The 922746-nt window shown below is 38.9% G+C and carries 811 protein-coding genes, 16 tRNA genes, 3 rRNA genes, 44 pseudogenes, 3 riboswitches and 1 other annotated feature (2 of these 878 running past the window's edge); of the genes and pseudogenes, 486 read left to right on the top strand and 388 right to left on the bottom strand.

Going from position 1 to position 922746, the window contains the following annotated elements:
* The 8 genes and pseudogenes from hisIE to CDG55_RS13280 form a co-directional block, all read right to left on the bottom strand.
* Window positions 1–767, bottom strand: the 5' portion of a protein-coding gene (hisIE, locus tag CDG55_RS13315) for a bifunctional phosphoribosyl-AMP cyclohydrolase/phosphoribosyl-ATP diphosphatase HisIE (RefSeq protein ID WP_087536905.1). 1 nt of this gene lie to the left of the window's left edge; 767 of the gene's 768 nt are visible here — the first part of the coding sequence; it begins with the start codon at window positions 765–767; the stop codon is cut by the window's left edge — 2 of its three bases fall inside, at window positions 1–2.
* 223 nt (window positions 768–990) lie between these two features.
* Window positions 991–1770 (bottom strand): annotated as a pseudogene (locus CDG55_RS13310) (FAD-dependent oxidoreductase).
* Complete coding sequence (locus tag CDG55_RS13305) at window positions 1770–2870, bottom strand: hypothetical protein (protein WP_087536907.1); 1101 nt, start codon at window positions 2868–2870, stop codon at window positions 1770–1772. The pseudogene CDG55_RS13310 and the gene CDG55_RS13305 overlap by 1 nt, the downstream one beginning before the upstream one ends.
* Window positions 2871–2940: 70 nt before the next feature.
* Window positions 2941–4641, bottom strand: a complete 1701-nt coding sequence (locus CDG55_RS13300; protein WP_087536908.1) for a carboxypeptidase-like regulatory domain-containing protein — start codon at window positions 4639–4641, stop codon at window positions 2941–2943.
* Window positions 4642–5030: 389 nt separating this feature from the next.
* Window positions 5031–6650, bottom strand: coding sequence for an ABC1 kinase family protein (locus CDG55_RS13295; RefSeq protein WP_004659245.1), 1620 nt, complete (start codon window positions 6648–6650; stop codon window positions 5031–5033).
* A gap of 12 nt (window positions 6651–6662) precedes the next feature.
* Window positions 6663–7343 (bottom strand): ubiquinone biosynthesis accessory factor UbiJ, encoded by a 681-nt coding sequence (locus CDG55_RS13290; RefSeq protein WP_087536909.1) that lies wholly within the window; start codon window positions 7341–7343, stop codon window positions 6663–6665.
* A gap of 10 nt (window positions 7344–7353) precedes the next feature.
* A complete protein-coding gene (ubiE, locus tag CDG55_RS13285) occupies window positions 7354–8295 on the bottom strand; it encodes a bifunctional demethylmenaquinone methyltransferase/2-methoxy-6-polyprenyl-1,4-benzoquinol methylase UbiE (protein WP_004659241.1) in 942 nt (313 codons plus the stop codon).
* Window positions 8296–8490: 195 nt separating this feature from the next.
* On the bottom strand, window positions 8491–9198 hold the full coding sequence (locus CDG55_RS13280) for an FFLEELY motif protein (protein ID WP_213066143.1): 708 nt from the start codon (window positions 9196–9198) through the stop codon (window positions 8491–8493).
* Window positions 9199–9402: 204 nt separating this feature from the next.
* Between CDG55_RS13280 and CDG55_RS13275 the strand changes: the two genes are divergently transcribed.
* The gene (locus CDG55_RS13275; RefSeq protein ID WP_087536911.1) at window positions 9403–10821 is read left to right on the top strand and encodes a phosphate--AMP phosphotransferase; all 1419 of its coding nucleotides are present in this window, start codon (window positions 9403–9405) and stop codon (window positions 10819–10821) included.
* A 28-nt stretch (window positions 10822–10849) separates the two neighbouring features.
* Here the strand turns inward: CDG55_RS13275 and CDG55_RS13270 are convergent, their stop codons facing one another.
* Window positions 10850–11356: a hypothetical protein gene (locus CDG55_RS13270; RefSeq protein WP_005162854.1), complete on the bottom strand. Its 507-nt coding sequence runs from the start codon at window positions 11354–11356 to the stop codon at window positions 10850–10852.
* A gap of 182 nt (window positions 11357–11538) precedes the next feature.
* Here CDG55_RS13270 and CDG55_RS13265 point away from each other — a divergent pair, with 182 nt between their 5' ends.
* The 3 genes from CDG55_RS13265 to recD all read left to right on the top strand — a co-directional run bounded on the left by CDG55_RS13265 (window position 11539) and on the right by recD (window position 20757).
* On the top strand, window positions 11539–15177 hold the full coding sequence (locus CDG55_RS13265) for an exodeoxyribonuclease V subunit gamma (protein WP_087536912.1): 3639 nt from the start codon (window positions 11539–11541) through the stop codon (window positions 15175–15177).
* Between the two features lie 3 nt (window positions 15178–15180).
* On the top strand, window positions 15181–18906 hold the full coding sequence (locus CDG55_RS13260; RefSeq protein ID WP_087536913.1) for a UvrD-helicase domain-containing protein: 3726 nt from the start codon (window positions 15181–15183) through the stop codon (window positions 18904–18906).
* Between the two features lie 99 nt (window positions 18907–19005).
* Entirely contained in the window at window positions 19006–20757 is a 1752-nt protein-coding gene (recD, locus tag CDG55_RS13255; protein ID WP_213066142.1) for an exodeoxyribonuclease V subunit alpha, read from the top strand.
* Window positions 20758–21454: 697 nt separating this feature from the next.
* Here recD and CDG55_RS13250 read toward each other — a convergent pair.
* Complete coding sequence (locus CDG55_RS13250; protein WP_005162848.1) at window positions 21455–22753, bottom strand: serine hydrolase domain-containing protein; 1299 nt, start codon at window positions 22751–22753, stop codon at window positions 21455–21457.
* 239 nt (window positions 22754–22992) lie between these two features.
* Between CDG55_RS13250 and rpsO the strand changes: the two genes are divergently transcribed.
* The 4 genes from rpsO (at window position 22993) to CDG55_RS13230 (ending at window position 28553) form a co-directional block, all read left to right on the top strand.
* Window positions 22993–23262 carry a 30S ribosomal protein S15 gene (rpsO, locus tag CDG55_RS13245; protein ID WP_004637724.1) on the top strand — a complete coding sequence of 90 codons (270 nt, stop codon included), beginning with the start codon at window positions 22993–22995 and terminating at the stop codon, window positions 23260–23262.
* Window positions 23263–23531: 269 nt separating this feature from the next.
* Complete coding sequence (pnp, locus tag CDG55_RS13240) at window positions 23532–25622, top strand: polyribonucleotide nucleotidyltransferase (RefSeq protein WP_171287561.1); 2091 nt, start codon at window positions 23532–23534, stop codon at window positions 25620–25622.
* A 244-nt stretch (window positions 25623–25866) separates the two neighbouring features.
* Window positions 25867–27189, top strand: a complete 1323-nt coding sequence (locus CDG55_RS13235) for a dicarboxylate/amino acid:cation symporter (protein WP_004659222.1) — start codon at window positions 25867–25869, stop codon at window positions 27187–27189.
* Window positions 27190–27329: 140 nt separating this feature from the next.
* Window positions 27330–28553 carry a magnesium transporter CorA family protein gene (locus CDG55_RS13230; protein WP_087536916.1) on the top strand — a complete coding sequence of 408 codons (1224 nt, stop codon included), beginning with the start codon at window positions 27330–27332 and terminating at the stop codon, window positions 28551–28553.
* 29 nt (window positions 28554–28582) lie between these two features.
* Here the strand turns inward: CDG55_RS13230 and CDG55_RS13225 are convergent, their stop codons facing one another.
* The 6 genes from CDG55_RS13225 to CDG55_RS13200 all read right to left on the bottom strand — a co-directional run bounded on the left by CDG55_RS13225 (window position 28583) and on the right by CDG55_RS13200 (window position 37752).
* Window positions 28583–28909: a chaperone modulator CbpM gene (locus CDG55_RS13225; RefSeq protein WP_004680669.1), complete on the bottom strand. Its 327-nt coding sequence runs from the start codon at window positions 28907–28909 to the stop codon at window positions 28583–28585.
* Window positions 28910–28920: 11 nt separating this feature from the next.
* Window positions 28921–29886 carry a DnaJ C-terminal domain-containing protein gene (locus CDG55_RS13220; protein ID WP_087536917.1) on the bottom strand — a complete coding sequence of 322 codons (966 nt, stop codon included), beginning with the start codon at window positions 29884–29886 and terminating at the stop codon, window positions 28921–28923.
* A gap of 254 nt (window positions 29887–30140) precedes the next feature.
* Entirely contained in the window at window positions 30141–31016 is an 876-nt protein-coding gene (locus CDG55_RS13215; protein WP_087536918.1) for an Hsp33 family molecular chaperone HslO, read from the bottom strand.
* A gap of 119 nt (window positions 31017–31135) precedes the next feature.
* On the bottom strand, window positions 31136–32953 hold the full coding sequence (locus CDG55_RS13210) for a cation:proton antiporter (RefSeq protein WP_087536919.1): 1818 nt from the start codon (window positions 32951–32953) through the stop codon (window positions 31136–31138).
* A 308-nt stretch (window positions 32954–33261) separates the two neighbouring features.
* Window positions 33262–35376, bottom strand: a complete 2115-nt coding sequence (locus CDG55_RS13205) for a TonB-dependent siderophore receptor (protein ID WP_087536920.1) — start codon at window positions 35374–35376, stop codon at window positions 33262–33264.
* A gap of 135 nt (window positions 35377–35511) precedes the next feature.
* A complete protein-coding gene (locus CDG55_RS13200; protein WP_087536933.1) occupies window positions 35512–37752 on the bottom strand; it encodes a primosomal protein N' in 2241 nt (746 codons plus the stop codon).
* 146 nt (window positions 37753–37898) lie between these two features.
* On the opposite strand from CDG55_RS13200, the gene gspF reads away from it, so the two are divergent.
* From gspF to CDG55_RS13185, 3 genes are all read left to right on the top strand, one after another.
* Window positions 37899–39104 (top strand): type II secretion system inner membrane protein GspF, encoded by a 1206-nt coding sequence (gene gspF / locus CDG55_RS13195; RefSeq protein ID WP_087536921.1) that lies wholly within the window; start codon window positions 37899–37901, stop codon window positions 39102–39104.
* A 23-nt stretch (window positions 39105–39127) separates the two neighbouring features.
* Window positions 39128–39697 carry a type II secretion system major pseudopilin GspG gene (gene gspG, locus CDG55_RS13190; protein ID WP_087536922.1) on the top strand — a complete coding sequence of 190 codons (570 nt, stop codon included), beginning with the start codon at window positions 39128–39130 and terminating at the stop codon, window positions 39695–39697.
* 262 nt (window positions 39698–39959) lie between these two features.
* On the top strand, window positions 39960–40304 hold the full coding sequence (locus CDG55_RS13185; protein ID WP_087536923.1) for a hypothetical protein: 345 nt from the start codon (window positions 39960–39962) through the stop codon (window positions 40302–40304).
* Between the two features lie 56 nt (window positions 40305–40360).
* On the opposite strand, the gene lnt is transcribed toward CDG55_RS13185, so the two are convergent.
* Both lnt and CDG55_RS13175 read right to left on the bottom strand, forming a co-directional pair.
* On the bottom strand, window positions 40361–41920 hold the full coding sequence (gene lnt / locus CDG55_RS13180; RefSeq protein WP_087536924.1) for an apolipoprotein N-acyltransferase: 1560 nt from the start codon (window positions 41918–41920) through the stop codon (window positions 40361–40363).
* Entirely contained in the window at window positions 41917–42756 is an 840-nt protein-coding gene (locus CDG55_RS13175; RefSeq protein WP_087536925.1) for an HlyC/CorC family transporter, read from the bottom strand. Before CDG55_RS13175 ends, lnt begins: the two co-directional genes overlap by 4 nt.
* A gap of 175 nt (window positions 42757–42931) precedes the next feature.
* Here CDG55_RS13175 and tusA point away from each other — a divergent pair, with 175 nt between their 5' ends.
* Together tusA and CDG55_RS13165 are read left to right on the top strand one after the other, a co-directional pair.
* On the top strand, window positions 42932–43189 hold the full coding sequence (tusA, locus tag CDG55_RS13170; RefSeq protein WP_087536926.1) for a sulfurtransferase TusA: 258 nt from the start codon (window positions 42932–42934) through the stop codon (window positions 43187–43189).
* Between the two features lie 3 nt (window positions 43190–43192).
* The gene (locus CDG55_RS13165) at window positions 43193–43789 is read left to right on the top strand and encodes a LysE/ArgO family amino acid transporter (protein ID WP_087536927.1); all 597 of its coding nucleotides are present in this window, start codon (window positions 43193–43195) and stop codon (window positions 43787–43789) included.
* 13 nt (window positions 43790–43802) lie between these two features.
* Here CDG55_RS13165 and CDG55_RS13160 read toward each other — a convergent pair whose 3' ends face one another.
* A complete protein-coding gene (locus CDG55_RS13160) occupies window positions 43803–44417 on the bottom strand; it encodes a DoxX family protein (protein ID WP_087536928.1) in 615 nt (204 codons plus the stop codon).
* Window positions 44418–44578: 161 nt separating this feature from the next.
* On the opposite strand from CDG55_RS13160, the gene CDG55_RS13155 reads away from it, so the two are divergent.
* The 5 genes from CDG55_RS13155 (at window position 44579) to CDG55_RS13135 (ending at window position 47363) form a co-directional block, all read left to right on the top strand.
* Window positions 44579–44884 carry a hypothetical protein gene (locus CDG55_RS13155; protein WP_087536929.1) on the top strand — a complete coding sequence of 102 codons (306 nt, stop codon included), beginning with the start codon at window positions 44579–44581 and terminating at the stop codon, window positions 44882–44884.
* A gap of 65 nt (window positions 44885–44949) precedes the next feature.
* Window positions 44950–45816, top strand: coding sequence for a DUF692 domain-containing protein (locus CDG55_RS13150; protein WP_087536930.1), 867 nt, complete (start codon window positions 44950–44952; stop codon window positions 45814–45816).
* Window positions 45813–46544: a DNA-binding domain-containing protein gene (locus tag CDG55_RS13145; protein ID WP_087536931.1), complete on the top strand. Its 732-nt coding sequence runs from the start codon at window positions 45813–45815 to the stop codon at window positions 46542–46544. Before CDG55_RS13150 ends, CDG55_RS13145 begins: the two co-directional genes overlap by 4 nt.
* Before the next feature lie 16 nt (window positions 46545–46560).
* On the top strand, window positions 46561–47178 hold the full coding sequence (locus CDG55_RS13140) for an RNA polymerase factor sigma-70 (RefSeq protein WP_004957588.1): 618 nt from the start codon (window positions 46561–46563) through the stop codon (window positions 47176–47178).
* Window positions 47172–47363, top strand: a complete 192-nt coding sequence (locus CDG55_RS13135) for a zf-HC2 domain-containing protein (RefSeq protein WP_087536932.1) — start codon at window positions 47172–47174, stop codon at window positions 47361–47363. The genes CDG55_RS13140 and CDG55_RS13135 overlap by 7 nt, the downstream gene beginning before the upstream one ends.
* 72 nt (window positions 47364–47435) lie before the next feature.
* Here the strand turns inward: CDG55_RS13135 and CDG55_RS13130 are convergent, their stop codons facing one another.
* Entirely contained in the window at window positions 47436–48137 is a 702-nt protein-coding gene (locus CDG55_RS13130; RefSeq protein WP_005005861.1) for an IS1 family transposase, read from the bottom strand.
* A gap of 99 nt (window positions 48138–48236) precedes the next feature.
* A complete protein-coding gene (locus CDG55_RS13125; protein ID WP_087536294.1) occupies window positions 48237–49949 on the bottom strand; it encodes an electron transfer flavoprotein-ubiquinone oxidoreductase in 1713 nt (570 codons plus the stop codon).
* A 187-nt stretch (window positions 49950–50136) separates the two neighbouring features.
* On the opposite strand from CDG55_RS13125, the gene CDG55_RS13120 reads away from it, so the two are divergent.
* The 5 genes from CDG55_RS13120 (at window position 50137) to CDG55_RS13100 (ending at window position 54575) form a co-directional block, all read left to right on the top strand.
* A complete protein-coding gene (locus tag CDG55_RS13120) occupies window positions 50137–50760 on the top strand; it encodes a DUF1285 domain-containing protein (protein WP_087536295.1) in 624 nt (207 codons plus the stop codon).
* 43 nt (window positions 50761–50803) lie between these two features.
* Window positions 50804–51682 carry a glutamate racemase gene (gene murI / locus CDG55_RS13115; RefSeq protein WP_087536296.1) on the top strand — a complete coding sequence of 293 codons (879 nt, stop codon included), beginning with the start codon at window positions 50804–50806 and terminating at the stop codon, window positions 51680–51682.
* Between the two features lie 104 nt (window positions 51683–51786).
* On the top strand, window positions 51787–52815 hold the full coding sequence (locus CDG55_RS13110; RefSeq protein WP_004957594.1) for a DUF4062 domain-containing protein: 1029 nt from the start codon (window positions 51787–51789) through the stop codon (window positions 52813–52815).
* 69 nt (window positions 52816–52884) lie between these two features.
* Window positions 52885–53901 (top strand): ferrochelatase, encoded by a 1017-nt coding sequence (gene hemH / locus CDG55_RS13105; protein WP_004916701.1) that lies wholly within the window; start codon window positions 52885–52887, stop codon window positions 53899–53901.
* A gap of 29 nt (window positions 53902–53930) precedes the next feature.
* Window positions 53931–54575, top strand: coding sequence for an MBL fold metallo-hydrolase (locus CDG55_RS13100; protein WP_004916699.1), 645 nt, complete (start codon window positions 53931–53933; stop codon window positions 54573–54575).
* On the opposite strand, the gene CDG55_RS13095 is transcribed toward CDG55_RS13100, so the two are convergent.
* Window positions 54572–54763: a DNA gyrase inhibitor YacG gene (locus CDG55_RS13095; RefSeq protein WP_004916696.1), complete on the bottom strand. Its 192-nt coding sequence runs from the start codon at window positions 54761–54763 to the stop codon at window positions 54572–54574. The genes CDG55_RS13100 and CDG55_RS13095 overlap by 4 nt on opposite strands.
* 90 nt (window positions 54764–54853) lie before the next feature.
* Between CDG55_RS13095 and CDG55_RS13090 the strand changes: the two genes are divergently transcribed.
* From CDG55_RS13090 to CDG55_RS13075, 4 genes and pseudogenes are all read left to right on the top strand, one after another.
* On the top strand, window positions 54854–55498 hold the full coding sequence (locus CDG55_RS13090; RefSeq protein ID WP_087536297.1) for an SAM-dependent methyltransferase: 645 nt from the start codon (window positions 54854–54856) through the stop codon (window positions 55496–55498).
* The gene (locus CDG55_RS13085; RefSeq protein ID WP_087536298.1) at window positions 55491–56681 is read left to right on the top strand and encodes a TIGR03862 family flavoprotein; all 1191 of its coding nucleotides are present in this window, start codon (window positions 55491–55493) and stop codon (window positions 56679–56681) included. Before CDG55_RS13090 ends, CDG55_RS13085 begins: the two co-directional genes overlap by 8 nt.
* Before the next feature lie 78 nt (window positions 56682–56759).
* Window positions 56760–56888, top strand: a pseudogene (locus tag CDG55_RS13080) (GFA family protein); the annotation flags it as partial.
* Window positions 56889–56944: 56 nt separating this feature from the next.
* Complete coding sequence (locus tag CDG55_RS13075; RefSeq protein ID WP_087536299.1) at window positions 56945–57583, top strand: flavin reductase family protein; 639 nt, start codon at window positions 56945–56947, stop codon at window positions 57581–57583.
* A 14-nt stretch (window positions 57584–57597) separates the two neighbouring features.
* Here CDG55_RS13075 and CDG55_RS13070 read toward each other — a convergent pair whose 3' ends face one another.
* Window positions 57598–57930: a HopJ type III effector protein gene (locus tag CDG55_RS13070; protein WP_005162753.1), complete on the bottom strand. Its 333-nt coding sequence runs from the start codon at window positions 57928–57930 to the stop codon at window positions 57598–57600.
* Window positions 57931–58057: 127 nt separating this feature from the next.
* Here CDG55_RS13070 and CDG55_RS13065 point away from each other — a divergent pair, with 127 nt between their 5' ends.
* From CDG55_RS13065 to CDG55_RS13050, 3 genes and pseudogenes are all read left to right on the top strand, one after another.
* Window positions 58058–58909, top strand: coding sequence for a DUF2071 domain-containing protein (locus tag CDG55_RS13065; protein WP_087536300.1), 852 nt, complete (start codon window positions 58058–58060; stop codon window positions 58907–58909).
* Window positions 58910–58968: 59 nt separating this feature from the next.
* A riboswitch (Fluoride riboswitch) is annotated at window positions 58969–59035 on the top strand.
* A 132-nt stretch (window positions 59036–59167) separates the two neighbouring features.
* Entirely contained in the window at window positions 59168–59548 is a 381-nt protein-coding gene (crcB, locus tag CDG55_RS13055; protein ID WP_087536302.1) for a fluoride efflux transporter CrcB, read from the top strand.
* 15 nt (window positions 59549–59563) lie between these two features.
* Window positions 59564–59890 (top strand): annotated as a pseudogene (locus CDG55_RS13050) (DUF190 domain-containing protein).
* Between the two features lie 101 nt (window positions 59891–59991).
* On the opposite strand, the gene CDG55_RS13045 reads toward CDG55_RS13050, so the two are convergent.
* The 4 genes from CDG55_RS13045 to CDG55_RS13030 form a co-directional block, all read right to left on the bottom strand.
* Window positions 59992–60246, bottom strand: coding sequence for a type B 50S ribosomal protein L31 (locus tag CDG55_RS13045; protein ID WP_087536303.1), 255 nt, complete (start codon window positions 60244–60246; stop codon window positions 59992–59994).
* 145 nt (window positions 60247–60391) lie between these two features.
* Window positions 60392–61684 carry an ABC1 kinase family protein gene (locus CDG55_RS13040; protein WP_087536304.1) on the bottom strand — a complete coding sequence of 431 codons (1293 nt, stop codon included), beginning with the start codon at window positions 61682–61684 and terminating at the stop codon, window positions 60392–60394.
* 286 nt (window positions 61685–61970) lie between these two features.
* Window positions 61971–63332, bottom strand: a complete 1362-nt coding sequence (locus tag CDG55_RS13035) for an MATE family efflux transporter (RefSeq protein WP_087536305.1) — start codon at window positions 63330–63332, stop codon at window positions 61971–61973.
* Window positions 63333–63361: 29 nt separating this feature from the next.
* On the bottom strand, window positions 63362–63823 hold the full coding sequence (locus CDG55_RS13030) for a DMT family transporter (RefSeq protein WP_087536306.1): 462 nt from the start codon (window positions 63821–63823) through the stop codon (window positions 63362–63364).
* A 116-nt stretch (window positions 63824–63939) separates the two neighbouring features.
* Here CDG55_RS13030 and hemW point away from each other — a divergent pair, with 116 nt between their 5' ends.
* Complete coding sequence (gene hemW, locus CDG55_RS13025; protein WP_087536307.1) at window positions 63940–65094, top strand: radical SAM family heme chaperone HemW; 1155 nt, start codon at window positions 63940–63942, stop codon at window positions 65092–65094.
* A gap of 124 nt (window positions 65095–65218) precedes the next feature.
* On the opposite strand, the gene CDG55_RS13020 is transcribed toward hemW, so the two are convergent.
* From CDG55_RS13020 to CDG55_RS13005, 4 genes are all read right to left on the bottom strand, one after another.
* Window positions 65219–65294 (bottom strand) — tRNA-Lys (locus CDG55_RS13020).
* Between the two features lie 21 nt (window positions 65295–65315).
* A tRNA-Lys gene (locus tag CDG55_RS13015) sits at window positions 65316–65391 on the bottom strand.
* A 120-nt stretch (window positions 65392–65511) separates the two neighbouring features.
* Window positions 65512–67353, bottom strand: coding sequence for a long-chain-acyl-CoA synthetase (locus tag CDG55_RS13010; protein ID WP_087536308.1), 1842 nt, complete (start codon window positions 67351–67353; stop codon window positions 65512–65514).
* A gap of 189 nt (window positions 67354–67542) precedes the next feature.
* On the bottom strand, window positions 67543–70911 hold the full coding sequence (locus CDG55_RS13005; RefSeq protein WP_162620842.1) for an Rne/Rng family ribonuclease: 3369 nt from the start codon (window positions 70909–70911) through the stop codon (window positions 67543–67545).
* A gap of 378 nt (window positions 70912–71289) precedes the next feature.
* Between CDG55_RS13005 and CDG55_RS13000 the strand changes: the two genes are divergently transcribed.
* The 5 genes and pseudogenes from CDG55_RS13000 to CDG55_RS15540 all read left to right on the top strand — a co-directional run.
* Window positions 71290–71637, top strand: coding sequence for a hypothetical protein (locus tag CDG55_RS13000; protein ID WP_087536310.1), 348 nt, complete (start codon window positions 71290–71292; stop codon window positions 71635–71637).
* Between the two features lie 62 nt (window positions 71638–71699).
* Entirely contained in the window at window positions 71700–72632 is a 933-nt protein-coding gene (locus tag CDG55_RS12995; protein ID WP_087536311.1) for an RluA family pseudouridine synthase, read from the top strand.
* Entirely contained in the window at window positions 72629–73303 is a 675-nt protein-coding gene (locus tag CDG55_RS12990) for an HAD-IA family hydrolase (protein WP_087536312.1), read from the top strand. Before CDG55_RS12995 ends, CDG55_RS12990 begins: the two co-directional genes overlap by 4 nt.
* 77 nt (window positions 73304–73380) lie before the next feature.
* A pseudogene (locus tag CDG55_RS12985) lies at window positions 73381–74035 on the top strand (helix-turn-helix transcriptional regulator).
* 94 nt (window positions 74036–74129) lie between these two features.
* Window positions 74130–74255: pseudogene (locus CDG55_RS15540) on the top strand (glutathione S-transferase family protein); the annotation flags it as partial.
* A 115-nt stretch (window positions 74256–74370) separates the two neighbouring features.
* On the opposite strand, the gene CDG55_RS12975 reads toward CDG55_RS15540, so the two are convergent.
* Window positions 74371–75279: a LysR substrate-binding domain-containing protein gene (locus CDG55_RS12975; protein ID WP_087536313.1), complete on the bottom strand. Its 909-nt coding sequence runs from the start codon at window positions 75277–75279 to the stop codon at window positions 74371–74373.
* 383 nt (window positions 75280–75662) lie between these two features.
* Here CDG55_RS12975 and CDG55_RS12970 point away from each other — a divergent pair, with 383 nt between their 5' ends.
* Window positions 75663–76715: an MBL fold metallo-hydrolase gene (locus CDG55_RS12970; RefSeq protein ID WP_087536314.1), complete on the top strand. Its 1053-nt coding sequence runs from the start codon at window positions 75663–75665 to the stop codon at window positions 76713–76715.
* Here CDG55_RS12970 and CDG55_RS12965 read toward each other — a convergent pair.
* The 5 genes from CDG55_RS12965 to CDG55_RS12945 form a co-directional block, all read right to left on the bottom strand.
* On the bottom strand, window positions 76702–77109 hold the full coding sequence (locus tag CDG55_RS12965; protein ID WP_087536315.1) for a DoxX-like family protein: 408 nt from the start codon (window positions 77107–77109) through the stop codon (window positions 76702–76704). The two genes, CDG55_RS12970 and CDG55_RS12965, sit on opposite strands and share 14 nt — an antisense overlap.
* The gene (locus CDG55_RS12960) at window positions 77106–77549 is read right to left on the bottom strand and encodes a thiol-disulfide oxidoreductase DCC family protein (protein WP_087536316.1); all 444 of its coding nucleotides are present in this window, start codon (window positions 77547–77549) and stop codon (window positions 77106–77108) included. Before CDG55_RS12960 ends, CDG55_RS12965 begins: the two co-directional genes overlap by 4 nt.
* Window positions 77550–77641: 92 nt before the next feature.
* Entirely contained in the window at window positions 77642–79162 is a 1521-nt protein-coding gene (locus CDG55_RS12955) for a catalase (RefSeq protein ID WP_087536317.1), read from the bottom strand.
* A 454-nt stretch (window positions 79163–79616) separates the two neighbouring features.
* The gene (ptsP, locus tag CDG55_RS12950) at window positions 79617–81911 is read right to left on the bottom strand and encodes a phosphoenolpyruvate--protein phosphotransferase (protein WP_087536318.1); all 2295 of its coding nucleotides are present in this window, start codon (window positions 81909–81911) and stop codon (window positions 79617–79619) included.
* A gap of 98 nt (window positions 81912–82009) precedes the next feature.
* A complete protein-coding gene (locus CDG55_RS12945; RefSeq protein ID WP_005162709.1) occupies window positions 82010–82480 on the bottom strand; it encodes an RNA pyrophosphohydrolase in 471 nt (156 codons plus the stop codon).
* 183 nt (window positions 82481–82663) lie between these two features.
* Here CDG55_RS12945 and CDG55_RS12940 point away from each other — a divergent pair, with 183 nt between their 5' ends.
* The 5 genes from CDG55_RS12940 (at window position 82664) to CDG55_RS12920 (ending at window position 86809) form a co-directional block, all read left to right on the top strand.
* Window positions 82664–83314, top strand: a complete 651-nt coding sequence (locus CDG55_RS12940; RefSeq protein ID WP_087536319.1) for an HAD family hydrolase — start codon at window positions 82664–82666, stop codon at window positions 83312–83314.
* Between the two features lie 77 nt (window positions 83315–83391).
* Complete coding sequence (locus CDG55_RS12935) at window positions 83392–83670, top strand: hypothetical protein (protein WP_228252558.1); 279 nt, start codon at window positions 83392–83394, stop codon at window positions 83668–83670.
* Between the two features lie 64 nt (window positions 83671–83734).
* Entirely contained in the window at window positions 83735–85168 is a 1434-nt protein-coding gene (locus CDG55_RS12930) for a DUF2252 domain-containing protein (protein ID WP_087536321.1), read from the top strand.
* 51 nt (window positions 85169–85219) lie between these two features.
* Window positions 85220–85966, top strand: a complete 747-nt coding sequence (locus CDG55_RS12925; protein WP_087536322.1) for a sporulation protein — start codon at window positions 85220–85222, stop codon at window positions 85964–85966.
* Window positions 85967–86047: 81 nt separating this feature from the next.
* The gene (locus CDG55_RS12920; RefSeq protein ID WP_087536323.1) at window positions 86048–86809 is read left to right on the top strand and encodes a hypothetical protein; all 762 of its coding nucleotides are present in this window, start codon (window positions 86048–86050) and stop codon (window positions 86807–86809) included.
* A gap of 16 nt (window positions 86810–86825) precedes the next feature.
* Here CDG55_RS12920 and CDG55_RS12915 read toward each other — a convergent pair whose 3' ends face one another.
* Window positions 86826–87689: a LysR family transcriptional regulator gene (locus CDG55_RS12915; protein ID WP_087536324.1), complete on the bottom strand. Its 864-nt coding sequence runs from the start codon at window positions 87687–87689 to the stop codon at window positions 86826–86828.
* 53 nt (window positions 87690–87742) lie between these two features.
* Window positions 87743–87949, bottom strand: a complete 207-nt coding sequence (locus CDG55_RS12910) for a DUF2061 domain-containing protein (protein ID WP_087536325.1) — start codon at window positions 87947–87949, stop codon at window positions 87743–87745.
* A 270-nt stretch (window positions 87950–88219) separates the two neighbouring features.
* Here CDG55_RS12910 and leuC point away from each other — a divergent pair, with 270 nt between their 5' ends.
* The 4 genes from leuC to leuB all read left to right on the top strand — a co-directional run bounded on the left by leuC (window position 88220) and on the right by leuB (window position 92147).
* Window positions 88220–89638 (top strand): 3-isopropylmalate dehydratase large subunit, encoded by a 1419-nt coding sequence (gene leuC, locus CDG55_RS12905; protein ID WP_004659116.1) that lies wholly within the window; start codon window positions 88220–88222, stop codon window positions 89636–89638.
* Between the two features lie 12 nt (window positions 89639–89650).
* Window positions 89651–90301, top strand: a complete 651-nt coding sequence (gene leuD / locus CDG55_RS12900) for a 3-isopropylmalate dehydratase small subunit (protein ID WP_087536326.1) — start codon at window positions 89651–89653, stop codon at window positions 90299–90301.
* Between the two features lie 147 nt (window positions 90302–90448).
* Window positions 90449–91024, top strand: a complete 576-nt coding sequence (locus tag CDG55_RS12895) for a hypothetical protein (RefSeq protein WP_087536327.1) — start codon at window positions 90449–90451, stop codon at window positions 91022–91024.
* 43 nt (window positions 91025–91067) lie between these two features.
* Entirely contained in the window at window positions 91068–92147 is a 1080-nt protein-coding gene (leuB, locus tag CDG55_RS12890) for a 3-isopropylmalate dehydrogenase (RefSeq protein WP_087536328.1), read from the top strand.
* Window positions 92148–92214: 67 nt separating this feature from the next.
* On the opposite strand, the pseudogene CDG55_RS15535 reads toward leuB, so the two are convergent.
* Window positions 92215–92594: pseudogene (locus CDG55_RS15535) on the bottom strand (hypothetical protein).
* Between the two features lie 189 nt (window positions 92595–92783).
* On the opposite strand from CDG55_RS15535, the gene CDG55_RS12880 reads away from it, so the two are divergent.
* Window positions 92784–93155, top strand: coding sequence for a lysozyme inhibitor LprI family protein (locus CDG55_RS12880; RefSeq protein ID WP_004659107.1), 372 nt, complete (start codon window positions 92784–92786; stop codon window positions 93153–93155).
* Window positions 93156–93216: 61 nt separating this feature from the next.
* Here CDG55_RS12880 and infA read toward each other — a convergent pair whose 3' ends face one another.
* Window positions 93217–93438 carry a translation initiation factor IF-1 gene (infA, locus tag CDG55_RS12875; protein ID WP_001284370.1) on the bottom strand — a complete coding sequence of 74 codons (222 nt, stop codon included), beginning with the start codon at window positions 93436–93438 and terminating at the stop codon, window positions 93217–93219.
* Between the two features lie 229 nt (window positions 93439–93667).
* Here infA and CDG55_RS12870 point away from each other — a divergent pair, with 229 nt between their 5' ends.
* Complete coding sequence (locus CDG55_RS12870; RefSeq protein WP_005162677.1) at window positions 93668–94675, top strand: AraC family transcriptional regulator; 1008 nt, start codon at window positions 93668–93670, stop codon at window positions 94673–94675.
* A 41-nt stretch (window positions 94676–94716) separates the two neighbouring features.
* On the opposite strand, the gene truA is transcribed toward CDG55_RS12870, so the two are convergent.
* From truA to asd, 5 genes are all read right to left on the bottom strand, one after another.
* Entirely contained in the window at window positions 94717–95514 is a 798-nt protein-coding gene (gene truA, locus CDG55_RS12865) for a tRNA pseudouridine(38-40) synthase TruA (RefSeq protein WP_087536329.1), read from the bottom strand.
* A gap of 16 nt (window positions 95515–95530) precedes the next feature.
* Complete coding sequence (locus tag CDG55_RS12860) at window positions 95531–96499, bottom strand: asparaginase domain-containing protein (protein WP_171287525.1); 969 nt, start codon at window positions 96497–96499, stop codon at window positions 95531–95533.
* Window positions 96500–96543: 44 nt separating this feature from the next.
* Window positions 96544–97713, bottom strand: coding sequence for a FimV domain-containing protein (locus tag CDG55_RS12855; protein ID WP_087536330.1), 1170 nt, complete (start codon window positions 97711–97713; stop codon window positions 96544–96546).
* A gap of 61 nt (window positions 97714–97774) precedes the next feature.
* Window positions 97775–99277: a FimV family protein gene (locus CDG55_RS12850; RefSeq protein ID WP_087536331.1), complete on the bottom strand. Its 1503-nt coding sequence runs from the start codon at window positions 99275–99277 to the stop codon at window positions 97775–97777.
* Between the two features lie 141 nt (window positions 99278–99418).
* The gene (gene asd / locus CDG55_RS12845; RefSeq protein ID WP_087536332.1) at window positions 99419–100537 is read right to left on the bottom strand and encodes an aspartate-semialdehyde dehydrogenase; all 1119 of its coding nucleotides are present in this window, start codon (window positions 100535–100537) and stop codon (window positions 99419–99421) included.
* A 189-nt stretch (window positions 100538–100726) separates the two neighbouring features.
* Here asd and CDG55_RS12840 point away from each other — a divergent pair, with 189 nt between their 5' ends.
* Window positions 100727–101836: an endonuclease/exonuclease/phosphatase family protein gene (locus CDG55_RS12840; protein WP_087536366.1), complete on the top strand. Its 1110-nt coding sequence runs from the start codon at window positions 100727–100729 to the stop codon at window positions 101834–101836.
* Window positions 101837–102129: 293 nt separating this feature from the next.
* Here the strand turns inward: CDG55_RS12840 and CDG55_RS12835 are convergent, their stop codons facing one another.
* Complete coding sequence (locus CDG55_RS12835; RefSeq protein ID WP_087536333.1) at window positions 102130–103065, bottom strand: lauroyl acyltransferase; 936 nt, start codon at window positions 103063–103065, stop codon at window positions 102130–102132.
* A 129-nt stretch (window positions 103066–103194) separates the two neighbouring features.
* Here CDG55_RS12835 and CDG55_RS12830 point away from each other — a divergent pair, with 129 nt between their 5' ends.
* The gene (locus CDG55_RS12830) at window positions 103195–103725 is read left to right on the top strand and encodes an O-acetyl-ADP-ribose deacetylase (protein WP_087536334.1); all 531 of its coding nucleotides are present in this window, start codon (window positions 103195–103197) and stop codon (window positions 103723–103725) included.
* Window positions 103726–103784: 59 nt separating this feature from the next.
* Here CDG55_RS12830 and CDG55_RS12825 read toward each other — a convergent pair whose 3' ends face one another.
* On the bottom strand, window positions 103785–105692 hold the full coding sequence (locus CDG55_RS12825; protein WP_087536335.1) for an ATP-binding cassette domain-containing protein: 1908 nt from the start codon (window positions 105690–105692) through the stop codon (window positions 103785–103787).
* A gap of 32 nt (window positions 105693–105724) precedes the next feature.
* On the opposite strand from CDG55_RS12825, the gene CDG55_RS12820 reads away from it, so the two are divergent.
* The 13 genes and pseudogenes from CDG55_RS12820 to CDG55_RS12755 all read left to right on the top strand — a co-directional run bounded on the left by CDG55_RS12820 (window position 105725) and on the right by CDG55_RS12755 (window position 117448).
* Complete coding sequence (locus CDG55_RS12820; RefSeq protein WP_087536336.1) at window positions 105725–105970, top strand: SlyX family protein; 246 nt, start codon at window positions 105725–105727, stop codon at window positions 105968–105970.
* A 15-nt stretch (window positions 105971–105985) separates the two neighbouring features.
* Window positions 105986–106918, top strand: a complete 933-nt coding sequence (locus CDG55_RS12815) for a PIN domain-containing protein (protein WP_087536367.1) — start codon at window positions 105986–105988, stop codon at window positions 106916–106918.
* Window positions 106919–107022: 104 nt separating this feature from the next.
* Window positions 107023–107472, top strand: coding sequence for a hypothetical protein (locus tag CDG55_RS12810; protein ID WP_087536337.1), 450 nt, complete (start codon window positions 107023–107025; stop codon window positions 107470–107472).
* Between the two features lie 33 nt (window positions 107473–107505).
* Complete coding sequence (gene topA / locus CDG55_RS12805; RefSeq protein WP_087536338.1) at window positions 107506–110145, top strand: type I DNA topoisomerase; 2640 nt, start codon at window positions 107506–107508, stop codon at window positions 110143–110145.
* 88 nt (window positions 110146–110233) lie between these two features.
* A complete protein-coding gene (locus CDG55_RS12800; protein ID WP_087536339.1) occupies window positions 110234–110992 on the top strand; it encodes a hypothetical protein in 759 nt (252 codons plus the stop codon).
* A 177-nt stretch (window positions 110993–111169) separates the two neighbouring features.
* Window positions 111170–111742, top strand: a complete 573-nt coding sequence (locus CDG55_RS12790; RefSeq protein ID WP_087536340.1) for an HdeD family acid-resistance protein — start codon at window positions 111170–111172, stop codon at window positions 111740–111742.
* 118 nt (window positions 111743–111860) lie between these two features.
* Window positions 111861–113840, top strand: a complete 1980-nt coding sequence (locus CDG55_RS12785; RefSeq protein ID WP_087536341.1) for an ATP-dependent helicase — start codon at window positions 111861–111863, stop codon at window positions 113838–113840.
* A gap of 64 nt (window positions 113841–113904) precedes the next feature.
* Window positions 113905–114150, top strand: a complete 246-nt coding sequence (locus tag CDG55_RS12780; protein WP_087536368.1) for an RNA recognition motif domain-containing protein — start codon at window positions 113905–113907, stop codon at window positions 114148–114150.
* Between the two features lie 6 nt (window positions 114151–114156).
* A pseudogene (locus CDG55_RS12775) lies at window positions 114157–114437 on the top strand (ASCH domain-containing protein).
* Window positions 114438–114509: 72 nt separating this feature from the next.
* Window positions 114510–115013, top strand: a complete 504-nt coding sequence (locus CDG55_RS12770) for a DUF6586 family protein (protein ID WP_087536369.1) — start codon at window positions 114510–114512, stop codon at window positions 115011–115013.
* Window positions 115014–115124: 111 nt separating this feature from the next.
* Window positions 115125–115403, top strand: a complete 279-nt coding sequence (locus CDG55_RS12765; RefSeq protein ID WP_087536343.1) for a hypothetical protein — start codon at window positions 115125–115127, stop codon at window positions 115401–115403.
* A gap of 365 nt (window positions 115404–115768) precedes the next feature.
* Entirely contained in the window at window positions 115769–116503 is a 735-nt protein-coding gene (locus CDG55_RS12760) for a Bax inhibitor-1/YccA family membrane protein (RefSeq protein ID WP_087536344.1), read from the top strand.
* Between the two features lie 141 nt (window positions 116504–116644).
* Window positions 116645–117448, top strand: a complete 804-nt coding sequence (locus tag CDG55_RS12755) for an enoyl-ACP reductase FabI (RefSeq protein WP_087536345.1) — start codon at window positions 116645–116647, stop codon at window positions 117446–117448.
* Window positions 117449–117575: 127 nt separating this feature from the next.
* On the opposite strand, the gene CDG55_RS12750 is transcribed toward CDG55_RS12755, so the two are convergent.
* From CDG55_RS12750 to CDG55_RS12730, 5 genes are all read right to left on the bottom strand, one after another.
* Window positions 117576–118103 (bottom strand): hypothetical protein, encoded by a 528-nt coding sequence (locus tag CDG55_RS12750; protein ID WP_087536346.1) that lies wholly within the window; start codon window positions 118101–118103, stop codon window positions 117576–117578.
* A gap of 231 nt (window positions 118104–118334) precedes the next feature.
* Window positions 118335–119735 carry an efflux transporter outer membrane subunit gene (locus CDG55_RS12745; protein WP_087536347.1) on the bottom strand — a complete coding sequence of 467 codons (1401 nt, stop codon included), beginning with the start codon at window positions 119733–119735 and terminating at the stop codon, window positions 118335–118337.
* An 11-nt stretch (window positions 119736–119746) separates the two neighbouring features.
* Window positions 119747–121738: a MacB family efflux pump subunit gene (locus tag CDG55_RS12740; protein WP_087536348.1), complete on the bottom strand. Its 1992-nt coding sequence runs from the start codon at window positions 121736–121738 to the stop codon at window positions 119747–119749.
* A 1-nt stretch (window position 121739) separates the two neighbouring features.
* Complete coding sequence (locus CDG55_RS12735) at window positions 121740–123074, bottom strand: MacA family efflux pump subunit (protein WP_087536349.1); 1335 nt, start codon at window positions 123072–123074, stop codon at window positions 121740–121742.
* A gap of 107 nt (window positions 123075–123181) precedes the next feature.
* Entirely contained in the window at window positions 123182–124009 is an 828-nt protein-coding gene (locus tag CDG55_RS12730) for an SIR2 family NAD-dependent protein deacylase (protein WP_416333000.1), read from the bottom strand.
* Window positions 124010–124510: 501 nt separating this feature from the next.
* Here CDG55_RS12730 and CDG55_RS12725 point away from each other — a divergent pair.
* Entirely contained in the window at window positions 124511–124960 is a 450-nt protein-coding gene (locus CDG55_RS12725; protein WP_087536351.1) for a bacteriohemerythrin, read from the top strand.
* A 2-nt stretch (window positions 124961–124962) separates the two neighbouring features.
* Here the strand turns inward: CDG55_RS12725 and holA are convergent, their stop codons facing one another.
* The 4 genes from holA to CDG55_RS12705 form a co-directional block, all read right to left on the bottom strand.
* The gene (gene holA, locus CDG55_RS12720; RefSeq protein ID WP_087536352.1) at window positions 124963–125952 is read right to left on the bottom strand and encodes a DNA polymerase III subunit delta; all 990 of its coding nucleotides are present in this window, start codon (window positions 125950–125952) and stop codon (window positions 124963–124965) included.
* A gap of 9 nt (window positions 125953–125961) precedes the next feature.
* A complete protein-coding gene (lptE, locus tag CDG55_RS12715) occupies window positions 125962–126471 on the bottom strand; it encodes an LPS assembly lipoprotein LptE (protein WP_005218406.1) in 510 nt (169 codons plus the stop codon).
* Between the two features lie 88 nt (window positions 126472–126559).
* The gene (gene leuS, locus CDG55_RS12710) at window positions 126560–129184 is read right to left on the bottom strand and encodes a leucine--tRNA ligase (RefSeq protein ID WP_087536353.1); all 2625 of its coding nucleotides are present in this window, start codon (window positions 129182–129184) and stop codon (window positions 126560–126562) included.
* A 325-nt stretch (window positions 129185–129509) separates the two neighbouring features.
* Window positions 129510–129884, bottom strand: a complete 375-nt coding sequence (locus CDG55_RS12705; protein WP_087536354.1) for a DUF4124 domain-containing protein — start codon at window positions 129882–129884, stop codon at window positions 129510–129512.
* A 506-nt stretch (window positions 129885–130390) separates the two neighbouring features.
* On the opposite strand from CDG55_RS12705, the gene CDG55_RS12700 reads away from it, so the two are divergent.
* The 4 genes from CDG55_RS12700 to CDG55_RS12685 all read left to right on the top strand — a co-directional run bounded on the left by CDG55_RS12700 (window position 130391) and on the right by CDG55_RS12685 (window position 136373).
* Window positions 130391–132118 carry an acetolactate synthase 3 large subunit gene (locus CDG55_RS12700; protein ID WP_087536355.1) on the top strand — a complete coding sequence of 576 codons (1728 nt, stop codon included), beginning with the start codon at window positions 130391–130393 and terminating at the stop codon, window positions 132116–132118.
* Window positions 132115–132606, top strand: a complete 492-nt coding sequence (ilvN, locus tag CDG55_RS12695; RefSeq protein WP_005162601.1) for an acetolactate synthase small subunit — start codon at window positions 132115–132117, stop codon at window positions 132604–132606. The genes CDG55_RS12700 and ilvN overlap by 4 nt, the downstream gene beginning before the upstream one ends.
* Window positions 132607–132710: 104 nt before the next feature.
* Window positions 132711–133727: a ketol-acid reductoisomerase gene (gene ilvC / locus CDG55_RS12690; protein WP_087536356.1), complete on the top strand. Its 1017-nt coding sequence runs from the start codon at window positions 132711–132713 to the stop codon at window positions 133725–133727.
* 582 nt (window positions 133728–134309) lie between these two features.
* Window positions 134310–136373 (top strand): putative bifunctional diguanylate cyclase/phosphodiesterase, encoded by a 2064-nt coding sequence (locus CDG55_RS12685; protein WP_087536357.1) that lies wholly within the window; start codon window positions 134310–134312, stop codon window positions 136371–136373.
* Between the two features lie 74 nt (window positions 136374–136447).
* On the opposite strand, the gene CDG55_RS12680 is transcribed toward CDG55_RS12685, so the two are convergent.
* A complete protein-coding gene (locus CDG55_RS12680; protein ID WP_087536358.1) occupies window positions 136448–137596 on the bottom strand; it encodes an alpha/beta fold hydrolase in 1149 nt (382 codons plus the stop codon).
* A 259-nt stretch (window positions 137597–137855) separates the two neighbouring features.
* Here CDG55_RS12680 and arsC point away from each other — a divergent pair, with 259 nt between their 5' ends.
* The 5 genes from arsC to arsH are packed head-to-tail and all read left to right on the top strand — an operon-like array spanning window position 137856 to window position 140877.
* Window positions 137856–138290, top strand: coding sequence for an arsenate reductase (glutaredoxin) (arsC, locus tag CDG55_RS12675; protein WP_162620841.1), 435 nt, complete (start codon window positions 137856–137858; stop codon window positions 138288–138290).
* A gap of 27 nt (window positions 138291–138317) precedes the next feature.
* Window positions 138318–138638 carry a metalloregulator ArsR/SmtB family transcription factor gene (locus CDG55_RS12670; RefSeq protein WP_004955595.1) on the top strand — a complete coding sequence of 107 codons (321 nt, stop codon included), beginning with the start codon at window positions 138318–138320 and terminating at the stop codon, window positions 138636–138638.
* Window positions 138639–138645: 7 nt separating this feature from the next.
* Window positions 138646–139119 carry an arsenate reductase ArsC gene (locus CDG55_RS12665; protein ID WP_087536360.1) on the top strand — a complete coding sequence of 158 codons (474 nt, stop codon included), beginning with the start codon at window positions 138646–138648 and terminating at the stop codon, window positions 139117–139119.
* A 7-nt stretch (window positions 139120–139126) separates the two neighbouring features.
* Window positions 139127–140167 carry an ACR3 family arsenite efflux transporter gene (gene arsB / locus CDG55_RS12660; protein WP_087536361.1) on the top strand — a complete coding sequence of 347 codons (1041 nt, stop codon included), beginning with the start codon at window positions 139127–139129 and terminating at the stop codon, window positions 140165–140167.
* A gap of 5 nt (window positions 140168–140172) precedes the next feature.
* Window positions 140173–140877, top strand: coding sequence for an arsenical resistance protein ArsH (gene arsH / locus CDG55_RS12655; protein ID WP_087536362.1), 705 nt, complete (start codon window positions 140173–140175; stop codon window positions 140875–140877).
* 94 nt (window positions 140878–140971) lie between these two features.
* Here the strand turns inward: arsH and CDG55_RS12650 are convergent, their stop codons facing one another.
* Together CDG55_RS12650 and CDG55_RS12645 are read right to left on the bottom strand one after the other, a co-directional pair.
* Window positions 140972–143311: a TonB-dependent receptor gene (locus tag CDG55_RS12650; protein WP_087536363.1), complete on the bottom strand. Its 2340-nt coding sequence runs from the start codon at window positions 143309–143311 to the stop codon at window positions 140972–140974.
* Window positions 143312–143454: 143 nt separating this feature from the next.
* A pseudogene (locus tag CDG55_RS12645) lies at window positions 143455–143796 on the bottom strand (transposase); the annotation flags it as partial.
* 195 nt (window positions 143797–143991) lie between these two features.
* On the opposite strand from CDG55_RS12645, the pseudogene CDG55_RS15665 reads away from it, so the two are divergent.
* Together CDG55_RS15665 and CDG55_RS12640 are read left to right on the top strand one after the other, a co-directional pair.
* Window positions 143992–144063: pseudogene (locus tag CDG55_RS15665) on the top strand (hypothetical protein); the annotation flags it as partial.
* A 219-nt stretch (window positions 144064–144282) separates the two neighbouring features.
* Window positions 144283–145482: a tyrosine-type recombinase/integrase gene (locus CDG55_RS12640; RefSeq protein ID WP_004782009.1), complete on the top strand. Its 1200-nt coding sequence runs from the start codon at window positions 144283–144285 to the stop codon at window positions 145480–145482.
* On the opposite strand, the gene CDG55_RS12635 is transcribed toward CDG55_RS12640, so the two are convergent.
* A complete protein-coding gene (locus CDG55_RS12635) occupies window positions 145475–145696 on the bottom strand; it encodes a hypothetical protein (protein WP_002045477.1) in 222 nt (73 codons plus the stop codon). The genes CDG55_RS12640 and CDG55_RS12635 overlap by 8 nt on opposite strands.
* A gap of 221 nt (window positions 145697–145917) precedes the next feature.
* Here CDG55_RS12635 and CDG55_RS12630 point away from each other — a divergent pair, with 221 nt between their 5' ends.
* Window positions 145918–146814 carry a hypothetical protein gene (locus CDG55_RS12630; protein ID WP_017395853.1) on the top strand — a complete coding sequence of 299 codons (897 nt, stop codon included), beginning with the start codon at window positions 145918–145920 and terminating at the stop codon, window positions 146812–146814.
* A 2-nt stretch (window positions 146815–146816) separates the two neighbouring features.
* Here CDG55_RS12630 and CDG55_RS12625 read toward each other — a convergent pair whose 3' ends face one another.
* The gene (locus tag CDG55_RS12625) at window positions 146817–147743 is read right to left on the bottom strand and encodes a hypothetical protein (RefSeq protein WP_017395852.1); all 927 of its coding nucleotides are present in this window, start codon (window positions 147741–147743) and stop codon (window positions 146817–146819) included.
* Between the two features lie 165 nt (window positions 147744–147908).
* Here CDG55_RS12625 and CDG55_RS12620 point away from each other — a divergent pair, with 165 nt between their 5' ends.
* Window positions 147909–149540, top strand: coding sequence for a hypothetical protein (locus CDG55_RS12620; RefSeq protein WP_031995666.1), 1632 nt, complete (start codon window positions 147909–147911; stop codon window positions 149538–149540).
* A gap of 393 nt (window positions 149541–149933) precedes the next feature.
* On the top strand, window positions 149934–150878 hold the full coding sequence (locus CDG55_RS12615; protein ID WP_031995668.1) for a YagK/YfjJ domain-containing protein: 945 nt from the start codon (window positions 149934–149936) through the stop codon (window positions 150876–150878).
* A 153-nt stretch (window positions 150879–151031) separates the two neighbouring features.
* Here the strand turns inward: CDG55_RS12615 and CDG55_RS12610 are convergent, their stop codons facing one another.
* From CDG55_RS12610 to CDG55_RS12600, 3 genes and pseudogenes are all read right to left on the bottom strand, one after another.
* On the bottom strand, window positions 151032–151955 hold the full coding sequence (locus CDG55_RS12610; protein ID WP_005146791.1) for a hypothetical protein: 924 nt from the start codon (window positions 151953–151955) through the stop codon (window positions 151032–151034).
* A gap of 9 nt (window positions 151956–151964) precedes the next feature.
* Window positions 151965–152684: a hypothetical protein gene (locus CDG55_RS12605; RefSeq protein WP_017394884.1), complete on the bottom strand. Its 720-nt coding sequence runs from the start codon at window positions 152682–152684 to the stop codon at window positions 151965–151967.
* A 102-nt stretch (window positions 152685–152786) separates the two neighbouring features.
* A pseudogene (locus tag CDG55_RS12600) lies at window positions 152787–153194 on the bottom strand (integrase core domain-containing protein); the annotation flags it as partial.
* Here CDG55_RS12600 and CDG55_RS15530 point away from each other — a divergent pair.
* Window positions 153191–153435 (top strand): annotated as a pseudogene (locus tag CDG55_RS15530) (hypothetical protein); the annotation flags it as partial. The pseudogenes CDG55_RS12600 and CDG55_RS15530 sit on opposite strands and share 4 nt — an antisense overlap.
* 67 nt (window positions 153436–153502) lie before the next feature.
* Here the strand turns inward: CDG55_RS15530 and CDG55_RS12590 are convergent.
* From CDG55_RS12590 to CDG55_RS12580, 4 genes are read right to left on the bottom strand one after another with little or no spacing between them, the layout of a single operon-like run.
* The gene (locus tag CDG55_RS12590; RefSeq protein ID WP_017394885.1) at window positions 153503–154159 is read right to left on the bottom strand and encodes a hypothetical protein; all 657 of its coding nucleotides are present in this window, start codon (window positions 154157–154159) and stop codon (window positions 153503–153505) included.
* Between the two features lie 12 nt (window positions 154160–154171).
* Window positions 154172–154399: a hypothetical protein gene (locus tag CDG55_RS12585; RefSeq protein WP_017394886.1), complete on the bottom strand. Its 228-nt coding sequence runs from the start codon at window positions 154397–154399 to the stop codon at window positions 154172–154174.
* Window positions 154400–154528 carry a hypothetical protein gene (locus CDG55_RS15595; RefSeq protein ID WP_002045493.1) on the bottom strand — a complete coding sequence of 43 codons (129 nt, stop codon included), beginning with the start codon at window positions 154526–154528 and terminating at the stop codon, window positions 154400–154402.
* A 2-nt stretch (window positions 154529–154530) separates the two neighbouring features.
* On the bottom strand, window positions 154531–154785 hold the full coding sequence (locus CDG55_RS12580; RefSeq protein WP_031995669.1) for a hypothetical protein: 255 nt from the start codon (window positions 154783–154785) through the stop codon (window positions 154531–154533).
* 630 nt (window positions 154786–155415) lie between these two features.
* On the opposite strand from CDG55_RS12580, the gene CDG55_RS12570 reads away from it, so the two are divergent.
* The 19 genes from CDG55_RS12570 (at window position 155416) to CDG55_RS12480 (ending at window position 179350) form a co-directional block, all read left to right on the top strand.
* Window positions 155416–157440 (top strand): DUF262 domain-containing protein, encoded by a 2025-nt coding sequence (locus CDG55_RS12570; RefSeq protein ID WP_087536364.1) that lies wholly within the window; start codon window positions 155416–155418, stop codon window positions 157438–157440.
* A 46-nt stretch (window positions 157441–157486) separates the two neighbouring features.
* Window positions 157487–158577, top strand: a protein-coding gene (locus CDG55_RS12565) for an IS4-like element ISAba33 family transposase (protein ID WP_100222603.1) whose coding sequence is annotated in 2 segments (ribosomal slippage) — window positions 157487–158027 and window positions 158027–158577 — 1092 coding nt in all. Because the reading frame shifts where the segments join, the coding sequence is not laid out codon by codon here.
* A gap of 221 nt (window positions 158578–158798) precedes the next feature.
* Window positions 158799–159215, top strand: coding sequence for a hypothetical protein (locus CDG55_RS12560; RefSeq protein WP_005002354.1), 417 nt, complete (start codon window positions 158799–158801; stop codon window positions 159213–159215).
* A 202-nt stretch (window positions 159216–159417) separates the two neighbouring features.
* A complete protein-coding gene (locus CDG55_RS12555) occupies window positions 159418–159717 on the top strand; it encodes a hypothetical protein (protein ID WP_026070451.1) in 300 nt (99 codons plus the stop codon).
* 58 nt (window positions 159718–159775) lie between these two features.
* Window positions 159776–160819 (top strand): DUF932 domain-containing protein, encoded by a 1044-nt coding sequence (locus CDG55_RS12550; RefSeq protein WP_087537304.1) that lies wholly within the window; start codon window positions 159776–159778, stop codon window positions 160817–160819.
* A gap of 168 nt (window positions 160820–160987) precedes the next feature.
* Window positions 160988–162028, top strand: a complete 1041-nt coding sequence (locus CDG55_RS12545; protein ID WP_032056210.1) for a YqaJ viral recombinase family protein — start codon at window positions 160988–160990, stop codon at window positions 162026–162028.
* A 184-nt stretch (window positions 162029–162212) separates the two neighbouring features.
* Window positions 162213–163142, top strand: coding sequence for a hypothetical protein (locus CDG55_RS12540; protein WP_032056208.1), 930 nt, complete (start codon window positions 162213–162215; stop codon window positions 163140–163142).
* A 64-nt stretch (window positions 163143–163206) separates the two neighbouring features.
* Window positions 163207–163383 (top strand): AlpA family phage regulatory protein, encoded by a 177-nt coding sequence (locus CDG55_RS12535; RefSeq protein WP_081404026.1) that lies wholly within the window; start codon window positions 163207–163209, stop codon window positions 163381–163383.
* A gap of 135 nt (window positions 163384–163518) precedes the next feature.
* Window positions 163519–164745 (top strand): ABC-three component system protein, encoded by a 1227-nt coding sequence (locus tag CDG55_RS12530; protein ID WP_032056206.1) that lies wholly within the window; start codon window positions 163519–163521, stop codon window positions 164743–164745.
* Entirely contained in the window at window positions 164738–165418 is a 681-nt protein-coding gene (locus CDG55_RS12525) for an ABC-three component system middle component 1 (RefSeq protein WP_032056204.1), read from the top strand. Before CDG55_RS12530 ends, CDG55_RS12525 begins: the two co-directional genes overlap by 8 nt.
* Complete coding sequence (locus tag CDG55_RS12520) at window positions 165375–167714, top strand: AAA family ATPase (protein WP_032056202.1); 2340 nt, start codon at window positions 165375–165377, stop codon at window positions 167712–167714. Before CDG55_RS12525 ends, CDG55_RS12520 begins: the two co-directional genes overlap by 44 nt.
* Before the next feature lie 136 nt (window positions 167715–167850).
* Complete coding sequence (locus tag CDG55_RS12515) at window positions 167851–169602, top strand: site-specific DNA-methyltransferase (protein WP_087537303.1); 1752 nt, start codon at window positions 167851–167853, stop codon at window positions 169600–169602.
* A 3-nt stretch (window positions 169603–169605) separates the two neighbouring features.
* Window positions 169606–172293: a DEAD/DEAH box helicase family protein gene (locus tag CDG55_RS12510; protein WP_087537302.1), complete on the top strand. Its 2688-nt coding sequence runs from the start codon at window positions 169606–169608 to the stop codon at window positions 172291–172293.
* 24 nt (window positions 172294–172317) lie between these two features.
* A complete protein-coding gene (locus tag CDG55_RS12505; protein WP_087537301.1) occupies window positions 172318–173829 on the top strand; it encodes a DUF6035 family protein in 1512 nt (503 codons plus the stop codon).
* Entirely contained in the window at window positions 173826–174830 is a 1005-nt protein-coding gene (locus CDG55_RS12500) for a Fic family protein (RefSeq protein WP_032056195.1), read from the top strand. The genes CDG55_RS12505 and CDG55_RS12500 overlap by 4 nt, the downstream gene beginning before the upstream one ends.
* 181 nt (window positions 174831–175011) lie before the next feature.
* The gene (locus CDG55_RS12495; protein ID WP_087537300.1) at window positions 175012–176601 is read left to right on the top strand and encodes a peptide chain release factor 3; all 1590 of its coding nucleotides are present in this window, start codon (window positions 175012–175014) and stop codon (window positions 176599–176601) included.
* Between the two features lie 68 nt (window positions 176602–176669).
* Window positions 176670–177497, top strand: coding sequence for a hypothetical protein (locus CDG55_RS12490; RefSeq protein WP_087537299.1), 828 nt, complete (start codon window positions 176670–176672; stop codon window positions 177495–177497).
* A 108-nt stretch (window positions 177498–177605) separates the two neighbouring features.
* Window positions 177606–178520: an RsiV family protein gene (locus tag CDG55_RS12485; RefSeq protein WP_087537298.1), complete on the top strand. Its 915-nt coding sequence runs from the start codon at window positions 177606–177608 to the stop codon at window positions 178518–178520.
* A complete protein-coding gene (locus CDG55_RS12480) occupies window positions 178520–179350 on the top strand; it encodes a TatD family hydrolase (RefSeq protein WP_087537297.1) in 831 nt (276 codons plus the stop codon). The genes CDG55_RS12485 and CDG55_RS12480 overlap by 1 nt, the downstream gene beginning before the upstream one ends.
* Here CDG55_RS12480 and CDG55_RS12475 read toward each other — a convergent pair.
* Both CDG55_RS12475 and CDG55_RS15285 read right to left on the bottom strand, forming a co-directional pair.
* On the bottom strand, window positions 179331–179636 hold the full coding sequence (locus CDG55_RS12475; protein ID WP_087537296.1) for a hypothetical protein: 306 nt from the start codon (window positions 179634–179636) through the stop codon (window positions 179331–179333). The two genes, CDG55_RS12480 and CDG55_RS12475, sit on opposite strands and share 20 nt — an antisense overlap.
* Before the next feature lie 22 nt (window positions 179637–179658).
* Window positions 179659–179814 carry a hypothetical protein gene (locus CDG55_RS15285; RefSeq protein ID WP_162620840.1) on the bottom strand — a complete coding sequence of 52 codons (156 nt, stop codon included), beginning with the start codon at window positions 179812–179814 and terminating at the stop codon, window positions 179659–179661.
* A 147-nt stretch (window positions 179815–179961) separates the two neighbouring features.
* Between CDG55_RS15285 and CDG55_RS12470 the strand changes: the two genes are divergently transcribed.
* On the top strand, window positions 179962–180735 hold the full coding sequence (locus CDG55_RS12470; protein ID WP_087537295.1) for a ThiF family adenylyltransferase: 774 nt from the start codon (window positions 179962–179964) through the stop codon (window positions 180733–180735).
* A gap of 30 nt (window positions 180736–180765) precedes the next feature.
* Here CDG55_RS12470 and CDG55_RS12465 read toward each other — a convergent pair whose 3' ends face one another.
* On the bottom strand, window positions 180766–181248 hold the full coding sequence (locus tag CDG55_RS12465; protein ID WP_004658972.1) for a hypothetical protein: 483 nt from the start codon (window positions 181246–181248) through the stop codon (window positions 180766–180768).
* A 335-nt stretch (window positions 181249–181583) separates the two neighbouring features.
* Here CDG55_RS12465 and CDG55_RS12460 point away from each other — a divergent pair, with 335 nt between their 5' ends.
* Window positions 181584–182015 carry a GNAT family N-acetyltransferase gene (locus tag CDG55_RS12460; protein WP_087537294.1) on the top strand — a complete coding sequence of 144 codons (432 nt, stop codon included), beginning with the start codon at window positions 181584–181586 and terminating at the stop codon, window positions 182013–182015.
* 9 nt (window positions 182016–182024) lie between these two features.
* Here CDG55_RS12460 and dusA read toward each other — a convergent pair whose 3' ends face one another.
* Window positions 182025–183029 carry a tRNA dihydrouridine(20/20a) synthase DusA gene (gene dusA, locus CDG55_RS12455; protein WP_087537293.1) on the bottom strand — a complete coding sequence of 335 codons (1005 nt, stop codon included), beginning with the start codon at window positions 183027–183029 and terminating at the stop codon, window positions 182025–182027.
* 470 nt (window positions 183030–183499) lie between these two features.
* Between dusA and CDG55_RS12450 the strand changes: the two are divergent.
* A pseudogene (locus tag CDG55_RS12450) lies at window positions 183500–183598 on the top strand (RNA polymerase subunit sigma); the annotation flags it as partial.
* The gene (locus tag CDG55_RS12445) at window positions 183592–183759 is read left to right on the top strand and encodes a hypothetical protein (RefSeq protein ID WP_087537292.1); all 168 of its coding nucleotides are present in this window, start codon (window positions 183592–183594) and stop codon (window positions 183757–183759) included. The pseudogene CDG55_RS12450 and the gene CDG55_RS12445, both read left to right, overlap by 7 nt.
* Window positions 183760–183885: 126 nt before the next feature.
* On the opposite strand, the gene CDG55_RS12440 is transcribed toward CDG55_RS12445, so the two are convergent.
* From CDG55_RS12440 to CDG55_RS12425, 4 genes are all read right to left on the bottom strand, one after another.
* Window positions 183886–185601: a cation:proton antiporter gene (locus tag CDG55_RS12440; RefSeq protein ID WP_087537291.1), complete on the bottom strand. Its 1716-nt coding sequence runs from the start codon at window positions 185599–185601 to the stop codon at window positions 183886–183888.
* Window positions 185602–185823: 222 nt separating this feature from the next.
* Window positions 185824–185979, bottom strand: a complete 156-nt coding sequence (gene rpmG / locus CDG55_RS12435; protein ID WP_003654787.1) for a 50S ribosomal protein L33 — start codon at window positions 185977–185979, stop codon at window positions 185824–185826.
* Between the two features lie 12 nt (window positions 185980–185991).
* Complete coding sequence (gene rpmB / locus CDG55_RS12430; RefSeq protein WP_004649871.1) at window positions 185992–186228, bottom strand: 50S ribosomal protein L28; 237 nt, start codon at window positions 186226–186228, stop codon at window positions 185992–185994.
* Between the two features lie 168 nt (window positions 186229–186396).
* Entirely contained in the window at window positions 186397–187851 is a 1455-nt protein-coding gene (locus CDG55_RS12425) for a coniferyl aldehyde dehydrogenase (RefSeq protein ID WP_087537290.1), read from the bottom strand.
* A gap of 121 nt (window positions 187852–187972) precedes the next feature.
* Here CDG55_RS12425 and CDG55_RS12420 point away from each other — a divergent pair, with 121 nt between their 5' ends.
* The 5 genes from CDG55_RS12420 (at window position 187973) to CDG55_RS12400 (ending at window position 191700) form a co-directional block, all read left to right on the top strand.
* Window positions 187973–188674: a TetR/AcrR family transcriptional regulator gene (locus CDG55_RS12420; protein WP_005162445.1), complete on the top strand. Its 702-nt coding sequence runs from the start codon at window positions 187973–187975 to the stop codon at window positions 188672–188674.
* A gap of 83 nt (window positions 188675–188757) precedes the next feature.
* Window positions 188758–189621, top strand: a complete 864-nt coding sequence (gene purU, locus CDG55_RS12415) for a formyltetrahydrofolate deformylase (RefSeq protein ID WP_005162442.1) — start codon at window positions 188758–188760, stop codon at window positions 189619–189621.
* A gap of 245 nt (window positions 189622–189866) precedes the next feature.
* A complete protein-coding gene (locus CDG55_RS12410; RefSeq protein ID WP_087537289.1) occupies window positions 189867–190631 on the top strand; it encodes an energy transducer TonB in 765 nt (254 codons plus the stop codon).
* A 42-nt stretch (window positions 190632–190673) separates the two neighbouring features.
* Window positions 190674–191294 carry a MotA/TolQ/ExbB proton channel family protein gene (locus tag CDG55_RS12405; protein WP_005162437.1) on the top strand — a complete coding sequence of 207 codons (621 nt, stop codon included), beginning with the start codon at window positions 190674–190676 and terminating at the stop codon, window positions 191292–191294.
* Window position 191295: 1 nt separating this feature from the next.
* The gene (locus tag CDG55_RS12400) at window positions 191296–191700 is read left to right on the top strand and encodes an ExbD/TolR family protein (RefSeq protein WP_005162434.1); all 405 of its coding nucleotides are present in this window, start codon (window positions 191296–191298) and stop codon (window positions 191698–191700) included.
* A 47-nt stretch (window positions 191701–191747) separates the two neighbouring features.
* Here the strand turns inward: CDG55_RS12400 and msrA are convergent, their stop codons facing one another.
* The 4 genes from msrA to thyA form a co-directional block, all read right to left on the bottom strand.
* Complete coding sequence (msrA, locus tag CDG55_RS12395) at window positions 191748–192272, bottom strand: peptide-methionine (S)-S-oxide reductase MsrA (RefSeq protein ID WP_087537288.1); 525 nt, start codon at window positions 192270–192272, stop codon at window positions 191748–191750.
* 335 nt (window positions 192273–192607) lie between these two features.
* Window positions 192608–193663 (bottom strand): DUF4105 domain-containing protein, encoded by a 1056-nt coding sequence (locus CDG55_RS12390; protein WP_087537287.1) that lies wholly within the window; start codon window positions 193661–193663, stop codon window positions 192608–192610.
* A 20-nt stretch (window positions 193664–193683) separates the two neighbouring features.
* The gene (locus CDG55_RS12385; protein ID WP_087537286.1) at window positions 193684–194193 is read right to left on the bottom strand and encodes a dihydrofolate reductase; all 510 of its coding nucleotides are present in this window, start codon (window positions 194191–194193) and stop codon (window positions 193684–193686) included.
* Between the two features lie 22 nt (window positions 194194–194215).
* Window positions 194216–195058 (bottom strand): thymidylate synthase, encoded by an 843-nt coding sequence (thyA, locus tag CDG55_RS12380; protein ID WP_087537285.1) that lies wholly within the window; start codon window positions 195056–195058, stop codon window positions 194216–194218.
* Window positions 195059–195229: 171 nt separating this feature from the next.
* On the opposite strand from thyA, the gene CDG55_RS12375 reads away from it, so the two are divergent.
* Window positions 195230–196012: a YwqG family protein gene (locus CDG55_RS12375; protein WP_087537284.1), complete on the top strand. Its 783-nt coding sequence runs from the start codon at window positions 195230–195232 to the stop codon at window positions 196010–196012.
* Window positions 196013–196060: 48 nt separating this feature from the next.
* Here CDG55_RS12375 and CDG55_RS12370 read toward each other — a convergent pair whose 3' ends face one another.
* From CDG55_RS12370 to CDG55_RS12360, 3 genes are all read right to left on the bottom strand, one after another.
* Window positions 196061–196636: a xanthine phosphoribosyltransferase gene (locus CDG55_RS12370; RefSeq protein ID WP_087537283.1), complete on the bottom strand. Its 576-nt coding sequence runs from the start codon at window positions 196634–196636 to the stop codon at window positions 196061–196063.
* Window positions 196637–196724: 88 nt separating this feature from the next.
* Window positions 196725–197429, bottom strand: coding sequence for a DUF3108 domain-containing protein (locus CDG55_RS12365; RefSeq protein ID WP_087537282.1), 705 nt, complete (start codon window positions 197427–197429; stop codon window positions 196725–196727).
* Between the two features lie 195 nt (window positions 197430–197624).
* On the bottom strand, window positions 197625–198305 hold the full coding sequence (locus tag CDG55_RS12360; protein ID WP_087537281.1) for a hypothetical protein: 681 nt from the start codon (window positions 198303–198305) through the stop codon (window positions 197625–197627).
* Between the two features lie 243 nt (window positions 198306–198548).
* On the opposite strand from CDG55_RS12360, the gene CDG55_RS12355 reads away from it, so the two are divergent.
* On the top strand, window positions 198549–199436 hold the full coding sequence (locus CDG55_RS12355) for an energy transducer TonB (RefSeq protein ID WP_087537280.1): 888 nt from the start codon (window positions 198549–198551) through the stop codon (window positions 199434–199436).
* Between the two features lie 135 nt (window positions 199437–199571).
* Here CDG55_RS12355 and CDG55_RS12350 read toward each other — a convergent pair whose 3' ends face one another.
* From CDG55_RS12350 to miaB, 4 genes are all read right to left on the bottom strand, one after another.
* Entirely contained in the window at window positions 199572–199871 is a 300-nt protein-coding gene (locus CDG55_RS12350) for an antibiotic biosynthesis monooxygenase family protein (protein ID WP_087537279.1), read from the bottom strand.
* 11 nt (window positions 199872–199882) lie between these two features.
* Complete coding sequence (gene ybeY / locus CDG55_RS12345; RefSeq protein WP_087537278.1) at window positions 199883–200368, bottom strand: rRNA maturation RNase YbeY; 486 nt, start codon at window positions 200366–200368, stop codon at window positions 199883–199885.
* Window positions 200369–200440: 72 nt separating this feature from the next.
* Entirely contained in the window at window positions 200441–201517 is a 1077-nt protein-coding gene (locus CDG55_RS12340; RefSeq protein ID WP_005162400.1) for a PhoH family protein, read from the bottom strand.
* Between the two features lie 39 nt (window positions 201518–201556).
* Window positions 201557–203008, bottom strand: coding sequence for a tRNA (N6-isopentenyl adenosine(37)-C2)-methylthiotransferase MiaB (gene miaB, locus CDG55_RS12335; protein ID WP_005162399.1), 1452 nt, complete (start codon window positions 203006–203008; stop codon window positions 201557–201559).
* A gap of 299 nt (window positions 203009–203307) precedes the next feature.
* Here miaB and CDG55_RS12330 point away from each other — a divergent pair, with 299 nt between their 5' ends.
* The 4 genes from CDG55_RS12330 to CDG55_RS12315 all read left to right on the top strand — a co-directional run bounded on the left by CDG55_RS12330 (window position 203308) and on the right by CDG55_RS12315 (window position 207484).
* On the top strand, window positions 203308–205215 hold the full coding sequence (locus CDG55_RS12330) for a transglycosylase SLT domain-containing protein (protein WP_416333009.1): 1908 nt from the start codon (window positions 203308–203310) through the stop codon (window positions 205213–205215).
* 27 nt (window positions 205216–205242) lie between these two features.
* The gene (locus CDG55_RS12325) at window positions 205243–205929 is read left to right on the top strand and encodes a ribonuclease I (RefSeq protein ID WP_416332999.1); all 687 of its coding nucleotides are present in this window, start codon (window positions 205243–205245) and stop codon (window positions 205927–205929) included.
* A 167-nt stretch (window positions 205930–206096) separates the two neighbouring features.
* The gene (locus CDG55_RS12320; protein ID WP_005162390.1) at window positions 206097–207083 is read left to right on the top strand and encodes a malate dehydrogenase; all 987 of its coding nucleotides are present in this window, start codon (window positions 206097–206099) and stop codon (window positions 207081–207083) included.
* Between the two features lie 158 nt (window positions 207084–207241).
* On the top strand, window positions 207242–207484 hold the full coding sequence (locus CDG55_RS12315; RefSeq protein WP_087537277.1) for a DUF2789 family protein: 243 nt from the start codon (window positions 207242–207244) through the stop codon (window positions 207482–207484).
* A 25-nt stretch (window positions 207485–207509) separates the two neighbouring features.
* On the opposite strand, the gene CDG55_RS12310 is transcribed toward CDG55_RS12315, so the two are convergent.
* A complete protein-coding gene (locus CDG55_RS12310) occupies window positions 207510–208037 on the bottom strand; it encodes a hypothetical protein (RefSeq protein ID WP_005162378.1) in 528 nt (175 codons plus the stop codon).
* A gap of 64 nt (window positions 208038–208101) precedes the next feature.
* Window positions 208102–208713, bottom strand: a complete 612-nt coding sequence (locus tag CDG55_RS12305; protein WP_005162377.1) for a 2OG-Fe(II) oxygenase — start codon at window positions 208711–208713, stop codon at window positions 208102–208104.
* Window positions 208714–208832: 119 nt separating this feature from the next.
* Between CDG55_RS12305 and CDG55_RS12300 the strand changes: the two genes are divergently transcribed.
* The 12 genes and pseudogenes from CDG55_RS12300 (at window position 208833) to CDG55_RS12245 (ending at window position 221341) form a co-directional block, all read left to right on the top strand.
* Window positions 208833–209690 carry a 23S rRNA (adenine(2030)-N(6))-methyltransferase RlmJ gene (locus CDG55_RS12300; protein WP_087537276.1) on the top strand — a complete coding sequence of 286 codons (858 nt, stop codon included), beginning with the start codon at window positions 208833–208835 and terminating at the stop codon, window positions 209688–209690.
* Between the two features lie 49 nt (window positions 209691–209739).
* Window positions 209740–210573: a CDP-diacylglycerol--serine O-phosphatidyltransferase gene (pssA, locus tag CDG55_RS12295; RefSeq protein WP_087537275.1), complete on the top strand. Its 834-nt coding sequence runs from the start codon at window positions 209740–209742 to the stop codon at window positions 210571–210573.
* Between the two features lie 17 nt (window positions 210574–210590).
* Window positions 210591–211652 (top strand): DUF6670 family protein, encoded by a 1062-nt coding sequence (locus CDG55_RS12290; RefSeq protein WP_087537274.1) that lies wholly within the window; start codon window positions 210591–210593, stop codon window positions 211650–211652.
* Between the two features lie 413 nt (window positions 211653–212065).
* Window positions 212066–213602, top strand: a 16S ribosomal RNA gene (locus CDG55_RS12285).
* Between the two features lie 59 nt (window positions 213603–213661).
* A tRNA-Ile gene (locus CDG55_RS12280) sits at window positions 213662–213738 on the top strand.
* A 70-nt stretch (window positions 213739–213808) separates the two neighbouring features.
* Window positions 213809–213884: transfer RNA gene (locus tag CDG55_RS12275), tRNA-Ala, on the top strand.
* Between the two features lie 380 nt (window positions 213885–214264).
* Window positions 214265–217155, top strand: a 23S ribosomal RNA gene (locus CDG55_RS12270).
* A 174-nt stretch (window positions 217156–217329) separates the two neighbouring features.
* Window positions 217330–217444 (top strand): 5S ribosomal RNA (gene rrf / locus CDG55_RS12265).
* Together the 16S, 23S and 5S rRNA genes with 2 tRNA genes alongside form the textbook arrangement of a ribosomal RNA operon.
* 114 nt (window positions 217445–217558) lie before the next feature.
* Window positions 217559–217945, top strand: a complete 387-nt coding sequence (locus CDG55_RS12260; RefSeq protein ID WP_087535613.1) for a hypothetical protein — start codon at window positions 217559–217561, stop codon at window positions 217943–217945.
* A gap of 242 nt (window positions 217946–218187) precedes the next feature.
* Window positions 218188–218744, top strand: a pseudogene (locus CDG55_RS12255) (DUF4256 domain-containing protein).
* Between the two features lie 168 nt (window positions 218745–218912).
* A complete protein-coding gene (locus CDG55_RS12250) occupies window positions 218913–220076 on the top strand; it encodes an acyl-CoA dehydrogenase family protein (RefSeq protein WP_087535614.1) in 1164 nt (387 codons plus the stop codon).
* 92 nt (window positions 220077–220168) lie between these two features.
* The gene (locus tag CDG55_RS12245) at window positions 220169–221341 is read left to right on the top strand and encodes an acyl-CoA dehydrogenase family protein (protein WP_087535615.1); all 1173 of its coding nucleotides are present in this window, start codon (window positions 220169–220171) and stop codon (window positions 221339–221341) included.
* A 55-nt stretch (window positions 221342–221396) separates the two neighbouring features.
* Here the strand turns inward: CDG55_RS12245 and CDG55_RS12240 are convergent, their stop codons facing one another.
* The 5 genes from CDG55_RS12240 to CDG55_RS12220 all read right to left on the bottom strand — a co-directional run bounded on the left by CDG55_RS12240 (window position 221397) and on the right by CDG55_RS12220 (window position 224941).
* The gene (locus tag CDG55_RS12240; RefSeq protein WP_087535616.1) at window positions 221397–222134 is read right to left on the bottom strand and encodes a hypothetical protein; all 738 of its coding nucleotides are present in this window, start codon (window positions 222132–222134) and stop codon (window positions 221397–221399) included.
* A 2-nt stretch (window positions 222135–222136) separates the two neighbouring features.
* Window positions 222137–222865 carry a hypothetical protein gene (locus CDG55_RS12235; RefSeq protein ID WP_087535617.1) on the bottom strand — a complete coding sequence of 243 codons (729 nt, stop codon included), beginning with the start codon at window positions 222863–222865 and terminating at the stop codon, window positions 222137–222139.
* Between the two features lies 1 nt (window position 222866).
* The gene (locus CDG55_RS12230; protein WP_087535618.1) at window positions 222867–223604 is read right to left on the bottom strand and encodes a hypothetical protein; all 738 of its coding nucleotides are present in this window, start codon (window positions 223602–223604) and stop codon (window positions 222867–222869) included.
* 13 nt (window positions 223605–223617) lie between these two features.
* Window positions 223618–224235: a DUF6915 family protein gene (locus CDG55_RS12225; protein WP_087535619.1), complete on the bottom strand. Its 618-nt coding sequence runs from the start codon at window positions 224233–224235 to the stop codon at window positions 223618–223620.
* Between the two features lie 106 nt (window positions 224236–224341).
* Window positions 224342–224941, bottom strand: a complete 600-nt coding sequence (locus CDG55_RS12220) for a TetR/AcrR family transcriptional regulator (RefSeq protein WP_087535620.1) — start codon at window positions 224939–224941, stop codon at window positions 224342–224344.
* Between the two features lie 194 nt (window positions 224942–225135).
* On the opposite strand from CDG55_RS12220, the gene CDG55_RS12215 reads away from it, so the two are divergent.
* The 7 genes from CDG55_RS12215 (at window position 225136) to CDG55_RS12185 (ending at window position 236986) form a co-directional block, all read left to right on the top strand.
* Complete coding sequence (locus tag CDG55_RS12215) at window positions 225136–226941, top strand: acyclic terpene utilization AtuA family protein (protein WP_087535621.1); 1806 nt, start codon at window positions 225136–225138, stop codon at window positions 226939–226941.
* 17 nt (window positions 226942–226958) lie between these two features.
* On the top strand, window positions 226959–227879 hold the full coding sequence (locus CDG55_RS12210; RefSeq protein ID WP_087535622.1) for an SDR family oxidoreductase: 921 nt from the start codon (window positions 226959–226961) through the stop codon (window positions 227877–227879).
* Window positions 227880–227882: 3 nt separating this feature from the next.
* Complete coding sequence (locus CDG55_RS12205) at window positions 227883–229496, top strand: acyl-CoA carboxylase subunit beta (protein WP_087535623.1); 1614 nt, start codon at window positions 227883–227885, stop codon at window positions 229494–229496.
* Between the two features lie 69 nt (window positions 229497–229565).
* Window positions 229566–230726, top strand: coding sequence for an acyl-CoA dehydrogenase family protein (locus tag CDG55_RS12200; protein WP_005162362.1), 1161 nt, complete (start codon window positions 229566–229568; stop codon window positions 230724–230726).
* Window positions 230727–231128: 402 nt separating this feature from the next.
* The gene (locus tag CDG55_RS12195; protein ID WP_087535624.1) at window positions 231129–233981 is read left to right on the top strand and encodes an HD domain-containing phosphohydrolase; all 2853 of its coding nucleotides are present in this window, start codon (window positions 231129–231131) and stop codon (window positions 233979–233981) included.
* 234 nt (window positions 233982–234215) lie between these two features.
* On the top strand, window positions 234216–235040 hold the full coding sequence (locus CDG55_RS12190) for an enoyl-CoA hydratase/isomerase family protein (protein WP_087535625.1): 825 nt from the start codon (window positions 234216–234218) through the stop codon (window positions 235038–235040).
* Complete coding sequence (locus CDG55_RS12185; RefSeq protein ID WP_087535626.1) at window positions 235040–236986, top strand: acetyl/propionyl/methylcrotonyl-CoA carboxylase subunit alpha; 1947 nt, start codon at window positions 235040–235042, stop codon at window positions 236984–236986. Before CDG55_RS12190 ends, CDG55_RS12185 begins: the two co-directional genes overlap by 1 nt.
* Window positions 236987–237094: 108 nt before the next feature.
* Here CDG55_RS12185 and CDG55_RS12180 read toward each other — a convergent pair whose 3' ends face one another.
* The 9 genes from CDG55_RS12180 to rplM form a co-directional block, all read right to left on the bottom strand.
* Window positions 237095–237514 carry a roadblock/LC7 domain-containing protein gene (locus CDG55_RS12180; protein WP_087535627.1) on the bottom strand — a complete coding sequence of 140 codons (420 nt, stop codon included), beginning with the start codon at window positions 237512–237514 and terminating at the stop codon, window positions 237095–237097.
* Between the two features lie 22 nt (window positions 237515–237536).
* Entirely contained in the window at window positions 237537–238079 is a 543-nt protein-coding gene (locus CDG55_RS12175; protein ID WP_087535628.1) for a GTP-binding protein, read from the bottom strand.
* Between the two features lie 8 nt (window positions 238080–238087).
* On the bottom strand, window positions 238088–239047 hold the full coding sequence (locus tag CDG55_RS12170; protein WP_087535629.1) for a hypothetical protein: 960 nt from the start codon (window positions 239045–239047) through the stop codon (window positions 238088–238090).
* A gap of 146 nt (window positions 239048–239193) precedes the next feature.
* Entirely contained in the window at window positions 239194–239553 is a 360-nt protein-coding gene (locus CDG55_RS12165) for a hypothetical protein (protein WP_087535630.1), read from the bottom strand.
* A gap of 382 nt (window positions 239554–239935) precedes the next feature.
* A complete protein-coding gene (locus CDG55_RS12160; protein WP_087535631.1) occupies window positions 239936–240583 on the bottom strand; it encodes a hypothetical protein in 648 nt (215 codons plus the stop codon).
* Between the two features lie 17 nt (window positions 240584–240600).
* On the bottom strand, window positions 240601–241026 hold the full coding sequence (locus CDG55_RS12155; RefSeq protein WP_087535632.1) for a ClpXP protease specificity-enhancing factor: 426 nt from the start codon (window positions 241024–241026) through the stop codon (window positions 240601–240603).
* Window positions 241027–241037: 11 nt separating this feature from the next.
* Window positions 241038–241697, bottom strand: coding sequence for a glutathione S-transferase N-terminal domain-containing protein (locus CDG55_RS12150; protein ID WP_087535633.1), 660 nt, complete (start codon window positions 241695–241697; stop codon window positions 241038–241040).
* Between the two features lie 132 nt (window positions 241698–241829).
* Complete coding sequence (gene rpsI / locus CDG55_RS12145; protein WP_004675485.1) at window positions 241830–242216, bottom strand: 30S ribosomal protein S9; 387 nt, start codon at window positions 242214–242216, stop codon at window positions 241830–241832.
* 12 nt (window positions 242217–242228) lie between these two features.
* Window positions 242229–242657: a 50S ribosomal protein L13 gene (gene rplM, locus CDG55_RS12140; protein ID WP_004664909.1), complete on the bottom strand. Its 429-nt coding sequence runs from the start codon at window positions 242655–242657 to the stop codon at window positions 242229–242231.
* 262 nt (window positions 242658–242919) lie between these two features.
* On the opposite strand from rplM, the gene CDG55_RS12135 reads away from it, so the two are divergent.
* The 17 genes from CDG55_RS12135 (at window position 242920) to CDG55_RS12055 (ending at window position 259134) form a co-directional block, all read left to right on the top strand.
* The gene (locus CDG55_RS12135) at window positions 242920–243549 is read left to right on the top strand and encodes a hypothetical protein (protein ID WP_087535634.1); all 630 of its coding nucleotides are present in this window, start codon (window positions 242920–242922) and stop codon (window positions 243547–243549) included.
* 364 nt (window positions 243550–243913) lie between these two features.
* Window positions 243914–244882, top strand: coding sequence for a 4-hydroxythreonine-4-phosphate dehydrogenase PdxA (pdxA, locus tag CDG55_RS12130; protein WP_087535635.1), 969 nt, complete (start codon window positions 243914–243916; stop codon window positions 244880–244882).
* A 32-nt stretch (window positions 244883–244914) separates the two neighbouring features.
* Window positions 244915–245727, top strand: coding sequence for a 16S rRNA (adenine(1518)-N(6)/adenine(1519)-N(6))-dimethyltransferase RsmA (gene rsmA / locus CDG55_RS12125; RefSeq protein WP_087535636.1), 813 nt, complete (start codon window positions 244915–244917; stop codon window positions 245725–245727).
* Entirely contained in the window at window positions 245727–246566 is an 840-nt protein-coding gene (locus CDG55_RS12120; RefSeq protein WP_087535637.1) for a symmetrical bis(5'-nucleosyl)-tetraphosphatase, read from the top strand. The genes rsmA and CDG55_RS12120 overlap by 1 nt, the downstream gene beginning before the upstream one ends.
* 156 nt (window positions 246567–246722) lie before the next feature.
* Complete coding sequence (locus tag CDG55_RS12115; RefSeq protein ID WP_087535638.1) at window positions 246723–248009, top strand: glycosyltransferase family 4 protein; 1287 nt, start codon at window positions 246723–246725, stop codon at window positions 248007–248009.
* A gap of 24 nt (window positions 248010–248033) precedes the next feature.
* The gene (locus tag CDG55_RS12110; RefSeq protein WP_087535639.1) at window positions 248034–248585 is read left to right on the top strand and encodes a phosphatase PAP2 family protein; all 552 of its coding nucleotides are present in this window, start codon (window positions 248034–248036) and stop codon (window positions 248583–248585) included.
* Between the two features lie 94 nt (window positions 248586–248679).
* Window positions 248680–248880 (top strand): Fe-S cluster assembly protein IscX, encoded by a 201-nt coding sequence (gene iscX, locus CDG55_RS12105; RefSeq protein WP_004664895.1) that lies wholly within the window; start codon window positions 248680–248682, stop codon window positions 248878–248880.
* A gap of 108 nt (window positions 248881–248988) precedes the next feature.
* Complete coding sequence (gene ndk, locus CDG55_RS12100; RefSeq protein ID WP_003654870.1) at window positions 248989–249420, top strand: nucleoside-diphosphate kinase; 432 nt, start codon at window positions 248989–248991, stop codon at window positions 249418–249420.
* A gap of 121 nt (window positions 249421–249541) precedes the next feature.
* The gene (gene rlmN, locus CDG55_RS12095) at window positions 249542–250777 is read left to right on the top strand and encodes a 23S rRNA (adenine(2503)-C(2))-methyltransferase RlmN (RefSeq protein WP_087535640.1); all 1236 of its coding nucleotides are present in this window, start codon (window positions 249542–249544) and stop codon (window positions 250775–250777) included.
* A gap of 17 nt (window positions 250778–250794) precedes the next feature.
* Entirely contained in the window at window positions 250795–251598 is an 804-nt protein-coding gene (pilW, locus tag CDG55_RS12090; RefSeq protein ID WP_087535641.1) for a type IV pilus biogenesis/stability protein PilW, read from the top strand.
* The gene (locus CDG55_RS12085) at window positions 251589–252389 is read left to right on the top strand and encodes a helix-turn-helix domain-containing protein (protein ID WP_087535642.1); all 801 of its coding nucleotides are present in this window, start codon (window positions 251589–251591) and stop codon (window positions 252387–252389) included. The genes pilW and CDG55_RS12085 overlap by 10 nt, the downstream gene beginning before the upstream one ends.
* Window positions 252390–252411: 22 nt before the next feature.
* The gene (gene ispG / locus CDG55_RS12080) at window positions 252412–253527 is read left to right on the top strand and encodes a flavodoxin-dependent (E)-4-hydroxy-3-methylbut-2-enyl-diphosphate synthase (protein WP_087535643.1); all 1116 of its coding nucleotides are present in this window, start codon (window positions 252412–252414) and stop codon (window positions 253525–253527) included.
* Window positions 253528–253534: 7 nt separating this feature from the next.
* Complete coding sequence (gene hisS, locus CDG55_RS12075) at window positions 253535–254827, top strand: histidine--tRNA ligase (RefSeq protein ID WP_087535644.1); 1293 nt, start codon at window positions 253535–253537, stop codon at window positions 254825–254827.
* A 31-nt stretch (window positions 254828–254858) separates the two neighbouring features.
* Window positions 254859–255557: a YfgM family protein gene (locus tag CDG55_RS12070; protein ID WP_087535645.1), complete on the top strand. Its 699-nt coding sequence runs from the start codon at window positions 254859–254861 to the stop codon at window positions 255555–255557.
* Window positions 255557–256699, top strand: a complete 1143-nt coding sequence (gene bamB, locus CDG55_RS12065; protein ID WP_087535646.1) for an outer membrane protein assembly factor BamB — start codon at window positions 255557–255559, stop codon at window positions 256697–256699. The genes CDG55_RS12070 and bamB overlap by 1 nt, the downstream gene beginning before the upstream one ends.
* A 176-nt stretch (window positions 256700–256875) precedes the next feature.
* Window positions 256876–258285, top strand: coding sequence for a ribosome biogenesis GTPase Der (gene der, locus CDG55_RS12060; RefSeq protein WP_005162290.1), 1410 nt, complete (start codon window positions 256876–256878; stop codon window positions 258283–258285).
* A 195-nt stretch (window positions 258286–258480) separates the two neighbouring features.
* Entirely contained in the window at window positions 258481–259134 is a 654-nt protein-coding gene (locus tag CDG55_RS12055) for a 4'-phosphopantetheinyl transferase family protein (RefSeq protein WP_087535647.1), read from the top strand.
* A 94-nt stretch (window positions 259135–259228) separates the two neighbouring features.
* On the opposite strand, the gene secF is transcribed toward CDG55_RS12055, so the two are convergent.
* From secF to queA, 7 genes are all read right to left on the bottom strand, one after another.
* Window positions 259229–260197, bottom strand: a complete 969-nt coding sequence (gene secF, locus CDG55_RS12050) for a protein translocase subunit SecF (RefSeq protein WP_004664877.1) — start codon at window positions 260195–260197, stop codon at window positions 259229–259231.
* A gap of 10 nt (window positions 260198–260207) precedes the next feature.
* On the bottom strand, window positions 260208–262109 hold the full coding sequence (gene secD, locus CDG55_RS12045) for a protein translocase subunit SecD (protein WP_005162285.1): 1902 nt from the start codon (window positions 262107–262109) through the stop codon (window positions 260208–260210).
* Window positions 262110–262160: 51 nt separating this feature from the next.
* Window positions 262161–262490, bottom strand: a complete 330-nt coding sequence (gene yajC / locus CDG55_RS12040) for a preprotein translocase subunit YajC (protein WP_004664873.1) — start codon at window positions 262488–262490, stop codon at window positions 262161–262163.
* A 109-nt stretch (window positions 262491–262599) separates the two neighbouring features.
* Complete coding sequence (gene tgt, locus CDG55_RS12035; protein ID WP_005162280.1) at window positions 262600–263730, bottom strand: tRNA guanosine(34) transglycosylase Tgt; 1131 nt, start codon at window positions 263728–263730, stop codon at window positions 262600–262602.
* A gap of 160 nt (window positions 263731–263890) precedes the next feature.
* On the bottom strand, window positions 263891–264460 hold the full coding sequence (locus tag CDG55_RS12030) for a LemA family protein (protein WP_087535648.1): 570 nt from the start codon (window positions 264458–264460) through the stop codon (window positions 263891–263893).
* Window positions 264461–264491: 31 nt separating this feature from the next.
* Window positions 264492–265520, bottom strand: coding sequence for a hypothetical protein (locus CDG55_RS12025; RefSeq protein ID WP_087535649.1), 1029 nt, complete (start codon window positions 265518–265520; stop codon window positions 264492–264494).
* 13 nt (window positions 265521–265533) lie between these two features.
* Entirely contained in the window at window positions 265534–266571 is a 1038-nt protein-coding gene (gene queA, locus CDG55_RS12020) for a tRNA preQ1(34) S-adenosylmethionine ribosyltransferase-isomerase QueA (RefSeq protein WP_087535650.1), read from the bottom strand.
* Window positions 266572–266752: 181 nt separating this feature from the next.
* Between queA and CDG55_RS12015 the strand changes: the two genes are divergently transcribed.
* From CDG55_RS12015 to CDG55_RS11915, 21 genes are all read left to right on the top strand, one after another.
* Window positions 266753–266839, top strand: a tRNA-Leu gene (locus CDG55_RS12015).
* A 188-nt stretch (window positions 266840–267027) separates the two neighbouring features.
* Window positions 267028–268398 (top strand): tyrosine-type recombinase/integrase, encoded by a 1371-nt coding sequence (locus tag CDG55_RS12010; protein WP_087535651.1) that lies wholly within the window; start codon window positions 267028–267030, stop codon window positions 268396–268398.
* A gap of 593 nt (window positions 268399–268991) precedes the next feature.
* Window positions 268992–269855 carry a hypothetical protein gene (locus CDG55_RS12005; RefSeq protein WP_087535652.1) on the top strand — a complete coding sequence of 288 codons (864 nt, stop codon included), beginning with the start codon at window positions 268992–268994 and terminating at the stop codon, window positions 269853–269855.
* 131 nt (window positions 269856–269986) lie between these two features.
* Window positions 269987–270223 (top strand): transcriptional regulator, encoded by a 237-nt coding sequence (locus tag CDG55_RS12000; RefSeq protein WP_087535653.1) that lies wholly within the window; start codon window positions 269987–269989, stop codon window positions 270221–270223.
* A 14-nt stretch (window positions 270224–270237) separates the two neighbouring features.
* Entirely contained in the window at window positions 270238–270555 is a 318-nt protein-coding gene (locus tag CDG55_RS11995; RefSeq protein ID WP_087535654.1) for a helix-turn-helix transcriptional regulator, read from the top strand.
* Entirely contained in the window at window positions 270552–271112 is a 561-nt protein-coding gene (locus CDG55_RS11990) for a hypothetical protein (RefSeq protein ID WP_087535655.1), read from the top strand. Before CDG55_RS11995 ends, CDG55_RS11990 begins: the two co-directional genes overlap by 4 nt.
* A complete protein-coding gene (locus tag CDG55_RS11985) occupies window positions 271102–271410 on the top strand; it encodes a hypothetical protein (protein WP_087535770.1) in 309 nt (102 codons plus the stop codon). The genes CDG55_RS11990 and CDG55_RS11985 overlap by 11 nt, the downstream gene beginning before the upstream one ends.
* Window positions 271403–271945 carry a hypothetical protein gene (locus CDG55_RS11980; RefSeq protein WP_087535656.1) on the top strand — a complete coding sequence of 181 codons (543 nt, stop codon included), beginning with the start codon at window positions 271403–271405 and terminating at the stop codon, window positions 271943–271945. The genes CDG55_RS11985 and CDG55_RS11980 overlap by 8 nt, the downstream gene beginning before the upstream one ends.
* Before the next feature lie 4 nt (window positions 271946–271949).
* Window positions 271950–272285 (top strand): CHC2 zinc finger domain-containing protein, encoded by a 336-nt coding sequence (locus CDG55_RS11975; RefSeq protein ID WP_087535657.1) that lies wholly within the window; start codon window positions 271950–271952, stop codon window positions 272283–272285.
* Window positions 272282–274819 (top strand): DUF927 domain-containing protein, encoded by a 2538-nt coding sequence (locus CDG55_RS11970; protein ID WP_087535658.1) that lies wholly within the window; start codon window positions 272282–272284, stop codon window positions 274817–274819. Before CDG55_RS11975 ends, CDG55_RS11970 begins: the two co-directional genes overlap by 4 nt.
* 59 nt (window positions 274820–274878) lie before the next feature.
* Window positions 274879–275526 (top strand): hypothetical protein, encoded by a 648-nt coding sequence (locus CDG55_RS11965; protein WP_087535659.1) that lies wholly within the window; start codon window positions 274879–274881, stop codon window positions 275524–275526.
* 868 nt (window positions 275527–276394) lie between these two features.
* Window positions 276395–276961 carry a hypothetical protein gene (locus tag CDG55_RS11960; RefSeq protein WP_228252557.1) on the top strand — a complete coding sequence of 189 codons (567 nt, stop codon included), beginning with the start codon at window positions 276395–276397 and terminating at the stop codon, window positions 276959–276961.
* 177 nt (window positions 276962–277138) lie between these two features.
* A complete protein-coding gene (locus CDG55_RS11955) occupies window positions 277139–277726 on the top strand; it encodes a recombinase family protein (RefSeq protein ID WP_087535660.1) in 588 nt (195 codons plus the stop codon).
* Between the two features lie 610 nt (window positions 277727–278336).
* Entirely contained in the window at window positions 278337–279608 is a 1272-nt protein-coding gene (locus CDG55_RS11950) for a sensor histidine kinase (RefSeq protein ID WP_087535661.1), read from the top strand.
* Between the two features lie 73 nt (window positions 279609–279681).
* Window positions 279682–282429 carry a bifunctional [glutamate--ammonia ligase]-adenylyl-L-tyrosine phosphorylase/[glutamate--ammonia-ligase] adenylyltransferase gene (gene glnE, locus CDG55_RS11945; protein WP_087535662.1) on the top strand — a complete coding sequence of 916 codons (2748 nt, stop codon included), beginning with the start codon at window positions 279682–279684 and terminating at the stop codon, window positions 282427–282429.
* A gap of 26 nt (window positions 282430–282455) precedes the next feature.
* A complete protein-coding gene (locus tag CDG55_RS11940) occupies window positions 282456–283382 on the top strand; it encodes a branched-chain amino acid transaminase (protein WP_004664837.1) in 927 nt (308 codons plus the stop codon).
* Window positions 283383–283526: 144 nt separating this feature from the next.
* Window positions 283527–284687 (top strand): nucleotide sugar dehydrogenase, encoded by a 1161-nt coding sequence (locus tag CDG55_RS11935; RefSeq protein ID WP_087535663.1) that lies wholly within the window; start codon window positions 283527–283529, stop codon window positions 284685–284687.
* 173 nt (window positions 284688–284860) lie between these two features.
* Window positions 284861–285616 carry a glycosyltransferase gene (locus tag CDG55_RS11930; RefSeq protein ID WP_087535664.1) on the top strand — a complete coding sequence of 252 codons (756 nt, stop codon included), beginning with the start codon at window positions 284861–284863 and terminating at the stop codon, window positions 285614–285616.
* A 27-nt stretch (window positions 285617–285643) separates the two neighbouring features.
* Window positions 285644–286639 (top strand): Stealth CR1 domain-containing protein, encoded by a 996-nt coding sequence (locus CDG55_RS11925; protein WP_087535665.1) that lies wholly within the window; start codon window positions 285644–285646, stop codon window positions 286637–286639.
* A gap of 14 nt (window positions 286640–286653) precedes the next feature.
* Window positions 286654–287424 (top strand): glycosyltransferase family 25 protein, encoded by a 771-nt coding sequence (locus tag CDG55_RS11920; RefSeq protein ID WP_087535666.1) that lies wholly within the window; start codon window positions 286654–286656, stop codon window positions 287422–287424.
* Between the two features lie 42 nt (window positions 287425–287466).
* Window positions 287467–288657, top strand: coding sequence for a glycosyltransferase family 92 protein (locus CDG55_RS11915; RefSeq protein ID WP_087535667.1), 1191 nt, complete (start codon window positions 287467–287469; stop codon window positions 288655–288657).
* On the opposite strand, the gene CDG55_RS11910 is transcribed toward CDG55_RS11915, so the two are convergent.
* A complete protein-coding gene (locus CDG55_RS11910) occupies window positions 288640–289503 on the bottom strand; it encodes a beta-1,6-N-acetylglucosaminyltransferase (protein ID WP_087535668.1) in 864 nt (287 codons plus the stop codon). The two genes, CDG55_RS11915 and CDG55_RS11910, sit on opposite strands and share 18 nt — an antisense overlap.
* 122 nt (window positions 289504–289625) lie before the next feature.
* Here CDG55_RS11910 and CDG55_RS11905 point away from each other — a divergent pair, with 122 nt between their 5' ends.
* Window positions 289626–290480: a DUF707 domain-containing protein gene (locus CDG55_RS11905; protein WP_087535669.1), complete on the top strand. Its 855-nt coding sequence runs from the start codon at window positions 289626–289628 to the stop codon at window positions 290478–290480.
* A 4-nt stretch (window positions 290481–290484) separates the two neighbouring features.
* Window positions 290485–291633, top strand: coding sequence for a UDP-galactopyranose mutase (glf, locus tag CDG55_RS11900; RefSeq protein ID WP_087535670.1), 1149 nt, complete (start codon window positions 290485–290487; stop codon window positions 291631–291633).
* 49 nt (window positions 291634–291682) lie between these two features.
* On the opposite strand, the gene CDG55_RS11895 is transcribed toward glf, so the two are convergent.
* From CDG55_RS11895 to CDG55_RS11880, 4 genes are all read right to left on the bottom strand, one after another.
* A complete protein-coding gene (locus CDG55_RS11895) occupies window positions 291683–292549 on the bottom strand; it encodes a lysophospholipid acyltransferase family protein (protein WP_087535671.1) in 867 nt (288 codons plus the stop codon).
* A gap of 5 nt (window positions 292550–292554) precedes the next feature.
* A complete protein-coding gene (locus CDG55_RS11890) occupies window positions 292555–292776 on the bottom strand; it encodes a hypothetical protein (RefSeq protein WP_004664817.1) in 222 nt (73 codons plus the stop codon).
* Window positions 292777–292902: 126 nt separating this feature from the next.
* The gene (gene aspS, locus CDG55_RS11885; RefSeq protein WP_087535672.1) at window positions 292903–294684 is read right to left on the bottom strand and encodes an aspartate--tRNA ligase; all 1782 of its coding nucleotides are present in this window, start codon (window positions 294682–294684) and stop codon (window positions 292903–292905) included.
* Window positions 294685–294824: 140 nt separating this feature from the next.
* Window positions 294825–295598, bottom strand: a complete 774-nt coding sequence (locus CDG55_RS11880) for a DUF4184 family protein (RefSeq protein WP_087535673.1) — start codon at window positions 295596–295598, stop codon at window positions 294825–294827.
* Window positions 295599–295733: 135 nt separating this feature from the next.
* Between CDG55_RS11880 and znuD the strand changes: the two genes are divergently transcribed.
* Both znuD and CDG55_RS11870 read left to right on the top strand, forming a co-directional pair.
* A complete protein-coding gene (znuD, locus tag CDG55_RS11875) occupies window positions 295734–297761 on the top strand; it encodes a zinc piracy TonB-dependent receptor ZnuD (RefSeq protein WP_087535674.1) in 2028 nt (675 codons plus the stop codon).
* Between the two features lie 79 nt (window positions 297762–297840).
* The gene (locus CDG55_RS11870; protein WP_171287523.1) at window positions 297841–299304 is read left to right on the top strand and encodes a phospholipase D family protein; all 1464 of its coding nucleotides are present in this window, start codon (window positions 297841–297843) and stop codon (window positions 299302–299304) included.
* A gap of 26 nt (window positions 299305–299330) precedes the next feature.
* Here CDG55_RS11870 and CDG55_RS11865 read toward each other — a convergent pair whose 3' ends face one another.
* On the bottom strand, window positions 299331–299771 hold the full coding sequence (locus tag CDG55_RS11865) for a hypothetical protein (protein WP_087535773.1): 441 nt from the start codon (window positions 299769–299771) through the stop codon (window positions 299331–299333).
* A gap of 180 nt (window positions 299772–299951) precedes the next feature.
* Here CDG55_RS11865 and CDG55_RS11860 point away from each other — a divergent pair, with 180 nt between their 5' ends.
* Both CDG55_RS11860 and CDG55_RS11855 read left to right on the top strand, forming a co-directional pair.
* On the top strand, window positions 299952–300440 hold the full coding sequence (locus CDG55_RS11860; protein ID WP_087535675.1) for an RcnB family protein: 489 nt from the start codon (window positions 299952–299954) through the stop codon (window positions 300438–300440).
* A 150-nt stretch (window positions 300441–300590) separates the two neighbouring features.
* A complete protein-coding gene (locus tag CDG55_RS11855) occupies window positions 300591–300953 on the top strand; it encodes an RcnB family protein (RefSeq protein WP_087535676.1) in 363 nt (120 codons plus the stop codon).
* Window positions 300954–300994: 41 nt separating this feature from the next.
* On the opposite strand, the gene CDG55_RS11850 is transcribed toward CDG55_RS11855, so the two are convergent.
* The 4 genes from CDG55_RS11850 to CDG55_RS11835 form a co-directional block, all read right to left on the bottom strand.
* A complete protein-coding gene (locus CDG55_RS11850) occupies window positions 300995–301492 on the bottom strand; it encodes a phosphate-starvation-inducible protein PsiE (protein ID WP_005162200.1) in 498 nt (165 codons plus the stop codon).
* Between the two features lie 122 nt (window positions 301493–301614).
* Entirely contained in the window at window positions 301615–303396 is a 1782-nt protein-coding gene (locus CDG55_RS11845; protein WP_087535677.1) for an acyl-CoA dehydrogenase C-terminal domain-containing protein, read from the bottom strand.
* Between the two features lie 161 nt (window positions 303397–303557).
* A complete protein-coding gene (locus CDG55_RS11840; RefSeq protein WP_087535678.1) occupies window positions 303558–305360 on the bottom strand; it encodes an acyl-CoA dehydrogenase C-terminal domain-containing protein in 1803 nt (600 codons plus the stop codon).
* 330 nt (window positions 305361–305690) lie between these two features.
* Window positions 305691–306044: a heavy-metal resistance gene (locus tag CDG55_RS11835; RefSeq protein WP_087535679.1), complete on the bottom strand. Its 354-nt coding sequence runs from the start codon at window positions 306042–306044 to the stop codon at window positions 305691–305693.
* A gap of 131 nt (window positions 306045–306175) precedes the next feature.
* Here CDG55_RS11835 and baeS point away from each other — a divergent pair, with 131 nt between their 5' ends.
* Window positions 306176–307846, top strand: a complete 1671-nt coding sequence (baeS, locus tag CDG55_RS11830) for a sensor histidine kinase efflux regulator BaeS (protein ID WP_087535680.1) — start codon at window positions 306176–306178, stop codon at window positions 307844–307846.
* A 46-nt stretch (window positions 307847–307892) separates the two neighbouring features.
* Window positions 307893–308579 carry a response regulator gene (locus CDG55_RS11825; RefSeq protein ID WP_004664800.1) on the top strand — a complete coding sequence of 229 codons (687 nt, stop codon included), beginning with the start codon at window positions 307893–307895 and terminating at the stop codon, window positions 308577–308579.
* Between the two features lie 164 nt (window positions 308580–308743).
* Here the strand turns inward: CDG55_RS11825 and CDG55_RS11820 are convergent, their stop codons facing one another.
* Both CDG55_RS11820 and CDG55_RS11815 read right to left on the bottom strand, forming a co-directional pair.
* The gene (locus CDG55_RS11820; RefSeq protein ID WP_087535681.1) at window positions 308744–310186 is read right to left on the bottom strand and encodes a protein adenylyltransferase SelO; all 1443 of its coding nucleotides are present in this window, start codon (window positions 310184–310186) and stop codon (window positions 308744–308746) included.
* Window positions 310187–310322: 136 nt separating this feature from the next.
* On the bottom strand, window positions 310323–311492 hold the full coding sequence (locus CDG55_RS11815) for an acyl-CoA desaturase (protein ID WP_005162177.1): 1170 nt from the start codon (window positions 311490–311492) through the stop codon (window positions 310323–310325).
* Window positions 311493–311703: 211 nt separating this feature from the next.
* Here CDG55_RS11815 and CDG55_RS11810 point away from each other — a divergent pair, with 211 nt between their 5' ends.
* Window positions 311704–312231 (top strand): META domain-containing protein, encoded by a 528-nt coding sequence (locus CDG55_RS11810; protein ID WP_087535682.1) that lies wholly within the window; start codon window positions 311704–311706, stop codon window positions 312229–312231.
* Between the two features lie 29 nt (window positions 312232–312260).
* Here the strand turns inward: CDG55_RS11810 and CDG55_RS11805 are convergent, their stop codons facing one another.
* From CDG55_RS11805 to CDG55_RS11795, 3 genes are all read right to left on the bottom strand, one after another.
* Window positions 312261–312980 carry a glycerophosphodiester phosphodiesterase gene (locus CDG55_RS11805; protein WP_087535683.1) on the bottom strand — a complete coding sequence of 240 codons (720 nt, stop codon included), beginning with the start codon at window positions 312978–312980 and terminating at the stop codon, window positions 312261–312263.
* Between the two features lie 20 nt (window positions 312981–313000).
* On the bottom strand, window positions 313001–313588 hold the full coding sequence (locus CDG55_RS11800; protein WP_005214390.1) for a cob(I)yrinic acid a,c-diamide adenosyltransferase: 588 nt from the start codon (window positions 313586–313588) through the stop codon (window positions 313001–313003).
* 95 nt (window positions 313589–313683) lie between these two features.
* Entirely contained in the window at window positions 313684–315591 is a 1908-nt protein-coding gene (locus tag CDG55_RS11795; protein WP_087535684.1) for a TonB-dependent receptor plug domain-containing protein, read from the bottom strand.
* Between the two features lie 36 nt (window positions 315592–315627).
* Window positions 315628–315841, bottom strand: a riboswitch (cobalamin riboswitch).
* A gap of 117 nt (window positions 315842–315958) precedes the next feature.
* Here CDG55_RS11795 and CDG55_RS11790 point away from each other — a divergent pair.
* From CDG55_RS11790 to CDG55_RS11775, 4 genes are all read left to right on the top strand, one after another.
* The gene (locus CDG55_RS11790; RefSeq protein WP_087535685.1) at window positions 315959–316618 is read left to right on the top strand and encodes a phosphoribosylanthranilate isomerase; all 660 of its coding nucleotides are present in this window, start codon (window positions 315959–315961) and stop codon (window positions 316616–316618) included.
* Window positions 316599–317843 carry a tryptophan synthase subunit beta gene (gene trpB / locus CDG55_RS11785; protein ID WP_005162160.1) on the top strand — a complete coding sequence of 415 codons (1245 nt, stop codon included), beginning with the start codon at window positions 316599–316601 and terminating at the stop codon, window positions 317841–317843. Before CDG55_RS11790 ends, trpB begins: the two co-directional genes overlap by 20 nt.
* 114 nt (window positions 317844–317957) lie before the next feature.
* Window positions 317958–319106, top strand: a complete 1149-nt coding sequence (locus tag CDG55_RS11780) for a GGDEF domain-containing protein (RefSeq protein WP_087535686.1) — start codon at window positions 317958–317960, stop codon at window positions 319104–319106.
* 18 nt (window positions 319107–319124) lie between these two features.
* Window positions 319125–320120: a DUF2804 domain-containing protein gene (locus CDG55_RS11775; RefSeq protein ID WP_087535687.1), complete on the top strand. Its 996-nt coding sequence runs from the start codon at window positions 319125–319127 to the stop codon at window positions 320118–320120.
* Window positions 320121–320172: 52 nt separating this feature from the next.
* On the opposite strand, the gene CDG55_RS11770 is transcribed toward CDG55_RS11775, so the two are convergent.
* Window positions 320173–321048 (bottom strand): metal-dependent hydrolase, encoded by an 876-nt coding sequence (locus CDG55_RS11770; protein WP_005162153.1) that lies wholly within the window; start codon window positions 321046–321048, stop codon window positions 320173–320175.
* 118 nt (window positions 321049–321166) lie between these two features.
* Here CDG55_RS11770 and CDG55_RS11765 point away from each other — a divergent pair, with 118 nt between their 5' ends.
* Entirely contained in the window at window positions 321167–322189 is a 1023-nt protein-coding gene (locus tag CDG55_RS11765) for an AraC family transcriptional regulator (protein ID WP_087535688.1), read from the top strand.
* A gap of 34 nt (window positions 322190–322223) precedes the next feature.
* Here the strand turns inward: CDG55_RS11765 and CDG55_RS11760 are convergent, their stop codons facing one another.
* On the bottom strand, window positions 322224–323555 hold the full coding sequence (locus tag CDG55_RS11760; protein ID WP_087535774.1) for a Na+/H+ antiporter NhaC family protein: 1332 nt from the start codon (window positions 323553–323555) through the stop codon (window positions 322224–322226).
* 276 nt (window positions 323556–323831) lie between these two features.
* Here CDG55_RS11760 and trpA point away from each other — a divergent pair, with 276 nt between their 5' ends.
* The 5 genes from trpA to CDG55_RS11735 all read left to right on the top strand — a co-directional run bounded on the left by trpA (window position 323832) and on the right by CDG55_RS11735 (window position 328932).
* Window positions 323832–324635 (top strand): tryptophan synthase subunit alpha, encoded by an 804-nt coding sequence (gene trpA / locus CDG55_RS11755; RefSeq protein ID WP_087535689.1) that lies wholly within the window; start codon window positions 323832–323834, stop codon window positions 324633–324635.
* The gene (accD, locus tag CDG55_RS11750; protein ID WP_087535690.1) at window positions 324632–325528 is read left to right on the top strand and encodes an acetyl-CoA carboxylase, carboxyltransferase subunit beta; all 897 of its coding nucleotides are present in this window, start codon (window positions 324632–324634) and stop codon (window positions 325526–325528) included. The genes trpA and accD overlap by 4 nt, the downstream gene beginning before the upstream one ends.
* Entirely contained in the window at window positions 325525–326811 is a 1287-nt protein-coding gene (folC, locus tag CDG55_RS11745) for a bifunctional tetrahydrofolate synthase/dihydrofolate synthase (RefSeq protein WP_087535691.1), read from the top strand. Before accD ends, folC begins: the two co-directional genes overlap by 4 nt.
* Window positions 326802–327908 (top strand): SPOR domain-containing protein, encoded by a 1107-nt coding sequence (locus tag CDG55_RS11740; protein WP_087535692.1) that lies wholly within the window; start codon window positions 326802–326804, stop codon window positions 327906–327908. The genes folC and CDG55_RS11740 overlap by 10 nt, the downstream gene beginning before the upstream one ends.
* Before the next feature lie 88 nt (window positions 327909–327996).
* Entirely contained in the window at window positions 327997–328932 is a 936-nt protein-coding gene (locus tag CDG55_RS11735; protein WP_087535693.1) for a DUF6929 family protein, read from the top strand.
* A 155-nt stretch (window positions 328933–329087) separates the two neighbouring features.
* Here CDG55_RS11735 and CDG55_RS11730 read toward each other — a convergent pair whose 3' ends face one another.
* The 3 genes from CDG55_RS11730 to CDG55_RS11720 all read right to left on the bottom strand — a co-directional run bounded on the left by CDG55_RS11730 (window position 329088) and on the right by CDG55_RS11720 (window position 331477).
* On the bottom strand, window positions 329088–329675 hold the full coding sequence (locus tag CDG55_RS11730) for a dual specificity protein phosphatase family protein (RefSeq protein ID WP_005162137.1): 588 nt from the start codon (window positions 329673–329675) through the stop codon (window positions 329088–329090).
* A 1-nt stretch (window position 329676) separates the two neighbouring features.
* Window positions 329677–330486, bottom strand: coding sequence for an MBL fold metallo-hydrolase (locus CDG55_RS11725; RefSeq protein WP_087535694.1), 810 nt, complete (start codon window positions 330484–330486; stop codon window positions 329677–329679).
* Window positions 330487–330835: 349 nt separating this feature from the next.
* Window positions 330836–331477 carry a peroxiredoxin gene (locus tag CDG55_RS11720; RefSeq protein WP_087535695.1) on the bottom strand — a complete coding sequence of 214 codons (642 nt, stop codon included), beginning with the start codon at window positions 331475–331477 and terminating at the stop codon, window positions 330836–330838.
* A gap of 337 nt (window positions 331478–331814) precedes the next feature.
* Here CDG55_RS11720 and secA point away from each other — a divergent pair, with 337 nt between their 5' ends.
* Window positions 331815–334550: a preprotein translocase subunit SecA gene (gene secA, locus CDG55_RS11715; protein WP_087535696.1), complete on the top strand. Its 2736-nt coding sequence runs from the start codon at window positions 331815–331817 to the stop codon at window positions 334548–334550.
* A gap of 145 nt (window positions 334551–334695) precedes the next feature.
* Complete coding sequence (locus CDG55_RS11710) at window positions 334696–335100, top strand: hypothetical protein (RefSeq protein ID WP_087535697.1); 405 nt, start codon at window positions 334696–334698, stop codon at window positions 335098–335100.
* Between the two features lie 54 nt (window positions 335101–335154).
* On the opposite strand, the gene lpxO is transcribed toward CDG55_RS11710, so the two are convergent.
* From lpxO to trhA, 3 genes are all read right to left on the bottom strand, one after another.
* Complete coding sequence (gene lpxO, locus CDG55_RS11705; protein WP_087535698.1) at window positions 335155–336060, bottom strand: lipid A hydroxylase LpxO; 906 nt, start codon at window positions 336058–336060, stop codon at window positions 335155–335157.
* Window positions 336061–336216: 156 nt separating this feature from the next.
* Window positions 336217–337527, bottom strand: a complete 1311-nt coding sequence (locus CDG55_RS11700; RefSeq protein WP_087535699.1) for an MFS transporter — start codon at window positions 337525–337527, stop codon at window positions 336217–336219.
* 103 nt (window positions 337528–337630) lie between these two features.
* Window positions 337631–338272: a PAQR family membrane homeostasis protein TrhA gene (gene trhA / locus CDG55_RS11695; protein ID WP_087535775.1), complete on the bottom strand. Its 642-nt coding sequence runs from the start codon at window positions 338270–338272 to the stop codon at window positions 337631–337633.
* Window positions 338273–338373: 101 nt separating this feature from the next.
* Here trhA and CDG55_RS11690 point away from each other — a divergent pair, with 101 nt between their 5' ends.
* Window positions 338374–339591 (top strand): class I SAM-dependent methyltransferase, encoded by a 1218-nt coding sequence (locus CDG55_RS11690; RefSeq protein WP_087535700.1) that lies wholly within the window; start codon window positions 338374–338376, stop codon window positions 339589–339591.
* 17 nt (window positions 339592–339608) lie between these two features.
* Window positions 339609–340034 (top strand): GNAT family N-acetyltransferase, encoded by a 426-nt coding sequence (locus CDG55_RS11685; protein ID WP_087535776.1) that lies wholly within the window; start codon window positions 339609–339611, stop codon window positions 340032–340034.
* A 69-nt stretch (window positions 340035–340103) separates the two neighbouring features.
* Here CDG55_RS11685 and CDG55_RS11680 read toward each other — a convergent pair whose 3' ends face one another.
* The 3 genes from CDG55_RS11680 to CDG55_RS11670 all read right to left on the bottom strand — a co-directional run bounded on the left by CDG55_RS11680 (window position 340104) and on the right by CDG55_RS11670 (window position 341751).
* Window positions 340104–340343 (bottom strand): hypothetical protein, encoded by a 240-nt coding sequence (locus tag CDG55_RS11680; protein ID WP_087535701.1) that lies wholly within the window; start codon window positions 340341–340343, stop codon window positions 340104–340106.
* 265 nt (window positions 340344–340608) lie between these two features.
* Entirely contained in the window at window positions 340609–341463 is an 855-nt protein-coding gene (locus CDG55_RS11675; protein WP_087535702.1) for a patatin-like phospholipase family protein, read from the bottom strand.
* 66 nt (window positions 341464–341529) lie between these two features.
* Entirely contained in the window at window positions 341530–341751 is a 222-nt protein-coding gene (locus tag CDG55_RS11670) for a hypothetical protein (protein WP_004664735.1), read from the bottom strand.
* A gap of 266 nt (window positions 341752–342017) precedes the next feature.
* Between CDG55_RS11670 and CDG55_RS11665 the strand changes: the two genes are divergently transcribed.
* Complete coding sequence (locus CDG55_RS11665; RefSeq protein WP_087535703.1) at window positions 342018–342305, top strand: hypothetical protein; 288 nt, start codon at window positions 342018–342020, stop codon at window positions 342303–342305.
* A 90-nt stretch (window positions 342306–342395) separates the two neighbouring features.
* Here the strand turns inward: CDG55_RS11665 and CDG55_RS11660 are convergent, their stop codons facing one another.
* From CDG55_RS11660 to CDG55_RS11650, 3 genes are all read right to left on the bottom strand, one after another.
* Window positions 342396–344543, bottom strand: coding sequence for a 3-hydroxyacyl-CoA dehydrogenase NAD-binding domain-containing protein (locus CDG55_RS11660; protein WP_087535704.1), 2148 nt, complete (start codon window positions 344541–344543; stop codon window positions 342396–342398).
* 146 nt (window positions 344544–344689) lie between these two features.
* Window positions 344690–345895, bottom strand: a complete 1206-nt coding sequence (locus tag CDG55_RS11655) for an acetyl-CoA C-acetyltransferase (RefSeq protein WP_087535705.1) — start codon at window positions 345893–345895, stop codon at window positions 344690–344692.
* Between the two features lie 378 nt (window positions 345896–346273).
* Complete coding sequence (locus tag CDG55_RS11650) at window positions 346274–347287, bottom strand: AraC family transcriptional regulator (protein WP_087535706.1); 1014 nt, start codon at window positions 347285–347287, stop codon at window positions 346274–346276.
* Between the two features lie 214 nt (window positions 347288–347501).
* Between CDG55_RS11650 and CDG55_RS11645 the strand changes: the two genes are divergently transcribed.
* The 5 genes and pseudogenes from CDG55_RS11645 (at window position 347502) to CDG55_RS11625 (ending at window position 351670) form a co-directional block, all read left to right on the top strand.
* Window positions 347502–348620 (top strand): CaiB/BaiF CoA transferase family protein, encoded by a 1119-nt coding sequence (locus CDG55_RS11645; protein WP_087535707.1) that lies wholly within the window; start codon window positions 347502–347504, stop codon window positions 348618–348620.
* Window positions 348621–348708: 88 nt separating this feature from the next.
* A pseudogene (locus CDG55_RS11640) lies at window positions 348709–348939 on the top strand (hypothetical protein); the annotation flags it as partial.
* 173 nt (window positions 348940–349112) lie between these two features.
* Window positions 349113–350756, top strand: a complete 1644-nt coding sequence (locus CDG55_RS11635; RefSeq protein WP_087535708.1) for a nitrite/sulfite reductase — start codon at window positions 349113–349115, stop codon at window positions 350754–350756.
* Window positions 350749–351234 carry a DUF934 domain-containing protein gene (locus CDG55_RS11630; RefSeq protein WP_087535709.1) on the top strand — a complete coding sequence of 162 codons (486 nt, stop codon included), beginning with the start codon at window positions 350749–350751 and terminating at the stop codon, window positions 351232–351234. Before CDG55_RS11635 ends, CDG55_RS11630 begins: the two co-directional genes overlap by 8 nt.
* Window positions 351235–351316: 82 nt before the next feature.
* Complete coding sequence (locus CDG55_RS11625) at window positions 351317–351670, top strand: DMT family transporter (RefSeq protein WP_005214327.1); 354 nt, start codon at window positions 351317–351319, stop codon at window positions 351668–351670.
* Window positions 351671–351715: 45 nt separating this feature from the next.
* On the opposite strand, the gene CDG55_RS11620 is transcribed toward CDG55_RS11625, so the two are convergent.
* The 3 genes from CDG55_RS11620 to CDG55_RS11610 all read right to left on the bottom strand — a co-directional run bounded on the left by CDG55_RS11620 (window position 351716) and on the right by CDG55_RS11610 (window position 354092).
* Window positions 351716–352159, bottom strand: a complete 444-nt coding sequence (locus CDG55_RS11620) for a VOC family protein (protein ID WP_087535710.1) — start codon at window positions 352157–352159, stop codon at window positions 351716–351718.
* A gap of 133 nt (window positions 352160–352292) precedes the next feature.
* Window positions 352293–353468: a thiolase family protein gene (locus CDG55_RS11615; protein ID WP_087535711.1), complete on the bottom strand. Its 1176-nt coding sequence runs from the start codon at window positions 353466–353468 to the stop codon at window positions 352293–352295.
* 111 nt (window positions 353469–353579) lie between these two features.
* The gene (locus tag CDG55_RS11610; RefSeq protein ID WP_005162070.1) at window positions 353580–354092 is read right to left on the bottom strand and encodes a GspH/FimT family pseudopilin; all 513 of its coding nucleotides are present in this window, start codon (window positions 354090–354092) and stop codon (window positions 353580–353582) included.
* 387 nt (window positions 354093–354479) lie between these two features.
* Here CDG55_RS11610 and omp38 point away from each other — a divergent pair, with 387 nt between their 5' ends.
* Window positions 354480–355550 carry an outer membrane protein Omp38 gene (omp38, locus tag CDG55_RS11605; protein ID WP_005162068.1) on the top strand — a complete coding sequence of 357 codons (1071 nt, stop codon included), beginning with the start codon at window positions 354480–354482 and terminating at the stop codon, window positions 355548–355550.
* Between the two features lie 146 nt (window positions 355551–355696).
* On the opposite strand, the gene CDG55_RS15350 is transcribed toward omp38, so the two are convergent.
* The 5 genes from CDG55_RS15350 to CDG55_RS11585 all read right to left on the bottom strand — a co-directional run bounded on the left by CDG55_RS15350 (window position 355697) and on the right by CDG55_RS11585 (window position 361230).
* The gene (locus CDG55_RS15350) at window positions 355697–355855 is read right to left on the bottom strand and encodes a hypothetical protein (protein WP_005162067.1); all 159 of its coding nucleotides are present in this window, start codon (window positions 355853–355855) and stop codon (window positions 355697–355699) included.
* A gap of 4 nt (window positions 355856–355859) precedes the next feature.
* Window positions 355860–357065: an RtcB family protein gene (locus CDG55_RS11600; protein ID WP_087535712.1), complete on the bottom strand. Its 1206-nt coding sequence runs from the start codon at window positions 357063–357065 to the stop codon at window positions 355860–355862.
* Between the two features lie 251 nt (window positions 357066–357316).
* A complete protein-coding gene (locus CDG55_RS11595) occupies window positions 357317–358774 on the bottom strand; it encodes an amino acid permease (protein WP_087535713.1) in 1458 nt (485 codons plus the stop codon).
* 18 nt (window positions 358775–358792) lie between these two features.
* Entirely contained in the window at window positions 358793–359809 is a 1017-nt protein-coding gene (locus CDG55_RS11590) for a methyltransferase (protein ID WP_087535714.1), read from the bottom strand.
* Window positions 359810–359871: 62 nt separating this feature from the next.
* Window positions 359872–361230: a uracil-xanthine permease family protein gene (locus CDG55_RS11585; protein ID WP_087535715.1), complete on the bottom strand. Its 1359-nt coding sequence runs from the start codon at window positions 361228–361230 to the stop codon at window positions 359872–359874.
* A gap of 176 nt (window positions 361231–361406) precedes the next feature.
* Between CDG55_RS11585 and typA the strand changes: the two genes are divergently transcribed.
* The 3 genes from typA (at window position 361407) to CDG55_RS11570 (ending at window position 364401) form a co-directional block, all read left to right on the top strand.
* Entirely contained in the window at window positions 361407–363242 is a 1836-nt protein-coding gene (gene typA, locus CDG55_RS11580; protein ID WP_004664688.1) for a translational GTPase TypA, read from the top strand.
* 245 nt (window positions 363243–363487) lie between these two features.
* Entirely contained in the window at window positions 363488–363916 is a 429-nt protein-coding gene (gene mscL / locus CDG55_RS11575; RefSeq protein WP_005162040.1) for a large conductance mechanosensitive channel protein MscL, read from the top strand.
* 146 nt (window positions 363917–364062) lie between these two features.
* The gene (locus CDG55_RS11570) at window positions 364063–364401 is read left to right on the top strand and encodes a gamma-glutamylcyclotransferase family protein (RefSeq protein WP_087535716.1); all 339 of its coding nucleotides are present in this window, start codon (window positions 364063–364065) and stop codon (window positions 364399–364401) included.
* 41 nt (window positions 364402–364442) lie between these two features.
* Here the strand turns inward: CDG55_RS11570 and CDG55_RS11565 are convergent, their stop codons facing one another.
* Together CDG55_RS11565 and mutM are read right to left on the bottom strand one after the other, a co-directional pair.
* Entirely contained in the window at window positions 364443–364733 is a 291-nt protein-coding gene (locus CDG55_RS11565; RefSeq protein WP_004664683.1) for a peptidylprolyl isomerase, read from the bottom strand.
* A gap of 33 nt (window positions 364734–364766) precedes the next feature.
* Complete coding sequence (gene mutM, locus CDG55_RS11560) at window positions 364767–365588, bottom strand: bifunctional DNA-formamidopyrimidine glycosylase/DNA-(apurinic or apyrimidinic site) lyase (RefSeq protein ID WP_087535717.1); 822 nt, start codon at window positions 365586–365588, stop codon at window positions 364767–364769.
* Window positions 365589–365756: 168 nt separating this feature from the next.
* On the opposite strand from mutM, the pseudogene CDG55_RS11555 reads away from it, so the two are divergent.
* Window positions 365757–366476 (top strand): annotated as a pseudogene (locus CDG55_RS11555) (TonB-dependent receptor plug domain-containing protein); the annotation flags it as partial.
* Window positions 366477–366765: 289 nt separating this feature from the next.
* Here the strand turns inward: CDG55_RS11555 and CDG55_RS11550 are convergent.
* The 4 genes and pseudogenes from CDG55_RS11550 to CDG55_RS11535 all read right to left on the bottom strand — a co-directional run bounded on the left by CDG55_RS11550 (window position 366766) and on the right by CDG55_RS11535 (window position 369716).
* Window positions 366766–367569, bottom strand: a complete 804-nt coding sequence (locus CDG55_RS11550; RefSeq protein WP_087535718.1) for a tetratricopeptide repeat protein — start codon at window positions 367567–367569, stop codon at window positions 366766–366768.
* Window positions 367570–367785: 216 nt separating this feature from the next.
* Window positions 367786–368517 (bottom strand): DsbC family protein, encoded by a 732-nt coding sequence (locus CDG55_RS11545; RefSeq protein WP_087535719.1) that lies wholly within the window; start codon window positions 368515–368517, stop codon window positions 367786–367788.
* Between the two features lie 135 nt (window positions 368518–368652).
* A pseudogene (locus tag CDG55_RS15520) lies at window positions 368653–368841 on the bottom strand (DsbC family protein); the annotation flags it as partial.
* Between the two features lie 152 nt (window positions 368842–368993).
* Window positions 368994–369716 (bottom strand): YgfZ/GcvT domain-containing protein, encoded by a 723-nt coding sequence (locus CDG55_RS11535; protein ID WP_087535720.1) that lies wholly within the window; start codon window positions 369714–369716, stop codon window positions 368994–368996.
* 185 nt (window positions 369717–369901) lie between these two features.
* Between CDG55_RS11535 and CDG55_RS11530 the strand changes: the two are divergent.
* The 4 genes and pseudogenes from CDG55_RS11530 to CDG55_RS11515 all read left to right on the top strand — a co-directional run bounded on the left by CDG55_RS11530 (window position 369902) and on the right by CDG55_RS11515 (window position 371529).
* Window positions 369902–370348, top strand: a pseudogene (locus CDG55_RS11530) (SRPBCC family protein).
* A gap of 62 nt (window positions 370349–370410) precedes the next feature.
* Entirely contained in the window at window positions 370411–370746 is a 336-nt protein-coding gene (locus tag CDG55_RS11525; RefSeq protein ID WP_087535721.1) for a DUF2004 domain-containing protein, read from the top strand.
* Window positions 370747–370775: 29 nt separating this feature from the next.
* A pseudogene (locus CDG55_RS11520) lies at window positions 370776–371133 on the top strand (DUF488 domain-containing protein).
* Between the two features lie 51 nt (window positions 371134–371184).
* The gene (locus CDG55_RS11515; protein WP_005162025.1) at window positions 371185–371529 is read left to right on the top strand and encodes a zinc ribbon domain-containing protein YjdM; all 345 of its coding nucleotides are present in this window, start codon (window positions 371185–371187) and stop codon (window positions 371527–371529) included.
* Between the two features lie 186 nt (window positions 371530–371715).
* On the opposite strand, the gene CDG55_RS11510 is transcribed toward CDG55_RS11515, so the two are convergent.
* Both CDG55_RS11510 and CDG55_RS11505 read right to left on the bottom strand, forming a co-directional pair.
* On the bottom strand, window positions 371716–373431 hold the full coding sequence (locus CDG55_RS11510; protein WP_005162024.1) for a proline--tRNA ligase: 1716 nt from the start codon (window positions 373429–373431) through the stop codon (window positions 371716–371718).
* 190 nt (window positions 373432–373621) lie between these two features.
* Window positions 373622–374278, bottom strand: a complete 657-nt coding sequence (locus CDG55_RS11505) for a hypothetical protein (RefSeq protein ID WP_087535722.1) — start codon at window positions 374276–374278, stop codon at window positions 373622–373624.
* 280 nt (window positions 374279–374558) lie between these two features.
* On the opposite strand from CDG55_RS11505, the gene pilG reads away from it, so the two are divergent.
* From pilG to CDG55_RS11475, 6 genes are all read left to right on the top strand, one after another.
* Window positions 374559–374942: a twitching motility response regulator PilG gene (pilG, locus tag CDG55_RS11500; RefSeq protein WP_004652356.1), complete on the top strand. Its 384-nt coding sequence runs from the start codon at window positions 374559–374561 to the stop codon at window positions 374940–374942.
* A 19-nt stretch (window positions 374943–374961) separates the two neighbouring features.
* Window positions 374962–375324 (top strand): response regulator, encoded by a 363-nt coding sequence (locus CDG55_RS11495; protein ID WP_004664659.1) that lies wholly within the window; start codon window positions 374962–374964, stop codon window positions 375322–375324.
* A gap of 39 nt (window positions 375325–375363) precedes the next feature.
* Window positions 375364–375900 carry a chemotaxis protein CheW gene (locus CDG55_RS11490; protein ID WP_005162018.1) on the top strand — a complete coding sequence of 179 codons (537 nt, stop codon included), beginning with the start codon at window positions 375364–375366 and terminating at the stop codon, window positions 375898–375900.
* Between the two features lie 47 nt (window positions 375901–375947).
* Window positions 375948–378035, top strand: coding sequence for a methyl-accepting chemotaxis protein (locus tag CDG55_RS11485; protein WP_087535723.1), 2088 nt, complete (start codon window positions 375948–375950; stop codon window positions 378033–378035).
* A 156-nt stretch (window positions 378036–378191) separates the two neighbouring features.
* On the top strand, window positions 378192–383219 hold the full coding sequence (locus tag CDG55_RS11480) for an Hpt domain-containing protein (protein ID WP_111313927.1): 5028 nt from the start codon (window positions 378192–378194) through the stop codon (window positions 383217–383219).
* Between the two features lie 11 nt (window positions 383220–383230).
* Window positions 383231–383686 (top strand): hypothetical protein, encoded by a 456-nt coding sequence (locus CDG55_RS11475; RefSeq protein ID WP_004664651.1) that lies wholly within the window; start codon window positions 383231–383233, stop codon window positions 383684–383686.
* Window positions 383687–383736: 50 nt separating this feature from the next.
* Here CDG55_RS11475 and dapE read toward each other — a convergent pair whose 3' ends face one another.
* The 3 genes from dapE to CDG55_RS11460 all read right to left on the bottom strand — a co-directional run bounded on the left by dapE (window position 383737) and on the right by CDG55_RS11460 (window position 386120).
* On the bottom strand, window positions 383737–384870 hold the full coding sequence (gene dapE, locus CDG55_RS11470; RefSeq protein ID WP_005162009.1) for a succinyl-diaminopimelate desuccinylase: 1134 nt from the start codon (window positions 384868–384870) through the stop codon (window positions 383737–383739).
* A 124-nt stretch (window positions 384871–384994) separates the two neighbouring features.
* Window positions 384995–385138, bottom strand: a complete 144-nt coding sequence (locus tag CDG55_RS11465) for an entericidin A/B family lipoprotein (RefSeq protein WP_017196706.1) — start codon at window positions 385136–385138, stop codon at window positions 384995–384997.
* Between the two features lie 100 nt (window positions 385139–385238).
* Window positions 385239–386120 (bottom strand): DUF1853 family protein, encoded by an 882-nt coding sequence (locus CDG55_RS11460; protein ID WP_087535724.1) that lies wholly within the window; start codon window positions 386118–386120, stop codon window positions 385239–385241.
* A gap of 100 nt (window positions 386121–386220) precedes the next feature.
* Here CDG55_RS11460 and CDG55_RS11455 point away from each other — a divergent pair, with 100 nt between their 5' ends.
* The 9 genes from CDG55_RS11455 (at window position 386221) to CDG55_RS11415 (ending at window position 388955) form a co-directional block, all read left to right on the top strand.
* Window positions 386221–386586, top strand: a complete 366-nt coding sequence (locus tag CDG55_RS11455) for a YbaN family protein (RefSeq protein ID WP_087535725.1) — start codon at window positions 386221–386223, stop codon at window positions 386584–386586.
* Between the two features lie 387 nt (window positions 386587–386973).
* Window positions 386974–387480, top strand: a complete 507-nt coding sequence (elsL, locus tag CDG55_RS11450; RefSeq protein ID WP_005161998.1) for a cell wall-recycling L,D-carboxypeptidase ElsL — start codon at window positions 386974–386976, stop codon at window positions 387478–387480.
* A 166-nt stretch (window positions 387481–387646) separates the two neighbouring features.
* Window positions 387647–387722, top strand: a tRNA-Val gene (locus tag CDG55_RS11445).
* 23 nt (window positions 387723–387745) lie between these two features.
* Window positions 387746–387822, top strand: a tRNA-Asp gene (locus CDG55_RS11440).
* Between the two features lie 45 nt (window positions 387823–387867).
* Window positions 387868–387944, top strand: a tRNA-Asp gene (locus tag CDG55_RS11435).
* A 103-nt stretch (window positions 387945–388047) separates the two neighbouring features.
* Window positions 388048–388123: transfer RNA gene (locus CDG55_RS11430), tRNA-Val, on the top strand.
* Window positions 388124–388161: 38 nt separating this feature from the next.
* Window positions 388162–388238: transfer RNA gene (locus tag CDG55_RS11425), tRNA-Asp, on the top strand.
* Between the two features lie 82 nt (window positions 388239–388320).
* Window positions 388321–388396, top strand: a tRNA-Val gene (locus CDG55_RS11420).
* 88 nt (window positions 388397–388484) lie between these two features.
* A complete protein-coding gene (locus tag CDG55_RS11415; RefSeq protein WP_005161994.1) occupies window positions 388485–388955 on the top strand; it encodes a DUF2750 domain-containing protein in 471 nt (156 codons plus the stop codon).
* A gap of 31 nt (window positions 388956–388986) precedes the next feature.
* On the opposite strand, the gene CDG55_RS11410 is transcribed toward CDG55_RS11415, so the two are convergent.
* From CDG55_RS11410 to yccS, 4 genes are all read right to left on the bottom strand, one after another.
* Window positions 388987–389772, bottom strand: a complete 786-nt coding sequence (locus tag CDG55_RS11410; protein ID WP_005161991.1) for a YdcF family protein — start codon at window positions 389770–389772, stop codon at window positions 388987–388989.
* A 122-nt stretch (window positions 389773–389894) separates the two neighbouring features.
* Window positions 389895–392432, bottom strand: coding sequence for a PepSY domain-containing protein (locus CDG55_RS11405; protein WP_087535726.1), 2538 nt, complete (start codon window positions 392430–392432; stop codon window positions 389895–389897).
* Between the two features lie 158 nt (window positions 392433–392590).
* The gene (locus CDG55_RS11400; protein WP_005161985.1) at window positions 392591–393175 is read right to left on the bottom strand and encodes a YcxB family protein; all 585 of its coding nucleotides are present in this window, start codon (window positions 393173–393175) and stop codon (window positions 392591–392593) included.
* 79 nt (window positions 393176–393254) lie between these two features.
* Entirely contained in the window at window positions 393255–395429 is a 2175-nt protein-coding gene (gene yccS / locus CDG55_RS11395; protein WP_087535727.1) for a YccS family putative transporter, read from the bottom strand.
* Window positions 395430–395571: 142 nt separating this feature from the next.
* Here yccS and CDG55_RS11390 point away from each other — a divergent pair, with 142 nt between their 5' ends.
* Window positions 395572–396789: a multidrug effflux MFS transporter gene (locus tag CDG55_RS11390; protein WP_087535728.1), complete on the top strand. Its 1218-nt coding sequence runs from the start codon at window positions 395572–395574 to the stop codon at window positions 396787–396789.
* A gap of 21 nt (window positions 396790–396810) precedes the next feature.
* On the opposite strand, the gene CDG55_RS11385 is transcribed toward CDG55_RS11390, so the two are convergent.
* Window positions 396811–397518, bottom strand: a complete 708-nt coding sequence (locus CDG55_RS11385) for a nitroreductase (protein ID WP_087535729.1) — start codon at window positions 397516–397518, stop codon at window positions 396811–396813.
* 422 nt (window positions 397519–397940) lie between these two features.
* Here CDG55_RS11385 and CDG55_RS11380 point away from each other — a divergent pair, with 422 nt between their 5' ends.
* The 5 genes from CDG55_RS11380 to sbmA all read left to right on the top strand — a co-directional run bounded on the left by CDG55_RS11380 (window position 397941) and on the right by sbmA (window position 404839).
* Window positions 397941–399287, top strand: a complete 1347-nt coding sequence (locus tag CDG55_RS11380; RefSeq protein ID WP_087535730.1) for a DcaP family trimeric outer membrane transporter — start codon at window positions 397941–397943, stop codon at window positions 399285–399287.
* 181 nt (window positions 399288–399468) lie between these two features.
* Window positions 399469–400704 (top strand): sodium/glutamate symporter, encoded by a 1236-nt coding sequence (gltS, locus tag CDG55_RS11375; RefSeq protein WP_087535731.1) that lies wholly within the window; start codon window positions 399469–399471, stop codon window positions 400702–400704.
* 94 nt (window positions 400705–400798) lie between these two features.
* Window positions 400799–402274 (top strand): alanine/glycine:cation symporter family protein, encoded by a 1476-nt coding sequence (locus CDG55_RS11370; protein WP_087535732.1) that lies wholly within the window; start codon window positions 400799–400801, stop codon window positions 402272–402274.
* A gap of 161 nt (window positions 402275–402435) precedes the next feature.
* Entirely contained in the window at window positions 402436–403413 is a 978-nt protein-coding gene (locus CDG55_RS11365) for a patatin-like phospholipase family protein (protein WP_087535777.1), read from the top strand.
* Between the two features lie 229 nt (window positions 403414–403642).
* Window positions 403643–404839 carry a peptide antibiotic transporter SbmA gene (gene sbmA / locus CDG55_RS11360; protein WP_087535733.1) on the top strand — a complete coding sequence of 399 codons (1197 nt, stop codon included), beginning with the start codon at window positions 403643–403645 and terminating at the stop codon, window positions 404837–404839.
* A gap of 51 nt (window positions 404840–404890) precedes the next feature.
* On the opposite strand, the pseudogene CDG55_RS11355 reads toward sbmA, so the two are convergent.
* Window positions 404891–405193 (bottom strand): annotated as a pseudogene (locus CDG55_RS11355) (DUF4850 domain-containing protein); the annotation flags it as partial.
* Window positions 405194–405318: 125 nt separating this feature from the next.
* On the opposite strand from CDG55_RS11355, the gene CDG55_RS11350 reads away from it, so the two are divergent.
* The gene (locus CDG55_RS11350) at window positions 405319–406395 is read left to right on the top strand and encodes a DUF1176 domain-containing protein (RefSeq protein ID WP_087535735.1); all 1077 of its coding nucleotides are present in this window, start codon (window positions 405319–405321) and stop codon (window positions 406393–406395) included.
* Window positions 406396–406699: 304 nt separating this feature from the next.
* Window positions 406700–408526 (top strand): DUF4209 domain-containing protein, encoded by a 1827-nt coding sequence (locus CDG55_RS11345; protein ID WP_087535736.1) that lies wholly within the window; start codon window positions 406700–406702, stop codon window positions 408524–408526.
* Between the two features lie 28 nt (window positions 408527–408554).
* Here CDG55_RS11345 and gatB read toward each other — a convergent pair whose 3' ends face one another.
* From gatB to gatC, 3 genes are read right to left on the bottom strand one after another with little or no spacing between them, the layout of a single operon-like run.
* Window positions 408555–410024, bottom strand: a complete 1470-nt coding sequence (gene gatB / locus CDG55_RS11340; RefSeq protein ID WP_087535737.1) for an Asp-tRNA(Asn)/Glu-tRNA(Gln) amidotransferase subunit GatB — start codon at window positions 410022–410024, stop codon at window positions 408555–408557.
* Window positions 410024–411502: an Asp-tRNA(Asn)/Glu-tRNA(Gln) amidotransferase subunit GatA gene (gene gatA, locus CDG55_RS11335; RefSeq protein WP_087535738.1), complete on the bottom strand. Its 1479-nt coding sequence runs from the start codon at window positions 411500–411502 to the stop codon at window positions 410024–410026. Before gatA ends, gatB begins: the two co-directional genes overlap by 1 nt.
* Window positions 411503–411555: 53 nt before the next feature.
* Window positions 411556–411873 carry an Asp-tRNA(Asn)/Glu-tRNA(Gln) amidotransferase subunit GatC gene (gatC, locus tag CDG55_RS11330; RefSeq protein ID WP_004664595.1) on the bottom strand — a complete coding sequence of 106 codons (318 nt, stop codon included), beginning with the start codon at window positions 411871–411873 and terminating at the stop codon, window positions 411556–411558.
* A gap of 133 nt (window positions 411874–412006) precedes the next feature.
* On the opposite strand from gatC, the gene CDG55_RS11325 reads away from it, so the two are divergent.
* The 6 genes from CDG55_RS11325 (at window position 412007) to CDG55_RS11300 (ending at window position 416759) form a co-directional block, all read left to right on the top strand.
* Entirely contained in the window at window positions 412007–413047 is a 1041-nt protein-coding gene (locus CDG55_RS11325; RefSeq protein WP_004664594.1) for a rod shape-determining protein, read from the top strand.
* A 17-nt stretch (window positions 413048–413064) separates the two neighbouring features.
* On the top strand, window positions 413065–413922 hold the full coding sequence (mreC, locus tag CDG55_RS11320; RefSeq protein ID WP_005161943.1) for a rod shape-determining protein MreC: 858 nt from the start codon (window positions 413065–413067) through the stop codon (window positions 413920–413922).
* Window positions 413909–414400, top strand: a complete 492-nt coding sequence (gene mreD / locus CDG55_RS11315; RefSeq protein ID WP_087535739.1) for a rod shape-determining protein MreD — start codon at window positions 413909–413911, stop codon at window positions 414398–414400. Before mreC ends, mreD begins: the two co-directional genes overlap by 14 nt.
* Window positions 414388–414948, top strand: coding sequence for a Maf-like protein (locus tag CDG55_RS11310; RefSeq protein ID WP_087535740.1), 561 nt, complete (start codon window positions 414388–414390; stop codon window positions 414946–414948). The genes mreD and CDG55_RS11310 overlap by 13 nt, the downstream gene beginning before the upstream one ends.
* Window positions 414949–414996: 48 nt before the next feature.
* On the top strand, window positions 414997–416451 hold the full coding sequence (rng, locus tag CDG55_RS11305) for a ribonuclease G (RefSeq protein ID WP_087535741.1): 1455 nt from the start codon (window positions 414997–414999) through the stop codon (window positions 416449–416451).
* A 134-nt stretch (window positions 416452–416585) separates the two neighbouring features.
* Window positions 416586–416759 (top strand): PA1571 family protein, encoded by a 174-nt coding sequence (locus CDG55_RS11300; protein WP_004664584.1) that lies wholly within the window; start codon window positions 416586–416588, stop codon window positions 416757–416759.
* Window positions 416760–416795: 36 nt separating this feature from the next.
* Here CDG55_RS11300 and CDG55_RS11295 read toward each other — a convergent pair whose 3' ends face one another.
* A complete protein-coding gene (locus CDG55_RS11295; RefSeq protein ID WP_087535742.1) occupies window positions 416796–418181 on the bottom strand; it encodes a WS/DGAT/MGAT family O-acyltransferase in 1386 nt (461 codons plus the stop codon).
* A 183-nt stretch (window positions 418182–418364) separates the two neighbouring features.
* The gene (locus CDG55_RS11290; RefSeq protein WP_087535743.1) at window positions 418365–419099 is read right to left on the bottom strand and encodes a phosphoadenylyl-sulfate reductase; all 735 of its coding nucleotides are present in this window, start codon (window positions 419097–419099) and stop codon (window positions 418365–418367) included.
* 172 nt (window positions 419100–419271) lie between these two features.
* Between CDG55_RS11290 and thrH the strand changes: the two genes are divergently transcribed.
* Complete coding sequence (gene thrH / locus CDG55_RS11285; RefSeq protein ID WP_046738126.1) at window positions 419272–419889, top strand: bifunctional phosphoserine phosphatase/homoserine phosphotransferase ThrH; 618 nt, start codon at window positions 419272–419274, stop codon at window positions 419887–419889.
* A 153-nt stretch (window positions 419890–420042) separates the two neighbouring features.
* Here the strand turns inward: thrH and CDG55_RS11280 are convergent, their stop codons facing one another.
* On the bottom strand, window positions 420043–421326 hold the full coding sequence (locus CDG55_RS11280) for an OmpP1/FadL family transporter (protein ID WP_087535744.1): 1284 nt from the start codon (window positions 421324–421326) through the stop codon (window positions 420043–420045).
* A gap of 486 nt (window positions 421327–421812) precedes the next feature.
* On the opposite strand from CDG55_RS11280, the gene kdpA reads away from it, so the two are divergent.
* The 5 genes from kdpA to CDG55_RS11255 are packed head-to-tail and all read left to right on the top strand — an operon-like array spanning window position 421813 to window position 429560.
* A complete protein-coding gene (gene kdpA / locus CDG55_RS11275; RefSeq protein ID WP_087535778.1) occupies window positions 421813–423510 on the top strand; it encodes a potassium-transporting ATPase subunit KdpA in 1698 nt (565 codons plus the stop codon).
* A 16-nt stretch (window positions 423511–423526) separates the two neighbouring features.
* Window positions 423527–425539 (top strand): potassium-transporting ATPase subunit KdpB, encoded by a 2013-nt coding sequence (kdpB, locus tag CDG55_RS11270; protein ID WP_087535745.1) that lies wholly within the window; start codon window positions 423527–423529, stop codon window positions 425537–425539.
* 9 nt (window positions 425540–425548) lie between these two features.
* The gene (gene kdpC, locus CDG55_RS11265) at window positions 425549–426184 is read left to right on the top strand and encodes a potassium-transporting ATPase subunit KdpC (RefSeq protein WP_087535746.1); all 636 of its coding nucleotides are present in this window, start codon (window positions 425549–425551) and stop codon (window positions 426182–426184) included.
* A gap of 13 nt (window positions 426185–426197) precedes the next feature.
* Window positions 426198–428846 (top strand): sensor histidine kinase, encoded by a 2649-nt coding sequence (locus CDG55_RS11260; RefSeq protein WP_087535747.1) that lies wholly within the window; start codon window positions 426198–426200, stop codon window positions 428844–428846.
* A 9-nt stretch (window positions 428847–428855) separates the two neighbouring features.
* A complete protein-coding gene (locus CDG55_RS11255; protein WP_087535748.1) occupies window positions 428856–429560 on the top strand; it encodes a response regulator in 705 nt (234 codons plus the stop codon).
* A 53-nt stretch (window positions 429561–429613) separates the two neighbouring features.
* Here the strand turns inward: CDG55_RS11255 and CDG55_RS11250 are convergent, their stop codons facing one another.
* Complete coding sequence (locus CDG55_RS11250) at window positions 429614–431074, bottom strand: coniferyl aldehyde dehydrogenase (protein ID WP_087535749.1); 1461 nt, start codon at window positions 431072–431074, stop codon at window positions 429614–429616.
* A 128-nt stretch (window positions 431075–431202) separates the two neighbouring features.
* Between CDG55_RS11250 and CDG55_RS11245 the strand changes: the two genes are divergently transcribed.
* From CDG55_RS11245 to CDG55_RS11230, 5 genes and pseudogenes are all read left to right on the top strand, one after another.
* Complete coding sequence (locus CDG55_RS11245; RefSeq protein WP_087535750.1) at window positions 431203–432267, top strand: AraC family transcriptional regulator; 1065 nt, start codon at window positions 431203–431205, stop codon at window positions 432265–432267.
* A gap of 111 nt (window positions 432268–432378) precedes the next feature.
* Window positions 432379–432942 (top strand): phosphatase PAP2 family protein, encoded by a 564-nt coding sequence (locus CDG55_RS11240; protein ID WP_087535751.1) that lies wholly within the window; start codon window positions 432379–432381, stop codon window positions 432940–432942.
* Window positions 432943–433074: 132 nt separating this feature from the next.
* Window positions 433075–434487, top strand: coding sequence for a glutamine synthetase family protein (locus tag CDG55_RS11235; RefSeq protein ID WP_087535752.1), 1413 nt, complete (start codon window positions 433075–433077; stop codon window positions 434485–434487).
* A 291-nt stretch (window positions 434488–434778) separates the two neighbouring features.
* Window positions 434779–434913, top strand: coding sequence for a hypothetical protein (locus CDG55_RS15660; protein ID WP_416332998.1), 135 nt, complete (start codon window positions 434779–434781; stop codon window positions 434911–434913).
* Window positions 434898–435137 (top strand): annotated as a pseudogene (locus tag CDG55_RS11230) (metal-dependent hydrolase); the annotation flags it as partial. The gene CDG55_RS15660 and the pseudogene CDG55_RS11230, both read left to right, overlap by 16 nt.
* A gap of 86 nt (window positions 435138–435223) precedes the next feature.
* Here CDG55_RS11230 and CDG55_RS11225 read toward each other — a convergent pair.
* Window positions 435224–435299: transfer RNA gene (locus tag CDG55_RS11225), tRNA-Arg, on the bottom strand.
* Between the two features lie 70 nt (window positions 435300–435369).
* Window positions 435370–436728, bottom strand: a complete 1359-nt coding sequence (locus CDG55_RS11220; protein ID WP_087535753.1) for an amino acid permease — start codon at window positions 436726–436728, stop codon at window positions 435370–435372.
* Window positions 436729–437096: 368 nt separating this feature from the next.
* On the opposite strand from CDG55_RS11220, the gene prpF reads away from it, so the two are divergent.
* From prpF to CDG55_RS11205, 3 genes are all read left to right on the top strand, one after another.
* Window positions 437097–438284, top strand: a complete 1188-nt coding sequence (prpF, locus tag CDG55_RS11215; protein ID WP_087535754.1) for a 2-methylaconitate cis-trans isomerase PrpF — start codon at window positions 437097–437099, stop codon at window positions 438282–438284.
* Window positions 438285–438447: 163 nt separating this feature from the next.
* The gene (locus CDG55_RS11210) at window positions 438448–439359 is read left to right on the top strand and encodes a polyprenyl synthetase family protein (protein WP_087535755.1); all 912 of its coding nucleotides are present in this window, start codon (window positions 438448–438450) and stop codon (window positions 439357–439359) included.
* Window positions 439360–439407: 48 nt separating this feature from the next.
* Window positions 439408–439773, top strand: a complete 366-nt coding sequence (locus CDG55_RS11205; protein ID WP_087535756.1) for an MmcQ/YjbR family DNA-binding protein — start codon at window positions 439408–439410, stop codon at window positions 439771–439773.
* A gap of 392 nt (window positions 439774–440165) precedes the next feature.
* Here the strand turns inward: CDG55_RS11205 and CDG55_RS11195 are convergent, their stop codons facing one another.
* From CDG55_RS11195 to CDG55_RS11180, 4 genes are all read right to left on the bottom strand, one after another.
* Window positions 440166–441017, bottom strand: a complete 852-nt coding sequence (locus tag CDG55_RS11195) for an SPFH domain-containing protein (RefSeq protein ID WP_087535758.1) — start codon at window positions 441015–441017, stop codon at window positions 440166–440168.
* A gap of 18 nt (window positions 441018–441035) precedes the next feature.
* Entirely contained in the window at window positions 441036–441497 is a 462-nt protein-coding gene (locus CDG55_RS11190; RefSeq protein ID WP_004664545.1) for an NfeD family protein, read from the bottom strand.
* Window positions 441498–441650: 153 nt separating this feature from the next.
* Window positions 441651–442568, bottom strand: coding sequence for a patatin-like phospholipase family protein (locus CDG55_RS11185; RefSeq protein WP_087535759.1), 918 nt, complete (start codon window positions 442566–442568; stop codon window positions 441651–441653).
* Between the two features lie 62 nt (window positions 442569–442630).
* Complete coding sequence (locus CDG55_RS11180) at window positions 442631–443257, bottom strand: 1-acyl-sn-glycerol-3-phosphate acyltransferase (protein ID WP_087535760.1); 627 nt, start codon at window positions 443255–443257, stop codon at window positions 442631–442633.
* A gap of 144 nt (window positions 443258–443401) precedes the next feature.
* Here CDG55_RS11180 and CDG55_RS11175 point away from each other — a divergent pair, with 144 nt between their 5' ends.
* The 5 genes from CDG55_RS11175 to CDG55_RS11155 all read left to right on the top strand — a co-directional run bounded on the left by CDG55_RS11175 (window position 443402) and on the right by CDG55_RS11155 (window position 450048).
* Entirely contained in the window at window positions 443402–444649 is a 1248-nt protein-coding gene (locus tag CDG55_RS11175) for an MFS transporter (RefSeq protein WP_087535761.1), read from the top strand.
* A 336-nt stretch (window positions 444650–444985) separates the two neighbouring features.
* A complete protein-coding gene (locus CDG55_RS11170) occupies window positions 444986–446116 on the top strand; it encodes a porin (RefSeq protein ID WP_087535762.1) in 1131 nt (376 codons plus the stop codon).
* A 270-nt stretch (window positions 446117–446386) separates the two neighbouring features.
* Window positions 446387–448024, top strand: coding sequence for a phosphoethanolamine transferase (locus CDG55_RS11165; RefSeq protein ID WP_087535763.1), 1638 nt, complete (start codon window positions 446387–446389; stop codon window positions 448022–448024).
* Between the two features lie 14 nt (window positions 448025–448038).
* On the top strand, window positions 448039–448716 hold the full coding sequence (locus CDG55_RS11160) for a response regulator transcription factor (RefSeq protein ID WP_087535764.1): 678 nt from the start codon (window positions 448039–448041) through the stop codon (window positions 448714–448716).
* Window positions 448717–448722: 6 nt separating this feature from the next.
* Window positions 448723–450048, top strand: a complete 1326-nt coding sequence (locus CDG55_RS11155; protein WP_087535765.1) for an ATP-binding protein — start codon at window positions 448723–448725, stop codon at window positions 450046–450048.
* 42 nt (window positions 450049–450090) lie between these two features.
* Here CDG55_RS11155 and CDG55_RS11150 read toward each other — a convergent pair whose 3' ends face one another.
* From CDG55_RS11150 to CDG55_RS11140, 3 genes are all read right to left on the bottom strand, one after another.
* Window positions 450091–450894, bottom strand: coding sequence for a serine/threonine protein kinase (locus CDG55_RS11150; RefSeq protein ID WP_087535766.1), 804 nt, complete (start codon window positions 450892–450894; stop codon window positions 450091–450093).
* Window positions 450895–450955: 61 nt separating this feature from the next.
* On the bottom strand, window positions 450956–451672 hold the full coding sequence (locus CDG55_RS11145; RefSeq protein ID WP_087535767.1) for a phosphatase PAP2 family protein: 717 nt from the start codon (window positions 451670–451672) through the stop codon (window positions 450956–450958).
* Between the two features lie 113 nt (window positions 451673–451785).
* On the bottom strand, window positions 451786–452973 hold the full coding sequence (locus tag CDG55_RS11140; RefSeq protein ID WP_087535779.1) for an ammonium transporter: 1188 nt from the start codon (window positions 452971–452973) through the stop codon (window positions 451786–451788).
* A gap of 414 nt (window positions 452974–453387) precedes the next feature.
* Here CDG55_RS11140 and CDG55_RS11135 point away from each other — a divergent pair, with 414 nt between their 5' ends.
* The gene (locus CDG55_RS11135) at window positions 453388–455058 is read left to right on the top strand and encodes a sensor domain-containing diguanylate cyclase (protein ID WP_087535768.1); all 1671 of its coding nucleotides are present in this window, start codon (window positions 453388–453390) and stop codon (window positions 455056–455058) included.
* A 101-nt stretch (window positions 455059–455159) separates the two neighbouring features.
* On the top strand, window positions 455160–456179 hold the full coding sequence (locus CDG55_RS11130; RefSeq protein ID WP_087535769.1) for a molecular chaperone DnaJ: 1020 nt from the start codon (window positions 455160–455162) through the stop codon (window positions 456177–456179).
* Between the two features lie 68 nt (window positions 456180–456247).
* On the opposite strand, the gene CDG55_RS11125 is transcribed toward CDG55_RS11130, so the two are convergent.
* The 5 genes and pseudogenes from CDG55_RS11125 to CDG55_RS11105 all read right to left on the bottom strand — a co-directional run bounded on the left by CDG55_RS11125 (window position 456248) and on the right by CDG55_RS11105 (window position 462356).
* Window positions 456248–456574 carry a hypothetical protein gene (locus CDG55_RS11125; protein WP_228252555.1) on the bottom strand — a complete coding sequence of 109 codons (327 nt, stop codon included), beginning with the start codon at window positions 456572–456574 and terminating at the stop codon, window positions 456248–456250.
* A gap of 76 nt (window positions 456575–456650) precedes the next feature.
* Window positions 456651–457363, bottom strand: a pseudogene (locus tag CDG55_RS11120) (IS5 family transposase).
* A 70-nt stretch (window positions 457364–457433) separates the two neighbouring features.
* Entirely contained in the window at window positions 457434–458909 is a 1476-nt protein-coding gene (locus tag CDG55_RS11115) for a P-loop NTPase fold protein (RefSeq protein WP_087536970.1), read from the bottom strand.
* Between the two features lie 131 nt (window positions 458910–459040).
* Window positions 459041–459349 carry a P-loop NTPase fold protein gene (locus tag CDG55_RS11110; RefSeq protein WP_087536969.1) on the bottom strand — a complete coding sequence of 103 codons (309 nt, stop codon included), beginning with the start codon at window positions 459347–459349 and terminating at the stop codon, window positions 459041–459043.
* Window positions 459350–459458: 109 nt separating this feature from the next.
* Window positions 459459–462356 carry a valine--tRNA ligase gene (locus tag CDG55_RS11105; RefSeq protein WP_087536968.1) on the bottom strand — a complete coding sequence of 966 codons (2898 nt, stop codon included), beginning with the start codon at window positions 462354–462356 and terminating at the stop codon, window positions 459459–459461.
* A 404-nt stretch (window positions 462357–462760) separates the two neighbouring features.
* Between CDG55_RS11105 and CDG55_RS11100 the strand changes: the two genes are divergently transcribed.
* The gene (locus tag CDG55_RS11100) at window positions 462761–463423 is read left to right on the top strand and encodes a hypothetical protein (protein WP_004908464.1); all 663 of its coding nucleotides are present in this window, start codon (window positions 462761–462763) and stop codon (window positions 463421–463423) included.
* 18 nt (window positions 463424–463441) lie between these two features.
* Window positions 463442–464248, top strand: coding sequence for an SDR family NAD(P)-dependent oxidoreductase (locus CDG55_RS11095; RefSeq protein WP_087536967.1), 807 nt, complete (start codon window positions 463442–463444; stop codon window positions 464246–464248).
* 19 nt (window positions 464249–464267) lie between these two features.
* Here the strand turns inward: CDG55_RS11095 and CDG55_RS11090 are convergent, their stop codons facing one another.
* The 8 genes from CDG55_RS11090 to sdsA all read right to left on the bottom strand — a co-directional run bounded on the left by CDG55_RS11090 (window position 464268) and on the right by sdsA (window position 474921).
* Window positions 464268–464705, bottom strand: a complete 438-nt coding sequence (locus CDG55_RS11090; protein WP_087536966.1) for a YbjQ family protein — start codon at window positions 464703–464705, stop codon at window positions 464268–464270.
* 8 nt (window positions 464706–464713) lie between these two features.
* A complete protein-coding gene (locus CDG55_RS11085) occupies window positions 464714–465064 on the bottom strand; it encodes a YbjQ family protein (protein WP_005161831.1) in 351 nt (116 codons plus the stop codon).
* Window positions 465065–465173: 109 nt separating this feature from the next.
* Window positions 465174–466634: a multidrug efflux RND transporter AdeIJK outer membrane channel subunit AdeK gene (gene adeK / locus CDG55_RS11080; protein ID WP_087536972.1), complete on the bottom strand. Its 1461-nt coding sequence runs from the start codon at window positions 466632–466634 to the stop codon at window positions 465174–465176.
* 5 nt (window positions 466635–466639) lie between these two features.
* Complete coding sequence (gene adeJ, locus CDG55_RS11075) at window positions 466640–469813, bottom strand: multidrug efflux RND transporter permease subunit AdeJ (RefSeq protein ID WP_087536965.1); 3174 nt, start codon at window positions 469811–469813, stop codon at window positions 466640–466642.
* Window positions 469814–469825: 12 nt separating this feature from the next.
* Window positions 469826–471088, bottom strand: coding sequence for an efflux RND transporter periplasmic adaptor subunit (locus CDG55_RS11070; RefSeq protein WP_087536964.1), 1263 nt, complete (start codon window positions 471086–471088; stop codon window positions 469826–469828).
* Window positions 471075–471725 (bottom strand): phosphatase PAP2 family protein, encoded by a 651-nt coding sequence (locus CDG55_RS11065; RefSeq protein ID WP_087536963.1) that lies wholly within the window; start codon window positions 471723–471725, stop codon window positions 471075–471077. The genes CDG55_RS11070 and CDG55_RS11065 overlap by 14 nt, the downstream gene beginning before the upstream one ends.
* Before the next feature lie 152 nt (window positions 471726–471877).
* Window positions 471878–473929, bottom strand: coding sequence for a site-specific recombinase (locus tag CDG55_RS11060; RefSeq protein ID WP_087536962.1), 2052 nt, complete (start codon window positions 473927–473929; stop codon window positions 471878–471880).
* Window positions 473930–473943: 14 nt separating this feature from the next.
* Window positions 473944–474921, bottom strand: a complete 978-nt coding sequence (gene sdsA / locus CDG55_RS11055) for an All-trans-nonaprenyl-diphosphate synthase (RefSeq protein WP_005161816.1) — start codon at window positions 474919–474921, stop codon at window positions 473944–473946.
* A 449-nt stretch (window positions 474922–475370) separates the two neighbouring features.
* On the opposite strand from sdsA, the gene rplU reads away from it, so the two are divergent.
* From rplU to CDG55_RS11015, 7 genes are all read left to right on the top strand, one after another.
* Window positions 475371–475682 (top strand): 50S ribosomal protein L21, encoded by a 312-nt coding sequence (rplU, locus tag CDG55_RS11050; protein WP_004664501.1) that lies wholly within the window; start codon window positions 475371–475373, stop codon window positions 475680–475682.
* Window positions 475683–475699: 17 nt separating this feature from the next.
* Window positions 475700–475954 carry a 50S ribosomal protein L27 gene (gene rpmA, locus CDG55_RS11045; protein WP_004640422.1) on the top strand — a complete coding sequence of 85 codons (255 nt, stop codon included), beginning with the start codon at window positions 475700–475702 and terminating at the stop codon, window positions 475952–475954.
* 198 nt (window positions 475955–476152) lie between these two features.
* On the top strand, window positions 476153–476851 hold the full coding sequence (lolA, locus tag CDG55_RS11035) for an outer membrane lipoprotein chaperone LolA (protein WP_005161809.1): 699 nt from the start codon (window positions 476153–476155) through the stop codon (window positions 476849–476851).
* Window positions 476852–476971: 120 nt separating this feature from the next.
* On the top strand, window positions 476972–477736 hold the full coding sequence (locus tag CDG55_RS11030) for an RsiV family protein (protein ID WP_087536961.1): 765 nt from the start codon (window positions 476972–476974) through the stop codon (window positions 477734–477736).
* Window positions 477737–477853: 117 nt separating this feature from the next.
* Window positions 477854–479125 (top strand): serine--tRNA ligase, encoded by a 1272-nt coding sequence (gene serS / locus CDG55_RS11025; protein ID WP_087536960.1) that lies wholly within the window; start codon window positions 477854–477856, stop codon window positions 479123–479125.
* A 67-nt stretch (window positions 479126–479192) separates the two neighbouring features.
* Entirely contained in the window at window positions 479193–480566 is a 1374-nt protein-coding gene (gene cysG, locus CDG55_RS11020; RefSeq protein ID WP_087536959.1) for a siroheme synthase CysG, read from the top strand.
* A gap of 79 nt (window positions 480567–480645) precedes the next feature.
* Window positions 480646–481116 (top strand): tRNA (cytidine(34)-2'-O)-methyltransferase, encoded by a 471-nt coding sequence (locus CDG55_RS11015; RefSeq protein ID WP_004664488.1) that lies wholly within the window; start codon window positions 480646–480648, stop codon window positions 481114–481116.
* Window positions 481117–481125: 9 nt separating this feature from the next.
* Here CDG55_RS11015 and CDG55_RS11010 read toward each other — a convergent pair whose 3' ends face one another.
* Together CDG55_RS11010 and CDG55_RS11005 are read right to left on the bottom strand one after the other, a co-directional pair.
* Window positions 481126–481506 carry a VOC family protein gene (locus tag CDG55_RS11010; RefSeq protein ID WP_087536958.1) on the bottom strand — a complete coding sequence of 127 codons (381 nt, stop codon included), beginning with the start codon at window positions 481504–481506 and terminating at the stop codon, window positions 481126–481128.
* Between the two features lie 27 nt (window positions 481507–481533).
* The gene (locus CDG55_RS11005) at window positions 481534–481905 is read right to left on the bottom strand and encodes a winged helix-turn-helix transcriptional regulator (protein WP_087536957.1); all 372 of its coding nucleotides are present in this window, start codon (window positions 481903–481905) and stop codon (window positions 481534–481536) included.
* Window positions 481906–482022: 117 nt separating this feature from the next.
* Between CDG55_RS11005 and CDG55_RS11000 the strand changes: the two genes are divergently transcribed.
* On the top strand, window positions 482023–482577 hold the full coding sequence (locus CDG55_RS11000) for a flavodoxin family protein (RefSeq protein ID WP_087536956.1): 555 nt from the start codon (window positions 482023–482025) through the stop codon (window positions 482575–482577).
* Window positions 482578–482630: 53 nt separating this feature from the next.
* Here the strand turns inward: CDG55_RS11000 and CDG55_RS10995 are convergent, their stop codons facing one another.
* From CDG55_RS10995 to rpoD, 6 genes are all read right to left on the bottom strand, one after another.
* Window positions 482631–484034: an APC family permease gene (locus CDG55_RS10995; protein WP_171287520.1), complete on the bottom strand. Its 1404-nt coding sequence runs from the start codon at window positions 484032–484034 to the stop codon at window positions 482631–482633.
* A gap of 253 nt (window positions 484035–484287) precedes the next feature.
* On the bottom strand, window positions 484288–485472 hold the full coding sequence (locus CDG55_RS10990) for an iron-containing alcohol dehydrogenase (RefSeq protein WP_005161786.1): 1185 nt from the start codon (window positions 485470–485472) through the stop codon (window positions 484288–484290).
* 1 nt (window position 485473) lies between these two features.
* Window positions 485474–486007: a hypothetical protein gene (locus tag CDG55_RS10985; RefSeq protein WP_087536954.1), complete on the bottom strand. Its 534-nt coding sequence runs from the start codon at window positions 486005–486007 to the stop codon at window positions 485474–485476.
* Window positions 486008–486088: 81 nt separating this feature from the next.
* Window positions 486089–486742 carry a lipoyl(octanoyl) transferase LipB gene (gene lipB, locus CDG55_RS10980; protein ID WP_087536953.1) on the bottom strand — a complete coding sequence of 218 codons (654 nt, stop codon included), beginning with the start codon at window positions 486740–486742 and terminating at the stop codon, window positions 486089–486091.
* Window positions 486743–486889: 147 nt separating this feature from the next.
* The gene (locus CDG55_RS10975) at window positions 486890–487177 is read right to left on the bottom strand and encodes a YbeD family protein (protein WP_004664473.1); all 288 of its coding nucleotides are present in this window, start codon (window positions 487175–487177) and stop codon (window positions 486890–486892) included.
* A gap of 129 nt (window positions 487178–487306) precedes the next feature.
* Window positions 487307–489190, bottom strand: coding sequence for an RNA polymerase sigma factor RpoD (gene rpoD / locus CDG55_RS10970; RefSeq protein WP_004664471.1), 1884 nt, complete (start codon window positions 489188–489190; stop codon window positions 487307–487309).
* Between the two features lie 350 nt (window positions 489191–489540).
* Between rpoD and CDG55_RS10965 the strand changes: the two genes are divergently transcribed.
* Window positions 489541–489741 (top strand): PA3496 family putative envelope integrity protein, encoded by a 201-nt coding sequence (locus CDG55_RS10965; protein ID WP_004664469.1) that lies wholly within the window; start codon window positions 489541–489543, stop codon window positions 489739–489741.
* A gap of 76 nt (window positions 489742–489817) precedes the next feature.
* Window positions 489818–490342 carry a YecA family protein gene (locus tag CDG55_RS10960; RefSeq protein WP_005161776.1) on the top strand — a complete coding sequence of 175 codons (525 nt, stop codon included), beginning with the start codon at window positions 489818–489820 and terminating at the stop codon, window positions 490340–490342.
* Window positions 490343–490512: 170 nt separating this feature from the next.
* Here CDG55_RS10960 and tmpT read toward each other — a convergent pair.
* The 3 genes and pseudogenes from tmpT to CDG55_RS10945 all read right to left on the bottom strand — a co-directional run bounded on the left by tmpT (window position 490513) and on the right by CDG55_RS10945 (window position 492897).
* A pseudogene (gene tmpT, locus CDG55_RS10955) lies at window positions 490513–491157 on the bottom strand (thiopurine S-methyltransferase).
* 47 nt (window positions 491158–491204) lie between these two features.
* Complete coding sequence (locus CDG55_RS10950; protein ID WP_087536952.1) at window positions 491205–491816, bottom strand: DedA family protein; 612 nt, start codon at window positions 491814–491816, stop codon at window positions 491205–491207.
* Between the two features lie 148 nt (window positions 491817–491964).
* Complete coding sequence (locus CDG55_RS10945) at window positions 491965–492897, bottom strand: rhodanese-related sulfurtransferase (protein ID WP_087536951.1); 933 nt, start codon at window positions 492895–492897, stop codon at window positions 491965–491967.
* Between the two features lie 109 nt (window positions 492898–493006).
* Between CDG55_RS10945 and CDG55_RS10940 the strand changes: the two genes are divergently transcribed.
* The gene (locus CDG55_RS10940) at window positions 493007–493498 is read left to right on the top strand and encodes a DUF1289 domain-containing protein (protein WP_087536971.1); all 492 of its coding nucleotides are present in this window, start codon (window positions 493007–493009) and stop codon (window positions 493496–493498) included.
* Here the strand turns inward: CDG55_RS10940 and CDG55_RS10935 are convergent.
* Window positions 493495–494151, bottom strand: a complete 657-nt coding sequence (locus tag CDG55_RS10935) for a DUF2306 domain-containing protein (protein ID WP_087536950.1) — start codon at window positions 494149–494151, stop codon at window positions 493495–493497. The genes CDG55_RS10940 and CDG55_RS10935 overlap by 4 nt on opposite strands.
* Window positions 494152–494220: 69 nt before the next feature.
* Between CDG55_RS10935 and CDG55_RS10930 the strand changes: the two genes are divergently transcribed.
* Window positions 494221–494886, top strand: coding sequence for a YARHG domain-containing protein (locus CDG55_RS10930; RefSeq protein WP_087536949.1), 666 nt, complete (start codon window positions 494221–494223; stop codon window positions 494884–494886).
* Window positions 494887–494958: 72 nt separating this feature from the next.
* On the opposite strand, the gene gltA is transcribed toward CDG55_RS10930, so the two are convergent.
* Window positions 494959–496233, bottom strand: a complete 1275-nt coding sequence (gltA, locus tag CDG55_RS10925; RefSeq protein WP_005161757.1) for a citrate synthase — start codon at window positions 496231–496233, stop codon at window positions 494959–494961.
* 900 nt (window positions 496234–497133) lie between these two features.
* Between gltA and sdhC the strand changes: the two genes are divergently transcribed.
* The 9 genes from sdhC to sucD all read left to right on the top strand — a co-directional run bounded on the left by sdhC (window position 497134) and on the right by sucD (window position 509009).
* On the top strand, window positions 497134–497535 hold the full coding sequence (sdhC, locus tag CDG55_RS10920; RefSeq protein WP_087536948.1) for a succinate dehydrogenase, cytochrome b556 subunit: 402 nt from the start codon (window positions 497134–497136) through the stop codon (window positions 497533–497535).
* On the top strand, window positions 497535–497900 hold the full coding sequence (sdhD, locus tag CDG55_RS10915; RefSeq protein WP_087536947.1) for a succinate dehydrogenase, hydrophobic membrane anchor protein: 366 nt from the start codon (window positions 497535–497537) through the stop codon (window positions 497898–497900). Before sdhC ends, sdhD begins: the two co-directional genes overlap by 1 nt.
* A gap of 12 nt (window positions 497901–497912) precedes the next feature.
* Window positions 497913–499808, top strand: a complete 1896-nt coding sequence (gene sdhA / locus CDG55_RS10910) for a succinate dehydrogenase flavoprotein subunit (protein ID WP_004664448.1) — start codon at window positions 497913–497915, stop codon at window positions 499806–499808.
* Between the two features lie 14 nt (window positions 499809–499822).
* A complete protein-coding gene (locus tag CDG55_RS10905; RefSeq protein WP_005161752.1) occupies window positions 499823–500533 on the top strand; it encodes a succinate dehydrogenase iron-sulfur subunit in 711 nt (236 codons plus the stop codon).
* Window positions 500534–501273: 740 nt separating this feature from the next.
* Entirely contained in the window at window positions 501274–504114 is a 2841-nt protein-coding gene (locus tag CDG55_RS10895; protein WP_005161748.1) for a 2-oxoglutarate dehydrogenase E1 component, read from the top strand.
* A complete protein-coding gene (odhB, locus tag CDG55_RS10890; RefSeq protein ID WP_087536946.1) occupies window positions 504114–505310 on the top strand; it encodes a 2-oxoglutarate dehydrogenase complex dihydrolipoyllysine-residue succinyltransferase in 1197 nt (398 codons plus the stop codon). Before CDG55_RS10895 ends, odhB begins: the two co-directional genes overlap by 1 nt.
* A gap of 59 nt (window positions 505311–505369) precedes the next feature.
* The gene (gene lpdA, locus CDG55_RS10885) at window positions 505370–506803 is read left to right on the top strand and encodes a dihydrolipoyl dehydrogenase (RefSeq protein WP_087536945.1); all 1434 of its coding nucleotides are present in this window, start codon (window positions 505370–505372) and stop codon (window positions 506801–506803) included.
* A gap of 136 nt (window positions 506804–506939) precedes the next feature.
* Complete coding sequence (gene sucC / locus CDG55_RS10880) at window positions 506940–508106, top strand: ADP-forming succinate--CoA ligase subunit beta (RefSeq protein ID WP_004664440.1); 1167 nt, start codon at window positions 506940–506942, stop codon at window positions 508104–508106.
* A 12-nt stretch (window positions 508107–508118) separates the two neighbouring features.
* On the top strand, window positions 508119–509009 hold the full coding sequence (gene sucD, locus CDG55_RS10875; protein WP_004664438.1) for a succinate--CoA ligase subunit alpha: 891 nt from the start codon (window positions 508119–508121) through the stop codon (window positions 509007–509009).
* 119 nt (window positions 509010–509128) lie between these two features.
* Here the strand turns inward: sucD and CDG55_RS10870 are convergent, their stop codons facing one another.
* From CDG55_RS10870 to trpS, 3 genes are all read right to left on the bottom strand, one after another.
* Window positions 509129–510838: a flotillin family protein gene (locus CDG55_RS10870; protein WP_087536944.1), complete on the bottom strand. Its 1710-nt coding sequence runs from the start codon at window positions 510836–510838 to the stop codon at window positions 509129–509131.
* A 30-nt stretch (window positions 510839–510868) separates the two neighbouring features.
* Entirely contained in the window at window positions 510869–511513 is a 645-nt protein-coding gene (locus CDG55_RS10865; protein WP_087536943.1) for a YqiJ family protein, read from the bottom strand.
* A gap of 424 nt (window positions 511514–511937) precedes the next feature.
* Window positions 511938–512951, bottom strand: coding sequence for a tryptophan--tRNA ligase (gene trpS, locus CDG55_RS10860; protein WP_004664430.1), 1014 nt, complete (start codon window positions 512949–512951; stop codon window positions 511938–511940).
* A gap of 165 nt (window positions 512952–513116) precedes the next feature.
* On the opposite strand from trpS, the gene CDG55_RS10855 reads away from it, so the two are divergent.
* Window positions 513117–514040, top strand: coding sequence for a DUF808 domain-containing protein (locus CDG55_RS10855; protein ID WP_087536942.1), 924 nt, complete (start codon window positions 513117–513119; stop codon window positions 514038–514040).
* Between the two features lie 42 nt (window positions 514041–514082).
* Entirely contained in the window at window positions 514083–514976 is an 894-nt protein-coding gene (locus CDG55_RS10850) for a neutral zinc metallopeptidase (RefSeq protein WP_005161727.1), read from the top strand.
* Between the two features lie 424 nt (window positions 514977–515400).
* Here the strand turns inward: CDG55_RS10850 and CDG55_RS10845 are convergent, their stop codons facing one another.
* Complete coding sequence (locus tag CDG55_RS10845) at window positions 515401–515838, bottom strand: universal stress protein (RefSeq protein WP_087536941.1); 438 nt, start codon at window positions 515836–515838, stop codon at window positions 515401–515403.
* Window positions 515839–516048: 210 nt separating this feature from the next.
* Window positions 516049–516672 (bottom strand): CatB-related O-acetyltransferase, encoded by a 624-nt coding sequence (locus CDG55_RS10840; protein ID WP_087536940.1) that lies wholly within the window; start codon window positions 516670–516672, stop codon window positions 516049–516051.
* Window positions 516673–517155: 483 nt separating this feature from the next.
* On the opposite strand from CDG55_RS10840, the gene CDG55_RS10835 reads away from it, so the two are divergent.
* Window positions 517156–517638 carry a hypothetical protein gene (locus CDG55_RS10835; RefSeq protein WP_087536939.1) on the top strand — a complete coding sequence of 161 codons (483 nt, stop codon included), beginning with the start codon at window positions 517156–517158 and terminating at the stop codon, window positions 517636–517638.
* Window positions 517639–517739: 101 nt separating this feature from the next.
* Here CDG55_RS10835 and greA read toward each other — a convergent pair whose 3' ends face one another.
* The 3 genes from greA to carA all read right to left on the bottom strand — a co-directional run bounded on the left by greA (window position 517740) and on the right by carA (window position 522694).
* Window positions 517740–518216: a transcription elongation factor GreA gene (gene greA / locus CDG55_RS10830; protein WP_087536938.1), complete on the bottom strand. Its 477-nt coding sequence runs from the start codon at window positions 518214–518216 to the stop codon at window positions 517740–517742.
* A gap of 90 nt (window positions 518217–518306) precedes the next feature.
* Entirely contained in the window at window positions 518307–521540 is a 3234-nt protein-coding gene (gene carB / locus CDG55_RS10825) for a carbamoyl-phosphate synthase large subunit (protein WP_087536937.1), read from the bottom strand.
* A gap of 14 nt (window positions 521541–521554) precedes the next feature.
* Entirely contained in the window at window positions 521555–522694 is a 1140-nt protein-coding gene (gene carA / locus CDG55_RS10820) for a glutamine-hydrolyzing carbamoyl-phosphate synthase small subunit (RefSeq protein WP_087536936.1), read from the bottom strand.
* Between the two features lie 360 nt (window positions 522695–523054).
* Here carA and CDG55_RS10815 point away from each other — a divergent pair, with 360 nt between their 5' ends.
* On the top strand, window positions 523055–523663 hold the full coding sequence (locus tag CDG55_RS10815) for a hypothetical protein (RefSeq protein WP_005161718.1): 609 nt from the start codon (window positions 523055–523057) through the stop codon (window positions 523661–523663).
* Window positions 523664–523709: 46 nt separating this feature from the next.
* Here the strand turns inward: CDG55_RS10815 and CDG55_RS10810 are convergent, their stop codons facing one another.
* Window positions 523710–524246, bottom strand: coding sequence for a DOMON-like domain-containing protein (locus tag CDG55_RS10810; protein ID WP_087536935.1), 537 nt, complete (start codon window positions 524244–524246; stop codon window positions 523710–523712).
* Window positions 524247–524251: 5 nt separating this feature from the next.
* On the bottom strand, window positions 524252–524578 hold the full coding sequence (yhbY, locus tag CDG55_RS10805; RefSeq protein ID WP_004660805.1) for a ribosome assembly RNA-binding protein YhbY: 327 nt from the start codon (window positions 524576–524578) through the stop codon (window positions 524252–524254).
* Between the two features lie 228 nt (window positions 524579–524806).
* Here yhbY and rlmE point away from each other — a divergent pair, with 228 nt between their 5' ends.
* The 6 genes from rlmE (at window position 524807) to CDG55_RS10775 (ending at window position 531466) form a co-directional block, all read left to right on the top strand.
* Window positions 524807–525457: a 23S rRNA (uridine(2552)-2'-O)-methyltransferase RlmE gene (gene rlmE, locus CDG55_RS10800; protein ID WP_004660807.1), complete on the top strand. Its 651-nt coding sequence runs from the start codon at window positions 524807–524809 to the stop codon at window positions 525455–525457.
* Between the two features lie 136 nt (window positions 525458–525593).
* Window positions 525594–527489 carry an ATP-dependent zinc metalloprotease FtsH gene (ftsH, locus tag CDG55_RS10795; protein ID WP_087536934.1) on the top strand — a complete coding sequence of 632 codons (1896 nt, stop codon included), beginning with the start codon at window positions 525594–525596 and terminating at the stop codon, window positions 527487–527489.
* Window positions 527490–527593: 104 nt separating this feature from the next.
* A protein-coding gene (locus tag CDG55_RS10790) for an IS5 family transposase (RefSeq protein ID WP_101495461.1) occupies window positions 527594–528345 on the top strand; the annotation gives its coding sequence in 2 pieces (ribosomal slippage) (window positions 527594–527930 and window positions 527930–528345; 753 coding nt in all).
* A gap of 101 nt (window positions 528346–528446) precedes the next feature.
* Window positions 528447–529301 carry a dihydropteroate synthase gene (gene folP, locus CDG55_RS10785; RefSeq protein ID WP_087537233.1) on the top strand — a complete coding sequence of 285 codons (855 nt, stop codon included), beginning with the start codon at window positions 528447–528449 and terminating at the stop codon, window positions 529299–529301.
* 119 nt (window positions 529302–529420) lie between these two features.
* Entirely contained in the window at window positions 529421–531040 is a 1620-nt protein-coding gene (locus CDG55_RS10780; RefSeq protein ID WP_087537237.1) for a vWA domain-containing protein, read from the top strand.
* Between the two features lie 111 nt (window positions 531041–531151).
* Entirely contained in the window at window positions 531152–531466 is a 315-nt protein-coding gene (locus CDG55_RS10775) for a DUF5713 family protein (protein ID WP_087537232.1), read from the top strand.
* A 29-nt stretch (window positions 531467–531495) separates the two neighbouring features.
* Here the strand turns inward: CDG55_RS10775 and CDG55_RS10770 are convergent, their stop codons facing one another.
* Complete coding sequence (locus tag CDG55_RS10770) at window positions 531496–533100, bottom strand: CocE/NonD family hydrolase (RefSeq protein WP_087537231.1); 1605 nt, start codon at window positions 533098–533100, stop codon at window positions 531496–531498.
* A 277-nt stretch (window positions 533101–533377) separates the two neighbouring features.
* Here CDG55_RS10770 and pnuC point away from each other — a divergent pair, with 277 nt between their 5' ends.
* A complete protein-coding gene (gene pnuC, locus CDG55_RS10765; protein ID WP_087537230.1) occupies window positions 533378–533971 on the top strand; it encodes a nicotinamide riboside transporter PnuC in 594 nt (197 codons plus the stop codon).
* 67 nt (window positions 533972–534038) lie between these two features.
* Here the strand turns inward: pnuC and CDG55_RS10760 are convergent, their stop codons facing one another.
* Window positions 534039–535652 (bottom strand): phosphoethanolamine transferase, encoded by a 1614-nt coding sequence (locus tag CDG55_RS10760; protein WP_087537229.1) that lies wholly within the window; start codon window positions 535650–535652, stop codon window positions 534039–534041.
* Window positions 535653–535965: 313 nt separating this feature from the next.
* On the opposite strand from CDG55_RS10760, the gene CDG55_RS10755 reads away from it, so the two are divergent.
* The gene (locus CDG55_RS10755) at window positions 535966–539073 is read left to right on the top strand and encodes a multidrug efflux RND transporter permease subunit (RefSeq protein WP_087537228.1); all 3108 of its coding nucleotides are present in this window, start codon (window positions 535966–535968) and stop codon (window positions 539071–539073) included.
* 172 nt (window positions 539074–539245) lie between these two features.
* Window positions 539246–539839 carry a DUF4112 domain-containing protein gene (locus tag CDG55_RS10750; RefSeq protein ID WP_087537227.1) on the top strand — a complete coding sequence of 198 codons (594 nt, stop codon included), beginning with the start codon at window positions 539246–539248 and terminating at the stop codon, window positions 539837–539839.
* A gap of 57 nt (window positions 539840–539896) precedes the next feature.
* Here the strand turns inward: CDG55_RS10750 and htpX are convergent, their stop codons facing one another.
* Together htpX and CDG55_RS10740 are read right to left on the bottom strand one after the other, a co-directional pair.
* Window positions 539897–540802, bottom strand: a complete 906-nt coding sequence (gene htpX / locus CDG55_RS10745; protein ID WP_004660837.1) for a protease HtpX — start codon at window positions 540800–540802, stop codon at window positions 539897–539899.
* 214 nt (window positions 540803–541016) lie between these two features.
* Window positions 541017–541877, bottom strand: coding sequence for a lytic transglycosylase domain-containing protein (locus CDG55_RS10740; RefSeq protein ID WP_087537226.1), 861 nt, complete (start codon window positions 541875–541877; stop codon window positions 541017–541019).
* A gap of 492 nt (window positions 541878–542369) precedes the next feature.
* On the opposite strand from CDG55_RS10740, the gene ttcA reads away from it, so the two are divergent.
* Together ttcA and CDG55_RS10730 are read left to right on the top strand one after the other, a co-directional pair.
* Window positions 542370–543275 (top strand): tRNA 2-thiocytidine(32) synthetase TtcA, encoded by a 906-nt coding sequence (gene ttcA, locus CDG55_RS10735; protein WP_004660841.1) that lies wholly within the window; start codon window positions 542370–542372, stop codon window positions 543273–543275.
* 199 nt (window positions 543276–543474) lie between these two features.
* Complete coding sequence (locus CDG55_RS10730; protein WP_004660844.1) at window positions 543475–543858, top strand: SCP2 sterol-binding domain-containing protein; 384 nt, start codon at window positions 543475–543477, stop codon at window positions 543856–543858.
* 52 nt (window positions 543859–543910) lie between these two features.
* Here the strand turns inward: CDG55_RS10730 and CDG55_RS10725 are convergent, their stop codons facing one another.
* A complete protein-coding gene (locus tag CDG55_RS10725) occupies window positions 543911–545020 on the bottom strand; it encodes a transglycosylase SLT domain-containing protein (RefSeq protein WP_087537225.1) in 1110 nt (369 codons plus the stop codon).
* A gap of 369 nt (window positions 545021–545389) precedes the next feature.
* Here CDG55_RS10725 and greB point away from each other — a divergent pair, with 369 nt between their 5' ends.
* The 12 genes and pseudogenes from greB (at window position 545390) to CDG55_RS10665 (ending at window position 555839) form a co-directional block, all read left to right on the top strand.
* A complete protein-coding gene (gene greB / locus CDG55_RS10720) occupies window positions 545390–545878 on the top strand; it encodes a transcription elongation factor GreB (protein WP_087537224.1) in 489 nt (162 codons plus the stop codon).
* A 96-nt stretch (window positions 545879–545974) separates the two neighbouring features.
* Window positions 545975–546064: transfer RNA gene (locus tag CDG55_RS10715), tRNA-Ser, on the top strand.
* A gap of 1341 nt (window positions 546065–547405) precedes the next feature.
* On the top strand, window positions 547406–547618 hold the full coding sequence (locus CDG55_RS10705) for a TIGR03643 family protein (protein ID WP_046738190.1): 213 nt from the start codon (window positions 547406–547408) through the stop codon (window positions 547616–547618).
* Between the two features lie 97 nt (window positions 547619–547715).
* A complete protein-coding gene (gene nudC, locus CDG55_RS10700) occupies window positions 547716–548489 on the top strand; it encodes an NAD(+) diphosphatase (protein WP_087537222.1) in 774 nt (257 codons plus the stop codon).
* A gap of 319 nt (window positions 548490–548808) precedes the next feature.
* On the top strand, window positions 548809–549318 hold the full coding sequence (locus tag CDG55_RS10695; RefSeq protein WP_087537221.1) for a cytochrome b: 510 nt from the start codon (window positions 548809–548811) through the stop codon (window positions 549316–549318).
* A 19-nt stretch (window positions 549319–549337) separates the two neighbouring features.
* A complete protein-coding gene (locus CDG55_RS10690) occupies window positions 549338–550222 on the top strand; it encodes a cation diffusion facilitator family transporter (RefSeq protein WP_087537220.1) in 885 nt (294 codons plus the stop codon).
* Between the two features lie 49 nt (window positions 550223–550271).
* Window positions 550272–550925, top strand: a pseudogene (locus tag CDG55_RS10685) (aldehyde dehydrogenase family protein); the annotation flags it as partial.
* Entirely contained in the window at window positions 550922–551308 is a 387-nt protein-coding gene (locus tag CDG55_RS10680; protein WP_087537219.1) for a carboxymuconolactone decarboxylase family protein, read from the top strand. The pseudogene CDG55_RS10685 and the gene CDG55_RS10680, both read left to right, overlap by 4 nt.
* A 292-nt stretch (window positions 551309–551600) precedes the next feature.
* Entirely contained in the window at window positions 551601–553301 is a 1701-nt protein-coding gene (locus CDG55_RS10675) for an NAD-dependent malic enzyme (RefSeq protein WP_087537218.1), read from the top strand.
* A gap of 212 nt (window positions 553302–553513) precedes the next feature.
* Window positions 553514–553624 (top strand): hypothetical protein, encoded by a 111-nt coding sequence (locus tag CDG55_RS15280; protein ID WP_087537217.1) that lies wholly within the window; start codon window positions 553514–553516, stop codon window positions 553622–553624.
* Between the two features lie 298 nt (window positions 553625–553922).
* Window positions 553923–554990 carry an amidohydrolase family protein gene (locus tag CDG55_RS10670; protein WP_087537216.1) on the top strand — a complete coding sequence of 356 codons (1068 nt, stop codon included), beginning with the start codon at window positions 553923–553925 and terminating at the stop codon, window positions 554988–554990.
* A 9-nt stretch (window positions 554991–554999) separates the two neighbouring features.
* Entirely contained in the window at window positions 555000–555839 is an 840-nt protein-coding gene (locus CDG55_RS10665) for an SDR family NAD(P)-dependent oxidoreductase (RefSeq protein ID WP_087537215.1), read from the top strand.
* Window positions 555840–555921: 82 nt separating this feature from the next.
* On the opposite strand, the gene CDG55_RS10660 is transcribed toward CDG55_RS10665, so the two are convergent.
* Window positions 555922–556344, bottom strand: a complete 423-nt coding sequence (locus CDG55_RS10660) for an Lrp/AsnC family transcriptional regulator (RefSeq protein WP_004660976.1) — start codon at window positions 556342–556344, stop codon at window positions 555922–555924.
* Window positions 556345–556570: 226 nt separating this feature from the next.
* On the opposite strand from CDG55_RS10660, the gene CDG55_RS10655 reads away from it, so the two are divergent.
* The 7 genes from CDG55_RS10655 to CDG55_RS10625 all read left to right on the top strand — a co-directional run bounded on the left by CDG55_RS10655 (window position 556571) and on the right by CDG55_RS10625 (window position 565620).
* Window positions 556571–557845 carry a Glu/Leu/Phe/Val family dehydrogenase gene (locus CDG55_RS10655; protein WP_087537214.1) on the top strand — a complete coding sequence of 425 codons (1275 nt, stop codon included), beginning with the start codon at window positions 556571–556573 and terminating at the stop codon, window positions 557843–557845.
* A gap of 79 nt (window positions 557846–557924) precedes the next feature.
* Window positions 557925–559130: an aspartate aminotransferase family protein gene (locus CDG55_RS10650; protein ID WP_087537213.1), complete on the top strand. Its 1206-nt coding sequence runs from the start codon at window positions 557925–557927 to the stop codon at window positions 559128–559130.
* Between the two features lie 22 nt (window positions 559131–559152).
* On the top strand, window positions 559153–560196 hold the full coding sequence (astA, locus tag CDG55_RS10645) for an arginine N-succinyltransferase (RefSeq protein WP_087537212.1): 1044 nt from the start codon (window positions 559153–559155) through the stop codon (window positions 560194–560196).
* On the top strand, window positions 560196–561665 hold the full coding sequence (gene astD / locus CDG55_RS10640; RefSeq protein ID WP_087537211.1) for a succinylglutamate-semialdehyde dehydrogenase: 1470 nt from the start codon (window positions 560196–560198) through the stop codon (window positions 561663–561665). The genes astA and astD overlap by 1 nt, the downstream gene beginning before the upstream one ends.
* Window positions 561666–561697: 32 nt before the next feature.
* Window positions 561698–563038, top strand: a complete 1341-nt coding sequence (gene astB, locus CDG55_RS10635; RefSeq protein ID WP_087537210.1) for an N-succinylarginine dihydrolase — start codon at window positions 561698–561700, stop codon at window positions 563036–563038.
* A gap of 34 nt (window positions 563039–563072) precedes the next feature.
* Complete coding sequence (astE, locus tag CDG55_RS10630; RefSeq protein WP_087537209.1) at window positions 563073–564047, top strand: succinylglutamate desuccinylase; 975 nt, start codon at window positions 563073–563075, stop codon at window positions 564045–564047.
* Between the two features lie 178 nt (window positions 564048–564225).
* Window positions 564226–565620, top strand: a complete 1395-nt coding sequence (locus CDG55_RS10625; protein ID WP_087537208.1) for an amino acid permease — start codon at window positions 564226–564228, stop codon at window positions 565618–565620.
* A gap of 215 nt (window positions 565621–565835) precedes the next feature.
* On the opposite strand, the gene CDG55_RS10620 is transcribed toward CDG55_RS10625, so the two are convergent.
* Window positions 565836–567347, bottom strand: a complete 1512-nt coding sequence (locus CDG55_RS10620; RefSeq protein ID WP_087537207.1) for an aldehyde dehydrogenase family protein — start codon at window positions 567345–567347, stop codon at window positions 565836–565838.
* Window positions 567348–567489: 142 nt separating this feature from the next.
* Here CDG55_RS10620 and CDG55_RS10615 point away from each other — a divergent pair, with 142 nt between their 5' ends.
* Window positions 567490–568671, top strand: coding sequence for a hypothetical protein (locus tag CDG55_RS10615; protein WP_005161443.1), 1182 nt, complete (start codon window positions 567490–567492; stop codon window positions 568669–568671).
* Between the two features lie 365 nt (window positions 568672–569036).
* Here CDG55_RS10615 and mdh read toward each other — a convergent pair whose 3' ends face one another.
* Complete coding sequence (mdh, locus tag CDG55_RS10610; RefSeq protein ID WP_087537206.1) at window positions 569037–570209, bottom strand: iron-dependent methanol dehydrogenase; 1173 nt, start codon at window positions 570207–570209, stop codon at window positions 569037–569039.
* A 344-nt stretch (window positions 570210–570553) separates the two neighbouring features.
* On the opposite strand from mdh, the gene CDG55_RS10605 reads away from it, so the two are divergent.
* Window positions 570554–571087 carry a lipocalin family protein gene (locus tag CDG55_RS10605; RefSeq protein WP_416333008.1) on the top strand — a complete coding sequence of 178 codons (534 nt, stop codon included), beginning with the start codon at window positions 570554–570556 and terminating at the stop codon, window positions 571085–571087.
* Window positions 571088–571111: 24 nt separating this feature from the next.
* Here CDG55_RS10605 and CDG55_RS10600 read toward each other — a convergent pair whose 3' ends face one another.
* Together CDG55_RS10600 and CDG55_RS10595 are read right to left on the bottom strand one after the other, a co-directional pair.
* Window positions 571112–571273 carry a DUF2256 domain-containing protein gene (locus CDG55_RS10600; protein ID WP_081399873.1) on the bottom strand — a complete coding sequence of 54 codons (162 nt, stop codon included), beginning with the start codon at window positions 571271–571273 and terminating at the stop codon, window positions 571112–571114.
* 2 nt (window positions 571274–571275) lie between these two features.
* Window positions 571276–572805 (bottom strand): cryptochrome/photolyase family protein, encoded by a 1530-nt coding sequence (locus CDG55_RS10595; RefSeq protein WP_087537204.1) that lies wholly within the window; start codon window positions 572803–572805, stop codon window positions 571276–571278.
* A gap of 751 nt (window positions 572806–573556) precedes the next feature.
* Between CDG55_RS10595 and modA the strand changes: the two genes are divergently transcribed.
* From modA to CDG55_RS10570, 3 genes are read left to right on the top strand one after another with little or no spacing between them, the layout of a single operon-like run.
* Window positions 573557–574327 (top strand): molybdate ABC transporter substrate-binding protein, encoded by a 771-nt coding sequence (gene modA / locus CDG55_RS10580; protein WP_111313925.1) that lies wholly within the window; start codon window positions 573557–573559, stop codon window positions 574325–574327.
* 4 nt (window positions 574328–574331) lie between these two features.
* Window positions 574332–575021, top strand: coding sequence for a molybdate ABC transporter permease subunit (modB, locus tag CDG55_RS10575; RefSeq protein WP_087537202.1), 690 nt, complete (start codon window positions 574332–574334; stop codon window positions 575019–575021).
* 2 nt (window positions 575022–575023) lie between these two features.
* Window positions 575024–575641, top strand: a complete 618-nt coding sequence (locus CDG55_RS10570) for an ATP-binding cassette domain-containing protein (RefSeq protein ID WP_087537201.1) — start codon at window positions 575024–575026, stop codon at window positions 575639–575641.
* Window positions 575642–575780: 139 nt separating this feature from the next.
* Here CDG55_RS10570 and chrA read toward each other — a convergent pair whose 3' ends face one another.
* Together chrA and CDG55_RS10555 are read right to left on the bottom strand one after the other, a co-directional pair.
* Window positions 575781–577124 (bottom strand): chromate efflux transporter, encoded by a 1344-nt coding sequence (gene chrA, locus CDG55_RS10560; RefSeq protein WP_087537200.1) that lies wholly within the window; start codon window positions 577122–577124, stop codon window positions 575781–575783.
* A gap of 141 nt (window positions 577125–577265) precedes the next feature.
* Entirely contained in the window at window positions 577266–578366 is a 1101-nt protein-coding gene (locus tag CDG55_RS10555) for an AraC family transcriptional regulator (RefSeq protein WP_087537199.1), read from the bottom strand.
* A 62-nt stretch (window positions 578367–578428) separates the two neighbouring features.
* Between CDG55_RS10555 and CDG55_RS10550 the strand changes: the two genes are divergently transcribed.
* From CDG55_RS10550 to CDG55_RS10540, 3 genes are all read left to right on the top strand, one after another.
* Window positions 578429–580177 carry a neutral/alkaline non-lysosomal ceramidase N-terminal domain-containing protein gene (locus CDG55_RS10550; protein WP_087537198.1) on the top strand — a complete coding sequence of 583 codons (1749 nt, stop codon included), beginning with the start codon at window positions 578429–578431 and terminating at the stop codon, window positions 580175–580177.
* Window positions 580174–581460 (top strand): D-arabinono-1,4-lactone oxidase, encoded by a 1287-nt coding sequence (locus CDG55_RS10545; RefSeq protein ID WP_087537197.1) that lies wholly within the window; start codon window positions 580174–580176, stop codon window positions 581458–581460. Before CDG55_RS10550 ends, CDG55_RS10545 begins: the two co-directional genes overlap by 4 nt.
* Window positions 581461–581790: 330 nt before the next feature.
* Complete coding sequence (locus CDG55_RS10540) at window positions 581791–582954, top strand: alanine racemase (protein WP_087537235.1); 1164 nt, start codon at window positions 581791–581793, stop codon at window positions 582952–582954.
* Window positions 582955–582998: 44 nt separating this feature from the next.
* Here CDG55_RS10540 and CDG55_RS10535 read toward each other — a convergent pair whose 3' ends face one another.
* Window positions 582999–583439 (bottom strand): universal stress protein, encoded by a 441-nt coding sequence (locus CDG55_RS10535; RefSeq protein WP_087537196.1) that lies wholly within the window; start codon window positions 583437–583439, stop codon window positions 582999–583001.
* Window positions 583440–583652: 213 nt separating this feature from the next.
* Between CDG55_RS10535 and CDG55_RS10530 the strand changes: the two genes are divergently transcribed.
* A complete protein-coding gene (locus CDG55_RS10530) occupies window positions 583653–583943 on the top strand; it encodes a hypothetical protein (RefSeq protein ID WP_087537195.1) in 291 nt (96 codons plus the stop codon).
* A gap of 109 nt (window positions 583944–584052) precedes the next feature.
* On the top strand, window positions 584053–584544 hold the full coding sequence (locus CDG55_RS10525) for a DUF2505 family protein (protein ID WP_087537194.1): 492 nt from the start codon (window positions 584053–584055) through the stop codon (window positions 584542–584544).
* A gap of 45 nt (window positions 584545–584589) precedes the next feature.
* On the opposite strand, the gene CDG55_RS10520 is transcribed toward CDG55_RS10525, so the two are convergent.
* From CDG55_RS10520 to metH, 3 genes are all read right to left on the bottom strand, one after another.
* Window positions 584590–584793 carry an amino acid transport protein gene (locus tag CDG55_RS10520; protein ID WP_087537234.1) on the bottom strand — a complete coding sequence of 68 codons (204 nt, stop codon included), beginning with the start codon at window positions 584791–584793 and terminating at the stop codon, window positions 584590–584592.
* 54 nt (window positions 584794–584847) lie between these two features.
* Window positions 584848–585780, bottom strand: coding sequence for an IS5 family transposase (locus CDG55_RS10515; protein ID WP_111313924.1), 933 nt, complete (start codon window positions 585778–585780; stop codon window positions 584848–584850).
* Between the two features lie 81 nt (window positions 585781–585861).
* The gene (metH, locus tag CDG55_RS10510; protein WP_087536370.1) at window positions 585862–589548 is read right to left on the bottom strand and encodes a methionine synthase; all 3687 of its coding nucleotides are present in this window, start codon (window positions 589546–589548) and stop codon (window positions 585862–585864) included.
* 437 nt (window positions 589549–589985) lie between these two features.
* On the opposite strand from metH, the gene CDG55_RS10505 reads away from it, so the two are divergent.
* On the top strand, window positions 589986–591614 hold the full coding sequence (locus CDG55_RS10505; protein WP_087536371.1) for an inorganic phosphate transporter: 1629 nt from the start codon (window positions 589986–589988) through the stop codon (window positions 591612–591614).
* Between the two features lie 502 nt (window positions 591615–592116).
* Here CDG55_RS10505 and CDG55_RS10500 read toward each other — a convergent pair.
* Window positions 592117–593079 carry a Tim44 domain-containing protein gene (locus tag CDG55_RS10500; protein ID WP_087536372.1) on the bottom strand — a complete coding sequence of 321 codons (963 nt, stop codon included), beginning with the start codon at window positions 593077–593079 and terminating at the stop codon, window positions 592117–592119.
* A gap of 82 nt (window positions 593080–593161) precedes the next feature.
* Entirely contained in the window at window positions 593162–594553 is a 1392-nt protein-coding gene (gene radA / locus CDG55_RS10495; protein ID WP_087536373.1) for a DNA repair protein RadA, read from the bottom strand.
* Window positions 594554–594904: 351 nt separating this feature from the next.
* Between radA and CDG55_RS10490 the strand changes: the two genes are divergently transcribed.
* The 6 genes from CDG55_RS10490 to CDG55_RS10465 all read left to right on the top strand — a co-directional run bounded on the left by CDG55_RS10490 (window position 594905) and on the right by CDG55_RS10465 (window position 601300).
* Complete coding sequence (locus CDG55_RS10490; protein WP_087536374.1) at window positions 594905–596398, top strand: alanine/glycine:cation symporter family protein; 1494 nt, start codon at window positions 594905–594907, stop codon at window positions 596396–596398.
* A 310-nt stretch (window positions 596399–596708) separates the two neighbouring features.
* A complete protein-coding gene (locus tag CDG55_RS10485; protein ID WP_087536375.1) occupies window positions 596709–598121 on the top strand; it encodes an amino acid permease in 1413 nt (470 codons plus the stop codon).
* A gap of 143 nt (window positions 598122–598264) precedes the next feature.
* A complete protein-coding gene (gene lptM, locus CDG55_RS10480; protein ID WP_004661075.1) occupies window positions 598265–598492 on the top strand; it encodes an LPS translocon maturation chaperone LptM in 228 nt (75 codons plus the stop codon).
* A 22-nt stretch (window positions 598493–598514) separates the two neighbouring features.
* Entirely contained in the window at window positions 598515–599765 is a 1251-nt protein-coding gene (gene lysA, locus CDG55_RS10475; RefSeq protein ID WP_087536376.1) for a diaminopimelate decarboxylase, read from the top strand.
* Between the two features lie 6 nt (window positions 599766–599771).
* Window positions 599772–600626: a diaminopimelate epimerase gene (gene dapF, locus CDG55_RS10470; RefSeq protein ID WP_087536377.1), complete on the top strand. Its 855-nt coding sequence runs from the start codon at window positions 599772–599774 to the stop codon at window positions 600624–600626.
* A 71-nt stretch (window positions 600627–600697) separates the two neighbouring features.
* Window positions 600698–601300, top strand: coding sequence for an alpha/beta fold hydrolase (locus CDG55_RS10465; RefSeq protein ID WP_087536378.1), 603 nt, complete (start codon window positions 600698–600700; stop codon window positions 601298–601300).
* 58 nt (window positions 601301–601358) lie between these two features.
* On the opposite strand, the gene CDG55_RS10460 is transcribed toward CDG55_RS10465, so the two are convergent.
* Window positions 601359–601973 (bottom strand): LysE family translocator, encoded by a 615-nt coding sequence (locus tag CDG55_RS10460; RefSeq protein ID WP_087536379.1) that lies wholly within the window; start codon window positions 601971–601973, stop codon window positions 601359–601361.
* Window positions 601974–602133: 160 nt separating this feature from the next.
* Between CDG55_RS10460 and xerA the strand changes: the two genes are divergently transcribed.
* From xerA to gyrA, 6 genes and pseudogenes are all read left to right on the top strand, one after another.
* Window positions 602134–603024, top strand: a complete 891-nt coding sequence (gene xerA / locus CDG55_RS10455) for a site-specific tyrosine recombinase/integron integrase (RefSeq protein ID WP_162620868.1) — start codon at window positions 602134–602136, stop codon at window positions 603022–603024.
* Entirely contained in the window at window positions 603017–603598 is a 582-nt protein-coding gene (locus tag CDG55_RS10450; protein ID WP_087536381.1) for an HD domain-containing protein, read from the top strand. Before xerA ends, CDG55_RS10450 begins: the two co-directional genes overlap by 8 nt.
* 471 nt (window positions 603599–604069) lie before the next feature.
* On the top strand, window positions 604070–604819 hold the full coding sequence (locus CDG55_RS10445) for an electron transfer flavoprotein subunit beta/FixA family protein (protein ID WP_005161342.1): 750 nt from the start codon (window positions 604070–604072) through the stop codon (window positions 604817–604819).
* Between the two features lie 17 nt (window positions 604820–604836).
* A complete protein-coding gene (locus CDG55_RS10440; RefSeq protein WP_087536382.1) occupies window positions 604837–605769 on the top strand; it encodes an electron transfer flavoprotein subunit alpha/FixB family protein in 933 nt (310 codons plus the stop codon).
* Window positions 605770–605851: 82 nt separating this feature from the next.
* Window positions 605852–606367, top strand: a pseudogene (locus tag CDG55_RS10435) (DinB family protein).
* Window positions 606368–606664: 297 nt separating this feature from the next.
* Window positions 606665–609409, top strand: a complete 2745-nt coding sequence (gyrA, locus tag CDG55_RS10430; RefSeq protein ID WP_087536383.1) for a DNA gyrase subunit A — start codon at window positions 606665–606667, stop codon at window positions 609407–609409.
* 24 nt (window positions 609410–609433) lie between these two features.
* On the opposite strand, the gene CDG55_RS10425 is transcribed toward gyrA, so the two are convergent.
* Genes CDG55_RS10425 through CDG55_RS10410 form a run of 4 tightly spaced genes read right to left on the bottom strand, consistent with a single transcriptional unit; the run spans window position 609434 to window position 614349 of the window.
* Window positions 609434–610546 carry an ABC transporter permease gene (locus tag CDG55_RS10425; protein WP_087536384.1) on the bottom strand — a complete coding sequence of 371 codons (1113 nt, stop codon included), beginning with the start codon at window positions 610544–610546 and terminating at the stop codon, window positions 609434–609436.
* Entirely contained in the window at window positions 610543–611673 is a 1131-nt protein-coding gene (locus CDG55_RS10420) for an ABC transporter permease (RefSeq protein ID WP_087536385.1), read from the bottom strand. Before CDG55_RS10420 ends, CDG55_RS10425 begins: the two co-directional genes overlap by 4 nt.
* 3 nt (window positions 611674–611676) lie before the next feature.
* Window positions 611677–612840: an HlyD family secretion protein gene (locus CDG55_RS10415; protein WP_087536386.1), complete on the bottom strand. Its 1164-nt coding sequence runs from the start codon at window positions 612838–612840 to the stop codon at window positions 611677–611679.
* Between the two features lie 12 nt (window positions 612841–612852).
* Window positions 612853–614349, bottom strand: coding sequence for a TolC family protein (locus tag CDG55_RS10410; RefSeq protein ID WP_087536387.1), 1497 nt, complete (start codon window positions 614347–614349; stop codon window positions 612853–612855).
* Window positions 614350–614698: 349 nt separating this feature from the next.
* Here CDG55_RS10410 and serC point away from each other — a divergent pair, with 349 nt between their 5' ends.
* On the top strand, window positions 614699–615778 hold the full coding sequence (gene serC, locus CDG55_RS10405) for a 3-phosphoserine/phosphohydroxythreonine transaminase (RefSeq protein WP_046739427.1): 1080 nt from the start codon (window positions 614699–614701) through the stop codon (window positions 615776–615778).
* A 72-nt stretch (window positions 615779–615850) separates the two neighbouring features.
* Here serC and CDG55_RS15345 read toward each other — a convergent pair whose 3' ends face one another.
* Together CDG55_RS15345 and CDG55_RS10400 are read right to left on the bottom strand one after the other, a co-directional pair.
* Entirely contained in the window at window positions 615851–615994 is a 144-nt protein-coding gene (locus CDG55_RS15345; RefSeq protein ID WP_171287519.1) for a hypothetical protein, read from the bottom strand.
* A gap of 36 nt (window positions 615995–616030) precedes the next feature.
* Window positions 616031–616969, bottom strand: coding sequence for a hypothetical protein (locus tag CDG55_RS10400; protein ID WP_087536388.1), 939 nt, complete (start codon window positions 616967–616969; stop codon window positions 616031–616033).
* A gap of 221 nt (window positions 616970–617190) precedes the next feature.
* Here CDG55_RS10400 and CDG55_RS10395 point away from each other — a divergent pair, with 221 nt between their 5' ends.
* Together CDG55_RS10395 and CDG55_RS10390 are read left to right on the top strand one after the other, a co-directional pair.
* Entirely contained in the window at window positions 617191–617661 is a 471-nt protein-coding gene (locus CDG55_RS10395) for a YaiI/YqxD family protein (protein ID WP_087536389.1), read from the top strand.
* Window positions 617662–617668: 7 nt separating this feature from the next.
* Window positions 617669–618562 (top strand): DMT family transporter, encoded by an 894-nt coding sequence (locus tag CDG55_RS10390; RefSeq protein WP_087536390.1) that lies wholly within the window; start codon window positions 617669–617671, stop codon window positions 618560–618562.
* A gap of 17 nt (window positions 618563–618579) precedes the next feature.
* Here the strand turns inward: CDG55_RS10390 and CDG55_RS10385 are convergent, their stop codons facing one another.
* Window positions 618580–619167 (bottom strand): PilZ domain-containing protein, encoded by a 588-nt coding sequence (locus CDG55_RS10385; RefSeq protein ID WP_087536391.1) that lies wholly within the window; start codon window positions 619165–619167, stop codon window positions 618580–618582.
* Between the two features lie 25 nt (window positions 619168–619192).
* On the opposite strand from CDG55_RS10385, the gene CDG55_RS10380 reads away from it, so the two are divergent.
* The 3 genes from CDG55_RS10380 to CDG55_RS10370 all read left to right on the top strand — a co-directional run bounded on the left by CDG55_RS10380 (window position 619193) and on the right by CDG55_RS10370 (window position 623621).
* Window positions 619193–620428 (top strand): lipoprotein-releasing ABC transporter permease subunit, encoded by a 1236-nt coding sequence (locus CDG55_RS10380; protein ID WP_005161293.1) that lies wholly within the window; start codon window positions 619193–619195, stop codon window positions 620426–620428.
* Window positions 620421–621107, top strand: a complete 687-nt coding sequence (gene lolD, locus CDG55_RS10375; RefSeq protein ID WP_087536392.1) for a lipoprotein-releasing ABC transporter ATP-binding protein LolD — start codon at window positions 620421–620423, stop codon at window positions 621105–621107. Before CDG55_RS10380 ends, lolD begins: the two co-directional genes overlap by 8 nt.
* An 87-nt stretch (window positions 621108–621194) precedes the next feature.
* A complete protein-coding gene (locus CDG55_RS10370) occupies window positions 621195–623621 on the top strand; it encodes a DNA internalization-related competence protein ComEC/Rec2 (RefSeq protein ID WP_087536393.1) in 2427 nt (808 codons plus the stop codon).
* A 41-nt stretch (window positions 623622–623662) separates the two neighbouring features.
* Here the strand turns inward: CDG55_RS10370 and CDG55_RS10365 are convergent, their stop codons facing one another.
* A complete protein-coding gene (locus CDG55_RS10365; RefSeq protein ID WP_087536394.1) occupies window positions 623663–624613 on the bottom strand; it encodes a lysophospholipid acyltransferase family protein in 951 nt (316 codons plus the stop codon).
* A 138-nt stretch (window positions 624614–624751) separates the two neighbouring features.
* Here CDG55_RS10365 and sppA point away from each other — a divergent pair, with 138 nt between their 5' ends.
* Both sppA and CDG55_RS10355 read left to right on the top strand, forming a co-directional pair.
* Window positions 624752–625774 carry a signal peptide peptidase SppA gene (gene sppA, locus CDG55_RS10360; protein WP_087536395.1) on the top strand — a complete coding sequence of 341 codons (1023 nt, stop codon included), beginning with the start codon at window positions 624752–624754 and terminating at the stop codon, window positions 625772–625774.
* Window positions 625775–625910: 136 nt separating this feature from the next.
* Window positions 625911–626705 carry an alpha/beta hydrolase gene (locus CDG55_RS10355; protein WP_087536396.1) on the top strand — a complete coding sequence of 265 codons (795 nt, stop codon included), beginning with the start codon at window positions 625911–625913 and terminating at the stop codon, window positions 626703–626705.
* A gap of 62 nt (window positions 626706–626767) precedes the next feature.
* On the opposite strand, the gene CDG55_RS10350 is transcribed toward CDG55_RS10355, so the two are convergent.
* From CDG55_RS10350 to purM, 3 genes are all read right to left on the bottom strand, one after another.
* The gene (locus CDG55_RS10350) at window positions 626768–627295 is read right to left on the bottom strand and encodes a hypothetical protein (RefSeq protein WP_087536397.1); all 528 of its coding nucleotides are present in this window, start codon (window positions 627293–627295) and stop codon (window positions 626768–626770) included.
* A 76-nt stretch (window positions 627296–627371) separates the two neighbouring features.
* Complete coding sequence (gene purN / locus CDG55_RS10345; protein ID WP_171063585.1) at window positions 627372–628001, bottom strand: phosphoribosylglycinamide formyltransferase; 630 nt, start codon at window positions 627999–628001, stop codon at window positions 627372–627374.
* Entirely contained in the window at window positions 627998–629068 is a 1071-nt protein-coding gene (gene purM, locus CDG55_RS10340) for a phosphoribosylformylglycinamidine cyclo-ligase (protein WP_004661134.1), read from the bottom strand. Before purM ends, purN begins: the two co-directional genes overlap by 4 nt.
* Before the next feature lie 134 nt (window positions 629069–629202).
* Here purM and cxpE point away from each other — a divergent pair, with 134 nt between their 5' ends.
* From cxpE to CDG55_RS10320, 4 genes are all read left to right on the top strand, one after another.
* A complete protein-coding gene (gene cxpE, locus CDG55_RS10335) occupies window positions 629203–630396 on the top strand; it encodes a chloramphenicol efflux transporter CxpE (protein ID WP_087536398.1) in 1194 nt (397 codons plus the stop codon).
* A 20-nt stretch (window positions 630397–630416) separates the two neighbouring features.
* Window positions 630417–631112 (top strand): DnaA regulatory inactivator Hda, encoded by a 696-nt coding sequence (gene hda, locus CDG55_RS10330; protein ID WP_087536399.1) that lies wholly within the window; start codon window positions 630417–630419, stop codon window positions 631110–631112.
* A gap of 115 nt (window positions 631113–631227) precedes the next feature.
* Window positions 631228–633075 carry a rhombotarget A gene (rbtA, locus tag CDG55_RS10325; protein ID WP_087536400.1) on the top strand — a complete coding sequence of 616 codons (1848 nt, stop codon included), beginning with the start codon at window positions 631228–631230 and terminating at the stop codon, window positions 633073–633075.
* An 18-nt stretch (window positions 633076–633093) separates the two neighbouring features.
* Window positions 633094–635577, top strand: coding sequence for a hypothetical protein (locus CDG55_RS10320; protein ID WP_087536401.1), 2484 nt, complete (start codon window positions 633094–633096; stop codon window positions 635575–635577).
* A gap of 95 nt (window positions 635578–635672) precedes the next feature.
* On the opposite strand, the gene CDG55_RS10315 is transcribed toward CDG55_RS10320, so the two are convergent.
* From CDG55_RS10315 to CDG55_RS10290, 5 genes are all read right to left on the bottom strand, one after another.
* Window positions 635673–636062: a DUF3106 domain-containing protein gene (locus CDG55_RS10315; protein WP_087536402.1), complete on the bottom strand. Its 390-nt coding sequence runs from the start codon at window positions 636060–636062 to the stop codon at window positions 635673–635675.
* Window positions 636052–636375 (bottom strand): hypothetical protein, encoded by a 324-nt coding sequence (locus tag CDG55_RS10310; protein ID WP_087536403.1) that lies wholly within the window; start codon window positions 636373–636375, stop codon window positions 636052–636054. The genes CDG55_RS10315 and CDG55_RS10310 overlap by 11 nt, the downstream gene beginning before the upstream one ends.
* Complete coding sequence (locus CDG55_RS10305) at window positions 636368–636979, bottom strand: RNA polymerase sigma factor (protein ID WP_087536404.1); 612 nt, start codon at window positions 636977–636979, stop codon at window positions 636368–636370. Before CDG55_RS10305 ends, CDG55_RS10310 begins: the two co-directional genes overlap by 8 nt.
* Before the next feature lie 156 nt (window positions 636980–637135).
* Complete coding sequence (locus CDG55_RS10295) at window positions 637136–637912, bottom strand: TrmH family RNA methyltransferase (RefSeq protein WP_005215207.1); 777 nt, start codon at window positions 637910–637912, stop codon at window positions 637136–637138.
* Window positions 637913–637971: 59 nt separating this feature from the next.
* Window positions 637972–638943 (bottom strand): class 1 fructose-bisphosphatase, encoded by a 972-nt coding sequence (locus tag CDG55_RS10290; RefSeq protein ID WP_087536405.1) that lies wholly within the window; start codon window positions 638941–638943, stop codon window positions 637972–637974.
* Window positions 638944–639119: 176 nt separating this feature from the next.
* On the opposite strand from CDG55_RS10290, the gene CDG55_RS10285 reads away from it, so the two are divergent.
* Entirely contained in the window at window positions 639120–639305 is a 186-nt protein-coding gene (locus CDG55_RS10285) for an NF038105 family protein (protein WP_005161254.1), read from the top strand.
* A 50-nt stretch (window positions 639306–639355) separates the two neighbouring features.
* Here the strand turns inward: CDG55_RS10285 and pal are convergent, their stop codons facing one another.
* From pal to CDG55_RS10235, 10 genes are all read right to left on the bottom strand, one after another.
* Window positions 639356–639925, bottom strand: a complete 570-nt coding sequence (pal, locus tag CDG55_RS10280) for a peptidoglycan-associated lipoprotein Pal (RefSeq protein WP_087536406.1) — start codon at window positions 639923–639925, stop codon at window positions 639356–639358.
* Window positions 639926–639947: 22 nt separating this feature from the next.
* Complete coding sequence (gene tolB, locus CDG55_RS10275; protein ID WP_087536445.1) at window positions 639948–641231, bottom strand: Tol-Pal system beta propeller repeat protein TolB; 1284 nt, start codon at window positions 641229–641231, stop codon at window positions 639948–639950.
* A gap of 99 nt (window positions 641232–641330) precedes the next feature.
* On the bottom strand, window positions 641331–642722 hold the full coding sequence (gene tolA / locus CDG55_RS10270) for a cell envelope integrity protein TolA (RefSeq protein WP_087536407.1): 1392 nt from the start codon (window positions 642720–642722) through the stop codon (window positions 641331–641333).
* A 3-nt stretch (window positions 642723–642725) separates the two neighbouring features.
* Window positions 642726–643178 carry a protein TolR gene (gene tolR, locus CDG55_RS10265; protein ID WP_087536408.1) on the bottom strand — a complete coding sequence of 151 codons (453 nt, stop codon included), beginning with the start codon at window positions 643176–643178 and terminating at the stop codon, window positions 642726–642728.
* On the bottom strand, window positions 643178–643876 hold the full coding sequence (gene tolQ, locus CDG55_RS10260; protein WP_004661166.1) for a protein TolQ: 699 nt from the start codon (window positions 643874–643876) through the stop codon (window positions 643178–643180). Before tolQ ends, tolR begins: the two co-directional genes overlap by 1 nt.
* A 26-nt stretch (window positions 643877–643902) precedes the next feature.
* Window positions 643903–644310, bottom strand: a complete 408-nt coding sequence (gene ybgC, locus CDG55_RS10255) for a tol-pal system-associated acyl-CoA thioesterase (RefSeq protein WP_004661168.1) — start codon at window positions 644308–644310, stop codon at window positions 643903–643905.
* 152 nt (window positions 644311–644462) lie between these two features.
* Window positions 644463–645371, bottom strand: a complete 909-nt coding sequence (locus CDG55_RS10250; protein WP_087536409.1) for a hypothetical protein — start codon at window positions 645369–645371, stop codon at window positions 644463–644465.
* A gap of 152 nt (window positions 645372–645523) precedes the next feature.
* Entirely contained in the window at window positions 645524–646519 is a 996-nt protein-coding gene (ruvB, locus tag CDG55_RS10245; RefSeq protein ID WP_087536410.1) for a Holliday junction branch migration DNA helicase RuvB, read from the bottom strand.
* A gap of 18 nt (window positions 646520–646537) precedes the next feature.
* Window positions 646538–647140, bottom strand: a complete 603-nt coding sequence (ruvA, locus tag CDG55_RS10240; RefSeq protein WP_087536411.1) for a Holliday junction branch migration protein RuvA — start codon at window positions 647138–647140, stop codon at window positions 646538–646540.
* A gap of 73 nt (window positions 647141–647213) precedes the next feature.
* The gene (locus CDG55_RS10235; RefSeq protein ID WP_087536412.1) at window positions 647214–648554 is read right to left on the bottom strand and encodes a deoxyguanosinetriphosphate triphosphohydrolase; all 1341 of its coding nucleotides are present in this window, start codon (window positions 648552–648554) and stop codon (window positions 647214–647216) included.
* A gap of 156 nt (window positions 648555–648710) precedes the next feature.
* On the opposite strand from CDG55_RS10235, the gene CDG55_RS10230 reads away from it, so the two are divergent.
* From CDG55_RS10230 to CDG55_RS10220, 3 genes are all read left to right on the top strand, one after another.
* A complete protein-coding gene (locus CDG55_RS10230; protein WP_087536413.1) occupies window positions 648711–649427 on the top strand; it encodes a hypothetical protein in 717 nt (238 codons plus the stop codon).
* Between the two features lie 184 nt (window positions 649428–649611).
* Complete coding sequence (purL, locus tag CDG55_RS10225; protein WP_087536414.1) at window positions 649612–653442, top strand: phosphoribosylformylglycinamidine synthase; 3831 nt, start codon at window positions 649612–649614, stop codon at window positions 653440–653442.
* 100 nt (window positions 653443–653542) lie between these two features.
* Entirely contained in the window at window positions 653543–653857 is a 315-nt protein-coding gene (locus CDG55_RS10220; protein WP_087536446.1) for an NGG1p interacting factor NIF3, read from the top strand.
* Here the strand turns inward: CDG55_RS10220 and CDG55_RS10215 are convergent, their stop codons facing one another.
* Together CDG55_RS10215 and CDG55_RS10210 are read right to left on the bottom strand one after the other, a co-directional pair.
* On the bottom strand, window positions 653858–654619 hold the full coding sequence (locus CDG55_RS10215; RefSeq protein WP_087536415.1) for a nitroreductase family protein: 762 nt from the start codon (window positions 654617–654619) through the stop codon (window positions 653858–653860).
* Window positions 654620–654720: 101 nt separating this feature from the next.
* Window positions 654721–655521 (bottom strand): enoyl-CoA hydratase-related protein, encoded by an 801-nt coding sequence (locus CDG55_RS10210; protein ID WP_087536416.1) that lies wholly within the window; start codon window positions 655519–655521, stop codon window positions 654721–654723.
* Window positions 655522–655630: 109 nt separating this feature from the next.
* Here CDG55_RS10210 and CDG55_RS10205 point away from each other — a divergent pair, with 109 nt between their 5' ends.
* Together CDG55_RS10205 and CDG55_RS10200 are read left to right on the top strand one after the other, a co-directional pair.
* Entirely contained in the window at window positions 655631–656206 is a 576-nt protein-coding gene (locus CDG55_RS10205) for a nicotinate-nicotinamide nucleotide adenylyltransferase (RefSeq protein WP_081399881.1), read from the top strand.
* A 158-nt stretch (window positions 656207–656364) separates the two neighbouring features.
* Window positions 656365–657270, top strand: coding sequence for an IS982 family transposase (locus tag CDG55_RS10200; RefSeq protein ID WP_087536418.1), 906 nt, complete (start codon window positions 656365–656367; stop codon window positions 657268–657270).
* Between the two features lie 119 nt (window positions 657271–657389).
* On the opposite strand, the gene CDG55_RS10195 is transcribed toward CDG55_RS10200, so the two are convergent.
* The 6 genes and pseudogenes from CDG55_RS10195 to dapD form a co-directional block, all read right to left on the bottom strand.
* Complete coding sequence (locus tag CDG55_RS10195) at window positions 657390–657902, bottom strand: peroxiredoxin (protein ID WP_005161193.1); 513 nt, start codon at window positions 657900–657902, stop codon at window positions 657390–657392.
* A gap of 19 nt (window positions 657903–657921) precedes the next feature.
* Window positions 657922–658051 (bottom strand): annotated as a pseudogene (locus CDG55_RS15510) (ATPase); the annotation flags it as partial.
* Between the two features lie 77 nt (window positions 658052–658128).
* Entirely contained in the window at window positions 658129–658545 is a 417-nt protein-coding gene (locus tag CDG55_RS10185) for a hypothetical protein (protein ID WP_087536419.1), read from the bottom strand.
* A 30-nt stretch (window positions 658546–658575) separates the two neighbouring features.
* Window positions 658576–659244 (bottom strand): 7-cyano-7-deazaguanine synthase QueC, encoded by a 669-nt coding sequence (gene queC / locus CDG55_RS10180; RefSeq protein ID WP_205666489.1) that lies wholly within the window; start codon window positions 659242–659244, stop codon window positions 658576–658578.
* A 77-nt stretch (window positions 659245–659321) separates the two neighbouring features.
* Window positions 659322–660032 (bottom strand): 7-carboxy-7-deazaguanine synthase QueE, encoded by a 711-nt coding sequence (gene queE, locus CDG55_RS10175; protein WP_087536421.1) that lies wholly within the window; start codon window positions 660030–660032, stop codon window positions 659322–659324.
* A gap of 116 nt (window positions 660033–660148) precedes the next feature.
* Window positions 660149–660970: a 2,3,4,5-tetrahydropyridine-2,6-dicarboxylate N-succinyltransferase gene (dapD, locus tag CDG55_RS10170; RefSeq protein ID WP_087536422.1), complete on the bottom strand. Its 822-nt coding sequence runs from the start codon at window positions 660968–660970 to the stop codon at window positions 660149–660151.
* A 292-nt stretch (window positions 660971–661262) separates the two neighbouring features.
* Between dapD and carO the strand changes: the two genes are divergently transcribed.
* Window positions 661263–662015, top strand: a complete 753-nt coding sequence (carO, locus tag CDG55_RS10165; RefSeq protein ID WP_087536423.1) for an ornithine uptake porin CarO — start codon at window positions 661263–661265, stop codon at window positions 662013–662015.
* Window positions 662016–662122: 107 nt separating this feature from the next.
* Here the strand turns inward: carO and CDG55_RS10160 are convergent, their stop codons facing one another.
* From CDG55_RS10160 to CDG55_RS10135, 6 genes are all read right to left on the bottom strand, one after another.
* Window positions 662123–663046, bottom strand: a complete 924-nt coding sequence (locus CDG55_RS10160) for a CysB family HTH-type transcriptional regulator (protein WP_004959761.1) — start codon at window positions 663044–663046, stop codon at window positions 662123–662125.
* A 65-nt stretch (window positions 663047–663111) separates the two neighbouring features.
* Entirely contained in the window at window positions 663112–664182 is a 1071-nt protein-coding gene (locus CDG55_RS10155) for a sulfate/molybdate ABC transporter ATP-binding protein (RefSeq protein WP_087536424.1), read from the bottom strand.
* An 11-nt stretch (window positions 664183–664193) separates the two neighbouring features.
* Window positions 664194–665078: a sulfate ABC transporter permease subunit CysW gene (gene cysW, locus CDG55_RS10150; RefSeq protein WP_050041906.1), complete on the bottom strand. Its 885-nt coding sequence runs from the start codon at window positions 665076–665078 to the stop codon at window positions 664194–664196.
* Entirely contained in the window at window positions 665075–665908 is an 834-nt protein-coding gene (gene cysT / locus CDG55_RS10145) for a sulfate ABC transporter permease subunit CysT (protein ID WP_087536425.1), read from the bottom strand. The genes cysW and cysT overlap by 4 nt, the downstream gene beginning before the upstream one ends.
* Window positions 665909–665986: 78 nt before the next feature.
* On the bottom strand, window positions 665987–666589 hold the full coding sequence (locus tag CDG55_RS10140) for an RBBP9/YdeN family alpha/beta hydrolase (protein WP_087536426.1): 603 nt from the start codon (window positions 666587–666589) through the stop codon (window positions 665987–665989).
* A gap of 31 nt (window positions 666590–666620) precedes the next feature.
* Window positions 666621–667628 (bottom strand): sulfate ABC transporter substrate-binding protein, encoded by a 1008-nt coding sequence (locus tag CDG55_RS10135; protein WP_087536427.1) that lies wholly within the window; start codon window positions 667626–667628, stop codon window positions 666621–666623.
* A gap of 384 nt (window positions 667629–668012) precedes the next feature.
* Here CDG55_RS10135 and pabC point away from each other — a divergent pair, with 384 nt between their 5' ends.
* The 3 genes from pabC to tmk are packed head-to-tail and all read left to right on the top strand — an operon-like array spanning window position 668013 to window position 670514.
* Window positions 668013–668825 carry an aminodeoxychorismate lyase gene (gene pabC, locus CDG55_RS10130; protein ID WP_087536428.1) on the top strand — a complete coding sequence of 271 codons (813 nt, stop codon included), beginning with the start codon at window positions 668013–668015 and terminating at the stop codon, window positions 668823–668825.
* A gap of 1 nt (window position 668826) precedes the next feature.
* Window positions 668827–669897, top strand: a complete 1071-nt coding sequence (mltG, locus tag CDG55_RS10125) for an endolytic transglycosylase MltG (protein WP_087536429.1) — start codon at window positions 668827–668829, stop codon at window positions 669895–669897.
* Window positions 669898–669905: 8 nt separating this feature from the next.
* On the top strand, window positions 669906–670514 hold the full coding sequence (gene tmk / locus CDG55_RS10120; RefSeq protein WP_087536430.1) for a dTMP kinase: 609 nt from the start codon (window positions 669906–669908) through the stop codon (window positions 670512–670514).
* Window positions 670515–670541: 27 nt separating this feature from the next.
* Here the strand turns inward: tmk and nadB are convergent, their stop codons facing one another.
* Window positions 670542–672179 carry an L-aspartate oxidase gene (nadB, locus tag CDG55_RS10115; RefSeq protein WP_171287554.1) on the bottom strand — a complete coding sequence of 546 codons (1638 nt, stop codon included), beginning with the start codon at window positions 672177–672179 and terminating at the stop codon, window positions 670542–670544.
* Between the two features lie 372 nt (window positions 672180–672551).
* On the opposite strand from nadB, the gene CDG55_RS10110 reads away from it, so the two are divergent.
* The 11 genes from CDG55_RS10110 to CDG55_RS10060 all read left to right on the top strand — a co-directional run bounded on the left by CDG55_RS10110 (window position 672552) and on the right by CDG55_RS10060 (window position 681882).
* A complete protein-coding gene (locus tag CDG55_RS10110; protein WP_087536431.1) occupies window positions 672552–673928 on the top strand; it encodes a Do family serine endopeptidase in 1377 nt (458 codons plus the stop codon).
* A gap of 114 nt (window positions 673929–674042) precedes the next feature.
* Window positions 674043–674492 (top strand): acyl-CoA thioesterase, encoded by a 450-nt coding sequence (locus CDG55_RS10105; protein WP_087536432.1) that lies wholly within the window; start codon window positions 674043–674045, stop codon window positions 674490–674492.
* A 157-nt stretch (window positions 674493–674649) separates the two neighbouring features.
* A complete protein-coding gene (gene lepA, locus CDG55_RS10100) occupies window positions 674650–676467 on the top strand; it encodes a translation elongation factor 4 (protein WP_087536433.1) in 1818 nt (605 codons plus the stop codon).
* A gap of 70 nt (window positions 676468–676537) precedes the next feature.
* Window positions 676538–677401 (top strand): signal peptidase I, encoded by an 864-nt coding sequence (lepB, locus tag CDG55_RS10095; protein ID WP_087536448.1) that lies wholly within the window; start codon window positions 676538–676540, stop codon window positions 677399–677401.
* Between the two features lie 24 nt (window positions 677402–677425).
* Window positions 677426–677803, top strand: a complete 378-nt coding sequence (locus tag CDG55_RS10090; RefSeq protein WP_087536434.1) for a DUF4845 domain-containing protein — start codon at window positions 677426–677428, stop codon at window positions 677801–677803.
* Window positions 677772–678467, top strand: a complete 696-nt coding sequence (rnc, locus tag CDG55_RS10085) for a ribonuclease III (RefSeq protein ID WP_087536435.1) — start codon at window positions 677772–677774, stop codon at window positions 678465–678467. Before CDG55_RS10090 ends, rnc begins: the two co-directional genes overlap by 32 nt.
* Window positions 678468–678471: 4 nt before the next feature.
* Complete coding sequence (era, locus tag CDG55_RS10080) at window positions 678472–679497, top strand: GTPase Era (protein ID WP_005161120.1); 1026 nt, start codon at window positions 678472–678474, stop codon at window positions 679495–679497.
* 26 nt (window positions 679498–679523) lie between these two features.
* Complete coding sequence (locus tag CDG55_RS10075) at window positions 679524–679721, top strand: NF038104 family lipoprotein (protein ID WP_087536436.1); 198 nt, start codon at window positions 679524–679526, stop codon at window positions 679719–679721.
* Between the two features lie 9 nt (window positions 679722–679730).
* Window positions 679731–680438: a DNA repair protein RecO gene (gene recO / locus CDG55_RS10070; RefSeq protein WP_087536437.1), complete on the top strand. Its 708-nt coding sequence runs from the start codon at window positions 679731–679733 to the stop codon at window positions 680436–680438.
* A gap of 54 nt (window positions 680439–680492) precedes the next feature.
* On the top strand, window positions 680493–681221 hold the full coding sequence (gene pdxJ, locus CDG55_RS10065; protein ID WP_087536438.1) for a pyridoxine 5'-phosphate synthase: 729 nt from the start codon (window positions 680493–680495) through the stop codon (window positions 681219–681221).
* 4 nt (window positions 681222–681225) lie between these two features.
* Window positions 681226–681882, top strand: a complete 657-nt coding sequence (locus CDG55_RS10060; protein WP_087536439.1) for a tRNA-(ms[2]io[6]A)-hydroxylase — start codon at window positions 681226–681228, stop codon at window positions 681880–681882.
* A gap of 111 nt (window positions 681883–681993) precedes the next feature.
* Here the strand turns inward: CDG55_RS10060 and CDG55_RS10055 are convergent.
* The 4 genes from CDG55_RS10055 to CDG55_RS10040 all read right to left on the bottom strand — a co-directional run bounded on the left by CDG55_RS10055 (window position 681994) and on the right by CDG55_RS10040 (window position 683830).
* Window positions 681994–682069: transfer RNA gene (locus CDG55_RS10055), tRNA-Asn, on the bottom strand.
* A 9-nt stretch (window positions 682070–682078) separates the two neighbouring features.
* Window positions 682079–682154: transfer RNA gene (locus CDG55_RS10050), tRNA-Asn, on the bottom strand.
* 146 nt (window positions 682155–682300) lie between these two features.
* The gene (locus CDG55_RS10045) at window positions 682301–682927 is read right to left on the bottom strand and encodes a superoxide dismutase (RefSeq protein WP_004670542.1); all 627 of its coding nucleotides are present in this window, start codon (window positions 682925–682927) and stop codon (window positions 682301–682303) included.
* A 144-nt stretch (window positions 682928–683071) separates the two neighbouring features.
* The gene (locus CDG55_RS10040) at window positions 683072–683830 is read right to left on the bottom strand and encodes a Nif3-like dinuclear metal center hexameric protein (protein ID WP_087536440.1); all 759 of its coding nucleotides are present in this window, start codon (window positions 683828–683830) and stop codon (window positions 683072–683074) included.
* Between the two features lie 195 nt (window positions 683831–684025).
* On the opposite strand from CDG55_RS10040, the gene CDG55_RS10035 reads away from it, so the two are divergent.
* The gene (locus CDG55_RS10035; RefSeq protein WP_087536441.1) at window positions 684026–685210 is read left to right on the top strand and encodes a trypsin-like peptidase domain-containing protein; all 1185 of its coding nucleotides are present in this window, start codon (window positions 684026–684028) and stop codon (window positions 685208–685210) included.
* Window positions 685211–685404: 194 nt separating this feature from the next.
* On the opposite strand, the gene CDG55_RS10030 is transcribed toward CDG55_RS10035, so the two are convergent.
* The 7 genes and pseudogenes from CDG55_RS10030 to map all read right to left on the bottom strand — a co-directional run bounded on the left by CDG55_RS10030 (window position 685405) and on the right by map (window position 692941).
* Window positions 685405–686619: an alginate export family protein gene (locus tag CDG55_RS10030; RefSeq protein WP_087536442.1), complete on the bottom strand. Its 1215-nt coding sequence runs from the start codon at window positions 686617–686619 to the stop codon at window positions 685405–685407.
* Between the two features lie 88 nt (window positions 686620–686707).
* Complete coding sequence (locus tag CDG55_RS10025; RefSeq protein WP_087536443.1) at window positions 686708–688057, bottom strand: MFS transporter; 1350 nt, start codon at window positions 688055–688057, stop codon at window positions 686708–686710.
* A gap of 387 nt (window positions 688058–688444) precedes the next feature.
* Window positions 688445–688786, bottom strand: a pseudogene (locus CDG55_RS10020) (transposase); the annotation flags it as partial.
* 86 nt (window positions 688787–688872) lie between these two features.
* The gene (locus tag CDG55_RS10015; protein WP_111313923.1) at window positions 688873–689805 is read right to left on the bottom strand and encodes an IS5 family transposase; all 933 of its coding nucleotides are present in this window, start codon (window positions 689803–689805) and stop codon (window positions 688873–688875) included.
* Between the two features lie 59 nt (window positions 689806–689864).
* Window positions 689865–690647 (bottom strand): annotated as a pseudogene (locus tag CDG55_RS10010) (IS4 family transposase); the annotation flags it as partial.
* A 129-nt stretch (window positions 690648–690776) separates the two neighbouring features.
* Window positions 690777–691922 (bottom strand): OmpW/AlkL family protein, encoded by a 1146-nt coding sequence (locus tag CDG55_RS10005; RefSeq protein ID WP_004963000.1) that lies wholly within the window; start codon window positions 691920–691922, stop codon window positions 690777–690779.
* A 194-nt stretch (window positions 691923–692116) separates the two neighbouring features.
* Entirely contained in the window at window positions 692117–692941 is an 825-nt protein-coding gene (gene map / locus CDG55_RS10000) for a type I methionyl aminopeptidase (RefSeq protein WP_004661270.1), read from the bottom strand.
* A 222-nt stretch (window positions 692942–693163) separates the two neighbouring features.
* On the opposite strand from map, the gene rpsB reads away from it, so the two are divergent.
* Entirely contained in the window at window positions 693164–693916 is a 753-nt protein-coding gene (gene rpsB / locus CDG55_RS09995; protein ID WP_004661273.1) for a 30S ribosomal protein S2, read from the top strand.
* A 136-nt stretch (window positions 693917–694052) separates the two neighbouring features.
* On the top strand, window positions 694053–694931 hold the full coding sequence (gene tsf / locus CDG55_RS09990; RefSeq protein WP_004661274.1) for a translation elongation factor Ts: 879 nt from the start codon (window positions 694053–694055) through the stop codon (window positions 694929–694931).
* A 68-nt stretch (window positions 694932–694999) separates the two neighbouring features.
* Here the strand turns inward: tsf and CDG55_RS09985 are convergent, their stop codons facing one another.
* The 8 genes from CDG55_RS09985 to gloB all read right to left on the bottom strand — a co-directional run bounded on the left by CDG55_RS09985 (window position 695000) and on the right by gloB (window position 706349).
* Window positions 695000–696232: a multifunctional CCA addition/repair protein gene (locus tag CDG55_RS09985; protein ID WP_087536062.1), complete on the bottom strand. Its 1233-nt coding sequence runs from the start codon at window positions 696230–696232 to the stop codon at window positions 695000–695002.
* A gap of 97 nt (window positions 696233–696329) precedes the next feature.
* The gene (locus tag CDG55_RS09980) at window positions 696330–698600 is read right to left on the bottom strand and encodes an NADP-dependent malic enzyme (protein ID WP_005161082.1); all 2271 of its coding nucleotides are present in this window, start codon (window positions 698598–698600) and stop codon (window positions 696330–696332) included.
* 191 nt (window positions 698601–698791) lie between these two features.
* The gene (locus CDG55_RS09975) at window positions 698792–701668 is read right to left on the bottom strand and encodes an EAL domain-containing protein (RefSeq protein WP_087536063.1); all 2877 of its coding nucleotides are present in this window, start codon (window positions 701666–701668) and stop codon (window positions 698792–698794) included.
* A gap of 120 nt (window positions 701669–701788) precedes the next feature.
* Window positions 701789–702511, bottom strand: coding sequence for a 16S rRNA (uracil(1498)-N(3))-methyltransferase (locus tag CDG55_RS09970; RefSeq protein ID WP_087536064.1), 723 nt, complete (start codon window positions 702509–702511; stop codon window positions 701789–701791).
* A 21-nt stretch (window positions 702512–702532) separates the two neighbouring features.
* Window positions 702533–703369: a methylenetetrahydrofolate reductase [NAD(P)H] gene (metF, locus tag CDG55_RS09965; RefSeq protein ID WP_087536065.1), complete on the bottom strand. Its 837-nt coding sequence runs from the start codon at window positions 703367–703369 to the stop codon at window positions 702533–702535.
* Between the two features lie 75 nt (window positions 703370–703444).
* On the bottom strand, window positions 703445–704827 hold the full coding sequence (gene ahcY / locus CDG55_RS09960) for an adenosylhomocysteinase (RefSeq protein WP_087536066.1): 1383 nt from the start codon (window positions 704825–704827) through the stop codon (window positions 703445–703447).
* 297 nt (window positions 704828–705124) lie between these two features.
* On the bottom strand, window positions 705125–705331 hold the full coding sequence (locus tag CDG55_RS09955; protein WP_004661287.1) for a hypothetical protein: 207 nt from the start codon (window positions 705329–705331) through the stop codon (window positions 705125–705127).
* Between the two features lie 286 nt (window positions 705332–705617).
* On the bottom strand, window positions 705618–706349 hold the full coding sequence (gene gloB, locus CDG55_RS09950) for a hydroxyacylglutathione hydrolase (RefSeq protein WP_087536067.1): 732 nt from the start codon (window positions 706347–706349) through the stop codon (window positions 705618–705620).
* 372 nt (window positions 706350–706721) lie between these two features.
* On the opposite strand from gloB, the gene CDG55_RS09945 reads away from it, so the two are divergent.
* Window positions 706722–707708, top strand: a complete 987-nt coding sequence (locus tag CDG55_RS09945; RefSeq protein WP_087536068.1) for a hypothetical protein — start codon at window positions 706722–706724, stop codon at window positions 707706–707708.
* Entirely contained in the window at window positions 707702–708568 is an 867-nt protein-coding gene (locus tag CDG55_RS09940) for a histone deacetylase (RefSeq protein ID WP_087536069.1), read from the top strand. The genes CDG55_RS09945 and CDG55_RS09940 overlap by 7 nt, the downstream gene beginning before the upstream one ends.
* A gap of 54 nt (window positions 708569–708622) precedes the next feature.
* Here the strand turns inward: CDG55_RS09940 and CDG55_RS09935 are convergent, their stop codons facing one another.
* The 9 genes from CDG55_RS09935 to CDG55_RS09895 all read right to left on the bottom strand — a co-directional run bounded on the left by CDG55_RS09935 (window position 708623) and on the right by CDG55_RS09895 (window position 717911).
* Window positions 708623–709318 (bottom strand): methionine ABC transporter permease, encoded by a 696-nt coding sequence (locus CDG55_RS09935; protein WP_004661291.1) that lies wholly within the window; start codon window positions 709316–709318, stop codon window positions 708623–708625.
* Window positions 709315–710340 carry a methionine ABC transporter ATP-binding protein gene (locus CDG55_RS09930; protein WP_005161062.1) on the bottom strand — a complete coding sequence of 342 codons (1026 nt, stop codon included), beginning with the start codon at window positions 710338–710340 and terminating at the stop codon, window positions 709315–709317. The genes CDG55_RS09935 and CDG55_RS09930 overlap by 4 nt, the downstream gene beginning before the upstream one ends.
* Before the next feature lie 68 nt (window positions 710341–710408).
* Entirely contained in the window at window positions 710409–711281 is an 873-nt protein-coding gene (locus CDG55_RS09925) for a MetQ/NlpA family ABC transporter substrate-binding protein (protein ID WP_087536070.1), read from the bottom strand.
* A gap of 581 nt (window positions 711282–711862) precedes the next feature.
* On the bottom strand, window positions 711863–713149 hold the full coding sequence (purD, locus tag CDG55_RS09920; RefSeq protein WP_087536071.1) for a phosphoribosylamine--glycine ligase: 1287 nt from the start codon (window positions 713147–713149) through the stop codon (window positions 711863–711865).
* Window positions 713150–713255: 106 nt separating this feature from the next.
* Complete coding sequence (gene purH / locus CDG55_RS09915; protein ID WP_087536072.1) at window positions 713256–714830, bottom strand: bifunctional phosphoribosylaminoimidazolecarboxamide formyltransferase/IMP cyclohydrolase; 1575 nt, start codon at window positions 714828–714830, stop codon at window positions 713256–713258.
* Window positions 714831–714912: 82 nt separating this feature from the next.
* A complete protein-coding gene (fis, locus tag CDG55_RS09910) occupies window positions 714913–715182 on the bottom strand; it encodes a DNA-binding transcriptional regulator Fis (protein ID WP_001086304.1) in 270 nt (89 codons plus the stop codon).
* A 375-nt stretch (window positions 715183–715557) separates the two neighbouring features.
* Window positions 715558–716421 carry a DUF3426 domain-containing protein gene (locus tag CDG55_RS09905; RefSeq protein WP_087536073.1) on the bottom strand — a complete coding sequence of 288 codons (864 nt, stop codon included), beginning with the start codon at window positions 716419–716421 and terminating at the stop codon, window positions 715558–715560.
* 14 nt (window positions 716422–716435) lie between these two features.
* Entirely contained in the window at window positions 716436–717341 is a 906-nt protein-coding gene (gene prmA, locus CDG55_RS09900) for a 50S ribosomal protein L11 methyltransferase (RefSeq protein WP_087536074.1), read from the bottom strand.
* Window positions 717342–717533: 192 nt separating this feature from the next.
* Complete coding sequence (locus CDG55_RS09895; RefSeq protein ID WP_087536075.1) at window positions 717534–717911, bottom strand: hypothetical protein; 378 nt, start codon at window positions 717909–717911, stop codon at window positions 717534–717536.
* A 251-nt stretch (window positions 717912–718162) separates the two neighbouring features.
* Here CDG55_RS09895 and mnmG point away from each other — a divergent pair, with 251 nt between their 5' ends.
* Window positions 718163–720043: a tRNA uridine-5-carboxymethylaminomethyl(34) synthesis enzyme MnmG gene (gene mnmG / locus CDG55_RS09890; protein ID WP_087536076.1), complete on the top strand. Its 1881-nt coding sequence runs from the start codon at window positions 718163–718165 to the stop codon at window positions 720041–720043.
* Between the two features lie 95 nt (window positions 720044–720138).
* Window positions 720139–720471: a DMT family transporter gene (locus tag CDG55_RS09885; RefSeq protein WP_087536077.1), complete on the top strand. Its 333-nt coding sequence runs from the start codon at window positions 720139–720141 to the stop codon at window positions 720469–720471.
* A gap of 98 nt (window positions 720472–720569) precedes the next feature.
* Here CDG55_RS09885 and CDG55_RS09880 read toward each other — a convergent pair whose 3' ends face one another.
* A complete protein-coding gene (locus CDG55_RS09880) occupies window positions 720570–721451 on the bottom strand; it encodes a DUF4198 domain-containing protein (RefSeq protein ID WP_087536078.1) in 882 nt (293 codons plus the stop codon).
* Window positions 721452–721759: 308 nt separating this feature from the next.
* Between CDG55_RS09880 and CDG55_RS09875 the strand changes: the two genes are divergently transcribed.
* The 3 genes from CDG55_RS09875 to CDG55_RS09865 are packed head-to-tail and all read left to right on the top strand — an operon-like array spanning window position 721760 to window position 725445.
* Window positions 721760–723337 carry a DUF2271 domain-containing protein gene (locus CDG55_RS09875; protein WP_087536079.1) on the top strand — a complete coding sequence of 526 codons (1578 nt, stop codon included), beginning with the start codon at window positions 721760–721762 and terminating at the stop codon, window positions 723335–723337.
* Between the two features lie 34 nt (window positions 723338–723371).
* Window positions 723372–723962, top strand: a complete 591-nt coding sequence (locus CDG55_RS09870; protein ID WP_087536080.1) for a PepSY-associated TM helix domain-containing protein — start codon at window positions 723372–723374, stop codon at window positions 723960–723962.
* Window positions 723963–723972: 10 nt separating this feature from the next.
* On the top strand, window positions 723973–725445 hold the full coding sequence (locus CDG55_RS09865) for a sulfite reductase subunit alpha (protein ID WP_087536081.1): 1473 nt from the start codon (window positions 723973–723975) through the stop codon (window positions 725443–725445).
* 9 nt (window positions 725446–725454) lie between these two features.
* On the opposite strand, the pseudogene CDG55_RS09860 reads toward CDG55_RS09865, so the two are convergent.
* Both CDG55_RS09860 and CDG55_RS09855 read right to left on the bottom strand, forming a co-directional pair.
* Window positions 725455–725677 (bottom strand): annotated as a pseudogene (locus tag CDG55_RS09860) (DUF6500 family protein).
* A gap of 164 nt (window positions 725678–725841) precedes the next feature.
* A complete protein-coding gene (locus CDG55_RS09855; protein WP_087536082.1) occupies window positions 725842–727905 on the bottom strand; it encodes a TonB-dependent receptor plug domain-containing protein in 2064 nt (687 codons plus the stop codon).
* Window positions 727906–728191: 286 nt separating this feature from the next.
* Here CDG55_RS09855 and CDG55_RS15395 point away from each other — a divergent pair.
* The 4 genes and pseudogenes from CDG55_RS15395 to CDG55_RS09835 all read left to right on the top strand — a co-directional run bounded on the left by CDG55_RS15395 (window position 728192) and on the right by CDG55_RS09835 (window position 732352).
* Window positions 728192–729092 (top strand): annotated as a pseudogene (locus tag CDG55_RS15395) (TonB-dependent receptor domain-containing protein).
* 332 nt (window positions 729093–729424) lie between these two features.
* The gene (locus CDG55_RS09845; protein ID WP_087536083.1) at window positions 729425–729622 is read left to right on the top strand and encodes a hypothetical protein; all 198 of its coding nucleotides are present in this window, start codon (window positions 729425–729427) and stop codon (window positions 729620–729622) included.
* Between the two features lie 330 nt (window positions 729623–729952).
* A complete protein-coding gene (locus CDG55_RS09840; RefSeq protein ID WP_005161017.1) occupies window positions 729953–731272 on the top strand; it encodes an NCS2 family permease in 1320 nt (439 codons plus the stop codon).
* A gap of 81 nt (window positions 731273–731353) precedes the next feature.
* Window positions 731354–732352, top strand: coding sequence for an adenosine deaminase (locus CDG55_RS09835; protein ID WP_087536084.1), 999 nt, complete (start codon window positions 731354–731356; stop codon window positions 732350–732352).
* 42 nt (window positions 732353–732394) lie between these two features.
* On the opposite strand, the gene CDG55_RS09830 is transcribed toward CDG55_RS09835, so the two are convergent.
* Entirely contained in the window at window positions 732395–732949 is a 555-nt protein-coding gene (locus CDG55_RS09830; protein ID WP_087536085.1) for a cytochrome b, read from the bottom strand.
* 215 nt (window positions 732950–733164) lie between these two features.
* On the opposite strand from CDG55_RS09830, the gene CDG55_RS09825 reads away from it, so the two are divergent.
* The 3 genes from CDG55_RS09825 to rnhB all read left to right on the top strand — a co-directional run bounded on the left by CDG55_RS09825 (window position 733165) and on the right by rnhB (window position 734677).
* Entirely contained in the window at window positions 733165–733539 is a 375-nt protein-coding gene (locus tag CDG55_RS09825; RefSeq protein WP_005161007.1) for a hypothetical protein, read from the top strand.
* A gap of 331 nt (window positions 733540–733870) precedes the next feature.
* Window positions 733871–734050, top strand: coding sequence for a hypothetical protein (locus CDG55_RS15505; RefSeq protein ID WP_228252554.1), 180 nt, complete (start codon window positions 733871–733873; stop codon window positions 734048–734050).
* A gap of 60 nt (window positions 734051–734110) precedes the next feature.
* Window positions 734111–734677, top strand: coding sequence for a ribonuclease HII (gene rnhB / locus CDG55_RS09815; protein WP_087536086.1), 567 nt, complete (start codon window positions 734111–734113; stop codon window positions 734675–734677).
* Window positions 734678–734755: 78 nt separating this feature from the next.
* Here rnhB and csrA read toward each other — a convergent pair whose 3' ends face one another.
* From csrA to alaS, 3 genes are all read right to left on the bottom strand, one after another.
* A complete protein-coding gene (gene csrA / locus CDG55_RS09810) occupies window positions 734756–735019 on the bottom strand; it encodes a carbon storage regulator CsrA (RefSeq protein WP_004661337.1) in 264 nt (87 codons plus the stop codon).
* A gap of 240 nt (window positions 735020–735259) precedes the next feature.
* Window positions 735260–736540 (bottom strand): aspartate kinase, encoded by a 1281-nt coding sequence (locus tag CDG55_RS09805; RefSeq protein ID WP_004661340.1) that lies wholly within the window; start codon window positions 736538–736540, stop codon window positions 735260–735262.
* 66 nt (window positions 736541–736606) lie between these two features.
* Window positions 736607–739297, bottom strand: a complete 2691-nt coding sequence (gene alaS, locus CDG55_RS09800; RefSeq protein ID WP_171287518.1) for an alanine--tRNA ligase — start codon at window positions 739295–739297, stop codon at window positions 736607–736609.
* A 180-nt stretch (window positions 739298–739477) separates the two neighbouring features.
* Here alaS and CDG55_RS09795 point away from each other — a divergent pair, with 180 nt between their 5' ends.
* The 6 genes from CDG55_RS09795 to CDG55_RS09770 all read left to right on the top strand — a co-directional run bounded on the left by CDG55_RS09795 (window position 739478) and on the right by CDG55_RS09770 (window position 745537).
* Window positions 739478–740503, top strand: a complete 1026-nt coding sequence (locus CDG55_RS09795) for a type I glyceraldehyde-3-phosphate dehydrogenase (RefSeq protein ID WP_087536088.1) — start codon at window positions 739478–739480, stop codon at window positions 740501–740503.
* 39 nt (window positions 740504–740542) lie between these two features.
* The gene (locus CDG55_RS09790; protein ID WP_087536089.1) at window positions 740543–740857 is read left to right on the top strand and encodes a hypothetical protein; all 315 of its coding nucleotides are present in this window, start codon (window positions 740543–740545) and stop codon (window positions 740855–740857) included.
* 77 nt (window positions 740858–740934) lie between these two features.
* Complete coding sequence (locus tag CDG55_RS09785) at window positions 740935–741996, top strand: hypothetical protein (RefSeq protein ID WP_087536090.1); 1062 nt, start codon at window positions 740935–740937, stop codon at window positions 741994–741996.
* 203 nt (window positions 741997–742199) lie between these two features.
* Window positions 742200–743366: an ATP phosphoribosyltransferase regulatory subunit gene (locus CDG55_RS09780; RefSeq protein WP_087536091.1), complete on the top strand. Its 1167-nt coding sequence runs from the start codon at window positions 742200–742202 to the stop codon at window positions 743364–743366.
* Window positions 743367–743424: 58 nt separating this feature from the next.
* Window positions 743425–744744 carry an adenylosuccinate synthase gene (locus CDG55_RS09775; protein ID WP_005160977.1) on the top strand — a complete coding sequence of 440 codons (1320 nt, stop codon included), beginning with the start codon at window positions 743425–743427 and terminating at the stop codon, window positions 744742–744744.
* A gap of 517 nt (window positions 744745–745261) precedes the next feature.
* Complete coding sequence (locus CDG55_RS09770) at window positions 745262–745537, top strand: DksA/TraR family C4-type zinc finger protein (RefSeq protein WP_005160973.1); 276 nt, start codon at window positions 745262–745264, stop codon at window positions 745535–745537.
* Between the two features lie 13 nt (window positions 745538–745550).
* Here the strand turns inward: CDG55_RS09770 and CDG55_RS15390 are convergent, their stop codons facing one another.
* Entirely contained in the window at window positions 745551–746552 is a 1002-nt protein-coding gene (locus CDG55_RS15390) for a helix-turn-helix transcriptional regulator (RefSeq protein WP_087536092.1), read from the bottom strand.
* 213 nt (window positions 746553–746765) lie between these two features.
* Here CDG55_RS15390 and CDG55_RS09760 point away from each other — a divergent pair, with 213 nt between their 5' ends.
* The 4 genes from CDG55_RS09760 (at window position 746766) to CDG55_RS09745 (ending at window position 750532) form a co-directional block, all read left to right on the top strand.
* Entirely contained in the window at window positions 746766–748316 is a 1551-nt protein-coding gene (locus CDG55_RS09760) for a circularly permuted type 2 ATP-grasp protein (RefSeq protein WP_087536093.1), read from the top strand.
* An 85-nt stretch (window positions 748317–748401) separates the two neighbouring features.
* Complete coding sequence (locus CDG55_RS09755) at window positions 748402–749004, top strand: alpha-E domain-containing protein (RefSeq protein ID WP_087536094.1); 603 nt, start codon at window positions 748402–748404, stop codon at window positions 749002–749004.
* Entirely contained in the window at window positions 749001–749780 is a 780-nt protein-coding gene (locus tag CDG55_RS09750) for a transglutaminase family protein (RefSeq protein ID WP_087536095.1), read from the top strand. The genes CDG55_RS09755 and CDG55_RS09750 overlap by 4 nt, the downstream gene beginning before the upstream one ends.
* Before the next feature lie 17 nt (window positions 749781–749797).
* Window positions 749798–750532 carry a proteasome-type protease gene (locus CDG55_RS09745; RefSeq protein WP_087536096.1) on the top strand — a complete coding sequence of 245 codons (735 nt, stop codon included), beginning with the start codon at window positions 749798–749800 and terminating at the stop codon, window positions 750530–750532.
* A 46-nt stretch (window positions 750533–750578) separates the two neighbouring features.
* On the opposite strand, the gene alr is transcribed toward CDG55_RS09745, so the two are convergent.
* The 14 genes from alr to ppsA form a co-directional block, all read right to left on the bottom strand.
* Entirely contained in the window at window positions 750579–751649 is a 1071-nt protein-coding gene (alr, locus tag CDG55_RS09740; protein ID WP_087536097.1) for an alanine racemase, read from the bottom strand.
* Window positions 751650–751708: 59 nt separating this feature from the next.
* Window positions 751709–753154: a replicative DNA helicase gene (gene dnaB / locus CDG55_RS09735; RefSeq protein ID WP_087536098.1), complete on the bottom strand. Its 1446-nt coding sequence runs from the start codon at window positions 753152–753154 to the stop codon at window positions 751709–751711.
* Window positions 753155–753335: 181 nt separating this feature from the next.
* On the bottom strand, window positions 753336–753782 hold the full coding sequence (gene rplI / locus CDG55_RS09730) for a 50S ribosomal protein L9 (protein ID WP_004912185.1): 447 nt from the start codon (window positions 753780–753782) through the stop codon (window positions 753336–753338).
* Window positions 753783–753794: 12 nt separating this feature from the next.
* Window positions 753795–754022: a 30S ribosomal protein S18 gene (gene rpsR, locus CDG55_RS09725; RefSeq protein ID WP_000090661.1), complete on the bottom strand. Its 228-nt coding sequence runs from the start codon at window positions 754020–754022 to the stop codon at window positions 753795–753797.
* An 11-nt stretch (window positions 754023–754033) separates the two neighbouring features.
* The gene (gene rpsF, locus CDG55_RS09720) at window positions 754034–754417 is read right to left on the bottom strand and encodes a 30S ribosomal protein S6 (protein WP_004654408.1); all 384 of its coding nucleotides are present in this window, start codon (window positions 754415–754417) and stop codon (window positions 754034–754036) included.
* A gap of 128 nt (window positions 754418–754545) precedes the next feature.
* Window positions 754546–755280, bottom strand: a complete 735-nt coding sequence (locus CDG55_RS09715; RefSeq protein ID WP_087536099.1) for a DUF3142 domain-containing protein — start codon at window positions 755278–755280, stop codon at window positions 754546–754548.
* 9 nt (window positions 755281–755289) lie between these two features.
* The gene (locus tag CDG55_RS09710) at window positions 755290–757401 is read right to left on the bottom strand and encodes a hypothetical protein (RefSeq protein ID WP_087536100.1); all 2112 of its coding nucleotides are present in this window, start codon (window positions 757399–757401) and stop codon (window positions 755290–755292) included.
* An 87-nt stretch (window positions 757402–757488) separates the two neighbouring features.
* Window positions 757489–758367 carry a heme o synthase gene (gene cyoE / locus CDG55_RS09705; protein ID WP_087536101.1) on the bottom strand — a complete coding sequence of 293 codons (879 nt, stop codon included), beginning with the start codon at window positions 758365–758367 and terminating at the stop codon, window positions 757489–757491.
* 10 nt (window positions 758368–758377) lie between these two features.
* A complete protein-coding gene (locus CDG55_RS09700; RefSeq protein WP_087536102.1) occupies window positions 758378–758707 on the bottom strand; it encodes a cytochrome o ubiquinol oxidase subunit IV in 330 nt (109 codons plus the stop codon).
* Window positions 758707–759327 carry a cytochrome o ubiquinol oxidase subunit III gene (gene cyoC, locus CDG55_RS09695; protein ID WP_087536103.1) on the bottom strand — a complete coding sequence of 207 codons (621 nt, stop codon included), beginning with the start codon at window positions 759325–759327 and terminating at the stop codon, window positions 758707–758709. The genes CDG55_RS09700 and cyoC overlap by 1 nt, the downstream gene beginning before the upstream one ends.
* A gap of 4 nt (window positions 759328–759331) precedes the next feature.
* Window positions 759332–761323: a cytochrome o ubiquinol oxidase subunit I gene (gene cyoB, locus CDG55_RS09690; RefSeq protein ID WP_087536104.1), complete on the bottom strand. Its 1992-nt coding sequence runs from the start codon at window positions 761321–761323 to the stop codon at window positions 759332–759334.
* A gap of 3 nt (window positions 761324–761326) precedes the next feature.
* Complete coding sequence (gene cyoA, locus CDG55_RS09685) at window positions 761327–762382, bottom strand: ubiquinol oxidase subunit II (RefSeq protein WP_087536105.1); 1056 nt, start codon at window positions 762380–762382, stop codon at window positions 761327–761329.
* Window positions 762383–762682: 300 nt separating this feature from the next.
* Window positions 762683–763444: an RDD family protein gene (locus CDG55_RS09680; RefSeq protein ID WP_087536106.1), complete on the bottom strand. Its 762-nt coding sequence runs from the start codon at window positions 763442–763444 to the stop codon at window positions 762683–762685.
* 64 nt (window positions 763445–763508) lie between these two features.
* Window positions 763509–765887, bottom strand: a complete 2379-nt coding sequence (gene ppsA, locus CDG55_RS09675) for a phosphoenolpyruvate synthase (RefSeq protein WP_087536107.1) — start codon at window positions 765885–765887, stop codon at window positions 763509–763511.
* Between the two features lie 158 nt (window positions 765888–766045).
* Between ppsA and CDG55_RS09670 the strand changes: the two genes are divergently transcribed.
* Window positions 766046–766882: a pyruvate, water dikinase regulatory protein gene (locus tag CDG55_RS09670; protein ID WP_004661375.1), complete on the top strand. Its 837-nt coding sequence runs from the start codon at window positions 766046–766048 to the stop codon at window positions 766880–766882.
* A gap of 333 nt (window positions 766883–767215) precedes the next feature.
* Here CDG55_RS09670 and CDG55_RS09665 read toward each other — a convergent pair whose 3' ends face one another.
* Window positions 767216–768217: an LLM class flavin-dependent oxidoreductase gene (locus CDG55_RS09665; RefSeq protein WP_087536108.1), complete on the bottom strand. Its 1002-nt coding sequence runs from the start codon at window positions 768215–768217 to the stop codon at window positions 767216–767218.
* A gap of 143 nt (window positions 768218–768360) precedes the next feature.
* Window positions 768361–768876: a hypothetical protein gene (locus CDG55_RS09660; RefSeq protein ID WP_087536109.1), complete on the bottom strand. Its 516-nt coding sequence runs from the start codon at window positions 768874–768876 to the stop codon at window positions 768361–768363.
* Between the two features lie 246 nt (window positions 768877–769122).
* On the opposite strand from CDG55_RS09660, the gene CDG55_RS09655 reads away from it, so the two are divergent.
* A complete protein-coding gene (locus tag CDG55_RS09655; protein WP_087536110.1) occupies window positions 769123–769839 on the top strand; it encodes a pseudouridine synthase in 717 nt (238 codons plus the stop codon).
* On the opposite strand, the gene CDG55_RS09650 is transcribed toward CDG55_RS09655, so the two are convergent.
* From CDG55_RS09650 to CDG55_RS09635, 4 genes are all read right to left on the bottom strand, one after another.
* Window positions 769840–770283, bottom strand: coding sequence for a GNAT family N-acetyltransferase (locus tag CDG55_RS09650; RefSeq protein WP_087536111.1), 444 nt, complete (start codon window positions 770281–770283; stop codon window positions 769840–769842).
* 98 nt (window positions 770284–770381) lie between these two features.
* The gene (locus CDG55_RS09645; protein WP_087536112.1) at window positions 770382–770696 is read right to left on the bottom strand and encodes a type II toxin-antitoxin system RelB/DinJ family antitoxin; all 315 of its coding nucleotides are present in this window, start codon (window positions 770694–770696) and stop codon (window positions 770382–770384) included.
* A 110-nt stretch (window positions 770697–770806) separates the two neighbouring features.
* Window positions 770807–771715, bottom strand: a complete 909-nt coding sequence (locus CDG55_RS09640) for a pseudouridine synthase (protein WP_087536113.1) — start codon at window positions 771713–771715, stop codon at window positions 770807–770809.
* The gene (locus tag CDG55_RS09635; protein ID WP_087536114.1) at window positions 771712–772344 is read right to left on the bottom strand and encodes a hypothetical protein; all 633 of its coding nucleotides are present in this window, start codon (window positions 772342–772344) and stop codon (window positions 771712–771714) included. The genes CDG55_RS09640 and CDG55_RS09635 overlap by 4 nt, the downstream gene beginning before the upstream one ends.
* A 107-nt stretch (window positions 772345–772451) precedes the next feature.
* On the opposite strand from CDG55_RS09635, the gene tsaE reads away from it, so the two are divergent.
* The 5 genes from tsaE to CDG55_RS09610 all read left to right on the top strand — a co-directional run bounded on the left by tsaE (window position 772452) and on the right by CDG55_RS09610 (window position 777342).
* Window positions 772452–772928 carry a tRNA (adenosine(37)-N6)-threonylcarbamoyltransferase complex ATPase subunit type 1 TsaE gene (gene tsaE / locus CDG55_RS09630; RefSeq protein ID WP_087536115.1) on the top strand — a complete coding sequence of 159 codons (477 nt, stop codon included), beginning with the start codon at window positions 772452–772454 and terminating at the stop codon, window positions 772926–772928.
* Window positions 772918–774858 carry a DNA mismatch repair endonuclease MutL gene (gene mutL / locus CDG55_RS09625; RefSeq protein ID WP_087536116.1) on the top strand — a complete coding sequence of 647 codons (1941 nt, stop codon included), beginning with the start codon at window positions 772918–772920 and terminating at the stop codon, window positions 774856–774858. The genes tsaE and mutL overlap by 11 nt, the downstream gene beginning before the upstream one ends.
* 6 nt (window positions 774859–774864) lie before the next feature.
* Window positions 774865–775809 (top strand): tRNA (adenosine(37)-N6)-dimethylallyltransferase MiaA, encoded by a 945-nt coding sequence (gene miaA, locus CDG55_RS09620; protein ID WP_087536117.1) that lies wholly within the window; start codon window positions 774865–774867, stop codon window positions 775807–775809.
* Between the two features lie 91 nt (window positions 775810–775900).
* Window positions 775901–776407 carry an RNA chaperone Hfq gene (gene hfq, locus CDG55_RS09615; RefSeq protein WP_087536118.1) on the top strand — a complete coding sequence of 169 codons (507 nt, stop codon included), beginning with the start codon at window positions 775901–775903 and terminating at the stop codon, window positions 776405–776407.
* Window positions 776408–776484: 77 nt separating this feature from the next.
* On the top strand, window positions 776485–777342 hold the full coding sequence (locus CDG55_RS09610; RefSeq protein ID WP_087536119.1) for an EamA family transporter: 858 nt from the start codon (window positions 776485–776487) through the stop codon (window positions 777340–777342).
* A gap of 41 nt (window positions 777343–777383) precedes the next feature.
* Here the strand turns inward: CDG55_RS09610 and nfsB are convergent.
* The 3 genes and pseudogenes from nfsB to CDG55_RS09595 form a co-directional block, all read right to left on the bottom strand.
* A pseudogene (gene nfsB / locus CDG55_RS09605) lies at window positions 777384–778040 on the bottom strand (oxygen-insensitive NAD(P)H nitroreductase).
* 101 nt (window positions 778041–778141) lie between these two features.
* On the bottom strand, window positions 778142–778858 hold the full coding sequence (locus CDG55_RS09600) for a UDP-2,3-diacylglucosamine diphosphatase (protein ID WP_087536120.1): 717 nt from the start codon (window positions 778856–778858) through the stop codon (window positions 778142–778144).
* A 21-nt stretch (window positions 778859–778879) separates the two neighbouring features.
* Window positions 778880–779389, bottom strand: coding sequence for a peptidylprolyl isomerase (locus tag CDG55_RS09595; protein ID WP_087536121.1), 510 nt, complete (start codon window positions 779387–779389; stop codon window positions 778880–778882).
* Between the two features lie 166 nt (window positions 779390–779555).
* On the opposite strand from CDG55_RS09595, the gene CDG55_RS09590 reads away from it, so the two are divergent.
* Entirely contained in the window at window positions 779556–781283 is a 1728-nt protein-coding gene (locus CDG55_RS09590) for a glutamine--tRNA ligase/YqeY domain fusion protein (RefSeq protein WP_087536122.1), read from the top strand.
* Between the two features lie 332 nt (window positions 781284–781615).
* Here the strand turns inward: CDG55_RS09590 and CDG55_RS09585 are convergent.
* Window positions 781616–781906 (bottom strand): annotated as a pseudogene (locus tag CDG55_RS09585) (IS4 family transposase); the annotation flags it as partial.
* 7 nt (window positions 781907–781913) lie between these two features.
* Between CDG55_RS09585 and CDG55_RS09580 the strand changes: the two are divergent.
* Window positions 781914–782048: pseudogene (locus tag CDG55_RS09580) on the top strand (Glu/Leu/Phe/Val dehydrogenase); the annotation flags it as partial.
* 62 nt (window positions 782049–782110) lie between these two features.
* Here the strand turns inward: CDG55_RS09580 and CDG55_RS09575 are convergent.
* Together CDG55_RS09575 and CDG55_RS09570 are read right to left on the bottom strand one after the other, a co-directional pair.
* Complete coding sequence (locus CDG55_RS09575) at window positions 782111–782938, bottom strand: SDR family oxidoreductase (RefSeq protein WP_087536124.1); 828 nt, start codon at window positions 782936–782938, stop codon at window positions 782111–782113.
* 37 nt (window positions 782939–782975) lie between these two features.
* Window positions 782976–783692 carry an enoyl-CoA hydratase/isomerase family protein gene (locus tag CDG55_RS09570; protein WP_087536125.1) on the bottom strand — a complete coding sequence of 239 codons (717 nt, stop codon included), beginning with the start codon at window positions 783690–783692 and terminating at the stop codon, window positions 782976–782978.
* 118 nt (window positions 783693–783810) lie between these two features.
* Between CDG55_RS09570 and CDG55_RS09565 the strand changes: the two genes are divergently transcribed.
* Entirely contained in the window at window positions 783811–784875 is a 1065-nt protein-coding gene (locus tag CDG55_RS09565) for an AraC family transcriptional regulator (RefSeq protein WP_087536126.1), read from the top strand.
* Here CDG55_RS09565 and CDG55_RS09560 read toward each other — a convergent pair.
* A complete protein-coding gene (locus CDG55_RS09560; RefSeq protein ID WP_087536127.1) occupies window positions 784872–786284 on the bottom strand; it encodes a PLP-dependent aminotransferase family protein in 1413 nt (470 codons plus the stop codon). The genes CDG55_RS09565 and CDG55_RS09560 overlap by 4 nt on opposite strands.
* Before the next feature lie 246 nt (window positions 786285–786530).
* Window positions 786531–786811 (bottom strand): annotated as a pseudogene (locus tag CDG55_RS09550) (cytochrome ubiquinol oxidase subunit I); the annotation flags it as partial.
* Between the two features lie 193 nt (window positions 786812–787004).
* Between CDG55_RS09550 and CDG55_RS09545 the strand changes: the two are divergent.
* The 12 genes and pseudogenes from CDG55_RS09545 to CDG55_RS09485 all read left to right on the top strand — a co-directional run.
* A complete protein-coding gene (locus CDG55_RS09545) occupies window positions 787005–787823 on the top strand; it encodes a hypothetical protein (RefSeq protein ID WP_213066152.1) in 819 nt (272 codons plus the stop codon).
* Window positions 787824–787867: 44 nt separating this feature from the next.
* Entirely contained in the window at window positions 787868–788041 is a 174-nt protein-coding gene (locus tag CDG55_RS15265) for a cbb3-type cytochrome oxidase assembly protein (protein ID WP_143225229.1), read from the top strand.
* Between the two features lie 225 nt (window positions 788042–788266).
* Window positions 788267–788431: pseudogene (locus CDG55_RS09535) on the top strand (hypothetical protein); the annotation flags it as partial.
* A gap of 348 nt (window positions 788432–788779) precedes the next feature.
* Entirely contained in the window at window positions 788780–791440 is a 2661-nt protein-coding gene (locus tag CDG55_RS09525; protein ID WP_087536129.1) for a DUF11 domain-containing protein, read from the top strand.
* Between the two features lie 19 nt (window positions 791441–791459).
* Window positions 791460–794147, top strand: a complete 2688-nt coding sequence (locus tag CDG55_RS09520) for a DUF11 domain-containing protein (protein WP_087536130.1) — start codon at window positions 791460–791462, stop codon at window positions 794145–794147.
* On the top strand, window positions 794134–798165 hold the full coding sequence (locus CDG55_RS09515; protein ID WP_087536131.1) for a beta strand repeat-containing protein: 4032 nt from the start codon (window positions 794134–794136) through the stop codon (window positions 798163–798165). Before CDG55_RS09520 ends, CDG55_RS09515 begins: the two co-directional genes overlap by 14 nt.
* A gap of 237 nt (window positions 798166–798402) precedes the next feature.
* Window positions 798403–798897 carry a hypothetical protein gene (locus CDG55_RS09510; RefSeq protein ID WP_087536132.1) on the top strand — a complete coding sequence of 165 codons (495 nt, stop codon included), beginning with the start codon at window positions 798403–798405 and terminating at the stop codon, window positions 798895–798897.
* A gap of 39 nt (window positions 798898–798936) precedes the next feature.
* The gene (locus CDG55_RS09505) at window positions 798937–801612 is read left to right on the top strand and encodes a beta strand repeat-containing protein (protein WP_087536133.1); all 2676 of its coding nucleotides are present in this window, start codon (window positions 798937–798939) and stop codon (window positions 801610–801612) included.
* A 130-nt stretch (window positions 801613–801742) separates the two neighbouring features.
* Window positions 801743–807835, top strand: coding sequence for an SdrD B-like domain-containing protein (locus tag CDG55_RS09500; RefSeq protein WP_087536134.1), 6093 nt, complete (start codon window positions 801743–801745; stop codon window positions 807833–807835).
* A 68-nt stretch (window positions 807836–807903) separates the two neighbouring features.
* Window positions 807904–809022 carry an OmpA family protein gene (locus CDG55_RS09495; RefSeq protein ID WP_228127621.1) on the top strand — a complete coding sequence of 373 codons (1119 nt, stop codon included), beginning with the start codon at window positions 807904–807906 and terminating at the stop codon, window positions 809020–809022.
* 209 nt (window positions 809023–809231) lie between these two features.
* Window positions 809232–810200 carry an IS30 family transposase gene (locus CDG55_RS09490; RefSeq protein WP_265736134.1) on the top strand — a complete coding sequence of 323 codons (969 nt, stop codon included), beginning with the start codon at window positions 809232–809234 and terminating at the stop codon, window positions 810198–810200.
* A gap of 8 nt (window positions 810201–810208) precedes the next feature.
* Window positions 810209–810391 (top strand): annotated as a pseudogene (locus CDG55_RS09485) (IS4 family transposase); the annotation flags it as partial.
* Window positions 810392–810461: 70 nt separating this feature from the next.
* Here CDG55_RS09485 and CDG55_RS09480 read toward each other — a convergent pair.
* Window positions 810462–811892: a pyridoxal phosphate-dependent aminotransferase gene (locus CDG55_RS09480; RefSeq protein WP_087536212.1), complete on the bottom strand. Its 1431-nt coding sequence runs from the start codon at window positions 811890–811892 to the stop codon at window positions 810462–810464.
* Window positions 811893–812130: 238 nt separating this feature from the next.
* Between CDG55_RS09480 and msrB the strand changes: the two genes are divergently transcribed.
* Both msrB and CDG55_RS09470 read left to right on the top strand, forming a co-directional pair.
* On the top strand, window positions 812131–812550 hold the full coding sequence (gene msrB / locus CDG55_RS09475) for a peptide-methionine (R)-S-oxide reductase MsrB (protein ID WP_087536211.1): 420 nt from the start codon (window positions 812131–812133) through the stop codon (window positions 812548–812550).
* Window positions 812547–813035: a glutathione peroxidase gene (locus CDG55_RS09470; RefSeq protein WP_087536210.1), complete on the top strand. Its 489-nt coding sequence runs from the start codon at window positions 812547–812549 to the stop codon at window positions 813033–813035. The genes msrB and CDG55_RS09470 overlap by 4 nt, the downstream gene beginning before the upstream one ends.
* Window positions 813036–813090: 55 nt before the next feature.
* On the opposite strand, the gene CDG55_RS09465 is transcribed toward CDG55_RS09470, so the two are convergent.
* From CDG55_RS09465 to CDG55_RS09455, 3 genes are all read right to left on the bottom strand, one after another.
* Window positions 813091–816240 (bottom strand): efflux RND transporter permease subunit, encoded by a 3150-nt coding sequence (locus tag CDG55_RS09465; protein ID WP_087536209.1) that lies wholly within the window; start codon window positions 816238–816240, stop codon window positions 813091–813093.
* A 1-nt stretch (window position 816241) separates the two neighbouring features.
* Window positions 816242–817432 (bottom strand): efflux RND transporter periplasmic adaptor subunit, encoded by a 1191-nt coding sequence (locus CDG55_RS09460; RefSeq protein ID WP_087536208.1) that lies wholly within the window; start codon window positions 817430–817432, stop codon window positions 816242–816244.
* Between the two features lie 161 nt (window positions 817433–817593).
* Window positions 817594–818046, bottom strand: a complete 453-nt coding sequence (locus tag CDG55_RS09455) for an Lrp/AsnC family transcriptional regulator (RefSeq protein WP_087536207.1) — start codon at window positions 818044–818046, stop codon at window positions 817594–817596.
* A gap of 134 nt (window positions 818047–818180) precedes the next feature.
* Here CDG55_RS09455 and CDG55_RS09450 point away from each other — a divergent pair, with 134 nt between their 5' ends.
* Window positions 818181–818801 carry a LysE family translocator gene (locus CDG55_RS09450; protein WP_087536206.1) on the top strand — a complete coding sequence of 207 codons (621 nt, stop codon included), beginning with the start codon at window positions 818181–818183 and terminating at the stop codon, window positions 818799–818801.
* Between the two features lie 50 nt (window positions 818802–818851).
* Here CDG55_RS09450 and dapC read toward each other — a convergent pair whose 3' ends face one another.
* The 4 genes from dapC to CDG55_RS09430 all read right to left on the bottom strand — a co-directional run bounded on the left by dapC (window position 818852) and on the right by CDG55_RS09430 (window position 824518).
* Window positions 818852–820021 carry a succinyldiaminopimelate transaminase gene (gene dapC, locus CDG55_RS09445; RefSeq protein WP_087536205.1) on the bottom strand — a complete coding sequence of 390 codons (1170 nt, stop codon included), beginning with the start codon at window positions 820019–820021 and terminating at the stop codon, window positions 818852–818854.
* 81 nt (window positions 820022–820102) lie between these two features.
* Window positions 820103–822766 (bottom strand): [protein-PII] uridylyltransferase, encoded by a 2664-nt coding sequence (gene glnD / locus CDG55_RS09440; protein WP_087536204.1) that lies wholly within the window; start codon window positions 822764–822766, stop codon window positions 820103–820105.
* 24 nt (window positions 822767–822790) lie between these two features.
* Complete coding sequence (gene purT / locus CDG55_RS09435; RefSeq protein ID WP_171287552.1) at window positions 822791–824008, bottom strand: formate-dependent phosphoribosylglycinamide formyltransferase; 1218 nt, start codon at window positions 824006–824008, stop codon at window positions 822791–822793.
* A 120-nt stretch (window positions 824009–824128) separates the two neighbouring features.
* Window positions 824129–824518, bottom strand: a complete 390-nt coding sequence (locus tag CDG55_RS09430) for a tautomerase family protein (RefSeq protein WP_087536202.1) — start codon at window positions 824516–824518, stop codon at window positions 824129–824131.
* 194 nt (window positions 824519–824712) lie between these two features.
* Here CDG55_RS09430 and CDG55_RS09425 point away from each other — a divergent pair, with 194 nt between their 5' ends.
* Complete coding sequence (locus tag CDG55_RS09425; protein ID WP_213066141.1) at window positions 824713–825177, top strand: hypothetical protein; 465 nt, start codon at window positions 824713–824715, stop codon at window positions 825175–825177.
* 55 nt (window positions 825178–825232) lie between these two features.
* Here CDG55_RS09425 and CDG55_RS09420 read toward each other — a convergent pair whose 3' ends face one another.
* Window positions 825233–825517, bottom strand: coding sequence for a hypothetical protein (locus CDG55_RS09420; RefSeq protein WP_087536200.1), 285 nt, complete (start codon window positions 825515–825517; stop codon window positions 825233–825235).
* Between the two features lie 211 nt (window positions 825518–825728).
* Window positions 825729–826433: a Crp/Fnr family transcriptional regulator gene (locus tag CDG55_RS09415; RefSeq protein WP_087536199.1), complete on the bottom strand. Its 705-nt coding sequence runs from the start codon at window positions 826431–826433 to the stop codon at window positions 825729–825731.
* A 106-nt stretch (window positions 826434–826539) separates the two neighbouring features.
* Between CDG55_RS09415 and CDG55_RS09410 the strand changes: the two genes are divergently transcribed.
* The 3 genes and pseudogenes from CDG55_RS09410 to CDG55_RS15630 all read left to right on the top strand — a co-directional run bounded on the left by CDG55_RS09410 (window position 826540) and on the right by CDG55_RS15630 (window position 827654).
* Entirely contained in the window at window positions 826540–827073 is a 534-nt protein-coding gene (locus CDG55_RS09410; protein WP_087536198.1) for a DUF962 domain-containing protein, read from the top strand.
* Window positions 827074–827201: 128 nt separating this feature from the next.
* Window positions 827202–827570 (top strand): annotated as a pseudogene (locus CDG55_RS09405) (hypothetical protein); the annotation flags it as partial.
* Window positions 827571–827573: 3 nt separating this feature from the next.
* A complete protein-coding gene (locus tag CDG55_RS15630) occupies window positions 827574–827654 on the top strand; it encodes a hypothetical protein (protein ID WP_323581313.1) in 81 nt (26 codons plus the stop codon).
* Here the strand turns inward: CDG55_RS15630 and CDG55_RS09400 are convergent.
* Window positions 827647–828492, bottom strand: coding sequence for a GGDEF domain-containing protein (locus CDG55_RS09400; RefSeq protein ID WP_087536196.1), 846 nt, complete (start codon window positions 828490–828492; stop codon window positions 827647–827649). The two genes, CDG55_RS15630 and CDG55_RS09400, sit on opposite strands and share 8 nt — an antisense overlap.
* A gap of 21 nt (window positions 828493–828513) precedes the next feature.
* Window positions 828514–829605, bottom strand: coding sequence for a redox-regulated ATPase YchF (gene ychF, locus CDG55_RS09395; RefSeq protein WP_004661588.1), 1092 nt, complete (start codon window positions 829603–829605; stop codon window positions 828514–828516).
* Window positions 829606–829812: 207 nt separating this feature from the next.
* On the opposite strand from ychF, the gene CDG55_RS09390 reads away from it, so the two are divergent.
* Together CDG55_RS09390 and CDG55_RS09385 are read left to right on the top strand one after the other, a co-directional pair.
* Window positions 829813–830583, top strand: a complete 771-nt coding sequence (locus CDG55_RS09390; RefSeq protein ID WP_087536195.1) for a glutathione S-transferase family protein — start codon at window positions 829813–829815, stop codon at window positions 830581–830583.
* Window positions 830584–831039: 456 nt separating this feature from the next.
* The gene (locus CDG55_RS09385) at window positions 831040–831510 is read left to right on the top strand and encodes an Lrp/AsnC family transcriptional regulator (RefSeq protein ID WP_087536194.1); all 471 of its coding nucleotides are present in this window, start codon (window positions 831040–831042) and stop codon (window positions 831508–831510) included.
* Window positions 831511–831553: 43 nt separating this feature from the next.
* On the opposite strand, the gene CDG55_RS09380 is transcribed toward CDG55_RS09385, so the two are convergent.
* Together CDG55_RS09380 and CDG55_RS09375 are read right to left on the bottom strand one after the other, a co-directional pair.
* Complete coding sequence (locus CDG55_RS09380; RefSeq protein WP_087536193.1) at window positions 831554–832303, bottom strand: YebC/PmpR family DNA-binding transcriptional regulator; 750 nt, start codon at window positions 832301–832303, stop codon at window positions 831554–831556.
* Window positions 832304–832445: 142 nt separating this feature from the next.
* Window positions 832446–832991, bottom strand: coding sequence for a 1-acyl-sn-glycerol-3-phosphate acyltransferase (locus CDG55_RS09375; protein WP_416332996.1), 546 nt, complete (start codon window positions 832989–832991; stop codon window positions 832446–832448).
* A 279-nt stretch (window positions 832992–833270) separates the two neighbouring features.
* Here CDG55_RS09375 and CDG55_RS09370 point away from each other — a divergent pair.
* Window positions 833271–833347: transfer RNA gene (locus tag CDG55_RS09370), tRNA-Ile, on the top strand.
* A gap of 62 nt (window positions 833348–833409) precedes the next feature.
* On the opposite strand, the pseudogene CDG55_RS09365 reads toward CDG55_RS09370, so the two are convergent.
* The 4 genes and pseudogenes from CDG55_RS09365 to CDG55_RS09350 all read right to left on the bottom strand — a co-directional run.
* A pseudogene (locus CDG55_RS09365) lies at window positions 833410–834171 on the bottom strand (IS4 family transposase); the annotation flags it as partial.
* 180 nt (window positions 834172–834351) lie between these two features.
* Window positions 834352–834636 (bottom strand): putative quinol monooxygenase, encoded by a 285-nt coding sequence (locus CDG55_RS09360; protein ID WP_000156169.1) that lies wholly within the window; start codon window positions 834634–834636, stop codon window positions 834352–834354.
* Between the two features lie 20 nt (window positions 834637–834656).
* Window positions 834657–835655, bottom strand: a complete 999-nt coding sequence (locus tag CDG55_RS09355) for a zinc-binding alcohol dehydrogenase family protein (protein WP_087536191.1) — start codon at window positions 835653–835655, stop codon at window positions 834657–834659.
* A 71-nt stretch (window positions 835656–835726) separates the two neighbouring features.
* Window positions 835727–836467 (bottom strand): SDR family oxidoreductase, encoded by a 741-nt coding sequence (locus CDG55_RS09350; protein WP_087536190.1) that lies wholly within the window; start codon window positions 836465–836467, stop codon window positions 835727–835729.
* A gap of 135 nt (window positions 836468–836602) precedes the next feature.
* Between CDG55_RS09350 and CDG55_RS09345 the strand changes: the two genes are divergently transcribed.
* Window positions 836603–837502, top strand: coding sequence for a LysR family transcriptional regulator (locus CDG55_RS09345; protein ID WP_087536189.1), 900 nt, complete (start codon window positions 836603–836605; stop codon window positions 837500–837502).
* A gap of 14 nt (window positions 837503–837516) precedes the next feature.
* On the opposite strand, the gene CDG55_RS09340 is transcribed toward CDG55_RS09345, so the two are convergent.
* Window positions 837517–838533 carry a zinc-dependent alcohol dehydrogenase family protein gene (locus CDG55_RS09340; protein ID WP_087536188.1) on the bottom strand — a complete coding sequence of 339 codons (1017 nt, stop codon included), beginning with the start codon at window positions 838531–838533 and terminating at the stop codon, window positions 837517–837519.
* A complete protein-coding gene (locus CDG55_RS09335; protein ID WP_087536187.1) occupies window positions 838523–839518 on the bottom strand; it encodes a zinc-dependent alcohol dehydrogenase family protein in 996 nt (331 codons plus the stop codon). The genes CDG55_RS09340 and CDG55_RS09335 overlap by 11 nt, the downstream gene beginning before the upstream one ends.
* 469 nt (window positions 839519–839987) lie before the next feature.
* Here CDG55_RS09335 and CDG55_RS09330 point away from each other — a divergent pair, with 469 nt between their 5' ends.
* The 4 genes from CDG55_RS09330 to CDG55_RS09315 all read left to right on the top strand — a co-directional run bounded on the left by CDG55_RS09330 (window position 839988) and on the right by CDG55_RS09315 (window position 843093).
* Entirely contained in the window at window positions 839988–840263 is a 276-nt protein-coding gene (locus CDG55_RS09330) for a metal/formaldehyde-sensitive transcriptional repressor (RefSeq protein WP_001133625.1), read from the top strand.
* Window positions 840264–840284: 21 nt separating this feature from the next.
* Window positions 840285–841397, top strand: coding sequence for an S-(hydroxymethyl)glutathione dehydrogenase/class III alcohol dehydrogenase (locus tag CDG55_RS09325; protein WP_087536186.1), 1113 nt, complete (start codon window positions 840285–840287; stop codon window positions 841395–841397).
* Between the two features lie 228 nt (window positions 841398–841625).
* Window positions 841626–842465, top strand: a complete 840-nt coding sequence (fghA, locus tag CDG55_RS09320; RefSeq protein ID WP_087536185.1) for an S-formylglutathione hydrolase — start codon at window positions 841626–841628, stop codon at window positions 842463–842465.
* Window positions 842466–842790: 325 nt separating this feature from the next.
* Entirely contained in the window at window positions 842791–843093 is a 303-nt protein-coding gene (locus tag CDG55_RS09315) for a putative quinol monooxygenase (protein ID WP_005160558.1), read from the top strand.
* 85 nt (window positions 843094–843178) lie between these two features.
* Here the strand turns inward: CDG55_RS09315 and CDG55_RS15655 are convergent.
* Window positions 843179–843506: pseudogene (locus CDG55_RS15655) on the bottom strand (IS3 family transposase); the annotation flags it as partial.
* A 183-nt stretch (window positions 843507–843689) separates the two neighbouring features.
* On the opposite strand from CDG55_RS15655, the gene CDG55_RS09305 reads away from it, so the two are divergent.
* Both CDG55_RS09305 and CDG55_RS09300 read left to right on the top strand, forming a co-directional pair.
* Window positions 843690–844847 carry an iron-containing alcohol dehydrogenase gene (locus CDG55_RS09305; RefSeq protein ID WP_087536184.1) on the top strand — a complete coding sequence of 386 codons (1158 nt, stop codon included), beginning with the start codon at window positions 843690–843692 and terminating at the stop codon, window positions 844845–844847.
* Window positions 844848–844932: 85 nt separating this feature from the next.
* The gene (locus tag CDG55_RS09300; RefSeq protein ID WP_087536183.1) at window positions 844933–845610 is read left to right on the top strand and encodes a type 1 glutamine amidotransferase domain-containing protein; all 678 of its coding nucleotides are present in this window, start codon (window positions 844933–844935) and stop codon (window positions 845608–845610) included.
* Between the two features lie 221 nt (window positions 845611–845831).
* Here CDG55_RS09300 and CDG55_RS09295 read toward each other — a convergent pair whose 3' ends face one another.
* Window positions 845832–846440: a TetR/AcrR family transcriptional regulator gene (locus CDG55_RS09295; RefSeq protein WP_087536182.1), complete on the bottom strand. Its 609-nt coding sequence runs from the start codon at window positions 846438–846440 to the stop codon at window positions 845832–845834.
* A gap of 143 nt (window positions 846441–846583) precedes the next feature.
* Here CDG55_RS09295 and CDG55_RS09290 point away from each other — a divergent pair, with 143 nt between their 5' ends.
* Complete coding sequence (locus tag CDG55_RS09290) at window positions 846584–847603, top strand: NADP-dependent oxidoreductase (RefSeq protein WP_087536181.1); 1020 nt, start codon at window positions 846584–846586, stop codon at window positions 847601–847603.
* Between the two features lie 15 nt (window positions 847604–847618).
* Window positions 847619–848257 carry a glutathione S-transferase family protein gene (locus tag CDG55_RS09285; protein WP_087536180.1) on the top strand — a complete coding sequence of 213 codons (639 nt, stop codon included), beginning with the start codon at window positions 847619–847621 and terminating at the stop codon, window positions 848255–848257.
* 420 nt (window positions 848258–848677) lie between these two features.
* Here CDG55_RS09285 and CDG55_RS09280 read toward each other — a convergent pair whose 3' ends face one another.
* Together CDG55_RS09280 and CDG55_RS15650 are read right to left on the bottom strand one after the other, a co-directional pair.
* Complete coding sequence (locus CDG55_RS09280; RefSeq protein WP_087536179.1) at window positions 848678–849109, bottom strand: PPC domain-containing protein; 432 nt, start codon at window positions 849107–849109, stop codon at window positions 848678–848680.
* 96 nt (window positions 849110–849205) lie between these two features.
* Window positions 849206–849387, bottom strand: a pseudogene (locus CDG55_RS15650) (IS3 family transposase); the annotation flags it as partial.
* Window positions 849388–849452: 65 nt separating this feature from the next.
* Here CDG55_RS15650 and CDG55_RS09275 point away from each other — a divergent pair.
* From CDG55_RS09275 to CDG55_RS09250, 6 genes and pseudogenes are all read left to right on the top strand, one after another.
* Window positions 849453–850231 (top strand): annotated as a pseudogene (locus tag CDG55_RS09275) (IS3 family transposase); the annotation flags it as partial.
* Window positions 849575–849688, top strand: a sequence feature (AL1L pseudoknot). (Overlaps the previous pseudogene by 114 nt.)
* 143 nt (window positions 850232–850374) lie before the next feature.
* The gene (locus CDG55_RS09270) at window positions 850375–851181 is read left to right on the top strand and encodes a HesA/MoeB/ThiF family protein (protein WP_416332995.1); all 807 of its coding nucleotides are present in this window, start codon (window positions 850375–850377) and stop codon (window positions 851179–851181) included.
* A gap of 57 nt (window positions 851182–851238) precedes the next feature.
* Entirely contained in the window at window positions 851239–852537 is a 1299-nt protein-coding gene (locus CDG55_RS09265; protein ID WP_087536178.1) for an ABC1 kinase family protein, read from the top strand.
* A gap of 26 nt (window positions 852538–852563) precedes the next feature.
* Entirely contained in the window at window positions 852564–852944 is a 381-nt protein-coding gene (folB, locus tag CDG55_RS09260; RefSeq protein WP_087536177.1) for a dihydroneopterin aldolase, read from the top strand.
* Window positions 852901–853335 carry a 2-amino-4-hydroxy-6-hydroxymethyldihydropteridine diphosphokinase gene (locus tag CDG55_RS09255; RefSeq protein ID WP_005160519.1) on the top strand — a complete coding sequence of 145 codons (435 nt, stop codon included), beginning with the start codon at window positions 852901–852903 and terminating at the stop codon, window positions 853333–853335. Before folB ends, CDG55_RS09255 begins: the two co-directional genes overlap by 44 nt.
* 26 nt (window positions 853336–853361) lie before the next feature.
* Complete coding sequence (locus CDG55_RS09250) at window positions 853362–853913, top strand: DUF2799 domain-containing protein (RefSeq protein WP_005160517.1); 552 nt, start codon at window positions 853362–853364, stop codon at window positions 853911–853913.
* Window positions 853914–853991: 78 nt separating this feature from the next.
* Here CDG55_RS09250 and coq7 read toward each other — a convergent pair whose 3' ends face one another.
* A complete protein-coding gene (gene coq7, locus CDG55_RS09245; RefSeq protein WP_005215865.1) occupies window positions 853992–854627 on the bottom strand; it encodes a 2-polyprenyl-3-methyl-6-methoxy-1,4-benzoquinone monooxygenase in 636 nt (211 codons plus the stop codon).
* Window positions 854628–854630: 3 nt separating this feature from the next.
* Window positions 854631–855950, bottom strand: a complete 1320-nt coding sequence (locus CDG55_RS09240) for an MFS transporter (protein ID WP_087536176.1) — start codon at window positions 855948–855950, stop codon at window positions 854631–854633.
* 162 nt (window positions 855951–856112) lie between these two features.
* Between CDG55_RS09240 and CDG55_RS09235 the strand changes: the two genes are divergently transcribed.
* From CDG55_RS09235 to CDG55_RS09205, 7 genes are all read left to right on the top strand, one after another.
* Window positions 856113–858839 carry an autotransporter assembly complex protein TamA gene (locus CDG55_RS09235; protein WP_087536175.1) on the top strand — a complete coding sequence of 909 codons (2727 nt, stop codon included), beginning with the start codon at window positions 856113–856115 and terminating at the stop codon, window positions 858837–858839.
* A gap of 48 nt (window positions 858840–858887) precedes the next feature.
* The gene (locus CDG55_RS09230; protein WP_087536174.1) at window positions 858888–863393 is read left to right on the top strand and encodes a translocation/assembly module TamB domain-containing protein; all 4506 of its coding nucleotides are present in this window, start codon (window positions 858888–858890) and stop codon (window positions 863391–863393) included.
* Window positions 863394–863524: 131 nt separating this feature from the next.
* Window positions 863525–864007: a DUF4124 domain-containing protein gene (locus tag CDG55_RS09225; protein ID WP_087536173.1), complete on the top strand. Its 483-nt coding sequence runs from the start codon at window positions 863525–863527 to the stop codon at window positions 864005–864007.
* A gap of 103 nt (window positions 864008–864110) precedes the next feature.
* Entirely contained in the window at window positions 864111–864470 is a 360-nt protein-coding gene (locus tag CDG55_RS09220) for a hypothetical protein (protein WP_005160491.1), read from the top strand.
* A 258-nt stretch (window positions 864471–864728) separates the two neighbouring features.
* Window positions 864729–867368: a bifunctional aconitate hydratase 2/2-methylisocitrate dehydratase gene (locus tag CDG55_RS09215; protein ID WP_087536172.1), complete on the top strand. Its 2640-nt coding sequence runs from the start codon at window positions 864729–864731 to the stop codon at window positions 867366–867368.
* Window positions 867369–867484: 116 nt separating this feature from the next.
* Entirely contained in the window at window positions 867485–868066 is a 582-nt protein-coding gene (locus tag CDG55_RS09210; protein WP_087536171.1) for a hypothetical protein, read from the top strand.
* A gap of 10 nt (window positions 868067–868076) precedes the next feature.
* A complete protein-coding gene (locus tag CDG55_RS09205) occupies window positions 868077–868577 on the top strand; it encodes a hypothetical protein (RefSeq protein WP_005160485.1) in 501 nt (166 codons plus the stop codon).
* Between the two features lie 46 nt (window positions 868578–868623).
* Here the strand turns inward: CDG55_RS09205 and CDG55_RS09200 are convergent.
* Window positions 868624–868731 (bottom strand): annotated as a pseudogene (locus tag CDG55_RS09200) (2-oxoglutarate/malate translocator); the annotation flags it as partial.
* An 80-nt stretch (window positions 868732–868811) separates the two neighbouring features.
* Here CDG55_RS09200 and CDG55_RS09195 point away from each other — a divergent pair.
* Both CDG55_RS09195 and CDG55_RS09190 read left to right on the top strand, forming a co-directional pair.
* The gene (locus CDG55_RS09195; protein WP_087536170.1) at window positions 868812–869795 is read left to right on the top strand and encodes an ion transporter; all 984 of its coding nucleotides are present in this window, start codon (window positions 868812–868814) and stop codon (window positions 869793–869795) included.
* An 88-nt stretch (window positions 869796–869883) separates the two neighbouring features.
* Window positions 869884–870504, top strand: coding sequence for a DUF2238 domain-containing protein (locus tag CDG55_RS09190; protein ID WP_087536169.1), 621 nt, complete (start codon window positions 869884–869886; stop codon window positions 870502–870504).
* Window positions 870505–870520: 16 nt separating this feature from the next.
* On the opposite strand, the gene CDG55_RS09185 is transcribed toward CDG55_RS09190, so the two are convergent.
* Window positions 870521–871723, bottom strand: a complete 1203-nt coding sequence (locus CDG55_RS09185) for an MFS transporter (protein ID WP_087536168.1) — start codon at window positions 871721–871723, stop codon at window positions 870521–870523.
* Between the two features lie 121 nt (window positions 871724–871844).
* Here CDG55_RS09185 and CDG55_RS09180 point away from each other — a divergent pair.
* A pseudogene (locus CDG55_RS09180) lies at window positions 871845–872027 on the top strand (transposase); the annotation flags it as partial.
* Window positions 872028–872122: 95 nt separating this feature from the next.
* Window positions 872123–872251 (top strand): annotated as a pseudogene (locus CDG55_RS09175) (IS5/IS1182 family transposase); the annotation flags it as partial.
* A 105-nt stretch (window positions 872252–872356) separates the two neighbouring features.
* Here the strand turns inward: CDG55_RS09175 and CDG55_RS09170 are convergent.
* Window positions 872357–873517 carry a cupin domain-containing protein gene (locus tag CDG55_RS09170; protein WP_005160475.1) on the bottom strand — a complete coding sequence of 387 codons (1161 nt, stop codon included), beginning with the start codon at window positions 873515–873517 and terminating at the stop codon, window positions 872357–872359.
* Between the two features lie 203 nt (window positions 873518–873720).
* Here CDG55_RS09170 and dnaX point away from each other — a divergent pair, with 203 nt between their 5' ends.
* Complete coding sequence (dnaX, locus tag CDG55_RS09165) at window positions 873721–875775, top strand: DNA polymerase III subunit gamma/tau (protein WP_111313920.1); 2055 nt, start codon at window positions 873721–873723, stop codon at window positions 875773–875775.
* A gap of 46 nt (window positions 875776–875821) precedes the next feature.
* On the opposite strand, the gene CDG55_RS09160 is transcribed toward dnaX, so the two are convergent.
* Both CDG55_RS09160 and CDG55_RS09155 read right to left on the bottom strand, forming a co-directional pair.
* The gene (locus CDG55_RS09160; protein ID WP_087536166.1) at window positions 875822–876265 is read right to left on the bottom strand and encodes an acyl-CoA thioesterase; all 444 of its coding nucleotides are present in this window, start codon (window positions 876263–876265) and stop codon (window positions 875822–875824) included.
* On the bottom strand, window positions 876262–877422 hold the full coding sequence (locus tag CDG55_RS09155) for an iron-containing alcohol dehydrogenase (protein WP_087536165.1): 1161 nt from the start codon (window positions 877420–877422) through the stop codon (window positions 876262–876264). The genes CDG55_RS09160 and CDG55_RS09155 overlap by 4 nt, the downstream gene beginning before the upstream one ends.
* Before the next feature lie 181 nt (window positions 877423–877603).
* Here CDG55_RS09155 and CDG55_RS09150 point away from each other — a divergent pair, with 181 nt between their 5' ends.
* The 5 genes from CDG55_RS09150 (at window position 877604) to CDG55_RS09130 (ending at window position 882740) form a co-directional block, all read left to right on the top strand.
* A complete protein-coding gene (locus CDG55_RS09150; protein ID WP_087536164.1) occupies window positions 877604–878116 on the top strand; it encodes a low molecular weight protein-tyrosine-phosphatase in 513 nt (170 codons plus the stop codon).
* Between the two features lie 16 nt (window positions 878117–878132).
* A complete protein-coding gene (gene murB, locus CDG55_RS09145; protein WP_087536163.1) occupies window positions 878133–879167 on the top strand; it encodes a UDP-N-acetylmuramate dehydrogenase in 1035 nt (344 codons plus the stop codon).
* A gap of 8 nt (window positions 879168–879175) precedes the next feature.
* On the top strand, window positions 879176–880309 hold the full coding sequence (locus CDG55_RS09140; RefSeq protein ID WP_087536162.1) for a YdcF family protein: 1134 nt from the start codon (window positions 879176–879178) through the stop codon (window positions 880307–880309).
* Window position 880310: 1 nt separating this feature from the next.
* On the top strand, window positions 880311–881339 hold the full coding sequence (locus CDG55_RS09135; protein WP_087536161.1) for an alpha/beta hydrolase: 1029 nt from the start codon (window positions 880311–880313) through the stop codon (window positions 881337–881339).
* 228 nt (window positions 881340–881567) lie between these two features.
* Entirely contained in the window at window positions 881568–882740 is a 1173-nt protein-coding gene (locus tag CDG55_RS09130) for an MFS transporter (RefSeq protein ID WP_213066140.1), read from the top strand.
* 1 nt (window position 882741) lies between these two features.
* Here CDG55_RS09130 and CDG55_RS09125 read toward each other — a convergent pair whose 3' ends face one another.
* Entirely contained in the window at window positions 882742–884232 is a 1491-nt protein-coding gene (locus tag CDG55_RS09125; protein WP_087536160.1) for an amidase, read from the bottom strand.
* Between the two features lie 204 nt (window positions 884233–884436).
* Between CDG55_RS09125 and CDG55_RS09120 the strand changes: the two genes are divergently transcribed.
* Window positions 884437–884913 (top strand): hypothetical protein, encoded by a 477-nt coding sequence (locus CDG55_RS09120; protein WP_005160433.1) that lies wholly within the window; start codon window positions 884437–884439, stop codon window positions 884911–884913.
* Window positions 884914–884959: 46 nt separating this feature from the next.
* On the opposite strand, the gene accC is transcribed toward CDG55_RS09120, so the two are convergent.
* The 5 genes from accC to CDG55_RS09095 all read right to left on the bottom strand — a co-directional run bounded on the left by accC (window position 884960) and on the right by CDG55_RS09095 (window position 889588).
* Window positions 884960–886324: an acetyl-CoA carboxylase biotin carboxylase subunit gene (gene accC / locus CDG55_RS09115; protein ID WP_004661970.1), complete on the bottom strand. Its 1365-nt coding sequence runs from the start codon at window positions 886322–886324 to the stop codon at window positions 884960–884962.
* 17 nt (window positions 886325–886341) lie between these two features.
* Complete coding sequence (accB, locus tag CDG55_RS09110; RefSeq protein ID WP_005160413.1) at window positions 886342–886764, bottom strand: acetyl-CoA carboxylase biotin carboxyl carrier protein; 423 nt, start codon at window positions 886762–886764, stop codon at window positions 886342–886344.
* 26 nt (window positions 886765–886790) lie between these two features.
* Window positions 886791–887240: a type II 3-dehydroquinate dehydratase gene (aroQ, locus tag CDG55_RS09105; protein WP_005160410.1), complete on the bottom strand. Its 450-nt coding sequence runs from the start codon at window positions 887238–887240 to the stop codon at window positions 886791–886793.
* A gap of 746 nt (window positions 887241–887986) precedes the next feature.
* Window positions 887987–888997 carry an ABC transporter substrate-binding protein gene (locus CDG55_RS09100; RefSeq protein ID WP_087536159.1) on the bottom strand — a complete coding sequence of 337 codons (1011 nt, stop codon included), beginning with the start codon at window positions 888995–888997 and terminating at the stop codon, window positions 887987–887989.
* On the bottom strand, window positions 888998–889588 hold the full coding sequence (locus tag CDG55_RS09095) for an ANTAR domain-containing response regulator (protein ID WP_004661975.1): 591 nt from the start codon (window positions 889586–889588) through the stop codon (window positions 888998–889000).
* A 526-nt stretch (window positions 889589–890114) separates the two neighbouring features.
* On the opposite strand from CDG55_RS09095, the gene CDG55_RS09090 reads away from it, so the two are divergent.
* From CDG55_RS09090 to CDG55_RS09040, 11 genes are all read left to right on the top strand, one after another.
* Window positions 890115–891467: an MFS transporter gene (locus CDG55_RS09090; RefSeq protein ID WP_087536158.1), complete on the top strand. Its 1353-nt coding sequence runs from the start codon at window positions 890115–890117 to the stop codon at window positions 891465–891467.
* A 28-nt stretch (window positions 891468–891495) separates the two neighbouring features.
* The gene (gene nirB, locus CDG55_RS09085) at window positions 891496–894042 is read left to right on the top strand and encodes a nitrite reductase large subunit NirB (RefSeq protein ID WP_087536157.1); all 2547 of its coding nucleotides are present in this window, start codon (window positions 891496–891498) and stop codon (window positions 894040–894042) included.
* Window positions 894043–894053: 11 nt separating this feature from the next.
* Window positions 894054–895673, top strand: a complete 1620-nt coding sequence (nirD, locus tag CDG55_RS09080; RefSeq protein WP_087536156.1) for a nitrite reductase small subunit NirD — start codon at window positions 894054–894056, stop codon at window positions 895671–895673.
* A 192-nt stretch (window positions 895674–895865) separates the two neighbouring features.
* Window positions 895866–898646, top strand: a complete 2781-nt coding sequence (locus CDG55_RS09075) for a nitrate reductase (protein WP_087536155.1) — start codon at window positions 895866–895868, stop codon at window positions 898644–898646.
* Window positions 898643–899266, top strand: a complete 624-nt coding sequence (gene mobA, locus CDG55_RS09070) for a molybdenum cofactor guanylyltransferase (protein WP_005160395.1) — start codon at window positions 898643–898645, stop codon at window positions 899264–899266. The genes CDG55_RS09075 and mobA overlap by 4 nt, the downstream gene beginning before the upstream one ends.
* 280 nt (window positions 899267–899546) lie before the next feature.
* Complete coding sequence (moaA, locus tag CDG55_RS09065; protein ID WP_087536154.1) at window positions 899547–900575, top strand: GTP 3',8-cyclase MoaA; 1029 nt, start codon at window positions 899547–899549, stop codon at window positions 900573–900575.
* Window positions 900576–900602: 27 nt separating this feature from the next.
* On the top strand, window positions 900603–900854 hold the full coding sequence (locus CDG55_RS09060) for a MoaD/ThiS family protein (RefSeq protein WP_087536153.1): 252 nt from the start codon (window positions 900603–900605) through the stop codon (window positions 900852–900854).
* A 1-nt stretch (window position 900855) separates the two neighbouring features.
* Window positions 900856–901377 (top strand): molybdenum cofactor biosynthesis protein MoaE, encoded by a 522-nt coding sequence (locus tag CDG55_RS09055; protein WP_087536152.1) that lies wholly within the window; start codon window positions 900856–900858, stop codon window positions 901375–901377.
* Between the two features lie 17 nt (window positions 901378–901394).
* On the top strand, window positions 901395–902318 hold the full coding sequence (gene moaCB, locus CDG55_RS09050) for a bifunctional molybdenum cofactor biosynthesis protein MoaC/MoaB (protein WP_087536151.1): 924 nt from the start codon (window positions 901395–901397) through the stop codon (window positions 902316–902318).
* A complete protein-coding gene (locus CDG55_RS09045; protein ID WP_087536150.1) occupies window positions 902318–903544 on the top strand; it encodes a molybdopterin molybdotransferase MoeA in 1227 nt (408 codons plus the stop codon). The genes moaCB and CDG55_RS09045 overlap by 1 nt, the downstream gene beginning before the upstream one ends.
* Before the next feature lie 178 nt (window positions 903545–903722).
* Window positions 903723–904205: a winged helix-turn-helix transcriptional regulator gene (locus CDG55_RS09040; protein ID WP_087536149.1), complete on the top strand. Its 483-nt coding sequence runs from the start codon at window positions 903723–903725 to the stop codon at window positions 904203–904205.
* An 18-nt stretch (window positions 904206–904223) separates the two neighbouring features.
* Here CDG55_RS09040 and CDG55_RS09035 read toward each other — a convergent pair whose 3' ends face one another.
* From CDG55_RS09035 to tusD, 4 genes are read right to left on the bottom strand one after another with little or no spacing between them, the layout of a single operon-like run.
* Complete coding sequence (locus tag CDG55_RS09035; protein WP_005216019.1) at window positions 904224–904535, bottom strand: TusE/DsrC/DsvC family sulfur relay protein; 312 nt, start codon at window positions 904533–904535, stop codon at window positions 904224–904226.
* 27 nt (window positions 904536–904562) lie between these two features.
* Window positions 904563–904847, bottom strand: a complete 285-nt coding sequence (locus tag CDG55_RS09030; RefSeq protein ID WP_005160343.1) for a hypothetical protein — start codon at window positions 904845–904847, stop codon at window positions 904563–904565.
* A gap of 11 nt (window positions 904848–904858) precedes the next feature.
* A complete protein-coding gene (locus CDG55_RS09025) occupies window positions 904859–905209 on the bottom strand; it encodes a hypothetical protein (RefSeq protein WP_087536148.1) in 351 nt (116 codons plus the stop codon).
* Between the two features lie 54 nt (window positions 905210–905263).
* Window positions 905264–905632 (bottom strand): sulfurtransferase complex subunit TusD, encoded by a 369-nt coding sequence (gene tusD, locus CDG55_RS09020; RefSeq protein ID WP_005160335.1) that lies wholly within the window; start codon window positions 905630–905632, stop codon window positions 905264–905266.
* A 63-nt stretch (window positions 905633–905695) separates the two neighbouring features.
* Between tusD and galE the strand changes: the two genes are divergently transcribed.
* The 4 genes from galE to CDG55_RS09000 all read left to right on the top strand — a co-directional run bounded on the left by galE (window position 905696) and on the right by CDG55_RS09000 (window position 910508).
* The gene (galE, locus tag CDG55_RS09015) at window positions 905696–906703 is read left to right on the top strand and encodes a UDP-glucose 4-epimerase GalE (RefSeq protein ID WP_087536147.1); all 1008 of its coding nucleotides are present in this window, start codon (window positions 905696–905698) and stop codon (window positions 906701–906703) included.
* A gap of 152 nt (window positions 906704–906855) precedes the next feature.
* A complete protein-coding gene (gene fumC / locus CDG55_RS09010) occupies window positions 906856–908250 on the top strand; it encodes a class II fumarate hydratase (protein ID WP_087536146.1) in 1395 nt (464 codons plus the stop codon).
* Between the two features lie 115 nt (window positions 908251–908365).
* The gene (locus tag CDG55_RS09005; protein WP_087536213.1) at window positions 908366–908857 is read left to right on the top strand and encodes a hypothetical protein; all 492 of its coding nucleotides are present in this window, start codon (window positions 908366–908368) and stop codon (window positions 908855–908857) included.
* Between the two features lie 136 nt (window positions 908858–908993).
* A riboswitch (glycine riboswitch) is annotated at window positions 908994–909083 on the top strand.
* A 180-nt stretch (window positions 909084–909263) separates the two neighbouring features.
* Window positions 909264–910508, top strand: coding sequence for a D-amino acid dehydrogenase (locus tag CDG55_RS09000; protein ID WP_087536145.1), 1245 nt, complete (start codon window positions 909264–909266; stop codon window positions 910506–910508).
* 47 nt (window positions 910509–910555) lie between these two features.
* Here the strand turns inward: CDG55_RS09000 and CDG55_RS08995 are convergent, their stop codons facing one another.
* Window positions 910556–911203: a hypothetical protein gene (locus CDG55_RS08995; RefSeq protein WP_087536144.1), complete on the bottom strand. Its 648-nt coding sequence runs from the start codon at window positions 911201–911203 to the stop codon at window positions 910556–910558.
* A gap of 98 nt (window positions 911204–911301) precedes the next feature.
* Between CDG55_RS08995 and ispF the strand changes: the two genes are divergently transcribed.
* Window positions 911302–911793: a 2-C-methyl-D-erythritol 2,4-cyclodiphosphate synthase gene (ispF, locus tag CDG55_RS08990; protein WP_087536143.1), complete on the top strand. Its 492-nt coding sequence runs from the start codon at window positions 911302–911304 to the stop codon at window positions 911791–911793.
* On the opposite strand, the gene CDG55_RS08985 is transcribed toward ispF, so the two are convergent.
* The 5 genes from CDG55_RS08985 to glnL form a co-directional block, all read right to left on the bottom strand.
* A complete protein-coding gene (locus CDG55_RS08985) occupies window positions 911781–912305 on the bottom strand; it encodes a protein tyrosine phosphatase family protein (RefSeq protein WP_087536142.1) in 525 nt (174 codons plus the stop codon). The genes ispF and CDG55_RS08985 overlap by 13 nt on opposite strands.
* A gap of 151 nt (window positions 912306–912456) precedes the next feature.
* Window positions 912457–913377 (bottom strand): ornithine carbamoyltransferase, encoded by a 921-nt coding sequence (gene argF / locus CDG55_RS08980; RefSeq protein ID WP_004662017.1) that lies wholly within the window; start codon window positions 913375–913377, stop codon window positions 912457–912459.
* Between the two features lie 112 nt (window positions 913378–913489).
* Complete coding sequence (locus CDG55_RS08975) at window positions 913490–914131, bottom strand: TetR/AcrR family transcriptional regulator (protein WP_087536141.1); 642 nt, start codon at window positions 914129–914131, stop codon at window positions 913490–913492.
* Between the two features lie 148 nt (window positions 914132–914279).
* Window positions 914280–915767 (bottom strand): nitrogen regulation protein NR(I), encoded by a 1488-nt coding sequence (glnG, locus tag CDG55_RS08970; RefSeq protein WP_087536140.1) that lies wholly within the window; start codon window positions 915765–915767, stop codon window positions 914280–914282.
* Window positions 915754–916863, bottom strand: coding sequence for a nitrogen regulation protein NR(II) (glnL, locus tag CDG55_RS08965; protein WP_087536139.1), 1110 nt, complete (start codon window positions 916861–916863; stop codon window positions 915754–915756). The genes glnG and glnL overlap by 14 nt, the downstream gene beginning before the upstream one ends.
* A gap of 328 nt (window positions 916864–917191) precedes the next feature.
* Between glnL and rimO the strand changes: the two genes are divergently transcribed.
* The 7 genes and pseudogenes from rimO to rseP form a co-directional block, all read left to right on the top strand.
* Window positions 917192–918535 (top strand): 30S ribosomal protein S12 methylthiotransferase RimO, encoded by a 1344-nt coding sequence (gene rimO, locus CDG55_RS08960; protein ID WP_005216040.1) that lies wholly within the window; start codon window positions 917192–917194, stop codon window positions 918533–918535.
* Window positions 918536–918586: 51 nt separating this feature from the next.
* Window positions 918587–919315 (top strand): UMP kinase, encoded by a 729-nt coding sequence (pyrH, locus tag CDG55_RS08955; RefSeq protein ID WP_004662027.1) that lies wholly within the window; start codon window positions 918587–918589, stop codon window positions 919313–919315.
* Between the two features lie 77 nt (window positions 919316–919392).
* Window positions 919393–919947, top strand: a complete 555-nt coding sequence (frr, locus tag CDG55_RS08950; RefSeq protein WP_004915629.1) for a ribosome recycling factor — start codon at window positions 919393–919395, stop codon at window positions 919945–919947.
* A gap of 5 nt (window positions 919948–919952) precedes the next feature.
* Window positions 919953–920702, top strand: a complete 750-nt coding sequence (gene uppS, locus CDG55_RS08945) for a polyprenyl diphosphate synthase (RefSeq protein ID WP_087536138.1) — start codon at window positions 919953–919955, stop codon at window positions 920700–920702.
* 2 nt (window positions 920703–920704) lie between these two features.
* Window positions 920705–921532 (top strand): phosphatidate cytidylyltransferase, encoded by an 828-nt coding sequence (locus tag CDG55_RS08940; RefSeq protein WP_087536137.1) that lies wholly within the window; start codon window positions 920705–920707, stop codon window positions 921530–921532.
* A complete protein-coding gene (gene ispC / locus CDG55_RS08935) occupies window positions 921533–922729 on the top strand; it encodes a 1-deoxy-D-xylulose-5-phosphate reductoisomerase (RefSeq protein ID WP_087536136.1) in 1197 nt (398 codons plus the stop codon).
* Between the two features lie 5 nt (window positions 922730–922734).
* Window positions 922735–922746: pseudogene (gene rseP, locus CDG55_RS08930) on the top strand (RIP metalloprotease RseP); its annotated part runs 1167 nt beyond the window's last position; the annotation flags it as partial.

Raw genomic sequence — 922746 nt, 5'->3', positions numbered from 1 at the left:
TACGCTTCTTGACTACGATTGGCTTTTTCAACCAAGCCCGATAGACCTTGGCGACGAGCAAGTTCATCAAGGACTTCTTGTGGATCAAGGTCGAAGTAGCCGAGCATGACAATACTGTGGAACCATAAATCTGCAACTTCATAAATCAGATCATGCTTATTTTCTAAAGAAGCATGTGCTGCATAATCTTTGGCTGCAATAATGCTTTCGACACTTTCTTCGCCGACTTTTTCTAAAATTTTATTGATGCCTTTTTTGTATAGGCTGGCAACATAAGAATTATCTGCTTCAGCTTTTTTACGTTCTTGCATCAAACGACCTAAGTGACTGAGTACGTCAACTTGCTCAGCCTGACCATGATCGTGTGCTTCGACTTTCGCAGATGCGCCGTAAATTGCAGTTGGATCTTTCAGTTGAGCATCAACAATTTCCCAACCTTGTGGCGTGAGTTTACGATAAAAACAAGACTCACGACCCGTATGGCAAGCAATTCCGCCGTGCTGCTCAATTTGCAGAATAATCACATCGGCGTCGCAATCTAAGCGAATTTCATGCACTGTTTGGAAGTGCCCTGATTCTTCACCTTTGTGCCACAATTTTTGACGTGAACGTGAGTAATACACGGCTTGATTTTTTTCAGCCGTCAGTTGTAATGCTTCACGATTCATCCATGCAACCATTAACACTCGACCAGTCTGATGATGTTGTGCAATGGCAGGAATAAGACCATTGGAATCAAATTTAACTTCATCTAACCAGTTTGACATGAGTGAAAAATCCATTGAGTGGAAAGCCGTTAGTGTAGCGTTTGTGACTAGGGTTGGCTATGCTTGTTGGGTAAAAAATGCTTTAGGTGCTGGGTTGGATTAGCCGCTCATCACCAAAATTATAATGGGCGAACATAGTTCGGTTCCCACATCTCATCTGGAATTGTAGAGACGAACGGTGTTCGCCTGTATCTCAATCATATAGGTTGAACTATGCATCTTATTATTGTTTGGTAATCTCATCATATTGTATTTGCTGAAACATACCCGTTTTTAAGCCTGAAATGGTAATCGCCATTTCTTTACGAAAATAAGGGATTTGATACATCCACGGAAAAGTAAGATCACGTAATCTACCCGCCCACCAAATGATCTGATTGATAGAGTGGGGTCAGTAAACGGCTAAGGAACTGATAGAATTGGGTCGAGGAGCGACGTAGTCGGTGATAGTATTGTCATAATATTGACCAGTCAATTTGCTGATTTTTCTGAGCAGTTTGTAATGATTGGGAAAAAGCCCACGCATCTAAAAGTGCCATATTCGCACCTTGTCCCAATTGTGGACTCATTGCATGTGCAGCATCACCAATTACACCGATTCGACCTTGTCCATATCGAGACATCACCACATCACGATACTGTGCCGAGAGCCACAGTGGTTGATTTTGTTCATCCAATAAAAGCTGTGGGTAGGGCGGTGAATCCCCAAGCCATACAGATTTGGGGCTGCCTGATGGTAATGGCTATTGACCAAAAGTTATTTATTGGCGAGTTGCCCTTCAAGTCCTGTCACTTTTGCACCCAGTTTGAGGGCTTCATCTAATACGCCAAGACGTTCAAAAACAGCTAAACCCGAAGGTTGTAGTAATAAACCAGCACCAACTGGAGAGAGTCTGTCAACTTGTTCAAAAATCGTAACCTGATGACCTTCTCGCACAAGAAGAATCGCCGTTGTAAGTCCTGCTGTACCTGCACCAATAATGGCAAAATGAGGTGTTTTCATTAGTAATGAAAATTCACACCCAGAGAGGCATAGCCATATTTACGATCTAAACGTGAAGCAGTCACCCCGTTATAAAGAAAGGGAATATTACCTACAAAATTGCGTTTAAATAAATAACCTTCAACGAAAGGCGTAATATTCGGTGTAACGTCGTAACTAAAACGTGCGGAAAAAGTATGATTATCTTTCAATGCACTATTGCCAAAATGATTGACGCGATCATCAATGTCACTACGCCATAAACGCTGATATTGATAAGCAAGCTGACTTTCAAATTGTTGATAGCGCCAATGCCATGAACCTCCAATAGCGGCGTAATAAGCATCGTAATTTAAATCTTTATCGACATCCAGATTGAAATCGGATGCTGAACCTGAAATATTGAGTTCATTAATAATCGCATTGTCAATCTGACACGGTTCAGCTAGAGAACCAGTGTAATGGTTGTTTTTATTAATATTCAAGTTGACTAAACAACCCTGATATTTGGCTTGGGTCTTTAAGCTGTCAACTTTCACTTTGCTATAGCCTGTACTGACATACGCATTGAGTTGATTCATAGGATCCAGTTTTCTTGAAAAAATTGCATCAACCTGTAGCTGTATATCAGATGGATCATTGACCCGAACATAATTAAAGGTTCTGTTGTTGATGGTTGTCGGTGTTGTTTTCTTGAGCTGATCTGCGTAGTTGCCCCATAAGCTAAAACGTAAATCCAGAAAATCGTTTTTCTGTAGATTTAAATTCGGGGTATAGGTTGTGGCAACCAACCAACTTTGTAATTTATTGGTATCTTTTGAATAATCAATTTCACGCTGCCAAAAACCAGCTTCTAGTTCAAGATTTGGATAAAGTTGATATTTACCAACGATATGTCCACCTAAATAATCACCTACATTTTCTGAAGTTGCACCTTCTTTGGCACGGACATCGAACAGGTCAATGGTTTTATTGACGGCATCAATGGCAACATCTACATTCAAGGGTTGTGTTTTTCCTGAAAGTGAGTTGGCTTGCAGGAACATATCATTCGGTGCAGCGTGGAGCAATGATGGAGAGAGGAGAAGTATCGAAGCTGATAGTAAATTTAAATGTTTCATTATGATCCCATTAAATAGACAATAAAAAAAGAGCCACTATGAAAGCAGCTCTCTTTGTTTAATCATAAAGTTATTCAACTGTAACTTTAGCGCTTGTGCCGTAACCTGTTATAGATTTACTCAATACAGATACAGTATATTTTGTTGCAAAAGACTTAGATGTCGCTGCAATGATTTGCCCCTCACTTGGTGCTACCACAGCTGTAACCGTTGCTGTGCCTTTTTCACTGTTAAATTTGTTCAGTGAGCTGACTAAGCTAGCAGAGATTTTACCTAAAGTTGTGCTATTTAAAGCAATTTGACCGTTGGACAATACATCAATATCAGTACCTAACGTAAGGTTGGTATTGAGTTCAGAAGTAGTTGATGTAATACCTACGGTAGAGCCTTTTGGTAATGTTGCTGCCGTCAATGTACCATTGGTATATGTTAGGTTGAGCTGATTAGCAGAAATGAGTAACGCTTTGGTTGCTGTTTCAACTTTTAATGCTGCGGCAACAGCTTGATTTGAAGACTTATAACTATCACTTGCAACAAGAGGTACGAGCAGATTGTTCAGGCTTGAGACTTTAATTGGAGTGATTAATGATGCTGCTAATTGGTCGAGTGTATAGCTTGTGCCTTGTAAACCAAGACCATTCAATAGTAAATAATTTGTAAACTTATTTGCTTCAGTAATGGTTTCAGTCGGTACAACAATGCCTGTTTTATCTTTAATGACAGCGAGAGCACCAGTTAATTTATCTGTTGCCGCACCACCAGTTGTTGCTGCTTCAGCGATATCTTTGAGAGCAGATTCAATCGCAGTACTATCCGTTGCCAAGACTTGGCTTAATGCCTGAATCAGATTGACAGTAGTACTGTCATTTTTCTCGGTCAGAATTTTTTCTTGTGCAGCTGTTTTTAATGCTGCCGCAGAGCTAATTTGTGTTGCAGGAAGTGCAGCAAGTGTGGTTTCTACCGTTTTTACATTGGCTGCAATGCTAGCACTGGTTAAGGCAGCAAGGTTAGTTGCAACGTTATCAATATTGCTCTGAAGACTAGCAGGAAGTTTTGCTTTTACATCAGCATCTTTGACAGTAGCCTGAATAATCGCATTAATTGTATTGGTATTACCTAAATCAACAGTGGTTGTGCTTGAGGTTAATTGGCTGATTAATGCAGCGGTGATTGCTTTTTGAGCAACAGTGCTGGTTAAACTACCATCTGTATTTAGTGTTGTAACCGCTGTGGTGATTTGTTCAATCAGTTGTTGAACAGCTGTGGTTTTAGCTAATAATGCAGCACTGTTTAATGGGTCAGCAGTTAGTAAATTTGTTCCCGATAAACCTAAAGCCGTTGCAATAGCTGCTGCCTTATCTGCACCTACCGTTGCAACGAGGGTTGTGATTGGCGTAACAACAACATCGATACCTTGAGTATCTGTCAAAGAAATTTTTGGTGCTTGTAGTGTACCTGTAAATGGCAGACCTGTAGTCGTATCCTGTCCACCTGTCACTTTCAATGCGCTTGCAGTACATCCTTGTGGGAAAGTAAATACCCCATTTTCATCTGTAGTCGCAGTTTTATTCTTACATGCAGTTGCTTCATCAGTAAATGTAACGGTTGCATTGGCAATAGGACCATCTACCACACGTCCTGTCAGTGTTGCTGCCGCTGGAGGGTTACCTCCAGATGATCCCCCACTGTCTCCACCACAAGCTGTAAGTAAAAGGGCTGAAGAAACGGATAAAGTCAGCAAGCTTAATGACAGTTTTCTTGATTTAAACATTATATTATTCCCCGAATATCGGTGTTTTAATTGATTCCTGCGTAGTTATAGCAAAGTTTTATAGATGTGATAATGACTTTTTTAAATTTTTTAAGTAAAACTGTATCAATATAAGACATAATAAACAGCTTGTTTATTTAATCTAAATAGATTTCTTGTATTATTTAGTTAAATTTGATTTATCAGTTTAATAAGTGTTCATATCTAAATGATATGCTTTATTTTGTGACATATATCTCATTTTTTTTATTTTTAAATGGCTTTACTCATAGCTAAATCACGAGATTTTTATTATTTTACTCACGATGATTAAATACATTATTTGTGGGTTTAAAAATGAAATATTTACGTTATAAAAAATCCCTTGTCAGAGCAAGGGATTTTTGAACTTATTTCATAATTCGCCAAACTGCAATCAGTGCACTTAATACGATTAAAATGATGGAGACAAACCAAGGACTAATAATCGCAATGGTGAGCATAATCAGCATAGTGCTACCAAACATCCAACTACGGCGTTGCTGTTGTTGCATTTGTAAGCGCATTTGCTGAATTTCACGGAGTTGCTTATCTTGCCAAGCTGATTGATTTTTCAAACCATTCAAGCTATCAATCAGTAAGCTTGGGATATCTTGAGCACCTAATAATAGATCTGGGATTTGTTGTCCAAGTTCTTTGATATTTTTGACCGGATTCATATTGGCTTTAACCCATTCGGTCAAAATCGGTTTAGCCAGCTTCCAAATATCGAGTTGTGGGTAAAGATCAGTACCTAAACCTTCAACGTGTACCAATGTTTTGAGTAATAGCATCAATTGCGGCGGAATTTCCAAATGGAAACGACGTGCAATATCCATCACCTGAATCAAAATTCCTGCGAAATCCAATTGATCCATCGGCTTGGATACCATTGGACCAACAGTGCGGCGCATTTCACGTGACAAGGCATCTTGATCTGTGCCTGGTGGAATCCAACCTGCTTGATGTACGATCTGAATCAGTTGCATAAAGTTGCTATTCATTACTGCAAGCAACATACGGGCAACTGTCATTTGGTCATGTTTGGACAGTTCACCCATGATGGCGCAATCTAGAGCAATAAAACGCGGATTACTTGGGTTAATGGTTTCAACAAAGACATTGCCCGGATGCATGTCGGCATGGAAAAAGTTGTCTCGAAATACTTGGGTAAAGAAGATGGTTAAACCTTTTTCAGCCAAGTCTGCGCGATCCATACCCAAACGATCAAAGGTTGCGATATCTGAAATAGGCACACCCGTGATGCGTTCAGCCACCATCACATCTTTACTGTCCATATAGACTTCAGGCACATACATCATGCTGGAGCCTGTAAAGTAATGACGCATTCGGCGGGTATTGTCCGCTTCTAGACTCAGATCAAGCTCATTCAAGATAATTTGACGATAGTCTTGAATGATTTCAGTCAGATGTAAGGCGCGAGCAGCCTCTAAACGATTTTCAAGCCAATCACCCAGCCAAGCTAAGATTTCAAAGTCTTGCAGAATTTGATTACGAATATCAGGGCGAGTGACTTTTACCACCACTTCACGACCATCATGCAGAGCAGCAGTATGAACTTGTGCAATCGATGCCGCAGCGAGGGGTTGCTCATCAAAGCGAGAGAATAGTGTGGATACATCAGCCTTGAGCGATTCTTGGATGCGTTGTTTTGCCAATTGGGTGTCATATGGTTTGACACGGTCTTGTAACAACACCAATTGTGATAATACTTCTGGTGGAATCAAATCACGACGAGTAGAAAGCAACTGACCCAGTTTAATCGCTAAGGGTCCCATATCCTCTAAAGCTTCTTTGAGCTTGAGCGGATTCTTTTTCTCTCGACTTGACCATGCCGCAGGATGGGTTTTGATAATGTTTAGGGCATGGCGGGCTTTTACTGGTAATTCTTCCGCAGGGAACAGGGTGTCAAGGCGATAATGTGCTGCAATACGCCAGAGTTCGAGTAACCGTGTAACATGCGGAATCATATAAAATCTTACCTAGTCTTGTGAGGAATGTTTTGCTGGATTAAATGAAGCGTGTAACTGTTGAAATTGCGCTTCTAAACGATCTAATTCTTGATTGAGTTGACGCGTTTCGCGATGAAGATCATCCATTTGCCAACGTGGTGCAAATAAACCGCTATCCTCTTTTAAAGTATCTTCAATAAAGAACAAATGGCTTTGTAATGAACGCTTGAGTTGTTTGGGTGCAAGTTGAATCTTACCCAATTCATGTGCCAGTTGTGGACCAATCCAAGGCGATAAATGCGCAGCGAGATCAGGCTCTGCTTGCTGCATAATTCTTTGAATATCTTGTAATAAATGGTAATCGCCTTGTAGGGGGATATTGCCAATCTGGTCCATATCACTGAGCAGGAGTTTGACTAATTCGACCACATTGGCGACATGCAGGGTGGCTGTGGCATCTGTAATTTTATTTTGGACATCGTAGGGACGCTGTTCAAATATTGATGGGGTTTGACTGTGTCCAGTCACGGTAGGTTCCAGACGAACTTTATTTTCATCAAAAAAAACATCAACCGAGAGCTGTGGATGATCGATCACAACCCGCAACAATTGACCTTGTAGCTGATTGAGCTGAATACGGGTAATCGCATCCAGATCAATCACCTGATGAATGATACGTTCGACTGCACCCAGTGCTAAAATCGACCACATATCTTAAGCCTTAAAGTTTGAATCCGCGGTGAACTGCAACAATACCACCAGTGAGGTTATGGTAGTCACAGCTTTGGAAGCCTGCATTTTCCATCATGCCTTTGAGGGTACGTTGGTCTGGATGCATACGAATAGATTCTGCAAGATACTTGTAACTTTCAGAGTCATTGGCAACGAGTTTACCCATGATTGGTAATGCAGTGAATGAATAAAGATCGTAAAGCTTAGAGAATGGTTCGAACACAGGTTTAGAGAATTCGAGAACCAATAAACGACCACCTGGTTTAAGTACGCGATACATGGCTTGTAGTGCGGCATCTTTATCCGTCACGTTACGTAAACCAAAACTGATAGTCACTAAATCAAAACTATTATCTGCAAAGGGTTCTAAAGTTTCAGCATTGGCAAGTACGAAATCAACGTTAGTACAGCCTGCATCAATCAGACGGTCACGACCTACATTTAGCATGGATTCATTGATGTCTGAGAGTACGACATGACCTTGTGGACCGACTTCACGGCTAAATACTTTTGCTAAGTCACCTGTACCACCAGCAATATCCAGTACATGTTGACCACGGCGAACACCTGACATATTAATAGCAAAACGTTTCCAAATACGATGGATACCGAATGACATCAGGTCATTCATAATATCGTATTTACTTGCAACTGAATGAAAAACTTCAGCAACTTTTTGTGCTTTATCATCACTGCTTACAGTTTGATAGCCAAAGTGAGTGGTTGCTCCAACATTTCCCGTGTTGGCACCACGTGGCAAATTATATTTTGGTACTGATGTATTCGGTGTTGATGTTGAACCTTGTTGTAACGATTGCTGTTGACCTTGAGGCGCTCCTTGAGGAAGTGGAGAACTGAGGAAAGGACTGACTTTGTCTGAACTTGGGTTTTGCTCAACTTCTGGGGTAGGCTGTTGGTTTTCGTTAGACATTGTTTTCTCCTAAACTTTCGCTCTAGCGGCACGAATCAGCAAGCATGATGACAGATTTTGTATTTTTTTACAGGGTTTAGCATATCATTGTTATGAATAATATACAGAAAGTCACACGCTCAAAAGCATTTTTAATTTTTGTTTTGGAATTCAATAATCCCTCCTAACACGAAGAGGGATGGCTATCAATTCAATTTAGTCACGAAATGGGTTTTGGTGACCAGCGTGGACTTTTTCGATGATTTCACGTTCTTTTACCGTAAATGTTTTGATAAACGTTGCAGCAGACTTCATCGGTTTCATTGCAGCAAAACCTTCTTGGATAAAATCGTACATAGGTTCAAATTGATATTTGGTTGCAATGCCTTTACACATTTTAAAAGCCGCATACATCATCGTAGAGCGCATATACTTATCTAATGTGAGACCGAGCTCGTCAAGTAATTGTAATTGTTCATAACGTACATCACCTTGATCGAGTTTGACTAAGGTCTGGCGCATGATTTCATCAGTGAGTGGTGTTTCCAAAGGATAATCTTTGAGTAGTTGTTCTGCGACTTGTTCATCGAGTTGAGTGGCAAGTACAGCAAGACTGACCGATTTTGTTCCTGTTTTAATTGCATTTTCAGGGAGTAAGCTTTCTGCTTTATGTGCATATTTCAACAGGCGTTCGATTTGCTGTGCAATTGCCTCAAAATCAGGACCGCCATACAAGCGATTAAGAAAATACTGTGCCATCAGTTGATTTTCAGGCAGAGCAAAAAATTCTTTATGGGTTTCTGCGATGCGTGCTTTCATCCACGCTTGTACTTCATGCAGACGTTGCTTAAGTGCTGGATTTTGGTGGTAATTCAGAGTTTGGTATTGTAATAAAAGATGATCAAATGCAGCGAGTTTTGACATATTCGAACTCAAATAAAATAAAACCAGAAAATCATAGGCTGCATCATAACGAAGAACCATGACAGCATAAACTCTAAATGTCTAACAATCGGTCACTATGTTGATACACGGATTGAGTTCTACAGAAACTGTACAAGGGTTTTGCATGCAGTGAAATAGATTTCATTATACTTATTCTTAATAATGAGCCATTTAGAGCCGAATATGAGTATACAACAACCCAAATTTGAATTGCGTGATGAAGATGCGTTGTCTTTAGATTTGATTGAAGCACAATATGCCTTAAAAGATAGCCAAGATAAAAAAAATGCAAAAAGTGTTCTGATTTTAGTAAGTGGGATTGAATTAGCAGGGAAAGGTGAGGCGGTTAAGCAATTACGTGAATGGTTAGATCCACGCTATTTAAGAGTTAAAGCAGATGCACCACGGTTATTAACGACCTATCAAACTTTTTGGCAGTCTTATACGCGTTTTATTCCTGCCGAAGGTCAGATCGTGGTGATGTTTGGGAATTGGTACAGTGACTTGCTTTCAACCGCCATGCATGTGTCAAAACCATTGGATGAAACATTGTTTGATGCTTATATCGAACAGATGCGTTCTTTTGAACATGATTTACAACATAATAATGTGCATGTGGTCAAAGTTTGGTTTGATTTATCGTGGAAGTCCTTACAAAAACGCTTAGACCAAATTGATGCTTCGGAACAGCATTGGCATAAATTACATGGTTTGGATTGGCGCAATAAAAAACAATACGATACTTTGCAGGAGTTAAGCCAAAGATTTACCGATGATTGGTTTGTGATTGACGGTGAAGATGAAGCTCTACGTGATCAATGTTTTGCTCAATACATATTACAAACATTGCAAGAGTTGCCTGACCATCAAACTAAAGTCACCGAAAAATGGCAACAAGCACAGATTCCCACAGCACTGTTAGAACCGTCAAAACAAAGCTTAGATAAAGATGACTACAAAGAAGAATTGAACAAATTAACCAAAAAAGTAGCTGATGCATTACGTTATGACGAACGAAAAGTGATTGTTGCTTTTGAAGGTATGGATGCCGCAGGTAAAGGGGGAGCAATAAAAAGAATTGTTAAAAAATTAGATCCACGTGAATATGAAATTCATAGTATTGCTGCACCTGAACGTTATGAATTACGCCGTCCTTATTTGTGGCGTTTTTGGAATAAGCTGAATGATGGCGGGAAAATTACCATCTTTGATCGTACATGGTATGGTCGTGTTTTGGTTGAGCGGATCGAAGGTTTTGCTTCAGTCGTTGAATGGCAACGTGCTTATAATGAAATTAATCGGTTTGAGGAAAATTTGGTTGATAGTCAAACCGTAATTGTAAAAATTTGGCTTGCAATCAGTAAAGATGAACAAGAAGTTCGATTTAAAGATCGTGAACAAACCCCACATAAGCGTTTCAAAATTACTGAAGAAGATTGGCGTAACCGTGATAAATGGGACGATTATTTAAAAGCCGCTGCAGACATGTTCGAACGAACCAACACAGATTATGCGCCTTGGTATGTAATCGCGACAGATGATAAAAATACAGCACGGATCGAAGTTTTAAAGGCAATTTTAAAACAACTCAAGGCGGATTAAACCGCCTTGTCGTCATCAAATATTATGATTAAGCCACAATGGTACTACGACTTTTTTGTTGAATGCGTTTAGCAAGGTTATAGCAATCTTGAATATGTGCTTCGGTAATTTTACGCATCATAAAATAACCGAGGCTCGCAGCAACCAATTGTCCGCCTAAAGGAATAAACTTGGTCACTTGCTTGGTGGCAATTTTCGTGAAAAAACCATTAAAAGACTTTTTCATGGCTGTGCGCGCCACTACCAAACCTGAAAATTCAAAACCACGTTTACGTAGCTCATCCCAATGTACTTTTTTGGTTTCAGGATCATAGACACTGATATGTTCAGGTGCTAAACCAAAACGCGTATTAATATAAGGAATAATTTGAGTGAGCATGCCCAAATCAACGACCACATCAAAAAATGGGATGGGTACAATCGCTGCACCTGCAGACCAATATGCACGATTTTTGGTCAGAGCCAAACACTCTTCGCGAATTTGCTCCAAGTTTAAGTTTGGATCAATCGAATCAGGAATTTTTTCAATTTTCATAAAGTTATACCTAAAGTCTATCCCTCGATAGTACATTCAATCGGATTGAGTGGTGAATTTCAAAACAATTTATTTATTTCCTTGTATGTTTAACGTGACATAGTTATATGAAGTTGTATAGTGATAAATATGTATGTTTTCGTGCAATACAATAAGCATTCCTGATGAGGTCATATTTGTAGATGGGTATTCATGTTATTCAAAGTCAAAGCCTTGAAGTGTTATTACAAGGTGTGATGGCATCAATCACCCAATCGAGTTCTTCTCCATTTCAGGTATTTCAAACTCAGCATTTTATTGTTCCCAGTCCTGCACAAGAACAATGGTTGACGCAGAAAATTGCCGAACAACAAGGCATGACTGCCAACTATCAATTTCATCAACGCATTCGTGGTTTTCAGTGGTATGCATACCAGCAAGTATTAGAAAATAAAGAACAAGTGCGTAAAGCCAATATTCCGCGTTTGATTTTAAAGTGGCGTATTCATCAAGCTTTACAGCCTTTTATTCAACCCGAACAGAATACTGTTGTGAATGAGCACCCTTTATATTCAATTGTGCAACGGATTTACGACAGCGCCGATCAACTGCAACAAGGCACTGAAAAACAACTAAAAAAACAAAGTATGCTGTATTGGGTGGCGGAGCAAGTTTCGCAGCTGTTTAGTAACTACATGATTTATCGCGGTCATTGTCAACGCGGCTGCCAAAGCAATTGTACCTGTGTGGGGAATTGGCTATCGACTTGGGGACAGAATAAAGCCTTAAATATCGAACAATTGATTGCTCAAACAGATCAACAAACTTCAGCCTTTAGCCTACAACAAACCGAACAATTAGAAGCTTGGCAGCGTTGGTTGTGGCAAAACTACTTTCATGATGATTTTGTTGAAATACAAAGCATTGATGCTGATTTTTGGCAACTTCTAGACGATCAGCACACACGACCCCGAGCTTTGGCACAACTGCCAAGTCAGGTGATTGTATTTACGATTTTAGATTTACCACCGAGCCAACTGCAATTTTTACGTCGTTTGGGGCAATATCTAGATGTGGTAATTTTGCACTATAACCCATCGCAAGAATATTGGGCCGACAGTGTCGATCCACTCTGGAAAAAGCGTTATGACCTCGGCGTGAAAGAGCGCTATATCGCCAAACATCCCCATGCCAGTGATGCAGACATTGACGCATTCTTCGACAGTTTTAGTTTGGGCTTTAATGCCTTAAATCGAGAGTCTCGGCATCCCTTACTGACACGGTTAGGTAAGCAAGCGCGTGATCATTTTTCCCTGTTATCACAACTGGCAACAGGAGAGGAGGGAAAGTGGGTCGATGCCTTTGTAGAGCAGTTTCCTGAAACGCTACTCGGTAAAATTCAGTCTGATATTTTCTATTTAGCTGAACCTCAGCCTCAGCAATATGAACTTGCGCCTGAGGACGAGTCAATTCAGATTCATGTATGCCACTCAAGTGTGCGACAGTTGGAAGTCTTAAAAGAACAGTTGCTGTATTGGTTATCTCAAGCAGATACGACACCGCGTCGCCCAAGTGATGTGCTGGTTTTGACCCCGAACCTAGCTGAACTAGAGCCTTTGATCCGTAGTGTGTTTCCAGCAGTTGCCAATGAACATGAAGTCTTTTTACCCATTAAAATTGCAGGGGTGGCGCAGTTAGATACCTTAAATGCATGGCGTGCTGTACTTGGACGTTTGCAACTGACACAGGGTCGTTTTACGCAGGATGATTTTGCGGATTGGCTTAATCTTTACGCGACGCAGCAGTGTTATGGATTGGATTATACGCAGGTGCAACGCATTTTAGCCTTGCTCAATGATGCTGGTTTTAAACGTGGTTTAGACGAACAACACTTAAAGCAAAGTCTGAGTGACGAAGATCAAGACTACCGTTATAGTTTTAAATTTGCTTTGGACCGTTTGGCTTTAGGAATTGCTGTGCCTGCCCATGTGATGGTGCAGGATATGCTCAGTTATGCCTTGGTGCAGCCAAGTGATTTTGAACTGATTGGTATTCTGATTCAGATCTATCAAGATTTAGCAGCGCGTCGAGATTGGTTGGTGGCACATGAACAAGGCCAACGTTTGCCAGTCGAGTTTTGGCTACAGCGAATCAAGGCGGATGTACAGGAGTTTGAGCAAGCCGATGTGGTTGCTTTAAAAGCAATCCGTGAAATTATTCAGAAGCAAGAACGTATGCTGACTTTGGCCAGCTATTATGAAGATACCGAAACCCAATTACGTCAAATTTCCTTGCCTTTGCCTTATATTATTGAAGAGATTCAGCGCACATTGGAAAGTCAGTCTGCGCAAGTTGAACCGACAGGACAGATCACCTTTAGTCAGATTGGACAGATTCGTCCGATTCCTTATCGGCTGATTGTACTGTTGAATTTGGATACGGGTAAATTTCCAAATCGGGACAGTCATATTCCGTTTGACTTGATGGATGCACTGCGTCAGCAATTGGGTGATCGCTCTCGTTTGGAAGATGATCAGGGGGCATTTTTGGATGCCATCTTATTGGCACAAGAACAGGTTTGGCTGTTTTATAATGGCTTTGATCTCAATGATGGCGAAGTCAGAGAGCCATCCAGTGTGTTGCAGGGCTTCCGCGAGCATTTGGCTTTGATTGTAAAACCGACGAGCCGCGAAGATGGCCCTCCTTTATCCGAAGCGGATTTAGCCGGATTGGATGCTTTGCAAGTCCCTACACAGCTTTATCCGCTGTATCATTTACATCGGTTACAGCCTTTTGATCCACTCGGCTTTGTTTCGAATCGGCCTGTGCGCTTCCAAGATCAATGGTTTAAGGTCGCTTCACAGCTTCAGCAGATGAAAGGTGAGCGGCAAGCATGGGTCAATACCGCCTATCCCGTTGAACAAAATGAAATGATCATTTTGGAGAGTCAGCAATGGATTCAAGATATCAGTTTCCCTGCGCGGCTGTATTTAAAGACCTTAGGTGTGGAAAATTTAACCGCAAAAGAATTGGCCGATCAAGCTGAACCGTTATTACTCGATGGTCTCGGTAAATATGCCATTCGGTATTTTTTACAGCAGCAGGATGACCAGCTCTCTCCGAGTCTGTTGCAAGATCAATTGCCTGTTGGCAAAGTTCAGCACAGTGCTTGGCAGCAAAGTCGCTTAGAGCAGCAACGCTTGTTGGAGCGCTTGCAGCAGTATGCCCCAGCGCCGACTGAAACCACGCAACGGGTTTGGCGGGTCTCGAAACAATTACAAATCGCCTGTGTGACCCCGAAACAACTGACTCAAGATTGGGTCAGTTTGGATGCTTCCAGTGCACGTGCCAAACGCTTTGCCAAAGTCTGGCTTGAATATCTGCTTTGGCTGGCGCTAATCAAGAATGACGCTGCTACAGAGAAGCGCCGAATTGTGGTGTTTAGTGATCAGACGGTGATTTGTGAAGGCCTAAGTTCACAACAGGCGCAGCATTATTTAAATGCTTGGTTACAGCTTTGGCACGATGCACAGCAGCAGCCTGTGGTCTTGCCTGCTGCCTTAGTGTTAAAGCCTTTGGAAAAAGGCAAGCAATATGAGTGGATTGAGCTGGATTCAACGCAGGTTTTAACTGAAGAGAGTCAAAAGCAAGTATTGAAGGACTGGAATGATACGGGGGATTTCTCGGGTTTTGATATGACCCAGAATGAAGCCTGTAAATTGCACCGCGATTGGCAGTTCATTTTGCAAGAGCAAGATGCAACCGCTTTATTACAGTATGCCTGTGATCATTATTCCTATGCTTTGTATCAACCGATTTTTGAATTTTTACGGGTGGAGTAAGACATGAACTCGAAGTATCCCGTATCTTATCAGCCGATTGGTGATATTCAATTTGAAGGGCTGCATTTAATCGAAGCCTCCGCGGGGACAGGTAAAACCTATACACTATCCAGTTTGATGGTGCGGATTTTCTTAGAGAAATATCTACCTAATCAGGTGATTGCCACCACCTTTACCCGTGCTGCAGCCGCAGAACTCAAAACGCGTATTCGTTTACGTTTGGTCGAAATCCTTGAGTTTTTAGAGCCTTTCCGTGATGTATTGGAACAAGATATTCAGGTCAAGGCATTACAAGAAACTGATCCGTTAAAACAACAGGTCTTACAAAACTTTGCGCCACGAATTGCCTATGCCTGTGAACGGTTAAAATTGATCATTGATCAGTTAGATGAATTGTTTGTTGGAACCTTGGATAGTTTTAGTCAAAAGCTATTGCGTGAGTTTGCCTTTGAAAGTGGCAAAATTGAACGCGCAGAAATCACTGAGGATGCCAAAAGCTATACCCGTCAATTAATTCATGATGTGTTGCGGGAATGGATTCAGACCCAACCACAGCAAGTGATTGATTTTTTATATATGAGTCAGCAACTTAAATCAGTTGATCATTATATTCAATTGGTAGAATCCAGTTTAAATTTTAGTTCAGCACATTTGAAACAAGTAGATTTGCCTGTGTTTAGCACAGTTGAGTTTGAATCATGCTTGCATCAGTTCGCAGCAAGTTCATCACAATATTTACAAGAGTTACAGGATTATTATCTACTCGATGGTGCATATTATAAATTTATTAATAAAAAGGCTTTTGCAAAAGATCGTTTTCATTTCATTTTTCAAACAGGCTTAGTTCGGCTGGCTCAGCAAATTCAAGAGCAGGGTATAGATATTTATTTTGATCAAAAGGCGTTCAAAGACGTCGATGTTTTATTTTTAGATTCCAAAGGACAAGCTCGAAGTAGTATTTTTAATAAATGTGATCAAAGCATTCAGGATTGTTTTTACCAGCATCCTTTGATTCAGTTATTAAAAGATATTTGGGAGATGAAACTTAAAATTCAAAATGATTTAGATCAATTCAATACCTATTTACAGTTTCATCTTTGTCAGCAAGTCAAAAAGCGTTTACCTCAAGTGTTGCAGCAAAAAGGCGAGACCACCTTTGCTCAGCAAATCAAAACCCTGTCTGAAGCTTTAAAAGGTGAGCAAGGACAATCTTTCGCGGTATTTGTACAGTCACGCTATCCATTGATTCTGGTGGATGAGTTTCAGGATACCAACCAAGATCAAGATGATATGTTGGCCAGTATCTGGCGCCATCCGCAACGTTACCAAAAGAGCTGCATGATTATGGTGGGTGACCGTAAACAGGCGATTTATGGCTTTCGTGGCGGCGATATGCTGACCTTCCTGAATGCCTATCAGGATATTATGGCCAAACAGGGGCGTGAGTATAAGTTGGTGCATAACCACCGTTCGGTGAAAGAACTGGTTGAAGTGGTGGATGTGCTGTTTCAGCGGCAAATGGATTTTGGCGAGCAGGTGATTTATGACCCGATTCAAGCGGGTTCGCGTCCACATCCTGCCCTGATTGACAATGAACAGGCCAATCCCGCGCCGTTGCGCTGGTTGCAACTGCAAGAGGGCAATGAGCAAGCTACTCAAGTCGCATGGAAAATTCAAAGCTTATTGAATCAAGCGCATTTGCAGCAGCTATGCCTGGATGGTGAGGTACGCAAAGTCATTTGTGAAGATGATATTGCCATTCTTTCGCGTAGCCATCGCCAACTGGACGAGGTGCAGTATGCACTGGAACACTTGGGAATCCGAGTGAATCGGCCCTCAAAGCGCAGTGTGTTTGATTCAAAGATTGCACAGGATATAGGTGCTTTACTCACGGCCTTGCTGCATCCTTATGATGAAGCCAAGCTCAAACGGGCTTTACTTAGCCGTTTATTTGGCTTTGATCTTGCTCGACTGTTGGCCTTAGAACAAAGTCCAGAGGGCTTGAGCCATTATATTCAGCAATTCGATGACATCCGTGAAATGTGGCTGAATCAGGGATTTTTGGTGGCATGGCAACGTTGTCTGAACCAGTTTGCTATCTGGCAGCAACTGGTTGCAACGCAAAGCAAGGACAATGAACGGGCAGTGGTCAATCTGCGCCATCTCACTGATATTCTGAGTCAGCATAGTGAGCATGTGCAGGGAGCGCAAAACCTCTATCACTGGTATTTAAAGCAACTCAATTCTCCAAGTGACCGTGAATGGGAACTGGAACATAAGCTTTCCAGTGAAGCTGGGGTGCAGTTGATGACCATCCACCAGTCCAAGGGTCTGGAATTTAAAATCGTCTTTTTGCTTGGAGCAAATAAAGCAGCACCAGACTCAAAAAAAGAGGCTTTAAATTTCTCAACCACAGAAATCCAGCTGCCAGAAACAGGACAAATCCGAACACAACGTGTCGTTGCGATCGCTGATAAAAATTTTCTTCAAGATACAGAAATCAATCAGCATCAACAACGCGCTCAAGCCGAACAAAACCGTTTATGGTATGTTGCATTAACGCGTGCTAGTCATCGTGTTTATGCTGTGTTAGAACCTGAAAAAGGGGATAAAAATAAATTTTCAGGTTTGGCTTTTTGGAAGAATCAGGGCGATCACTTTCAACATCCCTATAGTGCCGATGCTGAGCTGATCTTAGCGCGACCACAAGCCTTACAGATGCAACAAACTCAACAACAGCGCGTACTGTTGGCCCAAACACTGCCGACACAACGTTTTTATTCGCGTGGGAAAACCAGTTTTAGTTATCTGGCACAACATTTAAAGCACAAAGCGACTCGGGCTGATCGCTTGGCCAATATAAACACTGATTTTGAGCAAGCAGAAGATGAGCTGAATCTTACAGAATCGAAAAATACAGCCACAGCTCAGCCGATTGCCTGGATTAAACAACACTTTCCGAGAGGAACGCTGGCTGGAAATTTCCTGCATGAGATTTTTGAACAGATTGATTTTCAGCGACCTGAAATATGGGTTGAGGAAATTCGCCGCCGTTTTAAGAATACCTATCAAGGCTTATGGTTTGACTTACTAGGTCAATACCAGAATCATTTTCCAGCACAGGAAAACTCAGAGCAGCAACTATACCAATGGATTGCGGCATGGCTGGGTGAGGTATTGGCCACGCCACTGAACGAGGGCTTCCAGCTACAACAATTGCTGGAAGGACAATATCTGTCGGAATGCCCTTTTTATCTGGCCTTGTCGGATCGTGTGCTGGCCATGCAACGTGTACAGCAGCTGTTTGAGGAATATGGCATCGAAATGCCAGAGTTACTTGAGGCTAAATCTGCCCGTTACTTGAATGGCTCTATTGACTTGGTGTACTTCGATGGTCAGCGTTACCATATTGCCGATTATAAGAGTAATTATCTGGGAGCGGAGCAACTGGATTATCAGCAGCCTCAGATTGCAGAAAGTATGTCGCTGTCGAGTTATTGGTTACAAGCAGCGTTATATCTTGTGGCACTACATCGTTATCTGTCGGTGAAATTGCAGGATTATGATATGCAGCAGCATTTAGGCGGCGCATCTTATCTGTATTTGCGCGGCATGAATGGGCAAGCGCAGCAAGGCTGTTACTATTGGAAACCTGATGATGAATTTATCTTGCGTCTGGATGCCATCCTCGGATATTTCTCTGAGGATAAAATGGGCAAACCAATGTAGATAAAAGTTATGAATTTAGATTAAACAACAGTTTATCATGTGGATAAATGTGTTTATAACCTTGTGGATAAGCGTGTGGGTAAGTTTGAGGATAACTCTGTGGACAAACAAGTTGATGATCAGTCAGCACAAATGACATGGTTAAATATGTGGAGTAACTACCTCTCACAAGCACCATTTTCTCAATCTACTCAAACCGTTAACGCTGCACATGTACTACAACAACTGGTTGAAGCCAGCCTACAAGGTGACAGTTGTATTGAGGTTGAGCCAAGCCAGATTGCGGCATTGGCGGATTTGGCTGTTTCCAGCGAAATCGCAACCACGCAGGTTGCCCCTTGTGTCTATGATCAGCAGGGCTTGGCATTATACCGATATTGGCACCTAGAGCAACGCCTCGCACAGCAGATTTGTCGATTAAAGCGACAAACGATTCAGGCTGTTGATGCCGAACAGTATCAAAACTTACTTAGTGATGAACATCAGCAGGCTGCACTGAAAATGGTTTTGCAACAAGGCCTGAGCATTATTACCGGTGGACCGGGGACAGGGAAAACCTATACTTTGGCGCGTATTATTGCAGCCCTCAACCAGACCATTCCCGATATTCGTATTGCAATGGCAGCGCCTACGGGCAAAGCTGCGCAACGTATGCAGGAAGCGTTCCAGAACTCTTTTAATGATCCAAAATTATTGGAATCAGGACTCATCACCGATGAGTTGCGTAATCAAACCACGCAAACCTTGCACCGTTTACTGGGTATGGGCAATCGACAAATACCACGCTTTTATCCCAAACAGCCTCTGCCCTATGATGTGATTGTGGTGGATGAAGCCTCAATGCTGGATTTGAATTTGGCAACCCTGTTATTCGAGGCAGTCCCAGAACAATGTCGACTTATTTTGCTGGGTGATGCCAATCAGTTGGCTTCGGTTGAGGTCGGCTCGGTTTTGGCTGATTTACAGCAAGTACAGGCATTGACTGAAAATCGAGTCCAGCTACAGACTAGCCGTCGTTTCTCTGGTGAAGCCAAGATTGGTCAATTCGCACGATTTATTCAGGCCCAGCAAGGTCTCAGCAGCCCTGATTTAGTCTTATCAAAATTAGAGACGGAAATTGTTCAGGCTGCACCTTTGCAAACGATTTCTTTAAATAAAGATATGCGTGATCTGATCCAGTTGGAATATCTACCCGAACAGCAGGATGTGGAGATTGAACCTTATCAACAGAAGCTAATGGCTGGATTTCAAGCTTATATTGAAGCTTTAAAACATTATATACAGGCAGATGAACCTGTCGAACAGATTCAGAACGTGATTCAAGCCTTTGATGATTATCGAATCTTAACGGCAGTTCGACATGGCCCGTTGGGAATCGAGCAACTGAATCGTTATGCTGGGCATTGGCTCAATCAGCAATTGAAACAAATCGCTGTTGGAGACTGGTATATCGGACGTCCTGTAATGATGACCTATAATGACTATCAGCTTGGGATTTCTAATGGTGATATTGGCATTTGTTTTAAACATCGCACTCAAGTGCAGCAATTTGAAGTATTTTTCCCGAGCTTAAATAAATGGATTGCAGCGCACCGACTGCCACGCAGTATGCAAACCGCTTTTGCTTTAACCATTCATAAATCACAAGGTTCGGAATTTACCCATACCGCGATTGTTTTGGATGCACATGCCGAGAAACTATTGAGTCAGGAATTGATCTATACCGCAGTCACTCGCGCTAAAAAAGTAGTGAGTATTCTGGCTGATCCGAAGGCATTACAACAGTCATTGATGATTAGAACCATTCGTCGAAGTGGTTTAGTGCAAAAGATCAATTTAGAGGGATTGTGAAATTATTCTTTAAAATTCACTGTTCTGTAAGTAAAAGCTTACAAAGATTCGAGATATTGTCGCTAGAGTGAAATAAATGTTTTTGAGATCATGTACACACAAACAGCCTAGCACGGAAAGCTAGGTAAATCGCAAAAATACAATAATAAAGTCAATGAGACAGCGAACTTACAGTGAGGTAAGTGATAAAAGAGGAAACTTACAGCCGCTAAGCCTTGTAGTTTTGGGAGAGACTACAGGGCTTTTTTATTTTTAATCTTACTAATGTCATGATGGTTATAGTATTTATTTTAATCAAAATGATTTTAATGAAGAATCTCTACCTCTAACTGTGTGAAGCAAACATTAATTTTTCTATAAAAATTTTTAACCAAAAGTTTAAATTAAAAATATGATTGTTTGACAATTTTTATGTATTATTAAGTTAAATGTTATACAGCCCCGTACGTATTTGCTTACATAGAGATAAGAAAAATGCTATTTTTCTCCACAATTGGTTCTGACAGAATAATAGGCATAAAGAAGATACACACTGAAAGCAAAACATAAGAAGTGATGTGTAAAATACGTTCAGAGGGGCTGAAAGTAGCTTAATAAGAAACATAAAGAATAATAATAGAAAAATGAAAAGAACCTTGAATAACGCGCAAAAGCCCAAGTCTGACTTGGGCTCTTTTTTTGCTGCGATCAAATTGAATTAGACGATGTCTGCCTCGTGTCGATCTGTTGCGAATAATGAACGACGTTGATTCTTTGGAATCTTCGAGCAGTTTGTTGAGATTTGATATAATGTTTTGGCAAGAGCAGGGAGGTGTGTCCCAACGACAGATTTTCCTGTGGTAAGCAACGATACACTAATATCACGCTCTGGATCTGCCCAACATAAAATATTAGAAAAACCAATGTGCCCAAAAGCCTGGCCAGTCATTGGACCAAATAAACCGACTGGATTACTACCAAGCATTGGACCTAACGCATAACGCATTGGGGCGAGTAGAGTACGGTCTATGCTTGTTCCTGATGTTGGTAGGGTTGAGCGAAATACAGTTTTTGCGCTCATGATCTCTTTACCCTGATACTCACCACCGCTGAGTAACATTTCAAAAAAACGACCGATTTGTTCAGCGCTGGTATAAATGTTTCCAGCAGGACAAATGGTATCCATGAAACGAGTATCGTTGGTTACATCCACTGCAAGTTGTAAACCGCCACCAAGTACATGATTAAGATAATGGTCTGTACCTAAGCTTGGGTGAATTCCTGTGGCATAGTTTAGTGCAACATTATCTCGATATTGTGGTTTCAAACCATAGTTGAAATAATCCATCCCCATTGGTTTTTCAATATTTTCAGCTAAAAACTCACGTACGCTTTGTCCAGTTACACGCTGAACGATTTCACCTAGGATATAACCCGCGGTAACAGCGTGATAAGCAAGGTGTGTCCCTGATGGCGAAACAGGTTTAGCTGCGCAAAGTACTTTTAAGATTTCTTCTTGGTTAAATAAAAGTTCTGGTGTGACTTCTGTATCAATGCGTGGAATCCCGCCACGGTGAGAAAGCAAATGGAAAATAGTCGCACGACGTTTACCATTGACCCCATATTCAGGAATATAGTAGCTAATCGGATCGAGCAGATTTAAATCACCGCGCTCATCCAACATATGGATCAGCATTGCTGTAATCATTTTTGATGCAGAGAATAAACATACAGGCGTATCAGGCGTACCAATTTTTGCATCCGCGGCTAAGCCATCTGGGGAGTTACCCTGTGCATAACCAATACTGCGGTTCAGTAAAATTTGTCCTTGACGTCGCAAACATAATGTAACGAGTGGATAGTTTCCTGTTTTATACAGGCATTCAACGCTATTCCAGATCTTTTGAATCTGCTTTTCAGTCATTCCACCCAATTCAGCCGCAACTTCATCTTTTGAGCGAATCACTTGATTTAAGTCATTTGGTACATAACAAGTATTGGTTGATAAAATTTTCACGATTCCCTCGCAATATTTTCGTTTTCTTTCATCTCTGTCATAAATTGAAAACAGATATCCCATAGTGTGCCTATTTTGTTCAATGCTGTCAGCTGCCGAAATGCCAGCAAAGTTAAAACATTTTTGCAATATGGTGATAGATCACTTAAAATAGGCGACTTGCTGTAGTGATGCACGGCAGTCAGTTGCTTGCAACTGATCATTATCATTTTATTTTTTAAGCATCTCGGAGAAATCGAATGGCTTTAACTAACGCAGATCGCGCAGAGATCATTGCTAAATTTGCTCGTGCAGAAAACGACACTGGTTCACCTGAAGTACAAGTTGCTTTATTGACTGCTCAAATCAATGATTTGCAAGGTCACTTTAAAGAACACAAACATGACCACCACAGCCGTCGTGGTTTGATTCGTATGGTTAACCAACGTCGTAAATTACTTGACTATTTAAATGGTAAAGATCACGGTCGTTATGTTGCTTTGATCGGCGCATTAGGTTTACGTCGTTAATTCGATTTGGCTTTATTTTCGGTATTTCGCATGTTGCAATGCTTTAACGCTGAAAACAAAGTTTCGCCTGATTTAAGTTAGGCGAGTTTTAGAAGGGGCGCATGTTCGCTCCTTCTTTGTGTTTAAATTTATTTAAAAATTTTGATCTGGTGCGATGGCTTCTAAGCTTTGTCATTTATCCACACATGAGTTGTGGTCTGAATGCCAAACCTTAGGGGTCTCACTAGAATAACTTTTTAAAAGAAACTAGGAAAATATAATACATGTCAATGTTTAATATCGTTCGTAAAGAATTTCAATTTGGTCAGCACCAAGTTGTTTTAGAAACGGGTCGTGTTGCACGTCAAGCAAATACAGTTTTAATCACCATGGGTGGTGTCACTGTGCTTGTTGCGGTTGTGGCTCAACCAACAGCAAAAGCGGGTCAAGATTTCTTCCCACTGACCGTTAACTATCAAGAAAAACAATATGCTGCAGGTCGTATCCCTGGTGGTTATGGCAAGCGCGAAGGTCGTGCGTCTGAAGCTGAAACTTTAATTTCTCGTTTGATTGACCGTCCAATTCGTCCGTTGTTCCCAGAAGGTTACTTCAACGAAATTCAAGTCACAGCAACAGTTGTGTCTTCTGATAAAACCATGGATGCTGACATTGCTGCAATGTTGGGTACATCTGCTGCCTTGTCGATTGCGGGCACACCTTTCCGTGGTCCAATCGGTGGTGCGCGTGTTGGTTTAATCAATGGTGAATATGTTCTTAACCCAACGTTAGAACAACTTGCACAGTCTGATCTTGACCTTGTGGTTGCAGGTACAGAATCAGCGGTGTTAATGGTTGAATCTGAAGCGAAAGAACTTTCAGAAGACCAAATGTTAGGCGCAGTACTTTTCGGTCATGACGAAATGCAAATTGCTGTACAAGCTATCAAAGAATTTGCTGCTGCAGTTGGTGCGAAAGAATCAGAGTGGGTTGCTCCAACACACAACGAAGAATTACGTGCGAAATTAAAAGAAGCTTTTGAAGCAAAAATTTCAGAAGCGTATACCATTGCAGTGAAACAAGATCGTTATGCAGCTTTGGATGCACTGTATGCAGAAGCGAAAGCGCAATTCGTTCCTGAAGAAGATGTGGATGGCATCGCTGACGAAGTGGACTTCCTGTTTGAAGACCTTAAATACCGTACTGTACGTGACAATATCTTGTCTGGTAAGCCACGTATTGATGGTCGTGACACCAAAACCGTTCGTGGTATCGATGTTCAGGTAGGCGTATTGGACCGTGCCCACGGTTCAGCATTGTTTACCCGTGGTGAAACTCAGGCACTTGTAACTGCAACTTTAGGTAATACACGTGATGCATTGATGGTTGATACCTTAGCGGGTACGAAAACTGACAACTTCATGTTGCATTATAACTTCCCAGCTTACTCTGTAGGTGAAACGGGTCGTGAATCAGGTCCTAAGCGTCGCGAAATTGGTCACGGTCGTTTAGCTCGTCGTGGTGTACAAGCGGTTCTTCCACCTGTTGATCGTTTCCCTTACGTACTTCGTATCGTATCTGATATTACTGAATCAAATGGTTCATCTTCTATGGCGTCTGTTTGTGGTGCATCTCTTGCACTTATGGATGCAGGTGTTCCACTTAAAGCGCCAGTTGCTGGTATTGCAATGGGCTTAGTGAAAGAAGGTGAGCGTTTCGCAGTTCTTTCTGACATTTTAGGTGACGAAGACCACCTTGGTGATATGGACTTTAAAGTAGCAGGTTCGGCAAACGGTATTACTGCGCTTCAAATGGACATCAAGATCGAAGGTATTACTGAAGAGATCATGGAAGTTGCATTAAACCAAGCTTTTGCTGGTCGTATGCATATCCTGAATGAAATGAATAAAGTCATTTCACGTGCTCGTCCTGAAATTTCAATGCATGCTCCTACTTTTGAAGTGATCAGCATTAACCCAGACAAGATTCGTGATGTCATTGGTAAAGGTGGCGCAACGATTCGTGCTATTACAGAAGAGACTAAAGCTGCGATTGATATCGAAGACAATGGTACAGTTCGTGTATTTGGTGAAACTAAAGCTGCTGCCCGTGCTGCGATTGCAAAAATCCAAGCGCTTACTGCTGAAGTTGAACCAGGTAAGATCTATGATGGTAAAGTAATCCGTATCGTTGAGTTTGGTGCGTTTGTAAACATCATGCCAGGTACTGATGGTTTACTTCACATTTCGCAAATCTCAAATGAGCGTATTGCAAACGTGACTGACGTATTGAAAGAAGGTCAAGATGTGAAAGTACAGGTTGCGGATGTTGACAACCGTGGTCGTATCAAGTTGACAATGAAAGATATTGAGCAAGCTCAATAATAGCAATACTTTTGATTAAAAAAAGCGCATTGTTTTTACAATGCGCTTTTTTATTAACTAGATGAAAACTATAAATATAAATTGTCGAAACAATAAACATAAAATTATTTTATATTAGACATTAGTCGAGTGCTTAAATTGTGAGGATTACAATTAACGTAGAATTCCCCAAATTTCCGCTCCTGCCGTTTTAGATAGACTGTCGGAAGTCTATTTGTTATCCCAATATGAAGGAATATTGCACATGCATATCGATCATGCCGCCACAGGTCAAGATGACCAGCAGCCGCCAAAGAAACCCAAGTTTTATCAAATTCTTTACGTACAAGTGATCTTCGCAATTGTTGCAGGGATATTGTTAGGTCATTTTTTTCCTGAATTTGGTGAAAGCTTAAAACCGCTTGGTGAAGCCTTCATTAAAATGGTGAAAATGATTATTGCACCCGTAATTTTCTTGACTGTTGTGACAGGAATTGCTGGGATGAAAAATCTCGGCAGCGTTGGACGAGTCACGGGTAAAGCGATGATTTACTTCCTGACCTTTTCAACATTGGCGTTAGTCGTCGGGTTAATTGTTGGGAATGTGATTCAACCAGGTCATGGGTTAAATATCGATCCAAGTACGTTACACAGCACTAAAGTTGATGAATATGCAGCTAAAGCGCATGAATCAACTATTACAGGTTTCTTGATGAATATCATCCCAGATACATTGGTGAGTCCATTTGTATCAGGTCAAATTCTTCAAGTTTTGTTTGTCGCAGTCTTATTTGGTTTGGCACTTGCTAAATCAGGCGATTTGGGTCGTCCAATTACTGACTTCTTACAACAATTAACCAATCCTGTATTCACTTTAGTGGGTATGTTGATGAAGTTTGCACCTATTGGTGCATTTGGTGCGATGGCATTTACCATTGGCGCTTATGGGATCAGTTCAATTGGGAACTTGATGTTATTAATCGCAACTTTCTACATCACTGCTTTACTTTTTGTCATTGTTATCTTGGGTGCAGTCGCTCGTTATAATGGTTTTTCGATTATCGACCTGATCCGTTATATCAAAGATGAACTCTGGTTGGTTCTTGGTACAAGTTCATCAGAAGCAGCACTCCCATCATTGATGGCGAAAATGGAAAAAGCAGGCTGTGAAAAATCGGTTGTAGGTTTAGTAATTCCGACAGGATATTCATTTAACTTGGATGGCACCAATATTTACATGACATTGGCGGCATTATTCATTGCACAAGCATGTAATATTGAATTGACACTCACTCAACAAGTGACAATTTTATTGGTGGCTATGCTTAGTTCTAAAGGTGCTGCGGGGATCACGGGCGCAGGCTTTATCACTTTGGCTGCAACGCTTTCTGTTGTTCCTGCGATTCCAGTTGCGGGAATGGCGTTGATCCTTGGTATTGATCGCTTTATGTCTGAATGCCGTGCTTTAACCAATTTAGTTGGTAATGCTTGCGCAACGATTGTTGTTGCAAAATGGGATAAGGCATTAGATAAAGAGCAACTCGACCAAGCCTTAAAGCATGGTGTGGTACTAAACAAAGAAGTTTAATACCCCTTAATTTGAAAAAGCCTCGATGCCTCGCATACGAGGCTTTTTCATGTCATTTGATTTTGATAATAGAATAAACATAGCTTTTTATTGTGCTTCATGGCAGCATTTCTATAGATTTTCAAACTTATCTCGACTCTATGCAGCTTTATTATTTTTATCGTCATAACAGTGAAAATACGATTTTTATTAGCGTGGAACAACAAACAGAACATACGCTTGAGTTTTTATGGGTTGATAGTTTGAGACAGGATTTGGTTAATCATACCGATTCTTGGCAAAAAAATATTTATGAGCATACAGGTGTGGTGCTTAACGAATTTCATATGCGCGATTTGCTCAATATTGAACATCCTTGTGCTTTCGACAGTGTCGAGGAATATGACCTGCTGGTGTTCCGCAAACTGATTAGCCCAGACGACCAGATTTATGAAAGTGACAATGCTTTAGAATCTCATGAAAGTATTTTTGGCCTAGCAACTACACCGATGGGTTTTATTCTAACGCCGAATATTTTGGTGAGTGTGAGGGAGCAGGGAAATAAAGCAATCGAAAGCTATATTCAACGTATTCAAGTAATTATGGGTCGTCCGATTGCTGAACAAAATAAGCCGAGAAAATTAGCCAGTACACCTGCCGATTTATGCTTACGCTTATTGAACAGCATGATTGATGGCTATTTGAATTTACGTACGCCCTTGACCCGTCGTGTTGAATATTGGCAACAGCAACTTTTGCAGGGCAACCGCCGTTTTAAACAGTGGCATCAATTGTTTCATGAAGATATGGCTTTCCAGCAAATTGAAAATTTATGTGAGGAACAAATAGAGACCTTGCAGGAGTTCCGAGATGAACTGGTGGATAATTATCATCATGTGATGGGGGAACATAAGCATAAGAATCAAGACATTCTCTTGGTTCGTCTCAATGATTTAATGAGCCATGTAGAGCGTGTTCAAAAACATACCTTGCGTTTAAGAAATGCGATTCAATCGGCGATTGATTTACATTTTTCAGCTATTGCGAATCAAACCAATGAAAATATGCGGATTTTGGCAATTATTACGGCAATATTTGCACCCTTGACTTTGCTGACGGGAATTTACGGAATGAACTTTGAGTTTATTCCAGGATTAAAGTCACCTGTTGGTTTTTGGATTATGCTTGCAGTCATGTTAATGAGCACGGTGGCACTGTTGTACTATTTTTACCAGCAACATCTAGTAGGGCGGGGTGAACGGAGCGTAATTGATTTATTGGCGCAACAGCATAAACAACGAAATTTAAATTTACTTTGGTTCTTAGACTATGAACCAATTAAGCAAACACTCAAAGAAGTAGAAAAAATGACTAAACTTAAATAAAGCGTTTAGTCATATATATGGATGTTACCTTAGTGAAAATGTTTTAACTGCCTGCGGAGTTGCTGCACTTCATCAATCAGGTCCAGCATCACCGCAACTGCTGATAAGCTAGCATCGAAGTCACGTTGTAAACGATAAGCTCGACGTGCTCGGGCGACATCTTCACCGATAAACTGATAACTTTGTGGATCGACTTGGATTTGTAAAATTTCATAATCAATCAGTTTTAAAACCCAATCTGTACTTTGGCCACATGCTTCTGCAAAGTGTTCGAGATCAAGTGCCAATTGTTCATCAATAATTTCAACTTGGCAGTGACCGTCATATTGAATTTCTTTGTATTGAATAGTTGTCATGATCTTACTCCTTATGAGGCACGAGGTCGGAAAGTGGAGAAGGCTTCGGCAAACTGTTGATAAGCCTGTTGTTCTTGCTCACTGTGTGCTGGTGGTAAAACAATATTAATAATTAGATATAAATGCCCTGCGGTTTTATTTGGTATCCCTTTATCTTTGAGACGTAATTGTTGTCCATTTTTGGCATTTTTAGGTAAATTGACTTTGAGTTGCCCTGCGGGAGTATTGACTTCAATATTTTGTCCTAGAGCTGCTTCCCACGGACTCACATCAATAGTTTGATAGACATCAGCCCCTTCAATACGAATGCGGTCGGTATCTTTGTATTGGATTTCAATATAAAGATCACCATTTTCACCGCCATTGATACCACTTTGTCCTTGACCATTTAAGCGAATTTGCTGACCTTCTTTCATTCCTTTTGGAATCTTAACCTGTAAGGTTTTTCGCTGGACTTCAGGTTCACCATAGACGTTATAAGTTGGAATTTGCAAGGTAATCTGTTGGGTTGAACCGTGATAGGCAATATCTAAATCGACTTGAATACTAGCATGCTGATCTTCACCCCGATAGCTACGTTGTTGACGTTGCGAACGTTGTTGTCCGCCACCAAACCCTGCGCCAAAACGGCCGAATAAGTCTTCAAAACCACTAAAGTCTGTACCCCCATCGCCTGAACTTTGGTGATAGAACTGGGAACCATCAAAACCACCCGTACCTTGACCAAATCCACCTGTACCCTGGCCAAAGCCTGCAAAGCCCTGTGGATGATCCAGCATCTGATCGTATTCAGCCTTTTTAGTGGCATCACCCAAGGTATCGTAGGCGACATTAATCGCCTGCATTTTGGCTTCAGCATCTGCTTCTTTACTAATATCTGGATGATACTTCTTTGCTAATTTACGATAGGCTTTCTTGATTTCGTCTGCTGAGGCATCTCTTGAAACACCTAGCTCTTCATAATAATTTTTTGCCATGATCTTAAATATAATACTGAGATGTTTCTTTCATTATGAAACGAATTGGCAAGATTTCAATAGGCTGGATTGTATAAGAGTTGTTTTGTTGTTTTGGAAAAAATGCCAGCCCTCTGGCTTGGCTGACACCGATCATGATGTCCATCGAGCTATCACTTTAAGTGAGATAGAGTTTTGGGTAAATGTGTTATCCAGTAGACATTCATATCAAATAAAAAAAGACGGAAGCCCGTCTTTTTTATTTTACTTTTCAATTAACTTAAATGTTCACCAAATAAGCCTAAAGCTTCTTCTGCACTAAACTCATAACGTGCATTACAGAATTGGCAATCCATCTGGATTGGATTTTGTGCTTCTAGTGTTTCATGAACTGCATCCACACCAATTTGAATCAAAGCGTGGGCGCAGCGTTCCTTTGAACAGGTACAACCGAACTTTAACTGCTCAACTTCAGGTAAACGAACCTCTTCTTCGTTATACAAACGATAGAGAATTTCATTGGCTGAAAGATCCGTCAACTCCTCGGGTTTAAGGGTTTCAGTCAACATGGTCAAACGGGGCCACAGGTCTTCATCAACCAACTTTTGTTCTTCTTCATTATTACGAGGGAGTAGTTGGATTAATAAACCACCTGAACGTTGACCATTAGTTGCCAGTACGATATGTGTTGGAATCTGTGCAGACAAATCGTAATACTGCTTTAAACAACCTGCTAATGTCGGTTGATCAAATGGTACGATACCTTGGTAGCGTTCGCCGTGTTCAGGTTCGATATTGATGAACAGCACAGGGTTGCTCAGGGCAGCAAGCACGGTACGACTATCTTTACCTTCTGCGAAGCGCGGATCTTCTTCGTAATCTGCGAGCGCACGAACTTCACCTAAGTGATTGCATTCGGCCATAGCCCATTTAAATGTTCCGCTTGCTTGAATTTGTAAGCTAATACGACCACGAATCTTGAGTGTACTTGCAAGTAAGGCGGTTGCACTCAGCATTTCCCCCAAGAGACTTTGTACCGCAGGCATATATTCACGTTGCGCCAAAATGGTTTGTAGTGCTTCTTCCAAATGAACCACTTCACCACGAACAGGGCAGTCTTCAATAAAAAAGCGTTGGCGTAAATCAGACATATTTTTCTCCAGTGCTCCTTCGAGGGAGCGCAAAGCAACGCTTTGCTTTGTAACGCACTTCAGAATTTATAAAGAGGTGCATGGTTATGCAGTCAATAATGGTGTCAGTTTGCCAAAACTCAAGATGTTTCATTGAGTGATTTTGCATCACATTGTGTGTTTTGATCATTGCTCGCACGATCTAAAATCAAAGTTTTTGTATTTGCAAATAAATACTCAAGCTCGGCAATAGCACTTGGATGGTTTTTAATGATCTCTTGTTGATTAGAATTCCAATGTTGCTGCATAAGCCGTTCATCTTCTTGTTTAAAATGCATCATCAAATTTTGTGCTTCATCTTCGGGAAGGCCTGTTTCAACCAAGGTTTGCTGCGCCATACTTAAAGCAGATGCGTAGGTTTCACGCCAAATCTGTGAAATACCTAAATCATGAAGTAATCGTGCATGATGACGATCTCGAGCACGAACCAAAATGGTTAAATCTGGATAATTTAAACGCAGATGTCGTGCTAGATTCATGCTGTCCTCGACATCATCAATCGCAATAATCAGTAACTTACAGTATTCAATACCTGTAGCGCGTAGGTTTTCGATTTGTGTAACATCGGCATCAATAAAATGATGTCCATATTGTTCAATAAAGTCAGCATCAGGTTGGTTGCTATCAATCACGTTAAAGTGTTTGCCTTGCGCATGTAAAGCACGTGCAATGACTTGCCCAAAACGGCCAAATCCAATAATGAGAATTGGATGTTGTGGGATATCAGCATCAGCCACAGCGGCTTTATTTTTTTGCAGCATCGGTAAAATTTTCCGATTAAACAGTGCGTAAAGTAAAGGTGTGAATAGCATCGAACCCAAGATAATGAGAAATGTCGGTGCTAATAATTCTGTGCTAAGTAAATTTTCGCTTTCAGCTAGCTTGAGTAGAATTAAACTGAGTTCACCACTTTGTGCCAAGCTTACGGCAAATAAGGTACTAAATTTGGCATTGCGTTGTTGATAATAGCTGATCGCACCGATCACAACTGCTTTGATTAAGACCAATCCAAAGATTGAACCTAGAATCAAGAGTGGAGATTGGCTTAAAGGTGTCAATGAAAGCCCCAAGCCAATCGCCATAAAAAACAAGCCTGTCGCCGTATCTTTCAAGGGTTCTAGAATACGCTCAACTTCAACTTTAAATTCAGTCTCAGCAAGTAAAAGTCCAGCTAAAAAAGCAGCAATCAAAATATGAAGATTTAAAATATCCATAATTAGGATGACTGAAAGCAGGATGAATAAACTGAGCACAGCAATGAGATGGAGACTTTTTTTATGTACTAAGAAACGAAATATAGGACGAACTAAATAACGATTGGCTAAAAATAGACCTGAAATCGTAGCGATGAGCGCTGCAAAATAGGCGATTCCGTGTCGAGTAGAGGCTGTGTCTTCTAGCAAAGGAAAGAGTGCAATTAGAATGACGGTAATAAAAGCCTGCAATTGTAAGGTGGCTAAAGTAGCTTGTTCTAATTTATGGTTGCTTTGTTGTTTTTGTTGGAGTAGTTGTTGTGGAAGAATCAACGCGGAGAGCGCTAAAGCACATCCGAGCATCAGACTGTGCCACACTTGATCAAGCAGTAAGAAACATGCTCCAACTAGAAGGATCGTGATGATGAAGTATTGTAGGCCACTATTTTTTAGGATGCCTTTGCGTTCTCCCCATAGTTTTAGCGGGCGAAAAGCAAAGCCAATAAAGAACATCACGGCAATCATACCGAAATGCAGCAGTTGATTAATCAATTCAGGATCTTCAATCAAACCAGAAACACTAGAACTCAGCAAAAGCCCTGCAATCAGATAACCCAAGACAGTCGTGCCTGTGTAACGCTTCGCTAATGGAGCAAAAATTAAAGCTGCTGCCAGTAAAACAATAGCTTGTGGTAGGAATGACATGTTCTGCCTTGATCTGCTGATTTCTTTCAGCTGTTACATTAACTTAAAAATTGGGTGAGTTTGTAAGGGAAATATGAATTTTTCTTTTGGATTTTTATTTTTAAACGCTCTTGAGATGTACGCCTCCATGTCAAACGATATCACGTGAGTTTCATGGAGGTGCAGTATTTATAAAGTAGATGATGTTGTTGGGCGCAATAACCATTTCACAGAAGCATCAATTGAATGAGCCACTCAGAAAATGCATGGCTCATTCATATGAAAATAGGCACTTATTATTCTCAGAACAATAAATGTGAGGCAGTGGCTTAGTATTTAAATTTCACATTCAAACGAATCATACGAGGATCACCCCAATTTACTAATTGCGCATTTGGTGTCGTACCTGCTAGGTATTCTCGGTCAAAGAAGTTTTTAATAGTTAAGCCAGCTCCCCAATGTTTTGCCTCATAACCTGCATTAACATCAAACACTGTATAGCCTGGTAACTCAATATAGGCTGTTCCACGTTGTGCGGTACGTAAACCTTGATAGCGAATGCCTGCACCGATATTCCAGCCTAGTTTGTCAGGACTAAAATAATATTGAGTCGATAATGTTCCCGCATTTTTAGGTACATGGTTGGCTCTTTTCCCAATTTCACTTTCCGTTACACTTTCCATCACTTTCGCAGTTGGGATGTAACTATAAGTGGCAGATGCATTCCATTGATCCGTCAAAGATGCTGCCATTTCAGCTTCAAAGCCTTTGGTTTTTTGTTCACCTGTTTGGATGGAATAATCACCACTGGCATCTGATTCAGTTACATTTTTACGTGTGAGGTCATAATAAGCAACATAACCTTGCAAGCGTTGATTTAAGGCTTGAAGTTTAATACCGATTTCTGCTTGTTTACCTTCTTCAGGATCGAGTAATTCGCCATTTGCACCTGTATCTGTCACTGGCATAAATGAAGTCGCATAGCTGATATAAGGCGCAAACATATCATTGATGCGATACATGACAGAGGCACTACCTGTAAAGGCTTGATCAGAATTCTGTGTCGTGGTGTTTTTTAAGATGTTGTCAATTTCAACTTGAGTCCAGTCATGGCGTCCAGATAAGCCAATAATCCAGTTGTCATCAATCTTAATCGTATTGCGAAGATATAAACCTGCATATTGACTATAAGTCAGCTCTTGAGTTGGTGTACCCAGTTTTACGCTGGTAATACCATAACTTGGATTATCCGCATTGAATGAATTAATAGTATCTGTTCGGCGGTAATAATCACTACGCTCTTTCATCATATCCAAGCCAACCATGACATCATAATTGACTCGTCCAAAATTAAAGTTGCGCTGCAAATTACTATCCAACGCATAGTTGATATCTTGCTTATCTTGATTGTTAACTGCACGTTTAATGGTTGGCAATGTGGTATTGCTCGTAGCTAAAACGGCATCACCTTGAGTATCTGTTTTGGTGACAGCAAAGTTTTGTTTATAGGTCCAACCATTATCAAAATAATGTGCATAGTTTGCTCCAGCACGATAGACATCAACGTTATAGCCGTGATCTGGTTCACCAAAGAAAAGATTGTGTGAATAACTCTTATAGGTTGAACTATTGCCATGTGGAATGCCCTGTTGGCGAACATATTCACGGTGCTGATAACTGGCAATAACAGATAAATCGTCCTTTTCACCTAAATCAAAGTTATAAGACGGCGCAATGTAATAGTTTTTGAAATACACATAATCGGTTGGATCATCTTGATCAGAGACTCGACCAACGAGACGGAAAGCACCTTTCTCTGTGTTATTCGGTGCATAGTTAATATCAAAAGTGCCTTCTCTGAGATTGTAGCTACCATAGCTTAAAGTTCCCCGATAAGCGGTTTCTGCCTGTGGGCGCTTTGTGGTTAGGTTGACTAAACCACCAGGTAAAGCAAAACCGAAGCCAACAGAAGTAGGACCTTTGACGACCTCGATCGATTCTAAGCCTGAAATATCTTCTGCTCTTAGTACATTGTCTGATGTCTGTACTCGTAAACCATCAATATAGGTTTGTGAGCTTGAAATTTGTCCACGAATAATAAAATCATCCCAACCACGACGACCATATTGTCCAGAACTAACACCAGCCACGCCTTCTAAAGCTTCGGAAACGGTTTTTGCTTGTTTCTGCTCGATTTGCTGATTGGTTACCACACTAATTGATTGGGCTGTTTCAAATAAAGGGGCATTTGATCTGAGCACAGCTGTGGCAGTCTTTGCTGCATAGCTATTTTTTTCTTGTTTTTCTGCCTGAACTTTAATCTTCGGCAAGACCTGTGTTGAGGTAGAAGATGCGGTATCTTCCTGTTGTTCAGATTGTGCAAAGGTATTGGTTGCCATGACAGCAAGTATAGAAAAAGCGAGGGAGGATGTATGGAATCGCATGGTGAAATAATGATCTTGCAGAAATGCTAATTATAATCATTTTCATTTATAAAGTTAATGTTTATTACGAATAGTTTGATTTCTTTATTTTTTGGAAATGATTTTTAATATCACAAAATTTAATAAACCACTGATTTAACTAAACTCTTGTGGATCAACGTCAATCGAGAGTCTGAGCAGATGCTGACGCGGTAAATGTACCACTTGTTGCCACCATTGACGTAAATAAAAGTGCAGTTTGGCGCGATCAGTGGATAAAATCACCATATGCGCCCGATAACGACCAGCTTTACGTTCCATCGGTGCGGGAATGGGCCCCCAAATATCAACTAAATCTCCAGCCATTGTACGTAATTGTTGTGCAATATCTGCCAAGAATTGTTGGCTATAATCTCTGTCTTTAGATTCAACCCGAACCAATACTGCATAACGATAAGGTGGTAGCAGGGCAATTTTGCGATCAGCCAGCATTTGTTTGGCGACAGTACGATAATCATGTTCAATCAATGTGGTCAGCATCGGATGATCTGGACGCAAACTTTGCAAATAAACACTGCCTTTATGCTCACCACGACCAGCACGGCCAGCGACTTGCACAATCAGCTGTGCAGTTCGTTCAGGTGCACGTGGGTCAACACTGAGCAGTCCTGCATCAATATCTAAAATCGCAACAAGGGTAACATGCGGAAAATGATGGCCTTTGGCCAGCATTTGAGTGCCCAACAAAATGCTCGGTTTATTTTGCTGAATGCGATCATAGATTTTTTGCCAGCTACCGACTCGACTGGTGCTGTCACGATCGACCCGAATCACTTCATGATGTGGAAAAAGCTCCTGTACATGTTCTTCAAGTTTTGCTGTTCCTGCCCCAATCGTTTTTAAGCTTTGTTTCTGACATGCAGGACAATGATCAGGCAGACGATTGATGGTGCCGCAATGATGACAATGCAAATGATGGTAGGGCTGTGAATGCAAAGTAAAATGCGCATCACAATGTGGACAGTTGGCTTGCCAACCACAGCTTTCACACATCAGGATCGGCGCATAACCACGTCGATTTAAAAAGATCAGCACCTGCTCTTTACGCTCTAAAGTATGCTTAATCTGTTCGATCAAGGTTTGGCTGAGACCATGCTTCTTTTTTGCGACTTTTAAATCCACCACATACATTTTCGGCAGTACAGCGATGCCCGCACGCTGATTCAACTCAAGCAAATGTAACTTGCCCGATTCCACCAAGTGATAACTGTCAATACTTGGGGTGGCTGAACCGAGAATGACAGGGCAGTTTTGCAAATGGCCACGATACAACGCGACATCACGGGTATGATAGCGGAAACCTTCTTGCTGCTTAAAGGAAAGATCATGTTCCTCATCTAGAATGATTAAGCCCAAATGCGGCAGTGGGGTATAGATTGCTGAACGTGTGCCAATAATAATGGAAGCTTTGCCCGTTTGTGCATGTTGCCATGCCTGTAAACGTTTTGAGTCATTTAAACCTGAGTGCAGTAAAGCCACATCGCAATGAAACCGTGACTTAAAACGAGCGACCGTTTGCGGGGTTAGGCCAATTTCAGGCACCAGTACCAATACTTGTTTGCCTTGTTTTAACACCTCATGCATGACTTGCAAATAAACTTCAGTTTTACCACTGCCAGTCAAACCATCGAGTAAAAATGCCTGATAGTGATGTTGTGCTTTGAGGATCTGTTGAATGGCTTTCTTTTGATCTTCGTTCGGTGTTAAAGGCACTTGAGCCAATTGTACAGGTGTAGGGGTGAAATCATGCGGTTCTAGGCAGCATTCAACCAAGCCCTTTTTTTCTAATGCCTTTAAAGTTGAGGTTTCTACACCACTCAGGTTAAGTATATTCTCGGTAGCTCCATGTGGATGAAGTTTTAACACCTGATAGGCATCATACTGTTTTTGAGAGCGTTTTAATAAGGCATTCGGGTCATTGTGAGGGATGATTTTCCATAAATGAAACAGAATGTCTAAGGCGCGACCTTGTCTTAATAAAGTAGGCAGGGCACTTTGCATCACTTCACCAATCGGGAATTGGTAATATTGGGCTGACCATGTCAACAAAGTTAAAACTTGTTGGTCTAAAATCGATTCCTGATCGAGTAATTCTGTGATGGGTTTAAGTTTGAATTGCCCTGTAAATGCTTCGTTTGGATCAACTTTCTCCGTAATGATTCCCACGAGATTTTGCCGTCCAAAAGAAATCGCGACACGTGCACCGATTTGAGCTTGTGCGTATTGTTCAGCGCTGACCGTGTAGTCAAACGTGTCGTAAACATAAACGGGTATTGCAACTCGAATACGGTACAGAATCGCGTTAGAATTTTCGGTAGGCATATAGGCTTCATTCATGGGTAAAATGGCATGACTGCATGTCATGGAATTATGCTAAAGTGCGAAGTGTTATGTCGATGAATTTCTTGTGAAACTCTCAGGTTTCATTTCAAACACGGATGCAACTGTAACAACAACTATTTTGGGACAATTAGAACAGAACCATGCCTGCTTATCAATTTACTGCGCTTGATGCCTCTGGAAAGCAACATAAAGGTGTGCTGGAAGGGGATTCTGCACGCCAAATTCGTCAACAGTTACGCGATAAAGCATGGACACCCATTGCGGTCGATGCCGTTGAGCAAAAAGACAAACAGCAACAACGCTCATGGTTTAAAAAAAGCTTTAGTGCCTATGATCTGGCGTTGATGACCCGTCAGCTTTCAGTCTTGGTCGCTGCAGGAATTCCACTTGAAGAAGCACTGCGTGCAGTGAGTAAACAAAGTGAAAAATCACATGTGCAAAACCTATTAATTGCCGTACGATCCAAGGTTTTGGAAGGACATTCACTGGCGAAAAGTATGCAGCAGTCGGGGCGATTCCCTGAACTGTATATTGCAACGGTTGCGGCAGGTGAGCGTTCAGGCCATCTTGATCTGATTTTAGATCAGCTTTCGGATTACACCGAAAATCGTTTTGCTATGCAAAAGAAAATTCAGGGCGCGATGATTTATCCGATTGTACTGATGTTGATGTCTTTCGGAATTGTGATGGGTCTAATGACCTATGTCGTGCCTGAAATCGTCAAGACTTTTGAGCAAAGTAAAGAAGCCTTGCCATGGATCACGGTTGCCTTGATGAAAGCCAGTGCTTTTATTCGGCATACTTGGATTGCTATGCTGATTCTCGCTTTTATTGCCATGATTCTGTTTACTCGTTTCCTCAGAACGACTGCAGGGCATTATACATTTGACCGATTAACACTCAGATTGCCAATATTTGGTAAACTCTCGCGTGGTATCAATGCAGCACGTTTTGCTAGTACGCTGTCGATTTTGACCCGTTCAGGTGTACCTTTGGTTGAAGCGTTACGCATTGGCGCGGAAGTCAGCAATAACTGGGTGATTCGCGATGCGATTGAAGTGGCGATGGAGCGTGTAACAGAAGGTGGTAATTTAGCAACACAATTAGAGCGTTGCGGTTATTTTCCACCCATGATGGTACAAATGATTCGAAGTGGTGAAACGTCAGGTGAACTTGATCGCATGTTGGACCGTGCATCTACTATGCAGGATCGTGAGGTGACGACCTTTATTTCTACATTACTGGCCTTGCTTGAACCCTTGATGCTGATTTTTATGGCGGCAATTGTATTGGTGATTGTGATTGCAGTAATGTTGCCAATTATTAATATGAACAATATGATCTGATGAGTAAGATGTAAGAGATGAATATGAATAATTTAATAGATAAACACAATGTTGGACGTAGCTTGAATACTTCTACCCTCGCGGAATCTTGCAACTCAGAGTCCGAGTATAATCTTAATCCAGCCACTCGAAGCACAGCTTCTCGCCTTGCGGCAGGGTCGAGCGTTGCTCGAATGAATCGTGCCTCAGGATTTACCCTTATTGAGGTGATGGTTGTTATTGTAATTCTAGGTGTTTTGGCTGCGCTGATTGTACCCAATGTGATGGGACGTGGAGAAAAAGCCAAAGTTGATACCACTAATATTACACTCAAAGGTGTTGCTGGTGCTTTGGATCAATATAAGCTTGATAATGGTCGTTATCCATCGATGCAAGATGGTGGTTTAGATGCTTTGGTCAACAAACCTGCGGCTGCTAAAAACTGGTTGCCAGGTGGTTATGTTAAAGGTGGTTATCCAAAAGACAGTTGGGAAAATGATGTTCAATATGTGATTCCTGGCCGTGAAGGTCGCGCGTTTGATTTATATTCGTTTGGTGCGGATGGTAAAGAAGGCGGCGAGGGTAATGATGCCGATATTTATTATCAGCCATAATGCTTGAATAAAATATCACTTCATTTTTTGATTAAATAAATCAAGAGTGAAGTGATAATGTTTATTGATTAATAATTTTTGTTTAAGTTTTTGAAAAATATGTAAAAATAAAATATTAACTATGTGAGATTTATAATAAGAATTATTCCCATACTTAATGGTTACAAGAAACAATGAATTATGTAGGTAAATAGACTTTTCCTTTAAATCAAAGCTTTGCATAATAAATTCAGACCATTTAAATCAGGCATGGAGTGAGCAAATGAAAGCATTTTTTATGTTGGATGAACTGAATCAGTTTCATTGGGCAATGCTTAAATCTGTCTTACTGATTTTAATGTTATTGCCGATTACAGAAGGGGCTTTAAGTTTATGGCATGCTACAGAAGGTAGCAGCCAGATCATGATTGGTTTTTTTGCATTAAACATGTTGAGTGCATGGTTTGTACTGTGTTTTCTAAGTGCCTTAAAAACAACCGTATGGGATAATCAGGAGATGATTTCCAGATATGAGCAATTGTTGTTTAAGGCTTACCGCTATATTCCGATGTTGTTTTTATCGAGTCTGGTTGCATATTTATCCGTGCAATTGCCATTGGCCTTGTAACTCACAGATCAATCCCGTTATAAAAAAAGAGCGTTGATTCAAACGCTCTTTTCATCTTACCGCCGTGACTTAAAGGAAACATCGACTTTACGTGGGCGATAAATCCATCCCATCACTAACAATAATAGTGAGAAAATCAAGATTGGATAATCACTCAAACGATTATATAACGTTTGCCCTTGCATTGCAGGTAAATCACCACGTAATACGAACTCTTCATCCAGAGGTGCTTGTTTCACGATATGGCCATTGTGGTCAATAAACGCAGTCACGCCTGTATTGGTAGCACGAATAAACCAGCGACCATTTTCTTTGGCGCGCATTTGTACCATTTGTAAATGTTGCCAAGGACCTGCTGTACCTGTAAACCAAGCATCATTTGAAACAGTAATTAAAAAGTCACTATTCATCGCATTACGACGGGTCAGATTAGGATAAGCTACTTCATAACAAATGGCAGCAGCAAGCGCATGTCCTTTGATGGTTAGGGGCTCTTGGTTGGCTTCTCCACGTGAAAAACCACTCATACTGATATCATTTTGCATCGCAGGTAAAACCCATTTCAGCATTCCTGAAAGAGGAATATATTCGCCAAATGGAACAAGACGTTGTTTTTTATACAAGCCATGCGAGTCACTGCCTGACGCCATAATACTATTGTAATATAAGGGTTCACCCACTTGTTGAGACTTTGGCAGATCCCAGTAAGGGATGCCAGTCACCCAAGCGCTATCTGCTTTTTTTGCTTGAATATCCATTGCTTTTAAAAAGTCTGGAATATCCGTTTGAAATAAGGGAATTGATGATTCAGGCCAAACGATAAGATCACGACCCCATTCCGCACGGGTTAAAGTGGCATAAATTTCTAAGGTTTTAATTTGATACTCAGTCAGCCATTTCAGGTCTTGAGGAATATTGCCCTGAATCAGAGACACACTCAGTGGCTTGGCAGCTTTTGGCTGAACAAACTGGATGAATCCAGCACCCCATGCACCCGCTATCAGTAGTGCAGAAGGAATAGCCCAGAACCAACGACGATTTAAAATTTCGACCAAGGCACAAGCCAAGACAATCACAACGAAAGAAACGGCATAGACACCAAATAAAGGAGCATAGCCATCGAGTAAGCGTTCAGTGAAGGCATAGCCTGCAAACAACCACGGAAAACCTGTGAATACCCAAGTTTTTGCCCACTCAAATAGCACCCAGAGTGGTGCAAAGGTGAGTGGTGTTTCTGGAAAAAAGCGACGGTACAGCCATGTTTGAAAAGCTGTAAATAAACCCATGGCTGCGGCCATAAAGGCAATCATCAAAATGCTTAAAAATGCATTGGTATCACCATAAGTATGGATAGAGGTGAAGAGCCAGAACGCGCCGACAAACCATAAACCAAAACCATAGGCCCAACCTAGCGCAAAAGCTTGGCGTGGGTTACGCTGACGTAATACAGCATATAATAGAGCTGGTGATAGAATCGCCAGCCACCAAAAATAATAAGGTGCTAAAGCTAAATTAAAGATTGCACCTGAAATGAGTGCAATCAAAAGAGGGAAAATAAAGGGTAACTGTTTTTGCGGTTGAGAAGTTTTTAACAGCTTTTCAAAATAGGCTCTCATTGACGTACAGCTCGAATCAGATGAATAGTGCGTGCATCTGCTTCAATAATGGTAAATTGCCAATCTCCAAGCTCAATGGTTTGACCTTGTAAATCGCTCACTAAACCAATCTCTTGCAGCAGCAAACCGCCCATAGTTTCAACTTCATCATCAGAAAAATCAGCATCTAAAATAGTGTTGAAATGTTCAATTGGTGTAAGTGCCTGCACAATCCATGTATTGGCTGTAGTGGGATCATTGTCAGGTACGATATATAGTGCTTCTTCATCGGCAATATCGTGTTCGTCTTCAATTTCACCGACGATCTCTTCGAGAATGTCTTCAAGGGTGACTAGGCCAGAAGTTGAACCATATTCATCGATGACAATCGCAATATGTGTTTGGGTGTTTTTGAGCATACGTAACACTTGGTCTGAACGTGCACTTTCAGGTACAAACAAAGGTTGGCGCATCAGAGCGCGAATATCGACTTTGACATTGCGCTCAGTTAAGAAAGGCAATAGGTCTTTGGCCAACAGGATACCCACTACATTGTCACTTTGATCTGCTGAAAACACAGGGAAACGCGAATGTGCTGAATCAATCAGGACATCCAAAATATCTAACAGTTGATCATCTTCTTGTAAGCTGATAATTGCTGTACGTGGCGTCATGACTTCCCGAATTTTTGTTGCTGGTAGATCGAGAACACCCTCAAGCATAGCAACAGTATCTGGTTCTAAAAAACGACGTGAGTCTTGAACTAACCTGAGTAATTCATCGCGGGTTTCAGGTGCAGTACCTAACCATTTTCTTAAGCCACGCATACCCCACGACGGACTGGATTCCTCGACCATGATCTTTCCTAAAGACTCTCTATATCAATTAGATGATTTTCATCATACCGAAGAAAAAGCGGATATGCATCAATAAAACGATGCGAAAAATGTACAGTTTTTCAAAAAGCTGTTGATGATTTTTATCGACTTACTTTATGTTAAAATGTGAATCTTAAAATATATGAGTATGATGATGTCTGAACAACCTCAACTTCCTACGGTTCAACTGAATACCAGAGGCTTGCGTTGCCCTGAGCCAGTCATGATGTTGCATCAAGCGATTCGTAAAGCAAAATCAGGTGATATTGTTGAGGTACTTGCCACAGACCCTTCCACCTCATGGGATATTCCAAAATTTTGTATGCATCTTGGGCATGAGTTACTGCTTAAAGAAGAAAGCCTTGGTGCAAATAGTCATACCGAATATCGTTACTTAGTGCAAAAAGGCTAAGTTTTGGTTTCTACATATATTTCAGGTTTATTGTTAGGTTTCTCTTTAATTCTCGCAATTGGTGCACAAAATGCTTTTGTTTTAAAGCAGGGATTGCTCAAACAGCATGTATTTTGGGTATGTCTGATCTGTGCTTTATCCGACGCATTTTTAATTTGTTTAGGTGTTTTTGGATTTGCTTCAATATTGAGTCAACAAGCATGGTTGATTCAAGCTATGAAGTATTTCGGCGCACTCTTCTTGTTTATGTACGGCGCCCGCAGCTTTTACAATGCTTATAATTCGCAGTCAGGTTTAATTGCTTCTGAACAAGAAACAACAACTTTCTGGCAAACGATAGTTTTATGTCTCAGTTTCTCTTGGTTAAATCCGCATGTTTACTTAGACACGGTTGTATTATTAGGTTCAATATCTGCTCAATATGCGGATAAGATCTCTTTTGCCAGTGGGGCAGTATCAGCATCATTTTTATTCTTTTTTAGTTTAGGATTTGGGGCGAGATTATTGCGTCCTGTATTTGCAAATCCTAAAGCTTGGAAAGTCTTAGAACTATTGATTGGCTGTATCATGTGGTTGATTGCACTTTCACTATTAAGATAGGTGTATATTCAATCTATCTTTCTGATTTAATTAGTTTTTTATTGATCCAGTAATCACAACTTACATATCTTCCACCACCAAGAACCAGTAGTGCACCCAACATAACCAAATAGGTCACTGCAAACTCAACACCATTATTCAATATGACAAATGAGCCACTAGATGTAAGCCAATCATAATTTCCATAAGTGCTCAGAACCTCTCTCGCTTTCTCTAGTTTTTCAGCCGATTCAATCACTTGCATATTTGCAAAAGGAGCATGTGGATCAGCAATGGCTTGCCATCCATTTTGAATGTGTACAGTAAAGATAGCGACCAGCATAGTGATAATCAATGGAATACAAATCAGTCGCGTTGCAAGACCTAAGGCAAGTAAGACAGCACCACCTAACTCAGCCGAAATTGCAAGGCTAGCCATAACCAATGGGAAGGGTAAGCCCAAGCCCCATTCACTATTGCCAAACCATTCAACTGTATCATTGAAATGTTGTAGTTTATTGTGTCCAGCCATCCAAAAAATAGGAATTAAATATAGGCGAAGCGCTAAAGAAGCGATTCCATCAAAATAATTTAAGTTGGAACCCAAATTCTGATAGCGTTTATGTAAAGAATAAATTAGATTTTTCATGAGAAATTCACAACGAATAAGTTTTATTAGTTATTAGTCGTTTGAATTTTTGATTTCTTACACAAAAAAAATCTAAATTTGACTGTAATAATTTGATTGTTCGCACGTCTAATTTTATGTACCTAGTACAAAAGCAATATTTACTTAAAAGGAACTTCACAATGAATAAATTAAACTCAATGACTTCGGTTGCCGCTTTAGTTGCATTATCTATGGTTGGTGCAGCAACCCAAGTTTCGGCAGCATCGACGACGACTGAAACACATGTGACTAAAACTGCAGATGCAAAATGTGGTGAAGCGAAATGTGGTTCAAATAAAGCGAAAAAACAACACAAAACTACTGATGCAAAATGCGGCGCAGATAAAAAAGCTGCGGATGCTAAATGCGGTGCAGACAAAAAGATGGCAGATGCAAAATGTGGAGCAGACAAAAAAGTGGCTGATGGGAAGTGTGGCGCTCATTAAGCCTTATGCAGACGGTAGATGACAGCATCTAAAAAGATGGCTGTCATTCACCAAAAGGATTCTTTATGGATGCAATCACAAGTGTGGGTCTTGGTCTAAGACGAGATTTTATCGAGGCATTTTTAGGTGCGACTCACCATCCTGACTTTATTGAAGTTGCTCCAGAAAATTGGATGGGCTTTGGTGGTCGACATGCGAAACTTCTAGCTCAGTGTGTAGAAAAATCTCCATTAATTTGTCACGGACTCTCTTTGTCGATTGGTGGTCCTCATCCCTTAAATATTGATTTTATTCATCAAATCAAAAAATTCTTAGATACTTATCAAGTCAAGATTTATTCGGAACATCTGAGTTATACCAATGATGGTGGCTATCTATACGATCTCTTGCCTATCCCAATGACTGAAGCTGCTGTGAAGTATGTAGTGGAACGAATTTCTCAAGTTCAAGATATTTTAGGGCGAAGATTAGTATTAGAAAATGTTTCTACTTATCTTATGCCGAATGCTGAAATGTCCGAGGCAGAGTTTGTCCGTGAAGTCATCACACAAGCAGATTGCGAATTATTGTTGGACGTGAATAACGTTTATGTAAATAGTATCAACCACCAATCAGATGCTTATGCTTTCATTGAAGCTATGCCGAAACAACGTATTCGTTATTTACATATAGCAGGGCATGAACAGCTGAGTACAGATTTACTCATTGATACTCATGGTGCTGAAGTATGTGATCCCGTGTGGGCATTGTTGGAATACACTTATCAGGTATGTGGTGTGAAACCAACGTTATTAGAGCGCGATTTTAATATCCCAACATGGCAGCAACTTCAGAGTGAATTGAATAAGATTCAGCAGTTACAGCATCAATATTCAAATCAACATACACTAATCCCAATGAGCCAGAATTTGGTCGATGGGGTGAATGTATGAGTATGAATGAGCATACTTTTCAGCAGACCCAACATGATTTTTGTAACTGGCTGCGTGATCCAAATTCAGTAAAAGCAGTGCCTTTTGCTTTGGATCGTATGCAAGTTTATCGAGAACTGTTGTTCAACAATGTTTGCTCATTTATCAATTTGGTTTATCCGGTGGCTCGATCTTTATTGCCTGAGCAGCAATGGCAACAGTTACTGGCAGATTTTTTTCGAGAATCTCAGAATCAGTCTCCGCTTTATAACGATATCTCATTGCAATTCAGAGAGTTTCTCACAGAAAAGCAGCATCCTATTTTATTTGAATATCCGTGGCTTACTGAGCTGTTGCAATACGAATGGCTTGAACTGTACTTGGATACACTTGAAATTGAAGATGTCACTTTGAATGCCGAATTAAATTGGCAGCTGACTACACAAGTTTGGGTTTTGGTGTATCAATATCCTGTTTACCAGTGGTCAATCAATCAAATTCACAAAGATCCCGCTCCAAGTGCCATCATGGTTTGGCGGAACAAACATGATCGGGTTTGTGTTGAAATATTGACTCCATTAACCGCTTATCTAATTGAGCAATTAGCACAACAACCATTGCCGCGAATAGCACTCGCTGAGTTTATCCAGCAAATAATTCCTGATCTATCGTTCAGTGAAGTAAATACTCAACTGGATGAACTTGCAGAAGATTTGATCCGCTTAGAATTGTTATACAAACCTGACTAGCATAGTGAGAAACGCGATGCCTGAAATGACAACATCGAATGCTAATGCATCGCAGCAATTGTATAACGATGATTTTCTGATGGAACTACGACAACAAATGATGAAATTTGCAGTATTGCAACTTTCTTCATTTCATCAAGCTGAGGATGTTGTGCAAGAAGCTTTGGTCAGTGCTTTACAACATTCAGGTTCTTTTTCTGGTCGATCAGCATTTAAAACATGGGTATTCGCTATTTTAAAAAATAAAATTGTTGATCTGATTCGTCAGAAGCAACGTTTAGTCAGTATGTCTGAATTGTTTGATACGGAAGAAAATGAGCGAAGCGTGGATGAGTTGTTTGATGCTTCAGGGCATTGGCAAAAATCAGAAAGACCAAAAGCATGGTTGAATCCTGAGGAAATGATGGAGCAGCAAGATTTTTGGATGATTTTTGATACCTGTTTGAATCATTTACCAGCAAAGTATGCACAAGTGTTTATGTTGCGGGAAATGATAGAACTTAGTTCAGATGAAATCTGTGAGAAATTAGAGCTAAGTATCTCAAACTTGAACGTTCTAATGTATCGCAGTCGAGCCAGACTACGTGAATGCTTAGAAAACAAATGGTTACTTCAGGAGGATTGTTCATGTTGACGTGCCGAGAAGCGACCCAATTGCTTTCAGAAAAACAAGATCGGGCATTGAACTTCAAAGAAATGAGTGCTTTACAGTTTCATGTGGTGATGTGTAGTTCGTGTCGACGTTTTGGCAAGCAGATGAAGAGCTTAAGTTTATTATCAAAACAATATAAAAAATTTGATGAAAAACAGAAAGATTAAAATAAGAAAGCCTCATATTTCATGAGGCTTTCTTGGTTTAATTTGGGTGGTGTTTTAAAAAGTATGCTGACATTAAATGAAGCCATTATTGATGTAAAAGAAGGTTAAGTCGAAGGCTTTAAAATGGTTTTCAAGCTTTTTGGAGAAATTGCAACTTCTTCTAAAACCACGCCTTATTCGATGCCTTATTTTGCAATTATTACCTTCAATTCCTACAGTAAACAACTTACCAATACTTTGCTTGCAGTTTTTAAAAGCAGTGATGAAACTGTCCCAATGATCACTTGCAATTCGGGTGTAGTGAATACCTAATTGTTTAAGCTTTGTCTTCAACCTTTGGACTGTAGCTAAATCTCTCTTACCCCAAACATAAGCAACAATCTCACCTGTTTCTCGATGGTAGGCGTAAATAAGCCATTGTTTATTATTTTTATTTCCAACAAAAGTCCAGAATTCATCTACTTCGAGAGATTCATAATGACTTTGTTTAGGCTGAATTTGATAGGCCGATTCAGTTAAAGTCCGTAAGACTTTACCGATACTAATGCGCTCAACTTCAGCGATATCTCGTATACCGCTGCCTCTGACCATTAACTGTAATATTTTACGAGTAATGCCAGAATTACATCCTAGATAGCTCAGAGCATGGTCACCAATAAACTGACGTTTGCAGTCTTTGCATTGGTAGTTTTGTTTCCCATCTACTTTGATGCCATTTTTCTTTATACTGTCACTGAGGCAGGTTGGACATTTGATTTCTAGAGTTATTTGCATTTCTCTATTTTATCAAAATTCAACCTGCTTTTTTTTAGCATACTTTTTGATACACCACCTAATTTGTACTAAAAACTAAGTTTCAGTACAAATTAAAAATTACATATTCGGGTAGTTTGGACCACCGCCACCTTCTGGCGTTACCCATGTAATGTTCTGTGATGGGTCTTTAATATCACAAGTCTTACAGTGTACACAGTTGGCTGCGTTAATCTGGAAGCGCTTAGAACCATCATCATTTTCCATGATTTCATAAACACCAGCAGGGCAGTAGCGTTGAGCAGGCTCATCCCATTTCGGTAAGTTTACATTCACTGGAATTGATGGATCAGTTAGCTTTAAGTGAGCAGGTTGGTTCTCTTCATGCACTGTATTTGATACGAATACTGAAGATAAACGGTCAAAGGTCAACTTACCATCTGGTTTTGGATAGTTTGGTTTGAACGTCGATGCATCTACAGTTTTAAGTGCAGCAAAGTCTTGTTTTAAGTCATGTAAGGTAAATGGCACTTTAAGGATGTTTTGATCAATAAAGTTAAATGCACCACCAATCCAAGTACCAAACTTGTGCATCGCTGGACCAAAGTTACGTGCTTGATATAACTCTTCTTTTAACCAAGAGTTATTATACTTATCTGTATAAGTCGTTAACTCTTTAACAAAATGATCGTCGCCTTCAAGAACGCGAGCAATTGCAAGATCACCACCTTTTTCGACGCCCGCTGCGATTGCTTCAAACACAGCCTCGCCACACAACATACCTGACTTCATTGCAGTGTGAGAGCCTTTGATTTTTGAAAAGTTCAAGAAACCAGCATCATCACCGATCAAGCAACCGCCTGGGAAAGTCAGTTTAGGTAAAGAGTTAAAGCCACCTTTTACAACTGCACGTGCGCCGTAAGAAATGCGTTTACCACCTTCAAGGAATTGCTTAATGGTTGGGTGAGTTTTCCAACGTTGCATTTCCATAAATGGATACATATTTGGATTTTCATAAGATAAATCCACAATCATACCCAAAGTTACTTGGTTGTTTTCAGCGTGGTATAGCCACCAACCACCCGCAGAACCTGTTTCAGATAATGGCCAACCTGCACCATGCATCACTAGACCAGGCTTATGCTTAGCTGGGTCAATTTCCCAAAGTTCTTTAATACCAATACCGTAATGTTGCGGATCAGCATCTTTATCAAGATTATATTTTGCAATTAGGCGCTTACCGAGGTGACCACGGCAACCTTCAGCAAATAGCGTATATTTTGCATGGAGTTCATAACCAGGCGTGAAGTTATGTGTTGGCTCACCATTTTTGCCAATTCCCATATCACCTGTTTGAATCCCTTTTACCGTACCATCTTCATGGTAAAGCACTTCAGAAGCAGCAAAACCAGGGAAAATAGAAACTTCAAGCTCTTCAGCTTTTTGACCTAACCAACGCACAACATTACCGAGGGAAATAACATAGTTTCCTTCGTTGTGCATTGATTTTGGTACCATCCAATACGGCATTTTTTGTGCTTTGGTATCAGACAATAAGAAATAGGTTTCGTCGCCCGTTACAGGTACATTGAGTGGCGCACCTTCTTCTTTCCAGTTCGGGAACAATTCATTCATGGCACGTGGTTCAAGTACAGCACCAGAAAGGATATGCGCACCTACTTCAGAGCCTTTTTCAACAACACACACTGAAAGATCAGGTAGGTTGTTTTCAATCGCTAATTGACGAATTTTAATCGCAGCAGATAAACCCGCAGGCCCTGCGCCTACGATCACTACGTCAAACTCCATCGCTTCACGTTCGATGTGTTCCATGTAGGACTCCTCATATTTTTAAGGGTGGCAACCGTAATATTGCGATTCGGTGCTGCCATGAGTGTTCTGAATTGCCAAACACAAATGCTACTATTGTGCTTGCAAACGTTTGGGATAGTATAGTTTTAAACCTTGGGCTCGCCAATTGGCTGAGCGGTCATATTTTCTCGTCAGCAAGGCATAAACTATGATAAATGAAAATGATTCTCCACAAAACCCTTTAGAAAATCAGGGAAAAATCATGTTTTCTGATGATAAAAACTTAATGAACATTTCACAATACTTAAAAGATGTACAGCAAAGTCACAAAAGGTCAATTCCACCTTTAGACCAATGGCATCCAAAACATTGTGGCAAAATGGATTTGAAAGTAAAAGCCAATGGTGAATGGTGGCACGAAGGTCAATTGATCAAGCGGCAGGCGCTATTGGATTTGTTTACTAAAGTACTTTGGAAAGAAGAGGGTAAATTTTATCTTAAAACACCTGTAGAGCAGATTGAAATTGAGGTGGAAGATGAGCCTTTATTAATCAATCATGTGGATCAAATTGAAATCGATGGAAAATCTTATTTGCAAGTCTCTACAACCAATCAGGACGTCGTGATTGTGGATGAAACACACCCTATTTTTATGCGTGAATATGCAGGTGAATTACGCCCATATGTACATATACGTTTTGGTATCAATGCTTTAATCCAGAGACAAAGTTTTTATCATCTCTTGAACTATGGTTCTTTGTCTGAAAATGCTCAAGGTGAGGCTGTTTTAACGTTAAAAAGTGGTGATTTGATCTTGCATTTGAGCACCTGAGGTTTAAGCTTAAAAGATTAGATAAATTAGTGCTCACGTGTGTATGACAGTTGTTCAACCTATGCCTCTCTTATTGGATCCTATGCCACACGCATCTGCTGATGCGCCAATTGGGGTTTTTGATTCGGGTATTGGTGGATTATCGATTGCACAAGAAATTGCCTCTCATTTACCCAATGAACGCATTCTTTATTATGCAGATACAGCGCATGTTCCCTATGGTGCGCGTTCAGATCAAGAGATTCGCAAGCTTACTGCTCAAGCAATTGAGTGGTTGTATCGACAAGGTTGCAAAATTGCAGTTGTCGCTTGTAACACTGCTTCAGCTTTTAGTTTGGATTATTTGCGAGATTATTATGGTGAGCGTTTTCCAATCGTAGGTTTAGTTCCTGCGTTGAAGCCTGCTGTGATCCAAACCCAATCTAAAGTTGTAGCAGTGTTAGCAACACCAGCAACTTTTCGTGGTCAATTGATTAAAGATGTCATGCTCAAATTTGCTGAACCTGCTGGGGTGAAAGTTCTCGCTGTAACCAGTTTAAAACTGGTACCTTTTGTAGAGTCAGGTCAACAAATGAGTCAAGGTTGTTTGAATGTATTGCAAGAAATTTTACAGCCTGTAGTGGAGCAGGGTGCGGACTTTTTAGTGTTAGGTTGTACCCATTATCCCTTCCTAAAAGATGCGATTCGTCAGGTTTTTGGTGAAAAGTTAAAGTTAATTGACTCTGGGCAAGCGGTTGCACGACAAACAGCATATATTTTAATAAAAAATAGGTTATTATGTGACAAAATAAGTCATAATATTACACGTATTGAATGTTATGTCAGTGGTAATAATGCGATTGAGTTATCATTAGTGCTCAAACATCTAGTACCAGAACAAATAACATGGACGATTCGCAATTTGGATGAAAGTACTGCTTAAGTGCTTAAAATCTAATCATATTTGTGGTTTGATCTAGGTTATCTATTAATAAAATTTAAGCAAAATAGCTTAAAATTATTGATCAGTGAATTGAGGCTTAGCCTATGCAAGATACCCGTTATCAAGTGTTTATTTCTACGTCTGGCAATGAAATGCAACCAGAGCGAGCAGTCTTGACTCAAACTTTGGTTGGGATGGGTTTCTTTTCGTGGGGCTTAGAACAGCGCACACCATTAAGTACCTCTATTGCTCGTCGTCAAATAGATGACTGTGATTACGTCGTAATCTTATTAGGTAGCCAGTATGGCGAACAATCCGTTTCAGGTGTTGGTTACATGCATCTGGAATATATTTACGCCATGACGAAGCAGAAACCTGTGATTGTATTTATGCATGAAGATCCCGACTCGCGTGACTTACAATTGCAAGATAATAAACCTGAATTAAAAGAAAAATTTAAAGAGTTTAGAAAACAGCTACAGCATGATGTTGATCAAATATTTACATACCGTACCTTAAGAGATTTGGAACTAGCTGTTCGTTCGAGCATGCCACAAATGTTAGAGCGTTATCCTGTGGTAGGTTGGGTACGTCCTCAGAACACTCAAGTTTTACAAGATGAGATCGATAGTTTACGCGCCAAACTAAAACAACTCGAAACTGAGATGGGTAGTCGTGAAGCAGATCCAATTTCAATGTTACCTAAGGTTTCAATGCATGAGCTTTATTCTTTTGAATATCGTATGCATGCCTACCAAGATGGTAATTTTAAAGACATCAAAACGTTCCGTAAATTAACATGGGCACAATTGCTCAATGTACTTGGTTCATCTTTTGTTAGTCCAACTCCTGAAGAATATTTTTCAAAACGTATGAATGAATATTTAAATGAAACAGGTTTGGAAGATGCACGTAAAGAGATGCCAAGAGCACACGCCGTTTCAAGAGCACAGATCAATATACGTGCTTTGCATGAGATAAAAATGCAAATGCGTCAGAATGAATGGATTGTACCTACGGGACGTGATGATCGCCAACGTATGTTATGGCAGTTGACGCATAAAGCTCAAAAGCTATTGGAAAGTAATGTCCTAGATAGTAATCGGGTTTTTCAATTTAAAACAATGCATTAAACCAATTTAAAAAAGAATCATAAAGCTGCTAAAGTAATTGAAGAAATTCAGCTATAGCGGAAACGATCTATGTCAGCGACACCAAAACCAAAAGTCACTGTGATTTTAGCAAATTTAGGTACGCCCGACGAAGCGACTGCACCAGCAGTACGTCGTTTTTTGAAGCAATTTTTATCTGACACGCGAGTAATTGAAATACCAAAATTTATTTGGTGGGTGATTCTACATGCTTTTGTTCTTCCATTTCGCCCAAAACGGGTTGCTCAAGCGTATGCCTCAGTTTGGTCAACTGACTCACCAATGCGTGAAATTGTTCTCAAACAAACACAATTGATAAAACAGCGTTTGCTGGATGAAAATCATCAATTTGACTTAACGGTTGTGCCTGCCATGACTTATGGCCAACCAAGCATTTATGCAGTATTTGAGCAACTTGAGAAAGTGCCTCAAGAGCATGTGATTTTATTACCATTATTCCCGCAATATTCTGCGACATCGACTGCGCCTTTATATGATGCTTTTGCACGATGGATTCCAAATCAGCGCCATTTGCCTGGAATAACCATGATCAAAGATTATTATCAGCATCCATTATTCATTCAAGCTTTGGTTGATAGTGTGCTTGCTTATCAAGAGCAGCATGGAAAACCTGAAAAATTATTGATGTCATTTCATGGTATTCCTCAGCCTTATGCAGACAAAGGTGATCCTTATGCAGATCGTTGTCGTATGACCGCAAAACTGGTTGCTGAAGCATTGCATTTAAATGAAGATGAATGGGCAATCAGTTTCCAATCTCGTTTTGGTAAACAAGAGTGGGTTAAACCTTATACTGATGTTTTATTGGAACAATGGGGACAAGCAGGGGTTCGATCTGTACAAGTGCTGAGTCCTGCTTTTTCAGCAGATTGTCTGGAAACATTAGAAGAATTGGCAGTTGAAAATAAAGAAACTTTCCAACACGCTGGTGGTGGAGAATATGCTTATATTCCTGCATTAAATACTGACCAAGCACATATAGATTTGCTTGCAAGTCTGGTTCAGGCTAATCTTGATGCTCTTACTCATACCTTAGCTCATCGTTAAGACGATCTTCTTTCACGCCAGAGGTTTTTATGCTGCAAGTCAAAATTGTTCCTGTTACCGCATTTGCTCAAAATTGCTCAATTTTATGGGACAGTGAAAGCAAAGAGGCGGTTTTGATTGATGCAGGTGGCGATGCAGCAGTACTAAAGAAAGAAGTTGAGGCTTTGGGTTTAACCGTTAAGGCACTATGGTTGACGCATGGACATCTTGATCATGCTGGTGCTGTAGGAGAATTGGCTGAAGCTTGGAAAATTCCTGTGATTGGTCCACATAAAGAAGACCAATTTTGGTTAGATATGATTCAAGAAGTCTCAGCACGTTATGGTTTCCCAATTCCTCAACCTGTTAAAGTCGATCAGTGGTTAGAAGGTGGTGAAACCTTAAAACTGGGTGAAGACGAATTCGAGGTGCGTTTTGCACCAGGACATACGCCTGGTCATGTGATGTTTTACAATCAAAAGCATGGTTTGCTTTGGACGGGTGATGTGTTGTTTAAAGGCTCGATAGGACGCACAGATTTTCCAAAAGGAAATCATCAGCAGTTACTCGATTCGATTAAAAGAGAATGCTTTAGCTTACCCGATGAAACTCAGTTTATTTCGGGGCATGGTCCAATCAGCACAATCGGTTACGAGAAACAATTCAACCCATTCGTTGCAAGTAAAGCTGGCTAATCCTCGTATTCATCTTCATGACGTTTATCGCCTGCCTGAGGTGCATCTTGGGTAGGCAGTTTGTATTCATCGTTTGCCCAAGCCCCTAAATCAATCAGCTTACAACGCTCTGAGCAAAATGGGCGAAATTCATTACCTTCCCAAGTGCTGTCTTGTCCACAACGTGGGCAGGGGAATGTACGTGGCATAGAAAATTCCTACATCAAAAACAAATAGATTAGGCAAAAGCAAAGTGAATTGTTAGACTTATGCCGATTTCTAGATAGTTTGATGTGAATATGTCGATTCGTCAATTTCAAGCACAACGTATGCAAGTCCCTCGTGATTTTATTGCCATTCCTAGTACACCGATTTGTGTCGAAATTGGTGCTGGAAAAGGCAAACATGCCTTGTTGTTTACGGGGCAAAATCCACACACCACGTTGTATGCGATTGAACGAACCAAAGAAAAATTTCTGGCTATGCAAAAACAGCATCAACTACAACCGCGTGAATATCTCAATCCGATTCATGCCGATGCTTTACCTTGGATTGTGCATGCCCTATATCCTGCACAGGTCGAACAATTTTTTATTCTCTATCCAAATCCAGAACCGCATAATCCTGCACAACGTTGGCTGAATATGCCATTCTTTGAGTTCCTACTTTCTCGTCTTCAGCCCAATGGCTCGATTACGCTCGCAAGCAATATTCCTGAATATATTGATGAAGCTGAACAGCAGTTGATTGAGCTATGGAAACTGCCATATGAAAAGCAGAAAATTGCAGTAGATTCTGCACGTACTCATTTTGAAATTAAGTACTTAGAACGTGGTGAATTGTGCCAACAATTGATCATTCGAAAACCAGAAGGCTATACAACCCGTTTTGATGATTTTGCACCATTGCAAGGGCAGAATATTCAAGAGAACCTTGATGTCTAAACGCATTGCGATTATTGGTGCAGGTCCAGCGGGCTTGATGGCTGCTGAAGTGTTGAGTCAATACAACTATCAAATTGATGTGTTTGAACAAAAACCTTCTGCAGCGCGCAAGTTTTTAATGGCGGGCAAAACAGGTTTAAATATCTCACATGCTGAGCCTGTAGACGTATTTATCCAACGCTATGATCGTACCGATTGGTTGAGCCCTTGGGTGAAACAATGGGATGCTCAGTGGATTCAAAATTGGATGCAAGGTCTTGGGATCAATTCCTATGTCGGCAGTTCAGGGCGTGTGTTTCCAGTAGAAATGAAAGCAGCACCGTTACTTCGTGCTTGGTTAAAGCGATTGATTCAGAAGGGTGTAAAATTCCATTATCGTCATCGTTGTGTGGATTTATCCAACAATCAGCTCACGATAGAGAATCAGACTCAGCAATTTAGTGCAACTTATGATGCGATTATTTTGGCCTGCGGAGCAGTGTCATGGTCACAATTAGGTAGTGATGGCGCGTGGCAGCAATGGCTTTCCACCGATGAAATTGAACCATTTCAGGCTAGCAATGCTGGGGTGCTGAAACAATGGTCGCCGTTTATGCAAGATTGTTTTGGTCAGCCACTCAAACGAGTTGATGCGTGGGTTACAACTGAGCGAAAGACACATGGTGATATCATCATTACGCACTATGGTTTTGAAAGTGGTGTGATTTATAAATTGGGACGTGATTTAAGAACACAGCTGAGCCAAAAGAAAAACCTAAAACTTCACCTAGACTTACTTCCAGACCTCAGTATTGAACAATTAGAAAAGAAATTACAAGGCAATAAGAAGCAGTCTCTTACCAATCTTTGGCGTAAAGCAGGCTTGGATCAGGTCAAAATTAATCTGCTTCGGGAAATCGTTGATAAAAGCTTATGGTCAGATGCCAAGCAAATGGTGCAGCAGATCAAGCATCTCAGTATTTCTTTAGATGGCTTCCGTCCAATCGAAGAAGCGATTAGCTGTGCGGGCGGGGTCAAGCAAGATATTTTATCTCCACAATTGCAATTGAAATCTAATCCTTATGTGTTTTGCTGTGGCGAAATGCTGGACTGGGATGCACCGACAGGTGGATATTTGCTGACGGCTTGTTTTGCCACAGGGCGAGCAGCAGGGCAAGGCGTACAACATTTTTTAAGCAGATAAATACACTGTTTTGTACTTTGTTTGATATGTGAATAGTGTTAGTTTTGAGTAGCCAATAAATATAGGATGTATGATGATATGTCTGAACAATCGCCAGTATATCAAGGGAGTTGTTTATGTCAGGGCATCCGCTACGAAATTCAGGGTGAAATTGGTGAGATAGTTCAGTGCCATTGTCAGCGTTGCCGTAAAGCGAACGGGACTGCATTACAGATGATTTACCACAATATATCGAACGCCCATAAGTAGGTAGTGCAAGCATTATGATTTTTGAAACCTCTGAGTTAGATGCAAATCAGATCTATCGTTTGTTGGTTGGGGGAATTACGCCTAGACCCATCGCATGGATCAGTACCATTTCTGCGGGTGGCGTAGCCAATATAGCCCCTTATTCATTCTTTAACGTTGCGAGTTGTAATCCTCCTATCCTTTGGTATTCACAAGTCAATCCAAGAGATGGGCAAGATAAAGATACTTTGAGGAATTTAATCGAGACTCAACAATGTGCGATTCATATTGTAAATTCACAACTACTTGAACAGATGAATTTATCTTGTGCTTTATTGCCACCAGAGCAAAGTGAGTTTGATTTTGCTGAGATTGAGTCTGAACCGAGCCATGCGGTCGCAGCCTTGGCAGTAAAATATGCATCAGTGCGTTATGAATGCCAATTAAGAGAGGTGATTCAGCTCAGTAGCTTAGCATTTGGAGGTACAGTCGTATTGCTGGATGTCAAATCGATTTATGTTGATGATCGGTTATGGGATGGGCAGATGATTGATCAACAGCAACTCGATAGTGTTGGGAAAATGGGTGGCGATTTTTATAGTTTAACAACAAATTTATCTAAACTGGTTAGACCCAACATTACAATAGAAAATGATGATAAAAAAGGAGGTTAAGTACCTCCTTTATCTTATTTTGCAGTCAGTGCTTTACCTTCAAACTTCACACCATCCCAGCCATTTTGCATAAACTGACGGATATTTTGATGATCTGTTGCTTCAGGTGTCGCCAATACAGATGCATAATGTTCCGCAAATAAACTGAGCGTCTCCGCTTGATTTAAGCCTTCGATTTGCGCAAAGCTGAGTACTTTTGCGCTGCCTTGGTTTTCGGTTTCAGCATTTGATTGTGCGCCATTTTGAAAGGCTGTTGGCGTATGTTGATAACGCGCTTCAATAAATGCCAATACGTCTGCAAACTTTGCTGAACCATCTTTAAGTTGTGCCAATAAGCTTTGAGCCATTTCAAAATTCCATATTTGGTGAAGTAATGCCCGTATCATAACATTTAAAATACAGCATCGCATTTGAACTGGACGTTGTAATCTTGGCAGTTTATGCTCAAAGCGAGCATGAATCTTTTGAATAATAATGAATAGACACCGTTTAAAGTGGTCCTCGCCATGGTCTACATTGCGATTTTTCGCGCCGATATTAAATTGTCGTTTTGTTTTGCAACTCCGTCGTATGATGATGCGCATACTTCCTTTTATGCGTTTACAAAGTCAGGTGAGCAATGTGGTTTATTTGTCTTGGTTGGTGGATGCTGAGCAAGTTCGCCAGCGTTATCCAGATCCTGTTGTGTTGTGGGAAAAGCAGGGCAAAACTATCTTTACTATTTTAACTTATCAGCACCAGCATTTTGGCTTTACTTTTCTTGGAAAACTACGCCAGCTAATGCCTTCACCTCGGCAAAGTAATTGGCGCTTTTATTTAAATGAATCAAAGCCCAAGACCGTAATCTTTGAACAAGTGATCGTTGATCAAGCTTTGTATGCGATCGGTGGTCGCCTCGCCAGTGATGTGATGCCTGCGCAATGTGCGCCAAATTTTCAGCATCAACGAGATGAAAACACGATTCATACTCGTATTCGCATGGATGAAGATTATTCTTTTAGTAGTGATATACACATCACCATGCAGAAACGTTTACCTGAGGCTTGGCAAAGTTTATTTTCCTCATGGGAGGAGGCCGTTCAATTTTTGGTAGATCAAGATCATGCGTGGGCTGAATGGGTTGACCAACCGACTCGGATGTCGCAAGGGGATATCAACATGCCTGTGCAATTTCAACAAATTCAGGCTGCTGAGATCGATAAATTACAGGCTCCTCAATTGTTGCAACAATTTGGTTTAGATGATGATGCCGCAGTTTTCACTTTTGTGATTCCTAAACTGGATTTTTATGTGGTGGGAGAAAAAGTATTGCCAGAATCTCAATAAATTGTGGATAACTTTGTGTTTATACACAGCAGTTGAGTTGTCTAAAAATTATGTTATTTTAGAGAAAAGGAGATGGCATTCCTCCTATTACAAACCGCTGTTTTGGCTAATGATGCCTACGTTACCCTGAACAGGGGACGTAGGTTTGTGCGTGCTCTGTTCCCATTTTGGAGTTCGCAAATGAAAAATTTTCAGAAAATTAGCTATAAACTCATGCTGAATATCATTTTAGCTCCAGCGCAGTGTGTGGAGTAAATCATGTACTATCCTTTACTCTCAATCGCACTTGGCTCGGTATTAGGTGCATGGTTACGTTGGTTTTTGGGTTTAAAGCTGAATCCTATTTTCCCCAATATTCCTTTGGGAACGGTCACCGTCAACTTTGTTGGTGGCTTTATTATTGGTTTTGCAATTTCCTATTTTTCTCAAAGCTCTCTCAGCCCCAATTACAAACTGTTCGTGATCACGGGCTTTTGTGGTGCATTAACCACGTTCTCAACATTTTCTGCTGAGATTATTACCTTATTGCAAAGTGGTAAATTGGGTTATGCCTGTGCTGCGATTTTGATTCATGTACTTGGATCATTGCTGTTTACCATCATAGGTATGAGCCTGCATCAATGGCTTAGTGCCACATAGCCAAGGAGTGATGAAATGAATGGATTTTTAATTACTTTTTATACAACACAAAACCATAATGTTCAGGGGCAACTGATTAGCGAATGGCTGTTGGTAGTCGCAAGTCAAATGAATTTGCGTGGGGAGACAGTATGAGCGGGTTTGGAAGGTGTTGATTATCAGGGTTTATTTCATTCTACTCGTTTCTTTGGATTCGCGGATCGACCTATACAAATTCAATTTGCAGTAAGCTCTGAACAAGCAGTCGAATTATTGAGTTATCTGAATCGTAAAGAGATTTCTTTATTCTATGTGAAAACACCGATTGAGTTTGGCGTGGTGGGTAAATCAACTGATCGCTAGGATGTATAGAATCTAGACATAAAAAAAAGAAGTCTAAGCGGAGGAGATATAGCCTTAGACTTCCAATATTAATAGCTTAATGAATGAAACTTAAAACAAGATTAACCTTTGCGATTAAAACGTGCAAAGCGTTTGTTAAAGCTGGCAACACGACCTTCATTGCTTGCTTGGCGTACTTCACCTGTATAAAACGGATGCGATGCACTTGAAATATCTAGGGTAACGTATGGATAGATTTTCCCTTGATATTCTTTGCTTTGTTTGGTCTGGAGTGTGCTACCAATTAAAAAGTAGGCATCAGCATTGGTATCATGAAACAAGACTTGTTGATAAGCAGGATGAATATCTTTACGCATAGTGAAATACTTCATTGTTTTATGATATGTTATAATATAACAACAAGTGGAGTCAATGTAATCTATTTCAAGTTTTGTTCCTGATCATTTTGGTCTGATGAATCCTTATGCATACAGGGCGATTATGAAAATCCTGTATCAAGTGCTAATTGGGAACCAACTCCTCAAACAGGTCATTCAGGTTGTCATGTACCTTAAGATAGATCAGGTTCCAGTAATGCCCTGAAATGGTACGGTTGACCATCAGCGTATCAGGTGATGGTTTAAACACATCCCAATATTTTAATGATTTCTTCACCAGTCTCATGCCATCGTGATGAGATGAATTTTCGGCAAAATCATAATGGGTACTGAGTGGACGCAATAACACTTCAATCCACTGAACATAAAGTTCACTTGGGAATTTTTGTTTCTCAGCAATTGAATGCAGTTCAACCAGTAAATCTTCAACTTGAGCAATATCCTCCTGACGTGCAGCATTCACCAAGGCCTTAAAGTGCTGAATCAGTTCTGGCGAAAGGGTTTTGACACTGCCATAGTCGTAGATGATGACACTGCCATCTTCCCGAAAAGCAAAATTGCCTGGGTGAGGATCGCAGTGAAAACGTTTCAGGAATAACATTTCCTGTCCGAGAGCACGGATCAGGCGACGACCGATTTGATTACGGGTTTCAACTGACCATGTACTGGCAGTTTCAATGGAATCACCTTGTTCAAGGCTCAGCGTTAGTACGCGGCGAGACGAATAATCTTTATAGACGGTTGGTATGATGATTTGATCATCCAACTTCTCATGAAAAATTTTAAAAACCTCGAGGTTTTGTGCTTCGATTTCGTAGTTCAATTCAGCAGAAAGGCTGTCCTGAATTTCTTGAAATAGTTGATCTTGTAGCTTCTTATCAATCTTAAGTACGCCCATTAAGCGCAATGCGAGGCGGACTTGCTTTAAGTCACTTTCACAGGCCTGGTCAACCCCTGGATATTGTACTTTCACCACAACTGCTTGCCCATTTGGAAGTACCGCACGATGTACTTGACCAATCGAAGCTGCTGCAAATGGTTCGGTTTCAAAAGAGCTAAAAATTTGGTTTAAGGGTTTGCCTAACTCTTTTTCGACTTGCTGCTGGATCGCAGCAAAAGGCATGGCAGGGGCTTGGCGTTGTAACTTAGCAATTGCTTTCGCCACTTCGGGTGGAAAGATATCTTTATACTGTGAGGCAATTTGCCCAACTTTCATCACAGCACCTTTCATTTCACCCAATGTATTGGCAATCTGTAAGCCAATATCTTGAAATAGTTGGCTGCGTGCTGCGTTTTTTTGTTCTTCATCTGCGGCGAGATTACGAATGGAGTTGGCAACGCTTTTGCTGGCAATACTTGCGGTCATACCAGCCAGTTTTAAAAAACGTCTACTGGGAGAGCTTGCATGTTTTGCCATATTCGCTTGACCTCATTCGATTCAGTTTTAAAGTGATACCCTGATCATAGGTGACAAAACTTAAATTGCCTATAACAAAATGTTAAGGGATGTAAGTAGATATTGAGAATGGATTAGATCTTACAGGATGTATTGGACATCTATTGATTTGAATCTTTAGATGTAATCTAGCCCGATCTTTTAAGATTTAGCCAAAGTTTTATGAGATTGATCGCACATTTTGATCAAATTGAAAGATGAGATCCTTGTCATCTTTCAATTATAAAATTAAACCAGCATTAAGTTTTTATGAGTTGAGGTTAATGTGTTGCGCTAATCGTTTATTGTTTAAATATAAACGACCAATCAAGAATACACAGGCAATACTTAAACCGATAATCAATCCTAACCAAACACCTGCAACACCCCAAATCGTATAACGTGCCAGATATAAGCCGATTGGGAAAGCAATGACCCAGTATGCCATTAAGGTAATCCACATTGGTGCTTGCGTGTCTTGCATGCCTCGTAGGCAGCCTGCAGCGCTTACTTGCCATGCATCCATTAGTTGATACGCCATCGCGAACCACAACAGATACATCGCGACAGGAATAACATGAATATCATTGGTATATATTGCCACGATATAGGGGCGCGCTACGGCAATCAGTGTCATGGTCAAAGCAGCAAAAATGGTTGCGCTAATCAAGCCTACTTTTTGAACTTGGCGCATCGCATACCAATTTTTCTCTCCATAATAAGTGCCCACACGAATCGTGAGTGCAATGGCAAGAGATAATGGGATCATAAACAATTGTGAAGTCACAGAAATTGCAATCTGATGCGCCGCAATTGCATTTTCGCCGAGTGGACTCAGGACAATCGCGCCTGTGCTGAAAATACTCACCTCAAAAAATACAGCTAGACCAATCGGCAGCCCCAGCTTTAAGATGCGTTTTACCCATACAGGATCAATTTTTTCCCATTTTGTGAAAATGGGCGCTTGTTTATAAGCCTTAGCTTTTGAAATGTAAATCGCCAGTGTAATAAACATCAGCCACTGTAAGATTGCCGTTGCAAAGCCACAACCCGCACTCCCTAAAGCAGGGATAGGTCCCAAACCGTACATAAAAATAAAGTTCAGTGGAATCAGGACCAACAATGCAATTAAGCTAATCGCAGTGACAGGTCGTGGATGTCCTAAGGCTTCAGAATAACTACGTAATGCTGCGTACATCATCACCGCAGGCATACCAAAGCCAATCGCATGTAAAAACAGGCTTGCTTTGGGTAATAAACTTTCAGGTACTCCAAAGAGGGGTAAAAACATCGGCATACATTGCAAAATCAACATAGCAACGATGCCGAGGATGACCGCAACCCATAAGGATTGACGTGCAATAGTCGGAATTTTCTCTGGTGTTCTTGCACCGCGCGCTTCAGCGACTAAAGGTGTTGTTGCGATCATGATTCCTGCAAATAACAACATAATTGGAATCCATAGACCAACACCGACAGCAATTGCTGCCAAATCAGCAGCAGAAAGATGACCTGCCATGATGGTATCAATAAGACCAAGCCCAGCCTGAGCAAATTGGGTGATCAAGATCGGAAACATTAAATGAAATAATTGCTTAAGTTCAAACCGCTTGGTTGTCGCGTCAGACACAAAAAATACTCTTATTGATTGAGGGAGAATTAGCGTTGTAGAGTGAATATCACACCAATAAAAATGACAATACTGCCGACAAGACGTTGCCAATTGACAGGTGTTTTTTCTGTACCTAACCAGCCGAAATGGTCAAGTAACATTGAAATGGTCAATTGACCGAAAATAACTAAGCCTGAAAAAGTTAAAAAACCGAGTTTGGGTGCAGTATAAATGCTCATGCTGATGGCATAAACCCCAAGACATCCACCGACCCATAGAAACCATGGAATTTGAGACAGTTCTCCAAGACTGGGTTTTGCTGTGTTTTGAAAATAAACCATACATGCAAGCACAATTGTTCCTACCAAAAAAGAGAGTAAGGCAGCTTGAAGAGGTGAGTGTAAATGTTCTCTAAGTTGTGAATTAATTGCAGTTTGAAATGCCATTGCAATACCGACACCTAATGCAAGAGGAAGAATAAATAGCAATTGGCTGGTAATTTTGATCATATTATCAATCTAATTGTTCTTCATTGTTTCAGTCTAACCGAATAGTGAAGTGATGATAATAAGCGGATTGATAGAGTCATGTTAAAATAAAAGGGTTCTGTTGTTGAGCTTCCATTTTGAGTCATTTAAATCCAGCAAATATTCCACTTTCACTTTATATCCATATGCCTTGGTGTGTGCGTAAGTGCCCTTATTGTGACTTCAATTCACATGCTGTTCCTGATGGGGAATTGTCTGTGGATTTAGAGCAACAATATCTTGAGGCACTGGTGGCTGACTTTGAGACTCAAATTGAAATGGCGCAAGGTCGGTCAATTCATAGCGTATTTATTGGTGGTGGAACGCCGTCTTTAATCTCAGCACAAGGTTATCAGTGGTTATTCGATCAACTCAAAGCCCGATTGGATTTTGAAGCTGATTGCGAGATTACACTGGAAGCCAATCCAGGCACGGTTGAGCATGATCCATTTGCCGATTATTTGGCAGTGGGAATTAATCGTTTATCGCTTGGTGTGCAAAGTTTTGATCCTGAGCATTTGCAGCGACTGGGTCGTATTCATACTGCGAATAATGCTTTAGATGCAATCCAACAAGCGCGTCAAGCAGGCTTTGAGCGCGTTAATGTTGATCTCATGCATGGTTTACCACAGCAAACGCAAGAACAGGCTTTAAATGACCTTAGATTAGCTGTAGAACAGGGTGCAACACATATTAGTTGGTATCAACTGACCATTGAGCCGAATACTGTTTTTTTTCGTACCCAACCCATGCTTCCGCAGGACGAGATACTGGAGCAGATACAAGAGCAGGGTGAGGCATATTTAAAGGCACAGGGCTTTATCAATTATGAAGTTTCCGCATGGCGTAAGGAAAAGCCATCAGCGCACAACCTGAATTATTGGCAGTTTGGTGATTATTTAGCCATTGGGGCAGGGGCGCATGCTAAGGTCACCCGTCCAGATGGAATTTATCGTTTTCAGAAAACCCGTTTACCGAAGGATTATTTAGCCAAGGTTCCTGCGGATCATCTCCAAATGAAAAAGATTGAAGCGGATGAATTGCCCTTTGAATTTATGATGAATGCTTTGCGTTTAAATGATGGGGTAGATGCGAAATTTTATACTCAACGCACAGGGCTTGATTTGCAAGATATCAATGAGACGCTGAATCAATTACGTGACAAAAAACTCTTGGTCGATGATGTAAATCGAATTGCTTGCACAGAGCAGGGGCATATCTTTTTAAATTCGGTATTGGAAAGTTTTTTATAATTTAGGTGCAAGATTACTTTGAGCAAGGATGCTTAAAGTAATCTAATGGTTGCTGTCATCTTTTAGAAAGATAGTTCGCACAAAATAAAAAACCTCATCATAAATGATGAGGTTTTTTAGAATCTGGTGGGTCGTCCGCGACTCGAACGCGGGACCAACGGATTAAAAGTCCGCTGCTCTACCAACTGAGCTAACGACCCATAGGGGTTCAAAACATTAAATGGTGGGTCGTCCGCGACTCGAACGCGGGACCAACGGATTAAAAGTCCGCTGCTCTACCAACTGAGCTAACGACCCATCTCGTTTTGATGTTGCGTATTCTAGCAACTTATTCAGCTAACACAAGAGGAAATTTAAAAACATCTGCATGATTGTTTATAAAAAGCACGATTTCCTCTTGTTTAGCTAAAAAATAAACTAGAAACGGTACTGATAGCTTTGAATGTTATCAAAGATTTCAGTATTTACATCACTATAGCTGTTTGTACCTGGTAATAAAACCAATAAACGTTCAGATGTTTTGCTCGGATTAAATGAGTCTTCTTTCAGTTTATTTTTTTGGTACTTAAATGTTCCAGTGGTTTCTACTTTGGCTTGAATGCGTAAAAATACTGGAATTGCATATGATGGTAAGCATTTTTTAAATACATTTACCATAGCGCTTAGATCAGTTTCGTTAAGCTCTGCACCATCAACCAAAGTAATTGCTGCCATACCTGCACGACCATTGGTATTTGGAATCTCTACCCCATATACCACAGCCTCTGCAATCTTATCGTATTCGCACACCATGTTTTCAACTTCGGTGGTGGATACGTTTTCACCTTTCCATCGGAAAGTGTCGCCTAAACGGTCCACAAACTGTGCGTGGCGGAAACCGATGTCACGAACCAGATCACCCGTATTGAAGTATGAGTCGCCCTTGTTAAACACATCTTTTAAAATCACAGATTTGTTCTTTTCTGGATCGGTGTAGCCATCAAATGGTGAACGGCTGGTGATCTTACCAATCAGTAAGCCAACCTCACCTGTTCTGACTTTCTTGCAGTGACCTTTCTTATCGCGAACTAATTCATTCTTTTCTTTATCAAATTCAACGATCGCGTATGGTGTTGGAGAGAAGCCAACTGTATTGTCAAAGTTAAAGATATTACTAAAACCAACATTGCCTTCACTTGATGCATAAAGTTCAAGTACTTCTTGCACGCCAAAGCGTTCTTTGAACTTACCCCAAATGTTTGGACGCATACCGTTACCAATCATTTTGGTAACACGATGAGCACGATCCTGTTCAGTTGCAGGCGCATCGATGAGGTAACGACACAGTTCACCGACATAACCAATTGCAGAGGCATTGAATTTCTGTACATCTTTCCAGAATGCGCTAGTTGAGTATTTACGACGTACTGCAAGGGTTGCACTGCCTGCAATCACACCACACCAGCACACGACTACACCTGTTGCATGGTAAAGCGGGAGGGTCACGTACATCACATCATCTTTACCGAGGTTAAGGATATGTCCATAGGTACCGTAAGCTAGAGTCCAACGGCTGTGTGTGAAAATAACAGCTTTTGGTAGGCCCGTTGTACCAGAGGTATAGATGTAGAACAAACCATCTTTACCTGTCACGGTGCGGGTAGTCGATGGATTGAATTTTGGAAATTGGTCAATTTGTTGCGCAAGGTTCACATAACCTTGTGGTGCAATCCCTGCATTTTTTCGTGTTTCTAGATCAGCAAACCAGTGGAAACGATCTTGAGCAACTTTTAATTCTGTGCGAGCTTCATCAATCGCAGCACGGACTTCTTCACCTGCAATCACTGCAATTGGATTAACCAAATTAATGCTATGAGCGAGGATTTTACCGACTTGTGATGTGTTTACGAGTGCGATCGTGACACCAATTTTAGCTAAAGCAACAATCGTAGCAATCAGTTCAGGACGGTTTTCAACCATCACTGCAATGACATCACCCTTTTTAGCACCAAGCGATAAATAGTAATGCGCAATTTGGTTGGCCCATTCATTTAGTGCTTGGTAGCTGTAACTTTGATCTTCAAATAACAGTGCGATGCCTTGAGGGTTACGCTTGACTGCTTTTTCAAAGGCAATGCCTAAACCAGCAGGTGAAGTCGGCGTTCGTATATATGCTTGTTTAAGTCCATTGAGGATATGAGGTACTTTGGTGATGAAGTTTGGAAGTCGAGTAGCAACATCACCAAGGGTAATAATATCGGTCTGCGTAGTTTGGCTCATATCAATCCTATTTATTTTTCGACCAGTCCAAAAATGGCTATCTGTTAGAACACAACCATTAACATCATTGTTGTTGATGCTGTTTTTACTGGTAAGTTCCTAGAGCAATCAATCTAATCTGACAAAATAACAAAAAAGCCTAGTCATCGAAATGACTAGGCTTTGCCTTATTGAGTACAATTTAGCAAATTATTCATTGCCAGTTGTGCTCTTTTTAGGTGGTCTTCCACGAGGGCGACGAGGGCGGCTAGATTTTTCCTTTTCTGCCTTCGCTGCTTCATCCTCTAGTTCTGCTTCAGTTGGCTCAGCTTTTTCAACAGTTTGAACAGTTTCAGTCGTTTCAGACACCGTTGCAGCTACGATTTCAACTTCAGCTGTTTCAGTCGATGTTACTGGCTCGGAAGCTTCAACTGATGCGGCTTCTGCTGGCATAACATCAGCACTGTCTAGTTCTAGTGGTTGTTGCGCTGGAGTGGTGGCTACTGTTTCATCTGTAACAATATTAACGACTGTTTCTGGCACTTCTTCTTTCGATTCAGTGCTTTCAATAGGTGCAGCAGTCGTATTTGCAGCGATATGAGCTTCCTTAGCTTGTTCAGCGGCAAGTTTAGCCAAGCGACGACGTTCGCGTGGATCATTTGCAACACGAGTAGCAGGTGCTTCAGGTGGAGTTAGTGCCAATACAGGTGCAGGTTCAACTTCTTCAGTTTGCTTTTGAGTTGGAAGTTCAGCATCACGGGTTACGGGACGTTTTTCTTCAGCAACAGTTTCAAGCACTAAAGTATTTGCATATTGCTCAGCAAACTTTTGTAATGCACGATTAAATGTTGTCACCAAGCCGAATTGCTCAATCAAAATAGTACAATCTTCACCATATACATGACGAATCAGGCTACTCATCGTGTATTGAGCTAATGTTGGAATTTGTGACGGTACAACTTTAGGCACAACGGCTTTAGGCGATGATTGTGAATCACGATGACGACGACGTGAACGTGGATCATTGCTAGCACGTTTTACAGGTGCTGGAGCAGCTTCAGTTGATGTCACTTCTTCAACTTCTGTAGCCACTTTTTCTGTTTGAACAGGTTCAAGGACTTCAGTTTGCTCTACAGCAACAGGTACTGTTTCAGTTTTTGTAACTGGCTTAGCCTGTTGTTGATTTAATGCAACAATTTCACTTTGACCTTGATCAATATTTACGATCAATGCTGTGTTGATTGGTTCTGCGCGAGGTGCATCAATCACATCAACTTTAATTTGTTGAGGACTTGCTACAGTTTCAGGTGTAGCGGCAGCAGTTTCATTTAAAACACTTTGGTCACGATGACGGTTTGGTCGATTTGGACGCTGTTGGTTATTGCGATCACGACGTGGCAACGCGCTTGTATCATTACCATGTCCAGCATCTTGATGCTGCTGTTGGTTTTGATGTTCTTGTGGTTGCTGACGTTTTTGCTGACGCTTTAACTCACGTTGTTCTTGACGTGATGGTTGCTCTTGACGAGAAGAAACTTGAACATTTTCTTCCTGCACTTGATTTTGTTGCTCATGTGCATGTGAATGATGTTCACGTTGTTCTTTATGTTTACGTTTCTTCGGATTTTGCGATTGATTTGGGCGATGAGCTTTTTCATCTTTCTCAAATGTTTCGCGTGCTTCTTGTTTCACGGGTGATTGTGAAATATAAGCATTATTGACGGTTGGTGCTGCAGTCTCAGTGATAGCAGCAGGTGTATTCATTTGACCAAACTGACCACGGCTGACTGCACCGTTATTAATCATTTGTTCAATTGCTGCGGCAGCATTTTGTGCAGAACGTGATTGATCAATCGTTTGTGCTTGCTTTTGAACGAATAAGTTCTCTAACCATGCGCAAGGGCTTGCTGATTTTTGTGCAACAGCTTGTTGTGCTTGCTTAGGTTGAGCAGCTTGTTGTTGAGTGGCTTTCTTTTGCTGTGCGGCTGCATTATTTTGTGCAGGTGCTGCATGGTGATGCTCTGCTTCTTCTAAATGCCATTCAGAAGACTCATAACCGAGTTGTTTTTCACTGTCACGGGTCGCTTCAGTACGTTCATAGCTTGAAGGCGCAAAGCCTGCTGGATTGTACTGAATTTCATAGTGTGGCGTTTCTAAATGTGGGTGCGGCAAAATGGTGACACGCACATTGGAAGTTTGCTCCAGATATACAAGGCTGTGACGCTTTTCATTCAACAGGAATGCCGCGATTTCCACAGGCACTTCCACCTGTACCTCACCCTGACGTTCGCGTAATGCAATTTCTTCTACTTTACGCATAATTGAAAGTGACAAGGAACGTAGGTCGCGTACCATGCCCGTGCCATGACAGCGTGGGCAAACGTAGCCAGTCGCTTCTTCTAAAGAAGGGCGTAAACGTTGACGGCTCATTTCCATGAGTCCAAAACGTGACAGTTGACCGAACTGGATACGTGCGCGGTCACTTTGCGTTGCTTCACGTAATTTCGCTTCAACCATACGTTGGTTACGGTCTTTGGTCATGTCAATAAAATCGATCACGACTAAACCGCCAATATCACGCAAACGAAGTTGGCGTGCGATTTCTTCAGCTGCTTCTAAGTTAGTATTTAAAGCAGTTTCTTCAACATCATGACCACGCGTTGATTTCGCCGAGTTAATATCGATTGAAACTAAAGCTTCAGTTTGGTCAATGACGATTGAACCACCAGACGGAAGTTTAACTTCACGTTCATAAGCGGTTTGAATTTGGCTTTCGATACCGAAGTGAGCAAATAGAGGCTCATTCAAGGTATAAGTTTTTAACTTATCAAGTTGGCGTGGCATGACTGCTTTTACGAAGTTATAGGCTTCGTTATAAGCTTGTTCACTATCAATCAGGATTTCTGCAACATCATCACGTAAGTAATCACGGATCGCACGTGTCACTACACCTGCTTCTTGGTGAACTAACATTGGTGATGGACCAGAACCTGCTGAACCTTGGATTTGAGCCCAAAGGTCAAGTAAATGTTGCAAATCAAGTTGCAATTCTTCTTGTGTACGACCAATACCCGCAGTACGAACAATGACGCTCATGCCACGAGGTACATTTAAAGAAGATAGAATTTCTTTGAGTTCTTCGCGCACAGAACCTGAAATCTGACGGCTAATACCGCCACCTTTCGGGTTGTTTGGCATAAGTACTAAATAACGGCCTGCAAGAGAAATAAAAGTAGAAAGTGCAGCACCTTTGTTGCCACGCTCTTCTTTTTCGACTTGAACCAATAATTCTGTGCCTTCAGTGATGAGTTCACGAATATTTGAAGTTTGACGAGGATCCGCTTTGAAATACGAGTTTGCAATTTCTCGCATAGATAAAAAGCCTTGACGCTGTGCGCCGTACTCAACGAAAACTGCTTCTAAAGAAGGTTCAACGCGAGTGACATGACCTTTATAAATATTTGATTTTTTTTGTTCACGAGTACGATTTTCTAAATCGAAATCGTAAAGACGATTACCAGTAATCAGTGCAACGCGAACTTCTTCGGCGTGGGTTGCATTAATCAACATACGTTTCATGGGTGTGACACCTAATAGTGATGCACACAAACAATCAGCTCGATACTTTTGAGCAAACATCAAATTGGCGATCAAGATTCAGAAGCAGCTTTGTACATGATGCTCTGAAACCACTGACTGTAAATATTCAGTTTGTGCTTTGATACGTTTATTTCGATGTCAGCAATAGTGCCTTAATCTTCAGTCTAATGATATTTCATCCATGTTTTGCATCTGTGAAATATCGTTAGACCCAGCATAATCAAAGTTCCTAGACGCTTCACTGGCGGGTGAGCGGTGCATTGGATGGTGACTTTCACTGTCATTAAGCATTGAAGTCGATCCACCTGGAAGTCTCGTGATACGGAATGATCATCGTATCTCTGCTTAGCAGTTCCAATGCATCAACGCTTTAGCCTGAATGCGACATCAGGGAGCAAATTGTCTGATGTGGATCAGTTTACGTTTAATAACCAACAAATTTGTTGGCAACATATTTTTTCTGAACAAACTGTATGTGCTGATGCACAATTAAACGCAACAGTTTGCCATTTTGCCGATATAATAAGCCTTCGGCGTCGGCATAATTCTTTAGGACCTATCCGAGTTATTGGTGAGTATCTCGTCGATTTAAAATTTTATCTAAATAAAATTTTTGATCTGATGCTCACTTACGGTGGTATCCGTGCGCTGAATATATCAAACCTTGCGGCATCTGCCTATGGGCTAAGTTTAGGTTTCTTGTGAAATAACTTAGCTAAGTGATCAATTTTTAATCATATTTAGCAAATCTTGGATTAATCGAGCGTATGAATTCTACACAACAATGGCAAAGTGTCACTTGGTTTGACGTGGATGAGCATCAAGACGGGCAGCGAATAGATAATTTTTTATTTACCCGATTAAAAGGTGTTCCGAAAAGTCGAATCTACCGTTTGATTCGTGAAGGACAAGTACGTGTAAACAAAAAAAGAATAAAAGCAGAAACACGTTTGAATATTGGCGATCAGATTCGTGTCGCACCAATTCGTTATGAACAAAAGGATGAAAGCGCGGCACCAGTGAGTGATGGCGTGGCCCAAAGCCTGCTTAGTCGTGTGGTTTACGAAGATGAAGGCTTATTAGTAGTGAATAAACCGTCTGGGATTGCTGTTCATGGCGGCAGTGGTGTGGCGTATGGTTTAATCGAAGCCTTGCGTGCCGCGACAGGTAAAAAATACTTGGAACTGATCCATCGTATTGACCGAGATACTTCAGGCTTAGTCATGATCAGTAAGAAACGTAGTACCTTAAAACTGCTTCAGGATTTACTACGCGAGCATAAAATTCAAAAAACGTATGCGGCGATTGTCAAAGGACAAGTCAGTTTGGATCAGCAATTGATTGATGCGCCTTTGCTTCGTTATGAACTTGCGAATGGTGAGCGACGTGTCCGTGTGACCAAAGACGGTAAGCCGAGTAAGACTGACTGGAAAGTGGTTGAACGTTTTAAGACAGCAACTTTGGTGCATGCGTCACCGCTTTCGGGACGTACTCATCAAATCCGTGTACATGGTTTAAGTATTGGTCATCCTTTAGTTGGGGATGATAAATATGGACATAATACAGACTATAAAGGCCCTGAAGCACGTCGTTTATGCCTACATGCCATGCGTTTAGACATTCCAAACTATCCAAGCATTGAAGCGCCAATGCCAGAAGATATGCAACAAGTGATCAATGAATTGAGAAAACAGAAATGAGTCAAAATATCGAACTGGTGATTTTTGACTGGGATGGCACTTTATTCGATTCGGTTGGACAAATCGTAGCAAGTCTGCAATATGCAGCACAGCAATTTGAGCAACCTTTAACGGATGATGCCGCAAAAAGTATCATTGGCTTGGGTTTGCCCGAAGTCATGCAAATCTTATTTCCGCAGGTTCCAGATTTGCAGCAAGATATTTTGCAATGTTATGCAGATCATTATGTTGCAAATTCAAAAGGCGATGCATGGTTTAGTGGAGTGGCAGAGTTGTTGGCTGACTTAAAACAACAAGGGATCAAGCTTGCAGTTGCGACGGGTAAAAGTCGTAAAGGTTTAGATCGTGTATTGAGTCAAACCAATAGTCATCAGATTTTTGATACTACTCGTGCAGCCAGTGAAACCAAGTCTAAACCTGATCCATTGATGTTGCAGGATATTCTTGCTGAGTTGGATGTAGCAGTTGAATGCGCCATTATGGTGGGGGATACCAGTTACGATTTAGAAATGGCAGAAAATCTGAATATGCAACGTATTGGCGTCAGCTATGGGGTGCATAGTATTGAAACTTTGCAACAATACCAGCCTTTAACGATTGCTCATAATGTGCAGGATTTACATGCTTATTTGCAAACAATCTTAGAACGTGCAGCGATTAGTGAAAGTTAAGCGATTCACATTATTTGCAAAGATAAGATGGTGAGAAAGCTGATTTTCTCATCATCAATAATAACAATAGGGATAGCATGAGTCGTGCTATTCGATTACTGAATTTATTACAATTACTTCGACAATATCGTTCTCCAGTCACCGCACAAGTCGTTTTGGCTGAGCGTTTGCAGATCAGTCAGCGTAGCGTTTATCGTCATATAGACACCTTGCGTGAACAAGGCGTTCAAATTGATGCAGTGGCATGATTGGGGTTTCAGCTCAAAGAAGATTTTTTGCTTCCTCCAATGACATTGAATGAAAATGAAGCCATGTTTTTAGCCCTATATTGGCTCAAAAGTATTGCTGACCAAGCTTTGAATGAAGCATCAATTTCAGTGTTAGCCAAATTAAATGCGGTATTACCTGAACATCGGCAAACTTTATTGCAGCAAACCACATTAAGAGCCTTTAACGTATGGTTAGCTGTCAATCAAATATTGGTTGAGCAAGTCAGAGTGTCGATTCGATCTCAAGTTAAAATTTTCTTTGATTATCTTGATGAACAGCAACGCACCAGTGCGAGAACAGTTTGGCGCGTTTGCGCTTGGTTATTTTAATGACAAGATTGTGCTCGCTGCTTGGTGTGAATTACGCAATGATTTTCGAAATTTTCGACTTGATCGTATGTAAAATCTAAGTTTAGGCCAAGAACGCTATCCACAATTCAAACAACAACTTTTTCAACAATGATGGACTCAGGAAGTATGCTGTTCGACTACTGAGAAAAACTGACAACGTGAACGATTAAATTTTAATAACACCAATAAACAAGGAAATATAAAAAATGGCACTTACATTTTATACAAATACTCAGTCTCGAGGTGTGGTTGTTGATTGGTTGCTCATTGAACTGGGGGTTGCCTGTGAGCGAATAGAAGCAGCATCGACCAACAAAATGTTGGGTGTAGAGATAAAATCTGATTAGAAAATATAAAACAGCGTGAAAGTTATCAAAAATTTGTGGCGTTTTTTAGTGAGCAAGCCTAAGTAGACAAACTCAAAGCCGGTTTAAATCGGCTTTTTTCTTAGCTTGCATAAAGTGCTAACTGTTCTAGTTCGAAAACTTGTCTAATTTCTTCCAAAAATTGTTCTGCTGCTTGGCTTGGTGAGGTGCGATGGAAACTCATAAATACATCGAGACTCGGCAGAGGGTGGTTTAATGGGCGAACAGCGATTTGATCCGTCGCAAGTGCTTGCATATAAGAAGGTAAAATCGCGCAGCTCGAACCACTCTGTACTGCTTGAATACATTCAGCGATCGTGTTGGTTTCGTGGACCGATTTAAATTTAATTTGATGCTGATCTCTGTATTTCAGAATCGTTTGAGCCAATGGTTGAGAAAGTTTATGTGATAGGATGGTCAGTTCTAATCCATTCAGTTGTTCAATATTTAATGCATTAAACTCCACTAAAGGATGCTGTTTCGGCAAGATAAAAATTAACGGTTCTTTCAAAACCAATTGACTGGCAAAATATTCATTTTGAAAGTCTTGATTAATAAAAATAATGTCTAAATCACCTTTTTTTAATTCTGCGATTTGATCACTTTCTTTTAAGTTTAATGTGTTGATTTGCAGTTTAGGTGTCTTGACACGTAACCTAGGGAAAATATAGGGAAAAATTCTAATTTCAGCAGAAGGTAAAAATCCGATTCTTAGGCATTGTACTTTTGCTGCCGCAACTTGTCGCGCCATAGTAATGGCTTTGTCCGCTTGAGTTAAGGTTAAGCGTGCTTGTTCTAAAAAAACCAGACCTTCCTCAGTCAATTCAACTTTACGTTTGGTGCGATAAAATAATTGAACACCAATATCATCCTCTAAATCTTTGATTTGTTGGCTTAAAGAGGGTTGGGCTGTATGCAGTTTTACCGCAGCCTTACTGAAGCTTAATTCCTCGGCAACAGTAATAAAGTAACGTAAATGGCGTAATTCCATTAGACTGATCCAAATATGTCTTACTATTATTGTAAAGTATGAGTGTTAGAAAGTACTTCTCGGTGTGCATTATATAATAGCTGTTTTTGTAAACAATATACTTTTTCTTAAAATATAAAAAATGTATTAGATAAATAAGAAAACTATATAAGGTATATAGTGGAAAGGTTTGATATGTTCCCTAAAATTGTATTGACTCGACTGGATAAAATCAGCATAACTAACAAGCTTATGTTAGGATCAAGTTCGATTGTTTAGAGACAGTTAAACCCTCTAAAAAAATCATACAATTAGATTGATTTTAAAAGTTAGAGTAAAGGACTGCTCATTATCCCAATCCTATCGGAATTTTGTGCGATTCAATTCCAGCAAAGAAGAAGTACATGAAAGATAAGCCGACATTAACCTATCAATTGCCGACCCAATCTTGCTTGAGCCATACTTGGGGGAAACCTCCATTTCCACATGAGCCTTCTGATCATTGTGGTATTGATCGTTTTTATAATTTAGAAAAACCGCTTACACCGTTTGACCGTAAAGGTTTATTTAAATGGCTAGCGACACGAAAATCTTATACTTGGAATGTTGATCGCGCACATGAAGCTAATTTGCGTAATCAAATGCTTGAGTTACCACAAAATAGACCACACGCAGATTTAAATAATTGGCAGATTTGGTTTGTAGGACATGCAACCGTTCTCATCCAAATAGGCCCTTACAACTTCTTAACCGATCCTGTCTGGTGTGACTATGTGAGCCCAAAGCAAGGTCAAGGCCCACAACGAGTTTGCCCAACAGGCATCGCTTTAGAAAAGCTTCCAACGATTCATGCAGTACTACTAAGCCATAATCATTATGACCATATGGACTTGGCAACGTTGGAGTGGCTGCATCAGAAATTTAAAATGCCGATTTATACGGGTTTAGGTAATGGTTACTACTTAGCAAAACATTTACATGTGATTGAAATGGATTGGTGGCAAGAGATTCCTTTTCATGACGAAATCAAGATAGCCTATACCCCAGCACAACATGCTTCTGGACGTGGGGCACGGGATCAAAATAGAGCTTTATGGGGTGGTTTTTCGCTTCTAGCAAAGACAGGACATTGTTTCTTTGCGGGTGATACAGGTTATGCAGGGCACTTCAAACAAATACATGAGCGATATGGTGATGCACGTATTGCACTATTACCCATAGGTGCTTATGAGCCACGAAAGTTAATGCGATATGTGCATATGAATCCACAAGATGCTTTTCACGCGCATTTAGATTTGCATGCGCATCGTTCATTGGCCATTCATTTTCGAACTTTCCAACTTACTGATGAAGATCGCAATGCTCCTGAACATGAGTTACAACAAGCAATGAAATCTTCATCTAAATTAGTCAATCCATTTTATTGTATTCGTGAAGGACATTTCATTCGGGTTTAGTGTGAGTCTTTGCGTTGAGGCACCAGATTGAAATCAGCGAAAGACTCCCTAATGCAATATTCATCACGACGGGATTAAATGCTTGGTAAATTTGATTTGGGTAAATGAATAGAATCAAAATAAATAACCCAACTAAACTCAAAATGCTGAGCCAGTGCAAATATTGATGTCTTATAAACAGAAAGAGAATACCAAAAATGACCTCGCCAATCCCTGAAAGCGAGACTAAGCATGGTATATACACATCAGGAATATGTAATTGTTGCCAAACGTATTGTTCACCCTCTACCTGAAAAATTAATTTAGGAACTAAACCTTGATAAATCCAAAGAAAGGCAATAATCAACTGACAGAATTTTAAAATCTGTGCAATTGTAAGTTCAGCATTTCTCATCTTAAAACATGATCTAATAAAAAATGCTGTTTATCACTTGCTTGAATCACATAACAATCTTCAGTCTTACCAAAAAGTTGATAACGATTAAGGGCAATACGTCGATAAGTAAAGTCACGTACAAATTTTGGAACAAACTTGCCATATCGTAATGTATTGTAAGGAAAATCAAGGGATTCCATCACACGTAAGAAAGCTGTTGGTTCAGTGAATAATTGCCCCTTCTCAAGTAAGAGCATGGTTTCAAAATGGTCCGTTGGGAAATGGTACTTTTTTAAGATCTGTTGCCTCAAATCTGATTGCACAGAAACGAGTTTGAATTGATAACGTAGATCATGCTTGATCATAAAATTTGCCCATGCTGAGCAAATAACACACACGCCATCGAATAAGATCAGGTTATAGCAGCTTTGAATGAGTTGATCTAATTGTTTTGACATGATTATTTTTCTATAAGAGATTGACTAAATTGTTACCTAAGTTCATAAAAAAAGCCATCCGCAGATGGCTTTTTATTTAGATGTTTTAGGGTTTAAAGAAAGCTTGGTAAATGACGGGCTGGATCTGTTTCACGTGCTGCTTGAGCGTCTGCAACAGTAAGTCCTAGGGCTGCAGCAACACCTTCGCCATAAGCAGGGTGGCAAGCATAGCAGTTTCGGATATGACGATATTTGATGAAGTCCAACGCATCGCCCATCGCGCGTGCTGTATTGCCAAATAAGGCATCTTGCTGTTCAGGTGTCATTAACTCGAACAAGGCACGAGGTTGACTGAAGTAGTCATTATCATCTTCACGATAATCCCAGAAGTCTGCATCGCCATTGATTTTCAATGGTGGTTCTTTGTATTGCGGCTGTTCTTGCCATTGGCCGAAGCTGTTAGGTTCATAATGTGGTAAACCACCATAGTTGGCATCAATGCGACCTTGACCATCACGGTGATTACTGTGAACAGGGCAGCGAGCAGCATTCACTGGAATTTGTTGATAGTTCACGCCTAAACGGTAACGTTGCGCATCCGCATAGTTAAATAGGCGTGCTTGCAACATACGGTCAGGTGAAACGCTAATACCTGGTACTAAGTTACTTGGTGCAAAGGCTGACTGTTCCACATCCAGAAAGAAGTTTTCAGGGTTGCGATTGAGTTCAAACTCACCAACTTCAATCAGTGGATAGTCGCCATGAGGCCAAACTTTAGTTAAATCGAATGGATGATATGGAACTTTCTCAGCATCTTGTTCTGGCATGATTTGTACGAAAAGCGTCCATTTTGGATAGTCTTGACGTTCGATGGCATCGAATAAATCGCGTTGATGGCTTTCACGGTCTTGACCCACCAGTTCACCAGCTTCTGCATCAGTTAGGTTTTTAATTCCTTGTTGCGTTCTAAAGTGGAATTTCACCCAGAAACGTTCATTGGCTGCATTAATGAAGCTATAGGTATGACTACTAAAACCATGCATATGTCGGTAGCTAGCAGGGATACCGCGATCTGACATTACAATTGTGACTTGATGCAGGGCTTCTGGCAATAAAGTCCAGAAATCCCAATTATTGGTAGCACTGCGTAGATTGGTTTTTGGGTCGCGTTTTACTGCTTTGTTGAGATCTGGGAATTTGCGTGGATCACGTAAGAAGAATACAGGGGTATTATTACCTACCATATCCCAGTTACCTTCTTCAGTATAAAATTTTAAGGCAAAACCACGAATATCTCGTTCAGCATCCGCTGCGCCACGTTCACCTGCAACCGTGGTAAAACGAGCAAACATTTCTGTTTTTTTGCCGATTTCGCTAAAGATTTTAGCGCGAGTATATTGAGTAATATCATGGGTAACTGTAAATGTACCGAATGCACCAGAACCTTTAGCGTGCATACGACGTTCAGGAATCACTTCACGGACAAAGTTGGCAAGTTTTTCATTTAGCCATAAATCTTGGGCTAATAAAGGACCCCGAGCACCTGCTGTCATACTATTTTGATTATCCACCACGGGTGCACCAAAATCAGTGGTTAAGTGGCTATAAGGACATTTTTTATCGTCTTGGCTCATGTTCTATCTCCATCAAGATGACCTGTGAGCTGGGTCATCTGAACTGTTTGACCGTTCAAAGATATGAATGTTTAACCGTATCGGCTACAAAATGGGTATCAAAAATGAAGATGCCTAAATTGATTTGTAATGATGTGGTTTACATCCGTTGTATTTTTACTCTAGATTGATGAAAGTTTTTTTTCCAATGGATTAAAGTTGATGTCATAAATGCTTTATCCGATTGAAGCTGTTTAAATCTTAAATGTGGCAATGAGAATTGTTGAGCAATAAATTGTTAAAATTTGAAAAAGTCCCATTAAAATAACCAATTAAAGGGAATTGAATAGTTCGTTAAGGGTAATTGTATAATCAACTCCCAAATTCAGCTTGTATGCTCATATATAAAAACAGGAGGTTTTTCACCTGTTGCAGTTATGTAAAGGCATCCTTGAAAGGATGCCCTAGTTATTTTCTAGGCACTGACCAAACGATTTGATTTAACCATATCTGCAAGACCATGCGTTTTAAAGTAGTGTTCAAGCCAACTTTTAATGACCAGAGGGTTATTCATGTGTAAAACATCGTCTAAGAGTTGTTTTGCATCACTCATTGGGACATGACAAATCGCTTTACGAACTCTTAATATATTACTAGAACTCATGGAAAGTGTATTGAAACCCATCGCCATCAGTAGAATGGCAGATAATGGATCTCCTGCCATTTCACCACAGACACTGACTGGTTTTTGATAGATATGACAATCTTCTACTAAACGGTTTAAAGCACGTAAGACAGACGGATGAAAGTGCGAATATACGTTAGCTACATGAGGATTGTTACGATCAACAGCCAATAAATATTGGGTTAAGTCATTGGAACCAACTGAAAAGAAGTCGACCAGCTCAGCAAACTCACCAATTTGTAAAAGTACACTCGGTACTTCAACCATGATCCCAATTTTAGGCTTAGTGATTTTGACTTGTTCTTCTTCTTGTACAGCTAACCAGTCTCGTTCCAACAGATACAAGACTTCTTCAACTTCACTGACACTTGTCACCATCGGTAACAAAATATGCAAATTATTCAAACCAATACTAGCTTTTAGCATGGCACGGATTTGCGCTGAGAAAATTTCAGGGTGATCCAGAGTAAAGCGTAGACCACGCCAACCTAATGCCGAGTTTTCTTCTTCAATACTAAAATAAGGCAAATCTTTATCCGCACCGATATCGAGAGTTCGCATAATCACGGGCTTATTGGCAAAATGGCTCAACTGCTGACGATAGATGGCACGTTGTTCTTCTTCACCTGGGAATCGTTCGCGTAGCATGAACGGAATTTCGCTGCGATATAAACCAACACCTTTCGCACCACGTTGCACGCCACGAACAACGTCAATCATCAAACCTGTATTTACGAATAAAGGAATAGAGACACCATCAGGTGTAATCGCATCTTTGGTTTCATATTGCTTCAAATCTTTGGCGATTTGCTCTTCTTCTTTCTGGACTTCCTTATAACGCTGGCGTAAGCGGCGCGGCGGATTGACAAAGACACGCCCCTGATAGGCATCGACAATCATCTCGATGTCATCAAGGGTGTTGATTGGCAATTCGGTGACACCCACAACGGTTGGAATCCCCAGAGCGCGTGCCACGATTACCATGTGTGAATTGGCAGCGCCTTCAGAAGTCACAATCGCAGCGATTTTATCAACAGGAAGTTCAACTAAAGCCGCCGTACTAATTTCTTCACCAATTAAAATACTGTCTGGGCTAAGTTCACGATGGCTGGAATCCGCCTCCTGTAGGCAGGCCAAAATGCGCCGTCCCAAGTCCTTAAGGTCAGAAACCCGTTCACGCAGGTAGTCATCTTCCATTTGTGCAAACAGCGCCACATGCTTGTCAATGACTTTACGCACCGCACCTTGTGCCCAACTGCCTGCACGAATGTGATCTTTAATCTCACTTGGTAAGGCATTTTCATCTAACATCCGCAAGAACACGCTAAATAACGCACGTTCTTCTGACATCAATGAGTCTTGCATTTTCTCATCTAAAGATTGGATCTCTAAACGTACCGCAGCAATCGCTTGATCTAATAGGTCGAGTTCATCACTGATATCTTCAGCTTCACGATCGGGAATTGCAGCAAGATCGGCTGGGGGATAGAGCACGATGGCGCGACCTAATGCAATCCCTCCAGCACCTGAAACCCCTTGGAAGGTTTTGTAAGATGAACCACTCGTTGGTTTGCGGAAAACATCAATATTTCCGACCGCATGTGCATGGGCAATTACCCCTGAGAGTTGCGCACATAAAGTAACGAGAAATGATTCAGCCGCTTCACTAAAGTCTTGAGGTTCTTTATTTTGAACAACTAAAACGCCCATCACTTTACGGCGATACATCACGGGTACGCCAAGAAATGAGTTAAATAGCTCTTCACCTGTTTCAGGCAAATAAGCAAAGCGTTCATGCTTAGGTGCGTTATCTAAGTTTACAATTTCTTCACGGTTACCGACTAAACCGACGAGACCTTCACCAACACTCAAAGAAACATGTCCAACAGCTTCAGGTTTTAAACCTTTTGAAGCCATGAGCACATAGCGTTTATTTCGTTCATCCAATAAATAAATGGAACATACATCGACATGCATCGCTTCAGCCACATGATTGACCATAATGTCTAAAGAATCATGCAAACTGACGGACGCATTAATTTCTTGCACAATGCGTCTAAGCGTGTCGAGTTGCATGTTTGACATGGATGTTTACTCCAATTTATAAATCGTTATCGGTCTAGTTATAACAGCTCTATGATCAAAAATCATTGCTTAAAGTGATGATTTGTTGACGATTAACGCTACGGTAATTGTAAACACAACTCCATCATGGCTCTGCGGTAAACATCTCTTTTGAAGTTCACTACTTGACCTAATGGATACCAGTAACTCACCCATTGCCATTGATCGAACTCGGGTGGGTCTGATAGATTTAACTGAATATGATGCGGCGATGCCGTTAATTTCAGTAAAAACCACTTTTGCTTTTGTCCAATACATACCGGATCAGAATCTGACCGAATGTACCGATGTGGCAAACGATAACGCAGCCAACTTTTAGTCTGCGCTACTATTTGGACGTGTTCGGGCAATAAACCGACTTCTTCTCTCAGTTCACGATAAAGTGCCTGTTCAGGGGTTTCTCCAAACTGGATCCCTCCTTGTGGAAATTGCCAAGCATTGTGACCAATGCGTTTTGCCCATAAAACTTGTCCGTCATCGTTTGCCAAAATGATCCCGACGTTGGGTCGGAAACCTTCTGAATCGATCATTTGGCTACCTAAATTTTCTCTATATCGTTGACTTTGATCTCGGGGACAGTCACTCTTCACGTCCAACTCGAAAAAGGTCAAAGTAAAATGTTTAAAATTGCTATGATCTTAACGAATTTTTAGTCACTTACGGAAATAGATTTACGTTTTTTTTCTTTAATTTGCATTTAAATGAGCATTTATATGAAATTGGCTTTGTTTGATTTAGATCACACCCTGTTAAATACCGATTCTGACCACTCATGGGGTGAGTTTTTAGTGAATGAAGGTTTGGTTGATCCAGTTCATCATCGTCAAATGAATAATAAATTCTACGAGGACTATAAGGCAGGACAACTTGATCCGATTGCCTATAACGAATTTGTCTTTGAATTTTTGACCAAGCATGACAATACTTATTTAACTGACCTACACCAGTTGTTTATGCAAAAAGTGATTCGCCCCCAAATGCGTCCGAAAGGTTTTGATGCAATTAAAAAGCATCAAGATTTAGGTCATGCGATTGTTGGGATTACTGCAACCAGTGATTTTATTACGGCTCCGATTTTTCGTGAATTTGGTATTACTGAAATTATTGCCACCAATGCCGAAGTTCTTGATGGGAAGTATACGGGTAAGGTGACAGGTTTACCTTGTTATCAGAAAGGTAAGCTTGCTCGTTTAGATCAATGGTTACAGGGAAGAGCAGTTGATGAGTCTTGGGCGTATTCAGATTCAATCAATGATCGTTTCCTGCTTGAATATGCGACCCATGCAATTGCAGTGAATCCTGATGATCGTTTGGAGAAGCTGGCACGCGAACAGGGCTGGGAAATTCAGGACTGGTCGATTTAATCAAAAAATATAGAAAAATGTTAAACATATTACAGTTTTAATATGTTTAACATGTTGAATAATAAGAAGATCAATAATTGGATATAAAAATGAAAGATCATCCACAGGAAAACGAACCTAGCAAACAGCCAAAATGTAAACAGGTTTGCGCAGCATTTTTTGGTGAATTGGTGGGACAACTTCTACCATACGGCGCTTTTTTTCTCATCGCCAATGTTTATTTTGCTTATATTGTTTTTGGTGTCGGCGCATTATTTTTAATTTTACCTTTTGCAATGCTGATTTATTATGCAGCAAAAAAGTATGTGCAAAAACAAAAGGCACATGACAAAAATCATAAATTGAGTGAAAAATAAAAATTATTTATCTGATCCATTCAATTTATTGTTATAACACTACTGAATTTATGTCGGGGGTGTTATGAAAAAACAACAAATTAAACTGCCAAAACAACTTTGGACAGAAGACTGCATTGATCTTACTCGGCATAGTTATCAAGGTAAGTTACTGACAAAAAAAGAAGGTTTTAAATTAGGAAAAGCGCAACGTCAAAAAGTTTCACGTGAACAGTTGTCACAACTATCGCAACGCCCTAAAGGTCTAACGGCTTTAAATATTTATGATTGGAGTAACCAAGGACGTTTAGAGCAGCTTAAGCCGATTCGTGCAAAACGTATGAGTGTTTCTCCATTTACCTATTATCGTGGTATGCCTTCTTTAATGTTGTTTGATCAAGCATGGGAGCAGTTTAACTCAGGTTTATTCCAGCAAATTTGTGGGGATTGTCATTTAAGCAATTTTGGTGGTTTTGCTAGTCCTGAACGTAATCTGTTATTTGGAATTAATGATTTTGACGAAACTTTAGTTGCGCCATTTGAGTGGGATTTAAAACGTTTAGCAACTAGTTTTGTAATTGCAGCACGTGATATTGATCTTGCTGATAAAGTCGGTTTAAAAGCCATTAAAACCATGCTGAATAGTTATCGCCAACATCTACTGCAAAATACTGAATTATCACCGCTACAAGTTTGGTATGACAAAGTCGATGCCAGTAGGTTGTTAGAAAATACGGAATGTCGAAAACTGAGAAAGAAGCGAGAGAAGCATCTTGATTCAGCACAAAAAAGAAATGCCCACTCGGTTTTGCCTAAACTGACCCAGCAGGACAAAGAGACGGGTTTTCGACACTTTATTGATGATGAACCTTTGCTTTGGCATCCAAAGTTAAATGAACCATTCAACAAAAATGTTGATGAGTTTTTTAGACAGTATCGTGATTCATTGAAATATGATCGACAAGTTTTATTTGATCGTTATCAACGCACAGACGTTGCACTCAAAGTGGTTGGGGTTGGAAGTGTTGGCACACGCTCTGCTGTTGCGCTGTTTCAAGATGCAGATCGAGAGCCATTGATATTACAAATGAAAGAAGCGAATCCTTCAATACTTAGTCCACTTTTCAAAGATAAGGTAGAACATGAAGGTGAGCGAGTCATTCATGGTCAACAATTAATGCAGGCTGCTAGTGATATCTTCTTAGGATTTTCTACATTAGATAAACATTTCCACATCCGTCAGCTTAGAGATATGAAGATTTCTGTGGATTTAACAGATATGGATGACGAATATTTTTATGAATATGCTGAAAGTTGTGGCTTAGCGTTGGCGCATGCACATGCAAAATCTGGTAATGCCGATGTTTTGATGGGCTATCTAGGTGAAGGCAACAAGATTGTAGATGTTTTGCAAGAGTATGCCATGCAATATGCTGAGCGCAATTTGAATGATTATCAGCAATTTATGAACGAAATAGCAGATGGCAAGCTTCAAATCGCTGGGGATGAAGCACTTTAAAAATAAGTAGCCAGTTATAGATTTAACAAAATAATTCAAAAGGGTTGAAATATGTTTAAAAAAATGATGTCAAGTTTGGGTATTCAAGGGGTAACTGTAGAAACGCATTTGCATAATCCAACTTTACAAGCGGGTGGAACATTAGAAGGGGAAATTAGTTTTAAAGGCGGCTCATCTGATAAAGAAATCAATAGTTTGTATTTACAATTGATGACCATCGCCGAAGTTGAGTCAGGGGATCATGAATTTAATCAACCTTTGATTTTGGATCAGTGGTTAATCAGTTCAAATTTTTTATTAGCTGCACATCAATCCCATCATATTCCATTTACGATGCAAATCCCATATGAAACGCCTATTACTGAAGTTTCTTGTCGCCGTAATGGGACTCGCGTTTGGATCAATACACATATGGATGTTGATTGGGGGCTAGATGCAACTGATCGTGATTATTTAAGTGTGTTACCCACACTAACCATGCAAGTGTTTTTACAAGCAATGCAACAATGTGGTTTTGTCTTATCGAGTGTCGATGTAGAAAAAGGACAACTCACGGCACGTAATTTTCGATCAACCATTGGTTGCTACCAAGAATTAGAGTTTGTTTCTTCACATCTGTTCAGCGGTTTTAATGAGGTCGAAGTGTCATTTGTTGCAGAAGCACATCAAACGCATGTGATGTTAGAAGTGGATCGAACTTTGCGTTCAGATCAGCTATTGACGATGACACTTCCAAATCAGCAATTGGATGTGGGTCAAGTGACGCAACAAATTCGCCGTTTGTTAAAAATAGGATAATCTATATCATCGATGCCTCCCATAATTATTGGGAGGTTTTAATGTCATATAACTGTCATCTTTTGTTCTTAAGATGACAGTATGAAAATAAAAACAAATCAGGAAGAACAGACTTCCAGCATGCTTGATGCATTACTCAAATTAGAACGCCAGCAACCGATGATAAAAACACGCTGGATGATCCTGCCGATTTTAGTCTTACTGCTCATGTATAGCTGGCAACAGCAGATCTTTACCGCTTGGGTTTTACTCCCATTAATATGGACAATTATTGTTTTAAACTATGTTTTGATCGCCAAGACTCGAAGGAATAAATTAGAGAAGATTGAGCAACTCAACATTGATCCAATATTTTGGAATAAATTAAAACAACAATATCCCGAACTGAGCTTAAAACAACGTCGGCTGATTGAACTTGGATTTAAGGATTATTTGGCATTACACGTGATGCAAAAACAAGCCTATGCCATGCCTTCACATGCAGTCGATGCTTTATGGCATGTGATGTTGCAATATCCGATCCAGTATCAGCAATTATGTGAGCAAACCATAGGTCGAACGTTGCATCATAGCCCTTATGACGGAACAACGAGACCAGAAGCACAAGCAAAGCAATTATTTGAAGCTTGGAAATATAGCTGTATGTTACATGGATATAATCCAAGCAATACGATGCAATTGCCACGACTATTTGCGGTTGATCAGGTGTTGGGTTGGGAAAATGGACAATCGTTTGAACTGGCGCAAATGACTCAAGATTTTGCAAAATATATGCAAGATCAATCATCATCTTCATCCAGTTGTGGCAGTAGCTGTAGCAGTTGTGGCGGAGGCGGTGACTAACTTGGCTTTAGCTAGCCTAGCCAAGTTGCATCATATTGATTAATTCTTCCGCCGCTTTAGATTGAATCCGTGCAGGATGCCACACCATACCCAGTTGACGTTGCATATCGAGATTCAGATCAAGTTGTTTTAAATCTTGATTCACCAACGTTTTAGGTAATACCGACCAACCTAAACCAATAGAAACTAACATCCTGATTGATTCTAAAGGATTGTTGCTCATGCTGATTTTAGGTTTTAAGCTCTTTTTTTCAAACTCTGCTAATGTGATTTGACTGGTATAAGTGTGTGCTGCGGGTAAAAGGCTAGGATAAGCAATCAAATCTTCTAATTTAAGTTGTGATTGTTGCGCTAAAGGATGAAAAGGTGAGGTCACAAAAACCAAAGGATCATTCCAAATCGTCAAGTAACTTAGGCGTTCATCTCCAATTGGAGGGAGGGTTAAAAAGGCCAGTTCGAGTTCACCTGCTAAAACTTGTTCATGCGCCTGTTCTGAGTCTACAAAATGCACATCTAAAGTGACTTGTGGAAAAGATTGCACAAAAGCTTTCAGTGGGTCTGCGAGATGATGCAATCCGATATGATGACTCGTCCCAATTTTTAAACGACCCTGTACCTGATTCTGCTCATGACTCAGCGTATGATGAATTTCACCTAATTCATTGAGCCAAGTTCTCACTTTCGGTAATAAAGAATGTGCTGCATGGGTCGGTTGAATACCGCGTCCTGCGGATTCAAACAGTTTTACTCCAAAATATTCTTCAAGCGTATGAATTCGTTTGGTCACCGCAGGTTGAGTAATAAATAATTGTTCTGCTGCAATCGAAATTGATCCCGTTTCCATCACTTTTAAAAATGCTTCAAATGCAGCAAGATTCATACAGGCTTACTCAAATAACTTTAAAATATGTGCTCAGATATTGAGGTTGAAAATTAGAAATAATTCCAAACTTTTTCATGGAAGAAAAAGGCAAAAGCTTGTACGGTTGGTTCAATTAAACTTAAGGTTGCAGCCATGATTAAATTTCCCGTAATCATATAGGCAACTATCATCGCAACACTAATATGCATGATGTAGTAACTCAAGGTTTTTTTTAAAGTCCGTCGATTGTTAATCACGAATTGCTGAATGTTTGCCATATCGCTCACCGTTTCAAATCTTATTTAATTAAATAGTAATGATTATCATTTAAAAAGTAAAAAAGAAATTTCTACTCTCGATGATCGAACTTTTAGATAGATAAGCATTGATCTCTTTATTGAAAAAAATTGATGCATAAATGAATTAGGTATTCCAAAAAGTTTGATAACTAATAAAAATGATAAATTAGATTTATGTGAAAGCATTGCTATAATAAATTTAAGATTTAGTTACCCAGTCCTATGACAAGCACGTTGGAGAGCGACGACATGGCAGGCAAGACATTATATGACAAATTATGGGATGACCATTTAGTTAAGCAACGTGATGATGGTTCAAGCTTGATTTATATTGATCGTCATTTATTACATGAAGTGACTAGCCCTCAAGCATTTGAAGGCTTACAACTTGCTGATCGTCAGCCATGGCGTTTAAGTGCCAATGTCGCAACACCTGACCATAACGTTCCAACTTCTAAAAAAGAGCGTGAGCAAGGCATTGCTGGAATCGAAGATGATACCTCTCGTATCCAAGTCCAAACTTTAGATGATAACTGTAAGACCTTTAATATCGTTGAATTTGGTATTAATGACATTCGTCAAGGTATCGCCCACGTGGTAGGACCAGAGCAAGGTTTAACTTTGCCGGGTATGACCGTGGTCTGTGGTGATTCACACACAGCTACACATGGCGCATTTGGTTGTTTAGCACACGGTATTGGTACGTCAGAAGTTGAGCATGTGTTAGCAACTCAATGTTTAGTACAGAAAAAATCGAAAAACATGCTTGTTCGTGTCGATGGTGTATTAGGCAAAGGCGTGACGTCGAAAGATGTTGTTTTAGCGATTATCGGCAAAATTGGAACAGCTGGTGGTACAGGCTATGCCATTGAATTTGGTGGTCAAGTGTTCCGTGATATGTCGATCGAAGGGCGTATGACCGTATGTAACATGGCAATCGAAGCGGGTGCGCGCGTAGGTATGGTTGCTGTTGATGACAAAACCATCGCTTATGTGAAAGATCGTAACTATGCGCCTAAAGGTGAGCAGTGGGATCAAGCCGTAGAATATTGGAATACCTTACACTCAGACGAAGATGCTGTATTTGATGCAGTCGTCGTATTGAATGGCGCTGAGATTGAGCCACAAGTGTCTTGGGGAACGTCTCCAGAAATGGTGATCCCTGTTTCGCAAGCAGTACCGACTTTAGAACAAGCAAAAGATGATGTTCAGCGTAATGACTGGACTCGTGCTTATCAATATATGGGTTTAACTGCTGGTCAAGCGTTGTCTGATATTCAATTAGATCGTGTCTTTATTGGTTCATGTACCAATTCTCGTATTGAAGATATTCGTGCTGCGGCAGATGTCGTGAAAGGGCGTAAAGTTGCATCTAGTATTAAACAGGCGATGATCGTTCCGGGTTCAGGTTTGGTGAAGCAACAAGCAGAACAAGAAGGCTTGGATCAAATTTTCTTAGATGCTGGTTTTGAATGGCGTGAACCAGGTTGTTCGATGTGCTTAGCAATGAACGCTGATAAATTACAACCGGGCGAACATTGTGCATCTACTTCGAATCGAAATTTTGAAGGTCGTCAGGGTAACGGTGGTCGTACACATTTGGTAAGCCCAGCAATGGCTGCAGCGGCTGCAATTGCTGGTCATTTTGTTGATGTACGTTCATTCTAAAGGAGCAAAATCATGAAAAAATACACTGTAGAACAAGGTATTGTTGCACCTTTAGATCGTGCAAATGTTGATACTGATTTAATCATTCCAAAACAGTTTTTGAAGTCAATTAAGCGCACAGGTTTTGGCGATAACTTATTTGATGAATTGCGTTATTTAGATGAAGGTTATTTAGGGCAAGATATTAGCAAACGTCCAATTAACCCTGAATTTGTATTGAATAAACCGCGTTATCAAGGTTCAACGATTTTATTGGCACGCACAAATTTTGGTTGTGGCTCTAGTCGTGAGCATGCGCCTTGGGCTTTGAATGAGTATGGTTTCCGTACCGTGATCGCGCCAAGCTTTGCAGATATTTTCTTTAATAACTGCTTTAAAAATGGCATGTTGCCTGTGATTTTATCTGAAGAGATTGTTGATCAGTTATTCAAGGAATGTGCTGAAACAGAAGGTTATCAATTGACCATCGATTTAGAAGCTCAGGAAGTGCGCACGCCAACAGGTGAAGCATTTAAATTTGAAATTGATCCATTCCGTAAGCACTGCTTATTAAATGGTTTGGATGATATTGGCTTAACTTTGCAAGTGGCAGATGATATTCGTGCCTATGAAGAAAAAGCCAAACAGGCGCGTCCTTGGGTGTTTCAAGAGATAGAAGCTTAAGTTTTATTTATATCTCATCAATATAAACATAGCTTAATGTTTTAGTACATTTTAAATATAGCCATAGCGCGGACATGGAACTCTTGCTAACATGCGAGTAGATATATTCGCTTGCATGTTTGCATGATATAGGACTGGGCTTGAATAATGAAAAGAAGACTCCCTCGCAGTATTTTGCTGTGTTTAGGTGTTGGTATGACATTAACCGCATGTCAGAATTCTACGAATATGGTTGATCAGGTTCGTATTGCCCAAAATACAGTAGGCAATAAAGCAGAAAATGCAACTTTGTATTGTTCAGGCGTCGAAAATTGTGAGTTTGAACGAATCAATGATATTGCCGTGATCGATGCCAAATCGCACCGTATTAGCCAACAGGCGATGGAGCGAGGGATTGTACGATTGCATGGTTCGGTTTTTAGTAGAAAACAACAAGTCTACTTAAATGTACCAGCCAAACAATATGAAGTAGTCATTCGCTTTTATCCTATTTCACCAGACCGAGCTGAAACCTTCCATGTGATTCATGCGTTCAAGCCGCATCAAAGCTATACCTTTAAAATGTATCGGGACAGGGCCAAACGCTCAGATAGCCTGTTGAATGTGTCTGCACCTGAACCCTTATGTGTGGATTTACAGCAAGAGCAGCATACCATTCGCCGCTTCTGTCGCCCATATGATGTGGTGACAGGACTGGGCGAGTTTGTTGAGAAAAAGATTTAATGATTTGCAGTTTAAAACTGCACTAATGAAACTGGAAAAATAGATGTCTAAACATATTTTAATTTTGGCAGGTGATGGGATTGGTCCTGAAATTGTGGGCGCTGCTGAGAAAGTTCTGACCAAGGTCAATGAAAAATTTAATTTAGGTTTGACATGGGAACATGGTTTGTTGGGTGGTTCTGCGATTGATGCACATGGTGAACCTTACCCTGCTATCACCAGTGAACAGGCGAAAAAAGCCGATGCAATCTTGTTGGGTGCGGTTGGTGGTCCTAAGTGGGATACCATTGAACGTTCGATTCGTCCAGAACGTGGCTTGCTTAAAATTCGTAGCGAATTGAATTTATTCGCAAATTTACGTCCTGCGATTCTTTATCCACAATTGGCTGATGCTTCAAGTTTGAAGCCAGAAATCGTTGCTGGTTTGGATATCCTCATTGTTCGTGAATTAACGGGGGGGATCTACTTTGGTCAACCACGTGGTATTCGCGAATTAGAAAATGGCGAAAAACAAGGCTATAACACTGATGTTTATTCAGAAAGTGAAATCAAGCGTATCGCCAAAGTTGCATTCGAGCTAGCAGGCTTGCGCGGTGGCAAAGTATGCTCGGTTGATAAAGCCAATGTATTGGAAGTGACTGAATTGTGGAAGCAAACGGTTACTGATTTACAGCAAGCACAATATTCAAATATTCAACTCTCACATATGTATGTTGACAATGCTGCGATGCAGTTAGTGCGTGCACCAAAGCAGTTTGATGTAATCGTTACAGGTAATTTATTTGGTGATATCTTATCTGACGAAGCAGCAATGTTGACAGGTTCGATCGGCATGTTGCCTTCTGCATCTTTAGATGAAAATGGCAAAGGCATGTATGAGCCATGTCATGGTTCTGCACCAGATATTGCTGGTCAAAATGTTGCTAATCCATTGGCAACTATTCTTTCAGTTGCGATGATGTTACGTTATACCTTCCGTGAAGAAGCTGCAGCAAAAGCAATTGAAGATGCTGTGGGTCAAGTATTAGATCAAGGTTTGCGTACAGCAGATATTATGTCTGAAGGCATGACAAAAGTTGGTACAGATGCTATGGGTGAAGCCGTAGTTTCAGCACTAAACTAAGAATTATAGCCAATAAAAAACGCAGCTTGGGCTGCGTTTTTTTATAACTTAATAGTATATAAGCAAACTAACAAGCCTTGCCTTCATAGCGAATAGAGCGAGCAATTTGCTGTTGGTCTAGCTCAAAAATGATGTGACATTTTAAATTGAGATCATAAGTACTATCTGTATTGCCAGCACTTTGAATTGGTATATTTTGAGCACCAAGTTCAGCCGATTGAGCGATAGGAATAGGAATACGAATTGGGCGAATGACAGTGTAAATCAGCTGATTGCTTTGTTCGATTGGTTGGGCGATAGTCTGAAAACCTAGAGGTTTAAATCGAATGGCTGTTGGATTATGGTTGCAGATTGCCCGATAAAAAGTTGTAAATAATCAGGTAGGCTGGTTCGATTTTGGTATGCAGTGGTACATGCTTGTAAAGATAATATGATTAGAAATAACAAATACTTAAATTTTTATTTTGATTAATCCTTATCCTCTTATCTATGTTTATTCAATCCTTAAATGATGTTGGTGTCGAGTTCATTTGTGTGAATTGATAAAAATATACAAACTAGTCTATTTTTAGGCAATATTCAATTGAGTTCAAATGTGCTTACATAGATAGGATATTAAGCGATTGAGAAAACTTGATGCACAAATTTATATTTGGACTGATGTGTGGCGCTTTAGCAACATTCAGTCATGCAGATAATTGTGATAAGGCACGCAATACGTATGATGATATTTATTGCACGAATAAAATTTATGCGAGTGCTGATGCTGATTTAAATAAAAATTACCAGCAATTGCGTCACCAACTCAATGAGACACAACAAAAGATTCTTAAAAAGTCCCAGCTCGCATGGATTCATCATCGAGATGCAGAATGTACTGATGATCAAAAAAATAGCGTAAGCGTGCAATGTAGACTTACGACGACACAAGAGCGTAATCATTGGTTAGAGGAAAGATTACGTGAGTGTCAAACGGTAGGGTGTAAAACAACACGTTTGAGTGAGTAATAAGAATCAAGCATAAAAAAAGCCACAAACAAAATGTGGCTTTTTTGCATTCACGAATCTCTTAGCGCGCGCGATAAGTGATACGACCCTTTGTTAAGTCATAAGGTGTCATTTCTACTTTTACACTGTCACCCGTCAAAATACGGATATAGTGTTTGCGCATTTTACCAGAAATGTGAGCAATAACTTCGTGACCGTTTTCTAAACGTACACGGAACATCGTATTAGGAAGCGTTTCGGTGACAACGCCTTCGAACTCAATGAGTTCCTCTTTATTGGCCATAGCCTACCTGATGATCAAATTGGAAAGGGGCAAATTATAGTCAATTTATTTGAATTTTACAAGGTGAAGCGTATGTAAACCTTTTAGATCTTTATTCATAAAAACTGTCGGACAATTGACAATCTTTTTTAACAAAAGAAGCAGAATATTGTTGTCAGTTTGGTCAATCAACGTTAATCTAAAATTGTTGTTATTGTTACAAGAACGTATCTACAGGGAAGGGCACTGAGTGGGTCAGTTAACAGATGCATCAGTTGTATTGCGCTTTGGTTATCAGGCAATTCGTAAAGCGGGATTGCCAACTGAAGAGATTCTAACAAAAGCAGGGGTAGCGCTAAATCAAATTGATACCAATGCCAGAACGCCATTAAGTGCGCAAAATGCATTTTGGATTGCTGCACAGGAAGTTAGCAATGATCCTGATATTGGATTGCATTTAGGTGAGCATTTACCACTCTATCGTGGTCAGGTGATTGAGCATCTATTTATTAGTAGTGAAACATTTGGTGAGGGTCTAAAACGAGCTTTAGCTTATCAGCGTTTGATCAGTGATGCCTTTGATGCCAAACTGGTGATTCAGGATGGACGCTGTTATTTAAGCAATGGCGAACAGTACTGGTCTGACAATCTGGTCAATCGCCATTTTTCTGAATGTGCGATGTCAGGTATTCTTCGCTTCTTTAAATTCATCACCGAAGGGCAGTTTCAGCCGATCTACATTGACTTTAACTTCAATGAGGGTGCGGATGATGATGAATATTTTCGAGTGTATGGCTGTCCTGTCAGTCTGGGTCAAAAAGAAACCCGCCTTTATTTTGATCATGCTGTGCTTGATTACCCATTGTGGCAAGCTGAACCAGAACTACTACAATTACATGAACAACTAGCGATTGAGAAATTACAAGAGCTTGCACGGTATGATTTGGTTGGTGAAGTTCGCCGTGCCATTGGTTCAACTTTAGAAAGTGGTGAAACTACGTTAGAAACAGTTGCAGCTCAATTAAGCATCACGCCACGACGCTTAAGAACACAGCTTAGCGAGGCGAATACGAGCTTCCAGCAAATCCTTTCAGATTATCGTTGCCGCCTAGCGAAAAAATTATTGGCGAATACCAATGAAAGTGTAGAAAGAATTGTGTATTTAACGGGTTTTTCTGAACCAAGTACGTTCTATCGTGCATTTAAGCGTTGGACGAATGAAACCCCTGTCGAATATCGTAAGCGTAAACAGCGTTAATTTTTCTAAGAAAAAAGCCTTATCTCCCGATAAGGCTTTTTTTATTCAGGTAGATTTAACCATTGGGGACCTAAAGGCAGCTGTGGTAAATCAAACTCATCAGGATAATAGGACTGAATAAAATATAAACCATCAGGTGGGGCGGTGATGCCTGCCGCTGTACGGTCTTCTGCGGCAAACATGGTATCGATATGATCAATCTCATACATACCTTGTCCGATTTCTAGTAAGCATCCCATGATATTGCGTACCATATGATGTAAAAATCCATCGGCTTGAATATCTAATACTAAATAGCGTCCATGTTCAAATAGACGGCAGTGTTTTACATGACGTATGGGTTGATTGGATTGACAGGCAGCAGCTCGGAAGGTCTCGAAGTTATGCGTTCCCTCAAATTTTGCTGCAGCGACAATCATCTTCGGTACATCTAATTTTTGATAAAGATGAGTGACTTGTTTATACAATAGTGCAGGACGGGTGGGTGCGTTATAGACGACATAACGATAACGTCGTGCAGTGGCTTTGAACCGTGCATGGAAGTTCTCATCCATGCATTTAATCCATTGAACTGAAATATCTTTTGGAAGTTGACTGTTGGTGCCACGAATCCAACCTTGTTCTGGGCGAATGGCTTCGGTGTCAAAATGAGCCACCATATTGGTTGCATGTACACCTGCATCAGTTCGTCCAGCACCATGCAAAATAATGGGCTCATTGGCAATACGGCTTAGTACTTTCTCGATGGTCTCTTGAACAGTTACAACGCCAGGCTGCTGGGTTTGCCAACCACGGTATTGCGTGCCACAAAATTCAATACCGATTGCATAACGTTGCATGTTTTAACCTCAAATATTAATGCTGATGCCAATTCGCGAACCATTGTTCGTGGCTCGGATATTTTAAATAGATTTGCAAGACTTTTGCATATAAATCAGCATGGCTATGGCAATCATTGATTAAAACTTTGGCAGATTGAATCCATGAACTGACGGCATAGCGTTGATCTAGTTGCCCAAAGGTCACTTGGGTGCTGATAATAGGCAGACATTTTTTTTGATACAGTTGCTCAAACAGCATCAGAATTTCGTCATTTACTGCAATATTGCCTGTGCCAAATCCTTGTAGAATCAAGAAATTTGGAGGGTTAAGTAGAATATTTTTTAACTGTAGAATGAGTTGTTCTTTTGCAATCGGCTGCAACATCAAATTTAAAATGCTGAGTTCAGCTGCTTGCTGAATATATTCATTTTGAACAACAAGAGAATCTGCTGTGGTTTGACAACTTTGATCAGCTTTAACACCGACAAAAGCATCCAACTCAGTAGTATGTGCTTTTAAGGTCGTTTGTGCGTGAAAAACTTGTTCATGGAACGCCAGATAAACACCCCTTGGCAAAGAGAGGACTTGCTCTAATGCTAAATATAGGTTGCCTGTGGCATCTGTAAATTCACGGGTATCATTGCCTTCAACATTCAATAATGGGTATTGGCTACCTGTAATGATGGCATGACAAGAATGTCCCAAGAAACGAGCAAGTGTTGCTGCAGCGTAACTTAAAGTATCTGTCCCATGAATAATGACAAAATGTTGAAAACCATTGAGTTGCAATTGCTGGATTTGTTGTACCAACTTTAGCCAATCCGTTGCGGTGCAGGCACTACTGTCTTTGATACTAGGCGCAGCGAAGCATTCGACCTGTAAATGAGGTGGAATGATCTTAGCTAGTAAAGGTAGAAAATCCTGTTCTGGCATCGGCATCAATGGTTCGCCAACGCAACCAAACGTCCCACCCATATAAATTAAAGCGATTTTTTTCATCATAAAAAAAGCAGTCTGAGAGACTGCTTATATTAGACCGATCAAATTCAGGAAGCTATTTTATTCAGTAAACTTTGTGAATGTTGTTGTTGCTCTGCATTAAATGACGGGCTATTTTTTAATAATTCACGTGCAGAATCATAAGCGCCCAATTCAATATATTGCTCAGCAAGTTCTAAATTGAGCTGTGCTTCATCAAGCTGTTGTAAATCAGGAAATGATTGTACAAGAGGGTCATTGATTGCAACAGATGTAGTTTGAAGCGAGGTTTGAACAGGTTCAAGTTCAACAACTGATTCTGTAACTTCAACTTGCTTGTTTTCTGTCGGTTCAAAACTAAAATCTAACGTTGGCGCTGCTTCAGTTTTTTGTTCTGTAACTTCTAAGTTTGAAAAATTGAAATCTAATTCAGGCTTTGCTTCTTCAACTACAGGAGAAGTTGCAGGTGCAGCATCTAAATTGAATGAGAATTCTAAAGGAGCAGGCTCTTTATTCTCTTGTTGCTCGATTGTTGGCGTAGCTTCGGTTGTTTCCTTTTTCTCAAAGGAAAAATTAAAATCTAATGGCTGAACTTCTGGAACTGGTTTAGTTTCTTCTGCCGGTGCAACATATCCAGATTGTAAGTCATCAAATGATTGTGACGTTTTTGATGCCGCTAATGCGTCAAAATCTGTGTTGTTTTGCTCTTTTGCTAAACTATCTGATGTACTGGTTTGCTTGAAATGGCTTGAGCCTGAATTGAACTCACTTGCATCAGGTTGTTTATTTTTTTCATATTCGCGTTGCTTTGCTTCAGCAGCTTGAGCAATATCATCAAGTTTCAAAGCATGAATATGTTTGATCAATTGATCAATTGCAAAATCATCTTTTTGAGCTAAGTGAATATCAAGGAGAAATAAATATAACTCATGTTGGGAGTTATCTTGTTTTAAAATCTGATTGATTTGTGCTTCTGCGCTTTGATAATTGCCATTTTGAATTTGCTGTTCAATTTTCTGGCGTAAAGACTCTGGAATCGCGGTTGCGGCGGCTGGAACAGATTCCTGTTCTTCACGTGCTAATGTCGTACGTGAAGTTTTAGTTGTAGCTGCTTTCTTCGCTGATTTTGCTGTAGCACCTTTTTTAGATGTTGCAGTAGTTTGATTGTCACTGCGTTTTTTTAAAACGATTGCAACAACTAATGCAACGATTAGCAGTACAATTATTATAGTTGACATGATCTATACCCCTTAAAGATAGAGCCGCTTTGTTGCAAATTTATGAGAATCTTCTCGTAACCTAGCGTGTTGGCTTTTTAGTTTCCTGCTGCACTTTCAACTGATCTTGTAACTCTGCAAGCCGAGCATTTAATAGCTGAATACGTTGTTCCTTGTTGCGTAATGCCAATTCTAACTGTGTTACGTTTCTTTGTAATGTAACGGTTTTTTCTCGTGCTGTCATAACTTTTAATGATAAATCTGCACTGGTTTTTTGCTGTAATGTGTCTTTTTTCGCACTTCCATTGCTTGAATCTTGGTTACTTTCAGCGACCAGTGACATTTCAGCTTGCTGCAGGCGATATTTGGCTTGACCTGATCGAGGATGTGTTGTCTGTGCTGCTATTTGATTTATAGCTGTATTCTGACGAGATGGTGTTGTATTTAGATTGAAATTTAAACGAGACCCTTGTCTTAAACGATTTGCATTGCCACCAATAAAAGCATGCTCATTCTGTGCTTTGATCTGATTCATAACTTTAGCAACAGGCTGTTGTATTTGTGATGCGATTTGTTGCGCAATACTCCACAAAGATTCATTACGCTGCACGACATGCTGTTGAGCTGAGTTATTAGATGCAGTCATGGAATTGCTATTTGTGGCAGGTGCTTTCTTTTTAGCTTGTTGTGCAGTTTGTGTAGGTTGTTGTTTTTTAAATTTCTCTTGTGGTTCGGCTGGCTTTGTATCGAGTGGTTTTGATTTTTTTTCGATTGGTGTTGGTGGTTGACTCGCAGTTTGAACTGGCTGAGCTGCGACTCGAACAATAGGCTGTTTAGTCATGGTAGGCGTTGGATTTGATTCAACTTTTACTGGTGCAGTCGTATTTATATTATTTGTTTCGATTTTAGGGCTAATTTTTGCAGTTGCAGTGTCCTGATTTTGGCTTGGTATCGACGTTGTAACAACAGATATTGCTACTGGAGAGCTTTGCTTTGATTGTGAGCTATTTAATATGGGTGGTAAAGCTGAGGAGACATTTAATAAATTTTCTTGCTTTAAATTAAGCTCTTTTACATTTGTTGCAATCGGTGAACTGAAGCGAGTGCTTTCGGGTAAATTGAGCGCAATATCTTTTTCACTGACAATATATTTAGGTGAAAGTGTTTTTTCATTCGCAGCTGCTTTAGTGGATATCGCTCTCGAACTTTGTCCTATAGGTTGCTTAATATGCTTTAAATGTGATGCACCACTTTCTTGTATTTTAAGAATAATATTAAGTTCACTGTCTATCATTGGACGTGTAGAAGTGATCACAATCACCCCTTCACCTTGTGAATTGCGACGTGTATAAAAATTTAGGCCACTCGGAGGCTGATGAGCAGCACCCATCATTAAAAGATCTTCAGGTGTTGCTAAGCCTACATCTAATTTTGCGGTAGGATCAGCTTGATGAAAACTCATTTCTGCATAGAGTAATTCACCAGGTGCAGATTGGATTTGCAATGGATCGAGTGTAATCGCATAAAGGTGTTGCGAAGAAATGATGGCTAAAATGGAAACTTTTAATTTGTTATAAACAGTCATCTCGATCCATGAAAAAGTGATGTTTTAGTCAATTCAAAAGTATACATTACCGTGATGTAAATGAATTGTAAAATATTCATGTTTGATAAAAAACAAAAGCCGATCAAATGTGATCGGCTTTTGTTTTTTAAATGTTTTTGCTTAAGCGTTCTTGTATTCAACTAAAATACGAAGCATACGGCGTAAAGGTTCAGCAGCACCCCAAAGTAGCTGATCGCCTACTGTAAATGCACCTAAATATTCTTTACCCATATTTAGCTTGCGTAAACGACCTACAGGAACAGTTAAAGTACCTGTTACTGCAACAGGCGTCAGGTCAGTCATTGAAGCTTCACGAGTATTTGGAACCACTTTCGCCCATTGGCTAGAGTTACGAATCATGTCTTCAATTTCATCAAGCGCAACATCTTTTTTCAACTTTAAAGTGATTGCTTGTGAGTGGCAACGCATTGCACCGATACGAACACAGTGACCATCAATTGGAACGATTTGTTGATTACCCAAGATTTTATTGGTTTCAACTTGACCTTTCCATTCCTCTTTTGATTGACCACTTTCAAGCTGCTTATCGATATATGGGATCAATGAACCTGCTAATGGCACACCAAAGTTAGACTTTGGAAAACCTTCGCCACGTTGCAACTCGGCAATTTGACGGTCAATATCAAGAATTGCAGATTTTGGATCATCCAATAACGTTTTAGTATTGTTATATAAATAGCCCATTCCAGTGATCAATTCACGCATGTTTTGCGCGCCCGCACCAGAAGCTGCTTGATAAGTCATCGAAGTTGCCCATTCCACTAAATTATTTTGGAACAGAGAGCCTAAACCCATCAACATTAAAGAAACTGTACAGTTACCGCCAACGAAAGTTTTAGTGCCGTTGACTAAACCATCTTTAATCACGTTTAAATTGACTGGATCGAGTACGATGATCGCATCATCTGCCATACGTAGTGTAGATGCTGCATCAATCCAGTAACCATCCCAACTTTCAGCTTTTAGCTTAGGGAAAATTTCAGATGTATAATCACCACCTTGACAGGTTAAAATGACATCCATTTGCTTCAGACTCTTAATGTCTGACGCATCCATAAGTGCTGGTGCAGTCTTACCACCAAATGAAGGCGCGTCGCCACCTGCATTACTGGTAGAAAAATAGAATGGCTCAATATGAGCAAAATCATTCTCTTCAACCATACGTTGCATAAGGACAGAACCCACCATCCCACGCCAACCGACCAGACCTACTTTCATGTCATTGTGCCTCGGTATTTCAAAAAACTTTTAAGGGGTTTGAGTGTATCAAAAGCGACCACAACTGCAAGCTTTACGTAAATAAAACGATAATTTAATTGAGTGGAATAATTTGTTTGTATTAGATAGAAAATAGATAAAGCCATAACTTTATTGAGAATCTAAGACATCCCCACGAGAAAAATGAACATGATATGGATTCAGATTTGTGCAGTATTGGTTATATGGCTTTCGTTTTGGTCATTAATCCCCAGAGATGAGTGGTGGTTTAGAGGTGCGGACTTTCCGCGCTTACAGATTCTGGCACTCGGTCTCTTCGCCTTTTTTGCAATGTTATTTGCCATTCCCGAATGGACCTTGACTACCGAGTTGTTGTTTGTTGGATTGGTCGCAGCAATCGCTTATCAGTTGAAAATGGTTCTACCATATACCCCGATTTGGAAAAAACAAGTTCAAAAAGTTAAGCCTGAGCAAATCAATGAAAACCAGCAAATCTCATTGCTGGTTGCCAATGTGTTGACGCCAAATGATAAATATCATCTATTGCTTGAGCATATAGACACACTAAAACCTGATGTTGTGCTGACATTAGAGTCAGATTCAAGTTGGCAAAATGCGTTAGTTCACATTGAACAAGATTATTCTTATCGCGTGCCCGTACCTTTAGATAACTTATATGGTATGCATCTATATAGCCGCTTGCGATTGCACGATACAGAAGTGAAATTTATCTTAAGTGATGAAATTCCATCTATACACGCTTCGGTAACATTACGTTCAGGTATCCAAGTACAGTTATATTGTTTACACCCTAAACCACCAAGCCCAACTGAAGCTAAAGATTCAACTTTAAGAGATGCCGAGCTTTTAATTATTGGCGATCGAATAAAAGATTTGGATGAAAGTTGTATTGTCATGGGGGATCTTAATGATGTGGCATGGTCACGCACCACGCGATTATTTCAACGAATCAGTGGTTTGCTAGATCCACGGGTAGGTCGCTATTTCATGAATACTTTTCACGCAGATTATCGACTTTTACGTTGGTCTTTAGACCATATCTTTCATAGTACTGACTTTGGCTTAGTGGAAATGAAACGTTTATCTCATATAGGTTCTGATCATTTTCCAATTTATGTCGTTTTACAGACGGGTCGTATTTTTGAGCAACAGCAGGAAGAACTAGAACAAAGCGCTGAAGATGAACGAGAGGCTCAAGAAGCGATTCGGGATGGTATAGAAAAAGCAGAACAAGAGCACAAGCAAGTTGTTGATGAATTGGCTCAGCCTTATAAGTGATTCAATAGAATGAAATGGCAAATATCGTGATGTAAGCAATATCGTACATTGATTTAAGTCTACGGCGAATAGTCGAGTTTGATCAAAAGATTTATTCTAAATACATCAGCACATGGACGCAGGAATGGATTTCCGTTTAAGGATAGCGACGCTGAGATGGAAAATGCATTATGGATATGATGCATGCTATGGAAGCAAGATAATAACAAAGATCTGAGAGCACAACCTCATTTGCCCGAGTTTTGCAGGATGCGAAACTCGGGTTTTAATTTTCTCTAAATATTAATAAATTATTAATAAATTTTTTCGTAACCTTCTGCTCGGGTTTTGAATCTACGGTGAAACCACATCCATTGAGTTGGTGCAATGCGCAATTGAGCCTCAATGATTCTATTCACCCGAATTGCATCATCGAGTTCATTTTCACTCGGCATATTTTTAACAATAGGCTCAATCAAAACTTTGTATTGTGGATTACGAACATCACCATAACGATAAAAATAAAGCGGGATTGCAACAGATTTGGAGATTTTTAATAGACGACGATGTGCAGTAACAGTGGCAGCAGGAACACCAAAAAAAGGCGCCATGACACCTTGTTTTAAGCCAAAATCTTGGTCTGGACTATACCAAATCGCACCGCCATCTTTTAAGCGACGAACCAAGCCTCGCATATCATCATGATCAATTTGTTGTTGATAAATGGTTGCGCGACAACGATAAATCAGCATATCCAACATCGGATTATTCTGAGGACGATAGACCACATCAGGCTCAAAATATTGAGCACAAATATAACCACCGGCATCCAATAAAGTACTGTGTGTACCTAGCAATAAGATACCTTTGCCTTGAGCTTTGGCTGAGTTGATGTGCTCTAGCCCTTCAATACTATGGCGTCCTTTAAACCAATTTGGACAATACCAAGCATTCAATGTTTCAAATACACCCAACATCATGTCGACAAACACTTGTTTTGCTTGTGCTTCAACCTCAACAGGAGACCATTCAGGGAAGCAAACTTCCAGATTTCTGATTGTGGTTTTTCGACGTGATTTGAGCAAGTGCCAGCATAATGAGGCTAAACCATGTGCCAAGCGCCATTGAATTGCCCAAGGTAAGATTGCTAAGAGCATGAGAAAAGTGATGGCGATCCAGATTTTCCAATACTTAGGGAGTAAAAATTCCCATTGAAACTCACCAGGAATATAAGACGATTGTTGGCTCATAAACTAGAAATATGAATGATATTGAATTTTGAAGCAGTGTAACATGAAGTCAGTTTTACGACTTTAAATCTAAAAGATAAAGCACAGCCTTTTTGTGTATAGATAAATAAATATTTTGATCAGGAGACCATGTTGAAACAGATAAGCATACTTAAGGGAGATATTACCCAAATCACAGTGGATGCTATCATCAATGCAGCAAATACCTCACTTTTAGGTGGAGGTGGGGTGGATGGTGCAATTCATCGTCGTGGAGGTGCCGCGATTTTGGCAGAGTGTCAAAAAATCCGTGCCAAACAAGGTGGTTGTGCAGTAGGTGAAGCGGTGATAACCACCGCAGGAAATCTACCAGCAAAATATGTGATTCATACTGTTGGACCAACATGGTTCAATGGTGAGAAAAACGAACCAATTTTATTAGAAAATGCTTATCGTAATAGTTTTAAACTCGCTGATCATCTGGGTTTAAAAACAATTGCCTTTCCAAATATTTCAACAGGAATTTATCGGTTTCCTAAACAACTTGCTGCTCAAATCGCGTTTAAAGTGATTAATGACGAGTTAAAACAAAGTCAATCAGTCCAAGAAGTAGTTTTTGTTTGTTTTGATGATGAAAATTTTAATATTTATCAGTCATTAAAAGATGATTTTGAAATCTAAGCATTCATTGGATTTTAATAGAGCATCTATCCATATAACGATAGATGCTCATCATCTGATTAATTGCCTTTCGACATATTTTCTAAGATGTCCCAACGTTCCAATTTCTCAAGCAAAGATTCTTCAATTTCAGCTAAGCGTTGACTGGCTAAAGTCGCTGCATTGGCATCACTGACAAACCATGAACCATCCGCTAGTTTCTCTGAAAGTTCAGTTTGTTCTTTTTCTAGCTTTTCCATCTCAGCAGGGAGTTGTTCTAACTCACGCTGATCTTTGTAACTCAGCTTGACCTTCTTTGGTGCTGATGCTGCGGCAGCCGCTGCTTCAGCTTTGGCTTGTGCTTTTTTCACATCACTTTTCTGATCAACCACTTTTTGGTCAGGGCGTTGTTCCAAGTAATCTTGATAGCCACCAATGTACTCATCAATATTGCCCTTACCATCGAATACCCAAGTCGAAGTCACAACATTGTCCATAAAGGCTCGGTCATGCGAGATCAGTAACAAAGTACCTTTGTAGTCAGACAGCATTTCTTCAAGCAACTCAAGTGTCACCATATCCAAGTCATTGGTTGGCTCATCCATCACGATCAAGTTCGATGGTTTGAGTAATAGTTTTGCTAATAGGATACGGTTTCTCTCACCACCAGACAGTGCTTTGACTGGCGTACGAGCGCGCTCTGGTGAAAATAAAAAATCTTGTAAATAGCTATAGATATGACGGCGGTTACCATTCACATCGACAAAATCAGAACCTTCAGACACGTTGGCCATCACGGTTTTTTCAAGATCAAGTGCATTACGCAGTTGGTCAAAATAAGCCACTTCCAGTTGAGTACCTGTTTTCACCGCACCGCTATGTTCGATTTCACCTAAAATCGCTTTGATCAGGGTGGTTTTACCCACACCATTATCGCCGACTAAACCGATACGATCACCACGTAATACGATTGCTGAGAAGTCTTTAATTAACGGCTGCTCACCATAACTAACGCTTAGGTTCTCAATCTCAAACACCAGCTTACCAGAACGATGAGCTTCTTGTGTCGCCATGCTGACCTTGCCTTGCTGTGAACGACGCGCTTTAGATTGTTCACGTAAGTCTTTTAAGGCACGGACACGGCCTTCGTTACGGGTACGGCGTGCTTTAATCCCTTGACGAATCCAAGCTTCTTCTTCTGCTAATTTTTTATCAAATAAAGCATTTTGTTTTTCTTCAGCTTCCATTTGCTGAGCTTTGAGCTCTAAATAGCGTGAATAATTTCCTTCATAACCACGTAAAATACCACGATCGAGTTCAACAATACGTGTTGCAATGTTATCTACGAAAGAACGGTCATGTGAAATAAATAAAAGCGTTAGATTATTTTGATCAAGTAAGAACTTTTCTAACCATTCAATACTTTCAACATCCAGATGGTTTGTCGGTTCGTCCAGTAATAACACATCCGGTTGGGTAAGTAGGGCACGTGCCAAGAGCACACGACGTTTACGTCCACCTGATAGGTCTGCTAAATCTGCATTTGGATCTAGCCCCATTTTACCTAAAATGGTATTTACTTTGTTTTCAAGTGCCCAACCATCGAGCTGATCGAGCTTGTGTTGTAACATGCCCATATGGTCGCAGGCTTCCATATCGCCTAATACACAGGCATCACTGGCTTCATGATAGGCTTTGAGTACGGTTGCAGCTTCTCCTGCGCCATCAGCAACAATATCGGCCACTTTGCCTGAATCCATTGGTACGTCTTGGGCTAACATTGAAACGGTTAAACCATTTTGAATCGAAACTTCACCTGTATCAGGTAATAAACTTCCCTCAATCAGTTTTAATAAAGTAGACTTGCCTTCGCCATTACGACCAATTAAACAGACTCGTTCGCCACGTTCTAGGTTAAAGTTCGCGCCGTCGAGTAGGGCAGGTCCGCCAAATGCGAGATGGACATCCCTTAAAGTAATGTAGGCCATAATGTTTCCTAAGAGTTCAGATGAGGTCTGAAATGACTAAACCACAAAAATTTGATGATCACGCGTCATTGTCCGCACCCATTGAAGATTTGCAAGTCCGAATTGCATTTTTAGACGATTTAGTTGAACAATTAAATCAACAGCTCGCAATTCAGACACAAGAAATTGCAGTTTTGAAGAAACAAATGCAGCTTTTATACCAACGCGTTGAGTCTTCAGACTTGTCAGAAGGAATTGCACCGTTTGATCCAATGAGTAACAAACCACCGCATTATTAAAACATGACTGATATTATGCAAAATATATTATTATTGGATATCGAAAACCAACCTAAAAAAATTCGTGAATTAAACTTTCTATTAAAACAATACAGTCAAGTGATTGTAGTTTATGCAAATTCAAATTTAAATATTGCACTAGATGATTTAATGGAACTTAGTCTTGCCATACAAGATAAACGCTTGCTCATCATTAAAATGCCTAAAACAGGTGCAAATTCTGCTGACTTTGGTTTAACCTTTATTGCGGGGCGTTTATCTGCTCAATTAGAGAAAGGTGGTTCAATTGATGTCATGTCAAATGACACTGCAATGTCATATGCAGTTGAGTTACTCGGGCAGATAGGGATTCAATCAACTCATATTAAACAATTAGCTGAGCCTGTAAAAATTGAGCAAAGCCAGCTCGCTGTTCAAGAAATAAAAATAAAGCCAAAGCCTCAAATAGAAGTAAATGTAGATAAAAAAGTTTTACAACTTCTCGCAAAGAATCAGCCTAAAAAGCCAAAGTCGCTGCTTAAATCTCTAATGTCTTGGTGTAACCTAAATCTGCAACAAGCTGAAATTCTCTTAGAAAAACTACAACAGATTAAGGTGGTGGTGATTGAACAAAATAAATGTGAATATAATAAGAAAGAATTAAAGAAAGCACTTGGTCAAGGAAATTTGAATACTACTAGCCCACGCCTCACAATGACAGAAATAGAGTTGCGTCCGCATTTGATGCGAATAAAACAATATTGTGATTACTTAAGCAAAGTGACAAATAATAAACCATCAAAGATCGATACTTTAAGTAATTCAATCAAAGCTTTGTTTAAATTCGAGAAAGATGAGCATGTGCAACAAATGATTAATTTACTTAAGAAACATCAAATTATTCAATTAAATGCACAAAAAATTGTATATTTGCAAAGTAATATTGATATCTGGTCAACCATTAAATAAATCATTAAACAAGATAAATTGCCTAAAATGAATTTTGTCATGTGATATTGCCTTTTTCATTCAACTTATGTAACGCTAATAAAAGGAAGTTTTGGGCACCTTTAATGAGTAATGTTGGAATTTGGATCACGGTTGCCATTGTGCTATTTGTACTTGGTTCTATTTTTGGTTTACGTGTGAGTCCAAGAGAAAAAGCACTCGGTTTAATGCGCGATCAAGCTCGCAAAATGGGATTACACCCACGACTCATCGTTGCGCCTGAGTGGACGAAAATTCCAATGGCATCTGAAAAACGCGCCAGTATGGTTGCTTATTATAGTGTGCTTATTCCGGATGCTCGCTTAGCACTTATGCGCGCGCGCGTGGTTGATGGAAAACTTCAGGTTGTGCAGGGTGATCAGAAATTTAATGATTTACCCATTGCATTAACAGGAGTTTATGCTATTGATATGCAGGCAAACTGTGTCGGGCTATATTGGGATGAAGAAACTGATTTAAGAGCCACTCAGCTTGAAGCAATGAAAGCATATTTACATGAATTAGCTCAGCGCTAATTATTTGATTAATTATAGGAAAAACGATTTATTATGGCGAATACTCCACGCTCTGCTTCAGAAAGCACAGCAGCTCCTACACCTGCTGCAAAGAAACGTGCCTTAGTGATTGTGGAGTCGCCTGCAAAAGCGAAAACAATTAATAAATATTTGGGTTCACAATATGTGGTGAAGTCATCGGTGGGGCATGTCCGTGATTTACCGACAGGAGGCGGGGCGAAATCCACTGAAAAGAAGCCCGCAACTCGTACTAAATTGACGGATGAACAGAAAGCCGAAAAAGCCCAGTCCGCACTGATTAATCGTATGGGTGTAGATCCCGAGCATGATTGGATTGCACATTACGAAGTGCTACCAGGCAAAGAACATGTGGTTGCTGAACTAAAAAAACTCGCCAAAGATGCAGATGCAATCTATCTCGCAACGGACTTGGATAGAGAAGGGGAAGCAATTGCTTGGCATTTAAGAGAAGTGATTGGTGGGGATGATAGTCGCTACCATCGTGTCGTCTTTAACGAAATTACCAAGAATGCCATTCAAGAAGCATTTAAACAGCCAACACGACTTGATTTAAACCGTGTGAATGCTCAACAGGCGCGTCGTTTCCTCGATCGTGTGGTGGGTTTTATGGTGTCGCCATTACTCTGGGAAAAGATTGCCCGTGGTCTATCGGCAGGACGTGTGCAGTCAGTTGCTGTGAAACTGGTGGTTGAACGTGAACGTGAAATCCGTGCATTTATCCCAGAAGAATACTGGCAAGTTTTTGCAGATACCATTTCCAAGAAAGAAGACATTCGCTTAGAAGCGGTTAAGCAAGCAGGTAAAACACTCAAGCTTAAAAATAAAGCCGAAACTGATGCCTTACTCAGTGTATTGAAAGATGCTGAATATAAAGTGGCATTGCGTGAAGACAAACCCACCAAAGTTAATCCAAGTGCCCCGTATATCACTTCAACTTTACAACAAGCAGCGAGTACGCGTTTAGGTTTCTCTGTAAAGAAAACCATGATGCTGGCGCAGCGTTTGTATGAAGGTGGTTTTATTACTTATATGCGTACCGACTCAACTTTCTTGAGCGATGACGCGGTGAATATGGTGCGTAACCATATTCAGCAAAATTTTGGTGAAAAATACGTGCCTGCCAAGCCAAACCGTTATGGCAATAAAGCAGGCGCGCAAGAAGCGCATGAAGCGATTCGTCCATCAGATGTCGGATTGACGGGTGACAAACTTGCAGGCGTCGAGCGTGATGCACAGCGTTTATATGATTTGATTTGGCGTCAATTTGTTGCTTGTCAAATGACACCAGCAGAATATTTATCTTCAACCTTGACTGTTGACGCGTCAAATGTTGAGTTAAAGGCGAAAGGCCGCACACTGGTATTTGATGGTTTTACCCGTGTTCGTGGTGCCAATAAATCAGATGATGATATTTTATTGCCTGCGGTAAAAGTTGGTGAAGTTCTTAAGTTAGAAAAACTTGATCCGAGTCAGCATTTTACCAAGCCACCTGCACGCTTTACTGAAGCGTCTTTGGTGAAAGAGTTAGAGAAAAAAGGCATTGGTCGTCCATCGACTTATGCTGCAATTATTTCAACGATTCAAGAACGTGGTTATGTAAAATTGGAAAACCGTCGTCTCTTTGCAGAGAAGATGGGGGAGATCGTTACAGACCGTTTGGATGAAAGTTTTAATAACTTGATGAATTACGCCTTTACCGCAGATTTAGAAGGCCAATTAGACCGTGTCGCAATGGGTGAGCGTAACTGGAAAGAGTTACTAGATACATTCTATGGCGATTTCAAGAAACGTTTGACCAATGCGCAGGGTGAAAGCGGCATGCGCCGTAATCAGCCAGTCGAAGTGGCGGATGTATCTTGTCCTGAATGTTCGCGTCCAATGCAAGTTCGTACTGGAACAACAGGTGTATTCTTAGGATGTTCAGGTTATAACCTGCCACCGAAAGAGCGTTGTAAAGGCACACTCAACTTAACACCAGTCGAGTCTTTGGCGGCATTGTCGGATGATGATGGTGCTGAAACTGCTGATTTGATGTCGAAACACCGTTGTCCTAAATGCGGTACAGCAATGGACAGTTATGTGGTCGATGGTGGTCGTAAATTGCATGTCTGTGGTAATAACCCAGATTGTGATGGTTACGAAGTCGAGGAAGGCGAATTCAAGATTAAGGGCTATGACGGTCCAACCATTCCATGTGATAAATGTGATGGTGAAATGCAGTTAAAGACAGGTCGTTTTGGTCCTTACTTTGCCTGCTCAAGCTGTGACAATACTCGTAAGGTATTAAAGAGTGGTCAGCCTGCGCCACCGCGTGTTGATCCAATCAAAATGGAACACTTACGTTCAGCCAAGCATGATGATTTCTTCGTGTTACGTGATGGTGCGGCAGGTCTGTTCTTAGCAGCCAGCAAATTTCCGAAAATTCGTGAAACGCGTGCACCGAAAGTGGCCGAGCTACGTAGTGTTGCAGATCAACTTGATCCGAAGTATCAGTTCTTGTTAGAAGCACCAGATGTTGATCCTGAAGGCAATCCAACGGTGGTGAAATTCAGCCGTAAGAATCAGGCACAATATGTGGGTTCTGAAACTACTGAGGGCAAGCAGACCAAGTGGAGTCTGGTGTTCCAAGATGGGAAATGGGTAGAAGCTTAAACATTAAAGTTTAAAAAATGCTGGCGATTGCTGGCATTTTTTATTGAACAAATAAAAAGAAAAATTAATTTTGATTAGGGTGAAATGCATGTGGAAAAATATTCGAGTCGCTTGTTTACTACTAGTATTATTGATTGTTGCGATCAATGCTTATCGTGATCAAAATCAGGATTGGAATCAGCCGATTAATGTATTGTTGCATCCGATTAATGCCGATGGGTTGCCTACAACACAGCAGTATATTCAAACATTGCAGCAAGATGATTTTGCTGAGGTGAAGCAGTATCTAGAAAAAAATAGCCAGCAATATCGAGGGCAAAGCAGCTACTTTATGGTTCAAATCGGAAGGGAATTGCAACAAGCACCACCGAAGATGTCTGAGCAGCCAAGTATTCTGGATAATATTCTATGGAGCCTAAAGTTTCGCTTTTATGCATGGAAGCAGCATCAATCGATTGATGGTTCACCAAGTTTAACTCTATATCTGAATTTCTATGATCCGAAGCAAAATCGGGAACTCAAGCACTCAACTGCGCTGGAACGTGGACGAATTGGTTCAGTCAATCTGTTTGCCTCAGCTAAACAGACACAGCAAAATAATGTAGTGTTAGTGCATGAGTTATTGCACGGTTTTGGCGCGACCGATAAATATAATTTGAACAATGGTGAACCTATTTTCCCGATTGGTTATGCACAGGCGGATAAGCAACCTTTGTATCCACAAACTGAGGCGGAAATCATGGGAGGGCGTATCCCACTTTCAGAGCATAAAAGTAAAATGCCAAATGACTTGGAACAAACCGTGATTAGTGTGCTGACCGCGCAGGAAATTGGCTGGATCAAGTAAATTGTGGATAAGTTTCGACTTATCCATATCTTTAAAAACAATGACACAACTTAAAAAGATCAAAGTAAACATCCATTTTCTGACATTCCGTCATTAATTCTCAACATGCCTTATACAGAATTCGGTGAAAAACGCGATCAATATAGAGATATAATATTGATGATAAAAGAGTAAATCATGATGAAAACAGTGGGTAACGATCTAATTCGCAATCAGCTACATGCTGATCGTAAATGGTATCTGTTATTGGGCGTATTATTGGTTATTTTTGGCCTTGTTCTTTTAGCGGCTTTACCCTTTGCAACACTATCTGCGGTATTGCTGTTCGGTGTGTTGATGATGTTGGGTGGTATCTTGCATTTTGTTGCCGCATTTATGGTGTTTAAAGGGGGGACACGTTGGTTGTGGGCCTTGTTTGGTGTGCTGTATCTGGCAGCAGGTTACTTTGCGTTTACTACACCCGTGATTACTGCGGTGGTACTCACCAGTTTCTTGGCGATTGCCTTAATTATTGCAGGGATTATCCGTACCGTGAACGCCTTTATCCTTAGACCAATTTCAGGCTGGGGATGGGTGCTGTTTTCAGGCATATTAACCCTATTAACTGGGATTCTGATTTTGTCATCACCTGATTCACCGTTCTGGGTATTGGGGATGTTCCTTGCGATTGATATTCTATTCCAAGGCATTAATTACCTGACTTTTGCTGGTGCAATTAAGCAGTTACCACATAGCTCAACTACAATTTAAACGATCAAGTTAAAACTAAGAGCATGTAATACACATGCTCTTTTTGTTTTTGTAGTGAGAAACATTTCAATGGCTTGAGTCTGCTAAAATAGCATTTCGCTTTTAATTGACCGATTGTATGACGCTTGCCAAGCTAATTGATGAACTGAATCCACAACAAAAACAAGCAGCTACAACGACAGCACAAAATTGTCTGGTCTTGGCTGGAGCAGGTTGTGGTAAAACCAAAACCATTGTGGCAAGAGCAGCATACTTAATTGATCAAGGTTTGCCAGCACAACAAATTCAGATTCTAACTTTTACCCGACGTTCAGCAAGTGAAATTGTGACACGGGTTGAGCAGCATATGGGCGCACAGGCCAAAGGTTTACGCGCATCAACCTTTCATACTTTTTGTATGTATTTACTACGTCGTAATCCACGTGCGTTTGGTCTAACCCAGTTCAGTATTATTGATCGGGATGATCAGTTGCTGATGTTTCGTTTACTACGAGGCAATGATAAGGGCAATGTCTTACCTAAAGCGGCTGAACTCTGCGATCTATATTCCTATGCACGTAATACACAAACCAAGCTCTCTGATGCATTAATCATCCAGTTGCCACAAGCCATCGAATATAAAAAGCAAATTGCAGATTTAATGAAAGCCTACGAGCAGCGTAAGCAGGAGCGTAACTTTCTGGATTACGATGATATTTTAGCGATTGTGGCAGTGCATCTACAAAACTCACCTGAATTGGTCAATTGGGTGACCAGCTTTTGCCATGCTTTGCTGGTCGATGAAATGCAGGATACTAATCCACTGCAATGGGCTTTGCTTCAGCCTTTAGTTGGCAAGGTGAAACTGTTTTGTGTCGGGGATGATGCACAATCCATTTATGGCTTTCGTGGTGCAGATTTTGAAAATATTCATCATTTTAAAGAACGTGTACCCGATGCCGAAGTGTTGACTTTGGAAATGAATTATCGTTCGACCCAAGGCATTTTAGATTTATCCAATTGGCTGCTGGAGCAGAGCCAAATTGAATATGACAAGCATCTACAGGCCTATCGAGGTAAAGGTTTAAAGCCACAACTGCATATTTTGAGTAATGAGTTTGAAGAAGCCAATTGGATTATTCAGGATTTGAATCGTCGTCATATGCAAGGTGCTGCTTGGACAGAACATATGGTGTTGCTGCGCTCAGGTTTTAGTGGGCGTTATTTGGAAGGTGCTTTAATTGCAGCCAATATCCCTTATCGCTTTATTGGTGGGGTAAAGCTGCTTGAGTCTGCACATGTTAAAGACGTATTGAGCTTACTTCGGGTCAGCGTTAACCCACAAGATGATTTAGCCTGGATGCGTTTCCTGACGCTTTGGGATGGCGTGGGCGATGTGGGTGCCAGTAAGTTGGCGCAAGAGCTGATTCAATTACCTGATATCGAAGCATGTTGTCAGCGATTAGAACGACATGGCAAAGTGCCACAACAAGCGATTTTGATCTTGATGCAATTAGATGTATTACAGCAGCATGTTGAAGCTTGTATTGGCCTCGCACTAGATGCGCTAAATGAACAGCTGGAAAATAATTATAAAACTAAAGATTGGTCACGCCGTGTTAAAGACTTTGATTTGGTCAAGCAATTGGCGCGTAAACACAGTGCTCTTGGGGAGTTCTTAGAGGAATATGTGCTTGATCCAATTTCTATCTCAGAAATTGATAAAACGCCTGACCAAGATTTAGTGACGCTGATTACCATCCATTCAGCTAAGGGTGCTGAACAAAAAGTTTGTTATGTCCCACATGTTTCTCCGAATCAATATCCTCATGCACGAGCACAAGGCAATTTTGATGATGTGGAGGAGGAGCGTCGTGTGCTGTATGTGGCCTTAACACGTGCAGAAGATGAATTGATTTTGACCAAACAGAATTTAAATTTATGGTCGCAAGATCAATATGATGAGTTAGGAAGAAAAATAGAAAGTTACTTCCTCAATGATTTACCTCAACATTTAGTCGATGTTCAGATTCATCGAGATATTCCACGTGGCTATGGTCAAAGCAATCGTTCTCGTACGACTGCAATCAATTTAGGTTTTGGCATTGATTTCGATTAAACTAGCTAGATTCAATTTTTTTTGATTCATTGATTCTACAATGAATCATCTTTTAGGTTTTAGCATGAAAATTTTAGTTCGTAATTTAGACCGTAATGTGACTGATGCGGAAATTCTCGATTTATTCAAAGCATATGGAAAAGTTGAGTCTTGTGTCGTGGTCAAAGACGAAGCAACGGGTAAATCGAAAGGTTTCGGTTTTGTTGAAATGCAAAATCCACGTGAAGCGATTAAAGCGATTAAAGGTTTAAATACTTTGAAAGTAAAAAGCCAAGGCATTCGTGTCAAAGCTGCGGATGATAAAGCTTAATTATCAATGTTAAAGCAATATACGGCTTTATCAATTGTTGCACCAAATGCTGAGCGAATAGCCAAGAAAATTAAAACGCTTGAGCTTCGCTCATAGCAACCTCGATGTTGCCACTGAAAGATTTGATGATTGTAGAGAATCAACACTTTCTTTTGAATGATGCAGCTTGTGCAACGTATTGGGCTGAAGGATATTTGGCTTGGGGCAATCGCAATATTCGTCCGATTGATCCACCGATTCAAGTCATTGCCAAGCGAAAACTTTATCGTATTGAATTGATGTTGTGAGTGCTATTTGTTTCAGCATCAATTCGCTTTACAATCAGTCTTGATTTAAATGAACTGAAAAAGGGATTTATTATGTCTCGTGTTGCTCGCTACCATGCTGATCGTACCAATCAAAAATTGTATTTTGCCCGACTTGCATGTCAACAAGCTGAGCAAACTGAACATATTCAACAAGCGCAGGCATATCGTGAGGCAGCAGTATTTCATTTACACGGGGCAATTTTAGCTTTTTTACAAGAATTGGTGCGCTATTATCGTTTAAATGATTTACAACCGACGTTTAAGTCGATTGAAGAACAGATGGCAGTTAAAGGACAAGTCTCACCAGAAGTTTCAGTATTACAGCAACTTGCTAAAGATGGTTTTATTGCAGAACTCAAACGTGCGTATCGTTTATGTCAGTACGCACCCGAGCCAACAGCACCAGAGCCTGAAAATGAGACCTCATCGAATTTGATTATTAAGGTGACTCAAAGTCCTCAAGCATGGTTACCCGATGCGAAAATATTACGAGAATGGCATAGAGCGTTAAGCCATTTGATTGACGGTTTTCGCAATGAAATGGTTGAGTTTTAATTCGAGTACAACATAGACTTGAAATATGAGTGAGTAGCACTTATATAAATAAGACGTGAGATTGCAAAGTGCAGTAGCGCTTTGCCACCATGTAGAAACATGGAGTAATGTATGTCAATGCAACAGTTAAAAGAGTTATTTGGTAGCCAAGAAGCTGTTCTCGAGTTAGTTCAACTTGAAGGCGGAGAGCTTGCCTTGCGTAATGCTGGTTCGGAAGCAGAACCTTTGGTTAAAATTCAATTTAGTGAAGATGTTAAAAAGATTTTGGGTGATCAGACGCCAACCGTTGCACAGCATATGATCCAAGCCGCTTTATTTGGTTTGTTGGAAAAACAGATGAATCAGTTACAAGCAGAAGTTATTGATGAGCAACCACAGTACTTTAGCTAAAAAAACTGTAATATTTCACTCTAATCTAAAAAATGATTTAAAAAGGAGTCCTAAAATGCGACTCCTTTTTTTATTGCTTATGTTACTTAGGTGAATACAGATTTTATTACAATTGATTCAGTTGGTATAAAGAGATCTAGACTGTAAATAAAAGCTTATGGTTCTCGCTACGAAATGAAAGTTATAGCCATAAAATGTGCTTTAACTTTGCAATCAAATACTTTTGTTTCATATATTTTTAATGGATTAGCTATCAATAAATTGCAAAAAAAATTAAAGCTTTATTAAATGTAAAAAATATTGGGATTGAATAAAAAATATCATAAACTCAATTTTTATTTGCTTACTATAAAAAGAGCGTATACATGCAAAGTAATAATCCAATTTTAACTCGTGTTGAAACCTATAGTGACTTGGCTGAACCCATGACCATTCAAGGAGCGATTCAAAAATCGGTTCTTTTGACTGTGATCGCAGCGGTTCTCGGAATGGCTCTATTTTTCTATTGTGCATTCACAGCAAATCTTTCGATTGCATATGCAGCGGCAATCGTCGGGGCAATTGGCAGTTTGGTTCTAGCTTTGATTACAACATTTAAATCCAATACAGCACCTGCTTTAGCAATTCCTTATGCTTTATTTGAAGGTGCATTTTTAGGTGGTATTTCTTTTATTTTCCAACTGAAATTTCCAGGTGTTCCGTTACAAGCTTTGCTTGCGACCTTTGTTACAACCTTGGTTTTATTTGCGTTATATAAATTCCAAATTATTCGTGCGACTGAAAAATTTAAGGCAATTGTAATTTCAGCTTCTATTGCGATTGCTTTAGTTTTTGTTGTGCAGATCGTTTTACGTTTGATCTTTGGCTCAAGTATTCCTTATATTTTTGAAAGCAATTGGTTAGGTATTGGTTTTGCTGGATTTGTTGCTGTAATTGCTTCACTGAACTTAATTTTGGATTTTGATCTTATTGAAAATGCAGCAGCACAACGCGCTCCTAAAGCATTTGAATGGGTATGTGCGATTGCTTTACTTGCGACTTTAGTGTGGATGTACTATTCATTCATGCGCTTATTAAGCCTAATTCAAGGTGATGATTAAATTTAAATTGATATAAAACATAAATCGTCTTCATATGAAGGCGATTTTTTTATGCAAGATTGTAAAAAAGGTGGATTATGCTATTCCGAAAAATCAGGAATGTTGGCATGATGTGGTGAAAATTTTTCGAGTGAGAATAAGATGTCACAAGGACTTTTAGCTGGTAAGCGTTTTTTAATTGCTGGTATTGCAAGTAAATTATCAATTGCTTTCGGTATTGCGGCAGCATTACACCGTGAAGGCGCAGAGTTAGCATTTACTTATCCAAATGAAAAGCTAAAAAAACGTGTTGATGACTTTGCAGCACAGTTTGGTTCAACCCTCGTTTTCCCTTGTGATGTAGCGATTGATGCAGAAATTGACAATACTTTTGTCGAGTTGGCAAAACACTGGGATGGTTTAGACGGTGTTGTGCATTCGATTAGTTTTGCACCTGCACATACGTTGGATGGTGACTTTACAGACGTGACTGACCGTGATGGTTTCAAAATCGCACATGACATTAGTGCGTATAGCTTTGTTGCGATGGCTCGTGCCGCAAAGCCTTTATTACAAGCACGTAAAGGTTGTTTACTAACCTTGACTTATCAAGGTTCTGAGCGTGTGATGCCAAACTATAACGTGATGGGTATGGCTAAAGCGTCTTTAGAAGCGGGTGTTCGTTATTTAGCACTAAGCTTGGGTAAAGAGGGGATTCGTGTGAATGCGATCTCTGCGGGTCCAATCCGTACATTGGCAGCTTCTGGTATTAAATCATTCCGTAAAATGTTAGATGCTAATGAAAAGATTGCTCCGCTACAACGTAATGTAACGATTGAAGAAGTGGGTAATGCAGCATTGTTCCTTTGTTCACCGTGGGCTTCGGGCATTACGGGTGAAATCCTTTATGTTGATGGTGGTTTCAATACTGTTGGTATGAGCCAGTCAATGATGGATGATGAATAATTAGATTAATCTAAATTATTGAATAAAGCCGCTTTATAGCGGCTTTGTTTTTTAAAGTGTGGACTCTTCAAATTATAACGCCCGCAAGCCAAGCTTTTACGTCCTTTGTTGAAGCTTTTTTTATGTTTTACCTACCTGCACGCTTAAACACATCAGCTTTAAATGACTCATAAACATTTTGTGTTTCAATCCGGTATGACTCTGCTATATCCAATAACTCTTGAGGCAAGTTATTGTATGCGTTATATCTGCCACCACCATAACCAGTATTGTGCGAACGATAATCTTTAGTTTGAGATTGCAGTTTTTTATAATTTTCAATCAATGAATCAAATTTAGTAATTATTTCCGAGCTCACAATATGAGATGATTTTTTTACAAATGTATTTAACACTTTTTCATTTTCATAAGCTTTAATAATGAAAATTTCTTGTGCTGATAATGGTGTTGCAACACCTAGATCACCTCTTAATATCTCTTGAGTTATGCCCCCGAATTCCTCTAAAGCTTTTAACTCAAGTTCAAATAATTTCCCATTATTTTGTAAAGAAAACTTATGATCTTCTAATCTACGCTGAAACCAGATTTTGTATGCTGCAAATAAAATCCCGCCAGAAGTTAACATACTCGTAGCTACAGTTTCCCAATTTAACACAAAACCTCCTGTAAAACCTAACTATAGTTATACGGCATATTTGCCGCATAACCAAAATGAAAATGTCATATAACCAATTTTATGCTTATCCAATATGGTTGTATTTTGATCAGCATATAAAACAGAAATATTTGAGTCAATACAAAGAGGTTGATGAGTAAAATTAAAAGTTCCCAGTCCATTCAAAATGAGCCAAAAACTTTAAACGAGTAAACAATAGCAACTCATGTGCTATTGCTGAGTTAGTTCTTTCACAGGACTACCACCAAGTGCCTGCATCAAGGTCACATAGGCATTGTATTGATTCTGCTTTGTTTCAACTAAGCTGAGTCGTGCATTGCGTGTAGTTTCTTGCGCATCTAGTAAGTTCTTTAAAGCAATTGCACCATTACGATAACGAACTTCGGTTAGTCGCTCGGTCTTATTCGCCAGTTCGACATTGCGTTGTTGCAGTTGTACTTGCTGATTCAGTTGAGTGCGATTTGATAATGCATTTTCGACATCAGCAAAAGCTTGGTATAAGGTTTGACGATATTGAGTAATCGCTTTTTCATACTCAAGGTCACTAATCGCAATATCTTTTTTCATATCATTATATTGAAGAAAAGGTAGGCTCAGGCTTGCACCTAAAGTTAAAGCAGGGTTCTTTAACAGTTGTGTTAAAGAGGTGCTAGAAGAACCTAGATTTCCCGTCAAATTAATCGATGGATAATAGCTGGCTTTGGTTGCATCTTTATTGGCTAAGGTTTTGCGTAGGCGTAATTCAGAAGCTTGTAAGTCTGGACGACGCGATAAAATATCGGCAGGGAGTCCGATCGCGATATTCGGAAGAGCATTGCGAGGTAGTTGTGTAGGCTCTTGAATATTCAGGTGTTGAACAGGTTCATGTAGCAATACAGCAATCGCAGTACGTGCTTCGACACGTTGTTGTTCAATCTGACTCAGACTGGCTTTTTGGCTTTGTACCGATTGTTCCGCTTGAGTTAAATCTAAGCCTGAAACCGCACCCGCTTTATATTGCGACTGTACCAAAGAATAGGTTTTTTGGGTCGAAGCCAAATTCTGCTGAATGGTTTGATAGCGCTCATTCAGATAGCCAAGCTGCCAGTACAGTTTCGCTGTGGTTCCAACCAGACTTTGTGCTGTGGCTTGCAAATCTTGTTCAGTGGCTAGAGCTTCCCAACGACTGGCTTCGGTCTGATTGGCCAGTTTACCGAATAGGTCGACTTCATAACTAACACCGACACTTGCTGATAAACCACGGTCACTTCCTTCTCCAGAGCGTAGCTCATAATTATGACCTGTTGATACACTCGAACTGGTGCGAATGCCTTGTCTATTTTCCGCCAGTCCTGCCTGTAAACGGGCCTGTTTAAGGGTGATTCCGGCAACAGTTAAATCACTATTTTTAGAGAGAACCTGATCGACCAACTGATTAAGTTGAGTATCATTAAATAACGTCCACCATTGATCAGTTAAATTGATGCTTTTACTTTTTTGTGCATCGTATTGGAACTGTTGTGGCACTTGGACTGTTGGGGTGTTATAGGGGGTTTTCACCACAGCAGAACAGCCAGCTAAGGAGCCAGTGAGTACCAGTGCGAGTCCTAATTTTGTGAATTGAAAAGACATACTCAAATTCTTTATTCTCTCGCTAAAGCAGCAACTGGATCGAGTTGTGCCGCATTTCTTGCTGGCAAGAAGCCAAATACAATACCGATCAAGCTTGAGCAGACAAAGGCCGCTACAATCGAGGTGGTCGAATAACTCATTTCAATGATGCCTTTGGCAAAGTGTCCGATGATTTGTCCAATCCCTAAAGAGAGTAGTACACCGAGTATACCGCCCAATAAACAGACCAGAATTGCTTCAATCAGGAATTGCTGCAAAATGTCACTTTGTCGAGCACCAACCGCCATACGTACGCCAATTTCTTGAGTTCGTTCAGTCACAGAAACCAACATAATGTTCATCACCCCAATACCACCAACGACCAAAGAGATCACCGCGATTGCAGAAATTAACAGGGTCATGGTTGCAGTGGTTTGCTGAATGGTTTCACGAATACTGTCCGAGTTTTGGGTAAACACGTCCTGCGCGCCGTGACGTTGTTCAAGTAGAGTCAAAATGGCATTTTCAGCGGCACTACTTGGATATTCATCCTTGATGCGTACGATGATGCTACGCACATTAGACTGACCAAGCATTCGGCTCATCACGGTGGAGTAGGGCAGATAGACATTCAAGCTGTCAGAATTGCCCATAAAGCCTTGTTGGGCATCAATCACGCCAATAATTCGACTGGGTACACTGCCTAAGAGCAGTACTTGACCGACAGGATTTGTGCCATCTGCAAAGAAGGTTTTCTCCGTATTGGTATCAATCACCACATCTTGGGCACGCTGAGTAACACTGTTTTTGTCAAAAGGCTGTCCTGATTTAAAGTTCATGCCACGGACATAGAAGAAATCTGCACTGACACCATTTACAGTTGCCGATGCTTCGGTATCTTTGTAACGTAGCGTCACACTGGTATTGGCAGATGGGCTGACTCCATCCACATAGGGTTGTTCCGCCAGTGCATCGGCATCGGCAGGCACCAGTGTTTTGACTTGTGAAGCACGCGAGTTATCCCCAAAACCACGCCCCTGATACACGGTAATGGTATTGGTGCCGAGGCTACTGATATTTTCTAGAATTTGCTTCTGTGAGCCATTCCCAAGTGCAACCACCGAGACCACGGATGCGATCCCGATAATAATCCCAAGCATAGTCAAGAAAGTCCGCATACGGTGGGCATTCATGGCAAGCAGTGCCATGCGGAATGCTTCACCGAGACGATCAAAGAAAGAACGCCAAGTTGAGGTTTTCTTTTGTGGTGTGCGTTGCAGGGTTTGATGTTCTAAATCTGAATCTGCATTCTCAGGCACGTTGGCACGGTCTGAAATAATATTACCGTCACTGATTTCAATAATACGGGTCGCATTCTTGGCAACATTCAGATCGTGGGTGACCAGAATAATGGTATGACCTTTGGCATTCAGCTCACGCAAAATACGCATCACTTCAACACCACTATTCTTGTCCAATGCACCTGTTGGCTCATCGGCAAGAATCACATCACCGCCATTCATCAATGCACGGGCAATTGAAACACGTTGTTGCTGACCACCAGATAACTGGCTTGGTCGATGATGTAAGCGTTCTTCAAGTCCGAGTTCTGAGAGTAGCTCAGCCGAACGCTGTTGGCGAAGTTGGCTGTCTACGCCTGCGTAAATGGCAGGGACTTCAACATTACCAGAAGCACTCAGATCACCCAGTAAGTGATAACGCTGGAAAATAAAACCAAAATATTCACGGCGTAGTTGTGCCAGTTCATCAGGTTCAAGCTGACGAGTTTCTCGACCATTGACCTTGTAACTTCCTGCGCTGGGCTTATCCAGACAACCCAAGATGTTCATCAGGGTCGATTTACCTGAGCCTGATTGTCCGACGATTGCAACCAACTCACCTGCATAAATTTTTAAATCAATGCCTTTGAGAATTTGTACTGTACCTTCACCCGCAGGGAATTCACGGGTGAGGTCACTAACCTCAAGTAATGGCTGTGAAGAATGCGTTTGATCTTGGGTCATATTACATTCTCATTGGACGTTGATTGCTACGTTTTGCTGATTCGTTTGAGCTATCAGTTGCATCGGCAATCACCACTTGATCACCTTGTTTTAAACCTCTCAGCACTTGTGCAGTAACACGATTGTTAAGGCCGATTAACACAGGTTGAGGTTGAGCAGTTCCATCCGCTTGTAACACACGAACCATGCCTGTGGATGCTTTACCTTGAGCAATTAAGGCTTTTTCAGCTTCAGTCAAATCTAGGCGTTTAGGATGCTGCGCTTTCTGAGTATCTGCATTTTTTGATTTATCTGTTGCAACCGAATTATTGCCATTTTCTTTTTTGTTTGATCGTTTAGTTTGGATGGCAGCGGCAGGGATTGTTAGTACATTTTTCGCTTCAGCCAAAACAATATAGACTTGTGCAGTCATATCAATACGTAACTTACCGTCTTCATTTGGAACATCAAACAAAGCGTTGTAATACACGGCTGTGCTTGATGATGATGAACTGGTATTGGTTGTTTCGGTATTGATAGAGTTTGGTGCTGGCTCAACTTGACGTAGCTGTGCGTAATGTTTTTTGTCACTATTACCTAATGTCGTGAAGTAAACGGTTTGACCTTTTTCAACTTTCATAACATCGGCTTCAGAAATTTGAGCCTTAATTGTCATCGTATCTAATTTCGCCAATTTCACAATCGTTGGCGCGGTTTGATTGGCATTCACCGTTTGACCTTCTTCGGTCACAATGGCAACCACTGTCCCATCCATCGGTGCAACAATACGGGTATAACCTAAATTCTCTTGTGCAGTTGCGAGTGTTAAACGAGATTGTTCAATTTGCGCATTGATTGCTGCAATTTGAGCTTGTGCTGTTTTAAAGTTTGCTAGTGCTGTTTCAAGTTCTGCACGTGAAGTTGCATCTTGGCTAAACATAGCCTGTTGGCGTTTATATTCAGCTTCCACTTTTGCTAAATTGGCTTGTTGTACTGCCAATTGAGCCTGTTGATTTTGAATATTCGCTTTGGCAGTTTTTAACTCGTTTTCTTGGCGAATCGAATCAATTTGTGCAATCAGTTGACCTTGTTTGACTTGATCTCCTAACTGTACATACATTTTTTTCACTTGACCTGAAACCTGTGCACCGACGCTGACCATTTTGGTGGCTTCAAGCACACCTGTTGCGAGTACAGAATCTTCAATATCACCTTTAGAGACTTCAGCACTAATATATTGTGGTGCTTGATCTTTAGGTTTAAAGAAAAACCATGCAACGGCTGCAATAATTGCGACACCGATAGCGATCATTATTATTTTACTGAATGGTATTTTTTTAGAACTTGTTTTTGGCATGGCAACAGATCGAGATTTGGAAACTCAAACCAGTATAAAAGCGAAATAAGGATAAAACGTGGATATTTTTAATCTAGAATGATAATTATTATCAAATTTTATTGGAATTATTTGATTAGAATCTGATAAATATTTTGAATACCAATGACTGCATTTTCTGCGATTGAGACTCCTCCCTTGGATGGAAGTATTGCTTCACGAGGATTGATGCGTATGAGTTGTGGTGCGAAACGCTCACTGAAATAACGAACGGTTGGAATCGCTGTACCTGCACCTATTTCAATGACGATAGGGTGATTATGGGCTTCTAAAAAATTTTCTAAGCGTCTTGCTTGTTGAGTATGTCTTTGGCTGACCCAAGCATAATCATTAAACATCAGAATATTTGGACGAGATAACGTTCCACAATGTGGACATAGTGGAAGTTGTCCTAACCATTGACAATTTTGATGATCAATCTCAGGCGTTAATTCATTTGCTGACCATGTTGTGAGTTGGCAAGGTTCTGAGCATTGAAGATGGTGGATCGAGCCATGACACTCATAAATTTGGTTTGGATCAAAACCTGCTTTTTGAAATTGCCCATCAACATTTGAGGTAAACACAAAGTAGGGTAGTGCTAACCTTTCAGCGAGTTGTTTGAGTAAATGAAAGCCTTGATGCGGCAAGGTTTGACGATATAGTGCCAAACGATGTCCATAAAAACCCCATGCTAAATGTGGCTGAAATTTAAATGCTGCTGGATTGGCTATTTCGGTAAAGTCGATACGTTGTTTCCCCAATTCTGGATAAGCTCGCCACATGCCTTGATTGCCTCGAAAGTCGGGCAGACCTGAGTCAACGCCCATACCTGCACCCGCACTGATAATTAGGCTATCGGCTTTTGAGAATAAACTTTTAATTCTTTCAATTTCGATGGGGCTGAGCTGCTGCATGATCCGTATTCTTATCCTCTGTGATCGTATTTTATTGAGATGATCTCAACATAATTTACCCCAAAAATTGAGAAATTTTGAGCAAATCATGACTTGCTGATGATGATTGATCTAACAGCGATTGATGACTTCTTGAGTTCTATAAATGAGATGATCTTGGTTTGGAAAAGATCACGTTTATGTACTTAAATGAAAGTAGGTTGAATTACATCATTCATTAAAAAAGAGTTACCTCTCTGATTTACTTTTTTCAGTCCTCACATATTTTTATTAAAATAATTGTTTTTAAAATAATGATTATAAATTTCATTTGCTTATGTTTATTTTATTATAAGGTAAATAAATTTAATAAAACCTTAATTTTATTATGGATTTAAAGTTGTAAAAATTGTAAGATCCAATCCCATATTTTTTTTATGGTTTTAATCTAAGTAATAAAATCATAAGAAATATGCCAATAAGTACAAGTGATTTAACAGGAAAATTCACAGGGGAAATAAAATGGAATGGCAAGAAAGCTTTAATATCGGTATTGATGTGATTGATCATCAGCATCGTCAAATATTGGATTATATCAATAGATTAGAAGAAATTCGGGTGAGTGGTCATCGTTCTAAAATCCAAGAAGTATTGGAAGATCTGATTGATTACACGCAATCACATTTTAGCTTTGAAGAAAATTTATTAATGCAGGTCAATTATCAATATTTACCTTCGCATAAAGGTATACATGATTTATTTGTCAAAAGACTAAATGAGTATCGTCAGCGCTTTGAAAGAGGCGAGGCAGTTGAAAATGACCTATATCGACTTCTGTCCAAGTGGTTGATTAATCATATACAGCACGATGATCAGGATTATGTCGATGCTGTGCGTGATAATATGATTCGATATTTACGCACCCAAGAACAAACCAAAGCAAAGAGCTGGTTCTCTCGTATATTTAGCTAAAATTATGATGGAAACAGGCGGTTGCCACATAACTCTCCGACCGCCTGTAGCATAAGATGCTCTGAGTTTTCTTTAGACATCCCTTTGATTGCAGCATCAATTCGCAACAATAGTTCAGGCCAAAGCAAGAACTGTCTTGGATTTAGACGACGTAAAGCTTGTTGATATTGGGATACTTTAGTTTTCCAAATACCAATTTGTATCGCATTATGGGGCTGCTCAAAGAGTTGCATCAGAAGATGCATTTCTTTATTCAATGTCCACAAAATTAGACTGTCAGGTTCACCAGCTGCAATCAAATATTGATAAATCTTAATGGACTGCGCGAAGTTACCAGCAAGTAGCGCATCGCTCAGATCATAAGTGGTATAACGTGATTGATCTTGCAAACAAGCATATAGCTGCTCAATCTGAATTTTTTGTATATCAGGAAAGGTATCTGCCACACGCATTAGGCTGTTTTTCGCAGCCAATAGATTATGTTCATGGTGCTGCATCAGCCATTGCCAAGCATCATGATCTAGTTGAATGCCTATTTTTTCTGCTTCTAAATTTAAGATTTTTTGTCGGTCTTGTGGATAAGTTGCGGTCAAAGAAACCACAACACCATTGGCCTCCACGACTTGGAAAAAGGCAGACTTTAAACTGCTGCTGTCTTGTTTAGGTAAAACGATGAGCAATAAGTTATGTTCATTCTGTTGAATATAGTTTTTCAGCAGTTTTAGGCCGTTGGCATCAGGCTTGATATTGCCATGTACTTCAATGGCGAGTTGCTGAGAAAACAGCGATAAGCTATTCAGCGCATTAAAAACATTTTTCCAATCATTGACGCTACTGATGTCATAACGCTGACGTTCAACTTCATGCTGTTGCCAACTTTTACGAAATCCATCAAGTAAGTTTTGCTCAAGCAAGGGTTCTTGCCCATGAATGATCCATGCACCACGGGCTTCTGTAATGCGTTTTAATGCTTGAACATAATCTAACTTCATAAAAAGTAATTATGGTTGAGCTTTGGGTAAACGATTTGCTGCAATTTGACGCGTAATTTGCTGGGCAATATCATCAATAATGATACGGTTCAGGTACGCTTCTTGTTGGTTATCTGTATTTACAGTTGCCACATCATATTGGTACGTGCGAGATGCAGTGAGTGTACGTGGTTCTGTGATTTTATTGCCTTGACGATCTTCAATTTGGAAAGTCACGGTTAAACGCAGTAGTACTTCAGTCAATTTACCATTCAATAACTGGCGACGAGGGGTATAATCTAAGATACGAAGTACATAGGCATCATTGGCATTACTGAGTTGTACGCCCGTAGCACTGAGATAGATGCTGAGACGATTCTCGAGTTCATCGGTATTGTCAGGTAAAACCAAAGTTAGTTTGTTATAAACCAATGGTGTTGCCGTTGGATAGCTTCCCTTTAAATGAAAGCCACAGCCAACTAAGCCTGCACTTAGACCTAAAGTTAAAACGATAGCAGCTAAACGTTGTGCTAAGTGCATATTTATTCCTCTAATCAAATCTATTCTAATTCCTCTTTGGTAGAGGATTAAAACCTCTCTTATATTTAAGAGAGGTTAGAAAGAATTATTAAACAACTAAATTAACAAGTTTATTTGGCACTACAATTTCTTTCTTGGTTGGACCAGTTAAGAATTGTTGAACTTCTGGCAGTGCTTTTGCCAAAGCCAATAACTCATCTTTAGAGATATCGACTGCGACGTCTAACTTACCACGAAGTTTACCATTCACTTGTACAACAATCGTTTGCGTATTACGGGTTAACGCTGATTCATCCACTTGTGGGAACAGTGTGGTATTAATATCAATACTAAACTGTGCTAAAAGTGTTTGACTTAAATGTGGTGCAAATGGGGCAAGTAAAGTCAATAAAGTTGTAATTGCTTCACGTGCAACAGCTACATCATTGTCATCTTTTGCTTCAAACTTATTGGTCGCATTCAATAACTCCATTAATGCCGCAATAGAAGTATTGAACGCATGACGGCGTTCAATGTCATCACCCACTTTCTGGATGGTTTCATGGGTTTTGCGACGTAAATCTTGCGCGTCTTTCGAGAGGTTTGCTGTATCAATTGCAGTCGCTTGATTGTCTTTTTCCAAGAAACCAGCAGCCAAACGCCATACACGTTTCAAGAAACGGTTAGCCCCTTCAACACCTGCATCTGACCATTCTAAAGATTGATCAGGTGGTGCAGCGAACATCATAAAGACACGTGCGGTATCTGCGCCGTACTGGTCAATAATGGCCTGTGGATCAATACCATTGTTTTTCGACTTAGACATTTTTTCTTGTCCGCCGATCACAACTTCCTGACCATCACCCGAATATTTCGCAGATAGAATGCGACCTTTCTCATCACGCTCTAATTCGATGTCAGCAGGGTTAAACCAAGTTTTCTTGCCACTCTCTGCTTCACGGTAGAAGGTGTCTGCCAACACCATGCCTTGGGTGAGCAAGTTAGTAAATGGTTCATTGCCTTGTACTACGCCTTCATCACGCATCAATTTATGGAAGAAACGTGCATAAAGTAAGTGCAGAATTGCGTGTTCTACACCACCGATATACTGGTTCACAGGAAGCCAGCTTTGAGCCGCTTCAGGTTTTACCATACCGCCAGTAAAATCTGGAGATGCATAGCGAGCATAATACCAAGAGGATTCTACAAAGGTGTCCAAGGTGTCTGTTTCACGACGTGCATCGCCACCACAGCAAGGACACTTAGTTTCATAGAATTCAGGCATCTTGTTCAATGGGTTGCCTGAACCATCTGGAACTACATCTGTTGGTAATACCACTGGCAATTGATCTTCTGGCACTGGGACTTGACCACAAGTATCACAGTTGATCATTGGAATTGGACAACCCCAGTAACGTTGACGAGATACACCCCAGTCACGTAAACGGAATTGAACCTTAGCATTTGCTAAGTTCTGTGGTTCTAATTTTGCAAGGAAAGCATCAAACGCGGCTTGGAAATCTAAACCGTCGAAGTCGCCTGAATTCACCAATTTGCCATCTTTAGAACCGTACCATTCTTGCCATTCAGTAACTGAGTATTCAGCATCATCAGTGCCTTTAGCATCGATTACTTGTTTGATTGGCAAGTTAAACTTGTTGGCAAATTCAAAATCACGTTCGTCGTGTGCTGGCACAGCCATCACAGCACCTGAACCGTATGACATCAATACATAGTTGGCAATCCAAACAGGGAGTTCTTCACCTGTGACTGGGTGCTTAACAGATAAGCCTGTTGCCATACCTTTCTTTTCAGCCGTGGCTAAGTCTGCTTCTGCGACTGAACCCATACGGCATTCTTCAATAAATGCAGCTAATTCAGGATTGTTTTCCGCTGCTTTAAGCGCAAGAGGGTGTTCTGCTGCAACCGCAACATAAGTTACACCCATCAAAGTATCAGCACGCGTGGTATAAACGGTTAAACCATCTGCATAGATTTCAGTATTGGCAGAAGGGAAGGTAATTTCCATCCCTGTAGAACGACCAATCCAGTTACGCTGCATGGTCAACACTTGTTGTGGCCAGCCATCTTTCAAGGTATCTAGATCGTCTAATAATTCTTGTGCATAGTCGGTGATGCGGAAGTAGTACATTGGAATATCACGTTTTTCAACTAATGCACCTGAACGCCAGCCACGACCATTTTCAACTTGCTCGTTGGCTAACACTGTTTGGTCTACTGGGTCCCAGTTCACGGTTGAAAGCTTACGATAGATCAAGCCTTTCTTATAAAGTTGAACAAATAACCATTGTTCCCAGTGGTAGTACTCTGGTGTACAGGTCGCAAACTCACGATCCCAATCGACGGATAAGCCCAATTTCTTTAATTGGTCACGCATATATGCGATATTTTCAAATGTCCATTTTGCTGGTGCAACTTGATGAGCGATCGCTGCATTTTCAGCAGGTAAACCAAACGCATCCCAACCCATTGGTTGTAATACCGTTTCGCCTTTTAGACGGTAAAAACGGCTGATCACGTCACCAATGGTGTAGTTACGCACATGCCCCATATGCAGCTTGCCACTTGGGTAAGGGAACATCGACAGGATATAGCGATGTTTGCCCTCTACAGTGTCTGCAACTTTAAAAACTTTGCGATTGTCCCAGTCTTGTTGAACTTGAGGCTCAATGGCACTTGCTTGATATTCGGAGTCAATGTGAGAAGTCGTCATAGGGATATGCGATACAACAAAAATTAAAGTTAAGATTGCCGCACAGCATAGCGCAAAATAGGGGCGAATGTCAGTTTTTAGAGCAAGATTTTATCTTCTGGCTATTGAGTATCAGTGGTTCTATTTCAGTGCTTTTATCGATTTGATGTTCTTGAGTTGGTTAATTTCTACGTCTTCTTTGATCAGCTACTTCACTTTTTCGTTTGGTACACTAAATATTACTATGACTAGATGAAAGATGTTTTTCATAGGTAAATAAGATTAGTCGTTTTATAGACGAATTAAGGTGATGTCTTATTTCATCACCTTAATCGAATTTTATTTTTTAAAGTTTTGGCTGAACTTTTACAACTGAATTCGAAGATACACTTGGTGCTTCTACTGTTGGAACAGGCTTAGAATTATCGGTAGGCATATTCGTAGTTGATGAATTGTTTTGTTGATTTGTATCGCTTTGCGGCGTTTGAGTTGCTTGTGTTGTTGTACTAGTTGGATTGCTGGAACTGTAGTTGTGGCTACCATAGGTTGTGACTTTATCTAAACGTTTTGCACCTTTTGGAGGTGGAGTGGCTGTGTAATGAGTGGAGCCACTAGCGTCGACCCATTTGTAATATTGCTGTGCATGGTTTTGACTAGAACTTAGAAGCATAGCTGTCGCTGCTAAAGTGTATAAGCTTGTTTTTAAATGATTTGATGTCATATTTGATCTCCCCAAGAGAATTTTGTCTACATTCGATCAAAGTGCTTTTATGCGTGAATAACAATGCCTATTTTTACTGAAAAAGAAAATAGTTATTTGATAAATGGGGTGGTGCTACATTCAAAAAATGCGTGAATAGTGCTTAAAAAAGCAACAGCTAAAAAATATTCTTAAAAAACCTTTTCTTTGTTATTGACTTTGTATATGAAAGCAACAAAAATGCATGCTTTAGTTTTATATGCGTTTATTTGATCACCCTTCGGATAAATGTCATGGCTTGCAATGGACATTCTTTCTAGCCGAGAGAATGATTTTTTGAAATATGTTTATCCCAACATATTTTGATTCGAGATGTAATAACAGCTTATACGGCTGATGAGTCAGAAAATTTTTCCTATTGCAGCAAAAACGAGTAGAATACGCACACTTAGAAAAGTGCATAAGTTAATGAATGAAAATACAATTTATGTCTCCCATAAATTGTACTAACACTAGGGTGAATCACGTTGGAACTTTTATCTGGTGGTGAAATGCTCGTTCGTGCGCTTGCGGACGAAGGCGTAGAGCATGTTTTTGGTTATCCAGGCGGCGCAGTTTTACATATTTATGATGCGCTTTTTCAACAAGACAAAATTAATCATTACCTTGTACGTCATGAGCAAGCTGCTGGTCATATGGCAGATGCATACTCGCGCGTAACTGGTAAAACAGGTGTTGTTCTTGTGACTTCTGGTCCAGGTGCAACAAATACTGTTACTCCTATTGCAACTGCCTATATGGACTCAATCCCAATGGTGATTTTGTCAGGGCAAGTTGCAAGTCACCTAATTGGTGAAGATGCATTCCAAGAAACAGATATGGTTGGTATTTCTCGTCCAATCGTAAAGCACAGTTTCCAAGTGCGTCACGCCAGCGAAATTCCTGCCATTATTAAGAAAGCATTTTATATTGCCTCTTCTGGTCGTCCAGGCCCAGTGGTTGTTGATATTCCTAAGGATGCCACCAATCCAGCAGAAAAATTTGCCTACGAATATCCTGAAAAAGTGAAGATGCGTTCATATCAACCGCCTTCACGTGGACATTCAGGTCAAATTCGCAAAGCAATTGATGAGCTGATCACTGCTAAACGCCCAATTATCTATACAGGTGGTGGTGTTGTTCAAGGTAATGCTTCTGCACTATTGACTGAACTTGCACATCTATTGGGTTATCCAGTGACCAATACCTTGATGGGCTTAGGTGCTTTCCCAGGTAATGATCCACAATTTGTGGGTATGTTAGGGATGCATGGTACTTATGAAGCCAATATGACGATGCACAATGCAGACGTGATTTTGGCGATTGGTGCGCGTTTCGATGACCGTGTAACCAATAACCCTGCGAAATTCTGTTTGAATGCGAAAGTTATTCATATTGATGTAGATCCAGCGACCATTTCTAAAACGATCATGGCGCACATTCCTATCGTTGGTGCGGTTGAGCCAGTTCTTCAAGAAATGTTAGCTCAGCTTAAACAGATGAATGTGTCTAAGCCAAATCCTGAAGCAATTGCTGAATGGTGGTCTCAGATTAATGAGTGGCGTAAAGTTCATGGCTTACGCTATGAAGCGGCTCAAAATGGTGAAATGAAACCACAACAAGTGGTGGAAGCGCTTGATCGTGTGACCAATGGTGAAGCGATCATTACGTCTGACGTAGGTCAGCACCAGATGTTTGGTGCCTTGTACTACAAATACAAGCGTCCACGCCAATGGATTAACTCTGGTGGTCTAGGTACGATGGGTGTTGGTTTACCGTATGCAATGGCAGCGAAACTTGCATTCCCAGATCAACAAGTCGTGTGTATTACAGGTGAAGCATCAATTCAGATGTGTATCCAAGAATTATCAACATGTAAGCAATATGGCTTAAATGTGAAAATTCTTTGCTTGAATAACCAAGCTTTAGGCATGGTGAAGCAGTGGCAAGATATGAACTACGAAGGGCGTCATTCAAGCTCTTATGTAGATTCTTTACCTGATTTTGCAAAATTGATGGAAGCTTATGGTCACGTAGGTATTCAAATCAATCATGCAGATGAATTGGAATCTAAACTGGCTGAAGCAATGGCAATTAATGATAAATGTGTATTCATTAATGTCATGGTTGATCGTACAGAGCATGTTTATCCAATGTTGATTGCAGGTCAGTCGATGAAAGATATGTGGTTAGGTAAAGGGGAGCGCACGGCATGAGACACATTATCTCTGTACTTGTAGAAAATGAAGCAGGCGCGCTTTCTCGTTTGGTCGGTTTATTCTCTCAACGTGGTTACAACATTGAGACTTTAAACGTTGCGCCAACTGAAGATGAAACTTTATCTCGTTTGACGCTGACAACTTATGGTGATGATCACAAAATCGAGCAGATCACAAAACAACTGAATAAATTAGTTGAAGTGGTTAAGGTGGTTGATTTGTCAGAAGGTGCACATATTGAGCGCGAGCTTATGTTGATTAAAGTGAAAGCTTTAGGTGCTGCTCGTGCGGAAATTAAGCGTACAGCTGATATTTTCCGTGCCCAAATCGTTGATGTAACACCAACCACTTATACGATTCAGATCGCAGGTACAACTGAAAAGATTGATGGTTTTATTGATGCACTTGCTGAAAATACCATTCTAGAAGTTGTACGTTCTGGTGTGTCTGGTATCGCACGTGGTGAAAAAGTTTTAAGTATTTAATCGCTTCCCCAATTCTTCATATAGAAATGCAAGAATTGGGAAGTTTCAAAGAATCTATCCTTGTATGACAAGGGAAATGACAAAAATTTTAGCGGAGAAAACAGATGCAAATTTTTTACGATAAAGACTGTGACTTATCAATCATCCAAGGCAAAAAAGTTGCAATCATTGGTTATGGTTCACAAGGTCATGCTCATGCACTTAACTTGAAAGATTCTGGCGTTGACGTAACTGTTGGTTTACGTGCTGGTTCAGCATCTTGGAAAAAAGCTGAAAATTCAGGTCTTAAAGTATCTGAAGTTCCAGCGGCTGTTGCTCAAGCTGACTTAGTGATGATTTTGACTCCAGATGAGTTCCAATCTCAACTTTATCGTGATGTAATTGAGCCAAACATCAAGCAAGGCGCAACTTTAGCATTTGCTCACGGTTTCTCTATTCTTTATAACCAAGTTGTTCCACGTGCTGACTTAGACGTAATCATGGTTGCACCTAAAGCACCTGGTCACACAGTACGTTCTGAATACCAACGTGGTTCAGGTGTTCCAGATCTAATCGCTGTACACCAAGATGCTTCTGGTAATGCACGTAACGTTGCGCTTTCTTACGCTTCAGGTGTAGGCGGTGGTCGTACTGGTATCATCGAAACTTCATTCCGTGAAGAAACTGAAACTGACCTTTTCGGTGAGCAAGCAGTTCTTTGTGGTGGTGCTGTTGAACTTGTTAAAATGGGCTTCGAGACTCTTGTTGAAGCTGGTTATGCTCCAGAAATGGCGTACTTCGAATGTCTACACGAGCTTAAATTGATCGTTGACTTAATGTTCGAAGGCGGTATCGCGGACATGAACTACTCTGTATCTAACAACGCTGAATACGGCGAATATGTAACTGGTACTGAAGTAATCAACGAACAATCTCGTGAAGCAATGCGTAATGCATTGAAACGTATCCAATCTGGTGAATATGCGAAAATGTTCATTCAAGAAGGTGCATTAAACTACCCATCTATGACTGCTCGTCGTCGTCAAAATGCTGCGCATGGTATCGAAGTAACGGGTAACAAGTTACGTGCGATGATGCCTTGGATTCAAGCGAACAAAATCGTAGACAAAGAGAAGAACTAAGTTTTAGTTTAATCTTTAAAAGCCCTTGTTTATACAAGGGCTTTTTTATTGCATCACTTAAAGTGCTGTACCTTGTGATGATAGCCTAATCTTGCCGTTTAGGTTGTTAAGTTAATTCTCACGGCTCGTATGGAAGTAAGCAGAATTTTTAAGATGTTACTGAGAGTATAAAAAATAAATTACCTGATAAGGAGTGTAGTCACTTATTTGCTTTCAATATAAAAAACTTCATATTCTTAGTCTTTTTTAATAACAGAATTATAGCAAACAGCATGATAAAAAGGCATACTATATACATGTTTAGATTATTTATGAAAGGTAGTGCATCTTTTATAATTGTTGGTTGCTTTTAAAATTTCAGTAAAAAAAACAATAATTTTCATTGGTTTGAAATGAATATGTGTTTTTATTCTATTGATTTATAAAATGAAAAAGACTTGAACTTATACTAGATGATGTTATTGTTAAGGAAATTTTATGAATACACCATTTGTATCTTTTTTGAGTGTTAATGATCGTTCTGATTTTGAGCAATTCGCTCAATAAATAAAAAAAAATACTGAATAAGCATGGAAGTCCTTTATGGTTAACGTTGATTACGATAGCACATGGGTCATCGCTTCCATTTTGGTTGCAGTAGCGACTTGTTATGCTGCAGTTTCAATGGAAGAACTCGTTTTTAAAGCTGCTTATAAAAAGTTGGAGAAAAGCATTTTAGTAACGAGTGGGTTGACTTTAGGCTTGGCAATATGGGCAATGCATTTTATTGGAATGCTGGCTAGCCATTTGCCAGAAGGTTATCACTTTGATCTTAGTTTGACTGCATTGTCTTATTTAGTTGGTGCAGTGGCTTCTATATTTGCTGTGTGGTTAACAACTCGACCTACATTACCTCTTCCGCGATTGGTTTTAGGTGCTGTGTTTATGGGCTTAGGCATTTCAGGAATGCACTACACAGGAATGCTTGCACTCTCATTTACCGATCATCAACTACACTATGATCCACTTTTGGTCATTAGTTCGATCTTGATTGCAATTTTTGGCTCTGCATTAAGTTTTTGGTTTATTTTTAAATATAAGACAGCGACTGCCCATCGTACAGTTTTGAAACTGACTATCGCTTTATTGATGGCATTTAGTATTGTGGGAATGCATTATACTGGAATGGCTGCGACATTATTTGATGAACGAGTAGCGATGATCTTAAGTGCTGCTCAAACTGATCAAAGTGTGCTGTTATTTACGATTATTTTTATTACGAGTTTAGTCTTTGTTGCTGGTTTCGCCGTTGCAGTTTTAGAAGCGAGACTAGAGGAGCGCAACCAACAATTAACAAAAATTAATCGCGAGTTAGCCAACCAATCTTCACATGACTCCTTAACTAAACTGCCAAATCGCTTATCCTTAACAGATTATGCTGAAGTAATTTTTAGTCATCATCGTTTAAAAGAACAAAAAGCTGCATTTTTATATATTGATTTAGATCGTTTTAAGTCTGTTAATGATGCTTTTGGACACCACATTGGTGATCAGTTATTAATCCAAATGGCTAATCGATTACATCAGAAACTCAGCCAAAATCAAAAGCTGTTTAGAATTGGTGGTGATGAGTTTGTTTTAATCTCAGAGCATACTGATGCAAATGAGGCGATAGAGTTAGCAGAGAAAGTTCTACATGCCATTCAAGAAAGTTATTCAATTGCAAATAAAGAGATAAATATTTCAGCCAGTTTGGGCATTGCGATTTATCCTGAACACGGTACGAATGTTCAAGACCTTTTGATCAATGCAGATGTCGCGATGTTGGCATCTAAAGATCAAGGACGTAATACCTTTACTATTTTCCATTCTGCGAGTGATCAACAAGATGTGCGTAGTCAATCCAAATTAATTAATGATCTTTATAAAGCTGTTGATGAACAACAGTTTATCTTATTTTATCAACCGAAATTTACGGTCAATTATGAAATTTGTGGAGTAGAGGCTCTGATTCGTTGGAAGCATCCAACTTTGGGATTGTTAACTCCGCAAATGTTTATAGAGGGAGCTGAGAAGACAGGTTTGATCATTCCAATGGGATATTGGGCACTTGAGCAAGCTTGCCAACAGATCCAAAAATGGGAACAGAGTAATAGTCTTTTTTATCCGATCTCAGTCAATCTTTCGGCTTTGCAATTTGAAAATAAAAAACTGTTTTGTGTATTAGAAAAGCTCTTAGATAAATATCAAATTCAACCTGAACATCTCATTTTAGAAATCACAGAATCAACAGCGATGCATCATATCGAATCGAGTATTCGTACCTTAGAGCGATTGAGAAAGTTAGGGATTCGAATTGCAATTGATGATTTTGGTACAGGTTATTCGAGTTTTCTTTATTTAAAAGATTTACCAATCGATGAGCTTAAAATTGACCGCGGTTTTTTAATTGATTTACAGCCTAATTCGAAAGAAGAAGCAATCTTAGAAAGTATTATTCACTTGGCTGCGAAACTGGAATTGGTAGTGACTGCAGAAGGGGTTGAAACGCAGGAGCAAGCGGATATTTTGACACACCTTGGATGCAATCAATTGCAGGGATATCTGTTAGGTCGTCCTGTGAATGTTGAGAATCTAGTATTAAACCGAACTCATAACTTTGCTTAAACGACTGTGTTAAGCAGATTTGATGAGTTGTCAAACATTGAGTATAGACTCAATATTTGACAATCTTATTTGCTTTATTCAGAGCGTGGAATGAGCCAGTTGGTAATGACAGGCCAAACATGTAGAGGTGCTTGGTTTCCTGAAACCAACCCCATATGTCCTCCTGAAACAATCTCGAATTGCTTATCTTGACTGCTGATTAAATCCATTAATGGTTTGACCGCTTCAGCTGTGACGATAATATCAGTATCACCGCCAATCGCTAAAACTGAACAATCGATATCTTTAAAATAAGCGGTTTGCTCACCAAATTGAACCACACCAGTCGAAAGTTCATTGTCGATCCAAAAGCGCAAAATGATATCGCGCATTACACCCCCAGGATAGGCGAGCATATTGTCAACAAATGAACTTGAAGTTGCGTGATTAATGACAAACTGTCGATCGTTCAAATTTTTCAGTAATTGCCAATAATTTTTAAAATTACCCACGGGATCTGTGAGCTTAAATCCGAGCGTATTTTGCCAACCGTGAATATGAAAATAGCGGCTAGGAATTTGACGGATTCGGAAATTGGTATTGGTTCGCACCCATTGCGCTGGTGTGTTTAACTTTTGATAGAGCTTACCAATATAACCTGATTGATGGGTATTAATCGGTGATGCCAAAATCATTAAATTCTTAATATTTTTATCTTTAAATAATGACGTGTAGCAAAGAGAGATCGCTCCACCTAGGCTCCAGCCATATAATGATAGTTGCTGTTGCCCGCTATGTTCACGAATTTTGTTGATAAAGTCGGGCATAAAGATTTTGATATAGGTGCCGAAATTGTATTTGGCTTGTCTACGGCTTGGTGTGCCCCAGTCAATCATATACACATCAAAACCTTTGCTTTGAAAATAACGAATTAGACTACGATCAGGAAACAAATCGAACACTAAGGTATTGGCTGCTAATGGGGGAATAATGACGAGAGGGACACGGTGTTTATTTTCACCTGTTTCTACATCTGCCTTGTAAAACCGTAAACTAATAATTTCACGTTCATAAACGACTTCAAAAGGTGTCTTTCCTGACAATGCCAGTTGATGTCCTCTCAAGAAACGATCCGCCGCATTTGAAAAAACTTGTGCGGCTTGTTTACCCGCACGCGTTTTTAAGATGGATTGGGCTGTTTTAGAGTTAACAAAGGTATCTTTAACTTTAGGCAATTGAGTCATCGTGCAAGAACTCTACGGTTGCAACTGTGTAGCGGCATATTAGAAGAAAAAAAGCATTTGCTCACTGACTCATCTGCTTAACTTATTTTTGAAAATGATCAATTTCGAATATCACATGGTCGTAAATTGCTCAAAAATACTTATTTAGGCATGGGGTGTATAGGGAAGTGAGCTTATCAATCTTAATATATGGTATTGCGTATATATGAATATTCATATATAAAGTCGCTATCATTAATTCAAAATGTTTGTACTCATTATGTCTACTCAACAACAAATTACGATTTATCACAATCCTGCATGTGGGACATCTCGAAATACACTCGGATTAATTCGCAATACAGGTATTGAACCTATCGTGATTGAATATTTACTGAATCCTCCTTCAAAATCTGAACTTATTCAATTGATTAGTGATGCTGGTTTGTCTGTAAGGGCTGCGATCCGTACGAATGTTGATCCTTATTGTGAACTTGATTTGGATCGTGAGACTTGGACAGATCATGAATTAATCGGATTTATGCTTGAACATCCTATTTTAATTAATCGTCCTTTTGTTGTGACGAGTCAGGGTACTCGTTTATGCAGACCATCGGAGTTGGTACTGGATATTTTACCTGTTGCACAACAAGGTGCTTTTTCCAAAGAGGATGGTGAACAGGTGATTGATGAAAATGGTCAGCGTGTTAATTAAATAATAATTCAGTATTTGAGGTTGGAAATGGATCGAGTGAATTTCTTTAAGTGTTTGTCTGATGAAACACGTCTCAGTATTGTCACTTTGGTGGCGGAAAATAAAGAACTATGTGTTTGTGATTTGACTGAAAAATTAAACTTGAGCCAACCAAAAATTTCGAGACATTTAGCCTTATTAAGGTCATCTGGCTTACTACAAGATCGAAGACAAAGTCAGTGGGTGTATTACAGCATCAATCCAGAACTGCCGATATGGTGCCATGATATTTTGGCTCTTTTAGTCAACGGTTCATCGTCAACAAGTCAGGATTTATCGTCTTTATCTCTAAAAAGTTATTGTGAGTAATTTGAATATGAAATTTCTATTTTTATGTACTGGAAATAGTTGCCGTAGCATTTTGTCAGAGGTGTTATTTAATCATCGTGCAGCAGCAGGTTGGAAAGCATATAGTGCAGGAAGTAAGCCATCTGGCCAAGTTCATCCTTTGACGATCGAGACTTTAGAAAGCTTAAATCTATCAACTGAGGGTTTGTGGAGCAAAACGATTGATGACTGTGAACAATATCAACCTGATGTGGTAATTACCGTATGTGATTCTGCAGCACAAGAAGCTTGTCCTCTTTATTTAGGTGGAGCGATCAAAGCACATTGGGGTTTAGCAGATCCTTCGCATTTAGACTTGCCGAAAGAAGAAAAATTAAAAGTATTCCAAGTGACTGTTGATCATATCAATCGCCGTTTAGATGCTTTATTTGCAATGGATACTGAGAGTATGACTCGTCCAGAGTTAATTGCTGCGATCAATAAAATTTCTGAGATTGAATGAGAACATCATGGCTCAACAAAGATTATCTTTTCTAGATCGTAATCTTACGCTTTGGATTTTTATTGCCATGGCACTAGGAATAGCCATCGGTGTATTTTTCCCTCAGGCTTCGGTAACGCTCGATAAAATGAGTGTCGACTCGGTCAATATTCCTATCGCGATTGGTTTGATTTTGATGATGTATCCACCTTTGGCAAAAGTGGATTATGCTGCTTTGCCTGAAGTGTTCAAAGATAAAAAAACCTTAACTTTATCTTTGGTGCAAAACTGGTTGATTGCTCCAGTATTAATGTTTGTACTCGCAATTGTGTTTTTACATAATTATCCTGAATACATGACTGGGCTGATTTTGATCGGTTTGGCACGTTGTATTGCAATGGTTTTAGTTTGGAATGGTTTAGCCTGTGGTGATAACCAATATTTAGCAGCACTTGTTGCATTTAATAGTATCTTCCAAATTTTATTCTTCAGTACTTATGCGTGGTTATTCTTAACCTTCTTGCCACCGTATTTTGGCATTGCAGGACAAGTCATTAATGTCGACTTCTGGACTATTACGCATGCGGTATTGGTATATCTTGGGATTCCATTTTTTCTAGGTTTTATGACACGATTGATTCTCGTCCGAGCTAAAGGCTTAGATTGGTATCAAACTGTTTTTTTACCAAAAATTAGTCCTTTGAGTCTGCTTGCTTTACTTTTCACAATTGTCGCGATGTTTAGTTTGAAAGGTAGTGATGTTGTCAGCTTACCTTTGGATGTAATCCGTATTGCAATTCCTCTGACGATTTACTTTGTAGTGATGTTCTTCATTAGTTTCTTTATGAGCAAATGGATGGGCAATGACTATCCTAAAACCACTGCAATTTCTTTTACTGCAGCAGGCAACAATTTTGAATTGGCGTTAGCTGTCGCTATTGCAACATTTGGATTAGCTTCGCCAGTGGCATTCACTACAGTGATCGGTCCTTTGGTTGAAGTTCCTGTATTGATTGCTTTAGTTAGTGTGTCCTTGTGGTTAAGAAAAAAGTATTTTAAATCGGTGTAATCGTGATGAGTCTGCCAAATATTGATATGAGTCTGCTTGATCAGCCTACATTAGAGAAAGTACAGGCAAAAGCGTTAGATCATGCTCCAAGAATTTTATTGTTGTATGGTTCTAATCGTGAGCGCTCTTACAGTCGCTTAGCTGTGATGGAAGCAGGGAGAATCTTAGAGCAATTTGGTGCTGAGGTTAAAATTTTTCATCCTAAAGGATTGCCTCTGCCAGAAGATGCAGATACTGAACATCCGAAAGTGAAAGAGCTACATGAATTATTGGCTTGGGCTGAAGGTATGGTTTGGTGTTCACCTGAACGCCACGGTTCGATGAGTTCAATCTTTAAATCGCAAATTGATTGGATTCCACTGGCAGGTGGTGCGATTCGTGCAACGCAAGGTAAAACGCTTGCTCTGATGCAGGTTAGTGGTGGATCACAGTCATTTAACAGTGTAAATCAAATGCGCATACTTGGTCGTTGGATGCGGATGATTACCATACCGAACCAATCTTCTATTCCAAAAGCATTTTTAGAGTTTGAAGAAGATGGTCGTATGAAAGCATCGTCTTACTATGATCGTATCGTAGATGTGATGGAGGAATTATATAAATTCACACTGTTGACGCGAGGGCAGAGCAAGTATTTAACAGACCGTTATTCTGAACGGAAAGAGTCCGCTGAAGAACTGTCAAAGCGCGTCAATCAACGTAATCTATAGTGTTTATCGCTTTTCCTTAAGATAATAAAAAACAGCCTCGTCACGAGGCTGTTTTTTATTAAAATCCATCGTTAAACCATGGATTTTTTATATTTTAGTACTTGAAGTTCACAGACAATACCGCACTGCGACCTTCCGCCTCAGTTGCATAGTGTGATGAATATGCTTTAGTGAAATAACGCTTATCAGATAAGTTGTTTACATTAAGCTGTAAATCAACATTTTTATTTACGTTATAACGCGCCATTGCATCATAGCGAACATAACCTGGAACCCACTTGGTATTCGTGGCATTACCATAGACTTTATCCATTGCGACAGCACCAGCACCCAATGTTAAATCCGGTAAGACTTGGTATGTCGTCCAAAGCGTAGCGCTATTTTTTGCAACGTTTTGTACTTGATTACCATTACTTGGATTTGCTTGGTAAACAGGGGCTGTCGTACTACCTACATTGGTGTAACCACCATCGACAAGTTCGCTGTCTAAATAGGTGTAACCCGCAGAAACAGCCCATTTTTCAGTAATATTTCCGTTTACGCCAAGCTCAATACCATCAACGCGTGTTTCGCCGATATTTTGAGTGGTGCCATCTTCAGCTGTAGCACGAGTATTGGTTTTTTCAGTACGGAAAATTGCTGCTGTGAGGTTTAATTTATCATTAAGAACATCCCACTTTGTTCCTAATTCATATGTTTTAACTTCTTCAGGTTTTAGGTTTTGAATTGCAGCAGTAATCCCTTCTGAACCATCACCACCGTCTACGCCCACAGGATTTGCTGAAGTTGCATAGCTGACATAGATAGAACCATTTTCCACTGGTTTAAAGGTTAAACCAGCTTGGTAGTTAAAGAAATCTTTGTTGTTTTCAATAGTAACTTGATCACCAGCTTTAGCTGTGATTTTTGTATTATTTAGACCTGTCACGGCATTATTGCGTGCACCATAAGTCATGGTTTGTTTAGTTTCAAATTTATCCCAACGAACACCTAAGTCCAAAAGCCATTGTGGGCTTAACTCGATATTATCTAGGAAATAAACAGATTGGTTTTTGCTACGAATATTGTAACGATCAGCACCATCAGTACTTATATGACCTGTCCACGGAACATTACTTGGATTCTGCACTGACGTGCACCAACCAGAAGCAATTGCAGTAGCGTTACACGTATTATTTGCGCTTCCTGTTGAATCTAAGCCGTTTAAAATATATTGAGTACGATCAGTTTTTTGATCGCTATACTCAACACCTGTATTAAAACGGTGTTTAAATGCACCTGTATCAAACTTACCTGTTAGAGCAAGTTGATCTGTAAAGCCGTCCGTATCTGCAACACGAGAGTTCGTACGTCTCCAAACTGAGCCATCTAAAGCACCCGTAGTCTTGTTATAGAAATTACCCTTAGAATCATCTGGATTAGTCCACAGATAATCATTCTTAGATTTTGTGTAAACAGCTGTATTACTCAGCGTTAGGTTATCGGTTAAATCATGCTCTAATTTGAATGTGCCAAACTGATTTTCTTGTTTTTGGAAATCACGATCTTTCCAACCATAGTAACTGCCTTGTTGAACATCAATCGGTTTGCCATTGCCATTCAAATGAGTAAAATCTTTTTTAGGATCAGCATTTGAAGAAAATGGATTGTTATATGGAATACCAGAATCTGGAATATCATCGGTTTTAAGGTAGTAATAACTCAAGGTGCCGCGAGTTGCTGTATCTAAACCAAAGGTAATACTTGGTGCAATACCTGCACGTTTATATTCAGCACCATCATGTTGTCCCGCTTTTTCGTTTTGATGACCCATGACCACCACACGAGCTGCGACACCATTATTAAAATCTTTGTTTCCGTCTAAAGTGATACGTGCATAATTATCTGTACCCCCTGAGATCGAGCCTTCTAAAGCATCGCCTTTTTTAGCAACTTTAGAAATCATGTTAATGCTACCGCCAGAAGTACCTGCACCACCTAAAGCAGAGGCAGAACCCTTTGTAACTTCAACTTGTTCAACTGCAAACATCTCACGGTTTTGTGATGTTGAGTTACGAATGCCATCTACATACATTGAGCTTTCTGAGTTATAGCCACGAATGAAAGGGCGGTCGCCGTTTGGATTACCACCTTCACCAGCACCTAAAGTAATACCAGGAATTGTACGTAAAGCATCAGAAAGACTTGTAACTTGAGTATCTGCAATAAGCTGCTTTGAAATAACAGAAACAGATTTTGGTGTATCTAAAAGAGGAACGACAAATTTGCTATTTGAGGATTGGTCTACTTTAAGACCTTGTTCTTGTTCTGCTTGGGTATGAATTGTTGGGAGTTGTACTGGCTGATCTTGAGCGATGGCTGGTACTGCAATCACGGAGAGTGAAGATGCGATTGCGGAAGATACTAATTTCTTACGTGATTTGATAAAAGACATAATCGTTCACACAGATATGAGAAAAATTTTGAGAATAATAATGATTCTTAATCATAATTTCAATTTATAACTGAACTATTTGTCGGATAAGTGCTTTGTTGCACAAACATTCAAAGACTAAACTTGTCCCAAGTTATCCAAATTTAAGTGACTACTTGGATGTGAGGTCGCCCCAACTCCGTAAATTTATCTAATACTGCCACACGTGCATGAATCTCATTGACTTGGTTATGAAAATGCCTTGCACTAAGCCTATCACCCAATAATTTGATGCAGTGCATCTTGGTTTCTAGCAAACTTCGGTGATGATAGTTTGACCATTTTTTCCATAGTGTCCTGCCTAAATGTTTAACTGTTCGAAGTCATTCGTTTCGCTCTAGCGAGCTGGTCTTTGTATCTTTCCATGGTTTCGCATTTTTTCTAGTTGGAATCACCGCATGTGCTTGCCGATCTGCAATGGCCTGACGGCATTGCTTGGTGTCATAAGTCTGTTTATAGTTCAATTTCAATTCGGTTGTTAACAAATAAAGCTTTGTGTGGATAACTTGGTACTTATCAACAATCAATAAACAAGTTCACTAAATCTGCTACAATTGCGCCAATTTCGAATTCTCACTTTTCAGTTATGGTACATATCAAGTCATGTGTACGTAACTGTGTACATATTGAAGATTTTTCTCATGAATTTTAAAGACGAATTAGCGGCACAGGTTGCCCAACGACGTACCTTTGCGATCATTTCCCACCCAAATATTTGATATCTATTCAAGCCCATTCAACCTATTTCAAATATAATAATAAAATCATTGTAAGTACTGTAAAAATATAAAAATATTGCTATTCTTTATCTGATATATCTTTCAACCCCGTTCAATGGATTTCAAGTCTAGTCAGTATGTTTGTGTACATATGTGTGTACATATTTTCTAGAATTAGCTACTTGAAAAAAATATGTACACAGGTGGAGTAAAATGCCTTTAACAGATACTTGGCTTAAGAAGAATCTAGATCGTGAACGTTCAGCTATACATACAGAGCCTGATCAAGATGGATTGAGCGTTCGTGTATCACAAAAAGGAAAGCTCACTTTTCAGATGCGTTTTCGATATAACGATAAGCAAGCTCGTTTAGACTTGGGAACCTATCCAAATATGAGCCTTAAAGAAGCTCGTATTGAATTGCAGAAAATGAAAGCAATTTTAGAAAAGGGACATGACCCACGTATTCATAAAAAAGTAGAACTTCACAAGATCACAGAGGCTATAACTTTTGAAGCGTTATTTCGTGAGTGGCATGCGAAATATAGTATTCCTAATAAAAAGAATGCAGATCAATATTTGAGATCATTTGAACTTTATGTTTTCCCAAAGTTAGGTAGCATACCTGCTGAGCAAATCACATTACATATGTGGTTAGATTTACTAGAAGAGCAATTTAAACAGTCACCATCGATAACTGATCGCATTCTTACGAATACAAAGCAGTGTTTGGATTGGGGGATCAATCGAAAATTAATTGAGCAAAACCCTATAAGACATATCACTGGAAAACGTGACTTGAATATTAAGAAAAATAAAACTGTTCGAGTATTACAAGATGATGAGTTGTCTTTAATTTTTAAAATTTGTGATGAGTCTAGAACATCATTAAGGAATGTTTTATTTCTCAAGTTATGTTTGTTTTATGGCAATCGATATAGTGAGTTGAGGCTTGCACGGAAATCAGATTTTGATTTTAGTAAAAATACATGGACAGTACCGTATGAAAATCATAAGACAGGAGAAAGTAAAGGAGATATTGTCCGACCTATTATTGATGAAATTAAACCGTGGCTTCAGTCGGCAATGGATTTGAGTAATTCTGAATACATTTTCCCACATGAAAATGGCAAAGAGCCAATGGGGCGTAGTGGGCCAACAGATACCCCTTATAACTTCATGCAATTTGCAAGGAAGAATTATAAAATTGAAATGGATCATTGGTCTATGCATGATTTACGGCGTACAGCAAGGACAAATTTCAGTGCGTTTACAAGTAGGGATGTTGCGGAACTGATGGTTGGTCATGTGATGCCTGGGGAACAGGGGACATATGACTATTATGATTATCAAAAAGAGATGTCGAAGGCTTATAAAAAATGGTGGAAAAAATTAAGTAATCTGTCTAGCTAGACAGATTACTCATTTGGTTGTTATTGAAATATTTGATTAGCCATTCGTTAAACGTTTCTTCATCCCAAAGGCTAGTAGAGCCAACGCATTTCTTAATAGGTTGTGGCATCGGTTGTTCGAACATTTTTTGATTGGGTTGTTGGTAACGCCATAATGTTGAAGGAGAGCAATTTTTAAGTTTGTGGCGAATTTCTTTAGATGTTAAGTAGCCCATACCTTTGATCCTTTTGTAGTCATAACAATTAGATGAAAGAACTAATTTCTAGCTTTAAATACAGGTCAGAGAGCAACGCGTATTTTTAAGTCATTAGTTCCGTTTGTTGATGAGGTCACTATAAAATTTAGAAAAGGATTAAAGTAGATCAGTACTCATGTATAAAAAAATTTTAGCATTATCAGGTTATAATGTTTTGTTAAATAATGGATTAAAAAATTATGGAATCAAAAATAACTTCAGATTTAGCATTACTTGAACAGAACATTGTTGAAAATTTCTGTTACTACTATCAGTGTGATTTGGTGGCAGAGTTTGGGAATCCATTATATGCAGCTATGAAAGAAAAAATTATGCTTCGAATGAAAGATAATGATTTTTCACTCAGTGAGCAAGCCTTAAGTCTGATAGAGGTGAGTGGTGATATTAAATCAATTCCTTTTAAGCCTGTCCAAATTTTTGAACTTCTAGTGCAGATCAATAGCTTAAGACAAGATATGGAGCAGTTAAAAAAGACGCTCCAAAAAAATCGTTACTCAAATATTTTAATGGCGTATGTAGATGCATTAGGTGGAAAGTTGTATTTAATCTGCGATACGACGCTTGAAAGGCAAGCTAAAGCAACACAAGCAGCGGTGGCAAGCCATACCAAAAATTTATACCCAAGACGAGAAATAATATACAGAATTTTACGTGAGCAAGTAGCTCAACGTGGTCGTAAATGGGATAACCTGAATCAGGCGGTCACTTCAATCATACCTATATTACTAAAAGAGTTTGAAAAATATGATCTCATTTGGATTAAGTCTGAAATTGACCTCAAGCAGGCTGAGCTTCATAAACTTGAACAAGATGATGAACTCAAGTCTGAACCATTTTTAGAGAATGCAATAAAACGTAAAAAAGCATCATCTGCTGTAAAAGCTAACAAAGTAAAAAATCTTCAAGATGAACTTAAAAAACTAGACAGTATCCTTCATTCTAAACACCCTTCATCAAAGCTAAAGGATTTGAAATATAATATACCATATAACAACACTGCTTATTTAGATGAAACGATCATCCATTGGTTGAGGGGACAACCTGAAATATTGAAGGAAATATTGAATTCAATTTAAGCTTATTTGTTGGTGAATGGTTTTATTGGGTTTGTAAGGTACTTTGGCACAGCTCTCTGTTTGTTATCAGTTTTTTCTTCTATGTCATTATGACTAATTTCCCCTTGTTTAGTAAATCCTGAAGGTCGTGGATAAATAAGTGGGTAATCGTTTTCGGAAATAGGCGCAAGAGTTGTATGAAGGGGATTTGTGGTTTCTGATTTGAGTTCCTGTGTCGCTTTTATGCGGAGAAGGTTGTTATTAAAATCAGATTGTAAATTTGATTTTATTATCCTGCGAGAGTTCTCCTTTCCTTCGTCACTTTGAGAAGCATAAATTTGGTCAAGGTCATCTTCATTCGGAAATTGGTTTTCTAGGACTTCCAATTTTTGCTGGGTTGAAACCCATTGGCTGAATAAGTAATCCTGAATTTTCTGATTGAGTGCATGTGCTGTCTCAAGCTCTAATTTGTGCTTACTATTTAGATATGCTTCAAAATCTCGCAGTTTTTGAATTTGTTCCTGTAATTTATTAATTTGAATTTGTTGCTTTAATTTGTCTTCATCAAAACTATTAATGACATGTTCAAGTGTCCCTGAAGCACTGCTATGTTCAAGCTTTTTTTTGATTTGTTCAAGCTTGGATGTTGAGCTTTTACTTATTCTTGCCTGAATACGGCTTTTGTGCTGTTTAGAGGTTTGGTGCTTGTGCTCCCTAAATTTTTTACGAATGGTTTCATAGAAATCTTTAGATGCGGCGACAAATTCTTTTGTCGAAAGTATGGCTTGTTCTTGATCATAACCGAATAGGATTTGGGGTTGGGATATAGACACTGTAAATTGTTTTGGGATTAATTTGCTCCATGCATCTTTATTTTTTTGGATGAAATCTTCCTTAGCTTTACTGTCTTTCTTCATCCAATTTTCAAAATGTTCGTATGGTCTTGTCATGATGAGCATTTCTTATGAAATTAATAACAGGAATAATGTTAACTTATTAGCAAATTAATGTTAACTATAATGTTAAATTAATATTTACTAAATTTTAATAGTTGCGTATTTGAGTTTTATCATCCATATTTGTGAAATTACAAGTGGGTAGTGTTCGATAGATTCATGGAAGATAGATTTTTACTTTTTTTACTTGCTCATGAATTTTCTCCTATTACTTTGAGCCCAACAGCACGATGGTTGTTACTCCAAATAATTCAAATGTATGGAGGGCAAGAATTTTGTTTAACGACTGCAATGACTGCAAAGGAATTTGTATTTCATGAAAAAAAATTGCAGACCACGCTGAATGAATTACAAGAGCATCAAACTATCATTCAAAGAACTGATGATAAATCTGGCAAAGCATTTGTAAAATTAGATATTGAAATGTTTAGTGTTAGGGGAAGTTTAAAGACCACAAGTCATTTTGATATTGAGCGTTGGTTCACTAAGTTGATGAATCATGACCTTCCGCTTAAGGCATTATTTTTTCATCTTGTTGATACAAGACTACATGACTTTTATGTACATCACTTACAACATGTTAAACCGATATTATCTGGAAAAATCGATTTCAAAACAGCATTAGTGTTAATGGTATTGATTAGACATAGTAATCAATTTGGTATCACCAATAAATGTGGAATTCATAAGTTAAAGCATAAAACGGGATTGTCGAAAGATGCGATATTCAGATGTATAAAAAAATTAAAACAACAAGGGATAGTCCGTACCAGAGTGGATGGCACGCAATCTAGTGCGATCGTTCGTGTAAGTAATCCTTTTTTTGTGCTGAATTTGTCACATGAGATATGGGGGGATAAGGCTAGATATGGTTGCTTTTTCATTATCAAATATCCGCAACCACATTCCTTTGAAGTCCAAAAAATTGGTCGTTTGATCCAGTTATTTGAAAAGTATAAGACAGATATAAAAACAGACCATCATATAGCATTCGCTTCTTTGATTAAAAAAATCCCGACTCAATTGAGTGACCACTTATGTCATCGCGCAATACCTAAGAACGATGATCAACCAAAATTGAGCCAAGAAGATCTGGTTTCAAATTTGTTGAATCTATATGTAGCGATAAATGAAGATGTCTGGTTGAAAGAATTTGTAAGTTATGTTGAAACTGAAACCCAGTCGCTTCAACTAAATGGTGACTTGTCTTCATGTGCATTGTTTCAATGTTATTTAGAGCAGTGGTGTACTGAACTTTCTTATGTGAAAAATCGATATGAACGGTTGTTAGTTGGCTTGGAATTTTTGGATTCAGAGAGCATTCAGAAGCTTGAAAGTACATTGCGACTAAACTCATTTTTATCGTTGCTGGATAGTGATCGGAATAAATCTGTGGATGGCAAAGAATTAAAAAATCTATTTCATCACATCTGGTTGGTTGGTCTTTTGATAACTTTAATTGCAAATAATCAACTTTATCCCTTTCTAGTATTTCAAGATAATCTCAAAAACTTGAAACCTTATAGTATCCTTCCTCGTTCTTCCCAGCAGCAAAATTATAGTTGCATTTTTATGGTTGATCCAACCTTGCAGGCAAATCAGTTTTTTCTGTTAGACAACACAAATGATGTTCAATTCGAGTCTCAGAAGCAAACAATTAAGGAGAGGATTTTAAGTTTTGATAATTCACCTAGCCTGCAACAATTAAAGGATTTTGGACTCCTCCCTAAGGAGAGTATGTCCATAGATCATCTTGTATTTATTGAAAAAAGTAGTGTAACTTTAGCCTAAGTATATTTCGATACATCTTTGGATACATCGATGATAAGCGTCATATGGTTGAAGACTTTATTGGAACTACTGGGTGGGGCGCTTAGCAGGTAATATATATTATTAACTATAAGTAATATATAGGTAATATATTAAACATAAACAATATCTTATCTAGTTAGGTGAGTACTGTGATTCACTTAGCTCGGTATAGCCCATACTCAAATGGGCTATACATCATGTATCAATGACACAGTGTTAAAATATTCAGAACTAACCCTATAGTATGTTCCAACGTCTATGAACCTATTCAGCTAAGCAGGATGACTACAACATCCTGCTACAGAATCAAGATCAGTAAAATTTTACATCTCTCTCTTAGATATGAACCTTATGTTTCGAGAGAGAATCCAAATGTACCAGAATATTCAATATGATCAGCTTTACCATGAATCAGAAGTACTGGCAGGAGTAGATCATTTTATTCAAGAAGTTTGCTTAGGTAGTTATGATCTATATCTTGAAAACCTGATGATAGACCTACAAAAATTAGTTCAGTCATTTAAGCCAATCTATAACGCTAATTTTTTCTATTGCAATACAGTGCTGATATTTATTGAGGTGGTGAACATCGTTGATCATACACTCAGCCTAATGCCACAGGCAGACTATGATTGTATAGTCTGCTTTGATGAGATGACCATCTGGCATATTTTGACTTACATCCAGTCATTATCAGGCTGTGTAAAACAGCAACTGATCGATTTTCAACAACGTGAATTAAAGAATCAGCAAAGCCTATTCGACTATACATCCTCATTGATCAATCATTATGCAAGACTATTAGTTGTACGTGTGGATTTATCCATTCTTCAGGAATATCAAGCCTTATACAACATTCAGGCATTTAACAAAGCATTAGACACTTTGCTTCGTCGAATCGCAGATCAGGATACTTGCTTTAGTGCTTTGCAGGGTTATGCATGGGCATTAGAGCATGGTGTTAGCAAAGGCTACCATTGTCATCTCTTACTTATGTACGATGGGAATGTACATCGAAGTGGTTTTGAAATGGGGCAGTGGGTAGGTGAGTGTTGGGAGCAGATCACGCATGGCTGTGGTTATATTTTTAACTGTAACCATCCTGACTATATGGCGATCTATGAATCGATGGGAACTTTAGGCATTGGAATGATTCATCGTCATGATGAAAAGAAGATTAATAATTTTCTGAATTACGTAGTTCCTTATCTAGTGAATGGAGAAAAAGAACAACAACATCCTCGAGTGAAGGCTTCACCCTATATGCGTAGTTTTGGTAAAGGTGTGATCGATTCGAAAAACCGAAGAGGTTTATAAATATTAGATTTTTAATAGAGAACACGGCTAATAGCATGTTCTCTATGTTGTGCAATCTGATACCAAAATGACAAAAATCTGTAACCATTATAGTTTCAAGTACCTGATTACAACGGTAGCAGAGTAAATAGAAAACGGTGGAGCTACTATAGCTTAAAATTCTTTAGAGTCAGTTTGTGATTTTATATAAGTGATTCTTTCTTTCGCAGGCTTTTCAAGTAACTCTACATGTATTGAATATTGGAACAAGTTTTTTGCAGGTAGCCTGATTTTCTCAAAAAATGGAACTTGATCTTGCTTTATCCGAAACTCTTTCAGACCATTGTTAATCTCATTGAGATAATTGCGGTACTGACTAAACAAGCCTAAATATTGGCTATGGCTATTTTCAATCAAAACTTGAGAAAACTCATTTTGATTTAGTCGATGTGAAAGAATAAATTCTAGATGCATTCCAATGGGTAGTATTTCCATCATTTGTTGGATAAATTGCATAATTAGCTCAACATGTTGCTGTGAACTAATTTTTTGAGTTTGTACTAAATTTAGTAGGTTTCCAATAAAGGAGATTAAATGATTTTTAAGCTGTATAGAGGATGACAAAGTATTATTGGCTAACTGATTAACATCTGTAAGTGGGGTTCTGTTGTCTAGTAGTAATTTAAAGGTCTGTAATAAAGCTAAATACTCGCTCGCTTTGTCTGTATAAAATAAAATGTTTTGTTCTATGATATCCTGAGAAACCTTCAAGACGCACTGTTTTACAGCCTCAATTTTTTTACTTAAAATTTGAGTTTGGATAACCATTGCTACCATTAACGTCGCAGTAGAAATAGCTTGAGCTGCAACAATTGTGGTTTGCAATGTTGATTGCAAAGAGCCTAATCCTTGAACAAAAGTTTCAACACCTACAGAACTGACTTCTTTTAAAGGAATATGTTGAATAATGCCTACATGTTCGAGCCCCTTTTTCCAGTAGGCAACGCCATCTCTAAAAATCACCTGGTCATTTGCTATAGCTTCTAAAAGCTCTTTTGAAAATTTTTCAATGTCGTAACTAAATACTTTATCTAACATGCTGATACCTTAGAACTCATTGTAGTTATTTTTATTTTCTTCATGCTTAATCCTCATCATCGCAACAATACAGGCAGCAGGTATCGTAACGCGATAAGCTGGAGCTGTAATATCTTTTGCAGTTAAAGGTAATGTTGCGGCTGCAACGAATGGATTTACCTTAATAAAATTTTTAGCCATATTTAATCCAGCTAAAAGTCCACCAGCTGTACCTGAAGCGGTTCCACCTCCAAGACTATTTTTAATCGTTTTAAGAGGGCTTTCTTTAATTGAGGTTAGTCCTAAGTATCCTTTTTCTTTCAATTTTTTATTGATGAAGTCCAGCTCATTAAGTTGAGTGATTCGACCAAAAAGGGTTCTTAGTACTTTTTCTTCAAGAAGACTGATATCAGAAGTATCTTTATGGAAATCTACACCTGTTTTTTTTGCAACATCTTCTAGTAGTTCACGATATAAAACCCCTTTTCCTCTGACAAGGTTGACTACTGTATCTCCGCCAAATAGTTGAATTTCAGCAGCAATTGCTTTCCAGCTATTTTTATATAAATCGTCTTCAGTTGAGTACATGCTCATGTTTTTAACAAGTGTGCTTTTAAGCCCCCCTGTCCATTGTTCTGTACCTTCACTATCAGCGATTAAAGTGTTTGATAATAACTTAAGATCTTGAAAATCAGAATATTGTAGAAATGCTAGATCAGGATCTTCGCGAAATTTTGCTTCTGTTGCCATATGAAGTGTTCTCTTTATTACAAAATTTAAGTAAAGCTATTAGGATGCGCGGTAATACCCCCATTTTAATTGAATTAATGAGTAGAAAAACCAACCCTCTTATCATTGTTTAAAATTAGGTGGGCTACCATTAACTGACATGTGAGATCGCTCATGATTATAAAAGTGCAGACATGCAGTTGTATAGTCTTGAGCCTCGCTTAAATCTATGAATAAATATTGATTCAAACACTCATAACGTACTGTACGATTAAAACGTTCAACATATGCGTTCTGCTGTGGATTACCAGATTGCGTGAATACATGTTCGATACTGTGCTTTTCACACTACTTTTCCATGAGATCATTAATGTATTCTGGGCCATTGTCGGATCTGATTTGCTTGGGCTTTCCTCGCCATGCAATGAGTTGGTCGAGCCCTCTTAGTACCCGTTCAGCAGGTAATGAGAAGTCAATCAATATATCCAATGACTCACGGTTATAATCATCAATGACGTTATGAATAAGATAACCAAGGGAGCTATTTCAACTGTAATCGAAAAGAGAACAAAGAAAAGTTTGCGGTCAATGATTTGCTTGGTATAGGAATGATCCATAGAGATCAACCAAAACAACGTGAGAATGCTTTTCGTGCAGGTATATATTTTGTGAATCCTAAAAAAGTAGACCAACGTTTAGTACCAAGACATCTCTGAATATGAAAACATTTGGAATTAGCCAGTTTGATGTAAATTGGCGAAGAGGCATATAAAGAATAGGTCATTTTGAGAATAGAGAACACTGCTAATACCGTGTTCTCTATTCCATATTTACTAACCTCAAAAAGACAAACTCACATTGCCTTGGTCGGTCATTAATTCAGCTTCAAGTACCTGATCACCACGGCATTTCAACAAGTACGATACCGTAGAACTATAGCTCATTTGTACAGGCATCTTGCTATGAAAGTCAGCGGTGTAATAACCACAACGACCACGGTTAATACTCATACCTTGTAAAACAAAAGGTTGATCATTGGTGGACTGAATTTCTAGAATATATTCAATCGCCCCTTGTACATTAAAAGCAGATTGAGACTCACGACTGGAAATTTGGGCACGAACAGATAACGCAGGTTGCTCCATCTCCATCGGAATATTATTGCTATATTCAGGATTGTTGGGATCAAGATCAGACTCCATCATGGATTTGAGTGCTTCAGGATATTTATCCCAACTCTCAAGAAATGATTGGGCTTGTTTGACCGCAGCAGGGAGATATTCGGTATCATTTTCTACAATCTGAGTTAAGGCTTGTACTTTGGCTTCAACCTCTTCCTTGCTATATGGGGCATATTTAGATTGCTCCTTCTGTGTAGCAGTATTAGATGAGCTGTGTTCAGCTTGATCTGTAGCACTTTGTTGAGCTGGCTGATTGTTTTGACTACAAGCGATTAGTAAAGTTGAAAGTGCTACAGTGGAAAGTATTTTTTTCATGATTGCACTCCGTTATAACTTAGGTCGAATAACAACGAACCAAATGAATAAGAGGATCAAGATACCGCCTACAATTTTACCGATGACTGGAAACATTACAGCAGGCCACACTAAGCCTTGTCCCAAATTGTAGGTAAATGGCTTGTAGTTATACTGTCCCCAAAAGTGTTGATAGATGGCAAAGAAAAAACCAATCACCAAGTAGCTACTAATCACCCATATCTTAATATTTGAATTCATTTACTTTCCCCCAATTGCATATTTTGCCAATGCAATAAAAATTCCCATCACGATCATGAAGCCAATAAATGGCAAACCTAAAAAGCAAATCACGGCGATGACACAGATGATGCCTGCAAGTGTTCTCATGGCTATTCCTTCATGCACTGATAGGAAACGTTGACCATATCCCTTTGAAAGGATTCAGTTTGTTGAAGGGTGTACAGATTATTTTTAAGACCATCCTCTCCATATTTATCTTCAAGTTTGTCGTAGATGCATGAACAGGTACTGCCATCAATACCACCTGTTTTACAACCACTGATAAATTGACGTTCTGTTTTACTGGCACAACCTGAAGCCATCAATGCAATAGAGATGAGCACAAGTAAAGTTTGAATTTTCATCATTTCCCCTAATTTTTTATTGTGTTATTTGATGTGTAATAAATTTTGCTGAATGGACTAACGTGTAGATGCAACAAAACCGTCTAAGGCTAGATAGCGTTCAGATCATTCAAATAAGCAAAAATTTATGAATGCTGCTAATGCAACAAAGGAATAGAAAATCGTTTTAGGGAAAATAATAAAGATAGAAAGTGCTGAGTCATGGCGACTACTCCTTAGGTTTAAGAAGTTCTACCAATTACTGTCAAATAATGGTGGCAGAACGAAAGAGGGTTGACAGACTGAACCTAAGAATCAGCACACCCGAAGGTGTCCCCCTCCCGTTCTACCGCAGAGGGAGCACGAGTACTCACACCAAAAGAAGGGATCTTTTAGTGCACTTAGGAAACGGTCTGTCAAAACCGACTGACGATGTAGGTCAGCAGTCGAATGATAAATTTAAGGGTGGGTTTAGTCAATCAAGCAATATTGGAAAAACAAGTAAAATCAAAGATTGAAGCGTATGAAAAAAAGTTTTTGGTAAAATTCTAAGATGGGTATGGATCTATATTAAATCATTTTAATTGCTATAGAATTGGTACTCATACTTTATGATCATTAAAATGTATATATTTACGTAACGGGGAAAAAATGAAGGGTGAAGCAAAACAATTTCTGAAATTTATTGATGGCTCGGATAAAAGATTTATCATTCCTGTTTACCAGCGTAACTATAGTTGGCAGAACAAACATTGTGCTCAGTTACTTAATGATTTAAAAGGGTTAATTAAAAAGCCTGATGCCCCTCATTTTTTTGGTAGTATTGTTTCAAGCCATATGCAAGGCGGCAAAAGAGAAGATTTTTTAATTATTGATGGGCAACAACGGTTAACGACCATATCAATTTTGTTGATTGCTATTGTGGATTTATTGAAGCATAAAAAAGTTATTCCTAAAGATGATCGTTTAATAGAGAAAATCACCAAAAAACATTTAGTAGATGAGTATCAAGAAGATCAGCGGAAAATAAGATTAAAGCCAATCAAAGATGACTGTAAAGCTTTCGATGCATTGTTTGGTGATGAATCAGATTTTGTTGATGGTTCTAATGTAACGTCAAATTTTAGATATTTTCGAGATAGAATACTGAATGAAAATATCGACATTGATGATTTGTATGATGCCATTTCACGACTACAAACAATTGATATTTTTCTAGAAAAGGATGATGACCCTCAGCTTATTTTTGAAAGTTTGAACTCGACGGGACTTGAGCTTGAGGAAGGAGATAAAATCCGAAATTTCATTTTGATGGGACTTTCCTCTGAATTACAAGAAAAATATTATGAAGCTTTTTGGAACAAAATTGAGAAAAATACCAATTTTAAGGTGAGTGATTTTTTCAAAGATTATTTAACCTTAAAACTAAATCGCACAGTCGTTATTAAAGATATCTATTTTACTTTCAAAGATTATGTGAAAAAGAATAATGATGACATTGAGGCACTATTAAAAGATTTACTAGAGTATTCAAAGCTTTATGCAATCATTTTGAATCCGATGCAATATCAAAACAGTTTTACCGCTGTGTTGGTACGGCTGAGTCAGTTAGAGTTTACCGTTATATTTCCAGTCGTATTGGCAATTCTAAAACGTTGGAATGAAAAAAATCTTACTGATCAAGAGGTCACTGAACTTTTAAGAGTAACGGAAATATTTTTATTTAGACGTTTGATTGTTGGTTTAGCCACTAATGCTTTGTCTAAAATTTTTGCAACTTTAGATAAAGATGTGACTAAGAAAGCACAATCTAGTCAATTGGCATCCTATGCTGAAATTTATAAATATGTGCTGTTAAATAAAGAGGAATCAAGTCGTTTTCCTAATGATGAGGAATTTGAGCAAGCTCTTTTTAGCCGTAACATTTATGCCATGAGTTCGAAAAATAAAGCATATTTATTTAGTTTTCTAGAAAATGAGGAAAGCAAAGAACAAATTAATGTAATTGAAAGAATTAAAGATGGAACATACACCATAGAGCATATCATGCCCCAAACGCTTTCTCCTGTTTGGCAAAAAGAATTGGGTGAAAAATCACAACAGATTCACGAGCAATGGTTGCATACTCTACCAAATTTGACATTAACTGGTTATAACAGCAAATATAGTAATCGACCTTTTAAAGATAAATTAGACGTTGAAAATGGATTTAAAGACAGTAACTTGCGTTTGAATCAATATGTAAGAGAATGTCTAAAATGGACGGAAGATGAGCTGGTTGAAAGACAAAGCCGCCTATCAAAGAAATCACTTAAATTATGGTATTACCCAACAACAAGTTATGCTCCACCTGTAGAGGAAACGAATGAATATTTACTGGAAGATGACTTTGATTTTACAGGATACACTTTAGTATCTTATACCTTGTATGATGTTGAATCTAAAGTACAATCATGGAAAGAAATGCAGATAGATGTCGTAAAATATTTATTAGAACAACACACAACGAAAATTATGAGTTTATGTGCTGATCAAAAGTTTTATGATCTTTCCTTGCTTGAAACGACAAATAATTTTACTGAAATCAGTAGGTCGGTTTTCTTATACACAAATTGTTCAACGAGAACCAAAATAAATATTCTTAAAAAAATACTTTGTACACGACAAAAAAGATAACTCATTGAAATAATGGCATAATACTTGTTTTCTGACGACGAATATGATGACACATTTCAATGAGTTACATCTCATCTTAAACAAATATCTAAAGTGGAACAAGTCACATGTAAAATGTTTTACACTGATTATGATTGCATTAATTGTAAAACAGACATGTAATCTTTCTTCTGCATCTAAAGCCTTACCCATCAAGTGCTTACCACAATCATTTTATCGACGTATACAACGCTTCTTTGCAGGTCAGTATTTTGATTATCGTCAAATTTCTCAGTTGATTTTCAATATGTTTTCATTCGACAAAGTGCAACTGACTTTAGATAGAACCAATTGGAAATGGGGAAAACGAGATATCAATATCTTGATGTTAGCCATCGTCTATCGTGGAATAGCGATACCTATTGTTTGGACATTGCTCAATAAACGTGGAAATTCAGATACAAAAGAGCGTATTGCTTTGATTCAACGCTTTATCTCTATTTTTGGTAAAGACCGTATTGTGAATGTGTTCGCAGACAGAGAATTTATCGGTGAGAAATGGTTTACATGGTTAATTGAAAATGACATCAACTTCTGTATACGTGTTAAAAAAACTTTATTGTGACCAATCACTTAGCCAGGAATCATAAAATTAGTGATTTATTTCGTCATCTTCAAGTTGGTCAAACTGAATGTCGTAAACGACGTATTTGGGTTGGTCGAGTGAAACTGTATATTAGTGCGCTACGATTAGAAGATGGGGAACTTTTACTTGTTGTTTCTCCTATGTTTAATGCTTCTGCTATTCGTGATTATGCATTACGCTGGGAAATCGAAACCTTATTTAGTTGTCTCAAAGGACGTGGATTCAATCTTGAAAATACTCGTTTAACAGACCCTGGACGAGTCAAGAAATTGATAGCAGTGCTAGCTATCGGTTTCTGTTGGTGCTATTTAACAGGTGAATGGCAACATGATCGAAAAAAAGCGATAAAAATAAAGAAGCATGGACGACTTTCAGTAAGTTTATTTCGCTACGGTTTGGACTATGTTCAAATGGCTATTCTACGTTTGATTGGTTTTGGAAAAAAAGAAGAATTTAAGAAAGTGCTCGCAATTTTAAGAAAGAAAAAGCCTGATAGGACAAGGGCCCTATGAAATTTGTCGTGTACAGAGAAAAAAATATTTGAGCAGTGTGATGTTGAGCAATCTGAATTAAGTTTCTTAATAAAAAAAGATAGCAATACTTAAATTTGTAGGCTTCTTTTTTAAAGTGGAATTTATTGAAATTCCACTTTATATTTTCTTGATAATTCTTATGATTCGTTGTTTTATAAACCGTTTTCTAAATGAAATTTATTTTGAATGAGTATTGCCTTATGGGAATTGTAGATGAGTTCAAGAAATTTAATGCGGAACTTAAAAATCCTAATTGGTCTGTATCTTCCATTAGTTCTAATAACGAACTCATAGTTAGCTTGTGGGGTCATAAACCATTACTCTTTAAGCATCCAACTGAAAGAAAGCAACTATACCGTGATCGAATAGATAGGTGGTCTGGAAATGGATGTAATGAGTTTAAAAAAAACCTTGATCTTGCTTTTAAAGAAAAATTAAAGATAAGACCGATCATATCAATGCTGAATGATTCAAGTGATTTTCAACATATCTTAGACGGCAAGGATGGTAGTAAATATTCTAAAAAATTCAATGCAAAAAAAGATTGGATTGGTGAACTAACTGTTTGGGATGGTATCAATTTCGAAATTGAATTTAGATTGGATGATAAAAGATAGTTGGTACGTGAAAACTGGATGAAGGAATATTGCTAATTGAATAATGAAATAGTCCTAAAAGTTTTAGGATGATTCCAAATAATTTCAGATACATAACATCCTAATGAGAATCATGAAGCTCTTTTGAGATCACATGAAAATATGACAACAAAGCCTGCCATCGAGCAGGCTTTTTTATGCCTAAAATTTAAGGAGTCGAGCCATGAGCTTGAGCTGTCCCTTTTGTCATTCAACGAATGTGATATTGGTTGAAGTAAGTACACAACAACCAAATACAACTTTATCCAGTCTGGTTACACCCACCACATTAGGTGCATTGGGAACCACAGTCGCAAAGTCTTTTAATCTACCGCCGATTGTTGGTGGAATCGCAGGAACGTTTTTGGGAAGTATGTTGGGCAGTGTGTTGAATTCATTCACAGAACCAAGCACACCATCACAACAGAATTTGTGCTTCTGCCACAACTGCTACCAAAAGTTTCCAACCCATTTATTGCACTAAAGATTATTTGTATCAACACAGATTCAAATTTCATTTTTAAATTAAAAGGAATAAAACGATGGCACATCAACTTGAACAAATGGCGTATGTCGGTGAAACCCCTTGGCATGGACTCGGCAATCAACTGACACAAAACCAACCGATTGACGTCTGGGCACAACAAGCAGGCATGGATTGGCGCATTGAATCCTCCAATGTCAGTTATATGGCACAGAATGAACGAGGGCAAAGTATCATCTTGCCTTATGGAGAACAGCGAGTGCTTTATCGTTCAGATACTCATGCACCACTATCAGTCGTCAGCCAACGCTTTCAAGAAGTTCAGCCTTTAGAGATTTTAGAGTTCTATCGGGATCTAACCGAGCAATCAGGTTTTGAACTTGAAACCGCAGGCGTACTCAAAGGTGGCAAGAAATTCTGGGCATTGGCACGGACAGGACAAACATCCATGTTAAAGGGCAAAGATGTCAGTAATGGCTATATGCTCTTGGCAACAGCATGTGACGGAACCCTTGCCACCACTGCACAATTTACCTCCATTCGTGTGGTGTGTAACAACACTCTAGCCATTGCACTAAAAGGTCAGAACAGCAGTGCAGGTGTGGTTAAAGTTCCACACAGTACTAAATTTGATGCAGATAAGGTCAAACAGCAATTGGGTATTTCAGTACGTGCATGGGAGGAACATATGTATGAAATGAAGCAACTGACACAACGTAAAGTGAGTCAGATGGAAGCATCCGCTTACTTTGATGCCGTGTTCAATAACAGCACAATGAACAATGTGGTGGATCAGGAGGACAACATCATCCAGTTCTACCGTGATGTAGCCTTACAAGCACAAGCCAATGGCAAGGAAAAATCTGAACCGAATGCGAAATCGATGAGTCGAACTATGGAAATGTTTAATGGTCAAGGACGAGGTGCAGAGCTAAGTTCAGCCAAAGGAACAGCCTATGGATTGCTGTGTTCAATCACAGAATTTATAGACCACGAACGACGTGCCATGAGTACCGATCACCGACTTGATTCAGCTTGGTTTGGTGCTGGCGCATCGATCAAACAACGAGGATTGGAACAGGCACTTAATATGCTTTCATAGTGCGGAATATACATTTTTCAATCATGGAAAGTTAGACCTAACTAAGCATTTTTAAATGGAATTTAGAATTTTAAAAATTATTAAAACCATAGCTTCGGCTGTGGTTTTTTTATGCCCATTTTTTGTGATCCCCATCATTTTACATAGCAAAATAATCAGGACTCCAATATGAATACCGCAATTTTAAATCCATCCATTCAACAGGCAAGTACTCCATTTATTGCCCCAAAATTATTCACAGCCAAACGCTTGGTTAACACAAAGAATATGACTCAGGCAGAATGGCTTGAAGTCAGACGTCAAGGTATTGGTAGTAGTGATTGTGCCGCAGCGTGTGGACTCAATCCCTATATGTCGATGCTTGAACTGTGGATGATCAAAACAGGACGAGTCAAACAATCCATTGAAGATGAAAGTGCAGGACATGCACCTTTATATTGGGGCAAACAGCTTGAACCTTTGGTCGCTGAATACTACAGCATGCATACCAATAACAAGGTACGCAGAATCAATGCAGTGCTTCAGCATCCAGATCCTGATAAGCATTTTATGCTTGCCAATCTGGATTACTCCGTTGTGGGTAGTGATGAAGTTCAAATTCTGGAATGCAAAACCGCAGGGGAATATGGAGCAAAGTTATGGCGAGATGGTGTGCCTTTATACGTATTGTGTCAGGTGCAACATCAACTCGCTGTAACAGGCAAAAAGGCAGCGCATATTTGTGTGCTGATCTGTGGTCATGAAACCAAAATCTTCAAAGTGACGCGCTCCGAATCCGTGATCAAACATATCATCAATGCGGAACGTTACTTCTGGGATTGTGTGGAAAAAGATATACCACCTGATGCAGATGCCAGTGAGTCGGCAGCCAAAGCCATACAGCAGCTCTATCCGCAACATATTCCATTAACTGTTGAAGACTTGAGTCATAACGAACAAGCCAATCAATTGTTTGCTCAACTGATTCAAGAAAAGCATCACATTGAGCAGCATCAAAATAACTTTGATGAAACTAAGCATCAAATCCAGATGTTGATGAAGGATGCTGAACGAGCCACCTTTGCCACTGGTTCAGTGACGTGGAAAAGAGCGAAAGACTCTATCGGCTTAGATACGAAGGCTCTACTGAAACTTCATCCTGAATTGATTGAGCAATTCCCTCAAAACAAAGTCGGGACACGACGTTTTCAGATCTATACCGATGACTGAATCCATCACATCAATATTTCCAGTCTTCAAAAAAGCGCAAAAAACCACCCCCGACCTACCGACTCCCGAAGGAGCGGTAGGCCAACAATGGCGGTCTTTGCATTTCATCTGATCTTTAAACGGTTTTGTATTTGCTTACATAACAAAGGGTCAACAGTAAAATTTTATTTAGAGGAAAAATATCATGATTAAAGGTTTAGCGATTACACCACCGATCCTTGGACGTATCAGTATTGGTAAAGTCGTTGAAAAGAACGGTAAACGACTGCCTGAAAAGGACGACCAATTTACCATTACCAGTCAAATTCAAAGCAAGGAAGGGTGGATTAAGCATCCGCTTGATGAGCAATTACGCAGTAAAGCACCAAATCAAAAACTCCGTACCATTCCAGTACGGATGATCTTCAATGATCCTGACCTAAATCTAAGGGCTGAGTACAGCTTATTTGATAGACAAACAGGACGGCCTATCTGTGTCGGCAATGGAGAAACTTGTCAACGACTGACCAATCAAGGTGTAGAGCAGCACCCATGCCCTTCACCAGACTTATGCTCATTGGCACAAGGAGGAAACTGCAAGCTCTATGGACGTTTACATGTCAATTTGGATGAAAGTGATGAACTCGGTACATTCATTTTTAGAACCACAGGTTTTAACAGTATCCGCACTTTGGCAGCACGGTTAAATTATTACCATGCAGCATCGAATGGTTTACTGTCATGTCTACCGTTACAACTGACCCTAAGAGGTAAGTCCACCATGCAAAGTTATCGAACTCCTGTGTATTACGTGGATTTGACACTCAAGGAGGGAGTCAGCCTGCAACAAGCGATTCAGACAGCTAAAGAGATTGATCAACAAAGCAAAGCGATGGGTTTTAATCAAATTGCATTAGATCAAATGGCGAGACAATGCTTTGCCATTGCACGGTTTGAGGTGAATTCTGAGGAAGGATTCGATTTAGTAGAGGAGTATTATACGGATAATGTTGTTGAATCTGAGCAAGTACAGCCTGACACAAAAGCCAAGGTGAAGTCTAAATTTAATCAGGAGAAGGCTTTTGTGCAGGACATTCAGCAGGGGTTGCAGGGGAGTGTAAGGGCTGTGAATTAGTTCATTTTCTAAATTTAGTTTTGATAATTGTTGGAGAAATAAAACGTATTTATCAGATGATTAGATATTTCACATAAACCAAATCATTAGGATTAAAGAAGTCATTGCAGTTACGGGTATTAGCCGTTTAGTTATATATGAAAAACTTAATCCTCAATCTAAGTGTTACGATTCAACATTTCCCAAGCCAATTAAGTTGAGTGTGAATTGTGTTGGTTGGTCGGCACTTGAGGTAAATTAATGGATTGAGCGAAGGTTAGCAAGTCGATAGTTCGGGGGCGAAAGCTCCCAAATTTGAAGTAGTTTAGTTTTTTGCAAAAAAATAGATTTCATGTATATTGGAAAGAAATAAAATTTATAAATAATAGGGTTTTATATGACAGAGGAGCTGCCTGACAGTGCAATATCATCTTGGGGAGGCTTCGTCTATCAAGGAAAGATAGCACTTTTTCATTCTATTAAGCTTCTATTGGATGAAAGCTTCGAGGGGAAAGAAGTCAAGAAATTTGCTTTACAGTTGGATAGTACTGATGACTTTGCCATTTATTCGGATGGTATTGCAATATCGGTTCATCAAGTTAAGGCTAAGGCATCTCCTTATAGATCTGCATTTGAAAAAGCACTAAATAAGTCATCAAAAATATGTATAGATTGTTGTCCTAATACAAAAAGATACTTCCATATCGCTAATGAAATTGATGATTCTAGTGATTATGAAAATGAGAAAAAAGCAATAGTTGAATTTTATAAATATGATGAAGATTCTTATTGTAAATTAGATCGAATTGAGAGAGTAATTAAAGAAAAAATAGAAGAATATTTGAATAAGAATTCTTTGGAAAACTCTTTGCTACTTGTAGAGCAGAAATATCATTATTTATCAGAAATGATCACTTCAAAAGTTATTGAAATTCATTCCTTGATCCATCAGGGAACAAGTCAGAATAGAGCGGCTTATGAAAATACAATTGAAAGTGATTTAATTTTAGAAATTTTAATTACAGACTTTAATTTAGTACAGGATCTTCCATATGAGATGAGAAGATTGCGAAATCTTTTTGCTGATACTTTGGAAAATTATGTATGTGAGAGTAATGAATATTTTACAATACAACAAATAGGCTTATTTAATGATGTTTTTAAGCATATTTATAAAATGGATGATGCCGAGTTAGAATATATAAAACAATCTATCCGCCTATCATCTTCTGATCAAATAAGGAATGATGATGTAAGTACTTATGCTGAAATCATTACCGATATCTCAGCTAATATTGTATTAGTTGACCTTCCTCATTATTCTAAAGATTCAAAAAAATACTTACCTACAGCCTTGAAGTTGCAAGATAGACGTGCTGAATCATTTAAAACTAAATTGATAGAACAACTTCGTAGTAATAATTTATTAGTAAAAATTTTATATGAGTATAATATTTTAATATCAGGTAGTGAGGTTCACAAAAATATTGAAATTAATGCTTATAATGACAGTGTGACACGAATCACTATCGATGAAAATAAAGCGGAAAATCATATATTGAAAGAGCTTCCTGTAAAAGTAATTTGTACACCTACAGCACAGGGCGAGTTAAATAATGCTTAAAAAAATTATGCACGAAGCTGTGATTGATTCAGGATTTATTTTGGAAAAATCGTTAGATAATACAGATTTTTTCATTAAAGAAAATGGTGAAGCTCAAAGGTACTTGATTGTACATGTCTTAGATCAATTATTATCTGTTGAAAGTATTCATGATCTCATTAATGAATCTCTTCCTGAAACATTGCAAAAACATCCTGCTTTTAAAAAAAATTGTGATTTAATTCTTATTTATAAAGTTATTTTTTTAAATGATTTTAATGAAATAGAAGAACAAGTTTTAGAAATAGAAGAAAACCCTTTTTACTTCAAAAAATATTTTTTTTATTATTCAGATGCTGAAGAAAAACTGCTTCTTGGAAAAAGTTATGAGGATTTTAAGAGTCAAATTAAGAAAATGGATGAGTTTGATGAGTACAAAAAAGATCCTCTAAAACCTTCATTCCATAGTTTGGTTACAAGACTGTTTATTAAATTTCCATTTCTAGAAATTCCAAAATTTAGTAAATCATTTCAAAATCTGTTTGATAGTGTAAGTGAAAAAGTAAATGCTGAAAATTTAGTCAAAACCTATGATTTGATTGGAAAATATGAAGCAGATAGTATTGATGAAGTTATAGCGGAGTTATTAAGTGAAGAATTGGAAAATATCAAAGCTTCAGATTCAAGCATTTAAAGCATTTACAAAGATAGAATTTGATTTCAATAAGTCTTCATTGATTACTTTAGAAGGTCCAAATGGGTATGGAAAAACATCTACTTTTGATGCTATTGAATTGTTGTTTACAGGAAAAATATCTAGAATATCAGATCTTTATAAGCTTGTGATGGTTGAGACAAAAAAGAAGTTCAAAGATAATCTATATTGGAACAAAAAAAGTGGTGAGGTTGATTTAAAAATTAAAGTAGAGTTGATGAATGATCATGATGATGAAAAACTTTTTTTTGTTAGAATGGGGTTTGTCAATGATTTAAAAGTCGAAATTAATAATAAAGCTAATAATTTTGATATTTTTAGTTTATATAAATTAGATGATTTTAACTCTGAATCTACTGAGAATAAGTTAGAAAATAATTTTTTTGAACAGTTTTTTGGTGAAAGTTTTTGTTCTAACTATTCAATGTTAAATTATTTACACCAAGGTCAAAGTCAATTTGTTTTTTCGAAAAAAATCACTGATCGTAAGAAGGCTTTGGAAGAACTAATAAAAACAACTGAAATAAAGAAACGTATTGATATTTGTAATAAAGTCGAAAGTAAATTAACAAAACAGGAAAAAGCACAAAAGGTAGAAATTGATGAGATAGATGCTAAGTTAAAAAATATCTTGGAAAAAAATATTTCTGAAAATGAATATGATGTTATATATAAAAAAATATCTACACAAAGAACATCTCCAAAATGGGATGATGAAGAAATTTTTTTACAAGAGGCTGATGTAAATTATAATAATTTTATAAAAGAAATTGATCTATTAATAGAGTGTTGTAAAAGAAAAGAAGATATACGCATAAGAAATCAAAATTCAGCTATTGAAAAATTTATCATTGATAATGATAGTTCTTTGTTGCTGCTTGTATCTATAGGTAAGCATATAAGTAATTTTGATAATCTTCAATTGATTAATAGAAGACTCTTAGAGGTTGATCAAGTTTTATTGATATTGGATAAGGATTTTAATGCTATTTCTCAAGAGGAAATTACAAAATTAAGTTCTTTAGGGGTGGTTATTTCAGATAAACTTAAAGAAAATATTATTGAGAAAGATAATAAATTAGCATTGCTCTCAGAAAAAAAAGCGAAGTTATTAGAACTTAATAAAATGCGAGAGGATTTATTTGAAAAACATAGACAAAGTTTTGGTGAGGATGGAACTATATGTGCTTTATGTGGGGTAGATTGGGGAAGTGTAGAAAAACTTATTGAAAATATAAGGGTGATTTCAGATTTATATTCAAAAGAAATCGGAAGTTCAACAGAAGATTTAAGTAAGGTCTATCTGATTATTTCTTCTGAGTTAAAGTTGATTAAAGAGTTGTATATAAAAGAAAAAGATGCTTTTTTAAAAGATTTTAATATTAGTTTGTTCACCAAATTAAATATAAGCCAAAACTTTTTTAAAACCTTGAACGGTTTGAGTTCTCGTCTTGAGAAAATGGCAATAAGTTATTCTTCTGAATATACAGATGATGATATTGAGTTGGAAATTAGAAAAGATAAAATTATTTCTAATTTAAGAGGTTTTAAAAAAATAGAAGGAGATGTTCTACCTGTAGGGTGGGAGGAAGCTATAAGTGTAACTTTTGAGAAACATAAAGATTTCTATGACTTACTGGAAGATGATTTAAATCATAAGAAAAACTATGTAAATAAAAAGTTTAAAGACTTTAAGGATTTTGAACTTCAGCAGACGAAAAAAATGTTAAAGGAAAAGAGTGATTTATATAATGCAAACTTAAATGCAAAAGCTAAAATAATTAGGTTGAAAAAAATACTAATTGAAACTGAACGTGATTACTCTTCAAGAATTATCGCTAATATTGAATTAATATTTCATATCTATAGTGGGCGCTTAATACAAAATTATCAACGTGGTCTAGGACTGTTTATAGACTATGCAGAAGGGCAGCAAATTCGCTTCTGTACTGCGGAAAGTTCTGACCATGATGCGACACTAGCAATGAGTTCTGGTCAATTGGCTGCATTGAGTCTAGCTTTTTTCTTATCGTTAAATCGCGTTTATTCCGAGAACTCTTTAGTTTTAATTGATGATCCAGTGCAATCCTTAGATGAAATCAATATTGCCTCTTTAACTGACTTATTACGTTGTGAGTTAAAAGATAGACAGTTAATCATTTCCTCACACGAAGATGATATTTCTAGATATATGAGATATCGCTTTGAACGGGCTGGTTTATCTCAAGTATCGATTCATATGCAGAGCCATAATACGGATAGTTTAATTCAATGAAACTAAAAAGACTAAATTGAATAGCACGTCAGAGGTTGTCACACTTATGATAAGGAGTGAGTAAAAGCCTAGGGCTGAGTCTTTTTTAAATGGTAATCTATGCAAATTGCGGAATTTATGTTTTTGGAAGTACTTAATGCCTACGTTAAATTGGATAGGAAAAGAAGCTGTTGAAAAGCATCATAAGGATGTTCCTTATCGACTACTTGAGCCTGTAGTTGAGCTTTCATGTGGGGAAGAGCAAAGTGGTAACCTAATTGTTCAGGGAGATAACCTTCACGCTTTGAAAGCACTCTTACCGCGTTATGCTGGAAAGGTTAAATGTATTTATATTGATCCACCTTATAATACTGGTAATGAAAAATGGGCCTATAATGACAATGTAAATAGTCCAGAAATACGTAAGTGGTTAGGAGAAACGGTAGGTAAAGAAGGTGAAACATTAGATAGACATGACCGTTGGTTATGTATGATGTATCCACGTTTAATATTACTAAAACAGTTTCTAACTGATGATGGTGTGATTTTTATTTCTATTGATGATAATGAGCTTCATAATTTAAGACTTCTAATGAATGAAATTTTTGAAGAAAGAAATTTCATCGCAAATATTATTTGGAAGAAAAAAACTAATGGTAATAATGTCGGTCATATACCCGCTGTACATGATTATATAGTCACCTATGCGAAAAATGAATCATCACTGAAATTGTTTGAAGTACAACAAAGTGATGAATACATTAAAAGTTCATACTCTAATCCCGATAATGATTCGCGTGGCCCATGGACTACTTCTGATTTGTCAGCAAATCATAAAGGCCCATATTTCGAAATTACTAATCCAGTTACGGGTGAAAAATTTTTCCCACCAAAGGGACGTTACTGGGTTTTTAATGAAGATGAAGTAAATAAGCGTATTCAAGAAGGTCGTATAATTTTTGGAAAATCTGGAACTGCTAGACCAGTGCAACGAGTTTTTCTTTTTGAAAGAGAGACTACGCAAAAGGTAGATACTTGGTTTGATAAGCAAGGTTATAATGCAGATGGAATGAAGACTCTTTCAGATATTTTAGGTGGAAAAGTCTTTGATCATCCTAAGCCTCCAAATCTAATAAAATTTTTACTTAATTTTGCTACTGATAAAAATTCTATAGTTATGGATAGCTTTGCTGGATCGGGTGCTACAGCTCATGCCGTATTACAAAAAAATGAAGAAGATGGCGGGAATAGAAAATTTATTCTAATTGAATTAGATGAAAATAATGCGAAAAATATTACTTCGAAAAGGGTGAGAAAAGTTATTCATGGCTATGATTTTAAAGGAAAATTAAAGAAAACACTTTCTTCTCATAAATTGAACTTTCAGGCCCTAAAAAAAGCTAATACTATTTTGGAAGATTTTGAAAAGCTCAAAGCTCAATATTCGCAAGAATTTAATAAAATTAAGAGCGAAGTGAATGATGGATGTTTACAACTAGTGGGTGAAGTCGAAGTTGAGCAAAAGATGCCTCCTCTCCCAGGAGACTTTCTTTATTGTACTCTCTCGGTAGACCCATTGTTCGAAGCAAATGGCCATATACGTTCAAATGTATCATTCTCAGAGTTGGCTGAGTTTGTATGGTTTTGTGAAACAGGTACGGGCTATACAGGAAAAGCGGACTCTCCTTTACTGGGAATCTATGAAGGTCGTGCAATTTATCTACTTTATAATGGAATTTTAAAAGATCTTACCGAACAAGGTGGCAATATTCTTACAAAGCAAGTATTTGATGTCCTTCCGAAGTTTGAAGGAGTTAAAGTGATTTATGCGGCTGCTAATCGTTTAGGGGGCAATGCTAAACGTGAAAATATTGTATTTAAACAAACACCATATGCTTTAGAGGTTTAAGCTATGACTGCGTATATTGCTAAAGAATATCAAGATCAAGTATTAGACAGTGTAAAAGCGTATTTTCAAGTCTGTCATGAGTTTGCAAACGCATCTACGGCCTTTTATGTGACTACAGAACGATTGTGGGGTAAGGGGCAAGCCTATAATGCATTAAATGGGTTTAATAGTGAGATGCCTTATTTTTGTTTACGTGTGCCGACGGGTGGGGGAAAGACATGGTTGGCAAGTAAAAGTGTAGCATTAATAAATAAACATTTTTTGAGAGTAGCTCAAAGTATCATCTTGTGGTTAGTTCCAAGTAAGACGATACGTGAACAAACTATTACTGCTTTAAAAAATAAACAGCATCCATATTCATCAGCATTACGTGAAGCAGGTGAAGTCACAGTCATGGATATTGAAGAAGCAAAAAGCATTACTCGTTCAACGCTTTTAACTTCAACAGTTGTTATAGTTGCTACACGCCAAGCTTTTCAAGTAGAAGAAGAAGAAAGTAGAAAAGTTTATCAAAATAATGGTGCGCTAATGCATCATTTTGAGCATCTAACAGAGGAACAAAAGTCAGAATTATTAACAGAGGGAGAAGGGAGTGATCTAATAGTTCCAAATTCTTTAGCTAACGTTCTTAGATTACATCGCCCTTTTATTATTGTTGATGAAGCACATAATAGTCGTACTGAACTTGCTTTTGATATGTTAGCTCGTTTTAAGCCAAGTGGCATTATGGAGCTTACAGCAACACCAGACACAGTGAGAACTCCAACCAATGTTTTACATAGCGTCTCTGCTGCTGAATTAAAAGCAGAACAAATGATTAAATTGCCGATTGTTTTAGAAACAGAATCAAATTGGCAACAATGCTTAGCATATGCGATTCATAAAAGAGAGTCTTTAGAACATATAGCGTTAGAAGAACAGAGACAGGGTTTTGAATATCTGAGACCGATAGTACTTATTCAGGCTGAAGCAAAAAGTAAAGTTCGTGAAACATTGGATATTTATGCTGTACTTAATGAACTAGAAAATAATCAGAATATTCCAAGAGAGCAGATCGCTCTTGCTACAGGAGATGAGAAAGAACTTGAAGAAATTACAGCAAAATATCCTAAAGGAATTTTAGATAAGGCTTGTAAAATTAAGTATGTAATTACTCAAAAAGCTTTAGCTGAGGGTTGGGATTGCCCATTTGCTTATATTTTAGTGAGTATGGCTTCTGTGCAATCAAGTACAGCAGTTGAGCAATTATTAGGGCGTATTCTTAGACAGCCAAATGCATCACATAGACAGAGTGAACAGTTAAATCAATCTTATGCTTATGTTGTATCAAAAAGTTTTTCTGACACAGCTGAAACTTTGAGAGATAGCCTAGTTGAAGGGGCTGGTTTTGATACTAAAGAAGCGGCTGAATTTGTTAAAGCAGGTACGGGTGAGCAAGCTCGTTTGGACTTTGGAAATTCTAAAATTATTGTGAAACCAATAACAATTCCGTTACCTGAAAAGCCAGATTTAAAGTCTGTTACACCTACGGTAAAAAAGAAAGTAGAATGGAATAATAAAACCAATGAATTGACGATTATTACCCCGTTGACTAAAGAAGAGACTGTGGAACTAACGAAAACTGTTTCACAACTAGAGTCAGTGCAGCAGATTGAGAAAGGGGCCGAGATTAGCCGTCAATCTATCGAATATTTTCAGACACCTGCGGAATTGGGTAAAGAGTTTAAAGTCCCACTACTAGCATTATCGGTTCAGGGCGAGCTTCAATTATTTGATGATCCAGAAGTTCTTGAATATCCTTGGAATTTAACAACAGTAGATGCAAAAGTTTTGCATGATGATATTTCAATTTTAAATTCAGCTTATGCTTCAAATGATTTTGGAACTTTAGATATTGATGAGACTAAAGGCAAGGTAAAAGTTACTTTTCTTCCAAAACTTCAGAGAGATTTAGGTTTGGTGTATAAACCTGAAAATTGGGATGAAGTCAAATTAGCAACTTGGTTATGTAAGAATATCTTAGAAGAATCGTTAACTCATGAGGCTAAACGAAATTTTGTTCTTGCGTGGCTAAATGATTTGTTAAGTAAAGATGATTTTGATTTGGCTCGAACAAATACTCAGAAATATATAATTCGTCAGTTGATTGAAAAAAGAATTAATATTTTACGAAAGGAAGCTGTTAATGATGCTTACCAAAATTTCTTATTTGGCAATGATGAGTTTCATCAAATAACAGTCTCAAACGAACAAGAATATCAGTTTAATTTCCATCCAAATGTTTATGCACCTTCTCGCGATGATAATGGTGAATACGGATATTATGCATTTAACAAACATTACTATGGCCGTATTGGGGCTTTTGATAGTGGTGAAGAGTTTGCTTGTGCATGTTGGTTGGATCAGCAAGCAGTTAAAGGAAATATTGAGTTTTGGGTGAGAAACTTAGTTCGTAAAGAAGGCTGTTCTTTTTACTTGCAAAAGGGAAATGGTCGCTTCTATCCAGATTTTATATGTAAACTACCTAATGGAAAAATTTTAGTGGTTGAATATAAAGGGGCTGATAAGTGGGAAGCTGCTAAGGATGATCGCCAAATTGGGGAGCTATGGGCTAATTTATCAGAAGGACAATGTAAATTCATTATGATTAAAGATAAGCGCTTCGATCTGATTGAGAGCTTGTTAAGCTAATTTAAGTAATAGTTGGGAGAGTACATGAAGTTAATTCATATCATTGATACCGATCAAAATATTTGGATTGATGTTGATGTATTCTTTCAACAATCTGAAATGGAACTTACACAATGGCGTAGTAAAATAAGAGAGCAATATAAAAGGAATAAAACCAAGCCTCATTTTACATGTGCTTGGTGTCAATCACCTGTAACCCTCGCTAGACGTACAGATCACATGCAGATCAACACTTCGGCAACATTCTTTTTCAGACATATTCCTGAGTTGGAAAATAACCCAAACTTCAAGTGTCCTGTAAAGCATATTAAACAGCTATCGGAGCAAGAAAAAACTGCTTTAAAGTATCAGATTGCGAAAGAAACCCAACAACATAAATTGCTAAAAGAGAATATATATAAGAGTCTGCAAGTGGATGAATCTTTTAGTGATATTCATATTGAACAAGTTCGTAAAAGCATTGATCTAAAGCAATGGCGTAGACCAGATGTATCTTCATTATATAAAAAGCAATTAGTTGTTTTTGAAGGACAACTTTCTACAACTTTTTTGAATGTGATTATTGATCGTAAGATTTTTTATCAAGATAACAATGCTTGCTTACTGTGGATTTTTAATCATTTTGAACCAACAGAAAAAGCGAAGAAGCAGTCAATGCAAGATATTTACTACAACAATAATGCAAATGCATTTGTAGTGAATGATTCTACAGTCGCTCAATCAATTAAAACAAAAGTTTTTACTTTAGAGTGTCATTATTTAAAGCCTGAAATAAAGAATAATCAAATCATTAATCAGTGGAATACTGAGTTCGTCGAATTCCAAAACTTAGTCCAGAACGAAGCTACAAAGCAAATATACTTTTTTGATTATGAAGCTGAATATCAAAAGCTAAAGCAAAAATTAGGCTTACGACATAGTTATTTACAAGAGAGTAAGAATCAAAAAGATAAACTAAAAGTTCAGAAATATATCGAATCACTAGAACAGGTTGATCTTGATACAAAAGTTCCATCAAAAACTAAATCTGAATTATTGGTCGAGTTCACTAAACTATGGATAAAAACTCATTACCTTACCGACAATCAATTCAACTATGAGTGGTTTTCTATTCGTAAAGAGCTTGAGCTAATGGGAATTAGTACTCCTAAATATCTTTTACATGCGCCCTATAAAACAGTGGTTAACTCAATTTTAAGTGCAAAATTTGGCTATGCTGTAGGTAATAATATTAACGATATGATTAGTGTGGCTCATAACTTGATGGAACATCATCCAGCTTACATAAAGCATTTTATGCTTACTTTGAAAGTAACTGAAAAACCTAACTTATTGAATGAGAGAGATAGTTCGGGTAAATGGCAAGAACGCTATAAAAAATATACCCAACAGCCTGAAAGCACTAAGCTATACAAGCATGATTTAAATCAATTTATTGAGTTTTTAGTGCCAGAATTTGAGGGGCGGTTGATTTCTTGGGGGGAAAGTAGTGCAGCTTATTCTAATGCACAATTTAGTGGAGTTAGCCAAAAATGAAATACCAACCGCCTTATACCATCACATCAAAAATTATCCATCTAATTGCACAGATCAGTGAGAATATAGGGCGCTTGACCGTTTTAGAAGAAATCCAAAATAGTCTTAAGCTAAGGAAGGCTAATCGTATCCGCACGATTCAAGGCTCACTTGCGATTGAAGGGAACACTTTAAGTACCGAACAGATCACGGCGATCCTTAATGGTAAGACAGTAATTGCACCTCTGAAAGAAGTTCAGGAAGTTCGTAATGCCATTAAAGCCTATGAAGCCTTTCAGCAATGGAATCCGAGTCAAGAAGCAGACTTGTTACAAGCGCATCAAATTTTAATGACAGGCTTGATTGATGAGGTTGGTCAATATCGTCATGGTGGTGTCGGTGTGATGTCAGGTGATCGAGTGGTGCATATGGCTCCACCTGCGAATCAGATTAACCGTTTGATGGCTGATTTACTTGATTGGTTAAATGATAGCGAAGAGCATCCTCTTATTCAAAGCTCAGTCTTCCACTATGAATTTGAGTTTATCCATCCATTTGCTGATGGTAATGGGCGAATGGGTCGGCTCTGGCAAACTTTAATATTGAGTCGTTGGAATCCAATTTTTGCCAATATCCCTGTTGAAAGCCTGATCTACCAAAATCAAAAAGCCTATTATGAGGCTTTACAAGCAAGTACCGACCGAACAGACTCAGCCCCTTTTATAGAATTCATTTTACAGATGATTTTAGATGCAATCCTGAGTTCAACTGATACCGCTCAAGATAGTGATCATGTTACCGCTCAAGCTGGCGTACAAGTGAGCGATCAAGTTCAGCGTTTAATTTCGGCAATGAAGCAAGAAGACTATACTTTGGCTGAGTTGATGCAATTGGTCGGATTGACTCATCGAGCAACGTTCCAAAAGAATTACTTGAACCCTGCTATAGAAGCTGGCTTGATTGAGCGTACAATCCCAAATAAACCGAAGAGTCCGAAGCAAAAGTATAGATTGAGTGTATAAAACTAAGTAGCGTCATAGATAGACGATCGGTAGCTCAATTCCCCAAGCCGCTGGATTACCAACTATGCCTATATAACTCTAAATCTGCTACAATTGCGCCAATTTTGAATTCCCACTTTTTCAGTTAAGGTACATGTTAAGTAATGTGTACATAACTGTGTACATATTGTAGATTTTTCTCATGTTTAAAGATGAATTAGCTAAGCAGGTAAAGGTTCGTAGGACTTTTGCTATTATTTCCCACCCCGATGCGGGTAAAACCACGATGACCGAAAAACTTCTGTTATGGGGTAAAGCTATTCAGGTTGCTGGAATGGTTAAAAGTCGTAAGTCGGATCGTGCAGCGACATCTGACTGGATGGAAATGGAAAAAGAACGTGGAATCTCGATTACCACCTCAGTGATGCAGTTTCCCTATAAAAAGCACACCATCAACCTTCTCGATACCCCGGGACATGAAGACTTCTCGGAAGATACCTATCGTACTTTGACTGCTGTTGACTCTGCATTAATGGTGATCGATGGTGCGAAAGGTGTCGAAGAACGAACCATTAAATTGATGGAAGTGTGTCGTATGCGCGATACACCGATCATTTCATTTGTGAACAAAATGGACCGCGAAATCCGCGAGCCGTTAGAGTTACTGGATGAAATTGAAAATGTCCTCAATATCCGTTGTGTACCGATTACATGGCCTTTAGGTATGGGACGTGACTTTGCTGGAGTTTACAATTTGCTAGAAAACAAATTGTATGTCTATAAAGCTGGTTTCGGTTCAACCATTACGGACATTGAAGTACGTGATGGTTATGATCATGCAGACATTCGTGAGAAAGTTGGTGAGTTGGCATGGGCTTCTTTCGAGGAATCGCTCGAATTGGTTCAAATGGCAAATGAGCCGCTGGATCGTGAATTATTCTTACAAGGTAAACAAACGCCAGTACTTTTTGGTACAGCATTAGGTAACTTTGCTGTTGATCATGTGCTTGATGCATTTATCAATTGGGCACCAGAACCTAAAGCGCATCCAACTCAAGAGCGAACTGTAGATGCCAACGAAGAAGGATTTACAGGCTTTGTATTTAAAATCCAAGCCAATATGGATCCGAAACACCGTGACCGTATTGCCTTTATGCGTATTTGTTCAGGTAAATATGAAAAAGGTTTAAAAATGAATCATGTGCGTATAGGTAAAGATGTACGTATTAGTGATGCATTAACCTTCCTTGCAGGTGAGCGCGAGCATCTTGAAGAAGCTTGGCCTGGAGACATTATTGGTTTGCATAACCACGGTACCATCCAGATCGGTGATACATTTACCAGCGGTGAAAAACTTCATTTCACGGGTATTCCACACTTTGCACCTGAAATGTTCCGCCGAGTTCGTTTACGTGATCCTCTTAAATCTAAGCAATTGCAAAAAGGTTTGAAAGAATTATCTGAAGAAGGTGCAACACAGGTATTTATGCCTCAAATTAGTAATGACTTGATCGTTGGTGCAGTCGGTGTGTTACAGTTTGATGTGGTCGCTTATCGTTTGAAAGAAGAATATAAAGTTGACTGTATTTATGAGCCTGTCAGTGTGCATACGGTACGTTGGGTTCATTGTGATGATGAAAAAATTCTGAATGAGTTCAAGAAAAAAGCGCATGATCAGTTATCGGTAGATGGCGGCGGTCATCTGACTTATCTTGCACCAAGCCGTGTAAACTTGCAGTTAATGCAAGAACGCTGGCCAGATATTCAGTTCCGTAACACGCGAGAACACTAAAAATATACAAAAACAGCTTCTAAATTAGAGGCTGTTTTTAATTGAACGATCTAAAAAAGGAGGATGAGATGAATACTTTAAAACCACTTTTTGCTGTCAGTATAATGATTGGAATGATGGCTTTAACGGCATGCGATCATCCTAAAAAAAATGAGACGGATACAGCTCAAAACAAAAATCAAATATCAACGCATACTGAAAAAGCTGAAGTCCTACCATACCTCAATATGCAAGAAGCCGAAGCGGATTATGCCTTACCGTTCTGTGAAAAGAAGAACTGTATTGATGTCGATATTCAAACCATTAAAACTCAGGATCAATGGCTGAATGCATGGATTGCAAAAAATCAGGCCAATGTGATTCAACAACAAATTGAGCAAAACAAGAATTTAACCTTACAGCAAGCCGTGAATGCTTATGTGAAAAAGTCAGATGAATGGCAAGATAAGTATTCTAAAAATAAAGCGTATGAGCTGCGCTTAACGACACGTATTGCTTCACAGCGTAATCAGTATGTGTTGTTGCAAATTGGCGTTGATACACAGCAAGAAGATATTGCGGTTAAAGACAGATTTTACTTTTTCGTTGCTGATCGTAAGTTACAAAAAAATCTAACCGTACTCGATGTGATACAGAAAAATCAGCAAAATGAATTAAATAATATTATTCAAGCACATTATCAACAATGGATTGAAAAACAAAGTACAGAAGTGAAGAAACAAGTTCCTAAAAAACTGTATTGGGGGCAGGCAGATTGGTTCTTCGATGGGGAAGGAATTGGCTTGCATTATCGTGCCAATGAAATAAGTAAAGATGCACCGCAGTTGGATATTTATTTAAGCACTGAACAAAGCAAACAGATGCTACAACCTGAAATTTATCAGCAAATGTTTTAATCTACTTGCTTGAGTTTCGTATAGAAATTGCATGCGCTTATAGCGGTTTTGCTTTAACTTCGATAGCATTTAAAAATCTTGTGTAATAACAATACTGATAGGTTTTAAATGAAAGCATTTTATAAATATAGCATTCTTGCAGGTGCCATTTTGCTTGCTGCTTGCCAGCCGAAATCAGAGCCGAAAGAATCACAGGATAAACCGACAGATCCGCCAGTGGTACAGCAAACTGCTGAGCCAATTCTGCGTGGTGAAACCGTGAAATTGCAGGTAAATTTACCTGAATGTAAAGGCAATACCTGTCCAGATTTTACCGTTGAACGATTACAAAGTAATTTCCCGTTCATTGACCAGTTACTGGATCAACAGATTCTCGATCAACTGAGTAAAATGCTCGATGTCGTTGATGCTGATGCTTCAGCAGCATCTACAGCAAAAACGACTGAGCAAAAAATAGGTTTAGATGCTCAGGCACAAGCCTATGCTAATGCGTTTGTGAAGATTGATGAAGAGTTAAAAGCGCTCAGTAGTAGTCATCAGATCAGTTTGATGATTAAGCCTAAAATTTTACAATCGAAAGGCAAGCTAGCAACTGTAGTCTTAAATAGCAGCAGTTATTTGGGTGGAGCACATGGTTCAACCTCTCAACGTTACTATAACTTTGATTTAGCGAACCAAAAACAGATTCAATTGCGTGACCTATTATTACCGAAGCAAAAAGCAACTTTGGACAAGCTGGCGCATGATGCATTCAAGGTCTGGATTGTAGACACCAAACTTGCCAATAACCCTGAGGAATATGAGCAGGCTTGGCCGTTTAAGGTCACTGACAACTTCCTGTTGGGTGAGCAGGGCTTAATTCTGCAATATGCTGAATATGAAATTGGTCCTTATGTCGTCGGTTTGCCGCGGTTAGTGATTCCATTTACTGAATTGCAGGGTGTTTTAAAACCTGAATATCTACCAAAAATAGATACGCCCGCAGCATCTACGCCTGCTGCAAGTACGCCAAGTCAAAGTTAATGCAACTGTTCGATACCCATACCCATTTTGATGTTGCCGATTTTGATCTTGATCGGCAACATCTGGCTGAACAAGCAAAACAGGTTGCGGTCGATGCTTTGGTGTTAATTGGTTTTGTTGAATCCCGATTCGATGATCTGATTCAAACTCATCAACAATTACAATATTGGGAAAATGTGCCAAGCTCTTATCTTGCCCCAGGCTTGCATCCTTTTTATATCGAACAACATCAGCCAGAACATTTACAGCTGCTTGAGCAAGTCTTAGAACAGCATGACTGTGTGGCTGTAGGTGAAATTGGTTTAGATACTTTTTTAAAACAACATAAACAGCCTGAGCTTTTTGCCAAACAGCAGCATTATTTTAATGCCCAACTTGAACTGGCAACGCATTATCAAAAACCTGTGTTGCTGCATATTCGTAAGGCCCATGCCGAAACCCTTGCTATTTTAAAGGCGCAGAAATTCAAATTGGGTGGTATTGCCCATGCGTTTAGTGGTGGAGTCGAAGAAGCCAAGGCATTGGTTAAACTGGGCTTTAAAATTGGGGTGACAGGACAAATCACCAATCCAAATGCCAAAAGGCTGCATCAAGTAGTGCAGGCGATTGGCAGTGAAAATTTGGTGATTGAAACAGATTGTCCAGATATGACCCCGTTGTGTTGCCAAACTTCGACCGAGCATCGCACCCGTAATACGCCTGTGAATTTACCTTATGTATTAGAGGGGTTAAGCCAAGTTCTCAATATGGAATCTGAAAAATTAGCTCAAAGGCTATGGGAGAATAGTTTACATGCTTTAAATCTGTCCGTTAATCATAAGGGTATTTAAGGTGAATGGCTAAATCATCGGCATTGAAAATAGTATCTAATAGGTCGACTCGTTGTTTTAAATTGAAATTTTCATTTAGATAGCGAGTATTTTGCCATAGTGGAAATCTCTTTTTTAGATTATGTGCAACACAATAATCGCCCACCATATTTAATGCTAAACTAATAAATAAATTTCGGATATCAATGGTTTTTTGAGAAAAATCATTTTGTGCTAAATAATTTAAAGCCTGATTGTACTCAGACCAGCTCGTTGTTTTGTATCGGCTTTTTGATTCTGTATTCATCTAACATGTATGGGGATGAAATTTATTTATACAACAAAGCCGCTTGATGTTGTTCAATCCATTCTAAAAATTCAGGATGATGTATATCAAATTCGGCAAGAAATTGATCAAACTCCTCACCAGAGAACTCATTTTTCCAGTCAGTAAATCTTAAAAAATCTTGTTGTAATGACATCATGTCTATATCTAGTAAGCTCTTGTTTTTATAGTGTATAACATGTTGTTTTATATCTTACAATGAATGAAGTTGAAAAAATATTCTTTCATTACACTCAAATAAACTCTTGCTATAATATTGTGAAAATACTCCCTGTTGCTTGTAATGATGACCGACTTATTAATTCCAAATGACGAATATGACCGCCGTTTTGCTGGTGTCGCCAAAATTTATGGAGATCGTGCATTTTCGCATTATGAACACAGTCATGTCATGGTGATTGGGATTGGTGGTGTTGGCAGTTGGGCGGTTGAGGCACTGGCACGTACAGGGATTGGTGAATTGACTTTGGTCGATATGGATGTGGTAGCAGCATCCAATATTAACCGTCAATTGCCAGCGATGAGCTCAACACTCGGACAAGAAAAAATTGAAGTGATGGCGGAGCGTTGTCGCCAGATCAATCCACGCATGAAAGTAAACGTGATTGATGATTATCTGATGCCTGATAATGTCAAAGAGATTCTAAACCCAGTACCAAGCATTGTTTTGGATTGCATCGATGATGTCAAAGCCAAACTTGCCTTGATGCTGCATTGCCGCTTTAACAAAATCCCGTTGATTGTTTCGGGAGGAGCGGGTGGCAAACTCGACCCACTGAAGATTCGCGTGGCAGATTTGTCCAAGACCGAACAAGACCCAATGTTGGCAAAGTTACGTACTCAGCTGCGTTCAAAAGGGATTTGTAAAAAACCAAAAGAGAAATTCGGAATCACTTGCGTGTATTCGATTGATAATCCATTTTCCAGTGCAGATGTATGTCCAAGCGCAGGTTTACGTTGTGGCGGCTATGGTTCTGCGGTGGTGGTGACGTCAAGCTTTGCGATGGTGGCGGTGGCTGAAGTGCTGAAAAAATTAGATGCTAAAAAGCCTAAAACATAATCTTCGTTTAGGCTTTGATTCAGTGTTTTATTAACCAAGACGGTAATAAGTATAAGTGACGTTTTTGTCTTTATAAACGTCATAGCTAGTTTGCTTAAAATCAGAAACCCATTGTGAGCCTGTAAAACCAGCAATATGACCATACACATGTTTTTTGGTACGATGAATAATATAAATATCACCTGGCATTGGGTTATCAAAAGCAGGGTCAATTTGCTTATAGCCAATCTTTTGTAGCGTTCCACCCCAATCTGAGGCGGCTATAGGATGTTGTGCAATTTTTGCGCCCGCTGTTTGTAATGCGATACGAATTGATTTGGCACACTTTGCTGAACTATGAAATGAGGAAACACGAGAAAGTTTATCTGAAAACTTCTGTAAGTTAATTTGCTGCGAATTCTTGGATAATGCGTATGGCGGTGTAATATCTGCGGGAGTTTCTCTGAGCATAATGACTGCATTTTGAGTCTGTGCATGCATCATCGAATCTAATGAGGGTGCATCATAAATCATAGTTCAATCTCAACCAATCCTAAAACAACTTTGAAGCGGTCGCCAAATTCCGTGGCTCGCAGATATTAAGCGATAAATCTTAAAAAAACTTATTTGCAATGTAATAACGTAACTTTTTGAGGGTGTTGTGAGGAACTTAGCGTAAAAATCACATAAAGAATCTTTTTATTATCATGAATTTAGTTGTTAATTAGTTTGGATAAAATGATTTGTAAGATTATATTTCTTTTTTGGTTGAAAAATATACGCAAGCGCTGATTCAAAGAAACAAAGCTTTGTGATCTATAAAATAATAAACTATTGTTTATTAAAGTGAAAAATGGAAAGAATAACAAGTGATACGTCCAGCAAAAGTAACAGATATCAAGCAAATAGTAGAATTAATTCAGCCATATATAAAAGATTTTGCACTGAATGCAGAGGGTGAAGCAAAATTTAGTCAGGATATGATTGAGAAATTACTTGAAATGCAAAGTATTGAATATTTTGTTTTGGAGAAAGATTTATCCATTATTGGTGTGATTGCTTATAAACAACCTTCTCATTTGATTCATTTTTTTGTTAAGCAGGATTCACAACAGCAAGGAATAGGTCGTCAGCTTTGGATGTTTTTAGAAGATAAACTTTCTCAGCAACATTCAAAAATTACTGTGAATTCTAGTTGTTATGCGCAGTCCGTTTATGAAAATTTTGGATTTATAGTAACGTCAACAGTGATTGAAAATGGCGGATTACGCTATATTCCGATGTGCAAAAGTTATGCTTAGAACATCAAATTAACTTTGATGTTCTCGAACGTAATCTTCAGTACGTTGCATCGCTGTTTGGATATTGATGATTGCATTTTCAATATCAGCAATCGTTTTGGCATTTCCACCACTGAGGGCCTGACGCCATTTACGTGCGCCAGGTAGATTTTGAAATAAACCTAGAATATGGCGAGTGATAATCGAAAGTGGAGCACCTTCAGCAACGCGTTGATGAATATAAGGCATCATGTGCTGCATGATCTCAAAACGATTAGGTGCTTCCAAATTCCAAAGTTCACCCATCTCCGCCAATAAGTATGGATTATGATATGCCTCACGACCAATCATGACGCCATCAACATGCTGTAAATGTTGTTGTGTTTCTTCAAAGGTCTTGATACCGCCATTAATCTCAATCTTTAGATGTGGGCGTTCTTGCTTTAAACGATAGACATCTTCATAGCGTAATGGTGGAACTTCGCGATTCTCTTTCGGCGATAAGCCCTGCAAGATCGCAATACGTGCATGTACAATAAAATGTGTGCAGCCTGTTGATGCCACCGTATCAACAAAATGCAGCATTTCTTCGTAAGATTGCATGTCATCAATCCCGATACGATGCTTTACAGTTACAGGAATCGATACTGCTTTTTGCATACTATGAATACATTCTGCAACTAAATTGGGTTCAGCCATTAAGCAAGCCCCAATTTTATTGTTTTGCACGCGATCACTTGGACAGCCGACATTGAGATTAACTTCGTTATAACCCCAGTCTTCGGCCATTTTGGTGCAGGTAGCAAGTTCTTGTGGATTTGAGCCGCCGAGTTGTAGCACAATCGGATGCTCTTGCTGATTGAAATCGAGATGCCGATTTGCACCACCGTAAATAATCGCGCCTGTAGTGACCATCTCGGTATACAGCACGACATTGGGATTAAATAAGCGAGCAAAGAAACGATAGTCTTTTGTGGTCCAATCCATCATGGGTGCAACACTGATTCGTGGTGTCTGAGTTTTTTCAATATTCATAAAAAATCATGCCTTTATTCAGTGTTAAACAACCTAATAAAATGATTGAGCGGATTAGAAAGTAGACTATTTATGATAAATAGTGGGAAATAAACTTAAAGTAAGAATTCATCACTGATGTATGTCCAAACATTTTTAGGCAAAGCTCAACCCATTGATCTGATCGAACAGATGCTATGACTAAATATTTGGATACATTGAGCGTGAGCATCAAAGAACGAAACTCTTCTAGCTTGATTAAGAGATTTCCAATTGCGCGCAATACTACCACAAATATTTAATCTATACATTTCGGACGGTATTGATGCTGCACACTCGTTGGGGGTTTTCTTTAAACGCTATTTAGCATTGTTCAGGTGTTAACTCATTGGAATGACTTTAATTCTGTTCATTGTGTCTACAGTGAGCGTAGTCTCTATTTTCATCTATTTAATAAGAGTTAATTGGGTTTAAGTTCGTGTTTTGAGATTACTGTCTCAAATTTTAATGTCTTGGTGTATAGAAGCCGAACTAGATTACGTGAATGTCTAGAAAATAAATGGTTACTTAAGGGTGATTGCGCATGCTAACTTGCCGACAAGCAACACAATTAATTTCCGAGAAACAGGATAGATCACTTCAGTTTATAGAGCAGAGCAATCTACAATTACATTTATTTGCTTGTCGTTTTTGTCGCCGTTATGGCAAACAAATCAAAACACTGCGTCAGCTTTCAAAAGCATTGAGCTAACACGAGGGTTAAATGTTATTAAGTATTTGGATGTTAGCTTTAAATCATAAGACTGAAATTTAAAAGATAAAAAATACCAACTATCTGAATAATTGGTATTAGATGCTTTAATTTGAAAATAGATTGTTAATGTAACGTACTTTGATGAGCAAGCTCAATTTGGTTCAGGATATGATGGCTCATATTCTTCGCCATTTCTTCTTTCGCATAGAAAACTTCACCAATATTTTCATCGCGAATAACAGCAGCCTCTTCCTTGCTCTCAGCACAGATCAAGACCTGAATCTCAGGATTCAATTGCTTTGCAATATCGACAATACGATGAATATCTAAAATATCCATAGGGGAAATAACCAATAAGCGTGCATGCTGAATATGGGCTTGTATGAGTACATAAGGTTCAGTCGCTTCACCGCTTACGGCAGCCATTCCTTGGGCACGCAGTTTTTCAACAATCTCACGATTTTCTTCAGCAATCACGACCTTGATATTCTGTTGCATCAGGTTTTCACTAATGCGGCGTCCTACGCCACCATAGCCAATGATCACCACCTGATCACGTAAATAAGCTTGATCAACTTCATCTGGAAGCATAGCAAGCGGGTCGCCACTGCGTTCTAATAAGCGAGCTAAATGTGAGCGTTCTCGTATCCAACGTTGAGCGGGTTCAATCGCTGAAAATACAAATGAATTTAAAGTTATTGAAAATAACGCACCAGCAAGAATCAAGTTTTGTGCATCTGGGGTGAGTAGACCGAGTGACAAGCCCAATGTTGCTAAAATGAATGAAAACTCACCAATTTGTGCCAAACTAGCACCTACAGTGAGAGCTGTATTAATTGGGTAGCGGAAGAATAAAACTAAAGCCATCGCTGCTAAAGTCTTACCAATCATGATAATGGCAACGACAGCTAAAATATGTAAAGGTTGTTCAATCAAGATTTTTGGATCGAATAACATTCCCACTGAAACAAAAAATAAGATCGCAAAGATTTCACGCAATGAAAGCGTCTCTTCTTCTGCTCTATGGCTGAAATCAGACTCTTTTACGACCATGCCCGCAAAGAAAGCACCCAATGCCATTGAGACACCAAAGATCGCATAAGAACCATAAGCAATCGAAACGGCAGCAGCAACGACGGTAAGTGTAAATAATTCACGAGAACCTAAACGAGCAACCAATTGCATAATTTTCGGGATTAAGCGCTTCCCAATAATCAGCATGAAGGCGATAAAACCTGTTACTTTCAGTAATGTTAGGCTGATGGTGATCCAAATATTTTGAGAGGTATCCGTTCCAGCTAGTGGGTGTCCACCAAGTAGAACAGCTGTTGCAGGTAATAAAACTAAGACCAAGACCATAACAAGATCTTCAACCAAAAGCCAACCCACTGCAATTTTGCCATTGACAGAATCGAGTAAACCACGATCACTCAGTGCTTTGAGTAATACTACGGTACTTGCACACGATAAACTTAAACCAAAAATCAGTGCAGAACCAAAACTCCAGCCCCAAAACATAGATACAGCGGCACCTAAGAGTGTTGCTACAGCGATTTGTAAAATCGCACCGGGCAGGGCGATACGACGAACAAGTAATAAATCATTGAGGGAAAAATGCATCCCTACGCCAAACATTAAGAACATTACCCCGAGTTCGGCAAGTTGATTGGCGAGATGTATATCTGCCACGATACCTGGGGTGTTAGGGCTTATAATAATACCTGCTACCAAATAACCAATTAATGGTGGTAGACGTAAACGTGCGGCAATATAGCCAAAAATAAGTGCTATACCGAAACCGACGGCAAGTAATATAATTAAATCAACATCATGAGGCATTGAAACTCCTTAATCATTGCGGTTAAGGTACAAATAATTCAGCATAAAACATGCCAAGAAAACAGCGAATAAATTGTAACAAGTAAAATCGGATTTGTTGATGACAATTTTTTTATTTATCAAAAAAAATTATGAAATAGTGATTCATTTTATTTTAGCTAAAACATTTTTTAGCAAAAAAAAACGACTTCAGTTGAAGTCGTTTTTTTAAGAAAACTAAAATTATTTAATTTTAGCTTCTTTGAAGATTACGTGTTGACGGATTTTTGGATCAAATTTTTTGATTTCCATTTTTTCCGGCATAGTACGTTTGTTCTTAGTAGTGGTATAGAAATAACCTGTACCAGCTGTAGAAACGAGGCGGATTTTATCACGCATTGTTCAGACTCCTTAGATCTTTTGACCTTGAGCACGGAGATCAGCAACAACTTTCTCAATACCCAATTTATCAATAATACGCATACCTTTAGTGGTTAAACGAAGACGTACAAAACGCTTTTCGCTTTCTAACCAAAAACGGTGGTGGTGCAGGTTCGGCTCGAACCGGCGTTTGGTTTTGTTGTTTGCGTGCGATACGTTGTTACCAACGATAGGACGCTTGCCGGTAACTTGGCAAACCTTAGACATGGTGAACTCCATTGCTAGTTTATATAGCACCGTTTCGTGCAACTAGCCATTCAAGTAAACGGATGAAATCATTCAAGGGGCGTTTTATACCAAAAATACGATTAAAAGACAAGCGAATTTGGTAAAAACAGGGCATGATCTAGTGTGATAGATCATGCCTTGATCAGCTTAACGGAATAGTGTTTTCAAAAGCAGTTTATGCGTTGGTTTGTTGTACGGCGGCAGAATGAATTTTAAACTATAAAGTTTAGGGTTAACAGGGTTAGACATCACTGAACGTTCGTTAGAGAAGCTGAAGAAGCCTTCTTTACCATGATATTTGCCCATACCCGATGCACCTATACCACCAAATGGTAGATCATCTTGCGCTACATGAGTGAGGGTTTGGTTAATACCAAAATGTCCAGAATGGGTACGTCCTGCAACATAATCAGCACGAGCCATATCAATATCAAAATAGTAGAATGCGAGTGGACGTGGTCGACTATTGATAAATTGAAGTGCATCTTCAATATGTTCATATTCTAGAATAGGAAGAATTGGACCAAAGATCTCATTCTTCATAATTTCCATTTCTGTGGTTACACCTGTGAGTAACGTTGGTGCAATTTTACGAACTTCAGTTAAAGATTCTTTCTTGCTGTTTAACTCGACGATCGTCGCACCTTGATCACGTGCATCTTCTAAATAGCCTTGAAGACGATTGTATTGTTTGTCATTTACAATTGACGTGTAATCTTTATTGTCACGTAGCGTTGGGTACATCGTATTCACAAAGTCGTTATAGTGCTTGGTGAATTCTGCCGTTTTGCCTTTAGGTAGGAACATGTAATCAGGTGCAACGCAAGTTTGACCTGCATTCCAAAGTTTACCTACCGCAATACGTTGTGCCACATCACGAATATTCATTGCCGAATGTACAAGAGCAGGCGATTTTCCACCTAGCTCTAAAATCACAGGGACTAAGTTCTGTGATGCTGCTGCCATCACAGTTTTACCGACAGACGTTGAACCTGTGAAAATTAATTTATCAAATGCTAAATGACTAAAGGCATCTGAAATCGCGCCACTACCATTGATAACACTCACAAGTTCCTGAGGAAATACTTCTGCAAGTGCATTTTCCAATACAGCACCAAACTGAGAAGATGCACTCGAAATCTTGATCATGGCATGATTGCCTGCAGCGATTGCGCAGATCAATGGGCCAACTGAAAGTAATAATGGATAGTTCCATGGTGCAATAATACCAATCACACCTAATGGTTGATATTGTACCCAGCCTTTTGCAGGTTGGTGTAACATACTGATATGGCGCTTAGAGGGCTTCATCCACTCAGTTAAGTTCTTGCTATAGTATTTGATATGTTCTAAACAGGTAAGAACTTCGCCAATTTTGGTTTCCATAATGGCACGATTGCCATAATCTTGACTAATTGCGTTAGCAAATTGATCTTGATATTTTACCAAGATATTTTTAAGTCGAGCTAAGCGCTCAATACGTTCTTTGGCGCTTGGCACAGGATGGCGTTGGTAAGCTGCTTTTTGCTGTTCAAGCAAATCATGTAGCCGTTTCACATCAACATAAGGTGTCATAGCGGTTGTTTTTGTTTGACTGTTCATAGGAGTAGACCAAAAGAAAGCTTATTATTTTTTAATTTTTAGAGTAAATACTCTAAAGTGTCAAGTCGCTTTATAGGTTTGTTTTATAACCTATTGATAATGTTATAGATGGTTAAACTCAATGTCGCACGCTAAACCGAATAAAACAAAAGATAGAATTCTGCATATCAGTTTGCAGTTGTTTAATGAGCGTGGAGAACGTTCGGTCACAACCAATCATATTGCCGCTGAACTCGGAATTAGCCCAGGCAATCTGTACTATCACTTCCGTAATAAACAGGAAATTATTAAAGAATTAGCGCAGCAATATCAGGCTGAAACCTTGGAGATGTTGGCCTTGCCAACGGATCGACCTTTAAATGCCAATGATAAAATTAGTTATTTCCAAGTTTTGAGTAATCAGTTGTGGGCTTATCGCTTTATTCACCGTGATGTCTATCATCTTGTTGAAAATAATGAAGACTTCAGAAAAATCTATCCTCGTTTTGCAGGGCAGGTGATGCAGCAAGGGCAAAAAATTTATCGTGCCTTTGTGGATGCCGGTTTGATGAAGATGACTGATTCAGAAATTGAAGCTTTGATTATCAACTTGTGGATTGTACTGACCAACTGGACTAACTTTTTGTATATGTCTGGTCATATCAGTGACAATAACCATTTGGAAGAAAAATGGGTATGGCAAGCTTTACGACAAATGGTATTTTTGGAAGGCCCTTATTTAATGGGCGAAAGTCGTCAAACGTATGAACAATTATTGAAATCTTTGGGGCCGTCAGACTTATTTGCTAGTTTATCTAATCTTAAAAATGACGATGATGAATAAGTAGCTATTTAGTCATAAGCAAAAAAGAGCTAGAATGCTCGGCTTGATTTTTAATTTTGATTCCAATAAGTGATATTAACCACATGAACACGACGACCGCCCACACTGCACGATTATTGATTACTTGCGAAGACAAGCCGGGAATCGTGCAAGCCGTATCGAGCTTTTTGTATCATCAGGGAGCAAATATTACCGCACTTGATCAGTATGCTACAGAAGCTCAAGGCGGACGTTATTTCATGCGTGTTGAGTTTGAACTTGATCATTTGCAATCTCGTAAAGAAGCATTAATGCAAACCTTTGCTGCCAACGTTGCTGAACGTTATGAAATGCAGTGGAAACTCACTTTTGTGGGTGAATTAAAGAAAGTGGGTATTCTGGTTTCTAAAGTGGACCATGCTTTATTGGAATTATTATGGCGTCATGCACGTGGCTCATTGCCATGTGAAATTACCCAAGTCATCTCAAACCATCCAGATTTACGTGAATCGGTTGAAAATTTTGGTATTCCATTCCATGTCGTACCAGTCAATAAAGACAATAAAGTCGAAGCTTATGCGCAAATTGATGAAATGATGCAGGGCAATGATCTATTGATCTTGGCGCGTTATATGCAGATTTTGAGTGAAGACTTTGTTGCCAAGTGGGAAATGAAGATTATCAATATTCATCATTCATTCTTACCTGCTTTCGTAGGTGCAAATCCTTATAAGCAAGCGTATGAGAAAGGGGTGAAGTTGATTGGTGCAACAGCACATTACGTGACTGCTGATCTCGATCAAGGTCCAATTATTGAACAAGATGTTGAACGTGTTAGCCACGATTACAATGTAGAACAGTTACGTGAGTTAGGCGAAGACGTTGAGCGTAATGTATTGGCTCGCGCTGTAAAATGGCATTTAGAAGATCGTATTATTGTAGATGGTAATAAAACGGTTGTTTTCTAAACCAAATAGATTTTTAAAAAAGCATGCTTTAAAGCATGCTTTTTTTATATTAGTAACGCTATGTTATAACATTTTATTTTAATAAGTGTAAATTTATCAATCACTTAAAAGATGTTCACAAAAAAATAGTTGCAAATGAAAACACTTCTCATTTATTATTGCGCCACTTTAATTGTTCTATCCGATGACTGAAATCGTTTTTCACTTTGTAAAGATTTCACCATCTATTAGGTACTTAGATTCTTATGAGTCAATCTCCTGCGATATTGAATATGCCACACTCGATGAAAAAGAAGATCATCACTGCACTTATTGCGGTTGTGATTGGACATGCAGGAGTTCTGTGGGCAGTTAGCCACATGAAGCCAATTGAGTTAAAACCAATTGAGAAAAAGCCACTCAAGGTTAAGTTTGTTAAAATTACGGAACCACCTAAACCAGAACCACCTAAGCCGAAAGAAAAGCCAAAACCTGAACCTAAAAAGGAAGTGAAAGAAGTAAAAGTGATTGATAAGCCTTTACCTCCACCACCGAAAAAAGTTGAAAAAGTACAACAGGTCAAAGCAGAAACACCAAAAAAAATAGTGCAAAAGACTGAACCTAAAGTCGAATCCAAAGTTGAAACAAAGGTTGTTAGTACAACTGTGACAGAAAAGCCAGTGGAAAAACCACAGCCTGTTGTACAACCAGAGGCGCCTAAAGCACAGCCAGCTGCTGATTCTTCACCAAAACGAGTTTCTATAGGGGGGACAGGTATTCAATGGAGTAGATCTCCAAGAGTATCATTTACTCCGAAAGATTTAGAAAATCAGACACGCTTAATTACGATCTATATCGAGGCAGATGAAAAAGGTAAAGTAACCAATGCTCGAATTACTCGTAGTAGTGGTTTACCGAATCTTGATGAAAAGGCTTTACGCGCTGTTAGAAGTTCAAAGTTTAAACCGTATATGGAAAATGGTATTGCTTATCCAATCAAAACAGAGCAACCGTTTGAATTTAATCCTTAATAAATTTGCGTCCTAGTGACAGATTAAATCAGGAGTTCGTATATGAACTTTTCAGTTTATTGGCAACATGCAGATGCAGTGAGTAAAACCCTGTATTTCATCCTTTTAGCAATGTCGATTGCAACGTGGACGATCTTTATTCTACGTCTTTTAGGAACACGCCAATTAAAACAACAGGCTTACAGTCAACTTGTTCAAGCTTTGGCTCAGCTTAAATCTAAGTTACAACCTTTGACCTTTGAACAACGCAAAGCGGTTGCTGAGCAAGCTTTACTTCGTCAAATCTCGGCTGAAAAATCTCAAGCAGAAAAAGGTGTATCTGTTCTTGGAACAATTGCTTCGCTTGCGCCATTTGTGGGTTTGTTTGGGACTGTTTGGGGTATTTTCCATGCACTTGTCGCTGTAGGTACGAGCGGTCAGGCGGGTTTAGCTCAAGTTGCAACTCCTGTTGGTGAAGCATTGATCATGACTGGCTTGGGTTTATCTGTGGCGATTCCTGCGGTATTGGCTTACAACATTTGTGTACGTTTCAATCGTGGCTTGGCACATGATTTACAAGATCAAGCACATAGCTTGTTAATCGATACGATGTTGCAGCAAGAAACACCTGCAAAGACAGAAACTAAAGCGACTCAACAAAGTTTAGTTGGAGGTCAAGCTTAAGATGGGCTTTCAATTGGGTGAAGACCACGACAGTGGCATGAATGAGATGAATCTCATTCCTCTGATCGACATTATGTTGGTATTGATGATTATCTTTTTAGTCACAGCAACGGTTGCTAACCCATCAATTCCATTAGCTTTACCAAAAACGACTGCTGACATTGTAGACCCACCACCAAAAGCAATCACCATCAGTATTAATGAAAAAGGTGAAGTGGCATGGGATGCTCAAATTATTAGTTTGGATGAGTTACAGACGCGTTTCCAAGAAGCAGCAAAAGCAGAAACAAAACCGACAGTACAGTTACGTGCTGATAAAGAATCAAAATACGATACAGTAGCGCAAGTCATGTCACGGGCGAGTGAAGCAGGGTTGAGTGATATTGCATTTGTGAGTGAAAACTAAAATTTGTTTCATAAAAAAAGCAACTCAGTGAGTTGCTTTTTGTATGCTTACTCTGTTTTGAGTAGTTCGAGATATTTTGAACGCAATTTTGACAGTTTTGGTGGGATGCTAAAATTGCAGTAACCTTGTGATGGATTACGGGCATAAAAATTTTGATGGTATTCTTCAGCAGGGTAAAATGTTGGTGCTGGGCTAAGTTCAGTTACGATATTGAGACCATCATTTTCTAAATCTTGAATAATTTTCTCCGCTTGCTGCTTTTGTTCATCATTAAAATAATAGACAACAGAACGGTATTGGGTGCCAACATCATTACCTTGACGATTTAAAGTAGTTGGATCATGGGTGGTAAAGAAAACATTTAGGAGTTGAGTATAATTGATTTGCTGTTCATCAAAGTCAATCAATACAACTTCTGCATGTTGAGTATTACCTTGGCAAACTTGATCATAACTTGGATTGTGAACGATACCACCTGCATACCCACTCACAACTTTTTCGACGCCTTTGAGTTGTAGAAAAACAGCTTCTACACACCAAAAGCAACCTCCACCGAATAATGCTTGTTGCATAAATTTTCCCAATTTTTAATTCTAAGAATACTAATAAAGTATACGAAGTCGATGAAAAGTAAAAGCCCATCATCAATCAGAGATTTAGCTTTTTATGTCAAAAAATCAAATAACTGATTCAGTATCCCTTATAAATTTCATAAAAATTCACCTAAGCCTGAGCATATTTTTCCTATGTATTCATGATGTGGCATTTCTATCCACGATCTTGCAATAATTTGTGAGGATGATTGTGGATTCGCGATCATCAAGTGAATGCATATATCTTGATTTAAATCAATCAAGATGGACTATAGAAGGAGATTCAGTATTGTTTTGTTAAAAAGCGAAATGGACTAATTTGCTTTTGGTAATCCATGTCGAATGATTTTCGAAAAATATTCACTGGATTGATCTGGTTGTTGTTCATATTTTTCAGCACGTGTATTGATCCATGCCAATTGATACCATTCTTTCATACTATAATTTTGATTAAGTGCTTGTAGATCAAAAAGATAATTGGGTAAATAGCCTGAAGCCAGTAAACGATAATCTTTAGGTAAAGTTTGTGGGTTGATCGCTTGGATCATGTCAAAAACGAGCGTTGTACAGTTACTTGTAAGCGTGTTGTACCATTTTGCTTCAGCACGTAACTCATCTGCTTTATGTAGATATTCGATAAATAGCGCTTTACGTTCGGTCTGAGGCATTCTTATTGGAAATAAATAAACTTGTTCATGACGAATATTACTTCGCGTATAAATCAGATCTTTTTCATCAGAAGCCACTAAACTGAGTTCATATTTACGGAAGAAGCCACCAATCGCGGAAAATTCTTCTCCTTTTTCTTTGCGAATCTCGATAGAAAAAACCAAAGGTTTTTGATCTGAGAAATCGAAACTCACTAACGTATGCGCGATTTGAGGTCCCATCCAGTAGGATGTGATGACATTGACGCCTGTAATTTTATCTAGGTCAATTGTACGATTTTCCCAGCGAATGTCATAAGTGCCGTCTTTATGCCAATTAAAATTACGCACATTATGCAGCTGTACTAGATTGCCTTGCTTTTGGTAAGTAAGCTGCTCAGCGACTTCAGGATTCCAGTCACGATCTTGTCGAGCCTCTAATGAAAAATACCAGACCAGTGAACAGGTGAAGGCAACACAGTAAATTAAAATATCAGTGCGGCGACTAAAAATATGCCCACTGACATAAACACTAAGCAAGCTGAGCGCAAACAGTGCCCAAAAAATGATAGTGATTCGACTGAAGATTGTTCCAAAAGGATGTTGAATCCAGAATGCCAGACATAACCAAATACTTGAGAGGATCACAAATAAGGCAAAAAAACTGTGTAATAGCCCAATGCCTAGCGCCAGTAAAAACTCACGTGATCCAATATTATGCATGATGACGCGCGATCCATTTTTTATTTTTGGTAGGTCGCAAACTCGAAAGCAATATTTGATTTTTCATCAATGTGTTGTTCTGAGTTTACTTTGCGAAAATCCTCAGAGATTTTTGGGTAATGTGCATCACCTTGTACATCTAGATCAACATGGGTTAATTCAAGACGATCAGCAATTGCGAGGGTTTGAGTAAAAATCTCTCCACCCCCAATAATAAATAAAGATGCTTTTTCAGCGTGTTGTACGTCTGTAAGTGCATGTGTCAAAGCATCTTCAATGCTATGTGCTACTTTAACGCCCTCAAATTGCCATTCAACATCACGCGTGATGACCCAATTCACACGATTTGGAAGTGCGCGTCCCATTGACTCTAAGGTTTTACGCCCCATCAGGACAACACCGCCTTGGGTAATCGCTTTAAAGTGTTTAAGATCAGCTGTGATATGCCACGGTAAAGCATTGCCCTTGCCAATACAGTTGTTTTTATCCATTGCGACTACGTGGACAACTTCAATACCTTGCCATGCCATTTTTATATTCTCTCTGATCGATTTAAACTGCGACGGGTGCTTTAATAGCAGGGTGTGACTCATAGCCAATAATTTCAATATCCTCAAATTTGAAGTCAAAAATATCAGTGATCTCAGGATTGAGTTTTAATTGACACAACGGTAGCGGCTCACGCGTAAGCTGCAATTGTGCTTGCTCAAAATGATTGGCATATAAATGAGTATCACCACCTGTCCAAACAAAGTCACCTACACCTAAGCCGCAAACTTGAGCAATCATATGTGTAAGTAGGGCATAACTGGCAATATTAAATGGCACACCTAGAAAAACATCTGCGCTACGTTGATACAGTTGGCATGACAGTTTGTTGTCTTGTACGAAAAACTGGAACAGGGTATGGCAGGGCGGCAAGGCCACTTTCCCAGCCTCATTGGGATTCCAGCCTGAAACGATCAAACGGCGTGAATTGGGATTAGTTTTAATTTCATTCACAAGCCATTGAATCTGATCAAAACCATTTTGCTGATAGCTACCATCTTCATTTTGAGTTGCGCCAAAGTTACGCCATTGATGCCCGTAAACAGGACCAAGTTCACCCTCAGGGCGACCAAAACGTGCAGTTTGTTCTGCGGTCGCCCATTCATCCCAAATGCTGACTTTATTATCTTTGAGATATTGAACGTTGGTATCGCCTTTTAGAAACCATAGTAGTTCAATCACGATAGAGCGGAAGTGCACTTTCTTGGTCGTTAATAGTGGAAAGCCCTTAGAAAGATCAAAACGCATCTGATGACCAAATACTGAACGTGTACCCGTACCTGTACGATCGCCTTTGTCGCCGCCATTGTCGAGGATATGTTGTAAAAGGTTCAGGTATGTTTGCATCTTCACGCCTATTTTTGCTTTTGATCGCGCTGATTTTATCAGAATTTATGTGATAAATATCTTTTCAATTTGGCGACATTGATTGTCGCAGTTTAATCCTTATGCTCTATTCCAATATAGCTGATTGTTTTATATTAGATTCTATAAATAACGATATGGATAATCAGTACAATGAATTTTAAACCAGAAACTTTGCCGAACAGTTTGCAGCCATTCTTAGAAAAAATTTCAGCTACTATTTTGCCAACAGTAACTTTACAGCTCAGTTCAAACGATGCTTTGACTGTATGGCAAAGTAAGGTTGGGGGAGAACCTTACTTACCTTTGGATACTGCTTATCCTTTAGATTCTAATGGTAATCCTCTTGCTTTATTGGCCCAGTTTAATTTTGCGGAAATTCCAAGTTTACCTAATTTCCCAGACAAGGGGATTTTGCAATTTTATATTGCAGCTGATGATTCATTTGGTATGAATTATGACAATAAGCAAAAGCAATCAGATTTTCGGATTTTGTATTTTGAGCATGTGATTGATGATATTCAGCAGCTTAAACAGGATTTTTCTGATATTGAAATCGAGGAAGATGATCTTGATTATTTACCTTTTGATGGACAATACGCAGTTGAATTTAAACTTGAGCAGCAGCCAATCAGTATTGATGACCATGGTTTTAATATTGGAACAGGTGAAAATGACTTCTATGTAGCATATAGTGAGACATTGTCTGCAATGGGACATCGCTTAGGCGGTTATCCGTATTTTACTCAATCTGATCCACGAGACTATAATAAAAATATTATGGATTATATCTTACTATTTCAGGTCGATACTGATGATAGTAAAGGAGTCAATATTATGTGGGGTGATTGTGGTGTGGCAAATTTCTTTATTCACCCTGAAGACTTAAAGAAACGTGATTTTTCCAAAGTCTTGTATAACTGGGATTGTTGTTAAATAAAAAAGCGGATGAAGATTCATCCGCTTTTTGCCCGATACACAATCTTATTCTGTGACAAAAATAACTTTGCCATCAGTTAAAGACTCAACACGTGCTAAAGATTCAACACGATAGCCTTTTTCAAGTAACACATCACGACCTGGTTGGAATGACTTTTCAATCACGATACCCACACCAACAACTTCAGCATTTGCTTGGTGAATCAAATCGATTAAACCTAATGCCGCTTGACCATTTGCCAAGAAATCATCAATCACAAGTGCTTTATCACTTGAGTTGATGTGCTTGTTTGAAATCGCAATGGTACTTTCAGTTTGTTTGGTGAACGAGAACACTTTAGAACGGTAAAGATCATCTTTGAGCGTTAATGACTGGTATTTTCGAGCGAAAATTACTGGAACACCCAGCTCCAAGCCAGTCATGATTGCTGGTGCAATTCCAGAAGCTTCGATCGTAATAATTTTAGTAATGCCAGCATCTTTAAAACGAGCAGCAAACTCTTTACCAATCTGTTGCATTAACACGGGGTCAATTTGATGATTTAAGAAAGCATCAACTTTCAAAACCTGATCAGATAGAACGATACCTTCATTTAAGATTTTCTGTTCTAAAGCGTACACGGGAGAATCCTCTAAACGGATGCTTTTTCAAGCAAAGGCATATTTTAAAAAGCATCTAAAAAATTGCAAGCTAAAATTGACCATATGGTTAGTTGGTTTTACCTGAATAGCCTGTTAATAATAAGCCATAAGAAGATTTCCCATCATTATGTGCCATTTTGACAGGTAGGTAATCAAGTTTTGGTGCTAACCAAAATACGGTATTACGTTCTGGTTTATCGTGTTGCATAACGACTTTAATGGTGCTGAACGTCCCATAAATGGTTTTGATGGTCTCCGTGCCTTGCTTAACAAAACGGCGTTCATCTAAAGCTTTTGCATCAGCAATTAAATATTTGGTTCTAAGTGAATTACTTTTTAAATCCTCACGGATTTGCAATTCAGCATTCAGTTCATCTAACGCACCTGCTTGCCATGGGAATGAGCGGGCGGTGTCATCTTTTTTCGTATTCACAACTTTAGTGTTTGGATTAAAGTTAATACTCATGGTGTTGTTGTGAATTAAGATTTTACTGCTACGGCTAAACTTTTGTGAAGTAATTTTATTATCCACAAAACTGAATTGACTCGTTTCCGAGGCTGAGGCAATTCCGCCTGCTTTTGCACTAAACTGATAGGTCCAATTATTTCCTTGTTGTGAAAGTGTACGTGTCGCTGAACCGAGGTTTTTGTTGTTGTAGCTAAATTGATAGCTTGCTTGGAAAGGTGCCATTGCTAGAGCATGGCTAGACATGCTGACACTGAACAGGGCAGCCGACGTAATACTCACTACTTTCAATAATTTCTTTGTCATCACGCTATACATCCTTTGAATGATCATCAATGAGCAATCATTCATTTATCATGAAGATTTGTGATTATTATGCCTGTAGATTATGAAGAAAAAATCAGGTTTTTTACTGAATGCTTGTTAATTTTTCGTATAAATCATGATGGTATTTGAGTAAGTGGCATAAATCTGAAATTCATACCACCCTATTCAATACGATTATTTTCTAGTTTCTTTTTGCTGAATTGGCGTAACTTCTGTGTCGTCTAATCCTTCTTCATCAAAGTCATCTTCATTTGGGGGATACAAAATGGCAGCCAAATTGACGTTCCCCCAAACAATCAGTTCGGCTGGACGGACTCTGGCGCGGTTTACATGAACTTTGCTCAGGGTTTCAATAATACTCGGTTTCTTTTTAAACCAGCGATTTAAATCTAAATAAAGCAATTCATCTTTGACTGAAACAACTTCAAAATGTTCTAAGATTTTTCCTAGAGGATCTTCATCACGAAATTTTTGGTAATACCAAATCGCAATATAAAATCCCCATTTTTGGAAAATATTCTTAAATGATGCTTCAATCACTTGTGTATTACTAATTTGTTCAAACACCATTAACTGTACATCTTGATTCATTTCCATCTGAATCAATTTTAAGTCGACAGATAAGGTTGTGTGTAGGCCTTTCACATCTAGAGTGGTATATAAACGTAGCCATCCATCATATAGATCGGCGTGTAGATCTTGAATAATTCCAACTTTTTCTGTGACATAACGCTCCATTGTCGCATTGACGAATACTTGCGATAACGAAAACTCTCTTTCTTCTTCAATAAATTCTTCTGCTTTTTGGTAAACTTTAAGTAGACGTTTAGTAACGGATGAAATGAGCGTTTGCATAAAAGTTGTTCCAGAAAGTGAATTGTTTTTAATGCAATGCCACCATCTTTATCATAACTAAAAAAATAAAAATAAATTTCTAACTTGCAGTGTAGCAAAATTAATTGCTACATTTTCATAAAATGATGGTATGGAAACACTGTGGCTATAAGTGGATCACATTTTTTTTAAATTTTGAATATCAGTTTGGTTTTTATACGGTAACTACCGTTGGGGATGAGACATTTTTGTCGCTTGAAACGCATGTTGAAGAAATTAAATTTTCAAACCAGCTCGCTATTGCACTGGTGGAAAGACCCTGTATTTTTGGGGGCAATTGTTTTTGCAGCATGTTTGCATGGAGTAACCCTGTCCATAAAATTTGCAATGCCATCACCGACCGATACCTCAACCAAAGAAATTGCAGTTACGGTTCGTACAAGTCAAGAAAAAGTCAAAGATGCCGACTTTTTGGCGCAAGCTGACCAAAAGGGTTCTGGTGAGTTCCGTCAGCAACACCTTATGTCGAGTGACATGCCCTCACCGATGGAAGCAGATGCGACAACAGGAGAGTCTGAGCTCGAAAGTTTAGAGAAAGTCCAGCAAAAACGAGAATTAAAATTTGAAGAAAAAGTGCTCATGACGGTTTTAAGCTGGCAGAAGCAAGTAGAGCAAACTGAACGTAAAAAAACCTTAGATGAGTTACAGAGTCAATTTCAAGCCAAAGCCGCGATGGTTGCGAGTTTGGAAGCACAATATTTACAACGTCAGCAAAATTTTAGTCGTAAACAACGTATTAAAACAGTAGATGGGATTCAGGCAAAACAAGATGCGTCAGCAGCTTATCTTGATAAATTTCGTCAGAAAGTTGAACTATACGGTAATCGTTATTATCCAGATGAAGCGAAACAACAACATTTATCGGGTGAAGTACGTTTAATGGTGATCCTGAATGCCGAAGGTGGAATTCGTGCAATTCGTCTTATAGAAAGTTCTGGACATCCCATTTTAGATGAAGCTGCAAAAGCTTCGGTGCGCCGTGGAGCACCTTTTGGACCCTTTGATAATAATATGAAAAAGGACATTTCTGAATTACGAATTATTCGAACATGGCGCTTTGATCCTGTCGATGCGGAATTTGAAGTACATTAAAAAGGTGTACTATTACTCAAGGTGCACCACGTAACGCAACATTAACCTTGCGTTATCAATTTTAAAAATAAGAATTAAAAAAAACGGCTGAATTCAGCCGTTTTTTATTGAAGATGTGGATAAGTTTACATCTATTCACAAGCCATTTTGATTTGAATAAGCCCGTTCAACTGTACAGATTTCCACACTAAAATCCTGATACCATTTTTCTTTACCCAAACGCTGAGCAACTAAATGTTCTGCATCGCGTTGCCACTGCTTGATATCTTCAAGGCCATGCCAGTAAGACAACGCAATTTCAAAACCATTTTCACTACACGCTTCAAATTTAACACAGTTAAATTGACTCAAGGCTTTATTTCTCAGCTTTTGTGCCATTTCAGAGTAAGTTACATCAAGTTGTTTGATCGTGGCTTTAAAAATAACGATATACATAGGATCTTGGATTAGCTTTCATCGGCTTGATAAGGGTTGGCGATCCCTAGTTTTTTTAGAATCTCAATTTCTAAAGCTTCCATTTCTTCGGCTTCAGCTTCACTGGTTTCGTGATCGTAGCCAAGTAAATGTAAAACGCCATGAACCAGTAAATGGGTGAAATGATCAATAGGTGTTTTTTGCTGTTCAGAGGCTTCTTGTAAAACCACAGGGATACAAATCACCAAGTCACCTAAAGGTTCAGCATCCAGTAAGTTGAGCATTTCTTCAGGAATATCGCTTGGAAAAGACAATACATTGGTCGGTTTGTCTTTTTCACGATATTGCAGATTCAGCTCATGGCTTTCTGCGAGGTCGACGCAGGCAATTCCGATTTCGCAGTCTACGTCGAGACCGACATGACGGAGTGTGGTTTCAATCTGCTTTTTAATTTGACCACGTTTTAGTGGTAATTCATTCGCTTGAAAGTCTTGTTGAAGACTTAAATTGATTTTCAAAATAGATCCTTAAAATCGTCCCCCTGATATGCGATTAAAGTATTGCAATAAAAGGGGGAGTGAGGGGGATTTTTAAATGTGTTGCGCATCTGCCGCAGAATCATTTTCTGCAATCAATGCTTCTTGTTTGGCTTTGCGTTCAGCACGAGCTTCAGCAGACAGGCGTTGCTGTTCACTGTCCCAACCTTCGTAGGCCTCAACAATTTTTTGTACCAATTGATGTCGCACCACATCACGGGAATGGAAACGCGTGATATGAATTTCATGTACATTTTCCAGTACACGTAATGCTTGTGCTAAGCCCGATTGTTGCCCACGCGGTAAGTCAACCTGTGTCACGTCACCTGTAATCACAGCACGCGAACCAAACCCTAAACGGGTAAGGAACATTTTCATCTGTTCTGGTGTGGTGTTTTGTGCTTCATCTAAAATCACGAATGAATGGTTCAGCGTGCGTCCACGCATGTAGGCAAGCGGAGCAACCTCAATCACTTGCCGTTCAATCAGTTTGGCCACTTTTTCAAAGCCCAGCATTTCATAGAGAGCATCGTAAAGTGGGCGTAAGTAGGGATCGATCTTTTGTGTCAAATCACCCGGTAGAAAACCGAGTTTCTCGCCAGCTTCAACCGCAGGACGAACCAGTAAGATTCGTTGGATTTCATTACGCTCTAACATATCCACTGCAGCAGCAACTGCTAGATAAGTTTTACCAGTCCCTGCAGGGCCAATCCCGAAGGAAATATCGCTTTGTAAAATACGTTGTACATAACGCTTTTGATTGGCACCACGAGGATTGATTCGCCCTTTGCGGGTCTGTAACCAAACGCTATCTAAGCCTGTATGTTCTTGTTCGGAATCATCCATGAAATCACGATCTGTCTGTGAACCTTGGATCATCAAATGTAAAACATCGGCACTGATTTGTGAGGAAATTTCTGATTCTTGATAGAGCCGTTGCAACAGTGCCTCGGCCCTTTCGACTGTTTCTATATCACCGTCTAGATAAAAGGCATCGCCTCGGTGAGTAATTTTGACATCTAAACGTTGTTCGATTTGCTTTAAATGCCCGTTGTATGCACCGAGCATTCGTTTTAAATGTTCCATGGAAATTTCAGGGAACGTTACAGTACGTTTAATCGCTGAAGTCAAGAGAAACCCTTTTAGCTCACGTGTAGGAATACCCTTACATTACGCCACGTCAGGTTCAAGATTCAAGAGTTCACCATAAACTAAATTTAAAGTTTTAATTTCAGTGATCTCAATCTCTGCGAAACGTCCAACCCATGTCGCATCACCGATAAATGTAACCAAACGAGTATTGTCTGCTGTGCCAACCAATACATTTGGATCTTTATCCGATACTTTTTCAATCAAGACACGTTCAATTTTACCCAGCATAGCATCAGTTTTATCAATACTTGATTGTTTGATCACTTGCTGAACTTGAGCCAAACGGTCTTTTTTCACCTGTTCTGGGGTATCATCTGGCAGGTCAGATGCAGGCGTACCAGGGCGTTTTGAATAGACAAAACTATATGAATGATCAAAATCTAAATCTTTAATAAACTGTAATGTTTCCGCAAAGTGTTCATCTGTTTCACCCGGGAAACCAATAATGAAGTCGCTAGATAAATGCATATCTGGGCGAACTTTACGTAATTTGGCAATTTTATCAATGTAGACATCAATGGTGTGGTTACGTTTCATGGCTTGCAACACATCGTTGGAACCACTTTGTACTGGCAGATGTAAATGTGAAACCATTTGTGGTAAATCACGATAGCATTGAATTAAATCATCAGAAAACTCAAGCGGATGAGAAGTCGTATAGCGTAAACGTCCAATACCTGGAATTTCTGCAACTAAACGCAGCAGTTCAGGGAAAGTGCAAATTTCACCTTCAAAGGTTTCACCACGATAGCCATTCACGTTTTGACCAAGCAAGCTGATCTCACGCACGCCTTTTTCAGCTAAGCCCGCGATTTCAGCCAATACATCATCCAGTGGACGAGAAACCTCTTCACCACGAGTATAAGGTACTACACAGAATGAACAGTATTTAGAACAACCTTCCATGATTGAAACGAATGCTTTAAAGCCTTCCACACGTGGCTCAGGCAAAAAGTCGAACTTTTCAATATCTGGGAAAGAAATATCAACCAACTTGATTTTTTCTTTCTTTGGCTTTTCAACTTGAGCTTGATGTTGATCCAACATTTGTGGCAAACGATGCAAGGTTTGTGGACCAAATACCATATCGACGTATGGTGCACGTTTTTGAATGTTGTCACCTTCCTGAGAGGCAACACAGCCACCGACACCAATCACCAGATCAGGATTCTGTTCTTTGAGTTTACGCCAACGACCTAAGCCACTGAACACTTTTTCTTGTGCTTTTTCGCGAATTGAGCAGGTGTTCATGAGCAGAATGTCTGCATCATTTGGATTGTCAGTGAGCACATAACCATGTGAATCACCCAATAAGTCTGCCATACGATGACTGTCATACTCATTCATCTGACACCCTTGCGTTTCAATATATAATTTTTTAATTGAAACATCAGTGGTGTGCGTTGGCTGGGTAACAGTGTTTTCTGAAGCAGCTTTTACAGCACTTGGAATGAATGTTTGAACCGTCATGCAGGCTCCTAAACAAGGTGGATTTAAACAAACTGCGGATTATAGCAGTATTTTTGCAAGAACGCAGAGAATAAAAAACTGACAAAAATGGACAGTTTATGAATAAAATTGGATGAATTTTAATGAATATGAATCAGCAAGTTACATAACACAACAATTGTATGAAGCCAGACTTATTACACTATGAGGGCAGGGAAAATTGGGCAAATGTATTGATGAAGATGAATAAGCAACATGATTTTACAACAATCATGATCAATAAACTGAATAACAAGAAAAGCTTCCGTCGACTTGTTGCGATGGGCGGCGTGGTGATCTGCTCATCTGTATATGCTCTAGACGAACAATTTACTGATGCTCTACGTGCTGCGAGTTCTGGGAATGTTGCATTGCTCGATCAATATCAATATGAAATGCAAAATGATGTATTAGGTTATTACCCTGAGTATTGGAAATTGAATACCAACCTAGGGCTACAACCTGCTTCTTCAATTATCGCTTTTGCGCAACGTTATCCTCAATCAGCGATGGCTGAAAAATTAGCAGCAGATTATGTCGAAGAAAAAGTAAAACAAGCCAGTTTTAATGAAGCAAAACCTGTACTCAGCTATGTCACTAATCCTGACCAAGAAGAGAGTTGTGCGGTTGCACAAGTCCGTGCCAAAACGGGTGATAGTCTAGTTTTTGCTGAATATAAAGATATTTGGTTAACGACAAGTACACAGCCTGAATCGTGTAATGGTTTAGGGCGACTGATGTTATCTAGTCCCTTGATGACTGCTCAAGATCGTCAACAACGACTTTGGGGACAACTGCGAGCAGGTCAATCTGGTTTAGCGATTGCGACCGCCCAAACTATAGGTCTGGATTTGTCCTTGGCTCAGTTGAATCAGATCCAAGCCAATCCATTGGCATATTTATGGAATGCGCCTAAAGCCAGCGATGCTGATTATGCATATTTAATTTTTGCATTGGGACGTGTCGCAGATAGTGATTTCACCAATGCTTTAGGAAATATTCAGCGTATTGCACAAGATACTCCTCAACCTGTACAAAAATATTTATATCGTACGGTAGGTTATGTGGGTGGAACGACGGTAATGAAGAATGGCTTTAACCGAGAAGTCCTCAATGCCTATGATCAAAGTTATGGTTATCCGTTTAGTCCAGAAGAAGCCGAAATTTATGCACGTCAAGCGATTCGTTTTGGTGCTTGGGAAAGTTTAATTCGTGCAATTGATGCCATGTCAATCACGCAGAAACAAGAAGATCGTTGGCAGTACTGGCTTGCTCGTGCTTCTGAACAGCGCTCAGATGCTGCTTCAAAGCAAGCTGCTCAACAGATTTATCGTAAGCTGGCACAAGCTGGGGATGACTACCATAATTTGCTAGCCAAAGATCGTTTAGGCGAACGTTATAATCATCAGCCTTATAACGAGCAACCAAGTTCACAAGATATTCAACGGTTAAACCAAAATATCCACTTTAAACGTGCATTTGCGTTAAAAAATATTGATGCACCAGCAAATTACATTAATCGCGAATGGAATTGGGCAGTCCGCCAAGCGTATTTGCAGCATGATGATGGTTTACTTTTAGCTGCCGCTAAGCAAGCGCATGATATTGGTTGGTATGACCGAGCAATCTATGCCGCAGACCGTACAACCTCACGCCATAATGATACTTATCGCTATACAACACCACACCGTAGTAATGTCACGAGTCACAGTTACAATGCTGGTATTGATCCAGCTTGGGCATATGGTTTAATGCGCCAAGAAAGTCGGTTTGTTACATCCGCACGTTCACATGTGGGTGCAGGTGGTTTAATGCAAATTATGCCGAATACTGCAAAGTTAGTTGCCCGCCAAATGGGTGAAACTTATAACCCAGCGGCTCTAAATGAAATGAATATCAATATTCGTTATGGGACATACTATCTGTCAATGATTCAAAGCCAACTGAGTGGCAATGCTGTATTAGCAACAGCAGGTTACAATGCTGGCCCAAATCGTGCAAAACGATGGCAGCCAGATTTTCAAACCATGGCGGCTGATCAATACACAGAAACGATTCCATTGTTGGAAACACGTGATTACGTCAAACATGTGATGACCAATGCGACGCATTATGGTGTTGTGTTAGGGCTAGGCGCGCAATCCTTAGAAAAAAGGATGGGGACAATACCTGTGCGCAATGAACCTTAAAGAAACAAAGACATTTAATTTGAAACAATGAAGTTTTTATATTTGATGAAATTTATGAATTTATTCAAGGGACGGTTAGTTCGATCATTGCAGATCTTGATCTGTTACTTGGTCATGTCACTTGCTGCGCCGTTACATGCAGCAGAGAACCCTGATATTTCGGGTTATGTGATGCATGTTCAAATGACTCCTGCAGCTTGTTCCTTTGATTCATCAAGACAAAAACAGCGTAAATGTTTAGAAGGTTATTCTCTTACTATCGCAAGCTTATTGCCAGAAGTTCCTCTAAATCGGGATTGTTCCACTAAAACTTCTGCGAAATTATCTCCCTTACAAGCTAAAGTTGTGGCGCGTGTAATGCCCGATGAAAATGCACGTGTGCAACTCTGGCAAAATGTTGGAGGGTGTACATCGATGAATGCCAGTCAATATTTTAGAACGATTATTAATTTTGCTGAGCGCTTAAAAGTACCTGCTGATTTAACGAGTCCGAATACCATTGAAGTGCAAAAAGAAAACCTTCGACAACAATTTATGAAATTAAACCCATCATTACCTCCTACAGGAATTCGCTTTACCTGTCAGTCTTCAAAATTTGATTCCATTTTGACTGAGATTCGGGTGTGTTATCAAAAAAATGGGCAATATAAACAATGTGCAAGTCATATTGTGACGGGATGTCCAAATGAATTTACAATTAAAGGCAGTTATTAAGCTTTTTCTTCATTTAATTTGTATTTTCTATCAGACTTTTGTTGAAATCCATTCCCTTTTACATGCATCTGTGTTTGCTTTAGAGTACAATATTTGCCGTTTATGATAATTCGATTGAACCACTTTAGCGTTCAATTGTGCAAACGCATCTCATTGGAGAATATCACATGAAGCAACCCGTTCGTGTTGCCGTTACAGGCGCTGCAGGTCAAATTGGTTATAGCTTATTATTCCGTATCGCAAGCGGTGAAATGTTAGGTAAAGATCAACCTGTAATTTTACAATTGCTTGAAGTTCCTTTTGAGAAAGCTCAACAAGCGCTTAAAGGCGTAATGATGGAACTTGATGACTGTGCTTTCCCTTTATTGGCAGGCATGATCGGGACTGATGATCCTAAAGTTGCATTTAAAGATGCTGACTATGCTTTATTAGTTGGTTCACGTCCACGTGGTCCAGGTATGGAACGTGCTGACTTATTAAAAGTAAATGGCGAAATCTTTATTGGTCAAGGTCAAGCACTTAACGAAGTTGCTAGCCGTGACGTTAAAGTATTGGTTGTAGGTAACCCTGCAAATACCAATGCATACATCGCAATGAAATCTGCTCCAGATCTTCCAGCGAAAAACTTTACAGCAATGTTACGTCTTGACCACAACCGTGCGTTAACTCAACTTGCTCAAAAAGCGGGTGTTGCAGTTTCTGACATCGAAAATATGACAGTTTGGGGTAACCACTCTCCAACAATGTATGCTGACTACCGTTTTGCTAAAGCAAATGGCGAAAGCTTAAAAGACAAAATCAACGATGCGGCTTGGAACAAAGATGTATTCCTTCCTACAGTTGGTAAACGTGGTGCTGCGATTATCGAAGCGCGTGGTTTGTCTTCAGCTGCTTCAGCTGCGAATGCTGCAATCGATCATATGCGTGATTGGGCATTAGGTACAAATGGTCAATGGGTAACTATGGGTATTCCTTCTGACGGTTCTTATGGTATTCCAGAAGGCGTTATGTTTGGTTTCCCTGTAACAACTGAAAACGGTGAATACAAAATCGTTCAAGGTTTAGAAATCGACGAGTTCAGCCGTGAGCGTATCAACTTCACGTTAAATGAACTTGAAGAAGAACGTGCTGCAATTGCAGACATGTTGAACTAATTTATCAGTTTGATAGATTGAAAAAGCACCTTTCATAAGGTGCTTTTTTCATGCTAAGTACACACAAAAAACAACAAGAAAATATAGGCATCTTTCTGTATGTTAGTAGTATTACTGTTAAATTATTTCTATGAAGTAACTTGTTTGGGAGAATAACAATGTTTGAACAACAACCAACACTTGAGCTTTTATTTGAGCAGCTTGGACTGGAGGCAGATGATGCCTCAATTGAAAGTTTTGTAAAAACCCATCAGCTCAGTGCTGACCAGAAATTACATGAAGCTGAGTTTTGGAGCGTAGGTCAGCGAGATTTTCTAAAAAGTCATTGGCACAAAGATGATGAATGGGCCATTGTGATTGATGAACTGAATCAACAGTTGCATGTAGACAGTACCAAATAATGATTCAGTAAAAATAAAGCTCACATCAGTGAGCTTTATTGCGTAATAGGGTGCTAAACCATTCTTCTTTGCGGACTTCACCAAAAGCAGGATGAAGCTGCAATAACTCTAAATCATGTTCTAAGCAAGATACGTATTTCGTTAGCCAATGCCGTGTTAATGCTGGTTCTTGCTTCGCAGCTGAAGCGTAAGCCAAGAAGAAATAAATCTCTAAGTGTTCTGTATATGCCAAAGGTTTAAGAATTTGCTGTGTAATTAAAGCAAAACGCTGCTCTTTGGTTATCTCAAAGTAAATCATATACGCTTTGGCTAAACATAAAGACAAATTCAAATACAAACTTAATGGCATTTCATCATATTCAATACGTGCTTGTTCAAGTAGTATGATTGCTTCCTGTAAGAAGTGTAATTGTTCCTGACGTACATGGCTGAGTACGACTAGCTGTAAACGCAGATCAGCACGCTCTAAAGCAAGTTCAGGACTATTGTTCTCTAAAAAGAGCTGGTCAGTTTCACCAATTCGTGCAATGACTTGTTTCGTCTCATTCGACATGTATTGATCCATAATCATCAGTTATGCTTAGCTATATAAGGCTGTTTTCATGAATTTAAAGGGCTTAGCCCTGATTCCAGATTGAGCCTCCACTGCGTAACCATGCAGTAATGGATAAACGTTGTTGTTTCGATAATAGAACTTCGTGTAATAAATCACTCTGGAAAATTGCAAGACGATTGGGTAGGGGCTGGATGATATGCCATTGACCATTTTTATCCTGCAAACGTAATTGACCGCCCCAATCTTCCTGCCAATCTTTATGTAGATAAAAAACGGTTGAAATCATGCGGTCATTTTTCTGTTGAGGATTATCACGATGTAAAGCATAAAATTCACCTGCGTTATAGCAGGCAAAATGTGCTTCTACTTCTTTAATCCCAAGATAAAACGCCTGATTTAACGCTTGTGAGAACTCTTCTAAAGCTTGGATATGCTGTTGGGCAATCGGTAACTGACCATCAATCCATAGAATATGGTCACTACGGATATGACTGACAACGCCGTTTTGTACTCCTGCTGCTCTGAATTCAGCAAGATGGGTGCTGCATTCTTGTACTAGTGATTCCACATATTCAGCCGAGTAGACATCATCAATTAGAGCAAAACCAAATTCATTTAAATCATCTAAAATTTGATTTAAGTTCCATGAACTTGTGAAAGAGGTTTGTTGCATAGAACTCCAGTTCATTAGTAAGTTGATTACAGTGCAATTTTAGATGATCACATCAACGCTAAAGAATACTTTTTTCTTTCATGTTAAACTATCCTTTGAATTGAGGAATAATTGTCAACATGAATTACCGTCACCATTTCCATGCGGGTAACTTTGCCGATGTTATGAAGCATGTACTTTTGCTTCAACTGCTCGCTCGTTTAAATGCTAAAGATAAACCTTATCGATATATCGATAACCATGGTGGTGCAGGTAAATATGATTTATCTACGTCTGAAGCACAAAAATCAGGTGAGTTTTTAACGGGTATCCATCGATTGGTCAAGCTTGATGATTCGATTAAACGTAATGCACCTGAAGGCATAAAACAATATCTTAAAATTGTTGAAGATATGCGTGCATGTTCAGGTAAAGGCGCTTATCCAGGTTCACCTTGGTTTGCGCTTGAGGGCATGCGTGATATTGATAAAGCAACTATATTTGAAATGCAGCGTGATGTGTTTCAACAATTGTATTTTAATATTCGTGATAAACGTGCGGGCTTGCATGAGCGTGATTTTTATGAAGGTCTGATGGGTGTCATTCCACCTAAAGAAAAACGCGGATTGGTCATGATTGACCCACCTTACGAAATTGAGCGTAAAGACTTCCCACAATTGGTTGAAATTCTCCAAGCCGCACATAAAAAATGGCCAACAGGTGTGTTTGCAGTTTGGTATCCAATCAAAGATCGCGCCATGATTGAACGTTTTGAAAAGAAAATGTTCAAAACAGGAATTCGTCGCCAATTAATTTGTGAAATTTGTGTTTGGCCTGATGACACGCCAGTTGGCTTGAATGGATGTGGTTTACTCGTGATTAACCCCCCTTGGAAATTCTCTGAAGATGCAGACCAAGCCTTACAATGGCTATTCCCGCATTTACGTATGAGTGAAAATGGTGGTCATGCCGCTGTGCGTTGGTTGGTGGGTGAATAACCCATCTCGCCACTAAAGAAGTCAAAATATTCTCGAGGAATTGAAAATAATGACAAATTCTCTTAAACCTGATGCTGATTTAAATGAAGAAGACCATTCTTTTGATGGCATCACCTTTGAAGTAGAAGAAGAAGAACAAACGCATGAAGGGCAAAAAGTAAAACGCCGTGGTATTTATTTATGGCCTAATCTTATTACTACGGCAGCGTTGCTTTCTGGTTTTTACTCCATTATTGCGAGTATGAATGGCAACTTTAATCAGGCGATTTACGCAATCTTTTTAGCTGCATTGCTTGATGGATTAGATGGTCGAGTTGCACGCGCAATCGGTGCGCAAAGTGCATTTGGTGAGCAGTATGATTCACTTTCTGACTTATTAGCTTTTGGTGTTGCACCAGCGATTCTGATGTATAGCTGGAGTTTACATGATCTTGGACGTATCGGTTTAGCTTGTTGTTTTATTTATACCGCGTGTGCTGCATTTCGTTTAGCACGTTTTAATGTGCAAATTGGTGTGGTGGATAAGCGTTACTTTATTGGAATTGCGAGCCCATTAGCTGCTGTTACTGTGATTTCAGTGGTGTGGGTCGGTCGTGATTTCCCATTTGTTTTTGATTTAAAAGATATTGTGATTCAAGTAATCAACTCTGTTGTGATGGTTGGTGTTGGTTTACTTATGATTTCAAATATCAAATACTATTCATTTAAACAAATGGATCGTAAACGTGTACCTTTTGTTGTGATGTTGCCTGTGGTCTTGATTTTTGCGGCAATCACGTACAACATTCCAGTAGGAATCCTGATTGTATCTATTCTCTATATCCTTTCAGGTTTCATCACGACATTACTAGCCAAAAAGAATGATTCAAAAATAACACCCTAAAAAAATGGAGGTTCAGTATGCCAATATTGATGAATAACAATCAATTAAAGCGGCTGAACCTCAATAAGTCAGAAGCTTTAACATTCTATCCGCCAAAAGGCTTATTTAAAATTGTTTATCAAGCTTTAATTCTGCCGAATTTACCTGAGCCCTTTTATTACTTAAATTTTATTAGTCTAATCGGTCAACCTCGTATTCCCATTTGTTATAATCCAAGTGCAATTTCCACAACTGCGATCGATACAGCTACAGTTTTGGTAAGCAGTAGCTTATCAACAGTTGGACATCTAAAAAGTTATAGTGCAAAAGAACAGTGTCAATTGGAGCAAGACCGTTATCAGTTTTTAGATGTAGATCAAATCCAAGTTGATTTCCCAAATTATTATTTTAAGCGTGATGATGATGAGCTCGGTTGTCAACTCCAAGTGAATATTGACTCTGAAATAGAAAATCATTCAGCTTTACAATGGGGAGTTGGCGATTATTGGTATGTGCGTTGCCAATGTGAAGGGGAAATCACCTATAAAAAACAAAAGTATCAAATTGAAGCACAGGGTATTTTAAAACATGCTAGAGCCATGTATTTGCCTTTTATAGCCTTTCATTTTTTTACTTATCAAATCATTCAGATTAATCCAGATTTGCAAATTATTTTGTCCGAACTCAGAAACCAGTGGAATAGTATTATTTTTTCTCGGATTGAAATTCAGTCGAATGAACAGCAATCTCGACTTTATGATGATCAAATCATTTTTGATGTCACGCGTGTTTATCCAAAAGTTCAGACACCCAATGGTCGTGATATGTATTTGCCTCGAGAATTTATTTGGCAATATTCGGAAAAGGATGTTGTTGTCTTTCAACTAACAGCACAAAGTCGAGGTGATTATAAATTTGGTTTGGCAGCAGGTTATGTGGGCAGCTTTCACTATCAACTCTTATGGGACAATGAGAGTTATGAGGGCACGGGATACTGTGAATATATCGATTGCAGACCTTTACACTGGCAAGAAAAAAATAAAACTGAGCAAATAATCGACCAAATCACACATTTTCAGCCTTATTTGTGTAAAAAATAATCGGTTGGTGCAATAAGTGAAATAAATTTGAATAAATCCCTTGCACCTGATGTGAAATGGTGTAGAATGCACATCCATCGGCGGTGATGCAGATAAAAACTTGTTGAGAAACAAGGATTTGGCTAAAGTAGTTAGGTTCTTGGGTTGATTAGTGAGTTTTAAAAATATCGAAATTACCTGTTGACTTTAATTTAGATTAGAGTAACATAGCCGACCTAGCTTGGTGATGACGAATCATCGAGAAGATCATTAAGAGAATAGAAGAACAACTTGTGTGGATTTTTACTGGTTGATCGATCGAAAATATTTCATTGATTGAATGGTAGAAATTTCTCGAAGTTTATTTGAGCGAATTTTTAGTCAGAAAATTGATGAGCCAGATTTAGTACTTTTAGTAAAGTACAAATGATTTTAAACTGAAGAGTTTGATCATGGCTCAGATTGAACGCTGGCGGCAGGCTTAACACATGCAAGTCGAGCGGGGTGATGTGCTTCGGTACTGATCCTAGCGGCGGACGGGTGAGTAATGCTTAGGAATCTGCCATTTAGTGGGGGACAACATTCCGAAAGGAATGCTAATACCGCATACGTCCTACGGGAGAAAGCAGGGGATCTTCGGACCTTGCGCTAAATGATGAGCCTAAGTCGGATTAGCTAGTTGGTGGGGTAAAGGCCTACCAAGGCGACGATCTGTAGCGGGTCTGAGAGGATGATCCGCCACACTGGGACTGAGACACGGCCCAGACTCCTACGGGAGGCAGCAGTGGGGAATATTGGACAATGGGCGGAAGCCTGATCCAGCCATGCCGCGTGTGTGAAGAAGGCCTTTTGGTTGTAAAGCACTTTAAGCGAGGAGGAGGCTACCTGGATTAATACTCTGGGATAGTGGACGTTACTCGCAGAATAAGCACCGGCTAACTCTGTGCCAGCAGCCGCGGTAATACAGAGGGTGCGAGCGTTAATCGGATTTACTGGGCGTAAAGCGTGCGTAGGCGGCTGATTAAGTCGGATGTGAAATCCCTGAGCTTAACTTAGGAATTGCATTCGATACTGGTCAGCTAGAGTATGGGAGAGGATGGTAGAATTCCAGGTGTAGCGGTGAAATGCGTAGAGATCTGGAGGAATACCGATGGCGAAGGCAGCCATCTGGCCTAATACTGACGCTGAGGTACGAAAGCATGGGGAGCAAACAGGATTAGATACCCTGGTAGTCCATGCCGTAAACGATGTCTACTAGCCGTTGGGGCCTTTGAGGCTTTAGTGGCGCAGCTAACGCGATAAGTAGACCGCCTGGGGAGTACGGTCGCAAGACTAAAACTCAAATGAATTGACGGGGGCCCGCACAAGCGGTGGAGCATGTGGTTTAATTCGATGCAACGCGAAGAACCTTACCTGGCCTTGACATACTAGAAACTTTCCAGAGATGGATTGGTGCCTTCGGGAATCTAGATACAGGTGCTGCATGGCTGTCGTCAGCTCGTGTCGTGAGATGTTGGGTTAAGTCCCGCAACGAGCGCAACCCTTTTCCTTACTTGCCAGCATTTCGGATGGGAACTTTAAGGATACTGCCAGTGACAAACTGGAGGAAGGCGGGGACGACGTCAAGTCATCATGGCCCTTACGGCCAGGGCTACACACGTGCTACAATGGTCGGTACAAAGGGTTGCTACCTAGCGATAGGATGCTAATCTCAAAAAGCCGATCGTAGTCCGGATTGGAGTCTGCAACTCGACTCCATGAAGTCGGAATCGCTAGTAATCGCGGATCAGAATGCCGCGGTGAATACGTTCCCGGGCCTTGTACACACCGCCCGTCACACCATGGGAGTTTGTTGCACCAGAAGTAGGTAGTCTAACCGCAAGGAGGACGCTTACCACGGTGTGGCCGATGACTGGGGTGAAGTCGTAACAAGGTAGCCGTAGGGGAACCTGCGGCTGGATCACCTCCTTAACGAAAGATTGACGATCGGTAAGAATCCACAACAAGTTGTTCTTCGAAGATGTATCTGAGGGTCTGTAGCTCAGTTGGTTAGAGCACACGCTTGATAAGCGTGGGGTCACAAGTTCAAGTCTTGTCAGACCCACCACTACTGACGAAGTGATGAATAATCACAAGCTGCTAGATAAAAAGATATGTCGTTCATTATGATTAAAGCTGGGGACTTAGCTTAGTTGGTAGAGCGCCTGCTTTGCACGCAGGAGGTCAGGAGTTCGACTCTCCTAGTCTCCACCATGAATTAAATGAAATGTTTAATTCTGAGCTAAATAGATTATAGAGTTTAATGAATAAAAAGATTAAGTAATTGATCTTGGTTTATTAATCTCTGTGATTTATCACAGTTTACTACGCACCGACGAGGTGGTAGTTAATCATTAACAGATTAGAAAATTGAGTCTGAAATAAATTGTTCACTCAAGAATTTAAGTTGATCGAAGTAATTTGATTGATTTAAACATATTGAGAACTAGCAAAAACACTGAATCAAGCGTTTTGGTATATGAATTTAGATTGAAGCTGTATGGTGATTAAATTCACAGACAACAAACCAGTAGCAATTAAGTTTGCAACGCTAACACTCACTTGTATGTGTTAACGACTGTTTGGGGTTGTATAGTCAAGTAATTAAGTGCATGTGGTGGATGCCTTGGCAGTCAGAGGCGAAGAAAGACGTGATAGCCTGCGAAAAGCTCCGGGGAGGCGGCAAATATCCTTTGATCCGGAGATTTCTGAATGGGGGAACCCACCCGCTATAAGGCGGGTATCATAAGCTGAATACATAGGCTTATGAAGCGAACGAGGGGAAGTGAAACATCTCAGTACCCTTAGGAAAAGAAATCAATTGAGATTCCCTTAGTAGCGGCGAGCGAACGGGGATCAGCCCATTAAGTTGTGTGTGTTCTAGTGGAACGCTCTGGGAAGTGCGAACGTAGAGGGTGATATTCCCGTACACGAAAGGGCACACACAATGATGACGAGTAGGGCGAGGCACGTGAAACCTTGTCTGAATATGGGGGGACCATCCTCCAAGGCTAAATACTCCTGACTGACCGATAGTGAACCAGTACCGTGAGGGAAAGGCGAAAAGAACCCCTGTGAGGGGAGTGAAATAGATCCTGAAACCGCATGCATACAAGCAGTGGGAGCCGACTTGTTCGGTGACTGCGTACCTTTTGTATAATGGGTCAGCGACTTACATTCAGTAGCAAGGTTAACCGTATAGGGGAGCCGTAGAGAAATCGAGTCTTAATAGGGCGTTTAGTTGCTGGGTGTAGACCCGAAACCAGGCGATCTATCCATGAGCAGGTTGAAGGTTGGGTAACACTAACTGGAGGACCGAACCCACTGTCGTTGAAAAGCCAGGGGATGACTTGTGGATAGGGGTGAAAGGCTAATCAAGCCTGGTGATAGCTGGTTCTCCCCGAAAGCTATTTAGGTAGCGCCTCGGACGAATACCATTGGGGGTAGAGCACTGTTTCGGCTAGGGGGTCATCCCGACTTACCAAACCGATGCAAACTCCGAATACCAATGAGTACTATCCGGGAGACAGACTGCGGGTGCTAACGTCCGTAGTCAAGAGGAAAACAATCCAGACCGCCAGCTAAGGCCCCAAAATCATAGTTAAGTGGGAAACGATGTGGGAAGGCATAGACAGCTAGGAGGTTGGCTTAGAAGCAGCCACCCTTTAAAGAAAGCGTAATAGCTCACTAGTCGAGTCGGCCTGCGCGGAAGATGTAACGGGGCTAAAACTATGTGCCGAAGCTGCGGATTTGACATTAGTCAAGTGGTAGGGGAGCGTTCTGTAAGCCGATGAAGGTGTATTGAGAAGTATGCTGGAGGTATCAGAAGTGCGAATGCTGACGTGAGTAACGACAAAACGGGTGAAAAACCCGTTCGCTGAAAGACCAAGGGTTCCAGTCCAACGTTAATCGGGGCTGGGTGAGTCGACCCCTAAGGCGAGGCCGAAAGGCGTAGTCGATGGGAAATTGGTTAATATTCCAATACTTCTGTGTAATGCGATGAGAGGACGGAGAAGGTTAAGTCAGCCTGGCGTTGGTTGTCCAGGTGGAAGGTTGTAGGCATGTATCTTAGGCAAATCCGGGGTACTCTATGCTGAGAACTGATAGCAAGCTGTACTTGTACAGTGAAGTGGCTGATACCATGCTTCCAGGAAAAGTCTCTAAGCTTCAGTTACACAGGAATCGTACCCGAAACCGACACAGGTGGTCAGGTCGAGTAGACCAAAGCGCTTGAGAGAACTCTGCTGAAGGAACTAGGCAAAATGGTACCGTAACTTCGGGAGAAGGTACGCTGCTGACGGTGATGGGACTTGCTCCCTGAGCTATTGGCAGCCACAGAAACCAGGCCGCTGCAACTGTTTATTAAAAACATAGCACTCTGCAAACACGAAAGTGGACGTATAGGGTGTGATGCCTGCCCGGTGCTGGAAGGTTAATTGATGGGGTTAGCGTAAGCGAAGCTCTTGATCGAAGCCCCAGTAAACGGCGGCCGTAACTATAACGGTCCTAAGGTAGCGAAATTCCTTGTCGGGTAAGTTCCGACCTGCACGAATGGCATAATGATGGCGGCGCTGTCTCCAGCAGAGGCTCAGTGAAATCGAAATCGCTGTGAAGATGCAGTGTACCCGCGGCTAGACGGAAAGACCCCGTGAACCTTTACTGCAGCTTGACATTGAACTTTGACCTTACTTGTGTAGGATAGGTGGGAGGCTTTGAAGTTGGAACGCTAGTTCCAATGGAGCCGTCCTTGAAATACCACCCTGGTAATGTTGAGGTTCTAACTCTGCCCCGTAATCCGGGGCGAGGACCATGTCTGGTGGGTAGTTTGACTGGGGCGGTCTCCTCCTAAAGAGTAACGGAGGAGTACGAAGGTGCGCTCAGCGTGGTCGGAAATCACGCGTAGAGTATAAAGGCAAAAGCGCGCTTAACTGCGAGACCCACAAGTCGAGCAGGTACGAAAGTAGGTCTTAGTGATCCGGTGGTTCTGTATGGAAAGGCCATCGCTCAACGGATAAAAGGTACTCTGGGGATAACAGGCTGATACCGCCCAAGAGTTCATATCGACGGCGGTGTTTGGCACCTCGATGTCGGCTCATCTCATCCTGGGGCTGAAGCAGGTCCCAAGGGTATGGCTGTTCGCCATTTAAAGAGGTACGCGAGCTGGGTTTAGAACGTCGTGAGACAGTTCGGTCCCTATCTACCGTGGGCGCTGGAAATTTGAGAGGATCTGCTCCTAGTACGAGAGGACCAGAGTGGACGAACCTCTGGTGTACCGGTTGTGACGCCAGTCGCATCGCCGGGTAGCTATGTTCGGAAGGGATAACCGCTGAAAGCATCTAAGCGGGAAGCCTACCTCAAGATAAGATTTCCCTAGGAATTTATTCCTCTAAAGAGCCGTTCGAGACTAGGACGTTGATAGGTTGGGTGTGGAAGCACGGTGACGTGTGAAGCTGACCAATACTAATTGCTCGTGAGGCTTGACTATACAACACCCAAACAGTTGTTGTATTCAAGATAAATTCAATACACAACTTGATTTAGTGTATAAACTAGTTACAATACGACTCAATTAACTAATCCGTTAATAACTCTTTGGATCGTAAGTAAGGCAAACATTATTAATTAATGTGAATAAGACCCGAAAACACCACAACAGTTTGCTGGCGACAATAGCAAGAGTGAACCACCTGATCCCTTCCCGAACTCAGAAGTGAAACCTCTTAGCGCTGATGGTAGTGTGGCATTTGCCATGTGAGAGTAAGTCATCGCCAGCTTTTAAATACTAACACCCCCTCCGCTAGCGCAGAGGGGGTGTTTTTTATTGAAATAAGAAAATGAAAATAGCGTTTATGCTAATATCCTTATAAAGGTTTAGATTATTTATAACGATGATTCAAAAAAATATTTTATGGGTAGATTGTTGTGCCGCTGTTTCAGCAGGTTTAATAGTTTTGCTTGTAGCACAATGGTTAAGTCAAATGTATCATTTACCAAAAAGCATCATCATTTTTATTAGTTGTACTAATTTATTGTATGCATGTTATTCATTTATATTAGCAAATTATAGAAGGCGATCAGCTACTCTCATCAATATTCTTGTGATAGCAAATGGATTTTGGTGCATTATTTGTTTGATTATAATATGGTGGTTTTGGCATGAAATGACGATATTGGCAATTATGCATATTGGTGGAGAAGCAATTTTTGTCGCTACTTTGGCAAAATTCGAGTATCTCTGGAGAAATAGGCTAGTAGTTAGTAACTTTATTTCGTAGTTAATATTAAATCTAAGAACTATAAAATAATTAAGCTTAAATAAATCAAATATATATCTAAAAAATCTGAACTCAAATTTCTATAATAGCTAAAAAGTCAGGTGTATTTTTTGTTCTATTTTTAATTTAAATATTTATAAAATGGATCATTTAAGTGAAAATTTGATTAAGTGGTTATTCTAGTTTTCATCATTTACATAGATATAAATAATAGATTATTGAAAAAGTGGGGTGTAAATATAATGGAAAAAAAATTGGTTGAGAGCGAGAAGAAGTTATTGTTGGAAAAATTAAAAATTCGCTTTGAAAACAACATGGATCGACATTTAAACTTAAGTTGGTATCAGCTTGAGGAAAGATTAAAACAAGTTCCAGATAAATTATGGTCATTGCATCAAATGGAAGAAACAGGTGGAGAACCTGACATAGTATCAATATATTCAGACTCATCTGAGATCATATTTTATGATTGTTCATTAGAATGACCCAAAGGTCGCAGAAGTCTTTGCTACGATCGAGAGGCACTAAATTCACGGAAAGAACATAAACCAATTAGCAATGCTGTTGATGAAGCAGAAGTGATGGGAGTTGAATTGCTGACAGAAGAGCAATATAAGCAATTACAGTCTATTGAGCATTTTGATTTAAAGACGTCGAGTTGGGTGAAAACGCCAGATGATATTCGGGTGAAAGGAGGAGCTATTTTTGTGATTGTCGTTATGGACGAGTTTTCACTTATCACAATGGTGCTCAATCTTATTATTCAACTCGAGGATTTCGTAGTTTGTTAAAAATCTAAGTTCCATTGGGATGAATGATTCCTTGTAGGAAGTTAAAGTAATCGAACCAATTGAATATTTTTTTAATTTTAAATTTTGCCAAGCGCTTGCTTGGTTTTGGCGGTTTTGATACCTTAATGTTCACTAAATACTCGAAAACAATGATCAATAATTATTAGGAAGCAAGCATGCTACTCAACCCTTTATATTACACCGAGCAACATTTAGCCTTTGCTGAGAGTGTTAGGCGCTTTACTGAAAAGGAAATTAGTCCTTTTATCACTGAATGGGATGAAGCGGAAACTTTTCCGCGTGAGCTGTATAAAAAGGCCGCTGATATAGGCTTGCTGGGTGTTGGCTTTGATGAAAATTATGGTGGTATTGCGGGAACGGATGCATTTTATACGTTGCTGGCTTCGGTTGAATTAGCCAAGTCTGCATCAGGTGGTTTAGCGGCTTCTTTGCTTTCACATACGATTGGAACACCACCCATTCAGCATTTTGCTCAAGAAGAGGTCAAGGCTGAAGTTTTACCACAAATTTTGTCAGGAGAAAAAATCTCTGCATTGGCAATTACTGAACCTAGTGGTGGTTCGGATGTTGCGGCTTTGAAAACCAAAGCGGTTCGAGATGGTGACGATTATATTGTCAGTGGTGAAAAGACCTTTATTACATCGGGTATTCGTGCGGATTATTATTCTGTTGCGGTGAGAACTGATCCTAATGCTAAGGGAGCTAATGGTATTTCAATGCTGTTGATAGATGCACATAGTGAGGGCATTAGCAAATCCAAGTTGGATAAGATGGGCTGGTGGGCATCGGATACAGCGCATTTGCACTTTGATAGTGTGCGAGTACCAGCCAAAAACTTACTTGGTGCCGAAAATATGGGCTTCTTTGTCATTATGAACAACTTTAACATGGAGCGATTTTTTCTTGCAGCCAGTAGCTATGGTTATGGGTTGGTTTGCTATGAAGAAGCTTTGGATTGGGCGAAGCAGCGACAAACTTTTGGTAAACGCTTAATTGATCATCAAGTTGTTCGTCATAAGCTAGTAGATATGGCGACACGTTTAACTTCAACTCGTGCGTTATTGGAAGATACAGCCTATCGTTTAGGAAAACCAGAATTGCAGGGTAATGAACTGATTGCACAAATTTGCATGCTTAAAAATGTAGCAACACAAACCATGCAATTTTGTGCTGATGCTGCCGTTCAGACTTTAGGAGGGATGGGTTTTATGCGTGGCACAAAATCTGAACGTATCTATCGTGAAGTGAAAGTGAACATGATTGGTGGTGGTGCAGAGGAAATTATGAAAGACCTTGCCAGCCGCCAACTTGGTTATTAAGCGAAATTTTAAGGCTTTAAACCATGATGAGATTGGTCTAAAGCCGTATTTATAAAAGAACAACTCGTTAAATAATAATTTAGGAAAAAGACATGGATGGTTTATCACTTAACCCGATTTATTACACATCTGAACATCGGGCCTTTGCAGACAGTGTCAAACGGTTTGTAGAGAAAGAAATTTCACCTTATGTGAATGAATGGGATGAGGCAGGAATATTTCCACGAGAACTTTATCAAAAGGCTGCAAGTGTCGGTTTAATGGGTCTCGGCTATGATGCTGAACATGGTGGCATTCCCGATGCAGATGCCTTCTACGTGATGTTGGCAGCAATTGAGATGGCAAAAGCTGGATCTGGTGGTGTGCATATTTCGCTTATGATTCATAGCATTGGAACACCACCCATTCATCATTTTGCTCGACCTGAGATTCGTAATGAAGTTATGCCACAGATTATTGCAGGTGAAAAAATATCAGCCTTGGCAATTACAGAGCCTAGTGGCGGTTCTGATGTCGCTGCAATTAAAACCAAAGCAGTTCGAGAAGGAGATCATTTTATTTTGAATGGTGAAAAGACCTTTATCACATCAGGGATGCGAGCAGATTATTATACAGTTGCGGTCAAAACTGATCCAAATGCTCAAGGCGCAAAAGGGATTTCCATGTTATTGGTCGATGCGCATAGTGAGGGAATAACCAAATCACCATTAAAGAAAATGGGTTGGTGGGCATCTGACACTGCACATTTGCATTTTGACAATGTCCAAGTCCCAGTTAGTCATTTGTTAGGCGAGGAAAATGCAGGTTTTAAAGTCATTATGAATAACTTTAATATGGAGCGTTTTTGGCTAGCTGCGATGGCATATGGTTATGCCTTGGTCTGTTATGAGGAAGCCTTAGATTGGGCAAAACAGCGTCAAACTTTTGGAAAGCGCTTGGTGGATCATCAGGTGGTTCGCCACAAACTCGTAGATATGGCAACTCAATTGACTACAACACGAGCATTATTAGAAGATACAGCTTATCGAATGGGACAAAAACAGTTACAAGGGGCAGACCTCATTGCACAAATTTCGATGTCAAAAAATGTAGCGACTCGTACGATGCAATTTTGTGCGGATGCGGCTGTGCAAACTTTGGGTGGAATGGGTTTTATGCGTGGAACGAAATCCGAACGAATTTATCGTGAAGTCAAAGTGAATATGATCGGTGGTGGTGCTGAAGAAATCATGAAGAATTTGATTAGTAAGCAGCTAGGCTATTAGTACCTTCATGGCGAATAAAAAGCGCGGTTAATTTCCGCACTTTTTATTTTCAAATTTATTCTAGCTCAGCTAATTCTTCTAAAGAGATTTGGCGGATTTCAAATATAGGTTGTTTTAGAAATGAATTTAGTGCTTTGATATCAATAAATTTTATGTTGTCGAGTGCAATACCTTCGATACTGTCTTTTTCAGCATCGTAACGAATATCTGGAGTTTGTTCGATAAATTGTTTGAATAACAGCGGACTATCGCTTAATTCTGCAAGAGGTTTGTCCATTATAGCTTCAAACGCATAGTCCATCGCATAAATATTGGCTTCCCACGACACATCACTAAAATTTTCATCTTGGCTAGAAATAATGCTGCCAGTTTCATAGCCACTAAAATAGTCTTCTTCAGAGTTGATCCAAAGCACATAGCAGGGTTGCGTTGCATCGACTTCCAGTAGCTGATACCAGACAATACCTGAGATTTTAGCGAACTCAAATGCATCATCTTCATTCAGTTGAGGGATTTCTCCATCATCAATATCAAAGGTTTTGCCTGTTTTTTCCAAGATAAAAGCTTCAAGTTTTTCATAGGTTTCATCATCTGCCTCACCATTGCCGATGTCATAGTTGCATAGTTCATCATAGTATAAGCCTTCGACGACTAGTGATTTGTATGCCTTTTCAGCTTCAGCTTTATCTGTATAAATCTGCTTGATCGCCCCAGTTGAAACACAATTGGTCAGATGCCATTCATCATTATAGGCAAAGTCATTTTGACGGATGACGTATTGGATGTTGCTCATTTTTACTTTATTCCTTTTAAGTAAGTTTGATTGAGTGATTTTTCAAGTTGATAAATTTCTTCTATTGTCAGATAACGCATCTCAATTGGATTTTTGAGTAAAGGATTGATACTGGTAAGAGCACTAGGTTTAATCACTAGACAAGAGTGATTGTATTCAATATTAGGATGATCTTGAATGAGTCTTTCCAATAGTAAAGGGGAATCACTAAAATCAGCTAGGCTACCAACCAATTCAATATCACTATAAATAGCACGTGAGGTAGAGGGGGAAATATCTGTTAGTAGAGGGTCATTTTCTATAAAATTGGCTTGCAGAAACTGATTCTCCTGAATGTCATATTCAGTTGTTTCATAGCACATTTTGTATTCATTTTTTTGAATATCAAAAAAGACTTGTTGTTTGAGTTGCTTTGGATATTCAAATACAGCATAAACACAACTATCACATTGATTCAGTATGCTAAATAATTCATCTACTGACATTTGAGCTAAAATTTTTTCCTTACCATAAAAGTCATGTTGTTGACCGCATTCAATAATATTCTGAAAGTTGACTTTATGGCTAAAGTCATATTCGAGTTGTTTCCATTTTTGAATCGCATCTTCTTTATTTTCAAATAAAGCTGTCATATGTCCTTGATGCCGTCTATCATGGATATAAGATGAGAAATATTCATCATTATATGAATATGATAAGTGACGAATCACATAGATTTTTTTTCGCTCCATGTTAAGCTTCCTTGGTATTATTTTGGTTTAATGATTTTTCGATCTCATAAATTTCTTCAATGTTTAAACATTGGATTGGGTCTTTTAATAGAGCATTTAAACTATTAAGAGTAGATGAGTCTAATTGTTTTATTCTTAAGAGTTTCCTATCTTCATCATAGTTAAGATTTTCTTCTTGTTGAATCAGTTGTGATAATAGAATTGGTGTATCACTAAGGTCTGATAAGCTGCCATATAGAATAAAAATAAAACTATCAACAGATGGAGAAACGTGACTAAGTAAAGGATCATCCTTGATAAAAGTTGCATCTATAAAATAATTTTTTCTAAAATCATATTCTGTACAGGCATCAGAAAAATGATAGTTATTTTCTGAATTATCCCAAGCTACACCTTGTTTTATTTGTTTTGGATATTCATATAAGTAGTAGGCATGAATATCATTGTGATGAAGAACAGTAAATAACTCTTCTATATCAAGATTTTTCAAATCATTCCATGTGCGATGAGGAAGAATTTCTTCAATGTTAAAAGAAATATCTTCTCTCATAAAATTGTTAAAATTGATTTTATGAGTAAACTCATATTCTAAGCGTTTCCATTCTTGTATGGCTTGCTCTTTATCTTCAAAAATGGCTGTAATATGTCCGATATGGTCATTACTATTCATTAAATTAAAGAAGAACTCATCATCATACCAAAATGAAGAATTGCGTAAGGCATAGATTTTTTCTTCCATGATTAAATTCCTTTTAAGCAATTTTAATTTTTAATTCTTGTAATTTAAGTGCACTTGGTGGTACGGCCATACCATTATCCATCCAAAGCTCAAAACGCATTGGATTGAAAAAGAAGTCTGGACTAATATCAAAATCAATAAACTTTGCTTCACCTTTACCCATCATCGGTAGAATGGTATTGATAAACCAACTGTTATGCGTGATCAGCAAGGACTTTAATTGTCCTGTGACTGATAAAGGTGAGAGTAAGGTCGCAGAGATTTTGGGATCCTCAATCACATCGGAATGGAATTTTTCCAGACGTTTCGCCAGCCCATCAGTGGGAATATCCTGCATGGCTGCAACAAAATCGCCAATAGTTGGAATAAAGCGGTGGTGGAAATCCACCAGTAAATGATCTTTTTCGCACAGGTCTTTGACCTCGATACTTTTACCCGCACTATTTTCGAAGTGATGTCCAAAGATTGGAATAATCACTTCCTGAACCCCCCAAAAGGTATGCAGGATACGATGGCGGTTATCGGTACAAAGCATTTTGGTGCTGTCAATCAAAGCATGAATATCAATATAATCTTCAAGCTCGCCCCCACGACGTTTCACCGAAATATTGGCATGTTGAACTGGATTCATGGCATTATTATTCTGCTGTTATATTGCTTGCAGATTAACAAAGAATTTTTACAATAGAAATACCATGATTGGGTAGAACGTTAAGTTATGTCGTCTCATATCTTACTTATTTTAAAGCCATTTCCCAAATCATTTCAGTCAGCTCATCCACTTTGACTTTACCTTCAGGTCTGTACCAAGTCACCGACCAAGAAATAGAACCACCCACCAATCGACGCCAAATAAATGCATCATGTTTAACTTTGCCTTGATCACGTAATTTTTCAATCACATTGAGCCAAACTTGCTCATATTCATTACGCATCTTTAAAAGATAGTCTTGTTTCTCTTTGGAGAGGGCAAACCATTCATGAACGAGTACGGCCATTGCTGCACCTGTATCCCCAGTAATCGAAATCAGTTCAGCTTTGATTAAATCACGTAATTGTTGTTCTGGCTCATTTGAACGTTCAGCCGCTTCTTTAAGCCGTGCAAAGTTATAAATAATGGTTTGTTCCATGACAGTCGCTAAAATTTCATCTTTACTTTTGAAATGATGGAAAAGACTACCTGACTGGATACCAATAAATTCACCCAATTGGCGAACCGTGGTTTTGTCATAACCTTGTTTATAAAATAGATAAGCAGCGCCAAGCAATAAACGCCCACGTGGGCTATCGTCAAAACATACAATTTTAGGTATTTGCTCAATTGAAGTTGCGATCATGCCAGTCCGTCTATCCTATTAAATCTAGTGAGCATTGTAACAAAATTCATTTCATGAATTGTCTTATCTTTTTATAACAAGCATTTGCTTGGATTTGTCTATTTTTGCCAATACAGCATATCATTATGTACTTTACAAACCAAGCACTTGCTTGGTAATGTTATGCCAATTTAGAAATAACAATGAGAAAGCGCATGACAAGCATCAAGCAGGATGATCAGAAGGTAATCAAAATTGGGTGTGCATCAGGCTTTTGGGGGGATACCAACACAGCCGCTTTTCAGTTGGTACATTTAAGTGATATTGATTATTTAGTGTTTGATTATTTGTCAGAAATTACCATGTCGATCATGGCAAAGGCAATGATGACTGATCCAAATCATGGTTATGCATTGGATTTTGTTAGCCGAGTGATGGCACCACTGATTAATAAAATTGCTGAGAAAAAAATCAAAGTCATTAGTAATGCTGGCGGTGTTAATCCTTTAGCGTGTCGTGATGCCTTACAAAAAATAATTGATGAAAAGGGACTAGATTTAAAAGTTGCAGTGGTACTTGGTGATGATGTACTGCCTAAACATGCTGAATTACTCAAACAAAATGTTCATGAAATGTTTAATGGCGAGGCTTTGCCTGCGCATGTTGCCAGTAGCAATGCCTATCTAGGAGCCGTTGCGATTCGTGATGCCTTGGACTTGGGCGCAGATATTGTGATTACGGGGCGGGTGGTCGATTCGGCGGTTGTGCTTGCACCCCTACTGCATGAATACAAATGGTCACTGGATGATTATGATAAGTTGGCACAGGGTTCATTGGCAGGGCATGTGATTGAATGTGGTGCTCAATGTACAGGTGGTAATTTTACTGATTGGCGCTTGGTGCAAGTCTTTGACAATATGGGCTTTCCAATTGTAGTAGTCAGTGCCGATGCTTCCTTTATTGTGACTAAACCACAAGGCACAGGTGGCTTGGTTTCAACAGCAACAGTCGCAGAACAAATTGTTTATGAGATTGGTAATCCTCAAGCTTATTTACTTCCTGATGTGACGGCTGATTTTAGCCAAGTTCATTTAGAGCAAATCGGTGAGGATCGAGTAAAAGTTACAGGTGCAACTGGTCGTGCACCAACGCAGCAATATAAAGTCAGTGCTACCTATGCGGATGGTTATCGTGTTTTAGTGAGCTTCTTAATTGCAGGTCGTGAAGCTCCTGAAAAAGCGCAAACCATTGCTGATGCGATTCTAAATAAATGCGAACGTGTATTAGCTTTACGTTCAGTTCCGCCATTTAGTGAAAAATCGGTGGAGATTCTTGGGATTGAAAGTACCTATGGTTCACATTCAAGAATCAAGGACAGCCGTGAAGTGGTGGTCAAGATTGCTGTGAAACACATGTTTAAAGAAGCCTGTATGTTCTTTGCTTCGGAAATTGCACAGGCATCTACAGGTATGGCACCAGCTTTGGCAGGCATTGTCGGTGGTCGTCCTAAAGCTTCGGCAGTGGTGAAGCTTTTCTCTTTCTTAATTGATAAAGATCAAATCAAGGTTGAGGTAGATTTTGCAGGGCAACGTCATCCAGTTCAGATTCCAACAGGCTTAGCTCCACAAGATATTAACCTGCATTCAGTGGGTGAAGTGGCGAGCTATCAAGGCGATGAAATTGAAGTGCCGTTAATTGAAGTGGCACATGCGCGCAGTGGTGACAAAGGCAATCATAGTAATATCGGGGTGATTGCACGTAAGACAGAGTATTTACCTTGGATTCGGGCAGCACTAACAGAAGCCAATGTTGCAGACTATATGCAGCATGTACTTGATCCTGAAAAATCAAAAGTGATTCGTTATGAATTGCCAGCCATGAATGCACTGAATTTTATGTTGGAAAATGCATTGGGTGGTGGTGGGATTGCCAGTCTGCGTATTGATCCGCAAGGTAAGGCATTTGCACAGCAATTGTTAGATATGCCAGTCAAAGTACCAGCACAACTATTAGAAAAATAAGTAAGGATGTAAATCAAATGAGTTATCAATCAATTTTCAGGGCAGATGCATTTGCTGACAAAGTGATTGTCGTGACAGGCGGAGGTTCTGGTATTGGTCGTTGTACCGCACACGAATTGGCTTCTTTAGGCGCTCAGGTGGTGATCACAGGGCGCAAAATTGAAAAGTTAGAAAAAGTCAGCCAAGAAATTTTAGAGGATGGCGGCAAAGTCCATTTCATCGTGTGTGATAACCGTGATGAAGAACAAGTCAAAAACATGATTGCGGAAGTCATTGAAAAATTTGGCAAGCTAGATGGTTTGGCCAATAACGCAGGTGGGCAATTTCCATCTGCACTTGAAAGTATTTCTGCCAATGGCTTTGATGCGGTAGTGCGTAATAACTTGCATTCAACTTTTTACCTGATGCGTGAAGCTTATAACCAATGGATGGCAAAACACGGCGGTAGCATTGTTAATATGGCTGCCGATATGTGGGGCGGCATGCCAGGTATGGGACATTCTGGTGCAGCACGTTCAGGTGTGGATAACCTAACCAAAACCGCTTCAGTCGAGTGGGGACGTTCAGGCGTTCGGGTTAATTGTGTCGCGCCGGGTTGGATTATTTCTTCTGGTATGGATAACTACAGTGGTGACTTTGCCAAATTTATTATTCCAAGTTTGGCAGGTAATGTGCCCTTAAAACGAATGGGTACTGAGTCGGAAATTTCTTCAGCGATTTGTTATTTACTCTCTGATGCTGCTGCATTTGTTTCAGGTGTGACCTTAAGAGTTGATGGCGCTGCTTCACAAGGAACACGGATGTATCCGTTAGCAGATGCAACCAATAGCCAGTCTTTTAATGGCTTCCATCGTGCATTTATTCCTGATGTACTCAAAGATCAGATTGAAAAAGCAGAACAACAATCTGCCCAAGCGCAAGATGCAAACAAGGATTAAACCATGACGATTCTTCAATCTGAAATTGCAGTTGGTAGTGAACAATACCAACAAAACAGAGACGCTCTATTAAACCAAATTGCAGAAGTGCGTGCCGTACAGCAAAAAGGTATTGATAAGTCTTATGCAGCAAAACCGAAGTTTGATAAGAAGGGCAAAATTCTTCCACACGAACGTGTACGTTTACTTCTCGATGCTGATTCACCTTTTGTCGAGCTATGCGGTCTCGTTGGCTACAACATGCATGATGATAAAGATGGCTCTGAAGCGGGTGGGGGTATTATTGCAGGAATTGGTTTTGTCAGTGGCGTTCGTGCGTTAGTTACTGCCAGTAATAGCGCAATCAAAGGCGGCACCATGTCGCCGATGGGTGTACAAAAAACCTTACGTTTGCAAAAGATTGCGCTTGAACAAAAATTACCGATTGTGACATTGACCGAAAGTGGCGGCGCAAATTTAAATTATGCAGCCGAAGTATTTACTTATGGCGGTATGACTTTTGCCAATCAGGCACGAATGTCTGCGGCAGGGATTCCGCAGATATCGGTGGTACATGGTAATGCCACCGCAGGTGGTGCGTATCAACCAGGTCTATCTGACTATGTGATTGCCGTGCGTAAGCAAACGGAAATGTTATTGGCTGGTCCCCCATTATTGTTAGCAGCAACAGGTGAAGTGGCAACGGCTGAGGAACTCGGTGGTGCTGAAATGCATACCCAGGTTTCAGGTGTAGCAGAATATTTGGCGGAAAATGATGCAGATGGGATTCGACTTGCTCGTGAGATTTTAGAGCATTTGAATTGGAAGGAACAAACCACTAGTCTAAATCAACACTACAAAGAACCGCGTTTCGCACCTGAAGAATTACTTGGCATCATTCCCAAAGATCCAAAGCAACCTTTTGATATGAAAGAGGTGGTGGCACGGATTATTGATGATTCTGATTTCCTGGAATTTAAGCAGGAATACGATGCTCTAACCGTTTGCGGTTGGGCAAAAATGGGTGGGGTACATATTGGCATCATTACCAATAATGGTCCGATCACCCCACAAGGGGCAGTCAAGGCTGCGCAGTTTATCCATCTTTGTGAACAAACCCAGCGCCCACTTTTATTTTTGCATAACACTACAGGCTTTATGGTCGGAACCGATGCTGAACAGAATGGCATTATCAAGCATGGTTCCAAGCTGATTCAGGCGGTTGCCAATGCAACTGTACCGAAAATCTCGATTGTAGTGGCGGGTTCCTATGGCGCAGGGAACTATGCCATGTGTGGACGTAGTTTATCGCCAAACTTTATTTTTGCTTGGCCAAATTCACATGTGGCGGTGATGGGTTCAGCTCAAGCTGGAAAAGTGTTGCGTATCGTGGCTGAAGGGAAGCAAAAAGCTTCAGGTATGGAACCGAATCCACAAATGTTGGATTTTCTAGAACAAAGTACGTCGATGAAATTGGAACAGCAATCGACCGCTTTATTTAATACAGCGATGTTACATGATGACGGCATTATCGATCCTAGAGATACACGTAAAGTATTGATCTTCTTGCTACAGACCATTTATGAAGCACAGCAACGCGAGTTAAATCCAACGCGTTTTGGTGTGTCTAGATTTTAATTTTTAATACCCGCATCCTAGCCTTCTCCCTGAGGGAGAGGGGAAAAACAATTTTTAAGGAAAAAAATAATGAAATTTACCGCAGAGCATGAAGCATTACGCCGTACCGCACGTCAGTTTGTAGAAAACGAACTTAATCCGTTTATTCCCGAATGGGAAGCAGCGGGACGTTTTCCGATCCATGACGTCTTTAAGAAAATGGCAGATTTAGGCTTGCTAGGTATTTGTAAGCCCGAAGAAAACGGCGGCTTGGGTTTAGATTATTCGTATAACCTTGTGGTGGCAGAAGAATTAGGACGTGCAGCATGTGGTGGTGTGCCTTTGGCGATTGGTGTGCAAACCGATATGGCAACACCTGCACTTGCTCGTTTTGGTAGTAAAGAACTGAGAGAAGAGTTTCTGAATCCTGCGATTCGTGGTGAATATGTGGCATCAATTGCAGTTTCAGAAGTGCATGCAGGTTCAGATGTTGCAGCGGTTAAAACCACCGCAAAAAAAGATGGTGATGATTATGTGATTAATGGCAGCAAAATGTGGATTACTAATTCACTGCAAGCAGACTTCTTCTGCTTACTTGCCAATACCTCTGACGACAAACCACATGTCAATAAATCAATGATTATTGTTCCTGCGAAGACTGCAGGCATTAGTTTCTCAGAACCACTGAATAAGCTAGGAATGCGCTCCACCACAACGGCTCAAGTTTATTTCGATAACGTTCGTGTACCACAGCGCAATCTGGTGGGTGCTGAGGGTATGGGCTTCATGATGCAGATGATGCAGTTTCAGGAAGAACGTATGTGGGCATGTGCAAATGCTGTGGGTGGTTTGGAAAATGTGATTCAACAAACCATTGATTATACGAAAGAACGGACGACATTTGGTCAGCCACTCATCAATAATCAATATGTGCATTTCCGTTTTGCTGAATTGATGACTGAAGTTGAAGCGCTAAAAGCACTTACTTATCAAGCTTGTGAACAACACATTGCTGGTGAAAATGTCACCATGATGGCTTCGATGGCAAAGCTCAAAGCAGGGCGCTTAACTCGAGAAGTGGCGGATAGCTGCCTACAATATTGGGGTGGAAATGGCTTTATGTGGGAGAACCCTGCTTCGCAACTGTACCGTGATGGACGTTTAGGTTCCATTGGTGGTGGTGCAGATGAAATCATGCTCGGAATTATCTGTAAATTGATGGATATCTTGCCGAAGAAGCAGAAAGGGTGATCTAAAGTTAATTTATATTTTAGCTATGTCTAAATCCTCCCTGAGATGCGGCTTAAGCATCGTGGTAGGGAGGATTTAGAAAGGTAAAATTAAAAATACTGAAAGATTGTTATACATCAAGTAGCTAAAGTGTGGCTTTGCATTATCCCGATAATAAAACGAAATATTTTACCTATAACAATAGTTGTGAAATCTTTATAAAAACATCAATATTTATTTGATATCAATTATTTAATTTTTTCAATTCATCGCAATTTTTTCCCTCTAGATTGTCATGTTCAGGGTATTCACTTATGATGTTTGTGATGACCTACTAAAATAGAATGTTATACAAATACCCAGAATATTTAAAAAAATATTGGCCTTTTGTCGTGTGCAACATACAACACATGGAACAAAGATATGCAAAGCATAATGCAGCGGCTCCAACATAAATGGCGTATTCGCATGGTGATGACCATGATGATGATCATTGCCATCACATTGACATCCGTCACTTTTACAACAGTTAACTGGTTTGAGGCAAAGACTTTGCTTCTGGATGCCGCAACTAGCAAGGCGGAAATGACCAGTCAAATCACGGAACAAAAAGTACAACAAATTATTGATCCTGCTGAAGCATTGCTGCGCGTTCTGGCCTTTGATCCTGTGGTTGAAGCCAGCACATTGCCCCAGCGGTTGCAACGCCTAGAGGCCTTTACTACCAATTTGTATGCCAATCCATTATTAACGGCTGTGTATATTGGGTATGATAATGGTGATTATTTTCTGGTGAGTCCATTAACCAAGGCGACATTACGTCAGAGCTATCGCGCACCAGAACACGCAAAATACGTGGTTCGCACATTGTTGGGACAGGTAGGAGAAAAGCGTACACACCAACTTTTATTCTATGATCAGCAGCTCAACCTGATTGAGCAACGTATAGATCCCGACTATGTGTATGATCCTCGGCAACGTCCCTGGTATAACAATGCGCTTGCCACCACAGATGTTGCCATTTCAAAACCCTATATTTATGCAGATACACCTTTGATGGGTATAACACTTTCCATGCGCAGCAGTAATTCCCATGCGATTGTTGCGATGGATTTACCCTTAAATGGAATTAAGGATGCACTGCAACAATTGAGTATTACCCCCCATAGTCAAATTGCATTGGTGGATAGTCAGGGCGAAGTGATTGGGGTCAATATGGGTTCAGCTATTGATCAAGCCACATCCAACACACAAGCCCCTGCACTGCAACATCTGGAAAACACAGCCTTATTACAGTTGTGGCAGTTACCATCACAAACTCAGGTAATGACCTATCAGGCTGATGATCAACAATGGTTGGGACGGAAGATTGAACTTGCCCAATATCGTGAACTGGGGCTACAGCTATTGGTTGCCATTCCAAGTCAAGAGTTACTCAAGGATTTGCCTGTTTATCGTCGCCAGATGATTGGGATTGCGATTGTTTTGGGGATGTTGCTTCTTGCTTTGGGAGCATGGCTTGGACATCGTATTGGCCAGATTATTGAACAGCATATTCGTCGTGTTCGGCAGATGTCACATTTTGATTTTAGTCGTCCTAGCCCTGAGTTTAGTTTGTTGTATGAAGCCTATCAACTGACGGATGTTACGGATGATGTGAGCCGTACCATGGAAGCATTGTTAAAAATCAGTCAGGTACTGCAAGCTGAACCGCAGATTGATACCATGCTGAATAAAGTACTTCGGTTGTTTGTAGAGGCCGTTCGTTGTGATAGTGGCGCAGTGTATCTTTACCAGTCAAAAGATAACAGTTGGCAAAAAAAAGCCGCCTATGGACGACAAGATCAGGTGGATGCCGTTGCGGCACAATTGGGTAACATTGAGAATCAGCAGCCTAACCGCCATGCCCTGTGTCAGGCCTTTGCCATACGCGGGCGTGATGGACACATTCTGGGTTATGTGATTTTAGAGCATAAAGGTGATCATGAACATACGTCACAAAACTTCCTGATTTTTAGTGAACGATTAACTGGAATGTTGGCAATTCCAATTGAAACAAGGCAATTGATTGAATCACAGAAAGCGCTTCTGGAGGCTTTCATTCTGGTTCTTGCCGATGCGATTGATACTAAGAGTGCCCATACAGGAGGCCATTGTCGTCGTGTGCCCAAACTGGCAATGATGATTGTGGATCACTTGTCAGCAGAAACACAAGGGCAATATGCTGATTTCCATTGCAATGCGGATGATCGTGAGGCTTTCCGTCTGGCAGCATGGCTACATGACTGTGGTAAGATTACCACGCCTGAACATATTATTGACAAAGCCACCAAACTGGAAACCTTGTACAACCGTATCCATGAAATCCGTACCCGTTTTGAAGTGTTATATCGTGATGCCGAGATAGCGTGTCTAAAGGCTCAACTGACAGGAACAGAACAGGCATGTGCAGAAGCTCAGCGTGATGCACAGTATGCGCAACTACAGGATGATTTTGCCTTTATTGCCAAATGCAATATTGGAGGGGAATTTTTAAGTGATGAGACGATTTTACGTTTAGAACAGATCGGGCAGCGAACATGGTTACGTCATTTTGATAACCGTCTTGGGCTATCGCTACTGGAACAGTCACTTTATCATCATCCTGCGCCGCCACTCCCCGTACAGGAGCGACTATTGGCAGATAAACCTGAGCATATCGTTGCATGGGATGAAAATTATAAACCCCATGTAGAGCGGGATGATCCATTAAACATGCATGGTTTTGACATGCAACTTCCACATTACCAAAGAAATACTGGGGAAATTTATAATCTCAGTATTCGCCGAGGGACACTGACCAACGAAGATCGTTTTGCGATTAACAATCATATCGTCCAGACCCTGATTATGCTGACCAAATTACCTTGGCCCAAGCATTTGCAGCGTATTCCCGACCTTGCCACTAACCATCATGAACGTATGGATGGACAGGGTTATCCAAGACGCTTACAAGCGGCACAAATGTCTGTTGAGGAGCGTGTTCTGGCATTGGCCGATGTCTTTGAGGCGCTCACTGCCGCGGATCGTCCTTACAAATCTGCCAAAACCATTTCTGAGTCGCTGATGATCATGGCAAAAATGTGTCAGGAAAATCATCTTGACCGTACACTGTTTATCTATTTTGTCCAAAGTCGTTTATGGCTGGATTATGCCCAACAGTTTATTCCACCTCATCAAATTGATGAGGTAGATATAGACGCTGTGGTGCGTACCGCCAAAGCTAATCACGCATGATAATGCTTATTTCACAAACCAAGCACTTGCTTGGTTTGTGAAGTGGGGATATATTGTGAAGCATGGCTGGGTTGATTTGAGGGGCTGAGGTCATGGTCATCTAGGCTATAACAATGTCATATGTTGGGCAAGGATCTTTGATCCAGGTAATGCTGCCCCTGTGATCATGTGGTTGCGTATGACGTTGATCCTGTATAGCTAACCTGTGATTAAGAATGAAAAATTAGGAATAAAATGAGTAATCTGGATACTTTACAAGTGGATGACAGCATCCAGCTTGAACGACAAGGCAGTATTTTAACGCTATGGTTGAACCGACCTGAAAGCCGTAATGCCATGAGTCTCAACATGGTCAATGCCATTCAGCAGGTCTTTGCTTATATTGCCGAAGATAGCTCGATTCGTGCCGTAATCCTGCGTGGAAAAGGCGGGCATTTCTGTGCAGGTGGTGATATTAAAGATATGGCAGCTTTGCGTGTTGAAGTGGCGAATGTGGGCAGTTTACAGCCTTATGTTGATTTTAACCGCCGTTTTGGTGCCATGATTGAACAAGTTGATCAAGCTCCTCAAACGGTTGTTGCAATTTTAGAAGGGGCAGTGCTCGGCGGTGGCTTTGGTTTAGCATGTGTCTCTGATATAGCGATTAGTCGTGATAATGCTCAGTTTGGCTTACCTGAAACAGGTCTTGGGGTATTACCTGCTCAAATTGCACCATTCGTGGTGAAACGGATTGGACTGACTCAAGCCCGTCGTTTGGCACTGTTAGGTTCACGTTTTAATGGTGAGACTGCGCAGAAGTTAGGTGTGATACATGAAGTTGTGCGTGATGACGCTGAGCTTGAGCAATTACTTACTGATACCGTTCAACAGATCAAACGTGCTGCACCGATGGCATCTCGAAACACCAAGGCATTGCTACATCGGACGTTAAATGAGCCTCTAGATTCTTTACTTGACGATGCTGCACAGCAGTTTGCTCAAGCCGTTGGTGGGGTAGAGGGGCAAGAAGGCACGATGGCATTTATTCAAAAACGTTTACCAACTTGGACTGAGCAATAATGAAATTTTCAAAAGTTTTAGTTGCAAATCGTGGTGAAATCGCAGTTCGTGTGATGCAAACGGCCAAAGCAATGGGCTATCAGACCGTTGCTGTGTATTCAGATGCAGATGAAAATGCACGCCATGTTCAAGTTGCCGATGAGGCGGTTTATATCGGGCCATCTAAAGTTTCAGAATCTTATTTGTCGATCACCAATATCATTGAAGCCTGCAAAAAGACAGGCGCAGATGCGGTCCATCCTGGTTATGGTTTCTTGTCTGAAAATACCGATTTTGCCCAAGCTTGTAGCGACAACGGTATCACCTTTATTGGGCCAAACGCCGCTGCGATTCATTTAATGGGCAGTAAGCGTTTATCTAAAATTGCCATGATTGAAGCGGGTGTACCGTGTGTACCTGGTTATGAGGGTGATCAGCAAGAGATTGAATACTTGGCTGAGCAAGCGGAAAAAATTGGTTTTCCATTGATGGTCAAAGCATCTGCTGGTGGTGGTGGACGTGGCATGCGTTTGGTGCAGCAGTCTGTTGATTTGTTGGAAGCTTTAAAAACTGCACGTTCAGAGGCCGAAAATGCCTTTGGTTCAGGTGAGTTAATTATTGAAAAAGCGGTGATCGCACCTCGTCATGTAGAGATCCAAGTGTTTGGTGACACACATGGCAATTATGTTTATTTGTTTGAAAGAGATTGCTCAATTCAACGCCGTCATCAAAAAGTGGTGGAAGAAGCACCATGCCCAGTAATGACATCTGAGTTACGCCAAAAAATGGGAGAGGCTGCGGTGGCGGCAGCAAAATCCTGTGATTATATCGGCGCAGGTACGGTTGAATTTTTACTGGATCAGTCTGGCGAATTTTATTTCCTTGAAATGAATACTCGTTTACAAGTTGAGCATCCTGTGACAGAAATGATTACGGGACTAGATTTGGTCGAGTGGCAACTGCGTGTCGCCAATGGTGAAACTCTGCCGTTACAACAACATGAACTGACTCTAAATGGCCATGCGATTGAAGTACGCTTATATGCCGAAGATCCACGTCAGGACTTCTTGCCACAAACGGGAAAAGTATTACGTTGGCAGCCTGCGGCGTTGCCTAATGTCCGTATTGATCATGGCATGTTAGAGGCGGGTGAAATTAGCCCATTCTATGATCCGATGGTCGCGAAGGTGATTGCCTATGGTAAAACCCGTCAGGATGCGATTCGTCTATTAGCGCGTGCAGTAGATGATTGTGTATTGCTTGGTGTAAATAGCAATAAACAATTTTTGGTAAATTTATTGCGGCATCCGATTATTGTGGCGGGTGATACCAATACTGCATTTATCCAGCAGCATTTTCAGGATGATGTTAGCCTACATCAACAAGTTCCAACCCTCGAAAGTTTAGCGATTGCAGCAACACTATTTGCGCAACACAAGGCTTCAAAAACGGCATGGCAAACAGGTATTGCAACGCCGCTACCATTAAAGTTGAAATGTGCAGATCAACAACTGTCACTACAAGTCGAAATGGATCAACAGCAAGTTACCGTGCGATTATGTGATCAGCAAAGTACGGTGGATGTGGTTGAGATAAGTGATACTCAGATCATCTATAAGGTTGATGGCGTGCGCCGTAAATTGAGTTATGTACTTGATCAAAACCAACTCTATTTAGATACAGCAAATGGTAATTTAGTGATTGAAAATATCACCTATGCTGCACCTGAAGCTGCTGAAGTGGTAGGGGATGGTAAAATCCGTGCGCCGATGGATGGGGCGATTGTGAATCTATTGGTTAATGCTGGAGACGCGGTTGTTAAGGGACAAACCTTATTGATTCTGGAGGCTATGAAAATCCAGCAACAAATCAAGTCGGATGTTGACGGCGTGGTAGATGAGCTGATTGGTCAAATTGGACAACAAGTGAAAAAACGACAATTATTATTAAATGTCGCAATTGCATAAAATGTGTAAATTAAAAAGCTAGGTTCCACGCCTAGCTTTTTAATAGCTTTTCAACCGTGATCAGTGAGTGTGTAGAATTGCCTTTCGGATTAATCAATGAGTTAAGGATTATGTTTGATCAGCGGCTACAATCGCTGCACTAGCCTGTTTTAAGCTATAAAGTAATTGTCCTAAAAGAACGTCTTTATTACTTAATGTCACCATCACCATCGGATGGTGTGGTGCAGGAATCGAAGTTAGGATTGCTTTACCATTTTCAGCATCAAGCGTGATACTCTGACATCCAGTTAAATGAATTTCATTTAAAAATGCACTGACCATTGCTAAAATTGAACTACTTACAGCAGCTAACTTGGTGCTGTTATAAGGATTCTTTTTATAGATTGATGCCAATTCAAAGCCATCAGTAGAACAAAGCATAATGTAATCAATACCACGGATATTCGTTAAGATGTCATTCGCCTGTATTTTTGCTAATTGAATGAGTTCTTTTGGCGCAGTGCGTTGTTGGCTCGGAATACTGAACATAATTCTTCTCTTTATGAAGTGATTAATTTGTTGCTCTTAAATTGACTTCTAATGCCGCGATGAGTGATTCAATCATGAGCAGAACATGCTCCTGTTTACGCGCATCAATAAAAAACAGGGGATATTGATACTCATTCTGGATCAGCCACTCCCGATAAATGGAAGTTGGCTGACCTTTGTTCTCATCAATATGAGTAATACCAATTGATATATTTTTTGTATAGTCTTTAAATGTATCTAAATACCCCTCAAGTTCATCAAGTGGGAGTTTACTATTATGATCTATTAAAATAATAACACCAAGAGCACCTTGGCAAATCACTGGCCATATAAAATCAAAACGGGTTTGACCTGGTGTGCCATATAGTCCGATTTTGACACCATCATCTAAGGTAATTTCACCATAATCAATGCCAACCGTAGTTTGCATTTTATTATGAGCCTGGCTATCTGTATTGAATGCCTCAGTTGCGAGTACTGGAACTTCAGAAAGTGATCTTATCGCTTCAGTTTTTCCAGCACCCATACTTCCAGCAAATACAATCTTATATTGTTGTAAAATCATATAATTCCTTAAAGCCCAAATCGGCGTCTAATTTTGCCGAAAAATTTATTAAAAAAGTTGTGTTCTTCAACAGGCTGTTCGGCTGCTTCTGATTTCAAATAATGACTTTCTGTTGCTGGAATAATGTCTCCATTATTTGAAATGATGCAGGCAGCAATAAATTGTTGAACCGTTTGAATTGGGATTTTTAATTGCGTTGCCACTTGTGAAAGTTGAGCTCCTTGTATAAAACATGCTGAAAGCAAAAGTATAATTTTTCGATCCGTACTTTGACTAGGTTGAGGCCAATGTTCAATTTTAAAATATTCATTTTCATTCGGCGCAAGTCTTTGAAAATCTAAAGAATGCCAAAATAAATTCCATAACCAATCCTGTAAGTCATATTCAACTTTACGAGAAACTTTTGTGCAATCAAAAGTGGTCGCAAATTCATATTTAAAGCTATGATTGGTTTGCGTGTGTATGCGAGTTGGTTCTAACCATGCAATCTGACTACGTGTATCAATGATCGCTAAAGTCCCATGATCATCAAAAAGATGAAGACGAGCATTTTCAGGGTTTAGCATATCCTTTAAAAACTTTTCACTTACAGCATTATGATTAGATAGAAAATCATTTTTAGGTTGTTGATTAGAAATATAACTTAGCAGTCTAAGCTGTATCCAATTCTTTAAGGCATCCGTTTGTTGAAAGGGAAGGTAGAGTGTGTTGTCCTCATCGATTTGGCAAGAACCTTGCCCCTTAGAAATTTTTAAACATGGTAATTGTTTTTGTTGAATAATACGTTGGATACCTTCAGTATCAAAAAAGTTTTCATTTATTAATAATAAATCGAGATTTGGGTCTGAAATATTGATCCAGTTGATGCCAAACTCATTAGGTATTGTTTTCCTAAGTTCTATTTTTAGTTCATCTGAGACTTTTAAACTTATACCTGAAATTGCGATATTAATGCAATGTCCATTCATAGTATCACTTTAATATTTTATAAAATATTGCATTGAACGAAATTATACTTTTACTTAAGAATGATAAAAGACCTCTTACATAATTCTAATTTTTATAATTAAAATAAATATAAGAAGTCTAATTTTAAAAAAACTTAAGATTTTAATTAAGCAAAGTCTAATTCTTTTTCGAACGTTTTTAATTCGTGGCGTGCCATTGCTAAGTTTGATTTGCTACGATCTAATACAAGGTAAAGAAATAAATTTCCGTTACTCTCTAATGGTCGAATTAGGTGATATGCTTTACCAAGTGTAATTAGAATATCTTCAATATCATCATTAAGTTTGAGTGAGTTTGCAACACGACGTTTTGCGCGAACCACTTCAGTGTTACCTGCTGCTGCTAATTCTAAGTCAATTGCGCCCCCGCCTTGAGTTGCAAGCGCTAAGCCACTTTCAGTGTCTACTAATGCCGCTGCCACAAAACCATCAATATTTGTCAAGCCTTCTAGTGAAATTTTAGCCATGATATTATCTCTACTTACGCATCTTTGTTTATGAATTCATATTCCCTGCTTTTGTTTTAGATTATTTATCAAAAGCAGTTGATCTCATTATAGGAAACTCTTTTATTAAATCAATAATACTTAAACAGACTTAAAATAATACAATTGGTAATAAATGACGGTTTTGGTCAAAAAAATAAATCAAAAACGCATAAAAAACCACATTTTAAATAAAAAATGTGATTTTTGTCACAAAAAAATAGGGTGGTTTAAATTATTTTTCCATTGTAAACAAATGTAAATCTTTATAATCATATAGTTTCTGTTATTTTAGTATGATTTAAATATCTGTAAATATTTGATAAAGAAAGTAATATACTTTCTTTATCATTTTTTAATATGTTTAAATAGTCGTCAGCTGAATGTAGCTGCAATATAAAAATAATAAAATAATAAGTGCTGTTACAGGTGCAATAATAAAAGACCATGTCGGTGTAGTTGGTTCTGGAGTTGAAATTTCTTCAGTATGTTGTGCTTGATGTACCATTTGATTAAATTCCTGTATCGTTGTCTCTAGAGAAACTTCTTGCTGTATGACTGGTTTTGAACCTAAAAGTTCAGTGAGTTGGTTGGTTGACCAAACCCAATCTTCTGCTTGTCCAGATAGATGTTCTATTTGACCTAAGAGAAGCTCACTTAAACCTGTTTGACCAAAGCTACCTGTTTGGTCTAATTGATTTAATTCTGCGAATTGTAAAGTGAGTATTTCTGAAATACTTGACTCTAACTCAGAAGCGCTTAAAGCGGATTGATTATATGCAGAAGTTGTAAGATGTCTAGCTATTCCTTGGATATAAAGGGGATCAGATGTTTTTATTTCCTGATAAAGTTTTTGATTATCTTTTTTCCAAAGACTGACCAGCTGTCCAAGAGCAAGCATATTCACTTCATCAATAAAATAAAGTCTTTCTTTTGATGAGTGTTGATCAAAGAGCTGTGGTTTTTGAAGTTTAATTTGTTCAGAAAAGTATTGAACTAAGTCAAATGCCATCGTGCATTTCCTCGCTTTTAATCTAGAATCCTAAGAGAAGGTTTTTTCTTATTCGGTTCGGCTTCTTGCTTTTTATCTTCTATTGGAGTTTCGATAGTCTCTTGAATATCGCCATATTCGCTTGGATCAAAAAATAAACCTTGTCCATTTTCTCTAGCATAGAGCCCTAAAACAGCGCGAATAGGTATATAAATATCTTTTGCGACCCCACCGAAACGGGCTGAAAATGAAATGGCATCATTATCCATATGAAATTGATGGATTGCATGGGGTGCCAGATTTAAAACGATTTGTCCATCTTTTACAAATTGTTGAGGAACATCTGTGTGTTGTTGTGTTGCATCAACGAGTAAATAAGGCGTCAATTGGTTATCACAAATCCATTCATAAATGGCACGTGCAAGATAAGGGCGTGTGGGTGTAACATTTAATTGATCTGACATAATTTACAAGCTTATTTAATCATAGGAATTAAATCATTGTAGCTGTTTTTTTCTTGAGCTGTCATTGATTTAATGAAAGATGGGCGACTGAAAACACGATGACAATATAAAAAAATAGGTCGGCAATGTTGCGGTGGAAGTTCAATTCCCATACTTTTTAATCTAAGAAAAATTGGTGCGAGCATACAATCTAAGATTGAAAACGTCTCAGACATAAAAAAAGGAAAATGTTGGAATAATGGGGTGAGTGAAATAAGCGTATCTCTAAGTTCTTTCTGGGCTTTTTGTTTTTCTTGCGGGTTCAGTGTATCGGTATGTCTAAGCATTTGATCTGCAAGCTTGAACCAATCTTGTTCAAAACGCCAAATATATTGACGTTGCTCCGCTCTAGCCATTGGAGCATCCGCATAAAGCTTATTTTGACGATAGCGATCATCCAGATATTCACTAATGATATTTGGTGAAAAAAGTTTTAGATTTTGTTCAATCAACATAGGAAGTTGATTGTAGGGGTTGAGATCAGCCAAATCTTCATCTTCATGATCGGTGATAATCAGATGATATTTAATCTGCTTTTCAGCGAGTAAAAAACGAATCCAATGTGAGCGGAAATCATCTGCATGACTATAAAGCGTAATGCCCTGAACTGGGGTCGTTTCAACAGATGACATATCACAAAGCTAATCAAGTAAACGGTTTAGCATACTAAAAAAATATAAGAAAAGCATCTTAGAAATATGTAGATCTATATAAATAAAAAAACCTCGGATAAATCCGAGGTTTTTGTCCAATTCGTAAAACGATTAACGTTTAGAGAATTGAGGACGTTTACGTGCTTTACGTAAACCAAGTTTCTTACGTTCAACTTCACGAGCATCACGAGTAACGAAACCAGCTTGACGAAGAGCAGGTTTTAAAGTTTCGTCAGCAGCGATCAACGCACGGGTAATACCGTGACGGATTGCGCCAGCTTGACCACCAATACCACCACCCTTAACAGTGATGTAAAGGTCATATTTTTCAGTTGCTTCCAAAAGCTCTAAAGGCTGACGCACAACCATACGAGCAGTTTCACGACCGAAATATTGCTCTAAAGTACGATTGTTGATTACGAGTTTGCCTGTACCAGCTGATAAGAAAACACGTGCAGTTGCGGTCTTACGGCGACCTGTACCATAATTAGTAGCCATGTGCTGTATCCCTTAGATGTCCAAAACTTGTGGCTGTTGAGCAGTATGAGGATGCTCGCTACCAGCGTACACTTTCATTTTTTTGATCATTGCATAACCAAGAGGACCTTTTGGTAACATACCTTTAACAGCTTTTTCTAAAACTGCTTCAGGTTTGTGAGCGATTAACTTTTCAAAGTTAGTCTCACGGATACCACCAGGGAAACCAGTATGGCGATAGTATTTCTTATCAAGTGATTTATTACCAGTCACTTGAACGTGTTCAGCATTGATCACAACGATGTAGTCACCAGTGTCAACGTGAGGAGTATAAGAAGTTTTGTGCTTACCGCGTAAACGACGAGCGATTTCAGTCGCAAGGCGACCTAAAGTTTTGCCAGAAGCATCAACAACATACCAGTCGTGTTGAACTTCAGCAGGCTTAGCGCTGAGAGTTTTCATTAACCACTACCTATTATAGTTGGTTTGAGCAAGGAATCGCCCAAACAAAAGGAGAGCGAATTCTACATGAATTTCTAAAATCACACAAGAACAATTCATTGTTAATGTCATATTTTGCTGCAATGTGACCGATTTTGTAACTATATCGCCGTTAATTTTGAGCTACATTTTTTGGCTTGAGAGGTGGTGGTATTTAACCTATCATTTTGAATTAATTATTTGAAATAAGTAGAAGTATTTACCTCTTCTTTTGGGGAATTTGATGAAATTGTCGTTTTCTACAAACATTATTGTAGTCGCTATTTGCGTAATAGCTTGTTCCACACAAGCGAATGCACGACGCCTCTACAAATGGGTCGATGAGGGCAGTGTAACCAATTATTCTGAATTTCAGCCCAAAGAAGGTACAAGTCGTAAAGTTGAAGTCTTGGAGAGTCGTGGTGAGCATGTTGATCCAGCAATGATGGTTACTGCTGAAATGAAACCACTTGAAATACCAGATGATCAAACGAACCCCTTAGCACAACCCTCAAGTTCTTCAGAGCAAGCAAATGCTCCCCTGCATCAACAATCATCGCAGACTATTGTAAAACAAGGTGCTATCGCTTCTCCTTATACTTCTCACCCAGTAAATACACCTCCATTGCCAGAAAAGAAAGAACCACAACTCGTGCAGCAGCCTCAACCTGTAGAGAAAAAGGAGCCGATTGCAAATCCATTTATAGAGAAGCCGAGTAGTGCTGCGGTTGTTGCGGTAGAAAAGAAAGAAGAGATGGCGGTTGTTCAACCTGAGAAAAAGGTACAACCAAAAATTAACCCGTGGACTCGTCAAGTTGAATTTGTACCTTCTAATTTAGTGCCTGAAAATCTGCCTAAAGCGAAAAAGCCTTAAAAATTACAAATTGTTCACTATTTAGTTTTATTCTCTTTCTTGATTGCTTCTTATTTAGGGGGGGGCGCGCGCTGAGAGGGAATAGAACTTGATGGATAATCATTTTAAGTGTTTCATCAGCGTTGTGTTGTGGCATCTAATCGCTCTAATGTTATTCCGATTGATTTTCTTTAGTGGCATTTAAATTCTATTTTTATAGTTTATATTCTTGTATTTATTGGTGAAAATAAATTTATTGTATTTATTGTTTATCAGCTTGTAAATTTTCACTTCATATTTTTTCAAAAACTTTTGCTTATATGGGGAGTGGATTGTTTTTTTCGGTAAACTATAACGTAATGCTTAAAATTAGAATTGGTGAGTCATGTTGCCTTTGTATGTCACTTCTGGCGAACCAGCCGGAATTGGACCAGATATTTGTCTAAGTCTAGCAAACCGTGTTGATGAGCGACCGATCGTTATTTTGGCTGATGTTCAGATGTTGCAGCAGCGCGCCAAACATTTAAATATTGATGTTGAACTTATTCCATTTCAGGGCGAAAAACGGTCGAGTTTAGCAGGGCAGCTTTTCGTTGAGCATGTGCCTTTAGCAAAACCTGTTATTTTAGGTCAGTTAGATTCAGCCAATGCTGCTTATGTGTTAGAGCAATTACGTCGTTCAGCTGACTATGCGATGTCGGGGCGGAGTGTAGGGGTTGCTACAGCGCCAGTGCAAAAGTCGATTATTAATGATGCAAGCATTCTATTTAGCGGACATACTGAGTTTTACCAAGAGTTTGCAGGTGTGGATCGTGTGGTGATGATGTTGGCGACTAAAACATTGCGTGTCGCATTGGCAACCACACATTTACCGTTGCGAGATGTATCTGATGCGATTACTAAAGAGCGTTTGCATCAAGTGATTGATATTCTGATTCAGGACTTAACAAGCAAATTTAAAATCGCACAACCACGCATTCTGGTCTGTGGCTTAAATCCACATGCAGGTGAAGATGGTTATTTAGGTCGAGAAGAAATCGACGTGATTAATCCAGTGCTAGAAAGCTATCGTGCACAAGGTATAGGGATGAGTCTCTGTTTGCCTGCAGATACCTTATTTACCCCAGAAAATCTAAAAGATGTAGATGCTGTTTTAGCAATGTATCACGATCAAGGTTTACCTGTGTTAAAATCACAAGGCTTTGGTGAAGCAGTAAACATTACATTAGGCTTACCATTTATTCGAACTTCGGTCGATCATGGTACAGCACTTTCTCTTGCAGGCACTGGACAGGCAAAAGCATCAAGTTTGCAGGTTGCAGTGGATTTAGCACTTGATTTAGCTCGTCAGTAATGGGCGAGTAAATTATTCACGTTGGAATTATTATGTATCAAATTAATGCCCTAAACCCTAAAGATGAAGGGCATCAGGCTCGAAAACGTTTTGGTCAAAACTTCTTACATGATCAACGTGTGATTGCCAAAATTGTACGTTCAGTGAATCCGCGTGCGGGTGAAAATATTGTCGAAATTGGACCGGGTTTAGCTGCATTGACCTCACCTTTAATTGGCGAGTGTGATGCGTTAACCGTGGTTGAGCTGGATCGTGATTTGGCTGCCGGTTTACCGGGACGTGTGCCATATCCTGAACGTTTGACCATTATTGAAGCTGATGCTTTAAAATATGATTTCAAGCAATTGTTCCAAGACGGTCGTCCACTACGTGTAGTGGGAAATTTACCCTATAACATTTCTACGCCTTTGTTGTTCCATCTCTTGGAGTTTGGTGACAAGGTCAAAGACATGCATTTCATGTTGCAAAAGGAAGTGGTTGATCGTATTACGGCAACACCAAACACTAAAGAATATGGTCGTTTATCGGTAATGATCCAGTATTACTGTAAACCGACTTTCTTATTTGAAGTGCCACCAGGTTCATTTAATCCGCCACCAAAAGTGACATCAGCTGTATTTCGTTTGGAACCTTATGAAACTAAGCCAATTATTGCAAAAAATGAAAAAGCTTTGTCACGTTTAGTCAGCCATGTATTTACCCAACGGCGTAAGACCTTACGTAATAGCTTAAAAGGGATGTTGGCAGAAGATGGCTTTGAAAAAGCAGGTGTTGATCCGATGGCGCGCCCAGAAACCTTAAGCTTGGCTGATTTTGTCGCACTTTCTGATCAGATGGTATCTTAATGTCTAAACGCTATAACTATGTCATTGGTGATGTACAAGGTTGTTTTGAAGCGCTGAAAGCGTTATTGAAAGAAATTCGCTTTGATCCAGATCAAGACTTTTTATGGTTTGCGGGTGATTTAGTTGCACGTGGCGAAAACTCGGTGGGCGCATTACGCTTTATTAAAAAACTGGCTGATCGTGGTGCTGCAGCAACTGTACTAGGCAATCATGATCTGACCCTCATTGCTTGTGCTCGTGGTTTTAAAAAAGTTAAAGATAAAGATCGTACTCAGGACGTGATTGATGCGATTGATGGCGATGAGCTGATTGATTGGTTGCGTAAACAGCCATTGAGTTTATCTCCGAATGATCAAACTCTGATTACCCATGCAGGTGTGCCGTGTATCTGGAATGCCGAACAAACTGTGGCATTGGCACAAGAAGTCGAGCAGGTAGTTGGTCATGACGATCTTTTGGTTTTAGATAGTTTTCTTGCAGAGATGTATGGTTCACAACCTGATTTATGGTTAGATGAGCTGACAGGTATGGCACGTTTGCGCTGTATTACTAATTATCTGACCCGAATGCGTTTGACTGATGCCGAAGGGCGTTTAGAGTTTGACTTTAAAGATGCACTTGATGCGCCGATGCCAACAGGCTTTCAGCCGTGGTTTGAGTTTGATAGTCAGGCTGCAACAACCCATCAAATTATTTTTGGACATTGGGCGGCCTTGCAGGGTAAAACCATTAGCTCTCAAATTCAAAATGTCGATGGTGGCTGTGTTTGGGGGCAGCAACTGGTGGCCTATCGTTTAGAAGATCAACAACTTTTCGCAGTGGATAATCCTTTAGCTTGATTAGCCTGTGATCTCTTTTAAATGCCCATTTTCATATTGAAATCGGGCATTTTCTATTTTAAGACTGTCAAAAAACTGTCATACACTGATCATTAAAGTGTCAAAAAATATTTATAAGCTAAAAGCATGAAAATAACGACACGAATGGATGGCGATATGCAAAGTACATACGCGACATCTCTACTAAAGCAAGAACAGTTTCCTGAAAGTTTTAAATTTTACTTTAAAAGGAAACAACTCAAAAATAAACAAGATGAATTGTCTGAACTTCGGGATTTAGTTCGCCCTCGTTTGAGAATCGCAATTGTCACTGAAACATGGCCACCGGAAATTAATGGTGTAGCATTATCTATGATGCAATTATGTCAGGGGCTACAACGGCTTGGACATAAAATTCTATTGGTCAGGCCTATACAAAAAACGATTTGTACAGAATTTAACCCTGAACAAGAATGCTTGGTGATGTCTCAGCCTATTCCAAAATACCCAAGTGTTCAATTTGGTTGGCCACAATATCTTAAAGTCTCTAAAGCATTTGAGCAGTTCGCACCTGACGTAGTGCATATCGTGACTGAAGGTCCATTAGGTTTAATAGCACTACAAGCTGCAAAGTCAAAAAAAATCGCCGTATCGAGTGGATTCCATTCAGCTTTCCAAGATTTTAGCCGTTTCTTTGACTTGGCTTTTTTAGTCAAACCGATTCAACGTTACTTAACATGGTTTCATAATAGTACAGATGTCACGTGTGTACCCAGTCAATACACGGAACAAGCACTACGTGGTTTTGGTGTGACTTGTCCTTTAGTTGTTGTTGGACGAGGTGTTGATACTGCGAAGTTTTCCCCAAAACATCGTTCACAGCAATTACGCCAACAATGGGGTGTAGGTGCTGATACCCGTGTAATGCTGTATGTTGGACGCTTATCACCAGAAAAAGAAATTGATGTCTTAATTGAAGCTTTCCATGCTTGGCAGAGACAGCAAGGTGCAAATACAAAATTTGTAATTGTTGGAGATGGGCCTGATCGTATTCGTTTGAGTAAATTAGCGATATCAGAAGATATTATTTTTACTGGTAGCTTAAGTGGTAAGAATCTTTCAGCCGCTTATGCAAGTGCAGATGTTTTCGCCTTTGCTAGTCAAGCTGATACGTTTGGAAATGTAGTGCTAGAAGCAATTGCTAGCGGATTACCAGTGATTGCTTATGACTACGTATGTGCGCATCAGCATGTCAAACATGGTGTTACAGGTTGGTTGAGTCCTCTCGGACAGGCCGCAAATTTAACCCAATCCATTTGTCATTTGCCAGCTCTCCCAGAACTGAGAAAAATGGGTTTATTAGCAAGTGAAACTGTACAGGAAAGCAGTTGGCAGTTTCCTGTACAACAATTAGAACAAGCACTTTATCAGGTAGCGCAGGAACCTCTTATGAACTCTACCTAAAGTATCCTCAGAAAGGAGAAAAGTATGAAATTTCAAAATGCAAAAATAAAAATACTCGATCTAGATTTAAAAGGGTGTGTATACCTTAATCATCTCTCACAGTCACAACGCATTGCCTTATTTTTTAAAACGATTAGTCGTTTGGGTGATGGACCATTTTGGTATGTCATGTTGTTATCAGTATGGATCGCACAAGGTTTGGCATACGGTCTGCAAATTCTATATTTGCTCGTTGCTGGTTCTGTTGGTACGGGGATTTACAAGTTTTTAAAGCATAAAACGACTCGACCACGCCCTTATCAATTTCACCAAGTGATTGTACTGGGCGAGCGACCATTGGATCATTTTAGTTTTCCATCAGGTCATACTTTGCATGCGGTCATGGTTACTATTACATTAGGCTATATCCAACCGTTGTTATTAATCTTGATGTTGCCATTTATGATTCTGGTTGCATTGTCCCGCATGATTTTAGGATTACATTACCCAAGTGATGTGATCGTCGGGGCGGTGATTGGTGCATCTGTCGCTAGCGGTATTATTTTGTTGGCACCAAGCTTCAATATCATTCTTTGAATAATTTAACGAGTTTTAATGATAGAAGACTATTTTTTAAATCTTGGGATTTGTTAAAGTACGCTCAATCACTAACTGTTAATTAGGTTATCAAATGGGCTTACGTTGGACAGATACGATTGATATCGCAATCGAACTTACTGAAGCACACCCAGATGTAGATCCTCAATGGATTCGTTTTACTGATTTACATGCTTGGGTTTGTGCATTACCAGACTTTAATGATGACCCAAATAAGTCGACGGAAGGTTTACTTGAAGCGATTCAAATGGCTTGGTTGGATGAAGTTCGTTAAAAAAACATCAGAAATCACTGAACTTTTACAGATTCAAGCTGATTATTGGCGATGACATCGGTATAATGCGGCAAATTTTTTAGTTTACACCATAAATAGGAGTCAATCATGGCGATTGAACGTACTTTATCTATCGTAAAACCAGATGCAGTTTCTAAAAACCACATTGGTGACATTTTTGCTCGTTTTGAAAAAGCGGGTTTAAAAATTGTTGCAACTAAAATGAAACACCTTTCTCAAGCTGATGCTGAAGGTTTCTATGCTGAGCATAAAGAACGTGGTTTCTTTGGTGATTTAGTTGCATTCATGACTTCTGGCCCAGTTGTTGTTTCTGTTCTTGAAGGCGAAAATGCAGTTCTTGCTCACCGTGAAATCTTAGGTGCTACAAACCCTAAAGAAGCAGCTCCAGGTACAATCCGCGCTGATTTCGCTGTAAGCATCGACGAAAATGCTGCTCACGGTTCTGACTCAGTTGCTTCTGCTGAGCGTGAAATCGCTTACTTCTTTGCTGATAACGAGATCTGCCCACGCACTCGTTAATCCAAAGTATTCAAGCCAGATAAGTGGTATACTACTTATCTGGTTTTTTATTTTTTATAGATTGAGTTGTGTGAAAAACACACAACATTTTCTAGCGCTGATATCGTTTAGGTAAATATACATGAGTTCTGTAGTGGTCGTTTCATCTGAGAATGTCGATGAAAAACAACAGTCTTTAACTACGTCTGTCGTTCAAGCTGCCGATAAGAAAGTAAATTTACTTGGCATGTCCAGAGCTGAATTAGAAAAATTCTTTGAAGACTTAGGCGAAAAGAAGTTTCGTGCCGGTCAAGTCATGAAATGGATACACCAGTTTTTCGTCACTGATTTTGCTGAAATGAGTAATATTTCAGGAAAATTACGTGAAAAATTAGAAAAAATCTGCGAAATCAAAGCACCTGAAGTGGTGCACCGTAACTATTCTAAAGATGGTACCCGTAAATGGGTATTTCGTGTAGGTGATGGTGAAGGTTCTCTGGTTGAAACCGTACTGATTCCTGCGGAAGATAAAACAGGTACACGTAAAACCCTGTGTATTTCATCACAAGTGGGTTGTGCACTGGATTGTTCATTCTGTTCGACGGGTAAGCAAGGTTTCCAACGTGATCTAACACCAGCAGAAATCATCGGTCAGTTGTGGATGGCAAATTATTCTTATATGGAAGATGTGCCTGTTGCTGAGCGTGAACGTACCGTGACCAATGTGGTCATGATGGGTATGGGTGAACCTTTACTTAATTACGATGCAGTACTCAGCTCAATGCAGTTAATGTTAGATGATTTTGCCTACGGAATGTCTAAACGCCGTGTAACTTTATCAACATCAGGTGTTGTTCCAAAAATTGATCAATTAGCGCAAGACATCGATGTTGCACTTGCGATTTCATTACATGCACCAAATGATGAACTACGTAATGAATTGGTTCCTATTAATAAAAAATATCCATTACAGCAACTTATTGCTGCGTGCCAACGTTATTTAGCTAAAGAGGGTAATGAAAGCTCACGTCGCCATGTCACTATCGAATATGTGATGTTGGAGGGTGTCAATGATCAGCCTGAGCATGCACAGCAATTATTAAAATTATTGAAAAACTTGCCAAGTAAAATCAATCTAATCCCATTTAATCCATTTCCACATGCACCTTACGGACGTTCGAGTCGTAATCGCATCATTGCTTTTCAAAAAACTTTGTCTGACGCCGGATTTGTGTGTACGATTCGTCAGACACGTGGCGATGATATCGATGCTGCATGTGGTCAATTGGTAGGACAGGTTGCTGACCGTACGCGTCGTGCGGAACAGTGGAAGAAGAAAGTGGCGCAACGACAAGAAATTTTGCGCACACAAGGATAAAACTTGGGGATATAGCGTTGAATACAACTCGACTAAAAACGATTATAACGACTACTGTTGTGTTTACTGTAATGGGTTTAACCGCTTGTCAATCTTCGACAGGGTTGAAGAAAGACCCAGAAAAGGCTGTTCAAGTTCGTTCTCAACTGGCTGCTGAATATATTCGTACAGGTGATTTGGATTCCGCTAAACGTTCTCTTGATCAAGCTTTAAATATTGATTCGCGTGATGCAAACGCAAATATGATGATGGGGATTCTACTGCAACAAGAAGGCAGTAAACCTAATATGGAAAAAGCAGATGCTTATTTTAAGCGTGCGATTTCTTCAGAACCAGATAATGCACAAGCTCGTAATAATTACGGTACATATTTGTATCAAATGCAACGTTATAATGAAGCGATTGAGCAATTTACCCGTGCAGGTGCAACCTTAGGTTATGAACAGCGATTTCAATCGTTGGAAAACTTGGGGCGAATCTATTTAAAGTTAGGCGATGTTGCGAATGCTGAAAAAGCATTCAAACAAGCGCTACAAGCAAATCGTAATGCAACTATTTCAATGTTAGAGTTGGCAGAAATTTTCTATTTGCAACAAAATAATAGAGATGCATCGCAACTATACGAACAGTATGTTCGTAATGTGGGGCAAAAAAACCAAGGTGCACGTGCACTTTGGATTGGTTTACGCATTGCTCGAGCGAGTGCGGATCAATTAGGAATGCAAGTGTTAGTGAATCAATTACGAGCATTATTTCCTGAGAGTCCAGAATATCAACGTTATTTGCAATTACAGTACAGTACTGAGGCCGTATGGAAATAAATCCAAATTCACATCAGCCAACTGGCTCAACCTCGCCATCGTCAACGTTAGGAAATATTCAACGACCTGGTGAGTATTTGCGTCAAATTCGTATTGCACAAAAGAAAGAACTTGAAGAAATTGCAAGCGTATTGAATATGCCCGTTAAAACATTAACGGCATTAGAGCAAGATGACTATAAATCCTTGCCCGAAGCCACATTCATCAAAGGCTATTACCGTGCCTATGCAAAACTGCTCAATGCAGATGCCAGTGCCATCATCCAGCGTTTTGATGAAATCTATGCCAATGACACAGGTCTCAAGGCCAATCATGCCCTGAGCAACTCCCCAATCAAGACTATGGGCAAGCTTGCTGGATCGAAAAGTGTACGTAACCGTAAATGGTTGAAGCGTATTGCTATTTTAGCTGCTGTTTTAGTCTTAGCTTGGTTGGCAGTGATGGCTGTACAAAATTGGACATCAAGCCACAAAGATGATGCAGAAGTTGAAGCGCCGAAAGCAAAAAGTTCTGATGTCGAAATTATACCGATGGGAACCACAACGAACGTAACTTCTGGCGACCAATTAGTTTTGAACTTTAGTCGACCAACATCTGTGCATATCGTTGATGCAACAGGTAAAGTATTAGCAACAGGTCGTCAAGCATCTACATTAACTTTGAGTGGTGAATCACCATTCCAAATTCGTTTAGATGATGCAACAGCTGTATCCTTGACCTTGAATCAGGAGCAAATATCTTTGTCTCCATATACGGTTAATGGAAAAGCAGAATTCCGTTTGTCTCGTTAATGCCAAAGAGTAGAGCTATACGATGATTGTGAATCCAATTAAACGCCGTCCAACACGTAAAATTCGTGTTGGTTCAGTGTATGTCGGTGGTGATGCCCCGATTAGTGTTCAAAGTATGACCAATACTGAAACCTGTGATGTGGATGCAACTGTAGCGCAAATCCAGCGCTGTGCAGATGCAGGTGCGGATATCATGCGTGTTTCTGTACCGTCAATGGAAGCAGCAGAAGCTTTTGGGGCAATTCGAAAACGAGTCTCTGTACCATTGGTTGCTGATATTCACTTTGATCATCGTATTGCTTTAGCAGTTGCGGACTATGGCGCAGATTGTTTGCGCATTAATCCTGGTAATATTGGTTCGGATCAGAAAGTACGTGAAGTCGTTGCTGCAGCAAAACATCATGGTATTTCGATTCGTATCGGTGTGAATGCAGGTTCTCTGGAAAAAGACTTACAAGTGAAATATGGTGAGCCGACAGGGCAGGCCTTACTTGAGTCAGCGATGCGTCATATCGATATTCTCGACCGTTTAGATTTCCATGAGTTCAAGGTCAGCGTTAAGGCATCGAATGTATTTTTAACGATGGATGCTTATCGTTTGCTGTCTCAACAGATAGATAATCCACTGCATCTTGGTGTGACTGAAGCAGGGATTTACCGTACGGGTACAGTCAAATCAGCAATTGCCTTGGGCGGACTGTTGATGGAAGGCATTGGCGATACTATGCGTATTTCGCTCGCGGCTGAACCTGAGGATGAAATTAAAATCGGTTTTGATATTTTAAAATCGTTGGGCTTACGCTCAAATGGTATTAACTTTATTGCTTGCCCAAGCTGCTCACGTCAGGAATTTAATGTGATTCAAGTGATGCAGGCTTTGGAAGAGCGCCTAGAAGATATCCGTACACCGATGGATTTATCCGTGATTGGATGTAAAGTGAATGGTCCTGGTGAAGCTAAAGAGGCGGATATCGGTATCGTTGGCGCATCACCACGTTCACTGGTCTATCGTAATGGTGAAAAAAGTCATTTAATTGACACAAATCAGTTGGTTGATGAAATTGAAACAATGGTTCGTCAACGTGTTCAAGAGCTTGAAGAAGCTAAGTCCAAAGAAATTATCCGCACAAGTTTTTGAGTAGGTCATGAGTTCAATTGTTGCTATCAAAGGTTTTAATGACACCCTTCCAACACAAACTGCTGCTTGGAGAAGTCTGGAACAACAATTAGCATCTTTAATGGATGCTTATGGTTATCAGCAAATTAGATTGCCGATTGTTGAACAAACGGGTTTGTTTAAGCGTGCCATTGGTGATGCAACCGATATCGTTGAAAAGGAAATGTATACCTTTTTCGATAAGGGAACACCGCCAGAATCACTCACCTTGCGCCCAGAGGGAACCGCAGGTTGTGTGCGTGCGATGCTGGAACATAACTTGCTACGTGGTGCAACGCCACGAGTCTGGTATGTGGGCCCAATGTTCCGTTATGAAAAACCACAAAAAGGTCGTTATCGTCAGTTCCACCAATTTGGGGTAGAAACTTTTGGGGTGGCAACGCCTGATATTGATGCTGAACTTATTCTCATGACCGCACGTTTATGGAAACGTATGGGAGTGGCAGACAAGGTTCGCTTAGAGTTAAATACCTTGGGTGAAACCGATGAGCGTGCAGAATATCGTGTCGCACTGGTTGAGTTTTTAAACCAGCATAAAGACGCGCTGGATGAAGACTCGCAACGTCGCCTGACCACCAATCCATTGCGTATCCTTGATTCTAAAAGCGAATCCACCCAGAAGATTCTGGAAAATGCACCCAAGTTGCATGATTTCTTAAAAGAAGATTCGATCAATCATTTCCAACAGTTACAACAGTACCTCACTGATGCAGGCATTGAGTTTGTAATTAACCAGAAGTTAGTACGTGGCTTGGACTACTACAACAAAACTGTATTTGAATGGACCACCACCATGTTAGGTTCACAAGGAACGGTTTGTGCAGGCGGTCGTTACGATGGCTTGGTAGGACAACTGAAAGGTAAAGCAGATCAATCTGTACCTGCTGTTGGCTTTGCAATGGGGATGGAGCGTTTACTATTGTTGCTTGAGCAGGTTGAACAAGCCCAAGAAGTACGTGATTGTGAAGTGTTTTTATTGGCTGAGCCTGCATTTCAAGCTAAAGCTTTAGTATTAGCAGAGCAAATCCGTGACCAGTTAGAAGCAGCAAACAGCTCAATTCGTCTGAAAACAGGTTCACAAGGCAGTATGAAAAGCCAAATGAAAAAGGCTGATCAATCGGGTGCAATCTATGCAGTGATTTTAGGTGAGCGCGAGTGGGATTCACAGCAGCTCTTGGTCAAGGAACTTGCCACGGCTGAACAGTCACAGGTGAGCCTGACTGAGTTAGTTCCGTTTTTTATCGAAAAATTTAAACAATAAATTGCACAATATTTAGGAAAAGGACAATCACATGAGTGTAAGTGATGAAGAACAACTCGACCAGTTAAAGTCGTTTGCCAAAAAATATGGTTCTGCCATGATTAGCGGAATTCTCATTGCCCTGATTGCCTTTTTCGGATGGGAATATTGGCAAAAGAAAAATTTAGCTGAGGCACAGAGTCAAACGGCGAAAGTACAAAAATTGATGGACGAAGCTAAGGCTGCATCAGGTCAACCAAATGCTTTCGCTACAGTATCTGAAGCAGCAGATAAAATTGTGAAAGATGATGCTAACTCGGTTCAGGCGATTCAAACCCAATTTATCTTGGCGAAGCTTGCTTATGATAAACAAGACTATGCTGCAGCTGAAAAAGCATTAAAGAAAGTTGAAAACTCAAAAGTTAAAGATGCGGGTTTGCTGCAAATTGTAAAAATACGTTTAGCGGATTCACAATTAGCACAAAAGAAATATGATGAGGCGCTGAAAACCTTATCAAACGTGACTGAACCAGCGTTTAAAGCAACTGCAGAAGAGTTACGTGGTGATATTTTTGTTGCAAAGAAAGATACTGCATCGGCGCAAAAAGCATATCAAAGTGCTTGGGATAGCCTCATTGAACGTAAACAAGAGCGTCAGCTTTTACAAATTAAACTCGAAAGCGTTGGTATTTTAGTAGATGATCCTGAAATTGAGCGCCCGATCTTAGATACCAAAGTGGATGAGTCTTAATGCAGAACAAACTAAAATTACCTTTGGCAATTGCAATTGCTTCAGCTTTATTATTTGGATGTTCAACCAATAAAGTAAAAGAAGTGAAACCGAATCCGTTGCCAAAAATTACGCAACAGCAAGGCTTAAATCTGGTCTTTTCTCAAAGTGTTTCGTCGACAAATGCAGCAGAAGCTTTACGCTTGCAGTTAGATACAGATAACGGTGTAATTTTTGCGATTGATCCAGATGGTCAGGTTTCTGCTTATAAAGCTAAGCAGCGTCTTTGGAAAAGTAAGGTTACTAAGCAAGAACTTACTGCTGGTGTAGAAGCAGGTGAGGGTATTGTCATTATTGGTAATCGTAAAGGTGAGTTATTTGCCTTAGATCAGACTACTGGTAGCCAAAAATGGTCTGCCAAATTATCTGGTGCGATTTTGTCTCCTTCACTCATTCAATCGGGACGAGTTATTACGATTGCAAATGACGGGACTGTATTTGCGCATGATACTGTTACTGGACAGCAAGTGTGGGCATATAAATTACCAAACGTTCAGTTTAGTTTACGTGGTCAACCTGCACCCGTTCGTTTAGATGAACGTACAGTCGTTGTTGCATCAGCGAATGCTTATGTTTATGCATTGGATGTAATCAGTGGCGTGCTGCGTTTCCAACGTCGAGTTGCAGTAAGTGATGGTCGTTCGGATATTCAACGTTTGATTGATGTGGTCGGTGACCCAGTTGTTGCAGGTCAATATCTGGTAACAACCAGTTTCCAAGGGCAAGTGACAACTACTGATCTTACGACACAGCGTGTGGTGTGGAGTGAAGATGCAAGTAGTACGAATAGCGCTGAAGTTTCAGGTGATAAAGTTTTTGTCTCGACTGCAGATGGAAAATTGAAAGCTTATAATTTAGCGACAGGCGAACTTCTTTGGCAGAATGAGGAATTACTTAACCGTCAATTAAGTAATCCTGTGATGCTTGGACAGAACCTTGTGGTTGGCGATTTAGATGGAGTTATTCATTTGATTGATCCAAACACAGGGAAGTTGATTGGTCGTGCGAAAACCAGTGGTGAAGTCCGTTCATTGCGTGTGATTGATAATCAGCTTTACGTTGCAACTCGAAAAGGTGCATTAAGCATTTGGCAGAATCGTTAATTTTGCCTTAGCTTGTGGTAAAATATTTAATTAGCAATTGCTAATAAAAGAATGATCGGGGTATTTGTTTGAACAAAACCCCGAATTTTTATTGTGATTATTTGATCACCAAAATCTTCCATACTGTTTCTGATACGATGTCATCAATGATGGCTCGTCTGAATTAAGGTTAATTTATGAAACCCGTTATTGCGCTTATTGGTCGTCCAAACGTCGGAAAATCAACGCTATTTAACCAAATCACTAAAAGTCGTGATGCTTTGGTTGCTGACTTCGCTGGTTTAACTCGTGACCGCAAATATGGCGATGCGGTGTATCAAAATAAATCATTCATCGTCGTTGATACTGGCGGTATTGGTGAGAATGAAGGCGGTATTGACTCATACATGGCGGAGCAGTCAAAAACTGCTATCCATGAAGCAGATATCATTGTTTTTGTTGTGGATGCACGTGCAGGTTTGTTGGCATCAGATGAACAGATTGCCCGTGAATTGCGTACACTAGGTAAGAAAGTTTATTTAGTTGCCAATAAGGTTGATGGTGTTCATGCAGAAGCAGCGCTAGTTGAATTCTATAAACTTGGTATGGGAGAACCTATTCAAGTTGCGGCCAGCCATGGTCGTGGTGTGCAGCAAATGCTTGAGGAAGTATTAGCTGAAGTACCAGAAGATGAAAATCCTGAAGAACATAACAAAAATACAGGTTTGCGTTTAGCGATTATTGGTCGTCCTAACGTAGGTAAGTCAACTTTAGTCAACCGCTTGCTTGGCGAAGAGCGTGTAGTTGCATTTGACCAGCCCGGTACTACACGTGACTCAATTTATATTCCTTATGAGCGTGATGGTCGTCAATATACGTTGATTGATACTGCGGGCGTGCGTCGTAAAGGTAAAGTGGATGAAATGATTGAGAAGTTCTCAATCGTGAAAACATTACAAGCGATCAAAGATGCTCACGTGATTGTCGTCGTGCTTGATGCACGTGAAGGGGTCGTTGAGCAAGATCTACATTTAATTGGTTATGCATTAGAAGCTGGTCGTGCCATGGTAATCGCCATTAATAAATGGGACAACATGACTGAATATGATCGTAAGCAATGTAAGCTTGATGTTGATCGCCGTTTTGACTTTATTCCTTGGGCGAAAGTACATTTAATCTCGGCATTACATGGAACTGGTGTGGGTGATTTATACCCAACCATTCATCGTGCTTATGATTCATCACATTTGAAAGTGTCACCAGCAAAATTAACGCAGATTTTGAATGACGCGACTGACGCGCATCAACCACCAATGATTAGTGGTAAGCGTATTAAAATGCGTTATGCGCATATGGGCGGACAAAATCCACCTACAATCGTGATTCATGGTAACAAAGTAGATAAAACACCTGCTGATTATCGTCGTTATTTGGAAAACGTGTTCCGTAAAGTGTACAAGCTGGAAGGTACACCAGTACGTATTGATTTTAAAACCTCAGAAAACCCATTTGAAGGTCGCAAATCTCAAGTTGATGAGCGTGTTGCAGCACGTAAACGTCGTTATATACAGAAATTTAAAAAGGCTGAGAAAAAATTTAAGCGTTAAGCTGATTTTGCCGTTAAAACCCAAACATTGTTTTGGGTTTTTTTATGCTTTTAATGTGACTCATGAGATAAGTTGCTCATGCACTTGCGAATGAAGTCTTAAGTTAGGCGATTAAACGAAATAAGCTTGATTATAATCTTCTAAGTTTTTATACAATCAGGTTTATATTGAACGATGTTTTGTTGAGTGAAGCTGATGGTGATACGTAAAATTGAAATACATATTCAAGCTTTGGCTTCACTTCTTGAGCGAGATAAAGCAGATTTCTCAGATTTTAGATCGTTTAATGATTATCAAAAACAACAGATTAAAGCCTATCGGGATCACCTTCTGGCAAATAAATTAAAGTGTTTAACGACTGATCTACAATTTTCAAAACATGAATACGGTAAGCCATTTTTAAGCTCTCATACCTTGGAATTTAATCATTCACATAGTCAACAATATTATGCTTTGGCGATGAGCGAGCGTGTGAAAGAGATTGGTGTTGATGTGGAAGAGTTGGATCGGAAAGTTCGTTTTGATGCTTTGGCTCAACATGCCTTTCATCCTGAAGAATATCAAGCATGGTTGCAACAAGATCAAGACCCAGAGTATTGGCTCAGAGTATGGACGACTAAGGAAGCAATTCTAAAAGCATCAGGTTTTGGAATTAGACTGGATTTAAATAGTCTAAATACACAAGTTCATCCATCACATGATGGTGGAATGTGTACTCATCCTTTGATTGGAACATTTGCTTATCAAAATTTTGTTTTAAATCAGAAGATCGTGCTGACTATCGCATGGGGTGCAGAGCAGTCTTGTCGCGGTTTTCAATTTCCGCAGATTCAAATGATTCAACATTGATAAATGAAGAACGTACAACCCCGTGCTCTAATCTTAATCAAAAAAGCCAGCATTATGCTGGCTTTTTTGATTTGAATTTTACGATGATTCAGATTTAAGGAATTTCTTCTTCATCAAATTCAGGTTTAACTTGGACAATAAAATCTTGACGATTTAAACCACGCCATAAAGCAAATGCTGTACCAATATAAATAGATGAGTACGTACCAATAAAAATACCCACACACATTGCAATTGAGAACCAATGTAAACCATCACCTCCCCAAAACATCATGGCAAGAACCACAAGTAATAGCGTCATTGAGGTATGGATCGTACGGCGCAAGGTCTCTGTTAATGCGATATCTACAATTTCACGTGGTGTTGCTCCACGAATTTTACGGAAGTTCTCACGGATACGATCCGATACAACGATGTTATCGTTGAGTGAGAAACCCATTACCGCAAGTATTGCTGCAAGCACGGTTAAATCAAATTGCCATTGGAACAATGCAAACGTTCCGATGATAATTACGATATCGTGAAATAATGAGATTACGGCACCCATTGCAAGTTTAAACTCGAAACGAATGGTGACGTAGATCAGCATTAAGATCAAAGCAAGTGCAAGCGCACCTGCAGAGCGGATATAAAGCTCATTACCTACTTGACCGCCAACAGAGTCAACTTTATGAACTTCTGCTTGGTTATTTGGCAATTGGACTGCTTTAGTGATGGTATCGTTTAGATCTTCAACTTTAAGATCTTCTTGCACTGGCATACGTACAATCAGGTCTTTATTACTTCCTAATGTTTGTACAACGGCGTCTTTAAAGCCTGCTTTATCGAGTGCTTGAGCGACTTGAGCGGGTTGAACAGCTTCTTTGTAGTTGAGTTCAGCAGAGATACCTCCAGTGAAGTCCAAACCAAGATTCAGCCCCTTGGTGACGATAAAGAAAACGCTCGCAAGGGTAATCAAGATCGAGAAGATTGCAGCAGGTTTAGCAATCTTCATGAAAGGAATGATTTTTAGATCATCTGGGCGACCGTATTGTTTTGAGTCTTGTTGAGTCAGATCAGTCATGTGAATCTCCTTAAATACTCAACTTAGTCAAATTACGGCGTTTGCCATAAATGAGCTGGACGACAGCACGGGTCACAGTAATCGCCGTAAACATTGAACATACGATACCGATCATCAAGGTGACCGCAAAGCCTTTAATTGGACCTGTACCAATTGCGAACAAGATAAATGCCACGATGAAAGTGGTTAAGTTCGAGTCGAAAATGGTGTTATAGGCACGATCATAACCCGCGATAATGGCTTGTTTAGGGGAGGCGCCCCAAAGCATTTCTTCTCGTATACGTTCGCAGATCAGTACGTTGGCATCAACCGCCATACCAATACCAATGACGATCCCCGCGATACCTGGTAAGGTGAGGGAAGCACCAATCCATGACATAAAAGTTAAAATCATGGCAAGGTTGAATACCAAGGCAAAGTTTGCAATTAAGCCAAACAGACGGAAGAAAACAACCATCCAAATTGCAACCAATAAGAAACCGATTTGAGTCGATAACACACCCTTATCAATATTCTCTTGACCAAGACTTGGACCAACAACACGCTCTTCTACAAAGTACATTGGTGCAGCTAAAGCACCTGCTCGAAGCATCAAGGCAAGTTCTGCTGCCTCTTGAGGTGAATCTAAGCCAGTGATACGGAATTGTGAGCCCAATACCGCTTGAATAGTTGCCGCATTGATGACCACAGATTCTGTATATGGTGTGCGTACTTCAGTTTGAGCACCCGTCTTAGGATCAGCAACATAAGAGATCTTTTGTTTATTTTCAATAAACAATACTGCCATACGTTTACCCACGGCATTACGTGTTGCATCTGCCATGAGCTTACCACCAGCGGTATCTAGGGTGATATTTACTTCAGCGCCGCCAGAATCTTGACTAAAACCAGAGCTTGCATTTTGAACACGCTCACCTGTCAAAATACGATTACGTTGTAAAAGAAGTTGACGACCGCTGTCCAGAGATTGATAAGCAAAAACCTCAGTACCCGGTGGAAGTGGTTGACCATTATATTTGCCAGTGTATTGATCAATATATTGATCATTACTGTCAGCAACTAAACGGAATTCTAAGTTCGCGGTACGACCTAATACACGTTTTGCTTCAGCAGTATCTTGAACACCCGGTAGCTCAACCACGATACGGTTACTACCTTGTGTTTGTACCAATGCTTCTGCTACACCAAGTTCGTTAATACGATTACGTAATGTAGTTAAGTTTTGGTTGACTGCATAAGACTGAATTTCTTGACGACGAGTATCTGTATAATTCAGTTTTAGAGTCGCGCCAGATGTCGTTGCAATGGCTTGTTGAGTAAACTCATTACTGTTACGACGTAAAAAATCTGCTGCGGCATCACGATCTGTATTGTCAGCAAATTGGATCGTAATGGTGTTATTACTTAAAGCAAGGTTATTAAATTTAATTTTGTTGTCACGAAATTGACGACGCAAATCAGTCGCAGATGTTTCCATACGCTGACCAATCGCTTTATCCATGTCGACTTCAAGCAAGAAATGTACACCGCCACGTAAGTCCAAACCGAGTTTCATCGGTTTAGCCCCAATCTTTCGCAACCATTCTGGTGTTGTTGGTGCAAGGTTGAGTGCAACCACATAGTCATCACCTAAGTCACGGCGCAACACTTCTTTGGCTTTTAACTGTGCTTCTGAAGAGTTTAATCGTAATAATGCCGCATTATTGGTGAAGCTATTGTCGTGACTGCTAATGTTGGCAGTTTTTAAAATCTGCTCCGCTTTTTGCACAATGGTTTGATCTATTTTTGTGCCTGCTTTAGCGCCTGAAATTTGGACAGCAGGTTCATCTGGATACAAACTAGGAAGTGCATATAACGTACTGATCACAAGTACCACAAGGATCAGTAAATATTTCCATGCAGGGTAACGCATTCGCTTTCTTCTTAAATGAAAAAGTCGTGCTGAGGCACGACTATCTTATGATTAAAGGTTATTTAGTGTGCCTTCAGGTAATACTGAAATGACACTCGCACGTTGAATTTTTACATCGACACCACGGCTGAGTTCAACGACTGCAAAGTCACCATCAAGTTTGGTGATTTTTCCCATCAAACCGCCTGCAAATACGATTTCACTACCCACACCTAAGCTTTCGATTAAAGAACGATGCTCTTTAGCACGTTTTGCTTGAGGTCTCCAAATCAAGAAGTAGAAGATCCCAATAAATACAGCAATCATCAACAAGTTTGCCATCAGGCTAGGGCCTTGTGCAGCCGCTGGAGCAGCGTGAGCAGTAGAAATTAAAAAGCTCATTTCGATTTCCTAAAATTAAAAAGTCAAAAATTAATAATAAAATTCCAATTCGTTTTGCAATGTACCTTGTCTTGCGGTCAGGCGCAAATCTTGATGCAATTCATTCACATTAGTCTTCAGGACAAGCGGGAACTTCTAGACCACGACGTGCATAAAAGTCCTGAACATATTCGTCAAATGTGCCGTTATCTAATGCATCACGCATCCCTTGTGTCAGTCTTTGGTAATAACGCAAGTTATGAATGGTGCCGAGCATAGATGCCAACATTTCTCCGCATTTCTCTAAATGATATAAATAGGCACGGGTGAAGTTTTTACAAGTGTAACAATCACAATGTGGATCTAAAGGTCCTTTATCATGACGATATTTACTATTACGAATTCTTACCAGACCATCAGTGACAAAATAATGACCATTACGTGCATTACGGGTTGGCATGACACAGTCGAACATATCGACACCACGGCGAACCGCTTCCACGATGTCTTCTGGTTTACCAACACCCATCAAATAACGTGGTTTGTCCTGTGGCATTTTGTTTGGTAAATAATCAAGCACTTTGATCATTTCTTCTTTGGGTTCACCAACTGATAAACCACCAATTGCATAACCATCAAAGCCAACTTCTAATAAACCTTTAAGTGATTCATCACGAAGGTCTTCATACATACCGCCTTGAATAATACCGAATAAGGCATTTTTATTCTTAAGCTCATCATGGTGGTGGGTTTTACAGCGTTTAGCCCAACGCAAAGACAGTTGCAGAGATTTTTGCGCTTCTTCATGTGTTGCAGGGTAAGGAGTACATTCATCAAAGATCATCACGATATCTGAATTCAGTACATGTTGGATCTCCATTGAAATTTCTGGAGACAAAAACACCTTTGAACCGTCGATAGGAGAACGGAAAGTTACACCTTCTTCTTTGATTTTGCGCATTGCGCCTAAGCTAAATACTTGGAAACCACCTGAGTCGGTTAAAATTGGTTTATCCCATTGGATAAACTCGTGTAAACCGCCATGCTCTTTAATCACTTCCAAGCCTGGACGTAAATATAAATGGAAGGTGTTACCTAAAATAATCTGTGCCTGAATTTCTTCAATGTCACGAGGTAACATGCCTTTCACTGTACCGTAAGTACCCACGGGCATAAATACAGGTGTTTCAACCACACCATGCTCTAATGTAAGTCGACCACGACGGGCACGTCCCGACTGACCTAATTTTTCAAATTTCATGACACATCCATCAAGGCGAAAAAACAGTTCGCTGATCAAAAGCGGCTATTTTCCTTGATTATGGCGTGTAGTTCTACTACTAAATGTAGCGTAAGTTAAAAAATAAAAAAGCCAATCAAGATAAAGCTTAGATTGACTTGTATTCAAGTAAAAATAAATTTTAAAAATTCGGTTTATAGTCAAAATTTTCAGTTGCAAGATTATCCTTAAACGGGCGAATGGCTTTCTTGGATAAGGTGAGGGTATTGATCAGGTTATTGGGGAACACCTCGATCTGGTTATTAAACAACTCTACGTTACGGTTGAATATCGTGATTGCCGCACCCACATTCTCGTTTTGTTCCTGAATATCATCCATCATCTTGCTATAAAGTGCATCAGCTTTCAGCTCGGGATAGTTTTCCACCACTACATTGAGGCTACGAATCAGTTCCTTACTCATTTTCTCAATCTGTTGTAATTGAGAAATATCGGTATCATTGACATTCAGATTCAGAATTTGTTGGCGTAATTCAGTCACTTTTTCCAAAGTTGATTTTTCAAACTGAGTATATCGATCTAATGTTGCTTCCAATGCTTCTAAAGTCTTTACTTTTTGGCGCTCAAAGTTGGCAACTTCTGACCATGCCCGTTTGGTGGCATTAAAATACCGTACGATGTTGTTGCGAATAGAAACGCCCCATACGATCAGCACCACAAAAATTCCCAAAAAAATCAGTAAACCGGTCATCGTCATTCCCCTTATTGTTATGGCTAAATGATTAGCTAATTAAATTCAGCATGAGCTGTTGAAACTTTTGATATTGCGGCATGGTCATGGTACGTAAATGTCCACGTAATGCTGAAATATCATGGATTTCACTACGTTTACTGGCGGTTTGGAAAAGGTTTTGTTCGCCGAGGTAACACAAAATTTGCTCTTCATGATGATAAATTAAATCACCAGTAAAATGTTGAAAAAAATCATGTAGCTTTAAGGTGAGGCTGGGACTAATTTCTTTTGCTAATTGATGTTGATCGACCCCAAAAATATTTAGCTCTTGGTTAATTAAAATATCGCTGCTTTGCCATGAACTTGTATATGGTTCAAAAAAACGAGAACGTTTATTGCTGACCGCTATTCCTGAAGCAGGCATTTGAAAAATAAAAGCGCCCCATAGATCTTTGTGAATTTCTTTGGCAATTTTCTGATTGCTATTTTCTTCCTGAAAAATGGGGAGTTCACTGACATAGTGATATTGAAACAATAAAACTTGATGTTCAGTCGTACCATCATGCCATGTAGTTGAAGCATATTGGGTGATTTCGTTAGATTCAGTGCCACGATTAAATAATGGGAAAAATTGCTTCAATCTACTGATCACCAATAATGGCTGTGCTTGAATGGGTAAATAAGCGGGTAGCTGTTGAAATTGCAGACCATAACGTAAGACGGTCATGCGTTGTTCGAGATATGTAATGACCTGTGTGAGTGGCTCTTTCGGCTCATACAGTAAATACGCTAAAAAGCCAGTCAAAAAGGCAGCGAGGAGGCTAAAGATATACTGAATATGTGGGTGAAAAAAATAGCCAAATACTAATGTGCAGATGCTTACAATGCCTAAAATAAAAGGCAATACATTAAAAAAGCATAAGCTATGATCATCACGCCACGGATGTAAAGCATCCAGCAAATCTTGATCACTATCTGATTTTTGCCCTATATCCCAAAGCCGAGCAATATTGCGGAAAACCTGCGCATTTTTTTTTCGTCTTATATGTAAGGCTTGTTCTACAGTATCGATCGGCATCGTTCTATTTAAATCAGGTGTTTAATTGATCCACTAGCATAGCATCACCATAGCTAAAGAAACGATAGCGTTGTTCAACAGCATGTTGGTAAGCCGCTAAAATGTGGTCTCGATTTGATAATGCAGAAACCAGCATCAGCAAAGTTGATTCTGGTAAATGGAAATTCGTAATCAAACGATCTACGATACAGAATTGATAACCTGGATAAATAAAGATTTGCGTATCACCTGTCCAAGCTGCAATTTTACCTTGATTAGCTTGCGCAGCACTCTCTAAGGCACGAGTCGCAGTCGTTCCAACAGCAATGACTTTATTACCACGAGCTTTAGTTTCTAAAATGAGATCAATTGTGGCTTGCGGCACATCACACCATTCACTGTGCATAATATGATTGGTGATATCGGTGGTACGTACAGGCATAAAGGTGCCTGCACCTACGTGTAAGGTCACAAAAGTTTTTTGCACGCCTTTAGCGGCTAATTTTTCTAATAAGCCTTGGTCGAAATGTAGGCTTGCTGTCGGCGCTGCAACACTGGCAATTTTTTCAGGATCGTGGAACACGGTTTGATAGCGTTCGGTATCAATCTCTTCTGCTTCACGATTGAAATAAGGTGGAATCGGGAGCTGACCGTATTGATCCAGCACCGACAAAATCGGTTGTGAAAACTTCACCACAAACAGATTTTCATGGCGGCCTTGTACGGTGACAGGTACGTCATCTTCACCGATATACAGTTCTGCGCCTGCTTTAGGCGAATTGCTTGATTTGATATGGCAATGTGCAGTGTGGGTGTCTAACATGCGCTCAACCAGAACTTCGATTGCACCACCTGTAGCACGTTTGCCTTTTAAGCGTGCTTTCATGACTTTAGTATCATTCAGTACCAGCAAATCACCTTCTTCAAGTAAATCAAGAATATCGGTGAAAACATGATCGTGATACTGACCTTGAGCATCGATATGGAGTAGGCGAGATGCGCTACGGCTATCTAGTGGGTAGCGAGCAATAAGTTCATCAGGAAGATCAAACGAAAAGTCGGAGAGTTGCATACATCTAAAACATTGCAAAAAATTGGGTGTAGTATAGTCTTTTTTGTGTTTTCTCGCTGAGTTCACGTGTTTATAAGCAGAAAAATATCTGAGTGATTTAAAAGTGAGCAATAAGCGGTAGTTAGTGTTTGACAATAAAATCAAACAGGTTATGATACGCAACACAAAGCATCGCACTCTTCCCGAGGTGGTGAAATTGGTAGACGCGGCGGACTCAAAATCCGCTGTCAGAGATGACGTGTCGGTTCGAGTCCGACCCTCGGGACCACAGATATAAAATTATATGCCAACATACAGCATATAAACTTCGAAAGCCCTGATAATTCAGGGCTTTGTTGTTTTTAAATGCTGAAACATACAAACATATACCACTATACAGCGTAGAATAATAAGGATACATTTGAGGATATATTCACTGCGGTCAACTTCCGTATCCTCATTCGGAGTGAAAACCTTATGGCTAAACAGATTAAGCCACTTTCTTCTACTCAATGTGATAGCGCAAAACCTAAAGAAAAAGATTACAACCTGTATGATGGGCAAGGTCTGATTTTATTTGTCCGTAAAAATGGTTCAAAGGTCTGGAGATTCAAATATAAACGTCCTAATGGTAAAGATGGATTAATGACATTAGGCAACTATCCAGCACTAACACTCAAAGAAGCTCGGGAACGTAGAGCCATTTATTTAAATCAATTAGCCAATAATATTGACCCTATAAATCAAATAAAGATTGAGGAAGCCAAGAATAGCGATGAGTTCAGTTTTGAACGTATTGCACGTGATTGGCATGAGGCTTATGTAGCGACTGGCAAGTGGAATCAAGCTACGGCAAGAAAAGCCTTAAGTAATTTTGAAATGTACGTTTTCCCAGTTATTGGTAGCAAGCCAATAGACACGATTAAAACCCGAGATTTGTATAACGTCCTGAGTAAGATTGAAGAAAAGGGCTATTTGGAAATCGTGAGTAAAACACGCCAAAGATTTTCGGGAATTTTCGCTTATGCCATCACTAAGGGATATATTGACCTTAGCCCAGCCGTGGCGTTGAGTGATGCAATCACGATTACAAGAAAAACTAAGCACTATCCTAAATTGCCATTGGCACGATTACCTGAGTTTTTCAGCCGTTTAAGAAATGACGGAGGCAACCCAATTACTAAGTTGTGCTTAGAATTTGCCTTACATACTTTTGCCCGATCTAGTGAGCTACGCTTTGCACGCTGGAATGAATTTGATTTTGATAAAAAGATATGGACCATACCGCCTACAAGGGAATTGATTGCTGGATATAAAGATTCTCACAGAGGCGCAAAGATGAAAGAAAAGCATCTTATTCCTTTATCTCCACAAGCATTGAAGCTCATAAAAGAAACACAAGTCTATAGCGGTATTTCCTTAAATGTATTTCCTAACAGTGTAGATATGGCTGGCTTTTTGAGTGAAAACACAGTCAATGACATGATTAGGCGCATGGGTTACAGCACGCAAGATGATGTATGTATTCATGGCTTTAGGGGGATGGCTTGTGGTGCATTGATTGAAAGCACTTTATTCACTGAGGATGCAGTAGAGAAGCAAATGAGCCACCAAGAACGTAATGGCGTAAGATTGGCTTATATGCACCATGCGGAGTTTATGGAAGAACGTAGAATGATGCTTTGTTGGTGGAGTGATTACCTAGAAGCCAATCAAGAGAAATTTATTAGCCCGATGGAGTTTAGCTTTTCATTAATGGAGCAGGCAAAGCAGGGTGTAATTAATATTAAATATGCGAAATTGATTAAGCTTAAATTGGCTGAAATGACAAGTTCATTCATTGCTTAATTAGGCAGAAATTGCATACGCAAAAACAGCCTTTAAATTGCGAATTTTCCAAAAATTCTAATTTTTCTATTTTACGGATATGCCATTTTTTTGACTGTTACAGGTGTTACAAGGTTACATCATTGTTTTATAAGAAATTAATTTTAAAAAGCTGTAACACTTTTTATTTAACAGGTTACACAGTTGTTTTTATTGAATTATTTTAAATTTTAAGGACGTGGTTTTGTGACTTTAACTTAATTTTAAACAGGGTTTAACGGTATAAAATGAATGTATGAAATTTAATAAGATACTGTTTTGTAAATATTAAATTTGAATTCTAGGCTGTAACCACTTTTGAACCTATTTTTTGCTGAATTTTGTATAGGGTGAATGAGTTACAGAATAGGAAATTGCTAGCCATATGAGTGCTGGAAAGTCTGAATATTTGGATTAGTACTTATTTTATTGACCAAAATGACATTTTAAAAACGTATTTCTTATTTATTGCATACGCAAAATTGATAATTTTCTTTTTGTTGAATAAGTTGAGCATATGCAAATATAAGGCACTATATAGTTTTTGAATTTCATTAGTTTGGGAATGAGTAAATATGATGGAAATTAATCCATATGAATTAGACCCAGAAGAAGCGCGTCATCAATTTTTTGATTTTCAAGAACGAGTTTTCAATAAAATTCGTAGTGAAATGTATGATGTACAAGATGATATCTCATATATTGTGCAATGTTATGATCATTCTTATGACTTTAGTGATATCGATTATGAAGTCATAACATATCTTAAAAAAAATGGACTTAACATACAGCTCGTTGAGCCAAAAAAGGATAAAAAAGCAAATCTAGATTATTACTTAGCTATGTATTTGGGATTGGAAACAGCAGAACATTTTTTTAGAAACTTTAAAACGATGGACTTTGACACTCAATTAAGTAACCTGTCTTATGCTAAAAATCAGTTAGCAATTTTAAAGGTTTTATCTCCTACAGGAAAACCGAAGTATAAATTGAGAAGTACAACAGGTCAGTCAAAAGGTGCGAAAATTGCGAATAAAAATAGATATGCGCTTACTAGGCAAAAGGCAGAAGTAGAGTGGAATAAATTCAAACGTACAGTGATAGATTGGGTGAAATTTAAAAATGAGCCTGAAAAATTCGAAAAAGAAATAAATACAACTTTAAAAGAATTTGAAAAATCTTTTTTTAATATATTGACAGGTATGCGCTTAAAAGGTGCAAGTGCAGAAACAAAGAATCTATTAGATGAGAAATACACTGATAGTGTACAAAATCCACCCTTAGTGATTGGATGGATTAGAGAGCTTGAAGAATTACCCAATAAACAAAAAATGCAAGCTGATAAGAAACGAAAGCAAAGACGAATAGATCAGATGCTAGAAAATAGCCCATATTCTCCATTAAAGATTCAATTAAGGCGTGAAAAAATTAAATATTGAAAGAAATTGAGTGATTTAATTGTATATAAATCAGAAATATAAGATATGACCACTTATTTTTTTAGCGGTATAGTATTTGTTCATGTTATCAAAAAATAAAAATAACCTCATACCGATATGAGGACTTATAAATGCAAATTCATGCTTTACCTACTCACGCACAACCGCTACGAGTATCTCAAAAAACCACTTGTCAGATGCTAGACCTAACCGCAGAGGGATTACGCAAACTGATAGCAAAAGACCCAACATTCCCAAAGCCTTACAAAGCTGGAACTACACGACAAGCCCCTGTTTATTTCGACTATGCCGAATTGGTGCAATGGCATAAAAGCCAAAAGCAAGCAAATGATGTGCAGTCGGTTTAGGTGGGGGAATAGCCATGCTTAAACAACAATACTTAAGGGAAGAACAACCAAGTACAGAGCGCTTTTATCGTATGAGCGACCTTGCCAATATTCCTGAACGCCCTGCACGCATTCATCAATATAAATCAGGCATTAATAAAGGCAAAACCCGAGTGATTGGAGAGCGTCAAGCCAGTAAAGGTTTGATAGGTGTATCAGAGAAAACTTTATGGGAATGGGTGCGTAAAGGTGAATTTCCCCAACCCATTAAATTAAGCCCGACCATCACCGTATGGCGTGCAACAGATATAGCTGAATGGATGAAATCAAAAGAAATGGAGTGTTCAAAATGATTACGCATTTTCCAACGGATTACTCCCCTGATTTACAGCAACAAATACAGCCAATCTATTGTCCTCATAAATTTTCATGGTTGACGTTTATTTGTTATTACCACCATGATGAAAATGACAATAGACGACCATTATTAAGTTTAGATGGGGATATGTTGTTTATCAAAGATGTACTTTCGTCAGACCAATTTATTGATTTAAATCCATTAATTGATAGCTACGCTAAAAATTATGATGTTGTATTTATTTCATTTAATGCACGTATGTTGAAATATATTTCACTCATGGCACAAATTAAACCACTGGGCATAAAAATTCTTTGTGCGAATAAAGATACATCCATTGAAACGCCTCATTTAACAATTGATGGGCATGATATAGAGTTTTTTTACCAAGAAATAACACCTGAATGCTTTACTTTTGATGATGCTGTTAAATGGTTTAAAGACAAACATGGTACGGCAAGTGTTATTGAATTTAGCGGATTAGCAATTCGTCAACTGGTTGCACTTGGTCAGCATACTAAGGAGGGTTCACGTGAAAACAATCCTTTCTAAGCCCCATACCCTTGCAAACCAAGTTAAAGCTTTATATCCTAAATATGCCCAACAAAAAGCAGTTGGGTTAGCTTTGGTCGGCTATTTTGTAAAAGGCGCACAGTCTGCTTATTGGGCTTTTTTTGTGCGTAATATCTCTATGCGTTCGCATTTTATGGCGAAGTTGGAGAGGGACACGTTTACGTGTGCAGGCTTCCTTTTACACCTGTCGACCAACCCTTTTCAGCTTTGCCACCCTCATTTGGTCGTGAATGGTAAAGCTCCAAACTTTGTAAAAGGAGCGCATAATCATGCCTAATCAAACCATTACTACTCAAAACAAAATATTTCAGGTCCTTTCAGAGCTGGATAAACCAGTTAAAGATTATTTCTTTTGCTTGAAGGAAATTCAGGCTTTACTTGATGCTGTGATCTATTCCATAGGCTGTGAAAGTAATCACCAGTTTAAAAATGAAATCAAAAAAGCACATTCAGTTTTATATGCTTCACTTCAAATTATTAATCCGTGGATTATCCAATTAGATGAGCGAGCAGATGCTATTAGTGATATTGCAGAAAATGACAATCCAACAGCTTTAATTCACACCATTCTGAATGATTTTCAAAAACTTGATGTCGATGCACAGCATTTGATAAATCTTGCCAAAATCGCTTGTGATCAATCATTACAGATTGATCCAGCAACATTTAAAATTTCGGGGGTGGGTTTTAGCACTATTCAACTTATGATCAGTGCAATCCAACGCATGACCATCCAATTACAATCCGATATTTTCGCTGAATGTGATGTTTTAGGTGAGCTATACCCTACGATTTTTAAAGTAGAGGTGTAGTCTTATGAAAAAAGCGCACCCTACGCTAGGGAAATACCGAAACACCAATACCGATAAGCCAAAGAAATTTGGCTTAAATCGGGCATTACTTCCTGATCCTATTGAATATTTAACCGCTAGAGGCTACGCCGTCAAAGGTCGTGGCGAATGGCGAGAAATGATTTGTCCTTTTCATGATGACAGTACCCCAAGCCTACGCATAAACAGCCGTAAAGGTTGTTTCAAGTGTATGGCTTGCGAAGCCAAAGGCGGTGATTTGATTGCATTTCACCAACTGCTTACAGGCAAGTCTTTTATCGAGGCGTGTAAAGACTTGGGCACATGGGAGAATGACAAATGACTGAATTTTTAGATTATCAGGAAGTCCAAGAACAAGCTTTTATCCATGCTCAAAAGCTGGCAGAGCGTGAGGTTAAAAACGGTTATCAATTTGAGTATCTATTCATCTATACCAATGGTCACGGCATGCCTGTTTATTGGAAAGTGAGAGCCAAAAATCACCATACTGGTGATAAATGGATACGTGTATTCTCAAGTGGTGAACGTGGTTTTAAATTTGGTGATCCTAATTTCACGGAATTGTACCCAATAGGGCAAGGTAAAAAGCCCTTATATGCCTTAGAACAAGTGCTAAATATCCCCGAAAAGCAGCCTATTTATATCGTTGAGGGTGAACAAAAAGCCGACTTTATCAATTCATTGGGCTTAACTGCGACCACATGCGGAGGCAGTGGCAACACGGAAAAAACCGACTTAAAACCACTTGCGAAGCATTCAATTATCATATGGGCAGATAATGATAAGGCTGGGACCAAGTTTTTTAATGAAATTGCCCAGCAACTTGATGTATTGGGCTGTGATGTTCGATATATCGTTTTAGATGGGCTGAATTTGCCCGAAAAAGGCGATGTAATGGATTGGGCAGACCTACGCAAGCAACAAGGGCTAACCACGACAGCAAGCGATATTACAGCCTTAATTACAGCACAATATCAGCCACCATTGCCTAGTGATAATTTGCCTGATGGTATGTTAGCCGAGCCAATGGAGTGGGAAAACGGTAGCTTTGAAATTCATGATAAAGGCGTGTTCTATATTGAAAAGCAGAAAAATGGAGAGTATCGGGAACGCTTTATTTCTAGTCCTATTTTAGTAACAGCTAAAACAAGAGATAACACCAGTAATAACTGGGGGCGTTTATTACAGTGGCAAGATGATGCTTTTATTCATCACACTTGGGCTGTACCGAACGAGCTATTTCAAGGTGATGGGACGGAATCACGAAAAGCCCTATCCAATCAAGGTGTGATTATTACCCCTGACCGCAGAGGCAGAGAGCTTTTTCAAATTTACCTAATGAGCTATCCAGTCGATAAATTTGCCTTATGTGTGGATAGTGTCGGCTGGCATGGTCATCGTTATGTATTACCGACTGAAACCCATAGCAATCCAGCCACTAAACATGATGAATTAATTGTTTATCAGCGTACCGATGGATTGGATAACCGTTTTCAATTCAAAGGTGAATTGGAAGCATGGAAAAATGGCGTAAGTTTATTGCTAGAAAGCCATTCTAAGCTTGTATTTAGTGTGGCGTGTGCCTTTGCTGGGCAATTGCTTGAGCCATTAAACCAGCAAGGTGGTGGTTTTCATATCAATGGAACATCATCAAAAGGCAAAAGTACCGCTATTTACCTTGCATGTAGTGTATGGGGACACCCTAAAGAGTATTACCGTACTTGGCGATCTACTGGGAACGCCTTAGAGCAAACCGCTTTTATGCACAATGATGGCTTCTTAGTGCTGGATGAGATTGGCGAAGCCAGTGCCAAAGATATTGGGCAAACCGTGTATATGCTTGCTAATGGTCAAGGCAAAGCACGTATGGGACGAACAGCTATAACCAAAGCCCCACAGCAATGGCGTGTTTTATTCTTATCTAGTGGTGAAAAGACGTTTAAGGAGATTCTAAACGAGATTGGACAAACGGCTAAACTTGGGCAAGAAATTCGATTACCTGAAATTAGCTTAGATGCTTGTGAATATGGTGTATTTGACCTTGTAGATTTTGCCCCTGATGCTTCACAGCAAGCCAATATGTTGTATGAGAACTCAATCAATGCTTATGGTGTGGCTGGTAAAGCATGGCTTGAATATTTGACCAATGATAAAGGTCAAATGACTGAAACAGCTTTAAAACTGTACCAACAATATAAAGCAAAAATTACTCCTGATAATGCACAAGGGCATATTGCCCGAGTGGCTTCACGTTTTGCCGTTGTTGCGGTGGCTGGTGAGCTTGCAACACAAGCCAATATCACAGGTTGGAAGAAAGGCAGAGCTTTAGAGGCTGTGCAAAGCGTGTTTAAAACATGGTTAAACAGCTTTGAAATGGTCGGAGATTTTGAAGATCGGCAAATACTCCAGCAAGTGAGAGCATTTTTTGAGGCGAACGGAAATAGCCGTTTTGATACCTTAATTGAGGGAAATAAGCGTGCAAGCTATGGCAATTCAGATCATGCCGATGATGCAAATACCGATACCAAGAGCTTTAGAGAAAAAACCATTTATCGAGTGGGCTATAAGGTTGTAAATGCCCAACAGCGTGAAACCTTGCGTTATTTGTTCTTTAAAGAGCAATTTAAACAGGAACTTTGCACAGGTTTTGATCCTAAGAAAGTAGCGAAAGTGCTTAAAAAACATGGCTGGTTAGACTGTGCTAATGGCAAAACAACCAAACAGGAACGTACCCCCGAAAGTAAAAATCCAGTTTGGCTATATGTGTTCAACACTTCAATGTTTAGCTATGACATTGAGAAAGCTACCAATCCATATACGGATGACGTAAACACAGGCACAACCATTGATATTTAACTCAATTACAGGCTGTACGAGCGTTTAACGCCGTGCAGTCTTTTTATTGGTGATCAATAATGAATATTGCACAGTTAATTAGCCAAGTTTTACAGCACTATGGCGCAAGTCTTGAGCTAATCAACAATCAAGCTTTACGCTTACATCATTCTGATGATATACCCCAGCAAAGCACAGACCTTGTACGTAAATACAAACCACAGCTAATACGCCGTTTACGGCTTCAATCATGTTATGAGCTATTGGAGCATATCCAGCAAGAGGGTGCAGAAATAGAGCTAATAGACAGCCAAACCGTGCGTTTACATCATGCAGAGCGCATCACAGATATTGAAATACAGAAAGTAAAACAGTCTAAAGCAGAAATCATCGAAATACTGAGCAATTCGACTGCATCAAATGCCGAAAGCTTGGACCAAGATATAAAGCAAGAAGTTATACAGACCTATTTTGATCGACTGGAGCGGCACCGTAGCAACTTACGTAAGATCAGTAATCCTGTAGAAAATGCTCTAGTGAAGCCTGAGCATGTGCGACAAGACCTAATACAGAAATTCCTAGTGAATCAAGAGCAAGCTCACTACTTTCTTAATGTGCTAATTGAGCAGAACATTTTTTATTACGATAGCAATTTTAAATTCTATTTATTTCCTAATTTCACCCATCCAGCTATGGAAGCTTTTCAGCACTACAATAGTTTTGCCTAAGTAAACTAAAACAATCTAATTGTGAATTTGTGCCGTGAGGTGGCAAGGGCGAGGTTACTTGTTCCGAAATTTTGGCACTGTTTTGTAATGTAGTCTTTAACTGGAGTAGATCGGACTTAAAAAGGCTTGAATTTTTATCCATATTTACTAGTTCACTCCATATTTTTATTTACTTTTATCTAAAACGATCTTTTTTTTACAAATGAGAAAGGAGGGCGGTGTCCACTTAAGGCAAATTAAGATGTTTTTCATGCCCCCCATATCCTAAATCGTAACCCATGTAACACGATTCAAAGCCTCAATGTGTTACAGATAAATTTATATAAAACAATCTTGTAACCCATGTAACACTTGTAACCACTTAAAAATGGTAGATATCTGTGGCAGGATAAATATAGCTGTGGTTGATTAGATTTATCTAAACTAAGGTATTGATATATATAATATTATTTAAATAAAAGTTAATTTATATGTTATTGATATTCATACATATCTATATAGTAATAAGGAAAAACATATATAAAACAGTCTTGTAACCTATGTAACACCTGTAACATTCATAAAATTAATCATTTTATATATTGGCAAAACATACCATTTTTTAGAGTCACTAAGTTTTTTGCACCAATAAGAAACACAAAATGATACCCCCTCCCTACGACTTTTGACCAAGAGAAAATTTCATGGGGGGACGGTCTTTTTATATGTGAGGTTAGCGACTTTTGACCCCATATCCCCATTGCTGGGCTAGCTAGTCAAATGAATCTTGATAGTGGTTAGGTGACTGCATGTCAGTCAAAAATTTTGGAAAAGTATTTCCCCTTGCCAAAGGGAACATCACGGCAAAACCATCAATGTGGTTTTAATAGTGAGCATTGGCAGTTACGGCATTAATCTTCATCGACTATACTTAATGATTATCCCTTATTTTCAAAGAAGAGCATTTGATATGGATGGACTTCAATTACTTATTGAGCAACAAAACGAATTTGAAGCCTATAAAAGTGAGAAAGCTAGACAATTGGAGGAACATGTAAATCATCTAAAGTATTTGATTACAACAGAGTTCCTTTCTATCTGTCCTGATTTCGATCATGAGATTAAAGAAGAAAATATTTTATTGTTTAAGTACAAAGAATTAAATATTTCGATTCAAATAGTTAATCCTATAACTGAAAAACGCAATGAGAAAGAATACAACCTTGCTGAACGCTCCACAAAAAGATTAATTATTAAAGTAAGTATTCAACGTAAAATGAATGCGAAGTCAGAATACTTTGAAGTACTTGATGCAACTCAATATAAAAAAGATGGAGAGTATCTATATAAGTTTGACTCAAATACAACATCGAACTTTTTAGAATTGATTGATATGTTCTTCAAGCATGTAAAAAAGAATAAAGTTGAGTTTAAGCAAGATAGGTTTCCTTATTAGTCTGCGCATTGACTTTCGATCCAGTTTAAAGAGTAATTCAATCTATCATTAGACTATACCCAAAAGATAAATTGATAATTATATTCATCAATCTATCATTTAACTTGTTTACTTAGCTAAATGATAGATTTATCATAAACCTTATTAAGTGATAGTTATATGATAAGGACTGATAATATGACAATTCGTATTTATGTAAGAGCAAGTACCAAAGATCAAGATGCCGAAAGAGCATTAAATGATTTAATCCAATTCAGCCAAAGCTATGGCGATCAATACAGCACATACATAGAAAACTATTCAGGTACAAAGTTAGAGCGCCCAGAATTAAGCCGACTACTCAATGAAGCCAACAAGGATGACATCTTGCTAGTAGAGAGCGTGGATAGATTAAGCCGACTATCACAGGATGATTTCGCAATTCTAAAAGATAAGATCAAGGCTAAAGGTTTACGTTTGATCGTTGCTGATCTGCCGACCACACATACAACCAATGGCGGAATGACAGGCGAGATATTGAATGTGATTAATGCCATGCTCATTGATCTATTGGCAACAATGGCAAAACTAGATAATGACAAACGCAAGGAAAGAATTAAGCAAGGCTTGGCACGTTCAGGATATGTACCTACTGGAAAGAAAGCCAATACAGCAAAACATGAGCGCATCAAACAATTATTAAGCAAAGGCGACATGACGAAAGAAGAAATTGCAAAGGCTGTAAGTGTAGGAATTGCAACAGTTTATCGTGTAGCTAAGGAATAAGTAATAAGGATATGATTAAGGATATAATTCTATCTATGCAAATATAATTTATTTATATCAGTATCTTATTGATATGACCGAGTCCGACCCTCGGACCAAAATTCAAAGACCCCAAGCTGGTATTAAAGGCTTGGGGTTTTTTTAATACTTATGGTTTTTAATTAAAAATTATGTTTCAAGAATAAAGGTGAACAAAGAATTGAATCTTAGACTTCATATTGAAAGCATTTATAATTTTGAATTATTTAAATATTTTACATCATAATTGTTTCTAAAGCGTTTAATGTTGATTCTTGGCTCCTTTTAATATGAAATGTAGCCACACCTATTATTGGAATCTTAGTTGCTTTTATTTCAGGAATATTATTTCTGAGTGTGGATGCATTGATTGAGATATATGATGATTTGAAAGTTCAACAAATTTCCAAAAATTAGATTCCCTACGGAATTAATTTAAGTTTAAATTTCATGAAAGTTCACGTTTTGTTGCGAATTGGTTTAAGAATGAATTGCCTTTTATGTTAAATTTTGTTAATAGTGGGTGATGGTTTTGACATTTTTCTTAGTGATTTGTAAATAACCGTATAACGATAATACACGAGAGGCGGGCATGGCTATTCAACTATTAGAATTACAGCAAGCCGATAAGTTAAGTGCTTGTAAAATTTCGCTTTCTTTGGGTTTGAATTCTGAGCAAAATTTACTTGAACAATTTTTACAGTTCGACCGTAAATTGATGCAAGCCGATACTGCTTTGCTCGCATTCCATCAAGAACCCTACCTTTGGCATTGTTGCGCAGAAAAGTTACACGTAGTTGATATTTCAAAAATTAGTAAAAGTCTAAATACACTGTTTGTAAATGGTGATTTGATCGATCAACAACACCCGCAATATCAGAGTTTATTAGCCTTTCTAGCGCCATTTAAACGTAAAATACAAACTGCAATTGCAATACACTTAAGGCATCCAGATCAAACATCATTAGGATATCTGGTTTTATTTGATGATGTTGCACAAGACTTCAGCGAATTACAAAAACAATTACTTCAAGAGCACTGTATGAGTTTTATGCAGAAACTGGAGTTAAAGGTCAATCATGACCAACTGAAAGAATTATACGAGCAAGAAGCCGCATTAAACTTTAGTAAAACTAAATTCTTTTCGATTATATCTCATGATCTACGAGCACCCTTTCATGGTCTATTAGGTTTCTCTGAAATATTGGCAAAAGAGCGTGACACTTTAGATGAATCTAGCATTCAGAATATCGCGGACTATCTTTACGATACTTCTCAGTCGACCTATAACTTGTTGGAAAGTTTATTAAATTGGTCGATGGCTGAAGGCGGGCGCTTTGTTTACCACCCGATTAATTTTAAGCTACGACAGATTACCAATATTGTTACGGATGTCTTAAAAACACTGGCGATCAAGAAAAATATCCAGTTGATTAATGAAGTGGATGAAAATCTTAAAGTTTATGCTGATATGAATATGATCACTTCCGTGATTCAGAATTTAGTATCCAATGCGCTGAAATTTACTGATATTGATGGTTCTGGAAAAGTCTTCATTCAAGCTCAAACTCAAGGTAACTTTGTTGAAATTTATATTAAAGATACTGGCTTAGGGATGACTCTTGAGCAGATTGAAACGCTATTTCAGCCGAGAATCACGGTCAGTTTTAAAGGTACTGCGGGTGAAAAAGGGGCGGGTCTAGGGTTATCATTGTGCAAACGGTTCGTTGATCTAAATCATGGTGAAATTAGTGTTAGCTCGAATGAGGGTGAGGGCACAATCTTTAAAGTTGTCTTGCCTGCTGCAAACGAACAAATAGATTTATCTGTAGAACAGCATAAATCTAAAGCGAAATTAGCCTAAAGAGATTTTAAAGATAAGCGTGTAACTGATATAACTAATCCTAGATGATACGAGATTAGCCGAGCCTTTTTATATGAATGCGGAACAGCTACAGAAAACTTTAGTTGCCAGTCAATATGCTGAACAAGTTTTAAATTTATATCAAACACAATTAGAACAAGATTATTGCAAAGATCAATTTCTCCAATCACTTTCTACTGAAAGTATTCATGAAAAAGTTCAACAAGCTGTTGCTGATGTAACAGATGAGCACGCTTGGATGAAAGCATTACGAGTCTTGCGTGCAAAGTTGATGTTTCGCTGGATTTGGCAAGATGCTAATCAACTTACCAATGTGGTGACGCTGACACGTGAACTTTCAGATTTTGCTGATGCCAGTATTTGTGCTGCAAAAGCTTTTGCATTGCCGCCGCTCTTAGCTAAACATGGCGAACCGATTGGTTATTCAGGTCATTTACAAGATTTGATTGTGATTGGCATGGGGAAACTTGGTGCACAAGAACTTAACCTTTCTAGCGATATTGATCTCATTTTTGCCTTCGATGAACAAGGCGAAACCAATGGACGTAAATGTATTGATGTACAGCAGTTCTGCATTCTATGGGGGCAGAAGCTGATTTATCTGCTTGATCATATTACTGCAGATGGTTTTGTATTCCGTGTCGATATGCGCTTACGTCCGTGGGGCGATGGTTCAGCCTTGGCGATTAGCCACAGCGGGTTAGAAAAATATTTAAGTCAGCATGGGCGTGAATGGGAACGCTATGCTTGGATTAAAGCACGTGTGATTACAGGTGAGAAAGCTGGCGCAGAACTCATGGAAATGTCGCGTCCATTCGTTTTTCGCCGTTATGTCGATTATTCTGCTTTCGCTGCGATGCGTGAAATGAAAGCGATGATTGAACGTGAAGTCATGCGTCGTAATATTGAAGATGATATTAAATTGGGCGCAGGTGGTATCCGTGAAATTGAATTTATTGTTCAAGTTTTTCAGTTAATTTACGGAGGCTCGAAACGTGAATTACAAGATCGTCAATGTTTGGTAAGTCTACATCATTTGGGAAATGCTGAATTACTTGATCAACGGGCTGTAATTGATCTTGAAGATGCTTATTTATTTTTAAGACGGATTGAGCACGCGATTCAAGCACTCAATGACCAGCAAACCCAATCTCTGCCGACTGAACCTGAATTAAGACAACGCATGTTAGATACGTTAGGATTTAACGATTGGTCTGCTTTCTTAGCGGTTTTGAATCAAAAACGCGACAAAGTTAAAGTTCAGTTTAAACAACTTATTCAGGAAAAAGAATTTGTTGAGCCTGTAGATGACTTTGTTCAGCTTGAGCAAAAACTGAATACGGTATTGGATGATGGTGCAAAGAATCTAATTCAAAACTTTTGGCATGGACAAGCACTAAAAAAAATTCCCGCGAGTGCTTTAGAGCGCTTAAAGAAATTCTGGCCACACTTGATCGAAGCGATTTTACAGTCAGATCAGCCACAAGTCGCTTTGTTGCGATTAATGCCTTTGGTTGAATCTGTACTTCGCCGTACGGTGTATTTGGTCATGCTCATGGAAAGCCGTGGTGCTTTACAACGATTAGTTAAGATGGCGACGGTTAGTCCATGGATTTGTGAAGAGTTAGCACAATATCCAGTCCTGTTAGATGAATTCCTTTCTATGGATTTTGGTTTACCGCAGCGTAAAGACTTAGAAGATTCACTACGTCAACAATTATTACGTATCGAAATTGATCAAGTCGAAGATCAAATGCGCGTTTTACGTCTATTTAAGAAGAGCAATGTATTAACTGTTGCTGCAAGCGATGTTTTAGCTGAAAGTCCATTAATGAAAGTGTCAGATGCGTTGACGGATATTGCTGAAGTTAGCGTCCAAGCGACGCTTAATTTAGCTTATGAAGCGGTTGCTGAGCGACATGGTTATCCTTTAGGCAATAATGGTCAGCGTTGTAGTTTGGATAACAAAGGTTTTGCTGTGATTGGATATGGCAAGCTTGGTGGAATTGAATTGGGTTATGGTTCAGATCTAGACCTCGTTTTTATCCATGCTTTTGAAGAGCATAGTGAAACTGATGGTCGTAAAGGCATCAGCGGGGCTGAGTTTGCAATTCGTGTGGCACAAAAGTTTATGTCTTTAATGACGACGCAAACCTTAGATGGGCGTGTTTATGAAATTGATACCCGTTTACGTCCATCGGGTGAGGCGGGGATGTTAGTCACCAGCTTAAAAGCGTATGAGCAATATCAACAAAAAAGTGCGTGGCTTTGGGAACATCAAGCTTTAGTGCGCGCCCGTTCGATTGCGGGTGATTTCAATTTGTGTCAGCTATTTGAGCAGATTCGTTGTCAGATTTTGACTCAAAAACGAGATGAAAATGTCGTGCGTGAAGAAGTATTGAAAATGCGTCAAAAAATGAAAGACCATTTGGGATCGTCTTCTGAACAAAAAAAACATGGCATTTTTCATTTAAAACAGGATGCAGGTGGTATCGTTGACATCGAATTTATGGCACAGTATGCAGTGCTTGCATGGGGCGGGACGAATCCAGATCTTGCCCATTATTCTGATAACGTAAGAATTCTTGAAGATGCTGCTCGAGCAGGCTGCTTATCCAGTGAAGATGCCACAGCACTCATCCATGCTTATCTCCGTGAACGAGCTGAGAGCCACCGTTTAGCGCTTGCAAATCAATCTATGCAAGTCAATGCTGCGGATTGGCACGATACCCGAGAGATCGTTTGCAAGTTATGGCAAAGGTTAATTGATCCAACTGCAATAGCATTGGAAAGTGAATGATTGTGTAAAAATTTGGAGTATGTGCCATGAATTTGGCTGATCGTGATGGTTTTATTTGGCAAGATGGAAAATTAGTTGATTGGCGTGATGCAAAAATTCACGTCTTAACACACACATTACATTACAGTATGGGTGTTTTTGAAGGCGTCCGTGCTTATGAAACCCCAAATGGTACAGCAATCTTCCGTTTGCAAGATCACACTAAACGCTTATTAAATTCAGCAAAAATTTATCAAATGAATGTACCATTTGATCAAGCGACTTTAGAGCAGGCGCAGATTGATGTTGTGCGTGAAAATAAATTGGTTTCAGCTTATTTGCGTCCTCTCATTTGGATTGGCTCTGAGAAACTAGGAATTGCTGCAACAGACAATACCATCCATGCTGCTGTAGCAGCTTGGTCATGGGGTGCATACCTTGGTGAAGAAGCGATGGCACGTGGTATTCGTGTTAAAACATCATCATTTACGCACCACCATCCAAACGTGACGATGTGTAAGGCAAAAGCATGTGGTAACTATACCGTATCGATTTTGGCACACCAAGAAGTTGCACGTTCAGGTTATGACGAAGCAATGTTGCTTGATCCTCAAGGCTTTGTTTGTCAAGGTGCAGGTGAAAACGTATTCTTAATCAAAGATGGTGTTTTGCATACACCTGACTTGGCAGGCGGTGCGTTAGAAGGGATTACCCGTCAAACCGTAATTACCATTGCCAAAGACCTTGGTTATGAAGTGGTTGAGCGTCGTATCACACGTGATGAGTTTTACATCGCTGATGAAGCATTCTTTACTGGTACTGCTGCGGAAGTAACGCCAATTCGTGAATATGATGACCGTGAAATCGGTTGTGGTTCACGTGGCCCGATTACCACTGTTATTCAAAAAACTTTCTTTGATGCAGTACAAGGTCGTAACGATAAATATGCACATTGGTTGACTTATGTAAAATAAGATCAAACCAGATCAATTAAGCGAAGCTCAGGCTTCGCTTTTTTTATTGCTGAGTTGTCAATAGATTGCAACTAAATCATCATCAATCTTTCATTTAATTTGATTACGGTAAACTTTAAGTGCAATTAAAACAATAGAGAAGCAATGAAAATTACTGTTGTAGGTGCAGGTTATGTTGGCTTATCCAATGCTTTATTATTTTCAAAACAACATGATGTGATGGTCTACGATATTGATAAAACACGCGTAAAGAACATTAATCAGCGCGTATCTCCGATGAGTGATACCTGTATTCAAAACTATTTATCTGAGTCTAATATTGAAGCGACTTGTGACCAAGAGCTGGCTTATCAACAGGCTAAACTGATTATTATCGCAACCCCCACCAACTATAATCCTGAAACAAACTATTTCGATACATCGAGTATTGAAAACGTTATTCATAATATTCAAAAAATAAATCCTAAAGCGTTGATGTTGATCAAATCTACAGTTCCAGTTGGCTATACCAAGGAACTTTCTAAAAAACTTGCGTTAAATAATCTTATTTTTTCTCCTGAATTTCTAAGAGAGGGGCAAGCTTTACAAGATAATTTATACCCGTCACGGATTATTGTGGGGGAAAAGTCAAAGCGAGCTGAGAAAATTGCCAAGCTTTATTTGAAAGCAACCATAAAAAAAGATGCGATATTGTTATGTGTTGACTCAACGGAAGCAGAAGCAATTAAGCTGTTTTCAAATACTTATTTGGCGATGCGAGTTGCTTTTTTTAATGAGTTGGATACCTATTGTCTAAAAAACAAATTGAGTGCTTTAGATATGATTAAAGGGGTGGGGTTAGATCAACGCATCGGTGATCACTATAACAATCCATCTTTCGGTTATGGAGGTTATTGCTTGCCTAAAGATACCAAACAGCTTTTAGCTAATTATGATGATACTCCTCAAGAACTGATTTCAGCGATCATTCGCTCTAACCAGACTCGTAAGCAAGCGATTATTGAAGATATACTGAGTCGAAATGTCACTTGTGTTGGTATTTATCGATTAACCATGAAAGCCGACTCAGATAATTTTAGAGAGTCAGCTGTACATGATGTGCTGAGTGGTTTGGCGGATGCAGGAATCCAAGTCGTGATCTATGAACCCACATTGGGTGTGAAAGCGTACCTTGGTCATCCTTTAATGTCGAGTCTACAAAAATTTAAAGCAATCTCTGATTTGATTATTGTCAATCGTATGGTGCCGATGTTTAGTGACGTGATGGAAAAAATATATACACGAGATTTATTTGGGATAAATTAGCGCTTAAATGATTAAACAAAACTATAAACAATCCTCCTAGTTTGGTGAATTAATAATAATTTTTTTGATAACGCCTATGCTAAGATAGCCCAATATTCAGTGCATATTGTTTTAAAACGCTTGGTACGAAAATCGCAACGCGAAAATAATATCTAAGGCATTAAGGTTATCAGATGGTAGACATTCAACAAGATTCAGCAACTCATGAAGACAATATTATTTTGTGCATGAAATGGGGAACCAAGTACGGTGCGGAATATGTCAACCGTTTGTATAATATGGTGAAACGTCACCTGACCTTACCCTTTAAAATGGTTTGCTTGACTGATCGTACAGAGGGAATTGACCCAAATGTACAATGCTTCCCAATCCCTCCTTTAGATTTGCCAGCAGGTGCGCCTGAACGTGGCTGGAACAAGCTTTCAACCTTTGAACCAGATTTATATGGTTTAAAGGGCAATGCACTTTTTCTCGATCTTGATGTCGTGATTATTGATAATATTGACTGCTTCTTTCAGGAAAAAGGTGAGTTCCTGATTATTCATGACTGGAAACGTCCTTGGCGCATTACAGGCAATAGCTCAGTCTATCGTTTTAAGTTGGGCGCTTTCCCTGAAATCTTGCCTTATTTCCGTGAGCATTTTGATGAAATCCGTCAAAAGTTCCGTAATGAGCAAGCCTATTTATCATGGTTCGTTGATGCACATGGAACTTTGAGTTATTGGAACGAAGATTGGTGTAAAAGTTATAAATATCATTGTTTACAAAAGATTCCATTAGCATATGTGAAGCCGCCAGTAAAACCGAAAGGTGCAAAAATTATTATTTTCCATGGCGAAATTAATCCGCCCGATGCCGTAAATGGTGGTGGTGGTAAATGGTATCGTTATGTATTGCCTTCGGATTGGATTAAGGACGCTTGGCAGTAAATCTGTATTTATGGAAGGTTTTGATTTATGAATCAGGGTTTACATCCGCTTGATATCGTCATCGCATGGGTCGATGGGAATGATATCTCTCTGAAAAATAAACGCCGTCAATTTATGAATCAAAACGAACCATCAAATGCTTTGGATGACACTCGTTTTGCAAGCAACGATGAAATCTATTTTTGCATCGCCTCAATTCTTAAGTATGTTCCATATGCAGGCACGATTTATCTCGTGACGGATCAGCAAACACCTTTGTGGTTAGACCAATTTTCCCAGCAAGGTTTATGTCCTGCTGAAAAAATAAAAATTGTTGATCATCAAGAATTATTCCGTGGTTATGAGTTTGCTTTACCAACATTCAATTCATTAAGTATTGAAAGTATGTTGTGGAATATTGAAGGGATTTCAAATCATTTTATTTATCTGAATGATGATTTCTTTTTCAATCAACAGTCTGATTTAAGTGATTTTCTTATTGATGGTCAGATGGTGATATATGGACATTGGCAAGCAACACTCATCAAGAAAATGAAATATATTTTCCGAAAATTCTTACAGCAGAATTTTGGAAGGGTAGCTGAAGCGAAATATTCAACGGCTCAAATGTTGAGTGCAGATCGCGTGGGAATGACCAGATATTACGAAATTCATCATCGCCCTCATATTCTCAGTCGTGATTTGCTCAGTACTTTCTTTAAGAATAATAAAGAGCTTTTAGACCAGCAAATTCAGTTCAAATTTAGGAACATTGATCAATTGTTACCAGTGGGATTGTCTAATCATTTAGCGATTCAATCTGATCAAGCCATTTTAAAAGATGATATTGATATTGCTTATTTAAAAGATGGTCGTGATTTGGAAAAATTTATATTAGCTTTATCTAATTCTGAGATTAAATTTGGCTGCATACAAAGTCTAGATCAATTGGAATCATTAGCTGAAGGACGCATCCGAGCCGCACTGATTCAAAAATTTACAGGGTTTTTACCTAGCCAAATTCAACCGACTACTGTGGTCTAAACAAAGGAAAGCAAATGAAAGTTGAAACGTATTTAATTAACCTTGATGGTAGTCATGATCGTTTGCAAAATGCGACCACACAGTTAGGGCAACAAGGCTTCCCATTTGTACGTTTTGCCGCATATGATGGTCGAGGCAAGCCATTATCTGAATTTAATAACTATAACGATACTAAGGCAAACCAGATCATGGGACGAAGTCTGATCAGCTCTGAACTGGGCTGCTATTTAAGTCATGTGGGGTGTGTGCAGAGGTTTCTGGAAACAGATGCAGATTACCTGATAGTGCTGGAAGATGATTTAAAGATTGTTGAGGACTTTGCCAATACGGTGAAAGATATCCTTGACTATTTAGATCAGCATAAAGAACTGGATTGGTATCTAATCAATCTTGGAGCAAAAAAAAGAAAGTTATCTAGACATATTGCTTCTATTCGTAGTTATGACTTGATTAGAGCATATTATTTTCCAATTAGGACGATTGGTTTAATCTGGTCCAGAAAAGGGGCGGAAACATTCTTAAGAGAGGGACAAGAAATGTATGCTCCAATTGACAACTTTTTACAGTCATGGTTGAGCCGAAATGGAAGAGGATTGTCGGTGTGGAAACCATTGGTTTATCCAGGAGGTTTTATTAGTGACATTGATGGTGGCGGAAATTCTGGAAACATCAATAAAGCGAGAAATGCGAAAGAAGATAGAAGTATTTCATATAGCTTTAGGAGACAAAAGCGTATGTGGCGTGATCGCATGTATGCACTGAAACATCTGGTAATAGATAAGTAATAACGATTTAATTTTTAAATGATTAGGTAAAGGTGTGAGACAATGAGTGGTCAATTTATAGAAATAGTTAATATTACTTCTTGTGAATTACCTATAGCTAGTCAATTTAAAAGAATTTCTCCAAGAAAAGAGAGCCTAAAACCTCAAGATTATGATGAAAAATTTGATTCGACAACCTTAGCATTTGATGTGTTTATGTCTGATGATAAAGTGGTGCTTTCGGGGCCACCTGCTTATGGGCTGGAGGATTTTTTTAAGCAGGAAAATTTTTATTTGGATGGACAACCTGTCTATTGTGCACCTCAAACCCAGCGACTTGATCGTACTCAGCGTAACTGGTTGATTACTGAAACAAATGCTCAGCAACTCAAATGGATATATGCAGATGTTGAGTTTAATATTTCTATTAATCAACATTGCCATGATTTATTTAGGAATAAAAAAGTTTTATTTACATTGTCAAAAAATAATAAGTTTGAATGGATAGGGGACTGGATAAAATTCTATAAAACAGTTCATCATATAGATGCAGTTCTCTTTTATGATAATAACTCAGATAATTATACATTAGAAGAACTAAAGGAATACTTAATTAAAGAAAATCTAGGCGTTGATGTTATTTTAGTTCCCTGGAATTTTAAATATGGCCCACAAGGTGGAGCATCAACTGGTTTAAAAAATGCTCCCTGGGACTCTGATTTTTGTCAATATGGAATGATGGAACATGCAAAGGAGCGTTTCCTGAAGTATGCCATGGGGGTAATTAATGTTGATATAGATGAGCTAATTATTGCTCCTAATGGTCCATCAGTTTTCAATGAGTTAGAGCAAAATCCTGCCTTACATATTTCAGGTAAATGGATTGAATCTATTCCTCTGGATGAAAAAGCCCCTATTCGTTTTAATAATTTTTTTTATTTTGATAGGAAAAATTATAAAAGTGATCACAAGTGGTGTATTAATCCACAAAAAATTGATTATATGGCACAATGGAAAGTTCACACTGTTAAAGTAAAGGAATTAAAATTAAGCCATAATTTTTATTATCTTCACTATAAAGGAATTAATTATAACTGGAAAATAAAAAGAGCGGATTTTATACGATTTGATCCTGAAATACATCGTCTGGATGAATCCCTGTATGAAATTGTATCTAAGGTTTTTCCTAGTATTAATAGACCTGAATTAAAATATAATCTTACTCTAAGGGAGAAGTTAAAAAAACTGTTTTAGTATCTCTAGTGAAATGTCCTTTTCTAGTTTTCTGGCAAAAAACATACCACTTGATTTCATTCTGTTAAAATCATTTTCATTTAAAGTTCTGGGGAAGTCAGGGCCTGAATTCCAGTCTATATAACGAATAAAACTTTCAGACATGTTGTTTTTTGCTTTGATTCTATCTGATAATTCTGAATTAAAGAGGATAGTATGGAAGAATAATTCATCTCCACATAAAGATGTTTTAAATAATTCTATATAAGCTGGATGATTATCTAAATATTTAAAGATATAACCTATTGCCTGATGGCTTAAAGTAAACCATTGGCTGCCTTTATATAATTTTGGCAGATTGTCTAATTCATTTATTCTTAAGCCAAGTTTAAATAATTTTCTTTGCCATTTGCAACTTAATTGTTCTTTAAAACTTCTATGCTTCTTAAAAAAAGCTTTGCCATGTTGATACTTAACTCTAGGCTCTGGCTTGCAAGCAGGATGTTTATCCAGATCTAAAAATTCATAAGGATGATGTTCTAAGTAATTGTGAAACAGGGAAATATCTTGTAGAGGAATGTCATCTCCTGATAGTAATGTGAAATAGCTATAGTTATAGGCTCCTGCTGCTTTTAATAGACTAAGTGTAGCTTCAATTTGAGAAAAGTGACCCCATAAGACATTAATTCTATCCTGTATAAAGTAAAGTTGGGGGTAGTGTGAGAATTCATTTATAAAAGGATCTAGGTCTGCTTTTTGATCTACATGTACTAGGACTATACTATCGGGATTGTTGCATAGAGCACTCAAGAGAAATCTTAAAGGATTGGTGATTTGATGGCACTGGATTCCATAAATGTATTTCATTCTGATTTCATTCTTGGTACACAATTTCCTCCCTATGCTAACATAGTGTTAATTTCATACAAATAATTTAATAAAAATTTATAAAAATGAATTATAATTGACTAAAAATAGTGTTTCTCGTTATGAAAAATTTAGTAGTAGTCCGATGTGGAGATAATTCATTACATCCAGAGTGGGTTAATGAATCAGCTAATTTTGATGTGGTATTGAGTTATTTTGGTAATAATATTCTATATAATTTAGACCACATCAAGTTTGTACATAATTTTAAAGGATCTAAATGGCAAGGCTTATATGATTTTTTTCTAAATTATCCTGATATTTGGCAAGAATATGACTATATTTGGCTTCCTGATGATGACTTAAGTACAACTGCAGAGAGCTTAAATGTTTTTTTTAATTTATGTCGGGAATATCAATTTATATTGGCTCAGCCTGCATTAACAAAAAATAGTTATTTTTCACACCCATTATTATTGCAAGTAAGTAATTTTATTTATAGGGAAACAAATTTTGTTGAGGTTATGGCCCCTTGTTTTTCAAAGATAGCTTTTGAAAAATGTTGGAGAACATTTTCAGAGAATAAATCAGGGTGGGGTTTAGATGCATTATGGCCTGTTATGCTGGAAAATAAAGGGAAAATTGGTGTAATTGATGAAACACCAATATTTCATACACGCCCTGTTGGAATTGCTGGTCATGGTTTGGGTGATAATAAAGATTCTCCTTATAGTGAAGAAAAAAAACTATTAAAAAAATATAAAATTAGTATAAAGAATGGGTGTTTTTCTGGTTTATTAAGGAATGGTGAACTTTTAAGTGATAAAAAAACTGTATTTAATGAGATTGTTAAAGGTGTATCACCTATTCGGTTGAAAAATGTCATGGCATTTAATCGTCTTTATAATGAGATATTTCATCCTAATTATTCAATATATGTACGACCGAGATGGAAGAAAATTTTAGGAGTTAAATAAAGCAATGAAAAAAGTATTATGTGTTGGGGCTGGTTTTTCTTGTGCTGTTATTGCTCGTGAGTTGGCAGAAAAAGGACATGTTGTAACAGTAATTGATCAACGTCCACATGTGGCAGGAAATTGTCATACTCAACGTGATGATGAAACTGGAATTATGTTGCATGTATATGGCCCACATATCTTTCATACCGATAATCAAGAAGTATGGGATTATGTTAACAAATATGGTGAATTTAAATCTTTTGTAAATCGAGTTAAAGCTGTAAGTAATGGTAGTGTATACAGTCTACCTATTAATTTACATACAATTAATCAATTTTTTAATAAGCAATTTAATCCAAAACAGGCTCAGGAGTGGATTGAAAAACAGGCTGATTTATCGATAGAGGAGCCTATAACTTTTGAAGAGCAAGCAATGCGCTTCATTGGTAAGGATTTATATCATGCTTTTTTTTATGGCTATACTAAAAAGCAATGGGGACTTGAACCTAAAGAACTCCCAGCCAGTATTTTAAAAAGATTACCTGTTCGATTTAATTATGATGATAATTATTTTTCTCATCATTTTCAGGGAATACCGAGTGAAGGCTATACTAAAATTGTAGAAAATATTTTAAACCATCACAATATTATGGTTAATTTAAATACCAGTTTTGCTAAGAAAATGATCAGTCAGTATGATCATGTAATCTGGTCTGCACCTTTAGATTCATGGTTTGATTATCAATATGGCCGTTTAGGATACCGTACTTTAGATTTTGAGAAAGTAACAGATGATGGTGATTTTCAAGGAAATGCGGTAATTAATTACTGTGACCAAGAAATCCCATTTACTAGAATTTCTGAGCATAAACATTTTTCACCTTGGGAACAGCATGAGAAAACTGTTTATTATAAAGAGTTTAGTCGGTTATGTACGGAGAATGATATTCCATATTACCCAATTCGTTTAATTAATGATAAGGACTTATTGGTGAAATATGTTGAGCTGGCTCAGCAGGAAAATGATGTAACTTTCGTAGGACGTTTAGGAACTTATCGTTATTTGGATATGGATGTTACAATTGCTGAAGCATTAGTGACTGCTAAAAAGTTATTAAAGTCTTTTGAGTTAAATCAAAAAGCTCAAAGTTTTTATTATGATCCTATTTAATTGTGGAATTGTAGTAGATCATTTTAAAGCTGCTCCTACACTCAAACTATTATTTTAGATAATAATCTTTTTGATCTCCTCTAAACCGCTTATATCCCCACATATATTCAGAAGGAAAGCGGTTGATCATCTGTTCAACTGCTTGATTGAGTGCAGTGGTCGCAATTCCGATATCTCGATCATAGAGTGCTGGATCATTCAGATCATCGCAATACACATCAAATCCTTCACCATCCTCACGGCGGAAACAGCTTAATCCTACTAAACGGCATTGAGTTTTTTGTGCCATTTTACTTGCAAGTGTACTGGTTAAACAGGGAATTCCAAAAAAAGGAACGACAACCCCGCCTGAAGGTTGAGGAACATGATCTGGTAGAATGACGCTAAAACCACCTTGTTTCAAATTCTTAAATAACGCTTTTACACCATTAGCATCTGTTGGAACAAGTGTCGCATTTAACCGTTGACGAGCATGCAAAGCAAAAGCATTAAATCCTGAGTCTTTCATGGGTTTATACATAATGGTAGGAATACCATATTGATGTACCCATGCATTCATCATTTCCCATGTACCCAAATGCGGAGTAATAATCAAAGCACCACGCGGATCACTTAAAGCATTTGTTAATACTTCTAAATTATGTACAGTACGAATTTGCTGAATGCTCCATTCAGGAGGCATTGCCCAGCATTTCCCTGATTCAACATAACTCAAACATTGCTTGGTCACACTTTCTCGAGCAAGCTGTTCCTTTTGCTCTGAAGAAAGTGTTGGGTAGGCTAAACCAATATTAATTCTGGTTTTCCAAAGCATACTCTTATCAGGATTTTGATTGATAAAGTAGGCAGCCACTTTTGCAATACTACGCAAAAATGTTAGAGGGAGAATACGAAGTAAGGTACTGTAAAACGACATGACGATCAGTCTTGCTTATCTGTATTGCCTTTGAGCACCATATAAATTAGTGCTACAAAAATCAATAACGCACCTACAAGACTACTGACGCAGAAATATAAAATACGTTGATTGGTGGTCATATTGAAAAGTTCATTTGCCAAGATGTAACGCATAAAAAACCATTGAGCAAGTGAAAACACAATAATCACAATTGTGTGTCGACGTACATCAGGACGCATTGCCATAAGACTGACCTCTCAATAAAAAAGCAGCTTATTATGCCATTACGCTGCATGATCGCAAAGTAAAACCATGTAATATAAAAAAACCCTGCATTAAGCAGGGTCTTATTCAGCAATTAATTGAAAAAATTACTTTTCTTCAGCTTTTGCTTTTTCACGTAAACGAATACCCAAGTCACGCAATTGATTCGCTTCAACAGGCGCTGGTGCTTGAGTTAATGGACATTCAGCAGTCTTAGTTTTCGGGAATGCAATCACATCACGAATAGAAGAAGCGCCTGTCATAAGCATGATCAAACGATCAAGACCGAATGCCAAACCACCATGTGGAGGAGCACCGTAACGTAATGCATTGAGTAAGAAGCTGAATTTCTCTTCGGCTTCTTCTTCACCAATACCTAAAGCTTCAAAAATCGCTTTTTGCATTTCTAGTGTATAGATACGAAGTGAACCACCACCGATCTCAGTACCATTGAGTACCATATCGTATGCAACAGACAACGCTGCACCTGGATTGCTCTTCACTTCTTCAACACTTGATTTTGGTAGTGTGAATGGGTGATGCACAGAAGTCCATTTGCCATCATCAGTTTCTTCGAACATTGGGAAATCAACAACCCAAAGTGGTGCCCACTCGCAAGTTGCAAGATTCAAGTCATGACCGATTTTCACACGAAGTGCACCCATCGCATCATTTACAACTTTTGCTTTATCCGCACCGAAGAACACGATGTCGCCATTTTCAGCACCAACACGTTTTAATAAATCGAGTACGATTGGTTCGATGAATTTAACGATTGGAGATTGAAGACCTTCGATGCCTTTCTCAAGTTCATTGACTTTGATGTAAGCCAAGCCTTTAGCACCGTAGATGCCTACGAATTTGGTGTATTCGTCAATCGCACTACGTGGTAATGAACCAGCACCTGGTACACGTAAAGCGACAATACGACCTTTAGGATCTTTTGCAGGACCTGCGAAAACTTTGAACTCAACGTCTTGCATTAAGTCTGCAACGTCAACCAATTTCAATGGAATACGCATATCTGGTTTATCAGAAGCATAATCACGCATTGCGTCGGCATAAGTCATACGTTCGAATTTATCGAATTTTACATTCAATAATTCGTTGAACATTTTAACTGTTAAGCCTTCCATTAAATCCATGATGTCATCGTCACTCATGAACGATGTTTCAACGTCGATTTGGGTAAATTCAGGCTGACGATCTGCACGTAGATCTTCATCACGGAAACATTTCGCGATTTGGTAATAACGATCGATACCACCGACCATCAACAACTGTTTGAACAATTGTGGTGATTGTGGAAGCGCGTAAAAGCTACCATTTGAAACACGACTTGGGACTAAATAGTCACGTGCGCCCTCAGGAGTTGCACGAGTCAAGATCGGTGTTTCAACATCGAGGAAACCGTGATCTTCGAAATAGTTACGAATCAAGTTTGTAACTTTAGAACGGAAGCGTAAACGATCTAACATTTCTGGACGACGAATGTCCAAGAAACGGTATTTCAAACGAATTTCTTCAGAAATATTGGTGTTTTCGTCATTCAATGGGAATGGAGGTGTTTCAGAAGCAGCTAAAACTTCGATTTCTTTTGCTAAAACTTCGATTTGACCACTCACCATGTTGGCATTTTCAGTACCTTCATAGCGACGACGTACACGACCTGTAATTTTTAACACAAATTCAGAGCGTGCTTTATCCGCAGTTGAGAAAGCTTCTGGTGTATCAGGATCAATGACGACTTGAACTAAACCATCACGGTCACGCATATCAAGGAAAATTACACCACCATGGTCACGGCGACGATGAACCCATCCGCATAAAGTCACTGTTTGATCGATTTGGGCTTCAGTTAAAGAGCCACAGTAATGAGTGCGCATCATATTGAATTATTTATCCAAACTATATTGGCTAGAAGGTGAATGCGTAAACAGCGCATCACCAATGAAGGGGAGATTATGCCTTGTTGAACATATTGTCTCAAGTCTTAATCATTTCAACAGAATTTTAAAGCGACGCTTTTTTAAAAAAATGATCTTGTTTGACCTTTTCGATCAAATAATAGTAGCAACAGACATGCTGCTGTAAAAACACAAAGTGCTGTTTGAGTAAATTCGTTAATTGATTTACCAATAAAAAAATATCGTTCGGTGTACCAGAGTTCTGATGAAATATGACGACTATAGTCCCAAATCGACAACAATCCAGCAACTGTTGAAATCATTAAGCTTGTCGTGATAAATCCTTTGATTTTAATCGGTACAGGTTGAGCTAGTTTATGTTTGATGTAATAGCGTTTGCACATCCATAAGAGAAAAGGTAAGGCAAGAATAGATGAAGCAATCTGCAAAATAAAATGTAATGGATAATGCAAACCAAAGAGAGAAATATCTTGTGCGAGTAAATCTTTAAAAGCGAAGGTCCGAAAGTCCAGATGGGTTAATCCATCCCAGATTAAATGTGTCGCTGTACCCAAAATAATCGCAAAGCAATTCATAAGAATAAAGCCCACTGCGTCATCAAAATTGCTGATCTTTATGGGATCTTTTATACCCAGAAAGCGATAACTGACAGGTCGATAAATGAGATACCACAAGAGACAAAAGAATAATCCAATCGGAAGATTGGGGAATAATATGCCAGACCACTGATGTGTTAATGCAATTGTTTCTTGAGTAAATAAACGATGCAGGTCTGGGGTCATACAGCCGATTGCAAGCGCTGCGACAGGCAAATGACCCTTACTCAATTTTGATAGAGGTGGTGCAAGAACAGCGTGAGAAAGAGTAAATGGCATATTCTTGGAGCGTTATAAACATTGAATAATGGATCAGCAGTGTAGCAAATGTTTTTTGTGGTTATGTTTTTTATTGCAAAATAAATGAAATGTTATAATATAACAAAATATATTTAAGCTGATCTGAGACACGGCATGTCATTTTCTAAAAACATTTTGACTTTATCTATTTTAGCAATAGCCAGTAGTACCACCTTTGCAGAAGAGGAAACAAAGGTTCAACAACTTGCTACGATTGAAATTAAAGCGCACCCTTTAGAGCGAAATGCTGCCGATTTTGCTGTCGCAGATCATGTGGTTGAGCAAAAAGAGTTAACTGAAAAAAGTGTAACATTAGGTGATGCCTTAGCTGGTGAGATGGGGATACATACCAATCAGTTTGGCGCAGGTTCAAGTCGTCCAGTGATTCGCGGACAAGATGGTGCTCGAATCAAAGTGTTGCAAAATGCCTCTGAAAATATTGATGTTTCAACCTTATCGCCTGACCATGCGGTCACGGTTGATCCATTATTAGCAAAGAAAATAGAAGTTATTCAAGGACCATCTACTTTACTTTACGGTGCTGGTACTGTAGGTGGTTTGGTCAATGTCACAGACAGCAAAATTCCGACACAGATGCCAGAAAATGGTTATGAGGGGAATATTGGACTCCGTTATAACACGGGTAGTGATGAAAAATTAGCAAGCGCGGGTGTTACCGTTGGTTTAGGTGATCAAGTTGCATTACGTGTTGAGGGCTTAAAGCGTGAAGCCAATGATTATATTGCACCTGATTATTTCCATGAAGGCGAAAAAGAACGTCGAGTCGATAATACTTTTGCCAAAGGGCAAACTATAAATGTCGGTCTATCGTGGATTTATGATCGTGGCTTTACGGGTATTTCCTATAGCAACCGTCAGGACCAATATGGCTTGCCAGGACATAGCCATGAATATGAAAGCTGCCATTTACAAGGTCTGAGTTTACATTGTGATGATCACGACCCAAATGATGCGCATAATGCGGGACCTTGGATTGACTTAAAATCAGAGCGTTATGATGTTCGTACTGAGTTGGACAACCCATTTGCAGGCTTTAAAAAATTACGCGCACAAGCGAGTTATACAGATTATCAACATGATGAGATCGAAGAAGAGATCATCGCGACTCGTTTTAAAAACAAGGGTTATGATGGACGTTTAGAGTTGGTACACAACCCACTGGGTGCATGGGAAGGGGTCATTGGTACACAATATGGGCAACAAAAATTAAAACTTACAGGTGAAGAAGCCTTTTTAGCGCCAAATACCACTAAAAAATGGAGTGTGTTCGCATTAGAACATGCACAACTTAATGATGTTCATGTTGAATTAGCTGCTCGCGCAGAACAGCAAAAAATTAATATTGATGATGCAACGAAAAAAGATTTCGACGGTTCGGCTTTTTCTGTTTCTGGTGCCACCAATTGGGAGTTTGCACCAAACTATAAACTTTCTTTGGTTACTTCACATCAAGAGCGTTTGCCTTTAGCACAAGAGCTATATGCGGATGGTAAACATTTTGCGACCAATACCTATGAGTTAGGAAATGATCAGCTTAAAAAAGAGCAGTCAAATAATGTCGAACTTGGTTTTCATTACGATGATAACAACCGTTTTGATTATCATGTCCATGTTTATCATAACTGGTTTGATGACTACATTTACGCACAAACTTTAGATCGTTACGAAGACTTCCGCTTAGTAAAATATACTCAAGACAAAGCACGTTTTTATGGAGCTGAGGCAGAAGCTGCTTACCAAATTTCTCCGACATACAAAATTGGTGTGTTTGGTGATTACGTGCGTGGAAAAATCGACAATGAAAATGCTCCACGTGTTCCAGCGGGGCGTTTAGGGACTAAAGTAAATGCTGATTTTGGTGATGGTTTTAGCGGTTCAGCTGAGTATTATCATGTATTCCAACAAGATAAGATCGCAGCTTATGAAACCGATACCCAAAGTTATAATATGCTCAATCTGGGTGTGGCGTATTCAGGTAATTATGGCAATGTCGGTGATTATCGTATATTCCTCAATGCTAATAATTTGTTGGATGATCAGGTTTATCAACATGCATCATTCTTATCAACCATTCCACAAGTTGGACGTAATTTTAGCGTTGGTGTGAACTTTAGTTTCTAATTTGTCACTCAAATCTTATTGAAAAATCAAAGTATAAGCTCTAGCCTTAGTCCATTAGGCTAGGGCTTTTTCTGTTTATATGCGCATCTTCCAAAGAATTCATCAAAAATTAAACTGGTCAGGTCGACGTTACATGGCAGTCATATTGAGTATTTTTGCGATTGGGTATATTGCTTCGGCAATTTATCACACTGTAAAACCACTCCCAAAAGGACTGGATTTTACGGGACAACTTCGTCATGCCAATGTGAAATTTTTAGCGGATCAAACTTATATTGATATACAAGGTCAGCAACAAGTTGATCAGCATATTTTCAAAGAAGTATTCCAACTGATTGATCAAGCACAAACCACGATCGTGCTAGATATGTTTCTATTTAATCAGGAAGTTGGTGAATCAAAGGTAAAGCAATTTCCATTGATGCAACAACTCACTGATGCGTTAATTCTGAAACGTAAACTTTACCCCGCAATTCAAATCGTTGTGATTACAGATCCAATTAACTCGGTTTATGGTGGGATTGCACCAAAGCATTACCGTCAGCTTCGTCAAGCAGGCGTAGATGTGATAGAAACTGATCTAAAACCATTGCGAGCCTCGAATCCACTGTGGTCGGGATTTTGGTATATTTGTTGCCAAAATTTAGGCAATAATCCTGAAGGTGGTTGGTTAAGTAATCCCTTTGGGAAGGATAAAGTGACCTTACGTAGTTATTTAGAATTGTTAAATTTTAAAGCCAATCACCGTAAAACCTTAGTGGTCGATACGGCTCAAGGCTGGAAGAGTTTAGTGACCTCAGCGAATCCTCATGATGGAAGTTCACATCATAGTAATGTCGCATTGGTCGTGGATGGCCCAACCGCGATTGATATATTACAAACTGAGCAAACCGTCGCGAATATGTCACAAGGTTCAAGTCCTTTTGTGATTATGGGTGGGCTGGTGGAAGATAAGCGCTTGCCACAGGTGCAGCTACTGACTGAAAAAGCGATTTATGATGCTGTGTTGAAGATGATTCAATCTGCAAAAAGTGAAGAGCATTTGGACATGGCTATGTTCTATCTGTCTGAGCGAAATATCATTGAGGCGTTAAAACAGGCTAAACAACGTGGTGTAAATATCCGTATCATGCTTGATCCAAATAAAGATGCATTTGGTCGTCAAAAGAATGGTATTCCAAATCGCCCAGTGGCTTCAGAACTGAATGCGGTAGGCATTCCAATTCGTTGGTGTGATACCCATGGTGAACAATGCCATAGTAAAATGCTACTCAAATATAACGCTCAGCAAGCTGAGTTGATGCTAGGTTCAGCGAACTTCACCGCACGAAATCTTAAAAACTATAACCTTGAGACAGACATGCGCGTTTTAGGTTCAGCACAAGCACAGGTCTTTAAAGATGTAGGACAGTATTTTGATGCTGCTTGGAGTAATGCGAATGGTCGTCAGATCACGGTTGATTATGCAAAATATGCTGATGAGTCAAAAGTGAAATACTGGCTCTATCGTTTTATGGAGTGGTCGGGCTTATCGACTTTCTAAAAGAAAGAGGCTTTAAGCCTCTTTTTTTATTGCGGATTGGGTGGAATCAATTGATCTAAGTCCTTATCAGCCAATTGATCTAATTCACTTAAATCCATTTTGATTTTCCACTGGCTTTCATCCTCCACAGGCGTTGGAAGTCGTGCTTCCAGCCAGTCACACACTACATCAGGACTAAACTCAGCATGATTACATTGAATCACCCAAGCTAAAAAGTCTTTCGCTTCACCATTCATATAAGGAGGAGGAGAGACAGGGAAGAATTGAGTGGGTAAGCGCTCATTGGTCGATAAGTAGTTCAGAACATGCCCAAGCTCTTGAACAGTTTGCCATGCAAGTGGATGTGCAACATCAATATTAAATTTAAACCACCATGCATGTTGACCATCTGTGCCATGTGCAACGATGCGAGCTTCCTGCACACTTGGAACTTTACAAAAGAATTGATAAAGGCGATCAAAATTCATTTCAGCCACAAATGTCGTCTCAAAATCAAAAATATAATTTTAGCATATCTCTATTTAACTATCCGTAGATGTGATTGATCGATGAATTGATTGATTAGATCTGAAAAAATATTATTACAACAGTCATGCTTAATTTTTATTCTAAAATAGAAAGATACTCTGATTTCACAGGAGATAATCATGAAGCAATCTAAAATTTATATTTATGGCTTGGCGACTATATTGGGTTATCTCCCTATCATGAGTTATGCAGATAATGCTTGGAGTGGCTATAGTGGGGTGGAAAGACGTTCGTATCCTCAAACTCCTCGTTATCAACCAGCAGCAGAAGATCCTTTCGCATTTTCAAATCAGCGTTACACACCGAAGGCACCACCCAAAGGCTATTATTATCAGCCCTATCAAAATAATAACCACTCTTACCCCAACCATCGACCAAGCGTTCGTATTGAATACTATCCAGAAACACAATATGAGCACAGCTATCGACGTGAATCATTTGTTGTTGGAAATGAATTACCCGACGAGTTTCGTAGTGAACGCTATGTGATTCGAGATTGGGATTCATATTCATTGCGTGAACCACCAAGAGGTAGGCACTGGGTGATGGTCGATGGTCGTTATCTTTTGGTGACTGATGATAATTTTACGATTGAAATTATTCGCTGATTTTAAATGTTTTTTTGAATTTTATTCAAAATTGAAATCTCCATAATTTCTTGGTTTTCATTACAAAGTTTTGCAATGTCACTGGATTTGTTCATGGTTTCTCCTTGAGTTTCTCTTAATCTGGATTTAGGTCAAACAGAGGATCAAACAATGAAAAAGACAGCAATATTACTTGTATCAACCTTAATGCTTGGTGTTTCTGCATCTGCGATGGCAGATTCAAATCGCTGGAACAATCATCACGATCATAAAGATCGTTACGATCATCGCTATGACCGCCATGATCATCGTGAAGCCCGCTGGTCAAATGGTGATCGTGGCAAACACTATGGTCAACGCATAAATCTTAAACGTGGTGAACGTTTACCTTCAGAGTTCCGTAGCAACCGATATATGATTTCCAACTATCGTATGCACCGTTTATATGAACCACCACGTGGTTATCACTGGATGCAGGTACAGGGCAAATATGTATTGGTTGATTCGAAATATCGTGTGTTCCGAGTTGCATAAAATACCTAAGAAAAAGCAGGCGAAATGCCTGCTTTTTTTATTTATGCAAGTTCGTCATCTTGTGGTCGTGGTGTCTTATTTGCAGGAAGTTGTTGTTCATGATCTTTACCACGAATCACCGATGGATAGTTCCACGAAGCAAAACGCACCACTAAAATGGCTAGGGCGAGGATTAAAATAGAACCCGTAATAATCACCTGATCCATTGAGGCTTTATGATTGTGCTGAATATCAGCAATCAGTAAACGGGTTAGTGCGGTAATTGCCACGTAAATCAAAAAGCGCACGGGCATGTGATTGGTCTTGAAATAAATCCCAACCATCGCGCCCAGTTCAAGATAGATAAATAACAGCAGAATATCGTCAATGCTTGCGTATTGCTTAACGGTCAAAATTTCAATCACCGTATGCACGGCTGACCATGCGATCATACAGCCGATAATAAACAGCGCCAGATAATGAAATGCTTCAACCGCATAGTGACCTAAACGGTCGAATAGACGTTGCAGGTCTTCAAGTTTCTCTTTTGAACTAGACATGGAAATTTAATGTACTCAACATGATCATGAAAATGGATGCAATTTTTATGCTGATTTTATTATAGCCATAAAAAAACTGCCTAAACCAAATGATTTAGGCAGTTTTTAAAACCGAACTAGAATTAAGCTTGGTTTGTGAAGTAATCTTCGCTGAAGTTCATGATTAAGTCAGAACCTGCTTTAATCTTCGCAAGGCGAGAATCAAGTTCTGGCAAAATACGGTCAACAAAGTACTGTGCCAAAGCAAGTTTGTTTTGGTAGAAATCACCAGACTTATCTTTTGCAGCAGCAGCAATCTTAGCAAACATATAAGCAAAGCTAAGTAGACCAACTGCGCTTAAGTAATCTACTGCAGCAGCATTCGGGAAGTCTACATTTTCAGCTGCTTGCTCAATGATGAATTGAGTGATTGCTTCAATCTCAGTTGCAGCATCTAAAGTTGCATCTTTAATGAAGTTTAAGTCAGTGTCTAATGAATTGGCAAAATCACGGATTTCAGCAATATATTCAGCGATGAACGCACCGCCACACTTAATGGTTTTGCGACCAATTAAGTCTTGAGATTGAACGCCGTTTGTTCCTTCGTAAATTTGAGAAATACGAAGATCACGGATGCACTGTTCCATACCCCATTCACGAATATAACCGTGGCCACCAAATACCATTTGCGCATCTAAAGTTGCTTGGAATGCAGTATCTGTGAGGTAAGCTTTTGCAATTGGTGTTAACAGCGCAACACGGTCATTGGCTTTCTTCACTGCTTCTGCATCAGTAGAGAATTTAGTGATATCAAGCTGTTGACCTACATATACTGCAAATGCACGAGATGCTTCATTATTTGCACGTACATTCAATAACATACGACGAACATCACCGTGAACTAAGATGCTATCCGCAGGTTTACTTGGAGATTTAACACCAGAAGCACTACGACCTTGTAAACGATCAGTCGCATATTGAGCTGCATTTTGGTAAGCAAATTCAGAAGCACCAAGACCTTGGATACCCATTGATAAACGTTCATAGTTCATCATCACGAACATTGCTGCAAGACCTTCGTTTTCTTTACCAACGAGATAACCTTTTGCAGCATCAAAATTCATCACGCAAGTTGCAGATGCCTTGATCCCCATTTTATGTTCGATTGAACCAGGGCCAACAGGGTTACGCTCACCTAAAGAACCATCTGCATTTACAATGTATTTCGGTACGATGAATAAAGAAATACCACGTGAACCCGCAGGTGCATCAGGTGTTTTTGCAAGAACTAAGTGAATGATGTTTTCAGCGAGATCGTGATCACCACCTGTGATGAAGATCTTAGTACCTGTAATGTTATACGTACCATCTTCGTTGCGTTCAGCTTTGGTTTTAATAATTCCTAAATCTGTACCTGCATGCGGTTCAGTTAAGCACATCGTACCTGACCATTCGCCAGAGTAGATTTTAGGTAAATAAGTTTCTTTTTGCTCTTGAGATGCATAGCTGTTTAATGCCATACCTGCACCCACAGAAAGAAGCGGGTAGAGCAAGAATGATGGATTGGTTGCGAATAACATCTCATCAGCAAGAACAGTCAGCATTTTTGGCATTGCCTGACCGCCCCATTCCTCATCAGCACCTAAGCCAATCCAACCACCTTCAGCGTATTGACGGAATGCTTCTTTAAAGCCTGCTGGTGTGAATACTTCACCGTTAACCCAACGTGCACCTTCTTCATCACCAGTACGGTTTAATGGATGCGTCACGTTTTGGGCAAACTTTGCCATTTCTTCTAAAATTGCTTCGGCGGTTGCAGCATCTACATGAGCAAGATTCTCATTAGACTGCCAGAATTGTTCTGCTTTAAATACATCATTTAAGATGAATTTCATGTCTGCTAAAGGTGCATTGTAAATTGGCATAATCATTCCTTTTTACGCACATGTCATGTGCAAAGTGATCAAATAAAACGAACAAATAAATTGAATAATGTAAATTTAGCATTGATTAAACAAAAAAAGGACGGTCAAAACTGACCAGTCCTTTTTCTGTGATGAACGTTGCATCTCACTCTAATCTATGATTAGAACGCGAAGTGTTCCGCATCAAGTTCAAACAATGGCGCAACACCAGTTGAAAGTACATCTACATGTGAGCGAACACGTGGCAAAATCTTCTTGAAGTAGAAGCGAGCAGTCGTTACTTTTGCATTGTAGAAGTCAACGTCAGTGGTGCCTTCAGCTAGTTTCTCCTGAGCAACCAATGCCATACGTGCCCATAGGTAAGCAAGTGTGACATAACCAGAGAAGTACATGTAGTCAACCGCAGCTGCGCCAACTTCATCAGGGTTTTGCATTGCACGCATACCGATTTGCATCGTGATATCGCCCCATTCTTTGTTTGCAGCAGCCAATGGTGCAAGGAATTCTTGCATTGCAGCATTGTCTTTGTTCGCTTCAACAAATTTATGGATGATCTTAGTGAAGTCTTTTAACATTGCACCTTGAGTTTGCAATACTTTACGACCTAACAAGTCAAGTGCTTGGATTTCAGTAGTACCTTCGTATAAGCAAGCAATACGTGTATCACGTACGATTTGCTCCATACCGTGCTCAGAAATAAAGCCATGGCCACCAAAGATTTGAACCCCATGATTTGCAGATTCGTAACCAGTTTCAGTTAAGAATGCTTTTGCAATTGGCGTCAATAAAGACAAGATGTTGTCAGAGAATTTACGATCTTCTTCAGTTGCACCTTGTTCAACGATATCTGCGTGTAGAGACAACAGATACACTAGTGCGCGACCACCTTCTGCAAATGCTTTCTGGGTCAACAGCATGTTACGTACCGCAGGATGCACAATGATTGGATCTGCTTCTTTTTCAGGCGCTTTAGGACCAGAAAGTGAACGCATTGCTAAACGATCTTTCGCATATGCTAAAGCACCTTGGAAAGAACCTTCAGATGCAGCAAGACCTTGAACGGCTGTACCAATACGTGCAGTGTTCATGAATGTGAACATGCAGTTTAGGCCGCGGTTTTCTGGTCCGATCAAGTAACCTTTTGCTTTATCAAAGTTGATCACACAAGTTGCGTTACCATGGATACCCATTTTGTGTTCGATCGAACCACAACGTACCGCATTGCGCTCGCCAACTGAACCGTCAGTATTTACAAGGAACTTAGGTACGATGAAGAGCGAAATACCTTTAGTGCCTTTAGGTGCACCTGGTAAACGTGCAAGAACGATGTGAACAATATTGTCAGCCATGTCATGTTCACCAGCAGAGATAAAGATTTTCTCGCCAGAAATTGCATAGCTGCCGTCTGCTTGTGGTTCAGCTTTGGTACGGATAATACCCAAGTCGGAACCTGCATGAGATTCGGTTAAACACATGGTACCCGTCCACTCACCTGAAACAAGCTTTGGCAGATAGGTTGCTTTTTGTTCATCTGAACCGTGGTGTTCTAAAGTACGTACAGCACCATGAGAAAGACCTGGGTACATGCCCCATGCCCAGTTTGCTGTACCTACCATTTCTGAAATCACGTTTCCTAGAGAAACAGGTAGACCTTGACCGCCATATTGCTCTTCAGCAGAAAGAGATGGGAAACCAAGTTCGATATATTTTTGATACGCTTCTTTAAAGCCGGTAGGCGTAGTAACAACACCATCATTCCAAGTACAACCTTCACGATCGCCTGATTGGTTGATAGGAGAAAGTTCATTCTCACAGAAATCAGCTGCTGCTTCTAAATATTGATCAACCAATTCGCGGCTTACGGTGCCTTGAAATGCAGGAAGTTTTGCGTAATGTGCTTCAGCATTTAATAATTCGTGCAATACGAACTGCATATCACGTAAGGGTGCTTTGTATTGTGGCATAGCATTTTCCTCAATACTGGTTAAACCAGAGTTATAATCTTAGTCAATGATAAATGTGCCCAATGGCAGCATTTTGTACCGCTAATCGTGCAGCAAGTCATCGTTCTGTACAAGCTTTAACAGGGCATTTCTTGGTGACTGTAAAGTCAAAGATAATGCTTAAATTATTTCAAAGCGTATTGATTGTAGGCAGTTTGCGTTGAATTCGCTCGTAATAATATGCAAAAAATCGTAAGCAGCTGTGTAATTAAAAATAATTGACTCTGCAAATAAATTAAAAGGCGCTTGAGGCGCCTTGATAACGAAATAATATTATGTTCTTAGATAGGTTTAACGTTTGAATTGTGATTTCTCAGGCGTAAAGCGAACGTCACAAGTACCTTCAATTACACGATTATTCCACTGAACATTCACACGCTCACCGATACGTTTACCCTGACAGGCTTTCTCGATCTGTGCTCTCTGTAGTCGATGTTCTTCACGCATTTGTTCTCGTTGTTCTTCACGTTGTTCGCGTTTAGCTTCCCATTCTGCACGTTGTTCAGGGGTTAGCGGTTGACGTTGCATTTCGTGGCGGTGGCGATCATGATTCATTCCTTGTTCTGAAGGTGTTACTTGGCAGGCAGCCAAACCTAAAACAGAACCGAGAAGAGTTGTCATTAATACGATTTTTGTCTTGTTCATTATTTTATCCTGCGTAGTCAGTTAAGATTCGATTGTTAAAGATTAGATAATAAAGATGAAGAAAGAATGGAGAGTTTTTTTGAACCATGTTGGTTACAATCCACAAATAGAACACTATTGAGATTTCGCTTTTGAATGTTCGTCGCATGCCTTTAGCCATACGTTTATTTTTAACGCTATTACTGACTACCTTAGTGATTGCAACAATCAGTTTAGGGGTATTGCATTGGACCATGCAAAAGAACTTCGCACGTTATGTTGCTGATGTGGAAATGCAAAAATTAGATCGTTTGATTGCGAATCTAGGTAATGTTTATACGGTTTATCATGACTGGGGGAATGCCATTCAGGCGCAGATTTTACAAATTGAAGGGAACGCAGCACCTGATGATTATGATCGCTTGTCTCAGTGGTGGTTGCGCCGTCAGTATGATATTGCCTTACAACAACGTTATTTTAATGACCATACCTTATTAACGCTTTCCCCCACTTTAGCTCAAAACAACACCGAAATAAAAAATCGTCAGATTTTTAATGATGAAGAATTAAAGATTCTTAAACAAAATTTACCCTCAGAATATCAACCCTTTGAAGGCTTACGTTTTCCTTTGAGCCCGAGCCAATTTCGGTTAAAGAAAGATGCGAAAGATGACAAGCAAGAGACTAAATCTAGTTCATCATCTGAACATGTTAAAAAGCGTTTTGTATCAATTCCAGATCGTTTAGGTTTAAGTTCAAGACTGTCTTTATATGATGAAAAACACCAATTTATTGTGGGCGAACCTGCAACTGATCAAATAGCCTACCGTCCAATTCTGGTCGATCAAAAAGTTGTGGGTTATCTCGGCTTAAAACCCGTATTGGATCAGGATGATGCATCCAGTATCAATTTCTTTAGTAATCAAAAGCGTTATTTACTTTTAGTTTATGCCTTAACCGTGCTTTCTAGTCTGGTGGCGGCATTATTGATGGCAACTTATTTTAAAAAGCCAATTCAACGTTTGCTCAATGCGACGTTGGAATTAACGCGTGGAAATTACCAACATCAGGTTGTGATTAAGCGAAATGATGAATTGGGAGATTTATCTAATCAACTGAATCATTTGGCTGATATTTTGCATCAGCATGAAGAGTCTCGCCGTCAATGGGTCGCAGATACTTCTCACGAATTAAAAACACCTTTGGCTGTGTTACAAGCACAGATTGAAGCGATGCAGGATGGAATTCGTAAAGCAACACCCGAGCATCTTGATGCAATGATGCGTCAAGTGAGTAGTTTAAAGAAGCTAACACAAGATTTGGCTGATTTAGCACAGGCAGATGCGCAGCAGTTGAAATGCTATTTTGCTGAAGTCAATCCATGGGATGTCGTACTGCAAGAAGTTGAGAATTTTAAACCTACATTTGAACAAAAGCAGTTTGATGTTTCACTCTCAGGCGAAGGAATAAGCCTATCTTTAGATCGAGATCGTTTTAAACAGATCATTGTTAACTTGCTTGGAAATTGTGTACGTTACACAGAACAAGGTGGAAAAATACAGATTCATACTCAACAAAATGAGCATGAATGGATATTGTATGTGGATGATAGCCCATTTGGGGTAAGTGATGAGCAGTTGGCGCGTTTAGGCGAGCGTTTCTATCGTGTGGATGATTCACGCACACGTAGCACTGGCGGAACGGGTTTAGGTTTGGCTTTGTCTTGTAAACTTGCGCAGGCTTTAGGTGGTTCACTTACTTTTAATCATTCACCTTTAGGTGGATTGCGTTGTGTGCTGACTTTCCCAAAATTAATGAAATAACTTTTTTGATCCTCTTTGCTTGAGGACGATGGATAGGATGAAAACCATGAAGCATATTATGTTGGTTGAAGATGAAGTTGAACTAGCGCAGTTGGTTCGTGATTATTTAGAGGCGGCTGGTTTTGAAGTCAGTATGTTTCATGATGGTCAGGATGCTTATACCCAGTTTCAACAACGTAAGCCAAGTCTCATGATTTTAGACTTGATGGTTCCTCGTATGGATGGTTTAACCATTTGCCGTAAAGTACGTGAACAATCTGATTTACCGATTATTATGGTAACTGCGCGTACTGAAGAAATTGATCGTGTTCTAGGCTTAAATATGGGGGCAGATGACTATATTTGTAAACCATTTAGTCCGAAAGAGTTGGTTGCACGTGTACAAGCTGTTTTACGTCGTTTAGAGCGTAAGGCAGAACCTGATCAAAATGATTTATTTCGTATCGATAAAGCACAGCAACGTATTTGGTATCAACAAAAAGCATTAACTTTAACACCGACTGAATTCCGTTTATTGGAATTATTTTTGGAGCATCTCGGTCAAGTCTATTCACGTGCGCAATTATTAGATCATATTAACCCAGATAGCTTTGATGTGGCAGATCGTGTAATTGACAGTCATATTAAAAATCTTCGTCGAAAAATTACTGAAGCTGCTGAAACGGGTAATCGTCATGAATGGATTCAAGCGGTTTATGGTGTAGGTTATCGTTTTGAATATCCTGATGAGTAAGTAGTTTTACTTTATCCTGTGGATAACCACAACATTATCCACAGAAATTGTGGATAATTTCCGATGAATTCTGAGCAAGGGTGATGTGCTTTATCAATCTATCTTAGATAAACAACACGCCTGAACCGCGATAGCGGCACTAAGTACATCAAAATTATTCATCATTAAGACGAACAACTTACCATCACCTCAGGCACACCACTTGGTAAAGGTGCAGTATCTTGTTCAGTTTCCAACTCTGGCTGTTTTTGATAAGGCTGATTGAGTAGCTTAAATAAACGATCAACTTCACTGAAATCACCACGTTCGGCTAGTTCAATCGCTTTTTGTGCCATGTGGTTGCGTAAAATATAATGAGGATTAGCGCTTTGCATAACTCGATCTAATTCGTCTGTATCTTGAGTTCTACGAATCTCCTGATATTGATGGAGAAAAGCATCAAACTGACGTAGATCTAAGCAATCATCACGGAGTGTTTTATATTCCTTGTTCTGTAGGCGAATAAAACTTTGCGTATAGTCGAGTTGTTCCGTTTGTAAAATTCGCAAGAATGCAAAACTACAATCTAAACTGTCTTTATGAAAATGGGGGAGTCCCATCTTCTCACAGAGTCCTAGACCATAATGATGTAAAAAGATTGGTTCAAATTGTTCTAAGCAAGTCGCTAAATCTTGTTTGAATTGTTCTTTATGCTCAGACTTAGCTAAAGGAATAAGATTGTTCAACCATGTCCACAAATTCCAATGTCCAATACTTGGTTGGTTTTGATAGGTATAACGACCTTGGTAATCGGAGTGGTTATTAATCCAGTTTGGTCGAAAGCGTTCCATAAATCCATAAGGACCAAAATCTAAGGTTGAGCCTGTAATATTTAAATTATCGGTATTCATTACACCATGCGCAAAACCGACTAATTGCCATTTGGCGATCATGATTGCTGTACGTTCAATGACAGCTTTAGCGAAACTCAGAACAGGGTTCTCAGCTTCTAGGCATTCTGGATAATGCCATTCGATACACTTTTGCGTAAATTCAGTTAAAAGTTCAGGTGCATATTGATTGATCCACTCAAAATGACCGAAACGGATATGACAGTCTGAGGTGCGTAACAACATTGCACCAAGTTCAAGAGTTTCACGTTGTACACCTTGTGTCGATGTGGTGAAACCAACGGCATGGCTAGATGCTACGCCAAGCGCATTCAGTGCATGACCTGCTAGATATTCACGAATCACTGAGCGCAGTACCGCACGACCATCACCCATACGAGAGTAGGGGGTGGAACCAGCACCCTTGAGGTGTAGATCAATGGTTTGTCCATGTTGATTTAGAATTTGTCCAATCAATAAACCACGCCCATCCCCTAATTGTCCTGCCCATTGTCCAAACTGATGTCCTGCATACACCATGGCCAAAGGGGAAAATTCGGCAAAGGTTTTTTGCCCGCTACAAATCTCAACCCAATTGGCTTTGTCTTCATCACTCCATTGCAACTCATTTGCCAAAGCCTCATTGAAATGACCTGCTTTTGCACCACGTAAAGGACTTGGTTGCTGTTGATGATAAAGCTTTGAATTGAGAGATGAATAGCGAGGATTGAAATGCATAGGTCAATATCATGGCAAGAAGCTGAATGATGACTATAACAAAGATAGGTCTAAAATAGTGAATTGTGATTATGAACTGAGTCTTTAAATAGGCATAAAAAATGGCCTCTAAAGAGACCATTTTATTGAGTATTTTTTATTCTGAAACTGGTGCTTTTTTGATATTACGCACTAAAGTTTCTAGACATTCACGATGATGTGCAAGGCGATGTTCAAGCAGTTGGAAATCAACTTTAAGTTTATGATCCATTTGATGGATTTTTTCAGCCATTGCCGCTTTTTTTGCTTGTAGCTCTTGCTCTTTCAACTTGGCCCAATCGTTTAGAGTCAATGTAAAAGCTTCATATTCTTGAGCAATACGTTGTTTCATCTGAGCAATATCAGTGTTCACATCGTGACCATAAATTGCGAGGTCTTGTTCAGCATATTTAAACTTCATCGCAAGCTCTGCTTTTTGGATATTAAAGCTTGGAATACGACGTAAGTTTTTCGCTAAGCCTAACTTGGAACTTGTCCAAATTAGCCATTTGGTAGGGTCATATTGCCACCATTTAACACCATTACGGTAATCGTATTGGAAAATATGGTGATAGTTATGATAGCCCTCACCCCAAGTGAGAATCGCTAGGATAAAATTATCACGTGCGGTATTTTCGTCAGTATAAGGGCGTTTACCCCACATATGACATAAAGAGTTAATGAAGAAGGTGACATGATGGCTAAGGAATAAACGAACTAAACCACCCAAAAGTAACACACCCCAGATATCACCAACTAACCAACCGACAGGCAACAAAATACCTGCATGCACAGCAATAACTAAAGGAACATAATATTTATCTTGGAACATGACTAATTTGTCATTTAACAAATCAGGTGCATTTTTATAATTTGGTTCGGCAGCAGGGTAGTTACGTAACATCCAACCCATATGTGCATACCAGAATCCATTATTAATCGAATATGGATCTTGGTCTACATCGTCAACATGACGGTGATGTGTACGATGACCTGAAGCCCAAAATAAGATACTATTTTGAACTGCAAAAGTACCCATAATCATAAGAATGATTTTTAAAGGTAGGGTTGCTTCATAAGCACGGTGTGCCCATAAGCGATGATAGCCAGCAGTGATACCTAAACTGCTTACACCTAGTAAGACAAACATGCTAATCCATGCGCCCATACTAAAGTCATGATAATAGGTATAAATTGGAATCGAAATGAGCGCAACAACTGGTAAGAATACCAGTGCGAAAATTGCAATCCAATTAATGGGTGCTTTCTTGAGTGGGGCGGAAGTCATATCCGTCAGCGCTCCTAAAAACCTTGTTTACACAAGATATAAAAACCAAACGAGATAGCAAAACCAATCATGACGATATATTGCTATTTTATGTTCGATATTAGCATGCTCAGATTAGATAACACTAGCATTATTCTACAGTTGTACTGAAAGAACAGTAACAGAATTCGTTTGTTGAATTAATCAATAAATTAAAAGGCGAAATAAATCAATGTCAGAACAAATAAGCGTGAAAAATACAATTTATTCTTTGAATAAGTTTTTTCACAAAACTTTAATATTATCTTGTGCTTTGCTACTTACTGCATGCCAAAGTCAACCGACACAGATCACTAAAAATAGCTTGCATCCAAAACGTGTAAGTGAATTGCCTCCTATGCAAGTTCGTAAAAGCAACGATGGCATTCAAGAGGTGAATTGGCAAATAACCATGATTCAAAATAAACGTGCTTTATTCTTCAATCAATACCCAAGTTTTATGCTGAATTCAGTGACTAAAACCATTTCAGGTCATACGGGCTGCAATAACATTTATGGAAGTTATCAATATGATCTTAGCCAAAGGAAAATAAGTTTTGATGTGAGAGCGCAGCACTTAAGTTGTGATAAAGCATTAGCACAAGAAGCAGATCTGATGGATGCGATGCAGCGGATTGAACGTTTCCAAATTGAAGGGACGAATTTGTATTTATTAGATGCGAAAGGGCAGCGTTTAATTCAGGCGCAATCTAAAAAATAAAATTAGTTGTCGGAATAAACTCCATACTTTTATAAAGTTAGATGTTGCAACATGGTGCTCGGGAAATCAGTGATTAACCCTTGAATGCCCAATTGTTGTAGATGTTTGGCACGTTCAACGTCATTAACTGTCCAGACACTCACAGCAAGTTCGGCTTGCTGTGTAAACTGAATGATTTGATCAGTTGCCAGTTGATCTTTCCAACCAATTTGGTGGCACTCATATTGTTGAGCAAGCTCGATTGCGTATTCCCCAATTGGAATTTCAACCAACAGACCACGTTTAAAATGACTTTGATGTTGTTGTAATGCCGCTAAAATTTTTACATCAAAACTCGTAATTGTGGCAGTTTGTTCAAAGCCGACTAAATCTTGGTGTAATTGTAGAATTAAACGCTCAGCCGCTACTTCATCTGCAACTGCTTTAATTTCAACTTCAATATGTTCAAAATCAGTTAAACAAGCCATTACATGGGGCAGGCTGGGTGTGTATTCTTCAGATCCCCACGCCTGCCATTGATGGCGATGATCAAATTGCTGAGCTTCAGATAAATTACAGCTTTCAACATGCTGTGATTTACCCGTGGTACGAACAAAATCATCATCATGAATCACCACCAATTGGTCATCTTTGAGTTGACGCACATCAAACTCAACTGCACGTACACCTAAATCATGCAAGTAACGGAAGCCTCCTAACGTATTTTCAGGAGCTTCACCACGTGCGCCACGATGACCAATGATTCGCATTTTGATTTACCTTAAAATAATTATGCTTGATCAATACTATCATTAATGTTTTTTTGCCAAAGCACTTCACTACCGCCTTCTGCACGTTGCAAAGCACGTGAGGCAACAAATAACCAGTCGGATAAACGGTTCAAGAGTTGTAATGCAGTAGCTTGAATATTTTGATCACGATTGTGTACTGACATCAAAGTGCGTTCTGCGCGGCGGCATACAGCACGAGCTTGATGTGCATAACTACATGCTAGGCTACCCGAAGGCAAGATAAACTCTTTGAGCATTGGCAGAGATTCATTCATGTGATCAATTTCTTTTTCAAGAAACTCGATACAAATTGGCTGGAGTAAGTGATAGTTGGGAATACAAACTTCGCCGCCTAAATCAAATAACCAATGTTGGATCAAGCTTAAACTTTTATCCCAATCAGCTTTATTTTCAATTTGAGATGCGCTGATTTGTGCTCTTAATACGCCAATCGTGGCATTAAGTTCATCTACATCACCTAGCGCATTAATTCGTAAGTCATCTTTAGCGACACGTGAGCCATCCCCAAGTCCTGTTGTGCCTGAATCACCTGTACGTGTATAGATTTTACTTAAACGATGTCCCATGGAGCTGTCCTACAAATAAAAAGGGGATAATGTCGGTCAGAACATTACCCCGAAATTGGAGTTAAGAAAATATTTTTATTGTCTAGATTGCACGATTAATAACGAAGACTGACACCTACAGAAGCTTGGCGACCACCGTTGATGTACCAATTACTAGAGTTATAAACAGTCTTATATTCCACATCGCCAACATTTTGAATATTGGTAAAGATTTTAATATTTGGGTTAATATTCCAGTACATATTTAAATCAATAGTAACGTAACCTGGAACTTTTGGTGGATTTTCACTATTTGCTGCATTTACGTTAGAACGTGCGATAATCGAAGTGCTTATGCCATAGATTTGATTTTCAAGTCCTGTGGTTAAATTTAATGTTTCTTTAGGTCGATACGCAATTTCTAAGCCAGTTTTCTTGTTCTCAGTTTTGACGTACGCATATTCAGTTGAAATGAATAAATCATCTTGTTTCCATTTTATACCAAACTCACCACCAGTAAATTGTGCTTTAATAATATTTTCATAAGTACTAGTAGTTGTATTTGTTGCAATATCTTTACTAGACGTTGATGCAATTAGGTTCTTGAGGTCAGTTTTATAAACTGAAAAAGATGAAGATAAAGTTGATGTAAATTGATGATCTAAACCAATTTCATAGGAAATACTTTCTTCTGGTTTAAGATTAGTATTGCCATAGGTATGATAAATACCGTATTTGCCATAATCGGCTTCACTGTGATAGTACAACTCTGTTAGTGATGGTGCCCTGAATGCACTACCAATATTAGCGTAAACACTAGATGTTGGTAGAATGAAATAACGAATTGCGCCTTGGCCTACTGTATGAATACCAAATTTTTCATTATCTTCTAAACGGACTCCTACTTGGGTATTTACTTTGTCTGTTTTAAATTGATGTTGTAAGTAGTAACCTGTTGAATCAATACTTTGTTTTCCATTTAGGATAGAAGCATCTTTGTACTCACTGTTGTCTATACTTGTACCAAACAAGATATTTTGAGTTGGTGTGAATAACCATTTTATATTTAAATCACCTTCATTGCGTTTGGTATTTGCATGGTACGGTGATGATTCCACATAATTTTGAGTATCTTTAAAGTCTGAGTAACGTGCATTTAGAGTTATGCCTTGATAAGGAGTAAGCTCAGCATTAGCACTAATAAGTTGGTTTTCGAAATGGCGTTCAGCAGAGTTATTTACGCCTCCGTTGTCTGAGTAATTATTTACGCCTTTATTCTGGCTAATTTCAACGGCAGTTTTAATATTTTCTTTATTATCATAGCCAATTTTTGTGCTATAGCCCTTTTGTTCATAGCCTGCTTTATTGTTTCTTTTTTGGGTGTCAAAAATGCGTGTTCCATCAGTCTCTTGACGTTGTCCACGAATCTGAGCAAAGAAACCATTTTCTACTATATCAGTGCCAATAATAGCTTTATATGTTTGATTTTCACCATAAATGCCTGTAACAAAAGCACTGTTTTTCTCAGGCGAAGAAGAAATCATTTGAATAACACCGCCAATCGCATCACTACCATATTGTACAGATGACGGACCTTTTAAAATTTCTATTCGTTCAATGTCAGTTGTATCTAAAAACTCAGGGTAAATAGGGCTTAAAGAATTAGAGGTATTCAAACGATTACCATCTTTTAATAGTAAAGTATGATTTGGATTCGTTCCGCGTAGTGAAAGGTTAGTACCTTGCCCAATTCCACCATTTTGTTTGATGTAAATACTTGGATCTTTTTGTACTAAATCTGAGACATTGAGTATAGGATTTTGCTCAATCGTTTTTTGATCAATCACAGTCAGACGTGCAGGAACATTCTTTAACTTTTCTTCAGAACGAGATGCCGTCACAACAATCGTATCTAGCGTCGAAGTTTTCGCACTTGATTGATCTTGAGCAAAAGTAGTTGAAGAAAACCCCATCGCAATAGCGATAGCACCAACTAAACGTGTCGGTTGAAAAATAGTAGACATGATGTCGCTCCATACATTCACCCGTCGTGAATGTTAAAGTGGAAATAAACAACAAGCAGGTCTCCGGACTTCACTATATCATCACAATGACGATGCTATTAATCATCTTCCCACATCATTCAGATGCAGTGATTTGGCGTTTAGCTAAGATTAATAATTCGGTGTTACCGTTGCGAGGGCAGTGTTGGACTTACACCAACTTCCCTATAAGCAAAAGAATGTGCTTTAGACTTGTTGCGAGATGATGCGAAGTATAGAGTGTTCACGTTTTTTAAACAATTGCATTTGGAAATGAACTTTGACCAAAGTATGTCAAATTGCTTTACAATGTGAGAGTAGTAAATAGTCATCTCAAATTGGACATCAAATGCGTCAAACCCAACTCCGAACTCGCGCCAAGATTTGTGGAATCACGCGGACTCAAGATATTGATGCTGTTGTGCAAGCAGGAGCAGATGCGATTGGATTGGTATTCTTTCCCCCAAGCCCGCGTCATGTCAGTATTGAACAAGCGCAAATTTTGGCAAGCTCAGTACCCGCTTATGTTCAGTTGGTCGGTTTATTTGTAAATGCAAGCGCAGAAGAAATCCAAACAGTGCTTGATTCAGTTCCGTTGGATGTATTACAACTACATGGTGATGAAACACCTGAACAATGCCAACAAATTGCGTTGCATTGCAAACGCCGTTGGTACAAAGCCATTCAGGTTAGACCTGATTTAGACATTTTGACCGAAATTCAACGCTATCAAGCTGTGGGAGCCAGTGCGGTTCTACTTGATGCGTGGCATCCTGATTTAAAAGGTGGAACAGGTCACTGTTTCGATTGGAATAAATTTCCAAAACTTGATATTCCACTAATCTTGGCAGGGGGCTTAACTCCTGAAAATGTGAGTGACGCTATTCATACTACAGCAGCTTTTGCTGTGGATGTCAGCGGAGGCGTAGAGTCCGCTAAAGGTATAAAAGACCAACAACTCATTGAAAAATTTATGCAAGGAGTCCAACGTGGATCAGCAAAACCTTAGTCAACAAAATCAGGCGATTGACTACACCCAGTTTCCAGATGCTCAGGGGCATTTTGGTATTCATGGTGGGCGTTTTGTGTCAGAAACGCTTATGGCTGCACTTGAAGACTTAGAAAGTCTTTATGGTCGTATGAAAAATGATGCTCAGTTTTTAGCAGAGTTTGACCGTGATCTTGCGTTTTATGTTGGTCGTCCAAGTCCACTTTATCATGCTGAGCGATGGTCTCAGCACCTCGGCGGTGCGCAAATTTACCTGAAACGTGAAGACTTGAACCATACAGGTTCACACAAGGTCAACAACACCATCGGTCAAGCGTTATTGGCAAAACTGTCGGGTAAAAAACGTATCATTGCTGAAACAGGTGCAGGTCAACATGGTGTTGCGACCGCAACCATCGCTGCTCGCTTGGGTATGGAGTGCGTGGTGTACATGGGGGCTGAAGATGTAAAACGTCAGGCGATGAATGTCTATCGCATGCGTTTGCTTGGCGCAAAAGTTGTACCAGTGCAAAGCGGATCCAAAACTTTAAAAGATGCATTGAATGAAGCGATGCGCGATTGGGTCACCAATGTTGATACGACTTATTATGTCATTGGTACGGTTGCTGGTCCGCACCCATATCCACAGCTTGTACGTGATTTCCAATCAATCATTGGTCGTGAAGCACGTCAACAGATCCAAGCACAAGCAGGGCGTTTACCTGATGCCTTGGTTGCTTGTGTTGGCGGAGGTTCAAATGCAATGGGCTTGTTCTATCCATTCCTGAATGATCAGGATGTGAAAATGTACGGTGTTGAAGCGGCAGGTTTCGGCATTGAAACAGGCAAACACTCAGCGCCATTGAATGCAGGCCATGTGGGTGTATTACATGGTAACCGTACTTACCTCATGTCGGATGAGCAAGGTCAGATTATTGAAACACATAGTATTTCAGCAGGTTTGGATTATCCAGGTGTTGGTCCAGAGCATAGTTTCTTAAAAGATATGCATCGTGTGGAATATGTGCCAATTAAAGATGATGAAGCCTTACAAGGCTTCCGTGATTTAACTCAGATTGAAGGCATCATTCCTGCGCTTGAAAGTTCACATGCGATGGCTTATGTCACTAAACTTGCCCCAACGATGTCGAAAGACCAAATCATTATTGCAACAGTTTCAGGTCGTGGCGATAAAGATTTAATGACGGTTGCGAAAATTGATGGTATTCCGATGGTCGACTTATAAAACTGAATAGGTGTGTGATAAGATCGGCTAAAGCGTGTGCCTAAGCCATATTAATATTGTGACTAGTTGTACATGGACGTATAACACAAGAATAATCATAAGGGATGATGAGGGATGAAATATTCCTTAGCTACGTATTTCAGTAAAGCCTTTCTTGCAATTTTAGATTGGGATTTAGTTAAAAAATCCCAAGTTATATTGCTGTATGCGAGTTTTACGGCTGCTGTTATATATTTTATACAAATAAAATATATGTATCACCCTTTAGCAAATACCGAGTTATTGCTTAAACTTCAGTGGTTGTATCCAAGTGTATTTATTTTAAATATCCTTTTAATTTTGTTTGGTTTTCTTATTAAAAATAAGCCGAATGTGCATATTTATTATGTGTTGTTTTTATCGGTGTATTACCCATTTTCATTGTTAGGTTTGCCAATAGGCATTGGTTTGCTGAACATGTTAAATGGCGTTATTTTTATGGGGATAACCTTTACCGCTTTGTTGTTATTCCCTCGTTTCTCTGTTTATTTTGGCTTGGTTGCTTATGTTATTGCGTGTTATTTATTATCTGCGCTTACGGTGTTGGGTTATTTAGATTATGCAGTGGCTTATAAGCCTTATACCTTGATGCATAAAGATGTTCAGAGCGCTCAGATTATTTATTCAATGTTTTACACCACTTTATATGCGGCATTTACCATTACGTTATTTGATATAAGTATAGAGCGTTGGCGCAGATATAATTCAAAAATAGAAAAACTCAGTTGTACTGATGAGTTAACAGGGCTGTTGAATCGCCGTGGGGTCAATGAGATTATTGATTTACAGATGCAGCAGGCACAAATTACCCATCGAGAAACATCGTTGATTATGGTGGATATTGATAATTTTAAAAATATTAATGATCAATATGGACATCATCAAGGAGATTTGGTTTTAAAACATGTCGCAAATATACTGCGAAAAAATTTACGAGCCAGTGATGTGATTGGACGTTATGGTGGTGAGGAATTTGTCATTTTATTACCATTTACTCCTATTGAAAATGCAGTGTTGTTGGCAGAGGTATGTCGTAAAGCATTAGAGCAAACCGCAGTTGAAGTGAAAGAAAATGAAATGCTTTATATCAAGGCGTGTTTTGGGGTAAGTAGTACAGCTTTTAGTGGTTTTGATTATACAGGCTTGTTTGAGCAAGCAGATAAGGCGATGTACCAAGCCAAACGGAATGGTAAAAATCAGGTCAGAACGGCATTTACGTTATAATTGAGTTGGGGAAATCTTGTGAAATTGATACAGAAAAATGGCCAGCCTCGTTATGGGCGTTTTGATCAGATACCTTCACAGATCAATTTGGATGACTATATTTATAAAACGCCTTATGGCCAAGTACTAAAAGGCTGGCGCAAGCAGCTGAAATATAAAAAATTTAAATTCTGTGGTTTACAACATGAGCATTACAGCATTGGTATTGCGATTGTCGATCTATCATGGGCAGGGCATGGCTTTTTCTATGTTTATGATCATCTTTCTAAAAAAGTAATCGAATGGAATGCGATTCAGCCATTAGCGTTGAAAACCCAACTTGATGAACAACCTTTATTTAGTCAAAGCTATTTTAAAAAATCTGCTTATCAATTTGATATGCAACACGCCAATGGTGTGCGTTATATCCAAGTGACCAAACATGGCGAAGTACAACTGAAAGCGCGTATTTTTTGTGCAGGTACGGATGCTTTAAGTTTATGTAGCCCAACTGGGATCAATGGCTGGACGTATACACAAAAACAAACCACTTTGGCAGTAGAAGGCTTTTTTATTAGCCCAGATCAACAGCAGATCGAATTTAATGCGCATAGTCTCGCTGCACTCGATGATACCTGTGGTTTTTTACGACCTGAAACCGCTTGGTTTTGGTTGTCTTGTCAGTTCCGTGATACAAATGATCGCCGTATTGGCTTGAATTTAGCTTCGGGTGTCAATGAAAGTTTTGGTAATGAAAATGCATTGTGGGTCGATGGTCGTTTATATCCACTCACTGATATTTTATTTGAGCAACAAAATGAAAATTGTTGGTCAATTCGTTCTTTGGATGAGCGATTAAATTTGCTCGTTGAAACAGGTTGGTGTCGTTTTGAGAATATTAACCTACGCCTGATTGGTAGTCAGTTTAATCAGTGGCAAGCGAAAGTCTGCGGTACGATTGAACATGAAAATGTTGAACTGGTGATGTTAAATCAAGAATATGGGTTGTTAGAACAGCATTATGCGAAGTGGTGATAATGACAGAAAGAATCCCCTAAATTCAAAGGGGATTCTTTTGATACGTGAATTAAAGTCCTGCTTGCCAGAACGCTTCACCCGCAGCAATTGGATCATTGGTCTTCGCTAAAGTATCAACCCAAACATCATATTGGCGAATAACAGGATGTTGATTTGGATGGAAATCCTTTTTAAACCAGTCACTATATTGAGATCTTTTTGCAGTCAAAATACCATTACGACCGAAGAACCACGGTAAACCTTTACGTGCCATATCAAAGCGTTGTCTTAAATTAAAACCGTCAGTTTTTAGCATTACATCCGTACGATACAAAGTAAAACCAAACATCATGACGGTGGTAAAGAGCAGTGCAAAACGTCGAGTTGCTTCTGGTACATCACCGACTTGCTTCATCACATCAAAAGCAACATCACGATGTTCCATTTCTTCAATCGCATGCCAAGCGAATAGCGCACGAACAAATGGATCTGCCTCCGCTAAAGTCTCTTTTTTACTATAAAAAGTATCTGCCATTAACGCAGTTAAATGCTCTGCAGCTGCGGTCATGGCAATGTTGTATTGAGCTGAACGGTTTTTTAATTCAAATCTAAAAATCTTTTTCAACCGTGCAGTGAATTGATCTACAGGCATGCCTTGCTCTTTCATGATCTGATTCATTTTGTCATGTGCAATACCATGCTGTGCTTCCTGACGGATAAAATCAGCCACACGTTCTTGCAAGTCAGGATCATTAATTTTGTCACGGAATAAACGCACACATTCAATAAAATAGCGTTCGCCATCAGGGAAGGTTAGGCTTAATGCATCAAACATACGAGTACGAAATGGATCACCACCAAACCAAAAACGTGGCGCCTGATCTAAATGAAAATCTAGTTTTGTTCTAACAACTGGCTCAACTTGATAGGAAACATGTGCATTCATTTTTTGCTATTCCTTGTCTTTTCTTCATGAACTCAGTATGGAAAAAGTCCGATGAAATGTTTTGACAGTTACAGCCAAGTTTTATACAAATAACGACAGATCAGGATGAGATCGGCATATGTCAGTTAAAATTATTATTGGATACCTACGATTATTTAATCGTGTTTTACAACAAGAACAAATTGATTTGTCTAAAGTTGTTGCGCCTGAGCTTTGGCAAGCTTTTCATACTTGCTTGGAAAATCCAGATGAGCATGATTTTGATGTCGAACGTTATGCGTTGCTTTTGCAATCGGCACAAGCTTATTTCCCTCGACCGATTACATTAGTATTGGCTGAACATGCCAATTTGCAAGATTTGGGTTTAATGGGATATTTGGCTTCAACCAGTTTAGATCTGCAACAGGCGTTACAGCTTTTACAACGTTATTATTCTTTAGTCTTTAAACAGACCAATTTAGAACAACTAAATGTTCAGCAGTTTTCTGATTATATTCAAATTGTTTGGGGAGCATCCTATAGTGATTATCGGGAAATGTATGAGCTAAATCTGGCGTTGATTTTTAAAATTGCCCAATCTATTGTCCAAGATGCCCTCATTCCACCACAGATGATTCAATTTGGTTACGCACCACATACAGCTTTATATCATTTTGAAAAATTTTATGGTTGTCCGATCCAAATTCAAGCTGGACAATATGCAATTCGCTTTTCAAATCAAATTTTAAAAGCAAAAAGCATCGCTGCAGACCAACAATTAAACCATGTACTCTCGACTCAAGCTCAGCAATCACTGAATAGCATTGCTTCTTTTGAGATTCAGCAACAACAGTTCCGTCAAAAAATACAAACGCATATTGAACAAGGACTTTTACAACAAGAAGAACTACTGCTCAGTTATGTTGCTAAGCGTTTACATTGTTCAGAACGAACATTGCAACGCCAACTCAAAACCTATCAGCTTAATTTTCAAGATATTTTAGATCAGTACCGTTTGGAACAAAGTAAACTGTATTTGCAACAGGGCAAATCATTGTCAGAAATTGCGGAACGTTTAAATTATGCTGATCAAAGTGCGTTTGGGCGGGCGTTTAAGCGTTGGACAGGTGTCACACCGAAGCAGTTTTTGAAATCTCTTTAACTTTCAAGCAAGCTAAAGAGATTTATGGATTGTTTTAGCGTGTTTTTAAACGTGGATAATTAAAAACAATTGCAAGGATTGCGCACACTGCAAGAATCCAGCAATAGTAGATATTGCCAATTAGTTCAACTGGCGAGAGTTTGGCAATTGAACAAGCAAGCAGTAATTGAGCACCGTAGGGAATAATCCCTTGGATTACGCAAGAAAAAATATCAAGTAAAGCTGCACTTCGCTTAGGGTCAACACCATATTCTTTCGCTACTTCACGTGCCATATCGCCTGATAAAATGATCGCAACTGTATTATTCGCAACAAACAAATTGGAGAAGACTACAAGAAAACTAATGCCCAATTCCCCAGCACGCTGACGACCAAATTTAAATAGACGGGTGATACGATAAATTTTTTCGATTAACCACTGTAAACCACCTTCTTTTTGCATCAAAGCAGACAGACCGCCAAGTAACATTGATAGTAGTGCAACTTCAAACATTCCCACGAAGCCATCATAAATAGAAGAATTTAATTTCAATAAATCAAATTCAGGCTTTTCAATCAGACCGATGATTCCAGATAGCACCACTCCAATCATTAAAACTGCAAGTACATGTAATCGGCTGAATGCTAGAAAAAAGACCGCTAGATAAGGCAAAATTAACCATAAATCATAAGCTTTTGATTGAATTGATTCAGCTTGTTGGCTGAGTAGCACATAAGCAATCAAGGTCATGATGGCAGCAGGTAGAGCAATCCAAACGTTGACTCTAAATTTATCTCGAAGTTCGACATTTTGACTTCTTGTGGCAGCAATCGTTGTATCAGAGATCATGGACAGATTGTCACCAAACATTGCACCACCAACGACAGCTCCAATCGCATAAATTGGTAAAATGTCAGTCGCTTGAGTAAAACCAAAAGCAATCGGTGCACAAGCAGCAATGGTACCCATAGAAGTACCCATAGCAGTAGCAATAAACGCTGAAATGATAAACAGCATGGGTAACACAAATTCAGGCGAAATCAGTGAAAGTCCCAACTGTACTGTCGCATCGACGCTGCCTATGGCACTGGAGACACTGGCAAAAGCACCTGCCAACATAAATACCATAAACATTAAAATTAAATTTGGATGACTAGCACCTTGTAGGAATTCCTCAATTGCCGTATTGAGTTTCTGTTTATAAAGTAGTAATGCCAGAATAACAGCTGGAATCGCGGCAATAGGTGCTTTGACTTGATAGAATGCAAATTCTGTCCCGATCATTGAATGATAGAGACCACTCCCGAGAAAGATGATCAAAAATACCAATAGTGGTAGCAAAGCAAGGGCATTGCTTTGTACTTTTTCCTGAGTGTGGGCAGACATAAAAATAAAAAGAAAACTTAAAAATTGCGGGTAGTATAAAGGAGCTGAGCTCATTTCTAAAATCAGCCTCGATGAAGCTAAAATTAGGAAGCTTTGATCATTGAGAAAAAGCTGAAAATATAGATAAATGTAGCAGGGCAGTTGTAAGTAGCAACATTCACTGTTGCAATCACGTCAAACTCTGTTCAATGAACAAAAAATAGCGTTACAATGCAGTGTTATTGTATGACTACAAACAACTCCTCAATTTATATAAATCAAGGAAAGCATAATCCTATGTCACGTCTTGCCACTCGTTTTGAACAGCTTAAATCTCAGCACCGTAAAGCGCTTGTTTCTTATGTTATGGCAGGAGATCCGCATCCACAAGTCACAGTTCCACTGCTTCATCAAATGGTTGAAGCAGGCGTTGATGTGGTTGAGTTGGGCTTGCCATTCTCGGACCCAATGGCGGATGGTCCAGTAATTGCCTTAGCTGCTGAACGTGCTTTAGCAGGTGGATCGAGCACACTCGATGCTTTGAATATGGTGAAAGAATTTCGCGAAAAAGATCAAACGACACCCGTTGTTTTAATGGGGTATTTAAATCCTGTTGAAGTGATTGGTTATGAAAAGTTTGTGGCTTATGCGAAAGATTGTGGTGTTGATGGTGTACTTTTGGTGGACTTACCCCCTGAAGAATCAAAGCAATTTGGCGATGTCTTAAAACAAAATGAGATGGATCAAATTTTCTTACTCGCACCAACATCAACTGATAAACGTATTCAGCATGTTGTAAATCAAGCCAGTGGCTTTGTTTACTATGTGTCGTTAAAAGGTGTGACAGGTGCAGCAACACTAGATACCTCTGAAGCAGCAGCTCGTATTGCGAAAATTAAGAGCATGACTAACGTGCCTGTTGGAGTTGGTTTTGGGATTAGTGATGCAGCTTCTGCAAAAGCAATGGGTCAAGTTGCTGATGCCGTAATCGTAGGAAGTGCTTTCGTTAAATCTTTTGCGACATTGCCAGCAGACGAAGCTGTGCAACAGACGGTGAATAAAGTGAAGGAGCTTCGAGCCGCGCTCGATGAGTTAGTATGAGTCAAGAATTAACAGCAGGGAAGGTTCTGAGCCCATCAACGCCTTGGACAGAGCGTCAAGTGCCTGGTATTCAAGTTGCGAATGAACAACAAACATTCAAAGCAACATTTACGGAACCAACCATTGAATGTCCTGAATGTCATGCCTTAGTAACACGTACGGCAATGTCATTTAATGCCTACGTATGCCCACAATGCGATGAGCATTTGCGTATGCGCGCACGTGATCGTTTGAATTGGTTCTTTGATCAAGTCAATGCAGAGTTAGGTCAAGAATTTAGTGCGAAAGATCCATTGAAGTTTGTGGATAGCAGACCTTATCCAGAGCGTATGCGTGAAGCACAAGATAAAACTGGTGAAACAGAAGCGTTAGTTGTAATGCAAGGTTCATTAAAAGGTTTGGACTTGGTGGCTTGTGCATTTGAGTTCGATTTTATGGGTGGTTCAATGGGGACCGTTGTTGGTGATCGTTTTATCCAAGCGGCAGAACGAGCAATTCAACTACATCAACCGTTAATTTGTTTTGCTGCTTCAGGCGGTGCTCGTATGCAAGAAGGCATGTTGTCTTTAATGCAAATGGCACGTACTTCGGCTGCGATTCAAAAAATGAAAGAAGCTCGTGTTCCATACCTCGTTGTATTGACTCATCCCGTCTATGGGGGTGTAACAGCTTCATTAGCGATGTTAGGTGATGTACATATTGCTGAACCGAAAGCGATGATTGGTTTTGCAGGTAAACGCGTCATTGAACAAACAGTTCGCGAGAAGTTAGAAGAACCATTCCAACGTGCAGAATATTTGCTTGATCATGGTGTGGTCGATCAAATTGTTCATCGTCATGCATTACGTGATACTGTATATAGACTCGTAGCTAAACTGATGAATTTACCTTGAAACTGGACGCACCACATTCTACAGATACATTAACAACATGGCTCGATTATTGGGGCCATGTTCATGTTACAGGCATTGATTTAGGTTTAGAGCGCGTAATTCCCGTTGCTGAAAAGTTGGGAGTTATGCAACCTCAAGCAAAAGTTTTTACTGTGGCAGGAACGAATGGTAAAGGCTCAACAACAACGACACTCGCTGCAATTTTAAATGCACAAGGTTATAAAGTTGGTTTGTATCAATCACCGCATATTTATCGTTTTAATGAGCGGGTAAAACTTGCTGGGATTGAAGTTGATGATCAAAGCTTAGTTGATGCCTTTGTGTTGGTTGACCAAGCCCGCCGAGAATGTGGTTTATCATTGTCCTTTTTTGAAGCAACCACTTTGGCTGCTTTTCTTATTTTCAAACTAAAACAATGTGATGTCTGGGTACTTGAGGTTGGCTTAGGCGGTCGTCTGGATGTCGTGAATGTGATTGATCCTGATATTGCCGTGATTACCAATATTGGTTTAGATCATGTCGATTGGTTAGGTGACACGATAGAAAAAATCGCCTTTGAGAAAGCAGGGATTATTCGTCCGAATATTCCAGTGGTATTTGCGGGTCAACAACAATTACCCCAAGCGATTCAAGATAAAGTAGCTGAAACTCAAGCAGATCTATATGCGCTGAATCGAGATTATTTTTATCAACTTAATGACGATGGTCAAACTTGGTCATTTGCATCCTCTGGCACAACGCTAAAACTGCCAATCGGTCAGCTTGCATTAGATAATATTTCGACTGCTGTTGCAGCGGTACTGGTGAGTGGTATTGAGGTCTCTCAGGCAGCGATTGCAACAGGTATTCAGCAAGCACGTTTGCAAGGTCGTTTTGAAATACGGCAAATTCAAGACAAAACAGTGATTTTTGATGCTGGACATAATCCACATGGCGTCGAATTTTTATTGAATCAGTTGCGAAAATTCTTAAAATACAATAAACAGTACACAGATGTTGTCGCGGTATTTTCAATGCTGGCAGATAAAGATATCTCGTCTGTCACCGATTTACTAAAAACAACAGTAAAAGATTGGTTTATTGCTAGTTTAAATGTACCTAGAGCAGCCCCATTGCATCAATTACATGATGCATTACAAGGTCAACAGGTATATGAGTACGGTAATATCCAGCAAGCCTTTGAAGATGTGCTGAAACAAAGTAATAACAATCAGCTGATTTTAGTCTGTGGATCGTTTCATACCTTAGAAGCGGTTTGGGAGTATTTAGAACAATGTCAATGAATAACAAACAACGCTGGATGGGAGGCGTTGTTCTATTGGGTGGAGGTGTTTTATTGGCAGCATTACTCCTTAAAGGTAATGACGAAATAGGGCATGACAAAACGCAAACCGCAATTACACATCCAATTCCTAAAACAGAACCTAAAACTCAAACAGCTCAATCGACCCAAGAAGGTGAAATGGTTTCATTACAACCATTAGCCGTAGATGTTGAGACAGAAAAAAGATTGCTTGAAGAACAACGCCGTTCTCGTGAGAAAGCCGTTGCTGAACAAGAAGCACGTGCAGCTGATTTTCTAAAAATGCAACAGGAAGCTGAAGCTGCTGCTGCGCGTAAAGCAGCCGAAGAATACGCTGCAATTAATGCACGCCGTACAGCCGAACAGGAAAGCTCTGATAACATTCCGCCAGAGCTTGGCGAAGATGATAAAGCTAAGACACAACGAGCGACCGAAGAAAAAAATAAATTAGATGAAAAGAAAAAAGTAGAACAGCAAAAAGCAGATCAGCAGAAAAGTGATACTGATAAAAAGTTAGCGGAAGACAAGCGCAAGGCTGAAGCCGAAAAAAAGTTGGCAGAAGAGAAGCGTAAGGCAGAAGCTGAAAAAAAGGCTGAGGAAGATAAGCGTAAAGCTGACGCTGATAAAAAAGCGTTAGAAGAAAAGCGTAAAGTTGAGGCAGACAAGAAAATTGCCGAAGATAAACGTAAAGCCGAAGCTGAGAAAAAAGCAGCTGAAGAGAAGCGTAAAGCTGAAGCTGAGAAAAAATCGGCTGACGAGAAAAAGCGTAAAGCTGATGCTGAGAAAAAAGCCGAAGCTGAAAAGGCTCGTGATCTCATGGAAAATGGAGATAAAAAGTGGATGGTACAAGTGGCATTGGCTGCTAACCAAGCCAATGCAGATGCAGTTGTATCTAAATTGCGTGCCAAAGGTTATAAGGTTACAACAAGCCCGACTTCAAAAGGAATTCGTATCATGGTTGGACCATCGAAGGACCGAGATGTTGCAGATGCAGCACGTAAAAAAATTACCTCTGATGAAAGTTTAAATATGAAATCAGCGTGGGTGATTGATTGGGTTCCACTTGATCAGCGATAACAAAAGATAAACGACTAGATCAAAGCTGGAAAGCGTCTGGTTTTGACCTTGTTACAAGTGTTCTATTTCTGCGGGCAGTGAGTACAAGATGAGTAGCGGCTTTAAGATATTAGAACACTTTATATTTTCAGAGGATTCGAGTGTTAGTGCACTTTCTGGCGCGGCTTGTGTGGGGGATGATCTCTACTTGGTTGGAGATGATGTGGGTTTCTTACTCAAAACCGATCGAAAAAATAACATCAATCGTGCGACTAATTTTGAAAAAATTCCATTATTTGAACAGCCTAAGCATACGACACTAACGGTATTTAGTAAAAAAACTAAACCAGACTTTGAAGCGCTTAGCTGTATTCGCTTTGACGGACAACCTCAGTTACTAGTGATGGGTTCAGGTTCTACAGAAAATCGAAAAAAAGCATTATTGTATAATCCAGCTGATCATCAGGTTCATGTTTTATTTGATACCTCGGATTATGATTTCTTAGAACATTGTTTGGCGTTGACTGGTGGCGCTGATCTCAATATAGAAGCAGTTTGTTCAGATCAAAACAATTTATACATTTTTCAACGTGGCAATATCAATCGTTTTCATGGTGTTTTAGTCTTTGATTTAATACAGATTCAAAATGGAAAATCATTAGAATGTGCGCTCAAAAAATCATTCAATCTGACATTACCAGAGCTTGAAGGGGCAGCAAGTGGTATTTCTGATGCTTATTTTTTTGTGGAGAAAAATCTAATTGTTGCCACTGCTGCGGTTGAGCAAACATTAAATACTTATGATGATGGCGCGGTGCTAGGCAGTTTTATTTTGGTGTTATCGCCTGAGGGAAAAATTTTATATAAACATCTGATTCAGGATTCGAAAGGACAAACTCTTGCTATTAAAGTAGAAGGAATTACATGGTTAGAGTCGACATCGGATGGTGAGGTATTTTTATTGGTCACGGATAGCGATGGTGGTGATTCTGAAGTTTTTAAACTATTACTTAGCAACTCTGTTTTTGCCAATTCTTCACGTTAGTCCGTATTTCTTAACTTACCATTCAACTTATAAAATTAGGTTTTTTAAAAGCCCAATAAAAAATGCATAAAACCCAAAAATTAAAGAAACAAATCTTACACGTCTAAGCTCTATCTCTCTAAAAATTGGATTTAATCTAAAACTCATCTCGCAATCTAAATAGATGCTGGATTCGAAAGTTGTTGTTGAATCCATTTTATATTTTCAGGGGTGAAAAGGTGGTCAATATTTTTCCAAATAATATGATAGCCGTATCCTCCTTGTTTCATTTCTTTAACCGCATCTTCAATTGCCCAATGCTCAAAAATAATTCGATACATCGCAATTGTGGCACCAGTTCGATCTGAGCCATGATAGCAATGCACTAGGATTTTCTGGTTTTGTTGTTTAGCAGTTTGAATAACACGCATTGCTTCTAACAAGTCTTTACGATTGATTGCCCAAGTATTGATTGGAATGTGTACCAGATTAAAAGGCTGATCTTTTAAAACTTTGGCATCTTCATTTCTAGCTCTCAAATTGATAATCGTATTAATTTGATGAGCTTCAAGGCTTGGGATCAAATCAATACTCGGCTGTTCGCTACGAAAAACATCTGAACTAATTTGATAAAAATTATGAGTGTTAGAAATAAGAGTTCCCCAATTTTGAGGACGTTGGTCTTTTTCTAAACTCGAATGCTGCATACACCCAGAAACATTAAGCGTTGATAAAAGAACAACAGTGATAAGCGCTTTTTTCATATTATTGATAACGATCAAATTCAACAGGATCATGCGCACAAATTAACTCAATACTCGGTTCATGTTGAGCCAGATATTGTAACTGTTTAAGGTTATGTAACCTTTGTCGATTATCTTCTGCCAATAAACGTTCAGTAAAATCTAAGGCTCTCAATTTGTTTTTTGGATTGAGTTCTAAATGGGTGTAATACGCATCACCACAGAATAAAATCCAGCCTTCAGCTTTTTTAATTGCAATACCACAATGTCCAGCAGTATGACCAATCAATGGAATCATCAATATTTCATCTTGGAAAAAAGGAAGACCTTGAACCCTTTTTAAATTAAACCAAGCTTCACCATTTGTATGTTCAGCAAAATTCCAATGACGATGTTGTTTAAATTGTTCAGTTTTATAACGAAGTTTACCTTTGGCTGTTAATGTCTGTGTTGCATTAAACTCGGAAGCTAAAATATGCACGGTTGCATTAGGAAAATCTGTGATACCACCTGCATGATCAAAATCAAGATGTGTGACAAAGATATGTTGCACATCTTCAGGGCGTAAACCTAATTTTTGAATTTGTTCGATGGCACTTAATTTGAGATTGGGCACAATCGAACCAAATTGAGTCAGTAATGAACCTAGACGTTGTTCAGTGTGCAAATAGTCCTGTGTACCCAAGCCTGTATCAATTAAAACCAGACCTCGATCAGTTTCAATAAGTAGGCAATGACAAACTAGATGTGCTTTCCAGCCTTTCTGTCCAAATAGCGGAGCACAAACAGGGCAGAAGCTTCCGCAATGGAGATGATGGATGTTATAAATCATCGTGATTGTTATTCTATTTTGAAGAGAATTATTTTTATAACGTATCGACTAAAAAATACCAACAACTTTTTATTTTGCGATTTTAAAAGCCTATCAGATCGATAGGCAATGAAGTTTGTTATTCAGATTCAATAGTTTTTTACTGTTCGACTTGCGTTTGTAAAAAGTATTGTTTGTTTCATGTACTACGCACTTCGTTTGTCTTGCGCTGCGTTTGAAGCCTTTAGTCGGCTTCAATCTTTTAACTCACAGCATAGCTGTTTCGATTTGCGTTCGTAACGAGCGTTGCTCGTTTTGTGTACTACGCACTTCGTTTGTCTTGCGCTGCGTTTGAAGCCTTTAGTCGGCTTCAATCTTGCTCAGGTTGTGGTGTTAAACGTAGATAAGGTTTCACTGCGGTATAGCCTTGAGGAAAACGTTGTTTAATTTCTTCTTCATCTTTCAACGACGGTACAATGACGACATCTTCGCCATGTTGCCAATTTGCAGGTGTTGCGACTTTATGTTTATCTGTTAGCTGTAATGAATCAACCACTCGCAATACTTCATTAAAGTTACGACCTGTTGAGGCTGGATAAGTAATAATCAAGCGGACTTTTTTATTCGGATCAATAATGACCAGTGAGCGAACAGTTAGGGTCTCACTCGCATTTGGGTGGATAAATCCATATAGTTCAGAAACTTTACGATCTTTATCCGCAATAATTGGAAAGTTGACCGTAGTATTTTGTGTTTCATTAATATCTTGAATCCAGCTTTTATGCGATTCAACATCGTCGACTGAAAGTGCAATTGCTTTGACGCCACGCTTTGTAAATTCATCTTTCAGTTTAGCGGTGAAGCCAAGTTCGGTGGTACAAACTGGGGTGAAATCCGCTGGATGTGAGAATAAAATGCCCCAGCTGTCACCTAAAAATTGATAAAAATCAATATGACCGTCACTAGAGTCTTGTTGGAAATTCGGGGCGATATCACCTAAACGTAATGTCATTTAATTAGTCCTCAATACATTATTGATGTTTTATGTGTGTATTTAATATGCAGGAATCACTTTATAAATAAAATTATTGTTTTTTCATTTTGTTATGAGAATTTAAGATAATTGAATGTAGCGAAGCTAAAAAATTGATCATAAATTCACACGCAAAGCGATGTAAGTTAAATCCAAATTTGCTACATTAACGCTCTTTAGTTGTGTGATGTCAGAATCGCCTCGCAGTTTTTTTACCTGTTTGGATGCAAAGCCCTTGTAGTTCTTATTTCTGACTCCATAATAACAGCTAAGAAAAAATTACTTATTTAAACAAACAGGATTAGAGAGTTTATTCATGTTGGCAAGTCTGATCGGAGGTATCTTCGGTACTAAAAATGAGCGTGAGCTCAAACGCATGCGTAAAATTGTTGAACAAATCAATGCGCTTGAACCGACGATATCTGCTCTTAACGATGCAGACCTTTCTGCAAAAACTCAAGAATTCAAAGAAAGATTTAAAAACGGTGAAAGCCTAAATAAATTATTACCTGAAGCCTTTGCAGTTTGTCGTGAAGCTGCAAAACGCGTGATGGGAATGCGTCACTATGATGTTCAGTTGATTGGTGGTATCACACTGCACGAAGGCAAAATTGCTGAGATGCGTACAGGTGAAGGTAAAACCCTGATGGGTACTTTAGCGTGTTACCTCAATGCATTGAGTGGTCAGGGTGTGCATGTCATCACCGTCAATGACTATCTTGCACAACGTGATGCTGAACTCAACCGCCCATTATTTGAGTTTTTGGGTCTTAGCATTGGCGTGATTTATTCAATGCAAATGCCAGCCGAAAAAGCTGAAGCTTATTTCGCCGATATTACTTACGGTACCAACAACGAATTTGGTTTCGATTATCTACGTGACAACATGGTATTTTCTCTACAAGAGAAAAAACAACGTGGCTTAAGCTATGCGATCATCGATGAAGTTGACTCAATCTTGATTGATGAAGCACGTACACCACTCATTATTTCTGGACAAAGTGAAGATTCATCTCATTTGTATCAGTTGATTAATAGTATTCCACCAATACTACGTCCACAGAAAGAAGAAAAAGTGGCTGATGGTGGACATTTCTGGGTAGATGAGAAACAACGTACAGTTGAAATGACTGAAGTGGGTTACGAGACTGTTGAACAAGAATTAATTCGTATGGGATTGTTGGCTGAGGGTGAGAGTCTTTACTCAGCGACCAATTTGAATTTGGTTCACCATGTTACTGCTGCAATTCGCGCGCATTATCTATACCAAAAAAACGTTCACTACATTATTGGCGTAAATCCACAGACTCAAAAAGAAGAAGTGATTATTGTTGATGAAAGTACAGGTCGTACTATGCCAGGTCGTCGTTGGTCTGAAGGCTTGCACCAAGCAGTTGAAGCCAAAGAGAACATGGAAATTCAACCAGAAAACCAAACTTTGGCAACCACGACTTTCCAAAATTATTTCCGACTTTATAAAAAGCTTTCAGGTATGACAGGTACAGCTGATACTGAAGCCGCGGAAATGAAAGAAATTTATGGTTTGGATGTAGTACTAATTCCAACGCATCGTCCAATGGTACGTAAGGATCACAACGACTTAATTTATTTAAATCGTAACGGTAAATACAACGCAATTATCGAAGAAATTACCAATATTCGTAAGCAGGGTGTTGCGCCGATTTTGATTGGTACTGCAACGATTGAGGCGAGTGAAATTTTATCTTCAAAACTGCTGCAAGCAGGGATTCATCATGAAGTTTTGAACGCAAAACAACATGAGCGTGAAGCAGATATTATTGCGCAAGCAGGTAGCCCAAATGCCGTCACGATTGCAACCAACATGGCGGGTCGTGGTACCGATATTTTGCTGGGTGGTAACTGGAAAGCAAAACTTGCCAAAATTGAAAATCCTACCCCTGAAGACGAAGCTCGTTTACAAGCACAATGGGAAAAAGATCACGAAGATGTGTTAAATTCTGGTGGTTTACATATCATCGGTTCGGAACGTCATGAATCTCGTCGTATTGATAACCAGCTCCGTGGTCGTGCAGGTCGTCAAGGTGACCCAGGTGTATCACGCTTCTATTTATCACTTGAAGATGATTTGATGCGTATCTTTGCGGGTGATCGTGTCGTTGCGATGATGCGTGCAATGGGCTTGCAAGAAAATGAAGCCATTGAGCACAAAATGGTGAGTCGTTCGATTGAAAATGCGCAGCGCAAAGTTGAAGCACGTAACTTTGATATTCGTAAAAATCTATTGAAGTACGATGATGTAAATAATGAACAGCGTAAGATTATTTATACTCAACGTGATGAAGTATTGGCTGAAAGCACTTTACAAGACTATATCGAAGAAATGCATCATGAAGTGATGAAAGGGGTAATTGCTAACTTTATTCCACCTGAATCAATTCATGATCAGTGGGATATTCAAGGTCTAGAAAATGCACTACGTACAGATCTAGGTATTGAGCTTCCTGTTCAGCAATGGCTTGATCAAGATCGTCGTTTAGACGAGGAAGGCTTGGTCGCACGTATTTCTGATGAAGTAATTGCACGTTATCGTCAACGCCGTGAGCAAATGGGTGATGAGTCCGCTGTAATGCTTGAACGTCACTTTATGTTGAATTCACTTGATCGTCATTGGAAAGATCATTTAGCAGCGATGGATTATTTACGTCAAGGGATCCATTTACGTGGCTATGCTCAGAAAAATCCTGAGCAAGAGTATAAGAAAGAAGCGTTTAATTTGTTCGTGAATATGCTGGGTATTATTAAATCAGATGTTGTAACTGATCTATCCCGCGTTCACGTACCAACAGCAGAAGAGTTGGCTGAATTAGAAGCTCAGCAACAACGTCAAGCTGAATCTATGCGTCTTTCTTTTGAACATGATGATGTTGATGGTTTAACAGGTGAAGTGACGATTTCTGAAGAGAGTGGTAGCTTATCTGGAAATGCAGTATTTCCAGTGCCAGAAAGCCGTAATGCGCCATGCCCATGTGGTTCAGGTTTAAAATATAAACAATGTCACGGTAAAATTTAAAATTTTGACTTAGTTTGTATTCAAATGAAAAGCAGAGCATTTGCTCTGCTTTTTTACGAGAAGTAACTTGTGTCTAGAGCAACTTTGTAGTTTTATTATGAGAATTATCCTCCTTAATTGGATTCGTATTAAAAGCGGGAAGACAATGAAAAAAACATTACAACTTTTGATTTTGGCAAGTGCGGCAGTCTCTGGTTTTGCAGTTGCGGAAGATGCACTACAAACAACCACTGTAGACAAGGTACTTGCTGCACAGGGTAATACCACCGCAGAGGCACAGGTAAAGCGTGATGTCACCACCATCATCAGTCCGCGCACAGGAGTTCGTTATACCCTCGGTGATACAGGTAATCGTCCAATCGTTTTACAAACTGCTGCAATTGCGCCTGCAAACTCTGCCAATATCAACCGTATTGTGGCATCAAATCCTGCTTTGTCTGCTAAGAGTCAGGAAAAAGCCAAGATTGCCCTGATTGGTGAGGCTGCGGTTCAGGCGGCAGATATGGCGGCCCAAACAGCGAGTGCTCAAGCACCTCAGACAAATCAATAATATTGTTTGGCAATAAAAAAGAGATGCTCAGCATCTCTTTTTTATAATCAGCTTTTATAAAAAGCTAGGTAAAAGTATTAGACCAATAATGATTGCAAACATCAGCCATTTTGCAAGATAGTAAACTTTACGATTACGTTGTTTTAAACCACGACCATAGTGATGTACAGCATAACCATACTTGAAAATTCGATTGATAAAACCAGTTTTATCTTGATCATCATTGGGTGAACTTGCAGCAGACATCACGTTTCGTCCGAACCAATGATTTACTTTCTGTGCCCAACCCCATTTCATTGGACGTTCAATATCGCAGAATAAAATAATACGTGTTTCATCTGTTTGATTATGTGCCCAATGTACATAAGTTTCATCAAAAACAGTAGCTTCACCATCTCTCCAAGAATAACGCTCCTGATCGACTTCAATGAAACAGTCATCGCTATTCGGTGTGACTAAACCTAAGTGGTAGCGAACAGAGCCGGCATAAGGATCACGATGTTTACCAAGATAACTACCAGATGGTAATTCAGTAAACATGGCTGCTTTTACTGAAGGAATACTTTCCAACAGAGCGACTGTTTTAGGGCAGAGTTGTTGTGCTGATGGATGGCTATCTTGATACCATTTCAGATAAAAGCGTTTCCAACCGCGTTTAAAAAAAGTATTAAAACCAGCATCATTATTTTTTTCTGAAGCTTTAATTTGATTTTGAAGTTGGATCGCTTCTTCTCGAATCACTTGCCAGTTATCTTGTAATGGTTTTAGTTCTGGGAACTGCGCCACATCAAAGAACGGTTGGTTTGGCAGTTTAGAGAAACCAGTCATAAACATGTTAACTGGGGCTAGGAATGTAGAATGGTCGAATAATTGTCGAGATGCTTTTAATCGTTCCTTGCCACGATAATAAGTGTATAGGAAGCTGACTAAAAATACGGCAACGATAATCACTGCGTACATATATACAGTCGTCTAAAAAATAGGAGGGGAGTATTCTAGCACAAAAAATATTTTGCAGAATGTTGTTGTTAGACCAAGTGTAAAAGGCTTGAAATTGCCCGATAAATGGTTATCGGATGATTAATTAAATAAATCATCCGAGAATAAGAGGTGTGATTAAATTTGGTTATTTACATCATCATTTTTGGTTTCACGAATCAGTAAAAATGCAATTAAAGATAATACAGAAGCTAAGCTTAGATATAAACCGACAGCCCCTAAACCATAACTTTCTGCAAGTTGAGTCGCAATATAAGGTGCAAATGAAGCACCAAAAATTCCAGCTAAATTAAAGGTTAATGCTGAACCTGTATAACGTACTGATGTTGGAAAAATCTCTGAAAGCACAGTTCCAATGGGTCCATAGGTCAACCCCATGATTGAAAGTCCAATACACAAGAATAAAAACACCAATATTGGGCTACCAGAACCAAGCAATGGAGCGAAGCATAAGCCAAATAGTGCTGATAATACACAGACAGCGATTGATGTGGTTTTGCGTCCAAATTTTTCAGCTAAAATGGCTGAAACTGGAATAAATGCAGCAAAACACAAAGTTGCGGCTAGTTGAAGTTGTAAAAACTCACCTCGTGTATAGCCTAATTGAGTTGTTCCCCATGTTAGAGCAAATACTGTCGTGAGATAAAACACCACAAAAGTACAGATTGCCGCAATCGTACCGAGAATTAACATCGGTAGATGCTTGGTCATGACTTCTTTAAATGGCACATTGACTTCTTTTTGCTTATTTAGCACCTTTTGAAAGGCTGGTGTTTCATGCAGTTTCAAACGAATGTAGAGACCAACAAGAACCAATACAGCACTGGAAATAAATGGAATACGCCATCCCCAAGTCATAAAATCTTGCTCGGACATAAAGGCATTCAATAATAGAAATGAGCCTGTGGCAAGGATAAAGCCAATTGGCGCACCGAGTTGAGGAAACATACCATACCATGCACGTTTACCCTCTGGGGCATTTTCAGTGGCAAGTAAAACCGCGCCACTCCATTCACCGCCTAAGCCCAAGCCTTGTCCTAAACGGCATAAGGCAAGAAGTAAAGGAGCTGCAAGACCGATTTGTGCATAGGTCGGCAAAAGACCAATACAAACGGTTGAGATTCCCATAGTAAGCAATGCCGCAACGAGCGTTGCTTTACGCCCAATTCTATCCCCTAAATGTCCAAAAATGGCAGCACCAATTGGTCGAGCGATAAAAGCAATTGCAAAGGTTGCGAGTGATTTAAGTACTGCGGCACCATCACTGCTTTCAGGAAAAAATAAATGGGGGAAAATCAGCACTGCCGCTGTGGCGTAGATATAAAAGTCGAAAAACTCAATCGTAGTACCCACCAGACTGGCAAATAATACCCGTACCTTTGAATTACTGGCCACTTCAGTGGTGACAGTCGTAGTACTTGACGACATACATAACCTTAATTTTATTTATTCAAGATGCAGAGCGATCATGACCTTGAAAAGCCCTTTTGAATGCGGGGTTTACTTAACAAACTGGATGTAATGTAGAGCTTTATAATACATAACAATAGATCGCCAAAAAGTGTAAACCTGCCCCTAATAGCACAAAAACATGCCAAATTGCGTGGGTATATCTTACCTTTTTTAACGCATAAAACAATGTGCCAACGGTATAGGCAAGTCCACCTGCAATTAACAGTTGAATTGCTTCTTTTGAAAGGTAGCGTTGCATATCATCCATGACCAAAACTGCCAACCATCCCATCACAAGATAAGCGGCTAATGAAACTCTTTGAAAGCGATGAATAAAAACTAACTTAAATAGCGTGCCAATCAGTGCAATTACCCATAAAGCAATCAGTAAATAGTGGGCTTTAGCTGTCGGAATCGCGATACTCAGAAAGGGGGTATATGTACCTGCGATGAGATAATAAATCGCAGTATGGTCCAGTTTTTTATACCAATAGCGTTTACGTTCATCTTGAGCAAAATGATAAATCATTGAGCTACTCAGTAATAAGACTAAGCTAAAACCATATACCCATAAACTGCACCATTGTCCTAAAGGCAGGTGTTGACCTTTAATAATGAGTAAGATAGAAGCAATCAGTGCTAATACAGCTCCAATACCATGACTATAAGCATTAATTCGTTCTTCTTTCGGGTCATAGCTCAACAAGGTATTTACGGTCATCAGATTTATTGTTTGCATAAAAATACAACTGTATCGTAATGCAATTTCCCTTTTAAAGTAAGACGCTTTAAAATTTAGTTTCTATTTGTCAGGTTTTCATCATGTTTGCGCCGAAATTTTCTTTTGAACAAGAACAGCAGTTTTTCTTGGATATCCAGCAATCTATTGAAAATAAAAGCTTTGATCGGCTGATACTTAGTCAATACAAAGGTGAATTGACAGAATTAGAGAAAATAACTTTTCGTATGATTGAATTACAAGGACAGGCAACACTGTCTTGTTTATATCATCACACCACTCAGGATGTGACTAAAAATTACACTCTAACTGATGGTGTAAAAAAGATTGCTGAGTTACTAAATCTATCTAAACAAGCTAATTTATTCACTTTGAATCAAGATATCCAATTAAAGAAAAATAAAAAGAAAGCGATGTTAAATTATCAAAAAAAGCAAACATCAGTACTTAAAGTTGAACAACAACAGCACAATCGTGAAAAGCAACGTTATGTACAGCAGCAAAGTCCTTTTTTAAAACATTTAGGCATTACAGATGAAAAAAGCCAGATTGTTCCAAGTATGGCGCGAAAGTGGAAGCAGATTAATAAATTTATTGAAATCTTTTCAAAAGCCTATGAACAGATTGACGCTTCGCAACAGCAATTAAATATCGTTGATTTTGGTTCAGGTAAAGGTTATTTAACTTTTGCATTGTATGATTATTTACAGTCGCAACAAAAAACACCATTGATCACAGGAGTGGAATTGCGTTCCAACTTAGTCGAGTTTTGTCAGAATGTAGCTGATCAGGTAGGTTTCAATCATCTTGATTTCTTTGAAGGTGATGTACGTAGTTATCAACCTGAAAAACTAGATGTGATGATTGCTTTACATGCCTGTGATATTGCCACCGATTTTGCGATTCATACAGGTATTCGTCTGAATGCTTCAATGATTATGTGTGCGCCATGTTGTCATAAAGAACTTCGCCCACAATTACATAGTCCAGAAGTATTACAGCCAATGCTGCAATTCGGTATTCATGCGGGGCAACAGGCTGAAATGTTGACGGATACCCTACGTGCCTTATTACTGAAAGCATATGGTTATGAAACCAAAGTATTTGAGTTTGTTGCCTTAGAACATACCAGTAAAAATAAAATGATTTTGGCGACGAAACGTAAAGCACTTCAACAGCCTGATCCAAAAATTATGCAACAAATCCAAGCCTTAAAAGCCATGTATGGCATTGAAAAACAAAGCTTGGAGTTATTATTGCAGGATCAGATGCCAGTCGAAAATATTGGCTGCAAATGTTAATCGAGTCTGGGGATTGTATGTATCCGGTCAAACACGGATGTTGGGATCAATTACAGCAAGATGCTAAATTGATCCGAACGCAGGTTTTTATTTGTGAACAAGGCATCACCGAAGCAGATGAGTGGGATGATCAAGATGTGATTTCTCAGCATTTTGTAATCTATGATCAAGATCAGCCGATTGCCACAGCGCGTTTGTTGCAGAACCACAGTGTAGGGCGAGTGGCTGTTGTTAAAGCCTATCGGGGGCAAGGTCTTGGACAAATGATTATGCTAGAAATTATTAGTTATGCTCAAAAGCAAGGTCTATCAGTATTGACATTATCCTCTCAAGTCCATGCGATCTCATTCTATGAAAAGCTAGGCTTTACTGTACAAGGTAATTCATATGATGAGTGCGGAATTTCGCACATTGAAATGACGATGAATCTAAATACTTTATAAATGAAAATCGTGTTGAGAGGGCTTACTCAACGGATCGTGATCAAGATGATATAAGCTCATATTTTGATGCTACTTTTGTTGGTTATGCTCAATAACTTCTGATGCAGCAGAAGCATGTTCATGTTGAGCAAGCTCTTTCTCTTGTTGGGCTTTACGTTGTGCACTAGGCATGTAATCAGGTTCTTGAGACATTGCTAAATAAAAAAAGCTGAGAAATATGGTACTTAATACGCCCACAATAATGACAAACTTCCATCCTAATACCGTTTCTTCATTTGAGTTTTTTTGTGATGATGGTTGATTGCTCATAATAAATTCCAAAAATTAAAATTTTAAGGTTGCAGCATTAATCAATAAAACTAATAAAACCTTAAATATTATATGGTTTTAAAATTACTTTGGGGGATTTATTTATATTTTGTATTGGATTCAATGCGTAAGAGTCTGCAAAAGTCAGTTAAAAAATCGCATTGTAGATATTAAAAATAGAAAAAAACATAAATGATTGAATAATTGGGGATAGAAATAACCAAATTATTCAATCATGATTCATTCAAGATTTGACCGTGCAGACTCAGAGGCGCTTCCAATCCTCAATCGCTTTTAAGCCTGTTTCGATCCCGACATCGTAGCTATAGCGGATTTTTGCTTTATTTTTAGAAAGTCGACCTGCCATGTTTTTTAGATCAGGGGGGCAAACTTCAAGAATTTGTTGTTTTGACGCTGAGCGAACAAATTGCACCGAATCATTGTAACGTTGAGTTCTGTTGAGCAAGCTTTGTGCAAAACCACGTTTTTGTTTAAACACATATTTAGCAAGCAACTGATCACCTTTGCTGCTAGCTTTATAATAATTCTTTGGTCGTGTTCGCAATACCATAAGTTTAGAAACATCATGTTGCTGAGCAGCCCAATGTATTGGGAGGGCATCCGCAACGCCGCCATCAAAGTATGGCTCACCAAATACGTCAACGGCTTGACGTGTGAGGACAGGGATAGAACTAGATGCTCTTAATCCATCTAAAATATTGTCTTTAGATGCTCTGATATAAGTGGCTTCACCTGAAATCGCATGGGTGAGCACCATATAAAATTCAGGGTGATTTTCAAATAGATGTGTCTGATTTAAAGGATATTCTTTTTCAACTACATTCCACATCCATTTTAAATCCAATAAATCACCGCCTTTAAAGAAGCGACCGTAATGGATAAATTCAGAGCGAAGGGAATGATCTAAATAGATTTGTAGAGTACGGCCTTGCTGAGCAGCCAAGTAATTTGCGACATTGGTTGAACCAGAAGAAACACCAACACATAGGTCAAAAGGATTAAATTGTTGCTGTAAAAATGCATCTAAGACACCGCTGGTAAATGCACCACGCATTCCACCACCTTCAACAACCAGTGCCTGACGATTTTGGTGAAGCATTGAAAATCTCGAATAACATGATAAATCCCTGTTTAACACGGATTCATCATGATCGACAATAATATTTTAGTGATGATGTTCATGCTCCGCATGCATTGTTTCGGTTGTCATCGATGACTCTGACATTTCAGATTGAGCTGCTGCTTTCTTCTGATTCATTGGCATATAGTCTGGTTCGTTGTTCATCGCCAAGTAAAAAATCACCATAAAAAGAAAACTTAAAATACAGGTGATAATGAGTGCTTTCCAACCCCAAGGTGAGGTTTCTGGACAGAGTTTTTCAGACATAGGATTTTTCCTAAAGAGAGAAAATAAATAGCCTTATAGCATAAAAGTATAATTCACTCCGTGTGCAGATGTTAATAAGCAAATCAAAAATCGACTTTTGTCCAATATGGATTACAGGATCGGATTGTTAAAATAGTCATAGTATTCAATACAATGAACACAGATTCTTTCAAGGTAGATAAGAAATTGAGCCTTTTTAAAGGCTAATTATCTATTTTGAAGATCATAATAATATTGATGAAAAACAAAATGTGATGGAGAAAAGAATGATTTTGGATTCAACGGATACGGATATTTTTGCAGCTGTTACGCAGTTTTATGTACGTTTAAGACGGGTAACGGGGCGTGTGGTTGATGTGCTTTATATGGTGGAAAATCAAGAATATGCACAGCATCTCATTGATTATGCTAAAACAATAGATGATACAGAGTTGCAAAGCCATGTGAATCATCTCACACGATCTTTTAATATCGTGAAAGTGCCAGTTGTGGTAGAACAACCTGAGCAAGTTGTGGAACGACCTGTGCCTCAAAGAGTTTGGTTCTTAGGTTAAACCTTACTTTTTAAAGGTCTAAAATAAATATTCCTCCCCCTTTGATCAAAGAGGGAGGACATACAAACAGCTTAGTTTAGAAGCGTCATACTATTTAAATACTTCACCTGATTCAGCATGTTTTCTAAGTAATCGAGGTGCTATAAAGCGTTCGCCATATTTAGAAGCTAATTCTTCTGAGCGCTGTAGAGATTGCTTAACGCCGTTTTGATTGAGGAATTGAATCGCTCCTCCTGTCCACGGTGCGAAACCGATTCCAAAAATCGAGCCGACATTGGCATCAATGACTGATTCCAGAACGCCTTCCTCATAGCAGCGTAAAGTATCGAGTGCCTGAACAAACAAGAAACGATCAATCATATCTTGTTCGGAAATATCATTGGCTTTTGTCCAACGGCTGAGCCCATCCCACAAATGTTTTTTGCCATTTTCAGGATATTCATAGAAGCCTGCACCCGCTGCCTTACCTTTACGATTCAGCTCGTGAATCATGGTGTGAACCACTTCATCTACAGGAGTTTTTGGTAATTCCTTACCCTCAGCCTGTAGGGCTTTACGGGTTTCACTCGCAACATGTTCAGTCAGAGTTAAAGACACTTCATCCTGAATCGCAAGTGGGCCGACTGGCATACCTGCTTTGAGCGCTGCCATTTCGATTTTCGCTGGATGCACGCCCTCAGCAAGTAGGCGCATACCTTCTTGAATGAACGTACCAAAGACACGACTGGTAAAGAAACCACGACTGTCATTCACCACAATTGGCGTTTTAGCAATTTGTTGTACAAAGTCATAAGCCTTCGCCAATGTTTCTGCCGAAGTTTCCTTCCCCTTGATAATTTCAACCAACTGCATTTTGTCTACAGGGCTAAAGAAATGTAAGCCAATAAAGTTTTTGGTATCTTTACTTGCAGTCGCTAAACCCGTGATTGGTAAGGTAGACGTATTCGATGCAAAAATGCCACCTTCAGCTAAATACTGTTCAGCTTCTTGAGTTACCTTGGCTTTGAGTTCTTGATTCTCAAATACTGCTTCAATAATTAAATCACAGCCTTGTAAATCAGCTGCATCAGCGGTTGCAGTAATCAGTGCTAACACTTGATCGCGTTTTTCAGTTGTCATACGACCCTGTGAAACACGTTTATCAAGTAGCTTTTGCGAGTAAGCTTTTCCTTTCTCAGCATTTTCTAAAGATACGTCTTTGAGTACGACAGGAATGCCTTTGATTGCGGTTGAGTAGGCAATCCCTGCACCCATCATACCTGCACCTAAAACACCGACTTTCTTCGCTTGCCATTTAGCAACTTCAGCAGGACGACTCGCACCTGATTTAATTGCATTTAGACCATGCCAAAACGTACCGATCATGTTCTTGGAAATCTGACCTACTGTCAGTTGTGTAAAGTAACGTGATTCAATACGTAGTGCTGTATCGACATCGACCTGCGCACCTTCAACTGCAGCCGCCATGATCGCTTCAGGAGCAGGGTAGCAACCTTTGGTTTTGTCACGTAGCATGGCAGGGGCAATTGCAAGCACTTGCGCAACCGTAGGAGTGCTTGGACTGCCACCCGGGATTTTGTAGCCTTTCACATCAAATGGTTGCTGTGCTGCTTTTGTAGAAGGTGGATTAGCTTTTACCCAAGCAATGGCTTTTTCTAACAGCTCTTGTTCATTCTCAGCCGTGTCATGTACCAAACCAAGAGATTTTGCTTTATCGACACCAAATTGCTTACCTTCCATGAGAAAAGGAAATGCATTTTGTAAGCCGAGCAGACGCACCATACGCACGATACCACCGCCGCCTGGCAGTAATCCCAAAGTCACTTCAGGTAAACCAAATTTAGTTTTTGGATCATTGATCGCAATACGATAATGACAACCTAAAGCAATTTCCCAACCACCGCCAAGCGCCGTACCATTTAATGCGGCAACAACAGGCACACCTAAAGTTTCGATTGTACGTAAGTCACCTTTGAGTTTTTCAATCATCTTGAAAAATTCAGTGGCATGTTCAGGTTGTACCTGAATCAGCTCATCTAAGTCACCACCAGCAAAGAAGGTTTTCTTAGCTGAACGGAAAATAATACCATTCAGATCAGTTTCAGCTTTCAGTTTTTGACTGACTTCATCTAAAGCATCACGGAACTCTGCATTCATGGTATTTGCAGATTGACCCGATGAATCAAGGGTAAGAATTACAATATTGTCAGCGTTTTTTTCGTATTTAATAGCGCTCATACATCATCGTCCTAAATTTATTTCTTAAAAACGCTGGCGAAGCAGCGCTTGCGAGGCGGAAATATTTGAAAAAAGCGCAGTTTACGAGGTGTAAATGAGCATTTTTGAAAGTGTTTCCAACGTGGCAAGATCAATGCAGCCAGTTTTTATACCAACTCAATGATGGTGGCAATCCCCATTCCACCACCGACACATAATGTTGCTAGACCACGTTTTTTACCTTGACGCTCTAATTCATCTAACAAAGTTCCTAGAATCATGGCACCAGTTGCCCCTAATGGATGTCCCATCGCAATCGCACCACCATTGACGTTGACTTTCTCAGCAGGAACTTTCAGTTCTGTAATAAAACGCATTACCACAGCTGCAAAAGCTTCATTCACTTCAAATAAATCAATATCGTTGATGCTCAAGCCTGCTTTTTCTAATGCTTTACGTGCAGCAGGGGCAGGACCTGTCAGCATAATGGTTGGGTCTGTGCCGACCAATGCTGTAGCGAGTACTTTGGCGCGTGGTTTTAGGCCTTGCTCTTTGACTGCTTTTTCAGAAGCCAATAATACCACCGCAGCACCATCGACGATACCTGATGAGTTACCTGCATGATGGACGTGATTGATTTTTTGAGCTTCAGGATACTTCTGTAAAGCAACAGCATCGAAGCCCATTTGACCCATCATCTCAAAGCTAGCATTCAGTTTTGCTAAACCTTCAACGGTGGTTGTCCCTTTGATAAATTCGTCTTTTTCTAAGATTGTTACACCTGCATGATCTTTCACAGGCACTACGGATTTATCGAAATAACCATTTGCTTGAGCCGCAGCGGCCTTTTGTTGTGAACCCACTGCAAAAGCATCTACATCTGCACGACTATAACCATCCAAGGTTGCAATCAAGTCTGCACCCACACCTTGTGGTACAAAAGATGATTTTAAATTGGTTTCAGGATCAAGTGCCCATGGTCCACCATCTGAACCCATCGGGATACGTGACATTGATTCTACGCCACCCGCAACCACAACATCTTCCCAGCCTGAACGAACTTTTTGTGCTGCCAAGTTCACCGCTTCTAAACCAGAAGCACAGAAACGGTTGATTTGTACGCCAGCGACATCACCATTCCAACCTGCAGCAATCGCAGCAGTTTTGGCAATATCCCCACCTTGATCACCAATCGGTGTCACACAACCGAGAACGATATCATCGACTTTAGATGTGTCGAGTTGATGGCGTTGTTGTAATTCATTCAATAATGTTGTGAGTAAAGTAATTGGTTTTACTTCATGTAATGAGCCGTCTTTTTTTCCTTTTCCGCGTGGTGTGCGAATGGCATCAATAATATAGGCCTCGCTCATAGCTGTTCCTTGTATTGCCTTAAATTAAAATCATTGTGCTTCGAGTGTACTCAATTTAAGTGGCAGTGCAATGATGATAAACATTGGCAAGCTTGATGTTTTTCGCCAATTTTAATCGTTAAAATGGCATGCATAAATAAAATAAGGAAAACACCATGAGTCAAATCCAGTTTTTTAGCAGTCAGGATCGGGAAATACAGTTAGAGGTTAATCTGGGACAGGAAACTGTTTGGTTAAGTCAGGCATAGATGGCAAAATTTATCACACTCAGTTTTATTTTATTGAAAGAGATTGTTGAATAATAAAAGAGATCGGTCCGTATTCTCAGAGTCAGCGGAATAGATAGCCTGAGCTTTCAAACTATCTATATGCAGTGATTTATAAATGCTGTCCGTGTAGCTGGCGATATAAACCAGGCGTAACACCAGTCCATTTTTTAAAGGCACGGTGAAAGGTACTGGTTTCACTAAAGCCAACTTGTTGAGCAACATCTTCTAAAGTGAGGTTTGGAGTGAGCAATAAATGAATTGCAGCGTCACGACGTAAGGCATCTTTGACACCTTGATAGCTTTTACCTTCCGCAGCCAAGCGACGACGTAATGTTTGAGGAGATAAATACAACATAGATGCCACATCATTTAAAGTTGGCATTTCTTCACCGATTTGGCTCTTCAATACATCACGAATACGCGAAGTGAGTGAGTTGGTGTTTTTGAATTTCACTAGAAGTTGTGCTGGTGCGGCTTTTAAAAACTCTTCTAAAGTTTTTTCATCCTGACGAATAGGTAAATCTAGATAATCAGCAGCAAATGTAATTTCTGTACGCGGTGCGTCAAACTGCATCACTGGTGCAAAAAATAGCGCATCATATTCATCAGCATGGTTAGGGCGTTCATAACCAAAATGGACACGCTCCAAAGGTAAGCGACGTTCGATTAACCACGAAGCAAGACCATGCCAAATCATCAGCATACTTTCCGTAATAAAATGATCAGGGTCAAGCGCTTTAGGAATGTGAGGTACTAAACGAGCTTCGTGTTTATCACGCTCTAAACTTACAGACCATTCATCACCGAATAATTTGTAAAATTGTGAGGAAAGTTCGAGTGCTTGTCCAAGTGTTTTCGAATGTATGATCAATTGGCACATGATCGCAAATGTACCTAAACGACGTGGTTGAACATCGAAACCAACGTGTTCGTCTTGGGTGACCATCCATAACATTTTGACAAAGCGAGTGTATTGCTCTGGGGAGATTCGAGCTTTAGGTTGACGAAGCAATTCTGCTTCAATACCGACATGTGAAAGTAATGTTTCAACGTCCATGCCTAGGCGTTTTACACCTGTTAAAGCCGCATTCACGAAGTGGATGCTGATCGTATCACGGCTCATATTGAATCCTTCAGTTTCTTTACTATTCACGATAATTGACCTAAATAACCGTCTAAAATATCTAATTGAGCAATTGACAAGAAAAAATTATTGCTCACTAAGTACATGTTAAATTGCCGAAACGATCAAGGTAAATGGCTGAACATGACATTGTTTTTGTGTTTATCCGAACCTAGTATAAAAGAAAATTTGAACAAATCGAGTAAAAATTATTATGCCATCTGCTTTAAAAGGATTGAAAGTTCTAGATTTTTCTACTTTATTGCCTGGTCCATTTGCAAGTATGTATCTTGCGGATATGGGTGCAGAAGTGATCCATGTGGAATCTCCAACGCGTCCAGATCTCGTGAGAATTATGCCACCCTATGCCAATGGGCAAGCTACTGCACATAGTTATCTGAATCGAAATAAACAGTCGATTGCGCTTGATCTAAAAGAGCCAAACAATATTGAACTGATCAAAAATAAAATTTCTGAGTTTGATATTGTCTTGGAACAGTTCCGTCCTGATGTCATGCGCCGTTTAGGTTTGGACTATGAGACTTTGGCAGAGATTAATCCACGTTTAATCTATTGCTCGATTACGGGATATGGCCAAACAGGAAGTTATAAAGATCGTGCTGGGCATGATATTAACTATCTCGCATTAGCGGGTGTTTCAGGTCATAGTGGCCGTCAAGATAGTGGCCCACCACCACTTGGAATTCAAATTGCGGATGTGGCAGGTGGTTCTTTGCATGCGGTGATTGGTATCTTAGCTGCGGTTGTTGAGCGTCAACGTAGTGGTCTTGGACAATATATTGATATTTCCATGACAGATTGTGTGGCAAGTTTAAACAGCATGGCTGCTTCTGCAAGTTTGGCAGGTCAGACGCCACAAGCACCAGAACAAGGGATGTTAAATGGTGCGAGTTTTTATGATTATTATGAAACCAAAGATGGGCGTTATTTCTCAGTCGGAAGTTTAGAGCCACAATTTATGGCGGGTTTGGCAGCGGCTTTAGAATTGCCATTACTTCTTGCCAAAGGCACATCATTTGATCCTGAAGACCGCCAAGCGGTGAAACAAGCATTGCAGGAAAAGTTTAAGAGTCAAGATTTTGTAGTATGGCAGCAACTTTTTAAAACCTTAGATATTTGTGTGGAACCTGTCTTGAGCCTTGACGAAGCATTGGTTTCTCCAATTGCTGAACAACGTGGTTGGGTCGTGGATGTACCATTATCTGAACATTCAGAACAGACAGAACCTCAGTTGGCATGTCCAATTAAGTTCTCACGATCACAAATTAAATATGCCTTTATTGGTCAGGGTCTAGGTGAGGGTAAGTGGTAGGTAATATGTGAGATTTATCACTGGATTGTTAAGATGTTGTATAGATCTACTTTGATCTCAATAAAATTCTAGGTTGGCAAGATACTGAGGCGCAGTGATGTTCGTTGCAGCAACCCAAGATAATTATCTTCGTGCATTCAATGTTTCAAATGGCGATAAGTTATCGGAAGCACGTTTACCTGCGGGTAGACAGGCGACTCGAATAACCTATGAAATCAATGGCAAGCAATATGTGGTGATTATGGCGGGTGGGCATGGTTCATTTGGGACGAAAAAAGGTGATTATTTAGTCGCTTACACATTGCCAGATAAGAACTAATTTCATTTAGAAAATGATTGTAAAAGCTCAGATTTGTCTGAGATTTTTCTATTTGTGGCAATTAGATAGGCTTATCAATAAAATCGTTATTAAATATGCAAAAAAAGCATTTTGTTGATGAATAAAAGCTCGCTATGCTAGTCACCTTTATAATGAATGACTAGCCATACGCCATGTATTTATATACGGATTTCGATCAACAACTGATTAACCAACGTGTTGCTCAGTTTCGCGATCAAACAGAACGCTATTTAGCAGGAAAATTGACCGAAGACGAATATCGTCCATTACGTTTGCAAAATGGTCTGTACGTGCAACGTTATGCACCTATGCTCCGTATCGCTGTGCCGTATGGCTTGATGAATACTAAACAACTCAGAAAAATTGCTGAAATTGCGACTGAATATGATCGTGGTTATGCCCACGTTTCAACTCGTCAAAATATTCAGTTGAACTGGCCTGCTTTAGAAAATGTACCTGATATTCTTGCTGAGCTAGCAACAGTACAAATGCATGCAGTACAAACCTCAGGTAACTGTATTCGTAATACCACGACTGATCAGTTTGCAGGCGTGGTTGCTGGTGAGATTGCAGACCCACGTCCGACGTGTGAATTGATTCGTCAGTGGAGTACTTTCCATCCTGAATTTGCCTTCTTGCCACGTAAGTTCAAGATTGCAGTTTCTGCTTTAGAAGAAACGGATCGTGCTGCAACAGCTTTCCATGATATTGGTGTTTATATCGTTCGCAATGAAGCGGGCGAAATGGGCTATAAAATCATGGTTGGTGGTGGCTTGGGCCGTACCCCAATCATTGGTAGCGTAATCCGTGAGTTCTTGCCACGTGAAGATTTGATTGCTTATTTAGAAGCGACTTTACGTGTCTATAACTTGCATGGTCGTCGTGATAACAAATACAAAGCACGTATTAAGATTTTGGTGAAAGCATTAACACCACAGGTATTTGCCGAAAAAGTTGAAGCCGAATTTGAACACACACGTGAAGCATTGAAGATTCAGCCTGAAATCTTGAAAAAATTGGATGAAGAATTCACTCCGTTTGATTATCAAGAGTTAGACGATCAAGATTTCACAGCATTGTTTGCTGAATATCCTAAATTCAAACAATGGTTCAACGTGAATACCAATGCACATAAAGTCAAAGGCTATCGTATTGTGACGATTTCTTTGAAACGTGCAGGCGTTGCCCCTGGTGATATGACTTCTGAAGAAATGAACTTAATTGCAGACCTAGCGGATAAGTACACTTTTGGTGAATTCCGTACCACACACGAACAAAACATTTCATTGGTGGATGTGCCACAAAAAGATCTGTTTGAATTGTGGCAAACACTTGAACAACACAACATGGCACGCGCGCATATCGGCTTTATTACCGATATTATTTGCTGTCCGGGCGGTGATTTCTGTTCATTGGCAAATGCGAAATCAATTCCAATTTCAGAAGCGATTAGCCGTCGTTTTGATGATTTAGATACGATCTATAATCTTGGTGAACTTGATCTGAATATCTCAGGCTGTATGAATGCTTGTGGTCATCACCATGTGGGTAACATTGGTATCCTTGGTGTAGATAAAAAAGGTGCAGAATTTTATCAAATCACGCTAGGCGGTAACGCGAATCATGATGCGTCTATCGGTGATATCTTAGGACCATCTTTTGCTGCTGATGCAGTACCTGATGTCATTGAAGAAATCCTAAATACTTACCTTGATCTACGTACTGAAGGTGAGCGTTTCATTGATACGTATCGCCGTGTTGGCATCCAACCATTTAAGGAGCGTGCTTATGCTTAATACATCGCTACAAGTGCTGTTCAAAGATGGCACGATTGCTGATAATACTTATCAAGTGATTGCTGAAGATGGCGTAATTCCACAAGGTGATGTGGTTGTAACAACTGCTCAGTTAGATCAGTTGGCAAATGTACAAGCTAAAAAAGCGTTATACATTACTGTTAATGATTCACCTGAAACTCATCAATTTCCATTAAATGAATTAGATGCGATCTTCATTGAGTTCGCAGGTTTCAATGATGGACGTGGTTATTCATTTGCAGCATTATTACGCCGTCAGGGCTATCAGGGTGAATTGCGTGCAGTGGGTGATGTGTTCAAGGACGTTTTAAACTATTTAAAACGTTCAGGCTTTGATAGCTTTGTTATCAAAGAGGGCAAGGATATTCACGAAGCCGCTGCTGGACTTCAGGATTTTACCCATCCTTATCAGGCTTCAACCGCAGTGCCACAAGCGAGTTACCAAACAGGTGCTTAAGCTCATTTAAGTAAAAAAGCTGAACTCAGGTTCAGCTTTTTTTATTGCGTATTATTTAAGACTTATAGATTGAAGAATAACAATGCTGACGTTTATTGCAAAAATAAATCCTGGGGTGATTTGGCTGCTTTTCGCCATCGCAACTGATGTGCTCTCAACTTTTTATTCTGCCAAAGCAAATGGATTAGTGAATAAGCTCGATCAAGGAATCGCTTTGGTTCTGTATCTTGTTTCTTTTACCTGTGCTGCCATTGCCTTGAAATATATGCAGGCAGGTATTCTATACGTGCTCTGGTCGGGAATTGGCGTGATCGCGACAGCCGCGTTGGCAAAGGTGTTTCTGGGGCAGCATATTGATTTAGCAGGGTGGGTTGGTATTGGATTTATCACAATAGGGTTAATGATTATTGCCCAATATTCGAATATTGATGTTTAGAAATTCATCAAAAAATTATTCTGATGAAGTCTTTATCTTGTTAATTTACATGCTCTCAAGCTGACAATTGACCATCCACTTGATTCCGAACTGATCGGTAAAGGCCCCATAGAGCGCACCCCAGAAAGTTTTCTCCAGTTGCATTTCAATATGGCCACGTACAGAAAGCTGGTTGAATAAACGTCGTGCCTCCATTTCATCATATTCAAGATTAATCGAAATATAATGGTTATTTCCTGGAGTAAACACACTATTTGGTGCACAAAACTGATCGTTGACATCTGATCCCATAAGGACCGTAAATTCATTGATTGGTAAGGAAACGTGCAGGATTAAACTTTTATCGGCTTCAGACAGTGTAACTCCCTCAGTCGGTGGCATGTCTCCATAGCGGCTAATCATGGCAAATTCACCGCCAAACACAGATTGGTAAAAAATAAATGCCTGTTCGGCCTGTCCTTTGAAATTGAGATAATGATTGAGTTGCATGGGAAATTCCTTATTGTTTTTTTATACACAACATAACTTATCGGGATTTTTAGATAAGGTGCATTATTTTTTTGTAATTATGAAAATAAAAAATCCTGCACTTGGCAGGATTTTTAGTTAATCGAATTAATGATTAGATCAATTCAATTGCAACTGCTGTTGCTTCACCACCACCAATACAAAGCGCCGCAACACCTTTTTTACCACCTGTGCGTTTAAGTGCGTGAATCAGCGTCAAAATGATACGTGAACCCGTAGAACCAACTGGATGACCAAGTGCACAAGCACCGCCATTAATATTGACTTTTTCTGTATCTAATTTGAAGTCATCAATTGGGCACATTGTAACCATTGCAAAAGCTTCATTGATTTCCCAAAGATCAACATCTTGTGCATCCCAACCAGCTTTTTTCAAAACTTTTTCAATTGCCCCTACAGGAGCAATCGTAAATTCAGAAGGATGTTGAGAGTTTGATGCGGTTGCAATAATTTTTGCTAAAGGTTGTAAACCACGTTGAGTAGCGACTTCACTAGAGGTTAACACTAAAGCAGAAGCGCCATCAGAAATTGAACTCGCATTTGCCGCAGTAATTGTACCGTCTTTTGCAAATGCAGGTTTCAAACTTGGGATTTTGTCAATTTTTGCATTTAATGGTTGTTCATCTTGATCAACAACAACATCACCTTTACGGCTAGACACTGTTACTGGAACGATTTCATCTTTGAAATAACCTTCAGTAATTGCTTTCTGTGCACGTTGTAGAGAGCGTATAGCGAAATCATCCATTTGTTCACGTGTATAGCCACGCGTATTTGCCATATCTTGTGCAAATGATCCCATTAAGCGGCCAGTTTCTGCATCTTCTAAACCATCAAGGAACATATGATCCTTAATTTCACCATGACCCATGCGATAACCTGCACGTGCCTTAGGTAAAACGTAAGGAGCATTGGTCATTGACTCCATACCACCCGCAACCACGATTGCAGCACTACCAGCTTTGATCATATCAGCAGCTTGCATCACAGCTTTCATGCCAGAACCACAAAGTTTGTTAATGGTTACTGCACCAGTTGAATCAGGCAAACCTGCTTTACGCATAGCTTGACGAGCTGGACCTTGTTTTAAACCTGCTGGTAACACACAGCCCATGATTACTTCTTCTACATCAGTAGGCTGTAATCCCGAACGAGCAATTGCTTCTTTAATGGTGATTGCACCTAATTCGGGTGCAGTTGCGCTTGATAATGCGCCTTGGAAGCCGCCCATTGCTGTACGAGCGCCATTGACAATTACGATGTCAGTCATTGTGTGTCTCCAGACTTATAATTTGCAGAGAATGTTCAAAACCTATGCAGTATATTAAAAAAAGCATGCGAATAAAGTATTTTACGTCGTTTAGGCTAGACTGAAGAGTTTTTAACACGTGGTAATTTCTTTACTACGTATGTGCCCCATATTGCTGAGAATTAATTGAGTATGATGATTAGAATCATTCATACAATAAAAGAAACTTCCATTTGAGCCTCTTGGTAGCCCTGTATCACCTTGGAAAGTAAGTGAATTTATTCTTAATGTACCTCTCCAATCTAATTTTCCATACTTATAATGAAATGCTGTGGAATACAATAAAGGATCATTTGAATCACGTTGCCGGTTAGCATTTAAATCAAGGAATCCGATTAGTCCACTGTTCCAATCTGAATCGCAGCTAGTTAAGTCTTTACTTGCGCATAAAGTCACATTTTTATGATGAATCTGTGCGTCAGATTTGGATTTTTGTATGTAAATTGTGAGTGTTCTTTTCATATGATTTACTTCATTTGAAATCAATAATTGATTCAAATAAGGTAAACTGAGGCATGCTAGAATCGCACAAATAGCAAGTGTGACCATTAATTCACTCAGAGTGAATCCTCTAACTTTTAACATTTTTTTACCTTTTGATAATTTTGTAATTTTTTTATTAACAAAGTGTTAAGTAATTACTGTATTTATTAAATTAAGTTTAGTATTAGAAAACTAACCATTACTTCATCAAGCAAATACTGCTAAAATTGAAGAAAGCGAACAATAAGCTATTCGAGCTTTAGAGTTGAATTGAAAATTTACTGAACTACAACGGAAATTGTAAGAAATTTTGTCAATAATTTACGAGGTTAAAGTTATCAAGCACTTGGAAAATTCATCAAGTGTTTGTATGATTCAAAGTGAAGTGAATAGCTTAAAAATAATACTGTGAACACTTCTGTGTTTATGGGGCCAAAACTCATAGGCTAAGCTTGAACAACAAACAATTGTTATCTCTGGAGGATATCCATGAAATTGAGTCGTATTGCACTTGCTATGCTTGTTGCTGCTCCTTTAGCTGCTGCTAATGCGGGTGTAACAGTAACTCCATTAATGCTTGGTTACACATTCCAAGATTCTAAGCACAACAACAGCACTGAAAACTTAACAAATGCTGGTGAGTTACAGGACGATTTATTCGTTGGTGCAGCTCTTGGTGTTGAATTAACACCTTGGTTGGGTTTTGAAACTGAATACAACCAAGTTAAAGGTGACGTTACTAGTGCAGCACCGAATGGTGAATACAAGCAACAACAAATCAACGGTAACTTCTATGTTACTTCTGATCTAATCACTAAAAACTACGATAGCAAAATCAAGCCATACGTATTATTAGGTGCTGGTCATTATAAATATTCTTTCACTGATGCTAACGAAGCTCAATTGGGTCGTGTTGGTCGTGGTTTGAAAGAAGAAGGTACTTTAGGTAATGCTGGTTTTGGTGCTTTCTGGCGCTTAAATGATGCTTTATCTCTTCGTACAGAAGCTCGTGGTACTTATAATATCGATGAAGACTTCTGGAACTACACAGCTCTTGCTGGTTTAAACGTAGTTCTTGGCGGTCACTTGAAGCCAGCTGCCCCAGTAGTAGAAGTTGCTCCAGTTGAACCAGTACCAGTTCAACCACAGCCACAGCCGCAGCCACAAGAATTGACTGAAGACCTTAACATGGAACTTCGTGTATTCTTTGATACGAACAAGTCTGACATCAAGCCACAATACAAGTCTGAAATCGCGAAAGTAGCTGAGAAATTAGCTGAATACCCGAATGCGACTGCACGTATTGAAGGTCACACTGATAACACTGGTCCACGTAAGTTAAACGAACGTTTATCTTTAGCTCGTGCTAACTCTGTTAAATCAGCGCTTGTTAACGAATATAACGTTAACGAATCTCGCTTGACGACTCAAGGCTTTGCTTGGGATCAACCGATTGCTGACAACAAGACTAAAGAAGGTCGTGCCATGAACCGTCGCGTATTCGCTGCGATCACTGGTAGCCGTACTGTTCTTGCACAGCCAGGTCAACAAGCTCAATAATTTGAGTTTTTGAACTGAATAAAAAAGCGACTCTGATGGGTCGCTTTTTTATATGGGTTTGCATACAAGTGATTTGAATATATAAACATTTTAATTACTCCTACAAAATAATTTGACTGATGTGTTTGATTAATATTTTCTAGAATTTACCAAACTTCTTTTCTGAGCTGTTGTTTGGTGTTTTGTCTTTCTCGACGGTGCTGAGCTCTAGGTTTTTCTGTTTCATGGATCCCTCCTTTTTGTAGTAAAGGGGAGAGCGCAACAGGATTACGAACTTTGATTTTAGGCATTGCTTTAAGTTTCATCTATTTAACCTTTTATACATAGAACTTGTTTAAGGGTGTGCACGATTTCGATTAAATCTGATTGGTTTGCCATGACTTGATCGATATCTTTATATGCACTTGGTATTTCGTCAATTACACCACTGTCTTTACGACATTCAATACCTTGGGTCTGTTGAATCAAATCCTCTTGACCAAAAAGTAATTTGGCTTTACTACGGCTTATTTTTCGTCCTGCGCCATGTGAACATGAGCAAAATGAATCAGGATTCGCTTTGCCTTTCACAATATAAGAGCGAGCCCCCATAGAACCAGGAATGATGCCTAATTCATCTTGGCCCGCTCGAATTGCCCCCTTACGTGTGATTAAGAGATGCTCACCAAAATGAGTTTCTTGACTGACGTAATTATGGTGGCAATTAATCGCTTCTTTGGTCATTTGAAAAGGTGGTAGCAGTGGGCGGATTGCCTCTAAAATCAGACGCATCATTTCACGACGATTTTCAAAAGCATATTCTTGAGCCCATTCAACGGCTTCAACATAATCATTAAAACTGCATGATCCTTCTGCGAAATAACTTAAATCTTTATCAGGAACATGACCAAAGCGATGTTGAGCTTCTTTCTTCGCCAGTTCAATAAAATACGTGCCGATCACATTACCTAATCCACGACTGCCAGAATGTAACATGACCCAAACATCTTGATTTTCGTCTAAGCAGAGTTCAATAAAATGGTTACCACCACCTAAAGTTCCAAGTTGTTTTTGCCAAGTTAAATCAAAATTTCTGAGCATTCTGATTAAACCAGGATGTTTTTTTACGATTGGTTGTAAGCGTTTTTCTAACGGAATAATGCTAGATGCTTTCGCTTTCACTTGTTTATGTAACTCAAATCCTACGGGAACTTTTCGTTCGATTGCATTACGCAATGACGAAAGATTATCAGGAAGTTGTGAAGCTTTTAAATTGAGTCGAATCGCATTCATACCACAGCCAATATCTACGCCCACAGCTGCGGGTATAATTGCATGTTTAGTTGGTATAACACTTCCGACTGTCGCACCTTTACCAACATGTACATCGGGCATGACTGCAATATGAGAATAAACAAATTGCAGTTGTGCCATTTTCTTCAGTTGTTCAATGCTCTCATTATCAATATCGTTAGTGAATATCTTCACAGGTACACCGTATTGAGCTTCAGCATTGAGTATTTTTTGTATGCCCATTTTTATTTCTCGATTAGCGAAATTTCTGTCCGAATAGGCATAAAAAAACCTAGCGAATGCTAGGTTTAGAAGAGCATTCGGACAAGTGATCATTTGATTTGTCACTTGTCCGTGAGACGACACAGTGCCAAATCTTAAAGTGTTTTCCTTTGTAGTAATGGCATGTGTGTCCTCCTATAAAAATTGCCGATGAAAATATGAGCGTGAATTTTACTCGTATTTCTCAAAGGGTCAAGTGAAATTAAGATTTATTATTCACCTTCTTTCACATTCATCTCTTTGTAAGCAATGAGTTTGGTCTTGTGTTTCCACTTATACCCTAACCAAATTGCAAGAAATAGCGGAATACTGATATAGGTTGAAAGTAGTCCTAACCAGTCAATTTTTCCACCAATCAGGGCTTGATAGTTCTGACCTAAAATAATGATGGAACAGAGAATAAATGCAAACCACGGTGCAAATGGAAAGAATTTTGCACGATAAGCGAGGTCTTCTAACTTATGACCTTGAGCTAAATAGCCTTTGCGGAAACGATAATGTGATATTGCTATGCCTAGCCAGACGATAAATCCACACATCCCAGACATATTAAGTAACCAGTTAAAAACTTGTTGCTCACCGATAAATGTCGTTAGGAAACATAATGCTGCAACTGCTGTAGTTGCATACAGTGCATTCATTGGAACGCCACGTGTATCTAATTTGGAGAACCACTTTGGCGCACGACCTTCTTTAGCCATATCAAATAGCATACGGGTAGAAGAGTACATTCCAGAGTTACCCGCAGATAAAATTGCACTCAGAATAACTGCATTCATTAAGCTTGCAGCAAATGCGAATCCTGCTTTTTCATAGAGAAGAGTAAATGGAGAAAGTGCAATATTTTCACTTTCTGCGGCATGCAGTAACAAAGGATTATCGTAGCTGACCAGTGTACCAATGATGAAAATACACAAAATATAGAAAAGTAGAATTCGCCAAAAAATCTGTTTGATCGCCAAAGGAATCGTTTTCTTAGGATCTTTTGATTCACCAGCAGCTACACCGACCATTTCAGTACCTTGAAATGAGAACCCTGCGATCATTGCAACACCAACCAGTGCTTGTAATCCACCAACGAATGGCGCGTCACCTTTAGTCCAGTTGCTAAATGCAGAAACATTTGGAGTCAGCATAATTTTTGCAATCATTGCGATACCGATGATGATAAATACAATAATGGCAATAACTTTAATCATTGAAAACCAGAATTCACTTTCACCAAAGCCTTTGACCGTCATTGCATTGATTGCAAAGATCACAGCCAAAAATACAGCACTCCAATAGAAGCCAGAAATTTCTGGAAACCAAAATTTCATGATGAATTGGACGGCTACTAATTCAAATGCGACTGTAATCGCCCAGTTGTACCAATAGTTCCATCCTAAAGCAAAACCAAAACCTTCTTCTACATAGCGACTACCATAGGTGAAGAAAGCACCAGAACTTGGGTTATGAGTTGCAAGCTCGCCTAAACTAGTCATCAAGAAATAAATCATGATTCCAATAAGTGCATAAGCGAGTAACGCACCGCCAGGACCTGCGGTAGCGATCGTAGAGCCTGAAGCAAGGAATAAGCCTGTACCAATCGATCCGCCAATGGCAATCATATTCAGGTGGCGTGCTCCGAGCTGACGCTGAAGGTGTTGAGGAGCAGATGTATCGCTCATAAAAATTCCTTAAACTGTTTATTTCGCACAGGCATATAACACTTTGAATCCCTGTTGATCTGCCTTCACAAGACATTGACCAAAGCTCTGCTCTATCAGAGGTGGATAGTTTAGAAAACGATTCGCCACTATCCAAAGTTCACCTGAATTTTTCAGATGCTTTTTCGCCAATTGGCAGAGCTCTTCACTTGCATCGTAATTGGTATGAATGCCTTGATGAAAAGGTGGATTACTTACGATGGCATCTAGATCTTTAGGCGCATCAACAAAACTTGTGACAGGCTGTAGATGTAGCTGTGATAAGTTCAGATCATTTTTTTGAAAAGTGAACTCAGTAGACCGTAATGCAAATGCATCAACATCAAGTGCAAAAATGTGCTGGTTTGGATTTATTTTGGCTAAATAAGCACTAATAATTCCAGCACCGCAACCAAAGTCGGCAATCTTACCTGATTTTACTTGGCTCAGGTAAGGGAGTAATACGGCTGTTCCAACATCTAAATGGTCTTGACTAAATACACCCGGTAAAGCACAGATTTCGAGCTGTTCTTGATTGACTTGCACAATATAGTTTTTTAACCAATGGTCAAGTGGTTTGTGTATTTCTCTCTTTTCAATTTTCATGTGCCAAAATTGACAGTGGCGTGCACTATCAATTTTAAAGGCTTTACCATATTGCAGGAGTTGTTTTGCAGCACGTTCAACACCGCCTTTTTTTTCACCCACTAGAAATACGCTTTGACCGAGTGTTAACTGGCTAACCACGACATGAAGAATATAATTCAATAACTCTTTAGATTTTGGAACGAAAATAACAACCTGATCAAAACTTGCTTGTGGAAACTCAACTGAGAAATATGAATTTATACCAGTGCTTTGAAAACCTTGATGATCAGCATAATTCCAAGTCCAGACAGAGGCTTGTACTTGGTGAGGTAAATTTTTGGCGAGTTGATCATTGGGCGCATTAATCAGTAAGATTTGCCCATTTAAATAATCTTGTTGTCGTATAACGACTTCACTACGTGGATCCATTTTGATCTCTCATCAAAAACAAAGCCCAGTGGTGAAACTGGACAATTACGATGGTTAAAAGACTATTTTTGAGTTTCAGGTAAAACAATATTTAAAATCAACGCTGCAATACCACCCGTTGCAACACCTGAGCTGAAAATGTTTTTGAATAATTCAGGAAGATGTTCAAGGATTTGTGGAACTTGTGCTACACCTAAACCTAATGCAAGAGAAATCGCAATAATCAGTAAAGCGCGGCGGTCAAGATGAATACTTGAAAGAATGTTAATTCCAGATGCAGCCACCGCACCGAACATCACCATTACCGCACCACCTAGCACTGCTTGGGGAACAGCTTGAATCACGGCAGCTACAGCAGGGAAGAGACCTAAAATGATCAATAAGATCGCAATCCAGATCCCGACATAGCGACTTGCCACACCAGTGAGTTGAATCACGCCATTGTTTTGTGCAAACACTGAACTTGGGAAGGTGTTGAAGATACCTGCTAAAAATGAGTTGGCACCATTCACAAGTACACCACCTTTAATGCGTTGCATCCAAATGGGGCCGTCTACAGGTTGGTTGGAGATTTTGCTTGTCGCTGTCACATCGCCAATGGCTTCAAGTGAAGTAACGAGATAGATGAATGCCATTGGCATGAACAAGCTCCAAGAGAAGCTTAGACCAAAATGCATAGGGGTAGGAATTTGAATTAATGGTGCATCTTGCAATACGGAAAAGTTTAAATGACCCATAAAGCCTGCAAGAATGTAACCAATCACTAATGCGATTAAAATTGCTGAACTTTTTACCCAAATAATTTGAACACGATTCAATAAAATAATGACCGCCAGTACTGTACAGGACATGATCAGATTGTCTGTATTGGCAAAAGTATGATCTTGCATGGCCATATAACCGCCTCCCATGCTAATCAGACCTTCTTTAATCAGTGTCAAACCAATTAAGAGAACAACGATACCTGTAACTAAAGGGGTAATTAATTGTTTTACCCAAGGTAGAATCCGAGACACGCCCATTTCAATAAATGAACCTGCAATTACCACACCGAAAATAGCAGCCATCACTTGCTCAACAGGCGTACCTGCAGCAACCATGGCGCTACCAATACCAATAATTGGGCCAATAAAGTTAAAACTTGTCCCTTGAACAATCAATAGTCCTGCACCGAAAGGACCGACCTTTTTACACTGTAAAAAGGTTGCAATTCCTGAGATGATCAGAGACATCGACAGGATCATATTGGTGTCTTCACGAGATACACCAAGTGCTAAGCAAATTAATAATCCTGGAGTGACAATCGGGACTAAAATTGCTAAAAGATGTTGTAAAGCCGCTAAAAATGCGATGAACGGTTTTGGACGATCATTGAGTCCGTAGACGAGATCAAGTGGCTGTTCGGGTTGAGAATTTGACATGGGAGTATAAGAAAAGCGATAAGCAATAGTGGAATATTCTAATAGAGTTAGGCTACTTTACCAACGATTCTGAAACAGTTCGTCCGAAAAAAAGTTTCATGTCAACAAACTGTCACTACTAAAGTTTAGGATTTTTCTATATAATCTGCCCTCAAATTTTAAGCGTATCGAATTCTATGTCTGATATTAAGAATCTCCGCAATATCGCAATTATTGCGCACGTCGACCACGGTAAAACCACGCTTGTCGATAAATTACTTCAACAATCTGGTGCTTTAGGTGACCGTGCAGGCGAGATTGAGCGTGTCATGGACTCGAATGCGCTTGAAAGTGAACGTGGTATTACTATTCTTGCAAAAAATACGTCAATTACGTGGTTAGATCAACGTACTGACACAACTTACCGCATCAATATCGTAGACACCCCAGGACATGCGGACTTCGGCGGTGAAGTTGAACGTGTAATGTCGATGGTTGACTGTGTATTGCTTCTTGTTGACTCTCAAGAAGGTCCAATGCCACAAACTCGCTTTGTAACGCAAAAAGCGTTCGCGCGTGGTTTGAAGCCAATCGTAATTATCAACAAAGTTGATAAGCCAAGTGCACGTTGCGACTGGGTAATCGATCAAGTATTTGACTTGTTTGATAACTTGGGTGCAACTGATGAGCAGTTAGATTTCCCAATCGTTTACGCTTCTGGTTTACGTGGTGTAGCTGGTCCTTCTCCTGAAGAATTAGCGGAAGATATGACACCATTGTTCCAAACTATCGTTGATATCGTTGAACCACCAGCAGTTGATGTTGATGGTCCATTCCAAATGCAGATTTCTTCACTTGACTATAACAGCTTCGTTGGTGTTATCGGTGTTGGTCGTATTCAGCGTGGTGGTGTAAAAACGAATACTCCTGTGACTGTGATTGATAAAGAAGGCAATACACGTAACGGTCGTATCTTAAAAATCATGGGTTACCACGGTTTAGAGCGTATTGATGTTGAAGAAGCATCAGCAGGTGATATCGTTTGTATCACTGGTATTGATGCACTCAATATTTCTGACACAATTTGTGATCAAAAAAATGTAGAAGCTTTGCCACCATTGTCCGTAGATGAACCTACGGTTTCGATGACATTCCAAGTCAACAACTCACCGTTTGCTGGTAAAGAAGGTAAATTTGTAACTTCACGTAATATTCGTGAACGTCTTGATCGTGAATTGATTCACAACGTTGCATTACGCGTTGAAGATACTGATAGTCCAGACCGCTTTAAAGTTTCTGGTCGTGGTGAACTTCACCTTTCAGTATTGATTGAAAATATGCGCCGTGAAGGCTTTGAAATGGGCGTATCACGTCCACAAGTGATCATGAAAGAAGTCGATGGCGAAAGACAAGAGCCATACGAAAACGTAACGTTTGATGTTGAAGAGCAACATCAAGGTTCAGTAATGGAACAAATGGGTCACCGTAAAGGCGAAATGACCAATATGGAAGTTGACGGAAAAGGTCGTATCCGTATTGAAGCAACTGTACCTTCACGTGGTTTAATTGGATTCCGTTCTGAGTTCTTAACCATGACTTCTGGTACAGGGATCATGACATCAAGCTTCTCGCACTACGGTCCTGTTAAGCAAGGTACTGTTGCGAAGCGTCAAAACGGTGTATTGATTTCTATGGTTCAAGGTACTTGCTTGGGCTATGCATTATTCAGCTTACAAGACCGTGGTCGTTTATTCGCTAAACCTCAGTTAGAAGTTTATGAAGGTATGATCGTGGGTATTAACTCGCGTTCGGACGATATGGTTGTTAACCCAACTAAAGCAAAACAATTAACCAACGTTCGTGCGTCTGGTACGGATGATGCTTTAACTTTAACGCCTGCAATTGAATATACGCTTGAACAAGCACTTGAATTCATTGAAGATGATGAGTTAGTTGAAGTAACACCAAAATCGATCCGTATTCGTAAACGTTACTTAACTGAAAACGAACGTAAGCGTAACCGTGATAAATAATTTTTCTTCACTGAAAAATGACAAAACCGCTAAATTTATTTAGCGGTTTTTTATTGCATAAATTTCAGGGTAGGGACATGCTTAAACATATATTTTTATTAAAATAAAAAAGTGTTGTTAAAGTGTGAAATAGCTTTCTTTTTTTGATAAAAATATTAAATTATGAGCATTATGTGGATAGCTGCACCTGTGTAATAAACAATGCAAAATGGGTTGCGATTAAGTTCAACTCTGGAGAGTTATAAATGAGTATTATTCAAGAATTTAAAGAATTTGCCATCAAAGGCAATATGATGGATCTTGCCATTGGTGTCATCATTGGTGGTGCATTTGGTAAAATTATTGATTCATTGGTGAAAGATATCATCATGCCACTTATTTCAGTTATTACTGGTGGGGGTGTTGATTTTACGCAGAAGTTTATTGTGCTCGGAGACAATCCAAATAATTTACAGTCTTTAGATCAATTAACGAAAGCAGGTGTCAATGTTTTAACCTATGGTAATTTCTTAACCATCTTTATTAATTTCATTATTTTGGCATGGGTTGTGTTTCTTATGGTGAAAGTAATGAATCGTATGCGTAAACAAAAAGAAGCAGCGCCAGCAGCACCAGCGCCTACACCTGAAGATATTCAATTATTACGTGAAATTAGAGACTCTTTGAAAAAATAAGTACTTATTATTTTTATAAAAAACGGCATTTAAAAATGCCGTTTTTTATTGGAAATAGATATTCCATATTTGGAACGCAAGCTTTTACATGGAAAATTGCAAGATTTGACTCTAAAATATTTGCATATTTGAATGGAACAGCAATCATGAACCAACTATTTGTCTATGGCACACTTTGCCCAAACCGAGAAAATGCGCATATTTTGGGTGGAATCGGTGGAGATTGGCAAAAAGCATCGGTACACGGCACAATTCATATTTTAGATTGGGGACCAGACAAAGGTTTACCTGCCTTAGTTTTAGCTGAACAAGATCCATTAATCATGGGATATTTATTCAGCACGGAAAAATTAGAACAAAACTGGCAAATGTTAGATGAGTTTGAAGGATTCCAATATGAGCGAGTTGTTGCTGAGGTTATCTTGGAATCTGGTGAAAAAATACATGCATGGACTTATGTGATGAAACCGCAAGAATTAAAATAACTGAGAAGAGGAGAGAGCTTAAAATAATTAAGCTCAAACCATTATCTTAAGCCATCCATGCGAAATTTGACTTCAATTAAGTGAAAACCAAATTGGCTTTTGATCGGGCCGTGTAAGATTCGTTCTGCTGCTGTAAAAACTAATTTATCAATAACAGGGACCAATTGCCCCTTTTTCACTTCACCGAGTTCGCCTCCACGTTTAGCTGAGTTGCAAGTAGAGTATTGTTTGGCGATTTTGCTAAAATCAGCACCAGACTGAATTCGTTTTTTTAGCTGTTCGGCTAAGTCTTTATCTTTGACGAGAATATGTCGAACAATTGCGGTTTGCATAAGGTTGTTCTCCTTGATTGCATCTTAAATGGTCTATACTTTGCTTAGTTTCAAAGGTTGGCATTGTGGACAAAATACACTAGCACGTTGACCTAACTTTAAGTTTTCTAATGTAGTTTCACAATTAACACACATTTCACCAGCTCGACCATAAGCAAGGAGTGTTTGTTGGAAGTATCCATTTTCACCCATTGCATTGGTATAATCGCGTAATGTAGAACCACCTAGCTCAATTGCATGCTTTAGAATGCGTTTTACTTCAATCACTAAGCTTTCAATTTGCACTAAACTCAATGTTGAAGCGGGTTGTGCAGGATGTATACCGACATTGAATAAGCTTTCAGTCGCATAAATATTACCAACGCCTACTACATTATGATTATCCATTAAAGCAATTTTGATGCCGACATTCTTTTTTGAGAGTTTTTCAAATAAATAAACAGCGTTAAATTCATCACTTAGCGGTTCTGGCCCTAATGTATCAATCAGTTTTTCTTGATTGGTTTCATCTAACCATAGAATACACCCAAAGCGACGTGGATCATGATAGCGAAGCTGTTGATCTTCGAAGTCGATTACAAGATGATCATGTTTACGCAATTCTTCGTTTGGTTCACATAAACGAAAGCTGCCTGACATACCTAAATGCCATAGCATCTGATCTTGTTCAAATTCAGCCAAAATATATTTGGAACGACGTTTGAGTTGAGTTAAACGTTGACCAATTAATTTTTCAATATCATCAGGGATAGGCCAGCGCAAACTAGGATTGTGTACTCTTACAGCTTGTACACGTTGCTCTAAAAGCGGCAGTAAACTGGTTTTTGTGGTTTCAACTTCAGGAAGTTCTGGCATAGTGAGCTCAAGTTGTTTCAACAACAATACAATGAGGGTAAATGTTTAACTTACAATTATGACGATATTTAATTTGATTGGCTAATCATCATTAAAATTGATTTTTGGTTTTTTAGCTAAGGTTAAAGATCTAATCTAATTATAAAATAATGAAATACTTACTTTAAAATGCTTGCCCTTAAATTCTGTGAAACAAGGAATTTTCATAGCTTTAGTAAAAATTTTTTATATGGTAGTGTTGCAATAAGCATGGGTTTGAATGGTTCTTTTGCTTGGACTGTTGAATCAGAAGTCGATCGGCCCATACAACTTCCGGATAATTAAGGTCCGAGCAACTCGTACTGACACAGCTTATATTGAAACACCAGCATCAATTTTTAGGGTAGATATGCCTAAAAACGATCAGAGCTTAGAAGTTGATTTAACTGAGCTTGTGAAGGGGATACCGAGTGTTCAACTGCGCAATCGAGAGAATTATGCCCAAGATTTGCAACTTTCTATGCGTGGTTTTGGTGCACGTTCCACATTTGAAGTTCGTGGAATTCTTTTATATAGCGATGCTATTCCTGCCACAATGCCACAATGCCAGATGGACAAGGGCAAACCTCAAATATTGATTTAAGGAGTTTAAGTCATCTTGAAGTATTAAAAGGTCCATTTTCTTCGTTATATGGAAATTCTTCAGGAGGTACGATTTTAGTAAAAACAAAGGAAGGACAGGGTAAAGATTCGATAGAGATGAGTTATGCGGGCGGTAGTCATCACAAAAATCATGCTGGTTTAGTTTTACAAGACGGTTTAAAAAATCAAAATGAACCAAGTTATATGATTAACTCATCCTATTTTGATACAGATGGTTATCGCGATCATAGCAGTACAGAAAGTATCAAACCAATTCTGAAAAAAATACATGTTTACTTTTTAATGACAACTTAAACAATTGCATCGCCTTATACAGGATATATATTTTGCTATACGGATTGGAGTTTAAATGGATTTACCCCTATAGATAATTTATTTAATAAACAATATATCGGTTCAGTGATTGTGAACGAAGGAAATAATCGCTTCTTTGAACCTACAGATGGGCGCAATTGGAGTGCTTGGATTAAGTTAAGCAAACAATTTTAAATAAAAAGCAGCACTCTTTAGAGGTGGAGTGCTGCTGAATTGATTATTAGTTCTTTGTTTTTACTGAAGTTGCTTTTTTTGCAGCAATTGCTTCTTCAACTTTAGCCAATGATTCCTTCGCATTTGGATAGTTAGCTGCTGCTAAGCGAGTAAAAATATTTTTTGCCTGCTCTAAATCTTGGTCAACAATACCTCCATTTGCTAACATATTGCCGAGAACCATTAAAGATGGTGCATAACCTTTTTTAGCTAAATCTTTAAGGCTATCAATCGCCTGTGCTTGCATAATAGGATTGTTATTTTTAACACCAACACTCAAATCGTAGATTGTTTTGAGATGTTTTGCTGGATAATAATCTTTCCGTAGCAATGGTAATAGTTTCTGAACAGCGATCTGATCGTATTCAGGTTTACCTTGCTCAAATAAAATTTTTGCAGTTTCAACAATGGCTTCATTAGAGCCTTGTTTAGAAGCTTTATCTAAATATTCTTTGTATTTTTGATTATTCTTAGTGATGCCCAAATCACCTTTATGATAAGCCTGTGCTAATGTATAACTGGCTTGAGCAAAGCCTTTATTTGAAGCATCTTGATAATGCTGTGCGGCTTTCTTTTCATCCTTTACTGTGCCTTGACCAACTTGAGTCATATAACCTAGGTTATAAATTGCTTGGGCATTCCCTGTATCAGCGAGACGCTGCATTTCTTGAAACGCAGCAGGGTAGTTTTTTGCTTCGTATAGTTTAGTTGCTTGAGCAAATGTATCTGGTTTTGCAGTTACTTTACTATCAGCCGCAAATGTTGAATGACTTGTAGCAAGAATTAAGCTGGCAATCAGCAACTTTTTCATTTTATTTATTCCTTTCACAGATATCTGCTTTAATCCATTACATGGCAGTTTTGAATGCCTTCATCATAAAAGTTTGCTGTGAAATGTAAATATGGATTTTGTATAAATCTTGCTTAATTAATTTATTTTAATTTTTATATTATTTAATATAAATCAGAATCTTATATTGTAAGTGGTGGCTTGCCAGTCAACTGAAAAGCCACGCCTAATTAGATACTATTTTTTAGTTTGTGCTTCTAATAGAAGTTGTTCAATTTGTTGGGCATTTTGTGGTAAGCCCGCGACTCTAGTGCCATTTTCAAGGAAGATTGTAGGTGTCCCACTAATTTCTAGATTTTGTCCTAAAGCAATATTTTTCTGTACAGGTGTTTCACATGTACCTGAATTTTGGGCTAACTTACGATGTAGCATGTAATCTTCCCAAGCCTCATATTGGTTTTTGGCACACCAAATTTTATTTGCTGCAGTTTCAGCTTGTGGATGCAATTTCTTAAGTGGGAATAAAAAAATGTAGACCGTTACATTGTTGATTGAGGTCATATATTGTTCAAGTTTTTGACAATATGGGCAATCGGGATCGGTAAAGACATACAAAGTACGTTCGCCTTTACCTTTGATGTGCTTAATGGCTTGTTTGAGAGGAAGTTGTTTTACATCAATTTTACTCAGTTCAGAAATACGATCTTCTGTTAGGTTTTTCTGATTTTTTACATCGAGTAAATTGCCAAAAAAAAGATATTTAGCATTTTCATCTGTATAGATAATCTTACCAGACACATAGACTTCATAAATTCCACTTAGTGGAGATGGGGTGACTGAAGTAATGGGAATATCTGGATAATTTTGTTTAAAGTTTTGTTCTAAGGTTTTGCTATCAGCATGTACTATTTGTAAGCTTAATAGACTCAGTGATAAGGCTGATAGCCAAGTTTTGATGGTTATTTTCATTTGAGAGAGATATTGTTGAGAATAGGTGAACAATAACCTTCATTTCGATTCTCGACAAGAATGATCATTAAACTTTATTTCAAATAAGGCTGCATTGCCAATTGCAGTAATTCAATCAGTTAGGGATCCATCTCTATATCGACCAGAAGCATCTATCCATATAGAGCCTCTGATGTTTGAAAGAGTATAAAGATCTGGAATAGGTGTTTTATCTATAAATTCTGGTTTTAATTCATTAGGAAGGCTTTGGATTCTTTAATTAATTTTTTCTGTGTTAGCAAAACTAGATTGCATATTAAATAAAGCGGTAGCCATCGTAATCATAAAAAGTAATGTAGACTTGAGTACAGCTAATTCCGATAAATTGAACAAAATAAAAAAGTATTTGTTTTAAATAGGAGTATATGCTTAATTTTAATTAAAGGATCTTATTTATAATTAAAAAGCCCTAGTAAAAGGGCTTTTGTTTAAAATGATTATTGTGGTCGTGCTACATCACCATTTAATACTTCTGGTAAATCCAAAACCTTTACACCAAGTTCTTCTAAAGCAACTGGTTTTGCAATTACAAGTGCGATATAGCCATCTTCACATGCAGCACTATTCACAACCTCAACATCTTTACTTAGCTGGCTAGCAGGAGAAGGCACAGTATCTTTGCCTTGGATTAAATGTAACCAATGTTTTGGTTTTGCTTTAAACCATAGACGTGCCACAATTTCCTGACCTAAATAACAACCTTTGTCAAAATGTACACCATCACGTTGATGCAAACGTAGTTCTTGTGGTTGAAACAAATGTTCTGTACTTTGACTAATCCATGCTTGACCTGACTGAATCGCTTGAATTTGCCAAGCATCGATGTCTGTCTCCACTGAAGAAAACTCAGTTTGGATGCCATTTAATGAAGGAAAAACAGATCCTATTTCTTCTAATTTCATTTTTGAAAAAGCACCAAACTTTTTAATATGTTTGGAAAACTCTTCGGCTTGATCTTGGGTGGTTACAAGTTCAAAACTTTCTGGATTTAATCTTTTAATCCATAACCCAAAATGAATACGTCCTTTTAAGTCACAAATAGCGGTATAGCGATTTTCATTTTCAGGGAGACGTTCTACATGAACAGTCACTTGACCCTGTAGAAATTTTTGCGCATCTACACCATTCAAGCTAAAAGCAGTAAAAGCAAGCTGACTCATAGATTAATCCCAAAACTGCGTTCTTATCACTAAATATGGAGTGCTATTTTGCGCCATTTTTTACAAAAAAGCAGCTTTAGATTCTAGATATTCGGGTTCAATTGAGCGATTGAAGGAATAGTATTTCATGACTAAATCGGTATGATAGAGGCACGAATTAAAAATAACTTAGCCTGAGAATAATAATGAGTGGAACAGTACAACTACATCGTGTATTTAATGCACCACCAGTTCGTGTTTTTAAAGCCTTTCTCGATCCAGATGCCTTGGTAAAGTGGATGCCACCTCATGGTTTTACTGCCAAAATCCATCACTTAGACCCACAAGAGGGTGGAACATACAAAATGTCATTTACTAACTTTTCAACTGGACAAATTCATTCATTTGGAGGAACGTATATTGAACTTATCCCGAATGAATTATTACGCTATACCGATAAGTTTGATGATCTTAATTTACTAGGTGAAATTCAGGTCACAATAAAATTAAAATCAGTGGCAGTATGAACCGAAGTGCATATTACTCAAGAGGGAATACCTGATGTTATTCCTGTTGAAGTGTGTTATTTAGGTTGGCAGGAATCTCTGTATTTATTGGGATTGCTGATTCAAGCTGAAATTCCAAATGAATAACAACTCCTTAGCTTAATTCAAACTAGCTAAATTTTTAATATTTAATCATATTGGGGAATATTATGTCTGAACAAATTCTTGAACACAGAGAACAATTGGCTCGTGTTGCCATGCGCGAAGCTTTAGAAAATCAACAAGCAGAAGATAGTGTGGAGTTATTTATTCAACATCATCTTGAAGAAGTTGAACCTGAATATTGGGAAAAATATTTTGACACATCAAAACCTAATTTATTACAAATTTTAGAGTTACTGGTATTAGATTCACGTTGGGATGAGGGGGATCTGGAAAGTTATGAAATTTTAGATTTCACCTTACCAGATGAGATCACAAATTACGTTATCTGCGTTAGTTTTGATTCAAAAGGGCAAGTTGTTAATATTTCAATGGAAAGCTGAAAAATTTGTGAGATATGGGGGAGGTTGATGTGAGAATTGAAATTAAACGTATTTATTGATCTTGTTGAGCCGACGGATGGACAGCGTGTACTCGTAGATCGGTTATGGCCAAGGGGAATATCGAAATAGCAGGCACATTTAGATTTATGGCTTAAAGATATTGCACCCTCAACTGAATTGAGAAAAGCGTTTTGTCATAAGGTTGAACATTGGCTGAGTTTTCAGGAAAGGTATTATAAATAGCTTAAAGAAAACCCTTATGTAAATCAGCTTAAAGACATGGTACAGCAACAGCAAGTAATGCTCATTTACGCAGCTAAAGATCTTAAGCTTAGTCATGCCCTAGTACTTAAAAATTATTTAATTGGACAAGCGATTCAAGCTTAAATTTTGAAAAAATGCGTCTATCGATCATAATAGTGCTTTTGAGATGTTTTTATGTCTTTTCCACACTGCCCAAAATGCCAATCAGAATATACTTACCAAGATGGCGACTTATTGATTTGCCCTGAATGTTCACATGAATGGAAAGAAGGGGAGGCATCTGCTTCAGAACAACAAGAGATTATTAAAGATGCCAACGGTAATATTTTAGTTGATGGTGATAGCGTCACTGTCATAAAGGATTTAAAAATTAAAGGTTCATCATCTGTAGTTAAAGTCGGGACGAAAGTGAAAAGTATTCGTTTATTAATCGATGCGAATGATGGACATAATATTGATTGTAAAATCGATGGGATTGGTGCAATGAAATTGAAATCTGAATTTGTAAAAAAGATCTAATCCAAATCATTTAAGGGGGTATGTCAGTGCCCCTTTGCCATTCAAAAACTTACCAAAAGTGAACAATAAATCATTTTCTATTGGTATAAAAAATAATCTATAAATAAAGCTATAACAATCAAAACAACAGTTTTCAATCAAAAAGCCGTTTATTATTAAACGGCTTTTTTATTGCTAGGATGAAGATTAGCCTATAAGTTTAGCTAAGAGTTCTTCTTTACCTAAATTGCTTGCTTCAAGATCGCGACGACCTTTGTACTCAAAAGTACCTGCATCAAGACCTTTCTCACCAATGACAATACGATGAGGAATACCCATTAATTCAAGATCAGAGAATTTCACACCAGGGCGTTCATTACGATCATCAAGCAATACATCATAGCCTTGAGCTTGTAATTCAGCATAAAGCGCTTCAGCTGCTTCAAGGGTACGAGGTGATTTATGCGCATTCATTGGCACAATCGCAATGTCGAATGGAGCAATCGCTTGAGGCCAAATAATTCCTTTGTCATCAAAATTTTGTTCAATTGCTGCTGCAACCACACGTGTTACACCAATTCCATAGCATCCCATTGTAACAGTAAATGGTTTACCATCTTCACCGAGTACTTTACACCCTAAAGCTTCTGAGTATTTTGTACCGAGTTGGAAGATATGACCGACTTCAATACCACGTTTGATTTGAAGTGTACCTTTACCATCTGGAGAAGGGTCGCCTTCAACAACATTACGTAAATCATAAACTTCGGTGAATTTTGCATCACGCTCCCAGTTCACACCTGTCGCATGTTTATCGACTTCATTTGCACCCGCAACAAAGTCAGATAATACGGATGCAGCACGATCCACAATCACGGTTAAGCCTTTTTCAACTAAACCTTGTGGACCGCAGAAACCTGCTGTTAAACCATGTTGTTCTAATTGTGCTTCAGTTGCAAATGCCAAAGGTGCAGCAATTAAAGGGTGCTTTTCAGCTTTAATATCATTCAATTCGTGGTCGCCACGTAAAAATAGAGCAACAACGGGTGTATTGCCATTTTCATCTGTTTGACCTTGTACAAGTAAAGCTTTTACAGATTGTTTTGCATCACTGTTTAAAAATTGGCAAACATCGGCAATTGTTTTCTGATTTGGTGTATCGACTAAGGTCATTGTTTGAGCTGGCGCAGCACGCTCACCGACTAACAATGCTTCTGCCATTTCAACGTTAGCGGCGTAATCAGATTCAGTTGAAAATGCGATATCATCTTCGCCACTTGCAGCAAGTACATGGAATTCATGTGATGCAGAGCCACCGATTGAACCTGTGTCTGCTTGTACAGGGCGGAAATCGAGACCTAGACGTGTAAAAATACGGCTATAGGTGTCATACATGACATCATAAGTTTCTTGTAGTGATGCTTGATTTGCATGGAACGAGTAAGCATCTTTCATGATAAATTCACGAGATCGCATCACACCGAAACGTGGACGAATTTCATCACGGAATTTAGTTTGGATTTGATAGAAATTTACTGGTAATTGCTTATAACTTTTCAGCTCATTACGTGCCAAATCTGTAATGACCTCTTCATGAGTAGGACCAAGCACGAATGGATTATCATGACGATCTTTGAAACGAAGTAATTCTGGACCGTATTGTTCAAAACGACCAGATTCTTCCCAAAGCGCAGCAGGTTGAGTGACAGGCATAAATACTTCTAATGCGCCTGAACGGTTCATTTCTTCGCGAACAATCGCATCTACTTTCTTTAAAACACGTGTTCCCATGGGCAACCAAGAGTATAAACCAGAAGCTAATTTACGAATCATCCCCGCACGTAACATGAGCTGGTGCGAAATGACTTCAGCATCATTTGGGGTTTCTCTTAACGTTGCAAATAAAAAGCGGCTTGCGCGCATGGAAACTGTCCTAAAGTTAAGTGTTATTTAGAAATACTCAAACGAGCAAAATTATCTACTCGGTTTTAAGCAATTGGCATTATGACATGAATCATTGAATTTCGTGTAATCTAAAGCAAGCTGAATGAATTAAAACTATGAAAAGTTAGAATTAATATTTTTGAGAGACCATGCAAGAAAAATTCTAAGTCTATTGTGTTTCTTGTTCAATATTTTTTAAACGGTTAATAATATCAGCATAATCTGTTTCAGTTTTATGATATGCATTACGTAAACTTTCTACTGTTCTTTTTACATTTTCAATATTCTTGGCATTATTGTCTAAATTATTTTTGAGTTGAGCGGGGGGCGTTTCTCCCTTACGATGATATTCCATCTCTTGTCGCTTAAATCCAATTTTGTCTTGTTGAAGCTGTTGTAATTGTTGTTGTTGATAATTAAGTTGCTTTTTTAAACTAGCCAAAATTTGATCTCTTTTTGTTGCCGCTATTTTTGTATTTCCATAAGCACGCTTTAATCTCATATCTTGTTCGCGTTGACGTGCAATAGATTCGCGACGAGAAGATTGTTGTGCATCTACGGTTGCGTTATAAGCACGGTTGCGTTTGATCACTTGCATATTACGATCAAGTGCTTCATAACCATAACGAATATGTTCGGGCGTAACTGATGTACTCACATTAGCAACACCATTTTTATCATAATAACGATACCATACAGCTCTGGGTTGCTCTGTGGCTGCAAAACTTGAACTGCAAAAAATCAATAAAAAAAACGCGCAAATGTAATTACGAGCAATCGTTGTAAAGTGGCTAATGCCGAAACCGCACTTTAACGAACCAGTCATTACATTCCCCGGAAAAAGTTAACTAAATCACTTATTTTTAAATAATAATCAGTTGTATATTAGTAGCTATTTAGATAATTAAAAATAGTGAGTATACAAAAAATTTAGGAATTTGACGAAAACTGTGAGAAATTTGTTATTGTTGTTGAAAACTGATAGGTTGGTTCAAAAAACTTCATTGATAATGCAAGTAAAGATATGTTAAAAATATCAACTGATGTGTATAAAACAAATTAAACCAACCATAATTTGTATTGAGTGAATGGGGCAGGGCAATTAAATGGAAGATAAATTTCAAAATTTGAAAGTAATGGTGATTGATGATTCAAAAACGATTCGTCGTACAGCTGAAACGCTTTTACAACGAGAAGGTTGTGAGGTGATCACCGCTGTTGATGGTTTTGAAGCATTATCAAAAATTGCAGAAGCAAATCCTGATATCGTGTTCGTCGATATCATGATGCCTCGTTTAGATGGTTATCAAACCTGTGCACTGATTAAAAATTCTTTAAATTACCAAAATATCCCAGTGATTATGTTGTCAAGCAAAGACGGTTTGTTTGATCAGGCTAAAGGGCGTGTTGTGGGTTCGGATGAATATTTAACTAAGCCATTTAGTAAAGATGAGCTGTTAAATGCGATTCGTAATCACGTTAGCGCATAAAATTTAAATTGAGGAAAAAATGGCTCGTATACTTATTGTAGATGATTCACCTACTGAAACATTTCGCTTTAGAGAAATTTTGACTAAACACGGTTATGAAGTTTTAGAAGCAACCAATGGCGCTGACGGTGTCACAATGGCGCAGGCAGAACTACCAGATCTCGTATTAATGGATGTGGTAATGCCAGGAATGAATGGTTTTCAAGCGACACGCCAAATTAGCAAAGGTAAAGACACGCAGCATATTCCTGTTGTGATCGTAAGTACCAAAGATCAGGCAACAGATCGTGTTTGGGGTAAGCGTCAAGGTGCTTGTGATTATTTGACCAAGCCGATTGATGAGCAACAGCTCATTGATGTGATTAAACAATTATTAAGTTAATTCGTACGAGCCTTTTCATTACTCAATACGGGATAGGGTATGGCAGCAAATGGATTTATCGAATTGCTTCGCTTATCCAAGCGAGGCAACAAACAATATGCTTCAACTCAAAATGAAGTCAGCCGTTGGTCTGGTATCGCATTTGAGATGTTAGGGCAATATTTCGTTGCACCATTAGGGGAGATTTCGGAGGTGATTTATCCTCCAAAATATACCCCTGTTCCTAATACTCAAGCATGGGTACGTGGTTTGGCAAATATTCGTGGTCGATTGCTTTCAGTTTCTGATTTAACACATTTTATTTCAGGACAACGGAGTCAGTTTTCACCAACACAAAAAGTAATATGCATTAGCCATCAAGACCATTATGTGGGTTTGGTTGTCGACCAAGTTCTTGGGATTCAGCACTTTAATAAAAAGAGTTTCTTTTCACAAAGTGCTGATCTAGATGATAAATTGAAAGATTATTGTCAGGGATACTTTCATCAACATAATCAGCAATGGCATGTGTTTTTACTGAGTCGGTTGTTGCAAAATCCTCAATATATGAATGCATCAATAAAATTTATAAACTAATTTGATACGCTACGGAAAATAAACGCGTATTCAGGGGAGAAGCTGACATGGGCTTTAAACTTAAAAAGAAAAATGGTAGTAGTGATGATAGTACTGGTCTTAAGAGTGGTGGTGCATTTTTAGAGAATGCTCGAACGCAAATTGATCAGTTTTCTCGCTTATTTGGTGAAACTGAAAAGTCGAAACCAATTCTATACCGTGCGATTGGTGCTTTAGCTCTTGCAGTTATCCTCTTAATTTATTTATTCGTGAGTGTGCCTCGTCATAACCAGTTAACTCGTAGTTTAGGTGAGTTACGCTTGTTATCTCAGATGATTTCTCGTCAGGCAACTGAGGCGACGGCATCTGGTACACCTGAAGCAATGAAAAGTTTAGTTGAATCTAAAAAGCGTTTTGCTGAGAATTTAGAGACGGTTGAAAGTGTATATGGTACTGGTTCAGAAGAGTATAAAAAAGCAAATGAACTTTGGACGAGTGTTTCTAAGAACATTGAGTTAATTGCTTCACAACAAAAAGTCATCAATCAATTATACGATACAAATATCTCGATCAGTGAAACGATTCCTGAAATTCAGGCTGAATATAACTTGATGGTTGATCAGATGGTTCGTGAAAATATGCCAAGTAGTCAGGTAATTATCACGAAAAACCAAGTGTTTATTGCTGAACGTATTTTACGTTCGATTAACTCTGTTTTAGTTGGTACCGATAATTCAAACGTTTCAGCTAATGACTTTGGAGCGGATATTGATACCTTTGGTGTTTATTTAAATGCACAATTAAATGGTAGTACAGAACTTGGTGTAGATCGTATTGCATCTCCTGATTTACGTGAGTCTGTAGATAGTATTAAATCTGATTATGATGCAGTATTGAAATCAGCTGCAGCAACAGTATTACAAAACGCAAACCAAATTGTTCGCGTACGCCAAGCATCTTCGCAAATCTTTTCTCAATCTGATGCCTTATTAACGTCATTAAACGATTTATCTAACAAAGCAGAGGGTGGTTGGGGTAACGTTATTGCAGGTGTTGTATTAATTGGTGCGTTAGGTCTATTAATTTTCTCTGCACTACAATTGCTTGCTTTACGTAGTAATACAGATAAAGAGCGTGTAACTCGTCTACAAGATGAATATGACCGTAACCAAAATGCAATTTTACGTTTACTAGATGAAATTGCCGACTTAGCAGATGGTGATTTACGTTCATATGCAACAGTATCAGAAGATTTTACTGGTGCGATTGCCGACTCGATTAACTTCGCAATCGATCAATTACGTGACCTTGTATCTCGAATCACTGAAACATCTCAAGAAGTTGCTCGTTATACTCAAGATACTCAAGATATTACCAACCAATTAGCAGAAGCTTCTGAACATCAGGCGCAAGAAATTGCAGGTGCATCAGCAGCGATGAACGAAATGGCATTGTCGATTGACCAAGTATCTTCGAATGCATCCGAGTCTGCTGAAGTAGCACAAAGATCTGTACAAATTGCATCGAATGGGGCAGAAGTTGTAAACCGCTCGATCGAAGGTATGGATCACATTCGTGAACAAATTCAAGAAACTTCAAAGCGTATTAAACGTTTGGGTGAATCATCTCAAGAGATTGGTAACATCGTATCCCTAATTAACGATATTGCCGACCAAACCAACATCTTGGCATTAAACGCAGCGATTCAAGCATCTATGGCTGGTGAAGCAGGTCGTGGTTTCGCAGTCGTAGCTGACGAAGTACAACGTCTTGCAGAACGTTCTGCATCAGCAACGAAACAGATTGAAAGCTTAGTAAAAACCATTCAAACAGATACGAACGAAGCCGTTATTTCAATGGAACAAACGACGTCAGAAGTTGTTCGTGGTGCGAACTTGGCAAAAGATGCGGGTATTGCACTTGATGAGATTCAAACGGTATCTGGTGATTTGGCTAAATTAATTGCGAGCATTTCTGATGCAGCAAAACTTCAGTCTGCATCAGCAAGTCACATTGCAACAACGATGAATGTTGTACAAGAAATTACGTCACAAACGACGACAGCAACGTTTGATACAGCTCGTTCGGTTTCTGAATTGGCAAATATGGCTGAATCATTACGTGAATCTGTAACTGACTTTAAGCTACCTGAATAAGCAGCAAAGGGGAGGCAGAGCATATCTGTCCTTTCCCTTTTTTGAAGAGATGTAGAATATCTCTACAAGATGATGACTAACATGGAGCTACATCTTGTGTGATAGATACACGTAATTTTTAGCCACAATTAGTGGATAAAAACGAAAGAAGCCGCTATGAAAGAAATATTAAAAACGTTAGTTGAAACGATGACGCTTCCTGAAGATAGTTATCTTGAGCAAGATGCAGAAATTCTTGAAATTTTTATTGAAGAATTAGATGAAATCTTTGTTGAATTAGAGCCATTAATCTGTCAATGGATTGAACAGCCAAATCAACAAGATGTGCTTACAGATATTCGCCGACATTTCCATACCTTAAAAGGTTCTGGAAGGATGGTTGGCGCCAAATCTTCAGGTGAATTGGCGTGGACGGTTGAAGATACTTTAAATCGAGTACTTGCAGGGACAGTATTGTTGAATTCAGATATTCAACATTATGTAAAAGCGGTTTTTAATATCTACCGCTTTAAACTTGTACATGATTTTAAATTGGTTCAAAAACATCAGATAGATTTAAAACCTTTGGTTTTATTAGGTCAGCAACTACAGCAGCAACTTAGTATAGAACCAGCGCTAGCTGAGTTATTACAATTATCGAATATGCTGAATGATAACGCTGAAACTGGTCTCGAATTGATATCCGTAAATGTGGATACTGTCGTAGAAGAGAAGACTGTTGATGTCGCAGATTCAGAATCTGTATTTATAGGTCATCCACTAGATGATGAAGCGTTAATCAAAGAAACATTATCGATTTTCTTGGAAGAAGCAGAAGATCATTTGACTACGATCGATCAATTTTTACTAAATGATCGTCCGACAAATGATAATTATAATACGCTAATTCGAGCGCTTCATACTCTACGTGGCAGTTCTGCTATGGCGCATGTTGAGCATGTGTTTGAAGCAAGTTCGAAAGTTGAAAATTTATTCAAAACATTATTGCAAGAAGAGCTTGATTCAAGTTCTGATGAAACGGCACTTTTGACACACTATGCACAGTTTGTTCGTGACTATTTGCACACGTTGAAACACCAAGGTTCGCAACAGAAATTTGAAGAAATTTATAATACTTTCAATGTTGCATGGGATAGTTACGATTTCCAATTAGAAGAAAAACAAGGCGAATCCTTACGTCCACAAGGTTTAGTTTCACAATTACTAGAATTGAATATTAATGATCTTCTTGACGTTGAGTTTGATTTTGAGAAGCGTGCACGTACTGAATTTCCTCAATATATTCAACTGTTAAGTCAGCAAACTGAAACTTTATTAGAACATACCCATCATCATGCGACGATTGGTATGTATCAATATACAAGTTTGTTACGTTCTAGTTATCAAGATTTGTTGTTTAAGCCAAATTTACTGAATCTTGATTATGCTTTTGAACTGTATTATCAGGTACATCAACAGTTCATTCAATTGTTTGATACCTTGGCTGCAGGGCAGCGTGTGACTTTGACAAAGGCACATGAACTTATATTAAATGAATTGAGTTCATTTACACAGCAAAATATTGAGTTCTTGGAAGCGCCTGTAACTGAGCAAAAAGCAGGTTTGGTTGAAGCATCTATTGCTGAATTTGAGCCGTCTAGTAATAAAGTTGATGTGAGTGATTTAGCTGCACAATTCGCTTTAGATAAACAAAGCTTGCAATCAAGTGATTCAAATCGTGACTTTGATCCAGACTTGTTAGATATCTTCCTTGAAGAAGCTGATGAGTTATTGGTTGGTATTGATGCTGATCTAAATACATGGACAGCTGATCAACAAAATGTAGGTGCATTGAAAAACTTGATGAGATATTTGCACACCTTAAAAGGTGGTTCAAATATGATTCAAGCAGGTCATATTGGTTTAATTGCACATGAATTGGAAACAATTTATGAGAAATTAATCAATCAGCAGTTACAACCGAACCCACAATTAATCGCAGTCATTCGTGCAGTACAAGATGATATTGCAGATCGAATTCAAACTATTCGTGATAAACAAGTCGATTATCCAGCTACACATGCGTTGAATGTATTAGCAAACCAAGATTCAGCAAGTGTTGCATCAATGGTTATTCCTGTTGATGACGTTGAAGAATTGGATAGTTTGAATACAGCCACAGTGGAAACCACGGTTGATTCGACTGTTTTTGTAAATACTTTAAGAACCGAAACACATCATGCTGTTGATGTGAGTGATTTAGCTGCACAATTTGCTTTAGATAAACAAAGCTTACAATCGAGTGATTCAAATCGTGACTTTGATCCAGACTTGTTAGATATCTTCCTTGAAGAAGCTGATGAGTTATTGGTTGGTATTGATGCTGATCTAAATACATGGACAGCTGATCAACAAAATGTAGGTGCATTGAAAAACTTGATGAGATATTTGCACACCTTAAAAGGTGGTTCAAATATGATTCAAGCAGGTCATATTGGTTTAATTGCACATGAATTGGAAACAATTTATGAGAAATTAATCAATCAGCAGTTACAACCGAACCCACAATTAATCGCAGTCATTCGTGCAGTACAAGATGATATTGCAGATCGAATTCAAACTATTCGTGATAAACAAGTCGATTATCCAGCTACACACGTACTTCAGTTGCTTCAGCAAGCAGATCAATCTATTGATTTTACTTCGTCATCACCTGTTACTTTTGAGCCTGTAGCCGAAAATCATGTTGCCACTGTGATCGAAACGGATGATCTCACGGACTTATCAATTGATGAATTCTCATTGGTCGAAGCTCAAGAAGTTCTAGAAGATACTTCAAATGCTGAGATTGTTCGTGAAGTTGCGCTAGATGATGATGTTCGTTCTCTTGTTGAGCAAACATTCTTAGAAGAAGCGGAAGAACTACTTGAACAAGCCAAAGGTCTATTAAGACAATGGTTTGATCAACGTGGTAATCGTAGTTTGCTCTTACAGTTACAACGTAATGCCCACAGTTTAAAAGGTGGTGCACGTATGGCTGAGTTAGATGCAATTGCGATTGTTGCTTATCATCTCGAGAATGCATTTGAACAGTTTGGTGTACATCATTTCAATTCAAATGTTTACGATAATCTTCTCAATACAGCACTGGCTTGGTTGAGTGATGCGATTTCCAAACGTCAGTATGCAAACTTTGACGGCTTAAAACAAAGTTTAGAGAATATGGAGTTTGTTGATGTTTCAGCACAACTTCCACAAAAGCTCTCAGCTAAAGATATTTTCACTCCAGAATATACAATGGAGTTTGTTCAAGGTGATGGTACAGAACCTCCATCAATGTTAGGTGCGTGGGAAACGACCGAACGTATTGAACAAAATAATGAGATGATTCGTGTCTCCGCTGACGTCATTGAGAAAATGATTGACTTGTCAGGTGAGAATGCGATTAACCGTTCGCGTATCGAAATGGACCTTGGTCAATTGGGCGGTACATTAACGGAGATGGAGCTTGCGATCAAACGTTTGGCAGATCAGTTACGCCGAATGGAAGGTGAGTTAGAAAGTCAAATTATCGCACGTCATGGTGGTGAGAACTCTCGCTATGCAGATTTTGACCCATTAGAGATGGACCAATATTCATCTTTAAATCAGTTGTCAAAATCTCTTGCGGAATCCGCATCGGACTTGGTTGACTTTAAGACCACACTTTCTGAGAAGATCCGTGATACGGAAGGTTTGTTATTACAACAATCTCGTATTCAAGCAGAAATTCAAGAAAGTTTGATGCGTACCCGATTGGTACCTTTCTCTCGATTATTACCACGTTTACAACGTATTGTTCGTCAAACAGCATCGACTTTAAACCGACCAACAGAATTAATTGTTAACAATACTGAGGGTGAATTAGACCGTAGTATTTTGGAAAAATTGGTTGCGCCATTTGAACATATGTTGCGTAACGCGATTGACCACGGTATTGAAGACAGAGAGCAACGTTTACAAGCGAAGAAACCAGAAACTGGACATATCGCTTTAGATATTGGTCGTCAGGGTACTGATATTGTTGTGACATTTAGTGACGATGGTAAAGGTATCGATGTGAATCGCATTAAAGATAAAGCGATTCAAACAGGTTTAATGACTAAAGAGCAGAAACTTGACCATGAAGAAATTCTGCAATTTATTTTCCATCCAGGTTTTAGTACGGCTGCACAAGTTACACAAATTTCTGGGCGTGGTGTTGGTCTAGATGTTGTTCAGAGCGATATTAAAGCGCTTGGCGGTCATGTGAGCGTTAACTCTGTTTTAGGTAAAGGAACAACATTTACCATTCGAGTACCGACCACAGTAGCTGTAAGTGATGCCTTGATGGTAAAAGCAGGCGATCAACAGTTTGCCTTCCCACTTGCACAAATTGACCGTATTGTTCGTATTTCACCTGCGGCATTAGAACAATACTTTGAAAGTAAAGACGATTATTTCAAGATCGATCAAGAAAGTTATCGTTTACGTTATTTATCTGAGTTTGTTGCTGGGCAGCCGATTCCTCGTTTAAATGGCGTTGTTCATTCATTGCCTGTATTGTTGGTTAAAGGTGCGCAGGGGCAAACAACAGCATTACTTGTTGATCAGTTAATTGGTTCTCGTGGACAAATTGTTGTAAAACCTATTGGACAACAGTTCTCAAGTATCGGGGTGATTGCTGGTGCGACGATTATGGGTGATGGTCAGGTATGTTTGATCTTAGATGGTCAAAATATTGCTCGACAAGCACAGTCTACAGCACGTAGTAAACAGGCTGATGAAACTTATACCAAGCAGCGCTATGATGAACGTCGCTTGATTATGATCGTCGATGACTCGGTAACTGTACGTAAGGTAACTTCGCGCCTATTAGAGCGTCAAGGTTATGATGTTGTGACTGCGAAAGATGGTGTGGATGCGATTGAGCAGCTTGAAACCATTAAGCCAGACTTGATGTTACTTGATATTGAAATGCCGCGTATGGACGGTTTCGAAGTGACAAACCTTGTTCGACATCATGAACTACATCGCGATTTACCAATTATCATGATTACATCACGTACGGGTGAAAAGCATCGTGAACGTGCTTTATCACTTGGTGTAAATCAATATATGGGTAAACCATTCCAAGAAGAAACACTCTTGGAAAATATTGAAAGTTTACTAACAGTGCGCTCATGAGGTAAAAATTAATGGTAAAAAAAAGCGCAAACTCAGGTTTGGGGCAAATTGACCAACAAGAGTTACAACATTTAATTACGGTATCAACAGGGTTTATTGACGCTTATATTATTAAATGTCATGAAAAAGTTCCAATGCTGCTACCGCAGAATATTGTGTTATCAGCGATGGATACACAAACCAATATTGATCATGTTGAATGGCATGATCTCAAACTTCCTATTTATGCTGTAAATGATCCAGCAAATAAAAATGGGGTAGCGTTGGTGGTTGAAGGTGATGACGTTTCAGAACGATTTGCTTTGGTTTGTAATGAAATGCCTGAATCCATTCGTTTACGTATTTCTGAAATTGTAGATGAAGAAAAAGACATTGATGACAATAACGTATTTAAATATGTCAAGATTGGGGAAAAACAGTTTTATGTCCCTCATCTACAAAATATTCAAACCCAACTAGGGTTATAAATAAACAAGGAACTCAAAAGAGTTCCTTTTTTATTGTCTCAACTTGTATGTTAAGCAAGTAATTCAACTAAAATTTGCTCATAAATCTCAGCAAGTGGCTCTAAATCATCGACATTTACATGTTCATTGATTTGGTGAATTGTTGCATTTAATACGCCTAATTCTAGAACTTGAGCGCCCGTAGGTGCAATAAAGCGGCCATCTGAAGTTCCTCCACTTGTCGATAGAACAGTTTCAACACCAGTCACATTTTTGATCGCTGTTTTTGCAGCATTCACTAATTCACCAACAGGGGTGAGGAAAGGTAAACCTGATAGTGTCCACTGAATATCGTAAGTTAAATTATATTTATCCAAAGTCTCAAGTACGCGTTGTTTGAGAATTTCAGCTGTCACTTCAGTTGAGTAGCGAAAGTTAAAAGTAACTTTTAGTGTGCCTGGGATTACGTTGGTTGCACCTGTTCCAGCTTGTATATTTGAAATTTGGAAAGAGGTCGCAGGGAAATATTCATTGCCATTATCCCAAACAGTATCGCACAGTTCAGTTAAAGCCTTCGATGCTAAATGAATAGGATTTTCTGCTAAATGAGGATAGGCCACATGTCCTTGTTTGCCATGAACAGTCAAAATCGCATTCAAAGAGCCACGACGACCATTTTTGACGATATCGCCTAATTGATGTGTGCTCGATGGCTCGCCTACCAAGCACCAGTTCATTTTTTCGTTACGTGCTTCTAAAGTTTCAATGACCTTCACTGTCCCGTTGATTGAAGGACCTTCTTCATCAGATGTAATCAAAAATGCAATAGAACCTTTATGGTTCGGATGCTTCGCCACAAAACGTTCAGATGCAACCACCATTGCAGCCAGTGCTGTTTTCATATCTGCTGAACCACGACCATATAATTTACCGTCGCGAATACTTGGTAAAAATGGATCTGAATTCCAAGCATCTAAATGGCCTGTAGGAACGACATCTGTATGACCTGCAAAACAAAAAACAGGTGCTGTAGTGCCTCTGCGTGCCCATAAGTTATCAACATCTTCAAAACGCATGTTTTCGATATTAAAGCCAATTTTGGCTAAACGCTCGGCCATAATATTTTGACAATCATGGTCAACAGGGGTGACAGAAGGTTGGCGTAGGAGCTGTAAACTAAGTTCAAGAGTATCGGAATGGTTCATTCGAGATGTGGTTAAATCTGGTGAAATCTGAACCGATATAATAGGGGAATATGATAGAGAAAGGTATGCAAAAATAAACCTTATCTATGTTTAGATAAGGTTTTGCGAAGGGTGTTCACTAAAATTACATTTTATCCTGAGTTTTTTCAGCAGTTTGAGTAACTTTGTCACCCGCTTTAGATACATCCTGCCCAAAACCCTTAAATGTATTACAACCAGTTAAAACAAAAGCAGTCATGATTGAAGCCACTAAGATTTTTTTCATCATCTTCTCCGTTTAAATGTAATTATGATGTTCCTAGAGGCTAAGAAAAAATGCAGAAAATAAACATAATGATTTGATAGTAGAAGTGTTATAAAATGTTACTTTATAAAAAATAATCTGATGAAGAAGATCTAATCAATAATAAAGACGGTTGGCGAAACATATAAAATGAGGTGCTAGGTGTTTCATGATAATAAAGACCATTTGTCCACCAAGTTACATTTTTTGAGGATGCTTGCTGATTAGGACATAACCATTCATGACGTTGTAATTGATAGTAATCTGTTGTGGGAATATTAGTTCCCCATAATCCCAAACGTCGGGACGAGTTGACCCAGTTGGGGAGTGCAAACTGATTCAAATCAGTCGGTAAATATAATTGCCCTTTCATAATCGCAAATCTTCGTTGAATCTGATGATGATTTGCATCCGCAAACTGAAATTGACGTTGAGTGAAATGCTTCAATTTTCTTTGTAATGTGTCTTCTCGATTTAGCCCATACCATTGCGCTAAGTCTAAGTTACTTTCACCTAGGTAATACTTTAGCGCAACTTCCCAGTGTTCGATTTCTTGCGTGTCTTTATTTAAAATGACGAAATCTAGTTCACCTAGCGTAACCGATCCTACAATTTTTTGAATGCTATGACCTAAAAGTTGATAGGGGTGATACTCATCATCTAATAACCAAAACCAAAGTAAGTTCTCGAATCGTAGCCCAAGGCGAGTACTTTTGAGTTGAGCAAGAAAATCAATAAGGGCTTGCGGATGTTGATCAAGTTGTTTTAAGCGTTCTTCATAGCGATCATAATGAGTTTGCCAGATTTGATCAGAATGGAGCTCAAAAGTATGCTTTATCTCTAAATCTGGCGGGATTCGAGCTAGAATATTTGGACTCGCGATGCAAAAAGCCAAATGACGTACTATAGGATTCTTAAACTGCAACCAAGGTTCAAAAAAAATAGTCGTACTCATTAGGCTAGACATGCTGTTACTCAATCATGGAAATAATAAGTTAAGTTTAAGAAAGAGCAATAAAAACAATTTATACTAGCATGGTTGTAAACATGTGTTGGTTAATTACTCAATGAAAACATTGTTCTGGCGTAGTTTAGTTGTGATTTTTATTATTTTAGGAATCATTGGAGCAATTTTACCAGGCATGCCAACCACTGTGTTTTTAATCCTTGCAGCATGGGCTGCATCGAAAGGATGGCCTGAAATGGATGCTTGGCTCTTAAATCATCCTAAATACGGACCCACCTTACGCGATTGGCGTGAAAATGGGACAGTACCGCGTAAAGCAAAATGGATTGCAAGTATCATGATGCTAATGAGTGGTATTTTAATGCTGTTTACCAACGCACCATCCCTTGTCAAAATTTTTACAGATCTCACTATGTTTATTGTTGCTGTGTGGTTGTGGTTAAGACCCGAGCCTGAGCGAGGATAAACAAAGCAACGCTTTGTCCGAGCGCAAGACGAGCAGCTATGCTGCGAGTGGCGAGGTAAGAAAAGCAACGCTTTGTCCGAGCGCAAGACGAGCAGCTATGCCGCAAGTGACGAGGATAAACAAACTTAAAGCTTTTCCTTAATGGCAAGACCTCGCACCAAATATGACCCATATGCCGTGAGTTACGTTGTTAAGAAAAGCAATCCTTAGCGCTGAGAATTGATTAAAACACTACTTTTGCTGATCTAAAACAGCATGTTTGATCTTACTATGCTGTTTTGTTTTTTATATTTAAAATCAATCAACAATCAAAACTACCGAAAAATACAAGAAAAAGCTTTGGGTGTATGTTGAAATATCTGTGTTCTATCATCTGTTGAGATAAAAATGACTTATACCCTTGATCAGGCAGACATCGTCATAGATTTAGCACAACAAATTCTACATTTGCCAAAGCACAATAAATTTTATGTGATCTCTTCTGGCAAGAATGGTATTGGTGAGCAAGAGAATAGCGGTAAGACGCCAAGAGGTTGGCATCAAGTCGCACAAAAGATTGGTGCAGACCTAAAGAAAAATACGGTCTTTATTGCACGTCAGCCGACAGGGGAAGTGTATAACCAACAACTCGCACAACAATTTCCACAAAGAGATTGGATTTTGTCACGAATTTTATGGTTGGATGGTTTAGAAGATGGATTCAATCATGGAAATGGTTGCGATACATTTAAACGATATATTTATATTCATGGCACGCCTGATACAGAGCCGATGGGCATTCCGATGTCACATGGCTGTATTCGGATGAAGAATGATGAGATTATTGAGTTATTTGAGCTGATTTCTGAGCAGGCGCTGGTTTATATTTCAGAACATACTTTAGAAAATGAATGATGAAAATATGAATAAGTGCTTAAATAAAATACGAAAATCTTGATTTTTTCAATGAATTACTTATTTTTTAATCATTCGTACGCTTTTTTCAGAAAAGAATGGCAAAAGCGTTTGACAGGCTGTAAAGATTCTCTATAATGCACCTCACAAACGATGAAGACGTTAAGGGCGCTTAGCTCAGTTGGTAGAGCGTCTGCCTTACAAGCAGAATGTCGGCGGTTCGATCCCGTCAGCGCCCACCAAGCCTTTACGTTAAAACTCAAGTGCAGCGGTAGTTCAGTTGGTTAGAATATCGGCCTGTCACGCCGAGGGTCGCGGGTTCGAGCCCCGTCCGCTGCGCCACTTAAGTTTTAATATCGTTTTACCCTGTAATTGCAAAATTATTGTGCAGCGGTAGTTCAGTTGGTTAGAATATCGGCCTGTCACGCCGAGGGTCGCGGGTTCGAGCCCCGTCCGCTGCGCCACTTTAAGATTGCAAGAATAGATAGAGTTAAGTAAATTAGAGTTTATATTCTTTGATACTTAAACAATATTTAAAGCATTGCTTTAAATTTGTTACCTCGCTCAGGGCGCTTAGCTCAGTTGGTAGAGCGTCTGCCTTACAAGCAGAATGTCGGCGGTTCGATCCCGTCAGCGCCCACCATAATTAGTGACATATACTTCTTAATAGAAGTAAGCAGTGCAGCGGTAGTTCAGTTGGTTAGAATATCGGCCTGTCACGCCGAGGGTCGCGGGTTCGAGCCCCGTCCGCTGCGCCATTCTCTTAATACTTTTTTTGAGAATGTTTGTTTTAACAAGTATGCTTATACTTAATCTCTGATACGAGTTTACTCTCGCTCAGGGCGCTTAGCTCAGTTGGTAGAGCGTCTGCCTTACAAGCAGAATGTCGGCGGTTCGATCCCGTCAGCGCCCACCATAATTTCTCTTCTAGTTCAAATCCTTGTAATTTATGTAGAATTGTTTTATTATTAGCGTCAATAATGATTCTAATATTGAACTATTTTATGAAAAATCCATATCAACGCAAGGCTGCGTCGAAATCACAAACAACAAATTCTAGTTCCTCACCAAAAGATATTTATCGTCAATTTATTCAAAATATTATTATACAAAGGCAAGTTATTGCGCTTTATCATGATGGGTGGGCCTTATGTTCAACCCCATCTGGTCAACACGCATTATCGATTTGGCAAAATAAAGGTTTGGCAAAATTATTGATTAAAGATAATTGGGCTAAATACGAGATTCAGGAAGTATCACTGTGGGTTTTCATTGAAAAGATGATTCCTTTTTTAAAAGAAAATAATACGATTCTATCTTTAGACCTTACCCCAGAGGGTAACAATCTATTGGTTTCACCTGATACTTTTTTATTGGATGTAAAAAATTTCCTTTACCAAATTTATTTACAACGACCAGATGTATTTGCTGAGTTAAAGTTACCTTTGCCTAGAGATATTCGTCTACACAATTAAATGAGATAAATTGATTGGGGGACAACCCCAATCAATATTCATTCAGAAGCCAACCACTGGCATAAGCAAAGTATTCTCTTAACCATGCATTATAGCGTGTGGTCACTGGTGTCGTTGCGCCAAGCATAATGATATTACGATAGCCTTGTTTCTTTGCGATCGCGGCGGCGCGTAATGTGTGGAAATCGCTGGTTACAATCGCGATCGGTTGATGGATGTCAATCTGTTGTGTCTGTAATAAGTGTTGGCTATTTCTAAGATTCAGCTCCGTACTCGTGCTTTTATCTTCCAAGATGATCTGTGAGGCAGGAATATGATAGTGCTGCTGTACATAACGTGACATGACAATCGCTTCACTATCAGTTTCACCAAAATCAATACCACCTGTCATGACTAATTTGGCATGAGGTTGTGCTAAAGCTACAGGGGCAGCACGGTCTAAGCGTTTCGCCAATGTGGCAGAAGGTTGTCCATTTTCAACGCCACTGCCTAACACAATAATGGCTTTAACCGTAGGGATATTTTGAGTTTTGGTATTATTGTCTGAAATGTAATTAAAGAAATAGCCTAAGCTAACGACCCAAATCCAAAAGCACAACCAGCCGAAGCGCCAAATTGAATGCAGACGAAAATGATAGAAGAAGAAACGTTCGATATGATAATAGAAATAAGCATAGAGACAAAAAAATAGCCCAAGTAGTAGCGGTAGTACTGTTCCAATATGAATCTTTTTAAAGGCGATTAGAATAGCGCCATCTAAGAACAGAATTGAACCGATAAGGGCTAAAACAAGACGAACCCATGAACTTATTTGCATAATCTTAATTGTAGTCAATTTGAATCGTGCTCAGTGTATGCAAAATTCTAAGAAAGGCAAATTCTCTTATGTTTTGATGAAAAAAAGAGTGGCTGGCACTCGTTTTTAGATATCAAAAGGGTTTAATAAACGTCTCGACGATAACGTCCAGCTTGTCTTAATTCATCTAGTTTTTCTTCGCTGAGAATATCTGTCAATGCTTGATCGACTCCTGAAGCCATGCCTTCGATACTACCGCAGACATAAATCACCGCACCTTGATCAATCCATGTGATCAGTTCATCAGCATTGCTTCGCAAAATATCTTGTACATAGATGCGTTGTTCCTGATCACGAGAGAAGGCGAGGTCCAAACGTTGCAAGCTTCCCATATTCAACCACGCTTGAATGGTTTCTTGATAAAAAAAATCATGTTCGCGTTGACGTTCACCGAAGATCAGCCAATTGGCTGTATAGTTTTGTCGATTACGTTGCTGTAATAAACTCATCAAGCCTGCAATGCCTGTGCCATTACCAATACAGATAATTGGACGGTTATCGTCAATCAGATGGAAGGACTCATTGGTCCGAATACGCAGGGCAATGCTATGTTGCAATGGTGAAAATTCAGTGAGCCAACCTGAACCAAGACCAAGTTGATTCTGTTCATCACGTTTTTGACGAACCACCAATCTTAGGAGTTGTTGCGAAGGAATACTGGCAATCGAATATTCACGTGTAGGTAGGGTGGGTAGTTGTTCAAGTAAATCTTCAAGTGTACTAAATGGCTGAATCTCAACTCGTAGGTTTCTATTCCACAGGAGCTGTTCAATCTCTTGGTTCAATGATTCAACGACACTGTGTGTTGGAATCTGATACTTGATTAAGAAATCCTGAATGTCGGTTAAGCAATTGGCAGGCTGAATTTCTGCAATATCGCCAGCATGCCAAGTTATATCAGAAACGGAACGAAGTTCAATATTATAGGCTGCTTGTCCTAAGCTATTAGGGTTGAGCAATGTGCGTTCAGCGAGAGTCCACTGGTCAAACACTTTCTCTATATTCATGGCATGTAGTTCATGCTTAGTCACCACCGAAAGCGCTTGATTCCAGCGTTGAATATCATTGCTATTGGCATTATCTACTTCGATCAAGTCAAATAATGGTTGTGCCTTGCATTGTTTTAACCATGCATCAACGGCATAACCAAAGCTGCAATAGCTGTCAGGATATTCTCTTGATCCTAATGCAAGCACTGCGTATTGCATATGAGCTAACTCTAGCTTTTGTTGCATCAGTTTTTTGCTAAAACTTGTTGCAAGATCAGGTGCTTCACCTGTGCCATATGTGCTGATTACAAATAAAACCTGTGATGCTTGTTGTAAGTCTTGTTCAGTCAGTTGCTGAATCGGTTTAACCATCGTTGGCTGTTGTGCTTCCTGCAAGCTAGTCGCAGTACGCCATGCTAGTTGTTCAGCCACACCTGTTTGCGTCGCATAAGTGATCAGCCAAGGCTTGGCATTTGGATCAACCTGCTGTGCGTTGAGTGATTGACGTGCCGCTTGGGTCAGCTTTTTCTGCTTGCGACGTTTTAGATACAACATCCAACCCGTTACAAAGAACAGAGGCATAGCCAATGATGCCAGCATGGCAATAAATTGATAAGTCGAACCAAAGAAGCTGCCGCGATGCACAGGCAGCATGCTGCTCATGATTTTTTCATTGAGCTTCTTGTCTTCATACAGTTCAAATTTTTCAAATTTATTGTCTTGATAGTTATAAATCGCTTGGTTACGTGCACGTTCATGTTGAGGAATGGCATCGACAAAAGAGAGTTCAACTTTGGCATCCGCATTTTTGGGAATATTCAGGGTTAAACTTGAGTATTCACGACCAATCTGGGCATTTACCCCAGTCCATGTTTGCGTCAAGATAGTATTAAGCTGTGCGTTTGTCAGCTTAGGTTGTTTATCTTTGCCATGTTCATTATTTTGTTGATTACGTTGTGGCTGTTCAACGCCCATGACCTTGAACATACCTGCACGCCACCAGTCATAAGACCAATATAAGCCAGTGCAAGCAAACAGTAGATAAAACACAATGACCCAAGTTCCCACCACTGCATGTAGGTCCCAAATAAAATTACGACCTTTTAGTTTTGGCTTAATAAACAACCATTGTTTAATACTATGTTTCTTTGGAAAGCGTAGATAGATGCCACTCAATACAAAGAAAATCAGCATCAGCGTAGAAGCACCTGTGATTTGCGCTCCAAATTCTCCAACGGTTAAATTGCGATGTAAACGCTGAATAAATTGTAAGGTATCACGACCTTTAATGTCAGGTAAGACTTCGGCTGTATATGGATTGACCATCATGTTATAACCACGACGCGCACCTTCTTTTTTAATATTGACGGTAGAAGATGCTGTTGGGTCGGCAGCAATAGTAATGCTGTTAATTTCAATTTCGGGTTGTTGCTGATTGAAATGTTGGTATAACTGGGCAGGGCTAAGTTTTGGTGTTTGAGCAGCCTCAACGACATAGCTATCTTGGTTGAGCCATTTTAAAATTTGCTGTTCATAAGAATAAATTGCACCGGTTACTCCCATTAAAGAAAGTATAAGCCCTGCAGTAATCCCTAAAAACCAATGGATTTGGAAGAAGACTTTTTTAGACATGGTCAAAAATGAAAAGATAATGAAATTTATGTCAAAAATTATAACCCAAGAATACGAACATAATATAGATTTTGTAGGTAATATTGATTTTGATTCTCATTTGTTTTTGTGGGGTTGAAAAAACCTCTCATTTCGAGAGGTTTTTAGAATCATAGGCGTTAAATTGACTTTGGTGCGCCTACAACTTCATTTAAATGTTTACGTACCGTGTTAAAAGGGAAATTCTTAGAATCCATACGCTTGGGTAGGATGTAAGCACCTTGTTGTTGTTCGCCTTTTGGTGTTTTTACTTTGAAATTGACTAAAATAAACTCTGGAGAGTTGTACCATTCGTAAATGTCTTTCCAGCCAATGGTCGCAGTACCTTCTTGTAATCCAACTTTCTGGCGCATCACGATACCATGGGGTTGTACGCCTAAACGAAGACCTTTAATCTCTTGAACCGGAAATTCTGTCATTTTGCGTTTAACGTACCACTCAAGACCAAATTTTTTCACAAGATAAAAAAGGATCACAGCAATGATCACAACCCAACACAATACAGTTGAGTAGGTTGAATAATACTTAATCAGTCCTGCTGAAACTAATGAAAGCACCACAAGCGCAATCATAATCATCCATGCTTTTTTACTGAATTTATTGGTACTACGCCAAATCATCAGTTGAGCTTGACGTTGTTCAGCTTCAGAGACTTCGTAAGGAACAGGTTGTAGCGTATAAGCGTATAGCGTTTTGGCGGTCATAGTTTAAAAAATGAGTTTAGAACTAAGTTAAGTTTAACACCAATTGGCACTCAAAGATATTATGCCAATGGCGGATAAATTAAAGAGAAGCAAACTCAGTGCCATCTTCGTTCGATTCGTGACTGAGACTTTGTTTGAGCATACTTAAACGGGTTAATATGCTAAGCATAAGTGAAAGCTGCTGTAAAATAATCAGAGATTTTTGATTGCTTTCATCATTGCGATTTAAATGCTCACGTATGGTTTGCATCATATTTTGTGCAGATAAATCAGGGACTTCATCTCTAAGCAGAGCACCTTGAATATCATCTAATGCTTGATCCAGCAGGGCTAGAACCTCTTGATCTTGAACTTGTTCGCGATGAGCTCCAAGTGCAGCGATATAACTTAAAAAAGTGTGACTTAAGCATAGAAACTCAAAAGCCAAAGTTTTCTGAGTAGATTCAATATTGGGTTCTGTGGCAAGCGTGGAAATAAGAGAAGCAACTTCTGCATCAGTATTGTGCGCAGCACGCCGAACTACACGATAATTTAATGCATTATTACGACCTTGGTGATATTGCTCAATTACTTCTGCTAAGTAGGTACATTGGGCTTGTAAAGAACGTTGGATCGAGCGAGGTAGCCTGCGGAATTTCCAATCTGGCCAAATGAAACTGACCCCAAACCACGCCAAGGCACAGCCGATCAAGGTATCAATAAAGCGTGGGAAACCTGCCGCAAATGCAGAACCATCTAGATTAAAGTTAATTAAAGCGAGAATCGTAATAAAAGCTGTTGCTTGAGCATACTGTTTACTTCGAAGTTCTAAAAATAATACGCCACTAAGAACTAACATCACCAGTTGCCCTTCAACCGAAGGAATAAAATAGATGATGGTTAGCCCCACGATAATACCGATTAGGGTTCCAACAATTCGCAAATATAAGCGGCGTTTGGTAGCATTAAAGTTAGGTTGGCAAACAAACAATGCTGTGAGCAAAATCCAGTAACCGTAAGCAATGTGGGTTACTTGAATAAAGACATAACCAATAAACAACACGATTGAAAGTCTAACCGCATGGCGAAATAACACAGACTCAGGGGTTAAATGTTGTTTAACACGGACTAGAATATCATTCCAACCTTTTAGATCATCGTCTTTTAGTTGATTTTCTGCTTGTTGTGCATTGATTAATTTCAGATTTCTTTCCGTTTCTAAATTCTGTAATTGTGCATCAATCGATTTAAGATTTTGATAGAGTGCAAATAATGCATTGATGCGAACTTGATCATAAAGTCCATCTTCTCTTAATTTTTCTAAGGAAACTCTTAAATTTTCAAAGCTGTGTTTAAAGCGTTTGTTATGCACATAAGGGGTACGGCTTAAAATTGATTGGGCTAAATCCTGACAGGCTTTACCCTGAATCGTGAGAATGCGTTGAAAACGAAATAAGATATCACTGTGTTGAAATACTTTCGCTAGCTTTTGATAATCAATATGTGCGGAGTCTGCACGTTCATGAATATCTTGTGCAACGAAATAGTATTGTAGACTGCGACGTGTATCTTTCTGACCGCGGTCACCTTTTAAGCGGGTTAACAGTGACATTCGCATATCATTAAAAATCGCCACCAATTTGCCATTTTCTAATGCAATATCAATCATACTTTGTTGATAACTGGATGGAGTCATGTCCACATCAAATAAGTTTGATTTAGCAAATAAAAAACTACCTAAAGCATTATAGGATGCATAAAGTTGGTCTTGTACTTTTCGTACAGGGAACAGCAAGAAACTGATTGTTGAAAGTAATCCATACCAAGCGGCTCCCAAAACTAAGAATGCTGGTTGTAAATACCATTGTTCAAATAAGTGTACACCGAGCATGGTATAGACAGAAATCACTAAACATCCGTAAGCGATGGTCGCATAACGCCGCCCCAAAGAGCCTAATAAAATCCATCCAATACATGAAACAATTAATCCAACTGCAAAAATAATTGGGTAGGGGAATAACAATTGAACCGATGCAGCTGTGATAAAAAATCCAATATAGGTATAAATCTGATTCTGAATACGGACAGAAAAGCGATCATCAATATCACTAATTGCTGCCGCAACAACGCCTAAAGTCAGTGGAATCGTCGCAAGTTGAAAATTAAAAAGATAAGGAACGAATGCTGTTCCTGCGAAAGCAATCAGCATGCGCACGTTATACATTAACGTGGTGTTATAGGTGGTTTGTTTTAAACGTGCGAGCCAAGGATTCAATGGTTGTCCTTTTATATTCGGCAATCAATTTATGATCATGCCTGTTAACATTTTTCAGGTATCAGCAGACTCTAATATTATGCACAAATATGGTGAGGATGCTAAGCTTAGAAAAATAAATAAACTTGAAAAGTAGAGGATTATGCAGGTAGAACAATCGAATCAGCGTCAGTATTCAACAGCATGGATTTTGTTACTTGCTTTGTTGACAGCACTCGGTCCATTGTCAATTGATATGTATTTACCCGCATTACCCCAAATGGCAAATGAGTTTGGGGTAAGTACCCAAATGATTGCAAATACATTACCTGCTTACTTTTTGGGTTTAGCCATAGGTCAATTAATTTATGGACCTGTGAGTGATCGTATTGGGCGCAAGCCTCCCTTATATTTTGGGCTTAGCCTTTATGTGATTGCAAGTTTGGCTTGTGCGTTTACGATAAATGAATGGGCTTTGATTGCTGCACGAATTTTTCAGGCTTTAGGTGGTTGTGTTGGTGTTGTAATTGCGAGAGCAGCTATACGTGATCGCTTAGACATGCAAGGTTCAGCTCAAGCCTTTTCAAGCATGATGATCGTAATGGGGCTTGCGCCTATTCTAGCCCCGATGTTTGGTGCATGGATTCTGACTTTTTCCCCATGGCAGGCTATTTTTTTGACGCTAGCAATGATTGGCGTGATCTGCTGGTTGTGTATACATTTCTTCTTTAAAGAATCATTAGCTATTGAACGCCGTTTAAAATTATCAACTTATCAAGTCACTACACTTTATGCTGCAATTCTAAAAGATGACAGCTTCAGATTGCCAATGTTTGCAGGTTGTTTAACTGGCGCAGCATTATTTTGTTATATCAGCTCTGCTTCAGCCGTTTTTATGGGTCAGTACGGACTGTCTCAGCAGCAGTTTTCTTATGCATTTGCATTTAATGCAGCTGGAATTATGTTGATGTCCTCAATCAATAAGCACTTAAATACTCGAATGGGTATTTTTCAGCGGTTACGATTGGGTGGGTCGATTCAATGCTTTGGAGCAGTTGTTGTCATCAGTGCGGGGTTGATGGCGAATGCACCATTGTGGTTATTAATGTCTGGTCTTTTTTTAGTTGTGTCTGGTATTGGATTAACTGGTCCTAATGCAATGGCTTTGGCGATGTCTAAGCAGGGTGCACGTGCTGGGACTGCGAGTGCGATTATGGGAAGTATGCAGTTTGCATGTGGTTTATTAGGTGGTGTGATTTTAAATTTTTTGTTATGGAAAGCGAGCCTCAATATGGGCATTATGATGTTGATGTTTACTAGCGCAGGTTTGTTTGCAATTTTAAAAGTTGGAAAACAGCTACAAAACAGTACCTCTGCGTAGAGATACTGTTATTTAAACAATTTACTGGTCTAAAAATACTGTAAAGTTTTCAACGGGTTCGCGGGGAGTAATGAAGGTATTTACGATATGATTAGGATCAGCATAACCTAAGGCAACGGTACATACTAATTCTTCATCTTCTGGGGCATCTAATACCTCTAAAACGATGGGATGAAAATGATTCCATGCGGCTTGTGGGCACGTATCTAAGCCACGTGCTTTTGCGGCAATCATTACATTTTGGATCATCATGGAAATATCCATTTTTGAACCAATTCCCATTGCTTTATTGACTGTAAAATAAAGTGCGACAGGCGCATCAAACAATTGATAGTTACGCAATTGTTGCGCCGCCATTTTTTCTTTTTCGCCTTTTTGAATACCTAGCAAACCATACAGTCCCCAACCATTTTCACGACGACGATCAATAAATGGTGAAATCCATGTTTCAGGGTAGTAGGCGAAAGTTTCTTGATATTGTTCAGCGAGTTCTGGTTGTTGAAAAAGTGCTTGTTGAGCAGCACAAACTCGCTCAATCATCTCGGCGCGTTTTTGGCCTGTCACCACATAAACTTTCCATGGTTGAGTGTTTGTACCTGATGGCGCACGAGCGGCAACATTTAAAATATCCTTGATTGTCTCTGTTGCAACAGGTGTATCTAAAAATGCACGTACAGAATGACGGGCTGTAATCGCATCATCCACATAACGGATTTGTTCCATGTTCATCTTAAGGTTCCTAAGCTTATGGCTCTTTCTCATTTAATGAGACTATAAAGTAATAAGATAGATTTGAGGATGGATTTTTAGTCGTAGATTGAGATTTGAATAAAAAATAGTCGAGTAAAGATTAACGAGATGAGATTATCTATAAAATTTTTTAATTTGTTATCTTTATGTGAAAAAGAAATGTATTTGTAACACAATGAAATAGAAATAGTATTTATTGATACACGCTGAAATCGTGATGATGATTGGAATAAAAAAATACACACAATAATCTAAATTTATGCATAATACGCCCTTTTCAAAAATCGATTAGGCTTTTCTAACCAAGAAGGTGAGGGAAGTTTTCTATGATAAGCATATTTATTTACCCAATTTTATGCTTATGAAAAATGTTGAAATATACACGAATACAGGAGCTTCTCATGAGTTTACCTCTCATCCGTAAGCCGTTCATAGTTCAGGGATTGGCGTTTACCATTGCTGTCTTCATGATGAACAATGCGCAGGCTGCTAGCGAACAAGAACAAATTCAACAACTTCGAGATGAAGTAAAAGAATTAAGAGCTTTATTGGAACAATATGTTCCTCAGTCAAAACAAAAAAATAATGTACCGCAGTACGATACCCAGCGATCTACTACTGTTGTTTCAGTATCTACTCAAAATATTTCATCTAATACTCAGATCGCTGCTCAAAAATCGCCTTTGAGTTTTAATTCTGCTTCGGGTGCGCAAGTACAGCTATACGGTTTTTTACGTGGCGATGCCTCGTATCAGGTAAAAGGCGGCGATGCTATTTTTAACCGAATCAATAAAGTTGATCTCGAAGGCAATGAAAAAAATAGTGATCGTTTTTATAGTACGGCAACAGTTACGCGATTAGGTCTAGATTTTAAAGCACCCATTCAAGAAGCAGATGTTGGTGGGAAATTAGAAATTGATTTTCGTGGTGGTAGTAGTAACGATACGATTCGTATCCGTCATGCGTATATGACTTTAAACAATTGGTTATTTGGTCAAACCACATCTACGTTCTTGGCGACAGATTTACAGCCAGAAATGATTGATTTCAATTCTCCTTTAGGGATCGGTACTTATCGTACTCCGATGGTTCGCTATAGCGGAAAATTTAATCCAGACACCAGTTATATGCTTGCTTTAGAAAAAGGCAATGACGACAACCGAGCGCCAGCTTTAACCTCTAAGTTAAAATATGATTTTGATGATGGCAAAGCTACGGCTTCAGCCCGTGTTTTAGTAACAGAAGCGCGTAGCAGAGCGAGTTACGACAAGAATAATAATCAATTAACAGCTGATGATGCTGATCTCGGGTGGGGTATTGCGGTAGGAACTAAGTATAAATTTACTGATTCTTTACAAGCGATGATCGATTATTCGCATGTAAAAGGTGATAGTAAGTTTTTGCTCTATACCAATAGTGGTTTTAATGTAAATCCCAAGAGTTTTGAGTTGAATCTGAATGAGTTTGATGCACTCACCATTGGTACAACTTATCAAGTTAGCCCTAAATTGCGTAGTACTTTAGCGTATGGTGCAATGTTTGCAAAAGATAATAATCAGTTTGCACAACAAGCCTTTGCGGATACAACGCAGAACAAAACCTTACAACAAGGTTGGTGGAACATCATGTATTCACCAGTTACTCCGATTACGTTTGGTTTGGAATATATCTATGGCGAACGTAAAACCTTTAATGGTCTAAAAGGTAAGGATAACCGTGTAGGCGCAATGGCTCGCTACAACTTCTAGCCTAATCCTGTAAACGTAATCATCCGTGGAAACCAATCACTTTATTTGATTGAGTTCTTACAAAGAACTGTATGCTTTTTATTAAGTTGATTGAGTTTTCACTCATTTTGAGAGTTACTATTTTATTAGCTACACGATGGAAAAACCGTCTAAAAGACTAATAAAATAAACGGAAGAAGATATGGAATTTACTTTTAATGGTTTTTATACCCTGATTTCAGCCGTCATTGTGCTGCTGTTAGGGCGTTTTCTTGTCAATCAAATTGATTTTTTGCGTCGTTACAATATTCCTGAACCTGTAGCTGGTGGCTTGGTTGCAGCTATTGTTTCGTTATTGGTACATTCAATGTGGGGTTATAGCATTGTTTTTAGTAGCCAATTACAAACGAGTTTTATGCTGATTTTCTTTGCTTCAATTGGTTTGAGTGCCAATTTTATGAAGTTGAAAGAAGGTGGACTTGGGCTGGTTATTTTTCTGGTCTGTGTTGCTTCGTTTATCGTGGTTCAAAATGCTGTCGGCATGAGCCTCGCAAAGCTTTTAGGTATTGATCCTTTGGTCGGATTGATTGCAGGCTCAATTACTTTAACAGGTGGACACGGTACAGCAGGGGCATGGGGTGAAATTCTTGAAAGCCAACATGGAATTCAGGGTGCATTAGCGCTAGGCATGGCAAGTGCAACTTTTGGTTTGATTATCGGCGGCATCATTGGTGGGCCACTTGCAAAACTATTAATCAACCGTTATAGCCTTGCTCAAGAGCAATCATCCACTGCGATTAAGGATCGTGATACCCATTTAGATCAACACCCTGATGAACTCGCACCATTTGAAAATCCACATCAAGTACGTTTAATTACTGCTGATAATGCGATTACAACGCTCGGCATGTTTGCTGCATGTTTAGCATTTGCTGAGTTTATGACAGGTTATAGCAAAGGCACATGGTTTGAGTTACCAACCTTTGTATGGGCATTGGGTGGTGGTGTCATCCTACGTAATATTTTAGAAAGCGTATTAAAAGTTGATATTTTTGATCGTGCAATTGATGTGTTTGGTAATGCATCTTTGTCACTTTATTTAGCGATGGCATTGTTGTCATTAAAGTTGTGGCAATTAGCCGATTTGGCTGGCCCGCTGGTTGTAATTTTGGGTGCACAAACCATTACCATGGCGTTGTATGCAGCATTTATTACTTTCCGCGTCATGGGCAAAAATTATGATGCAGCAGTTCTTGCTGCTGGTCACTGTGGTTTCGGTATGGGAGCAACGCCAACAGCTGTTGCTAACATGCAAGCAATTACCAACATGTATGGACCATCACATAAAGCATTTTTAATTGTTCCGCTTTGTGGTGCGTTCTTTGTTGATTTAATTAATGCAACAGTAATTCAATTAATTTTGAAATTCTTTGCCTAAGTCGGATCAAAAGCCCCATGTGGGGCTTTTTTGGTTCATCGATTGTTATCGTATATGTACGGTCGTACATAAAATATTTTAAAGCGAATAAGTGATGAATGAACAATTAAATGCCACGCTGATGTCGTGGGTACAATTCCTGAATGATCCACTCTGGAATTTTCTGGTCGTCTTATTGGTTGCGGTTGGGGTGTTTTACACATTCGTTACGGGTGCGGTACAGCTTCGCTTGTTCCTGCACAGCATTCTTGTGATGAAAGGAAGCCGTAAAGAGACGCAAGATGAACATGGCATTACACCATTTCAGGCTTTCGTCACGGGTCTTGCAAGCCGTGTCGGTGTTGGTAACGTTGCTGGTGTTGCCATAGCAATCGCCATTGGTGGTCCTGGGGCCGTGTTCTGGATGTGGTTCACTGCCTTTCTTGGCATGAGTTCTGCATTTGTTGAATCATCGCTTGCCCAGTTGTTTAAGGTGAGAGACCATCAAAACAAGCAATTCCGAGGTGGACCTGCGTACTATATTACTCAGGGCTTAAAACAAAAATGGCTGGGGATTGTTTTTGCACTGTCACTCATTCTAGCTTATGGCTTTGTATTTAATGCCGTGCAGGCAAATGCGATTATTGGGGCAACCTCACATGCATGGGGATGGGATAAAGCCAATTTTGTATTGGGTCTCGGTAGTCTTAATTTTGAAGTGTCATGGGTTGGTATTGCATTGGTGGTTATGACGGCATTGATCATCTTTGGTGGGATCAAGCGTATCGCCAAGGTTGCCGAAGGTAATGTTCCTTTCATGGCATTGCTTTATATCATGGTCGCCTTGTACATCGCGATAACCAACTTGCCGATGTTGCCTGAGATTTTTAAACTGATCTTCACCGAAGCATTCCAGTTCAATGCGGCAGCAGGTGGTTTCTTTGGTGCGATGATTTCTATGGCAATGATGATGGGCATCAAGCGTGGCTTGTTCTCCAACGAGGCAGGCATGGGTTCAGCGCCAAACGCTGCTGCTGCCTCTGATGTGAAGCATCCTGTGAATCAGGGGTTGGTACAAATGCTGGGTGTATTTGTTGATACTTTCGTGGTGTGTTCATGTACTGCGATCATCATCATGGTGTCTGGTCTGTATCATGAAGCTGGCTTTGAGGGCGTGACATTGACCCAAAAAGCATTGGAGAGCCAAATTGGTGGTTGGGGTGGAGGCTTCCTTGCCATTATCCTGTTCCTGTTTGCCTTTACCTCAATTATTGGTAACTATGCCTATGCTGAAAGCAATGTACAGTTCATTAATGACAACCCAAAGGTCATGTTCATTTTCCGCCTGCTGGTATTGGCAATGGTCTATTTCGGGGCGATCACAAGTGTACCTTTAATCTGGTCAATGGCCGACCTTTCAATGGGCTTGATGGCCACCATTAACCTTGTGGCAATCCTGCTGTTAACACCAATGGCACGCATATTGTTGAAAGATTATACCTCTCAGCTTAAAAAAGGGATCAAGGAACCAGAGTTCAAGATTGATCAATATCCTGAGCTAAAGAAAAAAGTAGATTCTGATATCTGGTAAGTTATTGGATTTATAAAGGCTTACTTCACTAAATTAAAGCCCCTTTCGAGGGGTTTTTTATCAATATATTGTGGATATATACATAAAAATTGATACAGCATTTCACCAATAATGGCGTTAAAATTAAAAGATAGAACCACGTAGATATGGCAAGACAGCATATGAAACAGCTTAAATTATTGACGCTTGGACTTTCAATGGTGATTTTGGCGGGTTGTCAAACGACTTCGCATTTAAAACCTTTAGTTGAAGATGCCCAAGTACAAGCAGTTGTTCAGCCCTTTGCACATATTAAACAACAAGAAAAAAGACCCGTTGTTGCCTTAGTACTCGGCAGTGGTGGGGCACGTGGATATGCTCATATCGGCGTACTTGAAGTGTTGGAACAGCAAGGTATTCGCCCTGATTTTATTGTAGGTACAAGTGCAGGCAGTATTGTAGGTTCAATTTATGCAAGTGGTAAATCCGCTGCAGAGTTGAGAGATATTGCGCTTAAGCTTAAGGCTACCGATGTAAGAGAAGTGAATATCAGTTTAAAAGGTTTCTTTGATGGTAAAAAAGTTGAGGACTATGTGAATGAGCAAGTCCAAAACATTCCTTTACAGAAGTTAAAAATCCCGATGTATGTGGTTGCAACGGAATTAAAAGACGGCACCAAAACTGTATTCAATTATGGTAATACAGGCCAAGCAGTACGTGCATCTGCTTCGATTCCGAGTATGTTTATACCAACCAAGATCCGTAATGTGGAATATGTTGATGGAGGCCTAGTCAGTCCTGTGCCTGTACAGGTTGCACGGGATTTAGGCGCAGATGTGGTGATTGCAGTGGATATTTTGGCACAACCTATTCATACTGAAACCAGTAATGTTTGGGGGCTATTCAACCAAAATATCAACATTATGCAAGGACGTTTGGCTGAAGAAGAATTGAAAAATGCAGATATTGTCATTCAGCCTGATCTACGTGAAAAAGCGCATATCTTTGATATCAAAGGTCGTGAAATGACTATGCAAGCGGGTATTGATGCTGCAAAAGAAAAATTGGCCAATATTCAATGGGTAATTAAAAGCAAAACAAAGCAAGTTGATTTAAATCAACAGGATTTAGCTTTAAAAATGAGTAGCCTTGAGCCATAGTTTCTGCAAAATATTAAATTAAGGATAGACAGCGATAATGTTTAAGTTCGTCTATCCAGTTGATGTTTATTAAACAAATTGTAAATACGCTACAAAAAGCTATCAAAAAATTGAGAAAACAGGTAAATAACTACCATTCATTAAACTTTTTTATCAGACAAATTTAAGTTTGAAATTATAGGATGACGTTCCAACGTCAATAGCAACACTACAAGGATTGTTAAACGCGATGTTTAAATCTTTTTTTCCTAATCCACGCTTGTTCTTTATTTCAGTCGTTGTGTGGTTAGCCCTGAATATGCTGCTTTGGTATACAGGTGGTCATAGTTGGGGTGAATATCTCGGTTTTACCAAAGGTTATGCTGAAGTAGAGCTACCTGTTGGTGTGAGTCGATTTTTATCAGCATCGTTCATTTGGTTTTATATTTGGTTTTTGGCTTCAACAGCACTTTTTGCAGGATTCTGGCGATTTTTTTCTGATAACAAATGGCAGAAGTGGTCAATCTGGGGTTCAGCTTTTATCCTGTTTAATATCTGGTTTGGCGTGCAGGTGAGTGTTGCGATCAATGCTTGGTATGGTCCATTTTGGGATATGATCCAAAAGATGCTAAGTGAAGGTGGCGGTAATATTAATGATCTATATAAAGGTACGCTAACATTCCTTTATATTGCGATGGTTGCTGTTACATTTGCTGTAATTAATGCCTTTTTCACCAGTCATTATGTATTTCGCTGGCGGACAGCAATGAATGAATACTACACAGAAAATTGGGAGCAATTACGCCACGTTGAAGGTGCTTCGCAGCGTATTCAGGAAGATACGATGCGCTTCGCAACTATCGTCGAGGATTTAGGTGTTGAGTTGATTAAATCTGTGATGGTTCTCATTGCCTTTTTACCGCTATTGTTCAAAATTTCAGAAAAAGTACCTGTCTTACCTGTCGTTGGTGAAATCAAACACTCATTGGTGTGGGCGGCTGTGGTTTGGGCTATCGTGGGTACGATTATTTTAATGTTTGTCGGGCAAAAACTACCAGGCTTGCAATTTAACAATCAAAAAGTTGAAGCAGCTTATCGTAAGGAACTGGTTTATGGTGAAGATCATCCGAATAGAGCTGATCCAATCACGTTAAAAGAGTTATTCAGTAAAGTTCGTTTAAATTATTTTAGACTTTATTTCCACTATGCTTATTTTAATCTAGTCGCGATTTGGTATAAGCAACTCGATGTTTTATACAGCTTAGTTGTCCTATTTCCAGCGATTGCATCAGGTAAAATGACTTTAGGCTTGATCAACCAAATTAGTAACATCTTTGATAAAGTGCGTGAATCATTTCAATATCTCATCAGTTCTTGGAAAACGATTATTGAATTACTCTCAATTTATAAACGTTTAAAAGCTTTCGAGTCAATTTTAAAAAAATAAGTGTGATTAAAAAACCTGCAACTAGCAGGTTTTTTTGTGCCCATGATTTGATTAGTGAGTCGCGTTGTAAAAGTTTAGAATAGCTCCAACCAAATGCTGTTGTGATTGATCAATGGTGACTTTGATTTCTCTAAAGTTAAACGTGTCTTCATCTTGATATTTGGCTACGCCATGTGTTCTGTTCTTCAGCTTAGGAATTTGATAACTAAAGAAAGCGATTTGTTTTGAAGGGTGTACGATCTTTAGTAATTTAAGCGGATCTTGATAACTACCGTATTCATATTCCACACTTTGTTTTAAAAGATGTGGAAAATAAAGCGTCGCATTTGGCATGCCGCAACCTATACAAAACGATTTTAAATTTGACCAAACTCAGTTTGCTTTAAGCTCATATCTTCTGCAATAAAATGACATATGACAAGTGTAGATCAGCCCTTTAAACTGTTTTCAAGTTTGATAATAAATATGAGTAATAGAGAATGATACCAGTGAAGAATATACTTTCAGTTTGCTGCTTTATGGCACTCAGTTCTACTAGCTTCGCACAAGAAATCAAAGGTATTTCATTTTCACATCAAGATTGGGAAATTTACTGTAGCAATACAGGAACCTGCCGAGCAGCAGGCTATCACAATGAATCCAGTGATGATTATCCAGCATCTATCCTATTAACACGTCAGGCGGGCAAAGCTCAGCAAGTCACAGGTGAGTTTGCTTTGGGTGATGGGTTTACCGAACCTCAAATTCCTAAAAATCAGCTTAAAAATATTCATTTTTATATCAATGGCAAGGATTTAGGGCCTGTCTTGGTGGATGGCACTGAATTCCCTCTTGTGGGTAGATTGACCACAACACAGGTGAATGGATTGTTGCAACAGGCCAGTGGAAAAGCAGATATCGTATTTAAAAACAACCGACTGCAATGGAATATTTCGGATGCAGGCATGACCGCAAGCTTATTAAAAATGGATGATTTTCAGAAACGTGTTGGAACCACAGGGGGATTGGTCAGGAAAGGAAAAATAAACGAAGCAAAAGTTTTAGCGGCTCAACCGAAATTGGTGGTGAAACAGGTTAAAACAGCCAGCAAACCTTATTTAACTCTACAGCCTAACAATAAGCAGTATCAGTCAGTGAATAAATCATTGATGGCAGCACAACCTACACCCAAACAAGATGGTTTTTGTGAGGGAGTTTATACGAGTGATGGCGTAAAACCTCAGTCGATTGAACTCTACAAATTAAGCAATAAAAAAGTATTGGCAACGACTCTGTGCTGGCGTGGAGCATATAATGAGGGGTATGGAGCTTGGGTGCTGGATGAGTCTTTAACAGGAAAAGTAATTTTTGTGACTGAACATGCCTCAGATTTTGGGGATGGGATAATCAGTAGCTCACAAAAAGGACGGGGAATTGGAGACTGCTGGTCGAGTGATGAATGGGTCTGGGATGGACAGAAATTTGTACATACCAAAGATATGTGGACGGGTATGTGTAAAGGGCTTGCTGCGGGCGGAGTATGGGAACTCGATAAAATTGAAGCCGTTGTAAAATAAAGCGTTACGCCAATAAAAATAGCCTAAGGAAATATCATGCTGAATCATAAAATTCATTTACGTGGGCTGATTTTAACGGTTTCATTACCTAGGGGAGAGGAGGCTATGTATATGAAAAATTTTCTCTTTTCTTAAAACTGAGAAGCTTCGAAATTAGAGGTATTCAGAAATCACGTATAAAAAAAGACTTTGTAGGTTGAATGCATCCTAAATGGTGGAGTTAATTGGATAATATTTTTTCAAATGTTAATGTGGTTTCTACTTTATTAAAAATAGATATTCCAAAATATCAAGTGAGAGTTTTATGTCCGAGTGGGGAAACATCGAAGAAGAATTAGCACATCTATGTGCCAAAGATGAATTTTATGGATATTCAAATATCAGTAGCTGGTTGAGTGAGCAAGCTAAGAAATTAGAAAGTGGAAAACTAAAAGAAGAATTAGAGCTTTATTCAAAAATTTGTTTCATGATGCTGATACCTACGAGTATGAATGAACCCTTGAAAGAAAGGGTCAATTACTTTGAACATGGTCGGAGTGCGAGACCAGAAGACTTGACTGAAGCAGAAATTGGAAAATTAGAAAGTACCTATGAGTATTTAAATAATCCATGGTTAAAGGCACGCATAGCCGAAATATTATGGTTACTAAAAAAGCCCAAGAATATTAATTGGATACAAACAGCAATTGATTGTTATTTATCAATTCGAGAAACTAAAGATAATTGGTTTAAGGATGTGGGGTTTTGTCATGAAAGGGCATTTTGTCTAGGGGCTAAATTTATAAGAAACCCAAATATTAATATTGATATAGAAAAAATGAGGGGTATAAAAATAGAAGTTATTTTGAATGAATATCAGGCTGAAAACTTTACTGTTTTAAAAATGGGGGAACTCTTAGTTAATTATGGGATGATTGAAAATTATGAATATCAATTAATTGGAAAGTATCTTGAGTTGGCTGAATCATGTAAAAATATAAATATTCATTTAGCTGATGGTTATTTGAAAGCAGTAATACATATATATGAGCAACTGAAACAATTTGAAAAAGTCTCTGAAATTAATATGGAACGTGCCAAGCTTTATGAAAAAGAGGGCGATGGACATTTAAAAAAGGAAATAATAGGAGCTGTATTGGCTCAAGATGCATATGAAAAAGCATTACAAATTTTAGCGACTATACAAAGAAAATTTCGAGGTAAATTCCAATATGCACAAATAGAGCAAAATCTGTATGAAAAGATGCATGAAGCAGCAGTGATATTTTTAGAAACCGCACCTCAAATTACACATAAAATTGATATAAAAGACATAATAGATTGGGTCAATACTGAAATTAGTGGACAAGACTTCCCAATAGCTTTACATAAACTTTTGTCTATAAAACCTATGGTAAAATTCGATGATTTACAAGAAAAAGTATTTGAAAAAATTAACAATAATTTTTTGTCAAATTTGTTTGGAGAAAAGCATTTTTCAGAAGATGCAAGAGTTATTAAGCGATCATTGGCAATGAGCACTAATGAATTCACTGATGAACAATTAGAAGTAAAAATGATTGAAGAGTGTAAGAGTGATGTAGAGTTTTGGACAAAGTCAGCACTGATAGAAGGATTTAAAGTTTTACAAAGAGAACATAACCTTAGATTAGAAGATTTTTTTCATTTAACTCAACTTTCTCCTTTTATCCCGCAAGACAGATCAAGAGATATAGCTAAAGGCTTATATTTTGGCTACGATGGTGATTTTTTGACGTCACTTCATTTGTTAGCACCTCAGATTGAGCATATTGTTCGATATCATCTGAAAAATTCAGATGTAAAAACTACCATGATTGAAGATGGTGTCGAAACAGAACTAAGCCTTAATGCATTATTAAAAAAAGAAGAGGCAAAAAAAGTATTTAATGAGGGTTTAATAATTGAGTTAAAAACAATATTTACTCACCCAAGTGGTTTCAATATTAGAAATGATGTAGCTCATGGTTTAGTAAGTTCTCATAATTACAATAAAGTTGGTTTTTTCTATGCTTGGTATTTTTTATTAAGGATTACTTTTATGCATTTTTGTAGGAAAGTACAAAGTTTAGACGAAGACGATTTTCAGAGTTTAGTAAAAAACCCGCTCTAAAGCGGGTTTTGTTAGAAATTAGATTAGTTTAACCAATCAATTTCTTCATCAATTCATTGACTTGCGCAGGGTTGGCTTTACCTTTTGCCGCTTTCATGACTTGACCAACAAGACCATTAAAGGCTTTTTCCTTACCAGACTTGTACTCTTCAACCATTTTTTCATTGGCTGCAAGCACTTCTTTGATAATCGCTTCAATCGCGCCTGTATCGGTTTCTTGCTTTAAGCCTTTCTCAGCAATAATGTCATCTGCAGATTTTCCTTCTGCTTCCCACATAAAGCCAAACACTTGCTTCGCGATTTTACCGTTAATGGTGTTATCGACAATACGTGCGATCATGCCACCCAATTGCTCACTTGACACAGGAGAGTCTGCTAAATCTAGGCCTGCTTTGTTTAAAGCACCTGAGAATTCACCCATCACCCAGTTTGCTGAAACTTTACCTTGCTTCGCACCGCCAGCAGCAGCTACAACAGCCTCGTAGAAGTCTGCCATTTCGCGTGACAGCGTCAATACATGTGCATCGTATTCAGTCACACCGAAGTCAGCAATAAAGCGCTCACGACGTGCAGCTGGCAATTCTGGCAGCGCAGCGCGTGCCGCTTCGATTTGCTCATTTGAAATGATCACTGGTAACAAGTCAGGGTCAGGGAAGTAGCGATAGTCGTTCGCTTCTTCTTTTGAACGCATTGAGCGAGTTTCCATCTTGTTTGGATCGAACAAACGAGTCTCTTGATCAATTTCGCCGCCGTATTCCAAGATTTCCATTTGACGTTCAATTTCAACATTGATCGCTTGTTCAATGAAACGGAATGAGTTGAGGTTTTTTAACTCGCAACGTGTGCCGAAAGGTTGACCTGGACGACGTAAAGACACGTTACAGTCAGCACGGAAAGAGCCTTCAGCCATGTTCCCGTCAGAAATACCTAACCAACGCACAAGGGTGTGAATGGCTTTGATATAAGCAACTGCTTCTTCAACGGAACGCATATCAGGTTCAGACACGATTTCAAGTAATGGTGTACCTGCACGGTTTAAGTCAATCCCTGACATCCCTTCGAATTGGTCATGGATTGATTTACCTGCATCTTCTTCAAGATGGGCACGCGTTACGCCAATACGCTTCACAGTGCCATCTTCAAGCTGGATGTCGATATGACCTAAGCCTACGATTGGATTGTCCATTTGGCTGATTTGATAGCCTTTTGGGGAATCAGGGTAGAAGTAGTTCTTACGTGCAAATACTGATGCTTGATCGATATACGCATCGATCCCTAAGCCAAAGCGAATCGCAAGATCAACGACTTCGGCATTCAATACAGGCAATACACCCGGCATCGCCAAATCAACAAGGCTGGCTTGTGTATTTGGGTCTTGACCAAATTCAGTTGAAGAACCAGAGAAGATTTTAGACTTGGTCGCCAACTGCGTGTGGATCTCAATCCCGATAACGACTTCCCAACCGTCAATTAATTTCAACTTTTGAGCTTCAGTCATTATGCATTCTCCTCAGCAATTGCCGCACGTTTGGTATGCCAGTCTGTGTTTTGTTGATATTGATGCACAATCGAAAGCAATTGTGATTCTGACCAGTAGTTACCAATCAACTGTAAACCAACAGGCAAGCTGTCTTTATCAAAACCCACAGGTGCATTGATGGCTGGTAAACCCGCCAAGTTCACAGCAAGAGTATAAATATCGCCCAAGTACATTTCAGTTGGACTAAGGTTCGCACCGATCTTATATGCTGTTGTTGGTGCAGATGGTGCAGCAATCACATCGACATTTTCAAATGCTTTGAGGAAGTCTTGTTGGATTAAACGACGTACTTTCTGTGCTTTCACATAGTAAGCATCGTAGTAACCCGCAGACAGGGCATACGTCCCGATCAGGATACGACGTTGTACTTCAGCACCAAAACCTTCTGAACGTGAGCGTTTGTACAAGTCCATTAAATCCACTGGATTTTCACAACGGTAGCCATAGCGTACACCATCAAAACGTGACAGGTTCGAAGAAGCTTCCGCAGGGGCGATCAGGTAGTAAGTCGGTACATAGGCTTCACTCATGTTGAGATCAATCTCAACCAAAGTCGCGCCCATTTCCTCAAGCTTTTTCAATGACTCTTCAACGCGGGCTTTCACGTCTGCATCCAAACCTGCCACATTGAAGTATTGCTTTGGAATACCAATGCGTAAGCCTTTGACTGCTGTGCCATTCAAGTTAGCAACGTAGTCATCGACTTCTTTGTCTACAGAAGTTGAGTCTTTAGCATCATGACCAGCAATCACATTCATCAAGTATGCACAGTCTTCTGCTGAGCGTGCCATTGGACCACCTTGATCCAATGATGATGCATACGCAATCATACCAAAGCGAGATACACGGCCATAAGTCGGTTTTAAACCAGTTAAGCCGCAGAATGAAGCTGGTTGGCGAATAGAACCACCTGTATCAGTGCCTGTCGCAATAGGCGCTAAATCGGCTGCCACAGCTGCTGCAGAACCGCCTGATGAACCACCTGGAACATGATCTAATGCCCAAGGGTTACCTGTCGCACCAAAGTACGAGCTTTCAGACGTTGAACCCATAGCGAATTCATCCATATTCACCTTACCTAAAGTCACAAGACCTGCAGCCTTAGCTTTAGCAACCACAGTTGCATCATAAGGTGAAATGAAGTTATCCAACATTTTTGAACCGGCAGTGGTTTTAATGCCTTGGGTACAAAAAATGTCTTTGTGTGCCAGCGGAATACCTGCCAACGCATGTGCATGACCTGACTTAAGTGCAACATCAGCAGCATCAGCTTCAATAAGTGCTTGTTCTGCTGTCACCGTTACATAACTTTTTACTTTCGGGTCAATTTTGGCAATACGTTTTAAATAATGTTCGGTCAATTCGCGTGATGAAAATTGAGCTTGTTTTAGCCCTTCAGAGAGTTCACGGATTGATAAGCGATGTAAATCTGTCATATGAAAAATTTCTTTACATTCTAAATATAAAATATTGATTAATCGAATAGAAATTATTCAATTACGCGAGGTACAAGGTACAAGCCTGCTTCTGTTGCAGGAGCGACTGCTTGATATTCATCACGATGGTTGCTTTCACTTACAATATCAGCACGTAAAGGTTGCGGATTATCAAAAGGACTTTTCAAAGGCTCAACGTTATCGGTATTAATGCCTTTTAGGCTTTCCATCATGCCAAGAATTTTATTTAAACTTTGAGCATATTCAGTAGATTGCGTGTCATTTAGAGACAAGCGAGCAAGATGTGCAATCGCTGAAACGGTCTGTGCATTTAAGTCCGTTGTCTGCTGAGCATCTGATGATGTAGACATAACTTTACCTAATTCAGTATCAAAAAATTGCAAAATATCGTGCGTTATAATAAGCGATTGACTTGTTCAAAGCATCACATTTCGTTAAAGTTGCCACCTTGCATCCATACAAAGTTTAATTGAGAACGCCCCCGTGATTCTAAAACGACTAATTGGCTTGTTTTCGCCGGATTTAGCCATTGATTTAGGTACGGCAAATACACTTATTTATGCACCAGGCCGTGGCATTATATTAAATGAACCGACTGTTGTGGCGATTCGTCATAGCGGTTCGCAAAAAATTGTTGCTGCTGTTGGTCTTGATGCTAAACAAATGTTAGGTCGTACACCAGCGAATATTTCAGCGATTCGTCCGATGAAAGACGGTGTGATTGCCGATTTTGAAGTCACTGAGACCATGTTGAATCAGTTTATCGGTAAAGTACATGAAAAGCGTTTATTTCCACCAGCACCGCGTGTTGTAGTGTGTGTCCCATGTAAATCGACTTTAGTTGAACGTCGTGCGATTCGTGAGGCTGTATTTAATGCAGGCGCGCGTGATGTCCGTTTAATTGAAGAGCCAATGGCGGCAGCGATTGGTGCAGGTATGCCAGTCGAACAAGCATGTGGTTCGATGGTGGTTGATGTGGGTGGCGGTACGACCGAGATTGCGATCATTTCATTACAAGGCTGTGTTTATGCCGATTCATTGCGTATCGGTGGCGATGTATTTGATGAGCAAATCATCAATTATGTGCGTAAAGCGCATGGTTGCGTGATTGGGGAAACCACAGCAGAAACCATTAAGAAAGAAGTGGGTATGGCTGTGACTGATGGCAAAACCCTTCAAATCGAAGTTCGTGGTCGTAATTTGGCAGAAGGTGTGCCACGTGCGATTACCGTCACTTCTGATGAAATCTCACAAGCGATTGCTGACCCATTACAAAGCATCGTGAGCGCAGTAAAATCTGCTTTAGAACAAACTCCACCTGAACTTTCTTCGGATATTGCAGAGCGCGGTATTGTGTTGACTGGTGGCGGCGCATTATTGCGTAACCTTGATAAACTGCTGGCGCAAGAAACAGGTCTACCTGTGATTGTTGCGGATGATCCTTTAACTTGCGTCACGCGTGGTGGCGGTAAAGTCTTAGAGTTCTTTGATAATCCGAACCATGACATGCTTTTTGTTGGCTAAATCATAAGGACTAGGCGGTGCAACCGAATCTTTTTTCAAGACAACCGCCATCTTTTCGCTCATTTATTATTGCGGTTATTTCATGTTTGGTGGTGCTTTTCTTTGATTGGCGCATGCCTTATGTGATTCAACCTGCAAGAGATGTCTTGTATGCAGCGTATAATCCAATTTATGCGCTGGCAAGTTATCCTGTATTGTCGCGAGAATGGCTGAACCAACAAACCAAATCTGAAACTCAATTGCGCCGTGAAAATACCGCAATGCAGGCTGAACTGCTTCAAGCTCAAGTTCGACTCCAAAAACTTTCAGAACTCTCCGCGGAAAATAACCGTTTAAGGGGGCTTTTGGATACGCCATTGATTATTGATGGTCGCATGCAAATTGCAGAAGTGATTGGAACCGATGCCGACCCATTACGCCATATTATTATCATTAACCGTGGCTCTGTGGATCACTTAAAAGTTGGACAAACTGTTCTCGATGATAAAGGGATTATGGGACAACTGATTAATGTGTACCCGCATAGTTCTCGTATCATGTTGTTATCAGATAAAGAACATTCGCTGTCTGTGCGTTTAGAACGGACAGGAATGCGTGCGATTGTATCTGGAACAGGTGATTTAGGTCGCCTAAAAATGGAATATGTTCCGACGAGCGCCAACATCCAAGTGGGCGATAAAGTATTTAGTTCGGGTTTGGGCGAACATTTTCCTGCTGGTTATTTGGTGGGTACTGTTTCTAAGGTTAGCCGTCATACTTCAGGTGAGTTTGCAGAAATTGATGTTATTCCTGCGGCACAGCTTGCCAGTGGTCATCATGTGGTAGTGTTATTTTCAGAATCTTTAGCGCAGGAGCAACCTTATGCCGATCGCTAGATTGAGTTTTGAAAAACGCAAAGATCCACTTTGGATGATTATCATCTCAATTATTATCGGGTCTATTCTTTTAGTTTATCCAATTGCTTACGAAGCTTCAGGATGGCGACCATCAATTATGTTGATGACAATGCTGTTCTGGATTCTTTATCAACCTAGTTGGTGCGGGGTTTGGTTCGCCTTTGGAGTGGGGATTTTCACTGATTTATTGTTAGATGCGCCTTTGGGTTTAAATGCACTAAGTTTTGTTTTGATTACGTTTGGTACGCGTTATTTTATTCGTGAACGTCGAATTTTAACTTTCGCGAACTCATGGGTAATCGCTGTACTTGCAATTATTGCACACTTAACCTTTTTGTGGATGAGTCAAACAATATCGAGTACACATTTTTCAATAGCGCGACATTGGCAACCGCTTGTTAGTAGCGTGATAGGATGGCCGATGGTTTATTACTGCTTACAAAAATGGCGCGTATAATTTTAGCTTCGAGTTCACCTCGTCGCAAAGAACTGCTACAACAGTTAGGTCTGGACTTTGAAATATATAGTCCAGATATCGATGAAAGTGTCCGAGAAAGTGAAATTGTTGAACACTATGTTGAACGATTGGCGAGAGCAAAGGCACATGCTGTTCTAGGTTTATTTCCTGATGCAATTGTGATTGCTGCGGATACCAGTTTAAGTTTTGCAGGTAAGATCATTGGAAAACCACAATCAAAGCAGCACGCATTTGAAATCTGGTCAACAATTTCTGGGCAATGGCATGATGTGTACTCTGGAATTTGTGTGGCAAGCTCTGTCCAATGCTTAAGTAAAGTGGTTAGAACTCAAGTCGAGTTGCAACAGTTAAGTCATACCGAAATGGAAAAATATTGGGCAACGGGTGAACCTGTTGGAAAAGCAGGGGCGTATGCAATCCAAGGGATCGCAGCTCAATATATTCCCCAAATTCGGGGGAGTTATAGTAATGTGGTCGGTTTACCGTTGTACGAAACAGCACTGTTATTAGAAAGCGTTAAAATTTAAAGTAGACACTTTCGGATATAAGAATTTTTATAAAATTTTGAGTGGATTATGGCAGAAGAATTGCTAATTAACGTCACACCGATGGAGTGTCGTGTGGCTTTAATTGAAAATGGTACGGTCAATGAGTTATTTGTTGAGCGTACTGTAAAACGTGGTTTAGTGGGTAATATTTATAAAGGTAAAGTGGTACGTGTACTGCCGGGTATGCAAGCTGCTTTTGTTGATATTGGATTGTCTCGGACTGCTTTTTTACATATCAATGATATGGTCTGGTCACGTTCGCAACCTACCCCAAATGTTTTTGAGCTTCTGCATCCGGGACAGATGTTGACGGTTCAAGTGATGAAAGACATGTTGGGAACTAAAGGTGCACGTCTAAGCACAGATCTTTCTATCCCATCGCGTTATCTAGTATTAATGCCTTATGGTAATCATATCGGTGTTTCACAACGCATTGAATCAGAAGAAGAGCGTGATCGACTTCGTAGCATGATTGAACGCATTCAGACCGAACACAGCTTACCGGGTAGTGTGATCGTTCGCACCGCAGCGGAAGGTGTAGATGAAGCTGCGATTGCACAAGATATGTGTTATCTGAGTAAGCTTTGGGAGTATATTCAACGTAAGCAAAAAGAAGTTGCGACACCTGAACTTATTTTTGAAGAATTACCTTTACCACAACGAATTGTCCGTGATTTAGCCAGTGATGAAACGGCAAAAATTTATGTCGATTCTCGTGAGATTCATGCCAAGTTAAGTGAGTTTGTGCTTGAGTTTGTGCCAACGATTGAAAATCGTCTGATTCACTATCCCGGCGAAAAGCCACTTTTCGATTTGTATAACGTCGAAGAAGATATTCAAAAAGCGTTGCAGACCCGTGTCGCACTTAAGTCAGGCGGCTATCTGATGATAGATCAGACTGAAGCCATGACCACCATTGATGTGAATACAGGCTCTTATGTGGGTGGCCGTAGTTTAGAAGACACGGTATTTAAAACCAATATGGAAGCGACACAAGTCATTGCGAGACAACTTCGTCTACGTAATTTGGGTGGCATTATCATTATTGATTTTATTGACATGCAAGAGCTTGAGCATCGACAAGAGGTCATGCGTCAGTTTGAACGTATGCTTGAACGTGATCATGCCAAAACAAAAATCACCCAAGTTTCAGAGTTAGGCTTGGTTGAAATGACACGTAAACGTACACGTGAGTCTTTAGAACATTTATTATGTGAGTCATGCCCAACTTGTCAGGGACGTGGATATGTAAAGACAGCAGAGACAGTATGTTACGAGATATTTCGAGAAATTTTGCGTTATGCCCGTGCATTTGATTCCAAGAGTGGCTTTACTGTCGTTGCACATCCAGCAGTGATTGATCGTTTATTAACGGCAGAAGCCCCAGCAGTTGCAGATTTAGAGCATTTCATTAGCAGAGTGATTAAATTCCAAGTTGAAAATTTATATACGCAAGAGCAATACGATATCATTCTGAGCTAAAGTTGTAACAAAATTTCGCTTAATCCTTGTTACAACTGAAATTTTACTTTCTATCATGAATTTTAAATACTAGAACCATAGAATGAGCCATAGGTATCTTGAGTACCTTAGCAAATAATATGAGGTATATAATTATGAATGTGAGCGAAAGATTAGTGAATCATGGTTTTAAGCATGTTTTAGACAGTAATCCAGTCAATACATGTTATATGGTTGATAGCCAAGGTAAAGAAGTCCAAATTACTACGGCAATGATCCGTTTAGCCTGCCATCAACTATTACAGCGTTGTCGTACAATTAAAAAATAAGGGGCGATTTAAAGCCCCTTAATTTTTTCTGTGAATTTAATTCGCAACTTTCTGTTCAGGCAAATCCTGAATGGCCTGTTCAAAACGCTGAATTTCGTCCTCTAAATGCGTAAGAAGTGTCTGCATTTTAGGTACTGTATTACGACATGCAATCAAACCTACTTCTAACTTATCTAAATAACTTGTCATTGTAATATTTAGTGCTTGGCCATCCATGACGATTGAAGCAGGGTAGAGCGCATCCAATTTTGCGCCATTCCAATATAATGGTTCACGTGGACCTGGTACATTCGAAATCACTAGATTAAATGCCTGACGTTTCGGTAACATTCCTGAAGCGATGTTTAAACCTGCTGGTCCATAGACTAATGCACTATAGTTCAGGATTTCATTTGCAGTCATGCGGTTAAAACGCTGTTTTGAATTCTGTACGCTACGGCGAATAATTTCTAAACGTTCAATTGGGTCTGCAATATGAGTGGCTAGGTTTGCCAAAATCATGGTAATACGATTGCTGAAATCAGAATCATCGGTACGCAATGAAGCAGGAACCATCGCAATCAAAGGTTTTTTGGGCAAACTATTTTGATTAATCAAATATTCACGTAATGCACCAGAGCAAACTGCTAGTACTACGTCATTGAGTGTTACACCAAGTGTTTTAGCGATAAGGCGGAAACGTTCCAACTCAAAAGATTGTGCAGCAAAACGGCGAGAAGAACTCACACGTTGGTTTAAGATCGATGGTGGTGCTTGAAATGTTGAGACATAATCAGGATTTTTCCCGATTTCCTTAAATAAGGTTTGTGAAAGTTCGTGCATCACTTTAGGTGCAACTTCACACTGTGATTTAATCGTATCCAAGACTCCTCTGATTTTACTTGCAGTAGGGGCCTTAGGTGCCTTTAAGCGTTTAGTTCGCTTCCCTTCGACACACCATAATGGTACGACATGCTTTTCATTTGGGTCTTTGGAGAGTGATTTTTCGATCAATCGCATTCCTGCAACACCATCCACCATCGCATGGTGAATTTTGAAATACATTGCAAAACGATTGCCTTCAATGCCTTCAATAATGTCGCATGTCCATAGTGGTTTAGCACGGTCAATCAAGGAACTGTGTTGCTGTGAAATATAGACCAATAGTTCACGAATACGCCCTGGATTTGGTAACGCAATATGACGGAAATGATGATCGATATCGAATTCAGGATCTTCACCCCAGAATAATCCTGTCAGTTGATTGTTAAATGGAGGAACCGGAATACTCTTCGATTGACGGATATCTTGAACAAGATCATGCACGAATGTCGGAGATGCATTTTCTGGGATTTCAAATAAAAATAATCCCCCTACATGCATAGGTTGCTGTCTTTTCTCTAGTGAAAGAAAAATAAAATCAATAGGGTGTAATGGGCGCATAGCAGATATAGCCTCTCATTGCATTTTTTATAAGATACTCTTTGAGCTCTTATTAGAATTATTGAACCGTTGTGTAAAGTATATACGGTTTGGTCTGGTTAAAATATGACTTTGTACTGAAGAGTTAGAAAAAATAAAACCACTGATGAATCAGTGGTTTTTATATACCAAATCTGCTAGGAATTATTTTTTCAGATTACCCGAGTGTAATCCGCACTCTTTGTGAGTTGCTTCTTCCCACCACCAACGACCTTCACGTTCATGTTGGTTTGGTAATACAGCACGAGTACATGGTTCACAACCAATTGAAATAAAACCACGTTCGTGCAGCGGGTTATATGGAATTTCCATCATTCGAATATAACTCCATACATCTGCACTGCTCCAATTTGCAAGCGGATTATATTTAATCAATTGCTTGCCTTCACCTGAAAATCCAACATCCGCTTGAACCACGGGAATCTCATTACGTGTGCCTGGACTTTGATCTTTACGTTGACCTGTAATCCAACCATCCAAAGTCGCTAATTTTTTACGTAAAGGTTGTACTTTACGAACGCCACAGCATTCCTGATGACCATCTTCAAAAAAGCTAAACAACCCCTTTTCATTTACCAACTGCTGTACAGCAGCGGATTCAGGGAAGCAAATTTCGATCTTAATATTGTAATGTTTACGCACAGTTTCAATAAATTGATAGGTTTCTGCATGTAAACGCCCTGTATCTAAACTAAATACACGGAATGGTTTACCAAGACGCGAAGCAATATCAATTAATACAACATCTTCAGCACCAGAAAATGAAATTGCAATTTCGCCTTCTTGGCTTAAAGCAAGCTCTAAAATTTCTCGTGGTGATTTATCTGAATATTCAGCAGCGAGCGCATCTACAAGGTCAATAGTCGGAATAACAGTCATAGGTGTTCCTGGCGAAAGGCTTGGGTACAATTGTAAATCATTCTAAGCAAAGCCATTTGCTTGTCTTCGATTTTAATCTTGCAGAATAAAATCGTTTTATTTAACAACAGCGCAAAAAATGAAAATCTTAATGGTATGATACAGCAATTTTTAATCAACATTGGATGCATTCATGGAAATCGTATGCCTAGACCTTGAAGGGGTACTTGTACCAGAAATCTGGATTAACTTTGCCAAGAAAACAGGAATTAAAGAATTAGAAGCGACGACGCGCGATATTCCAGATTATGATGTTTTAATGACTCAACGTTTAAACATTTTAAAAGAGCATGGTTTGGGTTTAAATGATATTCAAGCTGTGATTGCTGATATGGGACCATTTGAAGGTGCCAAAGAGTTTGTAGAATGGGTGCGTACTCATTTTCAACTGATTATTTTATCTGATACATTCTATGAGTTTGCCCATCCATTGATGAAGCAGTTAGGCTGGCCAACAATTTTCTGTCATAAACTTGAGACCGATGAAAATGGCATGATTACTGCCTATAAACTGCGTCAACCAGATCAAAAGCGTCAAGCGGTTAAAGCCTTACACGGTTTAAACTTTCGGGTAATTGCCGCAGGGGATTCGTATAACGATACTACGATGTTGGGTGAAGCGGATCATGGTTTCTTGTTTGATGCACCTGCAAACGTGATTGCTGAATTTCCACAGTTCCCACCGTTACATGGCTATGAAGCGTTGAAACAGGCGATTCGTTCGGTATCGCAACGTAATATTCCTGAATAGATCTCTTGCAAAACCCCCTATAGTTCCCCCTTGAGAAGGGGGAAAACAAAGGGGTTGTAAATATTTTTACAAGAGGTCTAATAATTTTAAATTTTTGAGCACTAAAAAAGGCGAGTCATAAATGACTCGCCTTTTTTATAGATTGGGGTTGGCTTAGAAGCGGTAGCCCAATTTTAAACCATAAGCGATAGCGTTGTTGTCTTCAAATTCAGCAACATAGTTTGGAGTGTCAAATTGAGAAGCAGCTTGAGCTTTGGCATCACCTAACCAGAAGTATTTTACGCCACCAGCAATAAAGGTCGCAGGGGTAGGGCTGTATTGAACACCAACACCTAAGTTCCAGTAACCTTCGGTAGGACCTAAGGTTGATACAGGGTTACCTGCACCAGAGTCCCAACCTACAGAGACATTACCTGCCCATTTGTCAGTCACTTTGCGACCAACACCAGCGTTTACAGACCATTGGTCATCAGTATATGCAACAAGAGCAAATTCAGGTTTACCTGTTGATGCTTGTACAGCAGGATTTTTGCTTGCTGTAGTAAATTTATCAGGCTGGATTGAGAAATCCTTCCAATTTACCCAGCGAATGTTAGCAAAGGCAACTGTGTCCGCCATAATACCGCTTTGCAAGTCAAGATTAACCGACTGTGGGGTTGTAATAGTGGTTTCTTTAGATGGAACTGCATTTAATCCAGCAAAAAGGCTTGGTGCATTGAAGGTTTCATTCAAATGAGTTGAGTGGTCAATTTCAGAACGATAGGTTACAGATGCTTTAAGCGCAATATCAGGGATTTGATATGCGGCACCTGCTAACCAACCTAAATCACCAATTTCTTTAATGTCTGCATTATAAGAACCAAAAGTTGCAGAACCACCATATGCCGCACCACGTAATTGAACATTACCTTTAATTGTTTGATAAACAGGACCAGCATAAAAGTTTAAATTTTTATTTGGTTGAAAACCAAGAATCATAGAAAGGTTCTGAGTTTCAACTTCTACAGAAGTTCCTTGAGTGCCATTATGAAATGCACCTTGTCCTTGAAGTGCAGCAGCGGCACCAGGAAGCGCAGCAGGTAATTTTGCTGTATCAGTTGAATAGGTTGCTTTTGCTCCAAATGGTTGATCATAAATCAAACCAAATGAAAGTTGGTCAGCAAGTTGTAATTTTAGTGCTGCATGAGCAAACTGATAAGAATCAGCCATTTCACCAACACTAGTATTGGAGAGTAATGGTAGCGCAGCATTCGGGTAATTGGCTTTAGTTGTTCCTGAAACATCTGCATCTAGAACCGAAAGACCAGCTTCGAAGTAGTTACCTGGTTGTAAAAAAGCAGACATTGATTGACCTGAGCGATCTAATGCTGCTGCAAATACTCCAGTTGCAGGTAGCGTCGCTAAAATCATGGCAGTGCTAAGATGTTTTAATTTCATTTTAAATCTTTCCTTGAACTTCAAGATTTTTTAGGTAGAGAAGCTATCATTGATAAGCCAAATCATTTACGACACATGATTTGCTATAACTCCATGTAACAAAAATACCATAATTAAAATAAGAGTAAATGTTCTAAATGAACTACTCAGTACGATTGATTACATGAAAATGCACAAAAAAATGCTATTTAAATTTGTATGCATTTGTGTTTTGTTGGTAATATATTGATAAATATAAAGTATTACTAATAATTCAAGGTATTTTGTTTTTGCATTTCTTTTTAATTTTTTTTAATAAGGTCAAAGATTTTTTGTAAAAATTAAGAAATTTTTCTCCATAATTTTTTTTAAAGCATTCTTTGGCATTACAGAGAAGAGTTTAGGAATAATTTTACGCAAAATTTACGTCTACTGGTTTTTTCAATATAGAGAATTTACGCTCTCAATTTCCATACTAAAGCTGACCTATTTTAAATGGCATTTGCTATGTGGGAATTTATTACTGTATTTTTCTTTTCATTGTTGTTGGCTTATCCGCTCGGACACTATCTTGCGGATGTAATGCAAGCCAAACCAATGAAAAGTGACGCTTTGTTTAAATGGATTGAGCAACCGATTTATGCGCTACTCGGCGTCAAGCGCAGCGGGATGAACTGGCGACAATATTTGGGTGCTTTTGTTCTGAGCAATATTTTATTGCTTGGGGCAAGTGTCGCTATTTTAATGACTCAAGCTTGGTTACCCTTGAACCCAGATCATATTCCTAATATGAATTGGGACTTGGCTTTACACACCACAATTTCTTTCCTGACCAATACCAACCAACAGCATTATTCAGGGCAAGCGCAACTGTCTTATCTATCGCAAATGACGGTGATTGTAGGATTGCAATATTTGTCGCCGATTATGGGGCTTGCCTTATTGGTGGCTATGTTAAGAGCATTATTTTTACAATCCGCCCAAGCAGAAGACTCAGAACAAAACAAATGGAATCGCATTAATCTGGGCAATTATTGGATGGATATCATCCGCCCCTTATTTCGATTCTTCATTCCTCTAGGATTTATTTTTTCTTTGCTGCTCACTTTCCAAGGTGTTCCATCAACGCTGTCTGCGGGCCCTACAGCGCAAGTTTTAGAGCAAAGCACAGAAGTCAAAACTCAGCATATCCCATTGGGTCCCGTTGCACCGATGGTGGCGATTAAACAACTTGGTAGTAATGGTGGTGGGTGGTATGGACCAAACAGTACTGTGCCTTTAGAAAATCCAACACCATTGTCGAATGTGATTGAGATGATAGCAATTTTACTGATTCCACTTTCTGCGGTGTTTATGGTTGGGCGTTTTATTCAACGCAAAAAACTGATGTGGATGATTTTTGGCAGCATGTTGTTGATGTCACTGTCTTCAACAGTATTCACTCTGTGGACAGAAAAATCCTCATTAATTCCCAATATGGCATGGATGGAAGGCAAGGAAACCCGTTTTGGTGCTGAGGCATCCGCACTGTGGGGAAGCTTGACTACACAAGTCAATAACGGCTCAGTCAATATGATGCATGACTCGGCTTCACCACTCACGGGATTGGTTGAACTGTGCAATATGCTGATTAATGCCATTTGGGGCGGGATTGGTTGTGGGCTATTACAGTTCTTTATTTACCTGTTTCTTGCCGTATTTATCGCAGGTTTGATGACAGGGCGTACTCCTGAACTATTTGGTCGAAAAATTGAAGTCACTGAAATTAAGTTATTAGCGTTGGTGATTCTATTACAGCCTGTAGTGATTCTGAGTTTGACGGCCATCGCGATTGCCTTTCCATCCATGACAGGGAGTTCAAATCCAGCTTTTCATGGCATTAGCCAAGTGTTTTATGAGTATGTTTCTGCCTATGCCAATAATGGTTCGGGCTTTGAAGGTTTAGGTGATAGCACGCTTTGGTGGAACCTAAGTGCCAGTGTGGCGTTATTGGCAGGGCGTTATAGCGTATTGATTATTCCTGTTTTGATTGCAGTGAGTTTAGCAACCAAACCGCAAGCAGCCGAAAGCAAAGGTTCTTTACAGATCGAATCTCCAACCTTTGCCCTGACTTTAATCGGGATCGTGTTGATTCTGACCTTGTTGCAATTCATGCCAGTGTTGGTGATTGGGCCAATTGCTGACTATTTGTCGATAAAAGTTTAAGCGTGGAGCAAGCACAATGAAACATTCAAATGCGACACAACAGATGGATATCTTGAATAAAGAAATTATTCAGCAAACTTTCCATAAATTGCTGCCTCAACACGCGTTTAAAAATCCAGTGATGGCATGTGTGTGGGTAGGAACAGTTTTAACCCTTGTTGCCACTTTGATGGGTAATGCCAGTTTTGGTTTTGGCTTAGTCCTAAGTTTGATTTTATTGGTCACGGTCTTATTTGCTAATTATGCCGAGGCGGTTGCAGAAGCCAAGGGACGTGGACAAGCTGCATCTTTACGTCAGGCGCGTGAAAACTTAACCGCAAATCGAATTCTCTATTTAAATGCTGTGCCGACTGTGATTTCCGCAAACCTACTCAAAAAAGATGATCTTGTCGTTGTCAAGGCAGGTGAAATTATTCCTGCGGATGGTGAGATTATTCAGGGTTTTGCCACGATCAATGAATCAGCCGTTACAGGTGAATCTGCACCCGTACTGCGTGAAGCCAATACTGACCGTTCAGGGGTGATTGGCGGAACTAAGGTTTTGTCCGATAAAATTATTATTCGAGTCAGTAATGAAGCAGGGCATAGCTTCTTAGACCGTATGATTGCCTTGGTGGAAGGTGCCAACCGTCAAAAGACACCAAATGAGATCGCATTGAGTATATTACTCAATATTATGACCATCACCTTTATTGTGGTGGTGCTGACTTTACCTGTTATTGGATCTATGGTCGGGATCAAAATCAGTATCGTCTTACTGATTGCACTGTTGGTCTGTTTGATTCCAACTACGATTGGCGGCTTGCTCCCAGCAATCGGGATTGCGGGAATGAATCGTGCTTTAAAAGCCAATGTCTTAGCAAAATCAGGGAAAGCGGTTGAAGTTGCAGGTGATATTGATGTGTTGCTGTTGGATAAAACAGGCACGATCACCTATGGAGATCGCCAAGCGACCGCCTTTTATCCATTGGCAGGTGTAACGCCAAGTGAATTGCGCCAAGCAGCCATGCTGACCTCTTTTGCTGACCCAACGCCTGAAGGTAAGTCGGTCATCAGCCTTGGCAAAGAGTTAGGCGAATGTATTCAAGAGCCGAAAGATGCTGAGTTCATCCAGTTTAGTGCCTCAACACGTTTATCTGGGGTGGACTTGGTCACAGGACAAACGATTCGTAAAGGTGCAGTCGATGCTATTCTTAACTTTACCAACCAAGAAATCAAAGACAATATTGAGCTTAAAACCCGTGTGGAACAAGTCGCTTCTAAAGGTGCGACACCGCTTGTGGTTGCTTCGAATCATAATATTTTAGGCGTGATTGAACTTTCAGATGTGATTAAACAAGGGATTAAAGAGCGCTTTGCATTGTTACGAGAGATGGGGATTAAAACCATCATGGTAACAGGGGATAATCCTTTGACCGCAGCTGCAATTGCCGCTGAAGCAGGTGTAGATGATTATATTGCAGAAGCGAGACCTGAGGACAAATTAGCGTGCATTCGTAATGAGCAAGCAGCAGGAAAATTAGTCGCAATGGTGGGTGATGGTACCAATGATGCACCAGCCTTGGCGCAAGCTGATATTGGTTTAGCCATGAATTCGGGTACTCAGGCTGCCAAAGAAGCAGGCAATATGGTGGACTTGGATTCCGATCCGACCAAATTGCTAGATGTGGTTGAAATTGGTAAACAGCAATTGATTACTCGTGGAGCATTAACCACTTTTTCGTTAGCAAATGACGTATCTAAGTATTTTGTGATTTTACCTGCATTGTTTGCCGTGGCGATTCCACAACTTGGGGTACTTAATATTTTACAGCTTAGTAGTCCAAGCAGTGCCGTGATTTCCGCTTTGATCTTTAATGCTTTGATTATTCCAATGCTGATTCCATTGGCACTCAAAGGCGTTCAATTCAAACCTGCCAGTGCGCTGCAATTGTTACGCCGTAATATGCTGATCTATGGTGTAGGTGGTGTGATCTTTCCGTTTATTGTGATCAAGCTGATTGACCTTGTTGTGTCATTGTGGATTTAGGAGTTGGAAATGAATACTTTATTGAGTCATGAGCAATTGAATCAACAGGACTTGGCATTATCTAATCAAGGACATTCAGTCCTACGCCCGAGTATTGGTTTGATCTTGGTTGGCTTTTTGATTGCAGGTGTGTTGTATAGTGCGATAAGTGTTTCCATTGCGCAGTTGATCTTTCCCAAACAAGCCAATGGTAGTGTCATTGAACTGGATGGTAAAATTATTGGTTCAAGCTTGGTAGGGCAAAACTTTGTTAGTGAACAATATTTCCATGGACGACCAAGTGCGGTAAGTTACAATGTCGATGGCATGGCAGGCAGTAATTTGGCAATCTCTAATCCTGATTTACAAGCACAAATTAAAGAGCGAACAGTGCGATTTGCCCAGAATAATCATATTACTGAGCAACACGTGCCGAACGATATGGTGACAGCATCAGGTAGTGGGATTGATCCTGATATTTCACCTGAAAGTGCTTTTTTACAAGTGAAACGAGTGGCACAGCAACGTCATTTACCTGAGCAACAAGTTCGTGATTTGGTACAACAACAAATTCAGCCTGCACAGTTCGGCGTATATGGGCAAGCGCGAGTGAATGTGTTGCAGTTAAATTTAGCCTTAGAGCAATTGTCATCGACCATACGTTGATAGAGCAGACCTTATGCAGATCGACCGAAACAATAAAGCAGATGCATGGTTGGCACATAGTCAACGTGAACAATCTGGACGTTTAACCATTTTCTTGGGTGCAGCACCTGGGGTTGGGAAAACCTATGCCATGCTGACCCGAGCGCATGAACTGATGCAACAAGGGCAGCATGTGATGGTTGGGGTCGTAGAAACCCACGGTCGATCTGATACCGAACGTTTGATTCAAGGGTTGAATGTTATTCCAAGAAAGTCTGTGGAATATCAGGGGCGAATGTTGGAAGAGATGGATCTCGACCAAATTCTTAAATTAAAGCCTCAAATTGTGCTTGTTGATGAATTGGCCCATCGCAATATACCCAATAGTCGGCATGAATATCGTTGGCAAGATGTCAATGAGTTGTTGGATGCAGGCATTGATGTGTATAGCACCTTAAATATTCAGCATTTGGAAAGTCTGAATGATGTGGTTTTTCAAATTACGGGGATTCGGGTCACTGAAACTGTCCCCGATGCATTACTGAAACGTTTGAAAGATATTCGACTGGTTGATTTACCTGTTCCTGAATTATTAGAACGAATGAATCATGGCAAGATTTATTTCGCCGATGTTGCACCCCATGCATTACAAGGTTTTTTTAAAGCTGCGAATTTGACAGCGTTACGTGATCTGGCAATTCAAACTGTTGCAGGGCAAGTCGATATTGATTATCGAGAAAAATTTGTTGCGCAAGGGCAGATCATCCCGATTCAAAATCACGTCATGTTGGCAATTGGTGGTTCTGAATTCTCTGAAGATTTGGTACGCCGTGCGCATCGAATTGCAGAAAGGCGCAATGCAACGTGGAGCGTCATTTCAATTCAAAGAAGTAAGGTTGAAACGCCTCAAGCCTTTGCAGTGACGAAGGCTTTTAATCTAGCGCATAAGCTCGGTGCCGATACCTATTTACTGTATAGCAATCATATTGCATCGACCATTTTACAGGCGGCTTATGATTATGGTGCATCTAATATTTTACTCGGCAAAAGCCCTCAAAAATCGTTATGGCAGCGCCTATTTTCAGATCATATTGCCGATCAACTGTTAGAGAAACAGCATCCTTTTGAAATCACCTTTGTTCAGCCTTTAAAAGCTCAAAATAGTGAAAAGCGTTTGCAGAAAGATGTGGCGCATTCATCTTGGCTGGAACAAGGCTTGGCGTTTAATCAACGTGAAGTGTTTGAAAGTATCATCATTGTATTGCTAGGACTGATTGTGGCGGCAATCAGTGATCATTTTATTGGGTATAGCGACTTAGCTTTGATTTTTATTGTGACTGTATTATTGGTTGCGATACGTGCCCGTATGTTGATTACAATTATCAGCGTATTCATCTGTTTTTTACTCTATAACTACTTTTTTATTGAACCACGATTTACCTTTCGAATCAGCGCTGAACGCGGCGTGATTACCATTATCACGTTCATTATTTCAGCCTTACTGGTCGGGCGTTTAGCCAATCAATTACGTGCTCAGGTGCTGAGTTTACGCGCAGCAAATTCAGTCTCGTTACAATTACAAGAATTAGATCGCAAGCTATCGACCTGTGTAGATATTGAACAGGTGTTAAATGTCGCCAAACAACATTTGGAAACTTCATTAAATGCTACGGTCTGGTTAAAAGTTGAAAATCAGTCTTTAGGCGATGTCACTGCTTTAAATGAAAAAGATCAGATTGCCGCAGATTGGACACAAAAGAATGCGAAACCCTGTGGACGTTTTACCAATACACTGACCAATTCTAATTGGTGGTTTATTCCGTTAAATTTGGTGAAAGAATATGGGGTGATTGCAATTCGGTTTAATCAAAACGCTCAAAGTATTAGTTTTGAATTGCAACGTTTAACTGAGTTGATGATTGAAGACATTGCGCAAACTGTTGCTCGGGTTCAGCTCTCTTTACAGTTAGAAAACTCTAGAGTGGTGGCTGAAACGGAAAAGTTACGCTCAGCCTTACTTTCTTCGGTATCGCATGATTTACGTTCACCCTTAGCCGCGATGATTGGTTCAGCAGATACGCTTAAATATTATGGTGAACAGATGCCTGAAAGCGATCGGCATGAATTATTAGATACTATTCACATTGAGGGTGAAAGACTGGATCGTTATATTCAAAACCTGTTGGATATGACGCGATTAGGTCATCAAGGGTTGACTTTGAGTCGTGCTTGGATCGGTGTGGATGAGCTAATTGGCTCGGCAACGCAACGACTGAAACGCTATCAGCCTGAGGTGAAAATCGAGGTTGCTTTGGCGGAAGAACTTCCGCAATTGTATGTGCATCCTGCTTTGATTGAACAAGCCATTTTTAATGTCTTGGAAAATGCCGCCAAGTTCTCACCATTGAATGTTCCGATTGAAATAAAGATTCAGCAAGAGCAACAATTTCTGCAAATTGACATTATCGATCAGGGGATCGGCATTCCTGAACATGAACGTGAACAAATTTTTGATATGTTCTATACCATGCAGCGTGGCGATCGAGGGAAAACAGGAACAGGGCTAGGTCTTTCGATCGTAAAAGCCATCATTGGTGCGCACATGGGCAGTATTGAAGCTTTTAGTGGGAAACATGGTCAAGGCACTTTAATTAGAATACGATTACCTTTACATCAGGATTAAAATGATTTCATGCCTCATACATTAAATACTCAAGCTTCAATTCTTATTATTGATGATGAGCCACAAATTCGAAAATTTTTAGACATTGCTTTACGTGCGCAAGGTTATCAGGTGCATGTTGCTGAAAATGGCATGAAAGGCTTAGAAATTTTGGCAACCCGTGGTGCGGATTTACTGATTTTAGATTTGGGTTTGCCAGATATGGAAGGACAGCAGGTGTTGACTGAGATGAGGCAATGGTCAGATATTCCTGTGATTGTGCTATCTGCCCGTCCTGATGAAAATCAAAAAATTAAATTGCTCGATGCAGGTGCGAATGATTATGTGACCAAACCGTTTAGCATTCAGGAATTATGTGCCCGTATTCGAGTGATGTTTCGTAATAAACCACAACAGTCTGAACAGAACATTGTATTTGATGATGGTCAATTATCTGTGGATGTGGCTGAGCATGTGGTGACGTTTGCCCAGGAAGAAATTGTTCTCACCAAAAAAGAATTTCAACTGTTAGCACTATTGATTCGCCATCAGGGGAAGATTGTTACGCAAAAACAAATTATGACCGAGCTATGGGGTATTAGCCATGAAGAAGATACCCATTATCTTCGAATCTTGGTGAAAAAACTCCGCAGCAAAATTGGAGATTCTGCGGTCACTCCAAAATATATTTTTACCATTGCAGGCGTGGGGTTACGTTTCCAAGGACAATCCTAAATTGAAAAATAAAAAGAGAGTTTGCAAAACTCTCTTTCTGACGAATAAACCGTTTATTTTAAGTTTGGATCGCCTTTTTTCAAGAAGAAACTTAATGCCAGTTTTTGTACCCAAGTGCCATAAGGTGGATAGAATAATTGCGTTGGGAAGAAGCGATGGCGAGCAAAAACCGTTTTCGCATGTGAAAGCTCACGGAAACCTTCTTCACCGTGATAAGTCCCCATACCCGAGTTACCAATACCACCAAATGGTGCATCATGGTTGACCACATGCCAGCCCCAATCATTAATCGTGACACCGCCTGAATGAGTTTGTTTTAAGATGTAGTCACGTTCGGTTGAATCATGGGTGAAACAATAGAGTGCTAAAGGTCGTTCACCTGCTTTGATATAGGCAATTGCATCATCAAGGCTATCGTAAGCCACTACGGGCAATACTGGGCCAAACAGCTCTTCTTTTAGAATACGCATATCGGGTGTGCAATTCAGTACAATATGTACAGGCATACGACGCGCATCTTTGTCACGATCATATTCGGCACAGGCAATAATTTGAGCGCCTTTGGCTTTGGCATCGTCTAGGATTTCTAATAGGCGTTTGAAATGGCGATCATTGACGATAGAGGTATAGTTAGAATTATTGCTGATGTTACTGCCATACATCGCCGTAAAATTCTTTTTACATTCTTCTGCAAACTGATTCACTTGTTCTTTGGGTACAAGTGCATAGTCAGGTGCAACACAGATTTGCCCACAATTGGTTGCCTTACCATGCAATACCCGTTTAGCTGCATCGGCTAATGGATAATGACGGCTGACAAGCGCAGGGGATTTACCGCCTAATTCTAATGTGACAGGCGTTAGGTTTTCTGCTGCTGCACGCATTACCACTCGACCAATTGCAGGTGAACCAGTAAATACAATATGGTTAAAAGGGAGTGATGTGAATTGTGCAGGATTAAGAATTTCTTCACCGAAAATACAAACTTCATCTTCAGAAAAAACTTCAGCCAGCATACGTCTCAGCACTGCATTAGTTGCAGGTGTAATTTCGGGCAGTTTAATCATGACTCGATTGCCCGCAGCGATTGCCGCAACCAATGGACCAAGCGCCAAATAAACGGGGAAGTTCCACGGCACAATCACACCGACCACACCTTTCGGTTGATATTGGACAGCCAGACGGTTTGATAAAAACAGTAATTCAGTACTTCGTTTACTCGGTCGCATCCATTTACGTAAATGTCGAATGGCATGTTCTGCTTCCAAAACAGAGCCTAATAAATCCAATAGCTTTGATTCATCTACCGATCGAGAACTAAAATCGCTATTGATAGCAGTTGCAATGACGTCTTGATAACGAATAATTTGTTTTTTAAGTTTGAATAATTTTGTACGTCGAGCATCGAGATCAGGATAAGGATTCGCATCAAAAGCAGCACGTTGTTGGGCGAATACCAAGTGCATATGTTTAGTTGCCGAGTCGCTAAATTCCTGCGAATGAGAAAGTGTCATTGTTGCTCCTTCCATGCTTATTGGTAGAAATAGACTTTATGATTGATTGAATTTTTAGTCGATGTTAAATTGAGACAACAAAAAGTAATTTAGTGCCATTATCTACTGATCGAATGGATAAAGTAAAAATGCCTAAACAGAATATTGAGCAAAATATTTATATTGAAGCTCGTTATGATCATACGCTATTCGGTCAAGGCACGCCTATACTTGGTTTAAGCAGTTTGTTTGATGAAATGCAAAAACAAGGATATTCCATCGCTCAGATATTAGATGGTACGGGTATTACGCATGATGCGTTAACAAGTGCGACCACAACAATATCTCAATATCAAAAGTTGAAGTTATTTCAAAATATCCAATCTTTGTCTAAAGATCCATTGATCGGGCTTAGGGCAGGCCAAAAACAAAAATTATCAGATTTCGGGGTGTACGGTTATGCACTGTACTCTTCCCGTAATTTTCAACAAGCCGTCGAACTTGGTATTCGACATATCAAACTAGCCAGTCCTGTACTGCAAAAATCATTTTATATACAAAATGATACTGCAATTTTTGAAGCTAAAGAAATTATTGCTTTAGGGCATTTATTACCATTAATTTGCGAGTTTTGGTTTAGTTCAATGCAGACCTTAATTCAGTGTGTACTCGAAGCGCCATTTCAAGCTAAAAGGTTATTACTGCCTTATCCTGCCCCTGAATATGCAGATGAATATCAAAAGGTATTTGGTTGTGTTGTAGAGTTTGATGCAGAGGTGATGCAATGGCATTTCGATTTAGCATGGTTAGATGCACCTTGTCCAAATGCAAATCCGATTACTGCGGATATGTGTCAGTCTTTTTGTGAACGGATGTTGGGTGATGAAAATGATGAGGAATCTGAACTGATCAAAACGATTCGTCTTATTTTCTTGGACAGTGTTGGGAATTTTCCAACTGCTCAACAGATGGCAGATCAATTACATCTATCTAAAAGAACCTTATATCGCCGTTTAGCCGATTTGAATGTGAGTTATCAAGAAATATTGGATAGTACGCGAACACGTCTTGCCGATGAATATCTAGCGGCGACAACACTGAGTATGGATGAAATTGCTGAAAGGCTTGGTTTTTCAGATACTTCAAACTTTAGGAAAGCGTATTGTCATTGGACGGGAATTTCACCTAATCAATATCGTAAAAAGTTTGCTTAGTGAAATGCAAGAGCTAGAGATTATTTAAAATTAATTTTGATAGAGATTTAATCATTCTTTCATGATTCGCTTATATATTGCGATGAGCGAATCTAAAAAGATAAATATGCAATGATATTTGAAAGCTTAAACATTTACTTGTTTGATTGCATAAACTCATTTGCGACTCAGAATGCGATTGTGGATAGAGTTGCCATATTTACAGCTCATGATTTAAATACAGTTTTTATATGTTTTCTCTTATTTTTATTGATTTACAAATGGAAGATCTATAACTATTTATTCGCTAAGACACTTTTAATTGTGTTACTTTCTTTAATCCTGAGTGATTTGGCTGAAGTTTTCTACCATCATCCACGTCCGTTTGAAATAGGACTAGGTCATCAACTTATTGGACATGGTCCAAGTTCATCATTTCCCAGTCAGCATACCTTAACCATTGCAATCATTGCTTTTTCATATTGGTTAGCAGGCTTTAAGAAGATTGGTATATTCGGTATTTTTGCCGGTATTGTCGTTGGTTTATCAAGGATTTATGTTGGGGTTCATTTTCCATTTGATATCATTGGATCTTTTATGATTGGTTTGATGTTGGTTGTATCTGTCAATTATATCGAGAATGAATTGACTGTTAGAATTCGTAAAATTACATCGACCAGTGCTTATGATGTCTAACAAAATGCTAAATGGTTATTTGAATTTTACGATAAATTTATACTGAGCTGAGATAAGTTTATATTATCTTAACGTTACATATTTATAAGCATAAATTATTCTATTCATAACAATATGAACTTGGTTTAATTTATGAATGCTGTCTTTGTAGAATTGAATCAGCTATTAAATTCTAATAATGTGATTAATCAATCAAATGAGAAAAAATCTGAAAGTATTCTGTTCGATAAGGGATTGTTTTTAGAGGAAGTAGATCATTATTTAGAAAAGTATCCGAATACACAACATATTGATATTTATTTGTATGATTTGAATGGACATCTACGAGGTAAAAGAATTGATGTCAAATGCTTAACACAATTGGTGAAAGCATGTTATTTACCTATTTCTATTTATGCGATGAGTCTAAATGGAAATGTGATAGAAGAAACAGGATTGGGTAAATTTATTGGTGAACCAGATCATTTGTGTCAGCCTATCCTAGGTTCATTGCAACCTTGCGCCATTGAGCCTGAAACTAATGCTCAATTGTTATTGACGATGAAAGATGATCGCCATCAAGAATGTTTAATTGAACCTCGTAATATTTTAAAAAGAATACTCAAACAATTACATGAAAAAAATTTTCACCCTTGTATTGCTGCAGAAATAGAATTTTATTTTCAGCCGTTGAATGGGGAACAGGAAGTTCAAGAATTAATAACTCAATGTTTTGATATTCATCTCTCTGATACACATCAACAAATTTTAGATGAGATTGAAGCTATCGCTAAACTACAGAATATTATAATTACAGGAATTATTTCTGAAGCATCTTTAGGGCAATATGAGCTTAATCTGCAACACACATGTGATCTTTTAAAGTTATGTGATCAGATTATGTTGTTAAAACGAACCATTAAACAAATTGCACATAAACACGGATTTCGTGCAAATTTTCTAGCAAAGCCAGATTTGTTAAAAGCGGGCAGTGGCATGCATTTTCATATGAGTTTGCTTGATCACGATCAAAACAATATTTTTAGTCCTCGGAAAGATGAGTTATCTCAAGATCTCTTAAAAGTCATCAGTGGTTTGTTATGGTTAATGCCAAGTTCGATGGCAATTTTGGCACCCAATTTAAACTCTTTTAGACGCTTTAAAACAGGTCATCATGTTCCCTTAGAGGCGAGTTGGGGGCTGAATAACCGTAATGTCGCTATTCGAATACCGTGCTCTGATCAAGAAAATCAAAGATTGGAATACCGTGTGGCAGGAGCAGATTGTAATCCTTATCTTAGCATTGCCATGATTTTGATTGGCACACTCTATGGTTTAACACACCAGTTAGAAGTACCGAAACAAATCAATCAACTTACGTTTAAATCTAAACATTATTTATTGCCAATTGAGCAAATGGAAGCTTTAAAATTGTTTAAAAATAACAAGATACTTGCAGAATATTTAGGTGAAGAATTTATGGAACTATGGTGCACAGTAAAACAAGCAGAACATCAAAGCGTTCACAGTCAAATCACATTAATTGAAAAGTCTTGGGATATTTAGGTAGATCTATTGATTTATCTAGCCTTGATTTAGCAAATAACTGCTTTAAGGTCACAAAATATCTTTATAGGACAAATTGAGAAAATACATGAAAAACAAATTGACAGCATGAATAGTAGATTATAATTCAATCATAGTTCTAATTTGGAACTATGATTGAATTTATATCTAAGCTTGTTCAATGGATGATGTAGCTCTTGTCGGTTTGCTGTTGAATATATGATTTCTTGGTAGTCTTGTTAATGTAGTTCAAGCTGTTTGCGTTTTAGTTTTAGGGGAAGGAAAGCCATAATGTTACATAATACAATTACGGTGCGCCAAACGCAGTTTAAACCTGAGAAAATTAAAGCGCACTATACTGAATCTACGCTAATGTCACATTTTCTCACAGCACTATCGATGAGCTTTCCACAGTGGGATTTATAACTAGTACGATTGTGATGACCAGTCATCTTGCCTAACAAGACCGCAAAAATACCTTGTACTCCACAGCACGACTTTTAAAAAATGCTCAAACGCTTTTAGGGCTGACTCAAATGACATGGCGTTTACTGCCTGATGATTTAGCATTCTATAAAGCTAGTTTTCATCCGTCTGAGATAGACCAGCAAGATTTACTCACCGAAGTGAAAGGATTATTAGCTAATTAAATAGTTAAATTTATTTTTAAAAATTAATTATTTATCGATTTTTACTTTATTCAAGGATGCGAGTGTTTATATCTCAATTATCTAAATGGTGCGCTCAGCGGGACTCGAACCCACGTCGGTCGCTTAGGAGGCAACTGCTCTATCCAGTTAAGCTATAAGCGCATAATTTTATGATTATAAACAAAAAAGTGATTGCCTAAGCAATCACTTTTTGATGAATTTGATCAGATATTTAGTCTTTCGCTTTAAGATTTAAAGCTTTATATAGCACAAACATCAATACAATCCAGATTGGGATCATCAGCACAGATTCTTTGAAACCTTGTTGCCACATGATGTACAGTACGACTGCAATGAAAACTAAGACTAAGTAGTTACTGATTGGTGACCATAACGCAGGGAAACTCGTTTTTAAATTCTTTTCCTTGACCATCGCTTTGAATTTTAAATGAGTTAAGCTGATCATCGCCCAGTTAAGCACTAGAGCGCCAACCACCACATACATCAAATGACCTAAGGCATCTTCTGGAACAAAATAGTTCAACAGTACGCAACCAAAAATCAATAAAGCAGATAATAAAACAGCAGGAATCGGTACACCTTGTTTATTTACTTTAGCGAAAACTTTAGGCGCATTCCCTTGTTGTGCTAAACCGAAAAGCATACGGCTATTGGCAAACATACCGCTGTTATATACAGATAAAGCTGCTGTTAAGATAATGAAGTTAAGTAAATGAGCCGCCCAACTAATTCCCATTTGACTAAAAATCATCACAAATGGACTTTTGTCTAAACCACCTAAATCCAGTTGGTTCCAAGGCACAAGTGAAAGGAGAATCGCTAATGAGCCAACATAGAAAACCAAAATACGCACAACAACTTGATTAATTGCTTTTGGAATGGTTTTCTTTGGATCATTCGCTTCTGCCGCAGCCATACCAATCAGTTCGATTCCACCGAAAGCAAACATAATAAAGGCAAGCATGTAAAACAAACCATCAAAACCGTTTGGAAAAAATCCACCATGTGACCAAAGGTTACTAAATGAGGCTGTTGAATTCGCATCTGCTGTGAAAAGTAAAAACAAACCAAATAAAATCATAGCGACAACAGCTGTGACTTTAATGATAGCTAACCAAAACTCTGATTCACCATATAATTTAACGTTAGTTAAATTAATTGCCGTAATAATGACAAAGAAAAATAACACTGATTGCCAAGCCGCAATATGAGGCCACCAGTAGTTAATGTATTTTGCAACCGCAGTCAGTTCACTCATCGCAACAAGGATATATAGTACCCAATAATTCCAACCTGATAAGAATCCTGGAAACTTCCCCCAATATTGATAAGCAAAATGACTAAATGAACCAGCGACAGGTTCTTCGACAATCATTTCACCTAATTGGCGCATGATGAGAAATGCAATTAAACCACCGATTGCATAACCCAAAATAATTGATGGTCCAGCAGACTGGATGACTTGCGCAGAACCTAAAAATAAGCCCGTACCAATAGCTCCACCCATAGCAATGAGCTGGATATGGCGGTTTTTTAGTCCACGCTGAAGTTGAGAAGAATCGTTGTTCAAAGGACTGAGCTCGACGAGGAATAAGTGGAATATTCTAATAGATTGCAAAGTTTTAGCCTAGTAAAAGTACAACTTGGCTATGACTGGAAAGTAGTTTTTAAAAGTTATTTAAAATCATATATTTGAACGAATGGTAAACTAAGTTGTGGTGGTATTTTAGACATTTAAATCAAAATTTTGTTTTTTAAACAGCAGTTGTTTATTTTCGTGCCATTGTTGAGTTATTCAACTTTACTCAATATATACGATGTGCTTTATCTATTCCGTTTTGCTTTAATCGTATAGTCGTATGGCATTTCAGATGACTCTACGATAATTTAAGCTCACATTCACTTGCACCAAGAACATGATAAAAGGATGAAATTGACATGAGTTCAGTACCACAAATTAAAGTCCCTGCAACCTACATGCGTGGTGGCACGAGTAAAGGTGTCTTTTTCAATCTCAATGATTTACCTGAAGCCGCACAAGTTGCAGGAAAGGCACGTGACTTGCTCTTGCTACGAGTTATAGGAAGTCCAGATCCGTATGGTAAACAGATTGATGGTATGGGCGGTGCAACTTCAAGTACCAGTAAAACTGTGATCTTGGCAAAAAGTGCCGAGCCAGAGCACGATGTCGACTATTTATTTGGACAAGTTTCAATTGATCAAGCTTTTGTAGATTGGAGTGGTAACTGTGGCAACTTGACAGCAGCAGTCGGTTCATTTGCGATTTCTAATGGTTTGGTCGATGCAGATCGTATTCCTGAAAATGGGATTTGTACGGTACGCATTTGGCAAAAGAATATTCAAAAAACCATTATTGCACATGTCCCAGTAACCAATGGTCAGGTTCAGGAAACAGGTGATTTTGAATTAGATGGAGTGACTTTCCCTGCAGCAGAGGTGCAAATTGAATTTTTAGACCCTGCTGATGATGGTGAAGAGGGTGGGGATATGTTCCCTACAGGAAATGTTGTTGATCAATTGGTTGTGCCTGATGTTGGAACATTCCAAGCGACATTTATTAACGCAGGTATTCCAACTATTTTCTTGAATGCTGAAGATATTGGCTATCAAGGAACAGAATTACAAGATCATATTAATGGGGATGCCGCAGCCTTAGCACGTTTTGAAAAAATTCGCACATATGGTGCAGTTCAGATGGGCTTGATCAAAGATATTTCAGAAGCAGCAGCACGTCAGCATACACCTAAAATCGCTTTTGTTTCAGAACCTAAAAGCTATACTTCTTCAAGTGGCAAAACTGTTGAAGTATCAGATGTTGATTTATTGGTACGTGCATTGTCTATGGGTAAGCTACATCATGCCATGATGGGGACAGCAGCCGTGGCGATTGGAACGGCAGCCGCAATTCCGGGCACTTTAGTGAATTTAGTAGCAGGTGGTGGCGAGCGTGAAGCAGTTCGTTTTGGTCATCCATCAGGCACTTTACGTGTCGGTGCTCAAGCCGAGTTAATTGATGGGAAGTGGGCTGTCAAAAAAGCGATTATGAGTCGTAGTGCACGTGTATTGATGGAAGGTTGGGTACGTGTGCCGGGTGATACTTTCTAAATGCTGATTTGATTTTATGAATAAAGCCTTCGTTTGAAGGCTTTATTATTTTAAAGTTATTAAAAACACAAAAACAATTTCTCTAAATAAATAATGTTATGATGTTGTCATTCTGGCAAGTTTTTGTCGGTTGATCCTTTCATTAAAATTTCCCGAGGCAATCGTGTCATCTATTTCTCAAGTTAATGCGGATGTTTTACAACAATCTCAACAACGTATTCAACAAGATTTATTGACAGCATTGGCTGCATTTTCTATTCCTGAACCTTTAAAGTCAGCCGTTCATCATGCAGTAATGTTGGGCGGCAAGCGTGTTCGTCCTGCATTATGTTATGCAACAGCAGCTTTATTGCCAAATCATAATTTTGCAGCGGCCCGTCGTGCTGCCGTTGCGATTGAGTTAATACATTGTTATTCCTTAGCACATGATGATTTGCCGTGTATGGATAATGATTTGTTACGTCGAGGTCAACCAACTTGCCATGTGGCATTTGGTGAAGATACTGCACTATTGGCAGGTGATATTTTACAGTCCATGGCATTTGAGATATTGGGCAGCCGTTTGTTTGATGAACAAGGTCAAGGTACAGATGCAGCCATTGTCTTAAAACAAATGCAGATTTTGGCGACAGCAAGCTCTAAAATGGTTTGCGGACAGGTGCTTGATTTACAAGCTGAAGGTAAACAAGTTGATCAAACTGAATTAGAAAATATTCACCGTAATAAAACGGGTGCATTGATTCAAGCTGCGATCATGATGGGTGCAGTGACTATCTTTACTGGGACAGATCAAGCAATTCCTAAACTACGCCAATTTGGGCAAAGCATTGGTTTAGCTTTTCAAGTACAAGATGACATTTTGGATATTACCGCGAGTACTGAAATTTTAGGTAAAACTGCGGGCAAAGATGAGCAAGTGCAAAAATCTACTTATCCTGCATTGATGGGATTGGCTCAAGCTCAGGCTTATGCTCAAACTTTACATGATCAAGCTTTTGAAGCATTAGCATATTTCGGGGATGATGCTAAAGAACTTGTTGAAATTTCTCAATTCTTGTTAGCACGCCAAAATTGATCTAAGCCAAGACCATAAACGATAAGAAATAAAATAGGATACGGTTTTATGAAGGACGATCAATTACAACAACTTGCACTCGAGTATGGACAAGAACTTGCTTTTTCAATCCAGTCCCAACCCTTTGGACCAGATTGTGAGGTGTTTAAAATTTTTGACAAGATGTTTATGTTGATTGGTGCATATTCAGGGAAGTTACTTGTAACCATAAAATGCAAGCCTGAGAAAAGCTTGGAATATCAAGAGCTATATCCTTCAATTTCGGCAGGTTACCATATGAATAAGAAACACTGGATATCAATTGCCAGCGGTGATGAAATTACAGCAGATTTGCTGCAAGACTTGATTAAAGATTCTTATGATTTGGTGGCAGGAAAATTGCCAGTTAAGACCCGTAAATTAATTAATCAATAAATTTTTTAAATCATGAGTTTAAGTACAGTTATACTCAACTCTTTATTCTTTCTTTTGATTTCTTTTAAAATTGATAACCCAAAAAATGAATTGGAAGATAAATAAGGTACATAAAACTTTGATCGCAATTGGATGGAAAAAATAATTTAATAGCCAACAGATTATTAAAAATATAATTTGGAAAAAGGGAATAGCTGGAAAAATGGTAACAAATGCATTTGGTTTGTCACCATTTTTCATATGAAAAGTATTACGAGACTGTATTTCTGAGGATAAAAGTTGCCCACAATAAATGAAACTTAGGATTAAACCTATAATATAAATCATGAGCTTAAAATTCTCATGTGATCAAATGTGCTACTACAAACAGTAACACATTTGAGTTATTAAAATTAATGTTTCCCCATAATTCCACGGATAGCATTAAGTACATCCGATGGGAGTACCACAGTTTTTGCATTGCTTGATTTAGATAGATCCTGCATTGCTTTCACATATTGCTCACCCAATAAATAAGCAACAGGAATTTCTTTATCACCTACAGCAGTGGTGATCATTTCAATTGCGCGTTGTGAAGATTCTGCAAGGACTACCTGAGCTTCTGCATCACGACGGGAAGCTTCTAAACGACCATCTGCCTCTAAAATCGCAGCTTGTTTTTCACCATCTGCTTTCGTCACCGTTGCACGACGTTGACGTTCAGCCGCTGCTTGTGCTTCCATCGCAGCTTGCATGGTATGTGATGGTTGAATATCTTGAATTTCAACTGTTTTAAGGGTGATGCCCCAATCTGAAATGTCATCAGAAATGGCAGCTTTTAATTTTGCCTTAATGTGATCACGAGATGATAAAGCATCATCTAAATCCATTTCGCCGACAATCGAACGTAATGAAGTTTGCACTAGGTTTTGAATCGCCCACGTATAATTTTCAATTCCATACACGGCTTTTTCTGGAGTTGTTAGATTGATATAAGCGACTGCATTCATCACCAAAACAGCATTGTCTCGAGTAATCACTTCTTGTGATGGAATATCTAACACAATATCTTTAGTTGTAATTTTATATGCCACTTCATCGATATAGGGAATAACAAAGTTCAGACCCGGGTTTAGGGTGGTATGGTATTTACCTAGACGTTGTACAATCCATTTATACCCTTGAGGAACAATACGCACCCCTTTAAAAATAGTTATGCCAATAAAAGCTAAAAGTGCTAAGACAACAATATTACCGACAGACATTGGAAACCCTCTTTATGTTTATGAGTTGCTGTGTGGTTGAACGACTAAATCATTACCTAAAATGTCAATTACTCGGACACGATCACCAACTTGTACTGGAGCTGTAGAACGGCAATTCCATTCATCAGAACCTAAAAGGGGCATGGGAAAGCGTACGACGATTTGTCCATGATCAAGTCCAGTTTTAATCACCATACCCACTTGACCTATTGTTGATTCACGTGCTAGACCTGCTTTAGTTTTATCAATTGAAAGTGGTTTGATAAACTTAAACCAAAGAATCGTACATAAAATGGATAAAATTCCCCATGTGACCACTTGGGTGGTAAAGCCCATCATTGGGAAAAGCCATAGTAAAATGCAGACCATAATTGCGGCTACGCCAAACCATAACGCAGCAAAAGCGGTCAAAATCAACTCTGAAAGGATCAGCAAAATTCCTAATACAAACCAGTGCCAAGGTTCAACTACAAACTCCATAGATTTGCTCGCATCATTAAACTGAGTTAGGTGAAAAAACATTCACTTTGGCACTGTAGCAGATCATTATGTTTATGAATATAAAAAGATTGTTTTTTTAGATATTGGGGCTGATGATTATTATAAAATAGCAGCAGCCCCTGAAGATAATGATTAGAATTTAGCTTTTGGTGCAGGTTTAAATGCAGCAGGAGATTTCTTAAATGTTGCAATTGCATTTTGGATTGATGTAATTTTCGCTTGAGCCGATTTTTCACCTTCTAAAATTGCTTGATTACTCGATTTCAGATCAAGTACACCCAAATGACCGACTTTCGGTTGAATTACAACATTTGCTTGGCTCAATTCTTCATTAATACTTTGTTGTCCCATAATATTAATTGTTTGATCCAATAAACCCCACATACTTAATGGTTTATCACCTGTTGGACGCGCAGATATATCGACTGCAATCACAATATCAGCACCCATATCTTTCGCAGTTTTCACAGGAATAGGACTGACTAAACCACCATCTACATATTTGGTATTACCAATCACAGATGGAACAAAGACGTTAGGAATACTGCAAGAGGCTCGTACGGCTTGACCTGCATTTCCTTTAATAAACTCAGCTTTTTTACCATTGTCTAAACGAGTGGCAACCGCCGCAAAGCGAATTGGAAATTTTTCAATTGGTTTGTTACCAACTTGCGTATTGACATAGTTTTGCAGTTTTTGCCCAAGGATAATGCCTTGGCTATTGATGGTAAGATCACGCAAATCAGATTCTTGAAGTTTTAATGCGAGATTTTGCATTTGATAAGGGGTTTGCCCACTTGCATAAATACTTCCAACAAAGCTACCTGCACTTGTTCCAGTGACAATCTTAGCTTTAATACCATGAGATTCTAAAACTTTAATGACGCCAATATGCGCAAAACCTTTTGCACCACCTCCACCTAAAGCCAAAGCGATAACAGGTTCACGAGCTTTAATCGAAGTCGTAGGGGGAGCATTTTTTACAGTTTGATCACAACCAAATAAAGCTAAGCTGAATAAAGCCAAGCAAGACAGTCGAGCAATTTTCATATGAAGTGGAGATAAAATAGACAAAAAGATGGGCACATCAGAGCAGATTTACCCCTAATTTTCTAGTCCTTTTTCACTAGTTTTTGTAATGGTTCTGCCAGCCAAGCAGGATTCTTTGGAGAAAAATGACCAACATAACGCTGCATAATCTGTTCAAGGTCATTTTGATAGTGACCTGTTGGTGTAAATGCTCCTAAGCTGTAAATGGTTTTGCGATCGTAGTCGAAAGCAAACATCACTATGGGTATTCCTGCTGCATGAGCTATATGATAAAAGCCACTTTTTATTTTTTCAGCTTTTTTTCGTGTTCCCTCGGGCGCCATGCCAACCCAAATTTTGTCATATTTGTGAATAGTCGCAACCACTTGCTCAGTGAGGCCATTGGTGCTGTCACGATGAACAGGAATGAGTCCTGCCCAATCTAAAATTGACTTAAAAGGTGGTTTAAATAAAGTATCTTTTCCCAAAACTGTAATTTTTAAACCGAGCCCTCCAATTGCCAAGAAACCATACCAACCATCAATATTTGAAGTGTGTGGAGAAATAATCGCAACTGCTTTGGGTAAGTTTGGAATTTCTCCAACCACAGTCCAACCTTGTCCTAAAAACAGTTTTCTACACAAAGTACGACTGAAAGCCGTTCCACGTTGCGGCACTAACGGAGGTAAGTCAGGAAAATATTGTGGCATAAATCTGTAAATACGATGATAACTACAATTTATGTTAAACGCTCATGAATGGTCTAGCATTGGCAAAAACTAAGATTTTATTGCCAGATCAATGAAAGGATTGGATACTTGAGTTCTCTCTTTTGTTACTCTGGAAAACTGTAAATGCTTAATCTTCGACAGATTTACATTTTATTGTTTTCTTTATATTGGGCACAGGGATTACCTGTAGGTTTCATGACCCATGCCTTACCCGTAATTTTAAGGGCACAAGGTGTCTCTTTAGCACATATCGGTGGTTTTGGTTTACTGATGCTGCCTTGGTCGATCAAAATCTTTTGGGCGACGTATGTTGATCGTTTTGCACTTTCTCGTTTAGGGCATTACCGTAGCTGGATTATTCCGACGCAATTATCCAGTGTTTTTATTTTGGTTATTTTGTCATTTTTCCCTATTCAAGCACTTGATCAACCGAGTTATTTATTTATTTTCTTTGTCTTACTTTTTTTGATGAATTTTACTGGTGCGACACAAGATATTGCCACAGATGCTTTAGCTGTCAATTTACTCAAACAGGATCAACAGCATTGGGGTAATACTTTTCAAGTGATTGGTTCACGCTTAGGATTTATTGTTGGTGGTGGAGCAGTGCTTTGGTGTTTAGATTGGTTAAATTGGCAAAAGACATTTCTTATTTTAGCCATGTTGGTCTTTTTGAATACCCTACCTATTTTGTTTTATCGAGAGCCTAGGCATCATTTCACAAATAGCACGCAGACAACTTCTTCGATTTCATTTAGCCGATCAATTAAAAAATATCTTACGTATTTTACATCTTCTCAAGAGTTAAAAACGTGGTTGATGGTCTTATTGAGTTTTAAAGTTGCTGATGGTTTGGCAGGACCAGTATTAAAACCTTTGATGGTAGATATGGGCCTAAATTACACCCAAATAGGTGTTTTTATCACCATATTTGGTGCTATGGCAGCGCTGGTGGGAGCAGGTGTTGCAGGGCTTTTATTGAAACATTTTTCCAGAATACAATGCTTAATTACTTTCTCAATCCTGAAGATCATCAGTTTAGTTGCTTATACGGGCATTGCTTATGGCTATGAAACTAATCAGCAGATTACGCCATTTTGGTTATATATCGTCAATGCATTTGAAGATGCATGTTCAGCAATGTTATTGGTGGTCATCTTAACTTTGATTATGCAGTACAGTCGCAAAGCATTTGCAGGTACAGATTTTACTTTTCAGGTATCGATTATGGCTACGATGAGTGGTTTACTCTATTTAGGAAGTGGAATTTTGGCTGATGCAATTGGGTATTATCGTTACTTATGCTTGATTTGTATGGTTGCTATTTTGTGTCTATTCCCGATGTTCTATTGGAAAGAAAATACAAGATGAAAACAAATTTTTATTACAAATTTCTTTTAATATTTCTTAATTTTGAAATATAAAGGATAATTTTTATATTGCTTCATTCGCAAAGCTTATTGTTTTAACTCAAAGTCTCGTGATTGCGTATAAGTATTTTTCATGGAATAGTGTTTTTAATAATATTATTTAATTCATTGAAATTTATTAATAAAAAACAATTTTTTATAAAATTCATAAAATGTAATTGATGTGTGTAAAAATTAAACTTTAGTCGAAAATAGAATAAATAAATAATATTTTAATCGTTTTGTCATATAAAGTTAATGTGTAGGATTTGTTACAAATTTAGCTAGGACGTAAACAATGAAAATCAAAATTGTAACAGCAGCAGTGCTTGGTTTACTCGCAACTTCAACATTCGCAGCACCAACAATCTATGGTGAGATTGATGCCAGTGTTGATTATTTACCAGAAAAAAATGCAACGATTGGAAATAAAGATGTTTGGGAAATTAGCTCAAATAATTCGTTCATTGGGATTAAAGGCGATGAAAAACTCACTGATCGTTTAAGCGCTGTATATGCTGCAGAATGGGGTTTAAGTGCTGATGGCGACACCACTGATTGGAGCCAACGTAACCGTTTTGTTGGCTTAAAAGACAGCAAGTTGGGTACAGTTAAAATTGGTAAACATGACACACCAGTCAAGCAACTCTCAAGTGTTGTAGATACCTTCAACAACTATGTTGCTAACAAAGCAGATGTAACAGGGATTTTTACTGGCGAAAACCGTATTGATAATGTAGTGATCTATGAGTCACCTGCAGTCAAAGTTCTTGATGGTGCATTTAAATTTAATGCTTTACTGGCAACAGGTGAGGCGACTGGAATTAAGCAAAGCAGTGGTGGTGCCAAAGTTGAAGGTCAGGGCTTAGGTGATGCTTGGTCAGCTTCGGTAACTTATGAAAACCCACTTTTTGTTGCGGGTCTCGGTTATGACAAAGCGATCCCAAGTACGTTCTTAGGTAAAGGTATTTTAAATGCATCTGATCCTGAAATTGCAGGCGGATCAGTGTTTGCTGCGGCAAATACAGTTCGTGCGATTGGCCGATTAAATCCAATTGAAGGTTTAGCGCTTAAAGCACTTTATCAAAGTTCAGAAGTTGAAGAAACTTCTTATGCTGATGCGGGTGATGCAACTAAATGGGCTGCAAAAGCTAAAAATATTGATGATGCACAAGGTTGGTTAGTCGGTGCTGAATATAACATTCCACAGTCTAAAAACTGGACAGTGAAAGCTCAATACAGCCAAAACGATACCAGTTTCAAAGACAACAGTGCAGACTTCAAAGCTAAACAAGTCATCGCAGGTGCGGATTATGCATTTAGTAAGCAAGTAAAAACCTATGGTTATGCTGGCTATTTAACGCTTGAGCAAGCGGATAAAAAAGACAAGCAACCTGTAGGTGGCCTAGGATTAGAATTCAAATTCTAATCTTATCTTTCCCAAAGCACTCAAAAGTTATTTGTTTTGAGTGCTTTTTTATTATTTGAATGAATTATTAAGATTTAAATAATATATGAATATTGAAAATGATTATTGTTAACTCAATTATTGTTTTAAATTTTTTGAAAAAAATAATAATATAGATAAAATTTATTAAAATTGGTTGCTGAAAAATTAATCATTTAAGTCATTTTTAAGTTTCAGCTCCTATTTTAATGTCACCCAAAATTATCATTTCTATCTATTGTGACGATGACTATGCTGCTGAAAAAACTAAGGGCAAAGCCTATTTCGCTACTCACGTTTAACCTATTGCTTTCAATTTGGTTAGGACTTTTCTTAAATTTTGCCTTTTATGAAAAGCTTCAGTCGCTTACACCTTATACAGGTATTAAAGCAGGGTTATTCGTAGCCGCTTCAGCTGTAGTCGTTATCTCAGCATATTTCTTTCTTTTTCAATTTTTGAACTGGAAATGGACAGCGAAGCCTGTTGCAATCGCCATGGTATTTATTGGTGGATTTGCTTCATATGCTGTCAGCACATTAGGGGTGTTAATCACTTCAGATCAGATTCAGAATTTGATGCAAACAGATATCGCTGAAGCAAGAGATACGTGGTCGATACATTTGGTCACTTGGACACTGGGCATGACCGTATTACCGATTATTGCTATATTGATCGTAAAACTGAAATCTGAACCGATCTTGAAGCAGTTGTTGAAAAAGGTCATGGCGACGATTGTATCACTAGCGATGGTGGGTGGGTTATTGTTCGTGTTTTACGTGGATTTTGCGGCAATCTTCCGTGAAAACCGTGATTTAAAAGGAATGATCTCTCCACAAAATATGATTGCTTCTTTTGTGTCTTATTATAAAAAGAAAGCGCCTAAAGAAAATTTACCATTGGTCACTTATGGGACTGATGCAAAACTTGTAAAAGAAAATTCTGCTCGTCCGAAATTGATGGTTTTGGTGGTAGGTGAGACAGCTCGTGCTGAAAACTTTTCTTTAAATGGTTATGCGAAAAATACTAACCCGAAATTATCAAAGCAAGACATTATTAACTTCTCTCAAGTAAGTTCATGTGGTACAGCAACGGCTGTTTCATTGCCATGTATGTTCTCTGGTATGCCTCGTAAAGATTATGATGAAGGGCTTGCAAGCCATCGTGAAGGTCTACTCGATATTGCAAAACGTGCAGGTTATCAAGTGACATGGATTGATAATAATTCTGGTTGTAAGGGAACTTGTGATCGAGTTGAACAATTTAAGATTCCAGAGCCAATTCAAAAGAAATGGTGTAAAGATGAAGAGTGTTTTGATGATATTTTAATTGATAGCCTGAAAGCTTATCTTGCAACAATTCCTAAAGATGATACGCGTCCACGCTTAGTGGTACTACATCAAATGGGTAGTCATGGTCCAGCCTATTACAAACGTATTCCAGCAGAATTTAAAGTTTTTAAACCAACCTGTGATACCAATGCGATTCAAGGTTGTAGTCAAGATGCACTGATTAATAGTTATGATAATACCTTGCTTTATACGGATTATGTTTTGGACTCATTGATTGAAACGTTAAAAGGTCAAACACAGCACGAAGCAGGCTTGTGGTATTTATCGGATCACGGTGAATCAACAGGTGAAAGTGGCATGTATTTACATGGAGCGCCATATGCAATTGCCCCGACTCAACAAACCCATGTTCCAATGTTGATGTGGTTCTCTGATCTTTGGAAAAAACAAGCTCCAGAACAAATGAAATGTTTAGCGAAGCAAAATAAGAGTGAATTGAGTCAAGACAATTTGTTTCCAACGATGTTAAGTTTACTTGATGTCAAAACTAAGGTGATTGACCCTAAAAATGACATGTTAGCGACATGTTCTAACCCATAAGGTGAGATAAAGTCATGACCAAAATCTTGATGATCGAAGATGACTTTATGATCGCAGAGTCAACCTTGACTCTATTGCGTTATCATCAGTTTGAAGTGGAGTGGGTCAATAATGGTGTGGATGGTTTAACGATGTTGACCAAACAACCATTTGACTTAGTACTGCTAGATCTAGGATTGCCTCTGATGGATGGGATGCAAATCTTAAGACAGATTCGTCAGCGATCTTCTATACCTGTTTTAATTATCTCAGCGCGTGATCAACTCCAAAATCGAGTGGATGGACTGAATCAAGGTGCTGACGATTATTTGATTAAACCTTATGAGTTCGACGAATTACTCGCACGTATTCATGCTTTGTTACGACGTGGCGGTACTGAGAATGCACAATATAAACAACAAACCCAATTGCTCAAAAGTGGTGATTTGGTTCTTGATGTCGAGCAGCATTTAGCGACCTTCAAAGGACAACAGATTGAGTTATCAAACCGTGAATGGGCAATTTTAATTCCGCTTGTAAGCCATCCAAATAAAATCTTCTCCAAAGCAAATCTTGAAGATAAGCTTTATGATTTTGATAGTGAGGTGACCAGTAATACCATAGAGGTTTATGTACATCACTTACGTGCAAAACTAGGTAAAGATTTTATTCGAACTATCCGTGGTTTGGGTTACCGACTAGGACAATCATAAATATTTATGAAAATATCTAAGCAATACTCACTGAAAAAAAGACTGATTTGGGGAACCTCGGTCTTTAGTTTGCTGCTTGGATGTTTATTAATTTTTACAGCTTATAAAACAGCTTTACATGAAGTTGATGAGATTCTTGATACACAAATGCAATATATGGCTGAGCGTTCGACTGCTCAGCCATTAACAACTGTTGTGAGTAAAGTTGAATTGCATCGCACATATCACGAAGAAGATTTGCTGGTTGATATTTGGGCTTATAAAGATCAAAGTCATTTATGGCATCAAACACACTTACTCATTCCGCCTGTAAAACAAGCGGGTTTTTATAGCCAAGAAACGCCACAAGGCAAATGGCGTGTCTATGTCATTCCTTTAAAAGACTATCAAATACAAGTTAGTCAGCAGGAAGATGTTCGCCAATCATTTGCTTGGGAATTGGCAGGGAGTATGTTTGTTCCCTATATTATTTTATTGCCTTTTGCGATTTTGGTTTTAGCTTTTATCATTCGTTTGAGTTTAAAACCTCTCGACGATTTCAAAACAGAATTAAGGCGACGTGATTCAGATGGTTTAGCGCCCATTGATGGCAATGATTATCCTCAAGAGTTGATCCCAACTATTGAGGAGATGAATCATTTATTTGAACGAATTCAACATGCTCAAACCGAACAAAAGCAGTTTATAGCAGATGCTGCACATGAATTACGAACACCCGTCACTGCACTCAATTTACAGACCAAGATTCTGATTAGTCAATTTCCTGAACATGAAGCATTGCAAAATTTGAGTAAAGGCTTGGCGCGTATTCAGCATTTGGTGACGCAGCTTTTAGCTTTAGCAAAACAAGATGTTGGATTAAGTTTAATCGAACCAAATACTCACTTTCGTTTGAATGATGTCGCACTCAATTGTGTTGAACAGCTTGTTAATCTTGCAATGCAAAAAGAAATTGACTTAGGTTTTGAACGTAACGATTTGATTGAAATGCAAAGTCTTGAATCAACTGTTCATTCAATTATTTTTAATCTGATTGATAACGCGATTAAGTACACGCCAGATCAAGGTATTATTAATATTTCGGTTTACAGTGACAGTGACGATTTTGCTTGTATTCAAATCGAAGATAGCGGTATCGGTATTGATGCTGAACAATACGATAAAGTTCTAAAACGTTTTTATCGAGTGCACCATCATTTAGAAGTGGGCAGTGGTCTAGGACTTTCAATTGTCGATAAAGCCACACAGCGGTTAGGTGGAAGCCTAGTTTTATCTCGAAGTCTTGATTTAGGTGGTTTATCGGTTTTGGTTCGTTTACCTAAAAAGCTCTAAGTTTAGCTATCGTTGATTTGATTGATTGAATTATCAAATGAGTTAAGTGATTTTTTCAGAATGCTCTTTTAAGAAACGTAAAAACAAAACACATTTCTGAATCCGTTTGCCATCATTACCCACTTTGCTAATATTAAAATTCAGAACCCATTTTAAGCGTTTCCCAACTTTGCATATATCACTATAAACTTGCGGTTCAGCAAGTAGGGCTTGATAAAGAATTTGACTAGCATCGGATAATTGTTCAAATTCGAAATGATAGGCTGTAGAAAAAATAAATAGCAACCAGTCACGAACAAAACAATCATGTAGACTCAGGATTTCATGCGGGTCAGTTTCAAAATCAATAAAACTAAATCGGTTATTTTGATCAACAAGAATGTTGCGAGCGAATGCTTCGCTTAAATAGCCTTGTTTAGAATGAATATACTGAATAGCTTGAATGGCTTGGCTAAATAATAATGATTTTGAGTGAATATCTTTTTGACAAGCCAATGCTTGATCTAGTTGTGAGACGCTACTTTGATGTTGTGATCCGATGTCTTCAAGCAAAATTCCTTTTTTTGAAACTGCAAGGACATTCGATGTAGAAACACCTAAAGATTTGAGTGTTTGAATCCGATGGTATTCACATTGAATTGCACCAGAACCACCTTGATTAGGAACAGGAGTAATTGCACCTAAATTAAATATTTTTGCTAACCACTTCAATGGGGTGTAAAGCCATAAACCGTGACGTTCAGATGCTTTCTTTAACCATACTTTTTGAGAACCTAGATCGTAGGCTTGAATGGAAGATTGTTGCTTAGTTAAAGTAGTTTCTAAGAAATTTTGAAAGTCATCCATCAGCAGCAAACAGTACCTAAGTGAATATCATGATCATGCATGAAGCCATGCGAGTAGGGCATCACTTTATCATATCAGGACTCATTTGCGTTACAGAATTAGCCGCTGCATGAGCTAAATGACGTTTATAGGTGATCATATAAATCACAATATTGATAGCAAAGCAGATCCACGCTGTCCATAAATTATGGCTGAGAAAATGAGCACCACGCATCATCTGTGCCCATCCCATCGCAAAACCAAGTAGGATACCTGCAAATAGATAAAACCATGCTCGCTTTTGTTCATCGAGTCGATAGACAAAATAACCTGTCACCAGTGCAAAGCCTGTACTAGCATGTCCACCAGGAAAACAATGTCCAGCGGTTGCTGAAAAATCCCAAATAAAACCTGTGACAGTCTTATGGGTCATATCCCATGGGCAAGCATGAGCAGCTTGTGCTTTCATTAGACCAATAATGCATGTACATAACATACTGACCCAAAACATATAGCCATACTGCCAACGTTTCGCTTTGAATTTTTCTATTTTAAAGGAAGCGATCCACAGTAGGAAAAAGCTTACATAGACAATAGTTAAAACTTTTTTGACATAAGTATGATTGAGCTTTGCAAGATACCAATCGCCTTTCAAAGCAAAATCGCCAAAAGTTCCTACCCATGGTTGAATCAAATATAGATCTATTGCTCCGCCGACTGGAAACACGAATAAGAGGATAAAAAAACTCACAAATAATAAGAAACTTGCGATTAAGAAAAAACGTGTTTTTAAAATCATAGAGCATGCAATTCGGCAGAATGATAGTTTTGTTATTTAATAATTTGAAACTTAATTGTCTCTTAAAATGTTCATAAAAAAAGCGGCTGAATAGCCGCTTTAAAAAATTCTTTTTAAAACATTGATTCTTCTGAATTTGCTGAAATTTTATGAATTGAAAGATCCGCACCACGATATTCATCTTCTTGAGAAAGGCGAATCCCCATTGTAACTTTCAATATGCCATAAACGGTGAAACCACCAGCAAGCGCAATCACAATGCCTAAAACTGTTCCAATGATTTGAGAAATAATCGAGACACCTCCTAAACCACCTAATGCTTGTAGACCAAATATGCCTGCCGCAATCCCACCAAATGCACCACATACACCATGTAAAGGCCATACACCCAAAACATCATCTACTTTAAGTTTATTTTGTGTATAAGTGAATAAATACACAAACAAAGCACCCGCAGCACCACCAATTACAAGTGCACCAATTGGGTGCACAATATCAGAGCCTGCACAGATTGCGACCAAACCTGCGAGAGGGCCATTATGTAAGAAACCAGGGTCACCTTTACCCATGAAGTTTGCTGACAATGTACCACCAACCATTGCCATAAGAGAGTTAATCGCAACTAATCCTGAAATAGCATCAACGCGTTGTGCGCTCATGACATTAAAGCCAAACCAACCAACAATTAAAATCCAAGAGCCTAAAGCAAGGAATGGAATCGATGAAGGTGGATGTGCACTCACACGACCATCATGCTTATAACGACCATGACGCGCGCCAAGTAAAATCACTGCGGCTAATGCAATCCAACCACCCATTGCATGTACGACAACTGAACCTGCAAAGTCATGGAAGCTTGCACCAAAAGAGCTTTCTAACCATTTTTGAAAGCCGTAGTTGCCATTCCAAATTATGCCTTCGAAGAAAGGATAGATTAAAGCCACTAGAATTAAAGTGGCGATTGCTTGTGAACGCATTTTGGCGCGTTCTGCGATGCCGCCAGAAATAATTGCTGGAATCGCTGCTGCGAAGGTGAGTAAGAAAAAGCAACGCATTAAGTTAAACCCATGGTCAGCCGCTAAAGTGCTTCCTGCATGGAAAAAGTTTTGTCCGTATGCAATCCAGTAACCGACAAAGAAATAAGCGATTGCTGAAATCGCAAAATCGGTCAGAATTTTACTGAGCGCATTAACTTGGTTTTTATGGCGGACTGTACCAAGCTCAAGAAATGCAAAACCTGCATGCATTGCCAATACGAGTACTGCACCAAGCAGTAAGAAAAATAGATCTACGTTTTGCATAGTGGTGCTCAAAAAAAGTGCTAAATTTAATTTCGATGCAAACATTTGATTCGTTTTTTGCACCAAAATAGATTTAGTAAATCTAAAAACTTAAGCTGTCGTTGAACAACTCAATTTGATAAAAAATATAAAGCAAAAAACGCACCAATTTAGAAAGTAAATTGTAATTTTGGTGAAAAGTGGTGCATTTTTCTTAAAAATAGCACCATTTATTATACTTTGAGAACTAAATTTTTAACTATGAATGCGCTATTGCAACCGAAAATTACAGCTTAAGCTTGAGTAATAGAACTTGAGTCTATTTTCATCGGATTTAGTATTTTTCCAAGTACATTCGTTACTTTGACTTAATAATTCATAAAAGATCTTTGATATATTGCTGAGTTTAAAAAGTGATTTGCTATTAGGATGCAAATGAATATATTTCGCATAGATTCCTTTCGTAATCGACTACTGGTCCTGTTCGCAGGGATGTCTTTTATGTTTGGATTATGTATTACTTTATATATTGGTAAGACTGCTTCGGCGCAAATGAGTCAAACCAGCGGTCAGACCTTATATATTGCAGCGAAAAGTATCAGTAATACCTTGGCAAACTCGCTTACAGAACGTGAGCGAGAAATGGTGTTATTAAGCCAATCTCCATTTTTTGCTGAAGCTGATTTTCATAACCCGCGAGTACAACAACAACTTGAGCAAGTCAAAAAGTCTTATAAATATTATGCTTGGTTAGGAATCGCTAATACTCAGGGGCAAGTCGTTGTTGCAGCTAATCATTTACTAGAAGGGGCAGATGTTTCAGAACGCCCGTGGTTTATTCATGGTGTAAATCAAGTTTATCTAGGCGATGTACATAAAGCTGTTTTACTGGCCAAGAAAATTAAAGCGATTAATCCTAATGAACCATTACGTTTTATTGATTTCGCTACGCCAATTTATGATCCATCGACACAGAAAATTAAAGGCGTTTTGGCTGCACATGCAGATTGGAGTTGGGCGAGTCATGTATTAAGCAGTTCATTATCGGAAAATGCTGCACAACGAGGTATTGAGGTATTTATTGTCAATCAGCATGGTGAAATTCTATATCCATTTAAAAGCATTGGACAAGTCCAGCCTCCTGCATTTCAGGCAAATCGTGGACATCATTTTTTGCATAATTGGAATGAAAAACAACAGTATTTAACTACAGATGTCCCTGTGCTTTCGCAAACTAAGAGCAATTTAGGTTGGCACGTGATTATTCGTCAGCCTATTTCGATTGCTTTAGCAGAAGTAAAATCACTGCAACATAAAATATTAGCTCTGGGCTTTATTTTGTCATTATTGCTGTTGCTACTTACTTATAAATTGGCGAATAAGTTTAGCCGTCCGATTGAATTATTAGCAGATTCAGCGCATGCCGTGGAAAAAGGGCAAGAAGATATTCAATTTGAAGCTCAAACCAGTATTCGTGAGATTCGGGGCTTATCTCAGTCGTTGCAAAGCATGACCGATACCCTGCTTACTCAGAAACATCAACTTCAAGATGCCAATGCCACACTTGAGCAAAAAGTTGCAGAACGTACGCACGAACTACAAGTTGCCAATGTCGAGTTAGCTCATATTGCGCGTTATGATGCACTTACAGGCTTACATAATCGCCGTGCTTTCAATGATTATTTATCCTATCTATTTACTCAAATGTCGCGTACACAACAGACTTATGCAGTGCTATTAATGGATATCGATTTCTTTAAAAAGGTGAATGATACCTTTGGACATGAAACAGGTGATCAGGTATTGCAGCGTGTTGCAGAAATTCTTCCAACTGCTTTACGGATTACTGATTTCGTTGCACGCTTAGGTGGCGAAGAGTTTATTGCCTTGTTGCCTGCTACTTCATTGGATGGAGCTGCGATATTGGCAGAGAAAATCCGATCTACGATTGAGCAAGAACAAATTATTGTAAATCACGCCATCAGTTTAAGTATTGGTGTAAGTGTAGTCCTGTTAGATGATACTGATATGAATGATGCGATTCGTCGTGCAGATAAAAATTTGTATATGGCGAAGCAGCAAGGACGTAATCGAGTGATTTCTTGATTGCTATAGTGGATTCAAAGTTCATGTAAATAGCTTTGGGAACGCACTACTTTTAATATTTGATAATTGCTAGGGTTTTTAAAATTTTTAGGTGAATGAGCATGTCCTTTGATCTCAAAGTTAGTTTACAACAAAGGGCTGAGCCGTCTGCGCAGCAGAAAAAGCTGAACCGCCTGATTGATAAAATTGAACAGCAAAAAATTAGCCTTGCCACTTGGCAGAATGCCCAAGCCGAGATTCAACAACACACACGGAAAAAATTAATGCCTGTGTATAGTGAGCTGCATGATGTTTTATTTCAGCAGTTGGATCAACTTTGGATGCTGTTACAGCAACATGAGTTTTCCAAAGCCGAGATGCAGCAATTGGATGAAAAAATTGCTCAGCTTGCACAGTTGTTAAAGCGTTCCAAAATGTTGAATGATGAACAGTTAACGCTAGTCAAGCAGATCGAAACTTTTTATCAGCAACATGTCCAGCAATCGATTAAAAAGAATAAAAAAGTACAGTCAGTTAAGTTCGAATTTAATGAAAACTTTGATCAAAATATAGAATTAGAACAAGATGACTTTGAGCAGTATGCTGTCGAACAACAGCAAGCACGGGAACAAGCCAAGCAACTTAGACAACAGCAGAAACGTGAACAAGCTGAGCAGATGGCAGCCCAATCGCTGAAAACCGTGTATTTAAAAATTGCTGCGATGATTCATCCTGACCGTGAGCAAGATGAAAGCAAAAAAGCAGAAAAAACCGAGTTATTCCAACAGGCAAGTCAGGCCTATGAACAACATGATTTGTTTTATTTGCTCAAACTTCAATTACAGCTTGAACAGAATAAGGGTGTAGAGTCGAAAGAGTTATCGGCAGAGCAAGTGAAGTTTTATAAACTGGCTTTGGATGCACAGAGTCAGCAGCTTGAAAGTCAAATTGAAGAAATTTTAGATTCTTTTCAGTTGGCGAAAAAAGTCAAAGCAGAGCATCTGCATATTGGTGATGTGTATAAAGCCATAGATGCGGATTATGCTGAGTTAAAGCAGCAGTTGAAGTGGGAAAAAGAGCGTTTAAAGCATATGAAAAAAGTGAGTGGGGTAGAGATGTTATTGGGGCATGGGGCACTGTAACCTCTTCCTAACCCTTTCCTGAAAGGAGAAGAAGTTTCCTCTCCCTTTGGTTTGTGTTGGGGTGAGGCTTAGTCATTTAAATCGTCATCTTTGCCATTAGTTCTATTTTCTATACCTTTCTTTAACATATCTATTAATTCTTTTTCTTCATCTGAGAGTGAAGATAAACTAGATGTATTGATAATATTTAAAATGCGTGGAATATCTAAAAAGCTTTCTACAGTATCAGCTTTAATCTGTTTTGAAACATTTGATATTGTATAAAAATCATTTGATGATCGAGTAACTTGAATCATGGTGCGTAGTATTTTTAAGACTCCATTTATATCTTGAGTTTGTGCTTCAAACCAAATTAGTACATCAGAAGAATTCCCCCATTTTTTCCAACGATACATTAATGAAAGGAATGATTTATTCTTAATAATTTTTTCAGGATTTAAATTAGCTGATTGATTTAGGGTTTGTTGAGAATTACCGAGAGTTAATTAAACTAGCGCACAATTGAATCATGGCTTCAAAACTCGTATCTGTTTTACAACTACGCATCGCTATACGTTTAAATTCTTTTAACTTACAGAAATAGTTTTCAATGAGATGACGCCATTTATACATAATCGTATCAAATGCTCTCATTACTTTTCGATTAGATTTGGGTGGGATCACCACTTTCACTTTACGTTCATTTAGTTCTTGAATCAGCCAATCTGCATCAAATGCTTTATCCGCTAGTAATGCTTGAAAATCAACATCTTCAATTAAAGGTTTGGTTTCTACTAAATCGTGATATTGACCAGGCATTAATCGAAACTTAATGAGGTTGCCTAGACTATCCACTAAGGCAAGAATTTTACAGGTCATTCCACCTCGAGATTTACCTATAGACTGTTTGAAAGTCCCCCTTTTGCACCTTGCCCATGTCGATGAACTTTAACAATCGTTCCATCAATCATGGCGTATTCCAAATCAACATCTTCATTTACAGATGCAAAAATAGTTTCAAATACACCAGCTTTCACCCAGTCACGGTATCTTTTAAAGACGGTATTCCATTTACCAAAATGAGGAGGTAGATCACGCCATGGACTGCCTGTACGGGCAATCCAGAGGACTGCTTCTAAGAATAATCGATTATCTTTTCCACTACGACCTCGATCGGTCACTTTACCTAGGCAAAAAGGTTCCATTTTTGCCCATTGGGCATCAGTAAGTATGTATCTATCCATAGTACTATTATAAATTAATCAGTTGCCTTTGTTAATTCTCAACAAGCCCTAATTTGTTAATAAAATTATTTTTGAGTTGTTCAAAATCAGAATCATCTAATAAAGTTTCACGATTTTTTTCTCTATTCTGATGTTCTGCAATCAGAATATCATCAATAATTGAAAAGTTTGAATTTTGATTAATGTAATCACTCAAAATTTTAGTTCGTGACTTTATATCTTGAATGTCTTCTAAACACCAAGAGGATAATCTGAACAAATACGTTTGTGCCGAAAAACCTAAAAATTTATTAGATTCGCTGTTGACTTCATCACCAGCATCTAACATTGCATAGAGATATGAATTAAAGTTTTCTTGAGGGACTTGTTTACTATAAGCTTCAAATTTAGATAAAAAATCTTCTAATACATTTCTTGCATCTAGGGCTAGTAATTTCTCTTTTAGTTGTTCTCTATCATTAGTTAGTTGGAGGAAATTTATAAAGTCAGAAGTTGAAAAGTCTTCACTATCAAAACTAAGTTTAAAATATTTATCAAAGTGATCTTTATGACAAATTCTCAGTTGTGTGAACCATTCTTGATATGAATTGTGATTATGATAGTAGTTACTTATGATCCATTGAACAGTAGGGAAGAGTAACGTTAAAATTTCTTTAACAGATTCTCTATTTTTTTCAGATGCACTATTGATTACATCTTCAATGACTCTTGAATATTTTATTTTTTCTGATTGATTGTCACCATAGTTAGAATTTAAAGTTGTGAAAGCTTTCTTAGATTGCGAAAGTTTCGCATAGACAGTTGGCTCAAATACTCTTAAGCATTCAATAGCAATCAAGTCTATTGGATCTGCTTCAAAAATATCATTATTTTTAAAGAGATTAAAATTAAAAGAAAGAGCCGAGTTGAATCTATATACATTTCTTAAATTACTAAAATAATTTTTAAAACCATTATGATATATCTCAGCCCATCTTTTTTGATCAAATTTTTTGTCTGCGTCAGTGTGACTGTTTATCACATTATTTAGTAGTTTAAATAAGACTTTATGGACTTGTTTCAATTGGATTTGGGGAATTGTAAAAGGAATTTGGATGATTTTTTCCAGATAGTTTTCCCCAGACTGGGTACTATCAGTAAGCTTTTTTTCTACAATATCTTTTTGAAATAAGAGCAGAAATATTACATTCGGGAAATCGGTATTTGCTTTAATTAATTGGAAAATCATCCTTAACTCTGTAGTTGTAAGACGATCTAGATCATCCATAACAATCAAAAGAGGAGTCTGCCTTTTACCTAAGGCTTCTATAAGCTCATCACGAATTTCCGTTAAGTTTTTTTCATTTAACTTTGCTTGCTTTTCATAATTTTCCGAAAGTTTACCTAAAAATTCACTTCCTTTTTCTGTAGCAGGTAAAATTAAGGCGATAAAAGAAGTGATGGTGGCAATGAGTATGGGTAATTGTGTATTTTCAGTAAAGTAACTACTAATTACGCCTGTACTCAATATAGCGGTTACAATTAGTGGTAAAGCAAGATTAGCACCTTTGAGAAAAGTATGTGCGGTGGATAAGTGATTGCCATATCTAGAGAATATATTTGCTAAATTTTGATCTTCTTGAGATGAATTTCTTCTTCCTACAGATTTTGATATTTATCAAAAAAAGCTTGAACAATCTTATCTTGAGCTGACCATTCCCAAGGTGAAAATTCTATAATTGTTGGTGAGTTTTTTTGTTTTTTAGAATGTGATAAAGCCATATTTTTTATGGATGATTTACCAGCACCCCAATCTCCATGTAGAGCGATAACTAGGCTATCATCACCTTTCCATTGTGAAATAGCATCGCTTAAATTTTTAGAAAAATCGGCTCTATCTAATAAATCATCTTCGAGATTTTTAATTGGTCTGTCAGCAGAAAATCCATATTTATCTGTAGTAGTCATGTCTAAGCGTTAGTTAAAATTTTAGTCTAATTATACTATAAAATATCATTATGATTTTTAATAAAAAATCCCCTCAGTTGAGGGGATTTTTTTATATCAAATCACAGCATCAAAGCGCTGCAATCTGATCCATATTCGCTTTAATCTTCGCTAACTGATCAGCAAACTCAGCTAATTTCGCTTTTTCACCCTCAACGACAGCCGCAGGTGCTTTCGCCACAAAACCTTCATTACCAAGCTTAGTCGCAATCAGGTCATGCTGCTTTTGCACTTTGTCTAAGTCTTTTTGTAGGCGACCTAATTCCGCTTTCGGGTCAATTAAACCCTTCATTGGAACGAATACAGACACGTGACCCACGACAGAAGAGGAGGACAACGGTGGTTGCTCAGCATCTGCAAGGAAAGTGATGCTTTCCACTTTCGCTAAAGCTTTAAACAACGCTTCAATACGCGTGATCTGTGCTTTTTCAGCTTCAGTGGTATTTTGAAGTAGAACTGGTAATAAACGTGCATTACCTAATCCCATTTCACCACGGATGTTACGCACCGCACCAATCAAACCTTGTAACCACTGCATGTCCGCTTCAGCTTGCTCATTGATTTTCTCTTGAGCAGGCACAGGGTATGCCGCAGTCATAATGGTTTCGCCTTGAATGCCGAGCATTGGCGCAAGCGTTTGCCAAATTTCTTCAGTCAAGTACGGCATAATTGGGTGGGCTAAACGTAAAGATGCTTCCATCACAGCTAATAATACACGACGAACTTCGGCTTTACGCTCTTCAGACACTTCCGCATCGTTCAATACTGGCTTGGTCAATTCGACATACCAGTCGCAGTATTCATTCCAAATGAAGTCGTAGATCGCTTGTGCAGCTAAATCTAAACGATAGGTTGCGAAAGCTTGTTGAACCGCAGCTTCCGCTTTTTGCAGACGGCTGATAATCCACTGTTCAGGTAACTCCCAAAGATCAGGGCGAGCAGTTTGACCAACGGTTTGACCTTCAACATTCATCAGAACGAAACGAGTTGCGTTCCAAATCTTGTTACAGAAGTTACGGTAGCCCTCGACACGCTTTAAGTCGAACTTGATGTCACGACCTGTGTTTGCAAGCGCACAGAAGGTAAAACGTACTGCATCCGTACCATAAGCATTGATGCCTTCTGGGAATTCTTTGCGCGTTGATTTCTCAATCTTCGCAGCATCTTTTGGATTCATTAAGCCAGTGGTACGTTTCGCAACGAGGCTTTCTAAATCAATACCGTCGATCAAATCTAATGGATCAAGGACGTTACCCTTAGACTTCGACATTTTCTGACCTTCACCATCACGTACTAAGCCGTGAACGTAAACCGTCTTGAATGGAACTTGTGATGAACCATCTTCATTCTTCATGAAGTGCATGGTCATCATGATCATACGTGCAACCCAGAAGAAGATAATGTCAAAACCAGTCACCAACACATCTGTTGGATGGAAGGTTTTAAGGAAATCATTTGCTGCATCTTTTTGTGCGTCGCCAGTCCAACCTAAAGTTGAGAATGTCCACAGCGCAGATGAGAACCATGTGTCCAAAACGTCTTCGTCTTGTTTCAATTCTACATCAGCAGCGATGTTGTTCTTGCTACGAACTTCTTCTTCGTTGCGACCCACGTAAATGTTGCCTTCTGCATCGTACCAAGCAGGGATACGGTGACCCCACCAGAGTTGGCGAGAGATACACCAATCTTGAATATCACGCATCCAAGACATATACATGTTGGTGTATTGCTCAGGAACAAATTTGATACGACCATCTTGAACTGCTTCAATTGCAGGCTCAGCAAGTGGTGCAATTTTCACATACCATTGGTCTGTCAATAATGGTTCAACGATCACACCTGAACGGTCACCGCGTGGTGCTTTCAAGTCATAAGGTTGAATTTGATCTAACCAGCCTTCAGCCTCAGCTTGTTCAACCAATTTCTTACGTGCTGCAAAACGCTCTAAACCGATATAGTCAGCAGGCGCAGGAAGTAGTTGTGAAATTTGCTCACCCGCTCTAGCGATGTATTCAAACTCAGCCAAAACTTCTGCATTTTTGTTGAAGATATTGATAATCGCTAGACCACAACGTTTACCTACCTCATAGTCATTAAAGTCATGCGCAGGCGTGATTTTTACACAGCCTGTACCGAAGTCTTTTTCAACGTATTCATCTGCAACAACTGGGACTAAACGACCTGTGATCGGTAGAACAATGTTTTTACCGATAAGGTGTGCATAGCGTTCATCTTCAGGATGTACTGCAACGGCTGTATCGCCCAATAATGTTTCAGGACGCGTCGTTGCAACCACAAGATAGTCATTACCATCTTTGGTTTTAAGCGATTTGTCTTCAAAGAAATATTTAAAGTGCCACAATGAGCCTTTTTCTTCTTTGCTTTCAACTTCAAGATCAGAAAGGGCAGTTTGTAGTTTTGGATCCCAATTCACCAAACGCTTACCACGATAGATCAAACCATCTTCGTGAAGTTTAACAAACACTTCTTTTACAGCATTGGATAAACCTTCATCCATCGTGAAGCGTTCTCGTGACCAATCGACTGATGAGCCTAAACGACGGATTTGACGTGTAATTGTTCCGCCTGATTGTTCTTTCCATTCCCAAACTTTGTCGATGAACTTTTCACGACCTAAGTCATGGCGGTTAATCCCTTGTAGACCAAGTTGACGTTCTACCACCATTTGTGTTGCAATTCCCGCATGGTCAGTACCCGGTTGCCATAAGGTATTTTTACCCATCATACGGTTATAACGAGTCAGTGCATCCATGATGGCATTGTTAAAGCCATGACCCATGTGCAAGCTACCCGTAACGTTTGGTGGTGGAATCATGATACAGAATGATTCACCTTGACCTGATGGTTTGAAATAACCGTTTTGTTCCCAGATTTGATACCACTTCTTTTCGATCTCGGTTGGATCGTAAGTTGTTGCGATATTTTGAGCAGATTGAGCGTCAGTCATAGTACAGAAGATTAAAATTGAATAAAAAATTAGATCTATTGTAGCAAAAAAATGATGAATATTTTCATCAAAAAAAGTCGATGAAAACAGTTGGTTTTTTTCTTGAAAAAGTTAGATTTATGTATGTTACATCACACAATTAAAAATGTTTAAGCATAAAACAACGATATAAAAATATTAAAACTTAAAAAAGGACGGTTACGATGAGTTATTCAATTCTATTAAAAATTAATGAAGCAACACACGGTCAACCATTTTTGGCATTTATGCATGTTGATCGTGAATAGAATGTGGTAAATTCAGCATTTGAAAAGCCAAAAATGAAAGAAAAACAGAATCTAAGGATGAATAAGGGCTTATTGAATAAGCCCTTATTTTATGGAATCTAGAATAGGGTGATTAGAATGAACACTGCCGTTTTTTTAAATATTCATGCCGATACATACGCGCGATTTGCTCACATCCGTACGCAGCTCTTACAGGGTAGTAAAGAAAGCCAAGCAAATGCTTTGGGGGCAGTTTTATCTGAAATTGCATGTGAAGTGATAGAACAAGTTTTTATGGTGCTATTGCAAGACAATCAACATCATTCACTCACAGGTGAATCTGAAAAAGTGATTCAGCAGATTTTAGAAGCAATCCGAAAATATATGCCATGGTCAGTGTCATTCTTTGGGAATGATCGTCTAGTTCCATTGATTGAACATTTATCTAAAACAATTCGAGTTGAAGATGAGTCGGTATATATGACTTATCCGATTGAGCAACAGTTGACTCAACAGGTTAAAGCTTCGAGTCAAAAATTAGCTGAAGGGGAAAGTCGGGAAATTGCCAATTCACTGAAGTTGCTCACAGAAGTGATTGATGTAGGTGTCACTCATTTAATTCGTGAGCCGAAAAAGAGCCTAAAATTTAATTTTGTAGTCGATAAAACCTTAAATGGCGTCATTAATATGACGACACATTTAGGGTATAAGCGTTTAGAAAAATTAGGTACTCAACTTGATCAACAAGCTGCGGCAACTTATGTAGATCACTTTCTTAAATTTATGCGTCACCCTGCATAAATAAAGGAGATATATGACATGGCGAAACTTAAAAGTCTTGAAAATAAAGTCGTATGGATTACAGGTGCTTCATCAGGTCTAGGTAAAGCTTTGGCACGAGAGTGCGCTTTACAAGGTGCTCAAGTTGTACTGACTTCACGTTGTTATGATGAGTTGGAATCGGTTCGAGTGGGTTTACTTAAGCCTGAACAGCATCTTTCAATCGCTGCTGATATTACCGATGAAGCTCAAGTCCGCCATGCACATGAACGAGTTCTCGCAACCAAAGGACGTATTGATTGGCTGATTAATAATGCAGGCTTGAGTCAGCGTGCGTTGATTGAAGAAACGAGTATGCACACTGGACGTGCCATCATGGAAGTGGATTATTTCTCCCAAGTGTTCTTTACCAAAACCGTATTACCCACTTTGCGCAAACAAAAATCAGGTCGGGTGGTATTTATTTCGAGTGTGGCGGGTCTTTTAGGAACCCAATATCGCGCGACTTATTCTGCGGCTAAGGCTGCAATTCACATGTGGGCCAATAGCTTACGTGCGGAAGTCGCCAAAGAGGGAATAGCAGTTTCAGTGGTTTTTCCTGGTTTTGTTAAAACCAATGTTTCATTTAATGCTTTAAATGGTGAGGGCAAACCACAAGGGCATCAAGATGAAGCCATTGAAAATGGTTTGGATGCCGATGTATTCGCCCAGCGAGTTGTTGAAGCTTTGATGGCAGGTGAGGAATATGTGGTTGTCGGTGGGAAAAAAGAACAATTGGGTGTATTGGTGTCCCGTTTGTCGCCAAGCCTGTTGTATAAAATGATTCGTAAAACCAAAGTGAAGTAAAAGGAGTTTTTGCTCCCTTTTACTCATTTAAAATAGCCGTACCATAAGCAAATACTTCAACCATACCACCTTGCATACCTAATTCTGTGGTGCTGAGACGAACCCCCATAATATGGTTTGCGCCTATTCGATCTGCTTCTTGCTTGAGGCGAAGCATGGCTTCACGACGTGCACGTTCAACCACACTTTCATAACTGGTCAGGCGACCGCCGAAAAAGTTTTGAATATTGGCAAGTACGTATTTAAAGTAATCATGTGAGATGACAACATTGCTACTCACCAATTGCCCCTTTGCTGATGTTTCAATAAATCGATTGGTATCAATTCGAATATGGGCAAATTTTTTTTCTTTTTCATCTAGTTCACGTAAATGTTTTTGTTCGATATGACGACCAAATCCCCATCCGACTGAAAACAGAATCAAGAAAAGAATAACCTGAAAAATTAATCCACTCATAGACATACCTAAGCACTAAATGGATCAGGAAGTTTTGGTGTGATCGGCTGGACGACGACAGCTGTTCCATAGACAAAGAGTTCAGATGCACCTTGAGCGATATTTGAGGTCGAGAAGCGGATTCCGACAACAGCATTCGCACCCAAACTTCGCGCTTTATCAATCATACGTTGAGTTGCTTCTTGACGAGATTCTTCAAGTAATTCTGTATAACCTGTCAGTTCACCACCCACGATGTTTTTCAAACCAGCCATTAGGTCACGACCAACGTGTTTACTACGAACGGTGCTGCCATAAACAACATCTAACTGACGTAAAATAGTGTGCCCAGGCATAGATTCTAAACTGCTTAATAACATAGTATTTGTCTAAATCATGGATCTTCTATCTTTGAAGATAAGAAAAATTTGCATGTGTTGCAATAAAAAAGCTCACCGAAGTGAGCTTTTAAACCGAAAATAATCAAAATTATTGAGCAGCGTGAATTTGTGCGCTAGACGGTTGTGGATTTACAGTTTCACTTGTATTGGCTTTTAAACCACCACCAAGCGTTTTATAGAGTTCCACTTGGTTATTTAAGTTCGCTTGTTGTAACAACAATAAACCTTGCTCAGCCGAATATGCTGAACGTTGCGCATCTAATACAGTTAAATAACTATCAATACCTGCACGGAAGCGAGCATTAGAAAGTTTATAAGTCGTATTTGTCGCTTCAACTAAACGACGTTGAGCTGTTAAACGATCACCAATATTGGCACGCGTTGCAAGTGCATCATTCACTTCACGGAAAGCCGACTGTACTGACTTTTCATAGTTAGCAAGTGCAATTTTTTGATCCGTTTCAGAAATCTTCACATTCGCTTTGCGTGTACCCCAATCGAAGATTGGCATGTTAATACTTGGTCCAATAGACCATAACGCATTTCCAGACTTGAATAAATCACTCAAGTCAGTTGATGCATAACCTGCCGAACCAGTCAAACTAATGGTTGGGAATAATTGTGCTTTTGCTGCACCAATATTTGCACCAGCAGCACTCAGTTGATATTCGGCAGCTTTCACGTCTGGACGGTTATTTAACAAATCACTTGGTAAGCCTGCACTTAACGCATTTTGCTGGGTAATGCGAGTTACTTGTTGTTGAGGCAGCAAGTTCTGAGGAACAGGCTGACCAACAAGCAAGTTTAACAAGTTCTGCGCTTGAGCAATTTGTGTTTTGTAGTTAGCAACGTCATTACGTGCAGTTTCAACTGAAATTTGCGCTTGACGCACAGGAATTTCACTATCAATTCCGACATCGAAACGCTTTTTGTTCAAGTTAAATGACTCTTGCTGTGCTTTGAGTGTTTGCTCTGCAAGTTTGAGTTGTGCACTAGCAAATGAATAATTCAACCAAGCTTGAGTGACTTGGCTGATTAAACTGATTTGCGTTGCATCACGTGAACTTTGAGTTGCTAGATAACTGTCTAATGCAGCATCTTTTAAGCTGCGTACGCGCCCCCAGAAATCAAGCTCATAAGAGGTGAGACCTAAACCAACTTGATAAGTTGAATAAGGATTATTCGGATCACGAGAAGGGCTGACTTGGCGCACAGCACTACCGCTTGCTCCGATTGTTGGCAATTGATTGTTTTCTGAGATTTGATATTGCTGTTGAGCTTTTTGGATATTCAATGCAGCAGTACGTAAATCGCGGTTATTAGCAAGAGCCAAATCAATGACCTGTAATAAACGTTGGTCAGCAAAAAAGTCTTTATAACCTTGTTCAGCAATCGATTTTCCAGAAGCATTACCATAAGACGCGTAGCTTTCAGGAGTATTTGTGCTCACAACAGGCTCTGGCCCGCGCATACTTTGGCAGGCAGCCAAAGAGAGCGCGAGTGCAGAGATTGCAATGCCACGACTGGAAATAGACCAAACAGTTTGCATCACGATCAATGCTCCTGAGTATTTAAAGTTTTAGGTTTGTACTTAAAGATACTACGAATCCACACGAAGAATACAGGGATGAAGAAGATACCTAAAAGTGTTGAAGAAATTACACCACCAAGTACACCATAACCGACTGAGTGCTGACTACCAGCACCTGCACCGCTTGCTAGGGCTAATGGTAAAACACCAAAACCAAAAGCAAGTGTAGTCATGATAATTGGACGTAAACGCATTTTTGCAGCATGTAAGGTTGCATCAAATAAATCTTCACCTTGCTCCTGCAATTCTTTAGCAAATTCTACAATTAAAATTGCATTTTTGGCAGAAAGACCTATGACTGCTACGATCGCGACTTGGAAGTAAATATTAAAGGACAGGTTTGGATCGCCTTTAATGACCATACCCAACCATGTCAATGTAAAGGCACCGATAATACCTAAAGGTACAACCAATAATACAGAAATCGGAATTGCCCAACTTTCATATAATGCCGATAGACATAGGAATACAATTAATAACGAAAGAATCAGTAAAGGCAGGGTCTGATTACCAGAATCACGTTCTTCTAAAGATAATCCAGTCCATTCATAGTCGAAGCCTTGTAAGCCCATAGACGGTAACTTACCAATGATTTCTTCCATTGCCAACATCGCATCACCAGAGCTAACACCCGGTGCAGGAGTACCTTGAATGTTGACAGATGATACGCCGTTATAACGTTCTAAACGTGGTGAACCATACGTCCATTCGCCTTTAGCAAATGCTGAGAATGGAACCATTTGACCTTTGTTATTGCGTACATACCATTTGTTGAGGTCTTCTGGCATCATGCGAGTATCCGCTTCACCTTGGACATAAACTTTTTTGACACGACCACGGTCAACGAAATCATTGATATAAGAGCCACCCCAAGCCATGCTCATGGTGCTGTTAATATCACTAATACTGACACCCATTGCACCAGCTTGCGCTTGATCAACAGTGATTTTGTATTGAGGTGTATCTTCTTGACCGTTCGGACGAACACCTGCGAGACGTTTGTCTTGTGATGCCATACCTAAAATTGCATTTCTTGCCGCAATCAGTTTTTCATGGCCTTGACCACTGACATCTTTCAGCTGGATATTAAATCCTGATGATACGCCTAATTCTGGCATAGCAGGCAATTGTAATGGCATGATGTAAGAAGCATCTTTTACAATCATATTCAGTGCCATACCACGCTGAATAATCGCACCAATTTGTGATTCAGGTGTTGTACGTTCGCCCCAGTCTTTCAATTTAATGAAGGCGAGACCCGCATTTTGACCGACTCCAGTGAATGAGAAACCAGAAACGGTAAAGATCGAATCAACATGATCTTTTTCCTTATGCAGGAAGTAATCGGTCATTGTGGTAATAACTTTATCAGTACGTTCTAAGCTAGCGCTTGGCGGCAACTGAACTAAAGTCATAACTACGCCTTGGTCTTCTTCTGGTAAGAAAGAAGATGGCAACACTTTGTATAGACCAACCAAACCAGCAATCACTACGATATAAATGATCCCAGAGAAAATCTTATGATGGGTCATACGATTGACACCACCTTGATATTTTACTGATAGTTTATCGAAGCCACGGTTAAACCAACTGAAGAAGCGTGCAAAAATATTGTTGCTTTCTTGCTTGTTCGGATCATGTTGCTTTAACAAAGTCGCACATAGGGCAGGGGTAAACGTTAGTGCAACGATTAAAGATAAAATCATTGCAGTGACTAAAGTGATTGAGAACTGGCGATAAATAACCCCAGTTGTACCACCAAAAAATGCCATTGGTACGAATACCGCTGTTAATACACTGGTAATACCAATTAAAGCACCAGAAATTTGACTCATTGACTTTTCAGTCGCTGCTACAGGCTCCAAGTGCTCTTCTTGCATCACACGTTCGACGTTTTCTACTACAACGATCGCATCATCGACCAACAGACCAATCGCTAGTACCATTGCGAACATCGTCAGCGTATTGATCGAAAAGCCAAAGATATTAATAACAGCAAATGTTCCCAATACAACCACGGGTACAGCAAGTGTTGGAATAATGGTTGCGCGCCAGTTCTGTAAGAACAGGAACATCACAATAAATACCAATACCACAGCTTCAATCAGTGTGTGTACTACACTTTCAATCGAAAGCTTAATGAATGGTGTCGTATCGTAAGCAAGTTTATCTTTTAAACCACTTGGATAGTTAACACGTAATTCTGATAAACGTTTTTCAACTGCAGCAGCTGTATCTAGCGCATTTGCACCCGTCGCAAGTTTAATCGCGACACCACCTGCAGGATTACCATTGAACTTAGAGTCAAACTGATAGTTGTCTGAACCTAACTCAACACGTGCAACATCACTTAAACGCACTTGTGCGCCATTAGCAGCATTTTTTAGGAAAATGTTTTTAAACTGCTCTGGAGTCTGCAACATACTTTGTGCATTAACTGTCGCATTTAAAACTTGTCCCTGAACTGCTGGGGCACCACCTAATTGACCTACCGCAACTTGAGCATTTTGTGAACGTATAGCTGCTGCAACATCTGAAGGTGTGAGATTAAAACTAGTAAGTTTTGCTGGATCTAACCAGATACGCATTGCATATGAACCACCAAATACTTGGAGTTCACCTACACCTGCCACACGACTCAGTGGCTCAGAAATATTTGAGTTCACATAATCTTTAATGTCAGAAGCAGAAAGGCTGTTATCTGGCGAGTAAAATGCAATAACTTGCAAGAAGCTTGCACCAGACTTCGTCACTTTTACACCTTGACGTTGTACGTCAGCAGGTAACAGTGCTGTTGCTGATTGCAGTTTGTTTTGAACCTGAACTTGAGCGATATCAGGATCAATGCCTTGTTCGAAGTTTAAGTTGATCGATGCTTGACCATTACCCGCACTGTTTGAAGAGATATAACGCAAACCATCCAAACCATTCATTTGCTGTTCAATGATTTGAGTAACCGTATTCTCAACAGTCTGAGCTGAAGCACCTGGATATGTTGCAGAAATTGTCACCGTGGGCGGTGCAATTGTTGGGTATTGCGCAACTGGCATTTTGGTGAGGGTGAGAATACCCGCCAGCATAATTACCAGTGCTATCACCCATGCAAAAATTGGGCGATGGATAAAAAATTGAGCCATGCAATCTACCCCTTAAGCTTGTGAAGTAGCTTTTTGTTCAGCTTTTGCTGAATCGGCTTGCTTTTGTTGTTCAGCGGCGGCTGGTGGTGTAGCATTTTGACCTTGTGGTGCTTTTGCCTGTGGTTGATAAGGCTTAGCAGAAACTTCTTGCCCTTCTTTGACCTTAGCAACGCCATCGACTACAACTTTATCACCAACTTTTAAGCCTTCAGTCACAATCCAATCTTGGCCTTTTACGCCGACTGTTGTGATAGGGCGAGTTTCAATTGCACCTTTCGCATTTACGATCAGTGCGATTGCTTGACCTGTTGGTAAACGTGTTACAGCCGCTTGAGGAATCAAGTAAGCATTCGGTAGAACTGCTTGAGAAATTTTTGCAGTTGCATACATACCTGGTAATAACAGATGATTTGGGTTTGGGAATACCGCACGTAAAGTCACTGTACCAGTTTCTGGATTAACGCTAGCGCCAGAGAATGCAAGTTGTCCTTCTAATGGATAATCTGAACCATCTTCAAGTGTAATTTTGACCCGAGTATTGTTGCTATTGTCTAAACTACCTTTGCTGAGTTGCTGACGCAGACGTAATAGTTCAGCACTTGACTGATTGATATCAACATAGATTGGGTCAAGTTGTTGAATTGTCACTAATGGATCTGCTTGATTTGCTGTAACTAAAGCACCAGAGGTAACTGATGAACGACTCGATTGTCCTGAAATAGGTGCTCGAACAGTTGAGTAACCTAAATTAATTTCAGCATTTTTAAGCGCTGCTTGTGATGCTGCGACATCTGCTTCAGCGAGTTGAACTTGAGCATTGATATCATCATATTCTTGTTTAGAAACAGCATTAGTTCCAACCAATTGACGATAACGACCTTCTTTCACACGCAGCGCATTTAAATTTGCTTGCTGACGCAATAAGGTTGCACGAGCACTATCAGCAGTTGCACGATTTGTATTCGCATCAATTTCATAGAGTGCTTGACCTGCTTGTACATAACTGCCTTCAGCAAATAAACGCTTTAAAATGACGCCGCCTGTTTGTGGACGAACTTCTGAAATTTGATATGCAGACGTTCGACCCGAAAGTTCTACGTTTTGTTCAACGCTTTGTGGTTGTGCAACGATGATACCGACTTCTGGAGGTGGCATTTTTTGTGCAGCAGCGGTTTGCTGTGCATTTTTAGGATCTTTGCTACAACCAACAAGCGCAATGCTTGTTGCTAATGCGCAAGCAGTCAGGGCAGGTGCCCAAAGCTTAGCCGACATCATTATTCCACCTCAATTTAGATTTGTTATCTAAAAACAAATTGTTGCTGAAATTGCTTTGATACAGCCAAAACCAAAGCAACGAAGTCAAAATCAACCCAATACCCCAACCAGCCAATACATCAGTTGGAAAGTGAACCCCTGCATAAACTCTAGATATCCCCATGAAAATAAACCATAACGTAGATACTAAAATGACACTAATGCGATATTTATGTTGCTGAAGCAATAACATCATTAAACTCGCAAGGGTTGCTGCATAAAGGCTATGGGCACTTGGGAATGATGCGCCATAGCTTTGAACTAAGTGATAAAACTCCAAGGGTCTTGGTCGATCAATACTCCATTTCAGAAGCCAACCAATCCCAATACTTCCACCCACACTTAAAGTGATAAAAATCACATTCTTATAGTTTTTAATCCAAGTTTGATAAAGACACAAAAAAGTGGTTAAAAATAATAAAAATGGCATCCCACCCAACAGAGAAAGTAGAATTGTCACACGGTTAAGCGTCAATGAACGGTGTTCAAAAAAAGCTTGAACACTAAAAAGGTCTAAATTTGATGTGTTTGGAAAAATGAACCCAATCACGCCCAATCCTAAAAAAAAGCAACCAATACAAAGCAATAGGTACGGCATGCGAACCTCATTTTTTGCTTAACCATTGTTCAGGGTTATCGAATGTTTTGAAGTGTACTAGCGAGTACACTTTTGGTCAAGTCTTGAAATTTTATGATAATTTCATTTTTATATTTGTACAAGCTTCATTAAAAAAACATAACAAAATTCGATTAATGTCTCACTTTTTGCTCAGTTTTATTTTGTTCTTCTAACTGTACAGGTTGACTCGGGGGCCAAAAAAAGTCACTTGGTCGGGTTAAGAAATGAGTCATCACTAATTTTGCGAGTGGTTTCCATTGAGCGAAGCGGACGCGTCGGGCACGAAGTGCAACAATAATTGTCAAGGTAAAGCTGACAAATAAGTTAGTCAGGCCGATGAGCATAACCCCTAAAAAAGACACGATGATTAAACCAATATCAGGGCTACCGATGGTCATAAGACCTTGAATAAAATTGGCAGAGGCAAAGGCAATATGTCGAATATCTAAAGGTAAACCAAGAATAAAACCAATGGTTCCCATACTGCCAAGCATGATGCCAAAAAGAAAATTACCAGCCAAAGCCCCAAGATTCGTTTCAATATAATTGGCAAATTTATCTAAACGCTGTTGTCCCATCCAGCGTTTCAAACGATGGTGTTGTTTTAAACGAGGACCAACTTTTCGGTAGATGGCCAAATTATCGAAGTAGCCTGCAAGTAGTCCTGAGAAAAATAAGCATATTCCAGCAATTGCAGCATGGGGTACAGCTAACGAAGTAAATGGATTTAGATCATGTAAGGTTTTGGTTGCTTTTGTTGATGAAAGCAAAGGTTCATGTAGATTGTATTGCCATAAAAAAGTAATTAAAGCTGCTACTGGTATAGCAATCGAAATGTTACCGAGGATTGCAATAAATTGAGTTCGAATAATGTTGATAATCAGAGCAGCCAATTCAGCAATTTGAGCTGTTTTACTGCCTTTTTGGTGTTGTACTGTTGCGGCAAGTGCTGCCGCTGTCATCGCGGGTTGTTTGGTCGCAACGGTAAAGTGTAAGACATGGATAAGCATGAAGCCTAATGCATAATTCATACTATATAAAAAAGCATGTGTAAAAGGTGCGAGCACTAAACGAGCAGTTAAAATCTTTAAAGTGGCCATCGTTGCGATAATTGCACCAGCACCTGCTGCTGCTTTATACATACCCAAAAAACCAGCTCTATCAGTGCTTACATAATGTTCACCTGTTTTACTCGCATTTTCAGTGACCTGTAATGCAACCAGTTCGCTGGTTGAACTGAGTAAATGACGAACACTTTTTTCATCATAATGTGCCTTGGTGAAGTCAGTAAGTAATTCACCTAATGCAAGATAGCGTATCTCATTTTTACTTGCCAATAAGCTCAATAAAAGTTCAATACGATCAATTGCTTGCTCAAGTAGAGATAATAAATAGGTTAAGCTAACACTCACACCAATACGTTTAGTTGCACGGCGAATTTTGAGTACGACTTCACGGCATTGATCTAGCATTACAAATGCCTGAGAAGCATCAGGTGGTGGCATTACAACAACTGCATCTTGATCATCAATTTGTTTTTTATATTTCTCGATGAATTCAACAATTTCTCGATTTTGAACTAAGAAGGGAGATTCATATTCAATAATATCTGGCTGAGCATTAATAAATTCAGGATATAAACCTATACCACTGATTCGATAAGACAAAACGGTAATCGCCTTGATGAGCTCATTTTTAGAAATTTGTTTTTCAACCGTATTACTTTGGCTTTCGGCTAACAGATTAAATAAAGTGATCCAGTCTTGATTCTCAATCAGATCAAGCCATTGGCTATCTGTTTCTTGGTAAAATACTTTTCCAATAAGAGTCTTTAACTGCTGACCGTCTTCAACCAATGGAAGAAAGTGCGCACCAAGGCGTTGACTCAGTTGATTCCAAAAACCATCTAATGAAAGAATACCACTATCAGCATATAAGCTAATCTGTTTGTATTGGCTAATCAGTTTGAGTAAGAAATTTTGTAATAGGAGCGCAGACGCCGGCGTCAATAATAATATTTTGATGAAGCCCTGAATCTGTTGTTTAACTTCGTCCGCGTCCTTTGGATTTTTTGGCCGTAAGCGGTTAATTAATTCGATGATAATATTTTCATCTAAAACAGCTTGGTTTTGATCAAGCTGTTCCTGCATTTTTAAAAATAAATCAGATAAAGTTAAATGCATAGGCACTCATAAAATTATTGAAGTCGATGTAAGGCCATTAAGGTCAAATTAATCAGTGCTTGGCGATATTCATTATCTGGTAGCGCTTTAAGCGCTTCTAAAGCTGCATCCGTTTCTTGTTTGGCACGTTTTTGACAGTAGTCTAAGCCGCCTGAGTTGTGAACAATTTCAATGACTTTGTCCAAATGCTCGATACCACCTGTCGCGATACTGCGACGAATAATCGCATGATCATCTCCAGTTGAATGAGCTAATGCTGAAATTAACGGTAAAGTCGGTTTACCTTCCATTAAATCATCACCAATATTTTTACCTAATGTGTCGGCATCAGAGGTGTAGTCCAAAATATCATCAATAATCTGAAAGGCATTGCCAAAATGGCCAGCAAAACGGCGTAGTGGCTCACGATATTCTTCTCTGCCCGCCAGAATTGCCGCGCCTTCAGTTGCCAGTTCAAACAGGCGTGAGGTTTTACCATGAATAATTCTGAGATAGGTTTCTTCAGTGGTGTCTGGCTGGTGCTGGGCCTGAAGCTGTAAAACCTCGCCTTCCGCAATCTCACAGGTTCCTGTTGAGAAGTCCTTGAGTAAAGTGATGTTGTTTAAATCCACCAGCAAATCAAAGGCCCGTGCTATCAGGAAGTCACCCACCAGAACGGCGGTCTGATTGTTCCATGTTGCATTTGCGGTTGGACGACCACGGCGTAAGTTGGATTCATCAACGACATCATCATGCACCAATGTTGCAGTGTGTAGCATTTCGATAATTGCCGCTAAATGTTGGGCATGTTGCATGTTTGCGACGCCGCAAGCACGAGCAGCAAGTAAACACATGATTGGGCGCATACGTTTACCGCCAGCTTCAACAACATGTTTACTCACCGACATAACAAGACCAACTTTAGAACTTATACCTTCATTGATCAGGTGATCCATCGCAGCAAAATCTGTCGCAACAGGGGAGAGAATGTCTTGCTTGAAATCGATAACCATATGAAGGAAAACCTCGTATAGGTGGATAATGTTGCCAAGTGTATCAATTAATTTATTGCTAAACAGTTATACAAGTCATGTAATCTGTGATTTACAACAAGACGGTGAGTTTTTTGGTCTTAATTTAGTCAAATAAAGGCAATCCTCTATAAACCGATATCACTCTACTTATGACTTGATAAAAACACAGTTTGTTATTGTCGCAATTTGTTTTTAAAAATGTATTTCAAATTTTGATCAGAATCAATCAAAACAAGCCGACATCAATCTAATTGATTTCATTAAAAAATCCAAGCAACTTATCAATATCTCTGCATTTGTGCAAAATGACTTGTTGTTTGATCAATTTTCACTTAAAATTTGTCCCCTTGTATAACCCCAGTGGCGTTCGTTTTAAGCTCGGTATATCCCTTTATCGACACGACGACACGGGCATGTTGGAGTACATTATGTACGCAGTAATCCAAAGCGGTGGTAAACAGCACCGTGTTGTTGAGGGTGAAACCCTTAAAGTAGAATTGTTGAAAGCAGAAACTGGTTCAACTATTACGTTTGATGACGTATTAATGGTTGTTAACGGTGACAGCATTCAAATCGGTGCTCCAGTAGTAGCTGGCGCAAAAGTAACTGCAGAAGTAGTTGGCCATGGTCGTCACGACAAAATCCGCATCATCAAAATGCGTCGTCGTAAACACTACCGTAAGCAACAAGGTCACCGTCAATGGTTTACCGAGTTGAAAATTACTGGTATCGCAGGCTAACTCAGGAGTAAATAGACATGGCAACTAAAAAAGCCGGTGGATCGACGAAGAACGGTCGTGATTCGAATCCTAAGATGTTAGGTGTTAAAGTTTACGGTGGTCAAACTGTAACTGCTGGTAACATCATCGTTCGTCAACGTGGTACAGAATTCCACGCTGGTGCAAATGTTGGTATGGGTCGTGACCATACTTTATTTGCTACTGCTGACGGCGTAGTAAAATTTGAAGTGAAAGGTCAATTTGGCCGTCGCTATGTAACTGTTGAAGCTTAAGCTTTAATGGTTCAAAAAAACCCGCTTTTAGCGGGTTTTTTTATATTTACAATTTCTACATAAAGGCTGTAACTTCATACATAATGCAGACCTTTGCGACACGAATTACACAAAACCAATGCTTTTCTTCATTTTTTAAATGATCAAAAACAGTAAGATGTCGTCATAACAGTAAAAATCTGATAGAAGGTTCATTTTATGAATTTCGTAAAAAAAATCGCTTATGCAACAACTTTAAGTGTAGCTACACTTGCTCCTGTTGTGAGTAGTCAGGTATTTGCTGCACCTGTGGCTGCATCGACTCAGCAGGCGACGAATAGTTTGGTTCAACAACTCTCTGGCTTACAAAGATTCACAGCAGATTTTGAACAAAGTACCAAAGTAGCTGCGAGTAATAAAGCAGTTCAGAAAAAAGGTTTAACTGCACAACATATGAACCAGACTTTTAAAGGTTCAATGAAAGTTGAACGACCTGGAAAGTTTTATTGGGAAACCACAAGTCCTGCTAAACAAACGATTGTGACTACAGGTAAAGTCGTCTGGATTTATGATCCTGATCTTCAACAAGCAGTACGTCAAAGCTTGGATGATCAAATTGCCAATACCCCAGCGCTTTTACTGTCAGGGAATACCAATCAGATTATGCAATCTTACAGAGTAACGCAGCCTAATCGTAGTAAGCTTTATTATACTTTGTATCCAAAACAAGAGGATGGAGCATTTCAAAGTTTAACGATTAGTTTTGGTGCAAATAAGGCACCTAACTTGATGGTCTTACAAGATTCTTTAGGTCAAACAACGAATGTTCGCTTTACTAATGTAAAAGTTAATCCAACTATTCCTGCATCAGTATTTAATTTCACGCCACCGAAAGGTACGGATATTATTGATCAGTAATATTCTAAATACTCAAAGAGCTGCAATTACTGTGGCTCTTTGAGCTGAAATGTAGATACATTTCTTAATTTCATCTATAGGCAAGGCTTTGTATAGTGAAGAAAAACATCAGAGACTTACATGATGATGAACTTTACACAATTATCAAAAATTATTCCGCTTCTTCCTAGCCTGACAGTTATTGCATTAACAGGTTGCCAACCTAAAAAAGATACAACTAATGGAAAGGACAAAGTGGATATTCCACTCATTCAAGCGAAAGTTATTGCAGTCAAAATACCCAAACAAAAAGTCTGTTTAGAAGATGGTTGTACCAATTATGATTTACAAAATGTTGAAACCAATCAAAAATGGATTGATGAATATTTTCTCAATCGTATGAAAAAAGCTGAGCCGAATGCATTTTCGAACTTAGCTGATCAAAAGGTAAAAGTCGCTGCTGGTGAACCATCACTCAGTGAAAGTAGTACCTATGTACGTTTTGTAGGGCAAAATTATAATTTGGCGACTTTCGCAATTCAGACTTATTCATACTCAGCTGGTGCTGCGCATGGTATGTCACATCAAGAATTTGTCAATTTTGACTTGTCCAATAAAAAACACATTACTGTAAGTGAATTAATTAAACCCGAAATGAATCAAAAACTTCGTGATGAGTTATATGCTGCTAATCAAAACTGGTTAGATGATCACCAAATTAAGAAAGATCAATTGCAAGTCAGTGATAATTTTTATTATGGAGTCAATGGGATCGTGTTCGTCTATCCATTGTATGAGTTGGCCTCTTATGCAGAAGGGATGAGCGAATTAACTTTACCGTATTATTCAGCCAAAAAATTTATCAAGTCTGAATATTTACCAAGCTTACCGAAAGAGCCAAATTAGTTGTTAGTCAGCATCTAAACATTGTTTATAGATGCTGATAGTTTATTGCCAATCGCTGTATTTTTTTAGGTTAAAGCCTTACACTATAGCCAGTTTTTTCTCTATTCATGATTGATTATGATCGACCCAAAATTACTCAGAAATAATATTGAAGCAGTGAATGCTGCTTTAGCAAAACGTGGTATTCAGCTTAATGTACAAGAATGGGCGGATTTAGAAGCACGCCGTAAAGAATTGCAGTCCAAAGCTGAAAACTTGCAGGCAGAGCGTAATGCGGGCGCAAAACAAGTTGGTCAAATCAAAAAGTCGGGCGGAGATGCGTCTGAAATCATGGCGCGTATGGCTGCCATTGGAGATGAAATCAAAGCGGCTGAAGTTGCGCTTGCTGAGTTGCAAACTGAACTAGAGCAAAAATCACTGGCGATTCCAAACTTACCTGATGAATCTGTTCCAGAAGGTAAAGATGAAAGCGATAATGTTGAAATCTTAAAGTGGGGCACACCACGCCAATTTGATTTTGAGATCAAAGATCATACCGATCTTGGTGAGTGGATGGGTGGACTTGAGTTTGAAACAGCAACCAAATTAACAGGTTCACGTTTTAGCGTACTCAAAGGTCCTTTGGCACGTCTACAACGCGCTTTGACGCAGTTTATGTTAGATACACATACCCTTAAAAATGGTTATACCGAAGCGTATGTACCCTATTTAGTCAATGCAGATAGTTTACGTGGTACAGGTCAGCTGCCTAAATTTGAAGAAGACTTATTCAAGTTGCAAGGTGAAAAAGAATATTACCTGATCCCGACCGCAGAAGTGCCAGTAACAAACTTTGTGCGTGATGAAATCTTAGATGCCGATCGTTTACCACTTAAATACGCAGCACATACACCATGTTTCCGTAGCGAAGCAGGTTCTTATGGTCGTGATACCCGTGGTTTGATTCGTCAACATCAGTTCGATAAGGTCGAAATGGTGCAAATTTCAAAACCAGAGCACTCAATGCAGGCGCTTGAAGAACTAACTGCACATGCAGAGGGCATTTTGCAGGCATTAGGCTTACCATATCGTAAAATTTTGCTCTGTGGTGGTGATATGGGTTTTGGTGCAACCAAAACTTATGACTTAGAAGTATGGGTGCCAAGCCAAAATACCTATCGTGAAATCTCAAGTTGCTCAAACATGGGCGATTTCCAAGCAAGACGTATGAAAGCACGCTACCGCGTAGATCAGAAGAAGATCGAATTGGTGCATACGTTGAATGGTTCAGGTTTAGCTGTAGGTCGTACTTTGCTTGCAGTGATGGAAAACTATCAACGTGCGGATGGTTCGATTGAGATTCCTGAAGTTTTACGTCCATATATGGGCGGTATTAGTTATATAGACTAAAATGCATCGAATTTGTGCATAGTTTTTGCTTTAGCTCAATCAGATCTAAAAAATATAGAGGCGTATCGTGGAAATTTTCCCAATCTCTTTAAAGTTGCAGCAGCAACGTTGCCTGATTGTGGGTGGTGGGCATATTGCCTACCGCAAAGCAAACTTGTTAGTCAAAGCTGGTGCAATTATTGATGTGATTGCACCAGAGATTGAGCCTGATTTGCAAGAATTAGTTGAGAAGTCACTGGGTCAATATATCCAGGCTCCTTTTTCAGTAAATATTTTAGCAACGCCTTATCGCCTAGTGATTGCAGCGACAGATCAGCCTGATGTGAATAAAGCTGTCTTTGAGCAATGTGAGATACGTAATCTTCTCGTCAATAGCGTGGATGATATTCCAAATTGTCGTTTTATGGTGCCTGCAATTATTGATCGGTCACCACTCGTTATTTCTGTGGCTTCAAATGGAGCTTCGCCTGTTTTATCACGTCAAATTCGTACACAGTTAGAAAGTTCTATTCCACATGGTATGGGTAAATTAGCTGAGTTTTCTGGTCAATGGCGTAAACAGGTGAAAGAAAAAATTACCAATCCAGATGAGCGTCGTATTTTTTGGGAAAACTTATACGCAAGCCCACTAAAAGAACAAGTCTTTAATGACAATCTTGAGGTGGCAAATAATTTAATTGAACAAGCCTTAACAGAATGGACTGCACCGAAAGGTGAAGTCTATTTAGTGGGTGCGGGTCCCGGTGATCCAGAGTTGCTGACTCTAAAAGCATTACGTTTGATGCAACAAGCTGATGTGGTGATTTATGATCGTTTGGTCTCTGCACCGATCTTAGAATTGTGCCGCCGTGATGCTGAAAAGATTTATGTAGGTAAAGCACGTTCTAATCATTCAGTCCCACAAGATGGTATTAATGCTTTGTTGGTTGAATATGCACAAAAGGGTAAGCGTGTTTGCCGCTTAAAAGGTGGTGATCCATTTATTTTTGGGCGTGGTGGCGAAGAGATTCAAGAATTAGTTGAAGCTGATGTTACATTTCAAGTTGTGCCGGGGATTACAGCGGCGTCAGGGTGTTCTGCTTATGCAGGTATTCCACTCACGCATCGTGATTACGCACAAAGCGTACGTTTTTTAACAGGACACCTTAAAGAGGGATCACCAGAACTTCCTTGGAATGAGCTAGTGTATGAAAACCAAACTTTGGTGTTATACATGGGCTTAGTCGGTTTAGAACGCATTTGTGAGCAACTGATTGCTCACGGTCAGCGTCCAAATATGCCAGTTGCGCTTATTTCCAAAGGTACTACGCCAGATCAAAATGTGGTGGTTGGAACTTTAGCGGATATAGCGACCAAAGTATCTGAGCATCATATCGTAGCACCGACTTTAACCATTATTGGTGAAGTAGTCAGTCTGCGTGAACAGTTAAAATGGCAATAAAATTTCCTTTATGGCGTTGTCGTCATTCCAGATCTATTGAATAAATAGATTTGGAGAATTTGAATAGTAGAGAAAATTTGTGATTCATGTTGTCCTATACGAACCAGAAATACCTGCAAACACAGGTAATATTATTCGTTTGTGTGCCAATACAGGTGCTCAATTGCATTTAGTGAGACCTTTAGGTTTCGAACTAGACGATAAGAAATTGAAGCGAGCAGGTTTGGATTACCACGAATGGGCAAGAATGCAAATTTGGGACAATATCGAACTCTGTCTTGCCGATTTAAAAACCAAAGGTGTTGAGCATGTTTTTCCACTGACCACTAAAGGTACAGCGACACCGCATACAGTGGATTTAAATCGTCCAGTTGCTTTGTTGATGGGGCCTGAAACTCGTGGTTTACCTGAACAAGTGCGTTTAATGTTCCCACAAGAGCAATGGATTCGTCTGCCAATGGCTGAAAATTCAAGAAGTTTAAACCTCTCTAACGCAACCGCCGTGATTGTCTATGAAGCGTGGAGACAACAGGGTTTTAAACAACTTTAATTTCTTGGGTTAGAGATCACCATAGGGGCTTGCAACAACTAAGATATAACCATTCAGATCTTTAAACCAAATCTCTCGATGGTGTGCGTTAGAGTTGTATTTTGGTCCTTCTAAAATTTCGATTTGATGAGTTTGTAATTTTTGAACAATCTCATCAAATCGCTTGCTTTCAAACCACAATAAAACCCCATTTCCAATCAGCCGTTTGGGGGCACCGATATGTGAGTGATCATGCACTTGCCATTGGTGCAGTTGTAACACCACATGCTGCTCAAACAACAATTGTTCATATTCTCTGCCACCATGTCCGCTTTCTAAACCAAGTATTGTTTGATACCACTGACTGGTTTTTTCGATATCAGCTACCGCAATTAAAGGCTGTGGATACATACATACCTCACTGAATGATTAGAATTACTATTCTTGTATTGCATCAAAACGTTGCTGTGCATAAATAACTTGTTCAATATTACTCTCTGCCCAGTCTTTCAATTGATATGCCATTTTTGCGACTTCTAAGCCGAGTGGGGTTAATGAGTAATCAACACGAATGGGTGCAGTATCTTGTACTTGTCTTGCAATAAATCCATCTCGTTCTAACATTTTTAATTTTTGTGAAAGTACTTTTGGGGAAATACCCTGAATACTCTTTTTGAGTAAATTAAAATGCTGAGTTTCTCTTGCAAGTATATTGATGATCAACAAAACCCATTTATCTGCAATTTTTTCAAAAAATAATCGGGCAGGGCAATGTTGTTGATAAATATTATATTTTAATGCCTGATTCATGTTTTTAACCCTTAATTTATTCATTTAGCACACCTAGTTACTGATTGGTAACTAATTGACACCTAGTTTCTAAAATATATGATTAAATTGAACTTTTTAAAAATTTTGGATCATCTCATGACAAAAATTGCAGTTGTATATTTCTCTGGTTATGGTCACACCAAAGTAATTGCACAAAATTTTGCACAACCGATTGATGCTACATTAATTGAAATTGATCAGAATGGTGAAATTACAGAACAAGATTGGCAAACGTTAAATGATGCCCAAGCGATTGTATTTGGTGCGCCAACATACATGGGAACAGCACCTTGGCAATTTAAGAAATTTGCTGATGCTTCCTCAAAGGTATGGTTCACACGTGGTTGGCAAGATAAAGTTTTTGCAAGATTTACAAACAGTGCAAGTTTAAATGGTGATAAACAAGTGACGTTGATTCAATTACAAACCTTAGCTTCTCAGCATGGTGGTATTTGGGTGAGTTTAGGTTTACTTCCAGCCAATACCAAAGCCGCAAAACGCGAAGATGTGAATAATTTAGGCGGTTCTGTTGGTTTACTGGTTCAATCACCTTCTGATGCGAGTGTAGATGAGATTCCAACAGGGGACTTAGAAACAGCGAAGCTGTATGCGGAACGTGTTAAATCAATTGTTGAAAAACTGCATAGCTAAGTTTTTGAGTTAATAAAAAGGCGCATTTAGCGCCTTTTTAGATTTAGATGATTTTATTCGTGTTCATTGTGTTGAGGTGCATTATATTTAAAGCCTTTGGTTTTATAGCCTAAATATAAAATACCAAACATTGCCCACCATAAACCGTATTTTAATGCTGTATCTTCAATTTCTAGCCACATAGCGAAGACACTCAGGAAGCCACAAAGAGGAATGATGACAAAGTTTAAAATATCTTTGAAATTCTTTGTACGGCCATCACGTAATGCATAGCGAGAAATCACTGAGAGATTTACAAAAGTAAATGCAATCAAAGCACCAAAGCTGATCATTGAAATCACAACATCCAAACTCATAAAACCAGCGCTTAATGCGACCAATCCTACAATGATAATATTATAAGATGGGGTATATGTTTTATGACTAATATGGCCGAAGATTTTCTTGTTAATCACACCGTCCCGACCCATCACATACATCAGACGTGATACGCCAGCATGAGCTGAAATACCAGATGCCATGACAGTCACAATTGCAAAGGCAAGCACATAGGACTGGAATAACGAACCACCCACCAGCAACAGGATGTCAGGCTGGGTTGCGGCGACGTCCTCAAAATAAGTTTTAGGATCATTCGGGAAGTAGATTTGCATAAAGTAGGTGCTGATAATAAAAATTACACCTGCGAATAATGCAGTCAAGAAAATCGCTTTTGGTAAGGTCTTTTCAGTATCTTTAGTTTCTTCTGCTAGAGAGCTTAGCGAGTCAAAACCTGTAAATGAAAAGCACAGTAAAGTCGCACCTGTAATTAACGCGCCAATAGAGGTTAGCTCATTCCAGAACGGTTGTAAGCTCCAAAGTTGATAGCGTGTTTCTGCAGTAATTGGACCTTCTGCGTTATACCCCATTTGTAGTTTGTTATAAACCAAATAGGTGAATACACCGATGACGATCAGTTGAACTAAAACAATCAAGCTATTAAAGTTTGCAACAAAACGAGCGCCACGCAAGTTGATGCCAGTCATAAAGGCAGTCAGGATAATCACCCAGACCCAATGGTTTACATTTGGAAATAAGGCATCCAGATAGATTCCCGCCAAGATGATATTGACCATCGGTGATAGTAAATAATCGAGCCAAGAAGACCACCCCACCATAAAGCCAACATTGGGATGGATGGATTTTTGAGCGTAAGTATAAGCCGATCCAGAAGATGGATAACGGCGAATCATGTGCCCATAGCTTAGCGATGTAAACAAAATCGCAATCAATGCCACAATGTAAGAGGTAGGAACGTGGTGATGACTTTCTTCTGATACCAGACCGAAAGTGTCAAACAAGGTCATCGGTTGAATATAAGCCAAACCAATAATGATAATGTGCCAGAGACCTAGCGTTTTTTGCAGTTTAGCTACCGATGGAGTCCCAGAAATATTTGTCAACGGCGTTATCCTCATAATCGTTGATCAAAGATCAGCTATGGTTTTAAGGGTCATTTGAGACAAAAATGACCCCTGCTACAAAAAAAAGAAGTGCGCCAATTTATCGTAATTTATTATAAATTGTCAGTACTTTTATGCTTCTTTTAGCAATTTTTTTGCCAATTCGCCAAAGAAATAGATGAATAAAGATTCATTTAAAATAGCAAAGCCCCGATAACGAGATTATATCGGGGCTTTGAAAGTTAAATTATTTATTTAACTTAATGAATTACCATGCTTTTTGCAAAATTGCGCGAAGATCTTCTAAATTCGCTTCTTTTGGGTTGTAAATGATGGAACCATCATTTAACGCTTTTTCAGCAACTTCGTCTAACTGCGCTTCTGTCACTTTACCCGTTTCACGTAAAGTGCGTGGAAGTTTAGTAAGCGTGAATAAACGATCACGCATGGTTAAAATAGTTGCAATGGCTTTTTCTGCTCGCAGATGAGCAGGTGTCTGTGCATAGATATCTGCACCTGCAAGTGGAAGCAATAATTCACCAATCTTAGCACCATTGACTTCTTTGTTGTATTCAAGCACATATGGCAAGAATAAGTTCATGCAAAGACCATGTGGTAGGTGAGCCACCGCACCTAAGGCGTGACCAAGTGAGTGTACTAAACCAACCATTGAATTAGAGAATGCGATTCCCGCCATAGTTGATGCTTGAGCAAGCTCTAAACGACCTTGTGCATCACTTGGATTGTCTAAAACTTTGAATAAGTTTTCACTAATTTTCTTGATGCCAGCACTTGCATAAGCATCGCTTAAAGGATTCGCTGCTAAGCATGTATAAGCTTCAACACAGTGAGTGAGTGCATCCATACCTGTCATTGCGGTTAGGTGTGGTGGCAATGTTTGTGTCATGCGCGGATCAAGAATCGCTGCATGTGGCATGAGATAGTAAGAAGCAAATGCAAGTTTGACATTTTTTTGCGTATCAGAAACGACAGCAACCATAGTTGCTTCAGAACCTGTACCAGACGTTGTCGGAATCACGAAGAATGGTTTTAATGGTTTTGGTAGGTTATGCGCACCTGAGTATTGCAATAAATCATCGCCACCTTCTGAAACTAAAATATTAGTTGCTTTCGATGTATCAATAACCGAACCACCACCAATCGCAATAATCGCATCACATTTTTTTTCACGATACAGTTGTGCTGCTGCACGTACTACTTCCAAACTTGAATCAGGTGGAACGTCATCAAAAATTGCACCAATTACAGCATCTGTTGTGCTAAAAGCAGCTTCAATTGGGCTGAGTAGACCATTTGCACGTACGCCTTTATCGGTAATGATCATAGGGCGTTTTGAACCAAGAGTCGCAAGTTCAAAAGGGATGTGCTCTAACGCAGCATTACCAGCAATTACCTTTACAGGACAAAAAAATTCGTAATAAGGCTTAGCCATGTTATACGCTCCGTTTGAAATATGATTGTGCGACTTTGAGGTAGATATTTTTTGCGCCAGTGAATTTTTCTTTGAATGTTAATTCAGCTGGATAACGTTTCACAGCAAGTGAGGCAATTAATTTAGGTAGAATTAACGCTTCCATTTTATTTAAACAACGCACTAAGCGAATGGCACTTGAAACATCACCATCAGCAATCATACGGTCATTGGCAAATGCTTGAGCAGTACTTTCTTGGAAAGAAAATACCAGAAAAGCATGAGTTAAATGTTTGAAGGTAATTGTTAAATCAGGTTTGCCTTTATAGTTGGATAAAAGCTCTAATTGTTTTTCTTCGGTCACTCGTGCAATAAATGCAGGACCATTTGGGAAAACATTCATTGAAAGTATAAAGCCAACTGGAAATTTAGAGACTTCCTGTTGTACTTCGTCATCCACTTGGCTTGCCATTACTAAACCACGACCGACGACATCCATCATGAGTTTTACGTAGGCAAATTGCAAAGTGGGCTTCACTGCTTTGGTCGAAATCACTCGCGTATCCCTTGTTAAAATTATGCAAAAGCAAATTTAGAGTAATTACTCTAATTTATTTCTTTGGAATTTAAAAGTAGTTTATTCAGATTTGACTACAAGGTCATAAAAGAAATTCGTATTTTGTAAATAGCGAATAAAATCATGACAAAGTTGCTCAAAGCTTGGGTAATCTTCAAGCAAGTCTTGCAAGCGTACCATTTCTAAGCCTGCGTATCCACAAGGATTAATGGTTTGAAAGCCTGTTAAATCACAATCAATATTTAAGGCTAAACCGTGGTAACTACGACCACGGCGAATTTTAAAACCTAAAGACCCGATTTTACGACCATCAACATAGACTCCTGGCGCATCGGGCTTAGCGTAAGCGTCAATATTGTATTGTTTCAGCAAGTCAATCATGGCTTGTTCAGCAAAGCTGACTAGAGTTCGAACATGCCATTTCAAACGGTTTAAATCTAATAGGAAATAAGCAACGAGTTGACCCTTACCATGCCAAGTGACCTGTCCCCCGCGATCAGTATGGACAACTGGAAGGCTGCTGTGCGTAAGGATATGTTCAGCTTTGCCTGCTTGCCCTTGAGTCAAAACATCTTGATGTTGTAATAACCAAACTTCATCGGGTGTGGTTTCATCACGATTGGTTGTGAAGTCTTTCATTGCTTCAAAACGAGCTGTGTAGTCTTGTAGATCATTGAAACAACGAATGATTAAAGTAGGTTTTACAGAGCTCATTACAATAAAATTTCCTTTGCAGCTTTAAAGAGATAAGTGGTTGAATTATGTAATTATTTAAGTTGGATAAATAGGGGTGATCTAAAAGTCGTACGTTATTTTTTATTAAAAAAAATCCAAAACACTTTCGTATTTTGGATTTCTTATTTAAAGCGCTGTCTTAATTAAAGGGCAGGCTGCAAGATCAGCATATAGCGCATGAACTTGTTCTAACTCTTCAAAGCGTAATTGTGCGGTTAAAGAGTGGTATTTACCTGTACGTGAAGGTTGTACTTTTACTGTACCACCATCGAATTCAGGGAAGTGCTTCTGCAAAATATCAACAACAGCCACTCGAAGTTCATCCCCTGCATTACCAATCAATTTGATTGGATAGTCCATCGGGAAAACCCAAAGATGTTCTTGTAATTCACGAGAAGGAGTGCGGTCTAACATGAGCAACCTCTTAATTTGAAACGCCCGCATCAGTGCAGGCGCTTATGATCTAATAACTAAATGGGGATGAAGTACTTAACTTCAAGTCATGAACGAGGGCTTTGACCATCGTTCAAACTTTCCCAATAATTAGTCATTTTCCAAGAATGAACGTAAATGTTCAGAGCGAGAAGGGTGGCGAAGTTTACGTAACGCTTTCGCTTCAATCTGACGGATACGTTCACGTGTTACGTCAAACTGTTTACCCACTTCTTCTAAAGTATGGTCGGTTGGCATATCGATACCAAAACGCATTTTTAAGACTTTAGCTTCACGTTCTGTTAAGTTTTCAAGCACTTCACGTGTCGCTTCTTTTAAACCTTCTGAGGTCGCAGCATCGACTGGAGATGTGATGTTTGAGTCCTCAATGAAGTCACCAAGATGCGAATCTTCATCATCACCGATCGGTGTTTCCATCGAAATCGGTTCTTTTGCGATTTTAAGTACTTTACGAACTTTAACCTCGTCCATTTCAAGACGCTCACCTAATTCTTCAGGTGTCGGTTCACGTCCCATTTCTTGAAGGAGTTGACGTGATACACGATTGATCTTGTTAATCGTTTCAATCATGTGGACTGGGATACGAATAGTACGCGCTTGATCGGCAATTGAACGAGTAATCGCCTGACGAATCCACCAAGTTGCATAAGTCGAGAATTTATAACCACGACGATATTCAAACTTGTCTACAGCCTTCATCAAACCGATGTTACCTTCTTGAATCAAATCAAGGAACTGTAAGCCACGGTTGGTGTATTTCTTCGCAATCGAAATAACCAAACGTAAGTTTGCTTCAACCATTTCTTTCTTGGCACGACGTGCTTTTGCTTCACCAACTGCCATACGTTTAGAGATATCTTTGATATCTTTTACGTTCAAACCAAGGTCTTTCTCAATATCGGCAATTTTCTGTTGGAATGCCAATACGTCAGGGCGCACTTTTTCTAAATGTGCTTTGGTTTCAGCAGGGGCTTTCGCGATTTGTTCATCTAACCAAGCTGGATTTGACTCTTGTTCAGGGAAGGTTGTACGGAATTGATTACGATCCATACGACCACGACGCACTGCATAACGCATGATTTCACGTTCGTTGGTACGAATTTGTTCATGTGTGCCGCGAATCATTTCTGAAATGATGTCAAATAAACGTGGTGTGAATTTGAACATCATAAAGACTGCAGCTAAAGCTTCTAGTGCAGCTTTTGCTTCGTCACTATTACGACCATGTTTTGCTACAATTGCTTTTGTATCATTCCAAGCAGCTTCTAGTTCAGAAAAACGAACTTTGGCGATTTCAGGATCAGGTCCAGATTCACCTTCAGAATCATCATCACCTTCAGATTCTTCGTCTTCGTCATCATCATCAAGTTTTACATCTTTTGTCGCAGGTGAAGCGCTTTCAGCTTCTTCAAGTTCTGCTTCTTCTTCCAGTACTTCTGGAATGTCATCATCAGTTTCTGGGTCTAAATAGCCAGAAAGAATATCGGCAAGACGACGCTCACCTGTTAAAAAGTCATTATATTCTTGTAAAACGACTTCAACAGCATTTGGCCAATAAGCAATTGAATGTAAAACGTCACGAATACCTTCTTCGATACGTTTTGCAATGCTAATTTCGCCTTCACGCGTTAAAAGTTCAACTGTCCCCATTTCACGCATGTACATACGTACAGGGTCAGTGGTACGACCAGGCTCGCTTTCAACCGATGCGAGTACGGCAGCAGCTTCTTCTTCAGCGACTTCGTCCGCAGCTTCAGTAGATTCACCAAACATGGTGTCATCAGTTTCTGGCGCACGTTCATGAACTGGAATACCAACGTCTTGAAGCATCTGGATGATGTCTTCAATCTGCTCACTTTCCGTAATTGAGTCTGGTAGATGATCGTTAACCTCAGCGTAAGTTAAGTAACCTTGTTCTTTGCCTCGGCTAATCAGAGCCGCTACTTGCGAAGTAGGGGAATTCATATCGCTCATCTTTGCTTACTCTTTTGTTGAATCTGTGGCGGTGAAAAACCGTGCATGATAGCACAATTCACGAGGAATGTTTTGGATTTGATCCGCTAGCTTTAAATAAAAAATAGGTTGGATTGAACTGTAGTTTCTTAGATATTGGGATGTGTCATAATTTTTCAAGCAGAGAATTCCTATTCAAGAATTTTTTCATTTGTACAATTGTTAGAATATAAATACACAAAAAAAACGATGAAAAAAAGTAAAAAACACTATTTTATAGTAAAAAAATCAAATAAAACTTGACAAGGTTTGATAAGACCGATAAATAGCGGCTAGACCCATTTATATTTTTTCATTTAGAGGTGCTGTTAGTGTCTTCTACAGATTTCGAATTAGATGATGATAACTACGGTGAGGATGATGTTGGTTTTGATGAGTCATCAGGCAAAATCAGTGCCAAAGAATCATTAGAAAAGCGCCGTTTGATTGATGATCTACTCGCTCAACGCCGTTTAGAACGAGAATTAAAAGATTTCGATTATGATTTCGACGACGATGATTTGGATGACTAAAGTGAAGCAAAATTGCTAAGACTTTATGTTTGAAAATGTTATGCTGTTGCCGTGTATTTAAAATTTGGATCATAAAATGAGCACATTAGATTTAGACTTATTGAGTAATTTTCTTGACGGTGATCAAAATGAGCACGGTTTAGATTTTGCAGCGACTCATGGCTTTTTGTGTGCTATTGCGGTTGGTCCAAAATTTGATCGTTGGTTGGATGAGCTTTTTGAGAGTAATCAAAAGAAAGTTCCTAGTGAAATCATTGAACAAATCAAAGCTTGGTTAGAGTCTATTCGCCAAGATTTAGCCAATGAAAACGGAATTGAATTCCCTTTTGAAATTGAAGAAGCAGATGTTGATTCAAGTTTAGGTGATTGGAGCGTTGGTTTTGTTGATGCAATGTTCTTAAATGAAGAGGCATGGTTTGCTCCAGAGTTTGAAGAACAATTGGTTGATTTAACTTTACCAATTATGGTGTTTAGTGGCATTGATGAAGAAGATCCACAAATGGAATCTTTCCGCCGCAATGGTCAATTGATGGATGAATTAGCAGAAGAAATTCCTGATAATTTGAACGAAATTTATCTTATGTATCACACGCCAGCGTGATGCTACATCTTATGCAGTTACAAAAGTAATGCATAATTTGACACCAAATTAAATATTAAACGTCCTTTAGAGGACGTTTTTTATATCTCGTTTGGGAGTTAAGGTTTTTGTGATTGAGGAAGCATCAAGTGGAGATCACTATTCAATGCTTTTATATTTCTCTTCGCTATTTAATCTATTTGTGGTGATTTGCCCAGAGACCAAACATTTTCATAGGCGATTACTTTACCCTTAAGATTCTCTGTTATTGTTTCCAATAATTTAATTTGATAATGCGTTGCATAGTGCTCAGTTAATTCATGTTCAGAAACGGAGAATGGTGGTCCTTTAAGTGAGTTTTGATCATATTCAAGGCTAATTAATAGCTGAGGTGCTTGTTTTGTAATGTCTAACAAATGTTGTGTGTATTGGCTTCGCATTTGCGGTGGAAGAGCGATTAGGGCAGCTCGATCATAAACAGCATCTACATCACCAAGTTGTTGTGCTGTTAACTGGAAAAAATCACCAACGAATAATTCAATTTGAGGATGTTGATAGTGAGTCAATTCACCTGATTATGCCTCTTTAAAGCTCAATCCTAAATTTGAAATAAGATCTTGGATTGCAATAGGGCTAAGATCAATACCAACTATTTGATAACCCTGATTGATTAGCCAGCTTATATCTAAACTTTTACCACAAAGTGGAACAAAAATACGAGCATGAGGCTTTAAATCTAATGATCTAAAATATTGGGTGAGTAGGGCGTGAGGTTGGTCTTGATGAAAACCAATATTATTGTTTTGCCATTTGTCATGCCAAAAATCATGTTGCATTATTTGAACCTCAGTATCCATTTAAATAGAGTTGAAAATGTCATCTACTATTTTTTTGATAAATAGAATTTTTTGATTAAGAACCAAAGTACGTATGCTATTGCAATAGCTAAAATAATAGTGCCAATACGCTGTGTAATAGCACTCATCAATGCTGGATTTTCACTAAAATGATAACCAACATAGGCAAGAAGAGTGGTCCAAAGAATTGTACCTGCAGCACTGTAAGCCATGAACTTACTAAAAGGCATTTTGCTCATACCTGCTGGGATACTAATTAAAGAGCGAACTGCAGGTACCATACGACCAAAAAAAACGATCCTATGCCCATATTTTTCAAACCAAGCCAATGATTTTTCAAGATCAGCAACACTAATACGTAGGTATTTTCCGTAGCGTTCGACAAGAGTAAAAAGGTGGTGTTGCGGGATCTTTCTACCAATCCAATACAGTAATGCCGCGGCTAGAAGTGAGCCGATACTACCAGCAATAATCACTCCGATTAAAGTCAGTTCACCTTTTGCCGCAGTATAGCCTGCGGATGGCATAATGATTTCGGATGGAATTGGTGGGAAAATATTATCAAGAAACATTAAAAATGCGATACCCAAGTATCCTAGTTTCTCCATGATGGATAATACCCAGCCTTCCAGTCCCATAGCGCCTAAATGTGATTTGTGAGTTAGGGGTTAGAATAATGCTTGTCTAGATAACTCTCAATGATGTATTGGTTAATAATTTTGATGATTAAAATAAAAAAAAAGCCTTAGTTTGAGCTAAGGCTTTTGATTAAATCTTTATACTTATTTATAGGCGTTTGCGTTTTGCCGCTGCAATTTGTGACTGACGCATACGGAAGCCAGCTTTTTGTTTATCCGTAGTTTTATCAATACAGTAAACACAAGACACACCGTGTTCATAGCTTGGTAATTCAGCTTCAACCTTAGTAAGTGGCCATCCACAAGCGTGACACTTAATATTTTCACCTTCTGCAACGCCGTGAGTCACCGCAGTACGACCATCAAATACAAAGCATTCACCTTCCCACATACTTTCTTCGGCAGGGGTTTCTTCTAGATATTTTAAAATACCGCCTTTGAGATGATAAACTTCATTAAAGCCTTCTTGAAGAAGGAGAGAAGTTGATTTCTCGCAACGAATACCGCCCGTACAGAACATCGCAATTTTTTTGTCTTTATGTTGTTCAAGGTTTTGTTTTACATATTCCGGAAATTCACGGAAACTTTCAGTTTTCGGATCAATCGCACCTTTAAATGTACCCGCTTTGTATTCATAGTCATTACGAGTGTCGATCAGGATCACGTCATCACGACTAATCAGATCATTCCACTCTTTAGGATCAAGATAGTGGCCAACTAAATCACGTGGCTTAACGTCGACACCTAAAGTGACAATTTCATTTTTAAGTTTAATTTTCATTTTACGGAATGGTTTTTCAGAGCTTTCAGACTCTTTATATTCCATTGCATTGAAACCTTCGTTTAAAAGGAATTGATGAACGGTATCAATCGCGGCACGGTCGCCAGCAACAGTTCCATTAATTCCTTCAGACGCTACAATCAGAGTTCCACATAAATTGATGCTCTTCACTAAGTTCAAAAGACGTTGTTGCAGGTCTGCTGCATCTGAAACTTCTTTAAATTGATATAGCGCCGCAACAACCCAATTATTGGTCGCTTGCTGTTCTACAGGTGCAAGCTGTTCTACAGTAGCGTTCATGGATAACTCCAAATGTATTAAGATAGAAAAATAAGGCGCACATTTTAGCGTGAAATCTGAAAATAAGCGAGAAAGCCATAAAACAAATATGGTTTTAAAGGAGTTGGTTTTGAGTAACGATCGTCGAATTCCATCATTGACCCCCTGTGCAGGACGTTGCTCAACGGTATTTGGTGATCTGGTTTGTCGTGGTTGTCGACGTTTTAATCATGAAGTGATTCAGTGGAACACCTACACGTCTGAGCAAAGACTCATGGTTTGGAGGCGATTGGATGCACAATTGAATCAAATATTAGTACCTTTGCTACCTCATGCGAATCTTCAACATATTGAAGGTTTTATTCACAGTAAACATATTCGTGTCTTAGAGACAGCAACGACAGGGCGGAAGTTGTATCATGCTTTGAAAATTTGCGAGAAGAATAAGCATTTGGCACATGATAGTGGGCTTGGTATTACAGAGTCACAGGTTAAACCCATTTGGGATGAGTTTGAGCGACGTGTGCTGGCTTTGGCGAAGGCGAGTTATGAATTGGCATGGTTACGTGCAGATGGTATCAGTGCAACCTTGTTACGTGCCTTAGAAGAAGATGAGATCTAAAAAGATTTTTTACGAAAAGTTAGCCAATAAATAACCATTTCAGCAATTAATACATTGATCGTCCAGCCCAGCCATGCTTCAAGCTGATAAATGTGGATTGGTGTAAGCCAATCCCAATAGGGTTGAATTTGGTAAAGTGCAAGTTTCCATGTTCTTAAGCTTAATGCAGATAATGCTAAAGCAAAACTTCGAATCATCCAGTTACGATGTGCAATCCATTTTTTTTCAAAAGCATAATAAAGTGCAAATAGGGTACTTGTTCCCCATAATAATCCAAGAATGACAAAGCAGATTTGAGTACTTAGACCTCCATTTGCTGAGATTGCAAGAATGAAGCCGCTAGGCAAGGCGGCTCCAAGTGTTGCAATAATATAAAGCCAGCCCGCATAGCGATGTAAACGTGGTGTGTTGTTACGAATTGAATTTGAGAATTGGGTAAAACCCGCCAATAATACCAAGCTGCTAGTGATAACATGAGTTTGAAATGCAAAGCGCCAAGGCTGAGAGTGTACGACATCTTGCTTAAGAACTAAAAAATTGGTGCTATCCGACCAAGGGAAATAATTCAGGCAGATTTTAAGCATTAACCAAGATAGATAGCCGAAAACTAATATGATGATCAATTGAGAGAATCGGTTGAGTATTTTCCACATAAATATTGATCACTGATATGCTGTGCAAGCAAAATAATTTAAATAGTCTTTTTAGATGAGAACATTAAAATGAATAAACCTAAACAATTATTAATTGCGATTGCTATTTTATCAAGCACTCCGCTGACTTTAGCACAGCCCGCTCAAATAGCACCTTCATGGACAGGGTTATATAACGATGAACAAAAAATTTCTTTGTTTATGCAGCAAAAAGGTAATGATGTTAATGGTTATAGTGTTTTGAATGGTAAGAAACTAAATTTTAAAGGGAAAATTAAGCAAACTGATTCAAATTATACATTAACCTTGAATGAGGTTGGGCAAGGTGTGGATGTTGGTCGATTCGTATTGAATTATAAAGGGAATACTTCACCGATTGAAGCGCAATGGTTGTCTGTAAGTCAAACGGTAAAACCTAAATTTTTTAGTTTAAATGCACAGCAATGTAAATATGCAAAAGGGCAAGGTGAATTTCCTGATGCTTCGGTGCGTTTGTTGAAAGATGCTGATTTACAAGTGCCTTTAGGGCAGTTGCAATATATGCGTAATGAAATTTATGCACGTCATGGTTATGCTTTTCAGAATAAAAATTGGGCAACTACATTTTCGCAATATGATTGGTATATGCCTTGCTATACCAATGTGGATACACGTCTAACTCAAATTGAAAAAGAAAATATCAGGCGGATTAAAATGGTCGAACCTTATGCAAAAGATATAGATTGGGGGCGTTAAGATATTTCTATTTTTTGTGCATAAAAAAGCTGCCATTTGGCAGCTTTTTTAACATTAATTTTAAAAATAAAATTAACGTTTGATGTCGCGTTGAGTCGAGCCTGTGTAAAGCTGACGTGGACGACCGATCTTGTAAGGACCGCTGTGCATTTCTAACCAGTGGCTGATCCAACCAACAGTACGTGCAAGAGCGAAAATTACAGTAAACATTTCTGTTGGGATACCAATCGCTTTTAAGATGATACCTGAGTAGAAGTCTACGTTCGGGTAAAGCTTACGCTCTACGAAGTACGGGTCGTTCAATGCAATACGCTCAAGTTCCATAGCAAGCTGCAATTGTGGATCGTTGATGCCTAAGGCTTCAAGAACTTCGTCACAAGTTTGCTTCATTACTTTAGCGCGAGGGTCAAAGTTTTTATAAACGCGGTGACCGAAGCCCATAAGCTTCACTTCTTTACGTTTTACTTTTTCCATGAATTCAGCAACGTTTTCAACGCTACCAATTTCATCTAACATTTTAAGTACAGCTTCGTTTGCACCACCGTGAGCAGGTCCCCAAAGTGCAGAGATACCAGCAGAGATACATGCATATGGGTTCGCACCAGTAGAACCAGCAAGGCGAACTGTAGACGTAGATGCATTTTGCTCGTGGTCAGCATGAAGCGTGAAGATACGATCCATTGCACGTGCAAGAACAGGATTTACTTTGTAGTCACGATCAGCAGGCGTAGCAAACATCATGTGCAAGAAGTTTTCTGCATAACCTAAGTCATTACGTGGGTAAATGAATGGTTGACCTACAGTGTACTTGTAGCTCCACGCTGCAAGCGTAGGGATTTTCGCGATTAAGCGAATTGCAGTAATTTCACGATGGTTAACATCTTCGATGTCTAAACCGTTGTGATAAAACGCAGATAACGCACCTACTACACCAACCATGATTGCCATAGGGTGAGCATCACGACGGAAACCATTGAAGAAACGGCTTACTTGGTCATGAACCATAGTGTGGTTGCGAACTTTAGCATCAAATTCTGCTTTCTGTTCAGCATTTGGAAGCTCGCCATTTAATAATAAGTAGCAAGTTTCTAAATAGTCTGCTTGAGTCGCTAATTGATCAATCGGATAGCCACGGTGTAATAACACACCTTTGTCACCATCAATGAATGTGATCTTAGATTCGCAAGCAGCTGTCGCCATAAAACCAGGATCGAAAGTAAAATGACCAGATGCTAATACATCTTTAACGTCAATTACATCTGGGCCCAATGTGCCGCTGTAAATTGGTAATTCAATTTCTTTGCCATCAAGCTGTAATACGGCTTTTTTGCCAGTTGCTGCAGACATTCAATAGATCTCCTGTCCTGGTGAATGATTATCTGACTCGAAATCCTAATCTTGTCATGTGCGAATCAGACGGTGTCAAAATTTGCTATAAGATTAGTGGCTACTAAAATTTTGTCAATTATACTTAGGGATAAAAAATAACGTTATTGCAGTCAACTAGTCATTTAGTATCAAAGAAAAAATTGAGTAAAATCACAGCATCGGTCGAGTATAATATGTCAAATCAGGTTTGAGGTGCATAAAAAAAATGAAGCACCAGTACAATTGTAAGTAAATTTTTATCCGAGTTATATTTTGGTGCTTAAAAAATAAATACTTACCACAATTCAAAAGCCTATATATCTCAGGGTTTAGAATTAACTATCCATTAAAAAATAGATTAAAAGTTTTATATATTGAGTCATAATTGATTCATTATGGTGCGATTAACTGTATAAAAAATAGCTTATTTTTTGTGGCTAATTGGTGTGAGGAAACAGATTATTGATCCCTGATATTTAATATATAAATGAGGGGTATTATTTTCGCCTATATTTAAGATTGTATTTTTTGATTAATTTTTAGACATTAAGTGGAGTGTTATTGAAATATATTAGAAATAATTTTGACAAAAAATTTAGTAAACTAAAAAATAATAACTTATATTTTATTTTTATATAACAGTAATATATTGGGTTTTATTGCTGTTTCCAACGCAGCTTAAACACGCATTAAATGTGAATGATTCTTATTTCATTGGATTTTCGACTAAAGCGAAAACTGATTGTTTGTATTTTGATATTTCACGTTTTATAATTCGTTGTCGTTATATAGGTTAGGCGTGCATTATGCTTGCCTGACTATGCCAGCTTTCCTTTGAATTAATTCAAACAAACTCCAGATGGAGTTTCTACCTACAGGATGCCCGCTGTGAAAAGCAACAGACCTGTCAATTTGTCCATGGGTCAGGTGTTAGCGGTAAATTTACGCTCACCCGTGGCTATTGCATCAATTCTACACCGTTTATCAGGTGTAATCGTTTTCTTATTAGTCGCTGTTCTTTTGTGGATTTTGGATAAATCTTTATCTTCACCAGAAGGATTTGACTACGTTAAAAATGTCGTTTTCGGAAATATCATTGTACGTTTCATCGTATGGGTATTTGTAGCTGGGTTAATTTTCCACTTTATTGCAGGAATCAAGCACTTGCTTGCTGACATGGGTTTTGCGGAAGAATTACAAAGCGGTCGTATCGCAGCTACTATTTCATTGATCTTGTCTGCGCTTGGAATTATCGCAGCTTTCGTATGGATTATGTTCTGATGAAAAGTGCTACAGGTTTAACAGGTTCAGGTTCTCGCGATTGGTATATCCAGCGTGTGAGTGCGGTTGTATTGGCTGCCTATACTGTTGTTCTGTTTGGCTGGATTCTCTGCAACAGCGGATTTGGCTATGAACAGTGGGCTGGCTTTATGTTGACTCTGCCAATGAAGATTTTCTCTTTGTTGGCCGTATTATCGCTCGTTGCACATGCCTGGATTGGGATGTGGCAAGTCTTTACTGATTATGTAACGACTCGTCAAATGGGTTCTTCGGCTTCAGGTTTACGCCTTGTACTCACTACAGCTGTCATTATTTCAGTGTTCGTGTACGCAATCTGGGGTATCCAGATTTTCTGGGCAAATTGATAGGAAGAGATCATGGGCGCAATTAACCCTAAAGAAGATTATTCAAATATTCAAAACCTCACTTTCGATGCAGTTATTGTTGGTGGTGGTGGTTCTGGTATGCGTGCTTCTTACCAACTTGCTCAAGCTGGTTTAAAAGTTGCAGTATTGACCAAAGTATTCCCGACACGTTCGCATACTGTTGCTGCTCAAGGCGGTATTGGTGCATCGTTAGGTAACATGCAAGAAGATAACTGGCATTATCACTTCTATGACACGGTTAAAGGTTCGGATTGGTTAGGCGATCAGGACGCAATCGAGTTCATGACACGTGAAGCGCCAAAAGTTGTTTATGAGCTTGAGCACTTAGGTATGCCGTTTGACCGTAACGAAGATGGTACGATCTATCAGCGTCCATTTGGTGGTCACTCTGCAAACTACGGTGAAAAAGCTGTACCGCGTGCGTGTGCTGCTGCTGACCGTACAGGTCATGCATTACTTCATACTTTGTATCAAAGTAACGTAAAAATGGGTACTCAGTTTTACGTTGAATGGATTGCATTAGACCTAATCCGTAACGAAGCAGGTGATGTTCTTGGTGTAACCGCAATTGACCAAGAAACAGGTAATATTGCAGTATTCCAAGCGAAAGCGACTTTATTTGCTACTGGTGGTGCTGGTCGTGTTTATCGTGCATCAACCAATGCTTATATCAACACTGGTGATGGTCTTGGTATGGCTGCTCGCGCAGGTATTCCATTACAAGATATGGAATTCTGGCAATTCCACCCAACGGGTGTTGCGGGTGCGGGCGTATTGTTAACTGAAGGTTGTCGTGGTGAAGGTGGTATCCTTCGTAACAAAGACGGCGAACCATTCATGGAACGTTATGCTCCAACTTTAAAAGACTTGGCGCCACGTGACTTCGTATCACGTTCAATGGACCAAGAAATTAAAGAAGGTCGTGGTTGTGGTCCTAAGGCGGATTATATCTTGTTAGATATGACGCATTTGGGTGCTGAAACGATTATGAAACGTCTACCATCTGTATTTGAGATTGGTAAGAAGTTCGCAAACGTTGACTGTACCAAAGAGCCAATTCCAGTTGTACCAACAATCCATTATCAAATGGGTGGTATTCCGACCAATATTCATGGTCAAGTGGTTGTACCACACGGTGTTGAAGAGGGTGAATTCTCTGCGCACTATGATAAAGATACTAAAGAGTATTCTTATAAAGGTACACGTGACTATGTGAAACCAGTAAAAGGTTTCTATGCGATCGGTGAATGTTCTTGCGTATCAGTACATGGTGCAAACCGTTTAGGTACAAACTCATTGCTTGACCTTGTGGTATTTGGTAAAGCAGCGGGTGAACACATCATTGACTACGTGACTAAACATCATGGTGATGACTATCAACCGCTTCCGACTGATGTGTTGGAAAATACATTAAAGCGTATTCGTAAGTTAGATGATTCAACGACGGGTGAAAACGCGCAAGAAGTTGCTGATGCAATCCGTGACATCGTACAAGATCACGCAGGTGTATTCCGTACTCAAGCATTGCTTGATAAAGGCGTAAAAGAAATTCTTGCGATTGAGCCACGTGTTCGTAACATTCATTTGAAAGACAAATCTAAAGTATTTAACACTGCACGTGTTGAAGCATTGGAAGTTGAAAACTTGTATGAAGTTGCGAAAGCGACTTTGATTTCTGCTGCTGCACGTAAAGAATGTCGTGGTGCGCATACAGTTGTTGACTATGAGTTAGCACCTGATCACCCAACTTATTCATACGGTCGCCGTGATGATGAGTGGATGAAGCATACTTTATGGTATTCATCAGACAACCGTCTTGAATATAAGCCGGTACGTTTCAGCCCATTAACGGTTGAAGCAATTGAACCTAAGCCACGTACATTCTAATCGGGAGAACAAAGATGAGTAGAGGTACTCGTACATTCGAAATCTACCGCTATGATCCTGATAAGGATAAAGCGCCGTACATGCAAACTTTCAAACTTGAGTTAACCGATAAGCACCGTATGTTGCTTGATGCGTTACTTGCGTTGAAAGTACAAGATGAGTCATTAACATTCCGTCGCTCTTGCCGTGAAGGTATTTGTGGTTCGGATGGTGTGAACATCAATGGTAAAAATGGTTTAGCGTGCTTGTGGAATTTGAACGATTTACCAGAGAAGATTGTGATCCGTCCTTTACCTGGTTTACCAGTGGTAAAAGATTTGGTTGTAGACATGAACCAGTTCTATGATCAATATGACAAGATCCAACCGTTCTTGATTAACAATCAGCCTGCACCAGCAAAAGAGCGTTTACAGTCTCAAGCAGATCGTGAACATCTTGATGGTTTGTATGAATGTATTCTATGTGCATGTTGTTCAACATCATGCCCATCATTCTGGTGGAACCCTGATAAATTCCTCGGACCATCTGCATTGCTAAATGCTTATCGCTTTATTATTGACTCTCGTGATACGGCAACACAAGAGCGTTTGGCTCGTTTAGACGACCCATTCTCTTTGTTCCGTTGTAAAGGGATCATGAACTGTGTATCAGTTTGTCCTAAAGGTTTAAACCCGACGAAGGCAATTGGTCACATTCGTAATATGTTGTTAGACCAAGCTGGTTAATACAGTTTTCTGACATGTGAAAAGGGAACTTTTTAAAAGTTCCCTTTTTTATTTTGTTTAAATCCTTTTTTGTGTTGGGAGGTGCAAGGCTTATTATCGAGTCCTTAAAAAATATTATTGAGTGTTGAAATTTATAAATTTTGAGCTTAATAAAAATGACTTGGATGAATAGGAAAAATGAATGATCTATTTTTAGGCGCTCTGCATAATGTTTGTGCAAGAATTGTAGAAAATCTTTAACTTTGGTCGATAAGGGTGCAACAATTATAAAAAGGGCGGTATATTAGAATATAATGAAGAATGTGTATTTCGCTGCTTTATAGATGGTATGTGTCAAAAAAATCAATTCGTACATGAGAACATGTTACGATTTCTGCCACGACCCGAAGCAAAAAATAAGCATATTCCTGATGTTATATCGCTCTAATGCTTACCAATTGTATGGGTATAGTTTGGGTTAAAGTCAATTTAGAAAAGTTAATATTTTTGTTAATTTTTCTAAAATGGTTTGCAAAAAATTGCTCGATTTTATCGAGTATAAGGATGAGTTATGTGCTTTGAATTGAAAGTGTATAGCTCATTTATTACATCAAAAGGAATACTCCTGATGTGTAGTGATAATGTCTCAAGGTTGGATGATCTTGAGTAGTAGTGTCATGTTACCAATTTGATACTATGAATCATGGGTGTGCTTAAAAGGCAACCTGTATTATTTTTTGCAATAGGAAATGGGTCCAAAAATGCAAGAAGTTGCTGACGCACTGCGTCTTGACACTGAACTTTCCGCTGATAGTGCAGCGTATATTGAAGAGCTTTACGAACAGTACCTAACTTCTCCAACCTCAGTGTCAGAGGATTGGCGTGAATATTTCGATAAATACCCTAAAGGTGATCAACCACACGGCAGTGTGCGCGAGCAATTCCTCCTTTTGGGTCGTAATTCAAACCGAGTTCAACCTGTTGTACAAAGCACTGTAAGTACAGAACATGAGCGTCGTCAAATTGGTGTATTACAACTGATTGCTGCTTATCGTAACCGTGGTCATCAAAAAGCCAAACTTGATCCATTAGGCCTTGCGAAACGCGAAGAAGTTCCAGATCTTGATTTATCTGCACACGGTTTAACCAAATCTGATTTAGATACTGTATTTAATACAGGTAACCTCGCAATTGGTAAAGCAGAAGCAACATTGTCTGAAATGGTTGAATCCATGGAAGCAATTTACTGCTCTTCAATCGGTGCGGAATATATGCATATCGTCGACACCAAAGAAAAGCGTTGGATTCAACAACGTTTGGAAGGTGCTCGCGGTAAATTCAACTATACCAATGATCAGAAAAAAGGTTTTCTTGAGCGTTTAACCGCTGCGGAAGGCTTAGAGAAATATCTTGGTAATAAATTCGTTGGTGCAAAACGTTTTGGTGTAGAAGGCGGTGAGTCCTTTATTCCAATGATGAATGAAATCATTCAACGTGCAGGCAGTGTCGGTTGTAAAGAAGTTGTGATCGGGATGCCACACCGTGGTCGTCTCAACCTTCTTGTGAACATCATGGGTAAAAATCCAGCGGATCTTTTTGGTGAATTTGAAGGCAAGAGCCTACATAAAAAAGGTTCTGGTGACGTTAAGTATCACCAAGGTTTCTCTTCAAACGTAATGACTCCGGGTGGCGAAGTTCACTTAGCATTGGCGTTTAACCCATCACACTTAGAGATCGTTGGCCCTGTAGTTGAAGGTTCGGTTCGTGCGCGTCAAGTTCGTCGTAAAGATATTGGCGGCGATGACGTTCTTCCAGTGATTGTACATGGTGATGCTGCATTTGCGGGTCAAGGTGTAAACCAAGAAACCTTCCAAATGTCACAAACACGTGGTTACACAGTGGGCGGTACCGTTCACATCGTGATCAATAACCAAGTGGGCTTCACAACTTCTGATCCGCGTGATACACGTTCTACAGAGTATTGTACTGACGTTGCGAAGATGATTCAGGCGCCGATTTTCCATGTGAATGGTGATGATCCTGAAGCTGTGATTTTCGTAACTCAGCTTGCACATGATTTCCGTCATACTTTCCGTAAAGATGTCATCTTAGACTTGTTCTGCTACCGTCGTCGTGGTCATAACGAAGCGGATGAACCATCTGCAACTCAACCATTGATGTATCAAGTGATCAACAAGAAAGCAACAACACGTACGTTGTATGCTGATCAATTGGTTCAAGAAAAAGTGCTTGATCGTGCAAGTGCTGATGCCATGGTTGAAGGTTATCGCTCTGACTTAGAAGCAGGTAATCATGTTGCTAATGCTTTAGTTCGTGAACCAAACAAAAAAATGTTTGTAGATTGGTCGCCATATTTAGGTCATGAATACACAGATATTTGGGATACAACTTTTAGCATCGATCGTCTAAAAGAACTTGGTTTGAAAATGAATACATTACCAGAAGGTTTTGTATTACAGCGTCAAGTTCAGAAAGTGATCGAAGATCGCGTGAAGATGCAAACAGGTGAAATGCCACTCAATTGGGGTGCTGCCGAAACTTTAGCTTATGCATCTTTGCTTGATGATGGCTTCCTTGTGCGTATCACGGGTGAAGATGTGGGGCGTGGTACATTCTCGCACCGTCATGCCAAATTACATAACCAAGTCGATGGTTCGGTTTATATTCCACTTTGCCATATTAAAGAAAATCAGCCTCGTACTGCGGTCTATGACTCTTTGTTGTCAGAAGAAGCAGTGCTTGCATTTGAATATGGCTATTCAACGACATTGCCAAAAAGCTTAATCGTTTGGGAAGCTCAATTCGGTGACTTCGCAAACTGTGCACAAGTTGTTATTGACCAATTTATCGCTTCGGGTGAAACCAAGTGGGAGCGTGTGTGTGGTCTAACCATGTTGTTACCACACGGTTATGAAGGTCAAGGTCCAGAACATTCATCTGCACGTTTAGAGCGTTTCTTACAGCTTTGCGCTGAAGACAATATGCAAGTGATGACACCGACAACACCAGCGCAGATTTTCCATGCATTGCGTCGTCAAGCGGTTCGTCCGATTCGTAAGCCAATGATCGTAATGTCACCAAAATCATTACTCCGTCATAAACTTGCGACTTCAACTTTAGATGAATTAGCAAACGGTTCATTCCAAACTGTGATTGATGAAGTTGATCAAATCAATAAAGCTGATGTGACTCGTTTAGTTCTTTGTGGTGGTAAGGTTTATTACGATTTACTCGAAAAACGTCGTGAGCTTGGTCTAAACCATATTGCGATCGTTCGTATCGAACAATTGTATCCATACCCAGAACAACGCTTAGCTGAGGTTATGGCTCAGTATCCAAATATTCAAGAACTTGTTTGGGCACAAGAAGAGCCGAAGAACCAAGGTGCTTGGTTATTTATCGTTCCTCGTTTATATGAAGACGTTCTTAAATCAGGTAAACAAATTCGTATTAGCTATGCTGGTCGTGACGCATCTGCCGCACCTGCTTGTGGCTCGCCATACTTGCATGCAAAACAACAAGCTCAGCTTATCAATGACGCACTTGCGATTGAAGTTGAACAATCAGGAGATTCTAAATAATGGCAACCGAAATTAAAGCACCGGTATTTCCAGAGTCAGTTGCTGACGGTACGATCGCAACTTGGCACAAGAAAGTAGGTGAACCTGTATCACGTGATGAAGTGATCTGTGACATTGAAACCGATAAAGTTGTTTTAGAAGTGGTTGCTCCAGCTGATGGTAGCTTAGTTGCAATCATCAAAGGTGAAGGCGATACAGTTCTTTCTGACGAAGTGATTGCTCAATTCGAAACTGGTGCTGTTGCTGCCGCTGCTCCTGAAGCTGCTGCACCAGCAGAAGCGGCGCCTGCTGCATCTGCCCCTGCGGCGGCTGCATCAACTCAAGCAGTTGATCAAAACCAAGCGCCTGCAGTTCGTAAAGCATTATCTGAAACTGGTATCAATGCTGCTGACGTTCAAGGTACAGGTCGTGGTGGTCGCATCACTAAAGAAGACGTTGCAAGTCATCAAGCTAAACCTGCTGCATCCGTTCAACCATTAAGCGTTGCTGTAGGCGAGCGTATCGAGAAACGTGTTCCGATGACACGTTTACGTAAGCGTGTTGCTGAGCGTTTATTGGCTGCGACACAACAAACTGCAATGTTAACAACGTTCAACGAAGTTAACATGAAGCCAATCATGGAAATGCGTAAGCAATATAAAGATGCTTTCGAAAAGCGTCATGGTGCGCGTTTAGGCTTTATGTCTTTCTTCGTTAAAGCGGCAACTGAAGCGTTAAAACGCTATCCAGCTGTAAATGCTTCTATCGATGGCGACGATATCGTATATCACGGTTTCTATGACATCGGTGTAGCTGTTTCTTCTGACCGTGGTTTAGTTGTGCCAATCCTTCGTGATACTGATCGTATGAACTACGCTGAAGTTGAAGGTGGAATTGCTGCATATGCTGGTAAAGCACGTGAAGGCAAATTATCGATCGAAGAAATGACTGGTGGTACGTTCACGATCACGAACGGCGGTACTTTCGGTTCATTGCTTTCAACACCTATTTTAAACCAGCCACAAACAGCAATCTTGGGTATGCATAAAATCCAAGAACGTCCTATGGCGGTAAATGGTCAAGTTGAAATCTTGCCAATGATGTACTTAGCGCTTTCTTATGACCACCGTTTAATCGATGGTAAAGAAGCAGTAGGTTTCCTTGTAACAATCAAAGAATTGTTAGAAGAGCCAGCTAAACTCATTCTTGATCTTTAATACTACATATATTGCCTCCCATATAAAGTGATCCTTTATATGGGATTTTGGAGATAAAAATGTCTCAACAGTTTGATCTTGTTGTCATTGGCGGTGGTCCTGGTGGTTATGAAGCAGCGATTCGTGCAGCTCAACTTGGTTTCAAAGTCGCTTGTATCGAAAAACGTATTCACAACGGTAAGCCATCTTTGGGTGGTACATGTTTAAACGTGGGTTGTATCCCTTCTAAAGCATTGCTTGACTCTTCTCACCGTTATGAAGCAACAATTCATGAGCTTGCTGAACACGGTATCACGACTGGCGAAGTTAAATTTGATTTAGATACTTTGTTGGCACGTAAAGACAAAGTTGTAGATCAATTGACGGGTGGTGTTGCTCAATTACTGAAAGGTAATGGTATCGAGTGGTTACAAGGTACGGGTAAATTACTTGCAGGTAAAAAAGTAGAATTCACACCGTTTGAAGGTGAAGTACAGGTTTTAGAACCTAAATATGTCATTCTTGCGACTGGTTCTGTACCTGTAAATATTCCAGTCGCTCCAGTTGATGAAGACTTAATCGTTGATTCTACTGGTGCATTAAAATTCCCAGAAGTTCCTAAACGTCTTGGTGTGATTGGTGCAGGTGTTATTGGTTTAGAACTTGGTTCTGTATGGCGTCGCCTTGGTTCGGAAGTTGTTGTGTTTGAAGCATTAGATGCTTTCTTACCAATGGCAGACAAAGCATTGGCGAAGGAATATCAAAAAATCTTGAAAAAACAAGGTTTAGATATCCGTATCGGTGCAAAAGTTTCTGGTGCTGAAACCAATGGCCGCGAAGTAACGGTTAAATATAACCAAGCTGGCGAAGACAAAGAACAAGTTTTTGACAAGTTAATCGTATGTGTAGGTCGTAAGGCATATGCAGAAGGTTTATTGGCAGAAGATTCTGGCATTAAATTGACTGAACGTGGTTTGGTTGATGTGAATGATCAGTGCCAAACATCTGTTGAAGGTGTTTACGCGATTGGTGACTTGGTACGTGGTCCAATGCTTGCTCATAAAGCAATGGAAGAGGGCGTAATGGCAGTTGAGCGTATTCACGGTCATGCTGCTCAAGTGAACTATGACACAATCATCAGCGTTATTTATACACATCCAGAAGCTGCTTGGGTTGGTTTAACTGAAGAACAAGCTGCTGAAAAAGGTCACGAAGTTAAAGCAGGTCAATTCCCGTTTGCGGTGAATGGTCGTGCGTTGGCTGCTGGTGATACTGCTGGTTTTGTGAAGTTCGTTGCTGATGCAAAAACTGACCGTTTATTAGGTATGCACGTTGTGGGTCCAAATGCATCTGATATCGTACATCAAGGTATGATCGCACTTGAATTTGTATCTTCAATTGAAGACCTACAATTAATGACTTTTGGTCATCCAACTTTCTCAGAAGTTGTACATGAAGCCGCGCTTGCTGTTGATGGTCGTGCCATCCATGCGATTCAACGTAAACGTAAATAACAAAATAAGTGTGGTTCGCCACACTTTTTAATTAATGATGGTTGAAATAAAAACAATCATTTACTCAACTTGTAACAGTCTATAATTTATAATATATCTAGACTGTATGACAATAAACTACATAGTAGGTAACTGAATGAACTTACATGAATATCAAGCTAAAGCATTATTGAAAAAATATGGTATGCCAGTACAGGAAGGTATCTTGGCAACAAATGCAGATGAAGCCGTTGCTGCGTTTGAACAGCTTGGTGGTAAATTTGCTGTAATGAAAGCACAAGTTCATGCTGGTGGTCGTGGTAAGGCTGGCGGTGTAAAAGTTGCGAAATCAAAAGAAGATGTTATCGAATTTGCAAACAATATTATTGGTACGCGTCTTGTAACCTATCAAACAGATGCAAATGGCCAACCAGTAAATAGTATTATTGTTGCTGAAGATGTATATCCAGTTGAGCGTGAGCTTTATTTGGGTGCGGTTGTCGACCGTTCTAGCCGTCGTATTACTTTCATGGCTTCTACCGAAGGTGGTGTAGAAATCGAGAAAGTTGCAGAAGAAACACCTGAAAAAATTATTAAAGTTGAAGTCGATCCACTTGTTGGCTTACAACCATTCCAAGCACGTGAAGTTGCATTTAAATTAGCATTAAAAGATAAACAAGTTGGTCAATTTGTTAAAATCATGACAGCTGCATATCAAGCATTTGTAGAAAATGATTTTGCTTTATTTGAAATTAACCCACTTTCAGTACGTGAAAATGGTGAAATTTTGTGTGTTGATGCAAAAGTAGGCATTGACTCAAATGCGTTATACCGTTTACCAGAAGTTGCTGCTTTACGTGATAAATCTCAAGAGAATGAGCGTGAATTAAAAGCATCTGAATTTGATCTTAACTATGTTGCTCTAGAAGGTAATATCGGTTGTATGGTGAATGGTGCTGGTCTTGCAATGGCAACGATGGACATCATCAAACTTTATGGTGGTCAACCTGCAAACTTCCTTGACGTTGGTGGCGGTGCAACCAAAGAGCGCGTAATCGAAGCGTTCAAAATCATCCTTGCTGATACGTCTGTTCAAGGTGTTTTAATCAATATCTTTGGTGGTATCGTACGTTGTGACATGATTGCTGAAGCAATTATTGCAGCGGTTCAAGAAGTAAATGTCACTGTACCCGTTGTTGTTCGTTTAGAAGGTAACAATGCTGAGTTAGGTGCTAAATTACTTGATGAATCTGGTTTGAAATTAATTTCTGCGAATGGTTTATCTGATGCCGCAGAAAAAGTTGTAGCTGCAGTGAAAGCGTAAGGAGTATCAATCATGAGCGTATTAATTAATAAAGACACTAAAGTATTGGTACAAGGTTTTACTGGTAAAAACGGTACTTTCCACTCTGCGCAAGCTTTAGACTACGGCACAAAAGTTGTTGGTGGTGTTACTCCGGGTAAGGGTGGTACAACTCATCTTGAACTGCCTGTATTCAACACGATGAAAGAAGCGGTACGTGAAACAAATGCGGATGCATCTGTAATCTATGTACCAGCTCCATTCGTTTTAGATTCAATCGTTGAAGCGGTTGATTCAGGTGTTGGCCTAATCGTTGTGATCACTGAAGGTGTTCCAACCATCGACATGCTGAAAGCGAAACGCTACTTAGAAACTAACGGTAACGGTACTCGTTTAGTTGGTCCTAACTGCCCAGGCGTGATCACTCCTGGTGAATGTAAGATTGGTATTATGCCGGGTCACATTCACCAACCAGGTCGTATCGGAATCATTTCACGCTCAGGTACATTGACGTATGAAGCTGTTGCTCAAACAACTAAGCTTGGTTTAGGTCAGTCGACTTGTATCGGTATCGGTGGTGACCCAATCCCAGGTATGAACCAGATTGAAGCGCTTCAATTGTTCCAAGACGATCCAGATACTGATGCAATTATCATGATCGGTGAGATCGGTGGTACAGCGGAAGAAGAAGCTGCTGAATTCATCAAATCTAACGTGACTAAGCCTGTAGTCGGTTACATCGCTGGTGTAACTGCGCCTAAAGGTAAGCGTATGGGTCATGCTGGTGCGATCATTTCTGGTGGTCAAGGTACTGCTGAAGAGAAATTCGCTGCATTTGAACGTGCGGGAATGGCTTACACACGTAGCCCAGCTGAGCTTGGTTCTACTATGTTGCAAGTGTTAAAAGAGAAAGGTTTAGCGTAATTCGTTAGATTTTGATCTTAAAAAACCCCAATAGAAATATTGGGGTTTTTTATTCATCAAGTTTTTGATTTTCATAAAAAAGAGCCTTATTACTAAGACTCTTAATAGATCGAAAATACTTATTCAGCTTTAGGTTTCAACCCTTGAGTTAAACCATTGATATCACCGCCTTGTAAACCTAACTCACTCATTAAGCTATCAATTAACGGTGCTTGTGAACGGTAGCGTAGGGCGCTATTCACCACTTGGTCAGATAAAGAGGTTTGACCATTTTCAATGGTATCACTGCCGACAATACCGCCACCCGCAAAGTTACTTAGACCATTCACTTGTAAAATCTTGATGTCATCAATATTTTCCATTGGTTTAACGCTTTCACGAATGATTTCAGGTAAGTGTTTAAGTAATGCCAGACGAACTTGCATTTCCACTTGCTCGGCAGAAAGAGTATTGGCAGCTTCATTCACTGCACGAGCACCTTCCGCATCAACTTGATATTGTTTCTCTAAGGCTTGAGCAAGCAATATTTTAGCATCCGCTTCACCTTTTGCTTTTAAGCGAATTTTTTCAGCTTCGGCTTCAGCAGCAATACGTACAGCTTCTGCTTCATCAGCAGCGGCTTTCTTACCTGCATCAGCAGCTACGGTAATTGCAATCGCTTCTTTTTCAGCAGTCTGTTTGGCTGCAACTAGTTCAACCGCTTTTTGACGTTCAGCACGTTGTGTTTCACGTACCGTTACAACTTCTTCTTCGGCTTTTACGGCTTCGGCACGGGCTTTATCTGCTTGGGCTTTGGCTTCTGATTCTGCACGAGATTTTTCAGCAATCGCAATGGCACGATCCTGTTCAGCCAATTCAATGGTTTTCTTTTGCTCAACTTGCGCTTTTTGAATCAATTGTGCTTTTTGAATATTTTCATTTTCTACATCACGAGCTGAAGCAATACGTTTGATTTCAACTTCACGTTCAGCAGCAATACGGGCTTCTTCTGCTTCACGCTTTTTAGCCGCTTCTTGAGCAGCAATTTCAGCACTTTGTTCGGCCTTGCGAATTGAAATTTCACGTTCCTGCTGTAGCTTGGCATATTCCTCTTCACGAGAAATTTGTAGTCTTGCCTGTTCAGCTTGCAGATTTTTCGCACGAATCGCCAGATCAGCATCTTGCTCAATGTCGTTACGCTTTTTACGACGATCTTCGATGGTTTCAGTTAGTTTGGTTAAACCTTCTGCATCAAAGGCGTTTTGTGGATTAAAGAATTTAAAACTGGTCTGGTCTAAACCAGTCAATGACACTGTTTCAAGTTCTAAACCATTTTTAGATAAATCTTCAGAAACGACTTGCTGAACCTTTTGTACAAAGTCCACACGTTTTTCATGCAGTTCTTCCATTGCCATCTCAGCAGCAACAGCACGTAAAGAGTCAACAAATTTGCCTTCAACCAAGTCTTTCAATTCTTGAGGTGACATGGTTTTTCGACCTAATGTTTGGGCTGCCGTTGCAATTGATTCACCAGTAGGTTTGACTCGAACATAGAATTCAGCCATGACATCGACACGCATACGATCACGAGTGATCAGTGCTTGATCTGCTGCCCGTTTAACTTCGAGGCGCAAAGTATTCATATTCACAGGAATAATTTCATGTAAAACAGGGAGGACAATTGCTCCTCCGTTTAGAATAACTTTTTCACCTCCAAAACCTGTTCGCACAAAAGACACTTCTTTACTGGAACGGGTATATAGGCGAGCAATCACAACACCGATAAAAATGAGTGCTGCAAAAATAATACCGGTGATGATTAAAATTTCAGTCAATGCTGAACTCAACATTTAAAATCCCTCATTAAATTAATATATAAATTAAGCAGTAATTGCTTGGAATCCAATTTTTGTTCTTTGGGTTAAAATCACATCTTGCCCTTGGTAAAAAATAATATCTAACTCAGGTTCAACCAAGACATAATGGGTTTGACCGAATTGATCTTTTACTTTAGCTTGAGCAGGGGAGTTTTGTGTGGCTTGTCCTAAAATAATTTGTGCTGTACGACCAATCAGTTCATCACTATGAATAGCTGTGGTTTCATCTTTTGGAATAATTTTACTGATCAATGCTGCACTTGTTCTCACTAGTGGCATACATAAAAATAAACACATAGGAGCAATGATCCAAGCAGATAAATAATGCTTGGTTAAGTGGAAAAAAATATCCTGAATAATGAGACCTGTGAGTGAATAGACCGTTAAAAAGATAATTAACCAAATGAGAAGAGGAACTTTTCCTAGATAAAGCCACTCTAAAAGCTGAGTAAAAATACCGTTAGTATGTTCAATAGAAATATCGGCATGATCAACATCAACTAGACTGTCTGGTAAAAATTGATCAATGAAACTACTACTACCGCTAAATAATAATAAAATTAATTCTAGAGCACCTATAAATAGGCATAGCATTAATGAAATACTAAAAACAATGTTTGATGGATGTGTTAATAAATCCCATATCATTTGTATTACTCTTATTTCTTTTAGAGATAATTAAGAAAATTTTTATAAAAATAAATCATTTATAAGATTAAATGTAACTTGATTTAATTTCAACCCAAATCATTCATATTATTAAAAACAAAAAAAACGCAATGATTGGGGTAGTCATTGCGTGAACAACGAATCTGCAGAAACAGTTTCGGTTGAAAGGAGAAATGTCATGAGATTAGTGTTTACTGATCTACTTGGCTATAGTACAAAAAAACCTGACAGAGTTCATAGGTATTCATGTAAACTAGTGTTAATGGATGTTAAGAAATGTTAATATGTGATAAAAATTGTTAGTTTTAGATGGGTGTTAAAAGTTCTTAAATTGAACTCAAATCAAATGGTTAAATAAAAAAAGCCTAAATACTAGGCTTTTTTATGATTAAAGTAACGTAAATTAGAATTTAAACAAACCTAATCCGCTTTTCACTTCATCTAATGTTTGCTGAGTAATGTCACGGCATTTATCTGTACCATGTTTTAAAATGTCCATAATATAATCAGGATCTTTTTCAAGTTCAGCTCTGCGTTCACGAATCGGCAGGATCAATTCTTTGAGTACACCTTCTAGGCGTTTTTTCACCGTACCATCACCTAAACCACCACGACGATAATGCGCTTTTAGTTCTTCGATTTCTTCTTTATTTGGATCAAACGCATCAAGGTAAGTAAATACAATATTACCTTCGACTTGACCTGGATCCTCAATTCTTAAGTGATTTGGATCGGTATACATTGCGTTGACTGCTTTTTTAATGTCTTTATCAGAAGCATTCAGCACAATAGTATTGCCTAAAGATTTAGACATTTTTGCTTTACCATCAAAACCAGGTAAGCGTCCCATATTCGATAATAATGCTTTACACTCAGGTAATAAGTCATGACCAATTTGGCGGTTAACGCGACGTACAACCTCATTGGTTTGTTCAATCATTGGGATTTGATCTTCGCCAACAGGTACTACAGTCGCTTTAAATGCGGTAATGTCTGCTGCTTGGGCCACTGGATAACATAAAAAGCCAGCAGGAATATCTCTTTCAAAACCACGCATTTGAATTTCTGACTTAATGGTTGGATTGCGTTCTAAACGAGCAACCGTCACAAAATTCAGATAGAGCATGGTCAGTTCATTGAGAGCAGGCAAGCATGATTGGACACAGATCGTTGTTTTGGTTGGATCAATACCAACTGCCAAATAATCTAATGCAACTTGAAGAATATTGTTGCGGACTTTATCTGGATTATCAGCATTATCAGTGAGTGCTTGAGCATCTGCTAATAAAAGGTGTTGATGATGACTGTCTTGTAAACCAACACGAGAGCGTAATGAACCAACAAAGTGTCCAAGATGAAGTTGTCCAGTAGGGCGGTCGCCTGTCAAGATGATTGGACGTTGATCAGCATTACTCATGATATATTCCAAGATTCAGTAGTTTCATAAATATAAAGATTGATATTATTGTACGGGAAATAAAAATTTTTCGTCAGCGATTGCTTAAACTTTTTCTTAAAATAATGTTGTGAATTTATTGAGGAATTCTACAATAGCGAAATAAATACAAACTGGGAAATAAAAATGGCGAGTGGATTATTGTTATTACTCGATGATATTGCAACGATTTTAGATGATGTTGCGGTAATGAGTAAGATGGCTGCAAAAAAAACAGCAGGGGTGTTGGGTGATGATTTAGCCCTAAACGCGCAGCAAGTCAGTGGTGTACGTGCAGATCGAGAGTTGCCTGTGGTATGGGGCGTGGCTAAGGGTTCCTTCGTTAATAAGCTTATCTTGGTTCCATTAGCATTGCTAATTAGTGTAGTTGCACCTTGGTTAATCAATCCTTTATTAATGATTGGCGGCTTATTTCTATGTTATGAAGGAGTAGAAAAAGTTGTACACATGCTCCAGCATAAAAAAGCAAAAACAGCTGAGGAAGCCAATGAAAGCTTGGAACAGATCGAAATAGATTTAGACAAGTTTGAAAAAGAAAAAGTAAAAGGTGCGATACGTACCGATTTTATTTTATCTGCTGAAATTGTGGTGATTTCGTTAGGTACAGTTGCAACAGCAGCATTTATGACTAAAGTGACTGTATTAAGTGTGATTGCAATCGTAATGACCGTAGGTGTTTATGGTTTTGTTGCAATGATTGTGAAAATTGATGATTTAGGCTTATATTTAACACAGCAAGCATCTGCGTTTAAAAATAAAATAGGTCGTGGTCTACTCGCATTTGCTCCTATTCTAATGAAAACATTATCTATTGTTGGAACGGTTGCAATGTTTTTGGTAGGTGGTGGAATTATTTCGCATACAGTTCCTTTATTACATCATTTTACTGAAGAAACCGTAGACCATTTAGAGTTGATTCCAAGTTTTGGTTCAATTATTGGTGCCTTAACACCAACTTTGATTAATTTAGGAATCGGCTTTATTGCAGGTGCTGTTGTCTTAATCGTTGTTATGCTTATTCAAAAATTTTGGTCAAAAGCATCTGCATAAATAAAATGCTCAATCACCATCATTATCATATGTGAGGTTAATATGCGTTGGAAAGGTCGTCGTGTCAGTACCAATGTTGAAGATCGTCGTGGTGGTGGCGGAGCAAAAGCAGGTGGTATCAGTATTATAGGTTTGATCGTTGCATTTGTTGCGTGGAAGTTTTTTGGAGTAGACCCACAACAAGCCTATCAAGCAACTCAAGCGGTTACCAGTGCTCAGTCTTCACAACAGGGTGTTGCGCCACAAAATTTAACTGCTGAACAGAAAGAGGCAAGTGATTTTGTTGGAACTATTCTTGCGGATACAGAAGATACTTGGACGCCGATTTTTCAAAAACTTGGCATGACTTACACGCCACCACGCTTAGTTTTGTTTAGCGGTGTCGATAAATCAGCTTGTGGTAGGGCACAAGCAGCGATGGGGCCGTTTTATTGTCCTGCTGATCAAAAAGTTTATATCGATACTGCTTTCTTTAAAGATATGCGCCAGCAAATGGGTATTTCTGGTGAGCAGAATCAGACAGAACTTTCCCGTCAAGATCAAGCAGGGGATTTTGCACAGGCTTATGTTATTGCGCATGAAGTCGGGCATCATATTCAAAATCTATTGGGCATCTCTGGTCAAGTACAGCAAGCACGTGCACAAGCTAGCCAAACACAAGGAAATCAGCTTTCTGTCCGTTTAGAATTACAGGCGGATTGTTTTGCTGGTATTTGGGCGCATCAGAATCAACAACGCACTCAATTTTTAGAACAGGGTGATATTGAAGAAGCAATGGATGCTGCCGAGAAAATTGGCGATGACTATTTACAACGTAGAGCTACAGGTCAGGTTGTTCCCGATAGTTTCACACATGGCAGTAGTGAACAACGAATGCACTGGTTTCAACAAGGTCTGAAATCTGGAGATATCAATCAATGTGATACTTTTAAGTAAAAACGATGAATATTTGTTTTTAAATTATTAGGCGATAAACTCTGCTCAAGGAATTTTGATAGCCAAGTGAATGAGATTCATGCACGCGTAGCAGTCCTCAACAGATTTGCGCAATTAGGTCGACCCACTTACCCAAGTTAGGCCTTAAATTTAGCTCAATTAGGGGGCTTTACATTTTAAATCTGTGTGCAAAAAAGCCCTTAAGTACTAAAGATACCAATGGTGTACTGAATGATCTTAAGAAAGAAAACATTCAAGCAAATACACAGTCACTGACGATTGTTTCTACGACTGAGTTACCAAAAGAAGTTTTACAAAAAGCAAAACCTATTGAATTAAAAACTCAATAATCAAAAAATAACCCTTATGAAACTTAAGGTTTCATAAGGGTTGCGATGTCTTCTAAAACTAAAAATCAGAATATTTAACGTACGACCAAAACAGGGATATGGCTTTCACCTAATACTTTTTGAGCTACGCTGCCTAAGATAAATTTTTTGAAACCAGTCCGACCGTGTGATCCCATAATAATCAGATCAGCACCTAAGTTCTGTGCAGCACTGATAATTTCCCCATTTACAGAGAAGCCTTCCAACACTTGAGTTGCAACTGTCAATCCTAAAGCTTCAAATTTCTTTTCCGCTTTGGTTAAATTTTCTTGAACGTAGCTACGAACACGTTCAATCAATTCATTACTTTGACCGAGTCTAAGGTATGCATCTGCCAAATATGGGTCTAAAGCCATCACTTCAACCACAGTGATTTCACTATTTAGGGCTTTTGCAAGTTGTGCCGCTTGTTGAATGACATTATCGGAGATTTCAGAGTCATCAATTGCAACCAAGATTTTTTGATAGGCCATGTTTATTACTCCTTATTATTGCACTTTGAGTTGTTTCTAAATTTTTGTTTAAAATAAGATCTATGTTTTCATATTAAACTTATTAGTAGCATAATAAAACCTAGTAATTTTATAAGAATAATTAAATGTTAAAGTAGTTTTTAATTATTCAATCCATTGAAAAAATAATCTTTTTTTTAAATATTAAGGTGAATATTAGATTTGGAAAGATTATAGACTTTGGTCTAAATATGAACATAACTCTACGAGTTGATCCGTCTGCAATTGTTCACGCATTTTTAAAATTTGCTTTTCATCTAAGTCATACAATTTGAGGGAAAGTAGTTTTTCGATGTCTTGTTCAGGAAAACGATATTTTATCACTTTGGCTGGAACACCAGCAACAATTGCATAAGGCGGTACATCTTGGGTGACCACAGCACCTGTTGCCACGATAGTACCTTCACCCAATTTTACTCCCTGCATAATCATGGCGCGGCTACCAATCCAGCAACCATCGGCAATCACGGTATCACCAGCAGGCAAGAAACTACGGGTGTCAAAAGGGAAGGTCGAAATCCAATCAGGACGGTGTAATTGATTGCCACCCATCATAATCACGCATTCAGCACCAAAGCACACAAAGTTACCAATATGAAGTTGGTCTATTGGTTTCTCAGGTGTAGCAGGTTTGTCATGTAGATAACGTACCACACAACGTTCAAAGCCCTGATCCCAATAAGCAGAATAATAAGAATAATTACCTTTGATATGGATATTTGGATTTTTTACTGTTTTGGAAATAAATTCGAATTCACACCAATGTTTAACAGGGGAGTTGATCAATGAATCCATAACTAAGACAAAATACTAAAAGAAATCGGCGCTATTATAGCTTTTATATTAGGAGAGAGCGTTAGTTGAGGAAGAATTTCCAAAACCAAATTAACAAACATTGATTTTGATTTGCAAATACAAAGTCTAGAATAGCATACAGCTTACCGCATTGGTCATAAGATTGCTATGGAAAGCTCATACGATTGCAACAATAATCCATAGGATTATTCTAGTAATCTTTACATAATGCTAATGATCAGTCGATTTTGCATTCCTCTATTCGTTTTTATTGTATTTAGAAATAGCATGCTTTTGAAACAAAGGAACTATTCAATCGGTTAAAAATTCATTTTAGATATAATTGAGTAAATTTTGCATATTTAATTTGATTGACGTTATTGGTAATAAAATTATGGGTTTAAAGGAAAAGAATAAAAAATATTGAACTGAATTCATTTATAAATGCATAATATCTGAATGATAACAAAAGGATAAATGTTAATGATTGAACCAATAAATGAAAGTTCAATTTTAAAAATTATTGGTGAAAAACTTTTATATATACATGATTTAATTGATTTAGCATTTGAAATTAAAGGAAAATTGAGAAATAAAGAGTTAGATTTTTCTGCATTAATTCAACCGTACGGTGGTTCTGAATGGGAAAATTTAACGATGATGATTCCATATCTTCCACGAGAAATCATAGAAGAAAACTTAGATCAGTTATTAGAAGGTTTTATGGATCTAAATTGGCCTGGCTCTAGAATTTTGTATGGATATTTAGCTGAGATAGATATTTATAAACTAAAAGATTCTTTTGATCGAGTCATTGATAAAGCAATAGGATTGGATGATACCGACTGGATATCTTTTCTTTGCATCTTTATGGATGATGAAAGGGTTGGAATGAAAGATTGTTTTATTCCACAGATTGAAAAGAGTCGTTCATTTCTAAAATCTCGCAATATAGATTATGATTAAAACTCTTAGTAGTGAAAATGAATACTAAGCTTTTAAAAGCTAACAAAAGAAAAATAACTGAGAAGAAAAACCCCTCAAATAGAGGGGTCAGTGACTTGGAATTAAATATATTCCACGCTTACGATTTCGTATTCAACTTCACCTTGTGGTGTTTGAATTTTTACTTCGTCGCCTTCGCTTTTACCTAAAAGACCACGGGCAATCGGTGAGTTCACTGAGATTTTATTGATTTTAAAATCTGCTTCATCATCACCTACGATTTTATAAGTTTTACGTTCTTCAGTGTCTAGGTTTTCGATGGTTACTGTAACACCAAACACAACACGACCGTTTTGTTCAAGTGTTTTGACATCAATCTCTTGAGCTGCACCCAGTTTGCCTTCGATATCCTGAATACGACCTTCACAAAAACCTTGCTGTTCACGTGCAGCGTGATATTCAGCATTTTCCTTTAAATCACCGTGCTCACGAGCTTCCGCGATCGCTTGGATAATACGTGGGCGATCCACTGTTTTTAGCTGTTGTAATTCTTTCTCTAAGGCAACCTTGCCTTCAGGAGTCATAGGATAACGTTGCATTTCAGTCCCTCTAAATTGGTTGGGAAAATACAGGATTAAAAAAAGAAAAAGCCCGCCACCGATAAGGTGACGGGACTTATCAGTAAAGAATTAACCTACAGTTTGTAAATCTTGCAAGCGGTATACATCCATTGGCAATTTCACAGAAAATGCTTGGCAAACAGCCTCAGCACCATTAATTGTCGTAGTGTAATACACTTTACCTTGTAGGGCAGCACGACGAATCATGGCAGAGTCGTATTGAGCTTGTTTGCCTTCAGTTGTGTTGACAATAAGATGAATCTCACCATTTTTCAAGCGGTCTACAATATGTGGACGACCTTCAGTGACTTTATTGACAGCTTCACACTCAATGCCTGCTTCTTTCAGAACACGATGTGTGCCATTCGTCGCAACAAGTTTGAAGCCATATTCGATCAATTGTTTAGCAATATTGGCAATGTATTTCTTATCTGATTCACGAACTGATAAGAATGCATGCTTCACTTCGCCTTCTGTTGGCAAGCCTGGTAAACGTTCGTTTGAACCAAGTACTGCTTTGTAGAATGCTTCACCGAAAGTTTGACCTACACCCATTACTTCGCCTGTAGATTTCATCTCAGGCCCAAGCATTGGATCAACGCCTTGGAATTTAGCAAATGGGAATACAGCTTCTTTTACTGCAAAGTGAGTCGGGATGATCTCTTTAGTGAATCCTTGAGATTCTAAAGATTGACCAGCCATACAACGTGCCGCAACTTTTGCTAAAGACTCACCAATACATTTAGAAACGAAAGGAACTGTACGTGATGCGCGTGGGTTCACTTCGAGTACATAAATGTCGTTGCCTTTTACTGCAAACTGAACGTTCATCAAGCCGATTACGCCAAGTTCTTTTGCCATTGCAACAGTTTGGCGACGCATTTCATCCTGAACTTCTTGTGAAAGAGAGTAAGGAGGAATCGAACATGCTGAGTCACCTGAGTGAATCCCTGCTTGTTCGATGTGCTGCATGATACCGCCGATCACAACATCTTTACCGTCAGATACGCAGTCTACGTCCACTTCAGTTGCATCATCAAGGAAACGGTCTAACAGGACAGGGGCTTCATTTGAAGCTTGAACTGCTTCACGAAGGTAACGTTTTAGCTCATCTTCGTTATAAACGATTTCCATTGCACGACCACCCAATACATAAGATGGGCGAACAACGAGCGGATAACCCACTTTCGCTGCTTCTGAAATACCTTCTTCAGCAGATTTAACGATGCTGTTGTTTGGTTGACGAAGCTGTAGACGTTGAATCATTTGTTGGAAACGTTCACGGTCTTCTGCACGGTCAATCGCATCAGGAGATGTACCAATGATCGGTGTCCCTGCTTCTTCTAAAGCACGCGCCAATTTCAATGGTGTTTGACCACCGTACTGTACGATCACACCTTTAGGCTTCTCTGTACGTACGATTTCAAGTACATCTTCCAATGTAACAGGTTCGAAGTACAAACGATCTGATGTGTCATAGTCAGTTGAAACAGTTTCAGGGTTACAGTTCACCATGATGGTTTCGTAACCGTCATCACGCATCGCTAGCGCAGCGTGAACACAGCAGTAGTCAAACTCGATCCCTTGACCAATACGGTTCGGACCACCACCGATGACCATGATTTTGTCACGGCTTGATGGATTTGCTTCACATTCTTCATCATAAGTTGAATACATGTAAGCTGTACCTGATTCGAACTCAGCAGCACATGTATCAACACGTTTATAAACTGGATATACACCCAAGTTCCAACGTTGTTTACGGAATTGCTTTTGCGAAATACCCATTAAGTCAGCGATACGAAGGTCAGATAAACCTTTGCGCTTGAATGAACGGATATTATCAGCGTTTAAATCACCAAAACCTAAAGTTTTTACTTGAGTTTCAGTTTTAACGATATCTTCAATTTGGATCAAGAACCAACGGTCAATCTTGGTTGCTTCAAACACTTCATCTAATGAGAAACCGTGACGGAATGCGTCAGCTACATACCAAATACGCTCAGGGCCTGGAACTTTAAGTTCTTTTAAGATGATGTCTTTGGCATTAGCCGTACCAACTTCGATTTTTTCATCAAAGCCGCTGACACCTACTTCAAGACCACGAAGCGCTTTTTGAACAGATTCTTGGAAGTTACGACCAATTGCCATCACTTCGCCCACAGATTTCATCTGAGTCGTCAATACAGGCTCAGCTTGCGGGAATTTTTCGAAGTTGAAGCGAGGAATCTTGGTTACAACATAGTCAATCGCTGGTTCAAAGCTTGCAGGCGTGATACCACCAGTGATGTCATTTTTCAATTCATCAAGGGTATAGCCAACCGCAAGTTTTGCTGCGATTTTCGCAATTGGGAAACCTGTTGCTTTAGAGGCAAGCGCAGATGAACGAGAAACACGAGGGTTCATCTCGATCACAACCATACGACCATCTTTCGGGTTAATACCGAACTGAACGTTTGAACCACCTGTTTCAACACCGATTTCACGAAGAACAGCAACCGATGCATTACGCATGATTTGATATTCTTTATCTGTCAATGTTTGCGCAGGGGCAACAGTGATTGAGTCACCTGTGTGTACGCCCATTGGGTCAAAGTTTTCAATCGCACATACGATAATACAGTTGTCGTTTTTGTCACGAACAACTTCCATTTCGTACTCTTTCCAGCCAATCAGTGATTCATCAATCAATAATTGTTTGGTTGGAGAAAGATCGAAACCACGTTCACAGATTTCAATAAATTCTTCTTTATTGTACGCAATACCGCCACCAGAACCACCCATCGTGAATGATGGACGAATGATCACTGGGAAGCCGAAACGCGACTGAATTTCCAGTGCATGTTCCATACTTTCTGCAACATCAGCACGAGGACACTCTAAGCCGATTTTACGCATGGCGATGTCAAACAGTTTACGATCTTCTGCTTTTTCAATCGCTTCTTTTGACGCACCAATCAACTCAACATTGTATTTCTCTAAAACACCGTTGGCATCTAATGCAAGTGCACAGTTCAATGCAGTTTGACCGCCCATCGTTGGGAGGACTGCATCTGGGCGTTCTTTTTCAATGATTTGAGCAACAGTCTGCCAAGTGATTGGCTCGATATAAGTTGCATCCGCCATTGAAGGGTCAGTCATAATGGTTGCTGGGTTAGAGTTCACCAAAATAACACGATAGCCTTCTTCACGAAGTGCTTTACATGCTTGCGCACCTGAGTAGTCAAACTCACATGCTTGACCGATCACAATTGGACCTGCACCAATAATTAAGATGCTTTTAATATCCGTACGTTTAGGCATTATTCGCTCCTTAATTACTTCTTAGCTGCTTCAATAAGTTCGATGAAATGATCGAACAATGGAGCACAGTCATGTGGACCAGGGCTTGCTTCAGGGTGACCTTGGAAGCTGAATGCTGGTTTGTCAGTGCGATGAATACCTTGGTTTGTACCATCAAACAGAGAGCGATGTGTCACTTTTAAGTTTGCAGGTAAAGTACTCTCATCGACAGCAAAGCCGTGGTTTTGAGAAGTAATCATCACTGTACCATTCTCAAGATTTTGTACAGGATGGTTTGCACCGTGATGACCATGATTCATTTTCATGGTCTTCGCGCCAGAAGCAAGTGCTAAAATTTGGTGACCTAAACAAATACCAAATACAGGTAAAGTCGTAGTTTCAACAATCGTTTTTACTGCTTCAATCGCATAGTCACATGCTGCTGGATCACCAGGACCATTTGACAAGAACACGCCATCTGGATTTAAAGCGAGAACTTTCTCAGCAGGGGTCTGTGCAGGCACAACAGTGAGTTTACAACCACGGTCTGCAAGCATACGTAAGATGTTGGTTTTGACACCATAATCGTATGCAACAACATGAAATTTAAATTCTGGTTGGCTAAAACCTTGACCTAAAGTCCAAGAACCTTCAGTCCATTCAAAGCCTTCAGGATCACAGCATTCTTTTGCAAGGTCTAAACCATTTAAACCACCGAATGCACGTGCTTTTGCAATTGCTTCTTCTTCAGTGATATTTTCACCAGCAAGGATGCAACCATTTTGCGCACCTTTGTCACGTAAAATACGTGTCAATTTACGTGTATCAATATCAGCGATTGCAACAACATTATGTTGTTGCAAGTATTCACTGAGTGATTGTTCTGCACGGAAATTACTATGTAATAAAGGAAGATCACGAATAATTAAACCGTTCGCCCATACTTTATGGATGCGACCAGATTCAACGTCTTCGCTATTACAGCCTGTATTTCCAATATGGGGATAAGTCAGCGTCACAATTTGTTGCGCATAACTTGGGTCAGTCAAAATTTCTTGGTAGCCAGTCATGGCTGTATTAAAAACGACTTCACCAGTCGTACTTCCCGATGCACCGATAGACGTTCCTTTAAAGATCGTTCCATCTGCGAGGGCTAAAATGGCGGGGGTGCTCAAACCAAAGCTCCTGAACTAAAACCACAAAAATAGGGCTGTAAAAAAGCGAGAAGACATAAAAAAAGGTAGGCTGTCTTTAAAAACATGCCCCTCCTTCCAGTCTGCTCGCTTGTAACTTAACAGCGCATTATACGCATGAGTAGTTCAAAAGTCTATCTGTTTTATTGGTTAAAGCGAGTAATTGTAGTTTTTCTTTTATAAGTTTGGCTGTTGTTATGTCTATTGCCAAATCAATCATTCTTCTATCTATATCATGAGATATTATGCAAATTGTCTAACAATTTTTTCATAGTCTAAAAGTAAAGCGTTTTATCTTATATTTAGCCAAAAAATCAACTAACAATATAGAGGGGAAACACAATGGCTGATAATCAAACGACACCAGCAACTGAAGAAGTTAAAGAAGTTGTGGTTGAAAAAACAGCGAAGGCGAAAGAAGTTGTTGCAGAAAAAACCACTGAAGTTAAAGAAGCTGTTGCTGAAAAGACGGCAGAAGTGAAAGAGGTGGTTGCTGAGAAAACTGCAAAAGCGAAAGAAGTTGTGGCTGAAAAAACAGCGAAGGCGAAAGAAGTGATTGCTGAGACTCAGGAACAAGCGAAAGAAGTCATTGCTGAGACTCAAGAGCAAGTGAAAGAAGTATTAGCTGAAACTCAAGAAAAAATTGAGGCGGAAGCGAAAGAACTTAACCAAAATATCCAAAATCAGCTTGCACAAATTAAGCAAGATATTTTGCAGCGTATTGATGTTATTAAAACTCAACTGAATTCATCACAAGGCAATTTAGTTGAATTAACGAATGCATTAAAAACTGAGTTAAATGCTTTAATTGAAGATTTAACGAAGGTCAGCAAAGAGTTGAAAGATGATATTGGTCAAATTTCAGTGAAGCATAAAGATACTTTGGTTGGTAGCTTTAAGCGCACTAAAGAGCAAGCAGTAGAAGCTTGGAATAAAGTTCGCGCTAGCTAACATGTATTTAAATAAAAAAGCGAGATCATTCTCGCTTTTTTATTTTTTAGAATTGATGTAACCAATCGCGTTTATTATGAAAGTCAGCTTGTGGGCTACTATGTTGCATTGCAAAATAGTGATTACCTTGAGTGGTATTAAAAACCGCACTTAAACCTAGATATAAGTCAGACCATTTCAATTTATTCTGTTGCATAAATTTAGATAAATCTAGACTGACATTTAAACCATAATGTGTGCGTTGCAAATGGTTCAACTCAATGTCATATGCAGCAACGGGCGGCATATCCTCTGGGAAGCGATATTCTTCAAATTGATAGGCTTGCCAAGCTTGAGAGGGAGAAAGATTGATTTCACGATAAAAATCTTCATCTTTCACACCAATAAAAATCTCAAAACAAGTCTGCTCCCATAAAAAGTCTTGGCGAGGATGAGCCTTGACTTGATCTGGGTAAATCAGAAACTGATTGGGATCACGAACCCAAAAACCAACATTTAATGTCGCTGGTGTTTGTTGCTCAATTGCTCCAACGACAGTAATAGCATTAAAGCGATCGAAAGCAGAAAGTTCATAACTTGCCATTTTGATTACTTATTACTTAAGTGAGCAAAACGAACTAAATTAGAAAGATGCTGGTTTTGTTTTGCTGCTTTTTTATAAAGCAAAACAATTTTACCAATTTTCTGTACAGATTCAGCACCTGTTGCTTCAACAAGCGCATCAATTACTGCGGCACGTGCATCACGATCTTCACCTGCAATTTTCACTTTAATGAGTTCGTGATCATTGAGTGCGCGATGAGTTTCTTCAATGACGTTTTCTGTAAGACCTTGGCCACCAATCATTACAACTGGATTAAGTGCATGACCAATTTGACGTAAACGCTTACGTTCATGGATAGATAAAGCCGCCATTAAAAATACCTGATTGGGAAAACGACCTAGTATAACTTGCATCCCGTTTCTAAGATAGATTTAGCAGACAGGCACTCGAAACAAATATGTGAAAATTAGGCAAATAGCCAATCATGACAATCGGAAAAAATCTGTAAAAGTTCGTGTGAATGAACTACAACCGTACTGTAATGAGAGTAATTTTAACGTACAATGACCAATCAGAAGTTTTTTGAAATTTAGTGAGTTATGGCGACACGCATTACCAATCAAAAATTGTCTAAAAGCAGTCGTGCATGGATGAGAGAGCACTTAGATGACCCTTTTGTAAAGAAAGCACAGAAGGAAGGTTATCGCGCTCGTGCAGCATATAAATTACTTGAAATCCAAGAAAAATATAAAATGATCAAGCCGGGTATGACCGTTGTCGATCTTGGTGCAGCACCAGGCAGTTGGTCACAAATTGCAGGTAAGTTAGTCGGCGCAAATGGTTTAGTGATTGCTTCAGATATTCTCGCAATGGACGCTCTTCCAGATGTGACTTTCTTACAAGGTGACTTCCGAGAAGAAGAAGTTTTCGAAAAATTGTTAAATATTTTAAATGGACGTCAAGTAGACGTTGTAATTTCAGATATGGCCCCCAATACATCAGGTAATAGGGCTGTGGATCAACCACGCCAGATTTACTTATGTGAGTTGGCATTGGATTTTGCTCAAAAAGTTTTAGGCCCAAATGGACAGTTTATTGTTAAGGTGTTCCAAGGCTCAGGATTTGATGAGTTCAGAAAACAAGTTGTTGATAGTTTTGATGTATTAAAAACAGCCAAACCTGCGGCATCTCGTGCTCGATCAAAAGAAGTTTTTTTGATTGGTCAAGGTCGTAAAAAGGCATTGCAATAAAAGTGTACTTGCCAAGTTGTTAAAAATTGTGCATTTTGTACCTTTTAAGTTTTTTGCAACGCAAATTTATTGCTGTTTTTGTGAAGGTCAGCCAAGATTAGGTATGATCAAATTAGATTGATATGGGAATAAAGCCTTGAGCGATTACTTCAAGAATGCCGTATTGTGGCTCATCATACTCGGTGTTCTGATTTTGATTTTTAGCAACGTCAGTGACCGCAATAAGCCTGCAGCGATGAAATATTCTGATTTCGTTGCAGCGGTGAATGCTGGGCAAATTAAACAAGTCACAATTGACGGTTTAAACATTAGTGGTGAAAAAACCAATGGTTCTTCTTTTGAAACGGTTCGTCCACAAGTAGAAGACACTGAATTGCTTCCAAGCTTGAATAAACAGAATGTAGTCGTTGAAGGTACTGCACCACAACGTCAAGGCATTTTGATGCAACTTCTCATTGCTAGCTTCCCTGTATTACTGATCATCTTATTATTCATGTTCTTTATGCGTAATATGGGTGGGGGCGCTGGTGGCAAAAACAGCCCAATGAGTTTTGGCAAGTCAAAAGCGAAAATGTTATCTGAAGATCAGATTAAGATTACGTTTACCGATGTTGCAGGTTGTGATGAAGCAAAACAAGAAGTGGTTGAAATTGTTGACTTCTTGAAAGATCCTTCTAAGTTCAAACGTCTTGGTGCAACCATTCCTCGTGGTGTATTGATGGTTGGTCCTCCAGGTACGGGTAAAACATTACTTGCGAAAGCCATTGCAGGTGAAGCTAAAGTTCCATTCTTTAGTATCTCTGGTTCTGACTTCGTTGAAATGTTTGTTGGTGTCGGTGCATCACGTGTTCGTGACATGTTTGAGCAAGCTAAACGTCATGCTCCATGTATCATTTTCATCGATGAAATTGATGCTGTTGGTCGCCATCGTGGTTCTGGTACAGGAGGTGGTCATGATGAGCGTGAACAAACCCTGAACCAAATGCTTGTTGAGATGGATGGTTTTGAAGGTAATGAGGGTGTGATCGTCATTGCAGCAACTAACCGTGTAGACGTACTTGATAAAGCATTGCTTCGTCCAGGTCGTTTTGATCGCCAAGTGATGGTGGGTTTACCAGACATCCGTGGTCGTGAGCAAATCTTGAATGTTCATTTGAAGAAACTTCCTTCGGTTACAGGCGTGGATGTTAAAGTCCTTGCTCGTGGTACGCCAGGATTCTCAGGTGCGCAACTAGCGAACTTAGTCAACGAAGCTGCGTTGTTTGCTGCTCGCCGTAATAAAAACACGGTCGATATGCATGACTTTGAAGATGCAAAAGACAAGATCTACATGGGTCCAGAACGTAAATCGATGGTGATTCGTGAAGAAGAACGTCGTGCGACGGCTTACCATGAAGCTGGACATGCCATTGTTGCTGAAATTTTGCCAGGTACAGACCCTGTGCATAAAGTGACAATCATGCCACGTGGTTGGGCATTAGGTGTAACTTGGCAGTTGCCTGAGCAAGACCAAACTAGCCATTACAAAGATAAGATGTTGAATGAGCTTTCAATCTTATTTGGTGGTCGTATTGCCGAAGAAGTTTTCATTAATCAAATGTCGACAGGTGCATCAAACGACTTTGAACGTGCAACTAAAATGGCGCGTGCAATGGTGACCAAGTATGGTATGTCTGATGCTCTTGGTGTAATGGTTTATGAAGATGAAAACCAAAGTGGTTTCTTTGGTAATGTGGGTAGCCGTACAATTTCAGAAGCAACTCAGCAAAAAGTTGATGAAGAAGTACGTCGTATCTTAGATGAACAATATAAAGTTGCTCGTGATATCTTGGAAAATAACAAAGATATCGCACATGCAATGGTGAAAGCGTTGATGGAATGGGAAACCATCGATCGTGACCAAATCCGTGACATCATGGAAGGTCGTGAACCACAACCACCTAAGGTCTATATTCCTGAAAATCCAGTGGCTGCATTTGAACCACCAAAAGATGGTCCATCTACACCACCACCATTACCAGCAATGGGTTAATGGTTGAAATCAAAGAGAGTCGCTAAAGAGCGGCTCTTTTTTTGTTCTTATTTTAGGGCTTGTTGAGAATTAACAAAGGCAACTGATTAATTTATAATAGTACTATGGATAGATACATACTTACTGATGCCCAATGGGCAAAAATGGAACCTTTTTGCCTAGGTAAAGTGACCGATCGAGGTCGTAGTGGAAAAGATAATCGATTATTCTTAGAAGCAGTCCTCTGGATTGCCCGTACAGGCAGTCCATGGCGTGATCTACCTCCTCATTTTGGTAAATGGAATACCGTCTTTAAAAGATACCGTGACTGGGTGAAAGCTGGTGTATTTGAAACTATTTTTGCATCTGTAAATGAAGATGTTGATTTGGAATACGCCATGATTGATGGAACGATTGTTAAAGTTCATCGACATGGGCAAGGTGCAAAAGGGGGACTTTCAAACAGTCTATAGGTAAATCTCGAGGTGGAATGACCTGTAAAATTCTTGCCTTAGTGGATAGTCTAGGCAACCTCATTAAGTTTCGATTAATGCCTGGTCAATATCACGATTTAGTAGAAACCAAACCTTTAATTGAAGATGTTGATTTTCAAGCATTACTAGCGGATAAAGCATTTGATGCAGATTGGCTGATTCAAGAACTAAATGAACGTAAAGTGAAAGTGGTGATCCCACCCAAATCTAATCGAAAAGTAATGAGAGCATTTGATACGATTATGTATAAATGGCGTCATCTCATTGAAAACTATTTCTGTAAGTTAAAAGAATTTAAACGTATAGCGATGCGTAGTTGTAAAACAGATACGAGTTTTGAAGCCATGATTCAATTGTGCGCTAGTTTAATTAACTCTCGGTAATTCTCAACAAACCCTAGCCAACCTGAAAATAAATCAACAATGTTCACAGAATAGTCTTGTTAAACTAAAGTGATTCGTAAAGTGTTAAGAGTTTTTTGATAATGCAGTTGATGCCATTACCACAGCAGCAGTTACAATGTGGTCGTTTTACATTGGATTTATCCCAACCACAGATTATGGGTATTCTCAATGTCACCCCTGATTCTTTCAGTGATGGTGGACAGCATCATCATAAAGAACAGGCGGTTCAACGTGCTTTGCAGATGATGGAAGAGGGTGCAAGCATTATTGATATTGGTGGAGAGTCAACTCGCCCAAATGCATCACCCGTTGAGCTAGAAGAAGAAATTCAGCGTGTAATTCCTGTGGTGGAAGCATTATCCAAGTATGATGTGATCATATCGATTGATACCAGTCAGCCTGAGGTGATTCGAGCTGCCGTGAAAGCAGGTGCGCATATCTGGAATGATGTTCGTGCTTTAACTCGTCCACAAGCTTTAGAAACGGCGGCTGAATTAAATATTCCTGTGGTGTTGATGCATATGCGTGGTGAACCGACCAATATGAATCAGTTGGATCAATATCAGGATGTGACTGAAGATGTGATTCATGAATTACAGCAGCGGCTTAATCAAGCAATTGCAGTCGGAGTAAGCAAAGAAAATATTATTATCGACCCAGGTTTCGGTTTTGCCAAGAACGCACAACAGAATTTTCGATTACTCAATGAGTTTTGGAAGCTGAATCGGATGGGGTATCCAATCTTGTCTGGCTTGTCACGTAAACGTTTCATTGGTGAGGCATTGAATGGTGTACCTGCACAGGAACGTGCGCTTGGAAGTGTCATGGGGCATCTACTGAGTATTCAGCAGGGCGCTAGTATTGTTCGAGTGCACGATGTTAAAGCCACAAGCGATGCGATAAAAGTTTGGAATGCGATGAGTTTAGCTCAATAATTACAGAGAAATAATGAAGATAAAAATACATTCCAATACGATGTATCTTTATCTTTTTGCATACAATCACTGCAATCTCGTCATTCATTTAAAAGACATAAAAATTGGGGGATTTTATGATGCATCAATCTACAAAAATACTGACCTTAACCTTGCTAAGTTCCATGATGATCGCCTGTGGTAATCCCATAAAGGAACGTAGCCATGTAGTCGCTCCTGCATCTTTGGTTATGTCTAATATGGCAGCGGATAGTACCCGAAAGATGATTGCTGCTGCTGCGTACATGGCGGCAATGCCTAGTCCAGAAAGCGTGCGGCTAGAGCAGAATACTGAAAAATATCAAAAGAATGAGGTCAATCCTATTTATCGGGTTGCAGATCAGGCAGTTTCAACTTTTAGCATTGATGTCGATACAGGCAGTTATAGCAATACCCGCCGTTTCCTGAATGATGGGCGTTTGCCACCAGTCGATGCGGTTCGTGCTGAGGAAATGATTAACTACTTTGATTATCAATATCCGCAGCCAAACAGCATTCACCCATTCTCGGTCACGACTGAAATTGTTGATTCACCGTGGAAAGAAAATGCCAAACTGATCAAAATCGGGATTCAAGCCAAAGACTTGGCAATTAAACAGTTACCACCAGCCAATTTGGTATTCTTGGTTGATGTTTCCGGTAGTATGGATGCCCCAGATAAATTACCCTTGGTTAAGCAAACTCTTAGATTATTGACCGAGCAATTGCGACCTCAAGATAAAGTCACGATTATTACTTATGCTAGTGGTGAGAAACTCATTTTAGCACCCACTTCTGGTGATCAAAAAGACAAAATTTTAACCGTCATTAATGAATTACAGGCAAGTGGGGCAACCGCAGGCGAACAGGCAATTCAACTGGCTTATAAACAAGCTGAAAAAGCCTTTGTGAACAATGGAATCAATCGCATTTTATTGGCAACTGATGGCGACTTTAATGTAGGTATTACTGACTTTAGTACTTTAAAAGGGATGGTGGTTGAGAAACGTAAAAGTGGTATTTCTTTAACGACATTGGGCTTTGGGACAGGAAATTATAATGAGCAGTTGATGGAGCAACTGGCGGATGCAGGAGATGGTAATTACAGCTATATTGATAATAAAAATGAAGCGAAAAAAGTGGTACAACGTCAGCTTTCGTCAACACTGGCAACGGTTGCTCAGGATGTAAAAATTCAGGTGGAGTTTAACCCTGCTACGGTAAAAGAATATCGTTTAGTTGGCTATGAAAATCGGATGTTGAAACAGGAAGATTTCAATAATGATAAAGTTGATGCGGGCGATATCGGGGCAGGGCATAACGTTACGGCAATTTATGAAATCGTTCCAGTTGGACAACAAGGCTGGCTCAATGATTCACGTTATCAGGCATCGACAAAAATAGATACAACGAAAAAATCTGAATATGCGTTTGTAAATTTGCGCTATAAATTGCCAAATCAAGAGAAGAGCATTCTTTTAAACCAAGCTGTAAAAGCTGAAAGTAAGTCCCTTGCTCAGGCCAATAGCGATACTCGTTTTGCCATTGCCGTGGCTTCCTATGCCCAGCAGCTAAAAGGTGGGCAATACAATGCTGCTATGGGGTGGGATCAAATTATTCAGTTAGCCCAGCAATCTGCAAAACCAGATCCTTACCAAATGCGTGAGGAATTTATAGAGCTTGCCAAGATCGCAAAAAATTTAAGTGCTAAAAAAGACTAAATTATCTTTTTAAAAAGCGGTCGGAAAGATCGCTTTTTTTATGTCTAAATATCGTGATTTGTATGAGATTATGTTATAAGCATGGCGTTTTAATGGCATATTATTTTATTTATGTTCGAAGATCTCCTTCTCCCCATGTTTGATGATGAATATTATCCTGATATTCTCGTTGCCGAAGTTAAACAACAGATTAAACACTTTTCCAAAAAGGTGGGTCGTTCTGGTTTAACTGAAGCGGAAATATATCATTTTGCTCATCATACAATAATCGCAATTAATGAGATGAAACCTCAGTTTGAAGACCTAGATTCAAGTTTAGATGATACGGCTGCGGATTACATTGCTGAAGCTATGATGATGATTGTGCAAGAAGCAGGTTATTTTGAGATTGAAATGGAACAATTGATTGCAAATCGAGAGTGGTAAAATTCACTCTCGATATTTAGAAATTATGATCATTCCTTATTTGAAATATCACTCCAAAATTTAGGTAAAGTAATTTGACCTGAAATCCATGCTTCAATTTTAGGTTGTTTAATTTTTTGATAATAAATACTTTCGGTCTGAATCAGTAAGCCTAAAGTATCGCCTTTGTTTAAACGTCCATTAATACTAGGTAATTCAATAGTTTGATTTCCTTTCGATGCTGAATTTTTATGAGAAATAACTTGATCAAAAGTATGTTTTTTGCTTGGATTTAATGCTGTTGTTTGATCATTTAAAATAGCATATTTACCCGTTTTTTCAGATTTAATGGCCATAGAAATAAATAGTGTTGGTTCTACTTTATTATTTGGCGTTTCGATCTTTAAATTGAGTTGTGGTGTACCTGTGAGATGTGCCAATTCAGTTATTGTATGGATCGGAACAAACACAGCTTGCGAATTCTGAGGTTCAATCCAAGTTCTATTTAACGTGTATTGTGTTTTTGCATCCAAATCTTTGAACTTATAGACTGGACTTTTGTCGACACATAATTCTGGTAAATCAATTGTTGCAGTTTGGTCTTTGAGTTTTTGATCAAACCATCCCATGATCGTGTCTTGTAATTTATATTGCTTTTGATTCCCACAGGCAACAGATTTCCCAATATACCAAAAAGGAGTATCACCCAATGGGGAACGCTGTGCAAATGGTTGTAAATGTCCGCCTTGTACGCCGATTAAATGGACTTCATGCTTCGATTTCTGAATACATTGAGCCGCTTTAACGCCTTCATTAAAAGGAAATAATACATCTCTAAAGCCTTGGATAATGAGCGCATCTGCTTTTGGCGCTTGAGCATTTTCACAAAACCAACTAGCTTGATGTGTCTTTAGTAAATCATAAGTTGATTGTTTCAACTGACCTTGTTGGATATCTTGATAAGCTTGTTTAAGTTCGGGATCAAATTTATTCCAGTTCCACCAGTCACCAATCAAATTCAAGAAACTCAGCCAATCTCCTTTTGGAACGCCATTGGGTACAAGGCTATCGACGATATCATGCCAAGTTGTGATTGGTACAATTGCTTGTAGGCGAGGGTCTAAAGCAGAAGCAATGTATTGCACACCGCCTGCATAAGATTCGCCAATCATACCTGTACGAACACCATTTTGATTTTGTGCCAGTTGTGGCAAGTTTTTTTCAGCCCAGTTCATGATGTTAATGACATCTTGAGCTTCTTTTTCAGGATCGGTTAAGCGAATTTTACCCTGACTATTTCCATGACCACGTTGATCATAGCTGATGACCCAATAGCCATTTTTCCACGCTGTTTTGGCTACTTGACCCGTCGGAAGTAAAAAACCATACAAGCTTAATTCTGGTCTTTTCATTCGAGATAAACCAAAACCATGGGTATGTAGCAGCAAAGGAGCTGTTTGTCCTGCTTTTAAATGTGGTTGATACACTGTAAACGCAATGATTGTTCCATCTGATGCGATTGTTTTTGCTTGAAAATAACGTTGTTTTAATTCTGTTGGTTGAGATTGAATTTTTTGAGGTTGAATTGCCGCATTGACACAACCTTGTAATAGCAAAAAAATGCCAAAGCAAAGCCATAAAATATTTGAACGCATAGATTCTTTCATCCTTGAGCAAATCTGTGAGAAATTCTAATTGGATGGTATGTAGTTTACAGTGTGAAACGGATTGAGACTATAAAGGATAGGTCATTTTATTGACCTATCAGTTTTATACTATTTAATTCGATGTGGGCTTGAGTGAAAATAACCTTTGGCGTTAAAGCTTTAAAAATATGGCGAATAGAAGCGCATCAGATCAAGATTTTTTGGCTTGCTTAAATAAAGAATATTTCCATAATGTTGTCATTCGGATTTTCAAAGTAGTTTGCTCTTGTCTTCTTTAGAAATTATTGCCGTTATTATTAGTGTGATCGGTGTTGCGCTCACGATAAAACGGAATATGTGGTGTTGGTGGTTTAATTTTTTGGCATTTATTTTATATGCTTACTTTTTTTTCACCTTTAAATTATACGGCGAAACGATTTTACAATTCTTATTTATGCTGATTAATTTCTATGGTTTTTATTATTGGCTGAAAGGTAAACGCCAAGACCATGAGATTCGGATCGAACCAATTGCAGCCAAAATGGTATTGATGCAAATGTGTTTAGCAGCAATCGGTGGATTATTGTTTGGTTTAACGCTTAAACATTTTACCGATGCTGCTGTACCGTTATTAGATGCCCAACTCGCTGCTTTTAGTTTACTGGCAACCTATTGGACAAGTCGTAAACATATCGCAACTTGGGTACTTTGGGTATTTGTTGATATTGTCTATGTCGGTATGTTTATTTATAAAGAATTATTTTTAACCGCAGGATTGTATGCCGCTTTTGTGTTGTTGGCTGCATATGGTTGGTGGCAATGGGAACAAGTCAAACACAAGCAACTTGCGAATTCGATAGGTTTCTATCCAAATCGATAAGCTGCTTCGTTGATTGAGTCAAATTTCTAACAGGATTTAAATGATGGGCATTCTCTAGATTAAATTTTTAAGACTTATTTTGCCAATAAGGCCAATTTACTTCAGGCGTAAAACGATAATCACGATCTAACCAATAAGATTGCGGTGAAGCAGTTTTATTTTTAAGACCCATGATATGCATTAAATTGTTATCAAGTTCTGCTGTATTAAGCATTTTTTCTTTATTGACACCCGTGACTTGCATATTGTCATGCCAAATAATCACAGGAACTTGGTATCCGGCTTTTGTATTCGGGCTGTGACCAGCATAGTCAATTTCATGACCAACTTCATTTCCGTGATCTGAAACGACCATAAAAGATCTAAAGTCAGAATTATTATCAGCCTTTAGATCATCTAAAAATCTAGCAAGCAACGAGTCTTCATATAATACTGCATTATCATAATCATTGCGTAGTGAACGAACCCAAGGATCAATATTACGATTCTTGAGGTCGAGTTCGACAGCATCATTACTGTCTCCAGTAAATTTATTAAACGCTAATGGGTAACGTTCTTGGTAATTTGGATGTGCGCCAATCAAATGAAGAATAATCAGTTTTTTAGGATATGGATCTGCAAGGGCTTGTTGATAAACGGGAATAAGCTTTTCATCTAATGAATGACTACTTCTTCCTGATCGTGTATTTTTATAAACAGCCGTATCTGCATAAGAACCAAATAATGAAGATAAATAACTATCATCTTGATTGCTTAACCAATAAAGCTTATAGCCTGCTGCGCGAGCGTAAGCTAAAACGCTTTCCGAAGAATATTGATCATGCGCAGATGCAGGACTTTCAGTCAATAAAACACGTAGCGCGTTGATCGTTGAAGGTGACGGTGAAAATGCATTACAAAAGATTTTTAACTCATCAAGTTTTTTTGCTAATTCTGGAGTCGTCTCGCGTTGATAACCACAAACACCTAAATTTAAACTTGTTAAGCTCTCTGAGAGAACTAACACATGTGTTTGTTTCTCATCCTGTTTTTTTGTTAGAGTTAAATTTTGCTTTGCACTGATGTCCCATTGTCGGTGTACATTTTGATGTTGCTTAATTCTATTTTTAAAATCCTGAAGTTTTGTTTGATAGTCTGACCAAAAAATGATGGGATGAACTTTACGTGATGGCTTCATTAAATAGCTTGTTATTGTTAATAAAACAAGTAAAACGATACAACTACGATAAATTCGACTCTGCCACATCTGATCAAGATGGTGAGCTTTAATTAGTTTGAAAGTAGAAATACTGTAAAGAATAAGCAAGCAAAGTAGACTAAAAATCACACTTAAGATTGTGCTTAAGTGTAGTTGTATGAATTCCCACGTTTCCTGCTGACTGGTATTGGCAATAGCTTCAATAATAAAATAGGCTTCATTATCACTATCAAATAAAAACCACGTACTCGAACGCAGTAGTACATCAAGCCAAGTCGCAAACCACCATAAAACTGTAAGTCCATACCAATATTTTTTTTGTGTTTTAATGGCAAGCCAAATTAAACCTACACCTGGCAAAGAAAGAAATCCCAGTCTTAAACCATCAGACAAATTGCCAGCAATACTGAGTAACCCCCCAGTAATTAATGCGGGCAATAGAATTAGGAGCAGAATATTAAAATGTTTAAAATTGGCCTTCATATATGCCTAGAAAAATAAGGGAGCAACAGGGAGCGTGCTACTATCGGTTTAAGTGAGTGGAGTGTCAATCTAAAATTAAGAAGTATTTGATTGGATAGTAAATTAAATTTTTAACCTGATTTGTTTTCGATGAAATATGCTGATGATCAATAAAAAACTCATTATTTCTCCGTAATTTTCGCTTTTTGCAATGATATGTTAATAAGGATGGTGTTTCCTTGAAAGCTCGGTAATGATCGTAGATTGAAAGTCCCTCTATTTTCCTATCTTTTTGTTGAAAAAATTGACTGTTTCCACGATGGAATGAGCAGCCATGCTATCTAAATTTTTTATTGAGCGTCCAATTTTCGCAGGTGTGCTTGCCATTATTGTTATGGCATTAGGAATACTGGCAATTCTGAATTTGCCAGTTGAACGTTATCCTGATATTGCTCCACCGAAAATTACAGTATCGACCAACTATAGTGGTGCTGATGCCAAAACAGTTGAACAAAGTGTAACTCAAGTTTTAGAGCAGCAAATCCAAGGGCTTGATCATTTACTGTACTTTAGTTCAACCAGCGATGCAGCTGGTCGTAGCCGTATTACGATTAGTTTTGAAAATGGCACAAATCCCGATACAGCACAGGTTCAAGTACAAAATAAAATTAGTGGCGTGATACGCCGTCTCCCAGATGCGGTACAACGGCAGGGAGTAAATGTCACTAAGTCCTTGGGTGATACCTTTATGGTGATTGGACTGTATGACAGTACAGGGCAAGCAAATAATATTGCATTGTCTGATTATCTATCTACACATGTCCTTGATAATTTAAATCGGATTGATGGCGTCGGTGAAACAGATGTGTTTGGATCGCAGTATGCAATGCGAATCTGGCTAGATCCAAATAAATTGACTCAATATAATTTAATTCCAAATGATGTCGTTACCGCGATTACTACTCAAAATACACAGGTGGCAGCAGGTGCGATCGGAGATTTGCCTGTTGTTCAAGGTCAATACTTGAATGCAAAAGTAACAGCAGGTTCTCGCTTAAAGTCCATTCAAGACTTTGAACAAATTATTGTGAAATCAGATGTATCTGGAAGTTTTGTTCAATTAAAAGATATTGCTCGGATTGAATTAGGGGCAGAAAATTATCAATCATTTAATACGATCAATGGTTATCCAGCTGCAGGTCTTGGTATTTCTTTATCTTCTGGTGCCAACGCAATTCAAACATCTAAACTTATTCATCAGACTTTAGATGAACTCTCTAGCAAGCTTCCAACAGGGTATAAGATTGTTTATCCAAGAGATAATACTCCCTTTGTGCAAGAATCTATTAAAGAGGTAATTAAAACACTTGTCGAAGCAATTGGTTTAGTTATTTTAGTCATGTTCCTTTTTCTTCAAAGTTGGCGTGCGACGCTTATTCCAAGTATTACTGTACCGATCGTGATTTTAGGGACTTTTGCCGTACTTGAATTACTTGGATTTAGTATTAATACTTTAACTCTCTTTGCATTGGTACTTGCGATTGGTTTGTTGGTTGATGATGCAATTGTTGTAGTGGAAAATGTTGAACGGCTTATGCATGAGCAGCATTTGTCACCCAAACAAGCAGCCGTTGAATCTATGCAAGAAATTAGTGGTGCATTGATTGGAATTACCATGGTGTTAACAGCCGTTTTTATTCCAATGTCATTTTTTGCTGGTTCTATCGGGGTTATCTATCGTCAGTTTTCAATCACTTTGGTTGCTGCGATGGTCTTATCTTTAGTAGTGGCTTTGGTGCTTACACCCGCTTTATGTGCTTTGATTTTAAAGCCAAACCATCAACCTAAGTCATGGGCGATTCGGTTCAATAACGGGATAGACACACTTAAAAATAAGTATTTATCTCTAGTGCAAACCATGCTTCGTTATAAAATCTCTGTATCTGTGATTTTTATTGCATTAATTGCCGTATTTGCTTTGTTCTATAGCAGTCTGCAAAGTAGTTTTTTACCAAAAGAAGACCAAGGGATATTAAGTGTTCAATTTAAATTAGTGGATAGTGCGCCACTTTCAAAAAGTCAGGAGGTCGGTGAGGCAATTCGTCAGTATTTTCTTCAGAGTGAAAAAGCAAATGTCAATTTAGTGCTTATTCGTTACGGACGAAATAATTCTGGAACGGGGCAAAATCTTGGACAAGGCTTTGTTTCATTAAATCATTGGGACAACCGTACTGGGAAGAAAAACTCTGCTGAAGCTATTCGAAAGAGAGCACTTAAATATTTTAGCCAATTTCCCGATGCACAGATCAATGTGACGTTGCCTGCTTCGGTAAATGGATTAGGCGCAACAGATGGAATGGATTTATGGATTCAGGATATTAATGGGCAAGGTGAGCAATTCCTCGATCAAAGTTTTAAACAGTTGCAACAGTTGGGACAAAAATATTCCAGTTTTGAAAACTTAGATAAACAATCCACTGATAGTAAAGCTACTTTGAATGTGAAGATTGACCATAAGCAAGCGATGGCAAATGGTTTAAATCTAAATGAAATTAATAGTACTTTGTCGACCGCATGGGGTGGGACATATGTGAATGACTTTATTGACCGTGGTCGAATTAAACAAGTTATTTTACAAGGTGATGCACCATTCCGTTCTAAGCCTGAAGACTTATATAGCTGGTCAGTACGCAATAATCAAAATCAAATGGTACCTTTTAGTTCATTTTCAACGACATCATGGGGAGGGACACCAAGCATTGTGCAACGCTATATGGGATACAGTGCTTTGCAATTACAAGCTAACGTTGTCAATGGTCAATCTTCAGGCCAAGCCATGAAAGATATTGAACAGTTGGTGGGTCAACAAGAAGGCTTAGGTTTACTATGGACTGGGCTTTCTTATCAAGAGCAGCAATCGACTAATCAAGCAATTTGGCTATATTTAATTTCCATTGCATTTATTTTTCTATGTTTAGCCGCGTTGTATGAAAGTCTGCGTATTCCTATGGCTGTGATGACCGCAATTCCTTTAGGGATTGGCGGTAGTATTATTTTTGCCCATATTTTTGCTTTACCAAATGATGTTTACTTTCAGATCGCTTTACTTACAACAATTGGCTTATCCTGTAAAAATGCAATTTTGATTGTTGAATTTGCAGCGATGGCCCAAACACAAGGAAAAAATGCCATTCAAGCAGCGCTACAAGGTGCAGGGCTGCGTTTGCGTCCTATTCTAATGACTTCTTTTGCATTTGGCGCAGGAGTTATTCCACTGGTATTTGCATTTGGAGCAGGGGCTGTAAGCCGTCAAGAAATTGGTATCAGTGTTTTAGGTGGTGTGATATTCGGGACAATATTGGTACTGATATTTATTCCATTTATGTTTGTACTGGTTGCCAGTATGTTCCAGCCTAAACATAAACTGGAAACCACTGAATAAGACAATCTTTAAAATTCAGTGCAAATGAATGATCAGGTCTATGAGTTAAGCTCATAGACCTGAATTATTAATTGCTTCAATGATTTTATTCTGATTGATAATAATAATTGTACCGACAAAGCCTAAAAACTACTTTATTCTCAAGCATAAACAACGTTTTTAGGTTGAGTGAATGACTGCTCCAACAGAACAAAAAAAATTAACTCAGCAGCAAGCGATTGCTGTTGAACGTGATTTAGCAAAATTTGCCAATACCATGGACAGTTTGGTTCGAATTCCTTTTACCAAACAGGGAGTCGGGGCAGATGCTGCATTGAGTACCATGCCGTTTGCGGGCGATATCGCAGGTTTTATTTTAACACTATATGCTTTTAAAAAAGCCAGAGAAGTGGGCGTACCACAGCATAAATTGAAAGGTGTGGTTAAACTGGCAATTATGGATATGTTGGTGGGTTTTGTACCAATTGTCGGTACCTTATTTGACGTATTTATTCGTCCAAGTCGCAAGACACTGGAAATCGTACATGATCATATCCGTGAGGAATATCAAGTGCACAGTGATATTCATGTGGTGCATCCATTCTTGCATGAATCCCTAGAACAAAAGCAGAAAACTTCAGCTTTCTGGCGTAATCCGATCGTAAGTTGGATTTGGTTACGTATCCCAGATTTATTGGGTATTGCCGTACTGATTTTATTGGTTGTTGCAGTTTGGGCAGGTTTTAGTTATCTGTGGCAGTTTTATCAATCTTTTCAAACTCACTAGATTTTAAGCAAAAATAAAGCCTCCATAACGGAGGCTTTATCATTTATCTGATACTGATTATTGAACATTTAATTGCTGTAAAGCGGCAACACGTTGTTCAATGGTTGGGTGCGTTTGGAATAAAGCCGCTAAGCTAAAGCCTTGTTCCTTACCTTCCGCAATTGCAAATGCTTTCATTTCTTTTGGCATTTGATCTGGCATTTCTGATTCTGCCTGTAAACGAAGTAGAGCAGAAATCATTGCTTGTTTGCCTGCTAAACGTGCACCAGCTTCGTCTGCGCGATATTCACGTTGACGAGAGAACCACATTACAATCGCAGAGGCCAAAATACCAAATACGATGTCGAGTACAATCGTAATAGCAAAATAAGCAAGACCAGGTGCTTCACCATCTTCACGACCGAACACATTACGGTCAATAAAGTCACCTGCAATACGTGCGAAGAACATCACGAAGGCGTTCACTACACCTTGAATCAATGCAAGGGTCACCATGTCGCCGTTGGCAACGTGACCGATTTCGTGCGCAAGTACAGCACGAAGTTCATCTTTGTTCATACGCTCAAGTAAGCCTGTCGAAACAGAGACTAAAGCATCATTTTTATTCCAACCTGTCGCAAATGCATTGGACTGGTAAGAAGGGAAAATACCAACTTCAGGCATTTTAATACCTGCACGTTGGGAAAGTTGTGCCACTTCTTGTAGTAACCAAGCTTCTGCTTGACTACGAGGAGCATTTGGGTCAATTAATTCAGTTCCAGTGGTTTTTTTCGCCATCCACTTCGACATGAATAAGGAAATTAAAGAACCCACCATACCAAAGACAAAACAGACGACTAAAAGGTTGCCTAGATTCAAGCCACCCGCGCCATGGTAACTACCGACACCGAAGAGTGACAAGATAATGCCAGCTACAACCAGTACCGCGAGGTTGGTCAGCAAGAACAAACCAATCCGCATCATTGAGAAAATCCTCTTATAAATAAAAACTGATCTGATTTATAAATTATAAATCATAACGCTAATATGCAGGGCGAACCCTAAAAATTCAAGCAAAAAATGAGCGTAGATACATTAAGCTAATAAAAGAATAGAAGTGTTTTAAGAAGGCGAAAACGACTAATTTATTTGAAAAAAACAAATAAAATCATGATGTGAGAATAAGTGATTTCTTTGTTTAATCACTTACTCGGATTCGTGCAGATGCAGTTGCATTGGCTGTGGTATATGTGCCTGGTGCATCTGTAAAAGTACCATCGGCCAATGTGATAATTTGACGACTATATTGTTTAGGTGCGGACACAGCTTCTGAATTTGAAGATGTATAATTTGCCGATTGAGCAATCACTTGAGTATTTGCATTATTAGAACTCGAAGTTGAACTTAGACTTGATGAATAGAGATTTTGAAAACGACTTGTGACACGACGGACATAATCTTGTGTTTCACGAAATGGCGGTATTCCACCATATTTATCAATATTACCTTCACCAGCATTATAAGCAGCAATAGCAAGTTGCGTATTGCCATTAAAACGTTTTAACAACCAACTTAGATATCTCGCACCACCAAAAATATTTTGTTGAGGGTCGTAAGCATTACTCACGTTAAAACGCCGTGCAGTTGCAGGCATCAGTTGCATTAATCCTTGAGCACCGACAGGGGATCGCGCATTAATATTAAAACCTGACTCAGTATGCATAACGGCTTTAATAAGACCTTCTGAAACGCCATGCTGTTGCGCTGCTTGACGGATCATCTGATCAAAAGCATTTTTATTACGACTATAACTTGGTAGAACAGAGGCTTCACTTGCGCCCCAGTTACTATAGCTGTGAATATTGCTATCAGCATAATAGGTCGCTTTAATCACTTTTAGGTGATTGTATTCAGCTTTCTTTTTATTGGTAAGTAAAGTTGTACCATTATCATCTTTAAATTGATAAATGGTTTGACCAGCATAACTAGATACTGTCGTATTTAAAAAACCGATTGTCCCCAAAAAAAGAACGAAAATATATTTTGTTTTGTCCATCATTATAATATTCACAAAAGATGAGCATGGAGTTGTTCACAGTAGTGTAACAAAAAAAAGCATAAAAAAAACTTTAGCTACAATTTTTTTATTTCCGCTCTCTTACAAAAAGCAAGTCGTTTTGTGCGAATGTTCAGCAAAAAAATTAAATTATTTTTTTTAAAATCTAAGTCTTGACATATTTAAATCATTGTTTTTATTAACTAAAAAACACTGATTAAAAAATGATCAATTTGATTGTAAGCCTTGTTCTCACATAAAAATACTTTGTCAATAGCGAAGAAATCCACAATTTTATCCACAGCTTTTGTGGAAAACTGTGGAAAAGTTTGAAATATAAGCAATCCAGACCGTTTTGACATAATTTGGTCAGAATTTTACCAGTATGAAACTGAAATATGACGATTGCACGAAATTGAAAAATTCTTTAGGTGCGCATCTTTTCGGAATCGGATAAAATCTTGCGGTATTTTTGTTTATGAGTAAATCACGTCTATGTACGCGCCAGTGGAGTCCAACCAAGGATTTAATTTTAAGCCTGAGCTTCCGACGAGTTCGGCATATTATCGCCTGTTGAAAAAGCTTCGTCGTCAAGTAGGGCATGCAATTCGTGATTACAACATGATCGAAGATGGCGACAAGGTCATGGTCTGTGTGTCTGGTGGTAAAGACAGTTACACGTTGCTTGATATTTTATTGCAGTTTAAACGTATCGCGCCGATTAACTTTGATGTTGTGGCGGTGAATCTTGATCAAAAACAACCAGGGTTTCCTGAAGATGTTTTACCACGTTATATGGAAGAAAATAACATTCCCTATTACATTCTTGAAAAAGACACTTATACGATTACTAAACGCCTAACGCCTGAAGGTAAAACCTACTGTGCGGTATGTTCACGCCTACGCCGTGGTTCGTTATATGGCTTCGCACAAGAAATCGGTGCAACCAAAGTTGCATTAGGTCATCATCGCGATGACATTATGGCGACTTTCTTTTTAAATCTATTCCATGGCGGTAGCTTAAAGGCAATGCCACCAAAACTTCTTTCTTCAGATAAAAAGAATATCTTGATTCGTCCTTTGGCTTATGTCGAAGAAAAAGACATTATTAAATATGCTGATCTACGAAAGTTCCCAATCATTCCATGTAACTTATGTGGTTCACAAGAAAACTTACAACGTGCAATTATTAATGACATGCTACGTGAATGGGATAAACAACATCCAAAACGTTTACATAGCATCTTTGGTGCCTTACAGAATGTATCGCCTTCACAATTGGCTGACCGTGAATTGTTTGATTTCGAAGCCTTAGATGGGCAACGTGAATTTGATATGAAAGACCCTGAAGAGATGAAAAATCGTCTTGATGTGGTGAACTTGAGTTTCGCTGCTGAATAAAATGTAAAACTTTTTGAAAAGGCACTTATTTAAGTGTCTTTTTTTTATAAAAAAGAGCTAAAAAGTGAATTCTTCGTACAAAAAGCCATAGCCTAAAATAAAAATTACGTGCTATAACAGGGCACAAGCAAATTGCTTCATTTAATGTTATCTGGATAGATGACACAAGAAATTGAACAAATATATTTGAGGAATAATCATGGCTGCATTTTTAACTGATGATTGGTTTGCAACTGTTGAAAAACTTACTGCTGAAGCGGGTGATTTAAATTTACCACCAGCACTTGCGAATTTAGCGATTAACTTAGTTGTAACAGATGCGGCTGGTAATACCGAATTGGCCTTAGATGCTGGTAAAATCCAAAAAGGTTTGTCTGCAAATGCTAAAACAACTTTAAATATGGATGCGGAAACTTTACGTAAAGTATTCTTAGAGTTTGATATGGCTGCTGCTATGCAAGCGTTTATGACTGGTAAAATCAAAGTACAAGGCGATATGTCTCAACTGATGGCTTTACAAACGGCGAAGCCAAGCCAAGAACAAAAAGATTTATTCAAGAAAGTACTTGAGCAAACTGCTTAAGTCCTTTTCTCATAAAAGAGCTTACCGAGAGGTAAGCTTTTTTATTTTCAACTTAGACATCAATACGACTGTTGGTCTTTAAATGTTCTAAGTAAGTTCGAATACGTGTCACGTATTGAACTGCTTGTTTATATCGACCATTTCGCGCTTGGTTACGCTGTAAATAATCATATAAATTTACCCATTGATTTGGGTTTTTCCCTTGGGTTTTGATTCGGTTTTGAATCTGATTGACTGCACCTGGTCCCATGTTATAGGCGACCAAAGCATACCAATTACGGTCTGGATAAGGGACATTCGAAAATTGATCTAGCATTAGATCAAAATATTTCGCACCACCTTGAATACTTTGTATCGGATCAGATCGGTTGCTCACACCCATTGCTTGAGCGGTGCTATTGGTCAACATCATCAAACCGCGTACACCAGTGGGAGAAACCGATGTGGGTTTAAGATAAGACTCTTGATAGCCAATAGCAGCGAGCAAATGCCAATCTAAATTATACTTAGACGCACTTTGTTTAAAGCTTGCTTTATAAATTGGCAAACGCTGGTTCAGGTCTTTTTGAATCGTAGACCATGCTTCAGGTTTAACCACATTGCGATTATAAAAGGAAGCTAGTTGTTGGGTTGTACCAAGCTGTTTGCTTTGACAAACAAATCCACTTGCAGTGAGCGTTAACGGATCATCAGCTTGCTTAAGTACCCAATTGAGTTGAGGATTTAATCCATTTTTACTTAAAGTAGCTTGATCACCACAACTTGCAGAAAAAGAGACAAGTTGTTTACTTTCAATGGCTGCTAAATTTGCAGTTGTCATAGCAAGATTAGCTTTACCTTGAGCAATCCATTTTAACGCAGTTGCATTATCAGGAACCGTTTTAAAATCGAGTTTGACATTTAAACTCTGTGCATAATTTCGTGCTAAATCATAGCCAAAACCATGCAAAAATTGCCCGTCTTTAAAGACAGTTGTCGGGTTTTCAACAGCAACTACCGTTAATGTATTGGTGGTTACAACTGTCTTGTATTGATGTGATTTTTCTGCGTTCAAACTATTAAAGGGAAGGATTGCAATTCCTAATACCATCGTTTGAAATGAAAGTTTAGAAGATAAAGAGTTAAGGCTAGGCCTCGACCCAGAATTTGAATTACTGTGCATGTTGTCTCCGCTACAGGTAATTTATGCCCAAAAAGTTCAGCAAAACAAAGCCTTAACTTTTAAAAGTTGATAAATTCAATAAGGGTGGGCAAGTCATGACGCCATTCAAAATGACATAGGATTAATGGGAGAAATGATGTACGTGTTACACATCATTCACAAGGTGTACAAAAAACAAACAAAATCAACTTAGGGGCGCATATTAAGCGCCAAAAAAAGTATTGTCAAATTTTGATCAATAAAAAAATGAGAAATACCTCACAAATGCATGATTTGAAAAAGAATAAAATTTATACACTGTTGTCATGCTAAAATAAGGAATACAATGAAAAAACTTGTAAATGGATTGTTGTTGTAGCGTTTTTAAATATGAAATCGAACTTGATCACACGTAATGGACATGACTTGCTGGTTGCTGAATTAAAAAAACTATGGCATGACGAACGTCCAGAAATCACCAAAAAGGTAAACTGGGCCGCTAGTTTGGGAGATCGTTCAGAAAATGCAGATTATCAATATAATAAACAATTACTTAGGAAAATAGATCGTCGTGTTCGCTATTTGGGTAAGCGTTTAGAGGAGTTGAAAATTGTTGACTTTGTGCCTGAGCAGGAGGGAAAAGTTTATTTTGGTGCCTGGGTTGAAATCGAAAATGATGATGGTGAACAGAAAACCTTGCGTATCGTGGGGGTGGATGAAATCTACGACCATCATCCTCAGCATATCTCAATTGAATCTCCTATGGCGCGGGCACTGTTAAGTAAACAGGTGGATGATGAGGTGGAAGTCATTACTCCATTAGGAAAAAAAGTGTGGTATATCAACTCAATTTGCTATGAAAAATCTGAAAATGCTTAATTTTTTACTGTTTTGATTTTATTTTGAGCATTTGATTGATTATTTTGAATAAAAGATTTGCCAATTCTAATTTTTATTTATATGATAGCCGCCATTGGAAGCGTGGCAGAGCGGTTTAATGCACCGGTCTTGAAAACCGACGAGGGTGTGAGTCCTCCGTGAGTTCGAATCTCACCGCTTCCGCCAGATATTACAAAAAGCCCTTGTTATTACAAGGGCTTTTTTTTATCTGTGGTTTTATCCCTCAACCTATACCTCATCAAACTTTGGATTTAATTACATTTGATAGGCGTCTAGAGGACTACTTGGGAATTCGAAATTCCCAAGTTTGAAATTTCGTTGCTTGACTAGAAACTTGATTTAGTAATTGTTTTCAACTTATAGCAAAGTTGTGGTAAATGATGGTTTTATATGCTCTGATTCATAGTAGTAATGATTCAAAGGATAGAGCATATATTTAAAAAATACTTTCCATTCCTCGAAATTGACTTCATTAAAATTGTTACTTTTAGCGAATAGTTCAAAGTGTCTATTAAGCAAGTTATTGGCAAAGGTGATAAGTTGAATTGAATCTTTTTCGTATATATCGCGAAATTGACTTAAATCAATCTTGAAGTTAGCTTCTACATTTGGTTTAGCGTAAACAAGAATATTGACGTAACATTGGTCTGTCATTGTTCTTTGAATCCGACTTTGAATACATAAAATTTTATCTAAAACAATGTGATGAATGTGGTAGACAAATTTTTGATGTAATCGTTTCGCTGCTTGCTGTAGTAGTTTTATGTCACAGCCTATGACATTAATCTCACAGTAAATTTTAAAACTAATTCGTGAGACTAGTACTGAATTGTACTGTCTGAATAGCTGACCAAGATGACGAGTGCTTTCTTGGCTTAGTAACCAGTGTCTTTCTTTTTTCTGCTCTAATTTAACCCGATTGCATCCTATATAAAACGTAGATGTCTTATTACTTAATATGATCATTACTGATCAGAGAACTTTCTTGAGTTTGATAAATTCAGTTTGATTTAAGCTAATTCAGTTAACTTAAAAATACGCTAAAGCCGTACAAGTATAGTTACACCTTTCGCCACATTTCCAGATGTGGCTTTTTTTTAATCTGGTTAACTTTAATGATCCAATACTGTAAATATTCTGTTCCATTTACGATGGTTTGTTTAAGTCAAAAAATTTTGATCTCTGAGTAGCCTAAGCAAGGTTACATCCTAAAAAGACTGCTCTCGTATAAAACGAATTATATAAAATTGTAGATCAATCACTTATGTTTTAAGGGAGATTAAATTTCTCCCTTATTTAGATCATTTTCTTATACTACTTCATCTTAAAAAATCACAAATTTTTCATCTATAACATTTTAATATCATCCACATATTTAAATTGTGATAACAGATGATTGATCGTCATCTATTGCATGAATTTTTGAGTTTAATTCTAAAAAGTAAGGATGATTTTGTGATTCAGACAGCTCAATATCTCGATGGTGATATATCTAGAATTATTGAAATGGCTTGGGAAGACAGAACCCCATTTGAAGCGATCTCTCGTGAATATGGTTTGAATGAATCAGCTGTAATCCGACTTATGCGGCTTCATTTACAAACCAATAGTTTTAAGCTTTGGCGGAAGAGAGTAAGTGGACGTAAGACAAAACATTTGCAGTTGCGTTCGCCTGAAGTGTCTCGTGGTTATTGCTCACGCCAATACAAGCATCATTGATTAAGATCAGTGACAAATTAGAAGTTTTCGTTCATAACCAATTCTACAGTATAGATTTTATTTATATAGATCAATTGCATATCACTAAGGTAAAGTAATGTCTAATTTATCAATTGCTTATATTTTTCAACAACAGCAGCTTTTAGTGGATCAAGATTTCCAACTTCCTCAAGTCGAAAGATTGCATAACGATCTGGCGTTATCAAGTGATCATAAAGTGATTGCTCGAGATTTGTCTGAAAATGAAATCATTCCTGAAGGATTCGATTTTGTACCGATTCGCCAATTAGTACAGTTTTGGAATAAGACGCAATTTGAGCAAGCAAGTCGAGCTGTACAATTACTTGAATGGCGACGTAATCATCAGTTTTGTGGTCGATGTGGAACTAAAACCACCCAGAGCATTGAGCAGTTTGCGATGGTTTGTTCAAGTTGTGGCTATACACAATATCCAAAAGTGAATCCATGTGTCATTACGATTATTACACGCGGTGATGATGAAATTCTACTCGCAAAAAATGCACGAAATAAAACGCAAATGTATAGTTTAATCGCGGGTTTTGTTGAGGTAGGGGAAACATTAGAAGATGCCGTTCGACGTGAGACACTTGAAGAAGTAGGCCTACACATTAAAAATATAAAATATTTGGCAAGTCAACCTTGGCCATTTCCAAGCAATTTGATGGTTGCATTTAAAGCAGATTATCACGCGGGTGAAATTGAATTACAGCAAGATGAGCTTAGTGATGCTCAATTTTTTAAATTTGATCAACTTCCAGAAATCCCATTTAAAGGCAGTATTGCCTATGCCATGATCATGCACATCATTCATGGTACAGCAGTCGCCGATGATACGAGTGAATGGTTATAATCTTGTATTGATTCACTTAATAGCATTATTTGGGCGGATTAAGCCAATTTTATAATTCAGATATCCAAGTGTTTTATGCTAAATTTTGCATAAAATACTTTCCGATTAAACATGGAAATAATTAGAGTTGTATTTACTCATGAATTTATAATGAATGAAATTGAGAATGATTGCTTTTATTTGGTGTTAAATGATATTTATTTTTAGTTTTTGATATTTAAAATATTTTTTAAAAATTAATTTAAATTTAAGATCACTTTTATAATGTAATAGAATATTTTTATATATTTTGAAATATGAATTTTAATGTCGGGGTGGTATGAAAAATAAATATCCTTTTCCTGTAATGACAGTGCATTGGTTAACGTTTCTTCTTGTCGTAATTGCTTATATCACTGGCGGAGATCCAACAGTGCATCTAAAAAGTGGGGAACTGCATGTTTTTGCTGGAGTCTCAGTATTTCTGTTATTTTTCATTAGAATTATAATGATTTCTATTTATAAAAAAGATCTCCCACACAATAAGCCGATGAGTAAATATCAGAAAACATTATTTTTAATGGTGAAACATACACTTTATTCATTGTTATTTTTAATTCCTGTATTAGGTTGGTTTACTTTATCTGGATTAACCGAAAGTTATCAGTTATTTGGAATGAATTTACCTTTAATAAGTAATTCATGGGACGTAGAAATAATTGGTGAAACGCATGAGTTTCTTGGAAATTTTTTCATGGTGCTTATAGGTTTACATGCATTAGCTGCCTTAATTCATCATTATGTATTTAAAGATAATGTTCTGAAAAGCATGCTTTATTTTAAAAAATGAACCAAGAGCTTAAAAGATTATGATTGAATCAAATATTGATCTTGAGTCGAGAGCAAAAGCTGCTTCCAAATCAACGTGGATAAGTGTTGTTGTTAATATCTTTTTGTCGATTGGACAGATATTGATTGGTATTTTTTCAAAATCACAAGGTCTAGTTGCAGATGGTATCCACACTTTAAGTGATTTAGTTGCGGATTTTATTGTATTCGTGGCGAACCGTCATAGCCAAAAAGCACCTGACGACGCACATCCATATGGTTATCTTCGTTTTGAAAATGCAGCATCTTTTATACTTGGTCTGATCTTATTCATTGTTGGTGTTGGTATGTTATGGACGGCAACGCATAAGATACTTCATCCCGAACAAATTCCTAAAGTACATAGTATGGCGCTTTGGGTTGCAATAACAGCCTTGATCTGTAAAGAACTTTTGTTCCGCTATATGCTTGCTATTGCCAAAAAAGTAAAATCAAGTTTATTGATTGCAAATGCTTGGCATGCACGTTCAGATGCAGCATCTTCTTTTGTTGTTGCCTTAGGGATTTTAGGTAATCTCGCAGGATATCCAATTCTTGACCCAATCGCAGCCTTAATTGTCGGTTTAATGATTGCCAAAATGGGGTTTGAGTTTAGCTGGACTGGTTTACATGATTTGATGGACAAGTCAGCGAACGAAGATGAAATAGCTGCGATCAAAGCAACTTTGTTGAAGAAAGATGGGATATTGGGTCTACATCAACTGAGAACACGTAAAATGGGTGACATGATTATTGTCGATGTTCATTTGGAAGTCAGTGGCGAACAAAGTGTCAAAGAAGGACATAGAATTGCAGTAGAGGCGAGAAATGAAGTCCTTAAAAATCATAATGTCATTGATGTGGTCACTCATATTGATCCAATATAGTGAGGCATTGAGAAAAGGCATCAAGAATAAATTATATTCAAGATGCCTAGATTTGGATGCTGCAATCGAAGGGGCATTAATTGCTAAATATCGCAATGCAGGACAAACCTGTGTTTGTGTGAATCGCTTTCTTGTTCAAGAAGGAATTTACGAAAAATTCATTGCTGCATTAAGTGAAAAGGTCAATGCTTTTGCAATCGGCAATGGTTTGGATGTTGGGAGTGAAATTGGTCCATTAATTAATGCCAATGCAGTGAAAAAGGTTGAAGCTCACGTCGCTGATGCCTTAGCTAAAGCAGGTCGTTTGGTCGCTGGTGGTAAACGTCATAGTGCAGGTGAGTTATTCTATGAACCTACCATTATTGCTGATGTCACCGCTGAGATGGATGTGGCGACACAAGAAACATTTGGTCCATTGGCTGCTGTATTCAAGTTTGAAACTGAACAACAAGCCATTGAAATGGCAAATGCGACGGAATTTGGCTTAGCGGCGTATTGTTATACCAAAGATCTAGGACGTGCTTGGCGGATGAGTGAGCAGCTTGAATACGGTATGGTTGGAATCAATAAAGGCTTAATTTCCAATGAAGTCGCACCATTTGGTGGAATCAAACATTCGGGTTTAGGTCGTGAAGGTTCAAAATACGGGATTGAAGATTATCTTGAAATCAAATACACCTTATTTGGAGGATTGAATGCATGAGTAATGAAAAATTTGAAAAAGGCTTAGCCATTCGTAAACAAGTGTTAGGTGAAGCTTATGTCAATAATTCGATCAACAATACTGATGATTTTAACTTACCTTTACAAGAGTTAGTTACAGAGTATTGCTGGGGGGCAGTTTGGGGGCGAGAGGAACTGAGCAAGCCTGAACGAAGCTTAATCAATCTTGCCATGATTTCTGCGCTGAATCGTCCACATGAGTTGAAGCTGCATGTCAAAGGTGCTTTGCGTAATGGTGTACCTAAAGAAAAAATTCGTGAGGTGCTGCTACAAGTCGCAATTTATTGTGGTGTACCGGCAGCCGTAGATAGTTTCCAAATTGCTAAAGAAGCGATTCAGGAATATGAACAAGAAAATAACTAATTGAACGATTGAGCAAACATTACCCAGCTTATTGGTAATGTTTGCTTAAGTGATTTCATTTTGGCACTTCGCTCTTAAAGTGACATACCAATTGTTACGATTGTTTCGGTCAGGATGAATATAATTTAAACAGAGTATTTATTTTCTAAATAACCAATCAACTTTTATATACTGAGATATATGCAGCTTTATGTGTCTATTGGTGTAAATTATGCACTTCGTTTAAGGTGATTTTAATTCCATCTTGAGCAAAGAAAATTTGATATTTGATAGATCATCGAAAGAGTAAGGTATGCCCGCAAATCCTAGTAAAACCCAAAAACCTTTATATATTCCCTATGCTGGGAACGCTCTTTTAGAACTTCCACTCTTGAATAAAGGTTCAGCTTTTTCAACAGAAGAGCGTGAGCAGTTTAACTTGCATGGACTGATACCTAACAATATCGAAAACATTGAAGAACAAACGCAACGCTCTTATCAGCAGTACTTGTCATTTGACAATAACTTGAACAAGCATATTTATTTAAGAAATATTCAAGACACAAATGAAACTCTTTTTTATAATTTATTGAGTCAGCATTTAGATGAAATGCTACCTATCATTTATACACCAACCGTCGGCGAGGCTTGCCAGCGTTTTTCTGATATTTATCGTCGTCATCGTGGGATTTTCATCTCATATGCTGAACGTCAATACATCGATCAAATTATTCATAATGTAAATAAGAAAAATGTCAAAGTGATTGTCATTACCGATGGTGAGCGCATCCTTGGTTTAGGTGATCAGGGTATTGGCGGTATGGGAATTCCAATTGGGAAATTATCTCTATATACCGCATGTGGAGGTATTAGTCCTGCTTATACGTTACCGATTACGATAGATGTTGGTACCAATAATCAAGAATTACTCAACGATCCAATTTACATGGGATTGAAACAACCTCGAATCAGAGGGGAGCAATATTACCTATTTGTCGAACAGATTATTTCTGCTGTGCGTGAACGTTGGCCGAATGTGTTGATACAGTTTGAAGATTTTGCCCAAATTAATGCGATGCCATTGTTGACTCAGTATCGAGATAAAATTTGCTGCTTTAATGATGACATTCAAGGAACTGCAGCAGTTACAGTTGCCAGTCTAATTGCTGCATCAAGAGCACTTGGTAAACAACTTAAAGATCAAACCATTACTTTTGTTGGTGCTGGTTCAGCAGGATGTGGTATTGCTGAGCATATCGTTAGACAAATGATGGATGAAGGTTTGAGCGATCATGAAGCCCGTTCACGTATTTTCATGGTTGATCGCTTCGGTTTAATGACTGATCAACAGCCCAATTTACTCGACTTTCAACAAAAACTCGCAACACCTGTGAATACAATTTCAGAATGGGAATATTCAGGACAAGAGATTGCGCTACTTGATGTCGTAAAAAATGCGAAACCAAGTATTCTGATTGGTGTATCAGGGCAAGCAGGTCTGTTTAGTGAAGAAGTGATTAAAACTTTGGCTAAATATTATAAGCATCCGATTGTTTTGCCATTATCTAACCCGACTTCTCAAGTAGAAGCTCAGCCAAAAGATATTATTGAATGGACGCAAGGTGCTGCAATCGTTGCGACAGGTAGTCCTTTTGCACCAGTATATTTTCAAGGTAAAACTTATACGATTGCTCAGTGTAATAATTCTTATATTTTCCCAGGAATAGGCTTAGGTGTGATTGCATGTGGTGCAAATCATATTAGTGATGCAATGTTGATGGCTGCAAGCACAGCATTGGCAGATTGCTCACCGCGTTTAAAAAATCCAGCTGCAGATCTATTGCCAAATATTAATGACATTCATCAAGTCTCCAAATTTATTGCTTTTAAAGTTGCAAAAGCTGCGATGGCAGATGGATTAGCAGTACCCATGAGCAATGATGTGCTGAAAAATGTGATTGAAGATAATTTTTGGACACCTGAATATCGAAACTATCGCCGAGTTACTTTTTAATTGAGCCAGATCTAGTCTGATTGATGAAAGTAAATGTAATTCGGTAATCTAGAACAGAACAAAACCTGACTGATCTTGAATGATCTTTCAGGTTTTTAGCTTATTATTACTCTCATACAACTATCTGTTATATTTTTTTTATAAAATCTGTATCTACCTTTATCATCTGTATTCATTCAAAGTATAACGAGGTTGATATGAATGGGCTAAATATGAGTTTTTTTAAAAAGAAAAATAATGCGAGTTTCGTATTTTTTATTATCACACTCTATGCTTTTATCGGTTTTGGGTTAGGCTATATTATTTGGGAATATTTTCTTTAAAATCAGCTTAAAATCTGATTTATAGCACTGTTTAGCTATTCATTTAATACAGCAAATTTAAGCTTGGTAATCTGTTTCGCTACAATGATCACATCTACTGGATGCGGCTTGGATTATATTCATCCAGCCATTCAAAACAATGAATAATATTCATAGCTCTTCATTAGAATAAATCATTTTATTCATAGATTTTTGTTCTGTACTCTAAAAATAAGCCGTATTTAAAAAATTACATAAATGATGACTTGGGACGATGATCATCACATCTTCATCATTTGAAAGAATAAAGAGTGTTGGAATGAGAAAACTAGATTTTGCAATTATAGATCCGCATATCCATCAATGGGATCCATACCATACTCCACATTCTGCTGCCTTGTTGGTTAAAGCTTTGGGGAATTATCCCCGTGTGATGAATAAAGTTATTCGAGTCGTTAAACCGAAGCCACTTTTAGAAACGCTAGGATTAACTAAATATGCGTTGAGTCCTTATCTCCCTCAAAATTATCATGAAGATATGGGACATCATAGGATTGAAAGCGTAGTACATGTCGAAGCAAATTGGCATCATCATAAAGGCTTTGGTGTTGTCGAAGAAACCAAATGGATTCAACAATTAAATTTTAAAGACCAAAATTTAAAGCTAGGTGCAATTATCGCCACTGCTGATCCGCGAGATCGAAAATTTAAACAGATTTTAAAAGCACATCAAGATGCCAGCCCTCTATTTAGGGGGATTCGTAAAATGGCTTCTTGGCATGAGGATTCTGGTATTTATCGTTGGTGTGATCAAGCACATTTATATCAGTCTAAAAAATTCCTTAAAGGCTTTGAACAACTTGCCAAAATGGATTTATCTTTTGATGCGTGGACTTATTCAACACAAATTTCAGAAATTACAAAAATAGCGAAACAATTTCCTCAAACACCTATAGTCGTTGATCATTTGGCAACACCCGCAGGACTTTTTGGCCCTATTGGCAAAAAAACTGGTCAAACACCGTCACAACGTGCTGCTATTTTCCAGCAATGGCAGCATGATTTGGCAGTTTTAGCTGAGCAGAAAAATGTCTATGCCAAGATTTCGGGACTGATGATGCCCGTGTTGGGACACCGATTTTATCAACAATACCGTACTGCAACCGTCTATGAAATGGTGAATTTATTAACACCATTGATTCAGCATGCAATACAGGTATTTAGTCCAGATCGAATCATTTTTGCTTCAAATTTTCCTATGGATAAAGCAAATACAACGCTAAGCGATTTGATCCAAGCTTATATTGAAATGATCACACCTTATGGTGATCAAGCGATGTATTCCATTTTTAGACAAAACGCTGCCAATTTTTATCAATTAAATTAGAGTCATCATATGAAAAGTTTTAATCAAAAGGTTGCTGCAATTACAGGTGCAGGTTCTGGAATCGGTCAACAACTTGCAATTTTATTAGCTCAGCAAGGCGCTGATTTAGCTTTGAGCGATGTGAATGATCAAGGTTTAGCTGAAACATTATCTTTAGTAAAACAGTATCCTGTGAAAGTCACTTTAACCAAATTAGATGTTTCTCATCAGCAAGCTGTACGTGAATGGGCGGAGAATAGTTTCAAAGATCATGGCAAAATCAATTTGATTTTTAACAATGCTGGCGTTGCATTAGCAAGCACCGTAGAAGGTATGAGCTATGAAGAAATGGAATGGATTTTTAATATTAATTTTTGGGGTGTTGTCTACGGCACAAAAGAGTTTTTGCCTTATTTAAAGCAAAGTGGTGAAGGGCATATCATTAATATTTCTAGTTTATTTGGACTCACTGCTCAACCTTCTCAAAGTGCTTATAACGCAACAAAGTTTGCAGTGCGCGGTTTTACCGAATCATTACGTCAAGAATTAAATATGCAAAATAATGGTGTCAGTGCGACTTGTGTGCATCCAGGTGGTATACGAACCAATATCGCTAATAGTGCTCGTATGAGTGACAGTATTCGTTCTTTGGGTATGAACCCTGCAAAGGCTAGTCGATCATTTAATAAAGTTTTGAAAACCCCACCTGAAGAAGCTGCAAAAATCATTTTAGAGGCGGTCAAACAGGACAAAGCTCGAATATTGATTGGCAATGATGCCAAAATTTTAGATTTGATTCAGCGGATTACACCAACTCATTATTCTCAAGCATTGGATTTTTTAACCAAAAAAACTTCGAAAAAAAGTTAAAATATTCTTCAACCTAAGGATGCTCATTTAATTTGTGTGAGCATCCTAGTTAATTCATTTCAAGTTGAATTATCATCTATCATTATGTTTTATATGTAGAAAGTAAAATACTTGTTTCACTATTATAAATACCTGAAATATTTCGAATTCGTTCGAGTGCCTTGTCAAAATTTTCTAAACTGTCGGACTGTAATTCAACCAAAATATCCCATTTCCCGTTTGTAGTATGCAGGCGTTCAACGGCTGATTCTAGGCGTAATTCACGAATAACCGCTTGCGCTTTGGTTCCCTCCACCATGATATTCATCCACGCCCGAATAATATTTTTCTCCACATTAGGGCGAAAGCGTACAGTATATCCCGTGATGATACCCGTCGATTCCATGTATTCAATTCGTTTTTGCACAGTCGCTCTAGAGACTCGTGTTTTTGCAGCCAGATCTGTAATTGAGATCCGAGCATTATCTTTGAGTAAACCTAAGATAATATGATCAATATTGTTCATTTTGATACTTACTATTAGCAAATTGATAAAAATTAATTCATTTTAATCATTGTAAAGAATTTTGTGAATCAATTTGATTCTTAATAATAATCAATATACGAAGCCCCAAACATTTTTTTCGAATGAATCAAGAGATCTATGTTGACACGGAACGATGGGGTGAGCGGAAACCTTTGCAGTAAGGGAATCTGTAGATAACAGGGACAATTAATTAATTAAGGAAAAGATGATGTCTTTATCATATGCGGCTCAAAATGGTAGTGCTTGGCAAACCTTTCTCACTCAAGTAGATCGTGTAGCACCTTATTTGGATGCCGACCTCAGCAACTTTATCAACACACTGAAAACACCAAAACGTACGCTAATTGTTGATGTGCCAATCGTGATGGATGACGGCACAATTCGTCATTTTGAAGGCTATCGCGTACAGCACAATCTCTCTCGTGGTCCTGGTAAAGGTGGTATTCGTTATCACCAAGATGTTGAATTGAATGAAGTCATGGCGTTATCAGCATGGATGACCATTAAAACTGCGGTGCTTAATCTCCCATTTGGCGGCGCAAAAGGTGGTATTCGTGTTAACCCTAAAGAACTTTCAACACGTGAATTAGAGCGTTTAACTCGTCGTTTTACCAGTGAAATTAGCCCAATTATCGGCCCACAAATTGATATTCCTGCACCTGATGTTGGTACTAATGCCAATATCATGGGTTGGATGATGGATACTTATTCAAGTATTAAAGGTCACACGGTTACAGGTGTTGTAACTGGAAAACCTGTGCATTTAGGTGGTTCACTCGGCCGTGTTCGTGCAACAGGTCGTGGCGTATTTGTTACAGGTATGCAAGTTGCAGAGCGTATCAAATTACCTATCGAAGGCAGCAAAGTTGCGGTTCAAGGCTTTGGTAACGTTGGTAATGAAGCTGCTTATTTGTTTAATCATGCAGGTGCAAAAATTGTTGCTGTGCAAGATCACACAGGCACAATTTTTAATGCTGAAGGTTTTAACGTAAAAGCATTACAAAAGCATGTTGCTGAACAGGGTGGCGTGAAAGGTTTTGCTGAAGCGACTGTGATCTCGGATGAAGAGTTCTGGGATGTCGATATGGATATTCTGATTCCAGCAGCATTGGAAGGTCAGATTACGGTTGAACGTGCACAAAAACTCAAAGCGAAAATTGTACTTGAAGGTGCAAACGGACCAACTTATCCAGAAGCAGATGATGTATTCGTTAGCCGTAACATTACTGTAGTTCCTGACGTAATTTGTAATGCGGGTGGTGTAACCGTCAGTTATTTTGAATGGGTTCAAGATATGGCGAGTTATTTCTGGAGCGAAGACGAAATTAATGAACGTCTCGACAAGCTGATGATTCAAGCCATGAGTGATGTGTGGAATACCGCAGCGCAAAAGGAATGTAGCTTGCGTACGGCAGCTTATATTTTAGCGTGTGAACGTATCCTCAAAGCCCGTAAAGAACGCGGTATTTTCCCGGGATAAACCATTCATAAAGTTAAAGCAAACGGCTCATTGAATATTCAATGAGCCTGCATATCAAAACAGGAAGTGAGTAAATAAAATGAGCGAAGTCGCAATTACACGTAGCAATTTTAATGATTGGATGGTGCCTGTTTTTGCTCCAGCAAATTTCATTTTGGTTCGTGGTGAAGGTTCTCGTATTTGGGATCAAAACGATAAAGAATATATCGATTTTGCAGGTGGTATTGCGGTTAATGCTTTAGGTCATGCCCATCCAGTTGCGGTAAATGCTTTAACAGAACAAGCTCAAAAACTTTGGCATATTGGTAATGGTTATACCAACGAGCCAGTATTACGCCTTGCAAAACAATTGGTTGAAAGTACATTCGCTGACAAAGTATTTTTCTGTAATTCTGGTGCAGAAGCGAACGAAGCAGCATTAAAACTGGCACGTAAAGTTGGTTTACTCAGTGGTAATCCAAATAAAAATCATATTGTTGCATTTAAAAATGCATTCCACGGTCGAACTTTGTTTACCGTAACAGCAGGTGGACAACCTAAATATTCTCAAGATTTTGCACCTTTACCGGGTGGAATCGAGCATACGGCATTTAATGATTTAGATGCTGCTAAAGCTATTATTACTGAAAATACCTGTGCGGTGATCGTAGAACCGATCCAAGGCGAAGGTGGTGTGTTACCCGCTGACATCGAATTTTTGAAAGGCTTACGTGCATTGTGCGATGAAAAAGGCGCTGTACTGATTTTTGATGAAGTACAAACAGGCGTTGGCCGTACAGGTTCACTTTATGGCTACATGAATACTGGCGTAACCCCAGATATTTTAACGACGGCAAAGGCGTTAGGTGGTGGTTTCCCAATCGGCGCAATGATTACTACAGATCATTATGCCAATATGTATGCGGTGGGTGATCACGGTACGACTTATGGTGGTAATCCATTGGCTTGTGCAGTGGCAGGTGCGGTGTTTGAATTCATCAATACACCAGAAGTTTTAGACGGCGTTAAAAAACGTCATCAATATTTCATCGATGCTTTGAATAAAATCAATGCTGAATATGGTTTATTCAAAGAAATCCGCGGTCAAGGTCTATTAATTGGTTGTGTTCTGAAAGATGAATATGCAGGCAAAGCAAAAAATATCGTGACCTTAGCGGGTGAAGAAGGCTTGTTGGCATTGGTTGCAGGTACTGATGTCGTACGTTTCACCCCTTCACTAATTATTCCAATGGAAGATATTGACGAAGGTTTAAATCGTTTTGCTCGTGCCTTAGCACGCCTCTAAATCTTGTTGTGAGCATCTAACCATGATGATTGTTAGACATGCAGCGCATCGGGACTTAGATGATATTTATCGTTTAGCGCAAAGAGCAGGAGAGTCGGGCATTGGCTTGACCTCCTTACCAGAAAACAAAGAAATCTTAGCTGAACGTATTACACGTACGACTCAAACTTTAGCGGGCTTAACCGAAAAGTGTGAGGCAAGTTATTTGTTTGTTTTAGAAGATACCAGTATTCACAAAATTGTGGGTGTGAGTGCGATTGAAGTTGCAGTGGGGTTAAAAGAACCATTTTACAACTTCCGTGTAGCAAAACAGGTGCATGCCTCTAAAGCCTTAAATGTGTATAAGACTTTAGATACTCTTTTTTTAAGTAATGATCATACTGGTTGCAGTGAACTCTGCACTTTGTTCCTTGATCCTGAATACCGCAAAAACCAAAACGGTAAGTTTTTATCAAAAGTACGTTTTCTGTTTATTGCAGCGTTTCGTTCTTTCTTTGAAGAAAGATTGATTGCTGAGATGCGTGGTTTTTCAGATCAAAATGGACATTCGCCATTTTGGGATTCGCTCGGTTATCTATTTTTTGATATGGATTTTGCAGCTGCAGATTATTTAAGTGGTGTAGGACAAAAAGCGTTTATCGCAGAACTCATGCCGAGATTTCCAGTCTATGTTGATTTGCTGACCTCAGAAGCGCGTGCTGTGATTGCTGAAGTACATCCGCACACATTGCCTGCGGCAAAAGTGCTGATGTCAGAAGGGCTTAAATATCAGGGTTATGTGGATATTTTTGATGCAGGACCAACACTGGAAGCCAATACCGCTGAACTACGTGCAGTCAAAGAGAGTCGTTTGCTCAACGTTAAAATCACTGAGCAAGTTGAAACGACAGAAACTCATTTTTTGGTTGCGAATGACCAATACCAAGATTACTGCGTATTGTTGATCAATAACAAAATCACTGAAAGTGACACTTTGCACATGACAGCAGCACAAGCACAAGCACTGAATATTGCTGAACACGATCAAGTACGCGTTTTAGCATTAGAAAAAATGGAGAAGAACTAATGTCACAAGGTGCATTATTAATTGATGGTGCTTGGATCCAAGGACAAGGAACCGCATTCAGTAAAACCAACCCTGTTAACAATCAGCAAATTTGGGCAGGTCATGAAGCCAGCCAAGCTGATGTTGAGCAGGCATGTCTTGCTGCTCGTCAGGCATTTCCTGCTTGGGCACGTATGCCGTTAGAAGATCGTATCGCAATTATTGAACGTTTTGCGAGTCTACTTGAGCATAATAAAAATGAATTGGCTCAAGTGATTAGTCAAGAAACCAGTAAACCACTTTGGGAAACATTGACCGAAGTGCAATCTATGGTTGGCAAAGTCGCGATTTCAATTCGTGCTTATGATCAACGTACGGGTTTCAGTGAAACTAGAATGCCAGATGGTATTGCTTCACTACGTCATCGTCCACATGGTGTTTTGGCTGTATTTGGTCCATATAACTTCCCAGGTCATTTGCCAAATGGTCATATTGTTCCTGCATTGATTGCAGGCAATACCGTAGTGTTTAAACCAAGTGAACTTACCCCTTGGACTGCGGAAGAAACGGCAAAGTTATGGCAGCAAGCAGGTTTGCCGAATGGCGTATTGAATATCGTACAAGGTGGGCGTAGTACAGGTGAGGCACTTGCTGCGGCTGAACAAATTGACGGTTTGTTGTTCACAGGCAGTGCCAATACAGGCTATCACTTGCATAAGCAAATGGCCGGCGCGCCTGAAAAAATCCTTGCTTTGGAAATGGGTGGCAATAATGCCCTCATCATTGACGAAGCAACTGATATTGATGCGGTCGTGAATTTAGCGATTCAATCGGCTTTTGTTTCGGCAGGACAACGTTGTACTTGTGCACGCCGAATCATTGTCAAGCACGGTGTAAATGGTGATGCCTTCATTCAACGTTTTGTAGAAGTCGCGAAGAATCTAGTTGTTGGTGAGTGGAATGCTGAACCACAACCATTTATGGGGGGAGTGATTTCTTCTCGTGCGGCTGAACAAATGTTAGTAGCACAAACTAAACTGATCGATTTAGGCGCAAAACCATTATTAGAAATGACACGTCCACAAGCAGACAGTTCATTGTTGACAGCAGGTATTTTAGATTTAACACAGGTCGATGGTATTCCTGATGATGAATACTTCGGTCCATTGACGACAATTTATCGCTACAACACTTTTGATGAAGCATTAAGCATCGCCAATAACACTCGCTTTGGTTTGGCGGTTGGTTTGGTTTCACCTGATCGCAATTTATTTGATCGTGTGTTGATTGAAGCACGTGCGGGTATTGTGAATTGGAATAAACCATTGACTGGTGCTTCAAGTGCAGCACCATTTGGTGGAGTAGGTGCTTCTGGCAATCACCGAGCGAGTGCCTTTTATGCAGCAGATTATAGTGCTTGGCCAATGGCATCATTAGAAAGTGATAACGTGACGCTTCCTGCAAAATTATCACCGGGCATTGTGCTCTAAGACGGATCGCATCGGGACACATGGAGAATAAAATGTCTGGTTATGAAATCAATTTTGATGGTTTAGTTGGTCCTACGCATCATTATGCGGGCTTATCATTTGGTAATGTGGCTTCAACTAAAAACCGTAATAATGCATCAAATCCTAAGCTTGCGGCAAAACAAGGCTTGAAGAAAATGAAAGCCCTTGCAGACTTAGGGCTTAAACAAGGCGTGTTTGCACCACAAGAGCGTCCGCATGTACCAACATTGCGTCGTTTAGGCTTTACGGGTAGTGATATTGATGTGATTGCTCAAGCCATGCGTACTGCGCCTGCTTTATTATCATCATTGAGTTCAGCTTCATCAATGTGGACCGCGAACTCGTGTACGGTATCACCATCGGCTGACAGTGCTGACGGGCGGATGCATTTTACTGCTGCAAACCTAAATAATAAGTTTCATCGATCAATTGAGCATCATACAACGACTCGTATTCTTCAAGCGATGTTCAAGAATGATGTATATTTCGCACATCATGAAGCATTGCCAGAAGCTGCTTTATTTGGCGATGAAGGTGCAGCCAATCATAATCGTCTAGGCGGTGCTTATGATCAGGCTGGTGTGCAAGTTTTTGTTTACGGTCAACAACAACTTGGTGGTACGGTTGCACCACAAAAATTCCCTGCACGTCAAACACGTGAGGCGAGTGAAGCGATTGCGCGTTTACATCGGTTAGATGCAAATCGTACTGTATTTATTCAGCAAAATCCTGACGTGATTGATCAAGGCGTATTTCATAATGATGTGATCGCCGTGAGTAACCAACAGGTGTTGTTCCATCACCAACATGCATTTTTAAATCAAGCTGCAGCCTTAGATGAAATTCGTCACAAGATGGCCGAAATTGAACAAGAGTTTATTTCGATTGAAGTACCTGAAAGTCGAGTGAAGGTTGAAGATGCCGTTTCAACTTATTTATTCAATAGTCAAATCTTAACCCGTGCTGATGGTGGCATGAGCATTGTTGTACCAGAAGAATCTCGTCAGAACTCAGCCGTTTGGAGTTACTTAAATGACATGATTCAAATGGGAACACCAATTGACGACATTAAAGTATTTGATCTGCGTGAAAGTATGCGGAATGGCGGCGGACCTGCATGTTTAAGACTTCGTGTTGCTGTAAACAAAGCTGAGTTGAATGCAGTCAATCCAAACTTGTTCATGAATGATGCTTTGTTCAAAACACTGAATCAGTGGGTGGATCAGCATTATCGTGATGAGTTAACGCAGGATGATTTGGCTGATCCAAGTTTATTGATTGAGAGCCGTACTGCGCTAGATGAACTCACTAAGATTTTAAATTTAGGCTCGGTTTATCACTTCCAAAGATAAAACAGCAGAGAACAGCTTTTAAGGATGAAAGTACATGGTTGATCTACTCGCGTTGACTTTAGCGCAACAGGAACCCGAGCAAATGCAGGGTGAAACAGTTGAGTTTACATGGCAATGGCTAGGTGAAGGGTTACTGCAATGTACACCTAAAACAGCGTATAGAAAAACCATGGTGCTTTCTGCTGGAATTCATGGTAATGAAACAGCACCGATTGAATTATTGTCTCGCATCATTAGTGACCTATTTGCTGAGCATTTAAAATTAGCGGTGCGTGTACTCTTTGTTTTAGGTAATCCTAAGGCAATTCGACAAGGTGTTCGTTATCTCGAAAATGATATGAACCGAATGTTTTGTGGTGCATATCAGCAGTTAGCACAAGATGATGAAACGCATCGAGCAGCACAATTAGAACAGTGTACTTCAGAGTTTTTTGAGCAAAGTCAGTTTGAAGCACAGCGCTATCATTATGATATGCACACTGCAATTCGTGCATCATTACTGCCTGTATTTGCATTATTTCCCTATCAAACACAGCCCTATGATGACTTCCTGATTCAAAGTTTGAATGCTGCAGATTTGGATGCTTTGGTGTATCACAATGCGGTTGGAAAAACCTTTACTCATTTTACTGCTGAACAATGTCAAGCGGCGAGTATTACCTTGGAGTTAGGCAAAGCAAAGCCTTTTGGTCAAAATGATTTAACTGAATTTGCGAGTACCGATCAGGTTTTACGTGCGGTACTTTCAGAGCAGGCTTTGCCATGTAGACAGAAGCCAAGTATTCGCCAATTTAAGGTGGTGGACTCCGTTCTAAAGCAGAGTGACGATTTCCAATTGCAATTAAGTGCTGATGCACCTAATTTTTCAACCTTTCAGAAAGATGAGGTGATTGCAACTCAGCAAGCAGGCAATTATGTCGTCGATAATCAACAAGTTTGGATTTTATTTCCAAATCCAAATGTGAAGATGGGCTTGAGAGCTGGACTGGTTTTAAAGGAAATTGGATAGCATACACATACATCGACTTTTAAAAAATGGATGTGATAAGGAATAGGCGTAAATGGAGTTTGAATATGGATGTTCAGTAGAAAACAAAAGATCGGAAAAAATATCCATTCGATATTCATTTTTATGAAGTGGAAAGCAAGGACAGGTTGTCATAAAAAGATAGTTGGAGTGATCGTGTATGATTAACAATATGGAAGTGGGTAAGCCGCTAAAACGTGCCATGACGAAACGTCATTTGGTGATGATTTCATTAGGTGGTGCAATTGGAACGGGCTTATTTTTAGGCTCAGGTGATGTGATTTCACAGGCAGGTCCCATTGGTGCGATTCTCTCTTACCTGCTTGGTGGTATCATTGCCTACATGGTGATGCTGTGTTTAGGTGAGTTGGCAGTACAGATGCCAGTTTCGGGTTCATTTGGTGAATATGCCAGAACCTATATTGGACCAGGCACGGGCTATATGATCACATGGTTGTATTGGTTGACGTGGACTGCAACATTAGGTACTGAATTCACAGCTGCAGCTTTACTCATGCAGGAGTGGTTTCCTTCCATATCCATGTGGACATGGACCTTATTATTTGCAGCACTGGTCTTTACGCTGAATGTGAGTTCCACTCGGTTATTTGCTGAGTCGGAATTTTGGCTATCTTTGGTTAAAGTTCTCACCATTATCTGTTTTATTGCATTGGGCCTAGCCGCTATTTTTGGCTTGATCTCCTATCATGGTCATGAGTCAGCACCGCTGTTTAGTAAATTGACCGAGCATGGTTGGTTCCCAAATGGTATTTACCCAATTTTTGCCACAATGCTGATCGTTAATTTTGCATTCTCTGGTACAGAACTGATTGGGGTTGCCGCAGGGGAAGCTGAAGAACCTGCGAAAACGGTACCGAAAGCAATTAATGCTGCAATTTGGCGTTTATTGATTTTCTTTGTTGGTACGATTGTGGTGATTTGTGCATTACTGCCTTATGAAATGGCAGGACTCAATGCAGAAGGCGTAAGTAATAGTCCATTTGTAACGGTATTTAATTACATCGGCATTCCATATGCAGAAGATATTATTCGTTTTGTGATTATTACTGCACTTTTATCGGCTGCCAACTCAGGCTTATTTGCTGCTTCTCGAATGATGTGGTCATTGTCAGCGCAGAATCAACTTCCTAAAGTGTTTGCTAAATTGACACGTTCAGGTACGCCAATTATTGCCATTATTGTCACCATGTTTGGTGCAATTCCTGGTTTATTATCTGAACAATTTGCGCCTGAAACCATTTTTAAAAATTTACTGGGTGTTGCTGCTTTTACTATGGTCGTGGTTTGGATCTCAATTTGCGTGAGCCAATTTAACTTCCGTAGACAATGGATTAAGTCTGGTAAAACCGTAAAAGACCTTCAATTTGCTGCACCGTTGTTTCCGTTGACACCAATTTTAGGTGGGGCCTTCTGTGTCATTACTTGTATTAGTATGGTGGCAGATCCTTCAATGCAAGTTGGTTTTGTCTGCTGTGTTCTATTTATCATCGCCTGCTATGCAAGCTACTATATGTTTTATAAAAACAAAGCTTAACTGTATAAGCTAATCTTTCATAAAAGACGAATCTATACTCAAAATCTTTGAGTTGAGATTCGTCTTTTTTACTTTAGGAAATGATCATTTGGCTGTTTATAAAATATAAAAAAACTTCAAATAGAAATGGTAAAAAAAAGAGCAAGTGCCTTAGCACTTGCTCTTTTTATTTGATTTGGGATATTTATTTATAGGTCAATATCGCTCTTCGAGTTTTAGAAGAAGCCAGCAGGTTTAGTCGAATAACTCACCAATAAGTTCTTGGTTTGTTGATAGTGATCTAACATCATTCTGTGGTTTTCACGACCAACGCCTGATTTTTTATAACCACCAAAAGCAGCATGAGCAGGATAGATGTGGTAACAGTTTGTCCAAACACGTCCTGCTTCAACTGCTCGACCAGCGCGGTATGAAGTATGTGCAGAACGAGCCCAAACACCAGCACCTAAACCATAGATGGTGTCATTTGCGATTTTGATGGCTTCATCAAAGTCTTTGAACGTTGTTACAGATAGAACTGGTCCAAAAATTTCTTCTTGGAAGATCTGCATGGCATTGTGTCCTTTGAAGACAGTTGGTTCGATATAGAAACCTTCACCCACTTCTTGTCTAGCACCACCACCTGTAAGAAGTTCAGCACCTTCTTCTCGACCCGTGTTAATACAACGTAAGATTTTTTCCTGTTGTTCTAGTGAAGCTTGAGCACCAACCATTGTTTCAGTATCAAGTGGGTGACCTACTTTAATACGTTTCACACGCTCAATGGCTTTTTCTAAGAACTTATCTGCAATACTTTCTTGAACTAATGCGCGAGAGGGACAAGTACAAACTTCGCCTTGATTGAGTGCGAACATTGCAAAGCCTTCAAGTGCTTTATCAAGAAAATCATCTTCTTGATCCATAACATCTTCAAAGAAGATATTTGGAGATTTTCCACCGAGTTCTAAAGTGACTGGAATAATATTCTCAGTTGCATATTGCATGATCAACTGTCCAACTTGGGTTGAACCTGTAAATGCAATTTTGGCAATACGAGGATTAGTGGCAAGTGGACGGCCTACTTCGACACCATAGCCATTCACAACGTTTAATACACCAGCAGGTAGAATATCTTGGATTAATTCTAAAACAAGTAGAATGCTTACAGGTGTTTGTTCTGCTGGTTTTAATACGACACAGTTACCTGCTGCTAGTGCAGGAGCAAGTTTCCATGCAGCCATGAGAATTGGGAAGTTCCATGGAATAATTTGTCCAACGACACCTAAAGGTTCGTGGAAATGGTAAGCAATTGTATCTTCATCGATTTCTGAAATGCCGCCTTCCTGTGCACGGATACAACCAGCAAAATAGCGGAAGTGGTCAATTGCCAATGGAATATCGGCAGCAAGTGTTTCTCGAACAGGCTTACCATTATCCCAAGTTTCTGCAACGGCAAGATATTCTAGATTTTGTTCTAGTCTATCAGCGATTTTAAGTAAAATATTTGAACGTACTGTCGGAGAGCTTTTATTCCACTCAGCTTTGGCTTTGTGTGCTGCATCTAATGCGAGTTCGATATCTTCAGCTGACGAACGCGGTACTTTTGTAAATACTTTGCCATCGACAGGAGAGATATTATCGAAGTATTCTCCTTTAATAGGTGCTACCCATTGACCGCCAATAAAGTTCTCGTATTGAGCTTTGAATTGAACTTTTGAATCAGGTTGATTAGGATCGACATAACGCATATATATATTCCTTTGCTTATAATTGATCTGTTAAGCATCTACAGCTTTGGTATAAGGTACTTTTGTACGCTATTTGATTAGCATATAACTGGGAAGGTTGGAGAAAGGTTGGAAATCGTGGTCATTAGTAAAGGATACACAAATGTTTACAAAACGAGACCTATTACAACAACGAACATCAATTGATCAACTTAAGCGACACAATAGTTTGTCGCCGCAAAGTGCTGAAATGCTAGGACAAAGTATTGCCAGTTCTTGGCAACGCTCAGCATCTTGTGCTATTCCAAAAGAGCGCTTGGCTGCACCTTTATTGGCACAACATAAGAAAGCAAAAACGACTTTAGATTTAGCCTTAGAAGTGTGCTCAAATGATCTCAGTCATATTGCTGCACAGTCATCTATGGTCATCGCTGTTGGAGATGTTGGGAGTACGATTATTTGGACCGCATCGAGCACGCAGATGCAAAGCGCGGCTGAAAAGGTACATTTTATTGCAGGCGGTCAGTGGGCAGAAGAAGAGGTCGGCACGAATGCCTTAGCGCTGTCTTTAAAGACTCAACAATCTAGTTGCGTGTTTTCAAATGAGCATTATATGGAATCAGTGCATGACTGGGTTTGTTATGCAGCGCCAGTGATTGATCCCTACTCCAAACAAGTGTTAGGTGTCGTGGATTTATCCACAACTTGGAAAAATCACAATACGCTCGGTGTATTGGCTGCTGAGCGTTGTGCATCTATTATTCAAACCGCTCTGATTGAACAGCAACGTCAGCGTTTATATATCCGCGCTTTTACTTCACCGCAAGTGATGTTTAATAATAAATCTTTGGTTTTAACGCCGCGTCAAATTGAAATTTTGGCAATTTTAGCGCTCTGTCCGAATGGTTTAAATTTAGAAAATTTACATCAAGCGCTTTATGGTGAGCGTAAAGTCAGTGTTGGAACGTTAAAGGCTGAGATGTCACAGTTACGTGATATTTTGGGCGGAATGCTAGGCTCAAGACCTTATCGCTTACTTGCAAATGTAGAAGCTGATTTCTTATATGTGGAACAAGCACTTGATTCGGGTTATATCGCCTCAGCATTACAATTGTATAAGGGTATCTTCTTATCAAAAACAGAAAGTCCTTTCCTATGCGCATGGCGAGATTGTCTTGAATCACGTCTCAGCGATATGATTTTTAAAACCAAAGAAATTGATGTATTACTGAAACATGTAGCTCATTTTCCTGAAGCAATTGATGCCGTTGAAAGATTAATTGAATTGTTACCCTTAGATCATCCTGCTCATCAATCGCTGAGCAAATTCAGAGATATGTCATAACTATAGCGGATCTAAAAAATAAAATTTTGTTTTATTATTCAATAATAATGGATGATATCTTTTGGGATGTCATTTAGCTGGCATTAGAAAAATTTGTCTAAAGGCATATCATCTAATCAAATTGAAAAACAATATGATTAGCTTAATTTAGTTCATAACCTTTAAACAATATAGCAGCGTTTGACCTTATCAAAGACACGGTTAATTTAGAAAAAATGATTCACAAGTTCGCTGAAATTTGATTCGATTATGGATGTTGATAAGCTCAATGAAATAAAAAAGGGAATACCTTTTGAGGGGTATTCCTAAAATTAAGTAAGCTAACGGTCGGAGAGATTCAGCTTACTTCTCGGGAAAAGCGTGGATTACAATGCTGCTTTAAAAATCTCAACAACTTGGGCATGCGTTGCTTTGCGAGGGTTAGTCAGCATACATGCATCTTTTTGAGCATTTTCAGCCATGATTGCAAGATCTTCAGTTTTCACACCAAGTTCATTCAAACCAGATGGGATACCGATTGAAGATGATAATTCCCGAATGGCGTCAATGGCTGCAAAAGCCGCTTCAGTTTCAGTAAGCCCTTCAGTATTTACACCCATAAGTTCAGCAATTTTTGCATAACGGTCTTGGCAAGAAATTAGATTGAACTCACATACATGAGGGAGCAATACCGCATTACATACACCATGAGGGAGATTATAGAATCCGCCTAATTGATGAGCCATGGCATGGACATAACCTAGAGATGCATTGTTGAATGCCATACCTGCGAGGTATTGTGCATAGCTCATTGCATCACGTGCTTCAATATTTTCACCATTTGCAACTGCAGGACGTAACCATTGGCTAATCATGGTAATGGCTTTTTCTGCACAGGCATCGGTGATTGGGTTTGCTGCAGTCGATACATAAGCTTCAACTGCATGTGTAAGTGCATCCATTCCCGTTGCAGCGGTTAAACCTGCTGGCTTTGCAACCATGAGTTTAGGGTCATCGATTGCAATCAATGGAGTGCAGCGCCAGTCAACAATTGCCATTTTTACGTGGGTATCGGTATTGGTAATAATACAGAAACGGGTCATTTCTGATGCAGTACCCGCAGTCGTATTAATCGCAATAAGTGGGGTCATTGGTACTGTACTTTTATCAATACCTTCATAGTCACGGATATGACCACCGCCAGCTGTGACGAGTCCAATCCCTTTTGCACAATCGTGTGATGAACCGCCACCTAAAGAGACAATAAAATCACAGCTATTGTCGTTATAGGCTTGTACACCATTATGTACATTGATGTCAGTTGGATTTGGTTCAGCGCCTGGAAAAATGTGGCTGTCAACGCCTGCATCTTTTAAATATTGTGCAATGGTGTCTGCAACACCAAATTTAAATAAGCCTTGATCAGTTACGATCAGTGCTTTTTTTGCACCAAGATTCTGTGCTTTCGCACCGATTTCTTTTGCACAGCCTGGTCCAAAAAGAGATACACAAGGGATGTAAAAACCGTTAGTTTGATCTGCAATATTTTTAAAAGCCATGGAGCGATTCCTTCTTCCATATTCCATTGTTTGTTATTCAGTGATCTCATCACTGTAGGCTCAGTATGCAAGGCTCAAAAATTTTTCCTACCTACCAAAAACCTACCAAGAAATGTCTCAGACTGTTTAAATGCAATAATATGAATTTTTATCTCGGCGCAATCGATGCATATTAGAAAATTAAATATCTGTATTTTTACTGAATATTAATGTTGTTAAATAATTGTTTTTTAATGTAATAAAGAGTAAATCTCACATTTTATTCACGGTTTTATCTTTATAAATTGTTTAGTCAATTTTGATAAAATCAAGAGGATAAAATGAAAGCTAAAACTTTATTTGGCATGGCAATATTGTCTGCTGCAATGACTGCTGCTGTAATACCAATGCAAGCAAATGCTGAAAAACCCTCTGCTGTCGATAAAATTGATGTGAATCAATATGCTGGAAAATGGTACGAGATCGCTCATTTGCCAATGTATTTTCAACGACACTGTCTAAGTGATACGACTGCTGTGTATACGCTTAATCCTGATAAAACCATCGGGGTCTTAAATAGCTGTAGAACTAAAACAGGGCAAATGGATAGTTCAGAAGGTGTGGCTTATTCTGCTAATAGTGGGAATAGTAAATTGAAAGTTAGTTTCTTACCTAAAGGTTTACGTTGGCTGCCATTTACGAAAGGCGATTATTGGGTTTTACGCGTAGATCCTGAATATAAAGTTGCATTGGTAGGCGGACCATCGACGAAATATTTATGGCTTCTTTCTAAGACACCAACAATTGATGACGCTACTTATAATTCATACCTTGAAACAGCGAAACAACAAGGTTACGACTTATCTAAGCTCATCAAAACTCCTCATCGGACACCATAAATTTTTAAAATTTAATCAGGTATCTCAGTTGGATACCTGATTTTTACTATTAATTTTAGCTTGTGATTTACATTTTTTAGAGCAATATTGAACTTCATTCCAACATCTTTCCCATTTTTTACGCCAAGAAAATGTGAGGTGGCAATTTAGACAAACTTTCTCGGGTAAATGTATTTTTTTATGCATTTTTAGAGTTCTTCGATTTGATTTTGAAGGTGGGAGGCACGTTTTAAAATACGATTTTGTTCAGATAATTCTAATTTATCCCATTGCTTATACATCATTGTCATCCGCGGATTTGAACTAAAAAAGACTCGATTTCGATGTAGAAAGTCCCAATATAAACTGTTGAATGGGCAACTATCATGATCAGTTTTGGTTTTTACATTGTAATGGCAGTGTTGACAGTAATTAGACATTTTATGAATGTAATTACCTGATGCTGCATAAGGTTTACTTGCAACAAGACCAGCATCTGCAAATAAAACCATTCCATGAGTATTTGGAAGTTGTACCCATTCAAATGCATCAGCATACACGCTTAAATACCATTCATTGACTTGCTTGGGTGAGATGCCATTCAGTAATGTGAAATTACCAATCACCATCAAGCGTTGAATATGGTGAGCATAAGCATTTTCCAAAGAGTTTCTTAAACATTCATGCATACATTGCATTTTTGTTTCAGCAGTCCAAAAATAGCTGGGCAAGTCTCTTTCAGCATTTAATTTATTGAGATCACGATAATTTGGCATACACAGCCAATAAATGCCGCGAATAAATTCACGCCAACCTAGTATTTGTCGAATAAAACCCTCAGCAGCGTTCAACGGAATTTGGTTATTGTAATAAGCTGATTCAGCAGCATCACAAACTTCTTTGGGTGACAGCAATCCACAGTTTAGGTAGGGAGAAAGGAGGCTATGAAACATATAATCTTGTTGGTTGACCATAGCATCTTGATATTGACCAAAATGGACTAATTGATGTCGGATAAAATAATCAAGGGCTTGAAGAGCCTGTTGACGTGTAGTTGCCCAGTTGAAATGATCAATTTGACCAATATGATCTTGAAACTCTGCTTTAACTAAAGCGATCACATCTAAATCAATCTGGTCATGAGTAAAATCTAAAGTAGGAGGGATAGCGGGGGTTCCATTCCACTTTTGACGATTATCACTATCAAAATTCCATTTTCCTCCAATTGGTTTATCCGCCTGCATCAAATAGCCTGTTTGCTGTCTTAACTTTCGGTAGAAAAACTCCATCCGTAGAACTTTGGCAGTTGAACTCCATTGTTTAAAAGCTTGAATCGAAGAGAAAAAACGATCGTCTATAAGGATTTGTATGGGAATGTTAAGTTCTTTTTCCCAACTATTTTCCATTTGATATTGTAAGCGGTATTCTCCACATGCGGTTATGACTAAACCTTTTGCCTCTTGTTTATCTAATTGAGACTTAAGAAATTGAAGAAAATTGTTTGTTGTTTTTGAACGGTCAAAAACTTGATAACGAACAGTCCATCCTTGTTGTTTAAGATGTTTGGCAAAATGTCGCATTGCACTAAAAATGAGTGCAATTTTCTGAGGATGATGTTTTACGTAAGTGGTTTCTTCAACCAGTTCTGCCATTAAAATCACATCTTCATGTTTATCAAGTCGTTTTAATGTGGCGATTTCTTCCGAGAGTTGATCACCTAAAATTAAACCGTAGCGCATAAGCTTTCACGCTTAAAAATTTGAATATAGTTTTTCGGTTGTAAAGTTCTTGTGAATACTGCAATTCTTTTTAATCGTATTAGATTGAGAGCTTTTAAATTAAGCAGCATGGGCACTTAAATAAACGGCTAAAACTTGAATATACATTATGAAATATTCTCAGTGAAGAAACAGGTGACATCAAATGCGCATCTAATTTTTGACCGCAACAATTACAGCTCAGCGTTGGTTGAATGACATTGCCACAGCTTTTGTGTGAGCTACATTAATCATCCAATTTTTTGGCATAGCCATTGCTTTATGCTGGTTGAAAAATATCTATGCCCAAGCTCTTGGAATAGATACAAAGTATTTTTCGTTTGTTTCTTTCTTGAAACATATTTCACGATATTTTTTGTATTTTTGGAGTGAAATCTTTTGCTTATCGCTATATTTCTGAGAATATATTTTTAAGTATGAAGTATATTTTATCGTTCTGATTTCAATAAAATTAGAATCTTTAAAATGCGACCTTTGCAAAAGCGGAAAAGGTTTAATAATTTGGATTGCACTAAATTGAGCTGTTTTTAATTTTTGCACCAAACTGGGATGAACTCACATTAGGTGAAATTGAATTTCATCATGCTGTGAGATTTTATTTTGACTCATAGCATCATTAAAAATAGCAAAGCCCTAATCTCTGTTATTTTTAGCATATTTTTATCTTTCAATATGTTTTTAAAAATATATCGATTTCTGAGGGAAGAGAGGTATGTCGATCAATATGAAAGCGATCCGTGTTTTATGTACTATCTTTGCTTGTAGCGTATTTTCTAGTAGCAATGTTTTTGCGAATGAGTCTGTAACGGTCTATGCCGCAGCAAGTTTGACCAATGCGGTGAATGAATTAGATGCAATCTACGAACAAAAAAATAAAGTTGAAGTAAAGACTTCTTATGCGGGTTCTTCAACGCTAGCTAAGCAGATTGAAGCAGGTGCGCCAGCTGATATTTTTATATCAGCAGATGTTCAATGGATGGATTATTTGCAAAAAAAACAGTTGGTATCGGCAAATGATCGCGTGAATTTATTGGGTAATCGTTTGGTAGTGATTGCTCCCAAAACTCGTCCAATCAAATTAAAAATAGATAAAAGTTTTGATTTCACTAGGGTTGCTCAAGGTAAATGGTGTACAGGTGATACCAAGAGTGTACCTATTGGGAAATATGCAAAGCAGGCTTTGATCTCGATCGGCTGGTGGGATAAGGTTTCAACTCGCCTAGTGGAGACAGAGGATGTACGTGCTGCCTTAAACTTTGTGGCTCGTGGTGAATGTCAGTTAGGGATTGTTTACGCTACTGATGCAGCAATCAGCAAAAATGTCGTCATCATTGGAACATTTCCAGAAAATACCCATCAACCTATTATTTATCCAATAGGTTTAGTAAAGAAGAATACAGAGTCAATGAAATTCTATAAGTTTTTACAAAGCAGTCAGGCAACAAAAGTATTTAAAAAATATGGTTTTAGTGTACTTAAGTAATTAAATGATGATTCTGACTCCTGAAGAACTTGAGGTGTTGCTATTGTCATCTAAAGTGGCAGCAACATGTCTGATTGTGAGTTTAATTCCTGCTATTTTGATTGCTTGGGTTTTGGCTCGAAAAGAGTTCTGGGGAAAATCACTATTTGAAACACTGGTTTTCTTACCTTTAGTGTTACCACCGGTTGTACCTGGTTATTTGTTACTTCAAATTTTTGGCAATCGAGGTATCTTAGGGCAATACCTAGCACCCTTGGGTTTAGAGTTTGCGTTTAATTGGAAAGGGGCTGTGTTGGCTTCTGCAGTGATGGGTTTTCCGTTATTGGTACAATCAATTCGACTCGCCATTGAACTGGTCGACCAGCGCTTAGAAATGGCTGCAAAAACCTTAGGTGCATCCTCTTTCGGGGCATTTATGCAGGTGACATTACCTCTTGCCAGTAGTGGTATTTTGGTGGGGAGCATTTTATGTTTTTGTCGAAGTTTGGGTGAGTTTGGTGCAACCATTACTTTTGTTGGCAATATTGCCAGTGAAACACGGACACTGCCTTTAGCGATGTATAGTCTGATGCAGCAGCCTGATACTGAAGCCGCAGTATGGCGATTGATTATTTTGTCTTTATCTGTGGCGTTTTTTGCGTTGTGGTTTGCGCAATGGTTCAATCGTTATCAAAAAAATAAGCGTGGGCATTAGCGATGATTGATTGTCATATCCAACTCAAACAAGGGCAATTTGATCTTGATCAACGCTTTCAGTCTGATCAGTCCGTGATTGGTTTATTTGGGGCTTCTGGTTCAGGCAAAACTACGATCTTACATAGCATTGCAGGTTTAGTTACGCCGCAAGCAGGTTGGATCAAAATTAAAAATCAAACATGGTTTGATCAGGCACAGAAAATTAATCTGAGTACACAACAACGTCGTATTGGTCTTGTCTTTCAGGACGCGCAGTTATTTCCGCATAAAAACGTTAGGCAGAATCTATTGTTTGGATTTAAGCATATTCAACCGCAGCAACGTCAGTTTGAAGTGGATTATATTATTGAGTTACTCAAGTTAGAGCATCTGATTGAACGAATGCCCATCAAGCTCTCAGGAGGGGAAAAACAGCGTGTCGCATTGGGACGAGCATTGCTGTATTCACCACAATTGTTGTTATTAGATGAGCCACTTTCTGCATTGGATGCAGCACATAAAGCAGAGATCATTCCTTTTTTTCAAAGCGTCAAACAGGAATTGGGTATTCCAATGTTATATGTCAGCCATGATAAATCTGAGATTGAGCAGCTCACCCATGAAATCTGGTATTTATAAATAGCGCTGTAATAAAGCCAGAAATTTCTGTACTTCCTCATCATGGACATGATCAACATCTTTTAATAGTGGAAATTTATCATATTCAATAGATTGGGCTGACTAGAGTTGATTTGTGCATCAACGCTAGTGCAAATTTTTATACAAATAGGTATAGAACTAAACCAAAAAGTGCAGAAGCGAAAATCACATAAAGCACATTGATTTGGAATTTAAACAGCGCAATCATCGCAGCGATTGTGACGATTGCCGCTTCATAATTAAAAGCGTGATCGAAACCCTGTGGCCACAACACATGATAACTAAAGAAAAGTGCCAGATTGAGAATGACACCTACGACAGCAGCGGTAATTGCCGTAAGTGGTGCAGTAAATTTAAGTTCATTATGAGTGGATTCAATAATCGGAGCACCTGCGAGAATGAACACAAAGGAAAATAAAAAAGTAAACCATGTAACAATGACAGCACCAAATGCACCCGCCAAGAATAAATGATCTGCACCTAACAAGGCATGATTAAAGCCCCCTACAAATCCAACGAATGCAACCACCATAATCAGTGGGCCTGGAGTACTTTCACCCAATGCCAGCCCATCAATCATTTGGGTTGGACTGAGCCATGCATAGTGATTCACCGCACCTTGATACACATAAGGTAATACGGCATAAGCTCCACCAAATGTCAGTAATGCAGCCTTGGTAAAGAACCATGCCATTTGGGTATAAGCATGTTGCCATCCTAAGCTCAGGGTTAAACTGATGATTGGGATACACCATAAAAACGCTGCAATAACGAGGATTTTAGTCAGTTGAGTCCAACGGAAAATAGCATGTGCAGGAGGAGGCGTATCATCATCAATTAGGGCAGCACCATAATGTTTTTGCTTGCCTTGATGGGTGCTTTGAGTTGCAAATAAGTGTGGTTGCTTTTTACTCAGTAAATAGCCCAGTATCGCGGCACTCAATATAATCAATGGAAAGGGAATATTGAAGAAAAAGATCGCGATAAAAGCAGAAGCGGCAATCAAATATAAGAAATTGTTTTTGAGTGAGCGACTGCCAATTCGATAGGTTGCATGAAACACAATCGCCGTGACTGCAGGTTTGATGCCATAAAATAATCCAGCAATAATTGGCACATCACCAAACTGTACATAAATCCATGACAAGGCAATTAGAATAAATAAAGAAGGCAGCACAAATAGAATGCCTGCAACTAAGCCACCTGCGGTTCGATGCATCAACCAACCAATATAAATGGCGAGTTGTTGTGCTTCAGGGCCAGGTAAAAGCATGCAATAGTTGAGTGCATGTAGGAATCTTTTTTCAGAAATCCAACGTTTCTGTTCGACCAGTTCTTGGTGCATCACTGCAATTTGACCTGCTGGCCCCCCAAAACTAATAAAGCCTAATTTCAGCCAAAATAAAAAGGCTTGCCAAAAAGGAATAGAGTCCAGAGCTTTTATTGGATCAGATTGCTGCATAATTATTCTCAGATAAACCGTATAGTCAGCATACATGCCGCCGAGCGCGGTAGTGAATATTTGCGAGAATTTAAAATTACAAGAAAAGGCATTTCCAGTTCTCTTTTATCTGCGCTTGGAAATTTCTAGACCGTTTGATTCTTAGGCATTAAGTAAAATGATCTCTTGTTTATAAACCGAAGGCGCTTGCCCTGTCCAGCGTTTAAAGGCACGTCGGAATTCACGTAATTCGCTAAAACCCAGTTGCAGGCTAATCTCACTCATGGACAGGTTTTGTCCCAGTAATTGTTTGGCTTTACGCTCCAAGACATTTTGTCGGATTTGTTGAAAACTCAAGCCTTCTAATAATAATTGCCGTCTTAAATGGCGTTCGCTGATGCGTAAATGTTCCGCAGCTTGCTGCATCTCGAAACGTTCAGGTAAGTGCTGTTCAATCAAGTGGTCAAGTAAATGCACATAGCCGACCTGATTGAGCTGATCAATTTCTTTTAGTGCCTGTTCACAGATTTGTATTGCAGTTGCGTAGTTGATTGGGCTGTAATTTTTTAAGCTGCGCTGCAACAGGCTAGTGCTAAAAAGCATGATATTCCTGTCACGGTTAAATTGAATTGGGCAGCCAAAGATATCATTATATTGCTGTTGATATTCGGTTGGTAAATAGCTGAGCTCAAGACTGATCACATCATCATGATCACCTAGCATTGCATTTAAACAGGTGATGATGCTGCTGAATAATTCATCATAGAAAAAGGCTTTGAGGTCTAAACATGGATGAGATTCAGTCACTTCCAATTCACAAACATCACCCTGAATTTTAAAGTCGATATTGAGTACACTGCCCGAAATACGATGGTAGCGCAGTGCAATATCTAGAGCATCTGCAACGGTTTTACAGGATTGCATGGCAAAGCCCAAAATCCCCATCGAAATCAGACCTTCGCTACTGCCAAGCTTTAAGCCTAGGTTAGGTTGTTGATAGGTGGTCATGGCTTGACCAACCACATCACAGAGTTGGCTAAAACGGACCACAGCTTGGGTTTGCTGTATTTGTGCAATGTCTAAACCTGAATTCTGAAACCATGCAGCATAATCCCACTGTTGCTGCTCTGCATAATGGATCAGACTCGCCAGAATGGTGGGTGGAATAAATTGCTGTTGATCATTTTTATCGCTGCTACGTATAGGCATAAGTCCGTTTTGCCCCCCAAAGAAAAGTCTCTTTAACCCTGTTGCGTATCGCATAATTTTGATTAACTTTCAACATGCTTTAACACAGTTAGAAAAAGAATCGAAAGGAAGTCGTGATGTATCAGGTGGGTTGGGATAAACAACAAATCAAAATTACACCGAAAGGCTATGCCATGTTTGGTTATGGACAATGGTCACATCGTGCCTATGAACAGCGCACAGCGTTATATGCACGTAGCTTTACTATTGTTGATCAGCAACAGCATCGGCTCATTATCTGCTGTCTGGATTTAGGCTGTATTACCCATGCGATGCGTAGCCAAACCGTAGAGAGACTCATCGAAACTCTAGGTTCAGCATTTGATGAAAATCAATTGGTCCTCATGGCAACCCATACTCACTCAGGACCTGGCGGTTGTGGCTATGAAGCTTTATACAATATGCCAACCCCTGGTTTTGTGCCTGAACATTTAACTGCCATTGTTGAGGCGATTGTATTGAGTATTCAAAATGCGATTGCATCTGAACAAGACACCGAGATTTTTTTAGGGACGCAGCATTTTCCAGAACAGACACCTGTCGCATGGAATCGTTCAATCAAAGCCTATAATCGGAATCCAGAAGTTCAGCCACGTACCGAAGCTGAAACGCATTTAGCCTTGAACAGAGAAATGCAGTTGATCGGTTTCTATCGTGAGCAAAAGTTACAATCCTTTATTTCATTATTTGGTGTCCATGCAACCTGTTTGGGAAATTCTTTAAACGCCTATGATGGCGATAATAAAGGCTATGCAGCCGTATTCTCTGAGCAGGCTTTAATTGAGCAAGGGATTCAAAATCCAGTCACGATTTTTGCTCAAGCAACTGCAGGGGACGTATCACCGCATTTTCATGGCAAAGATCAGCTGAAGATTCGCAATAAAATTAAAGGCGAGCAGGAATATCAATACGCACAACAAAATGGTCGTTATCAAAGTGAGCTGGCTTTGACGGCTTTACAGTCCAATATTCCTAAAAATTTACATAAAGTTGAAGGCAAGATCGATGCTGTTTTGTCCTATGTTGATCTGAGTAATATTGAGATTCCAGATGAGTTTGCAGCGGGGCATAAGCATGCAAAAACCAGTCAGCCTTGTCATGGCACCGCATTTTTTGCAGGCACGCCTGTCGATGGTTTAGGTGCGCCAAAAGTTTTAATTAAAGGGATGCAGTTTTTAGCCGATCAATTTCGCAGACAGAAAACCAAGCATTCAAAAGCAGCTGATTTTGCAGACTATCAGCAGTTGTATGCCTCTCAAGGACCAAAACAGATCTTACTGGAAGCAGGTGCTAAAAAGATTTTAGGTCAGCCGATTGGTTTTCCACCGAGTATGCTTGATCCGTTGATTGCAGAAATGAACCGACAAGTGAAAGCGGGGGCGATTCAGCAGAGTCCTTTAGTCCCGAGCGTTGTTCCATTACAGATTATACGATTAGGTCAATTGGCTTTGATTTGCTGTCCAGGCGAATTTACCACCATCGCAGGGCAGCGTGTGGTTGACACCGTCAAGCAGACGCTTGCTACACAGGCGTCAATAGAGAGGGTCTGGTTGGCATCGTATTGCAATGATTATATGGGTTATGTCACGACCTATGAAGAATACCAACAACAAGCTTATGAGGGTGGGCATACCTTATTTGGTCAATGGACATTGGCAGCTTGTCAGAGCAAATTCAAAGATTTGGCAAAACAATTGTTGTTAGAAAAAAATAAACGTCATTACGATGAAATGACACGACCACAGCCGATTCCAGAAAACGAACTCGCAAAACGCAGCAATCATGGCAATTTAAAAACTGCCGTTAGCCAAGGAGAGGCAGTATGAGTGATTTAACACAAGGCATTTGGACAAACTGGTCAGGCTTTCAAAAAGCCAAGCCACAACAGATTTTACAACCAGTCAATATTCAAGAATTACAGTCGATTGTTTATGAACAGCAAAAAATAAGAGTCGTGGGTGCAGGGCATTCCTTTACGCCGTTGGTGTGTACCGATGCGACCTTAGTATCTTTAGATCGAATTTCAGGTGTTGCATCTTTCGATGTAGAACACTGTCAGAGCAGTATTTATGCGGGTACACGTTTATACGATTTAGATCAGCATTTACAGCAGCAATCCATCAATCAGGCTTTGATGAATCAAGGAGATATTGATCAGCAAAGTCTGGCGGGTGCAGTTTCTACAGGCACACATGGCACAGGTGCAGATTTACATTGTATTTCAGCCTATGTTGAAGCTTTTGAGTTATTGACGGCATCTGGTGAAATCCTAAAATGCAGTCGCACAGAGAACTCTGAAATCTTTGCCGCAGGGCGGGTTTCTTTGGGTAGCTTGGGAATCTTAACCAAGATCACTATGCAGAATCGACCTCGCTATAAGCTGAAAGAGCATATTCAACTTTGTCTAGTCGAGGACATGATGCAAAACATTCAGCAATGGAAGCATCAGCATCGACATATCGAGTGTTTTGTATTTCCCCATGAAAAGCAGTTGATGTTGAAAACTTTGGATGAAACCGATGCAGCAATTTTACCTCGGAAAGAGAATTTCCCATCGGATGATACCTTACTGACCTTATGCTCTGAGTTGACCAAAAACTTTCCATCACTAAATCCTTATTTACAGAAACTATTAGGCATCTTTGTCAAACCAACCACCTATGTCGATTGGTCGAGCAAGATATTTCCAACACCGCGTAATACCAAGTTCAATGAAATGGAGTATCAGATTCCCGTTGATCGTGGAATTGAGTGTTTGGATGAAATATTGCATGCTTTAAGAACGTATAAAGTCGCCACCTTTTTTCCGCTCGAATTTCGCTTTGTGAAAGGTGATGATATTTGGCTCAGTCCTTTTTATCAGCAGGACTCGATTTCGATTTCAGTGCATCAATATCATAAGCAAGACCCGAAGTTGATTTTTGATGTGGTTGAACCGATTTTGCAGAAATATCGAGGGCGTCCGCATTGGGGTAAAATGCATCATATGACCAGCACACAGCTTCGAGCTTTATATCCAAAGTGGGATGATTTTATGGCTTTGCGTCAGCAGCTTGATCCAGAAGCTAAGTTTTTAAATCCCTATCTGGAAAAGCTGTTTTTAGGTTAGTTCTAACTTGGGTTGGACTTAAATATTTATTTAATTTATTGAAAAATAATTAACTTTACGGAGTCTTGCCGAGTTTTTATCTATTTTAGGATAAGCCACTTCGTCTTGCGCTTCACCAAAGCTTTAGTCGCTTTGGCTTGCTCAGGCTGGCCTTACTTTGGTTTCGCCCAAAGTAAGCAAAGGCATTGTCATCTACAAAACCTGTTTTCTACTTGCATCTATTTAGTTTTATCGCAGATACATTATCTTTTTTATACCATGCAGGTTGTAGATGACTTTTTCGCGTATCAAATTACATGTAAATTTTCTTTGATTGAAAAAGGTATAGCCATGTTGGATCATTATTTTAAACAACTCAATCTTGACCTAAAAAAACAGGGGATTGCGACCCCGCAACTTATTGTAGATGCGGCTGCGTTAAAACAAAATATCCAACATGTACAACTGCGTTTGTCACATGCACCACATTTAAAAGCACGCTTGGTAGTGAAATCATTAGCAAGCCTAGAATTACTTAAGTTGCTATCTGAACAACTGAATACGCAACGCTTTATGGTATTTCATCAACCGCATATTGTTTCGATCTTAGAAAATTTTGCCGAAGCCAATATTTTGTTGGGTAAACCAATGCCCGCTCAAGCAGTCCATCAATTTTTTGATCAGCATGCGGAGTGGTCAAATGCCAACATTCAGTGGCTGATTGATACCAAGCAACGCTTACAACAGTATCTTGAGATTGCTCAGCTCTATGCACTATCTTTGCATGTGAATATTGAGATTGATGTTGGTTTGCATCGTGGTGGCGTGCAATCGGCAGCACAGATGGTCGAAATATTAAAGTTGATTCAACAGTATCCGCAGTATTTAAAGCTTTCTGGTTTAATGGGCTATGATGCACATGTCACTAAAATTCCAGCCATCATTAAAAAACCTGAATTGGCTTATCAAAGCTCACAGCAGACCTATGCCGATTACCAAAAGCTAATTAAACAGCAGTTTCCATCGCTGTGGAGTGATGCGCTGTGTTTTAATGGCGGTGGTAGTCCAACCTTTAGCTTTCATACCACTGAAAGTGTCTGCAATGATTTGTCTTTTGGTTCAATGCTCGTAAAACCAAGTGATTTTGACAGTGATTTTTTAAAGGCTTTACAGCCTGCTTTATGGATTGCATCGCCAGTCTTAAAAGTTTTACCTTTTACCCAGCTGCCATCAATGTCTTTACTCGATAAATTGCCACATAAGTATAAGGCACTGTTTATTTATGGCGGCTATTGGCTAGCGAATTATGTCTATCCAAAACAAGCACATCCACATGCATTGTATGGGCGAAGTAGTAATCAGGAGTTGGTCAATGTACCCAGAGCCTGTGACATTCAAGTCGATGATTTTGTCTTTTTAAGACCCACCCAAAGCGAGGCGGTAATTCCGCAATTTTCAACTTTAAAGCTCTATCAGCAATCTGCTTTTATAACATGGCAAAGCTTTCGGGAATAAAAAAACCTTGTGCGATCACACAAGGCTTTGCATTTTGTCTCAGTTTATTGTTTGACAATCAGCACAGGAATATGTGATTCCGTTAAAACAGCACGCGCTACACTACCCAGTAATAAGCGTTTTACGCCTGTACGACCATGTGAACCCATAATAATAAGGTCTGCGCCAATTTCATCAGCTATAAAAATAATGCCTTCACTCGCTGCACCATGCTGAATTTTGGTTTGAACCTCAATTCCATCGCGAATGAAAGATTGAGCAATATCTTGTAGTTGGGTTTTAGCATGCGCTTCAGCCTGCATAAAATGATCGGTAATGGCTGGTGCAACTTGATAAAAATCAACACCGATATATGGATCAACAGCTACCACGCTGAGTACAGTCACTTTTGCCCCTGATAATTTTGCTAAAGACAGTGTATGTTCAACTGCTGCATAAGAAATTGGAGAATCATCAACAGCGACTAAAATATTTTGATAAGACATATTTACTCCTTATAGTTTATCGTTGTAAAAGATAAAAGTATAAGCAGTTGATAACACATTAAACCCACTCTAGCAAATGGGATGATCATCTAAAACCTATGATAACGCTGAAAATAATCTAGAAATATAGGAAATCCCTCAGCAAACTATGGGTCTAAGAGAATCTCTGTATTTTTGTAATTTTTCTTCATATTTATCGGCATAGGAACATCCGTGTTACTCAGTTTAGAAGCCTTCAAACAACAAAAATTTGATCAAGTCGCAGCAAAAATTATGGCTGATCCAGAGAGTTATCTCGCATTTGACTCAGTTTCAGATTTTTATAAAGCTGAATGGCTAGATGAGTTTCCACAAGGGGCGACATGGTCTGCTACAGGATTAGATGATGGCGCTGAGCAGTTTTATGCAGTCATCGAATATGGCAATCACTATCTCTATATCAGCCGAACGGAGCGAGTAACGGTAAAATTAGGTATAAGACATCATTACAATAAAAATTATTAATCTGGGCAGTCATTAATTTTTACATGTTCAGATTTTGTGATTGAAATGAGAATGATATAATTTGCTGCGATGATAAAACCTTAATTAAAACTAAACGGAAATTTAAAAAATGGCACATCAATTTACGGTAAATGAAACAATTCATGGCGTTTCAATTGAAGATTTTTCAAGATTAGTTGCTATGACTTCATTGCATGAAGCAGTATGTAAGCGTATTCCTGGTGAGAACTTAGAAATTATTGAGTCTGCTGTAAAAGGTGATATTTATACCTTACGTCGTGAATATAATCTTGATGTGAATATCCCAGATGTGGCTAAAAAATTATTAAAAAATGCATTCCGTTTAAAACGTTCTGATATTACTGATTTAAAAAATTTAACCTCAACTGTAGAGCTAGGCGCAAACTTACCTTTAGAAGCAAAAGCTGAACGTAAGGTAACAGGTAACGGTAACCAAGTAGACATTACTCTGACCTGGACGGTAAAGGTGAAAGTACCTTTGATCGGTGGAATGCTTGAAAAGCATGCAGAGGGCGAAATTCGCAAGTTTAGCCAGCTTGAGATTGAAATTGTTGAGGATGAATTAAAGAAAAACCTTTAATTTAGATGCGATAAAAGAACTCTCCGTAAGGGGAGTTTTTTATTTTCATAAGCGTAGAAAATAGGGCAGAAGCGCAAGAATGACACCAACCGCACTGAGTAAAGCGGTACTTTCTATAAAGTAAGGATAAATCATTAGAATCAGGCCACAGGCAAGGGGCACGGTCATTTTCTGCTTTTTGCCATACATAAAATAGCCTAAGCCAATCGAGCCAAAGATGACACCTAGAATAAGTGGAGTTGCATTCATTGGGCTTTGTTGCACAAAGATTTGAAATGCAAAGCGCCCCTAATTGAGCCAAATTTAAGGCGTAACTTGGGTAAGTGGTCGACCTAATTCCGTAAATCTGTTAAGGACTGCTACACGTGCATCGATTTCATTCACTTGGCTATCAAAACTCCTTGCACTGAGTTTATCTCCTAATAATTTGATGCAATGCATCTTAGTTTCAACCAAACTTCGCCGATGATAGCCTGACCATTTTTTCCATAGTGTCCTGCCTAAACGTTTAATTGTTCGAAGTAATTCATTTCGCTCTAGCGAGCTATTCTTTGTATCTTTCCATGGTTTCGCATTTTTTCTAGGTGGAATCACCGCATGCGCTTGCCGATCTGCAATGACCTGACGGCATTGCTTGGTGTCATAAGCTCCATCGGTATAAACAGAGTCAATCCGCTCATCTTGTGGAATCTGATTAAGTAAATCACCAAGCACCTGTGAATCACTGACATTATTGGTTGTGAGCTGAACTGCTCGTATTTGTAGGGTTTTGGCATCTATACCAATATGAAGTTTACGCCATTGGCGACGATATTCAGGTCCATGTTTCTTGCGTTTCCATTCGCCCTCACCTAGAAACTTCATGCCTGTAGAGTCCATGAGTAGATGCAGCCCATCGCTACTTTTTTGGTAGCTGATTACAATATCAATATGCTTTTGTCTTCTACAAAGCGTGGTGTAATCTGGAGCTATCCAATTTAATCCGCAAAGTTTAATCAGACTTTGCACAAAGCCAGTGACCATACGTAAAGACAGACGGAATAAGGATTTAATCATTAAGCAGCATTGGATGGCTGCGTCGGAGTAGGTTTGATTTCGCCCTTGTTTGCCTTTTGATGGCGCATACCATTGCGTAGCAGGATCAAACCAAATGGTAATATTTCCGCGACTCATGAGTGCTCGGTTATATGCGGGCCAATTGCTTGTGCGGTAGATTTTGTGTGTAGGCTTCTTCATTTGAAAATTATATCGATGAAAAAGCCTGTACAGATAGGTTTGTGCAACAAAGCCTGTTGTATGTACTACCTCTATATTTAATCAAACAATCGAATCATCTAAATTTGGTGCTAACCAACGCTTCGCTTCATCGAGTGTCCAGCCTTTACGTTTTGCATAATCCTCAAGTTGATCCTGAGAGATTTTGCCCACATTAAAGTATTCACTTTGAGGATGTGAATAATAGAAACCACTGACAGAAGAAGGCGGCATCATGGCAAAGTGTTCAGTCAACTTCGTACCAATCTTCGCTTCTGAACCTAACCATTCAAATAACACCGCTTTTTCAGAATGCTCTGGGCAAGCAGGATAACCTGGCGCAGGACGAATACCGACATATTTCTCTTTGATCAGTTCTTCATTACTCAACGTTTCATCTGCTTTATAGCCCCAGAACTCTTTACGAATACGTTCATGTAAATGTTCTGCAAAGGCTTCGGCAAAACGATCGGCCAAAGACTGAACCAAGATTGCTGAATAATCATCACCTTTGGCTTTATATTCATTTGCCAATTCTTCAGCACCAAAGATCGATACCGTAAAACCACCGAGATAATCCGTATTGTCTTTGGAAGTACTAATATAATCCGCTAAAGATAAGTTCGGTTTACCTGTGACTTTGTCAGACTGCTGACGCAAGTGTTCAAAAGTATGTGTGACATTCTGTGCTGTTTCATCAAACACGCTGACAGTATCTGCACCTGTACGTTGAGCAGGGTATAAACCAAATACAGCACGGGCATCGAAACGATTATTCTCGATAATGTCTTTCAGCATCGCTTGTGCTTGGTTATATAAATCAGTGGCTGCTTCACCAACAACTTCATCTGTCAGGATTTTCGGGAATTTACCCGCCAAGCTCCAAGAGATAAAGAATGGCGTCCAGTCAAAATATTCAACCAATGTTGCCAATGGATAATTGGTAATGACTTGCGTACCTAAAGTATTTGGAATTGGTGGCACATAGTTATCATCCACCTTGAAACCATTTTCAATCGATTCGGCATAACTGAGTTTGGCCGCTTTCGGTTGTTTATTTGCTAAACGTTCACGAATCTTGGCATATTCAGCACGATGCTCTGCAATAAAGTTACCGCGCATTTCAGGAGAAAGTAGGGTGGTTGCGACACCCACTGCACGTGAAGCATCCGCGACGTAAATTACTGCATCATTTGAATATTGAGGATCAATTTTAACTGCGGTGTGTGCTTTTGATGTGGTTGCACCACCGATCAATAAAGGAATATTAAAACCTTTACGTTGCATTTCTTTGGCAACAAAGACCATTTCATCCAAAGAAGGGGTGATCAAACCTGACAAACCAATGATGTCACATTTCTCATCTATTGCCGTTTGCAGAATTTTTTCTGCAGGTACCATTACGCCGAGGTCAACGATGTCATAACCATTACAACCCAAGACAACACCCACAATATTTTTACCAATATCGTGTACGTCACCTTTTACCGTTGCCATCAGGACTTTACCTTTAGATTGTCCTTCTGACTTCTCAGCTTCAATGTATGGGTTGAGCCATGCTACAGCTTGTTTCATGACGCGTGCAGATTTAACGACTTGAGGAAGGAACATTTTTCCTGAACCAAACAGGTCACCGACCACGTTCATGCCGTCCATTAATGGGCCTTCGATCACATCAAGCGGACGTTTTGATTTTAAACGTGCCTCTTCAGTATCTTGATCGATATACGTGGTAATACCTTTAACTAAAGCGTATTCAAGACGTTTTTCGACAGACTCATTACGCCATTCAAGATTTTCAGCTTCTTTGGCTGCGCCTCCATGACTACGATATTTTTCTGCAACTTCAAGTAATTTTTCAGTGGCTTCCTGTCCACTTTCCCCCTGATTTTGATTGAGGATAACGTCTTCAACCGCATCTTTCAGTTCTTTTGGAATATCGTCATAGATTGCCATTTGACCAGCATTGACAATACCCATGGTCATGCCTTGTTTAATGGCATGGTAAAGGAATACAGAGTGAATCGCTTCACGCACTGGCTCATTACCACGGAAGGAGAACGAAACGTTTGAGACACCGCCTGAAATCATGGCGTGCGGCAAGTTTTGTTTAATCCAGCCTGTCGCTTCAATAAAGTCAACGCCGTAGTTATTATGTTCTTCAATCCCCGTAGCAACTGCAAACACGTTCGGGTCAAAAATAATATCTTCGGCAGGGAAACCCACTTCATTGACTAGAACATCATAAGAACGTTTACAGATTTCGCGCTTACGTGCAGCAGTATCTGCCTGACCTGTTTCATCAAATGCCATGACAATAATCGCAGCACCGTACTGACGGCATAAACGCGCTTTTTCGACAAACTCGTCATAACCTTCTTTCAATGAAATTGAGTTAACAACAGGTTTACCTTGTACGCATTTCAAGCCTGCTTCAATGATTTCCCATTTCGATGAGTCAATCATGATCGGCACACGTGAGATATCTGGTTCAGAAGCGACAAGGTTAAGGAAATGCACCATCGCACCTTGCGAATCGAGCATCCCTTCATCCATGTTGATATCAATGATCTGCGCACCAGCTTCAACTTGTTGCTGAGCGACTTCTAAAGCTTCTGCAAAATTTTCTTCACGGATGAGACGAAGGAACTTTTTTGATCCTGTAACGTTAGTACGTTCACCAACGTTTACGAATAAAGAATCATCATAAATATTAAATGGTTCTAAACCACTCAAACGGCAAGCATGAACAGTCTCAGGAATTTTACGTGGTGGAATATCTTTAACAGCTTGGTAGATCGCACGGATATGGTCTGGTGTGGTACCACAGCAACCACCAGTAATATTGATCAAACCACTCTCAGCAAATTCTTTAATAAAGGCTGCGGTTTGTTCTGGGGTTTCATCATACTCACCAAATGCATTCGGTAAACCAGCATTAGGATGGGCTGAAACAAAGGTATCTGCAACGTCAGAAATCGTTTTAACGTGAGGGCGCATTGCATCTGCACCCAATGCACAGTTAAAACCAATTGACAGCAAATCACCATGACGCACTGAGTTCCAGAATGCTTCAGCAGTTTGACCTGTCAATGTACGACCTGAGGCATCTGTAATCGTACCTGAAATCATCAATGGAAGTTCATAACCGATTTGCTTAAAGACTTCTTTGACCGCAAAGATTGCCGCTTTACAGTTCAATGTATCGAAAACTGTTTCGATCAATAGAATGTCAGCACCACCTTCAATTAAGGCGTGTGTTGCTTCGATATAATTTTCTTTTAGTTCATCGAAAGTAATATTACGGAATGCTGGATCATTGACGTTCGGTGAGATCGAACATGTACGTGATGTCGGGCCGAGCACACCTGCCACGAATCGTGGTTTATCAGGGGTAGAGTATTTATCACACGCCGCTCTCGCGAGACGTGCTGCTTCACGGTTGATCTCAGGTACAAGATCTTCCATGTGATAATCTGACATTGAAACACGTGTACCATTGAAGCTGTTGGTTTCAATAATGTCTGCACCAGCATCCAAATAAGCTTCATGGATACCCTGAATAATCTGCGGTTGAGTCAGTACTAAAAGATCATTATTACCTTTGAGATCAGAAGCCCAATCTGCGAAACGTTCACCACGATAATCTTCTTCTTCTAATTTATGGCGTTGAATCATGGTTCCCATTGCACCATCAATAATCAAGATGCGTTGGGCGAGAAGAGATTTTAGGGTGGCAAGCGTGGACATAAGGAACCCCAGTATATGGCAAATATAAAAAGCTGAGGCATTGTAACAGAAGAGAACAGAAAGCGCGTATTTTCAACAACACAGAGCACTGATTCTTCAGTTCAATTTTGATGTGTCACAAAACCTTCATTAATTTGTAATAATTATGAGGAATAATGCTCCAAAAACCAGCGAATGAACTGAAATATGACAAATTGATGTCATATTTTGTAGCATTTGTTGCAAAATCAGACAAACAGTTTTTAAGACTTTTTGTTTTTATATCATATTGTATTTAAAGGGATATTTAATTTAATAGATTAAAGATTAGAACAAAAAAACATCACAAAATGAGCTGAAATGATGAAATATCAGCTTTATATGACATCTCTTTGTCATATAATTGTCATAATTTAATTAAACAATACAGGGGATTTTTTTATCCTCTAACCGTCTACATGAATTCTAATATTCCTCCTGTTTCGGATTCACCGCTTGCCAATTCTTCGGCAAAATCGACGAATGTACATGTACCTACACCGAAATTCTTTATGCCGGTGTTTTTGACGATCATTGTTTCAACACTTATATATATTGGATTTCAGGTGAGTGCTGATTTAGCGCATGTACCACCTTTGAGTTTATATTCAGTTATTCTTTTGTCTACGGCATTATTCATTGCCTTAGGTTTTGAGTTTGTAAATGGTTTTCACGATACAGCGAATGCTGTAGCAACCGTAATTTACACCAATGCCTTACCTGCACCTGTTGCAGTGATGTGGGCTGGCTTCTGTAACTTTCTTGGAGTTATGGTGGCAAGTGGAGCAGTTGCTTACGGAATTATTGCATTACTTCCAGTTGAAATGATCATGAATGTCGGCAGTGGTGCTGGCTTTGCTATGGTTTTTGCACTGTTGATTGCAGCGATTCTGTGGAACTTAGGAACTTGGTTCTTAGGTATTCCTGCATCAAGTTCTCATACTTTGATCGGTTCGATCTTGGGTGTGGGGATTATGAATCACTTGTTAAATGCATCCACTGGAGCGACCAGTGGCATTGATATGGATCAAGTCATCAAAGTCGGGAAGGCATTGTTATTTTCTCCTTTGATCGGTTTTGCATTTGCAGCAATTGTATTCTTACTGGTTAAAACAATCTTTAAGCGCCAATTGGAATTGTTCCAACCTCCTGTTGGTAACAAACCACCACCACCACTTATTCGTGCGATTTTAATCTTTACCTGTACGGGTGTAAGTTTTGCGCACGGTTCAAATGATGGTCAAAAAGGCATGGGCTTAATCATGTTGATTTTGATTGGTTTAGTTCCTTTGGCTTATTCATTGAATAAAAACTTAGATGCTCAACATCTACAATCATTCGAACAGCTTTCGGCTCAAACAGCGACCGTGTTGAATGTCAATCAGAATGAATTATCTGATGAAAAAGCTCGTGAAGTTTTGACGAAATTTATTCAAACCAAAGAGCAAACCCCAGAAGTTGTTCCTGCTCTTGCAAGCATGACCTCTCATTTGGGTGATCGTGTAGCGACTTATGGCAACTTAAAGGATATTCCTGAAGCTGCTGTGAGTGAAATTCGTAATGATATGTATTTAAGTACAACGACATTTAAACGTTTAGATAAAGCAGATGCTTTACCTGAAATGAATAAAGACCAAGCCAAAGTGGTAAAAGAATACCGTAGTAATCTTGATTCATTCCTACAATACATTCCAAATTGGGTTAAAGTTGCGGTGGCACTTGCGCTTGGCTTAGGTACGATGGTGGGGTGGAAGCGTATTGTTGTGACTGTCGGCGAGCGTATTGGTAAGAACCATATGACTTATGGTCAAGGGATGTCTGCTGAGCTTGTTGCAATGACAACGATTGCTGCTGCTGATGGTTTAGGTATGCCAGTTTCAACAACTCACGTTCTAAACAGTGCTGTTGCAGGTACCATGGTGGCAAACAGATCAGGTTTGAACTTCGCAACAGTGAAGACAATACTTTCTGCATGGATTTTTACCTTACCAGCGACGATTTGTTTATCTGGTGGTTTATACTGGTTATTCTTACAGTTTGTATCATGATTTGATTTACTTTAAAGCCAAATCATGTAAAAGCTTTGCCTCGGCAAAGCTTTTTTTATGGGTCATAAGATAGCGATAGATATGGACACAAACCAAGAATATTAGGCTCTAACTCAAGTCAATCTGTTCTAATTTGAATGCCTGAATGCCTGAATGCCTGAATGCCTGAATGCCTGAATGCCTGAATGCCTGAATGCCTGAATGCCTGAAGTAATGATTGTTCCTAAATAAGCGAAGAAGATCTACGTGAACCTATTACAAAAAGTTTTATTCCCCAAACGAGGAATATTTTTATTCTTGATTATCCGCTAAGATAACTGAGATATACAGTTTACTTAACTGCCTGTTTAGATCTATTTAAAAATATAGGCAATCTAAATTAGGGTTTACACTCCGCCATTCTCCAAAATAGAGAGTGGCTTTTTTTATTTCTATCTCTAAATATCGAAAAAAAAGAGCTGTCGAAACAGCTCTTTACATGTATTACGTGAGTTCAATTCAATTAAGCTTGTTGAATTCCAGCAACAACCCAATCCTGTTGTGAACCAGCAGGTTTAACAAAATGCCAAATTTCGGTGAAAGGTTGCGGCAAGCTGTTTAAATCTTCGCTTACTGTTCCTGTAAAACGCACGCTGACAACATATTGACCATTTTCAGTTGCAGTGTCTGCCACCATTGCATTCAGGTTACTAAATTCAGCAACATCCTGATCCTGATTGGCCATGATGTCCTGATACATTGAATTAAAAAGCTCAGGTGTTAAATAACGACGAATTTCTTCAACATTACTTGCACTATTGATAGATTGAATGTGGTTGAAACGCTGACGTGCAACACGCAGGAATGCAGCAGGTTCAGTACCATCAGGTAGTTGATTGCCACTACTCATTGATGCTCCGCCAAATGCTGCTTGAGGAGGAGCCGTACCGCCACCGACAGATTGACCAAAAATATTGGTATTGTCACCTGCAGGCGCTGTATTTTGGCGGCCAAAATTGTTTTGACCGCTGTTGTTTGGAGCGTATGGATTATTGGCTGCTAATTTTTTTTTTGCGCCTAATTTGCGGAATACAAAGAAGGCGATAGCAGCTGCAAGAAGAACCCAAAGCCAGCTAGGAATGCCGCCTTTTTCTTCTTGTTGAGCTTGTTCAGCAGCTTGTTGTTCTGTTGCAGTTGGATTCTTATCATCAGCAAGCGCATTTGCAGCAACAGCACCTACAGCAGCACCTGCTACACCAGCAGCAACCATTGAACCTACACCAGGACCTGATTTTTGAGTCGTCGTAGTTTTAGTTGTAGGTTGTTGGTACGATTGAGTTGTAGTTGGCTGGGATTGAGTCGTCGTTGTTGAACGAGTCATACCATGACTTTTGCCACCGCCCGCACGTTTAGCTTCTGCAACTGGTGCTGCGACCAAAGTTGCCATCAATAAAGCTGCCATCAAGCCACGCTGGTGTACTTGCATCGAAAATTCCTATTTAATTCCAAGATGTAAGTGTATTTATGAAGGTATTCGTTGATAATTTCAACTAAAAAAGTATGTTTTTTTATGTCAACTCTTCACTCAATTGCATTGCTTCAGTGAGAGCTTCATGTAAGCGTGCAACGGCAATGATTTGAACGCCATCAATAGTTTTTTGCGGTGCATTAGCTCTTGGTAAAATGATATATTTAAAGCCATGCTTGGTCGCTTCTTTTAATCTTTCTTGACCATTCGGTACAGGACGAATCTCACCAGATAGTCCAACCTCACCAAAAACTGCCAATTGTTGTGGCAGGGCTTTACCTCTTAAACTTGATGCACAAGCCAATAAAACCGCAAGATCAGAGCCAGTCTCGGTAATCTTTAAACCACCTACTACATTGACATAAACATCTTGTCCTGAGGTTTGTACACCACCATGACGATGCATCACTGCAAGTAACATATTCAAACGGTTTTGTTCTAAGCCAAGTGCCACTCGACGTGGTTGCCCGTGTGCATCATCAACTAAGGCTTGAACTTCGACTAGGAGAGGGCGCGTTCCTTCACGGCTGATCATGACAATTGAACCCGGAATCGCTTCATCATAACGACTGAGAAAAATTGCAGATGGATTGGCAACTTCCCGAAGTCCTTTGTCGGTCATGGCAAAGACACCAAGTTCATTCACTGCTCCGAAACGGTTCTTGACTGCACGAATCATACGATATCGAGAATCCGACTGACCTTCGAAATACAGTACGCAATCCACCATATGTTCAAGCACACGTGGTCCAGCTAAAGCACCTTCTTTAGTTACATGCCCCACGATAAATAACGCTGTTCCGCTATTTTTAGCAAAACGAGTAAGTAAGGCAGCAGACTCACGGATTTGTGAAACTCCACCTGGAGCAGATTGCAGAGTTTCTGTATATAGGGTTTGAATTGAGTCAAGAATGGCCACAGCAGGACGCTCTTGCGCGAGAACTTCACAAATACGTTCCACGCAAGTTTCAGCCATAACTCTGAGTTGGTCTGTAGGCAGATCTAAACGTTGAGCACGTAAGGCAACTTGTGAAAGTGATTCTTCACCTGTGACATAAAGAGCTGAACTTTTCTTACTAGCCATGTGAGTTGCGGTTTGCAATAAAATTGTTGATTTACCAATACCAGGATCACCACCAATCAATACAACAGAGCCTGTAACCAAACCGCCACCGAGTACACGATCGAATTCACTGATCCCTGTTTGCAGACGAGTTTCATGTGAAATTGAGATTTGATTAAGGGTTGTGATATTAGCACTTTGACCAGCATAACCACCGCCCATTTTAGGCTGAGCTCTATGACTAACTGTTGGTTCCAGTCGAACTTCTACTAGGCTATTCCATTCGCCACACTCAGAACATTGACCAGCCCATTTAGAATGATCTGCACCACATTGTTCACATCGATAAACAGTTTTAATTTTTGCCATATATAAAATTGAAAATTTGCGATAAATTAGTTAAAAAGTAGAGTAATTACGGAAAAGATCAATATCGTTCATTTTCTTGATAAGGAATTAAGATTAAACGGTGTTTTCGTAATTGACTGGTTAAAGGGAAGTGCTCAGAAAAATAACACGATATAAGACTTTTACAAGTAAGATATAGTCGGTTTTTGAGTCGGAAATTCTTTAAATTCACTTTTTCCACGGAAGGTCTTTGAGCATTTGCTCATTTGTTGTCATAAGAATTATATTGAATGGCATAAATATTGCTGGTGCTCAGAAAAATGAAAATGTATCAATTGATATATTTTTAAATTATACAAAAGGTTGATGTTTATGAGTGCAGCAGAAATTGTTGATTGGATAAATGGTATTATTTGGAGCAAAGCTCTGATCTATTTATGTTTAGGTGCAGGTTTATTTTTCTCCTTCCTAACAAGGTTTGTTCAAGTTCGTCAGATCAAAGATATGATAAGCCTCCTCATTAAAGGAGGCTCATCGGCACAAGGTATTTCTTCGTTTCAAGCACTCGCTGTTTCACTCTCAGGTCGTGTTGGTGTAGGTAATATTGCAGGTGTAGCAGCAGCAATTGGTTTTGGTGGGCCAGGTGCGGTCTTCTGGATGTGGCTTGTTGCATTTTTAGGAGCGAGTACTGCTTATGTTGAATCAACCTTAGGTCAAATTTATAAAGTTGAATATCAAGGACAATATCGTGGTGGACCCGCTTTTTATTTTGATAAAGGACTAGGTCAGCGTTGGTTGGGTATTTTATTTGCGATTGCCGCGATCATTTCATGTGGTTTGTTTTTACCCGGTATTCAAGCAAATGCAGTAGGTAATGCTTTCACACAAATCACAGGTGAAGGTGCAATTGTTTTTGGAAATGTCGGCACTTATAAACTACTCGCTTTAGTTGTGATTGTAACACTACTTGCAGTCATCATTTTTGGTGGTATCAAACGTATTGCAAAATTCGCTGAATTTGTAGTGCCGTTTATGGCGGCTGGCTATATTGTAATGGCATTAATTATTGTCTTTATCAATATCGATAAGTTACCTGGTGTGATTTCCTTAATTTTCGCTGATGCCTTTTCTCCTATGGCAGGTCTGGGTGCTGCAATTGGTTGGGGAGTAAAACGTGGCGTGTATTCTAACGAAGCAGGTCAGGGTACAGGACCACATGCCGCTGCCGCAGCTGAGGTAGAGCATCCTGCTCAACAAGGTTTAGTACAAGCATTCTCAATTTATATCGATACTTTATTTGTTTGCTCTGCTACTGCATTTATGATTCTTATTACTGGAATGTACAATGTTCAAGGTACTCTAGAAGCAGGTCAATTTATTGTACAAAATGTTGCCGCCACGGCTGAAATTGGCTCTCCTGCGTTTACTCAAATGGCAGTAAGTACAGTATTTGGTGGTTTTGGACAAATCTTTGTTGCATTAGCTGTATTCTTCTTCGCATTTACAACGATTGTTGCGTATTACTATATTGCTGAAACCAATATTACTTATTTAAGTTATATTACTAAAACTCCATCTTTATTATTTATCACCAAATGCTTCATCATTCTTTCTGTTTCATATGGTGTAATCAGTGCAACAGGTTATATTTGGGGAATTGGAGATATCGGTGTAGGTTTAATGGCTTGGATTAATATCATTGGTATTATTGTCACTTACTTCATTTGGAAACCAACGATTAAAGCGTTGAGAGATTATGAACAGCAGCAAAAAGCAGGTGTTAAAGAGTTTACTTTTGATCCAGTAAAACTTGGTATTCGTAACGCCACCTTTTGGGAAGATCGTATTAAGAATAAACAAAACTAATATCATAATAAATTAAAGTAAATATCTAGATATAAAGGCAGCCTTAAGAGGCTGCTTTTTATTGCCTAATTTTTAAGCTATTGAAAAATATAGAGTCAAAAAAGTGCATTGAGTTGGTACATCCTTGTGCGTATGATCAGATCCATTTGTATTTAACTTGAAATGTTGAGTTGTACAGACAGAAAATTGGCTAGCTAAAACATCATCAAAGCAATTTACAATGCAAGAAGATGCCATTAAATGGTGCGAATTGTCATTTTGATTTGAGCATTAGCTAACAAACGAAAAATACTTGAGAGTTTTTGTAAAAATGTCGAATCAAAATTTAGGTGAGGCCAACGAGCAAAGTGAGCTTCACCGTAGTCTATCTAATCGACATCTTCAACTGATTGCAATTGGTGGAGCAATCGGAACGGGATTGTTTATGGGGTCAGGCAAAACCATTAGTTTAGCTGGACCATCTATTTTATTCATTTATGGCTTGATCGGTATCATGGTGTTTTTCGTCATGCGTGCTTTAGGTGAATTACTCTTATCGAATTTAAAGTATAAATCTTTTATTGATTTATCCACTGATTTAATCGGTCCTTGGGCGGGTTATTTTGTTGGATGGACGTATTGGCTATGTTGGGTCACGATTGGTATTGCCGACCTATCAGCCATTATTTACTATCTTGAATTTTTCAATGGGGGTGAGTCATTTACTCCATTGGGCGGATTGTTGATTAGTTCTGTTGCGATTCTATTTGTACTTGGGTTGAACCTTGTCACCGTAAAATTATTCGGTGAAATGGAATTCTGGTTTGCAATGGTTAAAATCACAGCAATTATTGTCTTAATTGCGGTTGGTTTGTGGATGATCTTTACGGGGTTCACTAATGCTGCGGGTACAACGGCGAGTATTAGCAACTTGTGGACACATGGTGGTATGTTCCCTAAAGGGTTAGATGGCTTCCTCGCGGGCTTCCAAATTGCAATTTTCGCCTTTGTCGGTGTAGAGCTGGTCGGTACAACCGCTGCTGAAACACAAGATCCACAACGTAACTTACCGAAAGCGATTAACTCAATTCCAATTCGTATCATTATTTTCTATGTATTGGCATTGTTCGTGGTGATGTGTGTAACACCTTGGGATCAAATTAACCCCAAAGTCAGCCCATTCGTAAACATCTTCTCACAAGCAGGTATTGCTTCTGCGGCGATTATTATGAATTTGGTGGTGTTATCTTCAGTGATGTCATCAATGAATAGTGGTGTATTTTCGACTAGTCGTATGCTATTTGGTTTATCAACTCATAAGCAAGCACCAAAATTATTTGGTAAATTGTCTAAATCTGCCGTTCCTTCAAAAGCATTGGTTTTCTCATCAATCTGTATCTTTATTGGTGCATTTGTACAGTTCATTTATAAAGTACAGACGGGAACCAATGATGAAGTGACAGCGTTTACTCTAGCAACCACTTTATCAACCATCCTGTTTATCTGTGTGTGGATTGTGATTATGTGGAGTTACATTAACTACCGCAAAAACCGTCCTGAGTTACATGCACAATCAACCTTTAAACTTCCTGGTGGCGTGTTTACTTGTTGGGTGGTTATTTTATTCTTCCTTGCAACGATTTATTTCCTTGCTTTGGACGAAACCACTTTAGAGTCACTTAAAGTTAGCCCAATCTGGTTTGTTATTTTGGCAATTGGTTATTTCTTAAATAAAAAGAAGTAAGCAGTTGAAGAAGTAATGAACAAGAACGTCGGCATCTAAGTCGGCGTTTTTTTATGGATATTGTTTTATTCCTTCAAGTTTAGACTTTAGCCAATCTGATGATCACGTTATACTGCTCCGAATTGTAAAAGTTAGGTGCTCAGATGCGTCAAGTCATTTGTTCGATCGGTTTATTATTCAGTAGTGTGGTACTTACTGCATGTGGTCAGTCAGGGGCATTGCAATTACCTTCTGATATCAATCATGACAAACGTGCAAAATACCTGCTTTATAAAAATGAAACGTCTCAGGCTAAAACGTCATCTGATGATGTGAAAGCTGAAAACCAAGCAGCAACATCTTCAACAGTATCACAGACAACCTCACCTTAAGTTTGTAAATAAGGACATCTTCATGAGTTTCACTCGCATTAATGGAGTATTGCATGCTGAGCAATGTTCATTAGATCAGCTCGCACAGCAATTTGGCACGCCTTTATATGTTTACTCAAAATCTACATTTGAGAAGCATTATTTAGATATGCATCGTGCTTTTGATTTTATTGATCATCAAATCTGTTTTGCAGTGAAGTCAAACTCAAATATCGCTGTTCTGAATGTATTAGCAAAACTTGGTGCAGGTTTTGATATTGTGACGGGTGGGGAACTAGCACGTGTTCTCGCAGCAGGTGGTGAACCTTCAAAAATTGTATTTTCTGGTTTAGGTAAATCTGAAGCTGACATTGAAAAGGCTTTGACCGTAGGTATTGCATGTTTCAATGTTGAATCTCATGCTGAACTTGATCGGATCCAAAAAGTAGCCGCAAAATTAGAAAAAAAAGCCCCGATTTCATTACGTGTAAACCCAGATGTCGATGCGAAAACTCATCCCTATATCTCAACAGGTTTGAAAGAAAACAAGTTTGGTATTCCAAGTGATACGGTCAATGAGACTTATCAATATGCGGCGTCATTACCAAATCTTGAGATTGTCGGTATTGACTGCCACATCGGTTCGCAATTGACAGAAACCAAGCCTTTTGTTGATGCGCTTGATCGGGTCATTGTGATGATTGAACAGTTGAAAGGTCTGGGCATCAACCTCAAACATATTGATATTGGTGGTGGTCTAGGCGTTTGTTATAAAGATGAAACTCCGCCAAGTGTTGAAGAGTATGCTAATTCAATGCGTCCAGCTTTAGAAAAGCTCGGTCTCAAAGTGTATATGGAACCAGGACGTAGTATTTCTGCCAATGCAGGTGCATTACTCACCAAGGTGGATTTACTCAAGCCGACGAATCATCGTAACTTTGCCATTATCGATGCAGCGATGAATGACTTAATTCGCCCAGCTTTATATGAAGCGTGGATGGATATTCAGTCAGTCAATCCAAATCCTGATGTTGAAGTTAAAACTTGGGATTTAGTTGGTGCAATCTGTGAAACAGGTGATTTCTTGGGTAAAGAGCGTGATTTAGCACTTCAAGAAAATGATGTCCTTGCTGTATTAGGTGCAGGTGCCTACGGTTTTGTAATGAGCTCGAACTACAACACGCGTGGTCGTGCTGCCGAAGTTATGGTGAGTGGTGATCAAGCCTATGTAATTCGTGAGCGTGAAAGCATAGAATCACTTTGGGAAAAAGAACGTTTATTGCCTGAGGAGTAAATTGAGATGTATTTAGAATTTACCAAAATGCATGGTTTGGGCAATGATTTTATGGTTGTAGACCTGATTACCCAGCGTGCTTATTTAGATACTATCACTATTCAGCGCTTAGCCGATCGTCATTTTGGTGTGGGTTTTGATCAACTGTTGATTGTTGAACCACCTGATTTTCCTGATGTTGATTTTAAATATCGAATTTTTAATGCTGATGGTTCGGAAGTAGAACAATGTGGTAATGGTGTACGTTGTTTCGCTCGCTTTGTACATGAGCGTCAACTGACGACCAAAACTAAAATTCGTGTACAAACTAAAGCGGGTATTGTTGAGCCTGAATTGGGTGCCAATGGGTGGGTGCGTGTAAATATGGGACCACCAAAATTTCTTCCAAAAGAAATTCCATTTCTTACCCAAGAACATGAAGATATTGAAGGCTTATACGCATTAGAACTTGCAAACAATCAAAGTATCAATATTGATGTTGTGAACATGGGGAATCCTCATGCTGTGACTATCGTACCTGATGTATTAACTGCTGATGTTGAGCGTATTGGCCCACAAGTAGAATCACATACACGGTTCCCTTCACGGGTGAATGCTGGATTTATGCAGATCATTGATGAAAAGCATATTCGTTTACGTGTGTTTGAACGTGGTGTCGGCGAGACTTTAGCCTGTGGTACAGGGGCTTGTGCAGCAGCGGTTAGTGGTATGCGCCGTGGTTTACTTGCCAATGAAGTTGAAGTTCAGCTTGCAGGTGGTAAGTTGCATATCGCTTGGCGTGAAGGTGATGTGGTTTGGATGACAGGTCCAACCACGCATGTCTACGATGCGCGATTGGATTTACGATATTTCCAAGGTTAATCTTGGAATCAGTAGACATTCCTAAATGGAGTGTCTACATGAAGAGAAAATTATAATTTCAAAGGATAACAATGAATCATTTAGTTTTTCTTGCAGGTGCGTCTGGAAATACTCAATTTTGGAATCCTTTAGTTGCCAAACTTCCAGAAGCCTACACCAAACAAATAATTCATTATCCAGGCTTTCATGGTGTGGCAACTGATCCAGAGATTAACAATTTTGATGATCTGAGCAATTATGTCGTTGCACAGATTGAGCAACCTTCTATTCTCATCGCTCAATCCATGGGTGGGATTTTTGCAATTGCTGCGGCCTTACAGAAAACTGATTTGGTTAAAGGTCTTGTATTGATTGCAACTTCAGGTGGAATCAATTTAGATCGATTTCAGGTGCAAGATTGGCGTCAGCTTTATCGACAGGAATATTTGGAATCCCCTGATTGGTTTGTGACGACAAAGGTCGATTATGAGGAATTTCTATCTACGATAGAGGTAGAAACATTACTCATTTGGGGCGATCAAGATTCAGTTAGCCCAATCGAAGTTGGGCAATATTTAAATCAGATACTTAAAAAATCAAAACTTTATATTGTCGAGGGTGGTGATCATGGGCTGGCAAAGCAGGATGCAGATGAAGTGGCAATACAAATAAATGCCTATTTAAAAATGATTTAGACCATGATTAAAACGTATAAAAAGCGTGCTGTGATACCAGCACGCTTTTTTTTATGACTTATCGCTTACTCAATGCTAGTTTCAGTGCAAACAAGATAAAAATACTTCCTGTGACGCGATCCATATATCGAATAAATTTAGGTTGCTTTAAATAAGCGGAAATGGACTGCATCGCAGCAATTAGAAAAATTGACCAGATCAATCCGATTACGACATGTATCATCACAAGACTCATGGTCCAAATTACTGGAGATGCAGACTGTGGAATAAACTGTGGCAAAAAGGAAATATAGAAAATACCGACTTTGGGATTGAGTAAATTTCCCCAAAAACCTTTCATAAACCAATTTTGCCTTGTCACTGCTGAACTATTTAAACTCGCAAGTTGGCTACGAGGTTTTAAAAGGAGATTGAGTCCTAACCATGTCAGGTAAATTGCCCCTATCCATTTCAAAGCATTAAAAGCAAGATCCGAAGTCATCAACAATGCACCTAAGCCACAGGCCACGATCACTCCCCACACAATACAACCTAGATTAATTCCTAAAGCTGCTTGAAATGCTTTCATTTTACCTTCAAGTGTTGCGGTACGGATGATGAGTGTTGTATCTAGACCAGGAGTAATCGTAAGAATTGAGATTGCAATGAGATAGGGGATAAGCAACATTGACATGGTGATGGCGCTACAAAAAACTTGAAATATATGGTATTACACAGCTATATATACTTCGAGATTTGTTTAAAGATAAATCAGAAGAAAATTTGTTAAAATACAAGTTGGTCGATATTCCAAGATGGAGAGAAATTTGGAAACTCCTATAAAACTTCTTTCCATGTGGTTAAAAGAACGCATTATTCAAAATCAATCGGAACATACGATTGCAGCATATCAACGTGATTTAACCGATTTTTTAAATTTTTGTGAATACAAAAAGCTACGATTGGAAGATGTCGAAGCATCTGATTTAAGAGAATACTTGGCTGCACGAGTTGAGCAAGATCAATTGAGTTCGAGTAGTCTGCAACGCCATTTAACATCAATTCGTCAGTTTATGAAGTGGGCTGAGCAAGGTCAGTATTTACAACAAAATCCATCTGAAGACTTTCGATTAAAGCGCCAGCCGCGTCCTTTGCCGGGGATGATTGATATTGAAACAGTGAATCAGATTCTAGATCAGGCAGCGCCCGAGAAGCCGATCGAACAACAATTATGGCTACGTGATAAAGCAATGCTTGAACTTCTTTATTCCAGTGGATTGCGCTTAGCCGAATTACAAGGGTTAAAGATTAAGGATATTGATTTTAATCGACAATTGTTGCGTATAACGGGTAAAGGCAATAAAACGAGAGTTGTGCCGTTTGGAAGCAAGGCAAAACAAGGCTTGATTGAATGGCTTAAAGTTTACCGAATTTGGCAAGGAAATTTTACTGCCGAATCAGCAGTTTTCATCTCACAACGAGGAAATACATTACAACCTCGTCAAATTGAAAATCGCGTTAAATTGCAAGCACAAAGAGCAGGTGTTAATGTCGATGTACATCCGCATTTATTACGCCATTGTTTTGCCAGCCATATGCTTTCAGCAAGCGGTGATTTACGCTCAGTTCAGGAGATGTTAGGACACAGTAATTTATCAACGACCCAAATTTATACCCATGTTGATTTTGATCAATTAGCAAAAGTCTATGATCAAGCCCATCCGCGAGCACAAAAAAATGAGTGAACAACAAGAAACAGCTTTATCGTTGGATAATGAAGTATTTATTCAGTGTGCGAATTATATTGAGAAGATTTTATTTCAATATCAAACAATAATAGGTGCAGACTATCAAGGTTATTTGAATCATTGTAAGCGTGTGGCTGTTTGTTGTTTAATCCTAGCCCAAGATGAGTGCCAACAAACCCGTGATAAAATTGCAATTGCTGTTGCCTTTCATGATATTGGTATTTGGACAGCAAAAACGATTGATTACATTCAACCCTCTGTGCAGCAGATGAGGCAATATCTTGAAATCAATCAACTATCTGATTGGCAAAATGAACTAACTTTAATGATTACGGAGCATCACAAGCTAACAACTACCGAATGTGATCAATATCCTTTAGTTGAGCATTTTAGAAAGGCTGATTATGCCGATTTTTCATTAGGATTATTACGTTCAAATATTCCCTTTCAAACTTTTAAATATTTAACGCAACAATATCCGAATTGTGGTTTTCATAAGAATTTGATGTTTCTTGGGTTTAAACGTTTTTTGCATAAGCCATGGAGTCCATTACCAATGTTTAAATGGTAATTGCGGTATTCTTTTTTGAGTAAAATTAGATCATAAACAATACATGATGTTGCAAACTTGAATGTTTAATAACCGACTGTTTTTTTATTTGTATTCGCAATTTATTGAACAAACATTCTTACTTTATTGCCAAGTTTTTGCAAAATGTAAATTGGATTAAGATTTATCAGAAATGATCGGTTACAGATCTTTTGTACGTGTTTTTATATAACCATTTTAGGTGGTTGAATTATATAAAATATTAGCTAAATCAAACTCTAATATAAGTGCTGAAAGTATAATAATATTTATATGCTGAATAACCTGCCAAAATTAGTGAACTGAGCATTTCATCTTTTTTACAGTCATAGCGAAAATTGTGACTTGACCGAAATGCCAAATACATTGCAAGATAGGGCACCTAAAAAGTTTCGATCGAAGAGTTAGAATGCTCTTCACTACATTTACTTGCTTAGAACAGCCGAGGATTACATGAAGGCTCTTGTCGCTGTAAAACGTGTGGTTGATGCCAACGTTAAAGTTCGTGTTAAGCCGGACAATACTGGGGTTGACCTTACTAACGTTAAGATGTCAATTAACCCATTCTGTGAAATCGCAGTCGAAGAAGCGGTTCGCTTAAAAGAAAAAGGAACGATTTCAGAAATCGTTGTTGTTTCAGTGGGTTCTAAAGACGCGCAAGAACAAATTCGTTCTGCAATGGCTTTAGGTGCTGACCGTGGTATCTTAGTTGAAACTACTGATGAAATTGGCGCTTTAGAAGTTGCTAAAATTTTAAAAGGCGTTGTTGATGCTGAAAAACCAGAACTAATTCTTCTTGGTAAACAAGCAATTGATGATGACTCTAACCAAGTAGGTCAAATGCTTGGTGCTTTACTTGGTGCTGGTCAAGGTACTTTTGCATCTGAAGTTAAAGTTGACGGCGGTAAAGTACAAGTTACTCGTGAAGTTGATGGCGGTTTACAAACTGTTGAGCTTGGTCTTCCAGCAATCATCACAACTGACTTACGTTTGAATGAGCCACGTTATGCTGCTCTTCCAAACATCATGAAAGCGCGTAAAAAACCGCTTGATACTAAGTCTCCTGCTGACTACGGCGTTGCAACTGGTACTAAACTTAAAACAGTTAAAGTTGAAGCACCTGCTGAACGTAAAGCTGGCGTACAAGTTAAGTCTGTAGACGAACTTGTTGAAAAATTGAAAAATGAAGCGAAAGTGATCTAATACAGAAGGATAAAATCATGAGTATTTTAGTTATCGCTGATCACAACAACCAGTCACTTAACGGTGCAACTTTAAACGTTGTTGCGGCAGCTCAAAAAATCGGTGGTGATATTACTGTATTAGTAGCTGGTTCTGGCGCTCAAGCAGTTGCTGATGCTGCTGCTAAAGTTGCTGGTGTGAGCAAAGTATTACTTGCTGACAATGCTGCTTATGCGAACCAATTGGCTGAAAACGTTGCTGGCCTAGTTGCGGATTTAGCGAAAGGTTACAAATACGTATTAGCTGCATCTACAACAACGGGTAAGAACATTCTTCCACGTGTTGCTGCACTTCTTGATGTAAGCATGATCTCAGATATCATTTCTGTAGAATCTGCAAATACTTTCAAGCGTCCTATCTATGCAGGTAACGCAATCGCAACTGTTCAATCTGACGAAGCAATCATCGTTGGTACAGTTCGTGGTACAGCATTTGATGCTGCAGCTGCTGAAGGCGGTTCTGCTGCAGTTGAAGCTGTTGCTGAAGCGAAAGATGCTGGTATTTCTAAGTTTGTAAGCGAAGAAATCGTGAAACTTGATCGTCCAGAATTAACTGCTGCGCGTATCGTTGTTTCTGGTGGTCGTGGTGTAGGTTCTGGTGAGAACTACCATAAAGTACTTGACCCATTAGCTGATAAGCTTGGTGCTGCTCAAGGTGCTTCACGTGCTGCGGTAGATGCTGGTTTCGTACCAAACGACTTCCAAGTTGGTCAAACTGGTAAAATCGTTGCGCCAGATCTTTACTTGGCAATCGGTATCTCTGGTGCGATTCAGCACTTAGCGGGTATGAAAGATTCTAAAGTTATTGTTGCAATCAACAAAGACGAAGAAGCGCCAATCAACAGCGTTGCTGACTACTGGTTAGTGGGCGATTTGAACACTGTTGTACCAGAATTGGTATCTAAACTTTAATTCTCTGAATTAAGTTTGAAACGCTCCGAAAGGGGCGTTTTTTTATGTTAAAAATAAGAATAAATAAATGAGAGCATTGCCGATGAATTGTACTTTTAAGACCTATTTTCTGATGCTGGCTCATTATAATCAGTGGGCAAATCAAAAGTTATTTTCTACGCTCATCGGCTTAACAGAGGAGCAATTAAATCAAGATTGTAAAGTTTATTTTAAATCCCTTATGCGAACGGCAAATCATGTGTTGGTAGGAGAGATACTTTGGTTTGAGCGTATCAAAGGTGTTGTTGCATCAACGTATACTTTGGATGAAATTCTTTATAATCAACTCGCCCAATTAGAGAATGCTTGAATTGAACATGATCAAAGTCTGATAAATTTTATTCATGAACATGATGAAGTTTCATTCCATCAAACCATTAGTTATGTCCGTCGAGGTCAAATTTATATTGAGCCTTTGATTGAAATATTGGCACACCTATTTAACCATCAAACGCATCATCGAGGTCAAATGCACAGCATGATCTTTGAGCTAACAGCAAAGTCCTTGGAGCTAGACTTAATTTTCTTTCAAAGAGAATGTGCCTATTTATACCGCTGATTTTAAAAAAACTGGATTGAATATTTTATTAAAAATGCCTTTATTTTGATTAAAAAGTAATCTTTTATTCTATTCACTAAAAAATGGAAAACTAGATTTTTAACTTATTAATTCTAATAAATTTTTTATTGTAAAAAAATGCTATTTTCAGATTAGCAAACTCCCAGTTAACCTGTCATTTATGCTATAATTTTTCGCTATATTTTTTAATTTTAGTTCAATTTTCTGAACTAATTTTTTGCAAGATTGAATACATAAAAACAAGTAGAGCCATCTACTTGTAAACAAGGAGTATGCATGAGCGTATCGGAAATTAGACCGATTGCCATTGAGGACGAACTCAAGCATTCATATCTAGATTACGCGATGAGCGTAATTGTATCTCGTGCATTGCCAGATGTGAGAGACGGTCTTAAACCTGTTCACCGTCGTGTGTTGTTTGCAATGCATGAATTGGGCAATGATTATAACAAAGCATACAAAAAGTCTGCTCGTGTTGTCGGGGACGTGATCGGTAAATATCACCCTCATGGTGACATCGCAGTATATGAAACAATCGTTCGTATGGCGCAAGACTTCAGTTTGCGTTACATGTTAGTTGATGGTCAGGGTAACTTCGGTTCGGTCGATGGGGATAGCGCAGCAGCAATGCGTTATACCGAAGTTCGTATGCAAAAGTTGACCCATGAAATCTTAGCAGACTTAGAAAAAGATACTGTTGATTGGGAAGATAACTACGACGGTTCTGAGCGTATTCCTCAAGTCATGCCGACACGTATTCCAAATCTTTTGATTAATGGTACGACAGGTATTGCGGTAGGTATGGCGACCAATATGGCACCACATAACATGACAGAAGTCGTGAATGCATGTTTAGCCTACGCCAATAACCCGAATATTTCTATTGAAGGTTTGATGGAGCATGTGACTGGTCCAGATTTCCCTACAGGCGGTATTATTTACGGTAAGTCAGGCATTGTAGATGCTTACCGTACGGGTAAAGGTCGTTTACATATTCGTGGTAAGTATCACTTTGAAGAAGACCAAAAAACGGGTCGTACTACGATTGTCTTTACTGAGATTCCTTACCAAGTTAATAAAGCAAAAACCATTGAGCGTATTGCTGAGTTAGTCAAAGAAAAGAAACTTGAAGGTATTTCTGAACTGCGTGATGAGTCTGATAAAGACGGTATGCGTATCGCGATCGACTTGAAGCGTGGTGAAAATGCAGAAGTTGCAGTGAATAACTTATTCCTGCATACCCAACTTCAAAACTCGTTCAGCATCAACATGGTTTGCTTAGACAACGGTCAGCCTAAGTTGATGAACCTGAAAGATATTATTGCGGCATTTATTCGTCATCGCCAAGAAGTTGTGACTCGCCGTACCATGTTCGAATTGCGTAAAGCACGTGAGCGTGGGCATATCTTAGAGGGTTTAACGGTTGCCTTGGCAAATATTGATGCCATTATTGAAACCATTAAAACTTCTGCTAACCCCGCTGAAGCACGTGAGCGTCTACAGGTAGGTGAGTGGGCAGGCGGTGGTGTGGTTGCACTACTTGAAAAAGCAGGCGCGATTTCTGTTCGTCCTGATGAGATTGAAGGCGAAGATCCTTCATGTCCATTTGGCTTGTCAGGTGATATTTATCGTTTATCTCCAACACAGGTTGCCGCAATTCTGGAATTGCGTTTGCATCGTTTAACGGGTCTCGAACAAGACAAGTTACATGCAGAATATTCTGAAATCTTAGGTCAAATCGCTGAATTAACAGCAATTCTCAATGATTTTAATTTATTGATGAATGTGATCCGTGAAGAGCTTGCTTTAATCTTGCAACAATATGGTGATGGGCGTCGTACTGAAATTGTTGAATCAGGCGTTGATTTCTGCCGTGAAGATTTGATCCCAGAAGAACAAGTGGTATTGACTGTTTCTCAAACAGGTTATGCGAAAACTCAACCACTTTCTGACTATCAAGCGCAACGTCGTGGTGGTCGTGGTAAGTCTGCAACTTCAATGAAAGATGATGATATTATTCAACATTTAATTGTGGCATCAAACCATGCAACAGTTTTATGTTTTACCAATGTTGGTAAAGTTTATCGCTTGAGAGTGTTTGAGGTTCCGCAAGCTTCACGTGGTGCAAAAGGTCGTCCAATTATTAATTTGCTTCCATTGGATGCAAATGAAACCGTGACTGCAATCTTACCGTTGACTGAATTCCCTGAAAATCACTATGTATTCATGGCAACAGCATCAGGTACGGTTAAACGTGTTGAATTAGCACAATTTAGCAATGTTCGTTCTAATGGTTTACGTGCGATTGAGTTGAACGAAGAAGATACTTTAATCGGTGTTGCAATTACCGATGGTAATCAGCAGATCATGTTGTTCTCGAACGAAGGGAAGGCAATTCGTTTTGCTGAAACAGATGTTCGCGCGATGGGGCGTACTGCAAAAGGCGTGCGTGGTATGCGTGTGAGTTTTGCAAGCAATACCATTGAATCTGAGGATGCTGAAGTCGAAAATGATGATAGCGATGACAATGATGATTCATCAGATTCGAATGTTGTCAGTCGTATTGTTTCACTTGTGGTTGTACCTGAAACGGGTGAAGTACTGTGTGCTTGTGCAAACGGTTATGGTAAACGTACACCTGTAGATGACTTCCCAACCAAGAAACGTGGTGGTAAAGGTGTGATTGCCATCAAGACCAGCGAACGTAATGGTGAGCTGGTTGGTGCTGTATCTATTGATGAAAGCAAGGAACTGATGCTGATTTCTGATGGAGGCACACTAGTGCGTACCCGTGCGGCTGAGGTTGCAACCACAGGTCGTAATGCACAGGGTGTTCGTTTAATTCGCTTAAGCGATGCTGAAACTCTGGTAGGTGTGGTGTCAATTGAAGCTGTTGAAGATGACGAAGTGTTGGAAGCGACAGAAGCAGTGATAAATACTGAAACTGAAGTGACTGAGGCTGAAGCAGTAACTTCTGAAGACGTTGCAGCAGAACCAAAAGATGATACGCCAGAAGCGTAAATATCTTATTCATAAAAAAGGAAGCTAATCTGCTTCCTTTTTTATTGATTTCATCATCACTAACCGATAATAAGAAAGTGCCAGTAAGATTGCAGCTACCGTCGCAAGATAAATCAGTTTTGGCACAACAATGGCAGTGGGTACACCCATCTGATTGAGCTGCACAAACATTTGTACCCCATTGGTAGAGGGTAATATCCATGCAAACCACTGCATCCATTCAGGCATAGCTTGATGTGGCCATGCTGTTCCTGTTAATAGAAACAAAGGCACTGAAGTCACCACAATCAAATGCCCAACTCGTTCAGGCATATCCACCATTGAGCCAACAAGCATTGCTAAACCAATAATACAACTTACATAAATCGGAACAGCGAATAGCATTCCCCAGAAATTACCCCCATGCGGATATTCATATAACCAAAAGGTGAAACCGAATAAATAGAGACAACCTAAACATCCGATGGTTAATATTGCAGCAAAAATCGCAAAAAACTCTGATCGGTTGGCAACCCAACCTTTTTCTCTATAGCTCGCAATCAACATTGCGAGCCCGAGTAATATGGTTTGATGAATAATAAGACTAGATACAGCAGGAAAAATATAGCTGCCATAGCCAGATAATGTATTAAATAGAGGAATCTGATGAATTGATATCTCAGGATGAAATGAAGAAGCTTTGCCAAATTTTTCTAAATATTCTTGTAAACTCGCTTCAATTGAAGTCGCTAGACCAATTCCCACTTCTTTGGTTCGAATGAAATAGGCTGTACTTAGGTAAAGACCGATTCCACCCATTTCGCCGCGTTTCAAACTATTGGTAAGATTTTCGGGTAAAAGTAAAATGCCTTCAGCTTTCTGATTTTTTACGAGCTTCTCAGCCTCCAAGAAATTATCGGTAACTGTTGTGATTCGAATATGTGGACTATTAGCAGCTTGACTAATAATTTTTGAGGTTAAAATACTTTGTTCTTGGTCAACAATCACAATTGGGATATCTGCTGCCGACTGAGCTTTATAAGCAGTAGGATAGAAAAAACTATACATGATTACAGCCGCAATCAATGTGGTAAATACAGAACTATTTGCAACAATATTTTTAAACGTTTGGATGTAATAGAAGCAAAATGATTTCATTGATTTTGCTCCTGAATATTTTTCTTCAATAAACGAATACTTAAACCTAGATAAAGAGCAGAGAAAATAACTAAAATACCAAAAGGAATGAGAGATACGGAAATATCGCTACCGATCACCCATTGCTCAGTTTGTAGTTTCGCATAAGGCGTATACGGAATAATCATTGACCAAAATTGAGTAAATGCTGGTGCATTATTCAGGGGGAGGGTAATTCCCGAGAAACTAGGTGATGATCCACCGTAAAGTGCAATAAAACCAAAGGTTTTAGGTAGATCTTTTGTGGCTAATACAACAGTACTGCTGATGACAGCATAAGAAAAATAAAGTAAAAATTGTGCAAGCAAAATTAGGCTGAGCGAGCCTGCAATAAAGTAGCCACGAATATGTGCTAGCCAAAACATCCAGCACCATGTCCACGCACAAAAAATAAAGACATAGGTCAGAATTTTACCTAATAGGCTAGAAATAATGTGTTTTGAGTCAACCCATTCATTCAGGGTTTTCCTTTTAAATTCCTGTCCAATGGCAAAAGCCACACAACAGCAAAGCAGTAGATGTAGCACCGCAGGCACCATGAATGGTTCCAGAAACAGTTCATAGCTCATATTAGGATTATATAGCGTAGAAATCTTAATATTTGGTGTGGGAACATCCAAGTAGGGGATTACATTTGATAAGTAACTCTGTCCCGTATAATCTGCCATACCGTTTAATGTGCTGATCAGCATTGCAGAGGAAATGGTATTCCCAATACTAAAAAAAGATTGATTGTAGGCAATACTGATTTGTGCATCTTGTGCTTGTACTAATCTTTGTTCTGCACCATCGGGGATTAAAACGAATCCCCATGCTTCGGTTTTATTAATAAGCTGTTCGGCTTCATCTTGGCTAGTGGTGATGGTTTTTACTTGTAAAGTATGATTGATACTCAGTGCATGAATGACTTTACGGCTCATTTCACTTTGATCTTGATCAATCACAACGATAGGTAAATGCTCAGCTTTACCCGATGCAAACATATTGCCAAAAAGAAGAATCACCAACAAAGGGGCAATGATCGCCATAAAAAAATCAGCTTTATGGCGTTTTAAATAGCGCAACTCCCGAAGCATTACTGCAAACATCGGTTATTTTGCCTCTGCAATGTTAAATAAAACACTCATACCGACTTTTAGGTCTGGAATGGTTTGTTCTGGTACTAAATGAAATTTGAAACTACGAATATCATAACCGCCAGTTTGTCTTGTTGTCTTAATCGTTGCAAAATCACCTTCGGCATCAATTTTTTTCACTTTAAAATTTGCTTTACGGTTGAGTGCAGGAATAAAACCTTCCAGAGTTTTGGTTTTATAAATTGAGCTATACATGTCTTCACGGACATTCAAACTTACCCATAAATCATGGTCTTCAAGAATGCTTACTACAGGGATGCCTGTCGCGACTAACTCAGTTGGTTTACCGTAAGTTTTAGAAACAGTACCATCAGTCGGTGAATACAGTTTGGTCTCTTCGGTTAAAGCATTGGCTTCTTTTACCGCTGCTTGAGCCATAGCTACTTGTGCATCAGCAGTTGATTTTTGTTGCTCCGTACTGCCTCGTTTAGCGCGTGCGTACTGTTGATAAGCTGCTTCAGCAGTTTCACGTGCCGAAGTTTGGGCGGCTAACATTTCATCACGGCGTTGACGAGAAATGACACCTTGTTGAAATAAATTTTCACCACGTTTATAAGTGGTTGCTGCCAAATCAGCTTGGGTTTTCATTGCTTGCCAGTTGGCGTATAAGGTTTCGATATTCTCTTGCTGAGCACCACGATATACGGTTGAATGAAATGCTGTAGCACTTTGTAAAGCTGCTTGTGCTTGCTCTTTCTTTGCCTCTAACTCTGGACTAACAAAACGAACCAAAGCCTGTCCTTTTTTGACGGGTTGTCCATCAGTGACGTAAAATTCTTCAATACGGCTTGGAACTTTGGTGCTGATATGTACTGTTTCTGCTTCAACGCGACCTTGTAATTCAATGGTCTGAGGTTGATAAGCTTTCCATAGACCAAATGCAATTAAACCGAATATTAAAATAAGGATAATTAACCCAATAAGTTTGAGTTTTCCATTTTTAGATGATTTATTCGGTGGAATTTTTTTATTCAAAGGTGCTGTTTCAGTTTCTACTTTTTCTGTATGTTCAATTAGAGAAACTGGTTCAGATGCTGTTTCTTTTGTTTGAGCATCTGTTGTTTGATTGAGTTGATCTGTATCACGTTCTGAATTGGATGATGATGGATTCTGGCTCATAAATTTCTCCAATTAGCGTATATAGTCAGTACGTGGTTGATTAACGTAAAGCTTAAATTCATCAATAGAACCATAGCTTTGTAATAAGGTGGCCAAAGATAAAATATATTTATACGAGTTGAGTGCCATTTCAGTTTTTAAAGTACTTAAAGCATTTTGTGCGTCAATCACTTGCGTTGCAGTACCCATACCTTCTTTAAATGAAAGTTGTTGGATTCTTAAATTTTCTTGAGCTGCTTTGGTATTCTGGGTAAGTAATTGATGGCTATTTTGCGAAGAATTTAATTCACTATAAGATTTGTATAAAACATTTTCGACTTCTTGTTTTGTCCGTTCAGTCATAAGCTCTGCTGCATATTTTTTGAGCTCTGCTGCACGGATATTTTTATTATTGTCTATACCTGAGAATAAATTGTATTTTGCCATCACACCAACAATCCAATTTTCTTTGCTATCTAAGCCGTATTCTCCAAAAGCAAAAACACTTGGTTTTTTAGAGGCTTGTTGAACTTTCACATTTTCATTGGCCAATTCAGTATCTATTTGTAGTTTTTTAATCAAACTTGAGTTCTGATCATAATTTGCAAGCAATTTATCCAAAGAATGATTCTGAGTTAAATTCACAAAAAGTGGGGTACTTAGACTGACACTTTCTTTGGTTTGTAATAGATTCTGTAAAATAAATTCGCTCGCTTTTAAATTAGACTGTGCATTTTGGTAAGTACGTTCAGCATTATTGCGTGCAACTTCAAATTGCATACGCTGTCCCTTGTTAATAAAACCTTGTTTTTCAAGTTTTAGCGCATTGTTATAATGTTCTTGCATCGCATTCAAATTAAACAACGCTGACTTGGCTAATTGTTGTTGTAATTGCACATTGAAATAAGCCTGAATCATTTCGAAACGTTGTGTATCTTGCTGTTGTTTTTCACTAATATTTGAGCGTTTTGCTTGAATGGTGGCGATTTGTTTAGCGCTATTAATTTTTCCACCTGTATATAGCGGCATAACCATTGAAACTGAAGTACGAACATCATGATCTTCAACAGTGACATCTAAGTTATTTGGAACTTTATTTAAACCATCGCTAACAACTTGATCAAAACCTTGGCTGACCTGATCGATGACTTCTGGAGGTAATACATTTTGCCATTGAGATAATTTTTCATCGAAACCATTTGTTAATGAATTTTCTAAACGACGTTTACTTGATTCAAGAGGCACGCTCGTTTCACTATGAAATGCATAGGCTCGAGCATTTAAATCAATTCTTGGTAAGCCTAAATTTTTAACAGCTTCCATTTCTAATTGCGATGCTTGCTGTAAGGCTTGTTGCGCTTGAGAACTATACGCATTTTGCACGACATATTGTTCAGCTTCACCATAGCTCAGGGTTTGGGCAAATACAGGCATGGAGAACAGAGCACAACTGATCAAGCTCATACTCAAACTCAACTGCCTTGGAAACCGTTTGACCTTAAAATTCGGTCGATGATGCCGTTTCAACATGATCTGATGTCGCAATTTAATAATATCCTGCGTTAGTCTAAATTATTTTTATAAAATTGAAATATTATGTTTTTAATTAAATAGTTATATCACTTCAATTGGTGTATTGAATTTGTAAAAAATAGAGTTTTTAGTCTAGTGTCCGCACGGCCAAATCCTGTTTTTCTGATGATGGAAATATTCTGCTGAAAATGAGTAAATCCATAAAATGGGGTGCAAAAACATGATTGGAAAATTCCCCATTATTTTCAATTAAATTTAAATATTTACTCGATAAGCTGCTGCAACCTTAGCTAATCTATGATTAAATCCCCATTTCAATTTGTTTCACTTTGACAAGGGAAAACTCATGCGTGCTTATAATTTCTGCGCTGGTCCTGCTGCATTACCTACTGCCGTTTTAGAGAAAGCTCAACAAGAAATGTTGGATTGGCAAGGTAAAGGTTTGTCGATCATGGAAATGAGTCATCGTAGTAGTGACTATGTTGCTGTCGCGGAAAAAGCTGAAGCAGATTTGCGTAAGCTCATGAACATTCCTGAGAACTATAAAGTATTGTTCTTACAAGGTGGGGCATCGCTTCAATTTTCAGCAATTCCTTTAAACTTGCTCGGCAAGAATGCGAAAGCTGATTATATTCATACTGGTATTTGGTCTGAAAAAGCGTTGAAAGAAGCAAAACGTTATGGGGACATCAATGTCATTGAAGCGGGTACGCTCATTGATGGAAAACACGCCATTACTGAGCAAAGTACTTGGAATCTTTCAAACGATGCGGCTTATGTGCACTATGCGGATAATGAAACGATTGGTGGTCTACAATTTGCAGGTGTACCAGACGTTAATGCGCCGTTGGTATGTGACTTTTCTTCAAGCATTTTGTCTGCACCATTAGATGTAAGTAAATTCGGTTTAATTTATGCTGGGGCACAAAAGAATATTGGCCCAGCAGGTTTAACGATCGTTATTGTGCGTGATGATTTATTAGATCAAGCAAAACCTGAAATTCCAAGCATTTTGAAATATTCAGATCAGGCAAAAAATGATTCAATGGTAAATACGCCTGCAACTTATGCTTGGTATTTGTCTGGTTTAGTATTTGAATGGTTACTTGAACAAGGCGGTGTAGACGCAATGTATAAAGTAAACCAAGAAAAAGCAAAATTGCTTTATGGATATATTGATTCTAGTGATTTTTATAATAATCCAATCGCAATTCCAAATCGTTCAATCATGAATGTACCATTCACACTTGCAGATGAAGCACTTGAAAAAACCTTCTTGAAAGAAGCTGAGCAAAGCCATTTGCTTAACTTAGCAGGTCATCGCTCTGTGGGCGGTATGCGTGCAAGTATTTACAATGCTGTGCCTTTAGAAGGGGTACAAGCATTGGTTAATTTCATGGACGAGTTTGCAAAACGTCACGGTTAAGCAATTTATCATCCATAAAATAAAGCCCTCATGAATGAGGGCTTTTTTATTAACACAATTTAAATCTAAAAATTAAAATAAGCCGATTTGATGAAAAAAGAGTGCTGCTAAAAACATACCAAGTAAAAAAAAGCAAAAAGCACCAATATCAAGTTTAAGACCTTGATCACTCGAATGAATCAAACTGGTGGTTGTCTGTTCTGGTATAATTTTCATTAGAACGCCTAAAAATGCCATTTGTGTGATTTTTTGTCACTTTAGTGCAGTTTTAGCATAAATATTCGCCTGAATCCATAGGTTGCCGCGAATATATTCGCCAATGTTAAAGTTTTTATACAAATCATTTTTTGTTGCAATTCGAATTAAAATTGCAGGTAAATCATCTTCTAAAACTAAAGTCACATCATACAGCGTATATTCATCTTGCATAAATTGCATGGTTGTTTTGCCCACGATATTGCCTTGGAACCAAGCTTCATCTTCTTGACCTAATGTTTCACCATACAAATATGCCACCATTTTAGAAAAATCAACGGTCACAGGTTCGTGATCTTCAGGTGTTTGTGGTTGCCAGTCGTTAATCAGCTCTTGTAAGTTTTCTGGTGCAACACCATTATGTTCAGCCAAAATAGCATTTAAAGCACGATGATGTTTAATCGATGCAGGGTCATCAACAATGATTTTTTCATTTTCAGCAACTGCTTCTAATTCATATGCCCAAGCATTAAATTGAACTTGATAAGTTTGATTTTGATCATATTGGCAGTGATTAACACTGAATAAATTATCAAATGCATAAATAACCGTATTTTTATTTAAACTCAGACGTAATACTGCTTGAGTCGCAGAATTACAAGTAATAATACGCTCAATTTGGGCATCATATTTATATGGGCTTTCAAAACTTGGGAATGCTGTTTTTAATGCGCGTGGTTTTTGATTTTCAACCGCAATAATTTGATTGATTGAAATAGACTGACCCTTTGGCCCTTGAATCAACCAAAATGATTGATCCATATCTTGTTCATCTTCACATAAACCCATAGGCATCACTGGAGCATCAAGTGCCAATCCTAACCATTTGGGAACATCTGTTTCGGGTGTATCAGTCAATAGGTTCCAATGCTCAACATGATTGCCGAAATTTTGATCTTGAATTTTAATAGTTTCAGGACTGTTTTGATTTTTCATAAAGCGTGATGCTAAAAAGATTGAACTTATTCTATTAAATCGAGGGTAACATCCATTTTTCAAGTCTGGATATGTAATTCATTAAAAATTAATTCAAATTTCTGTTTTTGATCTCAAATCTAATCAATGAAATGGATAGCAGCAATTATTCTAATGATGCTAACTCTACTTTTACCGTAATCTGCTACACTATATTTTTATTTTTATGAGCTTGTGCCAACGTGCTGCCATTTAAATTATGGGTAGATGCGGATGCTTTACCTAAAATTTTACGTGAAGTGATTTTACGTGCGTCTGATCGTTATCAGTTAGAAGTTACCTTTGTCGCTAATCAGAATGTTGGGATTACGCCATCTCTACGGATTAATTCGATTCAGGTGATGAGTGGGGCAGATCAAGCAGACAAAGAAATCATTGAGCGTATGCATGAAAATGATATTGTCATTACACAAGATATTCCGCTTGCTGCACAAGTAATTGAAAAAGGCGGCATTGCAATTCATCCTAGAGGTGAAATTTATACGGTTGCAAATGTTAAAGCACGCCTGCATTTACGTGATTTTATGGATACTTTGCGTGGAGCTGGTGTCCAAACAGGTGGTCCACCACCTATTTCTGAACGTGTTAAACGTGAATTCTCAAGCTCTTTAGATCAAACTATTTTCAAACAAAAACGCAAAACCGCTTCTTGAGCTAAATATGCCTTCACGAATCAACTTAGTACTGACGTATGGATTATTAGTATTCATTTGGGCAACCACGCCATTGGCAATTGTTTGGAGTGTTACTGACTTAAACCCTATGTGGGCTTTGGTATTGCGCTTTTTTATTGCCTTACCTTTGGCGGTTAGCGTGTTATTGCTGTTAAAGGTTAAATTCCCGATTCATAAAGTTGCGTTATCAAGTTATGTAGCTGGTTCATTAAGTTTGATCGGTTCGCAAATTTTTACTTATGCAGCAACACCTTATTTAAGTTCTGGGTTGATTGCATTGATGTTTGGCTTAGCTCCGATCATGGCTGGGCTGATTGGAAGTTTTGGTTTTCAACAAAAGTTAGCGAGTTTGCAGTGGTTGGGGATGGGAACCTCAATTATTGGATTAGCGATGATTTGTCTGAGTGGTAGTCAAAAACATGTGCAGCCGATAGGTATTGTTTTAATGCTGATGAGTGTTTTTGCATATTCGCTTTCTATTTTTCTGGTGAAAAAAATCAATGCGGATGTGCAACCGATGGCTCAAGCAACTGGTTCAATTCTGGTTTCAACAATCTTAGCCATATTATTACTACCTTGGATTTGGCAACATGCACCAACGCACTTTCCTTCGACGAAATCATTGTTAGCATTGACTTATACCGTTGTAATGGCTTCATTAATTGCGATGTTTTGTTATTTCAAGTTGGTACAAAATTTGAAAGCCACCACTTTGTCACTGACGACGGTGATGACCCCAATGTTGGCAATACTCATAGGTGCTTACCTCAATCATGAACAATTATCTGCACAAGTTTTTGTTGGGGCAAGCATCATTCTATTAGGTTTGTGTCTTTATTTTTATAAAGATTTTAATACCTATCGCCGTTTGAAAATATGAAAATCACATTTTCATATTTAATTTGGGTTACTCTCAGTTTGTTGTGAATCTTGAATACTTTCCGCTAATTTGGCACGATCTTGTGGATTAAGGGTAATGAAATAAGCACCAATACGGAATTTACCTTGTTCATCTGCTGAGCTGTAAGCAACTTGAGCAGTTGCTGCGATATGAAAGTAGTTTTCAGGATGACTCAACGTAATATGAATATAGGTTCCTTCATTAAGAGCTTGTGAGCTGAAGAAGCTTAAGCCATTCTCGGAAAAGTTAACTTGTTCAGGTACTGGTAGTAGGGATTGCACGATATTGTCGTAAAAAGAACCAGTAATCAGATTTAATTTTTGATTGAAAAGGGATAATATGCGAGCAATTTGTTGATCTTTTTCATTTAATTGTTCTAATTCGTAGCGAAATGCATGATCAAATTGATCTAATTCAGCAAGTAGTAGAAAATAGCGTGGCAATACAAAGTGAGAATCATAAGGATCATTCAGCGCAACGTCGTCAGGAATGACTTGATAGTTGATTCTTAACACAGCATCAATACGAGACATCACTCGACGTTCAGAGTTGTCCTCAACAAGCTGATGTTGTGAATTTTCCATAATAAATCACCTCGGACTAAATGGTATGTTTAAGCCAATTTCGCTGTATATAGGGTTGAGATACACTCGTGCTCGGCGAAGTAATCATTTTATTTCTTTTATTGCCTTGGTTTCCATGATTGGTTTAACCCTTGGCGTTGCTGTCCTTATTACAGTACTGTCTGTTATGAACGGTTTTGACCGTGAATTAAAAAATCGTGTTCTTGGAATGGTTCCGCAAGCCACAGTTTCTTCTACTCAGATACTAACAGATTGGCCTGAGCTTGTAAAAAGAGTTGAACACCATCCGCATGTGACAGGTGTTGCACCATTTACTCAATTGCAAGGGATGTTAACCGCTCAAGGGCAAGTTGCAGGGATTATGGTGACCGGAATTGAGCCTAAATATGAAAAGAAAGTTTCAATTATCCAAAACCATATGGTCTCAGGTGATTTAAATGCTTTGAAGAAAGGCGAGTTCGGTATTGTTCTAGGCAAGGATATGACCGATGCACTTGGTCTTGGTTTAAATGACAATGTCACCTTAGTTCTGCCTGAAGCAACACCATCACCAGCAGGTGTGGTACCACGCTTTAAACGTTTTAAAGTGGTTGGAATTTTTAGTGTAGGTGCAGAAGTTGATTCGATGGTGGGTTATATCGCCTTAAATGATGCATCAACATTATTGCGTTTGCCTGATGGTGCGCAAGGCGTGCGATTAAAGTTAGATGATATTTTTGCCGCACCATCTGTTGCAGATGATATCGTGAAACAATTACCAAGTAATTTCTACGCATCGAATTGGACGTATACGCACGGCAATCTTTTCAATGCAATTCAGATGGAAAAAACCTTAGTGGGTTTACTTCTTGTTCTGATTATTGTGGTTGCTGCATTTAATATCGTTTCATCTTTAGTAATGGTCGTAACAGATAAAAAATCTGATATTGCGATTCTGCGGACTCTCGGTGCTTCACCGTCCATGATCACTAAAATTTTTATGGTACAAGGCACAGTGATTGGTGTCATTGGAACGATTGCAGGAACAGTGTTAGGTGTAACTTTAGCATTGACCATTAGCGATATTATTTCTTGGTTCAATACTGCTCTAGGTTTGAACTTGTTTGATGCCTATTTTGTTCACTATCTGCCTTCATATCTCAGATGGCAAGATGTTACGGTAATTGTCATTGTTTCATTATTGATGAGTTTTTTGGCGACAATTTATCCTGCATTACGTGCAGCCAAAGTTCAACCTGCTGAGGCATTACGTTATGAGTAAGATCGTCTTAGAAGCCAAAGATATTTATAAACATTTTGATGATGGTAAAAGCAAAGTTGAAGTGATTAAAGGTTTATCACTTCAAGTAAAAGCAGGCGAGTTTGTTTCCATTGTTGGTTCGAGTGGTTCAGGTAAAAGTACGTTATTACATGCGCTTGGTGGCCTAGAGCAACCATCGCAAGGACAAGTCTTTTTGCAAGGTCAGCGTTTTGATAATTTAGGCGAAGCAGAGCGTGGTTATAAACGTAATCAATATCTAGGTTTCGTTTATCAATTTCATCATTTGTTGCCTGAGTTTTCTGCTTTAGAAAATGTAGCCATGCCTTTGATGTTACGTCGTGAAAGTAATTATAAGGATGTTAAAAGACGAGCAGAATACCTACTTGATCGTGTCGGTTTATCGCATCGTTTAGATCATAAACCAGGTGAATTATCGGGCGGTGAGCGTCAACGTGTGGCTTTAGCGCGCGCCTTAGTGACGAAACCTGCAGTTGTCTTAGCAGATGAACCAACTGGTAATTTAGATCGTAAAACAGCATTGAGTATTTTTGAATTGCTGACTGATCTCAAAAAAGAGCTGAATATGGCGATGTTAATCGTGACTCATGATGAGCAATTGGCTCAATCAGCAGATTCGATTTTGCATATGCAAGATGGTTTATGGATTGATCCAAAATAATTTATTTTGTTTAATCTCTTGTTAAAGCCCTGAAAACGGGCTTTAATTTTGCGTTCAGAAAAATCAAAAACTTAATTAAAAAATTACATGTTAAAAATTATTTTATTGGGCTGGATTGCTGGTATTGCAATCATGGGATTTCATCTTGATTTTATCGAGCTGACATGGTGGATTTGGTTGGCTATTGCAATCCTGATCTTTAGCTTTGGCATATACAAGAAAGAATCCTATTTTTATCGACCTTTTTATAAAGCGCTTATTTTAATCAGTGCAAGCTGGGGATTGTTTACAACAGGATATTATTTTGCAGATTCCGCATTAGAACAACGACTGCAATTAAAAGAGTTTGAATCACAATCATATGAAGCAATTGTTTATATTAAAAATATAGATGAATTGAGTGATGATGGTCATAAACAAATTGCTGAAGTACTTAATCGACATAAGCAAACAGTCATCTGGTTACTTTATTTAAAACAAGACAAATATCAGTTAAATCAGAAGCAAAGTTTACAGTTGGGTCATTATTATCGAGTTTATGGTCAGATTAAACCAGTGCATAGTTTTGCTGTTGTGGGTGCATTTGATCAGGAAAAATGGTTTTTGCAGCAAAATATAATGTCTGCATTTTCAGTGCAGTCTATTCAACCTTTAAGCTTTGATGAAATTTACCGTTTGGGTTATCAAGGTCACTTAAAGCAACAGCAAAGCTTTTCTGCTAAGTTTTTATTAAGCGTTGAGATGAAACGCTTAGAATTTCGGCAGATGTTACAAACTTCTAAGCTTCAGCATAAAGGTTTACTTTTAGCCTTGCTAACAGGTGATGAAAGCCTGTTATCCAACACATTGAAACAACAATTTCAACAGCTTGGAATTTCGCATTTGTTAGCGATTTCTGGTCCACATGTGTTGATCTTTGCATTCATGTTGTCTTGGTTGATACAACGGCTCATACAGCGTTACTGCCCACATCTATACTTATGGCAGCCTAGACAAATTTTATTATTATTGCCATTTTTACTCAGTGTGCTGGTCTATGTGGCATTTGTTGGTTTTGAGATTCCAGCGATCAGAACTTTATTGACTGCTTTACTTGCAAGTATTTTTCTCTTCTTTCGTCAATCGATTCGCCCATTTAGCTTATTGATTTATAGTGCCAGTATATTATTGCTTTTTGATCCTTTTAGTATTCTATCCGCTGGTTTTTGGCTGTCATATGGGGCCTGTTTTATTCTACTTAGAGTTTATCAGACCATTGCACAATTACCGCAAGATCAGCCGATTACGTGGACTCAAAAAATATTTTTAGCTGCTAAAGCTTTGGTTGAATCGCAATCTAAGATCTTTATCGCCTTATTACCATTAGTCTTGATTTTCTTTCAGCAAGTTTCTTGGATTGCACCTGTAAGTAACTTAATTGCAATTCCTTTACTTGGTGGTGTCGTTGTGCCATTAGATATTCTGGCTGCATGTATTTGGCTCATCATTCCTGCATTAGGGCAGTTTTTATTTCAAATTAATGATTTTGTATTATCTATATTGATGTCAATTTTAGACATCTTGCAAAATATTGCACCGCATTTATATGGGGTAAGTTATACACCCTTAATGATGGTATCTTTAATCCTTGGTATGCTTATTTTATTTATGCCGAGGGGAACGATTCCTAAAGCTTGGGCATTGATTTGTTTTTTACCTATATGTATAGGTGTAAAGACTCAACCTACGGTTTTAAATATTTTAGATGTTGGACAAGGGCAAGCTGTATTTTTACAACATCCCGAACAAATCTTTATGATTGATACAGGGGGCTCTTACAATGAAAATAAATTTAGTTTAGGAGAGCGGGTTGTTATTCCATTTATACGGCAACAAGGTGTACGCCACATCCACCATGTAATCTTATCTCATCTTGATCAAGACCATAGTGGTGCTTTTCCTATTATTCAAAAAAACTTTGAAATATCCCAAGTTCAGTCAAATGAATATGACCAAAAAATGCAGTTCAAAAACAATTTCTCATTTTGTCAGCAAGGTCAGCATTGGTCATATGAAAATCTAAAAGTTGAAATTCTATCCCCTAAATCAGATGAGCTTATTCATGCAAAGGATCAGCAAAATGAGTATTCCTGTGTGGTGTATTTGCAGTTTCTAAATGCCCAACCTTATCAAAACTTTTTAATCATGGGAGATGCAGGTTGGGAGGCTGAATATAAATTAATGCAACAATATCCCGATTTAAAAGTAGATGTTTTGATCTTGGGACATCACGGGAGTAAACATAGTTCTGCTTATGATTTTTTAGCGACTTTAAAACCGAAACTTGCGATTGCTTCGGCAGGGTTTGATAATCGTTATGGTCATCCCAGTCAAGAGTTGAAAAATCGTCTACAGGCGCTACACATTCCATTATTAACTACGGTTGAAGCAGGAACAATTCGTTTTGTTTTTGAAAATGGTCAGGTTGAGCTCAGACAGCAAAGACAGCAAATTAAATGGTTGGAAAGAAAATAACTTAAATATTGTAATATTTTCATATCACAATATTTATAGGATTAAAGTTGAGTATTTTCTTGCCGACGAACTTCAGCAACTTTTGCTAAAGCTTCGTTGACGTCAATATCATAAATTTTGCGTAAGCTAGGGTTCGCACTGAATCGTTTATAACTCCAGTGATAATGCATTGGAAGACGTTGGATTAAATTTTCCAAAGTCTGATGAATAATAAGCGTACCATCTTCGGCATTGCCTTCATAAATTTGAGGATTGATACGCTCGATATGCATGTCGAATCCACCTTGCTCATTCCTCAAAGCATAAAGGAATAAAGTTCGTGCTTTTGTTTTTTGAATTAACTTTGCGCTTAAACTACTCGATGCCAAGGGAATACCAAAATACTTAATCATTTCACCACCGTGATCAGGGGTGTGATCAGGTAAAATAACAGTTGTACCACCTTGTTTTAATGCTTTAAAAATCTGACGAACTCCACTTTCATCAGTGGGTACTAAATTCGCTTGATTACGGCTACGTGCATCACGAACAAAACGATCAGCATCAGGATTTTTCACTGGCTTATAAAGGATGGTCATTTGAGTATATTTGGATAGCCATGCATTCATCACTTCCCAAGTACCCAAATGAGGCATAATCAGGACAAGTCCTTTTTTCTCTGCGAGGGCTTCGTGAAAATAATGCTCATTATGAATTTTGTGAATGCGCTGAATATTTTTCTCATTTGAAGCTCCCCAAATGCTCACAAATTCAAAATAAGAGGTTAGTTCATTTTTAATTGCTTGTTTTTTTAATTGATTTATTTCTTGTTGAGATGCTTCAGGGAATGCGATCTGTAAATTCAATTGTATAATTTTTGAGAGTTTAGAAAGCTGGAAATTATTGAGCAATCGTGCAACAAAACCTGCGATAAAACGACCTAATTGAAGTGGTTGATGACTCAGAAATTGTATGAGACGGTAATTACTATTTGTTGATTTGGGGTGTGCCATATATCAAACATTAAAAAAATTACAAGAGGAGAGTATAACGTATAAAATAATTATAAGTTAAAACAAGTTATTTAAACAGTTTTCTATAAATCAGCGTATATAATAAATTCACTTTACAATACATTGGATTGGAATCTTATGTCCGATTGGCCACCAAAACCACAAAATGAACCTACAAATAGCAATAACGTGACAGGCAAAGAATGGCAGATTTTAGAAAAAGCTGTTTTGGCTTCTGTCGAAGAACAACGCCGTAGTCGACGTTGGAGCATCTTTTTTAAATGCTTAGGTTTTGCGTATTTATTAATCGTATTGATCGCAATGAGCAAAGGCTGCTCAACTTCTGTAGAAAAATCAAATACGAATGTCAGCTCTGATCATTTAGCTGTGATTGATATTGTTGGAACTATTGATTCTTCTAGTGGTCAATCTACTGTCAATAGTGAAGACACCAATAAAGCATTAAATCGTGCATTTGAAGCCACTGGCAGTAAAGCGATTGCATTGAATATTAATTCTCCTGGTGGCTCACCCGTGCAGTCTGATGAGATTTGGCAAGAGATTCGCTACCTTAAAAAACAACATCCAGATAAAAAAGTCTATGCCGTGATTGGTGATATGGGTGCATCGGGTGCTTACTATATTGCTTCTGCTGCAGATGAGATCATTGTAAACCCATCAAGTTTGGTTGGTTCAATCGGTGTGATTATGCCGAACTATGGTTTGAGTGGTTTAGCGCAAAAGCTTGGTGTTGAAGACCGTACTTTAACTTCTGGTAATAATAAAGACATTCTAAGTATGACTAAGCCAATTAATCCAGCGCAACAAGCACATGTGCAAGCTGTTTTAGATAATGTTCATACACATTTTATTAATGCAGTCAAAGAAGGTCGTGGAAAACGATTAAAGTCAAATGATCCTGCGGTATTTTCTGGTTTATTCTGGACGGGTGAACAGGCAATTGCATTAGGTGTTGCAGATCGTAGTGGTAGTATTACAACATTGATGCGCGATCTTAAATTAGATCAGAAATTAGATTATACTGTTCAACGCAATCCTTTAGAGTCGATTTTAGGACGTATGGGTACAAAGATTGGTGAAGGAATTAGTAGTTCACTTTCTGCACAATTACAAACCCAACAAAATGCAAAAATACAATAATCATCAAGACTAGGCTGTGATCATTCACAGCCTTTTTTATTTTTAAACATAACTGGGCAGTTCTCCCTTTTAAATTGCAAAGCATTTGCAGCGCGAGATAATCGACCAATCAATATATAAATTGAAAGAAACACTTATGAAACCTTTGATTCATTTTGCACATGCTAATGGTGTTCCATCTAAAGTTTATCAGAAGCTATTTGAGCTGTTAAAAGATCAATATGACATTATTTATGTTGCAGAGATTGGCACTGATAAACGTTATCCAATTACACATGGGTGGAGGCATTTAGTTGATCAAATCATTGATAGTATCGTGCAACAATCACAAGGTCGAAAAGTAATTGGATTGGGACACTCGTTAGGTTCTGTATTAACACTAATGGCATCTTATCGTCGTCCTGAGTTGTTTTCTCAAGTGATTATGCTGGACCCACCATTTATTATAGGTAAAGCATCATTTGCTTTTCATCTTGCTAAAGTTTTTCAACCTAAATTGGTCGATAAAATTACGCCAGCAGGTCTATCTGTACGTCGCCGTGATCATTGGGAGTCTCGTGAACAAGCAGCAGAACTTTTAGGTTCTAGAGGATTTTATCAACACTTTGATGCAGATTGCTTCCAAGCTTATATTCAGCACGCTTTGAGCAATGATCCATTGAAGGGTGGAGTGACTTTAACCATTCCGAAAGTGGATGAGGTTGCAATGTTTAGAACGACACCATCGATGTGGTGGTTGCCTATGCCAAAACCTAGAGTACCTGTTCATTTGGTTGTTGGTCGTGATAGTGTGTTCTTAAAAGAAAAACTTCCTCAAGTTGCTAAACGGAAATTGGGTATTCCTTTTTCAATTGTTAATGGTGGACATATGTTCCCATTAGAGCATCCGACTGAAACTGTGGAAAAAATTAGAAGTTTGATTAATTTCTAAATGAAACATGTTGATAAGAAAGTATGTATTTTCGATCGCTCTTAAATACATACTTTGGGTTTTTATATGCTTTGATCTAAGAATTTTTGTGTTTGATTTAGATCATTTAAAGTTAATTCACTATTTTGTATATATTGAAGGATTAATAATGCTAAAAACTTGAAAATTTTCATATTAGATCCAATATCACTATAAGCAGCAAAACAAAAGTTTATTTTATATAAATCATTAAATTTTATCTGATTGCATATTTCTAATATAAATTTTTGTAATTCTGTAGCGTATTCAATTGGCAAACCATATTTTGCTTCATCAAGTTCATTCAGAAAATCAGATTGAAAAAGACGATTTTCTAAATTACGGTTCGTTAAATCTAGGATAATTTCTCGATTTTCTAAATTTATATCCACTTCTGCACCCAGTAAACCATAGAGAAATCTTCCGCCGCGAGGTTGAAACAATTCGAGGACAATTGTGTATTTGCGATACGAAGACGATGGTGGGATTTCTGTGAAAGGTAAAATCGGAGAGCTTTGAGTCCAAAGCTTTATGTGTAGATGATTTTTCAGTACAAACTCAGATGTGCTCATTTTAGGCTGAAATCTAATTATTTAAAAATTAAGAATTATATTTTTCAAAAAACACATCCGAAGATGTGTTTTATTTTTAGAATTGAGCAAATTGAATTGGTCGTTCTAAAGGTTTTTTATTGAAATATGCTTGACCATTTGTCCAAGTGAGTTGACCATTACATAACCATTCTGCAACCTGAGGGTAGATGAAGTGTTCAAGCTCATGCACACGTTGTGCTAGGCTTTCCACATTATCATGCAAACTCACTTGAATGGCGGATTGCGCTATACTTTGTCCTGCATCTAGTTCAGCAGTGACAAAATGAACGGTACAACCATGCAAGCGATCTCCAGTATTTAATACACGTTGATGGGTATTAATTCCTTTATAAAAAGGCAGCAGAGAAGGGTGGATATTTAACATTTTACCTTGCCATTGACTGACAAAGTTTGGCGTTAAAATACGCATAAAACCTGCAAGGATAACTAAGTCAATTTCCCAAGCAAGCAATTGCTGATGCATAGCATCGTCAAAGCTTTCTCGATTCGGATAATCTTTATGTGAAATAACAGCGGTTGCAATATTGGCTTTCTCAGCACGCTGTAATGCATATGCATCAGCTTTATTTGATAGGACACCAATGATTTGCCCTGACAGATTTGCATCTATCAGGGCCTGTAAGTTGCTACCGTTGCCTGAGACAAGGACAGCAATTCTCATTATGCAAAGATCACGCGAATTTTTTCATCTGCACCTTCAACTGATTCAGCATTTTCTTGGATATAACCAATTTTCCATGCTTTTTCGCCTTGAGTATTTAATACATCAATGGCTTTATCAGCTTCGCTTGCATCAACAGCGATTACCATGCCAACGCCACAGTTAAATGTACGATACATTTCAAAGCGTTCTACATTACCTTCACGTTGTAACAACTGGAATAATTCAGACCATTCCCAGCTTGACTCGTCAATTACAGCTTGAGCGCCATTTGGAAGTACACGAGGTAAGTTACCCGGTAAACCACCACCCGTGATGTGAGCCATAGCATGCACGTCAACTTGTTTGCAAAGTTCTAAAACAGGTTTTACATAAATGCGAGTCGGTTCCATTGCAACATCTGCAAGTGGGCGACCATCAACGATTTGAGTTAAATCAACGTTCTTAACATCTAAAATTTTGCGTAGTAATGAGTAACCATTAGAGTGCGCACCACTTGATGCAACACCGATCAGTACATCACCAGATTTTACTTTAGTGCCATCAATAATTTTACTATGCTCAACTACACCAACAGCGAAACCAGCAAGATCGTAATCTTCGCCTTCATACATACCTGGCATTTCAGCAGTTTCACCACCAACAAGTGCACAGCCAGCAAGTTCACAACCTTTACCAATACCCGTTACTACATTTGCTGCAACATCAACATTCAAATGACCTGTTGCATAGTAGTCTAGGAAAAATAATGGTTCAGCACCACAAACAAGTAAATCGTTTACACACATTGCAACAAGATCTTGACCAATCGTGTCGTGACGATTTAGATTTAACGCTAAACGTAATTTTGTACCTACGCCGTCTGTGCCAGAAACCAATACAGGTTCTTCATAGCCTTTTGGGATTTTGCATAGTGCGCCAAAACCACCTAAACCGCCCATGACTTCAGGACGAGTGGTACGCTTAGCGACAGATTTGATACGATCGACCAGTGCGTCGCCCGCTTCAATGTCGACGCCCGCATCTTTATAGCTTAAACCAGTATTTGGGGTAGAAGTTGAGTTGCTCATAGTGAAGTCTCCGCATTGGCGGCAGATTATAACCTGAATATACGAAACTCTTATGTTATTTATGCTCGAAAATGCTATCTTTAATTAAATTTTTTTCCCATTTATAACGATTACACGAAAAAAGGCTAGATTTTATGCAAGATCAGGTACTACGTCGTATCTTTATCCTCGCAGGACTCGCATTACTACTTTGGGTGTTGTATCTATTAAAACCAGTTGTATTACCATTTGTTGGCGCTTTTTTTATTGCCTATCTCTTTAGTCCCCTTGTAGATGTCCTTGTAAAAATTAAATTACCTCGTTGGTTGGCGATCAGTCTCGTTTTTGTTGGGATTGGCGTAACCTTAACAGTTGTTTTATGGTTCCTTGTCCCATTGGTTTGGAAGCAATTAATCTATGCGCGAGATAGTATTCCAGCAGGTATACATTGGGTAAATGCGACATTTCTACCTTGGGTATCCCATACTTTTAATGTTGTCCCAATGGAGTTGGATACAGAACAGATTTCTAAAGCAATTATGGAATACATTCAAACGAATTACAGTGCAGATAGTATTCAAGCCATGGCTTTACGTTTAGCACAATCTGGTTTGAATTTTATTCAATTAGGTGGCGTATTTATTTTGATTCCTATCATTTCATTCTATTTCTTACTTGATTGGGAAAGAATGTTGCAAAGTATGCGTCGTTTAATACCTCGTCCATATGAAGAATCAACTTTAGTCATTGTTCGTGAATGTCATAGTGTGCTTGGAGCGTTTGTTAAAGGTCAGTTCCTCGTAATGCTGCTATTAGGAATAGTGTATGCAGTTGGCCTGCAAATCATTGGTTTAGAAGTGGGTTTAATTATTGGAATGATTGCTGGTTTGGCCAGTATTATCCCTTATCTAGGCTTTGGGGTTGGTATTATCGCAGCCGTGATTGCTTCATTATTCCAGTTTGGTCTTGATTGGATGCAGTTACTTTTAGTGGGTATTGTATTTATGATTGGGCAAATGGTGGAAGGATATATTTTGCAGCCTTTCTTACTTGGTGACAAAATTGGTCTATCTCCTGTTGCTGTTGTATTTGCGGTACTAGCTGGTGCTCAACTGGGTGGTTTTTTAGGGATGCTGATTGCTTTGCCTGTAGCGGCTGTTATCGTCGTGTTACTTAAACACGCAAGAGATAATTACGAAAAAAGTCGATTTTACGGATCTCCAATTGAGGTCAGTATTCAACATGGTGAAATTCAACGTATAAATGTGGATGCTGGTGATGTAGAATTTGATATTGAGATTAAAAACTCTCAAGATAGTGAAACTTCACATTCAAATGATCTAAAGTAATTGAGGAACAAATTAACGATATGCGTCAACTACAACTCGATATAGAACCACAGCTCGATGCGCGAATTAGCGATTTTTCGGGGCCAGGGTGGGGTCATGTAGTTGATGCGATACGACAGTTACATACTGGACTGGTAAATCGCTTTTATGTTTATGGCGGTGCTGGTACTGGTAAAAGCCATTTACTCTCTGCAATTTGTGATTCATATTTAGAATTGGGTCGTCGTGCAATAAAAGTCTCATTATTAGAATTATTAGATGCACCAATTGAAGCGATTACTTCATTAGAGTTTTATGATTTAGTGGCATTAGATGATATTGATGCAATTAGTGGTGTACCTCATTGGCAAAAAGCTGTTTTTCATTTAATGAATAATCATGATGGACAACTGGTCTTTTCATCTCGTGTAGCACCGATAGAATTAAAATTAGAATTACCTGACTTACAGTCGAGACTGACTCAAGCGGTCAGTGTCAAAGTGCCAAATGGAAGCTCATATACAGATCGACAGGCTTTATTACACTCTGTTATGACGAGGCGAGGAATTCATTTTGACCAACAAATTATTGATTATTTGTTGAGTAATGGGCCACATCAAGCTTCCATTCTATTACAGACACTTGCCCAACTTGAAAAGATGTTGAAAGGGGAGAAAACAAAGCTCTCAAATACAACGATTAAGCAAATTTTTGCTCTGATTGATGAATATCACTAATCGCATAAAATTTCTTGAGTAATTTTGACAGCTATGACAAAGTACGCACAAAGGAATGTGGTTGCAAATTTGTAGTTTGCAATACTAAGAAAAATGAAAATAGAAGGAGAACGGTATGCTCAAACGGACGCTTGCCTGCGCTTTATTTGCGATTACTGGACATGTATATTCTGCGGATATTCAAGTTACAACATTAGTTGATGAAGACAAAGATGATACCGTTTGTTCATTACGTGAAGCTGTAACATTCTTAAATAATCGTACCCAAAAAGAATTTGAAAATGGTTATCATGGTTGCGGTAATAAAGATGCTTCATCGATTATTATCCTAGATCGTGATAAAGAGTATACTTTGAGTAAAGCACTTGAAGTTAAAGCTGCAATGACAATTAAAACTGCTGCTAGTACAAGCTTTAATGACACAAAGAAAGGTTTAAATAACGCTACTATTAAAATGATAGGCGCAGAAAGCCTATTTATTGTTGATGATAATGATGTTGAAAAAGATCCATTAATTGTTAACTTTAATGAATTAAATTTAAAAGGATCATCCCAAAAAGTAGTTGAAGGTGGTTTGATTTCAAATCGAGAAATATTAACAATTCAATACTCTAGATTGATGGATGGTAATGCAAGTTTAGGCGGTGCTATTTACAATAAAGGTTTACTATCTGACAAGAAAACTGCAGGTGTTGTTAGTGTAAGTAATACTATTTTTGAAGGTAATAAAGCTGATCAGGGGGCGGTCATTTATAGTGAAGTTCCTCGTTATATTATTACTCAATCAGTGATAAAGAATAATGAAGTAAAAGCAAATGGAAGTATTTTATATGTACAAAATGCTTATAGTGATACTGCGATTTCGAACGCCTTAACCTTAACAGCATTTGGAATCAGAAATTCCACCATTTTTAATAATAAGGGAGGCTATGTAGCAAATATTCGAGGGGGAATGGTGATCAATAATATTACGATGATTTATAATGATGCTGGACTATATTTGCAAGCTCCGAAATGGATTTCAACCCCTGCTACTGACACAAAACCCGCTGAATTAGAGAATGGTGCGTTTATTTCAAATAGTATCATAGCGAAAAATAATAAAAACTGTGTTGCAGATAGTAATGATTCTTCGGTTATTCAAAGTAATTTGACAGAGGTGGATTGCAATCGTAATGCACCCGCTGGACTGCCAAATTTTCTATTAAACACTGATTTGATCGCAGGTGGAAAAGTGGAGGGGGATTGTGATTTACCTCAGGACAAAGGATTATTATGTCCTTATACGACTCCCAAAGATCAAATGTTAGGTTTTTTTCAACCAAGATTATTAACTTCTTATAATTCATTGTCTGACTCTCTAATCATTAATAAGGGGAGGATTTTTAGCGATGGAACAAACAAGGGGGCTATTAGTTGTGAAACTTCTGATCAACGAGGTAAAGTGCGCAGTGTTTATAGTGAACTATGTGATCTAGGTGCGATTGAGTTGGTAGTAAATCGTAATGATGTAGAAATTGCTGGGCAAGATATTCTATATGGTCAAATCGCAAAGTTTAGTATTGCGAATAGTTTATTGGATGGTGAATTAGTTGATCCTGAGGCGTGTAAAATAATATTTAAGAGTGATACAGATGCTAACGGATTACCATGGCAATCAGGTTGTCTTAATATTGAACAGACTGAAACAAAGTCAAAAGGTAAATTAACAATAGATTCAAAAGGGAATATTGTCTATGTGCCAAATGGTAATTGGCATGGTGCAGATAAATTTAATATCCGTGTAATCACTACAATCACTAGGCTTAATGACCCTTCAAATTACTATATTGATATTCCTACGACAATTGTCCAAGATCCGCCAAATAATTTTCAAAATAAAACTGTAAATGTTGGCAGCATGGATTTTGGATGGATTTTAATGGTGTTTGGTTTAATTGGATTGAGACGTTTTAAATCATAATCAAGGATGATAAATGAGATGAAAAATTATAAGAAAACCTTATTAACGTTAATGGTTGTTTCAGCTATGCCATTGTTAGCTGCAACAAATAGTGCAACAGCACCAATTAAAGTGACTACCTTTAATGATGAAAATAAAGAAGATTCTCTTTGTTCAATCAGAGAAGCTTTAGAGGTTGCAAAAACGCGTGTATCTGCACATGGTTGTGTTGTTGCGGATATTTATTCTAATACTCAAGATATCCAATTAGAAGCGGGTGAATATACATTAAAAAGTGAATTAACACCTGACTCAGAAGTGAGAATATGGGGAGCAGCTCCAGCTAATTGGAATGAAAAAAATGTTCTAATTAATGATGTTGCGAATCAATATCCTGCACAAGTTGAAATTAAGACGACTATCAAAGCAGAGAATTCTCGAATTTTTAATACAACTGCTGGTAAGAACCCTTTAACTTTAACGAATTTAATACTTGCGAATGGTGTTGCGCCTAATCAGGGAAATGGTGGTGCAATTTATGCTGGTGCAAATATTACCTTGCAAAGTATTAAGGTATTAAACTCTAAAGCAACTACTGGTGCAGGTGGGGCAATTTATCTAGCTGGACTAGCTGCTTCGGCTACAATTTCTAAAAGTTTATTTGAAGGTAATGACGCTACAATTGGTAGTGTAATTGCAATGGCTTGTAAGAATGATAATCTATATTCGCAAAGAAATATAAGTTTTACAGCAAGTAGTCTGATAAAAAATGGATCGGATACTTCATTAAGTATGATGGAGTTCTGTGGCTTGCCTGCAGTGATGTTGGAGGCAAATACAATTGCTCAGAATACCGCTAACTCTGTCAAAGGAAATTTAATAAAATTTAGTGGTGATACAAAAGCTGGATCTGAAGATCAAAACAATTCAACAATATTAAGTAGTGGTAGTGCATTAGCACTAACAAGTAACACTATTGTAGAAAATAAAGCATATACAACTTTTCTATATGATAAGATTGGTGTAAAGACTTTGCTTTTTAATATAATTGCTTATAATTCAGGAGCATATTCTTGTCGTTATTTGTTGGGTGATGCTTCAAAAGAAGAGAATGTGGGAATTGGTGCTGTCTATAATGCATTTTCATTATTAAATAATGGCAAATGTGATTTACCCGCAGAGCTAAATACAGCTAATACAACAAACATTGATTTAACCAATGTTCCTATGGATACTGTATTAAGTTCAATGGCCCCAGCATCTCAATATACTGCTTTTTTACCAATGTATTATCCAAAAAGAATAACACAAGCAGGAGCTGATAAGCAGGATTTAGTGAATGTAAGTGGTGAAGGTACAACTGGTTGTAGTGAATATGATCAAAGAGGAGTAGCTCGTCTTGCTGATAGAGTATTATTTTATCAACCGGAAGCAAAAAATACATGTGATATTGGTTCTGTAGAGTTGATGCGGCTAACAGCTGGTGATATTAATAGCATTACTAATGGATCATTAAGTCAATTAATCAGTGATTATAAGACTCAAAATGATTATTTTGATAATCTAGTTAAGAATCCGAATGATCAGGAATATCTTACTTACTATAAATATCGCTTAGAGCAATATAAAAAATTAGTTGAATATTACGATAAAAAAGAAAATTTGAAATATCGAGCTATTTATATCGATTTACAATCATTTAAACTTCCATTACCACATGAGGTTGCTTTATCTGATGAAAGTCACCGATTAGATTTTTTTAGTCCGGAATTGTATGATATTAAAGTTGATACGGTTGGGGTTGGTTCAGTTGTTAATGGTCAACTAAATTCTCGTGAAGATAGAAATTTAGTATGTACTTGGGTCCCTGAGATTCAACAAATTGTTGTGTATAGAAAAGATGATACGATTACACAAGATGGTGAACAAGCTTTGTGTAGTTATACCATCACATATAAAAATGATCATACAATACAAACAAAAGGTTTAATTAAGGCCTCATTTACAAATCAAGCACCTGAAGCTAAAGATACATCTGTGACATTAAAGTATCAGCAAAAAGAAATCGCAAAATTGAATCTTTTAGAACTAGCTAACGATGCAGGTGATACAGGCCCAGGTGGTAAAGGTCCTGAAACAAAACCTAATAAGTCAGACTTTTGGATAAATGAAGATGGGTTAGAATTACCGATAAGATTATCGAACGTCCCAACAAAAAATCTAATAGTTACTGCTGATCGTAAAGGTAAATGTCCTCCGCCTGATCAAAAAGAAACGTGTTATGGTGGAAATATTTATATTCAAGAAGTAAATACTTTTAATCCATTTAATTATTCGTTTAATTATCAAGTTTATGATAATGATGAAACACCAAAACTTTCAAATTTAGCAACTGTAAACGTAATTAGTACAGCAACTACCTCGGATGATACTCGACCTGCGAAAAGCGGCGGAGGAAGTATGGGTATCTTCTCTGCATTAGGTTTGTTGGGTTTACTAGCATATCGTCGTTATAAAAAGTAAGAGTGAATAAAAAGAGCGCTTTTAAAGCGCTCTTTTTATATGTTCAAATTATAAATTAAATGTATACAACTAAAGAGAAATTCATATAAAAACAATTAGTGTTCAGAATATTTGCTTAAATATTCTTCACGGATGTTCACTTTATCTTCGGCACTGGCATTTTGCATACGTTTACGCAAAGTGTTCCGTTCCTGAGTTCCCAGTTTTTGCCAAACATTACGCATTTTTTGTTTTTCATCTTCTGGAAGCTGAGTAAACCATTCCATTCTTTGTTGAAGCTGAGAGCCCTGATCAGTTGGGATTTCTTTTAAACTTTGATAACGTTGAATAAGAACACGTTGTTCTTCTGGAGATAAATCATCCCAAGCTTCTTCTGTAGTTGGTTTATTTGATTTTGAGAACACCCAAAAACGCTCAGAACCAGCAAAACTTGTTTGAAGTAAGCTGAGTGCACACACAACAATTGCTATTTTCTTAGCTGCCATGTGGAACTTTATCCTCACCAAGTACCATCAACATTTCCATATCTTCAACCATTTGTGGTGAAAGTTTTGGATTTACAACGACCTGACTTTGTGGCTTATCGTTCAGTTGTAGAGAGCTTGGTAATACAACGATACCAGTAAGAGCTGCTACTAAAGCAAAGCCTCCCATTTTCCACAGACTATAATAAGAGGTTGGTTTCTTTTGAACAGTATCTAGAACATGGTTCATCACTAACATTTTTTTGTGATGTTGCTCTTTTGCTAGTTGATCGAGTTTGGAAGTCACTGATTTAGTGAACTCATCTTTATTCATTTGATGACCCTCCCGTATGTGGATTTAAATGCTCTAAAGCAATTCTAAGCCCTTGGATTGCACGATAATAATGGGTTTTTACACTACCTTCACTGCAATTCATAATTTGAGCGGTGGTTGCCGTATCAAAACCTTCCCAAGCTCTTAACATAAATGCTTGCTGTTGACGTACTGGTAATTGGTTGATGGCAGCCTGAATTTCATCCATTGTGACTTCTTGGTTCAGAAATTCGAATGGATTGGGGGTAGATTCATCTACCACATCAATAATTTCCTCATCATCGTCTAAGCTAATTTTTTTGAATAATGAGAAAGGAGTTGCTCGACGCGCTTCTTTGCGCCTCCAATCCTGTAATTTGTTATTTAAAATGGTATAAAACAATGGATACCATTCTTCAATACTTTTATCTGAATACGATTTATGCAATGAAATAAAGGCTTCTTGTACCAAATCCATTGCAATGCCTTGTTGTCCATGAGTTGCACTTTCCATCATCACAAGTGCACGACCTGTAACGTCTTGCATAAAAAAACGCAGACGTTGTTCAACAGTACTACAATCAGTACCATTTTCAGTTCGAGCCTGTTTCGGTGCTAAATCCATAGAGATGGAAAATCCTGTCATGGATACCCACCATTATTTCAATTCATTAATCATATAACGTTGAAAATGGTGGATGCGTTGACAACTTAAGCAATTATTTTATGAGTGTAATGGATTTTTTCATTAAAAAAATCGTATTTAAAATAATTTAACGTTTTATTGGCGCTGGCGAACCATTTCAAAAAAGCAAATTGATCCAGCGATTGCAACATTTAAAGATTCTTGCCCGCCCGGTTGAGGAATAGTAACAGCCTGAGCATGTTCTAGGGCATAGTCACTTGCACCTTGTCCCTCATTACCTAAAATCCAAACACATGCTTGCTTTAAATCTTTGCTATACAAGCTAGTTGAACGATGTGAACTCGTTACAAACACAGGAATTTGAAACTTGGGAAGAATGTCGGTTAACTGAAAATTCTCAAAACAATGTACGCTAAAATGGGCACCCATTCCTGCGCGTAATACACGTGGGGACCAAAGAGAAGCTGAACCTTGCGTACAAATTACTTGCTTAATGTTGGCTGCGGCAGCCGAACGCAATAGCGTACCAACATTTCCAGGGTCTTGCACATTTTCTAAGATTAAGGTATCAGCTTTAAAATCAATTGTTAATGATGTTTTTGGAAGATCAATAATTGCTAAACAAGGTAGGGTTGTACCTAAAGTACTTAAATCTTTATACAGTACTTCACTAATGACAAAAATATGTCCTTGGTGTAATTCAATCACCTTTTGTAATTCAGGATGATCGAGAGCTTGTTCAGTCGTAAATAATGAAAAGATTTTTTTATGTTGTTGTAGCCATGCTAAACACAGATGAGTACCTTCTAGAACAGTTTGCTGATGTTTCTTTCGAGCACTATTGAGTTCGATCAGCCCACGCAAATGTTTGATTTTTGCATTGTCTTTTGATTCTAGAAAAATAACAGCCATAATATAAAGATCCAAAAGGGCATTATAAGATGATAATAATGCCCTGAATATAAAAGTAATTAGTGGTAGCTTGTTACGCGTTCCACTTCATTTTTAGAGCCAATTATAACAGGAACACGTTGGTGTAATTCTGTTGGTTGAATATCCATAATGCGAACACGTCCTGTGGTAGAGGCACCACCAGCTTGTTCAATTAACATACTCATTGGATTTGCTTCATACATTAAACGCAAACGACCTGCTTTTTTAGGATCTTTGAGATCATAAGGGTAGAGGAAGATGCCGCCACGGCATAAGATGCGGTGAATATCACCCACCATACATGCAACCCAACGCATATTGAAATCTTTTTCACGGACTGATGTTTTACCCGCTAAAAGCTCGTCAATATAGCGTTTCACTGGATTTTCCCAATGACGTTGATTTGATGAGTTGATAGCGAATTCTTGTGTATCTGCTAAAACTTGAACTTGATTCGTAGTAAGTAGGAAGGTTTGAGTGGTTGGATCGAAAGTAAAGAATACAACACCTGCACCTACGGTAAGCGCTAACATGGTTGAAGGACCATAAAGTACATACCCAGCAGCGACTTGCTCAGTACCCGCTTGCATAAAATCTGCAGATTGAGTGACTGCATTTTTAGCGGGAAGAATAGAGAAAATTGTACCGACACACATGTTGATGTCGATGTTGCTTGAACCATCGAGTGGATCGAATAACACTAAATATTTGCCATTTTCTTGGGCAGGTGTGAAATCATCCAATTCTTCAGAAGCTAATCCACCTACTTGCGGATGCGCTTTTAATGCATCAATAAGATAGTCGTTAGAAATGACATCTAATTTCTTTTGAGTTTCACCTTGTACATTTTCGTTGCCAGCACTGCCTAAAATACCAGCTAAAGCGCCTTTTTGTAGTGCTTGGTCAATGGTTTGGCATGTTGCCGCGATTGTTTCAATGACTTGTGCCAATTCTGGTGTCAAATTCCCTTTTTGTTGTTCTAAATATTGGGATAATGTAAGGTTTGACATATTGAATTGCTCCGATTTAGCCGCATCAAAAATTGATAAAAAGAATGTCGCTATTCTAGATGAGATCGCTCGAAAATAAAAATTATCTTACTTTATTTATGTTGCTTTTGTGATTACAAGCATTCTATTACATGCTATGTTGATTGCATACTAGACAGGAAGTTTGGAGAGGAACGATGTCAACCAAAAATTTTGAAGCTACCCCTACGCCAAGTGAATCGATTAGCTTAGATACGATTTCGAAAGAAAGTGTGAAAGATGCTTGGAAAGAGTATGAAGCGAAGCCTGAGTACAAAGAATTTAATAAGCACGATATGATTGAGTCGATGCAACCTCAGTCGAAGCAAAAATCTTCATCTTAATCAAAATAAAAATGCTCACATTGTGAGCATTTTTATTGCAAATCCGAACATTATTTTAATAATGGTGGCACTGCTTCATAATTAATTTCTACGCGACGATTTTCTTTCCACGCTGCTTCGTCATGACCTGGGTTTACAGGTGCTTCTTTACCGTAGCTCACGGCTTCTAACTGCTGTGGGTTGACACCATTGGTAATCAAGAAACTTTCGACCGCTTTTGCACGACGCTCACCTAAAGCCATATTGTATTCACGCGTACCACGTTCATCCGTGTGACCTGTCAATGCCACCCGAGAATTAGCATTTGCAACAAGGAACTGTGCATGTGCTTGAAGTGTTTGATAGTCATCATTTGATAGATCGCTGCTATCGTAATCAAAGTGAACAACACGTTTCGCTAAAAATGCTTTGTTCGCAGCAGTTACCCCTTTTGATGAAGCGCCAGCCAAGTTCTGTGCATTCAATGCAGCATCTTCACTTAGTCCGTCAGTGCTTACCGTGGTTGATGTATTAGGTGCTGTATTGCCTGCTGTGATTTCAGCAGCAGGTTTACGACTCGCACAACCCGTGAAAGCAATCGTCGCAGCTAAGAGTGGAAGTGTTAGGTATTTAATATTCATGTGATTCTCCAATCAATCAAATTTATTTTGGTGCCCAAGCGGGTTCACGGACTTCACCTTGTTCGCTTGGTAAATTCATACGGAATCGACCATCTGTAGACATAATAGAGAGTAAGCCGCGGTTACCCTCACGTGTTGCATAAACAACCATCTGCCCATTCGGAGAGAAACTTGGTGACTCATCCAGACTGGTTGGTGTCAATATATTAGTGATCCCTGTATTAATATCTTGTAATGCGACTTTGTAATTACTGCCACTTGGTCGATGAACTAAAGCAATTTTTTTACCGTCAGCACTTAACGTGCCGCGTGCATTAAATGCACCTTTGAAGGTAAGGCGTTTAACTGAACTATCATCAAAACTGTAGCGATAAATTTGAGGAGAACCGCCACGATCTGAGGTGAAAATAAATGATTTTCCATCAGGTGCATAACGTGCTTCGGTATCAATTGCTGAGTCATTGGTCATACGCTGTAATTGGCGCGTATTTAAATTCATCTGATAAATTTCAGGATTACCATGCATAGATGCTGTGAATAACATAGATTGCCCATCGGGCGAGAAGCTTGGTGCACCATTTAAGCCTTTGAAGCTCGCTAAAACCTCACGTTGACCCGTTGCTAAATCCTGAATGTAAATTGCAGGACGTTTAGTTTCGAAAGAGACATAAGCAATCTTTTTAGCGTCAGGTGTCCATGTTGGAGAAAGGATTGGATCTCGTGATGACAGTACCGTTTTAGGTTGTTCGCCATCCGTATCAGCAATTTGTAATGTATAGCGTTGAGCAGGGGTTTGTGGATTGCGTAATACATAGGCAATACGACCGCTGAAATCACCCGCAATACCAGTTAGTGCTTGGTATATCGCATCACTGATCATATGCCCAGCTTGACGAACACGAGAGCTTGGTACAGTCAGCACTTCATTTAATAAGTATTGTTGTTTTTGTACATCATAGAGTTGGTAATGGATTTCAAATGTATTCGCATCGATGGTTTTAATTTGACCAACCACCACATATGGCACACCAGCATTTTGCCAATCACCAGCTTGGATTTGGTTGATGCTTGCAGTTGCAGGTAAGTTTTGCGATGCACTTGTAAATCGACCTGAACGATTTAAATCATTTTCAATGATTGGATAAATCGCACTGTCATTTGTAAAAGGGATAATTGCAATTTTAGGCGCTTGTTCAGGTGCTTTTGCAATTTCAAGGTGAAGTTGTGCAAAAGTTGCTGTTGGAACAATTGCGCTAATAGCAGTCAAAACTGCTAAGGAGATGAGATGTGTACGAGTCTTGTCCATAATTACAATAATTTGCATAGTATTGTTGTGGCTGTTGATTATTTAACATAGTTACATGCTTTGTGCTATGACAGGCATGTAACTATTCACGATAAATTACTATTTTGCTGTGAAACTTGAAGTAAAGCTTCTCGCCTCACGACGGGCATCAGGATCTTCTGGCATTGGATAAGGTGCGGCGGCACGAACTGCTGCTTCTACACTGGCTTTTACATCTGGATCGCTTGCTGAAACAATCACTGATAAAACGGCACCGCTGTCACTTAAGGTGACACGGGCAGTTGCCTTTTGACCCGATGAACCTGATGGTATGTCCCAGGCACGTTTAATTTTGCTTTCAAAATCCCGTTTGGCTGTTGAAGCAACTTTCTTGGCATCTGCCTTTTTCTGCGCTGCTTCCTGTTCAGCTTTTTTAGCGGCAGCAGCTTTGGCTTCTTCTGCATCCGCTTTTGCTTTAGCGTCGGCATCGGCTTTTTTCTTGGCATCAGCGTCCGCTTTACGTTTTGCGTCTGCCTCTGCCTTTGCCTTAGCATCCGCATCGGCTTTTTTCTTGGCATCAGCATCTGCTTTACGCTTTTCCTCAGCAGCCTTGGCTTTGGCATCTGTTTCAGCTTTTTTCTTAGCGTCAGCATCGGCTTTACGCTTTTCCTCAGCAGCCTTGGCCTTGGCATCTTGCTCAGCTTTTTTCTTGGCGTCGGCGTCTGCTTTACGTTTTTCCTCAGCAGCCTTGGCTTTGGCATCTGTTTCAGCTTTTCTCTTAGCGTCAGCATCTGCTTTACGCTTTTCCTCAGCAGCCTTAGCTTTGGCATCCTGTTCAGCTTTTAACTTGGCCGCATTATCTGCTCTGGTTTTAGCTGCCAAATCTGCTTTACGTTTTGCTTCCTGTTCAGCCGCTTTTGTTTTTGCTATGACATCTGCCTGACGTTTTTCTTCTGCCTGTTTGGCTTTTGCTTCATTTTCAGCTTGTCGTTTTTGCTCCGCAGCTTTTGCTTTCACCTCGGCATCGGCTTTACGTTTTTCTTCGGCAGCCTTGGCTTTGGCATCAGCTTCTGCACGTTGTTTTTGTGCGGCAGCTTCCGCTTGTTTCTGTTGTTCTTCTGCTTTAGCTTTAGCAGTTTCCTCAGCCTTACGTTTTTGTTCAGCCAACTTTGCCTGTTGCGCTTGTTCAGCTTTCTGTTTTTCGGCAGCAAGTTGCTGTGCAGTAGGCGTTGGTGGAGTGACAGGAACATTTTCAGGTTGAGTATTATCTACAACAGGGCTTAATATTTCTTCTGCCTGATTTTCAGCAGTCGTTTCCTGTTCTACAGGTTTTGCCATTGGTGGTGGTAAATCTTCTGGCTTGATGAGAACAGTCGTCAGTTTTTTCGGTTGCTCAGGCGGTTTACTTAGACCTAAGAAAAGCAAGCCAACAATCGCAATTGCATGTACCCCAAGGGTAAAACCTAGCGCAATTGCATTTTGTTTAAAAGGTGGCTCTTGAAATTTTTTCATAACTTACTTTAATGGCTCTGTCAGTAAACCAACTTGAGTTAAACCGGTTTCTTGTAAACTAGCCATGAGTGATACAACCTCACCATAGGGGCGAGATTTATCACCATTTACTAATACGGTGAGTTGTTTATTTTCTTGTTCCGCTTGCTTTTGAGCATCACTCAAAATAGCTTCAAGCTGCTCAAGTGAAAGAGGTTCACTATCTTTATGATCTTGGTATTGCAAATAAATATTGCCATCTTTGCCAATCGTTACCATTGCAGGCATGTCTTTCGATTCGATAGGATTATTATTCGCTTGGGGCAAATCAACTTTGATACCGCTGGTAATCATAGGTGCAGTGACCATAAAGATGACTAAAAGTACCAACATAACGTCAATATAGGGTACAACGTTCATATCACTTTTCAGTGGTTTTTTAATGCGTTCAAAACGCCCAGATCGTTGAATTGCCATTATGCATCTTCCTGTGTCGATCCAATCGCTTGACGCTGTAAAAGAGCGACCATTTCTTCTGCGAATAACGCACGATCTGAGTAAATAGATTCACCTTTCGCTGTGAAGTGGTTAAAAGCCAGCACAGCAGGAATTGCTGCAAATAAACCGATTGCCGTTGCAATAAGTGCTTCAGCAATACCCGGTGCTACGGTTGCCAAAGTAACTTGATCAACGGCAGCAAGGCCAATAAAGGCATTCATAATGCCCCAAACCGTACCGAATAAGCCGATATAAGGCGCAACAGAACCAATACTTGCAAGCGCTCCTAAACCTTGTTCTAAACCGCCTTGATCACGACTTAGACCGACACGAAGAATACGTTCAGTACCTTCAATGGTTTGATTGGTATCTGCTTTGCGTTTTTGTAGTTTAAAAAACTCACCTAAACCTTGATAAAAAATATCTTCTAGGCCACTACGTTTCGAGTTTAACTGAGCATTATTGTAGAGCGTGTTTAATTCGGCACCTGACCAGAACATTTTTTGAAAATGCTCATCATCTTGAGCTGCTTTTTTAAAACCCATATGTAATTTGGCAATTAAATACCAGCTGAAAATTGACGCTAGTAATAAGATCAACATGACCAATTGCACGACTGGGCTGGCTTGTAAAATCAGGTCAGAAATATGTAGAGAAGATTCTAAATTAGTTGCCATAAGTCACTGTGCCGAAAAGTTTATTTTTAGTCCTGTGCTAATTCTTTTTGAATCAGATCACGTATTTCTTCAGGAAGTCTACGTGGCATTAACTCTTTGTTTAAACATGCCAACGTAACCTCACCTGAAGCAAGCAAGATTTCACCACGATAAATATTTTGTTGCAACACAAAAGACGCGGCTTTACACGAAATAACACGTGCTGTAACGGTAATTAAGTCATCCATTAAGATTGGACGTACATATTTCACCTGAATTTGATGTACAACGAAGTTGTAGTCTTGTTGATGCCAGTAGTGATCGACGCCTGCTGCACGTAACCATTCGGTGCGTGTGCGTTCCATAAAACGAATGTGATTGGCATGGTAAACGATACCACCTGCATCTGTATCTTCAATATATACACGAATATTAAATTCAAAATGATTAGCCATATCCTTAACCTATTTCTGCATACTGCGAGCAATTGAGGGAATGATATTGCGTCAATGATAGGATGGGAATAGTAATAAATAACATATTGCTAGATCATTGAAAAATTAAGCCCTAATGATTAGGGCTTAAAGTAAAAGGTGAACAAAAATTATTACAACTCGTTCCAATCAACTGTTTTTGGATAACCTTGTACAAGTTTTGCATTGGCATAAGCACTCACTAATGCTTGACCACTAATTGTTTGAGTAATTGATATGGTATTTTTTTGATTATAGAGGTCAACGATTTCAACTTTTGCAGCATTTGGCTTTAAAGCATAAAAATCACTTTCTGTTGAAAATTTAAAATTAGAGTTAAAGTTTACAGAGAAAACCTTACCTCCAATTTCGCCACTTAATTGTCCTTTCGCTATATCTTCTATGTTGCCAGTAGATGCATTGAAATTTGAAGTGAGTGCATAATTGTTTAGAGTATATTGATAAATACTGTTGTTATTTGTTTTATCTATGAACTTGTAAGTGGCTTGATTAGATTCAAATAAGCTTTGAGTTAAGTTGTCACTAATAATTGTATATGTATATTTTAATTTACCATTGATTGAAATTGATTCATCTGCCGTGTCAATATTCATATTTGTCAAGGTAAGCTCACTTTTGGTTGAGGTACCAGATTTTGCAGTATTAGACTGGATATTACCTGAAACTGAGATCGTCGTTCCTGTATTATCAGCCATGAGCTTACAGTTATTGAGCGTTACGCTATTGTCTGTATTCACTGTTGCTGTGCCAGATATGCAGGGTAACTTAGAGTCAATCGCAGTGGCTCGCGCATAAGCTCCATCAGCAAGTATTGCAATATTAAGTAGTAAATTTTCAGATTGATTGGAAAGATTTACCACAGGTTCATTAATGATGTCGATAGTTTCTGATTTATTGTAATCTAGTTTTTCTTTACTATCATTTTTTGTTTGGTTATTTGTGCTGTCGCTGCTTCCGCCACCGCATGCTGTTAATAATAATGCCCCAGAGCATAAAACAGAAGCCAATATCTTATTCGTCATTTTCTTACCTTAATGTATTAGATTTTATGTAGTTAAAATGGAAGTTTATTTCTTTTAACTACATAATTATAGCAAGAAAACATGTATTTTATATTAAGATGCGAAATTTTATATTATGTTACTTTTCCATAAAAGCGCATTTTATAATGTCTTTATTCAGGTGGCGTCATACCAAATTGTAAATACGCCATATTGGTTGCAATACGACCGCGTGCTGTTCGCATGACATAACCTTGTTGGATTAAATAGGGTTCAATTACATCTTCAAGCGTTCCGCTGTCTTCAGCCATTGCCGCAGCTAGAGCTTCAACACCTGTGGGACGTCCTTCAAAACGTTCAAGTAACATACTGAGATAACGACGATCTAAAGTATCTAAACCATCTTTATCGACATTGAGCATGTCCAATGCACGTTGCGCCATATCTTGGGTGATTTCACCTGTGCCTTTTACTTGCGCATAGTCACGGACTCTGCGTAATAAACGATTGGCAATACGTGGCGTACCACGCGCACGTCGCGCAATTTCTGTTGAGCCTTCTTTGGTAATCGGAACATCCATGAGATTTGCCGAACGAGTGACAATATGGGTTAAGTCCTCAACTGAATAGAACTCCAGCCGTTGCACGATCCCAAAACGGTCACGTAAAGGCGAGGTGAGTAGCCCCGCACGCGTTGTTGCTGCGACTAATGTAAATGGTGGCAGATCTAATTTAATTGAGCGGGCAGCAGGACCTTCACCAATCATGATATCTAGTTGATAGTCTTCCATCGCTGGATATAGAATTTCTTCGATCACAGGAGAAAGGCGGTGGATTTCATCAATAAAAAGAACATCGCCTTCTTCAAGATTAGTGAGCATGGCCGCCAGATCGCCTGCACGTTCCAGCACAGGACCAGAGGTGGATTTTAAATTACCGCCCATTTCGCGTGCGATAATATTCGCCAATGTGGTTTTACCTAAACCCGGTGGACCAAAAATCAAGGTATGGTCGAGTGCTTCACCACGACCTCGTGCAGCACCAATAAAGATTTCCATTTGCTCACGTACCACTGGCTGACCAATATAGTCTTCAAGAGAGGTTGGGCGAATCGCACGATCAAAATGATCTTCTGGTTTTTCAGAACCACTGATTAAACGGTCTTGCATAATGAGTTCGGTCTATCTTTATTTATTCAATGACTTAAGTGCAGCTCGGATAATATCACTGGCTTCGGTAAAATCTGCTTTAACGGCTTGAATCAGTTTTTGTGCTTCAAGTGGTTTGTAGCCCAGTGATTGTAAAGCGGCTTCAGCTTCGGCAACAGCAGAATTTCCAGTGAACTGTATTTGAGCGGATGCTGTATTATTTGAAACGGTAGTGGTTGAAAATGCTTTAAAACGATCACGTAGTTCAATCATTAAACGTTCAGCTGTTTTTTTACCAACCCCAGGCACTTTAATCAGTGTATTGATATCATCGTGTTCAATGGTGTGAATTAATAATTCAACACTTAACGTAGATAAAATCCCTAATGCCATTTTGGGTCCTACACCGTTTACTTTGAGTAGGGTGCGGAAAATAATTTTTTCTTGTGCTTCACTGAAGCCATATAATTGTTGAGCATCTTCACGAACGACTAAATGTGTCCATAACGTTACTTTTTGTCCTTTTTGTAATTGGCAAAATGTTGAAAGCGGTGTATCGATTTCATAACCAACCCCATTTACATTAAGTAATACAGTAGGGGCTTCTAAGGCAAACACTTCGCCAATTAAACATCCGATCATAGAAAATTTTTCACTATTTATTTGAAAAGATTTAAACCAAAGTCATTTAAGAAAATAGAGTTTGCATATTCTTTTAAAAGAAGCCAACTTTATTCCCTTGTAGCTCTTGCGCCAAGCTATAAGCCTGATGGTCTGAGAACTTACTAATAATATCTAAGACTTGCATAATATTATTGTAATGGTTGTTTTGAAAATTTGCGCCTGAATGTTGCAAAATCGACATCAAACGTTGTTCTTTAAAGCTTAATGTTTTATGCGGCATGGTCAAAGGCACAAAAGCATCTAAAATAGTCTGTAAGCTTTGATGCGCAATAATTTCTAAACCGGATTTTTGAGGATGTTCAAAAATACGATCACGTGCAAGATTTTTCGCAGTTTGAATCCCTGCTTCAATATCAGGTGAGCAATATTGTAAAAGGCTACCTTTGAGTTGACCTGTGATGATTTCATAGTGGTGTTTTGCAAAAGCCGTCGTGACTTCATCGACTAATCGTTTCATTACACGACCACGCAAGGCTGCAATTTTTTGTTGCCAAGTGGTATGCGGTAAATGCAGCTCTTCAGGAAGACCAAAATCAGCAGTCAAGTTGAGGAAAATAGGTTCAACTTCCTCATAACTCAACATATTAAGAATGATGCCGTCTTCCAAATCAATCAGTGCATAACAAATATCATCAGCAGCTTCTAACAAATAAGTTAGAGGGTGACGACAATAGTGATATTCACCCAGTCTAATTAAGCCAAGCTGTTCAGCAAGCTGTTTTAAAATTTCTTTTTCTGATTGATAGCAACCAAATTTTGCTCTTTGATGTGATGGGGTATCGCCTTGTTGGTCGATGGTTTTTGATAACCAGGGGTATTTTAAATATGCACCCAATGTTGCACAGGTCAGACGCATACCACCATCATCAGGGTGGTAGTCAATACGACTTAGTAAACGAAGACCTTGCGCATTACCTTCAAATTGACGAACGTCTGCTTCTTCTTCGGGAGTGAGTTTGGTCAGAAAGTCACGATGTGAGGCATCATCAAACCATTCACGTATCGCATATTCACCTGCATGACCAAAAGGGGGATTGCCAATATCGTGAGCTAAACATGCCGCTTGAATGATCGCACCGACATCAGCAGGTGAAATCCACATGGGCAATTCATCTTTGATCTTTTCTGCGGCGAGCATACCAAGCGAGCGACCAATACAAGATACTTCGAGTGAATGAGTCAATCTTGTATGAATACCATCGTGCTGAGTCAATGGGTGAACTTGAGTTTTTCTATTCAGTTGTCGAAAACTTTGGGAAAATATAATTCTATCGTAATCTTTATGAAACGGGCTTCTAGCCAATTCGGTGCTACTTTTTTTACTACCTAAGCGAATTGCAGAGAGCAATTCCAACCAACGCATTTGTTCCATTCATCATTATTCACTATGAGTTCAAGATCATGATGCCAAAAAAAGGATTAAAGCACTAGAGTAGGGCGACATAAGTTGTCTTGAATAAGTATGTCGTCGCATATAGTTTTGTATTTCATCATTTAAGTTAAGTCATTTGAATTTTTAGGGGGAAACATGAATAAAAATATTGCACTTATGGTCTGCGTATTATTATCAGCTTGTAATCAGGTAGAGCCATCTGAATCATTAGAAGTGAAACAGAAGCAAACATCCTCTGATCAAGTTAAGCAAAAAACGATAGATCAGCCAAAGAAAACAGCGGTTGTCTTAGCTGCATTTGCTTATCAAGAAGTCAAGGATCAGCGCCTAGATCAACAATGTATTTGGACAGATGACGCAAATGCAGCGGCAAAACAATATTGGAGTATTCAACCCAATATTGAATTGAATGGGCATTCTCGTTTTAGCAAAGACGATGTTGCTTTATCTGCTGTGGTATTGGTGAAACCCATCAAAAATTGTTCTGAGTTTTATAAAACAGCTCAAACTGCATTTGCCTATGCTATTAATAATGATCGAGATTGGGTCAATAGCCTTCCAATACAATCAAATCAACTAATCCAAAACACAGATGAAACAGTTTCAATTGATTTAAATCACAATGGCAAACCTGAGCAAAGTTATGTCTGTTTAAACAGTGAAAGTATGGATGTGTTCTTTAAAGAAGCGATTCAGGATAAAAGCTTTATCCATGCGCATGTGCAGCTTTCATATAGTGTTGAGGGTGGTGTGGACGACACTCTTGCTTGTAATGACTCATTCTTTTCTAAGCTCGGTATAATAAGAAAAGAAGACCCGCAAACTGGAAATGTGATCTACATATCAAAGTAAACGAATTGTTACGAATATACTAAACCCATAAAGCGATAAGAAATTAAGTGATTTGGGATAGAAAACTCTGATTTTTAAGATGGATATGGCTAGCTGAAAGAAGGCTTTCACAGTAGAATATGCGCTCTCTCATAAGTCACATTGCGGTAGGTTCGTTAGACCCACCCGTGGAGCCAAAGTCAACATGTTTATCGTGGCCGGTGCATCAGCACATTCTTCTTTTAAGAAAGCTCAACTCTTAAACCGTTTAGCGTCAATGAGTTCTGTTCAATCTTTTGACAGCCAGTGGGTTTATTTGTTTGATCAAGCGCTCAACGAGCAGCAACATCAATCGGCATTACAACTTTTAAACGATGGTCAATCTTTCGAACTTCGCCAAGCTGCAAGTGATGAAATCCAAATTTTAGTAACTCCACGTGTTGGCACAATCTCTCCGTGGTCGTCTAAAGCAACTGATATTTTCCAAAACTGTAATACACCAGTACACCGTCTAGAACGTGGTCTTTTATTCACGTTAAAAGGTGTCACTGAAATTACGAATGAAGTTAAACAAGTACTTCATGACCGTATGACGGAAACAGTTTTTGCTCAAATTGAAGATGCAAAAGCTTTATTCTCAGAAACTGCGCCGAAGCCATTGAACTCAATTGATATCTTGGGTCAAGGTAAAGAAGCGTTAGTTAAAGCCAACAATGAGTTTGGCTTTGCTTTATCTGAGCAGGAAATTGATTACTTAACCGAAGCATTTACCAAGCTGGGCCGTAATCCAAATGACATCGAGTTAATGATGTTTGCTCAGGCGAACTCTGAACACTGTCGTCATAAAATCTTTGGTTCTGAATGGACAATTGATGGTGAAAAACAACCATTATCATTGTTCCAAATGATTAAGAATACCTATAAAGAATCTCCAACAGATGTATTGTCGGCGTATAAAGACAATGCCTCTGTGATCGTGGGTTATGACACGATGCGTTTTTATCCAAAAGCCGATGAAAATGGTCACTTTGTTTATAAATATAAGAGCCAAGCCGCTCATATTTTAATGAAGGTTGAAACGCATAACCACCCAACAGCAATTTCTCCATTTGCTGGTGCTGCAACTGGTTCAGGCGGTGAAATCCGTGATGAAGGTGCAACAGGTCGTGGTGGTAAACCAAAAGCAGGTTTAACAGGCTTTACGGTTTCTAACTTAAATATTCCGGGTTTCGAACAGCCTTGGGAAGATAACTACGGTAAACCTTCACGTATGGCATCGCCATTACAAATCATGATCGAAGGTCCTTTAGGTGGTGCAGCGTTTAATAACGAATTCGGTCGTCCTGCATTAAATGGTTATTTCCGTACTTTCGAACAAAATGTCAATGGTGAAGTGAAAGGCTTTCATAAGCCAATCATGATCGCGGGTGGTTACGGTAACATCCGTCCTGATCATGTTGAAAAAGATGCGATTCAACCGGGTGACTTACTCATTGTATTGGGTGGCCCTGCAATGTTGATCGGTCTTGGCGGTGGCGCAGCGTCTTCTGTAGACAGCGGTACCATGGGTGAGAGTTTAGACTTTGCTTCGGTGCAACGTGAAAACCCAGAAATGGAACGCCGTTGCCAAGAAGTCATCGATACCTGCTGGCGCTTAGAAGACTTTAACCCAATCGTGTCTGTACATGACGTGGGTGCGGGTGGTCTATCAAATGCGATGCCTGAACTAGTGAATGATCACGAGTTAGGTGCAGTATTGAACCTGCGTAAGATTCCATCTTTAGAGCCAGGCATGAGCCCGATGGAAATCTGGTCAAATGAAGCGCAAGAACGTTATGTGTTAGCGATTCGTCCAGAATCTTTAGAACAGTTTGAAGAAATTTGTGCACGTGAGCGTTGTCCGTTTGCAGTACTTGGTGAAGCGACTGAAGCACGTCATTTGACTGTTGAAGATCCATTATTTGAAAACAATGCAGTCGATATCCCAATGCAAGTCATGTTGGGTGGTACGCCACGTATGCAACGTTCATATGAAACGATTGAACGTAAAGGTAACGACTTTGATGCATCAAAAGTTGATTTGAAAGATGCGATTTTCCGCGTATTGAAAAATCCAACAGTTGCGTCTAAATCATTCCTGATCACAATTGGTGACCGCTCGATTACAGGTATGGTTGCACGTGATCAAATGGTTGGCCGTTGGCAGGTTCCTGTCGCAGATGCAGCAGTAACGACGACAAGCTTGCAAGGCTTCACGGGTGAAGCAATGGCGATGGGTGAACGTCCACCAGTTGCTTTGTTAAATCCAGCCGCATCAGCGCGTTTAGCCGTTGCGGAAGCGATTACCAATATTGCGTGTGCCAACATCGAAAAAATCAGCGATATCAAGCTTTCTGCAAACTGGATGGCAGCAGCAGGTCAAAAAGGTGAAGACCAAGCCTTGTTTGAAGGTGTGAAAGCGATTGGTATGGAAATGTGTCCTGCATTAGGTATCGCAATTCCAGTAGGCAAAGATTCACTTTCTATGCGTACTACTTGGAATGATGGTGAAGACAAGGCCGTGACTTCGCCAATGACAGGCGTGATCACTGCATTTGCACCTGTTTTAGATGTACGTAAAACATTAACACCTGAACTGAAGAACTTAGCAGACTCAGTACTTGTACGTATTGATTTATCTAAAGGTCAATTCCGTTTAGGTGGTTCGATCCTTGCGCAAGTATATAAAGCAATCGGTTCTGTTACCCCTGATGTTGATAGTTTTGATGACTTCAAAGCATTCTTTGCCTTGATTCAAGACTGGAACAATCGTGGCGTGATCAAAGCTTACCATGACATTGGTGATGGTGGTCTATTGGCGACTGTTGCTGAAATGATGTTCGCATCGCGTTTAGGTGTTGCTCTAGAAAATCAATCAACTGAAAGCTTATTTGCTGAAGAAATTGGTGCAGTACTTCAAATTACGGCTGCTGATTGGGCGCAGTTAGAAGTTGAAGTTGCAGCATCTAGCTTGAAAGATACAATTGCTGTTGTTGGTCGTGTGAATACAACTGATCAATTAGTTGTAAATGGTTTAACGCTTGAGCGTGCTGAATTACAACAAGCTTGGGCTGAAGTGTCACATCAGATCCAACGTTTACGTGACAACGTTGAAACAGCTGATCAAGAATTTGCCTTAATTGCAGATAAGAACCACAAAGGTTTAATTGCACAACCAACATATGACTTAAATGAGCCAGTTGAAGCGCCGTTTATCAATACACGTCGTCCAAATATGGCAATTTTGCGTGAGCAAGGTGTAAATGGTCATGTAGAAATGGCTGCTGCTTTTGACAAAGTTGGCTTCAATACTATCGACGTACACATGAGTGATTTACTTGCAGGTCGTGTGAGCTTAAGCGACTTTGAAGGTTTAGTGGCATGTGGCGGCTTCTCATACGGTGACGTGATGGGTGCTGGTGGTGGCTGGGCGAAATCAGTATTGTTCAATGCGAAACTACGTGATCAGTTCGAACAATTCTTCCATCGTGAAAATACATTCAGCTTAGGCGTATGTAACGGCTGTCAAATGATGTCACAACTTGCTCCGCTGATTCCGGGTGCAGAGCATTGGGGACGTTTCCACCGTAACATGTCAGAAGTATTTGAAGCGCGTGCAGTGAATGTTCGTGTAGAGAAATCTGTTTCTGTGTTGCTTGAAGATATGCAAGGTTCGATTTTACCAATCGCAGTTGCGCATGGTGAAGGTCGTTTAGTTGCGACAGAACAACAACTTGCCGCTTTAAATGCAGAGAACCAAGTCATCTTGCGTTATGTAGATAGCTTGGGTAATCCAACTCAGCACTATCCATTGAACCCGAATGGTTCACCTGAAGCGATTACAGGACAAACTTCTAAAGATGGTCGCGCAACAGTAATGATGCCACACCCAGAGCGTAACTTCCGTGCTTTACAACATTCTTGGAAGCCTGAAGATTGGGCTGAAGATGGTGCTTGGTTGCGTATGTTCCGCAATGCACGTAAGTTCATTGGTTAATATGAAATAAAAAATAAGCCACCGTAAGGTGGCTTATTTTATTCTTGGATTCAATATAAAATAACGATGAATGAGCAAGAACAATGAAATCAAAAAGAATATGCTAAAACTTATTTATTATGTACCTGAATCACACCTTGAATCCACCAAACAGGCTATCTTTGAAGCTGGTGCAGGCGGTATTGGCAATTATGAGCATTGTGCTTGGCAAGTGAAAGGAATAGGGCAGTTTAAGCCTGTTAAAGGTGCAAATCCGTTTTTAGGGCAATTAGACGAACTTGAGCAGCTTGAAGAGTGGCGTGTAGAAACTATTGTGCCTGAAGATAAAGCCAGTGTTGTGGCAAAGGTATTAAAGGCAAGCCATCCTTATGAAGAGCCTGCCTTTGAGTTTATTCAAATATTAGATATTGAATAATTATACTTTTTGAATAAATAAATCACGGTCAAAACGATATTGCGGGAAGAACACACCATCTGTAGCCCGTTCACCAGCCCCAATTACCATGACAGGATGCTGTTGATCATTTAATTTTAAAATTTTACGAACTAAAGGCTCATCAAAGCCTTCCATCATACAACTTTCAAAACCATAGGCACGTAAAGCCAATACCAAATTTTCACATGCTAAAGCAGTGGTTTTAGTTGCCCATAATTTAGCATCGGCAGGGTTAAAGGCAGTCACAGGAAGTTGTTTATCAAGTGTACGGGCTACTTTAAATGCAACTTTTTTGAAGTTACCTAATGCATTGAAATAACCTGTTTTATAGTTGTAGGGGATAAAACGGTAATATTTTTGTACCATTGCAGGGGCTTCAGGAAATGGAAATTCGCTAATATTTCGTTTTGCCATTTCATCAACACGATCTGTACGCGCCACGCATACGATCAATTCTGATGCAGTTTTAGCAGCAAGCTGTCCTAAGCATGCTTTAACCAGTTGCTTTTTCTTGGTTGGATTTTGCACCACATAGAATGTCCAAGGCTGTAAGTTTGATGAGTTGGGTGCAAGCAGTGCCAAATCTAAACATTCATCTAAAATCTCACTTGGAATCGGTTTATCCGTGAACTTACGTACTGAACGACGGCTTTCAATGACTTTACGGAAATTGGCAACATCAATATCTTGAGTGGCAGGTTCGTAGTAACGTTTTTTGTCGGTTTGATTTTGTTCAGACATAAGAATAAATGTTCCTATAAGATTGTTGTTCATATTGGGACGTTAAATAAAAAAACCACCCAGTCTTGACTAAGTGGTTTATATAAAAACAGTGTAATGTATTAATTGAACTGTGAGAAGTCAGGCTTACGTTTTTGCATAAATGCTTGTACAGCTTCCATCATTTCAGGTGAGCGTACACGCTGCATAAAGATTTCAGCTTCTTCATCGACGCAAGCAATAATTTCAGCTAAGTCTTTTTTCATTAGCGCTTTACTTTGTTTTAGAGACGCTAAAGGTAATGCTGCTAAATGTTGAGCTGTTTGTTGTGTGGTTGCATACACATCTTCAACGACATCATTCACGAGATTTGCTTTTACTGCTGTTGCAGCATCAAATTTCTTCGCTGTGAATAATAATTCAGCCGCTTTCTGATAGCCTGCTTGTTTGACCAATAAACGGCTCGCAGCACCTTCAGGAGAAAGGCCTAGGCTTACGAATGGAATTTGGAATAGGGCAGTATTGTCTGCAAATACGATGTCAGCATGTAATAAGATCGTTACACCAATACCAATTGCAACACCTTTCACTGCGATAATAAGTGGCTTAGAAAAACGAGCCGCAGCTTTTAATAATACAAATGGAGGTTGATCACCCGCTTTGCCTTCATATGGCTTTTGCATAAAGCCCATGAAGTCTTTCATATCATTACCCGCAGTAAAATCTTGTTCTGCACCACGGAAAATAACAACACGTACATCTTTATTTGTATCAGCTTCATCTAATGCTTTTGCAATCCAAAGATAAAGTTCACCGTAAAGTGCATTTTTGGCTTCTGAACGGTTAATGGCTAAGGTGAGTACGCCATCTTCTAAATTTGCTTGCAAATGTTGATGAGGTTGTTGAATACAGCTAAGTGTCATCGTACTATCCTTGCTTTAATCCAGATTGATTTTTAAAGTGCTCTCATTATGTCGCATATTTGCGTTACATAGTGCAACTGATGAGTTCACAAAAAGTGAAATTACGCCTATGTACACATTTGACTATCTTGTTTTTATTGGACGCTTTCAGCCTTTTCATTTAGCGCATCTACAAACTATTGAAATTGCATTACAACAAAGTCAGAACGTGATCTTGGCATTGGGTTCAGCGCAATCAGAACGGAATATCAAAAACCCATTTTTAGCCCATGAACGTGAGCAAATGATTCTGTCTAATTTTTCAGAAGATGAGCAGAAACGGATTCATTTCGTGCATGTGGTTGATGTGTATAACGATGAAAAATGGGTCAAACAAGTCAAAACATTGGTCAATCAAGTGGTTCAGCCAAATGCAAAAGTAGGTTTGATTGGTCACTTCAAAGATGAATCTTCGTATTATTTAGCTTTATTTCCAGAATGGCAGATGGTTGAGTTGGATAGTTTAAAAGATTCTATTTCAGCCACGCCTATGCGAGAAGCCTATTATCGGGGAGAGATTCAAACTGAATTTTTCCCTAAAGGCACGATTGAATTTTTGACTGAATTTAAAAATACAAAAGTCTATGTGGAATTGCAGCATAAATATCTTGCGGGTGATAAAAGTAATTTGGATGAATGTTTTTAAGATTTTAGTTATTTAAGCAGAAAATCGATGAAAACACGAATATGGAAAGATTCGTGTTTTTTTGATGGATAAACTAACGTGAATTCGGGATAAGGAAGTTGTAAAAGGATAGGCATTTAAGTCAAAATTTAATCACGACAAAAAACAATGATCTCAAAATGCCTATCGACACACAGCTTACAACACTTTTCTGCCTAATTGATGATTTCTGCTCTGATATTTCAGAGCAGGTTGAGCAATACATGCTCACTTGTGGCAAGCTTAAACGTGTGCGTCAAAGTCAAATTTGTGCATCTGAAGTGATTACATTGCTGCTATGGTTTCATTTAACAGGAAGCCGAAACTTTAAGGCTTTTTATCTTTATTGGGCAAAACCATTTCTTTCTGGTTATTTTTTAAACCGGCCGAGCTATAGTCGATTTATTGAATTAAAAGCAAAATATGTGATGTACTTCGTTGCTCTTGTTGAAAGTTTAAAAGTTTCATCAGCAGGGATTGCTTTTGTGGATTCCACTAAACTTGCTGTATGCCACAACAAACGGATTTATCAACATCGTGTATTTGCCGATAGTGCAACTCGGGGGAAAACTTCAGTCGACTGGTTTTATGGTTTTAAGATTCATTTGATTTGTGATCATATCGGACGCTTAATTTCTTATTGTATTACAACGGGTAATGTAGATGACCGTAAAGTATTGCCCGATCTAATTGAACATTCACAACTCACAGGTAAATTGTTTGGTGATCGTGGCTATGTGGGTAAGAATTGGAGATCTCGTCTTGCGGAAGTCGGTGTTCAACTCATCACACGAGTAAAAAGAAATATGAAACCACAATCCCTGGATGCTTTTGATAGTGCAGTATTAAGAAAACGAGGAATTATTGAAGCTCCATTTCATCTGATGAAAAGCCAATTTGATCTTGAACATACTCGCCACAGATCAAAAATAGGGCTACTGACCACAATATTTGCTGCTTTAACATTATATGCTTTGGTGCTTGTAAATGGATATAAGTCTGGGATTCAGCAGATTTTAAAACCGATTGAATTAAAATTTACTTAAACCGTATTCACGTTAAACTAGGGTCTGTTGAGATTTGCTGTATAAAAAATAGCGAGTAAGTAAAATTTAATCGTCAAACCAAATTCACTACTCGCTATGCCTCGTACAATGCTGAATGATCAACACTGGTCAAAGTTAGAATCTTGCGGAGCGATGCTCCTCATGCGTAATGAAGTGCCTTGCAATGCTTTTAGATCTTCCAATACTTGTTCAGCATGACCAGCAGCTTTAACTTTGCGATAGCTTTTCACTAACTGTTTGTTGTGAAAAATAAAAGTTGAACGCTCAATGCCCATGACTTGTTTGCCATACATATTTTTTTCTTTGATGACATCAAAATGTTTGCATAACACTTCTTCTTTATCACTAATTAAATCAATTGTGAGCGCTTGTTTTTCCGTGAAATTTTGATGTGCTTTAACAGAATCTCTAGAGACTCCAAAAATTTGACAATTTAATCCTTCAAATTGATCTTTTAAACACGAAAATCCAATAGCTTGAGTCGTACAACCTGGGGTTGAATCTTTGGGGTAGAAATAAATGACAAGCCATTCGCTGCCTAACTCAGCAAGATTGACTTCACCTTGTGTAGTTGAAAAAGTATGATTCGGTAATTCAATATTCTCAGACATTTTTATTCCTTCTATAAAGCTAAGCGTGATCTAGTTCAAGTGGTAAAAAAGCATATTCTTCATGATAAACAATTTCACCGTGACGTATAGGAATTGCTTTGTTAAAACCTTGTCCTCTCAATCACAATGGTATGGAATTTTCCATCCTCTTCAACATAAAGGAAAGTTTAACAGAGCCTACAAAAAAGCCTGCATAAATGCAGGCTTTAATCTGAACAATACAAGCTTACTTTTTAGGAGCTTGTTGCTGAGCAGCTTTCATTGCTTCTTCAGTTAATTTTTCTAACTTAGATACCAAAGGGGCACCTAAGCAAGCTTGTAATTCTTTATTTTGTTGCTGTACAAATGCTAAAGAACTTGGGCTTTTCTTGGCATTGATTGCGCTTTGAATTTCCCATTTTTGAGCTTCAGTTACTTTGCCTTGAGCATCAATTTGGCAACCACAAAATTTACTCACTTCCGCAGCTGATAACTTGCCACCTTTAGTGGTTTGTTCCTTACAGACGTTAATCAATGCAGATTTTACATTGGTAGTTTTATATGCTGCTTGTAATGGATTATCAGCTGCGTGAGTTGCCATTGCAAATAAAGCAGTCGCTGACATCATTGTAGAAAGAATAAGATTTGATTTTAAAAACTTCATATATTGTACCTAATGATTGCCCTAAATCATCTATTGGGTATAGCGTGTAGGGTCCGCAATACCTGCTTCGATAAAACCTTGTTGGCGTAAACGGCAACTGTCGCATTTGCCACACGCACGTCCTTGAGCATCTGCCTGATAGCAGGATACTGTTTGGCTATAGTCTACGCCATGTTCGATACCTAAGCGTATAATATTCGCTTTGGATAAATGTAACAAAGGTGTTTCAATTTTAAGGGGTTTTCCTTCCACGCCTGCCTTTGTTGCCAAACGCGCAAGATTGGCAAAAGCGTCAATAAATTCAGGACGACAGTCAGGATATCCTGAATAATCAACAGCATTGACACCAATCACAATGGCGTGAGCGTCAAAAACTTCTGCTGCTGCAAGGGCATATGAAAGGAAAATGGTGTTACGCGCTGGAACATAAGTTACAGGAATCCCTTCTTGTAATTGTTCAGGTACATCAATGTTATGATCTGTAAGCGCAGAGCCGCCTAAATTGCCTAAATCAATATTAATCACACGATGTTCTACACCTGCACGTTGTGCGAGTGCTTTGGCTGCATCAAGTTCGGTGGTTGAGCGTTGACCATACATAAAGCTTAATGCAATACAATCATAATTTGCTTGTGCCCAAGCAAGACACGTTGTTGAGTCTAAGCCACCAGACAATAATACGATGGCACGAGAACGCATATTATTTTCCATGATTCAACCTAAAAATAAATTTGATAAAAGCCGATCTATTTTGCAGAACGGATATGTTGAGTATTTTAACGACCAGATTCATCATTCCATAACAGCTTATGTAACTGTAATTGGAAGCGAACAGGGAGATGGTCATCTAAAATCCATTGAGCTAAGTCACGCGCCAAGGCGGGCAATCCGACAGCTCCTTTTTCGATAGCAAAGGCTGGTGAAAACCATACTGTACTTACTTTATCTTGCAACTGAAATTGTTCAAGTTGCTGTTTTGACCACTCATAGTCAGCACGATTACAAATCACAAATTTAATCTGGTCATGTGGGGTGAGATGGTCAAGATTACTATATAGATTACGATGCTCTTCTTTTGACGTTGGTGTTTTTAAATCCAACACTTTGGAAACACGAGGGTCAACTTTCGATACATCTAAAGCACCGCTGGTTTCAAGTGAAACCTCAAATCCAAGATCACAAAGACGTTGTAATAAAATCAAACAGTTTGGTTGTGCAAGCGGTTCGCCACCTGTCACACAGATATAAGGTGTTTTATGTTGGCTTGCTGTTTCGATAATCTGTTCAAGGGATAAACGTTCACCACCTTCAAATGAATAAGTCGTATCACAATAACTACAACGTAAAGGACAACCCGTTAAACGAATAAAAACAGTCGGTAAACCAAACGTATTCGCTTCGCCTTGCAAAGAATAGAAGATCTCGGTAATACGTAAACCAGCCGCAGGATCAGATACAGGAATTGCAGAAGAACGTAAGGAAGCCATAAATAGTTACCACAAACAGTTGCTACATAAGCAGCAAGTACATAAAAAACAAAATCTCTACGACCATAGCTGATCGTAGAGACGAGGAGCGATGAAACTCCGAGAAACGTTATAAATTAGTCTGCACGTAATAAATCGTTCAAGCTAGTTTTTGCACGTGTTTTCGCATCTACTTTTTTCACAATAATTGCAGCATAAAGGCTGTAAGTACCACATTTCGATGGAAGGCTGCCTGCAACAACAACTGAACCTGCTGGTACGCGACCATAGTGAATCTCACCTGTTTCACGATCAAAGATTTTAGTTGATTGACCAATGAATACGCCCATTGAAATCACTGAACCTTCTTCAACAATCACACCTTCAACGATTTCTGAACGAGCACCGATGAAGCAGTTGTCTTCAATAATCGTTGGATTTGCTTGTAATGGTTCGAGTACACCACCGATACCAACACCACCAGATAAATGAACGTTTTTACCGATTTGAGCACATGAACCAACAGTTGCCCAAGTATCAACCATAGTGCCTTCATCAACATATGCACCGATGTTGACATACGATGGCATCAATACGACATTTTTCGCTTGGAAGCTACCACGACGAGCAACAGCAGGTGGTACAACACGGACACCAGCAGCTTTAAATTGTTCTTCAGTCCAACCTGAATATTTTGTTGCAACCTTGTCATAAAACTGTAGATCACATGCTTCGATTGGCTGGTTGTCATTCAGTTTGAATGAAAGTAAAACAGCTTTTTTTAGCCATTGATGAACAACCCACTCACCATCGATTTTTTCAGCGACACGAAGTGTACCATTGTCTAAACCTGTTAGCGTCTCTTCAACAGCTTGACGAATTTCAGTAGGGCAATCTGCTGCACTGTAGTTTGCACGGTCTTCAAAGGCTTGTTCAATGATTGTAGAAAGCTGAGACATGATCTTCATTCTTCCAAAAATAAATTTCCGAGATTTTACACTAAATTGAACCAAGAATCTTTGAAAAAAGTCGTTACAATAAAGTGTTTTAAAATTAAGCAATAAAATTGTAATAAATTCGGATTTAATTGTTTTTTATCCATTATTTTGAAATATACAATTATCCTTAATTTGTATCAAAAAATAACAGAAAGTAATCAGTTTCTGTATAAAAAGATATCAATCATTCTTTTAAGATTTTACTACAGTAACAACTATACCTTAGATAAAAGTATTTTTTGAGGAGACTTCAATGAAAGCTTTGCGCGTTATTTTAGCTGCAGGTGCATTAACAGCGATTGCAGGTTCTGCTTTAGCAGCAGATGAACAAGTTGTGAAGGAATCAGGTTCTACGTTTCCTTCATACTTAGATCCAGTTTCAGTTCGTGCTGAAGTGGGTACTACAGGTTATGGTGGTGCAATTTCTTATCGTGTTAATCCATATGTAGGTTTAAGCCTTGGTTACAATGGTGGCGATATTTCATGGTCTGATGATGTCAAAATTGATGGCACCAAATATGATCTTGATATGGAGAATAACAACACATATTTAAATGCTGAACTTTATCCATGGGGTGCGAGTCAAAATGCGTTCGCTCGTTCGCTTTATGTAGCAGCAGGTGTTGGGTATCTTGATAATGATTATGATCTTCAGAAACGTACATCAGCAGGTCGTACTTTAACAATTGACAACAATGATTATGAAGTTGTTAATCCTGGGCAAGAGGGTGGTGTACGTGGCAAAATGTCATATAAAAATAACATCGCGCCTTATGTCGGTTTAGGTTTGAATGCACCAGTGTATAAAAATATTGGTTTGTTTGGTGAAGTTGGTGCTTACTACACAGGTAACCCTGACGTAAAACTTGATGATTACAACTTAAAAGGTGTTAACGGAGCTAAGCCGATTAATCAGGCAGTTGCTGATGAGCAAGACAAAATTGCGAATAAGAGTCGCTATGAATGGTTGCCAGTGGCTAAAGTGGGTGTGAGCTTTAAGTTCTAATCTACCAACTCTGCATAAAAAAACGAGCGCTAAGCTCGTTTTTTTATGCTCAGATTTTAGGTTGGAATAAATGGCTAATAGTAGTAAAGCCATTCATTTTGTTTGATTTATTCTTCGGGATAAGCCACTTTTTTAAGTTCTTTGATGTTTGTTTTTGGAGAACATAAAGAAATAAATTCATAACCATAGCCACGTAAAAGATGTCCTTTACGCACAGCAATCCAAGTTGTATTCACTCCAAAAACATCAGTTTTTAATTGTTCTAAGCGATAATCTTTGTCTGTGTCATAAGCGACATCATTGACAATACCCACCCCCATATTGAGTTCAACATAGGTTTTAATGACGTCGGCATCTAAGGCGGACATCACGATATCGGCATGTATATGAGCATCTTCAAATGCTTTATCGATTTTAGAGCGTCCAGTAAAGCCACCGTGATATGTGATCAATGGATATTCAGCTAATACATCTAAACTAATTTTATCTAACTTAGTCAAAGGGTGGTCTTTCGGTGTAATGATACTATGATGCCATTCATAATAAGGTACGCTTGCTAAGTTCTCTTCGGTCGTTAAAGATTCAGTTGCGATACCAATATCGGCTTCCCCCTGGAGTAGCATTTCTGCGATTTCAACAGGACTCGCTTGTTGTAAAACCAAATGTACTTTTGGGAATAATTTTTTAAATTGATTCACAATTGGTGGAAGAACATACCGTGCTTGGGTATGCGTTGTTGCAATTGTTAAGGTGCCTTCATCAACTTTATTAAAGTCATCAGCAAGACGTTTAATATTATCAGCATCGACTAACATCCGTTCCACGATGCTTAATAACGATTGACCTGGTTCAGTCAAACCGAGCAAGCGTTTACCTTTACGTACAAAGAGTTGTACACCTAACTCATCTTCTAAATCTTTAATGTGCTTACTGACACCAGATTGGGAGGTATAAAGTGCCGCAGAAGCTTCAGTTAAATTAAAGTTTTGGCGAACAGTTTCTCGAATAATTCTGAGTTGTTGAAAGTTCATAATAATTTTTCCACATAAAAGATGAGGAACGATCAAATCTATTTAATCGCCCTCAAGATATTATTCTAAGCAACTTGAGTCGTTTGGTCTGCAAATAAATGAAGTTGAGCTGCACTAATCCAGACGGTTTGATTCGGTCTAAATTGATGTAAATTTGCTTCTTCTACACTAAGTAAAATCTCAATGGTACGTCCACTGCGATCTTGTAATTCCGCAATCACTTTGCCCGCAATCCAGACCTCACGTATAAACGTTGCCTCAATCGTATTCGCTTGGGGACGGGTATGAATATGTAATTCATTTGGTCGTGCAAATGCAATCACTTTTCCTTGCGGTGCTGCTAATGAGGTTGGCAGTTGGATTCGATCATCACCAATGCGGATGATACCGCTAGTATGTTCGCCTTCAAAACGATTTGCTTGACCTAAGAAATCAAAAACAAAGGGTGTTGCTGGTTTTTCATAAACTTCACGAGGTGAACCAATTTGTTCAACATCGCCTTTATTCATGACAATAATTTGGTCTGCGACTTCCAAAGCCTCTTCTTGGTCATGTGTAACAAAAATAGATGTGATATGTAGTTCATCATGTAAGGTTCGTAACCAACGGCGTAATTCTTTACGAACTTTGGCATCTAGTGCGCCAAAAGGCTCATCAAGTAATAAAACACGTGGTTCTACTGCAAGGGCGCGTGCTAGTGCAATACGTTGACGTTGTCCACCTGAAAGTTGAGCAGGGTAACGATCAGCTAAGAAACCCAGTTGAACCAAATCTAATAAGCGCGTGACACGTTTTTTAATTTCGGCTTCTGATGGACGAGTTGCGCGTGGGCGAACGCGTAAACCAAAAGCGATATTGTCAAACACAGTCATATGGCGGAATAAGGCATAGTGTTGAAATACAAAACCGACTTGACGTTCACGAACATGGATATTTGTGGCATCTTCGCCTTCAAGTAAAACTTGACCATGATCAGCAGATTCTAAACCCGCGATGATGCGTAATAATGTTGTTTTTCCACAGCCTGAAGGACCAAGCAAAGCAACTAATTCACCTTCAGGAAAGTCTAAAGAGATATTTTTGAGTGCATGGAATGCACCGAAGTGTTTTTCAATATTTTTAACTTGAATACTCATGTGTTCATTCCTTAGTGATTCGGTTGATGTTCATTTGCTTGGTCTTGGCGTATTTCTAACCAAGTTTTCAAGATCAATGTGATGATTGCTAAGAATGCCAGTAAAGATGACACCGCAAATGCAGCACTGAAGGTATACTCGTTGTATAGAATTTCTACATGTAAAGGTAATGTGTTCGTTTCACCACGAATGTGTCCTGAAACGACCGATACAGCACCAAACTCACCCATTGCACGTGCATTACATAGAATCACACCATAGATCAAACCCCATTTAATATTTGGAAGTGTTACTTTCCAGAAAGTTTGCCAACCAGATGCACCAAGTACGATTGCAGCTTCTTCTTCTTCAGTACCTTGAGCTTCCATGAGCGGAATGAGTTCGCGTGCAACAAAAGGAACTGTAATAAAAATTGTGGCTAAAACAATGGCAGGTACGGCATAAAGGATTTTAATATCGTGATCCATTAACCAACCGCCAACCCAACCTTGTGAACCAAAAATCAGAACCAACATTAAACCTGCAATTACAGGGGAGACTGAAAATGGCATATCAATAATGGTGGTCAAGATGGCTTTGCCACGGAACTGGAATTTAGCCACAGCCCAAGCAGCCGCGACACCAAAAACTACATTAATTGGTACAGCAATCGCTGCTGTCAGTAAGGTTAGTTTGACTGCCGACAGTGTGTCAGAATCAGTTAAGGCATTGATGTAAACTGAAAGACCTTGTTTAAATGCTTCAACAAAAACCAAAATGAGCGGTAGTATTAAGCAACTTAAGAAGAAAATCAGTGCAATACTAATTAATGTATAACGGACCCATGTTGGTTCACGGGTTGAATCACGAGATTGCAACTTTATGGCTAAAGCATTGCTATTGGTATTTAAACTCATTGCGCAGTTCTCCCTGTACGACGGCTTGCCCATGCTTGAACTAAATTAATTAAAAATAAGATGGCAAATGAGAGAACGAGCATGACGACAGCGATCGTTGTTGCGCCTGCATAATCATATTCTTCTAAACGAGAAATGATCATGAGGGGAGCAATCTCTGTTTTATACGGTTGATTGCCTGCAATAAAGATGACGGAGCCATATTCACCAACACCGCGGGCAAATGCCAAAGCAAAGCCTGTTAATAGTGCAGGGAATAGGATCGGTAAGATGATTTTAGTAATGGTTTGCCAGCGATTTGCACCCAGTGCAGAAGCTGCTTCTTCAAGTTCAGTTTCAATATCGCTGAGAACTGGTTGTACTGTTCGAACAACAAAGGGTAATCCAATAAAAATCAATGCAAGGGTAATACCAATCGGAGTGTAAGCCACTTGAATTCCTAGAGGTTCAAGATATTGACCAATCCAACCTGTAGGTGCATATAACGAGGTTAATGCAATCCCAGCCACTGCGGTAGGCAAAGCAAAAGGTAAATCGACCAAAGCATCGACGACTCTTTTACCTGGGAAATTATAACGAACCAAGCACCAAGCCAGCAGTATGCCAAAGATTACATTGACTAAAGAAGCGATCAATGCAGCACTAAAGCTGAGTTGTAACGATTTTAAAATTCGTTCTGAAGTAAGAATTTCCCATAATCCATCCCATCCAATCCCTAAAGATTTGATAAATACAGCTGATAAAGGAATAAGTACGATAAAAGATACATAAGCGAGGGTGAAGCCCAAAGACAGACCAAACCCAGGCAGCACTCGGGAACGCTGCGACATGATATTTCCTCAAAGAGAAATATTTGCTAAAACCAGCAAATAAATAACACTAAAACCAAAAAATACTGAGAGCGGAATCTATGCAAATTTCAAATTAAAATTTGCCTGACTCATTCGAGTTACAGGTTGCAGTTTTTTTTCAGGCAACATGTAATTAAGGATGTCTGGAAAAGGGCCAAATCCAGATGCCACATTGATGTGACCTACTTGTCCCAAATTGATTGGTGTCAGTTTCCAAGCTTGAGCCAGTTGCAAAGCATCGAAATAACCTAACCAAGGATCATTTTCACTGATTAATAAAGTGGTTGGCACATCAATATTAAGCTGATGGAAATACTGTTTGTAATCAGTCAAGCTGTGACGAGCAAAGCCCGCTTCGCCAAACCGTGCAGGATTTGCAGGTGCAACCAAAATTAATTTTTTTACTTTTGTTTGTAACTCTGGATGTTCAGCTAAAGCAGCAACACTGGTTAAACAGCCAAAGCTATGAGCAACAATTTGTATTGATGCTTCTATAGTTGCAACGGTTTTGACAAATTGAGCAACCCATTCGTTTAAAACGGGTCGGTCCCAATGTTTCTGTTGAACGCGGGAGCTAGACACGAGTTGTTGTTGTAACCAAGATTGCCAATGTTGAGCTTCGCTACCCCCAACACCAGGAACAATTACGGTATGAATCATGTCCGCTCTCCTTATTTACCTAATTAGTAAATTATTTTGTGGTGCTGTTGATCTTGACGATTTGATCGAAAATACCGCCATTATCAAAATGAGTTTTTTGTACTTTGGTCCAACCACCAAACTCTTTATCGATCGTGACAAGCTTCAGAGGTTTAAAAGTGGCGCTATATTTCTTTAAAACAGCTGCATTGCGAGGACGATAGAAGTTACGTGCTGCAATTTCCTGACCCGCTGGAGAATATAAGTAGTTCAAATAGCCACGAGCGATTTGTGAATTACCTTTTTTCTCAGCATTTTTTTCTACAACCGCCACTGGAGGTTCAGCCAAAATTGAAAGTGACGGTGTAACGATCTCAAATTTACCTGGTTGTTCACGTACTGCTAGGAATGCTTCATTTTCCCAAGCCAGTAAAACATCACCGATGCCGCGTTCAGCAAATGTAGTAGTTGCGCCACGTGCACCTGAATCAAGTACTTTGGTTTGTTTGTAAATTTGGCGAACAAATTCTTGTGCCTTGGCATCGTTACCACCTTTTTGGTGTTTTGCCCATGCCCAAGCACCTAAATAGTTCCAACGTGCGCCACCTGATGTTTTTGGATTTGGTGTAATAATTTCTACACCTGGTTTAACCAGATCACCCCAATCTTTAATTTGTTTTGGGTTGCCTTTACGCACAAGGAAAACAATCGTTGAGGTGTAAGGCGTGGAGTTATTTGGTAGTTTCTTCTGCCAATCAGCTGGAAGCAGTTTTGCATTTTCAGCAATTTCATCAATATCTGCTGCAAGGGCAAGTGTTACGACATCAGCATTTAAGCCATCAATCACGGCACGTGCCTGTTTGCCTGAACCCCCATGGGATTGTTTGAAATCAATGTCCTGTCCTGTACGCTGTTTCCAGAAAGCACCAAACTGCTTGTTGAAATCGGTATAAAGCTCGCGAGTTGGATCATAAGAGACATTTAAAAACTCTTGTGCCGCGAAAGATGAAACGGAGAGTAATGCGGCAATAACACCGACTTTTAACTGAGATAAACGCATGAAAAACCCCTTGAAATTAAATCTTGATTTGGAATATGGATGCAGCATAACGCCAGTTTTTTTGCAAAAAAAATAATTAAAAACGAATTTGATATGAGGAAAAAAGAAATATAAAAAAGAGATAACTTATGCTGAATTTCTGATAATTGTTTCGTATATAGCTATAAAACAAGATGTTGAATTTGATTCATATTGAATGTTTATTTAAAAATGAGTTTCGGTAGATTAAGCCTGAATATATTTAGAGAGTCCGTGCTAATTCGAGTTGTTAATAAACGATTGGATTCTAGATCATGATGAATGAGGTATGGATTGTGTACATGCTTTTGCCAAACTTAGGTTTCAGGGTATGATGACGATGTGTTGGAGACTGAATTTTTGATCATGCAGTGTTATAAAAATGGACAATTGATTGATTCGATTCCGTTGTTAGATCGAGCCTTTCATTATGGAGATGGTTGCTTTACCACTGCGCGAATTTTTCAAGATACGTTTGAACTAAAACAATTACACTTTGCTCGTTTGGCATTGGCTTGCCAAAGATTAAGTCTTCATGTGGATTTATCGGTCATAGATAGATCCTTAGCACAACTACAACAACAGCATTTTACCTTGAATGGCACCTTAAAAATTGTGATTAGTCGGGGCGAGGGAGATCGAGGATATAGCTTACCTTTACATGCTGCTGATGTTTATGTTTGGTATTACCCTAAAGTCATGCAAGTTTTTCAACCAGAGTGGATTGAGAGTGGGGTGTTAAACCATGCTCTAGGTTTGAATATGCCGCATTTAGTGGGTTTAAAAACATTAAACCGTTTAGAACAAGTATTATTAAAGCAGGAAGCTGACCATCAGGGGTGGCTTGAAGCATTGGTAACTGATGTACAAGGTTATATTGTAGAAGGGGTGAGCAGTAATTGTTTTATTCGTATAAATGACCGATGGATTACACCAGAACTTCGTTATAATGGCGTCCACGGCGTCATGCGAGCCAAGATTCTATCTCGTATGAAGCAACAGAATATTGAATGTGAACAAGGTTGTGTAGAGGTTAATGATATTGAACGTATTCAAAGTCTATTTTTCTGCAACGCTTTACATCCGATGAAAGCAGTTATTCGATTTAATGGTCGGACTTTTGAGCAGCAACCCTACCTTGATTTATTTGAAACATTGAAACTTAGCCAGATTGATTAATATGCCAAAGCCACCAACAACCCCAGCCAATACAAAGAAAAAGCCAAAAGCTCAACCGAAGTCTAAGTTTCCTATCAAAGCCTTATTGATTGTAATCGTTGTCTTTCTTTTGCTCGTACTCGGTGTGCTTTGGGCAAGCTTATTTAAGAATTATCCAGTCGAAGGGAAAAAGCAGGTTCTAGTCATTTCTTCGGGAGATACTTACTCAAAATTTATTGATCATCTAGCCAAAGAAAATAAAGTTAATTTCCCTATTATTTTAAAGATTTATCAAAAATTTATGATTCATGACAGTTTGAAAGCTGGTGTGTATGAAATCAATAAAGGGATGAGTGTTCGTCAAGTACTTGATATGCTATCTGATGCTGAAAATGCACAAATGAATCGTATTTTGGTGATTGAAGGGACAACTTTTAAACAATTGCTACAGAATTTAAAGAAAGATCCGAATGTTAGTAAGACTATTTTAGATCTACCGCAAGACCAATTATTAAAAGCTTTAGATATTCCTTATTCACACCCTGAAGGTTTATTTGCACCAGATACTTATTTCTTTGCCAAGGGCGAAACAGATAAGAAAATTTTAACGGATTTATATCGCCGTCAAATGAAATCATTAGATGAAGCTTGGGCAAAAAAAGCACCGAACTTACCCTATAACGATAAATATCAAGCTTTAATCATGGCTTCGATTATTGAAAAAGAAACCAATTTAGATAGTGAACTGGAGCAAGTTTCAGGTGTATTTGTACGTCGTTTAAAAATCGGTATGCGTCTACAAACTGATCCAACCGTAATTTATGGTATGGGGGATAATTATAAAGGTAATATCACTCGTAATGATTTACGGACAGCAACGCCTTATAATACATACACGATCAATGGTTTACCGCCAACTCCGATTGCATTGCCAAGTAAAAAAGCGATTGAAGCAGCAATGCATCCAGACGATGCTAAAAATATTTACTTTGTTGCCACAGGTAATGGTGGGCATAAATTTACAGCTTCCTTAGAAGATCATAATCGTGCAGTTCAAGAATATTTAACTGCGTTACGTGCAAAGCAAAAGTAGGATGAATGATGTTTATTAGTTTTGAAGGTACGGAAGGTGTAGGTAAGACGACACTCATTCGTAAAATTCATCAGTACTTTGAACAACAAGGTAAAGAAGTCGTTTTGACCCGTGAGCCGGGTGGAACGCCGTTAGCTGAACAGATTCGCTCTTTATTATTAGCAGTGAATCACGAAGAACAAATGAGTCATGATACTGAGCTGTTATTGATTTATGCAGCACGTGCGCAGCATTTACAACAAGTGATTTTACCTGCATTAGAGGCAGGCAAGATTGTGTTGAGTGATCGTTTTACTGATGCCAGTTTTGCATATCAATGTTCTGGACGTGGTTTAAGTCAGGAAAAATTGCAATTATTAAATCAAACTTTTGTGGCGAAAATGCCGAATATTACCTTTTGGTTGGATGCGCCGATTGAGTTGGGCATGACGCGTGCGAGAGAGCGTGGGGCATTGGATCGTTTTGAGCAAGAGAAGTTGAGTTTCTTTGCCAAAGTGCGTGCGGGTTATGAGACCTTGTTGCAAGCAGAGCCTGAACGAATCAAGCGTTTGGATGCAACACAGAATGCTGAGCTTGTGTTTGAAGACGCCCTAAATTATGTAAAACAGCTTGCTTAGAAGCTGTTTTACATCGAATAAATATAATTACTCATTCACCAACAACTGTTCCACCTTAAAATTCGGTGGCGTTAACACAGTTTTGCGAATTTCATTAGAAAGCTCAGGATAATCCAACGTGTAATGCAAACCACGTGATTCCTTGCGCTCCATGGCACAACGTACAATCATTTCAGAAACTAGTACTAGGTTACGCAACTCAATCAGGTTTTTACTGACGCGATAACCTTGATAGTATTCGTTAATTTCACGTTTTAACATTTCAATACGATGTAAAGCACGTTGCAAACGTTTAGTGGTGCGAACAATACCCACATAGTTCCACATGGTTGAACGCAATTCATCCCAGTTTTGTAAGATCACAACATCTTCATCGGCATCAGTCACTTGAGACTCATCCCAAGACGGCACATCTGGAAATTCAAAGCTAATATTATGTTTGTTTTGAATATCTTCCGCTGCACTCATGCCATAAACGAAACATTCAAGCAGTGAGTTACTTGCCATACGGTTAGCACCGTGTAAGCCAGTATATGAAGTTTCGCCAATCGCATATAAACCATCTAAGTCAGTTTGGCTATGCTCATCTACAACGACACCACCACAGGTATAATGCGCTGCTGGAACAACAGGAATCATATCTTTGGTAATATCAATCCCAAGTTCGAGCAAGCGTGCGTAAAGCGTAGGGAAGTGCTCAGTGATAAATTCAGGTGATTTATGTGTGATATCTAACCAAACATGACGAATACCTAAACGTTTGATTTCATAGTCAATCGCACGTGCAACAATATCGCGTGGCGCAAGTTCAGCACGTTCGTCAAGACGCAACATAAAACGTTCACCATCAGGCAAACGTAAATAAGCACCTTCACCACGCATGGCTTCAGTAATAAGGAAAGAACGCGCTTTCGGGTGATACAAACACGTTGGATGGAATTGATTAAATTCCATATTGGCAACACGACAACCAGCTCGATAAGCCATCGCGATACCATCACCTGTTGCAATGTCGGGGTTAGAGGTATAGAGATAAGCTTTCATTGCCCCGCCACAGGCCAAAGCTGTGAAAGGGGCTAAGAATGTATGAACTTGTTCTGTTTTTTCATTTAATGCATATAAACCAATCGCACGATTATTTTTGTCTTGATGACCAAGCTTGTGTAGTGTGATGAGGTCAATCGCAATATAATTTTCAAAAATTGTAATATTTTTACGTTCTTTAGCACGTTCAACAAGCGTGGTTGAAATTGCCTTACCTGTTGCATCAGCAGAATGAATGATACGGCGTTGTGAATGACCACCTTCACGAGTGAGGTGTAATTGCTCATCATCATCTAAAGTGAATTGAACACCTTGCTTCAATAAGAAATCAACAGAAGGCTTGCCACCTTCGACTGTATGTTTCACGGCGTCCAACTCACAAAGATGTCCGCCTGCAATCATAGTGTCATTAATATGTTGTTGAATTGAATCAGTCTCGTCTAAGACCGCAGCAACACCACCTTGAGCATAAAAAGTACTGGCTTCTGTGAGCTCTGCTTTTGCTAAAATGGCAATGTTGTAATGACTCGGTAAAGAGAGTGCAAGACTTAAACCTGCACCGCCACTGCCCACAATTATCACGTCAAAATGGTGAATTGTTTTTAAATCAGGCATGTCGATCTGCTTCAGTTTTAAACGTTCGCTAATGACAACGCTTTTTAACAAAAAAGGCAAGTGCCAATCTGCCTAGAATTGAACGATTTTTTAGCGAATGTAAACAATTTTTACTGATATGAATTGTCAATCACCTTAAAGTCTAACAAGGATAAGTATTCAATACATCATTTTAATCTAATATTAAGCTGCCCACGATAAAACGTTAATAAGCTTATAAATCATGGAGACTTTCTCCATAATTTATTCACATTTCAATATGCTACATCGTTGTATGCATTGAAAATATCAACATATTTTTACGAAGATTACAGTTGGGTTATGATACAAACATAATCTTAATATTCTATAGATCATTAGTACGTAGGTTCTCACTTCATGAAAAGTCGCTATTTACAACAAGGAATGTATGCTGCGGTATTTACGGTTGCTGCAGTACAGGTTAATGCTGCTTCACCAGTAGATTTTTCAAATCTCGTTGAGCAGGTGAGTCCTGCAGTTGTCAGTGTCAATGTTGTAAAAAAAATGACTCAGGAAGAGTTGTTACAGCAACAAGTGCCTGAAATTTTACGACGTTTTTTTGGCAATCAAGTCATTATTCCCCAACAACAGGGACCACAAGAAAAAACAGGTTATGGTGCTGCATTTTTCATTAGTAAAGATGGCTATTTGGTTACTAACCACCATGTGGTTGAAAATGCATCACGAATAACTATTATCCTAAATGATCGCCGAGAACTTGATGCAACTTTGGTGGGTAGTGATGAGCGCACTGATGTTGCTGTGCTTAAAGTAAATGGTGCAAATTTCCCAGAATTAAAAATTGGTAATGTAAATCAGCTAAAAGTTGGTGAACCTGTCCTAGCGATTGGATCACCTTTCGGTTTTGACTATTCTGCGTCGGCAGGTATTGTGAGTGCTAAATCGAGAAATATGAGTGGTGAAACATCGACTCCATATATTCAAACGGATGCTGCATTAAACCCAGGTAACTCAGGTGGTCCATTATTCAACCAACGTGGTGAAGTGGTTGGTGTGAACTCGCGGATTTTTAGTGGTACAGGCGGCTATATGGGTTTGTCATTCTCTATTCCTATTGATGTCGCGATGGATGTAGTCCAACAGCTTAAAACCAATGGTAAAGTGACTCGTTCATACCTTGGCGTGATGTTGCAAGATATTGATCGTAACCTTGCAGAAGCATACAAATTACCAAAACCAGAAGGCTCATTGATTAATCAGGTTACACCGAAGTCACCGGCTGAAAAAGCAGGTTTAAAGTCTGGGGATGTGATTTTAAAAATTAATGGTTCTTCTATTTCCCGTACTAGCGATTTGTTAAATGTATTAAATCGCGTGGCGCCTAGTCAGACTGTTCAATTAGAAGTATTACGTGACGATAAAGTCCGCACTATTTCAGCAACTTTAGGTACTGCACCAGACGATACGCCAGCCGCTGAGGATAAAAACAATCCAACCAGTGGTCTAGGAATGAGCATTCGTAATTTAACGCCTGAAGAGCAAGCGAAATTGGATGTCCGTGGTGGGATATTGGTGCAAGATGTTAAACGCGGTGGCTTGGCATCATTATCAAACATTGTTGCAGGTGATGTTATCCTTCAAGTAAATGGTACACCTATTTTAAATAGTCAAATGTTTGTAAAAACAATGGCGGCTCTACCAAAAAATAGTGTAGCTCGAGTCGCTATTATTCGCCAAGGCCAGCGTGCAATTTTAGGTTTACGTTTGCCTTAAGCTATAGTTAGTTTTTTAAAACCACCCTGAAATAGGGTGGTTTTTATTTTATAATGTATAAGTGTTTAGATTAGTGTATGCGCCTGAGCTTGGATTGACGAAATAAGTAGGTTTATGAGTACTATTTTTGATTTGAGAATAACTGTACAGCCTGAACATATTGATGTTTTAGGTCATGTCAATAACGTCATGTATATTCAGTGGATGCAAGATGTCGCAGCAGCGCATATTGAAAAATTAGGTTTAGGTCTAGCTCAATATTTAGAACTCAAACATGCAATGGTGGCGGTAGAGCATCATGTTCAATATCGGAAAGCAGCACTTGAAGGTGAAGAAATCATCTTACGGACATGGTTAGATGATATTAATGCGCTCTATTCCTTTCGTCAGTACGCATTTTACCGTCCAAAGGATCAAAGTGTTTTATTCGTAGGGAATACCAAATGGGCGTGTATTGAAATTACAACAGGTCGTCCAAAGCGTATGTCACCGAGTTTTACTCATGCCTACCAACCGATTGGGTTGGATTTAAATCCGATGGATTTTTCAACTTTATATGAGTAAATCGAAGGACTGAAATGACCATCTAGAGGCTTTGATGGGATAATTATTTTGAATACTTTGAAATGCTGTTCTGCTATAATCCCCAACAATTTTGTTAAACCGCTTTGGCTCATGACTTGTTATAAGTTTCGAGCATTCTATTTTGTTAAGGTAACCCATGGCGCAAGCTAAAAAATCCGTAGATATCAAAAATATACGTAATTTCTCGATTATTGCTCACATTGACCATGGTAAATCAACCTTGGCAGATCGATTCATTCAAATGTGTGGTGGTTTACAAGATCGCGAGATGCAAGCTCAAGTATTAGACTCTATGGAGCTTGAGCGTGAGCGTGGGATTACCATTAAGGCTGCATCGGTAACCTTGTATTACACCCATCCAAATGGTCAAGAGTATCAATTAAACTTTATTGATACACCAGGGCACGTCGACTTTTCTTATGAAGTGTCACGCTCTTTGGCCGCATGTGAAGGTGCGCTTTTAGTCGTCGATGCTGCGCAAGGTGTTGAGGCACAGTCAGTAGCAAACTGCTATACGGCAATTGAGCAAGGGTTAGAAGTTTTACCCATCTTAAATAAGATTGATTTACCTCAAGCTGAACCTGAGCGTGTCATTCACGAAATTGAAGAAATTATCGGGATTGAAGCGACAGATGCGCCAACCTGTTCAGCAAAAACGGGTTTGGGGGTTGAAGGTGTTTTAGAGCGCCTAGTTGATGTGATTCCAGCACCAGAAGGTGATCGCGATGCACCTTTACAAGCATTAATTATCGACTCATGGTTTGATAACTATTTAGGAGTTGTTTCTCTCGTTCGAATCAAACAAGGTCGTATCCGCAAGGGCGACAAAATGTTGGTGAAATCAACGGGGCAAACTCATCCAGTTACATCTGTTGGCGTATTCAATCCTAAACATACTGAAACAGATATTCTCGAAGCGGGTGAAGTTGGCTTCGTGATCGCTGGTATTAAAGATATTTTTGGTGCGCCTGTGGGCGATACAATTACTTTGTCGAACACACCAGATGTTGCTATTTTACCAGGTTTTAAAAAGGTTAAACCGCAGGTCTATGCGGGTCTTTTCCCAATTGATGCTAGTGACTTTGAACCATTCCGTGAAGCGCTACAAAAATTACAAATTAATGACTCAGCGCTGTTCTTTGAACCAGAAAGTTCAGATGCTTTAGGCTTTGGTTTCCGTTGTGGCTTCCTAGGCATGCTTCATATGGAAATTGTACAAGAGCGTTTAGAGCGTGAATACGATCTTGATCTAATCAGTTCTGCGCCGACAGTAATTTATGAAGCATTGACTAAAAAAGGCGATATTATTTATATCGACAGCCCATCAAAAATGCCTGATGGTTCAACAGTTGAAGATTTGCGTGAGCCGATTGCAGAGTGTCATATTCTTGTCCCACAAGAATATTTAGGTAATGTCATGACCTTGTGTATTGAACGTCGCGGTGTTCAAAAAGATATGAAATTCTTAGGTAATCAAGTTTCAATCACTTTTGAAATTCCTATGGCAGAAGTGGTCATGGATTTCTTTGATAAGTTGAAATCTTGTTCACGTGGTTTTGCATCTTTAGATTACAACTTCGTGCGTTTTGAGAGTTCAGCTTTAGTTAAGGTTGACGTGTTAATTAATAGCGAAAAGGTGGATGCTCTGGCAATGATTTGCCACCGTCAAGATGCGCGTCATCGCGGTATTGCTTTGGTTGAGAAGATGAAAGATTTGATTCCACGCCAAATGTATGATGTTGCAATTCAAGCAGCAATTGGTGCACAAATCATTGCACGCTCTACCGTAAAAGCCATGCGTAAGAATGTATTGGCAAAATGTTATGGTGGTGACGTTTCACGTAAGAAGAAACTTCTTGCGAAACAAAAGGAAGGTAAGAAACGTATGAAACAAGTAGGAAGTGTTGAAATTCCTCAAGAAGCGTTCTTAGCCGTATTGAAAGTGGATAGATAAAGAAAAGATGAGCGAGGTGGTTTTTCGAACCTCGCTACAAGACGAGCAGCTGTGCTGTGAGAGAGGGCGTGTGGATTTTGATTTTAATTTGATTCTGGTACCAGTTACACTAATTTTTTTTCTAGTGTGGCTACTCGATAAATTTGTACTAAAACAACGTGCAAATAAAGGGCGTGATCAGGAAAATTTTGTTATAACGTGGGCATATGATTTTTGGCCCGTGTTAGCAGTAGTCTTAATCCTTCGTTCTTTCTTATATGAACCATTTAATATCCCATCTGATTCTATGGTGCCCACCTTAGAAACAGGTGATTTTATTTTAGTAAATAAATTTGATTATGGTGTGCGTTTACCGATTGTAAATGCAAAAGTAATTGATGTAGGTGAGCCAAAACGTGGTGAAGTCATCGTATTTCGTTATCCACCACAACCAACCATTAGCTATATTAAGCGTGTGGTGGGTTTGCCAGGCGACCATATTCAGTTTAAAGCTGGACAATTAATTATTAACGGAAAGCAAATTGCTAAAGTCGCAACTGAATTTAAACGTGATAAAGATCAATTAGAAACTCCTACAGTTTATTACTTTAAAGAAACATTAGGTGAACACCAGCATTTAATTCGTTATTTAGATGGTCGTAATCCTTTAGCAGAACAATTTCAATTTGCAAAGTTACGTGGAGCTGACGCACTCGTTCCATTTGTTGCCAAAGAAAATAATGTTTTTATTCAAAGTAATGGGCAGGATTGGGAAGTAACTGTGCCGAAAGGACAGTATTTTGCAATGGGTGATAATAGAGATCAAAGTGCAGACAGTCGTTTTTGGGGATTTGTCCCTGAAGCGAATTTAACTGGTCGCGCTTTTTATATTTGGATGCATAAAGAACCTGGTTTTAACCTGCCAAGTTTCAATCGCAATGGTAAGATTAACTAATAAAAATACATAGGAAGTATGCAGATGCGTAAATCTCAACAAGGGGCATCCTATATCGCGATATTATTCGGAATTATTTTCTTTGCGATATTTGTAAAGGCGGCAGTTGCAATATGGCCCGCCTATTGGGATGACAAAATTATTGATACTCAAATTGAAGGATTATTAAAAGATAGTCCTAAAAATATTACACCAAGTAAATTTTATACTCAGATGGATCAACGTTTAGAGATGAATAATATTCGTGATATACATTTCAAGGATATTGCTGAAGTTACTTATAAAGATGATTTAGTTGTAATGAAAAAGTATGAAGTGCGTAAGCCTTTCGTATTGAATATTAGTTTAGTGATGAATTTTGAGAAGACTTTTGACCAAAAATCTGCAAACCAAACTCAATGATACACGGCTGCAAGGTCGAATAGGTTACCAGTTTAAACAGTTTGAATTGTTAAAACTGGCTTTGACCCATCGTTCGGTCAGCCATAAACATAATTATGAACGCCTAGAATTTCTAGGCGATGCATTATTAGGAATGATCGTTGCAAATTATTTGTACAATACCTATCCGTCGGAAAATGAAGGTCGTTTAACGCGAATGCGTGCGACTTTGGTTCGACAGGAAGCATTAGGGAAAATCGCAAGTGATTTGCAACTCAGTCGGTCATTAATTTTAAGCACAGGTGAGTTAAAATCAGGTGGACACCACCGAGAGTCAATTCTGGCTGATACGGTTGAAGCCATTATTGGTGCTATTTATCTAGACAGTAATGATCTCAACTTGCTCGAACGCATTGTGTTAAAATGGTATGAACCATATCTTGATCATATCGAACCGACAGATCAGCTGAAAGACCCTAAATCACGTTTGCAAGAGTATTTACAAGCACGTAAAAAACCTCTCCCAGTTTACGAGGTTGTAGATATTCAGGGTGATGCCCCGAATCAACATTTCAAAGTGGAATGTGATGTGGCGGGATTGCCAAAAATTATAGGCGAGGGCTCAAGTCGTCGTTTTGCCGAACAAACGGCAGCGGCAGAGATTTTAAAATTATTGGAGCAATAACCTGATGTCTCATTCAGAAGAAAATAAGCCAGAAGCAACTGAACAGCAAGATGGCAATAATCTAGTTGATCAATTTTTTAGTTCTCAAGGAACGACCATTCCTTCAGATTTCAAAAGCGGTTTTGTTGCAATCGTTGGACGTCCAAACGTGGGTAAGTCAACTTTGATGAACCATATCTTGGGTCAAAAACTATCGATTACTTCGCGTAAGCCACAAACTACACGCCATAAGATCGTAGGGATTGATTCACGTGAGAAATCACAGGCTGTATTTGTAGATACCCCTGGGATGCATAAAAAAGAAGTACGTGCCATCAATAAAATGATGAATCGTGCGGCACACTCTGCTTTGCGTGATGTGAATCTGGTTTTATTTGTGGTTGATGCACAAAAGTGGACGCAAAACGATGAATTGGTTTTGGAAAAACTTAAAAATGCAGATATGCCTGTGATCCTCGTGATCAATAAACTTGATACATTTGAAAATAAAAATGAGGCTTTACCGCTAATTCGAGAGCGTGCCAAGCTCATGAATTTTGCTGAAATTGTTCCGGTTTCAGCATTGCGTGGTGCAAATCTAGATCATTTGCGTGACACCATTGAAAAATATTTGCCATATCAACCACCATTGTATTCATTAGATCAGATTACCGATCGTTCTGAGCGTTTCCTTGCAAGTGAGATCATTCGTGAGAAAATTATGCGTCAGTTAGGTGAAGAGCTGCCGTATGATTTAACGGTTCAAATTGAATCATTTAAAACTGAAGAAGCAGCCGTAAATGAAAAAACAGGTCGTTTAAAGCCGCCATGTACGTATATTGATGCAACCATTTTTGTAGAACGCCAAGGGCAAAAAGCAATTGTGATTGGTGATAAAGGTGCGAAGCTGAAAAGCATCGGCATGGATGCACGTACAGATATGGAAAAAATGTTTGAGCAAAAAATTATGCTAACGCTTTGGGTGAAAGTCAAAGGTGGTTGGTCTGATGATGAGCGTGCACTCAAAAGCTTGGGTTATAGCGATATTTAATCGCATTTAAGACAATTGAAACAGGTATGAAAATAACAATCCGTGTACTCGCAATCGTAACATGCATCTTCATGTTGCAAGGCTGTATTCACAAGCTTGTGACTGTACCTGTTAAAGTTGCTTATAAGACCACTAAAGGTGTTGTTAAAGGAACTGCTGCGGTTGTTGGCGCAGTGATTCCCGATGGCGATGATGAAGAAAAGGATGAGAAAAAGAAGGACTAGTCTCGTACTATGATGCGCAATGAAGTCCTACATGGTTATTTGATTCATCATCGTAAATATCGTGAAAAAAGCCATATTGTGCATTTATTTACACAAGAATATGGTCGGGTGGATGGGATTCTAAGACAGACCCCACCGCCGCAATATCAGCCTATTCGTCTGCATGCCACAGGCAAATCTGAACTAAAAAACTTCACAAAACTGGAAATTCTGAATCAACCTGTATTCTTTCATGGTGATGCATTTTTTGCTGGTTTTTATTTAAATGAAATTCTATTGCGACTATGTCCCTTAGAAGAGATGATGCCGCAAACATTTGAACAATATCAGTTAATTTTAGTGCTGTTACAGCAATTGGCGACACACGAACAAGCTGCTGTATTTCTTAGGCAGATTTTGCGTCAATTTGAGCATGTACTATTGGTGGAACTTGGTTACGCCATTGATTTCTCAACAGATGCGAGTCAACAAGACATTCAGGTCAACCAGCATTATCAATTTCAGCTCAATGATGGTTTTTTACCAGTTTCGCAAGCTTCGCGTTCAACACTTGATGGTAGATTGATTACATCTATGCAAAGTTATGAAGATGGGCAGGATTTTTCTCACGAACAATTGCAATTATTGGGTAAACTATACCGTCAAATGATTAGCGCCTTGTTGGGTGATCGACCGCTGAAAAGCCGTCAACTTTGGATTCAAAGTACACAAACTTGATATTCCTGATGTATTGAAAATAATGATTCAGGGCTAAACCGATAGGATATTTTTATGGCTGCAATCTTAGGTGTAAACATTGATCATGTTGCGACATTAAGACAAGCACGTGGTACAACTTACCCTGATCCAGTTCAGGCTGCTTTGTTGTGTGAACAGGCTGGTGCTGAGGGGATTACTTTACATTTGCGTGAAGATCGCCGTCATATACAAGATGATGATGTACGTCGTATGCGTCCATTATTAAAAACCCGCATGAATTTGGAATTGGCGGTAACTGATGAAATGGTTGCGTTTGCCAAAGAGATTCAACCCCAGCATGTGTGTTTCGTGCCTGAACGCCGTCAGGAAGTGACCACCGAAGGTGGATTGGACGTGATTGGGCATTTTGAAAAAGTGAAGGCGGCAACTGAAGCACTGAAAGCGATTGGCAGTGATGTGTCTTTGTTTATCGATGCAGATTTTGCACAAATTGACGCAGCCGTCGCATGTGGTGCACCAACCATTGAAATCCATACGGGTGCTTATGCTGATGCCGAGACAGATGAGCAGCAACAAGCTGAATTATCTCGTATTATCAAAGGTGCTGAATATGCAGCAGCTAAAGGTTTGGTTGTGAATGCTGGACATGGTTTGAATTTGGATAATGTGGCAGCGATTGCAGCAATTCCACAAATTCATGAACTCAACATTGGTCATTCGATTATTGCCGATAGTGTATTTGTTGGTTTGGCTCAAGCAGTAACAGATATGAAAGCAGCGATTCAGGCTGCTGCGAGATAAGTTGATGAGTAGTGTAAATTATGATGAGTTGATGCAACCTGTCATTGCATTTTTAGGGTGTACCACTCCTCAGGCGTGGCTAGATGAAGCGGTGAATAACCTTGACATCTTAATGCAAGACCATGCCAACTGTGAGAAAAAAGCGGCAAGTACAGCGATGAACCTGATGTTTCGCTATAGCTTTTTTACCGACTTACAAGTGAAATTGGCGCAATTGGTGCGTGAAGAAATGCTGCATTATGAGCAGGTTTTGGAATTCATGAACAAACGTGGCCAAGAGTGGAAGGGTTTGAGTGCAGGGCGCTATGCAGGTGGATTACGTAAAGAAATCCGTACTTATGAACCTGAAGCATTGATTGATGTGATGATTATTGGCGCATTTGTCGAAGCACGCTCGTGTGAGCGCTTCTATGCGCTGGCACCTGTTGTAGACGATGAACTTGGACGTTACTATCGTTACTTGCTTAAATCGGAATCTCGTCATTTTGAGGACTATTTGGCTTTAGCTTTAGATGTTGCAAAAACTGCCAAACTTAAAGATCCAGAAGAAAATATTCAGCAGCGGATTGAATATATCCGTGAAGTGGAAAAGAATCTAATTTTAACGCCAGATGATACGTTCCGTTTCCATAGCGGTGTGCCAAGGCGGGTTGCTGCCTAAGTTGAGTTAAAAGACAAAAATGCTTCTGTTGATCAGGAGCTTTTTTATTAGTCATTTTTTGTTATTAAGTAATAAAAAAGCCCTGATTATTGATCAGGGCTTTTAGAATCTTGGCTCTTCCACCTGGGCTCGAACCAGGGACCTGCGGATTAACAGTCCGTCGCTCTACCGACTGAGCTATGGAAGAATAGTGGATTGGCTCTCCAACCTGGGCTCGAACCAGGGACCTGCGGATTAACAGTCCGTCGCTCTACCGACTGAGCTATTGGAGAATCTGACGCGCATTTTAGGGATGAATTTCAGATGCGTCAATAAGAATAATAAATAAAATGAATCGTTTGCTTGATAAATATGCTTTTTAATTTTTAATTATAAAAAAACTGCCCGAAGTGGGCAGTTTTTATTCAAGAAATAAAAATTATTTCTCAACACCTGCTGGTTGACCAGCAAGTTTTGCATTTGCATAGTCCCAGTTCACTAGGCTTTCTAGGAAAGTTGCGATGTATTTTGGACGTAAGTTACGGAAGTCGATGTAGTAAGCATGTTCCCAAACGTCGATTGTTAATACTGCGATTTGACCGTGAGCAAGTGGAGTATCTGCATTTGCAGTTTTAGTAATTGATAATTTACCATTTACTTCGTCAGCAACTAACCAAGCCCAACCTGAACCGAATTGAGTCGTTGCAGCAGCAGTGAATTCTTCTGCAAATTTTTCATAGCTACCAAAAGCTTCTTCGATTTTAGCTGCGATTGCGCCAGTTGGTTTACCACCACCGTTTGGTTTCATGCTGTTCCAGTAGAATGTGTGGTTCCATACTTGTGCAGCATTGTTAAAGATACCTGCTTTAGAAGCGTCACCAGCAGATGCTTTGATGATTTCTTCTAAAGTTTTACCTTCAAGGTCAGTGCCTTTGATTAGGTTGTTTAAGTTAACAACATAAGTATTGTGATGTTTATCGTGATGGTATTCTAAAGTTTCGCGAGTAATGTGCGGAGCTAAGTCATCATAGCCATATGGAAGTGCAGGTAAAGTAATGGTTGTCATGTTCCAATCCTTGCAATTGCTGGGTTTTAAGTTAAGTGGCTCTATTGTAAATGATTCCAAACATAATAGGGCAGTCTTTTAAAGAACGATATACAATAAAGGTTCAATTAAAAACGATAAATAAAATCGGATTCGTCAATTCTATTAAATTGGATTATTTAGTTCAAAATAGATCGTTTCTACAGCAAACTGATTTGTAATTGCTTGAGCAAGACATTGTACGCCATATCGTTCAGTTGCATGATGACCACAGGCAAAATAATGAACCCCTAATTCTTTAGCTTCATAAAAAGTACGCTCACTGACTTCGCCAGAAATATAAGCATCACAATCTTTTTCTGCTGCTTTATTAATAAAATCTTGAGCGCCGCCTGTGCAAAATCCTACTTTTTGGATTTGAGTTTTCTCGCTCGGCAAATGAATCACATTAAAATCAAAAATAGCCTGTAAATTTGTTTTAAATTGCTCTGGGCTTAATGGACTTTCCAAATAGCCTATATTTCCAATCGGATGCTTTTCGAATGGATCTAAAGCTTCTAGTTTTTGTAAACCGATTAAATCTGCAATTGCGGCATTATTGCCAAGTGTGGGATGTGAGTCTAAAGGCAAATGGTAGGCGATCAAAGAGATGTTGTTCTGAATTAATTTTTTGATTCGATTACCACGCATACCTGTAATAGGGTAGGCTTCACCTTTCCAAAAGTAACCATGATGGACAAGTAAGGCATCTGCTTGCTGCGCAATAGCTGCATTAATTGCATCTTCTGAGGCTGTAACAGCACAGACTATTTTATTTACATCAGGCGTGCCTTCAATTTGTAAGCCATTGGGTGCGTAATCTTTAAACTCACTAACTTTTAAAGTTTGATTACACCATTGCACAATATCATGCAAATTTGCCATGCGATTCCTCAACTGAATGACATTTATAGATTCAGCTTAATAAAAGCATATTTTTAAATGTAACTAAAGCTAGACAAAACTTTTTTAACTTTTACATTGCTTTAAATCAATTTACTTTACAATATCTGAAAGTTGTTGTTCTTCTTCAATAAATAAACTTGTCCATAACATAATTTTGCCTAGAGGATAATAAACGTGCGCCGTGCATTTATATGGTTACCTTGGGTTTTACTCGTTGTTGTTATATTTAGTTTTCTGGCTTGGCAGAAATCACATCAGCCGAAACCAACAGTCGCTGCTGATGGCGTCAAAATGCCTGCTGAAAAGGTTGAACCTCTGATTGATACAACTCGAACAGGTGGTGTTGTTTCGTATAGTGCTGCCGTAAAAGTTGCTTCGCCTGCTGTGGTGAATATCTTTACCACTCAGAAAGTGAAACAGATGAATCATCCTTTATTGAATGATCCTGTATTTCGTGAGTTTTTTGGTAATCAAGCCCCTCAACAGCCTCAAAATGAAAATAGTTTAGGTTCAGGTGTTATCGTTCGTGCAGATGGTTATATTCTAACGAATAATCATGTGATTGCTCAGGCAGAGCATATTGTGGTGGCATTGCATGATGGTCGTCGTGCTGAAGCGAAAGTCATTGGTACAGATCCTGATACTGATTTAGCTGTGATTAAAATTGAGTTAGACAAGCTTCCTGTCCTACCGTTTAAACTCAGTGGCAATGAAGTTGGCGATGTTGTACTTGCAATCGGTAATCCATTTGGCGTGGGACAAACAGTTACGCAAGGGATTATTTCGGCGACAGGTCGTTCAGATTTAGGTATCAATACCTATGAAGACTTTATTCAAACTGATGCGGCGATCAATCCAGGTAATTCAGGTGGTGCATTAATTGACGTTGCGGGGAATTTAATCGGCGTAAATACTGCGATTTTCTCTCAATCAGGCGGTTCGTTAGGGATTGGTTTTGCAATTCCAGCGAAAATTTGTCAGCAAGTATTAAATTCAATTTTGAAAGATGGTCGTGTTGTTCGTGGTTGGTTAGGTATTAGCTTAATTCCTAATACCATGAATGAGGACGTATTGGCTGCGAAACCTGTTGGAGTCGTTGTTGCTGATGTCTTGCGTGATGGTCCAGCCGATGCTGCGGGAGTGAAGCGTGGTGATAAAATTATTCAAGTCAATAATGAGCAAATTACTTCAGCTTCACATTTAATCAACTATGTTGCATTGCAAGCACCACAAAGTGTGATTGATGTGGTGGTTGAACGCGATGGTAAGCAACAGAGCATGCAAGTTAAAGTTGGAGAGAGAAAAACCCAACAAAACGCGCAGTCGCAATATATCCCATTGCCTAAGCCTCAAGACTAATATGATCTTATGATTTAATTTGAATATGAAAGGCTACTGAGGTAGCCTTTTTATTTATGAAAAGAAAAAAGCTTGCTGATAAAGGTCGATCAGCAAGCTTTTTGCAAATTTTGGAGTTTTTTATTTTTTATTACACCATCGAAATTTGATGATTTGATGACAGTTTTTTATAATTAGATTACAACGACTCAATATCAGTATTTATAATCCATTTGCAACCATAACTTTTGAGTATCTACAGAAAACTCTTCCGCTTGATAATCTGAGAATTTTGCTAGGGCAGACAAACCTTTAATAGGCAAAGCATGAGAATAAGAAATAGAGAATTCTTGACCATAATCCATATTTTTTTCATCGCTACGATATTGATGTAGTTCAGTGCCTAATTTACCTTTATCAAATACATTAAAACTTGATGAAATGTACAAGTCAGTTAAACCATTCACGGGCGTTGTCAAGAATAAGTCAGCCCATCCGTTAAACTTATGTTTAGTCGCTAATGGGGTTTGAAATGCAATTTTTCCATCATCACTACCAAGCACTTCATAGCCAAGTGTGATTTCACCCAGTGCTGAGCCTTTATCCGTGATGCTATAACCTAATTCTAATCCATAATAATCAGCATCATAATTTATAGGTTGCTCAGCATATTCACTTTGTTTGGCATATTCAGCAACGTATCTAAAATTGTTTTTCTTACCTGTTAAGCGTAAGCCATAGGTTTGATTTGACCAAGCACTTAAATCCTCGAAATCCATCAAATACCCATATAGTGTTGCGTTCAACAATGGGTTGTAATTCATTTTAGCTTGAATTAAGTGAATTTGACTGTTTTGTTTACCATCTTGGGCTGCTACAAATTTAGGTTTTACATCTTCACTACCAAAAATAGTATTGACTTGATTAATATAGCCATAATACAAACCAAACTCTTTGCAAGGTTTAATATTTAAGCTAATCGCATCAAAGGTTTGATCATTTTGACGCCAAGCTACGGAGCCTACAAAGCGCTGATTATCTAAATTAATAGCTTGACGACCAATACTTAAATCAAACTTTGGACTATAAGCATATTTTAAATAAGCTTGATTCAATTGTAGGTTTTGAGGATCAGGGACTGTACTGTAGTTTGTTTCAGCATTACGTGTGCTATTGAAATGATCATTAATTTCGACAGTTCCTTCTCCTTGCACAAATGCGCTTAAGCCATGCCATGTGCCAGTTTCCAGTGAAGGGCGTAGTCTCAAAGTCCAAGCATCAGCATTTTTTAGTTGGTTATCTTGGTCAACTAATTCGTAACGTAAGCGACTATCGAGAGAAAATTGAGTTTGACTTAAAAAGTTATCTGCGGCAAATGTCGTAGTTGTTAAAACACTGAGCATAGCAAAGCTAAGAAGATTCAATTTCATATTGAGACCCCTGAGAGATTATAATTTCTGGATTTAATTTTGATTGTGCAGGGGAAAGGTAAGTTTCCCCGCACTAAGTGAATGGTGATTAAGAGGTGATAGAGTTGCGTTCAAGCATAGCTTGGTCAAACAGTTGTTGTTCTTTCGTTTTATGTTCTACAGAGAAGCGGATGAGAATGACACCGAAAGCGGCCACAGTTACAAGACCACCTAAAATCATGAGGCAAGTTTGAACATCTAGTAAGCCTTTAAGTAGGAAGCCTGCTGCAACCGCACCAACATTACCACCAGCCCCAATAATGCCCGCCACACCACCAAGTGCATTACGGTCAATGAAAGGAACTAAAGCATAAGTTGCTCCACAAGACATATGCGTGAATAGCGCGAAGACAGTCATACTAATAATAGCAAGAGCTACAGTATTCATTTGTGAGAAGAGAATGAGGAACAAGCCTTCACATAAGATAAGAATAAATAATACTTTTGTACGACCATCTAAACCTTTTGAAATCGCAACTTTATCTGAAACAATTCCACCTAAAGCACGAGCGAATAAGGCAAGTAGACCAAAGATACCCGCAGTTAAACCTGCTTCTTTTAAACCCATGTTGAAGTGGTCAACATAGTACATTGCCGCAATGTTATGAATGAAGATTTCGATACCGAAACATGCTGCGTAAGAAACAAATAGAATCCAAACACGATAGTTACGAGCAGCTTGCATTAAGATAGCAACACCACCTTTTTTACCGCTACCAACTTCAACACCGTTTGCGCGTAATTCTTTGAAATCTCCTTGTGGACAGTCTTGTGTAAGTTTCCAATAAAGTACACCAACAATTACCATCATAATGCCAGGTACAAGCAACGCAATTCTCCAACCCATTGCTTGTTCAACGCCAAACATCACAATTGCACCGAGAATTAATGGCATGATTGCTTGTGTTGCACCTCCACCCGCATTTCCCCAACCTGCAGAAGCCGCATTGGCTGTGCCGACAACATTCGGGGCAAACATGACACTGGTGTGATACTGGGTGATGACGAAGCTTGCACCAATAGCACCAATCAAGAGACGGAAAAACAAGAACGATTCATAAGTATTTGCTGCTGCAACACCGAAAACAGGGATACTGCCAACAATGAGAAGAGCAGTGTAGGTTTTGCGTGGTCCATACTTGTCACAGAGTGGGCCAACAATGAGTCGGATCAGAATTGTGATTGCAACCGCAGCGATATTGATGTTTGCGATTTGGTCTTTGGTTAGATTAAATTCACCTTTGATGACTGGCATTAAGGGTGCACAAGCAAACCAAGCGAAGAAACATACAAAGAATGCGAGCCAAGTCATATGAAAAGCACGCATGGCAGGCGTTGAAAAGCTAAATAATTTTATTTCAGTTGCTTTTTTTGCATCTAAATTCATATTTGAAGACATAGCCTTCTCCTGAACTGAACGTTATTAATTTTTGCTTCGCAATATTTGCGAGAGCACATCGAACAGAACGGACATCGTTGGCCGTCAACAAATTTTTTTGAATCGACATTGATTCTGTATGTTATGAAGTATGCAAGGGATGTGCCAATAAAAATATTTAACCAAAAGAACAATTTAAAATTCTAATTTAAATCGCGAAAATTAATTATTCTATTGTTATAGATTCCGAGTGGGCAGTTGCTTAAATTTTAAAAACAGGAAATGTGATAGCAACTGTAAGGCAATATTGAATGAGTTGTTTTTAAATGGTGCATCATTTTTATACAGTTTGATTAAAAACATAGCGATCGAAAAAAAGCAGCCGAAGCCACTGCTGTCCCACAAATATCACAAGAAGAACCTCAATTGAGGTTCTTCTTGTTTTCGCCATTTTTTATCAGGCACAAAGAGTGACCTTAAAAGTTTCCTTTCAAATAAATTGACCTGAATAATTCTCAGTAAACGCTGAACACTCCATCCTTCTTGTGCCATGTGTTTAGCGAAGTTCACCAGCAAATAGGCAATTAATGCAATCCATATTTGCGTTTGTATCGCATTGCGGCTTCGACCTAGAAATGACTTCAGTTTTAAATTCTGCTTGATGGCTTTAAAGAATAACTCAATCTTCCAGCGATCTTTATAAATTGCAGCAATGGTGGATGCTGCCAGATGAAAGTTGTTGCTCAGAAATTCGAATGTTCTTTTCTTATCTGTATCATAAAACGGCTTTGTTGCACAAAGATTTGAAATGCAAAGCGCCCCTAATTGAGCCAAATTTAAGGCGTAACTTGGGTAAGTGGTCGACCTAATTCCGTAAATCTGTTAAGGACTGCTACACGTGCATGGATTTCATTCACTTGGCTATCAAAACTCCTTGCACTGAGTTTATCTCCTAATAATTTGATGCAATGCATCTTAGTTTCAACCAAACTTCGCCGATGATAGCCTGACCATTTTTTCCATAGTGTCCTGCCTAAACGTTTAATTGTTCGAAGTAATTCATTTCGCTCTAGCGAGCTACTCTTTGTATCTTTCCATGGTTTCGCATTTTTTCTAGGTGGAATCACCGCATGCGCTTGCCGATCTGCAATGACCTGACGGCATTGCTTGGTGTCATAAGCTCCATCGGTATAAACAGAGTCAATCCGCTCATCTTGTGGAATCTGATTAAGTAAATCACCAAGCACCTGTGAATCACTGACATTATTGGTTGTGAGCTGAACTGCTCGTATTTGTAGGGTTTTGGCATCTATACCAATATGAAGTTTACGCCATTGGCGACGATATTCAGGTCCATGTTTCTTGCGTTTCCATTCGCCCTCACCTAGAAACTTCATGCCTGTAGAGTCCATGAGTAGATGCAGCCCATCGCTACTTTTTTGGTAGCTGATTACAATATCAATATGCTTTTGTCTTCTACAAAGCGTGGTGTAATCTGGAGCTATCCAATTTAATCCGCAAAGTTTAATCAGACTTTGCACAAAGCCAGTGACCATACGTAAAGACAGACGGAATAAGGATTTAATCATTAAGCAGCATTGGATGGCTGCGTCGGAGTAGGTTTGATTTCGCCCTTGTTTGCCTTTTGATGGCGCATACCATTGCGTAGCAGGATCAAACCAAATGGTAATATTTCCGCGACTCATGAGTGCTCGGTTATATGCGGGCCAATTGCTTGTGCGGTAGATTTTGTGTGTAGGCTTCTTCATTTGAAAATTATATCGATGAAAAAGCCTGTACAGATAGGTTTGTGCAACAAAGCCTCATAAAACTCTATACGTCTTAATAATTCAGGTGCGCCTCTTTTCTTGGCATGCGCACTGCTCAATTCAATACATTCATCCGCAATAATCCCTTTAGTCTCTAATACGCTGCGGCTTGATTTAACTTGATAAACTGTCTTTGGGCGTAGCCGGGTTACAAAGCTGACGTTCTGAAGTGTCAACTGAGCAAACCATTGATAATCAACATATCCTTTATCAAAGACGATAATGCTGCCAGCAGGAAATTTAAATGCTCTGCCTTGCACCATATCATTTTCAATACCATCCCCAAGCGCTACAAATTCAGGAATGGTATTGCTGTGATTTAAGCCAACACTGAGTTTAATACTGGCTTTGGATTCATGCACTTTTGCCCATGCGCACAATGACAGTGAAAGATCAATATGACTGGCATCTAGTGAATACAGCGGATTTTTGAATCTAAATTTATGTGCAGTTTTAGAGTTTTCACAGCGCTGAAGCAGCTGTGTGAACAATTGCTGATACAGGCTGGCGGGCTGTTCTTCGTTGAGTCTTGCTAAGGTGCTTCGCGCAATTCTCTTCGCGCCAAGATGATAGAGCTTTTCCTGCTGGGATTCGAGATTGGATTGAATGTCTCTTAAGCTTTGCCGACAAGAAAGTTGGGACATCAATATGGCAACAAACTGATCCCAGCGGGTGGCTGATCTTAATTTTTGCCCAGAGTGGTGCAGTTTAGCCAGACGTTCAAAATCTTGTCTTAGAATGGGTTTGAGTAATTGATGAAATACGGTATTCTGATGTGACAAAACCTGAGTCCTTTATAGTTAAAGTGTTTGTTTGCACTCATATTTTAACTATTTAGACTCAGGTTTTTTTTATTTAAAGCAAACTATGGGACAGTAGTGAGCCGAAGCTGCTTTGATAAAAAGAAAAGATTAGAAACGGTAGCCGATACCTGCATAACCTAAAATAGGATTAATTTCGATATCTGCTTTGGCTTTAATTAATTCCCCATATTTTGAATCATTCACAGTAATAGTAGCATCAGTACTTAAGTGAGCATAAGATACAGAGCCTACAGCGTACCATTTTTCATTAAAATCATAGGTAAAACCAACCGTTGCTACAGGAGCAAAAGTATCTGAAGCATCTAACTTAACTTTTGGATTTCCTGAGCTTTTTTTCTGGTCTAGAGCTGCGCCAGCTTTACCGTCTTTAATATTGACAATCATATGACCAGCATTGACAAGATCTTTTTCCAAGTCTGGGTTCATTTCTAGTTCACTGAAGTAAGCATACATGAGCCCTAAACCAACATATGGTCTAAATTTATTTATACCGGTTTTTCCAAAGCGGTATTGGAGTTCGAATGCAGGTGTCCAAGCACGTGCGGAAGATGTCTTTTTATGGGCTTCTAAGTCCGTAATGAAAATATCTTTCTTTAATGGAAGATCACCAACTACTACACCTAATCCTTCTGGAGTAGCGATCCCTGTTAAAGGTGCATAAATTTTTCCTTTACCTTGAATATCTACTTTAGGAGGGATACCAGCTTTAACTTCCAACGACAGATTATCTGTAAAATGATAACTTGTCATGATCCCTAAGGTTAGAACATCATCGGCTTCAAGACCTGTACCTTGATTTTCCCATGAAGATAAACCATTGATTTCTGCTGTACCTGCAGTGCTCGCTCTGAGGTACTGTGCTCCATCATCACCTTTATAAGAGACAATACCTTCTTTACCCAAATTAAGGAGTGTATGTCTTTCTAGATCAAGAACGCCTTTTAATATAGCTTTTTTAGCTGTAGCTTCTGGTTGTGATTCATCAATCGCGTCTAATACAGAATCGCCTTTGACATCTCCAACTTTGGTTTTGGTTCCCTCTGCAACAGAGGTATTTACACGTATAGGTTGTCCTTTACCCGTTGGTTTTACATATAGGGGACCAGCTGAAATAGAGAAGCGCTTAAACCCATCTCCATCTTTGAGGCTAAAATATGGTGAATCTGCAAAAGTAAGTGTAGGAAGGGCACATAAACCTGTTGTAATCAGGCATGCAAATGACTTCTTCATCATCTTGGGACTCCATGTCCTAAAGTTTGTAAGGATTTTTCTTGCGCTCACCATAACGTTTTTTTATGCAGAATTTGTATAGATAGAATTTATAATTGTTATGCTTATGAAGACTTTTGTTTGATTTAGATGAATTAATGAAGAAATTATGAATATGAAAAAAAGCTACCGAAGTAGCTTTTCTTTAACGAAATAAATTACATAAAACGAGATAAATCTTCTTCAGGGCGAGCAGTAAGTACTTCGATGCCTGTTTCTGTTACCAAAATGGTATGTTCATATTGAGCTGAAAGCTTGTGGTCTTTAGTAACCACAGTCCATTTGTCACCTAAAAGTTTTGTTTGCCAAACCCCTGCATTGACCATTGGCTCAATCGTAAACGTCATGCCTGCTTCTAAGCGCATACCCGTACCTTTCTGACCATAGTGTAAAACTTGTGGTTCATCATGGAAAACATTGCCAATACCATGACCACAATATTCACGCACAACACTAAAACGTTCAGACTCAACATATTGTTGGATTGCATGTCCAATATCGCCAAGATAAGAGCCGTGTTTAACCGTAGCCATACCACGATACATGGCTTCTTGTGCAACTTGGCAGAGACGATTTGCAAGAATAGAAGTCTCTCCACCGACGATATACATCATGTTGGTATCGCCGTGATAACCATCTTTAATGACAGTGACATCAATATTGAGAATATCACCATTTTTTAAAACTTTACTTTCAGAGGGAATACCATGACAAACGACATGGTTAACTGAAGTACAAATCGAATGTTGAAATGCTGGACGACCAGGTGCAGCGCCATAGCCAACACATGCTGGAATTGCTTGTTGTACATTTTCAATGTGATTACGACAAATTGTATCAAGTTCTAAGGTATTTACGCCTGCTTTAATATACGGCTTAATCATGTCTAAAATTTCAGCCGCCAGTTTTCCTGCAACACGCATCTTTTCAATTTCTTCGGGCGTTTTGATTAATCGACGAGGAGCTGTATAAGTCGTGTTCATGATCTCTAAAAACTTTTGGTAATTTGCAAACGTCTATGGTATAAATAGCCGCCTATTTTATCAAATGCTTTTCGTGACAATTTTGCTTATAAAAGTTGTGCGAAAAACCGATGAATAGTTATCAAAAATCCGCACATATATCGACACATTACTCTGGGTGCCTAGCAATAGGTGGAGAATGCGGATATATGGAGGCCTAACCCAAACTTTAAGGTAAAGAAAATGGCAGATTACAACGTAAGCATGCGCGACCTTCTTCAAGCAGGCGCACACTTTGGTCACCAAACTCGTTTTTGGAACCCAAAAATGCGTCAATATATTTTCGGCGCGCGTAACAAAATTCACATCATCAACCTTGAGCACACTGTTCCTGCGTTAAATGATGCTTTGAACTTTGTTAACAATCTTGCAAGCAAAAAGAACAAAGTATTGTTCGTTGGTACTAAACGTGCTGCTTCTAACATCATCCGTGAACAAGCTCAACGTGCTGGTCAACCTTATGTAGATCACCGTTGGTTAGGTGGTATGTTGACGAACTGGAAAACACTTCGCCAATCTATCAACCGTTTAAAAGATCTTCAAACTCAATCTCAAGATGGTACTTTTGCTAAGCTTACTAAACGTGAAGCTTTAGAGCGTACTCGTGAGATGGAAAAACTTGAACGTGCTTTAGGCGGCGTTAAAAACATGGGTGGTTTACCTGACGCATTATTTGTAATCGACGTTGATCACGAAGCGATTGCAATCAAAGAAGCGAAAAACTTAGGTATTCCTGTAATCGGTATCGTTGATACAAACTCTAACCCAGATAACGTTGATTATGTTATTCCTGGTAATGACGATGCGATCCGTGCAGTAACTTTATATGCATCAGCTATGGCAAATGCAATTCTTGCTGGTAAAGAATATGCTCAATCACAAGCGAATGCACAAGCTAAAGGCGATGACGCTGCAAAAGATGCTTCTGAGGCTTAATGCGGTTTGACGCAAGCTTGTCATTTTTGGACATGTAATGGTGGCAAATTAAGCGTCGAGATTGCAAACGGTCCAGAGTTTCTTTGGGCCGTTTTTGTTGAACAGATTTATTTTCTACCGATTTTAGGAGATCAACATGACTGCAATTACTGCAAGCATGGTAAAAGAATTACGTGACCGTACTGGTCTTGCAATGATGGAATGCAAAAAAGCATTAACAGAAGCAGGCGGTGACATTGAACTTGCGATTGATAACCTTCGTAAATCAGGTCAAGCAAAAGCTGCTAAAAAAGCAGGTAACATTGCTGCTGATGGTGCGATCACTATCATCCAAAACGGTAATAAAGCAATTCTTGTTGAAGTTAACTGTCAAACTGACTTCGTTGCTAAAGACGAAAACTTCAAAAACTTCTCTGATAAAGTTGCTGCTGCTGCACTTGCTGCAAATGAAACTGATGCTGCAAAAATTGCTGAACTTAAGCTTGAAGATGGCGCAACTGTAGAAGAAGCTCGTGTTGCACTGGTTCAAAAAATTGGTGAAAACATTCAAGTTCGTCGTGCTCAAATCGTTGAAGGCGAAAACTTGGCTGTTTATAAGCACGGTTTAAAAATCGGTGTTGTTGTTTCTTACACAGGTGATGCTGACACTGGTAAAGGTATTGCAATGCACGTTGCTGCGTTCAACCCAGTTGCAGTAAATGCTGAATCTGTTTCTGCTGACTTGATCGCTAAAGAGAAAGAAATTGCTGAAGCGAAAGCATTAGAATCAGGCAAGCCTGCAAACATCGTTGAGAAAATGGTAACTGGTTCAGTTGAGAAATACTTGAACGAAGTTGCACTTGATCGTCAAATGTATGTTATCGATAACGACAAGAAAGTTGCTGACGTATTAAAAGCAACGGGTACAGTTGTAGCTCAATTCGTTCGCTTCGAAGTAGGTGAAGGTATTGAGAAGAAAGCTGAAATGAGCTTTGCTGACGAAGTTGCTGCTGCTCAAGCTGCTGCTGCTCAATAATTTTTATTGAATCAGTAAAAGTTAAAAAACCCAGTCATTATGACTGGGTTTTTATTTATGTTAATTTTTTAAAATTGTTCGTCATGTGTTTCTTTAAGTTTTGCTAATGCCTCAATCCGATACTGAATGAGCATTTCGCCAATTTCTGCACCTTGAACATGTTCTGGTAAATCCTGTGCTCTAATATTCCGAACAATCTCCATGGCATGCAAAATATACTGTGCTTGTGGGTAAGGGCGATCTTCTAAACCTAATCGACCTTTAGCATCGCATTCACAAGCCTGCACAAAAGCAATGACTTTTTCTGGTTTTCGTAAAACATCCAAGCGCTGTAGTAAACGCCATACAGTACCAGGTTTCAAATTTTTGATTTGATGGCATTTCAGATGTTCTTTGCAAACAATTAAAGCTAAATTTTTCAGATGTGTGGGAACTTTCAAGCGTTCACATACGTTTGTAACGGGTTCTAATCCACGTTCCTCATGCATGATATGCCGTGGTAATTCCTCAGTTGGAGTAAGTGCTTTTCCTAAATCATGCACCAAGACAGCAAAACGTACATCTAGTCCATAGTTGGCCTGACAAGCTTGTTTTAGTGCCATTAAGGTGTGTACACCACAATCTATTTCAGGGTGGTACTCTGGGCGTTGAGGAATACCAAATAATGCATCTATCTCGGGAAACAGTACTTTCAGCGCATCACAATCTCTTAATGTTTGAAAATAGATATCAGCATGATCTTCCATTAATGCACGAGAAGTCTCTTTCCATACACGTTCAGGTGTTAAAGCATTCAGTTCCCCTGAATTGGCAATCCTTTTCATTAATTGCAAAGTTTCTTCTGCAATTTCAAATCCATAACTAGCATAACGAGCAGCGAAGCGAGCAACACGTAGCACACGTAAGGGATCTTCTGTAAATGCATCTGAAACATGGCGTAGGATTTTCTGATCAAGATCTTTTTGACCACCATATGGATCATAAACTTGTCCAGTTTCATCCATTGCCATTGCATTAATTGTTAGGTCACGGCGAATTAAATCTTCTTCTAATTTAACAGTGGTATCAGTAAAAAATTGGAATCCGTGATAGCCAATGCCTGATTTTCTTTCAGTACGTGCTAGTGCATATTCTTCTTTTGTTTTTGGATGAAGAAATACAGGAAAATCCTTTCCAACGGGTTGGTAGCCTTGAGATAATAATTGTTCAGGTGTTGCTCCAACCACAACATAATCTTTTTCGTGATAGGGGCGACCGAGTAAATGATCTCGAACAGCACCGCCTACTAAATAAACTTGCATAAAAAACCTCTATTCTTCACACAATCATGCTACAGAATAGAGGTTTTCTCAAGCATTAAGCATAGCTTTTAATGTTAAAAGCTATGCTTAAACTGTATCAGTTTTGGCTTTGCTGAATTTCAGCAACGGTTAAAGCTGTCATATTCACGAGACGGCGGGTAGTTGCTGTCGGTGTTAAAATATGAACTGGCTTTGCTGCGCCTAACAAGATTGGGCCAATCGTTACATTATTACCAGATGTTGCTTTTAACAAGTTGAATGAAATATTTGCAGAATCTAAATTCGGCATAATCAACAAGTTTGCTGAACCTTTAAAGCGTGAATTTGGAAATGCAAAATGACGAATATTATCATCTAATGCAGCATCACCATGCATTTCACCTTCAACTTCAAGTTCAGGCGCTTGCTCAGAAAGTAAACGATAAACTTCACGCATTTTCTGAGCACTTGGATCAACTTGATCGCTTCCAAAACTTGAGTGAGAAAGTAAAGCGACACGAGGGGTCATACCAAAACGACGCACTTCTTCGGCTGCTAAAATAGTCATCTCTGCAAGTTGTTCAGCAGTTGGATTGGTATTTACATAGGTATCGGCAATAAACAAGTTACGATCTTCAAGCATTAATGCATTGAGTGTAAAGAATGTACTACGACCTTCTTTTAAACCGATCACGTTTTTAACGAAATCTAAATGGATATCGTAGCTCGCATAAGTACCACATAGCATACCATCAGCTTTACCGAACTTAACTAGCAATGCGGCGATTAAGGTTGAACGACGACGTGCTTCACGTTGCGCATATTCAACAGTTACGCCTTTACGTTGCATTGTATTGTAGTAGTCTTTCCAGAAATCATCATATAAAGGATTGTTTTCTTGATCGACGATTTCAATATTGACACCGTGCTGTAAGCGTAAACCGAGTTTTCTGATATTGTCTTCAATAACGGCTGTACGACCAACAAGAATTGGTTTAGCCAGACCTTCATCTACAACAATTTGAACTGCACGTAATACACGTTGATCTTCACCCTCGGCATATGCAATACGCTTAGGGTCAGTTTTCGCTTGTGAGAAAATCGGTTTCATTAAGAATGCTGAGTTATATACAAACTCAGAAAGTCTTTGACGATATGCAGAGAAATCTTCAATTGGACGTGTCGCAACACCAGAATCCATTGCAGCTTTAGCAACCGCAGGCGCGATTTCTAAAATCAAGCGTTGGTCTAGAGGGCGAGGGATCAAGTAATCACGACCGAATGATGCAGATTTTTCACCGTAAGTCGCAGCATCTGCTTCAATATGTGCCATACGTGCAATCGCATGTACACAAGCAATTTTCATATCTTCGTTGATCGTTGTAGCACCGACATCGAGTGCACCACGGAAAATATATGGGAAACAAAGTGCATTGTTTACTTGGTTTGGATAATCTGAACGACCAGTTGCCATAATCACATCTGGGCGAACTTCGTGCGCATGTTCAGGTAAGATTTCTGGATCTGGATTTGCAAGTGCAAAAATAATTGGGTTTTCAGCCATTTCTTTAACCATTTCTTTGGTTAAAATTCCCGCTGCAGAAAGACCCAAGAACATATCTGCGCCAGCCATTACTTCATGTAATTGAGTCGCAGAAATATCTTGAACGTACCGTTTTTTCGATTCATCAAGTCCTTCACGTGAAGTTGTTAAAAGCCCACGAGAATCAGCTACAATAATATTCGATTTATTTACGCCTAATGCACAAAGTAAATCTAAACATGACAATGCAGCAGCACCAGCACCTGATGCAACGATTTTAATTTCATCAATTTTCTTGTTCACAATCTGCAAGGCATTCAACAATGCTGAGCCTACAATAATACTGGTACCATGTTGATCATCATGGAACACAGGAATCTTCATGCGTTCACGAAGTTTCTTCTCGATATAGAAACATTCAGGTGCCTTGATGTCTTCCAGGTTGATACCGCCAAACGTTGGTTCCAATGCGGCAACGATATCCACGATCTTGTCTGGATCATTTTCCGCAATTTCAATATCAAATACATCAACACCAGCAAACTTCTTGAATAGAACGCCTTTACCTTCCATAACAGGCTTAGAAGCAAGAGGACCAATGTTTCCTAAACCAAGCACGGCTGTACCATTACTCACGACGGCAACCAAATTTCCACGTGCTGTATATTTTGCAGCAGCAGAAGGGTCACGTTCAATTTCCAGACATGGAGCAGCAACACCAGGAGAATACGCAAGCGCTAAGTCTCGTTGGTTTACGAGTTGCTTACTCGGTGTCACGCTGATTTTTCCAGGTGTAGGAAATTCATGGTAATACAAAGCGGCTTCTTTTAAAGATTGATCGTCCATCTGAGTCTCGATTGTTCCGATAATCATCAGGCATATACATGACTGATGATTATATTAATATAAGTGCACAAGAATATAGCACTAGTTCATGTTTTCGCCCAGTCAAAAAAGCTTATTTTCACTGAACGTATAGGCTTATTGACAATTCATATTGGGTGTAAATTAAACTGCCAAAAGCTCAAAATATGGTTTTAACTGGAATATCTTGCAATTGCTAGGCGCATATGTTGCTGTAAGTATTCAGTTGCATGTACGGCAGTTAAGGGTTTGGCAAATAAGTAACCCTGTAATATGTCACAGTTTTGTCGTTTCAAATATTCACATTGCTGTTCTGTTTCAACGCCTTCAGCGACAACTTTTAAGCCAATTGTTTTACCCATGGCAATCATAGCATTAACAATCGCATCTTGTTTTGCATTACCAATTTTCGAAATAAATGCACGATCAATCTTTAAAATATCAATTGGATATTCAGTTAAATAAGCCAAAGAAGAATAGCCTGTGCCAAAGTCATCCAGTGCAATTGAAATATTACGTTCTTTCAATGTACACAAAATTGTTTTAACACTCTCAGTATTTTCTAAAAATGCTGACTCGGTAATTTCTAACTCTAAATTTTCACCTGTAATAGAGTATTGATCGAGTACAGCATCAATATCATGCAATAACTGACCACGCAAAATTTGTTGAGCAACAATGTTTACAGCAATGTGGATGTTCGTAAAACCTAGTTTTTGCCATTCTTGTAACTGTTTCGCTGCCTCATACAACACAAATCGTCCAATATCAGAAATTAGACTGGTACTTTCTGCTAAAGGAATGAAAATATCGGGCATGATTAGTCCTTTCGTTGGATGTTTCCAACGAATGAGTGCTTCAAATCCATTAATTTGACAATTCTGAGCAGTGAGCTTTGGTTGATAATATACAACGAGTTCATTGTTCTGAATCGCCTTTCTCAAGTCAAGCTCTAAATCAGTATGTTTAACGACGAAGTTAGTTCGCTCACTAGAATAATAGCGGATTGTATTTCCACCTAAGCGTTTGGCTTCTGTTAAGGCTTGCTCTGCATGGGTATTTAAATTGTCAACTTGACGACCGTGTTCAGGGTAAATCGCAACTCCAATCGAAATACTGACCACATACTCTTGATTAGCGATATAAAAGGGTTTGCTAAAGGCTTCAACAATATTACTGCATAACTGATGAATTGGCGGATGTAACGGTGAAATTTCATAAATGATTACAAAATCGTCTGCACTTAAATGTGAGACTAAAAGTGCATCAATATTACTGATACGCAAACGTTGTGCAACTTGCTTCAAAAGCTCATTACCCGCTTGATTGCTGAGTAATTCATTCAAGGCACGAAAACGGTCAATATTGATTCGGATAACTGCTAAATTCTGTATCGAAGCCTCATTAACCAAATATTGATGCAGTTGCTGGTGATAATAGAAGCGATTAGGTAGATCGGTCAGGGTATCATAATTGGTTAAATATGATAAACGTTGCTCTTGATGTTTACGCTCAGTTTGGTCAGAGACAATCCCGATATAATTAATCACACGATCTGATTCATCTTTTACAGCGTTCATATGGATCCAAAGGAAACATGATTTTTCAGAAAGATAAGTTTCCTGAAACTCACCTTCGTACTCATGTTCTTCGTGCAAAGTAGCAAGGATAGAAAGATGAAAATTATGATGATGCTGTTTATTTTGTTTAGTAATCTCAAAAAGTTGTTTTCCCAATATGAACTGTTTGTCTAAACCCGTTAATTGTTCATATTTAGGATTAACTTCAAGATAGTGGAAGCTATCATCCAGAATAAAGATACCTTCTGAAGCCTGTTCGAATACACTCGCTGCTAATTTTAGCCGTTCTTGATCTTTCTTTTCTTGGTTAATATCACGATGAATACCGACCATGCGTAGAGGGGTATCATCTTTAGGATTTCTTAAAATGACTTGGCCAACATCATGAATCCAAACCCATTCACCACTCGGTCGTTTAATGCGGAAAGTTTCTTCGTAACGTTTAGTTTGGCCACATATATGTTTATAAAGTGTATTTTTAACACGTTCAAGATCATCAGGATGTACAATTTTATGCAGCAACGAATAGTGATTCTCAGAATCACGCGTAACTTCTTTACGATGAGAATTGGTAATCCCAACAGTATTATTTTCTAAATTCCATTCCCAAGGTCGAATACCCGCAGTTTCATGTGCAAAAGCCAAATTTTGACGATGTTCCTGTAAACTATTATTTATTTCTGTTAAATCAAAAGTACGCTCGCGAACTTTTTGTTCTAATAAATGATTGTTAAATTGTAATTGAGCTTCAATATCTTTCGATTTATTCACTTCACGTTGTAATTGTTGGCAAAGTTCTTCGGTCCATTGATTGTGTTGTTCAGCTACATCGACCAATTGTTTATTTTTTTCTAAAACTTGGTATAAGCGTTGGTGAATTTTAAACGTTGCTTGTGCACATAAAAGTGTCGCAAAGAAAGATGAATAATAAGCAAGATAAAAAAGTGTATGTTCTTGGTCGCGATGTAAAATTTGAGAAAAAACTAATGGGGTAATACTTGGAATAAAAAATAAAAAGAAATATTTAACGTGTTGGGTAAGAAAGGTTAGGGCAATAATATGTGAGGAAGTGAGTAGTAGTGCTGTTAAAGTTAAAATATGGGAAACAGATAAATTTGGTACATCTTTGATCAAAAAATAATTGATGATAATCGTACTGATACCCAGTAATAATCCTGTGAAAAAGCAAATAATTTGAAAAGCGATACGTGTCTTATGTGCAAACCTAACAGATGAATAATGTTTTATCGAAAAATGACAAATACAATAAAAGCAAAATAAAATGCTCAGGCAAATACTCATCCAAGTCGTAAAAATATTTGTACTAAAAGAATAAAAAAATCCAAATAAAACATAATCTAAGAGAGAAATGAAAAACACACTCAATATAAATAGACGTACATGATTCGTATAGTTAATTTGATCCGTATCAACAAATGGTGGCAAATTTTTTTCATGAACCCCGAGCATACAAAGAATAGTCCTTTTCATTATTTATCTATGCATACAATCATTGTTTTTTGTAAGCACGATATAATTTTATTTTATTTTAAATTACCGTTAAACCAGATGGAAAGCAATGCAAACACTTTATTTGGTTGAAAAGTGATAATTTAAAATTGATAAAGCTACAACTGGAGCGGTTTCAGTCCTTAAAACACGATCTCCAATACACCAGCTTTGAAAATGATTTTGGTTAGCAGCATCAATTTCTGCTTCACTTAAACCACCTTCTGGACCAATCAATAGGGCTAAATCAGGCTGGCTATTTAGTACTACATTTTCTTGGTCTTTGTTTGGCGCTAACACAAAACGTGATTGTGGTAGCTGTGCCGATTTTACCCAATCGGTTAAACTAATTGGTGCTAGAACATTTGGAACTTTGTTCATTCCACATTGTTCACACGCAGCAATCGCAATTGACTGCCAATGATCTAATTTCTTTTGATCACGTTCATATCTTAACCGCATTTCGCAACGTTCACTAGTCAATAATTGAATAGTTGTGACACCAAGTTCAGTGGCTTTTTGAATCGCATAATCCATACGATCGCCTTTGCTCATGACTTGGCCTAAAATTACTTTAGCAGGCGCTGTTCGATCTATAGGGTTGAATTGATCAATAGAAACAAAAGCATTTTTCTTATTAATTTCAGTAAGTGTTACGATATATTCACCACCTTTTCCATTGAAAAAGATGGCTTGATCTAGCTCTTTTGCACGAAGCACCCGTACCCAGTGATGAAATACCGATTCTGTTAATTCAATCGAATTGCCGGTATTTAATTCTGTTTCGATATAAAAACGATTCATGCTGGGTAAGGCTCGTACAAATTAGTTTAAACCAAGATCAACAACGAGTTGTCGAGTTGGCTCTGTTTGGTTCATTGAATAAAAATGGAGTGTTGGCGCACCACCAGCGATCAAACGTTCGCAAAGTTTAACAATCACTTCATGGCCAAAGGCTTTAATACTTTCGCTATCATCACCATAAGCAGCAAGTTGTTTGCGAATCCAACGTGGAATTTCTGCACCAGTTCCATCCGCAAAGCGAATTAAATTACTTGCATTGGTAATTGGCATGATGCCTGGTGCAATGGGAATATCCACACCAGCTTTAGCAATACGTTCGATGAAATAGAAATAAGCATCTGGATTGAAGAAAAATTGGGTAATACCTGCATTCGCGCCTGCATTCACTTTTTCAACAAAACGTTGAATGTCACCATCAAAGCTATCAGCTTGCGGATGCATTTCAGGGTACGCAGCAACTTCAATATGGAAATGATCACCTGAATGTTCACGGATAAAGCGAACGAGATCTTGAGCATAAGGTAATTCGCCAAGACCAACTTGACCTGAAGGTAAGTCACCACGCAATGCTACGATGCGGTCAATCCCTTGTGATTTATATAAATCTAAGAGCTCAGCAATACGAGCTTTATCATCGCCAATACAAGAAAGGTGAGGGGCGACGGGCGTACCTTTGCCATTAAAATCATTAATGGCTGCTAAAGTGCGTTCACGAGTAGAACCACCAGCACCATAAGTAATGGAGAAAAACTCTGGGTTTAATCGCTGTAGTTCTTGGTGAACGATACGTAACTTTTCAGCGCCAGCATCAGTTTTTGGCGGGAAAAATTCAAAAGAAATAGGAACACGTTTCGTCATTTCAAATCCTTTTTTAATCGCTTAGACATTATTTTAGAAAAAAAGGGCAGTCCGTAAACGTCTGCCCTAATTTTCTTAGTATTTATAAGCGTCAGATTTGAATGGACCTTCCACAGCAACGCCGAGGTAATCTGCTTGTACTTGCGTTAACTGGGTTAATACACCACCAAAGCCAAGCACCATTGCAGCAGCAACTTCTTCATCTAATTTCTTAGGAATCAGTTCTACACGGATTTTCGCAGCTTTTTGATCTTCAGGAAGATCGGCAAATTTCTCAGCGAACAAGTGCATTTGACCTAACACTTGGTTAGCAAAAGAACCATCCATAATACGTGATGGGTGACCTGTTGCATTACCAAGATTCACTAAACGCCCTTCAGAAAGAAGGATTAAGTAATCATTTTCATTTTCTGAACGATACACTTGGTGAACTTGAGGCTTAACTTCAACCCACTTGTAACCACGTAAGTATGCAGTGTCGATCTCTGTATCAAAGTGACCGATGTTACACACTACAGCACCTGCTTTTAAGCTATCTAACATTGCAGAATCACAAACGTGGTAGTTACCTGTTGTCGTTACGATAAGGTCAGTATTTTGAAGAAGATCAAGGTTGATGTCTTCTTTCTTGCCTGTTTGAACACCATTTTTGTATGGAGATACAACTTCGTAACCGTCCATACATGCTTGCATTGCACAGATTGGGTCAATTTCAGTGACACGTACAATCATACCTTCTTGACGAAGTGATTGTGCAGAACCTTTACCTACGTCACCGTAACCGATTACAAGTGCACGACGACCAGATAACAACATATCTGTACCACGTTTGATCGCATCATTTAGAGAATGGCGGCAACCATATTTGTTGTCGTTTTTAGATTTCGTTACGGAATCATTTACGTTGATTGCAGGAACTTTTAACGTACCATCACGTAACATTTCATACAGACGTTGAACACCTGTTGTTGTTTCTTCTGTTACACCGTGGATTTTTGCAATCACTTCAGGGTATTTTTCGTGAACAAGTAGGGTTAAATCACCACCATCATCAAGAATCATGTTGGCATCCCAAGGTGTGCCATTTACATTGATTTGTTGTTCAAGACACCACATGTATTCTTCTTCAGTTTCGCCTTTCCAAGCAAACACAGGAATACCCGCAGCAGCGATAGCAGCAGCAGCGTGATCTTGAGTAGAGAAGATGTTGCATGATGTCCAACGAACTTCAGCACCAAGTTCTACGAGTGTTTCGATTAAAACTGCAGTTTGGATTGTCATATGAATACAACCCAAAATTTTTGCGCCAGCAAGTGGTTTAGTTGCTGAATAACGCTTACGTAAACCAATTAAAGCTGGCATTTCTGCTTCAGCAAGTTTGATTTCTTTACGGCCGTAGTCAGCAAGAGAAATATCAGCGACTTTATAATCTGTAAATGAAGCAGTAACCGCGTTCATCAGGATCTCCTAGAAAAATAGTATGGATCATTCTGTTCGCGGATGCCGTTGTTGGTTAGCACGAGCGTCTAACCGATCGTCGAGCCTGGCAAATTGATTTTTAGTGCTAATCAATCGTTGCAGCATCCCTCGACTGGGCATTATAATACTTGGAAATGACTTTAGTTCCAATGTTATTTTGTTTGAGATGATTATAAAATGAAGAATTAGATTGGGATAAGTGATTAAATTTTTTGAATGAACGAACAAGGATTCCAAATCCCTTTGAAATCCTTATGTATGCACAAAAGAATCGCATTAAGCTTTTAAATGATCTTCAAATTCTTCGCCAAGCTGCATGGCTAAGGCATTTCCAGATAAGTCACACGTGACCAAACCGTATTCTTTTTTAAAACTAAAGGTAAAACCTTTATTGTCGGCTAAACTTTTTACTGAATATCCTAATTTTTCTAACCAAATACGAAAAGCCAATAAATTTTTTGCTTTCACAACTCTGTTTTTCATTCCAGAACTCCTTTTAACCTGTATTTATTAATAAGGGTGACCTAAAAATTTTTAAAGGGGGATTGCATATATTTATTTTTCTTCATGTAACTAATGTAAAATTAGATTGATTGAAACTGAAATTAAACTTAAATTTTATCTGATAAAATTATTTAAATAATTGATTTAATTTACTTGTATTGTTTTTTCTCGCATTGGGTTTTGATCCAAAATAAATGTAAAAAATCATTTCACTTTCTACTTTTTAAAAACTAAAGTTTAGCCTTTAAAAAGTAGAACTTTAAAATTAGAACTGATCTTTAAGCGCTCTGATCCTTGCGAAATCTTCGACACTTTCTGTGCGCAAGAACGGATTTGTTTCAAGCTCTAATTCAATTGTACTTGGCAGAGTAATTTGTTCAGCATCTCTCAATGCTTTGACTTCCTTTATGCGTTCTTGTAATGCAACATTCTGAGGTTCAATTGTTAATGCAAACTCTGCATTTGCAAGCGTATATTCATGTGTACAATAAACTTTGGTTTGTATTGGCAACGCAGCTAAGCGATTTAATGAGTGGTACATTTGTTCAGCAGAACCCTCAAATAGGCGCCCACAGCCCATTGCAAATAATGTGTCACCAGAGAAAAGCGTGTCTATTTCTTCAATAAAATAAACAATATGACCTAGTGTATGCCCTGGTGTTGCAATAATTTCAACTTTTAAATCATTAAAGTGAAAATGGTCATTATGTTGCAGTGGATTGGATATAAACGAAATTTTACTGAGTTCATCACGTGGACCAAAAACGGGTGAATTTTGCTCAGCCAATAGACCTTGTACACCATCAGTATGATCTCGATGCCAATGTGTTAACCAGATTTGTTTCAACTCAAGTTGATGTTGTTCGCAAAAATCGGTAACAAGTGCTGCTTCTGTAGGGTCAACTGCTACGACTTCTTGCGTACGAGTATCTTCTAATAACCAAATATAGTTTTTTAAGGCATTTTTTACGTCAATTGCATGAATTTTATAATGCATGGCCGAATCCTAAATCTCTGATTTATGTGGTTATTGATGAATAAAGTATTTGAATAATCAAATCACAGTTAGTTTAAGTGTAAATGTATAAGAGTGCAAAAGCTTGCGTAAGAATTGATACAGAATGCTGACTTTTTAGGGTATATTATGACAGCTTCAATCATCAAGTATTTTTCAGGTTGACAAGTTATACTTTTTCTATAAATATGATATAAAATTTTGATAAATTAATGGTTTATATTCATCTTTGGTGGTGTGAAAATACTTAATTAAAGCTAACATAGTTTAAAAATTAGATTTAACAATATTTAACGAAGTAAAACATTTAAAGATGAAATGAAAAATAAATCATAAGAATACAGTGAGAGCATTATGACTGATTTGGTAGATCATGAGATTGTCGTTATCTTCAAAAAATATTTATATCCTTTGTCTTCCAAACTCACAGAAATGCTGAATGAGCACTTTAGTCATCAAACTGAACGCCGTGGTTGTGGTTATACTCAGGCAACACGTTTGATTGCTGAGTTTGTCTCACAACCCCGTGATATGTTGGGATTCCAAGATTTTCGTATTTTTGAAGACTACGAGGTTAAAGGATTGAAAAACATTTTAAATCAAAGTTCTTCATATTGTTTAGTGTTGGAAACTTGGCGTAATTTGGATATTAATATTGATGTGCAACAATATTTAGAACGTTCTAATTCACAAGATACATTTACTCAGAATTTGCAACAAGAAGTTGATTTTCAAGCGAAGCTTAGAAAAATCCATCAATATGCAGAGCTTGAAAAAAGCATTTTAATTTGCCAATTACTTGCAGATATTATTCTTCCACAAACAATTGATCAAATTGAAATGATTGAGTGTCATTCTCTAGAGGAAAAGCCCAAAGTTGGCTCATGTCCGATGGCAGAAAAATTTTTCTTGCGAATTGCACATCATCGTTTATTGCGACAAGGTGAAATTAATATTTTTGTGGATGATAGCGGTTTACCCATTATGATGGAGAAACTGAATATGGGGGATAATCACTCTTGTATCAGTCTCGTGCCATTGATGATGAATGGGGTGCGCTTACCAGCAGGAAGTCTTTTCTCTGCAAGTTATGAAAGCGATGCGCTGGAAAAGAAGCCTAATAAACAATATAAAGGATATGTGATTCCAATTGCTCAAATGAATGGTTTTTGGTTTTTACGATTAACGACACTGGTTGTTTCGCCAAAAAACCGTGCGCGTGCGTTTGGGTATCATTTTAAACAACAGGTTGATAATGGATTATTTAGACCTGATACCACGGAACTAAGTCAATTGATTGAGATTGCAAAAGATCAAATTTATGTAGGGCATCCATGCTAAAAGCTTGTTATTCACCACGCTATTTTGCAAGAACACATACCAACAGTATGGAAAAACTGACAGCCGTCGCTGATGTGCTGCGAACTCATCAAATGGTTGATTTAATTGATCCAGGTTTAATTGATACTGAGATATTAAAAAAACTACATAACCCAGAATATGTGGAAGCCTTTTTATCGGGAGAATCTGCATTTGCAACCATACAGGGCTTTAAACCGTGGAATGAGCAATTAAGGGACGCAATCCTATCAGTACAGGCAGGGCAGTTGCTTGGCGCTGATATTGCCTTTAAAGAGGGGATTGCGGCCAATATCGCACAGGGTTTTCATCATGCCAGTTATGAGTCTGGTGCGGCATATTGTACCTTTAATGGTTTGGCTCTGGTTGCTAAACAAAATTCTGAAAAACGTATCTTTGTGATGGACTGTGATCAGCATGGCGGAGATGGAACGGCAATATTTACCAATAGACTCACCAATCTGGTCAATTTCGGAATTTTTGGGATTCGTTTTGGTTGTAAAGCTGGTGAACGTAGTTTGACTCGCTATATTCATCCTAAACAGGGTAATTTTGATTTGTATCGCGAAGCAATTTTTGAAGCGTTTCAATATGCCTCACATTGGGAAGCAGAGCTAATCATCTATCAAGCTGGTATGGACTGCCACCAACTAGATAAATATGGTTCAAAATGGTTTACCACTGAGTTGTTATATGAGCGAGATCGCTTAGTTTTTGAAATGGCAAAAAAAATGAAAATTCCATTACTGTTTGTATTGGCGGGTGGGTATCAAGAACTGGATAATTTAGTGCCTTTACATGTTAATACATTCAAAGCTGCAAATGAAATTTACTTTCCTTAAAATAGAAAGGTACAAAAAAAGCCCTCAAAATGAGAGCTTTGTCTGTTGCTGTGATTAGCGTAATTTTGCTAACCAATCACCAAATGATTGAACCAGTTGAACTAAAATTAGCAGTACAATCACGGTTAAAATAACAACACTGGTATCAAAACGTTGATAACCATAGGAAATAGCTAAATCACCGATACCTCCTGCACCAACTGCGCCAGCCATTGCAGTTGCACCAATTAAGGAAATCGTCCCTGTGGTCAGGTTCAAAATTAATGAGCTACGTGCTTCGGGGATAATAAATTTAAAAATGATCTGCCAAGGTGAGGCACCCATAGCTTGAGCTGATTCAATAATACCCTCATTCACTTCAAGTAATGAAGTTTCAATCAATCGCCCTAAATACGGACCTACATAAATGGTGAGGGGAACAATCGCAGCCCAAGTACCAATCGAAGTTCCAACTAATAATTTAGTTAATGGAATCACTGCAATCAGTAAGATGATAAATGGTAAAGAACGTAGTGCATTTACAATTGGATTGAGAAAATAATAGATCGCTCGGTTTTGTAAGATACCACCTGTGCGAGTGACAACTAAAGTTACACCTTGAATCAATCCCCAAATACAACCAAAAAGCAATGAGAAAAAAACCATTTGAAAGGTTTCTTGTAATGCCGTGACGAATTGATCAATTGAAAGGGAACTGTGCCAAAACGGCGCGGAAGCTTCAGTAAGCCATTGTACGATTAAATCTCTCATTGGCTTACTCCTGATTGTTCAACTTTCACGCCTTGTTGCTCAAGAAACTTAATAGCGTCTTGAATAGTCGCTGAATCACCCAAAAGTTGAATAAACATCTGTCCAATCACAGTGCCATTGATTTCAGTCATGTTGGCAAAAAGAATATTTAGGCTCAAATCAAATTGCTTAATCACGGCTTGAATGACGGTTTCTTGAGCAGATGTCCCCAGGAATTGCAGACTATAAATACTATTGTGATGCTTATGTTCAAGGTTATTGAGGATATTAATTGGTAACTGTTGTTGCAAAACTGTTTGAATGAAGGTCTTTGTAGTCGAATGCTGGGGTTGACTAAAAATATTGAGGGTGGGGCCTGTTTCAATCACATGACCTGCTTCCATGACTGCAACATAGTCACAGACTGACTCAATTACATCCATTTCATGGGTGACCATCACAATGGTAATCTTTTGTTCTTTATTAATCTTTTTTAATAGCGCTAAAACGGATTGTGTGGTCTGAGGGTCAAGTGCAGAGGTTGCTTCATCACACAGTAAAATTTTGGGATGGTTTGCAAGCGCGCGGGCGATACCTACACGTTGTTTTTGTCCTCCTGAAAGTTCATCAGGATAGGCATCTTTCTTGTGCTTGAGATCGATGAAATCTAATAGTTCTGCTAGGCGCTTTTCACGATCAGCTTTGTTATGCCCCAATAATTTGAGTGGCATTTCAATATTTTCAGATACTGTTTTAGTTTGCAGTAAATTGAAATGTTGAAAGATCATGCCGATATTTGCACGTTCTTGACGAAGCGTACGCGCATCCATTGCAGTAAAGTCTTTCTGATTGATAATTACCTGTCCCTGCGTTGGGCGTTCAAGCAAATTAATCAAACGAATCAACGTACTTTTCCCTGCACCACTATAACCAATAATGCCGAAGATGCTGCCTTCTGGGATCTCTAAATTAATTTGATCCAGTGCGTTGATCGTTTGACCTTTTAGCTGGTAATGCTTTGAAATATTCTTAAATTGGATCATATCGTCAATACTAAGCAAAAATGAAAAAAACAGGCAAAGTGATTTGCCTGTTTCCTATACAGATTATATTACGAATTTGTTTCTGTGAGATAACTAATAGGTTTATTCACGTCAACTTTCGTACCAGCAAAATGTTCTTGAACATATTTTTTCACCGCTTCAGTGTGATAAAGAGTTCCTAGCTTTTGTAATACAGGATCATTTTTTCTTGAATCAGCTACAGCTAAAATGTTGACATTCAGCTTCGTGCTTTGGTCAATTGGTTCATAAAAGATAGAATCTTTTAGAACATTTAAACCACCTTCCATTGCAAGGGTATTCCCCAATACAATTGCATCAACTTCATCTTTAACGCGTACAGCAGTTGCCATTTGAATTGGTTTAATATCGAGTTTTTTCGTATTTTCGATAATATCGCTTGGTGTGCCTTTTGCTGGATCAAAGTCAGCTTTTAATTTGATCAAACCAGCACTTTGTAATAACAATAACGCACGAGCTTCGTTTGCAGCATCGTTTGGAATTGCGATTGAAGCACCTTCAGCAAACTCTTCAACTTTTTTGACTTTGCTTGAATAGATGCCCATAGGTTCTAAGTACGTCGTTGAAACTGGTGCAATCTTATCTTGATTTGAAGCATTAAAAGCAACAAGGTAAGCATATGATTGGAATGCATTCACATCGACTTCTTTATTTGCTACAGCTGTATTCATAGCTACATAGTCTGTAAAGTTTTTCACTTCAAGCTTGATACCAGCAGCTTTAGTTTCTGGCAAGGTCGCAATAAAACGCCAAATATCTGCATCTGAACCTGTTGATGCCATTACAACGGTTTGTAATCCACCCGCTTCATTTTTTTGTTCTGCTTTGGTGTCAGGTTGTTTACTGCACGCTGCAAGTAATAACACAGACACACTTAAAAAAAGACTAATTAGCTTTTTCATGTGTAAATCCTAATCGGAATAATGCTTAGTAAATAATCCGCTAATGCATTACTAAAGAGCTATAGGGGTCTTGTTACAAAGAGGTGAGTCGGTTCAAAATTTAGCGTTATGAACAGGCGACTGATCGGATTATTTGCAACAACAGAAAATCAAGAACGTTGATCTTAAGGATTTGACTTAAGCATACTGGTTCAATAATTTTCATATCAAATCGAGATTAGCTGATACTTTTCGAGTTAAATTTCATATTCTTATTCATATATAAAAGAATATGTATAAAACTAAAAGTACTCGCCGAAAATTTTGGCAATCATAACAATAATTTGGGTTCTGTTATAGTGTTCTATTTTGTACTTGTGGGTATAAATATATGATTATTAGAAAAATAGTTTAATTTTGGTAAAAGTAAATAAATGATACTTTTGTAGTTTTTTCTAATGGTGGAAATGTCAGATTTTATTGAATTAGTGATATATATTTTTCTGAATTTAATATTTAAATAATGAATAAGGAAATGATTTTTATGCTAATTAAAGAATAAAAAAGCCTTCCGAAGAAGGCTTTTGTTAATTAACCAAAGCTTATTCTGCTTTTTCACGTGCAATTGCGCGATAACCAATATCACTACGATACTGCATACCTGTAAATGTCACTTGACCACATACTTCTAGTGCATTGATTTGAGCTTCTAGAACTGTGTCTCCAAGCGCAGTCACGCAAAGAACGCGACCACCAGCAGTAATCACATGACCATCTTCAGTCGTTGCAGTACCTGCATGGAAGATTTTTGTATCTTCAGGAGATTGTCCAATACCAGAAATCACATCGCCTCTGCGGACTGTATCAGGGTATCCTTCAGCTGCAAGTACGATGCCGATTGATTTGCGATCATCCCATTCAGCTTCTTTTGGAAGATTGCCCGCAATACCCGCTTCAACCAAATCTACTAAAGATGATTTTAAGCGCATCATAATCGGTTGTGTTTCTGGATCACCGAAACGACAGTTAAATTCAATAACGCGTGGTTGACCTTGTTCATCAATCATTAAACCAGCATATAAGAAACCTGTGTAAACATGACCATCTGCTGCCATACCATCAACAGTAGGGCGCATGACTTCATTCATTACACGTTCAAATACTTCTGGTGTAACAACTGGAGCAGGAGAGTAAGCACCCATACCACCCGTATTTGGACCTTGGTCGCCTTCAAAAATACGTTTATGGTCTTGTGAAGTTGCCATCGGTAAAATGTTTTTACCGTCGATCATGCAAATGAAGCTTGCTTCTTCACCTTCGAGGAATTGTTCAATCACAACACGTGATCCAGCATCACCGAATTTGTTGCCCGCTAACATATCATCAATGGCATCAAATGCTTCTTGGTTAGTCATCGCAACGATAACGCCTTTACCTGCCGCTAAGCCATCCGCTTTGATTACGATTGGTGCGCCATGCTGTTCGATATAAGCTTTTGCAGCATCAACTTCAGTAAATACATCATAAAATGCTGTAGGGATGTTATGACGTTTTAAGAAATGTTTAGCGAATGCTTTAGAACCTTCAAGCTGTGCAGCGTACTGAGTCGGCCCCCAGATTTTTAAACCTGCTTCACGTGCTGCATCAACCACACCATTGACTAAAGGTGCTTCAGGACCAACAATAACCAATGCCACATCATTTGCCTTTGCAAATTCGATAATGGCAGGATTATTTAAAATATCGATGTCAACGTTTTGACACTTATCTTCAGTTGCTGTGCCTGCATTACCTGGCGCAACAAAAACTTGTGTTACTTTTGAATCTTGTGCGATTTTCCATGCAAGTGCATGTTCACGGCCACCGCTACCCAAAACTAAAATATTCATTATTAAGTTATTTCCTTTTTCCGTATTTAAGAATATACCTGTTCAGAATAAAAAAGTCCCCCTAGGATGCGATTTAGGTGTCGCAAGAAAGAGGGACTTAGGGGTATTAATGACGGAAGTGACGCATACCCGTGAACACCATTGCAATACCAGCTTCATCAGCGGCTGCAATTGTTTCTTCATCGCGCATAGAACCACCCGGTTGGATAATACATTTAATGCCAGCTTTAGCCGCATTATCAATACCATCACGGAATGGGAAGAATGCATCAGATGCCATGACCGCACCTTCAACCACTAAGCCAGCATGTTCAGCTTTGATTGCAGCAATACGAGCAGAATTTACGCGGCTCATTTGACCTGCGCCTACACCAATCGTTTGACGATTTTTAGCATAAACAATCGCATTTGATTTCACATATTTTGCTACTTTCCAAGCAAAGATAAGATCATCAATTTCTTGTTCGGTTGGTGCGCGTTTAGTTACTACTTTAAGATCATCTTTGGTGATCATACCTAAGTCTTGATCTTGAACTAACAAACCACCATTCACGCGTTTATAGTCAAGTTGAGCGGTACGTGCATCGATTGCAGGAAGTTCACCACAGACTAACACACGTACATTCTTTTTCGCGCCAGTAACTTCAAGTACACCTTCAGCAATACTTGGTGCAATAATCACTTCAACAAATTGGCGATCCACAATGGCCTGTGCAGTTGCAACGTCTAATTCACGGTTGAATGCAATGATGCCACCAAATGCAGATTCAGGATCAGTTGCATAAGCAAGATCATAAGCCGCTTGGATACCATCTAATGAAACTGCAACACCACATGGGTTTGCATGTTTAACGATGACACAAGCAGGTTTTGCAAATGATTTAACACACTCAAGTGCTGCATCTGTATCTGCAATATTGTTATAAGACAATTCTTTGCCTTGTAATTGTTTCGCAGTTGAAACTGATGCTTCTTTAGCATTTGCTTCAACATAGAATGCTGCATTTTGATGAGGGTTCTCACCATAACGCAAATCTTGAGCTTTATTAAGTTGGGTATTGAACGTGCGAGGGAATAAATCTGCTTCACCCTCAGCTTTGCCAACACGAGCACCAAGATAAGATGCAATCATGCCATCATATTGTGCTGTGTGCTCAAACGCTTTTACCGCTAAGTCGAAACGAGTCTCGTAAGAAAGTGCACCATGATCTTTTAATTCAGCAACAACTAAATCATAGTCAGAAGCATTTACAATAATACCCACAGAAGCATGGTTTTTCGCAGCGGCGCGAACCATAGTTGGACCGCCAATGTCGATGTTCTCAATCGCATCTGCAAGTGAGCAATTTGGTTTAGCAACTGTTGCAGCAAATGGATAAAGGTTTACTACCACAAGATCAATTGCATCGATATTGTGTTCTTGCATCACAGCTTCGTCTAGACCACGACGAGCTAAAATACCACCATGAATTTTTGGATGTAGTGTCTTAACACGACCATCCATCATTTCAGGAAAACCTGTATGTTCAGAAACTTCTACTACAGCGATATTGTTGTCTTTAAGCAACTTATATGTACCGCCCGTAGATAAAATTTCTACCCCTAGAGCTGCAAGATTTTGAGCAAATTCAACGATTCCAGTTTTATCGGAAACAGAGATTAAAGCACGTTTGATAGTCATGATTTTAGTCAACAGTTTGAAGTCTACAGATTAAAAATAAAAGGCAAAAAAAATGCCCACGAGAACGTGAGCATTTTATCAATTATTCACTCATTAAACCGTGAGCTTTTAACTTTTTACGTAAAGTTCCGCGGTTAAGGCCTAAAATCTCAGCAGCGCGCGTTTGATTGCCACGAGTGTATTCTAAGACCACAGATAAAAGAGGTTTCTCCATTTCTGCTAAAACCATGTCATAAACTTGAGATGGTTGCTCACCTTGCAATTGTGCAAAATAATGACGAACTGCGCGATCTACATGGATGCGCAGAGCGACATCAGATTGAGCCGTAAAAATAGGAGATTTGCTATTCATGCGTGTTAATCCGAAAAATCAAAATACCACTTGGATAAAGTGATATGTAAATGTGGTCTAAATTACTGAGTCCTGTTTTAGATCCTAAAACAGTGACTCTAAAACAAAGGGACTATTAGCTTGCCACAAATCCTCGATTTGTGTAAAAAATAAGCGTAACAATAGTTAAATATTTGTTACAGCCTACTTTTAAAAACAAAAAAACCAACAATGCGCTTATGTGTTAGAAGCACAGTTCGTTTAACGATTTTATTGTCTATAAATAACGAGGAGTAAGTGGGTTAAGCATTCGTGGCGCGTATCATACCACTGTCTGCGAAAAAGTGAGCAAATTAACTGCACTTTTTTTTATTTTTTTGTCATTTTTCTACGCTTTTAAGGCTGTACAATTTCTAAACTATAATCATCGAAGCTATTTTTACTCTTTGGCACTATAAATTCGAATCTAAAAGGGCTATTCGTTGGGATTCGTTGGATGCTTTTTAAACTATCCACTAAATAATCCTGTGGCTTTAGCGTGATATCGGTGATGACTTCTCCATTTTCTTTTAGAATCACTTTAATAGAGGGGATCACAAGACTATCTTTGTGACGGTTTACTAATACACCCGTGAAGCTTGTTTCATCTTTTCCTACACGTTTAATTTTTACTTTTTCAAAACTAAGAAATTTATATTGTTCATTCTTTATTTTGCACGTTACTACACTGCAAGCATAGTTAAAGATGTGATTCAATGCTGGACTATCATGCATGAGTTTTGGATTGAACCATAAAATCTGAAAAGCAAAAACTAGAATTAATGCAATATTGCCTAATCCCCACAACGTGTAATAAAGCCAGCCATGTTGTTTATGATTTTGTTCATGGTCGATTAATAAGTTATCTTCTGATAAGTTCAAATTAGGCAATGCCGTAACAGGTTCAGTATTAAAGTAATTTAAATTATTTAAATAAGTCAATAAATCAATATTTGAGTTTTCAATTTTCTGATCAAAAATACTCAAAATTTGCATTTGCTTCTCAGCAAAAGAACTATCGGGTTGAATCGAAGAAAATAATGAACGATTTGGTGGTGTTAAGGTCGTGTCAGCCGTTTCAGAATCGATTAGATTCGTTAATGCATTAAAATTAATGATACATTTTGGGCAACAAACCATGCCCTGTGCAACGCTAAGTTGTGAAAGGGTTACTTTATACACGGTTGAGCATTTAGGGCAGCGGGTTTGTTTTTCACTCATAAGGAACAAATTTCTCAAATTGTTGTTTTACGTTTTCCTGAGATGCGACACCAGTTCTCTTCACGTTTTTCGATCTGTAATATATCAAAAAATTCAGAATAAACACTAGAAACATCAGCAACTTGCTCTTCGATTACACCAGCAAGTGCGAATTCACCCTCATTTTTCAATAAAGTTGAGAATTCAGGCGCAAGTGCCATGAGCGGTGCCGCTAAAATATTCGCGACAAGTATATCCGCTTGTTGTTGTTTGAATTCTTGCTCAAACTCTTCAGGTAATCCTACATAAAGACGCTCAAGTACACCATTTAATTCTGCATTTTGTTTTGTAGCCAATACTGCTTGAGGATCGATATCAGTGGCATAAACTTTTTTAGCACCAAGCAATAAAGCTGCAACGCCTAAAATGCCCGAACCACAGCCATAGTCAATGACGATTTTATCTTTTACGTCGGTTTTACCCAACCACTGTAGGCACAAGAAAGTGCTTGCATGGTTACCTGTACCAAAAGCAAGACCTGGATCAAGTTTAATATTTGTTGCATCAGCTTCAGGTGGTTCTAACCACTCAGGTACGATCCAATATTTCTCGCCAATTTGGATTGGTTCGTAATAATCCATCCAGGCACGTTCCCATACCTGATTCTCCAGATATTCATGGCGCATTGGCACATCTGGAAGCTGAGCCCTGAGAAAAGCCTCCAGAGTATCCACATCAATTGGATCATCTTCTTCCTGTTGATAAATACCCGTTACAATAACTTTATTCCAGAGCGGAGTTTCTCCTGGTAAAGGCTCAAGCAATGCCTGATCTTCTGCATCATCCAGCGTTACGCTGACCGCTCCCAAAGAGAGTAACAGGGTTTCGGTAAGTTCAACTTGATGTTGATCAACAGTAATATGAATTTGTAGCCAGTTCACAGGAAAACCTAAATTAATGTATTTGCAGTTATTGTAATGGATTAGCACCCGTTAAAGGGATTATAAAGTAAACAGATTACAATTTTAAGATGAAATATGTTGTGGTCAATTCTATCTATTTTATGGTGTTTTTTATATTTTTAGCTTATTAAAGGATACCTGAAATCGGTATCCTTTAATCCAGTGCTTTAATTAAGGGGCTGTTTGTTCAACATCTGAATCTGCAATAGGTGGTGCTGATTGCATTGGAGGTACATCTACAGGCATAGGAGCACTGGCAGGGCGAGGCGCGGACTGGGTTTGCGACATGCGGCTCTGGGTTTCAGGTGTTGTGCCTGCTGGTGGAGCAGGGGGCTGAAATGAGAGTTTGCCAGCATCATTATTTTCACAAACACCGTTAAAAACCACACCTTTATAGGCAAATGAAACGGCATCACCCTGTTTTTTGCCTTTACACACCTGTTGATACTTCTGTGTTTGTGGGTCTTGAGTGGTTTTGGCATTCGCCTGGGCTGCAACGGTAAAACACAGACCACAAATCAGTGATGAAAGTATAAGCTTTGTGTTCATATCATTGTCCTAAGTATTTGTTATGCATGTTTTAGAATAAGAAATTCATCAAATAAAACAGTGGTGATCAGGTTAAGAATTATGGGGCGATGTGTTAAAAGTGCGATGAAAATGCAACATAACGTTTCTTTTTGTGTATTCAACAGCGATATCAAGTCCTTGCGGATGGCAAGAATATCGACAGTTTTTGTCAACTTAATAGAAAAGTCCTGTATAATACTCTGTCATTTTTTGAATAGACATTTACCACTATGCACTATCCTAAAGTTTACGACGTTATCGTAATTGGTGGCGGTCACGCTGGTACGGAAGCGGCGCTTGCTGCTGCTCGTATGGGAAGACAAACATTATTGTTGACGCATAATATTGAAACTTTGGGGCAGATGAGCTGTAACCCTGCAATCGGTGGTATTGGTAAATCACACCTTGTCCGCGAGATTGATGCACTCGGTGGTGCAATGGCACTTGCTGCGGATAAAGGTGGTATTCAGTTCCGTATTCTCAATTCACGTAAAGGTGCGGCTGTTCGTGCAACACGTGCACAGGCTGACCGTGTTCGTTATAAAGCTGCAATTCGTGATACTTTAGAAAATCAAGCGAATCTAGATATTTTCCAACAAGCTGCGGATGATTTGATTGTTGAAGGCGATACCGTTAAAGGCGTTGTAACCCAAATGGGCATCCGTTTTGATACCAAAACTGTGGTATTGACGACAGGTACTTTCTTGGGCGGTGTGATCCACGTTGGTCTACAAAACTCAAGTGGTGGTCGTGCGGGCGATCCACCGTCAATTGCATTAGCTCATCGTTTGCGTGAACTTAAATTGCCAGTAGGCCGTTTAAAAACAGGTACACCACCGCGTATTGATGCCCGTACAGTTGATTTCTCTGTTATGACGCCGCAGCCAGGTGATTTCCCATCGCCTGTAATGTCATTTATGGGTGATGCATCTATGCATCCTGAACAGGTGAATTGCTATATTACCCACACCAGTGAAAAAACCCATGAAATTATTCGTGGTGGTCTAGATCGTTCACCTATGTATACGGGTGTAATTGAAGGCGTAGGCCCACGTTATTGTCCATCAATTGAAGATAAAATTCACCGTTTTGCTGATAAAGATTCACATCAAGTGTTCTTGGAGCCAGAAGGCTTGGATACCCATGAACTTTATCCAAACGGAATTTCGACTTCTTTACCATTTGACGTACAGTTCAATTTAGTTCGTTCGATCCGTGGTATGGAAAATGCGCATATCTTGCGTCCGGGCTATGCGATTGAATATGACTATTTCAATCCACAAGCATTGAAATTTACACTTGAAACCAAAGCGATTCAAAATCTGTACTTTGCGGGTCAAATCAACGGTACGACAGGTTATGAAGAAGCGGGTGCACAGGGCTTGCTTGCAGGCTTAAACGCTGCACGCCGTGCGTGGGAACAAGAAGAGTGGACACCAAAACGTGATCAAGCTTATATGGGCGTATTGGTTGATGACCTGATTACATTGGGAACCAAAGAACCGTACCGTATGTTTACTTCTCGTGCTGAATATCGTTTGATGTTGCGTGAGGATAATGCCGATCAGCGTTTAACCTCTATTGGTCGTGAGCTTGGCTTAGTGGATGATGAGCGTTGGGCTGCATATAGCGAAAAAATGGAAGCAGTTGAGCGCGAAACTTCTCGTTTACAACATTTATGGGCTGCGCCAAACAATCCAATGGGTAAAAAATTCGTTGAAATGACGGGTGCTGATCTTAGTAAAGAATGTAGTGCGATTGATTTATTGAAACGTCCAAATATCAATTTCAGTCAAATTGCAGAATTAACGGGTTCTGAAGTTTCAGAGCAAGTGGGTGAGCAAATCGAAATTGCGGTGAAATACGAAGGTTATATCAACCGTCAACATGAAGATGTTGCACAATTGAAACGTCTAGAAGAAACCCGAATTCCTGCTGATTTTGAATATGAGGGGATTTCAGGTTTGTCACGTGAAATCACCTTGAAGTTAAAAACAGTTCGTCCAGAAACTTTGGCACAAGCGAGTCGTATCCCAGGTGTGACTCCCGCAGCAGTACAATTATTGATGATCACCATTCGTAAAAACAATATGGCGAAGAAATCAGCATAATTCTTGTATAAAGTTACGTGTTAAAAATACCCTCTTTTTATAAGAGGGTATTTTTTTTTAATTTTGTGCTTAACCATTTATCTATGGGAAATTGAATGAAGAATTGGCTCATTTTATTTATCGCAATTGTTGCTGAAGTGATTGCTACTTCTGCTTTAAAAAGTAGTGAAGGGTTTACAAAGCCGATGGCATCTATTGTTGTTGTACTCGGTTATATGATTGCATTTTATTGTTTATCTCTCACATTGAAAACAATTCCCGTTGGTATTGCTTATGCGGTATGGTCGGGTGTCGGGATTGTCCTCATTACGACTGTAGCTTGGATTGTATTTGACCAGAAACTGGATGTCTGGGGAATTGTTGGCATTGCATTGATTATGAGTGGCGTTCTGGTCCTGAATTTGTTGTCTAAAACAAGTTCGCATTAAACTGGTAAGTCAGTCAAAGCAGAAATTTGAATTGCTTGTAATCAGACAGGAAAATCAAAGGCACTCACAAAAAATGTAAATGTAAGTGCCTGAATGGCTTACTCCGTCACTTCAACGGTAACGCTATAGGTGTAGCTTTGAGCAACAGGTGGTTTGGTATTGTCACTATTCGCTTCTGGATAAGTCGCGGTAATTAAATAAATGCCTGCTTCGCTAAATTTAATCTCGACTTCACCTTTTGCATTGGTTTTCACGTGCGGTTGTTCACGTTTAGCATTGGGTTGATAGCTGCTCGCACCTTTAAAAACATCAACTTCTAAGTTAGGAACAGCTTTGCCATCCATTAAAACTTGTGCTTTAAGTGATTCACCAGCAAATAATTCATTTGGGTGTGTTAAAAACTTAAATTCAAAACCTTTATTTTCAACTTGTGGAATTGGGCTTGGTTTGCCTTTTGTCACAAAGCTTTCAGCAAGATAATAGTTTGTTGTTTGAAGTGTTTTTGCATTAGCCGTGATTTGATCCTCTGTCACAAAACGTGGTGGTTGGCTTGCTTGCTGAGGTGCTTTTTGTTCAGCATTTGCTTGAGGTTGCATAGGTGCAGCATTTGCAGGTCGTGATGGACGAACACGTAACCAACGCCCATCAACTTGAGCATATTTGGTTGGATTACCAGTCGCTTCTTTTGTGCGAATGCGATAGGTACCATCATTGGTTAAATTGAATTCAGCGATATTAAACTTTTTCAGTTCAGCTGCTGCATTGAAAGATTCAGTTTTACCTTCAGGCGTTGTGACTTGATAGCTGGTTTTAAAATTTCTACTTGCGACAAAGAATTTTTCTACTGTAATACCACTTTGAAAGCTCACACTGTCAGATTTGCTATCGAAGACTTCAGGCAGTAAAAATGGGCTGGCAGTATGAGCAAAACTCAAGGTTGGTAACAGCGCGAGTAATCCAGTCGTAATCAAATGACGCATGAAAAATTCCTTAAAAGAGAAATATACAAAATGCAAAAGATTTGCCACAATCTACTTGATAACGAGTATCAATTGCAATATTATTTCGATAAATTTTTAATCGTCATGTTCAAAAACTAAGTTGATGATTAAAAAGTTATTCTTCTCTTTTAACTTAAGTTTTTATGCAGATTAATATTATTGATTTTATTGAAAAATTTGATCAAATTATATCGTAATCTAAGTTAAGTATTGAGATAGAAGAAGAGCATTACTTTAATTGAGCGACCAGTAGATTTTATGTAAATCTTGGAAAATGGAATCCCCGTATGTCATCAACTCAACAAATTTTTCGTCCAATACAGATAATTTTTCGTTTATCTCCGTTGATGGCTGCGTTAACAGTTTTGATGTCCCCATTTACGGCGACTCAAGCAGATGAACTAAGTATAAATATAAAAGATGCACATCAATTATCCGCGCCAATCCAATTACCAAGTTATCGTTTTCATCAAGATCATGTGCTAGGCACATCTTTAGATGTTGTTGTCACAACGACCCAGCAACAAGATGCAGAAAAAGCTTTACAAGCAATTCAAACAGAAATTGCGAGGCTTGATCAGATTCTTTCTGTTTGGCGTGCTGATAGTGAAATCAGCCAATTAAATCGTGAGCAGCAAATTTCGGCTTCATCTGAGCTTTATGATGTTATCGCAGCTTGTGAACAGTGGCGCAGTGCAACGTGTGGCGGTTTTGATGCACGTTTGGGGCAATTGATCCAATTATGGGAAAATAGCAATCAAGTCCAACGCTTGGATAACAATACTCAAGAATCTTTATTTCGACAGTTACAGACGCAAAGTATTGAACTGAATCCTGTAACCAAGCAAATTAAAACAGCATCAGCTATTAAAATCGCCCCTGATGCTTACGCTAAAGGCTATGTGATTGACCGTGCTTTGTTAGCAGCTAAACAAGCAGTGCCACATTTACAAGGTATTCTGATTGATATTGGTGGCGATATGCGTGTATGGGGGCAATCACCTCAACAAGCGGGTTGGAAAGTTGGTGTACAAGACCCAAATGAACGTTTTGATAATGTTGCACCAACTCAGGTACTCAACCTGAAAGATCAAGCTGTAGCTTTTAGTGGTCAAGGCTATCGTGGGTTCGCAGATCAATCACATTTGTTAAATCCACATACAGGACAACCGATTCAAAACGTTGAACAATGTGTTGTGGTTGGACAATGTGCTGCTGATTCAGATGCTTTAGCAACAGCATTAACCGCAATGCCTGCGCATGAAGGGATGCAACTGATTGAACAACTCGTCGGTTATGAAGCTCAACTTGTTGCAACTGACGGCACACGTTATCAAAGTTCAGGCTGGTCATCATTATTAGATGCCAATCAACCTGCTCTAATGCGTCATGTTGCGGCGAATGGCGCAGCAACAGCTTGGCCAAAAGGCTACCAAGCTCAGTTAGAAGTGAATATTCCAAAGATCGCAGTAGACAACTACCGTGCACCTTATGTGTCAGTTTGGGTTACAGATAGCAATAAAATGATTGTGCGTACACTGGCTGTTTGGGGGAAAGATGAGAAGTGGATTAACTCTAACTATGTTTGGTGGCGTCGATATGGTCGTCAAATGCCAAACTTAGATGCTGTTGCAAAACCTTCACGTCAACCAGGACAGTATAAGTTGGCTTGGGATGGTAAAGACGAAGCGGGTAAAATAGTGAATGCAGGTAAATATATTATCCATATTGAAACCTCGCGTGAGCATGGTGATCATTCTTATCAAACCATTGAATTAAATGTCACACCAAAAGCTGCAACACAAACGCTGCCTGCTCAAGCAGAAATTGGTACAGTTAAATTGAATTTCCAACGTGGTGCTTAATTTCTAGCATCACTCCATTTATGAGGCTAGTCCCTTGTATCAACGCCGTGATTTTTACCGCCATGCACGGTATGTGCATGGTTGGCTTTCTGCCTTTGCCTTTATCGTTTTGATCTTCTTTGCTGCTACAGGTTTATTTCTCAATAATCCTGATTGGTTTAAATCAAAAAATGAAGAGCAAACCACCACATTCACTTTACCGCCAACACTGGTTGCGTCTCTGCAAAAACAAGAGAATCCAAGCCAAAGTATTGTGGAATACGTTCGTTCGAAACAGCCTTTGATTGGTCGTTATAAAAGTAGTGAAGTGCTAGACGGTGAGGTCATGATTCGTCTCGAAAGCCCAGCAGGTTCAACAGACTTATGGGTGTTGCTCGACAATGGTGATGTTGAGATAACGCAGAAACCAGCCACCACTGTTTCATTATTGAATGATTTGCATCGTGGCAAAAACGTTGGAACAGCTTGGCATTGGTTAATTGATATTAGTGCGATCATCATTATTTTATTATCTTTGGCAGGTTATATTCTGTTCCTGACCATTAAAACCCGTTTAGTGACACATCTGCTTTTAACGGCATGTAGTTTATCTGCAATTATTTTGCTCATTTGGTCTGCCATTTAAGGGTGAAAGGATGACTCAAGCTGTACTGACGATTATTGTGATATTGGCAATATTATTGAGTCTACATCTTTTTATAATTGTTTGGTTATTATGGCAACAAGGTCATGCGAAGCAAAAAACGAATCAAGATCATCCTGCTTATTTAGTGGTGTATGCCAGTCAATCGGGGCATGCTGAATCTTGGGCAAATCACACCGCTGAACAATTGCGTTTAATTGATCATCGCACTGCAATTCGAAATATTCAAGAACTGAGTATTACTGATTTAACGAAACATCAACGTATTTTATGGGTGGTGAGTACCTATGGAGAAGGGGATGCACCTGATGCAGCCCAGTCATTTGTCCATAAAATTCTTTCCCAATCTTTAGATTTATCGCATTTGTCATTTTCAGTGCTTGCATTGGGTGATCAACGTTACTCGAATTTTTGTCAGTTTGGGAAAACACTAGAACAATGGTTATTGAAGCAACAAGCTCAAGCTCTATTTCCAATAGTTTGTGTGGATCAGCTCAATAGTCGTGATTTAGAACAATGGTTGCTTGGCTTGGAGCAGTTAACCAGCACTCAATTTTCAGCGCTATCTATTGAAAAAGAGCATGTAGAATTAAAGTTTGCTCATCGCCAATGCTTGAATAGAGGCAGTATTGGGGAAGCAATTTATAAAATCCAATTAATTCCTGAACAAGATTTGGTTTGGTCATCAGGCGATATTTTAGAAATTCAATGTGAAAATAATACGATTGATATTCAGAATTTTTTAGTAGCACAACAGCAAGAAGATGCAGTGGATTTCATACCTCAACTGCGCCGCTTAAATTTAAGAAAATTACCACCTCGCGCATCACTTTCATTTGCTGAATGGATTACACAATTTGAATCCTTAGCTCAGCGTGAATATTCGATTGCTAGTTTGCCTGAAAACGGTTTAATTGAATTGGTGGTGAGACAGCAACAGACTGAATCAGGTTTAGGACTAGGCTCAGGTTGGTTGACAGTGGGGTTGGAGCAAGACCAATCGCTGCAAGCCAACATACGTCATAATCCAAGTTTTCACTTAGTTCATGATGATCGACCACTGATTTTAATTGGCAATGGTACGGGAATCGCAGGTCTAGTTGCACATTTACGCCAACGTGAGCATTGGGGATATAGACGGAATTGGTTGATTTTTGGTGAAAGACAGCAGCAGTTTGATCATTTGTACCAAACAGAGATTCGCTATTGGCAGCAGCATGGTTTTCTGGAGCATGTGGATTATGCTTTTTCACGTGATCAGGCTGAAAAAGTCTATGTGCAAGATTGTCTAAGAAAACAATCGGTTCAATTACAAGCATGGATTGCACAAGGCGCAGCGATATATGTCTGTGGTAGTTTACAAGGCATGGCGAGCGGTGTTGATCAAGCACTAAAAGAGATTCTAGGGTATGAACAGGTAGAACAGCTTAAGCAGCAACAGCGTTATCAACGCGATGTGTATTAAGACGTTTGATTAATCGGGTTGGGCTAAGACTAGTGCTTTGATCTTGTCAGCTTTTTCAAAATGATCAAGTCGATGTTTAATGATCCACCAATGGGGCAGTTTCCATTAAGTGTTCAGGATCATCATTTTTATTGGCAAAAAAGGTATAGAAAGAAAGTCCGACGTTACTGCCTTTTTTTGCAATTTTTTCATCGCAGACCTGTAGGATTTTGGCTTTGAGTTCGGCTCTCATATTATCCTTTATTCATTAAAGAAAATAATATGCAGATCATAGCATTCCCAATATCGAAAATTCTCATAGTTAGATTTTTAATATCTATTTTGAAATCTAAAAAACCAGCTATTTTCATAACTGGCTTTTGTTAATGATGAATCAATTTAGCCTAGGCAGTAAAGTTAGAACTTTTTCTCAACAGAGAATTGGAAACTCGCCATACCTTGATTTGTTCTTGCTTGATATAAACTACCGTCAGATTGATTGGTCAGTCGTTCTTTATAATCTGTACTGAGTAGATTGTTGAGATTTAAACTTGCCGCCCAGCCACCAGTGAAACGCTTGGTTGCACTGAGGTCTAATCCAAAACGTTGATTGGTGGTTCGATCATAAGGTTGACCATCTAAACCACGCGTAAATTCAGGTGTATAGCTCACATTGATACTGGTAGAAAGCTGCCAAGGCTTAAAGTTATAAGATAACCCCGCACTTGCATTATATGGGGCAACATCGCTGACTAAACGCTCATTATGCTGTTCATCTTCAACTTTTGCACGAATCGTTGATATTTGCCCATTCAGCATAAATGAATGACCTGCATCCGTTTGTTTCAGCGCATAACGTCCAGAAAGTTCAACACCATAGGTCGTTGCTTGATTTTGGTTTTGTGGACGTTCAACATAACGTGACCCTTCAAGCGCAATCACCTTTTCGATGTAATCTTTAATTTCGCGATGATATGCAGTTAAACTCATACCACCATTCGCTGAGTCATATGCCAGAGTTGATTCTACAGCGCTTGTTTTCTCTGGTTTTAAGTCAGGATTACCACCGCGATCAGGATTATTCAATGAACCAGCATCGCTATCTGTAGAAACAGTGACATTCGGAATGAGACGATCAGTTTTTGGACTGTTAAATGCTTGGCTCAGGTTGGTTTGAATCGACCATTGTTCGGTTAGATCAAAACGATAAGCAAGTACAGGGCTAAGATGTTGGTCCTGATAATCAACTAGACCAGAGCGATTTAACCATTCTTGGCGCGCGCCCAACGTAATGGTTTGTCGATCTGTAAAACGCCAGCTTCCCTCGGCATATAAAGCATAACGTTCCTCATCTAAACGATTGCTCACATTACTGTCTAAATTACTACTCCGTGTATCAACACCAAATTTGATTTGACGAGTCGGATCTAATTTACGCATCCCATCATAAGCGAGGCCATATTCATGAATGGTTTCATCGGTATAAATGGTATTTTGAGGTGAACGGGTGAGTTGAGTTTCGGTTTGACGTTCAACGGATAGCCGAATCTTATCGCTTAAGTCTTTGTCTTTTCGCTCATAACGTGTATTTAAACGAATGCTATCATTTTTATCATCTTGCGTTTGATTGGCTGAATAACCATCCATTTTGATGTTGCGATAGAATAATTCGGCAATCAATTTTTGTTGATCATCGAGATCGTATTGCAAGCGAGGTGAAAACATTTGCATGCTTCGATTGACCGTGCGCGATTGTTCACGTGTACCCGCTGATGTTTCTGTTTTGGTTAGGGATGTGTTATCAACCCACATTTGATTTGCAGAAACACTATATGACCATTGATTTTCACGACCATCAGCTTGTAGGCTGATTTTTTTTTCGCTCTTTGATTGTTTCTCAGAATCCTCATACTTACCATAACCTACTTTTATCGAGCCACTGATGCGACTATCGAGAGGTTCTTTCAAAATAATATTGATAACAGCTGATGACGCAACAGACGCTTGAGCAACACTTGGCTGCTTCACGACTTCAATTCGTTCAATCATTTCAGGGGTAATCGTGTCAATAATAGACATCCCACCACGTGGTCCACCTTGCACAGGTTCACCATTGATAAGGAATGTTGGACCAGCTCCACCACGGAAACGCATTCCAGAAGCGCCGCCACCACCGCGTGGACCTTGTCCAGGTGTCGGAAGTTGAAATCCAGCAGCTCTACGTAATGCATCCATGACGGATTGATCGCCGTACTGTAGCATTTCATCACGGGTGATAATGGTTTTAGGTACAGCACTTATATCATCATCTTTTGGTTTCTGTGGCTCTGCCGATGCTTTAAACGATAGGGTAGGTAAAACCTGCGTTGCTGTTTCTGTAGGTATTGTTATGTTGCTATCAGCGGCGAAAACTGAAGTGCTGATACTCAGTAATGCCGAGCTAAGTACACTCAATTTCCCAGAATAGAGTGGATATTTCATTCAAGTACCCCAAAAGAAAGATCAAATTATTTTGTGTGTAGCCTAATGTAAAATTGTGTAGAAAAATGGAATTTAGCTTAAATAAGCCTCAGATTTAAAAAATATTTTTTTAATTATTTATCCGCTATTAAAGAGCATGATTTCGTAAAAATTGACTGCTTAATAAGCTGTAAGAAAGAATTTATGTAAAATATGGTAAAAATAAGAATTATTTTCATTAATATTGTATTGTTTTTTATATTTTAAGTTTTTCTTAATATTTGTCTGATTTTTGTTTGGAATTTTTATGACATCTCGATATGTTACGCTCTCTTACAAGCCTATTTTTAGATTTAGTGCATTAAGCTTAATGCTCTTACAAGCGCAGTACCTATTTGCCAACGAAAACAATATTCAGGCTGCGGTTATGCCAACGATTAAAATTGAAGCAATGAGTGAGCTTGATCCAATTAAAAGCTATATTGATTATGATCAAGCCAGCGTGACTCGAAATGGGCTAAAGAAAAAAGATATTCCTCAAACGATTGATACCATTGATGTTCAGAAATATAAAATCTATGGTGCAAATGATTTAAGTGTCATGTTACAGGGAATACCTGGGGTATCAACGAGCTATGATATGCGTGGTGATGGCATCAACTTGCGCGGATTTAATGTAGATACTGGCGATATCTATCGTGATGGTGTCCGTGAAAGTGGTCAAGTTCGCCGTAGTACTGCCAATATTGAGCGTATTGAAATATTGAAGGGTCCAGCATCAGTCTAAAGGGATAGAGTTTAGCTTTATTGGACGTGCTTTAGATAACTTGTTTGTACGGGGAGGCTATAGCTATATGGATACAGAGATTTCTAAAGACAATAAAGCGGCCAATGTTGGTAAAGTACTCAATAATACTCCACGCCATACTGGAAACTTATTTATACGCTATTTACCAGTCGAGAAGATCTATGGTGAAATTGGCGCAACTTATGTTGGTGATGCGAAGATATATTCCAATGGCAATTTAGATAATACGCCTATCGATTTTCAAGGATTCACGCGTTTAGATGCTGCAATTGGTTATAGCGCTGATCCTTGGAACGTTACGCTTGCTGTAAATAACCTAACCAATAAAGACTATTGGCGCTCAGAGTCAATTCCTGGAACACCACGTAATGTTCTAGTTCGATTGAATTATCAGTTTTAAACTTGTTTAGATCGCATATGAGTAAAAGCGTCTTTAGTTAAACTAAAGACGCTTTTTTATTTGATTTTTGATAATAATCCATCTTTAATTTTAACAAATGTTATAAAAAATGCTTAAATTTCAAGCTATCTAATTGAATTATATAAAATGGAATTGCATTAAGAATATAAATAATTTAAGATTTATTTGGATGAAAAATATACAAAATCAATTCATAAATAATCATATAATTGTGAATTATTTCTAATTTTTGATTATTTAATGTTAATTAATTCTCTTTTTTGTTTATTATTGTTAATATTCAAGAAAAGCATACAATAGAGATAATAATAATGAAGAAATTCCTTCCATTGCTTGTTGTTTGTTCGATTGTTGTTTTAGGTTACGCTGCATATGTAGATGCCCAAGATAAAAGACACCAAGAGCTTACGAAAATTGTAAATGATGCGGAACAGAGTTTGCATATGATCCAGAATAATCCTAATTATACCAAGCATACACATTTGTCATCGTATAAGAACGATCAATAGTCATTGATATTAATCAATAATTATTGCAATTCAGTGTATGTGTCTTTCTAGAATGTATGATAACTAGCCTTTTTTTGATTTGAAGCCGTCAAGTTTTGCTTAAAATCTGTTAAAATATTTACCATTGAATAAAAAGCTGCATCTCGTTATGCAGCTTTTTACATTTTGATAGCGGGTCACATTTATACATCTTGTTGGTGTCACAAGTATTCGGCTGGCATAGAGATTGCTTTGTCGTTGTGTATGCCATTTCGCAAATTCAAAAAAGATTGAAATGCAAGTGTATAGATTTCAATTCCTAAGATCTCAGATTTTAACAGGTGCTATGTTATGACAACGCCTAATGCTTCGGTTGGTGTTTTAGAACGCTTATTTAAATTAAGTGAGAACAAAACCAACTTCAGAACAGAAGTTCTAGCGGGTGTAACTACATTTTTGACGATGTGTTACATCATTATTGTAAACCCACTTATTCTTTCCGAAACTGGAATGGATCATGGTGCCGTGTTTGTTGCAACCTGTTTAGCTGCTGCTATTGGTTGCTTGGTAATGGGGATTGTTGCCAATTATCCAATCGCACTTGCACCGGGGATGGGCCTAAATGCCTACTTTACCTATTCGGTCTGTTTAGGCATGGGTGTACCTTGGCAGACGGCGCTTGCGGCTGTTTTTGTATCAGGTTTAATCTTTTTGGCAATCAGCTTTTTTAAAATTCGTGAAGCGATTGTCAATGCCATTCCTATGTCGCTTAAATTTGCGATTGGCGGGGGTATTGGTTTATTTCTTGCCCTCATTGCGCTTAAAAATGCAGGCATCATTGTAGACAATCCAGCGACTTTAGTTGGTCTGGGAAATATCAAGCAACCTACGGTTTTACTGGCTTTATTTGGCTTTTTAATGATTGTGGTTTTACACCAGTTAAAAGTTCGTGGTGCGATCATCATTAGTATTCTTGCTGTGACTGGAATAGCGACAGCTTTAGGCTTAAATGAATTTAAAGGTGTTGTTGGACAAATTCCATCGATTGCACCCACCTTTATGCAAATGGACTTTGAAGGTTTATTTACTGCAAGTATGGTTGGTGTGATTTTTGTCTTCTTTATTGTCGATTTATTTGATAGTACAGGGACTTTAGTTGGTGTTTCACATCGCGCTGGATTGCTTCAAGATGGTAAATTACCACGATTAAAGAAAGCGTTGTTTGCTGATTCAACAGCAATTGTTGCAGGTGCAGCATTAGGTACATCTTCAACCACACCTTATATCGAATCTGCATCTGGCGTTGCTGCGGGTGGTCGTACAGGTTTGACTGCCGTTGTCGTTGCATTCTTATTTATTGGCTGCTTATTCTTGGCACCATTAGCTCAATCTGTTCCAAGTTTTGCAACAGCTCCTGCATTATTATTTATCGGTGTGTTGATGATTCAAGGAATCACACATATTGATTGGGATGATATTACAGAAGCAGTACCTGCATTTTTAACGATTGTATTTATGCCATTTACGTATTCAATTGCGGATGGTATTGCAATGGGCTTTATTAGTTATGCATTAGTCAAATTATTTACAGGCAAAGCAAAAACAGTTCCTTACATGGTTTGGATTATTGCTGCACTGTGGGTATTTAAATTTATTGCATTTGGTGGTTAAGCCATTTAAAAGTTATTGATAAAACCTTTAGAGGGTGTACCGAACAGGCAACACCCTTTTTTATTTAAACATGGAGTTAATATGAATCAAATCGAGCTGATTCGTGCTTTACCCAAAGCCGAATTGCATGTGCATATTGAAGGGACTTTTGAACCAGAACTGATGTTTGCAATTGCACAGCGTAATCAGATTCAGATTCCGTATCAATCAGTTGAGGAAGTAAAGCAAGCCTACAACTTCCATAATCTTCAATCATTTCTTGATATCTATTATGCTGGTGCGAACGTGCTGGTGCATGAACAAGATTTTTATGATCTAGCTTGGGCATATTTCGAGAAATGTGCTGAAGATCGTGTCGTGCATACAGAGATGTTCTTCGACCCACAAACACATACTGAGCGTGGGGTTGAATTTGCAACGGTACTGGCAGGTTTAAAGCGTGCTTGTAAAGATGCTCAAGAAAAATTAGGGATTAGTTCTCAATTGATCATGTGCTTTTTGCGTCATTTAAGTGAAGAAAAAGCATTTGAAACACTTGCGCAAGCCTTGCCATTTAAAGATGACATTATTGCAATTGGTTTAGATTCAAGCGAAGTAGGGCATCCTCCTTCGAAATTTGAACGTGTTTTTGCTAAAGCACGTGAAGCAGGTTTCTTGATTGTGGCACATGCAGGTGAAGAAGGCCCACCAGAATATATCTGGGAAGCTTTGGATTTACTCAAAGTAAACCGTATTGATCATGGTGTTCGCTCAGAAGAAGATGAGCAGTTAATGGTACGTTTAATCGCAGAAAAAATGCCATTAACAGTTTGCCCTTTAAGTAATTTAAAGCTTTGTGTTGTCAATGACATGGGCGAGCATAACATCCGCCGTTTATTACAAAAAGGTGTGCATGTTACTGTAAACTCGGATGATCCTTCATATTTCGGTGGTTATATGAATGATAACTTTGTAGCAATTCAGCAGGCTTTAGATTTATCGAATGAGGAGCTTAAGCAACTTGCAATTAACTCTTTTGAGGCATCCTTTATTTCTGATGATGAGAAACAGAAATGGATTGCAGAAGTAAAAAAGATTTAAATGTAAAAAACCGCATTAAGCGGTTTTTTTATGTGTCAGGATTTATTTAGGTTGGCGCAACATACTCAATAAGACATTATCTTTATCAATGATGTGATGTTTTATTGCTGCTAAAGCATGACCAACAATAAGTAAACCTGCAAACCAAGAAAGATAAATGTGTAATGGTTTCACTATTTCAAGCAGGTCAGGATTATCTTGAACTAGGCGAGGAATTTCAAATAAATATAAAACAGGAGCTGGATGTCCAGCACTCCAGCTAAATAAACAGCCGGTAATTGGTAGCGCAAGTAGCATGAAATACAGTAAGAAATGGCCGATATGAGCCAAAGTCTTCATCATAGGTGACATGGTGTTTGGTAGTTTAGGGACTGGGTGGGTATAACGCCAAAAAATTCGAATCACAACCAGAAAGATAATGGTGGTAGCTATATTTTTATGTAGTGTAATAACATTGCCTTTGAAGCTTCCATCAACGTCATAGCTGAGAAAATTCCCACTGTAAAAGCCGATCAGCCAAGCTGTGATAAAAATAACCGCCATCAGCCAGTGTAAAATTTGCGCTGTGCGAGTGTAATATTGTGCTGAGGTTGACATCGCAACATCCTAGCGGTGAATATGAGTTTTACGATTTTAAATAGCTCATTTTTCTTCATATACAGTGTATATGTAACAGAGCGTTTTACGTGTAGAGCAGTAAGTCAAATGCAACTTGATTGTTATATTATGTAAAGAATCTACACAGTCATTTCTTTCAAGTCATCCTTTAGGCACAATACGCGTGCTAAAATTTTGGATACAGGTTTGAGTTCGTGAAAAAATTATTCTTTATCGTACCTATGTTATTTGCTTTAAATGGGTGTGTTGCGCCAAATACTAATAATTCCACTGCAACAACATCTCAGCAGCTAGGTATGGCTGCATTAAAAATTGCTGTGAATGCAAAATGTATTAATGAGATCAATACATTACCAGCATGGAAAACAGCGACACGTTTAATGACATCTGAGCAACGTGAAAACATTCAAACGAATGTATGTGGATGTGTTAGTGAAAAAGCACCAAATAGTGTAACGACTGTTGAATTGGCCACAGCTGCGATTGATCCTACAGCGCGTGCAACGATTGTAAATCAAGTTGTTTCTAAAACAGTAAATGCCTGTGTCGCAGAAGTGTTGAAGAAATAATTCTGATGAAATACGCTAAGCAGAGCTAAGTTTGACTTGGTTCTGCTTTTTTACATGAAATTGATATGGTCTTATAATTGAAGATCGTGTTAATAGACTTATATGATTAAATTATAAAAATACCTACATTTAGAATAGGTTTTGTATCAATAAGAACAATTTTTTTATTCTTTTCTCTTTCTTTACCTTATTTGCAGGTGTTGACGCACAAAGTGCTGAACCAACTAAACTGAAAATGGGTACGTCAGCAATACAATGTGCAGCACAAACCAAGTGTACTCATGATATCGATGATTTCGCGGCTTAGAAAGTTGTAAGTAAATTAATGACCATGAACCAAAAACAACAGAAGAAAAAGCAAATTTGTAAATGTGTTGGTAAAAATGCACCTACTGTATTATCTCCATCAGAGCTTGCTTTAGCGGCAGTTGATTCAAAAGCTAGAACAGCATTAACAGGCGTTGCTGTCGCAAAAACGATGAACGCTTGCGTATTAGAAGTGATAAAATAGAACAGTTTAAATAAGTTGTAATTAGTTGCTCTGAAGCAGCTAATCTTTGTGAGTAATATCATGTTTGTTGCTGGTGTAGATGAGGCAGGGCGTGGGCCTTTGGTCGGTTCAGTTGTTGCTGCTGCGGTAATTTTAGATCCCAATAATCCGATTGATGGTTTAAATGATTCTAAAAAATTAACTGAAAAGAAACGTGAAAAACTTTTCTTAGAAATCCAAGAGAAGGCCTTAGCTTGGTCAATTGCAGAAGCTTCCCACTTAGAAATTGACGAAATTAATATTTTACAGGCAACTTTTTTAGCCATGCGTCGTGCTGTAGATACCTTAAACATTCAGCCTGAAAAAGTGATTGTTGATGGCAACCAAATTCCGAAAGGAATTGAAATATTGTGTGAGGCGATTGTTGGTGGGGATGCAAGTCATGCGGAGATTAGCGCAGCAAGTATCTTGGCTAAAGTAACACGTGACCGTCAAATGCATGAACTAGATCAGCAGTATCCTAATTACGGTTTTGCAAAACATAAAGGCTATCCAACCAAAGCGCATTTTGAAGCAATTGCAGTGTATGGCGTGATTGATCAACATCGTCGTAGTTATGCGCCAGTAAAAAAAGCACTGGGTTTATAAATATATAAATGAGTATCCATAAACAATTAAAGCGACTAATAATTAGTCGCTTTAATTGTTAGAGAAGAATTCTGTACATTAACGATTGAAGTTATTATGTCGAGTAAAATCGTTATTATCTTCTTCAAAAGAAAGTTGATAATCTTGATCAAGATGTTGTAAATGCTCATGCATAGCACGTTCATGTTGGATACGTTGGTAAATTTCCTCACGATGCACGGAAACTTCTTTTGGAGCATTTACACCAATACGCACCTGATTACCTTTTACGCCAAGCACAGTAACACTGACTTGATCCCCAATCATTAATGTTTCTCCGACACGACGGGTCAGAATCAGCATGTTTATCTCCTTGCTAAACGCTTAAACTTGCGACAGGGAATTCATTATTTGAAAGCACAGCCTTAATATACAGAAAATTTTAACAGAAATATGTAAAAAACAGCTTTTTTTCGTAAGTTCTGCCGAGTTTTTCTGAAAAACCTCACAACTTAATATAACAGAGCCACTGTAATAAAAACTATAGTGGCTCTGTATTTTTTACCATTTACTTGAAAGTAAATATGTTTATTGTACTATGAATTAAGCACGTGCACTGCTTTCGCCATGTTCACGGTCTAAACCAAAAGCAGTATGTAGGCAACGTACAGCAAGCTCTAAGTAGTTTTCTTCAATGATGACAGAAATCTTAATTTCTGAAGTAGAAATCATGAGGATATTAATGCTTTCATCTGCAAGGGCTGTGAACATTTTGCTTGCTACACCAGCATGTGAGCGCATACCTACACCAACAATAGACACTTTTACGATGTCATCGCGAGTTACAACTTCACAGCCTTCAATGCTGCTTGCTGTTTGGTCCAAGATTGCTTTAGCTTTAGCAAGATCATTGCGATTTACAGTAAAGGTAAAATCAGTAGTACCATCTTCTTCAACATTTTGGATAATCATATCCACTTCAATGTTAGCATCACTAATCGGGGATAAGATTTTAGAGGCAATGCCCGGTTCATCTGGAACACCCAAAATCGTTAATTTTGCTTCGTCACGGTTAAATGCAATACCTGCAATAATTGGTTGTTCCATGTCGTCTTCTGCCTCAGTCGTGATTAATGTGCCTACGTTTTGTTTGAAATCTTCATCAAATGCGCCGTCATTGTCATTATCAAAGCTTGATAATACACGTAATGGAACTTGATATTTGCCTGCGAATTCAACCGAACGAATTTGTAAAACTTTTGAACCTAAAGATGCCATTTCAAGCATTTCTTCAAAAGAGATACGGTCAACTTTTTTCGCTTTAGGTGCAACACGAGGATCAGTGGTATAAACACCATCCACATCTGTGTAAATTTGGCATTCATCTGCTTTTAATGCAGCTGCAAGCGCTACACCAGAGGTATCTGAGCCGCCACGACCTAATGTTGTAATATTTCCTTCAGCATCAAAGCCTTGGAAACCTGCGACAACAATCACACGACCAGCATCTAAGTCAGCTGTCATGACATCGGTATCAATAGATTCGATACGCGCTTTGGTAAATGCGCTGTCAGTTTTAATACCAACTTGACGTCCAGTGTATGATTTAGCTTCTACACCAATAGAATTCAGTGCCATAGCTAACATGGAAATCGTTACTTGCTCACCCGTAGACACCATTTGATCAAGTTCACGTGGGTTAGGGGTGCTAGTAATGGCTTTAGCAAGCGCAAGTAAGCGGTTGGTTTCACCACTCATTGCCGATACAACCACGACCACTTTGTGACCGTGATCATGCCAACGCTTGACACGATGAGCAACATTTAAAATGCGCTCAGGAGTACCCATAGAGGTACCGCCATATTTTTGAACGATTAATGCCATAGTTGTTCCATATAAGCCATGACCCTGAGAGGCATCAGGGTCAGTTACACAAAAGTGAAGTTGTTATTATTGCTCAAGCCAAGCAGGCAATGCTGCGATTACTTGATCAAACTTCTCGTTAAGTGGCGCGCCACCTTGTGCTAAGTCAGGTTTACCACCACCTTTGCCACCAAGCTCTTGAGCTAAATGTTTGATGATGTCACCTGCTTTTAGAGTTGCAGCGTATTGTTTAGCGACAGAGGCGATTAAACTCACTTTATCACCGTCAACACCAGCTAAAATAATGACTGCATCTTCCAATTTTGATTTTACGCTGTCATGAAGATTGCGTAATGATTTGGCATCTAAACCTTTTACTGATGTGATAAGTGTTTGACGACCAGCAATTTCTTTCACTTGATCTAATAAATCAGCTGCTTGGAAGCTGGCTAATTTTTGATTCAATTGTTCAATTTGCTTTTGCAGACTTGATGCTGTTTCAACAATTGATTCAACTTTTTCTACAGTTTGATCTTTTTGCGCTTTCAATACAGCATTGATCGTCTGAATATCAGCTTCAGCTTTTTGAACAACTTCAAGTGCTTTGGTACCCGTTACGGCTTCAATACGGCGAACACCAGCTGCTACACCACCTTCAGAAGTGATTTTGAATAAACCAATATCACCTGTGCGCTTAACATGAATACCACCACAAAGCTCGATAGAGAAGTTTTTCTCTTCAATAATAGAACCCATAGAAAGTACACGAACTTCTTCGCCATACTTTTCACCAAAAAGCATCATTGCGCCTTTGGCCTTCGCCGATTCAATATCAAGTAATTCAGTGCTTACTGCCGTATTTGCAATCACTTCAGCATTGACTAAACGCTCAATCTGTTGCAATTGTTCAAATGAAACAGGTTGGTCATTGGCAAAGTCAAAACGTAAAATATCACTTGCAACCAAAGAACCTTTTTGTTGAACATGTTCACCCAGAATTTGACGTAAAGCGGCATGTAGAAGGTGAGTTGCAGAGTGGTTGCGTGCTGTTGCTGCACGAATATCCGCTTTAACCGTTGCTTCAACATTTTGAGTTGCTTTGAGGCTACCCATAGTGACGATACCTTGGTGTACAAAAGCGCCACCAGATTTTTTGGTATCTTGAACTTCAAAGATACCGGTATCGTTTTTGAAAATACCAGTGTCACCAATCTGACCACCACTTTCTGCATAGAAAGGGGTTTGGTTCAATATGATCAGTGCTTCATCGCCTTCGTTGATTTCATCAACTTGAATGCCATCTTTATAGATCGCAACAATTTGACCTTGACCTTGAGTTGCATCATAACCGTCAAATTGAGTTTCGCCTTCAACTTTTACAATGTTGTTATAATCAACTGCAAACTTACCAGCATCACGTGCACGTTGACGTTGAGCAGCCATTTCAACTTCGAAGCCAGCTTCGTCAATCGTAAGATCACGTTCACGCGCGATATCAGCAGTTAAGTCAGTCGGGAAACCGTAAGTATCGTAAAGTTTAAATACAGTTTCACCAGCAATCACATTGCCTTTTAGCTGAGCCAATTCACCTTCAAGTAATTTCAAGCCTTGTTCAAGTGTTTTCGCAAATTGCTCTTCTTCTTTTAGAAGTTGTGCTTCGATGCGTGCCTGTTGTGCTGCAAGTTCAGGATATGCTTCACCCATAACTTCAATTAGCGGTTGTAACATCTTGTAGAAGAATGAACCAGTCGCACCGAGCTTGTTACCATGACGCACTGCACGACGAATGATACGACGCAACACATAACCACGACCTTCATTTGAAGGATTAACACCGTCAGCAATCAAGAATGAGCATGAACGTGCATGATCTGCAATCACTTTTAAAGAAGCTGGGTATTCAACTGGTTTATTTTGAGCTTTCGCTTCAGCTTCAATTGCAGTGGTATCCAAACCAATGATTTCAGCGGCTGCTTTTAATAAGTGTTGGAACAGGTCAATTTCATAGTTTGAATTGACATGTTGTAGAACCGCAGAAATACGCTCCAAGCCCATACCTGTATCTACGGAAGGTGCTGGAAGAGGGTGCATGACACCATCCGCAGTACGGTTGAACTGCATGAATACGTTGTTCCAGATTTCGATGAAACGGTCGCCATCTTCTTCAGGTGAGCCTGGTAAACCACCCCAGATATGATCGCCATGATCATAGAAGATTTCAGAACACGGACCACAAGGACCTGTATCACCCATTGCCCAGAAGTTATCAGATGCGTATTTTCCGCCTTTGTTATCGCCAATACGAATGATACGTTCAGCATCGATTCCGATTTCTTTGTTCCAGATATCAAATGCTTCATCATCCGTATGATAAACCGTGACATATAAACGATCTTTCGGTAAGCCTAACCATTCTTCGCTAGTTAAAAATTCCCAAGCAAATTTCAGTGCATTTTCTTTAAAATAATCACCGAAAGAAAAGTTACCTAACATTTCAAAGAAAGTGTGATGACGTGCGGTATAACCTACATTGTCGAGGTCATTGTGTTTGCCGCCTGCACGTACACATTTTTGAGATGAAACAGCACGAACATAATCACGTTTTTCTAAACCTAAGAAACAATCTTTAAACTGGTTCATACCAGCATTGGTAAACAGTAAAGTTGGGTCGTTGGCAGGAACGAGAGAACTCGAAGCAACACGTGTATGCCCTTGCGATTCGAAGTAACGCAAAAATGCTTCACGGATTTCAGCGGATGTCATAAAACGAGTACTCACAACCAAGCGTCCATAATTTTTAAAAGTGCTAAATTATAACGGAAAATATGATCCTAACCAACGATTTTACAAGCAATATCATATAAAACTGTGTTTAAGCTAAAAATCTATATTCAATAGCGCTGTTCATGTTTTACCATATAGCATAGAAAAGATGATGTTTTGATGAAAGGGCTCTGCATGCAACGTATCGCTATCAATGGATTTGGTCGAATTGGTCGAAATGTATTACGTGCGTGGTTTGAGAGTCCAAAACAATTTCAATTTGATATCGTTGCTATCAACGACATTGCTGATGTGCAGACTTTGGTACATTTGTTTAAATACGATACCACGCATGGACGTTTTGCAGGTCAAGTTGAAATTCAGATTGAAAATGAACAGATATTTTTAAATATTCAGTCCCATCAACGACAATTAAAATTACAGGTATTTAAACAGGCTCAGCCAGAATTATTACCTTGGGCAGATTTAAAAATAGATGTTGTATTGGAATGTACGGGTCTATTCCGTTCACGTGCTGATGCGACTCGGCATGTCGCAGCAGGGGCAAAGCGCGTGATTATTGGAGCTGCACCTTTTGATTCGGTCGATGCAGCAATTGTCTATGGTGTTAATCACAATGATGTGAAACTAACTGATCAAATCATTTCAAGTGTGTCTTGTACTACTCAGGCCTTGGTTCCGTTGGTCAAAATCATTGATGATGCTTTCGGGATTGATACCGCCTTAATGACAGAAATCCATGCAGTCACAGCAGATCAATCGGTATTAGATCATGCACATCGAGATTTACGTCGTGCGCGAGCTTCAGGACAAAATATTATTCCAACCACATCGAGTGCCTTGGGTGCATTGAAACAGGTCATGCCAAAAATGGAAGATCGGATTGCTGGTTATTCGATTCGTGTACCGACCATTAATGTCGCAGCAATTGATTTAACTTTTGTTTCGCATTCACCAATTACAGTACACAAAGTCAATGAGGTTTTGAGTAAAGCAGCTCAATATGATTATGCGCAAATCATGCAAGTGACAGATGAAGATTTGGTTTCAAGTGATTTTAATCATTCACCCTATTCTTTAATCGTCGATTTAACTCAAACCATGGTGGTGGGTCATCAAGCTAAAGTGTTTGCATGGTATGATAATGAGTGGGGATATGCGAATCGACTACTTGATTTGTGTGAATCTTTTTGTAATTAAACAGATCATATATTAGAAATAGAATTTGGGGATAAAATTATGACATTGATGTTGATTTGGGGTTTCCTGATTGTTTTACTGGTGGCTGTTGCTTTTTTATTTTGGTTTCAGTTTAAAACGTCAACTGTACAAACCAAAGATATTTATGTTGCGCAATTAGAAGAAAAAGTAGTGCATTTAGAGTTGCATCTAAAAAAGAGTTTGGAAATTATGCAGGATCTCGCTAAGAAAATGCATGTACAACAAGAAGTTTTAGATAAAACTGTTGCCAATATTGCTGCATTAGAAAAACAAAATGTTGAGCTGGTGAATGTTTTGGAAATTATGGTCAAAGGAAGTAATAAAAACTTTTAAATATTTATTTGTATTCATACTGCTATTTTATATAATATTAGTTCCATAATAAATAACATTTACTTTATAGTTGTTGTATGAAAATTAATTTAAATCAATGTGCTTTTTTTATTGTATCGAGTTCTTTGCTTTTGACGGCATGCGGAAGTGGTCAAAGTAATCAGTCTCAAGTTGAAGAAAAACCAATTCAGGATAATGTACTTTATCAAGTTTATTATCAGGCGCCCAATATTTCTAATGATATTATCAATGATTATTTTGAAATAACAAAATATTCTATTCAAAATGATGAAATTAATTTCACAAAGTCTCATAATCAACCCTTAGATCAGGTGATATTGACTGAGACTAAAATTTTAGAAAAGGGTACACCACAACCGAATATCATTAAAAGAATATCCTCTACGCAATGGAGTTATGAGCGTACACCAGAACTCAAGCAAAATTTAAGTTTTGAATTGGTGAAATTAGATGGAGAAAAAGTATTTGATCGGCTATTACCCGGCTATCGAGAAAATATTGATTTAACTTCTCATTTAGATACTCGGCTTGATCAAGATTTAATTAAGTTTTATCAAAATTATAAAGATTCAGTATTTCCCAAAGATAGTTATTGCTATCGTTTAAAAGAAACTCAATGGAATCAGTCTTTTTTAGAGTCTGAATTGGTGTTTTCTACTTTCTCATTTTTTGATGAACAGAAGCAGCAAATGCTTTCTAGGTATAATAATTTAGGTGAAGACAGAAGGTATTTTAAGTTTTTAAATACTCAATGGCATGGTTATAACTTAATTTCCTTAGATAATTTAGAAACAGGTGAAACACAAAGCTTATTGGGAAATCGAGACAATCAAGCAGCAGATACTCAATTTAGTTCTAATTTATTATGGAGTGTGAATAAAAATTTGGCCTATGAGAAAAGTCATCTCTATTCAGGTGGAGACACTCCAATAGATTTATGGATGATGCAAAATCAACGTTTAAAAATCGCCAAACTAGAAAAAGGCTGTTTTGCATTCAATACACAGGCAATTAATGCAGTAAAAAAATTAAACTTGATTAACTGGAAGCAGGGTGATAGTTCAGATGTTGGGCGGTTCTTAGGGACGAGAACATGGGTTTCTCGTATTAGTGAATAGTTTCAATCTATTGAATTAACTCGTTAATTGTAGTTTAAATATTCAAGATAAAGAGAATTGAATCAATCACATTTCTTCAAATTCTCAGGTGCATCATATAAATCTTCGTGCTACACTACGCTGAATCGGGCATTCACCCGATTTTTTTATGTGGTTGCTTTTTGTGTGGATGCCTCCACATTGAACAGATTTTAGGTTTGAACATGACCATTTCAGAGACATGGTTGCTCCCTGACGGGGTAGCAGATGTATTGCCCGAACAAGCGCAAGTTGTTGAAGCTTTGCGTAGACAAGCATTAGATTTCCTTGCAGTTCGCGGCTATCAATTGGTATATACACCATTTATTGAATACATCGAATCGTTATCTTCACTTTCAGAATCAAATCAAGATTTAGATTTGGTTACATTTAAAGTTATTGATCAACTTTCTGGTCGTTTGCTTGGTGTGCGAGCGGATATGACACCGCAAGTTGCACGTATTGATGCGCATGTTCGACCAATTGAAGGTGTAGCTCGTTATTGCTATGCAGGTACAGTCCTTCATACAAAACCGCAAAACTTTAATGCAACACGCGCTCCACTCCAGTTGGGTGCGGAGCTATATGGTCATGACAGCATCGAAGCTGATGTCGAAATGATTGATGTTATGCTCGGTTTGTTGGAAAAAACAGATAGTTTACAAGGTGTTCACTTAGACTTAGGTCATGTTGGTTTATTCCGTAGTCTGGTTAAGCGCGCTGGTTTAAATAAAAATACTGAAAATCAGCTGTCTGATTTATATCAGCGTAAGGCTTTACCAGAATTAGAAGAATTTACTCAAGACTTGCCAATGGGTACTGATTTTTATGCTCTAGGTCGTTATGCGAGCGATCTAGAAGCTTTGCAAGCACATTTAAGTCCAAATATTTTAAATGATGTTGATTTTAAAAATGCGTTTGATGCATTGAAAACAACTTTTGCAGAAATAAGATCTCGCTGGTCTAGCCTTGATATTGGTATAGATGTCATTGAACTGCGTAGTTACCACTATCATACGGGTTTGATGTATGCCATTTATGCGCCTAATCGCGCTGCGCCACTTGCTCAGGGTGGGCGTTATGATGGTATTGGTGAGCACTTTGGTCGTGCTCGTCCAGCAACAGGTTTTAGTTGTGATTTATATGCTTTAGGCGCTACACAATTTGCTGAAATTGAAACAGTGGTCGCTCCTAAAGGCAATCAACAAGATCTATTGAATGCTATTGCTGATGCACGTACTCAAGGTTTAAGTGTAGTGCAATTGTTAGGTAATGATGATTTAAGCTCTGTACCTTATGCGACGCATCAAATGGTGTTGCAAAATGGGCAATGGGTAATTGAAAAAATTTAATTGCTAAGTTGAAAAAGCTTGGCTTCCAATTTTAACAGCATGATGTAATGAGGCTATTATGGGCAAAAATGTTGTGGTACTGGGTACCCAATGGGGCGACGAGGGTAAAGGTAAGATCGTCGACCTGCTCACAGATCAGGCGGCTGCGGTCGTACGCTATCAAGGTGGACACAATGCAGGTCACACACTTGTCGTCGGTGGTAAGAAGACTGTATTACACCTCATTCCATCAGGTATTTTACGTGAAAACGTATTGTGCTTAATCGGGAATGGTGTTGTTCTTTCTCCTGAAGCATTAATCAAAGAAATGGCAATTCTGGAAGCGGAAGGCGTACCTGTTAAAGAGCGTTTACGTATTTCACCAAACTGTCCTTTGATTTTGCCAAACCATATTGCATTAGACCAAGCACGTGAGAAAAAACGTGGTAATGCCAAAATTGGTACAACAGGTCGTGGCATTGGTCCAGCTTATGAAGATAAAGTTGCGCGTCGTGCTGTACGTGTAGCTGATTTAATTCGTGGTGGCGCATTACTTGAAGAAAAACTTAAGGAAATGCTAGAGCTGCATAACTTCCAACTTTCTCAATTCTATGGCGTTGATGAAGTTAAATTTGAAGATGTACTTGAGCTTTGTAATCAATGGCGTGAAGTGCTTGCACCATTAGTGATTGACGTGACTAAAGTGTTACATGATTACCGCAAAGAAGGTAAGTCAATTATGTTTGAGGGTGCTCAAGGTTCATTGCTTGACATCGATCATGGTACTTATCCGTTTGTAACAAGTTCGAATACAACCGCTGGTGGCGTAAGTTCTGGTTCTGGTATGGGTCCATTACATTTAGATTATGTATTAGGTATTACTAAAGCATATACAACACGTGTAGGTGCTGGTCCATTCCCAACTGAGTTGCATTACGATGCTGCTACAGATACTGGTGATGCGATTGGTCGTCATTTAGGTACTGTGGGGCACGAATTTGGTGCATCTACAGGTCGTCAACGTCGTTGTGGCTGGTTCGATGCTGAAATCCTACGTCGTTCAGTTGAAGTGAACTCATTGTCTGGTATTTGCTTGACTAAGCTAGATGTATTAGATGGTTTAGAAGAAATCAAGATCTGTGTAGGCTATGAAGATGTGGATTCAGGCTGTGCAGGTTCTTCTGATGCAATTTCATTTGAAAGCTTAAAACCAATCTATGAAACAATGCCAGGTTGGAGTGAGTCTACAGTAGGCTTAACTCAAATTGATCAACTTCCTGCAAATGCGTTGGCTTATGTAAAACGTCTTGAGCAGTTAATTGAATGCCCAATTGATATTGTTTCTACAGGTCCAGATCGTGCAGAAACCATTATTTTACGTCATCCATTTTCAGCTTAAACTGAATAGATAACGTCAAAAGCCTCTTTTTAAAAGGGGCTTTTTTATTTTTATGGATTTATATATCAAAAATCTCTAGCAAAAAATCAGCTTTTTATTCCAGTCATTGTTATTTCACAGAGTGGAAAATCCCCGTTATATTCACTCTACATTCAAACGAAGAGGGTTTTAACCATGACGAAAAAAACAATTCGCTATAATGGATGTGAACTGGCATGCCAATGTTAGGTTATATCAAGGCGATTAAAAAGGTACAAGCCAATTTTGATCAGGCGGGGAAAGGAATTGGTTTGAACATTTTAATACAATAAGAATAACCCTAAATGTTAAATAAAAAAACGAATAATAAATCTAGGGGAATCTACTGATTCCCTTATTTTTTCTAAAAATAAAACTGTTGTGCTTTGAAGTGGAGAGCACAGCAATTGTGATCGTTATAAATAATCGTATTGTGAGCTAAATAAAATGGTATTAGAATTTTAAATTGACAAGATATAAAAATGAAACGAGATCAGCAATGGCGGGTGGTTGGGCACGTGACGGTGCAGAGCAGGAGCAGATTGATGCAACAATTTATGATGCGATTGCAAAAGCAAGACAAGGTCTTTCTCATAATGAAGATGGAGAAGCCGCATTATATTGTGAAGAATGTGGCGAGCCCATTCCTCAAGCCCGCCGTGAAGCGATGAAAGGCGTGAAATATTGTATTCGTTGCCAGCAACAACTTGAGGAAAAGAGTAAGGCACTGGAACTATTTAATCGGCGGGGAAGTAAGGATAGCCAATTACGTTAAATCTTTTGCCTTATTAATCTTCTATCTCTTTCACAGCATTATATACAACGCTTGGCTCAATATTGAGCAACTTTTTACCAAAGCTACGTAACCACCAAACCAGTTGAGAGGTAAAAGCGACTGTTGCACTAACCTCAACAATATTTTCTTCTAACGGCGTAATCTTTTGGTCTTTACTTAACTGACTTTCATAAAAGCTTTTTGCTGTACTTTCAGTCATCGTTAGTTTGAGCTGAATTTGTTCGGTCGGTTTGCTGTAATCTACACGGAAGCCCAACGCGCCTGATTCGATATAATTATCAATATCAAAATTTACGGGATGTAGAGCACGGTTATCAAGTACAGTTGCTGCTTTAAAACGGTGCAGGGCAAAAGTTTGTACTTCAGTTTTATCATTTCTGGTACAGATTAAATAAATTACTGCACCTTTTTGAACCAAAGCTAAAGGATTTAAAATATAGGATTTATCTTCGCCTGAATTGGTCCGTGCTCGATATATACATTCAATTTTTTTATCTTGTAGTAAGCCTTCATAAATTGCTTGTTGAGCTTGTTTATCAACCATCGGAGGGATTAATGGTTGCGAAGCAGGAACAATACGAACTCGATTGATCCATTGTCTGACATTGTTTTGTGTAGACAAACTACGTTTTGCCAGATCAAACCAAGGTGTCATTTCTTCAAGTAAACTTGGCGGAAGTAAGTGTCTTAAATGCTCTTCTACCATCATAAAGGTGACAGCTTGAGAGCTGGTCATATGTGGCAAGCTTTGGATGGGTGCATCTGAACGCCAACGCCAACCTTGCGGTACAGTCCTATTGCTTTCAATGGGAAAGCGTTGAGCAATCTGATTTAAATCCCGCTGAATGGTTCGAAGGCTAATTTCGATTCCTTCACGTTGTAATGTTTCTTGTAATTCACGTGTCCCCATCCATTTCCCTGTAGAAAGACGAGACAATATCTGCCATTGGCGATAAAGGCTATTGGAAGTTTCTTTTTCTTGTACGGATGACATAAGCGAAATACGTAATTTAATGGTCTAAAGCAGACACAATAAAAAAACTAGCACTATTTAGCAAGCCCATGATCTTGAGATTACGTATTTACGACTGAAACAACTGTCGATTTATTGAATGATCTTAATCCTGATGAAAAAAATAATCGTTTTATATAAGTGGCATTGAAATTGCTTATTTAAGATATAAATAAATGATGAGACGAGGTTTCTATGTCAGAACAAGAACACAACCTACATGCCAGTGCGGATTATTATACTCAAGAGCAAACGGCAGCGGTATCAGTCCATTCGTCTACATTTATCCCACAGCTTAGTGTCAGCACAAACTTGTTTGAGCAGCTTAAATCTGAGTTTTTTAACGAGATGCTTGATGACAAAAGTTTTAATGCGGAAGCTTCGAAAAAAATTGAACAGTGGTTGAGTATTCGCAGTCTTGATGAGTTACGAACACTTGGTAGTCAAGCGAAGCAACATTTCCTTTATCAGGGAATCACATTCAATGTGTATGGCGATCAAGAGGGTGCTGAGCGAACCATTCCTTATGATTTGATTCCAAGAGTGATTGAAAAGAAACAATGGGAAAAAATTTCATCAGGTTGTGCACAACGCGTGAAAGCACTCAATTCATTTTTGGATGATATTTATCATGGGCAACATATTTTAAAAGAGGGGCTTATTCCTGCTGATCAAGTGATTGCACATGAAGCATTTCAGCCACATATGTTAAATCATCATCTTAAAGGGAAGGTTTATTCACAAATTAGCGGTATTGATATTATTCGTGATGGTCAAGGTGATTTCTTTGTACTTGAAGATAATTTAAGAACACCGTCTGGCGTATCTTATATGATTGAGAGTCGTAAGATTAGTAAAAAACTAATGCCTGATTTGTGCATCAGTAACAATTTGCAAGGCATAGAACAATACCCAACTTTATTAAGAACAATTTTAGAAGAGAACGCTTATGTGGATAAGCCACTTATTGTGGTATTAACACCAGGTCGTTTTAACAGTGCTTATTATGAGCATTCATTTTTAGCACGAGAAATGGATGTGCCATTAGTCACGAGTCGAGATTTATTTGTTGAAAATGATCGAGTTTTTGTTAAAACAATTCGTGGTCGTCAGCAAGTTGATGTGATCTATCGCCGTGTCGATGATGACTTTCTTGATCCGTTAACTTTTAGACCTGATAGTACATTAGGAGTTGCAGGGTTGATGTCGGCTTATTTGCAAAAAAATGTTGTGATTGCAAACGCACCAGGTACAGGTGTTGCTGACGATAAATCAATTTATCCTTATGTTGATAAAATGATTCAATTTTATTTGGGTGAAACAGCAATTTTAAGTAATGTTCCGACATATCAATGTCGTGATCAAGAACACTTGGATTATGTACTTAGTAATTTAGAAAAATTGGTCGTGAAAGAGGCACAAGGTTCGGGTGGATATGGGATGTTGATTGGACCACAAGCAGATCAACAACAAATTGAACTATTTAGACAAAAAATTATTGAAACACCACATTTGTATATTGCACAACCCACTCTGGCACTTTCTGTAGCACCAACATTAACGTCCGAAGGGGTTGCTGAACGACATATCGATTTACGCCCATTCGTTTTGAGTTCGCCTTATCGTACTGAGATTGTGCCAGGAGGTCTGACTCGAGTTGCAATGCAAGCGGGTTCTTTAGTGGTTAATTCCTCTCAAGGCGGTGGTATCAAAGATACATGGGTTGTAGAAACATTGCATTCTTGAATGCTTTCCTTAAGAGTTTTAGTCCAAAGTCTCTAGCCTAGTGCCGTACTTTGGGGATTTTGATCATATATAAGGGAGGAAATTTATGCTTTTACTTAGCTCAAGCGCTCATCATATTTATTGGTTAGGTCGTTATTTATTTAGAATTGGTCATGTTGCTAGCCATTTGCCATTTTGTGATGATGAACAAGCAGCAGATTTTGCTCAAGCGCTTTGTTTACATATCGATGATGCTGAGAATCTGAATAATTTTATGCTAGATCATCAACAACCCTATTCTTTATTGAGCCAGCTTGAGATTGCTCGAGATAATATTCAAGAATTACGTGGTTTACTGTCAGCTCAAACCTATGCTGAGCTGAATCATATAATTAAAAATGCAGTATCAGATGGTGAAGAGATTCAAGCCGTCGTAGGGAAGTGTTGTGCTCTTTTAAAAACAGAACAAAACGATGTTTTCTTATTCTTTCATGTTGGACAATGTATTGAAAAAATTGATACGCACTTCCGTTTTCAACATAATATTCAGGATGTTATAGCTTCGATTGACCCGATTATTGAACAGTTATTTGAAATAGGTTGGGATGACTTGCAGCCAAATTGGCAGATTCTAAAAGAGCAACCTTATTTAAATCAGTTTTATGCCTTTACCTATAAGTTAGAAAATCAATTTGAGGCATTCTCATGAAACTCATGGTGAATCATCAAACGCACTATCGTTATACGCAAGTTGCTCGAAATAGTGTGCAATCGATTAAAATGATGCCACAGAGTTCTATGCACCAAAGCATAGAAAACTGGCATATTAGTGTGCCGGGACAATATTCATGTCAAAGAGACGCATTTAATAATTTATGGATTACTGCAACTCAGAGGCATGAATATCGCTACTTGACCATTATGGCACAAGGTGTCGTTGATTTATATGCAACAGAACTCGGCTATGTAGAAACGGATGTTTCTCCAATGCTTTTTTTGCAGCGTACCATGATGACGTGTTGCGATCTAAGTATGCTTGATTTTGCTCAGGCGGTGGTCAAAGTAAAAGATCGTAAGCATTTAATACTTTTATCTGAGAAAATTTTACAACAAGTTCAGTACCAGCCTGAGACCACCTCAGTGACGACTGCTGCAATTGATGCATTTCATGCAAGACAAGGTGTATGTCAAGATCATGCACATATTTTAATTGCAATGTGCCGTGGATTACATTTACCAGCTCGTTATGTGTCTGGCTATATATATGATGCAAATCAACCGCACCTAGCCAGTCATGCATGGGCTGAGGTTTTTGTAGAAAATGAGTGGTATTGTTTCGATGTAAGTAACCAGATATTTACCCCAAAAAATCATATTTATGTCGCAGTTGGTCGTGATTATCTAGATGTTGCACCAATTCGAGGTATCCGTGAGCAAGGTGGGATGGAAAGTATGATATCTACGGTTCAAGTTTTGGCTTGTTGAAGGTAAGAGAAGAAGAGATGACCTATTGTTGTGCATTAAGATTAGAGCAAGGTTTGGTATTGATTAGTGATACTCGAACTAATGCAGGGGTCGATCATATTTCTGTATTTCGTAAATTACATACCTTTGGTGTTGAAGGTGAGCGTTTTATTGCATTGCAAACAGCAGGTAATTTAGCAACAACACAAGCTGTTATTGGTCATTTACAAAATGCTTTAGCATTACATCAAGAGCCAAATTTATATAGCGCAAATACCATGTTTGAAGTTGCTGAATTAATTGGAAAGACTTTGCGTAAGGTACTCGAGGATGTTACGACCGATACTCAGGAACAGATGAACTACTCGTGTAGTATTTTGGTGTGTGGGCAGATACAGGGTGAGGAAATGCAACTGTATAATGTCTATCCACAAGGTAATTTTATCTGTGCGACTACCGATACCCCATATTTCCAGATTGGTGAAAGTAAGTATGGAAAGCCAATTTTAGATCGTGCACTGCACTATACGATGCCATTAGATGATGCGTTACGTTGCAGTTTGATCTCTTTTGATTCAACATTAAGGTCTAATGTTTCTGTTGGATTGCCTTTAGACGCGTTGGTTTATCATAAAGATAGTTTTAAAATTCCTGAAGGGAAACGCATCCGAGAAGATGATCCTTACTTTACCCAAATTAGTAAACAGTGGTCTGATACCTTGCGCCGTGGACTTCAAGAGTTACCAAAGCCTACGACTGATTATGGTTTGTAATCATATAAGAAAAAATCCAAGCAAAGGCTTGGATTTTTTATCTGTTTTAAATCACTTTTCGAATGGGTCTATTACTTAACCGACATAATAATTCGTAACCAATCGTGCCATTTGCCGCAGCGACATCATCGACGAGTCGATGTTTGCCCCATAGTTCTACTTTAGCACCTAATTCAGCTTTAACCTGAGTAACGTCAATCGCAATCATATCCATACTGACACGACCAATAACAGGAACAAGTTGTTCATCAATTGCAACGAAATTGGGTTTTAAATAAGCACGTGGGTAACCATCACCATAGCCAATTGAGACAATGGCAATATTCATAGGCTGTGTTGCTGTAAACGTTGAACCATAACCTACAGATTCGCCTTGTTGAATTTGATTAAGTGTAATGATTTCTGCACTAAAGGTCATTACAGGCTTTAAATCGAGTTCATCTACATTTTTGTCAGCAAATGGACTTGCGCCATAAAGCATGATACCTGGGCGAACAAAATCGAAATGCAATTCAGGATATTTATAGATCGCAGCGGAGTTACAGCATGATGCTAAGATAGGGGCACATGCTTCTTTGACATGGAGAAATTGCTGCTTTTGTTGTTCATTTAAAGGGTGATCGGCATCTGCATTGGCAAAATGCATAGTAAGGACACAGCTAAAGCCTTCTGATTTTAAACGTTGAATGACATCGATAATTTCAGTCACTTTAAAGCCTAAACGGTTCATTCCGCTATTTAGCTTGACCCACACTTTTAAGCCCAAAGCATTATAAGCTTGTTTATGCTGAATCAACCATTCAACTTGTTGACTTTGATGAATCAGGCATTCGAGTTTGTGCTCAATTACTTGTTGCATTTCGTCTTCTGAAAATATGCCCTCAATCAAAGTGATGGGTTGAGAATATCCCAGTTGCCTGATCTCTAAAGCTTCTTCTAAACAGGCGACACCAAAGGCGTCTGTGGCATCCAAGGCGGCTAAACAATCTTTAACTCCATGTCCATAAGCATTTGCTTTGACCATACTAACAATTTGTGAATGTGGAGCAAGTTGTTTAACGCGGTTTAAATTATATTGTAGTGCATCACTATCAATATAAACTGTTGCTTGGCGCACCCTGATTTCTCCTTTGGGTCGACATGGAAAGTTTTTAAGGCAGATCAATAACCGAGGGATTATTCCTCGTCATCGTATTGAGCATAGAACTCAGGTGAAAGGTTACTAAAGCGAGTGTATTGACCTTCAAAGGCAAGACGAACTGAACCAATTGGACCATTACGTTGTTTACCGATAATAATTTCGGCTGTACCAGCTTCTTTAGACTCTTTGTTATAGACTTCATCACGATAAATAAACATGATCAAGTCGGCATCTTGCTCGATTGCGCCTGATTCACGTAAGTCTGACATGACAGGGCGTTTATTTGGTCTGTTCTCCAAACTACGGTTAAGCTGAGACAGTGCAATGACAGGGCATTGCATTTCTTTAGCTAGTGCTTTTAAGCTTCGAGAAATCTCCGAAATCTCACCCACACGGTTATCGCCCATACCCGGCACTTTCATTAACTGTAAGTAGTCGACCATGATACAGCCGATTTTTCCATCATGCATTTTGGCAATACGTCGCGCACGTGCACGAAGTTCAGTTGGTGGTAGGGCAGAGGAATCATCGATATAGAGGTGCATTTCTTGTAATTGAAGAATAGTTCCTGTGACTTTGGTCCATTCATCTGCATCGAGATTACCTGAACGTAGATGACCCTGATGGACTTTACCCATTGCTGAGATCAAACGCATAGCAATCGAGTCTGCTGGCATCTCCATTGAGAATACGAGAGCAGGTAAGCGGTTGTATTGCAGTACACTTTCAACTAAGTTCATGGCGAAGGTGGTTTTACCCATCGAAGGACGGGCTGCAACAATAATCAAATCCCCAGGTTGCATACCTGAGGTTTTATTATCTAACTCTAAGAAACCTGTGGTTAAACCTGTAATATTGCCGTCTAATTTAGAAAGTTCATCGAGTTTAGAAATCACATCAGCAGTGACAGAGCTAATCGATTTTGGCCCTGAATCTTTCTTGTTGTTGTTATGTTGTTCGGCCAAAGAGAAAATACTGGTTTCGGCTAAATCTAGGATTTCACTGACAGGGCGACCTTTGGTGTCATAAGCATTTTGCAAAATATCACTACTGACTTTAATCATTGCGCGTAGTGTTGAAAATTCTTTAATTTTATTGGCGTAGATTTCAAGATTGTAAAAGCTTGAAGGTGAATCTGCCATCAATTGCATCAAATATTCTTCACCACCAATTGCATCAAGCAGGTTTTGTTTGAGTAACCAATCATTGACCAATACAGCATCATAAGGCGAGTTTTCTTGCGCTAGTTTTTCGATGGCACGATAAATATATTTATGACGTGTTGCATAAAAATCATTTTCTTTAAGTAAATCGCTGACTTGTTCAAATGATTCGGCAACCGTCATTAATGCCGCGAGCACAGCTTGCTCAATTGCGAGATTGTGCGGTGGTGTACGAAATTCTTTTAATTGACCTGAGTCACTCACTTTACTCTCTGTGTTTGGAGAATTTTTCGTAAAATTGGCATTCGCCTGTGACATAACAAGACCTAATAAAAAGATGAAACTCTAACGACTGACTATCTTAATCCAAATGAACGCAGACAGGAGAATTTAATTGGAAGAAAATTGTTTAATTGCTGGAAAAGTAGGGTGTACTAAAATATAAAATTTTAGGCATAAAAAAAGAGCATGTAAAAACATGCTCTTTTCTTTGCAGAAATTACTCAGATACGATAGTAACGAGAACTTCAGCAACAACATCATGATGCAATTGGATTGCGATGTTGAATTCACCAGTGTGACGAAGCGCACCGTTTGGTAAACGAACTTCTGCACGATCTACTGCTAGACCAGCGTTCGTTAAAGCGTCAGCGATATCACGAGTACCGATAGAACCGAAAAGTTTACCTTCATCACCAGCTTTCGCAGTAATAACGATATTTACTTCGTTCAATTGTTCAGCACGTGCATTCGCAGCAGCTAAAATAGCAGCTTCTTGTTTCTCAAGTTCAGCACGACGAGCTTCAAATGCAGCAGTATTTGCTTCAGTTGCAGCTACAGCTTTACCTTGAGGGATCAAGAAGTTACGACCGTAACCAGCTTTAACTGATACTTTGTCGCCTAATTTACCAAGGTTCTTAATGCGTTGTAATAAGATAACGTCCACAGCTCACCTCACTTACTTATGGTTGTCAGTGTACGGAATCAAAGACAAATAGCGAGCTTGTTTAATAGCTAACGCTAATTGACGTTGATAACGAGCTTTAGTACCTGTAATACGGCTAGGAACAATCTTGCCGTTTTCAGTGATGTACTGTTTTAAAGTGTCGATATCTTTGTAGTCGATGTACGCAACATTCTCAGCTGTAAAGCGGCAGAACTTGCGACGACGGTAAAAACGTGCCATTGAGGTTCTCCTTATTCAGCTTCTTGAATTGCTTGTTGTGCTTCTTCACGTTGAGCTTTACGCGCACGTTTCTCTTCAGCACTTTTAGCAAGTAAAGATTCTTCAGTAATTGCGTGTTCACGACGGATGATGATGTTACGAATGATTGCATCGTTATAACGGAACAATTCTTCTAATTCATCAAGAGTCGTTTGACCACATTCAACATTCATAAGAATGTAGTGTGCTTTGTGAATCTTGTTGATTGGGTAAGCCAATTGGCGACGGCCCCAATCTTCTAAACGGTGAATTTGACCTTCAGCTTCTTTGATCTGAGAGATATAGCGTTCAACCATACCTACAACTTGATCGCTTTGGTCTGGGTGTACCAATAGTACGATTTCGTAGTGACGCATTGTCAGCTCCTTACGGTTTAAGCAGCCCCCAACTAAAAAGTCAGAAGCAAGGAGTCATAACTAAAAAGTTATGTCGCAAATTGCGAAGCTGGGATTTTAGACACATTTCATTTAAATCGCAAGTAAATTCATGTTTTAGATCGAAGTAAAAAGATGATATAGCCTTTAAAATGAGGGTCATTAAAATCGTTTGAGTTATTTTGACGTAACCCATTTTGTACAAAACCGATTTTATAAGGCAGTTGCATTGCAGAGATACGTTTTAAATATTGTGGGTAATTGGGAATGGTGGTTGTACCTTGATAGGTTTGGATCACAAGTTCACTGATATTATTTCTCAAAATAGTTAAAGTTCTCTGATCCTTAAAATTTGTCCAGTCCAGTAATCCTGTAATGCTAAGTTGATAAGAGGGAGGGAGTCTTTTTCTGAAACTTTCTAGAAAAAGGGCATATTCTTTTAAATCATTGGTTCGACTGTCGAAATCAATTTGAATTCCCTGAACTTGATTCCCTTGATTTCTCCAATGTTCTAAACGTTTGAAAACAGTTTGATAGTTTTGTTCGTTCCAAGCCAGATGATGTGTGCGAAAAACTAACCAAATTTTCTGACGGGGTAATTTTAGTATGGATACGCCTTGCGGTGTGAAAGTTGAAATCTGTTTTGATTTGGAATAACGGATTTCACCTTGTAAAATATACAGTTCCTTCGCATGAACCAGATAAGGGGCTGTCTGAATATCACCCCAAATCCAGAAAGAAGCAAAATCATTGGCATCAACTTTTGAAGTTGCTGATTGTGTCGGTTGGCAGGCATTCAGGCTAAAAACCAGAAAAATACAGAAAACCGTTTTAAGCAACGTCATGGCTAAAAGTTACCAATAATATTTAAGTGATTTTGCCCAAGTACTGTTTGGATAGTCTCTTTTGATCTGGTCATACCATTGTTTACGAACTGGCTTACTCACTTCTGCATCACCACAATCATTGATTCCACTGGGTGCATAACATTGAATCGAACGATATAAGGCATAGGCGTGTAAATCATCTTTACTGTATGATTTTAGAATGTCTTTATATACCTGACCACGGGCAAATATTTTTCCTGAAAAACTGGATTGTTGCTGTTCAGCATAAGCCAACTGTTGTAGTGAATAACCTTGTTCACTACGGAAATATTCACCTAAACAGACATTCAATAAAGGGTCTTGAGGTGATTGCGCCAATTGACTGACTAAAGTCTCTAAATTTTCACATTTAAGCTGTGAGGTAATAGTTGCGCCATTCCAGATAAAATTGGAGAAATCAGGCTTATTTTTTAATTGTTCATCTTTACTGCTATAACCTTGATATAGCACTGCATTTTTAGGCATGAAAGTAAAGCTTTGTTTAAATAAGTCAAAATTTTGATGAACTAAACTTTTGCTTAACAGGGTATAGGTGGCTGCCTGTTTTTGATCAAGGGTACTGTCATTGGACTGGATGATTTTTTGTAAACTGCCTGCATTTGCCACTTGGGTAATAAAATTTCGTTGCAGATTTAACTGGCTCATTTTTGCTTTTTTACCGATAAAAGCTGAATAATCCTGTCTGGCAGCGAGATGATTGGATAAAGCCGTTTCAAACAGGCCTTTTTGATAACTATCTTTTGCTTGGGCAAACTGTTGATTCCAATAGTATTCCGCTAGCTGTTTCTGTCCAGTTTTCTCTAAAATTTGCCCCTTTAAAAAGCTCTGGCTTAGCTGTAAATAATTGTTGTTCTTAATATTATCTTTAGGTAAATAGATCAAGGCCTCCTGTGGTTTATTCTGGACAAATAGCAAATGAACTGCCTGTAAATATTGGAATAACTCAGGCTGGGTTCTGAAAAAATCTTTTTGTGCATTCAGTTGTGCCCAAGAAATCGAATGATAATTCTCAGAATTCGATTCACGCATATGCATCAAATCATATACTGCCAAAAAGAAAGGGTCTTTTAGATTGCTCAGATTAAAAGCTGAGCTATCGAACACTCGGCGATCAATTTCGGCGGGAAGTTCACTCATTTCCAAATTATAAAATTTTGATGTCGGATTTTTAAGTTGCCAGACAATTTCATTAACCAATAAATCTTGGCGTTTTGAAAGCCAAAAACCACGACGCATAAAACCACGCGCACTCGCGATATATTGTCCATTTGGATAGGCTTTTAAATAGGCATTAATATTATCCAAGAATTGTTTAAGTAAATTTTGGTTAATATTATCTAAATAGACATCGCCATATTTATCTACACCAGTTGCATAGGCGGAATTGAGTGATGTCCGAATTAACATATATTGCGATGTTTCTTTTAACCACGTATCTTCAACGTTGGTTAAGACGGTATAAATTTTGGTCGCTGCTGAATAATTGCTATTATAAAACAGAATGCTCGCATTTAAATAAGAAGCATATTGACGTGTTGTGATTGACCAATTTGGATTAATCGCAATCAATTCAATTTTGTCACCACACTGATTCATTTTCTTGCGTTCAGAAATCAAAATTTGCTTTTCTAGATTTGGAATCGCTTTATTATTTTGTACTTGTGTATTAAAAGTTTGATTACCTGAATCAAAGCTCGTACAACGTTCGTCAAAAACGGTGTCATTTCTTTCTAATCGTTTTCTTTGATTTGGCAATTTATTCTGAGTCAGAGATGACAGATTCGCTGCATCAAAAGGTACCGTTCCATATACCGCATCCCATAAATTGGCATCAGCTGTCATCGGCTTAATTGTCGCAAGCTCTAAGTCGCTGAGTAATAGTGTCATATTGGTTTGACTATCATTTGCTGGATATAACACAGGAAGATTGCTACAGCCGTTTAAATTTTTGTCATTTATGGCAAGGTTTGGCTCGCAAAATTGCTCTACACCAGCATAGGTGATTGGGCTATAGCAAATGACCAGTGAAAGCGAAGAATAGACAATTGATTTGAAGATAAATTTATTTTGTAGTTTCATTTAGGCAATAAAGGGTGAAATGTTTTTATTGCACGAAATGATAACAACTGAAGTGGGGAATAAAAAGACAGAGAAGTCTCTATCTTTTTAAAAAATAGGGAGGAAGGGTGCAGGGCTTTTAAATGTAAAGCTAAAGCTCAAACTAATCACAGTAATTAAGATTACTGAAAAAAGGAAAAAGCGTTTTGCCCAAAGCTGATCATCTTCAGCTTTAAATCCTAAAATACAAATGTAAAACCAGTAAATACAAAGTGCATTACAGATGACCAAGAAAATAATATTGGTATATCCATATATATACAAAGCATTCATCGCAACAGTGAATAAAATCACATAGATCAGCGATTCGATTTTAGTTCTATGAATAGAACGTGCAACAGGTAAAATAGGCACGCCTGCGTTTTTGTAATCTTCAAAACGATAAATCGCAATTGCCCATGAATGCGGCATTTGCCATAAGGCATATGCAATAAAAATGAGAAGAGCAGCCATATCGAAATGATGACTTACAGCCGTATAACCAATAACAGGTGGACTCGCTCCAGAAATACTACCAATCACGGTTTGATGGATCGTGGTACGTTTCGTCCACAAACTATAAAAACCGACATAGACGACAAAACCAATGACTGCGAATAAAAATGCATAGGCATTCACATAGAACCAGAGCATGCTAAAACCAATCACACCTAATACAAGAGCATAAAACATTGCAATAGAAGGAGATATGGTTTTCTTAACAAGAGCACGATTCATTGTGCGTTGCATTTTTTGATCGATGTCTTGATCAATAACATTATTGACTACACAACCAGAAGCAACCACAAAAGTTGTTCCAAGTAATGTAATTAATAATAAGAGGAAGTCTATAGAGCCTTGGGCGGCTAAAAAGAAGCCGCCCAAGGTGGTAATAAAATTACCGAAGAGAATTCCTGGTTTAGTCAGGAATAAATACTTTTTCCACATGACAATCAGTTTAGATCATCATGTTGTAGTGTAGGTAATTCATAATCCACACAGAGCCGACTAAAAGTACAGCAATACATAAGATTGTGTAGATAAATGCAATAAGGTTCCAGCGTTGTTCAGATGATGTATTCATGTGTAAGAAATACACAAGTTGCACGATTACCTGAGCAACAGCAGCGATTGCAATAACAGTAACTAAGATGCCACGGCTAAATCCGCCCGACATCACCATCCCGAATGGGATGATGGTGAGGATAACAGATAGGATAAACCCAACAGTGTATTGCTTAAAGTTACCGTGCGATGCACCTGCAGCATTATGGTCATGACCACTCATTAGAGAACTCCCAGTAAGTAAACGACGCTGAATACACAGATCCAAACGATGTCAAGGAAGTGCCAAAACAAGCTTAAGCAAGCAAGACGACGTGTATTCGGTAGTGTCAAACCATTCTTTTTGATTTGATACATCAATACTAACATCCACACTAAACCAGAAGTTACGTGGATACCGTGTGTACCAACCAAAGTAAAGAATGCTGATAAGAACGCACTATGAGTTGGACCATGGCCAGCATGTACAAGGTGATGGAATTCATAAATTTCCATCCCAATGAACGATGCACCAAATAAGAAAGTAACAAATAACCAAGTAATTACTTGATTAACGTTCTTTTTATAAGATGCAAGAACAGCAAATCCGAATGTTACCGAAGAGATCAAAAGGGCAAAAGTTTCGGTTAAAACAAAACCTAAAGAATCACCAAAAAGATCTTTCGCACTTGGAGTACCAGGTGGAATATGACTGCTTAATACGGCGAACGCAATGAAGAGTGATCCGAAAAGAATCAAGTCACTCATCAAATAAGTCCAGAAACCAAAGACCGTTAAGTCTGTATCATCATGTTCGTGATGACCGTCATGACCGTGGTTGTCGTGATGAAGTACTTCAGCCATTTCCTTAGTCCTTCTTCAAGTGTTTTTCAAGTAATGCATAGCGTTCGTTTTCAATACGCTCTACTTCAGCAGCAGGAACATAATAATCAACATTCTTAGTGAATGAGCTTACGATCAAGCTAACAACTGAAGCAACGAATGAAACAACGACTAGCCACCAAATATGCCAGATCAATGCAAAACCAAGAACAGTAATGAACATTGCAATCACGAAACCAGCAGCACGATCAGTCGGCATGTGGATGTCTTCATATTTAGTGTTACGTGCATATGCTACGCCATTTTCTTTGTCAGTCCAGAAACGGTCAACGCCGCTAGCTTCTGGTACATGTGCAAAGTTATAGAATGGAGCAGGAGATGACGTAGACCATTCAAGTGTACGACTATCCCAAGGATCGCCTGTGTAGTCCATATTTTGATGACGTTGTAAGAAACCAACGATAATCTGCATAAGGAAACAAGCAATACCGATAGCAATCAATACTGCACCGAATAATGCAATTGCTAAGTATGGATCCCATTCAGGGTTGTCATATGTATTCAAACGACGTGTCATACCCATGAAGCCAAGGATATAAAGTGGCATGAATGCAAAATAGAAACCGATGAACCAGAACCAGAACGCAGCTTTACCCCATGCTTCGTTGAGCTTCCAACCAAACATTTTCGGCCAGTAGAAGATGATGCCGGCAAACATACCAAACACCACACCACCGATAATTACGTTATGGAAGTGAGCGATCAAGAAGAGTGAGTTATGTACAAGGAAGTCCGCAGGTGGAACAGCCATAAGTACACCAGTTAAACCACCGATACCAAAAGTCACAAGGAAGCCAAGTGTCCAAAGCATCGGGGTAGTATAAGTAATGCGTCCTTTATACATTGTGAATAACCACGAGAAGATTTTCACACCTGTAGGAATCGCAATAACCATCGTCATAATACCGAAGAATGCGTTAACGTTTGCACCCGCACCCATGGTAAAGAAGTGGTGAAGCCATACAACGAACGCAAGTACAGTAATTGCGATAGTTGCATATACCATTGATTTGTAACCGAACAACGTCTTACGAGAGAAGGTTGCAACGATTTCTGAGTATAAACCAAATGCTGGTAATACCAAGATATATACTTCAGGGTGACCCCATGTCCAGATCAAGTTCACGTAAAGCATTGGGCTACCGCCAAGCTCATTAGTGAAGAAATGGAAACCGAAGTAACGGTCTAAAGTAAGCATTGCAAGCGTACCTGTTAATACAGGGAATGATGCAATGATTAATACAGCCGTACACAGTGAAGTCCATGTGAAAATAGGCATGTCCATTAATTTCATGCCAGGTGCACGCATTTTAATGATGGTAACAAAGAAGTTAACACCAGATAAAAGCGTACCTAAACCAGAAACTTGGAGTGCCCAAATGTAGTAGTCAACACCTACACCTGGTGAATATTGGATACCTGAAAGAGGAGGGTATGCCATCCAACCAGTCGAAGCGAATTCACCTAAAACAAGTGAAGCCATCATCAAACCAGCAGCACCCGCAAATAACCAGAAGCTTAAAGAGTTCAATAATGGGAATGCTACGTCACGAGCACCGATTTGCAATGGAACAGAAATGTTCATCATACCTACAACGAGACCCATAGCCACGAAGAAGATCATGATTACACCGTGTGCTGTAAAGATCTGATCGTAATGGTCTGGATGTAAGTAACCTTCACCACCGCCTTTAGCGAGGAAAAGTTGTAAACGCATCATGATCGCATCGGCGAAACCACGCAGAAGCATGACTACTGATACGATGATATACATGATACCAATTTTCTTATGGTCTACTGATGTGAACCATTCGTTCCATAAGTATCCCCATTTTTTGAAATAGGTAATACCGCCTAGAACTGCAATGCCACCAAGAGCCATCATGACCATGGTAACGAGTACAATCGGCTCTGTTGGAATAGAATCCCAGCCTAATTTGCCAAAAATCATATCCATGTCTTATTCCCCTTGAGCAGCGTGTTCAGCTGCAGCATGAGTTTCTGCTGTTGCATGTCCAGCAGCAGAGTGGTCAGCACCGTGATAATTACTCATATAGTGGTTGATAATTGTTTCAAACAATTTTGGCTCAACTGAAGAGTAATAAGTCACAGGGTGTGGCTTGTTCGGGAACGGTTTCATAGCTTCAGCTTTAGCAAGTGCTTCTTCATCACCAGCAGCCTTAGCACGGTTTACAAGAATTTCGATCTGATGTTTAGAACGATCGCCATCTTTAAGTGTCGCTAATTCAGCTTGGTCAAGTGTACCTTTTTGAATTGCTTCAGCATTGATACTTGTACCATTACCCGCTTTAACAGCTTCTACCCATTGTGCAAACTCTGGTTCAGTTACACTATGTGCCTTGAAGCGCATTTGTGAGAAACCGTAACCTGAATAGTTAGCTGAGAAACCACGGAATACACCTGGTTCATCTGCTAAAAGGTGAAGATGAGTTTGCATACCCGCCATTGCATAGATCTGACCACCTAACTGTGGGATGAAGAACGAGTTCATCGTAAAGTTAGAAGTAATCTTAAAGCTTACAGGCGTTTTTTCTGGGAAGCGTACTTCGTTTACCGTTGCAATGTTTTGCTCAGGATAGATAAAAATCCATTTAAATTGTTCAGCGATTGCTTGAACAGTTAAAGGCGCTTTATCTGACTCTAACGGACGGTAAGGGTCGTACTTGTGGGAACCCCACCAAGTTAACCAAGCTAAAATACCAATAATAATGACAGGAACACCCCAAACAACGATCTCAATTGTCGTAGAGTGTGCCCAAGTAGGTTTATAGTCTGCATCTTTATTCGATGCGCGATATTGCCAACCAAACCATAATGCCATGATAATTGATGGAATCACCACCAATAGCATTAGATAGATCGCAGTCATCATCAGGCTACTTTGACCTTGACCTACTGGACCTTTATTGTTTAGTAGTACCATATCACCGCCACACCCTGTCAAGAGCGCAGCCATCGTTGATAAAGACAATACAGCTAAAATCGTTTGTCTCATTTTACAACCTCGGTGAAGAGTCCCATTCCCTAATTTAAATTATGGGATAGCGATTAAAGTGTCGCATGATTGATAAGAATTTTTTGTGAAATGCTTAGCAATCATGCGACACCGCTACGTTGTTGGGCATTATGCCTCATATTGAAAAACTAAGCTACATCTAACACAGTCAGAAATACTTGTTTTGAAACCTGATTTATTTTGTAGGAATTGTTGTTGAAATGTGTATTTTTTCTATAAATATCAATTTTATAGAGCAAAAAAGAGGAATAAATCCTCTTTTGCTTAGTTAATTAAAAATTATTGCTTTACGACCTTAGTTTTTGCCAATTTATCGTGCAAAGTTTGGCGATTTTTATTAAATGCAAAGAAAGCATAGTCGATAATTGTAATAAATGGCATAAACAATAGATTCAGAATGATAAATAAAGCACTTCTCAACCAAAAAGCTCTAATCGTATTGATTGCCGTATGTGTTTCAGCATCTACGATTTTAATTTTGGTTATTTTTTTACCAATGCTTTGTCCAGACTTCGCAATTAAAAAAGCTTGCAGTATCAACATTAGGATCAAATAAACAAAAATACTCATCCATGCTTCATTTGGAATAAGCTGCATAAGTTGATGCTGCAACTCAGCTGCTTCACTTGAAGCGACTTGGCTTGCTTGTAATTGCTTTTGAATTTTAAATAATTCTGTGTACTGGCTTTCGTTAAAGAAAAAAGATGGTATAGCAGCCATCGGCAGCCAAAGTGTTAAGTCAATCACCTTAGCGAGTGCACGAGAATGAAATGAGGCGAGTTCAGATGTTTTTTGTTCAACTTTAATTTTAAAAGTTGACTGCTCAGTTTGATTGTTAATTTGATGATTAAATGATGAATAACCTACAGGTTCGTAGACAAGTTTTCCTTGAGTGAGTTCGCCAAGAGTTTTCCATTCACCCATACCTTCGTGCCACACCAAGTCTGTAAGTAATACTTGTTGGCTAGAAAGCATTTGGTTCAGTTGGTCTAAACTATAAGGTCCAGCTTGTTGGTTATTACGAGCCAAGTAAATTTGCATAATTAAAAATTCTCAATGACTAAAGATGAAAAAAGACCCTACGAAAGGGTCTTTTTTAAAAAGACTAGGCTTTCTTGATTTGTTCTTCAGCAAGGAAGAACCAAGTATCAAGCACTGAGTCAGGGTTAAGTGACACAGATTCAATACCTTGTTCCATGAGCCATTTAGCAAGGTCAGGGTGGTCTGAAGGACCTTGACCACAAATACCAACGTATTTTCCTGCTTTACGGCATGCATGAATTGCCATTGAAAGAAGCGCTTTAACTGCTGCATCACGTTCATCAAACAAGTGAGAAACAATACCAGAATCACGGTCAAGACCAAGTGTTAATTGTGTTAAATCATTTGAACCAATTGAGAAACCATCAAAATGTTCAAGGAATTGTTCAGCCAATAAAGCATTGGTTGGAAGCTCACACATCATGATGATTTTTAGACCATTTTCACCACGTTTTAAACCATTTTGAGCAAGCAACTCAATCACACGTTTTGCTTCTGACACTGTACGCACGAATGGAATCATGATTTGAATATTGGTTAAACCCATTTCATCACGGGCTTTCTTCAAAGCACGGCACTCAAGCTCAAAACAGTCACGGAAGTTGTCAGATACGTAACGACTTGCACCTCGGAAACCCAACATCGGGTTTTCTTCTTCTGGCTCGTATAATTTACCGCCGATTAAGTTTGCATATTCATTTGACTTAAAGTCAGACATACGAACGATGACTGGTTTTTCAGCAAATGCAGCTGCAAGTGTTGAAATACCTTCAACTAACTTTTCTACATAGAATTCGATTGGCGAAGAATAACCTGATGTACGTGTCATTACAGCAGCACGTGTTTCACGTGGTAGGCTGTCAATATTGAGAAGCGCTTTAGGATGTACACCGATCATACGGTTAATGATGAATTCAAGACGTGCAAGACCAATCCCTTCATTTGGAATTTGAGCAAAGTCGAATGCACGGTCTGGATTACCAACATTCATCATAATCTTAAATGGAAGTTTTGGCATTGAGTGAATTGAGTTACGTTGCACCTCAAAATCTAATGCGCCTTCATAGATAAAGCCTGTATCACCTTCAGCACACGAAACAGTGACTTCTTGACCATCGGTTAATACTTCTGTTGCATTACCACAACCCACGATTGCTGGTACACCTAACTCACGTGCAATGATTGCAGCGTGACAAGTACGGCCACCACGATTGGTCACAATCGCTGCGGCACGTTTCATGACTGGCTCCCAATCTGGGTCAGTCATGTCTGATACAAGTACATCACCGTCTTGTACTTTATCCATTTCTTTAATTGAGGTGACGACACGAACTTTACCCGAACCGATACGTTGACCAATTGAACGACCTTCACAGATGACAGTGCCACGTTGTTTTAATAGGTAACGTTCCATTGTGCCGACATTTTGACGGCTTTTAACAGTTTCAGGACGTGCTTGAACGATGTAGATTTGACCATCATCACCATCTTTCGCCCATTCGATGTCCATTGGCGAGCCGTAATGTTGTTCAATAATCAATGCTTGTTTAGCAAGTTCATGTAATTCATGATCATTTAATGCGAATTGTTGACGCTCTGGTTTTTCAACATCAACCACAACAACGGATTTACCTGCAGCGCCTTCTTCACCATAAATCATTTTTTGGTGTTTAGAACCGAGATTGCGGCGTAAAACTGAGTGTTTACCTGCATTTAACAATGGTTTTGACAAATAGAATTCGTCAGGGTTGACAGCTCCCTGAACAACCATTTCACCCAGACCGTATGATGCAGTAATAAATACCACATCACGGAAACCAGATTCTGTGTCAAGCGTAAACATTACACCTGCAGCACCAGTCTCTGAACGAACCATACGTTGTACACCCGCAGATAGGGCAACAACACTGTGTTCAAAACCTTGGTGTACACGGTACGCGATGGCACGGTCATTATAAAGCGAAGCAAAAACTTCTTTAATCGCGATAAGAACGTTATCAATTCCGCGAATATTTAAGAAAGTTTCTTGTTGTCCTGCAAAAGAAGCATCAGGTAAATCTTCTGCAGTCGCAGAAGAACGTACAGCAACAGCGATGTCTGGATTACCGTTTGAAAGTGCTGTAAACGCGTCACGAATTTCTTGTTCTAAATTAGCAGTAAGTGGGGTATCAACGATCCATTTACGGATTTTAGCGCCTGTCTCTATAAGTGCGTTTACATCATCAACATTTAGCTGCTCAAGTTCAGCCTGAATTCGAGCATTTAAGCCGCTTTGATCCAAGAACTCACGATAGGCAGCAGCAGTTGTTGCAAAACCACCAGGTACCGATACACCAGCATTGGATAAATGGCTGATCATTTCACCCAAAGATGAGTTTTTCCCACCTACGAGTTCGACATCGTGTTTCCCTAATTTTTCCAGACCGATTACGCGCGCTTCCAAAGTATTTACTCCACTTTTTTTGCAGTATGAATGACCATCATTGGTATGAAATTATACGAATGTGCTTAGATTTAGTATTTTACTAAGCGACAGTCATGTTAGATGAGTTTACTATAAAGATTATAGAGCACTAAGACAAATGTTTAAGGAGAATTTTGATGCCCGAAAGTAAACAAATTAAACGGAGTGTATTTTTTATTTCGGATGGTACTGCAATTACCGCAGAAACCCTTGGACATTCACTACTTGCGCAATTTCCGAATGTCGATTTTGATATTCATATTATGCCTTATATTACCACTGAAGAAGCTGCAATGAATGTGGTGGTTGACATCAATGGATGCCAATCAAGAGATGGATGTTTACCACTTGTTTTTGACACATTGGTAGACCCACATGTTCGTGAAATTATTAATACAGCTAAAGCCGTAAATTTGGATGTTTTCGAGGGATTAATTAGTAAACTCGAGCAAGAGTTGGGGACACCACCAACAACTTTAGTTGGACAGACCCATGCTGTAACAGATTCTGAATCTTATAAGGCTCGTATTGATGCAGTACATTTTGCATTAGACAATGATGATGGTGCTCGAACTCGTCATTATGATAAAGCTGACTTGATTTTAGTTGGCGTTTCTCGATCTGGGAAAACACCAACCTCGATTTATTTATCATTACAGTTTGGAATTCGTGTTGCGAACTATCCTTTAACTGAAGAAGATTTAGATGATAATCGTCTACCTGCTGTGCTACGAGCACATAAAAATAAGCTCTTTGGTTTAATGATTGATGCTGAGCGATTGGTCGCTATTCGTAGCGAACGAAAAGCCAATAGTCGTTATGCAAGTTTTAGTCAGTGCCAAATGGAATTACGTGCCATAGAGGGTATTTATATTTCTGAAGGTATTAAGTATTTGAACGTCACTGAAATGTCGATTGAAGAAATTTCAACGCGTATTTTACAGTTGACTGGTTTAAAACGTCGTATTGGCTAAATAGTATCTTTAAATGAGAAGCGTAGAGGATAGGCTACGCTTTTTTATTTTTTTATTTTGAAGAAATAAGATTGGGAACCTCATAAAGCACCGCTTGATACCATTCAGGTCGATTTTGACTGTAAAAACCATGAAAGCTCGGATGAGACACTTGATGACATCCGTACAGACAAAAGCTTGAAGAATAATATTGATATTATGTTGCAGGATAAAAACTATAAACCTCAACGAAAGTATCTATGTTACGGCAAGAAAAATACCTCCTATCAATACTTGGGCGTTGTGAAATAAGCATTGCGGAACGAGGCAATGCTTATTTGAAAATAGGATTGCCTACTGGTTTTTTAGCTCCATGAGCAAGCTAAAGTTTTCCAGACGTTTTTGTGTATCGTAAATATCACAGGTGAAGATAAACTCATCTACATCATATTGCGCGGCAATTTTTTCCAGTCCTGTTTTGACAGTTTCCTGTGAACCAATTTGAGCCATTGCATAGAAATTCTGGATGGCGAGTTGCTCAGCGCTGCTTGCCAGACATTGTATTGATTCAGTTGGCGGTTTGAGTTTTAGACTGTGCCCCCGAATCAGGTTTAAAATACGCTGATAAGAACTGGTAGCTAAATATTGTGCTTCTTCATAAGTTGCCGCAACGACTGTTGGTACGCCCATTGACACATAAGGTTTATCAAGATATTCAGATGCTTGAAAATTCTCACGGTAAATTTCGATTGCTTGACCTAACATACGTGGAGCGAAATGTGATGCAAAAGAATAGGGAAGTCCCAACTTTGCAGCAAGCTGTGCGCTAAACAGACTTGAGCCTAGCAACCAGACAGGTACATGAGTGCCTTGACCTGGGGTGGCAATAATTTTCTGGTTGGGCTGTGGGTCTTTAAAATATTGCAAAATTTCCATTACATCCCGAGGAAATTGATCTTCGGTTTCTTGATGCCCGCGTCGTAATGCACGCATCGTCATTTGATCAGTTCCTGGAGCACGCCCCAAACCAAGTTCAAAACGATTTGGATAAAGTGTTGCTAAAGTCCCGAATTGTTCTGCAACAACTAATGGTGCATGATTAGGTAACATGATGCCACCAGAACCTAAGCGAATTTTGTGTGTATTTGCTGCGATGAATCCTAGTAAAACTGCCGTTGCGGAACTCGCAATTCCATCCATATTGTGATGTTCAGCTAACCAGAAACGTTCATAACCAAGCTTTTCAGCGTGTTGAGCAACTTCTAGTGCATGACGAAGTGAAAATTCAATACTTTTATCGTCTCTGACAGGAGCTAACTCCAAAATTGAAAATTTGATCTCTTGTAGTGACTTCATTTTTTAACTCTCAAAATCATATATCGAAATAATACGATATTAGTTTGTTTTTGTATATCGAATATTGTCGATATTTGTTGTGAATTGGATAAAACAAAAAAGCGCCCGAAGGCGCCAAAAGAGAAAGTGTTAGGATTTGATGATTAATCTTTATACCAACCACGGTGATAGCCATTATCATGACGGTAATGATGACGAGATTTATAGTATCTACGATCATCATAAGAACGACGGTTGTCGTAACGGCGCTCATCGTAAGAACGACGATTTTCGTAGCGGCGGTCTTCTTCACGATCTTGACCAACTTTTTGACCTAAAGCCGCACCACCTGCTGCACCCAAACCAGCACCAATATAGCCACCACTCGTTCCACCGACATTACGTCCAACGGTGTAACCACCAACACCGCCTAGTCCACCACCAATGGCGGCTTCAGTGCGATCACGTTTATTGCTTGATGCTGCTGCACCACCAGCACCACCAATTGAGGAACCAATCATGGCACCCGTATTACCGCCAAGTTGTTTACCAACTGCTGTACCAACAATACTACCAAGTGCTGAAGTTGCTGCAACTCGTGCTGTATTATCTGCATGTGCAACAGTCATCATTGATGAGGTTGCCAAGATGACGCTACATAACCACATATTCGATTTCATGGTGAAACTCCTTATCCATTCTTTTGGACAGTATTCTTTTGCTTGAGATAAATGTAACAGGACTTTTAAGTGAAAATATGGAGCGCAATAGGATGATTGAGAGAGTTTGGCGAGAGTTTTGTATATGTTCTATTACAAATGAACAGATTGTGAATAAATTATAAAAAATAAGAATGAGTATGTTGTAAGCAATGATGCCTAGCTGAATCGAGTACAATAGACTGAGTTTGAGATGAGGATATAGTTATGCTGTTGGAAAAAATTTTGCAATCGCAAGGCTTTGGTTCAAGAAAGTATTGCCAACAGATAATTAAAAATGGTTCTGTGCAGATTGAAGGACAAATTTGTGAAAACCCTAAACAGAATATAAATACGGACCAGCTTTGTTTTCAAGTATTTGGCGAAGAATACCAATATCGAGAACATCTCTACATTGTTTTAAATAAACCGAAGGGCTATGAATGTTCACATCAGGCAACGCATCATAAAAGTGTATTTAGCCTACTGCCTGAAATTTTGATCCATCGGGGTATTCAATGCGTGGGAAGACTAGACCAAGATACCACAGGATTATTGTTATTGACTGATGATGGTCAATATTTACAAGCCTTAACCAATCCGCGTAAGCATGTGCCAAAAGTTTATCATGTAACGACTGCCGATCCGATTTCAGCAGAGCAATTAATGGCTTTAGAACAGGGAGTTGAGCTAAGGAATGAAAAAGGTATTTATGCCGCAACCAATCTTCAACTATTTTCCACACATCAATTGGCAATGACAATTCATCAAGGTGTCTACCATCAAGTTAAACGTATGCTTGCCGCAGTCGGAAATAAAGTTGAGCTTTTACATCGCCAACAAATAGGATTACTTGAGCTTCCTGAATTACCAGAAGGTAAATGGATTTATCTTACATCTTCGCAAAAACAATTGAGTCAAAATATTGCTTTAGATATCGAGTAACTATTTTAAAAAACAGTGAAAGGTCTTGAATTCATCATCTTGAATAAATCCCATTTGTTCGTAAAGACGGCGAGACTCATAATTATTTTTTTGTGTTTCGAGACTAATTCTTTGTGCATTTTCATGGCGAGCAAAAAGGATTGCGGTGTCAATTAATTGCTTAGCTGATCCTTGTTTTCGATAAGATGGGGTTACATAAACATCATCTAAAATATAATAGGTTTCGCAAGAAACAGATGAAAAAGCAAGGTACAGTAAAACAAAGCCTGTGAGCACATCATCTTTAACGTGAATGAAAATGACACTATCTTTATTTTCGAAACGATGTTTTAGAAATTGATAGGATTGTTCAATATTGGATGATGTACCATAGAATTGACGGTATTCATCAAACAAGACAGCAAGTTGGTGAAGATCTTCTTTTGTTGCTCGTTTAACAATCATTCCTGTCCATCCTTGCATTTATAGTTTTATTTGGACTGTCAGAATAACGAAAAAATTTAAGCTTAAAAAATAAAAACTTGTTTATAAATGCAACATTGTTAAGTTTTGTCACTTTCACCTAACAGTGCATTCAATTCTTCAAATAGATCTTCATGATCGTCTTCAACATCCAAATCTATAGCAGTTGAAGGATCATTTATTGCTGCATTTTTAGATTTACGGAGCTTGAGTAACTGTTCCATATTAATGTTTTGATTTTCAATCGCAAAAGGAATTGATTTCGTCAACACAACTTGTTTAAAGAAAAGACGAACAGCTTGGGCAGGGGATATACCTAACTGCTTAAAAACGGCAAATGCCTGCTTTTTTTCCTGAGAATCAAGTCGAACCTGATAAACTTCTGTTTTTCGCATGAAAGATATGACCAAATTTTTTTAGTTATCATCATGTATTCTAAACCATTGCAATGTAATTTCAATATTTCTGAAGTGAAAAAAATAACAATTTTGTCATTACGTTGTATTTACAATGTCAATTCAAATTTAGAATTAAAATGCATTTCTTGATTTAAAACGGGATCGATAAAATAAATCTCTTTTGCTAACAACTGGAGCGGTTGTTCAAAGTCATCATCGGCTTTATGTGCGACAACTGGATAAAACGGATCATTTAAAATTGGAATGCCTAAGTAATTAAGGTGCACACGCAATTGATGTTGTTTACCCGTCTTGGGTTTAAGCTGATATTTTGCGTAATGTTGATTGTGTTCCAAAAGCGCTATCAAAGTTTCAGAATTCTGAGGTTTTTCAGAATTAATTTGCATCGTATAAAACGGCTGACCTTTTTCTAAATGTAATTGCACAGTTCGCGGAAAAGTCATTTTAAGATCATACGCTGCAATGGCATGATAGATTTTTTGAACTTTCCGATCTGCAAAAAGTTGTTGGTAGATTCCGCGCGATTCAGGTTTCTTGCTGAATAAAACCACGCCTGCCGTTTCCCGATCCAGTCGATGAATCGGGGTTATATCCTTATATCCAGTTTGCTTTTTTAAACGTACTAATAATGTTTCCTGAACATATTGCCCAGTTGGAGTCATCGTAAGAAAGTGGGGTTTATCAACCACGAGTAAATGTTCATTTTCGTATAAAATCTCATGCTGAAAAGGTACATGAGTTTCTTGAGCTAGGAAACGATAATAAAAAATATGGGTATTTGCTGTATAGGGACTTTCCAGCTTCAGGATTGAACCATCAGCAGCGTAAATCAGTTGGTCTGCAAAACGCTGTTGCCATTCTTGCGGCTGAATATGGGGGAAATGCTGGCAAAGATATTTAAAAATGGTAGGTGCCGAAATATTTTGAGGTAAAAAGACTTTACTGGCACTGACACCATTGATCACTGGAGGGATAAAATTTTCAACCGTATTCATATTATTTTGAGTGATGCTGAAGAATGAAAATTTGGGACATATCCATGGTCAAACATTTTTACAAAAGTTTGAGGTGTTAACACAGTAACTATAAGATTTTGAGGTAATTCAATTTTCTTTTGATAGCCATCAAAAGACCAAATCAAATAACAGTTTTCTTTATAAACTACAATCGCTTCAGAAGCATATTCAAAAAAAGTTCCAATAGGCAGTTCTGAAAGATTTGCTTGAAATGTATGCTGCATTTTTTCAGCATTAATTCGATCTTGGTGGATACGTTTATCCATTTCTTTTGCTGAAATTGATATACCTGCATTGTTGATATTTAACCAGATTTTTTTAAACTCTTGATAACGTTTTCTTTGGCATTCGCCACAGGGACGATGTCCTGCAGATAAAGCTGTGGCTTCATCTAAAAAAAATAATTCTGAATAAGAGTCACCAAAAACTTCTCTTTTAATATTACCGAATGTTGTTAAACAATGAATCCATGACTGTGTTGCCCATTGTTTAATAATCTGTTTATTCGAGTTATGGATACGACCGCCACGATTTCCCATCAGCATCGCTTTTTTAGAAGGATGCTGATGCAATTTTCCCCAAGGGTTTACTCTATTTTGTAATGTCATATTTAAAATCTTGAACGTTTTAAAAAGAAGCAATTCATTTCGGTGCATTAGGCTTTAACGCAGGGCGATGTTATCATAGCGGGTATCCCAATTTTATTCTATTTGCCATGTCATATTCAGTGAAATTTACTTTAAATCATCAACAAGACACTCAAAAATTTGCGCAAGTGCTCTCACAACAAGTGCATTCAGGGGTTATATATTTGATTGGTGATTTAGGGGCTGGAAAAACGACATTTACGCGTTACTTTATCCAGAATCTTGGGCATCAAGGTTCAGTAAAAAGCCCAACTTATACCTTGGTTGAGCCATATACCATTCAAGGCAAAGAAATTTTCCATTTTGATTTGTATCGTTTAGATGATCCCTATGAATTAGAACTGATGGGAATTCGTGATTATTTAGAAACCCCAGATGCTTTATTCTTATTTGAATGGCCTTCAAAAGGTGGAGACGAAATACCAAAAGCTGATGTAGTGATTGATATTCAAAAATCGGATGATGAATTGACTCGGTTTGTTACGCTAACCACTGAATCCGAATCTTTATCTCAAACTTTGCAGGAACAATTGAATGGCGCATGATTCAATTCGTCGTATTCATACCCTTGATGCTGCCTTAGCCAACCAGATTGCTGCGGGTGAGGTGATTGAACGTCCATCATCAGTTGTTAAAGAATTATTAGAAAATGCAATCGATGCTGGCGCAACCGAACTTATTATTCGGGTAGCGCAAGGTGGTTCGACCCTGATTGAAATCATTGATAATGGTCATGGAATTCATCCTGAAGATTTACCATTAGCGGTGATGCGGCATGCGACAAGTAAAATTAAAACATCGGAAGACTTGCATGCGATTGTTAGTTTAGGCTTTCGTGGAGAGGCATTAGCTTCGATTGCTGCGGTATCACGTTTGACGTTGACCAGTAGCCAAGATGAACAAGGCGTGGGTTATCAGGTTGAAGTGAATGGAACAGCATTTGATCATCAACAAATACAGGCTGTTGCAGCACAAAAAGGTACACATATTCGTGTACAAGATTTATTTTTCAATGTGCCAGCGCGCCGAAAGTTTTTAAAAAAACCAAGTACAGAATTTGGTCATATTGAAGAAATAGTCCGTCGTTTGGCTTTGACTCATTTTGAAATTCGTTTTGTACTCGAACATAATGATAATATTCGTTTAAATTTGCCGATTGCTGATAGTGGTGAATTACGTTATCAGCGTGTCCAGCAGTTATTAGGTCAACAGTTTATTCAAAATGCCTATTGGATCGATGCTGAAAGTATCAATATGCGTTTGTCAGGTTGGTTAGGGCATCCGTCTGATGCACGGGCACAGGCTGACATGCAATATGTGTATGTGAATGGTCGTATTGTCAAAGACAAAACCATTTCACATGCGTTACGTATGGCCTATGAAGGAATTTTGCATGGTCATCAACATTCATCTTATTTATTGTTTTTAGAAGTTGATCCTGAAAATATCGATGTGAATGTACACCCGACCAAACATGAAATTCGTTTTTTGAACCAGCGTGAAGTACATGAGTTTGTACGGCATTATGCCAAAGCAACCTTGTCTCAATTTCAAACCGCAACTGCTGATTTAGCACAAGCGATGAAAACAGATGAAGCTGAGGCAGAAAATTTTAATTATCAGCCTCAGCCAAAATACCAAGAACAATTCAATTTACATCGAGCAGTAGCTGAGCCTGAACGACAAGCCAATCAGCAGGTTGTTGTTGCGACAGATTTACTCACTGAGTTTAATCAAAGCCGCCCACAGGCAGTGCATTACAATTCAACACCTCAAGAACCACGTTATAATGGCTCTGCACAGTTAAATAATGCACTCAAAAGCTATTTAGCGCCTTTACGTGAAGAAACAGAAGATGGAAATAATCAAGACCCATCACGTGTAGATGAGTTTCCTTTGGGGATTGCAATCGCACAACTGCATGGCATCTATATTTTGGCGCAAAATACTGAAGGCCTGATCATTGTGGATATGCATGCGGCACATGAACGTATCTTGTTGCAGCAGATGAAGTCGGCATGGGATAAACCTGAATTTTGGACTTCGCAACAATTGCTGATTCCTAAAGTTGTTTCCATTACTCGTATGCAAGCGACTCGCGTTGAAGATTTACAACCACAATTAGAACGTTTGGGGTTAGAAATTGATCAATACGGGGATGATCAAGTGATTGTGCGTGGTGTGCCTGCCATTTTGCATAAAGCTGACTTTAGTAATTTAATTCCAGAATTATTAAATGATCTTGATCCAAATGATGAAGCCAGAGGCCTATTACAAAAACGTGATGAGCTTCTTGCTGGTATGGCGTGTCATGGGGCTGTAAGAGCACATCGACAACTCAGTCTTTCGGAAATGAATGCTTTATTACGCCAAATGGAACAAACTGAATTTGCCAGTCAATGTAATCATGGGCGTCCAACTTGGCGCGCATTTCCATTACATCAATTAGATAAATTATTTGCTCGAGGAGAGTAGTTTTACATGTCAAATCAATTGCCCGTCATCAATTTAATGGGGCCTACCGCAAGTGGTAAAACAGCATTGGCATGCGAACTCTATGAGCGTGGAAATTTTGAACTGATTTCTGTGGATTCAGCTTTAGTTTATAAAGATATGGATATTGGGACTGCTAAACCCACAAAAGAAGAGCAACAACAATACCCGCATCACTTAATCGATATTATTACGCCATTGGATGTATACTCAGCAGCACAATTTGTTGAAGATGTTTGCCCATTAATTGATGACATGCATTCGCGTGGCAAAACACCAATTTTAGTGGGCGGCACAATGCTATATTTTAAATCGCTACTTGAAGGATTAGCTGATAATCTACCGAATGCGGATCAAAGTATTCGTGATGCAATTCTCGCTAAAGCTGATCTTGAAGGCTGGCAGTCTGTTTATGATGAATTGGCTTCTGTTGATCCAATTGCTGGACAAAAGTTCAAAGTTTCAGATAAACAAAGAATTATTAGGGCATTAGAAGTTTACCGAATTACAGGTGAACCCATAACAAAACTACAGGCAGAGCAGCCTAAAAATCAACCCTATCGTTACAAATTTCATAATTACGCATTGATGCCAGATCGGGTAGAATTACATCAACGTATTGAGCAACGTTTAAGCAAAATGTGGAGTATTGGATTTTTAAATGAAGTAGAGGAATTAATTGGAAAATACGATTTAAGTGGTAATTTACCATCCATGCGGTCTGTGGGTTATCGTCAAGCTTTAGATCTTTTATTAAAAAGTGACCTAAGTCTCAAAAATAAAGTAGAAATGGAGAACAAAGCATTATTTGCGACACGGCAACTTGCCAAACGTCAATACACTTGGTTACGTTCTTTGCAAGAAACACACGATTTTAAAACTTACGTGACGATAAAGCAGGCGAAAGAAGACTTGCGAAACTTCTTTGGATAAAGCAAAATTCGCAGACTGTCTTTTTATAATTTTTAGTTGAAAAATAAAGATAGTTTTTTTGCGCTGATTTAAAAATTTTTTGGAGTTACAAATGTCTAAAGGTCAAACTTTACAAGATCCGTTCTTAAATTCTCTCCGTAAAGAACGTATTCCAGTTTCTATTTTCCTCGTGAACGGTATTAAATTACAGGGGCATATTGAGTCTTTTGATCAATATGTAGTTTTATTAAAAAACACTGTAAGTCAAATGGTTTATAAACACGCGATTTCTACAGTTGTACCTGCGCGTAACCCACGTCCAGCTGGCGCACAAGGTGCTACTGGTGGTTTCCCTGCACAAGGTGCTACTGGTGGTTTCGGTGGTCAAGGTTCTACTGGCGGCTTTGGTGGTCAAGGTGGCTTTGGTGGTCAAGGTGGCTTTGGCGGTCAAGGTGGCTTCGGTGGTCAAGGTGGCTTCGGTGGTCAAGGTGGCTTCGGTGGTCAAGGTGGCTTCGGTGGTCAAGGTGGCTTTGGTGGTCAAGGTGGCTTCGGTCATCAAGGTGGCTTCGATAGCGAAACTAAATTTGAAGATGGTCAAGAAGACGAAAATAATCGTTAATTGATCTATGATCTTTTAAAAAAGCCAGTCTAATAATAGACTGGCTTTTTTTGTGTTTTTACATAGCTAGAAAAACTATGGAAATGATTGTTGCAGCTGCGTGCTGTAGTGTCTTGGTCTCGATTCTTTTAAAATATTTAAAAGCAAAAGGTTTTGATGTTTTTCAAATCATTGCGTGGAATTATTTGAGCGCAAGCCTTTTATGCTTTTATTGGTTTAAAACTGATATTACTCATATTTCTCTCAATAATACACCTTGGTGGTTAATTCTTGTTTTAGGTCTATTATTACCAAGTATATTTTTATGCTTAGCCAAGTCGCTACAATTCGCTGGTATCTTAAAAACGGAAATTGCTCAGCGGCTTGCAGTCATACTGTCGTTATTGGCTGCCTATTTTATTTTTGGTGAGCAATTTAGCCAATTGAAATTAATTGGGGTTGTTTTCGGAGTTATGGCAATTTTAGCGATCATTATAGGACAGACCACAGAGCAGGCAAGTAAAGGCATGAGCTTAAAATCAGCCTTATTTTTGTTTAGTGTTTGGGCGGGTTATGCAGCAATTGATGTATTACTAAAATATAGCAGTAGTTTAGGCTTACAGTTTGCGGTCACGCTAAATTTAACTTTTATTACAGCTTTTATTCTGTCCATCGCTTATATCGCAATTACTCAACCGAATTGGCAACCTAAAAATATTTTTACAGGTTTGTTTTTGGGTGTACTGAATTTTGCCAATATTGCCTTATATGTCAAAGCTCATATGATTTTTAAAGAAACGCCTGCGATTGTATTTGCAGGGATGAATATTCTGGTGGTGGTATTGGGTGTACTCAGTGGCGTTGTGCTATTTAAAGAGCGATTAAAAGCATACACATGGATTGGATTGATTTGTGGTGTGGTTGCGGTGCTGTGTTTGGCCAAAGCGATGATGTAGAAGAGAGTAGAGCTTGTTCTACTCTCTTGAGCTTCATGTGATTATAAGTGTGTAAAAACCACTTCATCTGGGAGTCGTGATTTTGGCAGTTTTGCATTGAAATCACTGTCACTACGATAGCCGAGTGAAACAATCACAGATGCTTTTAAGCCTTTTTCAGTCAGTCCAAACTCTTCATTAATCAGCGTTCTGTCAAAACCTTCCATTGGTGTGGCATCAATTCCCTCTAAACCTGCTGCAAAAAGGAGTTGTCCGAGTGCAAGGTAGGTTTGATTCTCCATCCATGCAGGAAGATTTTTAAGTTCATTGCGATAGAACTCGACATAACCAGAACGGGTGTCACGTTGACCTTGTTTTGCAGCTGCATCTTTAAAGCGACCACTGGCATCATCTTGCTGTAGCAATTGTTCTAAGTATTCTGCTGAGATATCAGTACGCGTACAAAAGACCAAGGTATGTGAAGAGTTTAGAACTTTAGCTGCGTTATAGATGTAATTGCCTGTCAATGCTGATGCGATACGTTGTTTGGCTTCATCTGTTTCAGCAATTAAAAAATGCCAAGGTTGAATATTTACTGAAGAAGGGCTGAAGCGTAAAATTTAGAGTAGTTTTTCAAACTGTTCTTTTGGAATTTTTTTAGTCGCATCGTATGCCTTGGTGGTGTAACGTGTTTTGCGATGTGTAGGGAATCCATCTATTATCAACCAAATAAAAAATCAGTTTATTTTACTGGATATGTCAGGTAGGAAAAGTGTCTGAATGTGATTTGGTTATCGATAAAAGTCGAATGGAATAAAGATCAATAGGTCCACTTTTTAAAATTTAGGCTGCTATTTTCTTGTTCGTTAATTTCTAGAATCCATGCAGCGTCTGTTCGCCAGTCACCCAAAACAATGCGCTGTTTATTGCCCAACAAATGAATTTCTGGACGGTGGGTATGACCGTGAATTAAATAATCGACTTCAGTAATGACATTTTCAACTGCTTTTGCATTTACATCCATGATGTCATAGCTTTTTAGTTGTTTAGTTTCACTGCTTTTTTTACGAAAACCATTGGCGAGTTTTTGTCTGAAACTTAATGGTGTTCGTTTTATCAAACCCAGTAAAACTGGATTACGGATGACTTTACGGAAGCGTTGGTACGCAACATCATCTGTACACAAAGCATCACCATGTTCTAGGTGAAGTTTTTTGTGATTAATTTCCAATGTAAAAACATCTGGCAATAAAATTCCATTAAATTGGTTTAAAAACTTTTGACCTAAAGCAAAGTCTCGATTGCCGACTTGGAAAAAGATTTTATTATTATGTGCAGTGAATGATTGTAAGGCCGTGACAATTTCATCTAACCACGGTGCGGTGTAATCATCCCCAATCCAAGCATTAAACCAGTCACCTAAAATATAGAGCTGGGTGTTTTTATCTTGATATTGTTTCAGTAATTCTAAAAACCCTCGAACCAGTCGAGGGTGATCAGGTGACAAATGCAAATCTGATATAAACAGATGGGTCACAAAGAATCCTGTTGGATCAAATTATTCAGAAATAATTTTAGCAGATTCAATCACAACGTTCTCTAAAGGAACATCTGCATGGTAACCACGGTTACCAGTACGCACACCTTTAATTGCAGCTACAACATCCATACCTTCTACAACTTTACCAAATACCGCATAACCCCAGCCTTGTGCAGTTGGCGCTGTGTGGTTTAAGAAAGAGTTATTTTTTACGTTGATAAAGAATTGAGCAGATGCAGAATGAGGAGCTTGCGTACGTGCCATAGCAATTGTGCCTTCATCGTTGCTTAAGCCGTTGTCAGCTTCATTTTCGATTGAGTCACGTGTTGCTTTTTCTTTGAAGTTTTCGTCCATGCCACCACCTTGGATCATAAAACCATCAATCACACGGTGGAAAATTACGCCGTCATAGAAACCGTCGCGTACATATTCTAAGAAATTTGCAACCGTTTTTGGTGCTTTTTCAGCGTTAAGCTCAAGAACAATACGACCTTTATTGGTATTTAATTCGACTTGAGGAAAACTCATTACATTAATCTCCTAAACATGGGTTTGTGACCATGGGTTTTTGGTTGAGAGAAGCATAAGCAAACTGTAAACTACAAGGCAAGTAAAAAACGTTAAAATCTTTCATAAATAGCAAAGATTGCGTTTTTATTTCCCATTTTTAACTGTAAGAAGTGATTTACACCCTATGAAGCCAAATGATGTTGTTTCAGAACTGCCAAAGACCCCGACGCCGAATACTCATGCCTCTGTCGATGCCGCGCAGCAAGAACAACAGGCAGGCTTGGACTTTGTACGTCAGGTGATTACCGATGATTTAAAAGAAGGTCGTACCCAAAAAGTTGTAACTCGTTTCCCGCCTGAGCCAAATGGTTATCTGCATATTGGTCATGTCAAAGCAATTTGTTTGAACTTTGGTATTGCCGAAGAATTTGATGGTCTATGTAATTTACGTTTTGACGATACAAACCCAGATGCCGAAGAACAAGAATATGTTGATGGTATTGCCAATGATGTGAAATGGTTAGGTTTTAACTGGAATGGTGAGCCTCGCTATGCTTCTGGTTATTTCGATCAACTTTACACGTGGGCTGTTCAATTAATTGAACAGGGGGATGCCTATGTGGACTTGCAAACACCTGAAGAAATCAAGTTGAATCGCGGTAGCTTTGTGGAGCCAGGTAAAAACTCACCATACCGTAATGCGACTGTGGAAGAAAATCTGGCGCGTTTTGAGCAAATGCGTAATGGTGAATTGGGCGAGGGTAAAGCGGTTTTACGTGCCAAAATTGATATGGCAAGCCCGAATGTACATATGCGTGATCCAATCCTTTATCGCGTATTGCATTCAGAACATCACCAGACAGGTGATAAGTGGAAAATGTATCCAATGTATGACTATGCTCATCCATTGTCAGATGCAATTGAAGGGATTACTCATTCACTCTGTACTTTAGAGTTCCAAGATCACCGTCCATTCTATGACTGGGTGATTGAGAAAGTCCACTCTCAGGCTGTACCGCGTCAATATGAGTCATCACGTTTAAACATCGATTACACGATTACTTCTAAACGTAAATTGCGTAAATTGGTTGAGGGTAACCATGTACAGGGTTGGGATGATCCGCGTATGCCAACAGTTGTTGGGATGCGTCGTCGTGGTTTTACCCCAGAGGGCTTGCGTGATTTCTGTAAGCGTGTCGGTGTGTCAAAAACTGATGGTATCGTGGATGTGGCAATGCTGGAGTTCTGTATCCGTCAATCTTTGGAAAATGCCGCAGCGCGTGGAATGGCTGTACTGAATCCATTAAAAGTCACATTGACTAATTTACCTGAAGAATTAGATTTAACTCATTCACGTCATCCAAATGTTGATATGGGCGAACGTATCATTCCTTTAACACGTGAAATCTATATTGATCGTAAAGACTTTGAAGAGGTTGCACCAAAAGGATTTAAACGTTTGATTCCAGAAGGCGAAGTGCGTTTACGCCATGCTTATGTGATCAAGTGTGATGAAGTAATCAAGGATGCCAATGGTGAAGTAATTGAGCTTAAATGTTCAATTGATCCTGAAACGTTAGGCAAAAACCCTGAAGGTCGTAAAGTCAAAGGGGTTATTCATTGGGTCTCTGCAACGAAAGGTATACCTGCTGAAATTCGTATTTACGATCGTTTATTTACCGAAGCTGCGCCAGATGCAGATGATGATTTCTTGGCAAATCTAAATCCTGAATCATTAAAAGTCGTTCAAGCGGTGATTGAGCCTGCTTTGGCACAAGCGCAACCTGAAGATCGTTTTCAGTTTGAGCGTGAGGGGTACTTTGTTGCAGATCAACATGATCATCAAGCTGAAAAACCAGTGTTTAACCGTATTCTTGATCTTAAAGATAGCTTTAAAGTAGAGAAGAAATAACCTTTAGGCGAATTTGAACTCTTTTTAGCTCGAAGAATTTAGTTTAGACATGGAAAAGCCCAATTTTAAATTGGGTTTTTCTATTATATTATGGATTTATGTGATAGAAATAAATAATCATTGAAATAAGTAAAACCGTCGACATGAATAAATAGGTATTGATTGAGTGAAAACTTTTTATTAACTTGATCATATTTTTATTCCAACTAAAAGAGTGTAAATGAATAATGTTATTTTATTGCTTTTTTAGAAAATAGCTTGCGAGTACTGTCGTTACTTATTGGTCTTAATGTTTGTTTCTGTAATAAAATTTTCTCTGTACACGACAAATTTCATAGGGTTCTTGTCCTATCAGGCTTTTTCTTTCTTAAAATTGCGAGCACTTTCTTAAATTCTTCTTTTTTTCCAAAACCAATCAAACGTAGAATAGCCATCTGAACATAGTCCAAACCGTAGCGAAATAAACTTACTGAAAGTCGTGCATGCTTCTTTATTTTTATCGCTTTTTTTCGATCATGTTGCCATTCACTCGTTAAATAGCACCAACAGAAACCGATGGCTAGCACTGCTATCAATTTCTTGACTCGTCTAGGGTCTGTTAAAAGAGTATTTTCAAGATTGAATTCGCCGTTGATGATGCGAGCCATCAATGATGTATGGCATAAATCAAGCGAGAAAGAATGTACATTACGTACTGCTGCCTTCATTTTAGGTTGTGAGCGTATTTTAAAAGCACGTAAAGAGCGTGGTATTTTCCCAGGTTAATTTTCTTTGCTTTTGAAACGACCTTAAGACACATGTTTTAAGGTCGTTTTTTCATTGTTGGATCAATCCAAAAAGAAATCTTTTTGGAGCTGCGTATTGCCACCGACACAGGCATAGTGAGTGAAATCAGTGATGCCAATACGAGACAAAGCTTGTTCATCGGTCAGGCTTTGTCCTGTAAGTTCACCTCTAGCCGTGCTATAAATCGCAAAAGCTGCATCTGCCATGATCTGTGGTTTACGGCTGACCTGTAAGGTATTTTCTTCGCCTAGATTCTTCGAAACGGCTGCTGTTGCGATATAAGTTTCAGGCCAAAGCGTATTACATGAAATACCATAGTGACGAAATTCTTCCGCCATGCCTAAAGTCAGAATCGTCATACCGTATTTAGATAAAGCATAAGGTGCAAGCATCCCGAGCCATTTCGGTGACATATTTACAGGCGGTGATAAGCTTAAAATATGTGGATTTTCAGCTTGCTTTAAAAAGGGCAATGCAGCTTGGCCACAAATAAAAGTGGCACGATGGTTAATGGTTTGGATCAGGTCATATTGTTTTAATGAGGTGGATTCCACCCCCATTAATGCAATTGCACCTGCGTTATTAATCAGCACATCAATTCCGCCAAAGGCTTTGGCGGCTTGTTGCATAGCAGCATGAATCTGCTGTTCATCTCTAACATCTAGTAACAGTGGCAATGCTTTGCCGCCTACAGCTTCAATTTCTTCAGCCACACTATAAATCGTACCTGCTAATTTAGTGGTCTCGACTTCGGTTTTTGCTGCAATCACGACATTCGCACCTGCCTGAGCTGCTTTTAACGCAATCGCTCTGCCAATACCTCGACTGCCGCCCGTAATAAAAACAGTTCTTCCTTGCATATTATTCATTGATATTTCCTAGATTTGAGTTGTTGTAAACGTTGAATTAGATCATAAAAGGGTGAGCAAATTTTTCAGGATCATAGAGTTGGCGTTGCTTGGCAATCTCTACAATTCGATGGCGGAGCTGACGTTTGATCACGGCATAGGTTTGGCGGTGTTTTTCTGCCATATCTTCTGCAAATTTAAACACCTCATGACTTAATGATTCGATTGGTTCAATTTGATGAACGAGTTGGGATTGTAGACATTCAGTGCCTGTCCTGGTTTTGCCTGTCAAAGACATTTCCCAAATTGCATGTTGATTAGGAAGTAGTTGCACAATTTCAGCAATGATATCTGTAAAAGGAATGCCCAGATGGACTTCTGGAAAGCAAAAACGTCCTCGATCTGATCGCATAAATCGGAAGTCACAAGCAGACGCGAGAATTGCACCGCCTGCATAAGCATTACCACCGATTTCAGCAATTACAGGTAAGTTGAGTAATGCTAAACGGAGCAACATATTTTCAAGTTGCAGGGTAAAGGCTTTTTTACCTTCCAATGATTGTTGCATTAACCAAGCAAGGTCTAAGCCGTTACAAAAGGTTTTAGGATGCTCACTTCGAATAATTAAACAGGCATTCTTTTTATCACTTTCAATTTCATCAAAAATAGCAAAATATTCTTCTAATACCGCTTTATTTAAAGCATTTTCCTGATTGCCATTGGTCAAATTCAGCACATAGGTCGATTGCTGTTTATCGAGTGTCATGCTTGCCATTTCAGCAATTCCCCATTGTTTTAGTCATCAATCTTGAGGTTATTATTTCGAAGAAAATACTCGCTCAATAGGGGAGACTATGCCATATTAATGATCATTTTAGGACATAGGATGTGTCATGCGTGATCCTTTTGGATTGTTTCAAGAAACCATCTCTGTTTCTTATGCCCATGTATTATTAGAAATCGTTTATGAATACGGCATTGATGCACACATCGCTTTGTATGGAACGGGATTGATTCCGACTGAAATGCAACAAGCCGATGCCAAGATGAGTGCGCATCAATGGTCAAAATTGGTGGTGAATGCGTTACGATTGACGGGGAATCCGCGTCTTGGGATTGAATATGGGTTTAGGTTACGTCCAACTTCGCATGGGGCTTTAGGGTTTGCATTTCTCAGTTGTGCGGATGTTGAAACGGCGTTAAGTCTTTGTCAGCAGTATTTTTGTACTCGAATTCAAAATTTTACCCCTCAATGGCATATAGATGAAACGTTTATCTATGTTTATCTAGATGATGTTCATCCAGTGAAATTAGGTGATGCAGAACAATCTAATCAGTTAAGACATTTCCTGATCGAGAGCTTATTGTTTGGAGCAATTCATTTTCTCACTTTATTTTCTGACAAAATTGCAGAAAGTTGTGAGGTTTTTGTGGATTGGGCAGATGCTCAGAATTATGAAAAAATTGATTTATCCCAGATAAATATTCATTTTAATCAACCATGTAATGGTTTTCGATTTTCTAAAAAATATTTACATTGTAAGAATTTGAATGCAGATCAAGTTGCATTCCAACAGGCTATTTTGTATTGTGAAAATGACAAGCTTAAACTCGTAAAAGAAAGTACTCGGGACTTACAAAAAAGTATTCGTTCTGAGTTGTTATATCATTCTAGTCATGGTTATCCCTCACTTCCATTGATTGCACAGCGCTTAAATATGTCAGAACGAACGATTAAGCGGCATTTGCAAGCACAGGGCACCACATTTTTGCAAATCTTGGCTGAGGTTCGGTTTAATCAAGCCAAGAAATTACTACAACAGCAGCAATATAGTATTCAGGATATTGCTTGCTTGGTAGGGTATGAAGAAACCACCAATTTTATTCGTGCCTTTAAAAAGATGTTTGGGGAAACACCGAGTCAGTATCGCAAGAATAATCTATCCAAACTGAATTAATTGGGTATTTGACGTTGAATCGTTGTAATGAATAACTCTAGCGAATGCTGAATTTGTTCTGTCCATTCAAAAGAACAATTCATACGAATAAAATGTTGATGTGAGGGCAACACATTAAATAAGGGACTTGGCGCAACACCAATATGATGCTGAATCAGTTGCTCATAGATTTGCATACTACTGACTTTGTCAGGGAGTTGAATCCACAAAAAATAACCATTTGGATAGTTATACACCTTACAGTCTTTCGGTAGATGTTGTTTGAGATATTGAAAGAATTGCTTTTTATTCTTTTCTAAGGCACGTCGCAGAGTTCTTAAATGCTTTTCATAATGATGATGAGAGAGGAACTCCACCAGCGCATTTTGAATCAGCGCATTGGCAGAAATAGTACTCATCAATTGTAAATGTTGAATATGTTCAGAGAATTTACCTGCATAGACCCAGCCCATACGGAAACTTGAACCTAAGGTTTTAGAAAAAGAAGAGCAGTGTAATACCAGATTTTGTTGGTCAAAATACTTCATTGGCAATGGTTTTTGGCTGCCATAAAACATTTCTTCATAAACATCATCTTCGATTAAATGAATTTGATGTTCATGCAACAATTTAGCGATTTTATATTTGATGTCATCGCTGACAGTAAAACCAATTGGGTTATGTGCATTCAGCATAAACCAACAGACTTTGATTGGATAATTTTTGATGACTTGTTCAAAAGCTTCAATATCAAAGCCATGCTGTGGATGTTCTGGGATGGTGATGACTTTTAAACCCAAACGTTCAGCAGCTTGCCAAGCACCATAAAAAATTGTTTGCTGCAATAAAATATAATCACCAGGTTGCGTAATGGCTTGTAGTGAAAGATTTAATGCTTCTAGTCCACCTGATGTAATGACAATGTCATCTGCATCGGTTGGAATGCCTTGCATACAATAGCGTTGCGCAATCAGCTTTCTGAGTGCCAAATTACCGGGAGGTAAATTTGAAGTTTGGTCATAACTATGTCGATTGCGAGAAAGTTGCCCCATGATTTGAATCAGTTTTGGGGGATACAGCAACTGACTGTCTGGAAAGGCAGAACCTAATGGGCTGACGTTGGGAGATTGAATTGATTTGAGATATTTAAAAACGAGTGAGTTAATTTCAATTTTCGGATTTAAAGACACCACTGAATAGGCTTGTGGAATCTGAATATGATTTTGCTCAGCCACAAAATAACCTGACTTTTCTTTTGAATAAATCAGTCCTTGTGCTTCCAGTTCTTGGTAAGCATTCATTACGGTAATCAGACTGAAACCTGATTGTTGTACTTGCTCACGTAAAGAGGGTAACTTGGTGTGTGGCTGCCAAGAACCATTTTCAATAAGCAGTTTCAAGTTATGTGCTAATTGTTCTGATTTATACATAAAATAAAGTAAATCCGTATTGATGGAATAGACCTCATCTAAAAGCTATTCCACCCATTTTTTAATAAGCAAACATCAAGAGTAATCTAAATAGACCTGCAAAGATGGCGAGTGCAAAAAATCCGACTAACCATAAGATTATAAACCATTAGGCTGGATTTAAATGCAGCGATTTTATTTTCATACAAAGCTCCTAGTGATAGCCTTCATCACCAATACGGACTTTATTCCGAAATACTCAGTACGACTTTCTATGCTAAAGTCTTGCGGTGTTTGCATCCAACTGTTAGAGGATACTATCCAAAACATGGAAATACAGGTGCCGATTGCAACCATGAGGGTAGCAAAAAATGCGCTTTGGGGTTGACCCGTCCCCAACCAAAGAGCATGATGCTGAGGAACCCCGCATTATAAATGGGATTTTGACTACATAGCCATTTGCATTCCAGCTTAGCAAGAAAACAAGCGAGACCAATCAAGGTGGCAGGAAAGATAATGTGAAATGAAACAGTAAATGCAAACTGTATTCGAGCTAATTATAAAGCAGTTAGACCAAGATCCATAAATGATCTGTTATATTTTTTTAGCGAAACTCTGTAGCTATTCACTTGTTTGTACCTGGTTCAAAATAGCATCAAGCAACGATGCAGTGTGTTAAATATTGATCAAGCATTGTAAGTCGTTTGAATGACACTAATTCGGACTGAATGGCGTATGACTATGTTTATCACTAAAGAACTTAATGCGTTGACTCAGCTTTTTCAAAGCAAAGTCCCTTCGCAAGCGGTACAACAACAGCTAAGTCTAGAATATGTAAATCTGGAAGCCACTTTATTAAGGGGCAAGGTACTGAGAGATTTTTCTAAGGAGAAGGTCGCTTATATTGCTCAAGCTGCAATAGTGGAAAATGATAATAATCTTGCCTATTTATTTGCACCATTTATGATTGCTAATTTAAATCAGCCTGTGATTTATACCACGCCAGTCTCATCCTCTGTACTTAAGATATTGAATCAATACTATCAAGCTGAGCAAAGTGTCAATCTTAAAATCGAAGATGTCATCCACAGCCTCAAGCTTTATATCGAGCTGGTCGATGATGCAAAAGCAGAGCAAGATTTTCTGTTCCGTTGTTTAGTCAAAGCATTGTGTCGTACAGATATTTTTCATATTTTCTTGGTTACACATTTATCTTTAGATCAGCAACAGATTCAAATCCTAGAAGATTATTTTGATGTAAAAATTGATGTGATTCACGCTGATCGTAGGCCAAGCATGCTCAATGATGAATTGATTAATATGCGTAGGCTGCTATTTAAAAACAAAGATGAAGCACACAAAAGCTTATGTACTTTGTTTTCTAGTCTTAATGCAAATCTAGTCGCAAAGATTGGTCAGTTTAGTCCGACCCAAGCGGCACATTTAATCGAGGATATGTTCTATTCGGAACATATTTTTGAAAAGTTATCGGTCTATGCCGAATACATGCAAACCCGTATTCAAAATGGCGCTAGTTTTAAGGCTCTATCCACTATGTAGATTGTTATGAATTAAATTTTAGTCTTTCAATAGGAGCAGAACTTATGTCTCAACAGCAATCAAAATTCCCATACCTTGCGGTTGGAATCAGTATTTTATTGGGTTGTTTATTTTTAGTCTTTTTCTTTCTGGCTGTGAGCAACCAACCTGATTATATGCCATCGCAACAGAAGCAAAATGCTGCTCATGTACAATCATCAGCTCAATCGAAGCAATAGCTTATGTTTTTTAATCCTAAGCTTGGTTTTTCTCTCTTACTGGTGATTTTGAGCAATTGCCAGTAAGTTTTTTTGTTTTGGGCTTGGTTGTAATTGTTAAAATCAAGAGAGATTTTAACGCTCTAATTGTTCGAATGAGACAAATCAAGAATAGAAAAGAAGCATAATTCATGTTAATCCTATCTGTAGCAAATGTTAAAAAATAGCTCAGATGAGGGCAACATGATTGATAACTCAGAACAAACCATTCATAAGCAAGAAAATACTAATTTTGCCAGAATTGAACCCTATACCCAACCCGCAGGTGGATGGGGCGCATTACTGAGTGTCGCTCGAAATCTAAAAAGGCAAGATATTTTAAAAAAAGGTTCAATTACTTTACTGAATATTTAGGGTCTGTTGACACTTACTGTTCATAATTAACCCTATAAAGGTAGCCATAAAAATATACAGGCTATAGCAACAGAACTTTGATAATTTCTTTTGCTTTAGCTTGCATATACATTTGGTTGCCATGACGAAATGTCAACAGACCCTAATCATTTCATAAGTATTATTTATAAATAACAGGAATTTACAGGTTTTTTACAAATGATAATCTGTAATAAAAACATCACCTTTTTGTTAATTTGTGTGTTCAAGTCGATATTTTTGTAGTATTCTTTTGCGAAGATTGTCAATAAAACCGTACAATTTATCAATAAAAAATCAATTTTACATTTTTGTGGGTTATGAAACATGATAAGCCGATTCAAAAAAAGTGCTGTCTCAAAAACTTCATTTATCGCTTTATTTGGCTTGTTTATTGGATTTCATAGTTCTATTGCATTTGCTCAACCAAAAGCAGGAAGTAGTATCACCAATATTGCAAGTGGTGACTTCTATGATGAACAAGGTAATTTGCAAGTTATTAATTCAAATGCAGTTATTTTAACTGTTCAACCAATTTACTCTTTAACTTTACAAAGTAATCAACAAAATATCGGGACTATTGGAAGCAAAGTTAACTTCCCGCATGTTTTAACCAATACTGGTAACATTGTAGACGACTATAAATTAAGCCTTACTCAGTTAACGAATGATCAATTTGATCTGGAAAATATCGCAGTTTACATCGATCGGGATCAGAATGGCGAGCCTGATGATAATAATAATTTACTGAATTCAACCACAAGTTTTCGCTTAGAAGGTGGCGAATTTGCCTCATTAGTTGTCGTTGGAAGTATCCCAACCAACCTAACTGCAAATAACGTCGCTAATTTTACTTTAACAGCTACAAGCCAGCATGATAATGCGATCGCTATGACCGTAAGTGATACAGCAAAAGTTGTTGATGATGCTGTAATTCAAGTGACGAAATCACAGAATATCAGCACGGGTAAAACTGGCACGGAAATTACTTATACCTTAGCTTATACAAATACGGGTACTGCGGCAGCAAAACTCGTATTGAGAGATATATTAGCTACAGATGTAACATATAAATCGGGTAGCGGTAGTTGGGGGAATGGTTCAGGATCGTTAACTGATGCTGATGATGTTGAGACGGGTGCAAATGCGCCAATAAAATATAAAGTGAGTAATGGGCAAGTAGATGTAGAGCTTGCAAGTGTGGCAGCTTTAAGTAAAGGCACAGTAAGTTTTAAAGTCACTGTGAATGCGAATGCTGCCGAAAAAGTTGCCAATACCGCCGACTATCAACAATACAATGCATCAAATGCTATTCTGAAAAATACGCTAACCAATACTGTAATTTTTAACGTTCAGCAAACCTTAGGTGTTGTACTTAACAATAGCCCAAGTAACGCGAATGATGATGGCGAGCCAAACGGTGGCTTGAATAACTTAAACTCCCAAAATAATACGTTTGGGGGTGTAGCAAAAGAAATCCAGTTTGATAACTATGTTTGGAATACAGGACAGGCGACTGATACTTATAATTTAAGCTTCGTTAAAAGTAACGTACCAAGTTGTGCTGTAGTTCGTTTATATCATGCAGATGGTCGGACATTGCTGACAGATACTAATGGCGATGGTGTCATTGATACAGGTGGATTGGCTAACGGCACTTCAAAAAGAATTAAATTAGGGGTTTATTTCCCATCGAATTGTACTTCTACAAGTACAATGGATTTCGACATTACCGCAACTTCCGTAACAGATACTAGTGTAAAAAATAGTACGCGTGATCGATTAGTCAATACAGTTGCTGTGGGCGAAAGCGATTTGTATAACAGCAACAATTCAGGTGTGGGGGTTGGGAATGTTACTGGTTCGGGTGGGCAAGCCTTATTGGTGAAAAACGCTGTAAAAGGTGCAACAGCTGTTTTCCCACTTGTTATTCGAAATAACAGCACGACCTCAAATAATTATAATTTATATGCATCGAGTACAACGATCGACATTAATAGTATCAATACGACGTTACCAACTGATTGGGTAGTGAAGTTCTATAATGGTGATGCAACATGTCAAACCTTACAAGGTGAAATTACCAGTACTGGCAACATGGCGGCTGGAACAACTAAACAGTATTGCGCCGTTGTCACTGTTCCTGCGAATACGACTTTGACAAGTTTACCTATTTGGTTCGCTATGAAATCACCGATGAATGCTCAAGGTGACAGTATTAAAGATCAAGTTGATGTAGCTGTACGCAAGTTGACTTTAGCAAATGATCAACAAGGGCGGATTAATGTCGGCGGTACGGTTGTATATCTGCATACATTAAAAAATATGGGTACATTTGTTGAAGGTGATACAAGCGGAAAAGTAAGTCTTAGCGTAGTCCCTCAAAACATTAATGATGGTTTTATTTATACTTTGTATTACGATGCCAATAATAATGGTGTATTAGATACTACAGATCCGATCGCTACTGATTTGTCTATAACAGGTGGATTAAACCCTCAAAGTTCAGTTCAGCTAATTTTAAAAGTTCAAGCTCCATTAACTGCAGTAAATGGTATTTCTAGTGCAGCAAATATCGTCGTCTCTGCCACGAATACAATCCAAGGTTTAACACTTACAACAATTCAAAATACAGATTTAACAACAGTTGATCCTACGCAACTTCGTCTGACCAAAGAACAGTCTAAAGATGAAGCATGTGCACTTATGAATGTTGCCACTGCGACCTATGCAAGTAACCCATTGACGATTAAACCAAATCAATGCGTTACCTATCGTTTAACAATTAAAAATGATGGTTCAACACCAGCAGCGAATGTTGTGATTAATGATGTGGTACCTGCTTATAGTATTTTGCGAAATGCATTGCCGCCGTCAGTGAGTAAGGGTTCTGTAGCTGTGAGTGGAGATCAAATATCTGGAAATATTGGAGCACTTGCACCACAGGAGCAAGCAGCGTTGTATTTTTCTATTCAGGTTACACCTTAAGTTAGGCGGATGCTAGAAGATGAATATAATCAATACATTAGAAAATATCCGCAACAGCAAGATCACTTTAGGGATTTTGTTGGTTACTTTGTTGGGAGTGCATCAGTCTAGCTCTGCTGCTGTTCCTACACGCCAAATCATTAGTAATATGGCGATCGGTGAGTACACTGAAGAAGGTTCAACCGTTGTTCAAGTCAGCCGTTCGAATTTAGTTCAAACAACGATTCTTCCAGTTTATTCTGTTAATTTGACGGCAAATAATACTAAAAATGTCGTAGCGGGTCAGACTGTATATTTTAACCATACTTTGACTAACACGGGTAATGAAGTCGACCAGTATACCTTTGCAGTGACAAATAATACTGGGGATAGCTATGACTACAGTAATCTATCTGTATTTTTAGATAAAGATAATGATGGCGTGCCTGATGGCGCAGCGATTACTTCTTATTCTTTAAGTGCGGGCGAGTCAGTTGGTCTTATTGTGGCGGCAAATGTACCGAGTGGTGCAACGGTTAGTCAAAATGGATCATTAACATTAACTGTAAATTCTTTAAATACTGCATCTGGAACAAAGACCAATGTCGATACAGCAACTGTTACGAATCAGTCTGCTTTAGTTGTTCGTAAAAAGTTTTCTCAAACAAGCGTGGCAAATGGAGACGTTGTTACCGTTCGTTTAGATTATCAAAATTTAGGTAGTACAGCGACAGGCTCTGTAACTTTAACAGATACACTCAATTCAAGTTTGGTTTATCAACTAAATGCTGGTGAGAATTGGAACGGTACAGCTGTAAATCCAAGTACTGGGAGTAACGATCCAGCAGGAATCAATTACAGTGTGACATCAAATACTGTAACTGCAGTCATTAGCTCAATACCAGCAAATGCAACTGGCTATATTGAATTTAAAGTTAAAGTAAATAAAACAACTGCTGGACCAATTAATAATACCGTTAATTTTGGGTATGATCATGATAATAATACAACAACAGCAAATATATCTGATCTCAGTAACATAGCTGTACTTAATGTTGCTTCAATTTATGATGTCAAAATTAATGGTAGTGCAACTGATGTAAACAATAGTGCTACGGTTGTTGCTTCTGCTGCGGCTCAAGGTGGGGAGCTTAGCTTTAATAACTATGTTTGGAATAATGGTAATAATACTGATGTATTTAATGTAACAATGACAGGTAGTACATTTCCGACAGGTAGCCAAATTGAATTTTATCGTGCAGATGGCGTAACCCCATTATTAGATAGCAATGGAGATGGTATTCCTGATACAGGTTTATTATCCGCAGGCGTAAATTTACCAATCGTTGTTAAAGTACGTTTACCTAGTAGTTATGCTGTAACGACTGATACGACATTCGAAGTTTCACCTCAAGCTCAGTCTTTAGGTGATATTAGCAAAACAAGTTTGATTAAAGATCAGGGTAATTTACTTGCCACAACGGTAGCACGTTTAGTTGATTTGACGAATAGTCCTGAAAACAATGGTTCGGGTAATGGGAATGTTGATAACGCTGGTAATCCGTGGAAAATCGTGATTGCCGCAACAAGTACCAATCCTGTTGCCGGTGGGCAAGCAATATTTCCATTAAAAGTGAGCCATACTGGTATTGGAACTGAATATTTACTTAGTGCGAACTCGACGAGTAATTTTACAAGCTTAACTTTGCCTAATGGTGTGAACCGTGTTCGTTTTTATGTTTCTGGAAATGGTTCAGACTGTAGTGTCATGGGTAGCGAAACAGGTAAAACCATCTATCTGAATAATGGTGAAAGTCAGTTAATCTGTGCTGTTGTTGAAGTGGATCAATTGAACAGTAGTCTAACTACACCGATCTATTTCCGCGCTCTTTCTACAAGTTTTGTAAGTGTTAATAATAGTAGTAATCCGAGCCAAGATATTATTATGGATGCGATTACTATTCAAAGTGTCAATTCTGTAGCTAAAGTAGAATTCACGCCAAATTCTCGTGGACAAGTCTCGCCATTAGGCACCGTCATTTATAGTCATCTTTTAATCAATAATACTGATGTTGATTATACAGGGAACTACAGTTTCCTTTCGAATAACGATCAGGTTGAGTTTAACAGCACTCTTTTCTATGACGTAAATGGAAATGGTGTTTTTGATGCTGGGGATTTGGTGATGAGAAGTTTAGCTGACTTGCCGGGTGGAAAATTAGCAGCACATACACAAGTCAAATTATTGCTTCAGGTTAAAAATCTTGTAGCAAATAATATTGCCCAAGCGAATACCACCACGATTAATTTAACGAATAATGCCAATGGTCAAGTTTTGGCATCAATTACTGATGTAACTACAGTGAATCAGAGACAATTGAAGTTGAGTAAGTTGCAAGCACGTGATTTTGATTGTAATGGCACAGCTGATGAGTCCTATACAACAAATAGTCTCAATATCGGTAAACAAGCAAATGGTCAAGGTCAATGTGTTTTGTATAAGGTGATTTTAACTAATACAAGTGCTACTGCTATGAGTACTGCATTTACCTTTAGAGACATGACGCCTGCCTATACAGTTTTATCTCAATCGCCTATCTGCACATCATGTAGTGGTATGACGGCTCCCACAGTTGGTAATGCTGGTGCGGTTTCAGGAACATTAAATAGTGTGGCTGCAAATCAAAGTTATGAATTTAATTTTGGGGTGCGCTATGTTGGACAGTAAGCAAAAAATGAAAAAGAATAGCTCTAATTACGGCATGATGAATCATAAAGTTAGTTATATATATACTTTGGTTTTGTTTATCTTAACTTGTTTGATGTGTAGTCAAGCTGTATTGGCTGCTCCACCAACGATTGAGATTTTTGCAGGCTCAGGTTCAGGGAATGGTCCAACACAAGGTCCTGTAACTCATACTTTTTTATTAAACCGAAATAATCCAACTGATAATAATCCAGAGGAATATACTCCGACCACAACAGTTACTTATACAATTACAAGTTCATTAGGTGGAAGTAACCCTGATGTCAGAATAGGTGGGAGTCTAAATACTGGGACAGGTGTTATATCTTCAGATACCATTTTGAAAAATTTAAATGCCATTGGAGGAGGGAGTAATGAGATGTTTGCTGCTTCCATACAAAATGCTCCTACTGGCTGTAGTAATGGTATGGATAAAATAGCTTGTTCAACTGGTACTACAGGTGGAATTAATGTAACTGCCAATCAGGGTGTAGCATTAATAGCGAAAGTAGCGACATTGGTAACTAATCCTCCAACAACTGATGTTTATAAAAAAAGAGTGAAAGTTGGAGCAATTAATATAAAATTTAATCGTCCTGTGAACAATCCTATTTTACAGGTATCAGGACTTGGAGCTGGAACTGATAATACAACCTCTAACACAGAGCTAGGTTTTGCAGCAGAATTTACTTTTACAGGTGGCGTAAGCAATACGACCGTAACCTTAAAACGGATTGCAGGTAATAAAAATTTTGCTATTGATGGTAACAATATTATTAATACTGCGGATAAAATTACTTCACAATCAACAGCTAATGGTGCTAGTGGTAGTGTTTATGTTGAAGGTAAGGGTATTACGGAATTAAATTTCGATATCTATATTCGTGGAGATGGGGATAAACGTACATCACGTACTACAACATATCAATCAACATGGGGAGATGCTTTTTTCTTTGGTATGTCCAGTATGGATGCTGATAGTGCAATTGCCCTTGTCAAAAGTCAACGTGTAGGCAACACAGACACATTTGTATCAACTCAGTTGAACAATGTGGCTCTTGGTTCATTGATGCAATATCAATTAACTATTACCAACAATACGCCATCAGGCGCAACATTGGGTGGGACAGTTGTAAATTTACCTTTTAATGACACACTCCCAGTCAGTTTAAAAAATGTTTCTATTGTCGGAACACCAGCTACGACACAAGGTACAGGAGGTTCAAGCCCTGTTACTACTTCCTGTACTCCTACATTAACAGGCGATAATACCGCAGGCTGGAAAGTTTCGGGACTGTTTACAGGTGCAACAACAGCAACCTGTATAATCACGATTCAGGGTACAGCAACCGCAGCAGGTACGTTAACCAATACAGCAACAATAGAGTCAACCTCATCGAATACGCCTGTTAGTAGTTCAGTCAATGCGATCATTGTAGCCCCGACACCTGATCCAGCGGTTAAGGAAGCTCGTTTTACAATTACTCCTGATTTACCCACGATTGTACGAGGACGAGTTGGTACACAAACCATCAATATTAAAAATGAAGGGTCGAACGATGCAACCAATGCCATCGCAACCTATATTGCCGCACCACAAACTGGTGTGACAGTAACGGGTGTAAGTGTTGTCGGTGGGGGGGGGTGTGCCCAAAGTGGTAGCAACTGGACATGCCCTTTAGGGAGCGTGGCGAATGGAGCTATAAAACAATTATCTGTGAGTTACAGCACAACAGCAGCTTCCTCTTTGGGTACTGCTCAGCAAGCGACTGTTAAAGTTTCGAGTGATGAGTTTAACCCGGGTAGCGGCGCAGGCGAAACACTGTATAAGGTTTGGGGTAGCAACCAGCAAAATGAGTCAACAACCAATGGTGCCTTTTGGGTGGGTTATGAAGGAACTGGGGGAAGTACGCCTGTAGGCAGTAATGTAAATCAGGGAAGTTCACTTGCAGCAGCTTGGCCTCCAAGCCAAACTAGCCCGACGGGTGCTTATCTTTCCTATGGTGGGCCAGCACTCGGCGACTCAGTTTATTTGGCATCCAGCAGCACCGCTGCACCCATGATCCAACGCATTATTGGCAATATGGGGGCAGCTGCTGAAAGAACGGTATCACTCCCTACTATGCAGACTGCCGATAACCGCCGTGCTTGGGAATTTACCACAGGGATCTATATTCCGAGTTCGCAAACATTAACAGTTTGTACTGGAAATACGAGTGTTGGCGTGGATGATGGCGCATATATTATGGTGGATGGTAATGTCGTGGCGAGCACAAACGGATGGGCACCAGGTGGTGTAACTGTTACCACAGCTTCCGCCTTCAGTGCTGGTTATCATCGCATTAGCTATCGTATCGTCAATCGTAATACCTACAATTTATCAGGGTCGGATGCAGAAAACTCCGCAGGTGGTTATGGACCAATTGGTTTGTCTTTAAGTGGGAATTGTTCGACTGCAAACTATGACACAGTCACAGGTACAGGTGTTCCTGTCAGTATTAACATTATAGATGGTGCAAAAATTAAAATTGCTAAAAACTCTGTGAATGGGACGGGTACGTTTAACTATATTAATCTTAGCAATCTTGTAAATAGTACAACAGCAGTTACCACGGATTCTGTAACTACAGTCACAGCAGGAACCACAGCAACCTCTGCACAACAGCTTTGGGCGCAAACATTGAATACAGATGTTTCTTTTACAGAAAGTGCTTTAGCAGGATATGTCTTATCAGGTGTCAGCTGTGTAGATGCAAATAGCGGTGTAACAGGGAATACAGGTACTTTTTGGACGCTTGTAAATAATATTGTGACGATTCCCGCTGTTCGCATAAAAGAGGGCGCCGATATTACTTGTACGTTTACAAATACGAAGCTTATTTACGTTGATATTACTGGACGAGTATTTGTTGATAATAGCGGAACAACGCTAGATGCGAGTAAAGCATATAATGGCATACAAGATGCAGGTGAAGTTGGGATTGCAAATAGCAAAATTCGTTTGATTAACTGTAGTACAACTACACAACTAGCTTCGACAGTGACAAGTGCAAATGGTGATTATGCTTTCTCAATTGAACAAAGCTTATTACCATCATCTTTTTGTATTGTTCAACAGAATTTACCTGAATATATTTCTGTCAGTGGCACAACGGGCTACACCCGTTCATCAGATACAATTGCTTTAACCAAGACAAGTGCAACAAGCTATACAGCGAATAATTTTGGTGATGTGATTATTAATGTTGTGTTGAATGAAGATGGGCAACATACAGCTATTGCTGGAGATGTCACGGACTATCCTCACCGTTTAAGCACACAAATTCCAGTTCAACTCACTCAATTAGTACAGACTCAGACTCAGCGACCAAATGCTAGCGCCGATCAACCTTGGCAAGCATTGGTTTATCGAGATACGAACTGTAATGGTCAGGTAGATATGGGTGAAGTTGTATTTAACCCAACTGCTGCAAGTACTGTTCTATTACAGCCAAGTGCTGATATTTGTTTAGTACAGCGAGTTCATGTACCAACTAATGTTGCTGCGGGCGCACAACATATTGGAACTCTTCAAGCGGACTATCAATTTGTTCTGACAAATCCACCAGAAACGATTCCAGGGCAAACGCTTAAACGTCAGGATGTGACACTTATTGGTAGTGCTGGTTTGACACTGACAAAAAAGGTACGTGCAGTAAGCAGTTGTCCTTCAACATCTTCCGATACAAACGCATTTGTAACGACTAATCAGGCTTCTAAGCAAGATAATTTAGAGTATGAAATCACCTATAAAAATAACAGTACCAAGAAACTACAGAACGTAAAAGTGAAAGATAGTTTACCAATTGGTACTAATTTTGGCAGTATGAGTTGTAGACTTATACCAAGTGGAAATACTTGTAATACAAACCGTTCCGGTGATTATCTTGAATGGAGCTTGACTGGGTTATTAAATCCATCAGCTTCAGGCACTCTAAGGTTCTGTGTGTCGCAAAAGTAAATTATAGATAAAGTATGCCGAAAATATTATTGATTTGGCATACTTTGTGCTGATAGCTGGTATAGAGTTTTTTTAATTGTTTGAACCAGTAGATGTTTTTTTACAAAAAAAGTGATTTTTTTCAACAAAAATACATAAAAGTATTGTATTTTAGTAATGTTAAAAATTATTTTGAACTTTGTCTATAGAATAGAATATGTTCAAAAGTTTAAGGTGTTGAGTGTGGAAACAATAAACATGCATTTAAAAGATAATTGGAAAAAAGGTTTACTTGGTGCAGCTAGTTTGGTTTTGGCGGTTAGTGTTTCTGCTGAAACTAAAGTTGCAAAAGATCCTGTATCCGTAGAATTAAAAACCTATCTCATTAGTGTAAGCACAGATGGGAAGCCAGTAGCTAAGTTAGTCAATAAAGTGAAGCCAAATGATGTAATTGAGTATCGTGCAACGTATACAAATAATACATCAGGAAAAATTAAAAACTTAGCTGCGACGTTACCAATACCCGTAGAAACGTTATTTTTGGCGAAATCTGAGCCAGAAAACGCGCAAGCAAGTACAGACGGTACAAATTTTGCCCCGATGCCTTTAAAACGCAAAGAGGGTAATCAAATGGTGAATGTTCCACTGAAAGATTATCGTGCATTACGTTGGACGATCGCAGAACTTCCTGCTGGGAAATCTGTAACGGTATCAGCGCAAACGCGTATTAACAGTGACAAAACCAAAAATTAAACAAACTGACATTGAATATTCAACAGGGGTAATTTCCGAATGTCAAATCAAACTCAACGTTTAAAGCTAACGCAATTAGCAGCTTCGATTGCATTTGTTGCAGGTGGTGCAGCTTTCCTTCCTTCAGCACACGCAGCAGCTCCTAGTGCGGGCACAAACATTAGTAACATTGCATCTGCAAGCTATACTGATAGCAATGGTTCTAATAAAACTGTGACATCAAACGTAGTTAGTACGACTGTATTGCAAGTAGCAAGTTTCACGTTGCTCGCTGATCAAACTAAAACTGCTAACGCGAATGGTCAAGTATCTTTATCTCACACATTAACAAATACTGGTAATGGCAGCGATACTTTTAACGTAGCTGTTGTCAATAATGATACACGTGATAACACAACTGATAATTTCGATTTCAGCGGTTTAAACGTTTATCTTGATGCCAACAAAGATGGTGTTCCAGATAGCCAAACTCCTATAACAAGCGTAACTTTAGCAGCAGGCCAATCTGTTAACTTAATCGTACAAGCAACAACAGCAAGCAACAACATTTTTGCTAATGATCTTGGTAAGTTAACGGTTTCAGCAATCAGTGGTTATGATACAAGTGTAACTGCTAAAAACGTAGATACAGTTAAGATTACCAATGGCGCTGTAATTAGTTTATTAAAATCTGCAAGCGTTAGTAATGTAGATGCTACTTCATCAAGCCCTGTAGCACGTGAAGTTGAATATACTTTAGCTTATCAAAATACGGGTAACACGACTGCAACTAACGTTACGATCACCGACGTACTTCCATCTGGTTTAACTTATGTTACTGGTTCTGCTACAGTAAATGGTACAGCTGTAAGTGATGCAGCTGATGCTGATGGATATAACTTCACTTCAGGAACAGCAACATTAGTTATTCCTACAGTTGCTGCAAACAGCAGTGGTGTATTGAAATTCAAAGTTCGAGTAAACCAAAATACTCCAGCTGGTATCATTACAAACATCGCTGAAGTGGATCCAGATGGTCCAGGTACAGAAGGTAAAACACCATCTAACCCGAACGATGTAACAGTGTTAGGTGTTAAAAAAGGTACAATCAACGATAGTACTACGGATGCTTTTGCTGATGGACAATCAACAGCAACCCCAACACCTGATGTCATTACTAAGTCAACAACTCAAGGTACGCCAGTTGTTTTTGGTGTTACTGGGGAACCAATCGTTGTACATAACACTGGTAATGTAACTGAAGCGTTTAATATTTCAGTTAATAAACTCGGTTTACCATCTGGTAGTATTGTTGAATTATTCAAAGCTGATGGTGTAACGCCATTAACTGATACGAATGGTGATGGTGTTGCAGACACGGGTCCAATCGCAAGCGGCGCTACATACCAAGTTGTTACGAAGGTAACTCTACCTTCAACTTATTCTACAGCAACAGCAATTAACACAATTTTAACTGCTACTCCAGTAACTAACCCAACTGCAACACCAGATACGATTACTTTAACGATTAGTCAAGTAACAGCATCAACAGTTGACTTACACAATGGTGATGCAACGAATAGCTCGGGTGCAGTTGCTGGCGCATCTGGTCAAGATACAGGTCAATATATTGACACCAAGTCAACTAAACCTGGTCAAGCAACTAACTTCCCATTAACAATTGATAATAAAGGTGCAACTGGAGATAACTATAATTTATCTACATCACCTACATTACCAGCGGGTTGGACGGTTCAATATTACTTAGCTGATGGTGCAGGTAATCCAACAGGTGCTCCAATCACGAATACAGGTAATATACCAACTGGCGGTAGTGTTAAACTTGTTGCAGTTGTAACGCCTCCAGCAAATGCTCCAGCAGGTGATCAAGAAGTTATCTTTAAAGTTTCTTCTCCTGCTACTGGCTTAACAGATGTAATGTCTGATCGTGTAACAGTTGAAACTAATCGTATCCTTAGCTTGCAAAGTGACCGTACTGGACAAGTTGCACCAGGTGGTACGGTTGTTTACAAGCATACCTTAACCAACAACGGTAACATCGTTGAAGGTGCGACAGCCAATACATTACCGTTTACATTAACGAATGACCAAACTGCAAATGGTTGGGTAACAACCTTATATGTAGATTCGAATAACGATGGTATAGCTGATTCTGGTGAATTAGTCACAGGTAGTGATCTTGCAGTGAAAACTGGAAGTATCGCTCGTGGTGCATCTGTTAACTTACTCATCAAAGTTCAAGCTCCAACAAATGCAACTGCTGGAACACCAAGTGCAGTTGTATTAACGATCAAACCAACAGTTGTTGGTGGTCAGTCTGTTGCCGATCTAGTGAACACTGACTTAACGACTGTAACAAGTGGTCAAGTGCGTTTAGTGAAAGAGCAATCTTTAGCTAACTGTGTAACGGGTGCAGCTGGTACTTATACTCAAAATACAGTTTCTGCTAAACCAGGCGAATGTGTGAAGTATAGAATTACTGCAACGAATGAAGGTAATGCTGACGTAACTAATGTTGTGATTAGCGATGCTACACCTGCATATACAACGTTGAAAGTGATTGCAAGTGCATCTCCAGTAGCTACAAATGCGACATTAAGTACTTCAACTGCTGCATTAACTGATGGTTCAACAGGTACTATCGCTGCTGAGAAAACACCTCTTGTACCTAATACAAGCGCGGTATTAGAGTTTGTAATCAAAGTAAATAATTAATATTCATTAAGTAATTTCGATTGCTCAAAATGAATTGATTAAATATGTGGGCATTTGCGCAAAGCAGGTGTCCACAACAATAATTTTAAAGTTTTTTCATTTAGACTATTTAGTTGAAGGGTAGAGCGCTGTGCTACAACAGAAGCAAATCCGTGTAAGTCGAAACATGTCTTTCATGTTGTCAACGTTGACAATATCTATATTGTCTGCGCAGTATGGTCATGCCGCGAATATTCCTGATGTAGGTAGTAAAATCAAAAACGTTGCTTACGCAACTTTTACAGTAGCAAATGGTAAAGAACAACAATCAGTTTCTAATACAGTCGAAGTTAATGTTTCAGCTTTGTACGCTATTACTTTAACTACACCGCCAGTACTCGATGTCGAACCTAGTGTGCGAGTAATATGGGCCAATACTTTATCGAATAATAGTAATGCACCTGTTAATGTTCAGCTAGAAGCATTAACAATTAATGAATTAAACAATATTAAAATCTACATAGATAGCAACAAAGATGGTGAATTTGATACGAATGATCAACAGTTAACAACTAATGTAGCTTTACAAATTGGCCAAAGTGTCAATTTGTGGGTTGTTGCTACCACAAGTTCAAATTTAACAGAAGGTCAGCAATTTAATTTACCAATTAAAGCAACAGTTGTTGAAGATACAACAGCAATTGCAATCGCTACAGATAGTGCAATTAGCTATGGTGCAAAATTAGTTGCAACTAAAGAAGTACAACAAAAAACTTTTGAGCCTTCTGCAAGTGCAAATTATGACTTAAATTACACGCTCAATATTAGCAATGAAGGTAAGAAGCCAGCTAGACCAACCGATGTCATGGTGGATGGTCAAACACAAAAAATGGTTTTGTTGGTTGATGATTTACCACCTAATACAACATTTAAATCTGCTTTAGTAAAAAATACTCAAGCAAAAATTTTATACAAGCTTGCCAATAATAGTTATAGCACTATTGCTCCAAGTGATGTTGCACAGATCAACCAGCTTGTTGTCGGTTTTCCACAAATTGCTGCAAATACATCTGAGCAAGTTGATCTTGTTGTTAGTATGAACCGCAATATTGCAAAAACCACAGTAAAAAATACTTATAAAGTTTCGTATGCTGTAACTGATAGTCAGAAAGATGTGTTATCAAACGTTGCATCTACTTTAGTTAGCGGCTCAGCAGATATTACAAATAATTCAAGTGATTTTAAGAATATTTTGGCAACTGGTAGTGTAAATAAGCCGCTGAATATAGAAGCTAAAAATGCAAGTTGTAATGCTGATCGTTATATTCCAGATCGTGTGAAAATTCGAATTAAATCTACAAAAACAGATGATTTAGAAGAAGTTATTGGTATTGAAACTGGACCAAATACAGGTGTATTCCACTATACATTACCAACAACTCTTTCAGATAAAGGCATTCGATATGATGCAGTTTTACAGACACTTAAACGTGATAAAGTTGATATTAGTTTAACTGACTGTTTGGATGCGCAAGGCCAATCTACAGGAACAATTACCGACATTAATACAAGTGTGTTAATCGATCCGTATGGTACAGTATTTGATGCTAAAACGGGTTTACCTGTAGCCGGTGCTACAGTTACTTTATTGGATCAAAATGGTCAACCAATTGGTGATAATGTAGCATTTGAAATTGATCCTCAAACAGGTGATAAGATTTCTATTCCTGCAAAACAAGTGACTAATAGTGCTGGTGAATTTATCTATCCACTGGTGAAAGCAGGTACATATAGTTTTATTGTAGACACAAACACTATTCCGGGTGACAAACGTTATACTTTTATTAGTGATCGCAAGGTATATTCAAGTTTCCCAGCAGATAAAGCAGTTGATTTAAAGTGGTCTTATGCTGGACAGTTCACATTAAATAATGGTGACCCTGCACTCAATATTGATATTCCAATTGACCCTGAAGTGGATAATACGAATTCACCTTTATTTGTAAAAAAAGTTGCTTCAAATAAAACTGCTGAAATTGGTGAATTCGAAGAATATACGGTGAATGTTGCAAATCGTGGAACGGCAGATTCAACAAATGTTTCGATTACAGATACACTTCCTCGAGGCTTTATTTATGTTCAAGGCTCAATGCGTGTTGATGGTAAAAAGGTAGAAGATCCATTAGGTGGTAAGGGACCTTATTTAACACTTGGACTAGGTACACTCACTCCAAATAAAGAAGTTAAAGTACAGTATCGCGTTTATATTGGACCAAATGCACTCAATGGTGATGGTATCAACCGTGTTCGTGCCAAAGATGCGAAAGGTGTTGAGTCTAATGAAGCATCAGCGAAAGTAGAAGTTACACCTGGTATGATGATTTCTGACGGTTTTATTGTTGGTAAAATCTTCACCGACTGTAATCGGAATGGTGTCCAAGATGCTGGTGAAATAGGTGTTCCTGGTGTTCGTATTTATCTTGAAGATGGTAGTTATGTTATTACTGATAGCGAAGGTAAGTATGATTTCTATGGAATTAGTGCAAAAACGCATGTTTTAAAAGTCGATCGTACAAGTTTACCAATTGGTTCTGAATTAGTATTAATAAATAATCGTCAAGCAGGTGATCCAAATAGTCGTTTTGTCGATTTAAAACGTGGTGAATTGCATCGTGCCGATTTTGCGATAGCTGAAGGTGTTGGTCAATGTTCAGAATCTTTAATTGAACGGGTGCTAGAGCGTAAAAAACGCATTGAACAAGAGAATACAAATTTAGAGCAAATATTACGTTCTGATTTAACGATTGATCCAATTTTTTCTAAAGTTACGGATGTTCGTGGACAGCCATCGAGTGGCTGTATTTCAGCCGTTGGAGCTCAGGCGAATTGTAATCTTGATTTTTCAAAAGAACAAATTAAAGAAATCAAGCAAATACAATTTGAACCCGAAAAGTCTGGTGTTCAAGCATCTAGCGTTTTACCAAGTTCTTCAACTCTTGCTCTGCCAAATGAAGAGTCTGTAGATACTGTTAATTCTGCCAAAATGATTAATCTTGAAGCAGCTTTAGAAACAGCTGTGAATAATCAACTAGAAATTTTAAATCTTAAAGATGGGCAAGTATTGCCTTATCCTCAGACCTCCATTCAAGTTAAAGGTGCAGCAGGCACTCAGCTTGAGCTTTGGGTAAATGGAACGCGTGTTCCTGAAAAACGCGTTGGTAAACGTGCTGTATTGCCGAACATGCAGGTTGCAGGTTTAGATTTTATTGGTGTTGATTTAAGTACGGGTCACAACACGATAGAAGTACGTGAAGTAGATATGATGGGCAATACTCGAGACATTAAACGTATTAATGTTATTGCACCTGATCAGTTAGATAAGTTGCAACTTGAGTCGAGTAAAACGATTCCACAGGCAAACGGACGCGATCGTTTTAATGTTAATTTAAAAATTGTCGATCGACATGGTACGCTTGTATCAAACCGTACACCTATCACATTAGATAGTTCAATCGGTAAGATTGACTTAGTAGACTTAGATCCAAAACAGTCAGGTATTCAAGTATTCGTTGAAGGTGGAACTTTACTTGTTCCAATTCAAGCGCCAATTGAAGCCGGTGAAGGAACATTATCAGTTGAAAGTGGTATCTTCCACTCAAGCACACCTATTCGTTTCTTACCTGATTTAAGACCGATTATCGCAGTTGGTCTGGTTGAAGGTTCTTTTAATTTCAAAAAGTTTGACCCTAAAGAATTGAGTGGTATTAATTCAAATGATGGTTTTGAAGAAGAATTAAATGAGATTTCAGCTTCAAAAGACGGTAAGCGCAATATAACGGGTCGTGCTGCATTATTTTTGAAAGGTAAGGTAAAAGGTGAATACCTGCTTACACTTGCATATGATTCAGATAAAGATAAAAACCAAAGATTATTCCGTGATATTCGTCCAGATGAATATTACCCAGTTTATGGTGACTCTGCTGCCAAAGGCTTTGATGCTCAATCTACTAGTAAATTGTATGTTCGTGTCGATAAAGGACGTTCATATGCAATGTATGGTGACTACGTAACACGTACTGAAAATGATGACGGCTTATCTTTAGGTCAATATAACCGTTCATTGACAGGTGTTCGTAGTACAGTAGAAGCTGATAAATATAAAGTTACTGCGTTTGCTGCACAGACAAATACACAACAAGTTATGAATGAACAACGTGCTATGGGCATTTCAGGTCCTTATAGTTTAGGTAATGGTGTTAATGCGCAAGACGTGCGTGAAAACAGTGAAAAAGTAGAAGTTATTACGCGTGATCGTAATAATTCGGGTTTAATTATTGCACGTACAAGTTTGACTCGTTTTACTGATTATGAGATTGATACTTTCAGTAATAGTATTTATTTGAAAGATCCAGTTCCAAGTGTTGATGCTGACTTAAACCCAGTATATTTACGAATTACAGTTGAATCTGATCAAGGTGGTGAAGAATATACGGTTGGTGGTGTGTCTGGTTCTGTAAAAGTCACCGATAAAGTTAAAGTGGGTGGTTCTTATGTGAAGAGTAATAACCCACTAACTCAAGATCAGTTAGCAAGTGTGAATACTGTCGTTAAATTTGCCAATGATAAAGGTAAATTCATTGCTGAGTTTGCTCGTTCAGAGAATATTAATGATGACTTAAATTCATCGACGTCAGGAAATGTGAAACCAGATGCAACTGGTAAGTTATCGGGTGATGCTGCACGAGTTGAATTAAACTATTCTTATAAAGACTTGGAAATGAAAGTTTATCATAACCAAGCTGATAGAGAATTTTATAATACAGCGGCACCTATTACTGCTGGTCGTAAAGAGAGTGGCATTAAGGGACGTGTACAATTAAATAAAATCGGCTTAGCTAAGCTTGAAGCGATTCGCACAGAAGATCAGTTAAGTGGCGTAAATCAAGGTGTATCAGCAAGTATTGAACGGGCAATTAACCGTATTTTGGCTGTAGAACTTGGTTTAAAGTATTATGATGAGTCATCTAATTCAGCAACACTGAATACAACACAAGTTGCACCATATCATGGTGTCACAGTTCGCTCTAAATTAATCAGTCAACTACCTTGGCAAGGTTCGAATGTCTTTGCTGAATATGAACAAGACATTTCTGAAGCAGATCGTCGTATTTTTGCCTTGGGTGCGAATTACCAGATTAATTCAAAACTCCGTGCTTATGGTCGTCACGAATTAGTTTCAAGCATTGGTGGTCTTTATGATCTGAATAGTAATCAACGCCGCAATGTAACAGTATTCGGTCTTGATAGTAAATATAACAATAATGGAACAGCCTTCAGTGAATATCGTGTTCGGGATGGTATTAGTGCGAGAGAGGCTGAGGCAGCAATTGGTTTACGTAATCGATGGGAACTTGAAAAAGGTTTTTATGCCAATACGAGTTTTGAGCAAACTAAATCATTATCAAATGCCAATAACTCAAATTCTGATAGCACAGCAGCATCTTTAGGTATTGAATATTTAAAGAACCCTAACTGGAAAGCTGTTGCTCGCATTGAAGCACGTTGGACAGATCAATCAGATACGATATTGAACAATTTAGGCGTTGCTTATAAATATTCGGATGATGTGACATTATTGGCAAAAAATGTTGTTAGCCTAACAGATAGCAAAAATGAGAGTAGCGGTGATCGTTTAGTGGATCGCTTCCAATTAGGATTGGCTTATCGTGATACAGAACACAATCGTTTTGATGCACTAGCTAAAGTTGAATATCGTTATGATGATAATAAAACTGATTTAAACAATCCGTATCTTAAACATGTTTATATTTTCTCGAACCATTTAAATTATCATCCAACACGTGATTTTACCTTGTCGGGTCAATATGCGGTGAAAAATGTGCAGGCTACATTCTCTGGTTTAGAGTCTACAGGTATGACACACATGTTCAGTGCAAGAGCTATATATGACATCAATGAAAGATGGGATGCAGGAATACACACAGGTGTATTATGGTCTGATATGAGTTCAGGGCGTCGAGTTCTCGTGGGTGGTGAGGTTGGGTATCTCGTTGCAGCAAATCTATGGTTGTCAGGTGGCTATAACTTCTCAGGTTATAAAGATGATGATCTGGTAGATAGTGATACTACAATTCAGGGCGCTTATGTTCGTTTTAGATTCAAATTCGATGAGAATCTATTTGCTGGTAATAACGCTGGAATAAATGCTTCGAGAGAACCATAAACATGAAATATCTTCACAATAATTTATATAAAATGTGTTCTTATTTTTATATAGGGGTTTCTGCTAGTTTGCTTGCAGTAAGCACTTCTGTATTTGCTGAGTCTGCATCTGAGCAAATTATTGTTGGAGAGCAATCTAGTTCTTTGGTACAAGATGTCAATCAACAGAAGCCTTATAATCCTAAAGATAAGCAAGTTGCTGCATTACAAACACGTCTGATACCTTATTTAAAACCATCTGAAAATATTGCATATTATCAAGCGATAAAAGCCTTAACATGGTTAAGTTACGCTGCCCACGAAGGAAGTGAAAAGAGTCTAAGTTCTGCGAGAACTGAAGCACTTCAACAAGCAAAATATATTATTGATGCTTTAGAACAAGGACAAATTGAAAAGTTTACGCTGACAACGGCTATTCTTTCTGATTCAAGTGTCATGCGCAGAGACCTTTGGGCAAATGCTGAATTATTAAAGCAAACTGAAGGTTTTTCATGTGCTCAGGCTGAGATTGCTCAAGCAGAAGTGATGTTGGTTTGGGCAGCAGCAGAGCATTGTGAACTTGGATGGAGACACTCAAGAGAACTGTTTCTATCCGCTCAAAGTTTAATTGATCAATCAAATCTTAAAGCATCGGCGTGCAAGTCTGCAACAACATTAGAATTACCTAAAATTAATTATCCATCTTTACAAGAATTGAATGGTGATGCTAAAGGTTGTCATGGAGTGAAAGGCAAGTGGCCAATTTGGTCGCCTGAACAGAAAGTTGTTACTGAACCACTGGTAGCTAAAGTTCCATCAAATGCGCCAAATGTCGTTCACTTTGCTTTAGATCAATCAAACTTGTCAAAAGAATCGATTGATGTGTTAAATCAAGTTGTAACGTTCTTAAAAGACAATCCAACCTACACCTTGACTCTGTATGGTTTTACTGATGCTCGTGCAAGCGAGCAGTATAATTTGAAACTTTCCATGAGACGAGCGCAGAGTGTGCTTGCATATCTTCAACAACAAGGGATTCATTTAGATCGAGTTGCTGTTGAGGCAAAAGGTAAAAATCAAACAATTAACGATGAAAATCAGAAGTTTGGTCATGCATTAAGTCGTAGAGTCGAATTAGTCTATGTTGATCCAGAAGGTAAAGAGGTATCAACTTTCAAGCAACGTCAGGATCTCCAAGTAGAAAAATAACACTCTGTTGAAAACAGTGAAAGTACGTTAAAAAGAGAGCTTTAAAGCTCTTTTTTAACGTTCAGCTTTAGCTAGGGTCTGTTGAGAATTACCGAGAGGGCAGAGTAAAACTTGAAGTGCGACCTAAACCCCCTAATTAATTTAAAAGGTTTATGGAGTATATAAAATTGTCATACCATCATCTTAACTTTGAAGATCGTACTGCATTAATGCTTGAATCAAGAAAAGAAGGCTTTTCAGCCAGAAAATTTGCTGAACTTATTAAAAGACATCCTAGTACGATCTATCGTGAGCTTAAAAGAAATAGCATCAATGATGTTTATCAAGCTCGATATGCTTCTGATCACACCTTCGCTAGACGTAGACGTGGTCACAGAAAACTCAAAATCGATTCAATCCTCTGGAAATTTATTGTTGAAGCGCTCCGTTGTTTATGGTCTCCTCAGCAAATAGCAAAGCGTTTAAAGACATTTCCTGATTTGGATCAAACAATGAATGTAAGCCATACAACGATTTACTCAACGATACGAGCATTACCAAAGGGTGAGTTGAAAAAAGACTTATTATCCTGTCTGCGTCATGAAAATAAAAAGCGAAAAGCTAACGGTGAACCTAAAAAAGATTCTATATTACAGGATATTAAAACTATTCATGAGCGCCCAGCCGAAGTTCAAGAAAGAAAAATACCGGGTCATTGGGAAGCCGATTTAATTAAAGGCAAAGACAATAAAAGTTCGATAGCAACACTTATTGAACGAAATACACGGCTCTGTATTTTGGCAACATTACCTGATGCAAAGGTAGAATCAGTGCGCAAGGCTTTAACAGAAGCTCTGAAATATTTACCTGCAGAACTGCGTAAAACGTTGACCTATGACCGTGGACGCGAGATGGCAGAACATAAAATACTTGAAGAAGATTTAGGCATAGATGTATATTTCTGTGACCCACATTCACCATGGCAAAAAGGCACATGCGAAAATATGAATGGTTTAATTAGGCAATATTTACCTAAAGGGATTGATTTAAATCAGGCAGATCAGCATTATTTAAATCAAGTTGCCATGTCACTGAATACTCGCCCTAGAAAAGCGTTAGATTGGCTTACACCATTAGAAAAGTTTGCTCAGCTTGTTGATTATCATAAGGCTTTTGAAACTGTCGCACCTCATGTTTGAATTCGCCTGATCGAAAAAAAGCGATAAAAATAAAGAAGCATGCACGACTTTCAGTAAGTTTATTTCGCTACGGTTTGGACTATGTTCAGATGGCTATTCTACGTTTGATTGGTTTTGGAAAAAAAGAAGAATTTAAGAAAGTGCTCGCAATTTTAAGGAAGAAAAAGCCTGATAGGACAAGGACCCTATGAAATTTGTCGTGTACAGAGATTCATTTTAAAAAAGGAAGCGATTTGCTTCCTTTTTCATTACTAATTCTGCTTAACGCATTTTCGCCAAGAAACGGCTTAAACGATTAATTGCTTCACGTAGCTCATTTTCAGCAGGTAAGAACACCACACGGAAATGGTCTGGTGTTGGCCAATTAAAACCTGTGCCTTGAACCAATAAAACTTTCTCCGCTTTTAATAGATCTAACATCAATTTCTCATCGTCTTCAATCGGATAGATCTCAGGGTCTAGTTTTGGGAAACAGTACATTGCTCCGTCAGGCTTAACACAGCTTACGCCAGGAATCTCATTTAACATTTCCCAAGCAATATTACGTTGTTCATACAGACGACCGCCTGGACGAATTAAATCATTGATAGATTGATAACCACCGAGAGCAGTTTGAATTGCATATTGTGCTTGATGATTCGCACACAAACGCATTGAAGCAAGCATGTCTAAACCTTCAATATAATCCGCTGCACGTGATTTATCACCTGTGATCGCCATCCAACCTGCACGATAACCAGCAATACGATAGGCTTTTGATAAACCATTAAATGAAATGCAAAGTTGATTGCCAGCCAAAGCTGCAACAGCAACATGCTCAATGCCGTCATAAACGATTTTGTCGTAGATTTCATCTGCAAACAAAATTAAGTCATGTTTTTTAGCTAAAGCAACAATTTGCTCCAATACATGACGTGGGTAAACAGAACCTGTTGGGTTGTTTGGATTGATAATGACAATACCACGCGTATTTGCTGTGATTTTGCTTTCCATATCCGCAATATCAGGATACCAATAGTTTTCTTCATCACATTTATAATGAACAGCTTTACCACCAGACAAATTGACTGCTGCCGTCCATAATGGATAGTCAGGCATAGGAACAAGCATTTCATCGCCATCGTTCAATAAACCTTGCATCGCCATCACAATCAGTTCAGACACGCCATTTCCGACATACACATCATTAACGTGCATATCAAAAACGCCTTTTTGCTGATAATACTGGCAAATGGCTTTACGCGCAGGGAAAATCCCTTTGGAGTCTGTATAACCAATCGCATTCGGTAGGTTTAATGCAACATCATTGATAATTTCTTGTGGAGCTTCAAAACCAAAAGGTGCAGGGTTGCCGATATTGAGCTTAATGATTTTGTGTCCTTGCTCCTCCATTTCATTGGCGGCGCGTAATACTGGTCCACGAATGTCGTAGCAAACATGCTCAAGTTTCGATGATTTCTTAATTTCACGATTTGATTGAGCAGAGTGGGATGTAACAGTATTTTTAGACATAGCTGGATTCACTTTTGCATATCGATATAAATAACTTTTAAAGGTTTCGACACTTACCAAATCTAGATCATGTTGATCTCTAAGTAATTCAACAATTTTTTCATAGGTAAAACCTGATTGTTGATATTGTTTGATTGTTGGTAAGAGTTTTTGAAAAACCACACTTTTTTTCTGAGACATTTTTTGTCCTATACAACCGTGCCAAACAAGAATAACACTATCTTTGCTTACGAGAAAGATAGTTTTGTTAAAATTTGCTTACCTTTAAATTTAAAATTGCTTTCTTTTTGCTATTAAAAATTAATGCTTAAATTTCACTAAATTGTACGTTATGAGACTAGAGTTTTTGTTATGAATGGCGTAAATATAAAACCTGATCATCTAGATATTTTTAACATCAGAATAAAAGGTGTAGGTTATGGGAAAAGTCAATAAAACAGAGCGGGAATGGCAAAGAGAACTATCACCAGAAGAATATCGGATTACCCGTCAAAAAGGTACAGAGCCTGCTTTTACTGGGCAATACTGGAACAGTAAGCAGCAAGGAATATACGTGTGCCGTTGCTGTGGTGCAGAACTCTTTTCATCTGAAACGAAATACGATAGCGGTTGTGGATGGCCGAGCTTTTTTAGGCCGCTTGACAGCACTGCGATAGAAGAACATGAAGATTTGTCGCATGGTATGGTCAGAACGGAAATTGTCTGCCATGATTGCGATGCACATTTGGGCCATGTGTTTGAGGATGGTCCACAGCCGACAGGACTGCGTTATTGCGTGAATTCGGCATCATTACAACTTAAAACAGAAGAAAAGAATGACGAGGAAACCTATCCATGAGTAACATTTATCAGTTTGAAGCTGAATTGTTAGAGGGAGAAACAAAAGCGCTCGCTGATTATAAAGGCAAGGTCATGCTGATTGTAAATACTGCAAGTAAGTGTGGTTTTACACCACAATTTGCAGGACTTGAAAAGTTGCATGAAAAATATAAAGCTCAAGGCTTAGAGGTTTTAGGGTTCCCTTGTAACCAATTTGGTGGTCAGGATCCTGGCACGAATAAAGAAATTGGCGCATTCTGTCAAAGAAATTATGGTGTAAGTTTTCCAATGTTTGCTAAGGTCGATGTAAAAGGTCCTGAAGCACATGTTATTTTTCGATTTCTAACGCGTGAAGCGAAAGGCATCTTAGGTAGTCGCAATATCAAATGGAACTTTACCAAGTTTCTTGTTGGGCGTAATGGCGAAGTTTTAGGCCGTTATGCTCCGACGACTAAACCAGATGCCTTAGAAGCAGATATTGAAAATGCATTAGCAAAAAAATAGTATTGAACAACAAAAAAGACGGTCATTTGACCGTCTTTTTTTGTTGGAATATTGCTTAAGACTGTTCAATTGATGTGGGCTTTGTTTTTCTAAAGCTGTTTAATTTACGGTTGATATCATCAATGAAGGTATAGACTACAGGAATAACCAATAACGATAAAAAGGTACTGGTAATTAACCCACCAATAACAGAAATTGCCATTGGCGCACGGAAACTCGGATCTGTTCCGATACCCAACGCAATCGGTAGCATACCTGCGCCCATTGCTAATGTCGTCATGATAATTGGTCGTGCTCGCTTATGGCAGGCATCCAACAACGCATTCAATCGAGAATAATCTTTTTCCTTTCTCGCGATAATTGCGTAATCGACCAATAGAATCGAGTTTTTACTTGCAATTCCCATTAACATAATCAAACCGATCAAACTTGGCATCGAGAAGCTACTTTTTGCTAAAAGTAATAGTACGAATGCGCCACCGAGTGATAGAGGTAGAGCGACCAGAATAGTGATCGGTTGTAGGAAGTCTTTAAATAAAAGAACCAGAACAACATAGATACACAATACACCTGTCAGCATCGCCAAACCAAAGCTTGAGAATAACTCTTGCATGACTTCAGCATCACCAATATTGGTACGTTTAACTGTTGGTGGTAGGTTTTTCATGGTTGGAAGTTGGTCAACTTTAGCAGCAATATCACCTAACGGTTGATTATTCAGCTCGATATTAAAATTGATATTACGCAAACGATTGAAACGATCAATTTGCGATGGCCCACTTTCAATATTGACATCTGCAATCGTCCCTAACATCACAGGGCCGTGGCTGCCTTTGATCATCAAGCGTTTCATTAACTCCTGATCTTGGCGAGCAGCCAAAGGCAGTTTAATCACAACGGGAACTTGACGTTGAGATAAGTTTAATTTTGCTAGATTCTGATCAAAATCACCTGCGGTGGCGATACGCAAAGTTTCAGCAATATCATAGGTGGTAACACCTAAATCTGCGGCTTTAGCAAAATCAGGACGAATGACCAGTTCAGGACGAATTAAAGCCGCGCTTGAAGTAATACTCCCAATATTTGGAATAGTGCGTAATTCTCGTTCAAGCTTACGTGCTGTAGACATTAAAGCTTCAGGATCATCACCTGAAAGAGCAAGTTGGTACTGACTATTATTTCCAGCTAGACCAACTTGTATTCGAGCACCCGGCAGTGGAGCCAAACGTTGACGAATTTGATTTTCAATCTCTTGTAAACTTGCACTACGATCAGAACGTCCAGTAATCTGAATGGTTAATGTGGCTTTTCTTGGTTCGCTTGAAGCACCACCTGAAAAAGGATCTGTTCCTGCTGCACCACCACCAATCGTTGTGTATATACTCTTGATTTCAGGATGATCTTTAATCAGATTGCGTGCGTATTCTGCTGTTTTTAAGGTGTCAACAAATTGCGAACCGGGTGCAAGCTCTAAACGAACTTGAGTCTGTCCTGTATCAGGTGGTGGAACGAAACCTGTTGGCAGTAAAGGAATCAGCATCACTGAGCCAACGAAAAAGGCAATTGCCCCAAATAAAGTGACCCAACGATGATTTAAACACCATGTGACTAAACGCATATAGCCACGCATGACACGTCCATCGTTGGCGCGATCTTTAGCTAGTTTTGTTGTACCATGATCTAGTTTTGATTGCTTATCTAAAGTTTCATCTTGCTTTTCAACTTGACCAATCCATGGTTTTAAAATGTAAGCAGACATCATTGGTGTAAGCAGGCGTGCAACTAATAGAGAAGCAAAAATTGCCAATGCAGCACTCCAACCGAATTGAACAAAGAACTTACCTGCAATTCCACTCATAAAAGCTGTTGGTAAAAATACTGCAATTAACGTGAACGTGGTTGCAATCACTGCTAAACCAATTTCATCCGCTGCTTCCATTGCCGCTTCATAGGGTGTTTTACCCATCCTGAGATGTCGAATGATATTCTCAATCTCAACAATTGCATCATCCACCAGAATCCCGACCACCAGCGACATTGCCAGCAAGGTAACTGTATTGAGGGTAAATCCAAAGTAATACATCCCAATCAGGGCGGGTAATATAGACAGTGGTAGGGCAGTTGCAGCGATAATTGTTGCACGCCAATCACGTAAAAACAGCCAAACCACCAAGATTGCTAAAATTGCCCCTTCATAAAGAAGCGACATCGAACCTTTATAGTTATCTGCAACTGGTTTAACAAAGTTAAAAGCTTCTGTAATTTTAATATCAGGATGTGAGGCTTTCAGTTTCTCTAATGCTTGGGCCACACCTTTTTCAACATCGACTTCACTGGCACCTTTGCTACGAGTAATTTCAAAACCAATGACAGGTTTACCATTCAATAGCGCAGCAGAGCGTCGTTCTGCAATTCCATCACGAATGGATGCAACTTGATCAAGGCGAATATGGCGACCATCACTGAGCGCAATATCCATTGCACCAATTTCTTCGGCTGTTTTTACCGTTGCAATGGTGCGAATGGACTGTTCACTGCCCCCAATTTTGGTTTGACCGCCTGAGGCGTCTTGCTGAATCAAGCGTAATTGACGGGTAATATCGGTTGCGGTGGTATTCAGCGCCAATAATTTTTCAGGGTCGAGTTCAACTTCAACTTGACGAGTCACACCACCTACACGGGCAACCGCACCGACACCTTTCACTTGTAACATGGCACGGGCAATATCATAGTCCACAAACCATGACAGTGCCTCTTCATCCATTTTCGGTGATTGAATGGTGTAGGTGAGAATTGGCGAGCCTGACAGGTTGATTTTACTGACAATTGGGTCACGTAAATCGGCAGGCAAGTCTGAACGCACCTGAGAAACCGCGTTACGAACGTCATCCACAGCCTCTTGCAACGGTTTTTCCAGTTGGAACTCGGCTGTAACCGTGACAACGCCATCCTGAATATTGGTGTACTGATTCCTTAAACCTTGCAGGGTGGCAATCGAGTTTTCAATTTTACGGGCAACTTCAGTTTCCAGCTGTGGTGGTGCAGCACCTGGAAGGGCTGCGGTCACAGTCACCATTGGCAATTCAATATCGGGGAATTGCTGGATTTTCATCCATTTAAAACACATTAAACCCGTCAATCCCAGCATAATAAACAATAAAATGGCTGGAATGGGATTGCGGATTGACCAGGCAGAGAAATTCATTTTAATTCCCCTGTGTGGTCACAAGTTGTTTGGCCAATGGCGTATCAGGGATATCTTTCGCGACAGTGACTAAATCACCATCGGCAAGGAAGCCTGTGCCAGAGGCAACCAGTTTTACTTGTGTTGGTAAATCCATGATTTCTACACGATCACCTAGACGGCGACCTATAGTGACTTTTTGCTGTGTTACACGATTATTTTGATCAACAATAAAAACATAAGAAAAACCATCCCGCAGCAATAATGCTGTTTGTGGAATGGTTAATGCTGGTTTCTCACCTAAATCAAATTCACCTTTCACAAACATTCCCATACGAACAGCTTGAGTCGTTGGAATATCGACATAAACCAGACCGTAACGAGTTTGTGGGTCAATCACAGGCGCTATCATTCGAACCTTACCTGTAACCGTCGCTTGGGCTGGATCAGGAGAAATGATGCGTGCAGTCATCCCTTGTTTAAGTTTATATAAATCAGAAGAAGTGACTTCGGCACGCCATTCGAGTCGATGATCACGAATCAAACGGAATAATTCTTGTCCTGTTTGTGCTAGAGAGCCAACTGTTGCTGTCCTTGCTGAAATAATACCATTATCAGGTGAAACCACTTGAGTTTGGGCTAAGCGTAATTGATTACTTTCAATTTGAGCTTTAGCTGCATCAAGACGAGCTTGTGCAGTCGCTTGTGAGGTTTGATATTGCGTGGATTCTTGAGCAGAAATTGCACCCGTATTTTTAAGCTGTTGAATACGTTTGTTATTGGTAATCGCATCAGCTAAAACAGCTTGCGCTTCAGCATAACTTGCTTGAGCTGCTGCGAGGTCAGCACGTATTGTTTCACTATTGATTTCAGCTAAAACTTGACCGCGTTTAACCTCATCACCGACATTGACATTGACGCGAGTAAGCCGTTGACCTGATAGCTCGCTCCCAATGACGACTTCTTGCCATGCCGCAATGTTTCCATTTGCAGTAAAGCTTTGTTTCCAATTTTGCTGTTCAGGTTGAACAACCGTCACCGTCAGGGCTGCTTTTTGCTCTGCTGAATTTGCCCCTTTGCGCTTTTCCATATTTGCTGAGTTTTTGGCTTTGTTTGTTTGCCAAAACATGATTGCAATAATTAAAAAAACAACAATGATCGCTAAAATAAACCAAATTTTTTTTTTAGTTTTCTGGGGAGTTTGAGAAGCCATCTTTCCATAATCGCCAAATATTGATGGCCTAAGTATAGACGAAGATTTCAAGAGATGGTCAATAGTAAACTGACAGATGAAAAAATTAATAAAGGGCGAGTTTCAACACAATCTAACAGGATGCGGCTTGTAAAGTGATCGCTCGCTATAATTTCAGATTGCTATAAAGGAAGTAAGCGATTAGTCACTACGCTTTTCATTACAATCGTGGAAGTAAGGCGCTGTACATTCGGTAAAGCAGACAGACTGTCGTCATAAAGTTTTTGAAAACTTGCCAGATCTTTGGTCACCACATGCAACAAATAATCAGGATTGCCAAACAGTCGCTGTGCTTGAATCACATTGGTAATTTCACTGACCTTTTCTTCAAAGCTAGACAAAGCCCGCTTATCACCATCTTTTAAAGTCACAAAAATAATTGCCGCAAAATTAAAGCCAATTTGAGATGCTTCAAGATCGGCATGATAACCCTTAATGACCCCAGATTCTTCTAAAGCTTTCACTCGGCGATGACAAGGGGATAGACTTAAACCTATTCTTTCAGCCAATTCGGTGATAGATAATCGCCCATTTGCCTGTAGTTCAGCAATAATTTTCTTATCAATACGATCCATTTGAAATAATTTACCTTTTAGTTTTGAAAACAAGCAAACATTTGGAATAACATTTTAAGCATTAAAGTCTATTCTCTCAATTCTATTTTCACCAAATGGTGAAAAATAACAATGATGAAGAGTAGGTGTCTGATATGGATCTAAGTGTAATTTTTGCTTTTTGGTGTGTTTCAATTTTATTTGTTTTAACACCGGGCGCAGATTGGGCTTATGCGATTCTAGCTGGCATAAAGGGGAAGTTTATTGTTACAGCTGTTTCAGGGCTTGTACTGGGGCATTTTTTAGCGATTTTGTGTGTTGCAGCTGGCGTGGGCACTTTAGTTAGTCATTATCCAATTTTATTGACATCTTTAACGATTGTTGGGGCATGTTATTTATTGTGGATGGGAATAAGATTGTTGATTCGACCAGCTATCATCTCAAGTACTGAACAGCAGATATCTGCGTTTGATTCAGCAAAGTCTTGGTTCGTTAAAGGTGTGGGAATTAGTGGGTTAAATCCAAAAGTTTTATTGCTCTTTTTTGCACTATTACCGCCATTTATTCACCCAAATTTGCAGTTTTCAGCTACAGCTCAGATCCTTTCTTTAGGTATTATTCATCTAATTAGTTGCGCGATTGTTTATGTATTGGTTGGAATCGCAGCGAAGAAATTATTAAGTACACGACCTCAAGCTGTAAAAATAGTCAGTCGTATTTCGGGGAGCTTAATGATTTTGATTGCCACCATATTGATGATTGGACAGCTTTCATAAGTTGCTGAAGAATCCATGCTTTGACATAGATTCTTCAGATATTTTATTGATTAAAGAATTGCTTTTAGTCGTTTTACCACTTCTTCACACTGTGCTAAATCTGCGACGAGTGCCATCCGAACGTGTCCTTCGCCCGGATTACCTTGTTCGGTATCACGAGATAAATATCGACCTGGTAACACCTTAATATGGGCTTTTTCCATCAACATTTTCGCAAAAGTTTCATCATTATCAACTTTTAACCAATAATAAAAACCTGCATCAGGTTTTTGTAACGGTAGTAAATGTCCTAATTCTGTTTGGAATAAATCAAATTTAGCACGGTATTGTTGACGATTTTCTTCTACATGTGTCTCATCATTCCATGCCGCAATCGAAGCCAATTGATGTTGAACAGGCATTGCAGCGCCGTGATAGGTACGATATTGCAAATAAGGTTTTAATAATGCTGCATCACCCGCAACAAAACCAGAACGCATACCCGGGAGGTTTGAACGTTTAGAAAGGGAATGGAACACGATACAATTTTTATAATCATCACGTCCTATTTCAGCACAAACTTCTAAAAGCCCAATCGGTGCCTGGTCAAACCATAACTCTGAATAACATTCATCAGAAGCAATCACAAAACCATATTGATCAGAAAGTGCAATCAACTTTTTGAATTGCTCTTTTGAAAGTACAGTACCTGTTGGATTACCCGGTGTGCAAACGAATAATAATACTGTTTTTTCCCATACTTCCGCAGGCACGGCATCAAAATCGCCGAGATAGCCATTTTCTTCAGTGCAGTTGATAAAGTAAGGCTTTGCACCTGCCAATAATGCAGCACCTTCATAAATTTGATAGAATGGATTTGGCATCACGATATACGGTGCATCTTCGCGTTTAATTAAGGCTTGCACAAAAGAAAAGATACCTTCCCGTGTACCAGAAACAGGCAAAATATGTTCTTCTGCACTAATATGGTTCAGTTTGAAACGATTGCTCAGCCATTGTGCAATACTTTGGCGCAGTTCAGGTTGCCCTTTACTATTAGGATAAGTCGACAAATGTGCAAAATTATCAATGATTGCTTGTTTAACGAACTCTGGTGCAGGATGTTTTGGTTCACCAATTGACAGTGGAATCAACGGTAAATCGGCAGGTTGCACATCTTTAAAAAGTTGATTTAACTTTTCAAAAGGATAGGGATGCAATAAAGACAAGCTGGAGTTCATTTAAACAATTACCCAAAATAAGCGTTATAAGTCCCCAAAGATACGACATGATCATCATACCCAAGGGGGATTCAGGGGATTTTAAGATGGATTACAAATTTGATTCGATGCTTCATCTAAAGCTGCTTTGAGCGTTTCCGCAAAAGCTTTCACCTCTTCATGGGTGAGTAATATACCGTTTTTCTTGGTCACAAAGAAAATATCTTCTGCTCTTTCACCCAGTGTTGCAATTCTAGCGGAGTGAATATCCAATCCTTGTAGCATAAACAAGGCGCCAATCCGAGCTAAGAGACCCGGTTGATCGAGCGTTGAGATTTCAACCATATGTTGCTGTAAAGTTGGGTTGAGTACGATATCCACGGTATTTTGCACATCGAAATGACGTAAATGGCGTGGAATACGGCGTTGCATAATACCTGGGTATTGATCTGAATGGCTGAGCGCATCTACAAGTGCAGCTTTGACTTTGCGTTCACGCTCTGGATCGGTAAGCAATGTGCCAAAACGATCAAGAACTAAGTAGGTGTCTAAACTAAATGAGGTGGTTGCAGTAATAATTCTTGCATCTTGAACGTCAAGATTCATGCGGTCTAAGACAGCAACCGTTGTTGCAAATAAGTTCGGTTGATCACGGGTATAAATAAAGATTTGAACGGCGTCATCCGCAGCATTTCGATGTGCGCGTAATAAAACCAAAGGCTCTGGGTTATCGCCATGCTGTAAAATCGCTTGAGTATGCCATGCAATTTCATTGGCTGATTCTTTAACGAAATATTCATCACCGAGTTCTTGCCAAACTTTTTCGACTTCGGCGAGAGAGAAGTTATTGACCAATAATTCACTGGCAGCAAATTTGGTGTCTTCAATCAACATTTGATAGTCAACAGGACGACCTAAGCCTGAACGAATCACATCTCGCGCATAGGTATACAACTGGCGCATAAGGGAAGCACGCCATGTATTCCAAAGTTTAGGATTCGTGGCGTTAATATCAGCGACCGTTAAAGTGTATAGATAGTCTAAATGTTCCATATCACCGACTTTTTCGGCAAACTCTTTCACTTCATCTGGATCAGAAATATCTTTTTTCTGTGCAGTAAGAGACATGAGTAGATGATTGTTAATCAACCATGCTACAAGTTTACATTCACGTTCAGTAAAACCATGCGTGCGACAGAACTCGATGGCATCTAATGCCCCTAATTCACTATGATCGCCGCCACGACCTTTCGCAATATCATGGAAAATTGCTGCCATATAGACAATATCGTGACGCGCAATACGTTGGAATACTGAACTCACCACAGGGAATTCTTTAGCGAATTCAGGTTCTTTAAAGCGACTTAAGTTTCTGAGTAATAATAAGGTGTGTGCATCTACCGTGTAGATATGGAACAGATCGTACTGCATTAATCCTGTAATCTGTCCAAACGAAGGAATGTAGTTCCCTAGTACGCCATAACGTTTCATCGCCACCATCGTGTCATATAAGTGCGGTGAGCGAATAATTGACATGAATAATGCTTGATGTTCTGGATTGTCCCTGAAACGTTGATCAATTCGTTTTGCTGCGAGCACAAGAAGACGCAAGGTGCGAGCACGAATGCCTGTAATTTCTGGTCGATTGGCTAACAGATAGAATAGTTCTAAAATTGCACTCGGTTCTTCAGAAAATACTTTGTGATGCTGAACAGCGAGTTTACCGTCTACAATTTTAAAGCGGTCATTAATGTCGATAATTTGGCGTTCATAATCAGGCAGACGAGGGGTAATGACTGATTCATTGAAGTAAGCAAGTAACATCTCATTCAGCGTTGAAACTTGTTGCGCTGTTCGATAATAACGCTTCATGAATTGTTCAACTGCAAAGTTCACAGGTTGACCTTCTTCACGAACATAACCAAATTTTGCTGCTATATCTCTTTGATATTCAAATAATAAGCGATTCTCATCTCGTTTAGCGATACGATGCAAATGGGTTCTAATCTCCCATAAGAAACTTTCAGCTTCTTCCAGCACGCCTAATTCAAATTCAGTAATAAAGCCTAAGTGAACTAAATCATAAATACGATTGACACGGAAGTGACGTTTGGCAATCCAACCAATCTGATTAATATCACGAATACCGCCAGGTGCATTTTTGATATCTGGTTCTAAATTGCTTTCAGTATTATTGTGTTGAGCGTAGCGCTTGGTCTGTTCCGCCATTTTGGCATCATAGAACGTTTTATCTGTCCATGTTTGGGCGACAATACGACGTGGCCATTTAGCCAGTTGTTCATTGCCTGAAATTAAACGTGCTTCGATTAAAGTTGAAGCAACAGTTAAATCATTTGCTGCTTGTTCAACACAGTTTTGAATCGTACGAACGCTAATTCCAGGTTTAAAATTACCAACATCCCATAAGGATGAAATAAAAGTTGAGATCAGTTTTTCTTGTTCTTCGCTGATTTCATCTTCAGATAAAATCATGATGTCAGTATCGGAATATGGCAGCATTTCGCGACGACCATATCCTCCGACCGCAAATAAACCTAATTCAGTTTTATTTAATTCAGCATGATTCCATAAAAAGACCAAGGCCTCATCAATCGAGTTTGAACGAGCCTTAATCACTTCACGAATAGCTTGCCCATTTTCATAACTCTCTTGTAATTGCTTTTCTACATCTGTTCGCCATTGATTAATGGCTTTAATATCATGATGACTGGTGACATAGTTCAGCAAAGGAGATGTATTGATCATGAAAATGGGTCTACTCAATTTAAGTTAAGAGTTTGTGTTTACGCTCACTTGGTCAGCAGCTTGTTGCGCTAATTCACGTGCTTGGTCTGTTGTTTCAGCGCGTGCTGTTGCAACTCCCATACGGCGACGTTTAAAACCTTCAGGTTTACCAAATAAACGTAAGTCAGTATTCGGATTGGCTAAAGCAAGATTCAAGCCATCAAAGCTGAGGTTGTTCGCATCCACACCTGCATAAATCACGGCACTTGCAGCAGTACTATGGCGAGCTGTATTAACAGATAAACCTAAAATAGCACGCGCATGCAATTCAAATTCGCTTTGGAATTGAGAAGCTAAAGTTACGAGACCCGTATCATGTGGGCGAGGGGAAACTTCGCTAAACCAAACTTTATCGCCTTTGATAAATAGTTCTACCCCAAAGATACCACAGCCACCTAATGCAGTTGTTGCTTTGTGTGCGATACGTTTAGCTTCTTTTAAGGCAGCAGCAGTCATTGGTTGAGGTTGCCAGCTTTCGACATAGTCACCCGCATCTTGACGGTGTCCAATCGGATCACAGAAATGGGTTTCGATTTCGCCAGTCTTAGGATTTTTTGCACGAACTGTTAATAAGGTGATTTCAAAATCAAAATCAATTTGTGATTCGATAATCACTGTACCTTGATTAACACGACCGCCTTGCATCGCATATTCCCAAGCGGCATCAACTTCATCAAAGCTTTTAACGCGAGACTGACCTTTACCTGATGAGGACATCACTGGCTTTACAAAGTTTGGATAACCAATGTCATCACATGCCGCGCGGAAACTTTCTAAAGTACTGGCAAAGCGATAAGCGGATGTTGGTAGACCGAGTTCTTCAGCAGCTAAACGACGAATTCCTTCGCGGTTCATTGTGAGATTGACTGCTTTAGCTGAAGGAATAACGGTTGCTGTTTGGCTTTGTTCAATTTCTACAAGCACTTCAGTTGCAATTGCCTCAATTTCAGGAACAATCAAATTGGGTTTAATTTTTTCAATGAGTTGTTTTAATTCAGTTGGATCAGCCATATTCAAGGTATAAGAGAAATGTGCAACTTGCATGGCTGGTGCATGATCATAACGATCTGCGGCATGAACTTCGACACCTAAGCGTTGTAAAGAAATCACAACCTCTTTACCTAGCTCCCCAGAACCTAACAGTAAAACCTTAAATGCAGAAGATTGAAGTGGAGTTCCAAGAGTGACGCTCATGCGTGTAATCCTATCCTGAGTAATTTGTGGTTAAGCATAGCAGAACTTTTTGATGAATTAAGCTTGCCTGATACAAAAAAACAAGGTTTTGTTAGACAAAAAATATGACTTATCATCGTGTTGATCTGTTTAGACATTGACTTGATAATTAAGTCGTAATTCATCTGCATTTTGACCACGAATTCCCCAATTTGATTTTGGGGTTTCAAAAATTGTAATTTCAATATCTTGTGGGGAAATACCGCATTGCTGCTGAATATTAGAAAAAATGGATTGAATAAATTGTTTTTTTGCCGAAGTTGTTCGCCCTTCAAACATTGAAATTTCAATAATCAAATATTGTTCACTGCGATCATTTGGATATATAAAATCTTCTGGGGCTAAAGCAATAAAGCGCTGAAATTTTTTTTCTACAGGATAATCGAGGCTTGCGACCAGTGCTTGATGAATAGCATCTGACAATTGAATTCTAAATTGTTGAATCGTTTGATGTAGTGCATAAATTTTGATTTGAGACATAAATAAGTTATTCCAAAATTAAGATTAGAAATTTTGATTCACATGATATTTTTATTTCACCACTTTAAATGATATTGGCATTAAATTAATTCTTTAGAACGCAGATTGTTCTATGCGATAAATAAGTAACAACGATTGAGTATTGTTGCTGAATTGACTAGCATAATGCGCAAATGTTCCATTGGCGATTTGATATGTTTAATACAAAAACTCATGTAGCGACAATAATGTTGTTTAGCAGCCTTTTATTGACTGCATGTGATCATTCAAGCAATCAGCCAGAAAAAAAAGTGGAAATTAAAGCAGCACCCAAACTTAATAATGATGCAACAAGTTACGCACAAGCTGCTTGGAGGCTCATTAATGAAATTGATCCAATTGTCTACAATAAACAATCTGCTGAGATCGAAGATAAAGTCAGAAAACCATTACGACAACTCAGTACCGATTGGCGAATTAATGTCAAAATGACCGACTCTGTGACAGAAGGCAAATATGCACTTTGCCGTAAGGCATTGACCAGTCTTGATACTTGGGCAAGAGATGTTAAAGATAATGTGAGTTCGTCAACGCAAAAGCAAGCTGACTACGAACGAGACAAGGCACAGTGTAAAGATGCAATTGATAATCCAGCTTTAGGCAATACCTCACCTAAATAAAAAAGCGAGATGATGAATCTCGCTTCAGCTGGTTAAAGCTATCATGAGTTTGGGTTTATGACGTTTTTCCTGTTTTTGTGGCTTCCTGCTTGATTTGTGTGGTTGATGTTGTTGCTGCTTTTTTAGTATCCGATGACATTTTCATGGTGTCATGTTTCATTGTCTCTTTTGCTTTCGTGGTTTCTTTTTTGGTTTTTACGACATTTGTTGCTACACATTTGCCACCTTTATGATTTGGTCCTGTGCCACCCTGTAATTGAGTTCCTTTCGGGCAGGCAAATGCACTTGCGCTTAATACGGTGAATAAGCTTGCTGTTAGAATTGTTGCGACTTTTTTCATAATTGTCATCTGAATCAGGTAAGCGATAGTGCTTAGGATTAATTTAGATGAGTTTTTAACAATAAAGCAGCATGATTTTGTGAATAATTTAAATTGAAGCGTAGTGTTTTATAGCGAGAGTTTATCTTTTAATTTATGTTTAAGATTAAGCGGATATTGCATAATAGATGATCTAATTTTCTAAATAAGATCATACGATCGCCGTAACACTTTATTGCTTTTGATAACCGACGGCAGCGACTTTCTTTAACTTTTCAATATCAATCACCTCAATTTTTTTAAAACCAAGTTGTATGATTCCTTGTTTTTCAAATAGATTTAATTCTTGATTAACAGTTTGTCTTGAGATTGTTAGCATATTGGCAAGTTGATCTTGTGAAATTTGAATATTGAAATCTTGGATACAAGAGCGATTGCCATAGCCTTCAAGAATAAATAATAAACGTTGTGCAAGACGCTGGCTGATACTTTGAGTCTGAATTGCAATTTGTTCTAAAAAAACATAACGGAGTTTTTGACTGCTAAGCAAAGCAAAGTAATACCAGTAATAGGGATTTTGCAGTAGAAATGCTTTAAGTGGTTGTGCTGGAATTTGTAAAACGACACTTTTCTTGAGTGCAATAGCATCATGAGAGCGTGGTTGCTGGTCAATAAGAGAAATTTCGCCAAACCACATGATGGGTTCAGCAATTGCAGCAATCGCTTCATTCCCATTCACATCGATGTATCCCAAACTAATCGATCCTTCAAGCACACCATAAACACCATCAAAAAGGTCTTGAGCATGAAATACGGCAGCATTTTTTTCTATGCTATATTTTTTTCCATGCTCGATGATGAAGTTTTGAAATGGTAAATCTAGGTGACTGAACCAAGCATTTTGATGTAAATGTTTAATATAAATTGCATCTAACACAACATTTCCTTTGTTAAAAATAAATCCATTTGTCAGCTATATGACAATTTCACATACTCATTTCTTGTAGATTAACAGCATAAACTAAATATATGAGGAATGAGCAATGACAAATTTTGAAAGACAACTCAGTCAGTATGCTGCTTACCATTTAGATCGAAATAATATTATGACTCATTTTGTAGGCATTCCTTTAATCGTTTTCTCTATCCTATGCTTAACTGCACGAGCTGGTATTGAAATCTCTGGTTTCTCTATAACCTTAGCTATGATACTGATTGCTTTAAGTAGTATTTATTATCTTACACTTGATAAGTTGTTTGGTGCATTGATGCTGATTTTATTGGTGTTGGCTTACCCTCTAACTTTAAAAGTTGCGGCTTTATCCATGTGGAGTTGGTTAGGTGCAAGTGTTGGTATTTTTGTTGTAGGCTGGGTTTTTCAGTTTGTAGGACATTATTTTGAAAAGAAAAAACCAGCATTTGTTGATGATCTGATTGGTTTGGCAATTGGCCCATTGTTCGTTTTAGCTGAGTTTGTATTCTTACTAGGTTACCGTAAACCATTACATCAACGTATTTTGAAAGAAGCTGAAAGCAAACGTGCCGCGATGGATATGAAAGTCCAAACAGCATCTTAATTGATCTATTGCAAGTTAAAAAGCCAAGCTCATAACGATTTGGCTTTTTCATTTACTGATTCTAAAAGCTTGATCTAATTGCTAAGCTTATTTTCAGTTTAGGTTGATGATTTATTATTAAAGAGCAAATGACAGGAATTTATGAATATTGGTCCTTACCTGAAAAATTAGAAATTAAATGTCCATGTTGTGTCGGTAAAGCTAATTTCGAATTTGCCAGAATAGCCAAGATAACACTCAAGAAAGATGTCGAGTATTTCCAACAACATGCTGATTTTGAATATCAGCGCTTTCAGGATAGTTGTGGTGGTTATTGGAATGCTGCTTTTTACTATCCCAATTTATCAGTTGATTTGCAGCAGATCCGCGATTTACCTGAGACTTATGATGTACAAAAATGGTCTGTGCCTTACTCTGCAATGAATAAAGGCGGAGAGGTGTGTGAATCTTGTGGTTGTCGTCAAAAACATGAACTGAATTGGCCGAAAATTGCTTATGAAGTGGGCTATGAAAATGTAAGTTTTTTTATTCGAATATTTAAAAAGGTCACAGCTTGTACACCGACGCAATGGGTCAAATAAATGATTGAATCGTGGTTTGTGATTTACCTAAAGATTTTGATTGATACATGAGCTGATCTGCTGTCTTGGTTGCATCTTCTAGGTTTTCTGGCAATTCAGATAAAATGGCTAAACCCATACTAAAATCGACGCCATATTTTTGATTTAAGCCACTTTCTGCAAATAATGTTCGCAAGTGATGATCACAAAGATATGCTTGGGTTTCATCAATATCTAATAAAATAATTGCGAATTCATCACCGCCTAAACGGGCAACAATGTCTGAAGAACGACATGATTTTTTTAGAATTTGTGAAAATTGTAATAAAACTTCGTCACCACGATGATGCCCATGAGTATCATTCACTGCTTTAAAACCATCGAGATCAATAATTCCAACAGCGAACAGCGACTGTTTACGAAAATTTAATTTACGCAAAATACGATATTCAATATCGAGAGCACGGCTATTATCGAGAGAGGTGAGCTGATCTTTCATTGCTAAATTTTTCATTTCCTGCCAGTTTTTACGCACATTGATCAGCAAAAATGCAACAATTGAAAAGAAACCTAAACGAACGAAAGCATTCCAAAGAGGGATAAATGTATTGGAATAATGATGACCAGCATGAATGTCTGCAATCAACCAAGTCATGCCTGACAGCATAATGGTCAGCGCAGTGATCTTAAATTGGTCGTACCATGCTGCAATTGAAACAGGCAGTAGATAGAACACCGAGAACGAATACTCATAACCTGTTGCCAAGTCAATCATACCAAGCACAGCAGTGATGAGCAGAATCAACAACCGCCGTATCATTGGATTATGTGCGAATAATCGTTCTAATGTTCTTTCCATAGTGTCTTTATATTGAAATAATTACACGTTAAAACGGAAGTGTAATACATCGCCGTCTTGTACGACATAAGTTTTACCTTCTAAACGCCATTTACCTGCTTCTTTGGCACCGCTTTCACCGTTGTATTGAATGAAGTCATCATAAGCAACACATTCAGCACGGATAAAGCCTTTTTCGAAGTCGGTATGAATCACACCCGCTGCTTGTGGCGCAGTCGCACCGACTTTAACCGTCCACGCGCGAACTTCTTGAACGCCCGCTGTGAAATATGTCTGTAAGCCAAGTAAGCTATAGCCTGCACGAATCACCACGTTTAAGCCTGGTTCTTCCATACCCATCGCTTCCAAGAATTCAGCGCGATCTTCATCTTCTAATAATGAAATTTCAGCTTCGATTTGGTTGCAAAGGGGAACAACAATCGCATTTTCTTCCGCAGCCAGTTTTTTTACTGCATCAAGATGTGGGTTATTTTCAAAACCGTCTTCTGCCACGTTGGCAATGTACATAGTTGGTTTAAGCGTCATTAAACCGAAACCGCGAACAGCTTTACGTTCATCATCCGAAAGGTCAGCCGCACGTGCTGGTTTGCCTTCATCGAGTAAAGGTTGAATTTTTTCTAAAGCTGCTTTAGTGGCAATCGCATCTTTATCGCCACCTTTTGCCGCTTTAGTTAAACGTAACAAAGCTTTTGCAACGGTATCAAGGTCAGCAAGCGCAAGTTCAGTATTGATGGTTGCGATGTCATCTAATGGGTCAATTTTACCATTTACGTGAATCACATTTTCATCTTCAAAACAACGAACTACATGAGCAATCGCATCTGTTTCACGGATATTGGCAAGGAATTGGTTACCCAAGCCTTCACCTTTAGATGCACCAGCAACTAAACCTGCGATATCAACAAATTCCATCGTAGTTGGAATAACGCGTTGAGGTTTAACAATCGCTGTAAGTTTATCTAGGCGTGGATCTGGAACAGGGACAATGCCTGTATTCGGTTCAATGGTACAAAACGGAAAGTTTTCAGCTGCAATCGCTGCCTTTGTTAATGCATTGAACAATGTAGATTTACCTACGTTTGGCAGACCAACAATACCGCAATTAAAACCCATGAAACCACTCACAAATGTGTTATTTAAAAATTGCTGATGATTTTACATGAAAGCCATGACAAAGTCAGGTCATGGCCGTAATGAAAACTTGATCTTGCCCAAATTACAGGAGATAGGAAAAAAACGACATTGTAATCATTCATTTTTACTTCTAAAGTAGAGCAAACCTTAGGTTTGATCGAGTAGAAAAATAAATTTGGAGAGTTTATGCGGGTTTTATACCAATTTCCTTTGTCTCATTATTGTGAAAAAGCTCGCTGGTTGTTAGATCATAAGGAATTGGACTATGTGGCACATAATTTAATTCCTGGTTTTCACCGAGCATTTACCTATCTCAAATCTGGGCAATATCTATTGCCGATGTTGAAAGATGATAAACGCTGGGTTGCTGATTCAACACAAATCGCTTTATATCTTGATAGTACTTATCCTGAACATGCATTATTGAGACGTGATGAACAGTTACGTGAGCAAGCTTTAGAAATTGATAAATTATCGGGTGAGCTGGGTGTGCATGTCCGACGTTGGTCATTGGCGCAAGCGTTATCTGTTGGCGATCATCCACTAGAAATTATGATGGGTGAGCAAGGCTATTTACGCCAGTTTGAAAAAATTTCTAAACCAATTTTAAAGAGTTTAGTTTCTTCAAACTATAAGTTAAATCCTCAGAAAGTCGCAAAATCTAAAGTGAGAATGACTGAGCTGATTACCGACCTTAATCAACGCTTGATTGATAATCAAGGGCGTTATTTGGTTGGCGATCGTCTAGGTTTAGCAGATATAGCAGTTTGTTCAATTCTTGCGCCTTTACTCGTGATTAAAGGTACGCCGTGGGAATTGGAAAATGATGATATTGAACAATTCACGGGTGAATTGAAGGAATATCATGACTATTTATTAGATTTACCGCTTGGACAATATGCACAGCGTATTTATGCGACTGAACGTAATGCACGGGTTGATTGGCGCGGTTTATAAGATTTGTTGGTGAATAAAGCCCTGATTGAAAATAATCGGGGCTTTTTTATGAGAAAGAAAAGATCAAAATAGTCAATAAAGTAAAAAATTATCGGTGAATAAAATTAATTATTGAAAGAAAATTCGTTTTAAATAGAAAATATTAGAAATTATTGCCAAATTTACTTTAAAAAAACTGAAAAGAGGGAAATAATTATAAAAAGTCTTTGCTATCTTATGTTTCAGGGTGTGATGGGGATCGAAACGAGTTGTTCACTATTGGGAGATGAGTTGAACAGTTGCTCAAAAGGTCTTGTTTCGGCTTTGAGACAAAGATAAACCAAAAGTTTATCGGAATCATGTTTGCGTTATCCATGCAGCATCGTCAAAAGTTAAACGAATGTTTTCCCTTGACCCTTAAAAATTACTGACTGAGCAGTTCCGATAGAAGCATAAATTCAGAGTGAGAACTGTAGAATGGAATTGGATCGTTTTGATAAACAAATTCTTGAAATTTTGACCCATGAAGATGTCAATCTAAATGAGCTTTCAGAGCGTATTAATCTCTCAGTGAGTTCGGTGCATCGACGCATTAAAAACCTGATTGAATCCCAAGTGATGGGAAAGCTCAAACGAGAAATTAATTTTAATAAGCTTGGTTTTAGTCTGCACATTCTTTTGCAAGTGTCGCTTAGTAAGCATGACAGCGAAACTTTTGATAAATTTCTACAAGAAATTGAAGATATTCCTGAAGTCACCAATGCCTTTTTAGTGACAGGGCAGAGCGCCGATTTTATTTTGGAATTGGTGGCTCGTAATATGGATGACTATAGTGAAATTCTATTACGCCGTATTGGTAAAATTGACAGCGTCGTTGCGCTACATTCTAGTTTCGTGATCAAAGAATACAACGTATTTAACTGCTATAAACTGTTAAATAAGTTATAAAAAATGCATCTAAAAAGATGCATTTTTTACTGATCTGAATGAATTAAGCATCAAGTTGCGTTAATACATCTTCAGAGAATTCAACATTGGTATAAACGTTTTGAACATCATCAAGATCTTCAAGCATATCAATCATTTTCATGATTTGTTTGGCTTGATCAATATCATTGATTTCAGCTTTAGTTGATGGGCTCATCACAACTTCAGCATTATCAGATTTTAGACCTGCTGCTGTAAGTGCATCCTGAACATCACCAAAGCTCTCTGGACTGGTGATTACCAAGATACTATCTTCATCGATCTCGATATCATCAGCACCCGCTTCTAAAGCGACTTCCATGATTTTGTCTTCTAAAGAAACATCTTCAAAAGAAATTTCGCCACGTTTTGTGAACAGATAAGCCACCGAACCATTGGTACCCAAGTTGCCATTGGTTTTAGAAAAACAATGACGAACATCTGGAACAGTACGGTTTAAGTTATCAGTCATGGTTTCAACGATAACTGCAACACCACCAACACCATAACCTTCATAGGTTACTTCTTTTAAATCATCATTATCTTCGCCACCAGCACCACGTTGGATCGCACGGTTGATGGTGTCACGTGTCATATTCACAGAAAGTGCTTTTTCAACAACAGCACGTAAACGAGGGTTACTCGCCGCATCTGGGCCGCCCAATCTAGAAGCGGTTACGATTTCACGGATATATTTGGTAAAAACTTTACCGCGACTTGCATCTTGTTTAGCTTTACGATGCTTAATATTGGCCCATTTAGAATGACCCGCCATGGAAGTAACTCCAAAAAATTAAAACTCAAAAAAGTGCGTGAATATTAGCATAGCGATAGTTTTCTTGAAAACTGCCATAGCTCATATTCAAAATTTAAAATTTTGATTAAGCATCAAAAAATGATCAGATGGTTCAGACGATTTAGTTAATTTTTACATCAATATCATATTCGGTATATAGTGCTTTGATTTTTTCTAAATCTTGTTGTAGATCAGTAGGGTGAATTTTACCTAAAATGCCACCTTGTTTAGTTCGAGCATTTGCATACATCAAGATGATCGGTACGTTGGCTGCTTTTGCAATATGCCAAAAACCAGTGCGAATGGGTTTTCGCGCTTCACCATCTTTTGCTCGTGTCGCTTCAGGAGCTATAACCAAATTAAAATTATCATTTTGATTAAATAGATCAACCATTTGAGTCACGATATCTTTGTTGGCTTTGCGATCAACAGGAATACCACCAAGTTTTTCTAAAATAGGCTTGAGAGGGCCTTTGAATAGTTCTTTTTTTATCAGTATATGTATTTTTAATTCTAAAATTTCAAATAAAGCCAGAGAAAGGATGGTATCTAGGTTTGATGTATGCTCGAATCCAATAATAACTTGTTTTTTTTCTAGAAGTTTTGGATCAACATTGTATTGCCAACCTGTTGCTTTAAAAATAGATTTTCCTAAAAATTTTTTCATGTTTATCATCATAGGCTTTGAGTCGCAGCAGTGTAATACGACTTTTTAGGAAAACATATATCCGACAAGACCATATCGAAATAAATTTAGATGTCTTATTAATGATCAAAATAGTGCAATATCATCTTTACTCAAGCTGTAAAGATCATATAGAATCAGCTCAGTTTATGATTTTTAACACTATTTTAGTAATTTGATAAAATCATCTGCTTGTAATTTAAGTTAAATTTAACTAAGATCAAGGCGCATTTTTCATATCAAATATATGATCAAAGTTTAGGGCCTATAGCTCAGTTGGTTAGAGCAGCGGACTCATAATCCGTTGGTCGACAGTTCAAGTCTGTCTGGGCCCACCATATAAAACAACCACTTACGTGTACTAATCGTAAGTGGTTTTTTTGTTTTTTCATTTTAATCGCTTAGGTGCACCACGGTTTTTAGCATAATCACTACTCAACTCAATATATTCATCCGCAAGAATCCCCTTACTGGCTAACACGTCTTGTTTTGATTTCACCTCATAAACTGTCTTTGGTCTCAACCGAGTAACAAAATTGAAATTTTGGTTGGTTATTTCTGCAAACTATTGGTAATCAACATACCCTTTACCAAATACAACGATACTTCCAGGCGGGAATTTAAATGTTCTGCCTTGAACCACGTCATTTTCAATACCATCACCAAGCGCAACAAACTCAGGAATAGTGTTGCTATGATTTAACCCAACTGTAAGTTTTATGCTTGCTTTGGACTCATGTACTTTTGCCCATTCACACAATGACAGTGAAAGATCAATATGACTCGCATCAAGTGAATAGAATGGATTTTTAAATCGAAATTTATGAGCAATCTTGGAATTTTCACAATGTTGAAGTAGTTGGATAAACAATTGTTGATACAAGCGAGCGGGTTGTTCTTCATTGATTCTTGCTAACGCACTTCGTGCAATTCTTTTGGCACCAAGGTGATAAAGCTTTTCCTGCTGGGATTCGAGATTGGATTGAATGTCTCTTAAGCTTTGCCGACAATAAAGTTGGGACATCAATATGGCAACAAACTGATCCCAGCGAGTGGCTGATCTTAATTTTTGCCCAGAGTGGTGCAGTTTAGTCAGACGTTCAAAATCTTGTCTTAGAATGGGTTTGAGTAATTGATGAAATACGGTATTCTGATGTGACAAAACCTGAGTCCTTTATAGTTAAAGTGTTTGTTTGCACTCATATTTTAACTATTTAGACTCAGGTTTTTTTATTTAAAGCAAACTATGGGACAGTAGTGGCTTAGAGCTCCCATTTTTATATTAACTTTCTAAGTCTCTATGTTAATTTGAAAAATACTTCATCATAACGTCCGTATACAGCTATATTTTTTTGATTTCTACAATATCACTTGATTCAATGAGCGATTGGATATTACCAAATAAACTTTGAATATAATCAGAGGCTAGATGGATATCTAAATCCTCTCTGCTACGCCATTCTTCTAAGAAGAAATATCTACTCGAGTCATTTTCGCTAATATAAAGCTCATATTTCAAGCATCCTTCTTCTTGAAGCGTAGGCTCTATTACACTTTTTAAAAGCGCTTCTAACGTCTCTTTTTGATCTGATTTTGCCTTAATGTTCGCAATTACTGAAATAGTCATTATTTCACCTTGAGTTTGTTTTAGAAGTTTTCTAGTACAATTTTGCCTTTTGACTTACCTGATTCAAGCAACTTATGCGCCTTCTCCAAGTTTGCAGCGTTAATTTTGCCTAGATTTTGGTTGAGGGTACTTCTAATTTTTTGCTGGTCAACTAATTGGGCAACCTGTTGCAACAGTTCACCTTGTTTTTCAATATCATCAGTTTCATACATTGAACGGGTGAACATCAGCTCCCAATGGATAGAAATAGATTTAGTCTTAAACGGCATAATATCAAATGTTTGTGGATCATCGATCAATCCAAGCTTGCCTTGTGGTGCAATCAGAGAAACTATTTGCTTGGTATATGTTTCTGTATGATTTGTAGAGAATACGTATTTTGGTTTTTCAATACCTAGTGCTTCGATTTGTTCGTTTAAATCTTTGCTATGGTCGATGACATGGTCGGCACCAAGTGATTCCACCCAAGATTTCGTTTCTTCACGTGAAGCTGTTGCTATAACGGTCAGATTTGTTTTTGCTTTTAGGAGTTGGATAGCGATTGATCCTACACCACCTGCACCGCCAATAATTAAAATACTGCCAACTTCTGTTTCTGAAATTTGAAACCGATCAAACAGCATTTCCCATGCCGTGATAGCAGTTAATGGCAATGCTGCTGCTTCTGCATTAGATACTGTAATTGGTTTAAGACTGATAATTCGTTCATCGACTGCTTGAAACTCAGCATTACTACCATTTCGGGTTAAATCACCAGCATACCAAACAGAATCTCCTACTTTAAAAGAGGTAACTTTTGAGCCAACTTCAATAATTTCCCCAACGGCATCCCAACCTAAAATACGATTATTTGCTTCAGACGAATTTTTTCTCACTTTGGTATCCACTGGATTCACAGAGATTGCCTGAACTTTTACCAGTACATCACGCTCCTTAAGCGTAGGCTTCGCTTTTTCAATATCTACCAATGAATTTTTAAAATCATCATGGTGATTGATAACATACGATACGGCTTTCATAGATTTGTCCTTAACTTTAAAAATATAGTAAAAATGGGAGCGAGGTGCTCCCATTTTTTGTTATTCAATTATTAAAACTCTTGGCTCGTTGGGCGTAAAACAATTTCATTAATATCTACATCCGCAGGCTGTTCAATTGCATAAGCAATTGCTCGAGCGACTGAGTCAGCTGGTATGGCTTGTTTGTAGAAATCAGTAACAAACTCTGAACTTTCTTTATGAGAAGAACCGAATTTTAGTTCTGACTCAACTGCACCAGGCTCAATAGTCGTCGTTCTAATTGTTCCCCCAACTTCATGACGAAGTCCTTCAGAGATGGCTCTTACAGCAAACTTAGTACCGCTATAAACAGTACCTCCTGGACTAAATACTTTTATCCCTGCAACAGATGCGAGATTAATAAAGTGTCCAAAGTTTTGTTTTTGGAAAACAGGTAGTGTCGCTGCTATACCATAAAGAACACCTTTAATATTAATGTCGATCATACGATCCCATTCATCAACTTTTAGCTCACTTAATGGTGCAATAGACATTAATCCAGCATTGTTTACCATTACATCGATTTGACCAAATGCGCTTAATGCCTTTTCAATAAGTGCTTGTACTTCATGTGGTTTGGTTATATCCATACCAATAAATTCAGCTTGACCACCTTCAGCACGAATGTCGTGAACAATAGCCTCTAATTTTTCAGTACGTCTAGCACCAAGTACAACTTTTGCACCTTTTTTAGCAAGTAAGCGAGCAGTAGCTTCACCTAAACCACTACTTGCACCAGTGATCACAACAACTTTATTTTCTATATTATTCATACAAGTAACCTTCAACCTATCTGTCAATCATATTTGATGGATTAAGTATTACAGCCTTGTTAAGTATAATAAATGAATAATATTATCTTTCAGAATTCCTATTTACGGAATAATTGCCATAACACAGGATTGGTCATGCATAACAAATTGGAAATGATGCGTATCTTTTGTGTCGCAGCAGAGTCTCGAAATTTTAAAGAGGCAGCAACTCAGCTGGGTATTTCCCCACAGGCAGTGACACGGGCAATAAAAGAGCTAGAAGAGCAGCGCGGAGAGATTCTGTTCTACAGGAGTACTCGACAAATTAAAATTACCGCTGATGGAGAGCGTCTGGCAAAGCAAGCACGTTTTGCGGTGGGATCGATCGATGCTTTGTTTGTAAAAGACACCAAGGAAAAACGAGATGAAATGCGTGGGACTGTCCGTCTTACTGTGTCGTCTGTGTTAGGGCGTAAATTGGTAGTACCTGCACTAGCAGAATTTGCCAAACGTTATCCAGATATTGTCGTGGATTGTGTGCTAACAGATTCACACTCGGATGTGATCGATGAGCGAATAGATATCGGGATCAGATTTGGATTTTTGCCGGACAATCGATATGTGGCAAGGGAATTGGCTAAAGTGAACTTTTATTCTGTGGGTACGCCAAAGTTAATTGATAAGGTTGGAATGCCTAAAAAAATTATTGACCTAGATAAATACCCTCTAACAGCATTAATCGATCATAAAACAGGACGTTACTGGCCATGGACATTCACCGAAAGTCGAAGCTTCACGCCATCAAAGCCCCGTTTTATTACAGATGATCTAGAAGCTGAATTTCAAGCGATTCTCGCTGGAGTCGGATTCGGACACATGCCTGGATTTCTAGTTTTGCCGTGGCTTAGGAGTGGTAAGCTCATTCAGATACTTCATGAGGAAACCTCTCCTGTTTGGCGCCTGTATTTATATCGTCCACAGCGGGGCCCGACACCTTTGCGAATCCGAGCATTGTTTGATTACTTAGCGGAAGTGTTGGGCCGTATAGAAACCTGAATCAGATCAGACCATCACGTATCTAGAGTAACTACAATTTTTCCTATTTGCTGATTTGATTCAAGATAGCGCTGAGCGTCATGCATGTCCTCAAAGTTAAAGCAACGGTCGATCACTGGACGAAGATATCCTGCACCTATACTGCTCAGAATAAATCGTCTGGCTTGCTCCCTTAGAACAGGGTCATGCAGAACCTCAAGGAACAAAAAACCTCGCATAGTTAAACTCTTGCGTAACGCAACTTTAAGGGGAAATGGTGTGATCTCAGGGCTAAGTGCACCATGCATAACCATCGTTCCTCCTACAGACATCGCTTTGGTAATCTGTTCAATATGAGGTCCTCCTACAGCATCGAAGGCGACATCAAGATGTTCTCCACCCAAACGTAAAACAAGCGCCTCATACAAATCGGGTTCATCTTCACTGGCTATAACATTTTTAACACCGAGATCTAATAAGCGTTGCTTTTTCTCTATCGTCTGTGTACTTGCAATGACCTTAGCACCCGCTGCTTCAGCGATCTGTATCGCAGCTAGTCCTACACTGCTTGAAGCTGCTGTGATCAAGATCGTTTTTCCTTTCGAAACGCCACCAGCATGGATTACACCACCCCAAGCCGTCAAATACTGCATCCAGATTGAAGAAGCTTCTTCCCAGCTTAAACTATCGGGTTTATGAACTAAAAAAGTTTCTGGAATCAGAAGCTTGTCCGCATATGTCCCATATTTGGCTAGATTGTCAGTTGGAAGAATCGATACTGCATCTCCTGGAGAAAATTGGCGTACACCTTCACCTATCGCCAGAACTACGCCTGCTCCCTCATATCCCAGACGAGAGGGGAATACTGCCTTTTGAATATAAGTACCACGCCGAAACATCACATCAGCCCGGTTGAGTCCGATCGTTTTCATCTGGATTAGAACTTCTCCTGCGGCTGGTAAAGCCACAGGAAGTGTTTCTAATGTTAGAACATCTGTATCTCCAATAGAATTGAAGCGCCAAGTCTTGGCCTGAAGTGCGTTAAATGACATCAATCACGACCTTAATATTGGCAGAGCGATCTTGAACAGCATCATGAGCCTCAATCGCTTGATCTAGAGTAAAATGACGAGGATCAACAATAGGACGCAGTTTACCTTCCTCAACAAGACGAGTCGCGATCTTAAGGATATCACCATGATGAGCACGGCGATTGCCTGTTAACATCGGCATTAGGACGAATACGCCAGACAGTGTGGCACACCGTAGAGATGAACTTGCTAAATTATGATGACCAAATGCAGCACAGCTGGTAATGTGGCCATAGTGAGTTGTCATGGAAAGTGAAGCATCGAGTACTGGACCACCCACAGTATCGTAAACAATGTTAAAACCTTGACCCTCAGGGCTTGCAGCAATAATGTCATCGGAAGATGCTGTTGTGTAATCGAGAGGTGTTGCACCGAGTTCTGAAATCAGTGATTGATCAGCTGTACGACCAGTCGCCCAAACATTTGCATCAAGTGCTTTTGCAAGCTGAACAACCATATAACCAACGCCACCAGCACCACCCTGAACCAGTACAGTTTGCCCTGGTTGGACCTTCGCATTATCCACTAAACCTTCCCAAGCAGTGAGGAACGTTAATGGTAGTACTGCTGCCTCGCGCATAGAGATATTGCGTGGCTTTAATGCAATCAGATCGGCATCTGCTACAACATATTCTGCTAAAGATCCTTGAAGACCACGAACGCCACCTATCAGACCGTAAACTTCATCTCCAACGTTGAAGTGGGTGACACCTTCACCAACAGCAGTTACAACCCCAGCCATATCTGTTCCCAACACGGCAGGAAGCTCTGGCATAGCATATGGTGCTTCACCAAGACGAATTTTATAATCAATAGGGTTTACACCACTAGCATGAACACGTACTAGAACTTGCCCAGCCTCTGGTTGAGGTATAGGGAGTTCTACACGTTTAAATTCATGATCACCAAAATTTTCTAGGATAAGAGCATTCATCATCTTATTCATAGTTGTTCCTTATTCTTAACTGGGGGATGATATGCACAGTACCAAAGTCAAATAATCCAATAAATGATATTTATAGGATTTAATAATTCCTAAATAATGAATAATAAATATCATCCGCTCACTAAAAATATTCTAGTACAGTCTGTAAAGGCACTTTAATCTAAACTGTCGGTAGTATTTTCAAGGTTTGAAACGTTCAAAGTATCTACAAAGTGGCTAAAATTTGAAACATAATTCTAAAAGGTTACAGCATTACAAAGAACATGAGCCAAAATAAAAAATGGGAACTAAAAGTCCCATTTTTTTTATGACTTTCGCATAAGCTCTATGATGTTAATTTAAAAAAACTAAAAAACAGGGATAGAAAATTTACGCTAAAGAGCTTTTTGATTTTTCGATTTATAAAAATTATTGCTTTTTTGATACTATGGGGTACTATAGTATAAAAGCTAGCAAATAAGGAGGTCTGATGCCTAATCAGGTTGAAGACAAAAAAAAGATTCTTCTACGCGTCAGAAGGATCAAAGGTCAGACGCAAGCGATTGAAAAAGCGTTAGAAGACAATGTGGAATGTGGTGCAATTCTGCAACAAATATGCTCTGTGCGTGGTGCTATTAATGGTTTAATGAATGAAATGCTGGAGGTTCATTTAAAGGACACTTTAGTATCAGGTGAAACCACAGAACAACAACGAAAAGAAGAATTGGCTGAAATCGCCAAGATTCTAAAATCATATTTAAAATAGATCTGTATAAGGAATTATTCCATGAAGTCACGTGCTGCCGTTGCGTTTGGTCCTGGTCAACCTCTTCAAATTGTTGAAGTTGATGTTGCACCACCGAAGAAAGGTGAAGTATTAATCAAGATCTCCCATACCGGTGTGTGTCATACAGACGCATTTACTTTATCTGGCGATGATCCTGAAGGTGTTTTTCCGGCTATTCTCGGGCATGAAGGTGCTGGTGTCGTAGTTGAGGTTGGTGAAGGCGTGACTAGCGTCAAACCAGGTGATCATGTAATTCCACTTTACACCGCTGAATGTGGCGAGTGCGTATTCTGTAAATCTGGAAAATCGAACTTGTGTATTTCCGTTCGCGAAACTCAAGGTAGAGGCGTAATGCCAGATGGCACCACTCGTTTTTCCTACAATGGTCAACCGATTTACCACTATATGGGCTGCTCAACGTTCAGTGAATACACGGTAGTGGCAGAAGTATCATTGGCTAAAATCAATCCTGAAGCCAATCACGAACATGTCTGCTTACTGGGTTGTGGTGTCACAACGGGTATCGGTGCAGTACACAACACAGCTAAAGTACAAGAAGGTGATAGTGTTGCGGTCTTTGGTTTAGGTGGTATTGGTCTGGCAGTCGTACAAGCCGCACGTCAAGCTAAAGCAGGACGTATTATTGTGGTTGACACGAATCCAGATAAATTTGCGCTGGCAAAAGAGTTTGGTGCAACGGACTTCTTAAACCCTAAAGACTACGATAAACCAATCCAGCAAGTCATTGTCGAAATGACTGGTTGGGGTGTAGATCATTCATTTGAATGTATTGGCAACGTGAATGTGATGCGTGCAGCCCTTGAAAGTGCACACCGTGGCTGGGGACAATCCGTAATTATTGGTGTAGCTGGCGCAGGTCAGGAAATCTCTACCCGTCCATTCCAACTGGTTACTGGTCGTAAATGGCTAGGTTCTGCCTTTGGTGGCGTAAAAGGTCGTACGCAACTTCCTGGAATGGTTGAAGATGCCATGAAAGGTAAAATTCAATTAGAACCATTTGTGACACATACGATGGGCTTGGATCAGATCAATAAAGCCTTTGATCTAATGCATGAAGGTAAGTCAATTCGTACTGTAATTCATTACGAATAATTGCGTCAGACATTATAGTTTTCCATGCATGTGCATCATGAATGACATGCATGGAATCCTCTAAAACGGCACATTATCTGTAAAACCGATCTGTCTGTGTAGGTATCGTGTATAGGTTCAATAAACCTGCCTACATTTTAAATCTTTATCACTATTCTCTGTGGAGAATATGAGACTCTTTGTTTACTCGATTTCTCATGAAGTCTTGCTCAACATAGGTAATTGATTATGGAAATAATTGAGAAACATGCTTCTTTTGGTGGATCGCAAGAAGTGTATCGCCATCAGTCAACAGCATTAAATTGTTCAATGAAATTCTCAATATATCTGCCACCTCATGACAAAGATGAGCGGTTGCCAGTTTTATATTGGTTATCAGGACTGACTTGCAACGAACAGAACTTTATTACTAAAGCCGGAGCACAAAAGTATGCGGCTGAACATAAAGTCATTATTGTTGCACCAGATACCAGCCCACGTGGAGAGGATGTACCAGATCATGCAGATTATGATTTAGGCCAAGGCGCAGGATTCTATGTAAATGCAATACAAGCACCCTGGTCACAGCATTTCAAAATGTATGATTATATTGTGGAAGAGCTCAGAAATCTGATTGACCTGAATTTTCCGACCAATCAAGTCCAAAGTATTATGGGGCATAGCATGGGTGGTCATGGTGCATTAGTAATTGGGTTAAAAAATCCTGAGCTGTATAAAAGTATTTCTGCTTTTGCACCAATTGTTGCACCTAGCCAAGTACCTTGGGGGAAAAAGGCTTTTACACACTACTTAGGTGAAACCGAAACTTTATGGAAAAGCTATGATGCGATTGAATTAATCAAAAACGCTGAAGTTCATTTACCTATTTTAGTCGATCAGGGAACAGCTGATGATTTTCTTGAAGAACAGTTAAGGCCTAAGCTTCTGAGTGATATTTGTTTGGAACAAGAATATCCTCTTACACTTAACCTAAGAGAAGGGTATGACCATAGCTATTACTTCATTGCGAGCTTTATAGAGAAACATATAGAGTTTCACAGCAAATTCCTAGCAAAAGAACTTTCATAGATATGAGGATATACATGTTGTTCTTGAATGCTTCTTGAGCAATATAATTTCCAGATGAAGAGGTCAGCTTATAAATCTAAGGTAGATTCAATTGATCCTTGTATAACTAAGATTGAAGTTAATCATCTCATATCTTGATTTTGTAATTCAAATGTTAATGATATTAACTTGAATAAATTCATAGCATTATGTCGAAATAAACATCCAAATTTTGGCTCAGCTATGGAAAATGGTTTTTAACCTTTGTACAACAAAACTTTCTGATATGCATAAATTATTAATGTCAGAATCAGTTTGAATTCTAATCAATTGTGGAGTTTTAGTCATGCTTAAAACAGCTTTATATGTCCGTCTTGAAGCTAAACCAGGTAAAGAAGACGAAGTGGAAGCTTTCCTTAAAGGCGGTTTACCTATTGTAATGGAAGAACCTGCGACAGTTGCGTGGTTTGGCCTACGTCTTGGACCTACAACATTTGGTATTTTTGATGCATTCCCTGATGAGGAAGGTCGCCAAGCACATTTATCTGGCAAGGTTGCAGCTGCGTTGATGGCTCAGGCCGAAGAGCTATTTTCAGAGCCACCGTCTATTGAAAAAGTAGATGTTTTGGCGAGTAAACTACCAGCTTAAACCGACGCTTAAATGTATGAGGGTGCTGCCTGAAATTTTGAATGAAAGGCAGCACTTCAACCCTGTGAGGTTTGTCAGAGGCTTTTTATTCAAGTTGGGCTACTTTATTTATTGGCTTAATCTCATCATTTAAATGGGTCAATATCAAAACAGGGTAAATAAACGAATGCAGCTATGTACATGCTTTATATTGAACCAATCTATCTAATTTACTGTCGCATTTGTACATCTGCTAAACCGTGCCAATCTGCTTTTAAATATTCAATCACCTCTGTTTTGTATGAGCCATTCACTGTTTTAGCCAATGCGTTCACGACCATGTCAGTAGTCATACGTGTTGATACCTTCCATCCAACTATCGCTCGTGAAAATACATCAATAATAAAAGTGGTATAGAACAAGCCTGAATGTGTTTAACCATCACTCAAGTCGGTAAGCTAAAATAATTTTAAAAAAAATAGACGACTGGTCTATTTTTATGTATAGTTAGCACATGGTGCAGTCAAAAGCCGCAGTGTTGTCCAATTTTTTAAAGTTTATTTGATGAATAACGGTGGTTTTTCAAATCAATTAGCTGATCATCCTAGGATAAAAATATGCTGAATTTTAACTTTTATAATCCGACCCGCATTATTTTTGGTGGCGATACAATAGCTAAAATCAATGACTATGTACCTACAGAAGCAAAAGTATTAATGTTGTTTGGCGGTGAAAGTGCACGTAAGAATGGTACTTTAGCTGAGGTGCGTGAAGCATTAGGTGCAAGAGAAATTCATGAATTTGGCGGAATTGAGCCGAATCCGAGTTATGAAACCCTTATGAAAGCTGTAGAGCTGATTCGTGAACAAAAGATTGATTTCTTGATGGCTGTCGGTGGTGGATCGGTAATTGATGGTACTAAATTTATTGCAGCAGCAGTCAATTATACAGGGGATACATGGGAGATTTTAGAAACCCATGGTACTAAAATTACTCAAGCTTTGCCTTTTGCGAGTGTTCTCACCCTTCCGGCAACTGGTTCAGAAATGAATAGCGGTGGGGTAGTCACCAGAAAATCGACCCAAGCCAAATTGTCATTTAGCAGCCCCTATGTTTTTCCGCAATTTTCCGTACTGGATCCGAATAAAACTTTTAGCTTGCCAACGCGCCAGTTAGCAAATGGCGTGGTCGATGCATTTGTTCATGTCATGGAACAGTACTTAACTTACCCTGTCAATGCACAAGTACAAGATCGTTTTGCCGAAGGTCTATTGCAAACTCTGATTGAGATTGGACCGAAAATCTTAGAAGATTCAGCAGATTATGACACGCGTGCGAATTTGATGTGGGCTGCTAGCATGGCACTGAATGGGCTAATTGGAGCTGGTGTACCACAAGATTGGTCAACCCATTTGATTGGCCATGAGCTCACGGCTTTACATGGTATTGATCATGCTCGTACCTTGGCCATTGTGTTGCCGGCCAATCTACAAGTGCGTCGTCAAGAGAAGCGAGAAAAATTACTACAGTATGCAGCTCGTGTCTGGCAGATTGTCGAAGGTGATGAAGAACAACGTATTGATACTGTTATTGCTCGTACTCGAGCCTTCTTTGAGCAACTTGGATTGCCGACCCGTCTTAGCGATTATGGACTGGGGGAGACAGATATTGAGATCATCATTACGCAACTTAAATCACACAATCTTACACAGCTAGGCGAACGTAAAAATGTTTCATTAGAGATCAGTCGCCAAATTCTCGAGGCGAGCATCTAAATAAGCGTATCTGTCATGGTCACGCTACACGACAAGTGATCATGCAACAATGCTACTCAATCTTGAAAAATATCGGAGAAATAACATGAAAATTTTAATCGTTTTAACCTCACATGATCAGCTTGGTAATACTGGTAAGAAAACAGGTTTCTGGCTAGAAGAACTTGCTGCACCGTATTACACCTTCATTGACTCTGGTGCTGAAGTTACCCTGGCGTCGCCTCAAGGTGGGCAGCCACCACTAGATCCGAAAAGTAATTTAGCAGAAGCACAAACTGAAACCACTCATCGTTTTGAAGCTGATTCAACTGCAATGCAAGCATTGGCACAGACGCATAAACTTAGCGAAATCTCTGTAGCTGATTATGATGCAGTCTTTTATCCAGGCGGTCATGGCCCATTGTGGGATTTAGCAGAAGATCCGATCTCAATTTCTCTGATTGAACAGGCGATTCAGTCTGGCAAACCTGTTGCAGCAGTGTGTCACGCCCCAGGTGTTCTTCGTCATGTAAAAACCAGTGATGGCAAGCCTTTAGTTAGCGGTAAATCTGTGACTGGCTTCACCAATACTGAAGAAGATGCGGTAGGTTTGACTGAAATTGTACCATTTTTAGTTGAAGACATGCTTAAAGAAAACGGTGGTCATTATTCTAAAGTAGATGATTGGCAAGTACATGTTCAAGTAGATGGCTTGCTGGTTACTGGACAAAATCCAGCATCTTCTGCTGCAACTGCCTCAGCATTACTTCAATTGTTGAAATAAAGAGTAGCGAGTGCCTGTTGTGGTGCTGAGTAGTGAATAAACTTTTGACTCTGAGCAACTGGTGCAATAAGCAAAATAACCCTCATTTAATGGTGAAGGGCCTGGGAGAATAGCTTTCCTTCCTTTATTTTTCTATATACAGGAAGGGAGGTTATTTTTTTAGGGGCTTAGGAAGTTACCATACTTTGTAATATGTTTAACTTCCTAAGCCCCTTTAATTTTTATGAATCTTCACCTTTTAATAGAAATTTAGTTGCTCTCAGCGCTTGATGTAATGGTGTTTTATCTTTTTGCAACTTACTCAGTAATGCTGCACCTAACCACATTTGGTAAAGTACTTGTGCCAAAGTCGAGGTCTCAGTATCTGCTTGGATAGATTGATCCTGTTTACCCAAATCAATTAAACCAGCAATACGTTCGATTACATCATCGACGCCAGCGGACATAATGGAGCGCATATCTTCAGATAGATCGGCAACTTCTGCGGCAAGTTTCACAATTAAACAGCTATCCGCCCAACCACACTGTGTTTCAGGATCTTCTATCCATAAATTAAAATACTCAATCAGCTTTTGATAAGGGGATTTATCACTACGCCATACATCATTTAAACGGACTTGGTAATTATCCACATAATGCTGTACCAATTCACATCCGAAAGCTTCCTTGGATTGGAAATAATGATAAAACGAGCCTTTAGGGATTTCACAGCTCTGTAAAATTTCCTGTAATCCTACGCCAGTAAAACCTTTATGCAAAATCAGGTCTGAACTGGTGTTAAGAATGTGTAAGCGCTTTGCTTCAGACTTTTTAATAGGATTAGGCTTCATATTAATTATTTACTCTATTGTAAAAAATAGACCAGTCGTATTGTTTTTTATTATAACTCATCTACAATGGATGTAAAGAAATTTTAATCATAATTTTTGATTGTGAAGAGAAATATTTCTAAATAAAACATGGGGTTATATGTATGAAACAAGTTATTAATCAACGCATCGTTTTAGCTAAACGGCCAGTGGGTGAGCCAAAACACAGCGATTTTCGTATTGAGCAAGTTGAGCTCAATGAACTTAAACAAGGCGAGATATTGTTAAAAACCATTTACTTGTCACTCGATCCTTATATGCGTGGTCGCATGAGTGATGCTCCTTCATATGCAGCACCGGTTGAAATTGGCGAAGTGATGGTCGGTGGAACAGTCAGTCAAGTGGTGGCCTCTAAAAACCCAAAATTCAAAGAAGGCGAGTGGGTTCTTTCCGGAAATGGCTGGCAGGGCTACGCAATTTCTAATGGGACTGCATGTCAAAGCTTAGGTATGCAACCTGAACATCCATCTTGGGCATTGGGTATTTTGGGAATGCCAGGATTTACTGCTTATATGGGGCTGTTGGACATTGGTCAGCCTAAAGCCGGTGAAACTTTAGTCGTTGCAGCTGCAACGGGACCTGTTGGTGCTACGGTTGGACAGATTGGCAAACTTAAAGGTTGTCGCGTGGTTGGCATCGCAGGTGGGCCTGAAAAATGCCGTTATGCTGTAGAAGAACTCGGCTTCGATGCTTGTATCAATCATCATGATGAAAATTTTGCAGAACAATTACAACAAGCAGCTCCCAATGGTATTGATATTTATTATGAGAATGTCGGGGGTAAAGTGTTTGATGCGGTATGGCCATTGCTTAACTCTGCGGCACGTGTACCGGTGTGTGGTGTGGTTTCCCAGTATAACGCTACCGAGCAAGCACAAGGGCCAGACCGTTTACCGGGCTTTATTTCCACCCTTTTAAAAAAGCGTATTCGCATGCAAGGCTTTATTATTTTTGATGATTATGGCAGTCAGTATCCGGAATTCTATCAGCAAATGTCTGAATGGTTGAAAGATGGAAAAATCAAATATAAAGAGCATATGGTGCAAGGTTTAGATAACACGATCAATGCTTTCAATGGTATGTTGAAAGGCGAAAACTTTGGCAAAGTGGTTGTAAAAATTTAAAAATTAGGAATTATCATGCTTACACTACATCATTTAGATCAATCACGTTCTTTTCGCATTTTGTGGTTACTTGAAGAAATCAAGCAGCCCTATGAGCTGAAACGCTATTATCGTGACTCACGCACGCATTTGGCCCCTGACTCTTTAAAAACCATCCATCCTTTAGGGAAATCTCCAGTATTGGAATGGGATGGCAAAGTTATTGCAGAGTCAGGCGCAATCGTTGAGTTATTAATTCAGCAACTTGCGCCGCATTTAGCACCAGATATGGATGAACCTACCTATGTCGATTATCTACAGTGGATTCATTTCTCAGAAAGCTCTGCCATGCTGCCATTTTTGTTAAAAACGTTTAATGCGATTGAAACCAAGCAGGGCACGAAGTTGGTATTTTTAGAAAATTATACTCAAGTTGAGTTTGATAAAGTATTTAGCTATTTAAATGAATATTTAAAAGATAAAGAATTTCTAGTGGCAGACCGTTTAACCGGTGCTGACTTTATGATGGGCTTTGGACTACATGCTTTAGTTCATCATATGGGACAAGGTGAAAATTATCCCCATATCCAACGTTATGTAGCAGGTTTAAGCCAACTACCTAGCTGGCAAGCCGCAGTACAAATTGAACAAAATGGTGTGAAAAGTCAAAAATAGTAAGATTGATTTTTTAAAGGCAATTGAGAAAAAGAATCGTGCTTGATAAGTACATCTAGTTAAAAAATAAGCTGATACTTATTTAAAGTAAACGCCTAATGAATTTCATCGGGCGTTCTCTATTTTAAAAATAAGGAATTACCATTATTTAAGACAAGTTGCGCCTGTGCTTCCCCTGCAAATTCCTATCAAAAGGGCTTGAATATCACGACGTTTAGGCTGAAAGATATAATCAACTTTTAAAAGAAACGTGACTAACGCACTGCAAGATTAAACAGATTAAATTATTCCTCAGGGTATTAAACAAGTCATCTATATCATTTTAATAACATAAACATATATGCGTAAAAATCACGCCCTGCTTAACTGGCAATAGTTTTTGAACCCTTGTATAAAAATTTAAACGAATCTAGCAAGTCTTTATTTAATGTTAATACTCATCCAGTATTGAGGTTTTTTATCTTTTCTTGCCTGTGATCTAGGTTGTAATACTCTAATTTCATACTCACCTGAAGCAGGTAAAATATAAATACCATTATCATCAAGCTCTGAAGAATATTCTCCAAGATTGATGGAGTCTTTTAATTGATTACCCCATAAGTAAGTTTCAACATTTCCTCCAGTCAACTTCACTTTTAACTTTTGCCCTTTTTTAGCATAAAATTTGTAGGAATCATACTTGTATCCATCTAGCCTTCCGTAATAATTTGCAGAGTCAGCTTTTTTAGCAAACTTAACTACAACAGTCTTTCGTATATCATTGTTATCATTTGCAAGTACGGCAGGGCTAAGCATAGTTAAAGTTAGGGCCATAAAAGCACTAGCTAGTAATTTCGTATTCGCTATTTTCATAAGCTTACCTTAATTCTTGTATCGCTCCTGACATAGTAACATAAGTAATAAGTAACCATGAATCATGGAACAAAAATGTGAATAGTCACCAAAATTCTAGACACACATAACCATCTTTTGATAGACCCTCTCATAATCTAATGAAGAACGTTGACCGTTGGAACTAGGCCGCGTTTGAACTGCAGAACACCTCAATATATTCAAAGATATTAGACCTGGCTTCAGTTTTTGTGATATATTTTCTTCTTAATTCTTTCTTGTTTTAACAACTGAAAGAAACCCTAAGCAACAGCAACTGTGCTGGATTTGCTGGAAATTAACTGTCCTGATATGAGAGCATTAAAAATACTTAGATCAACAAAATCCAATCAAAGTACAACAATTTTCAGATCAAGAACGTATCAAACAACTGGAAAATGAAAATAAAGAACTGCATCGTGCTAATAACATTCTACGTAAAGCAGCCGCTTTTTTCGGCCAGGCGCAGCTCGACCGCCCACACAAATAGTGATGGATTTTATCCATAATAAGGCGTTATATGGTGTTGAGGCAATTTGTAGAATTTTACCTATCGCAGCTTCAACCTATTACCGAACTCTAGTCCTCTGTGATGAGAAGCATTGCTTCGCAAGGGAACATCAAGCGAAACGAGATTTACATGACTTGCATCCATGCTGAACAAATTAAACGAATTTGGAAGGAAAGTTCAGGTCGATATGGTGTACGTAAAGTTTGGCAAAAACTGAAACATCAAGGCTATGTTGCTGCGCGCTGTACAGTTGCTCGATTGATGCAAAAGCTAGGTATACAAGGTGTTTAGCGTGTTAAGAAAGGGGGCGTTTTTAAATGCCATTAGAGGGTTATTTTTACACTGCAGCTAATACGAACAGTAATTCATACGATAATGCTCTGGCTGAAACGGTGAATGGTTTATACAAAACAGAGGTGATTGAATATTTAAAAGCAGATTGGCAAGGTCTAGCAGATGTACAACTTGCGACATTAAGTTGGGTTGATTGATTCAACAAAAAGCGTGTACACAGTGCACTGGGTTATGTATCGCCTTTTGAGTTCGAAGCAATGTCTTATGATAAGATTAACCCGTTAGGTCAGGTGGCCTAACTTAAATAAAAAGTCTCCGACAAACCCGGTATGGTTCAGTTAAAGAGTAAGAAAAATATTGGGGTAAAATCGCTTTTTGTCAAAAGAAAACAGTGTTCGTTCTAATTTATTACTTTCCTCAGAACCCGCATCGACTTAAAATCATGAACACTTTTGATGATAAAGAAGTAAGTCCCGTGTCAGACCATTTGGAAAACGAATTTGAGCTAAGTAATGAGGAAATGCATCTCTATAGTCGTCAGATTTTATTAGATGGTTGGGATATCGAAGCACAAGAAAAACTAAAACTCGCCAATGTGCTAATAATCGGCGCAGGTGGTATCGGTTGTACCAGTGCTGAGCTGTTGGCACGTGCAGGTGTAGGTAGAATTACCATTGTCGATGCCGATACGATTGAAATGAGTAATCTGCAAAGACAAATTGCCTTTACGACAAAAGATTTAGGTCGATACAAAGCCGAAATACTGGCAAAGCATCTAAAAGACATTAATCCGCATATACAAGTTAGCTATCAAAATATACGATTCGATGAAACGAATGCTGATGAACTTGTACAGCATCAAGATGTAGTCTTGGATGGTTGCGATAATTTTACGACTCGTTATCTAGTGAATGCGGTGTGTAGAAAACATCAAGTACCGCTTATCAGTGCGTCAGCCATTGGTTTTGAAGGGCAACTGTTTATGGTGGATGCTGATTCAGCTTGTTATGAATGTCTGTTTCCGAAAGAAGATCATGCCAATGAAGGATTACGTTGTGCGGAGTCAGGTGTATTAGCTACCACTCCTGTAATGATAGCGTCATTACAAGCGCATCACACTTTGTTGTTTTTAGGACTTGGTCTCACACCATTAAAGCAAAAATTGTTGCTTTGGAATGGTTTAAATCTATCGCAACGCATTCTTAAATTTGAAAAAGATGTAAATTGTCCAGTTTGTCAGGCAACTTGATCGGTAAATTGAGCAAAATTTGCTAAACTAAGACCATCTGTAAGGCAATGAAAGATTATGAAAAGAAATATTTTATTCGATGGATTACGTTCTGTTGCACGTATCGGTGAAACAGTTATTGTTGCGGCACAAGCAGGTGTGAAATATGCAACTGAAAAACCAAGTAATGCAAAGCTTATGCGTGAGACCTTTGAGTCGCTTGGTTCAACATATATTAAATTGGGTCAATTTATTGCCAGTACGCCGTCTTTATTCCCTCGTGAATACGTTCAGGAATTCCAAGGTTGTTTAGATCAAACGCCAACCTTACCATTTAGCTATATCCAACAAGTATTAGCTGAAGAATTTGAAGGCCGTAATCTGAATGAAATTTTTAGTTTTATCGATGAAAAGCCACTAGCTTCAGCTTCAATTGCACAAGTCCATGCCGCTCGACTAGTTACGGGTGAAGATGTGGTATTAAAGGTTCAAAAACCTGGTGTTGAAACCATTTTATACACTGATTTAAATGTGGTGCATTGGGCGACAAAACTTTTAGAAAAAGCCGTTCCAAAAATCAAGTTTGCATCGCTTTCTGAAATTGTGGATGAGATCAAAACACGTATGGTACGTGAAGTTGATTTTATTGAAGAAGCACAGAATCTGGATGACTTTATTCAATATTTAAATGTGTCAGGTAACCAAGCGGCAACTGCACCAAAAGTTTATCATCAATTTTCAACGCGCCGTGTACTTACCATGCAGCGCTTGTACGGGGTGTCATTAACTGATTTTGATGTTGTTAAAAAATATGCCAAAGACCCAACACAAGTTCTGATTACTGCAATGAATACTTGGTTTGGTAGTCTCATGCTATGTAAGAGTTTCCATGCTGATTTACACGCTGGAAATCTGATGTTACTTGAAGATGGTCGTATTGGTTTTATTGATTTTGGTATTGTTGGTCAGTTAAACCCTGAAGTTTGGACAGCATGTATGGCATTTATGGATGCATTACAGCATACCAATTATGTTGCGATGGCTGAGAATATGCTGAAAATGGGCATGACTCATCATAAAATTGACACTCAAGTCTTGGCTGATGATTTAGAGCGTTTATTTAGCGGTGTATTACTGGCAGATCCGCAAGAAATTCTCAGTTCCAATCCAGCAGATTTGAATGACATTATGATGGATATGGTGGCTGTCGGTGAACGTCATGGTATCAAATTCCCGCGAGACTTCGCTTTGTTATTCAAGCAAATGCTATATTTTGATCGTTTCATGCGTGTTCTCGCACCGTATACCGATATTTATGCTGACCAACGTTTAAAAATGGTTCACAATATTGAACCTGCTTCGTTTTTAAAGCATTAATTTATTTATCGGTTCATTAGGTCATTATGGATGCCATTATAATTGAAGGGTTGAAGGTGGATACTGTGGTTGGCTGTTTCAACTGGGAACGCCAAATTATTCAACCTTTGATGCTAGATCTCATCATTCATAATGATCTATCACACGCTGCATACTCGGATGAGTTGGAAGATACGCTCAACTATGCGCAAATCTGTGAGCTTGCAGCCCAAGTTATACAGGAGGCTAAACCGAAACTGATTGAGCACGCCGCACAATTGGTACTTGAATGTTTATTTACGACTTTCCCCACGATCGAATCGATCAGTATCACCATTCGCAAACCCGCCATCATTGCACAAGCCAATGCAGTAGGAATTCGCCTTGAACGCAACAGAAACAATTTTTGCGCTCGCATTGGCGAGTAACCTCAAACAAAAACAAAATTTCACTTTTGCTTATCAACAGATATTAAGCTTAGGTATAGTGGAATTTTCTTCAATTTATAGAATCCCATGTCGGGATCGTGTTGGTGCCGATTATTGGAATTCAGCTTGTTTATTAAAAAGTCGACTGAATGTTGATGAGATCACTGAAACCCTGAAAAACTTAGAAGCACAATCTGGTCGAGTTCGTCCATCACATAATATTAGCTTGGATATTGATGTGATTGCTTGGGGGGAGACTTTAGAAGATATGCAATTTAATCCAAAAAAGTTACCATTAGCCTTAGATGTTAAAATTCCACTTTATGATTTGTGGCAGGTTCCAGATTTAGATTACGATAGGAAAAATTCTTATCCCGTTATTTCTATCTAACACTATAATAATAGGAACAATATTCCATGAATAAAATTTCATTGTTAGTAGGTTTTACAATTTTACTTTCAGGCTGTGCTGCCATGAGTGTTGAACAATGTAAAACTGCAAATTGGTTTAATGTTGGAGAAAAAGATGGTGCAGCAGGACGGGAATCTCGATTAGATAAATATTATTCTTCTTGTCAAAAAGCCAATATTGTGCCGAATCAAAAGCTTTATGAACAAGGTTACCAAAAAGGTTTGGGCTATTACTGCCGACCAGAAACCATTTTTAATGAAGCGTTAGAAGGGCGTGGTGATTTTCGTATTTGTCCGTTAGACAAACGTGAGTCTTTGCGAATATATTATCAAGTTGCAAATGGCTACTACCAAGCAAACGCGGAGTTTGATCGCTCACAAAATGATATTAACTATTATTTAAAAGAGTTAGAGCGTAAAGACTTATCTGTTAAGGATCGTGATGATTATAGAAAACGTTTATATGATTTGCGCATCAATAGCAGCAGAGTTCAATCACGTTATCAAGATGCAGTTCGAAATTTGGAACGTTTTAAAGCTGAACGTGGGTTGCGCTAATTTTTAAATAGAATTATTTAAATTGATTGAAGTAATAAAAAAAGGGGAATGATGAAGTTACAATTTCCCCTTTTTTATTTATAAATAATAACTGGTTTTAGTCATTAATTTTGATATAGCTGTCATGGTAATACGCACAGGTACAGGTAGATCAACACCTCCAGCCTTTAAGGCTGTATCGCGGTGGTGTAATTCATCTTCATTCATTTGTTCTAAAATTTTACGTGAACGATCATCATGAGATGGAAGTTGTTGAATATGTTCCTGTAGATGTTGGCTGACTTGGCGTTCGGTTTCAGCGACAAACCCTAAGCTATATTTGTCACCTGCAATACCTGCTATTGCGCCCATACCATAAGATAAACCATACCAAATTGGATTGAGTACGCTCGTATGACTGTCTAATTCTTTTAAACGATCTTCACACCAAGCGAGATGATCTTGTTCTTCTATCGCAGCTTGTTGCATTTCTTCTCGAACATGGGGGAGTTTTGCAGTGAGCGCCTGACCATGATAAAGCGCTTGTGCACAGACTTCGCCACTATGATTGACACGCATTAAACCTGCTACATGGCGAGCATCGCTAACACATAATTGTGAAGGTTCTGAATTTGCTGGATTAGATCGCTGAGCAGCAGTTGCCCCTGGCACCAAGCTACGAAGCGCCTGATCAAAAGAATTAATAAGTTTATCGATACCTGTAAAATGACGCATATATTAATCCTCTAAAGTATTGGGTGCATTTTCTAACAACGGTTTTAAACGCTTTAATAACCAAAATGAGAAAATTGCACTTAAAACTGCAGTAATCGTAAATAATATTTTAATATCAATTTTTAAAACGCTTAAGATTAAAATTGAGAAAACTGCAGAAGAAACCATAAATACAGCATTTAGAATATTATTTGCGGCTACTACACGCGCACGGTGAGAACGTGGTGAGTAAGCTTGCATCATTGCATATAGCGGCACAATATAAAATCCACCACTAATACCTAATAAAGTCACGGCAAGCATGACATGATAGTACACGGCAACTTGGGTAAAAATATCTTTTAAACTCAGTAAATCGCCAGTTCGCTCAGGAACAAAAGAGAGGCTCGCTGCTAAATACAAAGCAAAGATCGTTAACCCAATCGCACCGTAAGGTACCATTTTAATATTGATCTCTGTACCACCGATACGTCTGCACAGTAATGAACCTACACCAATGCCAACAGAGAAAAAGGTGAGAAGTAAACTGACAACGTTTTCAGAAGCATGCAGGTTTTGTTGGGTCAATTGAGGAATTTGAGTTAAATAGGTTGCGCCATAAAACCAATACCAAGAATTACCGAGCAAAACAATAAATATGATCGGAAGGCTTTTAGCATATTTTAAAGTTTGAAAACTTGTACGAAAAAAATTCCAGTCAATTTGTAAATCTGGGGCTGCAACCTTTTGAGGTAAAATAAATCGGCTACATAAATAGCCTAAGCAAGCTATGATGACAACAGTGACACTAATCCACAATAAGTTTCCCTCCGATGATGCAATAACTGCACCTCCAAGAATCATTCCTAATAATATTGCGATCGATGTACCTGATTGGAAAAGTGCATTACCAGACATCAATTCTTCTTGTTTTAGAATTTCTGGTAAAATTGCATATTTGATTGGACCAAAACAAGTTGAATGCGTCCCCATCAGAAATAATGCAAAAAGTAGTAACCATAAATTTCCAAGCAAGAACCCCGCGGTTCCAATCAACATAATGATAATTTCTAATATTTTTATAAAACGAATGAGTTGAGATCTTTCATATTTATCAGCAATTTGCCCAGCAGTTGCAGAAAAGAAAAAGTAAGGCAAGATAAATAATAAGGCAGCTAGATTATTGAGTGTACTGACGGGGGCACTTTGTTGCTGGATCCAACCATAAGTGATCACTAAAAGTAGAGCTTGCTTAAAAACATTGTCATTTAAGGCTCCAAAAAACTGAGTGAAAAACATCGGTGCAAACCGACGTGATGTCATTAAGTGCTCATCTTGTTTCATTGTGTGTTCACTTCATTGTGTTTTATAAAAAAATGTGACGTACTGTAAAAATGCTACAAAATGCATGTATGATACTTTGATATTTGATTGGATGAAAATCAAAGATTTGAAGTATTTTCACCAGTCACAAATGATAAATTAAAAATAAGTTTAGAGTTCTACATGTCATCTAAAGCTAATTTTAAACAGTTAACGTTGGTTCATTCTATGCATTTAATATTTAAAATGCAGAGCTTTCCTAAACTTATTTGTAGAACTTTTTTAATTACTTCTTGTATATCAGCTGCTTGTGCGCAAGAACAATTAACAGATACATCAAACAATAAAACCGTAGACCAACAGTCTTTGAATCAAGTTAAATCTGATCAAAGTACTCAGGATACATCAACTGTTTTATCAAGCAGTACAAATCAGTCTCTTGCTAATCAAGCCGAACAAGACAGCTTGTTGGCATTGAAACAGCAAGAGCAGTCTAATAATCAGATTAATGAATTAAAACCGATTCAGCTTGATGATAATTTAGAAAATTTGCCAGTTATCCCTGTTGACCAAACAATGGCGAATGAAATTTTTCGTGAGGCTGAGAATGCAAAAAATGAGGCCCAAGCTTATCGAGAAAGTACGTCAAAAAATCCACCAATAATTATTAAAGACATTTCACCGCCTGAACTGATAGAAATTACTAAGGCTCCAGTGGATATTAATCTGCTGATGCAAGATATTCAAACCGACAGTAAGATTGTCGTTGAAGCAAATGAAACGGGTAGAACACTACCAGAGTTTCAAACACAAAGTGATCAGCCTAAAGAAAAAGTCGGTTTCTTCCGAAAAATATGGAATCGTTTTCACCCAGATAGTTTGATGGGTGCAGAGAAAATTCCGCGTATTACTGCTGATGTCGCTGGCGCGCCTCCTGCGTTGGCTGCAAATATAAAAGCAAAACTATCAAGTTTTACTCAAGAATCTTTTGAAGACTTTAACACCGCTTTACCTCAGTTAAGAGTGTTGACCAATCAGGCTGCGCAAGCTGTAGGCTATTATAATGCCACGTATAAATTTGAAAGGGTAAGTGATAATAAAGTTAAAGTCATTGTCACACCGAATGAACCCGTCCGTATTAAAGAGCAAAATATTGAATTTTCTGGTGCGGGTGAAAACCTGCCTCACTTCCAAGTTTTACGCTTGATCCCAGAACAAGACAAAGGGGATATCTTTAATCACGGTAAATATGAAACAACAAAAACAAAGATAGTGAATGCCGCATCGGATAACGGTTTTTTTGATAGTTATTGGCGTTTGCATGATGTCAAAATTACCCAGCCAGAAAAAGTAGCTGAAATTAATCTAAAATATGAGACGGGCGAGCGATATAAACTTAAACAAGTTGAGTATCGTATGAGCGATCCAACTAAGCCATTGCCTTTAACTCAAAAAGTTTTAGATAGTTTGGCACCTTGGAAAGAGGGTGATGACTATGCATTTTGGCGTGTAAATGCCTTAGCAAATAACTTAACGAATACACGTTACTTTAATTACACATTGGTAGATACGATTAAACCTAATCCAGTTCAGCCTACTTTAGAGTTAGCGCCAGATCTTCAAGCTTTAGTCGATCAACAGAAAATCCAACAATCTCAATTGCTAAATAGTCAACAGAAAGCAGAATTGGCAAGACAAAAAGTAACTTCTGCACAACAAGTGACGCAAAATGTCGTTGATGAAACACAATTCTCTGGAGGTCAACCCCCTCAAGCCTATGCTCTAGCACGCTCTATGCCCTTATCACATGAGCATGATGATGAAGAAGATGAACGCCAGAAATTAGAAGAGCAAACGAGAATTGAGAAAAAAATTCCAGTCGTAGTAACGCTTAATGCCGACCGTTTGAATAGTTTAGAAACTGGTATTGGTTACGGTACAGACACGGGTGCTCGTTTGCGTAGTCAATACAGACGAGCAATTGTAAATAAGTATGGTCATGCATTTGATGCCAACATTGAGGTGTCACAAATTCGTCAATCTATAGATGGGCGATATAGCATTCCTTATAAACATCCGTTAAATGATTATTTTAATGTTGTCGGTGGTTACGAGCGTGAAGAGCGCAATGACATTGGCCCAGATATTAATTTATTGGTTGAGTCCGCTGTTTTAGGTGGTGAACGTGTTATTAAAAATCCTTTGGGTGATTGGCAACACATCATTGGTTTACGTTACCGTTTAGATCGCCTAACTAAAAAAGGGGATATTGATATCAATGAATTACCTGACGCTTTTAAAGTATCAGGGATTGATTCGGAACAAGAATCCTTGTTATTTGGATATGAACTTTCTAAGACCAATAGTAATTCCCTCTTGAATCCAACCAAAGGTTTTAAGCAAACCTACAAGCTTGAATTAGGGACAGAGTCATTATTATCAAATGCAAATATGGCAATTTTGACAGGTGGATGGCGTTTTATTTATTCATTGGGTGAAAATGAAAATCACCAATTTGTAGGTCGAGCTGACACCAGTTATATTTTCACAGATGATTTTAAAAAAGTGCCTTATAACCTCCGTTTCTTTACAGGTGGAGACCAGTCCTTACGCGGTTTCGATTACAAAAGTCTTTCGCCAGAGGAGAACGGTTTTAAAATCGGTGGACAAGCTTTAGGCGTAGGATCTTTAGAGTACAATTATCAGTTTAAAGATGGTTGGCGAGCAGCAATTTTCTCTGATTTTGGTAATTCATATGACAAACAGTTTAGTAACCCAACCGAATATAGTATTGGTGTTGGTATCCGTTGGAGATCACCAATAGGACCAATACGGCTTGATGTGGCATCTGGTATTTCCAATGACAATAACCCGATCCGATTACATTTTTTCATCGGCTCACAGCTTTAATAATTTAAAAACATCCTTTAGAAAAGCTCAAACAATTTTAGGTTGATTATGACGGAAGTAGAACCGCAACTAACGCCACCAGTTGGACCAAGACCAGAACGACGCATCGTGAGAAGTGTTGTTTTAATTTTGTCGATCATACTTTTGTTATTGGTTAGCTCTTTAATCGTTATGATTTCTACCGACAAAGGCAGTCGTTTTTTATTAGATCGGGTAATGCAAAGCCAAAAAATGATTCGTTATGAATATGAGGGTGGGAATTTACTCAGAGGAATCATCCTTAAGAATGTTTTAGTTCAATTAAAAGCTGTAGATGTTACTTTGGATCGTGCTGATGTTTCTCTTGGTTGGCGCGCAATCTTAAATAAAGAAATACATTTAAGTCATGCTGATGTACGTAATCTGAAAGTGATCAACAAAAAATCGCCTTCAGGTAAGCCATTTGCCTTTGATGCAATCAAACTTCCATTCGTATTGCGTGTAGATGAAGCAACTCTTGATCATCTTGAGATTAAAACTCAAACATCGAAAGTTGGTTTTAATGATATTTACTTGAAAGATGCCCTATGGTCTGGAACCAAATTAGAGTTTAAGGATTCTAAAATGGATATGGGATATTTGGCAGTCCAACACGCCACAGGGAAAATGGATTTTAGTGGTAAATATCCAATTAATGCGAAAGCAGATCTAATTATTCCATCGTTAAAAAGTTTAAATATTTATACTATTAAAGTTGTTGCAGCGGGATCTTTAGATACATTAAAAGCAGGTGTCGCAACACAGACCCCAGATTTATTAACAGGTTGGGCTGTTATACACCCAGTGCGTGATCACGTACCGATGCAAGGCGAACTGCTTTTTAAAAATTATCATTTACCTTTGTTGCAAGAACAGAAATTATTTGCCAAAGATGGTGTTGCAAGATTTAGCGGCGATATTCGAAAATTGGTTTTAAATCTAGATACCGATTTGACAGGTGAGAAAATCCCCGAAGGTAAATACAATGCTTTAATGGAGACAGATCTAAAGAATCAATTGAATATTCAAGATTTTAATGGTCAATTAATGGGTGGATCTATTGCGCTCAAAGGTTTAGTCAATTGGCATGAGCATGTTTCATGGGATATTCAAGGTCGTTTGGATCATTTAAATCCTAAAGATAAAACAGTTCCGCAAATCGCAAAGGATTTTTTACCGCCTAATTTAGATGCTAATTTAAGTTCATCTGGGTCTATTGAAAAAGGTTTAGCTTTAAGTGCACAGCTTGCTTTTGATCAATATGAAACTTGGGCTGTTAAACTCAATCAAGCTGCATCGAAAGATCACAAACCACAGCCGATGCTATTAAATGTGGCATGGAAAAATATAGATCGGGCAGTTCCTTATATTGGTTGGTTGACTAGCGAAGACGGTCATACCGACATCGCCTTAAAACAAGGTCAACAAGATATCTATGTTTCTACAACAGTGAAACCTCATGAGAAAGCATTATTACCAACGGGTAAATATGATGCCCGTCTTGATATAAAATCAAATCTACTGAATGTTGAAAACTTTCGTTATCAGGCTGCGAAAGGGAGTTTATCTGGGCAAGCAAAAGTTAAACTACCTACTGAAAAGCAACAGTTAGCCTGGCAGGCTCAGCTTAAAGCCAAGAATTTTAATCCACAAACAGTCGTTGCTACTGCACCTGTTAATTTATTAAATGGCGATATTAAAGCAACTGGTTTTGCAAAACCGAATCGACAGATCATTCAATTTGATCGTATTGATTTAAAAGGTCAAATTGTTCAGTCAGATCGTATAGAAACCGTTGCATTAAAAGGCAAAAGTACAGCCGCTTTAATATTTAATGATCAGAAGTCTGGTGGAGGTTTTAAAAGTTTTGCAGTTGATTACAGCGGTTCATTAAATGCATTAAATCAAGGCAATGGATTGTTGAAAATCAACGTGGCAGGAACACCAGAATATATAAAAATTAATGAGTTAAAACATGATGGCGTGGCAGGTAAGATTTTTGCTACAGGTGCTGTGAACCTAAAAGATAAACTTGGTTGGGATATCAATGCATCTTTAGTACGCTTCAAACCACAGTATTTTGTTTCAACACTTAAAGGTGAACTCTCAGGGCATGTTAAAACACAAGGTGTTTGGTCTGAAAAGCTGAAGCGCATCGATATTCGGGATTTAAACGCGGCAGGTTTTCTGAATAATAAACCTGTTCGTGGTCGTGGTAACCTTACTTTGTTGCTAGACTCCAACCAGAAAGGTTTTTTACCGCAACAGTTTGAAGCCAATAACTTATTTTTTGCCTATGCTCAGAACCAGTTACAAGCCACAGGCAATGCACAAAGTTTAAGAGTGAAACTAAATGCTCCAGCCTTGTATGAGATTTATCCAGGTTTGCAAGGTCGTGCCTACGGCGTTTTAAACGTTCAATCACAACCACGTTTAAAAGCAACAGCAAATATTGCCGTGGATAATTTCGCATTTAAGGATGTGGCAAGCGTTAAATCGCTGCGTATTCAGGGTGAATTGCCGACTTCTGAAGCAATACCTACATTATTAGTTGCCAAAGTTGATCATTTACGTAGTGGTAATCGTGAAATAGAAAATGCAACGATTAACTTAGGCGGCACGCGCAAAGCACATATATTAAAAGTTGAAAGTAATAATCGCCAATCTAATTTTTATGTACAGCTTGCAGGTGGTTTCAATCAGAACAATGAATGGTTAGGACAATTACAAAAAGGTCACTTTAAATCACGCCGTATTGATTTAGTACAAAATCAAAGTGCAGCGATCATTTATTCTACAGCCCAGTCTGAACTTTATATTGGACAGCATTGTTGGCAAAGTCTGCATAGTCAGGTTTGTTTAGATCAATCGGCACGTATTAGCCAAAATAAAGGTAATTTTTCACTTGTTACTAAAAATCTAGATTTAAATGATTTTGCGGTATTTATGCCAGAAGGTTTAGCAGTTACTGGTCAACTGAATGGTTATGCTCAAGCTTCGTGGGCTAAAGGTAGTCGCCCAAAACTAGATGCAAGTTTAGTCACTCGTAAAGGAGCATTGGGCCTTGCACCTGATGATCCTCAAGATATTGCGACCACAGTCAGCTATGATGAATTGAGCTTAATCGCGAAAAGTGTCAATGATGGCTTATTATTCCGTGTGGATATGAAAACACCGGACATTGGTACAGGTTACGCTAACGTGATCGTGAATCCATTTCAAAATGGAATGCCAATGCGTGGTGAAGTGGCTTTTGATAATGTACAACTCAAAGTATTCAAGCCATTTATTAAAGATGTGCGTTCAATGGCGGGCACGCTTGCACTGGCTGGAAAAATTAATGGCACACTGACTCAACCACAATTTACAGGTGAAATGCGCTTAAAAAATGGCGCAATTAGTATGATTTCACTGCCTGTAAATCTAAACAACATTCAGCTTTATTCGTCTATTCGACAAGATTCAGCCAGTATTGATGGTGCGTTCAACAGTGGACAAGGGGTTGGGCGATTAAAAGGTAGTTTTGACTGGAAAGAGGAACCCCATCTGGCATTAACCTTAAAAGGTGATAACCTATTGATTCGTCAGGCACCGATGATCACTGCAATTGTCCAGCCTGATTTAAGCCTTGATGTTTATCCATTTGATCAGCGCTTAAGCTTGAAAGGGTCAATTGATGTTCCTCGCGCGCGTATTTCAATGCCAGAGACTACCGCACCAGTTGTAAATATTTCACCAGATGTACGAGTTGTACAGCAAGGGCAAGATTTACTTGCGACATTAAAAGCAGCTAAACCGTGGGATATTCGCGCGGATATGACTCTGACATTGGGCAATCAAGTGATCTTCCAAGGTTTTGAAAGTAATATTCCATTGGTTGGTCGCTTGCATTTATCACAACGTGGTTTAGAAACTGCAATGCGAGCAAATGGTGCGATTGGTGTAAGTCAGAAAGTGAAGATTGAAGCTTATGGTCAAAGCTTAGATTTGAACCGCGCAATTGCACGTTTTAACGGTCCACTTGCGAATCCAACACTTGATATTGATGCGAATAAATCAGTCCAAGGTAGTATGGTTGGTTTACGTGTGACTGGGACAGCAACCGTTCCAAATGTTCAAATTTATAATGATGCAGGTTTATCTGAACAAGAAGCATTGAATGCATTGGTCACAGGTCGTATCAATGAAGGAAGTAGCGGCCTAAGTAATACAGAAGGCTTTAAATCTGATGTAAACAATACCATTGCAGCCGCAGGCATCAGTATGGGCTTAGGAGGAACACGGGCGTTAACGAATCAGATTGGTCGAACTTTTGGTCTGAGCGGACTGGCATTGGATGCACAGGGTACAGGAGATGATACTCAAGTCAGCCTGACAGGGTATATCACACCAGATTTATTTATCCGCTATGGTATTGGTGTCTTTACACCTGTAAATAAATTGACCTTACGTTATCAAATGAATCGCCGTTTATACTTAGAAGCAAGTCAATCTTTAGAGAGAGCCATTGACGTATTCTATAATTGGCGTTTTTAAAGCTTTTTTAGAAAACCTGTTTTATGAAAATAAAGCAGGTTTTTTTATGCTAGGTATTTTTAAAAATATGCTAAAATAAAAATAAGCTATTGATAAATATATAGATTAATGACATTTTTTGGAGAGAGTAGATGAAACCTGTCACTTTAAGTCAACTTTTGGCAACTATAGGCTTAATATTACTCAGCTTTACATTCCAAGCACATGCAAAAGAGTATTATAAATGGGTCGATTCGAAAGGGGTAACGACTTATTCTGCAACACCACCACCCACTCAGAAGCAAGATCCTCAACTTGATCCAACTAAAAAAAATGTAAATGCAACAGTGACAACTCCCAGTGAAATAAATGTTTCCGTGCCCAATAACAAAGAACAAAAAAATGTTCCAACGGTAACAACCCAAACAGTGAAATCAACAGGTACAACTACTGCAACCTCAAATGCAACCATTACAGCTGCTAGCGAAGCACTGATCCCTGTGAAGAATTGCAATGGTGTAAGATGTTGGGATGCGAAAGGTAAACCTTATAATTTAGTTGCTGGCACAACCTATCTTTCTTCTACAGGCGGTAAATGTCAGAAAATGGGTAATAGCATGCGATGCAGTAAATGATTTGTATTATTTTATTGCAGCTTATACTGATTTAAACGCTTCTTTTTTGCAAAATGAACAACTTTCAGTATGATGTGTGCATCAAATTAATCGCAGTACGATGATGAAAAAAGTTTTTTTGATTGCAATAGGTTTGGTGCTAGTTGGTTGTGCAGATAAAAAGCAATTAACTCCAGCAGAACAGTGGCATGGTTATTGTGTCAGTGTGGGCAATGCAGCGCGTTCAATTACTTTGGACCGTCAAAATGGCATTGAACAAAAGCAAGCAAAAGAACATGCAGATAAAATTGAAGATGAAACAACACGTAAATTTATCTTTGAAATTATTGAAACGGTATATGCAATGCCAATCGACCAACTGAAGGCGAATCCTGATGCAGAACGTGAACAGTTGAAACAGAAATTTACTGAACAATGCTTGGCTACACCACATGACCAGCTACCAAAGTATAAATCATTTTAATAGGTTTATTTGAAAGACACATCAGTTGTCTTTTTTTATGCATGTAATTTGTTGTTTTATTAAGCTTTGATCTAAGACCAAAGCGGTATTCAAAAGAGATGAACATTTCGCTATAAAATAATGGGCATCACGTAGAAATACGGTAGTTGCATTAACTTTTAACGCGAAGTCTAGTAAAATTTTGCTGTCCATATTACTTGTAAAGCTTGTAGCAAGCTGGAACTTACAAGTAATTTTTTAAAAAAGAGGAATAACACTGTGCTAGAAGCTTACCGCCAACACGTTGAAGAACGTGCCGCACTCGGAGTCCCACCGAAGCCGCTTGATGATGCTCAAACTGCTGAACTTGTAACTTTATTAAAAAATCCACCAGCAGGCGAAGAAGCATTTTTAGTAGATTTGCTTGAAAACCGTGTTCCAGCAGGTGTTGACCAAGCTGCATATGTTAAAGCTGCTTTCTTGGCTGCTCTAGCAAAAGGCGAAGCAACTTCTCCACTTGTAACTAAAGAGCGTGCAGTTTACTTACTAGGTACGATGCTTGGTGGTTATAACGTTGCTCCTTTAGTTGAACTTCTTGACAATGCTGAGCTTGCTGAATTAGCTGCAGAAGCATTGAAGAAAACTCTTCTTGTATTTGATGCATTCCATGACGTAGCAGACAAAGCAAAAGCAGGCAATGCTGCGGCTAAAGCTGTTTTACAATCTTGGGCTGAAGCAGAATGGTTCACAAGCCGTGCTGACGTTCCAGAAGAAATCAAAATCACTGTGTTTAAAGTAACAGGTGAGACAAATACCGATGACTTGTCTCCAGCTCAAGACGCTTGGAGCCGTCCAGATATCCCATTACACGCAAATGCAATGTTGAAAAACGAGCGTGACGGTATCAACCCTGAAAAACCAGGTGAAGTTGGTCCATTAAACCAAATCAAAGAATTAATCGCGAAAGGCAACCAAGTTGCTTACGTGGGTGACGTTGTTGGTACAGGTTCTTCTCGTAAATCTGCAACGAACTCTGTACTTTGGTTCTTCGGTAACGAACTTCCGCACATTCCAAACAAAAAAGATGGTGGTGTGTGCTTAGGTTCTAAGATCGCTCCAATTTTCTTCAATACAATGGAAGATGCAGGTGCATTACCTGTAGAAATCGACGTTGCCAACATGAACATGGGCGACGAAGTTGTATTGAAAATTGATCATACTGCTGCAAAAGTTACTGCATTCAAAGACGGTGCACAAATTGCAGAAGCTGAGCTTAAAACGCCTGTACTTTTAGACGAAGTACGTGCTGGTGGTCGTATTAACTTGATCATTGGTCGTGGTTTAACTGCGAAAGCACGTGAAGAATTAGGTCTTGCACCTTCTACTTTATTCCGTACTCCAGTACAACCTGCTGACACTGGTAAAGGCTTTACACAAGCTCAGAAGATGGTTGGTCGTGCATGTGGTCTTCCTGAAGGTCAAGGTATCCGTCCAGGTACTTACTGTGAACCTAAGATGACAACTGTTGGTTCTCAAGATACAACAGGTCCAATGACGCGTGACGAGTTAAAAGACTTAGCGTGCTTGGGCTTCTCAGCTGACTTAGTGATGCAGTCTTTCTGTCACACTGCTGCTTATCCAAAACCAGTTGACGTAACAACTCACCATACATTACCTGACTTTATCATGAACCGTGGTGGTGTATCTTTACGTCCTGGTGACGGTATTATCCACTCTTGGTTAAACCGTATGTTACTTCCAGATACAGTAGGTACTGGTGGTGACTCACATACTCGTTTCCCAATCGGTATTTCATTCCCAGCGGGTTCTGGTCTGGTTGCGTTCGCAGCTGCAACTGGCGTTATGCCACTTGATATGCCTGAATCTGTACTTGTTAAGTTCAAAGGTAAAATGCAGCCTGGTATCACTTTACGTGACCTTGTACATGCGATTCCTTACTACGCGATCAAAGCTGGTGACTTAACTGTAGAGAAGAAAGGTAAGAAAAACATCTTCTCTGGTCGTATCCTTGAGATCGACTTAACAGAAATGGAAAATGACTTGACTGTTGAGCAAGCATTTGAACTTTCTGATGCATCTGCTGAGCGTTCTGCTGCGGGCTGTTCAATCACACTTTCTGAAGAGAAAGTTGCTGAATACCTACGTTCTAACATCACCATGTTGAAGTGGATGATCGCAGAAGGTTATGGCGATGCTCGTACTATGGCGCGCCGTGCTGAAAACATGCAGAAGTGGTTAGACAACCCAAGCTTGTTAAAAGCTGATGCTGATGCTGAATACTTAAAAGTTTACGAAATCGATCTAGCTGACATCAAAGAACCAATTCTTTGCTGCCCGAACGATCCAGATGACGCAAAACTTCTTTCTGACGTTCAAGGCGACAAGATTGATGAAGTATTCATCGGTTCTTGTATGACCAACATCGGTCACTTCCGTGCAGCTGGTCAGTTACTTGACAAAGTACCTGGTGGTTCATTGTCTACTCGCTTATGGTTGGCTCCACCAACACGTATGGATGAGCACCAGTTGATGGAAGAAGGCTTGTATAACATCTATGGCCGTGCTGGTGCGCGTACTGAGATGCCGGGCTGTTCATTGTGTATGGGTAACCAAGCACGTGTAGCACCGAACACAACATGTGTATCAACTTCTACTCGTAACTTCCCGAACCGTTTAGGTCAAGGTGCAAACGTTTACTTAGCTTCTGCTGAGCTTGCATCTGTCGCTGCTGTTCTTGGTAAATTACCAAGCCCAGAAGAATATCAACAGTACGCGTCACAAATTGACAGCGCTGCTGCTGACATCTACAAATACTTGAACTTCGACAAGATGAGCGAATATACAAAAGAAGCTGATCAAGTTGATACCAAGAAGATTCAGGCTGCTCAATTGACTTAATGAGCTAAGATCAAGAAAAGCCGAAAGGCTTTTCCCTAGCGCAAGAACAAAGCTATGCTTTGTTTGAGCAAAAAGCTAAAATAAGGGCTGAGTAATCAGCCCTTATTTTTTATAAAATGAAAAGTATTTTGACGATAAGAGATAATATTTCTGAACTAGTTAACATTATCCATAAAAATCAGAAGGTTGAGGATCTAGAAATAGCAATTAAAGATTTAGTTTCTTTAATGTTAAAGGATTATCCTTATTTAAAACCGCCAAAATTTTCAATTATTCCGACAAAAACTTTAGCATTTTCTGTTTGGTATGAGGAACCAAATGCAATTACAGAGACATTACTGATTGAGCAAAATGGTTTTACTGCTTATTTATGGAGGTGTGATGACCAAAAATGGTATTTGGATGATTTAGATTCTGAACCTCATGAAATTGCTCGCAAATTAATAGAAAATATACCCGTATTTCACTCTATTCCTGAAAATCCTAAAGAGATTAAGCATTTACTTGAAATTGGATTAATATATTTTAATCCGACTTTATTTCCTTGTTTTTCAAACAAAAATTTAGAAGACTGTAGAGAAGTACTGACATGGGACGATCGCTTTTTATTAGTAGGTACTCAACTGAAGAATCTTAAGCTTTATAGCCATGAAGAGTGGAAAGCTTTGACTGATAGAGAAAACTACCATTTAAACTGAGGTTCTATTTATGCCACTACTACATGATTTTGTTTTATTGAATAAAAATGAATTCTCTTATGATGATTGCTGCGAGCTAGTCGGTAAGGTTTCTTATGATGTTTCAATCCATGATGATCTTATTGTTTATTTTAATGATTTTTTAAAATGGATACCTACCTATAATCCAAGTTTAAAAGTTTGGCATACTGGGTTAAATTATTATGGTGTAACAGTGATTGATGGAGATGGGGCTAAAGAAGCATTTCAATTGTTTTCTAGTCTAGTTAATGTTTTAAAGTTATCACCAAAAGTTTTAACGTTAACAGGCGCATATACTTTTGTTCATGCATATGATGATGTGATTGACCCAAATGAAAATGTTGATCGTATTTTACGAGAAACAGCAGGTTATGAAAAAATCATTATGCAAAAGAGTGACGTGATAGGACAATTTAAAATATTGGCAGAACTTATGCAGAAGATCATTCATTCTAATAATAGTTTGTATGTTCTACATTTGGGTATTTAAATTTAGAGGAACATTTCTATTCGTACAGAATGTTCCTTATATTTAATCACCAATAACCCAACACTTTCCACCAAAGTCCGCCAATCACCATAAAGATGATGATATTGACGACACTCATGACAAAGTTCTCTTTCCACCATGCGCTAAGAATGGTTTAGTATAATACAAATCACTTATCAAACGCTCAGGCAACATGATACATTTTAGCCTGATTTATATAACGATAAATATGGTATGGCTCAATTTTCATGGCAACGCCTAAGACGGTTTGTTTACAACAATCTGCATGATGATGACTATAAAAGTAAAGTAAGTACCTGTGTCAACTATGTACTGATTTCCCTGATCATTGCCAATGTTGCAGCGGTGCTACTGGAGTCGATTAATGAAATCTATAAGCTGTACCAACCTTATTTTGATTTGTTTGAAAATATCTCAATCCTGATTTTTAGTGGAGAGTATTTATTAAGGCTATGGAGCATCGTTGAGAAAAATCCACAGGAATCAGCATGGAAACAACGGTTTCGCTGGATGAAAAGTGGCGGGGCGATTATTGACCTAATGGCGATTTTACCTGCGTACTTGAACTTCTTTGTTCATATCGATTTGCGTTTTTTACGAGTTCTACGTTTATTCCGCTTACTCAAACTGACCCGATATTTTGTTTCATTACAGATATTATTAAGGGTAATTCAACGAGAAAAAGGTTCATTTCAGGCGGTTATTTTCATCTTGGTCATTATGATTGTGATGACGGCATCCGCAATTTACGTGGTGGAAAATAAAGCCCAGCCTGAAGCATTTAGCTCAATTCCAAAAGCAATGTGGTGGGCGGTTGTTACATTGACAACAGTGGGCTATGGTGATGTAACGCCTGTCACCAATTTAGGGCGTATCCTGGGTGCATTCATTACAATACTGGGTGTCGGTATTGCAGCTTTGCCCGCAGGTATTTTAGCTTCAGGCCTTGCCAATGAATTAAACCAGCGCAATCAAAGACTGGAACAGGAGTTTCGTGAAGCCTTGCAAGCCGATGAGCTGGACTTGTTGCATGACCAAGTTGAAATTGAACGAATTCGGAAAAAAGTGGGTTTACCAAAAGAGCAGACTCATGAAATTATCATCCAGTTGGTTAGGGAGAAGCTGCTTGAAGATCAGCAACAGGAAAAAAAGAAATATCATTACTGTCCGCATTGTGGTGAAAAATTATCCGAATAAACCTCAAGTTTAATGAAAAATAGAGTTGAGGATCAATTTTAAGAATCGAGTCATGTTAAGACAAAATAATAAAATTAGAGGAGATTATATGAGTCAAAAACTGATGTTGTGTTGTGCGGCATTTATTCTTATGTTGATTTTAATCATTTCAGGTATTCATCCATTTGACCGTGGTACATGGGTGATGGAAGTTGTTCCTGTTCTCGTTGTTTTACCTATCTTATTTGCAACTTATTCCAGATTTCCACTAACTAATCTCTTGTATAGCCTAATTTTTTTGCATGCAATGGTATTAATCGTAGGTGGGGCATATACCTATGCACGTGTACCTCTAGGTTTTGAGATCGCTCAATGGTTCAGTTTAGATCGAAATCCTTATGACAAGATTGGACATTTTATGCAGGGTTTGGTGCCTGCCATAGCTGCACGGGAAATTTTGATTCGACATCAGATTTTAGCCAAAGGGAAAATGCTTAGTTTTATTGTGATCTGTATTGTACTAGCCATTAGTGCGACTTATGAATTGATTGAATGGGCAGCTGCGTTAGCGCTTGGACAAGGTGCGCAAGAGTTTCTTGGTACACAAGGATATGAATGGGATACCCAGTCTGATATGTTTTTTGCCTTAATTGGAGCGATCGCAGCCTTGTTATTCTTATCTAAATGGCATAACCAACAACTCAATAAATTGATCAGTTCATATCGATAAACTGATCAATCTGTCATTAAGAAACGACAGATTCATTTTTCTGTGAGTATTTTGCATACGCCAGTGCAATGAGCAGAATTGCCAAACCACCCAGGCTTAAAACAAAACCCACCCAGATCGGTGCTAACCAACCCATATTATGGCTAAGTACCCATCCTCCAAGAAATGCGCCTAAGGCATTGGCTAAATTAAATGCGGAATGATTTAATGATGCCGCTAATGTTTGTGCATCGCCTGCGATGTCCATTAAATGTGTTTGTAATGCGCCACCTAATCCAATCACAGTGAAACCAATCAGAAATAAGGCTGTAATCGCAGTATAGAGATTAGACATCATAAAACTTGCAAGTACAAAGGCGAGTGCAGAACTCACCAAAATTCCAATCATCGTTCTAAATAGGCTTTTATCTGCTAGCCAGCCTGAAACGAGACCTCCAATCACCATACCAACACCCCAAATGGCTAGCGCAATCGGGACGATACGAATATCGGCGTGTGTATATTCAGTTAAAATTGGAGATACATAACTATAAACAGAGAACATGCCGCCAAAACCAACTGCACCCACTGCAAGCGTTAGCCACATATTGATGTTTTTTAGACCTGCCAATTCCGCTCTAATACTGGCTGACTTTTGTGGTGCAATATTGGGAACGAAAAGGCTGACACCGATTAAAGTAATAAAGGCAATCACGGCAGAAAACTCAAAACCAGATTTCCAACCAAATTGCTGACCAAGCCAAGTTGCAATAGGAACACCAATCACATTGGCAAGGGTGAGTCCCATCATTACTTGTGCAATCGCAGTAGCTCTACGTTGTTTTCCTGCCAATTCGGCTGCAACTAATGCGGCTACACCAAAATAAGCACCATGAGGAAAGCCTGCAATAAAACGGGATATCAGCATAGCTTCAGGTGTTGTTGCGAAGGCAGTGGCGGCATTGGCTAAACCATAAAATAACATCAAGCTGAGTAATAGCGTTTTACGCGGTACTTTAGCTCCTAAAATTGCAATAATCGGTGCGCCAACCATAACACCAAGCGCATAGGCGCTAATGAAATAGCCTGCATGTGGAACACTGACATTTAAATCAGTAGCGATTTCTTGAATCAACCCCATAGCAACAAATTCAGTCGTTCCAATACAGAAACTACCAACTGCCAAGGATAAAATCACTAGAAAAAGAGAGAAATTAGGTTGAGGAGATAAATTTAACAACTGTTTTAATCAGAACATAGAGAGATCTAAATTATAACCATCAAGATACTTTAGATCTTAAGCTTATCGTATTGATTGTGCATATTTATCAGATTTCGTAGAGCCTTTTGGCTATACCTTGGCAATTCATAGAAGTAAAAAGATGGCTGATTACAGAGAACTACTTAAAACTAATTTTTCGACGAATCTGTATTTTATTCCAGCTTATAGGCCTGAGTTAAATCGAATCGAGATGGTATGGAAGCAGATGAAATATGATTGGCGAGATTTTCAAGTCATGACAGCTGATAAAATAGAGCAATGAGTGGAGAAAGTATCAAACCAATTCGGAAAAGAATACATGTTTACTTTTTGATGACAACCTATAATCAGTAAATCAATAAAAGAAGAATGGGTATTGAGCATGTATTTGGCAGCCTGAAAACCTTCAAGATCCTTGCCGAACGTTATCGAAATAGAGGCAAAAGACTCGGTTTGAGATTCAATTTAATTGCTGGAATCTATAACTTGGAGCTGAGTAAAAAATGATTTATGAAAGAAGTCTATTATAAAAAAGTTTTAATTATTTATGTCAAATCATAAAAGTAGAAATAGTCGCAACTACTTCTACTTTAATTAGAGGATGTATCAGGCTTAATGCGGTGGTAGCAACATAATAACTGCTTGATTCAGTAACAATACGATATCTTCTAAAATATCCGTATGATTAAATTCTTCATCAAATGTTAAGCTTGCACCATCTGCAATTTGTTTCAGTTGTGCTTGGAAAGATTGAGAAATACAGATATTTTCCCCATTTGCCCAAAAGTCTAATAATTGATCTTGTTGTCTATAGAGCAATCTTGATGCAGGTTCTAGAATAAGTTGATAGCCGCTATTAATAACTTCAAGTAAATCATCTACCACAATTTCATCTGGCTCAGGAATGCTATTGGGATATTTAGACTCACTCATGTATGCCATGATCGCAGCATCAAATTCTGGTGCTTGAGTGAGATAATCAAGTAATTGAGTCTTGAGATAAGAAAATTCGGAATTATTTATCTCTCCAATAGCATTTGTTTTTATGCGAGTAATATCCACGAGAGGATTTGTTAAGACTGAGTTTTTTGCGAATTGTTCACTGAGTCGATCTGTCATTTCAGCTAAATTTGGCATACGGAAGCCAAATGAGAAAGTTAAACAATCATCCTCGGCAACGCCATAATGAGCAAGACCAGGTGGTACATATAATAGATCGCCAGGTGCAAGTACCTCATCAAAATTTACACTCATTTGAGAAAGGAGTTTTAATGGTTGATCTGCAACAAACTCTGTTGATTCATCACACATTTGACCGAGTTGCCAACGGCGATGACCATGCCCTTGTACAAGGAATACATCATAGAAATCGAAGTGCTTACCAACAGAGCCACCTTTAGGTGCATAAGAGACCATGATGTCATCGCGGCGCCATTGAGGAATAAATGGAAATTTTTTCCAGAGCTCAGCAATATCAAAAGAATAATGGTCCACCGCTTGAACCAAGATAGTCCAAAGATTCGGTAACTTTTGGAAATCGCCTTTAGTGAGTGGTGATGATTTTACATGCCATTCATTTGGATTTTTATTTTTTTGACGAATCAAGCGAGCACTGACATCTTCTTCTAGCGCTAGTTCCTTGACATCTTCGGGTTCTAATAAACCCATAATTTCAGGCATTGCATTGCGAACTAACAATGGTTTTTTTTGCCAATATTCATTCAAGAATTGTTCTGCGGTAATACCGCCGAGTACCGCTAAGGATTCAGACATGTCAAAGAGACCAGCAACTTAAAAATTATGGTGTATTCTCTATTGAGTTGAATATCGGTGCAAGTCTTGTGATGATTGTAATTAAATCTATAAGAAATTAGGTTTAAAAGCTTCAGAAAGTATTTAATCTTGATCAATTAGAAGTGGACTCGTTCACAGCCTTTCAAAAAAACAGTATGCTTAAGATGCAGAAAGGAGCATACATGTATCAAGTACTGGCAAGAAAATACCGTCCTCGTAATTTCAATGAGTTAGTTGGGCAAAACCATGTTTCTCGTGCTTTAACCAGCGCATTAGAACGTGGGCGTTTGCATCATGCTTATTTGTTTACAGGAACGCGCGGTGTCGGGAAAACCACGATTGCCCGTATTTTAGCCAAGTGTTTGAACTGCGAGACAGGCGTGACGTCAACGCCGTGTGAAGTTTGTGCAACTTGTAAGGCGGTAAATGAAGGTCGTTTTATTGATTTAATTGAAATCGATGCGGCATCTCGGACCAAGGTTGAAGATACCCGCGAGTTACTCGATAATGTGCCTTATGCGCCAACGCAGGGTCGCTTCAAGGTCTATCTGATCGATGAAGTGCATATGCTTTCAACGCATTCATTTAATGCCTTGCTCAAAACTCTGGAAGAACCACCAGAGCATGTGAAGTTCCTCTTTGCAACGACAGATCCACAGAAATTGCCGATCACCGTCATCTCGCGCTGTTTGCAATTTACCTTACGTCCTTTGGCTGTTGATGAAATTACGGAACATTTGACAGCAATTTTAAATAAAGAGCATATCGAAGCCGATCAAGATGCGATTTGGCAAATTGCAGAATCTGCACAAGGTTCATTACGTGATGCCTTGTCTTTAACAGACCAAGCAATTGCCTATGGTCAAGGTGCAGTCCATCATCAAGATGTTAAAGATATGCTCGGTTTGATTGACCGAACCATTATTTATGATTTGATTTTGGCAATCCATCAAAATCAGCAAGCACGGGTAAGTCAGCTCCTTCTACAATTTAGACAGCAAGCTTTAGATGTGTCCTTGGTTTTAGACCAATTGGTTTCTACCTTGCATGAATTGGCGTTGTTGCAATATTTACCTGATCTTGCACTGAAATATAGTGAAGAAATTAACCAGAAGATTCTACAATTGTCGAAACTCATTTCTGCCCAAGATTTGCAGTTGTATTATCAAATTGCCTGTAAAGGTCGAGCTGAGTTGCAACTTGCGGTGACGCAAGAGCAAGGCTTTGAAATGACGGTGTTGCGTTTACTGGCGTTTAGACCGTTGAATTTGAATGAAGTTATCGTAACTGCAACACCTGTTACGCAAATTACAGCGCCTGAAGCGCATCAGCCTGTACAGGATTCAAGTACAGAAAATCAGTTTGCATTTCAGCAAGAAGCGGTTAGCGTTGAACCTGAACCTGAACCTGAACCTGAACCTGAACCTGAACCTGAACCTGAACCTGAACCTGAACCTGAACCTGAACCTGAACCTGAACCTGAACCTGAGCGTATAATTCAGGATGAAAATGTCATGGTTTTTAATACGGCGGATGGGCAACTGATTGGGTTGGATCATTTAGCGATACATCAGCAAAATGCTCATTCCAGTGAATTCACAGAATCAAATGAGGTATTGATCTTTCCCGTAGAAGAACAAACTGAAGTTACACAAATCATCAATCAAGCACCTGAGCTAAACGTTAAGGCTGAACCTGAATTGTTTGAAGAAACATTTATTGCTACGGAACAGCAAATTGAAAACCAATTTGCCATGCCTGTGGTTGATGTAGTTCAACAGGTTGAAACGATGCATTTGGTAGACCAGACCAATCTCATGCCTCAAGATATTCTTAAACTTCGTGAACAGGTTTTGGAGGGCGAGTGGAATCTGGATAAATGGGAATATTGGTTTAGAAATAGTGAACTTTCGCCAGCCGTTCAGGAGTTGGCACAGCATGGCATTATGCAGGGGCATATTAATGGTTCATCTGTGTTTCATATTCCGCAGAAATATGAGGGCATGTTGTCGCAATTGCAGCATGGTTTGGAGGATGCATTAAAAGAACAATGGCCACAAACGCTGTTCAGTGTTCAATATGGTGCTGTTAATTCCAATACGCCTTTAGTTATGCAGAATGAGCGTAAAGAAAGAGCTTATCATCGGGCGATCGAATTATTAAGCAAGGAACCCACAATCAAAAGCCTAGTGGAAACTTTTGATGCAGAGTTACATAACATTCAATTGAAATCTTAACGATTCTAAGTAAGATGCAAAACGGAAACGTTTTGCCTCTATTCATTTATAAGGTCAGCAGCAAATATTCGAAGAGTGTAGAGCGCATTGCATCTGGAATTGCTGTACTTTTTCGACTTTCTCTGTCTACAAAGACATGGACAAAATGCCCTTGAGCTGCAGCTTCGTGCTGACCTTGTTTAAAGATCGCCAGTTCATATCTAAGTGATGAATTTCCAATTTTGCCAATCGCTACACCAACTTCAATGATTTCTGGAAACGACAGTTCCTGTAAGAAACTACAGGCTGAATCCACCACTAAGCCAATAACTTCATTGTTGTGAATGTCAAATCCTGTTTTTTGAATCAGTAATGAATTAGCTGCGGTATCAAAATAACTATAGTAGGTCACATTGTTCACATGACCATAAATATCGTTATCGGCCCAACGGGTTTGGATTGGAAAAAAGAATTTAAATTGTTCGCGTCGTTTTAAAGTCGGTTTGCTCATGCATAAATCGCCTGATAAATCTGTAATGCGTCTTGCTCGGTCATTTCCCTTGGATTGTTCTGCAACAATCTGGTTTGTAGCATTGCATCTTTTGCTAACTGAGGTAATTTCGCCTCAGGAATGTCTAAATCTTTTAATTTCAATGTTAACCCACTCTGGTCCAAATGATTCTGCATATGATCAATAAATAGATCACATAAACCATCTGTGCAACCTGTACTACGTGGATCTAACAGTTGCATAAGCTCTGCATAGTGATGCTTGGCTTTGGGTGCATTAAACTTAAGCACTTCAATTAAAACTAAGGCATTGGTATGTCCGTGTGAAAGATGGAAATGTCCGCCCAATGGATAGGCGAGAGCATGGACCGCCGCGACTGGGGCATTAGCAAATGCTTGACCAGCAAGCATTGAGCCGACCAACATATTTTGGCGAGCTTCTAAATCAGCACCATTTTTCAATACTTTAGCTAAATTATGATTTAATAATTTCAGTGCATTTTGGGCTAACATATCTGCATAGAAGTTTTTTTTAAAATTTGAAGTATAGGCTTCAATTGCATGTACCATCGCGTCAATACCTGTTGCAGCCGTGATGTGAGCAGGCAGACCTTGTGTAAAAGTTGCATCTAAAATGGCCACATCGGCATATAAAATTGGTGCTACCACACCCATTTTAGTGGTTGCACCTGTTGTAACAATTGAGATTGGTGTGACTTCTGAACCTGTTCCCGCTGTTGTTGGAATAAGAATGAGTGGCAAACGAGGGGATTTGGCTTGGTTTACACCATAGATTTCACTCAGTTTTTGCTGTTGTTTAGGGTGTGCGAGCAAGGCAATGATTTTAGCCACATCCATGGAACTACCACCACCAAAACCGATGATCACATCAATTTGCTCTTGTGTCGCAAAATCAACAGCTTCTAAAACAATATGTTCAGGTGGGTCGGCCTGAATATCGGAATAAATGATAGTCTCAAGACCTATCTGATCCAGAATGTCTAGAATGGGTAAATGAAGCTGGTGCTGAATCATGCCAGCATCAGTGACCAGAAGCGCTTTTCGATAATCATGTTGTGACAAGATGGTTCTAAGTTCCTGTATTGAACCTAAACCTGCAATAATGTTGGGAACGGTCTGGAACTGAAACTGGTTCATACGTACATCCTTATTTCTATCTTTTGACAAATCATCGTCCATACCTGACCCATGTCGCAATCATAGACAAAATGCCAACAAATTCTAATAAATACAACATTTTTATATAAGGCAACTATAGGTTTCACTGCCCAAATAAATTACCATAAGATGTTCTAAAAAGTGTAGTTTTGAGGTGATTATGCCATCCCCAATACCGTACAAGGTATTATGTGTCTGTTTAGGAAATATATGCCGTTCACCCACAGCGGAAGCAATTCTCAGACATTATTGTGATGCGCATGGTTTAAATGTATCTGTCGATTCGGCGGGTACGAGCAATTACCACCCAAACAAGGCACCTGATGCGCGAAGCCAGAAACATGCGCTACAGCGTGGCTATGATTTATCGGGCTTACGTGCCAGACAAATTCGTCTTGAGGATTTTATTGAGTTTGATCTTATTCTTGCGATGGATCATGAAAATTTTCATGATATTCAGGCATTAATATCAAAAGCGGTAAATCAATTCGGTGCTGATCAAATTCGAGCCAAGATCGCATTGATGAGTGAGCATGACCCTCATTTTAACCAGCAGGCAGTGCCTGACCCTTACTACGGTGGATCGGATGGATTTGATCGAGTACTTGATCAATGTGAATCTAGCAGCCAAGCATGGGTTAACGTTTTTAAAAAGCAAATGAAAGTAGGGTAATAGGATTTAATTTAATATGCAGGTACAAGCACAAGTTCAGCTTAAAAACTTAAATACATTAAATTTGAGTGCTATTGCTTCGCATTATGTTCAAATCAATCATCCTGATGATGTGATCGAGGCATTAAACTTTGCTGAGCAACACAATTTGAATGCTTTGATTTTATCTGGTGGAAGTAATGTGTTATTACCCCAACAGATTCAAGCTTTGGTGTTGCATTTAAATATACAAGGGATAAATGTTCTCGCTGAAGATGAAAATACCATCACAGTAAAAGTGGGTGCTGGGCAAGTATGGCATGACTTTGTGTTGTACAGCACTCAACAACAATGGTTTGGTTTGCAAAACCTCGCACTCATTCCCGGCTTAGTGGGTGCATCACCTGTGCAGAATATTGGTGCCTATGGTGTTGAAGTTGGTGAGTTTATCGATTCTGTTCAAGTCTATGATCGTCAACTAAAAGTATTTGATTCTATTTCAGGTTTAGACTGTCACTTTGCTTATCGCCATAGTATTTTCAAAGATTATCCAAACCGCTACATCATCGTCAGTGTTACTTTCAAACTATTAAAAAAAGCTGATTTGAAGTTGAGTTATGGTGATCTTAAACAAGCTGTTGGAGAGGAATTCACCGCTGAAAATTTACAAAATCAGGTGATTCATATTCGTCAAAGTAAATTGCCCGATCCAAAAGAATTTCCAAATGTTGGAAGCTTTTTTAAGAATCCAATCTTGACTGAAGCTGAATTTGGCAAAATTGCTCAACATTTTCCAAATATTCCCCATTATCCTCAAACACATAGCAATGTTAAAGTTGCAGCGGGTTGGTTGATTGATCAAGCAGGTTGGAAAGGTAAACAACTTGGTTCTGTTGGAATGTTTGATAAACAGGCATTGGTGTTAGTGAATTATGCAGATGCGACATTAGCTGATGTTAAAAATACCTATCAAACTGTACAAAGTGATGTAAAACAGAAATTTAATATTCAATTAGAACCTGAACCAGTGTTGTATAGTGAGCAAGGCTTAATCCAAGCGCATCATGTATAAGGAATTTTATGGATAAAGTACATTGGATGATTGGCTTAGTACGAATCATAACTATATTTTTCGTGCTATTAGGCTGCTTTGTACTTTTTTTATATTCGCCATTTTATTCGCAATTGGTTGTAAAGGGGCTAAACCGATTTGTACCTGTTGATGTGAATGAAGTTGCTGCACAAAGTCAGAAACCAGCTGCATTAAGCGAGCATGAAACTTTGGAGCCGGGGTCTAATTTGTGGATTGCGCGCCAAGCTTATCTCAAGTTAATGGAAAAAACATTTCGGTCTGAAAAACCTGAAGATTTAAGATTAATTCAAGCACGTTATAAATTATTACAACAACTGATTACCGAAGAGCAAGAACGTGAAAATGTAGAAGAAAACCAGCAGACCAATATTCCATTAATGGAGGAGAAATCAGAACAGGAACAAGAGAGTTCTGCTTTAGCAGCAAGTACGCCAATGGATTTTTTACAGTGGAATACGCCTGATAATCAGGCTTTAATGGGAAAATATATTGCTTTTTTAGAAACATATCCTGTTGAGTTACCTGTTTATTCAGATGAAAAAGACGAGACAAATAAAGATTTAGTCGATCTGAAGAAGAACAAGGATGGAATGAACGAGTCGCAAGGATTGTCTCAGCCATATGCAATTGTTGTTTTAGGCGGTGGCTTGACACTTGGTGCAAATGGTAAAGATATTGTTGTAAATAACTATACACGTCTTCGATTAGAAAAAACTTTGCAAGTCGAAAAGCAATATCCTCTTCCTATTGTTTTAAGTGGTGTTGAAGCACCTTATATGCAAGCTTGGCTGAAAGAACGCGGTATAGAAGCGAAGCTTCTAGAAAATAGAAGTATGAATACCTGTGAAAACTCCAGATTTAGTTCATTATTACTGCAAAAGAAAGGTGGCGCACCGACAGTCATTCTCATCACAGATGAATATCATATGCCACGAACAAGACGTTTATTTGCACTCAATGGAATTGAAACTGTTCCTGTGATCGCACCGATGCCAACAACATTGACAGACTGGCGACCAAGTGAACAAAATTATGATCACAGTCGTCGTGCTAACTATGAATTGCTAGCTACGATTCGTGATACGCTTTTTGGCTCAGGTGATTGTCGAGAGATACCATAATATGTCCAATATTCCATTTTTAAATCCGACAATACTCAAACAATTGGATTTACCTATCCCCAATAGAGAAACAACGCCTCAGCTTTTAGAGTCGCTTGATTTATCAAAAATAATAGAACCTTCAAAAGCACTACAAGCCTATAGAAAGCTTTATGGTTTAGATTTACTTGAATGTGAACACTGGCAAGGTTATGTTGAAATGCCATTATTTCGTTTACATGTACAAGTATTTCAACCTCAACGCGAAAAGATTTTAGGTACGGTATGCTTATTACATGGATACTTAGAACATAGTGGTATTTATCAACCCATCATAAAAGAAATTCTTGATCAAGGATTCAGTGTTATTACATACGATTTGCCCGGTCATGGATTAAGTAATGGTTCACCAGCAAGTATTCAGAATTTTGACCATTACCAGCAAGTATTGCATGCAGTTTATGATGTTGTTCGTAGTGCTAAACAACTACCAAAACCATGGTTAGGAATAGGGCAAAGTACTGGTGGTGCGATTTGGATGCATCATTTACTTGAATTTGCTGAGCGTAGAGAAGATCCGATCGTTAATCGAGTGTTGCTCTTATCGCCATTGATTCGACCTGCAAAAACAGCTTGGTGGCATAATTCTGTTGGCTTAGGAATTATTCGTCGTATAAAGAGCCAAGTACCACGACATTTCCGTCGTAATAATCATAATCCTGAGTTTTTAAGATTTATTCGCCTAACTGATCCATTACAGCCTCGAATGATGGGGATGGATTGGATTTTAGCAATGTCCAAATGGATGTTAGAAATGGAACATCGACCTGCATGTCGTATTCCTGTATGGCTTGCTCAAGGTGCACTCGATCAAACGGTAGATTGGCGTTATAACATTGAATATATTCGCCGAAAATTTAGATTACAGACCTTGTTGATGTTGGAAGAGGGTTCACATCAATTGATTAATGAGCGTACAGATATTCGAGCTGCTTTGACTGGATTGATTCCTGCATTTTTACATGCAAAACCAAATCACCACTATTACTAGTGGTGATTTTTTATAATCTACTGGCAATGAGCTTGTGCAGGGCTAGCCATAGGCAGGAGATTCCTATTATTCAACAATAGAGAAACCTTGCTAAGAACCGTGATATACCACAAGTAATGAATTGTTAGAGTTGAGAATTATTCTCTTAAATCAGCTAAAATTCACTTCAACCTATCTTGATAAATTTTCCGATTTTTTCAGTCTACATTTGTTGATAAGGCTCTTAATTTGTTGCATTCCCTGAATATCCAAACCCGATTGAGTGGTTTCTACCTATTCTACTATTCCATAGTGGGTACATTCATGCCTTATTGGAACTTGTATCTACAAGATCAAGGTTTTAATTATCAAGAAATTGGTATTTTGTCTTCAATTGCGATTATTACTCGTTTTTTTGCACCGCTGATTTGGGGCTGGATTGCTGATAAGTCAGGCAAACGAATGTTGCTAGTGCGTATTGCAACATGGATGGAAGCCTGCATCTGGTTTGCCATCTTTGTCATCCCGAATAGCTTTCAATCTGTTGCACTACTCATGCTGATCTTTAGTTTCTTTCAAAATGCAATTTTGGCGCAATTTGAAGGCGTTACTTTATTCTGGTTGGGGGATAAACGCGCAGAGCTTTATGGAAAAGTTAGAAAGTGGGGATCTGTTGGCTTCATATTAGGCGTATTCATTATCGGAGCTTTATTAGAAATTATTGAAATTTCAATGCTACCCATTTTACTTCTAGCGGTTTCTTTTTTAGCTTTTTTGTGGTCATTTAGCATTAAAGAACCTGAACATGCGCCTAGCTCGCAAAAAAAACTAGAATCTATAATACCTATTTTAAAACGACCTACTGTGGCTGCATTTTTTGCGATTGAATTTGTTTTATTATTCTCACAAGCGCCATTTTATAGTTTTTATAGTAATTTTTTAAAAGAGATTGGGTTTAGCACGACACAAATTGGAACGCTGTGGGCAACAGGCGTAATTGCAGAAATTATCATGTTTGCCATAGCGCAAAAAGTTTTCTTTACTCGTTTCTCTTGGCGGACACTAGTTGCAGTATGCTTGATTTTGACAAGTTTACGCTGGTTTTTGGTTAGTATATTAAACACACATTTTTTGGGTCAGTTATTTGCTCAATGTTTACATGCCTTTAGTTTTGGATTATTTCACTTAATTGCAATGAAAGTGATTTTTCAAAATTTTTCAGCTGAGCAACAAGGGCGGGGACAAGCACTTTACAGCACCATGTGGGGGTTAGGGGTTGCATCTGGAAGTCTATTAGCTGGGCATTATTGGCAAGTGTTTTCAGGCGCAACAATTTTCTTATATGCAAGTGGTATCGTACTCGTCGGTTTGTTTTTAGTATTTTGGCTGCCGAATCAATTGGAAACGGCAGCTAAAACTTAGGTTAGAGTTGAATATTCTGATATTGAGACATCCATGGTTGTGTTTGTTCTAATTGTGCTGCAAGTTGCAATAAACGATCTTCACGTCCAAAAGGTGCAATAAATTGGCTGCCTAAAGGTAAGCCACTTTTATTCCAGTATAAAGGCACAGACATGGCAGGTAAGCCTGTGACATTTGCTAACTGCGTAAAAGGTACCCAACTTAAATTATCCTGCACCATTTTTTCAACTAATTTACCTTGTGCCAGATAGTGCGCCTTTCCTACTTTTAACAGTCCTTTCAAGATTGGTTTTTGCCAATTAGGTGTCGCAACTTCCCCATTTTTAGGTGCGACTGATGCTGTTGTTGGGGTTAAATAAAGATCATATTTTTCAAAGAAAATGTTCATTTGAGTGCTATAAAGCCCCCAATTATTCAGTGTATGAATATATTCTGTTGCGGTTGTCTTGGCCCCAAAAGCAGCGAGGGCAATAGAATCTAATTCGAAATCATGATCAGTTGCACCTGCCATTTGTTTAATTTGTGCCTGCATATATGAGAACTGGCTGAACCAAGTGGTTACAAAGTCTTTTCCTAATGCTAAACCATCTATTTTTGGACGATCTTCTACAACAATATGCCCTAAAGATTCCAGTAACTGAGCGGTTTGTTGAACAGCTTGAATCGCGTCTTTAGAAACTTTTGTTCCAATCGGTGATTGAGTATTAAAAGCAATTTTGAGTTTTCTTGGAGCCTGTTGAATGATATCTAAATATTTCTTTTCAGGTGGTTCTATTCTAAAAAGTGAAGTTTGTTCTGGGCCTTGAACTGCATCGAGCATGGCAGCACTATCGCGAACTGTTTTGCAGAGAACATGTTGCATGGCAGCACCATGCATTGCTTCACTGTATTGTGGCCCCCAAGGTGTACGACCACGACTCGGTTTTAATCCAAATAAACCACAATAAGAAGCGGGGATACGAATTGATCCGCCACCGTCACCTGCGCCTGCAACTGGGACGATTCCACCTGCAACTGCAGAGCCTGATCCACCAGAAGAACCACCACTATTGTGTTTTAAATTCCACGGATTGTGGCAAGCCCCCCAAGCATCGGGTTCAGTAATTCCTTTGATACCAAACTCAGGCGTGTTCGTACGACCAAAAGTGATAATCCCTGTTTGTTCCCAGCGGTTTACGATTTCAGCATTAAAATCAGGTGTATAATTAATTTTTTTTAGCGCTTGGCTACCATAAGACGTTGGAATGCCTTGATATTCTTGAAATAGATCTTTGACTAGAAATGGAACACCTGCAAATAATCCAGAGAATTCTTGCTGTGCGCGCTGCTTCGCTTGTTGATACATTGGAATAATAATGGCATTTAGCTTTGGATTGACTTGATCTGTTCGTTCTAATGCAATTTTTAATAATTCTGAAGGATGAACTTGTTTGCTTTTGACCAGTTCTGCTAATCCTAAACCATCATATTGCACGTATTCAGAAAATTTCATGGCTTTTATCCTTAAAGCTAAATCTTTATAATGTAAATAAAATAACTGTAAATCTAGAGCTAGCATACCTGAAAAAATGCCATAACAATCAAATAAAGTTCAAGCTAAAAATATTGTGTTTATATGGTTATGAATGCATGTTTTTCTCAAAAAATATGCTAATTTAAAGCCTTGCACCGTTTAGATTACGACTTAATTAAATCTATGAAAAATATTTATATTATTGGATTATTATGGGCTTGCTCAACATGGACTATGGCAGACACGGTCGTAAATGAAAAAGCAGTAACAGCACAACAATTGGCTAAAGCAAATGCGATTAGAGTGATAACTCGTCCTGAAATCATGGGGCTATGGGGAATGGAAATTCCTAATAATAAGAAGTGTGTCGAATACTATAATTTTCGTGGAATGAATGAGGTCGTAATTAAGAGTAACCAAGAGTGGTCTTATGGTTTATATGATTATCAACCTTCAGAAGATCATAAAGAACGTTTACCAGCATTGGTTCTACAGATTAAGTATGACAATAATCAGATGGATTGCTCTGGTCAAACACTAGACCAAACTGGTGAGGTTTCGCAATATTTTGTGAAATGGGAAAATGATCACACCATTAATTTTTGCGCCAATGAAAAAGGCGAAAAATGTTTTGCAACATTACGCCGTGTCTTGCCTTAGAAAGATTGAATAATAAAAAAGCCTCTTAACTTAGAGGCTTTTTTATTTATGCTTTTTCAGCTTTCGGTTCAAGCTGTTTTAGCAAATGTTTTTCTAGATAATGAATATCCATAGCTTGTTCACAGAAGTTTTTGTCCTGCAAGATAAGATCTTTGTGCAATGGAATGTTGGTTTTGATTCCAGTCAAAATCATTTCATCTAAAGCTTGACGCATACGAGCTAAAGATGTTTTACGATCTTTACCATGAGCGATGAGTTTTGCAATCATCGAATCATAATACGGTGGAATACTATAGCCTTGATAAATATGAGAATCTAAACGAATACCTGCGCCGCCTGGTGCATAGAAGTTTTCTATTTTACCAGGAGAAGGTAAGAAGGTGGTCGGATCTTCAGCATTGATACGGCATTCAATCGCATGACCTTTTACTTCGACTTCATGCTGTTCAATATTTAAACCTAAACCAGCCGCAATCCGCAGTTGTTGTTCAATAATATCAATGCCAGTAACCATTTCAGTTACAGGATGCTCAACTTGAACACGAGTATTCATTTCGATAAAGAAGAATTCGCCTTCTTCAAATAAAAACTCAAAAGTTCCAGCACCACGGTATTGCATCAACTTACAAGCATTGACACATGCTTCCAAAATATCAGCACGTGCTTGTTCTGGTAGATTTGGAGCAGGTGCTTCTTCTAACACCTTTTGATGACGACGTTGTAAAGAGCAGTCTCGGTCATATAAATGGATTGCATGACCGTTACCATCACCTAACACTTGAACTTCTACATGGCGAGGTTTCTGTAAGAAGCGCTCCATGTATACAGTATCATCACCAAACCACATCTCAGCATCACGTTGTGCAGCTTGAACTGATTCAAGTAATGTGTCGACACGTTCAACGATACGCATACCACGACCGCCGCCGCCTGATGCTGCTTTGACGATCAACGGGAAGCCAATTTCTTTTGCTTCAGCAAGTGCATTGTTAATCGTTACAGCATGGTCACATCCAGGCACGGTGGGTACGCCAGCCTTTTTCATGGCAATAATCGCGGATACCTTGTTACCCATAAGACGAATGTGTTCAGGGCGAGGACCAATAAAAATAAAACCTGAGCTTTCTACAATTTCAGCAAATTCAGCATTTTCAGACAAAAAGCCGTATCCAGGATGGATGGCATCCGCACCTGTAATTTCTGCAGCAGTAATAATTGCAGGAATATTTAAATAACTTTCACTTGTGGTACCCGGCCCAATACAGACAGCTTCATCAACGAAGCGTAAATGCATTAAGTCTTTGTCAGCATCAGAATAAATACCAACTGTTTTAATGCCAAGCGTTTTACAAGCTCGCGTAATTCGTAAGGCGATTTCACCGCGATTTGCAATTAATACTTTTTGCAACATTAGAATCCCCAAATTAATTAGGCGCGGTAGCGGAAAAGTGGTTGACCAAATTGGATCACTTCACCATTTTTTACCAAGATTTCTTCAATCACGCCGCTTTTAGTCGCCTCAATTGGGTTCATGATTTTCATCGCTTCGATGATACCCAGTGTTTCACCTGCAGAAACTGTTTGACCTACATTTACGAATGGGCCTTCGCCTGGGCTTGGTGCAGAATAGAACACACCAACCATCGGTGACGTTTCTACGGCGCCACGAGGTGTTTTTGCTGCTGGGGCCGCAGGAGCAGAAGCACTAGGTGCTGCTGCCAAAGGTGCCGCTGCGTAAACTGGAGTAGGGCGAGTTAATGAGATGGATTGATCACCTTCCTTAACTTCAATCGCTTGTAAGTCAGATTCAATCATCAAATCGATGAGTTTCTTGATTTTACGGATATCCATGAGTGAGCATTCCTGAAATGTATAAATTAGTTAGAAGATTGAATTTTTTCGATTGCAAAATCGAGAGCAAAGGAGTAACCCTTCGCACCTAAGCCACAAATAACACCAATGGCTTTGTCTGATAAATATGAGTGATGACGGAATGATTCACGGGCGTGAACATTTGACAAATGAACCTCAATAAATGGAATCGCAACGCCAAGAAGGGCATCGCGTAGAGCAACTGAAGTATGAGTCAAGGCTGCAGGGTTAATAATGATAAATTTAACCCCTTCAGTTTGTGCTTGATGAATGCGATCGACAATCGCACCTTCCCAGTTGCTTTGAAATGTATCTAGTGTAAATGATGCTTGTTGAGCTTGAGTGGTGAGTTGCTGGTTAATATCATCTAAGGTGAGATAACCATAAACCTCTGGTTCGCGTTTTCCTAGCAAGTTCAAATTCGGTCCGTGAATTACCAAAATGGTTGAGCTCATTCAGCCTGCTCCAGTTCTAAATCTGCAAATGTTTTTTGCAAGATGTCTGCAAAGTTTGCTTATTATGGCACAAAATTCTGCATTTTTTCTTATAATTTCTTTTAATGGATGAAGAAAGTTGCGTACCAAGCATGCTGCATATAATGAAAACTTTGCAAGGAAATGGCAATGTTAAAATATGACAAATTTCAGGCTTATTTTATTTTTCACTATTTTAAACTGAATTACCTTATTTCGTTCATGTAATTTGTGTAACTCGAAAGTCATGTAATTCATAGATTTGCTTTTTTGAAACTTATATTGAGTTCTAATTAGTTCATGTGTTTATTTCAAGCTATGAATATTTTTTTATTCTAAACTTTTGAAAAATATTTGTTTTAATTCTAATGGATTTTTTAAAATTAGTATAAATATACTTCTAAAGAGAGCAGTGGATGAAGCGTCGTGATACTGAATTATAAAAATATGCTAGTTTAGATTGATAATAAGCATTAGCTTCAATTTGCCATTGGGTTCAAGCTCGTGGGTAGGGGGGTGATTAAATCGACGAAAGTGGCTTATTGGCAAAAAAGATGAATTGTGAAGTTTTGTATGGCTGCTAATGACATGAAAATGTCCGAAAAAGATAAATTGAATATAGATAGTATAGCTATTACATAAGAGATCGCTCTCGATTGGCAGAATCTCTTATGGGTCTTTTCAAAGCTGTCTTTTTCACAAGACAGCTTTTTTTATCACGAGTTCTCTTATTTTGATGCTGCTAAATAAGTATCTAATAGTAGAAAACTTTGCGCTTTATTTTCGTAATCTATAGAACCTACAGGCAAATTGTTCCATTTTTGCATTTGCTGAAATAACCATTCAAAATCTGTACTTTTAGGTATAGCGCTACTTTTAACGAAGTTCCGAATTATATCTTGGATCGTATAGTATTTTTCAACATGAATGCTTGGCGAACATTCAAACTGGATGACATCAAAATCAATTAAAAGTTGCCAGACAGGTTCAAAATCTTCTAATACACGTAACTCTTGTTGAGCCTGCAAGATTGCGCGAGTTAAGGCAATTAATGTATTTGGATGCTGTTGAGCCCACTCTTGCGTTACAGCTAGAACTTTATCCGCAACATTGGGAATGATGTCTTGGCTCGAACCGACAATTTGCCCTAATCCCGCCAATTCTGCCTGAGTATTCCATGGCTCGCCAACACAAAAACCATCAATTAAATGGTTATTTAGCGCTTCTACCATATATGGAGGTGGTAAGGTTTTGAGTTGTATTGAATGTGCCAGTTCAGAATCTGCTAATGCTAACCATTCTCTTAAGCAATAATGATGGATGGAATGCTGGAAAACATGTCCTAAAGAGACCACATGATTTTTTTTCATGTGTTCTACTAATTTTTGAGCTGATAGCTCTAAAGCATCATATTTCTTTATATCTAACTGATAACACAGTTTTTGACTTAAACTTATGAAAGCTCGATTTTCACTGAGAACGACCGGTGTTTGTAATGGAATACCGATTTGATCAGCACCTATTGCGGCTGCAGGTAACATGGCAGATAAGCAATGTGCAGCATCTAAAAGACCAAAAGCCAGTCGATCACGTAGGCTTGCCCAAGAAGCTTCTTTGGTTAAGGTAACATTTAGACCTACTGCTTCAAACAAACCACGCTGTTTTGCCCATAATAGCGCAATACAATCGAGCAAAGGGATGTAGCCAAGTTGCAATTCACTTTTTTCTAAACTGCTCATTTATTCATCCTTTAATTGGTTGTTCAAAAGCTGTTGTGCGTCGAGCAAGCGTCGTGACATTTCACCAATAGTCATACGATGGCTCATGGCATTTTTTCTAAGGAGTTGGAATGCTTTGTCTTCGGTTAATCCGTGTAATTGCATCAGTAGGACTTTAGCTTTCTCAACATCTTTACGATCCGCTAGTTTGGTCTTTGCATCTTTGAGATCACCTTCTAACTTTTTATGTTTTTTATATTGCTGAATCGAAATATCTAAAATGGTATGTAATCGACTTGGATCGATACCATCAACGATATAGGCGGTAATTCCTGCATCAATCGCCTGTTTAATCATATCTCGGTCAGTGTTCTTGGTGAATAATACCGTTGGTAAGTCAAAATTGCTTACGCAACTCTCAATTACATCACGATGAGGGTGATCCATATCAAGCAAAATAACATCTGCTTGAAGATGTTCTAATTTAAAAACATTGAGGTGATCTAAAGTCAAACTAGCAACGACATCAAAGTCATGTTGAATTAAACATGTTTTAATGTATTCAGCTCGAGCCTGATCATCATCTATGAGTGCGATTTTGAGTTTCGGCATAAATATAAAGTCAAATTATAAGTCAATGCACATTTAGCATAATGCGCTTTAAGTATTTTTTTGAAGCAAAATTAATGCCATGAGGAATGATCTATTCAGTGCAGGCATTACTTTAGCCTCTATTTTGTGCGCTTTATTGTATCGTTGCAGCTAAGGGAAACAAATAAAAAATGGATGTGATCTTTATTAAAAATAATTAATGTTCATTGTTGGTGCATAAAAAGAATTATTTTGAAGCATGTTTAATTGTGCTTTAAAACAGTTCATTGATGTATTCGGCATTTATTCAATCAATTAAAAGATATTTAAAATGCTATTTATTTTATAGAAAATCATTATTAAACAATAGTTAATGTTATTTTTAATTTTTATTTTATTAATTGGCATAACATTTGCTTTGTCTTTATTGAGTCAATGAAGACTTTTTAAAAAATTGTAAGACGGCCAACGATGTCCGATCTGATCGGTTTGTTTACACAGCGATATGTGTCAACAAAGCAGTATACGTTCAGTATAGGAGATGGCAATGTCTTTAGATTTATCGGCGAAAAAAGCCACATCAATTAAGTTATTTAACTTCTCAGCGCCAGCGATGCGAGCATTCCACATGAGTTGGCTTGCTTTCTTTGTTTGCTTCTTTGCTTGGTTTGCATGTGCACCTTTAATGCCAGTCATTGCAGGTGAATTTCATCTGACTAAAGATCAAATCGCAAATATCAATATCGCAGCAGTCGCAATTACCATCTTAGTCCGTTTGATCATTGGTCCTTTATGTGACAAGTACGGACCACGTAAAACATATACCGCTTTGTTGATTATCGGCAGTATCCCCGTTTTTGGTGTCGCTTCTGCAAATAGTTATGAATCATTTCTGTTCTTTCGCTTATTAATTGGTGCGATTGGTGCGAGTTTTGTGATTACGCAATACCACACTAGCATCATGTTTGCTCCAAATGTCGTGGGAACTGCAAACGCAGCCTCTGCTGGCTGGGGTAATGCTGGTGGTGGGGCAACACAAGCACTTATGCCGTTATTACTATCTGCATTGGTGATGTTTGGCGTTGAGCAGGCATTTGGTTGGAGACTCGCACTAATCGTCCCAGGTTTCATGATGGTGATCGTAGGTTTTCTTTACTGGAAGTTTACCCAAGATTGTCCTCAAGGTGATTTCAAAGAGTTACGTGCGCATGGTGTGGTTGTTGGCAGCGATAAAAAAGGTGGTCTGGCAATTTTAATGCATGCTGCACGTAACTACCGCGTATGGATTCTCTTCTTCTCATATGCAGCTTGTTTCGGTATCGAAATCTTTATGCATAACATCATAGCGATGTACTACGTCGAGCACTTCAGTTTTGGATTAAAAGAAGCTGGTTTAGCAGCAGGTGTCTTTGGTTTGCTTGCATTATTTGCCCGTGCATTGGGTGGGATTCTTTCAGACAAAGTTGCACTCAAAAAAGGTTTAGACGGTCGTACTAAAGTGCTATTTGCTTTAATTCTTGGCGAAGGGCTCTTCTTAATGTTGTTCTCACAAATGAATGGTCCTGTGTTCGCAATTTTAGTAATGACTGTGTTCGCATTATTTACTCATATGGCGTGTGGTGCAACCTATGCATTGGTTCCTTTTATCGATCGAGAAGCACTTGGTGGGGTTGCAGGCATTATTGGTGCAGGTGGAAATGTAGGTGCAGTTGCAGCGGGATTCTTACTGAAAGGCATGGTTGATATCCAAACTTGCTTAATGGTTCTAGGTGGTTTAGTTGTCATCGCAGCAAGCTCAGTAATGCTCATCCGCTTTTCAGTAGAGCATAAAGAAAAAGAACAACGCTTATTTGAACAAGCAATTTTAGAACGCGGCTCAGAACAAAACAGCGCAGCTTAATCTCAGGTTGGATTTTAGGAGAAACACAATGAAATTAGTGATGATTGGTCATGGTATGGTGGGTCATAAATTCATCGAAGCCATCTTAGAGAAAGCTGATGATGAATTAGAAATTACGATTCTTGCTGAAGAACCACGCATTGCATATGATCGTGTACATTTAACTGAATATTTTTCAGGAAAATCAGCAAAAGACTTATCACTTGCACGTTTTGATTTTGCAGATGCACATGGTATTGACTTACGCTTGAATACCAAAGCCATTGCAATCGATGCTGTCGAAAAAACAGTGACAACAAGTTTTGGTGATGTGATTAGCTACGACAAATTGGTATTGGCAACAGGCTCATATGCATTTGTTCCACCAATTTCAGGCAATGACCGTGAGAACTGTTTTGTTTATCGAACCATTGAAGATTTAGATGCGATTCGTGCTGCAAGCTTAAAGTCAAAGTCAGGTGTAGTGATTGGTGGTGGTTTATTAGGCTTAGAGGCTGCAAAAGCTTTACGTGATTTAAACCTAGAAACGCACGTTGTTGAGTTTGCACCACGCTTAATGGCGGTTCAAATTGATGACTTAGGTGGTAAAGTTTTACGCCGTAAAATCGAGAATCTGGGTGTAAAAGTTCATACTCAAAAAGCAACTTCATCTATTGAAGCGGGAGAAAGTGCAACGCATGTGATGAAGTTTGCGGATGGGAGCGAGCTTGAAACAGACATTATTCTATTCTCAGCAGGTATTCGCCCACGTGATGAACTTGCACGCAGCAGCGGGTTGGCACTTGGTGAGCGTGGGGGTATCAAGATTAATGATTATTGCCAAACCTCAAATGAAGATATTTATGCGATCGGTGAGTGTGCACTTTGGGACAATAAGATCTATGGTCTCGTTGCACCGGGCTATGACATGGCACGTATTGCAGCCAAGCATATCTTAGCTGAAGAAACACATTGTTTCGCTGGTGCTGATATGAGCACTAAGTTGAAATTGATGGGTGTAGATGTGGCATCGGTTGGTGACGCACATGGCATGACACCGAATTCGCTTAGCTATTTCTATGCTGATGAAGATGCATTGGTTTATAAGAAAATCGTTGTCGATGCAGATAAAACTAAATTACTGGGCGCAGTACTTGTTGGTGATGCAAAAGAATATAACGATCTTTTACAAATGATGTTGAATGGTATCGCATTGCCAGAAACACCTGAAAGCTTAATCATGCCAGGATTTGCTGATTCTGGTGCGAAGGCGGGCGGTAGCGGTGTTGATTTACTTCCAGATAGCGCAACGATTTGTTCATGTAACAACGTATCGAAAGCAGATATTTGCCAAGCGATTTGTGATGGTTCGACCTCTTTAGGTGCTTTAAAGAAATGTACTAAAGCAGCAACAGCATGTGGTGGTTGTGCGCCATTAGTTACTCAAGTTTTAAAGTCTGAGTTACAACGTCAAGGTGTAACGGTTAATAACCATGTATGCGAACACTTCCCATACTCACGTCAAGAGATCTATCACTTGGTGCGTGTCAATGAAATCAAAACATTTGATGATTTGATTCAACAACATGGTCATGGTTTAGGTTGTGATATTTGTAAACCAATGACAGCAAACATTTTGGCATCGTGCTGGAATGACTTTGTATTGGAACCAACGCATGCAGGTCTACAAGACAGTAATGACTACTACTTAGGAAATATCCAAAAGGATGGTTCATACTCAGTTGTACCGCGTATGGCAGGTGGTGAAGTTACTCCAGATGGTTTGATTGCTGTAGGTCAAATTGCTAAAAAATATAACCTGTATACCAAAATTACAGGTGGTCAACGTGTTGACTTATTTGGTGCGCAGCTGCACGAGCTACCATTTATTTGGGAAGAGTTGAATGCAGCAGGCTTCGAGTCAGGTCATGCTTACGGTAAATCATTGCGTACAGTGAAATCATGCGTAGGTAGCACGTGGTGCCGTTATGGCGTAGATGATTCTGTTGGTTTAGCGATTGAATTAGAAAATCGCTACAAAGGCTTACGCTCACCGCACAAACTAAAAATGGCTGTGTCGGGTTGTACGCGTGAGTGTGCTGAAGCACAAGGTAAAGATGTTGGTGTCATTGCGACAGAAAAAGGCTGGAACCTATATGTGTGTGGTAATGGTGGAATGAAGCCACGCCATGCAGAGCTTTTAGCTTCTGATCTTGATACCGAAACTTTGATCCGTTATATCGACCGTTTCTTTATGTTCTATATCCAAACTGCGGATCGTTTACAACGTACGAGTGTATGGCGTGACAATATGGAAGGTGGTTTAGATTATCTCAAAGCTGTGATTGTTGATGATTCTCTGGGTCTTGCTGAAGAGCTGGAAAATCGTATGGCGCACGTGATTGGAACTTATCAAGATGAATGGCGTACTGCGGTAGAGAATCCTGAAATTCGTAAACGTTTCCAAACTTACATCAATGCAAGCGCAGAAGAGCAAGCTGATCCATATATTCAATTTACCGAAGTTCGTGATCAAATCCGCCCATTAAATGAAGCTGAACGTTCAGTTGATCGTATCCCGATGGTAGAAGCATAAGGAGAATCAAAATGACAAATCTAAAAGACATGAATATGCTTCCAGAAAATCAATGGGTCGATGTATGTAACCTTGATGACATCACACCAAATACTGGCGCAGGCGCAGTTATTGCGGGGCAATCAGTTGCTTTATTTCGCGTAGGGAACGAAAAACGTATTTATGCATTAAGCAATAAAGATCCATTCAGCCAAGCGAATGTAATGGCGCGCGGTATTATTGGTGATTTGCAAGGTGAACGCGTGGTTGCATCACCTATTTACAAACAACATTTTAGTTTGGCGACTGGACGCTGTTTAGAAGATAAAGATCAAAAACTATTGGTTTTCCCGACTAAAATTGAAAATGGTCGTGTCTGGGTCGGAGCCGTACCACAAAAAACTTATATTACCAATAATGGAATTTCACAAGAGAAGTTAAAGCTTGTTCTGATTGGTAATGGTTTGGCTGGGATGCGTTGCCTAGAAGATTTGCTTGATATGGCGCCAGATCGTTATGAAGTGACAGTCATTGGTGAAGAACCTTGGGGTAACTATAACCGTATCATGCTGTCACCAGTGCTTTCAGGTGAGAAAACGATCGAAGATATTATGTTGCATCCTCATGCTTGGTATAGCGATAAAGGGATTAAGTTTATTGCTGATGATCCTGCGATAAAAATTGATCGTACTCGCAAGACAGTCCATACAGAAAAAGGTGAAACTGTTGATTATGACCGTTTAATTATTGCCACAGGTTCTAAGCCGTTTATTCCACCAGTACAAGGTGTTGACTTGAAAGGTGTGATTAGTTTCCGTGATATTTATGATGTGAATACCATGATTAAATATTGTGAAACTAAAAAAAATGCAGTTGTGATTGGCGGTGGTTTACTTGGCCTAGAAGCAGCGTATGGTCTGAAGCAACGTGGCATGAATGTAACAGTGCTTCATCTAATGGATCGTATCATGGAGCGTCAATTAGATGGTCGAGCAAGCCGTATGCTACGTCATAGTATTGAAGAGAAAGGCATCAAGATTATTACTGAAGCCAATACCGAAGCTTTAATTGGTAAAAATGGTCATGTCAGTCAGATTCGTTTAAAAGATGGTACTTTATTAGATGCTGATTTGGTGGTCTTTGCTGTAGGTATTCGTCCAAATATCACTTTGGCGCAAAGCGCTGGATTACGTTGTAATCGCGGCATTTTAGTGAATGACACCATGCAAACCTTTGATCCGAGTATTTATGCTGTGGGTGAATGTATTGAACATCGTAACCAAACCTTTGGATTGGTGGAGCCACTTTGGGGGCAAGCATTTATTTGCGCAACCCATTTGGCTGAACATGGTAGCTTAACGTTTAAGTCTCCAACGGTACCAACTCAGCTTAAAGTGAGTGGTGTCGATGTCTTTTCAGCAGGTAATTTTGAGCCTAAAGAAGATTATGAAGACATCATTCTAAATGACGAAAAACGCCATATTTACAAGCGTATTATTATCCAAAAAGATAAAGTGATTGGCGCTGTTTTATTCGGTGATACCGACGATGGTATGTGGTATGCCGAGTTAATTGCGGATCAAACACCTGTTTCGACATTTAGAAATAAATTGTTATTTGGTAAAGATTTTGCATTGAAAAAAGCAGGTTAATCTTACTTTGGTTTAGGAGAAATTTCTCCTAAACCAAAAACTCAGTTATTTAACTACTTTATGGTAGTCAACCAAAGATTCACAATAAAAGTTAAGGCGTAGATTATAAATTGGCTATTGATCACGGATCATACAATTTAAAGGGATCGAAACTTTAGTTAGGGCAAAGATGGAATAGGTAAAGGAGCAGTCATGAACAGTATTCAAAATTTAGAACACAGTCGCTCCGATCATGCACAAACACTCATTACAAAAACAACTTGTCCATATTGTGGCGTTGGATGTGGTGTTAATGTTGAAGTTCAACATAAAACACAAGGTTCAAATATTAAAGTTTCAGGAGATACAGAACACCCTGCAAATTTTGGGCGACTCTGTATTAAAGGGAGCAATTTAGCAGATACCTTAGGGTTGGAAACCCGTGTTTTAAATCCGATGTTGGGACGCAAAAATCACCGTAATGTGACAACATGGGGTGTTGCAATTGACAAAATTGCAACTCAATTTCAGGCATGTATTGAGCAATATGGACCCGAAAGTGTGGCATTTTATGTTTCGGGGCAGTTATTAACTGAAGATTATTATGTGGTAAATAAATTCGTAAAGGGTTATTTAGGCACAGCCAATATTGATACCAATTCACGTCTGTGCATGTCTTCAGCCGTGGCTGCGCATAAACGTAGCTTTGGTGAAGATATTGTACCTGCAAGTTATGAAGACTTTGAACATGCTGATATGGTGGTATTGGTTGGTTCAAATACAGCATGGTGTCATCCAGTGTTGTATCAACGGATTATGCAAGCGAAGAGTCAAAATCCTAATTTATTTGTGGTTGTCGTCGATCCACGATTTACGAGCACTTGTGAGCAAGCAGATTTGCATTTGCCAATCTTGCCAGGTCAAGATGTGGCTTTGTTTAAAGGATTATTACAATATTTATATCAACATGGTTATGCTGATCATGAGTTTGTTGAATCTTACACAGAGGGGCTTCAAGCACTTTTAGAAGCGAATCGAACTGAACAAGATTTTAAAGCTGTTGCCAAACGCACAGGTATTTCAGAAGAAAAATTACAATTGTTTTTTGATAAATTTGCCACAACTGAAAAAGTAGTGACTCTTTTTTCAATGGGAGTTAATCAATCATCTCAAGGGGTGAATAAAGCCAATAGTATTATCAACTGTCATTTGCTGACGGGTAAAATTGGTAAGCTAGGCGCTGCTCCATTTTCAATGACTGGACAACCTAATGCGATGGGTGGTCGTGAGGTTGGTGGACTGGCCAATATGTTGGCAGCACACTTGGATATTGATAATGCAACGCATCAAAATTTGGTGCAAAGTTTTTGGAATAGCCCAACCATTGCGACACAAGCTGGACTTAAAGCAGTTGATTTGTTTCAAGCGGTTGAAAGTGGAAAAATTAAAGCAATCTGGATTATGGCGACCAATCCTGTGGTAAGTCTGCCTGATGCCGATCAAGTGAAACGAGCATTGGATAAATGTGAATTTGTCGTTGTTTCAGATATCTGTTCCGATACCGATACCACGGCTTATGCTGATATTTTGCTACCAGCATTAGGTTGGGGTGAAAAAGATGGAACGGTAACTAACTCAGAACGTCGAATTTCACGTCAACGCGCATTTTTAGCTTCACCAAAACAAGCCAAAGCAGATTGGTGGGCTGTTGCTGAAGTTGCAAAAAAACTTGGTTTTTCTGGTTTTGATTTTAGCAATGCGTGTGACATCTTTAATGAGCATGCTGCATTGTCAGCATATCAAAATGCAAGTTTAGCTGAACGTGATCAGGTAGAAAATTTTCGTTATTTTAATTTAAAAGGTTTAACCAATCTAAGTCTTGAAGAATATAACGAGCTAAAACCAACTCAGTGGCCTGTGTGGGAAAAAGGTCAGACGACATCGGTTAAGCAACTTTTTGGTCAAGGCGAGTTTAGTTATGCTTCTCGTAAAGCAAAACTTATTCCAACGATCGCAATCGATCCCGTACACTCAGTTTCTGAAGATTATCCATTAATTCTGAATACGGGGCGTATTCGGGATCAATGGCATACCATGACACGTACAGGTTTATCAGCAAATTTGACCACACATCGTGCTGAACCATTTTGTGAGATTCATCCAAACGATGCGCTTAAATTTGGTATTCGCGATAAAGCATTGGTTGAAGTGAAGTCGCAATGGGGAAGTTGTGTATTACGTGTGACATTGGCTCAAGGTGTTCGTCGTGGACAAATCTTTGCCCCGATTCATTGGACAGAACAAGTTGCCTCAGATGCTCGGATTGGTAAAGTAGTTAACCCTGTTGTGGATGCAATTTCAGGTGAACCTGAGTTTAAGCATACGCCAGTATCAATACAGCCTTTCCATACGACTTGGCAAGGTGTTTTATATGTTCGAGAAGGGTTCGAACATCAAATCAAAGCATCTTTACAGACTTGTGCTTGGTGGACAAAAATCAAAACTGCAAAAGCAATGCGTTATGAGCTTGCGGATCGACACAGTATTGATCAAACTCAGAAAAACTTAAAAACCTTTTTACCTTTTGTCGATGAAACATATGAATGGTTAAGTATTGAGGATATTTCATCGCAACTCAGTCATAGTATTGTACTCAAAGATGGGATTTTAATCGCAAGTCTTTATATTGCACCTGCTGAGTTATTACCTGATCGTGATTGGGTTGCAAGTTTATTTAAGCGTGAGCGATTAAGTGCCTTGCACCGTAAAGCATTGTTGGCAGGTATGCCAATGTCTGCTGCTAATAACGATGGTCCATTGGTGTGTAGTTGTTTCAAAGTAGGAAAAAACAAGATTATTGAAGCAATCAAAACTCAAAATATCACACATGAAAAGCAAGTCACGGCATGTTTAAAAGCGGGTGGTAACTGTGGTTCATGTTTACCAGAAATTCGTGGTTTGATTAAGACTTGTCAGTTGGAGGCAGAAGCATGACTATGCAAATTCCCGCTACAGATCTCGTGATCTTGGCGGGAGGACAAGCACGCCGTATGAATGGCATGAATAAATTACTTCAACAATTTGATGATCAAATTCAACTATCTAAAATTTGTCAGAAATTTAAATCAGAAGTTCAAAGCATTTGGGTAAACAGTCATCGAGATAGTTCGATTTACAAGCAGATTGAACCGAATATCTATTGTTATTCAGATGATCAAACAGGTTTTTTAGGTCCATTAATGGGGATGAAAAGTGCGTGGTCCCATCTGCAATCGGACTATGCTTTGTTTATTCCGTGCGATGTTACGTATATACCCAATCAAGTTTTAATTAAGTTGCATCGCGCACTACAAAAAAATCCACAAGCACTAGTGGCTTATGTTGCAATTAATGGAGATGCTTTATATCCATTTTGTTTATTAAAAAGAGAGAGTTTACCCATTTTAAAACAACAAATTTCCGCTGGTAAATTGAGCTTGCGTGAATGTTTTAAACAGCTAAATTCTCAGCAAGTTATTTTGCAAAAGCAAAGTCTGTTTTGTCATAGCATCAATTCGCTAGATGAATTGCAGCAGTACCAGCAGATGAAATTTTTTAAACAATTGTTTATTTAAAATTTTAGCTTTAAGTTAATCGCACCAAAATATTTCAAAAAATACAAAATTGCTTTTAATTGGTGCGAATGGTTTTCGGTTGTATATTGAAATTTATAACAGTTGTGTGTTGTGAAGCGATAAATTGTTTTGTTAGATAAATAAATGCTCTCAAGGTGGATTAGAGTAAAATATTGGAATAAATATTGCTTAAGTAGAGAAGTATGCTGCACATATACAAGCCGCGTCGCACATAACTTGTGCTTAAGTGTTCAGCGAATTCACAATATGAGTGCAAAAGATGAAGCATGATAGCCCTGAAACGACTTTACCGATCTTGCAAGATCAGTACGGTCGTATTAAGCGTAAGTTACGGATTTCCGTGACAGATCGTTGCAATTTCAAATGCACCTATTGTATGCCTGAACATCCAGAATGGATGAAAAAACAAGATTTACTCAGTTTTGAAGCGTTGCTGCTATTTTGCCAATATATGGTGAAGCAAGGGATTGAAAATATTCGCATTACTGGGGGAGAACCTTTAATGCGTCAGGGTGTTGTTCATTTTATTCGTGATTTGCAGAGTTTACGAGTATTGGGCTTAAAACGAATCTCCATCACTACCAATGCACATTATTTAGCTAAATATGCTGAAGCCCTAAAACAAGCTGGATTAGATGATCTTAATATCAGCCTAGATAGTTTAGACCCAGATCAATTCAAGCAACTGACTAAAAAAGAACTCACTCCCGTATTAAATGGGATAGAGGCGGCAAAAAAAGCGGGGCTTGCTTTCAAAATCAATTGTGTGTTGATGAAAGGTCAAAATGATGATCAGATTTTGCCAATGGTAAAGTGGGCGAAGCAACACAGTATTCCATTACGCTTTATTGAGTTTATGCCTCTGGATGGTGATCAGCATTGGACTGATCAGGCAGTGGTCAGTGAAGCAGAAATTTTAGCGCAACTTCAGCCTTTTTATCAGATTCAAGTTTTGCAACAGCAGCATGAGCCCGCACGTCAGTATCAGTTAGATGGGCAATATTGTATTGGTATTATTTCTACGATAACTCATTCATTTTGCGGTGATTGTGATCGAATTAGATTAACAGCACAAGGTGAATTATATAATTGTTTATTTGCACAACAGGGTCTGAATATAAAGCCGTATTTACAAGCTGTGATTAAACAGAAACAACTAGCTCAAGATATCAATGATCAAGAGCTTGATCAGCAAATTAAACCTTATATTTGGCACAAAGCGAAAGGTTATCATGCGATAAAACACCAACAAGTACGCAAAATTAGTATGCATATGTTAGGTGGTTAGTTTGGAAAAAAGTGGTCTGGAGAGAATATGCAAACCATTGACATAAAAATAGAAGCTTTTGGTGCTATTGAACGGTTATTGCCAAAAGAGCTTGCATTTGAGTTTGCAGAAAATCAAACGGTTGAAGAAGTGCTAAGTCACATCGTGATGCTTTACCCAGAAGCAACAAAAGCGATGGATAAATGTGCGTGTGCGATAGGTGAAGATATTGTGCTACGCCAAACAGCATTAAATACTTCATGTACTTTGGTATTGTTATCACCTGTTGCAGGAGGATGAAATGCGCGAATTTTCAAGAGTTCAAGATCAGGCTCTAAGCTTAGACAGTTTTGATCCTATACAATCATTTCCTGAATGTGGTGGTATTGATATTTTTATTGGAACTGTACGTAATCATCATGAAGGTAAAGCAGTTAAAGCATTAAAATATACTTCGTACACGCCTGTTGCTGAAAAGATGATTCGTGAAATCGAACAGCAAATCAAAGAGAAGCATCAGGTTTCTTATGTGCGTGTGATGCATCGAATTGGTTATTTAGATGTCAGTGAAACAGCAATTATTGCAATTGCGTATGCTGCTCACCGCCGTGAAGCATTTCAAGCCTGTGAAGAAGCCGTTGAACGTGTAAAACACGAAGTACCAATTTGGAAAGAAGAGTTCTTTATGGATGGTACAAGTCAATATGTAGAAGGTTGCTGTATTCGTAAAGATACGGTGGAAACTGATGCTCATGTCCATAAACATGAGCATCACCACCGTCAAGAACATGAAAATTGTGCACATGAGCATACACACGAATAAGCTTTTAGGAAGTAAAAATGAAAAATGTTGGGATGAAACCCGAAAGTTATCGTGTTGCAGAAGCACAAGCGATTTTATACGCCCCACCGCATTGTATTCAGCTATTGCGTGATGGAAATACTGAAAAAGGCGATGCTTTAAAAACAGCTCGTATCGCAGGAATCTTGGCGGCAAAACGGACTGATGAACTGATTCCTCTTTGTCATCCTTTACCGATTTATCGTGCTGATGTTGAATATGATTTACAACATGATCACGTTGTGATTCTGACGACTGTAGAAACCATTGGGCCTACAGGGGTTGAGATGGAGGCCTTGACTGCTGCGAGTTTGGCAGGTTTAACCATTTATGACATGTTGAAGCCGCATTGTGAACCTGATGAATTGTGTTTAGACCAATGTAAATTGCTTAAGAAAAAAGGAGGTAAGTCACATTTTAAACGGACTCTACGTCAACCTGTTTCAGCGGCAGTAATCGTACTTTCTGATACGGTGGCAGCAGGACGTAAACCTGATACCGCAGGGAAATCAGTGGTTGAGACCTTAACTGAAGCAGGTTTTAATCCAATTCATTATCAAATTTTGCCAGATGAATCAGATCAATTGAAAGAATTGGTAGTAGAATTGGCAAAGTCTTATGCATGTATCATGACTGTTGGTGGTACAGGTATTGGTAAACGAGATATTACGGTTGATACACTTGAACCACTTTTAGAACGTAAATTAGATGGTCTGATGGAAGCAGCACGTTCTTTTGGTCAAAAACGCACACCATATGCAGCTATGTCTCGTGGCGTAGCAGGTTTTATTGATCGTTCCTTAGTGGTAACGCTGCCAGGTAGCCGTGGTGGTGCGAGTGAATCAATGGCAGCTATTCTGCCAGCTCTCGTTCATATTTTTGATGTTTGCCGAGATTTACCACATCCGGGGGGATATGAATAATGTCAGGATGTGGTGCTGAAAAGGGTTTAATCAGTATCGATGAGGCACTTGAACTCATTCGAACCCAGCCCAAAACATTGACGACTGAGGTCTTGGCTTTAGCCCAAGGTTTGAATCGTTATGTCGCTAAAGCAATCTATTCCGAGGTCAATCTACCTAGCTTTTCTCAAAGTGCGGTAGATGGTTATGCGATTAATAGTTCACTTACACAGCTTCAAGATGTTTGTTTTGATGTAATCGGTGAGATTAAAGCGGGTAGTGAACTCGAATATCAATTGCTTGATGGGCAAGCCATTCGTATTTTTACAGGTGGCAAAATTCCTGAAGGCACCACACATGTTGCTCGACAAGAAATTGTTAAAGTTGAGTCGGAGACAATTCGACTGATTGAACAGCTTAAACCACAGGCTGATATTCGATTTACTGGTGAAGAAGTCAAACAAGGTCAACAGCTTGCGGACGTTGGTCAGAATATCAATATCGGTGCACTTGCTGCTTTAAGTATGGCAGGTGTGCAAACTGTCGAGGTATTTCAACAGCCTAAGGTTGCTGTGGTTATTACTGGTGATGAGGTTGCTGAGCACCCTGAAGATTTACACGTTGGTAAAGTTTTTGATGCCAATGGGCCGTTACTGAAGGCTTGGTTCAAAGCTTATGGTATCGATGTCGAAATTCTACATATTGCAGATGCTGCTGAACAAGTCACAGCATGTTTCGAGCGATTAAAATCTTTATATGACGTCATTATTACCACGGGTGGTGTCTCTGTAGGGGATTATGACTTCGTTCGTCCATGTGCTTTTGAGACTGGATTTGAACAGATCTTTTGGAAAGTTAAACAAAAACCGGGTAAGCCATTATTTTTTGCAAAATATGAAGATCCTGACCATCATTGCTATTTATTAGGTTTACCGGGTAATCCAGCGGCTGTTTATGTGTGTATGCAGATTTATGGCAACGCTTTATTAGATACTTTGCAAAATCAACGTGAGCCTATGCAATGGTTTAGTGGAGTACTCACCCATGGACTGAAATCTGATGCACGTGAGCGATTTTTAAGAATGCATGCTTATTTTGATCAGGGACAGCTCAAATTACAAAGCCTTGCGAAACAACAATCACATATGTTGAGTAATTTAATGCAGGCCAATTGTTTAGTGCGTATTCCTGCAAATATTCAGTTAGATGCTGGACAAGAACTTTCAGGTGTTTTTATTCATAGCTAAGTTGTCGAATGAGTTTAAATGAAATGATCTGTTTTTTGATATTTAACTGAGTGCCAATATTGCATCTGATTGATCAGGTGGTTTAGTGTATATTTTATAGTGTTTAGTTTCTAAACATGACGGTTCAAGGCATCGATGAGATGTCTTCAAAGTTCTAAAAAATGATCAGGTGATAATAATGAAATGGGAAGAAATTGGCGATCAGCCATGTTCAGTTGCGAGAACGCTTTCTGTACTCGGTGATCGTTGGACAATGCTAATTTTACGTAACGCTTTCATGGGAATACGTCGTTTTGATGACTTCCAGCGTAGTCTGGGAGTTACACGTCATGTCCTTTCAGAACGATTAAAGCGTCTGGTCGAGCATGGGATTTTAACCAAAGTGCCTTATGTAGAACGTCAAGAACGATTTGAATACCAACTTACTGATAAAGGTTTGGATCTTTATCCTCTTATTTTAGCGATGGTGCAGTGGGCCGATAAATGGATGGACATGGGACTTGGAAAACCGATTGAGTTTACACACAAAGGTTGTGGTAAGAAAATGAATCCAAGAGTGGTTTGCTCGGAATGTGATGAACCGCTGAATGTAAAAGATGTCCGTGTATCAGCTGGTCCAGGATATTTTGCTTTTATTGAACAAAAACAAAATAGCGCCTGATAGATCATTTTCAATGATCTATAAACAATTGGCAGGTTTAGGCACGCCAGCCAAACGGCTTAAATGTCGTGCAACCAACCCTGTATTAAATCTTTGTTGTAATTCAGCATTATTGATTTCAGGACTAACCGTCTTCATCAAAAATTTAATCAGTGGACGAGTTGCTGGGGAATGCCCAAATTGTTGATAGAATTGACGTACGGCGTGGAGAATTTCGAAATGCCAAGCGGTAAGTTCTAGATCAAGTGATTGAGCAAGTTGCTGGGCAACTTCAGTATTCCAAATTGTATAATCGACCAAATGACCGTCTTGATCTAACTCTAATTGCATGAAATAGCCTAATTAACTAAAAATAATTTATTTTAAAGAAATACAGCGTTTGAATTGCAAAACTAAATCAGCGAATTCAGCGTATTCTATAATTTTGACCTCAGATTTGATTTCATCTCCAAGTAAGTTTTGCTCATTACTTAAGCAGTAAAGATTTGGATAAAGATCTACAATCTTTTTAGTTAGCAGTAAAAGCCCATCCCCCATGACTACAATCGTATCATGCACATGTGCCATTTGAGCTAACTCAATCCAGATTTTATCTGTGTTGTAGTAAGGGGATTGAATCAAAAATAAAGTTGAATTTTCCATCTTTCTGAGCTCTACCAATACAAAATATGATCGAAGGATTGAATAAATTCAGGCTGAATCTCAACAAACTCGATTTCTTGATCACTATCTTGCGCAATCGCCAAATATTGATTTTTAGTTTCAACTAAAATCGGGGTTAGATCATAGAACTCAAAACTGTCCACCATATTGGCAGCAACTTTGAAAGCTTGTTTGAATTGATCGAACTCTAATTTATTGTTCAATAAGCTCAGTGCAGCATCTTTTAATAATACTTTGACAGAAATACCAAAGGTTGCTAAAACCATAGTTGCAGACACGCTTTCGTTGATCTGCAAACTAGTTAAATTGGATTGCGTTAGGATGACGAGTACAGATTTCACACAATTTACCTTTTAAAAGCAACACTCTATTAATGAACTTAAACTGAACTTAAACTAAAATTGAATTAAACGAGAACAGCTTTGCACAGCATCAGCTAGCTCTCCAAGTCCAACTAGCTCAAAACCTTGCGCTAAGTTGTGTTGTTGAAGTGAATGACGTTGGGCATTGCTTGCATCAGTGATTCCCCGAGCAAGGGCAGCACTGACACAGACAGGGAGTCGAATGCCAAGCTTTTGCCATTCTTGTTTTAGATTGCGTTGATCATCAGGAAACCACTGTAAATCATTCGCAACCTGAACACCATCTTGGTAAAAGAAGACACGAAAATCTTCGGACTTATTTCCTAATGCTTGAGCTAAACCAAAAGCATGCCAAGCCATAATTGAAGTAGGTGCAGAAGTTATTAACAGTAGTGTACTCATTGAACATTCACTATGGTCACGTAAGCAAAATGATGGACAGATTAAAAAGAAGGTAAGTATACAATGATTTTGGTGACAGGTGGTTTAGGCTTTATCGGTTCACATATTGCTTTGAGTTTATTAGCACGTGGGCAAGAAGTTGTTATTGTTGATAATTTAGCCAATTCGACTTTACAAACCTTGGAGCGCTTAGAATACATCTCAGGAATGTATATTCCATTTGTTAAAGTAGATGTGAGAAATACACCTGCCTTAAATAAAGTATTTGAACAATATTCAATTCATACTGTTATCCATACAGCCAGTTTTAAATCGCTTGAAGAATCTGTTCTAAAGCCACTTGAATACTACAATGATAATGTCAGCAGCATTATGAGCTTATTGAGAGCAATGCAGCGGATGGGTGTTAGAGAATTAATCAATCTTTCTAGTTTGGCCGTATATGGGCAATCTAATCCAAGTGTAGTTGAAGAGACTGAGTTTAATTATCGCTACCCAAATCCATACATTCGATCTCAGCAAATGGTTGAAGATATTATTGCAGATACTTATAAAGTCGATCATGAATGGAAAATTATCAATCTCAGGTTATCCAATATTGTTGGTGCTTTTGAACATGGAGTTTTAGGAGAATACGTAACTCAACTCCCTAAAAATATTGTGCCTTTAGCTTTACAAGTTGCAGCGATGCAGCGAGATTGTATCGAATTGCAGAATCAAGCACACACAGAAGATGGAACGGTTGAAAGAAGCTTTTTACATGTTTTGGATGCTTGTGATGCAGTTTTGATCGCATTAAATTGGTTAAAAACACAAACTAGTTGTTTGGAAGCATTCAACATTGCACATCATCAACTCACATCTATACAAAATTTGATTGATGAAGTTGCGAGAGTCACTCAGACCGAAATTCAAGTGCAACCTGCTGTATATCAAAACCAAGAGTTAGCGCAATTGGGTGCAAATATTGATAAAGCAAAAAAAATATTAAATTGGGTTCCTAAACGTTCTCTATCACAAATGATTGAAGATGAGTGGCGTTTTTATCGCAATACCTTAACAGGTAATTAGGATAATGATTCTTATTTACAATTTTAGTGGCTTTGTTTAGGATAATTAAGACTTATCAAATATACATCAATATGAACTGAGTCTTCGCTAGCCAAAAGCATCAGTTTGCTTCAGCCCGTGAACATTTTAACCAAATAAAGCAGAGGTTGTTTATGCAAATGCGAATTGAACATGACACTATGGGTGAAGTTGAAGTTCCAAATGACGCCTTATGGGGTGCACAAACGCAACGAAGTTTACAGAACTTTAAAATCGGTCAAGAACGTTTACCGCGTGCCATGATTCGTGCCATGGGTTTGGTGAAAAAAGCGGCTGCAATCACCAATGCCGAGTTAAAACAACTACCTGAAGATTTAAGTCAATATATCGTTGATGCTGCTGAAGAAGTGATTGCTGGTCAATGGGACACACAATTTCCGCTTGTCGTTTGGCAAACAGGTTCTGGCACGCAAAGCAACATGAACTGTAATGAAGTGATTGCAAACATTGCCAATCAGAAATTAGGACAAGTACTAGGTGCACAAAAACCAGTGCATCCAAATGATCATGTCAATCGTGCACAATCAACCAATGATTCTTTCCCAACTGCAATCCATGTGGCTGCAAGTATTCAAATCAATGAATTACTCATTCCTGCAGTGGAAAAGTTAAAAGCGACTTTAGAGCTTAAATCCAAAGAATTTGATGATATTGTCAAAATTGGTCGTACCCATTTGCAAGATGCGACTCCTTTAACCTTGGGACAAGAGTTCAGTGGTTATGTTTCGCAACTAGAGCATGGTCTAAAACGTTTGCAGCAAGCACTTGCAGGTCTTTATGAGTTGCCTTTAGGGGGAACGGCGGTAGGTACTGGCTTAAACGCACATCCAGATTATGCGGTGAAAGCAGCAGAGCAGTTAGCCGAGTTAACAGGTTTACCGTTCGTGACTGCACCGAATAAGTTCGAAGCATTGGCAGGGCGTGATGCGGCTGTATTTGCTTCAGGTGCATTAAAAACATTGGCAGCCAGCTTAAATAAAATTGCTAACGATATTCGCTGGTTGGCAAGTGGCCCACGTTGTGGTTTTGGTGAAATCAGTATTCCTGAGAACGAACCTGGTTCAAGTATTATGCCAGGCAAGGTGAATCCGACCCAAAGTGAAGCCATGACCATGGTGGTGGCTCAAGTGTTGGGCAATGACACTACTATTAACGTTGCTGGTGCATCTGGTAATTTTGAGTTGAATGTATTTATGCCTGTGATTGCTTATAACTTGCTGCAATCAATTCAGTTATTAGGCGATGCCTGTAATAGTTTTAATGATCATTGTGTGGTAGGTATTGAACCAAATCGTGAGAAAATTGATTATTTCTTGCATAACTCTTTAATGTTAGTCACAGCACTCAATCCACTGATTGGCTACGAAAATTCTGCCAAAGTTGCCAAAACAGCTTATAAGGAAAACAAAACTTTAAAGCAAGTTGCAGTTGAACTTGGCTTAGTGACTGCTGAGCAATTTGATGAAGTGATTAGACCTGAAAATATGGTTTCTCCGAATAGTAGGTAAATCGTATTGGTAGTTTAAAAATCCTTCTTTAACCTAGGGGGATTTTTTTATGAGTAGTTTTTATAAATCGATCTGCGTACAATATGCTTTTGATTTACCTGATTGTTGCTTCATTATGCTCAATATTTATTTGACAGATACTCAAACTCATATTCAATATTCTGGTCTGTCTCATGAAAATCCTGTCAAGTTTTTGTTGAATCTCAAGAAAATTTTTCCTAGTACAGCAGACCTGTTGTTACCTGTCTTGCCAGAAGACAATAATCTGGAAAATGTGACATGGGAAGCAACGTCTAAAGATTTCGAAGTATTTAAGAAATTATTGGAAGGTTGGGGAATTATTGAATTGCGTTTAAGTGCTATTACCTCTTATAAAGATAAAAATTTTGCCAACGCGTTAGTCAAAAAAGCGCAGGTTAAACGTAAACAGATTTCTCAGAAACACCAACAGCTTTCCTTGATTGCATTGGATTATGTGTTGATGCATGAGATTCATGCACTGATTGATGCTGAATTAGTGATGATTGGTGAAAAATTCTATTTACCAACATTACGAGAACTCTGGAAAGGGCAGTTTTCAGATCAAGTTTTGCAATGTAAATTTTAATTTTCAAAAGCAGACTTCGAGTCTGCTTTTTTATACTTCGATTTATTTTAAATTGCTTAAATCTTAATCTACAAACAATTACAAGAATTTAGTGTCTGTATTTTTAAACGGCATATATATTGCTTATATGGATATAAATATTATTGCGGGAGAGAAGTTCTTCAATGAACTCGCCGAAGGAGCAACGACCCCGGAAACTCTCAGGCAGAAGGACTGTAATAATAGAAATACAATCTGGAGAGCAGTGCTCAACTTGTAGAAACATACGATAATTTTTCTTCTACGATTAACACTCACCGAAGGGGAAGGCTTCATGATTAATTGGTAATCATCTGCCAAAACTCTCAGGTACCATGACAGATGGGGCTAAGCATTATGAAATATTATGCATTTCAAGGAGTTTGCTATGCCACATGTTGTTGTCATTGGTGCGGGGATTACGGGTGTAACGTCTGCTTATGAATTAATTAAATTGGGTTATGAAGTCACAGTGATTGATCGTCATTTATTTCCAGCCATGGAAACTTCATTTGCCAATGGTGGGCAGTTGTCTGCTTGTAACGCTGAGGTCTGGAATCAGAAGGCAACGGTGTTGAAAGGCATTAAATGGATGAGTAAGAAAGATGCACCTTTATTGCTCAATCCGTCTTTTAGTGTGCATAAGTATCGCTGGCTAGTCGAGTTTTTGACTCACATCAAGGACTATAAAGTAAATACAATTGAAACAGTTCGTTTGGCGTTGTTAGCAAGACAACGATTATTTGAAATTGCAGAAAAAGAGAATATTGCTTTTGATTTAGAAAAGCGTGGTATTTTGCATATGTACCACAGCAAAGAAGACTTTGATGTCGCAAAAAAAGTGAATGATGTTTTAGTAGAAGGTAAACTTGAACGTCATGCAATTACACCTGAAGAAATGAAGGCAATTGAGCCAAATTTAACTGGTGATTATTATGGTGGATATTACACAGCAGGCGATGCAACAGGTGATATTCATAAGTACTCTGTTGGTTTGGCGGAAAGAACACAAGCGTATGGCGTGAAATATCGCTTTGGTTTGGATGTTGTTGATGTTAAATGTTTGCAAGATAAAGTGATTGTTAGCTGTAAAAAGAGTTCTGAGAATATGAACTCAAAAGCAGATGAGCAGACCATAATGGAAGCAGACTTAATCGTTGTGTGTGGTGGTGTTGGAAGTTACCAATTAGCCGATATGCTTGGTGATACTGTCAATGTCTATCCCGTAAAAGGATATTCAATTACAGTTCAGCTTAAAGAAGAGCGAAGTGTAAAAAATGCGCCTTGGGTCAGCTTGCTAGATGAAAGTGCAAAGATTGTAACCTCAAGATTAGGCGTGGATCGTTTCCGTGTAGCTGGTACAGCGGAGTTTAATGGTTACAATCGGGATATTCGAGCAGATCGAATCCAACCTTTGATTAATTGGGTTAACCAAAATTTTGATATTTCAACTGAGCACGCTGTACCATGGGCGGGCTTACGTCCGATGATGCCAAATATGTTGCCTGTAGTGAAACAGGGGAAACATGCGCGAGTATTTTACAATACTGGGCATGGGCATTTAGGCTGGACTTTATCTGCCGCAACAGCGGTATTGATTAGCGAGGAAATTGCACAAAAATTCCCAAGCTAAATATAAAAAGCCGATGTGAAAACATCGGCTTATATCGCTTTTATTAATTAATCATACAAACGATATATTCCTGTAAAACGTTCACAATCTTTTTGCCCACTTTTTATAATTAATAAGGCTTTTTGAAAGTCAAATTGGTACTGGCATTTTTTTTCATTATCAATAATGAGATTCTTTTGCTCGGGAGTGGTGTAGGCAAGTAAAGATAAAGTTTGAGTCTCCACACGATTATTGGGATTACGATAAGCAATTCCTTCGATTTTTAACTTATCTTTATCCAGTTGATGAATCTGAATGTGAACAGGTTGTTTGGCTAAATCACCATGTTCAAATTTTAAATAGTGTTGTGTAAGCGTCTGATTCATTGAAGTATAAAAGTTTAAATCATCTAAACGAACATCAAATTGTTGCTGATAACAATTTTTAGATTTGCACTGTTGGATTTGATTAAGCCAAAGTTTTTGTGTGTCATGTAGTAGTTGAATTGGAGCATCAGTCACAAGATAAGCGGTTAAAAACTTATTATTCAGCTTAGTTCGTTGGTCTTGATATTGCTTAGAACAAATTTTTTTTTGCTCTGCATTCTGTGTTGTACAATTAATTGATGCGGCAAATACAAATGATGAGCAAAAACAACTCAATGTGATGATATAACCAGATTTCTTTAATTGATTTATTAAGGTGTTCAGCAGCATAATCACTTATATGTTCAGCCTAATTTGCTCACTGTACTATAGCGAAATAGAAAGCCTGAATACAAGATTTGTTCAGTATATTGTAAAAGGAAAATCATATGGTTGCTCAAATTCGTATTGGACAAGGAATTGATGTACATGCTTTTGAAGAAGGCAATTTCGTTACTTTAGCTGGGATTAAAATTCCGCATACGCATGGTTTAAAAGCCCATTCTGATGGTGATGTGGTGCTGCATGCGCTGTGTGATGCATTGTTGGGTGCATTGGCTTTAGGCGATATTGGACAACATTTTCCTGACACTGACCCAGAATATAAGGGTGCAGATAGTCGTGTATTGCTTAAGCATGTGTATCAGTTGATTCTGGATCGTGGTTATCATCTCAACAATGCTGACATTACCGTGGCCTGCGAACGGCCAAAACTTGCCAAACATAATTTAGAAATGCGCCAAAGTATTGCTGATGTACTTGAAGTCGATATCACTCAAATTAGTATCAAAGCAACGACAACGGAACAACTAGGATTTACAGGTCGCCAAGAAGGTATTTTAGCAACAGCAACTGTCTTAATTTCACATCAAGCAAAATGATCAGCATTGATCAATGACTGCTGTAATTCCTGTGTTGCTTTACGACCTTGCAGTTGTAAAGTAAGACTATGAATTAAACCTGTCCAAGTCTCATTCGGTTCCCAAATTTCGTGAAGTAATGCTTGGGCTGTGGGCATATCCATATCCATATAAAATTGACGATATAAATACATCAAACTACTTACACGCATGTTTTTGGCACAATGCAGCCAAACAATTTCATTTTGAACAAGATGAGCAATTAAATCTAAAACGAATAAGCATTGTTCTGCACAAGGAAGATCCCAATCAATAGGAATATGAATGTAGTTTAAGCCTAAATCCAAGCAGATTTGGTCTTGTTTAGCTAAATGATTTTCTGATTTGCTCGTCGCAAGATTGATTACTGTACTACAGCCATATTCTTTAATTTGCTGTAATTGTTCAGCGCTTGGCTGAGCAGAACTAAATAAATGCTCGTGCACTAAAGAAAAACTAGGAATTTCAGAAAGTGCTTGTTCGAGTGAAGTCATAATGTTCGCTTTGTAGTTATCAAAGTTTCAACCAAGAGGAGAAACTTCTTCTAATAAAAGATTTTTCTACTATAAGTGTTTTTATTTAAGTGTTCAATTTAGATCGCAAAAATAAAAACAGCATCATCATGATGCTGTTTTCTTTAGCTATTTAGTCTTTCTTCAAATTCTCATTTAATAAGAATTCCATTAATGCTTTTTGAGCGTGTAAGCGATTCTCTGCTTCATCCCAAACAACAGCATTTTTATGATCCAGCATGTGCTCAGAAATTTCTTCGCCACGGTGTGCGGGTAAGCAATGCATAAATAAACAATCTGGATGAGCCAGATCCATTAATTTTTCATTCACTTGGAAATCAGCAAATGCTTTTTCACGAAGCTTTTGTTCTTCTTCTTGCCCCATGCTTGCCCATACATCAGTTACGATCAAGTCAGCATTAACCGCAGCATCCTCAGCTTTATTGAACACTTCCACACAATCGGCAAATTCAGTCAAAAACTCAGGTTTTGGTTCATAACCTTCAGGTGCAGCAATTTTGAGTTTAAAACCCATCATATGTGCTGCTTCAATGTATGAATTACACATATTATTGCCATCGCCAATCCAAGCAACGGTTTTACCTTTAATGCTTCCACGGTGTTCTTGAAAGGTTTGTAAGTCAGCAAGTAATTGACATGGATGGTGGTCATCCGTTAATCCATTAATGACAGGAACTTTCGAATAAGAAGCAAAACGTTCAACAATATCATGGCCAAAAGTACGAATCATCACGATATCAAGCATGCTTGAAATGACACGTGCTGAATCCTCAATTGGCTCACCACGACCTAATTGAGTATCTCGTGGAGAAAGGAAAATTGCATTACCACCAAATTGGCAAATACCAGCTTCAAAAGAAATACGTGTACGTGTACTCGATTTCTCAAAAATCATTCCTAAGACTTTACCTACAAATGGTTGAAAAACCGTATTTGCATGTTGCATGCGTTTCAATTCTTGAGCACGGTCTAAAATACGTTGCAACTCTAAAGTTGAAAGGTCTCGTAAAGTCAGGAAATGCCGAAGCGCCATAGTTACTCCCACAATAATTATTGAATAAAAACAATAATTAATTGTTATTTAATGGGTGGTGATAAAAAAGGAATTGACTACTATACTACACCCCAAAAAAAATGCAAAAGAATTAGACTTTTTGATGAGCTTTTAAGAATAAATCAACGGAATAATTAATATAATCAGTTATTTCAGCATCATTTGCTGATACTTCTAAACCCATTAAAAGTCGCCACTCGACATCACGTAAAATTCCGAAATACATCATGGCAGAGAAATGAGGGTTAGAGCAGTATATTTCATTGAGATCGTGTGCCTGACCTAAAGCAAATGCAATCGTATTCTGTATATTTAAAGCACATTGGTCATAAAAATATTGCGCTAATTGTATATCTTTTTGAGTTTGTTCTGTGAACATGCGCATAAAGGCAATATTTTCAGGTTGAATAATATGTTGATAAAAGCGTTGTAATGTTTGTACAAGGTATGTTCTTAAATTATTTTGTTCTGAAGTGTATGGAAAGCAAACACCTTTAAAAAACACTTCACGACGATAATCACAAATCGCAGTAAAAAGACCTTCTTTGTTGCCAAAATATTTATAAATAGAAGCTTTTGAGCCACCTGCATGATTGACAATATCATCCAAGGAAACCGCATCATAACCTTTTTCAAGAAATAAATCGGTTGCACATAGTAATAATGCAAGGCGACGTTCTTGACCACGACGAGTTTGAGGTTGTTCGCAACTTGGGTAACAAATATCAGTCATTATATTCAATGAGTGTTGAGGCAATATTTTTATTATAGCAAAAACCATATGTCTTGTATGGCTATGACATTAGATCATGTATCTAAACATCTCAATCTAAAAAAGTGAGTAATGTGATCATTACTCGCTTTTATGGACTGTTTATGATTTATGCTGAACGCACTTCATCGTCTTCATCATCGTCTGTTGAATCCATGCCAAGCTCTTTAAGTTTGCGAGTCAGCGTGTTACGGCCCCAACCTAAAAGCTCTGCTGCATGGCGTTTGCGACCACGTGTTTGTTGTAGGGCTGCATTAATCAAAGTGCGCTCAAACATTGGTGTTGCGATATCTAAAATTTTCATTTCGCCATTTTTTAACTTTTGAATTGCCCATTGAGCTAGTAGCTCATCCCAATGATGTACAGCAATTCTTTCAATTAAAGCTGGGCTTGTAACTGATGCATCATTCGTCGACTTCTGTATAGCAACTTGTTTGAGCTCAGCAGGTAGATCTTCTGGATAGACTTCACGTCCAGTAATCATGACTGTTAACCAACGACAAGTATTTTCTAATTGACGAACGTTACCTGGCCAAGGGAGTTGCTGCATATAGTCAGTTGTTTCTGTACGTAAGATTTTAGGACTAACACCTAATTCTTTACCTGCACGCGCCAAGAAATGTTGCGCAAGCATAGGAATATCTTCACTACGATGAGCAAGTTTCGGAATATGAATGCGAATCACATTAAGGCGATGGTACAAGTCCTCACGGAAACGACCTTCATTCACTAACTTCTCTAAGTCTTGGTGGGTTGCGGCTACAATTCGGACATCAACTTTAACTGGAATATGTCCACCAACACGGTAGAACTCGCCATCAGCAAGCACACGGAGTAAGCGTGTTTGTGTTTCAAAAGGCATATCACCAATTTCATCAAGAAATAATGTACCGCCGTTGGCTTGCTCAAAGCGACCTTGATGCTGAGTATTTGCACCTGTAAATGCACCTTTTTCATGCCCAAATAACTCAGTTTCGATCAAGTCTTTTGGAATGGCAGCCATATTCAGCGCAATAAATGGTTTGGCACGGCGTGGTGAATGTTTATGCAATGCATGTGCGACAAGTTCTTTACCTGTACCTGATTCACCATTTATCAGAACCGTGATATGGGATTGTGATAAACGTCCAATGGCACGAAACACCTCCTGCATTGCAGGTGATTCACCAATAATTTCGGTTGATTGTAAAGGTGTCGTTGCTTTGGTTGCTTCTTGTTGTTGCAATTTATTGATATGTAAAATAGCACGATTCACTAATGCTAAAGCTTCATCGATATCAAATGGTTTTGGTAAATACTCAAATGCACCAGTTTGGTAACTTGAGACAGCAGATTCTAAATCAGAATGTGCTGTCATGATAATGACAGGTAGATCTGGATGTGTGTTTTTAACTTTAGATAAGAAAGTTAAACCATCAATTCCAGGCATACGAATATCTGTCAAAATGACATCGGGTGCAGCATCATGTAAGCGTTCGAGTGCTGTTTGTGCTTCTTCAAAGTTGGTGACGTCAAAACCTTCTTCTTTAAAAGTTTTTTCGAGTACCCAACGCATGGCACGATCATCATCAATTACCCAAATTTTATTTCGTGACACGGTCTGACTCCCAAGGTAAATATAAGCTAAATATGGTTTTTCCTGGAACGGATTGACACTCGATCATTCCGTTGTGTTGATGCATGATGTTTTGCGCGATACTGAGGCCAAGCCCTGTTCCCTTTGCCCGCCCAGTCACAAGAGGGTAAAATACAGACTCTAATATGCTTTCTGGAACACCTGGTCCATTGTCTTCAATATCAATTCTTATCGATGAGCGATTCAGAACACCGTTAATTGTGACTAAGCGTTGAATGCGCGTTCTTAAAATTAGCTCTGGTTCTGAATCGACAAAAAAATCTTTATTTTCAGTCATTGCTTGCACAGCATTTACGCTGATATTGAGCATGACTTGAATCAGTTGATCACGGTCAGCCATCACATCAGGTAAAGACAGGTCGTAATCACGAGTAATCTTAATTTTTTTCTTCGTTTGGTTCACAATAAGTGAACGAACGCGCTCTAAAGGTTCATGTACATTAACTAGCTCATAGCTTGGTAATTGACGTGAACCAAGCATGGTATCTGCGAGATTGGTTAGGCGATCGACTTCACTAATAATAATGTCGGTAAACTCACGATAGCTTTCATCATTTAAGCTGCGAGCAAGTAATTGTGTTGCACCACGAATGCCCGCTAGAGGATTCTTAATTTCATGTGCCACGCCGCGAACTAGTTGGCGTGCGACTTGATGTTGTTGTACTAAATTTTCTTCTTTAGAAATTTTCAACATCCGATCAATTGGATTGAGTTCGATTAATAAAAGTGGGTGATAACTTTTACCTGCATTTAGTTGTGAGACCGTATAATCCACATGGATTGGTTTAAAATTCACATTAATTACAGCTTCACGGCGTGTGTAATGTTGTCCGCTTTTTAATGTATTTAATAAAGCTTCATGTGTATTAAATGCATCGTCATGTGCATGAAGTAGATTGAGCACAGGCTGACCTGATGCGCGAAGTAAACTAACATCGAATAATGCTTCACAAGCCGAATTTAAATAAAAAATATTAAGTTTACTATCGACCAATAATATGGCAGTGGTCAGATTATCTACGAGCAGTCGATAGTCGATAGTGTTATGTTGATCCATTTGTGAATCGTCCTGTTTTAAAATGGCGCAATAAATATCAATGTAGATGAATAGCCATTAACTTCTGAAATGTATTTAATGCAAAATGCAAGCCAACTTCGTATTAGCTAATTTTCAATAACTTAATCGATAAATAATGAGTTTATGCTGTATTTTTCACATAGATTGAGTTATTTCAATATTTTATCATGCTTTAAAATGGTGCGTTGTTAGGGTTTGTTTAAAATTTTGGTTGTATTTTGGTGCATTACATAAAGAGATGGCTTTGTAGCTATGCGGCAGCAAAGAAAAGTCATACAATACGCCGATTCAAGTGGAGCGCAGATTCATGAAGACCCCCAAAGTCGGTTTTGTATCTTTAGGTTGTCCTAAGGCATTGGTAGATTCTGAACGAATTTTAACTCAGTTAAAGACTGAAGGTTATCAAGTTGCATCAGATTACGACGGTGCAGATTTGGTTGTTGTTAACACCTGTGGTTTTATTGAATCTGCAGTGCAAGAGTCTTTAGATGCCATTGGCGAAGCCATGAGCGAAAACGGTCGTGTGATTGTTACTGGTTGCTTAGGTAAAGATGAAGATAAAATTCGCCAAATGCACCCAAATGTACTTAAAGTAACAGGTGCAGCAGCATATCAGGATGTAATGGAAGCAGTACATGAGTATGTACCTGCACCGCCAAAACACAATCCTTTTATTGATTTAGTCCCTGAGCAAGGTGTGCGTTTGACACCTAAACACTACGCTTATTTGAAAATATCAGAAGGGTGTAATCACCGTTGTACATTCTGCATTATTCCAAGTATGCGTGGTGATTTAGTTTCTCGTCCTGTGGGTAGTGTGTTAGATGAAGCAGCAGCATTAAAACGTGCTGGTGTAAAAGAAGTATTGGTTATTTCTCAAGACACTTCAGCTTATGGCGTGGACACAAAATACAAATTAGATTTTTGGAATGGTCAGCCTGTAAAAACTAAGTTCTATGATATGTGTGAAGCACTTGGTCAGCTTGGTATTTGGGTGCGTTTACATTATGTTTATCCGTACCCACATGTCGATGCAGTTATTGACCTAATGGCACAAGGGAAAATCCTGCCATATTTAGATATTCCTTTTCAGCATGCCAGTCCGCGCATTTTAAAATTGATGAAGCGACCAGCCCATAGCGAAAATACATTAGAGCGTCTGAAATTGTGGCGTGAAAAATGCCCTGAATTGGTGATTCGCTCAACTTTTGTTGTGGGTTTCCCTGGTGAAACTGAAGAAGATTTCCAAATTCTATTAGAATGGTTAAAAGAAGCTCAATTAGATCGCGTGGGCTGTTTTACTTATTCGCCAGTAGAGGGTGCAACAGCGAATGATCTTCCTGATCATGTGCCAGAAGAGATCAAGCAAGATCGTTATGAGCGTTTCATGGAAGTTCAGCAAGCAATTTCTGCTGCAAAACTACAAAAACGTATTGGTCAGACGATGACGGTATTGGTTGATAGCTTGGAAGAAGAATTTCCAGTTGCTGTTGCGCGTTCATATGCAGATGCACCTGAAATCGATGGCAACGTATTTGTTGAAGATATTGATAAGAGTGTGATTAAAGCGGGTGATTTGCTCGAAGTCGAAATCACGGATGCAGATGAATATGATTTATTTGCTAAGTTGATTCAGATTAAATCTGCTTGATATTGAATTAAATTGAAGAAATTTTGAGATTGTTCGGTTTGGAGTAAAGGTATGTCAGCTTCTAAAAATCCACGTTATGCACGTATTTTGTTAAAGCTTTCTGGTGAGGCTTTAGCGGGTAATAAAGATATGGGTATTGATGCCCAAGTCCTTGATCAAATGTCGCTTTCGATTGCTCACTTGGTTGGTTTGGGTGTGCAGGTTGGTATTGTTGTGGGTGGTGGTAACTTATACCGTGGTAGTCAGTTGCAAAAAGATGGGCTTGTAGGTCGCGTAACAGGTGACCAAATGGGGATGTTGGCAACTGTAATGAATGGTTTGGCAATGCGTGATGCATTAGTGCGCCGTAATATTAAAACACGTTTAATGTCTGCACTTCCAATTGGCACGGTTGTTGAATCTTACTCAAGTCGTGATGCAATTCGCCACCTAAGCCAAGGTGAAGTTTGTGTATTTGTTGCGGGTACAGGTAATCCATTCTTTACCACAGATACAGCTGCTTGCTTACGTGGTATTGAAATTGAAGCAAACCTCATCTTAAAAGCAACTAAAGTTGATGGTGTTTATAATAAAGATCCAAGTAAATATGATGATGCAGTTAAGTATGATAATTTAACTTTCGATCAAGTACTTGATGAAAAGTTGGGTGTAATGGATCTTACAGCAATTTGCTTATGCCGTGATCATAATGTCCCATTACAAGTATTCGATATGAATAAATCGGGTGCTTTACTTTCTGTTGTTATGGGTGAAAAAGAGGGTACTCACGTTACGAATTAATGTACGTGAGCCATAAAGCGCTTTATACTAATGTCTAAATATTTTGTAATACCTAATGAATAAGTAAGGAAGATCATATGATTAACGATCTCAAAAAAGATAGCGAACAGCGCATGCAGAAAACACTTGATTCTTTAGAGCAAGGTTTTGCTAAAGTTCGTACTGGACGTGCGCACCCATCAATTTTAAATGGTGTGATGGTTCCTTACTATGGTTCTGACGTTCCTTTGAATCAAGTTGCTAACGTAGGTGTTGAAGATTCTCGTACGCTTATTGTTCAGCCATTTGAGCGTACAATGGTTTCTGCAATTGATAAAGCAATTCGTGAAAGTGATTTGGGTTTAAACCCAATTACAGCTGATTCAATTCGTGTACCTTTACCTGCGTTGACTGAAGAAACTCGTCGTGACATGCAAAAAGTTGCTCGTAATGAAGCTGAAAATGCAAAAGTTGCTATTCGAAACATTCGTCGTGATGTTTTAGGTGATATCAAAGCATTATTGAAAGAAAAAGAAATTTCTGAAGATGATGAACGCCGTGCTGGTGAAGATATTCAAAAGATCACAGATAAATATGTTGCAGAAGTAGATAAACGTCTAGCTGCAAAAGAAGCAGAATTAATGAAGGTCTAATTTTTATGACCTTACAAGAAGAACCGCTTCTTCCAAAACATGTTGCCATCATTATGGATGGCAACAATCGTTTTGCAAAAAAAAATAAATTGCAAAAAGGTGATGGGCATCGAGAAGGTAAGAATGTCCTTGATCCGATCGTTGAACATTGTAAAAGAGTGGGTGTTCAAGCTTTAACTGTTTTTGCATTTTCAAGTGAAAATTGGAATAGACCTCAGTTCGAAGTTGATTTGTTAATGAAATTGTTAGAAGACACAATTCATGAACAACTACCTCGAATGGAAAAATTCAATATAGCATTACGTTTCATTGGTGATCGTTCTAAATTATCAAATGAATTAAAAGATTTAATGTTATATGCAGAACAAAAAACGGCATCTTTCAATTCTATGACTTTAACGATTGCAATCAGTTATGGCGGAATGTGGGATATGGCGCATGCAGCCAAGTGTATCGCTCAAGATGTTCTTGCTGGAAAAGTTCAAACAAATCATATAAATGTTGATTTATTTGATAAATATGTCAGTCTAAATGACTTACCTGCCGTAGATTTATTAATACGTACAGGTGGAGATTATCGTTTATCTAACTTCTTACTTTGGCAAGCGGCATATGCTGAATTGTATTTTACAGATACATTATGGCCTGAGTTTACAGTAAAAGAATTAGACCACGCTTTTGATGTATTTTCAGGGCGAGAAAGACGTTTTGGTAAAACATCTGAACAAATTCAACAAGCGAAAATAGAGAATTAATAATGTTAGAGCGGATTATTACCGCATTGGTGTTAGTTGCTGTTGTTTTAAGTTGCATGTTTGCGACGCAATCACATTATCCAATGTTTGTGCTTATGATTTTAGCAGCTGGGGTTGCAGGCTATGAGTGGTTTAAGCTTATGCCTCATAAAGAAGCTATTGTTTCAAAACCTAAGGCTTGGATATATGGTATATGTGTAGCATCGGTTTCAACACTCGCATTATTTTTTGATGATGTTGCATTGTTGTTATGGGCAGCATCTATTCTTACGTGGCTAGGTAGTATTTACTGGGTTAAAAACTTTCCAGAATCAGATAATTGGTACAATGTATCATTATATGCAATTGGTTTTATTCTAATTTCTGCAGCAGTGACTGCGCTTTATGCGGTTTGGCATAGCTCACCTTGGTGGCTGATGTATTTGTTCTTGTTGGTTTGGGGGGCAGATAGTGGTGCATATTTTGTTGGTCGTAAATTGGGTAAAAGAAAACTTGCTCCTTCAGTAAGCCCAAATAAATCGGTTGAGGGATTGTATGGTGGTATTGCAACAACAGTTGTGATTATGTTGGTTGTACAACATTTCTATTTAGACTTAACTGTAATACAGCTTATCTTATTCCTGATTCTTTCTATTATTACCGTTTTTGCATCAGTATTAGGTGACTTGTTTGAGTCAATGATCAAACGTCGTGCAGGCATTAAAGACTCAGGTCGTGTACTTCCTGGGCATGGTGGAGTATTAGATCGAATTGATTCACTTCTTGCGGCATCGCCTATTTTTGCAACTGGTATGTATGTATTGGTAAAACTTATTGGTGTAGATCTATAAATGACACAGGCTGTTTGTATATTGGGTGTGACGGGCTCTATTGGGCAAAGTACCTTAAAAGTATTGGCACGACACCCAGACCAATACTCTGTTTATGCGGTTTCTGCATATAGTCGTTTAGATGAACTGGTAGAAATATGTAAAAAATACAGCCCTAAAATAGTGGTTGTTCCGAAAATAAAAGCTTTAGAACTAGAGCAACGTTTAAATCAAGAAAACCTAAAAAATATTGAAATTTTAACAGATGAAGCGGGTTTGATAGCAATTGCTGAACACGATGAAGTTGATATTGTGATGGCTGCAATTGTCGGTGCTGCTGGTTTATTACCAACACTTGCCGCAGTCAAAGCAGGAAAACGAGTGTTACTTGCAAACAAAGAAGCCTTAGTGATGTCAGGTGACATCATGATGCAGGCAGCACGTGATCATAATGCTTTATTGCTTCCTGTCGATTCAGAGCATAATGCGATCTTTCAGTCATTACCACACAATTATTTACAGATTGAGAGAACAGGTGAGCCACAACTTGGAGTGTCTCAGGTTTTATTAACAGCTTCTGGTGGTCCATTTCTTAATCATTCTTTAGAACAATTACATGATGTAACGCCTCAACAGGCTTGTAAGCATCCAAATTGGTCGATGGGGCAAAAAATTTCGGTAGATTCAGCGACTTTAATGAATAAAGGTTTGGAATTGATCGAAGCGTGTCATTTGTTTTCAATATCAGAACATTTTGTTACAGTTGTTGTTCATCCACAGAGTATTATTCATTCCATGGTGCAATATGTGGATGGTTCAACTTTGGCACAAATGGGAAATCCTGACATGTGTACTCCAATTGCACATGCGTTGGCTTGGCCGCAACGATTAAAGACGGATGTTCCTGCTTTAAATCTGTTTGAAACAGCTCAATTAAATTTTCAGGCACCTGATAATATTAAGTTTCCAGCTTTAGATTTAGCTCGTCAAGCAATGCGTGAGGGTGGGTTGGCGCCTACAATTTTGAATGCTGCCAATGAAATCGCGGTCGCTGCATTTTTAAATCGGCAGATTCGATTCACTGAAATTACGCAAGTGGTCGAGCATACTTTACAAGCTGTACAAAATGCTAAAGCAGAAAGCATAGACATCATTTTGCAGACTGATATGATCGCAAGAGGTAATGCAGAGAAGTACATCGTGGGTATAGGGGGTTAAATCGTATGAGCGCACTA

Origin of the sequence: Acinetobacter sp. WCHA45, assembly GCF_002165255.2 — a bacterium.
Taxonomy (GTDB): Bacteria; Pseudomonadota; Gammaproteobacteria; order Pseudomonadales; family Moraxellaceae; genus Acinetobacter.
Note: the sequence above shows the minus strand (reverse complement) of the source record. Positions and strands in the feature narration are given on the sequence as shown.

Excerpts from the sequence above, each read along its gene's own strand:
- CDG55_RS09645 (WP_087536112.1), bottom strand. The coding sequence starts at position 770,696 with ATGCGAAAAACAGAAGTTTATCAGGTTCGACTTGATTCTCAGGAAAAA.
- CDG55_RS11300 (WP_004664584.1), top strand. The coding sequence starts at position 416,586 with ATGAATGTGAGCGAAAGATTAGTGAATCATGGTTTTAAGCATGTTTTA.
- queC (WP_205666489.1), bottom strand. The coding sequence starts at position 659,244 with ATGCGTTCTCGTGCCATCGTATTATTGTCTGGTGGCTTAGACTCAACA.
- rpsR (WP_000090661.1), bottom strand. The coding sequence starts at position 754,022 with ATGGCACGTTTTTACCGTCGTCGCAAGTTCTGCCGCTTTACAGCTGAG.
- tolA (WP_087536407.1), bottom strand. The coding sequence starts at position 642,722 with ATGAAAAAATTTCAAGAGCCACCTTTTAAACAAAATGCAATTGCGCTA.
- CDG55_RS12670 (WP_004955595.1), top strand. The coding sequence starts at position 138,318 with ATGGATCGAGTGAATTTCTTTAAGTGTTTGTCTGATGAAACACGTCTC.
- radA (WP_087536373.1), bottom strand. The coding sequence starts at position 594,553 with ATGGCAAAAATTAAAACTGTTTATCGATGTGAACAATGTGGTGCAGAT.
- CDG55_RS13000 (WP_087536310.1), top strand. The coding sequence starts at position 71,290 with ATGCATCAACGCTTTAGCCTGAATGCGACATCAGGGAGCAAATTGTCT.
- CDG55_RS09575 (WP_087536124.1), bottom strand. The coding sequence starts at position 782,938 with ATGAATAATATGCAAGGAAGAACTGTTTTTATTACGGGCGGCAGTCGA.
- CDG55_RS11710 (WP_087535697.1), top strand. The coding sequence starts at position 334,696 with ATGAAAAAAACATTACAACTTTTGATTTTGGCAAGTGCGGCAGTCTCT.
- CDG55_RS09955 (WP_004661287.1), bottom strand. The coding sequence starts at position 705,331 with ATGAAAAACAGAGTTGTGAAAGCAAAAAATTTATTGGCTTTTCGTATT.
- CDG55_RS12085 (WP_087535642.1), top strand. The coding sequence starts at position 251,589 with ATGGAAATAAATCCAAATTCACATCAGCCAACTGGCTCAACCTCGCCA.
- CDG55_RS12550 (WP_087537304.1), top strand. The coding sequence starts at position 159,776 with ATGGCACATCAACTTGAACAAATGGCGTATGTCGGTGAAACCCCTTGG.
- CDG55_RS10460 (WP_087536379.1), bottom strand. The coding sequence starts at position 601,973 with ATGTCAATGTTGCTTATCCCCTATCTCATTGCAATCTCAATTCTTACG.
- CDG55_RS11955 (WP_087535660.1), top strand. The coding sequence starts at position 277,139 with ATGACAATTCGTATTTATGTAAGAGCAAGTACCAAAGATCAAGATGCC.
- CDG55_RS12215 (WP_087535621.1), top strand. The coding sequence starts at position 225,136 with ATGACAAGCATCAAGCAGGATGATCAGAAGGTAATCAAAATTGGGTGT.
- CDG55_RS12475 (WP_087537296.1), bottom strand. The coding sequence starts at position 179,636 with ATGAATACAGAATCAAAAAGCCGATACAAAACAACGAGCTGGTCTGAG.
- CDG55_RS11795 (WP_087535684.1), bottom strand. The coding sequence starts at position 315,591 with ATGTCTACTATTTTTCAACCGACACGTTTAGTTGGTGCTATCGCTATT.
- CDG55_RS12210 (WP_087535622.1), top strand. The coding sequence starts at position 226,959 with ATGAGTTATCAATCAATTTTCAGGGCAGATGCATTTGCTGACAAAGTG.
- CDG55_RS09790 (WP_087536089.1), top strand. The coding sequence starts at position 740,543 with ATGACATTGATGTTGATTTGGGGTTTCCTGATTGTTTTACTGGTGGCT.
- CDG55_RS09285 (WP_087536180.1), top strand. The coding sequence starts at position 847,619 with ATGCTTACACTACATCATTTAGATCAATCACGTTCTTTTCGCATTTTG.
- sdhD (WP_087536947.1), top strand. The coding sequence starts at position 497,535 with ATGAAAAGTGCTACAGGTTTAACAGGTTCAGGTTCTCGCGATTGGTAT.
- CDG55_RS11400 (WP_005161985.1), bottom strand. The coding sequence starts at position 393,175 with ATGACCGCCAAAACGCTATACGCTTATACGCTACAACCTGTTCCTTAC.
- CDG55_RS12230 (WP_087535618.1), bottom strand. The coding sequence starts at position 223,604 with ATGGAAGAAAAAATCTATGCCTTACGCAATTCTTCATTTTGGTATGAT.
- CDG55_RS10870 (WP_087536944.1), bottom strand. The coding sequence starts at position 510,838 with ATGTTGAGTTCAGCATTGACTGAAATTTTAATCATCACCGGTATTATT.
- CDG55_RS12005 (WP_087535652.1), top strand. The coding sequence starts at position 268,992 with ATGATGGAAATTAATCCATATGAATTAGACCCAGAAGAAGCGCGTCAT.
- uppS (WP_087536138.1), top strand. The coding sequence starts at position 919,953 with ATGACCTTACAAGAAGAACCGCTTCTTCCAAAACATGTTGCCATCATT.
- CDG55_RS10620 (WP_087537207.1), bottom strand. The coding sequence starts at position 567,347 with ATGCGTTATGTCGATCCTAATCAACCTGATTCAAAAGTTCAATTCAAA.
- CDG55_RS12650 (WP_087536363.1), bottom strand. The coding sequence starts at position 143,311 with ATGTCTTTTATCAAATCACGTAAGAAATTAGTATCTTCCGCAATCGCA.
- mscL (WP_005162040.1), top strand. The coding sequence starts at position 363,488 with ATGAGTATTATTCAAGAATTTAAAGAATTTGCCATCAAAGGCAATATG.
- CDG55_RS11495 (WP_004664659.1), top strand. The coding sequence starts at position 374,962 with ATGGCTCGTATACTTATTGTAGATGATTCACCTACTGAAACATTTCGC.
- pal (WP_087536406.1), bottom strand. The coding sequence starts at position 639,925 with ATGAATATTAAATACCTAACACTTCCACTCTTAGCTGCGACGATTGCT.
- CDG55_RS11180 (WP_087535760.1), bottom strand. The coding sequence starts at position 443,257 with ATGCCACAATATTTTCCTGACTTACCTCCGTTAGTGCCGCAACGTGGA.
- CDG55_RS11175 (WP_087535761.1), top strand. The coding sequence starts at position 443,402 with ATGCTTAATCTTCGACAGATTTACATTTTATTGTTTTCTTTATATTGG.
- CDG55_RS11720 (WP_087535695.1), bottom strand. The coding sequence starts at position 331,477 with ATGACATTACGTTTAGGTGATATCGCCCCGAATTTCCAACAAGACTCT.
- CDG55_RS12445 (WP_087537292.1), top strand. The coding sequence starts at position 183,592 with ATGCTAACTTGCCGACAAGCAACACAATTAATTTCCGAGAAACAGGAT.
- CDG55_RS09385 (WP_087536194.1), top strand. The coding sequence starts at position 831,040 with ATGGAATTGGATCGTTTTGATAAACAAATTCTTGAAATTTTGACCCAT.
- CDG55_RS11815 (WP_005162177.1), bottom strand. The coding sequence starts at position 311,492 with ATGACTTCCGCCCCACTCAAGAAAGCACCCATTAATTGGATTGCAATT.
- xerA (WP_162620868.1), top strand. The coding sequence starts at position 602,134 with ATGTGGTTAAAAGAACGCATTATTCAAAATCAATCGGAACATACGATT.
- CDG55_RS10625 (WP_087537208.1), top strand. The coding sequence starts at position 564,226 with ATGATTAACAATATGGAAGTGGGTAAGCCGCTAAAACGTGCCATGACG.
- leuD (WP_087536326.1), top strand. The coding sequence starts at position 89,651 with ATGAAAAAATACACTGTAGAACAAGGTATTGTTGCACCTTTAGATCGT.
- CDG55_RS09940 (WP_087536069.1), top strand. The coding sequence starts at position 707,702 with ATGCTAAAAGCTTGTTATTCACCACGCTATTTTGCAAGAACACATACC.
- arsB (WP_087536361.1), top strand. The coding sequence starts at position 139,127 with ATGGCTCAACAAAGATTATCTTTTCTAGATCGTAATCTTACGCTTTGG.
- CDG55_RS11295 (WP_087535742.1), bottom strand. The coding sequence starts at position 418,181 with ATGCGCCCATTACACCCTATTGATTTTATTTTTCTTTCACTAGAGAAA.
- CDG55_RS10440 (WP_087536382.1), top strand. The coding sequence starts at position 604,837 with ATGAGTATTTTAGTTATCGCTGATCACAACAACCAGTCACTTAACGGT.
- CDG55_RS12425 (WP_087537290.1), bottom strand. The coding sequence starts at position 187,851 with ATGAACAGTCAAACAAAAACAACCGCTATGACACCTTATGTTGATGTG.
- lipB (WP_087536953.1), bottom strand. The coding sequence starts at position 486,742 with ATGAGCTCTGTAAAACCTACTTTAATCATTCGTTGTTTCAATGATCTA.
- CDG55_RS10520 (WP_087537234.1), bottom strand. The coding sequence starts at position 584,793 with ATGAATGCAACTCCACTTATTCTAGGTGTCATCTTTGGCTCGATTGGC.
- CDG55_RS10220 (WP_087536446.1), top strand. The coding sequence starts at position 653,543 with ATGCTAAAACTTATTTATTATGTACCTGAATCACACCTTGAATCCACC.
- CDG55_RS13070 (WP_005162753.1), bottom strand. The coding sequence starts at position 57,930 with ATGGCTCAAAGCTTATTGGCACAACTTAAAGATGGTTCAGCAAAGTTT.
- CDG55_RS10140 (WP_087536426.1), bottom strand. The coding sequence starts at position 666,589 with ATGATTCATACCGTAATTGTTCCTGGTGTTGGGGGTAGCGAAGCTCAA.
- fis (WP_001086304.1), bottom strand. The coding sequence starts at position 715,182 with ATGAATAGCAAATCTCCTATTTTTACGGCTCAATCTGATGTCGCTCTG.
- CDG55_RS13275 (WP_087536911.1), top strand. The coding sequence starts at position 9,403 with ATGAGTATACAACAACCCAAATTTGAATTGCGTGATGAAGATGCGTTG.
- CDG55_RS11390 (WP_087535728.1), top strand. The coding sequence starts at position 395,572 with ATGCAGGTAGAACAATCGAATCAGCGTCAGTATTCAACAGCATGGATT.
- CDG55_RS10490 (WP_087536374.1), top strand. The coding sequence starts at position 594,905 with ATGAGTGCAGCAGAAATTGTTGATTGGATAAATGGTATTATTTGGAGC.
- CDG55_RS13215 (WP_087536918.1), bottom strand. The coding sequence starts at position 31,016 with ATGTCTGATTTACGCCAACGCTTTTTTATTGAAGACTGCCCTGTTCGT.
- tolQ (WP_004661166.1), bottom strand. The coding sequence starts at position 643,876 with ATGGCAACTAATTTAGAATCTTCTCTACATATTTCTGACCTGATTTTA.
- CDG55_RS12070 (WP_087535645.1), top strand. The coding sequence starts at position 254,859 with ATGAGTGTAAGTGATGAAGAACAACTCGACCAGTTAAAGTCGTTTGCC.
- CDG55_RS12560 (WP_005002354.1), top strand. The coding sequence starts at position 158,799 with ATGGGAATTGTAGATGAGTTCAAGAAATTTAATGCGGAACTTAAAAAT.
- CDG55_RS11480 (WP_111313927.1), top strand. The coding sequence starts at position 378,192 with ATGAAAGAAATATTAAAAACGTTAGTTGAAACGATGACGCTTCCTGAA.
- CDG55_RS12440 (WP_087537291.1), bottom strand. The coding sequence starts at position 185,601 with ATGCCTCATGATGTTGATTTAATTATATTACTTGCCGTCGGTTTCGGT.
- dusA (WP_087537293.1), bottom strand. The coding sequence starts at position 183,029 with ATGAATATTGAAAAAACTCAGACACCACGAATCAGTGTTGCACCCATG.
- CDG55_RS12615 (WP_031995668.1), top strand. The coding sequence starts at position 149,934 with ATGTACCAGAATATTCAATATGATCAGCTTTACCATGAATCAGAAGTA.
- CDG55_RS11840 (WP_087535678.1), bottom strand. The coding sequence starts at position 305,360 with ATGCCACAATACAAAGCACCCTTACGTGATATGCAGTTCGTATTGCAC.
- rpmG (WP_003654787.1), bottom strand. The coding sequence starts at position 185,979 with ATGCGTGATAAAATCCGCCTCGTTTCTACAGCTGGTACAGGTTATTTC.
- CDG55_RS09635 (WP_087536114.1), bottom strand. The coding sequence starts at position 772,344 with ATGACATTACAAAATAGAGTAAACCCTTGGGGAAAATTGCATCAGCAT.
- CDG55_RS10195 (WP_005161193.1), bottom strand. The coding sequence starts at position 657,902 with ATGTCTGAGAATATTGAATTACCGAATCATACTTTTTCAACTACACAA.
- murI (WP_087536296.1), top strand. The coding sequence starts at position 50,804 with ATGACAGTTGTTCAACCTATGCCTCTCTTATTGGATCCTATGCCACAC.
- CDG55_RS11620 (WP_087535710.1), bottom strand. The coding sequence starts at position 352,159 with ATGCAACTCAATCATTATCTCAATTTCAAAGGACAGGCCGAACAGGCA.
- CDG55_RS15660 (WP_416332998.1), top strand. The coding sequence starts at position 434,779 with ATGTTACATAATACAATTACGGTGCGCCAAACGCAGTTTAAACCTGAG.
- tusD (WP_005160335.1), bottom strand. The coding sequence starts at position 905,632 with ATGAGTACACTACTGTTAATAACTTCTGCACCTACTTCAATTATGGCT.
- CDG55_RS11405 (WP_087535726.1), bottom strand. The coding sequence starts at position 392,432 with ATGTCTAAAAAAGTCTTCTTCCAAATCCATTGGTTTTTAGGGATTACT.
- CDG55_RS10850 (WP_005161727.1), top strand. The coding sequence starts at position 514,083 with ATGCGTTGGAAAGGTCGTCGTGTCAGTACCAATGTTGAAGATCGTCGT.
- ispG (WP_087535643.1), top strand. The coding sequence starts at position 252,412 with ATGATTGTGAATCCAATTAAACGCCGTCCAACACGTAAAATTCGTGTT.
- CDG55_RS10390 (WP_087536390.1), top strand. The coding sequence starts at position 617,669 with ATGCCTTCACGAATCAACTTAGTACTGACGTATGGATTATTAGTATTC.
- CDG55_RS13220 (WP_087536917.1), bottom strand. The coding sequence starts at position 29,886 with ATGGCAAAAAATTATTATGAAGAGCTAGGTGTTTCAAGAGATGCCTCA.
- CDG55_RS09375 (WP_416332996.1), bottom strand. The coding sequence starts at position 832,991 with ATGAAAAAATTTTTAGGAAAATCTATTTTTAAAGCAACAGGTTGGCAA.
- CDG55_RS12800 (WP_087536339.1), top strand. The coding sequence starts at position 110,234 with ATGTGGAAAAATATTCGAGTCGCTTGTTTACTACTAGTATTATTGATT.
- CDG55_RS12205 (WP_087535623.1), top strand. The coding sequence starts at position 227,883 with ATGACGATTCTTCAATCTGAAATTGCAGTTGGTAGTGAACAATACCAA.
- CDG55_RS10535 (WP_087537196.1), bottom strand. The coding sequence starts at position 583,439 with ATGTCTTATCAAAATATTTTAGTCGCTGTTGATGATTCTCCAATTTCT.
- CDG55_RS12500 (WP_032056195.1), top strand. The coding sequence starts at position 173,826 with ATGAAATACCAACCGCCTTATACCATCACATCAAAAATTATCCATCTA.
- CDG55_RS10135 (WP_087536427.1), bottom strand. The coding sequence starts at position 667,628 with ATGCGTTTATCTCAGTTAAAAGTCGGTGTTATTGCCGCATTACTCTCC.
- CDG55_RS13270 (WP_005162854.1), bottom strand. The coding sequence starts at position 11,356 with ATGAAAATTGAAAAAATTCCTGATTCGATTGATCCAAACTTAAACTTG.
- pnp (WP_171287561.1), top strand. The coding sequence starts at position 23,532 with ATGTTTAATATCGTTCGTAAAGAATTTCAATTTGGTCAGCACCAAGTT.
- CDG55_RS11870 (WP_171287523.1), top strand. The coding sequence starts at position 297,841 with ATGCGCATCTTCCAAAGAATTCATCAAAAATTAAACTGGTCAGGTCGA.
- CDG55_RS09120 (WP_005160433.1), top strand. The coding sequence starts at position 884,437 with ATGAAAAATATTTATATTATTGGATTATTATGGGCTTGCTCAACATGG.
- glnD (WP_087536204.1), bottom strand. The coding sequence starts at position 822,766 with ATGATCAATACATCTCCTTTGCTGAACTATGTCACCAGTCATCATGAT.
- CDG55_RS12840 (WP_087536366.1), top strand. The coding sequence starts at position 100,727 with ATGATATGGATTCAGATTTGTGCAGTATTGGTTATATGGCTTTCGTTT.
- CDG55_RS11345 (WP_087535736.1), top strand. The coding sequence starts at position 406,700 with ATGTCCGAGTGGGGAAACATCGAAGAAGAATTAGCACATCTATGTGCC.
- CDG55_RS11280 (WP_087535744.1), bottom strand. The coding sequence starts at position 421,326 with ATGAAATTAAAACATCTTAGCACTGCCATGATTTTAGCGACGCTACCT.
- tgt (WP_005162280.1), bottom strand. The coding sequence starts at position 263,730 with ATGAAATTTGAAAAATTAGGTCAGTCGGGACGTGCCCGTCGTGGTCGA.
- CDG55_RS11800 (WP_005214390.1), bottom strand. The coding sequence starts at position 313,588 with ATGGGACATCGTTTAAGTAAAATCTATACACGTACAGGTGATTCAGGC.
- CDG55_RS10995 (WP_171287520.1), bottom strand. The coding sequence starts at position 484,034 with ATGAGGATAACGCCGTTGACAAATATTTCTGGGACTCCATCGGTAGCT.
- CDG55_RS11155 (WP_087535765.1), top strand. The coding sequence starts at position 448,723 with ATGAAAATATCTAAGCAATACTCACTGAAAAAAAGACTGATTTGGGGA.
- accD (WP_087535690.1), top strand. The coding sequence starts at position 324,632 with ATGAGTCAAGAATTAACAGCAGGGAAGGTTCTGAGCCCATCAACGCCT.
- astD (WP_087537211.1), top strand. The coding sequence starts at position 560,196 with ATGTCACAAGGTGCATTATTAATTGATGGTGCTTGGATCCAAGGACAA.
- CDG55_RS11165 (WP_087535763.1), top strand. The coding sequence starts at position 446,387 with ATGCTGCTGAAAAAACTAAGGGCAAAGCCTATTTCGCTACTCACGTTT.
- sdhC (WP_087536948.1), top strand. The coding sequence starts at position 497,134 with ATGCCCGCTGTGAAAAGCAACAGACCTGTCAATTTGTCCATGGGTCAG.
- CDG55_RS11910 (WP_087535668.1), bottom strand. The coding sequence starts at position 289,503 with ATGAAATACATTTATGGAATCCAGTGCCATCAAATCACCAATCCTTTA.
- CDG55_RS11865 (WP_087535773.1), bottom strand. The coding sequence starts at position 299,771 with ATGAATTTTGATCGCCTTTATCAATTCTTTTGTAAAGTTCCAAGTGTG.
- CDG55_RS09155 (WP_087536165.1), bottom strand. The coding sequence starts at position 877,422 with ATGAACCAGTTTCAGTTCCAGACCGTTCCCAACATTATTGCAGGTTTA.
- mutM (WP_087535717.1), bottom strand. The coding sequence starts at position 365,588 with ATGCCAGAACTTCCTGAAGTTGAAACCACAAAAACCAGTTTACTGCCG.
- znuD (WP_087535674.1), top strand. The coding sequence starts at position 295,734 with ATGTCATTTTCTAAAAACATTTTGACTTTATCTATTTTAGCAATAGCC.
- CDG55_RS11150 (WP_087535766.1), bottom strand. The coding sequence starts at position 450,894 with ATGGATGACTTTCAAAATTTCTTAGAAACTACTTTAACTAAGCAACAA.
- secF (WP_004664877.1), bottom strand. The coding sequence starts at position 260,197 with ATGACTGATCTGACTCAACAAGACTCAAAACAATACGGTCGCCCAGAT.
- CDG55_RS09755 (WP_087536094.1), top strand. The coding sequence starts at position 748,402 with ATGCTTTTACTTAGCTCAAGCGCTCATCATATTTATTGGTTAGGTCGT.
- sppA (WP_087536395.1), top strand. The coding sequence starts at position 624,752 with ATGTCCGATTGGCCACCAAAACCACAAAATGAACCTACAAATAGCAAT.
- ahcY (WP_087536066.1), bottom strand. The coding sequence starts at position 704,827 with ATGAACGCGGTTACTGCTTCATTTACAGATTATAAAGTCGCTGATATT.
- CDG55_RS10605 (WP_416333008.1), top strand. The coding sequence starts at position 570,554 with ATGGCAATATTGTCTGCTGCAATGACTGCTGCTGTAATACCAATGCAA.
- CDG55_RS12350 (WP_087537279.1), bottom strand. The coding sequence starts at position 199,871 with ATGTATATCGTTATTTTTAAAGCCACGATCAAACAACTTGATGTAACT.
- CDG55_RS15595 (WP_002045493.1), bottom strand. The coding sequence starts at position 154,528 with ATGAGAACACTTGCAGGCATCATCTGTGTCATCGCCGTGATTTGCTTT.
- CDG55_RS09100 (WP_087536159.1), bottom strand. The coding sequence starts at position 888,997 with ATGAGCAGTTTAGAAAAAAGTGAATTGCAACTTGGCTACATCCCTTTG.
- dapF (WP_087536377.1), top strand. The coding sequence starts at position 599,772 with ATGTATTTAGAATTTACCAAAATGCATGGTTTGGGCAATGATTTTATG.
- CDG55_RS13280 (WP_213066143.1), bottom strand. The coding sequence starts at position 9,198 with ATGTCAAAACTCGCTGCATTTGATCATCTTTTATTACAATACCAAACT.
- CDG55_RS12665 (WP_087536360.1), top strand. The coding sequence starts at position 138,646 with ATGAAATTTCTATTTTTATGTACTGGAAATAGTTGCCGTAGCATTTTG.
- CDG55_RS09035 (WP_005216019.1), bottom strand. The coding sequence starts at position 904,535 with ATGCAATTAGAGTTAGATCAAGACGGTCATTTGGTCGATTATACAATT.
- CDG55_RS12175 (WP_087535628.1), bottom strand. The coding sequence starts at position 238,079 with ATGATTTTACAACAATATAAGATTGTATTTGCTGGAAGTATGGGTGCT.
- CDG55_RS10670 (WP_087537216.1), top strand. The coding sequence starts at position 553,923 with ATGAGAAAACTAGATTTTGCAATTATAGATCCGCATATCCATCAATGG.
- CDG55_RS12485 (WP_087537298.1), top strand. The coding sequence starts at position 177,606 with ATGAAAGCATTTTATAAATATAGCATTCTTGCAGGTGCCATTTTGCTT.
- CDG55_RS11490 (WP_005162018.1), top strand. The coding sequence starts at position 375,364 with ATGGCAGCAAATGGATTTATCGAATTGCTTCGCTTATCCAAGCGAGGC.
- ychF (WP_004661588.1), bottom strand. The coding sequence starts at position 829,605 with ATGGGTTTTAATTGCGGTATTGTTGGTCTGCCAAACGTAGGTAAATCT.
- CDG55_RS10485 (WP_087536375.1), top strand. The coding sequence starts at position 596,709 with ATGTCGAATCAAAATTTAGGTGAGGCCAACGAGCAAAGTGAGCTTCAC.
- CDG55_RS11145 (WP_087535767.1), bottom strand. The coding sequence starts at position 451,672 with ATGATTTTAAAAACACGTTTTTTCTTAATCGCAAGTTTCTTATTATTT.
- CDG55_RS12965 (WP_087536315.1), bottom strand. The coding sequence starts at position 77,109 with ATGAGAAATGCTGAACTTACAATTGCACAGATTTTAAAATTCTGTCAG.
- CDG55_RS12135 (WP_087535634.1), top strand. The coding sequence starts at position 242,920 with ATGAAATTGTCGTTTTCTACAAACATTATTGTAGTCGCTATTTGCGTA.
- kdpA (WP_087535778.1), top strand. The coding sequence starts at position 421,813 with ATGTGGGAATTTATTACTGTATTTTTCTTTTCATTGTTGTTGGCTTAT.
- purU (WP_005162442.1), top strand. The coding sequence starts at position 188,758 with ATGAACACGACGACCGCCCACACTGCACGATTATTGATTACTTGCGAA.
- CDG55_RS12305 (WP_005162377.1), bottom strand. The coding sequence starts at position 208,713 with ATGCAACAAACCTCTTTCACAAGTTCATGGAACTTAAATCAAATTTTA.
- ilvN (WP_005162601.1), top strand. The coding sequence starts at position 132,115 with ATGAGACACATTATCTCTGTACTTGTAGAAAATGAAGCAGGCGCGCTT.
- modB (WP_087537202.1), top strand. The coding sequence starts at position 574,332 with ATGATGATTCTGACTCCTGAAGAACTTGAGGTGTTGCTATTGTCATCT.
- CDG55_RS10775 (WP_087537232.1), top strand. The coding sequence starts at position 531,152 with ATGTTCGAAGATCTCCTTCTCCCCATGTTTGATGATGAATATTATCCT.
- CDG55_RS09330 (WP_001133625.1), top strand. The coding sequence starts at position 839,988 with ATGCCTAATCAGGTTGAAGACAAAAAAAAGATTCTTCTACGCGTCAGA.
- CDG55_RS09565 (WP_087536126.1), top strand. The coding sequence starts at position 783,811 with ATGCGTGATCCTTTTGGATTGTTTCAAGAAACCATCTCTGTTTCTTAT.
- CDG55_RS11570 (WP_087535716.1), top strand. The coding sequence starts at position 364,063 with ATGAACCAACTATTTGTCTATGGCACACTTTGCCCAAACCGAGAAAAT.
- kdpC (WP_087535746.1), top strand. The coding sequence starts at position 425,549 with ATGAATACTTTATTGAGTCATGAGCAATTGAATCAACAGGACTTGGCA.
- galE (WP_087536147.1), top strand. The coding sequence starts at position 905,696 with ATGATTTTGGTGACAGGTGGTTTAGGCTTTATCGGTTCACATATTGCT.
- CDG55_RS11385 (WP_087535729.1), bottom strand. The coding sequence starts at position 397,518 with ATGAACATGGAACAAATCCGTTATGTGGATGATGCGATTACAGCCCGT.
- CDG55_RS10905 (WP_005161752.1), top strand. The coding sequence starts at position 499,823 with ATGAGTAGAGGTACTCGTACATTCGAAATCTACCGCTATGATCCTGAT.
- CDG55_RS11125 (WP_228252555.1), bottom strand. The coding sequence starts at position 456,574 with ATGTATCGTTGGAAAAAATGGGGGAATTCTTCTGATGTACTAATTTGG.
- greB (WP_087537224.1), top strand. The coding sequence starts at position 545,390 with ATGAAATCGAACTTGATCACACGTAATGGACATGACTTGCTGGTTGCT.
- CDG55_RS11685 (WP_087535776.1), top strand. The coding sequence starts at position 339,609 with ATGTATCCGGTCAAACACGGATGTTGGGATCAATTACAGCAAGATGCT.
- CDG55_RS09935 (WP_004661291.1), bottom strand. The coding sequence starts at position 709,318 with ATGAGAGATTTAATCGTACAATGGCTTACTGAAGCTTCCGCGCCGTTT.
- CDG55_RS09835 (WP_087536084.1), top strand. The coding sequence starts at position 731,354 with ATGAATCAAATCGAGCTGATTCGTGCTTTACCCAAAGCCGAATTGCAT.
- CDG55_RS12495 (WP_087537300.1), top strand. The coding sequence starts at position 175,012 with ATGTTTAAAGATGAATTAGCTAAGCAGGTAAAGGTTCGTAGGACTTTT.
- CDG55_RS11690 (WP_087535700.1), top strand. The coding sequence starts at position 338,374 with ATGTTTGCGCCGAAATTTTCTTTTGAACAAGAACAGCAGTTTTTCTTG.
- CDG55_RS13200 (WP_087536933.1), bottom strand. The coding sequence starts at position 37,752 with ATGAATGAAGCCTATATGCCTACCGAAAATTCTAACGCGATTCTGTAC.
- CDG55_RS11240 (WP_087535751.1), top strand. The coding sequence starts at position 432,379 with ATGATATTTGAAAGCTTAAACATTTACTTGTTTGATTGCATAAACTCA.
- CDG55_RS09210 (WP_087536171.1), top strand. The coding sequence starts at position 867,485 with ATGAAAAGTATTTTGACGATAAGAGATAATATTTCTGAACTAGTTAAC.
- CDG55_RS12640 (WP_004782009.1), top strand. The coding sequence starts at position 144,283 with ATGCCTTTAACAGATACTTGGCTTAAGAAGAATCTAGATCGTGAACGT.
- CDG55_RS13260 (WP_087536913.1), top strand. The coding sequence starts at position 15,181 with ATGAACTCGAAGTATCCCGTATCTTATCAGCCGATTGGTGATATTCAA.
- CDG55_RS13005 (WP_162620842.1), bottom strand. The coding sequence starts at position 70,911 with ATGAAACGTATGTTGATTAATGCAACCCACGCCGAAGAAGTTCGCGTT.
- CDG55_RS11565 (WP_004664683.1), bottom strand. The coding sequence starts at position 364,733 with ATGCAAACCGCAATTGTTCGACATATTCTCGTCAAAGATAAAGACTTA.
- CDG55_RS11855 (WP_087535676.1), top strand. The coding sequence starts at position 300,591 with ATGAAAAAGACAGCAATATTACTTGTATCAACCTTAATGCTTGGTGTT.
- CDG55_RS11370 (WP_087535732.1), top strand. The coding sequence starts at position 400,799 with ATGAATGAACAATTAAATGCCACGCTGATGTCGTGGGTACAATTCCTG.
- CDG55_RS10990 (WP_005161786.1), bottom strand. The coding sequence starts at position 485,472 with ATGGCTAAGCCTTATTACGAATTTTTTTGTCCTGTAAAGGTAATTGCT.
- CDG55_RS09280 (WP_087536179.1), bottom strand. The coding sequence starts at position 849,109 with ATGAAAATAGCGAATACGAAATTACTAGCTAGTGCTTTTATGGCCCTA.
- CDG55_RS11350 (WP_087535735.1), top strand. The coding sequence starts at position 405,319 with ATGATACCAGTGAAGAATATACTTTCAGTTTGCTGCTTTATGGCACTC.
- CDG55_RS10030 (WP_087536442.1), bottom strand. The coding sequence starts at position 686,619 with ATGAAATTGAATCTTCTTAGCTTTGCTATGCTCAGTGTTTTAACAACT.
- CDG55_RS09250 (WP_005160517.1), top strand. The coding sequence starts at position 853,362 with ATGAATAAAATTTCATTGTTAGTAGGTTTTACAATTTTACTTTCAGGC.
- CDG55_RS12200 (WP_005162362.1), top strand. The coding sequence starts at position 229,566 with ATGAAATTTACCGCAGAGCATGAAGCATTACGCCGTACCGCACGTCAG.
- CDG55_RS11105 (WP_087536968.1), bottom strand. The coding sequence starts at position 462,356 with ATGACTGACGCTCAATCTGCTCAAAATATCGCAACAACTTACGATCCA.
- moaCB (WP_087536151.1), top strand. The coding sequence starts at position 901,395 with ATGAAAAATGTTGGGATGAAACCCGAAAGTTATCGTGTTGCAGAAGCA.
- CDG55_RS15285 (WP_162620840.1), bottom strand. The coding sequence starts at position 179,814 with ATGATGTCATTACAACAAGATTTTTTAAGATTTACTGACTGGAAAAAT.
- CDG55_RS10810 (WP_087536935.1), bottom strand. The coding sequence starts at position 524,246 with ATGGCAAGTTATGAACTTTCTGCTTTCGATCGCTTTAATGCTATTACT.
- CDG55_RS09345 (WP_087536189.1), top strand. The coding sequence starts at position 836,603 with ATGCATAACAAATTGGAAATGATGCGTATCTTTTGTGTCGCAGCAGAG.
- CDG55_RS11095 (WP_087536967.1), top strand. The coding sequence starts at position 463,442 with ATGGCGAAACTTAAAAGTCTTGAAAATAAAGTCGTATGGATTACAGGT.
- CDG55_RS09670 (WP_004661375.1), top strand. The coding sequence starts at position 766,046 with ATGCCCGAAAGTAAACAAATTAAACGGAGTGTATTTTTTATTTCGGAT.
- aroQ (WP_005160410.1), bottom strand. The coding sequence starts at position 887,240 with ATGAGCTCAACCATTTTGGTAATTCACGGACCGAATTTGAACTTGCTA.
- CDG55_RS12225 (WP_087535619.1), bottom strand. The coding sequence starts at position 224,235 with ATGAATCCAGTTCAACATGCCAATATTTCGGTGAAACGTCGTGGGGGC.
- CDG55_RS12170 (WP_087535629.1), bottom strand. The coding sequence starts at position 239,047 with ATGAATGGACATTGCATTAATATCGCAATTTCAGGTATAAGTTTAAAA.
- CDG55_RS15505 (WP_228252554.1), top strand. The coding sequence starts at position 733,871 with ATGAACCAAAAACAACAGAAGAAAAAGCAAATTTGTAAATGTGTTGGT.
- CDG55_RS11610 (WP_005162070.1), bottom strand. The coding sequence starts at position 354,092 with ATGTTAAAAGTTAGAGGATTCACTCTGAGTGAATTAATGGTCACACTT.
- CDG55_RS12545 (WP_032056210.1), top strand. The coding sequence starts at position 160,988 with ATGAATACCGCAATTTTAAATCCATCCATTCAACAGGCAAGTACTCCA.
- CDG55_RS10250 (WP_087536409.1), bottom strand. The coding sequence starts at position 645,371 with ATGACGAATAAGATATTGGCTTCTGTTTTATGCTCTGGGGCATTATTA.
- CDG55_RS12945 (WP_005162709.1), bottom strand. The coding sequence starts at position 82,480 with ATGATCGATTCAGAAGGTTTCCGACCCAACGTCGGGATCATTTTGGCA.
- CDG55_RS09945 (WP_087536068.1), top strand. The coding sequence starts at position 706,722 with ATGACTGATTTGGTAGATCATGAGATTGTCGTTATCTTCAAAAAATAT.
- CDG55_RS12155 (WP_087535632.1), bottom strand. The coding sequence starts at position 241,026 with ATGTCAGATCAATTAAATGTTACACCCACACGCCCTTATCTTGCACGT.
- cyoC (WP_087536103.1), bottom strand. The coding sequence starts at position 759,327 with ATGGCTGAAGTACTTCATCACGACAACCACGGTCATGACGGTCATCAC.
- cysT (WP_087536425.1), bottom strand. The coding sequence starts at position 665,908 with ATGTCGCAGCGTTCCCGAGTGCTGCCTGGGTTTGGTCTGTCTTTGGGC.
- CDG55_RS11905 (WP_087535669.1), top strand. The coding sequence starts at position 289,626 with ATGAAAAATTTAGTAGTAGTCCGATGTGGAGATAATTCATTACATCCA.
- CDG55_RS12190 (WP_087535625.1), top strand. The coding sequence starts at position 234,216 with ATGAGTAATCTGGATACTTTACAAGTGGATGACAGCATCCAGCTTGAA.
- CDG55_RS12515 (WP_087537303.1), top strand. The coding sequence starts at position 167,851 with ATGCCTACGTTAAATTGGATAGGAAAAGAAGCTGTTGAAAAGCATCAT.
- CDG55_RS09525 (WP_087536129.1), top strand. The coding sequence starts at position 788,780 with ATGATAAGCCGATTCAAAAAAAGTGCTGTCTCAAAAACTTCATTTATC.
- sbmA (WP_087535733.1), top strand. The coding sequence starts at position 403,643 with ATGTTTAAATCTTTTTTTCCTAATCCACGCTTGTTCTTTATTTCAGTC.
- CDG55_RS10515 (WP_111313924.1), bottom strand. The coding sequence starts at position 585,780 with ATGAAGAAGCCTACACACAAAATCTACCGCACAAGCAATTGGCCCGCA.
- CDG55_RS09095 (WP_004661975.1), bottom strand. The coding sequence starts at position 889,588 with ATGCCGAAACTCAAAATCGCACTCATAGATGATGATCAGGCTCGAGCT.
- holA (WP_087536352.1), bottom strand. The coding sequence starts at position 125,952 with ATGAAGTTAGATTATGTTCAAGCATTAAAACGCATTACAGAAGCCCGT.
- CDG55_RS15350 (WP_005162067.1), bottom strand. The coding sequence starts at position 355,855 with ATGAAACTTAAAGCAATGCCTAAAATCAAAGTTCGTAATCCTGTTGCG.
- glnL (WP_087536139.1), bottom strand. The coding sequence starts at position 916,863 with ATGGATCAACATAACACTATCGACTATCGACTGCTCGTAGATAATCTG.
- CDG55_RS09665 (WP_087536108.1), bottom strand. The coding sequence starts at position 768,217 with ATGAAGTCACTACAAGAGATCAAATTTTCAATTTTGGAGTTAGCTCCT.
- CDG55_RS11995 (WP_087535654.1), top strand. The coding sequence starts at position 270,238 with ATGCTTAAACAACAATACTTAAGGGAAGAACAACCAAGTACAGAGCGC.
- CDG55_RS11980 (WP_087535656.1), top strand. The coding sequence starts at position 271,403 with ATGCCTAATCAAACCATTACTACTCAAAACAAAATATTTCAGGTCCTT.
- CDG55_RS09805 (WP_004661340.1), bottom strand. The coding sequence starts at position 736,540 with ATGGCATTAATCGTTCAAAAATATGGCGGTACCTCTATGGGTACTCCT.
- miaB (WP_005162399.1), bottom strand. The coding sequence starts at position 203,008 with ATGACGGTTCAAACATTCATTCCAAGTGCTGTAAAAGCTGCTTCAGAA.
- CDG55_RS12770 (WP_087536369.1), top strand. The coding sequence starts at position 114,510 with ATGTCTCGTGTTGCTCGCTACCATGCTGATCGTACCAATCAAAAATTG.
- CDG55_RS09325 (WP_087536186.1), top strand. The coding sequence starts at position 840,285 with ATGAAGTCACGTGCTGCCGTTGCGTTTGGTCCTGGTCAACCTCTTCAA.
- CDG55_RS12420 (WP_005162445.1), top strand. The coding sequence starts at position 187,973 with ATGTCGCACGCTAAACCGAATAAAACAAAAGATAGAATTCTGCATATC.
- rlmE (WP_004660807.1), top strand. The coding sequence starts at position 524,807 with ATGGCGACACGCATTACCAATCAAAAATTGTCTAAAAGCAGTCGTGCA.
- CDG55_RS11185 (WP_087535759.1), bottom strand. The coding sequence starts at position 442,568 with ATGAAAATTGCTCGACTGTCTTGCTTGGCTTTATTCAGCTTAGCTTTA.
- htpX (WP_004660837.1), bottom strand. The coding sequence starts at position 540,802 with ATGATGCGGATTGGTTTGTTCTTGCTGACCAACCTCGCGGTACTGGTT.
- CDG55_RS11920 (WP_087535666.1), top strand. The coding sequence starts at position 286,654 with ATGAAAGTTGAAACGTATTTAATTAACCTTGATGGTAGTCATGATCGT.
- iscX (WP_004664895.1), top strand. The coding sequence starts at position 248,680 with ATGGGCTTACGTTGGACAGATACGATTGATATCGCAATCGAACTTACT.
- CDG55_RS10370 (WP_087536393.1), top strand. The coding sequence starts at position 621,195 with ATGTTAAAAATTATTTTATTGGGCTGGATTGCTGGTATTGCAATCATG.
- CDG55_RS12835 (WP_087536333.1), bottom strand. The coding sequence starts at position 103,065 with ATGAGCCAACAATCGTCTTATATTCCTGGTGAGTTTCAATGGGAATTT.
- CDG55_RS12480 (WP_087537297.1), top strand. The coding sequence starts at position 178,520 with ATGCAACTGTTCGATACCCATACCCATTTTGATGTTGCCGATTTTGAT.
- CDG55_RS13235 (WP_004659222.1), top strand. The coding sequence starts at position 25,867 with ATGCATATCGATCATGCCGCCACAGGTCAAGATGACCAGCAGCCGCCA.
- CDG55_RS11060 (WP_087536962.1), bottom strand. The coding sequence starts at position 473,929 with ATGCATTTAACTTTATCTGATTTATTTTTAAAAATGCAGGAACAGCTT.
- tolR (WP_087536408.1), bottom strand. The coding sequence starts at position 643,178 with ATGGCAATTCAACGATCTGGGCGTTTTGAACGCATTAAAAAACCACTG.
- CDG55_RS09300 (WP_087536183.1), top strand. The coding sequence starts at position 844,933 with ATGAAAATTTTAATCGTTTTAACCTCACATGATCAGCTTGGTAATACT.
- CDG55_RS10545 (WP_087537197.1), top strand. The coding sequence starts at position 580,174 with ATGAGTGATTTAACACAAGGCATTTGGACAAACTGGTCAGGCTTTCAA.
- CDG55_RS11665 (WP_087535703.1), top strand. The coding sequence starts at position 342,018 with ATGATTTTGGATTCAACGGATACGGATATTTTTGCAGCTGTTACGCAG.
- CDG55_RS12735 (WP_087536349.1), bottom strand. The coding sequence starts at position 123,074 with ATGCCAAAAACAAGTTCTAAAAAAATACCATTCAGTAAAATAATAATG.
- CDG55_RS10930 (WP_087536949.1), top strand. The coding sequence starts at position 494,221 with ATGAATAAACCTAAACAATTATTAATTGCGATTGCTATTTTATCAAGC.
- CDG55_RS09700 (WP_087536102.1), bottom strand. The coding sequence starts at position 758,707 with ATGAGTGGTCATGACCATAATGCTGCAGGTGCATCGCACGGTAACTTT.
- CDG55_RS12610 (WP_005146791.1), bottom strand. The coding sequence starts at position 151,955 with ATGTTAGATAAAGTATTTAGTTACGACATTGAAAAATTTTCAAAAGAG.
- CDG55_RS09770 (WP_005160973.1), top strand. The coding sequence starts at position 745,262 with ATGGCGGGTGGTTGGGCACGTGACGGTGCAGAGCAGGAGCAGATTGAT.
- CDG55_RS09780 (WP_087536091.1), top strand. The coding sequence starts at position 742,200 with ATGACCATTTCAGAGACATGGTTGCTCCCTGACGGGGTAGCAGATGTA.
- CDG55_RS13040 (WP_087536304.1), bottom strand. The coding sequence starts at position 61,684 with ATGGCAAAACATGCAAGCTCTCCCAGTAGACGTTTTTTAAAACTGGCT.
- lptM (WP_004661075.1), top strand. The coding sequence starts at position 598,265 with ATGCGTCAAGTCATTTGTTCGATCGGTTTATTATTCAGTAGTGTGGTA.
- CDG55_RS12110 (WP_087535639.1), top strand. The coding sequence starts at position 248,034 with ATGAAATTTCAAAATGCAAAAATAAAAATACTCGATCTAGATTTAAAA.
- CDG55_RS09795 (WP_087536088.1), top strand. The coding sequence starts at position 739,478 with ATGCAACGTATCGCTATCAATGGATTTGGTCGAATTGGTCGAAATGTA.
- CDG55_RS12165 (WP_087535630.1), bottom strand. The coding sequence starts at position 239,553 with ATGGCTAAAATTTCACTAGAAGGCTTGACAAATATTGATGGTTTTGTG.
- CDG55_RS12465 (WP_004658972.1), bottom strand. The coding sequence starts at position 181,248 with ATGATTTATGATGCACCCTCATTAGATTCGATGATGCATGCACAGACT.
- rpsI (WP_004675485.1), bottom strand. The coding sequence starts at position 242,216 with ATGGCTACTAATTATGGTACAGGTCGCCGTAAGACCGCAACTGCACGT.
- CDG55_RS10045 (WP_004670542.1), bottom strand. The coding sequence starts at position 682,927 with ATGACAACCATTACTTTACCTGCACTTCCATATGGCTATGATGACTTA.
- CDG55_RS12195 (WP_087535624.1), top strand. The coding sequence starts at position 231,129 with ATGCAAAGCATAATGCAGCGGCTCCAACATAAATGGCGTATTCGCATG.
- CDG55_RS11740 (WP_087535692.1), top strand. The coding sequence starts at position 326,802 with ATGTCAATGAATAACAAACAACGCTGGATGGGAGGCGTTGTTCTATTG.
- CDG55_RS09315 (WP_005160558.1), top strand. The coding sequence starts at position 842,791 with ATGCTTAAAACAGCTTTATATGTCCGTCTTGAAGCTAAACCAGGTAAA.
- CDG55_RS09235 (WP_087536175.1), top strand. The coding sequence starts at position 856,113 with ATGTCATCTAAAGCTAATTTTAAACAGTTAACGTTGGTTCATTCTATG.
- rpsO (WP_004637724.1), top strand. The coding sequence starts at position 22,993 with ATGGCTTTAACTAACGCAGATCGCGCAGAGATCATTGCTAAATTTGCT.
- CDG55_RS13095 (WP_004916696.1), bottom strand. The coding sequence starts at position 54,763 with ATGCCACGTACATTCCCCTGCCCACGTTGTGGACAAGACAGCACTTGG.
- rpoD (WP_004664471.1), bottom strand. The coding sequence starts at position 489,190 with ATGAGCGATATGAATTCCCCTACTTCGCAAGTAGCGGCTCTGATTAGC.
- CDG55_RS09135 (WP_087536161.1), top strand. The coding sequence starts at position 880,311 with ATGTCCAATATTCCATTTTTAAATCCGACAATACTCAAACAATTGGAT.
- pilG (WP_004652356.1), top strand. The coding sequence starts at position 374,559 with ATGGAAGATAAATTTCAAAATTTGAAAGTAATGGTGATTGATGATTCA.
- trhA (WP_087535775.1), bottom strand. The coding sequence starts at position 338,272 with ATGACCGTAAATACCTTGTTGAGCTATGACCCGAAAGAAGAACGAATT.
- pdxJ (WP_087536438.1), top strand. The coding sequence starts at position 680,493 with ATGGCTGCAATCTTAGGTGTAAACATTGATCATGTTGCGACATTAAGA.
- CDG55_RS11790 (WP_087535685.1), top strand. The coding sequence starts at position 315,959 with ATGCGTCAAACCCAACTCCGAACTCGCGCCAAGATTTGTGGAATCACG.
- CDG55_RS10855 (WP_087536942.1), top strand. The coding sequence starts at position 513,117 with ATGGCGAGTGGATTATTGTTATTACTCGATGATATTGCAACGATTTTA.
- CDG55_RS11975 (WP_087535657.1), top strand. The coding sequence starts at position 271,950 with ATGAAAAAAGCGCACCCTACGCTAGGGAAATACCGAAACACCAATACC.
- CDG55_RS12880 (WP_004659107.1), top strand. The coding sequence starts at position 92,784 with ATGCACAAATTTATATTTGGACTGATGTGTGGCGCTTTAGCAACATTC.
- metF (WP_087536065.1), bottom strand. The coding sequence starts at position 703,369 with ATGACGAAACGTGTTCCTATTTCTTTTGAATTTTTCCCGCCAAAAACT.
- CDG55_RS12755 (WP_087536345.1), top strand. The coding sequence starts at position 116,645 with ATGTCACAAGGACTTTTAGCTGGTAAGCGTTTTTTAATTGCTGGTATT.
- CDG55_RS11780 (WP_087535686.1), top strand. The coding sequence starts at position 317,958 with ATGAAATATTCCTTAGCTACGTATTTCAGTAAAGCCTTTCTTGCAATT.
- CDG55_RS12510 (WP_087537302.1), top strand. The coding sequence starts at position 169,606 with ATGACTGCGTATATTGCTAAAGAATATCAAGATCAAGTATTAGACAGT.
- CDG55_RS10200 (WP_087536418.1), top strand. The coding sequence starts at position 656,365 with ATGCCTATCGACACACAGCTTACAACACTTTTCTGCCTAATTGATGAT.
- moaA (WP_087536154.1), top strand. The coding sequence starts at position 899,547 with ATGAAGCATGATAGCCCTGAAACGACTTTACCGATCTTGCAAGATCAG.
- CDG55_RS13210 (WP_087536919.1), bottom strand. The coding sequence starts at position 32,953 with ATGTCATTCCTACCACAAGCTATTGTTTTACTGGCAGCAGCTTTAATT.
- CDG55_RS09760 (WP_087536093.1), top strand. The coding sequence starts at position 746,766 with ATGTCAGAACAAGAACACAACCTACATGCCAGTGCGGATTATTATACT.
- CDG55_RS09160 (WP_087536166.1), bottom strand. The coding sequence starts at position 876,265 with ATGAGCAAACCGACTTTAAAACGACGCGAACAATTTAAATTCTTTTTT.
- CDG55_RS09775 (WP_005160977.1), top strand. The coding sequence starts at position 743,425 with ATGGGCAAAAATGTTGTGGTACTGGGTACCCAATGGGGCGACGAGGGT.
- CDG55_RS10690 (WP_087537220.1), top strand. The coding sequence starts at position 549,338 with ATGATTGAATCAAATATTGATCTTGAGTCGAGAGCAAAAGCTGCTTCC.
- CDG55_RS11005 (WP_087536957.1), bottom strand. The coding sequence starts at position 481,905 with ATGAATCAGGCATTAAAATATAATATTTATCAACAACATTGCCCTGCC.
- CDG55_RS10770 (WP_087537231.1), bottom strand. The coding sequence starts at position 533,100 with ATGCGTTCAAATATTTTATGGCTTTGCTTTGGCATTTTTTTGCTATTA.
- CDG55_RS12760 (WP_087536344.1), top strand. The coding sequence starts at position 115,769 with ATGCAAAGTAATAATCCAATTTTAACTCGTGTTGAAACCTATAGTGAC.
- CDG55_RS09545 (WP_213066152.1), top strand. The coding sequence starts at position 787,005 with ATGTTTATCACTAAAGAACTTAATGCGTTGACTCAGCTTTTTCAAAGC.
- map (WP_004661270.1), bottom strand. The coding sequence starts at position 692,941 with ATGAACACGACTTATACAGCTCCTCGTCGATTAATCAAAACGCCCGAA.
- CDG55_RS09425 (WP_213066141.1), top strand. The coding sequence starts at position 824,713 with ATGTTTAATACAAAAACTCATGTAGCGACAATAATGTTGTTTAGCAGC.
- CDG55_RS11550 (WP_087535718.1), bottom strand. The coding sequence starts at position 367,569 with ATGAAAAAGTTGCTGATTGCCAGCTTAATTCTTGCTACAAGTCATTCA.
- CDG55_RS08975 (WP_087536141.1), bottom strand. The coding sequence starts at position 914,131 with ATGACTGATATTTGTTACCCAAGTTGCGAACAACCTCAAACTCGTCGT.
- CDG55_RS09715 (WP_087536099.1), bottom strand. The coding sequence starts at position 755,280 with ATGACGTTGCTTAAAACGGTTTTCTGTATTTTTCTGGTTTTTAGCCTG.
- CDG55_RS11860 (WP_087535675.1), top strand. The coding sequence starts at position 299,952 with ATGAAGCAATCTAAAATTTATATTTATGGCTTGGCGACTATATTGGGT.
- CDG55_RS12810 (WP_087536337.1), top strand. The coding sequence starts at position 107,023 with ATGAGTAATGTTGGAATTTGGATCACGGTTGCCATTGTGCTATTTGTA.
- CDG55_RS09480 (WP_087536212.1), bottom strand. The coding sequence starts at position 811,892 with ATGTCTCAGAAAAAAAGTGTGGTTTTTCAAAAACTCTTACCAACAATC.
- CDG55_RS12995 (WP_087536311.1), top strand. The coding sequence starts at position 71,700 with ATGAATTCTACACAACAATGGCAAAGTGTCACTTGGTTTGACGTGGAT.
- msrB (WP_087536211.1), top strand. The coding sequence starts at position 812,131 with ATGGGAAAAGTCAATAAAACAGAGCGGGAATGGCAAAGAGAACTATCA.
- CDG55_RS11010 (WP_087536958.1), bottom strand. The coding sequence starts at position 481,506 with ATGTATCCACAGCCTTTAATTGCGGTAGCTGATATCGAAAAAACCAGT.
- CDG55_RS11455 (WP_087535725.1), top strand. The coding sequence starts at position 386,221 with ATGAAAACATTGTTCTGGCGTAGTTTAGTTGTGATTTTTATTATTTTA.
- CDG55_RS10780 (WP_087537237.1), top strand. The coding sequence starts at position 529,421 with ATGCATCAATCTACAAAAATACTGACCTTAACCTTGCTAAGTTCCATG.
- greA (WP_087536938.1), bottom strand. The coding sequence starts at position 518,216 with ATGCAACGTTATCCTATGACTCCTGAAGGCAAGGTTGCCTTAGAGAAA.
- CDG55_RS10040 (WP_087536440.1), bottom strand. The coding sequence starts at position 683,830 with ATGGCAAATTTGCATGATATTGTGCAATGGTGTAATCAAACTTTAAAA.
- CDG55_RS11655 (WP_087535705.1), bottom strand. The coding sequence starts at position 345,895 with ATGAGCGAGGCCTATATTATTGATGCCATTCGCACACCACGCGGAAAA.
- CDG55_RS09465 (WP_087536209.1), bottom strand. The coding sequence starts at position 816,240 with ATGAATTTCTCTGCCTGGTCAATCCGCAATCCCATTCCAGCCATTTTA.
- CDG55_RS12745 (WP_087536347.1), bottom strand. The coding sequence starts at position 119,735 with ATGTCTTTTCAATTCACAAAATTAGGACTCGCACTGGTACTCACTGGC.
- CDG55_RS13120 (WP_087536295.1), top strand. The coding sequence starts at position 50,137 with ATGATAAATGAAAATGATTCTCCACAAAACCCTTTAGAAAATCAGGGA.
- CDG55_RS09170 (WP_005160475.1), bottom strand. The coding sequence starts at position 873,517 with ATGTCTGAATCCTTAGCGGTACTCGGCGGTATTACCGCAGAACAATTC.
- CDG55_RS12815 (WP_087536367.1), top strand. The coding sequence starts at position 105,986 with ATGCAAAATATATTATTATTGGATATCGAAAACCAACCTAAAAAAATT.
- CDG55_RS10155 (WP_087536424.1), bottom strand. The coding sequence starts at position 664,182 with ATGAGTATTCAAGTTAAAAATATTGAAAAACACTTCGGTGCATTCCAT.
- CDG55_RS08985 (WP_087536142.1), bottom strand. The coding sequence starts at position 912,305 with ATGACTTCACTCGAACAAGCACTTTCTGAAATTCCTAGTTTTTCTTTA.
- CDG55_RS09360 (WP_000156169.1), bottom strand. The coding sequence starts at position 834,636 with ATGACTATTTCAGTAATTGCGAACATTAAGGCAAAATCAGATCAAAAA.
- CDG55_RS12320 (WP_005162390.1), top strand. The coding sequence starts at position 206,097 with ATGAAGCAACCCGTTCGTGTTGCCGTTACAGGCGCTGCAGGTCAAATT.
- rnhB (WP_087536086.1), top strand. The coding sequence starts at position 734,111 with ATGTTTGTTGCTGGTGTAGATGAGGCAGGGCGTGGGCCTTTGGTCGGT.
- CDG55_RS12385 (WP_087537286.1), bottom strand. The coding sequence starts at position 194,193 with ATGGCATGGCAAGGTATTGAAGTTGTCCACGTAGTCGCAATGGATAAA.
- serC (WP_046739427.1), top strand. The coding sequence starts at position 614,699 with ATGCGTGCTTATAATTTCTGCGCTGGTCCTGCTGCATTACCTACTGCC.
- msrA (WP_087537288.1), bottom strand. The coding sequence starts at position 192,272 with ATGCAACAAGCATTATTCGGTGGAGGTTGCTTTTGGTGTGTAGAAGCT.
- CDG55_RS12820 (WP_087536336.1), top strand. The coding sequence starts at position 105,725 with ATGACTAAACCACAAAAATTTGATGATCACGCGTCATTGTCCGCACCC.
- purD (WP_087536071.1), bottom strand. The coding sequence starts at position 713,149 with ATGAATATTTTAGTTTTGGGTAGCGGTGGCCGTGAACATGCACTTGCA.
- CDG55_RS11510 (WP_005162024.1), bottom strand. The coding sequence starts at position 373,431 with ATGCGCGCAAGCCGCTTTTTATTTGCAACGTTAAGAGAAACCCCAAAT.
- CDG55_RS12300 (WP_087537276.1), top strand. The coding sequence starts at position 208,833 with ATGAATTACCGTCACCATTTCCATGCGGGTAACTTTGCCGATGTTATG.
- CDG55_RS10320 (WP_087536401.1), top strand. The coding sequence starts at position 633,094 with ATGAAAAATTATAAGAAAACCTTATTAACGTTAATGGTTGTTTCAGCT.
- CDG55_RS09925 (WP_087536070.1), bottom strand. The coding sequence starts at position 711,281 with ATGAAAAAGCTAATTAGTCTTTTTTTAAGTGTGTCTGTGTTATTACTT.
- CDG55_RS09090 (WP_087536158.1), top strand. The coding sequence starts at position 890,115 with ATGTCTTTAGATTTATCGGCGAAAAAAGCCACATCAATTAAGTTATTT.
- CDG55_RS10290 (WP_087536405.1), bottom strand. The coding sequence starts at position 638,943 with ATGTCAAACCTTACATTATCCCAATATTTAGAACAACAAAAAGGGAAT.
- CDG55_RS10975 (WP_004664473.1), bottom strand. The coding sequence starts at position 487,177 with ATGTTAGACCGCACTCCTTCTCGTGAATTACAAGAACATCTTTGGGTT.
- lolD (WP_087536392.1), top strand. The coding sequence starts at position 620,421 with ATGAGTAAGATCGTCTTAGAAGCCAAAGATATTTATAAACATTTTGAT.
- CDG55_RS13160 (WP_087536928.1), bottom strand. The coding sequence starts at position 44,417 with ATGAAAAATCTAATTTATTCTTTACATAAACGCTATCAGAATTTGGGT.
- CDG55_RS11930 (WP_087535664.1), top strand. The coding sequence starts at position 284,861 with ATGGTAGACATTCAACAAGATTCAGCAACTCATGAAGACAATATTATT.
- CDG55_RS12955 (WP_087536317.1), bottom strand. The coding sequence starts at position 79,162 with ATGAGCCAAGACGATAAAAAATGTCCTTATAGCCACTTAACCACTGAT.
- CDG55_RS12400 (WP_005162434.1), top strand. The coding sequence starts at position 191,296 with ATGGGCTTTCAATTGGGTGAAGACCACGACAGTGGCATGAATGAGATG.
- CDG55_RS12630 (WP_017395853.1), top strand. The coding sequence starts at position 145,918 with ATGGAATCAAAAATAACTTCAGATTTAGCATTACTTGAACAGAACATT.
- CDG55_RS10525 (WP_087537194.1), top strand. The coding sequence starts at position 584,053 with ATGGCACATCAATTTACGGTAAATGAAACAATTCATGGCGTTTCAATT.
- CDG55_RS12605 (WP_017394884.1), bottom strand. The coding sequence starts at position 152,684 with ATGGCAACAGAAGCAAAATTTCGCGAAGATCCTGATCTAGCATTTCTA.
- odhB (WP_087536946.1), top strand. The coding sequence starts at position 504,114 with ATGGCAACCGAAATTAAAGCACCGGTATTTCCAGAGTCAGTTGCTGAC.
- CDG55_RS13130 (WP_005005861.1), bottom strand. The coding sequence starts at position 48,137 with ATGCAAATAACTCTAGAAATCAAATGTCCAACCTGCCTCAGTGACAGT.
- CDG55_RS12540 (WP_032056208.1), top strand. The coding sequence starts at position 162,213 with ATGATTAAAGGTTTAGCGATTACACCACCGATCCTTGGACGTATCAGT.
- CDG55_RS12855 (WP_087536330.1), bottom strand. The coding sequence starts at position 97,713 with ATGTCAACTATAATAATTGTACTGCTAATCGTTGCATTAGTTGTTGCA.
- CDG55_RS09295 (WP_087536182.1), bottom strand. The coding sequence starts at position 846,440 with ATGAAGCCTAATCCTATTAAAAAGTCTGAAGCAAAGCGCTTACACATT.
- CDG55_RS10740 (WP_087537226.1), bottom strand. The coding sequence starts at position 541,877 with ATGATGGACAAAACAAAATATATTTTCGTTCTTTTTTTGGGGACAATC.
- CDG55_RS12505 (WP_087537301.1), top strand. The coding sequence starts at position 172,318 with ATGAAGTTAATTCATATCATTGATACCGATCAAAATATTTGGATTGAT.
- CDG55_RS10950 (WP_087536952.1), bottom strand. The coding sequence starts at position 491,816 with ATGGGACTGGAAGGCTGGGTATTATCCATCATGGAGAAACTAGGATAC.
- CDG55_RS10555 (WP_087537199.1), bottom strand. The coding sequence starts at position 578,366 with ATGCGATACGCAACAGGGTTAAAGAGACTTTTCTTTGGGGGGCAAAAC.
- chrA (WP_087537200.1), bottom strand. The coding sequence starts at position 577,124 with ATGCAGCAATCTGATCCAATAAAAGCTCTGGACTCTATTCCTTTTTGG.
- CDG55_RS09340 (WP_087536188.1), bottom strand. The coding sequence starts at position 838,533 with ATGTCATTTAACGCACTTCAGGCCAAGACTTGGCGCTTCAATTCTATT.
- CDG55_RS10465 (WP_087536378.1), top strand. The coding sequence starts at position 600,698 with ATGAATCATTTAGTTTTTCTTGCAGGTGCGTCTGGAAATACTCAATTT.
- CDG55_RS09855 (WP_087536082.1), bottom strand. The coding sequence starts at position 727,905 with ATGAAATATCCACTCTATTCTGGGAAATTGAGTGTACTTAGCTCGGCA.
- glf (WP_087535670.1), top strand. The coding sequence starts at position 290,485 with ATGAAAAAAGTATTATGTGTTGGGGCTGGTTTTTCTTGTGCTGTTATT.
- rplU (WP_004664501.1), top strand. The coding sequence starts at position 475,371 with ATGTACGCAGTAATCCAAAGCGGTGGTAAACAGCACCGTGTTGTTGAG.
- CDG55_RS12260 (WP_087535613.1), top strand. The coding sequence starts at position 217,559 with ATGATTCAAAAAAATATTTTATGGGTAGATTGTTGTGCCGCTGTTTCA.
- accC (WP_004661970.1), bottom strand. The coding sequence starts at position 886,324 with ATGTTGCAAAAAGTATTAATTGCAAATCGCGGTGAAATCGCCTTACGA.
- CDG55_RS09830 (WP_087536085.1), bottom strand. The coding sequence starts at position 732,949 with ATGTCAACCTCAGCACAATATTACACTCGCACAGCGCAAATTTTACAC.
- CDG55_RS12360 (WP_087537281.1), bottom strand. The coding sequence starts at position 198,305 with ATGCAAACGCTCATTTCATCCGTTACTAAACGTCTACTTAAAGTTTAC.
- CDG55_RS13185 (WP_087536923.1), top strand. The coding sequence starts at position 39,960 with ATGAAAGCATTTTTTATGTTGGATGAACTGAATCAGTTTCATTGGGCA.
- CDG55_RS12940 (WP_087536319.1), top strand. The coding sequence starts at position 82,664 with ATGAAATTGGCTTTGTTTGATTTAGATCACACCCTGTTAAATACCGAT.
- frr (WP_004915629.1), top strand. The coding sequence starts at position 919,393 with ATGATTAACGATCTCAAAAAAGATAGCGAACAGCGCATGCAGAAAACA.
- CDG55_RS09745 (WP_087536096.1), top strand. The coding sequence starts at position 749,798 with ATGACCTATTGTTGTGCATTAAGATTAGAGCAAGGTTTGGTATTGATT.
- CDG55_RS11380 (WP_087535730.1), top strand. The coding sequence starts at position 397,941 with ATGAGTTTACCTCTCATCCGTAAGCCGTTCATAGTTCAGGGATTGGCG.
- CDG55_RS10755 (WP_087537228.1), top strand. The coding sequence starts at position 535,966 with ATGCTATCTAAATTTTTTATTGAGCGTCCAATTTTCGCAGGTGTGCTT.
- CDG55_RS09905 (WP_087536073.1), bottom strand. The coding sequence starts at position 716,421 with ATGAGTGAAAAACAAACCCGCTGCCCTAAATGCTCAACCGTGTATAAA.
- CDG55_RS09450 (WP_087536206.1), top strand. The coding sequence starts at position 818,181 with ATGGATCTAAGTGTAATTTTTGCTTTTTGGTGTGTTTCAATTTTATTT.
- CDG55_RS11000 (WP_087536956.1), top strand. The coding sequence starts at position 482,023 with ATGACAAAAATTGCAGTTGTATATTTCTCTGGTTATGGTCACACCAAA.
- CDG55_RS12365 (WP_087537282.1), bottom strand. The coding sequence starts at position 197,429 with ATGACAAAGAAATTATTGAAAGTAGTGAGTATTACGTCGGCTGCCCTG.
- CDG55_RS12850 (WP_087536331.1), bottom strand. The coding sequence starts at position 99,277 with ATGACTGTTTATAACAAATTAAAAGTTTCCATTTTAGCCATCATTTCT.
- CDG55_RS10695 (WP_087537221.1), top strand. The coding sequence starts at position 548,809 with ATGAAAAATAAATATCCTTTTCCTGTAATGACAGTGCATTGGTTAACG.
- CDG55_RS09710 (WP_087536100.1), bottom strand. The coding sequence starts at position 757,401 with ATGAAACTACAAAATAAATTTATCTTCAAATCAATTGTCTATTCTTCG.
- CDG55_RS09505 (WP_087536133.1), top strand. The coding sequence starts at position 798,937 with ATGTCAAATCAAACTCAACGTTTAAAGCTAACGCAATTAGCAGCTTCG.
- CDG55_RS09595 (WP_087536121.1), bottom strand. The coding sequence starts at position 779,389 with ATGAGTTTTCCTCAAGTCGAATTAAATACCAATAAAGGTCGTATTGTT.
- rsmA (WP_087535636.1), top strand. The coding sequence starts at position 244,915 with ATGTATCAAATTAATGCCCTAAACCCTAAAGATGAAGGGCATCAGGCT.
- nirB (WP_087536157.1), top strand. The coding sequence starts at position 891,496 with ATGAAATTAGTGATGATTGGTCATGGTATGGTGGGTCATAAATTCATC.
- pdxA (WP_087535635.1), top strand. The coding sequence starts at position 243,914 with ATGTTGCCTTTGTATGTCACTTCTGGCGAACCAGCCGGAATTGGACCA.
- CDG55_RS09400 (WP_087536196.1), bottom strand. The coding sequence starts at position 828,492 with ATGGAAAGAACATTAGAACGATTATTCGCACATAATCCAATGATACGG.
- CDG55_RS12730 (WP_416333000.1), bottom strand. The coding sequence starts at position 124,009 with ATGCAGCAGCTCAGCCCCATCGAAATTGAAAGAATTAAAAGTTTATTC.
- gltS (WP_087535731.1), top strand. The coding sequence starts at position 399,469 with ATGGAATTTACTTTTAATGGTTTTTATACCCTGATTTCAGCCGTCATT.
- CDG55_RS12355 (WP_087537280.1), top strand. The coding sequence starts at position 198,549 with ATGTTGAAGAAATTAAATTTTCAAACCAGCTCGCTATTGCACTGGTGG.
- CDG55_RS09045 (WP_087536150.1), top strand. The coding sequence starts at position 902,318 with ATGTCAGGATGTGGTGCTGAAAAGGGTTTAATCAGTATCGATGAGGCA.
- lptE (WP_005218406.1), bottom strand. The coding sequence starts at position 126,471 with ATGCACTTAGCACAACGTTTAGCTGCTATCGTTTTAACTTTAGGTCTA.
- CDG55_RS10400 (WP_087536388.1), bottom strand. The coding sequence starts at position 616,969 with ATGAAAAATCAAAACAGTCCTGAAACTATTAAAATTCAAGATCAAAAT.
- CDG55_RS11635 (WP_087535708.1), top strand. The coding sequence starts at position 349,113 with ATGTATTTATATACGGATTTCGATCAACAACTGATTAACCAACGTGTT.
- CDG55_RS11680 (WP_087535701.1), bottom strand. The coding sequence starts at position 340,343 with ATGAGCAATCAACCATCATCACAAAAAAACTCAAATGAAGAAACGGTA.
- rpsB (WP_004661273.1), top strand. The coding sequence starts at position 693,164 with ATGGCAGATTACAACGTAAGCATGCGCGACCTTCTTCAAGCAGGCGCA.
- CDG55_RS12150 (WP_087535633.1), bottom strand. The coding sequence starts at position 241,697 with ATGTCATCTGTTGAAACGACCCCAGTTCAGGGCATTACGCTTTATAGT.
- rpsF (WP_004654408.1), bottom strand. The coding sequence starts at position 754,417 with ATGCGTCACTACGAAATCGTACTATTGGTACACCCAGACCAAAGCGAT.
- CDG55_RS10380 (WP_005161293.1), top strand. The coding sequence starts at position 619,193 with ATGTTTAAGCCAATTTCGCTGTATATAGGGTTGAGATACACTCGTGCT.
- CDG55_RS10385 (WP_087536391.1), bottom strand. The coding sequence starts at position 619,167 with ATGGAAAATTCACAACATCAGCTTGTTGAGGACAACTCTGAACGTCGA.
- CDG55_RS11645 (WP_087535707.1), top strand. The coding sequence starts at position 347,502 with ATGCCATCTGCTTTAAAAGGATTGAAAGTTCTAGATTTTTCTACTTTA.
- dapD (WP_087536422.1), bottom strand. The coding sequence starts at position 660,970 with ATGTCTCAGCTTTCTACAATCATTGAACAAGCCTTTGAAGACCGTGCA.
- CDG55_RS08940 (WP_087536137.1), top strand. The coding sequence starts at position 920,705 with ATGTTAGAGCGGATTATTACCGCATTGGTGTTAGTTGCTGTTGTTTTA.
- CDG55_RS09270 (WP_416332995.1), top strand. The coding sequence starts at position 850,375 with ATGAACACTTTTGATGATAAAGAAGTAAGTCCCGTGTCAGACCATTTG.
- CDG55_RS09640 (WP_087536113.1), bottom strand. The coding sequence starts at position 771,715 with ATGAATACGGTTGAAAATTTTATCCCTCCAGTGATCAATGGTGTCAGT.
- arsH (WP_087536362.1), top strand. The coding sequence starts at position 140,173 with ATGAGTCTGCCAAATATTGATATGAGTCTGCTTGATCAGCCTACATTA.
- CDG55_RS10665 (WP_087537215.1), top strand. The coding sequence starts at position 555,000 with ATGAAAAGTTTTAATCAAAAGGTTGCTGCAATTACAGGTGCAGGTTCT.
- CDG55_RS12970 (WP_087536314.1), top strand. The coding sequence starts at position 75,663 with ATGAAAGATAAGCCGACATTAACCTATCAATTGCCGACCCAATCTTGC.
- ybgC (WP_004661168.1), bottom strand. The coding sequence starts at position 644,310 with ATGGCTAATCATTTTGAATTTAATATTCGTGTATATATTGAAGATACA.
- CDG55_RS11160 (WP_087535764.1), top strand. The coding sequence starts at position 448,039 with ATGACCAAAATCTTGATGATCGAAGATGACTTTATGATCGCAGAGTCA.
- CDG55_RS11845 (WP_087535677.1), bottom strand. The coding sequence starts at position 303,396 with ATGCCAATTTACAATGCACCTTTAGCAGACATGAAATTCATCTTAAAT.
- trpA (WP_087535689.1), top strand. The coding sequence starts at position 323,832 with ATGTCACGTCTTGCCACTCGTTTTGAACAGCTTAAATCTCAGCACCGT.
- omp38 (WP_005162068.1), top strand. The coding sequence starts at position 354,480 with ATGAAATTGAGTCGTATTGCACTTGCTATGCTTGTTGCTGCTCCTTTA.
- CDG55_RS11135 (WP_087535768.1), top strand. The coding sequence starts at position 453,388 with ATGAATATATTTCGCATAGATTCCTTTCGTAATCGACTACTGGTCCTG.
- CDG55_RS12590 (WP_017394885.1), bottom strand. The coding sequence starts at position 154,159 with ATGAAAAAAATACTTTCCACTGTAGCACTTTCAACTTTACTAATCGCT.
- CDG55_RS12625 (WP_017395852.1), bottom strand. The coding sequence starts at position 147,743 with ATGACAAGACCATACGAACATTTTGAAAATTGGATGAAGAAAGACAGT.
- CDG55_RS15265 (WP_143225229.1), top strand. The coding sequence starts at position 787,868 with ATGTCTCAACAGCAATCAAAATTCCCATACCTTGCGGTTGGAATCAGT.
- folP (WP_087537233.1), top strand. The coding sequence starts at position 528,447 with ATGCAGTTGATGCCATTACCACAGCAGCAGTTACAATGTGGTCGTTTT.
- CDG55_RS09190 (WP_087536169.1), top strand. The coding sequence starts at position 869,884 with ATGAGTCAAAAACTGATGTTGTGTTGTGCGGCATTTATTCTTATGTTG.
- CDG55_RS13010 (WP_087536308.1), bottom strand. The coding sequence starts at position 67,353 with ATGAGCCAAACTACGCAGACCGATATTATTACCCTTGGTGATGTTGCT.
- CDG55_RS09335 (WP_087536187.1), bottom strand. The coding sequence starts at position 839,518 with ATGAATAAGATGATGAATGCTCTTATCCTAGAAAATTTTGGTGATCAT.
- CDG55_RS12830 (WP_087536334.1), top strand. The coding sequence starts at position 103,195 with ATGTTGAAACAGATAAGCATACTTAAGGGAGATATTACCCAAATCACA.
- glnE (WP_087535662.1), top strand. The coding sequence starts at position 279,682 with ATGAATGCGGAACAGCTACAGAAAACTTTAGTTGCCAGTCAATATGCT.
- CDG55_RS09350 (WP_087536190.1), bottom strand. The coding sequence starts at position 836,467 with ATGAATAATATAGAAAATAAAGTTGTTGTGATCACTGGTGCAAGTAGT.
- ptsP (WP_087536318.1), bottom strand. The coding sequence starts at position 81,911 with ATGTCAAACATGCAACTCGACACGCTTAGACGCATTGTGCAAGAAATT.
- CDG55_RS09150 (WP_087536164.1), top strand. The coding sequence starts at position 877,604 with ATGCCATCCCCAATACCGTACAAGGTATTATGTGTCTGTTTAGGAAAT.
- CDG55_RS11260 (WP_087535747.1), top strand. The coding sequence starts at position 426,198 with ATGCAGATCGACCGAAACAATAAAGCAGATGCATGGTTGGCACATAGT.
- CDG55_RS09140 (WP_087536162.1), top strand. The coding sequence starts at position 879,176 with ATGGATAAAGTACATTGGATGATTGGCTTAGTACGAATCATAACTATA.
- CDG55_RS12930 (WP_087536321.1), top strand. The coding sequence starts at position 83,735 with ATGAAAAAACAACAAATTAAACTGCCAAAACAACTTTGGACAGAAGAC.
- CDG55_RS11940 (WP_004664837.1), top strand. The coding sequence starts at position 282,456 with ATGAATTTGGCTGATCGTGATGGTTTTATTTGGCAAGATGGAAAATTA.
- gloB (WP_087536067.1), bottom strand. The coding sequence starts at position 706,349 with ATGCATTATAAAATTCATGCAATTGACGTAAAAAATGCCTTAAAAAAC.
- CDG55_RS11505 (WP_087535722.1), bottom strand. The coding sequence starts at position 374,278 with ATGACTGGTTCGTTAAAGTGCGGTTTCGGCATTAGCCACTTTACAACG.
- CDG55_RS12220 (WP_087535620.1), bottom strand. The coding sequence starts at position 224,941 with ATGATCGCAACTTCAATTGAGCAAATACCTAAAATTGTATGTTTTGAC.
- lysA (WP_087536376.1), top strand. The coding sequence starts at position 598,515 with ATGAGTTTCACTCGCATTAATGGAGTATTGCATGCTGAGCAATGTTCA.
- pyrH (WP_004662027.1), top strand. The coding sequence starts at position 918,587 with ATGTCAGCTTCTAAAAATCCACGTTATGCACGTATTTTGTTAAAGCTT.
- era (WP_005161120.1), top strand. The coding sequence starts at position 678,472 with ATGTCTCATTCAGAAGAAAATAAGCCAGAAGCAACTGAACAGCAAGAT.
- cyoE (WP_087536101.1), bottom strand. The coding sequence starts at position 758,367 with ATGTGGAAAAAGTATTTATTCCTGACTAAACCAGGAATTCTCTTCGGT.
- CDG55_RS10160 (WP_004959761.1), bottom strand. The coding sequence starts at position 663,046 with ATGAACTTTCAACAACTCAGAATTATTCGAGAAACTGTTCGCCAAAAC.
- CDG55_RS09290 (WP_087536181.1), top strand. The coding sequence starts at position 846,584 with ATGAAACAAGTTATTAATCAACGCATCGTTTTAGCTAAACGGCCAGTG.
- CDG55_RS12390 (WP_087537287.1), bottom strand. The coding sequence starts at position 193,663 with ATGCATAATATTGGATCACGTGAGTTTTTACTGGCGCTAGGCATTGGG.
- nirD (WP_087536156.1), top strand. The coding sequence starts at position 894,054 with ATGACAAATCTAAAAGACATGAATATGCTTCCAGAAAATCAATGGGTC.
- CDG55_RS10350 (WP_087536397.1), bottom strand. The coding sequence starts at position 627,295 with ATGAGCACATCTGAGTTTGTACTGAAAAATCATCTACACATAAAGCTT.
- CDG55_RS11090 (WP_087536966.1), bottom strand. The coding sequence starts at position 464,705 with ATGAGTGGATTAATTTTTCAGGTTATTCTTTTCTTGATTCTGTTTTCA.
- CDG55_RS12160 (WP_087535631.1), bottom strand. The coding sequence starts at position 240,583 with ATGGCATTTGACTTAGTTCAATACTTTTCTGAACAAATTAAACTTCAA.
- CDG55_RS13135 (WP_087536932.1), top strand. The coding sequence starts at position 47,172 with ATGTTGACGTGCCGAGAAGCGACCCAATTGCTTTCAGAAAAACAAGAT.
- CDG55_RS10315 (WP_087536402.1), bottom strand. The coding sequence starts at position 636,062 with ATGGCAGCTAAGAAAATAGCAATTGTTGTGTGTGCACTCAGCTTACTT.
- CDG55_RS13110 (WP_004957594.1), top strand. The coding sequence starts at position 51,787 with ATGCAAGATACCCGTTATCAAGTGTTTATTTCTACGTCTGGCAATGAA.
- cyoA (WP_087536105.1), bottom strand. The coding sequence starts at position 762,382 with ATGAGACAAACGATTTTAGCTGTATTGTCTTTATCAACGATGGCTGCG.
- CDG55_RS10205 (WP_081399881.1), top strand. The coding sequence starts at position 655,631 with ATGTACACATTTGACTATCTTGTTTTTATTGGACGCTTTCAGCCTTTT.
- CDG55_RS10450 (WP_087536381.1), top strand. The coding sequence starts at position 603,017 with ATGAGTGAACAACAAGAAACAGCTTTATCGTTGGATAATGAAGTATTT.
- CDG55_RS11880 (WP_087535673.1), bottom strand. The coding sequence starts at position 295,598 with ATGCCATTTACTCTTTCTCACGCTGTTCTTGCACCACCTCTATCAAAA.
- CDG55_RS10110 (WP_087536431.1), top strand. The coding sequence starts at position 672,552 with ATGAAAAGTCGCTATTTACAACAAGGAATGTATGCTGCGGTATTTACG.
- CDG55_RS09750 (WP_087536095.1), top strand. The coding sequence starts at position 749,001 with ATGAAACTCATGGTGAATCATCAAACGCACTATCGTTATACGCAAGTT.
- CDG55_RS11725 (WP_087535694.1), bottom strand. The coding sequence starts at position 330,486 with ATGATTTATAACATCCATCATCTCCATTGCGGAAGCTTCTGCCCTGTT.
- CDG55_RS10650 (WP_087537213.1), top strand. The coding sequence starts at position 557,925 with ATGAGCGAAGTCGCAATTACACGTAGCAATTTTAATGATTGGATGGTG.
- CDG55_RS09455 (WP_087536207.1), bottom strand. The coding sequence starts at position 818,046 with ATGGATCGTATTGATAAGAAAATTATTGCTGAACTACAGGCAAATGGG.
- CDG55_RS12180 (WP_087535627.1), bottom strand. The coding sequence starts at position 237,514 with ATGTTCAGTATTCCGAGCCAACAACGCACTGCGCCAAAAGAACTCATT.
- CDG55_RS12325 (WP_416332999.1), top strand. The coding sequence starts at position 205,243 with ATGAAGTTTTTATATTTGATGAAATTTATGAATTTATTCAAGGGACGG.
- CDG55_RS09030 (WP_005160343.1), bottom strand. The coding sequence starts at position 904,847 with ATGGAAAATTCAACTTTATTTTTGATTCAATCCCCTTACTACAACACA.
- CDG55_RS10865 (WP_087536943.1), bottom strand. The coding sequence starts at position 511,513 with ATGATATGGGATTTATTAACACATCCATCAAACATTGTTTTTAGTATT.
- CDG55_RS10600 (WP_081399873.1), bottom strand. The coding sequence starts at position 571,273 with ATGCATAAAAAAATACATTTACCCGAGAAAGTTTGTCTAAATTGCCAC.
- CDG55_RS09680 (WP_087536106.1), bottom strand. The coding sequence starts at position 763,444 with ATGCAAATTTACTTGGCTCGTAATAACCAACAAGCTGGACCTTATAGT.
- leuB (WP_087536328.1), top strand. The coding sequence starts at position 91,068 with ATGTCTAAACATATTTTAATTTTGGCAGGTGATGGGATTGGTCCTGAA.
- CDG55_RS11110 (WP_087536969.1), bottom strand. The coding sequence starts at position 459,349 with ATGACTACTACAGATAAATATGGATTTTCTGCTGACAGACCAATTAAA.
- mreD (WP_087535739.1), top strand. The coding sequence starts at position 413,909 with ATGCCGATCGCTAGATTGAGTTTTGAAAAACGCAAAGATCCACTTTGG.
- astE (WP_087537209.1), top strand. The coding sequence starts at position 563,073 with ATGGTTGATCTACTCGCGTTGACTTTAGCGCAACAGGAACCCGAGCAA.
- CDG55_RS13290 (WP_087536909.1), bottom strand. The coding sequence starts at position 7,343 with ATGTGGTCGATTTTAGCACTGGGTGCAGTCGAACGTATCATTCATCAG.
- CDG55_RS13045 (WP_087536303.1), bottom strand. The coding sequence starts at position 60,246 with ATGCGTAAAGATATTCATCCTGCTTATCAACAAGTCTTGTTTCATGAT.
- CDG55_RS10505 (WP_087536371.1), top strand. The coding sequence starts at position 589,986 with ATGAATTCTAATATTCCTCCTGTTTCGGATTCACCGCTTGCCAATTCT.
- CDG55_RS13230 (WP_087536916.1), top strand. The coding sequence starts at position 27,330 with ATGCAGCTTTATTATTTTTATCGTCATAACAGTGAAAATACGATTTTT.
- CDG55_RS11245 (WP_087535750.1), top strand. The coding sequence starts at position 431,203 with ATGCCTAAACAGAATATTGAGCAAAATATTTATATTGAAGCTCGTTAT.
- sdhA (WP_004664448.1), top strand. The coding sequence starts at position 497,913 with ATGGGCGCAATTAACCCTAAAGAAGATTATTCAAATATTCAAAACCTC.
- CDG55_RS10725 (WP_087537225.1), bottom strand. The coding sequence starts at position 545,020 with ATGCACAGTAATTCAAATTCTGGGTCGAGGCCTAGCCTTAACTCTTTA.
- CDG55_RS09060 (WP_087536153.1), top strand. The coding sequence starts at position 900,603 with ATGCAAACCATTGACATAAAAATAGAAGCTTTTGGTGCTATTGAACGG.
- mdh (WP_087537206.1), bottom strand. The coding sequence starts at position 570,209 with ATGGCTTTTAAAAATATTGCAGATCAAACTAACGGTTTTTACATCCCT.
- CDG55_RS11250 (WP_087535749.1), bottom strand. The coding sequence starts at position 431,074 with ATGACACTTTCTCATTCGCAGGAATTTAGCGACTCGGCAACTAAACAT.
- CDG55_RS09570 (WP_087536125.1), bottom strand. The coding sequence starts at position 783,692 with ATGGCAAGCATGACACTCGATAAACAGCAATCGACCTATGTGCTGAAT.
- CDG55_RS12525 (WP_032056204.1), top strand. The coding sequence starts at position 164,738 with ATGCTTAAAAAAATTATGCACGAAGCTGTGATTGATTCAGGATTTATT.
- topA (WP_087536338.1), top strand. The coding sequence starts at position 107,506 with ATGGCGAATACTCCACGCTCTGCTTCAGAAAGCACAGCAGCTCCTACA.
- csrA (WP_004661337.1), bottom strand. The coding sequence starts at position 735,019 with ATGCTGATTCTGACCCGTCGTGTCGGAGAAACATTAATGATTGGGGAT.
- pabC (WP_087536428.1), top strand. The coding sequence starts at position 668,013 with ATGCAGTGTTATAAAAATGGACAATTGATTGATTCGATTCCGTTGTTA.
- CDG55_RS11630 (WP_087535709.1), top strand. The coding sequence starts at position 350,749 with ATGCTTAATACATCGCTACAAGTGCTGTTCAAAGATGGCACGATTGCT.
- CDG55_RS10410 (WP_087536387.1), bottom strand. The coding sequence starts at position 614,349 with ATGTTGAAACGGCATCATCGACCGAATTTTAAGGTCAAACGGTTTCCA.
- CDG55_RS11600 (WP_087535712.1), bottom strand. The coding sequence starts at position 357,065 with ATGGGCATACAAAAAATACTCAATGCTGAAGCTCAATACGGTGTACCT.
- CDG55_RS12290 (WP_087537274.1), top strand. The coding sequence starts at position 210,591 with ATGCCAATATTGATGAATAACAATCAATTAAAGCGGCTGAACCTCAAT.
- ruvB (WP_087536410.1), bottom strand. The coding sequence starts at position 646,519 with ATGCAAGACCGTTTAATCAGTGGTTCTGAAAAACCAGAAGATCATTTT.
- CDG55_RS09305 (WP_087536184.1), top strand. The coding sequence starts at position 843,690 with ATGCTGAATTTTAACTTTTATAATCCGACCCGCATTATTTTTGGTGGC.
- CDG55_RS11625 (WP_005214327.1), top strand. The coding sequence starts at position 351,317 with ATGCTGACGTTTATTGCAAAAATAAATCCTGGGGTGATTTGGCTGCTT.
- modA (WP_111313925.1), top strand. The coding sequence starts at position 573,557 with ATGTCGATCAATATGAAAGCGATCCGTGTTTTATGTACTATCTTTGCT.
- CDG55_RS10960 (WP_005161776.1), top strand. The coding sequence starts at position 489,818 with ATGAGCACATTAGATTTAGACTTATTGAGTAATTTTCTTGACGGTGAT.
- CDG55_RS09660 (WP_087536109.1), bottom strand. The coding sequence starts at position 768,876 with ATGAAATCGAATATGTGGTTATGTAGCGTCATCTTGGCAACCTCATCA.
- CDG55_RS12310 (WP_005162378.1), bottom strand. The coding sequence starts at position 208,037 with ATGTCGAATGAGACGAAACAAGTCATTGCACGAATTGGTGAAACTGAC.
- CDG55_RS10210 (WP_087536416.1), bottom strand. The coding sequence starts at position 655,521 with ATGACACTTAGCTGTATTCAACAACCTCATCAACATTTGCAAGCAAAT.
- adeJ (WP_087536965.1), bottom strand. The coding sequence starts at position 469,813 with ATGGCTCAATTTTTTATCCATCGCCCAATTTTTGCATGGGTGATAGCA.
- CDG55_RS11825 (WP_004664800.1), top strand. The coding sequence starts at position 307,893 with ATGAAGCATATTATGTTGGTTGAAGATGAAGTTGAACTAGCGCAGTTG.
- CDG55_RS10815 (WP_005161718.1), top strand. The coding sequence starts at position 523,055 with ATGGCTGATAATCAAACGACACCAGCAACTGAAGAAGTTAAAGAAGTT.
- CDG55_RS11585 (WP_087535715.1), bottom strand. The coding sequence starts at position 361,230 with ATGTCAAATTCTCAACCCGAACAGCCACTTGATCTCGTCTACGGACTC.
- CDG55_RS09380 (WP_087536193.1), bottom strand. The coding sequence starts at position 832,303 with ATGGCGGGTCATTCTAAATGGGCCAATATTAAGCATCGTAAAGCTAAA.
- CDG55_RS15390 (WP_087536092.1), bottom strand. The coding sequence starts at position 746,552 with ATGTCATCCGTACAAGAAAAAGAAACTTCCAATAGCCTTTATCGCCAA.
- CDG55_RS11415 (WP_005161994.1), top strand. The coding sequence starts at position 388,485 with ATGAAAAATCCATATCAACGCAAGGCTGCGTCGAAATCACAAACAACA.
- CDG55_RS10105 (WP_087536432.1), top strand. The coding sequence starts at position 674,043 with ATGAGTACTATTTTTGATTTGAGAATAACTGTACAGCCTGAACATATT.
- CDG55_RS10615 (WP_005161443.1), top strand. The coding sequence starts at position 567,490 with ATGTTTACAAAACGAGACCTATTACAACAACGAACATCAATTGATCAA.
- CDG55_RS10305 (WP_087536404.1), bottom strand. The coding sequence starts at position 636,979 with ATGGATTTAGCACCGAAACAGGCTCGAACTGAAAATGGTACTGATTGT.
- CDG55_RS12895 (WP_087536327.1), top strand. The coding sequence starts at position 90,449 with ATGAAAAGAAGACTCCCTCGCAGTATTTTGCTGTGTTTAGGTGTTGGT.
- CDG55_RS12330 (WP_416333009.1), top strand. The coding sequence starts at position 203,308 with ATGGGCGGCGTGGTGATCTGCTCATCTGTATATGCTCTAGACGAACAA.
- CDG55_RS11615 (WP_087535711.1), bottom strand. The coding sequence starts at position 353,468 with ATGACTGACATCGTAATTGTCAATGGCGCTCGTACAGCAATGGGCGGC.
- CDG55_RS11730 (WP_005162137.1), bottom strand. The coding sequence starts at position 329,675 with ATGAAAAAAGCGCTTATCACTGTTGTTCTTTTATCAACGCTTAATGTT.
- asd (WP_087536332.1), bottom strand. The coding sequence starts at position 100,537 with ATGAAAGTAGGTCTGGTCGGTTGGCGTGGGATGGTGGGTTCTGTCCTT.
- ruvA (WP_087536411.1), bottom strand. The coding sequence starts at position 647,140 with ATGATCGGATGTTTAATTGGCGAAGTGTTTGCCTTAGAAGCCCCTACT.
- CDG55_RS09460 (WP_087536208.1), bottom strand. The coding sequence starts at position 817,432 with ATGGCTTCTCAAACTCCCCAGAAAACTAAAAAAAAAATTTGGTTTATT.
- ttcA (WP_004660841.1), top strand. The coding sequence starts at position 542,370 with ATGTACGCGCCAGTGGAGTCCAACCAAGGATTTAATTTTAAGCCTGAG.
- CDG55_RS12000 (WP_087535653.1), top strand. The coding sequence starts at position 269,987 with ATGCAAATTCATGCTTTACCTACTCACGCACAACCGCTACGAGTATCT.
- CDG55_RS11525 (WP_087535721.1), top strand. The coding sequence starts at position 370,411 with ATGTCTGAACAAATTCTTGAACACAGAGAACAATTGGCTCGTGTTGCC.
- CDG55_RS09225 (WP_087536173.1), top strand. The coding sequence starts at position 863,525 with ATGAAACCTGTCACTTTAAGTCAACTTTTGGCAACTATAGGCTTAATA.
- CDG55_RS10675 (WP_087537218.1), top strand. The coding sequence starts at position 551,601 with ATGCCCGCAAATCCTAGTAAAACCCAAAAACCTTTATATATTCCCTAT.
- CDG55_RS09785 (WP_087536090.1), top strand. The coding sequence starts at position 740,935 with ATGAAAATTAATTTAAATCAATGTGCTTTTTTTATTGTATCGAGTTCT.
- CDG55_RS09510 (WP_087536132.1), top strand. The coding sequence starts at position 798,403 with ATGCATTTAAAAGATAATTGGAAAAAAGGTTTACTTGGTGCAGCTAGT.
- CDG55_RS10310 (WP_087536403.1), bottom strand. The coding sequence starts at position 636,375 with ATGAATAAAGATGAGTTCACTAAATCAGTGACTTCCAAACTCGATCAA.
- CDG55_RS12580 (WP_031995669.1), bottom strand. The coding sequence starts at position 154,785 with ATGAAAATTCAAACTTTACTTGTGCTCATCTCTATTGCATTGATGGCT.
- CDG55_RS13140 (WP_004957588.1), top strand. The coding sequence starts at position 46,561 with ATGCCTGAAATGACAACATCGAATGCTAATGCATCGCAGCAATTGTAT.
- CDG55_RS12920 (WP_087536323.1), top strand. The coding sequence starts at position 86,048 with ATGAAAATAAAAACAAATCAGGAAGAACAGACTTCCAGCATGCTTGAT.
- sucC (WP_004664440.1), top strand. The coding sequence starts at position 506,940 with ATGAACTTACATGAATATCAAGCTAAAGCATTATTGAAAAAATATGGT.
- secA (WP_087535696.1), top strand. The coding sequence starts at position 331,815 with ATGTTGGCAAGTCTGATCGGAGGTATCTTCGGTACTAAAAATGAGCGT.
- CDG55_RS09470 (WP_087536210.1), top strand. The coding sequence starts at position 812,547 with ATGAGTAACATTTATCAGTTTGAAGCTGAATTGTTAGAGGGAGAAACA.
- CDG55_RS09655 (WP_087536110.1), top strand. The coding sequence starts at position 769,123 with ATGCTGTTGGAAAAAATTTTGCAATCGCAAGGCTTTGGTTCAAGAAAG.
- CDG55_RS11310 (WP_087535740.1), top strand. The coding sequence starts at position 414,388 with ATGGCGCGTATAATTTTAGCTTCGAGTTCACCTCGTCGCAAAGAACTG.
- CDG55_RS11970 (WP_087535658.1), top strand. The coding sequence starts at position 272,282 with ATGACTGAATTTTTAGATTATCAGGAAGTCCAAGAACAAGCTTTTATC.
- CDG55_RS12910 (WP_087536325.1), bottom strand. The coding sequence starts at position 87,949 with ATGGCAAACATTCAGCAATTCGTGATTAACAATCGACGGACTTTAAAA.
- CDG55_RS12405 (WP_005162437.1), top strand. The coding sequence starts at position 190,674 with ATGAACTTTTCAGTTTATTGGCAACATGCAGATGCAGTGAGTAAAACC.
- CDG55_RS12925 (WP_087536322.1), top strand. The coding sequence starts at position 85,220 with ATGTTTAAAAAAATGATGTCAAGTTTGGGTATTCAAGGGGTAACTGTA.
- lolA (WP_005161809.1), top strand. The coding sequence starts at position 476,153 with ATGAATTTCGTAAAAAAAATCGCTTATGCAACAACTTTAAGTGTAGCT.
- CDG55_RS09590 (WP_087536122.1), top strand. The coding sequence starts at position 779,556 with ATGAAGCCAAATGATGTTGTTTCAGAACTGCCAAAGACCCCGACGCCG.
- CDG55_RS12245 (WP_087535615.1), top strand. The coding sequence starts at position 220,169 with ATGGATGGTTTATCACTTAACCCGATTTATTACACATCTGAACATCGG.
- lpdA (WP_087536945.1), top strand. The coding sequence starts at position 505,370 with ATGTCTCAACAGTTTGATCTTGTTGTCATTGGCGGTGGTCCTGGTGGT.
- CDG55_RS10705 (WP_046738190.1), top strand. The coding sequence starts at position 547,406 with ATGGCTTGGGAAGACAGAACCCCATTTGAAGCGATCTCTCGTGAATAT.
- CDG55_RS13155 (WP_087536929.1), top strand. The coding sequence starts at position 44,579 with ATGAATAAATTAAACTCAATGACTTCGGTTGCCGCTTTAGTTGCATTA.
- mutL (WP_087536116.1), top strand. The coding sequence starts at position 772,918 with ATGGCGCATGATTCAATTCGTCGTATTCATACCCTTGATGCTGCCTTA.
- CDG55_RS09985 (WP_087536062.1), bottom strand. The coding sequence starts at position 696,232 with ATGCAAGTTTATTTAGTAGGCGGTGCTGTTCGAGATCATTTACTCGGT.
- CDG55_RS11465 (WP_017196706.1), bottom strand. The coding sequence starts at position 385,138 with ATGATGAAAAAAATCTTAGTGGCTTCAATCATGACTGCTTTTGTTTTA.
- CDG55_RS11915 (WP_087535667.1), top strand. The coding sequence starts at position 287,467 with ATGAGTGGTCAATTTATAGAAATAGTTAATATTACTTCTTGTGAATTA.
- kdpB (WP_087535745.1), top strand. The coding sequence starts at position 423,527 with ATGAAACATTCAAATGCGACACAACAGATGGATATCTTGAATAAAGAA.
- CDG55_RS12375 (WP_087537284.1), top strand. The coding sequence starts at position 195,230 with ATGAATTTTAAACCAGAAACTTTGCCGAACAGTTTGCAGCCATTCTTA.
- CDG55_RS12010 (WP_087535651.1), top strand. The coding sequence starts at position 267,028 with ATGGCTAAACAGATTAAGCCACTTTCTTCTACTCAATGTGATAGCGCA.
- der (WP_005162290.1), top strand. The coding sequence starts at position 256,876 with ATGAAACCCGTTATTGCGCTTATTGGTCGTCCAAACGTCGGAAAATCA.
- CDG55_RS11065 (WP_087536963.1), bottom strand. The coding sequence starts at position 471,725 with ATGCCGTACCTATTGCTTTGTATTGGTTGCTTTTTTTTAGGATTGGGC.
- fumC (WP_087536146.1), top strand. The coding sequence starts at position 906,856 with ATGCAAATGCGAATTGAACATGACACTATGGGTGAAGTTGAAGTTCCA.
- CDG55_RS12570 (WP_087536364.1), top strand. The coding sequence starts at position 155,416 with ATGAAGGGTGAAGCAAAACAATTTCTGAAATTTATTGATGGCTCGGAT.
- CDG55_RS12975 (WP_087536313.1), bottom strand. The coding sequence starts at position 75,279 with ATGGAATTACGCCATTTACGTTACTTTATTACTGTTGCCGAGGAATTA.
- CDG55_RS09240 (WP_087536176.1), bottom strand. The coding sequence starts at position 855,950 with ATGAAACAAGATGAGCACTTAATGACATCACGTCGGTTTGCACCGATG.
- crcB (WP_087536302.1), top strand. The coding sequence starts at position 59,168 with ATGTACTATCCTTTACTCTCAATCGCACTTGGCTCGGTATTAGGTGCA.
- pssA (WP_087537275.1), top strand. The coding sequence starts at position 209,740 with ATGACAAATTCTCTTAAACCTGATGCTGATTTAAATGAAGAAGACCAT.
- CDG55_RS12790 (WP_087536340.1), top strand. The coding sequence starts at position 111,170 with ATGATGAAAACAGTGGGTAACGATCTAATTCGCAATCAGCTACATGCT.
- ilvC (WP_087536356.1), top strand. The coding sequence starts at position 132,711 with ATGCAAATTTTTTACGATAAAGACTGTGACTTATCAATCATCCAAGGC.
- CDG55_RS12030 (WP_087535648.1), bottom strand. The coding sequence starts at position 264,460 with ATGACCGGTTTACTGATTTTTTTGGGAATTTTTGTGGTGCTGATCGTA.
- typA (WP_004664688.1), top strand. The coding sequence starts at position 361,407 with ATGTCTGATATTAAGAATCTCCGCAATATCGCAATTATTGCGCACGTC.
- CDG55_RS10945 (WP_087536951.1), bottom strand. The coding sequence starts at position 492,897 with ATGAACGCTACTGTAGAACAGCTTGCACCTGTAGAACAGCAAGCGACC.
- CDG55_RS10425 (WP_087536384.1), bottom strand. The coding sequence starts at position 610,546 with ATGAAATCATTTTGCTTCTATTACATCCAAACGTTTAAAAATATTGTT.
- rpmB (WP_004649871.1), bottom strand. The coding sequence starts at position 186,228 with ATGTCTAAGGTTTGCCAAGTTACCGGCAAGCGTCCTATCGTTGGTAAC.
- CDG55_RS09265 (WP_087536178.1), top strand. The coding sequence starts at position 851,239 with ATGAAAAGAAATATTTTATTCGATGGATTACGTTCTGTTGCACGTATC.
- CDG55_RS10680 (WP_087537219.1), top strand. The coding sequence starts at position 550,922 with ATGAGTAATGAAAAATTTGAAAAAGGCTTAGCCATTCGTAAACAAGTG.
- CDG55_RS11935 (WP_087535663.1), top strand. The coding sequence starts at position 283,527 with ATGAAAATTACTGTTGTAGGTGCAGGTTATGTTGGCTTATCCAATGCT.
- gltA (WP_005161757.1), bottom strand. The coding sequence starts at position 496,233 with ATGTCTGCAGCAACTGGCAAAAAAGCCGTATTACAGCTTGATGGCAAA.
- CDG55_RS12490 (WP_087537299.1), top strand. The coding sequence starts at position 176,670 with ATGAATACTTTAAAACCACTTTTTGCTGTCAGTATAATGATTGGAATG.
- CDG55_RS11545 (WP_087535719.1), bottom strand. The coding sequence starts at position 368,517 with ATGAAAATAACCATCAAAACTTGGCTATCAGCCTTATCACTGAGTCTA.
- CDG55_RS10445 (WP_005161342.1), top strand. The coding sequence starts at position 604,070 with ATGAAGGCTCTTGTCGCTGTAAAACGTGTGGTTGATGCCAACGTTAAA.
- CDG55_RS10595 (WP_087537204.1), bottom strand. The coding sequence starts at position 572,805 with ATGCGCTACGGTTTAATTTTAGGTGATCAACTCTCGGAAGAAATCGCC.
- purH (WP_087536072.1), bottom strand. The coding sequence starts at position 714,830 with ATGACTATCAAACGTGCTTTAATCTCTGTTTCCGATAAAACTGGAATC.
- gspF (WP_087536921.1), top strand. The coding sequence starts at position 37,899 with ATGCCTGCTTATCAATTTACTGCGCTTGATGCCTCTGGAAAGCAACAT.
- CDG55_RS10760 (WP_087537229.1), bottom strand. The coding sequence starts at position 535,652 with ATGAAGGCCAATTTTAAACATTTTAATATTCTGCTCCTAATTCTATTG.
- CDG55_RS12825 (WP_087536335.1), bottom strand. The coding sequence starts at position 105,692 with ATGGCCTACATTACTTTAAGGGATGTCCATCTCGCATTTGGCGGACCT.
- CDG55_RS10060 (WP_087536439.1), top strand. The coding sequence starts at position 681,226 with ATGAGTAGTGTAAATTATGATGAGTTGATGCAACCTGTCATTGCATTT.
- CDG55_RS13300 (WP_087536908.1), bottom strand. The coding sequence starts at position 4,641 with ATGTTTAAATCAAGAAAACTGTCATTAAGCTTGCTGACTTTATCCGTT.
- folB (WP_087536177.1), top strand. The coding sequence starts at position 852,564 with ATGGATGCCATTATAATTGAAGGGTTGAAGGTGGATACTGTGGTTGGC.
- CDG55_RS13100 (WP_004916699.1), top strand. The coding sequence starts at position 53,931 with ATGCTGCAAGTCAAAATTGTTCCTGTTACCGCATTTGCTCAAAATTGC.
- CDG55_RS10845 (WP_087536941.1), bottom strand. The coding sequence starts at position 515,838 with ATGGCCTATCAAAAAATCTTGGTTGCAATTGATGACTCTGAAATCTCC.
- CDG55_RS09520 (WP_087536130.1), top strand. The coding sequence starts at position 791,460 with ATGAATATAATCAATACATTAGAAAATATCCGCAACAGCAAGATCACT.
- CDG55_RS11595 (WP_087535713.1), bottom strand. The coding sequence starts at position 358,774 with ATGAGCGATACATCTGCTCCTCAACACCTTCAGCGTCAGCTCGGAGCA.
- argF (WP_004662017.1), bottom strand. The coding sequence starts at position 913,377 with ATGGCGCTTCGGCATTTCCTGACTTTACGAGACCTTTCAACTTTAGAG.
- ndk (WP_003654870.1), top strand. The coding sequence starts at position 248,989 with ATGGCGATTGAACGTACTTTATCTATCGTAAAACCAGATGCAGTTTCT.
- gatA (WP_087535738.1), bottom strand. The coding sequence starts at position 411,502 with ATGACAGATTTACATCGCTTATCAATCCGTGAACTCTCTGAAGGGCTA.
- truA (WP_087536329.1), bottom strand. The coding sequence starts at position 95,514 with ATGCAACGTTATGCAATCGGTATTGAATTTTGTGGCACGCAATACCGT.
- CDG55_RS13065 (WP_087536300.1), top strand. The coding sequence starts at position 58,058 with ATGAATAGACACCGTTTAAAGTGGTCCTCGCCATGGTCTACATTGCGA.
- tsf (WP_004661274.1), top strand. The coding sequence starts at position 694,053 with ATGACTGCAATTACTGCAAGCATGGTAAAAGAATTACGTGACCGTACT.
- CDG55_RS11130 (WP_087535769.1), top strand. The coding sequence starts at position 455,160 with ATGTCCTTTGATCTCAAAGTTAGTTTACAACAAAGGGCTGAGCCGTCT.
- CDG55_RS11890 (WP_004664817.1), bottom strand. The coding sequence starts at position 292,776 with ATGGCAATGCGTCCTGATGTACGTCGACACACAATTGTGATTATTGTG.
- CDG55_RS09000 (WP_087536145.1), top strand. The coding sequence starts at position 909,264 with ATGCCACATGTTGTTGTCATTGGTGCGGGGATTACGGGTGTAACGTCT.
- hfq (WP_087536118.1), top strand. The coding sequence starts at position 775,901 with ATGTCTAAAGGTCAAACTTTACAAGATCCGTTCTTAAATTCTCTCCGT.
- CDG55_RS12055 (WP_087535647.1), top strand. The coding sequence starts at position 258,481 with ATGGTGATACGTAAAATTGAAATACATATTCAAGCTTTGGCTTCACTT.
- CDG55_RS11100 (WP_004908464.1), top strand. The coding sequence starts at position 462,761 with ATGAACACTGCCGTTTTTTTAAATATTCATGCCGATACATACGCGCGA.
- CDG55_RS12120 (WP_087535637.1), top strand. The coding sequence starts at position 245,727 with ATGTCTAAACGCTATAACTATGTCATTGGTGATGTACAAGGTTGTTTT.
- CDG55_RS10355 (WP_087536396.1), top strand. The coding sequence starts at position 625,911 with ATGAAACCTTTGATTCATTTTGCACATGCTAATGGTGTTCCATCTAAA.
- queA (WP_087535650.1), bottom strand. The coding sequence starts at position 266,571 with ATGCAACTCTCCGACTTTTCGTTTGATCTTCCTGATGAACTTATTGCT.
- elsL (WP_005161998.1), top strand. The coding sequence starts at position 386,974 with ATGACTTATACCCTTGATCAGGCAGACATCGTCATAGATTTAGCACAA.
- carB (WP_087536937.1), bottom strand. The coding sequence starts at position 521,540 with ATGCCTAAACGTACGGATATTAAAAGCATCTTAATTATTGGTGCAGGT.
- CDG55_RS13175 (WP_087536925.1), bottom strand. The coding sequence starts at position 42,756 with ATGGTCGAGGAATCCAGTCCGTCGTGGGGTATGCGTGGCTTAAGAAAA.
- CDG55_RS11070 (WP_087536964.1), bottom strand. The coding sequence starts at position 471,088 with ATGATGTCGGCTAAGCTTTGGGCACCTGCCCTGACTGCTTGCGCATTA.
- CDG55_RS11700 (WP_087535699.1), bottom strand. The coding sequence starts at position 337,527 with ATGTCGTCAAGTACTACGACTGTCACCACTGAAGTGGCCAGTAATTCA.
- ubiE (WP_004659241.1), bottom strand. The coding sequence starts at position 8,295 with ATGTCTAACGAAAACCAACAGCCTACCCCAGAAGTTGAGCAAAACCCA.
- CDG55_RS10730 (WP_004660844.1), top strand. The coding sequence starts at position 543,475 with ATGGCTGCATTTTTAACTGATGATTGGTTTGCAACTGTTGAAAAACTT.
- CDG55_RS09005 (WP_087536213.1), top strand. The coding sequence starts at position 908,366 with ATGCTCAATATTTATTTGACAGATACTCAAACTCATATTCAATATTCT.
- CDG55_RS10500 (WP_087536372.1), bottom strand. The coding sequence starts at position 593,079 with ATGCAAGTACACCAGCGTGGCTTGATGGCAGCTTTATTGATGGCAACT.
- CDG55_RS12315 (WP_087537277.1), top strand. The coding sequence starts at position 207,242 with ATGTTTGAACAACAACCAACACTTGAGCTTTTATTTGAGCAGCTTGGA.
- CDG55_RS13225 (WP_004680669.1), bottom strand. The coding sequence starts at position 28,909 with ATGACAACTATTCAATACAAAGAAATTCAATATGACGGTCACTGCCAA.
- yhbY (WP_004660805.1), bottom strand. The coding sequence starts at position 524,578 with ATGGCGGCTTTATCTATCCATGAACGTAAGCGTTTACGTCAAATTGGT.
- CDG55_RS10540 (WP_087537235.1), top strand. The coding sequence starts at position 581,791 with ATGTTGGATCATTATTTTAAACAACTCAATCTTGACCTAAAAAAACAG.
- CDG55_RS11140 (WP_087535779.1), bottom strand. The coding sequence starts at position 452,973 with ATGCAAAACGTAGATCTATTTTTCTTACTGCTTGGTGCAGTACTCGTA.
- CDG55_RS10415 (WP_087536386.1), bottom strand. The coding sequence starts at position 612,840 with ATGAGCCAGAATCCATCATCATCCAATTCAGAACGTGATACAGATCAA.
- CDG55_RS09970 (WP_087536064.1), bottom strand. The coding sequence starts at position 702,511 with ATGAATCGTTTTTATATCGAAACAGAATTAAATACCGGCAATTCGATT.
- CDG55_RS09515 (WP_087536131.1), top strand. The coding sequence starts at position 794,134 with ATGTTGGACAGTAAGCAAAAAATGAAAAAGAATAGCTCTAATTACGGC.
- CDG55_RS12740 (WP_087536348.1), bottom strand. The coding sequence starts at position 121,738 with ATGACCCAAGATCAAACGCATTCTTCACAGCCATTACTTGAGGTTAGT.
- cysW (WP_050041906.1), bottom strand. The coding sequence starts at position 665,078 with ATGAGTTTAAATACCAATAGCAATGCTTTAGCCATAAAGTTGCAATCT.
- CDG55_RS11195 (WP_087535758.1), bottom strand. The coding sequence starts at position 441,017 with ATGTCTGTCGGTAATATTGTTGTCTTAGCACTTTTAGCTTTTATTGGC.
- CDG55_RS09880 (WP_087536078.1), bottom strand. The coding sequence starts at position 721,451 with ATGCGTCATTTGATTACGACTGGATTACTCGCGCTGTTACCAACCTTG.
- rbtA (WP_087536400.1), top strand. The coding sequence starts at position 631,228 with ATGCTCAAACGGACGCTTGCCTGCGCTTTATTTGCGATTACTGGACAT.
- arsC (WP_162620841.1), top strand. The coding sequence starts at position 137,856 with ATGTCTACTCAACAACAAATTACGATTTATCACAATCCTGCATGTGGG.
- CDG55_RS12235 (WP_087535617.1), bottom strand. The coding sequence starts at position 222,865 with ATGGAGCGAAAAAAAATCTATGTGATTCGTCACTTATCATATTCATAT.
- CDG55_RS11810 (WP_087535682.1), top strand. The coding sequence starts at position 311,704 with ATGTCAGAACAAATAAGCGTGAAAAATACAATTTATTCTTTGAATAAG.
- prpF (WP_087535754.1), top strand. The coding sequence starts at position 437,097 with ATGAGTTCAGTACCACAAATTAAAGTCCCTGCAACCTACATGCGTGGT.
- hisS (WP_087535644.1), top strand. The coding sequence starts at position 253,535 with ATGAGTTCAATTGTTGCTATCAAAGGTTTTAATGACACCCTTCCAACA.
- lpxO (WP_087535698.1), bottom strand. The coding sequence starts at position 336,060 with ATGTACGCAGTGATTATCGTTGCCGTATTTTTAGTCAGCTTCCTATAC.
- CDG55_RS12990 (WP_087536312.1), top strand. The coding sequence starts at position 72,629 with ATGAGTCAAAATATCGAACTGGTGATTTTTGACTGGGATGGCACTTTA.
- CDG55_RS10230 (WP_087536413.1), top strand. The coding sequence starts at position 648,711 with ATGAATAAAAATATTGCACTTATGGTCTGCGTATTATTATCAGCTTGT.
- CDG55_RS12685 (WP_087536357.1), top strand. The coding sequence starts at position 134,310 with ATGGTTAACGTTGATTACGATAGCACATGGGTCATCGCTTCCATTTTG.
- tolB (WP_087536445.1), bottom strand. The coding sequence starts at position 641,231 with ATGGACAAGACTCGTACACATCTCATCTCCTTAGCAGTTTTGACTGCT.
- miaA (WP_087536117.1), top strand. The coding sequence starts at position 774,865 with ATGTCAAATCAATTGCCCGTCATCAATTTAATGGGGCCTACCGCAAGT.
- CDG55_RS11735 (WP_087535693.1), top strand. The coding sequence starts at position 327,997 with ATGAGTAGCGGCTTTAAGATATTAGAACACTTTATATTTTCAGAGGAT.
- sdsA (WP_005161816.1), bottom strand. The coding sequence starts at position 474,921 with ATGGTTATCGATTTCAAGCAAGACATTCTCTCCCCTGTTGCGACAGAT.
- lepA (WP_087536433.1), top strand. The coding sequence starts at position 674,650 with ATGGCGCAAGCTAAAAAATCCGTAGATATCAAAAATATACGTAATTTC.
- CDG55_RS13075 (WP_087536299.1), top strand. The coding sequence starts at position 56,945 with ATGATTTTTGAAACCTCTGAGTTAGATGCAAATCAGATCTATCGTTTG.
- CDG55_RS09410 (WP_087536198.1), top strand. The coding sequence starts at position 826,540 with ATGACAAATTTTGAAAGACAACTCAGTCAGTATGCTGCTTACCATTTA.
- CDG55_RS13085 (WP_087536298.1), top strand. The coding sequence starts at position 55,491 with ATGTCTAAACGCATTGCGATTATTGGTGCAGGTCCAGCGGGCTTGATG.
- CDG55_RS09560 (WP_087536127.1), bottom strand. The coding sequence starts at position 786,284 with ATGTATAAATCAGAACAATTAGCACATAACTTGAAACTGCTTATTGAA.
- CDG55_RS12410 (WP_087537289.1), top strand. The coding sequence starts at position 189,867 with ATGAGTCAATCTCCTGCGATATTGAATATGCCACACTCGATGAAAAAG.
- leuC (WP_004659116.1), top strand. The coding sequence starts at position 88,220 with ATGGCAGGCAAGACATTATATGACAAATTATGGGATGACCATTTAGTT.
- CDG55_RS11255 (WP_087535748.1), top strand. The coding sequence starts at position 428,856 with ATGCCTCATACATTAAATACTCAAGCTTCAATTCTTATTATTGATGAT.
- CDG55_RS09930 (WP_005161062.1), bottom strand. The coding sequence starts at position 710,340 with ATGATCCAATTTAAGAATATTTCAAAGCATTACCAGCTAAAAGGTCAA.
- tsaE (WP_087536115.1), top strand. The coding sequence starts at position 772,452 with ATGTCATATTCAGTGAAATTTACTTTAAATCATCAACAAGACACTCAA.
- mltG (WP_087536429.1), top strand. The coding sequence starts at position 668,827 with ATGCCAAAGCCACCAACAACCCCAGCCAATACAAAGAAAAAGCCAAAA.
- CDG55_RS11170 (WP_087535762.1), top strand. The coding sequence starts at position 444,986 with ATGAAAATCAAAATTGTAACAGCAGCAGTGCTTGGTTTACTCGCAACT.
- CDG55_RS09195 (WP_087536170.1), top strand. The coding sequence starts at position 868,812 with ATGGCTCAATTTTCATGGCAACGCCTAAGACGGTTTGTTTACAACAAT.
- trpS (WP_004664430.1), bottom strand. The coding sequence starts at position 512,951 with ATGAGTAATGCTGATCAACGTCCAATCATCTTGACAGGCGACCGCCCT.
- CDG55_RS10935 (WP_087536950.1), bottom strand. The coding sequence starts at position 494,151 with ATGTGGAAAATACTCAACCGATTCTCTCAATTGATCATCATATTAGTT.
- serS (WP_087536960.1), top strand. The coding sequence starts at position 477,854 with ATGATCGACCCAAAATTACTCAGAAATAATATTGAAGCAGTGAATGCT.
- murB (WP_087536163.1), top strand. The coding sequence starts at position 878,133 with ATGCAGGTACAAGCACAAGTTCAGCTTAAAAACTTAAATACATTAAAT.
- infA (WP_001284370.1), bottom strand. The coding sequence starts at position 93,438 with ATGGCCAATAAAGAGGAACTCATTGAGTTCGAAGGCGTTGTCACCGAA.
- CDG55_RS09840 (WP_005161017.1), top strand. The coding sequence starts at position 729,953 with ATGACAACGCCTAATGCTTCGGTTGGTGTTTTAGAACGCTTATTTAAA.
- CDG55_RS10025 (WP_087536443.1), bottom strand. The coding sequence starts at position 688,057 with ATGTCTTCAAATATGAATTTAGATGCAAAAAAAGCAACTGAAATAAAA.
- CDG55_RS11675 (WP_087535702.1), bottom strand. The coding sequence starts at position 341,463 with ATGCTTCACCAAAATCGTCAGGCACTGGTTGTTGAAGGTGGTGGAATG.
- mobA (WP_005160395.1), top strand. The coding sequence starts at position 898,643 with ATGACTATGCAAATTCCCGCTACAGATCTCGTGATCTTGGCGGGAGGA.
- CDG55_RS13305 (WP_087536907.1), bottom strand. The coding sequence starts at position 2,870 with ATGAAACATTTAAATTTACTATCAGCTTCGATACTTCTCCTCTCTCCA.
- CDG55_RS11965 (WP_087535659.1), top strand. The coding sequence starts at position 274,879 with ATGAATATTGCACAGTTAATTAGCCAAGTTTTACAGCACTATGGCGCA.
- CDG55_RS10090 (WP_087536434.1), top strand. The coding sequence starts at position 677,426 with ATGCGTAAATCTCAACAAGGGGCATCCTATATCGCGATATTATTCGGA.
- CDG55_RS11950 (WP_087535661.1), top strand. The coding sequence starts at position 278,337 with ATGGCTATTCAACTATTAGAATTACAGCAAGCCGATAAGTTAAGTGCT.
- ispC (WP_087536136.1), top strand. The coding sequence starts at position 921,533 with ATGACACAGGCTGTTTGTATATTGGGTGTGACGGGCTCTATTGGGCAA.
- ispF (WP_087536143.1), top strand. The coding sequence starts at position 911,302 with ATGGTTGCTCAAATTCGTATTGGACAAGGAATTGATGTACATGCTTTT.
- CDG55_RS10295 (WP_005215207.1), bottom strand. The coding sequence starts at position 637,912 with ATGGCTGTTATTTTTCTAGAATCAAAAGACAATGCAAAAATCAAACAT.
- rlmN (WP_087535640.1), top strand. The coding sequence starts at position 249,542 with ATGAGTTCTGTAGTGGTCGTTTCATCTGAGAATGTCGATGAAAAACAA.
- CDG55_RS09230 (WP_087536174.1), top strand. The coding sequence starts at position 858,888 with ATGACGGAAGTAGAACCGCAACTAACGCCACCAGTTGGACCAAGACCA.
- purL (WP_087536414.1), top strand. The coding sequence starts at position 649,612 with ATGTTTATCGTGGCCGGTGCATCAGCACATTCTTCTTTTAAGAAAGCT.
- CDG55_RS08995 (WP_087536144.1), bottom strand. The coding sequence starts at position 911,203 with ATGCTGCTGAACACCTTAATAAATCAATTAAAGAAATCTGGTTATATC.
- CDG55_RS12025 (WP_087535649.1), bottom strand. The coding sequence starts at position 265,520 with ATGCCGATCGATACTGTAGAACAAGCCTTACATATAAGACGAAAAAAA.
- leuS (WP_087536353.1), bottom strand. The coding sequence starts at position 129,184 with ATGACGACTTCTCACATTGACTCCGAATATCAAGCAAGTGCCATTGAG.
- CDG55_RS11670 (WP_004664735.1), bottom strand. The coding sequence starts at position 341,751 with ATGTCTGAAAAACTCTGTCCAGAAACCTCACCTTGGGGTTGGAAAGCA.
- dnaX (WP_111313920.1), top strand. The coding sequence starts at position 873,721 with ATGTATCAAGTACTGGCAAGAAAATACCGTCCTCGTAATTTCAATGAG.
- CDG55_RS11925 (WP_087535665.1), top strand. The coding sequence starts at position 285,644 with ATGAATCAGGGTTTACATCCGCTTGATATCGTCATCGCATGGGTCGAT.
- CDG55_RS09845 (WP_087536083.1), top strand. The coding sequence starts at position 729,425 with ATGAAGAAATTCCTTCCATTGCTTGTTGTTTGTTCGATTGTTGTTTTA.
- CDG55_RS11290 (WP_087535743.1), bottom strand. The coding sequence starts at position 419,099 with ATGACTGTTATTCCGACTATTGACCTTGTAGATGCGCTCGCTGCTGAA.
- CDG55_RS09355 (WP_087536191.1), bottom strand. The coding sequence starts at position 835,655 with ATGAAAGCCGTATCGTATGTTATCAATCACCATGATGATTTTAAAAAT.
- CDG55_RS09980 (WP_005161082.1), bottom strand. The coding sequence starts at position 698,600 with ATGGACGATCAATCTTTAAAAGAAGCCGCTTTGTATTACCATGAATTT.
- CDG55_RS12240 (WP_087535616.1), bottom strand. The coding sequence starts at position 222,134 with ATGAGCAACATCCAATACGTCATCCGTCAAAATGACTTTGCCTATAAT.
- CDG55_RS09040 (WP_087536149.1), top strand. The coding sequence starts at position 903,723 with ATGAAATGGGAAGAAATTGGCGATCAGCCATGTTCAGTTGCGAGAACG.
- CDG55_RS11085 (WP_005161831.1), bottom strand. The coding sequence starts at position 465,064 with ATGTTATTAAGCAGTTTAGAATCTATGCCTGGGCACACTATTTTACGT.
- secD (WP_005162285.1), bottom strand. The coding sequence starts at position 262,109 with ATGCGTTACCCTGCATGGAAATATTTACTGATCCTTGTGGTACTTGTG.
- CDG55_RS13265 (WP_087536912.1), top strand. The coding sequence starts at position 11,539 with ATGGGTATTCATGTTATTCAAAGTCAAAGCCTTGAAGTGTTATTACAA.
- CDG55_RS10420 (WP_087536385.1), bottom strand. The coding sequence starts at position 611,673 with ATGTTTGCAGTAATGCTTCGGGAGTTGCGCTATTTAAAACGCCATAAA.
- CDG55_RS09220 (WP_005160491.1), top strand. The coding sequence starts at position 864,111 with ATGAAAAAAGTTTTTTTGATTGCAATAGGTTTGGTGCTAGTTGGTTGT.
- CDG55_RS12555 (WP_026070451.1), top strand. The coding sequence starts at position 159,418 with ATGAGCTTGAGCTGTCCCTTTTGTCATTCAACGAATGTGATATTGGTT.
- CDG55_RS09430 (WP_087536202.1), bottom strand. The coding sequence starts at position 824,518 with ATGTCTCAAATCAAAATTTATGCACTACATCAAACGATTCAACAATTT.
- CDG55_RS11650 (WP_087535706.1), bottom strand. The coding sequence starts at position 347,287 with ATGAGCCGTGATACGATCAGCATCCACTTCGTGAATGCGGCTTTAACA.
- CDG55_RS10185 (WP_087536419.1), bottom strand. The coding sequence starts at position 658,545 with ATGAAGTTTTTAAAATCAAATCTTATTCTTTCTACAATGATGTCAGCG.
- CDG55_RS12915 (WP_087536324.1), bottom strand. The coding sequence starts at position 87,689 with ATGAATCTTGCTGCATTTGAAGCATTTTTAAAAGTGATGGAAACGGGA.
- CDG55_RS12860 (WP_171287525.1), bottom strand. The coding sequence starts at position 96,499 with ATGATGAAAAAAATCGCTTTAATTTATATGGGTGGGACGTTTGGTTGC.
- CDG55_RS10895 (WP_005161748.1), top strand. The coding sequence starts at position 501,274 with ATGCAAGAAGTTGCTGACGCACTGCGTCTTGACACTGAACTTTCCGCT.
- CDG55_RS12585 (WP_017394886.1), bottom strand. The coding sequence starts at position 154,399 with ATGAATTCAAATATTAAGATATGGGTGATTAGTAGCTACTTGGTGATT.
- CDG55_RS10655 (WP_087537214.1), top strand. The coding sequence starts at position 556,571 with ATGATGTCTTTATCATATGCGGCTCAAAATGGTAGTGCTTGGCAAACC.
- CDG55_RS09865 (WP_087536081.1), top strand. The coding sequence starts at position 723,973 with ATGACTCAAGCTGTACTGACGATTATTGTGATATTGGCAATATTATTG.
- CDG55_RS10285 (WP_005161254.1), top strand. The coding sequence starts at position 639,120 with ATGTCAACCAAAAATTTTGAAGCTACCCCTACGCCAAGTGAATCGATT.
- bamB (WP_087535646.1), top strand. The coding sequence starts at position 255,557 with ATGCAGAACAAACTAAAATTACCTTTGGCAATTGCAATTGCTTCAGCT.
- CDG55_RS13090 (WP_087536297.1), top strand. The coding sequence starts at position 54,854 with ATGTCGATTCGTCAATTTCAAGCACAACGTATGCAAGTCCCTCGTGAT.
- nudC (WP_087537222.1), top strand. The coding sequence starts at position 547,716 with ATGTCTAATTTATCAATTGCTTATATTTTTCAACAACAGCAGCTTTTA.
- rimO (WP_005216040.1), top strand. The coding sequence starts at position 917,192 with ATGAAGACCCCCAAAGTCGGTTTTGTATCTTTAGGTTGTCCTAAGGCA.
- fghA (WP_087536185.1), top strand. The coding sequence starts at position 841,626 with ATGGAAATAATTGAGAAACATGCTTCTTTTGGTGGATCGCAAGAAGTG.
- CDG55_RS12635 (WP_002045477.1), bottom strand. The coding sequence starts at position 145,696 with ATGGGCTACTTAACATCTAAAGAAATTCGCCACAAACTTAAAAATTGC.
- recO (WP_087536437.1), top strand. The coding sequence starts at position 679,731 with ATGATGCGCAATGAAGTCCTACATGGTTATTTGATTCATCATCGTAAA.
- rng (WP_087535741.1), top strand. The coding sequence starts at position 414,997 with ATGGCAGAAGAATTGCTAATTAACGTCACACCGATGGAGTGTCGTGTG.
- CDG55_RS11485 (WP_087535723.1), top strand. The coding sequence starts at position 375,948 with ATGGGCTTTAAACTTAAAAAGAAAAATGGTAGTAGTGATGATAGTACT.
- CDG55_RS12530 (WP_032056206.1), top strand. The coding sequence starts at position 163,519 with ATGACAGAGGAGCTGCCTGACAGTGCAATATCATCTTGGGGAGGCTTC.
- CDG55_RS12680 (WP_087536358.1), bottom strand. The coding sequence starts at position 137,596 with ATGACTCAATTGCCTAAAGTTAAAGATACCTTTGTTAACTCTAAAACA.
- CDG55_RS10005 (WP_004963000.1), bottom strand. The coding sequence starts at position 691,922 with ATGATGAAGAAGTCATTTGCATGCCTGATTACAACAGGTTTATGTGCC.
- adeK (WP_087536972.1), bottom strand. The coding sequence starts at position 466,634 with ATGCAAACTGTTTGGTCTATTTCCAGTCGTGGCATTGCAATCTCTGCA.
- CDG55_RS10750 (WP_087537227.1), top strand. The coding sequence starts at position 539,246 with ATGACTGCTCCAACAGAACAAAAAAAATTAACTCAGCAGCAAGCGATT.
- CDG55_RS09490 (WP_265736134.1), top strand. The coding sequence starts at position 809,232 with ATGCTTGAATCAAGAAAAGAAGGCTTTTCAGCCAGAAAATTTGCTGAA.
- purM (WP_004661134.1), bottom strand. The coding sequence starts at position 629,068 with ATGAGCAACTCAACTTCTACCCCAAATACTGGTTTAAGCTATAAAGAT.
- lnt (WP_087536924.1), bottom strand. The coding sequence starts at position 41,920 with ATGAGAGCCTATTTTGAAAAGCTGTTAAAAACTTCTCAACCGCAAAAA.
- CDG55_RS11475 (WP_004664651.1), top strand. The coding sequence starts at position 383,231 with ATGGTAAAAAAAAGCGCAAACTCAGGTTTGGGGCAAATTGACCAACAA.
- cxpE (WP_087536398.1), top strand. The coding sequence starts at position 629,203 with ATGCAAGATCAGGTACTACGTCGTATCTTTATCCTCGCAGGACTCGCA.
- thyA (WP_087537285.1), bottom strand. The coding sequence starts at position 195,058 with ATGCAAACATACCTGAACCTTTTACAACATATCCTCGACAATGGCGGC.
- CDG55_RS09885 (WP_087536077.1), top strand. The coding sequence starts at position 720,139 with ATGAAGAATTGGCTCATTTTATTTATCGCAATTGTTGCTGAAGTGATT.
- CDG55_RS09390 (WP_087536195.1), top strand. The coding sequence starts at position 829,813 with ATGCGGGTTTTATACCAATTTCCTTTGTCTCATTATTGTGAAAAAGCT.
- CDG55_RS15345 (WP_171287519.1), bottom strand. The coding sequence starts at position 615,994 with ATGAAAATTATACCAGAACAGACAACCACCAGTTTGATTCATTCGAGT.
- sucD (WP_004664438.1), top strand. The coding sequence starts at position 508,119 with ATGAGCGTATTAATTAATAAAGACACTAAAGTATTGGTACAAGGTTTT.
- hemH (WP_004916701.1), top strand. The coding sequence starts at position 52,885 with ATGTCAGCGACACCAAAACCAAAAGTCACTGTGATTTTAGCAAATTTA.
- CDG55_RS11760 (WP_087535774.1), bottom strand. The coding sequence starts at position 323,555 with ATGTCTGCCCACACTCAGGAAAAAGTACAAAGCAATGCCCTTGCTTTG.
- CDG55_RS10835 (WP_087536939.1), top strand. The coding sequence starts at position 517,156 with ATGATTGAACCAATAAATGAAAGTTCAATTTTAAAAATTATTGGTGAA.
- tusA (WP_087536926.1), top strand. The coding sequence starts at position 42,932 with ATGTCTGAACAACCTCAACTTCCTACGGTTCAACTGAATACCAGAGGC.
- CDG55_RS12115 (WP_087535638.1), top strand. The coding sequence starts at position 246,723 with ATGCAAAGTACATACGCGACATCTCTACTAAAGCAAGAACAGTTTCCT.
- CDG55_RS11990 (WP_087535655.1), top strand. The coding sequence starts at position 270,552 with ATGATTACGCATTTTCCAACGGATTACTCCCCTGATTTACAGCAACAA.
- CDG55_RS13125 (WP_087536294.1), bottom strand. The coding sequence starts at position 49,949 with ATGGAACACATCGAACGTGAAGCGATGGAGTTTGACGTAGTGATCGTA.
- CDG55_RS11030 (WP_087536961.1), top strand. The coding sequence starts at position 476,972 with ATGATGATGAACTTTACACAATTATCAAAAATTATTCCGCTTCTTCCT.
- CDG55_RS12250 (WP_087535614.1), top strand. The coding sequence starts at position 218,913 with ATGCTACTCAACCCTTTATATTACACCGAGCAACATTTAGCCTTTGCT.
- rplM (WP_004664909.1), bottom strand. The coding sequence starts at position 242,657 with ATGAAAACTCTCAGCGCTAAGCCTGCTGAAGTTCAACACGACTGGTAT.
- gspG (WP_087536922.1), top strand. The coding sequence starts at position 39,128 with ATGAATAATTTAATAGATAAACACAATGTTGGACGTAGCTTGAATACT.
- CDG55_RS11820 (WP_087535681.1), bottom strand. The coding sequence starts at position 310,186 with ATGCATTTCAATCCTCGCTATTCATCTCTCAATTCAAAGCTTTATCAT.
- CDG55_RS10015 (WP_111313923.1), bottom strand. The coding sequence starts at position 689,805 with ATGAAGAAGCCTACACACAAAATCTACCGCACAAGCAATTGGCCCGCA.
- queE (WP_087536421.1), bottom strand. The coding sequence starts at position 660,032 with ATGGCTTCCTTACGTTCTTCTGCAATTCCTGTATCTGATCCTGCGGCT.
- tmk (WP_087536430.1), top strand. The coding sequence starts at position 669,906 with ATGTTTATTAGTTTTGAAGGTACGGAAGGTGTAGGTAAGACGACACTC.
- CDG55_RS10660 (WP_004660976.1), bottom strand. The coding sequence starts at position 556,344 with ATGAACAATATTGATCATATTATCTTAGGTTTACTCAAAGATAATGCT.
- CDG55_RS12725 (WP_087536351.1), top strand. The coding sequence starts at position 124,511 with ATGGAATGGCAAGAAAGCTTTAATATCGGTATTGATGTGATTGATCAT.
- CDG55_RS15280 (WP_087537217.1), top strand. The coding sequence starts at position 553,514 with ATGAGTTTTTTTAAAAAGAAAAATAATGCGAGTTTCGTATTTTTTATT.
- CDG55_RS12470 (WP_087537295.1), top strand. The coding sequence starts at position 179,962 with ATGACCGACTTATTAATTCCAAATGACGAATATGACCGCCGTTTTGCT.
- CDG55_RS10365 (WP_087536394.1), bottom strand. The coding sequence starts at position 624,613 with ATGGCACACCCCAAATCAACAAATAGTAATTACCGTCTCATACAATTT.
- CDG55_RS11235 (WP_087535752.1), top strand. The coding sequence starts at position 433,075 with ATGAATGCTGTCTTTGTAGAATTGAATCAGCTATTAAATTCTAATAAT.
- dapE (WP_005162009.1), bottom strand. The coding sequence starts at position 384,870 with ATGAACCATTCCGATACTCTTGAACTTAGTTTACAGCTCCTACGCCAA.
- CDG55_RS11765 (WP_087535688.1), top strand. The coding sequence starts at position 321,167 with ATGTCAGTTAAAATTATTATTGGATACCTACGATTATTTAATCGTGTT.
- gatB (WP_087535737.1), bottom strand. The coding sequence starts at position 410,024 with ATGACTGAAGCTCAAAAGTTGAAATTAATTGACGGTTGGGAAGTCGTT.
- CDG55_RS12185 (WP_087535626.1), top strand. The coding sequence starts at position 235,040 with ATGAAATTTTCAAAAGTTTTAGTTGCAAATCGTGGTGAAATCGCAGTT.
- CDG55_RS09205 (WP_005160485.1), top strand. The coding sequence starts at position 868,077 with ATGCCACTACTACATGATTTTGTTTTATTGAATAAAAATGAATTCTCT.
- aspS (WP_087535672.1), bottom strand. The coding sequence starts at position 294,684 with ATGATGCGCACTCATTACTGTGGCTCTTTAACTGAAGCCCAAATCGAT.
- astA (WP_087537212.1), top strand. The coding sequence starts at position 559,153 with ATGATGATTGTTAGACATGCAGCGCATCGGGACTTAGATGATATTTAT.
- thrH (WP_046738126.1), top strand. The coding sequence starts at position 419,272 with ATGGAAATCGTATGCCTAGACCTTGAAGGGGTACTTGTACCAGAAATC.
- CDG55_RS11410 (WP_005161991.1), bottom strand. The coding sequence starts at position 389,772 with ATGCAAATAAGTTCATGGGTTCGTCTTGTTTTAGCCCTTATCGGTTCA.
- carO (WP_087536423.1), top strand. The coding sequence starts at position 661,263 with ATGAAAGCTTTGCGCGTTATTTTAGCTGCAGGTGCATTAACAGCGATT.
- mnmG (WP_087536076.1), top strand. The coding sequence starts at position 718,163 with ATGCACTATCCTAAAGTTTACGACGTTATCGTAATTGGTGGCGGTCAC.
- CDG55_RS09075 (WP_087536155.1), top strand. The coding sequence starts at position 895,866 with ATGAACAGTATTCAAAATTTAGAACACAGTCGCTCCGATCATGCACAA.
- CDG55_RS09125 (WP_087536160.1), bottom strand. The coding sequence starts at position 884,232 with ATGAAATTTTCTGAATACGTGCAATATGATGGTTTAGGATTAGCAGAA.
- CDG55_RS09055 (WP_087536152.1), top strand. The coding sequence starts at position 900,856 with ATGCGCGAATTTTCAAGAGTTCAAGATCAGGCTCTAAGCTTAGACAGT.
- CDG55_RS10570 (WP_087537201.1), top strand. The coding sequence starts at position 575,024 with ATGATTGATTGTCATATCCAACTCAAACAAGGGCAATTTGATCTTGAT.
- CDG55_RS13145 (WP_087536931.1), top strand. The coding sequence starts at position 45,813 with ATGAGTATGAATGAGCATACTTTTCAGCAGACCCAACATGATTTTTGT.
- CDG55_RS11770 (WP_005162153.1), bottom strand. The coding sequence starts at position 321,048 with ATGAATGCACATGTTTCCTATCAAGTTGAGCCAGTTGTTAGAACAAAA.
- CDG55_RS11660 (WP_087535704.1), bottom strand. The coding sequence starts at position 344,543 with ATGAGCGCTATTAAATACGAAAAAAACGCTGACAATATTGTAATTCTT.
- CDG55_RS10550 (WP_087537198.1), top strand. The coding sequence starts at position 578,429 with ATGTATCAGGTGGGTTGGGATAAACAACAAATCAAAATTACACCGAAA.
- gyrA (WP_087536383.1), top strand. The coding sequence starts at position 606,665 with ATGAGCGTATCGGAAATTAGACCGATTGCCATTGAGGACGAACTCAAG.
- CDG55_RS13150 (WP_087536930.1), top strand. The coding sequence starts at position 44,950 with ATGGATGCAATCACAAGTGTGGGTCTTGGTCTAAGACGAGATTTTATC.
- dnaB (WP_087536098.1), bottom strand. The coding sequence starts at position 753,154 with ATGTCACAGGCGAATGCCAATTTTACGAAAAATTCTCCAAACACAGAG.
- CDG55_RS09975 (WP_087536063.1), bottom strand. The coding sequence starts at position 701,668 with ATGCTCGGGGTTCATGAAAAAAATTTGCCACCATTTGTTGATACGGAT.
- CDG55_RS12960 (WP_087536316.1), bottom strand. The coding sequence starts at position 77,549 with ATGTCAAAACAATTAGATCAACTCATTCAAAGCTGCTATAACCTGATC.
- yajC (WP_004664873.1), bottom strand. The coding sequence starts at position 262,490 with ATGAGCTTTTTAATTTCTACTGCTCACGCTGCTCCAGCGGCTGCACAA.
- CDG55_RS12765 (WP_087536343.1), top strand. The coding sequence starts at position 115,125 with ATGTCAATGCAACAGTTAAAAGAGTTATTTGGTAGCCAAGAAGCTGTT.
- CDG55_RS11895 (WP_087535671.1), bottom strand. The coding sequence starts at position 292,549 with ATGTCGTTTTACAGTACCTTACTTCGTATTCTCCCTCTAACATTTTTG.
- CDG55_RS11205 (WP_087535756.1), top strand. The coding sequence starts at position 439,408 with ATGAAGGACGATCAATTACAACAACTTGCACTCGAGTATGGACAAGAA.
- CDG55_RS12780 (WP_087536368.1), top strand. The coding sequence starts at position 113,905 with ATGAAAATTTTAGTTCGTAATTTAGACCGTAATGTGACTGATGCGGAA.
- CDG55_RS09610 (WP_087536119.1), top strand. The coding sequence starts at position 776,485 with ATGGAAATGATTGTTGCAGCTGCGTGCTGTAGTGTCTTGGTCTCGATT.
- accB (WP_005160413.1), bottom strand. The coding sequence starts at position 886,764 with ATGGATATCCGTAAAATCAAGAAACTCATCGATTTGATGATTGAATCT.
- CDG55_RS09875 (WP_087536079.1), top strand. The coding sequence starts at position 721,760 with ATGTCATCAACTCAACAAATTTTTCGTCCAATACAGATAATTTTTCGT.
- CDG55_RS09895 (WP_087536075.1), bottom strand. The coding sequence starts at position 717,911 with ATGAACACAAAGCTTATACTTTCATCACTGATTTGTGGTCTGTGTTTT.
- CDG55_RS11460 (WP_087535724.1), bottom strand. The coding sequence starts at position 386,120 with ATGTCTAGCCTAATGAGTACGACTATTTTTTTTGAACCTTGGTTGCAG.
- CDG55_RS11515 (WP_005162025.1), top strand. The coding sequence starts at position 371,185 with ATGTCTTTTCCACACTGCCCAAAATGCCAATCAGAATATACTTACCAA.
- CDG55_RS09420 (WP_087536200.1), bottom strand. The coding sequence starts at position 825,517 with ATGAAAAAAGTCGCAACAATTCTAACAGCAAGCTTATTCACCGTATTA.
- CDG55_RS11590 (WP_087535714.1), bottom strand. The coding sequence starts at position 359,809 with ATGGATCCACGTAGTGAAGTCGTTATACGACAACAAGATTATTTAAAT.
- hda (WP_087536399.1), top strand. The coding sequence starts at position 630,417 with ATGCGTCAACTACAACTCGATATAGAACCACAGCTCGATGCGCGAATT.
- cyoB (WP_087536104.1), bottom strand. The coding sequence starts at position 761,323 with ATGGATATGATTTTTGGCAAATTAGGCTGGGATTCTATTCCAACAGAG.
- CDG55_RS10215 (WP_087536415.1), bottom strand. The coding sequence starts at position 654,619 with ATGTCTGAACAAAATCAAACCGACAAAAAACGTTACTACGAACCTGCC.
- CDG55_RS11190 (WP_004664545.1), bottom strand. The coding sequence starts at position 441,497 with ATGGAGTTTGTAGTTGAACCTTGGCACTGGTTTGTATTAGGAATTTTG.
- CDG55_RS11850 (WP_005162200.1), bottom strand. The coding sequence starts at position 301,492 with ATGTCTAGTTCAAAAGAGAAACTTGAAGACCTGCAACGTCTATTCGAC.
- CDG55_RS12705 (WP_087536354.1), bottom strand. The coding sequence starts at position 129,884 with ATGACATCAAATCATTTAAAAACAAGCTTATACACTTTAGCAGCGACA.
- CDG55_RS11365 (WP_087535777.1), top strand. The coding sequence starts at position 402,436 with ATGAAACAGCTTAAATTATTGACGCTTGGACTTTCAATGGTGATTTTG.
- astB (WP_087537210.1), top strand. The coding sequence starts at position 561,698 with ATGTCTGGTTATGAAATCAATTTTGATGGTTTAGTTGGTCCTACGCAT.
- CDG55_RS11805 (WP_087535683.1), bottom strand. The coding sequence starts at position 312,980 with ATGCGAATCATTGGTCATCGTGGCGCACGTGGTGAAGCTCCTGAAAAT.
- gatC (WP_004664595.1), bottom strand. The coding sequence starts at position 411,873 with ATGTCTACATCATCAGATGCTCAGCAGACAACGGACTTAAATGCACAG.
- CDG55_RS11835 (WP_087535679.1), bottom strand. The coding sequence starts at position 306,044 with ATGAACAAGACAAAAATCGTATTAATGACAACTCTTCTCGGTTCTGTT.
- CDG55_RS12620 (WP_031995666.1), top strand. The coding sequence starts at position 147,909 with ATGGAAGATAGATTTTTACTTTTTTTACTTGCTCATGAATTTTCTCCT.
- CDG55_RS13205 (WP_087536920.1), bottom strand. The coding sequence starts at position 35,376 with ATGCGATTCCATACATCCTCCCTCGCTTTTTCTATACTTGCTGTCATG.
- CDG55_RS12785 (WP_087536341.1), top strand. The coding sequence starts at position 111,861 with ATGACGCTTGCCAAGCTAATTGATGAACTGAATCCACAACAAAAACAA.
- CDG55_RS10840 (WP_087536940.1), bottom strand. The coding sequence starts at position 516,672 with ATGGATTCATTGATCAACTCCCCTGTTAAACATTGGTGTGAATTCGAA.
- rpmA (WP_004640422.1), top strand. The coding sequence starts at position 475,700 with ATGGCAACTAAAAAAGCCGGTGGATCGACGAAGAACGGTCGTGATTCG.
- CDG55_RS09650 (WP_087536111.1), bottom strand. The coding sequence starts at position 770,283 with ATGATTGTTAAACGAGCAACAAAAGAAGATCTTCACCAACTTGCTGTC.
- CDG55_RS13295 (WP_004659245.1), bottom strand. The coding sequence starts at position 6,650 with ATGATTCCGCATGTTACACGGTTACTCGAACTCTGGCGTATTGCAGCA.
- CDG55_RS10235 (WP_087536412.1), bottom strand. The coding sequence starts at position 648,554 with ATGGAACAAATGCGTTGGTTGGAATTGCTCTCTGCAATTCGCTTAGGT.
- CDG55_RS11535 (WP_087535720.1), bottom strand. The coding sequence starts at position 369,716 with ATGAGTCAGCTTGCTTTTACTGCTTTTAGCTTGAATGGTGTAGATGCG.
- CDG55_RS10075 (WP_087536436.1), top strand. The coding sequence starts at position 679,524 with ATGAAAATAACAATCCGTGTACTCGCAATCGTAACATGCATCTTCATG.
- dapC (WP_087536205.1), bottom strand. The coding sequence starts at position 820,021 with ATGAACTCCAGCTTGTCTTTATTGCATCCCTATCCTTTTGAAAAGTTA.
- coq7 (WP_005215865.1), bottom strand. The coding sequence starts at position 854,627 with ATGCGTCATTTTACAGGTATCGATAAACTTATTAATTCTTTTGATCAG.
- CDG55_RS13030 (WP_087536306.1), bottom strand. The coding sequence starts at position 63,823 with ATGATCAAAATTACCAGCCAATTGCTATTTATTCTTCCTCTTGCATTA.
- metH (WP_087536370.1), bottom strand. The coding sequence starts at position 589,548 with ATGTCCACGCTTGCCACCCTAAAATCTCTTCTCGCCCAACGCATCTTG.